Genomic DNA, 919,426 nt, shown 5'->3' with positions numbered 1-919,426 from the left:
AATCCCGTTCGACGACGCAGTGGCGGATGCGTACGAGACCGTGTGCGGACTTGTGCTGACCGGCGGACGCGACGTTCGAGGCCGTGTCATCGACCTCATGATCGCGGCGACGGCCGCGGCACACGGTGCCGCTGTGATCACCCACAACACCGACGATTTTGCCGGTCTCGACGGACTCGTCACCGTCGTGGCGGCCTGACCTCCCGGACAGGATGGCCCTGCTCGGGCGCCGGAAGTACGCCGGCTCACGGCGGCCCCTACGTCGTCTCGCCCTTGCGGTAGGAGCCGCTGACGACGACCTGCCGGGCACCCGCACCCGCGTCGTCGGAGAGCAGCAGGTCGATCGCCGTGCGCGCGGCGGTACGGGTGTCCAGGTGCACCGTGGACATCGCGGGCTGGGTGCTGATGGGTAGGGCGTCGTCGCAGCCCAGGACCCGGAAGTCGTCGGGTGCTCGCAGGCCGCGGGCGGCCAGCCCGTCGAGGACGGCGTGGGCGACGATGTCGTCGAAGGCCACGACGAGCTCGCCCTCGCGGACCTCGAGGTCGCCGACGAGCAGTCGCGCGGCGTCGTAGGTCGGTTCGTCGAGCTCGAGGTACCGGTAGGGCAGGGAGTGCCCGGCGGCCTCCGTGCGGGCGCTCGTCTCCCGCTCCATGTTCGGCCACCAGCGTTCCTTGCTCCCGATGTAGGCCACGCCCGACGCCCCGGTGCGCACGCCGTCGGCGACGGCGTCGGAGATCGCCTGTGCGGCGGAGACGAGCACGGATGACAGGCCGGTGACGCGGGCGTTGATCAGCACCGTCGGCACCTGGTCCGCGACCGAGAGCACGTGCGAGCGCGACATCCGCGTCGAGGCGAGGACGAGCCCGGCGACGTCGCGGCTGACCAGGGCGGCGAGCTGCTTCTCGCGGGCCACGCTGTGCTCGCTGCTGAGGATGTAGAGCGAGTACCCCTGCTCCTCCGCGGCGAGCTGGGCGGCGTGCACCAGCGGCGGGAAGAACGGGTTGGACAGGTCGGGGACGATGAGCCCCAGCGCGGAGGACCTGCCCGTGCTCAGCGCCTTCGCGTACCTGTTGTGGCGGAAGCCGAGCCGGTCGGCCGCCGCCTTGACCCGGGCGACCGTGTCCTCCCGCAGCAGGTGCGGATGGTTGAACGCGCGCGAGGCCGTCGACGTCGACACCTCGGCCGCCCGCGCGACGTCGGTGATGGTCACGGGCGCCGGGCGCGGGGCGCGAGGACTCACGGGTCGGCTCATGCGTCGATCGTGCCGCCGGCGGGCCCCACGACCTTCAGCGAGGCGAGGTCCGTGTCCCAGAGGACGAGGTGGGCCTGCGCGCCCGGTTCGATCCGGCCGACGCCGCCCGAACCGGCGAGCTCGGCGAGCAGCCTCCCGGGTACCCGGGTGGCCATGGCGAACACGTCGGGCAGCGCGAGCTGGGTGCGCGTGGCCGCGAACCGGACGCAGTGCGCGAGGGAGACCGCGGAGCCGGCGAGCAGCCGGTCGTCGTCGGCGAGGGCGAGCCGACCGTCGTCGGACAGGACGACGTCGCCCCCGACCGGCGTGGTGTACCGGCCGGCGGGGGAGCCCGCGAGCGCGACCGAGTCCGAGACGAGGTAGCAGCCCTGCGGTCCCTTCGCGCGCACGACGCTCTCCAGCACCGCGGCCGGCAGGTGGTGCCCGTCGGCGATGAGCCCGGCCGACAGGGTCGGGTCCGCGATCTGCTCCCACAGCAGGTTGGGGTGCCGGGGGAGCTCGGCGCGCACCCCGTTGCCCAGGTGGGTCGAGAGGGTCGCGCCGGCGACGGAGGCCGCGGCGACCTGCTCGGCCGTGGCGTGCGTGTGGCCGATGGCCACCGCGACGCCGAGCCGGCGCAGCGCGGAGATCTTCGCCGGGGCGTCCTCGCCGTGCGGCGAGACGGTGAGGTAGCCGATCGGGAACAGCTCCTGCCAGCGCCGCACCTCGTCGACATCGATCTCCCGGACGAGGTCCCGGTCGTGCGCCCCGCGCGGCCCGTCCAGCGGCGAGATGAACGGCCCCTCGATGTGCGCGCACGGCACGGACGCGGCCACGACCGGGTCGCTCGCCACCGCGTCGGCCAGTACCGACAGGGCGTGCGCGACGCGCTCGTGGCTCTGCGTGACGATCGTGGGCACCCAGTGGCTCGTCCCCTGCGCCGCGAGGCTGCGCGCGAGGCGGCCGACGTCGTCGACGGTGAGATCGGCCGCGTTGACGTCGGTGCCGCCGAACCCGTTGACCTGCAGGTCCACCAGGCCGTGGCTGAGCCAGGGCAGCCCGTCGGACGTGTCGAGCAGCGCGACCTCGTCGATGACCCCCGCGCGCACGGCGACCCGCACGGGGCGGCCGGTGAGGACGTCACGGCCCTCGTACGTCTCACGCGACACGGCTCAGCGCCTCCAGGTCCGCCAGCACCGTGACGTCCGGGTGGTTCTTCAACGCGGTCGCGGGGACCTCGTTGGTCACGGCGTTCTCGAGCATCGCACGCATCGCCTCGGCCTTCGCCGCCCCGAGGACCGAGCAGACGATGGTGCGGGCGGCGAGCATCCGCGGCACGGTGACCGTGATGGCGTGCCGGGGCACGGCCGCGAGCTCGGGGAACAGCCCCTCGTCGACCTGCTGCGTCCGGGAGGCCTCCGCGAGCTCGATGTGGCGCACCGGCTCGGGGTCCTCCAGGTCCGCGCCCGGGTCGTTGAACGCGAGGTGGCCGTTGACGCCGATCCCGCACAGCACGAGGTCGAAGTCGCCGTCCGGCAGCCGCGCCGCGTAGTCGCTCGCCGCCGCCGACGCCGCGCCCGAGGCGTCGATCCGCTCGAAGACGTACGGGCTGCCCTGCGGGAGGCGGGCGAGGTAGGTGTCCTCCAGCCACCGGCCGAACGCCTGGGGCGCCGCTGCGGGCAGCCCCACGTACTCGTCCATGTGGAAGTACCGCACCGGTCGGGAGTGGACGTCCGCCCCCACCAGCGCGTCGAGGACGGGGACCTGGCTGGGCGCGGCGGCCAGCAGGACCGTGGCCTCCCGCCCCTCGCCGTGCGCCCGGGCGATCGCCCGCGCCGCGATCCGTGCACCGTCGGCGCCGAGCTCGGCGAGGGTGTGGTTCTGGATGAGCTCCATCGTCTGTGTCCTCCGTCGCTCAGAGCAGCTTGATGCGGCCGGTGAACCGGTCGACGAGCCGGGCGTTCGCCTCGTCGCCGCCCGGAGCGTTCCCGCTCGTCCACACGGCCGGCCGGCCTCCGTCGGCGAGGACCCGCTCGATGGTGAGCATCTGGATGGCGTTCATGAGGAAGGCGTTGGCGAACGTCGACACGGCCCCGGCGTTCGGGACGTCGGCGTCGAAGGAGACCACGGCGTCCCCGACCGGCACGTGCGAGTCCAGGAAGAGGTCCGCCAGGTCGTGGAGGTTCTGCTTGGACGGGTGCCGGGCCGGGTGGTCCGGTCCGATGGTCTCGGCGTGCTCGCGGGAGCTGACGCCGACGACCGTGGCCCCCAGCTCCTTGGCCCGCAGCGTGGAGTCGACGACGGCCGAGTTCATGCCGTAGGAGTTGACGATGAGGATGAGGTCGCCCTCGCCCAGGCCGGAGTGGTCGATGACGACGCGCCCGTAGCCCGGGGTGCGCTCCATCGCCATCGACCGCCGCGCGCCGCTGGACAGCATCGTGCCCTCGTCGAGGATGGCCGAGATGTTCATCAGGCCGCCGGCGCGGAAGAACGCCTCCTGGCTCGCGATGTTCGCGTGCCCGCCGGGTCCGTAGACGTAGATGAGGCGGTCCTCCGTCACGCGTCGCGCGGTCTCGTCGATCACGCGGGGCAGGACCTCGGCGTTGGACTCGACGACCCGTCCCAGCATGCCGGTGACGTAGTCGAGGTACTTCTCGAGCACTGGATGTCCTTTCGTCGGTGCGGGGCCGGGACCCGGCGCCCGCGTCGGTGCGGTGTCAGCAGGGGCCGGGTCAGAACAGGAGGCCCGGCAGGGCGGTGGTCAGGGCCGGCACGAGGGTGGTGAGGAGGACTACCAGGAGGTAGACGCCGATGAACGGCGCGATCTCCCTGACCAGCGGGACGAACGAGACGCGCGCGAGCTTCGTCGTGACGAAGAGCAGCGCGCCCACCGGTGGCGTGATGAGGCCGACCATGAGGTTGACGACGATCACCGCCGAGTAGTGGATCGGGTCGATCCCGAGCTCGATGGCGCTGGGCAGCAGGACCGGGACGAAGATGAGGATCGCCGGGATCGCGTCCATGATCATCCCCAGGACGAGGAAGAAGAGCATCGTCAGCACCAGGAACGCGAACGGGCCGAGCCCGGCGTCGACGACGAGCTGGTCGATCCGGTCGCCCAGGCGGGTGAGCGCGACGATGTAGGTGAACCCCGCGACGGCGGCGAAGATCATCATGATCGTCGACGCGAACTGCGCGGTTTGGGTGAACACGTCGAACAGCGACCTCAGGTTCAGCGTCCGGTAGACGAGCCCGAGGAGGAGCACGTAGGCGGACGCGAGGATCGAGATCTCCGTGACGGTCGCGAACCCGCCGATGACCCCGGCGATGATGAGCACCGGCGTGAGCAGGGCCGGCAGCGCGCGCAGCGTGACGGCGAGCAGCCCGTCCTTCCGGTACGGGTTGACCGCCTCCGTGTCGGGGATCCGCTCGGTGCCCCGGCTGCGCAGGGCCACGACGACGACGAGGCCGACGATGAGCAGGACGCCCGGGCCGATGCCGGCGATGAACAGCTGCCCGACGGACAGGGAGGTCACCAGCGCGACGAACACCATCGGGACGCTCGGGGGGATCACCGGGCCGAGGACCGCGGAGGACGCGACGACGGCGGCCGAGAACTCCTGCCGATACCCGGACCGCCGCATCATCGGCAGCATCGCGGAGCCGATCATCGACGCGGCGGCCGGGGCGGACCCGCTGACCGAGGAGGCGAAGGCGCTCGAGCCGATGACGGTGTGCGCGAGCCCGCCCTTGATGCCGCCGATGAAGTACATGAGGAAGGCGACGATCCGCTCGGTCAGTCCGGCCTGGGACATGAGCGAGCCCATGAGGACGAAGAACGGGATGGCGAGCAGCTCGTAGGAGTCGACGCCGGCCGCGACCTGGGTGGGCAGCACCGTGGCCGAGCCGAGTCCACCGGCGAACAGGGTGACGAGGACTGCCGCGAGCATGGCGACGAAGATGGGTGTGCCCAGCGCCATGAGCGCGAACATCGTGACGAAGAGGACTGCGATCTCGGTCATGACGCCGCACCCGCGTCGGCGGTGGCCAGCGCCGGTCCCTCGGGACCGCGGACGCCACGCAGGACGCCGAACAGCACGAGGAAGAGGCCGAGCACGGGGACCGCGAGGTACGCCCACCCCGTGGGGATGCCCAGCTGGATGTACTGGATGCTCATGCGGTCCAGCGCCACGATGGTGCCGGAGACCAGCAGGACGACGCCGATCGCGAGCTCGATCACGCGTGTGAGGTAGGCGCACGCCGTGCGGAACGCCGCCGGCACGCGGTCCACGACGAAGTCGACGACGAGGTGCTCGCGCAGCCCGACGGCGGCCGACGCGCCGATCATGATCACCCAGGTGATGAGCAGGCGACTGAGGTCGTTGACCCAGATCCAGCCGCCCATGAACGGGCGCGCGCCGATCTGGACCACGTTGACGACGAACAGGACGAGCAGCAGCCCGCCCGCGATCGCGGCGAGGCCGTGCGAGGTGCGCCGGACGAGGGCCTCACGCCTCGTCGGTCCTCGGCCCGGTGGTGTCGGTGCGTCGGAGTCCATGGTGTCTCCTTCTGGGAGTCTGTTCGTGCAAGCGGTTGCACCGCGAGGCGGGCGGCTCGAGGGTGTGCGGGCCGCCCGCCCCGGTCGCGGTGCGTCAGGCGGCGTCCGCGTGCTCGGCGGCGAGCTCCTCGACCATGTCGAGCGTGCCCTCGGGCCACATGTCGCCGTCGAACTGGTCGAACTCGCCGTCGAGCTCCTCGCGGAACGCGTCGACGTCCACGTCGACCACGGTCATGTTCTCCTCGATGACCTCCATGGCGGCCTCGAGCTCGTCGCGGGTCGACCCGGTGACGTCCTCGCCGGCCTGCTCCATCTCCTCGGAGAGGATCGTGCGGTGCTCCTCGCACATGCCCTGCCACAGATCGTCGTTGACGTACCAGGCCCGCACGTCGCGGATGTAGTCCGTCGGCATGTAGTAGTCCTGCACCTCGAAGATGCTGTTGTTGACGACGGCGATCGACCCGGTCTCCTGCGCGTCGACCACGCCCTGGCGCAGCGAGAAGTACAGGTCCGACAGCGCGATGACCTGCGGCTCGGCGCCGAGCGCCACGGCGAAGGCCTGGGGGATCGGGGCGTCCGCGATCCGGATGCTCAGGCCGCCCATGTCCTCGGGGGTCTCCACCGGACGGTTCGCGGTCAGTGCCCGCGGCTCGTTGTCCCCGGAGGCGTTGACGACCCGCACCCCGGTGGCCTCCGCGGCCTCGTCGAAGAGCTCGGCGAACTCCTCGGTCTCGAGGACGGCCGCGAACTGCTCGTAGCTGTCCCACAGGAACGGCACGGTCAGGGCGGTGAACGCCTCGGCACCGCTGAGGGTCGAGTACGTCGAGATCGTCTCGTAGTAGGCGTCGATCTCCCCGCTCGCGACGCCCGCGTAGGCGTCGTTCATGTCGCCCAGCTGGCTGTCCGGGTAGATCTGCACGTCGACGTCGCCGTCGGTGCGCTCGGAGACGCGGTCTGCCAGTTCCTGCGCCGCGATCGTGCCGGGGTCGTTGGCGGTGCGGATCATGGCGACCCGGAGCGTGGTCGGCTCGCACTCGCCGCCGTTCGCCCCGGAGTTTCCGCCGCCGTCGTCGCCGGTGAGGAAGCCGCAGCCGCCCAGGACGAGCGCACCGCCCGTCGCCACCGTCAGAGCTCGTAGTCGTCGCATGGTGTCCCTACCTCCTTGTCGGGTGGGGGGAACCTCGCATGCAAGCGCTTGCACGTCAAGGGGCGACGCGCGATCCGGAGCGGGTGGGCGGTCGGCCGCCTCCGGAGTGCCGCGGCCGCGCGCAGGCGACCGAGGCGCGATCCGGGCACTGGCGAGCGTGGCCTACCGGCCGGGCACGCGTGGCCTACCGGCCGGGTGCGGCGGCGAACGGGTCGCCGGCGCGGCTGCGCACCGGCACGATGTGGGTCCCGAACGGGAGGAAGGCGAGCGGCACCATCTTCCAGCAGGCGATCCCCAGCGGGATGCCGATGATCGTCAGGCACAGCAGCGCACCCGCGACCAGGTGGACGAGCGCGAGCTCCCAACCGAGGAGGACGATCCAGATGATGTTCGCGACCACGTGCAGGATGCCGAAGTCCCGCCGGATCTCGGCGCGACGCCCGAACGGCCAGACCACGTAACCGGCAAGCCGGAAGGACGCGAGTCCGAACGGGATCGTGATGATGAAGATGCAGGCGATGATTCCGGCGGCGACGTAGAACAGGAAGAGCCAGAACCCGGCCAGGACGAACCACAGGACGTTGCCGAGGATGCGCATGGACCCACGGTAGAGGTCGGCCGGCTACGCCCCGGTCCCCGGACGACGGCGGTGGAGGTCGGCGGACCGCACGCTCGACGACTCGCAACCGCACGCTCGACGAACTAGGGCTCGCCGTAACCTCCGCCGCCGGGCGTCTCGACGACGAGGACGTCGCCCGGCCCGACCTCGGCCGTGTCGACCCCGCCGAGCTCGACCACCTCGCCGTCCGCGCGCTCGACCCGGTTGCGGCCCAGCGCCCCGGGGCGCCCGCCGGCCATCCCGAACGGCGCCACGACCCGGTTGCCGGTGAGCAGGCTGACGGTGGTGGGCTCGAGGAACCGGATCCGACGTACCCCGCCGTTGCCCCCGCGCCACCGGCCCTCGCCACCGCTCCCGCGCCGGACGGTGTAGGACTCGAGCAGCACGGGCAGGCGCCACTCGAGCACCTCGGGATCGGTCAGCCGCGAGTTCGTCATGTGCGTCTGGACGGTGTCGGTGCCGTCGAACCCGTCGCCCGCCCCGGAGCCGGAGGCCAGGGTCTCGTAGTACTGGAACCGCTCGTTCCCGAAGGTTACGTTGTTCATCGTCCCGGCGCCCTCGGCCATCACCCCGAGCGCCGCATACAGTGCGCCGGTGACGGCCTGCGAGGTCTCGACGTTGCCGCCCACCACCGCCGCGGGGTGCGTCGGAGCGAGCATCGACCCGTCCGGGACCACGATCCGCAGCGGCCGCAGGCACCCGTCGTTGAGCGGGATGTCGGCGTCGACGAGCGTGCGGAAGACGTACAGCACCGCCGCGGTGGTCACCGCCGTCGGGGCGTTGAGGTTCGTGGCCAGCTGCGCGGACGTGCCCGTGAGGTCGATCGTCGCCGTGCGCGCCGCCCGGTCCACCTCGACCCGCACCCGGATGCGGGCGCCGGCGTCGGTCGCGTAGTCCCAGGTCCCGCCGGTCAGGCGGGCGACCGCGCGCCGCACCGACTCCTCGGCGTTGTCCTGCACGTGCCGCATGTAGGCCTGCACGACGTCGAGCCCGTAGCGGTCCACCAGGGCGCGCACCTCGGCGACGCCGGTGGCGTTCGCCGCGACCTGGGCGCGCAGGTCGGCGAGGTTCGTCGCCGGGTCGCGCGAGGGGTAGGGGCCGGACGTCAGCAGCTCCTCGGTCTCGTCCTCGAGGAACCGCCCGTCGTCGACGATGAGCCGGTCGTCGAACAGGATCCCCTCCTCGTCGACCGTTCTCGAGGTCGCCGGCATGGACCCGGGCGTGAGCCCGCCGATCTCGGCGTGGTGCCCGCGCGAGGCCACGAGGAAGAGCAGCTCGGTCCCGTCGTCGTCGAACACGGGGGTGACGACGGTGACGTCGGGCAGGTGTGTCCCGCCGTGGTACGGGTCGTTGACGGCCACGACCTGCCCGGGGCGGAGCTGCTCACCGCGCCGGCGCAGGACCTCCTGGACGGTGGCGCCCATCGAGCCCAGGTGGACGGGGATGTGCGGGGCGTTGGCCACGAGGTGCCCCGTCGGGTCGAACAGGGCGCAGGAGAAGTCGAGTCGCTCCTTGATGTTGACCGACTGCGAGGTCGCCTCCAGCCGGGCGCCCATCTGCTCGGCCACCGACATGAACAGGCTGTTGAACACCTCGAGCATCACCGGGTCCGCGACCGTGCCTGCGGTGGGCGCCGCCCGCGGCGTCGACCGCTCGAGCAGCATGGCGCCGTCCTCGAGCACCCGCGCAGTCCAGCCGGCCTCGACCACCGTCGTCGAGTCCGGGTCCACGACGATCGCCGGACCGGCGAGGACGCCGTCGACCCCTGCCCGACGCCGGAGCGGCACCCTCCGTGCCTCACCGCCCGTGTGCATGGCGACCTCGGCGGGCTCCGCGTCGGCGCCGAGGTCGGCGGCGATCGTCGGCCGCCCGGAGCGGACCAGGGCCTCCACCGCCACGGCCTCGACGACGACCGGCCGGTCGAGGAGGAAGGAGTAGGTGCGGCGGTGCTCCTCCTCGAAGGCCGCCCGCATAGCACCGGGTGGGCCGAGGGGCACCTGCACCGCGGTGTCGGTGCGCTCGTAGCGCAGGTGCGCGCGGGCGAGCACCTCGACCGGGCCCTCGGCATCGGCGAGCTCGGCACGGGCCTCGGCCGCCAGGTGGTCGGCGACGTCGGCGAGGAGGGGCTCGGCGTCGTCGTCGAGGATCGTCTCGACGGACTGCTCGCGCATGGCGGTGACGTCTGCGAGCCCCATCCCCAGGGCGGAGAGCACGCCCGCCATCGGCGGGACGAGCACGGTGGAGATGCCCAGCGCGTCGGCGACCCGGCAGGCGTGCTGGCCGCCGGCGCCGCCGAAGGTGGTCAGGGCGTGGTCGGTGACGTCGTGGCCGCGCGAGACGGAGACCTTCTTGATCGCGCCGGCCATCGTGGCGACGGCGACGTCGAGGAACCCCTCTGCCACCTCCTCGGCCGTGCGGTCGACCCCGGTCTCCTCGCGTAGGCGGTCGGCGAGCTCGGTGAAGAGGCGGGCGACGACGTCGGTGTCGATGGGCTCGTCGCCGCCGGGGCCGAAGACGTGGGGGAACGAGGCGGGATCGATGCGGCCGAGATGGACGTTGGCGTCGGTGAGCGTGAGCGGGCCGCCGCGCCGGTAGCAGGCGGGACCGGGGACCGCGCCGGCGGAATCCGGGCCGACCGTGAACCGGCCGTCGGTCACGTGCAGGACCGAGCCACCGCCGGCCGCGACGGTGTGGATCGCGAGCATCGGCGCGCGCAGCCGGACCCCGGCGACCTCGGTGTGGAAGTCGCGTTCGAGCTCGCCGGTGTGGTGGGAGACGTCGGTGGAGGTGCCGCCCATGTCGAGGCCGACCACGCGGGTGAGCCCGGCCCGCGCCGAGAGCTCGGCCATCGAGACGATCCCGCCCGCGGGGCCGGAGAGGATGGCGTCCTTGCCGCGGAAGGCGTGGGCCTCGGTCAGGCCGCCCGAGGACTGCATGAACAGCAGCCGCACGCCCGGCAGGTCTGCCGCGACCCGGTCGACGTAGCGGGCGAGGACGGGGGAGAGGTAGGCGTCCACGACCGTGGTGTCCCCGCGGGGGACGACCTTCATCAGCGGGCTGACCTCGCTGGAGATCGAGACCTGACCGAACCCGAGACGTCGGGCGAGGTCGCCGACGGCCCGCTCGTGGTCCGGGTACAGGTGACTGTGCAGGCACAGCACGGCGACGGCGTCGATCCCGTCGGCCCGCGCCCGGCGCAGCTCCGGCTCGAGGCTGTCGAGATCGGGGGGCGTGAGGATCTCGCCCCGGGCGGTCACCCGCTCGTCGACCTCGATCACCCGCTCGTAGAGCATCTCGGGGAGCACGATGTGGCGGTCGAAGATGCGGGGGCGCTCCTGGTAGCCGATCCGCAGCGCGTCGGCGAAGCCGCGGGTGACGACGAGCGCGGTGGGCTCCCCGGTGCGTTCGAGCAGGGCGTTGGTGGCCACGGTCGTGCCCATGCGGACGACGTCGACCTGCTCGGCGGGGACGGGCTCGTCGGGCGCCAGCCCGAGGACGTGCCGGATGCCGGCGACGGCGGCGTCCGCGCGCCGGCCGGGGTCGTGGGAGAGCAGCTTGTGGGTGACGAGCGAGCCGTCCGGGCGGCGGGCGACGACGTCCGTGAAGGTCCCGCCGCGGTCGATCCAGAACTGCCATCCGTCCATGCGTGGACACTACGGGGAGGGGCGTGCGCGGTGCGGGGTGCGGGTCGCGCGGTGCGGGGTGCGGGTCGCGCGGTGCGGGCACGGGACGCGGGGACGCGCGCCGCGGGTGGGCCGCCCCGGGCAGAGGTCTCCGACCGGGGCGGCCCTCGGCCGGCGGCGGGGCCCTACCGTGTGGGGTGGTCGGCGACGGGTGCCGTCCCGCGACGGAGAGGGAACCATGACGCGCAGGACCACGAGGATCATGACGGCGGCCACCGGAGTGCTCGCGCTGCTCGCGGCAGCCGGGTGCTCGGGCTCGGGTGCGGACGCGGTCGGGCCCCAGCTCGACGCCGACGGTCTCGCCTCCTACGCGTGCGCGCTTGCCGTCGACGCCGCCGCCGGCACGCCGATGGAGGAGATCGAGGGGTACATCGGGCCGGACACCGCTCCCGAGCTCATTGCGGCCGGCGGGGCGGCCGGACTGCTGGGAGCGACCACCAACTCACCGCTCGAGGGCTACGAGGACCTGCTCGAGCCGGCGACCACCATGATGCAGAGCCTGCAGAGGATCGACCTGGAGAGCCTGCAGCAGAGCCTCGACGACCTCGTGACCGCGTGCGAGGGGCACGATCTGCCCGAGGGGGACCCCGACGTCACCGAGGAAGGGCGCCTCGCCCAGGCGTGCGCGCTCGTCACGTCGGTGGACGGCGACGATCGGCCGGCCGAGGAGTGGCTCGAGATCCAGGCGCCGGCGGGCAGCGCCGAGAGCCTGATCATGGCCCGCGCCGGAGGGTTCTCCGGGCTCGGCGGTGGACTCAACGCGTGGACGATGCCCGGCCACGAGCCGCTCTCGGAGGCGTCGACCAGCGTGGTCGAGGGCCTGATGCGGCTCGACACCGAGGCGGTCGACGAGGGCGCCGCCGCCGGCGCGGAGTACTGCGCGACCCTCTGACCGAACCGGGCGCACGCCGGGCGGGTGTCTGGCCGCGGTCGGTTGCTCCCTGGTCGGGCCCTGGACGTCCCCGGCTCAGGTCAGCCGGGCGGCGACGGCCCGGATCCACTCGCGCTGCCGCCGGGTCTCGACGGCGCGCGGCCGGTAGGCGGAGCGGACCCACCCGACCGCGTCCTCGGCCGGGACCCCGCTCATGACGGCGAGGACCGCGAGCGCGGTTCCGGTCCTGCCCGTTCCTCCGTGGCAGGCGATCTCCACCCGCTCGTCGGCGGCTCTCGCGTGGGCGTCCCGCAGCGCGTCCAGGGCATCCTCGGTGGAGGCGGGTAACGAGAAGTCACGCCACCGGACGCAGCGGTTCGGCCAGCCGGTCTCCTGCGGGTCGCGGGCCAGCAGGTAGACGGCGTGGTCGGGCGGCGAGGCGTCGTCGCGGGCCACTCTCCGACCGGTGCCGCGCACCGTGCGACCGTCCGGGAGGCGTACCACCCCCGGCTCGGCGTCCCACGTAGGCATGTCGGTACGGTACGCGGGGGCGGTGGGCGCCGGGCCGACGTCGCAGCATGACGGGTATCCCGGCCATGACAGGGGTTTCATCTGTTTGTCCTCGCCCTCACAGAAAGCCCGGGCATCGTGGTGGTCATCGAGGAGGACGGCCCCCGGACCTCCCAGGAACGGCCCCAGCGGGCCACGAGAGGACACGCCATGAGCAAGAAGATGTGGATCACCACCGGGACGCTGGCCGTCGCCGCGATCGTCGCCGGCAGCTCGGTGGCCATCGCCGACGGCGAGTCGCCCTCCGAGCCCGGCTCCGACGCCGCGAGCTCGAACGGGGACGGCCGCGAGCTGCGGGTGCTCCCGCAGCTGTCGACCCCGATGCTCTCCGCCGCCTCGGCGCCCGCCGCCGTCGACCCGTCGGACCCGCGGACGAATACCTCGGCCGTCACCGCGACGTCGGCGGACCAGACGCCCAGCGCACCGTCGACCGACTCGCCGGTGTCGGCGCAGTCGCCGGTCTCCGCGCCGTCGCCCGTCTCGCCCCAGTCGCCCGCCTCCCCGGCGAGCCCGGCCTCCGCGCCGTCGGCGCCGAGCGCGGCCCCGGCCCCGCGCACGCAGGCACCCGCGCCGGCTCCTGCTCCGGCGCCAGCTCCCGCGCCCGCGCCGGCACCGGCTCCCGCGCCGGCACCGGCTCCCGCGCCGAACCACTCGGCCGACTCGGGCTGGTCGGCCCCGTCGGGTGTCTCGGCCCAGTCGGGCTGGTCGGCGGACTCGGGCTGGTCGGCCGACTCGGCGGACTGACACGGCCCGTCGGGTCAACTGACCGCTCGGCTCGGCGCACCGCCCCGCTGGACCGACGCGGGTCGGCGACCCGGCGCAACGAACGCCGCGACACCGGTGGCCCGGTCCCCTCGACCTGACGGTCCTGGGCCCGGGCCACCGGTGCGCTCGCGTCCCCGTGGGCCGCAGGTTGTCGCAGGCCGTGCGAGTCGGCGTCGCCGACCGTGGGTGACGGAGGCGGAGCAGCGACAGCCGGGGTCGGAGCGGTTGCGGCCCGATCACCTACGCTCGGAGACCACGTGCGCGGCCGTGCCCGACCCGACGGCCGCTCCCTGCGGAGAGGTGTCATGGTGCGGACGACGATGTCGACGTTGAACAGGGGTCTGGCTCTGACGACGATCGTCGCCGCGGCGCTCCTCGCGGTCGCAGGGTGCGGGGTCGAGGACGAGCCGGAGATCGACGCGGACGGGCTGGCGCGCCACGCCTGCGGGTTCGCCGCGGCGGCGCACAGCACGCCGGCGGAGCAGTGGGGCGAACCCGTCGGCCCGGGCACCGCTGAGGAGTTTCTCCTCTCCGGCGGCGCCAACGGCCTCCTCGGCGCGACGACGGCCTCGCCGCTCGAGGGGTACGAGGAGCTCATGGAGCACGGCCAGCGCGTCTACACGGCGACGCTGCAGGCCGAGCTCGACCTCCTCGACGACGGGCTCGCGTCCGTGGTCGACGCGTGCGAGGAGCACGGCTTCGCCGACGACGACCCCGACCTGTCCGAGGAGGCGCGGCTCGAGCTCTCCTGCGCACTCGTCGGTGCGGTGAGCGAGGACGACCGACCCGCCGAGGACTGGCTGCAGGTCGGGGCGCGCGCCGGCAGCGAGGAGGGCCTGCTCATGGCGCAGATGTCCGGTTTCACCGGCCTCCTGGGGGCCTCGCACGGCTGGGAGATGCCCGGGCACGAGGAGCTGTCCGAGGCCGCACAGTCGGTGCACACCTCGCTGACGAGGATCGACGCCGACGGCGTGGACGAGGGGATGCGCGCCGCCGAGGAGTACTGCTCGAGCCTGTGACGCGGCTCAGCCGCCGGCGCCCAGGCGGGCGGCCCGGCGGATCAGGTGGTCGCGCTCGGGGATGCTCGTCGCGCGGTCGGCCGCCAGCGCGTACAGCCGGGCCGCGCCCGCCCGGTCCCCGTCCTTCTCGGTGAGGTGCGCGGCGACCGCCGCGTGGCGGGGCAGCGACTCGTCGAGCTCGGCCAGCGCGGCCAGGCCGGCCCGCGCGCCGTCCGCCTCGCCGACGGCCACCGCCCGGTTGAGCCGTGCCACCGGGCTGTCCGTGAGCCGCACGAGCTCGTCGTACCACTCGACGATCTGTACCCAGTCGGTCTCGCTCGCGGCAGGCGCGTCCGCGTGCAGCGCGGCGATCGCCGCCTGCGCCTGGTACTCGCCGAGCTCGTCGCGGGCGAGGGCGGCCTGCAGGATCGCGACGCCCTCCGCGATGGCGCGGGTGTCCCACAGCGAGCGGTCCTGCTCCGTCAGCGGCACGAGGCGCCCGTCCCTGCCGAACCTGGCCGGGCGCCGGGCGAGGTGCAGCAGCATGAGCGCGAGCAGCCCGTCGACCTCGGGGTGCCGGACCGCGGCGGCGAGCCCACGCGTGAGGCGGAGGGCCTCGGAGGCCAGGTCGACGTCGCCCGCGTACCCCTCGTTGAAGACGAGGTAGAGGGTGCGCAGCACTGTCGTCACGGACCCCGTCTCGCCCAGCCGGACGTCTGCCACCGTGCGCTTCGCGCGGCTGATGCGCTGCGCCATCGTCGACTCGGGCACGAGGTAGGCCTCGGCGATCTGCCGCGTGGTGAGGCCACCGACCGCCCGCAGGGTGAGCGCGACCGCCGAGGACGGCGTGAGCGAGGGGTGCGCGCACAGGAAGTACAGCCACAACGAGTCGTCGGCCTCGGCGGCGCGCCCGGCGGGCGGGGCGGCGTGCACCACCTCCTCGCGTTTCCGGCGCGCGGACTCGGCGCGTGTGGCGTCGAGGAACTTCCGCCACGCCACGGTGACGAGCCAGCCCTTCGGGTCCTGGGGCGCCGAGGCCGGCCAGGCGCGCCACGCCTCGAGCAGCGCCTCCTGGACGGCGTCCTCCGCTGAGGCGAAGTCGGCGCCGCGCCGGACGAGGATCCGCAGGACGACGGGTGTGAGCCGCCGCAGCAGGTCCTCGTCCGGCGCGACCGTCTCGGACATTCAGCGGCGTTCGCGGTCGATGATGTCGGCCGCCTCCGTGGAGGTGACGGCGGGGGAGAGGAACGGGCGCAGCTCGAGCCACTCGCCGATGGGCCTGCCGTCCTTGCCGGGGGCGGCCGAGAGCTCGGCGGCCAGCTCGAGCGCCCGGTCGTGGGTGTCGACGTCGATGATCACCCATCCGGCCACGAGGTCCTTGGTCTCGGCGAACGGACCGTCGGTGACCGGCGGGCGCCCCTCGCCGTCGAACCGGACCCACGAGCCCTCGGGGGACAGCGCCTGGCTGTCGACGAGCTCGCCGGAGTCCCGCAGCCGGCCGACGAAGGCGTCCATGTAGGCGAAGTGTGCGTCCATCTCCGCCTCGGACCACTCGTTCATGGGCGCGTCGTTCGGCGCCGTGGGGGCCCCGCGGTAGTGCTTGAGCATGAGGTACTTGGCCATGACGGACTCCTCCGGTGGGTGCGACCCAGTGTGGTCGCGTGCACCCCTGGGACGGAACCGGTCACGGATTCTCGACATCGGTGCGGTGGGCCTGGTCGCCGGTCCTCGGAGGTCCGCGGTCCGCGCCGGGGGGCGTGTCGAACTCGTGGACCGGGCATGCGCCCACCGATGAGTTCTGCCTGCGCCAGGTATCTACCCCTGTGAGCCCGCCTGCGCCCGGACGGTCCGGGTGGCCCCGGCGGGCGAGAGAGGGGGCATCGTGGCGATCGAGCGAGCGAGTGCGAGTCCAGGTCCGAGCTCGAGTCCGAGTCCGAGTCCGAGTCCGAGCGCCACCCGGCCGACGACCCCCGTGCGCCGGGGCTGGGTGCTGGCGATCGTGTGCACGGCGATGTTCATGGGCGTGCTCGACTCGACGAGCGTGTACGCGGCGTTGCCCGAGATCGCGGTCGACCTGGGGTTCGAGCCGGCCGAGGCGCAGTGGGTAATCACGGCCTACGGGGTCTCGATCGGCGGGCTCCTGATCCTCGGCGGCCGGCTGGCCGACCATCTCGGCCGGCGCCGGGTGTTCCTGGCAGCGGTCGCGCTCTACGCGGGCGCGTCGCTCCTGTGCGGCCTGGCACCGACGAGCGGGCTGCTCGTCCTCGGTCGGGTGGTGCAGGGCGTCGGCGCGGCGGTGCTGACGCCGGCCGGTCTGTCGATCCTCATGGCGGTGTTCCCCGAGGGGCCGGAGCGCCACCGGGCGCTGGGCATCTGGGGCGGGCTCGGCGGCACGGGGGCGTCCGTCGGCCTGCTGCTCGGCGGTACGCTGACCGACTGGGCGGGGTGGCCCTGGATCTTCTTCACCAACGTCCCGGTGTGCCTGGTGGTGCTGCTCGTGGGCCCGGCGCTGCCCCCCCGGAGGGGGCCCGGTCACGGCAGCGGCTCGACGTCCCCGGCGCGGTGACGGCCACCGCCGCGCTCGTCGCCGTCCTGCTCGCCCTCTTCCGCGTGGCCGCACACGGCATCGACCCGCTCGTCGCTGCGCTCGGGGCCGCCGGAGTGGTCGTGGCCGGCCTGTTCGTCGTCGTCGAACGGCGGAGCCCGGCACCGCTGGTCCCGATGCGCATCTTCCGCTCACGGACTCTCGTCGGCGGCAACCTCGTCATCCTGCTCGCGGGGATCGCCGTCGACGGGCTGCTCATCCTGGTGACCCTCTACGCCCAGCACGTCCTCGGCCTCTCGGCTCTGCAGTTCGGCCTGACGATGGGGACCATGACCGTCACCTCGGTCGTCGCGGTCCTGGCGGGTCAGCAGCTCGTCACCCGGTTCGGGTTCCGGGCCGTGGCCGGCGCCGGGCTGACCCTGATGGCCGTGGCCGGCCTCCTGCTGAGCCGGCTGCGCCCCGGCGGCACGATGGCCGAGGACCTGCTGGCAGGGCTTATCGTGTTCGGCGTCGGCATGGGCGCCGCGTTCGTCGCCGGCCAGATCCCGGCGCTCGCCGACGTTCCCGAGCACGACGCCGGACTGGCGGCCGGCGTCGAGGAGACGCCCTTCGCCGTCGGCACGACGATGGGTGCGGCGCTGGTCTCGGCCGTCGCGATCGGGCACGCGACGCGCGGCGGGACGGATGTCCCGTCCGCCGCAGCCCTCACCGACGGGTTCGCCGTGGCGTTCCTCGTGCTCGCCGCCCTGGCGATCCTCGGCGCCGCCGTGTCGGCGGTCCTGCTGCGCCGGCCACGTACGGTGGCGGCGTGAGGACCACGGACGCGGAGTTCGAGCGGCGCACGCGCTCCTACCGTCCGGAGCTGCTCGCGCACGCCTACCGCATGCTCGGGTCGATCCACGAGGCCGAGGACGCCGTGCAGGAGACGTACCTGCGCGCGTGGCGCGGGATCGAGTCGTTCGAGGGCCGCTCGTCGGTGCGGAGCTGGCTCTACCGGATCGCGACCACCGCCGCCCTGCGCGCGCTGGAGAACCGCGGTCGCCGGGCGCTGCCCACCGGCCTCGGCGGACCCGCCGACGACCCGTCGGCCGACCTGGTCCAGTGGCCCGAGCTGCCGTGGCTCGAGCCCGCGCCGGACGCCATGCTCGCGGGCGCGATCGGCGCGGACGACCCGCTCGCCGCGGTCACGCGCCGGCAGAGCGTGCGGCTCGCGTTCGTCGCGGCGCTCCAGCACCTGCCCTCCCGCCAGCGGGCGGTCCTCGTCCTGCGCGAGGTCCTCGGGTTCGCCGCCGCGGAGGTGGCGCAGATGCTCGGGACCACCCCGGCAGCCGTCAACAGCGCCCTCCAGCGCGCACGCGCTCAGCTCGAGCGCGTCCGGCCCGACGAGGGCGACGTCGTCGAGTCCGGCTCGCCCGAGCAGCGCGCCCTGCTCGAGCGGTATGTCGAGGCGATGCACGCCAACGACATGGCAGCGCTCGTCGGCGTCCTCACCGAGGACGCCGTGTACGAGATGCCGCCCTTCCCGGCCTGGTTCCGCGGCGCGCGCACGATCGGCGAGATGGTGGACGCCCAGAGCCCCGCGCAGAGACCGGGCGACCACGTCCTCGTGCCGACGGCTGCCAACGGTCAGGCGGCCTTCGGGCTCTACCTGCCCGACGAGCACGGCGTGCACCGCGCCTTCAACATCCAGGTCCTCGACGTGACGGGCGCGGGCATCTCGCACATCGTCATCTTCTTCGACCTGCGGCTGTTCGCCCGGTTCGGGCTGCCGGAGGTGCTGCCGCCGGCGAGCTGAGGTCCACGGCGCTGACCAGGCGTTCCATCCGGTGCACGAGTGCCGCCGACGGTGAGACCGTGCCCGAGCGGTACGTCGACAGCCTGCTCCTCGACGTCCCGATCCGCGTGGCGAAGTCGGCCATCGACAGACCGGAACGGGTCACGAGCTCGCTGACCCGGGCGGCGACCGCGGCTCGGTCGATCTCCTCGGCACGACGACGCGCGCGGGCGATCGCCCGTCGGAGCAGCGGTGCGAGCCCGGCCGGGGACTCGTACCCGAGATAGTCCTCGACCTGCCGGGCGACCGGCCCCCACGGGTCCCGCCCTATCTCGCGAGTCACGGCCGACCAGTCACGGATCGAGCCGCGGTCGAGGATCGCGACGAGCGCCTCGTAGGGCCACGTGTCCAACGGTGCGTCCGGATCGACGTCGACGTTGCGTGCCAGGCGTGCGAGGTGCGCGGTCATGTGGCGTCCTCCTCGACGATCTCCAGCAGCGCGTCCGCGAGCTCGGCGCAGGCGCGGACGACCTCCGACCACTCGTGCCAGCGAGGCTCGAGGTTCTTGTACCGCGTGAGCTCGGTGCGCAGCCGACGGTCGCGCGGTGCCGGCTCGGAGAGCCGGAGGACGAGCGTTGTGAGCACGGAGTCGTCCTCGCCGGATCGGTCCGCGTAGTAGTCGTCCATCTCTGCGAGCACCTGCGCCGCGACCTCCGTGCCGGTCCGGGCGGCGAGCGCGACGGTGTCGAGGTAGTCGCGCACGGCGTTGCGCTGGACGACGAGGTAAGCCTTGACGCGCAGCATCTCCGGCAGGGTGGGAACCCGGACCGTCCGATCCTCGCCGACGCTCACCTCCTCCACCTCGAGCGGACGGGTGCGGCGGAGCTGGCGGAGTCCTGCCTCGATCCCGTCGAGCGATCCGAGCAGCGTCAGCGGTGGGCTGCTCGCGCGGACGGAGGTGACCCAGCCCTCGCTCGCCTCGACCGCCTCGACGATCTCCGCGTAGCGCGCCGCGAGGTCGGACATCACGTGGTCGTGGTCCAGCGACAGCCGGTGGCCGGCGTGCAGAGCCGAGGCGGTGCCACCGACCAGGACGGCCTCGGGAACGATGTCCTGCAGGCGGGAGGCCGAGCGCAGGACGTCCTCGAGGTTCGGGCCGGACGACTGATCCATGGGCGGATGGTATCGGAACTGATACGAGGCTCCGAGTGGCTCACGCGCAGGATCTTGCTGCGACGCGGACCCGCCCTGAAGTACGGCCCGCCAGCCGGGCCGCCCCCGCACCTACGCGCGCGTGGCCAGCAGCCCGCCGTTGAGCTCGACCATGTCGCGGAACGCCGCTACGGGGTCGAGCGCGTGGGTGGCGTCGAGGTCCCGGTAGGCTACGTGCAGGTTGCCCGCGATCCGTTCGGGGTCGATGAGGCCGACGAACCTGCCCAGATCGGTGTCCCGTGCGCACTCCAGCGGCGTGAGCCCGGCGGCGAGCCCGCGTCCGGCCGCCTCGAGGACGAGCTCGAGGTACTCCGCGACGTCGTCGATCACATCGCGCCCGGCGATCTCCCCGTGCCCCGGCACCACCGTGGTGGCAGCGAGCGTGCGCAGCTCGTCTAGGGCTGTCAGCCAGCCCGTGACCGAGCCCGACAGTGCGAACGGCGTCCCGCCCTCGAACACGAGGTCGGCGGCCAGCAGCAGGCTGCGCTCGGGGAACCACACGTACGCGTCGCCGGTGGTGTGGGCGATGACGCCGGGGTGGCGGACCTCGATCGGCTCGTCGCCCCGGGTCAGCGTGAGCCCGGTCTCGAACGTGCGGCCCGGTACGACGGCGTGGGCGTCGCCCACCGTGATCGGCTCGAACACGCCCGGCGGGGCGTGCACCGGGGCCTCGAGCGCGGCCGCCGTCGCCGCGTGGGAGACGACCTCGGCGCCGGTCACGAGGGAGGAGCCGGTGCAGTGGTCGGGGTGGGCGTGCGTGAGGAGCAGGAGGTCCACGCGGCGTCCCTCGACGCCGTGGCCGGTCGTCGTGGCGACGGCGTCGAGGTAGTCCCGGGTGCGGCGCTCCGTCGACGTCACGTCGACGCTCACCAGCCCCTGGTCCGTCTCGACGACGGCCATGTTGTTGACCATCCACCCGCCGTCGGGCTGGATGTACGCCCAGACGCCGTCGCCGAGGTCGGTCATGCGCGGGCTGCGGCCCTGGCTCACTCCACCACCAGCGCCATCACGTCGACGACCTCGCTCGTGAACCCGAACTCGGCCATGAGCTCGGCCATCCGCTCGAGGGCCGGGATGTTGAGCTCGGAGGTGAACTCGGCGAGTACGAGGTTGTCCGCCGCTTCCTGGGGGATGTCCATGACGTCCGGCAGGACGTCGCGCACGAGCTGGTCGTCCTCGCCGACCAGCGCCATGGTCTCTTCGACGGCCGCCCGGAACGCCTCGACGAGCTCCGGATTCTCCTCGGTGGTCGCCACGCTCGTGTAGCTGAGCATGGCGGGCTGGCCGCCCTCGATCGACTCGACGTAGGGGTAGAGGATCACCTCGTGTCCGGCCGCCTGGGCCTGCCCGAGGAACGGCTCGACCAGCAGTGCGGCGTCGACCTGCCCGTTCTCCAGCTGAGCCTGGGCATCCGGGAAAGGAATCTCGACCAGCTCGACCGCCTCCGGGTCGCCGCCCGCCAGCCGCACGGATTCGCGGAGCGCGAGCTCGGGCTGGGACAGCAGGGTGTTGGCGGCGACCGAGCGGCCGCCCAGGTCGGAGGCGTCCGCGATGTCGGAGTCGGCGGAGACGACGAGGCCGAACGCGTCGGCGCCCTCCGCCGCGCTGTCGACCCAGCCGGACACGATGCGGGTCTCGATGCCCTCGGCCTGCGCGAGGAGGACCGAGACCGGGTTGCCGACGGCGAAGTCCAGCTCGCCGGACAGGACGGCGGGCAGCGTGGCGCCACCGCCCTGGCCCGAGACGACCTCAACGTCAAGGCCGTGCGCCTCGAAGATCCCTTCCTGGATGCCGACCTGGATCGGCTGGGAGTCCGCGATCGGCAGGACGCCGACCCTGATCGAGGTCAGCTCGTCCGAGGCGGCGGCCCCCTCGGAGCCGCCCTCCGCCCCGGAGGCATCGTCGTCGGACTCGTCCCCACCACCGCCGCAGGCGACGAGCGTGAGGGCGGTGGCGGTCAGCAGTCCGGCGAGGGCGGCGCGACGGGGGGTTCGAGCAGTCATCTGGCTCTCCTTCGAGCAGGTGCAGGGGAGGCGATCGTGACAGGCGCGGGCGCGACTGCCCATCGCTCGCTCGCATACCTGGGATCGACGGCGCGGATATGTAGGTCCGCGGTTCGTCCTCGTAGGCCGACCGGAGGAGACGTGGATCTCGCCGCCGGGTGATCGTCGACGACGAAGTATCGATCGGACGAATAAATGGGATGGATGGGACCGCTTGGTGTCGGGGAAGGATCCGCCCACACTCGGGGCATCGCACACCGACGTGCCTCGCGGCGTTGCCGCGGCACCCGTCCCGGAAGGACCCGACGATGGAGAAGCTCCTCGCTCACCTCTCGCACCTGGAGATCGCGAGCCCCGACGTTGCGGCCTCTGCCGCGTTCTACGTCGACAAGTTCGGCATGCGGATCATCGAGGAGGTCGACGGGAAGGCGTACCTGCGCTGCTGGGGCGATCACCAGCGGTACAGCCTCGTCATCTCGCCGGGGGCCGAGCCGGCGCTGGTGACGATGGCCTGGCGGACCACGTCCGCTGAGGCGCTCGAGGAGGCCGGCCGTCGGGTCGCCGCCACGGGCACCGACGTCGCGTGGGCCGACCGCGGCGCGCACATCGGGCGCAACGCCCGGTTCGTGGGCCCCGGTGGGCACGACATGACTCTCTTCTGGGAGACGGAGCGGTTCTGGGCGGAGGGTGAGCTCGCCTCGCAGTACCCGGACCGCCCGGAGCGCCGGTCGGCCCACGCGGGCGCGCCGCGGTTCCTCGACCACGTCACGGTCGCGACGGCGGACGTGCGCGCCTTCACGGCCTGGTACAGCGAGACGCTCGGCTTCCGGACCATGGCCTTCACCGACCTCGACGAGGCGCCGGTCACCGTCTTTGCCGTCCTCACGACCAACGAGAAGTCGCACGACCTCGGGGTCGTGCTCGACACCTCGGACCGGGCGGGCCGGGTCAACCACATCGCGTTCTGGGTCGACACTCGCGAGGAGCTGTTGATCTCCGCCGACGTGCTCATGGAGCGCGGCACGCCGATCGAGTACGGGCCCTCGATCCACGGCATCGGGGAGCAGTCCTTCCTCTACTTCCGTGAGCCGTCCGGTCTGCGGGTCGAGCTGAACTCCGGTGGCTACCGCAACTATGTGCCGGACTGGGAGCCCCACACCTGGCTGCCGGCCGAGGGGTCGAACAACTTCTACCGGAACGGTTCGATGCCGATGTCGATGACGGAGTCGTTCCCGGACGCCGACGGCCTCACCGCCACCGAGGAGGGCGCCTCGCCCGAGATGAAGGCCGCGATCCTCGGCGCCTACTCCGAGCACGGCAAGGGCTGACGCGTGGTTTTCGCACTCGCACGCCTGCGCTCGGACGGCAGCGCGCGCCTCGCCCTCGTCGTCGGCGAGCGGATCCGGGAGCTCCCCGACGACGTCGTCGCCGACCTGGGAGGATCGCTCAACGCGATCCTCGCGGACATCGGCGGGGCCACGCCGCGACTGGAGGCACTCGCCGCCGACGACTCGGCCCACTGGCGGACCGTCGACGAGGTGACGCTCCTCGCGCCGGTGGAGCCCCGGCAGGTCATCCAGGCCGGCGCCAACTACCGCAAGCACGTCATCGACCTCGGGGTCGCGCACCGCGACCCCGCCGACGGCAGGAGCGAGGAGGAGGTGCGCGCCGAGACCGCCGCGATGATGGACGAGCGGGCCGCGACCGGCATCCCGTACTTCTTCCTCGGGCTGCCCACCGTCATCGCCGGCCCGCACGAGGACCTCGTCCTGCCCGCCGGCAATCCCACGCACGACTGGGAGCTCGAGCTCGCCGCTGTCATCGGCCGGCCGGCATTCCGCGTGAGCGTGGACGAGGCGCTGAACCACGTCGCCGGTTACACGATCGTCAACGACATCACCACGCGGAACCTCGTGTTCCGCAAGGACATGGACGCGATCGGCACGGACTGGTTCCGGGCCAAGAACCAACCGGGCTTCCTGCCCGCCGGGCCCTACCTGGTCCCGGCCGACCAGGTCGGCGACACGCAGACGCTCCGCGTCACGCTCCGGCTCAACGGGGAGGTGATGCAGGACGAGGGTACGGACGACATGATCTTCACCGTCGCCCAGCTGCTCTCGCACGCCTCGCAGACCACGACCCTTCTGCCGGGCGACCTGCTGCTCACCGGGTCCCCGTCCGGTAACGGCGCCCACTGGGGGCGGATGCTCCGCCCGGGCGACGTGATGGAGGGCGAAATCACCGGCCTCGGCCGGCAGGTCGTCCGCTGCCGAGACGAGGCCCGCGCATGACCACGGTCGTCGAGTGTGCGGTGCGTGCCCCTCGAGCGTGCGGATCGTGAAGGAGGCGTCGTGAGCACCGAGGACGAGAGCCGGGCCGCCGAGGCGATCGTGGCCGCCGCCGCGCGCGTGTCCAACTGGGGCCGATGGGGGGACGACGACCGCCTCGGCACTCTCAACCACGTGGGCGCCGCCGACCGCGTCCGCGCCGCCGGGCTCGTCCGCACGGGCGAGGTGCACTCGCTCGCCCAACCCTTCTCGAGCGAGGGCCCGCAGAAGGGGTGGCGCCGCCGCACGAACCCGGTCCACACGATGACCGACACCGGCGTCGAGGCCGTCCACGGCGACCAGGGCTTCCCGCACGGGTTCGGTGGCGCCGACGACGTCATCGCCATGCCGCTGCAGTGCTCGACCCAGTGGGACGGACTCGGCCACATCTTCGACCACGGGCGGGCATGGAACGGGCGCTCGGCCGCCGTCGTCACCTCCGAGGGCGACTCCGTCACCGGCATCGAGACCACCGCGGAGCAGTTCGTCGCCCGCGGGGTCCTGCTCGACGTCGGCGCGGCCCTCGGGAGCGACGGCGAACTCCCGGACGGGTTCGCCATCACTCCCGACCACCTCGAGGCGACGATCGCCGCGCAGGGTGAGAGCTCCGCCGTCGGGCGCGGCGACGTCCTGATGATCCGGACCGGCCACTACACGCGAGCGCGCCGCGACGGCTGGGGCGACTACGCCGGAGGCCCCGCGCCCGGCATGTCGTTCACCAGTCTCGACTGGGTGCACGCCCGCGAGGTGTCGGCGCTCGCCACCGACACGTGGGGCGCCGAGGTCCGGCCGCCGGAGCTGCCCGGCGCGTTCCAGCCGTTCCACCAGGTCGCCATCCCGCACATGGGACTGTTCCTGGGGGAGATGTGGGCCCCGGACGGCCTCGCCGCCGCCTGCGCGGTCGACGGGCGCTACGACTTCCTGCTCGTCGCCCCCACGCTGCCGATCGTCGGCGCCGTGGGCTCACCGACCAACCCGCTCGCCATCCGATAGCACCGGCCACCGCGCGCACACGCCCACCCAGCCGTCCATACGAAGGAGTACACGACATGGCTGCCATCACCACCGTTGGCATCGTCGGGGCCGGGGCCGCCGGCACCACCCTCGCCGCCTACCTCGCCCGCGGCGGAATCGACGTCGAGGTCCTCGAACGCACCCCCGAGCCCTCCACGCTCGGCTCCGGCCTGACCCTGCAGGGCAACGCCCTGCGTCTGCTCAAGGACCTCGGCGTGTGGGAACAGCTCGAGTCCCACGGCTACGGGTTCTCCGAGCTCGGCATCCGGGCCCCCGACCCGGACGGCACCGTGCTCACGGTCATGGACGACATGCGAACCGGGGGCCCCGACCTGCCCTCGACACTCGGGATCTACCGACCGGACCTCGCCCGCATCGTCCGCGAGCGGGCCGCCGAGCTGGGTGCCCGCTTCGTGTACGGCGCTCAGGTCGAGGGGCTCGACGACGACGGTGAGGACGTCACCGTCCACCTCGCCGACGGCACGACCAGCCGCTACGCCCTCGTCGTCGGTGCCGACGGGCTGCACTCCACGGTGCGCTCCCTCATCGGCATCACCGAGGAACCGCGACGGACCGGGATGGGCATCTGGCGGGCATTCGTCCCGCGCCCGGCCGAGGTCACCCGCACGGACCTCGTCTACGGCGGTCCGGTCTACATTGCCGGCTACTGCCCGACGACGGACGACACCTGCTACGCCTACCTGGTCGAGGACGTCCAGGACCGCACGGGCGCGGACGGGCCGGCGATCATGCGCGAGCTCGCCGCCGGCTACGGCGGCCCCTGGAAGGAGATCCGCGAGTCGATCGACGACGGGGCGAACGTCAACTACACGTCCTTCACGACCCACTTCGTCGAAGGCGACTGGCACCGTGGCCGGGTGGTGATCATCGGCGACGCCGCCCACTCCTGCCCCCCGACGATCGCCCAGGGTGCGGCGCAGTCGTTCGAGGACGCCGCCGTGCTCGCCGAGCTGCTCCTCGGCACCGAGACCCTGGACGACGCGCTGTTCGCCGAGTTCCTCGAGCGGCGACGCGCCCGCGCGAAGCGGGTCGTCGAAGCCTCGACCCAGCTCGGCCAGTGGCTGCTCGACCACGACCGCAGCGGCGACCCGGGCGCCCTCATCGGTGAGATCGGTGCGCTCGTGAGCGAGCCCGCGTGACGGGGAGCCACGGGGCGCAGCTGGCCGGCCCGGTCGTCGACCTCCACGCGCATGTCCTGCTGCCCGAGCTCTCGGCGCTCGCGGCCCGGCTCGACCCGGCCGCGGCGGCACGCCAGGGCGCGCTCGACGTCTGGCGCCAGGGGGAGGAGTCGATCGCCGTGAGCGGGGCGATGCTCGGCGACCGCCTCCCGCGCCTGACCGACGTGGCCCGGCGCCTGGCCGACATGGACACGGCCGGCGTCGACGTCCAGGTCGTCTCCGCCTCGCCGAACCACTATGCCTACTTCCTGGGCGAGGACGCCGCACGGGAGTACTACCCGGAGGCCAACCGCCTGGTCGCGGCGCACGTCGCCGAGGCGCCGGACCGGCTGCTCGGGCTCGGCCTGGTCCCGCTCCAGCATCCGAAGCTGGCTGCCGACGTGCTGCGGTCAGCCGTGCGTGACCACGGCCTGAGGGGCGTGGAGATCGGCTCCTTCGCGCCGCGGCCCTCGGCGGGTGGCGCGGCGGTCGCGCACGAGGATGCGGACGCAGATGCCCCCGCGGGAGCGAGGGCCGCAGGTGGCGGAGCCGCGGTCGACCGGTCCGAGGGCGAGACCGACGTCGCCGGTACGGTCGAGCTCTCCGACCCGGCGCTCGACCCGTTCTGGGCGGCCGCGCTCGAGACAGGTGCAGTCATCCTCCTGCACCCGTTCGGAAGCCCCCAGGGCAGCAGGCTCGACCGGTACAACCTGTCGAACACCGTCGCCCAGCCGGCCGAGAACGCGACCGCGCTGTCCCACCTCATCTTCTCGGGCGTGCTCGACCGCCATCCCGGCCTCGCGCTCGTCGCCGCGCACGCCGGTGGCTACCTCCCGACCGCCATCGGCCGCTCCGACCGGGCGTGGCGCGTCCGACCCGAGGCGCGGACGTGCGCACGCACCCCGTCCAGCTACCTCTCCGAGCTCCACTACGACTCGCTGACGCACGACCAGGCCCAGCTCGCGGCGCTCGTCGCGCAGGTCGGGGCCGACCGGGTGGCGCTCGGTTCCGACCACCCGTTCGACATGGGTGAGGATGACCCGGTGGCAGCCGTGCGCGCCGCACACCTGAGCGACGATGACACGGAAAGCATTCTGCGCGGCACCGCCGCTGCGCTGGGACTGAACCCACGACCGACCAGGAGATGAGCACGACATGGTGAAGCTCGCCCGCTGGACCGACGGCGACGAGCCGTTCGACGGCTTCGTCGACGGCGAGACCGTCTGGGCCCTGAGCGACGGGAGCACCACCCTCGACCTGGTGCGTCGCGGCCTTGCCGCCACTCTCAAGGTCGCCGCAGCGACTATCGGGCACGGGGAGGGCCGCCCGCTGGTGCACGTCGAGCTCCGCACTCCGCTCGACCCGCCGAGCGTGCGCGACTTCGTGGCCTTCGAGCAGCACGTCGAGGGCGTCGCCGTGGCGATGGGCCACGGTGGCGTCGTGCCCGAGTGGTACGAGGCGCCGACCTTCTACTTCACCAACCCCCACACGCTGCGGGCCACCGGCGAGGAGATTCCCGTGCCCGCGGGGTGCGAGGTCCTCGACCTCGAGGCGGAGGTCGCCGTGGTGGTCGGCGGCGGGACCGACGACGACGGCCGCTCGCTCGATCCGGAGCGGGCGGCAACGAGGATCTTCGGTTTCACCGTGTTCAACGACTGGTCCGCGCGCGACCTGCAGCGCCGGGAGATGAAGGTGTCGCTCGGGCCGGCCAAGGGCAAGGACTTCGCCGGCACCCTGGGTCCGTGGATCGTCACCGCCGACGAGCTCGCCGACCGGGTCGGGCCGGACGGCTTCCACGATCTGCCCGTGCGGGCGGAGATCAATGGCGAGGTCCTGGGGGAGGACACTACCGCCCACATGGGCTGGACGTTCGCCGAACTCGTCACGTACGCGTCCGCGGACTCCCGCGTGGTGCCCGGAGACGTCCTCGGCTCGGGCACGGCCGGCGGCGGCTGCCTGGCCGAGCTCTGGGGCCGCCGCGGCGAGCAGGTGCCCCCGCCCCTGACCGAGGGCGACGAGGTGCGGGTCGTCGTCGACGGGATCGGGGAGGTCGTCAACCGGGTGGGCGCTCGTCGAGCGGGCAGCCAGCTGATCCCCGCACGGAACCGGCGGACCCCGTGAGCGTCCCGGACCCGCGTGCGGGCACCGCCGGCCGTGCGGACGGCGGGCAGCAGGGCCGCGGCGCCTCGCCCGAGCCCCTCGCCGGCCGGGTCGTCGTCGTCACCGGGGCGCTCGGCGGCATCGGCGCCGCCCAGGCGACGCTGCTGCGGAACCAGGGCGCCGTCGTCGTGCCCACGGACCTCGCCGAGACCTCCGAGGTGCCCGGCTACCGGCACCTCGACGTCGCCGACCGCGCGTCCTGGGAGGCGCTCGCCGAGGAGCTGCGGGACGCGCACGGGCGCGTGGACGGCCTGGTGAACAACGCCGGCCTCACGCGTCGGCATCGGCTCCTCGAGGTCGACGCCGGAGACCTGCGCGAGCTGTTCGACGTCAACGTCGTCGCGTCGCTGCACGGCATCCAGACGCTCGTCCCGCTCATGCCGCGGGGTGCGTCGATCGTCGAGATCGGCTCGCTCGCCGCCGTCACGGCTCACTACACGACCGCCTACACGGTCTCGAAGTGGGCGCTGCGCGGCCTGGCCCAGGTTGCGGCGCTCGAGCTCGGCGACCGGGGCATCCGCGTTAACACCGTCCACCCCGGGTTCATCGACACCCCGATGACCTCCGGTGCGCCCGCGGCGTTCCGGGAGGCGTCGACCACGATGACGCCGCTGGGCCGGGCCGGGCTGCCGGCCGAGGTCGCCTCCGTCGTCGCGTTCCTACTCTCCGACGCCGCCGCCTACGTCACGGGCACTGACATCCCCGTCGATGGCGGGCAGCACGGCCACGGGGGCGCGAAGGTCGTTTCCGACGCCCTGCGCTGAGCTCGCTCGGCGTCGTCCGGATTGCTGGCGTGCCCTGCTGTCAGCCCGGCGTGCCCTCTCGTCAGCCTGGCAGCACGGACGACCAGCCGCCGTCGACGACGAGGTTCTGGCCCGTGATGTAGCCGGCCTCTTCGCTTGCCAGGAACAGGGCGACCGGGGCGACGTCGTCGGGCGTGCCGACGCGGCCCAGGGGGATCGCGCGAGCGATGGAGGACATCGGGTGGTCCGGCGCGAGCAGGTTGCCCGCGGACTGGGGCGTGGCGATCATGCCCGGGGACACGCAGTTGACCCGGATGCCGTGCGCGGCGCCCTCGGCGGCGAGCTGCCTGGTCATCGCAACTACGGCGCCCTTGGTCGCGGTGTGCGCCAGGCGCGTGTTCGTCACCGACCCCGTGATGCCGGCCGTCGAGCCGACGAGCACAACGGATGCCCCGCCGCGCGAGGCGAGGTGGTGCCAGAGCGCGCGTACCGGGAGGAACACGACGTCGACCTCGTGGGCGTGGTTCCAGTGCCACTCGTCCAGGGTGATGTCGGCGACCGGCCCGAACCGCGTGACGGCCGCGTTCGCGTAGAGGATGTCCACTCCGCCGTCGGTGACCACATTCGCGGCCCACGCCGCGACCGCCGCCTCGTCGGTGAGGTCGAGCGGCGCCGTCGATGTCATCTCGCCACCGGCCGACCGCACGAGAGCCGTCGTCTCGGCGTCGCCCTCGGCGTCGATGTCGCACCCGATCACGTGCGCACCTTCGGCCGCGAAGAGCAGGGCCGCTGCTCGGCCCTGCCCGCTGGCCGTCCCTGTGATGACGGCGCGTCTGCCTGCCAGGCGTCCGGTCATGACCGGTCCTCCGTGGGTGAGTGATCGTGCGGGTCGGTGACGGCGAAGACGGCGTCCGGCGGTGCGGCGTCGTCGATGATGACCTGGAGGCTGCGGCACGCCCTCTGGACGACACCGCGCAGCCAGCTGTTCGCCGCGTCGTCGGTCGTCGACCGGTGCCAGAACATCGCCTCGACGAGCGCGGTCTCGTGTTCCTCGGGCAGGGCGATGATCGCGATCCGCCCCGTCGGCCGGACGCGCTCGGCCAGCATGCGCGGGACGAGCGCGACGAGGTCGGTTCCCTCGACCAGCAGCGGCAGCGAGAGCAGCCCAGTCACCTGGGCGACGACCTCCGGGCGGAGGCCCACCAGGTCGAAGAGTCGGTCGGCCGGGGTGACGACGTTGGTACCGAAGCGTCCGATGGCATGGGGGTAGCCGGCGGCGTCCCGCAAGGTCGGTGCGGGCAGGTCGAGCAGCGGGTGGTGCGCATCGACGACGGCGACGAACTCGTCGCGGAAGACGAGCTTGCGCTCGCCGTCGATTCCGTAGCCCGTCGGGGAGATGACGAGGTCGACCGAGGTCGGGTCCAGGGCGTCGGTGACGTCGGTCGTGTTGGGGACGAAGTTGATGACGGCACCCGGGGCCTCTTCCGCGAGCACCTGGCGCAGGGGGCGCACGAGCAGGGTGGAGACGAAGTCGGAGCACGCGATCGTGAACGAGCGCGTCGTGGTGGCGGGGTAGAACCCGCCCGCGGGGTGGGCGGCCTGGTCGACGGCCGCGAGGGCGGACTCGACGGCGGAAACGAGCTCGACGGCGAGGGGCGAGAGCTCGTAGGTGCGGCCGACCCGGACGAGAAGCTCGTCGTCGTAGTGGGACCGGAGGCGGGCCAGAGCCGCGGAGACCGCCGGCTGACTGAGCCCGACGCGCTCGGCAGCGCGGGAGACGTTGCGCAGCTCGAGGAGTGCCTGCAGCGTCGGCAGCAGGTTGAGGTCGAGCGGCGCCATGTCTCCACGGTAGTGGCCGGAATGATGTCCGGCGTGGCTCAGCTATCGACGAGCCTGATAGGCGGCCTTGGTGCGGTCGATGGCGCGACGGGGGCGTCGGAGGCCCGGCCGGCGTGGCTCGGACGAGGGTGCAGGTTCAGACGACGCTGCTGGCTCAGACGCGGCTGGTTGCACCGACCTCGGACGGGGTCCCAGGACTGTGCTGCGCGGGCCGGGCGCCCGGCCCGCGTCGGGTCAGGAGGAGCGTGGCGCCGAGCATCGACGCCCACAGGGGGAGCGGCCACAGCGTGAGCCGCTCGGGGATCGACCAGTTCTGGTCTATCGACACCAGGGTGACCGTGACGATCGCGGCGATCAGGCAGAACACCCCGATCCCGACGCCGAGACCGCCCACCGTGCGCAGCGCACCGCTCTCGCGCGCGAGCTGGAACGCGAGCAGCGTGGTGGCCGCGGGTGCGAAGAAGAAGATCGGCACGGACACGAGCGAGTGCAGGTCGATGACCGTGTCGATCGGGACGAGCGCGGTGCCGATCGCGCTGACTCCCGCGCACACGAACAGTGCACGCGTGAGGGCGCGCAGCCGGGTCGGCGGCAGCACGGTGCTCACGAGCCACGCACCGGTCGCCAGCAGGATGCCGAACGCCGCGAACGCCCCGTTCATCAGCGGGTGCCACGGCGAGCAGACCTCGACCCAGTCCCAGCGGTAGGGGATCCACGTGCAGGTGGACGCGCCGAGGTCGGAGATCGTGTGGGTGAGGAACGAGAACGGCGCGGTCACGCGCGAGGCGACGACCACCTCGACCAGCCAGTACAGCGGCAGGATCGTCCAGACGGCCGCGCCGACGACGGCGGCCCGGGTCACGGGTCGGGGGGTGGCGCCGGGCACCTGGTCTCCTCGGGTCGTGCCGGGTCGGGGGTTGTCCGGCGTCCGTGCTGACGACGTCCGTCGTCACCCGCACAGGCTCGCCGCCCGGGCGGTCGTGGTCAAACGATGCGGGCGGGAAGTTCAGCCCGGAGCGCCGGGCGGGCGCGGGGCCGCGGCCGGGCCGGCGTCGTCGAGGCCTGTGCTGGTGGGTGGGGGTGTCCCGTCGTCGGGTCGAGTTGAACCGCCCTGGGTCTCCCGGAGGGTGGTTGTTTACGCGGCCTCCGAGTTCGGGGCTGCGGTCGTAGCCTGCCGGTGAGCGTTCTCGAACTCAATGGGGGGGGCACGTGTCCGACCGACGAGTGCAGGCGTCCGTGGTTGTACCAATGGACCCATCGGGCGACCTGCCACTCGACCTCGGCGTGGTTCTTCCACGTCGGTCCGCCGTCATTGATCGCCTCGGTCTTGAACAGGCCGATCGTCGACTCGCACAGCGCGTTGTCCAGTGCGTCGCCGACCGTGCCGATCGATCCGGCGATTCCTGCCTCGGCGAGCTCGGCGGTCAGCGCCAGCGAAACGTACTGAGCTCCGGCATCGCTGTGATGGATGAGTCGGCCGTGTTCCCAGGTGGCGCCGGCCCGGTGACGGACACCGATCGCCTGACGCAGAGCGTCGGTGACCAGGACCGCTCGCATCGAGGAGGCCACCCGCCAGCCCAGGATCCGGCGGGAGTAGACGTCCACGACGAACGCGACGTAGACGAACCCGGTCAGCGTCCAGACATAGGAGAAGTCCGCGACCCACAGCTGATCCGTCGCGGTGGGCACGTTCCAGCCGCGCTTGACCAGGTCGGGATGACGTGGCGCATCACCGCGCGAGCGGGTGGTCACCGTCCGGTGCCGACCCCGGATCGCGCCCGTGATCGAAGGCGATTCTCATGAGCCGTCCGACCTGGTCCCGACCGACCTCGAGACCGGCGCGCCGAGCGGCGTGCCAGAGCTTGCGCACCCCGTAGACGCCCCAGTTCTCCCGGTGCAGAGTGACCAGCGCGTTCGCGAGGTAGGCCTCTTCCAGCAGCGCTTCGCTCACCGGCCGGACCTTGTGCGTGTAGTAGGTGGACGGCGCGATCTTCACGCCGTGCTCGCTGAGCACGACGCAGATCGGCACGGGCGCCGAACCTGTCCCGGTAGGAGTCGATGTAGGCCACGATCACTTGAGTCGGCGGCCTGGCTCCGCCTGAGCGAAAAACGCGGACGCCGTCTTGAGGATCTCGTTGGCCCGCTCGAGCTCGGCCACGCGCTTCCTGACGCGCTCGGACCTCCTCGGACTCTGTTGAACGTGTGGCCGCCGGGCGGGTGCCCTCGTGGCGTTCGGCGTCCTCGACCCAGTTCCGGAGCGTTGCCGGCTTCAGATCCAGCAACGCTCCCACATGCTTGCGGGCACCGAGCTTGGACTCGGCCCCCTCGGCGATCTTCTCGCGGTACATCCGAACCGCGCGCTCTCGGAACTCCTCGTCGTACTTCCGTGGTGCTGACACAAGAACCAGTCTCCCCTTGCTAGATCAGCACCCTCCAGGAGACCCAGGGCGGTTCACTCACCGCCACCGCCGTCCTGGTCCGGGCCGTCGAGTGGTTCAACGCCCGCGGTGTCACCTTCGAGCGGGTCCTGTCCGACAACGGCGGCGCCGACCGTTCACACCTGTGGCGAGACACCTGCCACGAGCTCGCCATCAAGCACAAGCGGACCAGGCCGTACCGGCCGCAGACCAACGGGAAGATCGAGCGCTTCCACCGCACCTTGGCCGACGGCTGGGCCTACGCCCGCTGCTACATCTCCGAGACCCAGCGTCGCGGAGAACTCGACGGCTGGCTGCACTACTACAACCACCATCGGCCCCATACGGCACGCGGCAACCAGCCGCCCTTCTCACGATTGATCAACGTCTTCGCTCAGTACATCAGCCCGCCGCCGGGGGGACGACGTTGCGGGAGCTGGTCACCGAGGCCAAGGCCGAGCTCACGGTGTTCAACGGCAAGGTCCGCACCGTGCTACGCGGTTCCTACTCCCATCACTACCGGCGGCTGCTGCCCGACCTGCTGGCGAGTCTGGAGATCCGCTGCAACAACACGGCGCACCGGCCGGTGATGACCGCGGTCCCGCTCGCGGCCGACCAGATGCCGAGCGACCATGGCCCGGACCCGGCACACGGACCCGCCGTCGGCGCCGGTGACCCGGCTGCCGGTGACGGCGGGCCCGTTGACCGGTGTCTCGGCCAGCGTTAACGGATCGTGCAGCCCAAGTCGACCTTCATCTCCAGTCCGGTGACGTAGCGGGCCTCGTCCGACGCCAGGTAGAGCAGCGCGTTGCTGATGTCGACCGGGTCGACGACCTCGACCGGCATGGTGTTCATGAAGATCGGGCCCATCGTCGGGCTCTGCTCGATGAACTGGTTCATCCCGCCCAGCCCCGCAACCAGCGGGGTGTCCACGCCGGCGGGGTGGATCGTGTTGACGCGGATGTTGTGCTCGGCGAGCTCGTTGGCCAGCGAGCGCATCACGCCCACGATCCCGTGCTTGGCGGCGACGTAGGGGGCGAGCCACGGCTGCCCCTTGATGCCCGACGTCGAGCTCGTGATGGCGATCGAGCCGCCACCCGCCGTCAGCAGGTGCGGGATGGTCGCCACACATGTGTTCCAGACACCGGTCAGGTTGACGTCGAGGGTGTCCGCCCAGAGCTGCGGGGTCACCTCGTCCCACTTCTGCACCGTGCAGATGCCGGCGTTGGCGGAGACGATGTCGAGCCGGCCCAGCTGGGCCACACCCTCGTCGACAGCGGCCTTGAGCCCCTCAGCGTCGCGGACGTCGGCCGTGACCGCCACGATTCGGCGGTCCAGCGCCTCGACGGCCTTGACCGTGTCGGCGAGGTCCGCCTCGGTGGCCATCGCGTAGCCGACCGTGTCGAAGTCCCGGCAGGCGTCGACGGCGATGATGTCGGCGCCCTCCTCGGCCAGCCGGACCGCGTGGCTGCGGCCCTGGCCCCGGGCGGCACCGGTGATGAAAGCGACTTTGCCCTGCACACGCCCCATGGCGCGGCTCCTCTCGTGGATGGTGGTGGTGCTTCTGCTACTTCTGCGTCATGCCGAGGTCGATCGGCAGCGATACGCCGCTGACGAACCGCGCCTCGGCGGAGGCCAGCCGGCCCTTCCCTCGCGCCGCGCCGCGCCGGTGATGAACGCGACCTTACCCGCCACACCTCCGGCCATGGTCTGCGGTCCCCTACTTCTGGTTGAAGCCTGCGTCGACCGGGATCTGCGCGCCGGTGACGTAGCGCGCCTCCTCCGACGACAGCCAGACGATGGCGTTGGAGACGTCGACGGGCTCGATCATCTCCACCGGTAGCGGGTTCTTCAGGGCCTCGAGCATCTCGGAGTGCTCGGAGAACCACTTCTGCATGAAGTCGTTGGTGACCAGCGGGGTGTTGACGCCGGTCGGGTGCACCGTGTTGACCCGGATCGAGTACTTCGCCAGCTCCAGGGCCAGCGACCGCATCAGCCCGACCACACCGTGCTTGGCCGCGGCGTAGTGCGCGATCTGCACCAAGCCCTTCATGCCGGCGGTCGAGCTGGTGAGCACGATCGAGCCGCCGTTGCCGGCCGCGATCATCGCGGGGATCGCCGCCTTGCAGGTCCTCCAGACGCCGGACAGGTCGATGTCGATCGTCTCGTCCCAGACGTCCTCGGTCATGTCCCAGGCGTTCTCGACGTAGGAGACGACTCCGGCGTTGCCGCAGACGATGTCGAGGCGGCCGAACTCGGCGACGCCCTCATCCACCACGGCCTGCACCGCCGCCATGTCTCTTACGTCGGCCTGCCGGGCGATGATGCGGCGGTCCAGGTCCTCGACCAGCTTCACCGTCTGCGCGAGGTCGTCGGCCGTGCCCAGCGCGTAGGGCACCGTGCTCATGTCCTGGCAGGCGTCGAGCGCGATGACGTCCGCGCCCTCCTCCGCCAGGCGCAGGGCGTGCGACCGGCCCTGCCCCCGCGCTGCGCCGGTGACCAGCGCGACCCTGCCTTCCAACCGTCCGGCCATGTCGGCTCCTCCTTGAGCTGTCCTGTGCAGCCGAGCATAGGCGCGCCAGGCGGGTGGATCTTGACGGTGCCCGCACACGTTCTTGCACGGGGCCGCACAGCCGACGGAGGAGTCAGGTGCCCGCGCGTCGCTCGCCCGGTGTGGTCCCGTAGCGCGCCTTGTAGGTGCGGGCGAAGTGCGACGGGTGGGTGAAGCCGACGCCACGGGCGACCTCGGAGATCCCGCGACCGGCCCAGCGGCGGTCGACGAGCAACGCGTGCGCCCGGGCGAGCCGCTCCTCGCGCAGCCACCGCCCCGGGGACGTGCCGTCGGACTCGAGGAGCGCGTAGAGGTAGCGCTCCGAGACGTTGATGCCGTCGGCGATGACGGCGGGTGTCAGCTCCGGATCGGACAGGTGGTCGCGGATGAAGCTCCGCGCCCGGGCGAGGTGCGCAGCGCGGACGGACCGGACGCGGACCTCGCCGCCGACCCGGTCGTGCAGGGCTGCGGCGACCAGGTCGAGGACGGATCCGCTGACCGGTGCCACCGATTCAGCCTCCTCACCGTAGAGCGGAAGAGACCGCAGGAGCCCGGAGGCGAGCGCACCGGCACCGCTGGTCCCGGTGACGGTGACGCCGGTGGCCCCGGCGAACCCCGGCAGCCACGACGCCAACCGGTCGCGGGGCACGCGCACCACGATCTGCCGCGACCGGTCGCCAAGGCGGCCGCGGTACGGGCGGGTGCTGTCGATCAGCACGAAGTCACCAGGCCGGTCGAGGACCGCACGCCGATCGTCCTGCTCGAACACCCCCGCGCCCTGCACGAGCAGGGTGAGGAACAGGTCATCGGTGTCGGCGCGGCTGATCAGCCGGGCCGTGCGGACGACCTCGTGCGCGTCCGCGGTCACCGTGTCCACGTGCAGCCGGTCGACGGCGCTGCGCACGATCTCCCCGACGAACCGGTCGGACGACGGCCCGGCGGCGCGCGCGCGCAGCTCGACGATGTGTCGGCAGACGGCGTCGCGCCAGTACGCGAAGCCGTCGTGGCCGTCGACGTCGGAGGTCGAGAGTCGCACTACCATCACGCACCTCGCACGGCCAGGGTCGGGGTGGCACCCATCGTGCCACCAACCGCCGCCGATGCCGGTCGGGTCTGCCCCTGGTGTGGTTGGCACTCGGGGTTGATGGTTCTCAGGCCGCGTCTGCAGCCCGGTAGACCATCTCGAACTCGAGCGGGGTGAGTCGACCAAGGGCTCGCTGACGACGACGGCGGTTGTACTTGGTCTCGCTCCAAGTCACGATCGCCAGGCGCAGTTCCTCGCGCGTCTGCCAGCGGCGAGTGTTCAGGACGTTCTTCTGCAACAGCGCGAAGAAGGACTCCATCGCGGCGTTGTCACCGCTGGATCCGACCCGGCCCATCGAGCCCCGCAAGTCGTTGTTCTTCGGCAGCCGTACCACCTTCTTCGACCTCAACTGCCTGCCTCGGTCGCTATGCACGATCGTCTTGTCCGGACTGCGCAGGGCGATCGCGTTGCGCAGGGCTGCTGCGGCGAGGCCGGACTTCATCGGTGAGTCGATGGAGTACCCCACGAGCTTGTTGGAGTGGCGGTCCTTGACCGCGCACAGGTACAGCTTGCCCTCCCGCGTGGTGTGCTCGCTGATGTCGGTCAGCCACACCTGGTTCGGCCGGGTCGCGGCCCCGGTGAAGTCGTGGGTGACTCGGCCTGAACCGCCCTGGGTCTCCCGGAGGGTGGTTGTTTACGCGGCCTCCGAGTTCGGGGCTGCGGTCGTAGCCTGCCGGTGAGCGTTCTCGAACTCAATGGGGGGGGGCACGTGTCCGACCGACGAGTGCAGGCGTCCGTGGTTGTACCAATGGACCCATCGGGCGACCTGCCACTCGACCTCGGCGTGGTTCTTCCACGTCGGTCCGCCGTCATTGATCGCCTCGGTCTTGAACAGGCCGATCGTCGACTCGCACAGCGCGTTGTCCAGTGCGTCGCCGACCGTGCCGATCGATCCGGCGATTCCTGCCTCGGCGAGCTCGGCGGTCAGCGCCAGCGAAACGTACTGAGCTCCGGCATCGCTGTGATGGATGAGTCGGCCGTGTTCCCAGGTGGCGCCGGCCCGGTGACGGACACCGATCGCCTGACGCAGAGCGTCGGTGACCAGGACCGCTCGCATCGAGGAGGCCACCCGCCAGCCCAGGATCCGGCGGGAGTAGACGTCCACGACGAACGCGACGTAGACGAACCCGGTCAGCGTCCAGACATAGGAGAAGTCCGCGACCCACAGCTGATCCGTCGCGGTGGGCACGTTCCAGCCGCGCTTGACCAGGTCGGGATGACGTGGCGCATCACCGCGCGAGCGGGTGGTCACCGTCCGGTGCCGACCCCGGATCGCGCCCGTGATCGAAGGCGATTCTCATGAGCCGTCCGACCTGGTCCCGACCGACCTCGAGACCGGCGCGCCGAGCGGCGTGCCAGAGCTTGCGCACCCCGTAGACGCCCCAGTTCTCCCGGTGCAGAGTGACCAGCGCGTTCGCGAGGTAGGCCTCTTCCAGCAGCGCTTCGCTCACCGGCCGGACCTTGTGCGTGTAGTAGGTGGACGGCGCGATCTTCACGCCGTGCTCGCTGAGCACGACGCAGATCGGCACGGGCGCCGAACCTGTCCCGGTAGGAGTCGATGTAGGCCACGATCACTTGAGTCGGCGGCCTGGCTCCGCCTGAGCGAAAAACGCGGACGCCGTCTTGAGGATCTCGTTGGCCCGCTCGAGCTCGGCCACGCGCTTCCTGACGCGCTCGGACCTCCTCGGACTCTGTTGAACGTGTGGCCGCCGGGCGGGTGCCCTCGTGGCGTTCGGCGTCCTCGACCCAGTTCCGGAGCGTTGCCGGCTTCAGATCCAGCAACGCTCCCACATGCTTGCGGGCACCGAGCTTGGACTCGGCCCCCTCGGCGATCTTCTCGCGGTACATCCGAACCGCGCGCTCTCGGAACTCCTCGTCGTACTTCCGTGGTGCTGACACAAGAACCAGTCTCCCCTTGCTAGATCAGCACCCTCCAGGAGACCCAGGGCGGTTCAAGTGCCGGCGTCGGGCTGTGTGTCGTCGTCGAGTGTGGATCCGTCGTCGTCGGTGTCTGTGCCCGTGCCGTAGGCCGTGTACTTCGCGTTCGAGCCACGGGCGAGGTGCGCCGGGTACCTGGCCGCGTTCGTCACCATCTTCGCCTCCCACGCGGCACCGAGGTCGAGGCCCAGGCTGTCCGCGGTCTGCACGAGGTAGGACAGGACGTCGGCGAGCTCGTCACCCAGGTCCCGAGCGCCGTCGGGCGTCCGTGCCAGGTCGCGCAGCTCGTCGTCCGTGCGCCACTGGGTGAGCTCGGCCAGCTCGCCGACCTCGCCGACGAGGGCGAGCAGGAGGTTGCGCGGCTCGTGGAACTGGCCCCAGTCGCGCTCGGCGGCGAAGGTCCGCAGGTCGTCGCGCACGCGGTCGAGATCCATGGTCCCGTTCTACCGGCTCACGGGTGCACGGGCGAGGAGGGGCCGAGGATGCTCGGGCGCGGGGCGAGAAGCGGGCGAGGATGCTCGGTGTCCTGGCCGAGCGTGGCCGTGGCATCGCAGGCACGGACCACCGTGATGCCCCGCTCCGGACAGCGCCCGGACACCCGGGCGTGGTTCGATGATCGACGTGAACGAGCCCGACGAGCGTCCCCCCGCCGAGCGTGCCGTGCTCTTCGACGTCGGCGGCACCCTTGCCTCCAACGGTCCCGTCGTCTCGATCGCGGCCCGCCTCCTCGGCCTGCCAACCACGGGTCCCCAGGTCGACGCCCTCGCCGAGGCCGTCATGGCCCGCCGCGAGGAGTACGACCGCACCGGCGACGACACCGCCTACTGGCAGCAGGTCTCCGACGACGCCGACGGGCCGGAGCTCTCCGCCGAGGTCGTCGAGCAGCTCGTGGCGGCGGATGTGCAGCGCTGGGCACGCCTCACGCCCGCGGTGCTCGCGCTGCTGCGCGACCTCGACCGGGCCGGCGTCCGCCTGGGGGTGCTGTCGAACGCCCCGACGGCGCTCGCGCGGACCTTCGACAACCAGCCGTGGTCGGAGCTCATCGCGGTCCAGCGCTTCTCCTGCTTCACGCAGCTGAGCAAGCCGGACCGCCGGGCGTACGAGGACGCCGTCGAGCACATGGACGTGCCCGCCGGTCGGGTGATCTTCCTCGACGACCGGCAGGTCAACGTCGACGCCGCCGTGGCGGCCGGCCTGGACGCACACCTCTGGCAGGGCGCGGACGCCGCGCGGGAGCTGCTGGAGCGGCGCGGGCTGATCGCCCCCGACTGATCCGGCGCGTGCTGGTGGCGCCCGACTGACCGGGCGCGGCTACTCGAGCCCGACTGACCGGGCCCGGCTACTCGAGCCCCCGGGCCCGGCGGTCCATGTACTCCCGGATCCCGTGCAGATGGCGGTCGACCATGCGCTCGATGCGGTCGTGGAGGTCGGACATGCCGGGCATCGCCGCGGGATGGGCGACGAACGCCAGGTACATCGCGGTGCCCTCGACCGACGTGATGAGGTCGGTGGCGTCCTCCTCGGTCGGCGTGTGCACACCTTCTGCCTTCTCCAGGAGCGTCGCCGTGAGCTCGCGGATGCTCGCCCCGATCGTCTCCTGCCAGATCGTGTCGAAGACCTCGGGGTAGATGCGCGCCTCGATGTTGAGGCGGTACAGCGCAGGCCCGTAGGTCCCGCCGTACTGCGTGATGCGGCGGTTGGCGGCGAAGATCAGCAACTCGCGCACCCCGGGGCCGTCGTCCTGGCCGGCGTCCGGCGCCACGACCGTCACGTCCACGTGCTTGAGCGCGTCGATGAGCAGCGCCTGCTTGTCCGTCCAGCGCAGATAGATGGACGACTTGCCCAGGCCGGCCTCCGCGGCGACGGCGTCGAGGGAGAGGCCCGCCCAGCCGCGCTGGCCGAACAGCTCGAGAACCGCGGCGAACGCCTTGCGCTCCGCGTCCGCGTTCCTCGGGCGCCCGGGACCACGCCTGGTGGCCATGACGGGGGCCCGACGTGACATGCGGGTGCGGCCCGCGCGGACCTCGCTCGGGTCGAAGCGGTACCCGCCCGGCGGGGGGAGGCGGTCGCCGGCCGCGAGCCAGGGCTCGAACGGTCGGCCGGAGACCGTGGGGCGGCGTCGTGAGGGCCGGTTGTCCTCCGGGTGCGGGTCGAGGTCCGGTGCGGGATCAGGGAGGGCGCTCGCGGCGGCGGCAGCACCCGGGGCGCTGCCGGGCGTGCGCCCCTGCTCGCTGCCCGGCGTGCGGATCCGGTCGCTGCCCGACCCCGTGGGCTCCGAGTCGATCGGTGCCCGTGGCGGGTCGACCGGTGTGGTCGTGCGGACCCAGGGCAGCGGTCGGCGCCCGGGCTGCGAGCTCTCGTCGTCCATCGGGTTCCTCGTTCTGGGAGGTCGGGCCCTCGTCGGCCCGGTCGTGGGGTCGGTCAGGAGTGTGCCGCCGCCAGGGCGAGCGTGAGTGCGAGGGTGAAACGTGTCTCGCGGTCCTCGGGCGACATGTCGCCCGAGTGGTCGAGGAGGTGGTCGGAGATCGTGAGGACGGCGAGGGCCTCCCGGCCGTACTCCGCCGCGACGCCGTACAGGCCGGCGGCCTCCATCTCGACGGCGAGCGTGCCGTAGGAGGCCAGAGCCTCGTTGAGATCGGCCGCGTTGCCGTAGAAGTGGTCCCGCGACACGATCGGTGCGACGTGCACAGGCGTGTCTCCCGCGTGCTCCTTCGCCGCCGCGACCGCCGCCGCCACGAGCCCATAGCTGGCGATCGCCGAGAAGTGCAGGCCGGGGAGCCGGGGCACGTTGATCGCGGAGTCGGTGTGTGCGCCCAGCGCGACGACGACGTCGCCGACCCGCACGTGCCGCGCCAGGCCGCCGGCGGTGCCGACCCGGACGATGCGCTGCACGCCGAAGTGCTCGAACAGCTCGTTGGCGTACAGGACCGTCGAGGCCATGCCCATGCCCGAGGCCATGACGGACAGCGGCTTGCCGTCGACCTCGCCCGTGAAGACCTTGTTCGCGCGGACGTCGGAGACCACGCGGGCGTCGGGCATGAGGAGCTCGGCGATGCGTGCTGCGCGCCGGGGGTCACCGGGCAGGAGGACGGCCGGGGCGATGTCGCCGGGCTCGGCGGCGATGTGAGGGGTAGCCATGACAATGATCCTGACGTCGACAAAGGCGCCGCAGGTGACGGCGTCGTGTGAATGATTCCACGGATGGGACGTGGCGTGGGTCCGTCCGTTGCGATGCCGGTCCGGACGAACCGCCCGGCCGGCCACTCTCTCGACGAGTGAGCGCGGTTCGGTCCGTTCCGTGTGGCGAGTGAGCGGACTTCTGCCGGCTCCGTGTCGCGAGTGAGCGGGGTTCGGTCCGTTGGAGAGCGAGTTGCGGTGTCGCGTCGTTGCGTCGTCACCGAGTCAATCAGGTATCCATCGAGACATGCCCCCCGGTCGACTGACTCGGCGATTACCCCACTGCCTCACCGAACTGACCGAGCCGATGCCGGGCGGGACCATGTCGAGCTGGTGCAGGGAATGACGACGAGGGGCGGGCACCGCACCCCATCAGGGTGCGGGGCCCGCCCGACAGTTGAGCGCCGCCCGGACCGAGATCCGGGCGGCGCCTATCCGTGGAGCAGAACTCCGCTCACTCGTGGAGCAGAGCAGAGGTCCGCTCACTCGCCGATGATCGGCATCAGGTTCTGGTCAGCGGCGGACTCCGAGGGTGTCGGAGCCGTCGCCGTCCCAGTCACCGACGTACACCTCGTCGCCGGCCCGGCCGTACCGGACCTCGGTGTCGGCCACCGTGGAGGTCAGCGAGTTCGACACCAGGTAGAGGTTCCCGCGGCGCACGGCGAAGGTGTCGACCGCGTCGCCGTCCCAGTCACCGACCAGGACGTCGTCCGACGCCCGGCCGTAGTCCAGCTCGACGTCCGCCCAGCCCGTGCTGAGCGAGTTCGAGACGAAGTAGGTGTTGCCGCGGCGGACGGTGAAGGTGTCGACGGCGTCGCCGTCGTAGTCCCCGACCAGCACGGTGTCGTCGGCGCGGCCGTAGTCCAGCACCGCATCCGCGTTCCCACCGGTCAGGGAGTTCGACAGGAAGTAGCTGTTCCCACGACGCACCGCGAAGCTGTCCGCACCGTTGCCGTCCCAGTCACCTACCAGCACCGCGTCGTCCGCGCGGCCGTAGGTCAGCTCGACCTCGGCCGCCCCGCCGTACAGCGAGTTGGACAGGAAGTACCTGTTGCCTCGGCGGACCGCGAGCGTGTCGCTGCCGTCGCCGTCCCAGTCACCGACCAGGACCTCGTCACCCGGGCGGCCGAAGCTGAACTCGTGATCGGCCCAGATCTCCCACCCGTCGTTCAGGTAGAACCCACGCCCCGGTGACGGCGGCACCGGCTCGGGGTCCGGCTCACCCGGGTCGTCCTGCTCGGCCCACAGCTCGTCGAGCATGACCTGTCCGATGTCGGCGTTGTCGAGGTAGCTCCCGCGGACCGGGTCCTCCCCGGTGGCGCGGGCGTGGAAGGCTTCGGAGCCGGCGCCGATGGCGAAGAAGGGCACGAGGTGGTTGGAGTGGGCCAGTCGGTGCCACTCGTGGTCCGGCAGCTCGCCCACGCCGTTGGACACCATGGGCGTCCACGCGGGATCGGAGTCCGGGCCGGTGATGTAGCCGGCCTCGTGGTCGGCGGTGACGACGACCATCGTCTCGTCCCAGCTGCTGTGGGTCTCGACCCAGTCGGAGATCGCCTCGACCGTCTCGTTGAGCGTGATGGTCTCCTCGATGGCCCGGGCCGGGGCATTGAGCTCGGAGGACCAGTCGATCGCGCCGCTCTCGACCGCGAGGAAGAAGCCCTCGTCGGAGGCGTTGTCCAGGACGTTGAGGGCGCCGAGCGTCATCTCGGACAGCTCGGGCACCGTCTCGATGAACGGGTCCTCGAACGGGACGTCGCTCTCGCCGTCGCCCCGGGCTTCCTGGGTGGTGGTCCACGCCTGCGCGAAGCCCATCACGTGCGTCGGCGGTGCCTCGGCTCCCGCGAGCGCCTGGAAGTCGGCCCGTTCCTCGATGAACTCGAACGGCGTGTCGCCGTTCTCCAGCCGCGTCCAGGTCTCCTCGCTCACGTAGTTGAAGTCCGGCTCGTCGTACCGGTCGCCGTTGTCGTCGTACCAGGGGTGGCCGGAGCCCATGACCACGTTGAGGCCGCTCTCGTCGACCAGCAGGTCGGAGACCGCGAGGTAGTCGAGGCGGCTCTCGTTGTGGATGGCGAAGGCGGCCGTCGTGGGGTGGGGGACCACGACGTTCGTGACGACGCCGGTGGCGCGGCCCTGCGCCTGCGCCCGCTCGACGACGTTCTCGATCGGCGCACCCTCGCGGTCGACGCCGACGGCCTGGTTGATCGTCTTCACCCCGGTGGCCATGGCGGTGGCCGCCGCGGCCGAGTCGGTCGGGGCGGCCAGCGTGGAGGCGGCGAAGTCGCCCCACATCACCTCGGGGTCGTAGGAGCCGCCGACCGAGAAAGTGCTCATGGCGTACTGGACGGGCCAGTGCTCGTAGACCTGGGTCGGGGTGTCCCCGTCGACGTCCTCGATCGTGCCGGCCTCCGGGTCGACGGCCACCTGGTAGCGGCTCTGGTCGGACTCGAACATGCTCGCCATGTCGATGTGGTTGTAGCCCATGCCGTCGCCGACGACGACGATGATGTTGTCCGGCCCGTCCTCGGAGCCGTTATCGGAGGTATTGGAAGCACCCGCGGAGGCGTTCGCGGCGTCGGTCGCGTCCCGTGCAGCGGGCTCGCCCTCGCTCGGCTCGTCGGCGGTCGCTGGAGCGGCAAGGGCCGAGAGGACGACCGCGCCGGCGGCCGCCAGCCCGAGTCCGATCGACCGGCGTCGGCCGGTCCTGTGCGTGCGCATGGGAGATCTCCTCTGCTCAGGGGGACGTGCGGTGTGAGGCCGTCCACATCACGGGGTCTGGCGAGGGGGTCGGACGGCGCGGCGACCGTACGGAGGGCAGTCGACCGCACGGCGATGTGCGTACCAACGGACGGTGGCCACTCCGTGAACGGGCAGGTCCCACATATGAGCGGACCGACCGCGCGCGCAGGAGTTTGCCGTGCCGTCGCGCGCCGGTCGCGCGCCGGACACGGGGCCTGCCTAGCGTCCGCCGCGTCCGAAACCGAGCCAGACGAAGGGGACGTCCCATGGCAGCCATCACCCACCGCACGCACCGGTCACGACTACATCCGCGCACTCTCGCCCTTTCGGCTCTCGCGCTCGCGACGACGGCGATGGGTGCCGCCGCCGTGCCGGCCGCGGCCGACGTGTCCGCCACCGCACCTCTCGCCGCGCCCGCCGGCCCCTCGCCGTCCGCCCCCGCACCCGCCCCGACCGCCGAGTCGGAGGACATCGAGATCGAGCGGACCGGCGTCGGCGAGCTCGCGGACGGCGTCCAGCACACGACCTACCGTGTGACCACGCCCGAGGGCGCCTCGACCGCCAACCTCCTCGCGGTCGACCTGCGCACGGCCGGCACCGACCTCATCACCGGGCCGACGATCACCACGCCGCAGCGCCTGGACGACATGGGCGAGGACGCCGGCGCCATCGCCGCCGTCAACGGCGACTTCTTCCAGAACACGGTCGACCCGACCCACGGGGAGATCGCCGCCACCTTCGCGGCCGCGGGCGTGGAGATCCGCGACGGCGAGATCCGCCAGTCCGCGGTGCCCTACGCCCAGCGGCACGGCGAGTCGCTCGACGCGGCCTGGAACGACGGCGACGAGGTCGTCGGCGTCACACGCTCGGGCCGCGGCGTGGTCACGGACGTCGAGCTCGACGCCTTCGCCGCCCCGCGCGGCCAGCGACCGATCGACATCGACGGCCTCAACCAGTACGGCATGGCGACCGACCAGATCACGCTCTTCGACGCCCGGTGGGGCGACACGTGGGGCGACGACACGCGGGCGCGAGCGGCCTGCGGCGACGAGACCGCCCGCGGCGCGGCGTGCACGGATGACGTGCTCGAGGTGCTGCTGGAGGACGGTCGCGTCGTCGACGTCGCCGAGACGGCCGGCGGCACCGGTGCGCTGGAGGAGGGGCAGCAGGTCCTCCTCGGCCGCGAGGACGGCGCGGACGAGCTGCGCGGGCTCGAGGTCGGCGACAGCGTGCGGACGCACATGCGGTCGCGGTCGGACGGCGCCGGACGGCTCGACTGGGCCGTCGGCGGCGGGGTCGTCGTCCGCGACGGCGAGGTCGGCACCATCCCGGAGCGACCGCTCAACCCGCGCACGCTCGCCGGCGTGTCCGAGGACGGGCGCACGCTGTTCCTCCTCGTCGTCGACGGCCGGAACCCCGACAGCGTCGGCGCCTCCACCCGGGACGCGGCGGTCGTCATGGCCGAGCTCGGGTCCGACGACGCCGTCCTCCTCGACGGCGGCGGCTCGAGCACGATGCTCGGCCGGCCCGGCGTCGATGACGAGTTCTCGCTGCTGAGCCGCAGCCGCGAGGACGGCATCGAGGTCCTGCGCGAGGTCCCCAACGGCATCGGGGTCTTCGCCGGCTGATCCTGGCCGGCGGCAGGGGCGCCCGACCCGACCACATGCACGACGGCGGGGCTCACCGTGCAGGTGAGCTCCGCCGTCGTGCAGGGGGGCTGCGACGGGCCGGCCGGCCTGCGCTCAGGCCGCCGCCCCTCGCTCGGCCCGCGCTTCGCACTCGGGCCGGCCGGCCTGCGCTCAGGCCGCCGCGCCGCCCGCGAGGCGCCGGTCCGCGATCCGCGCGCCCTCGACCAGTGAGTCCAGCTTCGCCCACGCGATCTGCTCGTGGACACGTCCCCCGAGCCCGCAATCGGTCGACGCCCACACGCGCTCCGGTCCGACGAGGCGCGCGAACCGCTCGATGCGGTCGGCGACGAGCTCGGGGTGCTCGAGGACGTTGGTGGCGTGCGAGACCACGCCGGGCACGAGCACCTTGTCGGCCGGCAGCGCGAGGTTCTCCCAGACCCGCCACTCGTGCTCGTGGCGCACGTTCGCGGCCTCGAAGGAGTAGGCGGCGGCGTTCACCGTGAGCATCGTCGGGGCGATGTCCGCCAGCGGCAGGTCGGTCGAGTGCGGGCCGTGCCACGAGCCCCAGCACAGGTGGAACCGCACGCGCTCCGTCGGCAGCCCCTCGAGCGCCCGGTTGAGGGCAGCGACGCGCTTCTCGGTGAACGCGACGTAGTCCGCCACCGCCGGCTCGGGCGTGATCTGGTCGAAGTTCTCCGCCACCGACGGGTCGTCGATCTGCAGCCACAGCCCGGCGTCGAGGATCGCCTTGTACTCCTCGCGCAGGACGCGCGCCCAGGCGTCGAGGTAGGCGTCCTCGTCGCCGTAGAACCGGTCGGTGATGCGGGTCGCCGAGCCGGGGGACAGGGCGGTGACGAAGCCGGCGCTCGGCTCCTTGCCGGCGGCCGCGAGCGCGGCGACGAGGTGGTCGACGTCGGCCCGCACGGCGTCGGCGCCGGTGTAGGTGAGCTCGCCGGTGACGACCGGGAACGGGCGTGGCTTGTCGCCGCCGCTCCAGATGCCCGACGTCGGGTCGGCGTAGGCGTCCGCGAACAGCGCCCGGTCGCGGCGGTGGAGGAAGCCGGTCAGGCGCACGTCGCCGGGGGAGGAGACGTAGCTGTCCGCGGCCCACGACTGGTCGTCCGGGTCGATGGTCAGGCCGCCCGTGCGCCCGAACGAGTAGGACCACCAGGCGCCGTAGTCGACGGACTCGCTCATGAGCTTGCCGTACTCGCCGTCGTTGACGTGGTCGAGGCCCGCCTCGGTCTGCCGCGCGACCACGCCCGCGACCTCGGACTCCAGCAGCGCGGTGAGCTCGGCCTGACCGATGCGGTCCTCGGCGCGCGCGGCGTTGGCGTCGATCAGCGCGGCGGTGCGGGGCAGCGAGCCGGCGTGCGTGGTGCGGACCTTCGACATGGTGACCTCTCGGATCGGGGACGGGCTGGCGTCGGGGCGCGGGAACGGCGTACGACGACGTCGCGCGCCACGCCCGGGCGCCCACTCTGGCACCGCGCGGCCGGCCGCGCCGCGCCCGTCGGGGGAGGTCCAGATGACGGGACGCCGTGCCCTGCTCCCGGCCGTCGCACCGGCCGGGCCACGGAGGGTGCGGGCCGTCATTACGCTGGCCGGGTGATCGACAAGCACCCCGACGGGCATGCGGCGACGGCCGGGTACCGGCCCCTGTGGCACCAGCTGCGCGAGCGCCGCGGGTCGGACGCCGCCGCGCTCGTCCTGGACGACCCCGGCCTGCGCCGACGTGTCACCTGGCGCGAGCTCGCCGACGACGTCGAGATGCTCGCCCTGGGGCTGAAGGACGCCGGGGTCCGGCCCGGCCAGCGGGTCGGCGTCTCGATCCCGCCCGGCGTCGAGCTCACGCTCAGCCTGTTCGCGGTCCTGCGCCTCGGCGGCGTCGCCGTGCTCGCCGACCCGCGCCTCGGTGCCCGCGGCCTCGACCGGGCGCTGCGCGGCGCCGAGCTCGACCACCTGCTCGGCACGCCGGTGGCCGCGCGGGCCGCACGCGTGCGCGGCTGGACGGCGAACCGCTACCTCGTGCGCACCCCGTTCGACCGCGTGATCACCGCCAACGAGCGCCGGCTGCTCGGCCTGCGCGGCGTGTTCCTCGAGATCCTCGACCACGGTCGGGAGCTCGTCGCCGGCGGGGTCGCCCTCCCGGAGGAGCCGGACCCCGACGACGACGCCCTCGTCGTCTTCCAGGCCGCCGGCTCACTGCGTCCCAACGGCGTGGTCTACACGCACCGCACGCTCGCGGCCATGTGCGAGGCGACGACCCAGGTCGTCCCCCTCGACCACGACCACGGCCTGGTCGCGGGCTTCGCGCCGGCCGCCCTGCTGGCCCTCGCCGTCGGGGCGCCCGCGGTTATCCCGGGCACCGGGCGCCCGGGCACGCTCACCGGATCGCAGCTCGCGCGGGCGGCCCGCCGCGTCCCGTCGCCGGCGCTCGCCGTGAGCCCGGCCGGCCTGGCCTCGGTCGTCGCGACGGCCGGCCGGCTCGCCCCCGACGAACGGGACGCGCTCACCCGGCTGCGCCGCGTCGTCGTCGGCGGGGCGCCCGTCACCGCCGGTGAGCTCGCCCGCGCCGCGAGGCTGCTCGGCGAGCCCGAGATGCACGCCCCCTACGGCATGGCCGGGCTGCTCCCGCTCACCGACCTCACGCTGCCCGAGCTACGGGCGGCGACGGCGTCGAGCGCGGACGGGGCGGGCGGCGGTACCTGCGTGGGACGACCAGTCCCGGGCGCCCGCGTCGGCATCGTCCCGCTCGACCACCTCGGCGCGCCGGTCGGGGACGCGGTGAGCACGCCCGGCGTGACCGGCGAGGTCGTCGGCACCGCGCCCCACCTGCGCGACCGTTACCTCCTGCCGGCCGCCGAGCAGGCGCGCGCCCAGACACTGGTCGGGTGGCACCGGACCGGTGACCTCGGCCACCTCGACGCCGAGGGCCGGCTCTGGCTCGAGGGCCGGGTCGGGCACGAGATCACCACCGAGAACGGAGTCGTCACCCCGATCGCGCTCGAGATCGCGCTCCGGGCGATCCCGGGCGTGACGGCGGCGTGCGTCGTCGGGGTGGGGCCGCGTGGGGCGCAGGACGTGGTGGCGGTCCTCGAGACCGACCCGCGGCGCCACCGGGGTGCCCGGGCGAAGGCGTCGAGGGCCCCGCGCGGCCTGACCGCCGCGGCGCGCGCCGCGGTGGCCGGGGCCGTGGCGGCCGAGGCTGCGGTGGCCGGCTCCGGTCCGGTGCCGGTCCGGCTCGACGCCGTGCTGCGGATGCCCCGGATCCCCGTCGACGTCCGGTACGGCGCACAGGTCCAGCGGGCCGCCGTCGCGCACCGCGCCAGGGTCGTCCTCGGCCGAACTACCCTGGGGGAGTGACGAGCGAGCAGGCGGGCGGCATCGGGCAGGCGGACGACGCCGGGCAGAGGCCGGACGGCCCCGCTCCCGCCGAGCAGGTCGACCGCAGCGAGCGTGCGGACGCACCCCGGACGGCGCCGGACTCCTCGGCCGCACCCGATCGGACGGACGTCGCCGCGCGGGCCGACGACGTGGCCCCCGCCGGGACGACGCCGGACGAGGCACCCTCCGCCGGGCAGGCCGACGAGGTAGCCCCCGCCGGGACGACGCCGGACGAGGCACCCTCGGCCGGGCGGGCCGACGAGGTAGCCCCCGCCGCGCCGCGCCCGCCGAGGTCCGCCCGGGTTCTGTTCCTCACGGCGATCCTCGCGCTCGAGGCGTTCGTCATGCTCTTCGCCACCCTGGTCGCGCACGGTCTGCGCGTGGCACCGCTGCCGTGGGTGTGGGCGGTCGGGATGACGGCGCTCGTGGTGTGCGTCGTCGGGGCGGGACTCGTGCGGAAGTACCCGCGCGAGGTGGGCGTGCTCGGTTGGTTCGTCCAGATCGGGCTGGCCGCCGTCGCGCTCGTCGTGCCGATGGTGCTCAGCCTCGCGATCGTCTTCGCTCTGCTGTGGCTCATCGCGCTGCGCACGGGGGACGACATCGACGCCGACCGGCGCGTCCGCTACGCCGCCGAGCTCGAGCACCACCGGCTGGCGACAGCCGAGGGCGCCTGACCGCGTGGCGACGGCCGAGGGTGCCCGACCACCTGGCGACAGCCGAGGGCACCTGACCGCGTGGCGACGGCCGCCGGTGCCCGACCACCTGGCGACGGCCGAGGCGCCTGACCGCTGCCGGCCGCGCATCCCTGGGTGCGGCGGGCGCACGGACCTGGCGCGCCGCGCCACTAGGCTGCGGGCATGACTTCCCCGCTCGAGCGCACCCTCGTCCTCGTCAAGCCCGACGGCGTCGCCCGCCACCTCACCGGCGAGATCCTGCGCCGCATCGAGACCAAGGGCTACACGATCACCGCGCTGCAGTTGCTGCACCCGGACCGTGCGCTGCTCGAGCAGCACTACGCCGAGCACGCGGAGCGCCCCTTCTTCGGCGGGCTCGTGGAGTTCATGGGCTCCGGCCCCGTGGTGGCGGCCGTCGTCGAGGGCCACCGCGTCATCGAGGGGATCCGCACCATCGTGGGCGCGACCGACCCGACCGTCGCGGCACCCGGCTCCGTGCGCGGGGACCTCGGGCACGAGGGCGGCGGCGCTGTCATCGAGAACCTCGTCCACGCCTCCGACGCCGTCGAGAGCGCCGAGCGCGAGATCTCCCTCTGGTTCGCCGCCTCCTGACGCACCGCTTGTTCTGACGCTCCGCACTTCTGGCGCACCGCCCCGCCGGCGAGTGAGCGGATCTCTGTGCGGCGAGTGAGCGCGATTCGGTCGCCGGTCCGGTTCGGTTCAGTCCGGTTCGGCTCTCCGGTCGGTGAGTCAGTGGGCTATGTGCCGATTCAGTCGACGCGGGGCACTGCCTCGATGGTTACCCCACTGGCTCGGCGACAGCGCGACGCCGCCCACTCACTGCCCGCAGCATGGCGAGCAGAACCGCGCTTACTCGTCGGGCGGAAGTCCGCTCACTCGTCACAGATGCTCGGGCGGGTTCCGCTGGATCACGGCCCTCCTGACCTAGGCTCGCGGGCGTGTATCTCAAGACGCTGACCATGCGGGGCTTCAAGTCCTTCGCGTCGGCGACGACCCTCCACCTCGAGCCCGGCATCACGTGCGTGGTCGGGCCGAACGGGTCGGGCAAGTCCAACGTCGTCGACGCCCTCAGCTGGGTGATGGGTGAGCAGGGCGCGAAGTCCCTGCGCGGCGGCTCGATGCAGGACGTGATCTTCGCCGGCACCACGGGCCGCGCCCCGCTCGGTCGCGCCGAGGTCTCGCTGACGATCGACAACACCGACGGCGTGCTGCCCATCGAGTACACCGAGGTGACGATCTCCCGCACCTTGTTCCGCTCCGGCGGCTCCGAGTACCAGATCAACGGCGAGTCCTGCCGGCTGCTCGACATCCAGGAGCTCCTGTCCGACACGGGCATGGGCAAGGAGATGCACGTCATCGTCGGGCAGGGACGGCTCGACTCCGTCCTCCAGGCGACCGCCGAGGACCGCCGCGGCTTCATCGAGGAGGCCGCCGGCGTCCTCAAGCACCGCCGCCGCAAGGAGAAGGCGCTGCGCAAGCTCGAGGCCACGGCCGCGAACCTCGCCCGGCTGAGCGACCTCACGGCCGAGATCCGCCGCCAGCTCGGTCCGCTCGCCCGCCAGGCCGACGTCGCGCGCCGCGCCCAGGTGGTCCAGACCGACCTGCGCGACGCCCGCGCCCGTCTCCTGGCCGACGACCTCGCCCAGCTCCGCGCCGCCGCCGACTCCGCGACCACCGACACCGCCGCGATCGCCGCCCGCCTCGAGCAGGCCGAGGGCGAGCAGGACGTCGCGCGGCGCTCGCTGGCCGCCCTCGAGCAGGCCGCCGCCGACGCCGCCCCGCGGCTCGGCGCCGCCACCGACACCTGGTACCGGCTCTCCGGCGTGCGCGAGCGGCTGCGGGCGCTCACCGACGTCGCCACCGAACGGGTCCGCCTCCTCGGCGGCACGGGCGAAGAGCACGACGACGAGGGGCCCGCCCAGGACGGCGACCGCGAGGGCGCCGGCCGCCAGGACGACGCCCGCGACCCCGACGTCCTCCAGGCCCGCGCCGAGCAGGCTCGCGCCGCGGAGGCCGAGCTCGGCGTCGAGCTCGACGCCGCCCGCACCACCCTGACCGACGCCGAGGCCCGCCGCACGGAGGCGGAGACCGCCGAGCGCGCGGCCGAGCACGCGCTCGCCGCCGTCCACCGCGCCGACGCCGACCGCCGCGAGGGGCTCGCCCGGCTCACGGGCCAGGTGGCCGAGCGCCGGTCCCGACTCGAGGCCGCCCAGGCCGAGCTCGACCGCCTGCACGACGCCGAGGCCGCCGCCCGCACCCGCGCCGAGGACGCGCAGCGCGAGTTCGACCGCCTGGAGCGGGACGTCGCGGGCGCCGAGTCCGGCGAGGAGGACCTCGACGACGCCTACGAGAGGGCCGCCGACCGGCTCGCGGCCGCCGAGGCCGAGACCGAGCGGCTCGACGAGGATCTGCGCGCCGCCGAGGAGGCACGTACCTCCGCCCAGTCCCGCGCCGAGGCACTGGCCCTCGGCCTGGCCGCCTCCGACGCCGCGCCGGCCGGGGACGTCGAGGGCCTGCTCGGCCCCCTCCCGGAGCACCTCGAGGTCGAGGCCGAGTGGGCCGACGCCGTCGCCGCCGCCCTCGGGCCGCTCGCCGCCGCGCACGTGGTCGCCTCGCTCGATGCCGCCGTCACCGCTCTGCGCGCCAGCCGCGAGGAGGGAAGCGGCAAGCTGCGCCTCGTCGTCGCGGCGGACCCCGGCGCCGACGCCCCGCCGGCGGCGGGCGGCTCGTCGGCCGGCGACCTCCCGGACGGCGTCGTCGCGGCCCCGTCGGTCGTCACGGCGCGCACCGACGTCGCCGTCACCCTCGCCCGGCTCCTCGACCGGGTCGTCCTCGCCGAGGACCTCACGGCGGCCCGGGCGGCCGTCGCGGCCCGCCCCGACCTCACGGCGGTGACGAGCGACGGCGACGTCGTCGGTGCCGCGGCCGTGTCCGGCGGTGGGGGCGAGGAGTCCTCGGTGCTCAGCCTGCACGCCGCCCACGAGCAGGCCCTCGCCGACGTCGACGACGCCGCGCGCCGCGCCGAGGCCACCCGGTTCGCGCTCGGCCCGGCCCGCGAGGAGGTCGAGGCCGCCCGGGCGCAGGCCGCCGGCGCGCTGGACGCCCTGCACGCCTCGGACGCCGAGATGTCCGCCGTCACCGAGCGGCTCGGCCGCCTGCGCCAGACAATCCGGGACTCGGGCACGGAGGTCGAGCGGTCCGGCCCCGCCCGCGAGCAGGCGGAGACCGCGCTGGCCGAGCACCGCGAGGTCCTCGCCGAGCTGGGGGAGCGCCTCGAGCTCGCCGGCCGCGAGCCCGAGGAGGCCGAGGCCGATCTCGAGCGCGCCACCACCGAGCGGGACCAGGCGACCGCCGCTGCGCGGGAGGCCCGCTCCGCGGAGACCGACACCCGCCTCGCGCTGCGCACCGTCGAGGAGCGGGTGAGCGCGCTCGCCGGCCGCGCCGCCTCCCTCGAGGCCGCCGCCCGCACCGAGCGCGCGGCCCGCGCCGCCGCCGCTGACCGGGCCGCGCGACGCCGCCGACAGGCAGCGGTCGCCGCCGAGGTCCACGAGCGTGCCCAGGAGGGCGTGGCCGCCGCGGACCGCGCCGTGGGGGAGGCCGCCGCGCGCCGCGCCGAGGCCGAGGCCGAGCGGGAGGACCGGGAGAAGGCCACGACCTCGGTGCGCTCCCAGCTCGCCGAGATCGACAAGACCCTGCTCGGCCTGCGCGACGCCGCGCACCGCGAGGAGCTCGCCCGCACCGAGCACACGATGCGGGTGCGCCAGGCGGAGGAGCGGTCCGTCGAGGAGCTCGGCACCGACCCCGACGTCCTGCTCGAGGAGTACGGGCCCCACGTGCTCGTCCCCTCCACCGCGCCGGTCGCGGACGGCGAGGAGCCGCCCGAGCCCCGGCCCTTCGTCCGCGAGGAGCAGGTCAAGCGGCTCGCCCGGGCGGAGAAGGACCTCGCTCGCCTGGGCAAGGTCAACCCGCTCGCGCTCGAGGAGCACGCCGCCCTGGAGGAGCGCCACCAGTTCCTCACCGAGCAGCTGGCCGACCTCACGCGCTCGCGCGAGGACCTGCTCCAGATCGTCAAGGACATCGACGCCCGGGTCGAGGAGGTGTTCACCTCCGCGTTCCACGACACCGCGGCCCAGTTCGAGCGCGTGTTCCCCCGGCTGTTCCCCGGCGGCGAGGGCCGTCTCGTGCTCACCGACCCGGACGACATGCTCACCACCGGCATCGAGATCGAGGCGCGGCCCGCGGGCAAGAAGGTCAAGCGCCTCTCGCTGCTCTCGGGCGGGGAACGCTCGCTCACGGCCGTCGCCCTGCTCGTGGCGATCTTCACCGCCCGCCCGAGCCCGTTCTACGTGATGGACGAGGTCGAGGCCGCCCTCGACGACGTCAACCTCGGCCGCCTCATCGAGATCTTCGCCGAGCTGCGCGAGTCCTCCCAGCTCATCGTCATCACGCACCAGAAGCGCACGATGGAGGTCGCCGACGCGCTCTACGGCGTCACCATGCGCGGGGGGCTGTCGACCGTGATCTCCCAGCGCATCGAACGCGCCGACGCCTCGGCCTGACGGAGTCCCCGTTCCCGGGCTGCGCGCCGCCCCGCGCCCCGCCCGCCGCCTCTCGACCACCGGGGAGCGCGACGCCGGCCGTCCGCGTTCCTGAGAGACTGTGGCCGTGGATACCCCGTACATCATCCTGACCGTCGTCGGAGCCCTGCTCGTCGTCGGGCTGATCGCCGGACTCTGGCTCGTCCCCTCGCGCCGCAGGCGCGACGACACGCTTCCCCCGGGGGAGTCGAGCCCGTACCCCTCCGGTGAGGAGCCGGCGTCGGGCGCCTCCGCCGCGCCGACCGCCGTCATCGACGAGGACCGCGCGGGGACCGACGTCGCCGAACCGGGCGCCGCCGAGCCGGCGGCCCCGCCGACACCGACCCTCGAGCAGCCCGAGACCGTCACCTCGCGGCTCCAGCGCCTGCGCGCCCGCCTCGCCCGCTCCGGGTCGTTCGGCCAGGCCCTGCTCTCAATCCTCTCGCGCGACTCGCTCACCGAGGAGGACTGGGAGGAGCTGGAGGACACGCTGCTGGTCGCCGACGTCGGCATCGGCCCCACCACCGAGCTCATCGACACCCTGCGCACGGAGGCCAAGGTCACCGGCGCGGGCGACGCCGGCGCCGTCAAGGACATCCTGCGCCGCGAGCTCCTGGAGTTCGTCGGGCCCGACGCGGACCGCACCCTCGACCTCAGCCCCGTCCTCGGCGACGACGGCGCGCCCCACCCTGCGACCGTGCTCGTCGTCGGCGTCAACGGCACGGGCAAGACGACGACGATCGGCAAGCTCGCGCGCGTGCTCGTCGCCGAGGGGCACTCGGTCGTCCTCGGCGCCGCCGACACCTTCCGTGCGGCCGCCGCCGAGCAGCTGACCACCTGGGGCGAGCGCGTCGGCGTGCCCGTCGTCCGGTCCGAGACCGAGGGCGCCGACCCGGCGTCGGTGGCGTTCGAGGCCGTGCGCAGCGGCCGGGAGCAGGATGCGGACGTCGTCGTCGTCGACACCGCCGGCCGACTCCAGAACAAGGCCGGCCTCATGGAGGAGCTGGGCAAGATCAAGCGCGTGATGTCGCGCCAGGCGCCCGTCCGCGAGGTCCTGCTCGTCCTCGACGCGACCACGGGTCAGAACGGCATGCAGCAGGCGAAGATCTTCTCCGAGGCCGTGTCCGTCACCGGCATCGTGCTCACCAAGCTCGACGGCACCGCGAAGGGTGGCATCGTCGTCACCGTGCAGCGCGAGCTCGGCGTGCCGGTGAAGTACGTCGGGCTCGGCGAGGGCCCCGACGACCTCGCGCCGTTCGTCCCCGAGGACTTCGTGGACTCGTTGCTCGGCTGACGCCTACCGCACCGTCTCCCGGCGCCGTCACGTGATCGTCACGTGGCGGCGCTGCCGGTTACACGGGTGAAACCTGGGCCGCGCCGCGGCGAAACACGCTCGAAGGAGAGTGCCTCCCAGACCGGCCGACGGTGCCGGCGAGGAGGAGACATGACACCACTCATCGCGACGTCGGCAGCGCCGACGCTCGACACCGGCGCCACGGCCTGGATGCTGATGTCCGCCACGCTCGTGCTCATGATGACCGTGCCGGCCCTGGCCCTGTTCTACGGCGGCATGACCCGCAGCCGCGGGGTGCTCAACATGATGATGATGAGCTTCGGCGTCATCGCCGTCGTCGGCGTCATCTACCCGCTGTGGGGGTGGTCGATGAGCTACGGCGACTCGCTCGGGGGCATCCTCGGCAACCCGTTCGACGGCTTCGCCCTCGACGGTCAGGTGGTCGACGCGGACGGCGCCCACATCATCGACGACCTCGGCGTACCCGCCTACGTGGGAGTGGCCTTCCAGTCAACCTTCGCCATCATCACCACCGCACTGGTCTCCGGGGCGATCGCCGAACGCGTGAAGTACGCGTCCTGGCTCGTTTTCGCCGCCCTGTGGGTGACGCTGTCCTACTTCCCGATGGCCCACATGGTCTGGGGTGGCGGCATCCTCTCCGGCGACGGGTGGTTCGGCTCGATCGCCGAGCCGATCGACTTCGCCGGCGGCACGGTCGTCCACATCAACGCGGGCATCGCCGGCCTCGTCCTCGCCCTGGTCATCGGTCGGCGCAAGGGCTTCGGCAAGGTGCCGATGCGGCCGCACAACCTGCCGCTCGTGATGATCGGCGCCGCCCTGCTGTGGGTCGGCTGGTTCGGCTTCAACGCCGGCTCCGCCTTCACGGCCGACGGCACCGCCGGTCTCGCGTGGGTCAACACGACGTCGGCCACGGCGGCCGCCATCCTCGGCTGGCTCGTCGTCGAGCGCCTGCGTGACGGGCACATGACGTCGCTCGGCGCCGCCTCGGGCACCGTCGCCGGTCTCGTCGCCATCACCCCGGCGGCCGGGGCGCTCAACCCCGTCACCTCGATCGTCCTCGGCGCGGTCGCGGGCGTGCTCTGCGCGCTCGCGGTGAGTCTGAAGTACCGGTGGCGGTTCGACGACTCGCTCGACGTCGTCGGCGTCCACCTGGTCGGCGGACTGGTCGGCACGATCGTCGTCGGCCTGCTCGCTGACGAGGGCGGTCTTTTCATGGGCGACGGCGCGGACCAGCTGATCGTCCAGGCCCTCATCGCGGTCGTGGCCGTGGTCTACTCGGGGCTCGTCACCCTCGTGATCGCGCTCGTCCTCAAGGCCACCATGGGCTGGCGCGTGAGCGATGATGACGAGGCCAGCGGGATCGACACCGCACAGCACGCGGAGAGTGCCTACGAGGGCATCGGCTCCGGGCGACTGCTCACCGGATCGGAGAAGTGAGGACCGACATGAAGCTCATCACCGCCATCATCCAGCCGTTCCGGCTCGAGGACGTCAAGGCGGCCCTCGAGGCCGCGGGTGTCACCGGTATGACCGTTTCGGAGGCCAACGGCTTCGGCCGCCAGCACGGCCACACCGAGGTCTACCGCGGTGCCGAGTACGAGGTCCGCCTCGTGCCCAAGGTCCGCATCGAGGTCCTCGTCGACGACGCGGAGGCCGATCAGGTGCTCGACGCCGTGGTCGGCGCCGCCCACACGGGCCGCATCGGTGACGGCAAGGTCTGGGTCTCCGACGTGGGGCAGGTCGTCCGCGTCCGGACCGGCGAACGGGGCTCCGAGGCCCTGTGAGCACCGGCGCGGCGGGCGGTCACCGGCTCCTCACCGAGCTGCGGGCCGCCCGCCGCGCCGTTCGCCCCCCGGCGCCCGCCGAGCTCGCCACCGGTGCCCTGGAGCACGGGCGGGCCTACCGCCGCGCGCTCGCCGACCTGACCGACGCCGCACTCGTCGAGCTCTGGGCGGACGCCGGGCGCCGGCTGGGCACCGATGTTCGACGAGGCGTGGCGCTCGCGTGCGTCGGCTCGCTCGGACGACGCGACGGCGGGCCGTGCGCCGACCTCGACCTCGTGCTCCTGCACGACGGCTCCCGCGACGACGTGACGCTCGCCGCTCTCTCGGACGCCCTGTGGTACCCGATCTGGGACGCGGGCCTCACGCTGGACCACTCCGTGCGGACGCTCGCGGACTGCCGGTCCGTGGCCTCCACCGATGTGCCCGCCGCCGTCGGCCTGCTGGGCATGCGGAACCTGGCGGGCGACGCCGACCTCGGCGCGGAGGCCGCCTCGGCGGTCCTGGCCGACTGGCGCGGGGCGGCCCGGGTCCGCCTCGAGGACCTCGCCGGCGCGGTCGCTGCGCGCGGGCGGCGGACCGGGGACCTCGCCCACCTCAGCGAGCCCGACCTCAAGGAGTGTCGTGGCGGGCTGCGGGACGCCCGCATCGTCTCCGCCCTCGCAGCGTCCTGGCTCACGGACCGGCCGCACGGGGAGATCGACGACGCCGTCTCGCACCTGTGCGACGTGCGCGACGCGCTGCACGTGGTCACCGGCCGGGCGGCCTCCCGGCTCACCCTGCACGACCAGGACGCCGTGGCGTCCGCCATGGGGCTCGGCGACCGTGCCCCGCGCACGCGGGCGGAGCTCGACGAGCTGCGCGGGGCGGTGCCGTCCCCCGGGGCCTCGCCCGGCCGCACCGAGGCCGGTGCGGACCCCGCCGACGAGCTCCTTGCAGGGGTGAGCGCGGCCGGCCGCACGATCCGGCATGCGCTCGACACGACGCTGCGCTCGGCCCGCCGGGCCGCCACCCGTCCGCGGGGCCGACTCATCACCGCCGCCCTGCGGGCCGGGCGTCCGCCGCGGCTCACCACGCTCGCGCCCGGCCTGGTCGCCCACGACGGCGAGGTCGTCCTCGCCGCGGGTGCCGACCCCGCGAGCGATCCTCTCCTCCCGCTCCGCGCCGCCCGCGCCGCGATCGAGCACGGCCTCCCGCTCTCGCCGGTGACGACGACCGCCCTGGCCCGCTGCCCGGACCCGGCGGGCGAGCACGGGCGGTGGCCCCCCGAGGCGCTCACCGACCTCCTCGCCGTCCTCGCCGCGGGGACGCGGGCGCTGGACGTCCTCGACGCGCTCGACCTCGTCGGCGTGGTCGCCGTCTGGCTCCCCGAGTGGGCACCGATCCGCAACCGGCCCCAGCGCACCGCCGTCCACACCCGCACGGTCGACCGTCACCTCCTGCTGACGGTGGCAGGACTCGCGGAGCTCCCCGGGACGCCGGGTCTCACGGCGGCGGGCGGGGCGAGCGACCCTCGGCTGCTGCTCGCCGCACTCCTCCACGACCTCGGCAAGCTCCCGGGGGAGCGGGACCACTCCGCGCGCGGTGCGCGCATCGCCGACCCGCTCCTGGTGCGCCTCGGTGTCCGCGCCGCCGACCGTGCCGACATCGTTCATCTGGTGGCCGAGCACCTCCTGCTCGCGGAGACCGCGACCGGCCGCGACGTCTCGGACCCGGCCGTGGTCGACGAGGTCGCCGGCCGGGTCGGTTCGCGCGAGCGTCTCCATCTGCTCCGGGCGCTGACCGAGGCCGACGCCCGTGCCGCGGGTCCCCGCGCATGGACCCGGTGGCGCGCCGAGCTCGTCGACAGGCTCACGGCCGCGGTGGATGCCACGTTCGCTTAGCGGCGTCCACCACCCCGGCGCCACCGGACCCGTTGTTACCCTTGTGGGCAACGACCTGACTGCGCGCGGCGACCCGTGCCGAGCTGCCCGGCACCGCCGCAGCGCCCCGACCGACGAAGGACCCACGTGTTCGCCAGCCTCTCCGACCGGATCACCGGCGCCTTCAAGGGCCTGCGCGGGAAGGGGCGCCTGTCCGAGGAGGACGTTGCCGGCACGGTCCGGGAGATCCGGCGCGCCCTGCTCGAGGCCGACGTCGCGCTGCCGGTCGTCCGGGAGTTCACCGCCGCGATCCGTGAGCGCGCCACGGGCGCCGACCTGTCCAAGGCACTCAACCCGGGTCAGCAGGTCATCAAGATCGTCCACGAGGAGCTCGTCGAGGTCCTCGGCGGCGAGTCGCGCGACCTGCACATCGCCAAGCACCCGCCGACGGTCATCATGCTCGCCGGCCTCCAGGGCGCGGGCAAGACCACGCTGGCCGGGAAGCTGGGCAAGTGGCTGCGCGACCAGGGGCACACCCCGCTGCTCGTCGCCTCGGACCTCCAGCGGCCCAACGCCGTCACCCAGCTCCAGATCGTCGGCGAGCGCGCCGGCGTGGCGGTGTGGGCGCCGGAGCCGGGCAACGGCGTCGGGGACCCGGTCGAGGTCGCACGCACGGGCCTCGAGCGAGCCCGGCAGGCCATGCACTCCGTCGTCATCGTCGACACGGCGGGCCGCCTCGGCGTCGACGAGGAGATGATGCGGCAGGCCGCGAACATCCGCGACGTCGTCCAGCCGCACGAGACCCTGTTCGTCCTCGACGCGATGATCGGCCAGGACGCGGTGACCACCGCCAACGCGTTCGCCGAGGGCGTGGGCTTCACCGGGGTCGTCCTGTCCAAGCTCGACGGCGACGCACGAGGTGGTGCCGCCCTGTCCGTCCGCGGCGTCACCGGCGTGCCGGTGCTGTTCGCGTCGACGGGTGAGAAGCTCGAGGACTTCGAGCGCTTCCACGCCGACCGCATGGCGTCGCGCATCCTTGACATGGGTGACGTGCTCACCCTCATCGAGCAGGCGGAGCGGACCTACGACGCCGAGGAGGCGGAGAAGCTCGCCGAGAAGCTCGCCGGCGACGACTTCACGCTCGGCGACTTCCTCGGCCAGCTCCAGCAGATCAAGAAGATGGGCTCGATGAAGAAGATGCTCGGGATGCTCCCGGGCATGGGCCAGATGCGCGATCAGCTGGACAACTTCGACGAGCGCGAGGTCGACCGGGTCGAGGCGATCGTGCGGTCGATGACGCCGGCCGAGCGCGACAACGTGAAGATCCTCAACGGCTCGCGCCGCTCGCGGATCGCCAAGGGCGCGGGCACCACCGTCCAGCAGGTCAACTCCCTGCTCGAGCGCTTCGAGCAGGCGCGCGTGATGATGCGCAAGATGGGCAGCGGTGGCGGGGGGATGCCCGGGATGCCGGGTATGCCCGGTGGCCCCGGGATGGGTGGCGGCAAGAAGTCGAAGGGCCGCCAGGCGCCGCAGGTCAAGAAGAAGAAGGGCAAGAGCGGCAACCCCGCGAAGCGTGCGCAGCAGGAGCGCGAGCTCGCCGCGCGGGCGTCCGCGCCCAAGGGCGCCTCGTTCGGCGGTGGCGGGAGCGGCCCGGTCCAGCCCTCGCCTGAGGACCTCGACATCTCCGAGCTGCAGAAGTACCTGCGCTGAGGCGTCTCGTCGCCGAGTGAGCACTTCTCGGTCCTCGTGTGCCGGACAGAATCGCGCTCACTCGTGAGGCAGAACCCCGCTCACTGGTGAGGCGGAACCGCGCTCACTCGCGGAAGAATCCCCTCACTCGCCGGAGTGGGGGCGGTAGGTGGTGCCGCGGAGGACAATCGCCGTCGGCCGCTGCGTGACGCTCACGTCCGCCCGGGGGTCGCTCGGGTAGACGACGAGGTCCGCGCTCGCCCCGTCGGTGATCCCGTCCACGCCGAGGTAGTCCCGCCCGCGCCAGCTCGCCGCCGCGAGCACGTCGGCGTGCGGGAGTTCTAGCTCGGCGCACGCCACCAGCTCGGCCGGCAGCGTCCCGTGGTCGAGCGTGCCCCCGGCGTCCGATCCCATGAGGAGCGGCACGCCCGCCGCCACGACCTCGCCCCAGAAGTCCCGCCGCCGCTCGTGCATCGCCCGCATCCGGGCGGCGTAGATCGGGTACTTCGCCACCGCCTGGTCGGCGAAGTCGCCGAACTGGGACGTCTGCCGGGCCGTCACCGTCACCGGGACGCCGCGAGCGGCGAGCTCGGCCATGTGGTCGGTCGTCATCCCGGTCCCGTGCTCGAGGCAGTCGACGCCGGCCGCCAGGCAGTCCTCGACCGTCTCGGTGGCGAACGTATGGATCGTCACCCGGGCACCGTTCTCGTGCGCCGCCGCGACGGCGTCACGGAGCACCTCGCGCGGCCACAGCGGCGTGAGGTCGGCGTCGGCCCCCATCGACCGGTCGATCCAGTCCCCGACGAGCTTGACCCACCCGTCCCCGCGCCGCGCCTCCTCGGCCACGACCTCGGGCAGCAGCGCGACGTCGTCGAGCTCGCGGGCGAAGCTGCGGATGTACCGCTTGGGCCGGGCGATGTGCCGGCCGGCGCGGATCAGCCGGGGCAGGTCGTCCCGGTCGTCGACCCAGCGGGTGTCCGCGGGCGAGCCCGCGTCGCGGACGAGCAGCACGCCGGAGTCGCGATCCGCGACCGCCTGCGCCTCGGCCGTCGCCTCGTCCACGGCCCCCTCGGCGCCGAGGCCGATGTGGGCGTGCACGTCCACCAGGCCCGGCACGACGACGCCGCGCACCTGCTCGAACGAGTCCGCCCCGGGCGGGGGAGAGAGGTGGATCCGTCCGTCCGCCACCCAGATCTCGGACAGGACGGTGGTGTCGTCGACGACGACGGTGCCGGTCAGGTGCAGCGGGCGTGACGGGTCGCTCATAGGAGGAGGGTGGCACGCGTTGACGGTTCATCGGTTCTGTGGTTCATTAGTCGAGTAATGAACCGATGGGGAGGTGGTGGCATGTTCGACGGACCGGAGCCGATCTATCTCCAGATCGCCGAGCACCTTCGCCGCCAGATCCTCACGAGCAACCTCCGGGAGGAGGAGCAGGTCATGTCGACCACCCAGTTCTCGACCACGTACCGGATCAACCCGGCCACCGCCGCAAAAGCGTTTGCGCTGCTGGTGGACGAGGGCATCCTGTACAAGCAGCGCGGCGTCGGCATGTTCGTCGCCCCCGGGTCGCACGCCGCCCTGCTGAGGAGCAGGCGTCAGGCGTTCTTCGCCGAGCACCTCGACCCGGTGCTCGCCGAGGCAGAGGCCCTGGGCATCGGCGCCGACGACCTCATCGCGCACATCAAGGGAGCGACGTCATGACCGGCTACCGGGTCGAGCTCGACGAGCTCGGCGTCCGTCTCGGCCGCACGCAGGCGCTCGACGGAGTCACGGCGACGATCGAGCCCGGTGCCATCACCGGCCTGCTCGGACGCAACGGTGCCGGCAAGTCCACGCTGCTCGGCGTCGCCGCCGCCCTGCGCCGGCCCACAACGGGGCGCGTGCGCGTCGAGGGCGCCGACCCCTTCGAGAACGAGACCCTCATGGAGGGCACCTGTCTCGTCCGCGAGGCCGGCGACCTCCTCACGACCGAGAAGGTCCGCACCAACGTGAAGTTCCTGCGCGAGACCCGCCCCCGGTGGGACCAGGCGTTCGCGGACGAGCTGCTCGACGCGTTCGAGGTCGACCCCAAGAAGTCGGTCGACGCCCTGTCCCGAGGGCAGCGCTCCGCCGTGGCTGCCACGGTCGGGCTCGCCTCGCGGGCGCCGCTGACGATGTTCGACGAGGTCTACCTCGGGATGGACGCGCCCTCGCGCCAGCTGTTCTACGAGCGGCTGCTCGCGGACTACGCCGAACACCCGCGCACGATCGTCCTGTCCAGCCACCTCATCAACGAGATCGAGCAGCTGGTCGAGCACGTGATCATCCTCGACCGCGGCGGGCTGCGGATGGCCGGCGAGGCCGACGAGCTCACCGCCGGTGGCGTCACCATCACGGGCCCCGCCGACGCGGTCGACCGCGCCGTCGCCGACCTCGAGGTCCTCGCCGAGCGCACCCTCGGCGGCACGAAGGAGGCCGCGGTCTACGGCCGGCTCGACCGGGTCGCCGCCCGCGAGCTCGAGGACCAGGGGCTCGCCGTCGGCCGCCTCGGTCTGCAGGAGCTCGTCATCCACCTCACGGAGCGCACGACATGACCTCCACCGACCCCACCCTCACCACGCCGACCACCGTGTCCACCGTCGGTCGACGCGCCCGCCCGCAGTGGGTGCGCGCGGCCGCGTCGATGCTCTCAGTGCACGGCGTCGTCGGGGCGTGGTTCTGGGTCGGGGCCGTCGTCCTGGTCACCCTCGCCACCCTCGTCGTCGACCGCTTCACCACCGTGCGGGTCTCGATCCTGCAGTACGCCTCCTACGCGATGCTGTGGTTCCCGTTCTCGATCGCCGTGGTCGTCGCGGCCGTCCTCACGGTCTACGTGGCCAACGGGATGACGCGACGCTCGTTCATCCGCGGGGCGCTCGCCTCGTCGGTCGTCGTTGCGCTCGGGTACGGGTTGGTCATGGCCCTGCTCCTGCTCGTCGAGGGCTGGATCTACGGCGCGCTCGGCTGGGCGCACGGCGCCATGGGTACCGACGACGACGGGATCGTCGAGGGCATCTGGGAGTCCGGGCTGCTCGCGCCGTGGGGAGTCGCGACGCTCATGGTGCTCGCCGGTCTCGTCTCCGGGCTCGCGGTCGGCGCCGGCTACTACCGGTTCGGCGGACTGCGCGGCACCGTCCTGCTCCCGTTCGCGCTCCTGCCCGTCCTCGGCGCGCAGGTACTCATCGACCTCGGCCGGCCCGACTCGGTCGGCCACCTCGCCGGCCTGGGGGACTGGGTCTACCCGATCGTCGGCGCCGCGACCCTCGTCCTCGCGGCCTTCGTCGTCGCCGTGCTCCGGCGTGCCCCGATCGGCGGCGTCGAGGCCTGAGCGCCCGCGACCGCCCACCGGTACGTGCCGCCGCCCGGCACCTACCAGCACGTACCGCCCACCAGTACCTACCGCCCACCAGCTCCGCACCTATCGCACCCCGAAGGAGGGGACCCCAGTGTCATCCGCCATCGAGATCACCAACCTGCGCAAGACCTTTGGCCAGAAGGTGGCCGTCGCCGACGTCAGCCTGAGCGTCGAGCCCGGCGAGATCGTCGGCATCCTCGGCCCGAACGGCGCCGGCAAGACCACCACCGTCGAGATCCTCGCCGGCCTCCAGCGGCCCGACTCCGGCACGGTCCGGGTCCTCGGGATCGACCCGCAGGCCGACCCCGTCGCGGTCCGACAGGTCCTCGGCGTCCAGCTCCAGGAGTCCAAGCTCCCGGCCAAGATCCGGGTCGAGGAGGCGCTGCACCTGTACGCGGCGTTCTACCCCGAGCCCGCCGACGTCGACGAGCTCATCGCCATGCTCGGCCTGACCGGCTCCCGGCGCACCGCCTTCGACGACCTCTCCGGGGGACTCCAGCAGCGCCTGTCGATCGCGCTCGCCCTCGTGGGCAGCCCGAGCGTCGTCATCCTCGACGAGCTGACCACGGGACTCGACCCGGTCGGCCGTCGGGAGACCTGGAAGCTCGTGGAGAAGGTCCGCGACTCCGGGGTCACCGTCCTGCTCGTCACGCACTTCATGGACGAGGCAGAGCAGCTCGCCGACCGGATCGTCGTCATCGACGCCGGCCGCGTCGTGGCCACGGGCACGCCCGAGGAGCTCACCGCGGCCGGCGGCGCGGAGACCGAGCTCACGCTCGGCCTGGCCGGGTTCCTCGACGAGGTGACTCCCGGCGACGAGACGCGCGACGCCGAGCCTTCCGGTGTCACCACCACCGCCGGCGTCACCGGCACCCGCACCGACCCGGTCCGGGCGCTGCGCGAGCTCGACGGCGTCACCGGCGTCACGCGCAGCGGCAGCACGCTGCGCGTCACCGGCGGCCCGCGCGTCCTCCCGGACGTCGTCGCCGCCCTCGACGGCATGGGCATCGTCCCGGCCGCGCTCAACACCCGCACCCGGACGCTCGAGGACGTCTTCGTCGACGTCACCGGGCGCGAGCCCGAGGAGGTTCCCGCATGACCGCCATCGTCCACGACCCGCCCATGACCAGGCCCGCGCCCCGTCGCGGCGCCCCACGCGGCCTGGCCGCCCTGGTCCGCTCCGAGCTCGTCCTGTTCTCCCGGGACCCCGGCTCGGTCTTCTTCGCCCTGCTGTTCCCGACGGTCCTCGCCGTGGGGCTCGGCTTCGCCCTGCCCGGCATGCGCGACCCGATCGAGTCCCCGGGCAGCGTCTACGACGGCGCACTCGTCATCGCGATGTTCATGCCCGTCATCATGGCGACCGCGATCGCGGCGCCCGCCCTGACCACCCTGCCGTCGTACGTGGCCGGATACCGGGAGCGCGGCGTCCTGCGTCGGCTGGCCGCGACCCCGATGCGACCGCACGGCATCCTCATCGCCCAGGTCGTCGTCAACGTCATCGCGTTCGTCGCGGCCGCGGCCCTCGCGCTGGGTCTCTCGGCGATCGTCTTCGACCTCGAGCCCGTCCGGCAGCCGCTCCTCCTCGTCGCGGCGTTCCTGCTCGGGGCCGCCGCCACGTTCGGCATCGGACTGCTCATCGCCGCCCTCGCCGCCAAGGCGTCCACGGCGAACGGGCTGGGGATGCTCGCCTACTTCCCGCTGCTGTTCTTCGCCGGCCTGTGGACGCCGGGGCCGATCATGCCCGACATCGTCGAGTCGATCGCCCGGTTCACCCCGCTCGGCGCCGCCAGCCAGGCGATGACCGAGGCCTGGTTCGGCACCGACGTGCCGTGGCTGCAGCTCGGCGTCATGGTCGCCTACGTCGCCGTGCTCTACCCGCTGGCCTCGCGTCTGTTCCGCTGGTCCTGACCCGGCGGTCGGGTCGGGAGCGGCGCTCCCGCTGGTCCTGACCCGACCGCCAGACCCGACCGGCCTACCCGACCGCCCCACCCGACCCGACAAGGAGTCCTCATGACCGCCCACCCGCCGATCGGCGCACGGCTCCAGGACGTCGGCGTGCGCTACGGCGCAACCGCCGCCCTGGACGGCGCCACGTTCGACGTGCGGCCCGGCGTCATCACCGGGCTGCTCGGCCGCAACGGATCGGGCAAGACCACCGCGCTGTCGCTGCTGGCCTCGTACCGCCGCCCGAGCTCCGGCCGGGTGATGGTCGGGGGCCGGGACCCCTTCGAGCACGCGCCGACGCACGCCGCGGTGTGCCTCATCCGTGAGTCCGGCGACTTCGACACCGACGACAAGGTCAAGGACGTCCTCGAGCTGTGGTCGTCCTTCCGCCCGGCCTGGGACCAGCGCTGGGCGGAGGAGCTGCTCGACCGGTTCGAGGTCTCGACCACGCGCGGCCTCGGCAAGCTCTCGCGCGGGAAGCGGTCGGTGGTCGGGGCGGTCGTGGGGCTGGCCTCGCGGGCGCCGCTGACAATGTTCGACGAGGTGCACCTGGGGATGGATGCGCCCACCCGGGTGGCGTTCTACGACCTGCTCGTCGCCGACTACGCGGCCCACCCCCGCACGATCGTCGTCTCGAGCCACCTCATCTCCGAGATCGAGCACATCCTCGAGCGCGTGGTCGTCCTCGACGCCGGACGCGTCGTCGCCGACACGACGACGGACGAGCTGCGGTCCATGGGGGCCCGCCTCACCGGCCGCGCCGACGTGGTCCGCGCGGCCGCCGCCGACCACCGCGTCCTCGCCGAGCGCGAGCTCGGGCCCACCGCCGAGCTCACCGTGGTCGGCCTCGACGACGCCGCGCGCACCGACCTGGCCGCCCGCGGCATCGGCGTCGAGCCGGTCGGCCTTCAGGACATCGTCATCCACCTCACCGGGAGCCCCGCATGATCCCCGACGACGACGACGAGACTCCGGGCGCGAGCCCGCACCGCGCCCGGAGCGCCACCCCGGTCGAGACGCCCGGCACCACCCCGGTCGAGACGCCCGGCACCACCCCGGCCGCGACGCCGGCACGGGTGCCCGCCCCGTGGCGGGCGGCGACGACGAACCTGGGTGCCGTCCACCTGATCTTCGCGCTGGGCGTGGTGGCGGCCGCGGCGCTCGTGCTCTCGGTGGTGGTGCTCATCGTGCACCTCGCCGGAACGCCCGGGCAGTCCTATCTCCAGTACGGCTTCCAGCTCCAGGTGTGGTTCGCCATCGGCATGCCGGTGTGGGCCGTGTTCGCCGGGCTGGACACCCTCGTGCCCGCCGGGTCGACCCGCAGGGCGGTGTGGATCGGCACGCTGGTCGGCGCCTGCGTGAGCGTCGTGCTCGCCGGCGCCCTCAGCACGGTCGTCCTGTGGCTGGAGTCGCTCGTGTACGACGCCGCCGGCTGGGCCCACGTCGCCCGGGTCGAGGACGGCGTGGCCGAGCCGGGCGTCTGGTCGGACGGCTGGCTCGCCCTCGGCCTCGAGCGCTGCGCCGTGCTGCTCGGAGCGACCTTCACGGGCACCCTGCTCGGCGCCGCCTTCTACGGCCTGGGCTACCTCGGCGCCGCGCTCGCCCTCCCGCTCTCGCTCGTGCCCGTCGTCGCCGTGGGGCTGGTCACCGGGAGCGACTCGCTCCCGCTCGTCTCGCGGCTCGACCTGCCCGGATGGGCGGACGGGACGCCGGCGGTGCCCCTCGGGGTGCTCCTCGCCGTCGGTGCCCTGGCCGCCCTCGGCTCGTGGCTGCTCATGCGCGCGGTGCCGGTGCGGATGCGCCCGCTGTGACCGCCGCCGGACCCGACCGAGAAAGGCCCCTCATGGACCTGCCCCGACCCGTCGGAGCCGCGCTTGACGGCGTCGGTGTGCGGCTCGGCCGCACCACCGCCCTCGACGGCGCCACCTTCGACGTCCGACCCGGGACGATCACCGGTCTGCTCGGCCGCAACGGCTCGGGCAAGACGACCGCCCTGTCGCTGCTGGCCGCGTTCCGCCGCCCGAGCTCCGGCCGGGTGACGATCGACGGCCGCGACCCGTTCGACGACGCCGCGCTCATGCCCGCCGTGTGCCTCGTGCGCGAGTCCGGCGACGTCATCCCGGACCAGTCGATCAGCGACACGTTCTCGCTCGTGGGGATGCTCCGTCCGACCTGGGACCAGCGATGGGCGGAGGAGCTCCTCGAGCACTTCGGGATCGGGCTCGACGAGCACCCGAACCAGCTCTCGCGCGGCAAGCGGTCGGTGGTCGGTGCGGTCGTGGGGCTGGCCTCGCGGGCGCCGCTGACGATGTTCGACGAGGTGCACCTGGGGATGGACGCGCCGACGCGGGTGGAGTTCTACGACCTGCTCGTGGCCGACTATGCCGAGCACCCCCGCACGATCGTCATCTCGAGCCACCTCATCTCCGAGATCGAGAACGTCCTCGAGGACGTGGTGCTCCTGGACGTGGGCCGGGTCCTGCACTCCGGCGGCTCCGAGGAGCTGCGGGCACGCGGCGCGACCCTCACCGGCCGCACCGAGGTCGTGCGCGAGGCGAGTGCCGACCTCACCGTGCTGTCCGAGAGGACACTGGGACCGACCACCGAGCTCACCGTGCTCGGCACGATCGACCACGCGCGTCGCGCCGAGCTGGCCGTCCGCGGGGTCGGCGTGTCCCACGTCAGCCTGCAGGACATCGTCATCCACCTCACCGGGAGCCCGTCATGACCACGCTCGTCGCCCAGCCCCGGATCGCCGGGCCGCGCCGGCCGCAGTGGCTCGTCGTCACCGGCTGGACGGCCACCGCGCACGCCTCCATCGGCCTGATCTCGCTCGGCGCCGGCGTCCTGCTCTCGGCGCTCGTCCTCACCGTGATGTCGGTGTGGTTCAGCGTCGACCGGTCCTTCGTCGTCACGCTGTCCTCGATCTTCATCGGCATCCCGTTCGTCGTCGCGCTCTCGGTGGCCCGGCAGCACGTGGCCGCGTTCGTCCCTCAGGGGGCCACGCGGCCGGCCGTCGTCCTCGGCAACCTCGCCGCCGCGCCCCTGGCCGGCCTCGTCTGGGCGGGCGTCGGTACGGCCCTGGTCGCGGCCGAGGCGCTCGTCTTCCGTGTCGCCGGCTGGGAGCACGCCTTCCGCGACGCCGACGGCGCCGCGCCCTGGGAACGGGGCTGGTGGTTCCTCGCGCTGATCTGCCTGGTCAACGTGTTCGGCACCGCGCTGTCCGGATCGCTCGTCGGCGTGTTGTTCTACCGGTTCCACGGCGGAGGGGTGCTGGTCGCGATCCTGCTGCTCGTGCCGTGCATGGTGCCCGTGGCGGCGACCGTCGCGCTCGTCTCCGGCTACGACCTGGGCGGCCCCGCCTTCGACGCACTCCTCACGTTCGACCGCTCGCCGGGGCTGCGTGCGGGCGTGCTCGCGGCGGTCGTGGCGGGGTCCGCGGTGGGTCTCGGCCTCCTGCTGCGCAACGTCCCGGTGCGCAGCACCGGCTGAGGGCCCCGGGGTCCCGCGGGACGTGGCCGACGGCACGCCTGCCCGGCGAGCTCGGCCGGTGCCCGCGGGGGAGATGTCTGGCACAATGATCGGCTGTACACCGATGTGCGCGGGCCCCTCTCTCCCGCGCGGGTCGTGTCCCGGGCAGCAACCACGGTCGTGTTCCCACCGGCCGCGCGCGCACGCCCATCTGAACCCCAGAACCAGGAGCACCCACACCCGTGGCAGTCAAGATCCGACTCAAGCGTCTCGGCAAGATCCACTCCCCGCACTACCGCGTGGTCGTCATGGACTCGCGGACCCGCCGTGACGGCAGGGCCATCGAGGAGATCGGCCTCTACAACCCGATGGAGGAGCCCTCGCTCATCCAGATCGACTCCGAGCGCGCGCAGTACTGGCTCGGCGTCGGCGCCCAGCCGACCGAGCAGGTCGCGGCCCTCCTCAAGGTCACCGGCGACTGGCAGCAGTTCAAGGGCCTTGACGGCGCCGAGGGCACGCTGCGGACGAAGGACGCCTCCGAGGAGACTGTCGCCGCCGCCCGCGCCGAGGCCGTCAAGGCTGCCGAGGACGCCGCCGAGAAGCGCAAGGCCGACGCGTCGGCCAAGAAGTCCGCCGACGAGGCCGCGGCCGCCGCCGAGGCGAGCACCGAGGAGTCCGCCGACGCGGGCGAGGCCGACCAGACCCCGGCCGAGGACGCCGCCGAGGCCGAGGCTCCGGCCGAGGAGGCCTGACGTGCTCGCCGACGCCCTCGAGCACCTCGTGCGCGGGATCGTCGACAACCCCGACGACGTCCGGGTCGCCGAGCGCTCGCTGCGCCGCGGCGACCTGCTCGAGGTCCGGGTGAACCCCGCCGACCTCGGCCGCGTCATCGGCCGCCAGGGTCGCACCGCCAAGGCGCTGCGCACCGTGGTCGGCGCGCTGTCGACCTCGGGTCCCGTGCGGATCGACGTCGTCGACACCGACCGCCGCTGACCGACCGACGCCGGACCCGGCCCGCCAGGCGGGCCGGGTCCGGCGTCGTTCCAGCACCGAGGCCGTCCCACCACCGAGGCCGTCCCACCACCGAGAAGGAGTCGCCGTGCAGCTCACCGTCGCCGTCGTCGGCGCCCCCCACGCGCTCGGGGGCGAGGTCCGGCTCGACGTCCGCACCGACGACCCCGATCGCCGCCTCGTCGTCGGTGCCACCCTCGAGACCGACCCCGCCGACGCCGGACCGCTCGAGATCACGAGCGTGCGCGTCGATCGCGGGTCCCGCTACGTCCGGTTCGCCGGCGCCGAGGACCGCACCGCCGCCGAGTCCCTGCGCGGCGTCCGCCTGGTCGTCGAGACCGACGAGGAGGACGACGAGGAGGACGCCTGGTACCCGCACGAGCTGCGCGGCCTGCGCGTCGAGCACCCGGACGGGCGTCACGTCGGCGAGGTCGCCGACCTTCGGCCCGCGCCCGGGCACGACCTGCTGCTCGTCCGCGAGGCCGGCGGCCCCACCACCCCGGTGCCGTTCGTGCGCGCCCTCGTCCCGGTCGTCGACGTCGCCGCGGGCAGGGTCGTCATCGACCCGCCGCGCGGCCTGCTCGCCGGCGACCCCCTGCCCGACGACTCAGCCTCGCCCGCCGACGGCGCCGCGGACACGGGCCGAGGCGCCGCCCCGGGGACGACGGGCGACTGACGTGCGCATCGACGTCGTGACGATCTTTCCCGACTACCTCGCACCGCTCGACCTCAGCCTCATCGGGAGGGCCCGCCGTGACGGGCTCGTCGACCTCCGGGTCCATGACCTGCGCGACGTCACCACCGACCGCCACCGCACCGTCGACGACACGCCCGCCGGCGGGGGAGCGGGGATGGTCATGCGCGCCGACGTCTGGGGCGACGCGCTGGACCCGCTGCTCGCCGGCGGCGGCGTGCTCGCGATCCCGGCGCCCGCGGGCACCCCGCTCACGCAGGCCACCCTCGAGGAGCTGGCCGCCGCCGGCGAGCCGCTGGTGATCGCGTGCGGCCGGTACGAGGGCATCGACGGCCGGGTCGCCGAGCACTACCGGGAGCGCCCGGACGTGCGCGTGCTCGAGTACTCCCTCGGCGACTACGTCCTCAACGGCGGGGAGGTGGCCGCGCTCGCGCTCGTCGAGGGCGTCGTGCGGCTGTTGCCCGGCGTCGTCGGGAACCCCGGGTCGCTGACCGAGGAGTCCCACGCCGGCGACGGCACGCTCGAGTACCCCGTCTACACGCGGCCCACGAGCTGGCGCGGCCTTCAGATCCCCGGCGTCCTCACGTCCGGCGACCACGGGGCCGCGGCGGCATGGCGGCGGGAACGCTCGCTCGAGCGGACCGCCGAGCGCCGTCCCGAGCTGATCGACGCGCTCGACGCCGGCGGCCTCACCCGCGCCGACCGCCGCACGCTCGCGGGGCTCGGCCGGGTGGTCCCGGACGGCGCCGCCCACCCCGTGCCCGTCACCGTCCGTGCCGCCACCACGGACGACGCCGAGGCGGTCGCCACCCTCGCCGCCGACACCTTCGCGCTCGCCTGCCCGCCGGGCACCGCGCAGGCCGACATCGACGCCTTCGTCGCCGAGCACCTCACGGCCGAGCGCATGCGCGACCACGCCGCCTCTGCCACCGCGATCCTCCAGGTCGCCGCGACGGGCGGTGAGGGCGCCGGCACGGTGGTCGGCTACACGCTCACCCACCTGCCCGCCCGGGCCGAGGACCCGCCGTACGCGGACGACGTCGCCGGCCTCGTCACCGCGCGCCCGGCCGCCGAGCTGTCGAAGATCTACGTCGCGGCCGAGATGCTGGGCTCCGGCCTGGGCCGCATCCTGCTGGAGGCAGCGGCGTCCGCCGCCGCGGCCTCGGAGGTCGACGGCTCTCCGGTGCGTGCGCTGTGGCTCGGCACGAATGCGCGCAACCGCCGTGCCCGGAAGGCCTACGAGCGCGCGGGGTTCGTCGTCGTCGGCCCGCGACGGTTCCGGGTCGGCGACCAGGTGCACGACGACGTCGTCATGGTGCGCGACCTCACGTGAGCGGGTGCGGCGCCCGCCCTGGGGGTGGGCGCCGGGTTGTGGCAGGATGGACCGGCTTGCGCGGCACAGCCGCGGCCACCGACCTGCCGCAGGGGGTCCTGGCCCGAGCAGGCACCCGAACCGACACGGCGCGACGCGCCGACCAGCCGGCCGTGACCTGCGCGCACGGGCGAAGGAGAGAAGCTCATGCAGACCCTGGACTTCATCGACAACGCGTCGATCCGCACCGACATCCCCGAGTTCCGGGCGGGCGACACCGTCAAGGTCAACGTCAAGGTCGTCGAGGGCACCCGGTCCCGCGTCCAGGTCTTCCAGGGCGCAGTCATCGCCCGCCAGGGCCAGGGCGTCCGCGAGACCTTCACGGTCCGCAAGGTGAGCTTCGGCGTCGGCGTCGAGCGCACGTTCCCCGTGCACGCCCCGTCGATCGACTCCATCGAGCGCGTCTCCCGCGGTGACGTCCGCCGCGCCAAGCTGTACTACCTGCGCGAGCTGCGCGGCAAGGCCGCCAAGATCCGCGAGAAGCGCGACAACACCTGAGTCCGCGTCGGCCCCCGGAGTACCCGGCGGGACGATCCGGAGCGACGCCCGGCGGACGGAATGTCCGCCGGGCGTCGCTGCGCGCGGGATAACGTGAGGATCGACGGCGGCGGGACCGCCCAGCGTGCGGGCATCCCGGCCGGCCGTACCGAGGAGGACGCATGACCGAGTCGCTCACGCCCCCGAGCGCACCGACCCCCTCGGAGACCGACGGGCCGACGACCGACGGGCCGACGGGCGACGGGCCGGTGGACGACGGGCCGGTGGACGACGAGGCCCCGCGCAGGCGCGGCACCGGCAGGTCGGCCCGGCGGGGCGGCGTCGGTGCGTGGCTGCGGGAGACGGCCATCGTCGTCGTATGTGCGCTCGTGCTGTCCGTCCTCATCAAGACGTTCCTCGTGCAGGCCTTCTACATCCCGTCGGGATCGATGGAGGAGACCCTCGAGGTCGGCGACCGGGTGATGGTGAGCAAGCTGACCCCCGGGCCGTTCGATCTCGAGCGCGGCGACATCGTCGTGTTCCTCGACCCGGGCGGCTGGCTCGAGGAGGAGCCGGAGCAGTCCACCAACCCGGTCCGGCGGGCGGTCACCGATTCGCTGACGTTCGTCGGGATCCTGCCGCAGGACGCGGGGCAGCACCTCATCAAGCGGGCCGTCGGGCTGCCGGGCGACACCGTGACCTGCTGCGACGCCGACGGCCGTCTCATGGTCAACGGCGAGCCCGTCGACGAGCCGTACCTCGCGCCGGGGGCGAACCCGTCCAGCCTCGAGTTCGAGGTCGTCGTGCCCGAGGGGCACTTGTGGGTGATGGGCGACAACCGGGACAACTCGGCGGACTCCCGCGCTCACATGGGCGGCCCCGGGGGCGGGTTCATCCCGATCGACAACGTGGTGGGCACCGCCTTCGCCACCGTGTGGCCGCTGAGCAACGTCACCTGGCACTCCGACCCGGAGGAGACGTTCGAGGACGTCCCCGCACCGTGAGCACGTCCCCGAGCGCAGCAGACGGGCCCGGTCCGGCGTCCCGTTCCGCCCGGACCGGCGGGTCGTCCCGTACCGCGCAGCCCGGCGGGTCGTCCCGTTCCGCCCGGCCCGGCGGGACGTCCCGTTCCGCCCGGCCCGGCCCGGATCTGAGCCGCGAGCGCGAGCTTCTCGCCGACCTGCCCGACGACGCGGTGGTGCTCGGCGTCGACGAGGTGGGTCGCGGTGCGCTGGCCGGTCCAGTGACGATCGGCGTCTGCGCCGTCGGGCGGGCGGTCGGCGAGATGCCCGTCGGGCTCACCGACTCCAAGATGCTGCGCCCCGCCGCGCGGGAGGCCCTCGTGGAGCCGGTGCGGCAGTGGTCGGCAGCCTGGGCCGTGGGCCACGCGTCGCCCGCCGAGATCGACTCGCTCGGCATCCTGGCCGCTCAGCGGTTGGCCGCCCGTCGGGCGCTGGCCGTCGTGCGGAGCGAGCTCGCCGCCGCCGGTCTCGTCGCCGGGGCGACGATCCTCGACGGCGCGCACGACTGGCTCGCCGAGCCGGTGGCGGACCTGCTCGCCCTGGTGAGCGACGACGTCGTGCCGCCGCCCGGTGACTCCCCGCGGGCCTGGGACGTCCCCGTGCTCTGCGAGGTCAAGGGTGATATGCGGTGCGCGTCGGTGTCCGGGGCGAGCGTGCTGGCCAAGGTCGAGCGCGACGCGCTCATGGTCGAGGCGGCGCTCCGGCCGGAGCTCGAGGTCTTCGGGCTGGCCGGCAACAAGGGTTACGGCTCCGCCCGTCACCTCGCGGCGCTCGCCGACGTCGGCCCCAGCGACTGGCACCGGCGCTCGTGGCGGCTTCCCACCCGTCGGGGTGCATGATGGGGCGGTGAGTGCCGAGGACCTGGAGAACTACGAGACCGAGCTCGAGCTCGGCCTGTACCGCGAGTACCGCGACGTCGTGAACCTCTTCACGTACGTCGTCGAGACGGAGCGCCGCTTCTACCTGTGCAACAGCGTCGACGTCCAGGTGCGCAACGCCGGCGGCGACGTGTTCTTCGAGCTCAACCTCGCCGACGCGTGGGTCTGGGACGTCTACCGGTCGGCACGTTTCGTCAAGAACGTGCGCGTGGTGACGTTCAAGGACGTCAACGTCGAGGAGCTCAACCAGGCGGACATCAAGCTCCCGTAGCCGTGGGCGCCGCTCTGCCGGCGCCCGTCGCGATCGGCCGGGGCATCGCCGCCCCGCTGCCGCGCTGCATCTCCGCGCTGCCGCGCTGCATCTCCGCGCTGCGGCGCGGCATCGCCCCGCTGCCGCGCTGCCAGGAGCTCCACGCGGTCCCCACAGGGCACCCTGTGGCAGGTCCGTCCACAGCCCCGACGACGACGTGCCCCGCCTGACCGACGTCTCGCCTTGGGTGGGTGGCGGAGGTGGTCGAGATGCCGAACGGCACGGGCACGAATCAGGTCGAGGGGACGCCGAGCACGCATGCCGACGCGCGCACGTCCCCGGGGGCGGTGCCGCCGTCCGCCGCCGGGCGGCTGGCGCTCGGCACCTGGGGCGAGCGGGTGGCGGAGCAGCACCTGGAGTCCCTCGGGATCGCCGTGGTGGAGCGCAACTGGCGGGTGCGCGACGGCGAGCTCGACCTCGTGGCGTGGGACGACGAGGAGGGCTCCTGGGTCGCTGTCGAGGTCAAGACGCGGCGCAGCGCGGCGTTCGGCGACCCCGTCGAGGCCGTGACCCGCGTCAAGGCCGCGAGGCTGCGCCGGCTCGCCCGCGCGTGGGTCGTCGCCCGGGCGGTCGGCGATCGGCCCTGGGACCGGGAGGCAGGGCCCGAGGCCGTCCGGAGCGCACGGATCCGGATCGACGTCGTCGGCGTCCTCGTACGCGACGTCGGACCGGTCGTCACGCACCTCAGGTCGGTCGCCTGATGGGGGCCGCCCTCGGGCGGGCGCGGGCGGTTGCCCTGGTGGGAACGACCGGTCACGTCGTCGACGTCGAGGCGCACATCGCCGACGGCCTGCCCGCCTTCACGATCGTCGGACTCCCGGACACGGCCGTCTCCGAGGCACGTGAACGTGTCCGGGCGGCTCTGTCCTCGTGCGGCCGCCCGTGGCGCCCGTCGCGGACGACCGTCAACCTCGCGCCCGCCTCCCTGCATAAGCACGGGACCGGACTCGACCTGGCGCTCGCGGTCAGCGTGCTCGCAGCCGCGGGGGACATCGAGGACCGCCGTCCGCGCATGTTCCTGGGCGAGCTGGGCCTCGACGGACGCGTCCAGCCCGTCCGCGGCGTCCTGCCCGCCGTCCTCGCCGCACGGGACAGCGGCCTCACCGAGGTCGTCGTCCCCGCCGGGAACGCCCCGGAGGCGCGCCTGGTGAGCGGTATGACGGTGCGGGCGGTCGAGCACCTGGCCGACGTCGTCGTCGCCCTGGGTGGCGAAGCGCGCCGCCCCGTGCTCCCGGCCGGCGCGGGGGCTGGCGTCGGTGCCGGGCGGAAGGCCGACGCGGCCGGAGATGCGGCGAGACCCGAGCCGGATCTCGTCGACGTGCTGGGTCAGTCCGCCGCGCGGCGGGCGCTCGAGGTCGCCGCGGCAGGTGGGCACCATCTCCTGCTCCTCGGGCCACCGGGCGCCGGCAAGTCGATGCTCGCCGCCCGGCTGCCCGGACTGCTGCCCGACCTCGACGACGACGCGGCTCTCGAGGTGACGACCGTGCACTCCGTGGCGGGCACGTACTCCGGCGACTCGCTCGTGCGCCGGCCGCCGTTCGAGGAGCCGCACCACACGGCCACCGCGGTCGCCGTCGTCGGGGGCGGTTCCGGTCTGCCGCGGCCGGGTGCCGCGTCTCGCGCCCATCGCGGGGTGCTCCTGCTCGACGAGAGCCCGGAGTTCCCCACCCGCGTGCTCGACACGCTGCGCCAGCCCCTGGAGTCCGGGGAGATCGTGCTGCACCGGGCGGCGGGATCCGCGCGGTTCCCTGCGCGCTTCCAGCTCGTGCTCACCGCCAACCCGTGCCCGTGCGGGTACGCCGACCGGGACGGCGCGCTCTGCACCTGCTCGAGCGCCGTACGGTCCCGTTACCTCGCGCGGCTCTCCGGCCCGCTGCTCGACCGGGTGGACCTGCAGGTCAGGGTCAAGAGCGTGTCCCGCGCTGCCGCCGCGGTGCAGGACCCGAGCGAGCCGACCGCGGTCGTCGCCGCCCGTGTCGCCTCCGCCCGGGCTGCGGCCGCCGAGCGACTCGCGGGCACGCGCTGGTCGACGAACGCCGAGGTGCCGGGTTCCTGGCTGCGCGAGCGCACGGGACGCAGCGCCGTGGCGACGGTCGCCCACGCCGTCGACACGGGAAAGCTGACGATGCGCGGGATGGATCGGGTGCTGCGCGTCGCGTGGTCGATCGCGGACCTGGCAGGGAGCACGTCCCCGACCGGTCTGCACGTCGGGGAGGCCACGATGATGAGGACGGAGGGGGTCGGTCGTGGGTGAACGCGGAGGTAAGGGTGCGCCTGGGCGCTCGGAGGAGCTGGTGGCCGCGGCGGCGTGGACGCGGCTCGTGGAGGGGGCCGATCCGCAGGCCCACCGGCTGATCACCGCGCTCGGGGCGGCCGAGGCTCTTGCCTGGGTGCGGCGCGCGGTCGCCGGAACCGTCCTGCCCGCCGTTCCCGCGGGCGTCGAGGTCGGTCGGGGCACCCTCGCGACATCGGTCTCGAGGTGGGCGCCGCGGGTCGAGCATCTCGCTCCCGAGCGTGATCTGGACGCGATCGAGCATCTCGGCGGCTGGTTCGCCGTCCCGGGTGGCCCGGGTTGGGCGGCCGGCCTCGACGACCTCGGGGAGGACGCACCGCCGGGGCTGTGGGGGCGTGGCCGCCGGGATGCGCTCGGCGCCCGCGCCGTGTCGGTGGTCGGTTCACGTGCGTCGACGCCGTACGGGATGACGGTGGGCGCCGAGCTGTCCGCGGGGGCGGCGGAGGCGGGGCTCGTCGTGGTGTCGGGAGGTGCGTACGGCATCGACACCGCCGCGCACCGCGGGGCGCTCGTCGTCGGCGGTCGGTCCATCGGCGTGATGGCGGGCGGGGCCGATCGCTTCTACCCGCAAGGGAGCGCGGAGATGCTCGGGCGGCTGCTCGAGGACGGCGCAGTGGTCGCCGAGGCCCCACCCGGCTCGAACCCGGCGCGGCACCGGTTCTTGTCCCGCAACCGACTCATCGCAGCGATGTCCGGGGCGACGCTCGTGGTCGAGGCCGCGCTGAGGTCGGGCGCGTTGTCCACGGCACGGCATGCGGCAGCGATGGGTCGGCCGCTGGGCGCGGTGCCGGGGCCGGTGACGTCGATGGCGTCGGCCGGGTGCCACCGACTCATGCGCGATCAGGGTGCGATGTGCGTGACGACCGCCGAGGAGCTCGTCGAGCTCGCCCTGCCCATCGGGGCGAGCATCGAGCGCGGCGGTGGCGGTGGTGCGGCCGTGACCCGACCCGAGTCGGTCGGTGGACGTGGGCGGAGCGGTGCCGAGGGTGGTGCGGATGACGGTGGCGACGCAGGGCCCGGCGGTGGCGCCGGTCCCGGTCTGCTCGACGGGCTCGACCCGGTGTGCGCGCGGGTGCTCGACGCCCTGCCGGCGGTCCGTGCCGCGCAGGAGGCGTCGATCATGCGCAACGCCGGGCTCGATGCGAGGTCCGTGCGCTCAGCACTGGGCCTGCTCGAGCTCACCGGCCGCGTCGAGCACGTGGGGGAGCGGTGGCGCAGGGTCGAGGTTCGGCGGGCGTCCTGAGGGGCGGCCTGTCCGGCAGGTCGCCGGTCTGGGTGGCGGCGGTGGAGGGTCGAGGTTCGACGGGCGTCCCGAGGGGTGCTCCGGCCTGCCGGTCGCCGGTCGAGGAGCCGGTGCGGAACTCCGGCGGCACGCGTAGCCTGCGTGCCATGACCGGGACGAACGCGGGTGCGGACTGCGTCGGTACATCTGCACCGGGCGTGACTCGGGCGGAGCTCCTGGCGGGCTTCGAACGTCACCTCGGTCGTGAGCGTGGGCTGTCCGCGCACACCGTGCGCGCCTACCTCGGTGACGTCACCACGCTTCTCGCACACCTCGGGCACTCCGACGACGATTCCGACGTCGATGTCTCGGCGCTCAGCCTGGCGGGGCTCCGGTCGTGGCTCGCCCAGCAGAGCTCCGAGGGACTCGCCCGATCGACGCTCGCCCGGCGTGCCGCGGCCGTGCGGTCCTTCGGAGCGTGGCTCGCCCGCTCCGGGCGGGTCGAGGTGGATCCGGCCCAGCGACTGCGCTCGCCCCGGCCGGATCAGCACCTGCCGACGGTGCTGGGGGTGGACGCCGTCGAGCGTCTCCTGAGCTCGGCCGAGGAGCGTGCCGCCGACGGCGACGCCACACACCTGCGCGACCATGCGGCCCTCGAGCTGCTGTACGCCACGGGTCTGCGGGTCGGCGAGCTCGTGTCTCTGGACGTGGGCGACGTCGACCTGGCCGAGCACACGGTTCGCGTGATCGGCAAGGGGGACAAGGAGCGAGTGGTCCCGCTGGGGGTGCCGGCGGCGGAGGCGATTCAACGGTGGTTGGGGGACGGCAGGCCGGCCCTACCGGTGCGAGCCGGCGAGCGAGCACTTCTCGTCGGTGTCCGTGGCGGCAGGATCGATGCCCGCACGGTCCGCGGGATGCTTCACCGGGCGACGGCGCTCGCCGGCGTGGCGGACCTCGCCCCGCACGGCCTTCGGCACTCGGCCGCCACGCATCTGCTTGCCGGTGGTTCGGACCTGCGGTCCGTGCAGGAGATCCTCGGGCACTCCTCGCTCGCCACGACGCAGCGGTACACCCATGTGAGCCCGGAGCGGCTCCGGTCGGTCTTCTCCCAGGCTCACCCGCGCGCGTAGCTACCGATCCACGAGTAGGTGTGGATCCACCAGGGGGGGCGAGCAGCTCGCGCGCGAGCACTCGCGACCGACGCGCCAGAGGTGCCGGGGGCCGACGTCGGTGCTCGCTTTGCTTCCTCGCAGCCTCGCAGCCTCGCAGCCTCGCAGCCTCGCAGCCTCGCAGCCTCGCAGCCTCGCAGCCTTCCAGCCCGTCGGTCCGGACCGCGTGCCCTGCACCCATGTCCGGGCTGGTGTCGTGGGCGGACAACTGCGTAGACGGCGGCGAGCCTTTATTCGCGTTGGTGCGGCTCGTCGCGGCCGGTGGGTGTCCGGCTGGTGATGGGTCGGCCGTGTTGGTCGTGGAAGTGCCAGTGGCCGGTGCGGCGGGTGATGGTGATGTTGCGGGTGTGGATGAGGTCGTGGTGGTGCCAGCACAGCAGGATGCCGTGCTCGATGCTGGTGGGGCCGTGGTCCTTGTACCAGTGCAGGGAGTGGTGGATCTCGCCGAATCCGGGTGGTTCGTCGCAGTCGGGGTATTGGCAGTGTTGGTCGCGGGCGTGGATGGCCCGGGTCATGTTCGCGGGGAAGATCCGTTTGTCTCGTCCGACGTCGAGGACTGTGGATTCCGGGCCGAAGATGACGCGCATCAGTGCGCTGTCGCAGGCCAGTCGGGCGAGCATCGCGTGCGGGATGGGGGTCCCGTCCTCGAAGGTGGCGGGTTGGATGCCGTCCATCACGCGGGGGTCGATCGCGGCCGAGATCACGTGATCCTCACCGGGCTGCCAGTCGGTCAGCCACTGCCGTGCCGTCTCGGACAGGTCGAAGATCCCCGACCCATCCTGGCTCGCCGACCCGTCGGGGGTGCTGCCACGCTCGTCCACCAGCCCGAAGGTGGCGTCGATACCGAACGCTGCACCGGCGTGGGTGCGGGTGGTGGTGTGGGGGCGGGTGGTGGTGTGGGTGCGGGTGGTGGTGTGGGGGTCGCGGGGTCCGCCGGGGGCGGTCAGGGTCTGCTCGGCGGTGATCGGGGCGACGATCTGCCCGGCGGGTAGTCCCGCATGGGCCTGGCCGTGGTTGGGGGTGAGGTCGTGGGTGGCCAGCCAGCCGGCGGTCGCCGAGGCGGGTGGGATCACGGACCCGGTCGCTTTGGTGAGGGCGGTGAGGGTGTCCAGGGTGGCGGTGATCGTCACGTGCGGACGGACCCGCGCGTTGGCCTGCTGCTCACCTCGGTCGAGGCACTCGTGGGCCAGGGCGACCAGTGCGCCGGCGCGGCGTTGGGCCGGGGTGCGGTCGTCCTCGGCGCCCTTGCGGCCGGCGTGAGCGGTCAGGGCGGTGGTCACGACCTGCCCGGACAGCTCGTCGAGCCACCCCGTGAGGTGATACCCACCCGTGGTCGGGGCGATGGTCAGTTCTTCGCGGGCATCGTCCTGCCGCCAGGCCTTGTCAGCTCCGACCGGGTCGGCCCGAACCTTCCACGCCGGGCGTGTCAGATGGTTTGTGTAAGGGGTGGGGTCAGCGTTCGAAGGAGAACATGCTGTGACCATGACCAAGGAGAGTCCGGAGCGTGCGGAACGCAGACGGCGGCAGAAGGAGATCGCGGACGGTCTGAAGGGCTCTGGAGCGTTGGACGACATCTTCGCCAAGATCGATGCCGGCGAGCCGCTCACGGGTGAGCAGGGCCTGCTCGGCGGGATGCTCAAGGCCGCGCTCGAGCGGGGTCTGGGTGCCGAGCTGACCGAGCACGTGGGCTACGACCGTGGCGACGCGGACGCTGCCGAGCACCCGAACTCGCGTAACGGGACCAGCCCGAAGACCGTGGCGACCCAGATCGGGGACGTCGATCTGGCCGTCCCCCGGGACCGGGACGGGACGTTCACGCCGATGCTGGTGCCCAAGGGGCAGCGCCGTCTCGATGGCCTGGACGGCATGATCATCAGCCTCTACGCAGGCGGGATGGGTCTGCTGAGGGTTCGGTTGACTTCCTGACTGCTCTGCGGAGCGGAGAGGATGGCTCTCGTGCCGAAGATCTACTCAGAAGAGCTCAAGGCCAGCGCGTTGGAGCTGCTGGCTCAGGGGATGACGCAGCGGCAGGTCTGTGGCGACCTGGGGATGTCGAAGTCCGCGTTGCAGACCTGGGTCAACGAGGCTCGCCTGCGAGAACGCGGCTTCGAGCCCGCTCGCGGTGAGACCGCCGCGAGCGACGGGGAGCAGGCCCGGATGCTCAAACGGATCCGCGAGCTCGAGCAGGAGAACGAGATCCTGCGCAAGGCCACTGCCTATCTCTCCCAGGCCAACCTCGGCCCCGGGCAGGCCCGCCCAAAATGATGTACCCGCTGGTCCGTGACCTTGCCGCTGGCGTGATTCCCGTCGCGGTGACCTGCCGGGTGCTCGGCTTCTCCACGCAGGGCTTCTACCAGTGGCGCGCGAGCCCTGTCAGTGCTCGTGATCTGGAGGAGGCGCACCTGATCAACGCCGCCTACGACATCCACGCCGACGACCCCGAGTTCGGACACCGCTTCATCGCCGACGAGCTGAAGGACGCCGGCCACGCAGTGTCTGAGCGACGGGTGTGGCGGCTGTGCTCGCAGCAGCGGATCTTCTCGGCCACCGTGCGCCGCCGGCAGCGCTACGGCCGGCCGGGCCCACCGGTGTGCGATGACCTGCTCGAGCGGGACTTCACCGCCGAGACGCTGAACGCGACGTGGATGACCGATATCACCGAGCACCGCACCCGCCAGGGCAAGGTCTACCTGTGTGCCGTCAAGGACGCCTGCTCGGGCCGGATCGTCGGCTACGCCATCGATGCCCGAATGACCGCCGACCTGGCCGTCGCTGCCCTGCGGGACGCGGTCGCTCGCCGCGGCGGGACGGCCGTCGTGGCCGGCTGCATCGTCCACAGCGACAGAGGATCGCAATTTCGATCTCGGAAATTTCAGCGCGTACTCAAGGTCTACGGACTCCTCGGGTCCATGGGACGCGTCGGGGCTGCCGGGGACAACGCGGCGATGGAGAGCTTCTTCGCCACACTTCAGAAGAACGTGCTCGATCGGAAGCGCTGGGCTACCCGCGACGAGCTCCGGCTCGCGATCGTGCACTGGATCGAACGCACCTATCACCGACGACGACGGCAACGTCGACTCGGCAGGCTCACTCCGATTGAATACGAACTCGTCCACCACCACGCCGTCACCCTGGCGGCCTGACCCCGAAGTCAACGAAACCTTCAGCAGACCCGATGACGTTGCGGGACGTCGAGCACCACCTCGCGACCACGATCGGCACCGAGATCAGTTACGAGACGATCTCCAAGGTCGTGGACCAGATCAGCGAGGAGGTCCTGGCCTGGCAGCACCGCCCGTTGGAGGCGCTGTATCCGGTGATCTACCTCGACGCGATCGTGGTCAAGATCCGCGATGGCGGACACGTGCGCAACAGGTCCGCCCATCTCGCCATCGGCGTCGATATGGACGGGATCAAGCACGTCCTGGGTATCTGGGTCCAGGCCAGCGAGGGAGCGAAGTTCTGGGCCGGCGTCTGCGCCGAGCTGGCCAACAGGGGCGTGCGTGACGTGCTGATCGTGTGCTGCGATGGGCTCACGGGGTTCCCCGAGGCCGTCGAAGCGACCTGGCCCCAGGCGACCGTGCAGACCTGCGTGGTCCACCTGATCCGGGCCGCGACGAGGTTCGTGAACTACAAGGACCGTAAGGCTCTGACGGCCGCGCTGCGGCCGATATACCAGGCGCCCAGCGCTGAGGCCGCCCTGGAGGTGCTGGAGGCCTTCGAGGCCAGCGAGCTCGGCCGTCGCTACCCCTCGGCGGTCAAGACGTTCCGCGCCGCGTGGGAGCGGTTCACCCCGTTCCTGGCGTTCCCGCCCGAACTCAGGCGGGTCATCTACACGACCAACGCGATCGAGTCGCTGAACTACCAGCTCCGCAAGGTCACCAAGAACCGGGGCCATTTCCCCAACGACGCCGCGGCAGTGAAGCTGCTGTGGCTGGCGATCTGCAACATCGAGGACAAAAGAGCGCGCGAGCGAGCCAAGGAACGAGGACGACCCGCCGCCGAGCGACGAGCCTCGGGCCGGCTCGTCGAGGGCGCTGTCACCACGAACTGGAAGACGGCCCTCCAACAGCTCTCACTGGTCTACCCCGACCGAATCAACCCCCACCTCTGACCCGGCCCCCTTACACAGACAACTTGACAGGCTCTCCACGCCGCGACCAGTCGGGCGAAGTCCTGGGCGTGCATGACCTGGGCCTGCCCGACCAGGAACCCCTCACCCATCACCGTATCCGCGAGCTGGGTGCGCAGCCGGCTGGTGGACAGGGTCTCGCGGACCAGGACCTGCACATGCTCGACACTGATCCGCCCCGCGGACAGCGCCCCATGCGCCAGGGGCAGATCGTCGCGCAGCGCGCGGGCCTGCCGGGCCTGCCGACCCGCCACTGCCACGCTGGTCCCGGTCCGGTCCCGCAACCAGGTCCGGAACGACCGCTGCCCCTCCAACGCCCACACACCATCGGCCTCGACCTTCGCGGTGGCGGCGGCCCGGAGCGCGGTCAGTCGTCGTTCGGCGGCCTCGATGCTCTCCAACACCTCGATCGCTTCCTGCCCGGACAGGTCCCCCACGCGAGCCTGGCTGAGCTCGTCGAGCTGAGCCACGATCTCCCGCACCCCACCGACCACACCCACCGACGACACAGGCTCACGAACGTGCCCGACGACGCCCCGCTCGACGGCGTCAGCGTGGATGAGCGTGGGCGCCGCGGGCAGGTCGTGCTCCTCCTCGTCGAGGTCTGCCCCGTCCTCGTCGAGGTCTGCCCCGTCGTCGTCACTGTCAGTGACCGCGCAGCCACGGGTCTCGTCGTTGACGTCCTCGACTGCGGCATCGGTACCGGCGACGTCCTCGGCGTCCGCATCGGCATCGTCGGCGTCGGCGCCCGCATCGGCATCGCACCCGACGGCGTCGCTGACCTCCCCGGCCCCGGCGACATCGGAATCAGGGTCGGTCTCAGAGGCGGCGTCGTTCTGGGTTGCCTTCGTGGCGAGCCAGGCCTCGATCTGCGCGGAGAGCAGCTCCTCCAGAGCCGACCACTCCTGGTCCACGCTCACGTCCTCAGCCACTGCCCCCGCACCTCCTCGTGCCACTCGAACCGACTACCCCAATTCTACTCGAACACATATTCGAGGACAAGCGAAATGCCCGAATCTGTGGACAACTACGCCACATCCACCACCCACCCTGACCTGGGGAAAAACCGTGCCCACGACAACCACCACCCGCGAGCGGGCCCACGGTGAATGAGTGGCCGGACGTCGGCGAACTCCCGACCGCACGCAAGTCACCGCACGTTGCAGGGTGGGCGCTACGACGACCGCGCAATCGGTGCGCCGACCGGTGTCACCCGCCGAACGGCAGCAGTCGGACCGGTTGCGGCGCGTCCCCGATCAGCGACATCGGGTCGACGTAGTCGTGGCTCCCGTGCCGAGCACCCCAGTGCAGGCAACCGGGTGGCGGGCAGTGGCCGGCCGTAAGGGTGCCGATCGGGTCACCACCTGCGACCGCGTCCCCCGTGGACAGGGAGCTGCTGACGGGCTCATAGGTCGTCCGGATCCCGTCGGCATGATCGATGGAGATCACCGGCCGGTCGGCGACGGAGCCCCTGAATGCGACGATCCCGTCGGCTGCCGCGAGGATGACCGTCCCCGGCCGGACATCCAGGTCCACGCCACGATGTCCGGGGCCGTACGGCGTCGCCGACCCCTCGAAGGGGGCGACCACGCGGACGGGACCACCGGTCGGCCAGTCGTAGTTCACCAATGAGCTCGAGGCCTCGCTGGACGGCGCGCTACCAGCACCGGCACTGCCGACGGCGGCGCCACCACCGAAGGCCCCCGCACTCCCGACGGCACCGGCACGTCCTGGGGCTCCGGTGTCGTCGGAGGCCGCATAGCGCGCGGCGACCTCGAGTGCGAGCGAAGGCCCCAGCGGGAGGGAGCGGCCGGCAGCCGGCCCGACGTCGGGGAAAGGTTCCGTGCCGAGCGTTCCCGACGCCGTGGGCGCGCGTGCCCCGAGCAGGCTCAGGCACAGCGCGAGGGCGAGAACGAGAACGGCGCGACGTGCGTCGTCGCGGCCGGGGCGGGGTGGTCGGTGCGCGGTCATGCCAGAAAGATGAGCACGCGAGGGCCGAGTGCGTCCGCAGCCGTACGACGGGCGGTGGACAGGCCTGCGGCGACAGGGGGTGTGGGTCTGTCGGCGCCCTGCGGAGACTCCCGGGTGAGTCGCACGACGCACCAGGTGGCGAGCGGCGCGGTGCCGCGCTCCGCTACGATGAGTGGGCGACCGGTCTCTGGCCGGTCGACTTCGCGTGCCTGCACACCGTCGCACCAGCCCCCGCCTCGCGCGGACGGCCTCGGTCGACGGGGCGATCGGCAGCGGTCCCGCCTGGCGGGCGCCGACGTCGCGGGCACCAGGGGTCGTGACCACCCGGTCTCGACCGACAACCACGGAGAGGGCCCCGCCGCCGAGCGTCGGGGCCGAACGCGCGCGGGCGATCCCGCGCCGAAAGGAAGAGCCATGGCCGTCGTGTCCATGCGTCAGCTGCTCGAGTCCGGTGTCCACTTCGGTCACCAGACGCGCCGCTGGAACCCCAAGATGAAGCGCTTCATCCTCACGGAGCGCAACGGCATCTACATCATCGACCTTCAGCAGTCGCTCGCCGAGATCGACCGGACCTACGAGTTCGTCAAGGAGACCGTCTCGCACGGCGGGACCATCCTGTTCATCGGCACCAAGAAGCAGGCGCAGCAGGCGATCGAGGAGCAGGCCCGCCGCGTGGGCATGCCCTTCGTCAACCACCGCTGGCTCGGCGGCATGCTGACCAACTTCTCCACGGTGCACCAGCGCCTGCAGCGGCTCAAGGAGCTCGAGCAGCTCGACTTCGACGATGTGGCGGGTTCCCACCACACGAAGAAGGAGCTGCTCATGATGCGCCGCGAGAAGGACAAGCTCGAGCGCACCCTCGGCGGTATCCGCGACATGGGCAAGATCCCGTCGGCGGTGTGGATCGTCGACACCAAGAAGGAGCACCTCGCGGTCTCCGAGGCGCGCAAGCTCAACATCCCGGTCGTCGCGATCCTCGACACCAACTGCGACCCGGACGAGGTCGACTACCGCATCCCGGGCAACGACGACGCGATCCGTTCCGTCGCGCTGCTCACCCGCGTGATCGCGGACGCTGCGGCCGACGGCCTCGTCGTTCGTCACGGTGGCGCCAAGGGTGCCGAGGCCGACGGCGCGGAGCCGCTCGCCGAGTGGGAGCGCGAGCTCCTCGCCGCTCACGAGTCCGACGCCGCAGCTCCGGCCACGGCGGCCCCCGCCACCGAGGCGCCGGCCACCGCGGCCCCCGCCACCGAGGCGCCGGCGGCCGACGCCACCGCCGCCCAGGCCCCGACCGCGGCCGTCGCCACCGACGCGCCCGCCACCCCGGCGGCGCCGGTCGAGCAGGGCTCGGCACCGACCGAGGCCGTAGCCACCGAGGAGCCGACCGCCCAGCCGGCCCCGGCCGAGGCCGCAGCCCCGGCCGAGGAGGTCGCGCCCGCCGCCGGTGCGGCGCCGACCCCCGGGGCGACGGGAGCCACCGAGGAGCCCGCCTCCGAGGGCTCCACCGACACCACCGCCAACTGACGTCCACCTGCACAGAGAGGAACCCATGGCCAACTACACCGCGGCCGACATCAAGGCCCTGCGCGAGTCGACGGGCGCCGGCATGCTCGACGTCAAGAACGCTCTCGTCGAGGCGGACGGTGACAAGGAGAAGGCCACCGAGATCATCCGCGTCAAGGGGCTGAAGGGCATCGCCAAGCGCGAGAGCCGTGCGGCCTCCGACGGGCTCGTCGCCATCGACGTCAGCGCCGGCGGCGCGGGCGAGATCGGCACGATGGTCGAGGTCAACTGCGAGACGGACTTCGTGTCGAAGAACGAGAAGTTCGTCGCGCTGGCGGACGCCGTGCTCGCCGCCGCGGTGGCCTCCGGCGCCACGGACGTCGAGACGCTGCTGGCCGCCCCCTCGGGCGACGGCACCGTCAAGGACGCCGTGGAGAACCTCGCCGCCACCATCGGCGAGAAGATCGAGGTCCGCCGGGTCGAGCGGCTGGAGGGCGCCAAGGTCGCGTCCTACCTGCACCGCACGGCCAAGGACCTCCCGCCGCAGGTCGGCGTCATGGTCGCCACGGACGCCGCGGGCGCCGAGGCCGCGCACGACGTCGCCCTGCACGTCGCCGCATACTCGCCGACCTACCTCAGCCGCGAGGACGTCCCCGCCGAGACCGTCGAGAACGAGCGACGCCTCGCGGAGGAGACCTCCCGCGCCGAGGGCAAGCCGGAGCAGGCTCTGCCGAAGATCGTCGAGGGCCGGATGAACGGCTTCTACAAGGAGAACGTGCTGCTGGACCAGGCGTTCGCCAAGGACCCGAAGCAGACGGTCGCCCAGGTCGTCGGCGCCTCGGGCGGCACGGTGACGGGCTACGCCCGCTTCCGCGTCGGAGCCTGACCAGGTGTGAGAGGTGGCCCCGGACCGCATGGTCCGGGGCCACCCGCCTATCCGAGCCCCGTCCACCGACCCGCGCGTACGAAGGAGCCCAGCCACGATGACCGTGACCCCCGACCCCCACGCGAGCCCCGTACCGCCTGCCGGCGGACCCGGCGGTGAGCCGCGGCCGCGGCGCGTGATGCTCAAGCTGTCCGGCGAGGTCTTCGGCGGCGGGGAGGTCGGGCTCGACCCCGACGTCGTGCTGCGCGTGGCCCGCGAGATCGCCGACGCCCACCGCCGCGGCGTCGAGATCGCCATCGTCGTCGGCGGCGGCAACTTCTTCCGCGGCGCCGAGCTGAGCGCCCGCGGGCTCGACCGCTCGCGCGCCGACTACATGGGCATGCTCGGCACCGTGATGAACGCCCTCGCGCTCCAGGACTTCCTCGAGCAGTCGGGGGTGCGCACCCGCGTCCAGACCGCCATCACGATGGGGCAGGTCGCGGAGCCCTACATCCCGCTCCGCGCGATCCGGCACATGGAGAAGGGCCGCGTCGTCGTGTTCGGCGCGGGTGCCGGCATGCCCTACTTCTCGACGGACACCGTCACCGCGCAGCGCGCCCTGGAGACGCACTGCGACGAGGTGCTCGTCGGCAAGAACGGTGTCGACGGCGTCTACACGGCCGACCCGCGCACGGACCCCGGCGCCGTCAGGCTCGACCACCTCACCTACGCCGACGCGCTCGCGCGCGGCCTCAAGGTCGTCGACGCGGCGGCGTTCGCCCTGTGCATGGACAACGGGCTGGCCATGCGCGTGTTCGGCATGACCGAGGCCGGTAACGTCACCCGCGCCCTGCTGGGTGAGAAGATCGGCACGCTGGTGACCGCCGGCGAGACAAGCAAGGAGTGACCACGTGATCGACGAGACCCTGCTCGAGGCCGAGGACAAGATGGACAAGGCCGTCGAGGTGGCCCGCGACCGGATGGGCAACATCCGCACCGGCCGCGCGAACGCCGCGATGTTCAACGCGATCCTCGTGGACTACTACGGCGCCCCGACGCCGCTGCAGCAGCTCGCGTCGCTGCAGATCCCCGAGGCGCGCACCGTCCTCATCTCCCCGTACGACCGCGGCGCCTCCGCGGCGATCGACAAGGCGCTGCGGGCCTCCGACCTCGGCGTCAACCCGACCGACGACGGCAACGTGCTGCGCGTCCTTCTGCCGTCGCTGACCGAGGACCGCCGTCGCGACTACGTCCGGCTCGCCCGCAACGAGGCCGAGGACGCCCGCATCTCGGTGCGCGCCGTCCGCCGCAAGGCCAAGGAGGAGCTCGACCGCCTCGTCAAGGACGGCGAGGTCGGCGAGGACGAGGGCGTACGCGCCGAGAAGGAGCTCGACGCCCTGACGAAGCGCCACGTCGAGACGATCGACCAGATCGTCGAGGCCAAGGAGAAGGACCTCCTCGAGGTCTGACTGCGAGGGTCTCACCAGCATGGACGTTCCGACGACGGCGCCGCCGCCCGCCGCCGGGCCGCCGGTCAAGCCCGGGCCGCGGGCCGGGCGCGAGCTCAGCCGGGCCATCCCCGTCGGCGTCGGGCTCATCCTCCTGCTCGTCGCCTCCCTCGCGTTCCGCCCCGAGCCGTTCGTCGCGCTCGTCGCGGTCGTCGGCGTCCTGGGCACGTTCGAGCTGACCGAGGCCGCGGCGCAGCGGCACATCGACATCGCGCGGGGCCCGGTCTCGGTCGGCGGTGCCGCCATGGTGGTCGCCACCTGGTTCGCGGGGGAGGAGGGGCTCCTGGCGGCGTACGCCGGCTCGGTGGCCCTCGTCGTCACCGTCGCCGTCCTCGCGCGCCGCGGCACCAACGGTGTCCGGGACGCCGCGGCCGACGTCTTCGTCCTCACCTACGTCCCGTTCCTCGTCTCGTTCGCGGTGCTGCTCGTGCGCATGGAGGACGGCGTCCTGCTCGTGCTCACCGTCGCGCTGCTGGCCGCCGCGAACGACACCGGCGGGTACATCGCGGGAATCCTGTTCGGCAGGCACCCGGTGGCGCCCACCATCTCGCCCAAGAAGTCGTGGGAGGGGGTCGCCGGGTCCGTCGTCGCCTGCGTCCTCATGTCCTACCTACTCGTCTCCGTGGTCCTCGGCCACCCCGTGTGGCTCGCCGTCGGGCTGGGGCTCGTGGCGGTGGGTACCGCCACGACCGGGGACCTCGCCGAGTCCCTGCTCAAGCGCGACCTCGGGGTCAAGGACATGTCGAACCTGCTGCCCGGTCACGGCGGGCTCCTCGACCGCATCGACTCGATCATCGTCACGCTCCCGCTCGTCTACCTCACACTCGGCCCGCTCGCCCGGGCCGCGGGCTGACCCGCGCGGTCGTGGGTGAGACACTGAGCGCGCCATGACGACCGAGAACCCGCCCAGCACCCCCGCCGACGTCGGGGCGGACGCACCCGCGCGCACGGCCGTGGCTGCGCCCGCGAAGCCCGAGCGCGCCGCCGGCGCCGGCGACGGCGCTCGCACCCGCGCCGCGAACGCCGCCGGCGTCGACCCCCGCCCCGCCGACCGCGCTCGCACCGGTACCCGCACCGCCGACCGCGCCCGCACCGCTTCAGCAACCGACTCCGGCCGCCAGGTCCGCCCCGCCCTCGAGGGCGCCGCCCCCGGCGAGCGGCTCCAGCTCACCTTCACCGCGAAGCGTCGCGGCAAGCCGCCCCGGCACCTGGCGGACCTCGCCGTCGACGAGCGTGCCGGCGTCGCCAAGGAGCTCGGCCTGCCGGCCTTCCGCGCCGACCAGCTCTCCCGGCACTACTTCACGCACCTGACGAACGACCCGGCGCGCATGACCGACCTGCCGGCCGCCGCCCGCGACCAGCTCGCCGGCACCCTGCTCCCGCCCCTGGTCACCCGCGTCCGGGACCTCGAGGCCGACGGCGGCGCCACGGTGAAGTCCGTGTGGCGCCTGTTCGACGGCGCGATCGTGGAGTCCGTGCTCATGCGCTACACGTCGCGCTCCACGCTGTGCGTGTCCTCGCAGGCGGGCTGCGGCATGGCCTGCCCCTTCTGCGCGACCGGCCAGCAGGGCCTGACCCGCAACCTCTCGACGGCGGAGATCGTCGAGCAGGTGCGCCTCGCCGCCGCGGCCTGCCGCGACGGTGAGCTCGCGGGCGGGCCCACCCGCCTGAGCAACGTCGTCTTCATGGGCATGGGCGAGCCGATGGCCAACTACAAGGCCGTCATCGGCGCCGTGCGCCGCATGGTCGACCCCGCGCCCGCGGGCCTGGGCATGTCCGCCCGCAACATCACCGTCTCCACCGTCGGCCTCGTGCCCGCGATCGACAAGCTCGCCGCCACCGGCATCCCCGTCACGCTCGCGGTCTCCCTGCACGCCCCCGACGACGAGCTCCGCGACGAGCTCATCCCGATCAACTCGCGGTGGAAGGTCGGTGAGCTCCTCGACGCCGCCCGCCGCTACTTCGAGGCCACCGGCCGCCGGGTCTCGATCGAGTACGCCCTCATCAAGGACATGAACGACCACGCCTGGCGCGGCCGCCTCCTGGCCGAGGAGCTGAACAGGCGCGGCAAGGGCTGGGTGCACGTCAACCCGATCCCGCTCAACCCCACGCCGGGCTCGATCTGGACGGCCTCCGAGCGGGACGTCGAGGCCGCCTTCGTCGCCGAGCTGCGGGACGCCGGCATCCCGACCACCGTGCGAGACACGCGCGGGTCCGACATCGACGGCGCCTGCGGCCAGCTCGCGGCCGAGGTCATCGATCAGCCCACGAAGGGACAGGACGCATGAGGGGTTTCGCACGGGTCTCGCGCCGGGAGGACGGCTACGACCCCGAGCAGGTCGACGACTTCTTCACCCGTGCCCGGGACGTCGACGGCGGTATCGACGAGACCGCCGTCCGGCAGGCCGCGTTCGACCTCGTGCCCGCCGGGTACGACCCCGAGCAGGTCGACCTCGCGCTCGACCGGCTCGAGGAGAGCCACACGCGTCGCCGCCGGCAGCAGACCGTCGCCGAGGGGGGCGACGAGAGCTGGCGCAACCACCTCGACGGCCTCACCGAGTCGCTGCTCCCGCGCCTGGGCCGCCCCGAGCGGGAGCGGTTCGTGCGTGCCCGGACCACCGGCTACGCCGCCCCCGCCGTCGACGCGTTCCTCGGCCGGGTCGAGGACTACCTCGAGACGGGCGAGGGGTTGCGGGCCGAGGACGTGCGCTCCGTGACGTTCCCGCCCGCGCAGGGGAAGAAGGCCTACGACGAGGCCGTCGTCGACGTCTATCTCGACCGCGTGGTCGAGGTCGTCCTCGCGCGCGCATGACCACCGAGGTCGTCCTCCTCGGCTCCACCGGTTCGATCGGCACGCAGGCGCTCGACGTCCTTCGCCGCGCCGACGCCGACGAGCCGGGCCGGTTCGTCGTCCGCGCGCTGGCCGCGTCCGGGTCGCGGCCCGAGCTTCTCGCCGAGCAGGTCGCCGCGCACCGGCCGGACGTCGTCGGCGTCGCGGACGACTCCGCCCTGCCCGCCGTCCGCGAGGCGCTCACCCGCGCGCTCGGCCCGGGTGCCGCGCTGCCCGAGATCCTCGCCGGCCCCGACGCCGCCACGCAGATGGCGGGCATGCTCGACGCCGACGACCGCACGCTCGGCGACAGCACGTTCGGCGACAGCAGGTCGCCGGAGGCCGGCGGGCCGGACGCGCGCTGGAAGCCGCCGTCCGCCGTCGTGCTCAACGGGATCACCGGATCGGTCGGCCTGCGCCCCACCCTGGCCGCGCTCGCCTCGGGCGCCACCCTCGCGCTCGCCAACAAGGAGTCCCTCGTCGCCGGCGGTGCGCTCGTCGCCGACGCGCTCACGCGGCCCGGCCAGATCATCCCCGTCGACTCCGAGCACTCGGCGATGGCCCAGGCGCTCGGGGGAGTGCGGCACGAGAAGGGGCTCACCTCGCCCGTGGTCACCGGCGTCAGCGACGTGCGTCGGCTGATCCTCACCGCGTCGGGCGGCCCGTTCCGCGGCCGCACGCGCGACCAGCTCGCCGACGTCACTGTCGACCAGGCGCTCGCGCACCCCACCTGGGCGATGGGCCCGGTCGTCACCATCAACTCCTCCACGCTGATGAACAAGGCTCTCGAGCTCGTCGAGGCCTCGCTCCTGTTCGACGTCGAGCCCGGGGACATCACCGTCGTCGTCCACCCGCAGTCGATCGTCCACTCGATGATCGAGACGGTCGACGGCTCCACGCTGGCCCAGGCCTCGCCGCCGGACATGCGCCTGCCGATCGCGCTCGGCCTGTCCTGGCCCCGCCGCCTGCCCGGGGTGGCGACCCCGTGCGCGTGGGACGCCGCGACCTCCTGGACGTTCGAGCCGCTCGACGACGCCACGTTCTCCGCGGTCTCGCTCGTCCGCTCGGCCCTGACCGCGTCGGCCACCCACCCCGCGGTCGTCAACGCTGCCAACGAGGAGGCCGTGGCCGGCTTCATCGCCGGCCGGCTGCCCTACCTGGGGATCCTCGACGTCGTCGAGCGCGTCCTCGCCGAGCACGACGGCGCGCAGCGCCCGAGCCTCGACGACGTCGAGGCCGCCGAGGCCTGGGCCCGCACCCGTGCCCGCGAGCTCGCCGGCGCCGCGTGAGCTTCCTCCTCGGGGTCCTCGTCCTCGCGGTCGGTCTCGTCGTCTCGATCGGCCTGCACGAGCTCGGCCACCTCGTCCCCGCCAAGCGGTTCGGCGTCCTCGTCCCGCGCTACTTCGTCGGCTTCGGGCCCACCCTGTGGTCGACGCGCCGCGGCGAGACCGAGTACGGGCTCAAGGCGATCCCGCTCGGCGGGTTCGTCACGCTCGCCGGCATGTTCGCACCCGCCCGCCCCGGCCGGCGCACCCACCGCGCGGACGGCCGGCCGACGCTGCCGCAGGAGGCGCGCGAGATCTCCGCGGAGGAGGTGCCGCCCGGTCAGGAGCACCGCGCGTTCCACCGCCTGCCGGTGGGCAAGAAGATCGTCGTCATGATGGGCGGCCCGCTCGTCAACCTCGTGCTGTCCGTGGTCCTGCTGGCGATCGTCGTGTGCGGGATCGGCATCTCCTCGCCCACGACTACTCTGGACTCGGTTCAGGAGTGCGTCGCCGCGGCGCCGGCCGGCACCGACGGGGACGGCACGGACGAGAGCCCGACGGCGCAGCCCACGCCCGGCGCCCCCGACTGCCTGCCCGGACCGGGCGCGGACGCGGGCCTGCTGCCCGGCGACGAGATCGTCTCCTGGGGCGGCACCGAGGTCGAGGAGTGGGCGGACGTCCAGGAGACCATCGCGGCCGGCGGGACGGGTGCGACCGACGTCGTCGTGCGCCGGGGAGGCGAGGAGGTCACGCTGAGCGTGGCCCCCGAGGTCGTCCAGCGGCCGGCCGAGGGCGGCGGGACGCAGGCGATGCCCTACGTCGGCATCGGGCCCGCGTTCGCGCAGGAGCGGCTCTCGCCGACCGAGGTGCCCGGCATCGCGTGGGAGCAGCTCTCCGGCACGGCCGAGATCATCGCCCGGCTGCCCGTCGCGCTGGTGGACATCGGCCGGGCCACGCTCGGCCTCCAGGAGCGCGACCCCGGCGTCGTCGGGCTCGTGGGCGTGGGCCGGTTCGCCGGCGAGATCGCCTCCGTCGAGGCACCCGAGTACACGGGCGTCCAGCGCTTCGCCGACCTGCTCTCCCTGCTCGGCGCCCTCAACATGACGCTCTTCGTGTTCAACCTCGTCCCGCTGCTGCCGCTGGACGGCGGGCACGTGGCCGGCGCCCTGTGGGAGGGGCTCAGGCGCGCGGTCGCACGGCTGCGCGGCCGGCCGGACCCCGGCCCGGCGGACACGGCCAGGCTGCTTCCGCTGACGTACGTCGTCGTCGCGTTCATGATCGTGATGACCGTGCTGCTCATCGTCGCGGACATCGTCGTACCGGTGTCGCTGATCGGTTGACGCTCGCCCGCAGGGCCGGGCCGCGGTGTACGTGGCGCGCGTCGCCCCGCCCGCGTGGCTCCGGTCTCGCCCCTGGGCCGAGGCTGGACCGCGGTGCGATACTGGGGTCGTGAGCGTCCCCATCGATCTCGGCATCCCCACCGTCAAGCAGCCGCCGCCCGTGCTGGCGCCGCGGCGCAAGACCCGCCGCATCATGGTGGGCGACGTCCCCGTCGGCGACGGCGCGCCGGTCTCGGTCCAGTCCATGACGACGACGAAGACCCACGACATCGGCGCCACCCTCCAGCAGATCGCGGAGCTCGTGGCCACCGGCTGCGACATCGTCCGTGTCGCCTGCCCCACGGACAAGGACGCCGAGGCGCTGAAGGTCATCGCCGCGAAGTCGACGATCCCCGTCATCGCGGACATCCACTTCCAGCCGAAGTACGTCTACGCCGCGATCGAGGCCGGCTGCGGCGCCGTGCGCGTCAACCCGGGCAACATCCGCAAGTTCGACGACCAGGTCAAGGAGATCGCCCAGGCGGCGAAGGACCACGGCACGTCGATCCGGATCGGCGTCAACGCCGGCTCGCTGGACCCGCGCCTGCTGAAGAAGTACGGCTCCGCGACCCCGGAGGCCCTCGTCGAGTCGGCCGTCTGGGAGGCGTCGCTGTTCGAGGAGCACGACTTCCACGACTTCAAGATCTCGGTCAAGCACAACGACCCGGTCGTCATGGTGCGCGCGTACGAGCTGCTGGCCGAGGCGGGCGACTGGCCGCTGCACCTCGGCGTGACCGAGGCGGGCCCGGCGTTCCAGGGCACGATCAAGTCCTCCGTCGCGTTCGGCTCCCTGCTGTCGAAGGGCATCGGCGACACGATCCGGGTCTCGCTGTCCGCCCCGCCGGTCGAGGAGATCAAGGTCGGCAACCAGATCCTGGAGTCTCTCAACCTGCGACCGCGGACGCTGGAGATCGTCTCGTGCCCCTCGTGCGGGCGCGCGCAGGTCGACGTCTACACGCTCGCCGAGGAGGTCACCGAGGGCCTGAAGGACCTCACCGTGCCGCTGCGGGTGGCCGTCATGGGGTGCGTCGTCAACGGTCCGGGCGAGGCCCGCGAGGCCGACCTCGGGGTCGCCTCCGGCAACGGCAAGGGGCAGATCTTCGTCAAGGGCGAGGTCATCCGGACCGTGCCCGAGGAGCAGATCGTCGAGACGCTCATCGCGGAGGCGAACCGCATCGCGTCCGAGCAGGGGCTCGAGGACGTGGCCGGTGCGGCACCGGCCGTCACCGTCCACTGAGCCCTCATGCGGCTGTTCCGGGCGTCCGCGCGACGTGACGTGGCCGCCCCGGTGGCCGTGCTCGGGCACGAACGCACCGCCGAGGCCCTCGCGCTGTGCGCGCAGCACCCGCTGACCTCCACGCTCGCGGCCGTCCAGATCGCCGGCTCACGGTTCGACACGACGACGCCCGGCTCCCGCATGCTCGGCATCGACGCGCCCGGCGGGCGGGACGTCGACGTCCCGGGGATCGATCGTCCGGACCTCGAGGGCGCCGGCGCCGGTGCAGGAGCCGGTGCAGGAGCCCGCGCGCCCGGCGCGAACGGCGCGAACGGCGCGAACGGCACCGGAGCCGACGCTCCCGGTACGAACGGCCTCGGCAGGCTGCGCGCGCTGACGTGGGTCGGCGCCAACATCGTGCCCGTCGCGACGACCCCCGAGCAGCGGCCCGCCATCGCCGACGCCATCGCCGACCACGGCCGCGCGTCGAGCTCCGTCCTCGGCGACGCCGAGCAGGTGCTCTCGATGTGGGACTCGCTCGGCCGGCGCTGGGGCCGGGCGCGCGAGGTGCGGGCCAACCAGCCGCTGCTGGTGCTGGACGCGCCCTCGGCGATCGAGCCGGACCCGCTCGTGCGCCGCGGCGCTGTCGGCGAGGCGTCGATCGTCGCCCCGGCGTCGGTGGCGATGTTCATCGAGGAGGTCGGGTACGACCCGACCCGGTACGGCAACGGTTACGTGCGGCGCGTGCGCTCCCTGCTCTCGCTGGGCCGCACGTGGATCCGGACGGAGCCGGACCCGGCGACCGGTGCCGAGCGCGTCGTGTTCAAGGCCGACGTCGGGGCGCTCGCCCTGGGGGTCGCCCAGATCCAGGGCGTGTGGGTCGCGCCCGACCGCCGCGGGCAGGGCCTCGGCGTGCGCGGGATGGCGACCGTCGTGCGGGACGTGCTCGCCGACGTCGCCCCGACGGTCTCCTTGTACGTCAACGACTACAACGCGGCCGGGCTGGCCACCTATCAGCGCCTCGGCATGCGTCAGGAGGGCACCTACGCCACGGTCGTCCTGTGACGGATGCGCGGACCTCTGCCCGCCCAGGCCGGCGAGTGAGCGGACTTCTGCCCGCCCGGTGAGCGCGGCCCTGCGCGTCAGGCGAGCCGGCGACGGATCCCGTAGAGCGCGCCGCCGGCCAGCAGAAGGACGGCCGCGACGCCGACGAGGTCGCCCGTCGTCGCCCCAGTGTCGGCGAGTCCGCCGCGAGGGCCGCCCGCTCCGCCGCGGGAACCCGCCGAGCCCCGGCGATCCTCGTCGTACCCGGATCCGTCGCCGTACCCGGCTCCGCCACCGGGTGCGTCGCCGGATCCGCCACCGGTGCCGGAGGTCGGCGCGGCGGTCGGACTCTCGGACGGCCCGGCGGTGGGAGTCTCGGTCGGCTCCTCGGAGGGCCCGGACGTCGGCGTCTCGGTCGGCTCGTCGGTGGGCTCCGGCGTCGGCTCCTCGGTCGGCTCGGGCTCCGGGGCCGCCTCGACCGTCACCGTGCGCTCGACGCTCGAGCTGTTCCCGGACCGGTCGGTCGCCGTGTACGTGAGGGTGTAGTCGCCCGGCGTGGTCGTGTCGATGACCCCTTCGACCTCCGGCACGATCGCGTCCGTGTCGCAGTTGTCGGTCACCTGGACGCCGGTCAGCGCGTCCCACGGGTCGCCCGCGGTCACCGTCAGCGCGGGCGCGCTGATCGCCGGCGCGGTCTCGTCGCCGCTGAGCTCGACCTCGTCCACCACGCTGTTGTCCGCGTAGGCCTCGCCCGTCGTCACGTTCGTCGAGGTCGCCGCGCGGTGCGTGGTCACCGTGATCGAGCACTCGTCGATGCTGAGGTGGCTGTAGTTGGCGACGTTCTCCTGGTTCTCGACCTCGCCCCACTCGGCCGGCTCGGGCAGCTCGTCGTTGCGGCCGTAGAACTTCGAGCCCGACGCCGTCGTACCGGTGATGTAGAGGACGTCGCCCTCGCCGGGGGCGAGGAAGTCGGGCCCGGCCTGGGGGTCGGCGTCCGGCCCGCCGACCGCCACGCCCGCGTGCATCAGCGGGGTGCGCGTGTAGTAGTGGTCGTGCCCGGACAGCACGAGGTCGACGCCGAGCTCGGTCATCCCGCGGGACAGCGCGGTGCGGCGCCCCTCGATGATGCCGAGGTCCTCGGCGTCGATGTCCGTGGCGTGCGTGGCGACGGAGTAGATCGAGTGGTGGAACGTGACGACCACCCACTGCGACGGGTTCTGCTCGATCGCGGCCCGCGCGTAGTCGATGAGCGACCCGTGGAGGAGGTTGTTGCTGTTGAGGTGGATGAACAGCGTCCCGTTGTACGTGTAGTGGTAGTTGAAGTCCCCTCGTCCACCGCCGTGGGGCAGGTTGAAGTGGTTGCCGTAGGTGAGGAAGTGGGCCACGTCGTGGTTGCCCAGCGTCGTGGCCAGCGGGTACTGCGTGAGCTGGACGGGCTCGTGGAAGGCGTCGTACTCGTCGTCGTCGGCGATGATGCGGTCGACCTGGTCGCCGCCGGAGACCAGGAGCTCGGCGCCCGGGTAGGTCGCCCACGCCTGGTCGAGGGTGTCGATCCACTGCAGGCGCTCGGCCTCGAGGTCGGTGGTACCGATCTGGGGGTCGGCGACGTACACGAGGTCCACGGCGTCCCCGGACGCGGGCCCGGTGGTGAACGTGTAGATCTCGGACCAGCCGTCCTCGGTGCCGACCTGATAGGTGTAGCCGGTCGAGGGGGCGAGGTTGTCGACGGTGGCGTGGTGGTAGGTGTAGCCGGGCTTGTTGACCGCGAGGCCACCCTCGGACTGCTCGATCGTGCGTGCGCTCGCGGGGAAGTCGTTCCCGTTCATGTCGGACGTGGGCGCGATGACGATCGACTCGGGGGCGAGCGAGAGGCCGCGCGAGTGCCACGAGAAGTTGCGCTGCGTCTCGTTCTCGCCCACGAGCATCGTCACGTTCTCGACGGCGTCCGGCGTCGGCTCGGCGCCCGAGGCCGCGAGAGCCGGGCCGAGGGCGAGGACGGCGAGCAGGCCGGTGGCCAGGGCGGTACGGGGGAGGCGGCGCGTGCGCATGGGTGTCCTGTTCGAGAGGGGGTCGACCGGTGCACCGTGCCAGGGGAGGGGCAACGGCCGGCGACGCTCGGGTGGCCGGTGCGTGAACTCGCGACGCTCACACCCGTACCGCTCACACCCGTACCGCTGACACCCGTACCGCTCACACCCGTACTGCTCATGCCCGCGCCTGGATCACCATGTTGATCATCGAGTCCGCCACGTGCCGGACGTCGGAGAATCCGGCCTCGTCGAGCACCCCGCGGACCCTGGCCGAGCCGGCCTGACCACCGAGCGCCGTACCCACCGGCTGGCTCAGCGAGCTCGGTGTGCAGAGGAAGGTCGACGCCGCGTAGCCGAACGCCGCGACCGGGTTCCCGGCAAGGTTCGTTGGCAGGTCGTCGGCGGCCCTGGGTTCGATGAGCACGAGCGAGCCACCGGGTACGAGCGCGTGCCTCGCGTACGCGGCCGCCCCGACCGGGTCCCCGAGGTCGTGGAAGGCGTCGAAGAAGGTGACGAGGTCGTAGCCGTCCTGCGGGTAGCCCTGGCAGTCGTGCACCTCGAAGCGCACCCGGTCGGCGACCCCCGCCTCCTCGGCCCGCCGGCGCGCGACCTCGATCGAGGCCGGGTGGGTGTCGTACCCGACGAACTCGGAGCGGGGGAACGCCTGCGCCAGCAGGACGACGGGCACGCCGCGTCCCGTGCCGACGTCGGCCACCCGCGCTCCTGCGTCGAGGGCCTCGGTGACGCCGTCGAGCGCCGGCACCCACCGCGTGAGGAGCTCCGCCCGGTAGGCGGCGCCGAAGCTGCGTTCGGCCCCCTCAAAGGTCGGCGCGGAGTGCTCGCCCCATCCGATGCCCGCACCGGTGCGGAAGGCGTCGACGAGCAGGTCGATGTCCCGGAACAGGCCTTCGGTCTGCACGCACATGCCGGTCATCGCCGCCGGCGAGTCGTCGTCGGCGAGCACCGCCGCCGAGGCGGGCGGCAGCGTGAACGTGCCGTCGGTCGCGTCGTGGACGACGAGGCCGGCGGCGGCCTGCTGGGCCAACCACTCGCGCACGTACCGCTCGGACGTGCCGGTGGCGTCGGCCAGCTGCTGCGGGGTGACGGCGCCGCCCCCGGCGAGTGCGCCGTACAGTCCCAACCGGTCGCCGACGACGATCATCGCCGACGTCGCGGCACCGATCGCGAGACCTGCCACGTGCTGGACGACGGCGCCCACGTCCTGCTGCTCGATCTGTGTTGTAGTCATCATGCTCACTCCTTCGTGATCGTGCCCCTGTCGGGGTAGGTCGATGCTGGGCCGACCCCCTGTCGCGTCCCTGTCGCCCCGCTGTCACCGCCGCGTCGTTGCGGTGCCGCGCCGCCAGGCGGGACAATCCGACGGTGGCACCGACGCCGCTCGACCTCGGGGTCCTGGGCGCGCTGGAGGTCCGGCGCACCGGGGAGGTGCTCGACCTGCCCGGGGCCCGACGACGGGCGGCGCTCGCAGTGCTCGCCGTGCACGCGCCGCACCCCGTCAGCGCCGACGCCGTGGCTGCCGCGGTCTGGGGCGACCGGGTGCCCGGCGGCTCGCACGGTGCCCTGCACACCGTGCTCTCGCGTCTGCGCGGCGTGCTCGGGGAGCGGGCGGTCGAGCGTGGCCCGGCCGGCTACGCGCTCGCCGTCGGGCCCGACGCCCTCGACGCCGACCGGTTCACCGCGATGTGCGCGCGGGCGGAGAGCAGCGCACCGGCGCTCGCCGTGCCGATCCTCGACGAGGCGCTCGGGCTGTGGCGCGGGCCGGCCTACGTCGAGTTCGCCGACCGCGACTTCGCGCGCGCCGAGGCCGCGCGGCTGGACGAGCTGCGCCTGGCCGCACGCGAGGACCGCGCCCGGGCAGCGCTGGCGCTCGGAGACGTGGAGGACGCGATCACCGTGCTCGAGCCGCTGGTGGCGGAGCACCCGCTGCGCGAGCAGGCGCGAGCCTGCCTCATGACGGCGCTGTACCGGGCGGGGCGCCAGAGCGAGGCGCTCGACCGGTTCACCGAGCTGCGGGAGATCCTCCGCGAGGATCTCGGGCTCGATCCGTCGCCGGCACTCGCGGAGCTCCACCGGCGCATCCTCGGGCACCGCGTGCCCACCGGTGCGCCTCTCCCGGCGCCCGCGTCGGCCCCCGCGCCCATGCCCGTCTCCGCCCCCGCGCCGGCGCCCTCGCCTGTGCCCGCCCCCGTGCCCATGCCCGTCCCCGCCTCCGCGCCGGCGCCCTCGCCGTCGTCGAGGTCGGACGGGCGCGGTTCCCCGGAGCCCTCGTTCATCGGCAGGGAGGACGAGTCCGCGCTCCTGCTGCACATGGTCCTCTCGCACCGCCTGGTGACCGTCACCGGGCCCGGAGGGGTGGGGAAGACGCGCCTGATCGGCGAGGCGCTCGCGGCGATCCGTGCCCGGACGGGAGGTCCGAGCGTGGTCGCCGGGATCGAGGAGGTCCCGAGGGGCGGGGTGGTCGCCCGTCTCACCGCGACGCTCGGACTCGGGCCCGGACCGGAACCACCCCTGGTGGCCGTCGTGGAACACCTGGCCCGCTCCGCCGTGGTGCTCGTGCTCGACGGCTGCGAGCACGTGCTGGGCGAGATCCGGGAGCTGGTGGCCGCCGTCCTGCGGTCCTGCCCGCACGTGCACCTTGTGGTCACGAGCAGGAGCCGGCTGGGTCTGGTCGAGGAGTACGTACTGCCGCTCGACCCTCTGACGTGCCCCGCGGACGACGGTGCGTCCCTGCCGCCCGATCCGACCACCGCCGCCGAACGGCTGCTCCTGGACCGGCTACGACGGTTGCGGCCCGGGTTCGCGCCCGGGGCCGAGCAGCGGGCTCCGTTGGCCGAGCTCTGTCGTCGGCTCGACGGGCTGCCGCTGGCGCTCGAGATGGCGGCGCCCCAGGTCGCGACGCTCGGGCTGACCACCGTGCTGGAGCGGATCGGGTCGGCGCGGATCGGGTCGGCGCTCGATGCGTCGCCGCTCGACGCGTCGGCTCCGTCGGTACCCGGTGACTCGGTGTCGGGGGAGCTCGGAGTGAGCGCGTCGTTGCGCCAGGTCGTCGGACGCTCGCTCGACCTCGTGCCGGCCGAGGACCGCCGGCTCCTCCTTCGGCTCACGGTCTTCGCACGCGAGTTCGACCTGGCGGCGGCCGAGAGCCTCGGTGCCGTCGGTGCGGACCGTGACGGCTCCGCCGGCACCGAGGACACGGTGGCGGGACTCGCGCGCCTGGTCGAGGCGTCGCTCGTCGTCGCCGTGCACGGGGCGACCACCCGGTACCGGCTGCTGGAGGTCGTCCGTGCCGCGGTGCTGTCGCGCGCAGCGGTCGCGCAGCGGGACGACGCCGCCCGCGCCCATGCCGAGTGGGCCGCCTCGAGCGCCGAGACGTGTGCCAGGCGCTCGGTCGGCCCACGGTGCGCCGAGGCATACGCGCGTCTCGGAGAGCTCCGTGTCGACCTCACCGACGCCCTTCGCTGGTCGCTCGGGAACCGACGTCCCGACGTCGCCGCACGGATCGTCGGCTCGCTCGGCCTGTGCTCCCACTGGTTCCCGGGGCGCGAGCTCCAGGCGCTCGCCGAGCGGCTGACCGACACCGACACCTCCACGACCGACGCCCCCACGACCGACGCCCCCACGACCGACAGCCGTCCGGCCCCGGACCCGGCCCCGGCCCCGGGGCCACCGCCGGCACAGTCGTCGTTGCTGCTCGGCGCCGTGGCCTTCGCCGCCGTCGAGCGGGGCGACACCGTCGCGGCGGAGGAGCTCGGTGGACGCGCGCTACGGGTCGCCGGCACCCGTGAGGACCGGTACCTCGCCCTCCTGTGCCTCGCGCTCGCCGCGCTCTACAGCGGTCGACGGCACCGCGCGCGCGAGAGGTTCGAGCAGATGCTCGACGTCGACGGCCTGCCGGACGCCTATCTCGCCGACGCGCACACCTCGCTCGCACTGATCGCCGTCACCCTCGACGACCGTCCCGGCGCGGAACGTCACGCGTCGGCGGCGCGTGCGGCCGGTGAGCGCAGCGGCGCCCGGGCGCACCACGCCTTCGCCCTCTACGGCGCCGGAGAGGTGCTCCTGCTGACCAGGCCGCATGCGGCGCCCGACGTCCTGCGCGAGGCCGTGGCCCGTGCGGACGAGTCGCAGGCCGACCATGTGAGCACGGTGGCGCGCATCGCCCTGCTGTCCGCCCTCGTGCGTCGGTCGAACCCGTCCGGCACGAGCACCGACGGCACCGGTGAGTCGGCGGCGCGGCTCGCCCTCGACCTGCTGGACCCGTTGCGCCGAGGGACCTGCTGGCCGTACCTGTGGACGTGCCTGCGGGTCGTCGCCGAGCTGCTGGTGCTCACGGAGCACCCCGAGGACGCCGAGCTCGTGCTGGCGGCGGCGGACGTCCACCCGAGCGCGCCCCCGCCGGCTGGTCGCGACGTCGGGCGGTACCGGAGGTTGCGGGAGCGGATCACGCGCACGATCGGGCCGGTCGCGGTGCAACGGATCGACGCGCTGGCCGAGCTCCTGCCGCGCAGCGAGGTCGCCGAGCGCGCGCACGATCAGGTGCGTGCTCTCACCGAGGAACGACCCGGTGGCCGGGCGGTCGGGAGAGCTCTGGGGTGGGCCGACGGGAGTGCCCGCCCCGAGTGACCGATTGCGTGCAGCAATCGGTCATGCCACGCTCGTACCGCTTGCTTTCCACGATCGGTAAGGAGTGGGAGATGTTCGACAGCGTCCACGCCACGATGACCGTGACCGATCTCGACCGTGCGGAGCGGTGGTACGAGACGCTGTTCGAGCGCGGGCCCGACACGCGACCGATGGCGGGGCTCGTCGAGTGGCGCGTCGGGGAGGCGGACGGCGTGCAGGTGTTCGCCGACCCCACGAGGGCCGGCCGGTCGGGCTGCGTGCTCGGCGAGACCGACCTCGATGGCGCCGCAGCGCGTCTCCGGCAGGCAGGGGTCGCGCACGACGGCGTCGCGCCGGGCGGGGGCAGGCGGATCCTCGTCCTCTCCGACCCCGACGGCAACCAGCTCGTGCTGATCGGGGACTGACGTCCGTGGCGCCGCGCCCACGCACCCGCGCGTGTGCCCGTGCCTGTGGACGCGCGCCCGTGGACCTGCGCCGTGGTCCCGTTCCCTCGGAACCGGGCTCCGCGGCCCTCAGCCGCCGGCGATCGTGCGGAGGATCTGCTCCGCCTCGGCCACGATCCGCGGCACGAGGTCGCCGCACGTCGGCACGTCGTGGATGAGGCCCATCGACTGCCCCACGGTCCACACGCCGGCCTCGGTGTCCCCGGTGTCGAGGACGACCCGTCCCCGGCTGCCGGCCACGAGGTGGGCGACGTCGTCGAACGATCCGCCCCCGGCCAGCACCTCGGCCGCCTCACGGGCCACGGAGTTGTCCGCGATCCGCGTGGTGTTGCGCAGCTCGCGCAGGGCGAGGCGGGTGCCGGTCTCCGTCCCGTCGACGATGGCCTGCTTGATGCGCGCGTGCACCCGCGACTCCGCCGTCGCGACGAAGCGGGTGCCCATCGACACGCCGGCCGCCCCGAGGGCGCGGGCCGCCGCGAGCCCGCGACCGTCGGCGATCCCGCCGCACGCGATGACGGGCACGTCGAGCGCGGCGACGGCGGCGGGCACGAGCACGAGGCCGCCGACGTCGTCCTCGCCCGGGTGGCCGGCACACTCGAAGCCGTCGATCGTGATCACGTCGGCGCCGAACCGCTGCGCCGAGCGGGCGTGCCGCACGGAGGTGCACTTGTGGATGAGGGTGACGCCCGCCTCCTTCAGCGCGGCCGCCGCCTCGCCCGGGTTGGCCCCCGCGGTCTCGACGATGCGCACGCCCGACTCGATGATGGCGCGCACGTACTCGGCGTACGGCGGGGGAGTCATCGCCGGCAGGAACGTGAGGTTGACGCCGAACGGCTTGTCGGTGAGCTCGCGCGTGCGGGCGATCTCGGCGCGCAGGTCGTCCGGCGTCTGCTGGGTCAGCGCCCCGAGGATACCGAGCCCGCCGGCGTTCGAGACGGCGGCGGTGAGCTCCGCGACGGAGACCCACTGCATGCCGCCCTGGACGACCGGGTGCTCGATGCCGAGGAGGTCGGTGATCGCTGTGCGCATGGGGGACATCGTGCCCGACCCGCACCGCATAACCTGTCCCCATGCTCTCCACGATGTCCTCCCTCTTCCTGCGCACGCTGCGCGAGGACCCCGCCGACGCCGAGATCGCGTCCCACCGGCTGCTCGTCCGCGCCGGCTACATCCGCCGCGCCGCCCCGGGCATCTACACGTGGCTGCCGGTCGGGCTGCGCGTGCTGGCCAAGGTCGAGCGTGTCGTGCGCGAGGAGATGCTGGCGATCGGCGCCCAGGAGGTGCACTTCCCGGCGCTGCTGCCCAAGGAGCCCTACGAGGCGAGCGGCCGCTGGGCCGAGTACGGGGACAACCTCTTCCGCCTCAAGGACCGCCGGGAGAACGACTACCTGCTCGCGCCCACGCACGAGGAGATGTTCACGCTCCTGGTCAAGGACCTCGTGAGCTCCTACAAGGACCTGCCGCTGCAGCTGTTCCAGGTGCAGACGAAGTACCGCGACGAGGCCCGCCCGCGCGCCGGCATCGTCCGCGGCCGCGAGTTCGTCATGAAGGACGCCTACTCCTTCGACATCGACGACGACGCGCAGGTCGCCAGCTACGACCTCTACCGCGCGGCCTACCTGCGGATCTTCGCCCGGCTCGGCCTCGACGTCGTCGTGGTCGCGGCGGACGCGGGCGCCATGGGCGGCTCGCGCTCGGAGGAGTTCCTCCACCCGACGCCGGTCGGCGAGGACACGTTCGTCCGCTCGCCGGGCGGCTATGCGGCCAACGTCGAGGCCGTGACGACGCCGGTCCCCGAGCTGCCGCAGCACGTCGAGGAGCCGCCGGCGCCGGTCACGGTCGACACCCCGGGCGCGGACACGATCGAGACGCTCGTCGTGGCTCTCGACGCCGAGGCGCCCCGCCCGGAGGGGCGCGGCTGGGCGGCGTCGGACACCCTGAAGAATCTCGTGCTCGCGCTCGTGCACCCGGACGGGGAGCGGGAGATCGTCGTCGTCGGACTGCCCGGGGACCGGGCCATGGACCTGGCGCGGGCCGAGGTGGCGTTCGCGCCCGCCGAGGTCGAGACGGCGACCGAGGCCGACCTCGAGGCGCACCCCGAGCTCGTGCGCGGGTACATCGGCCCGCGCTCCGAGCACGCCCGCGGTGACGAGAAGGCCGTGCGCTACCTGCTCGACCCGCGCGTCGTCGACGGCAGCGTGTGGGCGACGGGCGCGGACGTCGACGGGCGGCACGTCGTCGGCCTCGTCGCGGGCCGCGACTTCGTCTCCGACGGCACCGTCGAGATCGCCGAGGTGCGCGCCGGCGACCCGGCACCGGACGGCTCCGGTCCGCTCGAGCTGGCCCGCGGCATGGAGATGGGGCACATCTTCGCGCTCGGCCGGAAGTACGCCGACGCGCTCGGGCTCACCGTCCTCGACCAGAACGGCAAGGCCGTGACGCCGACGATGGGCAGCTACGGCATCGGCGTCACGCGCGCGCTGGCCGCGATCGCCGAGTCGACGAGCGACGAGAAGGGCCTGGCCTGGCCGGTCCACGTCGCGCCGTTCCACGTGCACGTGCTCGCCACGGGCAAGGGGGCGGAGATCTTCGAGATGGCCGCGGATCTCGCCGTCCGGCTCGATGCGGCCGGCGCAGAGGTGCTCTACGACGACCGGCCCAAGGTCTCGGCCGGCGTGAAGTTCGCCGACGCCGAGCTCATCGGCGTGCCGTACTCGCTCGTGGTCGGCCGGGGTCTGGCCGACGGGGTGGTCGAGGTGCGGGACCGGACCACCGACGAGCGCGTCGAGCTGGCACCGGACGCCGCGGTCGACGAGCTGCTCGCCCGGCTGCGGGCGGCGGGGGTCGTGCCGGCCTGAGCCTCACACCTCACGACGAGCGGCCCGCGACCGACTCGTGACGAGTGAGGGGATTCTTCGTCTCGACGCCGCGACGAAGAATCCCCTCACTCGTGCGGAAAGAGTCCCGTCATTCGTCGATCAGGACGTGGCGGACTCGCTCGCCGACTCAGCGCCGGCCGAGCCCGGCAGGCCGGGCAGCGGGCCGGGGTCGACGCCGGCCGCCCGCAGGCGCAGCGCGGCGTCGGCGGCGGCGTCGACGAGGGCCCCGCGCTGCTCGCCCGGGGCCGTGCCGGCGAGGAAGACCCACTGGTCGAGCAGGTCCTGCTCGCTGACGGTGCGGAAGGCGTCCGCGTCGCCGTCGGGCCACGGGTAGGCGGGCTCGCGGGTGTCCGGCGCGCCGGCCTCGAGCGCGGTGTCGACGAGGACCTGGAGCTGGTCGGCCCGCTCGCCCGCGGAGTCGGCCATGCCGCGTGCCGCGAGGGTCTCCTCGAGGTAGCGGGCCTGGTCGAGGACGAGCACGGTCGGGCCGTCCGCGACGGTGGCCACCACCTCGGGCGTCATCGGCGTCACCTCGACGGGCGTGCCGCCCTCGGCGTGCGGCTCGAGCTCGAGCGCCATGAGGAGCCGGCCGGCGGCGATGCTCGCGAGCACGGCCGCGAGGTCGCGCTCCGCGGCCGGGACGTCGGCCAGGACCGTGGCCGTGGAGTCGGCGGACGCGCTCAGCAGGCCGCGCAGCTCGGTGACGTCGGTGACCACCGGCGTGTCCGGCAGCGGCGCGTTGGTCTGCCCCTCGGGCGCGCCGCCCGGCCAGGCGACCCACACGCCACCGAGCGCCTCGGTCTGGGCGTCGAGGTCCTCCGCGACGGCCTCGACCGCCTCGGCGACGGCCGGGTCGGTCGCCGGGTCGTCCGCGAGCGTGCGGGCGGCGTCCGCGAGTCCGGCGGACTCCACCGCCGCGTCCTGGCGCCACTGCTGGGCCACCGTCGCGGCGGGCGGGGGGTCGGCGTCGGAGTCGATCCGCACGGCGCAGCCGGCCAGCGCGAGCACCGCGACCCCGAGCGTGGCGAGGAGGCGCGTGGGGCGGGAGCGTCGGGCGCGGGCGGTCGGGGGGCTCATCACGTCAGATCATGGCAGGTGCCCGGCCGGCGCGTGGCAGGGGCGCGGCGCGTGCGTGGCAGGTGCGTGGCGTGGGCGGCCGGCCGGATGGCAGGTGCGTCCCGGGCGCGACCGCTGCCCGGACCACCGTGCCCGCGATGTAGGCTCGGTCATCGCCCCGGGGAGCCAACCGGGAAGACCCGGGGAGGCAACCGGGCCGACGAGGAGGAGCGCGCGTGACCACCCCATCGAGCACACCGTCCGACCGGGTCCGCGCGGCGGTCACCGATCCCGTGACGCAGGCCGGGCTCGTCGTGGAGGACGTCGAGGTCGCCGGCAGCGGGACCCGGAAGGTCGTCCGCCTGACCGTCGACCTGCCGGACGGACCCGGGGGAGTCACCTCGGACCAGATCGGCGACGTGTCCCGCGCGGTCTCCACCGCACTGGACGAGCACGACGCCGTCGACGGCACCTACACCCTCGAGGTCTCCACGCCCGGGACGGACCGTCCGCTCACGGAGCCGCGGCACTTCCGCCGCGCCGTCGGGCGACTCCTGGACCTGACGACCGCGGACGGGCGGCGCACCTGCCGGCTGGCCGGTGTCGAGGACGACCGGCTGCAGCTCACCGACGACCAGGGGTCCCGCGAGGTCCCGATCGCCGACGTCACGCGCGCCCGCGTCGAGGTCGAGCTCACCCGTCCCTGACGCGGACCACGCCCACCAAGGAGAAGACATGGACATCGACATGCAGGCCCTGCGCATGGTCGAGGCCGACCGGGGCATCCCGCTCGACACCCTCGTCTCGGCGATCGAGGACGCCCTCCTCGGTGCGTACGAGCGCACGCCGGGGGCCGTGTCGCCGGCCAGGGTCGAGCTCGACCGGCGCTCGGGGACCGTGACCGTGCTGGCCACGGAGACCGACGAGGACGGCACGGTGCTCGGCGAGTTCGACGACACGCCGTCGGGCTTCGGCCGGATCGCCACGGCCACCGCGCGCTCCGTCATCGTGCAGCGGCTGCGCGACGCCGAGGACGACCAGGTGATGGGCTCCTACCGGGACAAGGCGGGCGGCCTGCTCTCGGGCATCGTCCAGCAGGGTCGGGACCCCCGGAAGGTCCTCGTGCAGCTGCCGGACATGGTCGAGGCCGAGCTCCCGCAGCACGAGCAGGTGCCCACCGAGTCCTACCGGCACAACGACCGGCTCCGCGCCTACGTCATCGACGTCTCGCGCGGCGCGCGCGGCCCGCAGATCACGCTCTCGCGCACGCACCCCGAGCTCGTGCGCCAGCTCTTCGCCCTCGAGGTGCCCGAGGTGGCGGACGGCTCGGTCGTCATCGAGGCGATCGCCCGCGAGGCCGGGCACCGCACGAAGCTCGCGGTGCGCTCGACCGTGCCGGGACTCGGCGCGAAGGGGGCCTGCATCGGCCCGATGGGGGCGCGGGTGCGTGCGGTGATGAGCGAGCTCCACGGCGAGAAGATCGACATCGTCGACTACTCCGAGGACCCGGCCACGTTCGTCGGGTACGCGCTGTCCCCGGCCAAGGTCTCCAGCGTGACCGTGGTCGACGCGGAGGCCCGGGCGGCCCGCGTCGTCGTGCCCGACTACCAGCTCTCGCTCGCCATCGGCAAGGAGGGGCAGAACGCCCGCCTGGCGGCGCGGCTCACCGGCTGGCGCATCGACATCCGGTCCGACGCCGCGCCGGCCGAGCCGACGACGTCCGAGGGCGAGCCGGGCGCGACGGACCCGGCCGCCTCCGCGAGCGCCCCGTCCGCATCGACGACGACGAACCCCGACCCGACGACGAACCCCGCGCAGGCCGACGCGGCCGGGACGAACCCCGCCCAGGCCGACGCGCCGACGTCGCCGGTGCCCGCCGAGCCGGCAGGTCCGGATGCGCCCGGCGACCAGCGGGCCGGGTGAGGGGCGCCACGGGTATCCCCTCGGCGGTCAGCGGCGGAACGGGTACGATGGTCGACGGCGTCGGCACCTCAGCCCCCGACGGGGCGAGGCCGAACGGCCCGATGCGTACCTGCATCGGCTGCCGGGCCGTCGCCGGCCGGTCGCACCTCGTGCGGATCGTGCTCGTCCCACCAGCACGCGCTGTGGTGGACGAGACGGCGTCCGCACCCGGCAGGGGGGCGTGGCTCCATCCGGAGCGCGCCTGCCTGGATCAGGCGGTACGGCGTCGAGCGTTCGGACGTGCCCTGCGTGCTGCGGGGCCGGTGGACACCGACGGCGTGACGCACTGGTTCGCGTCCGCGACGATCGACGACAGACCGTCGTCGAGGTCAGATCGAGATGAAAGCGGGTTGGAAGCCGATGGGCACCCGATGAGTACCCAGCGATGAGCTGCCAGCAATAACCACGGTCCGCCCTGTCTTGGGACGGTCCGAGACAGGAGAGATGTGGCCAAGGTCCGCGTTCACGAGCTCGCGAAGGAGCTCGGCGTCGACAGCAAGACGGTCATGGCGACGCTGCGAGAGCAGGGAGAGTTCGTCAAGTCCGCCTCCTCCACGGTGGAGGCCCCGGTGATCAGGCGTCTGAAGGAGCACTTCGACGCCAACCCGCCGGCCCCGAAGAAGAAGCCGGCGTCCGCCAAGGCGCCCGCCGGCGGCAAGGCGCCGGCACGATCGGGTGGTTCGACGCCCAGCACCACACCCACGCCCGGGCCCAAGCCCGGCGCGTCCCCCACACCGACGCCGACGCCCGAAGCCCCGGCGTCGTCCGAGGCACCCGCCGCGGAGGCGAAGCCCGCCGCCGAGGCGACCCCGGCCGCACCCGCAGCCGCCCAGGCGCCGACACCCGAGGCGCCGACCCCGGCGGCGACGGCACCGTCGGACCAGGCCCCGGCCCGGTCCGACGACGCCCCGGCGGCCGCCCAGGCGACGCCGGCCACCGCTGCGCCGACCCCGGGCCCCGCCACGCCCACGCCGGCGACCCCGAGGAGCGCTGCCCCGACCCCGAGGAGCGCCGCGCCCACGCCGGCGAGCGCTCGACCCGGTCAGGGCGCGCGTCCGGGCGGCCGCGACGCCGGCCGATCCGGCGGCCGGGACGCGAGCCCGCGCCCGGGTAACAACCCGTTCGCGTCGTCGCAGGGCATGCCCCGCGGCGGCTCGTCCGGCTCCGGCGGCCCGCGCCCCGGTGCGCCGCGTCCGGGCAACAACCCGTTCGCGTCGTCGCAGGGCATGCCCCGTCCGGGCGGCTCCGGCGGTCCTCGCCCGGGTGCGACGCCCGGCCCGCGGCCCGGCGGCGGTCCGCGCCCGAACCCGAACATGATGCCCGGGCAGTCGGCCGTGGGCCGGCCGGGCACCAACCAGCGCCCCGGTGGTCGCGGTCGTCCCGGCGGCGGTGGTCGTCCGGGCGGCGGCCCGGGTGGCGGTGGTCCCGGCGGCGGTGCGTTCCGCGGCCGTGGCGGTCGCGGTGCGACGCAGGGTGCGTTCGGTCGCTCCGGCGGCCGTCCCGTGCGCGGACGGAAGTCGAAGCGCGCGAAGCGTCAGGAGTTCGAGCAGCAGAGTGCGCCCTCGCCGGGTGGCGTCCAGGTCCCGCGCGGTGACGGCACCACCGTCATCCGTATCCGGGCCGGTGCCTCGCTGTCGGACTTCGCCGACCGCATCGACGTCAACCCCGCCTCGCTCGTCACCGTCCTGTTCCACCTGGGCGAGATGGCCACGGCGACGCAGTCGCTCGACGAGGACACGTTCAAGGTCCTGGGCGACGAGCTCGGGTACGTCATCGAGATCGTGTCCCCCGAGGAGGAGGACCGCGAGCTGCTCGAGCAGTTCGACATCGACCTCGATGCCGAGCTCGAGGCGGAGACCGAGGAGGAGCTCGCGCCCCGTCCGCCGGTCGTCACCGTCATGGGCCACGTCGACCACGGAAAGACCAAGACGCTGGACGCGATCCGGTCGACGGACGTCGTCGCCGGGGAGCACGGTGGTATCACCCAGCACATCGGCGCCTACCAGGTGTCGGTGCCGCACGAGGGTGTGGACCGCGCGCTGACGTTCATCGACACCCCCGGTCACGAGGCCTTCACGGCCATGCGTGCCCGTGGTGCCGAGGTCACGGACATCGCGATCCTCGTGGTGGCCGCGGACGACGGCGTCATGCCGCAGACGATCGAGGCGCTCAACCACGCCCAGGCGGCGAACGTCCCGATCGTCGTCGCGGTCAACAAGGTCGACGTCGACGGCGCGAACCCCGACAAGATCCGCCAGCAGCTCACCGAGTACAACCTGGTGGCCGAGGAGTACGGCGGCGAGACCATGTTCGTCGACGTCTCGGCGAAGAACCGCACCGGCATCGACGAGCTTCTCGAGGCGGTCCTGCTCACCGCGGACGCCGCGCTCGAGCTCACGGCGAACCCGGACAAGGACGCGCGCGGTGTGGCCATCGAGGCCAACCTCGACAAGGGGCGCGGCTCGGTCGCGACCGTGCTGGTCCAGTCGGGCACGCTGAAGGTCGGCGACTCGATCGTCGCGGGCACGGCCCACGGCCGCGTCCGGGCGATGCAGGACGAGCACGGCGAGAACATCAAGGAGGCGGGGCCCTCGCGTCCGGTCCAGGTCCTCGGCCTGGCCTCCGTGCCGCGCGCCGGCGACACGTTCCTCGTCGCGCCCGACGACCGCACCGCCCGGCAGATCGCCGACAAGCGGGAGGCCGCCGAGCGTGCCGCGACACTGGCGAAGCGCCGCAAGCGCGTCTCGCTGGAGGACTTCACCAAGGCGCTCGAGGAGGGGAAGGTCGACCACCTCAACCTCATCCTCAAGGGCGACGTGTCCGGTGCCGTCGAGGCGCTGGAGGACTCGCTGCTCAAGATCGACGTCGGAGACGAGGTCGCGCTGCGCATCATCCACCGCGGCGTCGGTGCGATCACGCAGAACGACGTCAACCTGGCGACCGTCGACAACGCGGTCATCGTCGGCTTCAACGTGCGTCCCGCCGAGCGGGTCACGGAGCTGGCCGACCGCGAGGGCGTCGAGATGAAGTTCTACTCGGTCATCTACGACGCGATCGAGGACGTGGAGAACGCGCTCAAGGGCATGCTCAAGCCCGAGTACGAGGAGGTGGAGCTCGGTACCGCCGAGATCCGCCAGGTCTTCCGCTCGTCGAAGTTCGGCAACATCGCCGGTTCGATCGTCCGGTCGGGACTCATCCGGCGCAACGCCTCCGCGCGGCTCGTCCGCGACGGGGTCGTGGTGGCGGGCGACCTCAAGATCGACTCGCTGCGCCGGGAGAAGGACGACGTCACCGAGGTCCGCGAGGGCTTCGAGTGCGGTATCAACCTCGGCTACCGCGACATCGCGGAGGGCGACGTGATCGAGACGTTTGAGATGCGGGAGAAGCCCCGCGCCTGATCGAGCCACCCGCGGGGTGCGGTCCACCGACCATGTCGGCGGGCCGCACCCCGCGGCGGCTCACGGCTCGCCGGGGGACTACGGCTCAGCACCGGACTCCGGCTCGCCCACCCGTCCCACCGCTGCGTAGGCTCCGATCGCACCGCAGCACCATCCACCCGTGGAGGTCCCCATGGCCGACTCCGGCCGCGCGCGCCGGCTCGCCGAGCGCATCCAGCAGATCGTCGCCCGCATGCTCGACACGCGGATCAAGGACCCGCGCCTCGGGTTCGTCACGGTCACCGACGTCCGGGTGACGGGCGACCTCCAGCACGCCACCGTCTTCTACACGGTCTACGGCTCCGACGAGGACCGGGCGGGGACCGCCGCCGCGCTGAGGTCGGCGACGGGCATCCTCCGCTCCGAGGTCGGCAAGCAGACGGGCGTGCGGCTCACGCCGACGCTGGAGTTCGTCCTCGACGCCCTGCCGAGCACCGCCCAGGACCTGGCCGACCGCCTCGCCGAGGCCAGGCTGCGCGACGAGCAGATCGCCGCGGCCGCCGCGGGAGCCACCTACGCCGGCGACGCCGACCCGTACAAGGCGCCCCGCGAGGTTCTCGACGGCGAGACCGACGCCGTACCCGACGACGAAGAGCCCCGCGACGTGGACGCCGACGCTCCGACGGCTGCCGGCGACGACGACCTGGAGGTCGTCGGGGAGATCGACGGCGACGAGGACCTCTACCGTGCGCCGGACACCGGTGACGCGGCGACGGATCCGTTCGACGCGGCCGCCGAGGCCGACGACGCGCCCCGCGACGCATCCGGCCGCGCGTGAGGATCCCGCGCGGCCGTGCCCCGGCCGCGGACGGCGTGCTGCTCGTCGACAAGCCGCAGGGACTGACGAGCCACGACGTCGTCGCGCGGGTGCGACGCATGGCCGCGACCCGCAAGGTCGGGCATGCCGGCACGCTGGACCCGATGGCGACCGGGCTGCTCGTCCTCGGCGTCGGGCGCGCGACCCGCCTGCTCACCTACGTGGTCGGCGCGGACAAGACCTACGTGGCGACGGTCCGGCTCGGCGTCGCGACGACCACCGACGACGCCGAGGGGCAGGCCGCCGACGCTCCCGGGGCGAGCTTCGACGTCGTACAGGAACGTCTGACCGAGGCGCTCGGTCGGCTGACCGGGGTGATCTCCCAGGTCCCGTCCGCGGTCTCTGCCATCAAGGTCGACGGGAAGCGGGCCTACGCCCGCGTGCGGGACGGCGAGGAGGTCGAGCTCGCCGCGCGCGAGGTGACCGTCCACGAGCTCGACGTCGTGGGCGAGCCGCGCGCCGCCGTCGTGCCGCCCGGGGAACCGGGGGAGGGGACGTCGGTGGTCGACGTCGACGTGCGCGTCCGCTGCTCGTCCGGCACGTACGTGCGGGCGATCGCGCGGGACCTCGGTGCCGAGCTCGGCACGGGCGGGCACCTCACCGCACTGCGGCGCACGGCGGTGGGTCCGTTCGACGTCGACGAGGGCGCGACCCTTCAGGCGATGGCGGACGCGATCGCCGAGGAGATCGAGGAGGCGCCGGGTGAGGAGTCGGGCGACGGTGCGGGCGACGGCGCAGGTGACCGGTCCGGGCCCGGGGAGCGGCTCGCGGCGCGACCGACGCCGGAGGAGCCCGGTGCAGGTGTGCTCACGACGCTGCCGGCCGGCACGCTCGCGCGCCGCCTCTTCCGCGTGCGCGAGCTCACCGAGGCCGAGACGACCGCCGTGCGCTACGGGCAGCGCATCGGACCGAGCGGCGGCAAGACCGACGATTCGGCCGAGTCGGCGGTCGCATCGACGGGAGGCGTCGCCACGGACGCCGACGCGGAGGCGCCGGGCGCATCCGTCGTCGCGGCCTTCGCCCCGGCCGGCCACCTCGTGGCACTTCTGGCCGACGAGCGAGGCAGGGCGCGGCCGGTCCTCGTGCTCGACCCGGCCTGATCCGACGAGGACTGGCGAACCGATCGATTGACGATCGATAGGTTGACGCCTACGCTGCAGGTATCGGTAGTCGATAGGTTGTCGTGGGCTCGGGGGTGCGGTGATGGGCGCCGGGATCGTGGGCGGACTGAAGGCGGTACTGGTCGTAGTCGGACTTGGAAGCGTCGCTGCGCAGGTCTGGATCCTGCCGGCCATGGCAACCGAGTTCGTCCGTCTGGCCCCGGACGTCGCCTTCCTGCGCGTCCCGATGCTCGTCGTGTGGATCGCGGTGGTCGCCTGCGTGCAGGTGGCGCTCGTGGCCGTCTGGCGGCTGCTCGACCTCGTCCGGTCGGACGAGATCTTCGCGGGCTCGGCCTCTCGCTGGGTCGACGCCGTCATCGGGTCCGTCGTGACGGCCACCGTCCTTGTCACCGGGGTCTTCGTCTACCTGACCGTCGTCCTCGGTCAGGGCAGCCCTGCGATCGCCCTGGCGCTGCTGTGTCTCGTCGTTCTCGGCGTCGGAGTGGCGCTGCTGATCGTCGTCATGCGCGCTCTGCTGCGTCGGGCGACGGCGCTCGAGTCGGATCTTGCGACCGTGATCTGACGTCTGTCCGCGCCGGGAGCCGCGAGTCGGTGGTGGTCGACCTTCGGCACCACGACTGCCCGTCGTGCCTCGATGGCATGCCTCTGCACGACGTCGTTCGGTGCCACGACGTTTCCACATGTCCGCCCAGGTCATGGCCGTCCACAGGTGCGTCCGGTGGGCCTGTCGATGTCAGTGGTCCCTCGTAGCCTGGGTGCAGATCGAACGTCGTTCGGTCGCTGCACCGGCCCGCCGCACGAGGCGCGGGACGGCCTGAGGACCTCGGGGGAGGTGTCGACGATGACGCTGAACGATCTGGGCACGCACGGGGCCGGTCACCCCGCCGCTGGCGGAGAGTCGGTGCCGGACGTCCCGCCTCGCGGCGGGGAGGACCATCGAGCGTCCTCCCGTGAACTTGATGAGCTGCTGGCCGCGCCGGTCCCGGAGAGCCCCGAGGCCCTGGTGGCCGGATCGGACGAGGCGAACGAGTCGGACATGGGCCCGGGCCAGAGCGCCGATGCCCCGACTGGCCGCACAGATGTATCGGGCCTGCCGGACCTGCCTGACGTCCCAGACCTGTCCGACCTGCCCGACCTGCCGGACCTGCCGGACCTGCTCTCTGCGCTCGTGCGGCCCTCGTTCGCGACCGAGCGCGAGGCGGTGGACCACATTCAGCTCCTCGAGCAGGTCAAGGCGGCGAGCGCGGCCGGGCAGGCTCTCGCGGCGGCGGAGCTCGCCCGGGTGCGCGGGGAGGCGGAGGTGAAGCGTGGCGTCCCGTTCGAGGAGCGGGGCAAGGGGCTGGCCGCCGAGGTGGCCCTCGCCCGCAGGGAGACGGTGGGCCGCGGATCACGCCACCTCGGACTTGCGCAGGCTCTCGTCCACGAGCTGCCGTGCACGCTCGCGCTCATGAGCCAGGGGCTCGTCTCCGAGTGGCGCGCGACCATCCTCGCCCGTGAGACGGCCGGCCTGTCCGTCGAGGACCGGCGACGTGTCGACGCGGCGCTGGCGGACGACCTGCCGACCTGGGGCGACAAGCAGGTGCAGAACCACGCCCGCAAGAAGGCGCACGAGCTGGACGACCAGGCCGCGCAGCTCCGGCACCGACGGGAGCGGAACAGCCGCCGCGTGAGCGTGCGGCCGGCCGACGGCTCGATGGCCTACCTCACCGCGTACCTGCCGATGATCGAGGCCGTCCGGGTCCACGCCTCGCTGCACACCCAGGCGGCCACGATCGTCAACGCCGGCGGGGCGGAGGAGCGGAGCGCTGCGCAGGTGGCGGCGGACCTTCTCGTCGAGCACGTCACGGGCGCCTCCGCGAGCGAGCCGCGGGACGTCGACCTCACGATCGTCATGACCGATCGGACGCTCGCAGGTGGGGACGAGCCCGCGTGGCTGCCCGGCCAGGGGCCGCTGTCCGCGCAGGTCGCCCGGGACGAGGTCCGCGAGTCCGCCAGGGTCTGGTTCCGACGTCTCTGGACCGACCCGGCCACCGGTGGTGTGGTGAGCATGGAGTCGCAGCGACGCACGTTCGGCGGCCAGCTCCGCCGGCTCGTCCTCATGCGCGACGACGGGTGCACCGAGCCCTACTGCGACGCACCGGCCGAGCACGTCGACCACGCGGTGCCCCACGCCGAGGGTGGAGCCACGAGCTTCCGCAACGGTTCCGGGCTGTGCGCGGCGCACAACTACGCGAAGCAGAATCCCGGCTGGCGGCACCGGCTCCGCGCCGACGGGGACCGGCTCGACGTCTGGACCCCCACCGGCCACCGGTACAGCGTGCCGAGATCGCCGTTCCCCTATCGGATCCGACCGATGCCACCGTCGATGACCAAGGAGCAGCACGAACAGCTGGGGGAACGCGTCGCGGCGCGGGTCCGACGACTCGGCGAGCCGCCGCCGGGTGGGGACGAGCCCGCCCCCGAGCCATAGGCAGGGCGCGCTGCTGACCGTGAAGCACCAGGCAGCATGCGCCGCCTCCCGTCCACCGATCAGGGGGGCCCGTGCGTCCCCGTGGTGCGAGCCGCCGCGACCCGCTCAGCCCCGATCTGGTCGAGGATCGCCGCGAGCCCCGGCATCGATCGGCCCGGGCCGACCGCCAGGTATCCGGGCCGGTGGATCTCCGGGGCGTCGGCGTCGCCGTCGAGCTCGAGATGATCGACGACGCCGCCCGCCGCCCGCACGAGGTGAGCGCCCGCGGACACGTCCCACGGGGTCGTCCGCAGGCCGAAGGTCGCGTCCAGGCGTCCCGCGGCGACGAGCGCGAGTTCGGCGGCCCCCGCGCCGAGCGACCGCAGCGCCGTCACCGTGGTGAGCAGCTGGGCGTGGTGCGCGGCCGTCGCCGGGTGCGCCAGGTCGCTCACCCCCGGATACCCCGACGACACGACGCACTCGATGTCCGACCTCTCGACCGGCCCGGGCGCGCGCTCGGGTCGCGACGTCGTCGGGCTCCCGTCGAGCGGATGAGCCTGGACGTGGCAGTCCTCGTCGCTGGCGAAGACCTCGAGCCCGAGCTCGGGGATCCGCACCACGGCGGCGACCGTCTCGTCCCCCACCTGCGCCGCGATCGACGTGCAGTAGACCGGGACGCCCGCCGCGAAGTTCGACGTGCCGTCGATCGGGTCGACGACGAACGTCACCACGCCCGGCGGCGTCGGGTACCGGGGCGGGACCGGACCGCCCCCGACGACGTCGAGACCTCCCTCCTCGCCGAGGATCCGCGCGTCGGGCACATGCCGGCGCAGCACCTCGATCGCGATCTCCTCGCTGCGGCGGTCGTGGACGGTGACGATGTCGTGCGCGTCGCGCTTGAGCTCGCGCTCCGCCGCCGCGCCCGAGACCCCGAGGAGGTAGTCGCAGATCTGTGCCGCCGCGTCGCGCACGGCGTCGAGCAGCTCGGCCGGGGTAGGGACCGCGTGCCACGACGCCGGGTCGACGGTGCCCATGCCCGCCCCCGTCCCCGGCCCGCTCACAGCTCGCTCGACTCGCCGGGACCCAGGTCCACGTACTCCAGGTCCGGCAGGTCGGTGAGCTGCCGGACGTGCGCCCCGTACAGCCCGCGCCCCGCGTCGCTGAGCAGCGCGTCGTGGATCGGCACCACCGCCCGCGGCCGGATGCGCCCGACGAACTCGACACCGTCCCGGGACGCCGCCCACGGCGCGGACAGCGGGTGCGCGAGGACGTCCACCGCGCCCGGCTCCGCATCGAGCGCGTCTCCGGGATGGAAGAGCGTGGGCTCGCCGTCGGCGGACATGACGAGCCCCGCGTTCGGCACCCGCTCCACCGAGTCGAAGGCGTGGGCGTGCAGCTCGCCCACCACGCGCACCCGCAGGTCACCGATCGCCAGCTCGCCACCCGGCTCGAGCGGGCTCGCGGCGCTCAGACCGGTCCGCCGCAACGCCTCGGTGGACGCCGGGTCCGCGTGCAGGACCGCGCGCGGATTGGCGGCGAGCAGGGCGGGGACGCGATCGACGTCGAGGTGGTCGCGGTGGACGTGGGTGACCAGCACGGCATCGAGGTCCGTGACGTCGTCGAAGGCGGGGGACAGGGTGCCGGGATCGACGAGCACCCGGCGTCCCGCGGACTCGACGAGCAGACAGGCGTGGCCGAGATGGGTGACGCGCATGTGTCCACGCTATCGGCGCGCGCCACCGGGCGCGCCTGGCGCGGTCGGACGACACGGCCGAACGAGCCGAGCCGGCCCTCCCAGGTAACGCCCAGACAACTCCCCACCGGTGGCCAGCGAACGTCCAGGAACTCGGCAGACCGCCGCGAGCGTGCTCCCAGCGTGGTCCTGGAACGTGTGCCTCACACCGGGGCCGACCGCGGTCCCCGCCTCGAGAAGGAGATCGACCATGGCCACCGGCGCTCCCGAACCCATCCCCACGCCCGACGGGCCCGCCTACGAGGGCAGGCTCCTCGTCCGCCCCGACGACGAGGTCGTCGACCAGGGGGTGGGCTTCGACGTCGGCACCCTGCTCAGCCGCCGGCACGTCCTCACGCTGGTGGGCGCCGGAGCGGGTGCCACGCTCCTTGCGGCGTGCTCACCGTCCGGCTCGTCGACGTCGGGCACGGGCGAGACCGGCTCGGCCGGCGCGGCGGGAAGCGCGACCGACGGCGCGAGCTCCACGGGCACGACGACCGGCCTGCCGTCCGCCGAGATCCCCGACGAGACCGCCGGCCCGTACCCGGGCGACGGCTCCAACGGCCCCGACGTCCTCGAGGAGGCCGGCATCGTCCGCTCGGACATCCGCTCCAACATCGGCGAGACCGACCCGGTCGACGGCGTCCCGCTCGCCTTCACCATCCGCGTCACCGACATGGTGAACGACGACGTGCCCTTCGAGGGCGCCGCCGTCTACGCCTGGCACTGCAACGGCCTCGGCGAGTACTCGATGTACTCCTCCGGCGTCGAGGACGACACCTGGCTGCGCGGCGTCCAGGTCGCGAACGCCGACGGCGAGGTCACCTTCACGTCGATCGTCCCCGGCTGCTACGCCGGGCGCTGGCCGCACATCCACTTCGAGGTCTACCCCGACGTCGACTCGATCACCGACGCGGCCCACGCGATCGCCACCTCGCAGATCGCCGTCCCCGAGGCGATCCTCGGCGACATCTACGCCCTCGACGCCTACGCGGGCTCGGCGCAGAACCTCGCGGGGATCACCCTCGCGACCGACGGCATCTTCGGGGACGACGCCGAGGAGCTGCAGATGCCCACGATCTCCGGGGACCTCGAGACCGGCTACATCGCCGCCCTCGTCGCGCGGGTGGACACCACGACGGAGCCGACCGGCGGCGGCGAGGGCGGTCCCGGCGGAGACATGCCCGACGGCGGGACCATGCCCGACGGCGCGACCATGCCCGACGGGACGGGCGACGGCGGGCCTGGCGGTACTCCTCCAGGCGGTACGCCGGGTGAACCACCGGCCGGTGAGGCGTCGACCGACCGGTCCTGACGCGTCCTCGTCGCTGCACGCGCCTGTCCGACCAGCCCCGTCCCCCCGGTCCGACACGTTCCGGCTCGACCGGTCCGACGAGCCCCGCCCCCACCGGTCCGACGCGTTCCGGCCCGACCTCACCGCCCCACCGACCCGACCACGTGAAAGCGAGACCCCGACATGCTCCGCAACCTCACGGGCTGGCACGCCCTCATCATCCTCGCCACGATCCTCCTGCTCTTCGGCGCCTCGAAGCTGCCGGCGCTCGCCCGTAGCGTCGGCCAGTCCGTGCGCATCCTCAAGAAGGAGGTGGGGAACGAGGAGACGTCCGGCGACGGGGCAGCCGATGGCGCCGTCCAGCCGTGAGCGCCGTCGACGCGGCGACGAACGGTCGGATGCCGCTCGCGGGCCACGCGCGCGAGGCACGTGCCCGGATGTTCCGCTCGGTGGCGGCCCTCACGGTCGGCACGAGCGCCGGTTTCCTCCTCGCCGACCCGGTCCTCGACCTCGTGCGGGCCCCGCTCGTCGAGCTCACCGAGACCCGCGTGACCGCGCTCAACTACTCCAGCCTGACCGGGGCGTTCGACCTCAAGGTCCGGCTCGCGATCGTCGTCGGTCTCGTGCTCTCCGCGCCGGTCTGGATCTTCGAGACGCTCGCCTTCCTTCTGCCCGGCCTCACGCGGCGAGAGCGCAGGTACGTCCTCGCCTCGCTCGGCGCCGCCCTTCCGCTGTTCCTCGCGGGGTGCGCCGGCGGCCTGCTGCTGTTCCCCCACATGGTGCAGGTGCTCGTCGAGCTCTCGTCGACCGAGGACCTCACGCTGCTGGACGCCTCGGGCTACGTGAGCTTCGTGCTCAAGGTGGTGCTCACGACCGGGGTCGCGTTCACCGTGCCGGTGGGCGTCGTCGTGCTCAACCTCCTCGGCATCCTGCCCGCGCGGCTCCTCGCGCGCACGTGGCGGCTGCTCGTGGTCGTCATCGTCGTGTTCAGCGCCCTCGTCACGCCGGCCGCCGACCTGTTGTCGATGGCCCTGGTCGCCGTCCCCATGGCCGCCCTGTTCGGGGCCGCCTACCTCGTCGCCCTCCTCCACGACCGGCACGTCGCCAGGCAGGCGCTCGCCACGGACCGGCAGCGGTCCACGATCACCGGAGGTGACGCATGACCGGCGGCCTCAGCCTCGAGAAGCTCGTCGTGGTGCTCGTCGTCGCGAGCCTGGTCATCGGCCCGTCACGGCTCCCCGGCTACGCGGCCAGGCTCGGCGAGGTCGTGCGCGGCCTGCGCGACGCCGTCGAGGCCACGCGCACCCGGACAGAGAACGAGCTCGGCGTCCCGCTCAGCGTCGACGAGTGGCGCGACGCCGTGCGGCGCTACGACCCCCGACGGGTCGTGCGCGAGGCGCTCGCGGAGGAGCCGGTCGGGGGCGTCGGGACCGAAGAGGTCGACGGACGGGCCGGCACGGCAGGCACCGGCGTGCCGGTCGACCCGGCAGGCACCGACGCGCCGGTCGACCCGGCAGGCGCCGGCGTGCCGGTCGAGGCGGCCGACCTCTTGGAGGTCGCCGAGTCCTCCGAGCCCGCACACCGGGACGCCCCCTCCGAGCCCGCCTGGCGCTGGCAGGTCGCGGGCGGCAGCTCGGGTCATCCACGCCGCGTCCGCGTGCCGGTCGCGGCGTCGGCGGACAGCCCTCCGGCCGACGCCTCTTCGGCCGTTGCCCCTCCGGGCGATGCCTCTTCGGCCGTTGCCCGTCGGCCCGATGCGTCTCCGGCCGGCGGCGACACCACGGCCGAGCCCTCGCCGCCTCCCGACCGAGAGGTCCGCGCTGCACCCGAACTACAGTGACCCTGCGGCGCGACGCGTCGTCCCCGGCGACGGGGCGCGCACACGAAGGGCGAACGGTGCAGGTCTGGCACGACTCCGAGGAGATCCCCCGCGACCTCGGCCCGATCGTCCTCACGGTCGGCGTCTTCGACGGCGTCCACCGCGGCCACCGTGCCCTGCTGGCGGCGACCGTCGAGGAGGCCGCGAAGCGTTCCCTCCCGGCCGTCGCGCTGACCTTCGACCCGCACCCGGCCCAGGTGCACCGACCCGAGGACGATCTCGTCCTCGTCGCCAACGCCGCCGACCGCATCGAGCGGCTCTCCGCCCTCGGCCTCGACGGGGTCCTCGTGCAGCACTACGACCTGGAGTTCGCGTCCGCGACCCCGGAGGAGTTCGTCTCGGACTACCTGCGGCGCGACCTGGAGGTCGCCTGCCTCGTGGTGGGGGAGGACGTCCGCTTCGGCCGCGACAACGCCGGCGACGCCGACGTCCTGCACGACCTGTGCGACCGCCTGGGCATCGAGCTCGTCCTCGTCGCCGAGGTCGCCTGCGACCTCACGGGCCGACGGTGGTCGTCCACGTGGATCCGGCAGTCCCTGGCCGCCGGCGACGTCCACCAGGCCGCCCGCATCCTCGGGAGGCCGCACCGGCTGCGCGGCGTCGTCGTGCGCGGGTTCCGCCGCGGCCGCGCGCTCGGGTACCCGACCGCCAACCTCGCCCCCGACGACCTCGGCGTGGTCCCCGCCGACGGCGTCTACGCCGGCTGGCTGCTGCCGGGACCGTTCGACACACCGGGTGCCGCGGACACCGGCGCCACCCGGCTGCCGGCCGCGATCTCCGTCGGTACCAACCCCACGTTCCAGGGCACCGAGCGCACCGTCGAGGCCCACGTGCTCGGTCGCACCGACCTCGACCTGTACGACGAGGAGGTCGTCGTCGAGTTCGTCGCGCACCTGCGACCCATGGTCACGTTCGACGGCATGGAACCCCTCATGGCGCAGATGCGGGCCGACGTCGAGGACGCGGCCGGCATCCTCGGTGTCCCGGTCCCGCCCGAGCTCGCGCCCGACGCCGTCACGGCCACCTGAGGGACGCGGCCCGTCGGCCGCCTCAGGCCACCGCGCGGGCCGGCTCGACCAGGCGGCCGTCGGCGATGTGCACGGTGGCGTCGACGCTGCCGAGCGTGGACTCGTCGTGGCTCACCAGCAGGGTGGCGGCGCCGGTGGTCCGGGTCAGCTCCGTGAGGAGGTCGACGATCTGCGTGCCCCGCTCGTGGTCGAGCGCCGAGGTCGGCTCGTCGACGAGCAGCACCGCCGGGTCGCCGACGAGCGCCCGCGCGATGTTCACCCGCTGACGCTGTCCGCCCGAGAGCTGGTGCGGCCTGCGGCCCAGCTCCCGCTCCAGGCCGACGCGCGCGAGCATCTCGGCCGCACGCTCCCTCGCGTCGGGCAGCGACCCACCCAGCATGTGCGCGGTCACCACGAGCTGCTCGTGCGCGGTCAGGCTCGGCAGCAGCTTCGGCTGCTGGAAGACGATGCCGATGCTTCTGCGGCGCAGCTCGGCGCGCTCGGGCTCGCCGAGCGTCGCGCCGGCGCCCGTCACCACGGCCGGACCCACCTGTACGAGCCCGGAGTCGGGGAGCGTGAGCGTGGCGGCGATCGCCAGCAGGCTCGACTTCCCCGACCCGGACGGCCCCAGCAGCGCCGTCGTCGTCCCCGGCGCGACGACCAGCGAGACGTCGTCGACGGCGGTGAGCCGGCCGTCGCCGTCGGGGTAGGAGAGCGTGACGTGGTCGAGGAGAAGTCCGGTGGTGGTCATGGCGTGCACCTTTCGGTCGCGGGCGTATCGGCGAGGGGGCCGGTGTGGTCCGGGCGGCGGGTCAGGACGCGTTGAGCGCCGCGTGCGGGTCGACGGCCGCGATGCGGCGCAGCGACAGCCCGGCGCCGAGCAGGCCGAGGACCACCAGGATGAGGACGGGCACCACGGTCGTCGTCCACCCCAGGGCCACCGGCATGACGTCGGAGATGGCCCACGCGGTGAGCGTCGCGAGCCCGGAGCCGAGCACGGTCCCGGCGAGCAGGAGCACGGCGGCCTGGCCGAGCGCGTCGCGCAGGAGGTAGCCGGTCGACGCGCCGAGGGCCTTGAGCACGGCGACGTCGTCGGAGCGGCTGATCGTCCAGACGGTGAAGAACGAGCCCACCACGAGCGCCGAGATCGCGTACAGGAAGCCCTGCATGAGCATCAGCGAGCCGTTTTCCGAGGCGTAGGAGCCGATCGCCTGCAGCGAGTCGCCGCGGGAGACGGTGGTGGTCCCCAGCTCGGCGTCGATACCGGCGAGGTCGGCGCCGGACGCGGTCTCCAGGGCGACGACGGTGGCCACGAGGTCCCCGCCGCCCGCGCCTGCGCCGCCCGTCGACGCCGGGGAGCCGACCGCCTGCCAGTCGGCCAGCGTCGTCCACACCACGGGCGTGTGGGAGAAGCTGGCGGCGGTGTCCGCGACGCCCGCGACGTCGAGGTCCTGACCGGCGACGGCCAGCGTGTCACCCGCCCCGGCGTCCAGCTCCTCGGCGGCACCGGGGGAGAGCCAGACCGACCCGTCCGCGAGGTCGACGCCGTCCGGCACGGCGAACGAGCCCGGCTCGGCGCCCAGGACGGTGACGCTCGCGGTGCTGCCGTCGACCGACGACCGCGTCGTGGCGACTCCGAGCGGCGCCGTCTGCGCCACGCCGTCGGCCTCGGCGAGGGTCTCCCACTGCGCGGCGTCGACCTGGGAGGACGTGAAGCTCGGCTCCTCCTCGGAGCCGAACGCCAGGTGGTCGGCGGGCAGGTCCGCGATCGCCGACGTCGACTCGCGGGCGAGCCCCGACGTCAGCGCCGACAGGAACGTGACGAGGAAGGTGATGAGGACGACGACGCCCGTCATGAGGGCGAAGCGGCCGGAGGCGAAGCGCAGGTCGCGCCAGGCGACGAACATGGTGGAAGCTCCTCGGGTCGGACGAGGCTCCAGGCTCGCGCCGCAGCGCTGCGCACACATCGGCCGGAGGGGACGGGTGTCGGCGCCGCGAGGTGCAGGCCTCGCTCAACCTTTTGGCCGATCCGTCCCGGCGGCCGCGTCCGTACTGTGGTGCGGTGACCCTCCTGCCCGCAGCGCCGCCTGCCGCGCCGCCCGGCCGACGTGCCGCCCGCGCCATGCAGCTCGGGCTCGACGCCCTCGCCCTGGTGCTGGCCGCGCTCGTCGTGTGGCGCGGCGAGCAGGCCGCCCCCTACGGCCTGGCCTTCGGCGTCGTGCACGTGGTCGGACGGCTCGCGCTCGGTCCGGTCGTGCACGAGCGGGCCGGCGCCCGACCGGTGCGTCCGCGCGCCGCCGTCGCCTGGGTCGCCGTCCTCACCGGCCTCGCCCTCACCGCCGGGTTCGCGGGCACCGAAGGGATCTGGCTCGCCTTCCCCGTCTTCCTGCTCCAGCTGCACGTCCTGCCCACTCTCGCCGGGGTCGTCGCGGTCGCGGTCACCACGGCCGTCACGGTGGTGGCCGGCGCCGGCCGCGACGGTCTGGGCGTCGGGGCGGTGCTCGGCCCGGTGCTCGGCGCCGCGGTGTGCGTCGGCGTCGTCCTCGGCGTGCGCACCGTCCTCGCCGAGGCCGACCAGCGCCGAGAGCTCCTCGAGGACCTCGTCGCCGCCCGGCAGGTCCTGGCCGAGCGGGAGCGCGCCTCCGTCGTCGCCGCCGAGCGGCAGCGCCTGGCCCGCGAGATCCACGACAGCCTCGCCCAGGGCCTGGCCTCCGTCGAGCTCGTCCTGCGCGCCGCCGACGGCGCGCTCGCCGCAGGGGAGACCGCGAAGGCGCGGGACCTGGTCGACACCGCGCGCACGGCCGCGCGGGACAACCTCGCCGAGGCCCGAGCCTTCGTCCGCGACCTGCCCTCGCCTCTGGTCGGCACGGGCCTGCACGACGCCGTCGCCCGGCTCGCCGAGCAGACCACCCGTGCCGGCGGCGTCCGGGTCGACGTCACGGTCACCGGCGACGAGCGGGCCCTGCCCGGCGCCGTCGAGCAGGCCCTGTGGCGGGTGGCGCAGCAGGCGCTCGCGAACGCCGTCGAGCACGCCGGCGCCTCCTCGGCCCACGTCACGCTCAGCTACCTCGGCGAGGCCGTCGCGCTCGACGTCGTCGACGACGGCACCGGGTTCGACCCGGCACGAGTGCGTGGTGGGGTGCGCGACGGTCTGCGCGACGGTCGGCACGGTGGAGCGCTCGGGGAGGCCACGTCGGACGTGGACCCCGAAGCCGACCCCGACCCCGCCGCAGTCCCCGACGCCGGACCCGCCGCCGCTCCGCGCGGCCGGGGGACCGGGCTCGACGGCATGCACGAGCGGCTGCGCGCCGTCGGCGGGACGTTGACGGTCGAGTCGGCCCCGTCGTCCGGCACGGCCGTGGGCGCGGTGGTGCCGCTGTGAACGCGGCGACCCTGCGCGTCGTCCTCGTCGACGACCACCCCGTGGTGCGCGCCGGCCTGCGCGCGGTGCTCGACGCCGAGCCGGACCTCGACGTCGTCGCCGACGTCGGCGACGGCGAGGCCCTGCTCGCGCTGCTCGCGACGGGGGAGCACGTCGACGTCGTCCTCATGGATCTCCAGCTCGGCGCGGGGCGGCCCGACGGCGCCGCGGTCACGCGCCGGGTCCACGAGTCGGGCGGCCCACCCGTGCTCGTGGTCACCACCTACGACACGGAGTCGGACATCCTCGCCGCGCTCGACGCCGGCGCCCTCGGCTACCTCCTCAAGGACGCCCCCACCGAGGAGCTCGTGGCCGGCGTGCGCGCCGCCGCCCAGGGCCGCACGGTCCTGGACCCTTCGGTGCAGTCCCGGCTCGTCGGGCGCATGCGCTCGCCCGGCACGGCGCTCACGCCCCGCGAGCTCGAGGTGCTCGACCGGCTCGCCCGCGGCGAGTCCAACGACCAGATCGCCGGCGCCCTGTTCCTGTCCCGCGCCACGGTCAAGTCCCACCTCGCGCACGTCTACGACAAGCTCGGGGTCGACAGCCGGACCGCCGCCGTCGCCCGAGCCCGGGAGCGCGGGCTGCTGCGCGGGTGACGGCGCGCGGCGGTGTGCGGCGTCACGCCCTGCGACCCGGCTCCGGCGCCCCGCCTTGGTAGGCTGGTCGTTGCCGTCAAGCCGGCCACGGACGCGTCATGCCCGGGAGAACATGCCCCGGAGCTCCGTGCAACGAACCGAACTGGAGACACATGGCCCTCTCGAAGGACGTCAAGCAGCAGATCATCGCCGAGTACGCGACCCATGAGGGCGACACCGGTTCCCCCGAGGTCCAGGTCGCGATGCTCTCGCGCCGGATCAAGGACCTCACCGAGCACTTCAAGGGCCACAAGCACGACCACCACTCGCGTCGTGGGCTCATGCTCCTCATCGGCCAGCGCAAGCGACTGCTCGCGTACCTCGCCGCCGAGGACATCGAGCGGTACCGCTCCCTCATCGCACGTCTCGGCCTGCGCCGCTGACGTCATCGGCCCCGGACCCGTCAGGGGTCCGGGGCCGCTCTGCGACGCACGGCGTCGACACAGAGCGCGACACAACTGAATCCACCGCAGCACACCGCCGCACCAGGCCGTTCGTCCGGTCCTCGGTAGTGGCCTCCGGAAGCGCGAGATGCAGCGTCCGTGGGCCTCGATCGATGACCGTCGGGGGCGGGCGCGGCACGACCGACAAGGAGGCCCTCATGGAGGGACCCGAGATCACCGCGGCCGAGGCCGTCATCGACAACGGCCGCTTCGGCACCCGTACCGTCCGCTTCGAGACCGGACGCCTGGCCCGCCAGGCCGCCGGCTCCGCCGTCGCCTACCTCGACGAGGAGACGATGGTGCTGTCCGCCACGACGGCCGGCAAGCACCCCAAGGACCACTTCGACTTCTTCCCGCTCACCGTCGACATCGAGGAGCGCCAGTACGCCGCCGGCAAGATCCCCGGCGCGTTCTTCCGCCGCGAGGGGCGCCCCTCGACCGACGCGATCCTCGCCTGCCGCCTCATCGACCGGCCGCTGCGCCCCTCGTTCGTCAAGGGCCTGCGCAACGAGATCCAGGTCGTCGGCACCATCTTCTCCGTCCACCCGGACGACGCCTACGACGTCGTGGCCATGAACGCCGCGTCGATGTCCACCCAGATCGCGGGCCTGCCCTTCTCGGGTCCGATCGGCTCGGTGCGCGTCGCCCTCGTCGAGGACCAGTGGGTCGCGTTCCCGCGCTACTCGGAGCTCGAGCGCTCCGTCTTCTCGATGGTGGTCGCCGGCCGCCGGGTCGAGACCAAGGGCGGCGCCGACATCGCCGTCATGATGGTCGAGGCCGAGGCCTCCGACAACGTCTTCGAGCTCATCGCCGCGGGCGCCACCAAGCCGACCGAGGAGGTCGTCTCCCAGGGCCTGGAGGCCGCGAAGACCTTCATCGGCGCCCTGTGCGACGCCCAGTCCGAGCTCGCGGCCACGACCGCGAAGCCGACCGGCGACTTCCCGCTGTTCCCGGACTACGCCGACGACGCGCTCACCGCCGTCGAGGGCCACGTCCTCGCCGACGTCCAGCAGGCCATCACGATCCCCGGCAAGCAGGACCGCGAGACGCGCCAGGACGAGATCAAGACCGCGATGCTCGAGGCGCTCGGCGAGCAGTTCGAGGGCCGCGAGAAGGAGCTCTCCGCCGCGTACCGCACCGTGACGAAGGAGGTCGTGCGCAAGCGCGTCCTCACCGAGGGCATCCGCATGGACGGCCGCGGGCTCAAGGACATCCGCACGATCTCGGCCGAGGTCGAGGTCCTGCCGCGCGTCCACGGCTCGGCGCTGTTCGAGCGTGGCGAGACCCAGATCCTCGGGGTCACCACGCTCAACATGCTGAAGATGGAGCAGCAGATCGACTCGCTGTCGCCCGTCACCAAGAAGCGCTACATGCACCACTACAACTTCCCGCCCTACTCCACGGGCGAGACGGGGCGCGTCGGCTCGCCGAAGCGCCGCGAGATCGGCCACGGGGCGCTCGCCGAGCGTGCGCTCGTGCCGGTCCTGCCGAGCCGCACCGAGTTCCCCTACGCGATCCGTCAGGTCTCCGAGGCGCTCGGCTCCAACGGCTCGACGTCGATGGGCTCCGTCTGCGCGTCGACCCTCGCGATGCTCAACGCGGGCGTGCCGCTGCGCGCCCCCGTGGCCGGCATCGCCATGGGCCTGATGTCCGACGAGGTCGACGGCGAGACCCGCTACGCGGCGCTCACCGACATCCTCGGCGCCGAGGACGCGCAGGGCGACATGGACTTCAAGGTCGCCGGCACGCGCGAGATCGTCACCGCCATCCAGCTCGACACCAAGCTCGACGGCCTCCCGGCCTCCGTGCTCACCGGTGCGCTGACCCAGGCCCGCGACGCCCGGCTGTTCATTCTCGACGTGATGAACGAGGCGATCGACGCCCCCGACGAGATGGCCCCGACGGCGCCGCGCATCATCACCGTCCAGGTCCCGGTCGACAAGATCGGCGAGGTCATCGGCCCCAAGGGCAAGATGATCAACCAGATCCAGGAGGACACCGGCGCGGACATCTCGATCGAGGACGACGGCACCGTGTTCATCGGTGCGGTCGACGGCCCGTCCGCCGAGGCGGCGCGCCAGGCCATCAACTCGATCGCCAACCCGCAGATGCCGGAGGTCGGCGAGCGGTTCGTCGGCACGGTCGTCAAGACCACGTCGTTCGGCGCGTTCGTCTCGCTCACGCCGGGCAAGGACGGCCTGCTGCACATCTCGCAGGTCAAGCGTCTCGTCGGCGGCCGCCGGATCGACTCCGTCGAGGAGGTCCTCCAGGTGGGCGCCAAGGTGCAGGTCGAGCTCGCCGAGATCGACCCGCGCGGCAAGCTCTCGCTGCACGCCGTGGTCGAGGGCGACGAGTCCGGCCCGGCCGCCGGCGCCGAGGGCTCCACGCCCGAGGCCGACGCCGACGCCGACGAGAAGCCGGCCCGCCGGGAGCGTGCGCCGCGCGAGCGTCGCCCGCGCACGCGGACCCGCAGCTCGGCCGCCGACTCCGACGAGTGAGCGGGATTCTGTCTCACGAGTGAGCGGGATTCTGCTTCGCGAGTGAGCGGGATTCTGCCTGGCGAGTGAGCGCGGTTCTGCTTCACGAGTGAGCGCGTCGGCCACCGGCACCGCGTGACACGACCACCGACGGGGGTCGGGCCCCTCAGGGCCCGGCCCCCGTCGTCGTGCGTGGACCGGGCGGGAGGGCCCGGCTCCGTCGACGGGGGACCGGGCGCCGGCGCCGCGGCCTACGATTGATCGATGCCCCACGACCCCCGCATCACCACCGACGGCACGCCCGGCGCCCGCCCCGACCACCGCTCGTCCGGCCCCGCGCCCACGACCGACCGCGGATCCGGCGTCGACGGCGGACGCGACGGCGGGACCCGGCCGCTCGTCGTCGCCCCGGCCGGCTCACCGGGCACCGAACTGAGCTGGGAGGCCGGCGGCACGCTCGCCCGGCGCTCCGTCCTGCCCGGCGGCGTGCGCGTCCTCACCGAGCAGGTCCCCGGCCAGCGCTCGGTGGCGCTCGGTGCGTGGATCGCCGTCGGGGCGAGGGACGAGACCGGCGGGCACCTCGGCTCCACGCACGTGCTGGAGCACCTGCTGTTCAAGGGGACCGCGCGGCGCAGCGCGCTGGACATCGCCGAGGCGTTCGACGCCGTCGGCGGGGAGTCCAACGCGGCGACCGGCCAGGAGTCCACCTGCTACCACGCGCGCGTCCTCGACGACGACGCACCCCTCGCGCTCGACGTCATCACCGACATGATCACCTCGGCCACGCTCGACGCCGACGAGCTCGAGAACGAGCGCGGCGTCATCCTCGACGAGCTCGCGGCCGCCGAGGACGACGCGCAGGACGTCGCCCACGAGCGGTTCGCCACCGCGGTCCTCGGCGGGCACCCGCTGGGCCGCCCCGTCGGCGGCACACCGGAGTCGGTGCGAGCGCTGCCCCGGGACGTCGTCGCCGAGCACTACCGCTCCTACTACCGCAGCGACGAGCTCGTGCTCACGGCCGCCGGGTCGCTCGACCACGACGAGCTGTGCGAGCGGCTCACCGAGCTGCTCGGGCGTGGCGGCTGGGAGCTCGACGCGTCGGCCGCGCCCGCGCCGCGACGCAGCGCGCACGACCCGACGCGCGGCCGGCCCGTGACGTCCGATGCCGGGTCGGAACGGGCCGGGTCGGAGCCGACCGGGCAGCCGCGTGCCGTCACGGTCGTGCGAGCCACCGAGCAGGCGCACGTCGTCATCGGTGCACCCGCCCTGCGCGCGGGCGACCCGCGCCGGTGGGCCCTGGCGCTCGCGACGACGATCCTCGGCGGCGGCATGAGCTCGCGCCTGTTCCAGGAGGTGCGCGAGCGCCGCGGCCTGGCCTACAGCACGTACGCGTGGTCGACCTCGTACGCCGAGGCCGGCTACGCGGGCCTGTACGCGGGCTGCGCGCCCGACGCCGTCCCCGAGGTGGCCAGGCTGCTGGCCGGGACGCTCGCCGACCTCGCGGGTGACGGCCCCGCCGAGGCCGAGCTCGCGCGTGCCAAGGGCCAGCTGCGCGGAGGGATCGTGCTCGGGCTCGAGGACAGCGGGGCGCGCATGTCCCGCCTGGGCAACGCCGAGATCGTGCGCGGCGAACTCACCTCCATCGACGCGACCATCGAGCTCATCGACGCCGTGACCGCGAGGGACGTGGCGGACATGGCCGCCTTCATCGCCGCCGGCGACCGTGCGGCCACGGTCGTGGGACCGGTCGCCCCCGATGCCGCGGACGGGCTCCTCGGCTAGCGCCCCGGCGCCGGCCCCGGCCAGACCTCACGCCCGCGCTCGCTCCACCGGCCCACCCTCGTCCAGATCGTGGGACGTTCCGGAGCAGCCGGGCGGGGTCCCGCCCGGCCTCGCGATCGTGGTGGTCATCCAGGCCGACCGGCCCGGGAGAGATGCTTCGAGGAGACAGCATGACCACGACGATCGACGCCCAGGCCCCCACGATCCCCACGATCCCCGCGAGCCACGAGTCCGTGCCCGCGGCCCGCGGCATCTGGCGCGGCAACGTGCACACCGACCTCACGTCGCGGCACTTCGAGTACGCCACGGGCGAGCCCGAGGCGATCGGTGGCACGGACCTCGCGCCGTCGCCGATGGACCTGTTCGTCGGCGGCACGGCCGGCTGCCTCGCCGTCGTCGTCGAGGTCGTGGCCGGCGAGTTGGGGATCGCCTTCGAGTCCCTCGAGATCGACGTCGACGGTCACCTCGGCACCCGCGGGTTCCTCGGCACCGCCGACGTGCCCCCGAACATCCAGGTTCTCGACGTCACCGTGCGGCTCACGACCTCCGCGACCGAGGCACAGGTCGAGGAGCTCAAGGACGCCTCGAGCCGGCGCTGCCCGGCGCTCGGGCTCTTCCGCGCCGCGAACCTCACGATCAACGAGGACTGGTTCGTCACCGCGGCATGAGCAACCTGCCCTCGATGACCGCGCGACTCGTATCGTGGCGCGCATGAGTGAATCGATCCGGGTGGCGGTCGTCGGGGCGGCGGGCCGCATGGGACAGCAGGTGGTCGGCGCCGTGCGCGCCGCGGAGGACCTCGAGCTCGTGGCCGAGCTGGACGCCGGCGACGACGTCGCGGCCGGCGTGCGCGAGGCGGGCGCCTCGGTCGCCGTGGAGTTCGCCGTGCCGAGCGCGAGCCGGGACAACGTCCGGGCGATCCTCGACGCAGGAGCGAGCGCCGTCGTCGGGACCACCGGGTGGACCGACGAGGCGTTGGCCGAGCTCGAGACCTACGTGAGCGAGGTCAACGAGCGGCGTGCGGACGCGGGGGAGGAGCCGCTGGGCGTCCTCGTCGCCCCGAACTTCGCACTGTCCGCCGTGCTGGCGATGTCCTTCGCCCGGCAGGCCGCTGCGTACTTCGAGTCCGTCGAGGTCGTCGAGCTGCACCACCCCGACAAGGTCGACGCGCCGTCGGGGACGGCACTGAGCACCGCGCGCGGGATCGCGGCGGCGCGCAGGGAGGCGGGGCTCGCGGACTCCCCGGATGCCACCGAGACCGACCCCGACGGGGCGCGCGGCGCGAACGTCGACGGCGTGCACGTGCACGCCGTGCGGCTGCGGGGCCTCATCGCGCACGAGGAGGTCCTCCTGGGGAACCCCGGTGAGCAGCTGACGATCCGTACCGACTCGTTCGACCGGGCGAGCTTCATGCCCGGCGTGCTGCTGGCCGCGCGGCAGATCGGCGGCCGGCCGGGGCTGACCCGGGGGCTGGACGCGCTGCTCGACGTGTGAGCGGGTGGCGCGCCGGGTGCGCGGCCCACGACCGCTGCTGACTCAGCTGCCGAGGGTCGCCCACCACTCGTCCTGGACCGCCTCGGCGGAACCGACCGGGATCTCCCTGCGACGGCCCGTCGGCGCGAAGCCCGCGGCGTCGAGGAACCGCTGCCGAGGATCGTCGCCGCGCACCACCCAGATCGACAACGCGGTCGCGCCCGAGTCCCGCGCGAGGTCCGCGCACGCCGCCAGGAGCCTGGACCCGTGCCCCACCCGCTCGGCGCCTGGGCTGATCTCCAGGGCGAGGATCTCGAGCAGGGTCCCGCGCCGCGCCGCCAGAAGTGCCTCGGACGGCGCCTCGTCGGCCTGTGTCGCCTGTGCCGCCTGCGCCGCGTCTCCCGCCTGCGCAGCGTCGCCAGCCTGCGCCGCCTGCTCGGCCTCGTCCTGCGTCGCCGGGGCGGCCGGGGCGATCGCCGCCAGCCCGACGACGTCCTTGCCATCGAGAGCCGTGAGCACGTGGTGACCGCGCTCGGTCACGGCGGCGGCGTTCGCCCAGGCCAGTGCCAGGTCGCCGGGGTCGATGACGGACAGCGCCTCGTCGTCGGCCGCGATCCCGGCCCCCGCCGCCAGGGCCGCCCGCATGGTGGTGGTGTGGATGGCGCCGAGGTCGTCGGCGTCGGCGGGGATCGTCGGCCGTACCGACACGTCGGGCCCGCCGCGGGAGGTCGTCGGCAGCCCCTCGGGCGTGCGGCCCGCCGCGAGGGAGGACAGGACGTCGTCGTGGTGGTCGCTCACCGAACCACCCTATGAGGTCACGCGTCACCCCTCCTGCGCCGGCACGGCCGTGGCAGGTCCGGGCATCCGCCAGGCGACCAGCGCGCCGACCAGGAGGCCGAGCCCGGCCAGCGCTGTGGCGACCACGAACGGGTCGCCGCCGTGCAGCGCGGGCGCGAATCCGATGCCCACGAAGACCGCCACGCCGGCGGAGCCGCCGAGCTGGTCGGCCGCACGCTGCACTCCAGAGGCTGTCCCTGCGTCGTCGTCGGTCACGCCGCTGACCGCGACGTACTGCAGGCCCACGAGGCCGAGGCCCATGCCCGCGGCGATCGGCAGCATCGCCAGGACCGTCGGCGCCGCACCGGCATCAACCGCCGCCACCGTGGCGATCACGACCATCGCGGCCGCGGTCAGGCCGAGGCCGGCCAGCACGCAGGCGCGCGCTCCCCACCTGCCCAGCAGCCGGGGCACGAGCGTGGCGAAGACGATGAGCGCGACCGCCAGCGGGAGCATCGTCAGGCCGGCGCCCAGGGGCCCGATGCCGAGTCGGTCCTGCAGATAGAACGTGAACAGCAGGAACGAGGTCGACAACGCACCGCTGAGCAGCATCGTGGTCAGGTTCGCTGCCACACGGCCGCGGTGGGCGAAGAACGACAGCGGCAGCAGAGGGTCGGGCGAACGCATCTCGACCCGCACGAACGCGAGACCGGCCAGCACCGCCCCGACCAGGGCTGCCGGAGCGACCCACGCGGGTGCACCGGGCTCGCCCGCCTCGATCACCCCCAGGGTGAACAGCAAGGGGCCGGCGGTCAGGAGCACGGCCCCGGGGACGTCCATCGACCCGGCGCCGCGGGACACGGGACGGTCGCGCTCGACCAGGCCGAGCGCGGCCACCAGCACCACGAGGATGAAGGGCACCGAGACGAGGAAGACCCACCGCCAGCCCAGCTGGGCGGTGATGATCCCGGACAGGACGAGGCCGAGCACGAGGCCGCAGCTGGCGACGGCTGCCCACACGCTCAGCGCACGCGACCTGCGCGGCCCCTCGGGGAACATCAGCACGATGGTGGCCATCGCCGCCGGAAGGGCGATCGCCTCGCCGGCGCCCTGGAGCAGGCGCGCGCCGACCAGCCACCCGAAGGACGGGGCCAGCCCCGCCAGCAGCGAGGCGGCACCGAAGAGGGTCGTGCCCGCCAGCAGCGTGCGGCGTCGGCCCAGCAGGTCGCCGAGCCGGCCACCCAGCATCAGCAGGCCGCCGCCGGTGACCGTGTATCCGACCACGACCCAGGTCAGGGCACGAGCGTCGACACCGAACTCGTCGCCGATCGACGGCAGTGCGATGTTGACCACGGTCACGTCGACCGCGATGAAGAACTGCAGCATCGACATCGCGCACAGGACGAGCCAGGCGCGTGCCGGGGACGGGCCGTGCCCGCGTGAAGGTGGAAGTGGTGACGTCACCAGGTACTCCGTTGCTCAGGGGGTGCGAGCAGCACGAAGGTGCCGCTCCGGTCTGATCACGAAGCGGCTGGACGTCTCGAGGTAAGGAGGTGGGACGTCCCGCCGCTAGCGGGACGTCCTGGTCACAGCGGCGCAGGAGGCCGCGGAAGCTGCTGTCACGTCGGCCAAGTTATCAGCACGAACGTGCCGGCGCGGCTGCCGGACGGTGGTCGCCGGTGAGATCGGGCCCCGGCGCTCAGCCCGGCGCTCCCGCCGTCCGGGTACCGCCGCGGGTACCGTTCCAGCATGACGATGCCCTACCACCCCTCGCGCAGCTTCGGCTCGGTGTCCGTCGCCATGGCGACCCCGTTCACGCCCGACGGCGAGCTCGACGTCGACGCGGCCGTCTCGCTCGCGGTCGCCCTCGTCGAGGACGGGTGCGACGCCCTCGTGCTCAACGGCACCACGGGCGAGTCGCCCACGACGCACCAGCCCGAGAAGGACGCGCTCGTCCGGGCGGTCACGGAGGCCGTCGGGGACAGGGTGATGATCATCGGCGGCGCCGGCTCGAACGACACCGCGCACGCGGTACGCATCGCCGAGGGCGCCGCGCGCTCCGGCGCCAAGGGCCTGCTCGTCGTCGCGCCGTACTACAACCGCCCCTCGCAGGAGGGCGTCTACCAGCACATCGTGGCCGTGACCGAGGCGACCGACCTGCCGGTGATGGTCTACGACATCCCCGGCCGCACCGGCGTGCGCCTCGAGCCGGAGACCCTCGACCGGCTCGCCGCGCACGAGCAGATCCTCGCGGTGAAGGACGCCACCGGCGACGTGCCGGCCGGCTTCGAGACGATGTCCCGCACCGGGCTGGAGTACTACTCCGGCGACGACGCGCTCAACTTCGCGTGGCTCGCCCACGGGGCGTCCGGGGTCGTCTCCGTGGTCGGCCACGTGGCCGCCGCGAAGTACGTCGAGATGGTCCGCGAGGTCGACGCCGGCGACCTGCCGGGCGCGCGCGCCGTCGCCCACCGGGTCAAGCCGCTCGTCGCGGCGATCATGGGCACCGGCCAGGGCGCCGTCATGTCGAAGCACGCCAGCCACCTGCGGGGGCGCATCCCGCACCCCACCGTGCGCCTCCCGCTCGTCGGCGCGACCGAGGCGGAGGTCGCCGAGCTGCGCGCCACCCTCGAGGCGGAGGGGTACCTCCCGGCCTGAGCTGCCGGCGTACCGAGCAGACGCGCCGCGCAGACGCACCGAGCAGACGCACCGCTGGACGGGCACCGTCCGTGCCCGGGCCGGGGTCGCCGCGCAGGTCAGTGCTTGATCGTGTATCCGGCGTCGACGGGCAGCGTGACTCCGGTGACGTACCGCCCGGTAGTGCCCCCCACGACGGCGAGGCCCCCAGGCCGTTCGGCGTGCGGTGCGCGCGGCGCTCACAGCGGGTCGGTGAGGTACCTCTGGAACGTGGGCGCGAGCCACCGGACGACGTCGTCGTGGCTCGCCGAGGCGAGGGGCTCCACGCGTGCCACCAGACGCACCATCGCGAGCCCGATCACCTGGGTGGCGACGAGGGTCGCGCGGAGCCGGGCCTCGTCGGCGGGCACGCCGAGCCGCTGGATCATCGGGACGACCTGGCCGGACATCACCTCGACGAGCCGGTCGCGCGCCGGCTCGTGCTCGACCGCGGTGCGCAGGAGGACGAGGAGGACGTCGTCCTGCTCCCAGCGCCGAAGCACGTGGCGGGCGATGAGCTCGCCGATCTCATCGGGCGTCGTGGGGGCGTCGCCGGTGAGGTCGATGCCGAGCTCGACGTCGACGGTGGCGGCGAACAGGTCCGCCTTCGACCCGAACGAGCGGATGACGACCGCGGGATCGACGCCGGCCCGGGCGGCGATCGCCCGGACCGTCGCCCGGTCGTAGCCCTGCTCGGCGAAGAGCTCCCGGGCGGCGGCGCGGATCGTCGTGCGGTTCTCCTGCGCGGTGCGGCGGGCCATCGTCCCACTGTAGATCAACGAGCGTTGACCTGCGTGGCGGCGAGGCGTACCGTCACGTCAACAAGCGTTGATCATTGGAGGTGCGCGATGACGAGGACGGGGCGTGGGGCGGCCAGGTCGGGGCGCGGAGCGGCGCGCGGGACGGGACCCGGGCAGGGCAGGTCGGGGCGTCGGACGGCCAGGTCGGGCCGTGGCGGGAACGGGGACGGGAGGCCGGGCCCGGGCGACGTCGTCGTCGAGGCCGAGGGCCTGTCGGTCGTCCGGGGCGGCAAGGAGGTCCTGCGCGGTGTCGACCTCGAGCTGCGCGCGGGGGAGATCCTCGGGCTCCTGGGCCCGTCCGGCGGCGGGAAGACGACGCTCATGCGCGCCGTCGTCGGGGTCCAGCGGCGCGTGACCGGACGCCTCGACGTGCTCGGCCGCCCCGCCGGGGGCGCCGACCTGAGGGGGCGGATCGGCTACGTCACCCAGGCCCCGGCCGTCTACGACGACATCACGGCGGCCGAGAACCTCGCCTTCTTCGCGGCCGTCCTCGGCGCCGGGCGCGACGACGTCGACCGGGCGCTCGCGGCCGTCGGCCTCACCGGGGCCGCCGACCAGGTGGTCGGCTCGATGTCCGGCGGTCAGCGCGGCCGCGTCTCGCTGGCCACCGCCCTACTGTCCCGGCCGCCGGTCCTCGTCCTCGACGAGCCGACGGTCGGCCTGGACCCGGTGCTGCGCCGCTCGCTGTGGGAGACGTTCCGCGAGCTCGCCGCGGGCGGCGCCGGCCTGCTCGTCTCGAGCCACGTGATGGACGAGGCCGAGCGGTGCGACCGCATCGCTCTCGTGCGCGACGGCGTGCTCCTGGCCACCGGTACCCCGGCCGGGCTCAGGGAGCGCACCGGCACGGCCACCGTCGAGGACGCGTTCCTCGCGCTCGTCGAGGAGGCGGCGGCGTGACCCCCGGGACCACGATCGCCGTCTCGCGCCGCGTGCTCACCCAGCTGCGTCGCGACCCGCGGACGGTGGCGCTCATGCTGCTCGTGCCGTGCCTGCTCCTGGCCCTGCTGCGGTGGGTGTTCGGGGAGGCCGGAGACGGTGCCACGTTCCAGCGCCTGGGCCCGAGCCTCATCGCGATCATGCCGTTCATCGTCATGTTCGTCGTCACCTCGGTGACGATGCTCCGCGAGCGGACCGCCGGCACCCTCGAGCGGCTCCTCGCCATGCCGACCGGCCGGGGAGACATCCTGGTGGGCTACGCACTCGCGTTCCTCGCCGTCTGCGTGGTCCAGGCGGGGCTCGTCATCGCGCTCGCCGTCGGCCTGCTCGGCCTGGAGGTGAGCGGACCGCTGTGGGCGCTCGTCGCCGTCGCCCTGACCGACGCCTTCCTCGGCACCGCGCTCGGCCTCGCCGTCTCCGCGTTCGCCCGGACCGAGTTCCAGGCCGTCCAGTTCATGCCGGCCCTCATCCTCCCGCAGCTGCTCCTGTGCGGACTGTTCGTGCCGCGCGAGGCGATGCCGCGCGCGGCGGAGATCCTCTCCGACCTGCTGCCGATGTCCTACGCCGTCGACGCGATGACGGGCGTGCAGGCGGGCACGGGCGGGGCCGTGGCCGACGGCACGTGGGCCGATCTCGGCGTCGTCGCCGCCCTCGCCGTGGTGGTCCTCATGCTCGGCACCCTCACGCTGCGCAGGCGAACCGACTGACGGCGTGCGCGGGTAGTGGGAGGATGAGCCGGTGAGCAATCCCCATCCTGAGCTGACCCGTCCGCCCGCCCTCGCGAAGGGCGCCATGCGCATCGTGCCCCTCGGAGGGCTCGGCGAGGTCGGCCGCAACATGACGGTCTTCGAGTACGACGGCAAGCTCCTTATCGTCGACTGCGGGGTGCTCTTCCCCGAGGAGCACCAGCCCGGCGTCGACGTCATCCTCCCGGACTTCAGCTACATCGAGGACCGGATCGACGACGTCGTCGCCGTGGTCCTCACGCACGGCCACGAGGACCACATCGGTGCCGTGCCCTATCTCCTGCGCCTCCGGGGCGACATCCCGCTGCTCGGTTCGCGGCTCACCCTCGCGTTCATCGAGGCCAAGCTGCGCGAGCACCGGCTGACCCCCCAGCTCCAGGTCGTCGCCGAGGACGAGCGGGTGACGAAGGGCCCGTTCGACCTCGAGTTCGTCGCAGTCAACCACTCCATCCCGGACGCGCTCGCAGTGATGATCCGCACCGGCGCGGGCTCCGTCCTGCACACGGGCGACTTCAAGATGGACCAGCTGCCGCTGGACGGGCGCATCACCGACCTGCGTGCCTTCGCGCGTCTGGGCGAGGAGGGCGTGGACCTGTTCATGACCGACTCGACGAACGCCGAGGTGCCGGGCTTCACCGCACCCGAGCGGGACATCGGTTCGGTCCTCGACCAGGTGTTCGGCCAGGCCGAGGGGCAGATCGTCGTCGCCTCCTTCGCCAGCCACGTCCACCGCGTCCAGCAGGTCCTCGACGCCGCCGCACTGCACGGCCGCAGGGTCGCGCTCGTCGGACGGTCGATGATCCGCAACATGGGCATCGCCGCCGACCTCGGCTACCTCACGGTCCCGCCCGGCGTCCTCATCGACCAGAAGAACATCGACTCGATCCCGGCCCAGGACCGGGTCCTCATGGCCACCGGCTCCCAGGGCGAGCCGATGGCCGCCCTGTCGAGGATCGCCAACCGCAACCACAAGGTCGACGTCGGACCGGGCGACACGGTGATCTTCGCGTCCTCTCTCATCCCGGGCAACGAGAACTCGGTGTTCCGGGTGATCAACGGCCTCATGCGCCTCGGCGCGAAGGTCGTCCACCAGTCCAACGCCAAGGTCCACGTCTCCGGGCACGCCTCGGCCGGCGAGCTCCTGTACTGCTACAACATCGTGCAGCCGAAGAACGTCATGCCCGTGCACGGCGAGATCCGTCACCTCGTGGCCAACGGGGCGCTCGCCGTCCGCACCGGTCTGCCCGCCGAGCGGGTCGTGCTCGCCGAGGACGGCGTCGTCGTCGACCTCGCCGGCGGACGCGCGAAGATCGCCGGACAGGTTGAGTGCGGATACGTCTACGTCGACGGCAGCTCGGTCGGCGAGGTGACGGAGACCGAGCTCAAGGACCGGCGGATCCTCGGCGAGGAGGGCTTCATCTCGATCTTCGCCGTGGTCGACCGGCAGCACGGCACGGTCGTGGTCGGCCCGCACATCGAGGCCCGCGGCATGGCGGAGGCGCCCGCCGTCTTCGACGGCATCCTGCCCGACGTCACGGCCGCCCTGGAGGAGGTCGCCGCGCGCGGCAACGCCGACACGCACCAGATGCAGCAGGCGATGCGGCGCGTGGTGGGCCGGTGGGTCTCTCGGCGCCTGCGGCGCTCGCCGATGATCATGCCGACCGTCGTCGAGGTCTGACGGCTCGGGTCCGAGGTCTGACCTAGGCCGGGTCGCAGGCGGCGGCGATCCGCACGACGATCTCGGTGAGGATCGCCTCCGTGGTCGCGAGGGAGACCCGGACGTGCCCGGCGCCCGCGCCGCCGAACGCCGGGCCGTCCGCGGCGAGCACCCCGTGCCGGCGCAGCACCTGACCGGGGGTGTCGCCCAGGCCGTACTCACGCAGGTCGAGCCAGCCGAGGTAGGTCGCCTCCGCGGGGGAGACGCGTGCCTTCGGCAGGAGCTCGGACGCGAGCCGGACGAGCAGGTCGTGACGGCGGTCCATCTCCTTCACGAATCCGGCGAGCCACTCCTCCCCGTGGTCGTAGGCGGCCGTCACCGCGACGACCCCGGGGGTGGAGACCTCCTTGGCGAGGTGCGCCGCGTGCGTGTCCCACTCCCGTGCGGCCTCGGGGGTCGACGCGACGAGCTGGGCGCAGCGCAGACCGGGCAGGTTGAAGGACTTCGACGCCGAGGTCGCAGTCACAGAGTGCGCCGCCGCAGTGTCGCCGATGCTCGCGTAGGGCACGTGGACGTGGCCCGGGCGGACGATCGAGGCGTGGATCTCGTCTGCGAAGACGGTGGCGCCGCACCGGTCGACGACCTCGGCGATCGCCTCGAGCTCGGCGCGCGTGTGCACGCGGCCCGTCGGGTTCTGCGGGTTGCACAGGATGAAGAGGTCGCCGGGGCGCAGGGCCTCGGCGAGCGCGTCGAGGTCGTAGGAGTACGCGTCGCCCTCGCGGGCGAGGGGGACCTGGACGAGCTCGGTGCCCCACCGCGGCGGCACACCGAAGAAGCTCGGGTAGGCCGGCGTCGGCAGCACGATGCGTGCGCCGACCGGCAGGCGCCTGACCAGCTGGTGCATCGCGGAGAGCACGTCGGGCAGGAGGCGCACCCGGTCCGGGTCGACCTCGACCCCGTGCTGGCGGGTGAGGAAGCCGGCGCTCGCCTCGGTGCAGGCCCGCGTGAGCGCCGGTGAGATGTAGCCGAACAGCTGCTTGTCCACGGCATCGTGCAACGCCTCGAGCACGACGGGCGCGGTGCCGAGGTCGGACTCGGCGATGAACGTGCCGTAGAGGTCGGCGTCGGCGGGCCACGCGATACGGCCGCCGATCGCGCGCAGCGCCGCGACCTCCTCAGCGTGGGTCGTGACGCCGGCGGTGCCCGCGGCGTCCGTCGTCCCGGTCATCGGTGGTCCACCTGGCATGCGATCACGTGTGCTCCCTGTCGTGCGTCGAGGTCAGTGCGAGTCGTCCGAGCGCGCGCTCGAACCTGGCCTCATTGTCCTCCTCGCTGCCGGTGAGCACGTGGTCGATCTCCAGCAGGACCAGTCCGTGGACGAGGGCGAGCACGGTGGCGGCGTGCTCGTGGAGCTCCTCGGGGGACGTGTCCGGGGACAGGAGGCGTTCGACGGCGAGCATGATCTGGTGGGGGCCGTGCTCCCCGGTGAGCCGGGTCTGGCCGTGCCGCTCGGCGAGCACGCCGAAGGCCCGGTACACGTTCGGCATCTCCCGGGCGGCCCGGCGGTAGGCGTGGCACAGCGAGACGAAGTCCTCGAGCGGGTCCTCGTGCACCCGGCGGCGCGCGATGAGCGCCCGGAAGTCCTTCAGGCCCCGCCCGGTCACCTCGGCGACGAGCCGGTCGCGCGACCCGAACAGCGCGTAGACGCCGGCGGTGGTGGTCCCCGCCTCGGCGGCGACCGCGCGGATCGAGACGGAGTTCTCGCCGCCCGCAGCCAGCGCGCGTCCTGCGGCCCGGAGGAGGTCGGCGCGCAGGTCGTCGTCGTAGGGGCGCGGACGGGACATGCCAGCAGAATATGGCGTCATCGCCCGGCCCGTGCGTGCTCGGGTGGGGTAGTGCACCCCACGCCGGGCGTCGTGAGCCCACCGACGGCGACGTGCCGTGCACGCGATCCGGGTCGAGATCTCGGGCCCCGCGCCGTGCGGCGGCTATCGTGGCCCCGATGGCTACCCGTGCGTCTTCCCCCTCACGGCCGGCCCCGGCGGCACGCGGTGCGTCCTCCTCGCCGGCGCGTCCCACGCGCCCGCGCGGCGGCGGATCCGGCGGCAAGGGCACGGCAGGTCCGTCGCGCAGCGGCGGGACCGACCGACGATCGACCGGCAAGGAGGGCGGCTCAGTGCGACGCACCGGACCGGGCGACGGCTCGTCCGGCCCGAAGAGGCCCAGGTCCGGGATCCCCTCGGGCTTCCGCAACGACGCCATCGCGCTCGGCCTGCTCGCGCTCGCGATCGTCGTCGCCCTGCGCGAGTGGTTCGGCCTCTCGGGCCTCGCGGGCGTGCTCATCCACCACGCCGTCGCGGGCCTGGTCGGCGTGCTCGGCCTGCTCGTCCCCGTCGTCCTCGTCGTGCTCGCGGTCCAGCTGTGGCGCGAGGACCCCGAGGACCCCGACGACGACCTGCGCCCGCACGTCGTGATCGGCGTCGCGATCCTCGGCCTCGCCGTGGCCGCCGTCATCCACATCTTCGCCGGCTCGCCGTCCCCGATGGACTCGTTCACCGGCGTCGAGGACGCGGGCGGCCTGGTCGGCTGGGTGCTCGGCACGCCGCTCAACGCCCTGCTCTCGCCCTGGGGGGCCGTCCCGGTCCTCGTCCTGTTCGGCCTGTTCGGCGCCCTCGTGCTCACGGGCACGCCGATCCGTGCGCTGCCGGAGCGGACCCGCCGGGCCGCGGCCTGGATCTCCGGCCACGCCCCCGCCGGCCGCCACGGCGAGGACGACGCCGACGACCCCGCCGACGACGACGCGCCCCGGCGCGGACGACACCGCGGCGGACGCGGCCGCGACGGCGAGCGCACCGAGATGCTCGACCGGTACGCCGGCGACGAGGCGTTTGACCAGGCCGCCGAGGTCGGGCCCGGCCCCGCGCTCGAGGACGGGACGTCCGACGACGGCGCGCCCCGGCGCGCGAACGCCCGCCGCGTGCGCAGGCCCGGTCCGCACGACGTGGCCGTGTCCGCCACCGGGCCCTCCGGCTCCGCCGACCCCGCGGCAGGCTCCGACGCCGTGCTCACCGCCGCGGGCCTGGCGGCGGGCGGCGCCGCGGGCGGCGGTGGCGGCTCCTCCGCGGCGGAGCAGGGGGTGGGCCCCGAGGCTCCGCCGACCCGCACCCTCCCGGCGGCCGGCGAGCAGCTCACCCTGCCCGACGGCGACTACGATCTCCCGGCCGAGGCGCTCCTCGAGCAGGGTCCGCCCCACAAGGTGCGCTCCGCCGCGAACGACCGCGTCGTCGACTCGCTCACCCAGGTGCTCGAGGAGTTCGGCGTCGACGCCTCCGTCACCGGCTTCTCGAGGGGCCCGACGGTCACCCGGTACGAGCTCGAGCTCGGCCCAGGCGTCAAGGTCGAGCGCATCACCGCGCTGTCGCGCAACATCGCCTACGCCGTGGCCAGCGCCGACGTGCGCATCCTCTCGCCGATCCCCGGCAAGTCCGCGATCGGCGTCGAGATCCCCAACACCGACCGCGAGTCCGTCGCCCTCGGCGACGTCCTGCGCTCGGCCGTCGCGCGGGCGTCCGACCACCCGCTCGTCGTGGGTGTCGGCAAGGACGTCGAGGGCGGCTACGTCGTCGCGAACCTGTCGAAGATGCCGCACATGCTCGTGGCCGGCGCCACCGGCTCCGGAAAGTCGAGCTTCATCAACTCGATGATCACCTCGGTGATGATGCGGGCGACCCCCGAGCAGGTACGCATGGTCCTCGTCGACCCCAAGCGGGTCGAGCTCACCATCTACGAAGGCATCCCGCACCTGGTCACGCCGATCATCACCAACCCGAAGAAGGCCGCCGAGGCCCTGGAGTGGGTCGTGCGCGAGATGGACATGCGCTACGACGACCTGTCCACCTACGGCTACAAGCACATCGACGACTTCAACGTCGCGGTCCGCGCCGGGAAGGTCACGCCGCCCCCCGGGAGCGAGCGCGTCCTCGCGCCGTACCCGTACCTGCTGGTCGTCGTCGACGAGCTCGCCGACCTCATGATGGTGGCCCCGCGCGACGTCGAGGCCTCGATCCAGCGCATCACGCAGCTCGCCCGCGCCGCCGGCATCCACCTCGTGCTCGCCACGCAGCGGCCGAGCGTCGACGTCGTCACCGGCCTCATCAAGGCCAACGTCCCGAGCCGGCTCGCCTTCGCCACGTCCTCGCTCGCCGACTCCCGCGTGGTCCTCGACCAGCCGGGCGCCGAGAAGCTCATCGGGCAGGGCGACGCGCTGTTCCTCCCGATGGGGGCGAGCAAGACGATGCGCGTGCAGGGCGCCTGGGTCGGCGAGAGCGAGATCCACGGCGTCGTCGAGCACGTGAAGAGCCAGGCCGACCCCGTGTTCCGCGAGGACGTCACCGCGCCGGCCGGGGCCAAGAAGCAGGTCGACGAGGACATCGGCGACGACCTCGACGTGCTGCTCCAGGCCGCCGAGCTCGTCGTCACCAGCCAGTTCGGCTCGACCTCGATGCTCCAGCGCAAGCTGCGCGTCGGCTTCGCCAAGGCCGGCCGCCTCATGGACCTGCTCGAGTCGCGCGAGATCGTCGGCCCCTCGGAGGGCTCGAAGGCCCGCGACGTGCTCGTCCAGCCCGACGACCTGCCCGGCACCCTGGCGATGCTCCGCGGGGAGGACGCGCCGCAGCCCGCCGCCGACGGCGGGGGGCAGGCCGGGTACGCAGCGGCGCCGGCCGCCCCGGCCGGGTCCGCGGACGTCCCGTTCGACGCGGCCGCCGCGTCGGGGGAGGGGCAGACCGAGGTCGTGGCGCCGCCGCAGTGGGACGACGACGGGTACGACGGCTACGACGAGGGGTCCGGCGAGGACGCCTGGGAGCTCACCGACCGCCGCTGACACCGGCGGGGGTCAGGACTCCCGGTCGACGGCGGCGAGCCGCACGTCGCGCAGCTCGCCGCCGTCCACGACGGCCGTCATCAGCGTGCACTCCGGCTGCCGGCGGCGGTCGGTCGGCGAGCCGGGGTTGAGCAGGCGGATGCCGCCCGGCGTCACGCTGTCCCACGGGATGTGGCTGTGGCCGAACACCAGCACGTCCGGCGGACCGTCCGCGAACGTCGCGTCGATGCGCCGCTCACGCCCCTGTGCCGCGCCGGTCTCGTGGATCACGGCGAGCCGCACGCCCTCGATGTCGGCCCGCGCCACCTCGGGCAGGCGGGCGCGCAGGTCCGCGCCGTCGTTGTTGCCGTGCACGCCGACGAGCCGGGCCGACCGGTCCTGCAGCGCGTCGAGGGTGGCGGTGTCGACCCAGTCGCCCGCGTGGACCACGACGTCGGCCCCGTCGACGGCGCGCCAGACGTCGCCGGGGATGCGGCGCGACCGCGCGGGCACGTGTGTGTCGGAGATGAGCAGCAGACGGATCGCCATACGGACATGGTGCCGGGCCGCCACGAGCGATGCGGACACTCACTGGTCCGCGCAGCCCGGCACGGGCGGGGTCGCGGACGACCACCGTGGCGCAGCATCCGCGCACGTCGTTAATCGCGTGCCACCGGGTGTCGCCGGGTGGATGCTTGCCCCGTGCCGGCACGACGTGCCCGTCGACCCGCGAAGGACAGACAGGGCCGACTACCTCTTCGCCACCTGGGACGGTGGCGGCAACCAGGTGCCCGCGACCGCGATCGCGCACGAGCTGCGCGCCCGTGGCCATCGGGTACGGTTCCTCGGCCTGGCCACCCAGGCCGACGCCTTCCACGCGAAGGACCTGGAGTTCTCGCCCTACCCGACGGCGGGTGGGTTCACCGTGGGCGCGTCCCCGGCGGCCCTGCTGCGGCTCATCGCGAACCGGGCGATGGGGCGCGACGTGGTGGCCGACCTGAGGAGCCGGCCTGCCGACGTCGTCGTGGTCGACGCCGTGCTCTTCGGCGTGATGGACGAGCTGCGCAGGGCGGGGCGGGGGTACGCCGTGCTCGGCCACACGTTCGACGGCTTCCTGCGCAGATCTCTGCGCACGGGTGGGCCCCTGCTGCGGCTGCAGGGCCTGCGGCCGCTGGACCTCCTCGACTCGTCGCTGACGACCATGGTCGCCTCGGTCCCCGAGCTCGACGCCGGGCACGGCGACGTCGTGCACATCGGCCCTGTGGTGCGGGGCGAGCCCGCACGACCGCCGGAGCCGCTCGTCCTGGTCAGCCTCAGCACGTTCGGCTTCCGCGGCCTGGTGCCGACGTGGCAGCGGGTGCTCGACGCCGTCGACGGCCTGGACGTCCGGGTCGTGGCCACCACCGGACCGGCACTCGACCCCTCGGCGCTGCGCGTGCCCGGCAACGTCGAGGTGCACCGCTGGTTGCCGCACGCCGACATCCTGCCGCGGGCCTCGGTCGTCATCGGTCACGGCGGCCACGGGACGACCATGGCCGCGCTCGCCCACGGCGTGCCGCTGCTGGTCCTCCCGCTCGACCCGATGTCGGACCAGCCCGTCGTCGGCCACGCGATCGCGCGCGCCGGTGTAGGCGCGACGCTTCCCCGGACGACGTCTCCGGAGGACATCCGGGCCGCCGTGTCGCGGCTGCTCGCAGCCGGACCGCACCGCGCGGCTGCCGCCGACCTGGGGGAGCGGGTGCGACGACTGGACGGTCGGACCGGCGGGGCGGACCTGCTGGAGTCGATCGCCGGCCGGCCTCCGGTGGCCGGAGCCGCCCGCTCACGGGCCGGGCGCCCACGGGGCGGGCGCGACCTGCCGAGGGTGACCGCCGCCGTCGGGGTCGACCAGGTGCCGACCTCCACGATGTCCCGCACCGGCATCGACGCCCCCGACTACGCGGACGAGTTCACCCTCGACATGCCGGGCGCGGACACCGCGACGGCCGAGACCTGGGCGCGGGCGATGCTCGGCGACGTCCCGAGCCTCGCGGAGCGGTTCATCTTCCAGGTCCTCCTGCGCCTCCGGCTGGCCCGGACCGCCACCGACGAGACCGTCGCCGGGTTCGCGATCGCCGAGCGGACGGGCGAGCGCGTCCTGCTCGAGGCCGACTCGCCGCTCCTGCGCTGCCGTCTCCTGGTCCAGGTCCGCGAGCACAGCGTCAGCCTCACCACCGTCATGGGCTACCACCGGCGCCGGGGCCGGATCACGTGGACTCTGGTCTCCGCCGTCCACCGGCGTCTGGGCCCCGGACTCCTGCGCGAGGCGGCGGCGAAGGTCGGGCTCCCGGCACCGAAGGGCTGACCAGGAGGATCCGTCACCTCCGCGAACGTCTCTCCCTAGCTGCGGGGCTCGACCCGCGGCGGTTCCCCGGTGGGCTCCAGCGGCGTGTCGAACGAGGGCGGGTCATCACCCATGACCGAGTCGAGCCACGAGCTGTACGACTCGATCTGGGCGGGGTCCCACGCGGTGGTCGACGGGTCCGCCAGCGCCTCGTGCAGCGGCACGAGCCCGTAGTCCCCGTAGGAGTCCATCACGGTGCCCATCCACTCCACCGAGTCCACGCGGGCCGGGCCGTCGGCGGGCACCGTGATCGTCGCCTGCGTCATGAGCCCGACGGCGGTCTCCATGATCGTCGAGCTGCCCGGCTGCTGGCTGGCCAGGGAGTTGCCCATCGACCATACCACCCACATGCCCTGGCCGTCGACGCCACCCTCGAGCTGCTCGATCGGCTGCGGCGTGTGCGGGTGCGAGCCGAGCACCAGGTCGATCTCGCCGGAGTCCGCGAGGAGCTGCGCGGCGTCCTGCTGGTAGGCATTGGGCTCGAACGTGTACTCGTCGCCCCAGTGCATCGAGGCGACGACGACGTCGGCGCCCGCCTCGCGCGCGGCCACAGCCTGGTCCACGAGCGGCTCGTCGTCGATCATGTCGACCAGGTGCGGCTCGGCGACGGGTATGCCGTTCGTCGAGTACGTCGCCGCGACGTGGGCGACCGTGATGTCGCGTCCGCCCCGCTCGAGGACGTACATCTGCGGGACCGCCTGCTCCTCGGGCGTTCGGGCCGTGCCCGCATAGCCCAGGCCGGCCTCCTCCATCACCTCGATGGTGCGGATGACGCCTTCGGTCTGCTGGTCCACGGAGTGGTTGGTCGCCGTCGAGCACCCGTCGTAGCCGGCCTCGGCGAGCAGCGGGACGATGTCCGGCGGTGCCGCGAAGACGGGGTACCCCACCGGCTCCGCGCCCTCCTGCGTGATCGGGACCTCGAGGTTGCACAGCGCGAGGTCGGCGCCGGCGATGTAGGGGGCGACCGGCTCGATCATCGGCCAGTAGTCGTAGGAACCGTCCGGCTGGACGGCCTCGGCGTTCATCAGCGGGTAGGTGATGACGTCGCCGGCCGCGGCGAGGGTGAACGTGACGTCGTCGCCGGCCGCGGCGTCGTCGGAGGGGGTCTCCGCGCCATCCGAGCCGGACTCGCCACCGGCGTCCTCGCCGTCCCCGGCAGGGGCCCCGGGCGCGTCGTCGCCGGTGCCGGGTTCCTCGGGCTCGGAGCCGGACGCGAGGCGCATCGCGAGGACGAGAAGCCCCACGGCGAGCGCGACGACGAGCACGACGACGATCAGCAGCTCGGTGGTCCGCGACAGACGTGGCATGACCGAAGGGTGCCACGCCGAGCCGCCCGGGCGTGGGAGTCGGTCCGCGTGGTCCTACCCTTGGCGCATGACGTCGTCCGTCCCCGGTGCCGCGCAGGCGCCCCTGTGGAACATCGCGAACATCCTCACGATGCTCCGGATCGTGCTCGTGCCGGTGTTCGTCGTGCTCTTCCTGCTGGACGGCGACGCCATGCGGTGGGCCGCCGCCGCGGTGTTCGTCGTCGCCGCGATCACGGACAAGCTCGACGGTTACCTCGCGCGGTCCCGCAACCTCGTCACCGACTTCGGGAAGCTCGCCGACCCGATCGCCGACAAGACGCTCGTCGGGGCGGCGCTCGTTCTCCTGTCCTGGGCGGGCGAGCTGCCGTGGGTCATCACGATCGTCATCCTCGTGCGTGAGCTCGCGGTCACCGTGCTGCGGGACGTCATGCGGCGCCGCGAGGTCGTGATGCCGGCCTCGCAGGGCGGCAAGCTGAAGACCGTCCTCCAGCTCGTCTTCATCTCGGTGATGCTCGTGCCGTGGGCGACGTTCCTGTCGGAGCGGGTCTCCGACGTGCTCCTCTGGATCGCCCTGGTGATCGCGTGGGCAGCCATGACTGTCGCGCTCCTGTCGGGCATCCAGTACTTCGTGGCCGCCGCTCGGGCGATCCGCGAGGCGCGCGGCTCCGGGGCGGGCCCGGGCACGAGCGAGGTGGGACCGGGTGCGACCGGGGCAGGACCGGGTGCGACCGGCGCGTGACCCGCTGGCGCCGATCGTCACGGCCCTCGCGCGTGCCGGGCTCTCGCTGGCGGTCGCCGAGTCGCTGACCGCCGGGGCGCTCGCCGCCAGGCTCGCGGCCGTCCCGGGCGTCTCGGCGGTCCTCCGCGGCGGCGTGGTCGCCTATGCGAGCGACGTCAAGACCTCCGTCCTCGACGTCGACGCCGGTCTCCTCGACCACGGCGGACCGGTCCAGGCCGAGGTCGCGGTGCAGATGGCACGCGGCGCGGGTCTGCTCCTCGGGGCGGACGTGGCGCTCGCGACGACGGGCGTGGCCGGCCCCGGACCCGCCGACGGCCACGCGGCCGGCACCTTCCACGTCGCGTGCGCGCGGCCGGGCGGCGTGCGGACGCGGACGTGGCTGGCGGCGGGGACCCGGGCCGTGGTGCGGGAGGCGGCGGTCGGCGCGGCACTCGGGCTGCTGGTCGACGTCGTCGGGGACGTCGGTGCCGACCACTCGACCGGAGCAGCCGGGTAGACGGTGGACCCGGGCCGGGCCGGGACGTGCCGGTCCCGCGGCAGGACGAGCCCGGCCCCGACCACGGGAACAAGATAGGCGACGACCGTGTTGTGCCCGGTGATGATGCCCTCGACGAACCTCACCCGACCAGTCGGTCGTCCCGACCGGCACGATGTCACACGCCCCGGATCCCCTGCGCACGCCCGGGCCAGGTACCGTATCTCCATGCCCGCGGCCCCGACGGCCGACGAGCCCGAGCCCGACGAGAGGGGGACCCCCGTGCTGCTGCGCAACGTGATCGGCGACGTGCTCCGCGAGGTCCGTCAGCGCCAGGGCCGCACCCTGCGCGAGGTGTCCTCGGACGCGAAGGTCTCGCTCGGCTACCTCTCCGAGGTGGAGCGCGGCCAGAAGGAGGCCTCCTCCGAGCTGCTCGCCTCGATCTCCGAGGCACTGAACACCCCGCTGAGCCACCTCATGCGCGTGGTCTCCGGCCGGCTCGCGGCCCACGAGCCCGTGCGCGTGCCGGACACTGTGCCGGACGAGTTCCTCGACGAGCTGGCGCCCGCCGCGCCGTGAGTCGCTGAGCCGGACTCCCTGGGCCGCAGAGCCGAGGGGAGGCGCCCCGGCTCCACACGTACGACGCCGATGCCCCCGCCCGACCGGGCGGGGGCATCGGCGTGTCTGGAGGGCGTACCGGGGGACGTCCCGCGGTCGCGCCCGCCCCTCGCGACGGTGGGTGGAGGCCTCCGGGTCCGCGCACCGCTCACGACGGCGGGTGGAGGCCTCCGGGGCCCCGCACCCAGCCGGCCGCGACCAGCGCGCGCTCGGCCGGACCGGCCCCGTGCGTCCCGGCGGGCGGCGCGCCGTCGACCTGCCGGAGCGTGGCACGGGGCAGCCGACCGTCGCGCGCCTGGGCCGCGAGCGCCGTCGCCGCGGCCGGGAGTGCACCCGGATCAGTCGTGAGCGTGAGGAGCGACCGACCGCCGCGCTCGACGAACAGCGCCGGCACGGCGTCGACGAGCACGACGAACGCCCCCGGGCGCCGGGAGGGACGCAGCCCCTCGGTGGTCGGCCACGGCAGCGCGGCGCCGTACGGGTTCGCCGGGTCGGAGGCGGCGAGGACGTGAAGGACGGGCGCGTCGGTCGTGGCGCCCGGTCCCGACCCGTCCCGGCCCACCTCGCGGAGCGTGGCGAGCATCGCCTCGAGCGCGAACTGGGCGCCGCCGAGCCCGTCGACCACGTACCCGCGCCGCACCTGCCCGGCGTCCTCGAGCCGTCGCAGCACCTCGTAGGTGGCCGAGAACCCTCCCGGCAGCTCATCGACCCCCGACGAGTCGCGCGTGAGCACGCCGTGCGTCTCCACCAGCTGCGCCACCCGCGCGGCGAGGGCGACCGTCGGGTCCGGCTCGACGACCGAGCGGCGCACGAGCGACCACCTGCCGGCGAGGTCGCTCGGAGCGGCGGCGAGCGTGGAGCGTGGCCGGACGGCGGCGGTCGCGCGTCGCCGGAGCCCCCCGCGCATCGGCCGCGGCGGACGGGACGCGGTCCGGGCGCGGAGGGGCCCGCCCACCTGGGCGGCCCGGCTCCGGACGGCGGCGAACGTGTCCGACGTGACGATCCCCGAGGTCGCGAGCCACCACAGCGCCTCGCCGACCACGGCGGCGTCCGGCGGAGGGGCGTCCGGCGGAGCGGTCTCCGGAGCGACGGCGCCGGGAGGAGCGGTGCCCGCAGACGTGTCCGGGGGGACGATCTCCCGCGCGGGCTCGCCGAGGTCCCAGGGGTCGCCGGCGTCCGGCGCCGCCACCGCCGCGACCAGGTCGGACAGCGTGCGGGAGCCGCCGTCGGACAGCGCCCGCACCACCGACCGCAGCAGCCGCTCCGTCGGGAGGTGCTGACCGGGGCCCGGCTCGCCGGTCGGCGCCGACCAGGAGTCGCCGGCCGGTGCGAGGTCCGCGACGGCGTCGGCGGGCAGCAGCACCACCTGGTCCGGCGTCGCGGGGTGCGTGTGGGGCCCCCGGGCGACCCAGACGACCTCCCCGCCCGCGACCAGCTCGTCGAGCGTGCCGGGCCGATAGCCCGGCACGCGGCGGGGCAGCACGTGCGTCTCGAGCCCGACGAGCGGGAGCGGCCGGCCCGCGAGCCGGTCGATCGTGTCCAGGAGCGCGGCCTCGACCTCGGCACCGTTCGCGTCCCGTGGATTCGGCCCGGCACCCTCCGCCGCCACCCCGTGCCAGCGCAGCGTCGCGCGGGCGAGCACCGTCGGGTCGACGGCGTCGACCTCGCCGCGCAGCAGAGCCAGCGAGCGGCGCCTGATCCGCCGAAGCACGTCGGCGTCGACGAGCTCGAGCATCTCCGCGTGCCCGGTCACGCGACCGGTGACGAGCACCTCCTCGGCCACGAGCCGGTCCAGCGGCGCCCGCAGCGTCCCGACCGGCAGCCCGTACCGGGCCGCGACGTCGGCGGGGGTGAACGGACCGTGCGTGCGGGCGTAGCGGCGCAGCAGGTCGCCGAGCGGGTCCGCTACGTCGGCGAGGAGCTCGTCCGGGACGCCGTCGGGCAGGTCGACGCCCAGTGCGCCGCGCATGCGGCCCGCGTCCTCGGCCACCACCAGGTGCGGCTCGCCGCCGACCGCCACCTCGAGCACGCGCTCGGCCCCCACGAGCGCCTCCGCGACCGCCTCGACGTCGGCGGGCTCCTCGAGCCTCTCCGCCAGCTCGCTGCGCGGCAGCGGGCCCAGGCGGCGGACCAGGTCGACCGCCCCCTCGGCGTCGCGGGCCCGGGCCGCCTCCGTCAGCAGGCCGACCTCCGCGGCGACCTCCGCGACGGCGCGGGGGTCGAGGACGTCGACGAGATCTGCGGTGTCGCCCCCGAGGAGCTCGGCGAGCAGCGAGGTGTCGAGCGCGAGGGCCGCCGCGCGGCGCTCCCCGGGCGGCACGTCCTCGCCGTAGAGGAACCGCGCCGTGTAGCCCATGAGCAGCGAGCGCGCCCAGGGCGACGGGCGCGGGGTCGTCACCTCGACGACCCGCACGCGGCGCGCGGCGATCGCGGCCATGAGCTCGGTCAGCGCGGGGACGTCGTAGTCGTCCTGGAGCGCCTCGCGCACCGCCTCGAGCGTCATGGGGAACTCGGGGTACCGCGACGCGACCGTGAACAGGGCCGCGGCCCGGTGCCGCTGCTGCCACAGGGGCTGCCGCCTGCCCGGGAAACGGCGGGGCAGCAGGAGCGCGCGGGACGCCGCCTCGCGGAAGCGGGCGGCGAGCAGCGGCGAACCGGTGAGTGCGTCGACGACCCGGGACCGGACGTCGCCGGGATCCACGAGGAGGTCGCCCGGTCCGAGCTCCTCGGTAGCGCCGGGCGGGAGCCGCAGCACGATGCCGTCGTCGGCCGCCTGCGCCTGGGCGTCCGCACCCGTGCGCTCGCGGAGCGCGGCGGCGATCAGCAGCGCCCACGGCGCGTTGACCCGGCGGCCGGCGAGGCAGTGGACGACGATCCGCCAGTCGCCGAGCTCGTCGCGGAAGCGCTCGACGACGATCGTCTCGTCGTCGGGCACGGCGCTGGTGGCCTCGCGCTGGTCGGCGATCCAGGCGCCGATGCCGGCCGCCGTCTCCGGTGCCAGGGTGAGGCCCTCGGCGTCGGCGGTGCTCGTCGCCGGCCCCGGCCGGTCGGCGCCGGACGTGCCCGCGTTCCCCGTCCCGTCGGCCGGTGCCGGCCACTCGCGCACTGTCCTGCCGATCTCGGCACCGAACGTGGCGGGGCGGCCGAGGGTGTCGCCGAGCCAGAACGGCAGGCGGCCCGGCCGGCCCGGGGCGGGGGTGACGAGGACGCGGTCGGCGGTGATCGTCTCGATCCGCCAGGTGGAGTTGCCCAGGGTGAACGTGTCCCCGACCCGGGACTCGAAGACCATCTCCTCGTCGAGCTCGCCGACCCGCCGCGCGCCGGTCCCCTCGCCGCCCGAGAGGTAGACGCCGAACAGGCCGCGGTCGGGGATCGTGCCGCCGGAGGTGACGGCGAGCCGGGCCGCCCCGGGCCGCGCGCGCAGGAGGCCGGCCGCGCGGTCGTGCACGAGCCGGGGTCGCAGCTCCGCGAACTCCTCGGCCGGGTAGCGCCCCGACAGCATGTCGACCACTGCGTCGAAGGTGGCCTCGCCGAGGTCGGCGTAGCTGGCCGCCCGACGTACCCGCGTCAGCGCCTCGGCGGGGGAGAGGTCCTCGACGGCGACCATCGCCAGGAGCTGCTGGGCGAGGACGTCGAGCGGTGTGCGCGGGAGGGACGTCTGCTCCACCTCGCCCGCGAGCGCGCTGCGCGCCGCGACGAGGGTCGGCAGCAGCTCCGCGCGGTGGACCGGCAGGAGCACGCCGCGGGAGGTGCCGCCGACCTGGTGTCCCGCGCGGCCGACCCGCTGGACGGTGGACGCCACCGTCGGTGGGGCGCCGATCTGCACGACGAGGTCGACCTCGCCCATGTCGATGCCGAGCTCGAGGGTCGAGGTGGCGACGACGCACCTCAGCTCCCCGGACTTGAGGGCCTCCTCGGCGATCCGGCGCTCGGACGGACTCATCGACCCGTGGTGGGCGCGGGCCAGGACCGGCGTCAGGCCCAGCGAGGTGCCGGACTGGCCGGGCACCGTCGCGGGCCACACCTCGCCCTCGCCCTCGACGCCCGCACCGCCCCGTCGGCGGTCGTGCTCCTCGTTGACCTGCGCCGCCAGCCGCTCGGCGAGCCGCCTGGAGCCGACGAACACGATGGTCGATCGGTGCGACTCGACGAGGTCGACGACGCGCGCCGCCACGTGCGGCCAGATCGACGGCGGCTCGGGGCGACGCCCGGGACCTGCGGCGTCGTCGGGTGCCGCGGTGTCGTCGGGTGCCGCGGCATCCTCGGGCGCCGTGGCGTCCGGGGCGCTCCCGGGCGGCGGTCCCGGCGCCGCGAGGTCGGGCACCGGGAGCTGCACGTCGAGCTCGAGCCGCCGCGGCGAGGGCGGGGCCACCACGCGGACCGGCCGTCCGCCGTCGTCGAGGGAGCGCTCGCCCGCCAGCGCGCGGGCCACCTCCTCGGCGGGGCGCACCGTGGCCGAGAGGCCGACGCGCTGGACCGGGACCGGCGTGAGCGCGTCGAGCCGCTCGAGGCTGAGGAACAGGTGCGCGCCGCGCTTGGTGCCCGCGATCGCGTGGACCTCGTCGACGACGACGGTCCGCACGTGCGTGAGCGCCTCTCGCGCCGCCGAGGTGAGCATGAGGAACAGCGACTCGGGCGTGGTGATGAGGATGTCCGGCGGGCGCGTGACGAGGCGACGGCGCTCGGCCGGCGGGGTGTCCCCGGTGCGCACGCCCACGCGCAGGTCGGGCAGCTCGGCGCCGGTGCGGGCGGCCTCCGCGCGGATGCCGGCCAGCGGCCGGGAGAGGTTCCGCTCGACGTCGAACGCCAGCGCCTTGAGCGGGGAGACGTAGAGGATGCGGGTGCGCTGCGCCGTGTCCGGGACCGGCTCGGCGAGCATCTCGTCGATCGCCCACAGGAACGCCGCCAGGGTCTTGCCCGACCCGGTGGGCGCGACCACCAGCGCGTGCTCGCCGGAGGCGATCGCGTCCCACGCGCCCGACTGCGCGGGGGTCGGGGCCGCGAAGGCGCGCTCGAACCACGCGGTGGTCGCCGGTCCGAACGTCACCGGGACATCGTGGCAGGCAGGTCCGACGACGAGGTGCCGGGGCGCCGCTGCCGGGGCGCCGCTGCCGGGGCGACGCCGGAGCCGGGGCCGCTCCCGGGTCCGCGGTCGGCCCTTCGTCGTGCGGGCCGGCCCCGCGTGCGTCGTCGGTCTCACCGGCGCGTCCGCCGCTGCCGGGCCGGGGCCGCGGTGACACCCTGGTGCGGTGAAACGATCCGAGTTCGCGGCCGTCGCGCGCGAGGTCCTGGGGGAGGCGACGGCGTCGTCCTACCTCGCGGACCTCACGCTGGCCGGCGTCGGCTACCGGACGGCCGAGGAGGCCCTCGAGCAGGGTTACCGGCCGCGGGACGTGTGGGACGCGGTCGTCGACGAGCTCGGCCTGGACGCCTCGACGCGCTGGCACCACCGCCGCGAGCTCGACGAGTAGCCGCTCGCAGACCCGTGGCGACGCGCACGGCGTGTCGGAGGCGCTCGAACATCTGTTCGTCGTAGTGTGCTCCACAGGTGACGACGACTCCCGCTCGTCCACAGGCCAGTGGTGGGCGGGAACGGATGTCGGTGGTCGGACATAGCGTCATCCCAGGCAGCGGCCCGGAGAGGGACCCGCCCTGACAAGGCCAGCCCGTGACCGTCCAGACGGGGCGCCCAGCGTCCCCCAGCCAAGAGGTGAGAGTTCATGCCCGCTCCCGCAGCAGACCGCAGCAAGGCACTCGAGGCCGCGCTCAGCCAGATCGACCGCCAGTTCGGCAAGGGGTCCGTCATGCGCCTCGGCGACGAGACGCGACCCAAGGTCCAGACCATCCCCACCGGCTCCGTCGCGCTGGACGTCGCGCTCGGCATCGGCGGCCTCCCGCGCGGCCGGATCGTCGAGGTCTACGGCCCGGAGTCCTCGGGCAAGACGACCGTCGCCCTGCACGCCGTGGCCAACGCCCAGCGCGCCGGCGGCATCGCGGGGTTCATCGACGCGGAGCACGCGCTCGACCCCGAGTACGCGAAGAAGCTCGGCGTCGACACCGACGCCCTGCTCGTGTCGCAGCCGGACACCGGTGAGCAGGCGCTCGAGATCACCGACATGCTCATCCGCTCCGGCGCGCTCGACATCGTCGTGGTGGACTCGGTCGCCGCGCTCGTGCCCAAGGCCGAGATCGAGGGCGAGATGGGCGACAGCCACGTCGGCCTGCAGGCCCGCCTCATGTCGCAGGCGCTGCGCAAGATCACCGGTGCGCTGTCCGCGTCGGGCACCACGGCGATCTTCATCAACCAGCTCCGCGAGAAGATCGGCGTGTTCTTCGGCTCGCCCGAGACCACCACGGGCGGCAAGGCGCTGAAGTTCTACTCCTCGGTGCGGCTCGACGTCCGCCGGATCGAGACCCTCAAGGACGGCACCGATGCGGTCGGCAACCGGACCCGGGTCAAGGTCGTCAAGAACAAGATGGCGCCGCCGTTCAAGCAGGCCGAGTTCGACATCCTCTACGGCCAGGGCATCTCCCGCGAGGGCGGGCTCATCGACCTCGGCGTGGAGCAGGGAATCGTGCGCAAGTCCGGCTCCTGGTTCACCTACGAGGGCGACCAGCTGGGCCAGGGCAAGGAGAACTCCCGGCAGTTCCTCAAGGACAACCCGGAGCTCGCCGAGGAGATCGAGAAGAAGATCCTCGTCAAGCTCGGCATCGGCGAGGCGGCGCCGGAGCCCGAGGTCGCCGAGCCGATCGGGACCGACGAGCCGATGGCACCAGTCAAGGCCCCCGCCGCTCGGAAGGGTGCGGCCGCCGACCGGGCCGAGGTCCCGGTCTCGTTCTGAGCCGGGGACGACGGTCCGTGAGCCGTTCGCGGCGCGACCCGGCCCCCGAGCCGCACGGTTCGGGGGCCGGGTCGTCGGCGGCTGAGCCGGTCGGCGCCGGGGCGTCGGCGGCCGAGCCGTCCGCGGAGGACCCGCTCGAGGCCGCGCGGGCCATCGCGCTGCGATCACTGGCCGGGGCGCCGCGCACGCGGGCGCAGCTCGCCGAGAAGCTCGCGGCCAAGGGCGTCGAGGTCGGCGTCGCCGAGACACTCCTCGACCGACTCTGCGCCGTCGGGCTCGTCGATGACGCCGACCTGGCCGACCGCCTCGTGCGCACGCGTCACTCCGAGCGTCACCAGGGACGCCGGGCGATCGCCGCCGAGCTGCGCCGCAAGGGCATCGACGAGTCCGTGGCCGCTCGTGCCCTGGACCAGCTGGACGAGGAGGACGAGGTGGCCGCCGCCACCGCCGTCGCCCGGGCCCGCCTGCGCGCCACCCGCGGCCTGGCCGCCGAGGTTCGCCACCGCCGCACGATCGCCGCGCTCGGACGCAAGGGCTTCTCCGGCGACGTCGCGCGACGCGCCATGCGCAGCGCGCTCGCGGAGGAGGATCCTGCCCAGGACGACCTCGGCGAGGACGACCTCGGCGAGGACGACCTCGGCGGGCCGGACGGGGACGTCGAGGTCCACTGACAGAGATGTCGATCCTCTCCGACGGGCGGTGCGCGGCGGCGAAATTGTCCCGCCGGGGTCCGATTGGGTACGGTCTGGCGCCGACGGCCTCCGTCCCCTGCCCGCACCCCCAGCGAAAGGCCCCCATGCGCGGCCGCGCCCGCCTGCTCCCGACGACGACGGGCGCCGTGGTCCTCGCCATGGCCCTCTCCGCCTGCGGGGGAGGGGACGACGATCCGACCGGTGCTGCACCACCGCCGCCGGCACCCCCGGCGGCACCCGAGGGGCGGTCGGAGCCTGCCTCCGAGCGCGACGCCGCGACGACCACCGCGCCCGGCCCGGGCGACAGCGATGCCGGCGCGACCGCCCGGATGCCGTCGGGTGTGACCGCGGTGCTCGTGCAGACGCCCGACCTCGGCCTCACCGGGATCGAGTAGGACGCGGGCACCGTCGTCACCGCGTTCGACCAGGAGGTCTCCGTGCCGCGGACCGCGACGGTCGACACCCTTCCGGTGGACGTCGCCGAGGAGGTGCTCGCCGAGAACCCCGGCAGCGAGACGGAGCTCGGCGACGTCGACGAGGTCCTGGCCGCCGACGGCGAGACCTTCGCCGTCGCGGTCGTCCGCGTCGACGACCCGCGCTGGGAACCGGTCGACGACGAGCTCGAGTCGTACGAGGTCACGGAGAACGTCGTCCGGGTCGAGGGGAGCGAGGTCGACCTCGACCTCGAGCTCACGCCCGGGGACCAGATCACCCTCGTGGCGTCGGTGCCTGTGGGCGCGGCGCCCGAGGACGTCGTGCTCGAGAGTCTCGCCGACGGCGTGCGCCAGGAGCTCAGCTTGATCGACGGGACGCGGACCGCGTCCGTCGTCGAGGACATCTACGCGCGGCCGACCGAGGTGGAGGTCGGCGACGGTGCCTCCTGGAGCCACGACTACGACACCCGGTACGGCGCGATGACCCAGACGGGCCAGCTGACGGGCGGCGTGCTCACCCCGTTCGTCCCCGAGGTCGGCTGGGCGAACCCGGGCCACGTCTACCTCGGCGTCGACGTGACGACCCAGGAGCCCCCCTCCCCGCACTACGACGAGTCGACGATCCGACTCCGGCTCGCGGATGGCTCGACGGTCGAGCCCGAGACGAACACCGGCGGATCCGACGGCCCGTTCACGCGGCGGGTCTGGTTCCAGCTCCCGGTCGACGCGACGGAGGCCGTCGTCGAGGTCAGCATCGTCATCGGGCTCGGCGGCGACATGTACGACGTCGCCGTCTCCGAGGTCCCGCTGACGCTGGCGGGCTCGGTGGCGGGCGAGGAAGAGTCGGGCGGCGGGTCCGCGAGCTAGTCGGCGTCGATCGTCAGCGCCGGTTCGTGCCGTTTGGCCTGCGCGACGGTGCGCGGGTCGAGGAACGTCGCCAGCCGGCCGGTGACGGCCGTCAGGGCGTCTGTCGCGGCCGGTCGGGGATGTCCGGGTTCGGCTCGAGGGTCACGCGTGCGACGGCGGCCTCGACGGCGGCATCCGGCTGACCCGGGGGTGCACCTCGGCCGGAGGTGAGGGAACCCACCCGGCGGGCCGCCAGCTCGGCGATCTTCGTGAGGATGAAGTTGATGATGATGAACAGCACCGCCGCCACGAACAGGGACTGGAGGATCGGGAACGGGCTGCCCGAGCCGAGCAGCCGGGAGTTCCGCAGCAGCTCGCTGTAGGTGATGATCGAGCCGAGCGCCGAGTCCTTGAGGATGACGACGAACTGGCTCACGAGCGCCGGGAGCATGGCGATGAGGGCCTGCGGCAGCTCGATGTGCTGGATCGACTTGCGCCGGGTCATCCCGATGGCCAGGCCGGCCTCGCGCTGGCCGCGGGGCAGACCGTGGACGCCCGAGCGGACGAGCTCGGCGATCACGGCCCCGTTGTAGAGGGTCAGCGCCGCGACGACCGCGACGAGCGGGGCCATCGACGGTGAGACCCAGCCGGTGGAGCCGAGGAGGAACCAGCCGGCGACCATCATGATGAGCACCGGCACGGCGCGGAAGAACTCGACGACCACACCGCAGAACCAGCGCAGGACGGGGTTGGACGCGAGACGGCCGACGCCGAAGAGCGTGCCGAAGATCATCGCCAGCACGACGGAGTAGGCGGCCGCGACCAGGGTGTTCTGCAGGCCCGGGAGGAAGTAGTACTGCCAGGAGCGGGCCTCGACCATCGGGGCCCACAGCTCGGCGCGGAACTGGTCGTTCTCGTACATCGTCCACAGTGCCCAGGCGCCGATGCCGAGCACGACGAGGGTGCCGATGACGTTGCCGACGAGGATGATCCGCCGGCCGCGCGGGCCCGGGGCGTCGAAGAGGACCTGGTGCGAGCTCATCGGGCGACCGCCAGACGCTGGGAGAGGTACGTGGTGAGCAGGCCGATCGGGATGACGATGACGACGAAGCCGATCGCGACCGTGAAGAAGATCGCCAGCACGTAGTTGGCCTGGTTCTCGATCATGGCCCGCATGAGCTGGGAGACCTCGGACACCGACGCCGCCGCGGCGACCGTCGTGTTCTTGATGAGGGCGATGAGCGTGTTGCCGAGCGGCGCGATCGCACCCCGGAACGCCTGCGGGAGGATGACCAGGCGGGCCGCCGGGAGGAACGACAGGCCGATCGCGCGGGCGGCCTCGGCCTGCCCCACCGGCACCGTGTTGACCCCCGAGCGCAACGCCTCGCAGACGAACGACGCGTGGTAGACGCCGAGCGCGACGACGGCCAGCCAGAAGAAGTTGACCTCGAAGGTCCGGGAGAACTCCAGGCCGAGCACCGGCCACAGCACGAGCGCGGCGAAGACGATGATGATCGTCAGCGGTGTGTTGCGGACGAGCGTGACGTAGAGGGACCCGGCCCACCGCATCGTGGGGACGGGTGAGATCCGCATGAGCACGAGGATCACGCCGATGAGCAGGGCGATGAGCGCCGAGAAGAAGGCCAGCCGGAGGTTGACGAGGTACGCGTCGAGCAGGTCGTAGCTCGAGAGGATCTCGAGGTAGTCGCCCACCGGTCACCGCCTTTCGGTCGTGGGGAAGGGGGAGCGGGTGGGGGCGCCGGGGGCGCCCCCACCCGTCGTTCGTGCCGGGAGACCGGCTCAGCTGCAGGAGTCCAGCTCCGGGGGGTTGAGCGACTCGTCCGGCGTGAAGCCGGTGCCCTCCGTGTTGGCGGTGACGGCCTCCTCCCAGGCGCCGTCGTCGATCATCGCCTGGATCGCCTCGTTGATCTGCTCGCACGTCTCGGTGTCCCCGTCCGGGATGCCGACGCCGTAGCGCTCCTCGGAGAAGGGGCTCCCGGCCACGGCGAGCGCGCCGCTGCCCTCGTCGGCGGCGAGGCCGGCGAGGATGATGTCGTCCGTGGTCACCGCGTCGACCTGACCGCCGATGAGGTACTGGATGCACTCGGAGTAGCCCGGCTGCTCGATGAGCTGGACGCCCTCCGAGTACTCGTCCTGCACGCGCTGGGCCGAGGTCGAGCCGGAGACCGAGCAGAGGTTGAGTCCGTCGAGGGACTCCGGGCCGGTGATCGTCCCCTCGTCGTCGGAGCGGATGAGGAGGTCCTGCCCGGCCACGAAGTACGGGCCGGCGAAGTCCACGACCTCGTCGCGCTCGTCGGTGATCGAGTAGGTCGCGAAGATCATGTCGACCTGACCGTTCTGCAGCATGGTCTCCCGGTTGGCCGAGATCGCCTCGACGAAGGTGATCTGGTCCGGCGAGTACCCCATGTGCTCGGCCACGTAGTGCGCGACGTCGACGTCGAACCCGGTGAACTCGCTGCCGTCCTGGTACCCGAGGCCGGGCTGGTCGAACTTGATGCCGATGGTCAGGCCCTCGCCGTCGGCGGCTCCGGCACCACCGTCCGTCGAGGTCTCGCCGCCGCCGTCCTCGCCGGTGTCTCCACCGGTGTCGTCGCCGGTGTCGGCGCCGTTGTCGCCGCCTGCGTCGCCGCCCTCGTCGGGGGCGTCGGAGGTGCAGGCTGCCAGGAACGTCCCGGCCGCCAGCAGCGCTGCCGCGGTCGCGTATCTGGTGCGTCGCATGGGATCTCCAGGTGTCTCGAGCGTCCGGCCGGCCGGGCGGCCGGCCGGTGGGGTGGTCGGTGGGGTGGTCGGTGGGTGAGAACTCGGTGGGTGACTAGTCGGTGATGAGCTTGGAGAGGAAGTCCTTCGCCCGGTCCGAGCGCGGGTTGGAGAAGAACTCGGTGGGCGTGGCCTCCTCCACGATGAGACCGTCGTCCATGAAGACGACCCGGTCCGCGGCCTTCCGGGCGAAGCCCATCTCGTGGGTGACGACGATCATCGTCATGCCGGACCTGGCGAGCCCGGTCATGACGTCGAGGACCTCGTTGATCATCTCGGGGTCGAGGGCGGACGTCGGCTCGTCGAAGAGCATGACCTTGGGGTCCATCGCGAGTGCCCGCGCGATGGCCACCCGCTGCTGCTGCCCGCCCGAGAGCTGGGCTGGTCGCTTGTGGGCCTGGTTGGCCACGCCCACGCGCTCGAGGAGCTCCATCGCCCGTTTCTTCGCGTCCGCGGTGCGGATCCCCTTGACCTTGGTCGGCCCGAGCGTGACGTTGTCGAGGATCGACCGGTGGGCGAAGAGGTTGAACGACTGGAACACCATGCCCACCTCGGCGCGGTGCTTCGCGAGCGCCTTGCCCTCCTCCGGCAGCTCGTTGCCGTCGACGAGGATGCGGCCGGAGTTGATCGGCTCGAGCCGGTTGATCGTCCGGCACAGCGTGGACTTGCCGGACCCCGACGGGCCGATGACGACGACCACCTCGCCGCGTGCCACCTCAAGATTGATGTCCTTGAGCACGTGCAGGTCGCCGAAGTACTTGTCGACGCCCCGCATGGACACGAGCGGGACGTCGGACTCCGGGACCGCGTCGGCGCGGTCCCGGTGTGTGGTCTCGGTCATGCGGTGCACCATACGGCCACGGGTGGGTCCGACATGTGACACGAAGGTCACGAGACTGCAACGATGCAGGTGGAGCGTGGTCGCGTGGTCGCGTGGTCGCGGCACGGTGCAGCCGTCGAGAGGTACTCCACGGCCGCTCAGCGGGCGGAGTGCGGTCGCCGGGCCGGGCTCGGTCACCGGCCGGAGCCCGGGGCCTGTGCGGTCAGTCGGCGAACGCCTTGGCGAGGGTGATCATGCGCTCGCGGAAGTCGTCCGACGCCGGGGCGTGCCGCGCGGCCTCGAGCGCGTTGAGCACGAGCCGGACATGGGTCCACGCCCGCACCCGGTCGGGGTCGAGGCCCGCCGCGTCGGCGACGACGTCGGCGCGCAGCCGGACGTGGGTGCGCGGCGACCAGGCGCGCGCCGTCTCCTCGGCACGGTTCCACACGATCGGGGCGACGCCGAACGCCGGCTCGGCGGCGACCGGCTTGGGGTCGATGGCGAGCCAGGCGCCGCGGGCGGCGTCGAGCGGGGCGAGCACGTTCGCGTCGTGCAGGTCCTCGTGGACCATGCGGGGCTCGGGAGCGTCGGCGAGCAGGTCGTCCAGCTCGGCGCGCGCCTGCACCGCGAGCCGGTGGGGGACGAGCGCGGAACCGGCGAGAAGCGTCTCGCGCCAGCGGTCGGCGCGGGCGGCGACCGTGGCCAGCCGGGGGTGTGCGGGCCGGTCCAGGGCGCGCAGCAGCCGGCCGACGACCTCGCAGGCGTCGAGCACCGGCTCGGCCGTGAGCGGCCGGCGGTCGTCGAGCCGTTCGAGGAGCAGGACCTGGGCGGAGGGGTCCGCCGCGAGGAGCCGGACGGCGGCCTGACCGCCCCAGAGCCGGAGCGCGAGGTGCTCGTGCCGGGCCTCCTCGTGCGGCCAGGTCACCTTGAGGACGGCCCTGCCCGACGGCGCCACGACGGGCACCACCAGCGCGTTCTCACCGTGCATCGCGGGGCCGTCCGCGGTGAGGCCCCACCGCGCGCCCGCCCCGGCCACCAGGCGGGGCAGGCCGGCGAGCCACCGGTCGCCGTGGACGCCGTCCGTGCCGAGCGCAGGGTCGGGGGCCCGGCCGGTGACGGTCGCCGTCAGTCCGGGCGGGATGTCGACCACATCGGCACGCTACCCGCGCCGCCCCGGCCCGGCCCGTCGCCGGCGCTCCTAGGATGAACGGGATGAGCACCACCGTCCCGGCCCCGGAGCGCACCTACCACGTGCGCACGCTCGGCTGCCAGATGAACGTCCACGACTCCGAGCGGCTGTCCGGGCTCCTCGACGACGCCGGCTACCGCCCGGTGCTCAGCGTGCCCGAGGCCGCCGCCCGCGCGACCCGTGCGGGTGACGAGGGGGCCGACGTCGTCGTGCTCAACACGTGCTCGGTGCGCGAGAACGCGGCGAACAAGCTCTTCGGCAACCTCGGGCAGCTCGCCGAGGTCAAGCGGACCCGGCCCGGCATGCAGATCGCGGTGGGCGGGTGCCTCGCCCAGCAGATGCGCGAGGAGATCGTCGAGAGGGCCCCGTGGGTCGACGTCGTCCTCGGCACCCACAACCTCGACGTGCTCCCCGCCCTCCTCGAGCGGGCCGCCCACAACGACCGTGCCGCCGTCGAGATCGAGGAGTCCCTCAAGGTCTTCCCCTCCACGTTGCCGACGCGCCGGGAGTCCGCGTACGCCGCCTGGGTGTCGATCTCGGTCGGGTGCAACAACACGTGCACGTTCTGCATCGTGCCCTCGCTGCGCGGCAAGGAGCGCGACCGGCGGCCGGGCGAGATCCTCGCCGAGGTCGAGGCGGTCGTCGCGAGCGGGGCGATCGAGGTCACGCTGCTCGGCCAGAACGTCAACTCCTACGGGGTCTCCTTCGGGGAGCGCGGCGCGTTCGCCGACCTCCTGCGGGCCACCGGGGCGGTCGAGGGGCTCGAGCGGGTGCGGTTCACCTCACCCCACCCGGCCGCGTTCACGGACGACGTCATCGACGCGATGGCGAGCACCCCGGCGGTCATGCCCTCGCTGCACATGCCGCTGCAGTCGGGCTCCGACGCCGTCCTGCGTCGCATGCGCCGCTCCTACCGGTCGGCGAAGTTCCTCGGCATCCTCGACCGCGTGCGTGCAGCGATGCCGGACGCCGCCATCACCACCGACCTCATCGTCGGGTTCCCGGGCGAGACGGAGGAGGACTTCGCCGCCACGCTCGAGGTCGTCGAGGCCTCCCGGTTCTCCTCGGCGTTCACCTTCCAGTACTCGCGCCGCCCGGGCACCCCGGCGGCGGACTACCCCGACCAGGTGCCCGCCGAGGTCGTCACCGAGCGCTACCAGCGCCTCACCGACCTGCAGCGCCGGATCTCGACCGAGCTGGGCCAGGAGCAGGAAGGACGCACCGTCGAGGTCCTCGTCGCCGAGGGCGAGGGCGCCAAGGACGCCGCGACCGGACGCGTCACCGGTCGGGCGGCCGACAACCGTCTCGTCCACGTGGCCCTGCCGGACAACCTCGCCGAGGTCGACCGGCCGCGGCCCGGGGACATGGTCACCGCGAGAGTCACCCACGGCGCGCCCCACCACCTCGTGGCGGACTCGGCGCTGACGGGCGGCACGTTCGCCGTGCGCCGCACGCGGGCCGGGGACGCGTGGGAGGCGCGCGAGAGCGGCGGGCACGATCACGGCGGCGCGACCGCGCTCGGCCAGCCGGTGTCCCTCGGCATGCCGACCCTCAGGCGGGCCTGAGCATGGGCGGGGCCACGACCGACGAGGGGAGCACGGCCCGACCGTCCCGCGACGGGTCGGCGGGGGTCCCCACGGACGGCGGCGCGGAGACGTCCGCCGACCGCCCGGTCGCCGAGGGGTTCGTCGTCGCCGTCGTCGGGCCGACCGCGACCGGCAAGTCCGAGCTCGCCCTCGACCTCGCGGAGCAGTTCGCCGCCGAGCTCGCGCTCGGCGCCCCCGAGCTCTACGAGATCGTCTCCGCCGACGCCGCCCAGCTCTACCGCGGCATGGACATCGGTACCGCGAAGCTGCCCGCCGATCAGCGACGCGGGCTCGTGCACCACCAGATCGACGTGCTCTCACCGTCGGACGTCGCCTCCGTCGCCGCCTACCAGCGCGCCGCGCGGGCCGACATGGACGCGATCATCGCCCGTGGCCGTCGGCCCGTCGTCGTGGGTGGGTCCGGCCTGTACCTGCGGGCGCTGCTCGACGACGTCGAGCTGCCCCCCACCGACCCCGACGTCCGTACCGCGATCGAGGAACGGGCCGAGCGGATCGGCGCGGCCGCCCTGTTCGCCGAGCTCGCCGAGGCCGACCCCGACGCCGCCGCGGACATGGATCCGGCGAACGTGCGCCGCACCGTGCGCGCGCTGGAGGTCATCGAGCTCACCGGGGAGCCGTTCTCCGCCCGCTCCCGCCCCCCGCGCTACCTCCGGCCGACCGTCCAGGTGGCGATCGACGTCCCCCGTGAGCAGCTCGATGCCCGCATCGAGACGCGCGCGAACGCCATGGTCGCGGGCGGGCTCGTCGAGGAGACCCGGGCCCTCGACGCGGCCGGCCTGGGCCGGACCGCCGCGCGCGCCGTCGGCTACGTCGAGGCGCTCGCCCACCTGAGGGGCGAGCTCCCGCTCGCCGACCTGCCGGCCGCGATCGCCCGCTCCACCCGTCGGCTCGCGCGCCGGCAGGAGACCTGGTTCCGCCGCGACACCCGCATCACCTGGGTGCCCGCCGACCCCGAACTGGTCGTGGCCGCCGCCACCGTGGTGGGTCAGGCCTGGCGGGCGCTCGGGCAGCCCTGACGGGCGCCGTCCTCGTGCCGGTCACGGGTCGACCTACGCTGGGGACATGACTCCCGACGACCGCCGCACCGCCCTGAACCGGCTCCGCGGGACCACGGTCACGCTCGGCCACGGGACTGAGAACGACTTCGTGCTGCTCGACGACCCGGATGCGGCCACGGACCTCACGCCCGAGCAGGTCCGCGCGCTCGCCGACCGGCGCGGCGGGATCGGCGGCGACGGCGTCATCCGGGTCGTCCGCACCGAGGCGCTCGCAGCGAGCGACCCGGCCGCCGCACGCATCGCCGCCGAGGAGCCGGGCGTGACCTGGTTCATGGACTATCGCAACGCCGACGGCTCGGTCGCCGAGATGTGCGGCAACGGCGTGCGCGTGTTCGTCGCCCACCTGCGCGACCGCGGCCACGTCCGGCTCGAGCACGGTCAGACCGTCCGGGTCGGGACCCGCGGCGGTGTGCGGGAGGTCCGGCTCGTCGGCGAGGAGTACGCCGTCGCGATGGGGCGCTTCGGGTTGCCCGGCGGCGACCGGGCGCTCGCCGAGGGGACCGACGTCGCCGTCGTCGTGCCCGGCCTGCCCGGGACCCGCGGCGGGCTGCGGGTGACGATGCCCAACCCCCACACCGTGGTCGCGCTGCCGAGCACCGAGGACCTCGCCGGAGCCCGGCTCGCGCTCGGCGAGGTCGAGTACGCGCCCGAGCCACCCGAGGGAACGAACCTCGAGCTCGTCGTGCCCGGTGTGGAGGAGGTCGGCGCGCACGGCCGGGTCGGCACCCTGACCATGCGGGTGCTCGAACGCGGGGTGGGGGAGACCCGCTCCTGCGGGACCGGCTGCTGCGCGGCGGCGGTCGCCGTTCGCGCGTGGGCGGGTGCCGGCGCCCCCGACCGGTGGCGCGTGTCCGTGCCGGGCGGCACCGTGCACGTCGACATCGCGCCCGACGGCGAGGTCACGCTGACCGGACCGGCGGTCCTGCTCGGCGATCTCACGCTGCGCTGAGACGGGGCGGCCCGCGCGCCGCCCGCCGGACCGGCGCCGACCGGTGGCCGGATCGGCGGCGGGATCAGGAGACGCCGGCGGCCGCCCGGCCGGCGACGACGAGGATCCGGAAGCCCTTCGAGCTGCCGAGGCGCTCCACCGCCCAGCCGCGTTCGTCGGCGAGCCACCGGTGCAGCGAGTCCGCACCGAGGTTCTTGCCCACCACGAGGTGCGCGAGGGCGCCGGGGGCGAGGCGGGGCAGCCACAGGTCGAGCAGGTCGTGCAGAGCCTGCTTGCCGACCCGCACGGGCGGGTTGGACCAGATCGCGTCGACCCGCCCGTCCGGCCCCAGCCGGTCCAGCGCGTCGTCCGGGGACAGCGCGAGGGTCCGCCCGTGTCCGGCGGAGCCCGCGTTGCGGGCGGTGAGGTCGAGCGCGCGTCGGTTGACGTCGACGGCGAGGACGTCCGCGCCCGGCGAGGCGTCGGCCAGGGCGAGCGCGATCGGCCCCCAGCCGCAGCCCAGGTCGAGCAGCGTGCCGGCGGGCGGCGGGTCCGGGACCTCCTCGAGGAGGACGGCCGTGGCCTTGTCCAGGCCGCCGGCGGAGAAGACCGAGCCGCCCGTCGTCACGGTGTGCGGCCGGCCGCGCAGGGTGACGTCACGGCTGCGCAGGTCGGCGGGCGCCGTGTCGTCGGGGGAGAAGTAGTGCGCGGCGTCCACAGGCGCCACCGTACCCAGGCCGTCCACAGCCCACGGCGAAACTCCTTGGGGGCGGCGCCGGACCGTGGGACCATGGACGTCCCCGAGACGAAGGACCACATGACCCACCCGAGCACCCCCGGCGCGCCGCAGGAGAACCAGGCCGAGGACGTCGTCGCGCGCATCCTCGCCCGCTCCGGCACCGCGCTGCAGACCGTCGCGGACGAGGGGACCAGCCACGACGGCGACCAGCTCGACCGCACCGAGCGTCAGGCGCTCTCCCGCGTCGCCGGGCTGTCCACCGAGCTCGAGGACGTCACCGAGGTCGAGTACCGGCAGCTGCGGCTCGAGCGGGTCGTGCTCGTCGGACTCGCCACGTCGGGAACCATGGCCGAGGCCGAGGTCTCCCTGCGCGAGCTCGCGGCGCTCGCCGAGACGGCCGGCTCGGTCGTCCTCGACGGGCTGCTCCAGCGTCGCCCGCACCCGGACCCGGCCACCTTCCTCGGCTCGGGCAAGGCCGCCGAGCTGCGCGACGTCGTCGCCTCGGTCGGTGCGGACACGGTCGTCGTCGACTCCGAGCTCGCCCCCTCCCAGCGGCGCGCGCTCGAGGACGTCGTCAAGGTCAAGGTCGTCGACCGGACCGCGCTCATCCTCGACATCTTCGCCCAGCACGCGAAGTCCCGGGAGGGCAAGGCGCAGGTCGAGCTCGCCCAGCTCGAGTACCTGCTGCCGCGCCTGCGCGGCTGGGGCGAGTCGATGTCCCGGCAGGCCGGTGGACGCGTCGCCGGCGGTGAGGGCATCGGCTCGCGCGGACCCGGCGAGACCCAGATCGAGCTCGACCGGCGTCGCATCCGCACCCGCATGGCGCGCCTGCGCCGACAGCTGCGGGACATGGCGCCGGCGCGCAGCACGCGGCGCTCGAGCCGACGGCGCAACCACACGCCCGCCGTCGCGATCGCGGGGTACACCAACGCCGGCAAGTCCTCGCTGCTCAACCGGATCGCCGGCGCCGGGGCGCTGGTCCAGAACCAGCTCTTCGCCACGCTCGACACGACCGTTCGGCGCGCGAGCACCCCCGAGGGGCGCGAGTACACGCTCACCGACACGGTCGGGTTCGTCCGGCGGCTGCCGACCCAGCTCGTCGAGGCGTTCCGCTCCACGCTCGAGGAGATCGCCGAGGCCGACCTGCTCCTGCACGTGGTCGACGCCGCGCACCCGGACCCCGTCGGTCAGGTCGAGGCCGTCCACGCGGTGCTCGCCGAGATCGAGGGCGCCTCCGACGTCCGCGAGATCATCGTCCTCAACAAGTCCGACCTCGCGGGCGAGGCCGAGCTCATGGCCCTGCACACGCGGTTCCCCGGTGCGCACGCCGTCTCCGCCTACACCGGCCAGGGCATCGAGGAGCTGGCGCACGCGATCGGGCGGGAGCTCGCCGAGGTCGCCCCGATCGGCGAGACGATCGAGCTCACCGTGCCGTTCGCCCGCGGGGACCTCGTCGCCCGCGCCCACTCCGACGGCGAGGTGCTCGACGAGCGGTGGACCGCCGAGGGCACCGAGCTGCGCGCGCTGGTCGACCCGGCGCTCGCCGCCGACCTCCGCGCGGCCACCGGGGCGTGAGCGCGCAGGAGGCGACCGATGGCGCCGACGCGCACGGACCCGCCGAGGGCGCCGAGGACGAGGCGCGCGCGCTCGACGTGCTCGACGCCGTCGTCACCGGCTCCGGCGGCAGCCGGCGCCACGGTCAGCGCGAGATGACCCGGCGCGTGGCCCGGGCCGTCGCGGGCGGCGAGCGGCTGCTCGTCCAGGCCGGGACCGGGACGGGCAAGTCGTTCGGGTACCTCGCGCCCGTGATGACCCACGCCGTCGCCGCCGGCGAGCGCGCCGTCGTCTCGACCGCGACGCTCGCGCTCCAGCGCCAGGTGCTCACCAAGGACGCCCCCGCCGTGGCCGACGCCGTCAAGGAGCGCACGGGCACCCGCCCCGAGATCGCCCTGCTCAAGGGCTGGCACAACTACGTGTGCCGGCACAAGGTCGACGGCGGCTACCCCGAGGAGGAGGAGCCGACCCTGCTCGCCGCGCCCGCGACGACCGCACCCGCCGGGCAGGGTGCGCGCGGCCCGCTCGGTGAGCAGGTCGTGCGCGCCCGGGAGTTCGCGGCGAGCAGCGAGAGCGGGGACCGCGACGAGCTCCTGCCGGGCGTCTCCGACCGCGCGTGGCGGCATGTCTCGGTCACCCGGCTCGAGTGCCTCGGCCGGTCGTGCCCGCAGTGGAACGAGTGCTTCGCCGTCCTCGCCCGCGAGAAGGCGGCCGCCGCCGACGTGGTCGTCACCAACCACGCCATGCTCGGCATCGCCGCCACAGGCTCGCCGGGCGTGCTGCCCGAGCACGACGTCCTCGTCGTGGACGAGGCGCACGAGCTCGCCGGCCGTCTGCGCAGCCAGGGCACCGTCGAGCTGAGCGTCGGCGTCGTCGAGCGCGTGGCGCGGGTCGTGCGCGCCGAGAACGGCGCCGCCGAGGACCTCACGCGGGCCGCCGGCGACCTGCGCGGCGCCCTCGAGGTCCTGCCCGCCGGCCGCATGCCCGACGGCCCGGGCGAGCTGCTCGGCGGCGTCGTGGCCCTCGTCGGGTCCGCCGCCACCGAGGCCGCCCGGTCGCTGGCCGGGGAGGCGGGCTCGCCCGACGGGGCCGGCGGGCGCGTGGCGGCGCGGTCGGCCGCCGTCGTCCTCGCCGAGGTGTGCGAGCGGTTCGTCTCGGGCGGCGTCGCCGCGCGCGCCGACGTCATGTGGTGCGACCGGGGCCGCGACGAGCTCGACCCGCCGCGCCTCCAGCTCGCCCCGGTCGAGGTCGCGGAGCGCGCGGCCACGCACCTGTGGGACGACCGGGGCGTCGTCGCGACGTCGGCGACGCTCACGCTCGGCGGCGAGCTCGCCCCGATCGCGACCCAGCTCGGCCTCTCGCGCGGCGCGCAGTGGGACGGCGTCGACGTCGGCTCACCGTTCGACTACGGCCGGCAGGCCATCCTCTACACGCCGACGCACCTGCCGCCCCCCGGCCGGGACGGGACCGCCGAGGCGACCCGCGCCGAGCTCGTCGACCTCGTCACGGCCTCCGGCGGGGGTGCGCTCGGCCTGTTCTCCTCGAGGCGGGGGGCCGAGGAGGCCGCCGAGGTCGTCCGCGACCGCACGGACCTGCGCGTGCTCTGCCAGGGCGAGGACTCCCTGCCCGCCCTCGTCGAGGCCTTCGCCGCCGACGACGACGCCTGCCTGTTCGGCACCCTGTCGCTCTGGCAGGGCGTGGACGTGCCGGGCCGGGCCAACCGCCTCGTCGTCATCGACCGGATCCCCTTCCCGCGGCCCGACGACCCGATCGCGCAGGCGCGCAGCGAGGTCGCCCAGGCTCGTGGTACGAGCGGGTTCATGGCGGTCTCCGCCACCCATGCCGCGCTGCTGCTGGCCCAGGGTGTCGGCCGGCTCGTCCGCGCCACCTCCGACCGTGGTGTCGTCGCCGTCCTCGACCCGCGGCTCGTCACCGCCAGGTACGGCGGCTACCTGCGGGCCTCGCTGCCACCGATGTGGCCGACGAGGGACGGCGAGGTCGTGCGCGCGGCCCTTCGCCGGCTCGCCACGACGACGTAGCCTGGCGCTGCACCCGCTGACGCTTCCCAGGAGGACCAGTGACCGAGCCGCAGCGCGACCAGCCCGAGACCGTCCGGACCGGCGGAGCGCCCGCAGGTCGCGATCCGCAGGAGCGGGAGGGACAGGTGCCCCCGGGCGACGCGCACGCCGCCGATCCCCGCGTCACGGCGCCGCCGCCCCGGACCTCCGCCGACCTGCCGAGACGGGCCAGCCGCGTGGCCGTCGTCGGCGCCGGCGCCGTCGGCTCCGCGATCGCCTACGCGATGCTCCTGCGGGGCTCCGCCCGGGAGGTCGTGCTCTACGACATCAACGCCGACAAGGTCAACGCCGAGGTGCTCGACCTCGCGCACGGCATCTCCTTCACGCCGATGAACAGCGTGGGCGGCGGGGACGACATCTCCGTGTGCGCGGACGCCGACGTCGTCGTCATCACCGCGGGGGCGAAGCAGAAGCCCGGTCAGTCGCGGCTCGACCTCGCCGGCGCGACGATCGACATCATGCGCACGCTCGTCCCGCAGCTCGTCGAGGTCGCCCCGCACGCTGTCCACCTCATGGTCGCCAACCCCGTCGACGTCGTCACGCAGGCCGGGCTCGCCATCTCCGGTCTCGGCCCGAACCAGTTCTTCGGCTCGGGCACCGTGCTCGACACCTCCCGCCTGCGCTACCTCGTGGCCCGGCGGGCGGGCGTGGCCGTGCAGTCCGTGCACGGCTACATCGCCGGCGAGCACGGCGACTCCGAGGTGCCCATGTGGAGCTCCGCCACGATCGGGGGCATCCCGGTCGAGGACTGGCCGGCGGCCACCGGCACCGACGTGCTCGACCAGGCCGACCGCGACCAGATCCGGCACGAGGTCGTCCACGCCGCGGACACCATCATCCGCGGCAAGGGGGCGACGAACTACGCCATCGGGCTGTCGACGGCCCGGATCATCGAGGCGGTCCTGCGCGACGAGCACCGCGTCCTGTCGGTCTCCAGCCGCCTGCCCGACGTCTACGGCAGCGGTCCGGTGTGCATGTCGATGCCGACGATCATCGGACGCGACGGGGCCGGGCGGACGCTCACGCTGCCCGCCTCTCCGGCCGAGCAGGCGTCGCTGCTCGCCTCGGCCGAGTCGATCCGCGCCGTCGCGGCGCGCTTCGGCTTCTAGGGTGTCCTTCACTGGCTCGGGGAGGTCGTTGAAGGGCCCGATGCGTGCCTCGAACCGGGTAGTTGACCGTTGCGCACCGGGAGCGGATCGATCCGCTGATGCTGCTGGTGCCCGGCCAGGGCGGCGGTTCCCCGGTTCTCGGCCCGTGCGGCAGCAGGCTCAGGACTCCGCACTATCGGCGGCCACGAGAGCGAGGTCATCGGGATCCGGGGCGAAGATGTCCTCGATGGGCACCCCGAGGACGGCCGAGAGCCGCATCGCGATCTTCAGCGTCGGCTCGTACCGCCCGTTCTCCAACGAGACGATGGTCTGCCGGGACACGCTGATGCGGCCCGCGAGCGCAGCCTGGCTCCAGCGGCGTTCTGCGCGGAGCACGGGGAGGCGGTTGGTGATCATGCATCGCCCTGCGGGCGATCCCAGACGAACGCGACCATCCACACCAGTGCGGCCGTGACGGCCGGGACTGCGGCGGTCAGCCTCGGCAGGCCGGCGAACGCTTCGAGCAGGGCATAGCCCAAGCCGGCCACGACGACGAAGAGCACGGCGACCAGGGCTGCACGTGCCGCGTCCTGCCGCTCAACTCCTTCGGTGTCGGTGCGCAGGAGCGCGCGTACCGTCGTCGCGGTCAGGACCAGCAGTCCGAGGATCGCGGCGGCCGCCAGCGACCATCCCACCCATGGTTCCAGCGAGCCGAGCGTCGGTAACGCGACCGCTGTGATCACGCTGGCGAAGAGCAGAGCGGTGCCTGCGGTGACCGCGACCCATTCAGAGGGACTCAGCTTCTCCTTCTTCATGCCGTCGAAAGTACAGCGACCTTTGCTAAATGACAAGTGCACTTGTCATTTAGCGAAGGTCGCTTGTCTGTGCGGATCTGGGGATGTGGAGCGTGCAGGGATGGCGGTGAGGTCGTCGGCGGTGGCTGCGGTGACGCCGTCCTCGATCTCGCGCGGGCCGTCGACCTCGAGAGCACGGCCGCTGTGCCGCAGCGGGCGGGCCGGTTCGTCCCGCCTCGGCTCCCGCAGCCTACGGACGTGGGCCACGTCGGCGGAGGCGGTGCGTCTCGGCCCTTGGTGGCCGGTGTGGAAGCGGCACTGCAGGTTCAGCGCCCATGGCGCCCCGGGCGTGATCCACGCGGTGGTGCCGGCCGAGGCGGACGCGGCCGACGACATCGACCGGCCGGTCCAGCGTGGAGTCCGCGGTCACTGGTGCCCATCAGCGCGCCACGAACCTTCCGAGGCGCACAGGGTGCGCTGTCGTCCTGGTCGGACCTGCTGATCGATCCCGACGACGATGCGATCGGACGCTCTCGCGGCGGGCTGGGGGTGAAGATCCGCCAGCTCTGTACTCCTCGCGCGATCCGCTCCTGTCTGCGCGAGCATGGGATCGGCGCCGTCGTCCCACGCGCCGTCGCTCTGTGGCTCGAACGGTGACGAGGCACGCCGTGGGGCGGGGTCCCGCCGAGCGCCGGCCGCGACGTGACCGGGCCGGCGGACGGTCCGCTCAGAGTGAGCGCAGGACCGCGACGACCTTCCCCAGGATCATCGCCTCGTCGCCGGGGATCGGCGCATAGCTCTCGTTGCGCGGGAGCAGCCACACGTGCCCGTCGGTGCGGGACAGCGCCTTGACGGTGGCGTCGCCGTCGATCATCGCGGCGACGATCTCGCCGTTCTCCGCCACGTTCTGGCGGCGCACGACCACGCGGTCGCCGTCGCAGATCGCCGCCTCGATCATCGAGTCGCCCACGACGTCGAGCATGAACAGGTCGCCCGACCCGACGAGCTCGCGGGGCAGGGGCAGGGACGCGGTGATCTCCTGCTCGGCGAGGATCGGTCCGCCGGCGGCGATGCGTCCGACGAGCGGGACGTAGGTCGGCGCCGACCCGCCGAGCCCCTCGCCGTCGTGCAGCGTGAGGACGACGTGGTCCTCGTCGTCCTGGCTCGGAGGTGCGTCGGGGGCCGGGGGCCCGGTGGGGTCCGGCGCCGGCTCGAGCTCGACGATCTCGATCGCCCGGGGGCGGTTCGGGTCGCGCCGGATGTAGCCCTTGCGCTGGAGTGAGTCGAGCTGGTGCTTGACCGACGACGGCGAGCCGAGACCCACCGCGTCACCGATCTCCCGGATCGACGGCGGATACCCGCGCTTGGCGAGGGTCTCCCGCAGGCACGCGAGGACCTCCCGCTGGCGCACGGTCAGCGCGGGTGGTTCGGGAGCGGTTCTCTCGCCCATGACGGGCCTCCAGGTCCTCGGCCGGCCGCGGCCGGATCGTCGATGTCAGTGGTCTGCGATGGAGTGCGGACGAGTCCAGGGTAGGCCGGTGCGGGGCGCATCTCAAACATGTGTTCGACCGGAGTGTCGACTTTCGTCGGCCGGTGCACTACCGTGGCGAACAGAGGTTCGACGAACGCACGTTCGAGGAGAGTAGAGATGAGCGCACTTCCCCTGGAGACGGGCCCCGTCCTCCCGCGCCGCACCCGCCCGCGGCTCCAGCTCGTCGGCCCGGGATTCGTACCGCAGCCCCCGTTGCGCGACGAGGCGCCCGACCGCGCCGCCACCGCCGTGCTCGTCCCGGGTCCGGCGGCTGCGCCGAGCGCGCGCCCCGCGGCGCTTCCCGTCGCCCCCAGCCGTCCCCTCGCACGTCCGTCGGTCGCCGCCCCGGCCGTGCGAGGGGACTCCCCGGCGGCGCGCCCGGCGCCGCTGCGCCTGACCGCCCGCGGCGTCATGGCGCTGCGGGCCCTCGTGCTCGGCGCCGCCCTGCTCGTCGTCGTCGGCCTGGGCGCCGGCGTCGGAGCCCTCGCCTCCCCGGGTGTCGAGGCCTCGGACGCCACGGTCGTCGTCGCGCCGGGTGAGTCGCTCTGGTCGGTCGCGTCCGGCGTTGCCGGTCCCGGCGAGGACGTCCGGGACGTCGTCGCGCAGATCGCCGAGCTCAACGGGCTGAGCGGTCAGTCCGTGTCCGTGGGCGAGGTCCTGCGCCTCCCGCGCTGACTGCCGTGGGAGCCTGCGCCCTGACGGCCGTGGGGCCCCACGCCGGCGGCCGCGCGGCCCCCGCGCCGGGCGGCGGGGTCGGGGCTGGAATGATGGCCCGATGCACTGTCCCTTCTGCCGCTTCCCGGACTCCCGCGTGATCGACTCGCGCACAGCCGACGACGGCACGTCGATCCGTCGCCGCCGGCTGTGCCCGGAGTGCAACCGCCGGTTCAGCACGCTGGAGACCTCGTCGCTGCAGGTGGTCAAGCGCTCCGGCGTCGTCCAGCCGTTCAGCCGGGACAAGGTGGTCGGCGGGTTGCGGAAGGCGAGCCAGGGGCGCCCGGTCTCCGACGACGACCTCGCGCGGCTCGCCCAGCAGGTCGAGGAGACCGTCCGTGCCTCCGGGTCGTCGCAGGTCGATGCGCACGACGTTGGCACCGCGATCCTCGAGCCCCTGCGCGCCCTCGACGAGGTCGCCTATCTGCGGTTCGCCTCCGTGTACTCCGCCTACGACTCCCTCGAGGACTTCGAGACCGCGATCGCGGCCCTGCGCGCGGACCGCGCCACCAGGGCCGGCGACGTCGAGGGCGCCGCGGGCGTCGAGGGGGCCGACGGCACGGGAGGCGAGGTCGGGGAGCCCGACGGCATCGGCGCACGGGCCGGCGAACCGGCCGCGGACGACGCGGGACCGGAGCGCGCGGGGCCGGAGCGCGCGGGGCCGGACGGCGCTGGGTCGGACGGAACGGAATCCGACGGCGAAGTGCCGGACGGCGCGGTGGACGCGTCCTCGGGCGGCACCCGGTAGCCCGTGCGGAGCTCCCGGTGCGGTGTCGCAGCCTCGGTGGAGGAGTGCTCCGGAGGTTCGGGGTGGCGTGCGCACCGACCGGATGGGGTCCCTCCACAACGGCGTTCCACGCACCCCGCGGACCCGCTAGGCTCTGACTCACCGGCGATCCGCCGGGCCCGCGACCCGGCCGTCCTCCCGGTGGTCGCGCGAGGTCCGCAGGCGCCGGCACCGACCGCCGTCGGTGACGCCGGAGGGGAAGCCGACGTCACCGACGGCCTGTGCGTGCGGGGCGCCGGTCCTCCCGCTGTTGCGCAGGACTCCCCGCAGCCACGACGGCCCTGCGCGAGGTGTGCGGGCCGTCGGGTGGCCGCGCAGCCGACGCGCCGACCAGTCGTGGCCGGGCCAGCGCCGCGCCGACCAGTCGTGGCCGGGCCAGCGCCGCGCCGACCAGTCGTGGCCGGGCCGGCGGCCCGCCGGTCAGGCGTCCGGGCGGGAGAGGACGCGGAGCCTGATCGTGTCCTCCATCGACTGCATCGCGGACAGGGCCGTGACCGGGATCTCCGAGGAGATGTCGGTGATGACGTAGCCCGTCTCGCCCGACGTCCCGAGGATCTGGCCCTCGATGTTCGCCCCCGCCTCGGCGAATGTCTGGTTGACGAGCGCCAGGACGCCGGGCGTGTTGCGGTGGACGTAGGCGAGGCGGTGCCGGGTCGCAGAGGTCGTCCCCAGCGTGAGGCGCGGGAGGTTGACGGACAGGTCCGTGATCCCGAGCCGGTAGTAGGAGCCGAGCTTGCTCGACACGAAGTGGCCGATGTTCTCCTGGGCCTCCTCGGTCGATCCGCCGACGTGCGGGGTGAGGATGACGTTGGGCAGCCCGCGCAGCTCGGAGTCGAACCTCTCGCCGTTGCTCCGCGGCTCGTCGGGGAACACGTCCACGGCCGCGCCGGTGATGGACCCGTCGAGGACGCGGTCGCGCAGGGCCGCGTAGTCCACGAGGAACCCGCGCGAGAGGTTGAGGAAGACCGCACCGGGCTTCATGGCTGAGAACTGCTTCGCGCCGAACATGCCCGCGTTGCCCTCGCGGCCGTCCACGTGCAGCGTGACGACGTCGGCCTCGCCGAGGAGCTCCTCGAGGCTCGCCGTCCCGCGCGCGTTGCCCAGCGCCAGCTTCTCGGAGGTGTCGAAGAAGATCACCCGCATGCCGAGCGCCTCGGCGATGACGGAGAGCTGGGAGCCGATGTTCCCGTAACCCACGATCCCGAGCGTGCGGCCGCGCACCTCGTGGGAGCCGGCGGCGGACTTCGCCCACACGCCGTCGTGCAGCGACTTGTCCCGCTCGGTCAGTCGACGGGTGAGCGCGATGATCTCGGCCACCGCCAGCTCGACGACCGAGCGCGTGTTGGAGAAGGGCGCGTTGAACACGGCGACGCCGTGCCGCGTGGCCGCGCGCAGGTCGATCTGGTTGGTGCCGATGCTGAAGGCGCCGATCGCGAGCAGCTGAGGGTGGTTGGCGATCACCCGCTCGGTGACCGTGGTCGTCGACCGGATCCCGAGGACCTCGACGCCGTCGAGCGCCTCGTCCAGCTCGTCCTCCGACATGGCGTGCGGGTGGCGCACGACGTCGAGGCCGGCGCCGCTGAGGACGGCGTCGGCGTTGGAGTGGGGGCTTTCCAGCAGGAGGGCTCGAGTCACCGGCACATCGTCGCCCCGGCGCGGGGGAGTGGCAAACGCGTTCCACCGCTCGGTCGCGGCCCGCCGCGACCGTGAGCCGCGACGCGGCGGCTCAGTCGGCGGGCAGGACGCCCGCGGGGAGCTCGCGGTGGTGGACGACGACGAGCCGGCGGGTCGGGCGGGTCATCGCCACGTAGAGGTCACCGGTCCCGTCCTCGGTCATGGCGGCCGGCTCGAGGAGCACGACGACGTCGAACTCCAGGCCCTTGGCGCCCGCCGGGTCGGTGATCACCAGGCGTGCGCCGAGCAGGTCCGGGCCGCGCAGCGCCTCGGCCGTGCCCGCCCGGTCCGGTGCGGCGGCGCGGACGTCGTCGACCACGGAAGGCGGAGCGACGATCGCCACGCGACCGGCGTCGTCGTCCGTGCCGGCTAGAGCGGTGAGCGCGCGGGCGGCCTCGTCCAGCACGCCGGCGACGAGCCCGTCCGCGTCCACCCTGCGCGTGACCAGAGCGCCGGGCAGGTCGCGCGCCGCGGTGACCGGATGGGCGGGCGGCGTACCCGCGCGGGCGAGCATCCGCGTGGCCGCGTCCAGGACGGTGGCGGGCGTGCGGTAGGAGACGGTGAGGACGGACTCGCGCAGGGACGGCCCGGCGGCCTCGCCGAGGAGGCTCGCCCAGCTCGCCGGGCGCTCGGTGCCTCGGCGCTGGTCGAGGTCCCCGACCACGGTCATCGACCGCACCGGGACCCGGCGGGCGAGCATCCGCCAGGCCATCGGGCTCAGCTCCTGCGCCTCGTCGACGACGACGTGCCCGTACGTCCACGAGCGGTCGGCCACCGCCCGCTCGGCGGTCGTCAGCGACGGGCCGCCGGCGGCGAACCGGTCCGCCAGCATCTCGGCGCTGACGATGCCGTCGCCCAGGTCCTGGGACTCGATCGCCTCGCGCGCCAGCTCGACGGCCTGCGCCCGCTCGGCCGTGGCCCGGGCACGTGCCGCCCGGTCCTCGGCCTCCTCGTGGGGGCCGAGGAGCTCTGCGAGCTCGTCGAGGAGGGGGACGTCGGCCTCCGTGGGCGCCGATCCGCGCGGGCGCAGCAGCGCGCGCCGCTCGGCCTCGTCCAGCTCGGGCGCGCACGCCGCGAGCAGCTCGGGCCCGGACAGGAGGCGGTCCAGCAGCTCGGCGGCGGTGCGCGGCATCCAGCACAGGTTGAGCGCGACCCGCACGTCGCGCGACGAGCGCACGTCCTCCATGAGCGCGGCGCGCTCCTCGGGGTCGTCGATGCCGCGCACCGCCGCGTACCGGTCGGTGAGGACCGGCAGCAGCGACCGGACGAACGTCTCGCGCCCGGCGTTGTGCGTGCGGTGGGCGCGGCGGGCGCGCCCGATCGCGGCCCGGACGTCGGCAGGCTCCAGGCGGATCGTCGAGCCCTCGACGTCGAGGAGCCGGGCCTCGGGCGGCACGCGCTGGAACTGCCGCACCAGACGGCCCACGACGTCGACCATCATGGTCCTGCCCTTGATCCGCGCGGCGCGGGGCGTCTCGGTGCCCCGGGCCCGCACGCCCGGGAGGAGATCGGCGATCGTCGTGGCGACGACGTCGGTCTCGCCGAGCGAGGGCAGCACGCGCTCGACGTACGTGAGGAACACGTCGGAGGGACCGACGAGCAGCACGCCGGAACGGGCGAGCCGTTCCCGGTGGGCGTAGAGCAGGTAGGCGATGCGGTGCAGCGCGACCGCGGTCTTGCCGGTGCCCGGGCCGCCCTGGACCACGAGCACCCCGTCGAGCGGGGAACGGACGACCTCGTCCTGCTCGGCCTGGATGGTCGCCACGATGTCGCTCATCCGCCCGGTGCGGGCGGCGTTCATCGCGGCGAACAGGGCGCCCTCGCCGCGCAGCTCGAGCCGCAGGTCCTCGGGCAGGTGCTCGGCGTCGAGCAGCTCGTCCTCGACGCCGACCACCCGGCGCCGGCGCGTGAGCAGGTGCCGGCGGCGTACGGCGCCCTCGGGGTGCACGGCGGTGGCCTGGTAGAAGGGCCGGGCCGACGGTGCGCGCCAGTCGAGCAGCAGCTGGCTGCGGGTGCTGTCCTGGATGCCGATCCGCCCGACGTACCGGGGCGGCCCCTCGCGCAGGTCGAGCCGACCGAAGACGAGGCGCTCCTCGACCTGGTCCAGGCGGGCGACGGCCTGCGAGTAGTGGGCGGCGAACGCGTCCCGCTCGGAGCGCATCTGGTGCGTCCCGACCGACCCGCCCCGCCGGACGTCCGCGAGGCGCTCACGGTACTGGGCGCGCAGCTCGTCCAGGCGGGCGTAGACGGTGTCCACGCGAGCCTGCTCGCGCGGCAGCTCGTCGCTCGACGCCGCCTCGTGGGCCGGCCCGTCCGCCTCGACGTCGGCACGCGGCTCGTCCAGCGCCATCGGACCTCCTCCAGAGCGCGGCCCCGGGGTCGGCACGCGCGACCGTCCATTGTGGTGCACGCGCGCGGGTCGCCGCACCCCCGTCCGCCCCGGACGCGGTGTGGCACGTCCCGCTCCCGGTCGGGGAATGACGCAGGATGGACCGGCGTTGACGCCGGCAGAGACGATCGACAGGAAGGTGGCGCGATGAGCGACGAGACCCTCTACACCAGCGGGCCCGCGGCCGATCATGTCGGCGAGGTCCCGGTGCTCGTGCACGCCCTCCAGGGCGGCATGGACGCCGGCAGCGCCGGGGAGCTCGCCGTGCGGCAGCTCCTGTCCAGCATGCCGGTCGAGCGCGTGGCGACCTTCGACACCGAGCAGCTGCTCGACCTGCGCTCGCGCCGCCCGGCGATGACCTTCGCCGACGGACGCTGGGTGGACTACGACGAGCCCGTGCTCGCCGTCGACGCCGTGCGGGACCACGAGGGCCGGGCGTTGCTCGTGCTGCACGGCCACGAGCCGGACCACGCGTGGGAGAGCTTCGCGCGCGCCGTCGCCGGCATCGTCCGTGAGCACGGCGTCGAGCTCGTCGTCGGGCTGCAGGGCGTGCCCGCCGGCGTCCCGCACACCAGGCCCGCCGCGATCACGACGCACGGCACCGACCGCGACGCCGGCGGCCGGCTCGAGCCCGGCCCCAACCTGTTCGTCGGGGAGTTCCAGGCTCCCGGCTCCGCCGAGGCCCTCCTCGACCTGCGCCTGTCCCAGCAGGGCATGAACGTCCTGGGCCTGGCCGTGCACGTGCCGCACTACCTGTCCGGCTCGGAGTACCCCGTGGCCTCGGCCAGCCTGCTGCGCACGCTGTCGACAGCCAGCGGCATGTCCCTCCCGGTCGGCGACCTGGAGTCCCTCACCGCCCAGGTGCTCGCCCAGATCGACTCCCAGGTCGAGGCCAACCCCGAGATCGCGCAGGTCGTGCGGGCCCTGGAGGAGCGCTACGACCGCAGCCCCGTCGCGCGCACGACGACCGAGGAGCCCGCCGCCGAGCTGCCCACGGCCGACGAGATCGGCGCCGAGCTCGAGGCCTTCCTCGCCAGCGGCCCCCCGCTCGAGGGCTGGCGCGACCAGGGCGTCCCCGAGATCGGCAGCGGCGAGGCCCGGGCGACCGGGCGGGCCGACGACGGCGCGGGCGACGGGCCGGCGGGCGAGGACCCGGCGGCCGGCGACCCGGCGTCCGACGGCCGTGTCTCCGACGGTCCGGCGGGCGACGAGCCTTCGGACGACGACCCCGCCGAGGAGGCGTGACCCGGACCGTACCGGGAGCCGCAGAGCAGCGGGGACGGGGCCGATGATGGCCCGGCTGACCCCTCCCGCGTCGCCCCGCACCGCACTGACGGTGTGGGGCGTCGCCGTGCTGTGCTACATCCTCGCCATCGCGGGCCGCAGCTCGTTCGGGGTCGCCTCCCTGGCCGCGCTCGAGCGGTTCGACGTCGGCCCCGCGATCCTGTCGACGTTCGTCGTCCTCCAGGTCGGCACCTACGCCGCCGCGCAGATCCCCGTGGGCCTGGCCATCGACCGGTGGGGCCCGCGCCGCGTCCTCGTCGCGGGCGCCCTGCTGCTCGCGGCGGCGCAGACGGTCATGGCCCTGTCCACGGTGCTGCCGCTCACGCTCGCGGCGCGCGTCGCCGTCGGGCTGGGCGACGCCACGGCCTTCATCTCCGTCCTGCGGCTCGTGCCGGAGTGGTTCGCGATGCGCCACGTGCCGCTCGTCAACCAGGCGACCGGGGCGCTCGGGCAGCTCGGCCAGGTCGTCTCCGCCGTGCCGTTCTACGCGGTGCTGCGCGTGAGCGGCTGGAGCGTGGCCCACCTCTCGCTAGCCGCGACCGGGGTGCTCGTCGCGATCGCCGTGCTCGTGGTCGTCCGCGACCGGCCCGCCGCGGATCCCGGGTCGCCCGGCCGGGCCCGGACGGCCCCCGCGGCGCCGCCCGCCGGACGCACGGGCGTGCGGCACGCCCTGCGCGAGGTCGCCCGCGAACCCGGCGTGTGGGCGGGCCTGTTCGCGCACTGGTCGACGATGTTCTTCGTCTCCACGTTCGCGCTCATGTGGGGCGTGCCGTACATGCGCGCCGGCAACGGGCACAGCGCGGCGACGGCGTCGACCGTGCTCGTCCTCGGGGTGGTGGCCATGGCGCTGTCGGCGCTCCTCGTCGGCACGCTGTCCGCCCGCTTCCCCCGCCTCCGCCTGCGCCTCGTCGTCACGGGGTCGATGCTCGCCGTGACGACCTGGACGGTGGTCCTCCTCGTGCCGCCGCCCGTCCCGGCGTGGCTGCTCGCCGTGCTCATGATGATCCTCAGCCTCGGCGGAGCGGCGAGCAACGTGTCGTTCGACGTCGTGCGCGCGCACGTGCCCCGCTCCCGGCTCGGCACGGCCACGGGCCTGGCGAACAGCGGCGGCTTCGTCGCGACCCTGCTCGCGGTGCTGCTCGTCGGCGTGGTGCTCGACGTCGTCGGGGGTTCCTCGCCGGGGCCGGAGGCGTTCCGCGTGGCGATGGCCTCCCAGGCCGCGGTCGTCCTCGTCGGCCTCACCGGCCTGCTGCTCGCGACCCGGCGGCTGGGACCCGGTTCCGAGTCCGCACCGCGCCGCGGCTGACCGCCGCGCCGCCCGGCAGGGGCCTCGTGCGGATCTCTCCACCAGAATCGCGCACGAACGGCTCCGGCGTGGCATGCTAGGCCTGTTGCATCTGCGTTTCCCTGTTGTGACCGTCGTCGGTAGGACCGTCGGGGGGCACGGCTCCGGCAAGGACGTGGGACGAATTCAGTGCGGCAAGTGGGGACCGGCACAGGGTCGGGCCCCGACGTCCCGGAAGGACAACAGTTACATGGCACAGGGAACCGTCAAGTGGTTCAACTCCGAGAAGGGCTACGGCTTCATCGAGCAGGACGGTGGCAACGCGCCTGACGTCTTCGTTCACTTCTCGGCCATCCAGGCCGACGGCTACAAGTCGCTCGAGGACGCCCAGCGCGTCGAGTTCGAGATCACCCAGGGCCCGAAGGGCCCGCAGGCGGAGAACGTCGTCCCGCTCTGACCCGAGCGCTCGACCCATACTCTTCGCGGGGCCCGCACCTTCTGGGTGCGGGCCCCGTCGCCGTGCCCGGCCCGGGTGCGCGCCGGACGCACCGGCGGGCGTGGTCGGGGCCGGACGTGCCGGGCGTCGCCGTGCCGGCTCAGGCGATGGCGGGCGGGTCGTAGGGGGGCGGCGTCGTCGCTCGCATCCGGGCGAGCTCGCCGCCCGTGACGACGCCCGCAGGGAACGGCAGCCGGCGCAGGCCCCGGTCGATCGCGGCCGCGTCCAGCCGGTGGTGGGAGGCGACGAGGACGACGTTGCCGTAGCGGCGGCCTTTCCACACCGCGGGGTCCGCGACGGCCAGGGCCTCGGGGAACACCTGGCCCAGCGCCGCGAGCTCCTCGCGGACCCGGCGCAGCCCGGGGGAGTCGGTGAGGTTGAGGACGTACACGCCGTCCGGCGCGAGCGCGGTGTCCGCGGCCCGGACGAACTCCACGGTCCGCACGTGCTCGGGCACCTCGGCGTCGACGAAGACGTCGCGGACGAGCACGTCCGCGGAACCCGGGTGCAGGTGCTCGACCGACGCGCGCGCCTCCGCGTTGCGGATGCGGAGCATGGGGGAGCGGGGCAGGTCGAACCACGCCCGGACGAGCCGGGCGAGCTCGGTGTCCAGCTCGACGGCGAGGTGCCGCGAGCGCGGCCGGTCCGCGAGCAGGGCGCGCGGCAGCGCGCAGGCCGCCCCGCCGAGGTGGACGAAGCGACCCGGCCGGTCGGCCCGGTCGCGGGGCAGCGCGACGTCGACGACGGCGCGCACGTGCTGCATGTACTCGAACTCCAGGTACGCCGGGTCCTCGAGGTCGAGGAACGAGGACTCCGACCCGCCGAGCAGGAGCATCACCCGGTGCGGAGCGCCCGGCTCGGGTACCACCTCGGCCACCGAGAACGTGGTGGGTACGGGGTGCTCCGGCCAGCGGGCGAGATCGGTCCGGCGTCGCGGTGTCACAGGCTCACGCTAGCGTCGAGGCGTGAGCCGCAAGCCCGTCCGCGCCAGCGGGACGCCCCGGCGCGGACCCACGCCGTTCGGGACCGACGACACCGGGGCCTTCGTCCTGCACGTCGACATGGACGCGTTCTTCGCCGCCGTCGAGGTGCTGGACGACCCCTCCCTGGCCGGTCGTCCCGTCATCGTCGGCGGGCCCGAGCGCGGCGTCGTCTCGGCCGCCACCTACGAGGCCCGCGCCTACGGCGTGCGCTCCGCGATGCCGGTCGCGCAGGCCCGGGCGCTGTGCCCGCAGGCGGTCCTCCTGCCCGGTAGGCACTCCCGGTACCGGGAGATCTCGCGCACCGTCATGGGGGTGCTGGCCACGGTCACCGACCGCGTCGAGCAGCTGAGCGTCGACGAGGCCTTCCTCGACGTCCGCGGGGCCGTCCGCAGGCTCGGCCCGCCCCTGACCATCGGCGCCCACGTGCGGGCCCGGGTGCGCGAGGCGACCGGTCTCGCGGCATCCGTGGGCGTCGCGAGCACCAAGCACGTGGCCAAGATCGCCTCGGGCGCCGCGAAGCCGGACGGGCTGCTGCTCGTCCCCGCCGACGCCACCCTCGAGTTCCTCCACCCGTTACCGGTGGGCGCGCTGTGGGGCGTGGGGGAGAAGTCGGCCGAGGTGCTGAGGCGGCACGGCTGGGACACGGTCGGCGACGTCGCGCGCGCCCGGGTGGTCGACCTCGAGCGGGCGCTGGGCAGGGCCGCGGGGGCGCGGCTGCATGCGCTCGCCATGGGCGCGGACGCGCGGGAGGTCCGCTCCGAACGGGCGGGGGAGAAGTCGATCGGCAGCGAGCACACCTTCTTCGACCCCGTCGGCGACCTGGACGAGCTCGACCGGGTGCTGCTCGAGCAGTCGCACGGCGCCGCGGCACGGCTGCGCGCGGCCGGGCTGCTCGCGCGCACCGTGAGCATCAAGGTGCGATTCACCGACTTCACGACGATCACCCGCTCGAGGAGCCTGCCTGCCGCCACGTCGCTCGCGCGGGACGTCGCCGCCGCGGCGCGGGCCCTGCTGCGGACGGTGGAGGTGCCGCGCGCGGGCCTGCGGCTGCTCGGCGTGCGGCTCGAGACGCTCGAACCCGCAGGTCAGGGCCTCCAGCTCGCGCTCGACGACGATCCGGGCGCGGCCCTCGCAGAGGAGGCGCTCGACGCCGTGCGCGAGCGGTTCGGGCGCTCCGCCCTCGCTCCGGCTGCCCTGCTGAGGCGTCGGGCGGTCGACGGGGGAGATCGGCCCGGTCATGACGGCGTCCCCCCGCGTGACGAGGACACCCGCCAGGACCTATCCTGAGAGCAGTCGCGATCCGTCCGGACGCGAGCCGAGATCCGACCGGTGCCGAGGAAGGGGGCAGGATGCCACTCTCCGACTACGAGCAGCGCATGCTCGCCCAGATGGAAGCCCAGCTGCACGCGGACGACCCGCGTCTGGCGGAGACGCTCGGCGACCCTGCCGGCCCCGACCTGCGCCGGGTCGCGCTCGGCGCGCTCGTCGCCCTGGCGGGTATCGGCGGCCTCGTCGGCGGCGTCGCCACCGGGTGGATCTGGCTCGGCGTCCTCGGCTTCGTCGCCATGGTCGGCGGCGTCCTCCTCGCCATGTCGCCGGCGCGGTCCGGCACGCGCGCCGGCCAGGGATCGCCCGGTGCGGGCCCCGGTGGACGGGGCGGCCGCGGTGGTCGTGGCCCGGGCTCCGGGAACGGCACGGGCCCCAGCGGTGGGCGGACGACCAGCGGCAAGAGCTTCATGGAACGCCAGCAGGAGAAGTGGGAGCAGCGCGGCGAGGGCCGCGGAGTCTGACCCACCCCGGTCCCCGGCACTGACGCGCCGGCGACCGCACGCCTGACCGACGGCCCCCGGCCCGCAGCGATGCGGACCGGGGGCCGTCGTCGTGCATGGCGAGGGCGGCCGGGTCGTCCGAGGGTGCCCGTGCCGCGTCCCCCACGTCGCTCCCCACTTCGCTCCCCACGTCGCTCCCCACTTCGCTCCCCACTTCGCTCCCCGCGCGCAGCCGGTGTCGTCGGCCGGCCGCGCGCCCGTCCGCCAGGAGGCCGGGATCTCACCGATCCGTCCGCGCCCGTGCGGAGCACCACCGGTCGGGCGGGACCACACGAGGAGGCGGTGCCGCGCGGGGCGTCGTCGTCGGGGAACTTTCCCTCCACCGGCCACCACCAGGAATTACCTGGGAAGTCGCGCGACACGCGTCGGATGTCGGCGCAATCTGCTATCGCGGTGGAGTGAAGTGGAGTAACGTGGTGGTCACGGGAGCGGCAGGGCGACGACGAGGGAGGTGCCGCGATGTTCCTCGGCACCTACGAACCGCGTCTGGACGACAAGGGCCGGCTGATACTGCCCGCGAAGTTCCGCACGGACCTCGCCGACGGCCTCGTGCTCACCCGGGGGCAGGACCGCTGCCTCTTCGCGTTCCCCACGGCCGAGTTCGAGTCGATGCACGAGCGGCTCCGGCAGGCGCCGGTCACCTCGAAGCAGGCCCGCGACTACCTGCGCGTGTTCCTCTCGGGCGCCTCGGACGAGGTGCCGGACAAGCAGGGCCGCCTGACGATCCCGGCGAACCTGCGCCGCTACGCGGGGCTCGACCGCGAGCTGGCGGTCATCGGGGCGGGCAGCCGGATCGAGATCTGGGACGCCACCGCATGGGCCGACTACCTCGCCGCCCAGGAGGAGTCGTTCGCCGACACCGCCGAGGAGGTGGTCCCGGGTCTGTTCTGACCCGCCCGACCATCGCCCGCCCGGACCTGCCCGCCCCGACGCCCCACCCCGCTCCACCCCACATCTGCACAGCTGTGACGGCACACCGGAGCTCGCCCCGCGAGGTCTCCCACCGCACCGACGCACTTCCCCGGCGTCGGTGCGCCCGTCCCCGGCGCACTTCCCCGGCGCCGGAGACGGAGGTGGGAGTCCTGGCGGTACGAGCCGGAACGCACCCCGAGCTCGTGCCGCCAGCCCGCCCCGCCGCAGCCGGACCCGCCCGTCCGGCTCCGCCGGCCCGACCGAGGCAGCCCGACCGCCTCAGCACGAGACACCCGAGAGGAGGACCGCATGACCACCACGCCGGAGCCCGCGCCGCGCGCGACCCAGGACCGTCACCTGCCGGTCCTCCTGGAGCGCTGCCTCGACCTGCTCGCCCCGGCACTCGAGGCCCCCGGGGCGGTGCTCGTCGACGCCACTCTCGGTCTCGGCGGGCACGCGGCCGGCGCGCTCGCCCGGTTCCCCGAGCTGCGCGTCATCGGGATCGACCGGGACACCGAGGCCCTCGCGCTGGCTGCCGAGCGTCTCGCCGGGTACCCGGGCCGGTTCACCGGCGTCCATGCCACCTACGACGAGATCGACGAGGTCGTCGCCGAGCACGCCGGCGGCGCGGTCGACGGTGTCCTCATGGACCTCGGCGTCTCCTCACTCCAGCTCGACGAGACCGCGCGGGGCTTCTCCTACTCCCAGGACGCGCCGCTCGACATGCGGATGGACGCGACGACCGGCCCGACCGCCGCCGACCTGCTCGCCACCCTCGACGAGCGGGAGCTGCGGCGCATCCTGCGCCAGTACGGCGAGGAGAGGTTCGCCCCCCGCCTCGCCGCCGAGATCGTCCGGCGCCGGACCACCGACCCGCTGCGGACGACCGCCGATCTCGTCGCCGTCGTCGACGCCGCCATGCCGGCCGCCGGCAGGCGCACCGGCGGCAACCCCGCCAAGCGGACCTTCCAGGCCCTGCGCATCGCCGTCAACGGCGAGCTCGACATCCTCGCCGGTGCGCTGCCGCGGGCCGTCGAGGCGCTCGCCGTCGGCGGCCGGATCGTCGTGGAGTCCTACCAGTCCCTCGAGGACCGCCTCGTCAAGGCGGAGCTCGCCCGCGGCGCCACGACCTCGGCCCCGCCGGACATGCCGGTCGTCCCCGACACCCACCAGCCCTACCTGCGCCTGCTCACCCGCGGCGCGGAGGAGGCGGACACCGGCGAGGTCGCCGCCAACCCCCGGGCCCGCGCCGTCCGACTGAGGGCCGCCGAGCGGCTGCGTCCCACCCCGGCGCACCTGGCCCGCGGCGGGGACCGCCCGGGCCCTCGGCGCCGCACGGCACCCGACGCGGGGCCGAGCACCGCACGCAGCACCGCACGCCGCACCACCGACAGCACCGCCGACCGACCCGCTGAAGCGCGTACCGCGCAGCCGAGGAGCCATCGATGAGCGCACAGCCCCTGCCCGGGCCGTCCCGCACGCCACGGCGTCGGGCGGCCGCGCCGTCGCAGGTGCCCGCCGCACGCCGGTCCACCCGCCTGACCGTCGTCCCCAGCCCGGTGCCGGCACGCTCGCGGGCCCCGTTCGTCGCGGTCCTCGCACTCATCCTGCTCGGTGCGCTCGCCACGGTCCTCGTGCTCAACATCCGCATGGCCGAGGCCGCCTACGCCCTGCACGACCGGCAGATGGACCTCGCCCTCGTCGAGGAGTCCGTCGCCGCGCTCCAGATCGAGCTCGACGCCGCCGGCTCGCCCGCCGCGCTCGACGAGCGGGCCCAGGAGCTCGGCATGACCCGCCCCGGGACCACCTACTTCATCGAGCTCGGCACCGGTGAGATCACCGGCGGGCCCACCGAGGAGGAGAACAGCTGATGGCACGCTCGCCGCTGGTGTCCACCGACCCGCGCGACTGGATGCGCCGCACGCGCCTCCTGCTCGTCGTGCTCCTGGCGATCCTGCTCGTCGTCGCGGGCCGCCTCATCTGGGTCCAGGCCCTCGAGGGCCCCCAGCTCGCGAGCGACGCGCGGGACAACCGCACCCGCACGTACGCGATCCAGGCCCAGCGCGGCGAGATCCTCGACGCGAACGGCGAGGTCCTGGCCACCTCGGTCCAGACGTACAACCTCGGCGTCAACCAGCAGCTCATCACCTCCTACGAGGCACGCGACGAGGACGGGGAGGTCGTCGGCACCGGCATCTCCGCCGCCGCCGAGCGCATCGCCCCGATCCTCGACGTCGACCCCGCCGAGCTCGGCGCGCTCATGGTCGGCGACTCGACCTTCGCCTACATCGCCCGCGACATCAGCCCCGCCCAGTGGCGTCAGATCCGCGAGCTCGGGATCATCGGGATCGAGCCCGAGGCCGCCGTCGACCGCCTGTACCCCAACGGCAACACCGGCGGGAACGTCGTCGGCTTCGTCGGCCGCGACGGGGTCGGGCTCGCCGGCCTCGAGCTGAGCTACGAGGAGGTCCTGTCCGGGACCGACGGCTCGACGACGGTCGAGATCGGCCGCGACGGCCAGGTGATCCCCGGCGCCACCCGCGAGGACGTCCCGGCCGTCCAGGGGCGCGACGTCCAGACCACGATCGACCGCAACCTCCAGTACGAGTGCCAGCGGATCATCGACGAGGCCGTCGAGCGGCACGGCGCCGCCTGGGGCGCCGTCGTCGTCGAGGAGATCGGCACCGGCCGCATCCTCGCGCTGTGCGACAACAACACCGTCGACCCGGGCAACTACCAGGACTCGGCCCCCGAGGACCGCGGCTCGCGCGCCGTCACCACGCCGTACATGCCCGGCTCGACCGGCAAGATCCCGACGTTCGCGATGGCCCTGGACGCCGGCGGGGTCGAGGTCGACGACGAGTGGCTGACCCCGGACCGGATCACGATGCCCAACGGGCAGGAGTTCCGGGACAACGACTCGCACGACCCGGTCACCCTCACCACCGCCGGTGTGCTGGCCCGCTCCTACAACACCGGGCTCGTCCAGATCGGCGACACGGTCCCGATCGACGTCCGGTACGACTACCTCCAGCGGTTCGGCCTCGGCCAGCGGACCGGGATCGAGCTGCCCGGCGAGTCGTCCGGCATCCTCGCCCCCTACGAGAGCTGGGACGAGCGGCAGAACTACACGTCGATGTTCGGCCAGGGCCTGGCGCTCACGCTCCTGCAGTCGACCTCGACGGCGGCGACGATCGGCAACGGCGGGGTCCGGATGGACCCGCACGTCGTCGAGGCCGTGGAGGAGGTCGACGGCACGATGACCCCCACCCCGCTCCTCGACGGCCAGCGGGTCGTCTCCGAGGAGAGCGCGGCGGACACCCTGGCGATGATGGAGGGCGCCGTCTCCGAGGAGGGCACCGCCCAGCTCGCCGCCGTCGAGGGGTACCGCGTGGCCGGCAAGACCGGCACCGCCCAGGTCCCGGACGAGAACGGCCCCCTGTCGGGACGTGTCGGCACGTTCATCGGCGTCATCCCCGCCGACGCACCCGAGGTCGCCATCGGCGTCGTCATGTACAACGCCGACGGCGCGTCGTACGGTTCGCGCGTGGCCGCCCCCGTCTTCTCCGACGTCGCCGAGGTCGCGATGTCCCACCTCGGTGTCCCGCCCTCGACGGAGCCCGCCCCCTACCTGCCGCTCGAGCCCGGGGTGGAGTGGGGGCCCCAGTGACCTTCTCGCTACGGCCGAGCTCCGTGGCGCCCGTCGACCTCGCCGAGCTCACGCGAGCTGCCGAGCAGCACCTCGTCGGGCCGGCGCCCGGCGCCGGCACCCGGGTCGCCGGCGTGGTCGCCGACAACCGGAGGATCATCGGCGGCGAGCTGTTCGTCGCCCGGCCGGGCGCCCGGCACCACGCCGCGCGCTTCGCCCCGGACGCCGTCGCGCGCGGGGCCGCCGCGATCCTCACCGATCCCGAGGGCGCCCGGCTCGCCCGTGCCGGCGGAGACCCGGGCGTCCCGCTCGTCGTCGTCGACGACGTCGCCGCCGTCGTCGGCCCGGTCGCCGCTCTCGCCTGGGGCCGCCCCGCCGAGCGCCTGCGCACGTTCGCCCTGACCGGCACCAACGGCAAGACGACGACCGCGTTCATGGTCGACCACGTGCTCACCGCGCTCGGCCGCACCACCGGGCTCATCGGCACGGTCGAGATCCGGGTCGCCGGCACCTCCGTGCCGGCCGCCCTGACCACCCCGCAGGCCGACGAGCTGCACGCCATGCTCGCCGCCATGGCGGAGGCCGGGGTCACCGACCTCGTCATGGAGGTCTCCTCCCACGCGCTCATGCTCGGCCGGGTCGACGGCGTGACGTTCGACGTCGCCGGGTTCACCCACCTCACCCCGGACCACCTCGACCTGCACCGCACGGTCGAGGAGTACTTCGCCGCCAAGGCCAGGCTGTTCGCCCCGGACCGGTCGCGCACCGGGGTGATCACCGTCGACGACTCCTGGGGCGCCCGCCTCGCCGCCGACGCCGGTCGGGCTCGCCCCGGTCAGGTGTGGACCCTCGGCCGGTCCGCGGACGCCCGGCTGCGGATCGAGGCCGCGCCGCCCGGCACGCTCGTGCTCACCGGACCGGGCGGCGACGTGCGGACGGCCACCGACATGCCCGGCGCGTTCAACGTCGCCAACGCGGCCCTCGCCGTCGGCATGGTCCTGCGCGCCGGCCACGGAACCGAGGAGGTCTCCCGCGCCCTGGCGGACCACGGCGGGGTCAGCCCCGCGGTGCCGGGCCGGATGGAGGTCCTCGCCGAGAGCCCCCGCGTCGTCGTCGACTTCGCCCACAACACCGAGGCGCTGCAGACCGTGCTCGCCGAGCTGCGGCCCACCACGAAGGGCCGCCTGTGGTGCGTGACCGGCTCCGCCGGGGACCGCGACGCCGTCAAGCGCCCCCTCATGGGCGAGGTCAGCGCGCGCCTCGCCGACGAGGTCGTCATCACCGACGACGACCCGCACTCCGAGGACCCCGCCACCATCCGCGCCCAGATCCTCGCCGGTGCCCGGTCGGTGGCCGGGACCTCGGTCGTCGAGATCGGCGACCGCCGGGAGGCCATCGCCCACGCCGTGCTCGCCGCCGCGCCCGAGGACACCGTGCTGCTGGCCGGCCGGGGCCACGAGACGATCCAGGAGGTCGGCGACGTCGCGCACCACCTCGACGACCGCGAGGAGGCGAGGGCGGCGCTCGCCCGGCGCGGGGCGGGCACGGGGGAGGATGGGGCGTGATCACTCTCAGCCTGACCGAGATCGCCCGCGCGACCGGGTCCGCCTCCGCCGTCGACGACGTGGACGTGACCGGCGGCGCCCAGCAGGACTCGCGGGTCGTCGGCCCGGGCGACCTGTTCGTCGCCATCGCCGGCGAGCGCACCGACGGGCACGCGCACGTCGCCGCGGCGCTCGCGGCGGGCGGCGTCGGAGCCCTCGTCACCGACCCGGCGCGGCCCGTCGCGGACGGCGTCGACCCCGCGCGCCTCGTCGTCGTGCCGGACACCGTCGACGCCCTCGGCGATCTCGCCCGACACTCCCTCGCCGCTCTGCGCAGCTCGGGCCGGCCGGGCGTCGTCGCCGTCACCGGCTCGGTCGGCAAGACGACGACGAAGGACCTGCTCGTCGACCTGCTGCAGCCGCGCGGACCGCTCGTGGCGCCCCCGGGCTCGCTGAACAACGAGGTCGGCCTGCCGCTGACCGTCCTGCGCGCCGACGAGGCGACCACCACGCTCGTTCTGGAGATGGGCGCCGACCGGGTCGGCAACCTCACCTACCTCACGTCGGTCGCGCCCCCGGACGTCTCGGTCGTCCTCGCCGTCGGCCGCGCGCACCTCGGCCACTTCGGGGGGATCGACAACGTCGCCCGCACCAAGGCCGAGCTCGTGTCCGGGCTCGCGCCGGGCGGCACCGCCGTGCTCAACGCCGACGACGAGCGGGTCGCCGCGATGGCCCGCCTCGCACCGGGCGAGGTGCTCACGTTCTCCGCCTCGGGCGCCACCGGCGCCGACGTCGTCGCGACCGACGTGCGCAGCGACGACGCCGGGCACGCGGTCTTCACCCTGCGCACGGACCGCGGCAGCGCGGAGGTCGTGCTCGCCCTCGTCGGGCCCCACCACGTGGCCAACGCGCTCGCCGCCACCGCCGCCGGCCTCGCGCTGGGGGAGGACCTGGCCGAGCTGGCCGCGCGGCTGCGCGTCGCCGGCCCGAGGTCCGCGCACCGCACCGCCGTGTCCACGCTCGACGGCGACGTCCTGCTCCTCGACGACTCCTACAACGCCAACCCCGACTCGATGCGCGCCGGCCTGGCCACGCTGAGCGCGATCGCGCCCGGCCGCCGCAGGGTCGCCGTCCTCGGGCACATGCTCGAGCTCGGCGAGGAGTCCGCCGCCGAGCACGCCGGCCTCGCGCCCGAGCTGGCCGCGCACGGGATCGAGGCGGTCGTCGTCGTCGGGGCCGAGGCCGCCCCGCTGGCCGACGCCGCGCGCGACGCAGGAATCCAGGTGGACGACCTGACCGGCGCGTCGCCCGACGCGATCGCGGGGCGCGTGCGGGAGATCACCCGGCCCGGCGACGCCGTCCTGCTCAAGGGCTCGCGCGGCTCGGGCGTGTGGGAGGTCGCGGACCTTCTCACACCCGGCGGCGGCCGGGCCTCGGCGCCGGAGGCGGCCCGGGACGAGAAGATGCGCCCATGACAGCCGTCCTCGTTGGTGCCGGCGTGGCGCTCGTCGTCACGCTCCTCGGCACGCCCGCGTTCATCCGGCTCCTCGTGAGACGCGAGTACGGCCAGTTCATCCGGCAGGACGGGCCGACCAGCCACCAGACCAAGCGCGGCACGCCCACCATGGGCGGCGTCATCATCATCGCGGCCACCGTCATCGGGTACGCCGTCGCGAACATCTCGGCCGGCCGGCTGCCGCACGTCTCCGGACTGCTGCTGCTCTACCTCATGGTCGGCATGGGGATCATCGGCTTCCTCGACGACTACATCAAGATCTCCCGGGCCCGCTCCCTCGGCCTGGACGCGCGCGCCAAGATCGTCGGCCAGGCCTTCATCGGGATCTCGTTCGCGGTGATGGCCCTGCAGTTCCCCTCCGAGAACAACCGGACCCCGGCATCGACGGCGATCTCCTGGGTCCGCGACCTCCCGCTCGACCTGGCCTTCGCGGGCGCCGGCATCGGCCTCGTGCTCTTCATCATCTGGGCGAACTTCCTCATCACGGCCTGGACCAACGCCGTCAACCTCACCGACGGCCTCGACGGGCTGGCCACCGGCGCGTCGGCCATCGTGTTCGCGGCCTACACGGGCATCGCCTTCTGGCAGTCGAACCAGTCCTGCCAGGTGCTCGACGCGCCCGGCGCCGGGTGCTACGAGATCCGCGACCCCCGCGACCTCACGATCATCGCCGCCTGCATCGTCGGGGCCTGCCTGGGCTTCCTGTGGTGGAACACCAACCCCGCGAAGATCTTCATGGGTGACACCGGCTCGCTCGCCCTGGGCGGCGCGCTCGCCGGGATGACGATCCTCACCCGCACCGAGTTCCTCGGGGTCGTCATCGGCGGCCTGTTCGTTGCCGTCGTCATCTCCGACGTCATCCAGATCGGTGTCTACAAGGCCACCGGCAAGCGCGTGTTCAAGATGGCCCCGCTGCACCACCACTTCGAGCTGTCCGGCTGGGGCGAGGTGACGATCGTCGTGCGCTTCTGGCTCATCGCGCTGCTGTGCGCCGCCGCGGGTCTCGCCATCTTCTACGGCGAGTGGGTCGCGGTCTCATGACGCCCGGCGAGGACGCGCAGCCCGGGCACGGCGCCGCCCGCGACGCGGCTCGCGCCCGGTGGGCCGAGCGCGAGGCGCGGGACCTGGCGGGCGCCCGCGTCGCCGTCGTCGGGCTCGGCACGTCCGGCCGCGCCGCCCTGCGCGCGCTCCAGGGCCGCGTCGGCGCGCTGCTGGCCACCGACGGCCGCGACGAGGCGCTCCAGGGCGCATCCGTCGAGGTCCCCGACGCGGTGCTCGCGTCCGGCCCGACGCCGCGCGAGCTCGCCGAGGTCACGCTCGGCCTGGACCCCGACGTCCTCGTCGTCTCGCCCGGGATCCCCGCCACGTCCGACCTGCTCGTGCGTGCGCAGCAGCTCTCGATCCCCGTGTGGAGCGAGATCGAGCTCGCCTGGCGGCTCCAGCGCCCCCGCCCGGGCGGCGGCTACGCGCCGTGGCTCGCCGTCACCGGCACCAACGGCAAGACCACCACCGTCACCATGACGGCCGCGATCCTCGCCGCCGCCGGGCTCGACGCCCCCGCCGTGGGCAACGTCGGCACCCCGCCCGTCCAGATCGTCACCGCCGACGGGCCGGGGCCCGACGTGCTGCCCGCCGAGCTGTCGAGCTTCCAGCTGCACGCCACGCACTCGCTCGCCCCGCTCGCCGCCGTGTGCCTCAACCTCGCGCCCGACCACCTCGACTGGCACGGCTCCTACGCCGCCTACCGGGCGGACAAGGCGCGCGTCTACCGCGGCGTCACCGGCCTGTGCGTGTACTCCGAGGCCGACCCCGACACCCGGGCCATGGTGGAGGAGGCCGACGTGGCCGAGGGCGCCCGCGCCGTCGGCCTCACCCTCGGCCCGCCCGCCGTCTCCCAGGTGGGCGTCGTCGACGGCGTCCTCGCCGAGCGCGTCGGCCCGGGGCGCTGGACGACGGCCACCGAGATCGGCGAGGTCGCCGACCTCGCGCACCTGCTCGGGGACGCCGCCGGCCCGGGCGACGTCCCCGACCACCTCGTCCTCGACGCCCTCGCCGCCGCCACGCTCGCCCGCGCCGCGGGCGTCGAGCCCCACCACGTGCGGGACGGGCTGCGCGCCTACCGCGCCGAGGACCACCGCGCGACCCACGTGGCCACCCTCGGCGGCGTCACCTACGTCGACGACTCCAAGGCCACCAACGCCCACGCCGCCGACGCCGCCCTGTCCGCCCACGCCGAGCGCTCGGTCGTGTGGATCGCCGGCGGGCTGGCCAAGGGCGCCCGGTTCGACGACCTCGTCGCCGCCCACGCCCACCGGCTCGCCCACGTCGTGCTCATCGGCAAGGACCGCGAGCCGATGCTCGACGCCCTGGCGCGACACGCACCCGAGGTCCCGCTCGTCGAGGTCACCCGGGACGACGATGAGGCGGTGATGGAACGCGCCGTCGGGCTCGCCGCCGCCCGCGCCCTGCCCGGGCAGACCGTGCTGCTCGCACCCGCCAGCGCCTCCATGGACCAGTTCCGGTCCTACGACCAGCGCGGGCGCGCGTTCGCCGACGCCGTCCGCGCCCTCGCGACGCAGGAGGAGCGATGACCGCCACCGCCGCGCGCCGGGTCGTCACCCAGGAGCGTGCCCAGCCCCGCCGCGAGGAGAACCCGGCGCTGAGCTTCTACCTCATCGCCGCCTCCTCGGCGCTGCTCGTCGCCTTCGGTGCCGTCATGCGCCTGTCCGCCTCCACAGTCACCGCGATCTCCGACACCGGCTCGCCCTACCAGGAGTGGGTCGGTCAGCTGCTCTTCGTCGTCGTCGGCGTGGTCGGTGCGGTCGTCGCCGCGATCCTGCCGCCGGGGTTCTACCGGCGCGCGGCCTGGGTGCTGCTCGCCGGCGGGCTCGCCCTCCAGAGCCTCATCTTCACCGGTTTCGCGCGCGGCCAGGGCGGCAACCTCAACTGGATCGTCGTGCCCGGCACGGGGCAGGTGATCCAGCCCGCCGAGTTCCTCAAGCTCGCGCTGGCCATCTGGCTCGGGGCCGTCCTCGCGCGCAAGGTGCGGGTGATGGACAACCTCCTGCACGCCGCGATCCCCGGTGTCCTCGGGTCGGTCGCCGCGATCGCCCTCGTCCTCGCGGGGCACGACATGGGCACCGCTGCCATCATGGTCGTCCTCGTCGCCGGCGCCTACTTCGTCGCCGGCCTCAGGCTGCGCTGGTTCGCCGTCGTCGGCGTCGTCGGTGCCGGCCTGGCCGCCTTCCTCATCATGTCCTCGGACTCGCGCCGCCAGCGGGTCGCCCAGTTCTTCGGCCTCACCGAGTCCGACCCGCTCGGCGCCGGGCTCCAGCCCCTGCACGGCCTGTGGGCGCTGGGCTCGGGCGGCATCTCCGGCGTCGGGCTCGGCGCGTCCCGCGAGAAGTGGGAGTACCTGCCCGAGGCGCACAACGACTTCATCTTCGCCATCATCGGCGAGGAGCTCGGCCTCATCGGCACCCTCGTCGTCCTCGCCCTGTTCGCGGTCCTCGCCGCCGGCATCTACCGCGTGGTGCGCCGGCACCACGACCCGTTCGTGCAGATCGCGGCCGCCGGCCTGGGCGCCTGGATCTTTGGGCAGGCGATCGTCAACATGCTCGTCGTCATCGGTCTGCTGCCCGTCCTCGGCGTCCCGCTCCCGCTCGTGTCCGCCGGTGGCTCTGCGCTCATCGCCACCCTGCTCGGCGTCGGCGTGCTGCTCAGCTTCGCGCGCACCGAGCCCGGCGCGCGCGAGGCGCTGCGCGTGCGCTCGCGCAGCGCCCGACGCACGGGCTCGGTGACGGCGCCCCGGCGAAGGAGCGGCCGTGGCTGATCCGCTGCGCGTCCTGCTGGCCGGCGGCGGCACCGCCGGCCACGTCAACCCCATGCTGGCCACGGCGTCGGCGCTCGCGGGCGAGCACGGGGCGACCTGCGCCGCCCTGGGCACGAGCGACGGGCTGGAGTCCCGCCTCGTCCCGGCGAGCGGCCTCGACCTGCACCCGGTCCCGCGCGTCCCGCTGCCCCGGCGGCCCTCGGCGGACCTCCTGCGCCTGCCGACCAACCTGCGGGCCGCCGTCCGCGCCGCGCGCGAGGCCATCGAGGCCACCGGCGCCGACGTCGTCGTCGGGTTCGGCGGCTACGTCGCCACGCCCGCCTACCTCGCCGCGCGCCGCGCCGGCGTCCCGGTCGTCGTCCACGAGCAGAACGCCCGGCCGGGCCTGGCCAACAAGGTCGGCGCGCGCACCGCCGCCGCCGTCGCGCTCACGTTCGCCACGACGCCGCTCGCCGCCCGCCGGGGCCGCACCGAGGTCACCGGGCTGCCCCTGCGCGGCGCCGTCGCCGACCTCGTCGCGCAGCGCACCGGCGACGACCGCGGCGCGGCCGCCCGGGTGGCGGGCGCGCGTGCCCTCGGCCTCGACCCGGACCGGCCGATCCTCCTGGTCACCGGCGGCTCGCTCGGGGCCCAGCGCCTCAACGACACCCTGGCCGCGAGCGCCGGCGACCTCGCCGGCGTCGCCCAGGTCCTCCACCTCACGGGGCGCGACAAGGACGGCCCGGTCCGGGCGCGCGTCGGCGACGCCGCGGACTACCACGTCCTGGACTACCTGCCCGAGATGGAGCACGCGCTCGCCTGCGCGGACCTCGTCGTGTGCCGTTCCGGCGCCGGGACCGTCGCCGAGCTCTCCGCTCTGGGCCTGCCCGCCGTCTACGTCCCGTTGCCGCACGGCAACGGGGAGCAGCGGCTCAACGCCGCGGACGTCGTCGGTGCCGGCGGCGGCGTCCTCGTCGAGGACGCCGCGCTCACGCCCGCCTACGTGCGCGAGCACCTCGTCCCGCTGCTCGGTGACGCCGACCGCCTGCGCGCGATGGGCGAGGCGGCCGTCGCCTCGGGCCCCGGCGACGGCGCCGGTCCGCTCGCCGAGCTCGTCGTGGCGGTGGCTCGTGGCTGAGACCGCCTACCACCTGGTGGGGATCGGCGGCGCCGGCATGTCCGTCGTCGCCCACCTCCTGCTCGCCCGCGGCGCACGCGTGAGCGGGTCCGACGCGAAGGACTCCGCGGTCCTCGCCGCCCTCGCCGACGCGGGGGCACAGGTGAGCGTCGGCCACGCGGCCGAGCACGTGCCGGACGGGGCGACCGTGGTCGTGTCGACGGCCGTGCGCGAGACCAACCCGGAGCTCGCCCACGCGCGCGCCCACGGGCTGCCCGTCCTGCACCGCAGCGAGGCCCTCCAGCTCGTCGCCGAGGACCTCGACCTCGTCGCCGTCGCCGGCGCCCACGGCAAGACCACGACGTCCGCGATGCTGGCCGTCGCCCTGCGCGTCGCCGGCCTGGACCCGTCCTACGCGATCGGGGGGTCCGTCGTCGGGCTCGGCACCGGTGCCCACCTGGGGGCGGGGCGGGCCTTCGTCGCCGAGGCCGACGAGTCCGACGGCTCCTTCCTCAACTACGCCCCGCGCGTCTCGGTCGTGACGAACATCGAGGTCGACCACATCGACCACTGGGGCAGCGCCGAGGCGTTCCACGCCGCCTTCGAGGACTTCGCGGCCCGCCTGCGCCCGGGCGGCCTGCTCGTCGCCTGCGCGGACGACCCCGGGGCCCGGCGCCTCGCCGCGACCGCCGCGGCGAGCGGGACCCGGGTGGCCACGTACGGGACCACCGCAGGCGTCGACGGCGCGGAGCGGCACGTCGCGCTGAACGTCGGCGAGGCGCGGACCACCGGCGCGCTCGGTGAGGTCGAGGTCGACGGCGAGCGAGCCCAGCTCGCGCTCGCCGTCGGCGGGGAGCACAACCTGCGCAACGCGGCCTCGTGCGTCGCGGTCGGACTGGAGCTGGGCGTCGGCCTCGCGGCCCTGGCGGACGGTCTCGGTCGGTTCCGGGGGACGGGCCGACGATTCGAGCCCCGCGGCGAGGCCGGCGGCGTGCGCGTGGTGGACGACTACGCGCACCACCCCACGGAGGTGGCGGCGACCCTGGCCGCCGCGCGGGACGCGGCCGACGGCGGACGGGTCCTCGTCCTCTTCCAGCCCCACCTGTACTCCCGGACCCGGGCGTTCGCCGCACAGTTCGCGGCCGCGCTCGAGGCTGCCGACCGGGCGGTCGTCACCGACGTGTTCGCCTCGCGCGAGGACCCGGAGCCCGGCGTCGACGGCTCGCTCGTCGCCGACCGGGCAGCCGGCGCGCGGTACGTCGCCGACCGTCTCGAGGCCGCCCGCGCCATCGCGGCCGCCGCGCGGCCCGGGGACCTCGTGCTCACGATGGGTGCGGGCGACGTCACCGAGCTCGCGCCCGTCGTCCTCGCGCACCTGGACGAGGGGACGTGAGGGCGCCGCGGCCGCCGCGGCGGGGTGAACCGACTCCGCCCCGGCGCGCAGGGTCGCGCCCGCAGGAGCGCTCGCGGGACCGTGGTACCGACGCGCGGACGTCGGCGGCGGACAAGGGGACGTCGGACGGGCCCGCGAAGGACGGGAAGGCGAAGTCGGTCGAGCCGGCGAAGGCCGGGAAGGCGAAGTCGGTCGAGCCGGCGAAGGACGGGAAGGCGAAGTCGGCCGCGTCGTCGGGCGGTGCGCCGCCCGTGCACGCGCGCGGTGGTCGGCGGGGCCCGGCGCGGCCCACCGCCTCGCTCGCCCAACGTCGCGCGGAGAAGGAGCACGCCGCCCGGCGGCTCACCGTGCGGCGGATCGTCATCGGCGCGGCCGCGCTCGCTCTTCTCCTCGCCGTCGCCTGGGCGGTCCTGCTCTCCCCGCTCACCGCCCTCGAGGACGTGTCGGTGTCGACGACCGAGGACTCGCCCCACGTCGACCTGGCGGAGGTGGCGGCCGTCGCCGACCCACAGGTCGGCACCCCGCTCGCCCGGGTCGACACCGGCGCGGTCGACGAGGCGGTCGGCGAGCTACCAGGCGTCGCGGACGTCGAGGTCGAGCGTGCCTGGCCCACCGGCCTGGAGATCGAGGTGACGCCCCGGGTGCCGGTGGCCCGCACGCAGGTCGACGACGGCTGGGCCCTGCTCGACGCCACGGGCGCCGAGGTGGCGCGGACCGACGAGCCCGACGACGCGCTGCCGCAGGTCGACGTCCCGGACGACCCCGACGAGGGACGCCGGGCCCTGACCGCGTTGCTCTCGGCGCTCGGGGAGATGCCCACCGAGCTGCGCTCCCAGGTCGCGTCCGCGTCGGCGTCGGCCCCCGGCACGATCACCCTCACGCTCGCGGACGAGGCCGAGGTGCTCTGGGGGAGCGCGGAGGACTCGGCGCTGAAGTCCGAGGTGCTGCTCGTCCTGCTCGAGCAGTCGCCGGCGCAGCGCTACGACGTGTCCGTCCCCGCTCGACCGACCACGGGCTGACGCGGGGCGGACCCGGACCCCAGGACCGCCCTCGTCGACCGAACGACACCGGTGTGGTTCTCGTGGCGCGTCGCTCCCCACGAACCGGGTCGTCGCGACTACCTTCCCTGCGCCAGACAAGGACAGAAGTCTCACCTTCAAGTCGAGGTTGAAGGTCGAGCGACGACGAGGGGAACTCACGTGGCAGCACCGCAGAACTACCTGGCGGTCATCAAGGTCGTCGGCATCGGCGGCGGTGGCGTCAACGCCGTCAACCGGATGATCGACTCCGGGCTCAAGGGCGTGGAGTTCATCGCCATCAACACCGACGCGCAGGCCCTGCTCATGTCCGACGCCGACGTCAAGCTCGACGTCGGACGGGACCTCACGCGCGGGCTCGGCGCCGGCGCCGACCCCGAGGTCGGCAAGAAGGCGGCGGAGGACCACGAGGAGGAGATCGAGGAGGTCCTGCGCGGGGCCGACATGGTCTTCGTCACCGCGGGCGAGGGCGGTGGCACGGGCACCGGTGGTGCGCCGGTCGTCGCGCGCATCGCCCGCTCGCTCGGCGCCCTGACCATCGGTGTGGTCACACGTCCCTTCGGCTTCGAGGGGCGCCGCCGCGGCTCACAGGCGGAGTCCGGCATCGACGCGCTGCGCAACGAGGTCGACACCCTCATCGTCATCCCGAACGACCGGCTGCTGTCGATCTCGGACAAGAACGTCTCGATCCTCGACGCCTTCCAGGCCGCCGACGAGGTGCTCCTGTCCGGTGTCCAGGGCATCACCGACCTCATCACGACGCCGGGCCTGATCAACCTCGACTTCGCCGACGTGAAGTCGGTGATGCAGGGCGCAGGCTCCGCGCTCATGGGGATCGGCTCCGCGCGCGGCGACGACCGCGCCGTCGACGCCGCCGAGGGGGCCATCTCCTCGCCGCTGCTCGAGGCGTCCATCGACGGGGCGCACGGCGTGCTGTTCTCGATCCAGGGCGGCTCCGACCTCGGGCTGTTCGAGATCCACGAGGCGGCGCGGCTCGTGCAGGAGGCCGCGCACCCGGAGGCGAACGTCATCTTCGGCACGGTCATCGACGACGCCCTCGGGGACGAGGTGCGCGTCACGGTCATCGCCGCGGGCTTCGACGAGGGCGAGGGCCCCGCGGGGGCACAGTCCACCGTCGGCCGTCGGCCGCTCGCCCCGGTGCGCGCCGCGGCCGAGCCCGCCGACGCCGGTGCGCGCGGCGCGCGGGAGGGTGCCGGCCAGGCCGCCCGCCCGACGTTCGAGCAGACCCCGCGGACGGACCAGCGGCCCGTCCCGGTCGAGGCCCAGGGCCAGGGTGCCGCGCAGCCGCAGCAGGTGCCCGCGCACGCGCAGGGCGGACCGGCCTACGGCGACGAGCGTCCCGTCGACGACCGCTTCCCGGGCGAGCAGCACGCCGAGGGCGCGTACGGTCAGGGCGGCAACGGTCAGGGCGGCCACGGGCAGGACGGCCGGCAGCCCGGTCCGGGTGGGTACGCACCGAACGGGCAGCAGCGTCCGGCGTCCCAGACCGGGCGCGTCCCGCGCGTGTTCCCCGAGAGCGACGGCCGGGACGACGACCTCGACATCCCCGACTTCCTGAAGTAACCGGCGGCGCATGTCTGTCCCTGTCCGCGTCGCCGACCTCGGCCCGGCGGCGCACGGAGTGTTCACCACGGCCCACGGCGGCGTCTCACGCCCGCCGTGGGCCGCGGCCGTCCCTGCGGCGGCGACCTGGTCCGGGTCGGCGACCGGAGGCGCGGCGGACGGTCTCAACCTCGGGCCGCACGTCGGTGACGACCCGAGCCGTGTCCGTACGAACCGCGACCGGGTCGCGAGCCTCGTCGGTGCTCCGGTCGCCTGGATGACCCAGGTGCACGGCACGACCGTCGCGGCCGTGACCGGGCGGCCGGAACCCGTCGAGAGCGTCGGCGAGGCCGACGTGCTGCTCGCGCTGCCGCGTGCGGGGGACGTCGTCGCGGTCGGTGTCATGGTGGCGGACTGCGTGCCCCTTCTGCTCGCCGACGCCGCCGGCCGGGCGGCCGCCGCGGTCCACGTGGGGCGCGCGGGGCTCGTCGCGGACGCGGTCGGGACCGCCGTCCGGGCGCTCGCGCACGCCGGCGTCGACCCGTCGGAGCTCTCCGCGCACCTGGGGCCCTCGATCTGCGGAAGCTGCTACGAGGTTCCCGCCCGCCTCCAGGCAGAGGTCCTCGCCGCGCATCCCGCCGCCGAGGCGATCACGCACGACGGCACGCCCGGCCTCGACGTGGCCGGCGCCGTCGAGGCGGCGCTGCTCGCCTCCGGGGTCGGCCGCGTGTCCCGGGACAGCGCCTGCACCTACGAGGACCGCCGCCTGTACTCCTACCGGCGGGCCACGCACGCCGGCGAGCCGCGTACCGGGCGGTTCGCGGGGATCGTCACGCTCGGCCCGTGACCCGCCCGGCGCGTCGCACCACCGGCGCGGACCTCCACCGGTTAGCGTCAGGTGCGTGGCGGGAGCGACCTTCCCGCCGCCCGTCACGACCGAGGAGCGACCCCCATGCCCGGCACCATGCGCAAGTTCATGGAGTACCTCTCCTTCGCCGAGCCGCAGGACGACCTGTACGAGGGTGAGGGAGGCTACGACGAGCCCGCCGACCGCCGTCGTGACGACCGACGCGTCGCCGAGGACCGGCGGTCGTACGACGACCGGCGCGAGGCGGAGGAGACCCGCGAGCAGCCCGCCGCCCGCGAACGGCACGCCGAGGTCACCCACATCACCCGCCTCGCACCCGCCCGCCAGGAGGCCCCAGTGGACGTCGAGCTCTCCCGCATCGTGACCATGCGTCCCACGAGCTACAACGACGCGCCCGCGGTGGGTGACGCCTACCGCTCCGGCACTCCGGTGATCCTCAACATGGAGGGGATCTCCGAGGCCGACGCGCGTCGCCTCATCGACTTCGCCGCCGGACTCGCCATGGCCCTCGGCGGGGTGCTCGAGAAGGTTTCGCCGGGAGCCTTCATCCTTGCCCCCCGCAGCGTGGCCGTGACGCACGCCGAGGAGGAGTCTCCCCGCTCGGGGTTCGACTTCGCCCGCGCCTGACATCGTGGGGATCGTCCTCAGCGCGCTGAGCCTGATCCTGTGGCTCTACCTCCTCGTCCTGCTCGCCCGCGTCGTCATCGACCTCGTCCAGATCTTCTCCCGCACGTGGCGGCCCACCGGCATCGTCCTCGTCCTCGCGAACGTCGTCTACGGGCTCACCGACCCGCCGCTGCGGTTCATCAGACGGTTCGTGCCGCCCGTGCGCATCGGCCAGATCTCGCTCGACCTGGGCTTCATCATCCTGTTCCTCGGCGTCCAGCTCGTGCGTGGGTTCCTGCTGCCGGTCCTCGCCGCGGCGCTCCTGTGACGCCCACCCGGACGACGGCGCCGCGGGCGGGCCGCGGCGCACCGGCCCGGGTACCGATGCATCCGCGCTCCTCCGAGTAATCTGGGGCGCGGACGCGCGTGGCGTCCAGCCACGACCGACCAAGATCGAGGTGAGACGAGATGGCACTGCTCAGCGCCGACGACGTCCTCAACAAGAAGTTTGAGGCGACCAAGTTCCGCGAGGGATACAACCAGGACGAGGTGGACGACTTCCTCGACGAGGTGGTCGACACGCTCCGGTCCGTCTACGCCGAGAACGAGGAGCTCAAGGCCCGCCTGGAGGCGTCCGAGGCCCGCGTCGCGGAGCTGTCCGGACACTCCGGCGACGCTGCGGCGACCGAGGACGCCCCGGACGCCGAGGCCCAGGTGCCCGCCGCCGACGACACGGCGGAGACCCCCTCCGTCACCTCCGCCCCCAACCGCCGTTCCGTGCACGACGCGGCGCCCGCCACGCCGCAGCCCTACGCAGCCGCCGCCACCGCGGAGCCCCAGTCGCCCGCGGAGACGCAGGTCCCCGCCGCGGAGCCGGTCGAGCAGTCGGCCCCGGCCGCGCCGGCCACGACCCCGGCCGCACCGGCGGCCACCACGGGCGCGTCCGACTCCGCCGCCGGCATGCTCGCCATGGCGCAGCGCGTGCACGACGAGTACGTCGCCGACGGCCAGGCCGAGGCGGCCCGCCTCGTCTCCGAGGCCCAGTCCGAGTCCGAGCGCATCGTGACCGAGGCCGAGGCCCACTCCAACCGCACGCTCTCGCAGCTCGAGCAGGAGCGTTCGCTCCTCGAGCGCAAGATCGACGAGCTGCGCACGTTCGAGCGCGACTACCGCACGCGCCTGAAGAGCTACCTCAACCAGCTCCTCAGCACGGTCGAGGGCGGCACCGGCAACCGCGAGAGCGGAATCTGACCACCCCATGACCTCTGCCGCCCCCGGCGCGTCACGGCGGCTGCCGGCCCTCCTACTCGGGCTGGCGGCCGCCGTCGCCGTCATCGACCAGGTGACCAAGGCGATCGCGCTCGACCAGCTCGCCGACGGTCGCAGGATCGAGCTCCTGGGGGAGTACCTGGGTCTCCGGCTCGTCTTCAACCCCGGAGCGGCCTTCGGCCTCGGCAGCGGCACGACCTGGCTGTTCACGGTCATCATCGCCGTCGTCGTGGTGGTGATCCTCTTCTACGCCCGCAGGCTGCGGTCCGTCCCGTGGGCGGTGGCGCTCGGGCTGCTCCTGGGCGGTGCGGTCGGCAACTTCATCGACCGGATCTTCCGCGACCCCGGCGTGTTCCAGGGCCACGTCATCGACTTCATCGCCTACTACAACTGGTTCGTCGGGAACGTCGCCGACATCGCCATCGTCGTGGCGGCGAGCATGATCTGCGTGCTCGCGCTCCTGGGTCGGGAGATCGACGGCACCCGCCTCGGGGACCGGTCGGCGACCGACGGTTCGGCGGCGGGCGACGGGGCGAGCGACGAGCGGGACGGGGGGAGCGGGACGGTCGGTGCGGGCGAGGCCGACGACGCCGCCCGGACCGATCCCGACTGGCTGGTGGCGGCGAGTACGGGGCCGGGCACCCCGCGCGCCGACGACGAGGACCCCGAGGCCTGGTGGGAGCGCCGCCTCGCGGTCGGCACCGGCGCCGGCGGGACAGCTGGAGCGGCGGGCGAGCCTGCGGGGGCCCCCGAGCAGCACCGGTCGGCGGAGCCGGAGCCCGACGACTCCGTGCTCACGGCGGACGCCACGACCGACAGGGCCGGCGGTGGCGACGCGCCGGATGCGGGCGTCGGGCCCGGCCCGGAGGCTGAGCCGCGAGCGGGGGCCGAGACCGCGACGACCACGGGCAGCGCCACCCCGGGCGACCGACCGATGCCCGCCGAGACGCTGGACGCCGCCCCGGGCGAGCGGATCACGCGGCGTGAGCTGCGCCGTCGTCGGGAGGCGGCCGAGGCTGCCGCGCGGGCGGCCCGGACGGACGAGCCCGGTGCCTGAGGTCAGGTCCCTGCCCGTGCCCGACGGGCTCGCCGGCGAACGCGTCGACATCGCGATCTCCCGCCTGCTCGGTCTGTCCAGGACCCGCGCCGCCGAGCTGGCCGCGAGCGGCGACGTCGTGCTCGACGGAGCGGTGGTCGGCAAGTCCGACCGGCTCGTCGCCGGCGCCTGGCTCGAGGTGACCCTCCCGGAGCCCGAGCGCCCGGCCGGCCCTCCGGAGCCGACCGCCGTCGAGGGCATGCTGATCGCGCTGGAGGACGACGACGTCGTCGTCGTCGACAAGCCCGTCGGCGTCGCCGCGCACCCCTCGCCCGGGTGGGACGGTCCGACCGTCGTCGGCGCGCTCGCCGCCTCCGGTCGCCGCGTCTCCACCTCGGGGGCGCCGGAGAGACAGGGCGTCGTGCACCGCCTCGACGTCGGGACCTCGGGCCTCATGGCCGTCGCCAAGTCCGAGCGGGCCTACACAGCGCTCAAGCGGGCCTTCAAGGAGCGCACGGTCGACAAGACCTACCACGCGCTCGTCCAGGGCCAGATGGACCCGAGCGCGGGCACGATCGACGCACCGGTCGGGCGGGACCCACGGCACAGCTACCGGATGGCGGTCGTCACCGGAGGCAAGGACGCCGTCACCCACTACGAGACGCTCGAGTCGATGCGTGGGGCGTCGTTGCTCCAGGTCCAGCTGGAGACCGGGCGCACCCACCAGATCCGGGTCCACACCTCGGCCGTCGGGCACCCGTGCGTGGGCGACACGACCTACGGGGCGGACCCCACGCTCGCCGCACGGGTCGGGCTGACGCGGCAGTGGTTGCACGCCGTCGGGCTCGGGTTCGCCCACCCCGTGACCGGCGACCGCGTCGAGGTCGCCTCGCCCTATCCGGACGACCTCGACCGGGCGCTCGAGGTCCTGCGCGCCGCCGGCCTGTGACGGGCCCGTCGGCGGACCCGGTGCCCCTACCGATGCCGCGCACGCGGATCGTCACCGGGCGGGACGACCTCGAGGCGTGCTGGCGCATCCGGTGGGAGGTGTTCGTCGAGGAGCAGCACGTCCCCGGCGACGAGGAGATCGACGCGCTCGACACCGACCCCACCACCACGCACGTGCTCGCGACCGTCGACCGGGCCGGCGGCGAGGACCCGGTCGCGACGGCGCGTCTCCTGCCGGCGGGACCCGGGCTCGTACGGATCGGGCGGGTCGCCGTCCTGCGCGGCGCCCGCGGGACGGGGGCCGGACGCGCGGTCATGCAGGCACTGCACGACGTGGCGGTCGGTGAGCACCTGGGCCCGGACGGATCCGTCCGGGTGGACATCGAGGCGCAGGAGCACGCGATCGCGTTCTACGACCGGCTCGGGTACGAGCTGGTCTCGCAGCACCGGTACCTCGACGCCGGGATCTGGCACAAGGACATGGCACTCACGCTGCGGCACTGAGCCCGTCGGGGGTGGTGCGACCGCGACACGCCGGGACACGCCCTGACACGCCGGGGACCTCGCCGGTCGGGCGGATCGGGCCCCGAAGCGTCGGTGGGCGAACCTACGATCGTGGGTATGGCCTCGACCCCCGCGCAGCAGGACTTCGCCCACCTCCACGTCCACACCGACTACTCGATGCTCGACGGGGCGGCGAAGATCGAGGCGCTCGTCGACGAGGTCGAGCGGCAGGGGCAGAAGGCCGTCGCGATCACCGACCACGGATACGTGTTCGGGGCCTTCGAGCTCTACCGGGCCGCCACCGCGAAGGGCATCAAGCCGATCATCGGCGTCGAGGCGTACGTGACGCCCGGGACCTCGCGGTTCGACAAGAAGACGCGCGTGCGCTGGGGCGAGGACTGGCAGAAGGGCGAGGACGTGTCCGCGTCAGGCGCCTACACCCACCTGACCATGCTCGCCCGCACCACCGAGGGCATGCACAACCTCTTCCGGATGGCCTCCCACGCGTCGCTCGACGGGCAGATGGGCAAGTGGCCCCGTATGGACCGGGACCTGTTGCAGCAGTACGCGGCGGGCATGATCGCCTCCACCGGCTGCCCGTCCGGCGAGGTGCAGACGCGGCTCCGGCTCGGCCAGACCGAGGAGGCGGTCCGCGCCGCCGGTGAGCTCCAGGAGATCTTCGGCCGCGAGAACTTCTACGTCGAGATCATGGACCACGGCAACGACTTCGAGAAGAAGACGATGCCGCAGCTCTTCGAGCTCGCGAAGCGGATCGACGCGCCACTGCTCGCCACCAACGACTCGCACTACGTCACCGCCGAGCAGAAGTCCGTGCAGGACGCCATGCTCTGTCTCAACTCCGGCTCCACCCTGGACGACCCGAACCGCTTCAAGTTCGACGGCACGGGCTACCACCTGCGCTCGTCGAAGGACATGTGGAACCTGTTCGCCGACCACCCCGACGCCGTGCGGAACACGCTCCTGGTCGCCGAGCAGTGCGAGGTCACGTTCACGACCGCGGCCGACGGGGCCAACTTCATGCCCCGGTTCGACGTGCCGCCGGGGGAGGACGAGCACTCCTGGTTCGTCAAGGAGGTCGAGCGAGGCCTGCGCTACCGGTACCCGGACGGTATCCCGGCCCATGTCCGCACGCAGGCCGAGTACGAGGTCGGCGTCATCACGCAGATGGGTTTCCCCGGGTACTTCCTCGTGGTCGCCGACTTCATCAACTGGGCCAAGGAGAACGGGATCCGCGTCGGTCCGGGGCGTGGGTCCGGCGCCGGCTCGATGGTCGCGTACGCCATGCGCATCACCGACCTCGACCCGCTCGTCCACGGCCTCATCTTCGAGCGGTTCCTCAACCCGGACCGCGTGTCCATGCCGGACTTCGACGTCGACTTCGACGAGCGCCGGCGCGGTGAGGTCATCGACTACGTGGTGGACAAGTACGGCGACGACCGGGTCGCCCAGGTCGTCACCTACGGCGTCATCAAGTCCAAGCAGGCGCTCAAGGACTCCGCGCGCGTGCTCGGCTACCCGTTCGCGATGGGGGAGAAGCTCACCAAGGCGATGCCTCCCGCGGTCATGGCCAAGGACATCCCGTTGAAGGACATCCAGGACCCGCAGTCCAAGCGGTACGCAGAGGCCGGCGAGTTCCGGGGCGTGCTCAGCGCCGACCCCGAGGCCAACCGGGTCTACCAGATGGCCACCGGGCTGGAGGGAATGACCCGGCAGTGGGGCGTTCACGCCTGCGCCGTCATCATGTCCAGCACGGCGCTCACCGACGTCATCCCCGTCATGCGTCATCCACGCGACGGCTTCATCCTCACGCAGTTCGACTACCCCACGTGCGAGGGGCTCGGTCTGCTGAAGATGGACTTCCTCGGGCTGCGCAACCTCACCGTCCTCGACGACGCGATGACGAACATCGAGCTCAACGGCAAGGAGCAGGTCGACCTCGAGCACCTCGGGCTCGACGATGCCGGGACGTACCAGCTCCTCGCGCGTGGAGACAGCCTGGGAGTGTTCCAGCTCGACGGCGGCGGCATGCGGACGCTGCTGCGCCAGATGAAGCCGGACAACTTCGAGGACATCTCCGCCGTCGGCGCCCTCTACCGGCCCGGCCCGATGGGCGCGAACTCCCACACGAACTACGCGCTGCGCAAGAACGGGCAGCAGGCGATCAAGCCGATCCACCCCGAGCTCGAGGAGCCGCTGTCGGAGATCCTCGGGACCACGTACGGCCTCATCGTCTACCAGGAGCAGGTGATGGCGATCGCGCAGAAGGTCGCCGGGTACACGCTCGGACAGGCCGACCTCCTGCGGCGCGCGATGGGCAAGAAGAAGAAGGCGGAGCTGGACAAGCAGTTCGTCACCTTCGAGGCCGGGATGCTCGAGAGGGGCTACTCCGCGGCTGCGGTCAAGGCGCTGTGGGACGTGCTCCTGCCGTTCTCCGACTACGCGTTCAACAAGGCACACTCCGCCGCGTACGGCCTGGTCTCGTACTGGACCGCGTACCTCAAGGCACACTTCCCGGTCGAGTACATGGCGGCGCTCCTGACGAACTCGCAGGAGAACAAGGACCGGCTCGGGCTCTACCTGTCCGAGTGCCGGCACATGAACATCACGGTGCAGGCACCCGACGTCAACACCTCGGCCGCCGACTTCACGCCGGTCGGCGAGCAGATCAAGGTCGGTCTGGGTGCCATCCGCAACGTCGGGGCGAACGTCGTCAAGGGGATCATCGAGGCTCGTGAGGAGAAGGGCCGGTTCACGAGCTTCCAGGACTTCCTCGACAAGGTCCCCGCGGTGGTGTGCAACAAGCGCACGATCGAGTCGCTGATCAAGGCCGGGGCATTCGACACGCTCGGCAGCACCCGGCGTGCCCTGGTCGCCCGGCACGAGGAGGCCGTCGACGCGGTGGTGGACGTCAAGCGGAACGAGGCCGTCGGCCAGTTCGACCTGTTCGCCGCGGTGGAGGGTGCCGAGGCGAGCTTCGACATCGAGATCCCGGACCTGCCCGAGTGGGACAAGCGGGAGAAGCTCGCCTTCGAGCGGCACATGCTGGGCATGTACGTCTCCGACCACCCGCTCGCCGGGCTCGAGGGCTCCCTCGGTCAGCACGCGGACGCCGCCGTCTCCGACCTGCTCGCCGCCTCGGAGGACAACCCCGTGGACGGGCGCCGCATCACGCTGGCCGGGCTGGTCACCAGCGTCCAGCGCAAGCTGACCAAGCAGGGCAACCCGTGGGCGATCGCCACCTTGGAGGACCTGTCCGGCGAGATCGACGTGATGTTCTTCCCGCAGTCCTACATCGGGGTCTCGCACGCGCTGGCCGAGGACACGATCGTCTCCATCAAGGGGCGCGCCTCCGTACGCGACGAGCAGGTGCAGGTCGTCGCGGACTCCATGACGATCCCCACCCTGCAGGACGGGACCGGGCCGCTGTCGATCTTCCTGCCGGAGCACCGGATCCACCCGGCGATGGTCGACCGGCTCGGCCGGGTCCTCGGCGAGCACCCCGGATCGACCGAGGTGCGCGTGGTGGTCGAGAACTCCACCGTGCACACCGTCCTCTCGCTGTCGGACCGGTACCGGGTCTCGTCCTCCCCCGCCCTCTACGGCGACCTCAAGGCCCTCCTCGGGCCGGGCTGCCTGGGGACCGTGACGCCCGCATGAACGCGCCCCTGAGCGGCCTCGCGCCCCACGAGATCGGCAGCATCACCCGTGGGGAGGACGGTCGCACGGTGCTCGTGCAGCAGAGGATGTGGGCCGTCGAGCCCGCCACGCTGTGGGCCGCGCTCACCGACCCGCGGTACACGCCTGCGTGGCTCGGCGAGCTCGACGCCCCGCTGAGCGGGGCCGGGACGGTCCGGATCGATCACGGGGGCGGTGCGACGTCGGAGGTCGTCGTCCGGGACGTCGATCCGGGTCGGTCCGTGGACACGTCGTGGCGGACGACGGGCGAGGGGCGGGCCGACGTGCGGATCGAGATCGGCGAGCCGGCCGCGGCGCACTACCCGTCCTCGACCGGCTCGCCCGAGGTCGGGCGGGAGGTGGACGACGCACCCGTGCAGGTCCTGCTCACCCTCACCTACGCCTGCGACGACGAGGAGCAGGTGCGATCGGCCCTCGGCGGGTGGTTCGGCTTCCTCGACGCGCTGGGCGATCTCTTCGAGCAGGTGCCAGAGACCGGGGTCGGGTCCCCGGCGCTACGCGCGATCCAGCGTCTGGCGGCGGCCGTCGAGCTCGGCCGGATGCTGCCGGTCGGGTGAGAGGGACGGCCGGTCAGCCCTCCGAGCGGCCGTCGGCCACGACCCGGACCGACTCGACGCCGCTCGACCGGCGCACCTCGACGATCTCGCCGCCGGTGAGCTGACGGCCGCGCCGCAGCTCGGGCGCGCCGTCGACGAGGACGTCGCCGTCGGCCACGAGGGTGCGGGCGTCCGACCCGGTGTCGGCGATGCCGGACAGCTGCAGCAGCTGACCGAGGCGCACGGGCACGCGGACCGGGATGTCGGCGGGCTGGGCAGGCACGGGCCCATCGTCCCAGACGGATCGGCCCGTCATTCGCCGACGAGGCCGTCGACGGCCTCGCGGAGGAGGTCGGCGTGCCCGTTGTGCCGTGCGTACTCCTCGATCATGTGGACGAGGATCCAGCGCAGGCTGGGGGATCGCCCGTCGGGCCAGGTTCGCGCGGCCGGGTGGTCCAGTCCGCCGTCCCGGTAGGCGTCCTCGGCGGCGGTCCGCGCACGCGCGACGCTGCGGCCCCACAGGTGGCGGAGCACCGCGGGCTCGTCGTCGACGGCGGAGTCCCAGTCCCAGTCCGGGGTCGCCGACCAGTCGATCTCGGACCACGGCTGCCTGCGTGGTTCGTCGCGCAGCCACCGGCAGAACCAGTCGTCCTCGACGTAGGCGAGGTGCTTGAGGAGTCCCGCGAGGGTCATCGTGCTCGGAGGCAGCGTGCGTGCCAGGGCCTCGGCGCCGAGGCCGGAGGTCTTCCAACCGAGGGTCGCGCGCTGGAAGTCGAGGAAGCCGGTGAGGGTCTCCCACTCGTCGCCCTCCAGCGGCGGTTCGTGACGGCCCTGCTCGTCGATGTCGGTGGTCATGGCCCGGAGCGTACCGACGGCGCCGGGTGGCCCCCGCGCGCCGAGGTCGCGACCGATGCCTCGCAGGCGGCGTCCGTACGGCGATGTCCCGCGGCACCGCCGGGGCTCGCGCCCTAGGCTGAACGCATGCTGCGTCGAATCGACCTTCGGGGCCGCGCTCTCACGCGCGCCGCGCTGGCGGACACCCTGCCCCGGGCCGCCCTCGACGTCGAGGCGGCGGCCGCCGCCGTCGCGCCCGTCGTCGACGACGTCCGTGCCCGAGGTGCCGCCGCCGTGCGCGATGCGGCCGAGCGCTTCGACGGGGTCCGCCCCGATCACCTGCGGGTACCGGCCGAGGCGCTCGTCGACGCGCTCGACTCCCTGGACCCGGCGGTCCGCGAGGCCCTGTCCCGCTCGGCGGAGCACCTGCGCGCGGGCCACGCCGCGCAGGTCCCGGCCGACGTCACCACCGAGATCACTCCCGGCGGGCTCGTCCACCAGCGGTGGGTGCCCGTGCGTCGCGTCGGCCTCTACGTGCCCGGCGGCCTCGCGGTCTACCCCTCGAGCGTCGTGATGAACGTCGTCGCCGCCCAGGCCGCCGGCGTCGAGGAGCTCGTCGTCGCGTCCCCGCCGCAGGCGGACCGCGGTGGGCTGCCGCACCCGACGATCCTGGCCGCCTGCGCCCTCCTGGGGGTGACCGAGGTCTACGCCGCGGGCGGCGCCCAGGCGATCGCGCTCCTCGCATACGGCGCGGCGGGGGAGGAGGGCACGTCCGACGGCGAGGCGCTCGCCGAGCCCGTCGACGTCGTCACCGGGCCGGGGAACGTCTACGTCGCCGCCGCGAAGCGCCTCGTCCGCGGTGTCGTCGGTATCGACGCCGAGGCCGGCACCACGGAGATCGCCGTCGTCGCCGACGCGAGCGCGGACCCGCTGCACGTCGCCGCGGACCTGCTCAGCCAGGCCGAGCACGACCCGGCCGCCGCCAGCGTGCTCATCACGGACGACGAGGCGCTCGCCGACGCCGTCGAGCGCCACCTCACCGAGCTCGCGGCCTCGACACGGCACCACGAGCGCGTCGCCACGGCCCTCTCCGGTCCGCAGTCGGCGAGCGTCGTCGTCGACGACCTCGACCGTGCCGTGGCGGTCGCCGATGCGTACGCGGCCGAGCACCTCGAGATCCACACCGCCGACGCGCCGGCGGTCGCGCGCCGGATCCGCAACGCGGGCGCCATCTTCGTCGGCGGGTACTCGCCGGTGCCGCTGGGGGACTACCTCGCGGGCTCGAACCACGTGCTGCCCACGGGCGGGACGGCCCGGTTCACGGCCGGCCTGTCGGTCATGGCCTACCTCCGGCCGGTGCAGCTCGTCGAGTACTCCAAGGACGCGCTCGCGGCCGAGGCCCCCTACCTCAGGGCACTGGCCGAGGCGGAGGACCTCCCGGCACACGCGGACGCCGTCAACGTCCGCCGCTTCTCCGGCCGCTGACGGGGGCGGCCGAGCCCGCCGGTCGAGCCGAGCCCCGCTCACCGAACGGCTCCGCGGTCCGCGTCAGCGCACCCCGAGCACGAGCGGCACGACGGCGTCCGCGCCGGCGCGCCTGAGCATCCGCGCCGCGACCGTCAGCGTCCATCCGGAGTCGGTGGAGTCGTCCACGAGCAGCACGCGGCGACCGGGCAGTCCGGCGAGCGCGGCCTCGGACAGCCCCAGCTCGAGGCGGCGCACCACGGAGGCGAGCCTGCTCGCCGAGTTGACGTCGTGCCGACCCGGCTCGGTCCCCGGGGCGGGTGCCAGTGCGCCGACGACGGGCACCCCGAGCGTCTGCGAGACGTGCACGGCCAGGTCGCGCACGAGCTGCGGCCGCGTCGTGGAGTCCACCGCGACGATCCCGGCGACCGGATCGGTGCCGGCCGCCCATGCGGTGAGGGTCTGACGCAGCGGTCCCACGAGGTCGGCGGGCACCGGCCCGTCGCCCGCCGCCGGCCCGAGGGCGGTGCGCAGCGCGCCTGCGAGCCCGACGCCGTCGAGCCGACCCACGGCGACGCCGGTCTCGGCGCGCTCGCCCTCGGGGATCTTCCCGGACAGCTCGACGCCGAGCCGGGCCATCCCGGACGGCCACTGCCTGCGCGGCTCGATCTCGAGCCCGGGACGGTCCAGCCCGGCCCGCGCCTGCTCCGCCGCCCGCTCGTCGACGCCTGACGCCAGCTCCATGCCGCCGCACAGGTCGCACCGCCCGCACCGCCAGCCCTCGGCCAGGTCGGGGTCGTCGAGGTGGGCGCGCAGCACCGCCATCCGGCACTGCGGCGCCTCCAGACGCGCGTAGGCGAGCATCGCCTCGGCCTCCGTGCGCCGCGACTCCTCGACGCGCTCGTAGCGCTGCGCGTCGTAGGTCCAGGGTTGCCCGGTGCTCTCCCACCCGCCGCGCACCCGCTGCACGGCGCCGTCGACGTCGAGGACCTTGAGCATGGTCTCCAGCCGCGTGCGTCGCAGGTCGACGGCCGTCTCGAGCGCGGGCGTGGACTGCACGCCCTGCTCGGCGAGGACGTCCAGCACGGTGCGCACCGACTCCTCGGGCGGGAACGCGAGGGAGGCGAAGTACTGCCAGATCGCCCGGTCCTCGCGCCCCGGGAGGAGCACGACGTCGGCACGGTCGACGGCGCGGCCCGCACGCCCGACCTGCTGGTAGTAGGCCACCGGCGAGGACGGTGAGCCGAGGTGGACGACGAACGCCAGGTCCGGCTTGTCGAACCCCATCCCGAGCGCGGAGGTGGCGACGAGCGCCTTGACGCGGTTGTCCTTGAGGTCCGCCTCGAGCACCTCGCGCTCCGCCGGCTCCGTGCGTCCCGTGTAGGCGCGCACCTCGTGCCCGGCGCTGCGCAGCTGCTCGGCGACGGTGTGCGCGGCCGAGACGGTGAGCGCATAGATGATCCCCGACCCGTCCCAGGCGGGAAGTGCCCCCGCGAGCCAGGCGATCCGCGCCGCGTCGTCCGGCAGGTCGACGACGCCCAGGTGCAGCGCCGGCCGGTCGAGGCTGCCGCGCAGCACGAGCACGTCGTCCGCGCCGCCGAGCTGCTCCGCGACGTCGCGTGTGACGCGCGAGTTCGCCGTGGCGGTCGTCGCGAGCACGGGGACGCCGCCCGGAAGGTCGGCGAGCAGCGTGCGGATGCGCCGGTAGTCGGGACGGAAGTCGTGTCCCCAGTCGGAGATGCAGTGCGCCTCGTCGACCACGACGAGGCCCGCGTCCGCCGCGAGGCGCGGCAGCACCTGGTCGCGGAACTGCGGGTTGTTGAGCCGCTCCGGGCTCACCAGGAGCACGTCCACGGCGCCGCGGGCGATGTCGGCGTGCACCTCGTCCCAGTCCTGGACGTTGGTGGAGTTGAGGGTGACGGCCGTGATTCCCGCCCGCGAGGCCGCCGCGATCTGGTCGCGCATGAGCGCGAGCAGGGGCGAGACGATGACCGTCGGCCCGGCCCCGGCCAGGCGCCGCAGCGCGGTCGCCACGAAGTACACGGCCGACTTCCCCCAGCCGGTGCGCTGGACGACGAGCACGCGCCTCGACCCACCCACGAGCGCCTCGATCGCCCGCCACTGGTCCTCGCGCAGCGCCACGTCGTCGCGCCCCACGAGCGCGCGGAGCACGCCCTCGGCCCGGTCGCGCAGCTCGGTGAGGGCAGGAGCGGTCACGGCGGGGTCGGTCGAGATCATGCCGTCACGCTACGCACGACGCCGGACATCCGCGCCGCCGGTTCCCTGCCGACTGTGGACGCAGCGTCGGCCGCGGCACGTGTGGACCCCGCGGGCTTGCGCGCAGGTCCGACGCCCGTCAGGCGGGAGCGCCCACCACGAGCTCGCCGGCGGCCAGGGCGGCGGGCCGCACCGCCACGACGGCGTCCATCGGGATGGGGCCGTAGATGTGCGGGTACGCGGGCCCGGTGGGGTCGGCGGGGTCCGGTTCCTCGCGGATCTCGAGGCCGCACGAGCGCAGCACGTGCGCGTCGAGCACGAGGACCACCAGCGGCTCGGGGTCGTCCGCGTACAGCGCCGCGGCGACGCCGGCGAGCTGGTCGGGGTAGGAGCCGTGGATGAACCCGACGGACTCCAGCGTCGCGCCGCGGGTCGATACCCGGTACATCCCCGTCTCGCGCGCGTCAGCGAGGTCCGCCGCGTACGCCAGGTGCCAGATGTGCTCCACAGCAGCCAGGCTAGCCGCGCCGTCCGCGCCTGCTCAGGGGGCGAGGCGCACCTGATTCGTGAGACCGGACACCGCTAGCGGGCAAAGGTTGTGCCACGTCTCGATCCGAGCGTGGTCGGCGCCACCCCATGTGCTCCGGCCCACGTCCACGCCCGACCTCGAACCCCACGCCCGACGTCGAACCCCACGCCCGGTCCCCGCGGCTGAGACCGCGTGCCACGCGGGGGCGGGAGTTCCTACGATCGGGTGGTGAGCACGAGCCCGAGCACGAACCCCGGACCACCCCGGCTGCCGCTGCGCCCCGACCTGGCGGGCCTGAGCCCCTACGGTGCGCCGCGCATCGACGTACCGGTGATCCTCAACGTCAACGAGAACCCGTTCTCGCCGGCCCCCGAGGTGGCCCAGGACATCGCGCGCGCCGTCGGTGCGGCGGCGACGGGCCTCAACCGGTACCCGGACCGGGACTTCCCCGAGCTGCGCGAGCAGCTGGCCGCCTACCTCGCGGTCGAGTCCGGGGTCGAGCTGGACCCGGACCAGGTGTGGGCGGGCAACGGGTCGAACGAGGTCCTCCTCCACGTCCTCCAAGCCTTCGGCGGGACGGGCCGGACGTTGCTCACGGCCACGCCGAGCTACTCGATGTACCCGGAGTACGCGCGCGACACCCAGACGTCCTTCGTCACCGTCGATCGCGCCGCGGACTTCACCGTCGACCTCGGGGCCACCAGCGCCGCCCTGGCGGAGCACCGTCCGGCGGTGCTCGTCCTCGCCAGCCCGAACAACCCCACGGGCACGGCGCTGGGCGCCCGGGACCTCGCCGCGCTGCTCGACCACGCGCGGACCACCGGACCGGACGTCGGCGCCCCCACCAGCGGCGACGGCAGCACCACCGCGACCGTCGTGGTGATCGACGAGGCCTACGGCGAGTTCCGTCGCGAGGGCACCCCTTCGGCGCTCGAGCTCCTCGCCGACCACCCGCACCTCGCGGTCGCGCGCACCATGTCGAAGGCCTTCGGGATGGCGGGCCTGCGATTGGGCTACCTCGCCGCGGCCCGCGAGCTGATCGACCACCTGCGCGTCGTGCGGCTGCCCTACCACCTGTCCGCGCTCACCCAGGCGGCGGCGCTCGCCGCCCTCGCGCACCGGGACTCGCTGATGGGTCAGGTCAAGCTGCTGCGCGACGAGCGCGACGCCCTCGTCGACCACCTGCGGGGCCGCGGGCTCGAGGTCGTCGAGTCTGACGCGAACTTTGTCATGTTCGGCCGCTTCGAGGACCGCCATGCGGTGTGGGACGCTCTGGTGGCCAGGGGCGTCCTCATCCGCGAGGTCGGCCCGCAGGGGATGCTGCGCGTGTCGGTCGGCACGCCCGAGGAGAACGACCGCTTCCGGGCGGCGTTGGAAGAGGTGCTGTCATGAGCAGGACGGGACGCGTCGAGCGCACGACGTCCGAGTCACAGGTTCTCGTCGAGCTCGACCTCGACGGCGAGGGGCGGACCGAGATCTCCACGTCGGTGCCGTTCTACGACCACATGCTCACCGCCCTGGGGAAGCACTCGGGGATGGACCTCACGGTGCGCGCCACCGGGGACATCGAGATCGACGTGCACCACACGGTGGAGGACGTCGCGATCAGTCTCGGCCAGGCGCTGCGTCAGGCGCTCGGCGACAAGGTCGGCCTCACGCGGTTCGCGGACGCGACCGTGCCGCTCGACGAGGCGCTCGCCCACGTCGTCGTCGACGTCTCCGGACGGCCGTACTGCGTCCACACGGGCGAGTCCGAGGCTCAGGCGATGCACCTGATCGGCGGTCACTTCACAGGCTCGCTCACGCGGCACGTCTTCGAGTCGGTCGCGCACCACGCGGCGATCTGCCTGCACGTGCGCGTGCTCGCCGGCCGCGACCCGCACCACGTCGTCGAGGCGCAGTTCAAGGCCTTCGCCCGGGCACTGCGCGAGGCGGTGGCGATCGACCCCCGCGTGACGGGCGTGCCCTCGACGAAGGGCGCGCTGTGAGCGTGCCCGGCGCTCCGGAGCGGCTCGCGATCGTGCTCACGCCGTTCGCCCGGCCCGACGTCGTCGCGGCCGCGTGCCGCCAGCTCGGCATGACGGACGCCGTGGCGGTGCCGTCGCGCTCCGGCGTCGTCGTGACCCGGCCGCTGCCGGCGAGGGTGGAGCACACCGACTGGGACATCTCCGAGCTGCTGGGCGACGCCAGCGCGTCCGGCGCGACCGCGTCCGACCCGACGATCCCGGACAGCCCGGAAGCCTTGGACGCTCCGGGCGTTCCGGCCGGCGCAGGTACACCGGAGGCCGGCGGGACCATGGGGACCAGCGAGACCGCCGGCACCCCTGGGGCCACTGGCTCCAACGCGACCAGCCCTGACGCCCCCGCTGCCGACGAGATCACCGCCGACGAGATCACCGCGGACGACGCGGTGACCGCCGCCCACCGGCCCGAGCCGAGCGAGAACGCGGGCGAGGAGCTCGCGACGGCGATGTCGACGATCACGCGCCGCGGCGTCGTGCTCGTCCAGGCCGATCTCGGGGTCGACTCGGGCCTCGAGTCCGGTCTTGCCGGGCACCTGGTCGCCCGCGAGTGGACGGCCGGCGAGCCCGGCAATGACGTCGCGCCGGGCCTGCTGCTGGCGAACGCCGACGACGTCGTCGAGGACATCGTCCTCGGCCGTCGTGCGCCCGACGAGATCCCGGGCGCCGTGCGCGCGATCGACGTCACGGGGCGCGGCCCGAAGCGCCGCCTGTTCGGCCGGGGAGGCTGAGTGGGCACCGACCGGCCCGGCGTCGTCGTCCTCGACTACGGCTCCGGCAACGTGCGCTCCGCCGTGCGCGCCCTCGAGCGCGCGGGCGCCGACGTCGCGCTCACGGCCGACCCGGCCCACGTCGAGGCGGCCGACGGCGTCGTCGTCCCCGGTGTCGGCGCGTTCGCCGCCGTCATGGACCAGCTCCGCGCGGTCGACGCGCCGCGCCTGCTCGACCGGCGTCTCGCCGGCGGGCGCCCGGTGCTCGGCATCTGCGTCGGTCTGCAGGTGCTGTTCGAGGCGGGCACCGAGCACGGTGTCCGGGCCGACGGGCTGGCCCAATGGCCCGGCGAGGTCACGCGCCTGCCCGCGGAGGTCGTCCCGCACATGGGCTGGGCGACGGTGACGCCGCCCGCCGGCAGCCGCCTGTTCGCCGGCGTCGAGCACGAGCGGTTCTACTTCGTGCACTCCTACGGGGTGCTCACCGACCCGGCCGCGCCGTTCGCCGACGGCCGCACCACCCCGCCACAGGTCACCTGGTCCGAGCACGGCGCGCCCTTCGTGGCCGCCGTCGAGAACGGCCCGCTGACCGCGACCCAGTTCCACCCCGAGAAGTCCGGCGACGCCGGCGCGCACCTCCTGCGCACCTGGGTGGACCAGCTCGGAGGATCCCGATGACCACGCCCGACCCGGCGACTCCCGCTCCCGCCCCCGCGGCGCCCACCGCCTCAGCTCCCGGCGACCGGGCCACCTCGTCCACCGGCCAGGCGCCACCGCTCGTCCTGCTGCCCGCGGTCGACGTGGTCGACGGCCGCGCGGTCCGGCTCGTCCAGGGCGAGGCCGGCTCGGAGACGGAGTACGGCGAGCCCGCCGCCGTCGCTGCCCGCTTCGTCGCCGACGGCGCGACCTGGATCCACCTGGTCGACCTCGACGCCGCGTTCGGGCGCGGCTCGAACCACGAGCTGCTCGGCCGGATCGTCGGCGAGCTCGGCGTCTCGGTCGAGCTCTCCGGCGGGATCCGCGACGACGCGTCGCTCGCCCGTGCCCTCGACGCCGGTGCCACGCGCGTCAACCTCGGCACCGCCGCGCTCGAGAACCCGACGTGGACGAGCCGCGTCATCGCCGAGCACGGCGAGAAGGTCGCGGTGGGACTCGACGTCCGCGGGACCACGCTCGCGGCCCGGGGCTGGACCGAGGACGGCGGCGACCTGTGGGACGTGCTCGACCGCCTGGAGGCCGACGGCTGCTCCCGCTACGTCCTCACCGACGTGACGAAGGACGGGACCCTGCAGGGACCGAACCTCGATCTCCTCGCCCGGGTGGCCGCGCGCACCGACGCCCCGGTCGTGGCGTCCGGCGGCATCTCGAGCCTGTCGGACCTCGCGGCCCTGCGCGAGCTCGTGCCGGTCGGCGTCGAGGGTGCGATCGTCGGCAAGGCGCTGTACGCCGGCGCGTTCACGCTCCCCGAGGCGCTCGAGGTGGCGGGTCGGGCATGAGCGAGATCGTCCCCGGGTCCGGCCGGCGCCCGACGGAGCTCTCGGACTCCGCGGGACAGGCGTGGGCGGGCCGCATGCTCAGGGCGAACCCGTTCGCCGGCGACGACGGCTCCGTCACCGAGTCCATGGCGGCTGCCCTGGCACAGACCGACCCGGCACGGCGCATCGTCGACGTCGTGGCCGAGCTGCGCACCGGGCGCGTGCTCGTGCCCGTGGTCGCCCACGACCACCCGGGCCGGGAGGCCGGCGAGGTCGCGCGGCACGAGAAGCAGATCTCCGGCGACGCCCAGGCCGACGCCGTGGCGTCGGCCGCGTCCGTCACCGTGGCGACCCCGGACGGACGGGCCGCGCTCCCGGCCTTCTCGAGCTACGACGCCATGCGGGCGTGGGACCCGGCGGCGCGGCCGGTCCCGGTCGAGGGGACCCGGGCCGCGGCCTCGGCCACGCAGACCCCGGACCAGATCCTCGTGCTCGACCCGGCCTCGGACCGCCCGGTGCTCGTCGGCCGGCCGGCCGTCGGGGCCGTCGCGGCCGGCGAGGACTGGGTGCCGCCCTGGGAGGACGAGGAGCTGCCGACGGCGATCACGTCCGCCCTGCGCGGCTCGTCCGACATCCTCGGCGTCCGGCTCGAGGCGGGCGTGCGGGCCGAGCTGCGGGTGGTGCTCGCGGTACGGCCCGGGTTCGACCGCGTCGGCCTCGAGGCCGAGCTCGCGCGCGTGTCCACCCGGCTGGGCGAGCTCGAGGAGCTGCGCCACCGGGTCGACTCCCTCGAGCTGTACCCGGCGCTCGTCGCCGAGTAGCGCTGCGGCCCGAGCAGCGATCGTCACCGGGCAGCGCTCCGCCCGAGACGCACGGCACGTGCCCCACCACTGGGGCGCGGCGCCGGCTCCTGCTAGAGTGGGTGGCTGACCGGCCGGTACCGTCCGCGGCACCGGCGAGCAAGCGGAGAGATCCCACCTTGGCACCCCTGGGGTACCGGGTATCTGGTCGGGCGGGGCATGGTGTCTCGTCCACGTGCGTAGCTGCGCACACCCAGGCCTCCGCGCTCTTGCGTCGGAGGCCTTTCTCGTGGCTCCTGACGGTCGGTCTCGGCCCATCCACGATCAAGGAGCTCAGCATCAGCGAGACCCGTATCAACGACCGTATCCGCGTCCCCGAGGTCCGACTCGTGGGTCCTGGCGGAGAGCAGGTCGGCGTCGTCCGCGTGGAGGACGCCCTTCGGCTTGCCCAGGAGGCGGACCTCGACCTCGTCGAGGTGGCCCCCGACGCGCGACCGCCGGTCGCGAAGCTCATGGACTACGGCAAGTTCAAGTACGAGTCGGACGTGAAGGCGCGTGACGCCCGCCGCAAGCAGGCGAACACGATGCTCAAGGAGATCCGCTTCCGCCTGAAGATCGACGCCCACGACTACGAGACCAAGAAGGGTCACGTCGTGCGCTTCCTCGAGGGCGGCGACAAGGTCAAGGTCATGATCATGTTCCGCGGCCGCGAGCAGTCGCGCCCGGAGATGGGGATCCGGCTGCTCCAGCGGCTCGCGGAGGACGTCGAGGACCTCGGTTCCGTCGAGTCCGCCCCGCGCCAGGACGGCCGCAACATGACGATGGTCATCGGTCCGCACCGGAAGAAGTCCGAGGCGCACACCGAGCAGCTGAAGAAGCGTGCGGCCGAGAAGGAGGCCCGGAAGGCGTCCTCCGAGGAGCACAAGGGCGAGAAGAAGCAGGCCGAGGCCGCGAGGCCGGCCGCCCAGGCGCCGGCCGCCGCGCCCGACGCCCCGGTCATCGAGGCTCCGGTCTTCGCCAAGGCCCCGCCGTCGGAGCGGACCTCGGCCCCGGCGCGCCCCGCGTCGACGGGTGCCCCGCGCTCGTCGGGCCCGTCGCGCTCGTCGTCGGGCACGCGCCCCGCGAGCTCCGGTCGCCCGTCGTCCGGCTCCTCGCGCCCGTCGTCGGGCACGTCCCGTCCGGCCTCGTCCGCGAGCGGCTCGGCCCGTCCGGCGTCGGGCTCGCCCCGCCCGGCCTCGAGCTCGAGCGGGTCCGCCCGCCCGGCCTCGTCCACGAGCGGGTCCGCCCGCCCGGCGTCGTCGGGCTCGTCGACGACGCCCGCCCCGTCGACCGGCACCACGCCGGCCTCGACGCCCACGCCCGCAGCATCGCCGGCCACCACCGCCAGGCCGGCCGCTGCACCCAAGCCGGGAGCGCCGAAGCCGTCGGCGACGCCCCGGCCGGCCGCGCCGAGGCCGAGCGCCCCCAAGGCGTCGGCCTAGCGTCCAGCAAGGAACGTCCGACGGCCGTCAGGTCCCGGAAGCACAGTTACGTCGCGCGAGGGCGCGACCGAGAGGGAAGCATGCCGAAGAACAAGACGCACTCCGGTGCGAAGAAGCGGTTCCGGGTCACCGGTTCCGGCAAGATCATGCACGAGCGCACGCGCAAGGTGCACAAGTTCGCCGAGCGGTCGCGCCGCCAGGTCCGTCGCCTGTCCAACGACGGCGAGATCACCGGCGGCGACGCCAAGAACGTCAAGAAGATGCTCGGCCTGTAAGGCCTGAGCAGAGGTTGAGGAGCACCTGACATGGCACGTGTGAAGCGGGCGGTCAACGCCCACAAGAAGCGCCGCTCGACCCTCGAGAAGGCATCGGGATACCGCGGACAGCGCTCGCGGCTCTACCGCAAGGCGAAGGAGCAGGTCCTCCACTCGGAGACCTACGCCTTCCGCGACCGCAAGGCGCGCAAGGGTGACTTCCGTCGTCTGTGGATCCAGCGGATCAACGCCGCGGTACGCGCCGACGGCCTGACGTACAACCGGTTCATCCAGGGCCTCAAGGCCGCAGGCGTCGAGGTCGACCGCCGCATGCTCGCCGAGCTCGCGGTCTCCGACCCGGCCGCGTTCTCCGCCCTCGTCGAGGTGGCCAAGAAGGCTCTGCCGGCCGACGTCAACGCGCCGGCGGCCTGACCTGACGCCGAACGGCACCGGTCGCTCCGAGCGCCCGGACACGCTGCTGACCAACCCCCGCTCCGAGCGGGTGCGGAGGGTCGCGGCGCTGTCCGGGCGCTCGTCGCGTTCCCGGTACCGCCAGTTCCTCGTCGAGGGTCCGCAGGCCGTGCGGGAGCTCGTGCGTTTCGCCCCCGGCCGGGTCCGGGACGTCTACGTGGCCCAGGACGCCGCGCTCACGCACCACGACGTCGTCGAGGCGGCGATCGGCGCGGGCCTCCACCTGCACGAGGCGACCGCCGAGGTCGTCCGCGCGATGAGCGCCGACGCGCAGGGCGTGCTCGCGGTCGCCGACGTCGTGGGCACCGAGCCCGCCACGACGCCGGACCTCACCTCCGTTGTCGCGTCCGGTCCGTCCCTGGTCGCTGTGCTGGTCGCGGCCGGTGACCCCGGCAACGCCGGGACCGTCATCCGTTCCGCGGACGCCGCCGGCGCCGACGCCGTGCTCCTGGGTGCGGGCAGCGTCGAGGTGACGAACCCCAAGGTGGTGCGGGCGACCGCGGGGTCACTCTTCCACCTTCCCGTGGTGGGTGGTCTCGAGATCGATGAGGCTGTTGCCGAGCTGCGCGCGGCCGGACTGCAGGTCCTCGCTGCCGACGGCGCGGGGGAGTGGGATCTCGACGAGCTGGCGGACCGTGCCCTGGCGCGGGCGCACGGGCTGCAGCTGTCCGTCGAGGGCGAGCTCGCCGCGACCGACCTGCTGGCGCCCGACCTCGCGGTGCCCACGGTCTGGCTGCTCGGCAACGAGGCGCACGGTCTGACCCGCGCCCAGCGCGAGCTCGCCGACGCCGTCGTCCGCGTCCCCGTCCACGGCCGGGCCGAGTCCCTCAACCTCGCCACCGCCGCCGCGCTGTGCCTCTACGCCAGCGCCCGGGCCCAGCGCCGCGAGGTCTGAGGGCCTCCTCGCGTCCGGCGCCCTACACGAGCGGCGGCGTAGCCCCGACGTCGTAGACGAGCCGGGCGCCTTCGCCCTCGACCCGGACACCCTCGGTCGGCCGGTGCTCGGCGTTCCGTCCGCCCGGCATGAGGTGCGTGACCGCCACGCCGCGCACGAGCACGAGGTGGTCGGCGAGCAGCCGGCGATGGCACCGCCACCACACAGACTCGCTGCACATCACCGCGGTCGTCGCCTCGTTCGCGAGGCCGAGCAGTGTCTCCACGCCGCCGAGGAACTCCGGGGTCTCCATGTGGTCCGCGTAGGCGCGGAACGACTCGTGCCGGAGTGCCACGTGCCGGGTGTCCGGCACCGGTCGACGCCGACCGCCGAGCGCCTTGGCCCAGCGGTACTCGATGCCGCCGTCGGGCACCCACGCCGCCATCTCGGTCCGGCCGAACTGCGGGTTCCTCCGGCTGCCGGGGAACGAGCGGATGTCGACGAGCCGCGTGACGCCCGCTCCGGTCAGCAGCCCGAGCAGCTCCTCAGCACTCTGCCGCCCGTGCCCGACGGTCAGCACACTGGTCATCCGTCCAGGGTAAGCACGGTGGGTGATGGTCTGCCGTGTGATGCCGTGAACCGGAGCGCCTTCACTGGTCGCCGCCGGGAGGGGCGCCCACGCTGGTGGCCGTCAGGAGCGACGTTCCCACTCGATCGTGTGGCGGAAGCCGAGCCGACGCCGCATGCGTGCGCCAGGCAGCACCCGACCGACGACGGCGCGCAGCTCGTCGTAGGGCATCGTCGGCTCGGCGGTCGGGACGTCGTCGTCCAGGTGGTGCAGGACCGCAATCGTGGTGACGACGTCGTACGGCCCGTCCAGCGCGCCGAGCCGCGAGTCGACGATCTGGACGTTCGTCAGCCGTGCACAGCGTTCGGTCGCCTGCCGTCGCATCTCGGCGTCGACGTCGGTCCCCGTGACGTCCCCGACGCGGGCGGCGAGTGTCCGGAGGAGCCGACCCTGTCCGCAGCCCACGTCCAGTGCGCGTGATCTGTTGCGTGGAAGGCGGCGCACGATCCAGGGGTGGAAGTGGTCGTTGTGGCTCCACGGATGTCGGGCGTTGACCGCTGCGAGTGCGCGCGAGACCCGCCGGACGAGGGGATTCGCGGATGCTCGCACGTCGAACCGACGCGATGCCGCGGCGTCACCCCGGGCCGCGTCGTCGTCGCTCATCGCTGGCGAGCGACCCGTCCCTCGTCCCACACGGGCTCCGTGGTCTCGCGCACGGTGCCGTCGGCCCCGAGCACGAGGAACCGGTCGAAGCTCCGGGCGAACCACCGGTCGTGCGTCACCGCCACCACGGTGCCCTCGAACGAGGCCAGAGCCTCCTGCAGGGCCTCGGCCGAGTGGAGGTCGAGGTTGTCGGTCGGCTCGTCGAGCAGCAGCAGGGTCGCGCCGGACAGCTCGAGCAGGAGGATCTGGAAGCGTGCCTGCTGGCCGCCGGAGAGTGAGTCGAAGGTCTGCTCGGCGGACCGCGCGAGCCCGTAGCGGTCGAGCGCCCGCGCCGCGAGATCGCGGGGTCGCCCGGCGCGGTGCTGGTCCCCGCGGTGGAGGATCTCCACCAGCGTCCGGCCGTGCAGCGCCGGCTGGTCGTGGGTCTGGGCGAACCAGCCCGGCCGCACGCGTGATCCGAGGCGCGCCGTACCGGTGTGCGCGACGGGTGGTACGACCGTGTCGCCCACCGGGAGGTGCTCCTTCTCCGGCGTCGTGCCGCCCCCGGCGAGGAGGCGCAGGAGGTGAAACTTGCCCGACCCGTTCGAACCGAGGACGGCCACGCGCTCGCCGAACCAGATCTCGGCGTCGAAGGCGTCCATGAGCGGTCGCGTGCCCGAGGCGTCCCCGGGGTCGAGCAGCGCCAGGGACTCGGTGACGATCGCCCGCTTGGCGGTGCGCCCGCCGACGAGCCGCATCCGTACGTCCTGCTCGATCGACACCCTCTCCGGCGGACCCGCGACCTCGAACCGTTCGAGGCGCGTGACGGCGGCGGAGTACCGGGAGGACATGTCCGAGTTGTATGCGGCCTTCTGCTTGTACATCTGCATGAGGCGGCGGAGCTTCGTGCGCTCCTCCTCCCAGCGCTTGAGCTGCTCGGCAAGGTCGGCGTTGCGGGCCTCGCGGGCCTCGTGCCAGGTCGCGAACGAGGCCGGGTGCGTCCAGGCGAGCGCGCCGGCGGCGCCGGGCTCGAGCGTGACGACGGCGGTCGTCGTGGCCGCGAGGAGCTCGCGGTCGTGGCTGACGAGGAGGACGGACTTCGACGAGGTGCGCAGCCGGTCCTCGAGCCACATCTTGGCGGGTACGTCGAGGAAGTTGTCCGGCTCGTCGAGGACGAGGATGTCGGCGGGGCCGGAGAGCATCGCCTCGAGGACGAGGCGCTTCTGCTCGCCGCCGGACAGCGAGGCGGCGTCGCGCCAGCGCGCCCGCTCGTAGGGGAGGCCGAGCGCCTGTGTGCAGACGGTGTCCCACACGGTCGTCTCGAACTCGTACCCGCCGGCGTCCCCCCAGTCGGACAGGGCCTGGGCGTAGGCCATCTGGGCGGGCTCGTCGTCGATCTCCATGACGGCGAGCTCGGCGTCGTCGAGCGCCTGGGCGGTCGCCCGGATCCGTTCGGGCGCGACGCCGAGGAGCAGGTCCCGCACGGTGGACCCGTCGCCGGCGCGGCCGACGAGCTGGCTCATGTGCGAGATGGCGCCCTGGCGGGTGATCGCGCCGTCCTGCATGTCGAGGTCGCCCGTGACGAGGCGGACGAGCGTGGTCTTCCCGGTCCCGTTCGGCCCGACGAGCGCCACTCGCGCACCGTCCCCGACGGCGAAGCTCACCTCGTTGAGCAGGGGACGCCCGTCGGGCAGGGCGTAGGTGATGCCGGCGACGTCGAGATGGGCCATGCTCAGATCATCAAGCAGGCGGTTCGGTCGGCGCGACTGCTTTGCTGCTCGTGCGGGGTCGGTCTTATGTGATCCGGGTGCTGGTGGCGTCGATGCCCGTGCCCGTGCCCGTGTCCGTGCCCGCCCCCGCCCGCGTTCCTGTCGTGTCGTTCTTGGTCGGGCCGGGATCGGTGACGAGTGCCATGGGTGTGGTGGGTTCGATGGGGTGGCCATTGCGGGCGTGGAAGTGCCAGTGGCCGGTGCGGCGGGTGATGGTGATGTTGCGGGCGTGGACGAGGTCGTGGTGGTGCCAGCACAGCAGGATGCCGTGTTCGACGCTGGTGGGGCCGTTGTCCCGGTACCACTGCAGGGAGTGGTGGATCTCGCCGAAGCCTGGTGGTTCGCTGCAGTCGGGGTACTGACAGTGGCCGTCGCGGGCGATGATCGCCTTGGTCATGTTGGCGGGGAAGATGCGTTTTTCTCTCCCGACGTCCAGGACGGTGGACTCGGGGCCGAAGATCACGCGGGACAGGGCGCTGTCGCAGGCCAGGCGGGCCAGCAGCGTGGGCGGGACGGGGGTGCCGTCGGCCAGGGTGGCGGGCTCGAGCCCGGTCATGGCCTGGTGGTCGATGGCGGTGGAGATGACGTGGTCCTCGCCCGGGGTCCAGGCTGCCAGCCACTGACGGGCTTCGTCGGACAGGTCGAAGATGGTGAGGTCGGTGCCGGGGTCGCGGGGCCCGCCCGGCGCGGACAGTGTGGCGTCGGCCGTGACCGGCCATGAGGCGTCGCCCGCGCCCGTGCCGGTGGTGGTGAGTCCGAAGCTCGCCCCCGGCGGGTAGCCCGCGCCGGTGTTGCCGTCGGTTGCGGTGGCTGCGGGCGTGACGTCAACGGCGTGTCTCGCACGCTCGCTGCTCTCAGCCGGGGTGCTGGGTGGGATGACGGATCCGGTGGCTGCGGCGAGGCCGCGGAGGGTGTTGATGTCGACGGTGACGGTGACGTGTGGTCGGACGCGGGCGTGCGCGCTTTGGAGTCCGGTGTCCAGGGACTGGTGGGCGAGGGAGACCAGGGCGGCGGCGCGGCGTTGGGCGGGGGTGCGGGTGTCGTTGGCGTTCTTGGTGCCCATGTGGGCGGTCAGGGCGGTGTGAATGACCTGTCCGGAGAGCTCGTCGAGCCAGCCGTTGACGTGGTAGCCGCCCAGCGTGGGGGAGATGCTGAGCTCTTCCTTGGAGTCGGCCTCGCGCCAGGCGCGGTCCGCGGCCTCGGGGTCGGCCATGGTGGCCCATTTCTTGACCACGCGGGCGAAGTCGTTGGCGTGCATGATCTCTGCCTGCGCGACGAGGAACGCCTCGCCGAGGCCGTCGTCGTCGAGCCTGGCCCGCAGCTCGGTGGTGGTGACGGCCTCGCGGACCAGGACGTTGACGTGCTCGACGCCGATCCGCGCCTCGGCCAGGGCTGTGGCGGTGCGGGGGAGGTGGTCGCGCAGGGTGCGGGCCTGGGCGATCTGGCGGCCCGCGGCCGCATTGCTCGTGCCTGCGTGGTGTCGGACGTAGGCCTTGAAGGTCCGCCACCCCTCCAACGCCCACAGCCCGTTGCCCTCGGCGGCCGTGAGCACGCCGGCGCGGGCAGCGCTGAGCTTGCGCTCGACCTGTTCGAGGAGCTGGTGGGCCTGGTGGACCCGCTCCCCGGGGAAGGAGTGCCAGTCCGTCGCGGTGACCGCGTCACACGCCGCGGCGACCTGCGTCAGGAGCTCGACCGGATCGCAGGCGGCAGCCCCCGGGCGGTCGAACGACAACGCATCGGTAGCAGGGCCGGCATCGAGGGTCGCTACGGCGGTGCTGTGCGTGCCGGCGTCCTCGCCATGGTCCTGCACCTCGCCGCTGCGGTGGACAGGGTCGGTGGCCGTGGACCCGGACATGTACGGCTCGACGTCCGCGTCGACACCGGTGGTGCCGATCAGCTCGTGCTCGGCGTCGGGGCCGAGGAAGTCGGCCATCCAGCTCTGCAGGTCGGCCTCACGAAGAGGGAGCGCTGCCAGGTCCTGGTCGGCCAGCGGGTCCTCGGCCGCCCAGTCTCGCAGGGCCTGTTCGTCCCACCAGTCCTCGAGCTCGGACGAGAGCCTGTGGACGTCGATCTCCCCGATGTCAGTGGTCGTCGGCATCATTGCTCTCACCCCCTCGAAGCTCTGTACACCCCACCCTAGTCGAACTGGTGTTCGAATGCAAGCCCTGTGGGGACTCAGTTTCGGAGGCGGAGGGAGGGAGATCAGCCCCAGCAGGGCGGAGGGCCTGCGGATACTCCGGGTGGTCTCCGGGTGGCCCGCTGGCCGGCGTCGCAGCGGGGCGGTCGATGCGGGGATCGTCACGGGCGCTGCACCCCGCGGCCGATGTTCCTGTCAGCCCGTGGGCGTGGCGCAGAGCGCCGCACGCGTCCGTCAGCGCAGCACGCGCACGTCAGCCGTGGACGTACCCCTCGAGGTGGTCACGCTCGGCCTGCAGCTCGTCGAGCCGATTCTTCACGACGTCGCCGATCGACACGATCGCGACCATCCGCTCCTCGTCGACGACGGGCAGGTGCCGCACCCGCTGCTCGGTCATGGTGCGGGCGAGGGTCTCGAGCTCGTCCTTGGGCGCGCAGGTGACGACGTCGTGGACCATGACGTCCCGGACGTGCCGGCTCGTCGCGCCGTTCTCGCGCAGGAGCGGCAGAAGGTCGCGCTCGGCGACGATCCCGTCGACCCGACCGTCGGAGTCCGAGACGACGACGGCGCCGATCCGGTGCTGCTCGAGCAGGTCGAGGAGCTCCCCGATGGTGGCGTCGGAACGGATGGTGACGACCTCGTGCCCCTTGCGGCGGACCACCTCGTCGATGCGCATGGAGCGATGCTAGTCGCTCCTATGGCGTGGGTCACGCGCCGCGGGGTTCCGAGGTGTCCGGGGTTGAGGGGATCGGACCCTCGCCTGCGGGCCGTACCGCCGTGCTGAGAGCGGCGACGGCGCCGAGCGCGAGACCCACCTTCGTGTGCGGGGACGAGACTCCCCGTCGCCCGAGGCGCTCGCCGAGTCGGTGCAGCAGGCGCTCCTGCATCACCGTGGCGACCGTCGTCAGGGCGAGGACGCCGCCGACGACGCCCACGACGGCGGCTGGGGACAGGCGACCGAGCGCGCCTGCGAGGCCGCTCGTCGGGGCGTCGTCCGCCGCTGGGCCGGACGTCGCAGTGTCCTCGCGCGTATCCGGGACGGTCGTCCCGTTGCCGACCGCGAATGTGACGGCAGCCGCACCCTCGCGCACGCCACCGGCGTCTTCATCGCGCTCGGTCACGTCCTCGTGGCGCCCTGAACCGCGCTCGGCCACCTCGTCGTGCACCTCCGGTCCGTCGCTCGAACGGTTGAGAACGGCGGACAGGGCGAGGCCGCCGAGCAGCAGACCGATCTTGGCGGGGACGCGTTCCCCCCTTCGGGGCAGGTGATCGGGCAAGGCATACCAGGCGCACACGATCACACCGGTGACGGCGGCGTTCGCCACGTTCCTGAGTCGATCCGCGCTGAACATCCATCCAGGTTACGGGCCCGGCCCCGGCCGCGGGCGGTGGCCCTCGGCGACCGACCGAGCCGGCGGGCGCCGTAGGCTCGGGCCATGAACGAGAAGAGCGAGACGTCGGTGTCGACCCCGGCGACCGAGGCGGTCCGTGCGTCCGGCATCGAGCACGAGATCACGAGCCACGGCCGCGTCTCGTCCCTCGAGGAGGCGGCAGCCGCGCGCGGCGTCGAGCCCCGCGACCTCGTGAAGTCGATGGTCGTGCGCATCGACGACGAGCACTACGTTATCGCCCTGGTCCCCGGCGACCGCCAGATCTCTTGGCCCAAGCTCCGGGCGCTCCTCGGTGTCTCACGGTTGTCGATGCCCGACGCCGCGCGCGCGCTCGAGGTCACCGGATACGAGCGCGGCACGATCACGCCCTTCGGGTCGACCACCGCGTGGCCGGTGATCGCGGACGAGGCCGTCTCCGGCAGACGGATCTCGATCGGCGGGGGAGCGCACGGTATCGGCATCACCGCGCAGGCCGACGACGTCGTCGCGGCCCTGAGGGCACGCCTCGCCGACATCTCGGAGTAGCAGGAGCGAGCTCGCACGCCGTTCCTCGTCGGCCGTTCGTCGTCTCCCGCCGGACGCGCGACCGGAGCAGCGAGACGCCGGCCCACCCCGCGGACGGGGGCGGGCCGGCGCGCTCACACCTGTGGCGGCTACGTCCCCGCGGGGGCCTTGATCTCGGGCTTGCCACCGGACACGTGCGTGCGCGGGAACCGGGCCTCGGGCGGGGCGTCGCCGACGATGATGTTGTGTCCGCCGCGCCACGTGAGGTAGCGCGAGCCGAGGTTGACCATGGTCGCGACGCGGTTGCGCTGGCCGAGCAGCGAGATGAGGTGCACGCCGGTCCAGATCGTCCACGCCGGGAACCCGGTGAGGTTCGGCAGCCCGCGGACCTCGGCGACCGCCGAGCTGCGGCCGATCGTGGCGAGGATGCCCTGGTCGTCGTACGTGAAGGGTCGCGCCCGGCGCGCGGGCCGGTGGTCGCGGGCCGCGCCGGTCTCCTCGGCGATGACGGCGCCGACGTACTCGCCGCCCTGGATGGCCGGCTGCGCGAGCTGGGGCAGACCGGCCGGGCTGATCGCGGCGTCGCCCACGGCGTAGACGTCGTCGACGCCGACCACCCTGAGGTACTCGTCGGTCTCGAACCGGCCGCCCTTGCCCTGCGGCAGGCCCCACTCGCCCACCTGCTGGTAGGCGGTGACGCCACCGGCCCAGATGACCACCATCGCCGGCAGGAACGTGCCGTCGGCGAGCTCGACGCCGTCGGAGCGCACCTCCTTCACACCGTTGCCGAGCCGCAGGTCCACGCCGCGCTCGCGCAGGGCGTTGGCGGTGTAGCGCTGGCTGTGCTCGGAGAAGGGCAAGAGCAGGTTCGGCGCCATGTCGACGAGCGTGACGTGCATCCGCGCCTTGTCGATGTCCGGGTAGGCGATGGGGAAGTCCTTGTTGCGCAGCTCGGCCAGTGCCCCGGCCGTCTCGACTCCCGTCGCGCCGCCTCCGACGACGACGACGCGCACGTCACCCGGGTCGGGGTGCTGGGCGGCCGCCTCGAGCCGGGCGAACAGGGTGTCGCGCAGGCGGATGGCCTGGCTGCGCGTGTAGAGCGGGTAGGCGAGCTCGTCGGCGCCGGGCGTGCCGAAGAAGTTCGCGGTCACCCCGACGGCGAGGACCAGGCGGTCGTAGCGCATCCGCCGGCCGTCGGCGAGCTGGACGCGGTGCGCCTCGGCGTCGACGCCGGTGATCTCCCCGCGCACCACGCGCAGGTTCTTCTGCTTGCCGCGGGCCGAGCGCAGGAAGTAGGAGATGTCGCCGGGGTTCAGCGTGGCGGTGGCCACCTGGTAGAGCAGCGGCTGGAACGTGTTGTAGAGGTTCTTGTCGACGAGCGTGACGTCGACCTCGGCGTTCTTCAGGGCGCGCGCGGCGGCCAGTCCGCCGAATCCTCCGCCCACGATGACGATGTGCTCGCGCACGCCGCGACGGTTCGGGCTGGGCTCGAGCCGCTTGAGGCCGGGGACGTCTGATTCGGTCGGTACGGTCATGCCACAACCGTAGAACCGGTTCCGCCCCAGGGGCGAGTGGCGATGGCCACCCCGACGACGTCGTCGGGCGCGCGGCCCGGTCGGACCGCTACGCGTCGCCCTGGAAGACGTGCTCCTCGACCCACGAGCGTAAGACCGTGGTCTTCGCGTCGACGACGAGCGGGCGCGAGCGGTCGCCGTCGAGCCACGCCCGGACCTGCTCGACGTCTCCCACCTCGCGCACGGTGACGCCCTCGCAACCGAAGCCGCGGGCGATCGCAGCCACGTCGGTCTCGGGGAACGTCACGGTCGTCATGTCGTCGCCGGCGTCGAAGTGGTGGATCTCGGCGCCGTAGGCGCTGTCGTTGTAGACGACCACCATCAGCGGGAGCCGCTCGCGCACCGCGGTGTCCAGCTCGACGAGGCTCATCATGAAGCCGCCGTCGCCCACCGCGACGACCACCTGGCGGTCCGGCCGCGTCACGGCGGCCCCGACCCCGATGCCGAGCGAGAGCCCGATCGACTGGAAGGCGAGCGGCAGGATCATGCCGCGGGCGTCGGGCACCGACAGGAAGTTCGCGGGATACCCGGTGAAGTTGCCGGCGTCCGTGACGACGACGCGCTCGGCCGGGATCACGCGCTCGAGCGCGAGCGTGAGCGTGCGTGGGTCGATGCGGCCGTCCCCGGAGGTGTCCTCGTAGGGGACGTCGGGCCAGAGCACGCCGGAGTCGAGCAGCGCGCGCACCCGTGCGCTGCGGTACCCCTCGCGCGGAGCGGCACCGCCGGGGGCGGAGCCGGCTGCGAAGCCGTTCGAGGTGCCGGCCGGCGAGGCGGGCGCGGAGCCGGCCTCCGGACCGCGCGCGGAGGATCCTCGCGCCCACGTCGAGAGGCGGTCCGTCACCGCGGTCGCGGTGAGCGCGGCGTCCCCGACGACGCCGAGGTGGACGCTGCGGTGCTTCCCGATCGCGGCGGCGTCGCGGTCGACGTGCACGAGCCGTGCGTTCGCCACGAGGTCGCCGTTGCGGCACGTCCACCTGTTGAGGGCGACGCCGAGCCCGACGATGAGGTCCGCCCCCGCGATGAGGTCGGCGACGCCCGGTGAGGAGAACCCGCCCATGACGTCGAGCGCCCAGGGGTTCCCCGCGAACAGGCCCCGCGCGACGGCGGAGGTCGCGAGCAGTGCGCCGCTCGCCTCGGCGAGGCGCTCCAGCTCGGCGCGCGCGTGGCGGGCCCCGCGCCCGGCGACGATGACGGGCCGGTCGGCGCTCGCCAGCAGTCGCGCGATCTCGTCGGCACCGGCCGGGTCCGGTGCCGGGACGTGGACGGGCACGGCCGCCGGGACGCTCGCCGGGGACCACTCGACGTCCTCCTCCTGGACGTCGAGCGGCATGTTGAGCACGACCGTCCGGCCGTGCTCGAGCGCGAGGCGGTGGGCGGCGGCGGTGTCGGCGACGGCGGTCCGCGCGCTGTGCACCCGCGCGACCTCGATCCCGAGCGCGCGCAGGGCGCCCGCCTGGTCGATCCAGAAGTTCGACGTGTGACGCGCCGTCGGCGGGGTGTCCCCGACGATGACGACGACGGGACTGCCGCTCTTGGCGGACTCGGTCAGGGCCGTCATCGCGTTCGTCAGGCCGCAGCCCTGGTGGAGGCTGACGACGGCGACCCGGCCCGTGAGGCGCGCGTAGGCGTCGGCCATGAGCGCCGCGCCGGCCTCGTGCCGGGAGGCGACGAACCTTCCGCCGTGGTCGGTCAGGGCGTTGGTGGCGTGGAAGTTCCCGCTCCCGACGACGCCGAACGCCTGCTCCACGCCGAGCTCGACGAGAGTCCGGCCAACTGCTTCTGCGACGCGCATGGTGCTGCTCCTGATCTGCCGGGTCCGGCGCTCTGGTGGGCCGGTACGCCCGGTGGGTCTGCTGGTCTGGTACGACTGTCCGGGCACGCCCCGGCGACGCGGCCGCGGGCGGTGCGGCCACGTCGCCGGTGGTGCGTGCTCGGGCTCCGGCCTACTCCTCGAGCGGGAGGACGAGCTCGAGGTCGGGCTCGGCGGCGAGGATCCCGAACCGGGTGGCGGCCTCGCCGAGCTCGGTCATCGCCTCGACGTTGAACTCCGTGCGGAACGTGGGCAGCGCGATCTCCGCCAGCACGTCCTCGGGGATCTCGGTGTAGGTGCCGATGATGTCGCGCACGGCGTCGGGGTTCTCCGCGGCGTACTCGAGCGAGCGGTTCATCGCAGACCGGAACGAGGCGACGAGCTCCGGGTCGTTCTCGATCGTGTCGCCGGACGCGAAGTAGCCGGCGATGTCGAGGTCGGGGATCTCCTGGAACGGCCAGGCGATCACCCGGTTGCCGCTCTCGACCGCCGCGGTGATGAACGGCTCGACGATCATCGCCGCGTCGACGTTGCCGGCCTCCACGGCGGCCTGCGCGTCCGGGAAGGCGATCTCCACCCACTCGACCGTGTCCGGGTCGCCGCCCGCGGCCTCGATCGAGTAGCTGGCCGTCGCGCCGGTGATGTTGGAGAAGTTGTTCACCGAGACGGTGAGGCCCTCGAGCTCGTCCGCACTCTGGATCTCGGAGTCCTCGGAGACGACGAGCGCGCCGAAGCCGCCCTCGGAGCCCTCGGCGGAGGTCCCGTTGGTCACGAACCGGACGTCCAGGCCCTGCTCGACGGCGAGCATGATCGAGATGACGTTGCTGAAGGCGAACTCGTTCTCCCCGGACACGACGCCGGCCATGGCCTCCGCGCCGCCGCCCGTCGTCGTGATCGTGACGTCGAGCCCCTCCTCCTCGAAGAAGCCCTCGTCGACGCCGAGCCACACGGCCGCGGTGTCCGCGATGGGGATGGCGGCCACCGTGACGGGCGTGAGCTCACCGCCTCCGGCGTCCCCGCCGCCGTCGGAACCGTTCTCGTCGGCCGCCGTGTCCTCGCCGCCGCCGTCGTCGTCCTCGGTGGAGTCGTCGCCGCCCCCGCAGGCGGCCAGGGTCAGCATGGCGACGGCGAGCGTCGGCAGTGCTCTCGAGGTTCTCATCTGCACTCCTTCGTGCGGCTGGCCCGGTCGGCGGTGACCGGCACGCGGCCCCGCACGTCGGGAGGCCGCCACCCGTGATGCTAGCGGCGCTCCGTATGCACGACCAATGACATTGCTTCTCCATCGACATGCACCACATCTATGATCGGCGGGTGGCCGACGTCGACCTGGATCTCCTCGCGACGTTCGTCCGCGTCTACGAGGCGGGCAACGTCACGCGGGCGGCGGCGGACCTCGGCCTGTCCCAGCCGACGGTGAGTCACGCGCTCGGCCGGCTGCGACGGCGCCTCGACGACGAGCTCTTCGTGCGCGCTCCTGGCGGGGTGCGGCCGACCGAGCTCGCCGACGCTCTCTACCGCGACTCGGCCGGCGCGATCGGTGCGCTGCGGGTCGCCGTCGAGCGGGCGCGCGGGTTCGACCCCACGACGTCGCAGCGCCGGTTCCGGCTCGCGCTCACGGACCTCGGGGAGACCGCGATCCTGCCCGGCGTCGTCGAGCGGCTCGTCGACGAGGCGCCGCGCGTCGACCTCGAGGTGGTGGCGATGGACGTCGACCAGGCGCGCACGTGGCTGCTCACCGGCGAGGTCGACCTCGCGGTCGCCACCACGACGCTGGGCGGGGGACTGGCCGACGACCTGCTGTTCGACGAGTGGTACGTGCTCGCGATGCGCCGCGGGCACCCGCTCGCGCACGTGCGCCTCACGCCGGAGCACGTGGCCGCCGCCTCCCACGTGGTCGTGCCGGTCGCCGTCGGGCACCGGATCCCCGAGCAGGTGATGGACCGGCTGCACATCGACCACCGGGTCGCGCTGAGCACGCGCACGTTCGCGGCTGTCCCCGCGATCCTCGAGCGCACCGACCTCGTGGCCGTCCTCCCGTGGGGCGCCTACCGGTCCTACCCGGGGCGTGCGGGCCTGGTGACGCGCAGCCTGCCGTTCGACGTCCCCGAGGTCTCGGTCCGGCTCTACCACCGCCGCGAGGGGCTCTCGCCCGCGGTCGAGTGGCTGCGCCGCACGGTCGTGGCCGCGTCCGTCCGGCCCGACGACTGGGCCGACCCCGAGGCGTAGCCGCGCTCCGCCACCCCGCGCTCCGCCACCCCGGGCGCCGCAATCCCGCGGTCAGGCCCGGCCCGCTGCGTCGGTAGGATCGGGAACCGTGCCCATCGACGACCCGCAGCCCCTGAGCCCGCTCGACGAGGCCGGCATCGATGCCGCCGTCACCGCCGCGACCGACGCGTTCGCCGCGTCGGCCACGCTCGAGGAGCTCAAGGCCGCGCGCCTCGCCCACGTCGGCGACTCCTCGCCGATCTCGGGCGCCAACCAGCAGATCCGGCATCTCGACAAGGCCGACAAGCCCGCCGCCGGCAAGATCCTCGGCCAGGCCAAGGGCCGCGTCCAGCGGGCGCTCGCCGCCCGGCAGGCCGAGCTCGAGGCGGAGGAGGCCGAGCGGGTCCTGCGCGAGGAGACGGTCGACGTCACCGTGCGCCGACCGCGCCCCGCCGGCGCCCGCCACCCGCTGACCGGGCTCATCGACGAGGTCTCCGACCACTTCAGCTCGCTCGGCTGGCGGATCGCCGAGGGCCCCGAGCTCGAGCACGAGTGGTTCAACTTCGACGCCCTCAACTTCGGCGTGGACCACCCGGCGCGGCAGATGCAGGACACGTTCTACGTCGGCGAGGTCACCGATCCGTCCGGGACGGCGATCGACGGCGCCGCGGACGGCCTCGTCCTTCGCACCCACACCTCACCCGTCCAGGCGCGCGAGCTGCTCGACCGTGAGCCGCCCGTCTACATCGCCTGCCCGGGCAAGGTGTTCCGCACCGACGCCCTGGACGCCACGCACACCCCGGTGTTCCACCAGGTGGAGGGCCTCGCCGTCGACGAAGGTCTGACGATGGCCCACCTCAAGGGCACGCTCGACCACTTCGCCCGCGCGATGTTCGGCCCCGAGGCGCGCACGCGCCTGCGCCCGAGCTTCTTCCCGTTCACCGAGCCGAGCGCCGAGATGGACCTGTGGTTCCCCCAGAAGAAGGGCGGCGCCGGCTGGATCGAGTGGGGCGGCTGCGGGATGGTCAACCCGGCCGTGCTGCGCGCCGTCGGCATCGACCCGAAGCGCTACACGGGCTTCGCGTTCGGCGTGGGCGTCGAGCGCGCGCTCATGCTGCGTCACGGCATCGCCGACATGCACGACATCGTCGAGGGCGACGTCCGCTTCACCCAGCAGTTCGGCACCACCGGAAGGGGCAACTGAGATGCCGTACGTCCCGATCTCCTGGCTCGCCGAGCACGCGGCCGTCCCCGCCGGCACCTCCGCCGAGCAGCTCGCCGAGGACCTCGTCCGCGTCGGGCTCGAGGAGGAGGGCGTCGTCCCGCCCGCCGTCACGGGGCCCCTCGTCGTCGGCCGCGTGCTGTCCCGGGTCGAGGAGACCCACGCCAACGGCAAGACGGTCGGCTACTGCCGGGTCGACGTCGGTCAGCTCAACGACGCCCCGGGTACCGGCAAGGAGCCCGCCGACGTCGCCTCCCGCGGCATCGTCTGCGGGGCGCCCAACGTGTACGCCGGCCAGCTCGTCGTCGTCGCCCTGCCCGGCGCCGTCCTGCCCGGCGACTTCCGGATCTCGCCCCGGAAGACGTACGGGCACGTCTCCGACGGCATGATCTGCTCCGCCGCCGAGCTCGGCCTGTCCGAGGACCACGACGGGATCATCGACCTCGGTGACCTCCTCGGCGCCGAGGCGGCCGACGACCTGCCGCTCGGCTCGGACCTCACCGGCGTCCTCGGCCTGGGCGAGGAGGTCCTCGAGATCAACGTGACCCCCGACCGCGGCTACTGCTTCGCCATGCGCGGCGTCGCGCGGGAGTACCACCACTCCACCGGTGCGGCCTTCACCGACCCGGGCCTGCCCGAGAACCTGCCCGGCGGCGCGGTACCCGCGCCGACGGCCGGTGCCTTCGGCGTCGAGCTCGCCGACGAGGCCCCGATCGACGGCGTCGCCGGCGCGGACCGGTTCGTCACCCGCGTCGTGCGGGGCATCGACCCCGCCCGCCCGACGCCGACGTGGCTGTCCGCCCGCCTCCGCGCGAGCGGCATGCGCCCGATCTCGCTGGCCGTCGACGTGACGAACTACGTCATGCTCGACCTCGGCCAGCCGATCCACGCCTACGACCTGGGCGCGCTGGCGGCCCCGATCGTCGTGCGCCGCGCGGCGGCGGGGGAGCGGCTGACCACCCTCGACGACGTCGAGCGCACGCTGCACCCCGAGGACCTGCTCATCACGGACTCCCCGGCGGGCCACGGTTCCCGGGTGCTCGGCCTGGCCGGCGTCATGGGCGGCGCCTCGACGGAGGTGTCCGCCTCGACGACCGACGTGCTCGTCGAGGCCGCCCACTTCGACCAGGTCAGCGTCGCCCGCACCGCGCGCCGACACCGGCTGCCGTCGGAGGCCGCGAAGCGGTTCGAGCGCGGCGTCGACCCGCTGCTCGCGCCCGTGGCCGCGCAGCGCGTCGTCGACCTGCTCGTCGAGCTCGGCGGAGGGACCGCGGACGAGGCGATGGTCGGCGACGTCGGCGAGCCCGCCCTGCCTCAGGCCATCGTGTTCGACCCGGCCGAGGCGCGCCGGCTCGTCGGCGTCGACTACTCCCGCGAGCGCGTGGTCGAGCTGCTCACGCAGATCGGCTGCACGGTCGGCTTCGGGACGCTCGGGTCCGAGACCGACGCGGGCATCGAGCCCTCCGGGCCGCTGGCGGTGACCCCGCCGTCGTGGCGCCCCGACCTCGTCGGCCCCGCGCACCTCGTGGAGGAGATCGCCCGCCTCGACGGCTACGACGAGATCCCCTCGATCCTCCCGTCGGCCCCGCAGGGCGGCGGCCTCACGCGGGCGCAGGTCCGGCGTCGGGACGTGTCCCGGACGCTGGCCGAGGCCGGCCTCACCGAGGTGCTCACCTACCCGTTCATCGGTGACGTCCACGATCTTCTCGGCTACGCCCCCGACGACGAACGGCGCGCCGTCGTGCGCCTGTCCAACCCGCTGGCGGAGGACGCCGGCGCGCTCCGGACGTCGATCCTCGACACGCTGCTCGAGGCGGCGCGCCGGAACGTCGCGCGCAGCTCCGGGCCGCTCGCGCTGCTGGAGACCGGGCTCGTCACCCGCCCGTCGGGGACGGTCGCGACGAGCACGCCGAGCGCAGCCGAACGGCCGTCGGACGACGAGCTGGCCGCCCTCGACGCCGCCGTCCCGGACCAGCCTCGGCACGTCGCGGGCGTGCTCGGGGGCGTCCAGGTCCCCGCCGGCCCGCTCGCTCCCGGGCGCGCCGCCGACTGGGCCGACGCCATCGAGCTCGCCCGCACCGCCGCCGCGGTGGTGGGGGTCGAGGTCCGGGTCGAGGCCGACGCGATCGCGCCGTTCCACCCGGGCCGCAGCGCGCGGATCGTCGGCGTGGGCGTGGCCGACGGCGAGGACGCGGTGCTCGGGCACGCCGGCGAGCTGCACCCGGACGTGGTCAAGGGGCTCGGCCTGCCGGCCCGCACGGCCGCGTTCGAGCTCGACCTCGACGTGCTGACCTCCGCCCCGACCGAGCCCGTGCAGGTGCGTGCCGTGTCGACGTATCCGTCCGCGAAGGAGGACTTCGCGTTCGTCGTCGCGGCCGTGATACCGGCGGCGGACGTCGTGGGCTCGGTGGCCGAGGCGGCCGGCGAGCTCGCCGAGGAGGTCCGCCTGTTCGACGTCTACTCCGGCGACCAGGTGGGCGAGGGCCGCGTGAGCTACGCCGTGGCCGTGCGCCTCCGGGCACCCGACCGCACGCTCACGGCCGAGGACATCGCCGAGGTGCGCGAGCGGATCGTCACCGAGGTGGGCACGCGGCACGGGGCGACGCTCCGCGGCTGAGCCTGACCGGTTCGGGGCGCAGCCCTTCGTCGAGAGTGCGGTACGCGCCCGTCGAGCACGGTCCGCGCAGATCGAGCATGCGGACCGGCCGATCATCCGGACTAGCCGAAGGGCCAGACCTTCTGGGCCTTGTCGAAGATGTCGTCGGTGACGTCGTCGATGAGGTCGTCGGCGCGGGTGCGGATGTGCTCGGGTACATGCTTCTCGTAGAAGGGGCCCGCGGCCCACCCGATGAACGGGATGGACTCGACCATGACGGTCGAGTCGTCGTCACGGGTATAGAGGTCGTACCCGGTCAGGCCCCAGCCCACGAACGGCACCGACTTTCCGATCCTCTTGGTCCACTTCGCCGCCCCGGCGTTGTCGTTGCCGTACTGCCAGGTTCGGCTGCGCGGCCGGCGGTTGCCCTTGGCGGGCATCTCGTCGGACCGCTGATACCAGTCCTCGGCCCGCCGGTCCCACCGCTCGGCCGCCTCGCGCAGCCCGGCCTCACCGATCTCCATCCCGGCCGTCATCGTGACACCGGTGAGCAGGTCCAGGCCCGCCTGGGCCTGCACCGCCTCGAGTGCCGGCCCCAGGTCGGAGTCGATCCAGTCCAGAAGCTCCTCCTTCTCGCGCGTGACCTTCGTCAAGGCATCGTCGTAGGCATCGACCTTCTCCTGCTGGAGGCGGTGGTCCTCCATCTCTCGCAGGTAGTCGCCGAACGTGCGGTTCCGGTTGAACGGGTTCCAGGCGGCGACACCCGGCGCCGGGTCCGGCTCGAGGATGAGGAACCCGCTGACCTCGAGGCCGTCGTCGACCGCCCCTGTGCGGATGGTCGTCATCTCGGACTGGAGCAGCCGAAGCTTCGTGTTGTACGTGCGGACCTTGCCCTCGGCGTCGTCCGTCCGATGGTTCGCCTCCGAGAGCGCGTCGCTCAGGTCCGAGCCCCACGCGTTGTAGGCATCTCCGGCGTCGCCGAAGAATCCCTGGCTCCCCTGCTGGACGGCGAGCGCGGCGCCGTTCGAGGCGGCCACCAGTGCCTCGTGCGCCTTCTTCAACCAGTCGGCGACCTCGAGCACGACGTCCGGGTCACCGGGCACCTCGGTATCGATCGGCATCGCGTCACACCGTCCCGAAGAGTGCTGCAGCGTCGTCGTCGTCCTCCTGGAAGTTGTCCCAGGTGTACTGGAGCACGGCGGCCACCTCGGCGTTGTGGGTGATCGAGCTCCCGATCCACTCCGCGATGCGTGCCACGATGCCCGCGACCTCGACGTCGCCCCAGCCGAAGTCGCCGTCGGCCGGTTCGGCGAGCTGGGCGCCGGCGTCCGCGGCCTCGAGGTGATACCGCTTCATGGCATCGAAAGTCATCTCGTCGAGCTGAAGAACGTCACTCATCGGCTGGTGCTCCATCCGGGCATGGCCCTCAGAGTGGTGGGTGGTGTCGCGCGCGTCAGCGGCCTGTCGGAAGCGGATCTCGTGTCCGCCTGGCCGGTGGTCCCCAGCTGGGCAGTGGCGGCCAGTTCTTCGGCGCTGGGCGCCGGGTGGCTGGCGTCGTGGTCGATCACGACGACGTGCGCGAGGCCCTCGCTGATCGCGGTCTCGAGGCCGGCGAGGCTCATGAGAGCCCAGCCGTGCTCGACGCCCCGTGCGGACTGGAGCCGGTCGAGCGCGGTGTAGACGGGAAGACCCGTGCGCCCGTCCTCCTGCTCGAGCAGGTCGTGGTGCGGAGACCCGCTGTGGGCGCCGGGGCTGACCGGCACGTAGACGATCGGAGGGAGGACGATCGAGCTCGTCACGGGGATCTTCATGCGGCGCCTTACGGGGTACGAGAGTGCTGGGGACGAGGACTTACGTTATTTCGGTCGGCGGGGTCACGTCAGCGTGGAGGTGGGGGAGTTCGGTCCTGCGGGGGTGGAGGTCGTCCGGCCGCACGGCCCGGCCAGAGCCGTGACCGCATGCGGACGCCTCCACCGCGCCGGGAGCGGTCCTGCTCGCCCAGCGGACCGTCCGTCCCCGGGGACGATGGTCCCTGGTGGGCGAGCTGCGTCGTCGGTCATCGTGAGGTCATGAAGATCCTCGTCGTCACCAGCTCCCGGCACGGCGCCACCGACGAGGTGGGCGACCGCATCGTCGACGTGCTGCGCTCCGCCGGCCACCTCTCGCGTCGCGTCGCGCCGTCGTCCACGGTCTCGCTCGACGGCGTGGACGCCGTCGTCGTCGGCTCGGCCGTCTACATGACGCAGTGGATGGAGTCGATGCGCGCCTTCGTCACCGGCCGCGCGGACGTCTTGAGGGCGCTCCCGGTGTGGGTGTTCTCGGTGGGGCTCGCGGGCGTACCCCACGGCGAGGTGCAGGACCCGATGCGGGCCGCGCGCTTCATCTCCGCCCTGGACCCGATCGACTACCGCACGTTCCGCGGCCGCCTGGACCCGAGCCTGCTCGGCCTGCGGGAGCGCAGCGTGATCCGCATGGCCGGCGGCATGGAGGGGGACTACCGGGAGTGGGACAAGATCGAGGCCTTCGCGGGTGAGATCGCCGCACAGCTCACCGAGCACGCCGGCGCCTGAGCGCGCTCACAGCTCGGCGGCGGCCTGTCCCGGGTCGGTCTCGGCGAGCAGGCGGGTCGCGGCGTCGGGGGAGTCCGCGAGCGAGCGGAGGATCGAGAGCAGGACGGCGGGGTCGCCCGGGTAGGAGGCCAGCGAGAACGTCTCGGTGAGCTGCGGGTCCTCGACGACCGTCGTCGCCCGCCCGCGGCCCGTGCTGCCGCGGCGCTCGCGGCCGATGGGCGCCGAGCTCGACACCTTCACGCGTGCCCCGGCCCCGGGGACCGGCTCGATCGAGCGGACCCGCGACCACATCACCGTGCGCGTGGTCATCACGGCGTCGACGACGAACGTCTCGGGCGTGATCGTCGTCCGCGCGGTGCGCAGGCGGCCCCGGCCGATCTCCCACGCCATGGGCAGGCCCGCGAGCGTGGCGACGAACATCGGGAGCGTGAGCCACGGCGGTGGCAGCACCGCGCTCGAGCCCTGCAGAAGAACGTCGACGGCGAAGAACGGGCCCGTCAGACCCGCCGCGAGGAAGGCCGAGAACGCGAGGCGGGCGACCGACGGATCGGCCTCGAGGCGGAGGTATCCCTCCGGCGAGCGGGCCGCGACGAGGGTCCCCGGCCGGCGCCGCGAGCGCGGCCCGAGGAGGGCCGCCAGACCGAGGAGTGCAGCGAGCGGCAGCAGAAAGACCCCGACGGTGCCCAGCAACGTTCCGCTGGTCGGCATCGTCACGGCGGCGTACGCGAGCCCGACGGCGAGGACGCCGAGCAGCGCCTCCGGCCAGAAGCGCGTGACCGGCCGGTCCCACTCGGGGGGACGGGGAGCGGTCTCGGAGGTGCGCCGGTACGTCCGCTGCTCGTCCACGGACTCAGGGTAGTTGGCGCGGGTGCGGTGACCGACACCCGCCGGGCAACCTGAGGCCGCGGTCCCAGCACAGCGCATCCGTGCCCGTATCCGCACCGCGGATCGAACTGATCCGAGAAGTGATGTTCCTCCTGCGACGGCCCTCGCCTAGCGTCGAGGCACAGGTTGAACCGAGCCGGCGGGGCCGCCTCCCGGCGGACGGGGACCCGGCACGGTGCCTGGCTCACAACGATGTGAAAGGTGATGCACCATGACCCGAACCATGCGCCGCGGACCACTGGGCGCGTCCCTCCTCGTAGCCGGCGGACTCGTTCTGGCGGCCTGCGGAGGCTCGCCGTCGCCCGCCGACTCGGACGGTGACGGCGACGAGAGTGACACCGGGGACGGAGCCGGGACCGCCGCGGAGGTGGCGGCGGGCTGGGTGAGTGCGATCGACCAGGTCGGGCTGCCCGCGGCACTCGACCAGGGCTTCTTCGAGGACGCCGGCCTCGACGTCACGGTGGCCGATCCCTTCGCGAGCGGCGTCGACATGCTCAACGCGCTCGAGACGGACCAGATCCAGTTCGCCCAGGTCGGCGCCCCGTTCATCGGCGCCCACCTGTCCGGCGCCGACTACGTCATCGTCGGCAACTACACCGGTAGCGCTTCGACCACCGGGATCGACGAGACGATGGCCGTCGTCGCCCGTGACGGATCGGGCATCACCGAGGACGTGACGAGCTACCAGGACAAGCGGATCGGCGTCACGGTCGGTTCGATCAACCACCTCTACCTCCTGGCAGCTCTCGAGGATGCCGGCATGACGGCCGACGACATCGAGATCGTCAACACGGCGGCGCCCGACATGGCCGTCGCGCTGCAGACCGAGGGCGTCGACGCCGTCGTCATCTGGGACCCCTGGCCCTTCGTCATCGAGGGCCAGGTCGAGGGCGCCACCGTCGTGCAGCGCGGAGGCGGGCACATCGCATTCATCGGCTACATCGTGGCGAAGCGAGACTTCGTCGAGGAGAACCCTGAGCTGGTCGAGGAGTTCCTCACGGCGCGCGCGGAGTCCGACCAATGGATGCGGGAGAACCCTGCCGACGCCGCCGAGCTGTCGTCGCGCTGGCTGTCCTCGCTCGACCCCGAGGTGGCGGAGCAGGCGATGGAGTTCAACATCCGTCAGCTCGATCCGCGCCTGTCGGCGTGCAACTACGCCGCCCTCGACACCGCGCAGGCCACGCTGGCCGGGCTCGAGGCGACGGAAGACACGTTCGACGTCAACGACGTGTTCGTCCCCGAGCACATGCTCGCGGTGGCCGAGGCCCACCCGGACCTGTTCGAGGACCTGGACGACATCCCCGAGTCCGCCGTCATCGGCGACGGCTTCACGTACGACCCGGACGGGGACCAGTGCGTGTGAGCGCGGCGGAGCACGACGCGGAGCGGCCGACCACGGCCGGGCCCTCCGCGCGCCCGGCCCGGCTCGCACAGCTTCGGCCGCCGGGTAGGAGCACCTCGCGCACCCGGGACCTCGCGTGGTTCGTCAGCCCCTTCCTGCTGCTGCTGCTCGTGTGGATCGTCGTCGTCCCGGCGGCCGACGTGTCCCCGCGCGTCTTCCCGTCGGCGCCCGCGGTGTGGGCCGCCCTGACCTCCATGATCGCCGACGGCACCCTGTGGAACCACCTCGGGTCCAGCCTGTTCCGCGTGTTCGCCGGGGCCGGTGCGGCCATCGCCGTCGGAGTTCCGTTCGGCATCCTCATGGGAACCTCGAAGGCTGTGTCCGGGTTCTTCACGCCGCTGCTGCGCTTCTCGGTGGCGCTCGCGGGCATCGCGTGGATCCCGCTGGCGACCCTCTGGTTCGGGTACGGCAACAACGCCGTGATCTTCGTGGTGTTCAACGCGGTCCTCTTCGGCGTCGTCTATAACGCCATGCTGGGTACCCGACAGATCAGCACGAACCTGCTGCGGGCGGGGCGCAGCCTGGGGGCGGGCCGGTGGCAGATGTTCTGGCAGGTCCATCTCCCCGGCGCGGCGCCGAGCATCGCCACCGGTGTCCGGGTCGGCATGGGCTTCGCCTGGCGCGGACTGATCGCCGCCGAGATGATCGCCACCAGTGCCGGACTCGGGTACAGCCTGTTCCTGGCCCGGCAGTACTACCACACGGACGTCATCATCCTCATGATGATCATCATCGGGGTGCTCTGGCTCTTGATGGACCGACTGCTCCTGGCCCCGGTCGAGCGACGCACGGTCGAGCGCTGGGGCGCGACGCGGGCGGTGGGCGTATGACCACCAGCACCGTCGACGCGCCGGCCGGCAGCACCGGGCGGCCCGGACGCTCGGGCCGCCCCAGCCGCTGGGCGTACGTCCTCAGGGTCCCCGGGATACGGGTGTGGGGGCCGTTCGCAGTCGTCGTCGCGGGGTGGGAGCTCCTCGCGCGTCTGGAGGTCTTTCCGACCGCCTTCTTCGTCGGTCCTGGCGTCGTCCTCGAGAGGTCGGTCGTCTCGATCCAGCGCGGCATCCTGCCGTCCTACATCGGTGACTCGCTCGAACGCCTGGCGATCGGCGCCCTGTGGGGCCTCGTCATCGGGATCCTGCTCGGCTTCCTCATCGGTCTCAACCGCATCGTGCGCCGCTTCACCTGGCCGCTCCTGCTGTTCTTCCAGGCGATCGGTGACATCGCATGGCTGCCGATCCTCATCATCTGGTTCGGTTTCTCGTTGACGTCGGTGACCATCGTCATCGTCTACACGGTGGTGTTCCCTCTCATCATCTCGATCGTCGCCGCCATCGATCGCGTGCCCGTCAACCTTCTCCGTGCCGGTGGCAGCCTCGGTGCGAGCCGCTGGCAACGCATCGTGCACGTCGTCCTGCCCGCAGCTCTTCCCGGCGTCTCGTCGGGGGTCCGAACAGGGCTCGGCTACGGATGGCGCGCCCTCATCGCCGCCGAGATCATCATCGGCACCTCCGGCGTGGGATTCATGATGTTCGACGGTCGCCGCGGTGGCGACGTCACTCTCGTGTTCGTCGGGATGATCGTTCTCGGCGTCCTCTGGTACATGACCGATGCCCTGCTGCTCGCGCCCTTCGAGAGGGCGACCGTCGAGCGCTGGGGCCTGGTGGAAGGGATCGGCCGATGAGCCTCCTGTCCGTGTCCCATCTTGCGCAGTCCTACGTGGACCCGTACTCCGGCGACGTCACGCAGGCGATCGGGGACGTGAGCCTGGAGATCGCCGAGGGCGAGTTCGTCGCGCTGCTCGGTCCCAGCGGCTGCGGCAAGACGACGGTGCTCAACATCGTGGCCGGCTTCATCGAGCCCACCTCCGGCGACGTCCTCGTCTCCGGGTCGACGGTGGCCGGCCCGGGACCCGATCGTGGCGTGGTGTTCCAGGACTTCGCTCTGTTCCCGTGGCTCACCGTGGAGGCCAACATCGCCTTCGGCCTCAAGATGCAGGGAGTCGGCAAGGCCGAACGTCGCCGACGGGCCGTCGAGATGCTCGACCTCGTCGGGCTGGGCGGCTTCGGCGCGAAGTACCCGCACGAGCTCTCCGGCGGCATGCGCCAGCGAGCCGGCGTCGCGCGCGTGCTGGTGACCGACCCGACCATGATGCTGATGGACGAGCCGTTCGCGAGCATCGACGCCCAGACACGGCGGGTCCTCCAGCAGGAGGTCTTGCGGATCTGGTCGAGCGAGAAGCCCACCGTCCTCTTCGTCACCCACGACGTCGAGGAGGCGATCTTCATGTCCGACCGGGTGATCGTGCTCTCGGGCAGGCCGTCCACGGTGGCGGCCGACATCACGGTGCCGCTCGAGCGGCCGCGGTCCTGGCGGGACGTGCAGGCCGACCCTCGATTCCTCGAGCTGCGCGACGAGCTGCTGGGGATGTTGGGGGTGGAGGCGGCATGACGCTGACGTGCCGGCTCCTGCGCACCCGGCCGGTACGCACGATCCTCGTCGTCCTCGCGCTCGTCCTCGCCTGGCAGCTGTACCTCGCGATCGCGGCTCCCGGGAAGATCGATGACGAGCTGGCCGCGCAGGTCGACGAGGGCGAGCCCGTCAGGGTCGGTGTCGTCCTCGACTTCCCGCCGGAGCGCTTTCACACGCTGTACCTGCAGGACTACGGCCGCATCCTCAGGGTCGAGGGCAACGAGATCCAGCTGCGCAGCGTCCGTCCGGAGAGCGTGGCCATGCTCGCCCGGGTCTACTGGGTCGAGAGCCTCGTCCCGCTCGAGGAGTCGTCATGAGTCCGATGCCCACCCGAGGTACCGAGGACGTGCTCGCGCAGATCGAGTCCCACCGGATGGTCATGGTGGTGCGCGGAGAGAGCGTCGACGGCGCCCGCTCCGCCATCGAGGCCGCGGTCGACGGGGGTGTCCGCGTCGTCGAGGTGACGTACACGGTGCCCGGTGCCGGCGCGCTCATCGCGGAGCTCGTGGGAGACGGCGGGGATCTCGTCGTCGGTGCGGGCACCGTCCGGACGCTCGAGCAGGCGCGCGAGGCCATCGACGCCGGCGCGCGGTTCCTCGTCAGCCCGGGCCTCGACCTGGCGGTCCTGAGCCACGCCGTCGCCCGGGACGTCCTGATGATCCCGGGGATCCTCAGCGCGACCGAGGCGCTCACCGCGATCGACCACGGAGCGGCCGCGGTCAAGCTCTTCCCCGCATCGGTCATGGGACCCGCGTACCTGCGGGCGCTGCGCGGACCGGTGCCAGGACTGAAGGTCATGCCCAGCGGCGGCATCGACTCCACCAACGCCGGCGAGTGGCTGCGGGCAGGGGCCACGGCGGTCGGAGTCGGCGGCGCGCTCAGCCCCGGAGGACCCATCGACGCACGTATCGCACAGAGCATCACCGACGAGGCGCGACGGACGCTCCTCGCACTGAGTTCACCAGGAGAAGGAAGTTCACGATGACCAGCACCTACAGCCCCCAGACCATCGAGGCGTTCCGGGCCATCACCACGGCGTCCGTCTCCGACGCGCTGCAGGGTCTCGGCGTGCACGGCCACGTCTCGAGCGAGATTCGCCTGCAGGTGGGGGACAAGCTCGTCGGCCCCGCCTCGACGGTCAAGGAGGGCCCCACCGACGAGGCGGTGCCGCCTCAGCACGCCCTGGACGCCCTCGATGTCGCCGAGGCGGGGTCGGTGATGGTCATCGATCTCGGCGGCGAGCTGGATGTGGCCGCGTGGGGCGGACTGATGACTGCGGGTGCGGTGGCCCGCGACGTCGGGGGCGTCGTCCTCGACACCTGCGTGCGCGACCTGACCGAGATCGAGCGGGACTTTCCTGGCTTCACGGTGTTCGCCCGGGGAACCTCTCCGGCGACGACGGTCGGGAGGTTCCGCACACTCTCCGCCGGTGAACCGGTCGAGATCGCAGGCGTCACGGTCCGGCAGGGCGACCTGATCGTCGCCGACCGGGACGGCGTGGTAGTGGTCCCGGCCGAGCTCGTCGACGATACGCTCGCCGCCGCCCAGGAGATCGAGGAGCGCGAGAAGGAGCAGACAAAGCTCATCCTGGAGTCCGGCTCGCTGCTCACCGGCCTCGCGAAGTACCAGCGGATCTGACGATGTCCGACACCGTCTCCTTCGGCGAGCCGATGGTGGAGTTCAACTCCGAGTCCGTCGGCGGTCCGCGCTCCGGAAGCCTGTTCAGCACCGGCTACGGCGGGGACAGCTCCAACTTCGCCGTCGCCGCCAGCCGGCTCGGCGCCCGGTCGAGCTACCTGACCAAGGTCGGCTCGGACGTCTTCGGCGCACTCCTGCAGCAGATGTGGCACGAGGAGGGCGTCGACGCCTCGAACGTCATCGTCGACGACGAACGACCTACCGGCCTGTACTTCATCATGCGCTACGGGGCGACGAGCGAGTTCGTCTACCGACGTGCCGGTTCCGCAGCCTCGGCCCTGACCCCGTCGGACATCCCTGACGGCTGGATCGAGCAGGCGAAGGTCCTGCATGTCACCGGCATCACCCAGGCGATCAGCGGGTCGGCATCCGACACGGTGTTCGCGGCGATCGACCGGGCGCGTGCGGCGAAGGTGCAGATCGCCTACGACCCGAACATCCGTCCGACGCTCTGGCCCCTGCACACGGCGCGCGCCGTGGCGAGGTACACGGTCGGCATGGTCGACGTCGTGCTGCCCAACCTCGAGGAGGGTCGGCTGCTCACGGGGTACGAGGACCCGAGGGCGATCACCCAGGAGCTGCTCGAGCTCGGCGTGCCCATGGTGGTCCTGAAGATGGGCGGCTCCGGTGCGATCGTCGCGTCACCCGACGAGTACGTCGCCGTCCCTTCGCTTCCGGTACGTGCCGTGGATGCAACCGGCGCGGGTGACACGTTCGATGCCGCGTTCGCCGTGTCGATGGTCGAGGGACGGCCGGCCACGGAGGGTGCGCACTTCGCCGCGGCCGCGGCCTCCGAGGTCGTCCAGCGCCTCGGGGCCGTCACGCCGATCCCGACTCGGCGTCGGGCGGACGAGCTGTACGAGAGCCTCGTCGCCTCGGCGTGATCTCGTGGAGCGGGTGCCCGGTCGTCCACGGACGACCGGGCACCTGCGTGGTCAGGCGCGACGTTGGTAGAGCTGGACCACATCAGGCACAGGGAACTGGGCGATGAGATCGACGAGCGCCCTGGTCGCCGGCTGCTGCGGGTGCGCAGAGTCCCAGAAGACACACACCTGCCGTCGGGTAGCGGCGTCCCTCAGAGGCACGACGGTGACACCCTGCGGCCGGCCGAGCGAGGCGGCGAGCAGGTTGGTCAGGCCGACGCCGAGCCCCGCAGCCGCGAGACCGACGAGGGTGAGCGGGTCGTTGGTGCGCTGCACGATGCGCGGACTGAGTGCAGCGGCGAGAAGGGCGCGGTCGACCTCGTTGTTCCCGATCGCGTCCGTGTCGCTGCCGTAGGTGACGATGGGGTGCTCTGCGAGCTCGGACAGGGGGATGTAGTCGCGGTCGGCGAGACTGTGCCCGTCAGGCACGATCGCGACCAGGGGCTCCTCCCACAGGACATGGTGCTGCAGAGTCGGTTCGGTGGTCGCCGGCAGGAGCGGGCGGATCGCGATGTCGGCCTCGCCCTCCCGCAGCGCGGTGGTGAGCTGCGAGGTGGGCGTCTCGACGAGCTCGACGGAGATCCCCGGGTACAGCTCGGTGAACGTGCTGAGCAGCGCCGGTCCGAACGCTGCGCTCACGCTGGGGTACCAGCCGAGACGCACGCGGCCCTTGAGTACGCCGATGACCGCCTGCACGCTCGACGTGCCGGCCTCGAGGTCCCGGACCACGCGCCGTGCGTGCTCGAGGAAGGCCATTCCCGCCTCGGTGAGCCGCACAGGGCGGGCCTTGCGGTCGAAGAGCTGGGCGCCGAGGTGCTTCTCGAGCTCACCGACATGCGTGCTGATGCGCGGCTGGCTTCGGTAGGTGTGCTCGGCGGCCACGGCAAACCCGCCGAAGTCGACCACCGCAAGAAAGCTGGACAGCCACTCCAGGCGATAGTTGTCGATCGATCCGGTGTCCATGTCCCACCTCGGAGTAGGAGCTGCATTCCCGCCGTCGGGTGACGCAGAGGTAGGGACCGAGTCTAGGTGAGCGGGCGAACGGGCAGGTCAGTGTCCCTACGACGGCGGGTCAGGCGACGTCGAGCAGGATCTTCCCCGTCGTCGTGCCGGACTCGATCGCACGGTGGGCGTCGGCAGCCTGGGCGAGCGGGAACCGGTGGCCGATACGAACGTCGAGGTCACCGCGAGAGGCGGGCTCGGCCACGCTCTGCCAGCGCCACCGGCGCTCCTCGCGGTCCGAGGTGTAGTGACCGATGCTCGGCCTCGTGACGAACACCGATCCCGCGGAGTTGAGCCGCTGCAGATCGAACGGGGGGACCGGCCCCGACGCTGCCCCGAACAGCACGAGCGTGCCGCGCGTGCGCAGCGACGCCAGCGAGGCGTCGAAGGTGTCCTTACCGACGCCGTCGAGCGAGATGTCCACGCCGCGCCCGTCGGTCAGCTCCCGCACGAGGGCCGGCAGCTCGGCGCTGAGGTCGTCGAGCTCGCGGTACCGGATCGCCTCGGCGGCGCCGGCGGCTCGCGCGAGCTCCTCCTTCTCCGGAGCACCGACGAGCGCGAGGACGCGTGCACCGCGGGCGCTCGCGAGCTGGGTGACGAGCAGGCCCACGCCGCCCGCGGCCGCCGTCAGCAGGACGGTCGAGCCGTCGGTGACGTGGGAGGCGCCGTCGACCAGGTAGTGCGCGGTCATGCCCTGGAGGGGGAGCGCGGCGGCGACGTCGAGGGAGAGCCCGTCGGGGACCGGGAGCGCCACCGCGGCCGGAACGATCGCCTTCTCCGCGTAGGCGCCCGGGCCCGCGGCGTAGGCCACCGGGTCTCCCGCTGACCAGCCGGTGACGTTCGCGCCCACCGCCGCCACGGTGCCGGCGCCCTCGGTCCCCGGCGTGTGCGGGAGGTCGATCGGGTACTGCCCGCTGCGCCGGTAGGTGTCGATGAAGTTGACGCCCGCGTGCGCGACGTCGACGAGCAGGTCGTCCGGACCGGGGACCGGGTCGGGGACCTCGGTCAGCTGGAGCACGTCGGGGGAGCCGGTGTCGGTCTGGACGATGGCGCGCATGTGGCCATGGTGCCTCACGGTGCGACGTGGGCGGTGCTGCCGAGGGGGCCGAGGCGTTGCCGACGGCGCGGCGGGCGCCGCTGGTGCTGGTGCCCGTGCCGGTGCCCGGACCAGAGCTGGTGCAGGTGCCGGTGCAGGTCCAGGTGCCGGTGCCCGGGCAGGAGCCGGTGCCGGTGTCCCTCCATCAGACCACCAGTTCGCGCACCGGACGTCGTGCGTGCAGCGGCGACCTCAGGAGGTGCAGCTCGAGAGCCCGGACGACGTGGAGCTCGCTGCTCGCCTCCCGCGCGGTGAACCGCACGACGACGTCGCCCGTCGCCTCGATCGCTCGCTCACGTTCCCGCTCCTCGACGATCGTCTGCGCATTCGCCTCGGGGTCACCGGCGCCGTACTTGATGAGCCCGTCGAACTCGATGTGCAGCCACCGGATGCGGCCGCCGGGGGGGACCTCGAGGGGGATCGACAGGTCCGTGCGGTACGTGCCGCGCCGAGTTGGCACCACCTGCTGCACGACGACGTCCCGCCGCCCCCAGCACAGCACCACCCAGCGCAGGTGGCTCTCCCACGCCGACTCCGACCACGGCGTGGACCAGGCGATGACGGCACGTGCGCGCGCCCGCCCTCGACTCCTGCCCGGCAGTCGCTCGATCCGCCCCGTGAGCTCATGGCGCACGGTCGCGGCCGAACGCTCGGTCCGCACCCGCTCCTTGAACGTGGCCCTCGACAGCACGGCCACCACGTGATCGACGACGACGAGCGCGTCCCGCGGGTGCAGGAACCGCGCGCAGTCGACCGCGACCCGCTCGAGCCGTACCACCCGCACCCCCGCGGCGACCACGACGTCCTCCTCCGGCAGGTCGAGGAGGTGGCGGTGGTGATCGGTGGCGCTCCGTGAGCTCGTCCTGGTCCCGATGATGAGGTGCGGCTTCTCGACGACCGTCCATGTGCGCAGCCCGTGCACGCGTGCCGCCGACGTCAGACCCAGCGCGTGCTCCGCCGACACGTCACGACTGATCGCCGCGCACAGTGCGAGGTGCAGGCTGATCTCTCGCTGCCACCGATCAAGACCCGGCGGCACGACGGCGAAGCTCCCGCGCCTCAGCCTGACGATCTCGTCCCCGTCGCGGAGCGAGGCGCGGACGGCCTCCAGCATGCTCGACGGCGCGACCGTGAGCCTGATGGGCTTCTTGACCGACGACGGCTCCATGCCGCGACGGTGCCGCAACGGCGGGGCACGGCGCCGCCGGGCTGCGGCCGGCTGTGGACGGCAGCGTCCGGCGGCCGGTGTGGGGATCCCGCGGTGCAGCCGATCCGCTGATCGCGGGTGCGGGCTGTTCTGCTGTCGCCCTGATCGACGAGATCAGAGGAAAGGTCGCGAGTGCACGGGTTGTATCCCCTGATCTCGAGCACTTCCTCTGATCTCGTCGAGTGAGGCGGGGTAAGGCCGGGCGCACGGAGGCCCGGGAAGCTGTGGGGGCCATGGCGCGCGGACGCCCGGGGGCGCAGAGGCCCGACGCACCGGCCAGCCCACCCCCGCGCATGGATATACAGCCGCATGTATGATGATGCGGTGTCCTTCTCCATCGCCGTCGCCGGTGCCTCCGGGTACGCCGGTGGCGAGGTCCTCCGCCTCGCCCTCGCGCACCCCGACCTGACCATCGGCGCCCTCACCGCCAACAGCTCCGCGGGCGACCAGCTGTACCGCCACCAGCCGCACCTCCTCCCGCTCGCGGACCGCATCCTCGAGCCCACGGACCCCGAGCGGCTGGCGGAGCACGACGTCGTCGTCCTCGCCCTCCCGCACGGCGCCTCCGGCGAGGTCACCGCCGCGCTGGAGGATCTCGGCTACGACGGCGTGGTGCTCGACGCCGGCGCCGACCACCGCCTCACCGACCCCACCGCGTGGGACGACTTCTACGGCACGCCGCACGCGGGCGCCTGGCCCTACGGGCTGCCCGAGCTCCTCCACGCCGACGAGACCGCGCCCGCGATCCAGCGCACCGCGCTCACCACCTCGCGCCGCATCGCGGTCCCGGGCTGCAACGTCACGGCCGTCACGCTCGCGCTCCAGCCCGGCGTCGCGGCCGACGTCGTCGACTCCTCCGACGTCGTCGCGGTGCTCGCCGTCGGCTACTCCGGGGCCGGCAGGTCGCTCAAGCCGCACCTCACGGCCGCCGAGGCCGCCGGCAACCTCCAGCCCTACGGCATGGCTGGCACGCACCGCCACGTGCCGGAGATCGAGCAGAACCTCGCCGTCGCCGGGGCGGCCACGCCGAAGGTCTCCTTCACGCCGGTCCTCGCCCCGCTCTCGCGCGGCATCCTCGCCACCGTCACCGCGCCGCTCGCGGAGGGCGCCACGGCCGGGGACGTCGCCGCCGCCTGGCACGCCGCCTACGACGACGAGCCGTTCGTCCGCCTCCTGCCCGAGGGCACGTGGCCCACCGCGAACCAGGTCGCGGGCTCCAACCTCGCGACCGTGCAGGTCGCGGTCGACCACCGCGCCGGCCGCATCGTGGCGCTGTGCGCGATCGACAACCTCGTCAAGGGCACCGCCGGCGGCGCCCTGCAGTCCCTCAACCTCGCCCTCGGCCTGCCGGAGACCGCGGGCCTGCCGACGACGGGAGTCGCCCCGTGAGCAGCACCGGCATGACCGCCCCCGGCGGTTCCTCCGCCCCCGACGGCGCACCCGCCGGCATCACCGCCCCCGCCGGGTTCCGGGCCGCCGGCGTCACCGCGGGGCTCAAGGCGTCCGGCACCCCCGACGTCGCGCTCGTCGTCAACGACGGTCCCGAGCGCGTCGCCGCCGCCGTCTTCACGACGAACCGCATCGAGGCCGCCCCCGTCACCTGGTCGCGCCAGGTGGCGAGCGACGGCCGGGCCGACGCCGTCGTGCTCAACTCCGGGGGCGCCAACGCGTGCACCGGTCGGGAGGGCTTCGCCGACACCCACCGCACGGCCGAGCACGTGGCGGCCACGCTGAACGTCTCCGCCGGCGACGTCCTCGTCTGCTCCACCGGGCTCATCGGTGAGCGGCTCGACATGCCCGCCCTGCTCGGCGGCATCGACACCGCCGCCGAGACGCTCGCGACCACCGGCGGCGACGACGCGGCGCACGCGATCATGACCACCGACACCGTGGCCAAGCAGGTGCACGTCGAGGCCGCCGGCTGGTCGGTCGGGGGCATGGCCAAGGGCGCCGGCATGCTCGCGCCGGGCCTGGCCACGATGCTCGTCGTCCTCACCACGGACGCCGCGGTCGACTCCGCCACCGCCGACCGCGCCCTGCGCGCCGCCACGCGGACCACGTTCGACCGGGTCGACTCCGACGGGTGCATGTCGACCAACGACACCGTCGTCCTGCTCGCGTCCGGCGCCTCCGGCGTCACCCCGGGGGAGGACGAGCTGACCGAGGCCCTCACCGCGGCGAGCGCGGATCTCGCGCGCAAGCTGATCGCGGACGCCGAGGGCGCGGCCCACGACATCGCCGTCACCGTCACCGGCGCGACCGACGAGGACGCGGCACTCGCCGTCGCCCGCGCGATCACCCGCTCCAACCTGTTCAAGGCCGCGGTGTTCGGCAACGACCCCAACTGGGGTCGCATCCTCGCGGCGGCCGGCACCGTTCCCGCCGACGTCGCCCCGTTCGACCCCACCACGATCGACGTCTCGGTCAACGGGGTCATGGTCTGCCGCGACGCCGGCGTCGGCGAGCCGCGCGAGCTGGTCGACCTCGCCGCCGACCGGGAGGTCGCGGTCCTCGTCGACCTCAAGGCCGGCGACGCCGCCGTGACGGTGTGGACCAACGACCTCACGCACGACTACGTCCACGAGAACAGCGCGTACTCGACATGAGCGACCCGACGACGACGAACCCCGCGACGACGAACCCCGCGGCGACCGCCACCGCTCCTGCCGCCGCGGCCGGCGTGGACCCCGACTTCCACTTCGACACCGAGCGCGACCTCTTCCCGCACCAGAAGGCGGAGGTCCTCGTCCAGGCGTTGCCGTGGCTGCAGCGCTTCGCCGGCGCCACCGTGGTCGTCAAGTACGGCGGCAACGCCATGGTCGACGAGGAGCTCAAGCGCGCATTCGCCTCCGACATCCTCTTCCTCCACCAGGTGGGCCTGCGGCCGGTGGTCGTGCACGGCGGAGGCCCGCAGATCTCGTCGATGCTGGGCCGCCTCGGCATCGACTCGGAGTTCCGCGGCGGGCTGCGCTACACCTCCGGCGAGGCGATGGACGTCGTGCGCATGGTGCTCACCGGACAGGTCCAGCGCGAGCTCGTCACGCTGCTCAACCACGACGTCGCGCACGCCGTCGGCCTGTCGGGGGAGGACGGGAGGCTGCTGCTGGCGCGCCGCCGCCGGGCCGTGGTCGACGGCGAGAGCGTCGACGTCGGGCACGTGGGTGACGTCGTCACCGTCAACCCCGACGCGATCACCGACCTCCTCGACGCCGGACGCATCCCCGTGGTCTCCACGATCGCCGTCGACGTCGAGGACGCCGGTCAGGTCCTCAACGTCAACGCCGACACCGCCGCGGCCGCCGTGGCCTCGGCCGTGGGTGCCCGCAAGCTCGTGGTGCTCACCGACGTCGAGGGGCTGTTCGCCGACTGGCCGGACCGCTCCTCCCTCCTGTCGCAGGTCACCGCCAGCCGGCTCGCCGCGCTCCTGCCGAGCCTGCAGGCCGGGATGGTGCCGAAGATGGAGGCCTGCCTGCGGGCGGTCCGCGCGGGCGTGCCCCAGGCGCACGTCATCGACGGCCGCAAGCCGCACTCGATGCTGCTCGAGATCTTCACCGACCAGGGCGTGGGGACCCTCGTCCTGCCCGACGACGCCCCCACCGCCGACGCCGCGACCGAGACCAGGGGAGAGCCCGCATGACGACGACGCCGCACCCCGGTGATCACCCCCGCCCCACGAGTGAGGGGACTTTTATCCCCGCTGACTCGTCCGATCCGACGAGTGAGCGGACTTCCGCCTCTGCCGACTCCCCCGACTCGACGAGTGAGGGGACTTTCGCCTCGGCCGGGTCGCCCGGCGCCGCCACCGACGCCCCCGCCGCGTCGGCCGAGCCGCGCACCTGGCAGGACCGCTACACGGGCGCCGTGATGAACACGTTCGGCGTCCCGCGCCTGGAGCTGGTCTCCGGGTCGGGCACGCACGTCACCGACTCCGAGGGGCGCACCTACCTCGACCTGCTCGGCGGCATCGCCGTGCTCTCGCTCGGTCACGGCCACCCGGCCCTCGTCGGCGCGGTCGCCGACCAGGTCGCCCGTCTCGGGCACGTCTCGAACTTCTTCACCACCGAGCCGCAGGTGCGCCTCGCCGAGCGGCTCCTGGGGATCGCGGTGCCCGGCGGCGCCCCCGAGGGCTCGCGCGTGTTCCTATCCAACTCGGGGACCGAGGCCAACGAGGCAGCCGTGAAGATCGTCCGCCGCCACGGGTCGGCGCGCTTCGGCCCCGGCCGCCCGGGCCGGATCCTCGCCCTGGAGCATGCCTTCCACGGCCGCACCCTCGGCGCGCTGGCGCTCACCCACAAGGCCGCCTACCGCGAGCCGTTCGCTCCGCTCGGCCCCGACGTCACCTTCGTCGCCCCCGGGGACATCGACGCGGTGCGCCGCGAGCTCGCCGTCGGCGACGTCGCCGGGCTGTTCCTCGAGCCCGTCCAGGGCGAGGCCGGCGTCACGCCGCTGCCCGACGGGTTCCTCGCGGCGGCCGGACAGGCCGCCCGGGAGGCGAGAGCGCTCGTCGTGATCGACGAGATCCAGACCGGCATCGGCCGGACCGGCACCTGGCTCGGCCACCACCGGCCCGAGCTCGGCGGCGGGTTCGTGCCCGACGTCGTCACCCTCGCCAAGGGCCTGGGCGGCGGCATGCCGATCGGCGCCACGATCGCGCTCGGCGAGCACGCCGCCGCGCAGCTCGGTCCCGGCGCCCACGGCACGACGTTCGGCGGGAACCCCGTGGCGGCCGCGGCGGCGCTCGCGGTCCTCGACGTCGTCGGGGCGCCCGGCTTCCTTCAGAGCGTGGACCGGACCGGTTCCGCGCTGCGCGCCGCCGTGGAGGCCGTCGGGTCCCCGCTCGTGACCGGGACCCGCGGCGCGGGCCTGCACATCGGCGTCCAGCTGAGCGGCGAGCACTCGGCCGCGATCAGCTCCGCCGCCCAGGACGCGGGCCTCATCGTCAACCCCGTCACCCCGGACGCGATCCGGCTCGCTCCGGCGCTCGTCCTGTCCGACGACGACGTGGCCGAGGCCGCCGAGAAGCTCGCCCTGGCTCTCGGCCGCGTCGAGCGCGCCCTCGCCACGAGTGAGCGCGGTTCTGCCCCGCCGCCCGTGACGAGTGAGCGCGATTCTGCCCCCGGCGGCAACGACGCCGACGCCGACACCGACACGACCGGCGTCGAGGAGATCCCGCGATGAGCGCCCCGACCACCAGGGCCGCGCGGCACTCGCTCGTCGAGGAGCTGATCTCCACGGCCGAGATCCACTCGCAGTCCGAGCTCCAGGGCCTCCTCGCGGAGCGGGGCGTGACCGTTACACAGACCACGGTGTCCCGGGATCTCGACGAGCTGCGCGCCGTCAAGGTCCGCGGCTCCGACGGCTCGCAGGTCTACGCGCTGCCCGCCCTCGTGGCGCCCGCGCCGATCACCGACGCCGCCCAGGTTCACGCGCGCCTCGAACGGTGGTGCGTCGAGGTCCTCGTCAGCGCCGACCACGCACAGAACCTCGCCGTCCTGCGCACCCCGCCGGGCGCCGCCCAGCTGCTGGCCTCCGCCGTCGACCAGTCCCGGTTCCCGGGTGTGCTCGGCTGCGTGGCCGGCGACGACACGGTCCTCGTCATCACGCGCGACGACCCCACCGCCGCCGGGCTCGTCGCCCGGCTCCTCGAGCTGGCCCGCCGCGGCGGGCCCCGTTCCACCTCCCACGCGGAGTCGACCAGGCCCGATGAGGCCGAAAGGAAGGACGCATGACCACCGAGACCTCCCCGACCACCCCCGCTCCCTCGGGCGGGGCCGGCACCGGCACCACCGGCGGGGCCAAGGATCGCGTCGTCCTCGCCTACTCCGGCGGGCTCGACACCTCCGTCGCCATCGGCTGGATCGGCGAGCAGACGGGCGCGGAAGTCATCGCGGTCGCCGTCGACGTCGGGCAGGGCGGTGAGGACCTCGAGGTCATCCGCCAGCGCGCGCTCGACTGCGGCGCCGTCGACGCCTACGTGGCCGACGCCAAGGACGAGTTCGCCGCCGAGTACTGCATGCCGGCGCTCCAGGCCCAGGGCCTCTACCAGGACGCCTACCCGCTCGTGTCCGCGATCTCGCGCCCGGTCATCGTCAAGCACCTCGTGCGCGCGGCGAAGCGGTTCGGCGCCACGACCGTCGCCCACGGCTGCACCGGCAAGGGCAACGACCAGGTCCGCTTCGAGGTGGGCATCACCTCGCTCGCGCCGGAGCTCAAGTGCATCGCGCCGGTCCGTGACCTCGCGCTGACCCGCGACGTCGCCATCGAGTACGCCGAGAAGCACGACCTGCCCATCGAGACGACGAAGAACAACCCGTTCTCCATCGACCAGAACGTGTGGGGTCGCGCCATCGAGACCGGCTTCCTCGAGGACATCTGGAACGCCCCGACGAAGGACATCTTCAGCTACACCGACGACCCCACCTACCCGCCGCTGCCGGACGAGGTCATCATCCGGTTCGAGCAGGGGATCCCGGTCGAGATCGACGGCGTGGCCGTCACCCCGCTGCAGGCCATCCAGGAGATGAACCGCCGGGCGGGCGCGCAGGGGATCGGTCGGATCGACGTCGTCGAGGACCGGCTCGTGGGCATCAAGTCGCGCGAGGTGTACGAGGCGCCCGGCGCCATGGCGCTGCTCGCCGCGCACAAGGAGCTCGAGAACGTGACCGTCGAGCGGGAGCTCGCGCGCTACAAGCGGCGGGTCTCGGAGCGCTGGGCCGAGCTCGTGTACGACGGCCAGTGGTTCTCGCCGCTGAAGAAGGCCCTCGACGTGTTCGTGGCGGAGACGCAGCGCTACGTCTCCGGCGAGATCCGCATGACGATGCACGGCGGCCGCGCGACGGTCACCGGGCGCCGCTCGGACTCCTCGCTGTACGACTTCAACCTGGCGACCTACGACGCCGGGGACACGTTCGACCAGTCGAGCTCGGTCGGCTTCATCGACATCTACGGCCTCACCTCGAAGCTGTCGGCGGCGCGCGACGAGAAGTTCGGCAATGGGGTGGACTTCTTCACCGACTGATGCGGGGCGGAGGGGGACTCTGCAGCTCCTCACTCCGCCTCAACTCACGTCACCTCGACGAGAGCGGGGGTCGTGCTCGAGATCGCGGGTGATATCCAGCGATCTCGCGCACGACCCCCGCTCTCGTGAACCTGTGCGCTGTTCAGGCGTCGCGCCACATCGGTTGCAGGGTGGGGCCGCCGTCCGGGAGCCGGATGGATGCGCCGAGGGACACGAACCCGTGGCGTGCGTAGAGGCGGAGGCTGCCCGGCGTCGATGCCTCCAGGTAGACCGGCAGCCCCAGCTCGGCCGCGTGCTTCAGACCGGCGGCGACCATGGCGGACCCGGACCCGCGACCGCGCTGGTCAGGCAGCGCCGCCATGGCGGAGAGGTGCAGGTGGGCGACGTCCGGTTGCCGGGTGCCGGTCGCCTCGAGGAGCGCGGCCAGGCGCGCGCCTGTCGGTCCGTCGTCGTCGCTCGTCTCCGTGTTCGGACCTGCCTGCTCGTCCCTCGCCGACGGCGGATCCGCGTCGTCGTACTGGTGGCGGGGCTGCCAGAACGACGCGGCCGTCAGCCTGCCGCCCGGTGCCTGCGCGACGACGACCAGGCGTGCCCGGACCGCGTCCGCCACGGAGGCGCTGAACGTCTGCTCCAGATAGGCCCGGCGGGCGGTGGGCTCGGGGATGAGCCAGGTGATGACGGCCTCGTCGGCGAATGCGTCCAGGGCCAGGTCGACGGTGCGGTCGAGGTCCGCGGCCGTGGCGCGACGGGCGGTGGGACGGCGGGCGATGGCGGGCATGGGGCGGCTCCCGGGTCGGCGTCTGGGACGATCACCGTCCCTCGACGTCGGCAGGTCCTCCAGTAGTTTCGTCACACTGAATCTGTGACGAAAGGGTGGCGCGGCGTGCGGTGCGCGGAGTGCGGGGAGCAGATCGACGAGGCCGCGCGCACGGGGCGGCCGCGGCGCTACTGCTCACGTTCCTGCCAGGCGCGCGCGTACCGGCGCCGTCGTGATCGCGGACGCCTCGACGCAGCCGCCGGGGGTTCGACCGCCGGTGGCGCGCCCGTCGGGGGTGCGCCGAGCAGTTCCGGATCCGCCGACGGTCCTGCTTCCAGGGACGAGTGGGTGACGATGCTCGACACCGCGGTCGCCATCGCCGACTCCGACGGTACCGAGGGGGTGACCCTGCGTGCCGTGGCGGCGCGTGCCCGGGTGCCGCTTCTCCGCGTGCAGCGCGAGGTCGGCAGTCGCGACCGGCTCGTGGCGGCCATGGTGCAGCGCGTGCTCGCCGCCCGGACGATGGGCGAGGCGCAGGATCCGGTGCCTGGATCGGTCCTGCGACGCCTGGGCCTGGACGAGTGGACGGCGTACCGCCGCCACCCCTGGCTGGTCCCGGTGCTCGCGAGCACGCGTCCGCCGCTCGTGCCTGCCGTCCTGGCGGCCGCGCGCTCGGCGGTCGAGGCCTTCCGGTCGCTCGGCCTCGGTGCCGAGGTGTCGCGGGACCGGTACGTCTCGTTCAGCGCCTATATCCAGGGCATGGGCCTGCTGCTCGTCGCGGAGCAGCAGGAGACGCGGCGGTCGTTCGCGAGCCTCGAGGGCTGGTGGGACGGTGAGGTCCGGCGCCTGGACCGCACCGGAGTCGCGCGTCGTCATCCATGGCTCACGGAGCTCAGCGACGCACCGGCCAGAGCGCTGGACCTGGACGCCGCGTTCCGGGACGGTCTCGACCGCGTGGTTCGAGGCCTGACGGCGCTCGACTGAGTGTGCGGTCCATGCAGGCGCCCGACGGTCGCCGGACCCGTGACCTGCCGGCCGATCCGCCGGACCGGGATCCGTCAGCCGACCGAGCCGCCGCCGAGGCCGCTGAACTCCCCGCAGATCTCGCGGATCGCGGCCTCGTTCTCCGCGTTGTTCGCGATGACGTCCGCGTCCGGCTGGTCGCCGCCGCTCACGCTCTCGCCGAACTCGGCCTCCTGCTCGAACAGGGGACGCAGGTTGTCCGGCGACTGCTCGGAGAGCTCGCGGGTCCGCTCGCCGTACTCGGCAAAGATGTCCGACACGGCGTCCATGTCCGTGAAGTCGGTGAGCTCGATCGTCTGGTTCTCCATGTCCTGGTAGATGGTGGAGAACTCGTCGCAGGCCTCGGACTCGGACAGCTCCTCGCCCCCTCCGCCGCACGCGGCAAGGGTCGTGGCCAGGGTGCCGGCAGCGAGGAGGGCGGCGGCGGAACGGCGGCTGATCATCGGTGCTCTCCGTGACTGTCGTCGGTATCGGTCGGAAGCGGCACGAGCGTCTCGTGGGTACGGGGCCACGACAACACGCGCGAGTCGTCGGTGCGGGACGCGCGACCCGTTGGCGATCATAGGGCGGACGGCCGCACGGCTCCCGCTCCGCAGCCTGTACCGGACTCCGGGATCAGCCGCAGATGTCGGCGATCGCCTGGCTGTTCTGCTGGGAGGCCTCGAGGTCGGTGATCTCGGCGGTGCCGTCGGCGATGGAGGCCATGAGCTCGGCCTCGGACTCGAACAGCGTGGCGAGGTTGTCCGGGGACTGCTCGGCGAGCGAGGTCAGCTCACCTTCGTACTCCTCGAACATCGACATGTCGTCGGAGGCGTTGTCCTGCTCGGCGGCGCGCGCCTCGAACTCGCTGTACGTGGTCTCGTACTGCTCGCACGCGTCGGCCTCGGAGAGCTCGTCGCCACCGCCGCAGGCGGCCAGGCCGGTGGCGAGCAGACCGGCGGCGAGCACGCCGGTGAGGGTGCGGGTGAGGCGTCCAGGCATGGCGCCACGGTAGCCGGAGGGCACCGCCGCCGGCCGCGACGTTCCAGGGCGGATCCTGACGCCGCACGCCCGCACCCTCGGCCCCGGCCGGGGTCCTGGTCCCTGGTCCCTGCGCGATCCGCGACGTCGCGCCCCGCCGCCCGTGTAGCAGGCTGGCACCATGCCCACCTCCGCCCGGTTCGCGCTCCTCGGCCGGGTCGTGACGCCGGACGAGGTGCTCGAGCACGCCGCGGTTGTCGTCGAGGCGGGCCGCATCGTCGACGTCGCGCCCGTGAGCGACCTCGACCTCACGGGCGTCGACCGTCATGAGACCGACGGCTACGTACTCCCGGGACTCGTCGACCTGCACAATCACGGCGGTGCCGGCGTGGGCTTCCCCGACCCCGTCGACGCCGCCACCACACTGCGCGCCGTCCGCGAACACCGCTCCCACGGCACGACGACGATGCTCGCCTCCCTCGTCACCGCGCCTCCCGAGGCGCTCACGTCCCGCATCCGCCTGCTCGCCGACCTGTGCGAGGCCGGGGAGCTCGCCGGCATCCATCTCGAGGGACCGTTCCTCTCCGCCGCCCGCGCGGGCGCGCAGGATGTCGACGCGATCCGCCCGCCGGACGCGGCGCTCACCGCCGAGCTGATCGACCTCGCCCGAGGGCACCTCGCGACGATGACGCTCGCGCCCGAGCTCCCCGGGGCCGACGACGTCGTCGCGGCCCTCGCGCGCGGCGGCGCGCTCCCGTCGTTCGGCCACACCGACGCCGACGCCGCCACCACCCGCGCCGCGATCGCCCACGCCGCCCGGCTCCTCGTAGACGCGAGTGTGGAAGCGGCCGGACCCGCGCCCCGCTCGCACAGGCCCACCGTCACGCACTTGTTCAACGGCATGCGTCCGTTCAGCCACCGCGACCCGGGTCCGATCCCCGCGATCCTCTCCGCAGCCGCGAGGGGGTTCGTCGTCGTCGAGCTCATCGGTGACGGCGTGCACCTCGACCCGTCGCTCGTGCGCGACGTCGTCGAGATCGTCGGACGCGACGCGGCGGTCCTCGTCACCGACTCGACCGCCGCGACCGGCATGCCCGACGGCGCGCACCACCTCGCCGACCTGCGCGTCACAGTGACCGACGGCGTCGCTCGCCTCGCCGACGGCGGGGCGCTCGCCGGCAGCACGAGCCACCTGATCGACGTCGTGCGCACCGTTCACGGGGCCGGCGTGCCGCTCGTCGACGCGGTGTTCATGGCCTCCGCCGGGCCGGCGCGGGTGCTGGGTCGGACCGACGTCGGTCGCCTCGCTCCTGGCACCCGCACCGACGTGGTCCTCACCGATCACGACCTGCGCCCGACATCCGTCTACCGGGACGGGGATCTCGTGCGCTGACGCGCGGCCCGGCCGGCGTTCCGGCGAGTTCCGCATGGCGTTTCAGCGAGTGTGTGCCGGCGTTCCGGCGAGTTCCGTCCTGCCATTCCGCGAGCTGCCTCAGACCCCCGCGAGCGTCGCGACGAGCACGGCCTTGATCGTGTGCATCCGGTTGCCGGCCTGGTCGAACACCTTCGAGGCGGGGGACCGGAAGACCTCGTCGGTGACCTCGAGCGCGTCCATGCCGGTGGCGTCGTAGACCTCGCGCCCGACGGCGGTGCCCAGGTCGTGGAACGCCGGCAGGCAGTGGAGGAAGATCGCGGAGTCGTTGCCGGTGGCGGCCATGACGTCGCCGGTCACCTGGTAGCCCCGCAGCGCGGCGACGCGCTCGTCCCACACCGACCTCTTCTCGCCCATGGACACCCACACGTCGGTGGAGACGGCGTCGGCCCCGCGCACCCCCTGAGCCACGTCCGAGGTCAGCGTGATGCGGGCGCCGGTGGTCTCGGCGATGGCGCGGGCGGCCTCGACCACGTCCGGCGGCGGCTGGTAGGCCTCGGGCGCGACGATCCGCACGTCCATGCCGAGCAGCGCGGACGAGACGAGCAGGGAGCGGCCGGTGTTGAACCGGGCGTCACCCAGGTAGGCGTGCACGACGTCGGAGAAGGGCTTGGCCACCTGCTCCTTGATGGTCAGGGCGTCGGCGAGCATCTGGGTGGGGTGCCAGTCGTCGGTGAGGCCGTTGTAGACGGGGACGCCGGCGTGCTCGGCCAGCGTCTCCACGGTGGCCTGGTGGTCGCCCCGGTACTCGATGGCGTCGTACATCTGACCGAGCACGGCGGCGGTGTCCGGGATCGACTCCTTGTGCCCGATCTGCGAGCCCGACGGGTCGAGGTACGTCGTCGCGGCCCCCTGGTGGGCGGCGGCGACCTCGAAGGCGGCGCGCGTGCGGGTGGAGGTCTTCTCGAAGATGAGCGCGACCGCCTTACCCGTGAGCCGGCGCTCCTCGCGGCCCTCGAGGCGCTCGGCCTTGAGGCGGGCGGCGAGGTCGACGAGGTGCAGCCACTCGGCGGGGGAGAAGTCGAGCTCCTTGAGCAGGTGGCGGCCGGTGAGGGAGTGGGCGGTGGTCATGCCACAAGCGTACGTAGGTCGCGGGACGTGCCCGACGGCGAACGGCTCGCTCCCGGCCCGCCTCGTGGTCCGTTCCGACTTCGGGCCGACCGGGTGTGGCCACGGGCGCGGACCCTTATTACAGTGGTGAGCGGAAGGGGTGCTGCGCTCGACGACGAGCTTCGCCCGCAGGCCGGGGGAACAGGATGGTCACCGATGACCAGGACAGAGGCAGGACGCCGCAGGGCGTGGTTCGACTCCGCCGCGCTGACGCGAGACATCCGCGGAGCGGCGCTGGACGCGAGCGTGGCGCTCGTGGCCACGCTGGCGATCGTCGCGCTGCTCTGGTGGCGGATCGAGCAGGGCACGTCGGACACGATCGAGGTGATGCCGGACCTCGCCGCCGGCGAGTACTGGATGTACTGGGTGAGTCAGGCGTTCGGCTGGACGGCCATGCTGTGGGTCTGGATCACGGTGATGCTCGGGCTCATGCGCTCGAGCCGGCACCCGAGCTGGATGCCGATGTCCGTCGGGACGCTCGAGCGGTGGCACCGCCAGACGAGCCTGACCACCATCGCGCTGATGTTCGCCCACGTCGTGTGGTTCTTCGCCGAGATGGTGCGGCAGAACACCGCGGAGTCGGGCTGGGCCGCCGGCGTGTGGGAGGCGTTCGTCCAGTCGTGGGTGCCCGGCGGGTACAGCAGCGGCACCGGCGTGATCGCCATCCTCATCGGGCTGCTCGCGCTCTACCTGGCGATCCCGCTGGGACTCGCGTTCTACGCGCGCCGCGCGATGGGGCCGCGCACGTGGCGCGCGCTGCACGCGTCGGTCATCGTCGTCTACGTCCTCAGCGCCTGGCACACCCTGCTGTACGGCACGAGCGTGTGGTTCGACGGTCCGTTCCGGACCACGGTCTGGCTGCTGCAGCTGCCGGTCGCGGGGCTGCTCCTCGTGCGGCTGCTGCGGCCCGCCTACCGGCCCGGGGCGACGACGGTCGCCCGCGTCGGCCGGCTCGTCGCGCGCGTCGCCGCCACCGCGACGATCCTCGTGCTCCTGCTGGTCGCCGCCACCGGCCGCGACGGCGGACGCACGCCCGGGGTCGACGGCGCACCGCTCAACACCAGCCAGTGGATGATCTGGGTCGGGTTCGCGGTGTTCGTCGTGGTGGCGGCCGCCGTGGTCCGGGCACACCTCATGGGCCGGGTGAGGGTGGCCGATCGTGCGCTCGACCGCACGGGCGCTCGAGCCGAGTAGTTCTGGGACCTCGTCACGATCCGATACCGGCGACGTTTCGGTGAGATGTACGTCTCAGTTCACTTGAGTCACACGGGTTCACTCTGGTTACCTCTAGTCTCACGAGTAACACGGCACGTCGTGCCGTCGACAGCCACCGCGAATCGCTTGCAGCGAGGCAGGTGGGACGGGGCTGGGGGGCCTGAGTGCGAACGAGGAGAGAACCTGTGCGTCTGAAGAGATGGCTGCCCGCTGGTGCGGGGGTGGGCCTGGCGATCGCGTGCGTGGCCAGCTCGGCCGCCTACGGGACCAACGGCGACGTCGGAGCGACACCCCCGGCCGACCAGGTCACACGGATCGCGCTGCACGGACTGACCGCGTCGTCGTCCACGTTCACGTTCGGGTCGGTGACGTCGAGCGCCTTCACCTTCGGGCCGGCCGCGACGAGCCCGCTCGGTGCGGCCCCCACGCTGGCCTCCTGGCCGTCCAACGAGCCCGCGGCGCCGCTGTCCGGGGACGACGCGAGCACGACGGCGGTGAGCCTGGGTGCCGAGGGCGACGCGCTGTTCGTCGGCGACTGGGACGGCGACGGTGCCACGTCGGTGACCGTCCGCCGCGGCAACGCCATGTACGTGCGCAACGCCCGCGACCACGGCGCCGCCGACCACGTCTTCCACTACGGGCAGGCCGGCGACACGATCGTCGTCTCGAGCCTCGCCGACGGTCGCAGCACCTTCGCGATCGACCGTGGGCAGCTGGTGGAGCCGGAGCCGGAGCCGGCGCCCGAGCCGGAGATCGAGCCCGTTCCTGAGCCTGAGCCCGCTCCCGAGCCGGAGCCGGAGCCTGAGACGGAGCCGGAGCCTGAGACGGAGCCGACCCCTGAGCCGGAGCCGACCCCTGAGCCGGAGCCCGCCCCAGAGCCCGAGCCGGAGCCCGCCCCAGAGCCCGAGCCGGAGCCGGAGCCCGAGCCGGAGCCCGAGCCGGAGCCGGAGCCGGAGCCGACCCCGGAGCCCGAGCCCACGCCGGCTCCCGTGCCGGCCTCCGAGCCGGAGCCGGAGCCGACGCCCGAACCTGAGCCCGCCCCGTCGCCGGAGCCTGCACCGGCTCCCGAGCCTGAGCCGGCGCCCGAGCCCGCTCCCGAGCCCGCTCCCGAGCCGGAGCCTGAGCCGGCTCCTGCACCCGCACCGGCACCGGCCCCCGCGCCTGCTCCTGCACCGGCCCCCGCGCCTGCTCCTGCACCGGCGCCAGCTCCTGCGCCGGCCCCCGCGCCGGCTCCCGCACCCGCGTGGCGCGGCGACGCCGTCGTCTCGGTGGCGCACCAGTACCTCGGCTCGCCGTACGTCTGGGGCGGGACCACGCCGTCGGGCTGGGACTGCATCGGCTTCGCGGGGTACGTGTACGCCCAGTTCGGCGTCACCCTGCCGCGGACCACCGCGTGGGGCGCGTTCGCGCACTACCAGCAGGTGCCGGCGAGTCAGGCGCGTCCGGGCGACCTCATCTGGTGGCCGGGCCACGTGGCCATCTACACGGGCAACGGCCAGAACATCGGCGCCTGGAACCCGGGCATGGGTACCCGCGTGGGACCCAACTCCTGGGTCGCGGGGAACCCGGTCTACCTGAGGGTCCTGTAGTCCTCACCAGCTGACGGGGCGAGGGCCGCGAGCCGGCCCTCCGCCACCACCGACCACGTGCGGCCCGACGCGATCATGCGTCGGGCCGCACGTGCGTCCAGCCGGGGGGTCGTCCGCGCGCCGCCCTGCTGCGCATGCAGGCGTCGTTCCGGAGTCACGCCGCTTGACCACGCTCGACCGCGGATCTACCGTTGACTGCAAACGCTTGCAATCCTCTGGAAGGCATCTCGCAATGACGCAGATCGTCGTCGGCATCGACACCCCCACCGGCGTGCTCATCAACGGCGAGGTCCGCGCCGCGAGCGACGGTGGCACCTTCGAGGTCACGGACCCCGCGACCGCGCAAGTGCTCGCAACCGTCGCCAACGGCACGCTCGACGACGCCGCCGCATGCGTCGACTCCGCCGAAGCAGCCGCGGACGGCTGGGCCGCCACGAGCCCGCGGGAACGCTCGGGCATTCTCATGAAGGCGTTCGACCTCATGATCGAGCGTGAGCAGCAGATCGCCGAGCTCATCGTCCGAGAGAACGGCAAGGCGCTGTCCGACGCGCTGGGTGAGGTGCGGTACGCCGCCGAGTTCTTCCGCTGGTACGCGGAGGAGGCGGTCAGGGTCAGGGGAGAGATCCAGACGGCGCCCTCGGGGGCCAACCGGATCATGGTGATCCATCAACCGATCGGCATCTCGCTGCTCATCACGCCGTGGAACTTCCCCGCCGCGATGGCCACCCGCAAGATCGGTCCTGCCCTCGCCGCCGGCTGCACCGTGATACTCAAGCCAGCGTCCGAGACGCCGCTGACCGCTCTCGCGGTCGGCGCGATCCTGGCGGAGGCCGGCGTGCCCGACGGCGTCGTCAACGTCCTGCCCTCGCGTCGTTCCGGCGCGGTGGCGGATCAGATCCTGCACGACCCCCGCGTACGCAAGCTGTCCTTCACCGGTTCGACCGAGGTGGGGCGCAGACTCCTCAGGACGGCGGCGGACCGCGTGATCTCCTGCTCGATGGAGCTCGGTGGCAACGCACCGTTCGTCGTGCTCGACGACGCCGACCTCGACAAGGCCGTCGCCGGGGCGATGCTGGCGAAGATGCGCAACGGGGGAGAGGCGTGCACGGCGGCCAACCGGATCTACGTGCAGCGGCCGATCGCGGAGGAGTTCGCGGCGCGCCTGGCGCGGGCGATGGAGGCGTTGACGGTCGGGCCGGGTCTCGACGTCGGCACCGAGGTGGGGCCGCTCATCAACGACGACGCGATCACCAAGATCGAGGAGCTCGTCGCTGACGCGACGGCTCGTGGTGCCCGCATCCTTACCGGCGGCGAGAAGGCTCAGGGGTCCGGATACTTCTACCCTCCGACCGTGCTCGCCGACGTCGACGGCGACTCCCAGATCCTCGGCGAGGAGATCTTCGGTCCCGTCGCCCCCGTCGTCGTGTTCGACACCGACGAGGAGGCCATCGAGCGGGCCAACGCCACCGAGTACGGGCTCGTCTCCTACGTGTTCACCACCGACCTCTCGCGCGGGCTGCGCGTGAGCGAGGCGCTGGACTCGGGGATGGTCGGCCTCAACCGGGGGGTCGTCTCGGACGCCGCCGCACCGTTCGGCGGCACCAAGCAGTCGGGCCTCGGTCGTGAGGGCGGGCACGAGGGTCTCCTGGAGTACGCGGAGTCGAAGTACGTCGCCGTAGACTGGTGACAACAACGTTTGCATCGGCACTCTGACGGTCGGGACCGGTAGACCTCGGGGAGGTCGGGATCGTTCCTGACCACGACGTCGCCGTGTGCTGCCGGAAGGGGGTGGGAGTCGATGAGCGCGTCGGCGGAGGGCCGGTCGTCGGTCACGCTCCAGGAGGTGGCGCGCCGCGCCGGCGTCCATGCGGGCACGGCCTCGCGTGCGCTCAACCCGGCCACCCAGGGCCTGGTCAGCGAGGCGACGCTTCGCAAGGTGCAGCAGGCGGCCAAGGCGCTGAACTACCGGCCGAACCCGATGGCGCAGGGGCTCAAGACCAATCGGTCGATGATGGTCGGCATCGTCATCCCCGACCTCACGAACCCGCTCTTCCCGCCGATCGTGCGCGGCGCTGACTTCGAGCTCGCCCGCGCCGGCTACACGACCCTGATCGCCGACACGGACAACGACCCCGCTCGCGAGCGCGACTCCTTCGAGGCGCTCCAGACACGCCAGGTCGACGGCCTGATCGTCGCGTCCGCCCGCCGGGACGACGACACGGTCCAGGCGACCCATCGGGCCGGCATCCCGCTCGTGCTCATCAATCGGCGCGACGAGCACACCCAGCTGCCCGTCGTGCTCGGCGACGACGGGCACGGTGTCGAGCAGGCGATGCGGCACCTCTTCGGCCTCGGCCATCGCAGGATCGGGCACATCGCGGGCCCCAGCAGCATCTCGACCGGCGCCCTCCGTGCGCGTGCGTTCCGCCAGTGGATGTTCGAGCTGGGTGGTGAGCTCGACGACACGTTCAGCGGCGAGGTGAGCACGTACTCCATCGAGGAGGGCGCCCGCGTCGCGCACGAGATCCTGGGGCGCGCGCGCCCGACGGCCATCCTCGCCGGCAACGACCAGATCGCCGTGGGCGTGCTCGACGCGCTGCGGGAGCGGGGACTCCGCTGCCCCGAGGACGTCAGTGTCGTCGGCTACAACGACATGCCGCTCATGGACAAGCTCTCCCCGGCGGTGACGACGGTCCGCGTGCCGCACGCAGAGATCGGTGCGGAGGCGGCGCGTCTGCTGATCCGCCGGCTCGAGACCAAGGCGGACGATGCGCGCACCGTCTCGCTGCCGGTTCAGCTGGTCGTCCGGGACTCCACCGGTCCCGTCCCCGTCTCCTGATCCGGGGCACGCTTCGTTCCGGTCTGGCAGGTTGACCTCACCACCTGACCTGGCGCCGGGATCCGTTCATTCGCCTCGGTGGGGCGGCCCGACTTTCCAGCAATCGTTCGCACCATGCATCGCGGTGTCCTGTGGATCTCCTTCCCGAGAATGTTCATCAAGTCCGTGCGGTGCTTGACAGAACACGCCGAACGGAGGAGGCTGCCACGTAGCGCAATCGTTTGTATTCCTCGCGACAATCGTGTCGTCCGACCTCGTCGACGAGGGGCAGGAACGGCGCGTGACGCAGGAGGTCACGTGAGCGCCTGAGGTGTTGTCAGTGTCGACCGACCTTGGTTCGCCGATCTTCCGGCGGGAAATGGTGAAGAAGATGGCTCAGTCAAAGAGAACTGCCCGTGCAGCCACGGGTGCCGCCGCGACGGCCGCGCTCGTGGTGCTCGCCGCCTGCGGCGGCGGGGACTCCGCGGAGGGCGGCGGAGGGGACGGCGAGGAGGGCGGCGCGCTGGTCATCGCCGGGCCCGAGCCGCTGGACAACTGGGACCCGCTCCAGCAGGCCAACCCGGCATACATGTCCATGGTCTTCGACACGCTCATCGCCTGGAACGCCGACGGCAGCGGCTTCGAGCCGATGCTCGCCACGGAGTGGGAGCAGACGCCGGAGCACATCGAGTTCGTGCTGCGGGACGACGCGGTCTTCCACGACGGCACGCCGATCGACGCCGATGCGGTCGTGCAGAACATCGAGCGCATCCGGGACACGCCGCACAACTCCCAGGCCGTGTTCGCCAACGTCACCGAGATCGTCGCGGTCGACGAGACGACCGTCCGCCTCGAGCTGTCCGAGCCGACCGGAGGCATCCTCGAGACACTTGCCGACTGGCCCGGCTCGATCGTCGCCCCGGCGACGATCGAGGAGGGCAGCTTCCGCGAGCCCATCGGCTCCGCCGCGTTCCAGTACAACGCCGACGAGTCCCGGATCGGCTCCGAGATCGTCGTCGATGCGTTCCCCGACTACTACAACGCCGACGAGGTCGGCCCCAGCAGCGTCACCTACCTGGAGATGACGGAGCCCGAGCAGCGCTTCAACGCACTGCAGACCGGCCGGGCCAACGTCATCTACGGCGAGGGTGGCCAGATCGACCAGGCCGAGGCCGAGGGCATGGACGTCGTCGTCTACCCCAAGGTCCAGTGGGCGGCGATGCTGTCCGACGTCGAGGGCGTGTTCAGCGACGTCAACGTCCGGCAGGCCGTCTGCCACGGCATCAACTCGCAGCAGTTCCTCGACGCGCACTACTCCGGGCACGGCGAGACCGCGAGCCAGATCTTCCGGGAGGGCACCTCGGGGTTCAACCCCGATGTGGACAACCTCTACCCCTACGACGTCGACGCCGCGATCGCACTCCTCGAGGAGGCGGGAAACCCGGACGTCGAGTTCACGCTCCCGACCCCGGACGAGTACCAGCCGATCTATCAGGTGTTCGCCTCCCAGATGGAGGAGATCGGCATCACGGTCAACCTCGACGTCATGCCGTTCGGTGAGTTCATCTCGACGTACAACAACGGCGAGGCGCCCATGATCCTCTTCAGCAACCTGGCCGCCCACGGTCCCTACGCCTACTACCTCACGCGCTACGCGCCGGAGTCGGGCCGCAACGCCCACGGCGTGGAGTACCCGGAGCTGCTCGCCGCGGTCCAGGAGGGCGCGGCCGCCGAGGACGAGGAGAGCGCCGAGGAGTCCTACCAGGAGTTCTCGCGGATCGCGCTCGAGGAAGCTTACGACTGCGGCCAGTTCTACCTCACGGGCATCTGGATCTCCGACCCCGAGGCTGTCTCGGGTCTCGAGGCCATCCCCGGTCGGATCGACACCTTCAACTACATGGACGTCGAGATCAGCGGCTGACCCATGCCCTCGACGATCGACCATCCTGCCGTGCCGGCCGTCCCGCCGTCCTCGTCGCGCCTCCGGGTCGCGGGGACGGGCGGGGCGGTCCGCACGGCCTGTCGGACGGGTGACCACGCATGCTGAAGATGATCCTCAACCGGCTCGCGCTGATGATCCCGGTGCTGATCGCCGCCTCGATCTTCGTCTTCGTCCTCGCCAAGCTCATGCCGGTCGACCCGGCGCGCGTGCTGCTGGGCGACGGCGCGACCGACGCGCAGGTCGCCGAGGTCCGCGCCGAGCTCGGGCTCGACCGCTCCTGGCCGGTCCAGTACGGGAGCTGGCTGTGGAATGCCGTCCAGGGCGACTTCGGAGACTCGGTGTACGCCAACTGGCCGGTCGCCGAGCTCATCGGTGACAGCGTCGGCGTCACCATCTCCCTGTCGATCGCCGGCATCGCCTGCGCCGTCGTCCTCGGCCTGGGGCTGGGCACGATCGCCGGGCTGCGGGCCGGGTCGTGGGCGGACCGCGTCATCTCGGTGATCAACGCCCTGTGGATCGCCGTCCCGAACTTCTGGGTCGGCCTGCTGCTGGCCATCCTCCTCGGCGTCCAGCTGGGATGGCTGCCGGTCTCCGGGTACACCGAGATCACCGAGGACCCGGTGGAGTGGGCGCGCTCGTTGATCCTGCCCGGCATCGCGCTCGGCCTCAATCCCGCAGCGGTCATCGCGCGTCAGACTCGCGGCGCGGTGCGCGACATGTCGAACAGCCAGTTCGTCACCGCACTGCGCTCGCGAGGGATCAGCGAGAACCGGATCGTCAACCGCTACATCTTCAAGAACTCGATGGTCCCCGTCGTCGCCACCATCGGGATCCAGGTGCCGATCATCGTCGGCGGCACCCTCGTCGTCGAGAGCGTGTTCTCGCAGCCGGGCCTGGGCACCGAGCTCACCCGGGCGGTCCAGCGCTCCGACCCGTTCCTGCTGCAGGCAGGAGTCCTGATCATCGTCGTCTTCGTCCTGCTCCTGAACCTGGTGGTGGACATCGTCTACCGCGGGATCGACCCCAGGATCCGGGCGAGCTGAGCGTGAGGTGCGTCACTCGTGAAAAGCCGTAGCTCCGTCCTCCTGTGGGCCTGCCTCGTCGGCCTCGGGCTGATCACCGTCGTGGCGGTGACGGCCCAGTGGTTGGCGCCGTACGATCCGTCCCGGCTCAACGTGGGGCCCGGCCTCGCCCCGCCCAGCGCGGATCACCTGCTCGGCACCGACCAGCTGGGGCGTGACGTCTTCTCCCGGCTGCTGGGCGGTGCACAGACCGCGATGCTCGCCTCCGTCCAGGCCGTCGCCATCGCGATGAGCGTCGGCGTCAGCCTCGGCATCGCGTTCACCTACTGGGGCGGGTGGTGGGACCGCATCGGCACCCGCGTCGCCGACGTCATGCAGTCCGTGCCGGCACTGCTCTTCGCGCTGGCCTTCATCGCCGTGTTCGGCGCCGGACTGACCAACGCGATGACCGCCGTGGGCATCGTCTTCATCGACAGCTGCTACCGGGTGACCCGGGCGATGGTCCTCTCGCAGAAGGAGATGCTCTACATGGACGCGGCGCGGGTCACGGGACTCCCGTGGTACGTCGTCGTACGGAACCTCCTGCCCAACATCGCCGGCCCGCTCATCGTGCAGGGGTCCGTGCTGCTCGGCGTCGCGCTGCTCATCGAGTCGATGCTCAGCTTCATCGGCGTCGGGGCGAGCCCGGACCAGGTCAGCTGGGGTCTCATGCTTGACGAGGCCCGCGGCGAGCTCTACAACCACCCGCTCCTCGCGATCGTCCCGGGCATCGCGATCACCGTGGTGATCCTGCTGTTCAACCTCACCGGCGACGCGCTGGGCGACCGGCTGTCCGTGCGCAGGGTGCGAGGCGGCATCGACGTCGTGCCCGCCCCGGCGGGGGCCCCGGACCCGCTGGAGGACGCCTACGACGACGAGGACGACGAGACGGCCTCCGTCGGTGCGGAACGGACCGAGTTCATCCCGCTCGCGGACTCGGAGAAGGGTGACCTGCTCACCCTCGAGGGGCTGACCGTGCGGGCCCCGCGCGGGTCGGAGGGTATCGAGCTCGTCTCCTCGATCGGGCTGGGGATCAACCGTGGCGAGATCTACGGCCTCGTCGGTGAGTCGGGCTCGGGCAAGTCGGTCACCGGTAAGGCGATCGCCGGCCTCCTGCCGCCGGAGCTCAAGGTGACGGCGGGCTCGATCATGCTCGAGGAGGAGGAGCTCGTCGGTCTGCCGGCACAGCGCATGCGGGCGATCCGCGGTGCGCGCATCGCGATGGTGTTCCAGAACCCCATCTCCAGCCTGTCACCGACCCACACCGTGGGCGCCCAGCTCGTCGACGCGGTGCGGGCGCACCAGAAGGTCTCGGCCCGGGCCGCCGAGGCCCGGGCGCGCGAGCTGCTCTCCCTCGTCGGCGTCCCCAACGCGACGGGGCGGCTCAAGGCCTACCCGCACCAGTTCTCCGGAGGCATGGCCCAGCGCGTCGGCATCGCCGCGGCGCTGGCGAGCGATCCCGAGCTGCTCATCGCGGACGAGCCCACGACGGCGCTCGACGTCACCCTGCAGGCCCAGGTGCTCGACCTCCTGGTGGACCTGCGCGACCGGCTGGACATGTCGGTCCTGCTCATCACGCACGACATGGGTGTCGTGGCCAGCACGTGCGACCGCGTCGCGGTCATGTACGCCGGCCAGATCGTCGAACGGCGCACCACCGCCGAGCTCTTCAGCCGGCCGCGTCACCCGTACACCGAGGCCCTGCTCAACGCCCTGCCCGCCGAGGGCACCGAGACCCAGGACCGGCTCCCCACGATCCCCGGAACCGTCCCGCCCGCGTGGGACTGGCCCACCGGCTGCCGCTTCCACCCCCGGTGCGAGTTCGCGACGCCGGACTGCGCGGTGGGCCGGATACCGATGACCGACAATGCCCGATGCATCCGCGTCGACGAGCTCGTCCTGGAGGGACCTGCCCATGAGCGCTGACCAGCTGCTCGAGGTCGAGGACCTCAGCATCACCTTCCGGCTCCCGGGGGAAGGGATCGGCCGACGCCGCACCCTGCACGCCGTGCGCGACGTCAGCTTCACCATCGGGGCCGGCGAGATCTTCGGCCTCGTGGGGGAGTCCGGCTCGGGCAAGTCGACCACCGGGCGGGCCGTCCTTCGGCTCGTCGACCGGGCGTCCGGTGCCATCCGCTTCGACGGCACCGACATCTCGAGCTTCGGGCGCCGCACGCCGCTGAAGTACCGCAGCGACGTCCAGGTGATCTTCCAGGACCCGACCTCCTCGCTCAATCCCCGCCAGACGGTCCGCGAGAGCCTGAGCCAGGTCGCCCGACGGCACGTGAGCACCGATGCCCAGGCGGTCGAGGCAGCGGTGGTCGAGGCGCTGGAGCACGTCGGGCTGTCCGAGCACCACCTCGACCGCGTGCCGAACGAGCTCTCCGGCGGGCAGTGCCAGCGGGTCGCGATCGCGCGCGCCCTCATCATCCAGCCGCGGCTCGTCATCTGCGACGAGGCGGTCAGCGCTCTCGACGTCAGCACCCAGAGCCAGGTCATCAACCTGCTCATGGACCTGCAGCGGGAGACCGACGTCGCGATGCTCTTCATCGCTCACGACCTCACGGTCGTCAAGCACGTCTCGACCTCTGTCGGCGTCATGTACCTCGGCCGCCTCGTCGAGGTCGGTGAGACCGACGAGGTCTACGCCCGCGCGGCGCACCCGTACACCCGGCTGCTGCTCGACTCGACACTGACCGCGAACCCGAAGGCCAACGCCGCCAAGGGCGGTTGGCGGCCGAGCGCCGGCACCGCGCGCGAGCCGTCCGACGCCCTGCACACCCCGGCCGGATGCCCGTTCAACCCGCGGTGCCCGCTCGCCGTGGACCGGTGCCGCGAAGAGCGGCCCGAGCCGCGGCCCGTGCCCGGGACCAGCCAGATCTCGGCGTGCCACTTCGCCGAGGAGGTCGCCCGCGCGCGCGACCTCGACGAGGCCGTGGCGATGCGGGACGCCGCCATCGTCGCATCCGCTCCGTCCAGCTGAGTCCGTGCCAGACGCCGGGCGCAGTATCGGAGCCCGACACCCACCGCCTGTCCACCAACGACGTATCCGCGCACCGCACAAGGAGATCGACAGATGTCACGCACAGTTGCCGACCTGGTCCTCACGGGTGGGCTCGTCACGACGATGGCTGAGGACGGCACCGGCGTCCCGGCCGAGGCCGAGGCGCTCGCGATCGTCGGTGACCGCATCGCCGCCGTCGGGACCGCGGACGAGATCGACGGATGGACCGGCCCGGACACCCGGATCGTCGACCTGGCCGGCCGCCGGGTCGTGCCGGGCCTCATCGACACCCACGTGCACTTCGCCCGCGCCGGCTTCACCTGGAACGACGAGGTGCGCTGGGGCACGGTGACCAGCCTCGCCGAGGGGCTTGCGCTCATCGCCGAGCGGGCTCGCAGCACCCCGGCGGGCACCTGGATCATGGTCATCGGCGGCTGGGACCCCGCGCAGTTCAGCGAACGGCGCCACCCCACCCGTGACGAGCTCGACGAGGCCGCGCCCGAGCACCCGGTGATGATCCAGCACCTCTACTCGTACGGGATGCTCAACAGCGCGGCCCTGGCCCGCGTCCCCCTGGCCCGTGCGATCGACGAGGGCATCGACCCCGCCACCGTGGAGACCGACGACGCCGGGACCCCGACGGGTCTCGTCCGCACCATGACCGCGCTCAGGTGGCTCTACGCCCAGCTCCCCGTGCCGAGCCTCGAGGAGCAGGTGGCCTCGACCGCCGCGGCCGGCCGCGAGCTCGCCACGTTCGGGGTGGTCGGCCTCATCGACGGCGGCGGCGCCAACACGGGCCCCGACGTCTACCGGCCCCTGTTCGAGACCTGGCGCCGCGGCGAGCTCGTGCCGCGCGTGCGCCTGACCGTGCACTCCAGCGGGCCGGGTCGGGAGGAGGAGGACCTCGACGGCATCACCCGGTTCGTGCACCCCCGGCAGGGCGATGAGCGGCTCTCGGTGCTCGGCGTCGGCGAGATCATGATGTGGCCGATGCACGACGGCGTCGACCGCCTCCCGGACCTCGCGCAGGAGCACCGCGACCGCATCGAGGCGATCCTGCGGTCGTGCGCCGAGCGCGGCTGGACCGTGCAGATGCACCTCTTCCGGCCCGAGACCACCGACGTCGTCGTCGACATGTGGCGCCGCATCCACGCGGACATCCCGCTGAGCGACCTGCGCTGGACGATCGTGCACGGCGAGTCGGTCACGGCCGAGCACGCCGAGGTCCTTGCCTCGATGAGTGCCGGTGTCATCTGCGAGGCCATCCTGCGCATGGAGGGGGAGCACATCGCCGAGCTGTGGGGCGCGGACGCCGTCCGGGCCGCCCCGGACGTCCGCGCGCTCCAGGCCGCGGGCGTCCGCATCGCTGCGGGCTCGGACGGCATGCGCGTCGCGACCTACAACCCGTTCGCCACGCTGCAGTGGCTCACGACCGGTCGCTCGCTGTCCGGCACCCAGATCTGGGACGAGTCCGTGGTGCTCGACCGCCACGAGGCGCTCGCCCTGCTCACCACCCAGTCGGCCTGGTTCTCCTTCGAGGAGGGGAGCAGAGGACGGCTGCAGCCGGGATTCCTGGCGGACGTCGCGGTCCTGGATCAGGACTACCTGGAGGTCGACGCGAGCGAGCTCCCGGCCATCCGAGCGGACCTCACGGTGATCGGCGGGCAGGTCGTTCACGACGCTTCGGCGCAGGCGCGATGAGTGTGTGCCGCGCCGGCTCCGGCTCCCCGGTCTCAGTCGGCGTCGAACAGCTCGGGATGCTCCGCCAGCGCCAGTCGGGTGCGGCGGACGTGCATCCGCTGCACCGCCTGCGCGTCGGTGACGCTTCGGCGTCGGGCGGCGTCGACGAGCAGCCGGTGCTCCGCCGTGGTGGTCCGGTCGCGTGAGTCACCCACGAGCAGGGCGTAGGCGCGCCGGTAGTGCTGGGTCGTGTTCCACAGCCGGTGGACGAGGTCGATGACCATGCCCGGGCGCGCCGCGCTGAAGCTGAGCAGGTGGAACTCCCGGTCGAGCTTCAGGAACGTCTGCAGGTCGGCGCCCTCCATCTCGTCGGCCAGCTCGTCGAGCCGGTCGATCGCCTCTGCGTCCAGGTGGGGGAGCGACTGCTCGATGAGCAGCGGCTCCACCTGCTCGCGGATGAGGTACGCGTCCGTGCACTCCTGCAGGCTCAGGCTCGCGACCCAGGCGCCCGAGCTCGCGACCAGCCGGACCAGTCCCTCCGCCTCGAGGTGGCGCAGGGCGTCCCGCACCGGCAGCCGGCTCGCGCCGAAGTCCTCCGCCACCTCCTCCTGCCGGACGCGGTCCCCGGGCCTCAGCTCGCCGGCGAGGATGCGCTCGCGCAGACCGGCGACGATGCGGGCGGAGGCGGTCCTGTCCCTGACGGTCATCCCGGGCCTACGCGGTCGGGTCGGCCGGGTGCCACAGCTTCGTGGGCGCCGTCTTCTCGTAGGCCTTCCCGTTCGGGAAGCTGACGAGCTCGAGCTGCATGCCCCACGGGCTGAGGAAGTAGACCCATCGCTGGCCCGTGCTGTGGCTGGTGCTCGCGGTGGGCTCGCCGAGCACGCGGATGCCATGGGCGCGCAGGTGCTCGACCCCGGCGTCGAGGTCCTCGACGTAGAACGCCAGGTGGTGCCCGCCGATGTCGCTGTTGCGGGGCTGGGGCGCCTGCGCGCCCGGCGTCTCGTACTGGAAGATCTCGAAGTTGGGGCCGGTCCGGCACCGGTAGAAGCGCAGCTCGCGCATCACTGCGCGCGCGTCGACGCCCAGGTGCTCGGTCATCCAGTCGTCGTCGTGCTGGTACGGACCGAGCGAGTAGATCCGCTCGCAGCCGATGACGTCCACGAAGAACCGCTCGGCCTCCTCGAGGTCGGGGACCGTGAAGCCGATGTGCTCGGTACCGACGAGTCCGGGAAGTCCTGCCATGACCGACTCCTTCGTAATGTATACATTGGCGCTCGATCACCGTGGTCATTCACGGTGATTACGCGGCCTTGGTCTTGTCATCGTATCCAATGCTCACGTAATCTGGTCAAGGTCTAGAGCACGTCGTCTTGCCTGACCGCCGTTCGAGGGAGAACGCTCCGATGCCCCGACTTGTCCCGCTCGAGCCCGAGGTCTCCTGGGTCGAGCTGTCCACCACCGAAGAGGACTGGCGCGCCGCCGACCCCGGCCTGCTGGCCACGATGCTCGGCCAGATGCACCTCATCCGGGCGTTCGAGGAGACCGTCCTCGAGCTCGCCGGCGAGGGGCTCGTCCACGGCCCCGCACACTCGAGCATCGGCCAGGAGGGGGGCGCCGTCGGGTCCGTGGTCGGGCTGCGATCCTCCGACGGCGTCAACGGCTCCCACCGCGGCCACCACCAGTTCCTGGCCAAGGCCATCGGCCACGTGGCGCCGGACGGACTCAACCTGGAGAGTCTCGTCGACGACGAGATCCGGACCGTCCTGCGCCGCACGCTCGCCGAGATCCTCGGGCTCGCCCAGGGGTTCTGCCGCGGCCGGGGCGGGTCGATGCACCTGCAGTGGCACGAGGCCGGCGCACTGGGCACCAACGCGATCGTCGGCGGCGGCGTCCCGCTCGCCGCCGGCAACGCATGGGCCCAGCGCCACGCCGGAACCGACGACGTGACGATCTCCTACTTCGGGGACGGCGCCGTGAACATCGGCTCGGTGCTCGAGTCGATGAACCTCACGGGCGCCTGGGACGTCCCGCTGTGCTTCTTCGTGGAGAACAACCTCTACGCCGTCTCCACGACCGTGGCCGAGGCGACCGCCGAGCCGCGGCTCTCGGGCCGCGGCCCGGGCTTCGGCATCCCCTCGTGGCGGGTCGACGGGATGGACCCGCTCGCCGTCCACCTCGCGACGCAGGCCGCGCTCGAGCACATGCGCGCCGGCAACGGGCCCACGGTCGTCGAGGCCGAGGTCTACAGGTTCTTCCACCAGAACGGCCCGTACCCGGGCAGCGCGTTCGGGTACCGCACCAAGAAGGAGGAGGCCGGCTGGCGTGCCCGCGACCCCCTGGAGCGCGTGGCCACCGAGATGCGGACGCTCGATCTCGTCGACGACGAGGCGGTCCAGGCGGTGCGGCGTCAGGCGACCGAGGCGATGACCGACGTCGTCGCCGAGCTCCTCGAGGCCGACCCCGACGGAAAGCCGGGCACCCGCCGCATCCGACCCGACCTGTGGCCGAGCACCGACTTCGTCGACGTCGGTGTGCGCGGCGACCTCAGCGAGGTCGAGGGCGCGCGGACCGAGGAGCAGGAGACCTTCGGCGGGGACCTGAGCCGGGGAAAGTTCATCGAGGCGGTCGCCCGCGTGATGGACCGGAGGATGGGAACCGACGAGCGCATCGTCATCCTCGGCGAGGACGTCCACAACCTCGGCGGCGGCACCAACGGTGCGACGAAGGGACTCGCCGCCGCCTACCCCGGGCGCGTCCTCGGGACGCCGATCAGCGAGAACGCCTTTGCCGGCCTCGGCGGCGGGATCGCGCTCGACGGGCGCTTCGTCCCCGTCGTCGAGTTCATGTACCCCGACTTCCTCTGGGTGGCCGCCGACCAGGTCTTCAACCAGATCGCCAAGGCCCGGCACATGTTCGGCGGCGACAACCCGGTCCCGCTCGTGCTGCGCACGAAGGCTGCCGCCGGGACCGGCTACGGGTCCCAGCACTCGATGGACCCCGCCGGCATCTTCGCGACCAGTCCGGGCTGGCGCATCGTGGCGCCCTCGACCCCGTTCGACTACGTGGGTCTGATGAACACCGCGCTCGCGCTCGACGACCCGGTCCTCGTCCTCGAGCACGTCGACCTCTACGGCACCCAGGGAGAGATCCCGGTGAGCGACCTCGACTACCAGATCCCCGTGGGCAGCGCGGCCGTCCGCCGCGAGGGCGACGACGTGACGGTGATCAGCTACCTCAGCATGGTCGCGAAGGCGCTGGAGGCGGTCGACGAGGTCGGTGTCGACGCCGAGGTCATCGACCTGCGCTGGCTGGACCGGGCGAGCATCGACTGGGAGACGATCGGGCGGTCGATCAGGAAGACCAACGCCGTCCTCGTCGTCGAGCAGGGAGCGGTCGGGACGTCCTACGGCGGCTGGCTCGCGGACGAGATCCAGCGGCGCTACTTCGACCACCTCGACCAGCCCGTGGCGCGCGTGACCGGCGCCGAGGCGTCGCCGTCGATCTCGAAGGTCCTCGAGCGAGCGGCGATCGCAGGCACGGAAGAGGTCGTCGCGGGTCTCAGGCGCGTCGTCGACGGATTCGGTGGTTGAGATGGCGACCGTCATCAGGATGCCGGGAGTTCTCGCCAGCATGACCGAGGGCATCGTGGCCGGCTGGCAGGTCGCCGAGGGCGACGAGGTCGTCCAGGGAACCGTTCTCGCCGAGATCGAGACCGAGAAGGCCCTCGTCGACTTCGAGTCCGAGGACGCGGGCGTCATCGGCAGGCTTCTCGCCGCCGAGGGGGACACGGTCCAGGTCGGCGAGCCGATCGCGATCCTGCTCGCCGAGGCCGGTGAGGCCTACGAGCTCTCCGAGCTCGTCGACGTGCCGCCGGGCGACGGCGAGGCGCAGGGTGGTGATCGTGCGCGTGGCGACGGCGAACAGCCCGACGGCGAGCGGCTCGACGACGAGACGCCGACACCCGCGCGCCGGGCGAGCGGCGCCGACGGTGCCGATGCCGCGCGCGACCTGCGGGAGGCACCTGCGGGCGCGCCCCCCGAGCCATCCGCCCCGCTCGCCGAGAGGGATGCCCGTCCCGGCGGGCGGATCTTCATCAGCCCGATCGCCCGCAAGATGGCGCGGGAGCGTGGTATCGACCCTGCTCGGCTGACCGGGTCGGGACCTGGCGGGCGGATCACGCGGCGGGACGTCGAGGCGCAGGCCGCACAGCTCGCCGCCGCGTCGCCGGCGCCCCGTGAGGAAACGACCCCGGCCGCTGCCGGAGCGGGTGCCGGGGCGGCTGTCGCCGGGGTGACCTCCGACGCCGTCGAGGACGTCCCGGTGAGCGGCATGCGCCGCGCCATCGCCCGGCGCCTGACCGAGTCCAAGTCCACGGTGCCGCACTTCTACGTCACCGAGGAGTGCCGGGTCGACGCCCTGCTCGCCCTGCGCCGCCAGGTCAACGAGTCGCAGGGCGTCAAGGTCTCGGTCAACGACTTCGTGCTCAAGGCGGTCGCCGCGGCGATGGCGGCCGTGCCGGACGTCAACGTGACCTGGGGCGGGGACGTCATCCACCGGTACCGGGGCGTCGACGTCGCGGTCGCCGTCGCCACCGACGGCGGGCTGGTCACGCCGGTCGTGCGCGGGGTCGAGCAGATGCCGATCAGCGCACTCGCCACCTCGGTGTCCGAGCTCGCCGGGCGAGCCCGGGCCGGACGCCTCAAGCAGGACGAGATCGAGGGCGGCAGCTTCACGGTGTCGAACCTCGGGATGTTCGGCACGCGAGAGTTCAGCGCCATCCTCAACCCGCCGCACGCCGGGATCCTCGCCGTCGGTGCGGCGCTGGAGCAGCCCGTGGTCGAGGACGGTCAGGTCGTCGTCGGTACGGTCATGCGCTGCACGCTCTCGGCCGACCACCGGGCCGTGGACGGCGCGCTCGGGGCGCGGTGGATGCAGGAGTTCCGCAGGGCGATCGAGAGCCCGCTGGCGCTGCTCGTGTGAGCCGTGTGGGGGCGCCGGCCCGCTGCAGGCGCCCCCACGAGCACGGCGAGCTGCGTCCGTTGACACGTCATGACACCGCTCGTAGGCTGATATCGCAAACGTTTGCGAACCGCCTAGCACAGTTCGCACCCCGCCGGAGAGCATCGCCGCTCGCGCGGACCTGCGTGCCTCGAGCATCACCCGAGACCGAGCACCCACCACCGCCGCGGCGGCCCCACCAGGAGGTAGAGCAGCATGACCGAGGTACCCGCCCCCCGTCGCACCGGCAATGCCGAGGTGATCCACCACGAGGGCTACGACGAGACGATCGTCAGCCCGTTCGTCCCGGCGATCCGCGCCGTCGACGGCGCACGCCTCGTCTTCATCAGCGGGGTCACCGGAGCTCCCGTCTACCACGACCATCCGCACGTCGCCGAGGTGTTCGACAGCATGCCGATGGATGCGAAGGGGCAGGTGACCAACGCGTTCGACCACCTGGACCTCGCCCTGAGAGCAGCCGGGTGCGGCCGGCACGACGTCGTCAACATCATGCGCTTCTTCACCGACGTGGACGCGGACCAGGACGTGGTGAACAAGCACCAGGGAGAGTGGTTCGGCGGGCACGTCCCGACCAGCACCACCGTCGAGGTGACCCGGTTGGCCACCGACCCCCGCCTGCGCTTCGAGTTCCACGTGGTCGCCGCGGCGCCCGCCGGCGTGTAGAGAGACACGGCCAGAGAGACTCGCCCACCACTTGACTTTGCCCTGTGACCCAACGAGAATTGCAATCGATTGCTGAAGGGGCAACGACGCCCTCAGCCAGGTCTACGAAGGAGAACCACCGTGAGTGACTCGAAGCCCACCGTCGGCTGGATCGGCGCCGGACGCATGGGGTTCCAGCTTGTCAAGCGACTCCTGGCGGCCGGGTACGACGTCGCCGTCTACAACCGCACCCGCTCCAAGGCCGAGCCGCTGACCGAGTTCGGGGCGACCGTCGTCGACCGACCGGTCGACCTCGCCGGGCGTGACGTCGTCTTCAGCATGGTGGCCGCGGACAAGGACCTCGGCCAGGTCATGCAGGGTGAGGACGGCCTGCTCACCGACCCGGAGCGCGCGCCCCGGCTGGTCTGCGACTCGTCGACGGTGTCCGTCGAGGCCAGCGCGCCGGTCCGCGCGGCGGTGGAGGAGCGTGGCGGCCAGTTCCTCGCGACTCCTGTCTCCGGCAACCCGGCGGTCATCGCCTCCGGCAAGCTCAGCGTGGCCGCCTCCGGCTCGCGTGCCGCGTTCGACGAGGTCGAGCCGCTGCTGGCCTCGTGGGGCCGTTCCGTCACCTATGTCGGCGAGGGTGATGCGGCGCGCATCGTCAAGATCGCCCACAACGTCTTCCTCGGCGTCGTCATCCAGTCGATGGCCGAGATCACCGTGCTCGCGGAGAAGTCGGGAGTCAGCCGGGCGGACTTCCTGTCCTTCCTCAACGACTCGGTGATGGGCTCGGTGTTCTCCCGCTACAAGACGCCGGCGCTGGTCAACCTGGATTTCACGCCCACCTTCACGAACGTGCTGCTCCAGAAGGACTTCGACCTGGGCCTGGCCGCGGGCCGGGAGCTCGGGGTGGTGATGCCGGTCGCCGGCCTGACCCGCGACCTCGTGGCGCAGGAGGTGGGCAACGGGAACGTCGAGCAGGACTTCGCCTCGCTCGTCCTCACCGTGGCCGGTGGCTCGGGGCTGGACATCCAGTCCGAGGAGGCCGACGTCAGCGACGGCCTCGAGGCCGAGTGATGAGCGGGGTGCACAGCCACCCGCCCGCACGAGGAAAGCTGTTCGCACGTCCGTCCGCCCGGCCCCACGGCGCCCGCGACCTGCCCGCTCCCGGCCAGATGGCGGTGGACTACGAGCATCGGGTCGACATGGACCGGTTGCGGAAGTACCGGCTCGGGCGTGCCAAGGCGGCTCTGGAGGCGAGCGAGTGCGGCGCGTTCCTGCTCTTCGACTTCTACAACATCCGGTACACGACCCAGACGTGGATCGGCGGGGCGCTCGGGGACAAGATGATCAGGTACGCGCTGATCCTGCGGGATCGCGAACCGATTCTCTGGGACTTCGGCTCGGCCGTGCGGCATCACAAGCTGTACAGCGACTGGATGCCGGACGAGCATCACCGGCCCGGGTTCCTCGGCTTCCGCGGTGCGGTCGACCCCGAGGGCGGCGGCCTCATGCGGGACGCGGTCTCCGAGATCAGGTCGATCCTCACGGAGGCGGGTGTCGCCGACGCCCCGCTCGGGCTGGACATCGTCGAGCCGCCGTTCCTGTTCGAGCTCGAGCGGCAGGGCATCCGTGTGGCCGACGCCCAGCAGTCGATGCTCGATGCGCGCGTGATCAAGAACCAGGACGAGATCATGCTGCTCAATCAGGCCGCGGCGATGGTCGACGGCGTCTACCAGGACATCGTGGACGCGCTGCGGCCCGGCGTCCGGGAGAACGAGATCGTGGCGCTGGCCAACGCCCGGCTCTACGAGTACGGCAGCGACCAGGTCGAGGCCGTCAACGCGATCTCGGGGGAGCGGTGCAACCCGCACCCGCACAACTTCACCGACCGCATCATCCGGCCGGGCGACCAGGCGTTCTTCGACATCATCCACTCCTACAACGGCTACCGGACCTGCTACTACCGCACCTTCGGCGTGGGTTGGGCGACCGAGAGCCAGAAGGACGCGTACAAGAAGGCCCGCGAATGGATGGACACGGCGCTCGACTCGATCCGGCCCGGGGTCGGGAGCGACGAGGTGGCGGCGGTCCTGCCCAAGGCGGAGGACTTCGGGTTCGAGAACGAGCTCGCGGCGTTCGGTCTGCAGTTCGCGCACGGCCTGGGCCTCGGTCTGCACGAGCGCCCGATCATCTCCAGGCTCAACTCGATGAAGGACCCGGTGGAGATCCGACCTGGCATGGTGTTCGCCATGGAGACCTACTGCCCGGCCTCGGACGGCACGTCGGCCGCTCGCATCGAGGAGGAGGTGGTGGTGACGGACTACGGGATCGAGGTCCTCACCAAGTTTCCCGCCCAGGACCTTTTCGTCGCCAACCCGTACTAGTGGCGCGGAGTCGTCGAGCCGGCGGACCGAGCTCACCATGAGCAAGGCTCCGTCGCTGGGTCTCCTGCACCTGGCGGTCTTCTGCAGCTCGTTCGACCGCCTCGTCATCGCGCCGTTGCTGCTGGCGATCGCGGACGATCTCGGGATCTCGCTGGCGGATGCCGGCATCATCGCGTCGGTCTATCTCGTGGGCTACGGGGTCATGCAGATCGTGTGGGGCATGGTCTCGGATCGGCTCGGGCGCGTGCGCACCATGCGTCTCGCGCTGCTCCTCGCGGCGGTCGCGGGCATCGCCACCGCGGCTGCGCCGGACGTGGCGACGCTGCTGCTGGCCAGGTTCGTCGCCGGTGGGGCCTTCGCGGCGATCGTCCCCGGCGCGCTCATCTACGTCGGCGACACGGTGCCTGTCGCCCAGCGTCACGGCCCGTTGACGGACGTCATGATGATGACGGCGACCGGTATGGCAGCCGCCACGCTCGTCGGTGCTCTCCTGGCCGATCTCGCGAGCTGGCGGCTGGCCTTCGGGGTCCCCGCCGCTGTCGTGCTGCTGGTGGTCGTGCTGATGTCCCGTCTGCCGGAGGTCGCGGCGCAGGGCGAGCGGCTCTCGGTACGGGCGGCGCTCACGCGCGTCCTCGGTAACCGATGGGCGCTCGTCGTGTTCGCGCTGGCGTTCGTCGAGGGTGTGGTGCTGCTCAGCGTGCTCAACTTCCTGCCGACGGTCCTGCAGAACCAGGGGATGAGCACCACGTTTTCCGGGGCCGTCACCGCGGCCTACGGCGTGGCCGTCATCCTGGCCACCCGCGTCGTCAAGGCCGTCGCGGACCGCATGACGCAGGCGCAGCTCGTCGCTGTCGGGGGCGCTTCTGGTGCCGGCGCCTTCGTGGGGCTCGTCATCGACCCCGGCACCGCCGGCGTGCTCATCGCGTGTGTCCTCCTGGCCGGAGCGTGGGCGTTCATGCACTCCACGCTGCAGAAGTGGGCCACCGAGGTCGCGCCCGACGCCCGTGCGACGAGCGTCAGCCTCTTCGCCTCGTCGCTGTTCATCGGCAGCGCGGCCGGAACGGCGCTCGGAGCGGTCTTCGCGGACCGGGGAGACTTCGTGACGTTGTTCGCGATCGGGCTCGGGATCGCCGCCGTGCTGGGAGTCGCGGCGACGGTGCTGCGGGCCCGGAGTGAGTAGGGCGGCGGCTGGTGTTTCACGTCTCGTCGTCGTACAGCTGGGATGCCACGCTCCCGAATGCGGCTTGCTCTGCTGGGCGGCCAGCGTGCTGCAGCGCGCACGCGAGACGAGCGTGATCGACGTTTTCATCCAGAGCGACACGACCTCGGCCAGGAGTGCCCGCCGGGAGGCTGAGCCATGCTCGCGTGGGTCGAAGCTGACCACTAGTCGAGTCTCCGGCCCCGCGCTGTGCATCACGGCGATGTGCGCACTGGCCGCCCGATCGCGAACGATCACGGTCATATCAACCGAGTACCGACCGTAAAAAGTGCGTCGATCAAGCGTCGCGCGAGAACACAGAAATGCCCATGGAGCAGTCCCGTCGTCGCGGTGATTTCAAAGCCGTCATTGTACCCGGACGGGTACTTACTGGTCGTGACCAGAGTCCCTAATGTCGGGTCTCACGCCGTAAAGCGAGCTGTAGCAATGACGCTTAGACCACTACGCGACGGAGATACACGTATGGCTCATTCACCGCCCGACTCTTCGACAGAAGCACACACGGAGCGTGACGAACACGATGTTGAGGAGCTTGAGGCGGCGGTACCGCTGGGCGACCTGATCGTCCGCGGAGTGTTCGTGCTGCTCGGGGTCCTGGTCGCGCGCCGGGGCTTCGAGCTCGGCCTGTCGACCGAGAACGGATCGCTCGGCGCTGGAATGTTGCCCGCTGTCGTCGGCTCGACCATGGTGGTGCTTGCTGCTGCGCTCCTGCTCGGCGCGGTCGCCAAGCGGATGCGAGCTACGACGACAGAATCGAGTGACTCCGCCGTTGATCAGCCGATGGCTCCTCGGGACGACGGTCGGCGGGAGATCGCAGAGACGCTTCCGATGACGGACGAGGCCCCGGAAGCGGATGCGGTGTGGAAGCGCTGGATCAATGTGGCAGGACTGGTCGCACTGGCCGCAGCGATTCCGCTGATCGGGTTGGCTCCGGCCGTAGGCGCCTACGTGCTGTTCGTATCGCTCCTCATCGAACGGTGGAAGATCGTCTACAGCGCGTTGTTCGCGGTGATCGTCGGTGGCGCCGTGTGGTTCCTGTTCCAGGAGCTGCTGGCGGTACCGGTCCCCACCGGGACCTTGTGGTGATCGGCGATGACTGAGATTCTTCTTGGCTTCGAGACTGCATTCACAGCGACGAACCTTCTCTACTGCCTCATCGGCGTTACGCTCGGCACCGTCATTGGTATGCTCCCCGGCCTCGGCTCCGCTTCGGGAGTCGGTCTGCTCCTTCCGCTGACCTTCGGCCTCGAGCCGGTGACAGCGATCATCATGCTGGCCGGGATCTATTACGGCGCCCAGTACGGCGGGACGATCTCATCGGTCCTGATCGGAGCACCGGGCGAGGCCGCCACGGCCGTCACGGTTCTCGAGGGACACCAGATGGCCCGACGCGGACGAGCCGGCCAGGCCCTGGCGATCGCGGCCATCGCCTCGTTCGTCGCCGGCGTGCTGAGCCTTGTCGTGGTCATGTTCGTCTCACCGTTGCTCGCCAACGTCGCACTGCAGTTCGGCCCCCCCGAGATGGTGGCAGTCATCCTGCTGGCGTTGGTCGCCACCGTCGGGTTCACCGCTGGAGGGCGAACCAAGGGTCTGCTCTGCCTCGGTCTGGGTCTGGTCGTCGCGACCGTGGGCATCGACCCCGTGCTGGGGACAGAACGATTCACGTTCGGCCGCATCGAGCTGCTTGGCGGCCTGGGGTTCATCGAGGTCGTGATCGGGGTGTTCGCGATCGCGGAGATTCTCCGTAACGTGTCCGCCCGCCACTCCCCGCAGGTCGCTCGCCCGAGCTGGGGCGAGATGATGCTGTCCAAGAACGACCTCAAGGTCAGCACGGCCCCCATCGTGCGAGGATCCGGCATCGGCACCGTCATGGGAGTTGTACCCGGCGCCGGCTCGACCCTCGCGTCGTTCGCGAGCTACGGCGTCGAGCGAACCGTCGCGAAGGGGAAGGGCTTCGGGAAGGGAGCCATCCAGGGTGTGGCCGGTCCGGAAGCGGCGAACAACGCCGGCGCCAACGGATCGTTCATCCCCACGCTATCGCTCGGGATCCCCGGCTCGGCGACGACGGCAGTCCTGCTCGGCGCGCTCACGCTTCATGGAATCCAGCCCGGACCACTTCTCATCGAGCAGCAGCCTGTCCTCGTGTGGGGCGTGCTCGCCTCGTTCCTCATCGGTAACGCGATCCTGCTCATTCTGAACCTGCCGCTCGCACCGCTGTTCGCCTCGGTTCTCACGGTGCCTTACAAGCGCCTGTATCCCGTAATCCTGGCGGTCTGCATCATCGGCGCGTATGCAGTCGAGAACTCCATGACCGGCGTGTGGGTCGCCGTGGCGTTCGGCATTGTCGGCTACTTCCTTCAGAAGTACGACTACCCCCTACTGCCGTTGATCCTCGGCCTGATCCTTGGACCGATGCTTGAGCAGGGGCTCGCACAGTCGGTGCAGATGGGTGGGGGCTCCTACGCCATCTTCGCGGACCGTCCGCTCGCGCTCGTGTTCCTCGCTCTCACTGCGCTCGCCCTCGTCCTGCCGCCCGTGGTGCGCGGGATCCGGTCCCGGCGCACCAGGTCCGCAGACAAGCTCGTGAGCAGGTAGGGCCCGTGCGCTGAGGACCACCGAGATCACGTTGAACGACCGCAGAACACATATCTCTGACGACGAAGACATTCACACGATTGGCGAGGAAGACTGTAATGACACGGAACTTGCGGGGAATCACCATGCCGGCCTCGATCGGCGCCCTTGCGCTGGTGCTGGCAGCCTGCTCCGGGGGAGACGCCGATAGCGGTGAGACCTCGGACGGGGAGTGGTCACCTGAGCAGGACGTCAGTTTCATCGTGCCGGCCAATGCCGGCGGCGGTCAGGACATCTTCGCTCGGTCGATGGCCGACTCCTTCTCGCAGACCGACGACGACGTCACCGTCGTGGTGGAGAACAGACCCGGTGGATCGAGCGCGACAGGTTCGTCCTACGTGCAGCAGCAGGAGGGCGATCCTCACTTCCTCCTGACCGCCACGATCTCGACGTTGTCCCTGCCTATCACCACGGACGTCAGCTACACCTGGGAGAGTTTCACGCCGATCGCCATGGTCGGGACGGATGTCTCGATCGCGGTGGTTCGAGCAGACTCGGGGTGGGACTCCCTCGAAGGGGTGATCGACGACTCGAGCGAGGTCCGCGCTGGTGTTGCAGGGCAGGACGGGCCGGACTCCGTGACCCTGGACGTGCTCATCGGTGAGACGGGCTCCGAGTTCGACCGCGTCGTCTTCCAGTCGGGAGCCGAGATCGTGACCGCGATCCTGGCGGGAAACATCGAGATGGCGGTCGTCAATCCCAACGAGGTTGCCGGCCAGCTGGAGAGCGGGGACCTCGTTGCGGTGGCGGTGTTCGCCGACGAGCGGTACCCGGAGGACAGCGCGCTGGGCGACATCCCCACGGCGGTGGAGCAGGGGTACGACGTCTCGGTGAGCCAGCTGCGCGGCGTCCTCGCCCCGGCCGGCATCACCGAGGAGCAGCGCGCCTACTGGGAGGACATGGTCGAGGCGTACACGGAGTCCGAGGCCTACGACTCCTACATCGAGTCGTCGCTGCTCCAGCCGGAGTTCCTCACGGGCGATGAGTTCGAGAGCTACCTCGGCGAGCAGGTCGAGCTCCTGGAGGGCGTCCTCGCCGAATGAGTCATCGATCGAGCATGTCACTAGGTATCTAAGGAGAGTTCATGGTTGAGATCGTTGCCGCCCGAAGCTGGATCCTGCGCATCCCCCTTCCCGGTGACCACGTCGTCGGTGACGAGAACAACTGCAATGTCGCTGGTGTCACCCTCGAGACCGCCGACGGTCACATCGGACGCGGTTTCGGCTTCACCGTGGAGTGGGACGGCAGCGAGGCCATCCGCAGCATCATCGACATGGTGCTCCTTCCGGCCGTGATCGGCCGGAGCAGCCACGACGTCGCGGACATCTGGAACACGAGCATGCTCAGGATCGACCGTGTCCGGCGTGGCCTCGCGTCGATCGCGATCGGCGCGGTCGACATGGCCCTGTGGGACCTGGCCGCTGTCGAACGTGGCATTTCGCTGGCCGACCACGTCGGCAAGGTGCGCGCCTCTGTCCCCGCCTACTCGAGCGGGCAGTTCGCACCGACACTCCCGATGGAGAAGGTCATCGAGAATGTCCACAAGCAGATGGAGATGGGACTGACGGCGGTCAAGCTCCGCGTGGGGATGGACCCGGAGAAGGACCTCAGCCGCGTCTCCGCGCTGCGGTCCGAGTTCGGCGACGCGTTGCGCATCATGTGCGACGCCAATCAGCGCCTCGTCCTGCCCGAGGCGATCTGGCTCGGTCGGCGTCTCGCTGACCTCGGCGTGTACTGGTTCGAGGAGCCCATGCCCGCCCGGGACGTCGATGGCCACGTTGCCCTCGCCAAGGCCATCGACGTGCCGATCGCCGTCGGCGAGCACCTCCAGAGCGCCGGCGAGTTCAAGGAGTACGCCCGGCGCGGCGCTGCCCACCTCCTCCAGCCCGACGTCGGACAGCTCGCCGGCCCGACGGAGTTCTTCCAGATCTCGGAGATGGCTCGGTCCGAGGGCGTCGCGCTCGCGCCCCACTTCCTGCCCGAGATCCACATCCACCTCATGGCGGCCTACCCCAATGCCGCCTACCTCGAGCAGTTCCCGTGGGTCGACAAGTGGCTCGTCAGCCCGCTGCAGTTCGAGAACGGCCACGCGCTCATTCCCGACACCGTCGGCCATGGCTTCGAGCTGGTGCCCGACGCGATCGAGCAGTTCCTCGTCGCAGGGCGGTGGGACTGATGACCGCAGGTCTGGTCCTCGTCGGTCAGGACCAGTTCCGACGTTCGCTCGTCGAGGACGCCCTTGAGGAGGCGGGCCTCGAGCGGGCGATGCTCGGTGAGCCCGGTGAGGCGGCCGATCAGCTGCTTGAGCGTGCGGTCGCGCTTATCGTCCCACCCGAGCGCCTGCTGTCGGTGGACGAGCTGGAGCGTGCGCGCGAGCTGCGCGCCGTGGTCAGCCCCGTGATCGGCACAGACCACCTGCCGCTCAAGGCCCTGGCACACCGCGGTATCGCGGTGGCCCACGGGGCGGCGCCTGAGAACTATGTCGGGATGGCCGAGGCCGCTGTGGCGCTGACGCTGTCGATCGTTCACCGCATCAAGGCCAAGGAGGCGAACCTTCTTGCCGGTGCGGAACGTCTGATCGACGTCGGTGGACTCCTCGGCACCCGGACCGTCGGTCTCGTGGGGCTCGGCCGAATCGGACGTGCCGTCGCCGAGCGGCTTGCCGCGTTCGGCTGCCGGCTCGTGGGCTCGGACCCGCAGGTGGGCGAGCTGTCCGGCGTCGAGGTGGTGCCGCTCGAGCAGCTGTTGCGCGAGTCCGACGTCGTGTGCGTCCAGGTACCGCTGACGAACAGCACCCGGGCGCTGCTCGACTCGGCGGCGTTCGAGGTGATCAAGTCCGGTGCATTCCTGGTCAACGTCGGGCGCGGCGGGGTGGTGGACGAGATCGCGCTCGCCGAGGCTCTCGATCGTGGACAGGTGGCCGGCGCGGCCGTCGACGTCTGGTCCGAAGAGCCGCCCCCGCCTGACCACCCATTGCTTCGCCGGCCCGACGTCATCGCGACCCCGCACAACGCGGGGCACAGCAACGAGGCCTACGACGGGCTCGCCCTGCTCGCGGTGGACCAGGTGAAGCGCCTGCTCGACGGCCGGGACGCGGTCTATCCCGTCGAGTTGCCCTCGTAAAGCCCACGACTCGGTTCATGCCTCGACGAAAGGCTGTGGTACGTGATGACGATCGGAGACACGACGGAGGAGCTTGCTGTCGTTGAGAAGAGCGGCCACGCGATCGCGTTCCACGACGTGTCCGACGGGTCGCTGCTGGGCCGCGTCGAACTCGGCGCGTACCCGCACGAGATGGTGATCGACGCCGGCCGGAAATACGCGTACGTCGCTCACTACGGCGTCCGGATGTCGGGCGACGCCGGAGCGGGTGGGACGCGCGTGTTCGTCGTCGACCTAGCGGCGAGGAGGCTCGAGCGAACCATCGAGCTGAGCCCGTTCAATCGACTTCACGGAATCGCGATCGACGATCACGACCGCCTCTATGTCCTCAGCGAGGAGAAGGCGATTCTGCTGCGGATCGACGACCCCGCGACGGCCGGGGCACCCTCCGGCGCTGTGGCGACGGGCGGGATCAAGACCCACATGGTGGTGATCAACCGCGCGGGAACCCGGGCCTACGTCACGGGACTGCTCTCGGGGACAGTGAGCGCTGTCGACCCGCACGACGCCTCCGCGCCGCCTCTCGTCGCGGCGCCGGGGCCGCTCCCGGAGAGCTGCGCCCTGAGCAGGGACGAGAAGCAGCTCTATGTGGGGGTTCGCGGCGCCAAGTCGCTGGTCCGGCTCGACGCCGAGACTATGCGGGAGGAGAAGCGGGTGGCCGTGAAGGGAGACCCGCTGCGGGTCTACGTCGTGCCTGGCGACCGCGCGCTCCTGACGACCGACATCGAGAATCGCACTGTCACGCGTTACGACACCGATCTTCGAGAGGTTGACGCCCTGCAGTTCGACGCCATCCCGGCGGGCATCTCGTTCCATCGATCAGAGCCGATCGCCTTCGTGACACTGCTCGACAGGAACCAGGTCGCGATTGTCGACCTCGAGACACTCGCAACCCTGCGGACCATCGCTACAGGCTCGGAGCCGGACGTCACCGCGCTGATCTGACCACCACTGAACGACCGCCCCCTCCCAGCACCAGCCCACCCACAACCGTCGCGACGGCGCGGCGTACCAGGAGGTAGACACATGACGATTCAGTACACGGTCCGTGCCCGAAATCGCAGGCGGACCATTACGCTCGCTGCCGCGAGCACGACCGCACTTCTCCTCGCCGCCTGCACCGGCTCGGACGGAGACGACGACGCGGGCGGGACGGGCGAACAGATCACGCTGCGGTATGCCTTCTACGCCCCACAGGCCTCGTTCCCCGGGGTCCAGATGGACGAGTGGGCGTCCCTGCTCGAAGAGCGGACCGACGGTGCGGTGACGGTCGAGACGTTCGCCGGCGGCACGCTCCTGGCAACAGGCGATATCTACGATGGCATCAACGAGGGCGTCGTCGACGTCGGGCTCGACAGCCCGCACAACGACGCCAGCCGCTTTCCGTTTAGTTCCGTGATGAACCTCCCGCTGGGGATCCCGAACTCTCAGGTAGCCAGCGCCGTGTTCCTCGACCTGATCGAGGAGTTCGATCCCTCCGAGTTCGACGGGTTTCACGTGGTGACCGCGTTCACAACTGAACCGGCCTACGTCCTCACCACGACCGAGGTGACGGGGTCGGACGACGTCGCCGGGCTGGAACTACGTGCGCCTGGTCCGTTCGTCCGCATGGCCGAGGAACTGGGGATCACCCCTGTCAGCCTGCCTGCGCCGGAGCTGGCCCAGGGCCTCCAGACGAACCTGCTCCAGGGATCGCTGTCCTCTCGCGACGTCCTGCAGGACCTCGGTCTGGGGGAGTTCCTCAACTACATGGTCGACTACCCGCTCGGCATCGGCGGCACGTTTGTTGCCCTCATGGACGAGGAACACTACGAGGGGCTCCCCGAGGACGTCCGGACCGAGATCGACACCCTCGTCGAGGAGATGTCGGTGTTCGCCAGCGAGTACCACGACGACGTCAACGTGGCGCAGTCGGTCGAGTGGACCGAGACTGAGCACAGTTTCCAGATCACGGAGCTGAGCGAGGTCGACCGCGCGGAATGGGACCAGATCATGAGCGAGCTCGCTGACGAGTGGGTGGAGGCCAACAGCGGCGCCGACTTCGACTCGCAGGAGGTCCTCGATCGGACTCGTGAGCTGATCGAGGAGCACTCGGGGGGCGAGGGCTGACGTAGGACGGTGGAGCCTCGCGCTCGTCAGCCGGCAGTGCAGATCGCGGTGATCTCGGCCGTAATGGTGATCGGGGGAGGACGGATCTCGAGGGCAGGCCGGCCCCGACGCGCGGGCTCACCTCGTCGGGGCCGGGTCCGGTCTCGTCGGCGGTCCCGCCCAGGCGCAGTCCCGCGAACCTCGGGTGCCAGCGGTAGATCGCCTCGTAGTGGACGGACTCGCGCACGCGGGCGGCGTAGCGCACGGAGTTGACGGCCACGCCGTCGTAGACCCAGCACGACGCGTCGCGGGTGAACAGGTGGTTGGGTAGCGGCCCGAGGATGAGTGCCTCTGTCGCGCGTCAAGATTCTTGGCAGGGCTGTTGAGTCAGTCCTGAAGGAGAATCAGAACCATGGGAAGACCCCCTTCGATTCCGGTCGAGAAGAAGACTCGGATCGTGTTGAGCGTGCTCGCTGGTGAGCTCACGATCGCCGAGGCCGCGCGCCGCGAGAAGGTCAGCGAGCAATCGATCGGCCGGTGGAAGGCCGAGTTCCTCGAGGCCGGCAAGACCGCGCTGGCGACCGGCCGCAACGGGCCGACGTCCCGCGAGGAGCAGCTCGAGGCCGAGGTCGTCGAGCTGACCCAGGCCCTCGGTGAGGCCGCTGTCGAGATCCGGGTCTGGAAGAAGAGCGCGGAGGGCCGGTTGGGCCCTTCGAGGACCTCGAGGTGATCCGGGAAGAGGCCGGGATGTCGACCGCGAGGTGGTGCAGGATCTTCGACATCCCCGAACGCACCTGGCGGCGTTGGCAGTCACGCGCCCGCGTCGGCGAGCCAGCCCGTCGGCCGCATCCGCGCCCGGCCCGGGACGCCGCGGCCACGTTGATCGACATGCATGCCGCGAAGCACCCGGTGTGGGGTCATCGCAAGATCTGGGCGATGGTCCGTCACGACGGTCACGTCGTCTCCGAGGCGACCGTGCTGCGCCGGCTGCGCGACCAGGGGCTCATCCTGCCCGGCCAGTACCAGCGGGAGAGACGCAAGCTCGCCGAGCGTCGCAAGGCCGCGTTCGCCGAGGAGCCGACCGGCCCGAACCAGGTCTGGCAGCTCGACTTCTCCGAGTTCGAGACCACCGCCGGTGGAACCTGGCGGATCGCGGGGTGCCGGGACTACTGGTCGAAGTTCGAGCATCGCTGGCACCTGTCACCGACGGCGAACCAGTTCGACGCGATCGAGGCCGTCGAGCTCGCCCTGGCCGACTACGAGACCCTGTTCGGGCACCCGCTGGTCGAGCGCTGCGGGGTCGACACCGAGACCGGTGAGGTGCTGCCGGTGGTCACGATCGTGACCGACAACGGCGGCCCTTTCCGCTCGTTCCGGTTCGAGGCGTTCATCGCCTCCCACCCCGAACTGCGACACGTCCGCACCCGCGTCCGATCGCCGGGGCAGAACGGCTCACGCGAACGCGGATTCGGGACGCTGAAGTACGAGCGGCTCTACCTCGACGAGATCGACGACGCGGTCATGCTCGCCAAGCACGCCGAGGACTACCGGATCGAGTACAACACGATCCGACCCCACGAGGCCCTCGCCTGGAACCGGCCACAGGAAGTCCACCTCGGCCTGGCCGACCCCACCGTCCCGACCTTTCAAACCATCAAATCCCTGCCAACTACTTGACGCGGGACACCTCCGGCCCGCGCACGTGCAGCGGGATGGTGTCGACGCCGCCGAGCCGGTCCGCGACTTCTCGGCCCGTGAGGCCGGCGACGAGCACGCCGGCGAGCTCGGCGTCGTCCAGGGCACGGGAGTCCGCTGCACCGAGGCGGTGAGGGAGGACACCATTCGCGCCGGCAGCACGAGGCCGGCACTGCCTCCGTCCGGACGCAAGACGAATCCGGACGCCCCGACGGCTCCCGTACCCTCGCTCCGGTGACCTCCCAGACCCCACCCCCGGCGCACGAGCCCGCACAGGCCCGCGACACCGCATCCTTCCCGAGCCCGACCATCACCCCCGGCACCACCGCCGTCATCACCGGCGGCGCGCGCGGCATCGGCGCCACGTTCGTCGAGGCGTTCGCGGCAGCAGGGGCGCGCGTCGTCATCGCCGGCCACCGCGAGCCGGGACCGGAGCTCGCGGCCCGCCTCACCGCCGAGGGCCACGAAGTCACGTTCCACCCCACCGACGTCGGCTCCCCGGACTCCGTCGCCGACCTCGCCGCCCACTGCGAGAAGCACCTCGGCCACGTCGACGTCCTGCTCAACAACGCCAGCTACTACATGGGCATCGGCTCGAAGAAGTCGTTCGACGACATCACGCTGGAGGAGTGGGACCAGGTCCTGCGGGTCAACGCCACCGGCACCTGGCTGACCATCAAGGCCCTCCACCCGCTCCTGCGCGCGAGCGGCCGCGGCCGGATCATCAACATCGGCTCCACCACCGTCCACGGCGTCCCCTTCAACGCCCACTACGTGGCCTCCAAGGGCGCCGTCCACGCCATCACCCGTTCGCTGGCCAAAGAGCTCGGCGACGACGGCATCACCGTCAATGTCGTCGTCCCCGGCCTGGTGGAGTCGGAGGCGACCCTGGCCGTCAACGACCCCGGCTACCTGCCCAAGGTCGTCGCCCAGCGCGCCATCAAGCGCTCCGAGGTTCCCGAGGACCTCGTCGGTGCCGCGATGTTCCTCGCATCGGAGTCCGCGGGCTTCATCACCGGGCAGAGCCTCATCGTCGACGGCGGCATCGCCTTCAGCTGACCGGTGACGAGCGACATCGCGGCCTCAGCGCTCATCGCAGGCGGCTGGAGTCCCTGAGTCGCCCGTCGCGCCGGCGCCCGCACCCGCGCAGCTGTGGCGGGAGGGGCGGCACATGATGGGCGGCGCATCAGTTCCCGTGCGCCACGCCACCCCGAACATCTCCGTTATATCGATACCTCCCGCGGAGCAACTATCGGCTGCCGCCAGTGACATCTGATCGCGACTGCCGCCGGTGACATCGATCGCGACCTCGCTCGGCCCCACCGCAACCCGCCACCCCTCCGTCTCACGGTGTGAGCAGACGCGGACAGGGGGAATGGAGTGGTCCACCTCGCGCGTTACGGTCCATCGGTTGCCTGATCAGCCGGCCGGCCCGCAGAGGCCGCGGCCTAGGGGCGCCACGTCGAAGGGAGAGCACGTGACGACGCCACGTCATCTGGACCACATCGTGGTCACGACGCCGGATCTCGCCGCCACAGTCGAGGCCGTCGAGCGCGCCACCGGCGTCGCGTCCGAGCCCGGCGGCGCCCACCCGCGCTTCGGCACCACGAACTACCTCGTCTCCTTCGGCGGGGACACCTACCTCGAGCTGCTCGGCATCGACCACGCCAACACCGAGGTCACCTCCGGCCGCCCGTTCCGGCTCGACGACGTCACCACCACCTCAGTCTCGACCTGGGCGATCCACCCCGGCGACCTCGAGGCCGCACGCACCCGCGCGACCGACGCCGGCACCGACCCCGGCGCCCCCTACGACGGCGCACGCCGCACCGAGGCCGGCGAGCTCCTCCAGTGGCAGCTGACCAGCCCGCTGGCCGAGCCCACCGGGCTCGTGCCGTTCCTCATCGACTGGGGGAGCACCACCTCGCCCGCCGCCAGCACGGCCGCTCGCCTCGAGCTCGTCTCCTTCACCGCGAGCCACCCCGAGCCCGGGCCGTACCAGCGCGTGCTGACCGCCCTGGGCACCGACCTCGAGGTCACGACGGGGGAGACCGGGCTCCGGCTCACCGTCCGCGGCCCCGCCGGCGAGATCACCTTCTAGGCCCCCCGGCCACGCGCGCCGCCGAGCCGGCCCGCCGCGAGCACGCCCCACGCCCACGCGCCACCGACCGCACACACCAGCAGCACCACCCACGAGAAGAGGACCATGACGGACACCATGAGGGCAGTCGTCCTGCACGAGCACGGCGAGATCGACGGCCTGACGCTCGAGGAGAACCACCCCCGCCCCGAGGTCCGTCCCGGCTTCGCGGTCGTCAAGGTCCGCGCGACCTCGCTGAACTACCACGACATCTTCACGGTCAAGGGCATGCCCGGCATCACCGTGCCGATGCCGATCGTCCCGGGCCTCGACGTGGTCGGCGAGATCGACGAGCTCGGCGAGGGCGTGACCGGCTGGGCGGCCGGCGACCGCGTGCTCGTCAACCCGCTGCGCGAGACCGGCGAGCTCATGGGCGAGATGGTCGACGGCGGCCTCGCCCAGTACGCCCTCGTCGCCGCCGACCAGCTCATCGCCATCCCCGAGGGCGTGAGCTTCCCGCAGGCCGCCGCCCTGCCCGTCGCCTACGGCACCGCCCACCGCATGATCGTCGGCAAGGACGCCATCAAGGCCGGCGACCGCGTGCTCGTCCTCGGCGCGTCCGGCGGCGTCGGCACCGCCAGCGTCCTCCTGGCCAAGAAGCTCGGTGCCTGGGTGGTGGCCGCCGTCGGCTCCGAGGAGAAGGCTCAGCGCATGCGCGAGCTCGGCGCCGACGACGTCATCAACTACCGCGAGCAGGACTTCTACTCGTGGACCAAGGAGCACCTCGGCAAGCCGAACCGCTTCAACAACACCACGGGCTTCGACGTCGTCGTCAACTTCACCGGCGGCGACACCTGGGCACCCACGCTCAGGAGCACCGCGCTCGGCGGGAAGATCCTCGTCTGCGGCGCCACCGCCGGCTTCGACCCGGTCGAGGACCTGCGCTACATCTGGACCTTCGAGCTGCAGATCATCGGCTCCAACGGCTTCGCCGAGCCCGACTTCGTCGCCCTCCTCGACGACGTCGCCGCCGGCCGCCTCGAGCCCGTCGTCGACGAGGTCCTCCCGCTGTCGCGGGCCGCCGAGGGGCTGGCCCGCGTGCGCGACCGCGGCGTCGTCGGGAAGGTCGTCGTCGACCCGTGGCTCGAGGACGCGCAGCAGTCCGGACCGGTCACCGGGCAGGAGTCCGCGTGAGCCCCCGCGAGCAGCTTCCGCTCCCGAGCCCCGCCGAGGTCGAGGCCGAGCTCCTGCGCAGCCCGTTCCACCGCTGGCTCGGCCTGAGGGTCACCGACGTGACGCGCGAGAGCGTCACCATCGAGGTCGAGGCCCGCGAGGAGTTCATCGCCGACGTCGACGCCGGGTACGTCCACGGCGGCATCCTCGCCACGCTGCTCGACCTCGCCGCCGACTGGGCGCTCGTCGGCGCGATCGGTACCGGCGTGCCCACGATCGACTTCTCCATCTCCTACCTGCGCGCCGCCCACCCCGGCACCCTCACCGTGACGGGGCGCGCCGTCCGTCCGGGTAGGCAGGTCAGCCACGCCGAGGCCGAGGTCCGCGACGCCGACGGGCGCCTCCTCGCCGTGGGACGCGGCTCCTTCCTCTCTTCGGCCGCCGAGCAGGCCCGCGCCGCGGCCGAGGCCCGCCGGGGGGACGCCTCACCCGACCAGGACGCCCGCGCATGACCCTGCCGTCCGACAACCTCGGGACCGCCGTCTCGACCGACCACCCGGGCGCCGAGGCGCTGGTCGAGATCCAGGGCGGCCGGGCCACGCGCTGGACGTACGCCGACCTCGAGACCGCGATCGAGGCCCAGGCCGACCGGTTCGCCGCCGACGGCCACGCCCCCGGCGCGCGCATCGCGATCCTGGGGAAGAACTCGGGCGCCTGGCTCGTCGCCTTCTACGCCGCCCAGCGCGCCGGTCTCGTGCCCGTCCCGGTCAGCCACCGCCTGCCCGCCGACGGCATCCGCTACGTGCTGGAGAACTCCGGCGCCCGCCTCCTGCTCGCCGAGGACCCGGCGGTCGTCACCGGCGTCCCCGCCGGCGTCACCCTCGCCCCGCTCGCCGGCGTCCTCGACGGCGCAGAGCCGTCAGGCCGCACCGCGCCGGTCACCCGCGCGGCCAGGCGGAGCGTCGACGTCGATGAGCCCGGCATGATCCTCTACACCTCCGGCTCGACCGGGCGGCCCAAGGGCGTCGTCCTCTCGCACGCGAGCCACCTGTGGGTCATCGGCGTCGGGATGGGCTCCGGCGGCGGCGCGGGCGGCGACCGCGCCCTCGTGGCTGCGCCGCTGTACCACATGAACGCGCTCGCGAACGTCCAGGGCGCCTTCGCCGCGGGCGGCACGGTGGTCCTGCTGGAGGCCTTCGACGCTCGCGCGTTCCTCCAGGTCACGGCTGATGAGCGCGTCACCCGGGTGACCGGCGTGCCCCCGATGTTCGCGCTGCTGCTGCGCGAGCGGGACCTCGTGGAGTCCCTCGACCTGGGCTCCGTGCGCTTCGCGTTCGTCGGCTCCGCGCCCGCCAGCGACGACCTCCTGGACGAGATCGGCGCCCTCTTTCCACGCGCCCACGTGCGCTTCGGTTACGGGACCACCGAGTCCGGCCCCGTCGCGTTCGTGGAGGACCTCGCCCGCCCGACGCCGAAGGGCAGCGTCGGGCTCGCCTCCCCGGACGTCGAGCTGCGGCTCGTCGGCGCCGACGGTGAGATCGACCCGCGCCGCGGCGTCCTCGAGATCCGGGTCCCGGCCCTGATGAGCGGCTACCACGACCGCCCCGACGTGCCGAGCCCGCTCACCGCGGACGGCTTCTACCACTCCAAGGACCTCTTCGAGGTCGACGACGACGGCTACTACTTCTTCGCCGGCCGCGAGGACGACATGTTCTCCTCCGGCGGGGAGAACGTGTACCCCCTCGCCGTCGAGCAGGTGCTTCAGGCCTACCCGGGCGTGTTGCACGCCGCCGTCGTGCCCGTCCCGGACGAGATCAAGGGCGCCAAGCCGGTCGCGTTCGTCGTCCTCACCGAGGGGGCGTCCGTGACCGAGGACGAGCTGCGCCGGCACACCCTGGACCACCTCGAGCCGTACGCCCACCCGCGGCGCGTGCACGTCATCGACGAGCTCCCGCTGTCCGGCACCAACAAGGTCGACCGGCACCTCCTCGAGCGGCTCGCGCTCGAGCGGGCGGCAGGGCCGAACGACCACGCGGGGAGCCCGGACGACCCGGCGGCCGAGCGGTTCGCGCCGAGTGCGGGCGCGAGCACGTCGGCACCCGCGGAGGGTCCCGATCTATGAGCCTCGCTCCCGACCGCGTGCGGAGCCGGCTGCGGATCCGCCGCGCCGGTGACCTGCTCCTGCCCCTCGGCGTCGTCGTCGTCCTTCTCGCCGTGCTCCAGGTCCTCGCGGTCACCGGCGCGATACCGGCCGCCTACCTGCCGCCGCCCACCGAGATCGGCGGCGAGCTCGCCGGCCTGCTCGGCGGCGCGGCCCTGTGGGGGCACATCGGGTCCACCGTCACCGGATGGGCGATGTCGCTCGCGATCGCCGGCGTGCTCGGCACCGCCGTGGGGATCCTGCTCGGCTCGTCCGACTCCCTGCGCGCGCTGACCACCCCGCTCGTGGAGTTCCTGCGGCCCCTCCCGTCGATCGCGCTCATCCCGCTCGTCATCCTGCTCATCGGCGGCGGCCGCACCGGCGAGGTCTTCCTCGCCTCGTTCGCGGCGTTCTGGCAGATGCTCGTCGCCGCGATCGACTCGGTCCGCTCGGTCGACCCGGTCGCGCGCGAGACCGCGAACGCCTTCGGGCTCAGCGGCCGGCAGAGGATCGCCTGGGTCTACCTGCCGTCGATGCTCCCGCAGCTCATCACCGGCGTGCGGATCGCCTCGGCGATGGCGCTCGTCATCGTGGTGACCACCGAGATCCTCATCGGCGTCCCCGGCCTCGGGCAGGGGCTCAACCTCGCCCGGTCGGGCGGCGAGCTCGCGCGGATGTACGCCTACATCGTGGTGATCGGCGTGGTCGGGCTCTCCCTCAACGCTGCCATCCGGTGGATCGGCGACCGCGCCATCTCCTGGCACCCGTCCGTGCGGAAGGAGACCCGATGAGTCGAACGACCAGGCTCAATCTCCTCAAGGTGCTCGGCGCGGTCCTGGCGCTGGCGATCTGGTGGGCGACCTCCGCGGCGTCGACGAACATCTACTACCCGCCGATGCCCGACGTCCTGACCGGCGTCGTCGACTACTGGCTGACCGGGCAGGGCACCGAGCACCTCGTGTCCTCGCTGGTCAACCTGTTCACCGGCCTCGCGATCGCCATCGTGCTCGGGATCGTCGTCGGGCTGCTCGTGGGACAGGTGCGGCTCGTGGACAAGGCGATCTCGCCGACGTTCGAGTTCGTCCGCGCCATCCCGGCCACGGCGCTCGTCCCGTTCGCCATGGTCCTGTTCGGGCTCGGCACCGAGATGAAGACCTTCATCATCGCGCTGGGGTGCTTCTTCCCCATCCTGCTCAACGTGGTCGACGCCTGCCGAGCCCTGCCGCCCCAGTTGCACGACACCACGCGGAGCTTCAACATCCGCGGCCCGTTCCGCCAGCTCTTCGTCGTCGTGCCCGCCGTGGCTCCCCGCGCGGCGTCCGGCATCCGCGTGGCCATCCCGCTCGGCCTCATCCTCATGGTCACGTCCGAGATGACCGGCACCAACCTCGGCGTCGGCTACATCCTCACCACCGCGCAGAGCTCGTTCAACCTCAGCGCCGTCTGGGGGGCCATCGTCATCCTCGGCGTGCTCGGGGTGCTGCTCAACCTCGTCTTCGCCGCGCTCGAGCGCCGCACGCTGCGCTGGCACTACGACCAGGCCGACTGACCGCCCTCCCGCACCTCCTCCCGACCCTCGAGAAGGCACACATGCTCCGCATCGACTCGCTCACCAAGACCTACGGCGACGGCCCGACCGCCTTCCAGGCGCTCGCCGACATCACCCTGGACGTGGCCGACGGCGAGTTCCTCTCCATCGTCGGGCCCTCCGGCGCCGGCAAGACCACGCTCCTGCGCTGCCTCGCCGGCCTGCAGCCCGCGACGTCCGGCTCCGTGGAGTTCGACGGGCGGGCGGTCACCTCGGTGCCCGACGAGTTCGCCGTCGTTCTTCAGGACTACTCCCGCTCGCTGTTCCCGTGGTTCACGGTCGCGTCCAACGTCGGCCTGCCGCTCAAGGCACGCGGGGTCGGCAAGGCCGAGCGCGCCGAGCGGGTGGAGCGGGCGCTCGCGGAGGTCGGCCTGGAGGGCGTGGGCACGAAGCATCCCTGGCAGCTCTCCGGCGGCATGCAGCAGCGCGTGGCCATCGCCCGGGCGCTCGCCTACCGGCCGAAGGTGCTCATCATGGACGAGCCCTTCGCCTCCGTGGACGCCCAGACCCGCGCCGACCTCGAGGACCTCGTCCTCACGCTGCGGGCCGAGTCCGAGATGACGGTCGTCTTCGTCACCCACGACGTCGACGAGTCCGTCTACCTCTCCGACCGCGTGGCGGTGATGACGAAGTCGCCCAGCCGGATCGGGACGATCGTCGACATCGACCTGCCCGCCGAGCGCGACCAGATCCGCACCAAGGCACTGCCGAGGTTCGCCGAGCTCAGGGCGCAGGTCTTCTCCGAGATCCGCGAGCTCGTCGTCGCCCCGCAGCCCGACCCGGACTACTCGATCTGAGCCGTCCGATCCTGACCACCACCGTTCGACCAACGCACGACCCATCCAGAGAAGGACCCCTCATGACCTCACGTCCCCGGCGCCTCGCCGCCGCAGCAGCACTGGCCTCCGCCGCCTTCACCCTCGTCGCGTGCGGCGGCGGGGGAGAGGAGGTCGCCGAGAACGAGGACGGCCTCGTCGAGCTCACGGTCATGCAGATCACGACGATGGACGCAGGCCCGCTGCACCTCGGCGTGGAGCAGGGCTTCTTCGAGGAGGAGGGGCTCGACGTCACCGTCCAGATCGCCGAGGCCGGCTCCGCCATCGTCCCCTCGGTGGTCAACCAGGAGAGCCCGATCGGCTACGCGAACGTCGTCAGCGACCTCCAGGCGATCGACCAGGGCCTCGACGTCCAGTTCGTCTCCAACTGCTGCGGCACGGGCAGCGACCCCGAGGCGGACACGTCGGGGATCTTCGTCCTCCCGGACAGCGAGATCCAGGCGGCCGCGGACCTCGAGGGCGCCAACATCGCCGTCAACTCGGTCAACAACCTCGGCGACCTGACGATCATCCGGGCGCTCGAGGAGCAGGGGGTCGACGGCTCCACGCTCGAGTTCACGCCGATGAACTACTCCGACATGCCGGCCGCCCTCGAGCGCGGTGACGTGGACGCGATCTGGTCCGTCGAGCCGCACCGCTCGATCTCCGAGAGCCACGGGTTCGTCAACCTCAGCTCGAACTTCGTGGAGTCGTTCCCGGACACCCAGCTCGGCTACTACATCACCTCCGGCGCCTTCGCCGAGGCCAACCCCGAGGTCGTCGCCGGCTTCCAGCGCGCGATGGACCGGGCGAACGAGTACGCCACGGACAACCCGGACGAGGTGCGGGCCACGATCGCCGAGACCCTCGACCTCGACCCGGAGCTCGTGGCCGGTGCGAACCTCGCGACCTACGTGCCGGGCCTCGACCAGGACAGCGTGCGCGCATTCGGCGAGGCCGCCGTCGAGCAGGGGATGATCTCCGAGGAGCCGGACTACGAGGAGATCTTCGTCGAGCCGCAGGAGTAGCGGGCGCGACCATCGCACAGCAGAACGGCCGAGCGGGCCGGACCGTCCGATGGACGGTCCGGCCCGCTCTCGCGTCGGTGGTTGGCTCGCGCCTCAGGCGGTCACGGCCGCCTCAGCCCGGTGCTTCTCGCCGAGCGCCACGAACACGGCCGCATTGAGGTCGAAGGCGAGCTTCGCCTCGGCGACGCAGCGCTCCCGGTCGGCGTCGGAGAGGTCGGCGGCGTCCATCGCCGCGCGCCACTCGTCCTTGTAGGGCTTGGTCTTGGGGATCTCGGCGAACGTGTAGAAGGCGAGCTCGTCGGGAGTCATCCCGTAGTGGCGCTGCAGCATCCGCGCGATGATCTGGCCGCCCGAGAGGTCGCCGAGGTAGCGGGTGTAGGCGTGCGCGAGGTAGGTCGCGGCGTCGTCGATCGAGTTCAGCCGCGCCACGTAGTCGTGAGTCGCGGGGAGCACCTCGAGGTCGGCCCAGTCGGCGCCCGCGAGCGTGCGCAGGTCGGCTGCGACGGCCTGCTCGCGGAGGAGCTCGTCGCGGACGAACGCGCCGGCGACCGGGTCGTCGGCCAGACGCGCGCCCGCCTCCTCGAGGGCGGTGTAGATCGCGTGGTGCTGGCGGGCGAGGACGATGTAGGCGTCCCGGCCGAGAGCGCCACCCATGAGGTCGGTGACGAAGGTGCGGGTCTCCGCGTGCTCGTGCTCCGCGCGCGTGGCGTCCCGCAGCAGCTCGGACAGGTTGACGCTCATTCAGGCCCCGCGGGAGGTTCGACGTTCAGCACGTTGCTGACGAAGCGTCAGCATAAGGCTTGATCGTGCCAGTGAGCGGCGACTTGCGCAAGCCTAGCGTTGTGGAAATGTCGGCGTCGCGGAGGGGACTGCCGAACGCCGGGCGTGTCACGCGAGCAGCCCCGGAGCTCGACGACCGCGTCGAGGACCGGCGGACCTCATCGAGCCTCTCGCACCACCGGGCAGCTCATGCACCTGGGGCCACCCCGCCCGCGGCCGAGCTCCCCGCCCGGCACCTCGATCACCTCGATGCCGTTGGCGCGCAGGTGCGCGTTGGAGGCCGGCGCGCGGTCGTAGGTGACGGCCACGCCGGGCGCGAGGGCGAGTGCGTTGCAGCCGTCGTCCCACTGTTCGCGTGCCGCGGTGCGCGCGTCGAGGTCCGGGGTGAGGAAGCGCAGATCGTCGTGGCCGACGATTTCGGCGAGCACGGCCTGCATGCGCTCCGGGGCGTGGTCGGTGACCGTCACGTCGCCGGCGCCGTCGGGAGTGAGGGTGAAGCTGGGCAGGTCCCCGAGCCCGCCGTAGAGCAGGAACGTGCGCTCGTCGACCATCGTCATCGCCGTATCCAGGTGCATGAGCTCGCGCTGGCTCGGCATCGCGAGCGCGAGCACGCGGTCCGCCGACCCGGCCGCGAACATGCGGGCCGCGAGGTGCTCGACCCCCTGTGGCGTCGTGCGTTCGCTCATCCCGACCACCACGGCGCCGCCGCCGACCACGAGGACGTCGCCGCCCTCGACGTTCGCCGCCCCCTCCGCCGGGCCGGCCGCCCATCGGTGGAAGCCGCGCCCGGCCGGTCGTCCGGTCCCGACGGCGGAGCTGACCTCGCCGGGGCCGGGTCCGGTCTCGTCGGCGGTCCCGCCCAGGCGCAGCTCCGCGAACCTCGGGTGCCAGCGGTAGATCGCCTCGTAGTGGACGGACTCGCGCACGCGGGCGGCGTAGCGCATGGAGTTGACGGCCACGCCGTCGTAGACCCAGCACGACGCGTCACGGGTGAACAGGTGGTTGGGTAGCGGCCCGAGGATGAGTGCCTCCGGCCCGCGCACGTGCAGCGGGAGCGTGTCGACGCCGCCGAGCCGGTCCGCGACCTCCCGGCCCGTGAGTCCGGCGACGAGCACGCCGGCGAGCTCGGCGTCGTCGAGGGAGTCCGCGTGCGCGAGCAGCGCGGGGGCGAGCGAGGGGCCGAGGTGCTCGCGGGTGAACGTCGCGTTGAGCACGTGGGCGCGGGCCTCGGGCACGGCGAGGGTCTGGGTGAGCAGGTCGGGGAGCTGGTGGACGAGCACGCCTGCGTCCTCGAGCACGCCGACGAAGGCATCGTGCTCGTCCTGGGCGCGGGAGACCCACAGCAGGTCGTCCCACAGGAGCTCGTCCATCGTGGCCGGCGTGAGCCGCTCGAGCTCCGCGCCCGGGCGGTGCACGATCACTTCCCTCAGTGGACCGATCTCGGAGCCGACGAAGGGCACGGGAGGGGTGTCGGGCACGGCGTCGTCCATGGCAGGGGAGTCTGCCGCATCGGTGGGTGCGACTCAGCCGCGACGGGCGGACTCTGCGTACGCGTCGAGGACGTCGAGGATGCCGCGGTGGGACCACACCCGGTTCCGACGCCCGCCGGTCTCCTCGGTGAGCACACCGGCTGCCGCGAGCTGGGCGATCGCTCGTTGCGCCGAGGCGTTCGGCACGCCGAGCGCGTCCTCCACGAATCTGCTGGTGACCACCGGCTGGGCCACGAGGTGGGGGAGCAGCCGCCATCCGGCCGCCTGGGGGCGCAGGCCGCCGAGGCGTTCGCGGGCGTCGTCGAGCTGGGCTGCGATGTCGTCGATCAGGCGAGCTCCGGTACTCGCCGCGAATCGCGCGGCCCGTGCGAACTGTCGCGCGATGGGAGCGGCGTCGCCCGCGCGGAAGGCCGTCAGTGCGTCGATGTAGCGGCTCGTGTTGGTCAGCAGCCCGGCCGAGAGCGGCGCTGTCGTAAGGACCGTGACGCGCAGGGCGCGCAGCATGGCTGCCACGAGCGCACGTCCGGTGCGGCCGTTGCCGTCGGTGAAGGGGTGGATCGTCTCCAGCTGCGCGTGCGCGACCGCGCACTGCAGGAGGCCCGGGAGGTCGGCCCGCGCGACGAAGGCCATGAGGTCCGCCACGGCAGCAGGGACGAGCTCGGCCTGCGGGGCGACGTGGTCCGCGCCGCGCGGGCTGATCGAGCTCGAACCCACCCAGACCAGCTGGTCGCGGAACGTGCCGGCGTCGTCGTGTGCGTTATGCCGCTCGCTGCCCAGCAGTGCGGCGTGCATCGCGAGAAGGGAGTCCACGTCGAGGCGGTCGGCGAGCGCCAGAGCAGCCTCCATCTGGCGGACGTTCCCGGCGACGAGCCGGGCGTTCGGGCTCCGCGACTCGCCGATGCCGGCCAGTGCGAGCTGGCGCGCCCCGACGGTGATGTTCTCGATCTGGGACGAGCTGGCCGACTCGGTGCGCAGGAGCACCGAGCTCATCGGACCGAGCACGCCAGGGTTCTCGCCGAGGGTGCTGGCGGCGTGCCAGTCGAGCCGGACGAGTGACGCCGTGGCCTCGTCGAGGTCCGCTGACAGGTCCGCGGGGACCAACGGCCTCCAGCCGGCGATCGGCGCGGGGATCGTCGATCGGTAGGTCCCCGAGCCGGCGCGCATCTGAGCCCGGCTGGACATGCCGTCGGTCTCGGCGAGCCAGGTGTGCTCGTCGTGACCGACAGGGGTGATCGCCAGCTCGGCGGGTGCGGGAACTGATTCCACAGTGACATCTTACTGTCAGTTACATCAGAACTGATAGTAAATGGGCGGATTGATGACGGTTTCCGGTGTGTGCGAGCTGTCCGTCGGAAGTGGGATGCCGGCGCGGCAATCGCTCGGTGACACTGACGGGTATGACGCAGCGCAAGCCGCCCGAGATGCCGACGGGCAACTGGGTGGACCAGCTGATCCGGGAGGCGCAGGAGCGCGGCGAGTTCGACAACCTGCCCGGCGCCGGCAAGCCGCTGCGGGACATCGATGAGCACGACGAGGACTGGTGGATCCGCCGCAAGCTCCGCGACGAGAACCTGCCCAACGACGCCCTGCTCCCGCCGGTGCTCGTCCTGCGCAAGGAGCTCGCCGAGCTGCCCGAGACCGTGCGCACCCTGCCGTCCGAGGAGCTCGTGCGCGAGCGCGTCTCCGAGCTCAACCTCCGCGTCGTGGAGTGGATCCGGATGCCGACCGGGCCCGTGCTGCCGGTGAGGCCCGCTGACGTCGAGGAGATCGTCCGCGGCTGGTGTGCAGCGCGTGAGCAGCCGGCGGATGGCGAGGGCGGGACGGCGGGGTCGAGGTCGGAGGAGGGCGCGGCATCGGAGCCGGGTGCTCCTTCGGGGCGGAGGCGTCGTCGTCGATGGTGGTGGCGGAGGTGATGCGCGCCCGGTGACCGACGCCCGCTGACGGACCGCCGTCGGCGGGACACCCTCGCGCGAGACCCCGAGTGGAGTGTCGAGTGGAGTGTCGAGTGGAGTGTGGAGACCTCCCCGTGCCGGCCCGGCTGCGGACGGTATGCGCGCCACTACGGTCGGGTCATGAGCTTCTCGGACTGGGGTCTACGGCAGGACCTGCGCGAGCTGTTCGACCGCGTGTACCGGCTCGAGACCAGCGTGGGCGACCTCAGTGCGGAGGTGGACCGGCTGGCCCGCACCCTCGAGAAGCTCGCCCCGCTCCTGCCGCCCGAGGAAGACGGTGAGCGAGCCCCGATCAGTGTGACCTTCGTGCCCAAGGCGAAGAGCTCGATCGACCCGTCCGTCGCGCCGGAGGACGCCCGCCTCATCCAGCTCGTCCAGATGGGTTGGCTCGACGACGCCGCCGCGCACCACCGCCGTAGCCACGGATCGACCGAGGCCGAGTCCCGTGCGTTCGTCGCGGAGCTCGCCGAGGCCCTCAAGGACGACCCGAAGTCCTGACCGGCTGAGCGTCCGATCAGACGGTGATGACGCGAAGCTCACCGAGTTCGGCGAGCGGCTCATAGTCCAGGTCTTGCGTATACACCGCAAGGTCGTTCGCGAGTGCGACCGCGGCGATCCAAAGATCGTTGACGTTGATGCGGCGTCCGCTCTCGGCCAGCAGCACCCTCATGCGGGCCCAGTGCGTGGCGGCGGCTGCATCGACGGGGAGTGCCTCGAGTGCGGCGATTCGCGTCAAGGTGGCAAGTCGTCGGGATCGGACAGTGTGATCGGGGGCGGCGAGTACCCCGGCCTCGAGCTCGGCGAGCGTGATGACGGAGACATAGCCCTCGTCGGGGAGCGACGCCGTCTCGAGCTGTCGGCCCGACTCCTGTGCGATGAACACGCTCGTGTCAAGCAGGCCGCGCACGACGCCATGCGGCATGGGCGAGGCAGTCGACGTCACCTGACCGGCCCGAGCTCGTCCGTCGTCTCGCCGGCGAGGGCCGCAAGGTCGGCGCGCAACCCTGGGTCGGCCTGGCTGGTGGCGAGAAGCTCAGCGAGGTCGGTGCGGGAGAGAAACGTGGGCCGCGACGACGTCACGGGGCCGATCTCCGCCACGGGACGACCGTGCTGGGTCACGGTGAGGCGCTCGCCGTCGGTGACGCGCCTGAGCACGTCGCGCGTGTGGTTGCGCAGGTCCCGAACTGCTACCTGTCCCATGTGCGTCATTGTAGCAAAATGCGCACATGCCTCAGGAGGACGATTCCGGTGCTCCGGTGCTCGTGTGCACCGTCGGGACAACCTGATCCGGGCCTATCGACGATCGCAGGTGGGGCAGACGCGCTGAGTCGTGCGGTGGGCGCCGTTCGTCCCATCGCCCGTGACGCGGCACGATGGACCCCATGACCGATGCCTCCCAGTCGCCGCCCGAGTCCGCCGAGCTCCGCCTGTGGGGCGGCCGCTTCTCCGTCGCGCCCGCCGACGCGCTGACCGAGCTCTCGCGCTCCACGCACTTCGACTGGCGGCTCGCCCGGCACGACATCGCGGGCTCCCGCGCCCACGCCCGGGCGCTTGCCGCGGCGGACCTGCTCACGGCCGACGAGCTCACCGGGATGCTGGCTGCCCTCGACCGGCTCGAGGCCGACGTCGTCTCCGGCGACTTTGCCCCCCATCCCGACGACGAGGACGTCCACACCGCCCTCGAGCGTGGCCTCATCGAGCGGGCCGGCAGCGAGCTCGGCGGCCGACTGCGCGCCGGCCGTTCGCGCAACGACCAGATCGCCACGCTCGTGCGCCGGTATCTGCGCGAGGAGGCTCGCCACGTCGGCTCGCTCCTGCTCGACGTCGTCGATGCGCTCATCGACCAGGCCGCCGCCCACCCGGACGCGATCATGCCCGGCCGCACGCACATGCAGCACGCCCAGCCGATCCTCCTCGCGCACCACCTGCTCGCCCACGCGTGGCCGATCATGCGCGACGTCGAGCGGCTCCTCGACTGGGACGTTCGCGCCGCCCTGTCCCCGTACGGCGCGGGGGCGCTCGCCGGCAACACGCTCGGCCTCGACCCGCACGCCGTCGCCGCCGAGCTCGGGTTCATGGGCGCCGAGGAGAATTCGCTAGACGCCACCTCCGCGCGCGACGTCGTCGCCGAGTTCGCCTGGATCACCGCGATGGTCGGCGTCGACCTGTCCCGGATCTCCGAGGAGATCATCGTGTGGGCCACCAAGGAGTTCGGTTTCGTCACCCTCGACGACTCCTACTCCACGGGGTCGAGCATCATGCCGCAGAAGAAGAACCCCGACGTCGCCGAGCTCACCCGCGGCAAGGCCGGCCGCCTCATCGGCGACCTCACGGCGCTGCTCGTCACGCTCAAGGGACTGCCGCTGGCCTACGACCGGGACCTGCAGGAGGACAAGGAGCCGGTGTTCGACGCCGTCGACACGCTCTCGGTGCTGCTGCCTGCCGTCGCCGGGCAGATCGCCACGCTCACGTTCCACACCGACCGGATGGCCGAGCTCGCGCCGCAGGGTTTCTCGCTCGCCACGGACATCGCCGAGTGGCTCGTCCGCCAGCGGGTGCCGTTCCGGGAGGCCCACGAGATCGCCGGCGGCTGCGTGCGGGTGGCCGAGTCGCAGGACAAGGAGCTGTGGGACCTCACCGACGCCGAGCTCGCGTCCGTCTCGGAGCACCTCACGCCGGAGGTGCGCGAGGTGCTGTCCGCCGAGGGGTCCGTCGACGCCCGCGACGGCCACGGTGGCACCGCGCCCGCGCGCGTGCTCGAGCAGCTGGCCCGCGCGGGCGAGCTGAGCCGGCAGCTGCGCAGCGCACTGGTGGGGGAGCGGTCCGACGAGGAGGACGCCTGACTCCCGACGCGGTCCGCGAGTTCCTCTCCCGGCCCGCGACCGAGGTGGCGCCGGAGCTGCTGGGGAGCGTCGTCGTCGTGCGGTCCGAGGAGGGCGAGGTCGCGGTGCGGCTGACGGAGGTCGAGGCCTACCTCGGCCCCGACGACCCCGGGTCCCACGCCCGGTCCGGCGTCCCGACCGCACGCACCGCTCCGATGTTCGGTCCCGCGGGCCACGTGTACGTCTACTTCACGTACGGGATGCACACCTGCCTCAACCTCGTGTGCGGCACGGACGGGCAGGCGACCGGTGCGCTCTTGCGCGGCGGCGAGGTGGTGCGCGGCCACGAGCTCGCACGCGGCCGACGGCGCGGGGCCAGGACCGACGCCGGCCTCGCCCGGGGGCCGGGGAACTTCGGGCAAGCCCTTGGGCTCTCCCTGGACGACTCCGGAGCCGCGCTCGATCCCGAGGGCCGGATCTGGCTCGAGGTCGCCGAGCATCGCGTGGCGCACCGGTCGGGGCCGCGGGTCGGCGTCTCGGGCGAGGGCGGCGACGGCGAGCGGTTCCCCTGGCGGTTCTGGGAGCCCGGCGGCGTGGGCGTCTCCGCCTACCGCCCCGGCAAACCGCGCTCCCGGTGACCCCCAGTTCGTCGAGTGTGCGGTTGCCGACCCTCGAGAGTGCGGCCCAGAGCAACCGCCACCGTTCGCATCGTGGGCAGCGTGCTCCTTGGACTGCTCGGACTGGCACCCCTGGTGATGGGAGCCGAAGGCGTCGTCGCGTTCTCCGGCTTGTTCTTCGTCGTCGTGTTCGGCGTCGTCCACCTGAGACGGATGCGGCACAACTACCACCTCGAGCTCACGCCGGAGGACGTCCCCCTCTTCCGGTGGGTCGGCGACGACAAGCAGGACATGCACCGAGTTCCATGGCGGAACGTCCTCGAGGTGACCACGGTCCGGTTCGGCAAGCAGATCGAGGCACCGAGCTACCCGTCGGTCATCGCAAGTAGAGCGTTCGGGATGGGCCGACGTCCGGTGGTCCGCACGACCCTCACACGCAAGATCCGTGGTGAGCGAGTGACGATCGATCAGCCGCTGGCGATCGACCGGTGGGAGCTGGTGGAGCTCCTCAGAGTGGCGACGGAGCGGTTCGACCCGCGGCCCGAGACCTCGACGGACTGAGCACTCGCAGGGGCACTCGTCGCTCCCGCGACACCGCTACCGCCCGCTGCCCGATCGGCAAGACGCACACGGACACCCTTGCAGCCCGGCATCCGATCGAGTTAGGTAAGCCTGGCCTAAATGAGGGAGTGTCGATGTCCGAGCAGTACCCCGCATACAAGCGCACCGCCGTCAGCGCGGCCAACGCCCTGTACGCCCGCACGATGTCCGTGGCCCCGCTGCGCGACGTCTACCCCGAGTTCCCGGCCCGCGTCACCGGCCTGGCGGACCTCACGCCATCCTTCCGGCGGGTGCGGATCACCGCCCCGGAGCTGGCCGGCGTCGATCGGCTCGGCCCCGACGAGTACATCGGCATCTACATGCCACCGGCCGGCACACCGCTGCGCCTGCCCGCCCCGGCCATCAACCCCCGCGGACCCTTGAAGAAGCTCCCCGAGGCCGAACGCCCCGAGCTGCGCTGGTACACGATCCGCGCCCAGGAGCCCGGCTCGGACACGATCGACGTCGACGTCGTCGCGACCGGCCACGACGGACCGGGCTCACGGTGGATCGAGCGCGTGGCCGTCGGCGACGAGATCGGCGTGCGCGTCCAGTCCGCCCCGTACGGCAACGCCCCCGCCGAGGGCCATCACGTCCTCGTCGCCGACGAGACCGGTCTGCCCGGCATGCTCGCGATCCTCGATGCCCACCGCGGCGACCCCGGTAGGCGCTTCACGGCGATCCTCGAGGTCCCGAGCCGCGACCTCGTCACGGGCGAAGTGGACGAGACGGAGATCGACGTCGTGCTCCGGGGCGAGGACCCGCCCGGCAGCGCGCTTACCCCGGCGCTGGCGGCCGCCGACATCGACGACGCGACCTACGGCTGGGCCTGCGCCGAGGCCGCCGCCGTGGCGGGCGCCCGCCGACACCTCGTCAAGGAGCGCGGCCTGGACCGCCGCGCCGTCATGTACTCCGGCTTCTGGAAGGTTGGCCGTGCGCGCCTCTGACCCCACCGTTGACCCCATCGCCCGCGCAGGCTCCGGCTCGACCGCCGGATCGAACTCCCACCCCACCGACGTCGAACCGCCGCTCCCGGCCCTCGGCGTCCCGCGCTACCCGCTGCTGCTCGCCCTCTACGTCTCCCAGTACCTCGGCATCGGGTTCCTCTTCTACGGGACCGCGTCGATCCTGCGGGAGATGGGCGCGTCGCTCGACTCGCTCGCCGTGCTGTCCTCGCTCGGGATGATCTGGGCGCTGAAGTTCCTCTGGGCGCCGCTCATCGACCGGGTCGGCCCCGGCTGGCGCGGCGGCCACTACCGTACGTGGCTCCTCGTCCTGCAGCCCGCGTGCGCCGCCGTGCTCGTGGCGATGTCCTTCCTCACGGACATCGGCGAGCAGTACGGGATCTTCGTCGCGCTGACCGCCCTGTACGTGGCGGTCAGTGCTACGCAGGACATCGCCGTCGACGCCTTGGCCGTCCGGCTCGTCCGCCCGCACGAGCGCGAGTCCGTCAACGGCATCCAGGTCTCGGGCAGCTTCGTCGGCAACATCCTCGGCGGCGGCCTCACCGCCATCCTCTACGAGGTGACCGGTTGGCAGGTCGCGCTCCTCACCCTCGCCGTCTGCACGCTCCTGCCGACGCTCGCCGTCCTCGCCCTGTGCGAGCCCGCCCACCGCCGCCCAGCGCGACCCGTGCCGTGGTCGGCGACCTGGACCCTCCTGCGCCAGCCCGGCGCGACGCTCTGGGTGTTCGCCGCCGTTCCCGTGACCTGGGGCGGGCTGACCGCCGCCTACGGCGTCCTCAACCCCGCGCTCGTGGATGCGGGATGGTCGGTCGGTGAGATCGCCGCCGTGCTGACGATGTTCGGCGGGATCGTCGCCGGGCTGGTCAGCATGGGGGCCGGTCCGATCCTGCGCCGGATCGGGCGGCTGCGGAGCCTGGTCGCCGTCGGCGCGCTCACTGCGCTCGGCGTCGCGGGGTTCCTCCCGGTCGCCGGCGGCTGGGCGCCGACCGCGTACGTCGTCGTCGTGGTCGCCGTGTTCTTCGCGGCCTACGCCGTCGGGTCGATCATCGTGTGGACGATCAACATGGACTACGCGCGCGCCGAGTCGCCCGGCACCGACTTCACCGCGGTGAGCTCGTTCGCCATGCTCGTCTCGTTCGCCGGTGGCGCGGTCGCGCTCTCGCTCGCCGACACCTTCGGGTACGTCCCGGTCCTCGCCACCGCCGGCGCCGTCCACGTGGCCGGACTCGTTCTGCTCGCCCGCCACCAGCGGCGCTTCCGCACTGAGAGCCTCAACGCCGGCGCCGGACCGCTCGCCGGGGCCGCCGGGGCCGCCGTGGTCCCGTCCCCGCACCGCCCGGAGGTGCCGTCCCCGTCCGGCCGGTGAACGACGACGTCGGGCCCGGGCGTGGCACGACCGCCGAACGGAGGGTGCCCTGGTGGCACGATGGGCCCCGGCCGTCGTGCACGGCGGCCCGCGCCCGGCGGGCGCGCCCATGAGACATGAAGGAGTCCGCGTCGTGACCGACGTCCTCGACGAGCTGCAGTGGCGGGGCCTCATCGCCCAGCACACCGACCTGGACGCGCTGCGCGCGGCCCTCGCCGACGGACCGGTCTCCTACTACTGCGGCTTCGACCCGACGGCGCCCTCCCTCCACCACGGCCACCTCGTCCAGCTCCTGCTGCTGCGCCACCTGCAGAACGCCGGCCACCACCCCTACGCGCTCGTCGGCGGCGCGACCGGCATGATCGGTGACCCACGCATGAGCGGCGAGCGCAAGCTCAACACCGCCGAGACCGTCGCGGAGTGGACCGAGCGCCTGCGCGGCCAGGTCTCGAGGTTCCTCTCCTTCGAGGGGGACAACGCCGCGACGGTCGTCAACAACCTCGACTGGACCGCGGGCCTGACGGCGATCGAGCTCCTGCGCGACGTCGGCCAGCACTTCCGCATCTCCGCCATGCTCGCCAAGGACACCGTGGCCACGCGGCTCGCCTCGAGCGAGGGGCTCAGCTACACGGAGTTCAGCTACCAGCTGCTCCAGGGCATGGACTTCCTCGAGCTCTACCGCCGCCACGACGTCACCCTCCAGACGGGCGGGAACGACCAGTGGGGCAACCTCGTCTCCGGCCTCGACCTCATCCGCAAGGTCGAGGGCACGAGCGTCCACGTGCTCACCACCCCCCTCATCACCAAGGCCGACGGCACGAAGTTCGGCAAGACCGAGGGCGGCGCCGTCTGGTTGGCTCCGGACATGATGAGTCCGTACGCCTTCTACCAGTTCTGGCTCAACACGGCCGACGACGACGTGGTCCGCTTCCTCAAGATCTTCACCTTCCGCACCCGCGAGGAGATCGAGGCGCTGGCCGCGGAGGTCGCCGACCGGCCCTTCGCCCGCGCCGCCCAGCGCACGCTCGCCGAGGACGTCACCACCCTGGTCCACGGCGCCGACGCGACGGCACGCGTCCAGGCAGCCTCCGCCGCGGTGTTCGGCAAGGGCGACCTGCGCGACCTCGACGCCGACACCCTGCGCGACGCCACCGCCGAGCTCCCGCGAGCCACCGGGGTCGTGGGGGAGACCAGCATCGTCGACCTGCTCGTCGCGACCGGCCTCGAGGCCGGCCGGGGCGCGGCCAGGCGGACGATCGCCTCGGGTGGTGCCTCGGTCAACGGACACAAGATCGACGACGACGAACGACTCCTCGCAGCGGGCGACCTCCTCGCCGGCGGGGTCGTCGTGCTGCGTCGAGGCAAGAAGAACATGGCGATCGTGGAGACCCACCAGGGCTGAGCCCGAGGGGCGGCGAGCGACGCGCCGAGGACTCCGTGCCCCCGCTCACCGAGCGGTGCGGCAGGTCACCTGCGAAGGGCCCGGATCAGGTTGACCTGGTCGATCCGGCCCGCGTAATGTTGCATCTCGCCGCACGGACCGGGACACCGGATCGGACGGGGCGCAAGCTCCCAGATCCGCCGGGCCAAGGCACAACATCCACAAGGAGCGCTGGCTCAGCCGACGCCCCGGAGGATGGACCGGAAGTAAGTCCAGTCACAAACCGCGAGAAGTGGTCAGAGGCCGGATGAACTTGTGGTTAAGATAGTCAAGTCGCCCTGATGCTGTGGGCCTGGGTGTTTCTGGGTCTGGGTGTTGTGGGTGGGTTGTTTGAGAACTCAACAGTGCGTGATTGTTTTTGATGCCATGTGTGTGGGGGTGTCGATGCGTCGTGGCCGGCTCGTTGTGGGTTGGTTGGGTGTGTTGGTGTCCTCGCATGTTTTTGTTTGTTTTTTTGGCTCTGCCAGCTTGTTTTTCCTGGGTTGGTGGGGTTGGTTGGGATCGCCTGGCTCCTTGTTGGGGGTTGGGTTGGTCTTCGTATGGATAGTCGCTCGCGCTGGCCTTGGGGTTGGTGTGGGTGCGAAACTTTTACGGAGAGTTTGATCCTGGCTCAGGACGAACGCTGGCGGCGTGCTTAACACATGCAAGTCGAACGGTGAAGCTCAGCTTGCTGGGTGGATCAGTGGCGAACGGGTGAGTAACACGTGAGTAACCTGCCCTTCACTTCGGGATAACCTCGGGAAACCGGGGCTAATACTGGATATGACATCTGCTCGCATGAGTGGGTGTGGAAAGATTTATCGGTGGAGGATGGGCTCGCGGCCTATCAGCTTGTTGGTGGGGTAATGGCCTACCAAGGCGTCGACGGGTAGCCGGCCTGAGAGGGTGACCGGCCACACTGGGACTGAGACACGGCCCAGACTCCTACGGGAGGCAGCAGTGGGGAATATTGCACAATGGGCGAAAGCCTGATGCAGCGACGCCGCGTGAGGGATGACGGCCTTCGGGTTGTAAACCTCTTTCAGCAGGGAAGAAGCGAAAGTGACGGTACCTGCAGAAGAAGCGCCGGCTAACTACGTGCCAGCAGCCGCGGTAATACGTAGGGCGCAAGCGTTGTCCGGAATTATTGGGCGTAAAGAGCTCGTAGGCGGTTTGTCGCGTCTGCTGTGAAAACGCGGGGCTCAACCTCGCGCCTGCAGTGGGTACGGGCAGACTAGAGTGTGGTAGGGGAGACTGGAATTCCTGGTGTAGCGGTAAAATGCGCAGATATCAGGAGGAACACCGGTGGCGAAGGCGGGTCTCTGGGCCATCACTGACGCTGAGGAGCGAAAGCATGGGTAGCGAACAGGATTAGATACCCTGGTAGTCCATGCCGTAAACGTTGGGCACTAGGTGTGGGGCCTGTTTCCACGGGGTCCGCGCCGTAGCTAACGCACTAAGTGCCCCGCCTGGGGAGTACGGTCGCAAGGCTAAAACTCAAAGGAATTGACGGGGGCCCGCACAAGCGGCGGAGCATGCTGATTAATTCGATGCAACGCGAAGAACCTTACCAAGGCTTGACATATACCGGAAACATCTAGAGATAGGTGCCCCGTAAGGCTGGTATACAGGTGGTGCATGGTTGTCGTCAGCTCGTGTCGTGAGATGTTGGGTTAAGTCCCGCAACGAGCGCAACCCTTGTCCTGTGTTGCCAGCACGTAGTGGTGGGGACTCATGGGAGACTGCCGGGGTCAACTCGGAGGAAGGTGGGGATGACGTCAAATCATCATGCCCCTTATGTCTTGGGCTTCAAGCATGCTACAATGGCCGGTACAAAGGGCTGCGATACCGCGAGGTGGAGCGAATCCCAGAAAGCCGGTCTCAGTTCGGATTGGGGTCTGCAACTCGACCCCATGAAGTCGGAGTCGCTAGTAATCGCAGATCAGCAACGCTGCGGTGAATACGTTCCCGGGCCTTGTACACACCGCCCGTCACGTCACGAAAGTCGGTAACACCCGAAGCCGGTGGCCCAACCCTTGTGGAGGGAGCCGTCGAAGGTGGGACTGGCGATTGGGACGAAGTCGTAACAAGGTAGCCGTACCGGAAGGTGCGGCTGGATCACCTCCTTTCTAAGGAGCATCTGGCACTCACAAACCCCCTTCTGTCCGCTGTCCTGGCACTGCGGGCCGGCCCCCTCTTTTCGGGAGCTGGCCCGGTTGGCCGGTCGGCTGGTGTGGGGGTTGGTTGGTGGGCCGAGTGGCCTGCTGGTTCCGCCCGAGCCGTTGGTGCTTGGGGGTGTGGGTGGTGCTCATGGGTGGAACATCTGAGATGGTCACGCGCTGTTGGGTCCTGAGACCACCCACCCCCACGAGTTGGTGTGGGGTTGGTTGTCTTGGTGCCCTGCTCACCGAGCCTGCCACTGTTGTGGTGGGGGTTGGTGGGTGTGGGTGGGTTGTTTGAGAACTGTACAGTGGACGCGAGCATCTTTGTATGTTTTGTTGAGTGTTGTGTTCCTTAATTGTGTTCCACCGTCCGCACGCGTTTTCGTGTGTGGGTGGTGGTGAGGGAAGTTTTTAAGAGCATTCGGTGGATGCCTTGGCACCAGGAGCCGATGAAGGACGTCGTAGCCTGCGATAAGCCGCGGGGAGCTGGCAAACGAGCTGTGATCCGTGGATGTCCGAATGGGGGAACCCGGCCACCGTCATGGGTGGTCACGCGCGCCTGAATGTATAGGGCGTGTGAGGGAACGCGGGGAAGTGAAACATCTCAGTACCCGCAGGAAGAGATATTCCGTGAGTAGTGGCGAGCGAAAGCGGATCAGGCTAAACCGTGCGTGCGTGATGAGCCGGCAGGCGTTGTGCGTGCGGGGTTGTGGGGCATGTCCGTTCCTTTCTGCCGAAAGGGGCGCTGCAGTGATCGTTGTGGGAGCTGAAAGGTCTGGGAAGGCCTGGCGTAGAGGGTGAGACCCCTGTAGGCGTACCGCGACGCGTGTGGTGTGGATGTGTTCCCGAGTAGCACCGGGCCCGTGAAATCCGGTGTGAATCTGGCAAGACCACTTGCTAAGCCTAAATACTACCTGGTGACCGATAGCGGACAAGTACCGTGAGGGAAAGGTGAAAAGTACCCCGGGAGGGGAGTGAAATAGTACCTGAAACCGGATGCTTACAATCCGTCGGAGCCTCCATAGTTGGGGTGACGGCGTGCCTTTTGAAGAATGAGCCTGCGAGTTAGTGGCGTGTGGCGAGGTTAACCCGTGTGGGGAAGCCGTAGCGAAAGCGAGTCCGAACAGGGCGTTTGAGTCGCGCGTTCTAGACCCGAAGCGAAGTGATCTACCCATGGGCAGGTTGAAGCACGTGTAAGAGCGTGTGGAGGACCGAACCCACTTAGGTTGAAAACTGAGGGGATGACCTGTGGGTAGGGGTGAAAGGCCAATCAAACTTCGTGATAGCTGGTTCTCCCCGAAATGCATTTAGGTGCAGCGTCGCGTGCTTCTTGCCGGAGGTAGAGCTACTGGATGGCCGATGGGCCCTACAAGGTTACTGACGTCAGCCAAACTCCGAATGCCGGTAAGTGTGAGCGCGGCAGTGAGACTGCGGGGGATAAGCTTCGTAGTCGAGAGGGAAACAGCCCAGATCATCGGCTAAGGCCCCTAAGCGTGTGCTAAGTGGGAAAGGATGTGGAGTTGCAGTGACAACCAGGAGGTTGGCTTAGAAGCAGCCATCCTTGAAAGAGTGCGTAATAGCTCACTGGTCAAGTGATTCCGCGCCGACAATGTAGCGGGGCTCAAGCACACCGCCGAAGCCGTGGCACCACAGCATGTCCCAAGCCCCCCCTTGTGGGGTGGTTCAGGGGTTGTGGTGGGTAGGGGAGCGTCGCGTGGGAGGTGAAGCTGCGGGGTGACCCAGTGGTGGATCCTACGCGAGTGAGAATGCAGGCATGAGTAGCGAAAGACGGGTGAGAACCCCGTCCGCCGAATGACCAAGGGTTCCAGGGCCAGGTTAATCCGCCCTGGGTTAGTCGGGACCTAAGGCGAGGCCGACAGGCGTAGTCGATGGACAACGGGTTGATACTCCCGTGACCGGCGAAGGACCGCCCATACCGAGCCCGGTGATGCTAACCACCCAAACCACCTTCATCGCCCTTCGGGGCGAGTGGGTGGGGCGCGTGGGACCCGAACCGGTAGTAGGTAAGCGTATTAACAGGGGTGACGCAGGAAGGTAGCCGCGCGATCCTTATGGCTTGGATCGTTCAAGGGTGCAGGGCGAGACACAGGTAAATCCGTGTCTCACATAGCCTCAGGCCGGATGATGACACCGTATGGTGGAAAGTGGTGATCCTCTGCTGCCAAGAAAAGCCTCGACGCGAGGGACTAGCCGCCCGTACCCTAAACCGACTCAGGTGGTCAGGTAGAGAATACTAAGGCGATCGAGATAATCATGGTTAAGGAACTCGGCAAAATGCCCCCGTAACTTCGGGAGAAGGGGGGCCCTATGGGTGATCACCACTTGCGGGTGTGAGCCTGGCGGGCCGCAGAGACCAGGGAGAAGCGACTGTTTACTAAAAACACAGGTCCGTGCGAAGTCGCAAGACGATGTATACGGACTGACGCCTGCCCGGTGCTGGAAGGTTAAGAGGACGGGTCAACCCCCTTGTGGGGTGAAGCTCAGAATTTAAGCCCCAGTAAACGGCGGTGGTAACTATAACCATCCTAAGGTAGCGAAATTCCTTGTCGGGTAAGTTCCGACCTGCACGAATGGCGTAACGACTTCTCCGCTGTCTCGACCATGAACTCGGCGAAATTGCATTACGAGTAAAGATGCTCGTTACGCGCAGCAGGACGGAAAGACCCCGGGACCTTTACTATAGCTTGGTATTGGTGTTGGTTGCGGCTTGTGTAGGATAGGTGGGAGACCGTGAAGCATGCACGCCAGTGTGTGTGGAGTCGTCGTTGAAATACCACTCTGGTCGTTACTAACGTCTAACCTCGGTCCGTGATCCGGATCAGGGACATTGCCTGGTGGGTAGTTTAACTGGGGCGGTTGCCTCCTAAAGAGTAACGGAGGCGCTCAAAGGTTCCCTCAGCCTGGTTGGCAATCAGGTGTTGAGTGCAAGTGCACAAGGGAGCTTGACTGCGAGACAGACATGTCGAGCAGGGACGAAAGTCGGAACTAGTGACCCGGCGGTGGCTTGTGGAAGCGCCGTCGCTCAACGGATAAAAGGTACCCCGGGGATAACAGGCTGATCTTGCCCAAGAGTCCATATCGACGGCATGGTTTGGCACCTCGATGTCGGCTCGTCGCATCCTGGGGCTGGAGTAGGTCCCAAGGGTTGGGCTGTTCGCCCATTAAAGCGGTACGCGAGCTGGGTTTAGAACGTCGTGAGACAGTTCGGTCCCTATCCGCTGCGCGCGCAGGAAACTTGAGAAGGGCTGTCCCTAGTACGAGAGGACCGGGACGGACGAACCTCTGGTGTGCCAGTTGTTCCGCCAGGAGCACGGCTGGTTGGCTACGTTCGGGAGGGATAACCGCTGAAAGCATCTAAGCGGGAAGCCTGCTTCAAGATGAGGTTTCCACCACCGTTTGGTGGGAAGGCCCCCTATAGACCATGGGGTTGATAGGCCGGATGTGGAAGCGACGAAAGTCGTGAAGCTGACCGGTACTAATTGGCCGACAACTTCCAACACACAACACCCCCACACGCGCACCGCGTGCGTACGGGGGTGGGACATGAGGAAGATACGAGCACAACACGCAACAACTTTGCGCGTCCACTGTACGGTTCTGGAACCACCCACCCCCAGACCAGCCACCCCACCAGGTGGTCATGGGTTTGGAGGGTAGATACAACTGGATGATGGTTCCGCCAGGTTACGGCGGCAATAGCGAGGGGGAAACGCCCGGTCCCATTCCGAACCCGGAAGCTAAGCCCCTCAGCGCCGATGGTACTTCACGGGCGACCGTGCGGGAGAGTAGGACACCGCCGTACACACCATTCTGAAGGCCCCCACCAACACCGGTGGGGGCCTTCAGCCATTTCAAGAGACCATTACCTGAACGTCGACGCACCGCTGCCCGCCCGGACGTCCCGCGGGCCCAGGTCGTATGAACCGTTTCGCAGCCCCAGGTCCCGGAGTGCCCCGTGCTCGGTGACTTGGGTCTTGTTCGCTCTGCGCATGCAGGGTGTAGGTGCAGGCGTCCTGGACTGTCCGTCCGTGGGTCCGTGATGGAGCGAGCGTCACTGCCGGGGCCGCTGTTGCGCCGGTCCTTGCTCACGTAGTGTTCTGGGTTCGCGGGTGTGTCCGGCGCCTTGTTCAGCCGGCCCGCGCGTGCGGGAACGAGCCCTCGGCGGTCTTGTCCCGCGACAGCTTCGACAGGAGAACAGAGTGAGCGAGACGCCAGAAGACAACGACCGACGAGGTCGCACCGCTTCGGGATCGAACCGCGGCGGTGATGGCCGTCCCCGCCGGCAGTCTCACTCACGCGATCGTTCCCAGGGTGGTGGCCGTCGGTGGGAAGACCGGCCGCCCCGCCGCGACGGCCCGGGTTCGTCCGGCGACCGGCCGCAGCGCCGTGACGGTGAACGTCAGGGCGGCGGTCGTCGGTGGGAGGAGCGTCCGCCCCGCCAGGATGGTCGGGGTTCCTATGGTGACCGGCCCCAGCGCCGCCATGGTGAGCGCCAGGGTTCTGCTCGTCGGTGGGAGGATCGCCCGCCGCGCCGTGACGCTCAGGATTTCTACGGCGACCGGCCCCAGCGTCGTGACGGTGAGCGTCAGGGCGGCCGCCGGTGGGAAGACCGTTCGTCCCGGCGTGACGGGGAGCGGCACACCGCCGGGCGACGCGCCGACGACCGGGGTCGTCGCCAGGGTGGCGCGGACCGCCAGGTCGGTCATGGCCGACCCGGACAGGAACGCCGAGCTGCCGCTCCTCAGGCACCGGACATCCCCGAGGACATCACCGCACAGATGCTCGACCGGGAGGCACGGCGCGAGCTGCTTACTCTCTCCAAGACCAACGGCGAGGCCGTGGCCCGGCACCTCGTCATGGCCGGCATCCTGCTCGAGGACGACCCGGAACGGGCTTATCAGCACGCACAGGCCGCCGGCCGCGGTGCGGGCCGCGTCGCCACGGCCCGCGAGGCCGTCGCCATCACCGCCTACGCGACGGGCCGGTTCGCCGAGGCGCTCAAGGAGCTACGCGCCGTGCGCCGTCTCTCGGGCCGCGACGACCACCGCGTGATGGAGGCCGACTGCGAGCGCGGTCTCGGTCGCCCCGAACGTGCCCTCACGGTGGTGGCCGAGACCGACGCCAGCACACTCTCCGAGGCGGAGCGGGCCGAACTCGCGATCGTGGCCTCCGGTGCGCGCGCCGACCTCGGCGAGAACGAGGCCGGACTGCTCCTCCTTCGCACGGTGGCGCTCGACGCCATCACCGACCGAGCCGTCCGGGCCCGACTCGACTCCGTCATTGCTGACCGCCTCGACGAGGTCGGCAGGACCGACGAGGCCGCAGAGGTCCGCAGCAGGATCTCGATCCCCACGGACGACTCCACCGACACGTTCGACGTCATCGACCTGCTACCCGAGGAGGACGAGGCCGGACAGGCAGTCTCGGAAGCTTCCACCGAGGCGCCCGTGGCCGCCTCGGATCCGGACGTCGAAGAGTCCGAAGCTGCGGTCGAGCCAGACGTCGTCGAGCACGCCGACGTCACCGACGCGCAGGAGGTCGAGCCGGACCCTGAGCCGTCCTCTGAGCAGGAGGTTGAGCCGGACCCTGAGCCGTCCGCTGAGCAGGGGGCCGAGCCGGAGGCCGAGCAGGGGCAGCTCGACCTCGGCCTCGACCTGGGCGAGGCGGAGCCGCGGGGCGGACGTCCCGCGACCGAGGAGCCGGGGTCCGACACAATGGGCCGGTGACTCTCCGCGGAACTGATCAACCCCTGCACCTGGCGCACGACGTCGCGCTCATCGACCTCGACGGCGTCTGCTACCGGGGCGACGACCCCGTCGAGCACGCGGCCGACTCGCTGAACGCGGCGCGCAGCGCCGGCCTGACCACCCGCTTCGTCACCAACAACGCCTCTCGCGAGCCGGGGACAGTGGCCGACCACCTCACCGAGCTCGGCATCGCGACGGCCCCCGACGAGGTGGTCACCGCGGCCCAGGCGGGAGCGGCCCTGCTGGCGGAGCGCTACCCGAAGGGGTCGGCGGTCCTCGTCGTCGGCGGAGCGGGTCTGCGCACCGCGGTCGCCGAGCGCGGCATGCGCATCGTCGACTCGGCCGACGACTCCCCGGTCGCCGTCATTCAGGGCTGGGACCCGAACCTCGCCTGGCACCACCTCGCCGAGGCCTGCTACGCCATCGAGCGCGGCGCCGCGCACATCGCCACGAACCTCGACGCCAGCATCCCCAAGCCCGGCGGCCTCGCCCCCGGCAACGGGGCGCTCGTCGCCGTCGTTTCCGGGGTCACCGGCGTCCGCCCCCTGTCCACGGGCAAGCCCGAGCCCGAGATCTTCCAGACCGCCGCCCGCCGCGCGGGCGGAACCGCGCCGATCGTGCTCGGCGACCGCCTCGACACCGACATCGCCGGCGCCGTGGCCGCGGGGATGGCCTCGCTGCACGTGCTCACCGGCGTCGACGACGCCCGTGCGGTCGTCCTCGCGATCCCCGCCGAGCGCCCCGCGTTCCTCGCCACCGACCTGCGCGACCTCCTGCTCGCCCACCCCGAGGTCACGCGGGCGAGTGACGCCGACGCGCCCGCCGGTGTGTCGCCCACCTGGGCGGTGGGCAGCGCCCGCGCCCACGTCGCCGACGGCGTCCTCCACCTCGACGACGGCACGGGCACAGCCGTCGCGCTCACCACCGCGGCCGGTTCCGCGCCGGTGACGGTCAGCCTCGACGGCTACCGCGCGCTCGCGGCCGCCGCGTGGGCCGCCGCGGACGCCGGATCTGACCTGGACCCGCAGGTCGTCCCAGAGCTCGTGGTCGAGCGGCGATAACCTGTCCGGGATGAGCGAGCAGCCCCGGCCCACCCCCGCGTCCGTCCGCGGGGACGACCGCCTGCCCGCGGACCTCGCCGAGCGGGACCTCGACGCGCAGGCGGACGCCCTCGAGGCACTCCACTCCTCGCTCCAGGCCCGGCTGGCCCAGGACGGCGGCTGAGGTGGCGCGCCTGACGCGCATCGACGCCGAGCTCGTCCGCCGCCGACTCGCCCGCTCGCGCCAGCACGCCGCCGAGCTCATCGTCGCCCACCGCGTCACCCTCGACGGCGAGGCCGTGCTCAAGCCCGCCCGGCAGGTCGACCCCGCGCAGGCGATCGTCGTCCGCGAGGCCGGCACGGTCGACGACTACGTCTCCCGCGGCGCACACAAGCTCATCGGTGCCCTCGACGCGCTCGCCGCGCGGGGCACCCCCGTCGACCCCGCGGGCCGCCGGTGCCTCGACGCCGGCGCCTCCACCGGCGGCTTCACCGACGTCCTCCTGCGCCGCGGCGCCGCCGAGGTCGTCGCCGTCGACGTCGGGTACGGCCAGCTCGCCTGGAACCTGCGCACCGACGACCGGGTCACCGTCCTCGAGCGCACCAACGTCCGCACGCTCGACCCCGCGGCCGTCGCACCGGCCCCGACGCTCGTCGTCGGCGACCTGTCCTTCATCTCCCTGCGCCTCGTCCTGCCCGCCCTGGCGGGAGCCGCCGCCGACGACGCCGACCTGCTGCTCATGGTCAAGCCGCAGTTCGAGGTGGGGAAGGACGCGCTCGGCAGCGGCGGCGTCGTCCGCGACCCCGACCAGCGCGCCGCCACCATCGTCGACGTCGCCCACGCCGCCCAGGAGCTCGGCCTCGACGCCTGGGCCGTGGTCCCGAGCCCCCTGCCCGGCCCCGCCGGGAACGTCGAGTACTTCGTCGCGCTGCGCCGCGGCGCCGAGCACCCGCTCACCGGCGACGCCCTGGCCGAGGCCGCGCGCACCGCCGTCGCCGAAGGCCCTGCCGGAAGGTCCGAGGGCACTGCCGGGAAGGCTGAGGCCCCCGCGGACAAGGCCGAGGGCCCCGCCGGGAAGGAGGCCGTGCGATGACCGAGCCCCCCAAGCACCGGGCCGACGAGGACGTGCGCCCCGGCGACCGCGAGGTCGTCCTCCTCCACCACCCCACGCGGGCCGACGCGCTCGCGGCCGCCACCACCGTCCACGAGGGCCTCACGGCCGCGGGCCTGTCCGTGCGTTCCGTCAGCCCCGCGACGGACTCAGCAACCGACTCCGAGCCGGTCGGACCCACGCAGGTCGAGGGCGCCGAGCTCGTCGTCGTCCTCGGCGGCGACGGCTCGATCCTCACCGGCACCGAGCTCGCCCGCCCGCACGGCGTGCCGGTCCTCGGCGTCAACCTCGGCCACGTCGGCTTCCTCGCGGAGGCCGAGCCGGAGGCGCTCCCGGAGGTGGTGCGGCGGATCGTCGCGCGCGACTACCTCGTCGAGGAGCGCATGACCATCGACGTCACGGTCCGCACCCCGGTCGGCGCCACGCACCACAGCTGGGCCCTCAACGAGGCCGCCGTGGAGAAGGGCCCCGAGGGCCGGCTGGTCGAGGCGGCCCTCGGCGTCGACGGACGGGGGTTGTCGACCTTCGGCTGCGACGCCGTCGTGCTCGCCACGCCCACCGGCTCCACCGCCTACGCGTTCTCCGGCGGCGGACCGGTCGTCTGGCCCGGCCTCGAGGCCCTCCTCGTCGTCCCCATCGCCGCCCACGCCCTGTTCACCCGGCCCATGGTCGTCGGGCGGGAGTCCGTCCTCGAGGTCGAGATCCTCGCCGAGGCGCGCGCGGCCGCGGTCGTGCGCTGCGACGGCCGCCGCACCATCGAGGCGCCCCCCGGCTCCCGCATCGAGGTCCGCCGCGGCCGCCGACCCGCGCTCCTGGCCCTGCTCAGCGACGCCCCCTTCTCGGGCCGCCTCGTGGCGAAGTTCGACCTCCCGGTCAGCGGCTGGCGGGGCGGAGGCACGCCCGGCACCAACGGGGCCCAGGGGGGCACCCGGTGATCGAGCGCGTGAGCATCGAGGACCTCGGTGTCATCGCCCGGGCCCACCTCGACCTCGGGCCCGGCCTGACCGCCCTGACCGGCGAGACCGGCGCGGGCAAGACGATGGTCCTCACCTCGTTGCGGCTGCTGCTCGGCCACAAGGCCGACCCCGCGATCGTCCGGCACGGCGCGGAGCGCGCCGTCGTCGAGGGGGAGTGGTCCGTCCCGGACGACGCCCCCGCACGCTCGCTGGCCGACGACGCCGGGGCCACCCTCGACGACGACGTCCTCCTCGTGGCGCGCACCGTCTCCGCCCAGGGCCGCTCCCGCGCCCACGCCGGCGGCCGCACGGTGCCCGCCGCCCTGCTCACCGACATCGGCGACGGCCTCGTCACCGTCCACGGCCAGGCCGACCAGCTCCGCCTGCGCGAGCCCGCCCGCCAGCGCGCCGCCCTTGACACCTTCGGCGGAGCGCAGCACCTGGCCCTCGTCACGGCCGCCGCCGAGGCGCACGCCGCCGTGGTCGCCGCCCGTGCCGCGCTCGAGGAACGCACCGCCGACGAGGGGCGACGCCTCGCCGAGATCGCCGCGCTCACCCGCGTCGCCGAGCTCGTCGCCGCCGCCGACCCCACGCCCGGCGAGGACGAGGAGCTGCGGGCCGCCTCCCTGCGCCTCGAGCACGCCGAGGCCCTGCGCACCGCGGCCGTCGAGGCGCGCGGCTCCATCGGCGGGGACGAGGACAGCGCCACCCCCGGCGCGTCCGCGCTCGTCGCCCGCGCCGCGCACGCCCTGGCGGCCGCCAGCGGCCACGACCCGGCCCTGGCGGCGCTCGCCGAACGGGTCTCCGCCGTCTCACCGCTGCTCGACGACGTCGCCGTCGAGCTGGCCGCCTACCTCGACGGGCTCGACGCCGACCCTTCCGCGCTCGACACCGTCCACTCCCGCCGCGCCGAGCTCGGCCGCCTGGCCAAGGACCTCGGGGTCGGCGGCGTCGACGAGGCCCTCGCCGAGGCCGAGCGGGCCGCCGCCCGCCTCGCCCAGATCGACGGTCCCGCCGCCGAGCCGGAGGCCCTCGCGGCCGCCGTCGCCGAGGCCGAGGAGGTCCGCGAGAGCGCAGCCGCCGACCTCACCGCCTCGAGGCGGGCCACCGCCGAGCGGCTCACGGCGGCCGTCGACGCCGAGCTGCGCGGCCTGGCGATGCCCGGGGCCCGCCTCGGCATCGACCTCGAGCCGCTGCCCGAGCCCGGCCCGCACGGCGCCGAGGAGGTCGTCCTCACCCTGGCCACGCACCCGAGCGCACCGGCCCGCCCCCTCGGCCAGGCCGCCTCGGGCGGTGAGCTGTCCCGCGTCATGCTCGCCCTCGAGGTGTGCCTCGCGACCGAGGCCGGCGGCCGCGCACGGACGTTCGTCTTCGACGAGGTCGACGCCGGGGTCGGCGGACGCGCCGCCGTCGAGGTCGGGCGACGGCTCGCGGGGCTGGCCGAGCGCCACCAGGTCGTCGTCGTCACGCACCTCGCGCAGGTCGCCGCCTTCGCCACCGACCACCTCGTCGTCACACGCGGGAGCGACGGCGTCACCGACGTCGTGCGGGCGGCCGGCGAGGAGCGCGTCGTCGAGCTCGCGCGCATGCTCGCAGGTCAGGACGACTCCGAGGCGGCGCGCGCGCACGCGGCGGAGCTGCTCGAGCTGGCCGGCGTGTCACCATGACGCGGTGAGGCTCTTCCAACGACCGGCGCGCCGTGCGTCCGCCGACCCCGCGGCCGTCTCCGGGCCCGCCCGCGTGGACGCGCGGACCAAGCGCCTCACGTCGCGGCTCCGCCACGGGGACGTCGCCGTCATCGACCACGTGGACATCGACCGGGTCGCCGCCGAGTCCCTCGTCGCCGCCCGCCCCGTCGCCGTGCTCAACGCCGCCGAGTCCACCTCGGGGCGCTACCCCAACGCCGGTCCCTCGATCCTCGTCGACGCCGGCATCGTGCTCGTCGACGACGTCGGCGAGCACCTCATGGAGATCTCCGAGGGCGACCTCGTCGAGATCAGCCCCGACGGCACGATCAGCACCGGCGGCGAGCTCGTCGGCCGCGGCCAGGTCCAGGACCCGAGCACCATCGCCGAGGACCAGCGCCGGGCCCGCGCGGGCATCTCCGAGCAGCTGAAGAAGTTCGCGACGAACACGATGGAGTACGTCGAGCTCGAGCAGGACCTCATCATCGACGGCATCGGCATCCCCGAGGTGCGCACGGTCTTCGACGAGCGGCACGTCCTCATCGTGGTGCGCGGGTACCACTACAAGGAGGACCTCGCGATGCTCCGGCCGTACGTGCGGGAGTTCCGGCCCCTCATCGTCGGCGTCGACGGCGGGGGAGACGCGGTCCTCGAGGCCGGTCTGCGGCTCGACATGATCGTCGGCGACATGGACTCCGTGTCCGACGAGGCGCTGCGCTCGGGCGCGGAGATCCTCGTCCACGGCTACCGGGACGGCCGCGCCCCCGGCAAGGCCCGCGTGGAGGCGCTCGGCGTCGACCACCTCGTCGTGCCCGCCACCGGTACGTCGGAGGACGTGGCCATGCTGCTCGCCGACGAGAAGGGCGCCAGCGTCATCGTCGCCGTCGGCACCCACAACACGCTCAACGAGTTCCTCGACAAGGGGCGCGCCGGCATGGCGTCGACCTTCCTCACCCGCCTGCGGGTGGGCTCCAAGCTCATCGACGCCAAGGGCGTCTCCCGGCTGTACCGGACGCGCATCTCCGGCTGGCTCCTCGTCCTCCTCGTGCTCGCGGGCCTGCTCGCCCTGGCGGCCGCCGTCCTCGCCACGACGGCGGGACAGGCCTTCCTCGAGCTCGCCGCCACGCGGTGGGGGGACGTCGTGGCCTGGGTGCGTTCCCTGTTCGGGTCCGGGTGAGCATGACGGGTAGCAGGAGAGACGCATGATCGACTTCAAGTTCCACGTGGTCTCGCTGATCGCGGTGTTCATGGCCCTGGCCGTGGGCATCCTGCTCGGCGCGGGCCCGCTCGGCGGCGCCCTGGGCGACACGCTGCGCGGCCAGGTCCAGGACCTGCGCACCGACCGTGAGGAGATGCGCGCCGAGCTCACCGACACCCGCGCCGACCTCGACTCCGTCAACGCCCTGCTCGAGGAGGGCGGCCCCCGCCTCGTCGACGGCACGCTCGACGGCGGTCGCGTCGCCCTGCTCGCGATGCCCGGCACGAACGGCGACGACCTCACCGCCGTCCAGGACTCGCTCGCCGACGCCGGTGCCGAGATCGTCGTCGAGGGCGTGCTCTCGGAGACCCTCGTGACGCCGGCGATGGGCGAGGAGCGGATCGACCTGCTCGACGACGTGGCTCCCGACGCCGAGCCGGACGCCGACCCCGTCGCCACCCTCGGCGGCGCCATCGCCGACGCGCTGACCATCGGCCACGACGAGACCGAGTCGCTCGACGACGTCGCCGCCGACGGGGAGCTCCTCGACGTGCTGCTCGGCGCCGGCGAGGACCTCGTCACGCTGCAGACGGACCCCGAGGGCCGGGCCGACGTCGTCGTCGTCGTCGGTGCCCGCCCGGAGCCCGAGCCCGACACGGACCCGGACGAGGACTCCGACGAGGACGGCACCCCCGACGTCGAGGCGGAGGCCGCCGAGCGTCGGATCGCCCACGTCACCGCCCTGCAGGCGTTCGGGGCGATGGCCGACGAGGCGCCGTTCGTCCTCGTCGGCGCCGGGGAGTCCACCCGTGACCTCGTCGGCGTCCTGCGCGACGACCTCTCGCTGGCGCCGGCCGCCACCAGCGTCGACTCCGTCGGCTCGGTCTCCGCCACCGTCGTCACGCCCCTGGCCGTGGCCGCGACGCTCGACGGGATCGTCGAGCACTACGGGTTCGACGAGGGTGCGGAGGCCGTCCTGCCGCCCGCCGTGGCCACGCCGGCCGAGCGGCGCGCCGAGGGCGCCCCGCCGGCCGTGGACCCCGAGTCGCCCACCCAGGGCGAGTCGCCGACGGGTGGGACGGGCGGCGGCACCGGGGCCGACGACGCCGGAACCGGCTCCGGCGACACCGGCGGTTCCGGTACCGGTGGCGACTCTGCGCGCGGCGGTACGACCGGCGACGACGAGGACCCCGCGCCGTGAACTGCCTGCTCGCCCGTGCCACCGCCGCCGCGCTGGGCGCCGGCGCGACGGTCGCCGCCCGCCGACTGCTCGACCGCCGCCCGCCCGGTCGGCCCGGCGCCTGGACGCGCACCAACCACGCCGGCGACCCCGTCTCGCTGCTCGGCGGGCTGGCCGTCGGCGCCGCCGCCACCGCGCTCGGCCCGCTGCTGGCCGCCGCGACCCCGCTCGGGCCGCGCGTCGCGCTCGCCGCGGGGGTGGCCGGCGGGGCCGCGACCGTCGCGGGCGTGCTCGACGACCACGGCGAGGACCTCACCGGCGTCCCCACGGGCCGCGCGAAGGGCCTCAAGGGCCACCTGGGCGCGCTCGCCCGCGGCGAGGTGACCACCGGGGCGGTGAAGATCGCCGTCGTCGGCGCCGGTGCCGCCGGTGCCGCCGCGCTCCTGCCCGGGCCGCGGCCGGTCCTCGGCAGGCTCGCCGACGCCGCCCTGGTCGCCGGCTGCGCGAACCTCGCCAACCTCTTCGACCTGCGCCCCGGCCGCGCGCTCAAGGTCGCCGGGCTCGCGCTCGCGCCCGCCGCGCTCGCCGGGCCGGACCAACGGGCGGCGCTCGCGGCCGGCTCGCTCGGCGTCGTCGGTGCCGCGCTGCCCGCCGACCTCGCCGCGCGCGACATGCTCGGCGACACCGGGGCGAACCCGCTCGGCGCCCTCGTCGGCGTGGTCCTCGCCGCCGACGGCTCGGCCGTGCGGCGCACGGTGGCGCTCGGCGGCGTCGTCGCGCTCACCCTGGCCTCCGAGCGGATCTCGTTCACGTCCGTCATCGACTCCGTCCCGGTGCTGCGGGCGATCGACCGCGCGGGCCGCGCGGCCTGACCCGTGGGCACCGCCGACGAGCCCCGGGCCGCCGACGAGCCCCGGGCCGCCGACCGGGGCGCGCGCCCCGCGTCCGGGGGAGAGGCCGGCACGGGGGCCGAGCGCGGTCGCGAGCGCGAGACCGACCGGGGCGCGCGCCCCGCTCCCGTCCTCGCCGGCGCGCTCGGCGCCGCCGGCCTCATCGCCGTCCTCACTCTCGCCTCGCGCGCCGCCGGGTTCGCCCGCTGGCTCGTCCAGTCCTGGGTCCTCGGCAGCTCGGCGACCGCCGACGCCTACGCCAAGGCCAACACGATCCCCAACGTCCTGTTCGAGATCGCCGCGGGCGGAGCGCTCGTCGGCCTCGTCGTCCCGCTGCTCGCGGCGCCGCTGGCCCAGGGGCTGCGCGACGAGACCGGACGGCGCGCGTCGGCCCTGCTGTCCTGGACCGTGGCGATCCTCGCCCCGCTCGGCCTGCTCGTCGCCGTCCTCGCCCGCCCGCTGGCCGGGCTCCTGCTCGGCTCCGACGCGCCCGAGGCGAGCCTGGACCTCACGACGACCTTCCTGCGCATCTTCGCCGTCCAGGTCCCCCTGTACGGGATCGGCACCGTGCTCACCGGCGTCGCCCAGGCCCACCACCGGTTCGCCTGGCCGGCGCTCGCCCCGCTGCTGTCCTCCCTGGTCGTCATCGCCACCTACGGCCTCGTCGGCCTGTTCGGCGGCCCGGCGACCGACGACCCCGCCACGATCGCCCCCACGATGGTGGCCGTCCTCGGCTGGGGCACGACCGCCGGCGTGCTCGCGATGAGCCTGGCCCCGGTGCTCGCCCTGCGCGGCCTGGGCCTGCGCTGGCGCCCCACCCTCGACCTCGGCGCCGACCTGCGTCGCCGCGCGCTCGCCCTGGCCGGCGCCGGCCTCGCCGCCCTGCTCGCTCAGCAGGTCGCCGTCCTCGCAGTGCTGCGCGCCACGGCGGCCCAGCCCGGCTCCTACAACGTGTGGCAGTACGCCCAGGCCGCCTACCTGCTGCCCTACGCCGTGCTCGCCGTCCCGCTCGTCACGGCCGTGGCGCCCCGCGTCGCCGAGCTGGCCTCGCGGTCCGTGGCCGACAGCGCGCCCGTGGTGGCCCGTTCGGCGCGCGCCGTGCTCGCCGCCGGCGCGCTCGGTGCCGCCGCCCTCGTCGCCGTCGCCCCCGCGGTCACCGCGATCTTCTCCGCCCGCCACGACATGCCGGGCATGACGACGACGCTCACCGTCCTCGCCCTGGGCCTGCCCGGCTTCGCGCTGCTCCTGCACGCCCAGCGCTCCTTGTACGCCGTCCACCGCGCGCGCCTGGCGACCGTCCCGGCACTCGTGGGCTGGCTCGTCACCGCCGCGGCCACCGTGGTCGCGGGCATCGCCGCGGCGGGCGCCGGGCACGGCACCCTGCTCGGTCTGCTCGCGGCCGCCTCGAGCGTCGGGATGACGCTCGCCGGCGTGCTGTCGGCCGTGTGCCTCGCGCGCGCACTCGGCGGAGCCGCGCTCGCCGGCCTCGCGCGCACGGCGGGGACCGCGGTGGTCGGTGCCGTGATCGGCGGGCTCGCCGGCCGGTGGGTCACCGAGCTCGTCGCGGGCGACGGCCCGCTGCGCGCGGTCCTGGCGCTCGCGGCCGGCGGGGCCGTGGCGCTCCTGGCCTGGGTGGCCGTGGTGGCGGCGGGGGACTGGCAGGTGCTCGCCGTGCTGCGCCGCCGCGGGCGCGGCGCGGGCACCGGACCGACCGCCCCCGAGAACAGCGATCGGAAGGACGAGTCATGAGGATCCTCCAGGTGACCGGCACGACCACCGGCGGGGTCGCCCGCCACGTGAGCCAGGTCGTCGACGTGCTGCGCTCCCACGGCCACGACGTCCGGCTGGCCGGGCCCGCGGGCGTCGTCGCCGACGTCGTCCTCGGCGCCCCCGTGCCCGCCGCCGTCGTCGACCTGCGCGACCGCCCCTCGGGCGCTGATCTCGCCACCGTGCGCCGCCTGCGCCACCTCGCCGCCGGCGCCGACGTCGTGCACGCCCACGGCCTGCGCGCCGGCGCCGCCGCCGCGCTCGCCGTCCGCTCGCTGCCGCGCCGGCCACGGCTCGTGGTCACCGAGCACAACCTCGCCGTGGGCAGCGCCAGGGTCCGCGCGATCGCCCAGGCCCTGGAGGCCGTGGTCGCCCGCGGCGCCGACGTGGTCCTGCCGGTCGCCCCCGACCTCGCCGAGCGGGCCCGCCGGCTGGGCGCGCGTCACGTCGAGGTCGCCGTCATCCCCGCGCCCGCCCCGCGGGCCGTCCGCGCCACCGCGGCCGAGGTGCGCCGCGACCTCGGCCTCTTGGGCGGTCAGAGACTCGTCCTGTCCGTGGCACGTCTCGCGCCGCAGAAGGGCCTCGACCTCCTCGTCGACGCCGCCGCGGCCGCCGAACAGCTCCTGCCCGCGCGGACGGACGGCGCTCCGGCCGCGGTGTGGTGCGTGGCCGGCGGCGGGCCGCTCGGCCCCGAGGTGGCGGCCGCAGCGACCGCCGCCGGCGCCCCCGTGCGCGTCCTCGGCCCCCGCGCGGACGTCCCGGACCTCCTGGCGGCGGCCGACGTCGTCGTGTCGACCTCGGTGTGGGAGGGGCAGCCCATCTCGCTGGGCGAGGCGATGCACGCCGGCGCGGCCGTCGTCGCCACGGAGGTCGGCGGGACGGGCCTCGTCGTCGGGGACGCCGCCCTGCTCACCGGCCGCGACGCAGCCGAGGTGAGCGCCGCCGTCGTGCAGGTCCTCCTCGACACGGAGCTCGCGGGCCGGCTGGGGGACCGCGCGCGGCGGCGCTCGGCCGAGCTGCCGGACGAGGGTGACCTTCACCGCCAGCTCGTGTCCGTCTACGAACCCGGCTCACGCTGCTAGGGTCGAAGCCCGTGGCACCCACCTCGCACCGGCCTCTGCCCGGCACCTCGGTCCCCAAGCAGATCTTCGTGACCGGCGGGGTGGTGTCCTCTCTCGGCAAGGGCCTCACGGCCTCCTCCCTCGGCAGGCTCCTGCGCTCGCGCGGCCTGCGGGTCGTGATGCAGAAGCTCGACCCGTACATCAACGTGGACCCGGGCACGATGAACCCCTTCCAGCACGGCGAGGTGTTCGTCACCGAGGACGGCACCGAGACCGACCTCGACATCGGCCACTACGAGCGGTTCCTCGACATCGAGCTGTCCGGTCGGGCCAACGCCACCACCGGCCAGGTCTACTCCGAGGTCATCGCCCGCGAGCGGCGCGGCGAGTACCTCGGGGACACCGTGCAGGTCATCCCGCACATCACCGACGAGATCAAGGCGCGCATGCGCGCGCAGGCCGAGCCGGCTGACGGCCATGGGCCTCCGGACATCATCATCACCGAGATCGGCGGCACGGTCGGCGACATCGAGTCCCAGCCCTTCCTCGAGGCCGCCCGGCAGGTGCGCCAGGACGTCGGGCGCGACCACGTGTTCTTCCTGCACGTCTCGCTCGTGCCCTACATCGCGGCCTCCGGCGAGCTGAAGACGAAACCGACGCAGCACTCCGTGGCCGAGCTGCGGTCGATCGGTATCCAGCCCGACGCCCTCGTCTGCCGCACCGACCGGGCGCTGCCGGAGGGCGTGAAGAACAAGATCGCCTCGATGTGCGACGTCGAGCGGGAGGCCGTGGTCGAGTGCCCGGACGCGCCCTCGATCTACCAGATCCCCCGGGTGCTGCACTCCGAGGGGCTCGACGCCTACGTGGTGCGTCGCCTCGGTCTGTTCTTCCGCGACGTCGACTGGACCGAGTGGGACCGGCTCCTCGACCGGGTCAACCACCCCCGGCACGACGTCGAGGTCGCCCTGGTGGGCAAGTACATCGACCTGCCCGACGCCTACCTGTCCGTCACCGAGGCGATCCGCGCCGGCGCGTTCGAGCACCGCGCGTACGCGAACATCCGGTGGGTCGAGTCCGACCGGTGCGCCACCCCCGAGGGCGCGCGTGAGGCCCTGTCCGGGGTCGACGCCGTGCTCGTGCCCGGCGGGTTCGGCGTGCGCGGGATCGAGGGCAAGCTCGGTGCGCTGACCTGGGCGCGCGAGAACCAGGTGCCCACGCTCGGCATCTGTCTCGGCCTGCAGTGCATGGTCATCGAGGCGGCCCGGTCGCTGCTCGGGCTCGAGGGCGCCAGCTCGACGGAGTTCCACCCGGGCACCGACGAGCCCGTCATCGCGACGATGGACGAGCAGGTGCGGTTCGTCGAGGGCGCCGAGGGGGACATGGGCGGAACGATGCGCCTGGGCTCCTACCGGGCGGCACTCACACCGGGCTCCGTGGTCGCCGAGACGTACGGCGAGGTCGAGGTCTCCGAGCGGCACCGGCACCGCTACGAGGTCAACAACGCCTACCGCGAGCGTCTCGAGGGCGTCGGCCTGCGGGTGACCGGGACGCTGCCCGAGGGGAACCTGGTGGAGTTCGTCGAGCTCGACCGCGAGCAGCACCCCTACTACGTGGCCACCCAGGCGCACCCGGAGTTCAAGTCGCGGCCGACGCGGGCCCACCCGCTGTTCGCCGGGCTCATCGGTGCGGCCGTCGAGCGGCAGCGCGCCACCCGGCTCCTCGAGGTCGGCGACGACGGGGCCGAGGACGAGTGAGCGCGGATCTGTCGGCCGGCGCCGACCTGATCTCCGGCGACGTGCCCTGCGAGGACGAGTGAGCGCGGATCTGTCCGTCGACGGCGCCGAGGAGGTGCCCGGCGCCGGGACGTTCGCCGACGCCGAGGACCACCGGCGCGTGGTCCGGGCCGACCGCCTGCTCGAGGGCCGCATCTTCGACATCGTGGGCGACACCGTCGAGCTGAGCGCCGGCGGGCCCACCGTGCGGCGCGAGTACCTCGTCCACCCGGGGGCCGTCGCGATCGTCGCGCTCCGTGGCGACGGCGCGGGTACCGATGCGGGCGGTGTCGACGCAGGTAGCGGCGACTCGGGTAGCGGCGACGCGGGAAGCGGCGACGCGGGAAGCGGCGAGCCCGAGGTCCTCCTGGTGACCCAGTACCGGCACGCGTCGCGGGCACGCCTGCACGAGATCCCGGCCGGCCTGCTCGACGTGCCCGGCGAGGACCCGGTCGAGGCCGCCCGCCGCGAGCTCGCCGAGGAGGCCGACCTGCGCGCAGGCACCTGGCACGTCCTCGCCGACGTCCTGCTCTCGCCGGGCGCCACGAACGAGTGCGTGCGCGTCCTGCTCGCCCGCGACCTCAGTGAGGTCCCCGACGCCGAGCGGCACGTCCGCGAGGACGAGGAGTCGGAGATGGTCGCCCGGTGGGTGCCGCTGGCCGACGCCGTCGAGGCCGTCCTCGACGGCAGGATCCACAACGGAGCCACGACGGCGGGGCTGCTGGCCGCCGAGGCCTCCCGGTCGCGCGGGTGGGCGGGCCTGCGCCCGGCCGACGCCCCGTGGTCGCTGCGTCGCTACCGGTCCACCGACGGCTCCGTCGACGGCGCACTCACCGGCCTCCCGCCGGAGCACCGCCCGGCCGACTGACCGTCCGGGCGCAGCGCCGTCGGGCCGGGCCGCGCGATCGGGGGCGTCAACCACGCTCCCGGGTACGGCCGCCCTGGGACGATGAGGTATGTCCCCCTCCGTCACACTGCTCCTGGGCAAGCCGCCCCGGTCCGGCACCCTCCTGGACGAGGTCGTCGCCCACCTGGCGTCGCGGCGATGCACCGTGACCGTCCGGCTGCCCCACGAGGAGACGGTCGAGATCGACGACCTCACCGACCAGACGATCGTGGTCCATCGCGGCCTGCACAGCTCGGTGGCCCCGCTGCTCCAGGAGGCCCACGACCGCGGCGTCGCCCTGTGCAACCCGTGGCCGGCGGACCGGCTGCTGCGCGACCGCCGCGCCTGGCGAGGCGTTCTCGAGCGCGCCGGGATCCCGCAGCCGCCGTCGTCCACCGTCGAGCGGTGGGCCGGCGTGCTCGCGGTCGCGGAGAAGGAGCACGTGGTCGCCAAGTCCTTCGCCGGGCCGGGACGTGGGGCGCAGGTGCTGGCCGGCACCGACCGCACGCTGCCGGGCGACGCGCCGTTCCCGGGGCCCTACCTGGTGGAGTCCCGTCTGGCCTCCGACGGCACCGACCGCAAGCTGTACCTGGCCGGCGGCTCGGTGCGGGGCCTGCTCAAGCCGTCGACGCTCGAGCGGGAGCACACGCCGGCCGGCACGCCGTTCCAACCAGACGACGAGCTGGTGGACCTGGCCGGACGCGTGCGCGACGCGCTCGGCGCCCATCTGCTCGGTGTGGACCTGATCGGCACGCCTGCGGGACCGGTCGTCGTCGACGTCAACGGTTTCCCCGGGTTCCGAGGTGTCATAGGGGCGGCCGACGTCGTGTCCGAGCACCTCCTGGCGCACGCCGCCGCCTGACTCGTCGAGGACACGCTCTCTCGCCGGGTTCACGGTCTCGCGTCGACGACACGCGTGGTGGGTGACCCCTGAGGCACCGTCGAGGTCACGGTCTCTTGTCGAGGACTCGGTTTACCGTCGAGGGCGCGGGGTACGTGCCGAGTGGACCTCCGGCGGCCGTACTCGCGACGCGTTCCTCGTGTCCTCGATGAGTTCCCCGTGTCTTCGATGAATGGTCGGGTCGGGGCCGCCCATTCGATGACGTTCGGCCGCACGCTCGAGGGGCAAGAACCGCACGCTCGAGGGGCGAGAGCCGCACCCTCGATGACTCAGGGGGTCGGTTGGGCGACGCGGCGCAGGAGGTCCGTGGCGACCGCGCGCCACCGGGGTCGGTACGCGTAGACGCCGGCCAGTCGCAGGCGCGTGGCGTCGGCATAGTCGGCGACCCGCTCCGTGTCCGTCGGGGCCGCGCCCGCCAGGAGTCCCGCGCGGGCGGCGTGGGCCAGGTCCGGTCTGAGCAGCCCCTGCGCCTGGCGCAGCTCGAGGTGGACGACCGCGTTGGCGATGTCGAGCGCTCGCTCGCCGACGGCGAGGGTGTCGACGTCGATCATCCCCACCGGGCCGGCACCTGCGATGGCGGCCCCGTCGACGGCATACGCGCCTACGCCGCCGCCGCCGGCATCGCCGTCGGCATCCGCGCCTACGACACCGCCGTCGGCGCCCTCACCGGCCCCGTCGTCGGCGCCCTCGCCGGCACCCGCGTCCCCGGCTTCGACCGGGTCCGCGAGCAGCAGCTGCTTGTCGTGCAGGTCGCGGTGCAGCACACCGAGGTCGTCTCCGCCGCGGTCGGCCAGGAGTGCGGCCGTCACGCGGTCGCCTGCCCGCGCGACGAGCTCGGGGTCGAGGAGCCCGTGGGCGACCGCCGGGTCGAGCCAGTGCGCGATCGCGGAGAGCTCGTCCTCGGCCCCGTGCCGTGCGGCGACCCGGTCCTGGGGCGCGTCGTGCAGTCGCGTCACCGCGGCACCCGCCGCGCGCCAGGCGTGGTGGGCCCGGCTCGGCGTCCAGTCCCCGTCGGCGCCGAGGTCGTGCAGGGTACGGCCGGGCACCACGCTCCACAGCAGCACGCCCGCCTCGAGGTCCGAGCCCTCGAGCAGCCGCGGCACCGTCACGCCGTCGATCAGCTCGGCGACGAGCCGGCCGCGGCCCGCCAGGTCGTGCGACCGGCTCGGACGTACCACCTTCGCGAACGCCCGCGGGGCCGCTCCCGGGCCGGGAAGGGCCACGACGGCGCGGCGTCCCGGCCGGTGGGCCACGAGCAGCGCGCCAGCCTCGGCGAGGACGCCGGGCAGCGCACGGAGCCGCGCGTCGGCCCCTGCGGGCTGCAGGAGGACGTCGCCCACGACGGACGCGGGCGCGGGGGCCCCGCGTGCAGCCTCGGCCAGGGCGTCGCCGTCGGCGAACCACTGACCGGCGACGGTGGCGCCGCCGGAGGTGAGCTCCAGGAGCGCGTGATTACGTCCGCGCGGCCAGGCCCGCACGACGTCGTAGCGCCGGCCGTCGGCGACGAGGCTCTTCGGCGGACGGGGGGCGGCACTCCGGCGGGCGGCGTGGCGCGCTCGCGGCGGCTCCGGGGCGGGCGCCGGCTCGGGGCCGGGCGCCGGCCCGGGGCCGCCCGCCGGCTCCGGGACGGGCGCCGGCTCCGGGACGGGCGCCGGGCCAGGTCCCGTGGCCGAGGCGCCCACGAACAGCCGCGCCGGCCGCAGGCCCCCGGTCACGGGGCCGCCAGCTCGCGGGCCGACCCGACCAGGGCGGCGACGGCGTCGGGCCAGTCGGGCGTGTGGCGCCGGAAGGGCTCGGCCGCCCGCCGGAGCACCCCCGCCGCGCAGTGCAGCCGCAGCAACCGGGCGTCGAGCAGCCCGCCGGCACCGGTGTACCCGGCCAGCAGCGGTGCGAGCAGCTCCTCGGGGTCCGGGGCGCCCGAGCCCGCGGCAGCCACGTGCGCGCCGTACCAGGAGCCGAGGTCGCTCATGGGGTCGTCCAGCCGGACGCGATCGAGGTCGAGGACGCTCACCGCGGCCTCGGTGCCGGTATCGGCGACGGCGCGGCCGGGGGCGTCGTCGTCGGGGGCCGCTCCATCCGGTCCGCCGCGGACGATCACCTGATCGGCGGAGAAGTCGCCGTGGACCACCCGGGGCTGCGCGTCGCCGAGCGCCGCGCGGAGCCGCTCGGCGACCGCTCGCGCGGTGGGGGCCACGCCGGGCAGCACCGCCAGCACGCCGTGCACGGCATCCTCGAGCTCGAGGACGTGGTCACCGGTCGTCAGCCCGTCGATCGCGGGCTGCCGATGGATCTCGGCGAGCGCGGCGCCCGCCAGCGCCCACAGCCCGTCCACGCTCGGCCCCGTCACCGTGTCCAGCGCGACGCCCGGCACCCAGTCGTTGACCACCGTCCCGGCGCGTCGGTCGACCCGGTCCACCACGGGCACCGGCAGCCCGGCCAGGGCCGAGTAGCCGGCCAGCACCGCCGGCAGGTCGGTCGGACGGTGGACCTTGGCCAGCTGCGGCACCCCTGCGGGGCCGTCGAGGCGGGCGACCCAGCGCCGGCCGGGCTTGTACACGAGCGGATCGAGCCGCTCCGCGTCACGGACCAGGTTCCGGATCCCCGGCAGATGACGGTCGGCCGTCGCGTCGGCCACGGCGACCCCGCGCCGCACGTCGACGGCGGAGCCACGCCCCACGTCGTCGTTCTCGCCCTCCCGGGCGATCTTGTCGAGCTTGGGGGCGGCCTCCTCGGTGACGGCGAGGGCCTGCGCGAGGAAGGTTCCGCCCTCGAGGTCCCGCATCCTGAGCCCGGCGACCATGGACGTGCCCGGCTTGTAGCGCACGTAGCGGATCTGGGCGTCGGCGACGGCCCAGCCGAGGCTGCGCGCCAGCTCGAGGGGGCAGAGGACCTCGGCGAGCCCGGGAACCGCGGGGTCCGCGGCCACGAGCCGCGCGTCAACCGGTGCGACGACGGCCATGACGCTCCTTCCTGTCGTGGTCCGGGACGAGTGCGCGGACCGGGCGGTGGTCCAGGGCCGGGCGGTGGTCTCGGGCCGACCCACCGGCTGGACGTCTCCCGGTCGTCGCACCCGGCCGGCGGTCGGGGTACGTGTCCGGTGCAGGGTCTACGTCCGGTGCCGGGCGCTCCTCGGGGGCCTGGTCCGCCTCCGGCGCAGGGTCCTCCTCCGGCGCAGGGTCCTCCTCCGGGGCCGGGTCCAGCTGGGCGAGCCGGGAGCCGGCGTCGTCGAGCAGGTCTCGGGGCGCCCCCTGCTCGACGATGCGGCCGCGCTCGAGCACCACCACCTCGTCGCAGTCGAGGGCGGCGCCCAGCTCGTGCGTGATGACCACCGTGGTGCGGCCCTCGGCCAGGCGGTCGATCGCCTCCAGGACCTGCGCGGAGTTCTTCGGGTCCAGCCCGGTGGTCGCCTCGTCGAGGATGATCACCGGCGCGTCGCGCAGCATCGCCCGCGCGATCGCGATGCGCTGGCGCTGGCCGCCCGAGAGCGTGTCGCCGCGCTCGCCGACGATCGTGTCGTAGCCGTCCGGCAGTGCCGTGATGAAGTCGTGGGCGTTCGCGGCTCGCGCGACCCGTTCGATCTCCTCGGGGCCGGCTCCTGCGCGGCCCATCTCGATGTTCTCGCCGATGGTGCCGTGGAACAGCACCGACTCCTGCAGGACGATCGCCACGTGCGCGCGGAGGGACTCCACGGTGACGTCGCGCAGGTCGTGACCGTCGAGCTTGACCGCGCCGGCCACCGGGTCCTGCAGCCGGAGCAGCAGACCGGCCATCGTGGACTTGCCCGACCCGGAGTGCCCGACGAGCGCGACCTTCGCACCGGGGCGGATGCGCAGCGAGACGCCGTCGAGGGCCGTGTCCGACCCGGTGTAGGACGCGGTGACGTCCTCGAACCGGATCTCGCCCGCGAGCCGACGGATCGTGTAGGCGCCGTGCTGGTCGGCGACCTCCTGCTCCGTGTCCATGAGGTCGAGGATCCGCTCGCCGGAGGCGGCGGCCTTGGCGATGCGCCCCGTGTACTTGGCCAGGTCACGCATCGGCCGGAACGCGGTCTTGAGGTACTGGAGGAACACGACCAGCTCGCCCGGGGAGAGCGAGCCCCGCACCACCGACCAGCCGCCGACCAGCATGACGACGCCCGTGGCGACGCCCACCAGCACGTCCGTGGTGCGCTCGAGCCCGGCCGAGAGCCGGGTGGCCTTCACGCCCTCCTTGAGCTCCTGGTTGTTCGACGCCGCGAACGAGGACTCGAGCCGCTCGGCCAGCGAGTAGGCCTGGACCACCTTGATCGCGCCGAACGACTCGCCCGCCGCGCCGGCGAGCTCGCCCTCGCGGCGGCGCTGGACGCGCGAGGCGGAGGTGATCCTGCGGGTGGAGCGCGAGCTGGACAGGGCGAACAGTGGCAGGGTCGCCAGGACGACGAACGCGAGGACCCAGTCCAGGAGGAACATCACCACGAGCATCGCCACGAGGGTGACGACGTTGCCGAGCAGCGGCATGGCGGCGGTGATCGCGACGTCCCGCAGCCTCCCGACGTCGGCGATCAGCCGGGTGATGAGGTCACCGCCTCGGGTGGAGGAGTGGAAGCGCAGCGAGAGCCGCAGGACGTGCGCGTAGACCTTGGCGCGCACCGAGGTCATCGCGCGGGTGCCCGCGAGCGCGAAGAGCACGGTCGTCAGGTAGGCGGTCAGCGCGCGCAGCGCGGCGATGGCGACGACGGCGATCGCGCACATGATCAGCAGGCGAAACAGGCCGGGGTCCTCGGCGGCACCGGGGGCGATGACGCCGTCGATGACGAACTTCAGCGGCCAGGGCTGCAGCAGCCGGAACGCGACCTCCGCGAAGAGCGCGACGAATCCGCCGACGACGATCCCGCGGTGGGGCCGCAGGTGCGGCCGCAGGAAGGTGAAGATGTGCTTGAGCGAGGGCACGACCGAGCGCAGCTCGGACGCGGGCGCGCGGGAGGCCATCAGATCACTCCTCGCGCCGCGCCGACCGGGGCGGCGACCGGGGTGCCGACCGGGGCGGCGACCGGCGTGGAGCTCGGGGTGGCGACGGTCGCGGAGCTCGCGGGCGGCGCCACCAGGTCGAGGCCGGCGGCGGCCAGCGAGCGCTCGACGACGTGGCCCCAGGTGTGGGCGGAGGCCACGTGCTCGCGCGCGGCGGCGCCGGTCCGGCGGCGCAGCCAGGGGTCGTCGGCCAGCACGTGCAGCATCCCGGCGAGCACCACCGGGTCGGAGCCCGGCACGAGGAACCCGGTGCGCGCGTGCGTGACCACCGCGGGCAGCTGGCCGACCTCGGAGGCGACCACCGGCAGGCCGGCCGCCATGTACTCGTAGACCTTGAGCGGCGAGAAGTACCCCTCGCCGGCGTGCGGGTAGGGGGCGGTGGCGACGTCCATGCGGTGCAGCTGGGCTGGGATGTCCACGGGCGCCACGGCCCCGGTCATCTCGACGGCGTCCCCGATCCCGAGCGACTCGGCCTGCGCGCGCAGCGGGCCGGCCTGCGGGCCGTCGCCCACGAGCAGCAGCCGCGCGTCGACCACGGAGCGCCGCAGGAGCGCGTGCGCCTCGAGCAGGGTCTCGGTGCCGTGCCACGGCTTGAGCGTGCCGACGAACCCGACCGTGAACGGTCGTCCGTCCTCGTCCGCCTCGGGGCGCGGGCGGATGCGGTCGACGTCGACGCCGTTGGGCTCGACCACCACGTGCGACGTGCGGTCGGCCGGGAGCTGTGCGCGCACCCACTCGGCCACCGGCTCCGAGACGCAGACGACGGCGCTCGCGTCGGTCGCGGCCCGGCGGATCACGTCCTGGGCGATGTCCGCGCGCACGAGCCCGCGGTGCCGCGCCTGCTCCTCGGGCAGGGGGGCGTTGACCTCGAGCACCGCAGGGATCCCGTGGGCGCGGGCGTACCCGGTGCCCGCGGCGGACCACAGGGAGTAGCGCTCGTAGACGGCGTCGAACGGGCCGGCGGCCTCGACGGCGTCCCGCATCCCGGCGTCGGCGGCGATGGCGCGGGCCTCGCGGTCGGCGACGTCGGCGCCGCTGATGCGGCCGAGCTCGTGGACCGTCAGGCGTCCCCGGGCGCGGGCCGCCTCCGCGGCGGGCCAGGGCGAGCCGCCGGTGCGGCGGCAGAACAGGTCGACGTCGTGACCGGACGCCAGCAGCACGCCGAGGACCTCCTGGACGTGGACCGAGGCGCCCTTGGTGCCGAAGACCGGGATCCCGGGGTCGGCGCAGACGTAGGCGATCCTCATCGGACCACCTCCACGGGGCGACCGACGGCTCGCTCGGCGCTCGCCGCCTCGGAGGTGGGGCGTGCGGCGTCCTCGAGCGCGGCGTCCTCGAGGGCGGCGACCTGGTGCCGGGTGTCGAACTGGTCCTCGACGAGGTCCCGGGCGGCGCGCGCGAGGCGGGTGCGCAGGGCGTCGTCGTCGAGGAGCCGCTCGATCGCCGCGGCGAGCGCGACCGGGTCGTGCTGGGGCACCTGCAGGCCCGTGACCTCGTGCCGCACGGCCTCCGTGATCCCGGTGACGTCGGTCGACACGCACGGGGTGCCCAGCGCCATGGCCTCGAGCAGCACCGTCGGCAGGCCGTCGGCGTTGCCGTCGGAGCCCACGACGCACGGCGCCGCGAAGACCCCGGCCGCGGCGACCTCGCCGCGCACCTCGTGCTGCGGCATCGGACCGGTGATCTGGACCAGGTCCGCCAGCCCGAGGGCCGCGACCCGGGCGCGCAGGGCGCCCTCGAGCTCGCCGCCGCCGACGATCCGGCAGCGGGTCGGACGCCCGGAGTCGCGCAGGTGGGCGATCGCGTCGACGAGCACGGAGAAGCCCTTCTTCTCGACGAGGCGACCGACGGCCACCACGGGCGCGTCGTCGTCCGTCCCACGGTCCGGGGTCGGCGCGGTGAACGGGAAGTCGTCCAGGTGCAGCCCGTTGTAGATGCGGTGGAGCCGGGTGGCGGCGACCGCCTCGGGGAAGACGCGGCGCAGGTGCCGGTCGTTGAAGTCGCTGATCGTCACCACGTGGTGGGCGCCGGCGATCTTGGCGGCCAGGTCGGCGGGGTCGACCGAGGAGTGGAAGATGTCCTTGGCGTGGGCGGTGAACGAGTAGGGGATGCCGCTGAGCAGCGAGGCCAGCCGCGCCACGGTGGTGGCGAGCGAGGCGAAGTGCGCGTGCAGGTGGGTCAGGCCGCGGCGCCGGGCCAGGAGCGCGACCTCGACGGCCTGCGCGGCGTCGTCGGCGCCCGCGGCGAGCAGCTCGGGCAGCGTGGCGGCCAGGCGGGGCAGCTCGGGTGCGGCGTCCCGCAGCGTCTGCCACAGGTCCTCCGCCCTGCGCACCCTCGGCACGTAGGTGACCGGTGCCCGCACCTCGGCGAGCGCGCTGTGGAAGCGCGGGTCCACCGGCGGGCGGAGCGAGAGCACCTCGATGTCCGCGCCGCGGGCCTCGCGGCCGAGGATCTCGGAGACGATGAACGTCTCGGAGAACCTGGGGTACATCTTGAGGACGTAGCCGATGCGTTCACGCGACATGGTGGTTCTCCCTGGTGGGGGCGAGGGCGGTGAGCAGCTGGGGCAGGCGGCCGAGCCCGTCGAGGTCGACGGGCGAGCGGTGCGTCTCCCCGTCCGGACGGCGACGCCCCACGGGCCACGCCGTGCCGGTTCCCGGTGCGGCGGAGGGCGACGACGGGCCCGGGCCCGGGGCGGCAGGCGCGTCGATCGCACCGGCGAGCCAGGACGACAGTGCACCGGGTGTGAGCTCGTCGGGGTGGAGGTGGTCCAGGCGGCCCGTCGCGGCGAGGAGCTCCGCACGCACGAGCTGCTCGCGGCGGGGGCGCACCCGGGGGACGACGAGGAGTCGCCGGTCGAGCGCCAGCGCCTCGCACACCGTGTTGTACCCGCCCATCGAGACGACGGCGGAGGCACCTGCCAGCAGCGCCTCGGCGTCCTCGACGTAGGTGCGGACGGTGAGGTCGGACCGGGTGCCCGCGAGGTCGACGATGCGGTGGACGTCGTCCGTGGGCATCTGCGGACCGGTGACGAGGACACCGTGGTGCCCGGCCGGCATCGCTGAGCGCACGAAGGTCTCGGCGAGGTGGGCGCCGTCGGCGCCCCCGCCCACGGTGGCCAGGACGTAGGGGGTCTCCACCTCGGTGACCTGCTCGACGCGGCAGCGGCCGGCCGCGAGGTAGCCGGTGTGCACGGTGCGGGCGGCGGGCAGCGAGAGCTCGGCGGCGAGGTCGTGCACGGCGCGGTCTCCGTAGACCCACACCTGGTCGTACCACTGCCGCAGCGCCCGGTCCGACCGGTCGGCACGCCACTCGCGGCGCGCGGTGGCGGCGTCGTCGAGGATGTCCCGCAGTCCGAGGACGATGCGTGTCCCGGCGGCACGCAGCAGGTCGAGCGCCGGCTCGAGCTCGCCGAGGAACCCGCGCGGGTGCTTGTCCACCACGAGGACGTCCGGGCGGAAGGAGTCCAGCGCCGCGGCGAGGATGCTGCGCCGCATGTGCCGGATGTGCGTCTCGTCCACGGACAGGTGGCGGGCGGAGTAGACGCCCGTGGCGTCCTTGCTCAGCGCGGGCAGGGAGACGAGGTCGCAGTGCTCGGGGCGGTCGGCGGTGACCGCCTCCGGTGCCCCGGTCAGCAGGAGGATGTCGGGCGCGGGGTCCAGCGTGCCGAGCGCCCGGGCGATGGCCAGGTTGCGGCGGACGTGCCCCAGACCCAGCGCGTCGTGGGAGTAGAGCGCGACGCGCAGCCGACCGGCGGGTTCGACGTCGGACGGCGACGCCGGCACCCGCTCGTCGGTGGGCCGTCCGGCGGGGGAGGGCACGTCGCCCGGCACGGTGCCGGCGGGGGACTCGTCGGGCCGGACCGCCGTGGTGCGCGCGGAGACGCCCTCGGCCGGGCGCGTACGGCGCCTCGTCATGGTGCGCACGGTGGACCCCCTTCTTGCGCCCTGCTCGCCACGTAGCGAGCTGCCCGGTCGGGCGACGGCGTACGAAGTAGTTCACCCGACGCAGTTGTGACACCGGTGATGACCCGATGAGACGCCTTTCATCCACCGTCGGGACGCCTGCCGTTCACCCGCGGCCCCGGTTCCGCGCCCGGCCGAGCACCCGGTTCCGGGTCCGGCCCAGCTCCGGCCGAGAACCGCCCGATGGGGCGTGAGGGATCACGCATGACGAGAACCTCCTCGAGGGGGATGCGCGAGGAGGGCGTCGTCGGTGATGATCGACGGATGCACGCCGAGCTCTCCTTCGAACGGTCGTGCCGCGCGCTGCTCGTCGACGGCGCCGGCCGGGTCCTCCTCGTGGCGCACGAGGGCCCCGCGGGAACCGTCTGGGCCGGTCCCGGCGGTCCCGCCGGCCTCGGCGAGGCGCCCGAGCCCGTGCTCCGGCGCGCACTGCACGCCGCGACCGGTCTGCTCCTCGCCGACGGCGCGCTGCGCGACCTCGCGTGGGTCCAGCACGTGCCCGCCACCGGCGCGGGCCCGCACGGCGCCGGCGAGATCGTCGATGAGGTCTACCTCGTGCGCGTCCCGCACTTCGAGCCCGCACCCGCGGGTGGGCCGGCCCTCGTCGACGACGGCGCCGCGACGAGCGACGGCGCCGCGACGAGCGACGGCGAACCGTCGAGCAATGGCGTGCCGTCGAGCAATGGCGTGCCGTCGAGCAATGGCGTGCCGTCGGGCAACGGGGTCCCGATGAGCGACGGCGCCGCTGCTCGCGACGGATCAGCCTCCGTCGGCGGGGCCGCGGGCGCCTGGCCCGGGAGCACCGCCGCGATCCGCTGGTGGACGCCGCGGGAGATGACCGAGGCCTCCGGCCGCGGCACCCTGTTCAGCCCGCGGGACCTGCCCACGCGGCTGCCGGCCCTGCTCGCCTCGGCCTGGGACATGCCGGTCGGGGCGCCGGCCACCATCCGCGGGTACTGACGGCGCCTCAAGCAGAAACTGGTTCTGCGGAAACCCAGCCGACCGCCGGTGACTGCCCGCGGAGAGGTTTCGGCCCGTCGTCGGGGTCACGGGTCGCTGGGCCAGGGTGCCGTGCCCTGTGCCGCCCTGGCGTGCGTGCGGGTGATCTTCATCGGCTCGAGCGCCTACCGGTAGGGGTGGATGTCGTCGTCCGAGTACGGCCCGAGCCTGGTCACCACGGCGACGGCGAGGATCCATAGGCGAGTGGACATTCCGCGTTCGTTCTCACCGAAGCGAGCGAACGGGATCGTGGGTGTCATCGTCGTGGCGACGCCATCGGGAACGGGCAGGCCGTCGAGGGTGACGCTCTTCGTCGGAGATCGGCGGAGAGCCGTCGGCGGGCTACTGGTCGTTCGATGGGGCGACTGTGCTGAGGCGGCGATAGCTGCAGGTACCTCAAATGGCGTGGCCAGGGCCGACGGCTGCGCGAGAAGGTGTACAGGGCGTGCCGACGCGATAGACGCGCTTGCCATTTGTACGACAAGGTACCAAGATGGTTGCACGAAGCGTTTTCGTCGATGGAGACGGGGAGTGGTGATGACGGCTGAAGTAGATGTCCGGAATGAGCAGGTCCGCCGCGAGCGGTGGTCAGACGAGGACGTGTTCGAGCAGGAGATGCAGAGCATCTTCGCGACCTGCTGGCAGTACCTGGCGCACGACAGCGAGATCCCGTCGCCGGGTGACTACGTCCTGCGCAAGATCGGCCGCGACCAGGTCATCGTGGTGCGCGACGAGAACGACGAGATCCAGGTCCTCCTCAACACGTGCCGGCACCGCGGCGTGCCGCTGTGCCGGGCGGACAGCGGAAACACCTCCCACTTCCGCTGCAGCTACCACGGGTGGACCTACGCCAACACGGGTGCGCTCCAGGGCGTCACGTATCAGCGCGACGTCTACGGGAGGGACGGCATCGACAAGAAGCAGCTCGGGCTGTTCAAGCCCGCCAAGGTGGAGTCGATCTTCGGGCTGGTCTTCGCTACGTGGGATCCAGACGCCATGCCGCTGCTCGACTACCTCGGTGACATCGCCTGGTACCTCGAGACGGTCTTCGACAAGTTCCCCGGGGGCCTGGAGGTCGTCGGCACCCCCGTCCGCAACATCATCAAGGCAAACTGGAAGACTGAGGGCGAGAACCTCTCCGGCGACGGCTACCACACCACGGTGACGCACGCGTCCGCGTTCGAGCTCGGCCTCTTCGCGACGGAGAAGGACCTGGTCAAGCTCAGCGACGAGGTGACACCGAAGTTCACCGGCCGCACCGTCACCACCCCGCACGGCCACACCATGCGCATCCAGCGCCTCCCGCTCGTGCTGGAGGGCAACCACTACTTCGGATACCCGCACGAGATGTGGGCCGACATCGACTCGGTTCTCTCACCTGCGCAGCAGTCACTCATGTCCGCCATGTCGGTCGGTCACGGGTCGATCTTCCCGAACATGTCCTTCATCGAGAACTTCAAGACGAACATCGATGGCCCGGACATGCACGCCCGCTACATCCGGATCACTATGCGCTACCCGATCGACGCGACGACGTCCGAGCAGCTGTGGTTCATCTTCATGCCGAAGCAGGCGGACGATGAGTGGAAGCGACTCTCCCGCCTCGGGTACCTGCGCACCAACGGCCCCTCGGGACTTTTCGAGATCGACGACACCGAGAACTTCGTCGGCATCTCGGAGGCCAGCTACGGGGACCGTGCCCGTACGCTGCCGGTCACCCTCGAGGGCGGCAAGCACCACCCCAAGGCGCCCGATGACCTCGGCTGGCCCGGTGACGTCGTCGACGGCGACCGGACCGAGCGGACGATCCGGTGCTTCCACAGCCGTTGGGACGAGCTCATGACCGGTGCGTCCGAACCCCGGGCCGGGGTGGACGCATGAGCACGCCGATTCTCGGGTCGCGCCACACCTACACCCGACCCGAGTACGTCGACGCGGAGACGCACCGCGAGATCAGCGACTTCCTCGCGCTCGAGTCCGAGCTCCTCGACGACCGTCGCTTTCACGACTGGGTGGAGCTGGTGGCGGGGGACTTCACCTATCAGATGCCGACGCCGAAGACGCCGGACACCCCTTTCAAGCCGCACTTCGACGACCGCAGCATGCTCATCGACGAGTCCCGATGGTCGCTCGCCCTGCAGTGGTTCCGCCGGTTCGACGAGGACATCTACGAGATGGCGTGGGGGGAGAACCCTCCGGTGCGCTTCCGGCACTTCATCACGAGCGTGCGCGCGACACGAACCGTCGATCCCGACGCGTTCACGGTCAAGAGCAATGCCGTGCTGGTGGGGACCCGGCAGTCCGACCTGCCGAAATACATCACCGGTGAGCGCACCGACCGGCTCGAGCGCCGCGAGGGCGAGCTGGTCCTCACGCGTCGGTGGGCCGTGCTCGACCAGGTCGTCATCGATTTTCCCCAGCTGAGGATCCTGCTGTGAGCAACGAAACTGTCGACCATGGCACCTGGGTGATCTCCAACGAGTTCGCGGCCGTGAGCCTGCGACGGGTGCAGACACGCAACGGAGAGCGGTTGGAGATCACCTCGCTCGGGCACGAGCACTCGATCCAGCTCGACGCCATCACTCTGGAAGCGCTCACCTGGTCCACGCCGCTCGAGGTCGGCAAGGGCCTGGAGACCCCCTTCGGGCCGGACCCGAGCGAACCCCAGCACACGGACGCCACCGCACGCACGGAGAACGACGAGAGGGATGCATGAGGACGTATCAGGCAGGCGAGGCACGAGCGTGGGCGTTGGAGTCCCTACGAGGAGCGTGCGGGTGCGTGAGCCCGACCTTCACCAGTGATCTGTCCAGGCTCAACGAGACCGCGATCCGGCACGACGTCGCGCTCGCGAAGGAGCACGGCCAGAGCGGGGTGCTCATCGTCTCGGAGGCAGGCACGACCGCCGAGGAGATGCGAAGGTTCACCGAGATAGTGGTCGACGAGGCGGGCGACGAGTTCGTCACGGTGCTGCAGGCCAGCCAGCCCACCCTCGCCGCGACCGTGGCCTCGGTGGAGCACGGCGCCGCGGCCGGCGTGGACCTCGTCATGCCCTCCTACCCCCTGTACTTCAACCCGGCGACGACGGAGGAGGTCGTGGACTTCACGCGGACGGTGGCGGACGCTGGCAGGGACACCGGCGTGATCATCTTTGCGATGGACCAGTGGAACTTCGGCCGGCTCCACGCGGCGGGCTTCTCGGTCTCCCTCCTGGAGGAGATGGTCGACACGATCCCCCAGGTGGTCGCGATCAAGAACGAGGTCGGGGGCCCGGGCGTCGGCGGCATCGCCGCGGTGTTCGAACGCTTCAACGGCGAGGTCGTCGTCACCGACCCACTCGAGTTCAACGCGCCTGCCTGGATCGCGAACTACGGCATGCAGTTCATGGGCACCTCCAACTACGAGATCGTCGGTCCGGTGGTGCCGCGGATGCTGAAGCTGCTCTCGGACAAGGCGACCTGGGACCAGGGCATGGAGCTGTACTGGCAGATCGCGCCGGCCCGACGAGCGCACGCAGCCGTCTGCACCCCGCTCGTGGCGAACAGTGGGCTCGTCCCGCGTATGCACTGGAAGTACCAGGGCTGGCTCAACGGTTACAACGGGGGCCCCATCCGTCAGCCCCACATGCGCATCAGCGCCGGGCAGATGGCGACCATCCGCACCGCGGCGGTCAAGTCCGGCCTTGACGTCACCAACCTCCCGGACGAGGAGTTCTACGTCGGAAGGAATCCGGCGTGAGTGAGGATGCGGGTCAGGTCCGGCTCATCTACAGCGACGACGTCGATGCGCTGGCGACCCCCGAGCTGGGACTCGAGGCTGCGGTCGCGGCGGCCACGGTCGACCGCAGCACGGTGGCCACCGGCCGCGTGCAGGTCAACGGAGACGTGTCCTGGTCCCGGATCCTCTCGGGATCGATATCCGATCTGGACGTTACCGGGTACAAGGAGTTCCACCGGGTCGGCAAGCGGGTCAGGTACCACATTCACCTCTATCGGGAGTCGACCGGCGACGCGCTCGCCATCGTCGACGGTCGGCGGATCACGAGTCTGCGGACATCCTCGACGGCGGCCGCCGCAGTTCGTGCGTGGGCCAAGGGTCGCAGCGTGCGGGTCGGGCTCATCGGCTCGGGGGAGGAGTCCCGCGAGGGCCTACGCGCCCTGCGGGGGACCGTCGACGTCACGGGCGCGTCGGTATACAGCCCGACGCAGGCCAATCGCGAGGCCTTTGCGAACGAGATGGGCGAGGCACTGTCACTCAGCGTCGTCGCCTACGACTCGGCGGAACGGGTGGTCGAGGACTGCGACGTGCTGTACGTCGCGACGTCGTCGAAGGGTGATCCGTTCCTCGGGCTCGCCGAGGTCGGGCACATCCCGATGATCAGTGCCGTGGGCGCTACCCAGCGCATCGACCGGGAGCTGCGGGGCGATGTCTTCACCGGCGCCACGGTCGTCGTCGACGCCATGGACGCCGTCCTCGAGTCGGGCGACGGCCACGAAGCCATCGATTCCGGCTGGGACCCGAGTACCTCCCTCCTGCTCGGCGACTACCTCGCCCGGGCCGACCAGTTGGAGTCCGAGCGCACCCTGTTCAAGTCCATCGGCAGCGTGGAGCAGGACCTCGTCCTCGCCCTCCACCTGCTGGAGGCAGCCGAGCGCGAGGGCAGAGGAGTACTCGTCGACCAGATCGGCAGCCTCCGACTCATGCGCTGACCCGGGTGGGACGTGGCGGCCGCCGCACGGCCACGCCGCGCCCTTCCGACCCGCCACGTCCGAACCACCGACCACCTCAGTGAAGGAGCCGTATGCGCATCGTTGACCTCACCCACCCCTGGGGACTACACACCCCCGGCTGGGTCGGCTATCCCGGCGGCAAGATGTACTACACGCAGAACCTGCAGACGAACCAGATCGTCTCCCAGAAGATCGAGACATCGCTACACTCCGGCACCCACCTCGACGGGCCGATGCACGGCACGGACGGCGGCCTGGACATGGCGTCCCTCCCGCTGGACAAGCTCATCCACGCCGGCGCGATCGTCGACGTCTCCGACGAGGTCGGGGACTGGGACCTCATCGAACCCGAGCACATCACGTCCAAGGTGGAGGTGAAGAAGGGCGACATCCTCATCATCCACACCGGATTCCACCGGTACTACCAGGGGCAGTCGCAGCAGGACCTCGTTCGCTACTTCACCATGCACCCGGGTGGCAGCGTCCGACTGGCCCGGTGGATGGCCGAGATGGAGATCCGGTGGTGGGGGATCGACGCGGGCTCGGGTGACCACCCCATGAACACGACGATCCGCAACATGCGTCCCGACCTGCTCGAGAGGTTCGAGAAGCACGTCGGCAAGAGCTACTCCGAGTTCTTCGGTGGTGACTACCACTACACGCACCACATGTCCGGCCGCGAGGTGCAGTCCGACATCTTCCCCATGCATCACCTGGCCTTTCAGGACGGCTGCATCCACGCGGAGAACGTCGGCGGCGACATCGAGACCGTGCTCAACCGTCGCGCGGTCATCGGCGCCTTCCCGTGGAAGATCGAGGGTGGCGAGGCATGCCCCTGCCGCATCATGGCATTCTTCGACCTCGGGACGGACGAGGTCATCGAGGGCCTGGCCGGCGGAGAGCTGGCGGTCTGAGGGATGCCCGTCGTGCGGATCGGCCTCGCCCAGCTCGACCTCGGCGCCTTGGAGATCGAGTCGAACGTCGAGCGCACCGTCTCCGCCATCGACCAGGTGGCGGCCGACGGTGGGCGGATCGTCGTCCTCCCGGAGCTGGCGAACTCGGGTTACGTGCTGGAGCATTCGCTCCTGCGTGATCACGCCGAGCACGTCGATGCTCCCGGACCCGCGCTCACGGCGTGGTCCGAGCGTGCCGCGCACCACGGGATCACTGTGGTGGCGGGGTTCGCCGAGCGGTTGGGGGAGCACCTGTACAACTCGGCGGTCGTGTACGGCCCCGACGGCCGACGCCTCGCGCACTACCGGAAGCTCCACCTCTTCGCCGGTGAGTCGCAGGTCTTCGCCCCGGGCGACGTGGGGCTGCCGATCGTCGAGGTCGACGGCGTCCGGCTCGGCGTCGTCATCTGCTACGACCTGCGCTTCCCTGAGGCGCTCAGGATCCTGGCCGTCCGAGGCGCCCAGGTCGTCGCCGTACCGACAGCCTGGGTCGGCGGCTTCGACCGGGACGTCGTGCTGGGGGCCGACATCGGGCAGGTGCGCACCGCACGGGTGATGGCCAACCTCAACTCCATCGTGCTCGCCTGCGCCAGCCAGGTCGGCCAGACCGGTCCGCACTCGTTCCTCGGAAGCTCGGTCGTCATCGACGCCTTCGGCAACGACGTCGTCCCGCCCGCCGGGCGGGACGACGAGCGGGTGATCCTCGTCGACGTCGACCTGGACACCGTCTCGCTCGCCCGCGACCGGGGCGAGGGGATGAGCCCGCTCGAGCAGCGACGTACCGACGTCTACGGCGAGCTGCTCGGCTACTCCGATCCCGCCGCCTCCGCGGCGCACTCATAGGAAGCAGGAGCCATGACCACTTCGCACGCCCCCGCCGTCGACGCACACGTGCACTCCGACCTCTACATCGACGGTCGGTGGACAGCTGGCGCCGGACGGCGCGCCGTCAACGATCCTGCCACCGGTGAGGTCATCGCCGAGGTGGCCACCGCGGGCCCCGACGAGTGCAGGGCCGCCGTCGCGTCCGCTCATGGCGCGGCATCCACGTGGGCCGCCACCGCTCCACGTCAACGCGGCGAGATCCTGCGCCGAGCATTCGAGCTGATGACGGCGGAGGCGGACCGCATCGCCCGGCTCATCACGCGCGAGAACGGCAAGGCGCTGGCCGACGCACGGTCGGAGGTGGCCTACGCCGCAGAGTTCTTCCGTTGGTTCTCGGAGGAGGCCGTGCGCGTGCGCGGCGACTACCGCCCGGCGCCCGCGGGGGACAAGCAGATCATCATCACGCACGCGCCAGTCGGCGTCTCCGTCCTCATCACGCCGTGGAACTTCCCCGCCGCGATGGCTACCCGGAAGATCGCTCCGGCGCTGGCCGCCGGATGTACGACCATCCTCAAGCCGGCCTCCGAGACCCCGCTGACGGCGCTCGCCATCGCCGACGTGCTCGAGCGCGCGGGCGTTCCGGCCGGAGTGGTCAACGTCATCCTGCCTGAGCCCACCGGCCCACTCGTCAAGGAGATGCTCGACGATCCGCGTGTGCGCAACCTGTCCTTCACGGGCTCGACCGAGGTCGGTCGCACGCTCCTGCACGGCGCGGCCGACACCGTGGTGCGCACGTCGATGGAGCTCGGCGGCAACGCGCCGTTCCTCGTGCTCGAGGGCGCCGACGTCGCCGCTGCCGTCGAGGGTGCGATGGTGGCGAAGATGCGCAACGGCGGGTCCGCCTGCACCGCGGCGAACCGCTTCTACGTCCACGCAAGCCTCGTCGAGGAGTTCACCGTCGCCCTGACCGAGAGGATGGCCGCGGTCACGGTCGGTCAGGGTGACGAGGACGGCGTCGAGCTGGGCGCGCTGGTCTCCGTCAAGGAGCGCGACAAGGTTGCTGCCCTGGTGGACGGGGCGCTTGCGGAGGGCGCCCGGCGGACGACCTCTGCCACGGTGCCCGCAGAGGGCGCGTTCTACCCGCCCACGGTGCTCGTCGACATCGAGCCGACCGCCGACCTGCTCGCCCGCGAGATCTTCGGGCCGGTCGCACCGGTCGTCGCGGTGGCGGACGAGGACACGGCCGTGCGGCTCGCGAACGACACCGAGTACGGACTCATCTCCTACGTGTACGGCCCCGCTGGAGACGCCCTCCGGGTTGCCGGCCGCCTCGAGGCCGGGATGGTCGCCGTCAACCGTGCGGTCGTCTCCGACCCGGCGGCATCGTTCGGCGGCATGAAGCAGAGCGGCCTCGGCCGCGAGGGCGGGTTCGACGGGATCCACGAGTTCCTCGAGAGCAAATACGTCGCGGTGGAGATCTGAGCGCCGCGCTCGAGATCGAAGGAGAAGACATGAAGGTTCAGGTCGACCAGTCGGTGTGCCGCGAGTACGCCAACTGCGTGATGGAATCCCCGGACGTTTTCGACATCGACGAGGAGAAGGGCAAGGCGTTCGTCATCGTCGAGCAGCCCGACGCGAGCCTCCACGAGGAGGTGCGGGCCGCGGTCGCCTCCTGCCCCGTCCACGCCATCACTCTGGTCGAGTAGGTCATGCGTGACATCCACGACCGCGGCGTGATCATCGTCGGCGGCGGCATCGCGGGGATCAGTGTTGCCCGCGCCTTGCGAGCGAACGGCTGGGACGGCCGGGTCCGGATCATCTCTGGCGAGGAGCTGCCGTGCTACGACCGTCCGCCGCTCTCCAAGGAATTCCTCACCGGCGGCGACGGGCGAGACGTCACCGATCTCCTGGCGGACGAAGGTCAGGGACTTGAGAACGTCGAGCTGCTCGGGGAGCGGCTCGCCACCGACCTCGACACGGAGGCACGGCGACTGCGCCTCGACGACGGGACGACGGTGGCGTACGACCAGCTGGTACTGGCGACCGGCTCGGCAGTCCGCACGCTCGAGCTCGGAGACGATCCGGCGGCGGTGCACTACCTCCGCACCCGCGAGGACGCAACGAGGCTGCGCGCCGCCCTGCGGTCCGCGAGCGACGTGATCGTGGTGGGTGCCGGCTTCATCGGCCTGGAGGTGGCGGCGTCCGCGCGTTCCCTGGGGGCGGATGTGCGCGTCCTCGAGGCGGCGCCCGCGCCGCTGACCAGGGTGATCGGCACGGACAACGGGTCCGCCGTCGTCGACCTGCACACCCGGCGCGGCGTCGAGCTCCAGTTCGGAGCCGTCGTCGCCGGGCTGACACGCGTCGGCCAGCGGTACGAGCTCACGTACCGGCAGGGCGAGGAGTTCTCCACCGCCGACGCAGACGTCGTCGTCGTCGGCGTCGGCGCCGTCCCGAGCGTCGACTGGCTCGACGGCGCGGGGCTCGAGGTCGACGACGGCATCGTGTGCGACGCCGGCGGACGGACGTCCGCGCACGGCGTGTTCGCCGTCGGCGACGCCGCCCGGTGGCGCAACGAGCTCACGGGCGCCCATGGTCGGGTCGAGCAGTGGCAGTCGGCCCGCGAGCAGGGCGCCATCGTCGGCGCGAACGTCGCTCACGCGCTCGGGGCGCAGAGCGCGGTGCCCCAGACGTGGTGCAGTGTGCCGTACTTCTGGTCCGACCAGTACGAGCACAAGATCCAGTTCTGTGGCAGTCCGGGTTCGGTCTGGCACTCCCGCGAGACCAAGCGTGGCTGGGTGTCCGTCGCGGGTAGTGCGTCGGACGGCCGGCTGAGCGGCGTGCTCGCGATCGACAGTCCCGCGGTGGTGGCCAAGGGGCGCCGGCACGTAGCTGCCGGGATGGACTTCACCGCTGCGGTCGACTGGGTGGAGGCTCTGTGAGCGCCGCCGACCGCGCGCCGGACGGCGAGCTCCGCGCCGGGACCGCGCTCGTCACAGGAGCGACGTCGGGCATCGGTGCCGCGATCGCGGAGGTGCTCGCTCGCCGGGGCGTGCCGCTTGTCCTCGTCGCCCGCTCCGCCGATCGGCTGCGTGCCGCGGCGGACCGGGCCAGGACGCTCGGCAGCCCTGATGTGCGGCCCGAGCGTGCCGACCTCCTCGACGGGGCCGACCTCGCGAGAGTTGCTGCGCTCGCCACGCAGGCGGAGATCCTCGTCAACGCTGCGGGGATGGGCACAGCGATGCCGTTCCCCGCGGGAGAGCTCGCGGACGAGCAGGCGATGCTCGATCTCAACGTCCGCTCCCTCCTGACTCTCTCCCACGCGGCGGCCGGTGGCATGCGGCGGCGCGGCTCGGGCCGCATCCTCAACGTCGGCTCGACGGCGGCGATCTGGTCCGCCGGCACCTACGCGGGCAGCAAGGCGTGGGTGCACGCGACGACCGCCGGCCTGCGGTCCGGGCTCGCCGACGACGGCGTATCGGTCACGCTCCTTGTCCCTGGCTTCACCCGGAGCGAGTTCCACGCGCGCAGCGCCACGGATGCCAGCGGCGTCGCGAGCTGGATGTGGCTCACGCCGGAGCAGGTTGCCTGCGCGGGTGTCGAGGCGATGCTCGCCGGCCGCGCAGAGTGTGTCCCGGGCCGGCGATACCGCGCACTTGTGTGGATCGCGCGGCGATCGAGCACGGGTGTGCAGCGCAGACTGCTGCGCGCGTTCGCACCGCTGAGACCAGCCCTGAGACAGGCAGCGGGACGAACGAGGGAGAGCCGGACTGAAGCGGTGAGACCGCACCCTTGACAGCGCTAGATCTCCGGCTGACGACCGATGGTCGACGGATGCCACCCGTCGCCGACGGACCCGGCCGACCGCGCAGTGTGTCGACGCCGACGCGCTGTGGACCCGATCCACCACCTCAGGCCATAGGTGCCCTGACCGGAAGGTTTACTCATGCGCAAGCCAACAGTTGTCACGTCGATCCTCCTCTCCGTGGCGGTCCTCGCCGCCTGCGGCTCCGGCGACGAGGACCCAACGGTGGACGACGGCACCGACGTGGGGACCGCAACCGACGGCGCTGGCTCTGCTGAGCTCACAGAGCTCACCGTCGGCGTCATTCCGGTCGTCGACGTTGCCCCGCTCTACCTCGGTGTCCAGGAGGGAATCTTCGAGGAGCACGGACTCGAGCTGAATCTCCAGACGTCGGGTCAGGGGGCCGCCGCCATCGTTCCGGGCGTCGTGAGCGGGGAATTCGATATCGGTTTCGGGAACGCCGCGGCACTCATCACGGCACATTCCCAGGGTTTCGACCTCCCCGTGATCGCGCCCGGCTCGTCCTCGACCGGGATCGACGGTGAGGACTATGTGGGCGTCTTCGTCTCAGCGGAGAGCGACATCGGGGAGGTCGCCGATCTCGCCGGACGCTCCGTCGCCGTCAACACGCTCAACAGCTTCCAGGATGCCGGTGTCCGCGAGGCTGTGGATATGTCGGGCGGAGACGGATCGTCGGTGGAGTTCGTCGAGGTGCCGTTCCCGGAGATGCTTGCCGCCCTCGAAGAGGGGCATGTCGACGCGATCGCGCAGAACGAACCGTTCCTCACGATGACGCAAGAGGCCGGGGCACAGCTCGTGTCTTCCTACCTGGTGGATATCGCACCCGACACGCCGTTCCTCGTGGCGCCGTACTTCACCTCGGCCGAGCTCCGGGAGTCCGACCCGGCGACGGTGGAGGCGTTCGCCGCCGCCGTGCGCGAGTCGGCGGCGTTCGCCACGGAGAACCAGGACGCGGTGCGCGAGGTGCTCGGCACCTACACCGAGATCTCGCCCGAGATCGCCGAGGCGGTCATTCTGCCCCAGTATCTCGAGGAGGTCGCCCCGGCGCAGATGGAGTTCCTCATCGCCTTCACCGAGCGTCAGGGCCTGGTGGAGGAGCCCGTGGAGATCGCGTCCCTGCTTCCGGGGGAGTAGGTGACGTTCGGGATGGATGCAGCCGAGAGCTCGGCGCGTGACGTCGGCGCACGCGCGACTCACGTGCCGAGCTCTCGGCTCATTGAGGCCGCGCCGCCACCGCCTCCAAGTTCTCGTACTTCATGAGAACGGATCCGTACGATGCCGAGGTTGCCGTGCCACACATCAGCCCGATGTCCCTACCAGTTGCGCAACTTCGGCCACGCGTCCATCAGCCCGGGCGTTCTGAAAGGTCCTCGCGCGGACCTCTGTGTACTGGCCGGTCACATTCACATGTTGCTATCGGAGTCTCGGGCCCCGTGCCGCGCCCCCGGTGGCAGCGTTTCGCTGCACTCCCACGTGAGGAGCCGAGGGTGCTTCTCGCGCCGGAAACGAGCTCAGCCAGCCTGTTGACATGCTTGGCATATGTATGACAGTCTCAGGTAGAGCCGCTAGGTACTCATATCCCGACAGTGATGTCGAACGGAAGACCAGCAATGAGAAACGCATACCGGCGACCTAGAAGCAACCAACCCTTGAGGTGATCATGATGCTCCCCCGTCCGATTGACGGTCATAGCGTCCTGGAGGCCCGCGCAGATACCTCATCTCCGATTGCGGAAGTGGCCGTCCGTGAACTACACGTGTCGTTCGGCGACTTCACAGCCGTGCACGACATCACTTTCGAGGTCCAACGCGGTGAGTTTCTCTCCATCGTCGGACGAAGCGGATGCGGCAAGACGAGTCTGTTTAATGCGGTTGCAGGAATTCTCCCGCCGACCGCTGGCGTGGTGGAGTACAAGGGGGAGGACGTCAGCGGAGACCCGGGTCATGCCGGTTATATGCTTCAGCGCGACCATCTATTCCCGTGGCGCAGATTGCTTGACAACGTCGTAGTTGGTCTCGATGTGCTTGGACATAGCCGCAAGGCAAGCCGTGAGCGCGCACGTGAACTACTACCCCGATTCGGGCTCGAGGGATTCCAGGACGCCTATCCCGGTGAACTCTCTGGTGGTATGAAACAGCGCGCTGCGCTGCTTCGGACAGTCCTGCTAGATCGCGATCTCTTACTGCTCGACGAACCGTTCGGTGCTCTAGATGCGATCACCCGAGCGGAACTTCAGACATGGCTTCTAGGCATCTGCGATGAGCTGAGGAAGACGGTGCTGTTCATCACCCACGATGTCGAGGAAGCCATCTATCTCTCGGACCGCGTAGTGGTAATGAACGGGCCACCTGGCCACATCGCTGACTGCGCACAGGTTGACATCTCGAGACCTAGGGAATTTACCGACGTCGTCACGAGTAAAGGCTTCTCCGAACTCAAGCACCGTTTGCTGAACAGCATCTCGGCTGGGGGGCGCGCATGACGAACAACGACTTACGCGCTCCGGGAGCGCCGCGCGGACTTCGTATCGCCCGGTCGACCACCAAGACAGTGAGGGTGCTTCCATCGATCTTCCTCGTCCTGGCGCTGTTGGTCGCCTGGGAGATCTACGTGAGGGTGTCGGGCATCAGCGATCTTCTGCTCCCAACTCCATCGGCAGTGTTCCAGTCGCTCACTACAAGTTGGTCTATCTACCAGCCCGAAGCTATCGTAACCCTGCGCGAAGCGGTGCTGGGATTTCTGCTCGCCATACTCGTCGGCATAGGCATCGCGATTGCTATTACCTCCAGCAAGGTAATGCGGCTCGCAGTCTACCCGCTCGTGATCGCGTCGCAAGCGGTGCCCATTATCGCCCTCGCACCTCTGCTCATCTTGTGGTTCGGGTTCGGAGAGACATCGAAGGTGCTAGCCGCAGCGCTTGTCGCGTTCTTCCCGATCGTTGTGGGAGCCGCTGCTGGTCTTGACTCGCTGGACTCCGGGGCGGTTTCGCTGATGCGGTCGATCCCAGCAAGTCGAATGCAGGTTTTCCTCCGAGCCCGCCTACCGAACGCACTGCCGCAGATATTTTCTGGGCTCCGCGTAGGGTCCGTCCTGGCTGTCATCGGTGCGATTGTTGGAGAGTTCGTCGGCGCCGACCGCGGACTTGGCGTGCTGCTTGCGCGAGCAAACTCCATGTTGCAGTCAACCACTGTATTCGCCTGCATAGTGCTGCTCGCACGACTTGGCATGGCGCTCTTTCTTAGCGTCGTCGCCGCGGAGTGGCTATTGCTTCCGTGGCGCCGTGGCGGACGCCGCTGAGGCGCTACGACACCCTCTGCATCTACCAAGTCCATTGGAGAACTGATGAACTCTGCTGCCCATGCGCCGCTTTCCATGCGTAAAGCTTGGTTTCGTTCTGGTATCGCAGTATGTTCCGTAGCTGCACTATTTTCCGCTTGCGGTGGCGCATCGGAGAACGCCGCAGGTGGTGATGACGGTTCTGTGTTACTGGATTTCCAGCTCAATTTCCTCCCCGGAGGCACAACGCTTGGATACTTTGTTGCGGATTACCAGGGATTCTACGAGGATGAGGGGCTGGATGTCACTATTCGATCATCCACCGACCCGACAGTTTCGGTAAGGCTCATTGGCAGCGGTGAACGAAGCATCGGTGCCGTCTATACTGCAGATATGGTAAATGCGGCGAACTCGGGCAGTCCGTTAACTATTGTCCGATCGAATCAATCCAATAATCCTTTCGGCCTTCTCGCATTGGCGGAATCTGAAATAGAAGTGCCAGAGGACTTGAACGGCAGGCAGGTCGGAGTGACCGACCTGGTCGTCGACCAGGCTTACTTTGGTGCGATGCTGGCGACCGCCGAGCTGACCGAGCAGGACATGACGGTGGTGAATCCCGGATTCGGCGGGGTCCAGCAACTGCTCCAAGGGAACCTTGACGCGACCAGTGAGCTCGCTCATTACGGCCCAGTGATCATGGAGCAGCAGAATAGGGAATACAACTTTATCCCGTATGCGGACTTCGGCGCTCCGGATGTTCCCTTCAGTGCTGTTGCGGTGAACCCCGACTGGCTGGCCGAGGATGGTAATGGGGAGATTGTTGAGAGTTTCTTGAGAGCGCTCGACAGGGGGGAGCAGTGGGCCGCTGAGAATCTCGAGGACGCCACAGATCTTTTCATGGCTGAGTTCCCTGACTCCGACAGGCAGACAGTGATGGATCAATTCGAAGCGACCTATGAACCAGGTTTTGACGGGGAAAGCGATGCCCAGGTCTACCAGGAACTCGCTGACTTTCTCGAGGAACGGGGCGTCGTCGAACAAGGTGTCGATGTCACTGAGTTCGTAACTAACGACTACTTGCCTGCCAGCAACTGAATCAGCGGGCGTCGCGATGCCGACGGGAGCACATTAATGTGCAGTCGTGAGAAGAGTTTGTCGGAACAAGTTTGCGGTAGGGAAGGTAGCCTGTGTCATTGTTGAGCCGGGAGGGTAATCGCTGTAAGATCAACGCGACGGTCCCCGCTAGTGATCTGGTAAGGCGGTCGGCGCGTGAACTAGTCACGATGATGCGTAGGGGCGAGGTTTCTCCTGTGGAGGTCACTGAGGCGTTTTTGGCGCGTGCGCATCACGTGGCCGGATCAGTAAACCCGTTCAGCTTCATTCTTGACGAGGAGGCTCGTTCTGCGGCACTCAGGGCCGAACGGAAACTGCGTAGCGAGCCGGATAAGTGTAGGGCACTGGAGGGCCTGCCACTCGCGGTCAAGGAATTGACACCCGTCAAGGGACAACCACACACCCTAGGATCCAGAGCGTTCCAGGACCAGGTCGCAAGCGTGACCGATCCAGCCGTAGCACGACTACTTGACGCTGGCGGGATAGTGCATTCCCGGACGAATACTCCAGAGTTTGGTTGCGCCTCTGTCACGGACAACCTTCTGTTCGGTGAGACTCTCAATCCCTGGGATGAGGCGTACAGCCCAGCCGGTTCCTCTGGTGGTGCGGCGGCTGCTCTCGCCACGCACGCGACGGCTCTCGCTCAAGGGTCGGACTCGGCCGGCTCGTTACGGCTGCCTGCCGCTGCCTGTGGGATCGTCGGGATGAAGCCGTCCTATGGCGTGATACCGAGGTGGGCTCCAGGTCATCTGGAGACTTGCAGCCACAACGGGCCAATGGCCCGAGACGTCGGGGATCTTCGGTTGATGTTCGACGTGATGGCTGGCCTCGACCACGCGCAACTCGCTGGAGTCAGCCCGGTGGACGGCGGCGCGCAGGTCGATCTGTCCGAGGCGCGAATCGGACTGATCGATTCCATGCTCGAACTCGATGTGGATGCCGACGTAATGGCGAACCTGCACGCCGCTGGTCTACACTTGGAGCAGGAAGGCGCTCGGGTTGACCTAGTGAACTTTCCATGGCCCTGGTCGCGGCTGTTTGACCTGGTCAAGATGGTTTTCGCCCAGTATTATGCGCCCATGGTCCGGTCCGCTCTCGATACCGGGTCCACGTTGACAGATTATGCTCGCGAGTTTTCTGTGAGCATGATGGAACTTACTGATGACTATCGGATCAATCTGAGGGCACGGCAAGAGACGTCAGAGTTGCATCGTGCCTTCGGTGCCTTGTTTGGCGCATACGATTACCTACTATTGCCCACGCTCGCCGCGCCCGCGTACCCAGCGGGGGACCATTTCATCGAGCGCGGTCCGATCGTCAATGGCCGCGAGCAAGCCGACCGCTGGATCGTTGCCTTTACGATCGCGTTCAATCTCACAAGTGCGTGTCCGGTTGTCTCGATCCCAACTGGGCTCAGCAGGAATGGCGTTCCCACAGCAGCACAAATCGTAGCTCGACCATATCACGACTATTCTGTCATCTCTGTGGCTGGACAGCTTGAAGATATCCTCGACGGCTAATAGGGAAACCTTCTTCTTTCTGACACTACCAGCCGCCGTCATGTTTCGCGTCAATGGTCAGTGCCCGGATCTCATTGTCCACGAAGCGCGGGACTTTACCGCAATCGTAATGGGTCGGTTCGCATCCGGTGCGGTCGCGGCACCGATCACGAGGCGTTCCCACAGGCGGGTCAGCGTCCGAGGCCTGTCGGTTCGTCAAGATTGTCGGCGACGTGGTCGACCCTTGATGGACGAAGAGCCGCCGTGTCTCCGTGACGAATCCGCCCTGCGTCGAGTCGATGGCGTGTTCGAAGCAGGGCTCGGCGGGCTGGCTGCGCTTGGGTCCCGAACATCAGGCGACGACGGAGCTGTTGCGCCGGCGCAGTGCGAGCTGCACGGCCGTGACGCGAGTGCCGAGGTGCCGCCCCGGTCGATGCCCCCGGCCCCAGTTCGGCCTGCTTGAACTGGTTGAGCCCAGAGAGCCGACCGAATGAAGGATCGAGGTCAAGAATGCTCGCCCACGGCGCGCGGCGGTTCGCATGTGGCATTTGTTGGACAACGGACATAGTATGCTGGTCCAGCGGCACACAGCGCAGTGAGTTGAACCGCCACCGGCCTCTCGTCGGTGGCTACCGAGAAGTCTCCGCCCTCGGGGGAGGCGCAGATCAGACCGATCAGCAGTGGAGCAGAACGCAGGTCCGGCGCAGCGGAGCGTCGAGGTCCACCGAGCACGTTCACTCGTACACGAACAGGAGAGATCGATGACGCGACTTCGTAGGAGCTCCCGTCGCCAACTGATGGCCACGCTCGCTGCCGGCGCCCTGGTGGTGGCCGCGTGCAGCGGCGAGTCCGACGCCTCGGACGGCGACAGCGCCTCCGGCGGCGGAGGCGGCGGTACCGAGCTGACGGTCATGGTCCCGTTCCCCAGCGGGCTGAGCTTCTACCCGCTGTTCGTCGCCGACGCGCGGGGGTACCTCGACGGCATCGACATCCAGGTCGAGTCCGCCGAGGGGTCCGCCGCCGCGCTGCAGCAGGTGCTCACGGGCCAGGCTGACATCTGCATGTGCAGCCCTGGCCCTCTGCTTCGGTCGGTCGAGCAGGGCGAGGAGTTCAGGTCGACCTATCTGCTCTACCAGAGCGGCGTCTTCGATCTCGTCACGCAGGCGGGGTCCGAGGTGACCGACGTGGGAGGGCTGCGCGACAGCGTCATCGGCATCGACGCGCGCCAGGGCGGCACGGAGTCGTGGCTCGTACCGCTCCTCGAGGAGCAGGGCCTCGTGCTCGACGAGGACTACCGGCTGACGGCGGTGGGTTCGGGAGCGACACCTGTCGCCGCCTTCGAGCGCGGTGAGATCGATGCGTACGCCGCGGCGTACATCGACGTCGCGATCATGGAGCTTCGTGGCTTCGAGACCGCGTCGATCGAGGTGCCCGGGGCGGAGGCGTACTTCGACACCAGCCTCTGGATGACGGCGGACTTCATCGAGGAGAACCCCGAGATCGTCGAGACGATCGGTCGCGGCACCGCGATGGCGACCGTGTGGGGCATGGACCCCGACAACTACGAGGAGGTCCTCGACATCACGGGGGAGGTCTACCCGGAGGAGGTATCGGACCGCGAGTTCGCCCTCGAGCTGTTGGAGGACACCAACGAGCTGTTCGTGCTGCCCGAGAGTGCGGACGGCCAGTGGGGCTTCCACGACCCGGACCGGGTCGCGGGACTCATAGGCGGGCTCGTCGGTCAGGGCTACCTCGAGGAGGAGGTCGACTCCGGCGTGTTCGTCAACGACTACCTGGACGCCTACAACGACTTCGAGGAGGACGACCTGTGACCGTAGTGACAGATGTCGGCACCAACCACCACGAGCGCACCACGAACGGCCCGTCGGTCGAGATCCGCGGCTTGTCGAAGGTCTTCTCGACCAAGGGCCCCGACGTCGTCGCACTCGACGACATCGACCTGTCGGTGCGGCCCGGCGAGTTCGTCTGTCTCATCGGGCCGTCGGGCTGCGGGAAGTCCACGCTGCTCTCCTCGGTGGCGGGACTCCTCCAGCCGACGAGCGGCACCATCGAGATCGACGGCCGCCAGGTCACCGGCCCCCCGAGCGAGGTGGGCGTCATGTTCCAGACGCCCGTGCTGCTGGACTGGCGCACGATCAGGGACAACGTCGTGCTGCCGATCGAGGCCAGGAGCGGCCGTCGGGCCGCCAAGGCGGCCCACGCACGGGCGGAGGAACTTCTGCAGCGCGTCGGGCTCGGTGGCTTCGAGGAGCGCTACCCGCACGAGCTCTCCGGCGGCATGCAGCAGCGCGCCGCGATCTGCCGGATGCTCATCGGCGACCCCGACGTCCTGCTTCTCGACGAGCCGTTCGGTGCGCTCGACGAGCTGACGCGCGAGCGCCTCAACCTCGAGCTCGCGGGCATCGTCGGCGACAGCGACATCAGCAACGACAAGGCCGCCATCCTCGTGACCCACAACATCACTGAGGGTGTCTTCCTGTCGGACCGCGTGGTCGTCATGAGCGCCCGACCCGGCCGGATCGTCGAGATCGTCGACGTGCCGCTCCCGCGGCCACGCAGCCTCGATCTGGTCACCAGCCACGAGTTCACCGAGCTCGTGGCCAGGGTCCGCCGGCTCCTGGAGATCGGACACGGATCGGAGGACGAGCGATGACCACCACGACAACCGAGACGAGCAGCTCGACGACGAGCGCGAGCCGCGTGCGCACGAGGACCCGACCGCCTGGCCGGTCCGGCTGGGGAAAGCGGCCGTCGATCTGGACCCGCGTCCCGCAACTGGTGTCGGTGACGGGCTTCGTCGTCGTCCTGTTCGCGCTCTGGTACCTCGTCACGCGCACCGGACTGGTTTCGGAGTTCGTCCTCCCCAACCCGCTGGACGTCATCGGCGTGCTCGGAGAGATGGGGAGGGACATCGCGAGCGGTGGCTTCCTCGCTCAGGCGCTGTGGATCACGATCCTGTCCTCGTTGCTCGCGTTCGCCGTCTCCGCCGTACTGGGAATCGGCTTCGGCGTCCTCGTCGCGGAGTCCGACTTCGGCCGGGTCGTGCTGATGCCGTTGCTGGTTGCCGTCAACGCGGCGCCGAAGATCGTGTTCGCCCCGGTCTTCATCGCTGCCCTCGGGTTCGGCATTAACTCGAAGATCGCGCTGGGTGCCTTCATCGCCTTCTTTCCGCTGCTCGTCGACACCGTCGCCGGTCTCGCGAGCGTCGACCGGGACAAGCAGACCCTGTTCAGGTCACTGCGGATGTCCTCGACGTCGACCTTCTTCAAGCTCAAGCTGCCATCGTCCCTACCGTTCATCTTTGCCGGCCTGAAGACGGCCTCGGTGCTCTCCGTCATCGGTGTCGTCGTCGGTGAGTTCATCGGTGGCGGCGAGGGCTTGGGGCAGCAGACGAAGATCGCGGGCGACATGCTCGCGACCGACCGCGTCTACGCCTACGGCATCGCGCTGGCGGTGTTCGGCTACCTGTTCTACGCGCTCGTGGTGTTCGCGGAGCGCAAGATCGTGTTCTGGCAGTCGCCGCACGGGGACGACAAGTGATCGTCGACAGCCACAGCCACCTCTTCCCGCCGGAGTGGGAGAGCTCGGGCCGGCTGCCGCGGGATATGTTCGACGTCGACGGCCTGCTGGAGCGGCAGACCGAGCACGGGATCGACCTCTCGGTCATTTCCGACCCGCACATCTGGTACGGCGAGCGGGACCTGGGTGATATCGCCGACGCGCGGCACTACAACGACTTCGCGGCGGAGCTCGTCCGGTCGCACCCGGCGCGAATCGCGGCACTGGCGAGCGTGACCCCGTGGCGCGGACAGGAGCACGTGGCAGAGGCGGAGCGCGCTGTGCGCGAGCTCGGCCTGTCCGGCCTCGCCGTCGCGACCAGCGACCGGAACGCCTACCTCGACGATCTCCCGGTGGAGTTCTGGGAGCTCGTCGAAGGTCTGGACGTCCCGGTGTTCGTCCACCCCGGAGGAACCGTCCTCGGTCAGGACCGGATGGACGGCTACCGACTGGGCGAGCTCTGCGGCCGTCCGCTCGACATGACGTTCACGCTGTCACGGCTCGTCCTCACGGGCGTATTGGAACGGCACCCGGGGATCCGATTCCTCTGTGCCCACGCCGGCGGTGCGATCTGCACCATCGCTGACCGCCTCGATTTCGGCCACGAGCTGCGCGACTACGCGCCGCTGGGGCCGTGGGGCGACGTCAGGCTCGAGCGCCCGCCGTCGGAGCATGTCCGGACGCTGTACCTCGATACTGTGACGTTCGGCGTCGGCCCGCTACGGCTCGCGCTCGACACGGTCGGTGCTGACCGGATCGTGTTCGGGACGGACGGACCGCCATTGCCGTTCCCGCCGGGTCGGCACATCGGGCACGTCGACGAGCTCGAGATCGACGACACGGTGCGGACCGCAATCCTGGGCGGCAATGCCAGGGAGCTGTTCTCGCTCTGACGGAAGGGTGTGCACGACATGAGAATCAACGGCGCGATCGAGATCGACGAGACCCGGCTCGCTCCGGGCCTCCGACTGCTCGACCTCCTGAGGGAGCAGCTCGGCCTTACAGGGACGAAGGAGGGCTGCGGCCGCGGGGAGTGCGGCGCATGCACCGTTCTCGTCGACGGACGACCGGTCAACTCCTGCATCCTTCTCGCGCGAAGGGTGAGGGGGGAGGTAGAGACCGTCGAGGGGCTCGCCGACGAGAGCTCGGTACTCCGGACGTGCTTTGCGCGGAGGGCAGCCTTCCAGTGCGGGTTCTGCACGCCGGGTCAGATCGTCACCGGGACCGCTCTGCTCCGGGAGGGGCTGCCGGCCGACTCCCATGAGCTCCGCCACCGTATGTCCGGCAACATCTGCCGCTGCACCGGGTACGAGGGAATCATCGGCGCACTCCGCGACGCGGAGAACGGAGCCGGCGCCGACGAGTCGGTCCCGCACGCGGACCGCACCTGGAGGGAGGACCGATGAGCATCGGGACGAGGCGGGCGGGTTCGCTCGCGACCGGCGTCCCCAACGTCGAGTGGCAGGCGAAGACGTCGGGACAGGCGATCTATGCCGACGACGTGCGCCTGGAGGGCACGCTCTTCGCCGCCGTGCTGCGCAGCCCCCACCCGCACGCCCGGATCCTCGATATCGACGTGAGCCGCGTGCTTCGGGCGCCCGGGGTCGTGGACGTCCTGCTTCCCGGTGATCTGCCTGACCGCAAGTACATCCATCACGGCCCGCCCCTGTCGGACCGGCACGTCCTCGCCCCGGGCGTCACGCGCTACGTCGGTGAGGAGATCGCGGCCGTCGCCGCGAGGACGGCCGACGAGGCACGGGCGGCGCTCGACCTCTTTCGTGTGAGTTACAAACACCTGCGAGCCGCCACCGACCTCGACTCGGCCAGGGCGAGGAACGCTCCACAGATCCACGAGCACGCCGACGGCAACGTCGCGCTCGCCTTCCGCCAGGAGCTCGGGACCCCGGTGCCCCCGGCGCCCGACAACGTCTCCGTTTCGGGGCACTACGTCTTCCCGCGGCAGAACCACGCGAACATGGAGACGAACAGCATCGTCGCCTCGTGGGACTCGACGGCCGAGCAGCTGGAGGTCTGGGTCTCGTCCCAGGCGCCGTACTTCGTCAAGAAGGAGCTCGTGCACGTGCTCGGTCTGCGCCCGGATCAGGTGGTCGTCCACCAGGTCGCCGTCGGCGGTGGCTTCGGCTCGAAGTCGAAGATCTCCGAGTACGAGGCGATCGCCGCCGGACTGTCGATGAAGACCGGCTCCCCAGTGCGACTCGCCCTCAGCAGGGACGAAGAGTTCCGGACCACCAAGAGCCGACACCTGTTCGAGATCGACATGACGACGACGGTGACCGCGGACGGCAAACTCACGCACCGGGAGGCCGACTTCGTCGTCGAGAACGGGGCGTTCAACCACTCCGGCCCGAGCGTCATGGGCGCCGGGACGGGCATCGTCGGCTCGCTGTACCGCATCCCGCGGATCGACCTCGGGGCGAGCCTTGTGTACACGAACCGCCACCCCGGCGGGCAGTTCCGGGGCTACGGGAACCCCCAGGCCACGTTCGCCATCGAGTCGCAGATGGACGAGCTCGCCGAGAAGCTGGGGATGGACCCGATCGACTTCCGCCTGCGGAACGTCAACCAGGCCGGCGATACGACCCTGGTGGGGTACCAGCTGGGATCTGTGGCGCTGCGCGAATGCCTGGAGACCGCGCGAGAGGCGATCGGCTGGGACGAGAAGCGACGCTCGGGCGGGGACGGGCGCGGCGTCGGTGTCGCCTGCGCGATCCAGGTCTCCGGGGCGTACGTGTACCCGCACGCGAACACGAGCAGTGCCACCGTCGAGATCGACATGGACGGTCGGGTCAGCCTTGCCTTCGGCGGCGCCGACGCCGGCACCGGCCAGCGCACGTTGCTCAGCCAGATCGTCGCCGACGAGCTGTGCGTGCCCATCGAGCAGGTCCAGGTCCTCATGATGGACACCGACCGCACCCCGGTCGACCTCGGGGCGTGGTCCAGCCGAGGCACGTACATGAGCGGGCACGCCGTCTCGACGACGGCGCGCGGTGCCGTCCGCGCCCTCTGCGACCGCGCCGCGACCCTGTGGTCGGCCCCCCGTGATCTGGTGCAGTTCGACGACGGACTCATCGTCGGGCCGGGCCGGACCACGACGATCACTGACCTGCTGCGAGCGACCGAACGGCTCGGAACGTTGTCGGTCACAGAGGAGTACGTCGCTGACGTCGAGGAGATGGACTGGCACACCGGAACCGGCAACATCTCGGGCGCCTACTCATTCGCGGCGCAGGCGGTCGAGGTGGACGTCGACCGGGACACCGGCAAGGTCCGCGTGGTCGACATGGTGTCGGTCCACGACTCCGGGACCATCCTCAACCCGCTCCTCGCGGAGTCCCAGGTGGTCGGGGGCGTCGTCATGGGTATCGGCGCCGCACTCGGTGAGGAGCTGATCTACGAGGGAGGCCGCATGGCCAACGGGCAGTACCTCAACTACCCCCTCCCGCGTTCCGCAGACGTCCCGCCGATCGGCGTGCACTTCGTCGGTGAGGGCGACAACAAGGCGCCGTACGGTGCCAAGGGCATCGGCGAGATCGTGCTCGTACCGACGACAGCCGCCGTCGGCAATGCGATCGCGCACGCGACCGGCGCGCGTATCCGGTCTGCGCCTTTCACCCCCGACAAGGTCCTTCGGGCCTGGCGGTCCACCGACCGGCCCAGGCGCAGCTACCACCTGTGGCGGCGGCCGGACCGCTGGCAGATCGCCGCGATGCGGGCCGCGTACCCCTACGGCGTCCACAAGCTGCTGCACCGGTGGGGCACGAAACTTGCCCGGCCCGTCGAGCCCGTCGGTGCCGAGGAGGTCGTGGCGCCCGCCGACGAGTCGGCTGCCGTCGCGGCCCTCGCGCAGAAGGGGAGCCGTCCAATCGGCGGAGGCACGGACCTGGTCCCGGGGCAGCGTCAGGGCGTGCAGTCCATGGGCACCCTCGTGGACCTCACGCTCATCCCGACGCTCGGTCGCGTGCGCGACACGCCGGACGGGGGCGTGAGCATCGGTGGCACCGTCCCGCTGTCCCGGCTCGTGGACGCCGAGGGGACGGGGTGGGACGGCGTCCTCGCCGAGACCGTGCGGCGGATCGCGTCACCCCAGATTCGGAACATGGCGACCGTGGCGGGCAATCTCTGCCAGGAGAAGCGGTGCTGGTTCTACCGCAGCGGCTTCATGTGCTACAAGCGCGGAGGCGCTGCCTGCCCGTGCTACGCCGTCCAGGGCGACCACCGCTTCTACCACGCAGCGGTCGGCGCCCACCGTTGCCAGGCCGTCACACCGTCGGACCTCGCCACGACCTTCACGGCGCTGGATGCCGAGGTCGTCCTCGTATGCGCCGGCTCTCGACGCACCATGCCGGTCGCGGACTTCTACAGCGGTCCGGGGGAGACGCGGCTCGCGAACGGCGAGGCCGTTGCGGAGGTCGTCGTGCCCGCGGCCGCGCGCAGACGGGTGAGCGTCTACGAGAAGCTCGACCTCTATACAGGCGACTTCGCCATCGCCTCGGTCTGCGTCTCGTGCGAGCTGTCCAGCTCCGGCGCGATCACCGATGCGAGGGTGGTGGTCGGGTCGATCTCGCCGACCCCTCTCCGCCTGCCGGACGTCGAGGCGCGGATCCTCGACGCAGGGCTGGCCGCGGGGGACGACGTCGAGCAGATCTCAACGTCCTGGCTGGCGAGAGGACACCCGCTGCCGGGCAACGAGTGGAAGCTCGACGCCGCGGCCGGTCTGCTCCGGCGAGCGCTCGGACGCATCTCCGCGCGCCTCGTGCCCGCAGGCACGGCGGACCCGAGATAGCACACGCGTGAACCCGACGATCGGAGATCGCACGACCATGGCTACCAGTGACACGTACGCCCGCACCCGCCGAAACTCGCTGACCGAGAGTCTGCTCGGCATCCTCGGCCCGATGCCCAAGCAGTCGTCGGGACGGCCCGCCACGGACGGCGAGGGACGCCTCCTCGTCGACGGTGAGCTTGTGGAGTCCTCGTCGGGCGAGAGGTTCGAGAACGTGAATCCGGCGACCGGAGAGGTGGTCGGTCAGGTCGCCGACGGCAGCGTGGCGGATCTCGAGCGTGCGACTGAGGCGGCGCGCCGGATCGTCGACACGCACTCGTGGAGTGCCGACGGCCCCTTCCGTCGGCACTGCCTGGAGCAGCTCGCCGACGCGATGGACCGGCACATCGTCACACTGCGCGAGGCCCTCGTCACCGAGCTGGGCTCGCCCGTCCGCCTGGCTGCGGGAGTCCAGGTCGACCCCGTACCGGACAAGATCCGGCACATCGCCCGGCTCGCCGAGAGCGTCACGGACACCACCGAGATGCCGGACGACGCTCGCGGACCGGTCGTCCAGGGCAGGCGCATCGAGCGCGAACCCTTGGGGGTCGTCGGAGCGATCACGCCGTGGAACATACCGCTCGACATCGCCATGGCGAAGGTCGCCGGGGCACTTGCGGCCGGCAACGCCGTCGTGCTCAAGCCCGCCCCCGACACCCCCTGGGTCCCCGCGCTCGTCGGGAGGCTCGCGGCGGAGGAGACGGACCTGCCGGCCGGCGTGCTCAACATCGTCAACTCCTCGGACCACTCGCTGGGTGCCCGGCTGACGGCCGACCCGCGCGTCGATGCCATCAGCTTCACGGGATCGACAGCCACCGGCCGCAAGGTCATGGCCGCGGCCGCCGGCGAGGTCAAGAAGGTGCACCTCGAACTGGGCGGCAAGAACCCGAGCATCGTACTCGACGACGCCGACCTCGAACAGGTCGTCCCGCTCGCCGCGGCCCTCGGCTGCTTCAACACGGGTCAGAGCTGCATCCTGCCCAGCCGCCTCCTCGTACCCGCCGCGCGGCTGTCCGAGTGCGTCGAGCTCGCCGCCCTGGGGATGGAGTCGGTCACCGTGGGCGATCCGTGGGACGGGGGCACCTTCATGGGACCGCTCGTCAGTGCCCTCCACCGCGACCGCGTGCTTGCCGCCGTGTCCGAAGGCCTGACGGAGGGCGGACGCGCCGTCGTCGGCGGCTCGGAACCGGGAGTCGGCCCTGGTTACTTCGTACGACCCACACTTGTCGCGGACGCTCCGGAGCACGGCTCGCTCGTGCAGGAGGAGGTGTTCGGGCCGGTCGTCGCTCTGCAGCCCTACGAGGACCTGGACGACGCGGTGCGGCTCGCGAACGGAACGCGCTACGGCCTGGCCGCCTACGTCTGGAGCTCGGACGAGCAACGTGCGGGCGCCGTCGCGTCCCGGATCCGGGCCGGGATGGTGGGGATCAACGGGGGGCTCTCGACGGCGGCCGACATGCCGTTCGGCGGAGTGCGGCACAGCGGAGTCGGACGTGAGTGGGGGACTGCCGGCGTGGAGGAGTTCCTCGAGCTCAAGTCGATCGCAGTGACCCGCTTCGTCTGACCGGCCCCATCACATCCGACCACACTCGAACAAGGAGCAGCACATGACCGTCGAGGCGACGCAGGTGGAGGCGCGCCCTCGCGAGGACGAGATCCTCGAGGCATGCAACGGTGCGGAGGCCTTGCTGCGGCTGATGGCGGCGCAGGGGGTCGACTGGATCTTCGTCAATCCCGGGACCGACACCGCGCCCGTCCAGGAGGCTGCCGTCGCGCTCCGCGAGCGCGGCATACCCGCACCCCGCATCCAGCTGTGCCCGGACGAGCGCGTGGCGCTCGCGGCGGCGCAGGGCTACTGGCTGCGGACAGGGCGCCCGCAGGTCGTGCTCGTGCACGTCGACGTCGGCACGCAGAGCCTGGGAGCGATGCTCCACAACGCGCAGCGGGGCAACAGCGGCGTCGTCATCATGGCAGGGACGTCGCCGCGGACACTCGAGGGCGAGCTTCCCGGGGGCCGGTCGATCCCTGTTCACTGGCAGCAGGACCAGATCGACCAGGCGGGCATCGTCCGCGGCTACGTCAAGTGGGCCGACGAGCTGACCATGCCCGAGGTGCTCCCGAGCCTGGTCCCGCGGGCGTTCCAGGTTGCGCGGAGCGAACCGGCCGGCCCGGTGTACATGACCGTCGCTCGAGAGGTTCTCATGGCGCCAATCGAAAGCGTGCGTGTGGTTCCGCCCGAGCGGCTTCGCGCGCCCGTCCCTCCGGCCGCCTGCGGGGACGCGATCGCCACGACGGCGCGGTGGCTCGCAGAGGCCGAACGGCCGGTGATCGTCACCGGGCGGCTCGGCCGCAGGACCGGTGCCGCCGAGGCGGTCGCGCGACTGGTCTCGCTCACCGGGACGCCGCTGATCGACGCGCGCGAGTACGTCAACCTGCCCTCGAGCGACGACCACTACGTCGAGGACGACGAGACCTCGACCGAGCTGTTACGGTCCGCGGACCTCGTTCTCCTCGTCGACGTCGAGGTCCCGTGGGTCCCGACGATCCGCCAGCCGCCGCAGGATGCGCGAGTCGTCCAGATCGACCTCGACCCTGTCAAGGCCTCGATGGTCAGCTACGGGTTCCGGGTCGACCTGCCGATCCAGGCCGACAGCTCGCGCGCCCTCTGGCAGCTCCTCGAGGCGGTCGACGAGGTGGCGGCGGACGACAGCCGCGTGTGCTGGCGCGAGCGCGGCGAGGCTCTGACCGCCATGAAGCGGGACCGGGTGGCACGCCGGGCGGAGCTGGTCGCCGGCGAGCAGTCCGCTCGGCCGATCACGCCCGTGGTCCTTGCGAACGCCATCAACGAGGTCCTCGATCCGGAGGTTGTCGTGCTCGAGGAGGTCACGACGAACGACGCCGTGGTCCGCGAGCACGTGTCGAGGGAGCGCCTGCACACCATCTATGCGATCGGCGCCGCCGGCCTCGGATGGGCGCTGGGTGCCGCCATGGGCGTCAAGCTCGCGGAGCCCGAGCGGGAGGTCGTCGCGCTGTGCGGTGACGGCTCCTTCGTCTTCAGCTCGCCGGTCGCGGCACTGTGGACTGCGCGGGACACTGGTAGTCCCTTCCTCACGGTCATCTTCAACAATCACGGATATCGTGCGGCGAAGCTGCCTGTCACCGGACTGTTCCCGGGGGGTGCCTCGGTGGGGCACCAGGACTTCAGCGGCACAGTGATCGCGGGTCCGCCGGACTACGCCGCGATCGCACGCGCCTGCGGCGCCCATGGTGAGAAGGTCGACGACCCGACCCGGCTCAGGGCCGCCCTCCTGGACGCGATCGGGGAGGTCCGCGCCGGCCGGTGCGCGGTGGTCGACGTCTCCATCGTCACCATCTGACACGACGCGGATCCGGTGGCCACGCCTCGCTCGGCGGTCGGTGATCGTCACCCCGCCGACCGTGCCCGCGGGGTCGGCCCTGATGGGAAGGAGCTGAGGGATGAGGGACATGCTCAAGGTGATCCGGGGCTGGACGGAACCGTTCGCGGTCGCCACCGTGGTCGAGGCCTGGAAGTCCTCACCCGACGGCCCGGTGCGTCGATGGCGTTCGATACGTCGGGCCGGGTGGTAGGCAGCGTCTCAGGAGGCTGTGTCGAAGGTGACCTCTACCTCCGCTGTCAGGAGGCGCACGGCGAGGGGCACACGGGCGAAGTGACCGTCTTCGCCGACTCTACGCACCGCCACCCCGGATGATCGTCTTCGGAGCGACCGACTGTGCCGGCGCGCTCGTGCGTCTGGGGAAGTTCCTTGGGTACCACGTGACGGTGTGCGACGCCCGGCCCGTGTGCGCCACCCGTATACGCTTTCCCGACGCCAACGATATCGCCTTCGAGCGGCCGCACGAATGTCTGGCGCCTCGACCGACATCGACGCGAGGACCGTCCTGTGCGTGCTGACGCACGACCCGACGTTCGACATTCCGCTCGTCGCAGAGGCGCTGGCCACGGACGCCGCGTACATGGGCGTCATCGGCAGTCGCCGCACGCATGTCGACCGGAACGAACGGCTGCGGGCGATGGGCGTCTCCGAAACCGACCTGCGGACGCTGCGTTCACCGGTCGGGCTGGATCTCGGCGGACGGACCTCCGAGGAGAGAGTCCTCTCGATCGGGGCCGCTATCATCGCTGAGCGCTGGGGCGGTAGCGGCGCACCGCTGTCGGGTCTCAACGGGTCGATCCATGGGTCGGCGGCATCATTGATGGGTCGGGATCAGTGCGAGTTGGCCGTGCACAGTCCGTCCTGACGACCCGCGGGGCGCACGCGAAGACGAGTGCACACGGTCGTCATCGTGACTCGGCCGCCCTGGTTCTGGGTTCCAGGCGCGGCAGGTTGCGCGGATCGTGCAGCTCTGCGCCGCCGCCCCGCTGCCACTTCTTGCCCCCGGGGTAGGAGACGAGCTCGAACACCTGTCCCCATGGTGAGCGGAGGAAGACGAACCGTGCGTCCGGGCCCGACTCGGGTCCGGGCAGCGGCATCGGCTCGCCGAGCACATCGACGTCGAGGGCCAGGGCTGCCGTTACGGCGATATCGAGGTCGTCGACGTAGAGCGCGACGTGGTGGGCGCCGACGTCGTCAGGACGCAGTGGAGTGCGCCGTGCGGACGGTGACGAGATCTCGAGCAGCTCGATGTTCGTCGGGCCGAGTCGGAGCATCGCGATCTTGATGACGTGGCTGTCTGCCGGACGGCCGAACTGGCGCTCAGCACTCTCGGACTGAGGATGGGGGCCGTGCCGGAACAGTTCGATCGCGCCGAGGATGTCGCACCAGAACGTGGCTGCCTGATCGATGTCGGGGACGGTGAATCCGATGTGGTCCACCCCGCGCAGTCCCGACGGAGACAGGCTCACAGCCACACCCGCCCGCCGTTGATCCCGAGCACGACCCCGGTGACGTGACCGGAGCGTCGCGAGACGAGGAAGTCGAGGCTGCTCGTGAGGTCGTCCGCGGTGGCGATCAACTTGATGGACTGTCGCTCGCGGTAGCGCTCGAGTCGGGCAGAGCCCTGGCGTCCCTCGACATCGGGCGTGAGGACGATGCCCGGTGCAAGGCAGTTGACCGTCACGCCGTCGGGGCCGAGCTCGGTCGCCAGCGCGCGCGTGAGGCCGACGATGGCCGCCTTCGCGGCCGCGTACGCGACCATCGATCGGCTCTCGGCGTCCCACACCACGCTCGAGCTCATGTTGACGATGCGGCCGGCACCGTCGGCACGGAGGTCGGGCAGCAGTGCGTGGCTGAGCAGTACAGCGGACTCGACGTTGACCGCCATCACCTGGCGCCAGCCCTCGAGCGTCTCCTCGGCGAACGCCCGGTAGGGGGACAGGCCCACGTTGTTGACGAGCACGCGGGGCGACCCGAGCTCGGTGCGAACCCGGGTCACGAACTTGGCGATCACCTGCGGGTCGGTCGCATCGCCGACGTGGCAAAGCAGTCTTCCGACCGTGGAGTCATCTGCGCCTCTCGGGTCCTCCGGAGAATCGGCGACGTCGAGGATGGCCACGTCATGCCCGGAGCGCAGGAGCGACCGCACGAACGCACGGCCGAGGCCGGCGGCACCACCGCTGACGACCGCGACACCGCCGTCAGCATGTGCAGAATTGTATGACATAGTACGCAGTGTAAGCCAAAGCAGGGCTTGTGAGAATCGGAGGGTGCGGTGCTGGCGCTGAGGAGAAAGGCCGCGGGAGAGGCCGAGGTCGCGGAAGTCGAAGAGCCGACGCCGGGCGATGGCGAGGTTCTCGTCGAGCTCAGGTACGCGTCGGTCAACCCGTTCGACCTTCAGGTGCTGCGCGGCGAGATCGGTAACCCGAATCGCGTGCTTACCCTCGGCGCCGAGGGGACCGGCTACGTCGACGGTGAGCCCGTCCAGGTCTCCGGTGCCGGCCTGGGTGCTGGTCGGGATGGCACCTTCGCCCCGTTCGTCGTCGCGCCTACCGCTGCGGTGCGTGCGCTCCCGACCGACGCGGACCTGGCGACGGTCGCCACCCTCGGTGTCGCGGGGCGCACCGCCTGGCGTGCCGTTCACCAGCTGGCGGAAGTCGGCCCGTCGGACGTCGTCCTCGTCCTGGGCGCGACGGGCGGGGTGGGGACGTACGCCGTCCAGCTCGCCCGACAGGTGGGCGCGCTGGTCCTCGCGCACACGGGGAACGCCGACAAGATCCCCTACCTCGAGGGTCTGGGCGCGGAGACCGTATTGGCGCGCGAGGGCTCCGAGCTAGCGTCTCTCCTGCGCGGGGCCGACGTCAGCGTGGTGCTCGACCCCCTCGGTGGCGACTATGTCGCCGAGCTTGCGGCTGTCATCGCTCCGCGTGCGCGAATCGTCACGTACGGCATCCTCGCCGGCGAGCACAGCAGATGGAATCTCGGCGCCCTCTACCGGAAGGGGCTCAGAGTGTTCGGCACGAGCGGCAGCACCACCACTGCCGAGGAGTCCGCGCAGTCGCTCAAGGGCGCTTGGGATGCGGTCCTCGATGGCGTGATCTCGCTCGACCTGCGAACCCTGCCGCTGAGCGGGAGCGCACAGGCGTTCGACCTGCTGTCCGAACGCCGTGTGACCGGCAAGCTGCTGATCGAGATGCCGGTCGCGTAAGCGCGGTTCTGTAGGAGTGGACGAATGTTGTCGCGAAGGCGGGTGCTACACGGATGACCGGACGCAATGTCCTTGTCACGGGCGGTGCGTCGGGCATCGGCGCCGCGGTCGTCGATCGGTTCCTCGCGCTCGGGGACCGGGTGACGATTCTTGACCGCACCCAGGGCTCGACCGACGCGGTGGAGGCGGTGACGGGGGACGTCCGGTCCGCGGCCGACAATCTCGCGGCCGTGGTGGCGGCGGCGCCGGACGGGAGGCTCGACGTGCTCGTGGCCAACGCCGGTGTTCATGACGGGGGACGGCGGCTGACGGACGGCTCCATCGACGAGTTCGATCGGTGGTTCCGTGCTGTGCTCGAGGTCAACGTCATCGGGTATGCATTGGCACTCAAGGCGGCGAGCGGGCCACTCGTGGCCGCGCGTGGAGCGGCTGTCCTTACGCTCTCCGACGCCGCGTTCGACGTGCGCGGAAACGGCTCGGGCCTGGCGTACCCGACCTCCAAGCACGCTCTGCTCGGACTGTGCCGGGCGGCCGCGCGCGACCTGGCGCCTCACGCGCGGGTCAACGCCGTTGCGCCCGGCGGGGTGCCGACCCGACTGTCCGACGGTGCGGGGGAGGCGAGCAGACCGCTGATCGACGACGCGGGGGCGCTCGAGCAACGTCTGCGAGAACGCACGCTCATGGCACGCGGCACCACGCTCGAGGAGATAGCGGACGCGTACGTCTATCTCGCCTCCGCCTCAGCCGGGTCCATCACCGGCCAGGTGCTCCGGGTTGACGGCGGGCTCATTCCGTGACCGTTACGATGCCATGCATCCCGTGATGACCGTTCGTGCGGTCCGGTCGGTACGCCCCGTTCCGTGCGGGACGACGGCGGCCGCTCGCCGGACGACGCGGTCCAAGGGGCAGAACCAACGTGGCATGGAGGTCTTCAGGTGAACAGCTCGAGTGCGACGGCCGGCGCCGGGACCGAGCTGCCGGCGGCACTTCCGCGGGTGGGGCGCGGTTCTCTCTCCGACGAGGTCTCGCGGACCCTGCTTACCGCGATCCTCGACCGCACGTTCCCCAACGACCGATTGCCGAGCGAGCCGGAGCTCGCGCTGCAGCTCGGAGTCAGTCGCACCACCGTGCGCGGCGCGCTCCACTCGCTCGAGCTGCTCGGCGTCATAGGTCGCACACCGGGACGCGGGACGACGCTTCGGCCGCACGTCGGTCGGGACTGCATCACACTCAATCGCCTCATCGGCTTCAAGGGTCTGCTGGAGTCGCGGCACGACGACGTCCGGGTCGAGCAGACCTATGCGCTCGTCGACAAGGGAAGCGACGACGCCACTGCTGCGCTCGGGCTCGGCGACGATGCGGCGGTCGTCCTCAACGAGAAGACGATCTTCGCGGCGGGGCGCCCTGCGGTACTCCTTCTCCAGGAGGTGCCGGCGAGTCACGTGGCACCAGCGACGCTCGAGGCGATCGGTGAGGGGCGCTGGCCCGACCAGGCCGAGACTATCTTCGACTTCAGTCAGCACTGGCCCGGTCGCACCATCGACCATTCGGTCGTCGAGCTCGTGCCCCAGGTCGCACCGCCGGCCAAGCACGCGGCGCGTGCGCTGCCCGTCCGGCCCGGGCAGCCGTACCTGGCGCTGCACGAGGTCCACTACAGCGACACCAACGAGAAGGTGGCTTTCACCCGTGAGGTCATCGACGACGACCTGCTGCGGCTCAAGCTCGTCCGTCTCCGATAGGGCGACGAGACGAGCCCGTGGTCAGTCCTGCTGGAAGGTAGACAGCTCGCCCTCCGGCAGCGGTGTCCGCCAGACCGTCAGCGACAGTGACAGCGTGTCGTAGTAGCCGACGAGAGTGACGAGTTCTGCGAGCCGTTGGAGTCCGAGCGTCTCGCGTGCCTCGGCATGCCGCTCGTCAGACAGGTCGCGCTCACGTGCGAGCTCGCCGACGACGTCATGCGCGAGTCGCTCCGCGACCGACAGAGTGTCCACCGCGTGGCCGTCGGCGATCCCCGCGATCTCCTCGTGGGTGAGGCCGGCCGCATGCCCCACTCGCTCGTGTGCGTACCACTCGAAGTCGCTGCGGCGCAGAGCCGCGAGCGCGAGGATGGCGACCTCGCGCTCGCGGTTCGACAGCGACGTGCGGTAGCGGATCGCGGCGCCGAGCTCCTGCAGGACCGATCCGAGCCTGGGAGCAACCAGCATCGCATTGAACGGGCCCTCCAGCCGACCGTCGTCGTTCGTCAGCCGAAAGGCCGAGGTCGATGCTCGCGGTCCGCCGACGATGGACTCGTAGACCCCGATCTGTTCATCGTCGAGCTCCGCGCGAGAGTACCACGGGATCCGTCCGTGCTGGACGCCCCGTTCGCCGTCCACGATCCTGCCCGGGCTCACGATCGCCCGTCCCGCACGGGTGAGCCGGCGACGAGCGCCTCCGGTCGCTTCTGTTGCCACGCGTCGAAAGGGAAGCTCGTGCGCGAGACTCTCGGCGGCGCGGCTGGGTCGATCCGCGCCATGTCGGTGTTGACCTCGCACCGGTTGCCGAACGGGTCCTTGAAGTAGAGGAAGACGTTGTTGCCCGCGATGTGACGACCGAACGAGGCGTCGAGCGGGATGCCGCGCGCCCCGAGCGCGTCGGCGACCCGCACCATGTCCTGCACGGACGGCACCGCGAAACAGAAGTGGTGGAGCTCGGGCGTCTCGGACTCGGAATAGAGGAACGCAAGGTCGTGATGGAGCTCTCCTGCCCGGATCCATGTGTTGCGCCATGGCTGCCCCTCGCCGGGTTGCCATGAGTCGGAGATCCTCCAGTCGAGGGTGTCCACCAGGAACTCGACGACCGGCCGGATGCTCGAGGTGAGCAGCGTGATGTGCTCGAGGGGGATGGGACCCGTGACACGGTGATGGGCGGCCGGCGCGTCCGTGTTCGGTACGAAGGTGCGCGGGTTCGCGGCGAGCACCAGCTCCATCACGTGGCCGGACGGCAGCGAGAGGATGATCCCGTCGTCGAGGCCCGGATCGTTGATGGCTCCGCTGTCCTGGTACGTGACGCCGGCGGCCGACAGGCGGGTGCGCGCCTCCTCGAGCGCCTCCGCGCTGCGCACGCCGAACGCGAAGTGGTCGAGCCGGTTCGCGCCCTCGGTGAGGTGGACGTCGAACGTCGGCGACTTGCCCGTGGCGAGGTAGACCCCGTTCTCGTTGCGCGCGATCTCGACGAGCCCGAAGAGGCTCTCGTAGAACTCGACCGCCACCTCCAGATCCGGCACGCGGAGGCTGATGTGCTCGATCTTGCTGATGATCACGGGACCACTCCTTCTTGTCACTGCGCCTCGACCTCATCGTCGATCGAACATAGTATGACATAGGACAGACAAACGCCTGGCGCACGATCTCGCTGCGTGGCGCCGCTCCGGTCGTGCCTGCATCGATGCGGTTCGTGCGACAGATGTGACGGGTGCGGGTCGATTGTGTTGCACATCGTGTCGACGGCGGAGTAAAACTCATCCGATTGATGTTGGCCTTCATCCCATCACAGTGGTTCGGCCGCTGGCGCTCTCTCAGTCGGACCTCGCCGCACACCGGCCCTTAAGACGACGCGGCTGTCACGGGAGCCCGCCGTCAGCGGCTGCCCGGCCCCCGGACCCACGCCTCGGCGTGCGTGGCGACGTCCTTGCTCGAGCCGACGAGTGCCGCCTCGAGGTCGGCGACCCGGTAGCTCATCGCCCCGGACCAGTCGGAGACGACGACCCGGCCGTCCGCGACCCAGAACGTGTACGTCGGCTGCCCGTCGATGGAGAGCGCGTAGGGGGTCGCCGTGATCGGTGTGCCGTCCAGGTCGTCGACCTCGGCCTCCGGGCCCCGCTCGACCGCGGCGGGCACGGTGCCCAGCGTGGACTCGTCGAGCCGGTCCCACCGCACGGTGTCCTCGCCGGAGGCGACGAGCTCCTCGACCACGAGGATGTCGGCGTAGCTGGGGATCGAGCCGGGAGCGACCTCGCGCGCGCCGAGCGTGGCGATCGTGCCGCCGACGTGGTCGGCCATCTCCAGCGAGGTCCACTCGCTCGGCCTGCCCGGGTGGACGACCCGGATGGCGACGCGGTACAGCGCGTCGCGGGGCTCGACGAAGCAGGTGAGGAACCGGGTGCCGCTGGCTGAGTCGGCTCGCAGGAGCACGCCCGCGCTGCCGTCGGCGCCGCGGAACGCCTCGTGCTCGATCGTCATGCTGGGAAGGTTATCGGGCGTCGGCGGGGGCCACCGACGGCGCCCCGGGGGCGGACTCCCCGCCGGGGTGACTGCGGCCCGGCTCAGCCCGACGAGCCGGCTCGCGCTGCAACGGGTACATCAGCAGCAGGACGGTCGACGGTCGACGCCCACAGCCACGTCGTGGCACCGACGACGAACGCGGCGATGAGCATGTGGAGGATGACGAGGGCGCCCGGCAGGCCGGTCGCGTGCTGGACGATGCCGGTGACTGCGCCGGCCACGGTCAGGGCCACGAGCGTCCAGGCCGCCGTGACGGCCCGCCCGAGGGCCGGCTCCGCGCGTCGTCGTCGGGTGATGAGGAACGTGACCACCACGAGGACGGCCGTGAACGCGTACACCGCCCAGGCGTGCACGCGGGTGATGGCCAGCGGGTCCAGCGCCCAGCGGTAGGGGTGGGTGTCGTCGCCCGAGTGCGGGCCGGCCCCGGTGACCACGGTGCCGAGGACCGTCATGACGGCGGCGAGCGCGACGAGCACCTTGAGGAGCCCGCGGGTACGCGGATCGAGGAGGCGCCGCGGCTCGGTGTCCGGGGAGGCCAGCCGCACGAGCAGGTAGGTCGAGAACGCCACGAGGCCGAGCGAGACGTACATGTGCAGGCCCACGACGGCGGGGTGGAGGTCGAGCAGCACGGTGATCCCGCCGATGACGGCCTGGAGCGCGACGCCGATCAGCGGCACGAGCGCGAGCGCGTGCAGGCGGCGCGGGCGGCTCCTCGTCGGCTCGGTCCGCCACACGAGGATCACCAGCGCGAGCGCGACGATGCCGAGCACCCCGGTGAGCGTGCGGTTCCCGAACTCGATGAACGCGTGGTAGCTCGTCTCCTCGTGGAACACGGGGGTGAACTCGCCCGGCTCGCACATCGGCCAGGTCGAGCAGCCGAGGCCGGAGCCCGTGACCCTGACGAGACCGCCGGTGACGATGATCCCGATCTGGCACACGAGGTTGGCCACCGCGACCCACCAGGTCAGCGGGGAGACGAGGTCGCGGCGCCCGGGTCGGACCGGGCCGCCACCGCCGAGACGCCTGGTGGGGACGGGATCCGTGGGGGGTGCTGCGCTCACCGCTCCAGACTACGTCCGGTCGCAGGCGAAAAACCTTGCTCGTCGGCGTGACGTCGCTAGCGTCGGGCCGGTGAGCCAGTACGCGACCGGCGGAGCCGGCATGTCCGACCTGACGGTGTTCGACCACGTCCGCGGCGCCGACGGCGAGCACGTCGGATACATCGGCATGACCGACGACGGGCAGTTCGTACCGTTCGACCGGTTCCACCGCCGGCGGGGGGACGCCATGGACCTCGACGAGGCCGAGGCCGTCCTGGAGGAGGCCGGGCTGTCCTGGCTCGCCGAGGACTGGCTGCTCGACGTCGACGGCGAGCGCGTGGCCGTCCGGGTCGTCGAGCTGCGGCGCGACGTGGTCGTCGTCGCCCGTGCGATGGAGGACATGACCGCACACGTGGCGAAGGCTGTCGACCTCACCCAGACCGTCGAGCTCGCGCTGCCCACCGACCGGCTGAGCCCGGCCTGAGCCCCGTCCGACGCGGGGACTACTCCTCCCAGCGGACCACGCGCGCCGCGACCACGGGCAGGACCACGGCCCACGCCGCGAGGACCGCGACCGACAGCCAGTCCGGAGCGCCCGGGGTCGCGAGCGAGCGCAGCGCCTCGCCGAGCGCGCCGGACGGGGTGAACGAGACGATCGCGCCCCACCAGGCCGGGTAGGTCGACGTCGGGGCGAGGACCCCGCCGCCGGCAGCGAGCAGCACCCACAGGGTGTTGGCGATCGCGAGCACGGCCTCGGCCCGCAGCGTGCCGCCGACGACGACGCCGAACGCGGTGAACGCCGCCGTTCCCAGGAGCACCGTGAGCAGGGCGACGGGCACGGCCACCGACCAGCTCCCGAGGTCGGGGCGCCACCCGACGACGAGCGCGGTGGCGGTCAGCAGCACCACCTGGACCACGACGAGCGCGAGCACCGCACCCGCACGCCCGGCGAGCAGGCCGCGGGGACCGAGAGGGGTCGTGGCGAGCTGCCGCAGCACGCCCCACCGGCGGTCGAAGGCGAGCGCGATCGCCACCGAGGGCAGGCCGGCGGCGCTGATCGCGAGGGCAAGGGCAGAGCTGAGGGCCGCGCCGTGCTCCTGGCCGGAGCCGGAGACCGGGAGCGCCACGACGTCGGTCATCACGAGCGCGACGAGCGCGCCGATCGGCATGAGCAGGGTGAGGAGCAGCTGCTCCCCGTTGCGCAGCGTGCCGACCGTGTCGAACCGGGCCTGCGCGAGGGCCCGGCGCACCGCGGGGCTCACCGGGACCTCCGGCGACGGCGCGGCGAGGCGCCGTCGGCCTGTTCCGGGTCGGGGGAGGGGGAGAGGGAGCGACCGGTGAGCTCGAGGAACGCGTCCTCCAGCGTGCGCCGGCCCGCGACGATCTCGACGCCCGCGCGGGCGGTGGCTGTCTCGACCGGCCCGGCCGAGGCGGCCGTCTCGGCGGCGTCGTCGCCCGCCCCGGTCGAACCGCCCGCCCTCGTCGCCTCGCTCGCCCTGGCGGCGGCCGTCTCTGCAGCGGCGTTCCCGGTCACCTCGGCGGCGGTCGTCTCTGCGGCGGCGGAGACCGCGGCGACGTCGTGGGCGTCGGGCCCGTGCGTCCCGGGCGCGAGCAGGACGCGGGCGGCGGCGCCGTCCCGTGCCGGCGCGGTGGCCTCCGCGAGGTCCGTCCGGCCGGCGGCCGCGAGTGCGGCGGCGAGGTCGCGGGCCCAGTCCGCCCCCGCGCGCCCGTCGGGTGCGAACGCGTCGACGAGCGAGTGCCCGGCGAGCTCACCAGGGGCGCCGGTCGCCACGACGGTCCCGGCGTCGACGACGACCACCTGGTCGGCGAGCTCCTCGGCGTCGTCCATGAGGTGGGTGGTGAGCACGATCGCCACGCCGTCGGACCGCAGCTCGCGCACGAGGGCCCACGTCTCCCGGCGCGAGCGGGGGTCGAGGCCGGCGCTGGGCTCGTCGAGGAACACGAGCCGGGGCCGGCCGACGACGGCGCACGCGAGCGCGAGCCGCTGGCGCTGACCGCCGGACAGGCGCCGCACGGGCGTGCGGGCGGACGAGGTGAGGTCGAGGCGTTCGAGCAGCTCACCCGGGTCGAGGGGACGGTCGTACATCCGGGAGACGTGGGTGAGGACGTCGCCGGCGCGCGGCGCCATCGGCAGGCCGCCGTCCTGGAGCATGACGCCGACGAATTCGCGCAGGGGCGCGGCCGACGCCGGGTCGGACCGGTCGAGCCCGAGCACGCGGATCGTCCCCGAGTCCGGTCGGCGCAGACCGACGCAGCACTCCACGGTCGTCGTCTTGCCCGCCCCGTTCGGGCCTAGCAGGGCCGTGACCTCACCGGCGGCCGCCGTCAGGTCGATGCCGTCGGCGGCGGGGCGGCCGCCGTACGCGCGGCGGAGCTCGCGCACCTCGAGCGCGGCGGGGGAGTCGGGCACCGGCTCAGGGTAGTTCGGGGTGCCGGTGTACCTGGTGCCCGTCCGCCGGCCCGGGCTGCGCCGACCGCCCGCTGCGCGGCGGCCTGCCCGGTGCCACCATGGTCGAGCCAGCATGATCCCTGAGGAAGGTGAGCCATGACGCTCGTCGCGGGGGTCGACTCCTCGACCCAGAGCTGCAAGGTCCTCGTCGTCGATGCGGACACCGGTGAGGTCGTGCGCGAGGGGCGGGCCCCGCACCCGGACGGCACCGCCGTCGATCCGAACGCCTGGTGGGACGCCCTCCTGGCGGCGGTCGAGGATGCCGGCGGTCTGGACGACGTCGCCGCGATCTCGGTCGGCGCCCAGCAGCACGGCATGGTCTGCCTCGACGAGCGCGGCGAGGTGGTTCGCGACGCCCTGCTGTGGAACGACACCCGCTCCCACACCGCCGTGAACTCCCTGCACGAGGACCTCCCGCCGGAGGAGTGGGTCCGGCGCACCGGGCTCGCGCTCCTGCCCTCGTACACGGTGACGAAGGTGCGCTGGCTGCGGGACGACGAGCCGGACAACGCCGCGCGCACCGCCGCGGTCGCCCTGCCGCACGACCACCTCACGTGGCGTCTGCGCGGATTCGGCCCGAACGACCCAGACCTGGAGGCGCTGACGACGGACCGCTCCGACGCCAGCGGCACCGGCTACTGGTCCGGCACCACCGAGGACTACGACCTGGAGCTGTTCGAGCTCGCCCTGGGCAGGCGCGCGGTCCTGCCCCGCGTGCTCGGCCCCACCGACTCCGCGGGCACCACCGCGGAGGGCCTCCCGGGCATCCCTGCGGGACTGCCGATCGGGGTGGGCGCGGGCGACAACGCCGCCGCGGCACTCGCGCTGCAGCTCGAGGTCGGGGACGCCGTCATGTCCCTGGGGACCTCGGGCACCGTCTACGCCCGGACCGACCGCCCGGTGCAGGACGAGCAGCGGGTGCACGCGAGCTTCGCCGACTGCACCGGCGACCACCTCCCGCTCGCGGCCACGCTCAACGCGGCGCGGAACCTCGACGTCGTGGGGCGGCTCCTCGGACTGGACCACGCCGCGCTGGCCGACCTCGCGCTGGAGGCCGCCCCGGGCGCGGACGGACTCGCGCTCCTGCCGTACTTCACGGGGGAGCGGACCCCCAACCTCCCGGGAGCCCGCGGCTCGCTGCACGGCCTCACGCTGGAGAACCTCACGCCGGCCAACCTCGCCCGCGCCACGTTCGAGGGCATGCTCGCCAGCCAGGTCGTCATGCTCGAGGCCCTCGCCCGCCTCGGCGTGCCCGTCCACCGGCTCCTGCTCAGCGGAGGGGCGGCCGACAACCGGGCCTTGCGTGCGGTCCTCCCGCACCTGGTCGACGTGCCCGTCGAGGTCCCTTCGCCCGGTGAGTACGTCGCCCTCGGCGCTGCCGCGCAGGCCGCGGCCACCCTCACGGGCTCCTTCCCGAGATGGGCGACGGACCGGACCAGCCTCGGACGGACCGAGCTCACACCCGTCGTTGCGGAGCAGCACGCGGCCGCAAAGCACGCACTCGGGTACACCTGAGTGCCGGGAGGAGGGATCGGCGAGGGCCCGGGGGGGAGAGGTGCGCGGGCGTGGGTCGTTCGTCGTCGTCGGAGACCTCGGCCTGTCATCGTCGGGGACCTCGGCCTGTCGTCGACGGCGAGGACCTCGGCCGCCCGTCGACGGCGAGGAGCTCGGCCGAACGGCGACGGCGCCCCGGCTGGCTGTCCGGTTCCGGGCTGCGCGAGCCTGCAACGGTTGGCTGTCCGGTTCCGGGCTGATCGAGCCTGCACCGGCGTCGAGGGCGCGGTGTGTCGCCGAGATGACGAGCTGGGTGTCGAGTGGAGGGCCGCCGTCGGTGCTCTCGGCACATCGACCGCGTCCTCGGCGGGGACACCGCGTCCTCGGCACCTCGACCGCGTCCTCGGTGCGGAGGCCACGCCGCCACCCCACCGGGCGGATCGCGCCTACCTGCACCGGCCGCTGCCCTGGCCTGCCCTGCGCCGAGTCAGTGAGGTAGGTGCCGAGTCAACCCCCGCGGGGCCCTGTCTCGACGGTTACCTGATTGCCTCGGCGGGATCGGCGCGAGTCGAGGACGTCGGCGAACCGGACCGGCCTCGCCGATCACCGGCTGATCGACGTGCCCGCACCCGCCGCCACTACCGCCCCAACACCAGCCGCCGCACCCGCCGCCACTTCCGCCCCCACACCAGCCCCCACACCAGCCGCCACTACCGCCCCCGCACCAGCCCCCACACCAGCCGCCACGACCGTCCCCACACCCGCCCACAGGCCCCCGCGACCCACGTCACAGACTCCTCGACGACACCCTCCCGGACCCCGCCCACCAGCGTGGTGTGCCTGGTCACAGGCCCATTGAGCCGCCCGCGAACGCTCCCCCAGGTTAGGCGAACCTTGCTGGACGACCCCCATTAGGCAACGCATACTGTGTGTAATTCATCGGCGACCTCGGGCGGCAGCCCGCCGCTCCAGGACGAGCCCCTTCGGGCCCCTCGTCGGTGACATCGACAGAGGGAGGCACGCATGACGCAGGCGAGCCCACCGCTGCACCCGACCACCGGGGGCGAGGACACCTCCACGCGCGACCGCGTGCTCGGGCTCGTGCTCGAGCACGGCCCGGTGTGCGCCGCGGACGTGGCCGACGAGCTCGAGCTCACCTCGGCCGCCGTGCGCCGCCACATCGGCGCACTGGAGGCCCAGGGCCTCATCACCGTGCAGCGCAACCCCGGGACGACGACCCCGCGCCGCGGCCGTCCCGCCCGGCACTACGTCGCGACCGACGCCGGCCGCGCCGAGTTCACCGACGCCTACTCCGACCTCGCCGGGCAGGTCCTCGACTTCCTCGTGGAGAAGGCCGGCGCCGAGGCGGCCGACGAGTTCGCCGACCGGCGCGTCGGCGACCTCGAGCGCCGCTACGCCGACCAGCTCGAGGGCACCAGCCCGGGCGCGGAGCGCGTGCAGGCCCTCGCGGAGGCGCTGACCGCCGACGGCTACGCCGCCACCGTGCGCAAGGTCGGCGACAACGAGATCGCCGTCCAGCTCTGCCAGGGGCACTGCCCGGTGCAGGACGTGGCCGAGGCGTTCCCCCAGCTCTGCGAGGCGGAGACGCGTGCGTTCTCCCGCCTCCTCGGTGTCCACGTGCAGCGGCTCGCGACCCTCGCGAGCGGCGGCTACATGTGCACCACCCACGTGCCACTGGCACTTCCCACACGTCAGAACCCCCACCCGACACCGGTCGGCACGGAAGGACCTCGATGACCACCACAACACCTCCCGCCCGGGAGCAGCTGACCCAGGAAGAGACGATCGCGTCCATCGGTCAGTACGGCTACGGCTGGCGCGACTCGGACGACGCCGGACAGGCGGCGCGCCGCGGCCTGTCCGAGGACGTCGTGCGCGACATCTCGGACAAGAAGGACGAGTCCGAGTGGATGCGCAAGCTGCGGCTCAAGGCGCTGCGCCTGTTCGACCGCAAGCCCATGCCCGAGTGGGGCGCGGACCTGTCCGGCATCGACTTCGACCTGATCAAGTACTTCGTGCGGTCCACGGAGAAGCAGGCGACGAGCTGGGAGGACCTCCCGGAGGACATCAAGAACACGTACGACCGGCTGGGCATCCCGGAGGCCGAGAAGCAGCGGCTCGTCGCGGGTGTCGCCGCCCAGTACGAGTCCGAGGTCGTCTACCACCAGATCCGTGAGGACCTGGAGCAGCAGGGCGTCCTCTTCCTCGACACGGACACGGCGCTCAAGGAGCACCCGGAGATCTTCGAGGAGTACTTCGGCACCGTGATCCCCCCGGGGGACAACAAGTTCGCCTCGCTCAACACCGCCGTGTGGTCGGGCGGCTCGTTCGTGTACGTCCCCAAGGGCGTCCATGTCGAGATCCCGCTGCAGGCCTACTTCCGCATCAACACGGAGAACATGGGGCAGTTCGAGCGGACGCTGATCATCGCGGACGAGGGCTCCTACGTGCACTACGTCGAGGGCTGCACCGCGCCGATCTACAAGTCGGACTCGCTGCACTCCGCGGTCGTCGAGATCATCGTCAAGAAGGACGCCCGCGTCCGCTACACGACGATCCAGAACTGGTCGAACAACGTGTACAACCTCGTCACCAAGCGCGCCACGGTCGAGCAGGGCGGCGTCATGGAGTGGATCGACGGCAACATCGGCTCCAAGGTGACGATGAAGTACCCGGCGGTCTACCTCATGGGCGAGCACGCCCGGGGCGAGACCCTCTCGATCGCCTTCGCCGGCGCCGACCAGCACCAGGACACCGGCTCGAAGATGGTGCACCTCGCGCCGCACACCTCGAGCTCGATCGTCTCGAAGTCCGTGGCCCGCGGCGGCGGTCGCGCCTCCTACCGGGGGCTCGTCCAGGTGCTCGAGGGCGCCGCGCACAGCAAGTCCAACGTGCTGTGCGACGCGCTGCTCGTCGACACCGTCTCGCGCTCCGACACCTACCCGTACGTCGACGTCCGCGTCGACGACGTGGAGATGGGCCACGAGGCCACCGTCTCCAAGGTCAGCGAGGAGCAGCTGTTCTACCTCATGTCCCGAGGCATGGAGGAGACGGAGGCCATGGCGATGATCGTCCGCGGCTTCGTCGAGCCCATCGCCCGTGAGCTGCCCATGGAGTACGCCCTGGAGCTCAACCGCCTCATCGAGCTGCAGATGGAAGGAAGCGTCGGCTGATGACCGCCACCCCGATCGTCGATCACTCCCAGGCGCGCGCCGACGACGCGCACAGCCACGGGGTCGTCCCCGAGGCCTCGCGGGCCGCCCGAGCCGCGTCGTTCGACCTTGCCGACCTGCCCGTGCCCACCGGCAGGGAGGAGGAGTGGCGGTTCACCCCCGTCGACTCCCTCCAGGAGATCCTCGCCGCGGAGCCGAGCTCCGCACGGCTGGCCTGGGACACCGAGCTGCCCGACGGCGTCACCCTCACCGAGATCTCGGCCGAGGACGCCCGCGGACGCACCCGCATCCTGCCCGGCGACCGGCCCGCTGCGGCGGCCGCGGAGCACGGCGGGAAGACGGTGCTCGTCAGCGTGCCGGCGGACACCGAGCTGGACCGCCCGGTCATGCTCGGCCTGTCCGGCTCCTCGGTCTCGGACCTCGTGTGGGGCAACGTCGTCGTCGAGGTGGGGGCGAACTCCCGCGCGATCGTCGTCGTGCGCCACACCGGCTCTGCCACGTACGGCGAGCGGCTCACGCTCGACGCCGCCGAGGGTTCGCACGTCACCCTGGTCACGCTCCAGGAGTGGGACGACGACGCGATCCACCTGTCGGAGAACGCGATCCAGATCGCGAAGGACGCCACGGTCAAGCACGTCGTCGTCACGCTCGGCGGCGAGGTGGTGCGTGTCTCGACGAACGCCCGCTTCGAGGGCACCGGCGGTGACCTCGAGCTGCTCGGCCTGTACTTCACGGACTCCGGCCAGCACCAGGAGCACCGCCTGTTCGTCGACCACGCGGTGCCGTCGTGCAAGTCGAACGCGACGTACAAGGGCGCCCTGCAGGGCGAGAGCGCGCACTCGGTGTGGGTGGGGGACGTCCTCATCCGCAAGGAGGCCGAGGGCACCGACACCTACGAGCTCAACCGCAACCTCGTCCTCACCGAGGGGGCGCGCGCCGACTCGGTGCCGAACCTCGAGATCGAGACCGGTGAGATCGAGGGGGCCGGCCACGCCTCGGCGACCGGACGCTTCGACGACGAGCAGCTGTTCTACCTGCGGGCCCGCGGCATCCCCGAGGAGGAGGCCCGCCGGCTCGTCGTCCATGGCTTCTTCGCCGAGCTCATCAAGCAGATCGGCGTGCCCGAGGTCGAGGAGGGACTGACGAAGGCCATCGAGGCCGAGCTGGACCTCACGATGGCGAGCAGCGCGTGAGCATGACCCGTGTCGCCTCCGCGGCCGACCTCGAACCCGGCGACGTCACGCTCGTGACGGCGTCGGGCGAGGACGGCCGCGAGCGACGCATCGCGCTCGCGCGCGACGAGGACGGCAGTCTCCACGCGCTGGACGACACCTGCAGCCACGAGCGGATCTCGCTGTCCGACGGCGAGGTGTTCGACGGGGCGCTCGAGTGCTGGAAGCACGGGTCCGCGTTCGACCTGCGCACCGGCCGTCCCACCTCCCTGCCCGCCACGGTGCCGGTCACCGTCTACGCCCTCGCCATCGAGGGTGACGACGTGCTGATCGACCCCGACACCCACGTCAACGCCGCCTGAGCGGCCGCCCAGAAACGTCAAGGAGCACCACATGTCCACCCTGGAGATCAAGAACCTCCACGTGTCCGTCGAGACCGCGGACGGCCCGAAGCCGATCCTGCGCGGCGTCGACCTCACCATCAACTCCGGCGAGATCCACGCCGTCATGGGCCCGAACGGCTCCGGCAAGTCGACGCTCGCGTACTCCATCGCCGGTCACCCGAAGTACACGGTCACCGAGGGCGAGGTCCTCCTGGACGGCGAGAACATCCTCGAGATGAGCGTCGACGAGCGCGCCCGCGCCGGTATGTTCCTCGCCATGCAGTACCCGGTCGAGGTCCCGGGCGTCACGGTGTCGAACTTCCTGCGCACCGCGAAGACCGCGATCGACGGCGAGGCCCCCGCGCTGCGCACCTGGGTCAAGGACGTCAGCGGCGCCATGCAGAACCTGCGCATGGACCCCGCCTTCGCCCAGCGCGACGTCAACACCGGCTTCTCGGGCGGCGAGAAGAAGCGCCACGAGATCCTCCAGATGGGTCTGCTGCGGCCGCGCTTCGCCGTCCTCGACGAGACGGACTCCGGTCTCGACGTCGACGCGCTGCGCGTGGTGTCCGAGGGCATCAACGACGTGCACGCCGACATCGGCGCCGGGATCCTGCTCATCACGCATTACACGCGGATCCTCAAGTACGTGACCCCGGACTTCGTCCACGTCTTCGTCGACGGCCGCGTAGCCGAGGAGGGTGGCCCCGAGCTCGCCGAGCGTCTCGAGTCCGAGGGCTACGACCGCTTCAGCCCGGTGGGGGCCTGACGACCACGATGAGCTCCACCACCGCCGCACCCGCCACCGGCAGCACCGCTGCCGGGGCGGGTGCGCGCGGCGTCGGCCACGGCTACGACCTGGCCGCCGTCCGCGCCGACTTCCCGATCCTCGCCCGCACGCTCGCGGAGGACCGCCCGCTGGTCTACCTCGACTCGGGCGCGACCTCGCAGAAGCCGAGCGTCGTCCTCGCGGCCGAGGAGCTGTTCTACGAGCGGTCGAACGCGGCCGTGCACCGCGGTGCGCACCAGCTCGCCGACGAGGCGACGCAGCTCTACGAGGACGCCCGCGCCACCGTGGCTCGGTTCGTCGGCGTCCGCACGGAAGAGATCGTGTGGACGAAGAACGCCACCGAGGGCCTCAACCTCGTCGCGTACGCCTTCATCAACGCGACCGCCGGCCGCGGCGGGACGGCGTCGAGCCGGTTCGTCCTGTCCGAGGGCGACGAGATCGTCGTCACCGAGGCCGAGCACCACGCGAACCTCGTGCCGTGGCAGGAGGTCGCCGCCCACACGGGCGCCACCCTGCGCTGGCTCGGCCTGACCGACGACGGTCGCATCGACCTGTCGACCCTCGACGTCATCACCGACCGCACGAAGGTCGTCGCCCTCGCGCACGCGCAGAACGTCACCGGTGCGATCAACCCGGTCGCGCCGATCATCGCCCGGGCCCAGGAGGTCGGCGCCCTCACGGTGCTCGACGCCTGCCAGTCCGTCCCGCACCTGTCCGTCGACCTCGCCGCGCTGGGCGTCGACGTCGCCGCCTTCTCGAGCCACAAGATGCTCGGGCCGACCGGCGTGGGGGCCCTCTACGGCCGCCGCGAGGTGCTCGAGGCCATGCCGCCGTTCCTCACGGGCGGGTCCATGGTCGAGGTCGTGCAGATGGAGTCGACGACCTTCATGCCGCCGCCGGCCCGCTTCGAGGCCGGCTCCCAGATGATCGCCCAGGCCGTCGGGATGGCCGCGGCCGCCCAGTACCTGGGTGACCTGGGCATGGACGCGGTCGCCGCCCACGAGGCCGAGATGGCCGCCCTCCTGCTCGACGCCGTGCGCGGCGTCGACGGGGTGCGCCTGCTCGGCCCCGACGAGCAGGTCGACCGGCTCGCGACCGTGGCGTTCGACGTCGACGGGGTGCACCCCCACGACGTCGGGCAGGTGCTCGACGCCGCCGGCGTGGCCGTGCGGGTGGGCCACCACTGCGCGCAGCCGCTCCACCGGCGCCTCGGTGTCCACGCGTCCACGCGCGCGTCGGCCGGCCCGTACACCAGCGCCGACGACGTGGCCGCGTTCGCGGACGCGCTCACCGACGTCCGACCGTTCTTCGGACTGGGAGGCTGACATGGCGACCGCGATGGAACAGCTCTACCAGCAGGTCATCCTCGACCACTCGCGCGAGCGGCACGGCGCCGGCCTCATCGACCCGTTCGACGGCGAGTCGTTCCAGGTGAACCCGACCTGCGGCGACCAGGTGACGATGCGCGTGCGCCTGGGGAACAACGACGGCGCCCCCGTCGTTGAGCAGGTCGGGTGGGACGGCCACGGCTGCTCCATCTCGCAGGCCTCGATCTCGGTGCTCACCGACCTCGTGACCGGCGAGGAGGTCCGGACGGTCGACGAGATCCACGAGACGTTCCGGGAGCTCATGCACAACCGGGGCGAGGACCTCGACGACGAACGGTCCGACCGGCTCGGCGACGCGACGGCGTTCGTCGGGGTGGCCAAGTTCCACGCACGTATCAAGTGCGCCCTGCTCGGCTGGATGGCTCTGCGGGACGCGCTCGCCCAGGCACTGACCCAGGAGGACGCATGAGCGAGACGACCGACGCCCCGGGCACCACACAGGGGCAGACCTACACGGGCGAGATGGCGGCGCCGGCCCCGGCCGGGCCGACCGCGACGCTCGCCGCCGACGTCGAGGAGGCGATGCGCGACGTCATCGACCCCGAGCTCGGTATCAACGTGGTCGACCTCGGCCTCGTCTACGGGATCACCGTGGACCAGTCGAACCACGCGAGCATCGACATGACGCTCACCTCGGCGGCCTGCCCGCTGACCGACGTCATCGAGGACCAGACCGCGATGGCGCTCGACGGGCTCGTCACGGAGCACCGCATCAACTGGGTGTGGCTGCCGCCGTGGGGCCCGGACAAGATCACGGGCGAGGGCCGCGACCAGCTGCGCGCGCTCGGCTTCAACGTCTGACACGACCCGCCCCCGTCGCCGAGCGTTCGGTCGGGGTTCGTCGAGAGTGCGGCACGGGCCGGCACCCACCCGGGTGCCGGCCCGTCGTCGTGCCCATGGGTCGACTCCCCGTGTCCTCCCGTGCGCGGATCCCGGGTCCGGGCGAGAATGCGCAGGTATCGACCGGACGGACCTCGACGAGGAGCGACGTGCGTAGGACGACCACCACCAGCAGGGCGGTCACGGGACTCCGCGCGGCCGCCGCCGGCCTCGCCGCCGCCCTTCTGCTCGGCTCGTGCGGTGGTGGCGACGACGATCCGGCCGGGTCCCGGTCCGGGTCGTCGTCGTCCCCATCCGGCCCGCTCGAGTCGCCCACAGTCTCCGACGGCGCACGACCGACCGAGTCGGCGAGCGAGGCGCCCGAGGCCCCGTCAGACACCGGCGGATCCGCCGGCGACGGGCGCACGGACGGAACTTCGAGCGGCTGGGTGCGGGGTGATGTGCACGAGGTGCGGGTGCTGGACACGGCCGGCATCGAGCAGACGCCGGGCTGGGTGGCTTCGCTCGCCGCCGCCTCGGACGAGCCGCTGCCCGGCGCCTGGGAGCTCGTCCCGGGCGGCCGGTCCGGCGAGGCACCCCACGCGCGCGCCCTTGCGCCCGACGGCGCCGTGGTGGGCTGGGACGTGGGCTCCACCGGCCAGGGTTCCTGGAACCTGTTCCGTCACCGGTCGGACGGCACCACCGAGCACCTGGTCTACGAGCTCGAGGGGGAGACCGACATCGGGGTGGCGGACCCCGAGCAGACCGTGGTCGACGACGCTGCCGATGCGTCCGGGAGCATCGCCTGGCTCGCGCGCGCGACCGACGGCTCCGGGTCCTGGCGCGTCATGTCGTTGGAGCCGGGCGCGGAGGTCGCCGCCGAGGTCGTCGCCTACGAGGGCACGGGGATCGAGGCCACCCGCATCTGGCTGACCGAGGGCGTGCTCGTCGTCGCGGACTACGACCCGGAGGCCGGCGGGCACGTCGTCCGTCCTGGCGAGCCGCCGAGCGAGCTGCCGTTCCAGCTCTCTACGGCCAGCGCATGGGATGCGGGTTCGGGACACGTCGTCGCGCTCCAGGACGGCGGCGCGGAGGGTCTCGACGTGATGGCGCTCGACGTCACCGACTCCGAGGCCGAACCGCGCACGATCGCCACACTCGCCGTCCCCGACGCGGTGGCCGTCCAGTCCCTCGCCGTGACCAGGACCATGTCGTGGTCCTGGTCGAGGACGTCAGGTCCGAGCCCGCCGACGAGTCGGTCTCCGGGCTGCTGATCCTCTCGCTCGATGACGGCCGGTTCGTGGGCGGGGTCGTCGCCGACTCCCCGCTCGGAGGCGGTGTGGTGGCCGGCGAGCACCTCTGGGTCGCCGCGGGCGACGACGAGGCGGCCGCCGTGTCCGGGCTCTACTCCGTGGACCTGGTGGACGGGACGACGCTCGCCCGTTCCGACTTCCCCGTGAATAGTCTCGCGGCCAACGGAACAGCGGTCGTGGCGAACGTGGTCATCCCTGTCCACCCGCGACCGGCGCTCGTCTGGGTCGACTGAACGACGTCGGCCGATCGACGACGTGCCGGTGCACGTACGACCGGAGGCGTCCACCGGCGACGCGGCGCCGCCGTCGGGTCCTGGTCCCCGGCTCCCGTGTGCACCGCGGCGCCCGGACGGGCGACACTGGGCACACCACGGCCCGACATTCACCGATGAGGAGTGACGTGCGCAGGACGACCACGACCACCGTGCGGGGCACGACCTCCTCCAGGGGCACGACATCCTCGACGGGTACGACCACCGTGACGGGTCCCGCCGGGCGTCGCGCGCGACGCGCGCGGGCCGCGGCGGCCCTCGCTCTCGTCCTGGTCCCCGCCCTCGTGCTCGGCGCCTGCGGGCCGGGGGACGAGGACTCGGCGGCGGACTCGGGCGTCGAGCCCGAGCGCGAGTCGGTGGCCCCGCCCGAGGCCGATGCCGAGGGCGGGAACACCGCGGCGCCCGGCGAGAGCGGCACCGCGGACGCGAACATCGACACGCCGACGGACGGCGCGCCCGCCGGGGCGGGGGCGGCTCTCACCGTCACCGCCGCGGACGGCCATGAGCTCACCGCGGGCTGGACGGCCGACGTGCCCGAGGGCGGCGAGCTGCCCGAGGCCGCCTGGGAGCTGCCGGCCGAGACCGAGGCCGGGGCCCGCCGCACGGACGTGGCGCCCGCCCCCGACGGCAGCGTCGTCGCCTGGCACGTCACGGGCACCGAGGAGGACCTCGACCACACGCTCGTCCGCGAGCAGCAGGGCGGCGAGGCCGAGGAGATCGCCTACGTCCTTCAGGACGACACGGACATCGGCACGGCGAGCGCGCGCAGCACCGACGTCGACGCCGAGACCGGGGGGATCGCCTGGCTCGCCTTCGCCGACGACGGCTGGCGGGTCATGCGCCTCGACGAGGGGGCGGGCACCGCCGTCGAGCTCGTCTCCTCCGCCGACGGCACGGTCGCGGAGCCGACGGACCTGCGTGCCACGCCCGACGGCGTCGTCGTCATGGGCGGCGAGGGGGCCGTGCACCACGTGCCCGAGGGCGGCGAGCCCGTCGAGCTGCCCGTCGACGGACGCCCAGGTTCGTGGGACGTCGACGGCTCCACCCTCGTCGCGGCCGTGCCGGTCGACGCGGGCCTGGAGGTCGTCACCGTCGACCTCGGCTCGCCCTCGCCCGAGGTCCTCGCGACCGTGGGCACCGACGCCGCCGACCCGTCGGGCCTGCTGCGCGCCGCCGACGGCTACGTGAGCGTCGCGGTCTCGGACGGTGCGTCGCCGGAGACGCTGGGCACCGTCGTGCTCTCGATCGCCGAGGCCGCGTGGACCGGGTCGGTCGGGCCGACCGGGGCGTCGGTGAGTGCGGTCGTCGCCGACGGCCGCCTGTGGGGGACGCTGGCGACCGTCGACGACGCCGGGGACGGGCAGCCGGGCCCGCCGAGCGGCGGGGGCCTGTTCTCGGTGGATCTCGCGTCCGGCGAGGTCCTGGGCGGCGGGTCCGGCACCGCGTACACGGGCATCCGCGCCTCGGGCCCGACGCTGCTCGCCGACGTCGGCGCCGGCGAGCCCGGTGACGACCGGCTGGCCTGGACCGGGTCCTGAGTCGACGCGGGCACGGGGTGAGGTCCCCCCGCCCGCACGAGCGGTCGTCGCGAGCAGGGGGAGCACCCGGCGAAAGCCGCACGGCGCTGCGGCATATCGATGTATGGGCTGGTCCTGGACCAGCGGCAGGGGAGTTGTCCCGCCCCCAGAACTATCCCGACGTGACCCTGCACACCCCCTCAGCCGGTTCCTAGCGTCGTGGACGTGGCCATCACCGAGGTGGCCGAGCACCGGCGTGGCCGATCGGCGACGCGATCGACGCAAGGGGGACACCATGAGCCGCGCGATCCGATCGACCGACCGCCGCCCGACCCTCCACCGACTCGTCGCACTGCCGTTCGGCGCCGCGGTCGTCCTCGGCCTCGGCGCCTGCGCCGGCCAGGACGTCCCGGCGGACGGGCCGCCCGTCGCCGGGGAGGACGACGGCGCCGCACCCGCGCCCGACGCCCAGGACACTCCGGGAACTGGCTCCCAGGCGCCCGCGCCGGACGGTGACACCGACCCGGGTGACGGCTCCGGACAGACCGCGCCGCCCGCCGAGAGCGACTCCACCTCGCCCGACGACGGCTCCGCCGCTCCGGACGACGGCGTGAGCGGCGCCGGCCCTGCGGTCGGCATCACCTTCACCAACGGTGCGGGTGCCGAGGTCGGTGTCACTGGGAGCCAGACGGCCGACCAGTCGCTTCCCGCCCTCCAGCCCGAGCAGCACTTCGCGGCGGTCACCGGGGGCCCGGACTCCCCGGTCACCGGGATCGCCCCCACGGCCGACCCGTTCGGCACCTACGAGTGGCAGCTCCCGCCCGAGGGCGAGAGCAGCGACGCGGCGCTCGTCCAGCGCACCTTCGACCCGGAGGCGGGTGAGGTGAGCGAGGCGGAGATCGCGACCGGCTCCGGTGGCGAGTACGCGCAGGTGGACCTGCCGGCGGGCTCCGGCACCGAGCAGTACCCGTCCGGGCCGATGCACGTCGGCGATGACGGTGTGCTGACGTTCGCCCTGGGGCCGCGCTCCGACATCGATGGGGTGCGGGCCGAGGAGGGCTGGAGCTACGTCGAGCACGACCCGAGCACCGGCGAGACCCGCACGCTCGTGGACTCGACCGAACTGTCGGTCGACGACACCTATCTGCCCGACACCGAGAACGTGGCTGCCCACGACGGCCAGGTCGCCTTCCTCACCTACCCGATGAGCGAGGTCGGCCACCTGGACCTGTGGATCGCCGACCCGGATGTGTTCGTCGAGCCGCTCAACCTGGGGCCGGCCATGGAGGTGGACTCGAGCCCCTCGCACACGGCGTGGACCACGAGGAACGATGACGGCAACATCAGCATCATGGCGGTCGGTGATCGGCCGGACGCCGAGGACCCGCAGGAGCTCCTCGAGGTCGATCTGCCCGGCGGGTCGGTGACGGACATCGCCGTGTCCGACCACCCGGTCGCGCCCGACACGGTCCAGATCGTCTTCTCCGTCACGAGCGCGGGTGAGCACCTCGTGTACGTCTACGACGAGGCGTCCGACACGCTCCGTGAGGTCGTCACCGAGGACGCCGCCGACGTGGACGTCGAGTCGGGCGCCGTCGTGATCGGTGTCGGCCGGCCGGAGGAGGGGCCTCAGGCGACCTACCTCTACGACACGTTCGCCGGCGACATCGAGACCCTCTCCTCGACGACGGGCAGCACCGTCGATATTGCCGGGAGCACCGTCGTCTCCACCGGGCCGGGCACCGGCGACGACCCGGCGGGCTCGACGCGCATGGACGTCACGGACATCGTCGGCGCGCTGGAGCCGATCCAGTAGCACCGCTCAGCCGCAGCGCACGCACGAGGGGCACCCGCGAGCCGGGTGTCCCTCGTCGTCGTGCGGGTGCGGACGGGCCCGGCGCGAACGGGCCCGGCGCGAACGGGCCGAGGTTCCGTCACGCGCGATCCCGCGGGCCCGGACCGGGCCTGCGTGCCGGCTCAGAGCTGGTCGACGGCGAACGTGTCGCAGGCCTGCATGGTGCCGTCCTCGTAGCCGACCGTGAACCAGTGCATGCGCTGCTCCGACGAGCCGTGCGACCACGTCTCCGGGTTCACCTCCTGGCCGGCGCCGGCCTGGATGCGGTCGTCACCGACAGCCGAGGCGGCGTCGAGGGCGTCCTGGATCTCCTCCCGTGTCGGCTCGACGAGCATGGGCTCGCCGGTCTCCTCCTGCGGGACGCGGGAGGCGTGGTTGACCCACATGCCCGCGTAGCAGTCGGCCTGCAGCTCGAGGCGCACGCCGTCGGACTGCGGGCCGGTGTCCGTGCGGTTCGCCGTCGCCATCACGCCGGTCTCGTTCTGCACGTGGTGGCCGTACTCGTGGGCGAGGATGTACATCTGCGCGAGCGGCGCGTTCTCCGCACCGAGCTGCGTCTCGAGCTGGTCGAAGAACCCGGTGTCGATGTACGCGCTCTCGTCGGGCGGGCAGTAGAACGGCCCGACGGCGGACGTCGCGCCCCCGCAGCCCGTGTCCACGCTCTGCTCGAACAGCACGAACTCGGGGCGACGGTGGTCGATGTCGGCCTGTTCCGGGAGGGTGACCTCCCAGACGTCGTGCAGGGAGCCCCAGGTGAGGACCATCCGGCAGTCGACGTCGGTGTTCGCGTCCGCGCCCGTGCACTCGCCGAGCGTCTCCTCCTCGGCCGGGGCCGCGCCGCCGTCACCCCCGCCGCCGCCGATGACGCCGCCGAGGTCCTGGCCGGTGAGGAGGTAGACGACCAGCGCGACGATCGCCAGCCCGCCGCCACCGGCCGCCACGGTGCCGCCGCGGCCACGACCGCGCCGCCGGACGCCCTCGCCACCACCGCTGCCGCTCGCCGAGTCCCGGAACGTCATCGCGGGCTCCTTCCCGTCGTCGCACCTACCACCGGGCGGGACCTCCCCGTCCGGGCCGAGCGAACCTCCGAACAGTAGCGGGGGGCGGCCCGACCGGCGCGCCGTCGGTGTCCGACACGGCCGGTGGGATCGCACGGCCGGCGACCTCAACCAGCACGTCGGTCCGACGGCAGCGAGCCCGGGCATGGCTTTCATCGCCCCTCAGCGGTATCATCGCCATATGACGATGAATGGTGCGGGGGTCGGCGCGCACGCCGCCCTCTTCCACGCCCTGGCCGAGCCCGCGCGGCTCGCCCTCCTCACGCACCTGCGCAGCGGGGAGCATCGCGTGCGGGACCTCGTCGAGCACATGCACCTCGCGCAGTCCACCGTGAGCAAGCACCTCGCGTGCCTGCGCGACTGCGGCCTCGTCACGGTGCGGGCCGAGGGGCGCGCGTCGTGGTTCTCGATCAGCGACCCGGGCTCGCTGGAGGATCTGCTCGCGAGCGCCGAGCGCCTGCTCTCCGCCTCGGGCGCGGCGCGCACGCTGGCGGACCACACCCACGACGACGACGCGAACCACGCGACGACCGACGACGGGACCCCCGACGGGAGCCCGGACGACAGGAGCCCGGGTGACACCGCGCCCGACCGCGAGGCGTCCGGGGCGGAGGTCGGGTCGGGGGTGGCGTCGTGAGCCGGGCCCGGGGGGACGGCGTGCGCGCGCCCGGCGAGCGCGACCGCGACCAGGGCCACGACCACGGCATCGCCTCGGCCGCCGCGGCCGCCGACCCGGCCCTGCGGCGCCGCCTCGTCGTCGCGCTCGTGCTCACGGCCGGCATCGTGGTCGTCCAGCTCGTCGGCAGCGTGGTCACGGGCAGCCTCGCGCTGCTCACGGACACCGCCCACGCGGTGGCGGACAGCGTCGGGCTCGCGGTGGCCGTCGTCGCGGCAACGCTGATGGCGCGGCCGACGACGAAGATGCGGACCTGGGGGTTCGCCCGCGTGGAGGTCGTCGCGGCCCTCGGGCAGGCGGTCCTCCTGCTCGCCGTGGGCGTCTACGCGGCCATCGAGGCCGTGCGCCGCCTGCTCGAGCCCACCGAGGTGGCGGCCACCGAGCTGGTGGTGTTCGGCGTCGTCGGGCTCGCGGCGAACCTGGCCGCGCTCGCGGTGCTGATGGGTGGGCGCGCCGCCAACCACAACATGCGGGCCGCGTTCCTCGAGGTGCTCAACGACGCGCTGGGCTCGGTGGCCGTCATCGTGGCCGCGGTCGTCGTGCGCACCACCGGGTTCGACCGGGCCGACGCGATCGCCGGGCTGTTCATCGTCGCCCTCATCGTGCCGCGGGCGTTCCGGATCGTGCGGGACACCGGCCGGGTGCTGCTGGAGTACACGCCGCGGGGCGTCGACCTCGACGACGTGCGCACCCACCTGGTCGCCCTGGAGCACGTGCGCGAGGTCCACGACCTGCACGCCTCCGAGATCGGCACGGGCATGCCGGTGATCTCGGCGCACGTCGTCGTCGACGACCACTGCTTCGTCTCCGGCCACGCGCCCGAGATCCTGCAGAGCATCCGGGAGTGCGTGCGCGAGCACTTCCCGGTGTCCTTCGACCACGCGACGATCCAGCTCGAGACGGCCGCTGCGCGCGAGCGCTCGTGCTCCGGGATGCAGCACGCCTGACCCCTGACGTCACCGAGGGGGCGGGTCGGGGGTGCCGCACGGAACAGGGACCGACCGATATCCGGTGGAGCCCGCCGTTACGATGGTCTGCGGCCATGCGTCCGGCACGTCGCGCTCGATCAGGACCTCCGCCGGCACGCCCGCACCACGAAAGGCCCCCATGATCACCGCCCGAGACGTCTCGGTGTCCATCGGCGCCCGCGAGCTCCTCCACTCGGCGACCTTCCGCATCGACACCGGCATGAAGATCGGCCTCGTCGGCCGCAACGGCGCCGGCAAGACCACGCTGACGAAGATCCTGGCCGACGCCGGGGCCACGAGCGAGACCATCGTCCACACCGGCGACATCACCCGCGGGGGAACCGTCGGCTACCTGCCGCAGGACCCCCGCACCGGCGACCTCGACGTCCTCGCGCGGGACCGCGTGCTCTCCGCCCGCGGCATCGACACCCTGCTCGGCCGCCTCCGCAAGGCCGAGCGCGAGATGGGCGACCTCGACAACCCCGACCGGGCCGCGAAGGCCACCGAGCGGTACGTCCGGCTCGACGCCGAGTTCGAGGCCCTCGGGGGCTGGGCCGCGGAGTCCGAGGCCGCCGCCATGACGTCGGCGCTCGCTCTGCCCACCCGCATCCTCGACCAGCCCCTGCACACCCTGTCCGGCGGGCAGCGGCGCCGCGTCGAGCTCGCCCGCATCCTCTTCTCCGGCGCGGACACGCTCCTGCTCGACGAGCCGACCAACCATCTCGACCACGACTCGATCGTCTGGCTGCGCGAGCACCTCAAGAGCTACCAGGGCGGGTTCGTCGTCATCTCCCACGACGTCGAGCTGCTGCGCGACACGGTCAACACCGTGTGGCACCTCGACGCGAACCGCGGCGAGCTCGACATCTACAACCTCGGCTGGGACGCCTACCTCAGGCAGCGGGAGGTCGACGAGAAGCGTCGTCGCCGCGAGCGTGCCAACGCCGAGAAGAAGGCGTCCACCCTGCTGGCCCAGGCCGACAAGATGCGCGCCAAGGCCACCAAGGCCGTCGCCGCGCAGAACATGATCCGCCGCGCCGAGCGACTCACCTCCGGCCTCGAGGCCACCCGGGCGAAGGACCGGGTCGCCGCCCTGCGGTTCCCGGACCCCGCGCCGTGCGGGCGGACCCCGCTCACGGCGAAGGACCTGTCGAAGTCCTACGGGTCGCTCGAGGTGTTCGCGGGCGTCGACCTGGCGATCGACCGCGGCTCCAAGGTCGTCATCCTCGGCCTCAACGGCGCCGGCAAGACGACGCTGCTGCGCATCCTCGGCGGCGTCGAGCAGCCGGACACGGGCCAGGTGGTGCCCGGGCACGGCCTGAAGATCGGCTACTACGCGCAGGAGCACGAGACCCTCGACACGGACCGGACCGTGGTGGAGAACCTGCGCAGCTCCGCGCCCGACCTCACCGACACCCAGGTCCGCTCGGTGCTCGGCTCGTTCCTGTTCTCCGGGTCCGACGCCGACAAGCCGGCCGGCGTCCTGTCCGGCGGGGAGAAGACCCGGCTCGCGCTCGCGGTCCTCGTCGTCTCCTCGGCGAACGTCCTCCTGCTCGACGAGCCCACGAACAACCTCGACCCCGCCTCCCGGGAGGAGATCCTCGGCGCGCTGTCGACGTTCACGGGCGCCGTCGTCCTCGTCACCCACGACGAGGGCGCCGTGGAGTCCCTCGGCCCGGAGCGGGTGCTGCTCCTGCCCGACGGCGACGAGGACCTGTGGTCGGCCGACTACCTCGAGCTCGTCACGCTCGCGTAGGCGGGCACGGCCCGCGCGCGCCGCAACGGGCGCGGCGCCCGCGCGCCGAGCGGCGGCCTCACCGGACGGCGGTCGGGTCTGAGCGCACTCCGTAACGCGCCGTCGATCGTCCGTGACACGGGCGAAACCTGCCCTCCATAGCCTCCAGACCACCTCGGACCGTCCGGGAGACTGTGGAGGCGTTCGGATGTCGTACGTAAGACCTGCTGAACTGATCGTCTCGCTGGCGGACGCCGGCGAGTCGAAGATCAGGATGAGGACGTCCGACACGGTCGTCAAAGCCGTGATGGGCGGCGCGTTCCTCAGCCTGGGTGCCGCGTTCGCCGTCACCGTCACGGTGATGACCGGCAGCTCGTTGCTCGGTGCCCTGCTGTTCCCGATCGGATTCGTCCTGCTCTACCTGCTGGGCTACGACCTGCTGACCGGGGTGCTCGTGCTCGGCCCGATCGCCTGGCTGGACCGGACACGCGGCATCACCGCCCGCGCCGTGCTGCGCAACTGGGGACTGGTCTTCGTCGGCAACCTCATCGGCGCGCTCATGGTCGCGGTCCTCATGGGCATCGTCGTCACGTACGGCTTCGCCGTGCCGCCGAACGAGGTCGGTGAGGCGATCGGCGACATCGGCCACGGGCGGACCGTCGGCTACTCCGAGCACGGCGGCGCCGGCATGCTCACGCTCTTCGTCCGCGCGATGATGTGCAACTGGATGGTCTCCACCGGCGTCATCGGCGCGATGATGGCGAAGGACCTGCTCGGCAAGGTCGTCGCGATGTGGCTGCCGATCGCGCTGTTCTTCTTCATGGGCTTCGAGCATTCCATCGTCAACATGTTCCTCTTCCCCTCGGGGCTCCTGCTCGGCGGCGACTTCACGCTCAGCGACTACCTCGTCTGGAACGAGATCCCCACCCTGCTCGGGAACCTCGTCGGGGGACTGCTGTTCTCCGTCGCCCCCCTGGTCCTGCTCTACGGGCGGGCGCCGACGAACCATGCCACCGAGCCGACGGACGGGCTGGACGTCCTGCCCGCACCCGCGCCCGCCGCTTCCCGGGCACCCATGAGCACGACCGCCGTGGCGCCCGAGCGGACCCGCTCGCCGGTGCTCGTCACCGAGGAGGTCTGATATGCCCCGCCACGTCGTCGTCATCGGCGGTGGAATGGTCGCCCACCGCTTCGTCGAGGCCCTGCGCTCCCGCGACGAGGCCGGTCGGTGGGCGGTGAGCGTCTTCGCCGAGGAGCCGAGACGACCGTACGACCGCGTCCAGCTGACGAGCTACTTCTCCGGCCGCGACCCCAGGGACCTGGAGCTCGGCGACGACCACCTGTGGGAGGACGAGCGCGTCACCCTCAGGCGCGACTGCGCGGTCGTCGAGATCGACCGGGAACGGCGAACGGTCACGGACCGGCTCGGCCGCGTGCACCCCTACGACGAGCTCGTCCTCGCCACCGGAGCCGCGGCGGCCGTCCCCCCGATCCCCGGGGCCGACCTGCCGGGCGTGTTCGTGTACCGCGGGCTCGACGACGTGGCGGCGCTTCGGGGGTGGACGGAGGCCGCGCGGGACGGGGCCCCGGTCGCCCGGGGCTGGCAACGCCCCGTGCGCGGGGCCGTCATCGGGGGCGGGCTGCTCGGGCTCGAGGCCGCCGGGGCGCTCACCGCCCTCGGCGCCCAGGCGACGGTCCTGCAGAGTGGCACTCATCTCATGAACGCGCAGATCGACCTCGGCGGCGGCGAGGCGCTGAAGCGGATCCTGCAGGGCATGGGAATAGCCGTGCGGGTCGACGCGAGAACGACACGCCTGCGCGAATCGCGCCGCACGGGCGCGGTCGGCCACGTCGAGCTCGCCGATGGCCGGCTCGACGCCGATGTCGTCGTGTTCGCCACCGGGAACCGGCCCCGGGACGGGCTCGCCCGCGCGGCGGGCCTCGACGTCGGCACGCGGGGCGGCGTCGTCGTCGACGAGACGTGCCGGACGACGGACCCGCACGTCTGGGCCGTCGGCGACGTGGCGAACGTCGACGACGGCGGCTGCGTGGGTCTGGTGGCGCCGGGATACGCGATGGCCGAGGTCGTCGTGGATCGGCTCCTGGGCGGTCGGGCGACCTATCCCGGCGCGGACACGGCCACCAAGCTCAAGCTCCAGGGCGTCGACGTGGCGAGCTTCGGGGACGCGTTCGCGACCACCGAGCGCGCGATGGAGGTCGTGCACGCGAACCCGGTCGCCGGCACCTACGCCAAGCTCGTCGTCTCGGACGACGCCCGCACCCTGCTCGGCGGCGTGTTCGTCGGGGACGCCGGCCCCTACGCCACGCTGCGGCCGCTGCTCGGCACGGAGCTGCCGGCGGACCCCGGGCAGCTCCTCGCCCCCGAGGGCGGCGGCGCGGTGAGTCTCGACCTGCCCGCCGAGGCGGCGGTGTGCTCCTGCAACAACGTGACGGCCGGCGAGATCCGGTCCGCCGTCACCGAGCACGGGTGCACGGACCTGGCCGGCGTCAAGGAGTGCACCCGGGCCGGCACGAGCTGCGGCTCGTGCCTGCCGCTCGTCAAGAAGATCACGTCGGCGGAGCTCGCCCGCGCGGGCCTCGAGGTCTCCGGCGCCCTGTGCGAGCACTTCGAGATGTCGCGCGTCCAGCTCTACGACGCCGTCCGCGTGGCGGACCTGCACACGTTCTCCGACATCCTTGCCCGCTTCGGCGCCCCCGGGGCACGAGGCTGCGACATCTGCAAGCCCGTCGCCGCCTCCATCCTCGCCTCGCAGGGCAACGGCCACATCCTGTCCGGCGATCAGGCCGGCCTGCAGGACACGAACGACCACGTCCTGGCCAACATGCAGAAGGACGGCACCTACTCGGTCGTTCCCCGCATCCCCGGGGGGGAGGTGACACCGGAGCAGCTCGTCGTGATCGGCGAGGTGGCGATGGACTTCGGGCTGTACACGAAGATCACCGGCGGGCAGCGGATCGACATGTTCGGCGCGCGCATCGAGCAGCTGCCCCACATCTGGCGGCGACTCGTCGACCACGGCATGGAGTCCGGCCACGCGTACGGCAAGTCCCTGCGTACCGTGAAGTCCTGCGTCGGCTCCACATGGTGCCGCTTCGGGGTCCAGGACTCCGTGGGCATGGCGGTCGAGCTCGAGCTGCGCTACCGCGGGCTGCGCTCGCCGCACAAGATCAAGCTCGGGGTCTCGGGATGCGCCCGCGAGTGCGCGGAGGCGCGCGGGAAGGACGTCGGAGTCATCGCCACCGACAAGGGCTGGAACGTCTACGTCGGTGGGAACGGCGGATTCACCCCGCGGCACGCCCAGCTGCTCGCCGAGGACCTCGACGACGCCGCCCTCATCCGCACGATCGACCGATTCCTCATGTACTACATCCGCACGGCCGACCGGCTCCAGCGGACGGCGGCCTGGCTCGAGGAGCACGAGGGCGGGCTGGAGGCGATCCGGGCGGTCGTCCTCGAGGACTCCCTCGGGATCGGGGCCGACCTGGACGCCGCCATGGCACGGCACGTCGAGAACTACGCCGACGAATGGCGGGAGGTCCTCGACGACCCCGAGAAGCTGCGCCGGTTCGGGTCGTTCGTCAACGCGCCGGACGTCGCGGACCCCACGCTCGCGTATGTCACCGAGCGGGGGCAGATCCGGCCCGCGACGGCGAACGACCGGCAGGGGGCGGCGCTGTGATCCGCGTGTGCACCCTGGACGACCTGCTGCCCGAGCGCGGGGCCGCCGCGCTGGTCGACGGGGAGCAGGTCGCGCTGTTCCGGCTGGCGGGGGACACCGTGCTCGCGGTCCAGCAGCGCGACCCCTTCTCCGGTGCGAACGTCATGTCCCGAGGCGTCGTGGGCAACCGCGGCGGCCGCATCACGGTCGCCTCCCCGATGTACAAGCAGGTCTTCGACCTGGAGACCGGCGAGTGCATCGACGATCTCGGCTCCCTGCCGGTCCCGGGCGCCTCGCCCCACCTGATCGCGTGGAGCATCCGGGTCGACGGCGGCGCCGTCCACGTCGGGGAACCCGTCGAACGGAGGGTCACGTGACGTCACTGCTGGGAATCGACCTCAGGGGCCGCGACGTGCTCGTCGTCGGCGGCGGTCGCGTCGCCGCCCGCCGCGCACGAGCGTGGTCGGATGCGGGCGCGCGGGTCCACGTCGTGTCGCCGTGGACGGTCCCGGAGATGCGTGAGCTCCTCGAGGTCTCCGGCCGTTGGACCGACCGGGACGCACGCGAGGAGGACCTCGACGGGGCGTGGCTCGTGCTCGCCGCGACCGACGACAGCGAGGTCAACCGGATGATCGCCCGCTCGGCCGAACGCCGCCGCGTCTGGTGCATCGTCGCCGACGACGCCTCCGCAGGGACGGCGCGAACTCCCGCCCTCGCGCGCAGCGGCGACCTCGTGGTGGGCGTCGTCAGCGACGGGAGCTCGGATCCGCGGAGGGTGGCCGCCGTCAGGGATGTCCTCGCCGACCGGCTCCGGTCCGGAGTCGACCAACGACGACGCCGGTCCGGGCCCGGGAGGGTGACGCTCGTCGGTGGGGGTCCGGGGGCGGTCGACCTCCTGACCGTCCGCGGCCGACGGGCGCTCGCGGAGGCAGACGTCGTCGTCGATCGGCTGGGGCCGGTCGCCGTGATCGACGAGCTGCCCCCGGACGTCGAGGTCATCGACGTCGGGAAGGAGCCCGGCCGGCACGCGGTGCCCCAGGAGGAGATCAACGCGCTGCTCGTCGAGCACGCGCGCGCGGGCCGCAGCGTCGTTCGGCTGAAGGGCGGGGACCCGTTCGTGTTCGGCCGCGGTGGCGAGGAGGTTCGGGCCTGCCGGGCCGCGGGCATCGACGTCGAGGTGGTCCCGGGGCTGTCGAGCGCATGGAGCGGACCGGCGCTGGCGGGGATTCCCCTCACGCACCGTGGCGTGGTCGGGGCCGTCCACGTCGTCGCAGGGCACGACGGCCTGGAGCCATCGACGCTCACGTGCCTGAGGGAGAGGACCGCGACCGTCGTCGTCCTCATGGGGGTTGCGGCACTCGGCCGGATCGCCGGACAGGCCCTCACCGCGGGGGCGGACCCGGGGCTCCCGGTCGCCGTCGTGGAACGCGCCTCGATGGTCGACCAGCGCGTCACCAGGGCGCCCCTTCAGGACATCGCCGCGCGGGCTGCGGCGGCGGGCGTCACCTCGCCCGCCCTCATCGTCCTCGGCGATGCCGTCGCGACACTCGAGGAGTCGCGGGCAGCCGGGCGACCCGAGCTCGTCGCGGAGTCGGAGGCCGCCGGATGAGCCGGCCCGAGCTCGGCCCCGTGCTCGCCGGCTGCACGATCGTCGTGACCGCGGACCGCCGGGCGAACGACCTCGCGGCGGCACTCGGGCGCCGGGGCGCCGACGTGCGCCACGCCGCCGCCCTGTCGATGATCCCCACCTGGGACGACGACGAGCTCCGCGCCGCCACGGAAAGGCTCGTGGCGCGACCGCCGGACGTCGTGGTCGTCACGACCGGCATCGGATTCCGGGCCTGGCTGGAGGCTGCCGACGCGCACGGGCTGGCGGGCCGGCTCACCGCAGTGCTCTCGTCCACGAGGCTGATCGCGCGCGGGCCGAAGGCGCGAGGAGCGATCCAGGCGGCGGGACTGACGCCCGACTGGGTCACCGAGTCGGAGACCTCGGCCGAGATCACGGAGGTCCTCACGCGGGAGGGGGTGGCGGGCCTGAGGATCGCCGTCCAGCTGCACGGCGCCGGGGCCGACGGGCTGGACGCGGCCCTCGCCGCCGCGGGAGCCGAGGTGGTCCTGCTGGCCGTGTACCGGTGGGGCCCCTCGCCCGACCCGCGAGCCCTGGAGGACTCCGCGCACGCCGCGGCGAGCGGCGACGTCGACGCCGTGGTCTTCACCTCCGCGCCGGGGGCCGAGGCCTGGCTCTCCACCGCCGAACGGCTGCCGACCTGGGAGGCGGTCGAGGCCCGGTACGCGAGCGGCGACCTCGTGGCGGCCGCCGTGGGGGAGGTGACCGCCGGTCCGCTGAGGGCCCGCGGCATCACGCCCTTGATCCCCGACCGCGGCCGACTCGGAGCACTGATCCGCGGCCTCGTCGCCCACTTCTCCCCGCCCTCGCCCCGTGCGGCCGCCACGATCGCCGGTCCGCTCGAGGTGCGGTCGGGCGGCGCCGTCCTCTCCGGCGAGCTGGTGCCCCTGACCTCCGGCGGGCGGGAGCTGCTCCGGCTGCTCATCGCCCACGGCGGCCGGACCGTCGACCGGGCCGCACTGCTCGAGGCCCTCCCGGCCGCGACGAGCGCTCATGCGGCGGAGGTCGCGATCGCGCGCCTCCGCGAGGCGCTCGCCGCCCCTGGGCTCATCTCGACCGTCGTCAAACGTGGCTACACCCTGGAGATGGCATGACGTCCACCGTTCTCATCGGGTGTTCGCACGGCACGAGCGACCCGGCCGGCCGTGCGGCGATCCGCGCGATCCTCTCGGGCGTGCGATCCGCGCGCCCCGGCCTCGCGGTTCGCGAGGCGTTCGTCGACGTCCAGCGCCCCGAGGTCTCGGACGTGGTGCGCGACGTCGTCGCGCCCGTCGCGGCCTCCACCCCCGCCATGTCCGTCGGGTCTCCGGCGCGGGGCCGCGTGCCGGCCATGGACGCGGTCGTGGTCCCCCTGCTCCTGTCGGGCGGGTACCACGTGAACGTCGACGTGTCGGAGGCGGTGCGTGCGCGGCCGAACTGGGCCGGTCGCGCTGCCGCCGCGCCCGCGCTCGGCCCGGATCCCCGTCTCGTCGAGATCGCACTCGACCGCATCGCGGAGGCCGGCGCCCGGCCCGGAGACGCGATCGTGGTCGCCGCCGCGGGGTCGAGCCGACCCGAGGCGGCCCGCGACGTCGACGCGCTCGTCCGCGAGGTCGGCAGGAGGCACGCGGGCCCCGTGAGCGTGGGCTACGGGGCGATCGCGACGCCGAGCGTGGCGGGCGCCGTGCGGGACGCCCGGTCGGGTGGCCGCCGGGTGGTCGTGCTCGCCTACCTGCTCGCGCCCGGGTTCTTCTACGACCGCGTCGCGGAGGCCGGGGGTGACGTCGTCACCGCGCCCCTCGGGCCCGATCCTCGCCTCGTCGACATCGTCCTCGACCGGTTCGACCGCGAGGTCGCGGCACGTGTGCCTGACGCCGAGGCCGTCGAGTCGTAGGCGCGCGGTCACACACGGCGCCCGACGGTCCGGCCGGGCCCGCGCCGGAACTATCGCGCGGCGTCGAGGAGCGCGTCCTCCTCCTCGGCGTCGGAGACCTTCCTCCCCGGCCGCGACGAGAGCTCGCCACCGCGCGCGTAGGGCGTCCCCGCGAGCAGCTCCTCGTCGGCCTCGTCCACCTCGCGGCGCGCCAGCAGCGGCACGATGAGGAGCGCGCCGATCGCGAAGATCCACCACTGGAACGCGTAGCTGAGGTGGTTGCGCAGCGAGACGTCCGGCGCGGGGAGCGCGCGGAGCTCCGTGGGCGGCGCCGGGTCGGCGTCGAGCAGCTCGCCGTACCCGGCGAGGACGACGCCGCCCCCCTCCGCGAGCTCCCGGACCGGCGGCGGGGGGTCGGGCAGCGCATCCAGCGAGGTCCGCAGCGCGTCCTCCTCGATCGCGTAGAGCCACCCCGCTGCGGGCTCCCGGTCGCTCGGCCCCTCCGCCGGACGCAGGCGGAGCGTCACCGTCACCTCCCCGTCGGCGGGGCGCGGGAGGTCCGCCGGCGACATCGAGATCTCCGACGGCACCCACCCGCGGTCGACCGGCACGACGACGTCGCGCCCGTCGAGCTCGGTGGCGAGCAGGTCGACGACGTGGACCGCGGGGGTGCCGTCCACGGGCCGGTTGCGCAGCCCGAGCGTCGTGCCGTCGACCCACTCGCCGGTCACGGTGACGTACCGCCACGTGTCGGACCCGTCGACCAGGAGGTCGCCGAGCAGGTCCTCGGCCTCCACGGCGGGCGTGGCCTCGGCCTGCTCGACGGCGTCGCGCCGGTCCACCTTCTCCTCGTGCCGGTCGAGCTGCCAGGTGCCGAGCCACACGCACGCCAGGGCCGCGAGCACGCTCATCGCCATGAGCCCCAGCCAGCGCGGCGTGCGCAGGAACGCCCAGCGGCCGGCGCCCGGGGCGTCGGCCCTCCCGCCTCCGCTCATCGCAGGAACTCCCCGGGACGCACGTGGTAGGTCGGCCGACGTCGGGGCTCGCCGGTCTGCTCCGGGCCGTCGTCCGGAGCGCCCAGGCGCACGAGGCCTTGACCCGCGTGCTCGGCGGGGGTCGGGCCGCCACCCTCCCGGCCGGCGTTGGCGACGAGGACGGCGAGCAGCGGTGCGGTGAGCGCGCAGACGATGCACAGCCACCACCACTGGCGCGGCACGACGGCCATCGAGGCGAGGAACGCGACCCGCAGCCCCATGAGCAGCCAGTAGCGGCGCATCCGCCCGCCGAGGTCGTCGTGCAGGGACGGTGCGGCGGCCGTGATGGAGACGGACTCGGCGCGGCGGCCGCCCCGCAGGCGCTTCGAGACGTGCGTCGCGGGTGCGGCATCGGTGCGCCGGACCCTGGTCATCCCACCAGGCTACGCCGGGCCGGCGGCGGGTGGCCGCGGCGCCGACGGGTGGACGGGACGGGCGGTCCGCCGGACGGGACGGGGCGGTCGGCCGGACGGGGCGGTCGGCCGGACGGGACGGGCGGTCGGCCGGAGGGGTCAGGCCGTCGGACCGACGGGGGGTGGACGGCCGGGACAGGCCTGCCGGCCGGACCGCTGTCGGGACCGTCGGGGTCGATCGGCTAGCGTGGCCCGCGTGCGTACGCCAAGCATCGGGGAGATGACGTGACCGCGACCAACGGGTACGAGCCGCGCAGCATCCTCGTCACCGGGGCCTCCCAGGGCATCGGGGAGGCGATCGCGCGGCGTTTCGTCGACCTCGGCGACAAGGTCGCGGTGCTCTCCCGGTCCGGCCGCGGGCCCGAGGGGACGCTCGCCCTCGCGGGCGACGTGGCGAGCTCCGACGACGTCGACGCCGCCTTCGCCGCCGCGGAGGAGGCGCACGGCCCGGTCGAGGTGGTCGTGGCCAACGCGGGTGTCACCCGCGACCAGCTGCTCATGCGGATGAGCGACGACGACTTCGACACCGTCCTGCAGACGAACCTCGGCGGCGCCTTCCGGGTGGCCCGCCGCGCCTCGAAGGGCATGATCCGCCTGCGCCGCGGCCGGATCGTGCTCATCTCGTCGGTCATCGGCATGTACGGCGGACCGGGGCAGGTCAACTACTCCGCCGCCAAGGCCGGGCTCGTCGGGATGGCGCGCTCCATCACCCGCGAGCTCGGTAAGCGGTCGATCACCGCGAACGTCGTGGCGCCGGGCTTCATCGACACCGAGATGACCCGCGTGCTGCCCGAGGCGCAGCAGGAGACCTACCTCGGCGCCATCCCCGCCGGACGGTTCGGCGAGATCGACGACGTCGCGGGCGTCGTCGAGTTCCTCGCCTCGCCGTCCGCGGCCTACGTCTCGGGCGCCGTCATCCCCGTCGACGGCGGTCTCGGCATGGGGCACTGACCCCGACCCACCCTCGCGCCGGCGGCGCGGATCCCCCCGAACGAAAGACACAGAGAAGAGGACTCATGGGACTGCTGGAGGGCAGGACGGTGCTCGTCACCGGCGTGCTGAAGAACAACTCCATCGCCTTCCACGTGGCTCGGCTCGCACAGGAGCAGGGTGCCCAGGTGGTGCTGACCTCCTTCGGCCGGCAGATGCGGCTCACCGAGGTGACCTCCCGGCGCCTGCCCACCGAGGCGCCGGTGGTCCAGCTCGACGTCACGGACGCGGGAGACCTCGAGGCGCTGGAGGGCCGCGTGCGCGAGCACGTGGACCATCTCGACGCCGTGGTCCACTCCATCGGCTTCGCCCCCCAGTCGGTCATGGGCGGCAACTTCCTCAGCGGCCAGTGGCCCGACGTCGCCACCGCGCTGGAGGTCTCGGCGTTCTCGCTGAAGTCGCTCGCGGTCGCGGCGAAGCCCCTCATGGGCCCGGGCTCCGCCGTCGTCGGCCTCACGTTCGACGCCTCCTACGCGTGGCCGGTCTACGACTGGATGGGCGTGGCCAAGGCGGCGTTCGAGTCCACCGCCCGCTACCTCGCGCGGGACCTCGGCCCGGACGGCATCCGCGTCAACCTCGTCGCGGCCGGCCCCGTCCGCACCACCGCCGCGACCTCGATCCCCGGCTTCGATCAGATGGAGTCGACCTGGGACGCGCGCGCACCGCTCGGCTGGGACAACACCGACGCCGGACCGACGGCCCGCACCGTGCTGGCGCTGTGCTCGGACTGGCTGCCCGCCACCACCGGCGAGATCGTGCACGCGGACGGCGGCGTGCACGCCATGGGCCAGTGATGTCGAGGACGCTCGTCCTCCTCAGGCACGCGAAGGCAGCCCAGATCGGCAGGGCCGGTGACGCCTCGCGCGAGCTCTCGGGGCGCGGTGAGCGTCAGGCGCGCGCGCTCGGCCCGCTGCTGGCGGACCAGGTGGGCGCGATCGACGTCGCACTCGTCTCCACCGCCGCCCGCGCGGCGAGCACCGCCACGCTGCTGGCGCAGGGCGCCGAGGTCCGTGAGCGCCGCGACGTCCCGGAGATCTACCAGTACGCCGCCCGCGGCCTGCTCGACCTCGTGCGGGACACGGACGGTGACCCGGGCGTGCTCCTCGTGGTCGGCCACGAGCCGACGATCTCCTCGCTCGCCGCGTTCCTGCACGACGAACGCAACGACTCCCTCGCCCTGCAGGTCTCCCTCGGCGTGCCGACGGCCACGGCGTGCGTGCTCGACGTCCCCGGCCCGTGGGCCGAGCTCGACGGCGGGTCGGCGCACCTGCGCGCCCTCGTGCGTCCTTCGGCCTGAGGTCCTGGGAGCCGCGCGCCGGCGACTACCGCCCGGCCCGCCAGCGCTCGCCGGCCGATCGCAGGCCGACCGCCGGCACCCGTCAGAGGCGGATGCTCGTGAAGTCCTCGGTCTGCTTGCGGATCGCCACCTCGGTGGGGAGCCGCTCGATCGACGAGGCGCCGAAGAACCCGACGACCCCCTCGGTGTGGTCGAGGATGTACTGCGCGTCCTCCGGCTCCGCGATCGGGCCGCCGTGGCACAGCACGAGGATGTCGGGGTTGACCGCCTTCGCGGCGTCGTGCAGCTCCTGCACGCGCGTGGCGCACTCCTCGAGGGTCAGCGCGGTGGTCGCGCCGATCGTGCCCTTCGTCGTCAGCCCCATGTGGGGCACGAGCACGTCGGCCCCGGCGCGCGCCATGTCGGCCGCCTGCTCCGCCTCGAACACGTAGGGGGTCGTCAGCAGGCCGCGCTCGTGGGCCGCGGCGACCATGTCGACCTCGAGCCCGTACCCCATGCCGGTCTCCTCGAGGTTCTGCCGGAAGACGCCGTCGATGAGGCCGACCGTGGGGAAGTTCTGCACGCCCGTGAAGCCGACGCGGGCGATCTCGTCGAGGAACGGCCCCATGAGGCGGAAGGGGTCGGTGCCGTTGACCCCGGCGAGGACGGGGGTGTCCCGCACGACGGGGAGCACCTCGCGGGCCATCTCCATCACCACGGCGTTCGCGTCGCCGTAGGCCAGGAGGCCGGCGAGCGAGCCCCGGCCGGCCATCCGGTAGCGCCCCGAGTTGTAGATGATGACGAGGTCGATGCCGCCGGCCTCGGCGGACTTCGCCGACAGTCCGGTGCCGGCGCCGCCGCCGATGATCGGTCGGCCCGACTCGACGGTGGCTCGCAGGCGGGCGAGGGCGTCCTGACGCTTCATGGTGCGGGTGCTCCTTCGTGGGTGGGGGCCGGGTGTCGTGGTCGTCGCGGAGGTGGCGGCCGCCGTGGGTGGTGGCGCCGTCCCGGGCCGGGTCGGTGCGCTCCGCCTCAGCGGGCCGAGCGGATGAGCTCGTGCAGGGCGTCGGCCGCCCCTGTGCCGAAGCCCGGGTCGTTGACGGCGAGGTCGACCTCGCGCACCGCGACGTCGGAGCCGGCAAGGCCCGCCCGGATCGCGGCGAAGCACGCCGCGTCGGCCTCGGGGTCGTGGAACGGTCCGCCCTCGACGTCGATGCCGGACACGCCGCGCAGCGGGAGGTGGACCTCGACCGGGCCGCTCGCTGCGCGCAGCCTGGTGGCGATGCGTGTCCCGAGCTCGGCCATCTCCTCGGCCGTGGTGCGCATGAGCGTGACGGTGGGGTTGTGGACGACGAAGCTGCGGCCGGCGTACCGCTCGGGGACGGTCGCCTCGGGCCCGAAGTTGCACATGTCGAGCGCGCCGACGCTCACCACCTGCGGGAGGCCGGCCGCCCCGGCGGCCTGGAGCCGGTCGGGCCCGGCGGACAGCACGCCGCCGAGGAGGTCGTCGACGAGCTCGGTGGTCGTGAGGTCGAGGACGCCGTCGAGGAAGCCGTCGCGCACGAGGGTCTCCATCGCCCGGCCGCCCGCCCCGGTCGCGTGGAAGACGAGCACCTCGTAGCCGAGCTCGGACAGCCGGGCCCGGGCCTCGTCGACCGCGGGCGTGGTGAGCCCGAACATGGTGGCGCCGATCAGGTGCGCCTCGTCGCTGCGCTCGGCCGCCGCCCGCTCCTCGAAGCCGCGCGCCATCGCCGCCGCGGCGGCCACCGCGTTAGACAGGACCTCTCGCGAGATGCGGTTGATGCCCGCGACGTCGACGACGGACGGCATGATCGTCACGTCCGTGGCGCCCACGTAGGGGCTGACGTCGCCGGCCGCCATGGTCGTCACCAGGAGCTTCGGCACACCGACGGGGAGCGCCTGCATCGCGCGGGAGGCGACGGACGACCCGCCGGACCCACCGATGGCGAGCACGGCGTGGAGCTCGCCCGCCGAGTACAGGCGGGAGACGACCGCGGCCGCGCCCTCGCTCATGGCGGCGATGGCGGCGCCCCGGTCGTCGGCGCCGCGCAGGGTCTCGACGTCCGTGCCGGCGGCGGCCGCGACCTCGTCCGAGCCGATGTCGGCGATGCCGCCGCCGTCGGAGAACGTGCCGACGTCGATCAGGCGGGTCTCCACGCCCGCCGCGTGCAGCCGCTCGCGCAGCCAGGTGTGCTCGTCCCGCTTGGTGTCCAGCGTGCCGACGAGGACCACTGTGGTCATCTCTCGCTCCTTCGCGCAGATCGGTGTCCCGCACCCAGCCTGGCGCACCTGCCGGTGGGCCGCCAGGCCGGAGGCCCTGGAGCCGGTCGTCGCTCCTTGCGGGTCGCTACTCCTCGCCGGCTGCCTCGTCCGCCACGCCGGTGAGCGCGAGGGCGGTGTCGAGGCGGTCGCCCGTGATGAACGCGTCGGCGTTCTCCCGGACCACCGGGCGGCCCCCGTACCCGACGCCCAGGCCGGCCGCACCGAGCAGGTCGAGATCGTTCGCGCCGTCCCCGACGGCGAGGACCCGCGCCATCGGGACGCCCACCTCGCCCGCCCACCGCCTGGCGCGGTCGGCCTTGGCGGCCCGGTCGACCACCTCGCCGACGGTCCGGCCGGTGAGCCGGCCGTCGCCCGCGACCTCGAACGTGTTGGCCGCGACGAACCGCGTGCCGAGCGGCTCGACCGTGGGCGCGACGATCTCGACGAACCCGCCCGAGACCACGCCGGTCGGCACCCCGGCGTCCCGGGCGCGCAGGAACATGTCGGCGGCGCCGGGGGAGAGCTCGACCGCCGCCCGGACCGCGTCGAGCACCGCCGCGGCGTCGAGGCCGGCGACGAGGGCCACGCGCTCCTCGAGGGAGGCGCGGAAGTCGAGCTCGCCGCGCATCGCGCGCTCCGTGACGGCCGCGACCTCGTCCTCGACCCCGGCGTGCGCCGCGACGAGCTCGATGACCTCGCCCGCGAACAGCGTGGAGTCGACGTCGGTGAGGATCAGCCCGGGGCCGAGCTCGGCCAGCTCGCCGGTGGTCACCGCGACGTCGACGCCGAGCGCGGTCGCCGGGCCGCGGATCTCGTCGCGCAGCTCCCTGGCCGTGCGGGTGAGGGGCATGGGTGCGTCGTCGGGGGCCGTCTCCGCACCCGAGGAGCCGGGCAGGCGCAGCGCCCAGCCGACGGTGCGCAGCGGGCCGAGCGTGCCGTGGGCGGCCGCGACGTCGTCGGACCGGCCGGCGAGCAGGTCACCGACGTGCGTGACGAGCGAGACCGGCACGGGCCGCGGGGAGACGAGCGTGACGCGCAGCGCCGTGCCGCCCCCGGCGGGGACGGTCGGAACCGGCCGCAGGCCGGCCGACGAGGGGCCCGCCGTCACCTCGTGACCGTCATCCCCTTGGGGACGACGGTGATGCCCCCCGGGGTGATGGTGTAGCCGCGCGCACGATCGTGCTCGTGGTCGACGCCGATGGTTGCGCCCTGCTCGACGACGACGTTCTTGTCGAGGATCGCCTTGTTCACCGTGGCGTTGCGGCCGACCTGGACGCCGTCGAAGAGGACGGAGTCCCGCACCGAGGACCACGAGTTCACCCGGACGCCGGGGGAGAGGATCGAGCCGACGACCTCGCCGCCGGAGATGATGACGCCGGGGGAGATGATCGAGTCGAGCGCGTGGCCCAGGCGCTCCTGGTGCCCGTAGACGAACTTCGCCGGGGCGAGCCCGTGGTAGCCGGTGTGCAGGGGCCACTGATCGTTGTAGAGGTTGAACACCGGGACCACGGAGATGAGGTCCATGTTGGCCTCGTAGAACGCGTCCACGGTTCCGACGTCGCGCCAGTACGCCTTGTCCCGGTCGCTGGCCCCGGGGACCTCGTTGAACGTGAAGTCGTACAGCCCCGCCCGGCCCTCGGCGACGAAGCTCGGCACGATGTTGCCGCCCATGTCGTGGTTCGACCCGGAGTCGTCCGCGTCGGCGATGACGGCCTGGCGCAGGGCGTCGGCGTCCATCACGTAGTTGCCCATCGACGCGAGGATCTGGTCGGGCGCGTCGGGCAGGCCCTCGGCGTCCTTCGGCTTCTCGAGGAAGCTCTCGATCTTGTGCGGGTCGTCGGCCGAGGCCTGGATGACGCCGAACTGGTCGGACAGCGACAGCGGCTGCCGGATCCCGGCCACCGTGAGCGGGAACCCGGACTCGATGTGCTGGTCGACCATCTGGGAGAAGTCCATGCGGTAGATGTTGTCGGCACCGACCACCACCACGATGTCCGCCCGCTCGTCGTCGATGAGGTTGAGCGACTGGTAGATCGCGTCGGCGGAGCCGAGGAACCAGTTCTTGCCCTTGCGCTGCTGGGCGGGTACCGGCGCCACGTAGTTCCCGAGCAGGTTCGACATGCGCCAGGTCTGGGTGATGTGGCGGTCGAGCGAGTGCGACTTGTACTGCGTGAGCACCACGATCTTCAGGTACCCGGAGTTGACGATGTTCGACAGCGCGAAGTCGATGAGCCGGTAGGTGCCCCCGAAGGGGACGGCCGGCTTGGCCCGGTCCGCGGTGAGCGGCATGAGCCGCTTACCCTCGCCGCCGGCCAGGACGATCGCGAGCACGCGTGGGGATGCCATGGGCTCAGCCTAGGCGGTACCTGTGATCCCGAGCACGCGGTCCGACGGGCGGAGCGCGATCGTCCGGCACGCGGACCTCGACGGTCGGGGTCGCGCACCCCGGTCGGGCGCACCTCGGGCGCACCTCGGGCGGCCCGGTGGCGCGGCCCCTGGCCCGCACGACGTGGTGCGTTGCCGTGGCTTGGCGTTGTCGGCAGAGTGGGGCCGTGCGCGGACGCGCGCCCCGATCGTGCCGCAACGAGGAGGCCCACCGTGAGAGTCGACCTGATCACCCGCGAGTACCCGCCGCACATCTACGGCGGCGCGGGCGTGCACGTCTCGGAGCTGGCCCGCGTCCTGCGCCCGCGCATCGACGTGCGGGTCCACGCGTTCGACGGCCCCCGCAGCGAGGACGGACCCGGCGGCGTGCCCGTCACCGGCTACGGCGAGCTGCCCGAGCTTGAGGGCGCGAACGCCGCGCTGCGCACCTTCGGCGTGGACCTGCAGATCGCCGACCGGCTCGCCGGTACCGACCTCGTGCACTCCCACACCTGGTACGCGAACCTCGCCGGGCACCTGGGCGGGCTGCTCAACGGGGTGCCGCACGTGCTGTCCGCGCACTCGTTGGAGCCCATGCGCCCGTGGAAGGCCGAGCAGCTCGGCGGCGGGTACGCGCTGTCGAGCTGGGCCGAGCGCACCGCCTACGAGGGCGCGGCGGGCGTCGTCGCGGTCTCGAACGGTATGCGGGAGGACATCCTGCGCGCGTACCCGGGCGTGGACCCGGGCAAGGTCCACGTGGTGCACAACGGCATCGACCTCGACGAGTGGGCCCGCCCCACCGGCCCCGACGGCGAGGCCGCGATCGCCGCTGCCCGCGAGCGCCACGGCATCGACCCGGACCGGCCCGCCGTCGTCTTCGTCGGTCGGATCACCCGGCAGAAGGGCCTGCCGCACCTCCTGGCCGCCGTCGAGCGGCTCCCGGAGGAGGTGCAGGTCGTCCTGTGCGCCGGCGCCCCGGACACCAAGGAGATCGCCGCCGAGGTCTCCGGCGCCGTCGCCGAGCTCGCGCAGCGTCGCACCGGCATCGTGTGGATCGAGGAGATGCTGCCGCGCGAGCAGCTCGTCGCCGTCCTGGCCGCCTGCGACGTCTTCGTCTGCCCGTCCGTGTACGAGCCGCTCGGCATCGTCAACCTCGAGGCCATGGCGGTCGGCCTGCCGGTCGTCGGGTCCGCCACCGGCGGCATCCCGGACGTCATCGTCGACGGCGAGACCGGCACGCTCGTGCCCATCGACCAGCTGCAGGACGGCACGGGCACGCCGACGGACCCCGAGCGGTTCCACGCCGACCTGGCCGCGGCGCTGACCGATCTGGCGACCGACCCCGGGCGGGCGCGCGCCCAGGGTGTCGCCGCCCGGCGCCGGGTCGAGGAGCACTTCGCCTGGAGCGCCGTCGCCGAGCGCACGATCGCCGTGTACGAGCAGGTCCTCGCCGGGCGGTAGCCGGGCCGCGGCGGGGGTCCGGCCGGGCGGCGACGCCGTGGGCGCCCGCCGGCAGCCTCGCGAGGCCGAGCGGCCGGGCGGGTCGGGCCGCCCGCCCGACGGCGGCGACCTACGCTGGGTGCCATGGGTGATGTCCTGACGCTGTCCGACGTCCGTGTGCGCCGCGGGCAGGCCGAGCTCCTCAAGGGGGTCGACTGGTCGGTCGACGACGGTCAGCGCTGGGTGATCGTCGGACCCAACGGCGCCGGCAAGACGACGCTCGTCTCGCTGCTGGTCGGCCAGGTCTTCCCGACCACCGGCACGGTCGACGTCATCGGTGAGCGCCTCGGGCGCGTCGACGTCGCCGAGCTCCGCCAGGTCGTCGGGTTCGCCTCCTCGGCGGGCGAGCGGCGCGTGTACGCGTCGGAGACCGTGCTCGACGTCGTGCTCACCGGCGCCTACGGCATCCAGGGGCGGTGGCGCGAGAGCTACGAGCAGCTCGACACCGGCCGGGCCCGCGCCCTGCTCAGCTACGTCGGCATGAAGGACCTGCGCGACCGCACGTTCGGGACGCTGTCCACGGGCGAGCGCAAGCGCGTCCAGATCGCCCGTGCGCTCATGCCGGACCCCGAGGTGCTCGTCCTCGACGAGCCCGCCGCCGGCATGGACCTCGGTGGTCGCGAGGACCTCGTCGCCTCGCTCGCGCGGCTCGCGCGCGACCCGCGAGGCCCGGTGATGATCCTCGTGACCCACCACCTCGAGGAGATCCCGCCCGGCTTCACCCACGCGATGCTCATGGACGAGGGGCGGGCCGTCTCGGCCGGTCCCATCGAGGAGGTCCTCACGGCCGAGGCGATCTCCTCGCTCTACCGCATGCCGCTCACCCTCACCGTCGACGAGGGGCGCTACCACTCCCGCCGCAGCGTCTAGCACCGTCCGCGGCGGCCCGACCAGCCCGCGGCCTCGGACCCGCCGGCAGCGGCTCGCACCGCCGGCTGCCCCGGACCCGTTCCGTCCGGGTCAGATCTGCCCCCGTGGCGCGGACGTCGCACCGGTAGACTGGCCGTACCTACAGGGAGGAGGTCGGACCATGTGGTGGATCTGGCTGGTCACGGCGATCGCGCTCGGCATCGTCGAGATGCTCACCGTCGACCTCATCTTCCTCATGCTGGCCGGCGGCGCCGCCGCCGGCACGCTCGTCGCGCTCACCGGCGCCCCGATCTGGGTGCAGGCGGTCGTCGCCGGTCTCGTCGCGCTCACGCTGCTCTTCGTGGTGCGCCCCTGGGTCAAGGAGATGCTCGCGCGCTCCACGCCCGACACGCCGATGAACATCCGCGGCCTGGTCGGACAGATCGCGCACACGCTCACCGAGGTCACCGACCGGGAGGGTCGCGTCAAGCTCCACGGCGAGGTGTGGTCGGCCCGCACCGCCCCCGACGTCCTGCCCCGCCCGGCCGACGAGGACGTGCGGGTCGTGGAGATCGACGGGGCGTTCGCCGTCGTCGCGCCGCTCGACGTCGTCGGCGACCCCTACGGCACCGCGCCGCCGGCGCGACCCTGGAACGCCGGCTTCGGACCGGGTGACCAGGTGCCACCCACGTACCGGCCCGGGCCCGCCCCCGGCTACTAGACCCGTCGGCCGGCCGCGGCCGTCGTTCCCACGACACAGGAGAGATACGTGGACAGCATCACCGAGTGGATCATCCTCGGCGTCATCGTCATCGCGGTGGTGGTGATCCTCAGCAAGGCGGTCGTCATCGTCCCGCAGGCCGGCGCCCTCATCGTCGAGCGGCTGGGCAAGTACCACTCGACGATGTTCGCCGGGTTCCACGTCCTCATCCCGTTCTTCGACAAGGTGCGCGCCCGGGTGGACCTGCGCGAGCAGGTGGTCTCGTTCGCGCCGCAGCCCGTGATCACGTCGGACAACCTCGTGGTCTCGATCGACACCGTCATCTACTTCCAGGTGACCGAGCCGGGCGCGGCCGTCTACGAGATCGCGAACTACATCACCGGTATCGAGCAGCTGACCGTCACCACGCTGCGCAACGTCATCGGTTCGATGGACCTCGAGCAGACGCTGACCTCGCGCGACCAGATCAACAGCCGGCTGCGCGGCGTGCTCGACGAGGCGACCGGCCGCTGGGGCATCCGCGTCAACCGCGTCGAGCTCAAGGCGATCGACCCGCCCCAGTCCGTCCAGGGCGCGATGGAGCAGCAGATGCGCGCCGAGCGCGACCGCCGCGCCGCGATCCTCACCGCCGAGGGTGTCAAGCAGTCCGCGATCCTCACCGCCGAGGGTGAGAAGCAGTCCCAGATCCTGCGGGCCGAGGGTGAGGCGCAGTCCGCCGTCCTGCGGGCCCAGGGTGAGTCCCGCGCGATCCACGAGGTCTTCCAGGCCATCCACTCCGCCGACGCCGACGACAAGGTGCTGTCCTACCAGTACCTCCAGACGCTGCCGGAGATCGCGAAGACGCAGTCGAACAAGATGTGGTTCATCCCCGCCGAGGTCACCGGTGCGATGGCCTCCCTCGCGAGCGCCTTCGGCCCCGAGGGCGGCAGCGGCGGCGGGTCGTTCCGCGCCCCGACGCCGCCGCGTCCCCCGCGGCGCGGCGACGGCGACAGCGCGGAGAGCGGGCCCTCGACGTCGACCCCGCCGCCGTCGACCGCGTTCGACGCGCCGAGCCTGCAGGACCCGCAGGAGGCGCTGCGCGAGGCGCGCGCCGACGTGGCGAGCGCCGAGAGCGAGGTCAGCGAGGAGCCCGGCATCGGCGGTCGCCGGGCGACCCGGTCCCGGGCCGCGGGCGACGCCGGCGCTCCGCCGGTGGGCGGTGCGGCGCCGGGTGGTCCGACGACCGGTGCGCCCGGTGCGCCCGCGGGTGGTGCGCCCACGGGTGGGCCCGCGACCGGCGGCCCCGCGACGGGTGGCCCCGCCCACGGGCAGGGCCCGGCCGGCACCACGCGCGCCTGGAACCCGGGCGGCCAGCCGCCGTCGCGGGCCTGACCCACGGCCCGCCAGGCTCCCTGACGACGGAGCCCTCGCGGTACCGACCGACCGCCGGCCCCGGCAGCCCCCGCGCTGCCGGGGCCGGCGTCGTTCGTGGCGGCTGCCCGCTGCGCGCACGGCCGGTCGCTGCGCACCGATGACGACGAGCGGTCGGTGCAGTGCCAGGATGTCCGGGTGCTCCTGCGCCTCCTGAGGTACTACCTACGTCCGCACGCCCGCACGCTCGGCGCGATCCTCCTGCTCCAGCTCGTCTCGACGCTGGCCGCGATGATGCTGCCCAGCCTCACGGCGGACGTCATCAACGACGGGCTGCTGGCGGCCGACTCCGGCGCCGTGATCCGCATCGGGCTCGTCATGCTCGGCATCTCGGCGATCCAGATGGCCGCCCAGATCACGACCGCGTTCCTCGCCGCCCGCATGGCGGCCCGCGCGGGCGGCGCGATCCGCCGGTCGGTCTTCGCCAAGGTCCAGCGACTCTCGGTGGCCGAGGTGTCCACCGTGGGCGCGCCGTCGCTGGTGACCAGGTCGACCAACGACGTCCTCCAGGTCCAGATGCTCACCCTCATGGGCTCGATGTTCCTCGTCATGTCGCCGATGATGATGGTCGGCGGCATCGTCATGGCGGTCCGCGAGGACCCGCCGCTGTCGTGGCTCATCGTCGCCGCCGTACCGGCGCTGCTGCTCGTCATGCTCGGCGCGATCCTGCTCGCCCGGCCGATGTTCGAGGTCGTGCAGAAGCGCATCGACCGCATCAACCGCCTCATGCGCGAGCAGGTCTCCGGCGTCCGCGTCATCCGGGCCTTCACCCGGCAGGGCACGCAGCGGGCCACGTTCGACGTCGCCTCGAACGAGCTCGCCGGCACGCAGCGGCGCATCGGCGTGATCTTCGGGATCACCTTCCCGCTGGTGCAGCTGCTCATCATGGGCGGCCAGGTGCTCGTCGTCTGGTTCGGCGGCCTGCGCGTCGACGCGAACCAGATGGAGATCGGCTCGATCGTCGCCTTCCTCAGCTACCTGATGTTCATCTTCATGTCCGTGATGTTCTCGGTGATGCTGCTGATGATGGTGCCGCGCGCCGCGGTCTGCGCCCGGCGCATCGTCGAGGTCCTCGACATCGCCCCCGCGATCGCCCCGCCGGCGCAGCCCGAGCCGATCGGCGACCGCGCGGAGGGGCGCCGCGTCGATCTCGTCGACGTGACCTTCGGCTACCCCGGCGCGGACGAGCCGGTCCTCGACCGGATCTCCCTCACCCTCGAGCCGGGCACGACGACGGCGGTCGTCGGCTCCACCGGGTCCGGCAAGACGACGCTCGTCAACCTGCTGCCCCGGCTGCTCGACGTCTCCTCGGGCTCGGTGCGGATCGGCGGCGTCGACGTCCGCGCCGCCGCCCTGCCGGACGTGCGCTCGCGCATCGCGCTGGTCCCGCAGCAGGCCTACCTGTTCGGCGGGACCGTGCGGTCGACGCTCTCGCTCGGCTCGGGCGAGGTGCCTGAGGAAAGGCTGTGGCAGGCACTCGAGGTCGCGCAGGCGGCGGAGTTCGTCTCGGACCTCGACGACGGCCTCGACTCCGCCGTCGAGCCGGGCGGGCAGAACTTCTCCGGCGGCCAGCGCCAGCGCCTGGCGATCGCCCGAGCCCTGGTCCACGGCGGTGAGATCTACGTCTTCGACGACGCCTTCTCCGCCCTCGACATGGCGACCGACGCCCGCCTGCGCGCCGCGCTGCCGCAGATGACGACGGGAGCGACGGTGCTCGTCGTCGCCCAGCGCGTCTCCACCGTCCGGGACGCCGACCAGATCGTGGTCCTCGACGCCGGTCGCGTCGTCGGCCGGGGCACGCACGAGGAGCTGATGGGGGCCAGCGAGACCTACCGCGAGATCGTGCTGTCCCAGATCTCGGCGGAGGAGGCGGCATGAGCCGGCAGGACCGGCCGATGCCCGGGGAGAGGCCCGCGAACTTCGGCGCCACGATCCGGCGGCTCCTCGCCGAGATGCGACCCGAGCGGCTCGCCCTGGTCGCGGTCGTGCTGCTCGGCATCGTCTCCGTCACCCTCTCCGTGCTCGGCCCGCGCTACCTGGGTGAGGCGACCGACGTCGTCGTCGAGGGCTTCGCGAGCCGGCTCGTCCCCGAGGGAGTGACCCTCGACCAGGCCATCGCCGGCCTGCGGTCGTTCGGGCAGGACGAGATGGCCGACATGCTCGCCGCCATGCCCGGCCTCGAGCCCGGAGCCGGCCTCGACCGCACCGAGCTGGCCCGCTCGCTCGGGATCGCGCTGGGCGTGTTCGCCGGCGGTGCCATGGCGATGGCCGCGAACATGCTCATCCTCAACGTCGTCGTCCAGCGGGTCGGCGTCCGGCTGCGCGCCAAGGTGCAGGCCAAGGTCGACGCCATGCCGCTCGCCGAGCTCGACCACCGCTCGAGGGGCGACCTGCTCTCCCGGCTGACGAACGACATCGACAACATCACGCAGGCCCTCAACCAGACGCTGTCCCAGCTCATCACGTCCGTGCTGACGATCGTCGGCGTGCTCGCGATGATGGTGTGGATCGACTGGCGCCTCGCGATCGTCGCCGTCGTCACCGTGCCCGTCTCGGCCGTCATCATGGGGATCGTCGCCAAGCGGGCGCAGCCCCACCACGTGGCGAACTGGACGGCCACGGGCGAGGTCGGCGGCACCGTCGAGGAGGCCTTCAGCGGACACCAGCTCGTCCAGGCCTTCGGCGCGGAGGACGAGTTCGGCACGCGGTTCGTCGAGCAGAACGACCGGCTCGTCGCCGCCGCCGACCGCTCCCAGTTCCTGTCCGGCACGATGATGCCGCTCATGCAGTTCGTCTCGAACATCTCCTACGTCCTCGTGGCGGTGTTCGGCGTCCTGCGCGTCTCGCAGGGCGGGGTCACCATCGGTGAGGTCCAGGCCTTCGTCACCTACTCGCGCCAGTTCGGGCAGCCCATCGGGCAGCTCGCCGGCATGGCCGCGCTCGTCCAGTCCGGCGGGGCATCGGCGGAGCGGGTCTTCGAGCTGCTCGACGCCGCTGAGATGGAGCCCGATCACCGGGACCCCAGGCGGGTGAGCGACGTGCGCGGCGACGTGCACTTCGAGGACGTCGACTTCCGCTACGTTGACGACGTGCCGCTCATCACCGGCCTCGAGCTGCGGGCGAGGCCGGGGCAGACGGTCGCGATCGTCGGGCACACGGGTGCGGGCAAGACGACGCTCGTCAACCTGCTCATGCGCTTCTACGAGGTGCGCGGCGGACGGATCCTCGTCGACGGCATCGACACCCGCGAGATGACCCGCGACCACCTGCGCAGCCACATCGGCATGGTCCTGCAGGACACGTGGCTGTTCGAGGGGACCGTCGCCGAGAACATCGCCTACGGCCGCGACGGCGCGACGCGCGAGGAGATCGAGGCGGCCGGCGAGGCGGCGGGGGTGGAGCGGTTCGTCCACTCCCTGCCCGACGGCTACGAGACCCTCATCGAGGAGGACGGCGGAGGCGTGTCCGCGGGGGAGCGGCAGCTCATCACCATCGCGCGCGCGTTCCTCGCCGACCCCGCGATCCTCGTCCTCGACGAGGCGACGAGCTCGGTCGACACCCGCACCGAGGTGCTCGTCCAGGAGGCGATGAGCCGGCTGCGCGAGGGACGTACCGCGTTCGTCATCGCCCACCGGCTCTCCACCATCCGCGACGCCGACGTCATCCTCGTCATGGACAAGGGGGCGATCGTCGAGCAGGGCACCCACGAGGAGCTGCTCGCCGCCGAGGGACCGTACTTCCGGCTCTACCGGTCCCAGTTCGTCGGCGCCATGGTCGGGGACGTCAACGAGGTGGGGCAGGACGCGGGGGAGTAACGGGCGAGGGGTAGTCGCGGGGGAATACCTCGCGGAGTGATCGCGCTGTCCCGACAGTGAGCACCGATTCCGCCGCGCAGCGTCCCGATCTGTCCGTCCTCGAGCTCGTCGGCCGTCCGGAGGGGTCCTCGCCGGCGCAGGCGGTCGAGAACGCCATGCGCGCCGCCGAGGAGGCCGACCGGCTCGGTTACTCGCGGTACTGGTTCGCCGAGCACCACAACACGGCCACGTTCCTGTCCTCGGCCACCATGGTCCTCATGGCGCTCGCCGCCCAGCGCACGAGCCGCATCCGCATCGGCTCCGGCGGCGTCATGCTCCCGAACCACCCGCCGCTGTCGGTCGCGGAGCAGATCGGCACGGTGGCCCAGGTGGCGCCGGGCCGCGTCGACCTCGGCCTGGGCCGTGCTCCGGGCACCGACCAGCTGACGGCCTCGCTCCTGCGCCGCGGCGAGGCGGACCCGCAGTCATTCGCCCGCGAGATCCTCGCCCTGCGCGGCTACTTCTCCGAGGCGAACACGGCTCCCAGCTCCCGGGTCCGCGCCGTCCCCGCCGGCGGTACCGAGGTGCCGATCTGGGTGCTCGGCTCCTCCCTCAACGGCGCCTCGATCGCCGGCCAGCTCGGTCTGCCGTTCTCGTTCGCCTCCCACTTCGCGCCCCAGGCGCTCGCCGAGGCCGTCGGCGTCTACCGCGCCCAGTTCTCCACCGAGGCCCCGACCGCGCAGATCGACGCCCCGCGTCTCATGGTGGGCGTCAACGTCGTCGTCGCGGACACCGAGGCCGAGGCGCAGCGGATCTTCACGACGCACCAGATGATGGCCGCCGGGATCGTCACCGGCGCCCGCGAGCTGCTCCAGCCGCCGGTCGACGACATCACGAGCGTGGTGCCGCAGCGCGTCCTCGACGCGACGTCGAACATGCAGGCCGTCTCCGCGATCGGTACCCCCGACCAGGTGCTCGAGAAGCTCGACGGCATCGCGGAGGCCACGGGAGCCGACGAGATCATCACCGTCACCTACGCGTACGACCCCGAGGTACGCCTGCGCTCGATGCGGATGCTCGCCGAGGCGTGGGGGCTGGACGCCGCAGCCGCGGCCTGAGCGCCGGCCGCGGGACACCCTCGCCGAGATCGACGGATCCCGTGCGACCTCGGCGCGTCGACGTCGATCGTGGTGGGTCGACGTCGCCGGCGGTCAGACGGTGACGGGGCGGCCGACCCCGACCGGGGTGCTGGACGGCTCCATGCGGATGATGATCGCCTTCGACACGGGGGTGTTGCTGCCGAGCGCCACGGAGTCCAGCGGCACGAGCGCGTTGGCCTCGGGGAAGTAGGCGGCGGCGCAGCCCCGCGCCGTCGGGTAGGCGACGGTCCGGAAGCCCCGCAGGACGCGGTCGGGCTGGCCGGGCCACTCGCTGAAGATGTCGACGATCTGGCCGTCGGCCAGTCCGAGCTCGGCGAGGTCGTCCGGGTGCACGAAGATGACCGACCGCCCCTTCTTGATGCCGCGGTAGCGGTCGTTCAGGCTGTAGATCGTCGTGTTGAACTGGTCGTGCGAGCGGACGGTCTGCAGGATGAGCCGGTCCGGCGGGCACTCGATCGGCTCGAACGTGTTGACCGTGATGCGTGCCTTGCCGGTGGCCGTGTCGAACCGCCGTTCGTCGCGCGGCCCGTGGGGGAGCACGAAGCCGTCGCGGCTGCGGGTCCTGGCGTTGTAGTCGGCGCAGCCGGGCACGACCCGGGCGATGTGGTCGCGGATGACGTCGTAGTCGTCGATCATGGCGAGCCAGTCGATGTCGTGACGGTCACCGATGGTGGCGTGCGCGATGCCGACGACGATCGCCACCTCGGAGCGCACGTCGTCGGAGATGGGTGGGATCTTGCCGTGCGAGGCGTGCACGGCACAGACCGAGTCCTCGACCGTGACGTACTGCGGACCGGTGGCCTGCAGGTCGACCTCCGTGCGTCCGAGGACCGGCAGGATGAGTGCCTCGTCGCCGGTGATGACGTGGCTGCGGTTGAGCTTCGTGGACAGCTGGACGCTCAGGCGGGTCCTGCGCATGGCCGACTCGGCGAGATTCGTGTCCGAGATGGCGCCGAGCAGGTTGCCGCCGAGCGCCATCCAGACCTTGATCCTCCCCTGGTCGAGCGCACGGATGCCGTTGACGGCGTCGACCCCGTGCTCGCGCGGCGCCTCGAAGCCGAACTCGTCGCCGAGGGCCTTGAGGAACGACTCCGGCATCTTCTCGGCGACGCCCATCGTGCGGTCGCCCTGCACGTTGGAGTGCCCTCGGATGGGGGAGGCGCCCGCGCCGGGCCTGCCGATGTTGCCGCGCAGCAGCAGAAGGTTGATCATCTCCTGGATCGTGGCGACGCCCTGGCGGTGCTGGGTGATGCCCATGGCCCACGCGATGATGACCTTGTCCGCGGCGATGTAGCGGTCGGCGAGCTCGTCGATCTCCTCGGCGGAGAGCCCCGTGACCCGCTCGACCTCGAGGTCGTCCACGCTCGCGATGTGCTCGGCGAAGGACGTGAAGCCGTCGCAGTACGTGTCGATGAAGTGGTGGTCGAGGACCGTCCCGGGCGCTGCGGCCTCTGCCGCGAGGACGCGTTTGGCGACGGCCTGCATGAGCGCCATGTCGCCGCCCGACCGGATCTGCAGGAACTGGTCGGCGATCTTCGTCGCCTTGCCGAGGTAGCCGCGCACCCGCTGCGGGTCCTTGTAGCCGATGAGGCCGGCCTCGGGCAGCGGGTTGATCGCGACGACCTGCGCCCCGTTCTCCTTGGCCTCCTGCAGGGCCGTGAGCATCCGGGGATGGTTGGTCCCCGGGTTCTGCCCCATGATGATGATGAGGTCGGACTCGGCGAAGTCGTCGTAGTGCACGGTCGACTTGCCGATCCCCACCGAGTACGTCATGGCCGTGCCGGTGGACTCGTGGCACATGTTCGAGCAGTCCGGCATGTTGTTCGTGCCGAACGCGCGGGCGAAGAGCTGGTAGGCGAACGCGGCCTCGTTCGAGGCGCGGCCGGAGGTGTAGAAGGCGGCCTCGTTCGGGTCGTCCAGCGCACGCAGGTGGTCCGCGACGATCCCGTAGGCCCGCTCCCAGGTGATCGGCGCGTAGTGGTCGGAGTCCGCCGCCTTGTAGTACGGCTCGGTGAGTCGGCCCTGCATGCCGAGCCAGTACTCGGTCTTGTCCTCGAGCGACGTCAGGGAGTTGTTCGCGAAGAACGACCTCGGCACCGTCAGCGGCGTCGCCTCCCACGTCACGGCCTTGGCGCCGTTCTCGCAGAACTCGGCGACCTTGCGGTGCGCGGGGTCCGGCCACGCGCAGCTCATGCAGTCGAAGCCGTCCTTGTGGTTGATCGCCGCCATGAGCCGGGCCGTGCGGGCAGGTCCCATGGTGCGGATCGCCGGCTCCATCGAGTGCCGGACGCCGTCGAACCCCGCCGCGAAGTCCTTCGGCTCGGAGATCTCCAGGTCGGCGTCGGAGAAGTCCTCGATCGGTGCCTTCGGCGTCATTGCTCAACCACCTTGTCTCATGCTCGAGCGCTGAGGCTCGACAACGCTGGTTCCCGACGATACCGCCGTCCGGGCAGGGGGCTCCGGTTCGTCGTCGGCGGACTCGGCCAGGGGTTCGGCCACGGGTTCGGCCTGGGGTTCGGCCACGGGGTCGTTCGTGATCCGGTCCGGCCGGGCGTAGACGACCATCGAGTCGCCGCGCAGGAAGCCGACCAACGTCAGGCCGGCCTCCTCGGCGAGCTCGGCCGCGAGCGAGGAGGGGGCCGAGACGGCCGCGAGCACGGGGGCGCCCGCCATCAGGGCCTTCTGCGTGAGCTCGAAGCTCGCCCGGCCCGAGACCATGAGGACGAGTCCTCTGCCGGGGATGAGGCCCTGCAGGAGGGCCCAGCCCATGACCTTGTCGACCGCGTTGTGGCGGCCGACGTCCTCGCGCAGGACGAGCAGCTCGCCGGTCGCGCCGTCGAACAGCCCCGCGGCGTGCAGCCCGCCGGTGCGGTCGAACACCGCCTGCTTCTCGCGCAGGAGGTCCGGGAACGTGATGAGGCGGGATGCGTCGAGGGTGAGCGGGTCGTCGTCGACGGTGAACCGGCTCTGGGTGCGTACCGCGTCGATGCTCGCCTTCCCGCACAGCCCGCACGACGACGTCGTGTATAAGTTGCGTTCCAGGCTCGGGTTGGGCGCGGGGACGTCCGGGGCGAGGGTGACGTCGAGGATGTTGTAGGTGTTCGGCTCGCCGTCCGACGCACAGTGGATGCTGCCCGCGAAGTGCTCGGCGTGGTGGATGACGCCCTCGGAGAGGAGGAAGCCCGCGGCGAGCTCGACGTCGTGTCCCGGGGTGCGCATCGTGACGGCCAGGGAGGTGCCGGACACGCGGATCTCCAGCGGTTCCTCGACGGCGAGGTGGTCCTCCCGCCGGCGTGCCGGTCCGCCCGCGGTCAGGCGGGTGATGCGGCGGCGGGCGGCGATCCGGGACATCGACCCTGGATAGCACCGAAGCTCGGTCGGGACAATGCGACCGCTCGGGTGTGGGCCGGTGGGGCCTCGCGCAGCGATACGCTCCGGGACCAGCCAGTCGGGCCAGGGCGTACGAAGGAGGAACGCGTGTCCGGAACGAAGCGGTTGCCTCCGGAGATCCTCGACGAGTGGCTCGTCGAGGCCGCCGACGAGCTCGGGCTCGACCCGGACGACGTCGACATCGACGTGGTGCTCGACCTGACGCGGGACGTCGCCCACGACGTCGCACGGCCCGCCGCGCCGCTCACTGCCTTCCTGCTCGGCCTGGCGGCAGGGCGCTCGGGCGACCCTGCCGTCGTCGAACCTCTCGTCGGCAGGCTCACCGAGCGTGCCGCCGCGTTCGGCAGGGCGCGCGAGCAGCAACCGTAGCGGGGCGTGACCAGGCCGACCCCGCGCCCGCGGGCACGGACGACGCGAGCGGGCGCCGGCGTCGGAGAATGTGTCAGTGCTCCTCACCGTCACCGACCTCGCCGACCCGCGCCTGACCGACTACCGCGACCTCACCGACGTCGCGCTGCGCGTGCGGACCGAGGAGCCCGCGGGGCTCTACATGGCGGAGTCCACGAACGTCATCACCCGCGCGCTCGAGGCCGGGCACCGCCCGCGGTCCCTGCTGACGGCGCCGCGGTGGCTCGACGACCTCGCGCCCGTCCTCGAGCGCGCCACCGGCGCCGGCGACGGGGGAGAGGTCCCGGTGTTCGTCGCCGAGGAGGCGGTGCTGCGCGAGATCGTCGGCTTCCGCCTGCACCGCGGGGCGATCGCGGCCATGCACCGTCCGGTGCCGCTGCCGCTGGACGAGGTCCTCGCGCCCGCGGACCGTCCGGCGCCGCGGCGGGTCGCGGTGCTCGAGGACATCGTCGACCACACCAACGTCGGGGCGATCGTGCGCAGCGCGGCGGCCCTCGGCGTCGACGCCGTGCTCGTCACCCCCAGCTGCGCCGACCCGCTCTACCGGCGGGCCGTGCGGGTCTCGATGGGGACGATCTTCCAGGTGCCGTGGACGCGGCTGACGTCGTGGCCGCACGGGCCCGGCGGCGTGGACGCGTTGCGCGCGGCGGGCTTCACCGTGGCCGCCGCGTCGTTGTCGGAACGGTCGGTCCCACTCGACGACGTCGCCGCGGACCCGCCGGAGCGGCTCGCCATCGTCCTGGGCTCGGAGGGGCATGGCCTCAAGCCGGCCACGTTGCGTGCCGTCGACCTCGAGGTGGTCATCCCGATGAGCGGCGGCGTGGACTCGCTCAACGTGGCCGCGAGCTCGGCGGTGCTGTTCTGGTCGACGCGGGTGCGGTGAGCTGCCGAGATCGCATCGACTCGGTGACTGCGCGCGAGCACGTCTTTGTCGCGACGACGCCCTGAACCTGCGACTCGGTGGCCCGGCGACCTACGGCACAGTGCCGATGCCCATGGCCTGCCCCACGTCGCGCATCCTGGAGTCGTCGGTCAGCAGCTGGACCTCGTCATCATCGGAGCTGAGCGTGGCGGCCGTCGCCAGGTGGATGGCGTCCAGGGTCCGCAGGTGGAAGGGCAGCTCGCCGGCCGAGTCGAGGATCGCTCGCGTGACGTCGACGAGATGGACGTATGCGAGAACCCTCGTCACCGAGGGCAGGGGAATCGACTCACGGAAGGCGATGCGGTGCATCTCCGTGCGCAGGAGGCGTGACGAGGCCAGAACGCTGCGCCCGTGCTTAGCCGCGCCGAACAACTGCTGGACCCGGTCGGTGCCCTCCTCCTCGAGCAAGAGCTTCAGAGCGGAGGATGTGTCGACGTAGATCACCGTCATCGCTCAGCGCGCGAGTCATCGACCAGCTGCGCCGCCGACGTGTCGTGCCGCTTCGGGGTCGGGAGGTCGGGAAGGTCGGCTGCAGGGGGCTCCACCCGCCCCTCGGCGAGCAGGCGCTCCAGCGGGGAGCGCTCGTCCGGTGGCGGTACGAGCATGGCGACGACCGTGCCGTGGTCGGTCACCTTGACGGGGCCGGTGCGCGCGACGGACCGCACGACCTTGCCCGCGTGCTGATTGAGCTCCCGGATGCTGACGGTGCGCTCGTTCATCGCTCCAGAGTAGCCGTTGTTCTACATGTAGACCATGGATCCGACGATCCCTGGGGAGCGTCCCCGTGATCGCGGTCCTGTGGGCTTCGCCGAGCCCGCCGCTCCCTCAGCCTTCGTGATCGATGGGGTCTGGGCCGGCGGCGATGGCTGACACGGTCCTTGGTGCGTGGATGCGTCGGCCGTTGCGGTCGTGGAACTGCCATTCGCCGGATCGCCGGGTGATGCTAATCGAGCGCGCGTGGACGAGGTCATGGTGGTGCCAGCACAGGAGGATGCCGTGCTCGACGCTGGTGGGACCGTTGTCGCGGGCCCACTGCAGGGAGTGGTGGATCTCGCCGAAGCCGGGTGGCTCGCCGCATGCCGGGAACTGGCAGTGGTGGTCGCGGGCGTGGATGGCTCGGGTCATGTTCGCGGGGAAGATGCGTTGCTCTCGACCGACGTCCAAGACGGTGGAGTCGGGTCCGAAGATCACCCGGGACAGTGCGCTGTCGCAGGCCAGACGGGCGAGCATCGCGGGCGGGATGGGGGTGCCGTCGTCCAGGGTCGCCGGGGTCGCGCCGGTCATCACCTGGTGGTCGATGGCGGTGGAGATGACGTGGTCGTCGCCAGGGGTCCAGCCGTCGAGCCAGTTCTGAGCCTCGTCGGAGAGGTCGACGAGGGTGGGGCTGGTACCGGGTTCGCGGGGTCCCCCGGGCCTTCGGAGTGCCGCGCGGTCGGAGTCGGGCGGGTACCGGGAGTCCGACGGTCCGGCGACCGGGCTGGGGTCGGTGCTGGGGCCCGTCGGGATGTCGATGACCTGTTCTGCGCCCGGCAGCCGGCTCCTGCCCGTGCTGCTGTCGGCCGGCGCGACGGCGTCCGGTGGGACGACGGAGCCGGTGGCTGCGGCCAGGGCGCGGAGCGTAGTGATGTCGACCGTGACGGTGAGGTGGGGTCGGACGCGGGCGTGGGCGCCCTGCAGGCCGGTGTCGAGGGACTGGTGGGCCAGGGAGACCAGGGCGGAGGCGCGTCGCTGGGCGGGGGTGCGGGTGTCGTCGGCGGCCTTGGTGCCCATGTGGGCGGTGAGTGCCTCGTCGACGATGCGGCCGGAGAGCTCGTCGAGCCAGCCGTGGACGTGGTAGCCGTCCATGGTGGGGGCGATGGTGAGCTCTTCCTTGGCGTCGGCCTGGCGCCAGGCGCGATCAGCGGCGTCGGGGTCGGCCATCGTGGCCCAGGCGGTGACGACCTTGTTGAACTCGTCGGCGGTCATGACCTGTGCCTGTGCGAGGAGGAACTCCTCTCCGATCTCGTCGTCGAGGAGCTGAGCCGTGAGCGTCGTCGTGCGCAGGGCGTGGCGGAGCAGCACGTTGACGTGCTCGATGCCGATGAGGCTCTCGCCCAGCGCGGTGCGGGTGCGAGGGAGGTGGTCACGCAGCGCGCGGGAGCGGGCCACCTCCTTGCCTGCCGCATGGTTCGTGGTGCCGGTGGTGTGCCGGACGAAGGCCGTGAAGGTCCGCCACCCCTCGATGGCCCACAGGCCGTTGGCCTCGGCCGCGGTCAGCACGCCGGCCCTGGCGGCCCCGAGCTTGCGCTCGACCTGTTCGAGCAGCTGATGTGCCTCGTGCACACGGCTTCCCGGCAGGGTGTGCCAGTCCGTGCCCGTGACCGCCTCACACGCTGCGACCACCTGCGCCAGCACGCCCACCGGGTCCGGCTCGGTGCCCGCGGCGGCGCTGTCGGCGAGGGAGGTCGTGCCAAGGACCGGAGTCGTGCTGTCGGTCGGCGCGGTGCCAGGACGCGCGGCCGGGTCGATCGTCACGGCCGTGTCGACCCCGGTGGTATCGAACGGCTCGTGCTCCGTGTCGGGGACGAGGGACTCTGTCATCCAGCTGCGCAGGTCGGCCTCGCTCAGGGTCATCTGGTCGAGGTCCTCGCCGGCAAGCGGATCCTCCGCGGCCCAGTCCCGCAGGGCCTGCACTTCGTACCAGTCGTCGAGCGCGTCGGAGAGCCTGTGGACGTCGATCTGCTCGATGTCAGTGGTCGTCGGCATCATTGCTCTCACCCCCTCGAAGCGCTGTGAACCTCAGCATAGTCGAACTGGTGTTCGAGCACAAGAGGTGTGGGGACGTGTTTCCGGCATCGGGGAGAGGGTGGGCGAGCCCCCGCCGATTGCGACAGGGCGGTTCGCCGATCCCGTGACGGGGCTGCACGGCTGGACCCTCGCCTGGGACGAGACCACATCGAGATGAGGATCGCTCTCGCCTCGGCCGGCACCGGCGTCAGGCGCCCCCGGGATAGCCGAGCTGCCGCCACGCCTCGTACGTGGCGACGGCGGCCGAGTTGGACAGGTTCATCGACCTGACGCCCGGCCGCATGGGGATGCGCACGCGTCCCGTCACCCCCGGGTGGGTGAGGACCTCGTCGGGCAGGCCGGTGGTCTCGGTGCCGAACATCAGCGCGTCGTCGGGGCCGAACCGCACCTCGCCCAGGCCGAGCTCGCCGCGGCCCGTCATCGCCCAGACCGACCCGGCGCCGGCGTCGTCGAGCGCCACGAAGCACGCCTCGACGTCCGCATGCACCCGGGTGTCGGCGAGGTCGTGGTAGTCGAGCCCGGCCCGGCGCAGGTGCGCGTCGGTCAGCTCGAAGCCGAGCGGCTCCACGAGGTGGAGGCGGGCGCCGACGCCGGCCGTCATGCGGATGGCGTTGCCCGTGTTCGGCGGGATGAGCGGGTGGACGAGGACGACGTGCAGCACCGGTGCATCCTCGCAGCACGCGACGACGCCCGGCAGGGCGGACCCGCCAGGCATCGTCGTCGGAGAATGTGTGCGGCCGGGCCTCGCGGGCCTCGGCGCTGCCCCGCTGGTCTCAGCCCTGCCGCGCGCCTCAGCGCTGGAACGTCGGCGTGATCAGGCCTCGGGCGATCGTGTGGAACACCGCCTGGAACGACACGGCCGTCGGCGTGGTGTCCTCCTCCACCTCGAGGGTGTCGACGTCGAGGGCGTGCACCGCGAAGACGTACCGGTGCGGCCGGTCACCCTCGGGCGGCTGAGGGCCGAAGTAGGACTGCTCGCCGCCGTCGTGCCGGACGTGGAACGCGGCGCCGGGCAGCATGAGGTCGGACTCGCCGGACCCGGCGGGCAGCTCGGTCACCGAGCTGTCGAGGTCGACCACAGTCCAGTGCCAGAACCCCGACGGCGTCGGTGCGTCCGGGTCGAAGCAGCTGACGACGAAGCTGCGGGTCTCGGCGGGGAAGCCGGACCATGCCAGGTGCGGCGACACGTTCTCGCCCCCGCCGGCGAACCGGGCGTCCATCGGCTGCCCGTCGGTGACGTCGGTGGACGTCACCGTGAAGTCGGGCACTGCGGGCAGCTTGTCGTAGGGGTGCTGGGCGAGCGGGCGGTCGAGGTTCATGACGGTCCTTTCCCTCCGGGGCCGCGCGTCGAGGCGCACCTCCAACCTAGGGGGAGCGGAGCGGGCAGGGGGCCAGCGACGCGCATGCGAGACGCGGCCCCCTGGTGCGGTGTCGGTGCCGCGTCCTAGCATCGTGTTCGAACAGACGTTCGGCGAGCGGGCCGATCGTGGGGAGCGGAAGGGGTGCGCGATGACGGAGCAGGTGGACCGGCTCGCGGCGGCGCGGGCCGCTCTCGTCCGCGCCGAGACCGCGACCGGCCTGCGCACGCGCCTGCGGGTGGTCGGCGGCTCCGAGGCACCCGACGGCGGTGCTCACCCGGGTGGGAACGTTCCCGACGGCGGGGCGCACCTCGTCGCCGACCGGCCGGCCGCGCCGGGGCGGGCCCGGGCGGAGGAGTCGCTGCCGGAGCGGGCCCGGGCGACGACGTCGGGCGACGCCGAGCACCTGCCCGTGCCCGCGGCGCTCGCGCCCCTGCTGCCCGCGGGCCTGCCGCGCGGCACGGTCACCCGCGTGACGGGCTCCGCCGCGCTCCTGCTGGCGCTCGCCGGGGCGGCGTGCGGGCAGGAGGGCTGGGCCGCGCTCACGGCGATGCCCGACGTCGGGTGGCGCGCCGCCGCGGCCGCCGGGCTGCCGCTGGACCGGGTCGTCGTCGTCCCAGACCCGGGGCCCGGGGCGCCGGCGGTGCTCGGCGCGCTCGTCGACGGCGTCGAGGTGCTCCTGGTGGGCCGCTGCACGGCGATGGCGCCCCGGGACCGGCGCTCGCTGCTGTCCCGGCTCAGGCTGCGCGGCTCCGTGCTGCTGACCGCGCACGCCTGGGAGGGGGCTGACGCCGTGCTGTCCGTCCACGGCCGGACCTGGCAGGGGCTCGCCCCGGGGCGCGGGATGCTCACCGCCCAGGAGGTCGACGTGTCGATCGACGGCCGGCGCGGTGCGGCCGCGGGCGGCTCCGTGCGGGTGCTGCTCGGGGCGGACGGCGTCTCCGCGCTGCCCGGGGACGCGGGCGTCCGCGGCGGGGCGCGTGCCGACGGGACACGAGGCGCTGTGGGCGACGACGTGCGGGACGGCGGGCGCCAGGTCGCCGGTACGGCCGCGTTGCGGGCGGTGGGCGCGTGAGGACCGGGACCATCGCGCCCACGGAGGCGATGCTCGACCTCTCGGCCCGGGAGGAGGCCGAGCCGGACGTCGCACCGCCGGCCGTGCGGCGGGTCGTGCTGTGGGTGCCGGACTGGCCGGTGGCCGCCGCCGTGACCGAGGGGCTCGTCGGCGTCGGCGACGCCGTGGGCATCCACGACCAGCGCGCCGTCGTCGTCACGTCCGTGGCCGCGCGGCGCGCCGGGGTGCGCCGCGGGATGCGGCGGCGCAGCGCCCAGCAGATCTGCCCCGGGATCACCCTGATCGCCGCCGACCCCGTCCGCGACGCCCGGGCCTTCGAGCCGGTCGCGCAGTCCGTCGAGGACGTCGTCGCCTTCGTCGAGGTGCTGCGCCCTGGGCTGCTCACCTTCCCCGCCCGCGGGCCGGTGCGGCACGCCGGCGGCGAGGAGGTGCTCGCCGAGCGGCTGGTCTCCGCCGTCGCGCAGGACACCGGTGCCGAGTGCCAGGTCGGGCTCGCCGACGGCACGCTCGCGGCCACCCTCGCTGCCCGGGCCGGGGTCGCCGTCGGCCCCGGCGAGCGGGTCACGCTGGAGTTCCTCGCCGCCCAGGACGTCGGCGTCCTCGCCTACGCCGCCACGAGCGCGCCGGCCTCCCGGGCCACCGCCGAGCTCGTCGACGTCCTGCGCCGCCTCGGCCTGCGCACCCTCGGGGCGCTCGCCGCCCTGGACGCCGCCGACGTCTCCGCCCGCTTCGGCCCCGTCGGCCTGACCGCCCACCGCCTCGCCCGCGGGCTCGACGCCCGGCCGCCCGCCGCGCGTCGGCCGCTGGAGGACGTCACGGCGTCGACCGTCCTCGACCCGCCCGCCGAACGCAGCGACGTCGCCGCCTTCGCCGCCCGCGCCCTCGCCGAGGACCTCGCCGAACGGATGCGGCGCCGCGGCGTCGTGTGCCGTCGCCTCGAGGTCCGCGCCCGTACCGAGGACGGCGCCGAGCTCATCCGCACGTGGGGGCTCGACGGACCGCCGACCGCCGCCGAGCTCACCGACCGGGTGCGTTGGCAGCTCGAGGGCTGGCTCTCGGGCCGCTCGGGCCGCCCACCCTCGGCGCCGCTCAACCGGCTCTCGCTCGTCGCCCAGGAGGTCACCCCGGCCGGCGCGCTGCAGGACGTGCTGTGGGGGCCCGGGCGGCGCGGCCGCCTCCAGGCCGAGCGCGCCGCCCTGCGCGTCCAGGGGCTGCTCGGCCCCGAGGCCGTCCTCGTCCCCGTCCTCCAGGGCGGCCGCGACCCCCGCTCGACCACGCGGCTCGTCGCGTGGGGCGACGACGCCTCGCCCCTGCGCCGCCCGGACGCCCCCTGGCCCGGGGCCACGCCGGACCCGTGGCCCGCGACCGTGCTCGACGAGCCCCGCCCGGTGCGCCTCCTCGACGCCGACGGCGCGGACGTCCGCATCGGCGCGCGGGGCCTGCTCAGCGCCGACCCTGCGCAGGTGCTGCTGACCGACGAGCCGCGCCGGATCGCCGGCTGGGCCGGGCCGTGGCCCGTCGTCGAGCGCTGGTGGGCCAGGCCCGGGCACGGGGCGGCCGGCGCCGGGGACGTCACCGACCGTGATCGCGTCTACCTGCAGGCCCGGCTCGTCGGCGACGAGCCCCAGGCCGTGCTCCTCGTGGGGACCTCCGCCGGCTGGCTGCTCGACGCCGTCTACGACTGAGCCCCACGGGCGCGCGGCGCGCCAGGGAGAGGCGGAGATATCCTCCGCCGTGACGAGGGTCGGACCGGGCGGTGCCGTCTGCAGGTCCGTGCCGGGTCGCCAGGGAGACGACGGAGCACGCGGCTCGGTGCAGAGCCGGTGAGGTGGTGGTGTACATGGAGGTCGCGCTGCTCGTGCTCATCGGCGTGCCGCTGCTGCTGCTCGCCCTCGGCATCTCGATCACGGCGCGGGCGGTCGCCTCGCTCCGGGAACGCTCCGTGCCACGCGCCGCCGGGATCCTCCGGGTCGTCGCCGGCGTCGGCGTGGTGGTCTGCGCGCTGCTGCCCGCGCTCGTCCTCGTCACCGAGGTGCAGTACGGCGTGGTGGCATTCCCCGTCCTCGGTCTGGTGGGCGCGGCGGTGTGGGGGAGTCTGTTCCTGGCCGCGGCCGCCGTCGTGGAGGGTGTGGCGCGTCGCCGGAGGCCGTGGCACGAGCGCTGAGCGGTGCACGCGGGCCGCGCGCCCGTCCTGGCCCGTTGCGACAGCGTGCGGCGCGGGGGGATAGCCTCGGCGGTACCCGTCATCCGCCAGGAGGAGAGCCATGACCCAGCAGAACGCGACCGCTCCCTCGGGCTCCGTCGTCGGGCGTCAGGACCCCGACGCCGTCCGCCCGCCGCACGCCTCGTCCCCCGACTCGGCGGGCCGGCCGACGCTGCCGGGTCGCGTCGGCGACGCGAGCTCGGCCTGGGCCCCCGCATCCGCGGCCACGCCCCTGCGCGCGGAGGACGCGCGTCACGGCGAGGCCGCCGCTGACCTGCCCAGCGCCGCGATCGCGGGCGGCGCCGTCGCCGCGTGGATGGCGCTGCCGGACGTCCTGCACGGGCGGGGCGCGCGCGCCGTCCTCAAGCTCGGCATCCTCGGCGGGGTGACGGCCTGGACCGTCGTCCAGTCCCGCGCGCACAAGGCGAAGCTCCCGAAGGGTGTCGTGACGTTCGGGTCGAACCGTCCGCGGCCCCACGCCCCGGACCCGCAGTCCCGCGGCGCGCGCATCGCCCGCACCGCGGTCTACGGGGGAGCGGCGTTCGCGGCGCTCGTCGTCGTCGACTCGCTCGGGCACCAGGGCGCAAAGTTCCTCGGCGCCCGTGGGATCCCCGCCCCGCACACCTTGCTCGGCCTCGCTGCCGGCGCGGCGACGGCGGTCGGCGTCACCTCCCGACGCTGACCCCGGCAGGGCGCCCCCCGCCCGTTCGACGACGTCTGACCTCCCCGCTAGTCTCGAACGCACGTTCGAGATCCGAGCGTCGTCGCGTCGATCGGGGAGGTGGCCGTGGGTGCCCGCTACGCCGAGCTGCACGCGCACTCGGCCTTCTCCTTCCTCGACGGCGCCAACCTGCCCGAGGACCTCGCCGCCGAGGCCGCCCGCCTGGGCCTGGAGGCGCTCGCGCTGACGGACCACGACGGGCTGCCCGGCGTCGTCCGGCTCGCCGAGGCCGCCCGCACCCTCGGCCTGCCCACGGTCGTCGGCGCCGAGCTCGGCGTCGGGTCGACCGGGCGGACCTCCGCCGCGGCCGGCGGCGGCACCCACGGGCTCGGCGGACCGGCCGACCCCGACGGCACGCACCTGCTCGTCCTCACCCGGGGCCGCGAGGGGTACGGGCGCCTGTCCGCCGCCATCTCGCACGCCCACCTCGCCACCGGCGTCAAGGGGCGGGCGCGCTACGACCTCTCGGAGCTGGCCGACACCGCCGACGGGCAGTGGGTGATCCTCACCGGCTGCCGCAAGGGAGCCGTCCGCCGCGCGCTCGAGCCCGAGCGCGGCCGCTTCGCCCCGGCCGCGGCCGCCCGCGAGCTGGCCCGCCTCACCGAGATGTTCGGGCGGGACAACGTGGCCGTGGAGATCAGCGACACCGGGGACCCGCTCGACCAGGTCCGCTGCGCCGCCCTCGCCCAGCTCGCCGAGGACGCGGGCCTGCGGCTCGTGGCCACCGGCGGCGTGCACTGCGCCCGCCCGCAGGACGCGGCGCTCGCCCACGTCATGGCCGCCACCCGGGCCCGCGCCTCGCTCGAGGAGATCGACGGCTGGCTGCCCGCCGCGCCGGCCCACCTGCGCTCCGCGGAGGAGATGCTCCGCATCCACCGGCACCACCCGCACGCGGTGACCGCCGCGGCGGACCTCGCGGCCGAGCTCGCGTTCGACCTGCGGCTCGTCGCCCCGGACCTGCCGCCCCACCCCGTGCCGCACGGCCACACCGAGGCCACGTGGCTGCGCGAGCTCGCCCACCGGGGGGCCGAGCAGCGCTACGGGCCACGCGGCGCCGAACGCATCCCCGGCGCCTGGCAGATGATCGACCACGAGCTCGGCATCATCGACGAGCTCGGTTTTCCCGGCTACTTCCTCATCGTCCACGAGATCGTCCAGTTCTGCGTGGACAACGGGATCCTGTGCCAGGGCCGCGGCTCGGCCGCCAACTCCGCCGTCTGCTTCGCCCTCGGCATCACCGCCGTCGACGCCGTCACCCACCGCCTGCTGTTCGAACGCTTCCTCTCGCCCGGCCGATCCGGTCCGCCGGACATCGACCTCGACATCGAGTCCGGCCGCCGCGAGGAGGTCATCCAGTTCGTCTTCGAGCGTTACGGCCGTGAGCATGCCGCCCAGGTCGCCAACGTCATCGCCTACCGGCCCCGCTCCGCCGTCCGGGACGCCGCCCGCGCGCTCGGCCACGGCACCGGCCAGCAGGACGCCTGGGCCAAGAGCGTCGAGCGGTGGGGGTCGCTCCGCACCCCCGACGCCGGCGGTGAGGTCACCGGCGCAGCACCGGGCCCCGACGCCGCAGCCACCTCCGCGGGGCCACCCGGTCCGGGGGAGCGCACCTGGTGGACGGTCGAGACCGTCGGCCGCAGCGGCGTCGCGCCCACGGTCGCCTCCACGCCCGCCCCCGAGACCGCCCCGCCGTCCGCACCTGCCCCGGGCGCCGACGACGTCTCCGCCATCCCGGACGACGTCGTCGACATCGCCGAGGAGCTCCTACGGCTGCCCCGCCACCTGGGCATCCACCCGGGCGGGGTCGTGCTGTGCTCGCGCCCCGTCGTCGAGGTCTGCCCCGTCCAGTGGGCCACCATGCCCGGCCGCACCGTCCTGCAGTGGGACAAGGACGACTGCGCCGACGCCGGCCTGGTGAAGTTCGACCTCCTCGGCCTGGGCATGCTCACCGCCCTGCGCCTGGCGTTCACCGAGCTCACCGGCCGGGGCGTCCTCGGCGTCGACGGTCGCCCGCTCGGCCTGCACAACCTCCCGCAGGACGACGACGCCGTGTACGACCTGCTGTGCGCCGCGGACACCGTCGGCGTCTTCCAGGTCGAGTCCCGCGCCCAGATGGCCACGCTCCCCAGGCTCCGGCCGCGCACCTTCTACGACCTCGTCGTCGAGGTCGCGCTCATCCGCCCCGGCCCCATCCAGGGCGACTCCGTCAACCCCTACATCAACCGCCGGCTCGGCCGGGAGCCCGTCACCTATCTCCACGACCTGCTGCGCCCGGCCCTGGAGAAGACCCTCGGCGTCCCGCTGTTCCAGGAGCAGCTCATGCAGATCGCCATGGACGCCGCCTCCTTCACCCCGGCGGAGGCCGACCAGCTCCGCAAGGCGATGGGCTCCAAGCGGTCCGAGGAGCGGATGGAGGCCCTGCACGCCCGCCTGCTCGACGGCATGGCCGGCAACGGCATCGCCTGCGACGTCGGCGAGCAGATCTTCCACAAGCTCAGGGCCTTCGCCGACTTCGGCTTCCCCGAGTCCCACTCGTTCTCGTTCGCCTACCTCGTCTACGCCAGCGCGTGGCTCAAGGTCCACCACCCCGAGGCCTTCTACTCCGCCCTGCTCGGCGCGCAGCCCATGGGGTTCTACAGTCCGCAGACCCTCGTCGCCGACGCCCGGCGGCACGGCGTGCGCGTCGAGCGGGCGAGCATCAACGGCTCCGGCGTGCACGCGAGCGTCGTCGACACCACCCCCGACGGCGGACGGCCCGACGACGAGACCCCCGACGACGAGACCCCCGGCGGCGTCGCCCCCGTCGAGGCCGTGGCGCGCCTCGTGCGGCCCGACCCCGGGCTGGCGATCCGCCTCGGCCTGGCCCCCGTGCGGGGCGTGGGGGAGGAGGCCGCCGAGCGGATCGTCGCCGAGCGCACCCACGGCGGCCCGTACGCGAGCATCGCCGACCTCGCCGGACGGGTCGACCTCACCGCCGCCCAGCTCGAGGCCCTCGCCACCGCCGGTGCGCTCGACCTCGGCGGGGACCGGCGCCAGGCGCTGTGGACGGCCGGTGCGCTCGCGGGCGCGCACGGCACCACCCGCCGTTCGTCGTCGGGGGAGCGCTGGGTCCAGCCGCCCCTGCCGGGCACCACGCCCGGCATCACCGCTCCCGAGCTGCCGGCGATGACCGAGGTCGAGACCGCCGTCGCCGACGTGTGGGCGAGCGGCGTCTCCCCGGGCACCTACCCCACCCAGTACCGCCGCGCCGACCTCGACGACGCCGGCGTCCTGCGCCTCGCCGACCTGCCCCGCGCCGAGCCGGGCCGCCGGGTCCGTGCGGCCGGCGTCGTCACCCACCGGCAGCGCCCGGGCACCGCGCGCGGCGTCACGTTCCTCTCCCTGGAGGACGAGACCGGGCTCGCCAACGTCGTGTGCTCCGCGGGCGTGTGGGCTCGGCACCGGCAGGTCGCCCGCACCTCCGCGGCCCTGGTGATCCGCGGCATCGTCGAGAGCGCCGACGGCGTGACGAACCTCGTGGCCGACCGCATCGATCCGTTCAGCCTCAGCGTCGCCACCACCTCCCGCGACTTCCGGTGACGCCCGGCGGGCCTGCGACAGGCGTCCCACGCGCACCGCGCGGGAGCGGGCCGCGCGTGACCGTTACCCCCGCCACCCAGTGGCCGCTCGGCCGAACCGCGGGCCGGCCGTCCTAGGGTGACCGGGTGAGCAGCCCCTCGGTCGGCCACCGCAGCGGTGAGCCGGCCTTCCGCCGCGCGCTGCTCGCCCTGTTCGCCATCGGCATCGGCACGTTCGCGATGATCTACTCCGTCCAGCCGCTGCTCGCCGTGGCGGCGACGGACCTCGACGTCTCCGCCGCGTCGGGGACGATGCTCATGACCGTCACCACCTTCGCGCTCGCCGTCGCGGTCCTCCCGCTGGCCCGCCTCTCCGAGTGGTGCGGCCGCAAGCCGATCATCATCGGCGGGCTCGCCGTCTCCGTCGTCACCGGGATCGCGAGCGCGATCGCACCGAGCTTCGCCCTCATCCTCGTCCTGCGCGCCGTTCAGGGTGCCGCGCTCGCGGGCGTCCCCGCCGCGGCGCTCGCGTGGGTCGCGGAGGAGATCCACCCGAGCGCCATCACGCGCGTGGGCGGCCTGTACATCGCCGGCAACACGCTCGGCGGCATGGGTGGGCGGGTGCTCGCCGGCTTCGCCTCGGAGCTCGTCGGCTGGCGCGGCGCGATCATCGTCGTGTGCATCCTCGGTGCCGTGGTCGGCCTCGCCGCGCACCTCCTCCTGCCGACCGCGCAGGCGTCGCCGGCCCGCAGCTCCGGCGCGGCGCTCGCCGCCAGGCCCGACTCCGCCGAGGCGCGGCGCAGCCGGCTCGTCCTCTACGGCCTGGCGTTCCTCGGAATGGCGACCTTCGTCGGCATCTACAACGTCCTCAGCTTCCGCACCTCCCTGCCGCCGTACTCGCTCGGAGCCGGCCTGGGCTCGATGTTCTACCTGTCCTACATCGCCGGCACGTTCACCTCGACGTTCGCCGGCCGCCTCGCCGACCGCACAGGAATCAGGGCCGGTGTCCTGCTCGGCCTCGCGGTCTGCGTCGGGGGAGTGCTCATCACGCTCGCCACCTCGATGGTGCTCATCTGGGCGGGACTGTTCCTCCTGGCGGGCGGCTTCTTCGTGGTCCACTCGCTCGCCTCGGCCAACGCGGCCCGGCTGAGCCCCAGGCCGTCGGACGGGTCCGGGAGGTACACGCTCTTCTACTACCTCGGGTCCTCGGTCGGCGGCGTCCTCCTGGGCCTCGCCTGGGACCTGGGTCAGTGGGGCGCGACGGCCGCCGGCGCCGTCGTCCTGCTGGTGCTCGCCACGGTGCTCGCGCTGTGGCTGCCCAGGCGTCCGCCCGCCGGAGCGCCGCCCGGCGGGGCGGCTCCTGCCGGAGCTCCGCCTGGAACACCGCCCAGCGCGGCGCCCGGCGCACCCCCGCCCGGCACGGCGCCGCCCGCGTCCGCGTGAGACGCTAGGACCCGCGCACAGAAAGGGAGTCCATGGCCCGCATCCCGCTCGCCAAGCTGCTCAACATCGCCGTCGTCGCCGGACCGGCCATCTGGAAGATCGTCTCCCGGTACGGCCCCGTCCTCATCGACATGCGGAACAAGAATCCCGCGGCGTTCGACAAGGTCGCCGGCTCGGTCAAGGGGCTCGCCGGCTCGGTGCGGCCCGGCCCGGGGAACCTCACCTCCCAGGCCGAGGTCGTGCGCAAGCAGATCAACTACCTCGTGGCCTCGGCGGACGACGACGCCGAGCTCGCCCGCGTCGGCGGCTGGCGCAAGCGCCTGGAGAAGATCGAGGCCGCGATCCCGCTGCTGGACGCCATGAGCCCCAAGGTCCGCAAGACCCAGCTCAAGACGCTGCGCGCCCAGCTCGACGCCCTCGCGGCCGAGGTCCTCGACGCCTTCATCGGCGAGCAGGCCGAGGACGCCGGGCTCACGCAGGCGGGACCCGCGCCGGCCGGAGCCGCGCAGATCGACCCCGCGCCCCCGCCGTCGGACGGCTGAGCCGCAGACCCCGACGCCCGCGTAGCGGGGGTACCTCGCTCGTGAAGCATGGGTACTTCTCCCCGAAGGCAGGAATATCACGCGTGCCGTCGGAGCAGCGTGATTAGATCGGGGGTATGACGAACCCGCCGAACCCCGGCTCGCCCGAGTACCCGGGAACCCCTCAGCCCGATGACAACCAGCCGGAGGCGGCGGACGACGACGTCGAGGCGACCATGCTCGCCCGCCGTCCCATGCCGACCTACGGGCAGCAGCCGCCCGCTCAGCCGCAGCCCGGCGGCTACGGTCAGCAGCCCGGTCAGCAGCCCGGTCAGCAGCCGCCGGTGCAGCCGGGTGGCTACGGCCAGCCGTCGCCGTACGGCCAGCCGCAGCCCGGTGCCCAGCAGGGCGGCTACGGCCAGCAGCCGCCGGCTCAGCAGCCCGGTCAGCCCTCCCCGTACGGTCAGCCCCAGCAGGGTGGCTACGGCCAGCAGCCGCCGGCTCAGCAGCCCGGTCAGCCCTCCCCGTACGGCCAGTCGCCCGACCAGGCCTCGCCCTACGGCCAGCCGCAGGCCGGCGCGCAGCAGGGCGGTTACGGCCAGCAGGCGCCGGCTCAGCAGCCCGGACAGCCCTCGCCCTACGGCCAGTCGCCCGAGCAGGCCTCGCCGTACGGCCAGTCGCCCGACCAGGCCTCGCCCGCCTACGGCCAGCAGGCCGGCTACGGCTCGGCCGCCGGGTCCCCGAACGCCTACGGCTCATCGGCGTCGGCCCACGAATCGGCGGCGTCCGCCGGTCACGCCGCCGGCTACGGCCAGCAGGGCGGCTACGGAGCCCCGGGCCAGCAGCCCGGTCAGTACGGACAGGCCGGCGCCTACGGCGCGGCGGCGACGTCCTCGAGCGCCGGCGCCGGCATCGGCCCGTTCAAGCTCTTCCCGCCGGCCATCGCCGGGTGGGTGATCCTCGGGATCGGTGTGCTGTCGTTCGTCGCGACGCTGCTGCCGTGGTGGTCCGTCGAGTACACGATGTTCGAGACGACGACCAGCGAGAGCGGCAACGGCTTCGGCGACTACACGGCCTACGCCATCCTCATTCTCTTCGCGGCGATCGCCGCCGGCGTGGGCGGGTTCTTCATCGCCCGCCGCATGATGACCGGCATCGGCACGCTGGCCGCGCTGGGCGGAGCGGCCGTCATCTTCCTCTTCGGCCTCATCGGATTCTTCGACGCGAACGGCGACGTCGGCACCGCGAGCGACGCGTTCGCCGGTGGCTCGGGCGGTGCGAGCCTCGGCTTCGGCGTGATCCTCATGCTGATCCTCGCGATCGCGGCGCTCGGCGTCGGCGCGTGGATCGCGCTGACCTCGCTCGGCGTCATCAAGGGCGGGGAGACGCCGACCGGTCAGCCGGCCGGTGGCTACGGTCAGCAGGGTGGCTACGGCGGTGGCCAGCCCGGCGGTTACGGCCAGCAGGGCGGCTACGGCGGTGGCCAGCCCGGCGGTTACGGCCAGCAGGGCGGCTACGGCGGCGGTCAGCCCGGTGGCTACGGCCAGCAGGGTGGCTACGGCGGCGGTCAGCCCGGTGGCGGCTACCAGCCCGGTGGCTACGGCCCGCAGGGCTGACCAGCTCCCACCGCACGACGACGGGCGGCCCGGCGCGCACGCGCCGGGCCGCCCGTCGTCGTGCGGGCACGTGACGGAGCCGGGAGACAGCTCCACGCCCATAACGCCTTGCTGATTCCACCGGTCGGCTGGTTCACTACGCCTGTTCCCCCTCGCGCGACCGGTGTCCGGGCCGTTCGCGCGCCGTCCCACGACACCGAGGCAGGTGGACGCGCCGATGCGTTCAGGACGATCCAGGACCGAGATCACGACGCACGAGGACCCACGCCGCGGCCGGCGATCGGCGCCCGCACGCCGACGACGACGCTGGACCGCACGGGCGGCCGCGGGACTGGCGGGCGCGACCCTGCTGGGTGCCGCCGCCGTCGCCCCGGCCACCGGCCGTGCCACGGGAGGTGAGGTCGGCGGCGAGGGTGACGACTACTTCCTGTCCAACAGCATCAGCACGGTCGGCGAGATCGAGTTCAGCTACGGGCGCCCCGGCGACCGCCTCTACGTCGGCGACTGGAACGGTGACGGGACCGACACCCTCGGCGTCCGCCGCGGTCGCACCTACTTCCTGCGCAACTCGCTGACCCCGGGCCCGGGCACCGTCATCGCGTATGGCGCCGCGGACGACGTCACCTACGTGGGCGACTGGGACGGCGACGGCCGCGACTCCTTCGCCGTGCGCCGCGGGTCGGTCTTCTACATCCGCAACGCCGCCGGCTCCGGCGCGCACGACGCGACCCTGGCCTACGGCCGGGCCTCCGACGACGTCCTCATCGGCGACTGGGACCGCAACGGACGTGACGACGTGGCAGTGCGCCGTGGCAACGAGTACTTCTTCCGCACCTCGCCCGGCGACGGTCCCGCGGACCGCGTGGCCACCTACGGTCGCGTCGGCGACGAGGTGCTTGTCGGTGACTGGAACGGTGACGGCTTCGACACCCTCGGCGTCCGCCGCGGTCGCACCTACTTCCTGCGCAACGCGATCAGCACCGGCGTCGCCGACGTGACGATCGACTACGGCCGACCGGACGACGTGGCCATGGTGGGCGACTGGGACGGCAACGGCACCGACACGCTCGGCGTGCGCCGCCCGTCACCGCCCCCGCCGCAGCCCGTCCAGTACCCGATCGCCTCCTACGGCACCCTGCGCACGGGGCAGCCGGCGCACCACGTCGTCCACTCCGACGCCGTGCGGGAGCGCACCCTGCGCCTGCCGGGCTTCGACCTGTGGCTCACGCCGCGCACCGAGTTCGACTGGCCGTGGGCGATCCCGAACGGGGCGAACACCAGCGGCATCGTGGCGGAGGCGTTCTGGTTCGCGCCGGGCGAGTACAGCCGGATGATCGCCAAGGTCGACCGGTGGGAGGGCTACGACCCGTCGCTCCCGCTGAGCCGCATGAACTACACGCGTGAGCTGCGGGGCACCGACGTCTCGGGCCAGCTCGCGTGGGTGTACGTCGCGACCCCCTGGCGGGTGGCGTACGCGCACGACATCGGGTGGATCGTCCGCAGCGGCGACTACGTCAACAGGTACTGACGGGGGAGACAGGCATGCGACCGATCACGAAGACCCTGCTCGCGGGAGGCGCCGCCCTCGGCGTCGGGCTCCCGCTCACGCTGACGCTGACCGCCGGTGCCGGGCCGGCCCGCACCTCCCCGGTCGACGACGCCGGGGACCCCGTCCCGCTGTCCCTGGCAGAGGAGGTCCCGGTCGACGCCGGCTCGCTCCTGCCGGACGGCGTCGCCACCACCACGGGCGACCGGCCCGCCGCGCCGGGAACCGACTCGTCCACGGACTCCTCGTCCGACGGCCCCGACGACGGCGCGTCCGGCGACGCCGCGCCCGAGCTCGTCGGCGACCACCTGCTGCGCGACGTCGGCCAGGTCGCGGGCCTCGCCGACGACGACGGCGAGCCGCTCGTCGAGCTCGTCGTCACGTCGATCGAGACCGCGCAGAGCTGCCCCAGCCGCGTCGACGAGCAGTTCGACCCGGTCAACGGGCACTTCCTCGTCGTCGAGGTGACCGCGGCGATGGCCGAGGCGGCGGGCGCGGAGGCGGAGAACCCGGAGGACGTGTTCCTGCCCCTCGCGGCCGACTTCTTCACCGTCCTCGGCCCGGACGGCACCGAGCAGCCCGGGACGCTGACCGACGCCTCGTGGTCCTGCTACACGCTCGACGAGCTCGTGGCGCCCTCGCTGCTGCCCGGCGAGACGGACTCCGGCTACGTCGTCCTCGACGTGGCCGCCGAGAGCGGCACGCTCGTCTACGACCCGTCGGGCACCGGGAGCGGCTGGGCCTGGGAGTACTGACGCGGCCGGACCGGACCAGCGCACGCCCGGAGCCTGCCCTGCTCCGGACCCGCCGGCCTCAGAGCCAGCCGCGCTCGCGGGCGACCTGTGCCGCCTGGGCCCGGGTGCTCGAGCCGGTCTTGCCGATCGCGCTCGAGAGGTAGTTCCGCACCGTCCCGGGCGAGAGGTGGACGGCGGCCGCGATCTGGGCGACCGGCGAGCCGTCGAGGGTCGCGCGCAGCACGTCGCGCTCCCGGTCCGTCAGCGGGTTCGCGCCCGCCGCGAGGGACTCCGACGCGAGCGAGGGGTCGACGACCCGGAGCCCAGCGTGGACCCGGCGCACGGCCTCGGCCAGCTCGCCCGCGGGGGTGTCCTTGACGACGAACCCGCTCGCGCCCGCCTCGAGCGCCCGCCGCAGGTAGCCGGGCCGGCCGAAGGTCGTCACCACGAGCGAGCGCGTGGTGGGCAGCTCGGCGGCCAGCGCCCGGGCGGCCTCGATGCCGTCGAGCCCGGGCATCTCGATGTCCAGCAGGCACACCTGCGCCTCGGACGTGCGGGCGGCGGCGACGACCTCGTCACCGCTCCCCACCTGGGCGACGACCTCGATGTCGCCCTCGAGGTCGAGCAGCGCGGCCAGCGCGCCGCGCACGAGTGCCTGGTCGTCGGCGAGCAGCACCCGGATCACAGCAGGACCTCCAGCCTCGTGCCGGTCCCGTCCGGCCCGGGGCCGACCGTCACGGTGCCGCCTGCCTGGCGGACCCGCTCGCGCAGCCCCCGCAGGCCGTTGCCCTCGCGCCCGGACGTGCCCCGTCCGTCGTCGTCGACGACGAGGCTCGACCCCGACCAGCGCACGGTGCACCTGCTCGCCCCCGAGTGCCGCACGACGTTGGTGACGGCCTCCCTCAGGGCCCACGCGAGGGTGATGCGGTGCCGGGGGTCGACGACGTCGGCGTCGCCGGGCAGGTCGACCGCGATGCCGGCGCCCGCGAGGGCGACCTGGGCGGCCTCGCGCTCGTCGACGAGGCGGGCGACCCGCAGGCCGGCCACGGTGGCCCGGATCTCGGCCAGCGCCTGCCGGGAGAGCGAGCGCACCTGGGCGATCTCGTCCTTCGCGCGCCCGGGGTCGACGTCGACGAGCCGTTCGGCCAGCTCGGACTTCACGGTGATGACGGTGAGGGAGTGGCCGAGCACATCGTGCACGTCGCGGGCCACGCGGTCGCGCTCGGCGGTGATCGTCAGCTCGGCCTCGAGGCGGCGCTGCCGGTCGGCGCGCTCGTCGAGGCGCACGGGGATGAAGCAGGCGACCGCCACGAGCAGGATGATCGGGCCGAAGAGCCACCAGGGTTCGTCGGCGGGCGCGATCAGCCAGGGTCCGAGCGTCGCCGCGAGGAGCACGCCGGCCGTGAAGATCATCCCGGGCAGCGGGGGGAACGTGTAGATCGCGAGCGCCACGAGGTAGGTGCACATGGCGAACGCGTTGAATCCCAGCGAGAGGCCGACCGTCACGGCCAGGACGACGAGCACGGCGAGGTACCTGATGCCGTGCCGGACGCGGTCGGGACCGGCGCACTCGGGGAGCGTGCGGAACGCCCAGCAGTAGACGACCGCGAAGACGGCGATGAGCACGAGGTCGAGCACCTGGAGCAGCACGGGCTCGACCTGGTCAAGCACGGCCAGGACCGGGAAGATGAGGAAGACCAGCCAGATGGCGGCCATCAGCCAGCCGATCTGGTCCCACGGGTCGGTCGACGACCGGGCCTCGTCCACGTCCGAGGTCCCGGCGGGCGTGGGCGAGCGGTCGGCCGGTTGCGCGGGGGCGGGCCGGGGGTCCGCGACGTGCGGCGCCCCGGACCTCCTGTCCTGCTCCTCGCGTTCGTCGATCATTGGCGCGCCCGTCCGCGCCGCACGTTCCACACCGCCAGGGCGGCGAACACGATCGTCCACACGACGAGGTTAACCACGGGTACCCACAGGGGTTCCGCGGGACCGGGGTCGCCCATCCCGGTCTGGAGCGGGACACCGTCGGTGACGGGCCGGCGGGCGAGCGCGACGTAGCCGTAGAGCGGCGTGAACGTGGCGATCTGCAGCATGATCCCGGACAGCGGGAAAAACACGTTGCCGAGGAAGGCGAGGACGACGAGCAGGCCCGACGCTGCGCTCACCGACGCCTCGCTGCGGAAGATCTGGCCGACGGCGAGGCCGAACAGCGCGAACGTCACGGCCCCGACGACGATGACCGCGGCGGACAGCACCCAGGCCGCGGGGTCGCCCGAGGCGCCCGTGACCGCGCCGAGGACATAGATGAGTGTGACCGGGACGAGCGAGACGACGAGCGCGACGGAGGCCTTGACTGCGACGAACCCGGTGTCGGTCATCGGGGTCAGCCCCAGCTGCCGGCCCCAGCCCTGCATCCGCTCGACCGCGGCCATCCCGCCCAGGCTCGTCGTGGCGGTGACCGCGCCGTAGGCGGCCATCGCGATCATCACGGTCATCGCCACGTTGCCGTGCGCGAGCTCGATCTCGCCGTAGGACTGCACGGCGCCGAAGATCACGTAGAGGACCGCGGGCAGGATCCCGACGAAGAACAGGGCCGTGACGTCGCGGCCGAGCCGCGTCATCTCGATGCGGAAGTAGGTGGCGTTCATCGCGTGGCTCCGAGTGTCGAGGCGCGGGCCCCGGCGACGTCGTCGCCGTCCGGACTGTCGAGCGGGGCGCGACCGGTGATCGAGACGAACGCGCTCTCCAGCGAGCCCGAGGTGATCTCGAGGCTGCTTCCGCCGAGCTCGGTGAGCAGCGTCCGTGCGACGAGGTCGGTGTCGGTCGCACGTACGGCGACCCGCGTGCCGTCGGCCCCGACCGAGTGCACGCCCTTCAGCGCCCGCAGGCCGGCGACGGTCGCGTCGAACCGGGCGGGATCGACGTCCGCCGTCACCGTCCGACCCGACGCGCGCGACCGGATCTGCGCCGTCGTGCCGTCGGCGACGATGCGGCCGTCGGCGACCATGACGATCCGGTCGGCGAACGCGTCGGCCTCCTCGAGGTAGTGGGTGGCGAAGACGATCGTGCGCCCGGCGTCGGCGTCGTCGTGCATGGTCGACCAGAAGTCGCGGCGGGCGGCGACGTCCATTCCGGCGGTGGGCTCGTCGAGGACGATGAGGTCCGGGTCGGGCAGCAGGGCGAGCGCGAACCGCACGCGCTGCTGCTCGCCGCCGGAGCACTTGGCGATCCTTCGGCCCGCGATGCCCGAGATGCCGGCGCGCGCCATGACGTCGTCGACCGGCTCGTGGGACGGGAACGTCGACGCGACGAGGGTGACCGTCTCCCGCACGCTGAGGTCCCGCAGCAGGCCGCCGGACTGGAGGACCGCGGAGACTCGCCCGGCGGCGACCGCCTCGCGCGGGGGACGGCCGAACACGCGGGCGGTCCCGGCGCTCGCCTCGGTCAGGCCGAGGACGATGTCGAGCGTCGTCGTCTTGCCGGCACCGTTGGGGCCGAGGAACGCGACGACCTCGCCCGGGGCGATCGTCAGGTCGAGCCCGTCGACGGCCCGGACGACGCCCTGTCCGGTGCCGAACGTCCTGCGCAGGCCGACGAGCTCGACGGCGGGCGGGACCGACGGCGGAGCGGCGGGTGCAGGTGCGGTCATGCCCCGAGCATGGGCGTGGCGCGGGCGAGTTCGCGATGGGGTGGTGTCACGAGGTCCGTGTGACACCTGTCAGGCGGGAACGGTCGCGCGGGACGAGGGGCGCGGGACGAGGTGCCGGGGCGAGGGAGCAGGCGGGATCCGCGCCTACTGCCGCTTCCGCGGGGGCAGGCGGAACTCGACCCACAGGCGCTCGTCGCCCCGGACGAGGACGCCGTGCTGACGGCGGGGGTCGCCGATCGGCGCCACGTGCAGCCACCACTCGCCGAGGATCCCGAACGTGGTCATCGTCCCGGGCCGACGCCCGGGCCGGAAGTGGATGACCGGCACGGCGCTGGGCCTCGGATCGACCACCCCGGGGGCCGGGTCGACGAGGCGCACGGTGGCCCGCCCGCGTCCGAGCTGCTTCACCCGGACGCGGACGGGCGGGCCCAGCGGAGCGGTCCGTGCGGCGAGCAGGCGTCGTCGCCGGCCCCGGTTCATGAGGATCATCGCCGCGCCGCTCCCTGCGCCGGCCAGCGCGAGGAGAACACTGCCGACCAGGAGGCCGGACCGGAGCTCGGTAGGGGACTCGGGCGACATGGTGCCGTTCGGTGCGACCCACACCTGGACGGAGTCGCCCACCGCGAGCCGCTCGTCGCACCGGGAGTAGGACCCGTGCCCGGAGGTGCCGTCGACCGTCCAGCTGACCTCCACGTCGAGCCGGTCGACCGGCCGCCCCCGGCAGCTACCGTCGGTCTCGACCCGCTCGACGCGCGCGGTGACCTCCTCGCTGTTCCCGAGCAGGTGGTCGAGATTGCCGGTGACGACGTAGATCCCGACCGGGACGAGAGCGACCAGCACCGTGACGAGGGCGACGACGAGCCACTGGCGCCGCGTCCGGCGGCCGCCCGCGTCACGGAGCGCCTCGATCTCGTCCGGCCGCACGGGTCAGTGCCCCCGGGCCGCGACGGCGCGCCGGGACGGCATGGGCACGGGGGAGGGCACGGGCAGATCCTATGGCCGGGCCCGGCCGGTGCCGCGTCGCCCTCCGGTGAGGACTGCGCGCTTGCCGTTGAGGCTGGTCACGGCGTCTCTCCTTGAGAGTCAGTGCTGGTGGAGGCCGGGTCCTCCGGCGGCCGGAGCCCGCGTTCGACCACGGCCATGACCGAGTCGAGGATCTTCTCGGGGAGCCCGTGCTCGGGCGACCGCGGTGGCCCGGGCTCGTCGGCGTCGCGCTCCCTCATCACCCAGCGCATGCCGACGAGCTCGCCGACCCCCATGAGGGCCCAGGCGACGGCCTCCGGGTCGAGGTCGGCGGCGACCTCGCCGCTCGCCTGGGCGGCGCGCAGGCCGGACGTGTACCCGCGGGCGATGGTCTCGTAGTGGATGTGCAGGACGTCCGAGGCGACGAACTCGGCCTGCCGCATGATCCGGTACAGCGCGGGGTTCTCGGCGGTGAACCGGAAGAAGGCGGCGAAGCCCGCGCGCTCGGCGGCGAGGCGGTCGTCCTCCTCCGAGCTCGCGGTGAACATCGCGCGGCGGACCCGGGAGTTGAGGTCGCGGACGACCTCCTCGAACACCGACAGCTTGGTGTCGAAGTACAGGTAGAACGTCCCCTGGCCCACGCCGGCGCGCTCGGTGATCCGTGCGACCGAGGCGTCGTGGTACCCGTGCTTGGCGAACACGTCCGTCGCGGCGGCGAGGATCGTGGCCCTGGTCCGGGTGCCGCGGGCGGTGGTGGGGCGGGCGCTCATGCGAGCCTCCTCGGATCGGTGGGGCCGGCAGACCGCGAACCTGACAAGCGATTCAGGTGTCGGTATCGTCCGGTCGAGCGGTGACGCTGTCAAGCCCGACCCGCCAACCCCGGTTCGCCGAGTGTGCGGTTGGTGGTCGTCGAGTGTGCGGTCGGCGGCGGGCGGACCGGGTGTCGACGGCCCCGGTCGGGGCGCGCACGAGCGTGCCGCGACTCACGTCCTGGTGGCCCGGCACGACCGTGGATCGGCGGAGGCCGCGTGTTAGAGTTTCCGTCGTTGTTCAGGTGACGCGGAGCGATCCGGGAGCCGAACAGACACCCTGTCCGGGTGGCGGAATGGCAGACGCGCTAGCTTGAGGTGCTAGTGCCCGTATTAGGGCGTGGGGGTTCAAGTCCCCCTCCGGACACGCATGTGATGTCCCAGGACATCGTGAACGGCTGAACCCCCGGTGACGGGGGTTCAGCCGTTTTTTCGTTGGTAGGTGTGTGCGGGGTTCAGGGTGTGTTCGCTGAGGATCTCGCCGGTGGAGGCGTCCAGCACGGTGGCGTGGTCGTTGTGGACCAGGCAGGTGATCTCGGTGCGGGCGTGGGCGCGGCCGATGCCGAGGTGCAGCATGCGGCCGCTGTGGCGCAGGCTGATCTTTCCGTCGCGGTCGACGGTGTCGTAGCGCACTCGCCACAGGTCGGGGTCGCCGGGCGGGGTGGGGGTCGCCGGGGGGATGAGCTGGTAGGCGTGGGCGGGGGTCTGTCGGCCGATGCCGCGATGAGGGCGGTCGTTGTTGTAGTAGTCGCGGAAGTCGTCGAGTTCGTCCTGGAGGTGGGCGAGGGTGTCGGCTGGCCGGGTGGCGAGGCGCTTGTTCAGGGTCTGCCAGAAGCGTTCGATCTTGCCCTGGGTGGTGGGTTTGAACGGTTTGCCGTTGCGTTGCTGGATGCCGTGCAGGGCGAGCAGGGTCTCGAACGCGTTGCCTGTTCCGTCGGGTCGTCCGCGGCCGCCGCGGGCGTAGCGGGTGGTGTAGACCATGCCGTTGTCGGTCAGGGTCGCGGTGGGGTATCCGTACTGGCTGGCTGCTGCGGTGAAGGTCTGGGTGACGGTGGTGCCGGTGACGCGGTGGTGGGCGGAGAGGTGGACCAGGAGTCGGGAGTGGTCGTCGAGCCAGCCGATGATCTCGACCTCGGTGCCGCCGGTGAGCGTGGTGTGGGTGAAGTCGGACTGCCACAGCTCGTTGGGGCGGTCGGCGGCGAAGCGGCGCCAGGAGGATCGGGGGCGTTTCTGAGGCTGGGGCGTGATCGTGCCGTTGCTGGTCAGGATCCGCCAGATCGTGGTTCGGCCGATGGTGTGGCCTTGGCGGGTCAGGTGCCAGTCGATGGTGTCCGCGCCGGCGTCCAGGCCTTGGGCGGTGAGCTCGCCGCGGAGCTGGAGGACGCGTTCTCGGACCTGGTCCGGAGTGCGGGTGGGGACGGTCAGTGGTCGGCGTGAGCGGGGCTGGTAGGCGGCCTCGCCCTCGGTGAGCCAGCGGTGGTGGAGTTTGTGGACGAGGGACTTCGACACCCCGTAGCGGGCAGCGACCTGCCCGTAGGAGAGCTTCTGGACGGTGACCGCTTTGATGAGGACCTCGTACTTCGCCACCGTTCACGATGTCGTGGGACATCCGATCCCGACAGGGGGCAGTCGTTCACGATGTCTGGGGACACCCGTTCACGATGTCCTGGAACCAGACACCCCTCCGGACACGCATGTGATGTCCCAGGACATCGCGAACGGCTGAACCCCCGGTGGCGGGGGTTCAGCCGTTTTGTCGTTGGTGGCCGGTGGCCGGCCGCGGCTGAAGCCCGGGGGTGAGCTCTGCGAGGGCCGCGGCGCCCCGTTATTGCTGCGCGAGGCGTGTCGAGAGGGCGCCGAAGTGCATCCGGACGGCCTGTCAGATGAACAGTGGCGCCCTCTCGACGACTCGGCGCGCTCAGGTGCGTGGTCGGCGTGAGCGGGGCTGGTAGGCGGCCTCGCCCTCGGTGAGCCAGCGGTGGTGGAGTTTGTGGACGAGGGACTTCGACACCCCGTAGCGGGCAGCGACCTGCCCGTAGGAGAGCTTCTGGACGGTGACCGCTTTGATGAGGACCTCGTACTTCGCCACCGTTCACGATGTCGTGGGACATCCGATCCCGACAGGGGGCAGTCGTTCACGATGTCTGGGGACACCCGTTCACGATGTCCTGGAACCAGACACCCCTCCGGACACGCATGTGATGTCCCAGGACATCGCGAACGGCTGAACCCCCGGTGGCGGGGGTTCAGCCGTTTTGTCGTTGGTGGCCGTGGACGGTGCGGGCTGGGGCGCCGTCGACGGTCGCAAGATCGCATGTGGCGGCGCTCCCCTGTGGATGTCAGCGCCCTCTCGACCCGATGCGTCTGGTGGCTGTCGGGACGAACCTGCGTCGAGTGGGCAGCAGCCTGCACGAGGCGGGCCTCCCACGTGCGTGTTCCTGCCCATTCGATCTGTCTGGACCGTGGGCGCCCGTTCGACGCATCCCGTGGACGTGTGTTGCCCTCTCGCTGGCGTGCGCAGCGGAGAGCTTCTGGACGGTGACCGCTGTGATGAGGACCTCGTGCGCCGCTGCCGTTCACGATGTCGTGGGACATCCGAGTCCGGCAGGGGGCTGTCGTTGACGATGTCCGGGGACACCCGTTCACGACGTCCTGGAACCACACACCCCTCCGGACACGCAACACGGCCGGTCCCCAGCTCGGGGGCCGGTCGTTCGCGTCGGTTCGGGCGTCGGCGTGATCAGCCCCGGTTGTCGGCGTCCGGCGCGGTGCCGCGATCGGCGGTCCCGCCCTCGCGGTCGGCGCTCGCCTCGGCCTCCCGGCCGGCGTCCGGCGCGTCGTCGCTCCCGGCGCCCGCGTCCTGCGCACGTCCGTTCCCCGCGGCCTGGGTACCGTCCGCCCCTGCCTCCCGCGCACGGTCGTCGTCGTGCCCGAGGGCGTTGCCGGCGGCGTCGCGGGCCTTGTCGATCATGCCGTCGTGCTTGCCGCCGGTGGCCTTGCGTGCCGCGCCCTCCACCTTGTCGAGCAGCTGCTCGCCCCGCTCGCCACTCAGAGCGTCCTTGGCCTTGTTCAGGTAGTCGCCGATCCCCATGCCGGTCTCCTCGTCGTCGTGTCCTGCGTGTTCCGCGATCGGCCGCCGGGTCCACGGGGCCGGTCATCGGTCGGGGAGCCAGTCTGGCGGATGACGTCCGACCTCGGCGATCGCGTCGCTCCGCTCAGGATCCCTGCCAGATCGCACTGACCGGGGTGTGCGGGCACACGCGCTCCCACTCGGCCTCGTTCTCCGGGGTGCCGTGCCCGCCGCCGAAGCTCTGCTCGCTGCCGTCGAGGGCGACGACGCGTCGCTCTCCCTCGATCTCGTACTCGACCACGAGGCCGTCGTCGGTGACCCGCCCGATCGCGTTGGGCAGCATCAGCCCCGTCCCGTCGCCGTCGTAGCCGCTGTCACCCGCGAATACCGGGCACCGTTCAGGGGAGGCGAACACGTTCCCGATGCTGAGCGCCTCCATCACCGGCTGGCCCGGCGAGTGCGCCCAGGTGGGGACGGCAAAGGTGTCCGGGTCGGGTGAGCTGCCGTCGTCGGACCCGGCTCCGCCCGACGACGTGCCGTCGGATCGAGCCTCGTCCGACGACCTCTCCTCCGGCGGTGCGGTCACGTCCGTAACGGGAGTGGACCAACATCCGGCGAGCAGCGTCGCGCCGACGAGGGTGACGAACGAGACGGTCGGTCGTCGCACGGTGTCCTCCAGGTGGCGGACCGCCCGGGGAGGGACGGTGACAACCATGGTGGACGCGGGCCCGGCGCGGCTGGTGCCTCGTGGCACATCGGTGACCGACGGTCGTCGGATCGTGACCTGACCGACCTGACCGACCTGACCGACCTGACCGACCTGACCGCGCGACGCGCGGGGCTCTGGGTACGTGCACCGCGCGCCCGGGGACGCGGCTAGCCTGGACGATCGCCGTGCCGCAGGTTCCGGCGCGCACCGGTCCCGGCGCACCGGTCCCGGCACGTTCCGCTTCCGGCCCGCACCGTCCGACGGCGACAACCCCGACGTCCACCCCGACACCCCCCGAACGAGAAGGTCCGCCCGTGAGCACACCCCTGGAGCACTACGCCCTGCTGTCCGACCAGCGCACGGCCGCACTCGTCGCCCGCGACGGCAGCATCGACTGGCTCTGCTTCCCACGGTTCGACTCGTCGGCGGTGTTCACCGCGATCCTCGGGACGCGCGAGGACGGGCGCTGGCTCCTCGCCCCGCCCGAGGGCGAGCTCGTCTCCCGCGACTACGTGGACGACACCTTCGTGCTGGAGTCCCACTGGTCCACACCGACCGGGACGCTCACCGTCACCGACTTCCTGCCGATCGACGAGGACCCCGCGGCCCCGACGGCGGACCTCGTGCGCACCGTGACCTGCACGTCGGGCAGCGTCGAGGTGACGCACGACCTGCGGCTGCGGTTCGACTACGGCGCCGCGACGCCGTGGCTCCAGACGCTCGAGGTGGACGGCCGCACGGAGATCCACGCGGTCGCCGGCCCGGACTCGCTCGCGCTGCGCGGCCCGGCCCTCGAGCAGGTCAACGGGTCCTGCCGCGGGCACTTCGCGATGGAGGAGGGCGAGGAGCACACCTGGGTGCTCAGCTGGTCGCCGTCCTACCTCCCGGACGCCGCCCCGCGGCCCGAGACGCTGACACCGGTCGCGACGATCGCCTACTGGCGCGCCTGGGCGGCACGGATCGACGCGCGCGGTCCGTACGCGGACCAGGTGCGCCGCTCGCTGCTCGTGCTCCGGGCACTGACCGAGCGGCTGACCGGTGGCATCGTGGCGGCGCCGACGACGTCCCTCCCGGAGGAGTTCGGCGGCAGCCGAAACTGGGACTACCGGTACGTCTGGCTGCGTGACTCGGCCCTGACGATCGAGGCCCTCCTCAGCCACGGTTTCGTCACCGGCGCCCACGCATGGCGTACCTGGCTGCTGCGTGCCATGGCCGGCGACCCCCGTGACCTGAGGATCATGTACGGGCTCGACGGATCCCGGCACCTTCCGGAGCACGAGCTCACCCACCTGGACGGCTACGAGGACTCGCGGCCGGTGCGCATCGGCAACGGGGCGGCCGACCAGTACCAGGCCGACGTCGTCGGTGAGGTCATGGTCGCGCTCGACCTCGCCCGTGACGCGGGACTGGAGGAGACCGAGTTCTCCTGGGGCCTGCAGAAGGCGCTCCTCGACTACGCCTGGGACCGGTTCGACGACAAGGACCACGGGATCTGGGAGATGCGCGGCGAGCCTGCGTACTTCACCCACGGCCGCGCGATGATGTGGGCGGCGTTCGACCGTGGCGTCCGCGCGGTCGAGCGGCACGGGCTCGACGGCGACGTCGAGGCGTGGCGGGAGCGCCGGGACCTGCTGCGTGAGGAGATCCTCACCCGCGGGTGGAACGACGACATCGGTGCATTCACCCAGACCTACGGCTCGACCGAGGTCGATGCGTCGCTGCTGCAGCTCGCCCACATCGGATTCGTGGCCTACGACGACCCGCGCATGCTGTCCACCGTGGCCCGCATCGAGGACGACCTGCTCGACGCGCACGGCTTCCTGCACCGGTACCGGACGGCCTCCGGGCTCGACGGGCTGGCCGGCGACGAGTACCCGTTCCTCATCTGCTCGTTCTGGCTCGTCGAGCAGTACGCCCGCACCGGGCGGGTCGACGAGGCGCGGCGCATGATGGACGCCCTGGTCGCGACCGAGTCAGACCTCGGGCTCCTCGCGGAGGAGTACGACCCGCGGGCGGGCCGGCTCGCCGGCAACTTCCCGCAGGCGTTCAGCCACCTGGGCCTGGTGCGGGCCGCCGACGCGCTCGACCGCCGATCCGAATCGGCGTTCGAGGCCGCGGACAGCTAGCGCCTCGGGGCAGGAGGCCGAGAACCGGGCCAGGTGACCGAGCGCGGCCCGGTAGCGCCCGGCGGTGCCTCAGCGGGAGAGGTCGCGGACGAGCAGCGCCTCGAGGCGATCGCCGGGCTGCACGCGGTCGGCCTCCTCGGGCACGACGGCGAGGGCCTCGGCCCGGGCCAGGCTCGCCACCAGGTGCGAGCCGGCACCGAGCGGGTGCGGGGGCTCGGCCACGAGCTCGTCACCGACCCGCCGCAGCGCCACGGGCGCGTACTGCCGTCGGCCGGCGCGGGTGCGCCAGGCGCGTCCCGCGACCACCGGCACCGTGCGGCCGGCCGCCGCCGGGTCGGCCCCGGACAGCAGAGCGAGCAGGGGTCGCACGATCACGTAGAAGCTGACGAAGGTGCTCACCGGGTTGCCGGGCAGCGCGAGGACCGGCACGCAGCGGTCGTCGTCGAGCGCTCCCGCGCCCTGGGGGCGGCCGGGCTGCATGGCGACCTCATGGAGCGTGAGGCGCTGCCCGAGCGCCTCCCGGACCACCTCGTAGGCGCCCTGCGACATCCCGCCGGAGGTGAGCACGAGGTCGGCGTCCGTGCCCGCGCGCGCGAGCGTCGCGCGCAGGGCGCCGACGTCGTCCGCGCACCGCTCGAGCACCGGGACCGCCCCGGCCTGCGCGACCAGGGCCGCGAGCATCGGGCCGCCCGAGTCCGGGACGCGGCCGGGCGCGGGCACCGTGCCCGGCGGGCTCAGCTCGTCACCCGTGGCGACGACGAGGACCCGCGGCCTGGGCACCACCGGCACGGTCGCGCGCCCCACCGCTGCGGCGGCCGCGACGTGCGCGGGGGACACCCGCTCGCCCGCGGTGAGGACGACGTCGCCGACCCGTGCGTCCTCGCCCGCGACGCGCACGTGCGCGCCCACGCTCGGCCGCTCGGTCAGCCGCACCCGCGCCGGGGCGGGGCCCGGGCCGGGGCGGTGGTCGGTGAGCTCGACGGGGACCACCGCGTCCGCCCCGGCCGGCAGCGCGGCGCCAGTCATGATCCGCAGGGCCGCCCCGGGCGGGAGCGCCCGCGGCGCAGCCCCGGCGGGCAGGTCCCCGGCGACGGGGAGCTCGAGAGCGTCGTCGGGCAGCAGGTCGATGTCGCAGGCCCGTACGGCGAACCCGTCCATCGCCGAGGCGGTGAACGGGGGGACGGCGACGGCGGCCGGCACCGCGCCCGCGAGGATCCGCCCCGGTGCGTCCGCGAGCAGCGTCTCCTCCGGCTCGACGGCGCCGCGCGCGTCCAGGTAGGCGCGCCCGAGGCCGAGGACCTGCGCGAGGTGTTCAGACACGGGTACGCCGGTACCGCGGTCCGCGACCGGCACGCGGTGCCGGGACGGGGCGGTCATGCCGGCCTCAGGGTGCGGCGCACCGCGTCGAGCGCCTCGGGCAGCGGCGTGCCCCGGCCGACGGCCACGCCCACGAGATACGCCGAGACCGGCGCCATCGACCGCTGGACGCCCTCGGCCACCTCCCCGGTGAGCACGTGCACGGTGTCGACGTCGGGACCGGGATCGACGAGCCCTCGGGGCAGGCCGAGCTCTCGGCAGGCCGACTCCACCCACGGGTGCAGCCGCGCGGCCCAGTCCTCCTGCTCGGTGACCGGCGGGCGCCCGGACCGCCGGACCCGCTGCTCCCACGTGCGTCGGTCGGCGGGGGTGTCGACGTCGTCGGCCTGCGTCCCGGGTGCGGGCGTGGTCGCCAGGGTGAGCGGGGCGAGCAGGTCGCGCACCGACCGGTCCCGCGGGTCGCCCAGCTCGTCGAGCGCACGGCGCAGGGACGCGACCCTGGCCCGCAGGGCGAGCCACTCCCGGCGACCGTCCGGGCGCTCCAGGAGGATCCCGTCGACGCCGTCGGGCAGCGGTCCCGTCCGCTCCAGCGCCGTCACCACGCTCGACGCGCCCGGCAGGTCGCACGCGAGGACGAGGACCTCGTGGTCGAGGGCGCCCGTGTCCGGCGCACCCAGGGCCCGCAGTCCGGCGGCGATGCCTGCGGCCGGCCCGCCGAGCGGCGGGTCCTCCAGGGTCCGCCGCACGTCGGCGGGCACCTCGACGCCCGCGCCGGCCACGACGACGCGCGGCGCGGCGTGCGCGAGCGCCTCGAGGACCAGGTCGAGCATCCGGCGGCCGCCGACGGTGACGTCCGGCTTGGACACGCCGCCCAGGCGTCGGCCCGCCCCGCCGGCCAGGACGATGGCGGCCGGCATCAGAAGTTCACCTCCTCCCAGCCTCGGCGTCCCTGCGGCGGCACACCGGACTTCGACCGGTACACGATGTAGGGGCGGGTCAGGTAGCCCAGCGGCACGCTGAACACGTGCACGAGCCGGGTGAACGGCCACAGGGCGAACAGCAGGACGGCGGAGAAGACGTGGACCTGGAAGAGCGGCGTCGTCCCCGCCATGATCGAGGGGTCGGGCTGGAGCGTCCAGAACTGGCGGAACCAGACCGATATCGTCTCCCGGTAGTCGTAGTTGGCGATGGCTGAGTCCACCACCGTGGCGCCGACGCCGGCGAGGATCGTGATCGTCAGCAGCAGGTACATCGCCTTGTCCATGGGGGTCGTCGCCCCGAACACGCGCTTGTTCGTGCGCCGGCGGTAGATGAGCAGCGCCAGGCCGCCCACGCAGGCCACCGCCGCCGCGAGGCCGATCGTGATCGCCATGATGTGGTACATGTGGTTGGAGAGTCCGACGGCGTCGGTCCAGGACTTCGGGATCCCGAGCCCGACGGCGTGGCCGAAGAAGATCCCGATGATCCCGAAGTGGAACATCGGCGAGCCGATGCTCAGCAGCCTCGACTCGTAGATCTGGCTCGACCGGGTCGTCCATCCGAACTGGTCGTAGCGCCACCGCCAGATGTGCCCGAGCACGAAGAACGCCAGCGCGACGTACGGGACGATGACCCACATGACGGTGTCGACCGTCGACGGCTCGTTCATCACCGTGCTCCTTTCACGAGCGGCAGCAGGGGATGGCCCGAGGGGGAGGTCGTCGGTTCGACGTGGTCGTTCCCGTGGTCGTGACCGGAGCAGTCGTCGTCGCGGTGCATGAGGGGCGGCATGTCGTGCTCCGCCCCGTAGCCGTCGAGGCCGACCAGCTCCTCGGCCGGGCCCTCCTCGACGAGGCGGCGCACCGCCTCGTGGTCCTCGCCGTCGAGCTCGGGCAGCGTCGCGCACACGGCCTCGACGACGCCGTGCCAGGGCGAGCCGATGTCCGCCAGGTGGAGGCGGAGCAGCTCGAGGCCGGCCCGGTTGGCGAGCAGGATCTTCTCCGCGGCCGCCGCGTCGTGGCCGGCGCCGAGCTCGAGCACGAGGGTGAGGTGGTCGGGCAGCTCGTCGTCGCGGACGATCAGCCCGGCGCGCCGGTAGGCGTCCTTCACGCGGACGAGGGCCAGGCCCCGGCGGCGTGTGTCGCCGTGGCTGAAGTACGTCAGGTGCAGGCACCCGCGGCGGCGCGTGTCGAACGTGTCGACGTAGCTCGAGCGCAGGTCGTCGACGTCCGGGGCGGCCAGCTCGTCGAGCACGGGGTCGAGCATGTCCGCGTACCGCCGCGGCAGGCGCGTGACGAGCCGGCGCAGGTCGGGCAGGCGGGCGAGCAGCTCGTCGCCCGGGTAGTCGATGAGCCACGACGCCGCGGCCCACACCGCCCGGGTCTCCTCGACGGGGTCCCCGGCGGCGGTCGTGCCGGGCCGCGACGCCCTGCGGACCGGTGTCGACCCGGCGCGCCCGGACGCGGCGTGCCCGGGCGCGTCGCGTCCGGGCGCGCCGGCAGCGCCGTCCGCGCGCCCCGCGACGCCGGGGAAGGCGCGCTCGACGAGGCGGGCGAGGGCACCCATCAGGCGGTCCCCGCGGCCGGGCGGCGGGAGGGGAACAGCCCGGACGGCGTCCCCCTCCCGTCCCAGTTGAGCAGGTTGATGCGGCCGGACTCCGTCGGCCGGGTGTCGACCGGACCGGCGGGCACCCCGACACCGGCCATGCCCATGTCCTGCTCCGGCAGGTGCATCATGCCCGGCCCGCCGTCGGAGTTGAGCGGGCAGTCCGTCCCGACCCCCTCGAGCTGGTGGGCCTGCTCGGAGTGGCCCACCGGGATGACGTAGCGCTCGTCGTACTTCGCGATCGCCAGCAGCCGGTACATCTTCTCCATCGACGCACCGGTCATGCCGACGGCCTCGGCGATCTCCTCGTCGGGCTCGCCGCCGAGGTTGATGTCCCGCATGTAGGAGCGCATCGCGGCCATCCGGGCGAGCACCCGCTGGACCGGGACGACGTCGCCTGCGGTGAACAGGTTCGCCAGGTACTCCACGGGGATGCGCATCTGGTCGATCGCCGCGAACAGTGTGCTCGCGTCCTCGGCGTCGGCACCGGTCTCCTGCACGACGTCGACCACCGCGGACAGGGGCGGGACGTACCAGACCATCGGCATGGTCCGGTACTCCGGGTGCAGCGGGAGCGCGACCTCGAACTCCTTGATGAGGCGCCACACCGGGGACCTGCGGGCGGCCTGCACCCAGTCGTAGGGGATTCCGGCGCGCTCGGCGGCATCCTGGACCTCGGGGTCGTTCGGGTCCAGGAGGACGTCCTTCTGTGCCTCGAGGAGAGCGTGCTCGTCCTCGACCGAGGCGGCGGCGGTGACCTTGTCGGCGTCGTACAGGACGAGCCCGATGTAGCGCAGACGACCCACGCAGGTCTCGGAGCACACCGTCGGCTCACCGGCCTCGATGCGGGGGTAGCAGAACGTGCACTTCTCGGCCTTGCCGGTCTTGTGGTTGAAGTAGATCTTCTTGTACGGGCAGCCGGAGACGCACATGCGCCAGCCGCGGCACTGGTCCTGGTCCACCAGGACGATGCCGTCCTCCTCGCGCTTGTAGATGGCCCCCGACGGGCAGGAGGCGGCGCAGCTGGGGTTGAGGCAGTGCTCGCAGATGCGCGGCAGGTAGAACATGAAGGTGTTCTCGAACTCGAGCTTCACCTTGTCCTGAAGCCCCTTGAGCATCGGATCCTTGTCGCCGGCCGCGTAGGTGCCGCCGAGGTCGTCGTCCCAGTTCCCCGACCACTGGACCTGCACGCGCTCGCCGGTGATGAGCGACTTCGGGGGAGCGGTCGGGATGTGCTGCTGCTGCGGCGAGGAGAGCAGGTTGTCGTACTCGTAGGTCCACGGCTCGTAGTAGTCCTCGATGCCGGGCAGCTTGGGGTTGTTGAAGATCCGCAGCAGCTTGCTCACGCGGCCCCCGCCCTTGAGCCGGAGCCGGCCGCCCCGGCCGACCTCCCACCCGCCCCGCCACTTCTCCTGGTCCTCGTACCCGCGCGGGTAGCCCTGGCCGGGCCGCGTCTCGACGTTGTTGAACCAGATGTACTCCGTGCCCTGCCGGTTGGTCCACGCCTGCTTGCACGTGACCGAGCAGGTGTGGCACCCGATGCACTTGTCGAGGTTCATGACCATCGCCATCTGGGCCATCACTCGCATGTCTCGCTCCTTGTCCGATCCGCGTGCTCAGTACTCGACCGGGGTCGTGCGACGCCGGATCACGGTGACCTCGTCGCGCTGGTTGCCGGTGGGGCCGTAGTAGTTGAAGGCGAAGGCCAGCTGCCCGTACCCGCCCACGAGGTGACTCGGCTTGAGCATGATCCGCGTGAGGGAGTTGTGGATGCCGCCGCGTCGCCCGGACGTCTCCGACAGGGGCACGTTGACGGTGCGGTCCTGCGCGTGGTGCATGTACGCCGTCCCGCGCGGCATGCGGTGGCTGACGATCGCGCGCGCCGAGACCACGCCGTTGCGGTTGACGGCCTCGATCCAGTCGTTGTCCGCGATCCCCACCGCCTCGGCGTCCTCGACGCTCATCCAGATCGTCTGCCCGCCGCGCGAAAGGTTCATCATGAAGAAGTTCTCCATGTACATGGAGTGGATCGCCCACTTGTTGTGGGGCGTGAGGTAGCGGACCGCGATGCCCCCACCGCTGCGCTCGCCGACCCGCGTCTCGCCGAACAGGGCGGTCATGTCCAGCGGCGGACGGAACACCGGCAGCGACTCGCCCATCTCGAGCAGCCAGTCGTGGTCGAGGTAGAAGTGCTGGCGCCCGGTCAGGGTGTGCCAGGGCTTCTTCTTCTCGACGTTGATGGTGAACGGCGAGTAGCGCCGCCCACCGGTCTCGGACCCGGACCACTCCGGCGAGGTGACGACGGGCACGGGGGCGGCCTGGGTGTCCTTGAACGTCACGTGCCGGCCCGCGTTCTCCTCGGCGAGGTCGGCGAGCTGGACGCCGGTGCGCCGCTCGAGGGTGCGGAAGCCCTGCAGCGCCATCTCGCCGTTGGTGGTGCCGGACAGCCGCAGGATGAACTCCGCCGCCTGCAGGTCCGTCTCGATGCTCGGCTGCCCGGCCCCGACGCCGGACTCCACCCGCCCGTTGAGGGCGCCGAGCTCGGCGACGAACTCCTTCACGTCGTAGGTGAGCCCCTTGGTCGTCATGCCCAGCCTCTCCAGCAGGGGGCCGACGGAGACGTACTTCTCGTGGATCGTCGCGTAGTCGCGCTCGACCTCGACCAGGCGGGGCATCGTCCGGCCCGGGACCGGCTCGCACTCGCCCTTCTTCCAGTCCAGGACCTTCCCGCGCGGGGCCGCCATGGCGTCGGCGGAGTCGTGCTGGAGGGGGACGGCGACGACGTCGGTGCGCGTGCCGAGGTGGTCGACCGCCAGCTGGCTGAACCGCTCGGCGATCGTCTTCCACGCCTCCCAGTCGGTCCGCGACTGCCACGGCGAGGAGATCGCCGGGTTGAACGAGTGGATGAACGGGTGCATGTCCGTCGTCGAGAGGTCGTGCTTCTCGTACCAGGTGGCCGCGGGCAGGATGACGTCGGAGTGCAGCGTCGTCGATGTCATACGGAAGTCGAGCGTGAGCAGGAGGTCGATCTTCCCCGCGGGGGCCTCGTCGCGCCAGGTGACGTCGCGGGGCCGGAACTCCGGCGGCGTCTCCTCGGCCCGCACGTCGTTGTCGACCCCGAGCAGGTGCTTGAGGAAGTACTGGTCGCCCTTCGCCGAGCTGCCGAGGGTGTTGGCGCGCCACATCGACCAGATGCGCGGGTAGTTCTGCGGCGCGTCGGGGTCCTCGGCGGCGAACCGGATGTGGCCGTCGCGCAGCTGGTCGACGAGGTAGGGGATCGTCTCCTGGCCGGCCTCCTTGGCGCGGTCGGCCACGTCCAGGGAGCTGATGTCGAACTGGGGGAAGAACGGCTGCCAGCCGAGCCGCTGGGACAGGGCGACGGCGTCGGCGGTCGTCGTGCCGGCGAACGTGCCCGCCCCGGTCCGTGCCGCGAGCCGGTCGGCGCCGAACTGGTCGTAGCGCCACTGGTCGGTGTGCATGTACCAGTAGGTCGTCTGCGTCATCTGCCGCGGGGGCCGCGACCAGTCCAGGGCGTTGGCCAGGTGCAGCCAGCCGCTGATGGGTCGGACCTTCTCCTGGCCGACGTAGTGCGCCCAGCCGCCGCCGTTGACGCCCTGGCAGCCGGTGAGGTTCGTCAGCGTGAGGAACGTGCGGTAGATGGTGTCGGAGTGGAACCAGTGGTTCGTGCCGGCGCCCATGATGATCATCGAGCGGCCGCCGGAGTCGCGGGCGTTGGCGGCGAACTCGCGGGCGATCCGGGCCGCGGCCTGAGCGGGGACGCCGGTGATGGCCTCCTGCCAGGCCGGGGTGGCGGGCTGGGTGGCGTCCTCGTAGCCCGTGGGCCACGAGCCGGGCAGGCCCGGGCGAGCGACCCCGTAGCGGGCGAGCAGCAGGTCGTAGACGGTGGTGACGAGCCGGCCGCCGACGCGGCGGGCCGGGACGCCGCGCAGCACGTCGTGCGCCTCGCCCTGGTCGGCGGAGTCGAACCGGGGCAGCGCGACCTCGACGGATCGCTCGGCGTGCTCGATGAGGCTCAGGGCCGGCACGAGGTCGCCGAGGTCGAGGTTCCAGCGGCCCTCGCCGTCGGCGGCGAACCGGTGGCCGAGCGTGCCGCCGGGCACGGCCGGGTGGCCGGTGACGGCGTCGAGCATGACGGGCTTGAACTCGGCGTGCTCGGTGTCGGCCTCCTCGCCCACGAGCTCGGCGCCGAGGTCGTCCGCGACGACGAACTTCCCGGCCTGCCACGCGCCGCCCTCGCCTGAGGTGAGCTCGACGAGGAACGGCAGGTCGGTGTAGCGGGAGACGTAGTCGGTGAACCGCTCCGTCGGCTGCTCGACGAAGAACTCGCGCAGGATGACGTGCCCCATCGCCATCGCGAGGGCGGCGTCGGTCCCCGGGTGCGGCGCGAGCCACTCGTCGGCGAACTTCACGCTCTCCGCGTAGTCGGGCGCGACGGAGATGACCTTCTGGCCGCGGTACCGGGCCTCGGTCATCCAGTGGGCGTCCGGGGTCCGGGTGAGGGGGACGTTGGAGCCCCACATGATGAGGTAGGAGGCGTCCCACCAGTCCCCGGACTCCGGGACGTCGGTCTGGTCGCCGAAGACCTGGGGCGAGGCGGGCGGCAGGTCGGCGTACCAGTCGTAGAAGCTGAGCATCGAGCCGCCGATGAGCTGGTGGAAGCGGGCGCCGGAGGAAAACGACACCTGGCTCATCGCGGGGATCGGGGAGAAGCCGGTCGCCCGGTCCGGCCCGAGCTCCTTGACCGTGTAGACGTAGGCCGCGGCGACGATGTCCACGGCCTCCTTCCAGGTGGCCCGCACGAGACCGCCCTTGCCGCGGGCCGACTTGTAGCGGCGGGCCTTCTCGGGGTCCTCGACGATGGACTTCCACGCGAGGACCGGGTCGCCGCCGGGCACCTGCTCCCGCGCCTCCCGGAACAGCCGGACGAGCTCGCCGCGCACGTACGGGTAGCGCACCCGCGTGGGGGAGTAGGTGTACCAGGAGAAGGAGGCACCTCGCGGGCAGCCCCGGGGCTCGTACTCGGGTCGGTCCGGCCCCGCCGACGGGTAGTCGGTCTGCTGCGACTCCCAGGTGATGATCCCGTCCTTGACGTACACCTTCCACGAGCAGGACCCGGTGCAGTTGACGCCGTGGGTGGAGCGGACGACCTTGTCGTGGCTCCAGCGGTCCCGGTAGAAGGAGTCGCCGGATCGCCCGCCCTCGAGGTGGATCTCCCGGTTGTCCGGGCTGACGGGGGCCCGGGAGAACATCTTGCGCACGCCGATGAGGGCGTCCGTCAGCGAGCTGTCGAGGCCGGGCGCGGTGCCCCGCTCGGAGTCCCGGACGGTCATGAGGTCCTCCCGTGGTCGTGGTGATCGGCGTCGTGGATCGGCACCTCGTGGTCGGCGGCGGTGCGCCGGCGCGCCGCCCGGCCGACCATGAGGGTGATGACGACGGCTCCGGCCGACGCCACGGCGAGGGCCAGCAGGCCGAGCCCGTAGTTGGACTGGTTGATCCACAGCTGACCGAGGATGAGCGGCGGGACGAAGCCGCCCAGGCCGCCGGCGGCACCGACGAGTCCCGTGATGGCGCCGACCTTCGACGGGTCGGACGCCTGGCCGACGAGGCCGAACACGGCGCCGGTGCCCAGGCCGAGCCCGACCGCCATGACGAGGAAGGCGGCGGTGCCGATCCCGGACAGCGAGGGGTTGATGCTGAGGACGACCGCCATCGCCGTGACCGTGAGGTAGGAGGCGAGCAGGGTCGTGACGGCACCGATGCGGTCGGCGAGCAGGCCGCCGACGACGCGGCAGGCGACGGCCAGGACGACGAACCCGCCCATCCGGGCCGCGGCGTCGCCGGCCTCGAGGCCGTACTCGTTCTGCAGGTAGGTCGGCAGATAGACCGAGAAGGCGACGTACCCGCCGAACGCGATGGCGTAGAGGTACATCGCCTGCCACGTGAGGGCCAGGCCGGCTGCGCCCCGCACCTTGGCGACCATCGACGTCCTCGAGGGCGTCCAGGCCGGGGCGTCGCGCATGAGGAACCAGGCGAGAGCGGCGTAGAGCGCCAGGACGGCCGCGGCCACGAGGAAGGGGACGGTCTCGCCCGCGCCGACGTGGAGCGGGACGGTGGTGAACGCCGAGATGGCGGTGCCGACCATGCCGGCGCCGTAGATCCCCAGCGCGAGGCCGCGCCCGCTGGGCGGGAACCAGGCGTTGACGAAGGGCACACCGACGGCGAACACCGTCCCCGCGATTCCGAGGAAGAATCCACCGACGAGCAGGGCCGTGTAGCTGTCCTGCCCGAAGAATCCGAGGAACAGTACCGGGACGATGCTGACGACCGAGATCAGCGGCATCATCACGCGACCGCCGTACCGGTCCGTGAGCGCGCCGACGGGAATCCGGCCGAGCGAGCCGACGAGCACCGGGACCGCGACGAGCAGGGCCGAGTCCGCCGTCAGACCCTTCTCGACGAAGGTCGAGCCCAACGGGCTCAGCAGCGCCCAGGCCCAGAAGTTCAGCATGAAGCCGACGGTCGCCAGCACGAGCGCCCGCGTGCGCGGCCCTCGGCCCGTGTCCGTGACTGCGGAGCCCGAACCTGCGTCCACGTCCACCCTCCCCGACCATTCAACGGCTTTCGAGGAGCATAACCACGACACGTATTAAGAAAGACATTGATGCGGTAATCATTCGGTGTGCATTCCGGACATAAACGACGTGAGTGATCATGGCGGTCGGGTGTTCCTTCCGCTTTTTCTCATTGGTCGTTCATCGTTCAGCGTTCGTCGCCCGTGCGGACGACCCGCGCGGGCCACCTACCATCGCGGCATGGAGCCCTTCACCCTGACCGACGGCGTCGTCGAGCTCTCCGTGCCCACCGAGAAGGACGTCGACGCGGTCCTCGGGGCCTGCCAGGACCCGGCGATCCAGGAGTGGACCACCGTCCCCTCGCCGTACCGCCTGCGCGACGCCGAGACGTTCGTGCGTGACGTCTCCGTCCGCGGCTGGGAGCTCGACACGCCCCACTGGGCGGTCCGGGAGATCGGTCCGGACGGTCCGACGCTCGTAGGTGTCGTCTCCTGCGGCCCCGTCCGAGCGGGTGCCCGCACCGAGATCGGCTACTGGATGGCGCCGGCCGGCCGCGGGCGCGGGCTGCTGGCGCGGGCGCTCGACCTCGTCCTCGACGAGCTCTTCGCCCGGGGGGTCGCGGCCGCCGGGTGGTCCGCGGAGATCCACGACGGCGAGCCCAACTGGGACTCGTGGCGCGTCGCGTGGCGGCTCGGGTTCCGCGCCGAGGGTGTGTCTCGCGCCGCCTTCCCCAACAAGGGCGTGCTCCACGACGGTCTTCGCGCCACACTCCTCGCCACGGACCCGCGCGAGCCGGCGGCACCGTGGGACGGCCCGGCTCGCGCGAGCGGTGACGAGTGGGCCGTGCTCGACGACGACCCCGGCGTCGGTGCCGACTCCGACGCGGGCGCCGACCCCGACGCGGGCGCCGACTCCGACGCGGGCGCCGACCCCGACGCGGGCGCCGACTCCGACGCCAGCGCGGACGGGCCGGCGCACGGCGGTCCCACGATGCCGGACCCGCGCGACCCCGAGGCGCTCGTGCGGCAGTTCCACGCGACCTACGAGCTGCCGGTGGTCACCACCGGTCCCGAGGCCGACGTCGAGCGGGTGCACATGCGCACCGGGCTCGTCGTCGAGGAGGCGGCGGAGCTCGTCGGTGCGGTCTACGGTCGGCGCGCCGAGGAGATCCTCGTCGAGGCGTTCGCCCGCGCGGTCGAGGCGGACGACGGCGCTCGGGACACGGTCGAGGTCGCGGACGCCCTCGGGGACCTCGTCTACGTCGCCTACGGGATGGCGCTCGAGTGCGGCATCCCGCTGCCCGCGGTGCTGCGCGAGATCCAGGCTTCCAACCTGTCCAAGCTCGGCGAGGACGGCCGCCCGATCTACCGCGAGGACGGCAAGGTGCTCAAGGGGCCGGGATACTTCCCGCCCGACGTCGACGGCGTGCTGCGCCGGGAGCGCCTGACCGGCTGACGACACGCACCCGCGGAGCAGTGCCACCATGGTCCGATGACCAGCCCCGACGCCGTGACTCTGCCCGACGACAACCCGTTCTCCCGACCCTCGCCGCTCCCGTTCGGGATGCCCGAGTTCGGCGCGATCAGGCCCGAGCACCTGCTTCCGGCGCTTCGCGCGGGCCGGGCGGCCCAGCGCGCCGAGTGGGAGTCCGTCGCGTCGGACCCGCAGGAGCCCACGGTGGAGAACACGCTCGTGGCGCTCGAGCGCTCGGGCGAGCTGCTCACTCGCGCGGCCGTCGTCCTGTCGACGCTCGCCGGCTCCGTCGGCGGCCCTGAGTACGACGCGATCTCCGCCGAGAACGCCCCGGAGTCCTCCGCGCACGGCGACGCCTTCTGGTTGGACGCGCGCCTCTACGACCGCTTCCGGGTGCTGCAGTCCGCGGGGGGCCTCGACGAGCAGGACGCCTGGGCGGTCGACGAGTACGTGCGCGGGTTCGAGCGTCGCGGCGTCGGCCTGGACGAGGCCGGGACCGCCCGGCTGCGTGCCCTCAACGCCGAGATCGCCGAGCTGACGACCGACTTCCGCAACCGGGCCGCCGCGGGCATGGCCGCCGCCGCGCTGCCGGTGCGCGACGAGGCGGCGCTCGCCGGCCTCGACGAGTCGCGCCGCCGGACCCTCGCGGAGTCGGCCGCGGCCCGGCCCGCCGCGGCCGACGGCGCCGAGCACCTCGTCACCTACGTGCTGCCCAGCCAGCAGCCCCTGCTCACCGAGCTCACGGACCCGGCCACGCGCGCCGAGGTGCTCGCCCGGTCCGTGGCGCGCGGGACCGGCACGGACCCCGCGACCGACACCCGTGCCCTCGTGCGGGCGATCGCGCGCGCCCGCGCCGAGCGCGCCCGCCTGCTCGGGGCCGAGCACCACGCGGAGATCGTCGCCCGCGGGGCCACCGCCCCGGACTCCGACGCGATCACCGCCATGCTCAGCCGCCTCGCGCGCCCCGCGGTGCGCAACGCCGCCCGGGAGGCCGAGGACCTCGCGGCGCTCGCGGCCGCCGACCCTCAGCGGCCGGCCGACGCCGGCGAGCTCGCGGCGGGCGACTGGTCCTACTACGCCGAGCGGCTGCGGACCCAGCGGTTCGACGTCGACGACGCGGTCCTGCGCCCCTACCTCGAGCTGGACTCCGTGCTGGAGCGCGGCGTGTTCCTCGCCGCCGGACGCCTGTACGGCCTCACCTTCACCGAGCGCCCCGACATCGAGGGCTACGCCGACGGCGTGCGCGTGTGGGAGGTCCGCGAGGAGGACGGCACGTCGCTGGGCCTGTTCGTCGGCGACTTCTACGCCCGCGAGCACAAGCGGGGCGGTGCGTGGATGCACGACCTCGTCACCGCGTCGACGCTGACCGGGAAGGCGCCGGTCGTCGTCAACAACGCCAACATCACGCGGCCGCCGGCGGGGGAGCCGACGCTGCTCGTGTGGGACGAGGTGCGGACCCTCTTCCACGAGTTCGGGCACACGCTGCACTCGCTGCTCACCTCCGCGCGCTACCCGGGCTTCGCCGGGACGGCCCTGCCGCGGGACTTCGTCGAGTACCCCTCCCAGGTCAACGAGCAGTGGATGGAGCACCCGGAGGTGCTGGCGTCCTTCGCCCGCCACCACGTCACCGGCGAGCCGCTCCCGGAGGCGACCGCCGGGCGGCTGCGGTCGATGGGCGCCTACGGCCAGGGCTTCGCGACGTCCGAGTACCTCGGCGCCGCGCTCGTGGACCAGGCCTGGCACCGCCTCGGCCCGGACGAGGTGCCCGCGGACGACGCGGGGGTCCTGCCCTTCGAGGCCGCGGCCCTCGCCGACGCCGGACTCACCGACCCGCGGATCCCGCCGAGGTACCGCACCACGTACCTCAACCACTCCTTCGGCGGCGGGTACGACGCGAGCTACTACGCCTACATCTGGTCCGAGGTGCTCGACGCCGAGACCGTCAACTGGTTCCGCGCCCACGACGCGGGCAACCTCGGGCTCACGCGCGCGGCCGGCGAGACGTTCCGCGACGAGCTGCTCTCGCGCGGCAACTCCCGCGACCCGCTGGCATCCGTCGAGACGCTCCTGGGCCGCACGCCGTCCATCGAGCCGCTGCTCGCCCGCCGCGGCCTGGACGACTGACACCCGCACGCTCGAGGTCGACGAACCGCACGCTCGAGGTCGACGAACCGCACGCTCGACGACCGACGACGAAGGGCCCCCGCCGCAGGCGGGGGCCCTTCGCTCGTTCAGCGGATCAGCGCTGGACCGTCAGGGTGTCGGTCCCGTTGCCGTCCCAGTCGCCCACGTGGACGACGTCGTTCGCCCGCCCGTAGCGGATGGTCTGCTCCGCCCAGCCGTCGGTCAGCGAGTTGCGCAGGAAGTACTCGTTCCCGCGGCGGACGGCGAGCGTGTCGATCTCGTCGCCGTCCCAGTCACCCACGTAGATCTCGTCGCCCGCGCGACCGTAGGTGAACACGGAGTCCGCCCAGCCGTCACGCACCGTGTTGGCCACGAAGTACGTGTTGCCGCGGCGCACGGTGAGGGAGTCGGTCCGGTCGCCGTCGAAGTCGCCCACGATGACGTCGTCACCTGCGCGACCGTAGGTCACCTCGGCGTCGGCCCAGCCCGTCTGCATCGTGTTGCTGACGAAGTACTGGGCGCCACGACGCACCGTGAAGGTGTCGAAGCCGTCGCCGTCCCAGTCACCCACGAGCACGACGTCGTCCGCGCGGCCGTAGTGGATCTCGTCCACCGCGGCGTTGCCGACACGGTCGTTGTTGATGAGGTACCGGTTCCCACGACGCACGGAGATCGTGTCGACGCCGTCGCCGTCCCAGTCACCCACGAGCACCTCGTCGTCCGGACGTCCGAACTCGTAGGTGTACTCGGCGGGGCCGTCCGCCCAGGTGTTCGACGTGAAGAACGTCGACACCGGGCCGCTGGTGGGCGGCGGGACGTCGTCGCCGCCGCGGTCGATGGTGAACGCGCCGGACGTCCACCGCTCGAGCTCGCCGGCCTCCTCCGAGCCCAGCGGGGCGACCGCGGTGAGCTCGAAGACGTAGTCGCCGTCCGGCAGGGCCACGCGGCCCGTCCGGTCGTCGGTCAGGACGGTGCCGTCCCAGGTCCACAGGTCGACCCCGGGGGAGAGGCCGACCGTCTGCTCGGTGCGGACGATGCCACCGCCCGTGCGGGCGCCTGCCTGGTCGGCCGGGTACACGCGCAGCGTCAGCTCCTGGGCGCTGTGCTCGAGCGCCCAGACGGCTGCGGGCTGGTCGAGCAGCTCGAGGCTGAACGTGCTGCCCGCCTCGACGGGCTCGAACGTCGCGCCGGCCTGGCACTCGCCGCCGACGAACCGGTCGCACCCGACGAGCTGGCCGAGCGTCCCGTTCTCCTCACCCTCGACGAGGTCCTCGAGGAGGTTGACCGACTGGTAGTCGCCCGCGAAACCGTAGAACGGCAGCGAGATCGGCTCCACCGACTCGTCGGTCGGCGTGAGGACGACGTAGCCGCCGTACTGCGCGCCGAGCTCCTCGAGACTCGCGTCCGGGGTGATGGCGTACGAGAACGTGGCGGAGCCGCCCGCGGGGACGGTGACCTCGGACGGGCCGGCGTAGGTCGACGCGCCCTCGTAGATCCCGTAGTTCCACGAGCCCGTCGACGCGATCGCGTCGACCGTGGAGATCTCGTAGGTGACGTCGGCGCCCGACGTCGACGTCAGGGTGACCTCGCCGGACGACGGACCGTGCTCGGACTCGCCGAGGACCAGCTGGCCCGGGCTCGCGATGACGCCGGCCTGGATCGACTCGTCGATCTGGATGAGGCCGGCGCCCTGGCGGTGCACGGCGTCGAGCAGCCCGAGCTCCGGGTTGCCGTTCCAGTTCGCGGGCTCGGCGTAGTTCTGCAGGACGTCGCGGATCAGACCCGAGTCGGTGCCCGGGTGCGCCTCGAGGTACAGCGCGACCGCGCCCGCGACGTGCGGGGCGGACATCGACGTGCCGGTCAGCGTGGCGTAGCCGCCCGACTCGAGCGGGTACGGGGCGTAGATCGAGCCGCCGGGCGCGCCGAGGTTCGGCTTGAGGTCGAGCTCGGCGCTGCCGCCCCACGAGGAGCCGACGTTGATGAGTCCGGCGGTCGGGCTGACGACCTCGATCTCCTGGTCCGTGACCGTGACGGAGAAGCCGTCGGTGCCGATGGACTCGGCGAGGGCGATCCCGTCGTCCTGGCTGACGATCGTCACCGGGATGGTGATCGCCGGGTCGCCCGCGACGGTCGCGGCGGCGAGGCCCGGGGCGTTGTTGTAGATGATGAGCGCCTCGGCGCCCGCCTCCTGCGCGTTGAGCGCCTTGATGTGGAACGTGCAGTCGCCGCGCTGGATGAGCACGAGCTGACCCGTGTGGTCCTCCTCGAGCGGGGTGCAGCCCTGGGCGGACGCCTCACCGGGCGTGCCGATCGAGGCGATCTCGGTGTAGGTCGTCCCGGGCACCGGCTCGGGCGCCTCGGTCGCGGGCATGTGCCCGATGAGCTCGCCGTCCGGGCCGATCTCGAGCGCGTCGGCCGTCACCGCGAGGTTGTCGTACATCGCGACGCCGATGACGCTCTCACCGTTGCCGGGGGAGCCGGCGGCCCAGGGGCCGAGCTCGCCCTCGTTGCCGATGGAGGCGGTGACGACCATGCCGAGGTCGTGCAGGCGCGAGGCGATGACCGAGGTCGGGTAGTCGTTCCAGCCGGCGAAGGCGGAGCCGATCGACATGTTGAGGACGTCCGCGCCGTCCGCGTACGCGAGCTCCATGGCGGCGTTCATGATGTCGGTCTCGGTGGAGCCGTCGCAGCCGAACACCCGGTAGGAGCCGAGGGTGACCCCGGGGGCGACGCCGCGGACACCGCCCGCGGTGGTGTCGCCGTCCGCGCCGACGATGCCGGCGACGTGGGTGCCGTGGCCCTGGCAGTCGTCGGGGTCGTTGTCCGGGCGGGGGATCGGCTGGTAGTTGGGCGAGGCCGGGTCGGCGTTGTAGTCGTCGCCGACGAAGTCGTGACCGGTCGTCACGCGCGCGGTCGGGAAGGTGTCGCCGTCCGGGACGCCCGAGCCGCCGAAGTCCTGGTGGTCGTAGTCGATGCCGGTGTCCATGACGGCCACGTGCACGCCCGCGCCATCGAACCCGAGCTCGCTGTAGACGGTGTCCGCGCCGGTCATGGTGACGGCGTTGGCCATCTCGGGGGAGTTGTTCGGGAGCGTCTCCGGCGCGTCGACGATCTCGACGGGCCAGACGCCCGAGACGCCCTGCATGCCGAGGATCGTGTCGATGTCGGAGTCGGCCACCTCGATCGACAGGCCGTTCCAGACGCTGGAGTACTCGTGGCGCACGTCGATCGACACGCCCTCGTTGGCCGCGTCGGTGAGGAAGTTCGCCTGCTGGGCGTCGACGCCGGCCCGGCTGCCGCCCAGGGCGGTCGCGGTGCGGTCGAGGCCGACGAACCAGGCGCCCGACTCGGAGCCCGCGGCGAGCGCGGCGGCGGTGTCGGCGGACATCGAACGGCGGGCGTCCGGGTCGGCCGGGTCGATCTCGGCGACGTCGGCCGAGGCGGGGACGGCGAGAGCCCCGACCAGGAGCGCGCCGGAGGCCGCGGCCACGCCCAACATCCGTCCACCTCCCCGTCGTGCTCGGGTCAAGGGCAGGGTGGACACGCGTTGAACCTCCGGTACATAGACGATGACGATCGTCGGCGACCGTCACGGTGCGCATCACATCATGCCCTGCCCCACCAGGGAAGACCCACGATCGGGTCGAGCGGGACACCGTGATCGGTTGCGAAACGGTAACGGTGGGGTGTTCCGCCGGTCGCGGGTAGGTTCGAGGGCATGACCGAGCGCATCTCACCCGAGGACGAGGTCCTGTCGATCTGCCGCGACCTCATCCGCATCGACACGTCCAACTACGGCGACGGCTCCGGCCCCGGCGAGCGCGAGGCCGCCGAGCTCGTCATGGGCCTGCTCACCGAGGTCGGGTTCGAGCCCGAGCTCATCGAGTCGGCGCCGCGGCGGTCCAGCGTGCTGCTCCGCATCCCCGGGGAGGACCCCACGCGCGGGGCGCTGGTCCTGCACGGGCACACCGACGTCGTGCCGGCGGCGAAGGACGACTGGAGCGTCGACCCGTTCGGGGCCGAGGTCCGCGACGGCATGGTGTGGGGCCGCGGCGCGGTCGACATGAAGAACATGGACGCGATGATCCTGTCGGTCGCCCGGTCGATGGGCCGGGACGGGTGGCGGCCCCCGCGCGACCTCGTGGTCGGGCTGCTCGCCGACGAGGAGGCCGGCGGACGCTTCGGCGCGCACTGGCTCGTCGACCACCGGCCCGACGTGTTCGAGGGCGCGACCGAGGCGATCAGCGAGGTCGGGGGCTTCTCCGCGCAGATCGCCGGGCAGCGCGTCTACCTGCTGCAGACCGCCGAGAAGGGGCTGGCCTGGCTGCGCCTGGTGGCGCAGGGCCGCGCCGGCCACGGTTCCCAGGTCAACGAGGACAATGCGGTCGCCCACCTCGCCGCGGCGGTTGCGCGCATCGGCCGCCACGAATGGCCCCTGCACCTCAACAAGACCGTGCGCGCCCTGTTCGACGGCGTCGCCGAGCTCACCGGGACCACCTACGACCCGGAGGACCCGGACAGCGTCGAGAAGCTGGTCGAGCAGTTCGGGTCGGTGCGCAACTTCGTCGGCTCCACGATCCGCACCTCGGCCCACCCCACGCAGCTCGACGCCGGGTACAAGGCCAACGTCGTCCCGGGCTCCGCGACCGCCTCGCTCGACGTGCGCCCGCTGCCGGGCCACGAGGCCGAGGTGCGGGCCACGCTCGCCGAGCTCGCGGGCGACAAGGTACGGATCGAGGAGATCCACACGGACATCGGCCTCGAGGTGCCCTACTCGGGCGACCTGGTCGACGCGATGGTCGGCGCCCTCGGTCAGGAGGACCCGGACGCGTCGGTGCTGCCGTACATGCTCTCGGGCGGAACTGACAACAAGGCCCTGTCGCGGCTCGGCATCACGGGCTACGGGTTCGCCCCGCTGCGGCTCGACCCCGAGCTGGACTTCGCCGGCATGTTCCACGGCGTCGACGAGCGGGTGAACATCGACGCGCTCACCTTCGGCGCCCGCGTGCTCGAGCGGGTGGTGCGGACGAGCTGAGCAGCTCGAACCGGGTCAGTGGTCGGCGAGCGTGGAGACCACCCGCATCGCCCGACGCCGCAGCACGATCTTGCGGGCACCGCCCTCGTAGAGGACGGACCGGGCGAGCTCCCACCGGCCGTACTCGGCCTCGGCGGTGATGAGGCGGCGCGCGTCGGACCGGCCCACGTCGGGCGGGATCGTCATGGTCCGGAACTCGTAGTAGGTGTCGCTCGCGTACCTCGAGCCCGCTCGCGCCATGCCGCCTCCTCGGTGCGTCGGTCGTGCCCGGTCGGGTCGACCGGTCGGACCATCCTGGCCCAGGCTGGCACTTCGCGCGTGCACCGCTAGGCTCGGTCTCATGGCTACGGACCCGCGTGCAGCCCTGGACCGCCTCGTCGCGGCGCTCGAGGAGCACCACCTCGCCGCCGCCGCGGCCCAGGACCCCGACTCCCCGCGCGTGGTCGCGGCCGCCTCGACGATCGCCGAGGTGTTCGTCACCTACGACGACGCCCTCTTCACCGAGTACGGCGTCGACCTCCCGTTCGATCTCTACGACGACGACGACGTGGACGACGACTACGACGACTACGGGGACGACGAGGACGACGACCTCGAGGACCTCGACGACGAGGACGACGACGAACGCCGGTAGCGCCCCGCGCCCGGACCGGCGGGCCCGGAGGGCTCAGAGCCGCTCGGGGTAGCCCAGCGGGATGGCGCTGACCTCGTCGAGCGCGCGCTCGATGGACTCCGGGAGGTCGAGCTCGGCCCCCTTGAGGGTCTGCCGGAGCTGCGCGGCGCTGGAGGCCCCCACGAGGGAGACGTCGACGCCCGAGCGCACCGACCACGCGAGCGCCACCTCGGCCGGCGAGACGTCCAGCCCGTCGGCCGCCGTCGCGACGGCCTCCGCGATCGAGGCCGACCGCGCGTCCAGGTACGGCTCGACGAAACCCCGCAGGTGGGCCGACGCCGCGCGCGACGCGGGCGGCACGCTCGAGCGGTAGCGGCCGGCGAGCACGCCGCGACCGAGCGCGGACCAGGCGATCACCCCCAGGCCCAGCGCGCGTGCGGCCGGCAGGAGCTCGCGCTCGGTCCCGCGCTGGAGCAGCGAGTGCTCCACCTCGACGGCGGCCAGGTGCGGCGCCGGCAGGAGGGTCCGGGACAGGGTCGCCGCGTGCGCGGTCGACCACGCCGGGTGGTTGGCGAGCCCCACGTAGCGGGCGCGGCCGGTGCGCATCGCGTGGTCGAGCGCCCCGAGCGTCTCCTCGAGCGTCGTCTCGGGGTCGGGGCGCTGGACCAGCCACAGGTCCACGCGGTCCGTGCCGAGCCGCACGAGGGACGCGTCGAGCTCGGTGAGCAGGGCCGCGCGGGAGGCGTCCACGACGCCGGTCCCGCCGCGTACCCGGGTGCCCGCCTTGGAGACCACGACGACGTCGTCGCGCACGCGGCGCTCGGCCAGCTGGGCGCCGAGGATCTCCTCGGCCGCCCCGTCCGCGTACGACGCCGCGGTGTCGATCACGGTCCCGCCGACGTCGAGGAACGCCTCGAGGTGCTCGGCGGCGTCGTGCTCGTCGGTGTCCCGGCCCCAGGTCAGGGTGCCGAGGCCGACGGCGGACACGGCGAGGCCCGTGGCCCCGAGGCGGGAGGTGCGCATGGCGTCACGGTAGCCGCCACGGCCGACGGACCTCGCGAGCGGATACCGTGTCCCCCCGTGACATGGTGGGAGACGATCGTCCTCGGGATCGTGCAGGGACTCACGGAGTTCCTACCGATCTCGTCGTCCGCGCACATCCGGATCTTCGGCGAGCTGCTGCCGTCGAGGACGGACCCGGGCGCCGCGTTCACCGCGATCTCCCAGCTCGGCACCGAGGCGGCGGTCGTCGTCTACTTCCGCAGGGACATCGCGCGGATCGTCTCGCACTGGTTCCGGGCGCTCCCGGTGGGGCCGTGGAAGAGGCAGCTGCCCGCGAGCGACCCCGACGCCCGCATGGGCTGGTTCGTCATCGTGGGCTCGATCCCCATCGGGGTCCTCGGCCTGCTGCTCGAGTCGTGGATCGACACCACGTTCCGCCACCTGTTCATCACCGCCGCGATGCTCGCGCTGTTCGGCCTGCTCCTGCTCGTCGCGGACCGCACGGCGAAGCAGACCAAGGGCCTGGACCACCTCTCGTGGTGGGACGCGATCCTCCTCGGCCTCGCTCAGTCCCTCGCCCTGGTGCCCGGCGTGTCCCGGTCGGGCGCGACGATCACGATGGGACTGTTCCTCGGCCTCACGCGCGAGGCGGCGGCCCGGATGTCGTTCCTGCTCGCCATCCCGGCCGTCATCGCGTCCGGCATGTACAAGCTGTTCTCGGACGTCCTCCTGAGCGACGCGCCGCCGGCCCCCGGGGAGCCGAGCCTGTTCGCCACCTTCCTGGCGACGGTCGTCGCGTTCGTCGTCGGCTACTGGGTCATCGTGTGGTTCCTCAAGCTCGTCTCCACCCGCACGTACCTCCCCTTCGTCGTCTACCGGATCGTCCTCGCCGTCGCGATCGTCGCCCTCGTCCTCGGCGGCGTCATCTCGGCCACCGCCTGACCTCGGCTGCCGGCACGGCCCCGGGGCGGGACGCGGACGGCCCGGCCCGCGTCCCACCCGATCCTCGACGGGGCGCGGACGGCCCGGCCCGTGCCCGCCCGATCCGAACTAGGGTCGAGCGGTGAGGTCCTGGTCCGCCCCCGTCGTCCCCGAGCTTCCCGACCGCGGTGGGGAGGTGCGTCTCGCCTCCACCGTGGGCCTGCCGCCGGCCTCGCCTCCGGAGCCCCAGGAACCGGGCGCGCGCCGGCTCTACGTCTGCGGCATCACCCCCTACGACGCCACCCACCTCGGTCACGCCGCCACCTACGTCGGCTACGACCTGCTCGTGCGTGCCTGGCTCGACACCGGGGTCGACGTCCGCTACGTGCAGAACGTCACCGACGTCGACGATCCGCTGCTCGACCGGGCGCGGGAGACCGGCGTGGACTGGGTCGAGCTCGCCGCGGAGCAGACCGAGCTGTTCCGCTCGGACATGACGGCGCTGCGGGTCGTGCCGCCCACCGACTACGTGGGTGCGGTGGAGTCCGTGCCCCTCGTCGTCGAGGCCGTGTCGCGGATGCTCGCCTCCGGCGCCGCCTACCGGGTGCCGGCCGACGACGCCCTCGACGCCGCCTCGCCGGGCGACGTCTACGCGGACCTGTCCGCCGACCCGGGATTCGGCAGCGTGTCCGGGATGAGCCGCGAGGAGATGCTCACCGCGTTCGGCGAGCGCGGGGGCGACCCGGAGCGGCCCGGCAAGAAGGATGCGCTGGACCCCCTGCTGTGGCGCGTGGCGCGGGCGGACGAGCCCGCCTGGGACGGCGCCGAGCTGGGCGAGGGACGGCCCGGGTGGCACATCGAGTGCGCGTGCATCGCCGCGACGCACCTGGGGCTGCCGATCGACGTCCAGGGCGGCGGCAGCGACCTGCTGTTCCCGCACCACGAGATGTCGGAGTCGCACCTGCGCGTGCTCACCGACCGTCCGGGCGCCGTGCGGCTGCACGCGCACGGCGGGATGGTGGGCTACGAGGGCACGAAGATGAGCAAGTCGCTGGGCAACCTCGTCCTGGTCTCGCGGCTCGTCGCCGCGGGGGAGGAGCCCGCGGCCGTGCGGCTCGCGCTGCTGGCCGGTCACTACGCGGCCGACCGGGAGTACTCCGACGGCGTGCTGGCGTCCGCCAAGGAACGGCTCGCGACCTGGCGGGCCGCTGTGGCCGCGGCGTCGCCGGCCCCCGCGGCGGAGGGCGGGGAGTCGGGCGTACCGGCGGGGCCCGAGGGCCTGGCGGCCGGTGCCCCGACCGAGCGGGACGTGCTCGACGGCGTGCGCGCCGCCCTGCGCGACGACCTCGACTCGCCCCGCGCGCTGGAGGTCGTCGACGAGTGGGCCGCGGCCGTCCTCGCCGCGGCGGCGACCACCGGTGGTGAGCCGGGCCGGGTGCCGGGCGCGCTCGTGCGCGACACCGTCGACGCGCTGCTGGGGGTCGACCTCTCCGTGTGACGCACGGCTCCGAGCGGTCGTGGCGTCGGACGCAGGAATAAGTTGAGGCTTCAACTAGTTTTGCCGGTATGACCACGACCTCCGCCCAGCTGCTGCCCGCCACCACGTCCATGGGGACCGTCCGCCTGCGCGTCCGGGACCTCGACACCGTCGTCCGCTTCTACGAGGAGGGGGCCGGCCTCGTCCGCGTCGGCGAGGACCCCGCGAGCGTCCGCCTCGGCCTGCCCGCCGCCGGCGACGAGCCGGCACGGGTGCTCGTCGAGATCACCCACGCGCCCGACCTGCCGGTGCGCCCGAGCGGCTCGGCCGGCCTGTTCCACACGGCGATCCTCTACAGCACCCCGGCCGACCTCTCGGCCGCGGTCCTGCGCCTCGCGCGGGCCGGCGCCCGCTTCACCGGCTCGTCGGACCACCTCGTCTCCGAGGCCTTCTACTTCGACGACCCGGAGGGCAACGGGGTCGAGCTCTACATCGACCGTCCCCGCGACGCCTGGACCTGGACGGACGGCCAGGTCCAGATGGCGACGATCTTCCTCGACCCGAACGCCTACCTGGACAAGCACCTCGACCGCGAGCACGGTGTCCCGGTGGGCGCCACGGTCGGCCACGTCCACCTCCAGGTCGGGGACACGGCGACCGCGCGCGACTTCTACGTCGACACCCTCGGGTTCGACGCCACGTTCGAGATCCCCGGTCAGGCCCTGTTCGTCTCCGCCGGCGGCTACCACCACCACATGGCGATGAACGTCTGGGGGACGCGCGGCGCGGGCCTGCGTGCCCCGGCTCTCGGGCTCGGCCGGTCCGTCCTCGAGATCGGGGACGCCACGGCCGTCGGCGAGGCCGCCGAGCGCCTGCGCGCGGCCGGCCACCAGGTCGACGACGACGGCGCGGCCCTCGAGGTCGACGACCCGTGGGGCAACCGCCTGCGGCTCGTCGGCTGAGCCGTCACCTGCCGGTCGGCGGCGGCGGGCCGGAGCCCTTGTCCGGGCTCCCGCCGTCGCGCCGACGGAGGTAGCGCTCGAACTCCCGCGCGATCGCCTCGCCGCTGGCCTCCGGCAGCTCGGCGGTGTCCTTGGACTCCTCGAGCATCTCGACGTACTCCGCGACGTCGTCGTCCTCCTGCGCGAGCTCGTCGACGGCCCGCTGCCACGCGGCGGCGTCCTCGGCGAGGTCCCGTGTGGGCAGCGACATGCCGACGAGGTCCTCGAGCGCGACCAGCAGCGCGAGCGTCGCCTTCGGCGACGGCGGCTGGGAGACGTAGTGCGGCACCGCCGCCCACATCCCGATGGCGCTCAGGCCCCGCTCCTGGCTCAGCGCCCCGAGCACGCCCACGATGCCGGTGGGCCCCTCGTAGTCCGGGGAGGACAGGCCCAGTGCCTCCTGGATCGCCGGGTCGTCGGACGAGGACTGCACCGGGATGGGGCGCGTGTGCGGCACGTCGGCGAGCAGTGCACCGACCGAGACCAGCGTCCGCACGCCCGCCGCCTCGAGAGCGTCGAGGATCTCCGCGCAGTAGCGCGACCATCGCAGGGAGGGCTCGACCCCCCGCACGATGACGAGCCGCTCGCCGGTGGAAGGGGACGTGGCGAGCAGCACCTCGGTGCGCGGGAACGTGAGGATCCGAGAGCCGTCGGGCCCGCGCTCGACCCGCGGCCGGTTGACCTGCAGGTCGTGGTACTCCTCCGGGTCCAGGACGGCGAGCGTCTCGGTGTCCCAGTCCTCGGCGACGAACGCCAGCGCCGAGGTCGCCGCGGAGCCGGCGTCGTTCCAGCCGTCGAACGCGGCCAGCGCGACGAGGCCGTCGCGCGGGGGAGGGACGCCGTCGTCGGGGCTGTGCCCGGCCTCGTCGGCCGGACCGGTGGCCGCGGTGTCGGGCCGTGTCGTGTCGTCCTGCATGCGCACCAGCGTAGGTCGGGGCGCCCGCGGCCCGGGTAGGGTCGAGCCGTGACGCTCCCCGATCTGCCCGAGGCCGTCCTGTGGGACATGGACGGCACCATCATCGACTCCGAGCCGCTGTGGTTCCTCCACCAGAGGACGCTGATCGAGGAGCACGGCGGGCGCTGGGAGGACGAGATGTCCCACGAGCTCGTGGGGCTGAACCTCGAGGACGCCGCCACCACGATGATCGAGAAGGGTGGCATCGATCTCGAGCCCGCCGCGTTCCTCGACGAGCTCGTGGGCCGCGTGGTGGACCACGTGCGCAACGAGGGCGTCGAGCGTCGTCCCGGTGCGTTCGAGCTCATCGAGCAGCTGCGCGAGGCGCGCGTGCCGCAGGCTCTCGTCACGGCGTCCTACTCGCCGTTCGCCGAGGTCGTCTCCGAGCTCGCCGGCGGTTTCGACGTGCTCGTGCCCGGTGACCGGGTCGAACGGGGCAAGCCCGATCCCGAGGGGTACCTCCTGGCCGCCCGGCTGCTGGGCGCCGACATCGAGCGCTGCGTGGCCATCGAGGACTCGCCGAACGGGCTGCGGGCCGCCCGTGCGTCGGGCGCGCGCTGCCTCGGGATCCCGCACATGGCGGAGATCCCGCACGCCCCCGGCCTGTCGCGCGCCGCGACCCTCGCCGACGTGAACCTGAGCACGATCCGGGAGATCGGCCGGGGCCGGGACGTCGACCTCCTGGCCGCCTGAGCCTGCCGGGCCGTTCGAGCCCGACGGCTGCCTGAGGCCGCCGGCCGCCCGGGCCTACCGGCTCCAGGGGCCCTCAGGCGCGCCGCACCGTGAGCAGCCGTTCGATCCCGGCCGCCGGCATCTCGGGGGGCGTCCCGCCGAACTGCGGGCACATGTCCTGGAACGAGCACCAGCCGCACAGCTTCGAGGGGCGCGGCGAGAACACGCCGCTCAGGGCCGCCTCCTCGACGCGTCCCCAGATCTGCTCGATGCGCTCCTGGGCCGCCAGCAGCTCGCGCTCCTCGGGATCGACCGTCAGCGTGCGGCCGTCCGCGAGGTAGACGATCTGCAGCCGGCTGGGCGCCACGCCCGTCGACCGCCACAGCACGAGGCCGTAGAACATCAGCTGGAAGGTCGCCTCGCCCGCGAACCGGGGCGACGGAGACTTCCCTGTCTTGTAGTCGACCACCCGGGTCGCCCCCGTCGGGGCCCGGTCGAGCCGGTCGACGATGCCCCGGAGCAGCACCCCCGAGCCCAGCTCGGCCTCGACGTGCAGCTCACGTCCCGACGGCTCGAGCCGCCGGGGGTTCTCCATGCGGAAGTACTGGGAGACGAGCGCGCGGACCTGGTGCATCCACGCGTCGGCGTCCTCGGGCGAGGTGAACAGGTCCGTCAGGCGCGGGTCCGCCTCGCGCACGTCCTGCCACGCCTGGTCCACGAGACCCAGCGCCACGGGCTCGGTGCGCTCGGGGGCCGGCTGGTCGTAGAGCCGTTCGAGGACCGAGTGGACCACCGTGCCGCGGGTCGCGGCCGGCGAGGGCGGCTCCGGCAGCCGGTCGACGACGCGCAGGCGGAACATCAGCGGGCACTGCTCGAAGTCCTTCGCCCTCGAGGGGGACAGCGCGGCCCGGTACGGGGCCCGGCGGGGGGCCGGTGAGGAGGACATGCGAGCAGGCTAACCAGCGGGACCGACACCGCCGCGGACCGCGGACCACCCCTGTGGAGAAGGTGTGGTGGGCTGGTGCGGTGCACACCGAGCCCCGCCGGACGCCCGGCCTCGTCGTCGCCCGGGTCGCGGGCGCCCCGGTCGTGCTCACGTGGAGCTGGCTCCTGCTGGTGGTCGTCGTCGCGCTCGTCTACGGGCGGATCCTTGCCCGGCCCGAGCAGTCGGGCCTCGTCATGGGCCTGCTCGCGGCGCTCGCCGTCTCGATCGCCGTGCTCGTCCACGAGCTCGGCCACGGCCTGACCGGGGCCGCCGTCGGGCTCCGGCCCAAGGAGTTCGTCCTCACCTTCGTGGGTGGGCACACCGCCTTCGACGGGACCGGCCGGGGCCCCTGGGCGGCCGCGGCCGTCACCGCGGCCGGGCCGGCCGCCAACCTCCTGCTGGCCGGCGCGGGCCTCCTGGTCGCCCCGCTGGTCGAGGGTGTCAGCCCCTGGGCGGCCGCCGTCGACGTCGCCGTGGTGATGAACGTCGTCCTCGCGCTGTTCAACCTCGTGCCCGCGCTGCCGCTGGACGGCGGTCGGCTGTGGCTCGAGGTCGCGGAGGGCCTCACGGGCCGGCCGTTGGCCGGCCTGCGGCCCCTCGGCGTGCTCGGGTGTCTCCTGGCGCTCGTGGTCGTCGGCGCCGCCGTCGTGCTGTTCGTGCGGTTCGGGGGATGGCCGGGCCTCATCGTCGTGGCCGCGGCCGCCTCCGCCGGGGCCACCCTCTGGTCCGGCGGCGCGCAGGCCGTGCGCGACGCGGGTCGGCTGCGGCGCGAGCGCGGCCGTGACACCGGTGGTGGGCCGGGTCCGCGGCCGGGCCCCGTGGCCGGCACCGACACCGACCGCCACACCGGCCACGAAGGCGACCACGGCACCGCCCCCGATGCCGACCCGGGACCGCGCACGTAGACTTCCCGGCCGTGACCACCGAGCCCCAGACCGATCCCGACCGCTCCGACCGGCCGGGCGGCCCAGGCCCACGGCGCGGGCCGCTGCGGGCGGGGGAGCGCGTCCAGCTCACCGACGTCAAGGGGCGCCACCACACCGTGCTGCTCACCCACGACGGCTACTTCCAGTCCCAGCGCGGCTCGTTCCACCACCGCGACCTCATCGGCAGGCACGAGGGCACGGTGCTCAGCACCCCGACCGGGCACGACCTGCTCGCCCTGCGCCCGCTGCTGGCCGACTACGTGATGTCGATGCCACGCGGCGCGGCCGTCGTCTATCCCAAGGACGCCGGGCAGATCGTCCAGATGGGCGACATCTTCCCCGGCGCGCGCGTCGTCGAGGCCGGGGTCGGCTCGGGCGCGCTCAGCATGTCGCTGCTCTCGGCGATCGGCGAGTCCGGGACCCTGCACTCGGTGGAGCGGCGCGCGGAGTTCGCTGAGATCGCCGAGGCGAACGTCGACTCCTGGTTCGGGGGCCGCCACCCCGGGTGGACCGTCACGGTCGGCGACCTCGCCGACGTCCTGCTCGCCCACGAGGCGGGCACCGTCGACCGGCTCGTCCTTGACATGCTCGCACCCTGGGAGAACATCGCTCCCGCCGCGCACGCGCTCGCGCCCGGGGGCCTGCTCATCGCCTACGTGGCCACGACGACGCAGCTGAGCCGGGTGGTCGAGGACCTGCGGGCCAGCGAGCGCTTCACCGAGCCACGGCCGTGGGAGTCCATGGTGCGCGGCTGGCACATCGAGGGACTCGCGGTCCGGCCCGACCACCGGATGGTCGCCCACACCGGCTTCCTCGTCACCGCGCGCGCCCTCGCTCCGGGATCGGCGCCCCCGCAGCGCACACGGCGGCCCGCCAAGGGCGCCGGACCGCTTGGCGCCGGTGCGTCGACGACCCCCGCCGCGCGGACGTCGCGACACGCCCCGCCCGTCGGTGTGGACTCCGGAGAGCACGCCGCGAGCCGCGGTGACGAGGCCGATCCGGCCGACGGCGACGACTGGACCGGCGCGCTGTCCGCCGGCGAGCGGACGATCTCCGTGAAGAAGCTGCGCCGCGTGGGGCGGGACGTGCGTCGCCGGGCCGAGATCGAGGAGTCCGGGTACGCCTCCCGGCCCGCCGCGCCCGGACAGGAGCCCGAGCATGGGCCGGGACCCGAGCCAGCAGCCGGGTCCGGACCCGATTCGTTTCCCGAGGAGTGATCCTCGTCCTGGCGGATCGCCGCGTTCGGCATACGCTGGATATCTGCAAGGTGACGGGAGCGTAATGACGCAGGAGATGTACGGCGAGGCCCGGGCCCGCGAGCTCGAGCAGCAGGCGATATCGCTCGCCGCGAAGAACGAGCGGCTCACGGAGTCGCTCGGCAAGGCGCGGCAGCGCCTGGTCGACCTGCAGGAGCAGGTGGACTCGCTCACCGCGCCCCCCAGCACCTACGGCACGGTCGTCGACGTCGAGCCCGTCGACCGGGTCGCCGACGTCCTGGTCGGCGGCCGCCTCATGCGGCTCACCGTGTCCACGGTCGTCCCCGTCGGCGCCCTGCTGCCCGGTCGGCGGGTGGTGCTCAACGACCAGCTCGCGATCGTCGCCGCGGCCGGCTACGAGCCCAACGGCGAGGTCCTCTCCGTCAAGGAGGTCCTCCCGGACCACCGGGTCCTCGTCATCGGGCGGGGCGACGACGAGCGCGTCCTCACCGTCGGCGGCACGCTGCGCGAGACCCGGATGCGCCCCGGCGACCTCGTACGCGCCGACCTGCGGACCTCGTTCGTGCTCGAGCTCGTCCCGCGTGCCGAGGTCGAGGACCTGCTCCTGGAGGAGGACCCGGACACCGAGTACGCCGACATCGGCGGTCTCGGCCCGCAGATCGAACGCATCCGTGAGGCCGTGGAGATGCCGTTCCTGCACCCCGGCCTGTACGCCGAGCACGGTCTGCGCGCGCCGCGCGGCGTCCTGCTCTACGGCCCCCCGGGCAACGGCAAGACCCTCGTCGCCCGGGCTGTGGCCACCTCGCTCGCGCGCTCCGCCGCCGAGGAGTCCGGCGCCGACCGCGCCCACTCCTACTTCCTGTCGGTCAAGGGTCCCGAGCTGCTCACCCGCTACGTGGGCGAGACCGAGCGGCAGATCCGGGTGATCTTCTCCCGTGCGCGCGAGAAGGCCCGCACGGGCGTGCCGGTCATCGTCTTCTTCGACGAGATGGAGGCTCTGTTCCGCACGCGCGGCTCCGGCGTGTCCTCCGACGTCGAGACGACGATCGTCCCGCAGCTCCTCGCCGAGATCGACGGCGTCGAGGCCCTGGGCAACGTCATCGTCATCGGGGCCTCCAACCGCGAGGACATGATCGACCCCGCGATCCTGCGGCCCGGCCGGCTGGACGTGAAGATCCGCATCGGGCGCCCCGACGCCGAGGGCGCCCGGGAGATCATCTCCAAGCACCTCACCCCCGACCTGCCGATCCACGCCGACGAGCTCGCCGCCCACGGCACGCCGGAGGCGGCGGTGGCCGCGATGGGCGCCGCCGTCGTCGACGCGATGTACGCCGCGGACGACTCGACCGCCGTCCTGGAGCTGACGTTCGCCTCGGGCGACCGCCGGGTCCTGCACGTCGGCGACCTCGCGTCGGGCGCGATGCTCGCCTCGATCGTCGACCGGGCCAAGAAGCGGGCCATCCAGGACCTCGTCGCCGGCCGCGGCCGCGGTCTGCGCACCGACCACCTGCTCGCCGGCCTGCGCACCGAGACCCGCGAGAACGAGGCGCTGCGCACGACGATCAAGCCCGCGGACTGGGCCCGGGTCGAGGGCGCCGACAGCGAGCCCGTGACCGCGATCCGCCAGCTGCCGTCCCGCGGCGCCCACGCCCCGGGTCGCGCCGCGGACGGCCCGGGAACGCACGGAGACCCGGCGCCGCGGGACGCGGACGGTCGCGCCGCGGAGCGCGACGACGAGCGCCCGGCCGGGCCGACGGACACCCGCCGCGTCATCGACGACGTGCCGACCACCGGCGGCTACCTGTGAGCGCGTCATGACGGTGCGCCGGATCATGGGCACGGAGACCGAGTTCGGCGTGCTCGACCACACCGACCTGGCCGCGAACGCGGTCCGGCTCTCGACCCGGGTGGTGCACGCCTACCAGGGCGCCGACGGCACCGCCGCCCACCCGAGCGCGCGCTGGGACTACGTCACCGAGGACCCGCTCAACGACCTGCGCGGCCACCGGGTCCCGCGGGCCTCGGCGCACCCCTCGCAGCTCACCGACGATCCGGAGCGCCCCGCGCCCGCGGGCCCGGCCCAGCAGGTTGAGCGCCCGAGCGTCGAGGAGCTCGACCTGCCCGTGGCCGGCAACGCCCTGCTGAGCAACGGCGCGCGGCTCTACGTGGACCACGCCCACCCCGAGTACTCCGGCCCCGAGACCGTCGGGCCGTTCGAGGCGCTCGTCCACGACCGGGCCGGCGAACGGGTGGCCGTCCGGGCGATGCACGCCGACGGCGGCGAGGGCCTGACGCTGTACAAGAACAACGTCGACGGCAAGGGCGCAAGCTACGGCACGCACGAGAACTACCTCCTCTCCCGCGACGTCGACCTCGGGGACCTGGTCCGCTACCTCACCCCGCTGCTCGTCACCCGACAGGTCGTCGCCGGCGCGGGCCGGGTCGGTCTCGGCCAGCGCAGCGAGCGGCCCGGCTTCCAGATCGCGCAGCGCTCCGACTACGTGGAGAACGACGTCGGCCTGGAGACGACCTTCAACCGGCCGATCGTCAACATGCGCGACGAGCCCCACGCCGACGCCGGACGGTACCGCCGGCTGCACGTCATCGGCGGGGACGCCAACCTGTTCGACGTCCCGTTCGTCCTGCGTACCGGCACGGTCGCGCTCCTGCTGTGGCTCCTCGAGCGCGGCCAGGTGCCGATCGGGCTCGACACCCTCGTCATCGCGGCACCGGTGCCCGAGGTCCAGCGCATCAGCCACGACCCGACGCTGCGCCACCGGATCGCCATGCGGGAGGGGCCCGACCGCACGGCGCTCGACATCCAGCGCACCTACCGTGACATCCTCGCGCACGCGGTCGACGAGGCCGGTGGCCCCGACGCCGAGACGTCCCGCGTCCTCAACCTGTGGTCGCACGTGCTCGACACGCTGGCCACGGACATCGACGCCGCGGCGCCGGACGTCGAGTGGGTGAGCAAGCTGCAGCTCCTCGAGCGCATGCGCGAGCGCGACTCGCTCGGCTGGGACAGCCCGCGTCTGGCCGCGCTCGACCTCCAGTGGCACGACCTGCGCCCGGAGCGCTCGGTCGTCGCCCGCCTGGACGCGGCCGGACGGGTGACCCGGCTGGCCGACGAGGACGCGGTGCGTCGCGCCGAGCACGAGCCCCCGGTCGGCACCCGGGCCTACCTGCGCGGAGAGGTCCTGCGGCGCTACCCGAGCCAGGTCACCGGCGCGGGCTGGGCGAGCGTCGTCCTCGACCTGCCCGGGCGCGAGCGGCTCGCCCGTGTCACGCTGCCCGAGCCGGCGCGCGGCACCCGTGAGCTCGTCGGAGAGCTGCTCGACGCGAGTCCCGACGCGGCCGCGCTCCTCGACGCCCTCACCGGTGGCCCGGCCGGCTGACCGGCGGGCCCCACGACCACCCAGGACCACCACCCAGCACGACCACCGCGGACGCCGCCACCGGCGTCCGCACAGGAAGGATCCCGACATGTCGGAGCAGGACCAGACCCGCACACCCCGTCCGGAACCCGCCGGCGACGACGGACCGGCGCCCGCCCCGGCCCAGCGCGCCGAGCAGGTCTCCCGCGTGGACGACATCCTCGACGAGATCGACACCGTGCTCGAGACCAACGCCGAGGCCTTCGTCCAGGGCTTCGTCCAGAAGGGCGGACAGTGACGGCCGACGAGGCCGCGCCCCACGACCACCCGCTCCGGCGACTCTTCGGGGTCGAGACCGAGTACGGACTCACCTTCTTCCCCGACGACCCGGACCACGTCCTCAGCCCCGACGAGGTCGCGCGCCACCTCTTCCGCCCCGTCGTCGAGCGGGGCCGGTCGACGAACGTGTTCCTGCGCAACGGCGCCCGCCTCTACCTCGACGTCGGCTCGCACCCGGAGTACGCGACCGCGGAGTGCGACGACGTCGTCGACCTCGTGGTCAACGACCGTGCGGGCGAGGCCACCCTGATCGAGCTCGGCGAGCGCGCCGAGGCCTCGCTGGCCGCCGCCGGCACGCCTGGCACCCTGCACCTGATGAAGAACAACCTCGACACGCTCGGCGCCTCCTACGGCTGCCACGAGAACTACCTGGTCCGACGCCGGCGCGACTACCGCGCCACTGCGGAGTCCCTCGTCACGTACTTCGTCACCCGACAGGTCCTCACCGGCGCGGGACACCTGCGGCGCCGGCCCGGCGGCACGGTCGCGTGGGCCTTCTCCCAGCGTGCGGACCAGACCTGGGACGCCGTCTCCGCGGCGACGACCCGGTCACGCCCGATCATCAACACCCGTGACGAGCCGCACGGCGACGCCGAGCTCTACCGGCGCATGCACGTCATCGTCGGCGACTCCAACGTGGCGCCGGCGACCACCCTGCTCAAGGTCGGGTCCGCGGAGCTGCTCATCGCCTGCGTCGAGGACGGCATGCGGCTCGACGACCTGGAGCTCGGCGAGCCCATGCGTGCGATCCGCGAGATCAGCCACGACATCACCGGGAGCGTCGACGTCGAGCTCGCCACCGGCCGCCGGCGCACCGCGGTCGACATCCAGTCCGAGCTGCTCGACCGCGTCCGCGACCACATCGACCGGCGCGGGTGGGACCCGATGCTCTCCGACGGCCGCCGCCGCGTGCTGGACCTGTGGGCGCGCGGTGTCGCGGCACTGCGCGACGGCGACCTCTCGCCCATGGCGACCGAGCTCGACATCGCGGCCAAGCGCGCGCTGGTCGACCGCTACTGCGCGCGCAACCGCGTGGCGCTGGACGACCCGCGCGTCGCCCGCCTCTCGCTGGCCTACCACGACATCACGGCCCACGGCCTCGGGCGCCGCCTGCTCGAGGGCGGGCTGCTCGCGCCCGTGGGCACGGACGAGCAGGTCGAGACCGCGCGCACCGTCCCACCGGCCACGACCCGCGCGGCCCTGCGCGGGAGGTTCGTCGGCGCCGCCGAGGACTCCCGGCGCGACGTCGCCGTCGACTGGGTGCACCTCAAGCTCGTCGACGCCGCGCAGCGGGCCGTCGCGCTCAAGGACCCGTTCCGCGCCGTCGACGACCGGGTGGACGCGCTTCTCGCGGAGATGGCGTGACCGGACGGATGCGTGCTTCGACCGCGCGCGTCTCGGCCGCGGGTGGCCCGACCGCGCGTGGCCCGGCGCTGCGCGTCGCGGCCGCCACCTGCGCGCTCGCCCTCGGGCTCGGGGCCTGCGGTCCCGGCGAGGACGGGAGCACCGGGGAGTCCGGTAGCGAGGCACCGTCCGGGGCCGGGCCGGCCTCAGAGGTGCCGGGCGTCTCGGTGGCCGGAGCGCCCGGGCACCCCGTGGTCGTCATCGACACCCCGCTGCCCGTGACCGACCCGGTGGCCGCCGTCGTCGACGAGGGCGACGGGCGGGCGCTCACCGCGGGCGGTCCGGCGCTGCTGGACGTGGCGGCCTGGGACGGGACGACCGGTGCCAGCTCCTCGCCCGGCGAGGACGTGCCGCCCCGCCTGGCCACGGTGTCCGATGCGGACGTCGGCGCGACGCTGGCGGAGATCCTGCCCGGGGTGCCCGAGGGCAGCCGGATCCTCGTGGCCGAGCCTGTCGACGTCGAAGGGGCGCTGACGATGCAGGTGGTGGTCGTCGACGTCCTGCCCACCGTCGCCGGCGGCGCCCCGGCCGAGAGCGCATCGGGGGAGGCCGGGTCGGGGGAGACGGGGTCGGCCGGCTCGCCGTCCGCGGGGCCGGAGAGCCCGAGCGAGGGCGACGGCGGCGACGGCACTGCCGGCCCGACGGTGGGCAGGGGAGCCGACGGCGCGCCCGTGGTCGGGATCCCGCCCGGCGACCCGCCGACGGACCTGGACAGCCGCGTGGTGGTCGAGGGGGACGGGGCGACGGTCCGGCCCGGTCAGGAGCTCGTGCTGCAGACGCTCACCCTCGACTGGGCCACCGGCGAGGTTTTCTCGTCGACCTGGGCGGACGGGGCCCCGACGACGGCCGGCGTCGGCGAGCTCGCGGAGGGCGTGCGCCTCGCGCTGCTCGACCGGCGCGTGGGGTCCCGGGTCCTCGTCGTCGTGCCCCCGGGGCTCGGGGACGGCGAGCACACGCTCGTCGTCGTCGTGGACGTGCTCGCGGCCTCCGGAGGGGACGACGTGGTCCGCTGAGCGGCGCGGGGGCATGGACCGGTGAAGGCGGGGGCGTGGACCGGTGAGGGGGGATCCCGGTCCACGCCCCGCTGTGGCGGGCTCAGGGCCCGCCGAGCACCGCCGTGACGGTGCAGATCATCTGCTCGGTGGGCACGAGCGTGGTCAGCGGGCACTCGACGGCGGCACCCTCGCTGTCGGTGAGGACGATGTCGGTGACGTCGACGTCGCCCGTGTTCGTTACGAAGTAGCTCCACGCGACCATCGCGTCCTCCGCGACGAGCTCGGGCAGCGGGTCGTACTCCACCACCGTGATCGACGCCTCGCCGGGGTCGTCGGGCAGTTCTTCGGCGGGTGGGGCAGCCGGGTCCGGGGTGGGAGCGGGGGCGGGCTCGGGTGCGGGGGCGTGTGCTGGATCGGGCTCCGTTGGGGGACCAGGTGTCGGTGCGGGCTCCGGTGACGGCGCGCCCTCGCCGGCCTCGGGCCCGGGCGTGCCCGCCTCGGCGGTCGCAGCGGACCCGACGGCCCCCAGGAGGAGGACGGTGACGGCGAGCAGCGCACCCGCGGCCGGACGACGTGCGGTGGTCATGAGGACGCTCCCGTCCCGCCGGCGCCGAACCGCTGCCGTGCGGCCCGGGCAGCGAGCCCGCCGCCTGCGAGCGCGGCCGCGATCATCAGCGTGGTGAGGATGTCCGGACCTGTCTGTGGCAGGGCCACGGGGCCGGCCGCTCGCGGACCTGCGACCGGCAGCCCCCCGGCGGCGGTGCCGCCGCCGGAGACCCCGCCGCCCGCCACACCGCTCGTGGCAGGCGTCGACACGGGGCGCTCGGGCGGCGACGTCGGCGTCTCGCCGGGGGGCTCGGTCGTCGGGACCTCGGGGGTGTCCCCGGTCATCGTCACACGGACGCCGAAGCTCGCACCTCGCGCGCCGACCTCCGAACGATTGCCGGAGGTCGCCTCGACCGGGAAATGAAGCTCGAGAGGAACGTCGACGATCTCGCCGCGCTCGATCGGGGCCTCGACCAGGGCGGTGTCGACGCCGAGGAGCGACGTGACCGGGTGGTCGTTGATCGTGACGTCGTCGAAGAACTCGTCGAGCTCGCCCATCTGCGTGACGTCGACGATGTCGACGGTCATGGTGGCGGCGGTCGGACCATCGTTCCGCACGCGAAATGTGCGCTCGATATCGCCGCCGGGCACGATCACAGCGTCGAACAGCTGGACCGTGACCACGGGGGCAAACCCCTCGCCGACGTCGATGACGATGGCGTCGGCGGCGGACGATGGGTCGTCGGCGGCGGCGCTGCCCGTGGCGAGGACCCCGAAGCCAAGGGTGAGTGCGCCGATGGCCGCGCCGCGGCGGCGTGCGGACCGCGGGTGGTGTCTCATGTCGTCGCGACCTCGGTTCGGCTCCGGCTCGTGGGGGCGTCGGCGGGAGCAGGCGCGGGGGTGTCTACATCGGTGGGCCCGGCATCGGTGGGATTGGTTCCAGCGGCGACCGGCCTGGTTCCCGTCTCCGGGTCGGCCTGTTGACCGGCGGCGGCCTTGTCATCGCGGGACGGCGGCGTCGTCCCACGGTCCGTCTCCTCGGCGTCGTCGGCCTCGTCGTCCTTCCCCCGACCGCCGAGGATCGAGGACAGCACGAGCCACGCGAGGATCGCGATCGCCGCGCCGCCGAGCCAGGGCCGCACCTCGGGCTGCGTGAGGTGGCCGACCCACGGGACCCCGTAGATCACCTGTCCCTGGATCTGCTCCATCGTCACCGGGTCGTCGACCGCGTCATTGGCATCGCCCTGGGTGGTCACGCCGAGGGCGCCGTCGTTCCCGACGGTGACGCCGATGATCCGGTGCGTGACGAGTGTCGGGTCGCCAGACACCGGCTGGACTGTGACGACGTCGCCGATCACCGGGTCCGCGTAGTCGGGGTCGACGACGACGACGTCGCCGGGGGAGTAGGTCGGCTCCATGGAGCCAGACAGGATCGTCAGCGGGACCCAGCCCATGAACCGGGGCACGATGAAGGCCGCGGCCGCGACGAGAACGGCGAGCACGGCGACGACGGCGATGAATCCGCGTGCGACGCCGCCCCACAGCTCGTGGCGTCCGGAACGGGTGGTGCTCATGGTGTGACCTCGATGACGGGGGTGAGGACGACCTCGATGTCGTCGGCGGTGAGGGTGTCGTGGACGGTGACCGCCCAGTCCTCCTGGGCGGAGACGTCGCCGGCCTCGGAGGTGCCGCTCGCGCTCACGCTGCCGGATCGGTCCGTGGTGGCGGCCTCGAGCTCGAGGCACAGCAGCGTGGAGGTGTCGAGCTCGAGCTCGACCGGCGTGCCGTCGTCGACCGGAAGGTCGACGTCGGTGACCGAGCACTGCTCCGGTGCCGTGACCGTGTAGACCTGCATGCGCCAGGCGAGGTCCGGCACGTCCGTCATGAGCGAGACGTCGAACGTCGCGAGCTCGTCCTCCGTGAGGCCGTGCTGGATCAGCGATGCACCGCGGCCGTGCGCGTTGATCTGGTAGACGAGCTCGGCGGGCAGGTCGATTCGGACGGGGGCCGGGGGCTCCTCCGGCGCGGGCGCCTCTGGAGAGGTCTCGCCCGGTGCCGGCTCGTCCTGGGTCGGCCCACCTGGTGCGTTCGGGCCGTGGCCGGCGGTGGCGGACGCGGGGGAGCCCCCGGAGGGGGACTCGGTAGAGCCGGCGCTCGCGGACTCGGCTGGGCCGTCGGTGGAGGACTCTGACGGTCCGTCGGTGGGGGACTCGGCGGGGCCCTGGCTCGGGGCCTCGTCCGGCCCGTCGGTGGCGGACTCCGCGAGACCGCGGGCGGGGTCAGAGAAGCGCTCGGCCCCGATCGATCCCTCGCCGCTCGCGCTCGCCGTCCACAAGGCGAGCGTTCCGGCCGACGCCGCGGCGCCGAGGACACCGGCAGTGACGAGGGCCAGCAGCGCTCGGTCGCGTCGCGTGGCGCTCATGACGCCTGCTCCAGCGTGAGGTCGCCACGCACCGTGACGACGTCGAGCTCCGCGGGGTCGCCGGGCGCAAGGGGGTACGGGTTCTCGACCAGTACGTAGAGGAACCAGTCGGCGCTACCGTCGAGAGAGTCGGGCAGGTCGGCCTCCGTGAGGCCCTCGCGGGTCGCTTGCGCCGCCGACGACGGACCGAACACGTGGCCGGGGATACCGTCGGCGATCGCGGCCCGCGGGTCGGTGATCGCGGGGTCGGTCGAGACGAACCACTGGTACGGGTAGTCCAGGTCGGCCGAGAGGGTGACGTCGACGGTCGCGTCGGCGACGAGGTTGTGGCCGTCGAGCGCGAGGTCGAAGCCCTGGACGGCCCAGGCGTGCTCGCCCGAGCCGAGCACGCCCTGCTCCTCGGCGTCCACGTCCGTGGTCCACTCGAGGTCTCCGACGGAAGCTGCGTCCAGGTCTCCGGCGGTGATGGAGCTGCCGGAGCCTGCCGCGACGTCGGTGCTCCACAGCGCGTACGTGCTCGCGCCACCCAGGACGGCGACGCCGGCGGCAGAAAGTGCCAGCGCGGCGGCGGGGCGCCGGACGGTGGGTCTGCGCCGAGCGGTGGTGCTGCGACGGGCGTCGGGCATGGGGTCCTCGATCGGGGGTCTCGAAGGGTGAAGGCCTGATGCGGTGCGACGGCCGGGCGGCCGGCCCCCCCCGGAAAGGGGAGGCCGACCGTCCGACCGATCGTCGGTCTGTCCCGCGCGGTGCGGGTCAGGGGAGGGAGCGGCGGGTCTGCTCGAGCTCGACGTTGAGGTTGTCGAGCGCGGTGGAGGCCTCGGTGCTGGTGGTGCCGGAGGTGGCCTCGTCGAACTCCGCGAGGACGACGAACGTCAGCTCCGTGTCGTGGGCGAGGACCGGCCAGCCCGGGTCGGGCGTGCCGGCGCCCTGACCGGACTGCGGAGCCTGGAATTCCAGCTCGATGACGTCGTCGAACGAGGCGCTGGTGACGATCCACTGGTTGGTGGTGTTGTTGTAGACGCCGTAACGGACCGTGAGGCCCTCGAACTCACCGGCGTAGTCCGCCGAGGGACCGATTGTCAGGTCGGCACGGAGGTTGTCGCCCTCGAGGTCGAGGACGATGGACTGCTCGCCGACGATGAAGTCGCCCGGGACCACCCGGTAGGTGTCCATGTCGTTGATCGGGTGAGCGAAGTCGTGGCGCAGGGTGGGCAGGTCGAAGTCCCAGCCGGGGGTGCACCCGAAGAATGGGATGCAGACCGGCGGCACCGAGAAGTTGTCGATGTTGAAGGTGGTGTCGTGCCACTGGAAGGCACCCTGGGTCTCGACCTCGAGGTTACCGGCGGTGATCGTCCCGGCGTCGATGGTGTCGGAGTCCGACCAGAGGGCGAACGTGCCGCCCGAGCCGAGGGCAACAGCTGCGGCGGCGGCACCTGCGAGGGCGCCGACAGTCTTCTTGCGCACGATTGTGCTCCATTCATGGGTGGGTGCGAGGGGAAAGGGGATATGTCGGTGCAGTCATTGCTCCGACGCGACGAAACGTAGCAGGGAATGCGGGCCCTGCAAGAGCTGGCCGAACTGTCGAAATGCCGTGCCGGCGAGCTGCGCCGCGGTCGTGATCCGGCGCGATCCTGCCGCTCCCGGGCGGTGACGTGGGTGACGTCGAGGACCGTCGAGACGGCGTAGGGCCTGTTGTTCCAACGATTATGGGCGGTGGTTCCACTGGATCTGGACACCGTCTCGACGCTGCGTCCGTGCGGTCCTGGCGGGGTGCAGCGCTCGTCTGGCATTCACCTCGTGTCTTTCTGGCAATGGTCCGATCGCGCGTCGACGGCGTATCGGCGCATTGTTTTCTCAACCTGGACGGAAATGCGCGCTCAGAATGCGCGAGGGCATCCCCGTCAATACGGAAACCGTCACCGGGGCGGGCGGTCGGACGACCTATTCCGACGCGGTGAGGCGCAGGTCGGCATACCGGTACGGGGCCGCGAGAGCGAGGGCCTCGTCCTCCTGGCGCGCCCAGGTCTTCCACCACGAGCTCACGTCGCCCTCGCGGGCCTCGGCGCGCGCCCGGCGCATGGCCTCGGGCTCGTCGAGCCACGCCAGCGCGTCGAGGTGGTCGTGCAGGAGCGTGGCCCCGCATCCCTCGACGACGACGAGACGCGGGTGCGGTCGGCCCGGTGCCGGGACGACCCGGACCGGCCCGGGGGCCGAGCGGTGCCAGTCCCAGGTCGGCGCGGAGCCGGCCTCGCCCCGGCCGAGAGCGGCCAGCACGGGGCGCACGGCCTCGGCCCCGGCCCGCAGGCCGGTCCAGCCCTGGTAGTGGTCGTCCAGGCGGACGAGCGCGACACGGCCTCGGTACGGGGAGCGGCGCTCGAGGATCGTCACGACGTCGCTCGCGAGCGTCGACTTGCCCGCTCCGGACCGCCCGTCGATGCCGAGGACGACGGTGCGCCGATCGCGCGCCGGGGTGCCCGCGGGGGCGTCGCCGTCGTCGCGCGACCCGACCTGCTCGAGCACGAGGTCGGCGACCAGGGAGGCGGGCGTGGGCATGGCGTGCCAACCTACCGGGCGCCGCGGCGGGCGCGCGCTCGTGCTCGGTACGGTGGGAGGGAGGCGCCGCCGGCGCCACCTGGAGGAAGCACCATGTCGCTGGCCGTTCGCGTGATCCCCTGCCTGGACGTCGCCGCGGGCCGCGTCGTCAAGGGCGTGCGGTTCGAGGGGCTGCGGGACGCGGGCGACCCGGTCGAGCTCGCCCGCCGGTACGACGCCGACGGGGCCGACGAGCTGACCTTCCTCGACGTGTCTGCCTCGGTCGAGGAGCGCTCCACCACCTACGACGTCGTGGCCCGTACGGCCGAGGAGATCTTCGTGCCGCTGACCGTCGGCGGGGGCGTGCGCACCGTCGACGACGTCCACCGCCTCCTCACCCACGGGGCCGACAAGGTGAGCGTCAACACGGCCGCCGTCGCCCGGCCCGAGCTCATCTCCGAGGTCGCCGACCGCTTCGGCTCGCAGGTCCTCGTCCTCTCGGCCGACGTGCGACGCACCACGGGCGAGACCATCACCGACTCGGGCTTCGAGGTGACGACGCACGGCGGCCGGCGCGGGACCGGGACGGACGCCCTCGAGTGGTGCGTCCGAGCGGCCGAGCTCGGCGCCGGCGAGATCCTGCTCAACTCGATCGACGCCGACGGCACCGAGGCGGGCTTCGACCTCGAGATGCTCCGGGCCTTCCGCAGCGAGGTGCGGGTCCCGCTCATCGCCTCGGGCGGCGCCGGGTCGGCCGAGCACTTCGCGCAGGCCGCCCACGCGGGCGCCGACGCCGTGCTCGCCGCGAGCGTCTTCCACTTCGGCACGCTGAGCATCGGCGGCGTCAAGGACACGATGCGCGGCGCCGGCGTCGAGGTGCGCTGAGCGCGCGGCCGCTCAGGCGGGCACGCCCTCGGCCTCGAGCGCGTCGTCGAACACGGTGACGCCCGCCATGCCCGGCAACCGCGCGATGTTCTGGTCGATGCGCCGGACCTCGGCCCGTCCGTCGGGCTCGGAGAACAGGTGGCCCATCACGTGGCGGACCTCGGTGCGGCCCATGATGCTCGTGCCGACCGGGCGCCAGAACCGCTCCAGGGTCAGCCGGGCCACCCTGCGGGCCGGCTCGCTGGCGGTGAGACGCTCCCTGGCCCGGGTCGCGTAGAAGGCGACGTGCCGCGTCTCCTGTTGGGCGATGCGGCGCAGCAGGACGGCGAGGACCGGGTGCCGCTCGAGGTCGGCCATCCGTCGGTAGGCCGCGACGGCGGACCACTCGTTGGCCGCGCCCCAGAGCATGTGGGTGGCGACGAAGTCGGCGCCCACGAGGTTGGCGAGCACGGACTGCTTGAGCGAGGACAGCGCCTCGCGCCAGCCGAGCTTCGTCCGCCTGGCCTTGAGCTCGTCGTAGTCGACGGTGATGTCGTGGGCGGCGAGGACCGCGGCCAGGGCCTCGCCGTGCCAGAACTCCTCGCGGTTCCACATCGTCATGAAGCCCGCCACGTCGCCCTCCCGGCTCGACGGGGTGACGAGCAGGTCCCGCAGGTAGCAGACCGTGTGGTACTCGACGTCGCACATGTACCGCAGGCAGCGCAGCGAGTCCTCGGGCAGCGGGTCGTCCCGGAAGGAGCTCATGTCGAGGTCCTCGAACCGCACGGGCGTGCTGTCCGCGGCGAAGGTGTCGATGTCGAAGGTCATGCGTGTGCTCCTCAGCCGGCGGCCCGGTCGAGGTCGGCGCGCTCGTCGAGCGGTCCGGCCGGCCGGACGGGACGTGGTGGTCGGACGGGTGCCGTCGGTGGGACGAGGGGACGTTCGCGGCGTAGCGCGGCCGCCAGCGGCCCGTGCCCTGCGAGGCCCGGGAGCGCCACGATCGGGGCGTCGGCGTCGCGCACGACCCGCTCCCCGCCGGGGCCCGCGAGCAGGACGCGCAGCAGGCGGTGGCTCGCGCGGGCGCGGAGACGGCCGGGTCGCAGCGGGTGGAAGCCCCGCGTCAGCAGCGCCCGCACGAACCGGGTCGCGCACGCGTCGTCGTCGAGCCGCATCGCCGCCTCGGCCCGGAAGAAGGCCACGTGCTCCACCCGCCGCTCGCGCACGGGGGCGAGCAGCTCGTCGAGCCCGCCGCCGGCGAGCCGGGCGAGCCGGTCGTAGGCGACGAGCACCGCGCTCTCCTCGGCGAGGCCCCGGGCAGCGTGCAGCGCCGTCGTCGGCTCGCCGAGGAGTGTCGTCCACACGGGGGCGACGTGCTGGGCGAGCAGGTCCTGGGCGTGCGCGACCCGGTCGAGCCGCGTCGGCCGCTCGTCCTCGGGGACGCGGCCCGGCCCAGGGCCGTCGAGCGCCCGCGTCAACCGGTCGGCGAACCAGTAGCGGTCGTGCGCCCAGGTCGTGAGGAACGCGGTGTAGCGCGCCTCCCGGGAGGTCGACGTCGCGAGCACGCGGCGCAGCGTGTCGGTCGCGGTCCGCTCGAGGTCGCGCAGGTAGGTCAGGGCGCCGCGGTGGTGGGGGTGGAGAGCGGTCGGCCCGAACGGCGCGGGCACGGGTGGCCGGTGGTCCCCGAACGCGGTGCGGGTGAACCGGGCGACGTCGAAGCTCGTCGTGCGCACCGGTGCGACCGTTCCGTCGGCGCTGTGCAGGAGGCCGGGCCGCCCCCCGGCCGGGGTCGCTCGCGCATCGGTCACCACACGTCCAGGTTAGGTGGTGCTCCGCGTTCCGGGCTCTGCTCCTCGCGACGCCCGGGCTCTGCCCCTCGCGACGCGGAGCCCTCCGCCGACCCGGCGAGGCCCTCCGCCGACCCGGCGAGCCCTCCCGACGGTGCGACGGGGCCCGCGTCGCCGGGCACGTCCCCGGACAGGCCCGCGAGGAACCGGTCGATCGTCTCCGGCCGGCCCTCGAGCGTGACCTGCGCCGCGCGCCGGCGCCCGTTCGCGTGCAGCGCGAGCTCGACCGGGTCACCGACGACGGCGACCGCGTCCGCGCCCCGGCGCACGGTGGCTCGCGGCCCGCCGGGGACCACGAGCACCACGCCGGTGCCGCTGCTGCGGTACATGAGGCCCGCGGTGGAGCGCACCCGCTGCCACAGCTCGCGCAGCAGGTCGGGGGTGAGGTCGTCGCGCGGCTCCGCCGGTTCCGAGGCGCCGTCCGCGTCGCGCGGCCCACGCCGGACGTCCTCGTGGTGGACGACGAGCTCGACGAGGTTCGTCGTCGACTCCGCCAGCCGCAGGGGCGACCACCGCGGCGGGCCCGTGGCTACCCGTGCCGCGAGCGCCCGGTAGCCGACCGGGTCCAGCGCGTCCGCGACCAGGCGCTGGAGATGCGGCTCCCGGCCGGGCTCGGCGCCGGAGAGGAGGTCCCGCAGGACGAGGTCGGGCCGGCGCTCCCGCAGCACGAGATGAGCGGCGAGGTCGACGACCCGCCATCCGGCGCAGAGCGTGGGTGCTCCGGGATCGGCGGCGGCCAGCGTCCGTGCGATCGCGGCTCGCTCCACGTCCACCGGTCGTCGCTCGTCGCTCACACGAGGACGCTCCCACACGCGCGGCGGCCGCGCACGCCCGACAAGGCGGCACCCCTGTCGTGGCACCATGAGGCGGTGCCCGACCTGAGCGAACCGACGCCCGACGGCGCCGCGCCGACACCCCTGCTGGACCCCGCGATCGCCGACCGGCTGCGCCGCGACCCCCACGGCCTCGTGTGCGCGGTGGTGCAGGACGCGACGACGCTCGGCGTCCTCATGGTGGCCTGGATGAACGACGAGGCCCTGCACCGGACGCTGACCTCGGGACGGGCCTGGTACTGGTCCCGCTCCCGCGCCGAGCTGTGGCGCAAGGGGGACACCTCGGGGCACGTCCAGCACGTGCGCTCGGTGGCCCTGGACTGCGACGGGGACGCGTTGCTCGTCGTCGTCGACCAGGTCGGTCCCGCCTGCCACACCGGGACGACGAGCTGCTTCGAGGCCGGCGGTCCGCTCCCCGTGACGGGGGCCGGCCGATGACCCGCCCGGACGGCGCCGCCGCAGCACCTGGCCAGGAGCCGCCCGAGGACCCGACCGGGGCCGGGGCCGAGCAGCCGGTCGAGCCGGCCTGGGGCGAGACGTGGCCGAGCCTGCCGCGGTTCCGCGAGCTCGCGCGCGACCGGCGGGTGATCCCGGTCGTCCGCAGGCTCCTGGCGGACGACGTCACGCCGGTCGGCGTCTACCGGCGGCTCGCCGCCGGCAGGCCCGGCACGTTCCTCATGGAGTCGGCCGAGGCCGGGCGCTGGTCCCGCTGGAGCTTCGTCGGCGTGGGCTCGCGCGCGACGCTCACCTCGCGGGGCGGACGCGCGGCCTGGCGCGGCGACGTCCCCGTCGGGATCCCCACCGACGGGCCGGTCCTCGAGGTCCTCGCCGCCGCCCTCGACGTCCTGGGGACCCCGGCGATCCCGGGCCTGCCCCCGCTGACCGGCGGCTTCGTCGGCTCGCTCGGCTGGGACGTCGTCCACGAGTGGGAGCCGACGCTGCCGCGCGTCGCGCCGTCCGACGACGACCTGCCCGAGGTGGCGCTGTGCCTCGCGAGCGACGTCGTCGCCCTCGACCACCTGGACGGGACCCTGTGGCTCGTGGCCGACGCGGTCAACACCGACGGCTCTCACGAGCGCGTGGACGAGGCGCACGCGGACGCCGTGGCACGCCTGGACGCCATGCAGGAGGGGCTGCTCGCCCCGGCCCCGGCGCTCGCCTCCGTCCTCGACCCCGCCGGCGAGCTGCCCGAGGTCACCGCGCGGTTCGCCGACGAGGACTTCCAGGAGGCGGTCCGGGTGGGCAAGCAGCGGATCGTCGACGGCGACATCTTCCAGGTCGTCCTGTCCCAGCGCCTCGACGTCACCACCGACGCCGACCCCCTCGACGTCTACCGGGTGCTGCGCACGGTCAACCCGAGCCCGTACATGTACCTGTTCGCCCTCGACGACGGCATCGGCGGGATGCTCCACGTCGTCGGCTCCTCCCCGGAGACCCTCGTCAAAGTGAGCGGCGAGGAGGTCATCACGTTCCCGATCGCCGGCTCCCGGCCCCGCGGCACGAAGCCGGCCGAGGACCGCGAGCTCGCCGAGGAGCTGCTCGCGGACCCCAAGGAGCTCTCCGAGCACGTCATGCTCGTCGACCTCGCGCGCAACGACCTGTCCAAGGTGTGCCGGCCCGAGACCGTCGAGGTCACCGAGCTGATGGAGATCAAGCGCTTCAGCCACATCATGCACATCAGCTCCACGGTGACCGGTCGGCGACGCCCGGACGCCACCGCCCTGGACTGCCTGCGCGCCACGTTCCCCGCCGGCACGCTCTCCGGCGCGCCGAAGGTCCGGGCGATCGAGATCATCGACTCGCTCGAGCCCTCGCGGCGGGGCGTGTACGGCGGCGTGGTCGGGTACCTCGACCTCGCGGGCGACGCCGACCTCGCGATCGCCATCCGCACCGCCGTCCTGCACGGCGGACGCGCCTCCGTGCAGGCCGGCGCGGGCGTCGTCGCGGACTCCGTGCCCGCCACGGAGCTTCAGGAGGCGACGAACAAGGCCGCCGCCGCGCTGCGCGCCGTCCGCCTCGCCTCGCGGCTGCGCCCGGCCGCGGCCGGGTCTCCCGCCCGTGACGACCACGGGGCCGCGCCGGAGGGCACGCCATGAGGAGCGACCCGGCGAGCACGACGGCCCGGCGACGCACCGGCTCGGGGCCCGGCCGGGGGCAGCTCGTCCTCATGATCCTGCTCGTCGTCGGCGCCACCTTCCTGCTCGCCCTGCCCACGTGGGCCATCGGGAGCGTGGAGACGGCCACGGGCGAGGCGGACCTGAGCGCGACCGGCATGTCGGGCGCCCCGGCGGTGTGGGCCGGCGCGCTCGTGGCGGGGGCGGCGGCGCTGCTGGCCGCGCTGTCGGGCCGCGTCGGCACGATCGTCGCCGGACTGGCCACGTTCGTCGCGGGAGTCGTCGTCGCGCTCGGCGGCCTGGGGGCGGTCCGCGACCCGGCCGCCCTCCTGCACGCCGAGGCACGCCTGCTCACCGGCACGAACGCGCCCACCGTCGACGCCGCAGCCACCGAGGTCTGGCCCTGGGGCGTCCTCGTCACCGGGTTCCTCCTCGCGGGCGCGGGCGTTCTCGTCATGGCCGGGTCAGCTCGCTGGTCCGCCGCCGGCCGCCGGTTCGAGCGCGCCGGGGGCCGCGCCCCCGCCGGCACCCGGGACGGCGCACCCGGCGCGGCGGGCGCCTCCTCGGCGGTGCCGACCGGTTCCGCCTCCGCGGCCGCCGACGCCGCCCGCGACCGGTACGTCGACGACTGGGACGCCCTCGGACGCGGCACGGACCCCAGCGTCGACGACCGGTAGGCTCGGGGAGGACGTCCCCGACCCGACCCCATGAAGGAGCAGCCGTGACCGGCACGAGCCTCGAGCAGCACCAGACCGGCTACCGGCTGCCCGTCGCAGCCCCGCCCCACAACGAGGGCAAGACCGTGGCCGGCTGGGCCGTGATGATCATCGTCTCCCTCGGCGTCCTCGTCTCCTGCGCCGGCCTCGTCGTCGACGCACCCGTGATCATGTGGGTCGCGGGCCCGGTCGTCGCCGTCGTGGGGCTCGTCGTCGGTCTCGTGCTGCGCCTGACGGGCCGGGGCCAGGAGCGCCGCACCGCTCCCGCCCGCGACTGGTACGAGTCGCCGGAGCAGGAGCGCTCCGCCGGCGGCCGCGAGCGCGCCGCCGGGGCCGACGCGCGCACCATCGAGGAGGAGGCCCGAACCCGATGAACGTGCTCGATGACATCGTCGCGGGCGTGCGCGAGGATCTCGCCCGCCGCGAGGCCGAGCTCCCGCTGGAGAAGGTCAAGGAGATCGCCGGACGCCGGCCCGCCGCGCGGGACGCGGTCTCGGCGCTGCGCGGCGACGGCTCGGTGACGATCATCGCCGAGTGCAAGCGGCGCAGCCCGTCCAAGGGAGTGCTCGCCGACGTCCCGGACCCCGCCGTGCTCGCTGCCGCCTACGCCGACGGCGGCGCCGCCGCCATCTCGGTCCTCACCGAGGAGCGCCGGTTCGGCGGCTCGCTCGCCGACCTGGACGCCGTGCGCGCCGTGGTCGACGTCCCCGTGCTGCGCAAGGACTTCATCGTCACCCCCTACCAGGTGTGGGAGGCCCGGGCGCACGGCGCCGACCTCGTGCTGCTCATGGTCGCCTCGCTGGAGCAGACCGTGCTCACCTCGCTCGTCGAGCGCGTGCACTCCCTGGGCATGACCGCGCTCGTCGAGGCCCATGACCGCGAGGAGGCACTCCGGGCTCGCGACGCCGGCGCCCGCGTCATCGGGATCAACGCCCGCAACCTCAAGACGCTCGAGGTCGACCGGTCGGTGTTCGACCAGGTCGTCGACGTGGTCCCGGACGGGATCGTCAAGGTCGCCGAGTCCGGCGTCGCCTCCGTCCACGACGTCCTGGACTACGCGCGTCAGGGGGCCGACGCCGTGCTCGTCGGCGAGGCCCTGGTCACGCAGGCCGACCCGCGCCGGGCCGTGGCCGACTACGTGGCGGCGGGCGCCCACCCGTCGCTCAGCGCCGGCCGGGACTGACCGGCGTCCACCGGGACCGCCCGCCGGCGGCCCCACGCACCACCGGCCGCGCCCGACGGCGCCGGCCGCGCTGACTCGGGCGCGCGCCCGGAAGGAGCTGCACGTGCAGTACACCGACGACCCGGGCAAGCTGTCCGAGGCGCACGGACCCTACTTCGGGCAGTTCGGGGGCAGGTTCGTCTCCGAGGCGCTCATCGTCGCGCTCGACGACCTCACCGCCGCGTGGGAGGAGATGCGGGACTCGCCGGAGTTCGCCCGCGAGATGGGCGAGCTGGCGGCCACCTACATCGGCCGCCCGTCGCTGCTCACCGAGGCGCCCCGGTTCGCCGAGCACGCGGGCGGCGCACGGGTCCTGCTCAAGCGCGAGGACCTCAACCACACCGGTTCCCACAAGATCAACAACGTCCTCGGCCAGGGTCTGCTGACGAAGAAGGTCGGCAAGACCCGCGTCATCGCCGAGACCGGGGCCGGTCAGCACGGCGTCGCCACCGCCACCGCGGCCGCCCTCATGGGACTCGACTGCACGATCTACATGGGCGCCGAGGACGTGCGTCGACAGGCGCTCAACGTCGCCCGGATGCAGCTGCTCGGCGCCGAGGTCGTCTCGGTGACCAACGGCTCGCAGACCCTCAAGGACGCCATCTCCGAGGCCTTCCGCGACTGGGTGACGAACGTGGCCACGACCAACTACGTGTTCGGTACCGCCGCGGGGCCGCACCCGTTCCCCGAGCTCGTCCGCGACCTGCAGAAGGTCATCGGCGAGGAGGCCCGCGAGCAGGTGCTCGAGCTGACCGGTCGGCTGCCTGACGTCGTCACGGCCTGCGTCGGCGGCGGCTCCAACGCGATCGGCATCTTCAACGCCTTCCTCGACGACGAGGGCGTGCGTCTCGTCGGGCTCGAGGCGGCCGGCGACGGCGTGGAGACCGGCCGGCACGCGGCCGCGATCGGCGGCGGGCGCCCGGGAGTCTTCCAGGGCTCCCTGTCCTACCTGCTGCACGACGACGACGGGCAGACCATCGAGTCGCACTCCATCTCCGCCGGGCTGGACTACCCGGGCGTCGGGCCGGAGCACGCCTGGCTCGCCGACCTCGGCCGCGCCGAGTACCAGCAGGTCACCGACGCCGAGGCCATGGACGCCTTCGCCCTGCTGTCGCGGACGGAGGGCATCATCCCGGCCATCGAGTCCGCCCACGCCCTCGCCGGCGCCCTGCGCATCGGCCGCGAGTGGCAGGACGCCGGTGGGCAGGGCAAGCCGCCGGTGATCCTCGTCAGCCTGTCGGGCCGCGGGGACAAGGACATGGAGACGGCGATCGAGTACTTCGACCTCGGGGGCGAGAAGTGAGCAACGTGACCGCCGGGGACCGGATCGACGCCGCACTGGCGCAGGACCGGGCGGCCCTGGTCGCCTACCTCTCCGCCGGCTACCCCGACCTCGACGGCTCCGTGCGCGCGGCGGAGGTCGCCGTCGAGCACGGCGCGGACGTCATCGAGCTCGGCCTGCCCTACTCCGACCCCGGCATGGACGGGACGGTGGTCCAGCGCTCCGGTGAACGGGCGCTCGCGGCCGGCACGCGCACGCGCGAGGTGCTCCTGGCCGTCGAGCAGGTGGCCGCGACCGGCGCGGCCGTGCTCGTGATGACCTACTACAACCCCGTCTACGCGTACGGAGTGGAGCGCTTCGCCGCGGACCTTGCGTCCGCCGGCGGGGCCGGGCTCATCACGCCGGACCTCGTCCCGGAGGAGGCCGGCCGCTGGTCCGCCGCGGCGGACGAGCACGGCCTGGACAAGGTGTTCCTCGTCGCTCCCGCCTCGTCGGACGAGCGGCTGCGCACGGTGGCCTCGGCCTCGCGCGGGTTCGTCTACGTCGCGAGCCGCATGGGCGTCACGGGCGTGCAGGACTCGCTCGCGGAGGGCGGGGACGAGCTCGTGGCGCGCACCCGTGCCGCGGGGGCGGACCGTGCGTGCGTCGGCATCGGCGTCTCGAACCGGCAGCAGGCCGCCCGGGTGGCCGCCTACGCCGACGGCGTCATCGTCGGCTCCGCGCTCATCCAGGCGCTCGGCGAGGGTGACGCCGCCGGACTCGACGCGCTCGGGGCGCTGACCGCCGAGCTGGCGCAGGGCGTGCGCGAGGGCCGGGCATGATTCCCGGCGCCCAGGCCGCACTGGCGAGCGCCGGGGCCTGGGCCGGAGTGCGCGGCATCCCCAGCCCTCCGGAGAACGTCTGGTACCTCGGGCCGTTCCCGCTGCGCGCGTACGCGCTCGCGATCATCCTCGGCGCGGTGCTCGCCTGGTGGATCCTCGACCGGCGGTACACCGCCAAGGGAGGGCCGGCCGAGACCGCGCTCGACATCGCCCTGTACTGGATGGTGCCGTTCGGCATCGTGGGCTCGCGGATCTACGAGATCGCCGTCAACCCGCAGAACTACTTCGGCGAGGGCATCAGCCCGTGGGAGATGTTCAAGGTCTGGGAGGGCGGCCTCGGCATCATGGGGGCCGTGACGTTCGGCGCGCTGGGCGCCTACCTCGGGCTCAGGCGGCGCGGGCTGCGGATCGGCCCGTTCGCCGACGCCCTCGCCCCGGGCATGCTCGTGGCCCAGGCCGTGGGCCGGCTCGGCAACTACTTCAACCAGGAGCTCTACGGCACCGCGACCGACCTGCCGTGGGGTCTGCGGATCGACCGCGAGCTCCCGGAGCTCGTCCACCCGACCTTCCTCTACGAGGGGCTGTGGAACCTCGCCGGGGCGCTGGTCCTCGTGCTCGCCCAGCGCCGCCTGCGGCTCGACGGCGGACGGGTCTTCTGGCTCTACGTCATCATCTGGCTCACCGGTCGCACGCTGACGGAGTCCCTGCGCACCGACCCCTCCAACCTCGTCGCCGGCATGCGGATCCACCAGATCATCGCCATCGCCGGCTGCGTGATCGGCGTGGCGATGATCGTCTGGCTCACCCGCCGGGCGCGGGCGACGCCCGACCGGGACGAGATCTGGCTCCCCGGTCGCGGCCCGCTCGCCACCGCGGAGGGCCCCTCCGCCGCCGGCGCCCCCGCCGTCGGCGACACCGCCCCGGAGGGGGAGGGCACGGTCGCCGACGCCTCCGCCACGGGGGAGAGGGCCGCGTCCGACGACGAACCGGAGCGTGCCGGTCCTTGACCGGATCATGACGCGACCGTCGATTGTTTCGGCGAAACATCGACGAAACACGACGGCAACCCCCGTCCGACGATCCGGCGTCCTCGTGCGGATCCGCGCCGTCCCACAGCCATGGGCGGGTAGTGCCATGAAACGGCCAAGTCTGCGTATCGTGCTGTCCGACCCACCGGCGTCCGCGCCGGGGCACGACTCGGGCGCCTGCGCGCCCGGAGGGAGGACGGACGATGGTCCAGACCGGGATCCCTGCACGACGAGGCCTGTACGACCCCGCCCACGAGCACGACGCCTGCGGCGTCGCCATGGTCGCCACCACGCGCGGCCGCCCCGGACGGGACATCGTCGACGCCGCGCTGACGGCTCTGGCGAACCTCGAGCACCGCGGCGCCGTCGGCGCCGAGGAGGCGACGGGCGACGGCGCGGGCATCCTCCTGCAGGTTCCCGACGCCTTCCTCCGTGAGGTCGTCGACCTCGATCTCCCGCCGGCCGGCGCCTACGCCGTGGGCATCGCGTTCCTGCCGGGCATCGGAGAGCGCGCGGAGGCGGTCGAGCTCGTCGAACGGATCGCCGCCGAGGAGGGCGTCGAGGTCCTCGGCTGGCGAGCGGTCCCGGTCGACCCGTCGGGCGTCGGCCCCACGGCCCGCGCGACCATGCCCACGATGCGCCAGCTGTTCGTCGCCGCCGACGGGCTCACGGGCCTGGACCTGGAGCGCCGCGTGTTCCGCCTGCGCAAGCGCGCGGACAACGCCGGGGTCTACTTCGCCTCGCTGTCCCCGCGCACCATCACCTACAAGGGGATGCTCACCACGGGACAGCTGAAGGACTTCTTCCCGGACCTCGCCGACGAGCGCGTGGTCTCCTCGATCGCGCTGGTGCACTCGCGCTTCTCGACGAACACGTTCCCGAGCTGGCCGCTCGCGCACCCCTTCCGGTACGTCGCCCACAACGGCGAGATCAACACCGTGCGCGGCAACCGCAACTGGATGGCCGCCCGCGAGGGCACGCTCTCCTCCGACCTGCTCGGCGACCTCGCGCCGCTGCTCCCGATCAACACCCCCGGCGCCTCGGACTCCGCGACGTTCGACGAGGTCCTCGAGCTGCTCCACCTCGGGGGCCGCTCCCTCCCGCACGCGGTGCTGACGATGGTCCCGGAGGCGTGGCAGAACGACGAGACCATGCCCGCCGACGTGCGCGCCTTCTACGAGTACACCGGCACGATCATGGAGCCCTGGGACGGGCCGGCCGCGATCTGCTTCACGGACGGCGCGGTCGCCGGCGCCGTCATGGACCGCAACGGACTGCGACCGGGACGCTGGTGGGAGACCGCCGACGGCCTCGTCGTGCTCGCCTCGGAGTCCGGCGTCCTCGACCTCGACCCGGCCACGGTCGTGCGCAAGGGCCGCCTCGAGCCCGGCACGATGTTCCTCGTCGACACGGTCGAGGGGCGGATCGTCCCCGACGAGGAGATCAAGTCCTCCCTGGCGTCCGCTCACCCGTACCAGGAGTGGCTCGACGACGGGCTCGTGCAGCTCGAGGCGCTGCCCCAGCGGGAGCACACGGGCCACTCGGCCGACTCGGTCGTGCGGCGTCAGCAGATGTTCGGCTACTCCGAGGAGGAGGTGCGGCTCCTCGTGCGACCCATGGCCGCCACGGGCGCCGAGGCCATCGGCTCGATGGGGACCGACACGCCCATCGCGGTGCTCTCCGCCCGGCCGCGCCTGCTGTTCGACTACTTCTCCCAGACGTTCGCGCAGGTGACCAACCCACCGCTCGACGCCATCCGCGAGGAGCTCGTCACCTCGCTGGTCGGGGCGATCGGTCCGGAGCCGAACATGCTCGAGGAGTCGCCCGAGCACGCCCGCAAGATCGTGCTCCCCTTCCCGACGATCGACAACGACCAGCTCGCCAAGGTGCGGCACATCGACCGTGCACGGCGCACGGGTCGCGGCTTCACCGCGGTGACGATCTCCGGCCTCTACCCGGTCGACGGCGGGGGAGAGGCGCTGCGGGCCCGCCTCGAGGAGATCTTCACCGAGGTCGACGAGGCGGTGGACGCGGGCGCCAGCTTCGTCGTGCTCTCCGACCGGGACGCGACCGCCGCGCTCGCCCCCATCCCCTCGCTGCTGCTCACGTCCGCCGTGCACCACCACACCCTGCGACGGCGCACCCGCACGAAGATCTCCCTGCTCGTCGAGGCGGGCGACGTCCGCGAGGTCCACCACGTGGCCCTGCTCGTGGGCTACGGCGCGGCGGCGGTCAACCCCTACCTCGCCATGGAGACGGCCGAGCGGCTCGTGGCGGACGGCGAGGTCACGGGCGTCTCCGCCGAGACGGCCGTCCGCAACGTCATCCACGCGCTCGGCAAGGGCGTGCTCAAGGTGATGTCGAAGATGGGCGTCTCGACCGTCCCGTCCTACCGCGGCGCGCAGCTGTTCCAGGCGGTCGGCCTCTCCGCCGAGCTCGTCGACCGCTACTTCACCGCCACCCCGAGCCCTGTCGGGGGCGTCGGGCTCGACGTCGTCGCGGCCGAGGTCGCCGCCCGGCACGCGGTCGCCTACCCGCGCTCGGGCATCTCGCCCGCCCACCGCGAGCTCGACACCGGGGGCGAGTACCAGTGGCGCCGCGACGGTGAGCCGCACCTGTTCGACCCCGAGACGGTGTTCCGGCTGCAGCACTCGACCCGGAACCGGCGGGCCGACATCTTCCGCCAGTACACCGACCGGGTCGACGACCAGGCCGAGCGGCTCATGACCATCCGCGGGCTGCTCCGGCTGCGCACCGGCGAGCTCGACCCCGTGCCGATCGAGGAGGTCGAGCCGGTCTCCGAGATCGTCCGGCGGTTCTCCACCGGCGCGATGAGCTACGGCTCGATCTCCGCCGAGGCCCACGAGACGCTCGCGATCGCCATGAACAGGCTCGGCGCCAAGTCCAACACGGGGGAGGGCGGCGAGGACGTCGACCGGCTCTACGACCCCGAGCGCCGCTCGTCGATCAAGCAGGTCGCGTCCGGTCGGTTCGGCGTCACCTCGGAGTACCTCACGCAGGCCGACGACATCCAGATCAAGATGGCGCAGGGCGCGAAGCCCGGCGAGGGCGGCCAGCTGCCCGGCCCGAAGGTCTATCCGTGGGTGGCCTCGACCCGGCACTCCACGCCCGGCGTCGGCCTCATCTCTCCGCCGCCCCACCACGACATCTACTCCATCGAGGACCTCGCCCAGCTCATCCACGACCTGAAGAACGCCAACCCCTCGGCCCGGGTGCACGTCAAGCTCGTCTCCGAGGTCGGCGTGGGCACCGTGGCGGCCGGCGTGTCCAAGGCCCACGCCGACGTCGTGCTCGTCTCCGGGCACGACGGCGGGACCGGCGCCAGCCCGCTGACCTCCCTCAAGCACGCCGGCGGCCCGTGGGAGCTGGGCCTGGCCGAGACCCAGCAGACGCTCGTCCTCAACGACCTGCGCGACCGGATCGTCGTCCAGACCGACGGCCAGCTCAAGACCGGCCGGGACGTCGTCGTGGCCGCGCTGCTGGGCGCGGAGGAGTTCGGGTTCGCCACCGCGCCGCTGGTGGTCTCCGGGTGCGTGATGATGCGGGTCTGCCACCTCGACACGTGCCCGGTCGGCGTCGCCACCCAGAACCCGGAGCTGCGCGCCCGCTTCAGCGGGAAGGCCGAGTACGTCGTCACGTTCTTCGAGTTCCTCGCCGAGCAGGTCCGCGAGATCCTCGCCTCGCTCGGGCTGCGCTCGATCGACGAGGCCGTCGGCCGGGTCGAGCTGCTCGACGCCGACCGAGCCGTGGCCCACTGGAAGGCCTCCGGCATGAACCTGGCGCCGCTGCTCGAGCGCGTCGAGCCGCGGCCCGGCGCCGCGCTGCACAGGACCAAGGACCAGGACCACGGCCTCGACGCCGCCCTGGACAACGAGCTCATCGCACTGGCCGGGCCCGCCCTCGAGCGCGGCGAGCCGGTGCGCGCCGAGGTGGCCGTGCGCAACGTCAACCGGACGGTCGGCACGATGCTCGGCCACGAGGTGACCAGGCGCTACCGCGGCGCGGGACTGCCGGACGGCACGATCGACCTCACCCTGCGCGGCTCGGCCGGACAGTCGTTCGGCGCGTTCCTGCCCCGAGGCGTCACCCTCACGCTCGTGGGCGACGCGAACGACTACGTCGGCAAGTCGCTGTCGGGCGGGCGCATCGTCGTGCGCCCCGACGACCGGGCCGGCTTCGTCGCCGAGGACAACGTCGTGGCCGGCAACGTCATCGGCTACGGCGCCACGGCCGGAGAGATCTTCCTGCGCGGACGCGCGGGCGAGCGCTTCGGCGTCCGCCTGTCCGGCGCCACCCTCGTGGTGGAGGGGGTCGGCGACCACGCGGCCGAGTACATGACCGGCGGCACGATGCTCGTCCTCGGCCCGACCGGGCGAAACGTCGGCGCCGGCATGTCCGGCGGCGTCGCCTACGTCCTCGACCTCGACCCCAGCCTGATCAACCCGGCCGCCGCCGCGGCCGGCGACCTGCTGCTGGGAGAGCCCGACACCGACGACCTCGCCGTGATCGTCGACCTGCTCCAGCGCCACCGCGACCTCACCGGATCCGCCGTGGCCACCGCGCTGCTGGCGGACCGCGCCGCCCTCACGCAGCGCCTCACCCGCGTCCTGCCCCGCCAGTTCGCCGCGGTCTCCGCCGCGCTCGCGCGGGCGGCGGAGGACGGGCTCGATCCTGCCGCACCCACCGTGTGGGCCGACATCATGGAGGCGACCCGTGGCTGACCCCCGAGGATTCCTGACGACCCGCGAGCGGGAGCTGCCGGCGCGCCGGCCGGTCCCGGTGCGCATCCGCGACTACCGCGAGGTCTACGCCGAGCGCGGCGCCGACGAGACGTTCGAGCCCACGCTGCGGCGGCAGGCGGGACGCTGCATGGACTGCGGCATCCCCTTCTGCCACAACGGCTGCCCGCTCGGCAACCTCATCCCCGAGTGGAACGACCTCGTGCGCCGCGGCGACTTCGCCCGGGCGATCGAGCGGCTGCACGCGACGAACAACTTCCCCGACTTCACCGGCCGGCTGTGCCCGGCACCGTGCGAGACGGCGTGCGTGCTCGGCATCAACCAGCCCGCCGTGACGATCAAGAACGTCGAGCAGTCGATCATCGACCGCGCCTTCGACGAGGGTCTCGTCACCCCGCAGGTGCCGCAGCGCCTCACCGGCCGCACGGTCGCCGTCGTCGGTTCCGGTCCCGCCGGGCTCGCTGCCGCCCAGCAGCTCACGCGGGCCGGCCACACCGTGGCCGTCCTCGAGCGCGCCGACTCAGCGGGCGGGCTGCTGCGCTACGGCATCCCTGAGTTCAAGATGGAGAAGTCCCACGTGGACCGCCGCCTCGAGCAGATGCGGGCCGAGGGCACGATCTTCCGGACCTCGACGGACGTCGGGGGCTCGGGCGAGGGCGCGCTGTCGGGCGACGACCTGCTCGAGCGCTACGACGCCGTGGTCCTGGCCATGGGCTCGACCGTGGCCAGGGACCTGCCGGTGCCCGGTCGGGAGCTGGGCGGGATCCACCAGGCGATGGAGTACCTGCCGCAGGCCACGCGCGCGGTCCACGGCCAGCGGGTCACCGACCAGATCACCGCCGAGGGCAAGGACGTCGTCATCATCGGCGGCGGCGACACCGGCGCGGACTGCCTCGGCACCGCCACCCGGCAGGGCGCGCGCTCGGTCACCCAGCTGGAGATCATGCCGCGGCCGGGCGAGGACCGCCCCGAGGGGCAGCCCTGGCCGACCTACCCGATGCTCTTCCGCGTCTCCTCGGCGCACGAGGAGGGCGGCGAGCGGGTCTACTCGACGTCCACCGCCGAGCTGTGCTCGGACGGCTCGGCGGGCGAGGGCGCCGTCACGCACCTGTTGGTCACGGAGGTGACGTTCGACGGCGGCCGTCCGGTCCCGGTCAAGGGCACCGAGCGGACGATCCCGGCCCAGCTCGTGCTGCTCGCGATGGGCTTCACCGGGGTGCCGACCGACGGGATCGTCGCCCAGCTCGGCGTCGAGGTCGACGGCCGCGGCCGCATCGAGCGCGACGCCGACTTCGCGACCACCGTGCCGGGCGTCTTCGCCGCCGGCGACGCCGGGCGCGGCCAGTCGCTCATCGTGTGGGCGATCGCCGAGGGTCGGTCGGTGGCTGCCGCCGTCGACCGGCACCTGCGCGGCTCCACGGAGCTGCCCGCGCCGGTGGCGCCCACCACCGTCCAGGTCACGGTCTGATCAGCGACGCCCGGGCGCACGTCCGTGCGCCCGGGCGGCCGGCTGGCGCGACGTCGTCCAACCACCGCTGCGGTCCGGGCCGATAGAGCGGCGGGCCGGTCGGAGTCACTAGGCTGTGAGCCATGCGTAGAGCAAAGATCGTCTGCACCCTCGGACCGGCCACCGACAGTCCCGAGAAGATCCAGGAGCTGGTCGACGCGGGCATGGACGTCGCCCGCATCAACCGCAGCCACGGCCTCGCCGAGGAGCACGAGCAGGTGATCCACCGCGTGCGCGCCGCCGCCGACGCGGCCGGGCGTCCGGTCGCCGTCCTCGTCGACCTCCAGGGCCCCAAGATCCGGCTCGGCACGTTCGCCGACCGCGAGGTCCAGCTCGCGGACGGCGCCACGTTCACCATCACCACCGAGGAGGTCGAGGGCACGAAGGACCTCGCCTCGACCACCTACAAGGGGCTCCCGGGCGACTGCCACCCCGGCGACCGGATCCTCATCGACGACGGCAAGGTCGCGGTGCGCGTGGTGGAGGTCGACGGGCCACGCGTCGTCACGCGGGTCGAGGTCGGCGGCCCGGTCTCCAACCACAAGGGCCTCAACCTGCCCGGCGTCGCGGTGTCCGTGCCCGCCATGTCGGACAAGGACACCGAGGACCTGCGCTGGGCGCTCGGACTGCCGGTCGACTTCATCGCCCTGTCCTTCGTGCGCAGCGCCGAGGACATCCAGATGGTCCACGACATCATGGACGAGGTCGGCCGCCGGCTGCCCGTCGTCGCCAAGATCGAGAAGCCGCAGGCCGTCGACGCCCTCGAGGAGATCGTCGACGTCTTCGACGGCATCATGGTCGCGCGCGGCGACCTCGGCGTCGAGCTGCCGCTGGAGGACGTGCCGCTCGTGCAGAAGCGGGCGATCGAGATCGCGCGGCGCCGTGCGAAGCCGGTCATCGTCGCCACCCAGGTGCTCGAGTCGATGATCACCAACCCGCGCCCCACCCGGGCCGAGGCCTCCGACTGCGCGAACGCCGTCCTCGACGGGGCCGACGCGGTCATGCTCTCGGGGGAGACCTCGGTGGGGAAGTACGCCATCGAGGCCGTCCGCACCATGGCCCGGGTCGTCGAGCACACCGAGGAGCACGGCGGCGAGCGGATCGCGCCGCTCGGCTCGACGCCCGCCACCCGCTCGGGCGTCCTGACCCGGGCGGCGGCGGAGATCGCCGCCACGCTGGACGTCACCTACCTCGCGACGTTCACCCAGTCCGGCGACACCGCGCGCAGGATGTCCCGGCTGCGCTCCCCGATCCCGCTGCTGGCGTTCACGCCGTCGGCCGAGACCCGCAACCGGCTCGCGCTCTCCTGGGGCGTGCAGCCCTACCAGGTCGACGCGGTCAAGCACACCGACGAGATGGTCGACCAGGTCGACACGTTCCTGCGGGACAACGGGCTGGCCGGCAACGGCGACCCGGTCGTCGTCGTGGCCGGCATGCCGCCGCAGAAGGTCGGCAGCACGAACTCCATCCGCGTCCACCGGATCGGTGAGCGGTACCGCTCCTCCTGAGAGTGACGTCCGGCACCGGCCGGGCCGCCCGGCACGACGACGGCGGCCCGCCGGTTCAGGGCATGATGTGTTCCGTCCCCGCGCCCTCACGGCGCGGGGACGCCCGCTCCCGTGGTGGAATCGGCAGACACACCGCACTCAAAATGCGGCGCCGCGAGGCGTGCGGGTTCGAGTCCCGCCGGGAGCACCATCGCGCACGCGCGCCGCGCGGCACGGCTCACATGCACGCGGATCGCCCCGTGATCCCGCCGTGTCCTAGGCTGTACGGGTGACCACGACCGACAGCTCCGCAGGCGACGACGCCTCGGCGGACCCCACGACCACCGAGCCTGACCTCTCGGACCTCCTCACCTCCGCCCCCGAGGCGGTCGAGGAGACCGAGCGAGACGGCCGCCGCGTCGTCGTCGCCGAGGACGAGACGCTCATCAGGCTCGACATCGTCGAGACGCTCCGCGACGCGGGCTTCGAGGTCGTCGGGGAGGCGGCCGACGGCGAGCAGGCCGTCCGCCTGGCCTCCGAGCTCGAGCCCGACGCCGTCGTCATGGACGTCAAGATGCCCGTGATGGACGGCATCACCGCCGCCGAGAAGATCATGGCCGACCGCACGTGCGCCGTCGTCATGCTCACCGCCTTCTCCCAGAAGGAGCTCGTGGAGCGCGCCCGCGAGGCCGGCGCGATGGCGTACGTCGTCAAGCCGTTCACGCCCGCCGACCTCGTGCCCGCCGTCGAGATCGCCGTGAGCCGGCACGAGGAGATCATCGCGCTCGAGTCCGAGGTCGCCTCGCTGGTCGACCAGTTCGAGACGCGCAAGCGCGTGGACCGCGCCAAGGGACTCCTCCAGACGAAGATGGGTCTCTCGGAGCCCGAGGCGTTCCGCTGGATCCAGAAGACGTCCATGGACCGTCGCCTGACCATGCGCGAGGTCGCGGACGCCGTCATCGAGCAGGTCGGCGGCCGCGGCTGACGGCCGACCCGCGACGACGAACGCCCGGCATGTGCCGGGCGTTCGTCGTTCCGCCCGCCGGCGCCGAGTTCAGCGCGGGTACGGGATGAACATGCAGGTGAGCCGCGCGGTGCAGACGAGCAGGTCGTCGTCGTCACGCACCTCGATGCCGTAGGTGGCGCTCCGGCGTCCCTCGTGCACCGCCGAAGCGCGCGCCGTGACGTGCCCGGTGCGCGCCGCCCGGTGGTGGGTGGCGTTGAGGTCGACGCCGACCGGCGCGTGTCCCTCCGGCGCCGCGAGCACGGCCGCGACGCTGGCGACGGTCTCGGCGAGCGCGGCGCTGGCGCCACCGTGGAGCAGCCCCATCGGCTGGGTGTTCCCCTCGACGGGGATGCGGGCCCGGACGTCGCCCCGTTCCATGCGCAGCATCTCGAGCCCCATACGCTCGGCGAGGCCGGACTCCGACAGTCGGGCGAAGGTCTCGGCGAGGTCGTCGCCGCCGCTGCGGTGGTCGGTCCGGGCGGGCTCCTCGGGGCGCCGGGTGTCGGCGTGGTCGGCGGTCACGGTGCCAGACTGCCACGGCGGCCGCCGTCGTCCCGCCCCGGTGCCCGGCCCGGGTCGTCGTCAGCGGCGGGCGCGGCCCCCGGCAGCCCGAACCGCATCGACCAGCGCTCCCATGGCGGCATGTCCGCCCACCCGAGCCGGAGCGTGCGGAAGGCACGCCGGAGGCGCCGGCTCAGCTGCGCCGCGCCCACCAGGCTGCGGGCAGAGACACCGACGCGGAGCGAGAGGTCCAGCACGACGGGCCGCGCCGGGCCCAGCGCGAGGGCGAGGTCGAGGTCGTCGTGGACCTCGGGGTCGTCGTCGTGGACGCGGTCGCGGACCGCCAGCCACGCCGAGCGGCGCACGGCCATGCTCGAACCCCACAGCGGGTGGTGTCCCAGGGCGGCGTGGCACAGGCCGTAGTACGCGGCCAGGTAGACCGCGGCGGCGAGCCCCCCGGCCCTGCCCAGCCCGTAGAAGCTGCCGACGCCGGTGACGGCGGCCACCTGCCTCGTCCCCATCACGTGCGCGACCCGCGAGACCCATCCGGGGCCGGGACGCGAGTCGGCGTCCAGCCGCGCGACGACGTCCCCCCGGGCGGCGTCGTAGCCGGTGGCGGCGGCGGGTGGGATCCCGATCCGGTCCTCCGCCACGACCACCGCGCCGTGGCGCCGGGCGACGGCCGCGGTGCCGTCGGTGGAGGCGTTGTCGACGACGATGACCTCCAGGGGCGCCTCCCGCTGGTTCGCCAGGGCGCGCAGGCAGTGCTCGAGCGCCGCGGCGTCGTTCCGGGCGGGGATCACCACGCTCACGGTCGGCGGCGTCACCGGCCGCTCCCGGCGCGTCGGGCGAGCACGAGCCCCGCGACGGCGGATCCCACGGCGCCGGCGACGAGGTCGCCCGCGGTATCTGCGGGGGTGACGTGGACCGTGGGGTCGACGTAGGCGTGGCCGATCCACTCCGCGACCTCCCAGGCCGCGGCGAGGCTCGTCCCGACCGCCGTGGTGGTCAGCGCGAGACCCCACCTGCCGCGCGGGTCGTCGCCGGGCGGCACGAGCCGGCCGCGGCGCACGAGCTCCCCGGCGACTGCGGCGAGCACGCCGTTGAGGGTCAGGTGTACGGCGATGTCCAACCACCACAGCCGCTCGTACAGGAGCAGGGCCGACGACCACGCGGCCACGAGCGCCGTGGCGCCGAGCAGGGCCTGGAGACCTGCGGGCACGGCGAGCACGCGCGCGAGCGTGAGGGCCCCGAGGACGAGAGCCGCCACCGCGACGGCGACCGCGTCGACGAGGGCGGCGAGCCCGAGCGAGAGCAGCGCCAGGACGGCGACGACGTTCGCGGCCGTGCGGGCGTACGGGGGCCCGACGACGCGGAGCACGCCGACACCGGTGCGTCGTCGTGGTCGCGCAGTCGTCACTGGTCCAGCGTCCCACGAGGACCTGGCCCGCCCGGCGTGGTCCGTGTGCCGGGGCGGTCGACGACCCCGGGTGCGTCGGGGAGGGCGCCGGGCCGACCGCCCACCTCGTCGTCGACGCGGACGAAGCGCGCCGCCACAGCGGCGATACCGACGAGGGCCGCGGGGTACAGGCAGGTGTAGACGCGGAACGCCAGCCCGGGCCGCTCGCCGGGGTCGTCCCCGGAGACGTAGCCGAACAGCGGCTCGAGCGTGGCGAGCGCGAGTCCGCCGAGCGCGCCGGTGAGGCGGGCGAACACGCCGAACGTCCCGAGGAACACGCCCTCGCGGTGCAGGCCGGTCAGTCGGGCGTCGCGGTCGAGGACCCGGGCCGTGACGAGGTCGGTCGTCGCGAGGACCCCGCCGTACCCGACCCCGACCACGGCGGCCGCGACCACGGCGAGCGGGACGGACGTGACGAACCACAGCGGGAGGAACGAGACGGCCAGCCAGGTCAGGGCCCAGCGCCAGGCCCGCGGGGCGCCGACCCTGCGCACGAGCCACGCCCACGCGGGCAGGACGGCGGCGGCGGTGAGGATCGCGGCGCCGAGCACCGGGGTCGTCATCGCGACGGGCCTCTCCAGCGTGTAGCGCATCCACAGCTGGATGCCGGAGATGAGCAGGCCGAGCGCTGCGCCGTACCCCGCGGTCGTCGCCCCGATCAGCCACAGCTCGCGGGTGCGCAGCACGCCGCCGATCGCGGGGAGGAACCTCGTGGGCGGCTCGTGCTGCACGGCGGCGTCCTCACGGACGGAGAGCACCATCGCGCCCATGACGAGCAGTGCCACGACGCCCAGCAGCACCGCGGTCCGCGTGAAGCCCTCGGGGCCGTGCTCGCTGCCGAGCCACCGGGTCGTCAGCGCGGGGGTCAGCGCCACGGAGACGACCATCGCCGCGAGCTGGAAGGCCTGCCGCACGGCGTTGACGACCGACCGCTCGGCCTCGGTGCGGAACAGCTCGGGCAGCAGCGCCGTGTAGTTCGCGTTGTACAGCGAGTCGGCCGCCTCGGTGAGGATGACGAAGACCGCGAACCAGGCGACGAGCGCCGCGCCGTCGAGGGACGTCGGGGCGGAGAACAGGGCGACGAACACGGCCACGAGGCTCGGTACGGCGACGAGGAGCCAGGGCCGCCTGCGGCCGAGCCGCGTGCGCGTGCCGTCCGAGAGGTGGCCGAACAGCGGGTTGTCGATCGCGTCGACGATCGCGTAGACCACCATGACGATCCCGTACGCGGTCGCGTCCATGCCGAGGGTGTCGACGTAGTACAGGAGGATCGAGCCGCGCACGAGGTTGATCGGGAGCGACGACCCGAACATGCCGGCCGCGTACGCGAGCCGGCGGGAACCGGGGACGCGGGGCTCGGGCACGGACCCACCCTGCCAGGGCCGCGGTGACGTCGGTGTCGGCGCCGCGTCCTAGGGTGGGTCGGGTGAGCGAGAACACCGACCAGGCCACCGACCAGCGCCTCCTGCTCGTCGACGGGCACTCGATGGCCTTCCGCGCGTTCTTCGCGCTGCCGGCCGAGAAGTTCGTCAACTCCGCGGGCCAGAGCACGAACGCGATCTACGGGTTCGTCGCGATGCTCATCAACCTCATCGCCGAGGAGCGGCCCACGCACGTCGCCGTCGCGTTCGACACCCACGCCCCGACGTTCCGGGACGAGGTCTACGCCGACTACAAGGGCGGCCGCGACGTCACCCCCGAGGCCTTCAAGGGCCAGGTCCCCCTCATCGCCGAGGTGCTGCGCGCGGCCGGCGTCCCCACGCTGGAGAAGGACGGCCTCGAGGCCGACGACATCCTCGCCACGCTCGCCCACGAGGGCTCGGCCGCGGGGATGACCGTCTCCGTGGTCTCGGGCGACCGGGACACGTTCCAGCTCGTCGACGAGCGCGTGAGCGTGCTGTACCCGATCAAGGGCGTGAAGACGGTGTCCCGCATGACGCCGGAGGCCGTCGAGGAGAAGTACGGGGTCCCGCCGCACCGGTACCCGGAGATCGCCGCCCTCACCGGCGAGACTGCGGACAACCTGCCCGGCGTGCCCGGGGTGGGGCCGAAGACCGCCGCGAAGTGGATCAACCAGTTCGACGGCCTGGACAACATCGTCGCCCGGGTCGACGAGGTGCCCGGCAAGGCCGGCGACTCGCTGCGCGCGCACCTGGCAGACGTGCTGCGCAACCGGCAGCTCAACCACCTGCTCACCGACGCCGACGTCGGGGCCGCCCTTGGTGACCTCACCCCCGCCGACCCCGACCGCGGCGAGCTCACGCGCCTGTTCGACGTCCTGGAGTTCACCGAGCTGCGCACGCGGCTGTTCGCCGTCCTGCCCGACGACGGAGGGACCGCGCCCGAGGCGGACGGCCCGGTCCTGGTCGTGGACCGGCCGGCCGACGGCGAGCTGGGAGCCTGGCTCGAGGCCCGCGCGGGCGCCCGGCTGGGCCTGTTCGTCGAGGGCACGGGCCGACCGGGCGCGGGGGAGGCGACGCAGGTCGCGATCGCCGACGACGAGGCGCACGCCGTCACCGTCGACCTCACCGAGGTCGCCGGCCCCGACGAGGCCGCGCTGCGCGCCTGGCTGGCCGACGCCGCGGAGCCGAAGTCGGTGCACGACGCCAAGGCGGCCTGGCACGCCCTGCGCGGCAGCGGACTCACCCTGGACGGCGTGACGTTCGACCCGGCCCTCGCCGGGTACATCTCACGGCCCGACGCCCGGCACCTCGAGCTCGCCGACCTCTCGACCGAGCGGCTGGGGCTCGAGCTCGACCCCGGTTCGGGCCCGGCCCAGGGCGAGCTGGACCTCTCGCTGGAGGAGGGAGCGGCGGAGGAGTCCCTCGCCCGTCGCGCGCACGCGACCCTCGCCCTCGTCACGCCGCTGACCGCCGAGCTCGAGGAGGCCGGCGGGAGCGGCCTGCTCACCGACCTCGAGCTCCCCGTCCAGCGTGTCCTGCAGGGGATGGAGGACCGGGGCATCGCCGTCGACACCGAGTACCTCGACGGCCTGTCCGGCGAGTTCGACGGGCAGGTGGAGGCGGCCGCCGCGGCCGCCTACGAGGCGATCGGCCGCGAGGTCAACCTCGGCAGCCCCAAGCAGCTGCAGGAGGTCCTGTTCGACCAGCTCGACATGCCGCGGACGAAGAAGACGAAGACCGGGTACACGACCAACGCCGACGCGCTCGCGTGGCTGCTCGTGCAGACCGAGCACCCGTTCCTCGTGGCGCTGCTGCGGCACCGCGAGCAGATCAAGCTCCGCCAGACGGTCGACGGCCTGCGGGCCGAGGTCCAGTCCGACGGCCGGATCCGCACCACCTTCCAGCAGACCGTGGCCGCCACCGGTCGGCTCAGCTCGAAGGACCCCAACCTGCAGAACGTGCCCGTGCGCAGCGAGGACGGCATGCGCATCCGGCAGTCCTTCGTGGTCAGCGAGGCGGGGGAGTCGCTGATGACGGCGGACTACTCCCAGATCGAGATGCGGATCATGGCGCACCTGTCCGGCGACGAGGCGCTCATCGAGGCCTTCCGCTCCGGGGAGGACCTGCACGCGTTCGTCGCCGCCCGGGTCTTCGGCGTCGACGTCGGCTCGGTGACCCCGGAGCAGCGCCGACGCATCAAGGCGATGAGCTACGGCCTGGCCTACGGGCTCAGCGCGTTCGGCCTGTCCCAGCAGCTCGGCGTCGAGGTCGACGAGGCCCGGTCGCTCATGGAGGGGTACTTCGAACGGTTCGGCGGCGTGCGCGACTACCTCCGGGGCGTCCAGGACGAGGCGCGCACGCGCGGCTACACGGCGACGATCCTCGGCCGCCGCCGGTACCTGCCGGACCTCACCTCCGACAACCGGCAGCGCAGGGAGCTCGCGGAGCGCATCGCCCTCAACGCCCCGATCCAGGGGTCGGCCGCGGACATCATCAAGCTCGCGATGATCCGGCTCGACGCGGAGATCGCCGAGCGGGGCCTCGCCTCCGACGTCCTCCTCCAGGTCCACGACGAGCTCGTGCTCGAGATCGCGCCGGGGGAGCGCGAGGAGGTGGAGCAGGTCGTGCGGGAGACCATGGGCCGGGCGGTGGAGCTCTCCGTCCCGCTCGACGTCTCCGTCGGCCTCGGCCGCAGCTGGCGCGACGCCGCCCACTGACCCTCCATCGACGAGTGAGCGGCTCTCTGCCCGACGAGTGAGCGCGAATCCGTGCGCGCGGGCCGGGTAACGCTCGGCGCCTCTCGACGTCGGCCGCTACCCGGGCTTGTCGGCCACGAGGATGAGCGTGCCCGGCACGAGCGCCCCGCGCTCCGGCCCCCAGCCGCCCCAGACCACCTCGCGGCCCGGCGGCCACTCGGGCTCGACGAGGTCGACGAGATCGAGCCCGGCCGCCACGACGTCGCGCACGTGGTCCCCGACGGTGCGGTGGAACTCCGCGTACGTGACGGCGTCGCCGTCGGCCTCGACGTAGGGCCGCCGGTCGAAGTAGGGGCGCGTGACGGTCGTGCCGGCCAGTGTGGGGTCGTCGGGGAACATCCACCGCGCCGGGTGCGTGACCGAGGCGACCCATCGACCGCCCGGTCGCAGGACCCTCGCGGCCTCGGCGTGCACGCGGTGGGCGTCGGGGACGAACGGGATGGCTCCGAACGAGGTGAACACGGCGTCGGCGCAGGCGTCCGGCAGGGGGAGGGCGCGGGCGTCGGCCACTAGCATCGGCGTGCGGATCCCGGTGGCCCGGTCGAGCGCTGCGGCGGCGTCCAGCATCCCCTGCGCGACGTCCGTCGCCAGCGCCCGCACGCCCTGCGTGACCAACCAGCGCGAGCACTGGGCCGCCCCGGCACCCACCTCGACGACGATCCGGTCGCGCAGCGTCGCGGTGTCGCCGAGCAGGCAAGCGTCGGCCTCCCGCAGCCCCTCGGGGCCCCACACGTGATCGGCCGCGCCGAGGGTGGCGCCGTGCTCCGCGAGGTAGCCCTGAGCATCCGCCGACCACGCGGTCGCGTTCGCGCGCGCGGCGGCCTCGCCGTCGACCCGCCGGTAGCCCGCCCACGCCTGCGGCCGTCCGTCCATCGGCCGATGCTCCCACGGCGGGGAGGTCTCCACGGGGTTCGGCCCCACGGGCTCGGCCGCAGGGACTACGGTCCTGCCAGGGCGGCCGCCCGCGACCCAGGGAGTGTCATGAGCAGCGGATACGGATGGAACCAGCAGGACCCGTACCAGCACGGTGAGCCGGACGCGCGCGGGGTGTACCCCGAGCGCGGCCGCAGCGGTCGGTTCTCCGGCGGCCACCAGCCCTACGGGCACGGTTCCTCCGCCGGCCCCGACCAGCCCTACGGATCCGGCCCGGCATACGGATCCGACCAGCCCTACGGGTCAGGTCCGGCCCACCGTCCGGGTCAGGCGTACGGGCCCGGCCAGGCCTACGGCGGCGCGGGGCAGAACGCGGCCGGACCGTACGGCGGGGACGTCCGCAACGACTACGGGCGCGCGCCCGCGGACACCGACGCCGGTCGGGGCGGGGCGCACAAGGCCTCCGTCGCCGCGATCCTCGTCTATGTGGGCCTCTTCCTCGGCCTGCCCCTGCTCATCGGCCTCGTCACCATGATCGTCGCGCTGTAGCGCCCGATGGCCGACCGTCGATTCCGGCCGCGGTCCAGAGGTCGGGACCGCGATCCGCTCGAGGGCTACCTCGGCGGCTACGGCATCGTCCCCGAGGACACACGGCGTCGCCCCGACGACGACGCACCGCGCGGCCGCGAGAGCCGTGAGCCGGACGACCGCGGCGCCGACCGGCCCGCGGACCCGGTCCGCACCGCCGGGCGCTCCCGCGCAGCGGAGCCGCGTCCCACCGCGCCGTCCGGCTTCCGCGCCGGAGCGCCCCACGCCTCGCGCTACCCCGTATCCCTCCCGCCCTCGCTGCATGTCAGCACGTGGCTCCGGCGTCGCCTCCGCCCGCTCTTCGTCGTCGTGCCCGTCCTCGCCGTGCTCGTCCCGATCGCCACCGTGGTCCAGCTCGTCGACGACGATCCCGACGCCACCACGCCGAGCGTGGCCCCCGCGCCCGATGCCGAGCCGGACGTCGAGACCTTCCCCGATCTGTGGGAGGTCGCGGTCGCGGACCTCACCGGGATCGCCGGCGCCGAGCTCAGGGGCAACGTCGACGGCTCCTTCGACGACGCGGGCGTGCTCGGCGCGCCTGGCGGCTGGGCCGTCGTCGCGCAGGACGAGGAGTCCCTCGAGGCAGAGCTCGTCGGTCTGGACCCCGCGTCGGGCGAGACGATCTGGTCCCGTGAGCTCAGCCACGTCCTCTGCGCCCGCCACGCGACGCCGGACGGAAGCCTCGTCTGCCTGGAGGCCACGGACACGGACCCGGGAGGTCTGGGCACGAGCTGGACCGCCCACCTGCTCGACCCCGCCACCGGCGACACGACCGCCTCCACCGAGATCGACGGCTACCTCACGTCCCTCTACGTCCACGGCGACGCGCTCGTCCTGCTCGACCAGCCGGGCGGCGGGACCGACGTCGTCCTGCAGGGCTACGACGCGGCCGACCTGAGCCCACGATGGTCGGTCGAGCTCGGCCCGGAGGTCTCCGCGGAGATGCTCGCCGGGGACCGACGGATCGTCTCCCGAGGGATCGGCGAGCGCGGCGAGGCGATGCTCGACCGGCCCCGTTGGCGTCCCGTCACCGACGACGTGCTCTCGTTCGGCGCGGGCGACCGCACCGCCGTCCTGAACGTCCGGGCGGGCGAGCTGATCATCGCCCCACCCTGCACCCGCCTGTCCACCGACGGCGCCACCCTGTGGTGCAACGAGCCGGGCGCCGGGATCCGCGCGTACGCCACGGACGGGACCGAGCTGTGGGCGGACCCCCACAACCGGCTGGCCGCCACCTCCGCGCTCGACCCGGACGCCCGTGTCATGCCCCTCGTCCTCGACGGCTCCCGGCGACTCCTGCGGTACGACCTCGAGGCCGGAGCCACCGACTCCGTCCTCCTCGACCCGGGGGTCGCCGAGACGTTCGCCGGCACCCTCGACCCGGGCGGGCTGGTCGACGGCGAGCACGTCCTCGTGCGGGGCGAGCCCGACCTGCACCTCCTCGCGCCGGACCGCTCCCACGTCGTCGACCAGGTGGCGACGGACGTCCGTCCCGACGGCGTGCTCGCCCGGGACGAGAGCCTCGTCGTCGCCGGGACGGACCTCGTCGAGGTCGACCCGACCACGGGAGGGGTCGAGCAGCAGTGGCGCACCCCGGTGCACGGCACGCTCGAGCCGGTGGGCGACGCGGTGGTCGTGCACGGCCCGGAGGGCCTGAGCCGGCTCGACTGGTGACGCGGCCCACGAGCGTGCGCCGCCGCGCCGTCGTGGTTGTCCCGTCTTGCGGGCGCGGGTACCATTGCTCGTCGGCGCCGTCTGTCCGCGCGCACGCGCGCAGCCGCCCGGTCGCCGATTGAATCCCTGTCCGCTCGAGTATCCCTGTCCGCATCGGAGTTTCCCGCTACATGACCACCACTACCCCCGCCCCGACCACCCCGCAGGTCGCGATCAACGACATCGGCTCCGAGGACGAGCTCCTCGCCGAGATCGACAAGACCATCAAGTACTTCAACGACGGGGACATCGTCGAGGGCACCATCGTCAAGGTGGACCGTGACGAGGTCCTCCTCGACATCGGTTACAAGACCGAGGGCGTCATCCTGTCCCGCGAGCTGTCGATCAAGCACGACGTGGACCCCGACGAGGTCGTGGCCGTGGGCGACCAGATCGAGGCGCTGGTCCTCCAGAAGGAGGACAAGGAAGGCCGCCTCCTGCTGTCGAAGAAGCGGGCGCAGTACGAGCGCGCCTGGTCCTCGATCGAGAAGATCAAGGACGAGGACGGCGTCGTCACGGGCAAGGTCATCGAGGTGGTCAAGGGCGGCCTGATCGTCGACATCGGCCTGCGCGGCTTCCTGCCGGCCTCCCTGGTCGAGATGCGTCGTGTGCGCGACCTTCAGCCCTACGTGGACAAGGAGATCGAGGCCAAGATCATCGAGCTGGACAAGAACCGCAACAACGTGGTCCTGTCCCGCCGCGCCTGGCTCGAGCAGACCCAGTCCGAGGTCCGTTCGCACTTCCTCAACACGCTGCAGAAGGGGCAGGTCCGCCCCGGTGTCGTGTCCTCGATCGTCAACTTCGGTGCGTTCGTCGACCTCGGCGGCGTGGACGGCCTCGTGCACGTCTCCGAGCTGTCCTGGAAGCACATCGACCACCCCTCCGAGGTCGTCGAGGTGGGCCAGGAGGTCACCGTCGAGGTGCTCGACGTGGACATGGACCGCGAGCGCGTCTCCCTGTCGCTGAAGGCGACCCAGGAGGACCCGTGGCAGACCTTCGCGCGCACCCACGCCATCGGCCAGGTCGTGCCCGGCAAGGTCACCAAGCTCGTCCCGTTCGGTGCGTTCGTGCGCGTCGAGGACGGCATCGAGGGCCTCGTGCACATCTCCGAGCTGGCGCAGCGCCACGTCGAGGTGCCCGAGCAGGTCGCGAAGGTCGGCGACGAGCTCTTCGTCAAGGTCATCGACATCGACCTCGAGCGTCGCCGCATCTCGCTCTCGCTCAAGCAGGCCAACGAGGGCGTCGAGCCGGACTCCGAGGACTTCGACCCCTCGCTGTACGGCATGGCGACCGACTACGACGAGCAGGGCAACTACAAGTACCCCGAGGGCTTCGACCCCGAGACGAACGAGTGGCTCGAGGGCTTCGAGGCCCAGCGCGAGGCGTGGGAGGCCGAGTACGCGGCCGCGCACGCGCGCTGGGAGTCCCACAAGGCGCAGATCGCCGCCTCGCGTGCGGCGGAGGCCGCCGGCGAGAACGTCGTCGAGGACGCCTCGGAGGCCGGGGACGACCTCGCCGCCTCCTACTCGTCCGACGCTCCGGAGGAGGACGCCGGGGGCACGCTCGCGTCCGACGAGGCCCTGGCCGCTCTGCGGGAGAAGCTCACGGGCAACTGACCCGGAGCGCAGCCTCCCGATCCTCGGATCGCATCCGACGCCCGGCCCCCTGACGGGGGCCGGGCGTCGGCGTTCGTGGGTGCGGGCGGATCGGCGTGCCGGTCGCTGCGTGCCGCTGCGCCCGGGCATAACGCTGCGCCCGGGTGTTCGGCAGCGCCCCGCCGGACGGTCATCCCGTGCCGGACGAGTACCCAGGTGGTGAGGGGTACCCCGGGCCCACGTCGGCGACGCGGACCGATCGCCGGGCGGCGTAGCGTCCGAGCATCCAGCCCACGCCGAGAGGACCCACCCCGATGCTGCCCACCGCCCACCGTCGCCTGACCGCCGTCGTGGCCGCCGCGCTGCTGACCCTCGGGGTGTCCGCGTGCGACGACCCGAGCGTCGCCCCGACCGAGGAGCCGACCGCGGACGGGGAGGAGACGACCACCGCGGACGGGCCCTCCGCCGACTACCCGGACGACCTCACGATCGAGGTCCGCTCGCTGTCCGGCTCGGTCCCGCCGCCGCACGACTCGATGGAGACCGTCACGGTGGGCCCCGACGGCATCACCTACACCGCCGGGTCGCGCTACGAGGACGAGCCGCTCTTCTCGGAGACGTTCGACGCGCAGGACGGCGACCTCGAGGAGGTCATGGCCGCCTGGGAGGCCCTCGGCGTCCCCGCCGACACGGGGGACGGGTACGACGACTCGCACTCCAGCGGTGGGGCCGGTGGCGACTACGTCATCACCCAGGTCACCGGAACGGGGTACGACTCGTCAGCGACCGGGGACCACCAGCCCATGTGGGACCTCGTCGACGCGGCGCTCGACGTCGTGCCGCAGGAGGTGCGCGACGAGGGGGAGGCCGCCATCGAGGAGTACAACGCGAGCGAGGACGACTGAGCCCGTCCCCGCCGCGCGGCTACGCTTGACGGGTGTTCGCCGAGCAGACCTCCGTCCGTGCCCGGATCCGCCGATGACCGCCGGGACGATCGTGGTCACCGGCTTCGGGCCCTTCGGCCCGCACACCGAGAACCCCACCGCCGACGTCGTCCGCGAGCTCGCCGCCGCCGGACCGCCCGTGGACGGCACGCAGCTCGTCACCGAGGTCCTGCCCACGTCCTTCGCGCGGGCGACCGCAAGGATGCGCGAGCTCGTGTCCACCCACGCGCCCCGACTCCTGCTGGCGCTCGGGCTCGCTGCGGACCGCACGGTGATCAGCGTGGAACGCGTCGGCGTCAACCTCGTCGACGCACGGATACCGGACGTCGACGGCGAGCAGCCCGTCGACGAGCCCGTCCGCGACGGTGGCCCCGACGCACACCTGGCGACGATCGACGTCCGCGCGGCACTGGCGGCGGCCCGTGGCACGGGCGTGGAGGCGACGACGTCCGCGAGCGCGGGCCTCTACGTGTGCAACGCGGTCCTGTACACCGCCCTGGACACCGCACGCGCGCACGCACCGGGAACGCGCGCCGGCTTCGTCCACCTCCCGCCGACCGAGCACCTGTCCGTCGGCGACGCGACCCGGGCCGTGGGCGCGATGGTCGCCGCACTCGCGACGGCCAAGTTGTGAGCGGCGACCTCGTCCGGCAGCCGGACCTTCGCCGACGTCCTGACCGCGGGGGCCGTCCGTGCTGACCGTCGGCCTCACCGGCGGGATCGCGTCGGGCAAGTCGACCGTCTCGGCGGAGCTCGCGCGGCTCGGCGCCGTGGTCGTCGACGCGGACGTGCTCGCCCGGAAGGTCGTCGAGCCCGGGACGCCGGGGCTGCGCGCCGTCGTCGAGGAGTGGGGGCCCGGCGTGCTCGCCGACGACGGGACGCTCGACCGGGCCGCCCTCGGGGCGATCGTCTTCGCCGATCCCGAGGCCCGCCGCCGCTTGGGGGAGATCACGCACCCGCTCGTGCACGCGGAGCACGTCCGACTCGAGGCCGAGGCCGTCGCGGCCGACCCGGCCGCCGTCGTCGTCCACGACGTGGCGCTCGTCGTCGAGGCGGACCTCGCCCACCGGTACCACCTCCTGCTCGTGGTCCACGCGCCCGAGGACGTGCGGATCGGGCGGATGGTCGAACGGCGGGGCATGACGGTCGACGAGGCCCGGGCTCGGGTGGCCGCCCAGGCCACCGACGATCAGCGGCGGGCCGTCGCCGACATCTGGCTCGACAACACGGGCACCCCCGACGAGCTGCGTACGTCGGTGGACCGCGTCTGGTCGCAGCGCATCCGCCCCTACGAGGCGAACGTGCGGGCGGGTGTGGTGGCCGACCGCTCGGGCGGTCCCGTGCTGCTCGACCCGGCCTCGCGCACCGAGGACGGCCGGGACGTCGGCGCGCTGTGGGCCGCGCAGGGCGCGCGCCTCGTCTCGCGCGTCGGCGCCGTCCTCCGGGCCGCGGGGATCCCCGCGGACGTCTCGCACGTCGGCTCGACCGCGGTGCCCGGCCTCGTGGCCAAGGACGTGATCGACCTGCAGGTCGGCGTCGACGACCTCGACGACGACCGCGTGACCGGCGTCCTCGCTGCGGCGGGCTTCCCCGTCCGTGACGCCGAGGCCCGGGACCGGCCGCACCCGGCGGACGGCCCGGTCTGGCGCAAGCGGTTCCACCTCAACGCCGACCCGGGTCGCGACGTCAATCTTCACGTGCGCGAGAGCGGCTCGCCCGGCTGGCGGTATGCCCTCGCCATGCGCGACGCGCTGCGCGACGACACCGACGCGCGGAGGGACTACGCCGCGATGAAGGAGGCGCTGGCGGCCCGGCACGCGACGGACGCGCGCACCGGCGGCTACGCGGAGGGGAAGGAGCCGTGGTTCGGCCTGCGCGGGACCGCCCTCGTCGCGGGCCGGCTGGCGGGCCACGGGGTCGTCCCGGACCTCGACCTGCGCGACGCGTCCGCCGCATGATGCGTGCCCTCCCGGCGTCGCCCCTGGTCAGAGGTCTGCCGGGCATGGGGTGGGGTGCCCTCCCCAACGACCCGGTCATCCGTGCGCCCCGGCCGGACATACGGTTCCACCAGTGGCAGTCGGTCACACGGCTCGCGAGGGCTGCGAGCCGGATGTGCCGCCACACGGGGCGCGGACGGTGATCCGCTCGTGACCCGGACGCCCCTGACCATCCACCGAGGTGACCACCGCCTCGACCACACAGAGAGAAGCACCATGAGCATCGCCACGAACCGCCGCCGAGTGGCGGCCGCCGGGATCGTCCTTCTTGCCGCCTCGGGGATCGCCGCCTGCAGCGACTCCGGCCCGATCGCGCCGACGGGTCAGCCCCCGGCGCCTCCCTCCACCGAGGCACCGCCCACCGAGGAGCCCCCGGTCGAGGAGCCGACCTCCGAGGAGCCCCCGGCCACGGAGGACCCCACCTCCGAGGAGCCGACCACGGAGGAGCCCACCTCCGAGGAGCCGCCCCCCGAGGAGCCGCCCGTCTCCGGCGGCGGCCAGGGCGTCGAGGTCTCCGGCGAGCTGACCGGCGAGGTGCCCTCCGGGGGCGCGGCCACCGTGACCCTCGAGGTCACCGAGCGCGCGGCCGTCGCGGTCGGTGCGACCTCGCCCGACGGCGGTGACCTCCAGCTCGCGATCTCCGGCGGCGACGTCGACGCGGGCATCGACGACACCTACGGGTACGCCGACATCTTCAGCTTCGACCAGGGCAACCTCGACCCGGCGATCACCCAGGTCCTCGAGCCGGGCAGCTACACGCTCGAGCTCACGGAGTACGGCGGGGACGCGGCCCAGTACCAGCTCGAGGTGCTCTCCGGCACCACCGTCATCCCGGCCGGGGGGACGGCGAACCTCGAAATCACGGGCCAGGCCGCGACCCTTGCCATCGGCGAGCTCGCGACCGGCAACGAGTCGATCGCGACGAACGGCGAGATCGACTCGGTCCTGTGGACCTTCATGCCGTCCTCGCACACCGCGTACGAGGACGACGACGGCGGCGACGGTCTCAACTCGCTCATCGTCCTGCCGGGCGAGACCGTCGAACCGGTCGTCATCGCCGTCAACACCTATGGTGGCGACGCCGGCACCACCTCTGTCGGCATCAGCTGACCCATCGCCCCACCCGGCGGCCGGCACCTCGGTGCCGGCCGCCGTCGGACGTCCGGCGTGCTCCGTGCGCGCCGCGGTACCAGCCTCACCAGACGGAGGAGAGCACGATGCGAACCACCCGAGCACGACGAGCACTGACCACCACCGCGGCCGTCGCCGCGCTCGGACTGGTCCTGTCCGCATGTGGCGGAGACGACGAGCCCGAGGAGACCACGGAGCCCCCTGCCACCTCGCAGACCGACCCCGAGGACGCGGAGAGCGGCTCGCAGGACGCGGCTCCCTCCGAGTCCGAGTCCGAGGCGCCGCCCGCCGAGACGGGGTCGGACGCGGCCGGTGACGACGAGGCCGCCACGGGGGACGACGGCGGGTCGACCGGCTTCGCTCCCGGGACGGACGGCGAGGACGGCACCGGTGGAGGGGACGACGCGGGCGACGGGCCGGCCGCCGGGGAGAGCGTGACCCTCGCCCCCGAGCACGCGGTCTCGATGGCCCACATGGTGCCCGAGGGCGGGGTGACGACCGCCGAGGTCGTCATGCTCGACGGCGACACGCTCTCCTACCTCAGCGGCGACGTCGCCCAGCAGGAGCCCGAGGTGGAGGAGACGGTCGAGCTCGACCCGGGCACGGGCGACGAGATCCGCACCGAGCTGTCCGCGCTCGGGCTCACGGCCGTCGAGGAGGGCCAGGGCCCGCCGGACGACACCACCGAGGAGATCTACTACTGGGAGGCCGGCGACGTGATGTCCGGCTCCCTGGTGGCCGGCAGCACCGGTGACCTCGAGCTCGACCGGGCGGTCTACGACATCCTCATCGCCCACGTCCCGGAGGACATCCGCGTGAGCTGAGGCCAGGGGCCGGGGCCGACGAGCTCCACCCCTGCACGCGCGACGGCGGCGGCCGCTCCACGAGGAGCGGCCGCCGCCGTCGCGCGTGTGCATTCGCGGAGCGGCGCGGGACACCGTGCGCCGGCTGCCAGGGAACGACCCGCGTCCCGGCGTGCGCAGGAGCGGCGCGCGAGCGGGGAGGTGTGCCCTGCCCCACACGAACGGTGGTACGGCGGCGCCGCGATCCCTACGTTCGTGATCAGTCCCCGGATCACCGGTGACGGCCCGACGGACAGCATCGTCCGCGGGTCGAGAGCCACACCCCCTTGGAGCGATCATGACCACCACCGACCTTCGCCGCATCGGAGCGGCAGCAGCTGTCCTCGTCCTCGGGGCGGGCATGTCCGCCTGCGCCGGCGACCCCATCCCCGGCGGCGGGCCCGGCGGAACGGGCGGCACGGGCGCCGGCCCGGTCGACCCCGGCCCGTCCACCGCCCCCGAGAGCACCCTGTACGGCGACGGCGTCGCCGACACCGTCCACATCGAGGCCTACGACGGCACCGTCGTCGGCGTCTCCGGCACCGGCACCATGCTCGAGGGCGACGACTGGAACGGCCGCCTCGTGGTGGGTGAGCGCGCGGCGGTCGCGCTCGCCGCGACCTCGGCCGACGAGGACATGGTCATCGAGATCACGGGCAACGGCGTGGACGAGCGCTACGACGACCGCGCCGACCACGTCGAGCTGTTCTCCACCAGCACGAGCACGCTCGACGCCGCGGCGGTGACCGTCCTCGACGCCGGCGTCTACGAGCTCACGATCTCCGAGTACTCCGGCGACGCGACAGCCATGGCCTTCGAGCTCCTCAGCGGCACCGCGTCGATGGACCGGTTCGGCTCCACCGGCGTCGACATCGCCGAGGGCGGCCACGGCCTGGCCATCGTCGACGTCGACACCGGCCCCGCGCTCATCTCGGCCGACAGCCCGGACGTCGACCCGATCCTCCACGTCGTCGACTCGGACGGCTACAGCTGGTCGAACGACGACAACTCCATCGGCCTGTCCAACTGGCGGGCCGCCGCGGTCGAGGCCGACCACCTCGTCGGCCCCGCGGTCGCGATCGTCGAGTCCTGGGCCGGCGACGCGGGCTTCATCTCGCTGGTCGTCACCTGACCCGGCGCCCCTCCGGCACGCCGCGCGCGGCCGGGACGACCCGCGGAGCACCCGCGGTCCGTCCCGGCCGCGTCGTCGATGTCGGCGGCGCGACGTAGGTTGGACGCATGCGCGAGGTCATCGACATCCAGCGGGACGACGCTCCGTTCGAGGTCATCTCCGACTACACGCCCGCGGGCGACCAGCCCAGGGCGATCGCCGAGCTCGTCGAGCGCCTGAACGCGGGGGAGAAGGACGTCGTCCTGCTCGGCGCGACCGGCACCGGCAAGTCGGCCACCACTGCCTGGCTCGTCGAGCAGGTGCAGCGCCCCACCCTGGTGATGGCACCGAACAAGACGCTGGCGGCGCAGCTCGCCACGGAGTTCCGCGAGCTGCTGCCGAACAACGCCGTCGAGTACTTCGTCTCGTACTACGACTACTACCAGCCAGAGGCCTACGTCCCGCAGACGGACACCTACATCGAGAAGGACAGCTCGATCAACGACGAGGTCGAGCGGCTGCGGCACTCCGCGACGAACTCCCTGCTCACGCGCCGCGACACGGTCGTCGTCTCCTCGGTGTCCTGCATCTACGGCCTGGGCACGCCGACCGAGTACGTGGCCCGGATGATGCACCTGAGCCGGGGCGAGCAGATCGACCGGGACGCGCTGCTGCGGCGGTTCGTCGAGATGCAGTACACCCGCAACGACCTCGCGTTCACGCGCGGGACCTTCCGGGTGCGGGGCGACACGATCGAGATCATCCCGGTGTACGAGGAGCTCGCCATCCGCATCGAGATGTTCGGTGACGAGATCGACGCGCTGTCCTACCTGCACCCGTTGACGGGCGACGTCGTCAGCACGCCCGGATCGGTCCACGTCTTCCCGGCCTCGCACTACGTCGCGGGCGCGGAGCGCATGGAGCGGGCGGTCCGGTCGATCGAGGACGAGCTGGCCGAGCGCCTGGCGGAGATGGAGTCGGCCGGGAAGCTCCTCGAGGCGCAGCGCCTGCGCATGCGCACCACGTACGACCTGGAGATGATGCAGCAGATCGGCACGTGCTCGGGGATCGAGAACTACTCCCGGCACATCGACGGCCGCGGCCCCGGTACCGCCCCGCACACGCTGCTCGACTACTTTCCCGAGGACTTCCTGCTCGTCATCGACGAGTCGCACGTCACCGTGCCTCAGATCGGGGCGATGTTCGAGGGCGACATGTCCCGCAAGCGCACGCTCGTCGAGCACGGGTTCCGGCTGCCCTCGGCCATGGACAACCGTCCGCTCAGGTGGGCGGAGTTCCTCGAGCGCATCGGGCAGACCGTCTACCTCTCCGCCACCCCCGGGGACTACGAGCTCGGCCAGTCCGACGGCGTGGTGGAGCAGATCATCCGGCCCACCGGCCTCATCGACCCCCAGGTGGTCGTCAAGCCCACCGAGGGCCAGATCGACGACCTGCTCGGCGAGATCCGGGACCGGGTCGACAAGGACGAGCGCGTGCTCGTCACCACCCTGACCAAGAAGATGGCGGAGGACCTCACGGACTACCTCCTCGAGCGCGGCGTCAAGGTCCAGTACCTGCACTCCGACGTCGACACGCTGCGCCGCGTCGAGCTCCTCAGGGAGCTGCGCACCGGCTCGGCCGACGTCCTCGTCGGGATCAACCTCCTGCGCGAGGGGCTCGATCTGCCCGAGGTGTCCCTCGTGGCGATCCTCGACGCCGACAAGCAGGGCTTCCTGCGCTCCTCGAAGTCGCTCATCCAGACGATCGGCCGCGCCGCCCGCAACGTGTCCGGCCAGGTCCACATGTACGCCGACGAGGTCACCGAGTCCATGGCGTTCGCCATCGAGGAGACGGAGCGGCGGCGGGCCAAGCAGCTCGCGTACAACGAGGAGCACGGGATCGACCCGACCCCGCTGCGCAAGCGGATCGCCGACGTCACCGACATGCTCGCGCGCGAGCAGATCGACACCGCCGAGCTCCTCGAGGGCGGCTACCGCAAGGAGAGCGGTCGGGCTCCCCGGCCGGTGACGCGCACGGGGGCCGACGCGGCGCGCGACCGGCTCGCCGGCAGGGCGGTGTCCGAGCTCGTCGAGCTCATCACCGAGCTCACCGGGCAGATGGAGGCGGCGGCCGGCGAGCTGAAGTTCGAGCTCGCGGGCCGGCTGCGCGACGAGATCGCCGAGCTGAAGAAGGAGCTCCGACAGATGCAGGCCGCCAACGCCTGAGCGCGACATACGTCTCGTCGGAGCGGGCGGGGCCGGAGGCTCCTTCTCGGGTAGCCTCATGCCCGACGGAGGGGAGTATTCCCCCGCAGCGACTGTCGTCACCACGGTGGGCCCGGCCCGCTCGGCAGCGCGGTCCACCCCGGGTGGACGGAAGAGACCTCCGGTACCAGCTGACAGGTCGTACCGGAGGGGTATGCATGGACGTTCACGCGATCGCCTGGATCGGGCTCGCCGCGGTCATCCTCACGATGATCACCATCGACATCGTGGGGCACGTGCGCACGCCGCACGAGCCGAGCCTCAAGGAGGCCGCCTGGTGGTCGATCGGCTACATCGCCATGGGCGTGATCTTCGGGTTCGTCGTCTGGTACTTCTGGGGTGCCGGCTTCGCCGGTGAGTACTTCGCCGGCTACGTCACGGAGAAGTCGCTCTCGATCGACAACCTGTTCGTGTTCGTCATCATCATCGCCGGGTTCCGGGTACCGCGGAAGTACCAGCAGGAGGCCCTGCTCATCGGCATCGTCATCGCCCTCGTGCTGCGGCTCGTCTTCATCCTCGTCGGCGCCGCGCTCGTCGAGCGCTTCGTCTGGATCTTCTTCATCTTCGGCGCGTTCCTGCTCTACACCGCCATCTCCCAGGCGCGCCAGGGCGTCGAGAAGCCGGGCGAGGACGAGGAGTACGAGGAGAACTGGTTCATCCGTCTCATGCGCCGGTTCCTTCCGGTCACCGACGGTTTCGAGGGCGGCAAGCTCCTCGCGCGGCACGGCGGCAAGACCTTCATCACGCCGCTGATGCTGTGCATCTTCGCCCTCGGCGCCGCCGACGTCATGTTCGCCGTCGACTCCATCCCGGCGATCTTCGGCATCACGCAGGAGGCCTACCTGGTCTTCGCCGCCAACGCCTTCTCCCTGCTCGGCCTGCGCCAGCTGTACTTCCTCATCGACGGGCTGCTCGACCGCCTCGTCTACCTCCACTACGGACTGGCCGCGATCCTCGGGTTCATCGCCGTCAAGCTCCTCATCCACGCGTTCCACGGCTACGACCTGCTCATGGGCATCCCGGAGCCGACCATCGCGGTCTCGTTGAGCTTCATCGTCGGGGTACTCGTCATCACCGTCGTCGCCTCGATCGCCAAGAGCCGGTCGATCCGCAGCAGCGGGTCGAGCTCCGGCGACCGCGCCGGCGTCGACGAGTCCTGAGCCGGACGCCCGCCGGGGCGCCCCTCGGCCGGCCGGTCGGGGGCGCCTCCTCGGGCGCCCCCCGGCGCGGGGATCCGCGCACCGCGGGCACGGGCGTGCGGGCGGGCCTACCATCGTGCGGTACCCACCGGGCGGAAGGCTGTGAGCGATGTTCGACGACGGTCTGTTCGGGCCGAGCGCTGAGCCGGACGAACCGACGCCGGACGAGCTGCTCCTCGGCGCGTGCGTCAGGGTCGAGGTGGAGCTCCTCGGTGCGCTGCACGACGCGGGCCTCGTCGACGCCGGGGCGGACGGACCGCCGGACGCCCGCCTGCGTGCGGCGCTCGAGCGCGACTGGCCCGCACCGGGTGACCTGGCGGGCCGCATGCGGGCCGGCGGCAACCTCGCCATCCCGCTCGTGGCCGACCTGCTCGACGCCGCCCCGGAGGACCTGCGGGCCTGGGTCCACCTCGGCGCCACGAGCCAGGACGTCGTCGACACGGCCCAGGCCCTTCTCCTCAAGGAGGCCCTGCGGCGGGTCGCGGCCGACCTCGCGGGAGGGGCCACCGCCGCCGCCGAGCTGGCCGTACGGCACGCCGCGACCGCCCGCGTCGGGCGGACGCTCGGGCAGGCGGCCGTCCCGACGACCTTCGGCCTGACCTGCGCCGGCTGGGCGGTGGGCCTGGACCGCGCGGCGCGGGCGGCGCGGGTCGCCGCCGAGGACCTCGCGCTGTCGCTGGCGGGGGCGGCCGGCACGGCCGGCGTGCACGGCGCCTCGTGGGAGGCGGTCGCGACGGCCCTGGGCCGCCGCCTCGACCTCCCGGTGCCCGACGCCCCCTGGCACACCGAACGCTCCCGGGTGCGGGCGGCGGCCGCGGCGCTGGCGGGCGCGAGTGCCGCGGCGGCGAAGGTGGGCACCGACGTCGCGGCCCTCGCGGTCACGGAGGTCGGGGAGCTCACCGAGGGCGGTGCCGGCGGCTCGTCGGCCATGCCGCACAAGCGCAACCCGGTCCGGTCCGCGTTGCTGCGGGCCGCCGGCATGCGGGCGCCCGGGCTGCTGTCCACCGTCTTCGCCGCCGCGCTGGCCGAGAACGAGCGCGCCACGGGGGCGTGGCACGCCGAGTGGCAGCCGCTCGCCGACCTCGTGCGCCTGGGGCGCGGCTCGGCCGAACGGGTGACGGAGCTGCTCGACCGCCTCGACGTCGACGAGGTCTCGATGTCCGAGAACCTCGACGCCGCACGCCCGCACGTCATGTCGGAGGCGCTGTCGACCGCCCTCGCGCCGCGGCTCGGCCGCTCCGCAGCCCAGCGTGCCGTGGCCGAGGCGCTGTCACCGACGCACGGTCGCCCGCCGACCGACGAGGAGGTGCGTGCCGCCCTGCGGTCCGCCGTCGGGGACGCCCCCGAGCTGGACGACCCTGCCCTGCTCGAGCCCGAACGCGCCCTCTCGGCCGTCCCGGGACTGATCGAGCGCGCCCTGCGATCGTTGAAGGAGAACTCGTGACCACGTCGCTCGCCCACGTCGTCGACGGCCCCGAGGACGCGCCCGTCGTGCTCATGGGGTCCTCCCTGGGGACCGACCGGCGGATGTGGGAGCACGCCGCGGGCGTCCTCGCGCGCCGCTACCGGGTGGTGCGCTACGAGCACCGCGGCCACGGCGCCACCGCGACTCCCGAGGTCGAGGGCCCCGTGACGATCGACGACCTCGGCGCCGACGTCGTCGCCCTCATGGACTCCCTCGGGATCGCGCGGGCGCACCACGTCGGCCTCTCGCTCGGCGGCATGCTCGCGAGCTGGACGGCCCAGCACCACCCCGAGCGCGTCGACCGGCTGGTGATCGCGTGCTCCTCGTCCTGGACGGACACGGCGCAGCCCTGGCGCGAGCGCGCGGCGACGGTCCGGGCCCAGGGGCTGGGCGCGATCGTCGACCCCGTGGTGGCGAGGTGGTTCACGCCCGATCTCGACGACGCCGGCGTGCGCGCCGACTTGCGCGAGAGGTTCCTCGCCTGCGACCCGGAGGGTTACGCCCAGGCGTGCGACGCCATCGCGACGATGGACCTGCGCCCCGGGCTGGCGCGCATCGCGGCGCCGACGCTCGTCGTCGCGGGTGCCGCCGACGAGGCGACCCCGGTGGGCAAGGCCGAGGAGACCGTGCGTGGGATCCGCGGGGGCGGGGGAGACGTCCGCCTCGAGGTCGTCGACGGTGCGGCGCACGTCGCGGCCGTCGAGCAGGCCGGCGTCGTCACCGGGCTGATCGTCGAGCATCTCGACGCCGGCCGACCGGAGATCGCGCGCGGTCAGGCGGTGCGCCGCGCCGTGCTGGGCGACGCGCACGTCGACCGTGCCAGGGGGCGTCAGACGGCGCTGGACACCGACTTCCAGGACCTCATCACCCGCTACGCCTGGGGCGACGTGTGGGCGCGGCCGGGCATCGACCGGCGTATGCGCAGCGCCCTGACCCTGGCGCTGCTCGCCGCGCTCGGCCACGAGGGTGAGCTCGCCATGCACGTGCGGGCGGCCCTGCGCAACGGCCTCACGGTCGACGAGATCCGCGAGGTCCTGCTGCACACCGGGCTGTACGCCGGGGTGCCCGTGAGCAACCAGGCGTTCGCGATCGCCACGCGCGTCCTGCGCGACGAGGGCCTGCTCGATGGCCCGCACCCTCACGACGGGTGAGCGCGATGCTGCCGGCCGAGTGAAAAATCCCCTCACTCGCCGGGTGGAACCGCGCTCGGTCGTCAGGCCTCGAGGACGACGGCGAGGCCCTGCCCGACGCCGATGCAGATCGTGGCCACCCCGATGCCCCCGCCGCGGGCCCGCAGCTGGTGCGCGAGGTGCCCGACGATGCGGCCGCCGGACGCGCCGAGCGGATGGCCGATGGCGATCGCGCCGCCGTGCACGTTGAGCTTGGCCGGGTCGAGGTCCGGCCACAGGCGCAGGCAGGCGATCGACTGCGCGGCGAAGGCCTCGTTCATCTCGACCAGGTCGACGTCCTCCCACGTCCTCCCCGCCCGGGCCAGCGCCTGGTTCGCGGCCTCGACCGGTCCGATGCCGAAGACCTCCGGGGAGACCCCGGAGACGCCGCGCGAGACGATGCGGGCGATGGGCTCGCCCACCCCTGCGGCCTTCTCGCCGCCGACGAGCACGAGCGAGGCGCCGTCGTTGAGCGGTGAGCTGTTGCCCGCGGTCACGGTGCCGTTCTCCGCGCGGAAGGCGGGCCTTAGCGCCGCCAGCGCCTCCAGGGAGGTCTCGGCGCGGACGGACTCGTCCCGGGTGAGCTCGGCGCCGGGCACGGGGACGATCTCGAGGTCGTAGACGCCCGCGGTCCAGGCCTCGTCGGCCCGCCGGTGGCTGGCGAGGGCGAACTCGTCCTGCTCCTCGCGGGAGATCGCATGCTGGTCGGCGAGGATCTCCGCGCCCTCGCCGAGGGCGACGGTCCACTCCTTCGGCATCCTCGGGTTGACCAGGCGCCAGCCGATCGAGGTGGACTCCATCGTCGCGGGCCCGGCGGGGAAGGCCCGCTCGGGCTTGAGGACGACCCACGGGGCGCGGGACATCGACTCCACGCCGCCGGCGAGCACGAGGTCGGCGTCGCCGGCCTCGATCGCCCGGGAGGCCTGGATGACGGCCTCGACGCCGGAACCGCACAGCCGGTTGACCGTCACGCCCGGCACGGTGACGGGGATGCCCGCCAGCAGCGAGGACATGCGGGCGACGTCGCGGTTCTCCTCGCCGGCGCCGTTGGCGTTGCCCATGACGACGTCGTCGATCGTGGCGGGGTCGAGGTCGGGATGCCGCTCGAGGAGGGCGACCATCGTGCTCGCGAGCAGGTCGTCCGGCCGCACGGCGGCGAGCCCCTTGCCGTAGCGCCCGAACGGCGTGCGGACGGCGTCGTAGACGTAGGCGGTCATGCCCGCTCCTCCCGGTTCTCGCCGTCGTCGGCGGTGGTGTCGGTGGCGTCGACGAGGTCGAGGCCGGTGAGCGTGCGCAGCGACTCGACCGTCGTGCCGAAGGTCTCGAGCACCTGAGCCCGGTCGCCGCCCAGCTCGAAGACGGCCTGGTCGGTGTAGAGCCGGGACACGCACGCCAGCCCCGTGGCCGGGTAGGTGAGCTCCTGGACGAGCTTCGAGGTCCCGTCCCTCGTCTCGAGGTTCATCATGACGAACACCTGCTTGGCGCCGATGGCGAGGTCCATCGCGCCGCCGACGGCGGGGATCGCGTCGGCCGCTCCCGTGTGCCAGTTGGCGAGGTCGCCGCCCACGGAGACCTGGAACCCGCCGAGCACGCAGGCGTCGAGGTGCCCGCCGCGCATCATGGCGAACGAGTCCGCGTGGTGGAAGTAGCTCGCGCCGGGCAGCTCGGTCACCGGGATCTTGCCGGCGTTGATGAGCTCGTCGTCGACCTCGTCGCCCTCGGCGGCCGGCCCCATGCCGAGCATCCCGTTCTCGGTGTGCAGGGTGACGCCGTGCGCGGGCGTGAGGTGGTCGGAGACCTTCGTCGGCATGCCGATGCCGAGGTTGACGAACGCCCCGGTGGGGATGTCCTTCGCGACCCGGGCGGCGATCTCGTCGCGGCTCAGGCGTTCGGTGGCGCTCATGCCTCGGGCTCCTTCGTGGCGTCGGGGGCGGCGGCGGCCGGGACGGTGACCACGCGGTCGACGTAGATCCCGGGGGTGACGACGGTCTCCGGGTCGATGCCCCCGGTGGGGACGACCTCCTGGACCTGGACGACCGTGGTCGTTGCCGCCGCGGCCATGACGGGTCCGAAGTTGCGGGCGGTCTTCCGGTAGACGAGGTTGCCGACGACGTCGGAGCGCAGCGCCTTGACCAGCGCGTAGTCGCCCCGGATCGGGTGCTCGAGGACGTACATGCGGCCGTCGATCTCGCGCGTCTCCTTGCCCTCGGCGAGCAGCGTGCCGTAGCCGGTCGGCGTGAAGAAGGCGCCGATCCCGGCCCCGGCCGCGCGGATCCGCTCGGCGAGGTTGCCCTGCGGGACGACCTCGAGCTCGATCTCGCCTGCGCGGTACCGCGCGTCGAAGTGGTGGGAGTCGGTCTGCCGGGGGAACGAGCAGACGATCTTGGCGACGCGACCGAGCTGGATGAGCCGCGCGAGCCCGACGTCGCCGTTGCCGGCGTTGTTGTTGACGATCGTCAGGTCGCCGGCGCCCTGGTCGATGAGGGCGTCGATGAGCTCGACCGGCTGCCCGGCGGTGCCGAAGCCCCCGATGAGCACGGTCGAGCCGTCCGGGATGTCGGCCACGGCCTCGGCGGCCACGTCCGTGAGCTGGGGCATGCGGTGCGCTCCTCGTCGATCGCGTCGTCCGGCGGGGCCGGCTCCACCGGACCATCCTCGGGTGTCGAGCCGGGAATCTCCACCGCGCCCACGGACCGGGCGGTGGACGGGTCCGCGTGGTGGGCCAGGCGGTGCCGCGCGGCGGTCCCCGGCCCGGGCAGGCCGGCCTGCCGTGCCGGCGATGCCACCTGCCGACGGTCGCGTCCCGGTTCTCGTGTGACCGGGACGTCGCTCGAACAGGCGTGCGATTGTCGGTGGGTTGTCCTATCGTTGCCCGAGTGACTGACCGGCTCATCGTCCAGGGCGCCCGCGAGCACAACCTCCGCAACGTCGACCTCGATCTCCCGCGCGACTCCCTCATCGTCTTCACCGGGATGTCGGGGTCGGGCAAGTCGTCGCTGGCGTTCGACACCATCTTCGCCGAGGGCCAGCGCCGCTACGTCGAGTCCCTCTCGTCGTACGCCCGGCTCTTCCTCGGCCAGATGGACAAGCCGGACGTCGACTTCATCGAGGGGCTGTCCCCGGCGGTCGCGATCGACCAGAAGTCGACGAGCCGCAACCCGCGCTCCACGGTCGGCACGATCACCGAGGTCTACGACTACCTGCGCCTGCTCTACGCCCGCGCCGGCACGCAGCACTGCCCGGTGTGCGGGGAGGTCATCCAGTCCCAGACGCCGCAGAACATCGTCGACCAGCTGATGGCGATGCCCGAGGGCACCCGGTTCCAGGTCCTCGCCCCCGTGGTGCGCGGCCGCAAGGGCGAGCACCTCGAGCTGTTCCGCGAGCTCGCCGGCCAGGGCTACGCGCGCGTCCGGGTCGACGGCGAGGTCGTCCCGCTCACCGACGTCCCCGCCCTGGACAAGCGGCGCAAGCACGACGTCGACGTCGTGGTGGACCGCCTCGTCGTCCGCGAGGGCGTCCAGCAGCGGGTGACGGACTCCGTGGAGACGGCGCTCCGGCTCGCCGACGGCATCCTCGTGGTCGACCACGTCGATCTCGACCCGAAGGACCCCGAGCGGGAGCGGAAGTTCTCCGAGCGCCGCTCGTGCCCGAACGACCACCCGCTCACGCTGGAGGAGGTCGAGCCGCGCACGTTCTCCTTCAACGCGCCCTACGGCGCGTGCCCGGACTGCACGGGTATCGGCACCCGGCTCGAGGTCGACCCCGAGCTCATCGTCCCGGACCACGATCTCACCCTCAACGAGGGGGCGATCCTGCCGTGGTCGGGCCAGGGCGACTACTACACGCGGCAGGTCGGGGCGCTCGCCGAGGAGCTCGCGTTCTCCCTCGACGTCCCCTGGCGGGCGCTCCCGGAGCACGCGCGCGAGGCCCTCCTGCACGGCCACGACCACGAGGTCACGGTGCGGTTCCGCAACCGCTTCGGCCGCCTGCGCACGTACACCTCCGGCTTCGAGGGCGTGATCGCGCAGGTCAAGCGTCGTCACGAGGAGACCGAGTCCGAGTGGTCGAAGGAGAAGTACGAGGGCTACATGCGGCAGGTGCCGTGCCCCACGTGCCACGGTGCGCGGCTGCGGCCCGAGGTCCTGGCCGTCACGGTGGGCGGGCGCTCGATCGCCGAGCTGTGCGACCTGTCGATCGCCGACGCCAAGGAGTTCCTCACCGACCTCCCGCTCGACCACCGGGAGGCGACCATCGCGGCCCAGGTGTTCAAGGAGATTCACGCCCGGCTCGGGTTCCTCGTCGATGTGGGACTCACCTACCTCACGCTCTCGCGGCCGGCCGGCACGCTGTCCGGCGGCGAGGCCCAGCGGATCCGGCTCGCCACTCAGATCGGCTCCGGGCTCGTCGGCGTGCTCTACGTGCTCGACGAGCCCAGCATCGGCCTGCACCAGCGGGACAACCGCAAGCTCATCGGCACGCTCTCGCGGCTGCGGGACCTGGGCAACACGCTCATCGTCGTCGAGCACGACGAGGACACGATGCGCACGGCCGACTGGGTCGTCGACATCGGTCCGGGCGCCGGTGAGACGGGCGGTCGGGTCGTCTACTCGGGCCCCTACGCGGGGCTGGCCGACGTCGAGGACTCGATCACGGGCGACTACATCGCCGGTCGACGGGAGATCCTGCTCCCGGCCGAGCGGCGCGACGTCGACCGGAAGCGGATGCTCACGGTGCACGGTGCCACCGAGAACAACCTGCGCGACGTCACGGTCTCGATCCCGCTCGGCGTGCTCGTCGCCGTCACCGGCGTCTCCGGCTCGGGCAAGTCCTCGCTCATCAACTCGATCCTCTACACGGCGCTCGCGCGGGCGCTCAACAGGTCGAAGCAGATCCCCGGACGGCACAAGCGGGTCACGGGCACCGAGCACCTCGACAAGGTGGTGCACGTCGACCAGTCGCCGATCGGTCGGACCCCCCGCTCGAACCCCGCCACGTACACGGGACTGTGGGACATCATCCGCAAGCTGTTCGCCGAGACCACCGAGGCCAAGGTCCGTGGCTACGGTCCGGGCCGCTTCTCCTTCAACGTCAAGGGCGGGCGCTGCGAGGAGTGCAAGGGCGACGGCACGCTGCGCATCGAGATGAACTTCCTCCCCGACGTCTACGTGCCCTGCGAGGTGTGCCAGGGGGCGCGCTACAACCGCGAGACGCTCGAGGTGCGCTTCAAGGGCAAGAACGTGGCCGAGGTGCTCGACATGCCGATCTCGGAGGCGGTCGAGTTCTTCTCCGCCTCCGCCCGCATCACGCGGTACCTCCAGACCCTCGTCGACGTCGGGCTCGGCTACGTCCGTCTCGGGCAGTCCGCGACCACGCTCTCGGGCGGCGAGGCGCAGCGCGTCAAGCTCGCCGCCGAGCTGCAGCGGCGCTCGACCGGCCGCACGATCTACGTCCTCGACGAGCCGACCACCGGCTTGCACTTCGAGGACATCCGTCGGCTCATGCTCGTGCTCCAGGGTCTGGTCGACAAGGGGAACTCCGTCCTCGTCATCGAGCACAACCTCGACGTCATCAAGCAGGCCGACTGGATCCTCGACCTCGGCCCCGAGGGCGGCTCCGGCGGCGGGCTCGTCGTGGCCGAGGGGACCCCGGAGGAGGTCGCCAGGGTCGAGGGCTCCTACACCGGACAGTTCCTCGCCGAGGTGCTCGGCGGTGCCCGGGACCGCGTGCCGGCCTGACCCGGCCCCCACCCGAGCCGGTCCGGTTCGGGGGGTGAGCGGGACGCCGAGGCCGAGCTGCCCGCCCGCGCCCGCCACCGCGGCGGATGGGGAGCACTCCCCACGCCCTGCCGGATGGGCGCCGTCACCTGATCGTTACCGTCGAGCCGGACCGCAGCACGCCGATCGAGGGGACGCACGCCGCATGACCGAGGCCCCGCCGACGACCCCCGAGCAGACCGACCGACGCCTGGCGCTGTTCGAGGCCGCGGAGTGCGGTGGCATCGACGAGCTCCTCACGCACTACGACGACGGCGAGCAGGACGTCCGCCGCCTCGGGCAGCCCCTGCTGCTCGCCGCCCTGGGCAACGCCGACGAGGTCGCGCGTACCCGGATCACCCACTTCCTGCTGGACCAGGGGGCCGAGCCGGTGGCCAACGCCAAGGGCTTCGGACCCCTGCACGTGGCGTTCGCCCGCGGCTGGTCCGACCCCTCGGCGCTCACGCGGGTCGTCAGGCGCCTCCTCGACGTCGGTGCGGACCGGGACGGGCGGACCTACGACTTCCGTGCGCCGTCGCACCTGCTCGCGCTCCTGCGCCTGCCCGAGGAGAGCCTCACCGAGCTCTACGACCTCTGGTTCGGCGGTGAGCCCGTCGATCTCACCACCCCGAACGCGCACGGCGCCGACCCGGTGGTGCTCGTCCGCCGGCTCGGTTCGCGGCCGGTCCTGCTGCGGCGCATGCAGGAGCACCGGGCCGCCCACGCCGACCGTCAGGAGGAGCTGCGGGCCGCGGCGGGCGAGGTCCCGACGTTCCGGAGCCACGTGGGCACGGGCCAGGTCTGCCTGGCCACGCACCACGTCGTCGAGGGGGCCGCGCCCGTCGCGTGGATGATTCGCGAGGAGCCCGCGTGGGAGGGTGACTCCGGCTGGCGGTTCTGGTCGGAGGAGGACGTCCCCCGCTACCGGGACGACACGCGCCAGGTGGTCGTCGTCCCCGTCGACGAGGCTGCCGCCGTCGACCCCTACGTCGTGGGAGCGTGGGGGCTGCCGGTCGGCACCCGACTGCTCGCGCGGCGCGGACAGCAGGGGCGTCAGGTGCTCGACCCCGGCACGATGCGGCCCTCGGCCGCCTACCCGTCCCAGCCACAGGAGACCCGATGAGCCAGCTGCCGTACGGATCGGCCTTCGTCTCGCCCGACGTCGCGCGCCAGCGCGACGAGCAGATCCAGCGGATCAACGACCAGGTCGAGCAGGCCCAGCGCAAGGCGTCCGCGTACGAGGAGTTCGGCCGGCGCGTCGAGGACCTGCGTGCCGTCGGCGTCAGCCGCGACCGCGGGGCCGAGGTGACGCTCGACGTGCACGGCGCCGTCGTCGACCTCGCGCTGACCGAGGAGCTGAGCGACGCGACCCTCGTGCAGATCCGGCAGGACATCCTCGAGGCCAACGACGCGGCGCGGGTCGAGCTCGCGCGACTGGTCCGCGAGCTGGCGGAGGACGTCGGTGGGGTGGACGAGGAGACGGCCGCGTCCCTCGACGCGCTGTACCGTCCGCGGCTCGACGACGGGGACGACGACGGGGACGACGACGGGGACGACGACGGCGTGGGCCGCCGCAGCGACGGGGGAGTGCTCCGATGAACGACACCATCGACATCAACAGCGACGACATCCGGAGCCACGCCACCAGCGTCGACGGCGACCACTCCGGCGTCCAGATGGCGGCCGACGCCGCGGGGAGCGTCAACCTCTTCGACGGCGCGTTCGGCCTCATGTGCACGCCGTTCCTCCCGCCGATCATCAGTCCGCTCACCTCGGCGGTCTCCGAGGCGATCCAGTCGGTGGCCGACGAGATCGACGGCACGGTCCTTCCGCTGAGAGACATGGCGGACGCGTTCGACGAGACCGACGACGACGGATCGGTCGAGTTCGACGCCGTCGACACGACCGTGGAGGTCTGACGTGTCCGCACCGAACCCGCTCGTCGCGCCCGTCGAGGACTCCTCGACCGCGCTCCAGGGCACCTTCATGCTCGAGGGGCTCGAAGGCGTGGTCACGGGCATGCAGAACGAGGACTGGGTGGCCGCGTCGGTCTCCGGGCTGACTGCGGTCCTCGACTTCACGATGTTCGTCGACCCTTTCGGCGCGATCATCTCGATGGGCGTCGGCTGGCTCATGGAGCACTTCCAGCCGCTCAAGGGATGGCTCGACGACCTCACCGGCGACGCCGATGCCGTCACCGCCTTCGCCACCACCTGGACGAACGTCCAGGATCAGCTGATCGAGTCGCAGTCGGCCCTGCAGGGGCATCTCGACGGCCAGATGGGCTGGATGTCCGCCGGTGCGATCACCACGTACCGCGGCGTGCAGCAGCGCAACATCGACGCGCTCGGGTCCTGCGCCGAGGGCGCGGGTTCCGCCGCCCTGGCCCTTCAGGGCGCGGCCATGATCGTCCAGGCCGTGCACGACATCGTGCGGGACGCGATCGCGGAGATCGTCGGCGCGATCGTCAGTGCCGGCCTCAAGGCTCTCGTTCCGCCGCTGATCCCCGAGGCGATCCGCGGGCTCGTCATGAAGGTCTCGAGCGCGGCCGCGCGTCTCCAGCGCAAGATCGACGGCGTCATCCAGTCGGTGAGCGCGCTGCGCGGCTTGCTCGACCGGCTCGACCGGATCATGAAGCGCCTCCCGCGCATCCTCACCAACCCCGGCTCCGTCATCCCGGCCCGGCCGGGCTGGGACGAGCTGACGCCGGGCATGCCGCGCCCGCGCCCGCCGGGCGAGGCGGGCGACCCGGTGCCGGCGTCCCACAACACTCCTGGGTCGAACACTCCTGGGTCGAACACTCCTGGGTCGAACACTCCTGGGGCGAACACGCCGGGCTCGAACACGCCTGGGTCGAACACGCCTGGGTCGAACACTCCTGGGTCGAACACGCCTGGGTCGAACACGCCTGGGTCGAACACGCCCGGGTCGAACTCGCCCGGGTCGAACACGCCCGGCTCGAACAGCCCCGGTGCGGATACTCCTGGGTCGAACTCGCCCGGGTCGAACACTCCTGGGTCGAACACTCCTGGGTCGAACTCGCCCGGGTCGAACACGCCCGGCTCGAACAGCCCCGGTGCGGATACGCCCGGGTCGAACTCGCCCGGTCCGAACACGCCTGGGTCGAACACCCCTGGCTCGAACAGCCCTGGGTCGAACACCCCTGGCTCGAACAGCCCTGGCGTGGACTCTCCGGGGTCGAGCACACCTGGCTCGAGCGCGCCCGCTCCGAACCAGTCCTCCTCGCCGTCGGGCCCGTCGGACGCTGCGCCGGCCTCGTCGGGCGGAGCCGGCCCAGCCGCGCCTGCAGCACGACCAGGTGCCGTGAACGTGGACTCCGCCGCTCCCACACTGCCCGACGCGCGCCCCGCCGCCCCGGCAGCGGCTGCGCCCGACGCATCCGGCTCTGCGGCGCCGAGTCCGGCGCCGCGCGCGGCTCCGCAGCCGGACGGCCCGGTCGTCGCCAACAACCCGTCCAGCTCGTCCGGCGGTGGATCCGGGCAGCCGTCCGGGTCGGGGCCCGCCTCCGGTTCGTCGGCCGGACCCCGACCGGCAAGCTCTGCCGCACCAGGATCCTCGACGGCGCCGAGCAGCCCCGGAACGTCGGGCGGTCCGGGCTCGTCCAACAACGCCCCGAGCTCCCCGGGGACATCGCCCGGTGGCCGGACGCCGGCGGCAGCGGCCCCGAACGCGCCGGCGTCGCCTAGCAGCCCCAGCTCACCGAGCACGCCCGGCTCGTCGAACGGTCCTGGCTCGTCCAGCACGCCGGGTGTGCGTCCGGACTCCCAGTCGCCGGACACCCCCGGTGCGCGGCCCGACTCCGAGACGCCTGCTGCGCGCCCGGAGTCCGAGGGTGCGGACACGCCGTCGGGTCGGAACGACGCGGGGGAGCCCGAGACGCCTGCTGCGCGCCCGGAGTCCGAGGGTGCGGACACGCCGTCGGGCCGGAACGACGCGGGGGAGCCCGAGACGCCTGCTGCACGCCCGGAGTCCGAGGGCGCGGACACGCCGACGCCCCGGCCCGACTCGGAGCCCGAGGGCCCGGGCAACCAGTGGGACCCGGACGAGTCGCCGCGCGACACGGTGCCGCAGAGTCACGACGACGCTCCCGGCAGCTACTCGGACCAGGACGTGGCCGACGCGCTCGACAACGCGCCGCGCAACCAGGACGGCCAGCCGGTCGACCATCGCACGGGCGAGCCGCTGCGGCCGGACGGCCCGGACGGTCGGAACACCCACATGAAGTGGGACCCGGACAACGACGAGTGGGTGCTCGAGAACCCCGGGGGCGGCGCACGGCCCGACGCGCCGGAGAGCGACGCACCGGACGCACCCGACGCACCGGACACCCCGGACGTCGACGACCCGCTGCCGACCTCGGGCGACCGATGGGGCGATGACGTCGCGGACCCGCGCCACCCGCACCACGACGCCCGTCCGGACGACAACGGCTACGTCGGCACGGTCGACCCGGACGTCGAGTCCCCCTCCGGACTCACCGACAGCGGTCGGCTGCAGGACCCGGACGTCGTTCCACCCGAGCTCCAGCCCTTCGTCGACGACGGCTCGATCATCAACGACGACGGGGTGCTGCGCTTCGGTGAGCAGGTCGACATCGAGTTCACCCACTCGAACGTCGACCACAGCGGCGCGGAGTTCGATCGTCAGGTCGAGCTCCAACAACAGAGCCTTGCGCAGCAGAGCGGCCAGGACTGGGACGACCACACGACCGGCTACAGCGATCGGGGACGTACCGGCGAGGCGGACCAGGCGAGCTATCGCGAGAACCAGGTCCAGCAGCGCGCCGACGTGCTCGAGGAACAGGGGCTGTCTCCTGAGCAGGCACGTGCCCAGGCCGACCGGGAGATGTCCGACCAGGCGGTGCTGCACGGCCCCGACCAGGTGGCCGGCGGCAACCCGAACAACTTCACCGGGATGGGGGACGCGGGTGTGAACTCCTCGCTCGGCTCCCAGTGGGGCGGCGAGAGCGGTCGGGCGGCAGACCTCCGCGCGCAGATGGACGCCATCATCGAACGGAGCGGGATCCCGGACGAGCTCCTGGGCGACGTCCGGTTGAACCCGAGGTTCACCGTCGACCACACGGTCGACGTACCGTGACACGGACGGTCCGGCCGGGCACGGGCCACGGCTTCGAGCACGACGGCAGGGGAGCGGGATGACGCAGAAGTTCGGCGAGCACCACGACGAGGTCCAGGCGTTCCTCGACGAGGTGGTCGCGACACCTCGCGCGACCTGGGTCGATCTCATGGCGGGCGACTCGACGGTCCAGGAGCGTCCTGCGGCCGTCAAGGCGATCGTCGGCGGGCTGCCCGCAGCCGTGCGTGGCGCGGTGAGCAGCGCGGCGCTCGAGGCCATCGACGAGGTCGGACTCTCGGACGACGATCTCTCCGGCCGTCGGAGGCGCCAGCTGCGCGACCGCGTCGAGTCGGCGGCGGTCGCCGTCGCCCGCGGGGACGATCTCGCCCCCGAGCACCGCGAGGTGCTCCTCAGGCCGTTCGTCGACACGGGCTTCAGCTCGGTCGGATCGTGAGCCCGCGCTTCCGGACCCTCGACCCGGACGGTCTCGTCCCGGACGGGCCCTGCACCGCGCGGGACCACACGCTGCTCGACCACTCGCGGGGCACGGTCGACAGACGCCGGCCCAGCCGCCGGCTCGAGGAGTATGCAGCGGTCCGGTGATCGGCTGGCAGGCGGTCAGCCGCGCGCGCCTCGAGGCTGAGGGAGACCCGACATCTGGACGGTGAGGGAGAGGTTCTCCCACAGACCGCCCCGATGGAGGTTGGCCTCGACCTCGGGGCCGCCGATCGTCAGCAGCGGGGCGTAGAAGAAGCACTCGTCGATGCCGGGGACGCCGAGGCGGTCGGCGGCGGCCGGGTAGGGCTGCCGCTCGAGGACACCGTCGAGGAACTGGTCGTCGGTCAGGTCCGCGTAGAGCTGGTCCGACTCGAACGCGAGCTGGTCGATCGTCCCGCGCCGGAACCGTGCGACGTGGAACACGGGTGCGATGTACATGACGAGGTCGGCGAGCGCGGTCGTCAGCACGGGGACGGCGGTGGGCGGCATCGTCAGTACGCCGTCGAGCATCTGGTGCGCCCGGTCGGGGTCGACGACGCGCACGTACCCGTCGCCGACGAGCCCGCTGCCCTGCGCCTCCCACACCTCGACGAGGCCGCCCGGCGCCCGGTCGCGCCACCTCTCGATCGTCCCGGGCGCGATCGGCGCCACGGCGTCGAAGCTCTCGAACGTCGTCATCCCAGGTCCCCTTCGTGGCCGGCCCCACCGCGGGCCCGTCACGGAAACTCTTCCACACCGGACGGTCCGACGGTCGCGGGCGTGCAGGTCCGTCCCGGCGACCTCGTTGCCGGAGCGAACGGAGGCCCCGCCGGGAGACGGTGGAGCGTCCTCCTCGTGACCGGCTCCACCTCCGCCTAGACTCTCCGCATGGGCGCACTGCAGACCTTCGACGTCACCGTGGACTGGACGGGTGCCGACGAGAGCGGCACCGCGAGCTACGCCTCCTACTCGCGCGACCACGAGGTACGCGTGGACGGCAAGCCGACGCTGCTCGCCAGCTCGGACCTGCGTGTCCGCACCGACGTCTCGCGCCACAAGGCGGAGGAGCTCTTCCTCGGCGCCGTGTCGCAGGCGCAGATGCTGTGGTTCCTGCGCACCGCCGCCAAGGAGGACGTCGTCGTCACCGGGTACCTGGACCAGGCGACCGCCACGCAGCGGATCGAGGGCGGGGGCTCGGGCCCGTTCACCGAGATCGTCCTGCGGCCGCGGGTCACCTACTCCGGGCACGTGGGGGAGGAGACGGCGGCACGGCTGCACGCCTCGGCGCGGGACCACAACCACCTGGCCCGATCGCTCGGTGTCCCGGTGCGGGTCGAGCCCATCGAGGTGCGCCCGTCCGCGCCCACGGACTGAGCCCCGCGCACGGGCCGAGCGCCGGCCGCCGTACCGCCGCCCATCTCCGCCCGGTCGCGCCACCGGCGGTCGGACCGCCGCCCGGCCCGACCGTCGGCACGCGGACGTAGGCTCGAGCCATGGCCGACCCGTCCGTCTACCGCCCCGCCACGGGCGAGATCCCCACCGACCCGGGCGTCTACCGGTTCCTCGACGACGACCACCGGGTCGTCTACGTCGGCAAGGCCAAGTCGCTGCGGCAGCGCCTGACGAGCTACTTCCAGGACCTCGCCGTCCTGCACCCGCGCACGCGCCAGATGGTGACGACCGCCTCGCGGGTCGAGTGGACGGTCGTGGGCACCGAGGTCGAGGCGCTCACGCTCGAGTACGCGTGGATCAAGGAGTTCGACCCCCGGTTCAACGTCAAGTACCGCGACGACAAGTCCTACCCGTACCTCGCGGTGACGATGGGGGAGGAGATCCCGCGGGCGCAGGTGCTCCGCGGCACCAAGCGCAAGGGCACGCGGTACTTCGGCCCGTACACGCACGCGTGGGCGATCCGGGACACGCTCGACCAGCTCCTGCGGGTCTTCCCGGTCCGTACCTGCTCGCCGGGCGTCTACCGGCAGGCCGCCTCCTCGGGTCGTCCGTGCCTGCTCGGCTACATCGACCGGTGCTCGGCCCCCTGCGTGGGGCGTGTGAGCCCGGACGAGCACCGCGAGATCGCCGAGGAGATGTGCGAGTTCCTCGCGGGCCGCACGGGGCCCTACCTGCGCGAGGTCGAGCGGGACATGCGCGCCGCGGCCGCGGACCAGGACTTCGAGCGCGCGGCACGGCTGCGCGACGACGCCGCCGCCCTGCGGCGGGTCGTCGAGCAGAACGCCGTCGTCCTGCCCGACGGCACCGACGCCGACGTCTTCGGCCTGGCCTCCGACGAGCTCCAGGCCGCCGTCCAGGTCTTCCACGTGCGGGGCGGGCGCATCCGCGGTCAGCGCGGCTGGGTGGTGGACCGGGTCGAGGACATCGACGACGCGGGCCTGCTCACGCAGCTGCTCGGTCAGGTCTACGGCGACGGCCCGGGTGCCCCGGGCGGACGCGCACCGCGCGACCCGCGGTCCGTCGGCACGGCCCGCCGGCGGCCCTCGGACGGCGGGGCGACGAGCCCCGACGACGTCGAGCACACGCCGACGACCGCCGTGCCGGCGGAGGTGCTCGTCCCGCTCGAGCCCGCCGACGCCGAGCAGATCACGGCCTGGCTGGGCGTGCGCCGCGGCGCCCGCGTGCGGGTCCGGGTGCCGCAGCGCGGAGACAAGGCGACCCTCCTCGCCACCGTGACCACCAACGCCGAGCAGGCCCTCACGCTGCACAAGAGCCGCCGCGCCGGCGACCTCACCACGCGTTCGCTCGCCCTGGCCGAGCTCACGGAGGCCCTCGGCCTGGACGCCAGCCCGCTGCGCATCGAGTGCTACGACATCTCCCACACGCAGGGCACCGAGCAGGTCGGGTCGATGGTCGTCTTCGAGGACGGCATGCCCAAGAAGTCCGACTACCGGCACTTCGTCGTCCGGGGCGAGGACGGCTCCGGCGCCCGGGACGACACCGCGGCCATGGACGAGGTCCTGCGGCGGCGGTTCGCCCGGCTCCTCGCCGAGCGGGAGCAGCGGGACGAGCGCGAGCGGACGGCCGACGGGAACGGCCGGCCCACGGACGCAGGGGGCGCGGACCCCGGTGCGTCCGGTCCGATCGAGATCGACGACGACGGCATCCCGCTCGACGTCGGACCCGTCGACCCCGCGACCGGGCGCGCCCGCCGGTTCGCCTACCCGCCGCAGCTCGTCGTGGTCGACGGCGGCGAGCCGCAGGTCAACGCGGCCCACCGCGCGATGGTCGACCTCGGGGTGGACGACGTCGCCGTCGTCGGCCTGGCCAAGCGCCTGGAGGAGGTGTGGCTGCCGGGCGAGCCGTTCCCCGTCATCCTGCCCCGCACCTCGCCCGCGCTGTACCTCCTCCAGCACCTGCGCGACGAGTCGCACCGGTTCGCCGTCACGCACCACCGCTCCCGCCGCTCCAAGCGGCAGACGAGGTCCGTGCTCGACGACGTCCCCGGCCTGGGCCCTGCCCGGCAGAAGGCCCTGCTCAAGACCTTCGGCTCGGTCAAGCGCCTGAGGGTGGCGGAGGTCGAGGAGATCGCGCAGGTCAGGGGGATCGGACCGGCCACCGCCCGGGCCGTCCTCGAGGCGCTGGCGCCGCCCGGTGCGACCGAGGACGCCGGGACGGGGACGGAGGACGCCGGGACGGGTACGGGGACGGGCGAGCGGACCGAGCAGGCGTGATCACTGGCACACTGAGGCCATGACTGACGGTGCCGATCCCCGCCCCCCGACGGTCCCCGACGGCATCCCCGAGCTCGACGAGTCCGCGACGCTCCCCGACGTGGAGCCGGCGGAGCTGCTCATCATCACGGGGATGTCGGGTGCCGGCCGCTCCCGGGCCGCGGCGGCCCTGGAGGACCTGTCGTGGTACGTCGTCGACAACCTGCCGCCGCGCCTGCTCGGTGCCCTGGCCGGCCTGCTGACCCCCGGCGCGGGCGTGCGCCGGCTCGCCGCCGTCGTCGACGTGCGGTCAGGGGCGTTCTTCTCCGAGCTCGTCGCCGTGCTCGCCGAGATGCGCGACCGCGGCGTCGACTACCGCATCATGTTCCTCGACGCCGACGACGCCGAGCTCGTCCGGCGCTACGAGTCCGTGCGCCGGCCGCACCCGCTCCAGGGCGACGGCCGGCTCCTCGACGGGATCACCGCCGAGCGGTCGCTGCTGCGCGACCTGCGCAGCCGCGCCGACGTCATCATCGAGACCACGAGCCTGTCCGTGCACGACCTCGCGCGCCGCGTCCGGGAGGAGGTGGGGCAGTCCGTCGACCGGCAGGTCCGCCTGTCCATCATGTCGTTCGGCTTCAAGTACGGCCTCCCGCTCGACGCCGACCACGTCGTCGACGTCCGGTTCCTCTCCAACCCGTACTGGGTCTCCGAGCTGCGCCACCTCACCGGGCAGGACGACAAGGTCTCCTCCTACGTCCTCTCGCAGCCGGACGCGGAGCAGTTCGTCGAGAGCTACGTCGACACGATCGCGCCCGTGCTGGACCGCTACCTCGACGAGCTCAAGCCGTTCGTCACCATCGGCGTGGGCTGCACGGGCGGCAAGCACCGCTCCGTCGCGGTCACCGAGCGGATGGCGCAGCTCTTCCGCGCGCGGGGCCAGGTGGTGCGCACCCTCCACCGGGACGTGGGGCGCGAGTGATGGCGGTACCCACCCCCGGCCGGCCCGGGTACTCCGGCCTCCCGGAACCCAGGGGGACCGGCGCCCGGGGCGCGAAGGTCGTCGCCCTCGGCGGCGGCCACGGCCTTGCGGCCACCCTGTCCGCGGTCCGGCACCTCACCTCCGCCGTCACCGCGATCGTCACGGTCGCCGACGACGGCGGGTCGTCTGGCCGGCTGCGCGGCGAGCTCGGCGTGCTGCCGCCCGGCGACCTGCGCATGGCGCTGTCCGCCCTGTGCGACGACGGCGAGTGGGGCCAGACCTGGCGGGACGTCCTGCAGCACCGGCTTCGGTCCGACGGGCCGCTCGACAACCACAGCGTCGGCAACATCCTCATCGTCGCCCTGTGGTCGATCCTCGACGACGAGGTCCAGGGCCTGGAGTGGGTGGCGAGCCTGCTCGGCGTGCGCGGTCGCGTGGTCCCGATGTCCGCCGTCCCGCTGGACATCGAGGCCGACGTCGTGGACCCGGCCACCGGCGAGGTCCGGGTCGTGCGCGGTCAGTCCCGGGTCGCGAAGGTCTCGGGCCGTGTCCGATCGGTGCGGCTGCTCCCGGGCGACCCGCCCGCGCGACCGGAGGGGGTCTCGGCGGTGCGGGAGGCCGACTGGGTGATCCTCGGTCCGGGCTCCTGGTACACGTCCGTCGTGCCCCACCTGCTCGTGCCCGAGCTCGTCGACGCCCTGTGCACGACCGACGCGCACCGCGCGCTCGTCCTCAACCTCTCCAACGACGACTCTGAGTCCGAGGGCATGTCCGTCTCCGACCACCTGCGCTCCCTGCACGACCACGCGCCGGACCTCCGGCTCGACGTCGTCGTCGCGGACCCGCTGGTCGTCGACGACCTCGACGAGCTCGAGCGGGCGGCCGCGGCGCTCGGCGCCCGGATCCTGCTCCGGCAGGTGCGGGCGACCGGCGCGGACGCCACCCACGACCCGTTGCGCCTGGCCGCAGCCCTGCGCGACGCGATGGAGCGCACGGAGGGCGACGTCGAGACCGCCGGACGCACCGACGGGCGGGGGATGTGAAGATGGGCGTCATGTCCCTCACCGCGGCCGTCAAGGACGAGCTCGCCCGCGTCGACGTCCCCAAGGCCTCGGCCAAGCGCGCAGAGCTCTCGACCATCCTCCGGTTCGCGGGAGGGCTGCACATCGTCAGCGGTCGCATCGTGCTCGAGGCCGAGCTCGACACCGCGATCGTCGCCCGGCGCCTGCGCACCGGGATCGACGAGCTGTTCGGGCTCCACGGCGACATCCTCGTCGTCTCCCCGGGCGGGCTGCGCCGCTCCACCCGCTACATCGTGCGCGTGGTCAAGGACGGCGAGGCGCTCGCCCGGCAGACCGGCCTGCTGGACAATCGTGGTCGGCCCGTCCGCGGGCTGCCGACCGCCGTCGTCGGGGCCGGGGTCGCCGAGGCGACCGCCGCCTGGCGGGGCGCCTTCCTCGTCCACGGGTCGCTCACCGAGCCCGGCCGCTCGTCCTCGCTCGAGATCACCTGTCCGGGGCCCGAGGCCGCCCTCGCCCTCGTGGGCTGCGCACGGCGGCTCGGCGTGTCCGGAAAGAACCGCGAGGTGCGCGGCGTGGACCGGGTCGTCGTGCGCGACGGCGACGGCATCTCGGCACTCCTGACCCGCATGGGTGCCCACGACGCCGTGCTCACGTGGGAGGAGCGCCGCACCCGGCGCGAGGTGCGCGGCACCGCGAACCGCCTGGCCAACTTCGACGACGCCAACCTGCGCCGCTCGGCACGCGCCGCGGTCGCCGCCGGCGCGCGCGTGGAGCGGGCCTTCGAGATCCTCGGCGACGAGGTGCCGGACCACCTGCTCGAGGCGGGCCGGCTGCGCATGGCCAACCGGCAGGCCTCCCTCGAGGAGCTCGGCGTGATGTCGGACCCCCCGATGACGAAGGACGCCGTCGCCGGCCGGATCCGGCGGCTGCTCGCCATGGCCGACCGTCGCGCCGAGGAGCTGGGCGTGCCCAGCACGCAGGCGGTGCTCCCGCCCGACGACGAGGACGCCTGAGCGGCCCGTCCGTGCCCGCCCGTGCCGCCGGAACCGGCCGGGCCGCGGGTGGGCCTCCTCCCATCGACGGGTCGCCGACGCGGTCATCCGTGCGCATCCGTTCACCGTGGGCGGACGACGGACGATCGCCGCTGCTGCCCGTCCGCGCGTCCGACTAGGATCAGGGGCGTGGGGATGACGCCGACGGCCACGGTCCGTCGCGGGCGCCGCCCACGCAGGCCCGACCGACATGCGTGCGCCCCGACCGGTGCACCGAGGAGGAGAGAACCACAGTGACCATCAAGGTTGGCATCAACGGCTTCGGCCGTATCGGACGCAACTTCACGCGTGCGCTGCTGGCGTCGGGCGCCGACGTGCAGATCGTCGGCGTCAACGACCTCACGGACAACCGCACCCTCGCGCACCTGCTCAAGTACGACTCGATCTTCGGCGTGCTGGCCGACGAGGTGACCCACGACGACGAGAACATCAGCGTCGGCGACGTCACCTTCCGCGCGCTGGCCGAGCCGGACCCGACCAAGCTGCCCTGGGGCGAGCTGGGCGCCGACATCGTCATCGAGTCCACGGGCCGCTTCACCGACGCGACCAAGGCCAAGGCGCACATCGAGGCCGGCGCGAAGAAGGTCATCATCTCGGCCCCCGGCAAGAACGAGGACGCGACGTTCGTCGTCGGCGTGAACCACACCGAGTACGACCCGGCGAACCACCACGTGGTCTCCAACGCCTCGTGCACGACCAACTGCCTCGCGCCGATGGCCAAGGTCCTCGACGCGGAGTTCGGCATCGAGCGCGGCCTCATGACCACCATCCACGCCTACACGGCCGACCAGAACCTCCAGGACGGCCCGCACAAGGACCTGCGTCGCGCCCGCGCCGCCGCCCTGTCGATCATCCCGACCTCGACGGGTGCCGCCAAGGCCGTCTCGCTCGTGCTCCCGCAGCTCAAGGGCAAGCTCGACGGCTACGCGCTCCGCGTGCCGACCCCGACCGGCTCCGCGACGGACCTCACGTTCACCGCCAGCAAGCCCGTCACGGTCGAGTCCGTCAACGCCGCCATGAAGGCCGCCGCGGAGTCCGAGGAGCTCAAGGGCATCGTCCAGTACACCGAGGACCCGATCGTCTCGCAGGACATCGTGGGCAACTCGCACACGTCGATCTTCGACGCGGGCCTGACCAAGGTGATCGACGACCAGGTCAAGGTCGTCGCCTGGTACGACAACGAGTTCGGCTACTCCTCGTCGCTCGTCACGCTGGCCGCCTACATCGGCGCGCGTCTCTGACCGACGCCGTCACCGCCTGACCGCGACGTCCGCCCACCGCGCAGCAGCGCCGTGCGCGGGCGTCGCGGCCTGTGCGGGCCCGGCCCGACCACCCCTCGACGAGCAAGGAGCACCGCATGAAGACGATCGAGTCACTCGGCGACCTCGCCGGACGCCGCGTGCTGGTCCGTTCGGACTTCAACGTCCCGCTGGACGGCACCACCATCACCGACGACGGGCGCATCCGCGCCGCACTGCCCACCCTCACGCGCCTGGTCGACGCCGGTGCGCGGGTCGTCGTCATGGCGCACCTCGGCCGACCCAAGGGTGAGCCGAACCCGGAGTTCAGCCTAGCCCCGGTCGCCGCGCGGCTCGGCGAGCTGCTCGGCCACGACGTGGCACTGGCTCCCGACGTCGTGGACGACGGCGCGGCGGCCGCCGTCGACGCGCTGACCGACGGCCAGGTGCTGCTGCTGGAGAACGTCCGCTTCGATCCCCGCGAGAGCTCGAAGGACGACGCCCTGCGGCAGGCCATGGCGACCGACCTCGCCCGGTTCGCCGACGCCTTCGTCTCCGACGGATTCGGCGTCGTCCACCGCAAGCAGGCCTCGGTCTACGACATCGCGCAGGTGCTGCCCGCGGCGGCGGGTCAGCTCGTCCTCGCCGAGGTCGAGGCCCTGTCCCGGGCGACCAACGACCCCGAGCGGCCCTACGCCGTGGCCCTGGGCGGGTCGAAGGTCTCCGACAAGCTCGGCGTCATCGCCAACCTCGTCGAGAAGGCCGACACCCTGCTGGTCGGCGGCGGCATGGCGTTCACCTTCCTGGCGGCCCAGGGCCACGAGGTCGGCACGTCGCTGCTCGAGGAGGACCAGCTCGACACGGTCCGCGGCTACCTCGACCGGGCGGCCGAGCGCGGGGTCCAGATCCTCCTGCCCACCGACGTCGTCGTCGCCCCGGCGTTCGACGCCGATGCGCCCGCCACCACGGTTCCCGCCGAGCAGATCCCGGCCGACCAGATGGGCCTCGACATCGGCCCGGAGACCTCCACGGCCTACGCCGCCGCCATCGCGGGTGCCCGCACCGTCGTCTGGAACGGGCCGATGGGCGTGTTCGAGATGGCCCCGTTCGCCGCCGGCACCAAGGCGGTCGCGCAGGCGCTGTCCGACGCCGACGGCTACACCATCGTCGGCGGCGGCGACTCCGCCGCCGCCGTGCGGCTCCTCGGGTTCGACGAGTCCACCTTCTCCCACATCTCCACCGGTGGCGGCGCCTCCCTCGAGCTCCTCGAGGGCAAGGAGCTGCCCGGTCTCAGCGTCCTGGAGGACAACGCATGAACGCTCGCACCCCGCTCATGGCGGGCAACTGGAAGATGAACCTCGACCACCACGAGGCCACTCACCTCGTGCAGAAGCTCGCGTGGACCCTCACCGACGCCAAGCACGACCACGAGCAGGTCGAGGTCGTCGTCGTCCCGCCGTTCACCGACCTTCGCTCGGTGCAGACCCTCGTCGACGGCGACAAGCTCGACATCGCCTACGGCGCGCAGGACGTCTCGGAGCACGCCTCGGGTGCCTACACGGGCGAGATCTCCGCCGCGATGCTCGCCAAGCTCGGCGTCAGCCACGTTGTCGTCGGGCACTCCGAGCGTCGCGAGTACCACGCCGAGGACGACGCGCTCGTGGGCCGCAAGGCCGCCGCCGCGCTCGGGGCGGGCATCACCCCGATCATCTGCGTCGGGGAGGGCCTCGAGGTCCGCCGGGCCGGGACGCACGTCGAGCACGTGACCGCGCAGATCACCGGCGCGTTCGAGGCGCTGGACGCCGACCAGGCGGGATCCGTCGTCGTCGCCTACGAGCCCGTGTGGGCCATCGGCACCGGTGAGGTCGCCACGCCCGAGGACGCGCAGGAGGTGTGTGCCGCCGTGCGCGCCCGCCTGGCGGAGCTCTACTCGCCCGAGCTGGCGGACTCCGTCCGCGTCCTCTACGGCGGCTCGGTCAAGTCCGGCAACATCGCCGCCATCATGGCGGGCGACGACGTGGACGGCGCGCTCGTCGGCGGGGCCAGCCTCAAGGCGGAGGAGTTCGCCGCGATCGTGCGCTACCAGCAGCACGTCGGCGGCTGACCTACCCGACACCGGGCACGGGGAACGGCGCGGGCGAGCAGCCCGGGCCGTGCCCCGTCGCTCGTCCAAGGTGCGCCCGGCCCGCGGGTCATCGCTTATCATCGTCGGGGCGCCCGCCGGCGTCGCGCGTCGTTCCCGAGGAGTTGTCCCACCGTGATCTGGCTCAAGGTGATCCTGAGCGTGCTGCTCGTGCTGCTCAGCATCGTGCTCGTCCTCTTTGTGCTCATGCACAAGGGGCGCGGCGGCGGCCTGTCCGACATGTTCGGCGGCGGCCTCACCTCCTCGGTCGGTTCCTCCGGCGTGGCGGAACGCAACCTCAACCGGCTGACCGTCGCGGTCTCGGTCGCCTGGGGCCTGTGCGTGGTCATGCTCGGCCTCATCATGAAGTTCGGAGACTGACATGGCCGGGGGCAACGCGATCCGTGGCTCGCGCGTGGGCGCGGGCCCGATGGGGGAGATGGAGCGCGGCGAGCTCGCCCCCCGGGTCAAGGTCTCGTACTGGTGCGCCCAGGGCCACGAGTCGAGCCCCAGCTTCGCGGTCGACGGCGAGGTCGTGCCCCCCGAGACCTGGGACTGCCCCCGCTGCGGCATGCCCGCCGGTCAGGACCGGGACGCCCCGCCCGAGGCTCCCCGCAACGAGCCCTACAAGACGCACCTCGCCTACGTGAAGGAGCGCCGGTCCGACGGCGACGGCGCGGCCCTCCTCGACGAGGCCCTCAGCGCGCTGCGCGCCCGCCGCGGCACCGCCTGAGGCCCACCCCCGACGACGTCGGACGCGGCCCGGCGCCGGAGCCTGGGCTCCGGCGCCGGGCCGCGTCCGTCCGGTTCGTGCCGACCGGCTGTCAGGCCGACGCCGAGTCGAGCGCCGAACGGACGGTCTGCAGGAGCTCCTCCCACGACACCTCGAACTTCGACACGCCCTCGTCCTCGAGCTGGGCGGTGACCTCGTCGATGTCGATGCCCAGCGCGGCGAGCGACTCCAGGACCTGCTGGGCCTGGTCGGCTCGGCCGGACACCGTGTCCCCGCGGATCTCGCCGTGCTCCGCGGTGGCGAGCAGGGTCTTCTCCGGCATCGTGTTGACGGTGTCGTCCGCGACGAGCTCCTCGACGTACATCGTGTCCCTGTACGCCTCGTCCTTCACGCCGGTCGACGCCCACAGCGGCCGCTGGACGTGGGCACCCGATGCGGCCAGCTCGGTGAACCGCGGAGAACCGAAGATCTCCTCGAACCGGGCGTAGGCCAGGCGGGCGTTGGCGATCGCCGTGGCGCCGCGCAGCGCGCTCGCCTCGGACGAGCCGAGCGCGTCGAGGCGCTTGTCCACCTCGGCGTCGACCCGGGAGACGAAGAACGAGGCGACCGAGCGGATGGTCGACAGGTCGATACCGTTGTCCTGGGCACGCTCGAGCCCGTCGAGGTAGGCGGTGGCGACGGCGCGGTAGCGGTCGAGGGAGAAGATGAGCGTGACGTTGACGCTGATGCCCTCGGCGATCGCGTCGGCGATCGCGGGCAGGCCCTCCTCGGTGGCGGGGATCTTGATCATGACGTTGGGCCGGTCGACGACCTGCCAGAGCGTCCGTGCCTCCGCGATCGTGGCTCCCGTGTCGCGCGCGAGGCGCGGGTCGACCTCGATCGAGACGCGGCCGTCCTTGCCGCCGGTCGCCTCGAAGACCGGGGCGAAGACGTCGCAGGCCGCGCGGACGTCGTCGGTCGTGATCGCGGTGACGGCCTGCTCGACGTCGCTGCCCGCACGTGCGAGCTCGGCCACCTGGGCGTCGTAGGCGGAGCCCTTCGACAGCGCACCGGCGAAGATCGTCGGGTTGGTCGTCACGCCGACGACGTTCCGGTCGTCGATGAGCTGCTGCAGCGAGCCGTCGTCGAGCCGCTCGCGGGAGAGGTCGTCGAGCCACACGGACACGCCGTGGGCGGAGAGCTCGGACAGGGGGCTGGTCTGATCGGTCATGCCGTCCTCCGGTGGTGGAAGTGCGACGGGCCGCGGCCGGCGTACCGTCCGCGGCCCGTCGAGGGTGTCACGTGGGTCGTCAGGCCGAGGCGGCCTCGATGGTCTCCTTCGCGGCAGCCACGACGGCGTCCGCCGTGATGCCGAGCTTCTCCATGACGACGTCGCCGGGCGCGGAGGCGCCGAAGCCCTCGATCGACACGGACCGTCCGGCGTCGCCGACGAGGTCGCGCCAGGGCATGGCCAGCCCGGCCTCGACGCTCACCCGGGCCCTGACGCCCGAGGGGAGGACCTCCTCGCGGTAGGCCTCGTCCTGGTCGGCGAACCACTCGACGCTGGGCAGGGACACGACGCGGGCGCCGATCCCGTCCTGCTGGAGCGTCTCGCGCGCCGCGAGCGCGTGCTGCACCTCGGAGCCGGTGGCGATCAGCAGGACGTCGATCGAACCGGTGGGCGAGTCGGCGAGCACGTAGCCGCCGCGCAGGGCGCCCTCGGCCGGGGCGAGACCCGTGTCCCCGCCGCGCTCCGGGTTGGGCAGGTTCTGGCGCGAGAGGATGAGGCCCACCGGGCGCTCGGTCCGCTCGAGGATGCCGCGCCACGCGACGGCGGTCTCCGCGGCGTCCGCCGGGCGGACGACGTCGAGGTCCGGGATCGCGCGCAGCGCGGTGAGCTGCTCGATCGGCTGGTGGGTGGGGCCGTCCTCGCCGACGCCGACCGAGTCGTGCGTCCACACGTAGATCGACGGCGTGCCCATGATGGCGGCGACGCGCACCGCGGCCCGCATGTAGTCGGAGAACACGAGGAACGTGCCGCCGTAGGGGCGCGTCACGCTGGAGGCGGAGATGCCGTTGAGGATCGAGCCCATGGCGTGCTCGCGGATGCCGAAGTGCAGCGTGCGGCCGTACTTGTTGCCCGGGAACTTCTTGGACGCGCGCTCCACCGGCAGGAACGACGGCTCTCCGTCCATCGTCGTGTTGTTCGAGCCGGCGAGGTCGGCCGAGCCGCCCCACAGCTCGGGCAGCACGGGCGCAAGGGCCGTGAGGACCTTGCCGGACGCCGAGCGGGTCGAGACCGCCTTGCCGGCCTCGAACTCCGGCAGGGAGTCGGTCCAGCCGTCCGGGAGCTCCTTGGCGACGAGGCGGTCGAGCAGCGCGGCGCGTTCCGGGGCGGCCGTGCGCCACGCGTCGTAGGACTCCTGCCACTGGGCGCGCTCGGCGGCGGCGCGGTCGGCGGCCTGCGTGCGCGTGTGGTTGATGACCTCGTCCGCGACCGCGAAGTCCTCGGCCGGGTCGAACCCGAGGACCTCCTTGGTGGCGGCGACCTCGTCGGCACCGAGGGCGGCGCCGTGGGCGGTGCCGGTGCCCTGGAGGGTCGGGGCGGGCCAGCCGATGACGGTCCGCAGCGCGATGAAGGACGGGCGTCCGGTCTCGGCCTTGGCGGCCTCGATGGCGGCGAGCAGCGCGTCGGCGTCCTCGGTGTAGCCCGTGCCGCCCTGGGTGAAGTCGACGACCTGGACGTGCCAGCCGTAGGCCTCGTAGCGGGCGACCGTGTCCTCGGAGAAGGCGATCGAGGTGTCGTCCTCGATGGAGATCTTGTTGTCGTCCCAGAAGACGATGAGGTTGTCCAGGTTCTGCGTGCCGGCGAGCGAGCTGGCCTCGGAGGTCACGCCCTCCTGCATGTCGCCGTCGGAGGCGATGACGTAGACGTGGTGGTCGAACGGGGAGGTCCCGGGGGCGGCGTCCGGATCGAAGATGCCGCGCTCGCGACGGGTGGCCATCGCCATGCCGACCGCGTTCGCGAGGCCCTGGCCCAGCGGGCCCGTGGTCACCTCGACGCCGTCGGTGTGGTGGTACTCCGGGTGGCCGGGGGTCTTCGATCCCCACTCGCGCAGCGCCTGGAGGTCCTCGATCTCGAGGCCGAACCCGGCGAGGTAGAGCTGGACGTACTGGGTGAGCGAGGAGTGGCCCGCCGACAGGACGAACCGGTCGCGGCCGATCCAGCGGCTGTCGGACGGGTCGTGCCGCAGGACCTTCTGATAGAGGAGGTAGGCGAGCGGGGCGAGCGCCATCGCGGTGCCGGGGTGCCCGTTGCCCCGCTTCTGTACTGCGTCCAGCGCGAGCAGGCGTGCGGTGTCCACCGCCTTGAGGTCGAGCTCGTCGAGCACCGGTGCGTGGTCGTTCACGTGTCCTCCAGTTCGTCGGGTGCGCCAGGGCGCTGCGGATCTTCTCCGAGCCTAGTCGGCGGCCGGGCGAGTGGCACGTGCCTCTCAGAACGGCCGCGGATCCCGGGCGGTGCGCGGGTAGCATGGGCAGGACCTGCCTCCCGCGCGCCGCCCCGCGTGCGCGCCCCGGGGATGTGGGAACGGCGAGAGAGGTGGTGCGCGTGCACGAGCGCGACCTGGTGAGCCCGCCCGAGGACACGACCGACGAGGTCGCCGCGAGCGGACCCGGCACGAACGGGCCCGCGGACGCGGGCGCGCACCCCACCGCGGGCCACGGAGCCGTCGCCGGCGCGGGCGGGCAGCACCCGGGCCCGCTGCACCCCGGGCGTCGCCGTTCCCGGCTCGCCGCCTACGTCGCGCTGACCAAGCCGCGCATCATCGAGCTCCTGCTCGTCACCACGCTGCCCACGATGGTCCTCGCCGCCGACGGATGGCCGGGCTGGTGGAAGGTCGTCGTCGCGCTCGTGGGCGGGACCGTCGCCGCCGGGTCGGCCAACGCCTTCAACATGGTCCTCGACCGGGACATCGACGCCGTGATGAACCGGACCCGGGAGCGCCCCCTGGTCACCGGCGAGATCCGGCCGCGCAACGCGCTGATCTTCGCGTTCGTCCTCGGCGTCGTGTCCGTGGCGTGGTTCGCCGTCCTCGCCAACCTCGTGGCCGCGGCGCTCACGCTCGCCGCGATCCTGCTCTACGTCGTGTTCTACACGATGATCCTCAAGCGCCGCACGAGCCAGAACATCGTGTGGGGCGGGGTCGCCGGCTGCATGCCGGTGGTCATCGGGTGGTCCGTCGTCACGGGCTCGCTCGACTGGCCGGCGCTGCTGCTGTTCCTCATCGTCTTCTTCTGGACCCCGCCGCACTACTGGCCGCTGTCGATGAAGTTCACCAAGGACTACCAGCGGGCCGGGGTACCGATGCTCGGCGCCGTGGCCGGAGCGCCCACGGTGGCCACCCACGGGCTCGTCTACGCCGCGCTCACCGTGGCCACGTCGCTCGCGCTCGTCCCGGTGGCCGGCATGGGCTGGTTCTACATCGTTGCCGCCGCGGTCTCCGGCGGCTGGTTCCTCGTCCAGTGCGTGCAGCTCCTGCGCCTGTCGGGAGACCCGCGCCGGGGCCGCAAGCACGCGATGACGGTCTTCCACGGATCGATCACCTACCTGTCGGTCCTGTTCCTCGCCGTCGCGATCGACCCGTTCATCCCGTGACCCGGTCGGGCCCCGTGGCCGGCGCCCGGGCCCTCGCCACCGGCGCCGACCCGGCACCCCACCCATGAGCCCGGACGGCCTGGCGGCCGCGCTCGAGCAGTACCTGGCGCACGTCGCCGTCGAGCGCGGGCTGTCCGCCCACACCGTCGCCGCCTACCGCCGCGACCTCACCCGGTACGCGCAGCACCTGCGCACACTCGGCCGGCGCGACCTCGCGAGCGTCACCGTCGACGACGTCGCCGGCTTCGCCGCCACGCTCGCGGAGGGCTCCGACGGGGGCCGGCCGCTCGCCGCCTCCTCCGCCGCCCGGGCCGTCACCGCGGCCCGGGGCTGGCACCGCTTCGCCCTCGCGGAGGGCCTGGTCCCCGACGACGTCGCCGCCCGCGTGCGCCCGCCCGCCCAGGGACGCCGCCTGCCCAAGGCCGTACCGGTGGCGGACGTCGAGGCGCTCATCGCCGCCGCCGGGGCGGCCGAGGAGCCGCTCGGCGTGCGCGACGCCGCCCTGGTGGAGGTCCTCTACGGCACCGGCGCGCGCATCTCGGAGGCCGTGGGCCTCGTGATCGACGACGTGGACCTGGCCGAGCGCGCCGTCCGGCTGTTCGGCAAGGGGCGCAAGGAGCGCGTCGTCCCCCTGGGCGGGCCTGCGGCCGACGCCGTCGGCGCCTACCTCGTCCGCGGGCGTCCCGCGCTCGCGGCGCGCGGGCGAGGCAACGCGAGCCTCTTCCTCAACACCCTCGGCCGGCCGCTCTCGCGCCAGAGCGCGTGGGGCGTGCTGCGGGCCGCCGGGGAGCGCGCCGGGATCGAGGTCGACCACCTCTCGCCACACACGCTGCGCCACTCCTTCGCCACCCACCTCCTCGCCGGCGGCGCCGACGTCCGCGTGGTCCAGGAGCTGCTGGGGCACGCGAGCGTGACGACCACCCAGATCTACACGCAGGTCACCGTCCAGGCGCTGCGCGAGGTCTACGCGACGAGCCATCCGCGTGCGCGTCACGGCGGACGGGCTGGCACGCGGGACGTGAAGTGAGCCACGATGGGGCCATCGACGTCGACCCCTCGGAGGAGACCATGGCCGCGCACGTCCCGGACACGCCCGCCTGGCGGGCGCTGGCCGCCCACCACGCCGAGATCGGCGAGACGCACCTGCGGGAGCTCTTCGCGGACGACCCCGCGCGCGGGACGAGCCTCGCCGCGCAGATCGGCGACCTCTACGTCGACTACTCGAAGAACCGCGTGACGGCCCGCACGCTGGAGCTGCTCCGGGACCTGGCCGACGAGGCCGGCCTGGCCGGCCGCACGGCCGCGATGTTCGCCGGCGAGCACATCAACACCACCGAGGACCGCGCGGTCCTGCACACGGCGCTGCGCCTGCCACGCGACGCGGAGCTCGTCGTCGACGGCCAGGACGTCGTCGCCGACGTCCACGAGGTACTGGACCGCATGGCGACCTTCGCCGACCAGGTGCGGTCGGGGGAGTGGACCGGGTACACGGGTAAGGCCATCACCACCGTCGTCAACATCGGCATCGGCGGCTCGGACCTCGGCCCCGCGATGGCCCAGCGTGCGCTCGCCGCCTACGCCGACCCGCGGATCGACGTGCGGTTCGTCTCCAACATCGACGGTGACGACCTCAGCGCCGCGCTCCAGGGCATCGACCCGGAGGAGACGCTCGTCGTCGTCGCCTCGAAGACCTTCGGCACGATCGAGACGCTGACGAACGCGCGGTCGGCGCGCGCGTGGCTCGTCGACGTGCTCGGGGACGAGGCCGCCGTCGCGCAGCACTTCGTCGCGGTCTCCACCAACGCCGAGAAGGTCGCCGAGTTCGGTATCGACACCGACAACATGTTCGGGTTCTGGGACTGGGTCGGCGGCCGCTACTCGTTCACCTCCGCCGTTGGTCTGGCACTGATGATCTCGATCGGGCCTGACGCCTACCGCGACATGCTCGCGGGCTTCCACACGGTCGACGAGCACTTCCGCACCACGCCGTTCGAGCAGAACGTGCCCGCCCTGCTCGCGATGATCAAGGTGTGGAACCGGAACCTCCTCGGTGCCTCGACGTCCGCCGTGCTGCCCTACGCCCAGGACCTGGGCCGGTTCGCCGCCTACCTGCAGCAGCTCGACATGGAGTCCAACGGCAAGCGCGTGACGCGCGACGGCGAGCCGGTGGCCACCGACACCGGTCCGGTCGTCTGGGGCGAGCCCGGCACGAACGGTCAGCACGCCTTCTACCAGCTCATCCACCAGGGCACCGAGCTGATCCCCGCGGACATGATCGGGTTCGTGCGTCCCGCGCACGAGGAGGTCGAACTCCATCACGACCTGCTCACCGCCAACCTCCTGGCCCAGTCCGAGTCGCTCGCGTTCGGCAAGACCGCCGAGGAGGTGCGGGCCGACGACGTGCCCGAGGAGCTCGTCGCGCACAAGACCTTCCCGGGCAACCGGCCGACGACGACGATCCTCGCCCCGCGCCTCACCCCGTCGGTGCTCGGCCAGCTCGTCGCGCTGTACGAGCACGAGGTGTTCGTCCAGGGCGTCGTCTGGGGCATCAACTCCTTCGACCAGTGGGGCGTCGAGCTCGGCAAGGTCCTCGCGACCCGCATCGCCTCCGAGCTCTCGGCCGACGAGGCGCCGCCGGCTGATGCCCACGACTCCTCGACCTCCGAGCTCATCCGCCGCTACCGGACAGAGCGCCGGGGCTGACCGGTGGTGACCTCGACGAGGGCACCGGCGGGCGGGGCGCCTCGGTGACGGCCGAGCGTGACCGTCTCGTCGAGCGGCTGCGCGTGCTCCTGGCCGGGGAGCCCTCGACCCTCGAGAAGCGGATGTTCGGCGGCGTGGCGTTCATGGTGCGCGAGCAGATGGTCGTCTCCGCGTCCGGCGACGGGTCGCTGCTGGTCCGCGTGGACCGTGCGGCGGACCCCGGGCTGGTCGACCTCGCCGGCGCGAGCCGGGCCGAGATGGGTGAGGGGCGGAGCATGGGACCGGGGTGGATCCGGGTCGACGCCTCGGCGATCGACGACGAGGACGGACTGTCCCGCTGGATAGGCCGCGCCATGGAGCGCAACCGGTCGGTGACCGGCGTCTGATCGGCGGGCGCGCCCCGGGCCCGGCACCTCGACTAACCTTGAGCCGATGAGCAACGAGCAGCCGACCCTGGACGCCGCCGGCACCGAGCCGGCCGCGCCGATCTCCTGGGGCGACGAGGACTTCCCGGCGCCGGACCCGTTGCCGAGCCACGGACCCGCCCGGGTCATCGCCATGTGCAACCAGAAGGGCGGGGTCGGCAAGACGACGACGACGATCAACCTGGGCGCCGCGCTCGCCGAGTACGGCCGGCGCGTCCTCATCGTCGACTTCGATCCGCAGGGTGCCGCGTCCGCCGGCCTCGGGATCAACGCCAACGAGATCGAGCGCACCGTCTACCAGCTCATCATGGAGCGCCGGCCCGACGTGCGGTCGGCGATCCTCACCAGCCCGGTCGCCAACCTCGACGTCCTGCCCGCGAACATCGACCTCTCCGCGGCGGAGGTCCAGCTGGTCGGCGAGGTCGCGCGCGAGCAGGCCCTCGCGCGGGTGCTCGCGCCGGTGCTGGACGACTACGACGTCATCATCATCGACTGCCAGCCCTCCCTCGGGCTGCTCACGGTGAACGCGCTCACGGCGGCGCACGGGGTGCTCATCCCGCTCGAGGCCGAGTTCTTCGCGCTGCGCGGTGTCGCCCTGCTGGTGGAGACCATCGAGAAGGTCACCGACCGGCTCAACCCGCGCCTACGGATCGACGGCATCCTCGCCACGATGGTCGACCTGCGGACCCTGCACTCGCGCGAGGTCCTCGACCGCGTCCGGGAGGCCTTCGGCGACAAGGTGTTCCGCACCGTCATCTCGCGCACGGTGAAGTTCCCGGACGCCTCGGTCGCGGCGGAGCCCATCACCAGCTACGCACCCACGCACCCGGGGGCGGACGCCTACCGGCGCCTCGCCCGCGAGCTCGTCGCCCGCGGCGATGCAGCCTGAGACGGACGTGACCGGGGCGGCTCCGGAGGTCGTCGCGGACGGGGACGCGCCCCCCGGGGACGGCGGCTTCTCGGTGGTCCTGGACAACTTCTCCGGGCCGTTCGACCTCCTGCTCTCGCTCATCTCCAAGCACCGGCTCGACGTCACCGAGGTCGCGCTCGCGACCGTGACCGACGAGTTCATCTCCTACCTGGCGGCCGCTGACGTCTGGGACCTCGACGAGGCGAGCGAGTTCGTCGTGGTCGCCGCGACGCTGCTCGACCTCAAGGCGGCCCGGCTCCTGCCGCGCGGTGAGGTCGAGGACGCGGAGGACCTCGCTCTGCTGGAGGCCCGCGACCTGCTCTTCGCCCGCCTGCTCCAGTACCGGGCCTACAAGTCCGTCTCCGAGGACCTGGCCGAGGCGTGGGAGCGCGGCGCGCGGTCCTGGCCGAGGTCGGCGCCGCTCGAGCCGCACCTGGCCGCGCTCCTGCCCGAGCTCGTCTGGTCGACCGGTCCGCACGACCTCGCGCGGCTCGCCGCGCACGCGGAGACCGGCCGGCCCGCTCCGCCCGGCGTCGGCGTCGACCACCTGCACGACCCGCTCGTGCCAGTCGCCGGGCAGGCCACGATCCTCGTCGACCGGCTGCGCGAACGCCGGACGCTGACCTTCCGGCAGCTCGTCGCCGACGTCCCCACCACGGGGCACGTGGTCTCCCGCTTCCTCGCACTGCTCGAGCTCTTCCGCCAGGGCGCGGTCGCCTTCGAGCAGGCCGAGGCCCTCGCCGAGCTCAGCGTCCGCTGGACCGGCCCCGACGAGGGCGACGTCGTCGTCGGTGACCCCACCGAGCTCGCCGAGCCCGAGCCCGGGCAGCGCGCAGTCATCCACGAGGCGGTCACCACCGCCGACGACGACGAAGCCGCTGCCGACGACCCGCACGACACCAGGAGCGAGACGTGAGCCCCGAGCCGACCGACGACGCGACGCCGACCGACGGGGCGGTGCAGGACACGCTCGACGAGGTCCACGCCCGCCCCGGGGCCGACGAGCTGCACGCCGCGATCGAGGGCGTCCTCATGATCGTCGACGACCCTGTGCCCGCGCTCGACCTCGCCGGCGTCCTCGGCGTACCGGCCGACCTGGTCACCGAGGCGCTCGTCGAGCTCGCGGCCGAGTACCGCGGTGAGCGCGGGGGCCGGCGCCGCGGCTTCGAGCTCCGCGAGGTCGGTGGCGGCTGGCGGATCTACTCCTCGCCGTCGGTGGCCGACGTCGTCGGCCGGTTCGTCGTCGACGGCCAGACCGCACGGCTCACCCAGGCCTCGCTGGAGACGCTCGCCGTCATCGCCTACCGCCAGCCCGTCACGCGCGGGAGGGTGGCGGCCGTGCGCGGCGTCAACGTCGACGGTGTCGTCCGCACGCTGCTCGCCCGCGGGCTCGTCGAGGAGGCCGGCGTCGCCGAGGAGGGCGGAGCCATGACCTTCCGGACGACCACGACCTTCCTCGAGCGGATGGGGCTGAGCTCGCTCGACGAGCTGCCGCCGCTCGCCCCCTACCTGCCCGATCTCGACGCCGACCTCGGCGTCGACCTGCCCCAGGGAGCGTCATGACCGATCCGCACACGCCCGAGGGCGTCCGCCTCCAGAAGGTCCTCGCCGGCGCCGGCGTGGCCTCCCGACGCGCGTCGGAGGAGCTCATCGCCGCCGGCCGGGTGAGCGTGGACGGCACGATCGTCCGCGAGCTCGGCACCCGCGTGGACCCCGCCACCGCGGTCATCCACGTCGACGGCTCGCGCGTCCAGCTCGACGACACGCTGCTCACGCTCGCGCTCAACAAGCCGCGCGGTGTGGTCTCCACGATGGACGACCCCGACGGCCGCGCGTCGCTCGCGCAGTACGTCGAGGGTCGGACCGAGCGGCTGTTCCACGTGGGCCGCCTCGACGCCGACTCCGAGGGCCTCATCCTGCTGAGCAACGACGGCGAGCTCGCCCACCGGCTCACCCACCCCTCCTACGAGGTCCCGAAGACCTACCTCGCGACCGTCGAGGGGCGCATCGCCAAGGCGGTCTCCGCGCAGCTGCGCGAAGGTCTCGAGCTCGAGGACGGCTTCGTCAGACCGAACGAGGTGACGATCAAGGACACCGCGCCCGACGCGACCCTGGTGGAGGTCGTCCTGCACGAGGGCCGCAACCACATCGTGCGCCGCATGTTCGAGCAGGTCGGCCACCCCGTGACCCGCCTCCTGCGCACGCGCATCGGCACGATCGCGATCGGCGACCTGCGACCGGGCCGCACGCGGGTCATCGCGGGACCCGAGCTCGGCGCACTGATGGCGACGGTGGGGATGTAGCTGCCCGTCGCGGATGGGACGGGCATGGCGGACACGTCGCTTCTTGCCAAAGTATCTTACTCAGTTAGTATTAACCGGTGCTCTCCGAACCGGTCCGGCGCATCGTCCACTCCTTCCATGACCATGCCTCGATGGACCCCGACGGCTCGCTCCTCGACCTGGACGGGCTGAGCGAGACCGACCTCGCCGAGATCGGCGAGGTGATGCGCGCGCTCCAGGCGTGGAAGGGCGAGGAAGCGCGGCAGGCGAAGGCCTCCAGCGACTACATGGCGCTGTCCGAGCGGGACATGCAGGCTCTGCGCCTCGTCATGGGCGGCGCCCGCATCGATGCCCTGGTCACGCCCGCGATGGTGGCCGAGTACCTCGGTCTGACCAGTGCCGCGGTGACGAAGCTGCTGGACAGGCTGCAGTCCGGCGGCCACGTCGTCCGGACCCCGCACCCGACAGACCGCCGCGGGGTCGTGCTGACCGTCACCCCGGAGACGAGGCAGAGCGCGCGCGGGCACGTCGGGGTGCAGCATGCCCGCAGGTTCGCCGCGGCCGCGCGCGTGAGCTCGGCCGAGCGACGCGCGGTCACGCACTTCCTCCTGGACCTCGCGAGCCACCCGGGCGACGACCCGCGCGACGGTCCTGACGGTGCTCGCCCGGAGGCCACGGACGCGGACGGGGGACGGACATGACGCAGATCGCGCAGCGTGCACGCACCGTGGACCGGGACGAGGCGCGCGTCGACGCGCGGCTCCGGGCGGTCACGCGCGAGCTGCAGACGCGCGGCGTCGGCCACCACCACGCCTTCGGTGACATGGTCGACCACCTCGCCGATCTCGTGCTCGGCGGCAAGCGGCTGCGCTCGCTGCTGGTGATGTCCGCGTGGCGCACCATGTCCGACAGCGACCTGAACCTCGGGCCCGCGCTCGACGTCGCCTGCGCGTTCGAGCTCCTGCACAACGCGCTGCTCGCCCACGACGACGTCATCGACAACGACGACCGCCGTCGGGGCCAGCCGAACGTCGCGGGGCGCGCCACGGCAGACGTCGTCGACCGGGGCGCGACCGCCGGAGGCGCCGTCGGGTTCGGCGTGGCCTCGGGCATCATCGCCGGTGACCTCCTCCTCAGCTCCGCGCACCGCCTCGTCTCGTCGTGCGACGCCCCCGGCGATGTCCGGCTCGAGCTTGTCCAGGTCATCGACGATGCGGTCGTCGCCGCAGCGGCCGGCGAGCACGCCGATGCCTGGTTCGGCCTCGGCCTCGAGGAGTCGGACTGGTCGCGCGTGCTGCGCACCATCGAGCTCAAGACGGCCCGCTACTCCTTCCAGGCCCCGTTGAGGGCGGCGTCGATCCTCGCCGGCGCGGACCAGGACGTCCGTGCAGCCCTGGACGAGATCGGTCGCCGCCTCGGCGTCGTCTACCAGCTGCGCGACGACGTGCTCGGCGTGTTCGGTCGGCCGGACGTCACAGGGAAGTCGGCCCAGGGCGACCTGCGCGAGGGCAAGCAGACCCTCCTCGTGGCGTTCGCCCGGACCACGCCCGACTGGGCGCGGGTCAGCCACCTGTTCGGCTCCCCGGCGCTGACCGACGCCGGTGCCGAGCAGCTCCGGACCGTGATCCGGGACTGTGGGGCGCTCGAGCGGGTCGAGCGCACCATCGACGCCGAGAGCGACGCGGTCCGGGCGATCGTCGCCGGAGCCGGCTTCGTCCACGAGCTCGACGAGCTCCTCCTCGACGTCCTCGACCGCAGCGCGGAGCGTGCGGCGTGAGCGCGTCCGCCGCGCTCGAGCGCTACGACCGCGCCTCGGCGAAGGTGTCCCGGCTCGTGCTGCGCGAGTACTCGACGTCGTTCGGCCTGGCCAGCGCGCTCCTGGCGCGCGAGATGCGACCGCACATCGCGAACATCTACGGGCTCGTCCGGGTCGCCGACGAGATCGTGGACGGTCCCGCCCACGCCGCCGGCCTGGACGTCGCGGCGCGGGGCGAGGTGCTCGACCGCCTCGAGGACGAGCTCCGCAGCGCGCGCGCGGTGGGCTACAGCGCCAACCCGGTCGTGCACAGCTTCGTCGCCACCGCCCGGCGGTTCGGTATCGGTGAGGACCTCACCGCGGCCTTCTTCGCGTCCATGCGCGCCGACCTCACGACGGTGACCTACACGCAGGAGATGTTCGACGCCTACGTCTACGGTTCCGCGGAGGTCGTCGGCCTCATGTGTCTTGAGGTCTTCCTCGGTGACGACGAGGTCTCTCCGGCCCGGCGTGCCCGCCTCGAGCACGGCGCGCGCAGGCTCGGCGCCGCCTTCCAGAAGGTCAACTTCCTGCGCGACCTCGCCGAGGACCACGACGAGCTGGGCCGCACCTACTTCCCGGGGACGTCGGACGGCGTCCTCGGCGACGAGCGCAAGGGCGAGATCACCACGTCGATCCGCCGGGACCTCGACGTGGCCCGCGAGTCGCTGCCCGACCTGCCGTCGGGTGCGCGTCCCGCAGTGATCGCGGCACTGCGCCTCTTCGCCGAGCTCAACCGCCGGATCGAGCGGGTGCCGGCCTCGGTCGTCGCCCGGCGGCGGGTACGCGTGCCCGCCGCGGTCAAGGCATGCATCGTCGCCGGTGCGGTCCGTACGGGGAGGCGGTCGGTATGAGCGGGAGTCGTCCGGAGTCGTACCCGCGTCCGGAGTCGCACGGACGTCGGGCGTCGCAGGCAGCGTCGGGTCGGCCGTTGACGGTGGCCGTGGTGGGCGGCGGCGTCGCCGGGCTCGCGTCCGCCGCGCTGCTCGCGCGCGACGGGCACGACGTCACGCTGCTCGAACGGCACGACTCGCTCGGCGGCCGCGCCGGCCGGTGGGAGCGGGACGGGTTCGTCTTCGACACCGGTCCGTCCTGGTACCTCATGCCGGAGGTGTTCGAGCACTTCTTCCGGCTCCTCGGCACGACGACGGCCGAGCAGTACGACCTCGTGCGCCTCGACCCCGCCTACCGCGTGGTCTACGAGCCCGCGCCCGGCAGACCCGCCGACCAGCTCCTCCTCCGCTCGGACCTCGAGGCGACCGTCGCCACGTTCGAACGCCTCGAGCCCGGGTCCGGCGAACGCGTGGCGCGCTACCTCCGGTCGGCCGCGCGGACGTACGCCACGGCCATGGAGACCTTCCTCTACAACCCCTTCACGGACGCCCGGACGCTGCTGTCGTGGCCCGTGCTCGGGCGCCTTCCCGCGCTCCTGCGCCTGCTCTCCACGTCGATGCACCGCCATGCCGGTCGCGTCGTCAGCGACACCCGGCTGCACCGCGTGCTGGACTACCCCGCGGTGCTCCTCGGGACGTCGCCGTTCGCCGCCCCGGCGATGTACCACCTGATGAGCCACCTCGATCTCGACGACGGCGTGTTCCACCCGCGCGGGGGTTTCTCCGCCGTCGTCTCCTCGATCGAACGTCTCGCCCGGGCGCACGGCGTCACCGTGGTGACCGGCGCGGAGGTCACGGGCATCGACACGCACGCGGGTCGTGCGACGGGCGTGCGCTGGCGGGCCGGAGGAGCCGGCGGCTCCGACGACGCCGCTGACGCGTCCGGCGCCCACGGCGGCACCGCAGGCGACCCGGCAGCCGGTGGCCCGGGCGAGCGACGCCTGGCCGCGGATCTCGTCGTGACCACCGCCGATCTGCACCACACGGAGACCGCGCTGCTCGGCCCAGGGGCGGGGGACCGTTCGCGTCGACACTGGGAGCGGCTCGACCCGGGCCCGAGCGCCGTCCTCGTCATGCTCGGAGTGACCGGCGCGCTTCCGGGGCTCGAGCACCACACCCTCCTGCTCGCCGAGGAGTGGCGGGCGAGCTTCGCCCAGATCTTCGGCCCGCACGCGCGGGTCCCCGACCCCCCGTCCCTGTATGTCTGCCGACCGAGCGCCACCGATCGGGCCGTCGCTCCCGACGGCCACGAGAACCTCTTCGTCCTCGTGCCGGTGCCCGCGCGGACGACCATCGGCTCGGGCGGCATCGACGGGGACGGTGACGAGGGGGTCGAACGGGTCGCCGACATCGCGATCGAGCAGATCGCGCGCTGGCTCGGCATCCCCGACCTGGCGGAGCGGGTGGTCGTGCGCCGCACCGTGGGCCCCCGGGACTTCGAGCGCGACTTCTCCTCCTACCGCGGCAGCGCGCTCGGCCCTGCCCACACGCTCCGGCAGAGCGCCTTCCTCCGTGGGCGCACCGCCTCCCGGCGCGTGGCCGGACTGGTCTCCGCGGGGGCGACGACGATTCCCGGCATCGGGGTGCCGATGTGTCTCATCAGCGCCGAGCTCGTCCTCAAGCACGTGCGCGGCGATCGCACGGCCGGCCCGCTGGCCGAGCCCCCGCACGCCCGGGGGAGCGGCGCGGGTGCCTCGTCCGGCGCCGCGGCCTCCGCCGGGGACGACGGCGCCCCCGAGGCGCAGGAGGCCGCGGCCACCGGGGCGGGCGGTGCCCGATGAGCTGGACCTACCTCACGGCGCTGCTGGTCTCGACGGCCGGCATGGCGACGATCGACGCCCGTCACCAGCTCTTCCTGTGGCGGGCGCCGCGCCGCGCGCTGCTCGTCGTCCTCGTGGGCACCGCCTACTTCCTCGCGTGGGACGCCGCCGGCATCGTCACCGGCCTGTTCCGCCACCTCGACTCCCGGTTCGCCACCGGCCTCCTGCTGGCCCCGCACATGCCCGTCGAGGAGATCGTCTTCCTCGTCTTCCTGTCCTACCTCACCATGGTGCTGCTCATGGCCGCGGGGCGCGCCCTCGGGCGGACGCAGCGTCCGGGGCCGGGCACGGCGACATCGGCGCCTCCCCGCACGCCGGGCCGATCCGGCGGAGCGGAGGCCCAGGGCCGGACGGACGGCGGTCGCACATGACCTACCTCGTGCTCTGCGCGATCTTCCTCCCGCTCGCGGCGCTGGTCCTCGCTGCGGGCCTCGCCCGTTCCGGACGTGCCCGGGCAGTCCTGCGGACCTGGTGGCTCCCGGCGGTCGTCACCGCGGTGCTTCTTGCCGTGCTCACCGCGACGTTCGACAACCTCATGATCGCGGCCGGGCTGTTCGAGTACGACTGGGACGGCCTGACCGGGGTGCGCGTGGGACGCGTCCCGGTGGAGGACTTCGCCTACCCCCTCGGCGCGCTGATCCTGCTGCCGGGCGTCTGGCTGCTGCTCGCCCCGCGGGGCGGGTCGGGGGACGACACCGAGGAGGACCGATGAGCGGACCGAACGGACCGAGCGGACCGAGCGTCCGGCGGGCCACCGCGACCGCAGCGGCGCGCCGCCCGCTCGGCACCGCGCTGCTCCTCGCGTCCCGGCCGGTGAGCTGGATCAACACGGCCTACCCCTTCGCCGCCGCCTACCTCCTCACCGGCGGGCACGTCGATGCCGCGCTCGTCGTCGGGACGCTGTTCTTCCTCGTTCCCTATAACCTCGCCATGTACGGGATCAACGACGTCTTCGACCACGCCTCCGACCTCCTCAACCCGCGCAAGGGGGGCGCGGAGGGCGCGCTGCTCGCACCGGACCAGCACCGAGCGGTGCTGGTCGCCGTGGTCGTCGCCGTCGTGCCGTTCGTCGTCGTGCTCGTGGCCATGGGCGACCCGGTGTCCTGGCTGGTGCTGGGGCTCAGCCTGTGTGCCGTCGTGGCCTACTCGGCTCCCGGGCTGCGACTCAAGGAGGTCCCGTTCCTCGACTCGGCAACCTCCAGCGCACACTTCACCACCCCCGCGCTGTACGGTGCGGTCCTCGCTGGCCAGGCGATCTCGCCCGCCCTTGCCCTCGTGCTCGTGGCGTTCTTCCTGTGGGGGATGGCGAGCCACGCGTTCGGGGCCGTGCAGGACGTCGTGCCCGACCGGGCCGGCGGGCTGTCGTCCGTCGCCACGGTGCTCGGCGCCCGGTGGACGGTCCGCCTCGCGATGCTGCTCTGGGCGGCGGCCGGGCTGCTCATGCTGGCCGTGCCGTGGCCCGGCCCCCTCGGAGCGCTGATCGCGGTGCCCTACCTCGTGACGGCGCTGCCGTACGTCACGGTCGCCGACGCCGACTCCCCGCGCACGAACCGGGGCTGGAAGCACTTCCTCGTCATCAACTACGCCTGCGGGTTCGTCGCCACGATGATCCTCATCCACGCCGCGAGGACAGGAGTCTGACCATGGTGACGATCCCACCGCGCACCGTGCGCAGGGCCGAGCGTTCCCGCACCGTGCTCGTCACCGGTGCCACCGGCTACATCGGTGGACGCCTGGTGCCCGAGCTGCTCGAGGCGGGACACGCCGTCCGGGCGCTCGTCCGCACCCCGGACAAGCTGCGGGACGTCCCCTGGGCCGGGGACGTCGACGTCCGGCAGGGTGACCTGCTGAGCGAGTCGTCCCTGGACGAGGTGATGGACGGGGTCGAGGTCGCGTACTACCTCGTCCACGGACTGTCCGCGAGCCGGGACTTCGAGGTGGACGAGCTGCGTGCCGCTCGGGCGTTCGTCCGCGCGGCCGAGGCGGCGGGCGTGGAGCGCATCGTGTATCTGGGCGGCCTGCACCCGCGCGACGAGCAGCTCACCGTGCACCTGCGCTCCCGGGTGGCTGTCGGTGAGGTCTTCCTCGGCAGCTCGGTGCCGGCGATCGTGCTCCAGGCCGGCACCGTCATCGGCTCCGGCTCGGCCTCGTTCGAGATGGTGCGCCACCTCGCCGACGTGCTGCCGCTCATGCCGGCGCCGAGGTGGGTGCGCAACCGGGTCCAGCCGATCGCCGTCCGCGACGTGCTGCACTACCTCGTCGAGGCCGCCTCGGCGAAGGGCGACATCGACCGGGCGTTCGACATCGGTGGCCCGGACGCGTTGACCTACGCGGAGATGCTCAACGGGTTCGCGCGCGAGAGAGGACTGCCGCGGCGGACGATCATCGCCCTGCCGGTACTCACGCCCTGGTTGGCCTCGCAGTGGATCAACCTCGTCACACCGATCCCGCGTGACCTCGCGGTGCCGATCGTCGGATCGCTGCGCCACTCGTGCGTCGTCACCGAGCGCGACATCGACGCCCTGATCCCGCCGCCGGCCGAGGGGCTGGTGCCCTACCGCCGGGCGGTCCGCCTCGCCCTGGCTCGGACGAACGAGCGCAACGTGCCGACCAGCTGGCGCGGCTCGACACCGGCGGGCGCCCCGAGCGATCCGTTGCCCACCGACCCGGACTGGGCCGGACAGCGGGTGCTCACCGACGACCGGGCACGCGCCACCTGCGCCTCGCCACGCACGCTGTGGTCCTTCGTGGAGGGCATCGGCGGGGAGAACGGGTGGTACTCGTTCCCCCTCGCCTGGGCGGTGCGCGGCGTGCTCGACAAGCTCGTGGGCGGGGCGGGCCTGCGCCGGGGTCGGCGCGACGCGGTCCACCTGCACGTCGGCGATGCGCTGGACTTCTGGCGGGTCGAGGCGCTCGAGCCGGAGCGGCTGCTCCGGCTGCGCGCCGAGATGCGGATGCCGGGCCGGGCGTGGCTCGAGCTGGGGATCGAACCGGGCCCGGACGGCGAGGGTGCCGTCTACCGTCAGCGCGCCGTCTACCTTCCGCGCGGGCTCACGGGCCGCCTGTACTGGCTGCTCCTCCAGCCCTTCCACGCGGTGATCTTCGGGGGGATGACGGAGCGGATCACGGCAGCCGCGGAGGCCGCCGAGGCCGACGCCCTCCTGGCGACCGCCGGAGCGAGCGACGCCGACGCCCGGTCCGACGACGTCGACGAGCAGGTGGGTGGCTGATGCGGCTCTGGTCCCTGCATCCGCGCTACCTCGACCGGCAGGGTCTGACGGCCGCCTGGCGCGAGGCGCTGCTCGCGCAGTCCGTCGTCATCAAGGGCGGCGGAGGGTACGCGAACCATCCCCAGGTCGAGCGCTTCCGTTCGCAGGCCGACCCCCTGGCCGCCCTGGGCGAGTACCTCGCCGGTATCGCCGACGAGGCACATGCCCGCGGGTACCGGTTCGACGCCGCGAAGATCCGCACCCCGCCCGGTGACGCGTCCGGTCCGCCAGCCATGACCGTGACGACCGGACAGCTCGCGCTCGAGTGGCAGCACCTGCTCGGAAAGCTTCAGCGGCGCAGCCCCGACGTCCACGCCCGCCTCGCCGGCGTCGAGCACCCTGATCCGCACCCGTCGCTCGTCGAGGTGCCCGGGCCGGTGGCGACGTGGGAGCGGCAGAGCACCAACGACGAGAGGACATCGCATGGCACACCCCGCACAGGGATCGCACCGCAGGCCTGAGTCGGACACCCGTCCCACGGGCGCCGACCGCGTCCGCCACGTGGTCGTCTCCGTGAGCGCGGTCCTGGCGATCCTCGGCGCCATGGTCGGCTCCGGCGCGCTCGGCGGCGAGTCGATGCCCGAGGCCGCAGGTGGGGCGTTCGCCGCCGACGCCACCCACGTGGCCCCCGCGGGACCGGCGTTCTCGATTTGGTCGGTGATCTACATCGGACTGGTGGCCTACGCGGTGTGGCAGTGGCTGCCGGCCCCGGCGGCCGCCGAACGGCACCGGCGGGTGGGCTTCTGGATCGCCGCGTCGATGCTGCTCAACGCCGTATGGCTCCTCGTCGTGCAGGCGGCGCTCCTCTGGCTGAGCCTTGCCGTCATGGCGGTGCTCCTCGTCGTCCTCGTCATCGTTCTCGTCGAGCTGCGGAGCCGTCCGTCCACCGGCGTCGTCGACACGATCGTCACGGACGGAACCGCGGGGCTCTACCTCGGGTGGATCGTCGTGGCCACGGTCGCGAACGTGGCTGCCGTGCTCGCGGAGGCCGGCTTGCGCGAGTCGGTGAGCAGCCCCGGCGCGTGGGCGGTCGCCGTGCTCGCCGTCGCCGGACTGGTCGGTTCCGCGCTCGCCCTGTGGAGCCGCGGGCGTCTCGCCCCGAGCGTGGCCATCTGCTGGGGGCTCGCCTGGGTCGGCGTCGCCCGACTGACCGGCGATCTGCTCTCCGGGCCTGCCGCCTACGCGGCGATCGCCGCGGCGGCCGTGGTCGCGATCGTGACGGTGTCGGCACGCCTGCGTCGTGCGCGGACGACCGTGGAGAGCTGACGTCGCGCCGGCCGCGTGCGACACCGGTACCGTGCAGTGGCATGGCTCACCTGCTGCGACTCGACTCCTCCGCCCGGCCCGACGGCTCCGTCTCCCGCGAGATCACCGGCGCGTTCGCCGACGCCTGGGCGTCCGTGCCCGGGGCGACCGTCCGGTGGCGCAACCTGCACGCCGACCCGCTGCCGCACCTGCCGCACGCCGACCTGCACTGCGCGCCACCGCTGCGCCCGAGGGGCGCGACGATCAGCCATCGCGTCGAGCAGCACCAGCTGCAGGTCGTCGGCGAGCTCCTCGCCGCCGACGTCCTGCTCGTGGGAGCGCCGCTGTACAACTACTCGCTGCCCTCCACGCTCAAGGCCTGGCTCGACCACGTCCACGTGCTCGGCATGACGGCGCCGTTCCTCGAGCACCAGACCCAGCCGCTCGCCGGCCGGCCTGCGATCGTCGTCTCCAGCCGCGGGGCCGTGTACGACGACGCCGACGGACCGGAGGACCACGGCCGCCCGGTGCTGCAGGCCGTGCTCGGGGACGCGATGGGCATGCAGCTGACCTTCCTCGGAGCCGACGCCACGCTCGCCGACCTCGTGCCGGCGATGGCTCCCTTGCGGCAGCGCGCGCAGGAGGAGCGAGCCGCCGCCCTGCAGGCGGCCCGGGCGATGGGGGAGGAGCTCGCGCGCGAGGCGGCCGGGACCGGTACGGACGAGCCGGACGTCTGACCACCTGGCACGGGCGATGCCGGTGCCGCCCGGTCGCCCGCCAGCTACGTCGAGTTGATCTCGGCACGTGATCCGGGAGTGCCGTATCGGGCACACCGCGTGCACGTCCCCGCCTGCGGTCCCTACCGTGATGGGCATGCCGATCACCGTGCTCGACACCGCGTCCGGCATGCGGGAGGTGCTCACCGCGCCGCCGGCCGGCCGGCCCGACCTCCTGCGCGACCTGCTCGCGCCGATGGCGGACATGTATCGCTACGTTCCCGGCGAGGTCGACCTCGTCGCCCTGCACGCGATGTGCCAGGGCTTCCCGCTCGACCGGAGCACCGAGGACGTGCTGGCGGCCCTGGACCGCCTCGAGGCCGCGGACGCGTGGACGAGGGTCAGCGCCGCGCTGACCGATGCGGTCGAGCTCCTGACCGGTGCCGTCCCCGGGCTCGAGGTCCCGGACATCACCGTCCTGCTCGTGCTCGGGGATCCCGATGACGAGACGTTCATGGGCCCGGCGCGCGGCCTCAACGGCAACGGTGCGATGACCGGCTACATCCAGGTCACCCTGTGGCCGACCGAGGAGAACCTCGCCCGCCTCGAGGCGGCCGCCGTCCACGAGCTGCACCACAACCTCCGCTACGCGCCCGGCGGCGTGGTGTGGGACCCGGCCACCGTCGACGTCGGCGAGCACGTCGTCTCCGAGGGCCTGGCCGACGCTTTCGCGCGGCAGCTGTTCGGGAACGAGCTCGGACACACCCCGATCGGCATCCCGCACCTGGAGGACGACGAGGTGTTCGCGCACGTCCTCACCGGCCTGGACGTGACAGGCATGCAGAACGTCACCGCATGGGTGCTCGGGGACCCGATCGCCGAACGGTTCGGTGGTACCGGGGTGGGCGTGCCCACCGGCGGCGGGTACGCGGCCGGCAACCGTCTCGTCGACGCCTACCTCGCCCGGACCGGGCGGAGCGCCGCCGAGGCGCTGCACGTGCCCAGCGCGCAGATCCGCGCGGCGACCCCCGGGGCGGCGGCCGGTAGCGGGTGCGCCCACGGCGCGTGACCACGGCCGGGCCCGCCGCCTGGGCTAGCCTTCCCCGGTGACCGACGATCTTCCCCGCCGCGCCGCGGCCACCGCGGGACCGGTGCGGATCGTCGGCACCGGTCTGCTCGGCGCGAGCCTCGGGCTCGCCCTGCGCTCCCTCGGCGTCGAGGTCCGGCTGGCCGACACCTCCCCGGTCTCGCTCGCCCTCGCGCGCGACCTCGGCGCGGGAGACATCGCGGCCGGGAGCAGCGCCGTCGGGGGCGGACCCCCGACCGACGAGCCCGGGTCCCGGGAGCCCGCGACGCCCGCGATCGTCGTCGTGGCCACGCCGCCCGACGTCGCCGCCGAGGTCGTGCTGCGCGAGCTCGCCCACCACCCGGGTGCCGTCGTCACCGACGTCGCCTCCGTCAAGGACGTCGTCGCCCGGGACATCCTCCTCGGCGCGGGCGAGGCCGCGCCGCGCTACGTCGGCTCCCACCCCATGGCCGGGCGCGAGCGCTCCGGCGCCACCGGCGCGGACGCGGACCTCTTCGCCGGCCGGCCCTGGGTCGTGGTCCCCACCGAGCGCTCGTCGGCGGACGCGGTGCGGACCGTGCGGGCGCTCGCGCAGGACGTCGGCTCGTTCGCCGTCGACATGGCGGCTGCCGAGCACGACCGCGCCGTCGCCGTCGTGTCCCACCTGCCCCAGGTGCTCTCCTCGTTGCTCGCCGCGCGACTCAACCACGCCGACGAGGCCGCACTCGGGCTCGCCGGCCAGGGGCTGCGCGACACCACGCGGATCGCCGCTGCCGACCCCCGGCTGTGGAGCGCGATCCTCACCGGGAACGCGGCCGCGCTCGCCGCCGAGCTGCGGTCCGTGCGCGACTCGCTCGACGAGGTGCTGGGCGCACTGGATCTCGGCGTCGCCGACCCGCTCGCCGCCGGCGCGGTCCGCCCGCTCGCCGACGCGATCCGCGGCGGCAACGAGGGGGCCGCCCGCATCCCCGGCAAGCACGGGGGAGCGCCCCGCCGCTACGCCGAGGTCACCGTGCTCGTCCCCGACGCGCCCGGTCAGCTCGGCCGCCTGTTCAGCGAGGTCGGCGACGCCGGCGTGAGCATCGAGGACCTCGGCATCGAACACTCGGCGGGACAACGCGTCGGTCTCGTGCGACTGTCGGTGGTGCCGTCGGCCGCCGCCGACCTGGAGATCGAGCTCGACCGCAGAGGCTGGAGGGTGGTCGCCTCATGACCACGGACGACATACCGACGACACCGGCACAGCGCTGGCCCGACCTGCCCGGCCGCGGCGCGGGCCTGCTCCTCGCGATCGACGGACCCGCCGGCTCCGGCAAGTCGACCGTCGCGCGGCGGGTCGCCGGCTCGCTCGGGCTCGCCTACCTGGACACCGGGGCGATGTACCGGGCGGCGACCCGCTGGTGCCTGTCCGGCGGGCTCGACCTCGCCGAGCCCGACCCGGCCGCCGTGACGGCCCGGGTGGCCACGATGCCGCTGACGATGGTCCTGGATCCCGAGCGGCCCCGCACGCTGCTCGACGGCGAGGATGTCTCGCAGGCCATCCGCACCCCGGAGCTCACCCGCCGCGTGGCCGCCGTCGCTTCGAACCTCGACGTGCGCGCCGACCTCCTGCGCCGCCAGCGTGCGATCGTCGTCGACGAGACCACGCCGGGCCGGGCCTCGGTCTCTGCGGGCCGCGGGGTGGTCGCCGAGGGGCGCGACGTGACGACCGTGCTCGCCACGGACGCCGACGTGCGGCTGCTGCTCACCGCCAGCGAGGAGGCCCGGCTCGCCCGCCGCGCCCGCGAGGTCCGCGGCTCCAGCGACGCCGAGGCGGTCGCCGCGACGCGCGCCGAGGTCCTCGACCGGGACACGACCGACTCCGCCACCACGAGCTTCCTCACCGCCGCGGACGGGGTGACCACGCTGGACACCTCCGACCTCGACCTGCCCGAGGTCGTCGCCGCGGTCCGCGAGCTGGTGGCGTCGACGAAGGGACACCGATGACGGACAAGGACACCCGCTCGCGCGGCCGGCGCACGTCGGCGGACGACATCCTGCGCTGGGGCCCCGTGTGGTCCCGCAGGGTCGGGCAGGTGCTCGCCCACGGATGGTGGCGCACGAGGATCGTCGGTGCGGAGAACGTGCCGGCGACGGGACAGGTCATCGTGGCCTCCAACCACACCGGCATCGTCGACGGCCCGCTCCTGCACGGCGCCCTCCCGCGCGGCTCGCACATGATCATCAAGCAGGAGTTCTGGGACAGCCCGCTCGGGTTCCTCATGACGCTCGCCGGCCAGATCCCGGTCGACCGCCGTGCCGGTCGCAACGCCCTGCAGATCGCCAAGCAGTTCCTGTCCGAGGGCCGGCTCGTCGGGATCTTCCCAGAGGGCTCCCGCGGCCGCGGCGACGCCAGCCAGGTCCACGCGGGCGTGGCGTGGCTGGCCGTCCAGTCGGGCGCGCCGGTCGTGCCCGTCGCGATCCTCGGCACCCGCCCGCCCGGTACCCCCCGGTCCTACGTCTCCCCGCCGCGCTCGAGGCTCACGGTCGTCATCGGCGAGCCGGTGGCCGTCGAGGTGCCCTCTGGCGCGTCGGGCCGCACCGCCATCACCGCCGCGATGGAGCAGATCGGCCGGGCGCTGTCCGCGCACGTCGCCGACTCCGTGGAACGGACCGGCATCCCCCTGCCCGACGACGAGGACCCCCGATGAGCGAGCCCACCGACCCCACCACAGGCCCCACCGACGCCCCGGCCGCCGACCAGCGGCCGGCCGCCTCGACGCCCGGCGGCGACGGCACGCCGGCCACCGAGCCGGGCTTCGTCGTCGGGGACTGGGACTCCGACGCCCCGCCGGAGCGCCCCGACGTGCCCGAGGCCGACGACGACGACGAGGCCCGCCGCGCCGAGGCGCTCCTGGCCGGCCTGCAGCAGTACGACCTCGGCGACGAGGACCTCGCCGTGCTCGACGGCGAGGGACAGCTCGACGACGACACGGAGATCGAGGCCGGCCTGCCCGTGCTGGCCGTCGTCGGCCGACCCAACGTGGGCAAGTCGACCCTCGTCAACCGGATCCTGGGCCGGCGGGAGGCCGTCGTCCAGGACACGCCCGGAGTCACCCGGGACCGCGTGAGCTACCCGGCGGAGTGGGCCGGCCGCCGGTTCACGCTCGTCGACACCGGTGGTTGGGAGGTCGACGCCCGCGGCCTGGACGCCCAGGTCGCCCAGGCCGCCGAGACCGCGATCGATCTCGCCGACGCCGTGCTGCTCGTGGTCGACGCCGTCGTCGGTCCCACCGACACCGACGAACGGGTCGTCCAGCTCCTGCGCCGTTCCGGCAAGCCGGTGGTCCTCGTGGCCAACAAGGTCGACTCCGCCTACCAGGAGCCTGACGCCGCGATGCTCTGGTCGCTCGGCCTCGGCGAGCCCCACCCGGTCTCGGCCATGCACGGCCGGGGCAGCGGCGACGCTCTCGACGCCGCGATGGCGGTCCTGCCCGAGGTCTCCGCCGTCGCCGCCCCGCTCCCGCCCGGCGGCCCCCGGCGGGTCGCCCTCGTGGGACGGCCGAACGTCGGCAAGTCCTCCCTGCTCAACTCGCTCGCCGGCAGCGAGCGGGTCGTCGTCAGCGAGATCGCCGGCACCACCCGGGACCCGGTCGACGAGGTCGTCCACCTCGACGGGCGCGCCTGGTGGTTCGTCGACACCGCGGGCATCCGGCGCCGCGTCCACCAGTCGAGCGGCGCGGACTACTACGCGTCGATCCGCACCCAGGCCGCCATCGAGCGCGCCGAGGTCGGGGTGGTCCTCATGGACGCCTCCGAACCGCTGGCCGAGCAGGACCTGCGCGTCGTCCAGCAGGTGGTCGACGCCGGGCGTGCCCTGGTCGTCGTCATGAACAAGTGGGACCTCGTCGACGACGAGCGCCGCCACATGCTCGAGCGCGAGATCGAGCGGGACCTCGTCCAGGTGACGTGGGCGCCCCGCATCAACCTCGCGGCCATGACGGGCTGGCACACCAACCGCCTCGCCCGCGCGCTCGACGCCGCGCTGGACTCGTGGTCCACGCGCGTGCCGACGGGCCGGCTCAACGCGTTCATCGGCGAGCTCGCGGCCGCGCACCCGCACCCGGTCCGCAGCGGCAAGCAGCCCCGGATCCTCTTCGCCACCCAGGTGTCCGCGCGCCCTCCCCGGTTCGTGCTGTTCGCCTCGGGATTCATCGAGGCCGGCTACCGGCGGTTCATCGAGAACCGACTGCGGGCGGCCTTCGGCTTCGTCGGCACCCCCATCGAGATCTCGGTCCGGGTCCGCGAGCGACGCCGTGCCTGACGCCGCGCGCGTCGCCGACCCGGACGGTCAGGACCGGTCGGTCGGCGGACGCGCGCAGCCCGGGCGGGGCGAACGGCTGGGGTTCGCCGTCGGCGACGTCTTCATGGGCGGGGCCAGCTCGCTCATCTCCGTCGTCTACCTCATCTTCCTCACCGACGTCGTCGGCCTCAGGCCCGGCCTCGCCGGCTCGGTGGTGCTCGTGGCCAAGGTGTGGGACGCCGTCAACGACCCGCTCATGGGTGCCCTGTCGGACCGCACCCGCACGCGGTGGGGGCGCCGCCGGCCGTACATGATCGTCGGCGCGCTGCTGCTCGTGCCGGCGATGGCGCTGCTCTGGCTGCCGCAGCTGCCCGTCTCCGGCCAGCTGTCGATGTTCGCGTGGGCGGTGGCCTCCTACCTGCTGTACGCCACCGTGCAGACGGTCATGGCGGTGCCGTACGCGTCGTTGTCGACCGAGATCGCCACGGACTACGACGTCCGCAACCGCGTCAACACACTCAGGCTCCTGCTCTCCACCGTGTCCTCGGCGGTCTGCTCGCTGCTCGCGACCTTCCTGTTCGAGGCCTACCGCGGGGGCGACCTGACCGTCGGCGGGCTCTACACGGGGATCGTCCTCGGACTCGGTGTCGTCCTCGCGGCCTGCGTACTGACCTCGGCCCTCGTCTCGAGGGAGCGGACGCCGCTGCCGGAGACGATCGAGCCCGTGACCCCGCGCGCGTTCGTCGCGCCGCTGCGGATCCCCACGTTCCGGCGCCTCCTGGGCATGTACCTCGGCCACTCCCTGGCGCTCGACATCATCACGGCCTCGCTCCTGTACTACACGCTGTACGTGGTGTCCGGCGCGAGCTCCCAGGTGGTGCTCGGCCTCTTCATCGCCGTCAACGTCGTGGCCTACCCGATCGTCACCGCGCTCGTCGGGCGCGTGTCGAAGGCGACCGTCTACCGCACCCTGCTGCCGCTGGGGATCGCCGCGGCGGCCGGCGTCGCCCTGTACCCGGGGACGTGGCCCGTGTGGGGCCTGTACGGCGTCGCGCTCGCGCTGGCCGTCGGCATGGCCGGCGCCCAGCTCATGCCGTGGGTGATGTTCGGGGACGTCGTCGACGACGCCGAGCTCGCCACCGGCCGCAGGGACGCGGGCTCCTTCAGCGGTCTCATGACGTTCGTGCGCGGGCTGGCGACCGCCGTCGTCGTCCAGCTCATCGGGCTCGTGCTCGAGCTCACCGGCTACGTCGCGCCCGTCGGCACCGAGGTCGTCGAGCAGTCGGAGGCTACCCGGTGGGGGATCCGGCTCGTGCTCGGCGTGGGGGTCGGGGCCATGCTCCTGCTCGGCCGGCGGGTCTCGCGCGGCTACCCGATCACGCGCGACCGCGCGCTGGTGACGGCGCGGACGCTCGCGGAGCGACGTGGGGCGGCCGGGGGGCCGGCATGAGCGCGCGACGCCTGCGGCGGCTCGGCCACGACGCGCCGCCGCCCACCGACGACCCCGGCATGGGCGAGAAGATGGGCCCCTCCGGGTTCGCCGCCCTGGCCGATCTCGTGGCGGGACGACCGGTCGACGTGGCGCCGCTGCTCGACCGGGCGCGCTTCGTCGACCTGCGCATCGACTGCGCCGACTTCCGGGCGCTCACGCTCGCGCGCGTGGTGCACGCGGACCTCGCGAACGCGGAGGTCGCGAACGCGGAGGTCACGTCGGGGTCCGGGGAGCGCGCGAACGCGGAGCTCGCCGCAGGGACCGGGGCCCGTGCGCCGTGGCGCGAGGCGCGTGCGCCGTGGCGCCTGCCGGCCGAGGTCCGGGACCGGCTCCGCGACACCCTCACCGGTTTTAGGTACTCCCTCGACGTGCCGGGCGACGACTCGATGTGCCTGTGGTCGGAGAACCACCAGGTCGTGGCGGCGGTCGCGGAGCACGCGGCGGGGCTCGGGTACCCGACCCGGCGCTTCTCCGCGTCCGGGGCGACCGGCCGTGAGCACGCAGATCTCGCCGCCGACCGGCTCCGGACGTGGCTGGCGGACCGGTTCCGGATCGGGTTCGTCGAGTGGCTCTCGCCCACGTACTACGAGGAGGACGCAGCCGCGCTGGCCGTCCTCATCGACGTGACCGACGACGAGGATCTGCGCGAGCGGGCGCGCGGGGCCCTCGACCTGCTGACGATCGACCTCGCCCTGCACTCCGCCGGCGGGGTGCTCGTCGGCAGCGCGGGCCGGGCCTACGGCGCGCAGAAGCTGGCGCCGTCGACCCAGGAGGTCGCCCCGGTCCTCGCGTGGCTGCTCAACGACCGGTCAGGGCGCGCGCCGGGGCACCGGGACGACGACGCGGTGCGAGCCCGCGGTGCCGACCGCCTCGGCGGCCTGCTGCGCGTGTCCTCCTACCGTGCGCCGGCGGTGGCGCGGTCGATCGTCGCGGACACCTCGCCGATGCTGGTGCGGGAGAGCTTCGGCCTCGACATCGGCGAGGTCGCCGGATACGTCGCCGACCCGGACGACCTCGAGCGCAGGGGGTTGCTGCTGTGGTCGATGGAGTCGTTCACGGACCCCGAGTCGGTGCGCATCACGATGGACCTCGTGGCGCGGTGGGGACTGTGGCGCAACCGGTTCCTCTCACCGCTGGCCGCGTTCCGGCACGTCCCGCGCGCGATCCTGCCCGCCCTCGTGCACGCCGTGGACCCGGCCACGCGGGGAGTGACGATCCGTCGTGCGGACGTGACGACCTGGCGGCGGGGCGGGCTCGCGCTGTCGTCGGTCCAGCACCACGAGCCGGGTGGGTACGGCGACCAGCAGCACCTGTGGCAGGCGACCCTGCCCGGGGGAGTCCCGGTCCTCGCCACGCATCCGGGGCGGGCGATGTTCGACGACGTCGCGCGGAACTTCTCCCCGTCGGCGTGGACCGGCAACGGGCGCAACCCCGACGTCGGCCAGGACGGTCAGGTGCTCCTCGCGCTGCACCGCCTCGGGGGGCGGCACGGGTATCTCGAGCGCGAGCGGCACCGGTGGACGCACCTGCTGTGGCGGGAGGACCGGTTCGACCGGCAGGACCGGGGCGACGACTGGGTGGTCGCGCAGGCGGGCGACGGCCTGGTCGGCGTGCGGTCCCTGCGTCCGATGCGCACCGGCGAGCCCGGGGAGCTCGTGCAGGCCGGCGACGTCACCGGATGGGCGGTGGTCGTGGCGGACGCCGGCGAGGGGTTCCCGTCCTTCCGTGAGCGGATCCGGCGCTCGACGCTGCAGATCGACGACGCCGGCCGCACCCTCGTGCTCCGGATCGCCGGCGACGACGCCCGGGTGCCCGGCGGGACCGCGACCGGTGCCGGCGACCCGGCGTCCGTGCCAGGCCGGGACGGGCGGGTGCCCGTCGGCGAGTGGCGCCTCACCTGGCGTCGGGGGCTGTTCCGCGACGGCGCGGCCCTGACGCGTGAGCACCCGCGGCTCTCGTTCGGGGACACCCACGTGGAGCGGTTCCCGGACCGCCTCACGGTCCGGCACGACGGTCACGAGCTCGTCCTCACGCCCCGTGGTCGGCAGGAGCAGCGGTGATGAGGTTCGCCCTTGCGCGCACGGTCGAGCTGCTCGACGATGTCGTCGCCTCGGACGCCACGCGGCCCGTCCGGCCGTGGATGTGGGGACCGGCCCTGCTCGGGCTCGCGCTCGCCGAGGTGGAGACCGCCGTCGGCGACCGCGGCTACGAGGCATGGCTCGCCCGGTTCGCCGACCACCACCTCGAACGGGGCGCGCTGCCGGTCAGTGCGGACACGATCGCCCCCGCGCTGGTCACCGCCGAGCTGGCCCGCCGCACCGGCGAGTCGCGCTACGCCCGGGCCACCGACCGCGCCCTGGCCGCCGTGCGTGCGGAGGAGCCGCTCGGCGGCCCGCCGGGCGGGGGAGCGGCGAACCACCTCGGTACGTCGGGCTACTCGAGGTTCTACCCCCGGTCGGTGTGGGTGGACTCGCTGATGATGGTCGGCGTGCTCGCGGCCCGCGAGGGCGCGGCCCGGGGGGACGAACGGCTGACCGCCACGGCCGCCGCGATGCCGGGCGCCTTCGCCGACCTGCTGCAGGATCCGGTCACCGGGCTGTGGGCGCACTCGTGGTGGGCGCCGGGGCGGTTCGGCGGCGCGCACGGGCGGCGGTACCCGCGCGTGGCCTGGGCGCGGGGGAACGCCTGGGTCGTCGCGGCACTCCCGGCGATCCTCGAGGTCGTGGGGTCCGGACCTCCTGCCGGGCCGGGTTCGCCGGCGGGCCGGCCGGACCCGGTGGCCGACGGGGCGTCGCGCCCCGTCGAGCTCGCGCGAGCCGTGGACGTGCTCGGGTCGACCAGCGCGGCGATCCGGCGTCGTCAACGGCCCGACGGCACCTGGCCGACGCTCCTGGAGCCGTCCGGAGGCTACCGCGAGCTCTCCGCCACCGCGCTCGTGGCCGGCGGCTGGTTGCGGGCCGTTCGGCTCGGGCTCCTCGAGGAGTCCTACGTGGTGCCCGCCCGGCGCGCGCTGGCCGCGGTGGTCGGCGCGGTCGACCGGCGTCATGGCCGATGGTCGTTGCCCGAGGTCTCGGGCCCGACGATCCCGCTGCCCGTCCTGCCGCGCGCGGGCTATCTCGCGGTGCGCCCGGGGCGCGACCATCCGTGGGGGCTCGCCGCGCTCGCGCTCGCGGCGATCGAGGACGACCGCCTCGCGTAGCGGCGTTGTCAGTCGTCCTGCGGACTCAGGCCGAGCGCATCGCACTCCGTGCGCAGACCGCTGACCGCGTCGTCGGCGGCCTGCTGGTCGAGGAACTGTTGCGCGGACACGAGGTCCGTGCCGTGCTCCTCGAGCTCGTCGTAGGTCGGGTCGGCGACCGATGCAGCGGACGCGAGCTGGACGATGATGCCGAGCCGCGCATGGACCGGGTCGTCGTCGATCCCGCCGAGTGACATGAGGTCCAGCGGTTCCGGCAGCTGGTCGACGACCGAGCACACGTGAGCGGCGTCGGATGCGGGGCCCGGAGCAGCCTCGTCGGCGGAGCCCGCGCTCGGCAGGACGAGCCACACGACGAGGAACCCCAGTCCCGCGCCGACGAGCACGGCAACGAGGGCGGCAAGGACCTGCGGCCCTGAGCGGCGCTCCGGTCGTCCGGAGGCGGTGTGCGCGGTCATGATGTGCCCTCCGTCAGACCGAGGTCCGTGCAGGTGGTGCGGAGCGCGTCGAGTCCCTGGGTGACCCTGGTGCTGTCGAAGAACAGGGTCGCCTCGCGGATCTCGGTTCCGCTGTCCCGGATCGGCTCGTAGGTGGGATCGACCAGGCTGGCGGCCGCACCGAGATCGGCTATCGAGTGCAGCAGTCCCCACGTCGGGTCCTGCTCGAGATCGCCGAGGCTCTCCAGGTCGACCTCGCTCGGCAGCCGGTCCGCCACGCCGCACGCATAGGCGGCGTCGGCCTCCGCGGACGAGACCTCGGGGGCCTCGTCGTCGCGGAGGAACCACCCGGCCGCCGCTCCCACACCACCACCGACGACGAGCGCGACGACCGCGACAGCGACCAGCAGACCGCGGCCCCTGCGCGGGGGCGCGTGGGGCCCACCGGGGGTCCGGCATCCCACGGCGGTTGGTGTCCCTGCCACGTCGGTGGCTGCGACGCGTGCGGAGCGGGTCCCTCCCCCCGACGATCAGGCGTCGGCGTCCCATGCCAGGTCAAGGCGCTCACACTCCTCCCGGAACTGAGCCAGTGGCTCGGTGGCTGCGGCGATGTCGAACGCCCGCTGGTGGGCCGACCTGATCTCGCCGCCGAGCTCCTGGAGCGGGACGAACGTGGCGTCGGCCGCCGCTGCGGCCGAGGGAAGGACCATCAGCGCGCCCAACCGGTAGAAGAGCGGATCGTCGTGGTCGGCGATCATCTCGTTCGAGAGGTCGTCCGGAAGCTCGCCGGCGATGCGGCAGGCGTGCGCCGCATGGTCGCGGGGCTGCAGGCTCTCGGAGGCGTCGTCGTCGACGAGGAGGAGGCGGTGCAGCAGGAGACCGAGCCCGACCCCGACGGCGAGCGCGAGAACGGCGACGATCGCTCGGACCGGGCCTGCGCCGCGCCCACGGTCCGACGGGAGCGCGGTGGCGGAGGACCGTGCGGGCGGACCCCCGTGGTGGGTACTCATCACGCGTCCTCCTCGAGACGGTCGCACTCGGCGCTCAGGTCGCCCAGCGCGGCGTTCACGCCCGGTTCGTCGAAGTTGACGATGCTCCGATGCAGCGTGGCTGCGTGCTCGAGGAGCGCGGCGTAGCGCTCGTCGTCCGCGTCCGCGTCCGCGGCAGCGGCCAGCTCGTGGACGGACAGCGCGAGCATGTAGCCGGGATCGTCCGAGCCGCTGGTGGCGCCGTAGTCCCAGTCGGACTCAAGGTCGCGGGAGACCGCGCAGGCATGCGCGGCGTCCGCCTCGGCCGCCGAGAGCTCGCCGGGCTCGCCACCCCCGATCAACCAGCCCACCCCGACGCCGACGGCGGTCCCGACGACCAGCAGCCCGACGCCGATCGGGACGAGGTGGCGGCGTGGGGGAGCAGCGGGGGCGTGAGGTTGGGCGGCGTACTGCTGCTGGGGATGTGCCTGCTGCGGCCAGGCCTGATCGCCGTCCTGCTGGGGCGGGTAGGAATGCTCCGGCCCGGGCTGGTAGCCGTGCGTCCGGGTAGGGTGCGGCTGTTCCGGCCACGGCTGATGCCCGTGCGGCTGCGGGGGGCCGTGCTGGTGCGGGCCGTAGTGACGAGGAGACGGTTGATGAGGGGAGAACTCCGGGGGGCGGGCCATCGCCTCACTGTGCCCGGGGGTCAATGGCAGGTCAATGTCTGACCGTGCGCGCGAATGGACAGGGGTACCCTGGCCCCATGCTCGCTGGTGACGTGACGTGCGCGACGCTCGGCGGATTGGAGAAGCGGCGTCCCCGCGGTGTAATCTCGTGCGGTCCCGCGGTGCTCCGCGGAGACGGGCTGTGGCGCAGCTTGGTAGCGCACTTGACTGGGGGTCAAGGGGTCGCAGGTTCAAATCCTGTCAGCCCGACCATGTGATGTCTGAAGGCATCTCGAGGGCCCGAACTCACGGACGTGGGTTCGGGCCCTCGTCATGTTCGGGGTCGGTAGTCGCGGTCGGTGAGACGCGCTCACACTCCGCTCGCGGTACTTGGTGCTGCAGGAAACCGCGCCGCCTCAGCGCGCCCTGATCTGGTCCAGCGCCCGTTCGAGGCGGCCCACGGCGGCGTCGACGTCGGCGAGCTTGTCCAGCCCGAACAGACCGATCCGGAAGGTGGAGAAGTCCTCGCCCTCACCGCACTGCAGCGGCACGCCGGCCGCCACCTGCACGCGGGCCTCCTTGAACGCCGCGCCGCTGCGCAGCTCCGGGTCGTCGGTGTGCACGACGACCACGGTGGGCGCGGCGAAGTCGGGGGCCGCGACCGACGGCAGCCCGCGGGAGGCCAGGAGGTCCCGCACGCGAGCGCCCAACTCGATCTGTGCCGCGCGCTGCGTCTCCAGCCCGCGCTCCACGGTCTCGCGCATGAGGTCGAGGTTGTGGGTGAGCGTGTCGGTGGGCATGGTTGCGTGGTACGGCGCGCGTCCCTCGCGGTAGTCGTCGGCTATCGAGAGCCACTTCCTCAGGTCGGCCGCGAAGCTCGTGCTCGTGGTCGAGAGGACCGCCTCGCGACCCGCCTCGCCGAGCATGACGTAGCCGGCGCCGGGAGAGCCGCTCCAGCCCTTCTGCGGCGCGGTGAGCAGCACGTCCACGCCGGTGTCGGACATGTCCACCCACAGCGCCCCGGAGGCCACGCAGTCGAGGACGAACAGCCCGCCGACCTCGTGCACCGCGTCCGCCACGGTGCGCAGGTAGTCGTCGGGCAGGACCATGCCGGCCGCGGTCTCGACGTGCGGCGCGAACACGACCTCCGGCCGCCTCTCGCGGATTGCCGCGACGACGTCCTCGACCGGCGCGGGCGCCCACGCAGCCTGTGGCTCCGTCGTCGTCGGCCGTGCGGCGCACACCGTCACGTCGTCCGTGATCGACCCGGCCTCGAGGATCTGCGTCCATCGGTAGGAGAAGAGGCCGTTGCGCACGACGAGCACGCGGCGCCCGGTGGCCAGCTGGCGGGCGACCGCCTCCATCGCGTAGGTGCCGCCGCCGGGCACGACCGCTGCGCTGCGGGCGCTGTACGTCGTGCACAGGATGTGGAGGACCTCCTGCAGCACCCCGACGAAGCGCCGCGACATGTGGTTGAGGGAGCGGTCGGTGAAGACCACCGAGTACTCGAGGAGGCCATCGGGGTCGACGTCGTCGTGCGGCAGGATCACACCATCACTCTGCCACGTCCGACCGAGCGATCTCTGTCTCGACCCGGTCTCGCACGCCGGGGTCGAGGGCGACGATGCGCACCCGCTGCACGTCGGTGGGGGTAGTGAGGATCGTCGTCACCGCTGCCCTGACGGCGTCGTCGAGCGGCCAGGCGTACACCCCTGCGCTGATGAGCGGGAACGCCACCGTGCTCGCCCCGAGCTCGTCGGCGACCTGGAGCGAGCGGCGGTAGCAGGACTCGAGCAGCGACCGGTCGCGCTGCCCGGCGCCGTAGTTCGGTCCCACGGTGTGGATCACCCAGCGTGCCGGCATGTCGCCCGCCGTGGTCCAGCCGGCGTCACCGGTGGCGAGCCCGTCGGGGAACCGCGCGACGCAGTCCGCCAGGACGGATGGTCCACCCACGCGGTGGATCGCACCGTCGACGCCGCCGCCTCCGCGCACCCGGTTGTTGGCGGCGTTGACGAGGGCATCGACGTCCTGCCGTGTGAGGTCGCCCAGCACGGCGGTCAGCTCGGTCATCGGCCCAGTCTGGGTCGCCTCCGCCCGGGCGTGCAACGGATCACGACACGCACGACGCCGGAGGAACGGGGCCGGCCGGTCCGCGCACGGAGCACCACGGTCCGTACCGTGTCCGCACGGCACCGGTGCCGACCAACCGACGGGGGAGACATGAGCACGCACGAGGAACCAGCAGCGCACGAGCACCCAGGGTCGCCCGACGGCACGAGCGCCCGTACGCTCGCGATCACCCAGAACATCACCGTCGACGGCCGGGTCGAGATGCTGGGGGACTGGTTCGACCCGGCCGCGCAGGACGAGGAGCTCCTCGCGGAGATCCACCGGCAGGATGCGACCTGCGACGCGCTGCTGCTCGGCCGCCGGACCTTTCTCGACCTTCGCGGCTACTGGCCGGAGCAGACGGACGACAGGACCGGCATCGCCGACCAGCTGGGCACCGTGGCCAAGTACGTCGTCTCGACGACGTTGGCCGACCCCGGATGGCAGCGCTCCACGATCATCGGCCAGGACCCGCTCGCGGCGATCCGCGACCTCAAGCGCCGACCGGGGCAGGACATCGTGTGCACCGGCAGCATCACCCTGTGCCACGCCCTCCTCTCGGCCGGGCTCGTGGACGAGGTCCGGCTGTTCACCTACCCCGTGATCCAGGGCCGAGGCCGACGGCTGTTCCCGGACGATCTCCCCGCTGTCGACGCCCGCCTCGACCGATCGATGTCGTTCGGCAACGGAGTGACCTACACGGGCTGGTCCCTGCAGTGACCTCCGGGGCCGCGACGATCGAAGGATCGCCGCAGGTCAGGCGTTAGGTTGCGCGTATGGACACGACCTGGATCCTCGTAGTCGTCGCCCTGCTGGGCCTGTCGGCGACGGCGGCCGGCGTCGTCGGGATCGTTCGCGACGGCAGGCGGATCAGCACGCTGGTTCGTGCCGTCCTCGGGCTAGGCACCGCCGTCCTCGCCGTCGCTCTCCTGCTCTACTCATGGGGGCACGAGGGGATGCTCCTCACGGTCGGCATCGCGGCACTCGTCGTGGTGGTGCTCGGGAACGTACTCGGCTATCCGCTGCTGGTGCTCTTCCTCCTGTGGAGCGGCGTCACCGTCCTGCGGCGGGAGAGCCGCACTCTCGGCAACGCGCTGGCCCTGGTGGCCGGCGTCGGGCTGGTGCTGCTGCCTGGCACGCTGGGCCTGCTGGAGCCGTCCGGGACCGCGCAGCCTGATGCCGGTTACATGGTCCGGTACGCGGTGCACCTGGCGCTCGTTCTGATCGTGGCCGAGCTCGCCTTCTCCTTCGCGGCGTTCCTCGGCGCCTCCGTGCTCTACCGGTGGCGCAGGACCCGGGTCGTGCCCGAGGCGGTCATCGTCCTCGGCTCGGGACTGCGCGACGGCGAGGTGCCACCCCTGCTATCCGGCCGTCTCGAGCGAGGACTCCGCGCGCAGCAGGAGCACGACGGTCGTCCCGTGATCATTACCAGTGGCGGACAGGGCCCGGACGAGCCTCGTTCCGAGGGCGTCGCGATGCGCGAGTACCTGCTCGAACGCGGCACCGAGCCGGACCGGGTGGTCGCCGAGACGGAGTCGAGGAACACCTCGGAGAACCTCCGGTTCTCACGGCGACTTCTGACCGCCGCTGACGCCCCGGTGGAGGTCGTCACCAGCAGCTACCACGTGTTCCGAGCCGCACTGCTGACTCGCGACCTCGGCATGCGGGCGCGCGTGCTCGGGTCGCGCACCGCCTGGTACTACGTCGCCAGTGCGATGCTGCGAGAGTTCGCCGCGCTCACGCGCGACCACCTGCGCCTGCATGCGACCGTGGTCGTCCTGCTCGTGGCCCTGGCCGTGGCCCTCACCCTGGTGGTCGTCCCGGCGTCGGGCACGCCGACGGGCTCACCGTGAGCACCGACGACGAGGAAGGACGGCGACTCATGATCAGTACACCGCTGACCGACGAGCTGCTGCGCGGCCACGAGATGCTCGAGCACACCCCGCGAGGCCGGCGCCCGCACCGCCTGCCCGGCTGGGTCCTCGACCAGGTGCCGGACCCGCGGATGGCGGCGATGGAGGCCCAACCCTCGGGCGTACGGGTCGCGATGCGCACGACGGCGCGGACCGTCGAGCTCACCGTCCACCCGACCCGGCTGACCCTCCTCGGCTTCGACCGGCCGCGCGGCGCCGTCGACCTCGTCGTCGAGAACCGGCTCGTCACCAGCGACGTGCTCACGGGCGGCGACACGATCGAGACCGACCCGAGGACCGGGCTGACGACTCGGTCCGAGGGCCCGCCGCACGTGGCCCGCTTCGAGCTGGACCCGGGCGACACGCTCGTCGAGCTGTGGCTGCCGCACAACGAGTCGGTCGAGCTCCTCGAGCTGCGCACCGACGCACCGGTGGCCCCCGCACCGCCGGCGGGTCGGAGGTGGCTCCACCACGGCAGCTCCATCAGCCAGGGCTCGAACGCGACGTCGCCGGCCCGCACCTGGCCCGCTCTCGCCGCCCGCCTCGGCGGCGTCGAGCTGCGCAACCTGGGACTGGGCGGGAACGCGCTGGTGGATCCCGGCGTCGCGCGCGTCATGCGCGACACCCCGGCGGACCTGCTCAGCGTCAAGCTCGGCATCAACGTCGTCAACGCCGACGCGATGCGCGTGCGCACCTTCGTGCCGGCCGTGCACGGGTTTCTCGACACGATCCGCGAGGGCCACCCGACCGCGCCGCTGGTCCTCGTGTCCTCGACGCACTGCGCGATCCACGAGTCCACGCCCGGTCCAGGGGCGTTCGAACCCGCGAGCCTCACGACCGGGCAGGTGAGGTTCGCCGCCACGGGGCGGCCCGGTGACACCGAGCTCGGCCGCCTCACCCTGACGGTGGTCCGCGAGGTGCTCGCCGAGGTCGTCGCGGGTCGCGACGACCCCCACCTGCACCACCTCGACGGCACCGCGCTCTACGGCGCGAAGGACGAGGCGGACCACCCCCTGGCCGACGCCCTGCACCCCGACACGGCCGCCCACGAGCTCATCGGGACGAGGTTCGCGGAGTACGCGTTCGGCACCGCCGGCCCGTTCGCCGGGACGGACGACGGCGACCGGACCGGGGAGGAACGCCCCGCCGCATCCCCACGGCAGCCACTCGACCAGGGGTAAGGTCCATCGACGCCGCCGCGTCGCTCGGACGCCGGCACACCGACGGGTGCGACGAGGGACGAGGGAGGCGACGTGCCGGAGGAGACGCCGCCTGGCCGACGTGTGGTCGAGTGCATCCGGGCGATGGGTCCGATCTCCCGGGTCGACGTCGCCCGCGAGACGGGCCTCGCCCCCGCCACGGTCAACCGGTGGGTCGCGCGGATGATGCGCTCGGGCCTCGTCCGGGACGTCGGTGCGGACCTGGGGACCGGCGGACGCCCCTCGGTGCTCGTCGAGCTCGACGAGCGCCACGGGGTCGTCCTCGCCGTCGACGTCGCCGACCGGCACCTCGACCTCGCCCAGCTCGACCTCAACGGAGCGGCGGTGAGCACCGAGCGCATCCCGACGTCGGGGGCGACCGGGGACCAGCGGCTCGACGAGGTCCTGGGGCACATCCTGGCCGCCGTGCAGGCGGAGGACTCCCCGCCCGTGCTCGCCATCGGCGTCTCGGTCCCCGGCCCGGTGGACAAGCGGGGCACCGTGCTCTTCGCCCCCTCCCTCGACTGGCACGAGGTCCCGCTCGGACGCCTCCTGGTGGAGGCCACCGGACTCAGCGTCGTCGTCGAGAACGACGCCAACCTCATCGCGCTCGCCGAGTACTCCCGCGGACCGTGGGAGAACGTGCAGACACTGGTGACGATCGCCGTGTTCGACGGCGTCGGCATGGGCATCGTCGAGGGCGGCAGGGTGTGGCGCGGTGCCACCGGTGCTGCCGGCCAGGTCGGACGGATGCTCTTCACGCCGGACGCGCTGGGCACCACGTTCGAGGGCTTCGGCGACCTCGAGCTGCACCTGGGGCGGGTCGGCATCGTCGCCCGCGGTGCCCGCCGAGGGCTCGTCCCCGTCGGCGACCCGCGCGACGCCGACGTCGTCCTCGAGCTCGCCGCCGCCGGCGAGCCCCGTGCGCGGGCGCTCCTGGGCGAGCTGCTCGACGACTACGCGTTCGCGCTGGTCAACATCTGCGCCCTGCTCGAGCCCGACGTCGTCGTCATGTCGGGACTGTTCGACCGCTGGGGCGACCTGGTGATCCCGCTCATCGCCTCGCGCATGGCCGGCCAGGTCATCACCATGCCGCGGCTCGAGCGGCCCTCCATCGGTCCATCCGGGGCGATGACGGGGGCCGGGCTGCGGGCGTTCGAGGAACGCGGCGGCCTCGGCTCGCTCATCGAGCCCTGACGGCACCTCCTGTGCGGAGCGCCCTCCACAGGGCCCGTCCCGGCCGACCGGCACGCCCGCCGGGGCGGCCTGGCTGTGTCCCACGGCACGGCGCGCCGACACGCGACACTCCGTGTGATCCAATGCGCTTGACGCCGGCGAACCGCCGGAGGTAGTTTCGCGGCACGACTTCAAATCACCCCGAAAATAAGTCGGCCACCGGTTCAAGGAGGAACTGTCATGCGCAAGCGCACAGGAGCTACGGCAGCAGCAGGACTGTCGTTCGCGTTGCTCGTCGCGGCCTGCGGGTCGGGCGACGACGGCGGCGACGGTGGCGGCGGCGGTGAGGGGGAGGCCCAGGAGGGTCCCTTCACCATCGGCGTCAGCAACGCGTTCGTCGGCAGCGAGTACCGCACCCAGATGATCGAGGTCATCGAGGAGACGTTCGCCGAGTACGAGGAGCAGGGCGTCGTCGACGAGCTCGTCATGGAGAACGCGGACGCGGACGTCAACGGCCAGATCCAGCAGATCCGCAACCTCATCAACCAGGACGTCGACGTCATCATCGTCGACCCGAACTCCGCCACGGCCCTCGACGCCGTGTTCCAGGAGGCCATCGGCCAGGACATCGCCGTGTTCGCGATCGACCAGGCCGTGGAGTCCGAGGACGTCATCAACGTCGGCATCTCCCAGGAGGACCTCGGTCGAGCCAGCGCCGAGTGGTTCGCCGCCGAGGTCGGCGAGGGCGCCAGCATCGTCACCGTCGAGGGCGCGTCCGGCAACCCGGCGACCGACGCCCGCTGGGCCGGTGCCGAGCCGGTCTTCGAGGAGGCCGGCATCGAGGTCGTCGCCCGCGGCGACGGCGGCTGGGACCAGTCCGTGGGCCAGACCACGGCGACGGACCTCATCTCGACGAACCCCGACATCGACGGCATCTGGACCTACGACGGCATGGCCCAGGGTGTGCTGCGCGCCGTCCAGGCGGCCGACGCCGTGGAGGACCTCGTCATCGGTGGTGAGGCGCGGGTCGGCTTCATGTCGATGTGGAGCACCATGCTCGAGGAGGGCACGGACTTCTCCAGCATCGGTGTCATCAACCCCCCGGGGACCGGCGCCGCGGCGATGCACATCGCCATCCGGATGCTCCAGGGCGAGGAGCTCGACGAGTCGCAGCTGGAGAACGGCAACACCGTCGTCCTCGAGCTCGCCGACCCCGTGACGAACGAGAACTTCGAGGAGCAGTGGGCCGAGGTCTCCGACCAGCCCGACACCTACGTCCTCGACTCGGTCCTCACCGCCGAGGACGTCGACCAGTACTTCGCCGGCTGAACGCGGGCGGCGCCACCGCCAGGTGGCGCCGCCCCTCCCGCTCGCCCGGGTCCCGCTCGCCGCACCACGCGACGCGGCGGGGCCGGGCGAGCCTCACACCATGTCCGGGGACACGTCCCGGCCCGACCCACTACCGCCCCACGACACTCGCCCCAAGGAGGTGCCCTCGTGACCACCCTCGCGATCGACCAGGTCGACAAGCGATACGGCGGCGTCCAGGCGCTCAAGGATGCGTCGCTCGAGCTCCGCGCCGGCGAGGTGCACGGGCTGCTCGGGCCGAACGGCTCCGGGAAGTCGACGCTCAACAAGGTGATGTCCGGCGCCGTCAAGCCCGACCGCGCCCGGATCCGCGTCGACGGCACCGAGATCTCGATCGACCGGCCGCTCGACGCCCAGCGCCACGGCATCGCGTCGGTCTACCAGCACCTCTCCATCGTTCCCCACCTCACCGTGGCGGAGAATCTCGTCCTCGGCACCGAGGCCACCCGGGCGGGCTTCCTCGCCCCCGGGCGGCAGCGGAAGCGCATCGACGAGGTGCTCGAGCGGCTCGCGCCCGGGCTCGGGCCGAGGGTGCGCCCCGACACCCGCGCCGGCCGCCTCGGTCCCGGGCAGAGCCAGATCCTCGAGCTCGGCAAGGCCTGGCTGCGGGACCCGCGCTTCCTCGTCCTCGACGAGGCCACCGCCTCCCTGCACCGCGACCAGGTCGAGCTCCTGTTCTCCGTGGTCCGGGAGCTGACCGCGGACGGCGTCGGCGTCGTCTTCGTGTCCCACCGGATGGAGGAGGTGCTCGCGCTGTGCCAGCGCGCGACCATCCTGCGCAACGGGCTCAACGTCGCGACCGTGGAGGTCGCCGAGACCACCGACAAGGAGATCGTCCGCCTCATGGTCGGTGACGATCTCGCCGCCCGGGTCGGTGCGGCGACGGAGACCAACCGACGACCGGACCAGGACCCCGTCATCGCGACGACCGACCTCGTCGCCGACGGGGTCGACAGGGTGACGCTCCAGGTGCGCCCCGGAGAGGTCCTCGGCCTCGGTGGTCTGCAGGGCCAGGGCCAGTCCGAGCTCCTGCTCTCGCTGTTCGGCGCGAACCCGGCCGGCGCCGGCGAGATCTCCGTCGGTGGCCGTCCGCGGCGCCTCGGTCGCCCCCGCACCGCGATCCGCGCCGGCATCGCTCTGGTCCCCGGCGACCGCGGCAAGGAGGGGCTCTACGACAAGCGCTCGATCCAGGAGAACATCTCCACCGTCTCGCTGCGGGCCCGTAGCCTCCTCGGCGCCATCTCCATGCGTAAGGAGCGCACGGTCGCCCGCGAGCAGGTCAAGGCGATGAGCATCAAGATCGGCTCGCTCGACGACCCGGTGAGCAGCCTGTCCGGCGGCAACCAGCAGAAGGTCGTCATCGGGAAGTGGCTCCCGGCCAACCCCCGCATCGTCCTGCTCGACGACCCGACCAAGGGCGTCGACGTCGGGGCGAAGGCCGAGATCTACACGATCATCCGCGCGCTGACCGCCGACGGGGTCGCGGTCGTCCTCAACTCGAGCGACGACACCGAGCTCGAGGAGCTCGCCGACCGCGTGCTCGTCCTGTTCGAGGGCGGGGTCGTCAGCGAGCTCGAGGGCGACGAGATCACCCACTCCGCGCTCGTGGCGAGCGCGCTGCGGGTCGACGACGAGGAGGAGGCCATGCCCTCATGACGCAGACCACCGAGAGCTCGACCTCGAGCTCCACCACCCGCACGGTCGGCGACATTCTGCGCGACGGCAGCTGGCAGCGGCGCCTGAACTTCTCCCTGTCGGGCTGGGTGACGCTCGGCCTCCTGGTCGGGGTGATCGCGCTCAACGCGTCGCTCCAGCCCACGTTCTTCACCGAGTACTCGATCACGAGCAACTTCGCCACCTTCGCCCCGCTCGTGCTCGTCGCGGTCGGACAGGCGATCGTCGTCATCGGCGGCGGCCTGGACCTCTCGGTCGGCTCGAACCTCGCGGTCTCCAGCGTCGTCTCCCTGCGCGTCATGGACGGCGACGACAGCAGGATCCTGCTCGGCATGGCGGCGGGCGTCGCCACCGGTGCGCTCTGCGGGCTGCTCAACGGCGTCGTCATCGCGGTCGTCCGGCTCCAGCCGCTCATCGCCACGTACGCGACCGGGTCGGTGTTCGCCGGAGCCGCCCTCGTGGTGCTCCCGTCCCCGGGCGGCAGCGTCCCCGGTGACATGGTGAGCACCTACCGCGACACGGTCGCCGGCCTGCCCGTCGCGGCCCTCATCGTGCTCGCCTGCATGGGCGTGTGGCTCGCGCTGGACCGCACGAGGCTCCTGCGGCACATCCGGGCCGTGGGCGGCAACGAGCAGTCGGCGTACACGTCCCTGGTCCCGGTGGTCAGGTCCCGCGCCTGGACCTACACCCTCGCCGGCGCGTTCGTCGGTGCCGCCTCGCTGACCATCCTGGCCAACTCGGGATCGGGCGACCCGTTCATCGGTGAGGCCTTCGTGCTCGACTCGATCGCCGCCGTCGTCCTCGGGGGCATCGCGCTGTCCGGCGGTCGCGGGACCGCGATCGGCGCCGTGGCCGGGGCCATCATCCTCACGATCATCGACAACGTGCTCGGGCCGCTTGGCGTCCCGACCTTCTGGCGGCCCCTGACGAGCGGTCTGGTCATCATCGCCGCCTTCGCGCTGTCGGTCCTCACCAACCGGAGGGAGTCCGCATGAGCACGTCGACGGACCTGACCTCGGACGGCGACCTGCGGGCGAGGCTCGCGACGGTCGTCCGTCAGCCGATCGTCATCGCCGCTCTCGCCGCGGTCGCCATCCTCGTCGTCGGGCAGATCGTCTCGCCGGGCTTCGCCGGCTACGGGCAGATCGTCTCCATGCTCCGCGTGGCGAGCTTCCTGGGAATCATGGCGATCGGCCAGACCATCGTCATCCTGTCCGGCAACACCGGCATCGACCTGTCCATCGGCGCGGTCGCCACGTTCGGCGCGATCGTCGGGGCGCGGGTGATGGACGGGGACAACTCCAACCTCTTCCTCGGCATCCTCATCCCGGTCCTCCTCGGTGCGGGCCTCGGGGCGATCAACGGGCTGGGCATCGTGTTCCTGCGCCTGCCACCGTTCGTCATGACGCTCGGCATGATGGGCGTCGCGGGCGGGCTCTCGCTGGCCTACACCCAGGGCGTGGCGGCCGGCCGCAGCGCCCCGTTCCTCACGAGCCTCGTCAACACGCGCTGGTTCCTCGGCGTGCCCGGCGTCGTCTACGTGTGGATCGCGCTCATCGTCATCGTCACGCTCCTCCTGCGGCGGACGTCCTACGGCTGGAACCTCTATGCGGTGGGGACGAACCGGCGTGCCGCACGGCTCTCGGGCCTGCCGGTCGGCCGGACCGTCGTCGGTGCCTACGCCGCCTCCGGCGCGTTCGCGGTCGTCGGCGGGCTCATGCTCCTCGGCTACAACGAGTCCGTGCTGCTCAACCTCGCGGACAGCTACACGCTGACCACGGTGGCCGCCGTCATCATCGGTGGCACGCTCGCCGCCGGCGGCGTGGGCGGCTACGCGGGAACCGCCATCGGTGCGGTGGTCCTGCAGTTCCTCGACAGCTTCCTCAGGACGGTGGCCATCCCGCAGTCCTGGCGGACCATCATCACGGGCCTCGTCCTGCTCTCCATCCTCGCTCTGTTCGGACGCCAACGCCGGCTCCGTTCCTGATCCACGTACACGACCTCACAAGGGAGACCCACCATGTCCCAGCGCACCACCCTCGGCGTCGGAATCGTCGGGGCGGGATTCATCGGCAACTTCCACGTCGACTCCTGGCAGGGAGTCCGTGACGCCGACATCGTCGCCGTCACCTCGCGCACGCGATCCTCCGCGCAGGCCCTCGCCGACAAGGCGGAGGCCACCGGGGTCGGTTCCGACGTCGCGGTGCATGACGACGTGGCCGCGCTCGTGCGCGACCCCCGGGTCGACGCGGTGTGGGTGCTCACGCCGAACTTCACCCGGCTCGAGGTCGTCCGTGCCATCACCGAGGAGGTGACCTCGGGGCGGGCCGAGCTCAAGGCCATCGCCATCGAGAAGCCGCTCGGCCGCACGATCGAGGAGGCGGTGCAGGTCCTCGAGCTCGTCGAGGGCGCGAACCTGCTGCACGGCTACCTCGAGAACCAGGTCTTCTCGCCGAGCATCACCCGGGCCCACGAGCTGCTCTGGTCGCGCGGCGCCTCGGTGGCCGGCACCCCCTACCTCGCGCGCGCCGCAGAGGAGCACTCCGGCCCCCACAACACGTGGTTCTGGAACGGCGCCGACGAGGGCGGCGGCGTCCTCAACGACATGATGTGCCACTCGGTCGAGTCGGGCCGTTTCCTGCTCACGCCCCCGGGCAAGGACTCCGCCGAGTGGCTGACCCCGGTGTCCGTCACCGCGACGATCGCCTCGCTCAAGTGGGGCCGCCCGGGCTACGCCAAGCAGCTCTCCGAGACGTACCCGGGGGTCGTGGACTACACCAAGAGCCCCAGCGAGGACTACGCGCACGCCGTCTTCGAGTTCGTCAACGGCGACGGCGAGCCGGTGGTCGTCGAGGCCACGACCTCGTGGAGCTACGTCGGCGCCGGGCTGCGCCTGTCGTTCGAGCTGCTCGGCCCGGAGTACTCGATGAAGTCCGACACCCTGTCGACCGAGTCGCAGATCTTCCTCTCCCGCGCGCTGATCCAGGCCGAGGGGGAGGACATGGTCGAGAAGCAGAACGCCGAGCAGGGCCTCATGCCCATCGTCTCCGACGAGTCGATGACCTATGGGTACACCGGTGAGAACGCCACGTTCGCGTCGGACTTCCTCGCCGGCCGTCAGCCGGTGGAGAACCTGCGCACCGGGCTCGACGTGGTCCGCCTCCTCATGGCGGCCTACCACTCGGCCGAGACCGGGCAGAAGGTGGAGTTCCCGTTCGAGCTGACGGACTACGTGCCCGCCGTCGCGCGCGGGGAGTGGAACCCCCGCGCCTGACCCGAGCCCGGGAGGGCCTCATCGCCCCCTCCCGACCGCGGCCAGGTGCCCGGACGGTCCGTTCCCGTCCAGAGCCTCGCCGCACGAACGCGACGCCCCGGCGGATTTCCGCCATTGTCCGCCGGGGCGTCGTCCCATGCCCGGCCGCGCGGACGCGCGGGCCGCCCGGACGCGCGGGCGGTCCGGACGCGCGTCCGGCCCGGACGCGCGAATGCTCGGGCCCTCGCGATGACCCCACGGCCCTCGCGAGGACGCCCGGGGCCGCGCGACGACGCGACGCCGCCGGCGGTGCCTGCTCACAGCCCCAGCACGGAGATCGCCACGGTGAAGTACAGGAGCAGGCCGCTGGCGTCGCAGAACGTGGAGATGAACGGGGTCGAGAAGACCGCCGGGTCGACGCGGCACACGCGGGCGACGAGCGGGACGACGCCCCCGACCGTCGCGGCGACGGGGCAGTTGAGCAGCAGGGTGAGGCCGAGGACCGTGCCGATCCCGGCGCCGTAGATCAGCGAGCCCACCCCGAGGGCGACCGCGCCGAGTAGCAGTCCGAGCAGCAGGCCCGTGCGCACCTCCTTCGCGGCCACGCGCAGGATGTCCCGCGGCCCCACGTCGCCGACCGCGAGCGCGCGGGTGACCGTGGTGGCGGCCTGGGAGCCCGTGTTGCCCCCGATACCGGTGAGCAGCGGGATGAACAGGGCGAGGGCCACCTGCTGCTCGAGCGTGGCCTCGAACATCTCCAGCACCTGCACCGTGAGCACCGCGGAGATCGCGAGCACGAGGAGCCACACGATCCGGGAGCGCGTGATCGTCCGCACCGGCGTGAGCAGGTAGCTCCGGCGCAGCGGCTCCCGGGCACCGGCCCGGGCGTGGTCCTCGGCCGCGGCCGAGCGGTCGATGAGAGCGGCGTCGGCGATCTCCAGCATGCCGACGAGGCGCTGCTCGCTGTCGAGGACCGGCAGGAGGACCTCGCCACGGTCGAGCACGCCGCGCGCCACCCGCTCCGCGTCGTCGTCTGTGCTCGCGAAGCGTGGCGTGGTGTCCATGACGGCGTCGACCGCCTCGTCGGCCGGCCGCCGCAGCAGCGCCAGCGGGTCGACGACGCCGCGCAGCACCCGCTCCGAGGAGAGCACGGGGATCGTGGCGACGGCGCCGACGTCGAGGTCGGCGGACCGCAGCCGCTCGAGGACGGCGCCGACCGTCTCGCCCTCCTGCGCGCGCAGCACCACCGGCGACATGTGCCGTCCCACCGAGCCCGGGTCGTACCCGAGCAGCAGCATCGCCGCGCCGACGCGGTCGTCGTGGACCGCGGCGAGGATCCGCCTGGCGACCCGCGCCGGGAGCTCGTCGAGCAGCCGCGCGAGATCGTCCGGGTCGAGCGACGTGAACACCTCGGCCGTCGACGCCTCTCCGAGCTCGCCGACGAGCTCGGCCTGAACGCCCGTGCTCAGGCGGTCGAAGACCGTGACGGCCGTGTCCTTGGCGAGCAGCCGGAACACCACGGCCGCCTCGCGGCCCGGGAGCGAGTCGACGAGCTCGGTGGCGTCGTGCGTGGGAAGTGGGCTCACCTCCTCGGCGAGGGACGTCAGCTCCCGGGAGCGGATGAGCCGGCGGACGCGGTCGAGATCGACGGGACGAGGCACCAGCTCCACCCTCCCGACCGCCGAGGTCGACGCGCGCGGGGTCTCCCGCGGGCCGCGGACGAGCCTACCGCCGGGCCTGCCGGGGCCGGCCGACGCCCGCCCGGGCCCGCCGGGCTCCTCCACGTCCGAGGTCACACCAGCGCCGGCCCTCGGTCCTGGGACCCCGGTCGCCCGCGAGAGCCGTCAGAACGCGCCGGTCACCCGCATGATCGCGAGGCTGGACACCGCGACGACGACCCACAGCAGGCCACCGAACGCGAGCGGGCGCCAGCCCGCCCGGCGGAACGCCTGGATGTCCGTCTGCAGTCCGATCGCCGCGAGCGCCATGGTGATGAGGAACGTGGCGACGTGGCCCGCGTACGGCTGCACGGACTCCGGGACCGCACCGATCGTCGTGAGCGCGGCCATGAGGAGGAACCCGACGAGGAACCACGGGACGAGCCCGACGACGCTGCGCACGGTCAGGCGCTGGACCTCGACGCCGGCGCGTCCGGCGGCACGTCGTTCCCGGACCTGCTCCCGGACGGCGAGCGTGACGGAGACGGGGATGATCATCAGCGTGCGGGCGAGCTTGACGACGACCGCGTACCCGGTCGCGGCCGCGCCGAAGACGCTCGCTGCCGCGACGACGGAGGACGTGTCGTTGACCGCCGTGCCCGCGAAGAGCCCGAACGCGTCGTCGGACATGCCCAGAGCTCGACCCAGTGGCGGGAAGAGCAGGACGGCGGCCACGTTGAACAGGAAGATGGTCGACACGGCGTAGGCGATGCTCGCGCCCTTGGCCCGGATGACCGGGGCCGTCGCGGCGATCGCCGACGCGCCGCAGATGCCGGTGCCGACCGTGATGAGCGTGCGCAGCTCGCCGTCGACCCCGAGGAGCCGGCCGAGCGGGACGGCGGCGAGGAAGCAGGCCGCGAGCGTCCCGAGCATGACGGGCAGGGTGTCCACGCCCACCTCCCACACGCGCCCGAGGGACATGCCCACACCCAGGAGCACGACGGCGAGCTGCAGGACGCGCTTGGCCGAGAAGCTCAGGCCCGGGGCGAGCACGGGACCGGGGCGCCGCACCTGGCCGAGGACGACGCCGATGACGACGCCCGCGACCGCGGAGCCGAGCACCGGCACAGCGCGCCCGACGAGCGTGGCGACGACGGCGATCGCCACCGCGACGGCGAGGCCCGGGAGGCGGTCCCGGACGCCTGGGCCCGTGGGGAGTGTGGACATGGTGAGCAGCATGCGCCCGTTTCGGGGCGCGCCGGTCAGATCCGGCGGGTGACCCGGGCAGGGTTGCCGACGGCGACGACGTCGGAGGGGAGGTCCTTGGTGACGACCGCGCCCGCGCCGACGACCGTGTTGTCTCCGATCGTCACGCCCGGGCACACGATGACGCCGCCGCCGAGCCACACGTTGTCACCGATCGTCACGGGTCGTGCCGCCTCGAGCTTCGCCCGGCGCGGCCGGGGGTCGATCGGGTGGGTGGGCGTCAGCAGCTGGACCCCGGGGCCGATCTGGCAGTCGGCCCCGATCGTCACCGCGGCGACGTCGAGGGCCACGAGGTTGTAGTTGATGAACGTGCCGGGGCCGACGGAGATGTTCGTGCCGTAGTCGACGTACAGCGGCGGGCGCACCTCGACGCCGTCCCCGACGTGCCCGAGCAGCCGGCGCAGAAGATCGGGCGCGGTCCCGTCCGCCGCGAGGTGGGCGCGCAGGTAGGCGTCCTGGAGCGTACGGGCCTGCTCCTGGAGCTGGTCGAGCTCGGGGTCGTCGGCGATGTAGAGGTCGCCCGCGAGCATCCGCTGACGGCTCGTGCGATCGTCTCCGGCGAGCACCTCGGCGGCGACGTCGGAGGAGCTCTGCGCCGTCGTGTCCCGTTCCGCGTCGTCCCGTGCCGGGTCCTGGTGGGGTGTCGTGTCGGGAGTGGTCACGGCGTCGAGGGTACGTCGGAGCGTCGAGTGGACGCGCGTCGTTCCTCCGGCTCGACGTCGGTGCCCGCGTGCCCGTGACGAGTGCGCCCGCCGCGCAGGTCGCGCAGCCCGCGCAGCCCGCGCACGACGAGCCAGACGATGAGGGCGACCTCCCCGACGAAGGAGACGGTGCTGACCTCGAAGGCGTCCGGCGGGCCCGCCTGTGCGACGACGGCGTCGACGACGTAACCCACGCCCGCGACGACGACGAGCGCGCCCAACCAGCGCGGCGCCCCGGCGAGGCGCCAGAGCAGGACACCGACCGCCACGAGGGAGAGCCCGAACACGCCGAGGGCGGCTTCCCAGGTCCGGTCGAACCGGCCGGCGTCGGCGGTGACAGCGAGCTGGACCGCGGCGATGCCGAGCGCGATCCCGTACCCGAGACGCAGGGCGGCGGCCGTACGGGAGAGCGTGCGACCGGCGGGAGCGAGCACGGGCAGGAGCGCGAGTGCGACGACGACGTCCAGGACGGCGACGGCGAGCATGATCGCACCCGCGGTGGTGGTGCGGCCGTCCGGCAGCGCCACGAACGCGGCGAGCGGCGCGAGCACGGCCATCGCGGTGAGTGCCGCGGCGGCGGTGAGAGCCGCCCGCGCCGTGCGTGCGGCCGTGGCGGCCGTTGCGGTGCGTGTGGTGGGCGCCGTGGGCGTGGTCGGTGCCGTGCGCGCGGGAGCGACGGCGTGGTCGGGTGCGTGGGAGAGCGACGGCTCGATCGAGACGAGGGGCTCGAACGCCGGCGGAGGCGGGGTGCGCGAGGGCATGTGTACTTAGTACACTAGTCGGAGGTCGGCGACAAGAGGCACGTGCGCGGCGTGGTGTGCACAGGATGAAGGGATGCGTGGTGAAGGAGGGTGAGATGAGCGAACGGCGGTCCGAGGGGCGCCCCCGGGCGCGCCTGACTCGGGAGCGTGTGGTGAGTGCCGGCGTCTCGCTGGCGGATCGCGACGGGCTGGCAGCGCTGACCATGCGATCGCTCGCCGACGACCTCCGGGTGCGACCGATGGCCCTCTACCGGCACGTGGCGAACAAGGAGGAGCTGCTCGACTCGCTCGTGGACTCGGTCTTCGACGAGGTCGTGCTCATGGACCCGGATGGCGCGTGGCGCGCGGAGCTGACGGAACGGTGTCGCTCGCTGCGGGCCGCGCTGGGGCGGCACCCGTGGGCGCTTGCGCTCATGGAGACGCGCAGCAGTCCGGGGCCCGCCACGCTCGAGCACCACGAGAACGTGCTTGAGACGCTGCGCTCAGTGGGCTTCTCGGTGGTGGCGACGGCGCACGCCTATGCGGTGGTGGACGCTTTCGTCTACGGCTTCGCCCTGCAGGAGGCCGAGCTCGCAGCGGCTGGCCTGGGGGAGGCGGAGCAGACGCTCGCCGGCATTCCGCTCGAACGGGTTCCTCGGATGGCGGAGCTCGCTCGGGAGCACGTTCTGCAGCCGGGGTACGACTTCGGGGACTCGTTCGACGTCGGGCTCGCGATCGTCCTCGACGGGCTCGAGAGGCTGCGGTCCGGCGAGCTTCCGTGACGCGGTGCGTGCGGGTGGTGGTTGTCGTGGGCACGGTTTTTCCCCAGGTCAGGGTGGGTGGTGGATGTGGCGTAGTTGTCCACAGATTCGGGCATTTCGCTTGTCCTCGAATATGTGTTCGAGTAGAATTGGGGTAGTCGGTTCGAGTGGCACGAGGAGGTGCGGGGGCAGTGGCTGAGGACGTGAGTGTGGACCAGGAGTGGTCGGCTCTGGAGGAGCTGCTCTCCGCGCAGATCGAGGCCTGGCTCGCCACGAAGGCAACCCAGAACGACGCCGCCTCTGAGACCGACCCTGATTCCGATGTCGCCGGGGCCGGGGAGGTCAGCGACGCCGTCGGGTGCGATGCCGATGCGGGCGCCGACGCCGACGATGCCGATGCGGACGCCGAGGACGTCGCCGGTACCGATGCCGCAGTCGAGGACGTCAACGACGAGACCCGTGGCTGCGCGGTCACTGACAGTGACGACGACGGGGCAGACCTCGACGAGGACGGGGCAGACCTCGACGAGGAGGAGCACGACCTGCCCGCGGCGCCCACGCTCATCCACGCTGACGCCGTCGAGCGGGGCGTCGTCGGGCACGTTCGTGAGCCTGTGTTGTCGGTGGGTGTGGTCGGTGGGGTGCGGGAGATCGTGGCTCAGCTCGACGAGCTCAGCCAGGCTCGCGTGGGGGACCTGTCCGGGCAGGAAGCGATCGAGGTGTTGGAGAGCATCGAGGCCGCCGAACGACGACTGACCGCGCTCCGGGCCGCCGCCACCGCGAAGGTCGAGGCCGATGGTGTGTGGGCGTTGGAGGGGCAGCGGTCGTTCCGGACCTGGTTGCGGGACCGGACCGGGACCAGCGTGGCGGTGGCGGGTCGGCAGGCCCGGCAGGCGCGCGCGCTGCGCGACGATCTGGCCCTGGCGCATGGGGCGCTGTCCGCGGGGCGGATCAGTGTCGAGGGGTCTGCTGAAGGTTTCGTTGACTTCGGGGTTAGGCCGCCAGCGCGACGGCCTGGTGGTGGACGAGTTCGTATTCAACCGGAGTGAGCTTGCCGAGTCGACGTTGCCGTCGGCGACGGTGGTAGGTCCGTTCGATCCAGTGCACGATCGCGAGCCGGAGCTCGTCGCGGGTGGCCCATCGCTTCCGGTCGAGCACGTTGTTCTGCAGCGTGGCGAAGAAGCTTTCCATCGCCGCGTTGTCCCCGGCAGCCCCGACCCGGCCCATGGAACCGATGAGGCCGCGATGCTTGAGAGCGAGCTGAAATTTCCGGGAACGAAACTGCGAGCCTCTGTCACTGTGGACGATGCAGCCAGCCACCGCGGCCGCTCCCTGGCGGCGCGCGACCGCGTCTCGTACGGCTGCTACGGCCAGGTCGGATGTCATGCGGGCATCGAGGGCGTAGCCGACGATTCTCCCCGAGCAGGCGTCCTTGACGGCACAGAGGTAGACCTTGCCCTCACCGGTGCGATGCTCGGTGATATCGGTCAACCACTTCGCATTGACGCTCTCGGCGGTGAAGTCCCGCTCGAGCAGGTCATCGCATACCGGCGGGCCGGGCCTGCCGTAGCGCTTCTTCCGTCGCACTGTGGCAGAGAAGAGCCGCTGCTGGGAGCACAGCCGCCATACGCGCCGCTCCGAGACCACGTGACCGGCGGCCTGGAGCTCGTCGGCGATGAACCGGTGCCCGAACTCCGGATCGTCGGCGTGGATGTCGTAGGCCGCATTGAGCAGATACGCCTCGTCGACGTCCCGAGCACTGACAGGGTTCGCGCGCCACTGGTAGAACCCCTGCTTGGAGAAGCCGAGCACCCGGCAGGTCACCGCGACCGGGATTCCGGCAGCAGCAAGGTCAAGGACCAGCGGGTAGATCATTTTGGGCGCGACTGCCCAGGACCGAGATTGGCCCGCGAGAGATACGCGGTCGCCTTGCGCAGGACCTCGTTCTCCTGCTCCAGCTCCCGGATCCGTTTCAGCATCCGCGTCTGCTCACCACCGTCCCCGGCGCTCTGCCCGCGAGCTGGCTCGAAGCCGCGTTCTCGCAGGCGAGACTCGTTGACCCAGGCCTGCAGCGCCGACTTCGACATCCCGAGGTCGTGACAGACCTGCTTCTGAGTCATTCCCTGATCCAGCAGCTCCAACGCGCTGGCCTTGAGCTCTTCTGAGTAGATCTTCGGCACGAGGACCATCCTCTCCGCTCCGCAGAGCAGTCAGGAAGTCAACCGAACCCTCAGCAGACCCGAGCATGTGCAGGTCCTGGTCCGCGAGACCCTGTCCACCAGCCGGCTGCGCACCCAGCTCGCGGACTCGGTGATGGGTGAGGGGTTCCTGGTCGGGCAGGCCCAGGTCATGCACGCCCAGGACTTCGCCCGACTGGTCGCGGCGTGGAAGGTTCGGGCCGACCCGGTCGGAGCTGACAAGGCCTGGCGGCAGGACGATGCCCGCGAAGAACTGACCATCGCCCCGACCACGGGTGGGTATCACCTCACGGGGTGGCTCGACGAGCTGTCCGGGCAGGTCGTGACCACCGCCCTGACCGCTCACGCCGGCCGCAAGGGCGCCGAGGACGACCGCACCCCGGCCCAACGACGCGCCGGCGCACTGGTCGCCCTGGCCCACGAGTCCCTCGACCGAGGTGAGCAGCAGGCCAGCGCGCGGGTCCGTCCGCACGTGACGATCACCGCCACCCTGGACACCCTCACCGCCCTCACCAAAGCGACCGGGTCCGTGATCCCACCCGCCTCGGCGACCGCCAGCTGGCTGGCCACCCACGACCTCACCCCCAACCACGGCCAGGCCCATGCGGGACTACCCGCCGGGCAGATCGTCGCCCCGATCACCGCCGAGCAGACCCTGACCGCCCCCGGCGGACCCCGCGACCCCCACACCACCACCCGCACCCGCACTGCGTCCGCCACCGGCACCGGCACCGGCGCCGGTGCTGTGTCCGCCGCCGGCGCTGGCACCACCGCTTGGACCGGCGCTGGTTCGGGTGCAGCGTTCGGTATCGACGCCACCTTCGGGCTGGTGGACGAGCGTGGCAGCACCCCCGACGGGTCGGCGAGCGAGGGCGGGTCGGGGATCTTCGACCTGTCCGAGACGGCGCGGCAGTGGCTGACCGACTGGCAGCCCGGTGAGGATCACGTGATCTCGGCCGCGATCGACCCCCGCGTGATGGACGGCATCCAACCCGCCACCTTCGAGGACGGAACCCCCATCCCGCACGCGATGCTCGCCCGCCTGGCCTGCGACAGCGCACTGATGCGCGTCATCTTCGGACCGGAATCCACAGTCCTCGACGTCGGACGAGACAAACGGATCTTCCCCGCGAACATGACCCGGGCCATCCACGCCCGCGACCAACACTGCCAGTACCCCGACTGCGACGAACCACCCGGATTCGGCGAGATCCACCACTCCCTGCACTGGTACAAGGACCACGGCCCCACCAGCATCGAGCACGGCATCCTGCTGTGCTGGCACCACCACGACCTCATCCACACCCGCAACATCACCATCACCCGCCGCACCGGCCAATGGCACTTCCACGACCAACACGGCCGCCCCATCCAGCCCACCAGGCACAACGAGCTACCTCAGCGAGAGTGACGGCGCGCGGCCGCGCGGGCGATCCGCGGGGACCGGGGGTGCGGGCGTGACGCTCCGCGGCGCGACCACCTGCCGCGCACGGCGCCGGTCGTCAGCCGTCAGCCGCAGTCTCGCGGGGAGCGAGGACGGGTGCGGGCCGGCCGAGAGGAGCAACCAGTGCATGAGGGCCAACGAGAACGGCCCCCGGCTCTGCGTCTCCGCAGACCGGGGGCCGTTTCGTGCTGGTGGGCGATACTGGGTTCGAACCAGTGACCTCCTCGGTGTGAACGAGGCGCTCTACCACTGAGCCAATCGCCCGTGCCCTGCCGCTCGCGCGACGGGGACGGTCGTCAACTCTATCCGATCGAGAGCCCTGATCACGACCTCGATGGACGTGACAGCGTTCACCCTCAGGACAGGCCCGGTTGGTTTGAGTTTTGCCGTGCCCGGTGGTTAAGGTTCTGGTCGCACGAGGGGCCGCAGCGCGGTTCCGGTGCGATGCGGATGTGGCTCAGGGGTAGAGCATCACCTTGCCAAGGTGAGGGTCGCGGGTTCGAATCCCGTCATCCGCTCGGAGGTCCCACCACCACGTGGGAGCATGTCGCCACGAGGTGGCATGGACCTCATGGTGGCGTGGCCGAGAGGCGAGGCAGCGGCCTGCAAAGCCGTATACACGGGTTCGAATCCCGTCGCCACCTCGGGCGATTGGCGCAGCGGTAGCGCGCTTCCCTGACACGGAAGAGGTCACTGGTTCGATCCCAGTATCGCCCACCAGCCGAAGCCCCCGACCACATGGTCGGGGGCTTCGTCGTTCCCCGCCGACGACGCCTCGGGAAGCATGCGGGCCCGGGCTGTGCCGGCCCGACGTGTTCCGGCTCGTGCTCGCGCGGAACCGACCCGAGCTCGCGCGGGACCGGGCCGTGCCCGACTACGGCTCCACGAGCGTCGGATCCAGAACCACCTGACCGGCAGAATCGACCCCGAGGTCGGCGAGCGGGATCTCGTAGACGTTGACGCGGAGCGGGCTCCACTCGCACACGAACTGCGACGCCGGGTCGGCGGGCGGCACCGCATCGCTGGCGATGGTGCCGGCCCCGTCGGTGAGCACACGAATGGACTCGTCGCAGATCGGGTGCGCGGCGACGAGCGCCACCGAGTCCGTGAAGTCGATCTCGGCGGTCAGCGGGTCCCGGGTGACGTCCTGGTGGGGGAGGCCGTCGAGCCAGGAGTCGTACTCGTCCTGGGTCCGCAGGAGCGCCGTGAAGTCGTCCTCGGTGACTCCGCCGGCCGGTGCCGAGTCCTCGCTCCACGTGGCGACGCTCGTCCCGACGCTCACCAGGCCGTCGGCGCCGCCGGTCGCGGCGGGCACGTCGTCGCCCGCGCAGGCACCGACGGCGAGCAGCGAGGCCACGGTGACCATGAGGGCACGTCGCCTCACGACGTACGGCCCTGGTCGCGGATGTCCTGGTCGTGGACGACGTCGTCGGCGGAGTCGACGCCGAGCTCCTCCAACGGCACCTCGACCACGGACACCTGGATGGGGCTCCATGCACAGTCGACCTGGTCGTCGGAGGTGCTGACGGTCCTGCTCGCGAGCGCGCCCTCGCCGTCGGTGACGACCTCGATGCGTTCCTCGCACACGGGGTGGGCAGCTGCGAGAGCGACAGAGTCGGTGAGGTCGAGCTCAGCGGTGAGCGCGTCGCGGGTGACCTCCTGGTGGGGAAGGCCGTCGAGCCAGGCCGTGTACTCCTCCTGCGTGCGCAGGAGCGCCGTGAACTCGCCCACCTCCACATCGCCCATGAGGTCGGCGCTCTGCTGCCAGCCGGCGACCGAGGTGCCGACGACCGCCAGGCCGTCGGCACCGGCGTCGTCGGTGCACGCGCCGAGTGCGAGGAGGGCAGAGAGCAGACCGAACGCTGCGGTCCTCGTCCCCGTGGCGCGCACGCCGGTCCGTCCTGTCATGTCGCTCCCCGTTCGTCGTGCACGTCCCGTGCCGCGGTGAGAGTCCCGTGCAGCCACGGGCACGTCCTGATCGTCGCGCGTGGCCGCCGCTCCGGGGCCTGGTTGGCCCGGGTAGTGCTCCCCGCGCGTCGGTAGCATGGGCCGGCACGACCACCCACCTGCAAGGAGCCCACACATGTCTGCACCTCCCGTGTCCGTCCGCCTCGACGACGAGACCCACGAGGTGGCGACCGGGACGACGGGCACCGAGCACTTCGCCGACAGGCGCGACGTCGTCGCGCTCCGAATCGACGGCGAGCTGCGCGACCTCGCGACCGACCTGTCCTCGCTCCCGGCCGGCGTCGTCGTCGAGTCCGTGACGATCTCCAGCCCGGACGGCCTCGACATCCTCCGGCACTCGGCCGCGCACGTGCTCGCCCAGGCGGTGCAGCAGGTGAACCCGCAGGCCAAGCTGGGGATCGGCCCGCCGATCACGGACGGCTTCTACTACGACTTCGACGTGGCCGAGCCGTTCACCCCCGATCAGCTCAAGGACCTGGAGAAGGTCATGGGGCGCATCGTCAAGGAGGGGCAGACGTTCGTCCGTCGCACGGTGTCCGTGGACGAGGCGAACGCTGAGCTGGCCGGCGAGCCCTACAAGCTCGAGCTCGTCGCGCTCGCGGGCGGCCCCGGCTCCGGCGGTACCGACGCCGACGGACAGGCCATCGCCGACGGCGCGAGCGTCGAGGTCGGCGGCGCCGAGCTCACCGTCTACGACAACGTGCGCCGCGGGGGAGAGGTGGCGTGGGGAGACCTCTGCCGCGGCCCGCACCTGCCGAGCACGAAGCTCATCGGCAACGGCTTCAAGCTCATGCGGTCGGCTGCCGCGTACTGGCGCGGGTCGGAGAAGAACCCGCAGCTCCAGCGGATCTACGGGACAGCCTGGCCCTCGAAGGCCGAGCTCACCGCGCACCTGGACCGGCTGGCGGAGGCCGAGCGCCGCGACCACCGGCGCCTCGGTTCCGAGCTGGACCTGTTCTCCTTCCCGGACGAGATCGGCTCCGGCCTTCCGGTGTTCCACCCCAAGGGCGCGATGATCCGCATGGAGATGGAGGAGTACTCGCGCCGCCGCCACGTCGAGGCCGGCTACTCGTTCGTCCAGACCCCGCACATCACGAAGAAGAACCTCTTCGAGACCTCGAAGCACCTCGAGTGGTACGCGGACGGCATGTACCCGCCGATGCACATCGACGAGGAGGTGGGTGCCGACGGCCAGGTCACCAAGCAGGGCCAGGACTACTACCTCAAGCCGATGAACTGCCCGATGCACAACCTCGTCTACCGCTCGCGCGGCCGTTCCTACCGCGAGCTGCCCATGCGGCTCTTCGAGTTCGGGCACGTCTACCGCTACGAGAAGTCCGGGGTCGTGCACGGCCTCACCCGCGCACGCGGCTTCACGCAGGACGACGCGCACATCTACACCACCCGGGAGCAGATGAAGGACGAGCTCTCCCGGCTGCTCACCTTCGTCCTCGACCTGCTGAAGGACTACGGCCTCGACGACTTCTACCTCGAGCTGTCCACGCGCGACCCGGAGAAGTCGGTCGGCGACGAGCAGACCTGGGAGGAGGCCACCGCCACGCTCGCGGAGGTCGCCGCAGAGTCCGGGCTCGAGCTCGTCGACGACCCGGGCGGCGCCGCCTTCTACGGCCCGAAGATCTCCGTCCAGGCGAAGGACGCCATCGGCCGCACCTGGCAGCTGTCCACCATCCAGCTCGACTTCTTCGAGCCGGAGCTGTTCGAGCTCGAGTACACCGCAGGCGACGGGACCCGCCAGCGGCCGGTGATGATCCACCGCGCACTCTTCGGTTCGATCGAGCGCTTCTTCGGGGTGCTGCTCGAGCACTACGCCGGCGCCTTCCCGGCGTGGCTCTCGCCCGTCCAGGTCCTCGGCATCCCCGTCGCCGAGGCGTTCGAGACCCATCTGGAGTCCGTCGCGGTGCTGCTGCGCGCTGAGGGTGTGCGCGTCGAGGTCGACACCAGCGACGACCGGTTCGGCAAGAAGATCCGCAACGCCGCCAAGGTCAAGGCGCCGTTCGTCCTCATCGCCGGCGGCGAGGACGAGGAGGCCGGCGCGGTGTCGTTCCGGTACCGCGACGGCACCCAGCGCAACCAGGTGCCGATCGAGACGGCCGTGGCGGAGATCGTCGCGCACGTCCGCTCCCGTGCGAACGCCGACCCGGCGGGCCCCTCGGACGCAGCGTCCGGCGAGTCGGCCGCCGAGCAGGCGACGGCCGACGACGCCCCACCGGTCACGCCGTGAGGTCGCGTTGAGCGGCGGGCCGGCGGGACGCCACCCCGGGGACCCGGCCGGCGGTCAGGTCGAGGACCCGTTGGGCGGCCAGGTCGAGGACCCCGCCGGCGGCCAGCTCGAGGACCCCGCCGACCGCCCCGGCGTTCCCGACGCTCTCCAGCGGCTGTGGACGCCGCACCGGATGGTCTACGTCGGCGACACCGGCGGCGACGTGCGCCCGCGTACCGGGGAGGCGGAGTCGTGCCCGTTCTGCGCCTCGCCCCCGCGGGAGGATGCCGACGCGCTCGTCGTCCACCGAGGTGCCGCGGCGTTCGTGGTGCTCAACCTGTTCCCGTACAACCCCGGCCACCTGCTGATCTGCACGTACCGGCACGTCGCCGACCTCACCGACCTCACCGTGGCTGAGCGGGACGAGATCGGCCGGCTCTCGGCCCGCGCCATGCGGGTCCTGCGCGCCGTCTCGTCGCCCGCCGGGTTCAACCTCGGAATGAACCAGGGGGGCGTCGCCGGCGCGGGTATCGCCTCGCACATCCACCAGCACGTCGTGCCCCGCTGGGCGGGCGACGCCAACTTCCTGCCGATCATCGGCCGCACGAAGGCGCTGCCCCAGCTCCTCTCCGAGACCCGCACCCTGCTCGCCGACGCCTGGGACGACGCCGCCCACGACGACCACGACAACGACGAGGACCCGACCGACGAATCAGGCCCGGGAACCTGATGCTGTCGGCGAATGGTCGGCCGTTCACGGAGGTGCTCCTCGCACCCCTGACGCGGACGCTCGTCCGGTTCCGTGTGCCCGCGAGCGCCGTCACCGTCGCCGGGGGCGTGGTGACGGTCTCGGCGACCCTCCTGCTCGTGCCCTCCGGACACCTGTGGGTCGCGGCGCTGGTGCTTGGCGGGCTCGTCCTGCTCGACGCGGTCGACGGCCAGGTCGCCCGTGCCACCGGGACCGTCTCGCCGTTCGGGGCCTTCGTCGACGCCACCACGGACCGGGTCGTCGACGCCGTCCTGCTCGGGTCCGTGGTCGCGTACGCGCTCCGGCACGTCCCCGGGACGGAGGGCGACCGGCTCGTGCTCGCCGCCGTCGTCGCACTGGTCGCGGACCAGCTCGTGCCGTACACGAAGGCCCGCGGCGAGGCCGAGGGCTTCATCGTGGCCGGCGGCCTCGCCGAGCGCGCGGACCGGCTCGTCCTCCTCCTGGTCGGCGTGCTGGTGCACGGCCTCGGCGGCCCGGCCTGGGTCCTGTCGGTCGTCCTGATCATGACGGCGCTGGCGTCGCTCGTCACCGCGGGTCAGCGCGTGGCGCAGGTCCGCTCCCAGGCCCGTCGCGCGTCGGACGACTCGTGAGCCTGGATCCCCTCCGGCTGCTCCCGGCGGCAGCCGGCCTCGTCGGTCGCGTGCCGGAGCCGGTCGTGGACCGCGTCGTCGGGGCCGTCGGCACGGTCGTCGGATCGCTTCCGTCCGAGCGGACCCGGCGCATCGCGGCCCACACCGCACGGCTACGCCCCGACCTCACAGAGTCGCAGCTGCGCCGGGCCGTGCGCGCCAACATGCGCGGCTACCTGCGCTACTTCGCGGAGGCACTGACCCTGGGCAGGCTCACCGAGCAGCAGATCATCGCGAGGTTCCGGGCCGTGCACCGCGAGCACGTCCAGCCCACGTTCGACGCCGGACGCCCGGTGGTCGCCGCGCTCCTGCACGCCGGGAACTGGGACCTCGCGGGCGCCTGGTCCTGCCTCGCGATGGCGCCCGTCCTCACGGTGGCCGAGCGCCTGCGACCCGACGCCCTGCACGAGCAGTTCGTCCGGCTGCGCACGGACCTGGGCATGACGATCCTGGTGGACGACGGCTCCGCCGTCCTTCCGCGCCTGATGGACGAGGCACCCCGCCGCCCGCACCTCGTGCCGCTGCTCGCCGACCGTGACCTCGGCCGCACCGGTGTCGAGGTGACTGTCGCCGACCGGCCCATGCTCGTCGCGGCCGGCCCGGCGGCCCTCGCCCTCGCCCTCGACGTGCCGCTCGTCGTCATCACGATCCGTCACGAGCGCCTCACGGGGGAGCGCGCCAGGCGGGCCGGCTCCCGGTGGGGGATCGTCACCGAGTTCAGCGAGCCCGTCACGGCGGGAGACCTCGCCCCGGGGCTCGACGCCGCCGCGCCCGGGACGGACGGCTCGGCCGGTGCCGGTGGGCCCGTCCACGACGGCGATGGGGCGGCCGGCGCTCCCGGCGGCGCAGCCGCGCACGCGGCCGGGCACGCAGCGGCGCCGCGGCGACCGCGCCCGGTCGACCGGACCGACGTGGTCGCACTCACCCGGGCGTGGGTCGACGTCGCCGAGCCGTTCCTCAGGCGTCACCCCGAGCAGTGGCACATGCTGCAGCGGGTCTTCCTCGAGGACCTCGACGCGGCCCGGCTGGCGGCCGGCCGTGCCCGCGAGGCTGAGGGCTCCGGTGTGGCCGGGAGCGGCACCGGATGAGGATCGGGATCGCCCATCCCTACGACGTCGGCGTCCCCGGCGGGGTCGACGCCCATGTCCGCCAGCTCGCCGAGGCGCTGCGCACGCGCGGGCACGAGGTCCTCACGCTGGCGCCCGGCCGGCGCCGCCGGTCGGCGGACGAGACGGTCGCCGGCCGGTCGATGCCGATCCGGTTCAACGGGTCGGTGGCCAACATCGCCCCGCACCCGGCCGCGGCCCGCCGTGCGAGGCGCTGGGTGCGCGAGCACGAGCTCGACGTGCTCCACGTCCACGAGCCGACCGTCCCGTCGGCGTCGGCGTTCGCGATGCGGGCGGCGCGCGCGGACGGGATCCCCGTCGTCGCCACGTTCCACGCCGCCGTCGACCGGGTCGAGCGGCTCGGTCCCCTCGCCGCGCTGCAGCGTCGCCACCTGCACGGACTCGCGGCGCGCATCGCCGTCTCCGACGAGGCGGCGCGCACCCACCGGTCGTGGCTCGGCGCCGAGTGCGAGGTGATCCCCAACGGGCTCGACGTCGCGGCGCTGCGACCTCCGTCGTCGGTCGAGAACTACCCCGTCGCACCCGGGTCCGGCCACCCGGCCGGTCCCCAGGTCCTGTTCCTCGGCCGCGCGGACGAGCCCCGCAAGGGCATGCGCGTACTTGCCGCGGCGTGGCCCGCGGTGCGCGCTGCCCGACCGGACGCCACGCTCGCCGTGGCGGGACCCGGCGGTGAGGCGGCCACCGCGGCACTGTCCGCGGCCCTTTCCGACGACCTGCACGACGTGCAGGTGCACGGCCGCGTCACCGAGGCGGAGAAGGTCCAGCTCCTGCAGCGGGCCGACGTGCTCGTCGCGCCCCACACGGGCGGGGAGAGTTTCGGCATCGTGCTCGTCGAGGCGATGGCCGCCGGGACGCCCGTCGTGGCCTCCGACCTGCCCGCCTTCGCGGCGGTCCTCGACGCGGACGGGACGACCGGCGTGCGCACCCCGCTCGGGCTCCTCGCCCGGCGCGGGGACCCCGACGACCTCGCCGCCCGCCTCGTCGAGTGCCTGGAGGACACGGCCGGCGCCGCACGCCGGGCCGGTCTCGCGCTGCGGGCGGTCCGGCGCTACGACTGGTCCGAGGTCGCCGCCCGTGTCGAGGACGTGTACCGGCGGGTCGCCGGGCCGAGGTCCCCGGGCCGGACGTCGATCGGGCCGGGCGACGGCCTCTAGGGTGAGTCGGTGACTCAGCACATGGGCCTCGCCCCCGGTCCGGGGGCGTTCGGGCCGGCACCTCCCGCGTGGCCCGTCCCCAGACGCCGCTCGAGGGCGTTCACCGCCACCGAGATCGGCGCCGTCGTCGTCGCGGTCGGCGGGCTGGCCTGGATCCTCCCGCAGCTCGTCGGCGGCACCTCCGGCCCCGGTCAGGTCCTCGTGGCGGTGCTGCTCGCCGTCGTCCCGTTCCTGGCGATCGTCCTGCTCATCCGTTGGATCGACGCCTGGGAGCCCGAGCCGCGCGGACTGCTGCTCGTCGCGCTGGCCTGGGGCGCCGGGGTCGCCACCGCGGTCGCCGCCACCGGGAACTCGCTGTTCCAGGCGGTCGTCTCCCAGGACCAGGGCCTCGAGCGGGCCGCCGCCCTCACCGCGATCGTCAGCGCACCGGTGACCGAGGAGACGATGAAGGGACTGGGGCTCGTGGTCGTCGTCCTGCTGGGACGCGGACAGTTCCACGGGCTCGTCGACGGCGTCGTCTACTCGCTCGCCGTCGGGGCCGGCTTCGCCGCGGTCGAGAACATCCAGTACTTCCTCACGTACTGGGACTCGATCACCGCGGTCTTCGTCCAGCGCGGTCTGATGACCCCGTTCGCCCACCCGATGTTCACCGTCTGCATGGGGCTGGCCCTCGGCATCGCCTCCCGCTCCGACCGGCCCGGGCGCTGGCTGCTGGTGATCCCCGGCTGGCTGCTCGCGGTGGTCCTGCACGGCGTGTGGAACTACACCTCCGTGACCGGCTCGTTCTTCCAGGTCTTCGTCTCGTTCCAGATCCCCCTGTTCATCGCGTTCATCGTCCTGGTCCTCTGGCTGCGCCGGCGCGAGCACCGGGCGATCACCGCCGGTCTGCACGACTACGCCGCCGCCGGCTGGTTCGCGCCGTTCGAGGTCCGGATGCTCACCTCCACCGGCGCGCGCCGTGATGCCGTGCGCTGGGCTCGCGCCCGGGGCGGCGCCCAGGGCAGGGCGATGATCGACTTCCAGCAGGCCGCCGTCGAGCTCGCGCTCGGCCGACGCCGCGCCCGCGAGGGGCGGCCGCCGCGCGACCACCAGGGCCGCGAGGCCGCGCTGCTGCGCCGCGCCGTCGCCGACCGGGCGGTGTTCCTCCGTGGCTGAGAGCGCTCCCGACGACGCCCGGATGCCACCCGCCGACCTCGGCGAGGAGTGGGTCCCCGGCCCGGACGGCATCCCGTTCCGGCGGGGCGCCCGCGTCCTGCTGCTCGACGACGACGGCGCGCTGCTCCTCGTCGAGGGCCACGACGGCGACGACGACGACCACCGCTGGTGGTTCACCGTCGGCGGCGGGATCGCCGTCGGCGAGGACGACCGGACCGCTGCGGCCCGCGAGGTCGTCGAGGAGTCCGGCCTGACCGTGGCGGTGGCCGACCTCGTCGGGCCGGTGGCCACCAGGAGCGCCACGTTCCGGTTCGTGCGCCGGACCGTGCGTCAGGACGAGGTCTTCTTCGTCGCCCGGGTGCCGGGTCGCCGGCCGGGTACGGACGCGGCCGGCTGGACCGAGCTCGAGCGCGACGTCCTCGACCAGATGCGCTGGTTCAGCCCCGACGAGCTCGACGCGCTCGTGGCCGGCGGCGCCACCGTGTACCCGACCGAACTGCCCTCCCTGCACCGCTCTCTCACGAGCGGCTGGGACGGGAGGTGCCGGCACCTGACGCACGAGTGAGTTCGATGGGGACAGGTCCCTGTCGGTCACCCGCCCGGCGACTGGTCAATCGTCCCATCTGAGTGGCGCGGCCGGCTCCTGCCGGAGCGCTCCACTACTCCGTGACGATTCTCCAGGTGCCATAGGCGAAACGACCCAGTTGGCCGCCACAGTCTCCTATCGTGTGATAAATATCTCGACGAGGGGGTCGGCATGAAAGCCAGAGCGTGGTGCGCGGCGGCGGGGGTCGCATTGATGTGGTGTGTCGGCACGGCGCCGGCCGCACAGGCGTACGAGGACATCAGGGGATCGCACGGATGCCCAGCAGGACAGTTCGGACGCGCGTCTGTCACTGTGAATACTGCCCCCGGTGGAATTGTCCAGCCACCGGGCGGAGCGATCTCACACTTCGAGGGATGGTCCGCAACTCGCATCGCGACGAGTGGCGGAGGGGGTTATTACCGGCTAGTCGCAGACGGGTGGTTCACGACGAGGTCGGTTGACTGCTCCAACTTCGGACGCTGAACGCGTGCGAGTCGCCCGCTTTCGCGTCGTACTCGCGTTCAGTGTGGTCGTATCGACGATGCTCGCCGCGTGCGGCGGCTCCGAAGGTGCCGAGCCGCCCTCAACCTCGGGCCCTGCCACCGTGTCTGAAGCGCCCCCGCATTCCGAGCCGGACACGTTTCACGGCACACCCTCCGAGCGCACTGCCGCGATGGCGACCTGCATGGAGGATCTCGGTTACCTCATCACTCCCGAGGACGACGGCTTTGAGATTGAGCCGCAGGGGCACTCAGGCGACGACGTTGGCGACGACTACGCCGCGTGCAGCGCGCAAGTGGGTCGCGTCCACGCGACATCCTTCAGCGACGCCCAGATCCGCGAGTCCTACGACCGCCGAGTTGATGAGCACGACTGCCTCGTGGCCAACGGCTGGGCGATCGGCGACCCGCCCGCGTGGGAGACCTTCCGCGACGGGTGGCGCGTCCAGGGCTCGACCTGGGAGCCCGTCCACGACGCGCAGGTCGCTGAAGACTCCGCCTCGGGCATGGCCGCCATCGCGGAGGAGTGCACGTCCGACGCCGACGTGTGGTGACACCCGCGTCCCTGGTGCCGCCCGGCGGGTACGATGCCGGACGGACCTGGCGCCGTCGACGCGCGGCGCACGCCGCACTCCGGCCGCCGACGACCAGCGGGACGCGAGCGAGGGAGACACGATGTCGGGACACTCCAAGTGGGCGACGACGAAGCACAAGAAGGCCGCGATCGACGCCAAGCGCGGCAAGCTGTTCGCGCGACTCGTCAAGAACATCGAGGTGGCCGCCCGCACGGGCGGCGGTGACCCGGCCGGCAACCCGACGCTGTTCGACGCCATCCAGAAGGCGAAGAAGAACTCGGTCCCGTCGAGCAACATCGACAACGCGGTCAAGCGCGGGTCCGGCGAGCTCGCCGGGGGCGCGGACTACGAGACGATCATGTACGAGGGCTACGCGCCCGGCGGCGTCGCCATGCTCGTCGAGTGCCTCACCGACAACAAGAACCGCGCGGCCTCGGACGTGCGCGTCGCCTTCACCCGCAACGGCGGCAACCTGGCCGACCCGGGCTCGGTCGCCTACCTGTTCAACCGCCGCGGCGTCGTCGTCGTCCCCAAGGCCGACGGCGTGGACGAGGACGACGTCCTCGCCGCGGTGCTCGACGCGGGCGCCGAGGAGGTCACCGACCAGGGCGAGACCTTCGAGATCCTGTCCGAGGCCACCGACGTCGTCGACGTGCGCACCGCGCTCGTCGACGCGGGACTCGACTACGACTCGGCCGAGTCGCAGTTCGTGCCGTCGATGGAGGTCACCGTCGACGCGGACGGGGCGACCAAGGTGATGCGGCTCGTCGACGCGCTCGAGGACCTCGACGACGTGCAGAACGTGTTCTCCAACGTCGACATCCCCGACGAGGTGCTCGCCGAGCTCGACGCTCAGGACTGAGCGGTCCTCGGACCCGGCCCGGGCGCCCGATGAGCCTCGGCGAGATCCTCGTCGCCGTCACGGCGGTCGCCGTCGGGACCACCCTGCAGCGCGTCTCGGGGATGGGCGTCGGCCTCGTCGTCGCCCCCGTGCTGTCGCTGCTCATCGGCCCCGTCGCCGGGGTGTGGCTGACGAACGCGACGACGACGGTGTCCGCCTTCGTCATCTGGCGGGCGATGCGCACGGGATCGGACTGGCGTCGGCTCCGGACGCTCCTGCCGTGCGCGGTGATCGGCGCGGTGCCGGCCGCGCTCGTCGTGCGCGAGCTTCCGCTCGCCTGGCTCGAGATCACGGTCGGGTCGATCCTCGTCCTCGGCCTGCTCGGCACGGTCCTCGCCTCCGCGGCGGACCGGCTGCCCCCGGTGCGCGGGCCGTTCGCCGCGGGGGTGGCGGGCGCGGTCGGCGGCTTCTTCAACACGACCGCCGGGGTCGCGGGCCCGTCGCTGGTCATGTACTCGAGGCTCTCCCGCTGGCCGCACCCCAGCTTCGCGGCCTCGATGCAGCCCACGTTCCTCACCATGGGGGTCCTCTCGGTGGTCCTCAAGCTCGGCGTCGGCGCCGCGCCCGTCTCCGACCTCCCCCAGTGGTGGGTGGTCGCCCTGCTGGCCGGCACCGTCGTCGCGGTCGTGCCCCTGGCGGGGCGGCTCGCCGCGCGGGTGCCGGCCGAGACCGCCCGGCGGCTCGCCCTCACGGTCGCCTGGGCCGGCGCGATCGCCACCCTGCTGCGCGGCGCTTCACGTCTGCTGTGACCGCGGGTGCGAGAGTGGAGGGGTGCGCATCCTCGGAGTCGATCCCGGTCTGACCCGTTGCGGCCTCGGCGTGATCGAGCGCGGCGGCGGGCGCGAGGTCGCGCTCGTGCACGTCGAGGTCGTCCGGACCCCCGCGGAGGACGACCCGCACATGCGGCTGCTGGCGGTCGCCGAGCGGCTGGACGCCGTGCTCGCCGAGCACCGGCCCGACGTCGTGGCGGTCGAGCGCGTGTTCGCCCAGGCCAACGTCCGATCGGTCACGGGCACCTCGCAGGTCGCGGGGGTCGCCATGCTCGGCGCCGCGCGGGCCGGCACCGGCCTCGCCCTGCACACGCCGAGCGAGGTCAAGGCCGCCGTGACGGGCGACGGCCGCGCGGGGAAGAAGCAGGTCCAGGAGATGGTGCGCCGGATCCTGGGTCTGGACACCGCACCGCGGCCCGCCGACGCCGCCGATGCCCTCGCGCTGGCGATCTGCCAGGCGTGGCGCGGAGGCGGCGCGGCAGCGGCCGGACGCGGGACCGCCACGGCCCAGCACGGCGGGGCGGGCATGCTCCCCGACACCGCGGGCGCCGGTCTCACGCCCGCCCAGCGGGCCTGGGCCGACGCGGAACGCCTGGCGCGCCGCGCGGGAGCGGTCGCCCCGAGACGATAGGGTGTCGAACACGTGTTCTGCCGCAGGAGGGTCGAACCGGAATGGGCACGCGCCCGGCCCGGGCGGCCCCGCGGCGGGACGGCCGACGGATCGAAGGAAGGACCGAACCGGTGATCTCATCGCTGCGCGGGACCGTGGCGCGCGTGTCGCTGCAGGACGCCGACATCGTCGTCGGCGGCGTGGGCATGCGCGTCCAGGCCGCGCCCGGCACGCTGGCCGGACTGCGCGAGGGCTCGGACGTCACGGTGCCGACCTCGCTCGTCGTGCGCGAGGAGTCGCTCACCCTGTTCGGGTTCCGGGACGTCGACGAGCGCGACGTCTTCGAGACGCTCCAGACCGTCTCCGGGGTCGGCCCCCGGCTCGCGCTCGCCATGACCGCCGTCCTCAGCCCGGACCAGCTGCGGCGCGCCGTGGCCGACGAGGACCTCGCCACCCTCCAGCGCGTCCCCGGCATCGGCAGGAAGGGGGCCCAGCGCATCGTCCTCGAGATCGGCGAGCGGCTCGGACCGGCGGGCGACGCCCCGCCGCAGGACGCGGACGCGGCCGACGCGCCGGCACCGGGCTCGCTCCCGGCCCACGCCGGGGAGGTCGTCTCCGCGCTGGCCACGCTCGGGTGGTCCGAGCCGCAGGCGCGCGCCGCGGTCGACGCCGTGCTCGCCGCGGACGACGCACCACCCGACGGCGACGTCCCCGCCCTCCTGCGCGCCGCCCTCACCCACCTGGGCGGGGGGCGCCGTGGCTGAGGACGTCCCGGGACCGACGGGCGGGCCGACGCAGGGCAGGTCGGACGACGACGTGCTCACCACCGGCGCCGACGACGTCGAGCGCGCCGCCGAGGCCGCCCTGCGACCCAGGCGTCTCGCGGACTTCATCGGCCAGCGCGTCGTGCGCGACCAGCTCGCGCTCGTCCTCGCCGCCGCCACCGCCCGCGGCGCCGCGCCCGACCACGTGCTGCTCTCCGGCCCGCCCGGGCTCGGCAAGACGACGCTGGCGATGATCGTCGCCCACGAGGTCTCGGGCTCGCTGCGGCTCACCTCGGGGCCGGCGATCACCCACGCCGGGGATCTCGCCGCCATCCTCTCCGCGGTGCAGGAGCACGACGTGCTCTTCATCGACGAGATCCACCGGCTCGCGCGCCCGGCCGAGGAGATGCTCTACCTCGCGATGGAGGACTTCCGGATCGACGTCGTCGTGGGCAAGGGACCCGGGGCGACCTCGATCCCGCTCGCTCTCCCGCGGTTCACGGTCGTGGGCGCCACGACCCGGGCCGGCCTGCTGCCGGCGCCCCTGCGCGACCGCTTCGGGTTCACGGCGCACCTGGAGCACTACGACGTCGACGAGCTCGTCCAGGTCCTCACGCGCTCCGCGACCCTGCTCGGCATCGAGCTCACCGAGGACGCGGCCGGCGAGCTGGCCGCCCGCTCGCGAGGCACGCCCCGCATCGCCAACCGGCTGCTGCGACGGGTGCAGGACTACGCGCAGGTGCGCGGCGCCGGCGTCGCGGACCTGACGGCGACCCGTGCGGCGCTGACCATCTTCGAGGTCGACGACCTCGGGCTCGACCGGCTCGACCGGTCCGTGCTCACGGCGCTGTGCACGCGGTTCGGGGGCGGGCCGGTCGGGCTGACCACGCTCGCCGTGTCGGTCGGCGAGGAGCCGGAGACCGTGGAGACCGTCGCCGAGCCGTTCCTCGTGCGCGAGGGGCTCGTCGTGCGCACCCCGCGGGGGCGGGCAGCCACCACGGCCGCGTACGCGCACCTGGGTCTCGAGCCGCCGGCCGAAGGCACGCTCTTCTCCTGAGACCGCACGCCTCCTGAGACCGCACGCCTCCTGAGACCGCACGCGCGTCTCGTGACAGGGCGCTCAGCACCCTCCGGCCGGCGCTGCCCGCGCCTGGCCGCCCGGTCCGGGAGACAACCTTCACGGAGAGCCTGGGCCCGGCCGGAGCGCCCACGCCCTAGACTGCTCTGGTTCGCCCCTTCACCTGATTGGTCTGCGCGTGGATCCCACACTGCTCCTCCTCGTCCTCGGCATGGTCCTGCTCTTCTGGTTCATGAGCCGGCAGGGGAAGAAGGCCCAGCAGCGCCAGCGGGAGAAGGTCGAGGAGGGCCTCGTCCCGGGCGGCTGGGTGCAGACCATCGCGCGCACCTACCACCAGGTGGTCGAGGTCAACGGCGACATCATCACCCTGTCGAACCCCGACGGCAGCGAGTACCTCGTCCACCGCACCGGCATCGCGCAGCCCACGCAGTCGCCCTACGAGCTGATGTCCGACGGGTCGCACGACGACCTCGACGACGAGCCCGTGGCCGACGCCGCGACCGAGACATCGGTCGACGACGCCCGCGAGTCCGCGGGCGGCGACGCTCCCGCCGTGGACCAGGAGAACGAGTGGTTCGACGACGGCCGCCCCGGCCGCGACGACCGCAGCTGACGCCCGTCCCGACGTGTCCGACCCGAAGAAGCGGCGTGAGCCGCGCCGCCCGAGGCTGCCCCGCCCCGCGCGCACGCTCCTGGGCCTGCTGGTCCTCGTCGTCGCGCTCGTGGGCACGCTCACGGCCGGCAACCTCGCCGGCAGTGCCTCGCCGGTGCCCCGTCTCGCGCTCGACCTCGAGGGCGGCACGCAGGTCATCATGACCCCCCGCACCACGGACGGCTCCGCCATCGAGGGCGAGGACGTGGCGCAGGCGATCGAGATCATCCGCAACCGCGTCGACGGCTCGGGCGTCGCGGAGGCCGAGATCACGAGCCAGGGCGCGCAGAACATCGTCGTCGCGATCCCCGGGCGTGCGTCGGAGGAGACCCTCGAGCTCATCAGCCGGTCCGCGCAGCTGAGGTTCCGCCCGGTGCTCGCCCTCCAGGACCCCACGACGATCGACCCGAGCCAGCTGCTGCCCGAGGAGGCCCCGACCGACGGCGCCGAGTCCCCGACCGATGGTGCCGAGGCGCCGACCGACGGCGCCGGGTCGCCCGCGGAGTCGGGGTCCGAGTCGGCCACCGCCGGCGCCGGCACCGACCGCGCCCTGGCGGCGGCCGCCGACGCCCCCACCGACGGTCCCGGCGCCGCCGAGATCCCGGACGAGGTGCGCGGCGCTGCCTTCATCGCGGCCGACGCCGACGGCGACGGCGAGCTCGCGACCGAGCCCACCGAGGAGCCGGCCGACACCTCCGACACGGCGTGGATCACCGAGCGCGTCCAGTACGACATGTACGCGCTGGACTGCACGGACCCGGCCAACCAGGCCGGCGGCTGGGCGGACGACTCCGGCACCGCGGTGGTCGCGTGCGACCCCACCGGCCAGCAGAAGTTCGTGCTCGGTCCGGCCGTCGTCGAGGGCACGCAGCTGACGGGCGCCAGCTCCGGGATGCAGGTCAACAACCAGGGCATGTCGACGGGGCTCTGGGCCGTCAACCTCGAGATGAACTCCGAGGCCACCGAGGTGTTCGCCGAGGTCTCCCAGCGCCTGCCCACCCTACCGCCGCCGCAGGACCAGTTCGCCATCGTGCTCGACGGCGTCGTCCTGTCCAACGCGGGGTTCAACAGCGCGATCCTCGACGGCAGCGCGCAGATCACCGGCTCGTTCACCGACGAGGAGGCGAACGCGCTCGCCAACCAGCTGAACTTCGGCTCCCTGCCGATCACGTTCGAGGTGCAGTCCACCGAGCAGATTTCCGCGACGCTGGGCTCCGAGCAGCTGACCAACGCCGCCCTCGCCGGCCTCGTGGGCCTGGTTCTCGTCGTCGGTTACATGATCTGGCAGTACCGCGGCCTGGGCCTGCTCTCGGTCGCGAGCCTCGCGGTGGCCGCCGCGATCGTCTACCTCGTCATCGCGCTGCTCAGCTGGTCGATCAACTACCGCCTCTCGCTGCCCGGCGTCGCGGGACTCATCATCTCCATCGGGACGACGGCGGACTCGTTCATCGTGTACTTCGAACGGATCCGCGACGAGATCCGGGACGGCCGCACCCTGGCCTCCGCCGTCGAGCACGGCTGGAAGCGGGCCCGGCGCACGATCATCGCGTCCGACGCGGTGAACTTCCTCGCGGCGATCGTGCTCTACCTGCTCGCCGTCGGCGGGGTGCGCGGCTTCGCGTTCACCCTCGGACTGACGACGATCATCGACCTCGTCGTCGTCGTGCTCTTCACGCACCCGGCGATGCAGCTGCTCGTGCGCATGCCGTTCTTCCGGGACGGCCACACGCTCTCCGGACTCTCACCGGAGCGACTCGGTGTCGACCCCGCTCTCTACCGGGGCGCCGGCCGGTTCCGGTCGCGCCGGTCCTCGACCGGCACGGGCGAGGGCGGGTCCGGGGACGACGACGCCGGCACCACCGACGGGACGAAGGTTCCCGTGGGGGCCGGCACGACCATCGCCGAACGCCGGGCGGCCGAGCGGCGTGCCGAGCGCGAACGACGCAAGAAGGAACGATCGGTCGACCCCTACGCGGGGCTCGGCGGGTCCGGCGACGACGGGGCGGTGGTCTGATGGCGTCCCTCTCCTCGATGGGCAACGACCTCTACACGGGGAAGCGCTCCTTCGACATCGTCGGCAGGCGCCGCACGTGGTACGTGGCCGCCGCCGTCCTCGTCCTGATCTCGGTCGGGGTGCTGCTCGTGCGGGGCATCAACCCGGGCATCGACTTCCGCGGCGGCTCGCAGTTCACGGTCTCCGGCGCGGCGACGCTCGACCAGTCGCTGGCGACCGACGCCGTCGCCGACGTCGGCGGCGAACCGCCCCGGGTGGCGGTCGTCGGATCGTCCTCGCTGCGCGTGCAGACGGCCGAGCTCTCCGACGAGCAGACGCGCGAGCTGAGCGAGGGCCTCGCCGAGGCCTACGACGTCCCGGTCGACGACGTCACGGCGACGTTCGTCGGGCCCACCTGGGGCGCGGACGTCACCCGGCAGGCGCTGCTGTCGCTCGGCATCTTCCTCACCGCCGTGTCGGTGGTGATGGTCCTGTACTTCCGGGCCTGGACGTTCGCGGCGGGGGCGATCATCGCGCTGCTCCACGACGTCGTCCTCACGGTCGGGATCTACGCCGCGATCGGTTTCGAGGTCACGCCGTCGAGCGTCATCGGCTTCCTCACGATCCTCGGCTACTCGCTGTACGACACGGTCGTGGTCTTCGACAAGGTGCGCGAGAACACCGCCGACGTCCTCGAGCAGGGACGGGACACGTACGCCGAGCGCTCCAACCTCGCCGTCAACCAGACCCTCGTGCGCTCCATCAACACGTCGGTCACCGGGCTGCTGCCGGTCGGTGCGATCCTCATCATCGGTGTCCTGCTCCTCGGGGCGGGCACGCTGCGCGACATCGCGCTCGCCCTGTTCGTCGGCATGCTGCTGTCGACCGTGTCGTCGGTGTTCATCGCGGCGCCGGCCGAGGTCAGCCTGCGGATGCTCGACAGCGACTACCGGCAGCACACCGACGACGTGCTGCTCGAGCGCGCCGGAGAGCACCCGGAGGCGCGCCCGGCCGACGGCACCGACCACGAGCCCGACGACGAGGCCGGCCGGTCGGCGGGAGCCGGGTCCGCCGCGGGCTCACCGACAACCGCGGTCCGACGGAGGAAGAAGCGATGAGCACAGCCAGCGCAGGTGAACCCGGCTTCGGTCCCGAGATCACGGCGATCGTCGATCAGCACATCGCCCTGGTCCCCGACTACCCCAAGCCCGGGGTCCTGTTCCGGGACATCACACCGCTGCTCGCCGACGGGCCCGCGTTCGCCGCGCTCGTCGACGCCTTCGCCGAGCGTTACCGCGGCAGGGTCGACGCCGTCGCCGGACTGGAGTCCCGCGGGTTCATCCTCGGGGCGCCCGTGGCGGTCGCGCTCGGGGTCGGCATGATCACTGTCCGCAAGGCCGGTCGCCTGCCGGGCGAGGTCATCGGCGCGGACTACTCCCTGGAGTACGGCGAGGCACGCATGGAGGTGCGACCCTCGACGGTGGCGCGCGGCCAGCGGGTGCTCGTCGTCGACGACGTCCTCGCCACGGGTGGGACGGCCGCGGCCGCGTGCCGACTCATGGAGGAGGCCGGCGCCGAGGTGGCCGGCCTGGGGATGCTCATCGAGCTGGCCGAACTCGGCGGACGCGCGCGCCTGACGGGACGGCAGGTCGACTCGGTCGTCGTCGTCTGAGGCCGGGCCCGCGTCGGCCGGTCCCCGGGTGGAGCACTATCATCCTGGGATGACCATCGAGCGGACCGGGCAGCCGGCGGCGTCCTCGCCGTCCGGCTGGGGACGCTCGCGCCTCGTGTGGCTCGGCGGACGCTCCCACCAGTTCCCCGCGGCGATCGAGCCCGTCATCGGCGCGCTGCGCGCCAGCCACCCCAAGGCCAACGTCCAGCTCGTCCGGCGGGCCTACGAGGTCGCGGAGCGTGCCCACGAGGGACAGACGCGCAAGTCGGGCGAGCCCTACATCACCCACCCCGTCGCGGTGACGACGATCCTCGCCGAGCTGGGGATGCCCGACGTCGTGGTGGCCTCCGCGCTGCTGCACGACACGGTGGAGGACACCGACTACTCGCTGGACCAGGTGCGCAAGGACTTCGGCGACGAGATCGCGCTCCTCGTCGACGGCGTGACGAAGCTCGACAAGGTCCACTACGGCGAGGCCGCGCAGGCCGAGACGGTGCGCAAGATGGTCGTCGCGATGGCCAAGGACATCCGCGTCCTCGTCATCAAGCTCGCGGACCGCCTGCACAACGCGCGCACCTGGCGGCACGTCTCCCAGGAGTCCGCGCGCCGCAAGGCCCGCGAGACGCTCGAGATCTACGCCCCGCTCGCGCACCGGCTCGGCGTCAACACCATCAAGTGGGAGCTCGAGGACCTCTCGTTCCGCACGCTCTACCCCAAGGTCTACGACGAGATCGACCACCTGGTGGCCGAGCGGGCGCCCGCCCGCGACGAGTACCTGGCGAAGGTCCGCTCCCAGATCGAGCAGGACCTCAAGACGCACCGGCTCAAGGCGGTCGTCACCGGCAGACCGAAGCACCACTACTCGATCTACCAGAAGATGATCGTGCGGGGCCGCGACTTCGACGACATCTTCGACCTCGTCGGGGTTCGTGTGCTCGTCGACTCGGTCGGCGACTGCTACACGATGCTCGGCGCCGTGCACGCGCGATGGACGCCCATGCCGGGGCGCTTCAAGGACTACATCGCGATGCCGAAGTTCAACCTCTACCAGTCCCTGCACACGACCGTGCTCGGCCCGGGCGGGCGGCCGGTCGAGATCCAGATCCGCACCCACGCCATGCACCGGCGTGCCGAGTACGGCGTGGCCGCCCACTGGAAGTACAAGGAGGGCTCCCGTGCGGGACGTGCCGCGCCCGAGCCGTCCGGCGGGGAGATGGGCTGGCTGCGCCAGCTCGTCGACTGGCAGAAGGAGACCGCCGACCCGGGCGAGTTCCTCGACTCCCTGCGCTACGAGATGGCCGGCTCGCAGGTCTACGTGTTCACGCCCAAGGGTGACGTGCTCGCGCTGCCCGGCAGCTCGACCGCGGTGGACTTCGCCTACGCCGTGCACACGGAGGTCGGTCACCGCACCGTCGGGGCCAAGGTCAACGGCAAGCTCGTCCCGCTCGACCGGCGCCTCGACAACGGTGACTCGGTCGAGGTGATCACGTCGAAGTCTCCCGAGGCGGGCCCCTCCCAGGACTGGCTGAGCTTCGTCGCGAGCCCGCGCGCGAAGAACAAGATCCGGCAGTGGTTCACGAAGGAGCGCCGGGAGGAGGCCGTCGAGGGCGGGCGGAACGCGCTGGCCAAGGCCATGCGCAAGCAGAACATGCCGATCCAGCGCCTCATGAGTGCCGAGGCCGTGCACTCGCTCGCGGTGGAGATGCGGTACGCCGACGTCACGGCCCTGTACGCCGCGATCGGCGAGGGGCACGTGTCCGCGGCGAACGTCGTCGCCAAGCTCGTGGAGTCGATGGGCGGCGACGACGGGGCGGAGGAGACGCTCGCCGAGGCGACGATCCCCGGCACCGGTACGCCCGTGCGCCGCAGCGGCGACTCGGGCATCGCCGTCGAGGGCATGGACGGCTCCGACGTGTGGGTGAAGATCGCTCGCTGCTGCACCCCCGTCCCGGGCGACCCGATCGTCGGGTTCATCACCCGCTCCCAGGGCGTGTCCGTGCACCATGCCGAGTGCCAGAACGTCGACCAGCTGCGCACGCAGAGCGAACGGCTCGTCGGCGTGGAGTGGGTCGAGAGCCCCGAGTCCACGTTCCTCGTGCAGGTGCAGGTCGAGGCGCTCGACCGGCACGGCCTGCTGTCCGACCTCACGCGCGTGCTCTCGGAGAACCACGTCAACATCCTGTCCGCGTCGATCTCGACCACCCGTGAGCGGGTGGCGATCGGCCGGTTCGTCTTCGAGATGGCCGAGACCGCGCACCTGGGCTCGGTGCTCAGGGCGATCCGGCAGGTCCAGGGCGTGCTCGACGTCCAGCGGGTGATGGGGCGGCGGCCGGAGGGCCGGCGCGGCTGACCCGGGCCGTGCCGTGGGTCGCGCGGTCGGCCGTGCGGGGACCCCTACGCGGCGGAGGTGATCGCCGCGGGCACGTGCGGCAGCACGTCGTCGAGCGTCGTGAGATCGAGGGGGACGCCCGCGCCGACGAGTCGACCGCCGAGGGCGAGGCGGGTGAGGGCGACCGCGACGGCGGCGGTCGCCCCGTAGTCCGAGTCGCAGACGAGCCGAACCCCGTCCCGGTCGGGACGCCCGGCGCGACGGCCGAGCACGCGGACGGTGAGCATCGCCTCCTCGGGCCGATCCGGGTCGTGCGTGGCCAGGGGCGCGAGCACGGGAGCGAGCGGGCGCAGGACGCGGGTCCGGGCCAGCCCGGCGACGACCCGGGTGAACGCGGGGGAGTCCCAGCCGGTCCAGTACCGGACGTCGGCGCCGGTGGCGTCCTCGAGCAGTGCTCGTTCGGGGTGCTCGAACCGGCGCAGCCCCGGCTCGCGAGGATGACGGTCCGCCAGACCGGGCCGCCGGGTCGGCGGGACGGGCGCGGCGACCCAGCGCAGCATCGCCTCGGTCCCGTCCGGCCCGACCGACGCGTTCGTGCTCTGGTGGTACAGCAGCTCGACGTGGTCGACCTGGTCGAGCCCGGAGACGAGGTCCGTCACCACGAGCCCGGACAGCCCGGGGAACATCCCCGCCATCGTCACCGAGGCGACGCCCCGCCGGCGTGCGCGGGCATCCGTCGCGCGTACCTGGGCGGTCAGAGTGGGGTCCGGGCTCACGTCGACGACGTGGACGCCGGCGCCCAGGCCGACCTCCTGCACGAACGGACGGTCCTGTGGCGCCGCGACGACGAGGGCGTCCGCACCGTCGAGGGCCCGGGCGATGCTCGCGGCGTCGCGGACGTCGAGGTGCACCTGCTCGGGTGCGCCGACGGCCCGCGCGGTCAGTGGTGCGCGCTCGGCCCGGTGGTCGCCCGCCACGACGGTCGCGTCCGTGGTCCGCGCGAGCCTGGTGGCGATGCGTCCGCCCAGCACCCCGGACGCTCCTGCGACGACGATGCGGGGCACGGGACTCCTTCGGCGACGGGTTCTCGTTCGGCGACGGTGTCCCGTTGATCCGGACGGCCGACGCCGCGAGACTACGCCCCCGCGCCCTACGTGGATACGGGCCTGCGCCCGAGGTCACCTATGGGCCGGTGCCCGAGGTCGACGAGGACGAGGTCGAGCAGCTCGGTGGCCCGGCGGATGCCGGGCAGCCCGGTGCGCTCGAGGACCGCACGCCGGACGTCGGCGGCCACCGCGCGATCCCCGAGCAGCGCGCGCGCCGGCCCCGCCGACCGGTCGAACGGAAGACGGCGAACGAGGTCGAGCACCGTGCGCGCCGGCGTCGTGGCCGGGACACCGTCGACGTGTGTGAGGTCGTGCGCGCGCAGGACGATCTTGTGTCGGGCCCTGCCCGTGCGCCCGGGGGCTCGCGCCGTGTCGGGGATTCTGGGGCGAGGGCCGCCGACGTGGACCCAGGCGGCCGAGCCGAGACAGAGCACCTGGTGGGGGCTGAGCTCCTCGGACGCCTGTGCTGCCCGTGCCGCGCGCGCCAGACCTGCGCCGATCGCCGCCGGCGGCGTCGTCCCGTCCGCCGACTCCCACACGGTCGACAGGGGCGGGGGGTCGGCACCACCGGGGGTGCGGACGACGAGGGCGTCGCCGTGGACCGGTGCCACCAGCTGGGGTGCGGGGAGGGCACGTGGGGCGAGCCAGGTCAGAGCCGGATGCATGTGCCCACGATGGCCTGGACGCCCGCGGCCCCGCCCACGATCTGTGGACGGGGCCGCGGGAGCGGTGCCTGTGGATGGATCAGGCGTCGGCGGACGCCTGTATCTGGGCGAGCCAGGAACGGCGAGCGTCGAGCGCCTCCTGGGCGGTGGCGATCTTCTTGTCGTCGCCGGTGGCCCGGGCCTTCTCGAGGTCCTCCTCGAGGCCGGCGATGGCGTCCTCGAGCTGGGCGAGCATGCCGTCCGCCCTGGCCTTCTTCTCGGGGTCGGACCGGTTCCAGCGCTCGGCCTCGGCGTCGCGGATGGCCTTCTCGACGGCGCGCATGCGGCCCTCGACGCGCTGGATGTCCGCCCGCGGCACCTTGCCCGCCTCCTCCCACTGGTCCTGCAGCGGACGCAGGGCGTTCTTCGCGGCCTCGACGTCCGTGATCGGCAGGAGGGCCTCGGCCTTCGTGAGGATCTCGAGCTTGACCTCGAGGTTGCCCTCGTACTCCTTGTCGATCGCCGCGTTGGCGGCGGTGCGGTTGTCGAAGAAGCGCTGCTGCGCGGTGCGGAATCGGTGCCAGAGCTCGTCGTCGACCTTCTTCGAGGCGCGTCCGGCCGCCTTCCACTGGTCCATGAGGTCGCGGTAGGCGCCCGAGGTGGGTCCCCAGTCGGTCGAGCCGGAGAGCTCCTCTGCGCGCGTGATGAGCTTCTCCTTGGCCCGGCGCACCTCGTCCTGGCTGGCGTCGAGCTCGTGGAAGAACGCCTTGCGCTGCTTGTCGAACTGGGTGCGGGCGGCGGAGAAGCGCTTCCACAGCGCGTCCTCGTCCGGCTTGTCGATGCGCGGACCCGAGCGCTGGGCCTTCTTCCAGCTGTCGAGCAGGCCCCGCATCTCCTCGCCGGAGGCCTTCCACCGGGTGTTGGCGGGGTTCTGGGCGGCGATCCCCTCGGCCCGCTCGATGAGCGCGGTGCGCTCGACGAGGGCCTCGGCCTTGGCCTCGGCGCGCGCGACGCGCGCCTTCTCGCGCTCGACCTCGATGACCTGCTCGACGGCGGCCAGTCGCTCGCGCAGCGCCGGCAGGTCCCCGACGGCGGCCGGCTCGGCGAGCTGCTCGGTGAGCTTGCGATGCGTCTGGCCGGCCTCCTTCGGGGTGATGTGGCTCAGGCGCGTCTCGAGGAGCGCGACCTGAGCGGCGAGGTCGAGGTAGCGGCGCACGTACATGCCGAGCGCCTCCTCCTCGGAGCCGCCCGGGAACTGACCCACGATCCGTTCCGAGTCGCCGTCCTTGACGTAGACCGTGCCCTCCTCGTCGACCCGTCCGAAGGCGGCTGCCGCCGCGGCGAGCGCGGGGTCCAGCGCCGGCTGGGGGGCGGCGGGAGCGGCCGCGGCGGCCGGGACCGGTGCGACCGACGGCTTGGCCGGCATCGCCTTCGGCGTCGGCACGGAGCCCGGTGTCGGTGCGGGCGCCCCGCCCGGCCGTGGGCGCGGGGTGGGAGCCGGCGGCGCAGGAGGCGCGTCCGGTGCGTGGGACTCCGGTGCCGCAGCCGCGGGTGCGGGTGCGGGTGCGGGTGGCGCCGGGGCTGCCTCGGGAGCCGGCGATGCTGCCTCGGGTGCCGGTGGTGCCGGTGGTGCCGGGGCTGCCTCGGGTGCCGGGGCTGCCTCGGGTGCCGGGGCTGCCTCGGGTGCCGGGGGTGGTGCCGGGGCTGCCGGGGGTGCCGGGGCTGCCTCCGGACCATGCGCAGTCTCGGGAGCCGGCGGCGCGGGAGGCGCGTCCGGTGCGGGCGGTGCCGGCGCAGTCTCGGGTGCCGGCGGCGCGGGAGGCGCTTCGGGAGCCGGCGCGGTCTCGGGTGCCGGTGGAGCCTCCGACGCAGGCGGTGCGGACGGCGCGTCCGCGGCTGGCCCCGGCCCAGCCTCGGGCGCAGGAGGGCCGGCCTCGGCCGGCTCCGGTGCCGGATGCGCGGCCGCGCGGGCCGATTCCTCCTCGGTGGTCCCGGGCGCCTCGGGGGAGCCGTGGGGCTCCGCGGGTGCGTTCTCGTCGCGGTAGGGCTGATCGCTCACGTCGCTCACTCCATGCCGAGGCCCGCGTGCGGGCGTCGTCGTCACCGCGGCACCGACCTGGTGCGCGGGTCCCCGGCTCGGCAGGGGACCCGGACAGCGTAGTTCGCTCCGCGCATCCGCACCGACACGTGACCGTCCGCGCGCGGGCGAAAGGTTCGAATCCCACCGAGAGTGCAGTCCGGCCCGAGAGGGCCACGCCCGCGAGCTGCGCCCCGGGCCCCGTCTACCCTGGCGGCATGCTCGTCCGCCGCGTCGTCGCCCCGGCCCTCGAGGTCAACACCTTCGTCCTCGCCCCGGCCCAGGACGGCCCGTGCGTCGTCGTCGACCCGGGAGCCGGCTCCGCCGAGCTCCTCGCCCCGGTGCTCGAGCACCTGGGGCTGAGCGTCGGCGCCGTCCTCGTCACCCACGGCCACCCGGACCACGTGTGGGACGCCGCCGCCGTCGCGGACCCCGCCGGCGTCCCCGTGCAGATCGCGGCACCCGACCGGCCCCGCCTGGCGGACCCCGCCGGCGCCGACCAGGTCGGCGACCTCCTCGGCGGCCAGTTCCCGCTGATCGCAGGCACCCCGTGGCGCCGGCCGGCCGCCGTCCAGCAGATGTCCACCGACCTCCTCACCGGCGGGGGAGCGGCGGTCGTCCCCGCGCTCGGCGTGCGCGGCATCCCCGCCCCCGGGCACACGGCAGGCTCGACGGTGCTGCTGCTCCAGGCCGACGAGCTCGACACCGGCGAGCCCGGCGACCCTGGCCACGTGCGGCTACCGACCCCGACGGTGCCGCACCTGCTGCTGCTCACCGGCGACGTCGTCTTCGCGGGCTCCGTCGGCCGCACCGACCTGCCCGGCGGCGACCCCCGAGCCATGGACGAGACGCTGCGGACCCTCACGCGCGTCGTCGACCCGCGCTCGATCCTCCTGCCGGGCCACGGTCCCGTCACCACCCTGCAGCACGAGCTCGCCACGAACCCCTGCCTCTCCTGAGACCTGGCCGGCCGATCGACATCGGGCAAGGCCCGGAGCGTGCGCGATGGGAGCAGACGCACACCGCCGGGCCACCCGACGCGGCCGCACCGCACGGGCGGGGGCGACCATCGGTGGAACAATCGGGCCCATGGCTCGTACCCCCTCGTTGTCCGGATTCCCCGAATGGCTGCCCGACGGACGTCTCGTCGAGAACCACGTCCTGGACACGCTGCGGCACACCTTCGAGCTGCACGGGTTCGCGCCGATCGAGACCCGTTCCGTCGAACCGGTCGAGCAGCTCCTGTCCAAGGGCGAGACCTCCAAGGAGATCTACCTCCTCAGCCGTCTCCAGGCCGACGACGACGCCGCCGGCGATCCCGCGTCCGGCACCGACCGGCGGCTCGGGCTGCACTTCGACCTCACGGTCCCGTTCGCGCGCTGGGTCGTCGAGCACGCCGGGGACCTGACGTTCCCGTTCCGCCGCTACCAGATCCAGAAGGTCTGGCGCGGGGAGCGCCCCCAGGACGGCCGGTTCCGCGAGTTCACCCAGGCCGACGTCGACGTCGTCGGCGACGGCGCGCTGGCCGAGCACCACGAGGCCGAGCTCGCCCTCGTCATGGCCGAGGCCCTCGCCGCCCTGCCGGTGCCGCGCGCCGTCGTCCGCGTCAACAACCGCAAGCTCTCCCAGGGCTTCTACTCCGGCATCGGGCTCACCGACGTCGAGGCCGTGCTGCGGTCGATCGACAAGCTCGACAAGATCGGTCCCGAGGCCGTGGCGGCGCTGCTGGCCGACGAGGCGGGCGCGAGCGAGCAGCAGGCCGAGCAGGCCCTGCGGCTCGCCGGGATCCGCGGCACCGCGTCCGAGGTCGAGGAGCAGGTCCGCGCCCTCGGCGTGCGCACGGACCTCCTCGACGAGGGGCTCGACTCCCTGCTCGCCGTGCTGTCGTCCGCCGAGCGCCGCCGCCCGGAGGCCGTCGTCGGGGACCTGTCGATCGCCCGGGGCCTCGACTACTACACGGGGACCGTCTACGAGACGACCCTGCTCGGCCACGAGGACCTCGGCTCGATCTGCTCCGGCGGACGGTACGACTCCCTCGCCACCGCCGGCTCCCGGACCTTCCCGGGGGCAGGACTGTCGATCGGCGTCTCCCGCCTGGTCGCCCGCATCCTCGGCGCCGACCTGGCGCGCGCGTCCCGTCCGGTGCCCAGCGCCGTGCTCGTCGCGGTCGCCGACGAGGACCACCGCGGCGCGTCCGACGACGTCGCCGCGGCACTGCGGGCCCGCGACATCCCCGTGGAGGTGGCCCCGAGCGCGGCGAAGTTCGGCAAGCAGATCCGCCACGCCGACCGGCGCTCGATCCCGTTCGTCTGGTTCGTCTCGGGCGACGGCCACGAGGTCAAGGACATCCGCTCCGGCGAGCAGGTCGCCGCCGACCCCGCCACCTGGGAGCCGCCGGCCGGTGACCGCCGGCCGACGGTCGCGCCCACCGTCGAGGACGGCCGGTGAGCCTGCCCGCAGGCACCGGCGCCGCGGCACGGCGCGTCCTCGCGGCACTCACCGAGCTGCGTGAGGTCCTCGGCGCCGTGCGGCTCCCGCTGGCCACACCGGTCGCCGCGGGCGCGCGCACCCAGGCGCAGCGGGTCACGCAGCAGCTCGACGACTACGTGCTCGCGCGGTACTCCCGGATCGACGCGCCGCTTCTCGCCGTCGTGGGCGGTTCGACCGGTGCCGGCAAGTCGACCCTGGTCAACGCCCTCCTCGGCGCACCGGTGACCAGCGCGTCCGCCATCCGCCCGACCACGCGCCGGCCGCTGCTCGTCCACCACCTTCTCGACGAGGAGTGGTTCGCGGGCGACCGGGTGCTGCCCGGGCTCGCCCGCGTGCACGTCTCCGGCGACGCCGCGCCGACGCCCGCCGGCGAGGGCACCCACGGCGAGCTCGAGCTGCGCGTCTCGGACCGGGTGCCGCCGGGCCTGGCGGTCCTCGACGCACCGGACATCGACTCGGTGGTCGAGGACAACCGCCGCCTCGCCGGCGAGCTCCTCGCCGCGGCGGACCTGTGGGTGTTCGTCACGACCGCCGCCCGATACGCGGACGCCGTGCCGTGGGAGCTCCTCGCCGAAGCCGCCGCACGACGGATCGTCGTCGCCGTCGTCCTCAACCGCGTGCCGCAGGGGGTGTCGGGGGAGGTCCGCCATGACCTGTCCGCGCGGCTCGCCGCCGCCGGCCTCGGCCGGGCGCCCCTGTTCACCGTCGCCGAGGTGCCGATCCCGGACGGCGGGCTCCTGCCGGACATGGACGTCGCGCCGCTGCGCGCCTGGCTCGGCGGCATCGCCACCGACTCCGCCTCGCGTGCGGCGGTCGCCCGGGCCACGCTCGGCGGCGCCGTCGACGATCTCGTCCGGCGCACGGCCACGGTCGGCGAGGGCGCACGCGAGCAGTCCGTCGTCGTCGACCGCCTGCGCGAGGACGTCGACATCGCCTACGGCGCGGCGGAGGAACGGGCCGTCGCAGCCGCCGGCGACGGCTCGATGCTGCGCGGCGAGGTGCTCGCCCGGTGGCAGGAGCTCATCGGGACCGGGGAGCTCATGCGCGCCCTGGAGTCCCGGGTCGGCCGCATCCGCGACCGCATCGTCTCCGCACTCACCGGCAAGGGGTCTCCGGTCGAGCCCGTCACCGAGGCGATCGAGACCGGGATGCTCGCCGTCCTCGTCGAGGAGGTCCGTCGCGCGTCCGCCGAGGCCGAGCGGGCCTGGCTGCGCGAGCCGGCCGCCCGTGAGCTCGTGCGCGCCGCCGTCGCCCACCGGCCGGACGACGAGGCGATCCGTGCCCGCGCCGCCGACGAGGTGCGCGCCTGGCAGTCCGCCCTGCTCGACCTCGTGCGTGAGGAGGGCGCCGACCGCCGGCAGACCGCCCGCGCGCTGTCCTTCGGCGTCAACATCCTCGGCGCCGCCCTCATGGTCGCGGTCTTCGCGTCGACGGCGTTCATCCCGACCGGCGCCGAGGTGGCCGTCGGCGGCGGCACGGTGGTCGTCGCACAGAAGATCCTCGAGGCCGTCTTCGGCGACGACGAGGTCCGGCGCATGGCCGAGCGCGCCCGCGAGGACCTCGCGGGGCGCATCCGCGGCCTTCTCGCCGAAGGGGCGCGCCACTTCACGGACCAGCTGGACGCCCTCGGCGTCGACGAGGCCCTGGCGGACCGGATCGACTCCGCCGCCCGGGCGGTCGCCGACGCGCGCCGCGCGGAGAACGCCCGATGAGCGCGAGGCGCCGCGGCAGGCGCGCACGGGACACCGGGGACCTGGCGACCGACCTGACGCACCTGCGCACCGCCGTCGAGGCCGCGCGCGGCCACCTGCCCGCCGACGTGCTCGACCGGGCCGACGTCGTGCTCACGCGCGCCGGCGAGCGCGGCAGCCTCGCCCCCGGCACCACGGTGGCGGCCCTGCTGGGCGCGACCGGCTCGGGGAAGTCCTCCCTGGTCAACGCCCTCGCCGGCGCGCCGGTGGCGCGCGTGGCCCCCACGCGTCCGACGACGCAGCGCCCGCACGCCGTCACCTTCGCGCCCGGGCCGGACGGGTCGGCCGCGACCGCCGAGCTGCTCGACTGGCTGGACGTCCCCGAGCGGACGCCCGCCGGCGGTCATGACGAGCGCACGGCCGGGCTCGTCGTGCTCGACCTGCCCGACATCGACTCCACCGCCGCCGCGCACCGGGAGCTGGCCACCCAGCTGGCCGAGCGCGTCGACGTCCTCGTCTGGGTGCTCGACCCGCAGAAGTACGCCGACGCCGTGGTGCACCGGGAGTTCCTCGCGCCCATGGCGCGGCACGCCGACGTCACGCTCGTCGTGCTCAACCACGCCGACACGCTCTCCGGCGGGGCCCGGGACGCCGTCGTCGACGACCTGCGGCGGCTGCTCGCCGACGACGGTCTGGGCGGCGTCCCGGTGCTGCTGACCTCCGCACGCACGGGCGAGGGCGTCGCCGAGCTCGCCGGTGCCGTCGCGGACCAGGCCGCGTCCCAGGTGGCCGCCCACGCCCGGCTGCGCGCCGACGCCGCGACCGTCGCCGAGGAGCTCGCCGTGGCGGCGGAGCTGGACGCCGCGGAGCCGGGCAGGTCGCCCGCGGCCGACGAGCGCCAGGTCGTGGCCGCGGCCTCCGGCGCCGCCGGGGTCCCGGTGGTCACGCGCGCGGCCGCGGCCGCCTACCGTCGCCGGGCCGGTCGGCACGTCGGGTGGCCGCCCGTGCGGTGGGTCAGCCGCCTGCGGCCCGACCCGCTGCGCCGCCTGCACCTGGGGGAGCGGGGCGGAGCGGGGCGCGTGACGTCCCTGCCGCCCGCGGGACCGGCACAGGTCGCCTCGCTGACGACGGCCGTGCGCCGCCACGTCGAGGCCCGGGCCGGGGGCATGCCCGACGCGTGGCGTGCTGACGTCGGCGCGGACGTCGAGGGCCGGGTCCCGGGACTGCTCGAGCAGGTCGATCCCGAGATCGGTGCCGTGGACCTCGGCCAGGGCAGGCGCCCGGCGTGGTGGCGCGTGCTCGGCCTGATCCAGTGGGTGCTGATCGGGGCCGCGGTGGCCGGAGGCGTGTGGCTCGGGGGGCTCGCCGTCATGGGCTACCTGCGGATGCCGGCCCCCGCGACGCCAGACTGGCGCGGCTGGCCGGTGCCGACCCTGCTGCTCCTCGGCGGCGTGCTGGCCGGGCTGCTCGTGTGGGTGCTCGGCTCGTGGCTCGCGCGCATCGGCGCGCGGCGCCGCGCGGGAGCGGTGCGCAGGCGACTACGGAGCGTGATCGCCGAGCGCGTGCGCGCGGACGTCACGGAGCCGCTCGACGCGCACCTCGCGAGGTTCGAGGAGTTCAGCTCGGCCGTGCGCGCGCTGCGCTGACCGGCCGACGGTCAGTACCGCGGCTGGCGGGGGCGCGACGGCGAGGTGGAACGCCGGTCGTCGCGCCCGGGGCGGCGGTCCGAGCCCCTGCCGGCGGGCCGGTGCCCGCCCTTCGGCCCGGAGTCCTCACGCAGGTTGAGGCGCCGGCCCCCGACGACGGCGCGGGCGAGCTTCTCCCGCGAGCGGGCGTCAAGGTCGGCGCTCACCTCGACGAGGCTGAAGCTGGGGAAGATGTCGATCTTGCCGATGTCGCCGCCGCGCAGCGAGGACTCCCCGGTCAGGGCACCGACGATCGCGGCCGGCCGGACGCCGTCGCGGTGGCCGACGTCGACGCGGTAGGTCGTCCCGTCGCCGGTGCCGCGGGGGCGCCGGGCCACGCGGCCCTTGGGCTCGCGGCCGTCCTCGAAGCGGGCGCTGAGGAACTCGCCCTGCTCGTCGACGTTCTCCTCGCGCCGCGTGCGGCCGCGTCGGTCGCCCGCGCCGGAGGACCCGGGACGGTCGTCCTTCCAGCTCTTGTCCCGCTGCTTGCGCGCGGGCAGGGCGAGCTGGTCGGGCTCGGACTCCGAGCGCGGGCGCGGCCCGGAGTCGCCGACGGCCAGCGCGAGCAGGGTGGCGGCGACCTCGGCCGGGTCGGCCGGGGCGCTGACGCCCATGGCCTCGGTGAGGAGCGTGCGGTACATCTCGAGGCGGCCCGCGTCGTGCCGCTCGGAGGTCTTGAGGAGGATCGTGCGCGCCTTGTGGGCGGAGACGTCCGCGGGCGTGGGGATGACGGCCTCGGTGAGAGTGGCGTTCGTGGCCCGCTCGATCTGGCCGAGGCGGCCGCGCTCGCGCGGCGTGAGGAACGTCAGGGCGCGGCCCGTGCGCCCGGCCCGGCCGGTGCGGCCGATGCGGTGGACGTAGGAGTCGGTCTCCCGGGGCACGTCGTAGTTGACGACGAGGCCGACGCGCTCGACGTCGAGCCCGCGGGCGGCGACGTCGGTGGCGACGAGGACGTCGAGCGTGCCCTCGCGGAGCCGCTCGACGATGCGCTCGCGCTCCTTCTGCGGGACGTCGCCGGACAGGGCGGCCGCCTGGACGCCGCGGCCCTGGAGCTCGATCGCGACCTCCTCGACCTGCGCCTTGGTGCGGACGAAGACGATGGCGGCATCGGCGTCGGAGACGGCCAGGATGCGGGCGAGCGCTCCGGTCTTGTGCCGGAACGGCACGACGGCGTAGGTCTGCTCGATGTTCGCCACCGTGCTCGCCGGCGGCGTGACCGAGACGTGCGCCGGGTCGGTCATGTGCGTGGCGGCGACGCGTCGGATCGCGGACGGCATCGTGGCCGAGAACAGCGCCGTGCGGCGGTCGGTCGGCACGTGCGACGCGATCGACTCGACCTCCTCGGCGAAGCCCATCCGCAGCATCTCGTCGGCCTCGTCGAGCACGAGGAAGCGCACATGCGTGAGGTCGAGCGAGCCGCGCTCGATGTGGTCGATGACCCGGCCGGGCGTGCCGACGACGACCTGCGCGCCGTCTTTGAGCCCGCGCAGCTGCGGCGTGTACGACGACCCGCCGTAGATCGGCAGCACCTGCAGCCCCGGCATGCGGTGCGCGAAGTCGGCGATCGCGTCGCCCACCTGGACGGCGAGCTCGCGGGTCGGGGCCAGCACGATGGCCTGGACCTTGCGCAGACCCGGGTCGACAGCGGCGAGCAGGGGCAGACCGAACGCGGCCGTCTTGCCGGTGCCGGTCTGGGCGACCCCGACGACGTCCCGGCCGCTCATGAGCACGGGGATCGTGCGGGCCTGCACGTCGGTCGGCGCGACGAAGCCGAGGTCCTCGACGGCGCGGAGCAGGTCGGTCGGCAGGCCGAGCGTGGCGAAGGTGGCGGGACGCTCCTCGCGCTCGGCCGGCGCGGAGGTCTCCTGCGCGGCGGGCGCCTCGACGCTCGAGGTCTCCTCGACCTGCGGCGCCTGGTCGGCGCCGTCCCGGGGCGAGGCGTGCTCGGTGTCGGGGACGGTGTCGCCGTCGTGGCTCGGGTCGCTGGTGCGGGCAGGCTCTGTGGCGTGATCGGGCACGAAATCTCCTCGGGGTGCGGCGAGCGGGGCGCCCAGGACGGGGCGCGTGCCGCACAGTGCCCGGAAGTCGTCCGCGCCTTGTGCGTCGGAGAGAAGAGTGGGGCGTGCACGGCCATGGATGGCGCGCTCGACCCCAGACGTTACCGGCCGGGCACCCCCGGCGGGTGGTCGAGCCCCGGTGAGAACCGGCACAACGACGCCGTTGCCCCCGGTCAGGCCGGCGAGGTCGCCAGCGTCGACCGGTCGCCCTGCGAGCGGTAGGACGCGGTGGCCGACAGCAGCGCGAGCACGAGGCCGATCCCGAGCGCGGCCACGTAGGGGACCTGTCCCAGCGCGCCGGGCGGGGCGACGGCCACGGCGACCCCGGTGAGCGCGACGAGGACCGCCGGCCCGAGGGCGTCGGCGATCTGGAGGTGCGCGCTGACCTCGCCCTGGCGCGCCCGCGGGGTCCAGCCGAGCGCGAGCACCGAGGAGGAGGACATGGCGAGGCCGATCCCGCCGCCGGCGACGACCCAGGAGACGATCGTCAGCCAGGCGGGCACGTCCGGCCACGAGGTGGGGATCGCGACGGCGATGCCGGCCGCCAGCATCGACGACCCGATCCAGGGCAGCCGCGCCCGCGTCGCCTCGGTCCGCACGCGCGCAGCCACCACGGAGGCCGCGCCCCACGACAGGGAACCGACGGTCAGCACGCTGCCGGCCGACATGGCGTCCCAGCCGTGCTGCTCCTGCAGGAGCAGCACGAGGTAGACCTGGGTCGCGACGTAGGCGCCGTTGAGCAGGGCCCGGCCCGTGACGAGCGCGGGCACGCGGGCTCGCAGCCGCAGCGCGCCGCCGGGCAGTAGGCGGGGGAGGCAGGCCAGCAGCACGAGCGTGCCGAGCCCGAGGAGGATCCAGTCGGACGCCGTGAGCCCGACGCCCTCGCCGGGGGCCGAGCCCGCCGACTGCAGGAGCGCGGCCCCGGTCCCGGCCCCGACGGCGACGAGGATCGCGGAGCCGCCCCGGTCGCCCGGTGCGGATCCTCGCCTCTCGCCCGGTGCCGAGCCCCGCTGCTCGCCCGGCGTCGAGACCGGCCGGGCCCTCGGCACGTCCGGCACGTTCGGCGCGGCGGCGCGGGCCGCCGCCTCGTCGCGGCGGAGCCGGGCGAAGACCGCGAGGACGAGGAACATGGCCGGCACGGCGACGGCCGCGATCCCGAGGAACACCCACCGCCAGGACACGTGGTCCGCGAGGAACCCGGCCAGCAGCGGCCCGACCAGCGACGGCACGACCCACGCCGCGGAGAAGGCCGCGAAGAAACCCGGGCGCCGCCGGGCGGGGACGACGGTCCCCACGAGCACGTACAGCGGGACGATGACGAGCGCACCGCCCACGCCCTGGACCGCCCGGCCGAGCACGAGCAGCCACATGTCCGGGGCGAGGCCCGCGAGCGCGAGGCCGGTGATGAAGGTGACGATGCCGGTGACCAGGGCGGCCCGGGTCCCGCCCGCGTCGCACCACCTGCCGGCGGCCGTCGTCGTGGCCACCTGCGTGGCGAGCGTGATGCCGTAGGCGAGCGCGTAGAGCTGTCCGCCGTCGAGCGCCCGGGAGACCGTCGGCATGGCCGTCGCCACGGCGAGGGCCTCGAAGGCGACGAAGGTGATGAGCGCGATCGAGACGACGAGGAGGAGCCGGATCGTCCTCACGTCGGTGTGTTCCGCGAGATCGTCGCCCGCCTCAGCACTCACCCGCGCATCGTCGCCCCGCGGGGGGCGGCCGGACAACTCACCGGTGCGTGAGACGTACCATCGGGGGCGGCCCCCGCCCGTCTCGCGGGGTGCACCCCGACGGAAGGACCCCTCGTGCTCCGCACGCGCCCCGCAGGAACTCTCACCGCCGCCGACGCCGGCGCAGACGTCACGCTCGCCGGCTGGGTCGATCGACGGCGCGACCACGGCGGCGTCGCGTTCCTCGACCTGCGGGACTCCTCGGGCATCGCCCAGGTCGTCGTCCGCGACGAGGACGTCGCCCACGAGCTGCGCAGCGAGTTCGTCGTCCAGGTGACCGGCGAGGTCTCCGTGCGCCCCGAGGGCAACGCCAACCCCGAGCTCGCGACCGGCGAGATCGAGGTCATCGCCACCGAGCTCACCGTGCTCAACAGCTCGGCCCCGCTGCCGTTCCAGGTCTCGGACCACGCGGGGGACTCGGGCGCCGTCGGCGAGGAGGCCCGCCTCCGGCATCGCTACCTCGACCTGCGCCGCACCGGCCCGGCCGCCGGGATCCGCCTGCGCTCGAAGGTCAACCAGGCCGCTCGGCGTGTGCTCGACGCGCAGGACTTCGTCGAGATCGAGACCCCCACGCTCACCCGGTCCACCCCGGAGGGGGCCCGCGACTTCATCGTGCCCGCCCGCCTGGCCCCGGGCTCCTGGTACGCGCTGCCGCAGTCGCCGCAGCTGTTCAAGCAGCTGCTCATGGTCGGCGGGATGGAGCGGTACTACCAGATCGCCCGCTGCTACCGGGACGAGGACTTCCGGGCCGATAGGCAGCCGGAGTTCACCCAGCTCGACGTCGAGATGAGCTTCGTCGACCAGGACGACGTCATCGGCGTCGCCGAGGAGATCCTCGCCGAGCTGTGGGCGCTCATCGACGTGGCTATCCCGCGCCCGATCGCGCGGATGACCTACGCCGAGGCGATGCGCCGGTTCGGCTCGGACAAGCCGGACCTGCGGTTCGGCGTCGAGATCACCGAGCTGAAGGACTTCTTCGCAGACACCCCCTTCCGTGTGTTCCAGTCCCCGTACGTGGGCGCCGTCGTGATGCCCGGCGGGGCGAGCCAGCCGCGTCGCACGTTCGACGCCTGGCAGGACTGGGCCAAGCAGCGCGGTACGAAGGGCCTCGCCTACGTGACGATCGCGGAGGACGGCACCCTCGGCGGGCCGGTCGCCAAGAACATCTCTGAGGCGGAGCGGGCCGGGCTCGCGGCCGCGGTCGGCGCCGAGCCGGGGGACTGCGTCTTCTTCGCCGCCGGGGAGCAGACGTCCTCGCGCGCCCTGCTCGGTGCGGCGCGGCAGGAGATCGCGGCGCGCACCGGCCTGATCGACGAGGATGCGTGGGCGTTCGTGTGGGTCGTGGACGCGCCGCTGTTCAAGCCGGTCGCCGAGGCCCTGGACGAGGGCGACGTCGCCGTCGGCGGCGGACGCTGGACGGCCGTGCACCACGCCTTCACGTCCCCGACCCCGGAGTGGATCGACCGCTTCGAGGAGGACCCGGGCGAGGCGCTGGCCTACGCCTACGACATCGTCTGCAACGGCAACGAGATCGGCGGCGGTTCGATCCGTATCCACCGTCGCGACGTCCAGCAGCGCGTGTTCGACGTCATGGGCATCGGCGAGGCCGAGGCGCAGGAGAAGTTCGGCTTCCTCCTCGACGCCTTCCAGTTCGGCGCGCCCCCGCACGGCGGCATCGCGTTCGGCTGGGACCGGATCGTCGCGCTCCTGCACGGGGTGGACTCCATCCGGGAGGTCATCGCCTTCCCCAAGACCGGTGGCGGGTACGACCCGCTGACCGGCGCGCCCGCGCCCATCACGGAGGACCAGCGCGCCGAGGCCGGCGTCGACGCCGAGCCCGAGGACGAGGAGCAGGAGCAGGCCGAGGCGGGCAGCAGCGAGCCGACGGGCGGTACCGGCGCGCCGTCCGCACGAGCGTGACCGACGCGCACGAGGGCTTCCTCGACGGCGACCTGTTCTACCGGGCGCAGGCCGCGCGGATCGGGGCCTCGCCGCTGGCCCAGACGGCCACGGCGGGCGTCGGCGTGGGACCCGACCCGAACGGCGGGGGCCGGCGCGTGCTCGCCTCCGGCGACGTCGATCAGATCGTCGACCTGCTCATCGCCCACCCGGTCGCCGACCTGGCCTCCGCCCAGGCGCCGCTCGGGACGCTGGCCGAGCTGCGGCGTCGGGCCGAGGCGGAGGCGGACGCCCGGACGGCCCTCGCGCCGTGGCTCGCCATGACCACGGGACGGGCCTGGGACCTGCTCGCGATCCACGAGGCGCCCGAGACGAGGCCCGGTGAGGAGGCGGTGCTCCGCCTCGAGCAGGTCGAGGCGAACCGCGTCGTTCGCGACGTCCTCGCCGAGGCATACCCGGACACGTGGGCGCTCCGGCACCTCGAGGAGCACACGTGGACCGGCTACGTGCGCGACGGCGAGTGGCTGGCCGTCATGGCGTCCCGGCGCGCGCCCGTCCAGGGCGGAGGAGAGGTCGCCGTGCTCTCGGGCCTGGGCACGCGCCCGGCCCACCGGGGCCAGGGCGTCGGCTCGGCGCTCACGTGCGCGATCACGAGGCGCGAGCTCGCCGCAGGCGCGCGCGTCGTCCAGCTCGGTACGTGGGCCGACGTCGTCGGGCCCAGGCGCCTGTACGAGTCGCTCGGCTTCCGGCTCGTCCAGCAGGTGGAGAACATCGCGCCGGCCGACCCCGCCTGACCGATCGTTCAGGCCGTGCCGAGGGCCTGGCTCGGGAACGGGGCGACGGCACGCGCCCGCGGGCGCGCGACGCGCCCCGACGACCGGTGGCAGGATGAGGCGATGGTGCGCCACCTCGACATCCACCCCACGGACCCGCAGCCGCGGAAGATCGCCCAGGCCGTCGACGTCCTGCGTCAGGGCGGTCTGGTCGCCTATCCCACGGACTCGGGGTACGCGCTCGGCGCGACGCCGGGCAACAAGGACGCGATCGAGCGGATCACGCAGCTCCGGCGCCTGGACAAGAAGCACCACTTCACGCTCGTGTGCCACGACTTCGCCCAGCTCGGTTCGGTCGTCATCGTCGACAACTCCGACTTCCGGCTCATCAAGTCGCTCACGCCCGGGCCGTACACCTTCATCCTCACGGCCACGAAGGAGGTGCCGCGGATGATGGTCCACCCCAAGAAGCTCACCGTCGGCGTGCGTATCCCCGACCACCCCGTCTCCCTGGCGCTCGTGCGCGAGCTGGGGGAGCCGATCCTGTCCTCCACCCTGATCCTCCCGGACGCGGAGGAGCCCATGTCGGAGGGCTGGGTCGTGGCCGAGGAGATCGGCCACGCGCTCGACGCCGTCGTCGACTCCGACGTCACCTCGACCGAACCCACGAGCGTGCTCGACCTCAGCGAGGGGGACGTGCGCGTCGCGCGGGTGGGCGCCGGGGACGTCAGCCGGTTCGAGTGAGCAGGGAACGACGCACGGACCACCGAGCCCCGGCGGGCGTCACGAGTCCCGACGTGCGTCGTCGCTCTCGGCGGGTGCGCCGATCGCGCCGGCGATGCGCTGCTCGAAGGCGTCGGTGGCCGCGGTCGGCAGCACGACGAGTCCGCTGAGCTCGCGGGTGGCGCGCCGGTAGGCCGTCTGCCGCTCCGCATAGGTGGCCGAGGGGTCGTCGGCGAGCGAGAGGAACTTCTTGGCACGGACGAGCGCCTGCTGCTCGGTCACGGAGAACGCCGAGGCCTGACGCCGCCGCGCCTCCTGCTCGGCGACGTCGAACGCGGTCTCGTACCGGCGCACCGCGTCCCGGTACTCGGCGAGCAGCTCCGCGTCGACCGGCTCGTCGGCACCGGCGGCGCCGGGAGCACCGTCGGCATCGCCCGGCCGGAGGGCGTCGGCGTCCCGCTTGGCCCGGTGGAAGTCCACGGTCAGCGGTTCGCGCATGTCGGTCATCAGCGGGTGGTCGATGAGCTTGGCGATGTCGAGCTCGTAGTCGAGCCAGCGCTCGTCCACCGCCGCGTGCCGCGCGCGCGTGCGTTCGATCTCCCGCCGGGAGGCCTCGACCCGCTCCGCCTCTGCGTCCCGCGCGCCGTACTTGATCCGCGCGAGCTCGATCTTGTGCTTACGCCTGCGCTTGTCCCACTTGCTCACACCCGTGGCGACGCCACCGACCGCGCCGCCGATGACCCCGCCGAGGGGGAACACCAGCCACCAGTAGCCGGCGATGAAGTCGAAGAGGCCCACGACCGCACTCTAGGGTGCCGCACCTCGGCGCCCGATCGGTGACTCCGAACGCCCGCGCGGCCTGAGAATTGCGGCGCGAACGCCGTTGACCTGGCTTATCATCCTCCGCGTGCCACCCGCCATCCACGCCTCTGCCCTGCGCAAGACGTACGGCGACTTCGTCGCGGTCGACGGGATCGACCTCGAGGTGGCGCCCGGAGAGAGCTTCGGCCTGCTCGGCCCCAACGGCGCCGGCAAGTCGACGACGATGCGCATGATCGGCGGCACGCTGGACCGCTCCGGCGGGGAGCTGAGCGTGCTCGGCATGGACCCGGGCCGGCAGGGCCCCGAGGTCCGCGCCCACCTCGGCGTCATACCGCAGCAGGACAACCTCGACGAGGAGCTCCGGGTCAAGGAGAACCTCGTGATGTACGGCCGGTACTTCGGCATGTCGCGCCGCGAGCTTGCCGCCAGGGCCGACGAGCTGCTCGAGTTCGCCCAGCTCACCGAGAAGTCCCGGGCCAAGGTGCAGTCGCTCTCCGGCGGGATGAAGCGACGCCTGACGATCGCACGGGGGCTGGTCAACGACCCCAAGATCCTCCTGCTCGACGAGCCCACGACCGGCCTGGACCCGCAGGCGCGGCACATCCTGTGGGACCGGTTGTTCCGCCTCAAGGAGGGCGGGACCACGCTCGTCGTGACGACCCACTTCATGGACGAGGCCGAGCAGCTGTGCGACCGGCTCGTGGTCGTCGACCACGGCCGGATCATGGCCGAGGGCTCGCCGCGCGCGCTCATCCGCGAGTACTGCACGCGCGAGGTCGTCGAGCTGCGGTTCGGCTCCGCGCGCAACTCGTCCGTGGTGGCCGAGCTCGCGGACGTCGCCGAGCGCACCGAGGTGCTGCCCGACCGCGTGCTGCTCTACGCCGACGACGGCGAGGCCGTCGTCGAGGAGGTCGCCCACCGGGGCCTGAGCCCGATCACCTCGCTCGTGCGCAGGTCCTCCCTGGAGGACGTGTTCCTCCGGCTCACCGGCAGGAGCCTCGTTGACTGACCACGAGGACGCCGCCCGGGCAGGAGCCGGGGCGGGGGCGACGACGGGGGTGTCGTCGTCGGGCGGTCCCGACGCGACGGTCGCCACCTCCGCCGGCGCCGACCCCCGCCACCTGGCGATGGCCGCCGCCGCGCGACGCTGGGGCTGGTGGTACCAGACCGAGGCCTGGCTGCGGAGCTTCCGCTACTACGCCTTCTCGGCGCTGATGTACGCCGTCGGGCAGCCGCTCGTCTACATGATCGCCATGGGTATCGGGCTGGGCACGCTCGTCGGCCAGGGCGCGGGCACCGTCGACGGCGTGGACTACCTGACGTTCGTCGCGCCCGCGATCCTCGTCTCGACCGCGGTGATGTCGGTGACCGGCGAGATGACCTACCCCGTGATGACCGGGTTCAAGTGGCAGCGGCTCTACCACGCGCCCGCCGCGACGGCGATGAGCCCCGGGCACATCGCGCACGGCCACTTCGTCGGCGTCATGCTCCGGTTCGCCGCCCAGTGCCTCGTCTTCTGGCTCATCATGCTCGCGTTCGGCGCCACGTCGTCGCCGGCCTCGGTGCTCCTCGTGCCGATCGGCGTGCTGGCCGCCGCGGCGTTCGGTGCACCGGTGCAGGCGTACGCGTCGACGCTCGAGGACGAGGGCTTCCAGTTCTCGGCGATCCAGCGCTTCGTCGTCATGCCGATGTTCCTCTTCGCGGGCACGTTCTTCCCGCTCACCGTGATGCCCGTGTACCTCCAGTGGATCGGTTGGCTCTCCCCGGTGTGGCACGGCAGCCAGCTGGCCCGGGTGGTCTCCTACGGCGCCGACGTCGCCCCGTGGCTCATCGCCGCGCACGTCGCGTTCCTCGTGGCGTGCACGGCCCTCGGGCTCGTGTGGTCCCGGCGGTCCTACACGCGCAGGCTCTCCTCATGAGCGCGCGGTCCATGATCCGCTCGCTGTGGGCGGGCAACACCGGGGCGGTCGTCGAGCGCGGGTTCACCGTGGTGCTCGCCCAGAACTGGATCATCCTCGTCTCCGGCTTCTTCGAGCCCGTGCTCTACCTGCTGGCGATGGGGATCGGCATGGGCGGCCTCGTCGGCGAGGTCGTCGGCCCCGGCGGGCAGGCGGTCGAGTACGCCGTCTACATCGCCCCGGCGCTGCTGGCCACCTCCGCGATGAACGGCGCCATCTACGACTCGACCTTCAACGTCTTCTTCAAGCTCCGCTTCGCCAAGCTGTACCAGGCGATGCTGCAGACGAGCCTCGGTCCCCTCGACGTGGCGCTCGGCGAGATCGTCATGGCCCTGTTCCGCGGGTTCCTCTACGCGTGCGGGTTCCTCGGCGTCATGGCCCTCATGGGCCTGGTGACCAGCTGGTGGGCGCTGCTCATGGTGCCCGCGGCCGTCCTCGTCGCCTTCGGTTTCGCCGCGATCGGCATGGGGATCACGAGCTTCATGACGAGCTTCCAGCAGATGGACGTCATCGGGTTCGTCATGCTCCCGATGTTCCTGCTCTCCGCCACGCTCTACCCGATCGACGTCTACCCCGAGGCCGTGCAGTGGCTCGTCCAGGCGCTTCCGCTGTGGCACGGCGTCGAGCTGATGCGCCACCTGGGCGTCGGACACGTCGACTGGGCCACGCTCGGGCACCTCGGCTACTTCGTGGCGATGGTGGGCGCGGGGCTGTGGCTGACGACCGTGCGGCTGCGCGCCCTGTTCCTGCGCTGAAGGCGCCGGCTCGTCCGGCACCGGCAGGGGGACGGTGGCGAGGTCGTGCCGGAGGTGGTGAGGTCGTGCCTGCGGAGCACGATCTCGCCATGTGCGGCACGACCTCGGCGCAGGTGGGGACCGGACCGGGCGGCCCCGCGGTCAGGGCTGCGGGTCCTCGGCGTCGTAGTCGAGGAACTTCCTCTGGAGGGCCACGACCGCGGCGAGGGCGAGGACGCACGCAACACCGGCGGCCACGAGCGCCCAGCCCTCGCCGGTGACCGTGGCGAGCGAGCCGAGGAGGAACTCGCCCAGGCGGGGCCCGCCGGCGACCACGACGATGAAGATGCCCTGGAGCCGGCCGCGCAGGTGGTCGGGGGTGGCGACCTGCAGGATCGTGGTCCGGAAGACCATGGCGATGGAGTCCGCCGAGCCGGACACCGCGAGCGCGACGCACACGAGCACCAGCGCCCACGGCGCGCCGAGATGCCCACCCAGGAGCACGGCCGCCCCGGCGAGCGCGACGGCCACCCCGTAGGAGCCCACCGCCGCCACCGTGCCCACACCCTGCCGGCGCACCCGTCCCACGGGACCGGAGAACGTCAGCGCGAGCAGCGCCCCCGCGGCGATGGCGGCCGAGAGCACGCCGGTCGTCCCCTCGGTGCCGCCGAGCCAGACGATCGCCACCGCCGGCAGGAGGGCGCGGGGATTCGCCAGCACCATGGCGCAGAAGTCCGTGAGGAACGTCATCCGGATGTTGGGTGCGGTGGCGAGGAAGCGCACGCCGTCGGCGACCGAGCGCAGCCCGGGCATGCGCGCCCGCACGCCCGCGACCGAGCCCTGCGGCGGCACGGGCGGCAGCGTCCACATCCCCCACATCGCCACCGTGTAGAGCAGGGCGTCGCCGAGGTAGGTCATCGTGTAGCCGACGTGCTCGACCATGAACCCGGCGAGCAGCGGGCCCACGAACATCGACCCGGACATGACGATGGCGTTGAGCGCGTTCGCCGCCGGCAGCTGGTGGGGCGGCAGCAGACGGGGATAGATCGCGGAGCGCGCGGGGGAGACGATCGCGAAGCCCGTCGAGTGCAGGACCACGAGCCCGTAGAGGACCCACGTCTCGGTATTGCCGAGCGCGGCCTGCGCCACGTTGAGCCCACCGGTCACCCACAGCAGGACACCGCCGGCGAGAGCGACCTTGCGCCGGTCGAACACGTCGACGACGGCGCCGCCGTACAGGCCGACGACGACAATGGGCACGAGCGCGAACAGCCCGACGAGCCCGACCGACATCGACGAGCCGGTCAGCGCGAACAGCTGCAGCGCGATCGCGGTCGTGGCGAGCTGGGCGCCGAGGGCGGACGCCAGCTGGCCGACCCACAGGTGCCGGTAGGGGACCGACTCGCGCAGCGGCGTGAGGTCGAGGAGGAGCCGCACCTCAGTGCTCGATCGAGAAGCGCTCGTAGAGCCGCCTCAGCGGGGCCGGCGCCCACCAGTTCCAGCGGCCGAGCAGCGTCATCGTGGCGGGCACGAGCAGCAGCCGCACGAGGGTCGCGTCGAGGAGGACGGTGAGCGCGAGCCCGAGCCCGACCTGCTGGATCGCGTCGATCTCCCCGAGGGCGAACCCGAGGAACACGGCGATGATGATCGCCGCCGCGGAGGTGATGATCCGCCCCGAGCGCTGCAGCCCCCGCTCGACGGCGAGGTCGTTGTCCCCAGTTGAGTCCCAGTACTCCTTGATGCGCGCCAGGAGGAAGACCTCGTAGTCCATCGCGAGCCCGAACCCGAAGGCGACGATGATCGCCACCACGTACGTCTCCAGGCCGGCGTGCGGCTCGGACAGGCCGATGAGGCTCGATCCCGTCTCGGACGTGAAGAGCCAGGTGGTCAGCCCGAGCGACGCGGCGATCGAGAGGACGTTGATGAGCAGGGCCTTGATCGGGATGAGCAGCGACCCGGTCATGAGGAACAGCAGGACGAACACGGCCAGGACGACGACGCCGGCCGTCAGCGGGAGCCCGTCGACCAGGGAGTCGGTGAAGTCAATCTGCGCTGCCGCCGTCCCGCCGGTGAAGGTCTCGAACCCCGGGTCGACGGCGCGGATCTCCTCCGTGGCGGCGACGCCCGTGGCGTCGCCCGGGTCGTCGGTGGCGAGCGTGATGGTGACGAGCGACCGGCCGTCGTCCAGGACGCTCGGCGTCCCGACGGACTCCACACCGTCGATCGCCTCGACCGCCTCGGCCCACGCGCCGAGCTCGTCGGGCGCGGCGTCGGCCACCGTGTAGGCGTCGGCGAACCCGAGCGCGGGATAGTCCTCGGCGAGCACCTGCAGCGCCTGCCCGGTGTCGGTGTCGGTCGGGACCATCTCGACCGACGACGAGCGCAGCGTCATGTTCGCCAGCGGGGAGACGGCCACGGCGAGGAGTGCGGTGACCCCGACGAGGATCGCCCAGGGATGGCGGTGGACGAACCGGGCGAGCCTGGAGAACGCGCCCTCGTCGGACCCGGTGTCCCCGAAGGCACGCACGAGGAGCCGGAGCCCCGGGACCTTCGCCAGCGCGGAGCCGCGCGCGAGGCGGTGGCCGGTCAGGACGAGGACCGCCGGGATGAGCGTGATTGCCGCGACGACGGCCAGGAGCACGACGGCGACCGCGCCGGCCGAGATCGTCGTGAGGATGTCGGGACGCATGAGGAGCAGGCCGGCCACGGAGATCGCCACGGTGACGGCGGAGTAGAACACCGTGCGTCCCGCGGTCTCGACGCATCTGCGCACGGCCGCCATCAGCCGCGGGTCGCGGCTCCCGGGCCGGAAGGGCCCCGCGTCGTCGGTCGTCTCGCGGATGCGGGCGACCTCCTCGCGGAAGCGCGAGACCACGAGCAGGCCGTAGTCGATGGACAGGCCGAGCCCCAGGACGGTGACCACGTTGAGGACGAAGGACTGGATCTCCATCCCGTAGGTGAGCGCGAGCAGCGCACCCATGCCGGCGACGATCGACGCGAGCGCACCGATCACGGGCAGCGTCGCGGCGAGGAAGCCGCCGAAGACGACCACCATGATGAGGAGGGCGACCGGCAGCCCGATCGCCTCGCCCCGGATGAGGTCCTCCTGGATCTGGGCGTTGATGGCGTCGACGACGAGCTGGGTCGAGGTGAGGTGGGCGTCCGCGTCCGGTCCGAGGGCGGACAGGTCGGCGGACTCCATGAGCTCCACGACCTCGGCGTGGGTGGCGTCGACGTCGGCGTCGTTGTCGATGGTCGCGATCACCGCGACGCCGTCGCCCTGGGCCGAGACGAACGGGCCGGCCTGCTCGTCGGCGGGACCGCCGGGGAAAGCCGCGGGGGAGACGGCGCGGGAGACGCCCGAGATCTGGTCGAGCTCGGCGGTGAGCGGTCCGAGCACCTGGGCGACGGCGGCCTGGGTCTCGGGGTCGGCCACGTCGATCCCGGTGACGACCATCGTCACGGTGTCGGCGTCGGTCGAGCTGTCCTCCATCGCGCGGGAGGCGATCGTGGACTCGGAGCCCTCGATGACCGGTTCGTCGCCGGCGGCCATCCGGTCGAAGAGCCCGTCGCCGCCGAACCCGGTCAGTGCCCACGTCCCGGCGCCGGCGACGACGAGCACCCAGGCCAGGACGACGAGCTTCGGGAACGAGGTGACCAGTCGGCCCAGTGCGCGGAACACGAGGCTCATGCTCGCACCGCGCGACCGGCCGCACGTACCTGATTGCCGTTGCGGCCACGAGGCGTGCGCCACCCCCGCACGCCCGATGACGGCGGTCCGGATGTGGGACGGGCTCCGTAGGCTGGGGCGGTGGACCTGTTCACCTCCGCCTCGACCACCGACGACGGCACGCCCGCCGCCTCGGCGGGCGCGCCGTTGGCCGTGCGCATGCGGCCGGCGAGCGCGGACGAGGTCCTCGGCCAGGACCATCTGCTCGCGCCGGGGCAGCCGCTGCGCCGCCTCCTCGAGCCGGCCGACGCGTCCGGCTCACGCCGCACGGCCCCGGCCTCCGTCGTCCTGTGGGGCCCGCCCGGCACGGGCAAGACGACGATCGCGTACCTCGTGGCGCGCGCCTCGGGCCGCAGGTTCGTCGAGCTGTCCGCCGTCACGGCCGGCATCAAGGACGTGCGCTCCGTCGTCGAGTCCGCCCGTCGGGACCTCGTCACCTCCGGGCGGGAGACGGTGCTGTTCGTCGACGAGGTGCACCGGTTCACCACCACCCAGCAGGACGCGCTGCTGCCGGCCGTGGAGAACCGCTGGGTCACGCTCGTGGCCGCCACCACCGAGAACCCGAGCTTCTCGGTCAACGCCCCGTTGTTGTCCCGCTCGCTCCTGCTCACCCTGCGCCCGCTGACGGCCGACGACGTGCGCAGCCTCGTGGCGCGCGCCCTTCACGACGAGCGCGGCCTGGGCGGGTCGCTCACGCTTCAGGACGACGCGGCCGACGTGCTCGTGCGGCTCGCCGGGCCGGACGCCCGCAAGGCGCTGACCATCCTCGAGGCCGCGGCCGCGGCCGCGGAGGACGCCGGCGACACCGCGGTGGCCACCGCCCACGTCGAGGCGGCGATCGACGTCGCGGCCGTCGTCTACGACCGCGACGGCGACCAGCACTACGACGTGATCTCCGCGTTCATCAAGTCCATGCGCGGCTCCGACGTCGACGCCGCCCTGCACTACCTGGCGCGCATGATCGCGGCGGGGGAGGACCCGCGATTCATCGCCCGCCGCCTCATCGTCCACGCGTCCGAGGACGTCGGCATGGCGGACCCCACCGCGCTGACGACCGCGGTCGCCGCCGCCCAGGCGGTCCAGCTCATCGGGATGCCCGAGGGACGGATCCCGCTCGCGCAGGCCACCATCCACATCGCGTCGGCCCCGAAGTCCAACGCCGCCTACCTCGGCATCGACGAGGCCCTGGCCGACGTCCGATCGGGCCGATCCGGCCAGGTGCCCCACCACCTGCGCGACGCGCACTACGCCGGCGCCGAGCGGGCCGGCCACGGGGTCGGCTACCGCTACCCGCACGACGACCCGCGCGGCGTCCTGGCGCAGGACCACCTGCCCGAGGAGATCGCGGACGCCACCTACTACCGGCCCACCACCCACGGGCACGAGCGGGAGATCACAGGGCGCCTCGGCGCGATCCGCTCGATCCTGCGCGGGAAGCGCTGATACCCTGCTGAGGTTGTCCTGCGCCACCGGCGCAGGCGCTCCTGGGGTCCTGGCCACCGCCGGCACCAGCCGGCCACCACGGTCGACCCCACACCGACGGCGCAGCGCCGTTCGGTCGTGACACGAGTAAGGAATCCGCATGGCCCCCAGCCGTACCCGCCGTCAGGTGCGCCTCTCGCGCGCCCTCGGCATCGCCCTGACCCCCAAGGCGCAGAAGTACTTCGACAAGCGCCCCTACGGCCCCGGCGAGCACGGCCGCGCCCGCCGCCGCCAGGACTCGGACTACTCCGTCCGGCTCAAGGAGAAGCAGCGCCTGCGCGCCCAGTACGGGCTCCGCGAGGCCCAGATGGTCCGGGTCTTCGAGGAGGCCCGCCGCGAGCCAGGCATGACCGGTGAGTCCCTCGTCGAGCTGCTCGAGATGCGTCTCGACGCCCTCGTCCTGCGCTCCGGCTTCGCGCGCACCACCGCGCAGGCCCGCCAGGCCGTCTCGCACCGCCACATCCTCGTCGACGGCAAGATCGTCGACCGCCCGTCGTTCCGCGTGCAGCCCGGCTCGGTCATCCAGGTCAAGCCCCGTTCGCAGACGACGACGCCGTTCCAGGTGGCCGCCGCCGGCGGGCACCGCGACGTGCTCCCGGAGCTGCCGCCCTACCTCGACGTCCAGCTCGAGAAGCTGCGCGCCGAGCTCAAGCGCCGCCCGGCCCGCCCCGAGGTCCCCGTGACCTGCGACGTCCAGCTCGTCGTCGAGTACTACTCGCGCTGATCCACCCCCGCGCTGCGCCCCGGTCACGAAGGTGATCGGGGCGCAGGCATCTCAACCGGGCTCCGGATCAGCCAGAACGCCGATTGGTAACGATCGCGTCTCGGCGCGATAGTCTGCCCCGAGCCGCCCGGCCCCGTCCGGTCTGCGGACGCCCCCCGAACCGCCGAAGAGGACCGATGCGCACCGCCGAGATCCACCGCCGTTGGAACGAGCACTTCGCCCGGCACGGTCATGAGGTCGTCCCCTCGGCCTCGCTCGTCTCGCCGGACCCGTCGCTGCTGTTCACGATCGCCGGGATGGTGCCGTTCATCCCGTACATCGTCGGTACGGAGAAGGCGCCGCACCCCCGCATCTCCTCGGTGCAGAAGTGCATCCGCACCAACGACATCGAGAACGTCGGCCGCACGACGCGCCACGGCACGTTCTTCCAGATGGCCGGCAACTTCTCGTTCGGGGACTACTTCAAGGAGGGGGCGATCGACCTCGCCTGGGAGTTCATCACGGACGCCGAGCGGGGACTCGGGCTCGACGGCGACCGCATGTGGGTGACGGTCTGGGACGAGGACGCGGCCGCCCTTCACCACCTCACGTCCGTGATCGGCCTGGACCCCGAGCACATCGTGCGTCTCCCGCGCGAGGAGAACTTCTGGGACACCGGTCAGCCCGGCCCCGCCGGCCCGTGCGCCGAGTGGCACTACGACCGCGGGCCGGAGTTCGGCCCGGAGGCCGAGGGTGGCTCGGTCGACCCGGGCGGCGACCGCTACCTGGAGTTCTGGAACCTCGTCTTCGACCAGTTCCTCCGCGGCCCCGGCCAGGGCAAGGACTACCCGCTCCTCGGCGAGCTCGACAGCAAGTCGATCGACACCGGGGCCGGCCTCGAGCGCATGGCCTACCTGCTCCAGGGCAAGAACAACCTCTACGAGACCGACCAGGTCTTCCCGGTCATCGCGCGCACCGAGGAGCTGACCGGCCGCCGGTACGGCGCGGACGCCGAGGATGACGTCCGCCTGCGCGTCGTGGCCGACCACGTCCGCTCCGCGCTCATGCTCATCGGCGACGGTGTGCGCCCCGGCAACGACGGCCGCGGCTACGTGCTGCGCCGCCTCATCCGCCGCGCCGTGCGCTCTGTGCGCCTGCTCGGCGTCGAGGAGGCGACCCTCCCGGAGCTGCTGCCCGTCTCCCTCGACGCGATGAAGGAGACCTACCCCGAGCTCGAGGCCGGCTTCGGTCAGATCAGTGACATCGCCTACGGCGAGGAGGACTCCTTCCTCCGCACGCTCGCCTCGGGCACGACGATCCTCGACACGGCGGTCACGCGTGCCAAGGAGCGCGGCGGCCCCACGGCGGCGCGGCTGTCCGGCGACGACGCGTTCGCCCTGCACGACACGTACGGGTTCCCCATCGACCTCACCCTCGAGATGGCCGCCGAGCAGGGCGTGTCCGTCGACGAGGAGGGGTTCCGCACCCTCATGGGCGAGCAGCGTCAGCGCGCCCGCGCCGACGCGCTCGCGAAGAAGTCCGGCCACGTCGACACGGCCCGGTACAACGAGATCCTCGCCTCCCTCGGTGCTCCGGTGGACTTCCTCGGCTACCACGAGGCCGAGGCCGAGGGCCGGGTCGTCGGTCTTCTCGTCGACGGCGAGCCGGCACCCACGGCGAGTGCGCCCGCCGACGTCGAGCTCGTCCTGGACCGCACCCCGTTCTGGGCCGAGCAGGGTGGCCAGCTGGCCGACCAGGGCGAGATCCGGCTCGTCGGCGGCGGGGTCGTCGACGTCGCGGACGTCCAGCAGCCCGTCAAGGGCCTGACCGTCCACCGCGGAGCCCTCACCGAGGGCACCGTCACCCTCGACGAGGGCGTGCACGCCGCGATCGACACCGAGCGCCGCCGGCACATCGCGCGCGCACACACCGCGACCCACATGATCCACAAGGCGCTGCACGAGCACCTCGGGGAGCAGGCCACGCAGGCCGGCTCGGAGAACTCGCCGTCGCGCGTGCGCTTCGACTTCCGCCACGGCTCGGCGGTCGACGCCGCCGTGCTCGGCGACATCGAGGGCCGCGTCAACGAGCGTCTCACCGAGGACCTCGACGTCACCGACGAGACCATGAGCCTCGACGCCGCCCGAGAGTCCGGCGCGGTCGCGCTGTTCGGCGAGAAGTACGGGGACCAGGTGCGTGTGGTCTCGATCGGCGGCGACTGGTCCAGGGAGCTGTGCGCCGGCACGCACGTCGACCGCACCGGCAGCCTCGGGCTCGTCACCGTGCTGGGGGAGGCCTCGATCGGCTCGGGCGTGCGCCGGGTGGATGCGCTCGTCGGCGCAGGCGCCTACCAGAACCAGGCGCGCGAGAAGGCGATCGTCTCCCAGCTCGGCCAGCTCGTCGGCTCCCGCCCGGATGAGCTCATCGACCGCGTCGGGTCGCTCATGACCAGGCTCAAGGGCGCCGAGAAGCAGCTGGCCGCGCTCCAGCAGGCCGAGCTTCTGCGCCGTGGCGGGGACCTCCTCGACGCGGGCGAGCAGGTCGGGGACCTCACGCTCGTGGCAGCGGACCTCGGCGCCGTCTCCGGCGCGGACGACCTGCGCACCCTCGCGCTCGACGTGCGGGGCCGGGCGGGGGAGTCCCGGGGCCTGGTCGTCGCCCTCGTCGGCACGGCGAACGACCGACCGCTCGTGGTCGTCGCGACCAACCGGGCCGCGCGCGACGCCGGCGCACGCGCCGGGCAGCTCGTGCGCACCGCGTCGGGCGAGCTCGGCGGTGGTGGCGGAGGCAAGGACGACGTGGCGCAGGGCGGCGGCACGGACGCCTCCGCCGTCCCGGCCGCGCTCGCGGCCGTCCGCGCGGCGTTGGGCCGCGCATGACGCTGCGCCGCGGGGTGCGGATCGGCGTCGACGTGGGCACGGTCCGCGTCGGCGTCGCCCGGTGCGACCCTGACGGCGTGCTCGCGAGTCCCGTCGCCACGCTCGCACGCGACGCCGGTGGCGCCGACCAGCTCGAGATCGCGCGCCTGACCGAGGAGACCGGCGCGATCGAGGTCGTCGTCGGTCTGCCGCGGAGCATGGACGGCAAGGTGCGGGCCTCCGCGCGCGCCGCCACCGACTACGCCGCCACGCTCGCCGGCGTCATCGCCGCCACGAGCCCCGACGTCGCCGTCCGCCTCGTCGACGAGCGCCTGACGAGCACGTCCGCGCACCGCGCCATGCACGCCAGCGGCCGCCCGGGGCGGCGGCACCGCGAGGTCGTCGACCAGGTCGCGGCCGTGCTCATCCTCGAGAGCGCACTGGACGCCGAGCGCGCGACCGGAAGGCCCGCAGGCCGCCCGGTCACCCCCCGAGCGCCGAAGGAGACTTCCCGATGAGCGACCTGTTCGACGAGGTGGCCGACAGCCCGGCGGAACCCGAGGGGGCGGTCCGGGCCTCGCGCCGCGAGGTGCGTGCGCAGGAGGAGGCGCGCAGGCGCCGCAGGAGGCGTCGCACCCGGTCCGTCGTCGTCGTCGTGCTCACCGCGCTCGCCCTCGCCGCCGTCGCCTGGTTCGCCCTGCCGCAGGTCCGCGACATGCTCGGGTTCCGGCCCGACACGAGCGCCGAGGACTTTCCCGGACCCGGCAGCGACGAGGTCGACGTGACGATCCCGATCGGCGCCTCCGGCACGGAGATCGCCTCGACGCTCGTCGAGGCCGGGGTCGTCGCGTCCGAGCGCGCCTTCACCGACGCCTACGCGAACAACCCCGACTCCGGCGGCATCCAGCCGGGGACCTACACCCTGCTGGAGGAGATGCGGGCGGAGGACGCCGTGGCGGCGCTGCTCGACCCGGCCAGCCGCAACGAGATCACCATGACCATCCCCGAGGGTTTCACCCGCGACCAGGTGGTCGAGCGGGTGGCCGGCAACCTCGAGATCGAGGTCGAGGAGGTCGCCGAGGCGGCCGCCGACGCCGAGGCGATCGGGCTGCCCGAGGTGGCCGAGGGCGAGTCCGAGGGCTGGTTCGGTCCGGCGACCTACGCGTTCGAGCCGGACACGACGGCGGAGGAGGTCCTCGCCGAGATGGTGACCTTCCAGGTCGACCGGCTCCAGCAGCTCGGCGTCCCGGAGGAGGACTGGCAGTCCGTGCTCACGCGGGCCTCGATCGTCGAGCGCGAGGTCAACATCGACGAGTACATGCCGCAGGTCGCCACGGTCATCGAGAACCGCCTGAACGACACCACGGAGACCAACGGGATGCTCGGGATGGACTCCACGGTCCTGTACGGCATGGGTGAGACCGGCGGCATGCCGACCTCTGACGACACGGCCAACCCGGACAACCCGTACAACACGTACGTCCACCCGGGCCTGCCGCCCACCCCGATCGGGTCGCCCGGCGACACCTCGATCGCTGCTGTCCTCGACCCCGCCGAGGGCGACTGGCTCTACTTCGTCACGGTCAACCTCGACACCGGCGAGACCCTGTTCGCCTCCACGCTGGAGGAGCAGAACGAGAACGTCCAGCTGCTGCGCGAGTGGCAGGCCGAGAACCCGTCGTCGTGACCGGCCACGGGGTGACCGGCCACGGCGGGTCGGGGGGCGTCGTGACCGGCCACGGCGAGGTCCTGGTCGGCCAGGACGTCCACGCGCCCGGCGTACGGCGGCGGGCCGCCGTCGTCGGCTCCCCGGTCGCCCACTCCCTGTCGCCGACCCTCCACCGCGCGGCGTACGCGAGCCTGGGCCTCACCGACTGGGCGTACGGGCTCCAGGACGTGACGACCGACCAGCTCCCGGACGTCCTGTCCGGGCTCGACAGCTCGTGGGCCGGGCTGTCGGTGACGATGCCGCTCAAGCTCGCGGCCGCGGGCGCGGTGGACGTCAAGGACTCCGTGGCGGGGCTCCTCGGCGTCGTCAACACCATCGTCGTCCAGCCCGGGGGCCTCATCGTCGGCGCCAACACCGACGTGGCGGGCATCGCGGGAGCGCTGGCGGACGCGGGCCTGACGGCGGCGGACGGACCGGCGGTGGTCCTCGGCGCCCGTGCGACCGCCTCGTCGGCGGTGGCGGCGCTCGGCAGCGCCGGGGTGCGCGAGCTGACGTTCGTCGCCCGCAACGTGGGCGGTCCGGGGTCCGCGCTGCCGGTCGCGCACCGCGCCGGCCTGGCGGCGGGGCATGTCCGACTCACCGACACCGCCGGGGTGGCGCGCGCGCTCGCGGGAGCCGCCGTCGTGGTGTCCACGCTCCCGCGCGGCGTCGCCGACCCGGTGGCGGAGCTCGTGCCGGCCGCGGTCCGCCCGGAGGCGGTCCTCCTCGACGTCGTCTACGGGCCGACGCCGACGCCCCTGGCCGCCGCGTGGGCCGCGTCCGGCGGCACGGTCGCCGAGGGCTGGGGAATGCTCCTGCACCAGGCCGTCGATCAGGTCAGACTGTGGACCGGGCGGCAGCCCGACGCCGTGGCCGTGCGGGCCGCGCTGCTCGACCAGCTGGCCGTGCGCGCTCGTGGCGCGGCGATCCCTGACTCGCCGCCGGTGCTGCCGCCCGCGAGATGACGGACGGGCGCCGCGTGCCGCACGCCGCCCGAGGAGGGGGAGGTGGCACGTGGGCGACGCATCGGGTGCTCCCGCCCGACGGGCGAGGGCGGCGGCGTTCGGCGCGGTCGGTCCGGCGACGATCGGCCTTGCCGGCGTGGTCGCGGTCCTCGCCTCCGTCGCGCTGCTATCGGCGGACGGCTCAGCGGCCCCGCACGCCGGACCAGGGGCCGCGGCCGGTGCCGCGACCGGTGCGGCCCGCGTGCTGTGGGCGGCGGCGGGCGGCTGGCTCGCCGGGATCGCCGTGCTGCTGGCGGTGACCGACGTCAGGACCCACCGGCTGCCCGACCGTCTCCTGCTGGCCGCCGCCGTGGTCGTCGGTCCGCTCCTCGTGGCGGCCTCGGTCACGGCCGGAGCTCCGGCGGCACTGATGCAGGCCGCGGCCGGGTCACTGGTCCCGGCGGGCGTGCTCTACGTCGTCGCGCTCGTCACGCCGGGCGGGGTCGGCCTCGGCGACGTCAAGCTGCTCCTGCTGATCGGTGCGTGGCTGGGCTACCTGTCCGTGCCCGCCGCCACCGTGGGTCCGGTCCTCGGCATCGTCCTCGGCGGGCTGCACTCGATCGGTGCGGTCCTTGTGGGGCGCGCGAACCTGCGGTCCCACGTCCCGCTCGGGCCCTCGCTGCTCCTGGGCGCGGCACTGGCGACGTGGCTGGAGCTCACCGGCGGTCTCGCGGTCTGACGTCGCGGGCCCGCCCGCCCACACCGCCCGGCACGACCCGTGACAGGGGTGGTGCCCGGCCGCTCCCGGCCGGGGCCGCCCCTGGGGCTGCGCCCCGACTACTTCCTGGTCTGCCCGTAGCCGGACAGGCCGCTGCCGGCCTCGGCGAGGAGCTGGTCGCTGAGCACCTTGACGTGGGCCCCGGGCGCGCCCGCGACGGACATCGCCCGCAGGTGCACCTCGCAGACGTACTCCAGGTACTGCAGGAGGCTGAACGCCTTCGCCAGGGTCGGCCCGGTCGTCAGCGCGCCGTGGTTGGCCATGAGCGCGCCCGCACGGCCCTCGAGGGCGCCGGCCACGTTCGTGGCGAGCTGGTCGGTGCCGAAGGTCGCGTAGGGCGCCACCCGCAGGCGGCCGCCGAACATCGACGAGTAGTAGTGCGTCGCCGGCACCTCGTCGACCACCACGCTCAGCGCCGTCGACGCCGGCGCGTGGTTGTGGGTGATCGCCCGGGCGTCGGTGGCCGCGTACACCGCCAGGTGCAGCGGCAGCTCGCTCGACGGCGCGTACGCGGCGTCGACGGGCTCGCCCGACAGGTCGTGCACCCCGACGTCGCCGGGCTCCAGGTCCTCGTAGGCCATGCCCGACGGCGAGATGACGACCTGGTCGCCCACCCGCACCGAGACGTTGCCCGCGGTGCCCACCACGAGTCCCTGTCGTTGCATCTCCTGGCAGACGCGCACCACCTCGGCGCGCTCCTTCTCGAGCAGCATGCTCACCTGACCCTCCTCGTGTCTCTCGTCGTCATCCCTGCGGCCGGTCAGGGCTGGAGGATGTACTTCGAGCCCTTGCCCTCGGCCATGTCCTCGAGCGACTCCACGAGGGCCTCGAGCGGGCGGGTCTCGGTGACGAGACTGAGCCCGTCGAACTTGTTCGTGCTCAGCAGCTCGACCGCGATCTGGACGAACCGCGGCTGGTGGTGGTAGACGCCCTTGAGCGTGTACTCCTTGTAGTGCATGTCGGAGGAGTTGACCGAGAACGGCGCGTTCTTCGGGGTCCCGCCGAACAGCACGGCGGTGCCGCCCGGACGCAGCCCGAGCACGGTCTGCTCCCACACGTTCGGCAGACCCACGGCCTCGATCGCGACGTCGGCGCCCCGCCCGCCCGGGGTGAACGGGCGCACGGCGGCCGCGCACTCCTCGGGGGTCTCCAGACCGGTGAGGTCGACGGTCTCGCTCGCGCCGGCGGCGCGGGCCTGCTCGAGCCGTCCGGCCGAGCGGTCGGCCACGACGACGGTGGCGCCGCGGAGCTGGGCCAGCTTGAGGAACATCTGGCCGATGGGGCCCGCACCGTTGATGACGACGGTGTCGCCGAGCTCGATGCCGGACTCGTGCATGCCGTGGACGACCGTCGACAGCGGCTCGAGGGGGGCGGCCGCCTCGAACGGGAGGGAGTCGGGGATGACGTAGGTGTTGCGGTCGACGATCGCCTTCGGCACGACGATCTGCTCCGCGAACGCACCGTTGAGGTACTGGAGGTTCTCGCACAGCGACTCGCGGCCGATGGTGCACGCCCAGCACGAGCCGCACGGCGCCGTGTTGGCGGCGACGACGCGCTGCCCGACGGCGAACCGCTCCACGCCCTCGCCGACCTCGGTGACGACGCCGGCGAACTCGTGGCCGAACCGAGCGGGCAGGGAGGGGAACAGCGTGGGGTGCCCGCGCCGGTAGGACTTCAGGTCGGTGCCGCACGTGGCGGCGGCCTTGATCTCGACGGCGATCTCGCCGGGTCCCGGACGGCCCTCGGGCACGTCCTCGAGCCTCAGGTCGCCGGGTCCGTGGAACATGTACGCGCGCATGCGCTCTCTTCTCTGCTCGTGCGGTCCTGCTCGCGCAGTCCTGCGTGTGCGGTCCGGGGCGGCCGATCGCGTCGGCCGCCCCGGTCGGTGTGCGCCCCGCCGCGACCGGGTCGGCCGCGGCAGGGCGCGGTGTCACTCGACGTCGCCCACCTCGGCGTCGGGGTACTTCGTGGCGAACGCCTGGAGCTTGTCGGTGGTCCCCTTGAGGGCGTCGTACATCTCGCCCTGGATCGCGCCGAGCTCGGCGTAGATCTCGTGGTTGTCCTGGTTCGGCTCCGTCACGTCGCCGAAGCGCGCCATCGCCTGGGCGGCGGTGCGCACCGAGGTGTCGCCGTGGACGCCGGTGGAGGCCATGGCCAGGACGCCCGCGCCGAGCGCGGAGATCTCGTCCTCGAGGCAGGCCGTGATCGGCTTCCCGCTCGTGTCGGCCATGATCTGCCGCCACAGCGGCGAGCGGACGCCGCCGCCCATCGCGCGCACGGTGGTGATCGTCGTGCCGGTGGCCTTCTCGAGGCCGTCGAGCGACCGGGCCATCTCCAGGCCGATCGCCTCGAGGAGTGAGCGGTACATGGAGCCGCGGCCGTGCGAGCCGCGCCATCCGACGACCGCGCCGCGCGCGATCGGGTCCCAGTGCGGGCTCTGGACGGCGTTCCAGTAGGGGAGCGTCACCAGGCCGCCGGAGCCCGGTGCGCGTTCGGCGGCGATCCGCTCGAGCTGGGGGTCGGGGCGCCCGCGCAGCTCGGGGTTCCAGAACGCGGTGCGGTACCAGGTGGGCAGGAACGCGCCGGAGGACTGGAGGACCTCGAGCACGTAGGTGTCGGCGACGCCGCCTGCGAGGGTGCGGTAGACGGGGCCGAACGCGTACTCCTCGGACAGGACGCCGGCCACGACCGCGGTGCCGAGGTTCATGTAGAGCGTCTGCTCGTCCACGGAGGCGGCGCCGATGCCGGCGCCCTGGCCGTCGCCGAGGCCGGCCACGAGCGTGACGGGCTGCGAGAGGCCCCAGCCGTCGAGGACGGACTCCTGGATCTCGCCGAGCACCTCGCCCGGCTTGTACAGGTCGACCATCTGGTCCTCGCGGACACCGGCGATCTCGAGGAGCGAGGAGTCGTAGGTCTGCCGGGCGATGTCGAACAGGCCGAGGGAGTCGGCGCAGGCGACGGAGTCCTTCCACTCGCCGATGAGCTTCTTCACCAGGTAGGCGTGGACGTTGACCACGCGATCGGCCTTGTCCAGGACGCCCGGCTCGTTCTCCTTGACCCATGCCATCTTGTAGATGGCCGGCGTGACGTCCGGCGGCTTGCCCGACAGCTCCCAGATGTCCTTCGTGCCGTACTTCAGGATCTGGTCCGAGGCCCTGATGTCCATCCAGAGGATGCCGTTCCTCAGGGGCGTGCCGTCCTCGGTGAACGGGGCGAACGTCTCGCGCTGGTGGGTCACGCCCATCGCGACGATGCGCTCCTTGTCGGCGTTCTTCAGCTGCGAGACCGCGGCGGCGACCGCCTCGTTGGTGGAGTTCCACCAGGCCGCGGGGTCGTGCTCGGCGAACCCCTGCTGCGGGCTGCGGAGCTGGATCTCCCGCTTGCCCAGCGCCACCACCTTGCCGTCGGGGTCGACGATGATGGCCTTGCTGGACGTGGTCGACGAGTCGACCGCGATGACGAGCGGTGATGACGGGGGCATGGGAACCTCGAATCGGCGCTGATCGGCGTCGGGCCGCCGTCGGCCGCGACGGGAGCCGCAGTCCCGGCGCGGACTCCACGATGATCTCACCACGGTTCGTGTTGGAAGCACCAGTATGTCTGGTGACGCGAACGATCGTGCGGGACGCCGCCGACGCGCTGCACGGTGGTGCGCTCGCTCCGTGGGGCGCGCGCCGTGAGCCTGTGCCGAGCTCCGGCCCCGCGACCGTGCGCGGGGCGCGCCGGACTCCTACGCCAGGTGCCGCTCGTCCGGCCCGGAGTAGGCGGACAGCGGTCGGATGAGCGCGTTGCTCGCCCGCTGCTCCATCACGTGCGCCGTCCAGCCCGTCACCCGGGAGGCGACGAAGAGCGGGGTGAACATCTCGGTGTCGAAGCCCATGAGGTGGTAGGCGGGCCCGGACGGGTAGTCGAGGTTCGGCAGGATGTTCTTCGCCCGCGTCATCTCGTCCTCGAGACCGTCGTACAGCGCGAGCAGGTCGGGCCGGCCGTAGTGCTCGACCAGCGTGTCGAGGGCGGCCTTCATCGTCGGCACCCGCGAGTCGCCGTTCTTGTAGACGCGGTGGCCGAAGCCCATGATCTTGCGCTTCTCGGCCAGCGCCTGCTCGAGCCAGGCCGCCGCGCCCTCGGCGGTGCCGATCTCGTGCAGCACGTGCATGACGGCCTCGTTCGCGCCCCCGTGCAGCGGGCCCTTGAGCGCCCCGATCGCCGCGGTGACCGCGGAGTGGAGGTCGGCGAGCGTGGAGGTGACGACCCGGGCGGTGAACGTCGAGGCGTTGAAGGAGTGCTCGGCGTACAGGACCATCGAGCGGCGGAACGCGTCGACGACGACCGGGTCGGCCTCCTCGCCGAACGTCATCCACAGGAAGTTGGCGGAGTAGTCGAGGTCGTCGCGCGGGGCCACGGCCTCCTGGCCGCGGCGGCGACGCTGGTCGTAGGCGACGACGGCGGGGACCTGGGCGAGCAGCCGGGTTGACTTCTCGAGCTCGGCCTCGCGCGAGGAGTCCTCGGCGAGCGGGTCGCTCGCGCCGAGCACGGAGACCGCGGTCCGGACGACGTCCATGGGGTGCGCGGTTGTCGGCAGGGCGTCGACGACGGCGCGGGTCTGCTCGCCGAGGGCGCGGTGGGCGCGCTCGGTGGCGACCAGGGCGTCGGACTCGGCGGCGGTGGGGAGCTCGCCCTGCCACAGGAGGTGGGCGACCTCCTCGAACGAGCACCGGTCGGCGAGCTCTTGGACGGGGTAGCCCCGGTAGAGAAGCGAGTTGGTCTCGGGGTTGACCTTGGAGATCGCGGTCGTGTCGGCGACGACGCCGACGAGACCCTTGCGGATCTCCGGCTCGGCTGCGCGTGGCTGCTGCGTCATGGCGTGGCTCCTGTCGGTGGGGTGCCTGGCGGCGCCCAGCGCTCTGGGCGGGGCTCGGCTCGGTGCTCGGGTCAGGGCTCGTACGTGAAGATCTCGTCGTCGAAGGCGTTGTAGCCGGCGTAGTCCAGCAGCTCGTAGAGCCGGGCCCGGGTCTGCATCTCGGGGACGACGGCGGTGAGGGTGCCGTGCTCGCGCAGGTGGTGCAGGTGCCGCTCGGCGGCCCCCATCGCGGAGCGGAGCAGCGAGACCGGGTGGATGACGAGGTTGATGCCGACGTCGGCGAGCTGGGCGTGCGTGAACAGCTCGGACTTGCCGAACTCGGTCATGTTGGCGAGCACGGGGACGTCGACCGCGGCCCGGACGGCGGCGAACTCCTCGAGCGAGCGCATGGCCTCGGGGAAGATCGCGTCGGCGCCGGCGTCGACGAGCGCCCGCGCCCGGTCGGCGGCGGCGCCCAGGCCGTCGATCGCCGCGACGTCGGTGCGCGCCATCACGAGGAAGTGCTCGTCGCGCCGGGCCTCGACGGCGGCCCGGATGCGCTTGAGGGCGGTGGACTCGTCGACGACCTGCTTGCCGTCGAGGTGCCCGCACCGCTTGGGGTTGACCTGGTCCTCGATGTGGGCGCCGGCGAGCCCGGCGTCCTCGAGGACCTGGATCGTGCGGGCGACGTTCATCGGCTCGCCGAAGCCGGTGTCCGCGTCGACGATCGACGGCAGGTCCGTCACGCGCGCGATCTGACCCGCCCGGCCCGCGATCTCGGTCAGCGTGGTCAGCCCGATGTCCGGCAGGCCGAGGTCGGCCGAGAGCACGGCGCCAGAGATGTAGACCCCGTCGAACCCCGTGTCCTCGATGAGCCTGGCCGAGAGCGGGTTGAACGCCCCGGGCAGCACGAGAAGCTCCCCGGAGGAGAGGCGCTCGCGCAGGGCACGGCGCTTGTCGGCGGCAGACGTGGCGGAGTGCAGCACCTAGAGGATCCCCTCGGGTCGGCCGGCGGACTCGATCGTCGTCCCCGGCGCGGTGACGGTGACCTCGCCGAGCTCGTCCGGGCCGAGCTCGGCCAGGCGAGCGGCGACGCCGAGGAACCGTCGCACCTCGTCCTCGCCAACGACGTCGGTCGCGAGCGTGACGAGCTTGCCCTCGTACTGCGCGCGGGCGAAGGGGCGCGCGCCGTCCGGGTGGGCGTCCGCGAGGGCGAGCTCGTCGGCGATGACCCTGCCGTCGGTCAGCGTGGCGACGAGGCGGCCGCCGAACGCCTTCACGGCCGGGTCGCTCGAGTGGTATCGCTCCGTCCACACGGGGTCCTCGACGGTCGTGATCCGCTGCCACAGCTGGACCGTGTCCGGCCGGCGGGCCCGCTCCGGCGCGTAGGAGCGTTCGTGGTGCCACGTCCCGTCCTGAAGCGCGACGGCGACGATGTAGGGGATCGAGTGGTCGAGGGTCTCGCGCGTGGCGTCGGGTGAGTACTTCTGCGGGTCGTTGGCCCCGGAGCCGATGACGTGGTGGGTGTGGTGGCTGGTCTCCAGCACGATGCCTGCCACCTGCTCGGGGTCGCGCAGCTCGGGGTGCTGCTCGCCCATCCTGCGCGCGAGGTCGATGAGCGCCTGGGCCTGGTACTCGGCGGAGTGCTCCTTGGTGTAGGTCCGCAGGATGGCGCGGCGTGGCTCGCCGGGCGCCGGCAGGTCGACGTCGTAGGCGGCGCCCTGGCCGTCGAGCAGCCAGGCGATCACCCCGTCCTCGCCCTCGTAGATCGGTTCCGGCGAGGTCTGGCCGCGCACCGCCCGGTCGACGGCCTCGATCGCGGCCTTGCCGGCGAACGCCGGCGCGTAGGCCTTCCACGTCGAGATCTGGCCCTTGCGGGACTGGCGCGTCGCCGTCGTCGTGTGCAGGGCCTGCCCGACGGCCTGGAAGATCGTGTCCGGGCCGAGCCGCAGGAGCGTGCCGAGGCCCGCGGCCACCGCGGGCGCGAGGTGGGCGACGTGGTCGATCTTGTGCTTGTGCAGCGAGATCGCGGTGACCAGGGAGACCTGGACCTCGTAGGCGGTGGCGATCGCCGCGACGACGTCGGCCCCCGTGATCCCACGGGCGGCGAGGTGCTGGGCGACGGCGAGGATCGGCGCGATCGTGTCGCCCGGGTGTGAGTAGTCGGCCGCGAGGAACGTGTCGTGGAAGTCGAGCTCACGCACCGCGACCCCGTTCGCCCAGGCCGCCCACTCGGGCGCCACCCGGGTCGTGGACGGGAGCCCGACGACGGTCGCGCCCGGGTCACGCGGGCGGTCCAGGGCCTGCGCTCGTGCGGCGACGACGGGCGCCCGCGTGAGGGAGGCGGCGGCGACCGCGTGGTTGTCAATCACCCGGTTGATCACCATGTCCGTCACCTCGGCGTCCGGCTCGACCCGGTCGGCCGCGAGCTCGGCGATCGCCCACGCCAGCTGGCGCTCGCGCGGCAGGTCGGCGGTGGACGGGTGCACGGTGACGTGGTGCCTGCTCATGGGGCCCTCTCGGCGACGGTGGCGGGATCCTAGAGTCTCACGGGTCCGTCACCCCGGACACATGACGGACACGTGATCGTTCGCTGGCCGACCCGGGGAGAAACAGAACCGACACGCACCCCTTCCTAGCGTGGGCGGCATGCACACCACCACCGCGCCGGGCCCTGTCGAGGCCGTCGCACCCGTCCGCGTCGACGGCACGGCGCCCCCCGCTCTTCTCGACGCGTTCTGGGCCTACGACCGCGCGCTGCTCGCGAACGACCTCGAGGCGCTCGGCGCCCTCTTCCTCGACGCCGAGGACACGCTGCGCGGGGACGGCACGACGCTGACGGTCGGGCACCGGGCGATCACCGCCTACCGGTCTGCCCGCGGCACCGCGCCGACCCGGCAGGTCGTGGCCGTGCACGTGCGCGACCTTGCGCCCGGGACCGCGCTCGTCATGGCCGAGGTCCGCTCGCCCACCGGGACGCCGGGCCTGCAGACCCAGGTGTGGCGACGCACCGACGACGGCTGGCGCGTGGCCGCCGCCCACGTCACCGCGCCGCCGCGCACCGTGGACCACGCGGTCTGGCGGGTCGTGGGGAGCCCGCTGCTCGCGCCGTCGAGCGACGGCGAGCTCACGGGTGAGACGGTGGCCGTCAAGGACGTCCTGGCGCTGAGGGGCCAGGCCGTCGGCGGCGGGGTGCCGGCGCTGCTCGCCGAGCGGCAGCCCGAGGCTAAGAGCTCCCCGGCCGTCGACGCGCTGCTGCTCGCCGGGGCGGCCGTCACCGGCGTCGCGCAGACGGACCAGCTCGCCTACAGCATCGCGGGGACGAACCCCGCCACCGGGACACCGCCGAACCTGGAGGCTCCCGGTCGGGTGCCGGGCGGCTCCTCGAGCGGCCCGGCGGTGGCCGTGCGACGCGGGGAGGTGAGCATCGGTCTCGGCACTGACACCGCCGGCTCGATCCGTGTGCCCGCGGCCTACCAGGGGCTCTGGGGGCTGCGCCCCACCCAGGGGGCGGTTCCGACCGACGGCATGCTTCCGCTCGCCCCCAGCTTCGACACCGTCGGCCTGCTCACCCGTGGCCCCGGCACGCTGCTCCGGGCCGCCCGCGTCGTGCTCGGCGGGGACTCCCCGTCGGCCACGCCGGACCGCCCGCGGTCGTACGTCGTGGTGGACGCGATCACCGGGCTCGCGGACACCAGTCTCGGGCTGCAGGTCGAGGAGCTGGCCGAGCACCTGCGCGCGGACCGTGCGGGGCTCCCCGGCGACCTCGACGAGTGGTTCGCCGCCTTCCGAACGGTCCAGGCCTTCGAGGCCTGGCAGTCCCACGGGGCATGGATCGTCGCGCACCCGGGCGCACTGGCCCCCGACGTCGCCGAGCGGTTCGGCGCCGCGTCCCGGGTGAGCGCCGGTGCCGCGTCCGAGGCGCGGGAGACGCTCGACGTCGCGCGGAGCCTGCTCCGCGACCTCGTCGCCGACCGCATCCTCCTGCTGCCGACCACCTCGGGCCCGCCGCCCGCACTGACGGCGTCGCCCGCGTCGGTCGAGGTCGACCGTTCGCGCACGCTGCGGCTCACGAGCCTGGCCTCCCTCGCGGGTCTGCCCGCCGTCAGCGCCCCGCTGCTGCACCACGGGCGGTCCCGCGCCGGGGTGTCGTTCGTCGGCCCCCCGGGCTCCGACCTCGCACTGGTCCGGGCCGCCGGGGCGGTGGCGGCGCGATGACCGCGGCGAGCGTCGCTCCGCGGCCCCGGTCGTGGGGCCTGTGGCCCGAGCACGTCGACCTCACCGGTCAGCCCGGGACGAGGCCCGTCGACCTCGGCGCCCTGCCGCAACGGCTGACGATCGACCTGGCGCGCACGGCCGTCGTGGTGGTCGACATGCAGAACGACTTCCTCCATCCCCGGGGGTGGCTCGGTTCGATCGGCGTCGACGTCGCACCCGCGCGCGCAGCGATCGAACCGCTGCGACAGCTGCTCCCGGAGCTGCGCGGGGCCGGCGTACCCGTCGTGTGGCTCGGCTGGGGCAACCGCCCGGACCGGGCCAACCTCCCTCCCGGCGTGCTGCACGTGTACGACGCCGACGGGCGCGGGGGAGGCATCGGCGAGCGGGCCGGGCTCAGCCCGGCCGTCCTCACCGAGGACTCCTGGGGCGCCGAGGTCGTCGACGAGCTGACGGTCGAGCCCGGCGACCTGCGCGTCTCCAAGTATCGAATGACCGGTTTCGTCGACACCCCGCTGGACTCGATCCTGCGCCGGCTGCGCGTCGACACGCTGCTGCTGGCCGGTGTCAACGTCGACCAGTGCGTGCTCGCGACGCTCACCGACGCCGCGGCCCTCGGCTACGACGTCGTCCTCGTCGAGGGCGCGAGCGCGACCACGTCGCCGGACTTCTGCCGCGCGGCGACCCTCTACAACGTGCGCCAGTGCTTCGGATTCACGACGACGCCGGCGGAGCTGTCCGCGGCACTCGCCCCGACCCGTGTCACGACCTGACCCGCGCCCCCGCGCTCCACCTGCCCCCCACCGCACCCACGACGAACGGAACGCACATGGCCGACGCGCCGATCCTCAAGCACCTCTCCGACCTGCAGACGTACCGCATCCAGGCGGGCGACACGGTCAAGCTCACCCACCTGACGGGGCCGTCCGAGCAGTCGCCCACGAGTGTGTTCTTCGAGATCTGGGACCCGCACGGGGTGCAGCCCGACAACACCCACCCGGACTCGGTCGAGATCTTCATCTTCCTGTCCGGGCGCGGCGAGGCCGTGAGCGACGAGCACACCGTCGAGGTCGCCGCGGGCGACGTCCTCGTGCTGCCCGAGGGGTCGGTGCACCACATCCGCAACACCTCCGGGACGGAGCGGCTCTACGCGGTGACGATCATGGCCAACGACCTGGGCTCGATGGACAGCGGGTTCGAGCACCTCGTGACCTCCGGGGTGCCGGAGGCGCTCGACGACGAGGACCGGGCCGCGGTCATCGCCGGTCTGGCGACCCTGGGTCGCTGACGTGCTCCGCGTCCGCGCCGCCGTCGTGGGCGTGCACCACGAGGACCACCGCGGTCGGCGCCCCCACCTGCCGGAACCGGTGCGGGACCCCGCCGCCGTAGCTCACGGTGTCGCGCGCATCGAGCGTGACGAGCCGGTGCGTCCCGTCCGGGTCCACGAGCTCGAGCTCGACGGTCCCTGCTGCCACGTAGAGCGACTCGGCGTGGTCGTGGGTGAAGAGGTCGCGGAAGTCCTGCGGCGGCGCGACGAACTCGGTGATGTCGACGTCGCCGGCGCGCAGCACCAGCCGGGCGCCGGACGCGCCGGCGTCCGGCCGGGACGAGCCGCCCGTGCGCACCGCGCGCACGCGGGGGGCGTCCCGACCGCGGAGGACCTCGTCGGCGTCGACCCGGCCGGCACCCATGAGGGCCTGCTGCGTGGTCCCGAGGGCCTGGGCGATCTGGAACAGCGAGCGCATCGACGGCCGGGCATGCCCCCGCTCGACCTGGGAGAGGAACGAGTGGGACAGTCCGGTCGCGCCGGCGAGCGAGACGAGCGTGACGCCGCGGGCGTGCCTGCGGGCACGGATCGCGGAGCCGAGGGCGAGGTCGGCGCGCGTCTGACGGTCCATGGGTGGCACTCCTTCGTCGTCGCCGACTCTGTCACGCGCCCGGCGCCCGCCTGACACCTGCGTGAAACAGCCGCTCCGTACTGTCGATGATGTTGATCAGATCAACATGAGGATCCCACGAGGAGGATCGATGACGCACACACCGACCGCGCCCCCGCTGGCGGGGCTCGACCGGGCGCAGGCCTGGTTCGAGGTGCGGGAGCTCGCCGGCAACATCTGGCTGATCGGCGAGCCCGGCCACGTGAGCTGCTACCTGGTGATCGGCGCCGAGCGCGCCCTGCTTCTCGACTCCGGTCTCGGGATCGCCCCGATATCCCGCGTCGTGGCCGGGCTCACCGACCTCCCGGTCGTCGTGCTCAGCTCGCACGACCACCTCGACCACCGGGGCGGCAACGGCGACCTGCTGGACCCGTCCGGCCCGGTCGAGGTCGTGGAGCTGCTCGCCCACCCCGGCGGCCGGCACGGCGCGGTCGATCCCGAGGTGCTTCGGGGGTACTGGAACGCGATGTCGTACGTCGTCGCCCGCCACCGGGACTTCCGGCGCCTGGACGACGAGCTCTTCTTCGCGGCTACCGACCTGCCGCGGATGCGGGACCTGCCGGACCTCACAGGCTGGCGGGTGGGCGCCGTCCCGCCGACCGGGAGGGTGCAGGACGGCGAGGTCATCGACCTCGGCGGCCGACGCCTCACGGTCCTGCACACACCGGGTCATGCGCCCGACGCGCTCGTCCTGCTCGAGGAGTCCACCGGGACCCTGCTGTCCGCCGACACGGTCCTCGCCTCGGCGCACTGGCTGCACGGGGACGAGGCCGACACCGCAGCCTTCGCCGACTCGCTCGACCGGCTCGCCGCGCTCGACGTACGCCGGGTGCTGCCCGCGCACAACCTCGTCCACGAGCTGCCCGGCACGGCCGTCGCACGCGTGGCCACCGCCGCGCGCGCCGTCGCCGACGGACGCACCTGCCCGGTGCCGAGCAGGGACATGCTCGGCAGCCCCGCCCTGCGGCACGAGGTCGGCGGCGTCGTCGTCCTCACCGGGCTCGGCGCATGAGCCGCCACCTCGCCGGGCCGCCGTCGGGACGCGCGCACCTCGCCGGGCTGCGGGTCGACCGCCTGCGCTCGGTCCGACTGCTCGACGGGACCCTCGGTGACCTCCCGCTGGCAGGCGGAGCCGCGACCGCGGGCAGCACCGCCCCCCGCACCGAGCTGGACGCTTCCGGGTGGCGGCTGCTGCCCGCGGCCGCCGAGCCGCACGCACACCTCGACAAGGCCTTCACCGCCGACCGGCTCCCGCCCGGCGGCGACGACCTCGAGTCCGCGGTGTCCAGGTGGCGGGCGCTCACGCCGTCCGTGAGCGCCGCCGACATCAGGTCCCGCGCGACGCGGGCCGTGGGCCGGTACGTCGCCAACGGCGTCACGGCCATCCGCACGCACGTCGACCTCCTGGCGGACGGCGACCCGCTGCGCGGGGTCGACGCGCTCGTCCGGCTGCGGGACGAGCTCTCGGGCGTCGTGACCATCCAGGTGTGCGTCCTCGCCGGACCGGGCGCCGACCACGGGCACCTGCGCGAGGCCGTCGACCGGGGGGTCGACGTCATCGGCGGCTGCCCCCACCTGGCCGACGACCCGGCGGCCGAGACCGCCGACCTCCTCGACGTCGCCGAGCGCACCGGTCTCCCCGTCGACCTGCACACCGACGAGCAGACGGCCGCGCCCCGGCTCGACCTGGTCGACCTCGCGCAGCAGGTCATCGCCCGCGGCCTGGCGCAGCGGGTGACCGCGAGCCACTGCGTGCGGCTCGGCTCCCTGCCGAGCGACCGGCTCCGCGCCGTGCTCGAGCTCGTGGGCAGGGCCGGCATCGGGCTGGTCACGCTGCCGATCACCAACCTGTACCTGCAGGGGCGCGGCCCCGACGAGCCGCGGCTGCGTGGCATGCCCCCGCTCAGGCAGATCCTCGACGCCGGGATCGAGCTCGCCGCCGGTGGGGACAACGTCCGGGACCCGTTCAACCCCGTCGGCACCGCCGATCCCTTCGGGACGACCGCCCTCCTCATGACCGCCGGCCACCTGGGCGCCGACGAGGCCCTCACAGCCGTGACGTCGGGCGCCCGCACGGTCATGGGGCTGTCGGCGGCGGGGCCCACCGACGGCGCCGCGGCCGACCTCATGCTCGTGCCCGACGTACCGGTCGCCGACGTGCTCGCCGGCGCCGAGGTCGCCCGCATCGTGCTGCGCGCCGGGGTCGTGGTCGCCGACACCCGCGTGAGCCGGGACCTCGCCCTGGCGGACCCGGGTCCGGCTGCTCACCCGGACCGGTTCCGACGTCCGTTCGGTCACCGGTCCGCCGACCGGCATCTCGCCCCCGCCCCGTCCCCCGCACGTCAACCGATCGGAAGGTCCACGTCATGACCCTCACCGAACCGTCCGCCCCCACCGCGGTCCCGCGCGCGACGAGCTTCAGGACCCTGCGCATGTCGGGGGTGACCAAGAGGTTCTCCACGGGCACCGTCGCGCTCGACGGCATCGACCTCGAGATCGGGCCGGGTGACTTCGTGTCCGTCGTCGGCCCGTCCGGCTGCGGGAAGTCGACCCTCCTGCGTCTCGCGTCCGGCCTCGACACCGTGAGCTCCGGCGTCCTCACCGTGAGCTCGCGCTCGACCAGCTACGTCTTCCAGGAGGCCACCCTCCTCGAGTGGCGCACGGCCCTGAAGAACGTCGAGCTGACCGGTGAGCTGCGGAAGGTCGACGCCGGCCACCGACGCAGGCTCGCCCGGGAGGCGCTCGAGCTCGTGGGGCTCACGGGGTTCGAGAACCAGTATCCGCGCGAGCTGTCGGGTGGCATGCGGATGCGTGTGTCGATCGCCCGCGCCCTCGTCACCGAGCCCGACCTCGCCCTCTTCGACGAGCCGTTCGGGGCGCTGGACGAGATCACCCGGCTGCGCATGCAGACCGAGCTCCAGCGGATCTTCCGGCTCAAGCAGTTCGCGGGCCTGTTCATCACGCACTCCGTCTCGGAGGCCGTCTACCTCGCCAACCGGGTGATCGTCATGAGCGGCCGTCCCGGGCGGATCGTGGCGGACATCCGCATCCCGTGGGCCTACCCGCGACCCGCCGAGCTCCGCTACGACCCCGAGTTCGCCGCCCTGACGGGCGAGGTCTCGGCAGCCCTTGGAGAGCACTCATGACACTGCACGCCCACATCCGTCCCGACGCAGGGACCGCGAACGACCTCCCGGACCCGGGGTCCGACCGACCCGTGGCCGACCCCGACCGGGTACTCACCGTCCCCGTCCCCGCGCCGGAGCGGCCGGGCCGTCGTCGTGCCGGCGTCGGCCGGCGCATCGGCCCGGCGACGGTGGGTGCCCTGCGCGGGGCGGCACCTGTCGTGCTCTCGCTCATCGGGATCGTGGTCATCTGGTACGTCGTCGCGCTCGCGATCCTGCCCGTGGACCAGCGGTTCCTGCTCCCGCCCCCGCACGAGGTCTTCGGCAGCACCCTGACCAACCCGCAGCTCATGGAGCCGATGCTCGACGCGCTGGGACGCAGCGTCGTCGTCGCGGCCATCGGGCTCGCCGTCGCCGTCGTGATCGGGATCCTCTGGGCCCTCGCCATGTCGGCGTCCAGGTGGACCGAGTCGATCCTGTACCCCTACGCCGTCATCCTCCAGACGATCCCGATCCTCGCCCTGGTGCCGCTCATCGGCATCTGGTTCGGCTACGGCTTCCCGGCACGGGTCATCGTCTGCGTGATCATCGCCCTGTTCCCGATGATCTCCAACACGTTCTTCGGGCTGCAGTCGGCGAGCGCCGCCGCGCACGATCTCCTCACCCTCAACAACGCCTCACGGACCCAACGGCTCGTCAAGCTCCAGCTCCCCGCGTCGGTCCCGTCGATCTTCACCGGTCTGCGGACGGCCGCCGGGTTGTCCGTCATCGGTGCGCTGGTCGGCGACTACTTCTTCCAGCAGGGCCCCGTGGGCATCGGCGGCCTGCTGCGCACCTACACGCTGCGCCTCCAGATGGACGCCCTGTTCACCGCCATCACCCTGACCGCCCTGTTCGGCGTCGTGGTCTTCGGTCTCTTCGCCGTCCTCGACCGCCTCGTGCTCGGCCGCTGGTACGGGAAGCGGCCCAGCTCGTGAGAGCGGACCCCTCAGTGCCCTCCGTCCCTCGCCCGGCCCCCGCCGGCCGAACCACCCAGCCAAGGAGAACCACCATGACGCACGCCCGACCACACCTCCTGCTCGCCGTCGCCGGACTTCTCGCCCTCGCCGCGTGCTCCTCCGCCGACGGTGCGGACGACCCCGCGGAGGATGCGGGGGCCGCGCCCGACGCCGAGGCCGCGGAGGCCGGCAGCGCCCTCGACCTCGCGGAGGTCTGCCCGGCGACCGTCGTCGTCCAGTGGGACTGGCAGCCGCAGTCCGAGCACGGCGGGACGTACGCGCTCGTGGGGTCGGACGCCGAGATCGACACGGACACGAAGTCGGTGCGCGGCTCGCTCGTCGCCCAGGGCGTGGACACCGGCGTGGACATCGAGGTGCGCACGGGTGGCGCGAACGTCGGCTTCCAGCCGGTTCCCGCCCTCATGTACCTCGACGACGAGATCACGCTCGGCGCGGTGAGCACCGACGTCGCGATCAGCTCCCACGAGGCACAGCCGACCGTCGCGGTGGTGTCCCAGATGACGAACAGCCCGCAGATCCTCATGTGGGACCCCGAGACCTATCCCGGCGCGACCACCATCGACGAGGTCGTCTCGCAGGGCGCCACCGTGGTGACCTCGGGCGACGTCCTGCCCGCGCTGCTCGCGCGGACGACGAGCTTCGACATGGCGGCCTCCGACACGAGCTACGAGGGGACGCCCTCGCGGTTCGTCTCCGACCCGTCGATCGTGCAGCAGGGCTTCGTCACGGCCGAGCCCTACATCTACGAGAACGAGGTCGACGCCTGGGGGCGTCCGGTGGCCTTCGAGCTTATGAGCGAGGTCGGGTTCTCGATCTACCCGCAGTCCCTCGCGGTGCGCGCCGACCGGGTCGACGAGCTGGCCGGGTGCCTGGAGCGGCTCGTGCCGATCTTCCAGCAGTCGCAGATCGACTTCCTCGCGGACCCGGGGCCGACGAACGACCTGCTCGTCGAGGTGGTGGAGCAGTACAACGTCGGGTGGACCTACTCCGCGGGCGTCGCCGACTTCTCGGCGGCCGCGCTGGTCGAGGAGGAGATCGTCACCGACGACCCGGCCACGGGGGTCTTCGGCCAGTTCGACGACGCGCGGATGCAGGAGATCGCCGACACGTTCCTCCCGCTGCTGCGCGACCAGGGCACCGTCACGCTCGCCGAGCTCGACCCCGCCGAGCTGTACACGAACGAGTTCATCGATCCGTCGATCTCGATGGGGGAGTGAGAGCCACGATGAGCACGACCACCGCCGCGGGCAGGCTCGCCGCCCTCATCGCCGACGAGCTCGGGCCGGACGCGGTCTCGACCGATCTCGACCTCGTCACCAAGGTCTCCTCCGACTGGTCGCGGATGTCGCCGATCCTGCAGGAGAAGCTGCCGGCGGGCCGCTACCTCGCCGACGCCGTCGTCCGCCCCCGGACACCCGAGGAGGTCGCCCGCGTCCTCCAGCTCGCCTACGAGGCCGGCGTCCCCGTCACGCCGCGCGGGGCCGGGACCGGGAACTACGGCCAGCTCACGCCGTTCTCGGGCGGGCTGAGCCTCGACCTCCGTGCGCTCGACGAGATCGCCGTCGACAGCGACGGGACGATGACCGCGGGTGCCGGAGCCCGGCTCACGGCCGTCGACGCCACCGGGCGGGCGGCGGGGCGGGACATCTGGATGTTCCCCTCGACGAAGGGCTCGACGCTCGGCGGCTTCCTCGCGGGCGGGAGCGCGGGCACCGGGACGATCGAGCACGGCACCACGACCGACGGGTTCGTGGTCTCGCTGACCGTCGCCCCGATGGACGGCAGCGGCCGGACGTTCACCGTCCACGGAGCCGACACCACGCCGTACATCCACGCGTACGGGGTCACGGGAGTGGTCACGAGCGCCACGGTCCGCACCGATCCCGCCCGCGACTGGTCGGCGGTGTACGCGTCGTTCCCGACCTACGACGGCCTCGTGGCCGCGCACCGCGCGCTCCTCACGCTGCCGGTGCTGCCGCGCCTGGCGTCCGCCGACGAGCCCGCCCTGGTCGCCACCCTCCCCGCGCCGACGCCGCTCGACGCCACGCAGCACAGCCTGCGCGTCATCGCCGAGTCCTCCACCGTCGATCAGGTGGCCGACCTGGTCGCCGCCGGCGGGGGCCAGGTCGTGGCGACCTACGACGAGTACGCCGAGACGGACCGGCTCTCGTCGATGTCCTACAACCACCCGATCTACTACTGGCAGCGGGAGGTGGGGGAGCCCGCATGCTTCCACATGGAGACCGGCGGGCGCGCGCTCTGGGACGACCCGGCCCGGGTCCGCGCCGTCTACCCCGGGACCCGGCTCCACCTCGAGCTCATGGGTGCCGAGCCGCTCGCCATGGTGGTGGGTGACTACGTGGACGAGCAGCAGGTCCTGGACGGGATACCGCTCCTGGAGGCCGCCGGACTCGGCGTCCACTCGCCGCACCAGTGGTACGTCGACCGCAACGTCGAGCTCGTCGCGGCCACGGCCGCCCGGACCGATCCGCTGGGGCTGCTCAACCCCGGCAAGCTCGTGCCGGAGCGGGCACGCACCGACACGCGCACGACGATCGGTGTGCGGTGACCGCGCCGACGCCGAGGGCCGCCCGCTGGGCCGACCTCACGTTCCCTGACGTCGCGGCCCTGCCCGAGAACACCGTGGCGGTCCTGCCGACGGGCGCGATCGAGCAGCACGGACCGCACCTCCCGTTGTCGACGGACCTCGTCACGGCCACCGAGGTCGCGACCCACGCCGCCGACGCGGTAGCCGCCGACGGCCGGGCCGACGTCGTCCTTCTCCCGGCACTGGCCTACACCAAGTCCGACGAGCATGCCTGGTCTCCCGGCACGATCTGGTTGTCGTGGGAGACCCTCATGTCGACGCTCGTCGACATCGGGCGCTCGCTCGCCGGATCGGGGATCACCCGGGTGCTCCTCGTCAACGGCCACGGCGGCAACGCCGCGCTCGAGCAGGTGGCGCTGCGCGAGCTGAGGCGGAGGTTCGGGCTCGCGACCTTCTTCGTCCCGGCCTCCGTCGGTGGAGAGGTCGCGCGGGAGCACGGCAATCCCAGCGAGCTCGGACTGGGGATCCACGGCGGCCACACCGAGACGTCGATGATGCTGCACCTGCGGCCGGAGCTCGTGCACATGGATCGTGCGGTCAGGCGGGTCCCGGAACGGCTCGACCGGTTCGAGGTCGTCGGCTTCGGCAGGCCCGCGAGCTTCGGGTGGCTGTCCGACGACTTCGGGCCGGACGGCCATGTCGGCGACCCGACCACGGCCGGTGCCGACGACGGGCGCGCCCTGTTCCGGGCCGCGGTGGACCAGGCCGCACGGGCGATCACCGAGGCATCGACCTTCTCCGTGACGTAGCGACCGGGCGCACACGTGGACGGCGCACAGCGAGGGGGACCGGAGCCCGGCCCCCCTCGCTGCGCGTCATCCACGGAGAACGTGGTCCGCCCGAACGGCCGGACCCCGCTCAGTCGGTAGTGCCCCGAGGCAGCGAGAAGAACCGGCGGTCCACGTAGGCGAGCGAGGTCGCCGACTCGTCGCGGACGCGGTGCACGCCTGAGACGGCGCCCAGCACCAGGACGTGGTCCCCGATCTCGGTCGCGCCGACGACCTCGCACTCGACCGCGCTGACGGCGTCCTTGATCAGCCACGGCAGACCGTCGGCGGTGTACCGGTGGGCGATCCCGCGGAACTTGTCCGGCTCGCGGGAGGCGAAGCGACGAGCGACGTCCTGGGCCTCGCCCGCAAGGACGTTGCCGACGAAGGCGCCGCGTGCGATCACGGTGGGCAGCGTCCGTGAGCCGGTGTCGAAGCAGACACCGAAGAGCGGCGGAGACATGCTCACGCTGAAGCCCGTGCTCACCGTCGTCCCGACGGGTGCCCCGTCGGGGGCGCAGCTGGTGACGACGCAGACGCCGGCGGCGAGTCCGGCCATGGCCGTGCGGAACGACGTGGCGACGCCGTCGTCGATGGTGCGTGCCGGTCGGGTGACGGTCATGGGTGCTCCTCGGTGGATGTTGATACCATCAACATCCAGGCTAGGACCGTGATGTTTCCCCGGTGTGACACCACGGAGGCGATCACTTCTCGCCCGTGGCTTCCGGCCCTCGGGCACGCGACGGCGACCGGACCCGCAGATGGGATGATCGGTCCCATGCTCAGCTGGACCACTGCCGGGGAGTCCCACGGCCAGGCGCTCGTCGCCGTGCTGCAGGGCGTGCCCGCCGGCCTGTCGATCACCTCCGACGAGATCGTCGCCGCGCTCGCCCGGCGCCGCCTCGGCTACGGCCGCGGGGCGCGCATGAAGTTCGAGACCGACGTCGTCACCCTCCTCGGCGGCGTCCGCCACGGCGTGACGATGGGCGGTCCGGTCGCAATGACGATCGGCAACGCCGAGTGGCCGAAGTGGTCGACCGTCATGTCGGCCGACCCCGTGGACCCCGCCGACCTCCTCGTCGACGCCGGCACCGGCGACGAGCGGGAGGTGGCCCGCAACCGCCCCCTCACCCGTCCCCGCCCCGGGCACGCGGACCTCCCCGGTATGCGCAAGTACGGGCTCGACGACGCCCGGCCCGTCCTCGAGCGCGCCTCCGCGCGGGAGACCGCCGCCCGAGTGGCGCTCGGCACCGTGGCCGCCGCGATCCTCGAGCAGGTCGCCGGCGTGCGGCTCGTCTCGCACACCCTCGCCGTCGGCCCGGTCCGGGTGCCCGACGACGCCCCCCTGCCCTCGCCCGACGACGTCGCCGCGCTCGACGCCTCCCCGCTGAGGTGCATCGTCCCCGGGGTCGACGAGGAGATGGTCGCCGAGGTCGACGCGACCAAGAAGGACGGCGACACCGTGGGCGGGGTCGTCGAGGTCCTCGCCTACGGTCTGCCGCCCGGCCTGGGCTCGTTCGTGTCCGGCGACGCCCGCCTCGACTCCCGCCTGGCCGGCGCCGTCATGGGCATCCAGGCCGTCAAGGGTGTCGAGATCGGCGACGGGTTCGCCACCGCCCGGCGCCGCGGCTCCGCGGCGCACGACGAGATCGTCCACGACGACGACGGCCGCATCGCGCGGACCACGAACCGCGCCGGCGGCACCGAGGGCGGCATGAGCAACGGCGAGGTCCTGCGCGTGCGCGCCGCGCTCAAGCCGATCTCGACGGTCCCGCGGGCGCTGTCGACCGTCGACGTCTCCACCGGTGAGGACGCGACGGCCCTGCACCAGCGCTCCGACACCTGCCACGTGGCGCCGGGCGCCGTCGTCGCGGAGGCGATGGTCGCGCTCGTGCTCGCGCAGGCCCTGCTGGAGAAGACCGGCGGCGACTCCCTCGCGGAGGCGTCCCGCAACCTGGCCGCCTACCTCGCCTCGTTCCCGGAGCACCAGCGGTGAGCGGGGAAGGGACGGCGCTGCCGATCGCCGGGACGCCGATCACCGGGACTCGGATCGCCGGCGTGCCGGTCCCCGGCCGCGGCCCCGACCTCGTGCTCGTCGGCCTGCCGGGTGCGGGCAAGTCCTCGGTCGGCCGCCACCTGGCGCGGATGCTGGGCACGTCCGTCGCGGACACCGACGACCTCGTCGAGCGCCGGGCCGGCCGCAGCGTGTCGGAAGTCTTCGCCGCGGCCGGCGAGGACGCGTTCCGGCAGCTCGAGCGCGAGGTGATCATCGATGCCCTCGGGCACGGGACCGGCATCCTCACGCTCGGCGGTGGCGCCGTCCTCGACCCGGACACGCGCGCCGACCTTGCGACGCGACGCGTCGTGCACCTGTCGGTCTCGCCCGAGCAGGCGCACGCGCGCGTGGGGACCGCCTCGACCCGGCCGCTGCTCGCCGACGACCCGGTCGGCCGGCTCACCGTGCTCGCCGAGCAGCGGGCCCCGCTCTACGACGAGGTCGCCACCTGGACGGTCGACACCGACGGCCGTGAGCTGACCGACGTCGCCGCCGAGGTCGCCACGCTCGCGACGGAGCCGACCGTGCTCACGGTGCCCGGCGCCCACCCGTACCGCGTGACCATCGGGCACGACCTGTCCGGCGAGGTCGCCCGCGCGATCCCCGAGACGGCGCGCCGCGTGCTCATCGTCCACCCCGAGGCGATGGCCGAGCGCGCCGGCCGGATCGCCGCCGCGCTTCGCTTCGGCGGCAGGGACGCGCACTCCTTCGTCCTGCCCGACGCCGAGGCCGCGAAGACGTGGGAGGTCGTCGGGCGCTGCCACGACCTGCTCGGCGAGCACGGCTACGGCCGTCAGGACGTCGTCGTCACGCTCGGCGGCGGGGCCACCACCGACGTCGGCGGATTCGTTGCGGCCACCTGGCTGCGGGGTGTCGGCGTCGTCCATGTGCCCACGACGCTGCTCGGGATGGTCGATGCGGCCGTCGGCGGCAAGACGGGTGTCAACACGCCGGCCGGCAAGAACCTTGTCGGCTCGTTCCATGCGCCGCTCGCCGTCGTCTGCGACCTCGACCTGCTGGCCACCCTGCCCCGGGCGGACCTGGCCGCCGGGCTCGCCGAGGTCGTCAAGGTCGGCTTCTTCGGCGACCGACACGTCCTGCGGCTCGTGCGTGCGCACCCCGAGGCCGCGCTCGACCCGGGCTCGCGCGTACTGCGCGAGCTGGTCGAGCGCGCGGTGGCCGTGAAGGCGCACGTCGTGGGGGAGGACCTGCGCGAGGCCGGGCTGCGGGAGGTCCTCAACTACGGGCACACCACCGGGCACGGCATCGAGCGCGCCTCCGGGTACGCGTGGCGCCACGGGGACGCCGTCGCCGTCGGCATGGTCGTCGCCGCCGAGCTCGCCGAACGGGTGGGTCTCGCGCGGCCGGGGCTCGCCGAGGGCCACCGCGAGGTGCTGAGCTCGCTCGGCCTCCCGGTGACCGTGAGCGGGCTTCCGTGGAGCGAGGTCCGTGCGGCGATGGGCAACGACAAGAAGGTGCGCGGCGACCGACTGCGGTTCGTCGCCCTGCGCGCCGAGGGCGATCCGGTCATTCTGGACGGGCCCGACGAGGTTGCGCTCGAGGCGGCCTGGGACACGGTGAGCGCGTGACCGGGGACGCGGGCGGGTTCGCGACCGGCGACGCTCCGATCGCCGGCGCGGACGGCGACCGGGCGCCGGAGACCGCGACGCCACGCGGCACGGGCACGATCGTCCTCGTAGGCGTGCCCGGGGCCGGGGTCTCGATCACGGCCGTCGCGGTGGGCGAGGCGCTGGGGATCGAGGTGCGCGACACCGACGAGCTCGTGGCCGAACGGCTCGGTGCCCCGGTGCACGAGCTCGTCGTCGACCTCGGCGAGGACGAGTACCGGGCGGCCGAGTCCGCTGTGGTGACCGAGGTGCTGGCGACGGACCCGCTCGCCAGGCCCGCCGTCGTCGGGCTGGGCTCGGGTGCGCTCGGCGCGGTCGCCGACCGGCTGGCCGAGCTGCGCGCCGAGGGCGTGCCGGTCGTCCACCTCCGGCTGACGCCGGGCACCGCGATGCGCCGGCTCGGTCTGTCCGGCCTTGGCTCGGTCGCGCTGCCGAACCCGCGGGCGATGTGGACGACCATGGCGGCCGAGCGGGACGCAGCTCTCGAGGCCGTCGCCAGCACGACGATCGACACGACGGCGATGGACCCGGACGAGGTGCGCGACGCCGTGCTCGAGGTCGTACGGGCGGGCTGACCGGCAGCTCGACCCCCGACCGGCGGGTGGGGCCCTGGCAGCTCGACCCCCGACCGACGCGCGGGGCGGCACCGGGCCGCCCCCCTGTCGTCAGCCCCGCGCGACGAGCCACTCCTCGAACGTCGGCCCGACCACCTCGGCGCCGGGTGCGCGGCCGAGCGTGCCGTCGCGGAAGGCGCGACCCATCCGTCCGGGCAGCGGGAGCGGGAAGGGCCGGATACGCCGCCCGTCCCCGGCCGCGTTCCCGGCCACGCGCCGGGTCATGTCCCACAGCGTCAGCTCCTCGGGACCGACGAGGTCGTGGCGGTCGCCCGCACGTCGCGCGAGCGCGCAGTCGGCCAGGACGTCGGCGACGGCGTCGAGCGCGACCGGGCGGATGCGCATGGTGGGCACCGCGACGAGGGGGCCGAGCCGCATACGGCCCAGGTTCTGCTCCGCGAACTCGAACCACTGGCTCGAGCGGACCACGACGAGGTGCTCGCTGACCTCGGCCGCCATGCGCTCCTGCGCGGCCTTGCCGGCGAAGTAGCCGTAGCCCTGCACCTCGGGCAGCTCGCAACCGACGATCGAGAGCAGGACGTGCCGCGCTCCGCCTGCGTTCGCCGCCCTCGCGACCGCCGTCGTGGAACGGGTGAAGAAGTCGGTCGCCGCCCGCGCGCTCGTCGTGAACCGGCTGGCTGCCTCGATGATGACGTCGTAGCCGCGGAGGTGCTCGAGCGGGTTGTGGCAGATGACGTCGTAGCCGGTGGACCTGGAGAGCTGGACGGCCGCGCCGCCCCGGTCGGTCACGGCGCGCTGGATGGCCCGCCCGGAGATCCCGCCGCCGACGATCGCGACCCGCATCGCTCTGCCCACCTGTCGGTCGTCCGCCGTCGGACGACATCGCGTGGGAGCCAGGCTAGGGGGAGCACGGCGGAGGCGCACGGGAGATACGTGGCAGGCCGTGCCGGATGAGGCCCAGCTTCTCGTCGCCGTCTCCACAGGTCCCCCCACTGCATGACCGTCCACAACCGTTGCAATTCCAAGGATTCGATGTCGGTGGTGGCCCGTAACGTAGCCACCAGATCGACCGACGCAGGGGTCTTCGCGACAAGGCGTGGCGCGGTCGGTGGACAGGGATCCGTCGGCGGTCAGTGACAGGACGGGGGAGGTGAGCGGTATGACGACGGAGTGGACGCCGGGCTCGGGCGAGGGTGGTCCCGACGGCGGCTCGCCGAGCGGCGACTCCGGCGTCCCCGTCGGTGCAGCCACGGATGCCGTAGAGCCGGTCATGCCTCCTGCCGCCCTTCGAGGTGCCGAGGGCATCGCCAGCTTCTCGCGCGCCCTGGCGGACCTCGAGGTCGCGAGCCAGGCCGAGGTGATCGCGGTCGTCTCCGCGGTCGAGTCGCTCAAGTGCGCCGCCGAGGCCCTGCAGGCGCGAGCCTCTGTGGCGCTGGAGGACATGCGTCGGGACGACGAGGATCACCGCGGTGTGCCGGCGGAGCTCCAGGGCAGGGGAGTGGCGGACGAGATCGCACTGGCGCGCCGCGAGTCGCCGAGCCAGGGCGGCGTACACCTACGTCTCGCCCGCTGCCTCACCACGGAGATGCCGCGCACCTTCGCGCTCATGGAGGCCGGTGAGGTGTCCGAGTGGCGCGCCACGCTGGTCGCGAGGGAGATCGCCTTCCTCACCCCGGAGGATCGCCGCGCCGTCGACGAGGCGCTGGCACCCGACCTCCCCGCGATGGGTGACCGGCAGGCCGGCAACCGGGCGCGCAAGCTCGCCCAGGAGCTCGACCAGGCCGGCGCCGTCCTGCGCATGCAGCGTGCCACCAGCGAGCGTCGCGTGAACGTCCGCCCGGCCCCGAACGGGATGGCCTATCTCACCGCCCTGCTCACCGTGGCGGACGCCGTGCGGGTGAAGACCACGCTCGACCGCGACTCCGGGAGCGCCGTCACAGCAGGCGCCGCCGACGGTCGGAGCAACGCGCAGATCGGTGCGGACCTCCTCGTCGAGCGCGTGACCGGCACGGACGTCAGCGAGCCGCGGGACGTCGCGCTCACCCTGGTGATGACCGACGAGACGCTGCTCGGCGGACCCGAGTCCGCCTGGCTGCCCGGGCACGGCCCTGTGCCCGCCGCGGTGGCCCGCGGCTACCTCTCCGAGGCCCAGGCGGCCGACGTGACCCTGCGCCGCCTGTGGGTCCGGCCCGAGAACGGGCAGATCGACGGCGTCGACTCACGTGCCAGAGGGTTCCCCGCCTCGCTGCGGCACCTCGTGAGCCTGCGCGACGACATCTGCCGCAACCCTTTCTGCGGGGCGGACTTCCGGCAGGTCGACCACGCCACCCCGTGGGCCGAGGGCGGAGAGACGAGCCTCGCCAACGCCTCGGGCCTGTGCCAGCGGTGCAACCTCGCCAAGGAGAACGCCGGCTGGACCCACGAGTCGACGGCGACGAGCCTCACCGTGACGACGCCGACCGGGCACCGCTACGCCGCGAGCCGATCCACGCTCGCCCAGAACGTCACCGACAGGCGGGTCGACTCGCTGAGGGCCCGCGTCGCCGCGAACCGGGAGGCACTCCGCGCGCACGACGAGGAGATCGCCCGCGAAAGGGCCGGGCCAACCGCCCCCGATCATCCCCTTGATCCTCTGCAATCAAGAACATAGCCTTGATCGCATGTTCGTCGTCACCGCCGATCAGAATCGGTCGACCCAGCGGGGGGTTCTCGTGGACGAGATCCTCGCCGAACTGGCTCCATGGCAGCGACGAGCGGGCCGCGCCGTCGTGCTCCCGTTCGAGCGGACGGTCGGCGACGAGGTTCAGGCCGTGCTCTCGAGCGCCCCCGCTGCGGTCGACGTCGCGCTGCGCCTCGCCCGCCTGGACTGGGCGGTGGGGGTCGGCGCCGGACCGGTGGACTCACCGCTCGCGGACAGCGCGAGCGCGTCGTCGGGGACGGCGTTCGTCCTCGCCCGGGACGCGGTGGAGACCGCGCGGAGCAAGGCGTCGCCGTACCCGATCGTCGTGCGGGGTGCCGACGAGGGAGCCGCCGAGGCCGCCACCGCCGTGCTCCACCTCGTCGGTGCCCTGAGACGCACGAGGTCCGACGCCGGCTGGGAGGTGTCCGACCGCCTCGTCACCGGCGTCACCCAGCGTGCCGTCGCCGAGGAGCTCGGCATCACCTACCAGGCGGTCCACGACCGGGTCCGGGTCGCCGGTGTCCGTGAGGAGCTGGCCGCGCTGCCGCACGTCGCCGGCATGGTCGCCGACGCCGAGGGGGAGACCCCGTGAACGGCTGGCTCCTCGGGCTCGTCACGGCCGGCCTCGTGCTCGTCGCCGCCGTCGGCGCCGCCCTGACGGGGAGCCCCATCGTCGCCCGGCTGCTGCGGCGCTTCACGGTGACCGGCGGTGGGAGGGAGGGGACGCCCGGACTCGTCACCCACCCCGTCGGCCTCGACCGCGGCGGGCAGTGGATCGGCTACCTGGAGCGCGCCGCTATCGCCGGCGGCCTGGTCACCGGCTTCCCCGAGGTCGTCGCCGTGGTCCTCGCGCTCAAGGGCCTGGGGCGCTATCCCGAGCTGCGTGCGGACCACTGCTCCGGCGTCGGACGCCGCGACGACGAGACCCCGATCGTCCTGCAGGGCGACCCTCAGGAGCGTCCGGTCCCGCCGCGTGTCGTCGTCGCCGGACTCACGGCCGAGCGCTTCATCATCGGCACGCTCGCCTCCTACCTGTGGGCGGCATCATGGGGGCTCGCGGGACTGGGTGTCCTCGTCGCGATATCCTGAACCGCTGCCCGGGCCCCTGCGGCCAGGCCGACGGCCGGTCGCGGGCCACGATCGCGGGCCCCGGCACCGACCACGCGCCCGGCGGGGCCGGGACGGCAGCATCGAGACAGCACGACCGAGACGACTCCCGACGCTAAGGACGGCACACGCATGGCATCGACGAACGACCTCAAGAACGGCATGGTGCTGAAGATCGACAACCAGCTCTGGTCGGTCGTCGAGTTCCAGCACGTCAAGCCGGGCAAGGGCCCCGCGTTCGTGCGCACCAAGCTGAAGAACGTCCTGTCCGGCAAGGGCGTCGACAAGACGTTCAACGCCGGCGTCAAGGTCGAGACCGCCACGGTCGACCGCCGCGACATGCAGTACCTGTACAACGACGGCACCGACTTCATCTTCATGGACTCCGCGACGTTCGACCAGATCCCCGTGCGCCCCGAGGTGGTCGGCGACGTCGCGAACTTCATGCTCGAGAACACCGACGTCGTCGTCGCCACCCACGACGATCAGGTGCTCTTCGTCGAGCTGCCCGCCTCCGTCGTGCTCGAGGTCACCGAGACCGAGCCCGGCCTCCAGGGCGACCGCTCCTCGGCCGGCACGAAGCCCGCCACCCTCGAGACCGGCTACCAGATCCAGGTCCCGCTGTTCCTCGAGCAGGGCGTCAAGGTCAAGGTCGACACCCGCTCGGGCGACTACCTCGGACGCGCCTGAGTGGGCGGAGAGACACCCGCGCGCGAGGACGACCAGGGCCTCGACCGCGCGCCGACCGGCTCCGCGCCGGTGAGTAAGGACGTCCCTGCGCAGGTGAGCGAGGACGAAGCTGTGCCGTCGACCGAGGACCTGCCCGCGCCGCTGACCGAGGACGAGCCGACTCCGGTCGAGGTCACGACCGAGGACGAGGTGCCCGCCGGCGCGGTCCGCGTGAGCGCGGACCGGTCGGACTCGGTACGGGGGAGCACCTCGGACACCCAGGGCGTGCGCAGGGCCTTCCACGCCACCGCCCGGACCAAGGCGCGTCACCGGGCGCTCGACGTCCTGTTCGAGGCCGACGCCAAGGGCCTGGTCACCGACGGCGACCGGCTGCTCGCCGTCCTCGCCGAGCGCGGTGGGCGCACGATCGCGCAGGACGGCCTGCCCGCCTACGCCGTCGAGCTCGTCGAGGGCGTCGCCGACCACCTGACGATCATCGACGAGATCCTCACCGCCACCTCCCACGGCTGGTCGCTCAGGCGGATGCCCGCGGTCGACCGTGGTCTGCTGCGGCTGGGGGTCTTCGAGGTCGTCTTCCTCGACGACGTCCAGGATGGGGTCGCCATCGAGCAGGCGACCTACCTGGCCGGCCGGCTCTCCACCGACGACTCCCCGCGGTTCGTCGGCGGCGTCCTCGGCGAGGTGTCCAGGAACAAGGACCTCTACCGGATCTGACCCGCGCCCGGCGTACCCTGGGCGCACCGACATCCTTTAACGATCTGTCCAGCGAGGCAGGGAAGGAGGTCACGGCACCATGTGCCCCGACCCGGCTGCATCCGCAGACCCCACATCCACATCACCCACGCCGGCCGGCGAGAGAGCCGGACGCGAGGTCCTCACCGCGAGCGACATCGACCGCTCGCTTACCCGCATCGCGCACGAGATCGTCGAGCGCAACCAGGGCACCGACGACCTCGTCCTGCTCGGCATCCCCACGCGCGGCGTCCCGCTGGCCGCCCGGCTCGCGGCCCGCGTCGCGCGCGCCGCCGACCTCGCCGAGCCGGTCCCGCACGGCTCGCTCGACACGACGATGTACCGCGACGACCTGCGCGACCACCCGGTCCGCGGCCTCGAGCGCACCGACATCCCGGTCGACCTCACCGGCCGCACCGTCGTCCTCGTCGACGACGTCCTCTACTCCGGGCGCACCATCCGCGCGGCGCTCGACGCCCTGTCCGACCTGGGCCGACCGCGCCGGGTCCAGCTCGCGGTCCTCGTCGACCGCGGCCACCGCGACCTCCCGATCCGCGCCGACTTCGTCGGCAAGAACCTGCCGACCTCCCGGGAGGAGAGCGTGCGGGTCTCGCTCGCGGAGACCGACGCGGGGATCATCGCCGCGACCGACGCCGGCGGCACTACCGATCGCACTGCCGACGAGGTCGCGGCCGCCATCCACACCGACGCCGGCACCCACGCCGTCGGCGGCACGCCGGAGTCCGTCCGGATCGTCGGGGAGGGGGACCGATGAGGCACCTGCTCTCCGCCGCCGACCTCTCCCGCGCCGAGGCCGTGCGCATCCTCGACACCGCCGAGCAGATGGCCGCCACGCAGGAACGGGAGATGAAGAAGCTCCCCACCCTGCGCGGCCGCACGGTCGTCAACCTCTTCTTCGAGGACTCCACCCGCACGCGCATCTCCTTCGAGGCGGCGGCCAAGCGCCTGAGCGCCGACGTGATCAACTTCTCGGCCAAGGGATCCTCGGTGTCCAAGGGCGAGACGCTCAAGGACACCGCGCTCACGCTGCGCTCGATGGGCGCGGACGGCGTCGTCGTCCGGCACCCCGCCTCCGGCGCGCCGCACCGCCTCGCGCACGCCGGCTGGACCGACGTCCCGATCCTCAACGCGGGCGACGGCACCCATCAGCACCCCACGCAGGCCCTCCTCGACGCCTTCACGCTGCGCCGCCACCTGCACTCGCGTGCCGAGGAACCCGCGCCCGGGGAGCCCCCGACCACCGACACCCCGGCCCCGCCGGGCAGCGACCTCGCCGGGGCGCGCGTCGTCGTCGTCGGGGACGTCCTGCACTCGCGGGTGGCGCGGTCGAACGTCGACCTGCTCACCACGCTCGGCGCCGACGTCACGCTGGTGGCCCCGCCGACGCTCCTGCCCGTGGGCGTGGGCGCCTGGCCCGCGCGCGTCGAGCACCACCTCGACGCCACCCTCGAGGCCGCGCCCGACGCGGTGATGATGCTCCGCGTCCAGCACGAGCGGATGTCCGCCGGCGGGGGAGGGTTCTTCCCCTCGGCCCAGGAGTACCACCGCCTCTACGGGCTCGACGCCGCCCGTCTCGCGCTCCTCCCGGCGCACGGCATCGTCATGCACCCCGGCCCGATGAACCGCGGCCTGGAGATCTCCGCCGACGCCGCCGACTCCGAGCGCAGCGTCGTCCTCGAGCAGGTCCGCAACGGCGTCGCCGTGCGCATGGCCGTGCTCTACCTCCTGCTTGCCGGCTCCGAAGGGACCACGTCATGACCAGCTACCTCATCACCGGGGCACGGCCCCTCGGCGGGGACCGGGCCGACCTCCTGCTCTCGGGCGGGACGATCACCGCCGTGGGCGACGACGCGGCCGCGCAGGCCTCGTCCGACGCCGTCCGGGTCGACGCCGACGGCCTCGTCGCGCTGCCCGGCCTCGTCGACCTGCACACCCACCTGCGCGAGCCCGGCCGCGAGGACACCGAGACCGTCCGCACCGGCTCCCGAGCCGCGGCCGCGGGCGGCTTCACCGCCGTCCACGCGATGGCCAACACCATGCCGGTGGCCGACACCGCCGGCGTGGTCGAGCAGGTCTGGCGCCTCGGCCGCGAGGCCGGCTACGTCGACGTCCGACCCGTCGGCGCCGTGTCCGTCGGCCTGGCCGGTGCCCAGCTCGCCGAGCTCGGCGCCATGCACCGCTCCGCGGCCGGCGTCACCGTGTTCTCCGACGACGGCCGGTGCGTGAGCGACCCCGTCCTCATGCGCCGGGCGCTGGAGTACGTCCGCTCGGTCGACGGCGTCGTCGCGCAGCACGCGCAGGACCCGCGCCTGACCGAGGGCGCCCAGATGCACGAGGGCGTCGTCTCCGCCGAGCTCGGCATGACCGGCTGGCCGGCGGTCGCGGAGGAGTCGATCATCGCCCGCGACGTCCTGCTCGCCGAGCACGTCGGCTCCCGGCTGCACGTCTGCCACCTCTCGACCGCCGGCTCGGTCGACATCGTCCGCTGGGCGAAGGCCCGGGGGATCGACGTCACCGCCGAGGTCACGCCGCACCACCTCCTGCTCACCGACGACCTCGTGCGCGACTACGACCCGCTGTACAAGGTCAACCCGCCGCTGCGCACCGCGGCAGACGTCGAGGCCGTGCGCGCCGGGCTGGCCGACGGCACGATCGACATCGTCGCCACCGACCACGCCCCGCACGCCGCCGAGGACAAGGACACCGAGTGGGCCGCCGGCGCGATGGGGATGACCGGGCTGGAGACCGCCCTGGCCGTGGTCACCACGACGATGGTCGCCACCGGCCTGCTCGACTGGGCCGGGGTCGCCCGCGTGATGTCGACCGCGCCCGCGAGGATCGGCCGCGTCGCCGACCAGGGCCGGCAGCTCGTTCCCGGCGCCCCCGCCCACCTCACCCTCGTCGACCCGGCCGCCCGACGCACCGTCGACACCGCGGCGCACGCCTCGCGGTCCCGCAACTCGCCGTTCGCGGGCCGCGAGCTGGGTGGCGCCGTGACGCACACGTTCTACGCCGGCCGGGCGACCGTCCTCGACGGGTCCCTCGTCGACGACCTCGCCGGCATGCCCGAGAAGAAGGAGTCCTGAGTGAGCGCCGAGCGCACACCCGCCCTGCTCGTCCTGGAGGACGGCACCACCTACCGAGGATCTGCCTGGGGCGCGGGCGGCCGCACACTCGGTGAGATCGTCTTCTCCACCGGCATGACCGGCTACCAGGAGACCCTGACCGACCCGAGCTACCACCGCCAGATCGTGGTGATGACGACGCCGCACGTCGGCAACACCGGCGTCAACGACGAGGACGACGAGTCCGACCGCGTGTGGGTCGCCGGCTACGTCCTGCGCGACGCCGCCCGGCGGTCGTCCAGCTGGCGGGCCACCGGCGGGCTCGAGGCGCGCCTGACCGCCGAGGGCGTCGTCGGGATCTGCGAGGTCGACACGCGCGCGCTCACCCGCCACCTGCGCGAGGCGGGCGTCATGCGCGCCGGGATCTTCTCCGGCTCCGCGCTGCCCGCGGGCGCCGCGGACCTGCACCCGCAGGCCACCCGGGTCCTCGTCGACGTCGTCCGGGACGCTCCGGCGATGTCCGGCTCCGACCTCGCGGGCGAGGTCTCCACCGGTGAGCGGTACACCATCGAGCCCGACGGCGAGCCCGTCGCCACGGTCGTCGCCGTCGACCTGGGCATCAAGGCCCGTACGCCCGCCCAGCTCGCCGAGCGCGGCGCGCGCGTCCACGTCGTCCCCCGTGACACCACGCTCGCCGAGGTGCTCGCGCTGACGCCGGACGGCGTGTTCTTCTCCAACGGCCCCGGCGACCCGGGCGCGGCCGAGCACGAGGTGGAGCTGCTGCGCGGCATCCTCGACGAGCAGATCCCGTTCTTCGGGATCTGCTTCGGCAACCAGCTCCTCGGCCGGGCCCTCGGCTACGGCACCTACAAGCTCGCCTACGGTCACCGGGGCGTCAACCAGCCGGTCCTGGACAAGGCGAGCGGCCGCGTGGAGATCACCGCGCACAACCACGGCTTCGCCGTCGACGCCCCCGTGGAGGGGGAGTCCGTCGCGCCCTACGACGACGGCCGCTACGGCCGGGTCGAGGTCAGCCACGTCGGCCTCAACGACCAGGTGGTCGAGGGCCTGCGGGCGCTGGACCTGCCGGCGTTCTCCGTCCAGTACCACCCCGAGGCCGCCGCCGGACCGCACGACGGCGAGCACCTCTTCGACCGCTTCCTCGCGCTCATGGCCGCCCACCGCGGCGCCGAGCCCGCGACCCCCACCACCTCCGAGGAGAACTGATGCCCCGCCGGACCGACCTGAGCTCCGTCCTCGTCATCGGCTCGGGCCCGATCGTCATCGGCCAGGCGGCCGAGTTCGACTACTCCGGAACCCAGGCCTGCCGCGTGCTGCGCGAGGAGGGCCTGCGGGTGGTCCTCGTCAACTCCAACCCGGCGACGATCATGACCGACCCGGAGGTCGCCGACGCGACCTACGTCGAGCCGATCACCCCCGAGGTCGTCGAGGCCATCCTCGTCAAGGAGAAGCCCGACGCGATCCTGCCCACCCTCGGCGGCCAGACCGCGCTCAACACCGCGATCGCGCTCCACGACTCCGGCGTGCTCGACCGCCTGGGCATCGAGCTCATCGGAGCCTCGGTCGACGCCATCAACAAGGCGGAGGACCGCTTCGCGTTCAAGGAGGTCGTCGAGCGCGCCGGCGGGGAGTCCGCCCGCTCGGTCATCGCGCACTCGATCGACGAGGTGCACGCCGCCGCCGACGAGCTCGGGCTCCCGCTCGTGGTCCGCCCGAGCTTCACCATGGGCGGCCTCGGCTCGGGCCTGGCCCACACGCGCGAGGACCTCGACCGCATCGCCGGCGCCGGCCTGCACTTCTCGCCGACCACCGAGGTGCTCCTGGAGGAGTCGATCCTCGGGTGGAAGGAGTTCGAGCTCGAGCTCATGCGCGACCACGCGGACAACGTCGTGGTCGTCTGCTCGATCGAGAACGTCGACCCGGTCGGCGTCCACACGGGCGACTCGATCACCGTGGCGCCCGCCATGACGCTGACCGACCGCGAGTTCCAGCGGATGCGGGACATCGGCATCGCGGTGCTGCGGGAGGTCGGCGTCGACACGGGCGGCTGCAACGTCCAGTTCGCGGTCGAGCCGAGCACGGGCCGCATCGTCGTCATCGAGATGAACCCCCGCGTGTCCCGGTCCTCCGCGCTGGCCTCGAAGGCGACCGGCTTCCCGATCGCCAAGATCGCAGCGCGCCTGGCCATCGGCTACACGCTCCCGGAGATCCCGAACGACATCACCGGCTCCACGCCCGCGAGCTTCGAGCCGGCGCTGGACTACGTGGTCGTCAAGGTCCCGCGGTTCGCGTTCGAGAAGTTCCCCGCCGCGGACCCCACGCTCACCACCACCATGAAGTCCGTGGGCGAGGCCATGGCGCTCGGTCGCAACTTCACCGAGGCGCTCGGCAAGGCGCTGCGCTCCCTGGACCAGTCCGGCCAGCAGTTCCACTGGCGCGGCGAGGCGCCCGCCGGTGAGGAGCTGACCGCACTCGTCGCCTCGACGGCCACGCCCACCGAGCACCGCCTCGTCGACGTGCAGCAGGCGATCCGCGGCGGCGCGAGCGTCGAGGAGCTCTTCGAGGCGACCTGGATCGACCCGTGGTTCCTCGACCAGATGGTGCTCGTCGAGGAGGTCGCCCAGGAGGTGGCCGGCGCGCACGCGCTCACCTCCGGCGTCCTCGCGCGGGCCAAGCGGCACGGCCTGTCCGACGTCCAGATCGGGGAGCTGCGCGGCCTGTCCGAGGACGCCGTGCGCGAGGTGCGCCGGGCGTTCGACCTGCACCCGGTGTTCAAGACGGTCGACACGTGCGCCGCCGAGTTCGCCTCGCAGACGCCGTACCACTACTCCGCCTACGACGCCGAGAGCGAGGTCGCGCCCCGGGAGAGGCCGGCCATCATCATCCTCGGCTCGGGCCCCAACCGGATCGGGCAGGGCATCGAGTTCGACTACTCGTGCGTGCACGCCACGCTCGAGCTCGCCGACCGGTTCACCACGGTGATGGTCAACTGCAACCCGGAGACGGTCTCCACCGACTACGACATCTCCGACCGCCTGTACTTCGAGCCGCTGACGTTCGAGGACGTCATGGAGGTCTACCGCGCCGAGCTCGCCGCCGGCCCGGTCGAGGGCGTCATCGTCCAGCTCGGCGGCCAGACGCCGCTCTCGCTGGCGCAGCGCCTCGCGGACGCGGGCGTGCCGATCCTCGGCACGCCGCCGCAGGCCATCGACGCGGCCGAGGACCGCGAGATCTTCGGCCGCGTCCTCGACGACGCCGGGCTGCCGTCCCCCGCCCACGGCACCGCCGTGACCCCGGCGGACACGCTCGCCGTGGCGGGATCCATCGGCTACCCGGTGCTCGTGCGGCCCAGCTACGTGCTCGGGGGCCGCGGCATGCAGATCGTCTACGACGAGGCCGACCTCACCGACTACCTCGCCGACGCCACCGTCCACGCCGGCGACGCGACCCGTCGCGCGGCCCCGCTGCTCGTGGACCGGTTCCTCGACGACGCCGTGGAGATCGACGTCGACGCCCTGTACGACGGCACCGAGCTCTACCTAGCCGGCGTCATGGAGCACGTCGAGGAGGCCGGCATCCACTCCGGCGACTCCTCGTGCGTGCTGCCGCCCGTCTCGCTCTCCGCCGGCGAGATCGCGCGCATCCGCGACTCGACCGAGGCGATCGCCGCAGGCGTCGGCGTCCACGGGCTCATCAACATCCAGTTCGCCCTGGTCTCCGACGTCCTGTACGTCATCGAGGCCAACCCGCGCGCCTCGCGCACCGTGCCGTTCGTCGCCAAGGCCACCGGCGTGCCGCTCGCGCGCGCCGCGGCGCGGGTGATGGCGGGGGAGTCGATCGCCGACCTGCGGGCGTCCGGGCTGCTGCCCGCCGTGGACGCCTCCACGATCGACCTCGGCTCCGCGATCGCCGTGAAGGAGGCCGTGCTGCCCTTCAAGCGGTTCGCCACCCGCGAGGGACAGGTCGTCGACTCCATCCTCGGGCCGGAGATGCGCTCCACGGGTGAGGTCATGGGGGTCGGTCCGACCCTCCCGGTCGCCTTCGCCAAGTCCCAGACCGCGGCGTTCGGCGGGTTGCCGAGCGGCGGTCGGGTGTTCGTGTCCGTCGCCGACCGGGACAAGCGGGACATCGCCGGGCCGGCCGCCCGGCTCGTCGACCTCGGGTTCGAGCTCCTCGCCACCGAGGGCACCGCGGCGGTCCTCCTGCGCCACGGCATCCCCTCGACGACGGTGCGCAAGCACTCGGAGGGGCGGGGACCGAACGGCGAGCCGACGATCATCGACCTCATCACCGACGGCTCGGTGGACATGGTCATCAACACCCCCAGCGGGCAGGGCTCGCGCGCGGACGGGTACGAGATCCGTACCGCGACCACGGCCGTGGACCGCGCGATCATCACGACGACGGCGCAGCTCGTCGTCGCGGTGCGCGCCATCGAGGCCGAGCGGGCCGGGGCGTTCGACGTCGCCTCCCTCCAGGACCTCGACGCCGCGCGCGACGAGCGCCTCGGCCTGGGCCGGGCGGGCGCCGCCGCTCCTGGCAGCGCCGCTCCCGGTAGTGCCGCTCCCGCGGCCGGGGCGAGCGCATGACGCAGGCCGGCGGCGAGTCGGCCGGCGACGCGTCATCCGGGCGCCACGCACCTGCTCCCCGCACAGGGTTCGGCGAGCGGCTCGCCGGCGCGATGGACGACCACGGGCCGCTGTGCGTCGGCGTGGACCCGCACGCCGGCGTCCTTGCGTCCTGGGGGCTGGCGGACACCGCCGACGGGGCGCGCGAGCTCGGCCTGCGCGTCGTCGACGAGGTGGCGGGCTCCGTGGCGGCCCTCAAGCCGCAGTCGGCGTTCTTCGAGCGGCACGGCCCGGCCGGCTGGGCGGCCCTGCAGGAGGTGCTGGTGGCCGCGCGCTCGGCGGGCGTGCTGACGATCCTCGACGTCAAGCGGGGCGACATCGGCTCGACGATGGCAGCCTATGCGGCCGCGCACCTCGCCGACGACGCCGCGATGCCCGCGGACGCGATCACCGTCTCGCCCTACCTCGGGCCCGCCTCGCTCGACGAGACCGTCCAGCTCGCGCACGCGGGCGGTCGCGGCGTCTTCGCGCTGGCCCTCACCTCGAACCCGGAGGGCTCCGCGGTTCAGCACGCCGGCGGCCCGGGCAGGTCCGTGGCGGGTCAGGTCGCGGCCTGGGCAGAGGCGACCAACGCCCGTCTGGGCGCCGAGGCGTCGCCGGGGCCGGTCGGCCTCGTCGTCGGGGCCACGATCGGCACCGCGGCCACGGACCTCGGGCTCGACCTCGACGGGTTCGGCGGGCTGATCCTCGCCCCGGGAGTCGGCGCGCAGGGCGCCGGCCCCGACGAGCTGCGTGCCGTGTTCGGACCCGCCCGCCACCGGGTGCTCGCCGCCGCCTCCCGGGCGGTCCTCGCCGCCGGTCCGCAGCGCGGCGCCGTCGGCAGCGCCGCCCGTGAGACCGCCGCCGTGGTGACCAGCGCGCTGCGCGGACGGTGAGCCCCGGCCCGCGGGACGATCGTCCGGGCGACCCGCGGGGCGACCGCCTGCGACACCCGAGGGCCGACCGCCGGGGCGACCCGCGCGCGGCGCGGTGGCAGGGCGGCGGAGCACCCGCAGGGGGAGTGCGGCGGACCGGCGACGCGCCGTTCACCGCGTCGTCGCCCACGCGGTACGTCCCGGATGCCCGGACGGACCTGCGTGTTCATCTGGCGTGACCCGCGTCTCCCGGGCTAGGGTCAGCCTCTACTCCGGACCGGTGTTCACCAACTGACGAGGTGGTCGTTGTGACAGTCCCCCCGCTCACGGCCGACGAACGGGCTGCGGCCCTGGCCAAGGCCGCCGAGGCGCGTCGCGTGCGCGCCGAGGTCAAGTCCCAGCTCAAGGCAGGCGCCCTGCAGCTCTCGGACGTGCTCAGCCGCGCACCGGACGACGAGGCGCTCAACAAGCTCAAGGTCGTCGCGCTGCTCGAGGCGATGCCCGGCGTCGGCTCCTCCACGGCGCGGGCGATCATGGCGGAGTTCAACATCGCCGAGTCCCGGCGCGTGCGTGGGCTCGGCCCGCACCAGCGCTCGCGGCTCGTCGAGCGGTTCGGCTGACGATCGCGACCGGCGACTGACGACCGTGCCCGTCGACCTGACACAATGACGCGGTGCCGAACGAGACGCCACCGATCGGGGAGACCACCCACGGGCCCGACCACGCGCCCGTCGACACCTCGCGCCTGACCGTGCTGTCCGGGCCGACCGCCGTCGGCAAGGGCACCGTGGTCACCGAGCTGCGGCGCCTGTACCCGGACCTGTGGTACTCCGTGTCGGCCACCACGCGGCCGATCCGGCCCGGCGAGGTCGACGGCGTGCACTACCACTTCCTCACCTCGGACGAGTTCGACGAGGCCGTCGACTCCGGCGAGATGCTCGAGTGGGCGGTGGTCCACGGCGTCCACCGCTACGGCACGCCGCGCCGCGCCGTCGTCGACCAGCTCGCCGCCGGTCGGGCGGTCCTGCTCGAGCTCGACCTGCAGGGCCACCGCCAGGTGCGCGCCGCACTGCCCGGGGCCCGCCACGTGTTCCTCGCCCCGCCCGACCGGGTCGAGCTCGTCCGGCGCCTGGTCGGTCGGGGCACGGAGACCGAGGAGGAGCGCGAGCGCAGGCTCGCCACCGCCGACGTCGAGCTGGCCTCCGTCGCGGAGTTCGACGAGATCATCGTCAACTCCGACGTGACCGAGGCCGCACTGGCCCTTGCCGGGCTCCTGGGCCTGGTCCGGCAGCCCGCACGCTAGGATGGCGGTCCGTGTGCCCGTCGCCCTCACGCGCGAGCGCACCCATCATGCGAGGAGGACCCATGGCCGGAACAGTCGCCGAGCCGATCGGCATCACGGACCCGCCGATCGACGAGCTCCTGACCACCGTCGACTCGAAGTACGCGCTCGTCATCTACGCCGCCAAGCGCGCGCGTCAGATCAACACCTACAACCAGCAGCTGCAGGACGGTCTCCTGGAGTTCGTCGGCCCGCTCGTGCCGTCGGCCCCGGAGGAGAAGTCGCTGTCGATCGCGCTGCGCGAGATCAACGCCGGGCAGCTCACCCTCACCCGTACCGAGGACTGATCCGGTCGTGACGTCGAGCACCGGGGGAGAGGGCGTGCGCGCCCCCCGCCGGCTCGACGTCGTCCTGGGTGTCACCGGCGGCATCGCCGCCTACAAGGCCCCCCTGGTCCTGCGCCTGCTGACCGAGGCCGGCCACCGCGTCCGCGTCGTGCCGACCGCCACGGCCCTGGAGATGGTCGGCGCACCGACGTTCGAGGCGCTGTCCGGGCAGCCCGTCCGCGCCGGCGTGCTGGACGGCGCCACCGCCGTCGACCACGTCGATCTCGGCCGGCACGCGGACCTCGTGATCGTCGCTCCCACGACGGCGCACACCCTCGCCCGGGCCGCCGCCGGCCTCGCGGACGACCTGCTCACCGCGACGCTGCTCACCGCGACCTGCCCGGTGCTGCTGGCGCCCGCGATGCACACCGAGATGTGGCAGCATCCGGCCACAGTCGCCAACGTCGCGACCCTGCGCTCCCGGGGCGTCACCGTCCTCGACCCCGACTCCGGCCGACTCACCGGTGCCGACACCGGGCCGGGGCGCCTGCCCGAGCCCGAGCGCATCGTGACCGCCGGCCTCGCGCTGGTCGGACTGACCCCTGGCGGCCGCCCGGTCGCGGCGTCGTCGGGTGCCGCCCCGTCGGGTGCCGACTCGGCGCAGGTCCCCGCTCCGCTCTCGTCCGGCGCGTGCCCGCCGCGTCGCCAGGACCTGGCCGGTCGCACGGCCATCGTCTCGGCCGGTGGCACGTACGAGCCGGTCGACCCGGTCCGCTTCATCGGCAACCGGTCCAGCGGCCGGCAGGGCGTGGCGATCGCCCGCGCCGCGGCCGACCGCGGCGCCCGGGTGACCCTCCTCGCGGCCAACGTCGAGCGCGCGCTGCTGCCCGACGAGCTCGCGATCGAGGTCGTCCCCGTCGGCTCCGCCCTCGAGCTGGCCGAGGCCGTCCAGGACACTGCCGCGGAGGCCGACATCATCGTCATGGCGGCAGCCGTCGCCGACTTCCGGCCGGCCGAGGTGGCCGGGACCAAGGGCAAGAAGGACGGCAGCGGCCGACGCACGATCGAGCTCGTGGAGAACCCGGACATCCTCGCCGGGCTCGCGGCGGACCGGTCCCGCCCCGGCCGGCTCGTCGTCGGGTTCGCCGCCGAGACCGGGGACGAGACGGGCAGCGTGCTCGACCACGGCCGGGCGAAGGCGATCCGCAAGGGCGCCGACCTGCTCGCCGTCAACGCCGTCGGGGTCGGGGTCGGCTTCGGCGATGTCGACACCGAGCTGACGATCCTCGACGCCGCGGGCGAGGTCGTGACCACCGGCGCCGGCAGCAAGGCCCAGATGGCGGACATCCTGCTCGACGCGATCGTCGATCGACTGGCGGAGCCTACGATTCAGCGGTGACCCAGCTGCGCACCTTCACGTCCGAGTCCGTCACGGAAGGACACCCGGACAAGATCTGCGACCGGATCTCCGACGCGATCCTCGACGAGCTCCTCGAGGTCGACCCGGACGCGCGGGTCGCCGTCGAGTGCCTCGTCACCACGGGTCAGGTCCACGTGGCGGGGGAGATCCGCACCAACGGGTACGTCGACATCCCCACCATCGTCCGGCGCGAGATCAGCGCGATCGGCTACACGTCCTCCGAGGTCGGCTTCGACGGCCGGTCGTGCGGCGTGTCGGTCAGCGTCGGCGAGCAGTCCGCGGACATCGCCGCCGGCGTGGACAAGTCCCTCGAGACCCGCGACGACCTCGGCGAGATCGACCCGCTCGACGTGCAGGGCGCCGGCGACCAGGGCCTGATGTTCGGGTACGCCACCGACGAGACCGACACGTTGATGCCGCTGCCGATCCACCTCTCGCACCGGCTGGCCGAGCAGCTCGCCGCGGTCCGGCGTGAGCACCAGGTCCCGTGGCTGCGGCCCGACGGCAAGACCCAGGTCACCGTGGGCTACTCCCGCGGCGGCCCGGCCGCGATCACGGGCATCGTCGTCTCGACCCAGCACGACGAGGACGTCACCGGGTCGATGCTCGACGAGGCCGTCCGCACGCTGGTGGTGCAGCCGGTCCTCGCGGCCGAGCTCGCGGGCGTCGCGGCCGACGTCGACACCGCCGAGCTCGCGCTGCTCGTCAACCCGACCGGCCGGTTCGTGCTCGGCGGCCCGATGGGGGACGCGGGGCTCACCGGACGCAAGATCATCGTCGACACCTACGGCGGCATGTCCCGCCACGGCGGCGGCGCCTTCTCCGGGAAGGACCCGAGCAAGGTCGACCGGTCCGCGGCCTACGCCATGCGGTGGGTCGCAAAGAACGTCGTCGCCGCGGGACTGGCCCGGCGCTGCGAGGTCCAGGTCGCCTACGCCATCGGTCAGGCTGCCCCGGTCTCCCTGTATGTCGAGACCTTCGGCACCGCCACGGTCCCCGAGGAGGCCATCGAACGGGCGGTCCGGGAGGTCTTCGACCTGCGACCGCTCGCCGTGATCAGGGACCTGGACCTGCTCCGCCCGATCTACCGGCCGCTGGCGGCGTACGGCCACTTCGGCCGGCCCGGCCTCGACCTCCCGTGGGAGCGCCTCGACCGCGTCGAGGCCCTGCGCGCCGCCGCGGCCTGAGTCCGGCGGGGCCCGAGCCCGGCGGGGTGTGAGCGCGACGCGGCCGACGGCGCCGGCCCACAGGTGCCTCCCCGCGCGCGTCCTGCACAGACCGCCCCGGCGGTCGGCCCCGCCGTCGGCGCTCCGTGATGTGATGTGGCGATGACCCCCCGAGCCGAGCAGCCCTCCCTGGGCGAGCTCGTCGACCTTGCCGCGGTTCCGCCCGGCGGCGCGGGGGACCCGGACGCCGACGTCGTCTCCGTGCTCGTGGAGACCCCGCTCGCCCACCTCGACCGGCCCTTCGACTACCTGGTCCCACCGGCGATGGCCGACCGGGTCGCCGTCGGCTCCCGGGTGCGCGTGCGCTTCGCCGGTCGCGAGCTCGGGGGGTACGTCACCGCCCGCACGCGCGGGACGACGCGCTCCGACCTCGCCCCGCTCCGGCGCGCGGTGAGCGCCGTGCCGGTGCTGGCCGAGCCGGTCGCCCGGCTCTGCCGCGCCGTCGCCCGGGCACACGGCGGCACGACCGCCGACGTCGTCCGCCTCGCCGTTCCGCCCCGCCATGCCGGCACAGAGGAGTCGATGAGGGGGGCCGACCAGGCCGCTCCCGGTCAGGACGGACCCGCGCACCAGCACGAGCCCCTCGACGCCGACGGGGCGCGCCGCCCGGACGCGCCGGTACGCGAGGACGGTCCGGGCAGCAGCGAGACAGCACCGGCACCGGTCCCGGCGCCGCCCGTGGATCCCGGCGCGTGGGCCGAGCTCACCGCCGGACCCGCGTTCCTCGCCCACGTCGCGGCCGGTGAGTCGCCCGCCGCGGTCGTCACCGCGCTGCCCGGGACCACGCCCGCGCTCGTCGTGCGCGCAGTCCGGGCCGCGCTCGACGGCGGACGGGGTGCGCTCGTCGTCGCCCCGACCGCCCGGCACGTCGACGACGTCGCCGGCGCGTTGGACGAGGCGGGGATCGCCGACGTCGTGCGCCTGTCGGCGGACGACGGCACCGCGCGCCGGTACCGCACATTCCTGCGCGCGCTCACCGGGCAGGCTCGGGTCGTCGTCGGCACCCGGTCGGCGGCCTTCGCACCGGTGGCTCGGCTGGGTCTCGTCGTCGTGGTCGACGACGGCGACGACCGGCTCGCGGAACCGCGCGCACCTTACCCCCACGTCCGTGACGTCCTGCTGGCGCGCCACCTGGACGAGGAGCAGGACGCGACCGCGAGCGAGGACCGGCCACGGACGTCGGGGGAGCGGGCGGCGCTGGCGATCATCGGCGTCGGGCGATCGGTCGCCGCCCAGCACCTGGTGGCCACCGGCGTCGCCGCCTCCCTCGCGGCCGACCGCTCCCTCGTGCGCTCCCGTACGCCGCGCGTCACGGCACCGACGGACCTCGACCTCGCCGCCGAGGGCCCCGCGGCGGCGGCCCGCATCCCGCATGCGGCGTGGCGGCTCGTGCGCGACTCGCTCGCCACGGGGCCCGTCCTCGTCCAGGTGGCGCGCGCCGGCTACGTACCCGCTCTCGCCTGCGAACGGTGCCGTGAGCCCGCCCGCTGCCGGCACTGCTCCGGCCCCCTGCAGGCCACGCGCGCGGGCGGACCGCCGAGCTGCCGCTGGTGCGCCCGCGCCGCCGCCGACTTCCGCTGCCCCCACTGCGGCTCGCCGTCGCTGCGGGCGATCCGCGTCGGGGCCGGACGCACCTCCCACGAGCTGGGCCGTGCCTTCCCGGGCGTGCCGGTCCTGGCCTCGGACGCGGGCCAGGACACGGGCGTGGCCAGGACGGTCGACGACCGTCCGCGGCTCGTCGTGGCCACGCCCGGCGCGGAGCCGACCGCGGAGGGCGGGTACGTCGCGGCACTGCTGCTGGACGGCGGGGTCGCGACCGCCCGGCCCGGGCTCGCTGCCGCCGAGGAGGCGCTGCGGCGGTGGGTGAGCGCCGCGGCCCTGGTGCGGCCCGCGACCGACGGCGGCAAGGTCCTGCTGCTCGGACGGCCGGCCCCGCACGTCGCCCAGGCACTGGTGCGCTGGGACCCGGTGGGGCTCGCCGAGCGGGAGCTCGGCGAGCGTGCCGAGCTCTCGCTGCCTCCCGCCGTGCCCGTGGCCGTGGCCGAGGGCGCAGCCGCCGCGCTCCGTTCGTTCCTCGCCCACCTGGCCGCGGACGCGCGGGCCGACCGGGTGGAGGTGCTCGGTCCGGTGCCCGTCGACCCGCCGGCCACCGACGCACGAGGGCCTGGGCGCTCCGCCCGCGACGCGGCTCGCGACGGACCCGCCGAGACACCCCAGGCGCGTGCCGTGCTGCGGGCGGCCGACGACGTGGAGCTGGGACCGCTGCTCGCCGCCGCCGCGGCCGCGCGGTCCGCGCGCAAGGAGCCCGGCACCGTGCGCGTGCAGGTGGCGCCGACCGACATGCTCTGAGCGCGTCGACGCCGCGCGCCCCGATGCCGGCCGCCGGCCCTCGCGGAGGCAGCAGGTCGGCACGGCGCTTACCATCGAAGGCGTGCGAGTCCTGTTCGCCGGTACTCCGGTCGTGGCGCTTCCGGCCCTGCACCACCTGCTGCAGTCGCAGCACGAGGTGGTGGGGGTCCTCACGCGCGCTCCCGCGCCGCGGGGCCGCGGCCGGACGCTCCATCCGTCTCCCGTGGGGGAGGCGGCCGCGGAGGCCGGACTTCCGGTGCTCACGCCACGTACCCTGCGCGACGACGACGTCGTGGAGGAGATCCGGGAGCTCGGGGCCGACGTCGCGGCGGTGGTCGCCTACGGCTTGCTCGTCCCGCCGCCGGCCCTCGCGGCCACCGCCCACGGGTGGGTCAACCTGCACTTCTCGCTCCTGCCCGCCTACCGGGGCGCGGCGCCCGTCCAGCACGCGCTCCTGGCCGGCGAGGACGTCACCGGAGCCACGACCTTCCTCCTCGACGAGGGGCTCGACACCGGTCCCGTGCTCGCGACCATGACCGAGACGATCCAGCCCACCGACACTTCCGGCGCGCTGCTCGACCGCCTCTCGGTCGCCGGTGCCCGGCTGCTCACGCGCTCGCTGGAGACGCTCGTCTCGGGTCTGATCGACCCGGCCCCGCAGAGCGCGCTCGGGGTGTCCACGGCGCCCAAGCTGGACCCGTCCGACGGGCTCCTCGACCTCGACGCGCCCGCCGAGCGCATCGACCGCGTGGCTCGGGCGACGACGCCGTCACCCGGCCCCTGGACCACGCTGCCCGACGGCTCCCGGCTCAAGCTCCGGCCCTTCACCCTGCGCCCGGACGTCACGGACCTCGCACCGGGCGAGCTGCGGGAGACCCGGCGAGACGTGCTCGTCGGCACGGCGACGCACGCCCTGCAGCTCACCGAGCTCGCGCCCGCCGGCAAGAGCTGGATGGCGGCCGACGCGTGGGCCCGCGGCGCACGGCTCGAGGCGGGCGACCGGCTCGGCGCCCACCGGCCGGGCGCATGACCGACGCACGGCGCAGTCCTGGTCTTCGCGGCGGCCCGGTTCGACGCAGCCCCGGTCGACGCGGCGGACCCGACCCGGCCCGCCGGGCGGCCTACCAGGTCCTGCGGCAGGTCCACGACGACGACGCCTACGCCAACCTCGTGCTCCCCGGCCTGCTGCGCGAGCGCCGGATCGCGGGGCGCGACGCCGCGTTCGCGACGGAGCTCGCGTACGGCACCCTGCGCATGCGGGGCCGCTACGACGCGATCCTTGCCCTCGCCTCCGGACGGGACGTCGCCGCGCTCGACGCGCCGGTCCGCGACGTCCTGCGGCTCGGCACCCACCAGCTGCTCGGGATGCGCGTCCCCTCGCATGCGGCGGTGGCCGAGTCGGTCACGCTCGTGCGCGAGGTCGCCGGGCAGTCACCGACCGGGCTCGTCAACGCGGTCCTGCGGAAGGTCGCGGCCCGCGACGTCGAGGACTGGCTCGACGACGTGGCGGACGCCGCGCGGTCCGGCGGCGGCGAGTGGTTCGACGTCGCGGCGGCCGTCGAGTCCCATCCCGCGTGGATCGTCCGCGCGCTGCAGCAGGCCCTGCTCGCCGACGGTCGCGACGGACGCGAGCTCGGCGACCTGCTCGACGCGGACAACACCCCGGCGCGGGTCACGCTCGTCGCCCGCCCCGGCTGGTCGTCCGTGGGCGAGCTCGGCCGTCAGGCGCGCGACCTGGGCGGCGACGTGGAGCAGCACCCGCTCCCGGGCGCGGTCGACCTCGTCGGCATCGCGCCCGGCGAGCTCGCCGATGTCGCCACCGGCCGGGCAGGGGTCCAGGACGCGGGCTCACAGCTCGTGACGCACGCGCTCCTCGCCGCCGAACTCACCGGTCCGGCGGCCGACGACGGCGGGACCTGGCTCGACCTCTGTGCCGGGCCGGGAGGGAAGGCCGCCCTCCTCGCGGCGGAGGCGGGGCGCCGCGGGGCTCGGCTCGTCGCGAACGAGGTCCAGCCGCACCGGGCGGACCTCGTGCGTCGCGCGGTGGCCAGGGCCGAGGGCGACGTCCGGGTGACGGTGGGGGACGGTCGCCGCGCGGCCGGGACGCTCGTCGAGGCCGGTCGCGAGGGGGCGGACCGCATCCTGCTCGACGCGCCCTGCACGGGGCTCGGCGCTCTGAGGCGCCGCCCGGAGGCCCGCTGGCGCCGGAGCCCGGAGGACCTCGCCGCGCTCGCCGCGCTCCAGCGCGAACTGCTCGACGCCGCCGCGGACGCCCTCGCCCCGGGCGGGGTGCTCGCCTACGTCACCTGCTCCCCGCATGTCACCGAGACCCGCGCGCAGGTCTCCCGCCTGCTGCGGGCAGGAACGGGGCTCACACTGCTGGACACGGCCCGGATCACGCGGTCGGTCGCCGGGGGACTCGCCGACGACGTCGTCGGAAGCTCGCTGGACGGCGCGGAAGGCACCGTCGTCCAGCTGTGGCCGCACGTCCACGGCACGGACGCGATGTTCCTCGCGCTCCTGCGCCGCGAGGCCTGATCCGGGGCGCGCGCACGGCCGCCCGACCGAAGGCGGACATCGATGCGGCCCTCGGGGGCGCGAGCGGTACTCCCGTGCGTCGCCGGGAGGCTAGCCTCGGTCCATGGCCCCCGTCGTGATCTCGCCGTCCATCCTCACCAGCGACCTCGCCGACCTGCGCGGCGAGCTCACGCGGATCTCGGGCGCGGACTACGCGCACGTCGACGTGATGGACAACCACTTCGTGCCCAACCTCAGCTGGGGTCTGCCCGTCGTCGAGGCGTGCGTGCGCGTGAGCCCGGTGCCGATCGACGCCCACCTGATGATCGAGGCGCCCGAGAGGTGGGCCGTCGGCTACGCGGAGGCCGGCTGCGCGTCGGTGACCTTCCACGCCGAGGCCGCCGCGGCGCCGGTCAAGCTCGCCCGGGAGCTGCGTGCGGCCGGCGCGAAGGCCTCGATCGCCATCCGTCCCGGCACGCCGTTCGAGCCGCTGGTCGACCACCTCGCCGAGTTCGACATGATCCTGCTGATGACCGTGGAGCCCGGCTTCGGCGGGCAGTCGTTCATCGAGTCGGTCCTGCCGAAGATCCGCCGTGCCCGCGAGGCGGTCTCGGCCGCCGGGCTGGACATCCGCCTCCAGGTCGACGGCGGCATCTCGCGGGCGACCATCGAGCGCGCCGCAGACGCGGGCGCCGACACGTTCGTCGCCGGGTCGGCCGTCTACAACGCCGAGAACGCGAACGACGAGATCGCCGCGCTGCGGGAGCTGGCCTCGGCCGCTCACGCGCACTGAGCAGGCCTCCCGGCCGGGCGCCGGAGGACCGTCGGCGCCACGGGGAGTTCTCCCCGCCCGTTCCCGGCGGCCGGCACCTGAACGTCACTCGTCGTTCACCTCTCGGACCCGTCCGCGGGTCACGCTCCACGCAGACCCCATGACCGGGCTGCTCGCCCCGTCGTGGCCCGCCGACGAGGAGCACGAGATGACGCTGGAGATCGACCCCTACTCGACCGCCGCCGTCGGGGACGACGTCTGGGTGGACGGCATGCTCCTGCGGGACGGCGCCGGCGAGCTCCCGGACCAAGGCGTCATGGACCGTGCGGTCGGCACGGGCCCCGACCGGATCGCCGGTGACCTGTCCTCCCTGCGCTCGGCCATCGCCGACTTCCTCTCCACGCACGACACCGGCCTGCTCGCGCTCGCCGCGGCGACCGAGGCGTGCGGCTCGTCCACCGTGAGCGTCTCCGAGGGCTTCGACGAGATCGACCACGACTCCGGCACCGGGTTCGACTTCCTCGAGGTCTGAGCCGTGGTCCTCGAAGTCTGACGCGCCGAGCCGCACCACGGCCCGCCGCACGGCCGCACGACACCACGTTCCGCACGCCCCGGGTCGGTCCCGTCCGATCCAGATCCGAGAGGACTCCACATGGCCGGCGCCGATCAGCTCCCGCTGCCCGACGGTGTGGCGACGACGTTCATGGTGCAGGGCACCAACGTCTCGCGCATCCAGGGCCGCCTGCAGCAGACCCTGCTCTCCGACGGCTCGGCCTCGCAGCGGATGCGTGGCGCCTTCCCGGAGGGAGTGACGGCCGCGGCGATCGATACCGAGCTGTCGATCCTGTCCGGCCACGTGCAGACCGCGGCCGAGAACATGGGCGGCGCCGGTCAGCGCATCTGGGACGTCGGAGCCTCGTTCGAGACCTGCGAATCCACGATCGAGGGGCTGCAGACCGAGTGGGACGAGGTCGACACCTGGTTCGACGATGCCCTCGACCAGATCAACTCCGACCCGTACTACACCGATCCCGCGAACCAGCGGGACAAGGCCGAGGCCATCGAGTCGATCGACCTCCAGCGGGAGAGTCGCCGCGAGGACATGAAGGAGCGGTACGACACGGCGCTCGACACCCTGGGCGAGGAGGCCGCCACCGCGGCGAGGAAGCTCACCGAGCTCACCGACGGGTTCGTCCCCGCGGCCCAGCAGGGAAGTGCGGCGGACATCGCCGCCGCGATGACCGAGGGCACCACCATCTCTGACGGCAGCCGGCGCGACCACGTCGCGGACGAGCAGGCAGAGCATGCCGAGGACCTCCTGGAGCGTGCCGAGAACGGCGACGAGGACGCGATCCAGGAGATCGTCGACACGTACGGCGACCTCACCGACGACCCGTACTTCGCGACCGCGCTCATGGAACGGCTCGGTCCGGACGGGGTCAACTCCGTGTCGATGCACCTGATGGAGAGGATCGACGCCTCCGAGGGCTACCCCGACAGGCAGGAGCAGTACCGCGACATGTTCAGCGTCCTCGGCGGGGCGTACACGACCTCGACGGGCTCGCTCGAGGGAATGGATCCGGTCACTCGCGAGGATACGGAGACCTGGCGCACCGAGTGGTACGAGCAGCTGAAGACGAGTGGCCGCGAGGGCTTCAACCCCTATACCGGGCAGCCCTACGAGGAGGGCATGGACGGCACGGCGGTGTACGGGTACGACATCCAGAGCCAGCTCCTTGCCGCAGGCATGGAGGTCAACCCGGACGTCGAGGTGGGCCGTGACTACATGGAGCACGTCGGTACCGACATGGTCGAGTGGGACCAATGGCTCACCGAGAACTTCCCCCACCGGTCCAACACGTCGCACATGGGTGGGAGCATGTACGACCTGGGTGCGTCGCCGCTCGGCGACCTGCACCCCACGGATCCCCGCCGCGACCCGCTGCACAACCTGCTGGCCGCCGCCGGGACGAGCGAGGAGGCCGCCTACGGGCTTCTGCTCGCCGACATCCCTGCCGGAGACGGTGAGACCCAGTCGATCATCGAGTACTACATGCACGGTCGAAGCGACGCCACGGACGGCGCGGTCATGGGTATGCCGGACCTCGGCGTCGAGATGGGGGACGTCCTCGAGAGCTATGCCCTCGACGACGGCGACCGTGAGTCCGTCGAGCTCGCGCAGCAGTCCATCGTCGGGTACAACGACGCGATCGCCGGGTCCGAGCCGATCGCCGGCGACACCGCGGAGACCAGGGCCGGGTTCAACATGATGTCCCTGCGGCCTGCCATGGGTACCGTCATGGCAACCTACGTCGACGACCTCCACACCGGGTTCGATGGCCAGGCGACCGCGGACGGGGTCGGGGCGGGTGACGGAGGGACGTACGACATCACCTTCAGCAACTCCACTCTGAACAACCTCCATCACGTGTTCGGTGACCTCGGGTACGACCGGCCCGAGTCGATCGTCATGCCCGGCGAGGACGGCACGACGCAGGGCGACCCGAACAACCCGCCCGCGCTGCAGCGGATCCTCAACGCCAGCTGCGCGCACACCAACAACGGGATGTACGAGGCGCTGACCGGCGGCAACATGGACGCCGCACAGGAAGCGTTCGGCCGGGGCAGCTACTTCGACGCATTCGTCCTGGAGTCACTCTCGAACGAGAACGGCGACAGCGCGGGCGCTCTCGACAGCTACAACGAGTACATGCAGACGATGGCCAACGCGGGCATCGGCCTCGTGCCCTTCGACGACATCCCGGTCGTCGGCGGTGCCGTCGACAAGGGGATCGACTGGGCCGCGGACCCCGTGCTGGAGGCCATGTTCGAGACCGGGAACGAGGACGCGCAGCGCGCCACCGGCGCCGAGTGGCAGCAGGCGCAGAACGCGATGGTCAACGACCGGTTCTACGCCACCGTCGCTGCGGCCGGGAACTTCGACGGGTCGCCGTCGTTCACGGGGTGGGAGCAGGCGACGGGTCGCGAGCTCGACGCCGGGTCGCAGTTCTGGGACAGCGACGGCTCGGTGATCCCCTACGACCGGATGACGGACGATCAGCGGGCCCAGTTCGTCGACTACCTCAACGACCACGAGGACGGCGCTGGCTCGACGTACGGCTCGATGACCAACGACGCCGAGGGACGGATGAACGACGCCCGCACCCGGGCCGACAACGACAACCTCGCGGCGGATGCCGAGGACGACGAGGACTGATCCTCGTTCGTTCCGCCACCGGGCCCGGCCCCTGTCGTGGGAACGGGCCCGGTCGTCGTACACTGACCCTCGAGCACGTGCTCCGGGGTCGGTGAAAATCCGAACCGGCGGTAACAGTCCGCGAACCCGAGGCCACGCAGAGCAACGCGTGGTCAGGGCCGATCCGGTGGAACTCCGGGACCGACGGTCAAAGTCCGGATGAGAGGAAGCACGCGGTGGGCCATCCGGCCCACCCTCTCGGGACGCCCGCGTCCCCTCGCCCCGGTCGCCACGTCGACCGGGAGGAGGAACGGGTGGCACAGGCCATCGAGCACGACGACGACGCCCGCGCCTCGGCCGACTCCCGCACGCGGGAGCGCACCCGCCCCGGCAGCGCGCTCGCGCCGCTCGCCTTCGGCCTGATCGTCCTGGTCGCCTGGGAGGCCGCCTCCCGCGCGGGCGCCGTCGACCCGTACTTCCTGCCCGCGCCCAGCGCGATCCTCGCCCGCGTCGCCGAGGACCTCGCGGGCCCCGCCCGCGCCTACCTCTGGCCCACGCTGGTCGCCGCCGGCTGGGGCTCGCTCCTGGGCGCAGCCGTCGCCCTGCCGCTCGGCATCGTCATCGCCTCCTCGACGCTCGCCCGCCGCGTGCTCGAGCCCTACGTCGCCGCGTCCCAGGCACTGCCCGCCGTGGCCGTCGCCCCGCTGCTCGCGCTGTGGCTCGGTTACGGCGTCCTGCCCGTCGTCGTCCTGTGCGCCCTCATGGTGTTCTTCCCCATGCTGCTGGGGACCGTGTACGGGCTCACCCACATCGACCCCGACGTGGTCGAGGCAGCCCGCCTCGACGGCGCCGGCGGACCCGTCCTGCTGGCCCGCATCCTCCTCCCGCTCGCGGTGCCCGCGATCCTCACCGGCGTGCGCAACGGCGTCACGCTCAGCCTCACCGGCGCCATCGTCGGGGAGATCGTCACCGGGGGTCGCGGGCTGGGGATGCTGCTCTCCGCGCGCGGAGCGTCCGCCGACACGGTCGGCCTGTTCTCGATCCTCGCCGTCCTCTGCGTCCTCGCCGCGTCGCTGTTCGCCGCGGTCGGGGCCCTGCAGCGCCACCTCCGCCACCGTCAAGGAGCCTGACCATGACCACGTCACCACGCACCGTGCGCCGCGCCGCCGCTCTCCTCGTCGCGGGCCTCGCCGCCACGACGCTCGTCGCCTGCGGCGGCGGCACCGAGAGCCCGACCGAGTCCGGGAGCGACGCCGGCTCCGGCGGCGAGCCGCTGACCATCGGCCTCACCTACGTGCCGGACGTCCAGTTCGCGCCTTTCTACATCGCGCAGGAGCGCGGCTACTTCGAGGACGAGGGCGTCGACGTCGAGCTGCGGCACCACGGTGCCTCCGAGGGACTGTTCACGGCCGCCGAGGCCGGCGAGGAGGACGTCGTCGTCGCGGGCGGGGACGAGATGCTCCAGGCCGTCGCCCAGGGCGCGGGTCTGACCACCGTCGCCACCATGTACCAGGACTACCCCGTCGCGGTCCTCGCGCCGGAGGACTCCGGGATCACCACGCTCGAGGACCTCGCCGGCGCCAGCGTCGGCGTGCCGGGCGAGTTCGGTCAGACCTGGTTCGGCCTGCAGGCGGCTCTGGCCACGCTGCCCGGCGGCGGCGAGGACGTCGACGTCCAGACCATCGGCTTCACCCAGGTCTCGGCGCTCACCGCCGGTCACGTCGACGCCGTCGTGGGCTTCGTCAACAACGACGCCGTCAGCCTGGCCCGCGCCGGCACCCCCGTGCGCGAGATCGCCCTCGGCGACGACGTCCCGCTGGTCGGCGTCGGGCTCGTCGCCACCGACGCGGCACTGGGGGAGCGCGAGGGCGACGTCGCCGCCGTGGTGCGCGCCGTGCTGCGCGGCATGGCCGACATGGCCGAGGATCCCGAGGGCGCGGTCGACGTCGCAGCGACGCACGTCCCCGACCTCACGGGCGAGGACGCGCGCGCGGCCGCGATCGCCGTTTCCGAGGCCACCGCCGCCCTGTACGGGGACGCGGACTCCCGCGGCACGATCGACGCGGAGCGCTGGGCCGCCATGGCGGAGTTCATGTCCTCGGCGGGCCTCCTCGAGGGCGAGGTCGACCCGGAGGCCGCGATCACCGCGCTGCCGGACACCCCGGTCGTGCTCGCCGAGAGCGCCGTAAACTGACGCGCGTGAAGACGTTCGACCAGCTGTTCGCGGAGCTGAGCGCCAAGGCCGAGGAGCGCCCCGAGGGCTCGGGCACCGTCGCCCAGCTCGACGCGGGCGTCCATGCCATCGGCAAGAAGATCGTCGAGGAGGCCGCCGAGGTGTGGATGGCCGTCGAGCACGAGAGCGACGAGGCGGCGGCCGAGGAGATCAGCCAGCTCCTGTACCACGTCCAGGTGATGATGATCGCCCGCGGCCTCCAGCTCGACGACGTCTACCGCCACCTCTGAGCGCGCCCCGCCCGCACCACGGAAGAGACCCCCACATGCTGCGTATCGCCGTGCCCAACAAGGGCTCCCTGTCCGAGCCGGCCGCCGACCTCCTGTCCGAGGCCGGGTACCGCCGACGTCGGGACGCCCGCCAGCTCGTCGTCGCCGACCCCGACAACGAGGTCGAGCTGTTCTTCCTGCGCCCGCGCGACGTCGCCGTCTACGTCGGTGCCGGCACCGTGGACTGCGGCATCACCGGACGGGACCTCCTGCTCGACTCGGGTGCCGACGCCGTCGAGCACCGGGCGCTCGGCTTCGCGCGCTCGACCTTCCGGTTCGCCGCGCCCGAGGACGGACCGAGGCGCGTCGAGGACCTCGCCGGGCTGCGGGTGGCCACCTCCTACGACACGGTCGTGCGCGCGTTCCTCGCCGATCGGGGCATCGACGCCGGCACCGTGCACCTCGACGGCGCCGTGGAGTCTGCCGTCCGCCTCGGGATCGCCGACGCCGTCGCGGACGTCGTCGAGACCGGCTCGACCCTGGCGGCCGCCGGCCTGACGACCTTCGGCGAGCCGATCCTCCGGTCCGAGGCGGTCCTCGTCCGGCGGGCCTCGGGCGAGGAGCCGGACGGCCTGTCCGTGCTCGACCGTCGCATCCAGGGCGTGCTCGTCGCCCGCCAGTTCGTGCTCATCGACTACGACGTCCGCAAGGAGGACGTCGAGCGGACCGTCGCGCTCGCGCCCGGACAGGAGTCGCCGACGATCTCCCCGCTGCGCGACGACGGCTGGGTCGCCGTGCGGGTCATGGTCGAGCGGGCCGGCGTCAACAAGGTGATGGACGACCTCTACACGGCGGGGGCCCGCGCGATCCTCGTCACCTCGATCCTCGCGAGCCGCCTGTGACGCACGACGGGGCCGACGGCCCAGCGGCACCCGACGGCCCGGGAGCCGCTGACGGCCCAGGTGCGTCCGACGGCCAGGGCGCGCCGAAGGGTCACGAGCGGCCCGAGCAGGTCCGGGCCCGGCTCCACCGACCGATCCGCCCAAGACTCGTACCGCTGGTCGCACGGTCGCTGCAGGTCGCCGTCGTGATCGGCGCCGCCGCGATCATCCTGCTCACCGGCCGGATCCCGGGCGTCGAGCACTGGGACCTCACCGACCAGCTGCTCACCGCCCTCCTCGCGCTGATCATCGTCGGGGTGCTCGAGCGCCAGGCGCGCGTCGCCGCGCTGCCGGACGAGGCCGGGCTCACGGTCCGCAACTTCCTGTCCGGACGGCGCGTCGAGTGGGCCGAGATCCTCGGCGTCGAGTACGGCGAGCACCGGCCCTGGGCCAACCTCGACCTCGCCGACTCCAGCACGCTCGCCGTCATGGCCGTGCAGCGCAGCGACGGGCGGCGTGCCACCGTGGCGGCGGCGCGACTGTCGACGCTGGTCGAGCTCCACGCGCGCGAGCTCGGGAACGGCTCCTCCCGCGGCTGACCGGGCCGCCGCCCCGGGTGTCGGCCGTCAGCGGTCCAGCAGGCTCCCCGCGTGCGCGCCGGCGGCCGCCGCCGCGAGGAACGGGACGGGATCGGCATCGAGGTCGCGCCCCATCGTCGACAGGCGTAGCCCCGCGGCCTCCTCGACGCCCCGCAGCGCGGCGAGCAGGTCCGGCGCGCCGGAGGCCCTATCCCCACGGACGTCGAGGTCGACGCGCCGGTGGCGGCCGTCCAGGGTGTCGACGAGCCGCGCCTCCACCAGCGGGGACAGGTCCTCGCCGGGCCAGGACAGCCCGCCGGGCACGACGACGTCGCTCGGCGCCAGCGCGACCCGCCCCAGCGCGGTCACGGAGTGGTGGGACAGCCCCAGGTGACGTTCGCGCGCGTCCGTGCCGGACATGCGCAGGACGGCGATGCCGCGCCCCCGCAGGGCGGTGGCCGCGTTGAGCGCCTCGCCCGCGGCGACCCCGGAGAAGCCCCAGCGTGTGCCGGTGCCGAGGTTGCCGGGCCCCTGGGCGACGACGACGACGTCCGCCTCCAGCACGAGGCGAGCGCCGAGCAGGCCGGTGTGCACGGTGACGGCCTCGACGTCGCCGCCGAACGCCTGACCGACCGTGACGGTGCCGATGATCAGGCCCGTGTCCTTGAGAGCCGCCCCCGTTCGCGAGAACCAGGCGGGCAGGGCGCCGCCGTCCGTCATGAGCGAGGCGACGCGTGCGCCCGGCCGGACCGCGTGCACGCCGGCCACCACGGCCGGCAGTGCGGAGTGCAGGTCGGCCACGACGACGGGCGTCCCGCCGAGGTCGTCGGCGTCCTCGAGGGTGCCGTGGTGGGCGGACTCCTGCTCGTCGACGCCGAGCACCATCACCTGCCCCGGCGTGTAGCGCGCCTTGACGAGATGGCCGGGCCCGGGCGGGGGGTCGGCCGGGAGCCGGTCGGGCAGGGCGACGACGAGGGCGTAGCCCCCGGTGCCGAGGCCCTTCTTAAGGGCGGTGACGTTGAGCAGAACCCGGTCGCCGGGCACGGGCGAGCCGACGAGCGCCGGGTAGGCGAGTGCGCGCACGGACCGCCCGTCCACGTCGACCTCGAGCTCGACGGCGCCCGACCACTCGCGTCGAAGGGAGAGCACCGTCCCGGCGCGCCACAGGATCACGTCGTCACGCTACCTCCGCCGGTAGCGTGAGGGGGTGAGCGAGCCGAAGGTCCGGGTGACCAAGGAGGAGCGACTCCTCAACCTCCTCGCCGCGCTGAGGTCCACCGAGCGCGGCCTGTCCAAGTCCGACGTGCGGCGACTCGTCCACGGCTACGGCGGCCAGAAGGACGACGCGTTCGAGCGGATGTTCGAGCGCGACAAGGACTCGCTGCGCTCGCTGGGCGTCCCGCTGCTCACCACCGTCTCACCCGTCCACCTCACCGACATCGCCTACCGGCTCGGCGGGGACGACGAGAGCGTCGCGGAGCTCGAGCCGACCGCCGAGGAGGCCGCGGTCCTCGCCGCGGCCGCCGGGGTCTGGCGGGACGCCGCCACGAGCGCTCCCGCCCAGCGCGGACTGACGAAGCTGCGCGGGCTGGCCCCCGAGGTCCGCTCCGGCGGCCCCGGGGGCCGGACCGGCGTGGGGCTGGCCGAGCCGGGCCCGGCCTTCACGGCGCTCCTCGACGCGCTGGAGACGGGACGTGCCGTCCGGTTCGACTACCGGGCCGCCTCGACGGGCGAGCTGAGCACCCGCCTCGTGGACCCGTGGCGACTGGCCGCACGCGGACGCTCCTGGTACCTCGTGGGACACGACCACGACCGGGGCGCCGTCCGGGTCTTCCACCTCTCGCGCGTGCGCGGGAGGGTGAGCGACGCCGAGGCCCCGGAGCGTGTGCCCGCACCCGCGGACCTCGACCTGTCGGCCGTGCTGAGCGCGTCGCGTCGTCAGCGGGCCGAGGCGAGCCTCGCGCTCGCGCCGGGACGGGGGGCCGTGGTGCGCGCACGGGCGGGCGAGGGCCGCGACGCCGCCGACGGGGACGCGGCGGACAGTGGCGCTGCCGACGGGCACGCGGCGGACAGGGATCCCGCGCCCGCCACCGACCTCGTCCCGGACGGCTGGGACGTCCTCGACCTCACGACCGACGACCTCGAGGGGCTGGCCGGCGACGTCGCGGCGCTCGGGGACGTGGCCCTCGCCCTCGCGCCGCCGGCACTCGTCGACGCCGTGCGGCGCCGGCTCGCGCGCGCGGCCGCGGTGCCGGTCTCCTCGGCGCCCGTCGCCGAGGAGACGGGCACCACGGCCCCGACCAAGCCCGCCCCGCGTCGCGAGGGGGCCGAGGACCGGCTGGCCCGGCTGCTCTCGCTGGTCCTGCGGCTCCACGAGAAGGGCGACCAGAGCGTCACCGAGCTCGCCGAGCACTTCGGGGTCAGTGAGAAGCAGGTCATCGCCGACGTCGAGCTGCTGTGGGTGACCGGCCTGCCCGGCTACCAGCACGACGACCTCATCGACTTCTCCGTCGACGCCTTCGAGTCCGGCGTGATCTCGCTGGCGAACGACCAGGGGCTCGCCCGCCCGCTGCGGCTCACCACGGACGAGGCCGTCCTCCTGCTCGTCGCCCTCGGGCCGCTGCGCGCCGTCGCGGGCTCGGTCGGGATGCCCACCGCCCTCATCGACGGTCTCGCGGACAAGCTCGAGGTCGCCGCGGGCACGGCGTCGACGGTCGCGCGGGCGATCGACGTGGCGGTGCCCGGTGCCGACCCGGTCGCGCTGTCGCGCGCGCGAGAGGCGCTGCGGCTGGAACGGCGCCTGCACCTGGTCTACGTCTCCGGCGGCGACGTGCGCACCGAGCGCGACGTCGATCCGCGCTCACTCGTCCTCGACGCGGACGACTGGTTGCTCTCCGCATGGTGCCTGCGCGCCGGGGCGCCGCGGACCTTCCGGGTCGACCGGATCGTCACCGCGGACATCACCGACACACCGGTCGAGGAGCACCCGTGGCCGGAGCGCACCGGGCAGGTCGGTGACATCGGCGAGGAGGTCGTCGTCGAGCTGACGTCGGCGGCCCGGCCGTTCGCCGAGACCGTGCCGTCGATCGCGACCGAGGACCTCGCGGACGGCGGTGTGCGGGTCCGGCTGCGCGTGGCCGACCGGGCCTGGTTCGTCGGGGCGATGCTCGACCTGGGCGAGGAGGTCACCGCGATCGGACCCGAGGAGCAGGCCGAGCGGGTGCGCGCGGCCGCCCGCGCGGCACTGCGGCGCTACGGCGGCTGAGCGACGAGGGCCGAGCAGCCGCGGGCTACTCCCGCCCCGGGTGCAGGGCCGGGACCATCCGGGCGGGGTCGTCCGTGATGACCACGCTCGCCCCGAGCGCCCGCACCCGCGCGGCGCGGGTCACCGAGTTGACCGTCCACGCCCATGTCTCCAGGCCGGCCTCCCGCGCGCGGGAGGCGAGCTCCGGACCCAACCAGGTGTGCCGGGGAGCGATGGCGAGAGCGCCGAGAGCACGGGCGGCCGCGACCGGGTCGGGATCTCCCCACGCCTCGGTCGCGGGCCCGAGGAACGGCGAGCCTGCCGCGGTGGACGGACCGTCGGCGAGCACGGCGCGGGGGAGCGCGGGCAGCAGCTCGGCCGCCGCGGCCAGCACCGCCCGGTCGAACGACTCGAGCACGCACCCCGGCCCGCCGGAGCGGCCCGCCAGCACCTGACCGACGGCGGCCACGACCTCGCGCGGCGTGGCGCACGGGAGGGAGCCGTCGGGGGCCGACTTGATCTCGACGAGCACCCACGGGTCGCTCCCGGCATCCCCGGCCGCCACCTCGATCGCGTCGAGCGCGGCGACGAGCGTGGGGACGCCGAGGCGCCCCAGCTCGTCCGCCGTCAGCTCGCGCGTGGCCCGGCGGCCGATCAGCAGGTCGTGCCGGACCACCGGCACCCCGTCCGCCGACAGGTGCGTGTCGAGCTCCACGCCGTCGGCACCGACCTCGACCGCGCGGACGAACGCCGGGAGCGTGTTCTCGCGGCGCTCGGCGGACGCCCCGCGGTGCCCGAGGACCTCGAGGTGGTCGTCCGCCGCCCCGCCCTCCGGTCCTGATCCGGCGCGGGCGTCTATCCTGGGCATGTTCCATCCTCCCCGACGAAGGTGACCGCCATGTTCCGCAACGGCCTCCAGCCGATGCACATCCTCGTGCTCGTCGTGGTGATCCTGCTCGTCTTCGGCGCCTCGCGGCTGCCCGACATCGCCTCGTCGATCGGGAAGTCGCTCAAGGTGTTCAAGAAGGAGGTCCGCGAGCTGCGCGAGGACGACGACGCGCCGTCCGGCCGCGCGGACCAGGACCCCGGCGCCCACGGTGGCACGGGAGACGGTGGCATCGACGACCGTGGTCGGGCACCCGGGGGTGAGGGAGACGGCGGCCGGTCGCCACGCGGGGGAGCACCGGATCCGCGCCCGGCGGGCTCCGATGACGACCGTGCCCCGGACGACCACGCGTCCTCCCGGCCACCGAGCACGCACGCCCCCGGTCGGCAGCAGCCGCCCTCCGGCTCCGCCGGGTAGCCGGTGGCGCGCCGCAGGCGCAACCCCGAGGGACGGATGCCGCTGCGTGCGCACCTCGGTGAGCTGCGCCGTCGTCTCCTCTACGCGCTCGCGGGCGTCCTGCTCGGCGCCGTGGCCGGCTGGTTCCTCTACGACCCGGTCCTCGAGTCCGTGTCCGCGCCGCTCAACGTCGCCCGGGCGGACGGCGCGCTCGCGGGCCTGAACTTCACCACGCTGGGTTCCGCGTTCGACCTGCGCGTCCAGGTCGCCGTCGTCATCGGGCTGTTCCTCACCTCGCCGTGGTGGGTCGGTCAGCTGTGGTTGTTCCTCTCGCCCGCCATGCACCGCGGGGAGCGCCTCACGGCCGCCGCCTTCGCCCTCACCGGCGCGGCGCTGTTCCTCGCCGGCGGTGCGTTCGCGTGGATGCTCGTGCCGCACGTCGTCGAGATCCTCACGTCCTTCGTGCCCGAGCAGGGCACGAGCCTCGTCGACGCCCGGTCCTACCTCGTGTTCGTCCTCCGGGTGCTCGTCGTCTTCGGCGTGGCGTTCCTCGTGCCCGTCGTCATGGTCGGGCTCGGCGCGGCCCGCCTCGTGCGGGCCCGGACCTTCCTGCGGGGCTGGCGCTGGGCGATCATCGGCGCGTTCGTCTTCGCCGCCTTCGCGAACCCGCTGCCCGACGCGTGGTCGATGATCGCCATGGCCATGCCGATCCTCGTGCTGTACTTCGGGGCGATCGGCGTGTGCGCGGTGCTGGAGCGCATCCGTGCCCGCCGCGACCGGTCAGCGGCCACCGCCGCAACCGGCGCCGACGGCCCCACCGGGGCCACAGCCGCACCGACGACCGCCACGGAGGACCCCGCATGACCGCGCGCGTCGGGCTCGTCATCAACCCCTCCGCCGGCGCCGGCAACGGCTCGCGCGTGGCGAGCGAGGTCCGGGCCGTCCTGGCCGACCTCGCGATCACCGACGACCTCACCTCCGCGAACGCCCTGCACGCGCTGGCCCGCGCGCACGCCGCCGCGCGCGAGGGCCGGATCGACGCCCTCGTCGTCGTCGGCGGGGACGGCATGGCCCACCTCGGCCTCAACGCCGTGGCCGGCACCGACGTCCCCCTCGGGCTCGTGTCGGTCGGCTCCGGGAACGACGTCGCCCGGGCGCTCGGCCTGCCCGTCGGCCGCCACGTCGACTCGCTGCGCATCATCCACGCGGCCCTCGACCCGCGCGACCGGTCCGCGGCGCCACGCGCGATGGACGCCGTCCGCGTCGCCCGCCCCGGTGCGCCGCTCGGGCGCCACGCCGCCGGTGACCGCCTCGGCCTCGTCCCGGGCGGCGAGGACGTGCGCTGGTGCGCGTCGTCCCTCGTCGTCGGGTTCGCCGCCCAGGTCAACCTCACGGCCAACCGCTACCGCTGGCCGCGCGGGGGAGCGAAGTACGTGCGGGCGACCGCTGTCGAGACGATGCGCTTCCGCCCCTACGGCGCGCGCGTGGACGTCGACGGCGAGGTCCGCACCGGGCCGACGACGCTGGTCTCGGTGTCCAACACCCCGCTCATCGGTGGCGGCCTCGAGGTCGCCCCCGGCGCGGACCCGGGCGACGGCATGCTCGACGTCGTCCACATCGACGCCGTGGGACGCCCCACGATCGCGACGCTCTTCCCTCGCTTCGCGGGCGGCTCGCACGTGGGGCTGGACCCCGTGCACGTCTCGCGCGGACGGCGGGTCGAGATCCACGACGCCCCCGAGCACGGCCGGTCACTGCCGGTCGCAATGGCCGACGGCGAGGAGGTGGGGGCGGGCCCGCTGGTCGCCGAGGCCGCGCCGGGGGCGTGGCGAGTGTGCACCTCGACGCGAGCGACATAGCCTGATCAGCATGACCTCTCCCGCCGAGCGGTACGCCGCGTCCCGCCGGCGACCGGCCGGCGTCGACCCCGAGCTCGAGCTCGACGAGTTCCGGGCCGGGCTCGCGTTCTCCCTGGACCCGTTCCAGGTCGAGGCGTGCCGCGCCGTCGCCGAGGACCGGGGCGCGCTCGTGGCCGCGCCGACCGGTGCCGGCAAGACCGTCGTGGGGGAGTTCGCCGTCCACCTCGCTCTGCGCCGCGGCAGGAAGGCCTTCTACACGACGCCGATCAAGGCGCTGAGCAACCAGAAGTTCACCGAGCTCCGCGCCCGGTACGGCGAGGGCCGGGTCGGTCTTCTCACGGGGGACACCTCGATCGACGGCGACGCCGACGTCGTCGTCATGACCACCGAGGTCCTGCGCAACATGCTCTACTCGGGCTCGCCGGCGCTCAAGGGGCTCGGCTTCGTCGTCATGGACGAGGTCCACTACCTCGCCGACCGGTTCCGCGGGCCCGTGTGGGAGGAGGTCATCCTCCACCTCGACGAGCGCGTGCGCATCGTCTCGCTGTCCGCGACCGTGTCCAACGCCGAGGAGTTCGGCGACTGGCTCACCGAGGTCCGCGGCGACACGGCCGTCGTCGTCTCCGAGCGGCGCCCGGTCCCGCTGTGGCAGCACCTCATGGTGGGGCGCCGCATCCACGACCTGTACTCCCACGACGTCGACCCCACCGACGTGGGTGCGGACCCGCCCCTGAGCCCCGAGCTCCTCGAGGCCGTCCGACGGGCGTCCCGCCACACGCGCGGCCAGCACGGACGGCCGCAGCGGCGTCACCGCCCCCGGGGCCGGGGCCGGGACCTCGAGAGCCGCCGCGACGACGCCCGGCCGGTCCGGCGCCCGGCGCGGGCCGACGTGGTACGGGCCCTCGACGACCAGGCGCTGCTCCCGGCGATCGTCTTCATCTTCTCGCGCGCCGGCTGCGAGGACGCCGTGCGGCAGACGGTCGGGTCCGGCGTGCGGCTCACCACCGCGCGGGAGGCCGCCGAGATCCGCCGGCACCACGAGGCCGCCACCGCCTCCCTGCCGCCCGCCGACCTCGGTGTCCTCGGCTACGACCGGTGGGCCCACGCCCTCGAGCAGGGCGTCGCCGCGCACCACGCGGGCATGCTGCCGGTGTTCAAGGAGGTCGTCGAGGACCTGTTCGCCGCCGGCCTCGTCAAGGTCGTCTACGCGACCGAGACCCTCGCCCTGGGCATCAACATGCCCGCGCGGTCCGTCGTCGTCGAACGGCTCGACAAGTGGGACGGGTCCGCGCACACGGCCCTCACGCCGGGGGAATACACCCAGCTGACGGGCCGGGCCGGCAGGCGGGGCATCGACGTCGAGGGCCACGCCGTCGTGCTCTACGCCGACGGCGTCGACCCGTCCCACGTGGCCGGCCTCGCCTCGCGCCGCACCTACCCCCTGCGCTCCGCGTTCCGCCCCACCTACAACATGGCCGTCAACCTGCTGCAGCGCCTCGACCTCACCCGCGCCCGGCACGTCCTCGAGCAGTCGTTCGCCCAGTTCCAGGCCGACCGGTCCGCCGTCGGCCTGGCCCGGCAGGTGCGTAAGCACGAGCGCTCCGTCGCGGAGCTCGCCGAGCAGATGCGCTGCCACCTCGGGGACTTCGCCGAGTACCAGGAGCTGCGCGAGCAGCTCTCCGCGGCCGAGGGCGAGGAGTCGAGGTCTCGCGCCGCCGCCCGCCGCCGGGAGACCGAGGCGTCGTTCCGGACGGTGCGCCGGGGCGACGTCGTCGCCTTCGGTCGTGGCCGCCGCACCGAGCACGCCGTCGTCCTCGAGCCGGCCGAGGCGGGCATGGACCGGGTCGGGATCCAGGTCCTGGGCGACGACCGGCGCGCCCGGCGGCTCACCGCGACCGAGGTCCCGCACGGGCTCCGCGTGGTCTCCAAGGTCCCCCTCCCGAAGCGGTTCAACCCGCGTAACCCCACCGAGCGCCGCGACCTGGCCTCCTCGCTCCGCAACGCCCTGGCGCAGGGGACCCGCCCGCGGGCGGACGCCCCGAGCCACGGCGCGGGCGCGCCGGCCGGCGACGCGCCGGCCGGTCCGGGCGCGCACGGCGGCGCGACGCCGGCGGGCCCGGGCCCCCACGCCCGGGCCGAGGCTGTGCGGGAGGCCCTGCGCGCCCACCCCTGCCACGGCTGCTCCGACCGCGAGAACCACGCGCGCGTCGCCCGGCGCTGGTCCCGGGCGAAGGTCGAGCTTGCCGACCTGACCGGACGCATCGAGCAGCGCACCGGGTCGGTGGCTCAGGACCTCGTGCGCGTGTGCGACGTCCTCGGCGAGCTCGGCTACCTCGACGACGAGACGGGGACCGAGCAGGGCCGGACGGTCACCGAGGACGGCCGGTGGCTCGCCCGCATCTACGCCGAGCGCGACCTGCTGCTCGCGGAGTGCCTGCGCTCGGGCGACTGGGACGGCCTCGCACCCGCGGAGCTCGCGGCCGCGGCCTCGATGATCGTCTCGTCGAACCGCACCGCGGACCTCGCGGCCGCCGGGGCCGCCCGGCCGCCGGGCCCCCTCGGCGAGGCCGTCCGACGCACCCACCGGCACGCGGCCCGCCTCGCCGACCTCGAGCGCGCGCACGGCCTGCCCCCGACCGAGCCCGTGGACGACGCACTCGTCCGCGCCATCCTCGAGTGGGCGCAGGGCGGCTACCTGATCGACGTCCTCGACCTGGCCGGCATCGGGGCGGGCGACCTCGTGCGCCAGTGCAAGCAGCTGCTCGACGTCCTCGACCAGATCGCGACTGCCGCCCCGAGCCCCGAGCTCGCGCACGCCGCCTGGGAGGCGGTCGGTCTCGTGCGTCGAGGCGTGGTGGCATGGTCGAGCGTCTGAGCGTCTGAGCGTCTGAGCGTCTGAGCGTCTGAGCGTCTGCCGGCGGCCACGCCACCGGGGTTGTCCACAGCCCGTGGAGGACACGCCGAGGGACGACACGCCGGGGAGTCCGCGGCCCACTGACCTGCAACCAAGCCCTTGACCTGCCAATACACCGCCGCCGGTGGCGGAGGGGAGGATGCGGGGTACTCCGCGTCCGGGCTATGTTCTCCCAACGCCTCGCGGCAGGTGGCCGGGCCCCGACCTGGCCGTGACGCCGTAGGTCGCACGGCCCGCGCGCCCAGTAGAAAACGTTGTCGACGCCCCCGGGCGACGGCACGGTCCGAAGGGTGCGCGGGCCTCCCCCGGTGCGGTCGCCGGGGCGGATCGGCGGGCGCCCCCGCTCCTTCGTAGACTTCCCCGGTGCCCGCCACGCTCCCGCGCCCGATCGCCCTGGTCCTCGCCGTCGCCGCCGGGCTCGCGGCCGACCTGGCGTTCGCCCCCCGGACGTGGTGGTGGCTCGCGATCCTCGCCGTCGGGGCGCTCCACCTGGCGCTGCGGGGTCACTCCGCGAGGTTCGCCTACCTCGTGGCCGCCGGCTTCGGACTGGCCTTCATGCTGCGGCACCTCTCGTGGGCGGTCCAGGCTGTCGGCGGCGGGGAGTGGCTGCCGTGGGTGGCGCTGTCGATCCTCGAGGCCCTCATCCTCGCCCTGTACGGGCCGCTGCGCGCCTGGGCCGTGACCGCGCTCGGCGCATCCCGTCGACCGCTGATCGGCGCACTCCTCGCGGCTCTCGCCTGGGTCGGCGTGGAGGTGGTGCGCTCGAACGTCCCGTTCGGCGGACTGCCGTGGGGCGTGCTCGCGCACAGCCAGGTCGACGGGCCGCTCGTCTCCCTCGCCCGGCTCGGCGGGGAGCCGCTCGTCTCCGCGCTCGTCGTGCTCACCGGCGTGCTGCTCGCCGAGGGCGTGTCCGCCACGAGCAGGCTGCGTCCGTTCCGTGGTGTGCGGCTGGTCGCCACCGGGGGCGTCGTCCTGCTCGTGGGCCTGATCCTGCCGCTGCCGACGGGCGCCCAGTCGGGCACGCTCTCGGTCGGTGCCGTCCAGGTCCACGTCCCCGGCGGCGGGCTGACAACCAGCGCGGAGGCTCGCCAGGTCACCGCCGACCATGCGGACCTCACCGAGGAGCTCGTGTCCGGCGAGCCCGATCTGGACCTCGTCCTGTGGGCCGAGTCCGCGGCCGACGTCGACCCGCGCACGGACGAGGACGTCGCGGCGTCCGTCGAGCGGGCCGCGCAGGCGGCCGGCGTGCCGGTCCTCCTCGGTACCCAGCGGTACGTCGACGACGGCGACGGCGGCCGGAACCGTTACAACGAGCTCGTCGTCTGGGAGGCCGGTCAGGGGCCGGTCGGTCAGGCCTACGCGAAGCAGCACCCGGTGCCGTTCGGCGAGTACATGCCCTACCGGAACTTCTTCCGGTTCTTCTCCCCGGCCGTGGACCGCGTGACCACCGACATGCTGCCCGGCGACCGACCGGGCCTCGTCGAGGTCGGTGTCGAGCGGCTCGGTCGGCAGGTCCCCCTCGCGGTGGGGATCTGCTTCGAGGTCGGCTACGAGGCGATCATCGCCGAGGGCGTGGCGCTCGGCGGGGAGATGATCGTCATCCCGACCAACAACGCCACCCACGGCGACACCGCGGTCAGCGCGCACCAGCTGGCCATGACGCGGTTCCGCGCTGTGGAGTTCGGGCGGTCCGCCGTGCAGGTCGGACGCACCGGCGTGTCCGGCGTCGTCGCCCCCGACGGGGAGCTGCTCGAGCGCACCGACCTGTTCGAGGTGACGACGTACACGGGCGAGGACCTCCCGCTGCGCACGGAGATCACGCCCGCCGTGCGTGTGGCGCGTCCCGCAGGACTCGTGGCCGTCCTGGTCACCGCGGGCCTGGGCGTGGCCGGTATCGTCAGGGGCCGCCTCACGGCTCCCGCCCGCTCGCGGTGAGCCGAGGCGCACGCCCCGGCCCCGACCCAGGAGCACCCGTGTCCGCACCCGACGACGCGCACCCGTCCTCGCCCGAGGACGCGCACCCGCGCACGCTCGTCATCATCCCGACCTACAACGAGCTGGAGTCCCTGCCCGTGGCCGTGCGCCGCGCGCGCGAGGCCGCACCGTGGGTCGACGTCCTCGTGGTCGACGACGCGAGCCCGGACGGCACGGGCGACCTCGCCGACGAGCTGGCGGCGGCCGACGCGCAGGTCGACGTCCTGCACCGGGCCGGCAAGGAGGGCCTCGGTCGGGCGTACGTCGACGGGTTCTCGCGCGCCCTTCAGCGCGGCTACGAGCTCGTCGTGGAGATGGACGCCGACGGCTCCCACCGGGCTGTCGACCTGCCGGTCCTCCTCGAGCGCGCGGAGGCGGGCGACGCCCCGGACCTCGTCATCGGCTCGCGCTGGGTCCCGGGCGGCGAGGTCGCGAACTGGCCGCGCAGCCGGGAGGTCATCTCGCGGACCGGCAACACGTACGTCCGGCTCGCGCTGGGGATGTCGGTCGGCGACGCCACCGCGGGGTTCCGGGTCTTCCGCGCCGCGACGCTTCGCGCGCTGGACCTGGACGAGGTGGAGTCGGCCGGCTACTGCTTCCAGGTCGACATGACCTGGCGCGTCCACCGCGCGGGCATGCGCATCGTCGAGGTGCCGATCGTGTTCGTCGAGCGCGAGGAGGGCGTGTCCAAGATGACGGGGGGCATCGTGCGGGAGGCGCTGTGGCGCACCACCGCCTGGGGCGCCCGCCACCGGGCCGGGCAGGTCCGCGGACTCCTGGGCAGGTTGCGCCGCCGCTGAGGATCCGGCGGGCGTCGCCCAGGTCACACACGAAAGCGACCGACGAGGGAACATCGGACGACCGTCCGGTGTTCACGAGATCAGCAGGAGGTGGCTCCGCAGCCCCACGACCCGCGTCGTGGCGCGGCCGAGACCCACCGCCGCGGCGGACAACAGCCGCGGCCCCCGACAGGTGAGGAGAGAGACCATGGCGGACCGAGCACTGCGTGGCATGAAGATCGGTGCGTACTCGATGGAGTCCGAGGACGGTGTGGACTTCGCCGAGCGCCAGCGCGTGACCTACGACTGCGTGGACGGCCATACCTACACCGTCCCGTTCTCCATGGAGGCCGAGATCCCGGCCCTGTGGGACTGCCCGACCTGCGGCAAGGAGTCCCTGCGCCGGGACACCGAGCGGCCGGAGCCCGTCAAGCCCGCCCGCAAGGTCCGCACCCACTGGGACATGCTCCTCGAGCGCCGCTCGGTCGAGGAGCTCGAGGTCCTGCTCGAGGAGCGGCTCGCGCTCCTGCGCAGCGGTCAGCTGCGCCGCCGCAGCGCCTGACCGAGCGGGAGACGACCCGGATCGCGGCCCCGGGCACCCACGCGGTGCCCGGGGCCGCGCGCTGTCGGTGGGGGTCGATACCGTGCCTCCCGCACGCCCGAGCACCACCACGTCTGATCCACCGCGCATGACCACCGCGTGTGAGCACCACCCCGCCCGAGCACGACCGTTGCGGAGCACGTCGAGAATCCACTGGCGCCCACCGGGGCACGGGCGTCTAAGGTAGGCCGGCTCGTGACGGCGGCCCGGCGCGGGACCCCGGCCCCGCGCATGAGGTCCCGACCGCGAGCCCGGCACTCGTTCCTGTCTCTCGAACCCCGATCCACCACCGCCGACCGACCGAAAGCAGTCCTCATGCTCTGGAAGCTCGTCCGGACCTACGGTCGCCCGTACCTCGGCCTCGTGGTCGCCGTCCTCGTGCTGCAGCTGGCCGCCACGATCGCCACTCTCTACCTGCCCAGCCTCAACGCCGACATCATCGACCACGGGATCGCCACCGGGGACACCGCCTACATCTGGCGCGTGGGCGCCCTCATGCTCGGCGTCGCTCTCGTCCAGCTCGTCACCGCCGTGGCGGCCGTCTGGTTCGGCGCCCGCATGTCGATGGCGCTCGGCCGCGACCTGCGACGCGCGGTCTACACGCGCGTCGACGCCTTCTCCGCCGAGGAGATGGGCCGGTTCGGTGCACCGACCCTCATCACCCGGGGCACGAACGACGTCCAGCAGGTCCAGATGGTCGTGCTCATGGCGCTCAACTTCATGGTGATGGTGCCCATCATGTCGATCGGCGGCATCGTCATGGCCATCCAGGAGGACCCCGGCCTGTCCTGGCTCGTGTGGGTCTCGGTCCCCGTCCTGCTCGTGGTCGTCGGGGTCCTCGTGGTGAGGCTGATGCCGCTGTTCGAGCGCATGCAGTCCAACATCGACGACGTCAACGGCGTCATGCGTGAGCAGATCATGGGGATCCGGGTCGTGCGCGCCTTCGTCCGCGAGCGGCACGAGACCGAGCGGTTCACCGGCGCCAACGCGACCCTCACCCGCACCTCGGTGCACATCGGCCGGCTGTTCGTCCTCATGGGGCCGGTCATCACCCTCGTCCTGCACCTGGCCACGGCGGCCGTGCTGTGGTTCGGCGGCATCCGGGTCGACGAGGGCCTCGTCCAGGTCGGCGCCCTGACGGCGTTCATGCAGTACCTCCTGCAGATCCTCATGGCCGTGATGATGGGCACCTTCATGTTCATGATGTTCCCGCGCGCCATCATCTGCGCGCGGCGCATCGGCGAGGTGCTCGAGGCCCGAGGCTCCGTCACCGAGCCAGAGGCACCCCTCGAGCCGAGCGACCCGGACGGCACCGTCGAGCTGCGCGGCGTGACCTTCGCCTACCCCGGCGCCGACGCCCCGGTCGTCGACGACGTCACCTTCACCGCGCGCGCCGGCACCACGACGGCGATCATCGGCTCGACCGGGTCGGGGAAGTCCACGCTCATCAATCTCGTGCCCCGCCTCTACGACGCGACGGCGGGGGAGATCCTCGTCGACGGCCTACCCGTGGACCGGCTCTCCCGCTCCTCGCTCACGCGGGCCGTGGGGCTCGTGCCGCAGAAGCCGTACCTGTTCTCCGGCACGGTCGCCGACAACCTCCGGTTCGGGAACCCGGACGCCACCGACGAACAGCTGTGGGCGGCGCTCGACACCGCCCAGGCCACCGAGTTCGTCCGTGACCGGACCACGGGCGAGGGCGACGATGCCCGCACCGGCCTGGAGTCCAACGTCTCGCAGGGCGGGACGAACGTCTCCGGCGGTCAGCGGCAGCGCCTGTGCATCGCCCGTGCCCTCGTGGCACGCCCCCGGGTCTACCTGTTCGACGACTCGTTCTCCGCCCTCGACGTGACGACGGATGCCCGGCTGCGGTCGGCCCTGCGCCGGTACACGGACGGGGCGACGACGATCGTCGTCGCGCAGCGCGTGTCGACCATCACGGGTGCCGACCTCATCCTCGTCATGGAGGAGGGCCGCATCGTCGCCCGCGGTACCCACGACGAGCTCCTCGAGAGCTCCGAGACCTACCGGGAGATCGTGGCCTCGCAGATCAGTGCGGAGGAGCTGGTATGAGCACGGAGCACGAGCTCTCCGAGCAGGAGATCGCCGAGCTGCAGGACAGCGTCGGTGCGGGTGAGTGGGGCGAGGGCTCCGCGCCCCGGAAGGCCAAGCGCTTCTGGCCCTCGCTGGGCCGGCTGTTCGCCACGCTCGCCGACCACAAGCTCGGCGTGGCCGCCGTCTTCCTGGCCGGCGCGATCTCGACCGTGCTCACCGTCTGGGCGCCGACGATCCTCGGCGACGCCATGGACGTCATCTTCGACGGGGTCCTGTCCGGCACCGGTGTCGACTTCACCGAGCTCGGCCGCCTCCTGCTGGTCGTGCTCGGCATGTACGCGGCCGCGGCCCTGTTCGACTGGCTCCAGGGATTCGTCCTCAACGAGATCGTCATGCGGGTCGTCTACCGGCTCCGCGAGGCGATCGAGACCAAGGTCAACCGCCTGCCGCTGAGCTACTTCGACACCCGGCAGCGCGGGGACCTGCTCTCCCGCACGACGAACGACGTCGACAACGTCCAGGCCGCCATGCAGCAGGCCTTCGCGTCGCTCTTCTACGCGCTCATGACGATCATCGGCATCACCATCATGATGTTCGTGCTGTCGTGGCAGCTCGCGCTCATCGCGCTCACCGCCCTGCCGATCGCCGGGATCGTCGTCGGCGTGGTGGGGTCGCGGTCGCAGCAGCTCTTCACCGCGCAGTGGCGCCACACGGGGCGCGTCAACGGCCACATCGAGGAGTCGTTCACGGGGCACGACCTGGTGACGGTGTTCGGGCGCCAGGACAGCATGCGCGAACGGTTCGACGAGCGGAACGAGGAGCTCTTCGAGGCGTCGTTCAAGGCGCAGTTCTACTCCGGCGTCATCATGCCCGTCATGCAGTGGGTGACGTACCTGGGGTACGTCGGCATCGCCGTCGTCGGTGGCCTGCGGGTGGCGAACGGCCAGATGTCGCTCGGCCAGGTCACCGCCTTCATCCAGTACTCGCGCGAGTTCAACGCGCCGCTGGGCGAGATGGCCGGCATGGCGAACATGCTCATCTCCGGCGTCGCGTCGGCCGAACGGATCTTCGAGCTGCTCGACGCCGACGAGCAGGAGCCCGACCTCGCCGAGTCCGCCGGGCGCGGCACGCTCGACCCGGCCGGCCCGCAGCCCGGGCGCCTCGCGCAGCCGGTACGGGGCATGGTCGAGTTCGACCGCGTCGCCTTCTCCTACACCCCCGACCAGCCGCTCATCACTGACCTCTCGCTCACGGCGCTGCCCGGGCGGACGGTGGCGATCGTCGGGCCGACCGGGGCCGGCAAGACCACGCTGGTCAACCTCGTCATGCGCTTCTACGACATCGACGCCGGCCAGATCCGGCTCGACGGCGTCGACACGGCGACCCTCGAGCGGAGCGTGCTGCGCAGCCAGGTCGGCATGGTGCTCCAGGACGCCGTGCTCTTCGGCGGGACGATCATGGAGAACATCCGGTACGGCCGTCTCGACGCGACCGACGACGAGGTGCGGGCGGCCGCGACGGCGACCTACGTCGACCGCTTCGTCCACACCCTGCCGGACGGCTACGACACCGCGATCGAGGACGAGGGCGCCAACATCTCCGCCGGGGAGCGGCAGCTCATCACCATCGCCCGGGCGTTCCTCGCCGACCCGCCGATCCTCATCCTCGACGAGGCGACCTCGTCGGTCGACACGAGGACCGAGGTGCTCGTGCAGCAGGCCATGGGCGCGCTGCGCACGGACCGGACCTCGTTCGTCATCGCGCACCGGCTGTCGACGATCCGCGACGCCGACACGATCCTCGTCATGGAGCACGGCGACATCGTCGAGCAGGGCGACCACGAGGAGCTGCTCGAGGCGGGCGGTGCCTACCACCGCCTCTACCGCTCGCAGTTCTCCCAGGGGGTCGACCCCGACGCCGACGAGGCGGTGGTCGAGGGCGCGGCACCGGTCGGTGGCGCGGGTGCGCCGGCCGGCCCCGTCCCCGGTGACGGCCCCGCCGACGCAGTGCCGCCGTCGGACTGAGACCGGGGCGCCCCGGGCCCCGCCGGGACGTCCGACCCCGCGTGTAACGTGTGCCGGCGCACCCGGGCGCGCTCCGAACGACCACGCCCGCTCCACCTCGGCACCGACGAAGAAGGACCCCATGGCCAGCACGCCGGCACCTCGTCCGGGCGGACACCCCGCCGACAGCCACGACCTCGTCCGGGTGCGCGGCGCACGCGTCAACAACCTCAAGGACGTCTCGCTCGACATCCCCAAACGGCGGCTCACCGTGTTCACCGGGGTCTCGGGCTCCGGCAAGAGCTCGCTCGTGTTCGACACGATCGCCGCCGAGTCGCAGCGGATGATCAACGAGACCTACTCCGCGTTCGTCCAGGGCTTCATGCCCCGGCTCGACCGGCCCGAGGTCGACACGCTCGACGGCCTGACCACCGCGATCATCGTCGGCCAGGAGCGCCTCGCCGCCAGCATCCGCTCCACGCTCGGCACGGTCAGCGACGTCAACGCCGTGCTGCGCATCCTGTTCAGCCGGTTCGGCACTCCGCACATCGGCTCGCCCCAGGCCTACTCCTTCAACGTGCCCTCCGCCACCGGCACCGGCGCCCTCACCGTGGACAAGGGAGATCGTACGCGGGCCGAGAAGGCGACCTTCACCATCGTCGGCGGCATGTGCCCCCGCTGCGAGGGGACCGGGTCCGTCTCGGACATCGACCTCACCGCGGTGATCGACGAGGACCTGTCGTTCACCGACGGTGCCGTCCTCGTCCCCGGCTACAAGGCCGACGGCTGGTACGCGAAGCTGTTCGGCGCGGTCATCCCGCTGGACGTGCCGATCAAGGACCTGTCGAAGAACCAGCGTCACGACCTGCTCTACGCCGAGCCGCGCAAGATCAGGGCCGAGGGCATGAACATCACGTACGAGGGGCTGATCCCCCGGATCGAGAAGTCGATGCTCAGCAAGGACCGCGACTCGCTGCAGCCGCACCTGCGCCGCTTCGTCGACCGGGCCGTCACGTTCGGCACCTGCCCCGAGTGCGCCGGCACCCGCCTGGCCGAGGGCGCCCGCACCTCGACGATCGACGGCGTCTCGATCGCCGACGCCTGCGCGATGCAGATCTCCGACCTCCTGGTGTGGACCCGCGGCCTCGAGCTGACCGGCGCCGGACCCCTGCTCGAGAACCTGGCGGACACGCTCGCCGCGTTCGTCGAGATCGGGCTCGGCTACCTCTCGCTCGACCGGCCCTCCGGGACGCTGTCCGGCGGCGAGGCGCAGCGCACGAAGATGATCCGGCACCTGGGCTCGGCCCTCACCGACGTCACCTACGTCTTCGACGAGCCGACGATCGGGCTGCACCCCCACGACATCCGGCAGATGAACGACCTGCTCGGGCGCCTGCGGGACAAGGGCAACACCGTCCTCGTCGTCGAGCACAAGCCGGAGACCGTCGCGGTGGCCGACCACGTCGTCGACATCGGCCCGCGGGCCGGCTCCGCCGGGGGAGAGGTCGTCTTCGAGGGCACGGTCGCGGAGCTCCGGGCGTCGGGCACCCTGACCGGTCGGCACCTCGACGACCGCGCACGCCTGAAGGACCCGGTCCGCAAGTCGAAGGGCAGCATGGAGATCCGCGGGGCGGACAGCCACAACCTGCGGTCGGTCGACGTCGACGTGCCGCTCGGCGTGCTCGTCGCCGTCACCGGCGTGGCCGGCTCGGGCAAGAGCTCGCTCGTCCACGGCTCGCTCGCCGGTCGCGAGGGTGTGGTCGTGGTGGACCAGAGCCCGATCAAGGGTTCGCGACGCTCCAACCCCGCCACCTTCACCGGCGCGCTCGAGCCCCTGCGCAAGGCCTTCGCCAAGGCCAACGGCGTCAAGCCCGCGCTGTTCAGCGCGAACTCCGAGGGCGCCTGCCCGGCCTGCAACGGCGCGGGCCTCATCTTCACGGAGCTGGGCTTCATGGACACCGTCTCGACCACCTGCGAGGAGTGCGGCGGCCGCCGCTACCGCCCGGAGGTCCTCGAGCTCACCCTCGGCGGCCACTCGATCGCCGACGTCCTGGAGATGCCGGTGGTGGCCGCCCTCGAGCTGCTCTCCGCCGGCGAGGCGAAGGTCCCGGCCGCGGCGAAGATCCTCGACCGGCTCGTCGGCGTCGGGCTCGGCTACCTCACCCTCGGACAGCCACTGACCACGCTCTCGGGCGGGGAGCGGCAGCGCCTCAAGCTGGCGGTCCGGATGGGGGAGCCGGCCGACGTCTACATCCTCGACGAGCCCACCACCGGGCTGCACCTGGCGGACGTCGAGCAGATGCTCGCGCTGCTCGACTCGCTCGTGGAGTCCGGACGGTCGGTCGTCGTCATCGAGCACCACCAGGCCGTGATGGCGCACGCCGACTGGATCATCGACCTCGGCCCCGGGGCCGGGCACGACGGTGGCCGAGTGGTCTTCGAGGGCACGCCGGCCGAGCTCGTGGCCGCGCGGTCCACCCTCACGGGCGAGCACCTTGCGGAGTACGTGGGCGCCTGAGCGCGGCGGGGCCGAGGCAAGGGGACGTGACGAGGCACGGAGGCGGACCCAGGCAGGCGCGCGGGAGCCCAGGACACGCGCATACCGCGGAATATTGACGACCGTCACGAGGACGCCGTACGCTGCCGGGGTCGTTGCAGTGCCGCACACGAACCTCCGGAGGTCCATCATGGATCGGTCCCCCCGACCCGCCCGCCGCACCGTCGTCCTCGGAGCAGGACTGACGTCCATGGCTCTGCTCGCCGCCTGCGGAGGCGGCAGCCTCGGCGGCGGCGACGACGACGAGGCAGGGGAGGACGGGGCCACCTCGATCACCGTCGGACTGTCCTACCCGCAGTCCGGCGTCTACGCGCCGCTCGGCGAGGACATCAACCAGGGTTTCCAGCTCTACCTCGACCAGAACGACGGTCAGCTCGGTGGGCTCGACGTCGAGCTCGTCACCGCGGACGAGGGGGAGGGGCCGCAGACCGGTGTGCCCGCCACCGAGCGGCTCGTCACGCAGGACGGGGCCGACGTGGTCGTGGGCATCGTCAGCTCCGCGGTCGCGCTCGGCCTCCAGGACGCGTTCATCCAGGCCGAGGTGCCGCTCATCCTCGCGAACGCCGGGGCGAACGACATCACCGCCGAGGGCTCCGACTACATCTGGCGCAGCTCCTACCGCAACGGCGACGTCAGCGGCGCCATCGGCGAGCACGTCGTCGAGGCCGTCGGGGACGGCTCCGTCTACCTCATCGCGGCGGACTACGCAGCCGGCCAGGAGCACGTCGCGGGCTTCCGGGAGGCCTTCGAGGCCGCCGGGGGCACCGTCGCGGGCGAGACCTACACGCCGTTCGGGACCACGAGCGACTTCCAGCCCTACCTCAGCGAGATCCAGGCGTCGGACGCATCGGCGGTGTTCGCCTTCTACGCGGGGGCCGAGGCCGCGAGCTTCGTCCAGCAGTACGACCAGTTCGGTCTCTCGGAGGACATCCAGCTCTACGGCAACGGCTTCATCGTCGAGGGCGACCTGCTCGAGGCGCAGGGCGAGTCCGCACTGGGGATCCAGACCTCGCTGCCGTACAGCGCCATGATCGACACCGAGCGGAACACCGAGTTCGTCGAGGCCTACGAGGAGGCGTACGGCGAGTACCCCACCATCTACGCCGTCTCCGCCTACGACGCCGCAGCGGCGGTCGACGCCGCCGCGGAGGCAGCCGAGAGCATCGACGGGCCCGGCATCGCCGCCGCGCTCGGTGAGATCGGCGAGATCGACAGCCCGCGCGGCCCGTGGAGCTTCGACGAGAACCACGACCCGCTGACCCCGTACTACATCCGTGAGGTCCAGGAGGTCGACGGCGAGCTGCGCAACGTGATCATCGCCGAGCTCGAGGGCTGAGGAACCGCGGCGTGCTCGACTGGTTCGCAGCCAACTTCACGACCCTGCTCAACGGCCTCGCGTTGGGCTCCGTCCTCTTCCTCATCGCGATCGGGCTCTCCCTGGTCTTCGGCACGATGGACGTGCTCAACCTCGCGCACGGTGCGATCTCGCTCGTGGGTGCCTACGTCGGCGTCGCCATGTTCGACGGACGCCCCTCGACCGGCACGTTCCTGCTCGCGGTCGTCGTCGCCGCGCTCGTCGGGTTCGCCGCCGGGGGACTCCTGGCGGCGATGACCGGGCCGGTGCGCAACCACCTGCGGCAGGCGCTGCTCACCCTGGGCATGGCCCTCATCGCAGCAGAGCTGCTGCGCGAGGTCTTCGGGTCGAACGTGCGCTCCGTCGCCTCGCCCGAGGCCCTCGCGGGATCCATCTCGCTGGGCGGCAGCCCGTACCCGGTCTACCGGCTGCTGATGATCGGCGTCGGCGCGGTGATCGCCGTCGCCCTGTACCTGGCCCTGGACCGCACCCGGGCGGGCGCGATCGTCCGCGCGACGGTCGCGGACCGCGGCATGGTCGAGTCCATCGGCATCCGCACCCGGGTCGTGCTCCTGCTGGTCTTCGGGGTCGGCGCGGCGCTGGCCACGGTGGGCGGGCTGCTGGCCGCGCCGATCCTCGGCGCCCAGCCGGGGCTCGACGACCAGATCCTCCTCCTCGCCCTCGTCATCGTGGTCATCGGCGGCCTGGGCTCGCTCGGCGGCGCCGTGCTGGGTGCGCTCATCGTCGGCCAGGTGCAGTCGATCGGCGTGGTTCTCGCCGGGGAGTTCGCCTCCTTCCTGCTCTTCGCCGCCATGGCGGCGGTCCTCCTGCTCAGGCCCCAGGGCCTGCTGCCCGCACGGACGGGGTCCCACGCATGACGACGACCGTCGAGACCGCCGAGGCCGTGCGCCCGAGCGCACCGACCAGGGCGCCCTCCCGCGCCTGGCTCGGCCGGCTGCTCATCGCCCTCGCCCTGCTGGCCCTGGCCCTCCTGCCGTTCTTCCTCGCCCCCTATCCGCTCGGCCTCGTCGCCAGGGCGCTGTCGTTCGCCCTGCTCGTGGTCAGCGTGGACATGCTCACCGGACTCATGGGCATGCCCTCACTGGGGCAGGTCGCCTACTTCGGCGCGGGTGCCTACGCCGCCGGCCTGGTCGGCAAGCATCTGACGACGAACGGGTTCATCCAGCTCGGGGTGGGTGTCGCCGTCGGGGCCGTGCTGGCCGCGGCGACGGGCGCCGTCGTCGTCCGCACGTCGGGAGTCTTCTTCCTCATGGTGACCCTCGCCGTCGGTGAGCTCGCGCACCGGGCGGCGGACACCGTGGCGGCTCTCGGGGGCTCCAACGGGCTCACCGGGATCCCCGCCGTCACGCTCGTCCCGGGCGGGGAGCCCCTCGTGCTGCAGGGATACGTGTACTGGTGGGTGCTCGGCGTCTTCCTGCTCGGCCTCGGCGCAGCGGTGCTCGTCTCCTCCTCACCGCTGGGCCGGTCGATGCGCGGCGTGCGCGACGGCGAGACGCGTCTGCGCGCCCTCGGTCAGTCGACCTACCCCACCAAGCTGATCGCGTACACGATCGCGGGCGGCATCGCCGGCGCGGCCGGCACGGCCTGGGTGGCCCAGACGCGGTTCATGTCGCCCGGCGACATGGGGTTCGACGTCTCGGCGTTCGCCCTCCTCGCGGTCGTCGTCGGAGGGGCGGGCGTCCTGTGGGGACCGGTCCTCGGTGCGGGCCTCGTCATCTTCGTGCGGGACTGGCTGGGCGGCTACTTCGACGGCCGGGGCACGCTCCTGCTCGGCATCGCCTTCGTCGCCGCCGTGTACCTGCTGCCCCGGGGCATCGCCGGGATCCGGGCCCGGTGGCCCCTGGGACTGCTGCCCGACCGACAACGATCCACGACGAGGGGACGGGGGACCGAGCAGTGAGCCCACCCACCGACGCCGCGATCCTGCGCACGCACGACCTCACGCTGCGCTACGGCTCGCTGACGGCCGTCGACTCCGTGACGCTCGAGATCGCGCGCGGCGCCCGCCACGCCCTCATCGGCCCGAACGGGGCCGGCAAGTCCAGCCTCTTCGCCGTGCTCGCGGGCCGCACCCGCGCGACGTCGGGCACCGTGCACCTCGAGGGGCAGGACATCACCCAGCTCGGCGAGGCGCGCCGCGCCCGCGCCGGACTGGTCCGGACGTTCCAGCACTCGAGCCTGTTCCTCGGGATGAGCGTGCTCGACAACGTGTGGGCCGCCGTCGAACGCTCCTCTGGTTCTCCCGTGCGGGCGTGGCCGAGCCCGCGCCGCGACCGCGCGATCCGCGACGCCGCGATGACGCACCTGGAGAACGTCGGCCTCGCCGACCGGCACGCCGCCCTGTGCGGGGCGCTCTCCCACGGCGAACGCCGTCAGGTGGAGGTCGCGATGGTGCTCGCCTGCGACCCGCGGCTCATCCTCCTCGACGAGCCGACGGCAGGCATGTCGGTCGCGGAGACCGAGCTCTTCGCCTCCCTCGTGGAGTCCCTGCCGCGCACCGTGACCGTCGTCGTCGTCGAGCACGACCTCGACGTCGTCTTCCGGCTCGCCGAGCGGGTGAGCGTGCTCGCCGCCGGGCGCCTCATCGCGGACGGATCGCCGGAGGCCGTGCGGGCGGACGACGCGGTGCAGGAGGCCTACCTCGGCCGGTCCGCGGGCACCGAGCTGTTCGAGGTGTCCTCGTGACCGCGCCGCCGCTGCTCGAGGTGAGCGCTCTGGTCTCCGGGTACGACGGCAGCCGGGTCCTGCAGGGCATCGACCTCGCCGTGACGGCGGGGGAGTCGGTCGCCGTGCTGGGCCGCAACGGCGCCGGCAAGACGACCCTCATCGAGACGATGATGGGGCTCGTGCGAGCGAGCGCGGGCACGGTCCGGATCGACGGGAGGGACGTCACCCACCGCCCGACCAGCGCCCGGTCGCGGGCGGGACTGGCGATCGTGCCGCAGGGCCGGCGGGTGTTCGCGCCGCTGACCGTGCACGAGACGCTGCAGATCTCCCACCGGCGGTCGGGCGACTGGACCCCCGAGCGGGTCTACGAGCTCATGCCGCGACTCGCCGAACGTCGGACGAACCTCGGCTCGCAGCTCTCGGGCGGCGAGCAGCAGATGCTCGCCATCGGACGGGCCCTGCTGGGCTCCCCCCGCGTCCTGCTGCTCGACGAGCCCTCGGACGGGCTCGCGCCTGCCGTCGTCGACCAGGTGCGGGAGATCCTCGAGGGCCTGACCTCCGGCGGTCTAGCGACGGTCGTCGTCGAGCAGGACCTTCGCCTGGCGTTCGCCGTCGCGGACCGGGTCGCGGTCATGCGCAAGGGAGTCGTCGTGCACGAGAGCACCGTGGCGGAGTTCCGGCGCGACGAGGCGGCCGCGCGGAGCCTCCTCGGGGTGGGCTGATGGCGACGACGCGCGGTACCGGCTCAGGGGCCGGACATGCGGGCGGGACCCGCGCGGGCGCCGGTTCCGGGAGCGGGGCCGGCGCCGGCGGCGGCGGCCACGACGGCAGGCTCGCCCCGCTCATCCTCACGATCTTCGGCCTGTACGCGCGGCGCGAGGACAACTGGATCTCGGTGGCCTCGGTCGTGTCGCTGATGGCCGATCTCGACGTCGACGGGCTCGCGGTACGGTCCTCGATCTCGCGGCTCAAGCGACGCGGCGTGCTGCGGAGCGAGCGGCGCGGGGGCGCCGCCGGGTACGCCCTGAGCGAGGACGCGCTCGGGCTCGTCGCCGAGGGTGACCGGCGCATCTTCGACCGGCGTCGGGCCACCGAGGAGGACGGGTGGCTGCTCGTGGTGTTCTCGGTACCGGAGTCGCACCGGGCGCGTCGCCACGAGCTGAGGTCGCACCTCACCCGGCTCGGCCTGGGCACGATCGCCCCCGGCTTCTGGGTGGCGCCGGCCAACCTCGAGGACGAGGTACGGCACACCCTCGAGCGGCACGGCCTGCACACCTACGTCAACCTGTTCCGCGGGGAGCACCTCGCCTACGGCGACCTGCGGGAGCGGGTGGCCCGGTGGTGGGAGCTGGGCGAGCTGGGTGCCCTGTACTCGGAGTTCCTCGCGCGCCACGACCAGGACCGCGTGCTCGCCGAGTCCGGACGGTCGTCCGCCCGCGACCACTTCCGCGCCTACGTCCCGATGCTCACGCGATGGCGGCGGCTGCCGTACCGCGATCCCGGCCTGCCGCTCACCCTGCTGCCGGAGAACTGGCCGGGGGAGTCGGCCAGGGCCCTGTTCGAGAGGCTGGACGCCGTCATGCGCCCGCGCGCCGAGGAGCACGCGCTGAGCGTCATCCACGATCCCCGCCGGGGCGAGCCCGGCTGAGGGCACACCGGAGGCGGGGCGGGCGAGGCACGTCGTCCGAGACCAGGGCTCCGGGCTCCGGGACCACTGTCCCGTCCCGGGCTCCTCCTCAGCCGTCCGCCGCGCGAGAGCCCAGCGCGGCGACGACGTCCTCGGGCCACGGCCTGGCGGACGGCGAGCCGACCGGCACGTGGGCCACGACGACGATGCCGCTGGCCGCGCGGGCCCGCGGCTGGTCACGGAACGGCTCGCCCCACACCTCGAACCGGTACGTCATCGACGTGCGTCCCATCCGCTCGACCGTCACCACCGTGGTGGTGGGCTGGTCGAAGTAGAGCTTGGCCTCGAAGTCGATCTCCTGCCGCACCCGGGGGGTGACCCCGAAGTAGTCGGTCAGCCCGTGGTCGCGGACGAGCGCGGCCTCGGCGGCCTCGAACAGCCGCATGACGGTGCTGTTGTGGTAGTGCCCGGAGGCGTCGGTCTCCGCCCAGGCCACGGTCCGTTCGTAGCTGATCGACGCTCCCACCGTTCCTCCTTCTCCTCGGCGACCCGCGCGGGCGCTCACGCGCGGCTCGGCGACCTCGGCGCCCATCGTCGGTGGGTCCCGGCGTCGCTGTCCTGGTCGCGCAGCAGCGACAGCCGCGGACGGACGGCGTCGGTCCGCGCGGTCGGCGGCCTGCGGCGCCCGGCCCGGAACTGCGGCGGCCAGGTGACCGCCGGCCCGGTGTACTCCTGCTCGGCCGCGGCGTGGAGCGTCCACTGCGGGTCGTAGAGATGCGTCCGACCCAGCGCGCACAGGTCGGCACGGCCGGCGAGCAGGATGGAGTTCACGTCGTCGTAGGAGGAGATCGCGCCCACCGCGATGACGGTGGCGCCCGCCGGCGCCGCCACCTCGTTGCGGATGCGGTCCGCGAACGGCGTCTGGTAGCTGCGCCCGAACCGCGGCCGCTCCTCCTTGGCCACCTGGCCGCTGGAGACGTCGATCCCGTCCACGCCGTGCGCGATCAGCGCCCGGGCGATCGTGACGGCGTCGTCGTCGGTGTTGCCGTCCGGCAGCCAGTCGACGGCGGAGATGCGCGCGAGCAGCGGACGGTCGGCGGGCCAGGCGCTGCGGACCGCGTCGACGACCTCGAGCGGGTAGCGCAGCCGGTTCTCGAGGCTGCCGCCGTAGGAGTCGGTGCGTCGGTTCGACACCGGGGAGAGGAACGAGGACAGGAGGTAGCCGTGGGCGAGGTGGACCTCGACGAGGTCGAACCCGGCCTCGGCGGCTCGGCGCGTCGCCGCGACGAAGTCCTCGCGGATCTCGTCCATCTCGGCGCGGGTGATCTCCCGGGGGGCGGCGTTGCCCGGGCCGTACGGGATCGGGGAGGGGGCCACGGTCTCCCAGTTGTGCGACTCGAGCGGCTCGTCGATGCCCTCCCACATCAGCCGGGTCGAGCCCTTGCGGCCGGAGTGGCCCAGCTGCACGCCGATCGCGGCCCGGCTGTGCGCGTGCACGTAGTCGACGACCCGCCCCCACGCGTCACGCTGGGCGTCCGTGTAGAGCCCGGTGCACCCGGGCGTGATCCGTCCGTCCGCCGAGGTGCAGACCATCTCCGTCATCACGAGGCCGGCCCCGCCCATGGCCTTCGACCCGAGGTGGACGAGGTGGAGGTCCTGGGGCACGCCGTCGACGGCGGAGTACATGTCCATCGCCGAGACGACGATCCGGTTGCGCAGCTCGAGGGACCCGATGCGGTGGGGCTGGAACATGGCCGGCACGACCTCCGTCGCCCCGACCCGCTCGGCGAACGCCGCGTCGATCCGGTGCGCGAAGTCCGGGTCGCGGAGCTCGAGGTTGGCCTGGGTGATGCGCCGGGAGCGGGTGAGCAGGTTGAAGGCGAACTGGTCCGGGTCCTGCCCGACGTACCGGTGGATCGACTCGAACCAGCCGCGCGAGGCCTCGGCGGCCCGCTGCGTGGACTCCACGACCGGGCGCCGCTCCTCCTCGTACGCGGCGAGCGCGGTGGGGAGGTCGGCGTTCTCGTGCAGGCACGCGGCCAGCGCGAGGGAGTCCTCCATCGCCAGCTTGGTGCCGGAGCCGATGGAGAAGTGTGCGGTGTGCGCGGCGTCCCCCAGGAGGATGACGTTCTCGTGCCGCCAGGACTCGTTGCGCACGGTGGGGAAGCTGATCCACCTGGAGTTGTTGGCGAGCACCTGGTGGCCGCCGAGGTCCTCGCCGAAGATCTCCCGGATCCGGGCGATCGCGTGCTCGTCGCTCTCGCCCGGCTTCAGGACGGCGTCCTCGGTCACGTCGAAGCCTGCTCGGCGCCACGTGGTCTCGTCCATCTCGACGATGAAGGTCGAGCGGTCCGCGGAGTAGGGGTAGCCGTGGATCTGCATGACGCCCCACGGCGTCTCCCTGATGATGAACGTGAACGCCTCGAAGACCTTGTCGGTGCCCAACCAGATGAACTTCGAGCGGCCCGTGTGCACGTCCGGACCGAACGAGGAGGTGTAGCGCCCACGGACCGCCGAGTTCACGCCGTCGGCCGCGAGCACGAGGTCGTTGGCCGCGGCGAGCTCCGCCACGTCCGGCGCCGTCGTGCTGAAGCGGACGTCGACGTCGAGGTCCGCGCACCGCTGCTGCAGGAGCCGGAGCAGCTCCTTGCGCCCCATCGCCGCGAAGCCCTGTCCGCCGACGGTGACGACCTCGCCGCGGTAGTGCACGTCGATGTCGCTCCAGTGGGCGAACTGGCTGGTCATCGCCGCCGCCACCGTGGGGTCGGCATTCTCGATCCCGCCCAGGGTCTCGTCGGAGAAGACGACGCCGAACCCGAACGTGTCGTCCGCCCGGTTCCGCTCGTAGACGACGACCTCGTGAGCGGCGTCGAGCTGCTTCATCAGGGCCGCGAAGTACAGTCCTCCGGGCCCACCGCCGATCACGGCGATCTTCATGGCTGACGTCCTTTCGGGGCGAGGATCAGGAACCGGAGACGGGGGCGGACGCGGGCGACGCAGGGCGCGCCGCCTGCTCCGCCAGCTCCTGGCGCAGACGGAAGTGCTGGAGCTTGCCGCTCGGGTTGCGCGGCAGGACGTCGACGAACCGCACGTCGCGCGGGTACTTGTACGGCGCGATCGTCTGCTTGACGAAGTCCTGGAGCTCACGGCGCTTGCCGTCGTCGCCGACCACACCCTCGCGCAGGACGACGAACGCGCACACCACCGTGCCGCGCGCCTCGTCGGGGCGCCCGACCACCGCGGACTCCAGGACGTCGTCGTGCCGGGAGAGCGCCGTCTCGACCTCCGGCCCGGCGATGTTGTAGCCGGAGCTGACGATCATGTCGTCCCGACGCGCCTGGTAGTGGAAGTAGCCGTCGGCGTCGCGGGAGAAGGTGTCACCGGTGACGTTCCACCCGTTGACCACGTACGCGGCCTGGCGCGGGTCGTCGAGGTAGCGGCAGCCGGTCGGGCCGATGACGGCCAGCCGGCCAGCGACGTCGGGACCGACCTCGTGACCGTCGTCGTCGAGGATCGTGGCCCGGTACCCGGGGACGGGGCGGCCGGTGGCTCCCGGCCGGATCTCCCCGACCGGGGAGGAGACGAAGATGTGCAGGAGCTCGGTCGAGCCGATGCCGTCGATCACCTCGAGCCCGGTGCGCCGCCGCATCTCCTCCCAGTCCGGGGCCGGCAGGTGCTCGCCGGCCGAGACGGCGGTGCGCACCCCGGCCAGGAGGTCCTCCCGCCCCTCGCGCAGGATCGCGCGGTAGGCCGTGGGGGCGCTGAAGATGACGGTCGCGCCGGACGCCCGGACGTGCTCCGCGAACTCCAGCGGGGCCGCCTTCTCCAGGAGCAGGGACGAGGCGCCGAAGCGCAGGGGGAACACGACGAGCGCACCGAGCCCGAAGGTGAAGGCGAACGGGGCCGTGGCGGTGAACAGGTCCTCGGGCTCCGGCCGCAGGACGTGGCGGCCGAACGTCTCCGCGTTGGCCAGGATGTCGCGGTGGAAGTGCATCGTGATCTTCGGGACGCCCGTCGTGCCCGAGGTGGGACCGAGCAGGGCGACGTCGTCCGCCGCCGTCTGGACGGCGTCGAACACGCCGTCCTTCGCCGCGCACCTGACGGTGAGGTCCTCCGGCCCGTCGCCCCCGTACCGGAGCACCGCGACGTCCGCGCCCGAGCGGGCGACGGCCGTGTCGAGATCCTCCGCGAAGCGCTCGTCGACGAGCGCGACCGAGGGCCGCGTCGCCTCGATGAGCTGGCCGATCTCCGCGGCGCGCAGCGCGTGCATGGTGGTGACGACGACGCCTCCCGCCTTGAGGACCCCGAGCCATGCAGCCACGGTCCACGGGTTGTTCGGTGAGCGCAGGACGACCCGGTTGCCCGGGACGACGCCGAGGTCCTCGGTCAGCACCTGGGCGACCTGGTCGGACCGGAGCCGCAGCTCGCCGTAGGTCCACGTCTCGCCGGCGGGTGTGCGCAGGGCGACCCGGTCCGGGCCCCATCGCTCGACCTGCCGGTCGAGGAGCTCGACGGCCGCGTTGAGTCGGTCGGGGAACTGCAGCTCGGGCAGGGTGAACTCGAAGGTCGGCCACAGCTCGCGGGGCGGGAGGTGGTCGCGCGCAAAGGTGTCGACGTGCGACGACGGGGTCAGGTCCATCCGTGCAGGGTCCTCTCAGAGGGGAGGGGCAAGGGGTGGCGCCGTCGCCGACCCTCGACCCGGGTGGGTCAGTCGGCAGGTGGGCGGACGAGGGCCTCCTGCACGACGGTCGCGACGAGCCGGCCGTCGCGGTCGAAGAAGCGTCCGGTGGCGAGGCCGCGCCCGTCCTGTGCGGAGACGGCCTCCTGGGCGTACAGGAGCCAGTCGTCGACGCGCGCGGCCCGGTGGAACCACATCGCGTGGTCGAGGCTCGCCGTGACGAGCCCGGGCTCCGCCCACGGGAGCCCGGCCGCCCTGAGGATCGGCTCGATGATCGTGTAGTCGCAGACGTAGGCGAGGGCGGCGCGGTGGAGGAGGTCGTCGTCCGGCAGGGTCTCGAACGCGCGGACCCACACGGCCTGGTGCCGCGTGCGTCCGCCCTCCACCTCGAGGTAGACGGGGCCGGGGACGTGGCGCATGTCGAAGCTGCGCCCTCGGCTCCAGTACTCCTTCGCCTCGGCGGTCATCGAGCCCGCGGCGGGCGTGCCCGGCTCGACCGGTGCCAGCACGTCGGCGGACGACGGCAGGGTCTCGGGCCCCGAGACGTCCGGGGGTGCCGGCGCGGCGACCTCCGGGCCCGCCGCCAGGACCTGGAAGGACGCCATCATGAGGAAGGCGACCTTGCCCGCCTGGATGCCGCGCACCTGCCGGGTGGAGAAGCCCCGGCCGTCGCGGGTGCGGTCGACCTCGTACCGGACGGGTCGGCCGATCTCGACGGGACGCATGAAGTAGCCGTGCATCGAGTGCAGCACGCGGCCCGGGTCGACGGACCGCATGGCGGCGAGCGACGCCTGCGCGACCATGTCCCCGCCGTACGCCTTGGGCCACGGGCACGGACCCGTCACCGCGGTCCAGGCCTCGTCGGCGCCCTCGCGCTCGGCGGCCGTCAGCTCCAGGGCGCCGAGCAGCACCGAGCTCGTCGCGCCCGTCATGGTCGGCGGTACCCCTGAAGCGACTCGTCCGGCACCTCGTCGAGGTTGATGACGATGTTGTCGGGCGTCCGTGCGGTGAGCCAGACCAGGTCCTCGGTGATCGACATGTTCGCCTCGACGTGCGGCATGTAGGGCGGGACGAACACCCAGTCGCCGGCGGTCATGTCGAGGAACTCCCGGTAGCCCTCGCCGAAGTAGATGCGGCCGTGCCCGCGCAGCACGTAGCCGCCGGTCTCGGCCTCACCGTGGTGGTGCGGGGGAGAGCGGTAGCCGGGCGCGTTCGACACCTGACCGAACCAGATCCTCGTGGCCGGGGTGTGCTGCGGCCCGACGCCGGAGACCCGGACGGCGTCGCCGGACTGCATCGTCGCGGTGTCCTCCTCACCGGCGCGGGTGACGACGGGGACGACGTCGGGACCGACCGTCGGGGCGGCATCCGTGGGTTCCGGAGATGTCATGGGTGTCCTTCCGGGTGAGACCAGCGACAGCGATGGGCTCGATCGGCATATCGTCAATCTGCCGACCGTCACGTATGCTCAATATAGCACCGGGTCCCAGCACGCGGAAGAACCCGGTCCCACCCGCTACGTGAAGGAGCAGCACATGGCCCGCCGCCGCACCGTGAACCCCTCGTCCATGGCCGACCCCTCCGGCTACGCGCACGGCATCGAGGCGGACGGCGTCGTCTACCTCGGTGGTCAGACCGCACTCGACAAGGACGGTCGGATCGTCCCGGGAGGGGTCGTCGAGCAGTTCCGCCAGGCCTTCTCGAACGTGCTCACCACGCTCGCCGAGGCCGGCGGGTCGCCCGCGGACCTCACCTCGGTCCGGCTCTACCTCACCGACGTCGACGACTACATGGCCAACGGCCGCGAGATCGGACGGATCTGGCGCGAGATGGCAGGCCGCGACTACCCGGCGATGGCCGGGCTCGGCGTCACGCGCCTGTGGCAGAAGGAGGCCGTCATCGAGATCGAGGCGGTCGCCCACCTGGGCTCGGGCAGCGACGACTGAGCGAGGCCGCGGGCCGATGCCGGAGCGGACCTCGGCCCCGCCGCGGGGCTGAGCCCGGCCGCGGGCCGGCGCGGATGCGGGCCGGCTACATCTCCTCGTGCGTGTCGGGGTCCCCGTCGAACAGGCGTCCGTCCGCGACCTCGAGCGCGCTGACGGCCTCGACCTCGTCCGGCGTGAGCGAGAAGGACCCTACGTCGAGGTTCGCCCGCTGACGCTCGGCGTGCATCGACTTCGGGATCGGCATGACGCCGCGCTCGAGGTGCCAGCGCAGGATGACCTGGGCGGCGGTGACCCCGTGCGTGTGCGCGGCCCGCTCGACGGGCTCCGCGTCGTAGGGCGCCGACGCCTTGCCGAGCGGGCTCCAGGCCTGCGTGAGGATGCCGAGCTCGCGGTGCACGTCGAGCATCCGTCGCTGGGGGAGCAGCGGGTGGCACTCGATCTGGTTGAGCACCGGCGCCTCCCCGGTCGCCGCGACGATCTCCCGCAGGTGCGCCTCGGTGTAGTTGCTCGTGCCCACGTGGTCGACGAGACCGCGCTCGCGGCACTCGAGCAGCGCCTCGTAGGCCTCGACGTAGCGGCCGACGGACGGGTTGGGCCAGTGGACGAGCATGACGTCGAGCCGGTCCAGGCCGAGCCGCTCGAGCGATCCCTCGACGGCGGCGATCGCCTTGTCACGCTCGTGCGCGCGACCGGGGATCTTGCTGGCGACCATGACCTCCGCGCGCGGCACGGAGCTGCGCGAGAGAGCCTCGCCGACCTCGGTCTCGTTGCGGTAGTTGACCGCCGTGTCGACGTAGCGGTACCCGAGGTCGAGGGCGCCCGCGATCGCGGCGATCCCGGCCTCGCCGTCGACGGACGCGGTGCCGAGGCCGACGGCGGGGACGGCGGTTCCGTCCGGGAAGGAGAACATGTCCTCGACGCTACGGGTCCCCGGCGTGTGTGGCGAGCCGGGCTCGAACTGTCGGCGGTCCCGCGCATGCAGGAGATCAGGGCTCAGAACTAGATCAGTGCATGACATGTCACGACGCGCCGTCCTCTGGAATCTAGGCTGAGACCCGGATCAAACGCCACTGACGCACGATCGTGCCGTGCTTCGCGCGGTGGCGCCGCCCCGCCGCCCGGCACGAGGACGGCCGCGGAGGATGACGCTGTTCGCCTGGTCCCGGGCCTGCCGACTTATTTTTTAGTTGAGCGAAACCCCTTGTGCTCACGCTCACGGCCTGGTCTACTCCCTTCATCCACGGTCGACGGGCGCCCTGCCCGGACGGGGGAGAGCACCCCTGGTCGGCCGTGGTGCCCCGGGGGTCGTGAGGCGGAGCTGCCGCCGTCCCCGGGGGCCGCGCGTCGCACCGATGCGGCGCGTCAGGTGTGCGATCTCAAGAGGGGGAATCGTGACCAGACGATCAACCGGTAGCCGTTGGCTACCTCGAGCTGCGGGCGCGCTGCTCGCCGGCGTCCTCGTGGCGCCGATGACGCTCAGCGCCGCGAGCGCGAATCCGGATCACCCACCGAGCGATCCGGCCGACCCGCCCCCGGCGGCGCCGGTGCAGGAGGGTGACACCGACTGGAACGACTACGAGCGGATCCTGCTCTCGAAGGACACCGGCGAGCCGATCGACCTGGCTGTGCTCCCGGACTCGCGCGTGCTGCACACCGCGCGCGACGGCGTCGTGCGGCTCACCGACCCGGACACCGGGACGACGAACGAGATCGCACAGCTCGACGTCTACGCCAACTCCGAGGACGGGCTCCAGGGCATCTCGCTCGACCCGAACTTCGAGGAGAACAACCTCGTCTACATGGTCTACGCGCCGCGCGTGATGGACGGCGTCTCGCCGTCGGGCCTCCCGTACCCGGAGACCACGCCGCAGGGCAGTGCTCCCGAGCAGATCGAGGGCTCGGACTCGCTCGAGGAGTGGGAGCAGTGGCTCGGCTACAACGTGCTCTCCCGCTTCGTGTTCGACCCCGAGGCGGGCACGCTCGACCTGGACTCCGAGGAGGAGATCATCCGGATCGAGGCCCAGCGCGGTCAGTGCTGCCACGTCGGCGCCGACATGGCCTGGGACAGCGACGGCAACCTCTACCTGTCCACCGGTGACAACACGCCGGCAGGAACGCCGGGGGCCAACGGGTACACCCCGATCAACAACGCCTCCGGGATGAACCCCGGGCTCGACGCGCGTCGCGGCGCCGGCAGCACGAACGACCTGCGCGGCGCGATCCTGCGGATCGATCCCCTCGAGGAGATCGCCGCGGACGCCGAGGTCGGCCCGGGCACGACGTACGAGATCCCCGAGGGAAACCTGTTCGACACTGGCGAGTACGACCCGGACCTCGTGCGCGAGGAGATCTACGCGATGGGTCTGCGCAACCCGTTCCGGATCGACTACGACCTGGAGACCGACACCCTGATCTGGGCGGACTACGGTCCTGACGCCGGTTCCGCCAGCGACGAGCGCGGCCCGATGGGCTTCGTCGAGTGGCAGATGACCAGCGAACCGCTCAACGGCGGCTGGCCGTACTGCCACGGCCCCAACGACGGTGGCGCGTACAACGAGTGGGACTTCGAGACCAGCACGCCCGGCGAGTTCTTCGACTGCGACGCGGGCCCGGTGAACAACTCGACCTGGAACACGGGTCTGGAGCAGCTCCCGCCGGTGACCGAGCCGCAGATCTGGTACGGCGACAACCCGGGCGACCAGCCCGCGGAGTGGGACGCCCTCGTCACCCTCGGCGGTGGCGGCCAGGCCCCGATGGGTGGCCCGGTCTACCGCTACGACGAGACCAGCGAGTCGACGATCGCGTTCCCCGAGGAGTGGGACGGCACGCCGTTCCTGGCGGAGTTCTCGCAGGACTACGTCGTGTCCTTCGGGGTCGACGAGCTCGGCTCGAACGGCTCGGTCACGAGCATCTCCGACTTCCTGCCGAACGCCCACCTGGAGACCGCCAACATGCCGGTCTGGAACGGTGTGATGGACATGGAGTTCGGACCGGACGGCGCGCTGTACGTCCTGGACTACGGCGACGGCTTCTTCCGGCAGAACCCGGGCGCCGGCCTGTACCGCGTGGACTACGCGCCGGACAACAAGACGCCGCAGGCACGCTTCACCGCCGACCCGGTCGCCAGCAGCGAGGCTCCGCTCGACGTGGCCTTCGACGCCTCGGAGTCGCGTGACCCCGAGGGCGGTGACCTGACCTACGAGTGGGACTTCGACGGCGACGGCGAGTTCGACGCCGAGGGCGTCCAGGTCACGCACACGTTCGCCGAGCTCGGACAGGTCCACGTCACCCTGAGGGTGACGGACCCCGAGGGCAAGGTCGGTCTGGCCAACACCCCGATCACCGTCGGCAACACCGCGCCGGAGGTCTCGCTGTCCGTGCCGGACGGCGCGATCTTCGACTGGGGCGACGACATCCCGATGAGCGTCTCGGTGACCGACGCCGAGGACGGCGACACGCCGGAGTGCGGCCGCGTCGCATGGACGTTCGGTCTGGGCCACAACGAGCACGCCCACCCGGAGGTCAGCGGCAACGGCTGCGACTTCACCATCGAGACGAACGAGTCCGCCGTCGAGCACGGTGAGGGCGAGAAGATCTACGGCACCCTCGTGGTGACGTACACCGACGAGCCCCAGGGCGAGGTCCCGGCCACCACCGGCGAGGCCACGCTCATCACCAAGCCCGAGGTCCAGCAGGGCGAGTGGTACAACTCCCAGGAGGGCATCGAGGTCGCGAACGACCCCGGCGCCAGCGCGGGCTCCTACGTCACCTCGTTCGACGAGGGCGACCACATCGCGTTCCAGCCGATCGCGTTCACCCACGCAGCGACGGGCGAGCCGATCGACACCGTCGCAGCACAGGCGTCCGGCGAGGGCACCCTGGCACTGCGCTGGAACGACGTCGCGGCCGACCCGTTCGCCGAGATCGAGATCTCCGGCGGCGACGGCTGGCAGGAGGTGGCCACGACGCTCGAGACGATCCCTGAGGGCTCCGGCACCGTCTACGTCACCTCAACCGGTGGCGTCGACCTCGACTTCCTCCACTTCACGGCGTCCGGCGGGGGCGAGGAGCCCGCACCGGAGCCGCCGGTCTGCGAGGACCCGGACGCGGAGATCTCGGCTGACGACGAGTTCGACGGAACGGTCGTCGACACGTGCCGGTGGGACATCATCAACTACGACCCCGAGCTCGCCACGGTCGCGGACGGTGCCTACAACGTCACCACCACCGACGCCGACTTCTACGCCGGCGACAACTCGCCCGTGCCGAACATCCTGCAGAACCGGGTGCTCACGGGGGACCAGTGGACGGTCGAGACGACGTTCAGCGCCGACCTGGGCAGCGCCTACCAGCAGGGCGGGATCATCGTCTACGGGGACGAGGACAACTACGTCAAGCTCGACCCCGTCTACGCCACCAACGGCAGCGACACCCCGCTGCGGGTCGAGCTCCGCAGCGAGGTGGGCGGCGAGATCCAGAACCCGCAGGACGACCTCACCGACCTGCCACTGTCCGACGAGTACCACGTCCGGCTCACCCGGGACGGAGACACCTTCACGGGTGCCTTCTCGACCGACGGTGAGACCTGGCAGGACTTGCCCAGCGCGGTGACCAACGACCAGGTCGGCGACGCCGGCCCGGGCATCTATGCCCTCGGTGCGCAGCAGGCGGAGCCCACGACCGTGAGCTTCGACCACTTCCGGGTGGTCGGCGACGACCCGGAGCCCCCGGTCTGCGAGCCTGTCGAGGTCGAGGAGGGCTACACCCCGCTCTTCGACGGGACCCAGGCGAGCCTGGACGCCTGGAACATGGCCGGCCCCGGCAGCTTCGAGCTGCAGGAGGACTGCACCGCCCTCACCACGGGCGGGATGGGCCTCCTGTGGTTCCCCGAGGAGTTCGACGCCTACAGCCTCCGGCTGGACTGGATGATGGCGGGCGACGACAACTCGGGCGTGTTCGTCGGGTTCCCGGAGCCCGGTGACGACCCGTGGGTCGCCGTGAACGAGGGCTACGAGATCCAGATCGACGCCACCGACGAGCCCGACCGCACCACCGGCGCGATCTACACGTTCCAGGGCGCCGACGAGGCGGCCAGGGACGAGGCGCTCAACCCGCCGGGGGAGTGGAACGCGTACGAGATCGTCGTCGACGACCCGATGATCGAGGTCTACCTCAACGACGTCCTCATCAACGAGTTCGAGTCGACCGACCCGGCACGTGACCTCAGCTCCGGCTACATCGGGCTGCAGAACCACGGTGACGGCGACGACGTCTCGTTCCGCAACGTCCGTATCGCCGAGCTGGACGACGAGGAGCCGCCGGTGGAGCCGGAGCCTGTTCCGCCGACGCCGGGTCGTGGGTTCTACCTCAACGACGGGTGGGGGATCTGGGCGGACCACGAGTTCAGCTTCGGTCGCCCGGGTGACGAGGTCCTGGTCGGTGACTGGGACGGCGACGGGTCGGACACGCTCGCGGTGCGCCGCGGGAACGCGTACTTCCTGTCCAACAACCTCTACGGGGGTAACGCGGACGTGGAGCTGACCTTTGGTCGCGCGTCGGACACGGTGCTGGTGGGTGACTGGGACGGCGACGGCAGCGATTCGTTCGCGGTGCGTCGCGGGAACAGCTACTTCCTCACGAACTCGCTCTCTGGTGGGAATGCGGAGGCCGAGCTGGACTACGGCCGCGCGGACGACCAGGTCCTGGTCGGTGACTACGACGCGGACGGTGCGGACTCGTTCGCGGTGCGTCGTGGGAACACCTACTACGTCTCCAACAGCCTGAACTCGGGCTGGGCGGATGCGGAGTTCGACTACGGACAGGCGTCCGACGACGTGCTGGTGGGGGACTGGGACGGTGACGGGGCGGACACGTTCGCCTCGCGTCGCGGGAACCTGTACCTGGTGTCGAACTCGCTGACTGGTGGGTGGGCCGACATCGAGGTCCGCTACGGCCGGGCCGGCGATGAGGTCTTCGTCGGTGACTGGAACGGCGACGGCTCCGACACCCTCGGAGTCCGCCGCTGACCAGCAACCTGATGCCGATCATCGGCGAGTGAGCGGACTTCCGCTCCACCACTGAGCGGACTTCTGCTCACCAACGGGCGGGCCTCGCACCCTGATGGGTGCGGGGCCCGCCCTTCGCCGTCGTCATAGTCGGCGTCGGCTCGGTTAGTGCGGTGAGGCAGTCGGATAACGACCGAGGCAGTCGACCCAGGGGACTGCCTCGATGGCTACCTGATTGACTCGGCAACGACGCCACGGCACTGGCGGGGGAGAGGCGTCGACCGAGACCTGGCACACCACTTCTTTTTTGCCTGAGCGAAACCCCTGTTGCTTTGGTCTTCATGGTGATTGGATGGACAGACCCGCGGCGGAGCGGCGCCTCGACCCGAGGACGGGAAGGTGCGTGCGCTGCGCCGCGGACCGGCCGAGGGGCGTGAGGCGGAGTGGCCGCCGCCCTCGGGCACAGGTGCCGTGACGGTACGGCCAGACAGGTATGCGAGCTCAAGGAGGAATCGTGACCAGACGAGGACCAGGTAGCCGTTGGCTACCCCGAGCGGTGGGAGCAGCGTTCGCCAGCGCACTCGTGCTGCCGATGGCGCTCAGCGCGGCGAGTGCCTCGCCCGCCGAGCCCGAGCCGGCGGACGCCCCCGCGCAGGCCGAGCACGAGTTGATCCCGGTGGAGGATGTGTCGATCCAGATGTTCTCGCTGATCCCGTGGGTGGGGGATGCGGGTCTGGAGCCGGTGCTGGGGCGCCTGTCGGAGATCGGTTTCGAGAACATCGAGCCGTTCGGTGGCACCTTCGGTGACTACACGGCAGAGGAGTTCCGTGAGCTGACGGACGGTCTGGGTCTGAACGTTCCCTCGTCGCACTACAACACAGACGAGGACACCTTCGACGAGACGCTGGAGTTCGTCGAGACCGTGGGGCAGGAGTACGTCGGGTCCGGTGGGTTCGCCTCTCCCGGCATCGACTCCTACGAGGACACTCTGGCGACGGCTGAGGCGATGAACCGTCTCGGGCAGCGGTCGGTCGAGGCCGGGGTCGGGAAGTTCTTCGGGCACAACCACGACGGCGAGTTCACCACCACCTACACGCACAACGGCGTGGAGATGTCGGCCTGGGAGATCCTCGTCGCCGAGACCAACCCCGAGTATGTGACGTTCGAGCTCGACATCGCATGGGCCGCCCACGCGGGCATCGACGTTGCCGACCTGATCGAGGAGCACGGGGAACGCATCGAGCTCCTGCACATCAAGGACGCCACCAACGTCGCAGGTGAGGGTCGCCCGACGTTCACCAACCTCGGTGAGGGAGAGGTCGACCTGCCGGGCATCATCGCTGCCGCGCAGGAGCACGCGCCCGTGGCGTACTACGTGCTCGAGTACGACATGGCACCCGAGGGCGAGGACTTCGTGACCACCGGGTTCGAGTACCTCACCGGCCAGGAAGCCGGCGAGCCCGCACCGCCCGAGCCTGAGCTGATTCCGGTGGAGGATGTGTCGATCCAGATGTTCTCGCTGACCCCGTGGGTGGGCGATGTGGGCCTGGAGCCGGTGCTGGGACGCCTGGCCGAGATCGGTTTCGAGAACATCGAGCCTTTCGGTGGCACCTTCGGTGACTACACGGCAGAGGAGTTCCGTGAGCTCACGGACGGCCTGGGTCTGAGCGTGCCGTCGTCGCACTACAACACCGACGAGGCGTCCTTCGACGAGACGCTCGAGTTCGTCGAGACCGTGGGTCAGGAGTACGTCGGCTCGGGCGGGTTCGCCTCCCCGGGCATCGACTCCTACGAGGACACCCTGGCCACGGCTGAGGCGATGAACCGACTCGGTCAGCGCTCGGTGGACGCCGGGGTCGGCAAGTTCTTCGGGCACAACCACGACGGCGAGTTCACCACCACCTACGAGCACGACGGTGTGGAGATGTCGGCCTGGGAGATCCTGGTCGCCGAGACCGACCCGGAGCTCGTGACGTTCGAGCTCGACGTGGCCTGGGCCGCGCATGCCGGCGTCGATGTTCCGGCGCTGATCGAGGAGCACGGGGACCGCATCGAGCTCCTGCACATCAAGGACGCCACCAACGTCGGCGGCGAGGGCCGTCCGACGTTCACCAACCTCGGTGAGGGAGAGGTCGACCTGCCGGGCATCATCGCTGCCGCGCAGGAGCACGCGCCCGTGGCGTACTACGTGCTCGAGTACGACGTGGCGGCCGACGGCGAGGACTTCGTGACCACCGGGTTCGAGTACCTCACCGGCCAGGAAGCCGGCCAGCCCGAACCCCCGGTGGAGCCGGAGCCGGTGCCGCCGACGCCGGGTCGCGGGTTCTACCTCAACGACGGCTGGGACATCTGGGCGGACCACGAGTTCTCCTTCGGTCGTCCCGGTGACGACGTCCTCGTCGGTGACTGGGACGGTGACGGGTCCGACACGCTTGCGGTCCGCCGCGGGAACGCCTACTACCTGTCGAACAACCTCTACGGCGGGAACGCGGACGTCGAGCTGACCTACGGACGGGCCTCCGACGAGGTCCTGGTCGGCGACTGGGACGGCGACGGCGTCGACACCTTCGCGGTGCGTCGCGGCAACGCCTACTTCCTGTCCAACAGCCTCACCTCGGGCTGGGCCGAGACCGAGCTGAACTACGGCCGCTCGGGCGACACGGTCCTGGTCGGCGACTGGAACGCTGACGGCGTCGACACCTTCGCGGTGCGTCGCGGCAACAGCTACTTCCTGTCCAACAGCCTCACCTCGGGCTGGGCGGACGCCGAGCTCGACTACGGCCACGCCTCGGACGAGGTGTACGTCGGTGACTGGGACGGCAACGGCACGGACACGTTCGCCGTGCGTCGCGCGAACTCGTTCTTCGTCAACAACTCGCTGACGTCGACGAACGCCGACATCGAGCTCGACTACGGTCGGGCCTCCGACGAGGTCTTCGTCGGTGACTGGAACGGCGACGGCGTCGACACCCTGGGTGTGCGCCGCTGATCCATCAGCACGGCCGTGGGGCCCGTCGAGCATCAGCTCGGCGGGCCCCACGTCGTTCTCAGTGCCATGTCGTGGTCGGCTCCCGGCTCACGGACGACCCTCAGCACCGCTCTCGGCGCAGCACCCCACGATCCGATAATGTACATTATGTCATTCTGGCCTCTGCGTATTGCATCAGATGAATCACCGGGGTCCCCCGCTCGGCAGCCGGTGCACCTCGCCGGCTGTACACGTCTGACCTGCATGAACGCTGCTTGCGACGCGCTTCGGCTGGTGGATGCGACTCGTCGCGGAACTCCGGCAGTTGTCTGGTGGAGCTCCGATGGCTGGCCCTTGACCTGCAGGAGCATCCGAGTAGTCTCAACAGATGCATCATTGAATCACTAGGTGTAACCACCGATCGGGGGTGTTGTGATGCAGGTGGATGGCGCGGGTCGGGTCCAGCTGGTGCCGGCGCTGCCGGTGCTGCGGCCCGAGGAGCGCGTGTTCGAGCTGATGCTGGACGGCTGGCGGAATCAGCAGCTCTCGCGCAACCTGCAGTTCGCCACGATCGATCAGCGTGTGCGGTGCGTGCGAAGGTTCGTCGCGCACATGAACGAGGAACCGTGGCGCTGGACGCAGGCGACGGTCGAGGAGTTCTCGGCCGACCTACGCACCGTCCGGCACGTCTCGCACTCCACGCTGCGCAGCTACCACTGCGCGTTGCGCGCGTTCACGAGCTACGTGTGCAACCCGGACTACGGCTGGGACCGGGTCTGCGAGGAGTACTTCGGTACCCACCCGGCGCAGGTTTTCTTCGACTGGAACACCGCTCCTCACGTCCAGGAGGGGCGTGTCAGATGGTTTGTGTAAGGGGTGGGGTCAGCGTTCGAAGGAGAACATGCTGTGACCATGACCAAGGAGAGTCCGGAGCGTGCGGAACGCAGACGGCGGCAGAAGGAGATCGCGGACGGTCTGAAGGGCTCTGGAGCGTTGGACGACATCTTCGCCAAGATCGATGCCGGCGAGCCGCTCACGGGTGAGCAGGGCCTGCTCGGCGGGATGCTCAAGGCCGCGCTCGAGCGGGGTCTGGGTGCCGAGCTGACCGAGCACGTGGGCTACGACCGTGGCGACGCGGACGCTGCCGAGCACCCGAACTCGCGTAACGGGACCAGCCCGAAGACCGTGGCGACCCAGATCGGGGACGTCGATCTGGCCGTCCCCCGGGACCGGGACGGGACGTTCACGCCGATGCTGGTGCCCAAGGGGCAGCGCCGTCTCGATGGCCTGGACGGCATGATCATCAGCCTCTACGCAGGCGGGATGACGTTGCGGGACGTCGAGCACCACCTCGCGACCACGATCGGCACCGAGATCAGTTACGAGACGATCTCCAAGGTCGTGGACCAGATCAGCGAGGAGGTCCTGGCCTGGCAGCACCGCCCGTTGGAGGCGCTGTATCCGGTGATCTACCTCGACGCGATCGTGGTCAAGATCCGCGATGGCGGACACGTGCGCAACAGGTCCGCCCATCTCGCCATCGGCGTCGACATGGACGGGATCAAGCACGTCCTGGGTATCTGGGTCCAGGCCAGCGAGGGAGCGAAGTTCTGGGCCGGCGTCTGCGCCGAGCTGGCCAACAGGGGCGTGCGTGACGTGCTGATCGTGTGCTGCGACGGGCTCACGGGGTTCCCCGAGGCCGTCGAAGCGACCTGGCCCCAGGCGACCGTGCAGACCTGCGTGGTCCACCTGATCCGGGCCGCGACGAGGTTCGTGAACTACAAGGACCGTAAGGCTCTGACGGCCGCGCTGCGGCCGATATACCAGGCGCCCAGCGCTGAGGCCGCCCTGGAGGTGCTGGAGGCCTTCGAGGCCAGCGAGCTCGGCCGTCGCTACCCCTCGGCGGTCAAGACGTTCCGCGCCGCGTGGGAGCGGTTCACCCCGTTCCTGGCGTTCCCGCCCGAACTCAGGCGGGTCATCTACACGACCAACGCGATCGAGTCGCTGAACTACCAGCTCCGCAAGGTCACCAAGAACCGGGGCCATTTCCCCAACGACGCCGCGGCAGTGAAGCTGCTGTGGCTGGCGATCTGCAACATCGAGGACAAAAGAGCGCGCGAGCGAGCCAAGGAACGAGGACGACCCGCCGCCGAGCGACGAGCCTCGGGCCGGCTCGTCGAGGGCGCTGTCACCACGAACTGGAAGACGGCCCTCCAACAGCTCTCACTGGTCTACCCCGACCGAATCAACCCCCACCTCTGACCCGGCCCCCTTACACAGACAACTTGACAGGCTCTCCAGGGTTCGACGCGCGTCCGCACAAGCGTCCGTACACGAGGGCCGAGCTCGACACCCTGTTCCTCCACGCCGATGACGAGGTCGAGCGCGTGGGCAGGTCCGGTAGGAAGGGTTGGCAGTCGGCCTATCGAGACTCGGTGATGATGAAGATCGCCTATGCCTACGGGCTGCGGTTCAACGAGCTGCGGCACCTGCAGACGGTCGACTTCGCGCGCAACCCGCATGCTCGTGAGTTCGGCAGGTTCGGCGTGTGCAAGGTCCGCTACGGCAAGTCCAAGCGGTCCTCCCCGAACAAGCCGCGCAGCGTGCTGACCGTGTGGCGGTGGACACCCGGGATCCTCGAGGACTGGCTCGCCAACGGTCGCGGCGAGCCAGACACGCTCGATCTGTTCCCCAGCGAACGGGGCGGGCTCGTCGCGGAGTCCACCCTCCTGCGACGGCTGCGTCGCTACTGCGACGAGCTCGGGCTGTCTGACGGGCTCGATCTGCACTCGTTCCGTCGCTCCTATGCCACCCACCTGCTCGAGGCCGGCTGGGACCCGCGGTTCGTCCAGGACCAGATGGGACACGAGTACGCCTCGACCACCGGGATCTACCAGTTCGTCGGCGACGAGTTCCGCCACAGCACGCTCCGCAGCGTCCTGGACCGGACCGTCAACGAGGCATTGGCCCGCACGACAACGGAGGGAGCACCATGAAGCGCCAGGTCGACTACCGGTGGCGCCTCGCCGAGCTGATGGCGGCCAGGGGCCTGCACAACACCACGGAGCTGATCCCTCTGCTCAACGAGCGTGACATCACGCTCTCACGGCCACAGGTCTACCGGCTCGTGAATCAACGACCCGAGCGGATCTCGCTCCAAGTCCTCGCCGCACTGTGCGACATCTTCGACTGCACGCCCGCGGACCTGGTCACCACCACCGCCACCGACGCCCGTCGACGCAAGGCGGCATCCGATGCCCCCGCCAACGTCGTATCGCTCGACCGCACCGTCCGGCCCCGACGCGCGCACATCCTTGACGAGTAGGACTCGGCTCGATGACGTACCCGGCGCCAGTCGGCCTCTCCCCTCGTTCCACGACGCGCGGGCGCCCCCGCACCATTGGTGCCCGCGAGGACCCGTGCGCGAGGTGCGGCCGGGACATCCCGCGCCTCGCAGCGCGCTGGCCAGAGGGCCGACTCTGCTTCACCTGCTACTACGCCGCCGTCCACAACCACGGCACCTGCCCCCGGTGCCACCAGGAGCGCCTGCTCCCCGGACCGGAAAACTCGGACGGCGATCCGATCTGCTCAACGTGTGCCGAGATCCCCTACGACTTCCACTGCGAGCGGTGCGGCACCGAAGCCGGCCACCACCGCGGCCGACTCTGCGCCCGCTGCGCCCTACGCGACGACCTCCGACAACTGATCGGCGGGGAGCCCGCTCACCCTGTACTACGCGGACTCCTCGACGCGCTCTGCGCCGCGGAGAGGCCCGAGTCCATCATCGTCTGGAAGCGCTCCCCCAAGGTCCAGACGCTGCTGCGGCACCTGGGCGACGGGACCATCGAGCTCTCCCACGACGGTCTCGACAGCGTCCCGGGGAGACCTACAGAGCACCTCCGGGCGTTGCTTGAGCACCACGGTCTGCTCCCCTGGCGGGATCCCTACCTGCATCGCTTCGAGACGTGGATCGCCACCAAGCTCGAGGGACTACCACTCGGGGTCCGCCAACCCGTCCAGCACTTCGCGATCTGGCACCACCTACGCAGTGTCCGCGCCAAGTCGCAGGCCGGTAGCGATACCCGCGGGCCAGTGCATTCCGCGAAGCAGGAGATCACCGAGACCGCCAAGTTCCTGACCTCGCTGCACGAGACGCACCACCGGACCGCGGCCACCTGCACCCAGCAGGACGTCGACGAGTGGATGGCCACCGGGCCGACGACTCGGACCATGATCCGGAATTTCTTCATGATTGTGTCCCGCGTCAAGTAGTTGGCAGGGATTTGATGGTTTGAAAGGTCGGGTCTGCTGAGGGTTCGGTTGACTTCCTGACTGCTCTGCGGAGCGGAGAGGATGGTCCTCGTGCCGAAGATCTACTCAGAAGAGCTCAAGGCCAGCGCGTTGGAGCTGCTGGATCAGGGAATGACTCAGAAGCAGGTCTGTCACGACCTCGGGATGTCGAAGTCGGCGCTGCAGGCCTGGGTCAACGAGTCTCGCCTGCGAGAACGCGGCTTCGAGCCAGCTCGCGGGCAGAGCGCCGGGGACGGTGGTGAGCAGACGCGGATGCTGAAACGGATCCGGGAGCTGGAGCAGGAGAACGAGGTCCTGCGCAAGGCGACCGCGTATCTCTCGCGGGCCAATCTCGGTCCTGGGCAGTCGCGCCCAAAATGATCTACCCGCTGGTCCTTGACCTTGCTGCTGCCGGAATCCCGGTCGCGGTGACCTGCCGGGTGCTCGGCTTCTCCAAGCAGGGGTTCTACCAGTGGCGCGCGAACCCTGTCAGTGCTCGGGACGTCGACGAGGCGTATCTGCTCAATGCGGCCTACGACATCCACGCCGACGATCCGGAGTTCGGGCACCGGTTCATCGCCGACGAGCTCCAGGCCGCCGGTCACGTGGTCTCGGAGCGGCGCGTATGGCGGCTGTGCTCCCAGCAGCGGCTCTTCTCTGCCACAGTGCGACGGAAGAAGCGCTACGGCAGGCCCGGCCCGCCGGTATGCGATGACCTGCTCGAGCGGGACTTCACCGCCGAGAGCGTCAATGCGAAGTGGTTGACCGATATCACCGAGCATCGCACCGGTGAGGGCAAGGTCTACCTCTGTGCCGTCAAGGACGCCTGCTCGGGGAGAATCGTCGGCTACGCCCTCGATGCCCGCATGACATCCGACCTGGCCGTAGCAGCCGTACGAGACGCGGTCGCGCGCCGCCAGGGAGCGGCCGCGGTGGCTGGCTGCATCGTCCACAGTGACAGAGGCTCGCAGTTTCGTTCCCGGAAATTTCAGCTCGCTCTCAAGCATCGCGGCCTCATCGGTTCCATGGGCCGGGTCGGGGCTGCCGGGGACAACGCGGCGATGGAAAGCTTCTTCGCCACGCTGCAGAACAACGTGCTCGACCGGAAGCGATGGGCCACCCGCGACGAGCTCCGGCTCGCGATCGTGCACTGGATCGAACGGACCTACCACCGTCGCCGACGGCAACGTCGACTCGGCAAGCTCACTCCGGTTGAATACGAACTCGTCCACCACCAGGCCGTCGCGCTGGCGGCCTAACCCCGAAGTCAACGAAACCTTCAGCAGACCCGTCGGGACGGTGGGGTCGGCCAGGCCGAGGTGGACTTCCTGTGGCCGGTTCCAGGCGAGGGCCTCGTGGGGTCGGATCGTGTTGTACTCGATCCGGTAGTCCTCGGCGTGCTTGGCGAGCATGACCGCGTCGTCGATCTCGTCGAGGTAGAGCCGCTCGTACTTCAGCGTCCCGAATCCGCGTTCGCGTGAGCCGTTCTGCCCCGGCGATCGGACGCGGGTGCGGACGTGTCGCAGTTCGGGGTGGGAGGCGATGAACGCCTCGAACCGGAACGAGCGGAAAGGGCCGCCGTTGTCGGTCACGATCGTGACCACCGGCAGCACCTCACCGGTCTCGGTGTCGACCCCGCAGCGCTCGACCAGCGGGTGCCCGAACAGGGTCTCGTAGTCGGCCAGGGCGAGCTCGACGGCCTCGATCGCGTCGAACTGGTTCGCCGTCGGTGACAGGTGCCAGCGATGCTCGAACTTCGACCAGTAGTCCCGGCACCCCGCGATCCGCCAGGTTCCACCGGCGGTGGTCTCGAACTCGGAGAAGTCGAGCTGCCAGACCTGGTTCGGGCCGGTCGGCTCCTCGGCGAACGCGGCCTTGCGACGCTCGGCGAGCTTGCGTCTCTCCCGCTGGTACTGGCCGGGCAGGATGAGCCCCTGGTCGCGCAGCCGGCGCAGCACGGTCGCCTCGGAGACGACGTGACCGTCGTGACGGACCATCGCCCAGATCTTGCGATGACCCCACACCGGGTGCTTCGCGGCATGCATGTCGATCAACGTGGCCGCGGCGTCCCGGGCCGGGCGCGGATGCGGCCGACGGGCTGGCTCGCCGACGCGGGCGCGTGACTGCCAACGCCGCCAGGTGCGTTCGGGGATGTCGAAGATCCTGCACCACCTCGCGGTCGACATCCCGGCCTCTTCCCGGATCACCTCGAGGTCCTCGAAGGGCCCAACCGGCCCTCCGCGCTCTTCTTCCAGACCCGGATCTCGACAGCGGCCTCACCGAGGGCCTGGGTCAGCTCGACGACCTCGGCCTCGAGCTGCTCCTCGCGGGACGTCGGCCCGTTGCGGCCGGTCGCCAGCGCGGTCTTGCCGGCCTCGAGGAACTCGGCCTTCCACCGGCCGATCGATTGCTCGCTGACCTTCTCGCGGCGCGCGGCCTCGGCGATCGTGAGCTCACCAGCGAGCACGCTCAACACGATCCGAGTCTTCTTCTCGACCGGAATCGAAGGGGGTCTTCCCATGGTTCTGATTCTCCTTCAGGACTGACTCAACAGCCCTGCCAAGAATCTTGACGCGCGACAATTGCGAACAAGTCGCAGCTCAACACGAACGTCCACATCAACCACCGCGCCCCGCAATCGAGCCCGTCCCTGAGCCAGGACCAGCGACTCGCCTGGATCCACGAACTCCTGACCGGCACCAGCGAAGCACTCCCCTACCGCGTCGCCGGCACACTCCTCCTGCTCTACGCCCAGCCGCTCGTCCGCGTCGTCGCCCTCACCACCGACGCCGTCGACGACGGCCGTGACGGTATGAGCATCGCGCTGGGTCGCCACCGCGTCGACGTCCTCGAGCCGTTCGCCGCTCTCGTCCGGCAGCACCAGGCCAGCCGGCCCAACCTGAGAACCGCCGGCGGTCCGGAGAGCCCGTGGCTGTTCCCCAGCAGACTCGCCGGACGTCACCTCCACCCCATCACCGTCATGGCCCGACTACGCGATCTCGGCATCAACCTGCTCGGAGCTCGCAACCGAGCCATCGGCGAACTCGTGCTCGAGTGCCCACCATCGCTCGTCGCCGACGCCCTGGGCTACAGCCACCAAGTCGCCTTTCAGCATGCCGAGAAGGCTGCCGAGCCGTGGGGACGCTACGTAGGCCGCGGGCAGAATGGCGGCTAATCCGTCACCCGCAGTCGCTGTTCGGCGCGTTTGGCTAACCCGCTTGGCGCTCCAGACCGTCCACGCCCACGAGATTGGCAGGCTAACGTGAGCAGCGTGATCGACTTGCGACTTGAGAACCACGTCTGGAGCGTCGGAGCTCAGCTCACCGCGGACCCGGCGGGGTTTGGAACCGTCTACGAGGCGGTCGGACCGAACGATGAAATAGCCGTCATCAAGCGTGTGCGAAACGACCGTGGCGCAAGCCGCGAATTGCTTTTCGGCGATGCCATTAAAGCCGACGGTGCCGAGAATGTAGTTCCGATTCTAGATAAAGCCGATCTCGGCGACGAACTTGTGCTGGTGATGCCCCGAGCTGAGCAATCCCTCGCTCAGTATCTCGAACGGGCTGACAGCCACCCGACCGGGGACGATGTCTTAGTCGTCATGACCGACGTCGCCAAGGCTCTAATATCTCTGGAAGGTCGGGTAGTTCATCGGGATATCAAACCTGCAAACATCCTCTACCTGGACGGAAACTGGTGCCTGGCAGATTTCGGCATCTCACGGTTCGCGGAGGCGACGACTGCTTCCGACACACGCAAATTCTCATGGTCGGCCCCATACGCAGCACCCGAGCAATGGAGAGCAGAGCGAGCCACCAGCGCCACGGACGTGTACTCACTGGGCGTGCTCGCCTACGAGATGTTGGCCGAACAGCGGCCGTTCCCCGGTCCGGAACGCCACCACTACCGCGATCAGCACCTCCACGCCACGCCACCGCCCCTCACGAACGGAACGACCCGACTACGGCAGATCATAGAAGACTGCCTCTTCAAGGAACCCAGCGCGCGACCGACGCCAGCAGGCCTGCTCGCCCGGCTCAATCGTGCCGACGCAGAACCGCGCGGCTCGGGAGCACGCCTCTTGGAAGAGGCGAACAGAGCTGCTGTCCAGGCGCGCGCACGTGCCGAGGCAGAATCTGCACAGCAGACAGCCGCTAAGGAAAGGCTGCAATCCCTAGCCAGCGACGGCATCCGCTCGTTCGATCGAGTCGCCGACGCCCTCCTCACAGCCCTGGCTGACGACGCACCGATAGCGTCGGTCGACCGCAAAGAGGGACGTGGCGAGATGATCTTCGTCGCGCGCCTCTCAGGCGCCACACTGGGGCTGTCGGTGCCGAAGCCTTCAGCCCAGTGGGATGGACCCTTCACTGTCGCCGCCGACGCCATCATCACGATCCGTGCCGCCCAAAGACAGTCATCAGGGTGGTTTGGACGTAGCCACTCTTTGTGGTTTTGTGATGCCCAGAGTCGTGACGAGTTTGCCTGGTTCGAAACCGCATTCTGGGACTCCGCCTTTAGTGGCGCACCCTCCGAAATTATTCCGTGCTCCATGGAACCATGGGGGTCAGAGCAGGCTTTCATGCCGGTGTTGGGTGGACTAGACCTCGCCTGGACTCTCGATCCGCTTGACCCGGATGACCCTCATGAGTTCGCTGATCGCTGGCTGGGCTGGTTTGCGCAGACAGCCATGGGCAGGCTTAACCGACCAGCCAAGATTCCCGAGCGTCGCTCGGATCTCAGCCAGCGGTGGTGGAGATCTCGGCGCTGAATGGTTGAGCACGTTTTCGTCCGCTCAACCCAGGCCATGCTGCAACTCGCCTTGCATGGTCGCATCCGGCCTACTCGGCCAGGACCGAGTCCAAACGGTCTGCATACGCACATACCTGATACGCAGAGGTACCAGTAAACCGGCTCTTCCGAGTTGGGGTGGGGGTGGGCGGCGCGCCGGTGATGGCGTGATGCGCGGGCTACAGGGGTCGAGGCCTTCAGGATCGGGAGCGACCAAGCTGACCCGACCGGAAGGCCTCGACGTTGATAGAGCCTACGGCGTGCGACGGCGCGCGCTGCGATCACGACACGGACTACTGCTCGCGCTGCGATCTGCTCGTTGGCCTTCAGGGCTTGCATGTCACCGGGGTGGAGCGGTCCGCCGCCATGGCGAGGTTGACCGTGCGGGTGGAGTCGCCGCCGGCGGTGATGGGCTGCCCGGCCTGTGGCGTGGTTTCGCACAGTCACGGCCGTCGTGAGGTCACGCTGATCGACACGCCGTGCTTCGGCCGGCCGGTCAAGGCGGTGTGGCGCAAGCGGATCTGGCGCTGCCCTGACCAGGCGTGCCCGGTGGGGGCCTTCACCGAGCAGGACGAACGGGTCGCGTTGCCGCGGGCGCTGCTGACCCGGCGGGCGGCCTGGTGGGCGATCGATCTGCTCCGTGGAGAGCATGCCTCGGTCCGTGGTCTGGCCCGCCAGCTGGGCACGACGTGGAACACCGTGTGGTCGGCGATCTGTCCGCTGCTGGAGGCGATGGCTGCCGACGAGGACCGATACGCGGGCGTGGAGCGCTTGGGTGTGGACGAGCACGTCTGGCACCACGTCAGCCAACGGCCCCACGACCAGGGCGGCCGCGGACCGAAGATGCTGACCGGGATGGTCGATCTGACCCGCCACCGCGACGCGAAGGGCACCTGGGTGGTCCGGGCCCGGCTGCTCGACCTCGTCCCGGGCCGGTCGGGCAAGGCCTACAGCGACTGGCTCCATGCGCGCGGAAAAAGCTTCCGCGACGGTGTCCGAGTCGCGACCCTCGATCCGTTCCACGGCTACAAGAACGCCATCGATGACTACCTCCAGGACGCGACCGCTGTCCTGGATGCCTTCCACGTGGTCAAGCTCGGCACCACCGCGGTCGACGACGTGCGTCGCCGTGTCCAGCAAGACACCCTTGGCCATCGCGGCCGCAAGGGCGACCCGCTGTACGGGATCCGCACCATCCTGCGCTGCGGACAGGACAAGCTCACGGGTCTGCTGAAGGTTTCGTTGACTTCGGGGTCAGGCCGCCAGGGTGACGGCGTGGTGGTGGACGAGTTCGTATTCAATCGGAGTGAGCCTGCCGAGTCGACGTTGCCGTCGTCGTCGGTGATAGGTGCGTTCGATCCAGTGCACGATCGCGAGCCGGAGCTCGTCGCGGGTAGCCCAGCGCTTCCGATCGAGCACGTTCTTCTGAAGTGTGGCGAAGAAGCTCTCCATCGCCGCGTTGTCCCCGGCAGCCCCGACGCGTCCCATGGACCCGAGGAGTCCGTAGACCTTGAGTACGCGCTGAAATTTCCGAGATCGAAATTGCGATCCTCTGTCGCTGTGGACGATGCAGCCGGCCACGACGGCCGTCCCGCCGCGGCGAGCGACCGCGTCCCGCAGGGCAGCGACGGCCAGGTCGGCGGTCATTCGGGCATCGATGGCGTAGCCGACGATCCGGCCCGAGCAGGCGTCCTTGACGGCACACAGGTAGACCTTGCCCTGGCGGGTGCGGTGCTCGGTGATATCGGTCATCCACGTCGCGTTCAGCGTCTCGGCGGTGAAGTCCCGCTCGAGCAGGTCATCGCACACCGGTGGGCCCGGCCGGCCGTAGCGCTGCCGGCGGCGCACGGTGGCCGAGAAGATCCGCTGCTGCGAGCACAGCCGCCACACCCGTCGCTCAGACACTGCGTGGCCGGCGTCCTTCAGCTCGTCGGCGATGAAGCGGTGTCCGAACTCGGGGTCGTCGGCGTGGATGTCGTAGGCGGCGTTGATCAGGTGCGCCTCCTCCAGATCACGAGCACTGACAGGGCTCGCGCGCCACTGGTAGAAGCCCTGCGTGGAGAAGCCGAGCACCCGGCAGGTCACCGCGACGGGAATCACGCCAGCGGCAAGGTCACGGACCAGCGGGTACATCATTTTGGGCGGGCCTGCCCGGGGCCGAGGTTGGCCTGGGAGAGATAGGCAGTGGCCTTGCGCAGGATCTCGTTCTCCTGCTCGAGCTCGCGGATCCGTTTGAGCATCCGGGCCTGCTCCCCGTCGCTCGCGGCGGTCTCACCGCGAGCGGGCTCGAAGCCGCGTTCTCGCAGGCGAGCCTCGTTGACCCAGGTCTGCAACGCGGACTTCGACATCCCCAGGTCGCCACAGACCTGCCGCTGCGTCATCCCCTGAGCCAGCAGCTCCAACGCGCTGGCCTTGAGCTCTTCTGAGTAGATCTTCGGCACGAGAGCCATCCTCTCCGCTCCGCAGAGCAGTCAGGAAGTCAACCGAACCCTCAGCAGACCCCACCGACCGGCAGCGCGACCGGCTCGGGCGCGCGATCGCTGCCGATGAACGCCACGACGCGGTCTATGTTGCCTGGCAGTGCGCCCAACAGCTCCGCGCTGCCTACCAGGACCCCGACCCGCCCCGCGGCAGGAAGATCGCGAAGAAGCTCCTGGTCTCGCTGCCGACCTGCCCGATCCCCGAGATCCGACGACTGGGCAAGACCCTGAAGAAATGGAGCAAGGCGTTCCTGGCCTACTTCACCACCGGCCGAGCCAACAACGGCGGAACCGAGGCCATCAACGGACTCATCGAGCTCCACCGCCGCGTCGCCCGCGGCTTCCGCAACCGCGACAACTACCGCCTCCGCATGCTCCTGATCGGCGGCGGACTCACCCACCCCCACCTCAAATAGGAAGAGCCAGTAAACCTGGCGTTGTTGCACCGCATGCACGATGAGAGTCCCGCCCTGACGGTCGCCGGCCCCCTGTCGCGTAGCGGGTGACAGGGCTTGTGACCTGCGCGGGTGGTGGCGTCAGCCGAGCGTCTACACCCTCAATGCTGAGGACCAGGCCGTTGAAGACATGCTGCTGAGCTGGCACAACCAGCAGTCGCCGCCGCGCGTCAGAGGGCGTGCATCGCTCGCCGGCGCGGAGCCTGTAGCGCCGTTGTCGAAGCGACCGGTGAGCTCGGCTCAGCGAGACGGTGTCGACAGATCGTCATTAGTCGAGTCTGCTCGTGCTGAGGCGGCGACCAGTTCGTCGTCGGCGTTGTGCACCATCTCGGAGAGCATGGTGCAGGTAACGAGCGAGACCACGTTCTCAGATTCGCCAGTTCCGATGAGCAAGGCGGTCATGACCTGGAGTTGCGAGTGCAGCGCCATGCTGAGGGGTTCGGCGAGGCCGACGAGGGTGCGGCCAGTTAGGTAGCGGACCCGGTCTTCGCCAACGACCAGGGTGTTCAGCTCGAGGCTCCGGGCCGTCGCGTGCACGTCGTGGTTCGCCCACTTGTAAAAGCTGCGGGTGTGCCGGAGGCCCGCGAGGTCCTCCAGGTCCGGGAACTGGAGTCGACGGTGGGGCTGGAAGAGGACTGCTGCCCAGCCGTAGATGCCCTTGAAGTCCTTGCCGTGGTCGGTCACCGCCTGCTCGCTGGCGTGGCGGAACTTCCTCACGAGCTCGTCGCTGAGGTCGCCGGCACCGGAGGTCTGGTAAGTGTTGGCGTCCTGGTAAGCCTGGACGCGGGCGTGGTCGACGAACCGCTGGATGAGGTCCGGGTGGTCGCCATCGGGGGCCCCGTGCTCGCTCAAGAGTGTAGCGAAGACCGAGATCTCGTGACCTGTGCGGGCTCGCGCCAACGCTCCTCTCGGTAATCCGTCGGAGGCGAGGGCGTGCACCTCGGTCATGACGCGAGACAACCGAGCCTGCAGTGCCGCCACGACCTGCAAGCGTGGGTCCACCACCGATGACGAGGAGCGCGCCTGGTTCTGGCGGCGCTCGAGCACGTGCGAGACGGTTTCGTCGGCGAGTTGGGCGACGGCGAGGTACTGATCGAGAGCCCGGCCCCACAGGCGGGCGAGCTCGGCGCGATGCTCGGTACGCTCCCGTTCGACGGCTGCCCCGATCGCGTCGGCGCGCTCGCGGGCCTCTGAGGCCAGGCCACGTCCCTCAACTTTGACGTCCTCGCTGAACCTGGCTGCCGCTTCGTCGGTCGCGTCGCTGTTGCCGACGTAATCGAGCAGCCGGGCGGTCGCGCGATTGGCAGCCGCTTCGATATCGATCGGCGACGACGCTTCCGGCTCGGTCACGGCTCGACCCTAACGGGTACACGCTCACTAGCACGGCCCCTGCGTTCCGGCGGGCACCGGCTCTCAGCTCTGCTCGACGGCCGGACCGCCGTGGTCGCCTCCCTGGCTCGACTGGTGGCGTGATTCGCTCCGAGGGCGAGAACTCAGTCGGCAACGGACCTCTGGATGGTGCCAGTATGACCGAGCTTGATACGCAGAGGTGCCATTAGCCAGGTCAGCGTGCGTGTCGGAGGCTCCCCTCGTAGAAGCCGTCGGAAGGCGGTCGGGCGTACGTGTGGGCCTGGGTGGCTCAGAGGTACTCGGCGAGCTCCTCGAGGAACTGGGTCTTCGTCCGCGCACCGGTGAGGCTCTTGACGAGTTCGCCGCCCACGAACAGGTTGAATGTGGGGATGGAGGTGACGCCGTACCTGGTGACCGTCTCGGTGTTGGCGTCGGCGTCGACCTTGACGAACTGGATCTTGTCGCCGTGCTCGGCGGCGAGCTCCTCGATGATCGGGGTCGTGCGGCGGCACGGGGCGCACCAGGTGGCCCAGATGTCGACCAGGACAGGCTTGTCGGAGCCGAGGACCGTGGCGTCGAAGGTGGCGTCGGTGATGTCGGGAACGCTGCTCATGTCGGTCCTCTCAGTGGGTGAGCGCGAGCTCGGAGGCAGTGGGCTCGGGGGTGAGCACCGGAAGGTTGGCGAGATAGCGCGCGGCGTCCAGCGCTGCGGAGCAGCCGGTGCCCGCGGCCGTGATCGCCTGTCGGTAGGTGTGGTCGACCGCGTCCCCGCACGCGAAGACGCCGGGGATGTTGGTGGTGGTCGTGGGCGCGGCCGTGAGGATGTAGCCCTCGTCGTCGAGCTCGATCTGGCCGTCGAGGACGGCTGTGCGGGGGTCGTGACCGATGGCGACGAACAGGCCGGTGACGGGCAGGTCGCGGGTCTGGCCAGTCGCTGTGTCACGGAGGGTGAGTCCTGAGACCTTGTCCTGACCGTGGATCTCGGTGACCTCGCTGTTCCAGACCAGCTGGATCTTGTCGTTCGCCAGGGCGCGGTCCGCCATGATCTTCGATGCGCGGAGGCTGTCGCGGCGGTGGATGAGGTAGACCTTGTCGGCGAACTTCGTCAGGAAGGTGGCCTCCTCCACGGCGCTGTCACCGCCGCCCACGACGGCGATCTCCTGGCCGCGGAAGAAGAACCCGTCGCAGGTCGCGCACCAGGACACTCCGCGGCCGGTCAGCCGCTCCTCGTCGTCGAGCCCGAGTTTTCGGTAGGCCGAGCCGTTGGCGAGGATCACGGACCGCGCGCGGTAGGTGGCCTCGTCGGTGGTGACGGTCTTGACCGCCCCCGTGAGGTCGACTGCGGTGGCAGTGGCGAACACTACCTCGGCCCCGAACTTCTCGGCCTGGATCTGCATCTTGTCCATGAGGTCGGGTCCCATGATCCCGTCGGGGAATCCGGGGAAGTTCTCGACCTCGGTGGTGTTCATCAGGGCGCCACCGGCGTCGAGCTCGCCGGCGATGACCAGCGGGCGCAGCTCGGCGCGGGCCGCGTAGATGGCTGCTGTGTAGCCGGCAGGGCCGGAGCCGATGATGATGACGTCGCGGACGTCCGCCGTAGCGGCAGCTGTGGTCACGGGGATCACGCCTTGACGGGCAGGAGCTCGGCGAGGAGAACCTCCACGCGGCCGCGGATCTCGTCGCGGATCGGGCGCACGGCGTCGATCCCCTGGCCCGCCGGGTCGGCCAGGGGCCAGTCCTCGTAACGCACGCCCGGGAAGAACGGGCACTCATCCCCGCAACCCATGGTGATCACCACGTCGGAGGACTGGACCTCGTCGGCCTGCAGGACCCTCGGACGCGCGGTGGTGATGTCGATACCCTCCTCGCGCATCGCCTCCACGGCGACGGGGTTGATCTGCTCCGCCGGCATGGTGCCGGCCGACCGGACCTCGACCCGGCCGTCAGACAGGGCGCTCATGTATCCGGCGGCCATCTGGGACCGCCCGGCGTTGTGGACGCAGACGAACATGACGCTGGGCTGCTTGCTCATGTGGTGACTTCCTTGGGGTGGCTGGACGTGCTGACAGTCAGGCTGGATCGAGGACCTGGGCCAGGCTCGTGACCCGGTGAGCGAGATCGTCATAGGCCGCCTCGAAGGCTTCGTTCGATCCCGTGCCGACGGGCTCCGGGACGGACCAGTGGATGTCGATCGGGATGTCGAGCTCCTCGTGCGCCCGGTCGCAGACGCTGACGATGAAGTCATCCGGGGCATGTACTGCGTCGATGTGCTGCGGGGTGGTCGACGGCATGTGCAAGCCGTGCCGGTCGGCGGTGGCGACCGCGGACGGGTTGATCCGATCGGCCGGGTGCGTGCCGGCCGAAGCCGCCGGCACTGCGCTCGCCCGCCGCCACAGGGCAGCCGCGAGGTGAGAACGGGCGGAGTTGTGGGTGCAGACGAACAGCACGCGTGGGACCACACGGGCCGGCCGGAGCGATAGGACGTCGAGCGCGCCAGGGACGAGCTGGACGTAGCTCCTTCTGCGATCGCCCTCGGACCTCTTCCGCGCGAGGATGCCCGCGCGCTCGAGGACCGCCAGGTGGTGCGCCACCAGGTTGGACGGCATGCCGATGCTTCGTGCGAGCTCGGAGGGCGCGGCATCCCCCAGGGTCAGTGTGTCGACGATCCGTAACCGGGCGGCGTCGGCAAGAGCAGAGTGGAGCCCCACCCTCTGCGAAAGCGCCTCAGTATCCATTGAGTCAATGATGGCTGAGATGGTTGGGTGCAGTCAAGTGGTACGCGTCCGGGGCTAGGGCGTGTCTCCTAACCGTTTGAGCCAGAGGGTGATGGCCCGCAGGACGGCGCCGCCGCGGTAGGTCAGGGCGAGCTTGTCGTAGCGGGTGGCCAGGCCACGCCATTGCTTGTCCTCGTTGAAGGCGCGTTCGACGACGTTGCGGCCCTTGTAGTCCTCGATGTCGTAGGTGACGGGCCGCCCGCCCTTGCGGCCACGGCGTTTGCGGTGTCCTTGCTGGTCGGACGGTTCAGGGATGACAGCGCCGATCCCGCGCCGGCGTAGGTGGTGACGGATCGCTCGGGAGGAGTAGGCCTTGTCCCCGGAGCCTGTCAAGTTGTCTGTGTAAGGGGGCCGGGTCAGAGGTGGGGGTTGATTCGGTCGGGGTAGACCAGTGAGAGCTGTTGGAGGGCCGTCTTCCAGTTCGTGGTGACAGCGCCCTCGACGAGCCGGCCCGAGGCTCGTCGCTCGGCGGCGGGTCGTCCTCGTTCCTTGGCTCGCTCGCGCGCTCTTTTGTCCTCGATGTTGCAGATCGCCAGCCACAGCAGCTTCACTGCCGCGGCGTCGTTGGGGAAATGGCCCCGGTTCTTGGTGACCTTGCGGAGCTGGTAGTTCAGCGACTCGATCGCGTTGGTCGTGTAGATGACCCGCCTGAGTTCGGGCGGGAACGCCAGGAACGGGGTGAACCGCTCCCACGCGGCGCGGAACGTCTTGACCGCCGAGGGGTAGCGACGGCCGAGCTCGCTGGCCTCGAAGGCCTCCAGCACCTCCAGGGCGGCCTCAGCGCTGGGCGCCTGGTATATCGGCCGCAGCGCGGCCGTCAGAGCCTTACGGTCCTTGTAGTTCACGAACCTCGTCGCGGCCCGGATCAGGTGGACCACGCAGGTCTGCACGGTCGCCTGGGGCCAGGTCGCTTCGACGGCCTCGGGGAACCCCGTGAGCCCATCGCAGCACACGATCAGCACGTCACGCACGCCCCTGTTGGCCAGCTCGGCGCAGACGCCGGCCCAGAACTTCGCTCCCTCGCTGGCCTGGACCCAGATACCCAGGACGTGCTTGATCCCGTCCATATCGACGCCGATGGCGAGATGGGCGGACCTGTTGCGCACGTGTCCGCCATCGCGGATCTTGACCACGATCGCGTCGAGGTAGATCACCGGATACAGCGCCTCCAACGGGCGGTGCTGCCAGGCCAGGACCTCCTCGCTGATCTGGTCCACGACCTTGGAGATCGTCTCGTAACTGATCTCGGTGCCGATCGTGGTCGCGAGGTGGTGCTCGACGTCCCGCAACGTCATCCCGCCTGCGTAGAGGCTGATGATCATGCCGTCCAGGCCATCGAGACGGCGCTGCCCCTTGGGCACCAGCATCGGCGTGAACGTCCCGTCCCGGTCCCGGGGGACGGCCAGATCGACGTCCCCGATCTGGGTCGCCACGGTCTTCGGGCTGGTCCCGTTACGCGAGTTCGGGTGCTCGGCAGCGTCCGCGTCGCCACGGTCGTAGCCCACGTGCTCGGTCAGCTCGGCACCCAGACCCCGCTCGAGCGCGGCCTTGAGCATCCCGCCGAGCAGGCCCTGCTCACCCGTGAGCGGCTCGCCGGCATCGATCTTGGCGAAGATGTCGTCCAACGCTCCAGAGCCCTTCAGACCGTCCGCGATCTCCTTCTGCCGCCGTCTGCGTTCCGCACGCTCCGGACTCTCCTTGGTCATGGTCACAGCATGTTCTCCTTCGAACGCTGACCCCACCCCTTACACAAACCATCTGACACGCCCTGTCCCCGCGGACCCGCTCTGGTCGGGTCCTGGGCCGGCCCGACTCGCAGCGAGCGACGCGCAGGTGGCCCATGAGCACCGGGAACATCGGCGCATCACCGCCCTGGCCCGGGCCCACCAGCACGACCAGCGGAAGCCCGCGGCCATCGACGAGGTGGTGGATCTTGGTGCTCAACCCTCCACGGGAGCGTCCGACTGCGTGGTTAGCGGGCTCGATGAGCAGATTCGTGTAGTTCGACGGTGCCCCCTGTGTCCCGCGGGAGGTTCGTGGCGTGCTGATGGGCGCGATTGACCGTGGCGTCCACGCTCACCGCCCAGTCGATCTCCCCGACCGCGTCGGCCTCGGCCAGCAGCACCGCATGGATCTGGTCCCACGTGCCGTCGCTACTGAACCGGCGGTGCCGCTTCCACACCGTCTGCCACGGTCCGAAGCACTCGGGCAGGTCCCGCCACGGAGAGCCCGTGCGGAACCGCCAAGCGATCCCTTCCACGACCTGGCGGTGGTCCTGGAACGGACGACCTCCCTTGCGAGACGGGGCCGGCATCAGCGGTTCGATCCGAGCCCACGCAGCATCCGACAACACACGAGTCCGCGACATGACCCCCACCCTGCCGCCCGCAACCCCAACCAGTTAGGAGACACGCCCTAGGCGCTGCGCGTCAGGAGCTGGGCTCACCAGGCAACGCGTGGTTCGCAGCGTCACTCAGGGCGGCACCGAGCTCGCGCAGCGCTCCGGGCAGAAGGCGGTAGTGCACCCAGGTACCTCGGCGTTCCCCCTCGATCAGCCCGGCCTCACGAAGGACCTTCAAGTGGTGGGAGACGGTCGACTGGCTCAGCCCGAGCGGCTCGGTCAGGTCACAGACGCAGGCGCTGTCCCCAGGGTGTCCGCCGATACTGGCAAGGAGACGCAACCTGGTCGGGTCACCAAGGGCCTTGAACGCCCTGCTCAGGGCGGCCACTTCCTCGACTACTACGTGCTCACGCACCACTACCGGGCAGCAGTCGTCGGCCGCGGCGAGCGGAGCAGCCAACGTCGTCGGGTTCGTCATGCTCCCAGTATGGCCCGTGAATCGACAGCGGTCGATCTAAGGGTTTACGCTCGTCCTTGCATCGATCAATCTCGATCCATCTAGGGAGTCATCATGAGCACCATCGAGGTCTACGAGTCGGCCATGTGCTGCAGCACGGGCGTGTGCGGTCCTGACGTCCCGCAGGAGCTGGTGAACTTCTCGGCCGATGTGGACTGGCTCAAGAACCAGGGAGCCACCGTGAACCGCTTCAACCTCGGCAGCGAGGCACAGGCCTTCGCCGAGAATCCCCAGGTCCTGCAGTTCCTCAAGGTCTCCGGCTCCGAGCAGCTCCCGCTCGTGCTCGTGGACGGCACCGTCGCACGGACGGGCGCCTACCCCGCCCGTGCAGAGCTCGCCCGCTGGGCCGGCATCGAGGACGACGAGACCGCCGCTCCGGCGCCCAGCGGGCGGCCCGAGCTGTCGATGGTCCCGGCCAGCGGCGGCTGCTGCGGCGGCGGATCCACCGGCTGCTGAACCGCCGTCCCTCGCTGCCCCGACACTCGACCAGAGCTCCTGAAAGGCTTCTAGTGATCCCGACCTTCCTCACCGACGCCCCCCGCTACCTGTTCCTCACCGGCAAGGGCGGCGTCGGCAAGACGTCGATCGCTTGTGCCAGTGCGATGCACCTCGCCCGGGCCGGACGGTCGGTGCTCCTGGTGAGCACCGACCCGGCCTCCAACGTGGGTCAGGTGTTCGACACGGCGATCGGCAACACGATCACCGAGATCGCCGCCGTGCCCGGCCTGTCCGCGCTCGAGATCGACCCCGCGGAGGCCGCGACCACCTACCGGGAGAGCATCGTCGGGCCCGTGAGGGGCATCTTGCCCGAGCCCGAGGTCGATCTCATCGAGGAACAGCTCTCGGGGGCGTGCACCACCGAGATCGCTTCGTTCAACGAGTTCACCGGCCTGCTCACCGACACGCAGACCACCGCCGCGTTCGACCACGTCGTGTTCGATACCGCCCCGACCGGCCACACGATCCGCCTGCTTCAGCTTCCCGGGTCATGGACGGACTACCTCGACGAGGGCAAGGGGGATGCGTCGTGCCTGGGGCCGCTCTCCGGCCTTGAGCGCCAACGCTCGACCTACGCCGAAGCCGTCGACGCTCTCGGAGACCCGGCACGCACCCGTCTCGTGCTCGTCGCCAGGCCGCAGACCGGCGCTGTCACCGAGATCGCGAGAACCCACGGGGAGCTTGCCGAGCTCGGTCTGCGTCAGCAGCACGTCGTCGTCAACGCTGTGCTGCCGCCCCCGGGCGACGGCGACGTGCTGGCACGCGCCGTCCACGACCGCGAACAGGCCGTGCTGAACGACCTGCCCAAGGCGCTGCGCGGCCTCCCGACCGATCTCCTTCCGCTCAGGGCCGACAACATGGTCGGCCTCGACGCGCTCACCAGACTTTTCGACGAGGCCAGTACCAGCCGCGAGGCACCCATCGAGGAGGCCCCGGCCGGACTTCCTGCCGGCACCGACGACCTCGAAACCCTCGTCGACGAGCTCGCGCAGCAGGACCATGGCCTGCTCATGTTCATGGGCAAGGGCGGGGTCGGCAAAACCACCATCGCCTCGGCCGTCGCCGTCGCCCTCGCCGAACGGGGGCGCGACGTCCACCTCACCACGACCGATCCGGCCGCCCACCTGGCTGACACCCTCGACGAGGCGGTGGACGGGCTTCAGGTCTCGCGCATCGACCCGGACGAGGCCACGCGCACGTACCGTGAGACGGTGCTCCGGAACCGTGGTGCGGCGCTCGACGAGGCCGGCCGGGCCGCGCTCGAGGAGGACCTGCGTTCGCCGTGCACCGAAGAGATCGCCGTCTTCCAGGCCTTCTCCCGGGCCGTCAACGAAGCGCGCCGGCGCTTCGTCGTCATGGACACCGCCCCCACCGGGCACACCCTCCTCCTGCTCGACGCGACCGGCTCCTACCACCGCGACGTCGTACGCCAGATGGGCGACAGCAACAACGTCATCACCCCGATGATGCGCCTCCAGGACCCCGAGCACACCAAGGTCGTTGTGATCACGCTGCCTGAGACCACACCGGTTCTCGAAGCGACGCACCTGCAGGACGATCTGCGGCGCGCGGGCATCGAGCCATGGGGATGGGTCGTCAACAACTCCCTCACCGCCGCACAGACCACCAACGCCCTGCTCCTCAAGCGCGCAGGCAACGAACGCGCAGAGCTGGAGCAGGTCCTTGCCACCGCCGAGCGGTGCGCCGTCCTGCCGCTCCTCCCAGCCGAGCCCATCGGTATCGCCGGACTTCGCGAACTCAGCCAGCGCGATCGAACCGTCGAGATGGTGCCCACGTCGGCGTGACGTGTCCAGGAGCGACGCCCGGCGGGCCAGGCCGGGCGTCGCTCGGACGAAACACGAGCCGGCGATAGCGACTCCCCCGTGCGCGTTTCGCGACCGAGGACCTACGGGCCGCCGACCACCGTCACCCCATGTCCCCTGGTTCGACTCGCTGTCGCTGTCGCTGTCGCTGCCCGCCTCCGCCAGCACCTCGAAAGGTGACTCGACGTCGCCGCGCCAGGCCCCGATGCCTGTCCTGTTCGCAGTGTCAGAACAGAGAACCCGGCACGTCTCGATACGCAGGGGTGCCAATAAGAGTGAGGCCCGCCCTCCTCCGACCGCCCGGCCGAACTGGCGTCAACCGGTCCCGGCACCACTCCGGTCACGCCGCTGGTCCCAGCCCGTCGAGGAAGGCGACCGCACGCTCGACGACGAGCCTGGTCGCGTCGGCGTCGAACCCTGCTGACGACGAGTCCGTGAACAGGTGGGCGTTCCCCGGGTACGTGAACAGCTCGCCGCTGTCGGGACCGACGGAGCTCACGATCGCCCGGGCCGCGTCGATGTCACCCTCGTGCGTGAAGAATTCGTCGTCGTCCATCCCGTGGATCTGGACAGGAACGCCGGTCGGCCAGGGCCCGGTCGCCCACTCCCCCGACACAGGCAGAGCGCCCTCGAGGAAGAGCGCACCGCGAGCGTCCCCACGCTCCTGAAGCACCCGCTGCGCGGCCATCACCCCCAGCGAGATCCCCGCGTACACCGGCCGCGGTACCTGAGCGACCGCGCGCGCCGCACGGGCCAGCACCTCGTCCTCGGCGATCGCGGAGAACGCGGCGAAGCCGTCCTCGATGCTCGAGAACGTCCGGCCGTCGAACAGGTCCGGCGTTGTCACCGAGTGCCTGCCGCCGGCCCGCAGGCGTTCGGCAAGCTCCCGCACCCCCTCGGTCAGCCCCAGGACGTGGTGGAACAGCACGACGTCGACCATGACGACCCCCTCGCCTCGGCGCGGCCACCGGGCGGGTCGCGTCCGGGCGCGACGATACGCCCGAGCACCGACAGTCGTGCGCCTGAGCGTCGCCGCCACCAGGGCACCCGCGGGCGGACCACGACCGGCCGTCCGGATCTCATACCAGCGGACGATGTTTCGGCTCATCGTCCGGGCCTAGATTGATTGACTGCCAGGAAAACGCTTTCCACGCTAGGAGCGCGACGATGACGTCCACACGGCAGAACTCCACCCGGCACCACAGACGGCCCCGACGACGGCGAACGGCGGTGACGATCGCTGCCGGCGCTGCCATGTGCGCCACGCTCGTATTGGCGCCCGCCGCCCAGGCGGACGAGCCCGTCGGCGATCCTCTGCTCAATCCCCTTCCCGACCCCACCCTGACGACCCTCGCCATCGAGGTGGAGGAGCTCGTCCAGCTCCCCGAGTCCTCCCCCACCCCGGAGCCCACCGACGAGCGGCTGATCCGGCACAACCGGATCACCCACCTCGACGAGGTGCCCGACGACTCCGGCCGGCTCATGGTCGTCGACATGAACGAGATCCTGTACCTGGTCGACCGAGACACCGGCGAGTACGTGGACTACCTCAACGTCCGGGACCACTTCGCGGACAACTTCCACAACCACGCCGGCCTCGGCACGGGCTTCGGCTTCGCGGAGTTCCACCCCGACTTCGCCGATAACGGCATCTTCTACACAGTGCACACCGAGGGCGGCACCGCGCTCACGGAGGACGAGCCGGACTTCCCCGAGTACGGCGGTACCGCGTTCCACAGCGTCATCACCGAGTGGACGGCCGACGATCCGTCGGCCGAGACGTTCTCCGGGACGAGCCGCGAGCTCATGCGGATCCCGTTCGCCGGCCGCGTCCACACGGTCCAGCAGATCGCCTTCAACCCCACGGTCGAGCCGGGAGACCCTGACCACGGGATGCTCTACATCCTCGTGGGCGACGGCGGCAACGGCGTCGACAACGGCAATCCGCAGGACCTCGCGACCCCGCAGGGCACGATCTTCCGCATCGACCCGCTGGGCGAGGACAGCGCCAACGGGGAGTACGGGATCCCGGCGGACAATCCCTTCGTCGGCACCGAGGGCGCGCTCGAGGAGATCTACGCCGTCGGCATGCGCGACCCACACCGCATCAGCTGGGACACCGCCGGCGAGCACGCGATGTACCTCGGGCACATCGGTGAGTGGCAGGTGGAGTCGATCTACGAGGTCGAGTCCGGGGACAACTTCGGCTGGTCCGAGCGCGAGGGCTCCTTCCTCGCCCACGACCGCCAGATCTACCCCCTTCCCGACGACGACGCCGGCTACACCTACCCGGTCGCCGCGTACGACCACAACCGCGACCCGGGCCAGACCGGCGATGCCGGCGTGGCGGTCAACGGCGGGTTCGTCTACCGCGGGTCGATCCCCGAGCTCCAGGGCAGGTACCTGTTCACCGACCTCGTCCGGGGGTGGATCCTCTCGACGAACGCCGACGAGATGCACCGCAACGACGGGGACCCACACGACCTCGCACCGATCGAGGAGCTCCGCGTCATCCACGAGGGAGTCGAGACGACGTTCGCCGAGCTCGTCGGTGACACGCGTGTCGACCTGCGCTTCGGCGCCGACGCCTCCGGCGAGCTGTACCTCGTCTCCAAGGCCGACGGCCGCATCTGGAGCGTGACCGGGGCCCACGAGGTGCCGGAGACCAACGTGCTGCCCGAGCTCGCGCGCAACGTGGTCAGCCACTACACGTTCGACCACCCCGTGGCCGACGCGCCTGCGTGGGAGGACGACCTGGGCCGCTCGGGCACGGACATCGAGCTCGTCAACGGCGGGGAGCTCATGCGCGTCGCCGACGCGGCCTACCCCGGCGCCGGACTCGCGCTGCAGACCCAGCAGCTGAGCCCGGACACCGCGTCGAACGACGACTGGAAGGCCGGCGTCTACGACCCCGAGGGGGTCGACTCGCTCGACGCGCTGGCGGACGCGGGGCAGATATCGATTATGGGCTGGTTCAAGCCCACCGGCGACCACCCCGTGCCCAACTCCGAGTCCACGGACCCGGACGACGTGTTCAACGCGATCGGTCTCGCGGGAGTGCTGTCGGGCGACTCGGACGGGCACGGCGTCCGCGCCCTGCTCGAGGTCATCGAGGTCGACGGCGAGCTGAGGCTCGTCGCGCTCGGCCGCCGCGTCGACGGCGCCGGATCGTGGACCTACGCCGCCACGATGCCGTGGGACGAGATCCTCGCCCGCAACGAGTGGGTGCACCTCGCCGCGACCTTCGACTACGAGGCCGGCGAGATGCGCCTCTTCATGAACGGCGAGGAGCTCGAGGGCGAGTACACCGCGGACAACCCGTGGGGCGAGGGAACGACCTCGGGCACCAACCCTGCCGGCATCAAGATCGGCGGCAGCTTCCCCCAGAACGACCGGGAGCGCAACGCGTTCGACGGCCGCATGGACGACATCGTCATCCTCGACGCCGTGCCCACGCCGGAGCAGATAGCGGCGCAGTACGCGGCCTACGGCGCTGAGCCCGTCGATCCACCGTCCACGCCCGAGTGCACCTTCGACACCGAGGTCACCGGCCTCATGGCCGAGGAGAACTGGACGCCGCGCACGCCGGAGATCTGGGACTTCCCCGGCGACATGATCACGATGACCGGTCCCGGCACCGACCCGGGCGACGGCATCCGCCGTCCGTTCGAGTACGCCCTGCTCGCCGCGGGCGACCCGGTCGGAACGGTGCAGGTCGAGGCCGAGGTCCGGCTGGATGCACCACCGTCGGTCAACAACCGCGACATCATCCTCGTGTTCGGGCAGCGGTCCGACACGGAGTACTACTACGCGCACCTGTCGCAGGACAACACGATCTACGCGCACAACGGGATCTTCCTCGTCGACGGCGCCGATCGTCTGCGGATCGACGACCAGTGGGACGAGGAGGCCTCGGTCGGCGCTCCTCCGGCGATCACCGACGACGCCTGGCACGACGTCCGCCTCGTGCACTGCGCCGAGACCGGCGAGATCGCGGTCTGGGTCGACGGACTCGACGACCCCCTCATGACGGCGACCGACACGACGTTCGGCTCCGGTCGCGTGGGGTTCGGCTCGTTCGACAACACCGGGAGCATGCGTGACCTCGTGGTCTCCACGCAGTCCGACGACGAGGAGCCGCCGGTGGAGCCGGAGCCGGTTCCGCCGTCGGCGGGGCGTGGGTTCTACCTGAACGACGGGTGGGGGATCTGGGCGGATCACGAGTTCAGCTTCGGTCGTCCGGGTGACGAGGTGCTCGTGGGTGACTGGGACGGCGACGGTTCCGACACGCTGGCCGTGCGCCGTGGGAACGCCTACTACCTGTCCAACTCGCTGTACGGCGGGGCGGCCGAGGTCGAGCTGACCTACGGACGGGCCAGTGATTCGGTGCTGGTGGGTGACTGGGACGGCGACGGCAGTGACTCGTTCGCGGTGCGCCGGGGGAACAGCTACTTCCTCACCAACAGCCTGACCGGCGGCAACGCCGACGCGGAGCTGGACTACGGCCGCGCCGACGACACCGTGCTCGTCGGGGACTACGACGGCGACGCCGTCGACACGTTCACGGTCCGTCGCGGGAACACGTACTACGTGTCGAACTCGCTGAGCACCGGTTGGGCGGATAGCGAGCTCGACTACGGGCGGGCCGGTGATCAGGTGCTGGTCGGTGACTGGGACGGCGACGCCGTGGACACCTTCGCGGTGCGCCGGGGCAACCTCTACCTGGTGTCGAACTCCTTGACCTCGACGGTGGCCGACACCGAGGTCCGGTACGGCCGGGCCGGCGACGAGGTGTTCGTCGGTGACTGGAACGGCGACGGCTCCGACACCCTCGGAGTCCGCCGCTGACCCAGGACCCGGTGCCGATAGCTGGCGAGTGAGCGGACTTCTGCTCCACCAGTGAGCGGAGTCCTGCTCCACGGATAGGCGCCGCCCGGATCTCGGTCCGGGCGGCGCTCACCGGTCGGGCGGGCCCCGCACCCTGATGGGGTGCGGTGCCCGCCCTTCGCCGTCGTCGCGATGCCCGTCGCCGGGGCGGTGTGGTCGGTGAGTCAGCGGGGTAACCATCGAGGCAGTGCCCCCGGAGGACTGACTCAATGGTTACCTGATTGACTGGGTGACGGCGCCTCGGCACGACACGGCGCAACCGCTCCCCAACCGGCAGAACCCCGCTCACTCGCCACACGGAACGGACCGAACCCCGCTCACTCGCCACACGCGCCGGGCAGAAGTCCGCTCACTCGCCGGCACGGACGTGCGTATGTGCGCGACGACGCCCGTGCCGTGACCTACCGTGGAGGCGTGCCACGCGCGCCTCACGCGCCGCGCCGATCCGATCGAGGAGGACACGCCATGTGGCCGTTCAGTCGTCGTACCGGCAGTGACGGTCGTGACCGGACGCCGCGCGAGCGCGGGAGGGGTGCGGCGGACGCACGGTCCGGACGGTCGTCGGGTCTGGACGCCGTCCCGGCCGGTCCCTCCCCCGCCGACCTTGCCGACGACGCGCCGCTCACCCGGCAGCTGGCCGCCCTCGCCGCGATGGGTCTCCACCTTCGGGAGGGTGTCAGCCACGACGACCTCCGCCTCCGACTCGCCGCGGCCGACCGCGCCCCCCTGCCGTTCCAGCTCCTCCTGCACGGTGCCGGCGCATCGTTCGACCGCCCGGTGCGTGAGCTCGTCGTCGGCGATGCAGTGCTGCCGGCCACCGCCACGGAGGACGAGGTCGCCGCGTCCGTGCACCGCACCCTGCACATGGCGGAGGACGCGCTGGGCGCGTCGGGGCACGTGGGCACGGTCGAGGTCATGCTCGACGACGGCGCCTCCGGCTCGGTCACAGTCACCCTCGGCGGCACCCCCGTCGCCGTCCCGCTCGAGGGCCGGGAGATCGCCCCCGTGCTCGACACTCTCCTCGACCGGATGGTCCCGCCGAGGCTGGTGACCATCCCCCTGCTGCGCTCCGACTCCGACCCGGCCACCGTCCCGGACGCCTCCGACGCGGGACCGAGGAGGGGCGCCACGTACCGCCGACTCGTCGTGCCGAAGGAGCACGGTCAGCAGGCCCGGTCGATCGCCGTGCGCCTCTCCCGCGCGCCCGAGGTCCGATTCGCGCTCGCCGACGTCCCCCCGTCGATCAGCGAAACGACCGAGGACCCGACGATCGGTGAGGCCGACCGTCCGCCCGGGACCTCCACCCGCGCCACGTCCACGACGCCGCCCGCCGTCGTCGACGCCTCTCCGGCCGACCTCGGAGCGACCGCTGCCGGATCCACCGCGGACGGCACGAGCGCGCCCGTACCCGTCTCCCCCGACGTGGCCGGCGCCCCGGGTACCGCATCCGGCCCCGCCGGGCCCCGCCCGGGTGGAGCTGCTCGTGGCGCCGACGCAGCACCTCCCGACCCGGAGACCGTCGAGTCCAACCGCCGCAGGCTCTCCGCGCTCGTGGAGTCGGGCCTCCGCCTCGATCCGAGGCTGTCCGTCGACGACGTCGCCGGAGCCGTCGTACCATCCGCCGACCCGGCCGACTGGGACCCGTTTCTCGACGCCGTCGTGCACCACCCGGTGCGCGGCGACATCCGCGCGTGGGCGAACGTGTACCGGTTCCCGCCGGAGGACACGATGACCGACTCCTCGGACGACTGGATGCGGGTCGTCGGGGACATCGCGCGCACCGCGGGCACGTGGGACCGGCTCACCGAATCCCGCGTGGTCTACGAGGCGTCCGGCGAGATCCCCGCCGGCATCGACCTCGTGCTCGGGGGCACCCGGCTCCGGGTCGAGGCGGACGTCTGGGGCGCACTCATCGATCTCGTCGCGGTCGCACGGCTGTGCGAGGCCCTCACGCCGAACGGCCGTGCCACGGTGCACCTGCCCAACCATGCCGCCTGGGTTCAGCCTCGTCGTGCGGAATCCCTCTCGCGGCTCATCGGCGACTACTGACCGGCCGTCGCCGGGGGCCGCTGGGGAACGGCCGGCAGGGCCGACCGCGGTTCGCGACCGGGCGCTGATCGACGGCGATCACAGGCCCGGGGCGAGCAGGAGCCCGCACCACGCGGCCCCCACGCACGACGCGAGCATCCCGGCGCACAGGCACGACGCAGCGACGGGTCGCCGGGCGCCAAGGACACGCACGACGTCGACGCTGGCGGTGCTGAAGGTGGTGAACCCGCCGAGGAAACCGGTCCCGGCGACCAGCCCGAGCTCCGGGGACACGCCTCCGGTCCCGGCGACCAGCCCGAGCAGGAAGGACCCCAGCACGTTGACCACCACGGTCCCCACGGGCAGTGCCGGTCGCAGGGCCACGGTGAGGGCGCCGTCGAGCAGGAACCTCGTACCGGCGCCGAGGCCGCCCGCCAGCGCGACGAGCAGCCACGTCATGCCGTTCCCCCGCCGTCGCGACGGCGCTGCGCGCGCACGACCCGCAGCACGCCGACGTGGGCGAGGTAGGCCGCGAGGACGCCCGCGACGACGGACCCCACGGCATAGCCTGCGGCCACGGCCGGTCGTCCCGCCTCGGCGAGCTGCACCGTCTGCAGGGCGAGGGCCGAGTACGTCGTGTAGCCACCGAGCACGCCCGACCCCAGCACCACCCGTGCCCGGCGTGCCCGCTCGTCGTGCATCGTGGTGAGCACGGCGAACAGCACGCCCAGGAGTGCCGCGCCGGTGACGTTGATGCCGGCGGTCGCCCACTGCACGTCGGCCGGGCCGGACCCGGCCAGCTGGTCGATAGCGGCACGCGCGCCGGAGCCGAGCGTCCCGCCGAGCACCACGAGCGCGAGGATCCCGGGCCGCAGGTGCTCCGGCCGCGGGCGGCGAGCTGGGTGAGGCACGCGGCGAGGATAGACCCGCCGGACCCACATGCCCGCGGGGTCCTCCTCGGTGCCGTGGACGCCGGCCGGAGCCGCACCCTTCGTAGCGGCGAGCTCGTGCCCGCCGGCGGACGGCGATCAGTGATCGGTGTAGATCACCGACGTGTCGCCGGCCTCCTCCCGCCACATGCTGACGACGACGAGCGTCGGCGAACCGGTCGGAACCTCGACGTACGCGTCCCGGTTGGACATCTGCGCGCCGATCTCCGAGGGCGCGTCGTAGGCGCCGTCGTCGTTGTTGACGACACCGCTGCCGTCGGTCGGGAACGCGACGAGCTGCGGGTCGGAGTCACCCTCGCGCAGGGTATGGACCGAGCCCGACGGTCCGGCGGGTTCGGTCGCGAGCAGGGCGACGTCGTCGACGGCGACGGACACGTCGACGGGAGCCCCCGGAGAGAGCGTGCCCGCCAGACCGGAGCGGAACTCGAAAGGCACCGTCCCACCGCTCTGGCGCCAGTCGGTGACCTCGACCGTGTAGGTCCCGGGCTCGAGCACCAGGCCGACGGCGGCGTCCAGTCCCGACGAGCCGCCGAGGGGGGCGAGGTCGCTCGACGCGCTCCCGACGTCGTCGACGTCGACCGACACCCCCTCGCCGGACACGGCGATCTGAGGATCCGTGTCACCGGAGGCGGCCAGTGCGAGGAACCCCGTGCGCTCGGTGACCGTGAGGGTCCCGGTCCACGCACCGCCGGCCGGGACCTGCACCTGGCCGGACTCCGGCACCTCCGCGCCCGACGAGTCGGTGAACGTCAGGGCGTCGGCCGGGGCAGGGCCGGGGACCGGGGCGGACGGGTCGCCCCCGGGGCCGCCCGCCGTGGGGTCGTCGTCGCCCGAGAAGAACATGAAGTACGCGCCGACGCCGAGCACCGCGACGATCGCCAGCACGAGTGCACCGGCGAGGAGCGGAGAGAGTCCGGACCGCCTCTGCTGCGACTGGTAGCCGCCGGGGCCCTGCGGACCGGCGTAGCCGGCCGGCCCCTGAGGCGCGCCGTAACCGGCCACCTGCGGCGGTGCTCCGAAACCACCGGGGCCCTCCGGGGACGCTGCCCACGGCGCTCCGGCGCCCTGGGGGTAGGCGGCGGTGCCGCCCGACGGGTAGCTGCCGGCGCCGGCAGCGGCGTACCCGCCGTATCCGTCACCGAGCTGAGCCGTCGACCCGGACTCGACGACGGGACCGGTCGACCCCGGGGAGCCCGCGCCGGGGATGCCGTAGAAGCCCGGGCCCGTCTGACCGGCCCAGCCGGCCTCGGCCGAGGATCCGGCGGACCAGCCGCTGCCCGCGGTGAATCCGCTTCCGCCGGACGGCGTGCTGCCGTGCGGACCGGCCGCGCCCTGCCCGAGCGCACCGACACCGTAGCCCGCAGCGGACGGAGCCGAGGGCGGCATCTGGCCGTAGCCCGGTGCGGACGGGGCCGACGGCGGCATCTGGCCGTAGCCCGGAGCGGACGGGGCCGACGGCGGCATCTGGCCGTAGCCCGGAGCGGACGGGGCCGACGGGGGCAGGCCCTGGTCGGCCGGTGCGACGTCCTGTGCGCCAGCCACCGCACCGGACGACTGCCCGGCCTGCAGCACGGACGACGGGGCAACCGTGTGGTCGACAGGCGGAGTGGGGTCCTCCGCACCGTGCACGTCGTACTCCGAGTCCTCGGCGTCGTACTGTTCGTCGGTCCACGTGACGCCGTCCCAGAAGCGGATCTTGCCGTCCTCCCAGGGGTCGGAGTACCAACCTGCTTCGACGGTGCTCAACGATTCCTCCGTGGACGAGCGTGCGACGGCGTGGGGCTCCCCACGGTCCGGACCTGTCGAGGGTAGCCACGGCGAGGGCCCATGCCCGGCATTCCGCGCGGGGAGAGCGACCCACGGCGGCAAGACTCACACCCGCGAGGTGGCGCGCGCTACCCGATGGTGGCGTCGGCGACCATCCTGCCGCCCTGCCCACCGAACGTGGTGACGATGACGACGTGCTCCCCCTCGTCGCCGGAGACGGTGAGTCCGGAGTCGAGCCAGTCGGGCAGGTCCTCGCCGTCGTAGCTCGTCGAGCTCTCCCAGTCGTCGTTCTCCGTGATCGTCCCGTCCGGCGAGGCGATCATCAGCAGCGGGTCCGTGTCCTCGCCGGTCAGTGTCACCGTGAGCTCCTGGTCCGCCTCGAGGTCCACCGCGTACAGGATCGCGTCGTCGGGCTGGACGTCGACGTCGAGCTGGTCACCGTCGGCGAGCGTCGTGCCGTCGCCTGCGACCACCTCGAGCTCGAACGCGCTCGGGTCGCCGTAGTCGGACGTCACCACGAGCTCGTAGTCGCCGGGCTCGAGGACGAACGCGCCGGCGGGGTCGAGGCTCGACGGGAATCCGCTGAAGTCGAGGAAGTCGAAGACGTCCGCCGAGTCGGTGAGCTCGTGGTTCACGCCGTTGCCCTCGATCGTGATCGAGAGGGTCGTGTAGTCGGGCGAGTAGCCGGCGACCACCACCGGCACCCGCTCGATCACCCGCAGGGTCGAGGTGTACTGGCCGTCCTGCGGGAACGCGCCGTCGACGCCCGCCCCGAGGTCGTTCCCGGACGTGTCCACGAGATAGGCCAGGCCGGAGACGTCGCCGTCGCCCCCGGCGGAGCCCTCGGTGCCCGCGGGGGGCGGGGTGGTCGACGGCGGATCGCTGGGATCGTCGGTCGGCGGCTCCGTGCTCGGCGACGGAGTCGTCGGCGGCCGGTCGGAGGTCCCCGGCCCGCCGTCGTCGGCCGTGTCGTCACCTCCGACGAGCCTGGAGATCCCGAAGGCAGCCAGGGCGACCACGATCACCGCGACGAGCGCGAGCACGGCCACGACGGGTCCTCGCCCCCGCCCGCCGGGCCCTCCGGGAGATCCGTACGGCCCGGGCCCCCCGGGCCCCCGGCCGTACCCACCCGGCCCGTACCCGGACGCACCGGCGGTCCCGCCGGGGCCCGGGGCACCGGACGGCCCTCCCGACCAGTGCGGCTGGGAGTGCCCGAAACTTCCTCGCGGTCCGCCCGCGTGGGGCTGGGCCGACCCCTGGGGCGCAGCACCTGCCTCCAGCGGCTGCTGCCACGTGGCGGTCCCCGGGTCCACGGGCCGGCCCCGGTAGGGGTCGATGCCGCCGGAACGGTAGGCGCCCGCCCCGACGGCCGCGTACCCGTCGTAGCCGCCGTCCGGCTCCTGTACCGCGTAGGTGCCCGTCGTCGTCTCGACGTCCACCTCGTCGTCGCCCCAGCCACCCGCGACGCGGTGCTCCCCCGTCGGGACCGGGCTGGACGAGCCCGGGTAGCTCATGGCGCCCGCGTCCCCGTAGCCGAGGTCGCCGTACGCGGTGGCCCGTGACTGTCCGGTCCGCCCCTCCGCGGGCCTGCGCACGGTGTCGCCGTGCTCCTCGTCCCAGTCCGCGCCGTCACGCCCGTCCTGCTGGGCGTCGTGCCGCCAGGGTTCGCCGTGCTCGGGGCTTCCGCCCTGCCTCGTCGCCATACCGCCTCTCCGTCCGCGATCAGCGCGGAGCGATGTGGACGACGGCGTCGGTCGGGTCTCCCCAGAAGGTGCTGGCGACGATCACGCTGTCCCCCACCGGGATCGGGTCGGTGTCGACCGAGGCGTCCAGCGGGTTGCGCGGCTCGTGCTCGGGCGGCGCGTCGTCGTTGTGGTAGACGAACAGCTCCGGGTCGACGACGTAGATCATCGTGTCCTCGTCCCCGTGGACACCCGCACGGATCGGGGTCTCCTCGCCGACGTGGAGGATGAACACCGACGGACGACCGTCCTCGATGGTCACCGGCGTGTCGGACGGAACGCCGACGACCAGCGAGCCGGAGTGGACCTCCATGACGACCTGCGAGGCGTCCCCGCCGTACTCGTCGACCGTGAACTCGTAGTCCCCGGGCTCCATCACCCAGGCTCCCGCCGGGTCGAGGTACGACTGCGGGAAGCCGAAGACGGGCATGAGGGCCCGGGAGTCGTCACCGGTGAACTCGCCGCCCTCGCCGGACGCACTGAACCGCAGGTCCTCGCCCTCCGGAGAGTGCCCGCCGAAGATCACCGCCGAACGCTCCTCGATGCGGAGCGTGAGGGTGAGCACCTGGTCGTCGGCGATCGCGGACTCGAAACGGGTGCCGAGCGCCTCGCCGTCCGGGTCGACGAAGAACGCCGTGCCGGTCTCGCCGTTGCCGACGAGCTCGCCGGGCGCGAGGGACGGCTCCTCGGTGGTCGGCTCCTCGGTGGTCGGCTCCTCGGTGGTGGGGTCTTCCGTCGTGGGCTCCTCCGTGGTCGGCTCCTCCGAGGTGGGCTCCTCCGTGGTCGGCTGCTCGATGGTCGCCGGCTCGGTGGCGGGCTCACCGGTGGTGGCCGGCGGCGGCGTGGTCCCGCCGGCGGTCTCGTCCTCGCCCGAGACCGCGTCCCAGATCAGGTATCCCCCGACGCCGACGACGGCCACACCAAGGATCGACAGCAACGCGATGAGCGCAGGACTGCGATGCTTGTCCGGCTCCCCGCCAGCACCGGGACCGCCAGGGCCGGGACCCCCGGGACCCCCAGGACCACCGGGACCGCCCGGTCCGTATCCCCCGCCGGGACCGCCGGTGCCGTACGCGCCCGCTCCCCCGTAGGCGCCGGCCGGGCCGTAGCCGGATGAACCTGCACCGCCGTAACCGGGTCCGGCCGCAGATCCCGGTGAACCCGCGCTGCCGTAGCCGGCTCCGGCCGCAGCTGCGCCGAAGCCGGCCGCGGATCCCGGCGAGCCGGCTGTCGGGCTGCCCGGACCGGGATGACCGTGGCCGGGCTGGGTGCCCTGCTCCGCGGACTGCTCCGTCCACGTGGTTCCGTCCCAGTACCGGAGTCTGGCGTGGTCGTAGGGATCGGTGTACCACCCGGGCGCGACACTCATGAGGGGCACTGTAGTGCCGCGCAGGTCACGTTCTGGTCACTGTCGAGCGTGATCCGCAGGGCAGTTCTGCCCCGGGACCGCGCGCTCCGCGAGGAGTCGGGCGACGCCGGACCTCGACGTCCCGGTCGAGGAGCGCTCAGCTCACCTGGCGGTTGCGCGCGGCGCGCCGGCGGGCGAGCTCGTCGGGAACGTCCTCGGTCTCGGCCCGCTCGGTCGGCAGCTCGGCGAGACTCCCCTCGACCTCCCGCCACACGCGGCTCACCGCGATGCCGAACACACCCTGGCCACCCTGGACGAGGTCGATCACCTCGTCGTCGGACGTGCACTCGTACACCGAGGCGCCGTCGGACATGAGGGTGATGCCCGCGAGGTCCTCGACGCCCCGCTCCTTGAGGTGCCCGATCGCCACGCGGATCTGCGGCAACGAGACGCCCGAGTCGAGCAGGCGCTTGACGACCTTGAGCACGAGGATGTCGCGGAAGCTGTACAGCCGCTGGCTGCCGGAACCGTTGGCACCGCGGACGGAGGACTCGACGAGACCGGTACGGGCCCAGTAGTCGAGCTGTCGGTACGTGATGCCCGCCGCGCGCGAGGCCGTGGGTCCGCGGTAGCCCGTGTCCTCGTCGATGTCCGGGAGCGTCTCGCCGAACAGCATGCCCTGGGACAGCTGCGGGCCGCGCGCGTGCGCGCCGGTGGCTTCCGTGGGACTCACGGTGGGCTCCGTTTCTCGTGGCGGGACCGGGTGCGTGGTCCCGGTGACACCGTCACGCTAGGGCGCCCCGTGACCGGGGTCAACGACGCCGGTCGGCGGGTCGCTCACCAGTTTACCGCTGACCTCCGACGTGGCTCGTGGTGCGGGTGAGGCACGCACCGACGGACGGCCGCGCGACGATCAGCTCTCGCTGCGTGGGTCCCCGAAGTCGTTCGGACCGAGCCCCTCGAGCTCGCGACGCAGCTCGGCCACCGCGTCCTCGATCGCCGCGCCGTCGGTACCGCGGGACCGTCCGCCCCCCGTCGCCGGTCCCCCTCCCGTCGCCGGGGCGGCCCCCGATCCGGGTGCCGCGCCGCGCGCCGGGGTCGTCGCGCCGAGCTCCGGCAGCAGCTCTGGCGCGCACCGGATCGCGGCACCGGCCCGAAGGGCGAGCGCGACGCCGTCGGACGGGCGGCAGTCGATCCGCTCGCCGGACGAGAGCACGAGCTCGGCGTAGAAGACGCCGTCGAGCTGTGCGGTGATGACGACCGCGACCACCTCCGAGCCCAGCGCCCGGATCGTCGACAGCAGGAGGTCGTGGGTCAGCGGCCTCGGCGGGACCAGCCCGGCCTGGACGGACGCGATGGCGGCGCCCTCCCGGGCACCGACGACGATGGGCAGCACCCGTCCGCTGGGTGGGTCCCTGAGCAGGAGCACGACCCGGCCACCGTCGAGCGTCACCTCGACCCCCTGGACCTCCATCTCATGCACGCCCCGAGCATATTCGACCGGGACTGCGAGTATCAGGTTCCGAGGACGGCGGTCGGCCGAGCCGGGCTCAGGACTCCGAGATCGCTCGTCTGAGCAGCTCGGCGTGCAGCTGTGCATAGAGCTCACCCATCTCGCGCGCGCTCGCGTGGGCGCGTTCGAGGTCGGCGCCCGAACGGCCGGCGCGCAGGGGTGCCAGCGCGGCGGCGATCGTCCCCGCCTCACGCTCGGCCGCCTGCCGGACGGTGCGCAGGTGACGCGGATCGACTCCGAGCCGGCCGAGCGCCGTCGCTGCCACGACCACCGGAACGGCGGATCCGGGGTGCCGCCCGCGCGCATCCGCTCCGACGAGACCGGCCTCGACCAGCGCCTCGACGTCGGAGACGCTCGCGCCGGTGGCGTCCGCGAGCTCGACGGTGGTCATGCGCGACCCGGCCGAGGGCGTGACGACCTGGCCGTCGCGGGCCACGAGCCGAGCGAGCGTGGGGTCCTGCACGCCGCGTCCGGCGTCGAGGTCGTCGAGCTGGTCGCGGATCACCCGCAGCGGGAGGAACGCGTCCCGCTGGGCGGCCAGGGCGAAGCGCAGCCGTTCGACGTCGGCCCGGGAGTACTTCCGGTAGCCGGACGGGGCCCGGTGGGGCCGGACGAGATCCTGGTCCTCGAGGTAGCGCAGCTTGGACAGGGTCATGGCAGGGAACTCGTCCTTGAGGACCGCGAGGACCTGGCCGATCGCCATGACCGGGGTCGTGCTCACCCCGGGGGGCCAGCTCGTCGAGGCAGCGACGTCGGGACGCTCGTCACCGCCCGGCTCCGGCCGGGAGGCCCTGGACCGCGCGGCGCTCACGCCTCGCGAGCCTCCTCGCCGCGGACCTGGCTCGGGTGGTAGGTCAGGCGGTACTTGCCCACCTGCACCTCGTCCCCCGCGCGGAGGCGGACGGCGTCGATGCGCGTGCGGTTGACGTAGGTGCCGTTGAGCGAGCCGACGTCGCGCACGTCGACACCGCCGTCCCGGACGAGGAACTCGCAGTGGTGGCGCGAGACGGTCACGTCGTCGAGAAAGATGTCCGAGCGTGGGTGCCGGCCGACCGAGGTGCTGGCGGCATCGAGCAGGAACCGTGCGCCGGAGTTCGGACCGTGCTGCACGATCATCAGCGCGCTGCCCGCCGGCAGGGCGGCGACCGCCTTGGACTCCTCGGCGGACAGGCCGGGGAGGGACGGGTCGGCCGACGGCTCACCGAGCATCCCGAAACGCGCGGTGGAGTCGGCGCTGGTGCCGTCCTCCTCGAGGTGCAGCCGCGGGTCGTCCCACGGCTCGGGTGCGGGAGGCGGAGGGGTGGACATCGCGGTGCCTCCTTCGGCGGGGTGCATCCGGCCCGCGGGTCGCGGGGCCGTCGTGCCATCGTAGTCTGATCGTGACCTTTCGTGTCACCGTGGTGACAAGCTCTGATCAGGTCGTACGGCACAGCCACCGCTGTGCGCGCCCAGAGCCGGACGTCGGGTCTCAGTCCTCGACGACCCGCGAGTGCTCCAGCTCCTGCGGCTCGGCGACGGAGAGGATCTCCAGCCGCTCCCGCTCGACGAGCTCGACCTCCGCGCCGCGGCCGCGCGTGGTGGACATCGCCCCGCCGGGGATCTCCAGCGCGACCCGCATCGTCTGCGGATCGCCGATGGCCCGCACGACGTACGGCGAGGCGATCGTCGTGCCGTCGACGACGAGGCCACCGGTCTGCCGAACCACGTACGAGGTCGCCGTCAGCCGGACGCCGTCGACCTCGATGGCCTCGGCACCACCGTTGCGCAGCTCCTGGACCAGCGTGACCATCGTCTGCGCCCGCATGGAGTCGTCGGGGTCGGTGACGACGATCTCGACGCCCGGTCCGGCCGTCGGCACGGTACCCGCGAGCACACCCTGTGTGCCCGCGAGCTCGGCGGCGGCATCGGCGGCCGCCTGCGAGGAGTCGGCCGCGGTGCGCAGCTCGTCGAGCTCCTCCTGCAGCCGGTCCTGCTCGTCGACGAGGTCGATGTTGCGCCGGTCGAGCTCGTCGAGCAGCCGCACCAGGTCGTCCTGGCGGAGCGCCGCGAGCGGATCCTCCTGGGTGTGCCGCACCTGTGCCACGAGCGCGATCCCCAGCATCGCGCACAGGATCACCACGAGGAGGTCCGAGGCCCTGCCCTGCCACCAGGGCCGCCGGGCCGGGTCGGGCGCGGCGTCATCGACGTGGGCCCGGTCCTCGCCGTCGTGCGCCTGGTCCGTCATCTCGTCGGACCGGTCCTCCTCGTCCGGGGTGCGTTGCTCGGCGTCGGGCCTGCGGTCCTTCTCCCGGCGCTCGTGCGACTCGTCAGGCACCGTGCTCACGCCTTGAAGATGTGGCGACGGATGGCGGCCACGTTGGAAAAGATCCGGATCCCCAGCACGACGACGATCGCCGTCGTCATCTGACCGCCCACGCCGAGCTGGTCGCCCACGTACACGAGGAAGGCGGCGACCACCGTGTTGAAGAGGAACGAGGTGATGAAGACCTGGTCGTCGAACACGCCCTGGAGACGGGCACGCAGGCCGCCGAGCAGGGCATCCATCGCGGCGACCACGGCGATCGGGAGGTACGGAACGAGCCACGCGGGCACGGTCGGGTCGAGGACCACCCCGACGACCACGCCGATCGCAAGTCCGACGATCGCGAGCACTACCGCTCCCCCTGCCCCGTCGGGCCGCCCGTGGGATCCAGGGGCGTCGCATAGGTGGTGGTCCGCGGTGGGAGCGCCGGGAGCGTCGCCTCGTCGAGGTCCGCGTAGGACACGTCGATCTCGTACCGGTCGGACAGCTGCTGGAGGTGCTGGCCTGCGGTGCCCGTGCGGAGCGAGTCCCGCAGCTCCTCGGGGTCACCGAGCGCGACGACCGTGTAGGGGGAGCTCGTCGCCTCGAGGTTGACGAGGATCGCGCGCCCGGCGGCCCGGATCGCGGAGGTGGACGCGAGGCGCCTGCCGTCGATGCTCACGCCCTCCGCCCCCGCCGCCCAGAGGCCGTTGACGACGGTCTGAAGGTCGGTGTCCCGCACCCGGCCGTCGTCGGCGTCCGCGACACCCGCCGCGGCGTCCTCGGAGTCGGACAGCACGATCTCGATGCCGGGACCCGAGATCGCGTACTGGGCCGAGCCCCCGAGCGCGACCCGCGCCTCCTCGCCGAGGTCCGACGGCGCGCCCTCGACGATCTCGTCGCGCAGCAGGTCGACCTCGGTGGCGAGCTCCTGGTTGCCGGTGGACAGCGCCGCGGCCGCCTCCTCGGCTCCCTCGATCTGTGCCGCGAGCTCGGCCCGGACCGGGTCGCGCCCCTCCTCCGGCGCGGCGAGCTCACGGCCGGCCACGACCAGCCCGACGCCGACCGCGAGGACGGTCGTCCAGGTCGCGACCCGTAGGACGGGGCCCGTGCTCGTCCCCTCCTTCTCGCGGCGCGCGGCGGCCTCGGCATAGCCGGCGTCCAGCGGGTGGTCGATGAGGGCCCGCAGCGGGGACTCCCACGACCGTGGACGCGGCTCCTGCCGCCGCACCCCGCTCCCCTTGTGCGCCATCGGGCCACTGTAGGTCCGGGTGCCGCCCCCTCCGCCGCACCGCGCCGGAGGTGCCGGTTCGGTGCGCGGTTCACCGCCGTCCGCCGGGGCATCGCCGTGCGCGGAGGCCTCGCTGTTCGCGGATCGTCACGGTCCGCAGGGGCCTCGCTGTCCGCGGATCGTCACCGTCCGCGGGTGGTCAGGTTGGCCCACGCGTCCCGGCGGCGGTCCCGCGGTATGTCCACCACCGCACGAGCGCCTCGAACGGTCCACGCCGATCGCCGCGGGCGAGGACAGCGGCGACGGCGAGGCCGAGGACCCAGGCACCCATCGCGACACCTGCCGCCTGCAGGTTGGTGATGTCCCGTCCCAGCGCGAGCGGACCCCACGGGACGAGCACGACGACGAACACCAGCGTCTGCAGGAGGTAGCCGCTCATCGACATCCGGCCCAACGAGCTGATCGCGGTGGTGAGGGCGCCGCCCCGGGGACGGCGAGCCGCGGTCCGACCAGGCGTGACGAGGCCCTGTGTGGCGGGACCAGGCGCAGCGGGACCGCCCTCCGGATTGTGCGCGACCCGCGTCGCGACGAGCCCCAGGAGAGCGGCGTAACCGATCCCACCTGCGTAGCCCCCGGCGCCGTGGAGCAGGCCCATGAGTGGGGCGGCCCCCTCCGACGGCGGCCCGACCGCGCCCGCGGCGACGAGCGCGTACCAGGCGCCGAGGACGACCGCCGCGCCGAGACCGAAGGCCGCGCAGCGCACCAGCAGAGCCCGGTGCCCGGCGGGCTGCTCGAGCACGCGGTGGCGGGCAGCGAGCACGCCCAGCGGCACGGTGACGCTCACGCCGATGGCGTTGGACAGGACGCCGCCGGTCGGCCAATCGACGAGGTGCTCACGCACTGCCGGGCCGAGCTCGGCAGGGATCGGGTCGGCGACGGCCCCGAACGATCCCGAGCCCGCCAGGAGCAGGACCACGAGGACGCCGGCGATTCCGGCCCAGGCGAGCAGGGCGGCGTCGTGTGCGCGGACCATGGCGCCGGGCAGGAGCAGCAGGAGCAGACCGTAGGCGGCGAGGATCTCACCGGGGAAGAACAGGATGCCGTGGGCCGCACCGATGCCGACGAGCACCACCGACCGACGTCGGAGGATCCCGACCACGGTCGCTGCGGAAGCACCGTCGTCCAGGCGACGCGACGCCAGCTGCCAGACTCCGTAGCCGAAGAGGAGCCCGAACAGCGGGTAGGCCCGTCCGTCGACGAGAACGAGCTGGAATGCGGCGACCACGTCGTCGAGCACTGTGGTCGTGGCCGGATCCGGGTAGCCACGCAGACCCTCTCGCGGTACGTCGACGAACGCCCGCACGTTGGCCAGGGCGATGAGCAGCAGCATCGCGCCACGCGCAAGGTCGGGTGCGAGTGCGCGTTCGGCGAGCGGGGTCGGTCCGCGCTCTGCCGGTCCGATGGGCTGCGACATGTCGGAATGGTCGCAGAGCGCGTCGGCCCGGCCGCGACGGATTCGCGATCCAGTCGTGATGGTCGTCCCATCCGGATTCATCATCGCGCGGGTTACTCTCAGGTGCCGCCCGGCGCACCGCCCGGGACGGGCGGTGTCCGGAACAAGGAGGTTTCGCGTGTCGGTGGACCGGGGCATGACAGACCGCCTGCGCATCCGCGAGGTCGTGGAGAGCTGGGCGTTGTGGCGTGACGCCGGCCTGTGGGAGCGGTTCGCCACCGTCTGGCACTCGCAGGGATACATGACCGCCACGTGGTTCCAGGGATCGGCCACCGACTTCATCGGGGCGAGCCGCACCGCGTTCGAGGAGGGGGTGTCGATCCTCCACTTCCTCGGCGGGACCTCCGTCGACGTCGCCGGAGATCGAGCGACGGCACAGACCAAGATGACGATCTCGCAACGCGCCCGCGTGCACGGCGTCGAGGTGGACGTCGTGTGCACGGGTCGGTTCTACGACTTCTTCGCCGTCGAGGACGACGACTGGAGGATCGTGCGACGTCAGCCCGTCTACGAGAAGGACCGGCTCGACGTCCTCGACCCGGGTGCCGGCCTGACGCTCGACGCCGACGTGCTGGCCGCGTTCCCGCTCGGCTACCGGCATCTCGCCTACCTCCAGCAGGAGGCCGGCTTCACCATCAAGCAGGGCCTGCCGGGCCTCACCGGCCCCGCCGTCGAGACCCTCTATGCCGAGGGTGCGGCCTGGCTGGACGGGTCGCCCACCGCGGGTACCCCGCTCTGAGACGAGAGGCGCACCCGTGACGAACCGCCCGCCGTGCGACGGACCTCGTGACGAGGCCGGCCTGCGCGACGCCCCCACCACACACCCGCTCATCGATCGCGTCAGCAGCACCACACCCCCAACAGCAAGGAGCACCATGTCCCCCCTCCGATCACGTCGTCGCAGCTACGCAGCCGGCGCCACCCTCGCCGCCTCGGCTCTTGTCCTCGCCGCCTGCGGCGGTGGCGACTCCGAGGGTGAGGGTGGTGGCGACGGGGACGAGCTGACGCCGATCACGGTCGGCGTCATCCCGATCATCGACGTCGCCCCCCTCTACATCGGCATCGAGGAAGGCATCTTCGAGGAGCACGGCCTCGATGTCACCGCCGAGTCCGGTCAGGGCGGTGCGGCCATCGTCCCGAGCGTGGTCTCCGGCGACTTCGACTTCGGTTTCGGCAACTCGATGTCGACCGTCATCGCCGCCTCGACCGGGATGCCCCTGCAGATCATCGCGTCCGGCGTCTGGTCGACGGGCGACCCCGAGGAGGACGGGTTCACCATCATGTCCGCCGACGAGAGCATCCAGGGTCCCGAGGACCTCGAGGGTGCCGTCGTCGCGACCAACACGCTCAACGCCATCGGTGACTCGGTGGTCATGGAGTCGGCCGAGCTCGCCGGCGTGGACCCCACGACGATCGAGTTCGTCGAGATGCCGTTCAACTCGATGCCTGCCGCGATGGAGAACGGCGACGTCGACGCGGCGTGGATCGTCGAGCCCTTCGTCACGGTGGCGATGGAGGACAGCGGGGCTCACGTGGTGACCGCGGTGCTCCTCGACATCGCCGACGAGTGGGAGATCGCCACCTACTTCACGACCGACACCTACGCGAACGACAACCAGGAGACCGTCGAGGCGTTCCAGGCCGCGATCTCCGAGGCCAACGCCTACGCGCAGGAGAACCCTGACGCGGTCCGGGAGATCCTGCAGTCGTACCTCGATCTGCCCGACGGTCTCGAGGACCGGGTGATCCTGCCGGGTTGGCAGCCTGAGGTCTCGCGCGAGACGGTGCAGATCTACCACGACATGGCCGACGAGCGTGGCCTGCTCGACCAGGAGGTCGATCTCGACGCGCTCCTCGAGCACGCTCAGTAAGGGGCGGTCCGAGCTGCCACGCGGCCGGTAGCCGCACCTCGCGGCTCCGACGGCCGGTGAGGACGTACGACGGCGGGGCCCAGGGATCTGTGTCTCTGGGCCCCGCCGCGTTCGGGCGGACGGGCCGGTCGGTCGAGGTGGTAGGTGTGTCGGATCGGTCGAGCCGGTCCTAGCGCCGGTCTGCGGTCCGGCCTACGGCGCACGCCGGCCGACCTGGAATGATGCGCAGACACCTGTGTCCATAGCCAAGGAGATGACATGACCTCAGTCGCCAGCTTCCGGCGCGCACCCGTTCTTGCCGACCTCGTGCCAGGTACCCGTCTCAGGGACGTCGCCCTCGTGCTGGCGGGGACGGTGTTCGTCACTCTGGCCGGGTGGGTCGCGGTCCCGCTTCCCTTCACGCCGGTCCCGGTGTCCCTGGCGACGTTCGCCGTCCTTCTGACCGGTGCGGCGCTGGGACCTGCACGGGCTGCCGCGAGCATCCTCGTCTACCTGGCGGCCGGCACCGCGGGCGCACCGATGTTCGCCGAGTTCAGCTCGGGATGGGCGTTCGCCTCGTACGGCTACGCGCTCGGGTACCTCGTGGCCGCCGTACTCGTGGGTGAGCTGGCCCGTCGCCGGGCCGACCGGTCGGTCCTGGGCACGGCCGCTCTCGCGGTGGCGTCAACGGCGACGATCTACGCGATCGGTGTCCCGTGGCTCGTCGTGTTCCTCGGCGTCGACCTGGCGACGGGGCTCACCCTGGGCGTGGTCCCGTTCCTCGTCGGCGACGTCATCAAGGCGGCAGCAGCCGCACTCCTGCTCCCCGGAGCCTGGTCGATCGTCCGCCGCGTGCGCCAATAGAGCGAGAGCGGGTGGCGCACCCGGCGCGCTCTTCGCCGGGCTGTGCCGCGGACCAATCCATCTGAACGGCGCAGGTGGGGCGGCACGGATATCGGCCGGTGACGTCGTCGCTCGGTCCTCGCCTTGCGGCCTCCCCGACCATCGACCCGGCTCGTGCCCCGCGCCTGAGGGCGGCGGTGCACCTCTACTCGCGCGGGCGTCCTCGTCGGGTGACTCCCCGGGCGGTGGTGCGCTGTCACTCGCGCTGAGGTAGCTCGTTGCGTCGGGTGGGTTCGATGGGGCGGCCGTGTTGGTCGTGGAAGTGCCATCGGCCGCGCGTGCGGGTGATGGTGATGTTGCGGGCGTGGATGAGGTCGTGGTGGTGCCAGCACAGCAGGATGCCGTGTTCGATGCTGGTGGGGCCGTGGTCCTTGTACCAGTGCAGGCAGTGGTGGATCTCGCCGAAGCCTGGTGGTTCGTCGCAGCCGGGGTATTGGCAGTGCTGGTCGCGGGCGTGGATGGCCCGGGTCATGTTCGCGGGGAAGATTCGTTTCTCCTGTCGCGCGTCAAGATTCTTGGCAGGGCTGTTGAGTCAGTCCTGAAGGAGAATCAGAACCATGGGAAGACCCCCTTCGATTCCGGTCGAGAAGAAGACTCGGATCGTGTTGAGCGTGCTCGCTGGTGAGCTCACGATCGCCGAGGCCGCGGGCTGGGTGCCGGTCATCACGCGGGGGTCGATCGCGGCTGAGATCACGTGATCCTCACCCGGCTGCCACGCGGTCAGCCACTGCCGGGCCTCGTCGGACAGCTCAAAGACTCCCGCCCCACCCTCGCTCGCCGGCCTGGGGGCGCTGCCATCGTGGTTCGCCGCCCCGGGGGCGGTGACGGACGCAGCGCCAGCGCTGCTCCCGGTGTGGGTGCGGGTGTGGGGGTCGCGGGGTCCGCCGGGCGCGGTCAGGGACTCCGCCGCGGTGATCGGGCCGACGACCTGCCCCTCGGGCAGGCCCGCGTAGGCCCGGACCGCATCGGGGGTGAGGTCGTGGGTGGCGTTCCAGCCGGCGGTCGCCGACGCGGGTGGGATCACGGACCCGGTCGCCCGGGTGAGAGCGGTCAGGGTCTCCAGTGTCGCGGTGATCGTCACATGCGGCCGGACCCTGGCGCCGGCCAGCTGCCCGCCTCGGTCGAGAGACTCATGGGCCAGGGCGACCAGTGCGCCGGCCCGGCGCTGTGCCGGGCTCCGGTCGTCATCGGCACCTTTGCGGCCAGCGTGAGCGGTCAGGGCGGTGGTCACGACCTGTCCGGACAGCTCGTCGAGCCAACCGGTGAGGTGGTACCCGCCCGTGGTCGGAGCGATGGTCAGCTCCTCGCGGGCGTCGTCCTCACGCCAGGCCTTGTCGGCTCCCGCGGGATCGGCCCGGACCTTCCACGCCGCGACCAGGCGAGCGAAGTCCTGGGCGTGCATGACCTGGGCCTGAGCGACCAGGAACCCCTCACCCATCTCCGTGTCGGCGAGCTGGGTGCGCAGCCGGTCCGTGGACAGGGTCTCGCGGACCAGGACCTGCACATGCTCGACACTGATCCGCCCCACACACAGCGCCCCATGGGCCAGCGGCAGGTCGTCGCGCAGTGCGCGGGCCTGCCGGGCCTGCCGACCCGCGACCGCCGCACTGGTCCCGGTCCGGTCCCGCAACCACGTCCGGAACGACCGCTGCCCATCCAACGCCCACAGACCATCCGTCTCGACCTTGGCGGTGGTGGTGGCGCGTAGTGCGGTCAGTCGTCGTTCGGCGGCCTCGATGCTTTCCAGCAGGTCGATCGCTTCCTGCCCGGACAGGTCGCCCACGCGAGCCTGGCTCAGTGCGTCGAGCTGAGCCACCACCCCTCGCATGCCACCGACCACACCCACCGACGACAAGGGCTCGCCAACATGCAAGGCGACGCCCTGCTCACGAGCGGCGGCGGCGTCGGTGAGCGCAGGCGCCGCGGCCGGGTCCTGCTCATCCTCGTCGTCGCCGGTGAGCGTGACCGCAGCGGGCAGGTCGTGGGTCTCCTCGTCAAGGTCCGCCCGGTCGTCGTCACTGTCAGTGGCCGCGCCGGCGCCGGTGCCGTAGGGGCTGTCGAGCTCACGGTCACCGACGTCCTCGACGTCCGCATCGGCGTCGGGATCGGTCTCGGCATCGCACCCGACGGCGTCGCTGACGTCCTCGGTCTCGGCATCGGCATCGGACTCCGAAGCGGCATCGTTCTGGGCTGCCTTCTTAGCGAGCCAGGCCTCGATCTGCGCGGAGAGCAACTCCTCCAACGCCGACCACCCCTGGTCCACACCCACGTCCTCAGCCACCGCCCCCGCACCTCCTCGTGCCACTCGATCCGACTACCCCGATGCTACTCGAACGCATATTCGAGAACAACCGAAATGCCCGAATCTGTGGACAACTACGCCACATCCACCACCCACCCTGACCTGGGGAAAAACCGTGCCCACGACAACCACCACCCACCAGCGGGCGAGCGGCGAGCGGCGAGCGGCGAGCGGCGAGCGAGTGACCGCACGCCGGGGCCCAACCGCACACCGGGGCCCCACCGACGGCAGGCCCGTCACCGCCCGTCGCCCTGTGACCATCCGCGCACGCCGGAGGGTCCGCGAGGCCCCCCGATCGTGGACGTGCCACTCTTGTGCCCATGCAGCACTGGCCAGGCCACCCTTACCCCCTCGGCGCGACGTTCGACGGCGCCGGCACGAACTTCGCGCTCTTCTCCACGGTCGCGGACCGGGTGGAGCTGTGCCTGGTCGACGACGACAACGGCGAGGTCCGCGTCGACCTCACGGAGGTCGACGCCCACGTCTGGCACGGCTACTTCCCCGGGGTCAGGCCGGGCCAGCGCTACGGCTTCCGCGTCCACGGCCCGTGGGATCCCTCTCGGGGGCTGCGCTGCGACCCGACGAAGCTCCTGCTCGACCCCTACGCCAAGGCCGTCGACGGTCAGATCGACGGGCACCAGTCCCTGTTCTCCTACGACTTCGACGACCCGAGCCGCTTCGCGCCGCAGGACTCGCTCGGCCACACGATGGTCTCCGTCGTCGTCAACCCGTTCTTCGACTGGGGCAACGACCGTCCGCCGGGCCACGAGTACCACGACTCCGTCATCTACGAGGCCCACGTCGCCGGCCTCACGCGCCTCCACCCGGATGTCCCCGAGGAGCAGCGCGGCACCTACGCGGGCCTGGCCCACCCGTCGATCATCGAGCACCTCACGTCGCTGGGCGTGACCGCCGTCGAGCTCATGCCGGTCCACCAGTTCGCGCAGGACCCCCACCTCGTGGAGAAGGGGCTGTCCAACTACTGGGGCTACAACACGATCGGCTTCTTCGCCCCGCACAACGCCTACTCCTCCCAGGGCAGCCGGGGCGAGCAGGTCGACGAGTTCCGGACCCTGGTCAAGGCGATGCACGAGGCCGGCATCGAGGTCATCCTCGACGTCGTCTACAACCACACCGCCGAGGGCAACCACATGGGTCCCACCCTCAGCTTCAGGGGCATCGACAACCCCCAGTACTACCGGCTCGTCCACGGCGACGAGGCGCACTACTTCGACACGACGGGCACGGGCAACTCGCTCTACATGCGTAGCCCCCACACGCTGCAGCTGATCATGGACTCGCTGCGCTACTGGGTGCAGGAGATGCACGTGGACGGCTTCCGGTTCGACCTCGCCTCCACGCTCGCGCGCGAGCTCCACGAGGTGGACAAGCTCTCGTCGTTCTTCGACATCATCCAGCAGGACCCGATCATCTCCCAGGCCAAGCTCATCGCCGAGCCGTGGGACGTGGGTGAGGGCGGCTACCAGGTCGGTGGGTTCCCGCCGCTGTGGACCGAGTGGAACGGCAAGTATCGCGACACGGTCCGGGACTACTGGCGTGGTGAGCCCGGCATGCTGGGCGACCTGGCCTACCGGCTCTCCGGCTCCTCGGACCTCTACGAGCACTCGGGTCGCCGCCCGGTGGCGTCGATCAACTTCGTCACCGCCCACGACGGCTTCACGATGCGCGACCTCGTCAGCTACCACGAGAAGCGCAACGAGGCGAACGGCGAGGACAATCGCGACGGCGAGTCGCACAACCGGTCCTGGAACTGCGGCGTCGAGGGCCCCTCGGACGACCCGGCCATCAACGCGCTCCGCGCCCGCCAGCAGCGGAACATGCTCACCACCCTGCTGCTGTCCCAGGGCGTGCCGATGATCTCGCACGGCGACGAGATCGCCCGCACCCAGGGCGGCAACAACAACGTCTACTGCCAGGACAACGAGATCTCCTGGGTGGACTGGGACCTCGACGAGGACGCGCAGCACCTGCTCGGGTTCACGCGTGAGCTCGTCGAGTTCCGCCTCGAGCACCCCGTCCTGCGGCGCCGCCGGTTCCTCACCGGCGAGCCGCTCGCCGAGTCGCCGGACGGACTGCCCGACCTCGCCTGGTTCGCCCCCGACGGCGCCCCGATGGCCGACCACGACTGGGGCGGCGACGCCAAGACCATCGTCTGTTTCTTCAACGGCGAGGCCATCGCCGAGCCCGACGCGCGCGGCGAGCGGATCCTCGACGACTCGCTGCTCATCATCCTCAACGCCTCCCACGAGGACGTCCTCGTCACGCTGCCGCTCGCCGAGTGGGGGCCGACCTGGTCCGTCGTCCTGGACTCCGCCGGGGAGCGGACGCAGTCCGGCGATCTCGCGGCGGGTTCGCAGGTCACGGTGGTGGCCCGGTCGACGGTCGTCCTCCTGAGCCCGCAGGGCTCCCGTGAGGCGGCCCCCGCCGACGCCGTCGGTCGGACCGTCACGGGACGCATCCCCACCTCACCGGCGTGGGGCGGAGGCCGCCGCCAGACGGCGGTCACCGCCGACGAGCCCGACGACAGCCCCTCCCCCGACGACGACGGGAACCCCGAGTCCGACGCCGCCGCCGACACACCCGAGTAGGACCGGTCGGCCGCCCCCTGCCCGCTCCCGGAGCCGGCGGGCACGGACCTCCGCGACCGGGCAGACTGGACCCGGACGAGTCGACGACCCCGGAGGATGCACGTGACCACGCACCACGAGGCCAACGACACGTCGGCCACCGACCACCCGGCCACCGATCGCTCGGCCGTCGAGGCCACCACGAGGGCCGCGGCCGCCGCGCACCTGCCCGGTCCCGGCAGGCGTACCCCGGTGAGTACGTACCGTCTGCAGCTCGGTCCGGACCTCACGTTCGACGACGTCGGCAGACAGCTCGACCACCTGTCGAACCTCGGCGTCACGGACGTCTACCTCTCCCCCGTGCTCACCGCGGCGCCGGGCTCGACGCACGGGTACGACGTCGTCGACCACACGACGATCTCCGCCACGCTCGGGGGCCGTGACGGCCTCGAGCGGCTGGCCCGCGCCGCGCACGAGCTGGACATGGGCGTCGTCGTCGACCTCGTGCCCAACCACATGGCCGTGCCGACACCCGCCTGGCACAACCGCGCCCTGTGGTCGGTCCTCGCGCTCGGCCCCGACTCGCCCTACGCCTCGTGGTTCGACGTCGACCTGTCCGAGGGAGGTGGCGGCGTGCTCATGCCGGTCCTCGGCCGCCGCATCGGCGCCGCGCTCGCGGACGGCGAGATCGAGCTGACCACTGCCGTGGTGCCCGGCGAGGAGGACGCCGGCGAGCAGCACGTCCTCACCTACTACGACCACGTCCTGCCGGTGCGGGCCGGGACCGAGCAGCTCCCGCTCGCGGACCTGCTCGACCGCCAGTTCTACCGCCTGGCCTACTGGAAGGTCGCCGACGAGGAGCTCAACTACCGGCGGTTCTTCGACGTCGGCTCCCTCGCGGCGATCCGGGTGGAGGACGAGGCCGTCTTCGACGCCACGCACGGCCTGCTGCTCACGCTCCTCCACGACGGCGTCATCGACGCGCTCCGGGTCGACCACCCCGACGGCCTGGCCGACCCGCGCGGATACTTCCGGCGCCTCCACGAGGCCACCGGGGGCGCCTGGGTGGTCGCCGAGAAGATCCTCGAGGACGACGAGGACCTGCCCGGTGACTGGCAGGTCGCCGGCACCACGGGCTACGACGCCGCCTGGCGGCTGCACGGCATCCAGGTGGACCCGGCCGGTCTGCCGACCACCGGTGCGCTCATGCAGCAGATCGCCGGCGACGCGCCCGGCGACTACGAGTCGGTCCGGGACGCGGCCAAGCGGCAGATCGTCGAGGGCTCCCTCTACGCCGAGGTGCACCGCCTCGCCACCCTGCTGTCCGACGTGTGCGACGACGACGTCCGGCTCCGCGACCACTCGTTCCGGCCGCTGCTGGAGTGCGTGCGCGAGCTCGTGATCGCGGTGCACCGCTACCGTGCCTACGTCGTGCCGGGCGAGCCCGCGCCGCCGGAGTCGGAGGCGTTCGTCGAGGATGCCGCCGCCACCGCCCGGACCCGGCTGGACGCCGACCGGCACGAGACCCTCGACGTCGTCGTCGACCTGGTGCTGGGCCGCGAGGTGGGCTCCGCGGGGCGGACCCGCGAGGCCCGCCGGGACGAGATCATCGTGCGGTTCCAGCAGGTCTGCGGTGCCGTGACCGCCAAGGGCGTCGAGGACACGACCTTCTACCGGTGGACCCACCTGCTCTCGCTCAACGAGGTGGGCGGCGCACCCCAGCGCGGCTCGCTCTCGGTCGACGAGCTGCACGCCTGGGCCGGGCGCACACAGACGTTCTGGCCGGCGACGATGACCAACGGATCGACGCACGACACCAAGCGCAGCGAGGACGTCCGGGCACGCATCGGAGTGATCTCCGAGCACGCCGCGGCGTGGCGCTCCCTGGTCGCCGACCTGCGCGAGCTCACGGCCGAACGCCGCCCCGCCGACCTCGATGGGCGCACCGAGAACCTCGTCTGGCAGACGCTGGCCGGGACCTGGGGCCCCGACGGCCCGATCGAGGCCGTCCGCCTGACCGACTACCTGCTCAAGGCGGTCCGCGAGCAGAAGACCTGGACCACCTGGACCGACCAGGACGCCGCGGGCGAGGAGGAGCTCACGGCCTGGGTCGCCGCCATGACGGCCGAGCCGGCCGTGCGCGAACGGTTCGCCGGCTGGGTCGCGGACACCGCGCACTCGCTGCGCACCTCGGTGCTCGGGACCAAGGCGCTCCAGCTCACGCTCGTCGGGGTGGCCGACGTCTACCAGGGCACCGAGCTCCTCACCGACTCGCTGGTCGATCCCGACAACCGTCGCCCCGTCGACCACGGCGCGATCGCGGCCACCCTCGCCGAGCTCGACGCCGGCCGCACCCCGGGCGACCTGGGCGAGGAGAAGCTCGCCCTGACGGCCGCCGTGCTGCGCCTGCGCAGGCGCGTGCCGAACGCGTTCGTCGGCGAACGGTCCGGGTACGCGCCGCTGCCCACGACGACCCAGCACGCCGTGGCCCTCACCCGCACGATGGACGGCGAGCCCCGGGCCGTCACCGTCGCCACGCGCCTGGCCGAGGGGCTGCGTGCGCTCGGGGGGTTCCACGAGCACACCGTCGTCCTCCCGCCCGGCACCTGGACCGACGTCCTCACCGGCACCCGCCACGAGGGAGGCGCGACCCTGCTCGCCGAGCTCCTCGCCCACCGTCCCGTCGCCGTCCTGGAGGCCTCCGCATGATCCCCGACCCGCAGGACGCCCGGCCGCGGCACCCTCGCCCGCCGCTCGGCGACCGCGACGCGGAGACCGACGCCCTCGTGCGCCACCCGCTCGTCCCGGCCGTGTGGTCGCCCGACGCGAGCAGCATCGACGCCGTCGTCACCGCGGTCGGACCGGCCGACGGGGAGCAGCAGGCCGCGGCCCCCGCGGTCGGCCGCCACCGACTGGTCCGGCGGTCGGGCGGCTGGTGGACGGCCGACGCCCCCTGGCCCTCCGGCACGGAGTACCTCTTCTCCCGCGACGGCGGCGACCCGGTGCCGGACCCCCGCTCCGCCCACCAGCCCGACGGCGTCCACGGGCCCTCGCGGCTCCACGACCCCTCCACCTTCGACTGGACGGACATGGGCTTCGCCGGGGTCGCGCTCCCGGGATCGGTGATCTACGAGCTGCACGTCGGCACGTTCACCGCCGAGGGCACGCTCGACGCCGCGATCACCCACCTCGGAGGGCTGGCAGAGCTGGGGGTGACGATGATCGAGCTCATGCCGCTCGCCGCCTTCCCCGGCGTCCGGGGCTGGGGGTACGACGGCGTGGGCCTCTACGCGGTCCAGGACTCCTACGGCGGGCCGGCGGCGCTGCAGCGCTTCGTCGACGCGGCGCACTCCCACGGCCTGGGGGTGTGCCTCGACGTCGTCTACAACCACCTCGGTCCCGACGGCAACTACCTCGGCGTCTTCGCCGACTACGTCACCGAACGCCACCAGACCCCGTGGGGGTCGGGTCCGGACCTCGACGGCGAAAGGTCCGCCGAGGTGCGCGCGTTCTTCCTGGAGAACGCCCTGCGCTGGCTGTCGGACTTCCACGTCGACGCCCTGCGGCTCGACGCGGTGCACGCGATCGAGGACACCTCCGAGCCGCACCTGTTGGCCGAGCTCGCCGACCGGGTGCACGCGCTCGGCGAGAGCCTGGGGCTGCCGCGCACGCTGGTCGCGGAGTCGGACCTCAACGACCACGCGATGGTCACCCCGACGGCCGAGGGCGGCCTCGGTATGGACGCCCAGTGGGTCGACGACGTCCACCACGCCCTGCACGCGTGGCTCACCGGTGAGGGGGAGGGCTACTACGTCGACTTCGGCGCCGGGAGCACGCTCGCGCACGCGCTCACGCGCGTGTTCGTGCACGACGGCGGATGGTCCACCTTCCGCGGGCAGGACTGGGGACGGCCGGTCGACGACGACGTGGACGGCCACCGGTTCGTCGTCTTCGGCCAGAACCACGACCAGGTCGGCAACCGCGCCGTCGGGGACCGCCCGAGCGTCGTGCTCGACGACGCGCAGCTCGCGGTCTCCGCCGCGATCGTCCTGCTGTCCCCCTACACGCCGATGCTGTTCATGGGCGAGGAGTGGGGCGCACGCACGCCCTTCCAGTTCTTCACCGACCACATCGACCCCGACCTCGGCCGCGCCGTCACCGAGGGCCGTCGCGCGGAGTTCGCCCGCCACGGCTGGGGCGCGGACGGCGAGCAGCCCGAGGTCCCGGACCCCCAGGACCCCGCCACGCGCGAAGCCTCGGTCCTCGACCGGGACGAGGCGACGACGGAGCGCGGCCACCGCATCCGGGCGTTCTACGCCGCCGCGCTCGCGCTGCGGCGCGCGGAGCCGGACCTCGCGAGCGGGGACCGCTCGGCGACGGCGGTCGCGGTCGACGACGAGGCCGGCTGGCTGCGCATGTCGCGCGGCGGCATCGACGTCGTCGCCGTGACACGTGCGACGCCGGACGCGCCGACGACCGTTCCCCTCGCCGGCGCCGACGCGATCGGCGACCGGCCCGGCGCGGCCCCGTCCGAGCCCGGCGCGACCGTGGACGGCCCCGAGGTGCTGCTCGCCTGGGACCCGGCCACGACCAGCACCACCGCCGGGGCGGTCACGCTCGACGGGCCGGGCGTCGTCGTCGTGCGACGAACGGGCGCCTAGTAGTAGACCGCGAGGCGTCCGTCGGGGCCGTCGATGACGCGCACCGGGGTGTCGAACACCCGCGTGAGCACCTCGTCGGTCATGATCTCCTCCGACGTGCCGAAGTCGCAGACCATGCCGTCCTTCATCGCGCAGATGTGGTCGGCGTACTTGCCGGCGAAGTTGATGTCGTGCAGCACGATGACGACGGTCCGGCCCAGCTCGGTCGCGGCCCGGCGCAGGTGCTTCATCATCTGGACCGAGTGCTTCATGTCGAGGTTGTTGAGCGGCTCGTCCAGCAGCACGTACTCGGTGTCCTGCGCGAGCACCATGGCCACGTAGGCGCGCTGTCGCTGGCCGCCGGAGAGCTGGTCGAGGTAGCGGCCCTCGAGCTCGGAGAGGTGGAGGAAGTCGATCGCCTGGCTGATCAGCTCCTCGTCCCGCCTGGTCAGTCGCCCCTGCGAGTAGGGGAACCGTCCGAAGCCCACGAGCTGGCGCACCGTGAGCCGGGTGATGAAGTGGTTCTCCTGGCGCAGGACGGACACGATCTTCGCGAGGTCGCGGGACTTCGTGCTGGAGACGTCGTAGCCGGCGATCTCGATCGCGCCCGAGTCCATGCCGAGGAGCCGGCCCACCATCGTCAGCGTGGTCGACTTGCCGGCACCGTTGGGGCCGACGAGGGCCGTCACACCGCAGGCAGGGATCTCGATGGTGACGGGACCGATCGTCACCTCTGAGCTGTAGTCCTTGCGGACGGCGTCGAGCGTGATCACAGGCGCCCCTTCCTGAGGATGACGACGAGAAAGACGATGCCGCCGACGAACTCGATGAGGATCGAGACCACGCCGGCCGCCGAGAAGATGTTCCGCATGACGAAGTAGGCGCCGGACAGGACGACGAAGCCGGTGAGGCCGGCCATCGGCAGGGTGTACCGGTGGTCGTGCGTGCCGGAGAACTGGTAGGCGAGCGTCGCCACGAGGAAGCCGAGGAACGTCATCCGGCCGATCATCGCGGTGGAGACGGCCATGAGGATCGAGACGAGGAACAGCACCTTGATGATCTCGGCCCGGTGGTTGACCCCGAGTCCCATGCTGATGTCCCGGCCGAGGGCGACCACGTTGAGCCGACGGGCGCGCAGCAGGATGGCGCCCGTGGCGAGGACGCACAGCGGGATCGCGAGCGGGAGGTAGTCGGCGTCGGCGTTGGACACGGAGCCGAACAGGCGTGCGGTGAGGACGTCGAACTCGCTCGGCGTGAGCAGGCGCTGCATGAAGGTCGACACCGAGCCGAGCCCGGCGCCGATGATGATGCCGACGAGCAGCATGACCTGAAGGTTCGCGTACCTCCCGGACAGCAGCCATCCGTAGAGGAACAGCGCGAAGACCACCATGAGGGCGACCTGCAGCGCGAACTGGGGCACGCCCTGGACCGCGACGACCCCGGCGACGCCGAGGAAGTAGACCGCGGAGGTCTGGACCGCGACGTAGAGGGACTCGAAGCCCATGATCGACGGCGTGATGATCCGGTTGTTCGTCACCGTCTGGAAGGCGACGGTCGCGATCGCCTGGCACGTGGCCACCAGCGCCATGACGACGACGTCGGTGGCACGCATCCGCGCGATGATCCAGAACCGGTCGTCGGAGATCGGGACGGGGTTGTCGTAGGCGAGCAAACCGAAGCCGAAGCCGACCGACAGCAGGATCATGAGCGACAGCACGAGCCAGTAGCGCACCTGCTGGCGTCGCGTCTGGAAGGAGCCGGAGGTGCGCCGGGCGCTGCGGGGGCGCATCGGCGCCGTGATCTCGGGCGGGCCCGTCACGTCGTCCTCACCGGTGGTCGGCCCGGGGTCGTGGGCCGTCGTCGGGCTAGCCACGACGACGCTGCCGCAGGAGGAGGGCGATGAAGACGATCGAGCCGACGACCCCGAGCACCAGCGAGACCGGCACCTCGAACGGGGAGATGATCGTGCGACCGATGAGGTCGCAGACGGTGACGACGGCGATGCCGAGCAGGCACACCCACGGCAGGTTGCTGCGCAGGTCGTCGCCCCGGACCATCGAGACGATGTTGGGGACGATGAGCCCGAGGAAGGGCAGGTTCCCGACGACGACCGTCACCACCCCGGTGGCGATCGCGACGAGCGTGGTGCCCAGCAGGATGATCCGGTTGTAGTTGAGCCCGACGCTCGTCGAGATCTCCTCGCCGAGCCCGGCGACCGTGAACCGGTCGGCCACGAGGAACACGGCGACGCCGACGAGCGCGACGAGCCACAGCAGCTCGTACTGCCCACGCAGCACGGAGGTGAAGCTGCCGGCGAACCAGACACCGAGGTTCTGCAGCATGTCGGTCGTCAGCGCGACGAACGTGGAGACGGCGCCGATGACCGCGCCGAGCATGATGCCGACGATCGGGACGATGAGGGAGGTCTTGAGCGACACCCGGCGCAGGAACAGGAAGAAGATCATCGTGCCGACGAACGCGAAGATCACGGCCCCGGTCATCCGGCCGAGGATGCTCGCGCCCGGGAACAGGATCATCACCGTGAGGAGGCCCAGACCAGCCCACTCGGTGGTGCCCGTGGTCGTCGGCTCGACGAACCGGTTCTGCGTGAGGAGCTGCATGATGAGCCCGCACATGGCCATCGCGGCGCCGGCCAGCACGAGCGCGACCGTGCGCGGCACCCGGGTGATGGCGAACATGTCGACGTCCGTGGGGTTGTCGCCGAAGATGTCGTACTCGCCGGTCAGCAGGGACGCGACCAGCAGGAGCGCCACGACGGCGATGCCGACCGCGAGCCTGCGGTCGGCGAGCTTCCCCCTCGTGCGCGCTCGCGGCGCAGTGTCGGTCGTCGTCATGGTGTCTTTCGTCGAGGACGTCGTGGCTCGTGCCCCGCGCGGCCCGCGGGGCGAGGAGCGGCGGTGGGCCGGGTGGACGGGCCGGCCCACCGCCGCTGGTTCATCGCGGGATCAGGCAGCGCCCTCGAGGGCGTCCGCGAAGTCGTTGAGGAACTCCGTGTAGGTCTGGATGCCCTCGTTCGTGTAGGTGTCCTCGGGCATGTAGACGATCTGGTCCTCCTGGACGGCCGTGACGCCGGACAGCGCCTCGGAGCCGGTGAGGAGCTCCTGGGCCGGCGTGTAGCCCTCCTCGTCCGCCCCGACGGCAGCGTCGCGGTCCATGACGAGGATCCAGTCGGGGTTGGAGTCGGCGATGGCCTCGACCGAGATGTCGTCGCCCTGGTGGTCGTCGGACGCGTCGTCGATCTCGAGCGCCGGGGTCAGGCCGGCGATGTCGAAGACCGGGCCGAGCGTGCGGCCGACGGTCGGCGCGAGGTAGCCGATGTTGCCGCCAGAGGTGTTGACGGCCATGACCGTCTGCTCGGGGTCGTACGCGGCGGTGACCCGCTCGACGGCGGCCTCGAGCTCCTCGACCAGCGTCGCGGCCTCGTCCTGGTGGCCGAAGATCTCGCCGAGCTGGGTGACCTGCCGGGCGAGCTCGGCGTCGAACGGCTCGCCCTCGCGGGGGTCGAGGTCGGTGACGACGGCGTTCGGCGCGAGCTCGGCGAAGTCCTCGGCGTACTGGGTGAAGCGCTGGCCGTTGACGATGATGTCCGGGTCGGCGACGACCACGGCCTCCAGGTCCGGCTCGCGGTGGTTGCCGAGGTCGACGATCTCGTCCTGGTTGGGGAAGGTCACCGTCTCGGGCATGAGCGAGACGGCGGCGGCGGTGGGCTCGATGCCCCAGTCGGCCAGGGTCTCGAAGCTGCGGTTGTCGGTGACGACGATCGACTCCGGCGCGGAGTCGAGCGTGTGCGTACCGTTGTTGTCCTCGAACTCGACGGCGCCACCGGCGGCCGGGTCGTCGGAGCCTGCCTCGTCCGAGCCCGCCTCGTCGGAGCCGGTCTCCGACCCGTCGGAGCCGGCCTCGGGCTCCGTGTCGACGCCGCCCTCCTCCTCGGGGGCCTCCTCGCTCGTGCCGTCGTCCTCGGGCACCTCGCTCGACTCGTCGTCGGCGGACGAGCAGGCGGCGGTCGCGAGCAGTGCGAACGCGGCGGACCCGCCGATCAGGGTGCAGCGCAGGGTGTTCATGAGCTCTCCATCGGTCTAAGTGGTACGGGCCTCGCGCAGTGAGGTAAGGCGACCCTAACCGATATATAGCCAACGCGGAGGTGCCGAAAATCAGAAACAGGTGGAGAGATTGGTGAGTTGACTCTCACCCGACGAGTGTCGTCCACAGGGTCGACGGGACCGACCCAGAGGATCAGGCGTCAGCGGCGGCGTCTGCGTCGGACGTCGATCGGTGGAGCGCCGAGCGCACCGACGCCAGCGCGGCGACGGCGCGCCGCTTTCCGGCCAGTGCGGCCACGAGCGCCCGGTAGAGGGCGGGCCGCAGCGGGACGTCCCACGCTCCCGGCACCTCGGTGACGTCGTCGGAGAACTTGGTCTTGAAGTCCCGCACGCCGGTGAGGCGCGGTGCGCGCGGGGAGTCGATGCCCATGAGGTCGAAGGTGCGCACCCCCTCGGCCTGCAGGGTGGCCGCCATGTGCCAGACGAGCAGGTCGGGCGCGCCCGCCCGGCGGCCCGCGTGGCTCGATGCCGCGTAGTAGTACGTGGCCAGCCCCTCGCCGACCGTGACGATCCCCCAGCACAGGGGCTGCCCCTCGCGGTCGCGCACGACGAACAGCCGGGCGTGCTCCGGGCCGAGCGAGTCGAGCATGGTCGTGTACTGGCTCGAGACCGCGATGCCGAAGCCGTCGCGCTCGGCGGTCTCCTCCAGGAGCGCGTAGAGCTCGGCGAACCCGGCGGCGTCGATCCCGGTCTCCTCGCCGGGGACCAGGTCCTCGTTGCGGCCGGCCTTGCGCACGTCGCGCCGGCCCCGCTTCTTCATGCCGGCCAGGAGCGTCTCGGCGTCGCCGGTGCCCGCGAGGTCGAGGACGACGGTCCGGTCGTAGGTCACGGACTGCAGCAGCTCGAACAGGTCGTCCGCCGGGTGGCGGGCGTGCAGCCGGACGAACGCCGCCCGCGGCTCGGCGGCGCGGAGCGACCGGGTGAGCGCCCGGCGCAGCGCGTGCTCCGCCTCGGGGGTGTCGGCGGTGAGCCAGACGGGTCCGTGCCGGGCCCACAGGTAGGTGAAGCCGCGCCCACGCAGACGGGACAGCGCGAGGACGGCCTGCGGTTCGCCGTCGAGCAGCCAGGCCAGCCGGCCGGCGGGCTCACGCCCCGGCATCGCCGCGTCGTACGCGTCCCACGCCTCGGACTGCTCGACGGGGAGCTCGCGGCCGGCCGCGGCGACCGCCTCCTCCAGCGCGCCGGGGGTCAGCGGGACGATCTGCGAGCGGGGCACGGCACCTCCGGGTGCGTCGGGGAGCGGTGGGCGGCTCACGGGCGCCGGACACCGCACACCATACGCGTCGGCGATAGCCTGGCCCTGCCCGACGACCCGCGGGCGCCCATCCACCGGAGGTCACGTGACGCTTCAGCTCCGCCCCTGCGACGACGTCGAGTACCGGCGGCTCACCGCCGACGCCGCGATGCCCGTGGAGCAGACCATCGAGTGGGACGACTACGACGCCACCGTGGCCGGCCGCACCCCGTGGGGCCGGCTCGCGGCCTGGGAGGGGCGCGAGGCCGTCGCCGTCGTCTCGTTGTCGAAGGTCTCGGTCGGCGCCGGCGTCTCGTGGCTGTGGGCGAAGTTCGGGCCCGTCTGGCTCGACGAGCCGACCCCCGAGCGGGAGCGAGCGCTGCGCGACCAGCTGGCGGCGTCGCTCAGGCGCGTGGACCCGGGGGTGGCGTTCGTCCGGCTGCACGCCCGCTACGACGACGTCGACCTGGTCCCCGTCATGCAGGGCATCACGTTCGACTCGACGGTCGTCGTCGACCTCACCGGGACGGCCGAGGACGTTCTGGCGCGGATGAAGAAGCGCGGCCGGCGCGACGTGCGCAGGGCGGAGCGCGAGGAGGGCCTTACCGTCACGGAGGACACCGGGCTGGACCGGGCGGCGTTCGACGAGCTGTACGCGCTGTTCGAGGAGACCGGCGAGCGCGCGGCGTTCGGCGTGCACCCCGCCGACCGGTACCACGAGATGATGCGCCTCGTCGGGCCGGAGATCATGCGGCTGTTCGTCGTGCGCGACGCCGGCCGACCCGTCGCGTGGGCACAGGTCAACGTCATCGGAGCGCACGCGACGTACTCGATCGGCGCGTCGGGCGAGTCGGCCCGGCACTCCGGCGCGCCCGACCTGCTCCAGTGGGAGATCATGCAGCGGCTCCAGGCCGAGGGGGTGCGCACCTACGACCTCGGCGGCGTCGGCTCGGCGGAGTTCGACTCGCTCGCCGGGCTCACCATGTTCAAGACGAAGTTCCACCCCGACGTCGTCCCGGCCGCCGCCGCACGCGACCTCCCGGTGCGTCCCGGCGTGTACCGCACGCTCGTCGCCGGCCGGCACCTCAAGCAGGCGGCCCGACGGCGGCTGGCCGGGCTGCGCCGCCGCTGACCCCCGTCCCCGCGAATGAGCGGACTTCTGCCCGCCGCACGTGCGCAGCCGGCCTAGAACCCCGTGGCCGTGGGCCGCGGGTAGTGGGCCGCGAGCGCGCGGAGCTGGTTGAGGCCCGCCTGGCGGGCGTAGAGCGACCGGCGCAGGTTGCGGTCCCTGCGGTAGAGCAGCGGGTTGACCGCCCGGCGCCTCGCGAGCACACCCAGCACCTCGCGCAGGAGCCGCCGGTCGCGCACGTAGCGCGGCAGCACGACGGTCGGCACGAACGCCATGACGCCGCGGCGGGACGCCACGCGCTCCGGCAGCGCACGGCCCTCGACCCGGTCGGCCACGAGGGCCTCCATGAGGTTGAGCCCGCCCACGTTGACGTAGTAGCCGCCCCGTCCGGCACGCGGGTTGACGTCGAGCAGCACCCGCCGGCCGTCCCGCGGGTCGATCTTCACGTCGATGCTGAACAGGCCCGTCAGGCCGAGGGCACCGATCACCCGGCGGGCGTCCTCGAGCAGGTCGGGGTGCTCCCGGACGTAGATGATCCCCGCGTTGCCGATGAAGCCCGGCTGGTGGAGCCCCAGCAGGACCTGCCCGGTGGCGGCCATCGTCATCCGCCCCGAGGAGTCGACGTAGCCGTTGACGACCCACGTCGTCGTGTCGTCCCCGGGGACCAGCTCCTGGGCGAGGAACGTGCCGGTGAACCCGGCGCCCCGCACGAGGCGCAGGACGTCCATCGCCTCTGCCCGGTCGGCCACCGGGTAGGCCTTCTTCCGGCCCTCGAAGAACAGGTTGGCGTACGTGGTCCCGCCGTCGGCGGGCTTGAGGATCGCCGGCAGCGGGACCTCCTTCAGCGCGGCCGCCCAGGCGTCCTCGTCGTCGGTGAGCGACACCTCCGTACCCCGGGGCGTCGGGACGCCGACCGACCGCGCGACCTGCTCGAGGTTCGCCTTGTCCGACGCAGCGCGCACGAGCTCGGCGGGCGCGAGCCCCACGAGGTAGTTCTTCTCGAGGCGCTCGCGGTGGGTGAGCATCATGTCGACGTCCTGGTCCATCGTCGGCATGAGGAGGTGGCGTCGGTCGGGGTGGGCGGCGGCGTGCTCCTCGAGGCGGTCGAGGACGAGCCCGGTGTCGAGCGTCCCTCCCCTGCCCAGGTAGAGCTGGTCGAGGATCGCGCTGTGGTCCACGGGTCCGCGCGGCTGGTTGAGCACGATCGTCGAGCGGACCGAGAAGGCCTCGTGGAAGGCGCGGGCGACCGAGTAGGTGCCGAGGTCGGATCCGAGGACGACGGGGCGCAGGTCCGGGTGGCTCACCGAAGGAACTGTGCCACGCCCGGCGCGCCGCCGACCACGTCCGCGGCGCGCGCCTAGCCTGTCGGGGTGAGCAGCACGGGCCGGGACATCCCCGCGGACTTCGAGCGTGCGCTGCTCTCGCTGCGCGAGCCCCGGCTGCGGCGGGAGGTGCACCTCGAGGAGGTGCCCCCGCCCGCCCGCCTGGCGCCCTTCACCGCCGCGCTCACCGCGGAGATCACCCACTCCCCCGGCGACCTCGACCCCGACGCCTTCCTCGGGCACGGACGGTTCGTCGTCCTGCACGACCCGGACGGGCAGGACGCCTGGGGCGGGACGTTCCGAGTGGTCGTCCTCGCCCGCGCCCGGCTCGAGGAGGAGATGGGGGCCGACGCGCTGCTCGGCGAGGTCGCCTGGTCCTGGCTGTGCGAGTCCCTCGTCACCCAGGGCGCCGGGTTCCGCCACCTGTCCGGCAGCGTCACCCGCGTCCTTTCGGAGTCCTTCGGCGGCCTGGAGCTCGCGGGAGGCGACGTCGAGATCGAGGTCCGGGCGTCGTGGACGCCCAACACTCCCGAGCTCGGTCCGCACCTGGCGGCCTGGGCCGACCTCGCGTGCACCGTGGCCGGTCTGGAGCCGGTGCCGTCGACGGTCACCTCTCTGGCGAGGCGCCGATGACCGCCGACGAGCAGGCCGCCGCACCGGAGCAGGTCGACGCCGAACAGGACGGCGCGTCCGCGCCCGAGCCGCTCACCGAGCCCTCCGGCGGCACTCCCCCGGTGGTCGACACGCCCGAGGCCCTGGCGGCCGCCGTCGAGGAGGTCTCCCGTACGGGCGGCGTCCTCGCCGTCGACGCCGAACGGGCGTCCGGCTTCCGGTACGGCCAGCGGGCGTTCCTCGTCCAGCTGCGGCGCTCCGACGGCGAGATCCACCTCGTCGACCCCGTCGCGCTTCCCGACCTCGCCACGCTCGCCGAGGTGGTCAACCCGCTGGAGTGGGTCCTGCACGCCGCCGACCAGGACCTCCCCTGCCTGCGCGAGCTCGGGCTCACGCCCGCCTCGCTCTTCGACACGGAGATCGCCGCCCGGCTCCTCGGTCGCGCCCGGGTCGGCCTGGCCGCCGTCGTCGCCGACGAGCTCGGCTACGCGCTCGCCAAGGAGCACTCGGCGGCCGACTGGTCGACCCGTCCGGTCCCCGAGGACTGGCGGCGCTACGCGGCCCTCGACGTCGAGCTCCTCGCTGCGGTGCGGGAGGCCCAGCTGGTCGCACTGGCCCGCACGGGCAGGCTCGCCTGGGCCCTGCAGGAGTTCGAGCACGAGCGGCTCGCCCCTCCCCCGGCGCCCAAGGTGGACCCGTGGCGCCGGACCTCGGGCCTGCAGGAGGTCCGGCGCCCGCGCGGGCTGGCCGTGGCGCGCGCGGTGTGGGAGGCCCGCGAGCGGCTCGCGAAGGACATCGACCGCGCTCCCGGGCGGGTCCTGCCCGCCGCGGCGATCGTCGCCGCCGCCCGTGAGCTGCCGGAGAGCCGACACGCGCTCACGTCGCTGCCGGAGTTCTCCGGCAAGGGGACGAGGCGCCGCGCGGACTACTGGTGGGCCGCCGTCGAGGAGGGTCTCGCCGCGCCCGAGGACGCGCTGCCGGGCCGGCGCCCGCCGCGGGACCCGGACGCCCTGCCGCAGCCGCGCTCCTGGGGGGACGCCCGGCCGGACGCCGCCGTCCGGCTCGACGCCGTGCGCACCGCGCTGCGGGCCCGCGCCGACGAGATCGGCATCCCCCAGGAGAACCTGCTCGCGCCGGCGATCCAGCGTCGCGTCTCGTGGGACGGGGTCGAGCCCGCCGAGCTGGACGACGCCCTGCGCGCGCACGGCGCACGGCCGTGGCAGATCGAGCAGGCCGGCGCGGTCCTGGCGAGCGCCCTCGCCGACGCCGCGCGCTGAGCGCAGGCGGCCCGCCGAGCGCAGGCGGCCCGCCGAGCGCAGCGCGCCGGTCCGACGGGTGTCACGTCCGAGCAGGAACCCGGTACCGTGAGTCTCACCTACCTACCCCCGCGGAGGCTCCACGTGCAGCACACCGAGTCGGCCGAGCGCGCGCTCGCCGTCACCCGTTCCGACCGAACCCACGAGCTCGGCACCGTTGCCGTCCTCACGATCGCCGCCCCCGACCCGGCGCGCCCGACGACGATCGGCGACCTGGGTCTCGCGCGGCTCACCGAGGCGGTCCGGGAGGTCGACGCCGACGGGCGGGCGGGCGCGGTCGACGCCGTCGTGCTCACCGGGACCGACCGGAGCTTCATCGCGGGCGCGGACCTCGACCTGCTCGAGTCCGCCGACACGCCCGAGCAGCTCGCACCGATCGCCACGGCCGGGCACACCCTGGCCACCGCGATCCGGGAGCTGTCGGTGCCCTCGCTCGCGCACCTCACCGGAGTCACCCTCGGCGGTGGGTACGAGGTCGCGCTCGCGTGCGGGTACCGCGTCGCCGCGTGCTCCGTGCGTGCGATCGGCCTGCCCGAGACCTCGCTCGGCATCGTCCCCGGGTGGGGCGGGTGCACCCTCCTGCCCCGGCTCGTGGGGCCGGAGACGGCGCTGCGCGTCATCCTCGACCTGCCCGCGAAGGACGCCACGCTGGACGCGGCCGCGGCCCTCGAGCACGGGCTCGTCGACGCCGTCGTCGAGCCGGCGGGAGACCTCGGCCTGGCCGCCGCGATCGACCTCCTGGCCGCCGAGGTCGCCGCGGGCCGCGTGAGCGCGGCCCCCGGCGGTGGGCGGTCCGACGCCGACCTCAGCCGGACCACGGAGGCGCTGGGGCGTCGTCGCTCGGCGGTCGCGCGTGCGGCCTCCACCGGGAACCCCGCGCCGCAGCGCGCCTGGGAGCTCGTCGGCGGGGCCGCCACCCTCGACGTCGCGACGTCCTTCGCCGCCGAGGACGACGCCCTCGTCGAGCTCGCCACGGGTGAGGCCGGCCGGTCGTCGATGTACGCGGCCCGGCTCCTGCGCAAGGCTCGCTCGACGGCACGCGCGGAGGCGCGGGCGGCCCGCTCCGGGCGGGGCGGCTCGCGGCCCGTCACCCGCGCCGGCCTGGCCGGTGCGGGCCTCATGGCGGCCCAGCTCGCGCTGCTGCTCGCCTCCCGGCTGCAGGTGCCGGTCGTCATGCGGGACCTCGACGAGGCCCGGTGCGCCGCGGGACTCGCCGCCGTCGACGCCGCGCTCGCCAAGGAGGTCGACGCCGGGCGCACGACCGCCGAGGCGGCCGCCGACGTGCGCTCGCTCGTCTCGGCGACGACCGATCTCGACGACCTCGCCGGGTGCGACCTCGTGATCGAGGCGGTGACGGAGCGGCTCGACGTCAAGCGGGCGGTCCTCGCCGAGCTCGAGGGGGTCCTCGCCGACGACACGATCCTCGCCACGAACACCTCCGCGCTGTCCGTCACCGCGATGGGCGAGGCGCTCGCCCGCCCGGACCGGCTCGTCGGCCTGCACTTCTTCAACCCGGTCGGCCGGATGCCGCTCGTCGAGGTCGTGCGCACGCCGGCCACCGACGACACGACGCACGCGACGGCCCGAGCGGTGGCGGCCGCCGCGGGGAAGATCGCCGTCGACGTCCGGGACGCCCCGGGGTTCGTCGTCAACCGGCTCCTGCTGCGCCTGCTCGCGGAGCTCCTCGGGGCCGTCGAGGACGGCACGCCGCCGGCCGTCGCCGACCGTGCGCTGGATCCGATGGGCCTGCCGATGCGGCCGTTCGCGCTGCTCGACCTCGTCGGTGCCGCCGTCGCCGAGCACGCCATCGAGGCGCTGCGCGCGGGCCTCGGCGACCGGTACCCCGCCTCGGCCGGCCTGCGCTCCCTGGTCGTCGACGGCGCCCGCGCCATGACGCCCGACGGGCGCCTGGCCGAGGACCTCGCGGCCCGGTTCGGGCACGGCAGCGCCGCCGACCCGGGTGCCGACGCGGACGGCGACCCCGCGGCGGTCACCGAGTCCGGGGTGCTCGACCGCGTGGTCGCCGCGCTCGGCGAGGAGACCCGGCTGCTGCTGGCCGAGGGCGTCGTCGCCTCCGAGGACGACGTCAACCTCGCGATGATCCTCGGCGCCGGCTTCCCGCGGCACCGCGGGGGTCTGACGCCCTACCTGCGCGGCGCCGGCGAGCTGCGGTAGGCCGAGCCGCGGTAGGTCGAGCCGCGGCGGGCCGCCACGTGCTCGGCGACCGATCGCGCGACGTCCTGGGCCCGTAGGCCGGCGGACTCGACGATCTGCGTGCGGGAGGCGTGCTCGAGGAACTCGGTCGGCAGCCCGTGGCTGCGCACCGGCACCTCGACCTCCGCGCGTGCCAGGGCGTCCCGCACGGCGGAGCCCACACCGCCGTCGGCGAGCCCGTCCTCGATCGTCACCACGAGCTCTGCCGACGCGGCCGCGCGCACGAGGGCGGGCGGCACGGGCAGCACCCACCGGGGGTCGACGACCCGCGCACCGATCCCCTGCGCGTCCAGCGCGCGGGCGACCTCGACGGCGACGCCCGCCATCGAGCCGACGCCGACGACGAGCACCTGGGTCTTCTCCCCCAGCTCGGCCAGCACGTCGAGCCCGTCCTCGACCCGGACCGCGTTGAGGGGGTCGGCGACGCTCCCCTTGGGGTAGCGCACCACCGTCGGCGCGTCGTCGACGTCGACCGCCTCACGCAGGGCGCGACGCAGCGTCGCCTCGTCGCGCGGGGCCGCCAGGCGCAGGCGCGGGACCGTGCTCAGCAGGGCGAGGTCCCACATCCCGTTGTGCGAGGCGCCGTCGTCGCCGGTGATTCCGGCGCGGTCGAGCATGATCGTCACGCCCGCCCGGTGCAGCGCCGCGTCCATGAGCAGCTGGTCGTACGCGCGGCCCAGGAACGTCGCGTAGACCGCGACGACGGGATGCAGGCCGGCGTAGGCCATGCCCGCCGCCGACGTCAGCGCGTGCTGCTCGGCGATGCCGACGTCGACCACCCGCTCCGGCATCCGCTCCGCGAGCGGAGCGAGACCCACCGGTGCGAGCATCGCCGCCGTGAGGGCCACGACGTCCGCACGCTCTCGGGCCACCTTGACGATCTCGTCCGCGAACACGGCCGTGTAGCCGAAGCGCGACGGCGCGACGGGCAGCCCCGTCTCGGGGTGGATCTTGCCCACCGCGTGGAAGCGGTCGGCGATGTCCGACTCGGCGGGCTCGTAGCCCCGACCCTTCTCCGTCTGCACGTGCACGACGACGGGGCCGCCGAACTCCTTGGCGCGCGCGAGCGCAGCCTCGACCTCGTCGAGGTCGTGGCCGTCGACCGGGCCGAGGTACTTCAGGCCGAGCGCCCCGAACACGCCGGCGCTCGGTGCGACGACGTCCTTGACCCCAGCCTTCATCGCGTGCAGCGCGTCGTACGTCATGCGCCCCGGGACGCCCGCGCGCTGCAGGCTGCGGCGGCCCCACCCCAGGACCTTCTCGTAACCGGGCGCGGTGCGCAGCCCGTCCAGATGGCGGGCCATGCCGCCGATCGTGGGTGCGTAGGAACGGCCGTTGTCGTTGAGGACGACGACCAGGGGCCGGTCGGGACCGTCGGCGATGTTGTTGAGCGCCTCCCAGGCCATGCCGCCCGTCAGGGCGCCGTCGCCGATGACCGCGACCACCGGGGAGTCGTCGCCCGCCAGCAGGCGCCCCCGCGAGATCCCCTCCGCCCAGGACAGGGAGGTCGAGGCGTGCGAGTTCTCGACGACGTCGTGCGGGGACTCCGCGCGGGAGGGGTAGCCCGACAGGCCGTCGCTCGTGCGCAGCGCACGGAAGTCCTGGCGGCCCGTGAGCATCTTGTGCACGTACGACTGGTGCCCGGTGTCGAACACGATGGTCTCGCGGGGCGAGTCGAAGACCCGGTGCAGGGCGATCGTCAGCTCGACCACGCCGAGGTTGGGCCCGAGGTGCCCGCCCGTGCGGGAGACGTTGTCCACGAGGAACTCGCGGATCTCCTTGGCGAGCACGCCGAGCTCGGCGCGGTCGAGGCGCCTGAGGTCCGCGGGCTCGCGGATCGACTCCAGCAGACTCATCGCGCTCCTTGACGTATCGGTCGGGACCTTCGGGCCCGACCAACTCTAGGCGCGTCGCCGACACAGGTCGCGGTGATGCACCGCACCAGGCGCGTAGCCTGGGCCGATGAGCGCCGACGAGGTCGTCCCGCACGTCCGTCCCCACGGGACCTGGCCGTGGCCGGTCCCGGTCCACCGGCTCGCCGGCGGCACGCGGGTGGGCGAGCCCCGCCTCGACGACCGGGGCGCCTGGTGGACGGAGCAGCGACCCGCCGACGGCGGACGGACGACCCTCGTCCACCGCGGCCTCGACGGTGAGGTCTCCTCCCGCGCCGTCATCCGGCCCGACGGGACCACGCCCGACGTCGCCTCCGACGTCCACGGCTACGGCGGGCTCGCCTACGCGGTCGGCGGCGGCGTCGTCGTCGTGTCGGACCGGGGCGACTCCCGGCTGCACGGCGTCGTCGACGGGCACGTGCTCGAGCCCCTGACCCCCGACGACGGTTCCGCGTGGGGCGACCTCGAGCTCGACCTCGCGCGCGAGCGGGTGATCGCCGTCCGGTCGGCACCCGGCGAGGACGGCGGACGGCACCGGGCGCAGATCGTCGGCGTCCCGATCGACGGCTCGGCGAGCGACGACGCGGACCTGCTCGAGGTCCTGCTCGACGGCCGCGACTTCGTCACCTCGCCGCGCCTGTCCCCCGCCGGCGACGCCCTCGCCTACGTCGCCTGGGACCACCCGGAGATGCCGTGGACCGGCGGCGAGGTGTGGGTCGCCACGCTCGACGACGACGGCCGGCCCGGCGCGGCCGCGCGGGTCGCGGGCGGCGACGGTGTCGCGGCCTCGCAGCCGGTGTGGACGTCTTCCGGCGACCTGGTCCACGCCGACGACTCCTCGGGCTGGCAGAACCTCTACCGGACCGAGGCGCCCACGTCGCAGGAACGCCGCCTGCGGGACCTGCACCCCGTGGACTCCGAGTTCGCACCGCCCCAGTGGGGCCTGGGCCCCCGCACGATCACCGAGCTCGACGACGAGCACGTGCTGTGCACGTGGGTCACCGACGACCGCTGGCACCTGGGCACCGTGCGGCTCGCCAACGGGGAGGCCGAGGAGTGGGTGACGGGGCTGGAGGCCGTGGGGCCCGTCGCGGCCGGGTTCGGCCGGGTCCTCGCCGTCCTCGCGGGCGCCGACCGACCACCCGCGCTCTACGAGCTCACGCCCGGTACGGGCCGCTGGGAGCTCCTCGCCGGGGAGGCGACGGGCCCGCTCGCGCCGGGGGACGTCGCGCACGCCCGCTCGGTGGCCTGGACCGGGGACGACGGCGAGGAGGTCCACGGCTTCTACTACCCGCCGACCTCCGAGCGGTACGCCGGTCCGGCCGGCGAGCTGCCGCCTCTCGTCGTCGTCAACCACGGCGGCCCGACGGCGTCGACGACGGCGACCTGGTCGGGGTCGATCCAGTCCCTGACGACCCGGGGGTTCGCGGTCCTCGACGTCATCCACCGCGGGTCCACCGGGCGCGGACGGGCCTACGCGGACCGGCTGGACGGCCAGTGGGGCGTCGTCGACGTCGCCGACGTCGCCTCCGGGGCCCGGCACCTCGCCCAGAGCGGCCTCGTCGACGGCGAGCGGATGGCGGTGCGCGGTGCGTCTGCCGGCGGCTACACGACCCTGGCCGCGCTGGCGTTCACGGACGTGTTCAGCGCCGGCATCTCGCGCTACGGGATCGGTGACCTGCGCACGCTGGCCGAGGGCACCCACGACTTCGAGTCGCGCTACCTCGACCGCCTCGTCGGACCGCTGCCGGAGGCGGACGCCACGTACGAGGAGCGCTCCCCGGTCCGGCACGTCGACCGCATCACGGCGGCCGTGCTGCTCCTGCAGGGCTCCGAGGACCGGGTGGTGCCGCTCGACCAGGCGACCGGGGTCGCCGACGCGATGCGGGCCGCGGGCGGGGACGTCGAGCTCGTCGTGCTCGACGGCGAGGGGCACGGCTTCCGCTCCACCGAGGCGATCGTGCGCGCCGCGGAGGCCGAGGCCGCGTTCCTCGACCGCGTGTGGGGGCTGTCCGCGCGGGCCTAGGCCTCGCCGCGCGGGTCGCCGATCACGCCGTGCAGGAGGACCCAGCCGTCCTGGTCGACGATGCGCAGCGCGTAGGGCCGGTCGACGGTCATCTCCACCCGCTCCGGCGGCGGCTGGGCGGATCCGGTGCCGCCGATCTCGGTGACTGCGGCCGCGACCACACCCTCCTCGCCGACCTGGAGGCGGGCCTGCTGCACGGCCTGGTCCACCACGAGATCCTCCTCGAGGATGCCGCCGAGGTCCGGCGAGCCGCCGACGAGCTCGGCGGCCCCGAGCGTGCCGAGCAGGGGCATGAGGTCGAGGCTGGTCTCCACGTCGGCGCGCGGCAGGGCGAGCTCGACGATCGGCTGCTCGCCCTCGGCGAGCGCGTCGGACACGCTCGACCACTGCTCGGCGGTGACCTGCGTCGGGGCGGTCCCCTCGGCGGGCAGCAGGACCGCGAGGTCGAGACCGTCGAGCAGGTCGAAGGCGACAACCTGGTGGCCGTCGACCTCGGCATACGCCTGAGGTCGTTCCGCGTGCATCGTCGGCACCCGGACGACGTCGCCGCCCGGCAGCGTGAAGTCCTCCTCCGACGTCGAGGACTCCGAGAAGTTCGTCAGCCACGCGGAGGCCACGAGCAGCGCGTCCTGGACGACGAGCAGCGTGTCCTGGTCGGCATCGATGCCCGACTCCTCGACGAGTCCCGCGGTGTGGAGGTTCACCCAGTCGTCGAGGACCTGCTGGAGCTCGTCCTCGCCCGCGGTGACGACCTCCGTCCCGAGGCGCCCGGTCACGGTGTCGCTCCACGCCTGGTGGGGCTCGGTCCCCTCGGCGAGCACGACCTGGTTCGCGAGGTGGAGGATCGCGTGGTCGGGCAGCGGGTCGAGCTCGATCATGGCCGGGTCCTGGTCGAGGTCGGAGCGGGCGGCGCGCAGCGCCTGGATCGCCTCGAGCGTGGCGTCGACGTCGGCGCCGAGCAGGTCCTCGATCTCGCCGCGTGTGGCTCCGCCGGCACCGGCGCCGAGCATCGCGAGGGTCGTCGCCAGGCCCGCGGGTGAGACGACGAGCGTGTCCTGACCCGCCTCGGCCACGAGATCGGCGCCGAGGTCGGAGACGGCCCGCAGGTGGTCCTCGACGGCGCCCGCCAGGCCGAGCTCGACCGGCTCCGGCACCTCCGTGCCCTGGTCCTGCTCGCCACCGGGCGTGGTGGCCTCCTCTCCGGACGTGCAGGCGACGAGCACGAGGAGCGGGGCGAGGCCGAGCACGCCGAGCGTGCGGGGCAGGCGGGCGGGGCCGGGGCGGCGGGACATGTCCGCACCCTAGGGATCGCGGCCGTGTCGGCCGGACCGCTGACCCGGGTCGTCCTGACCGGGGAGGTCTGCCCCGCTCGGCCCCGCCCGGCGCGGTCCCGTCCGCCCTGGCCTACTCCTCGCCGCGGGGGTCGCCGATCGCGGCATGGAAGAGCACCCAGCCGGTCCCGCCGTCGACGATCCGCACCGCGTAGGGGCGGTCGACGACGAGCTCGACCTCCTCCTCGGGCGGCAGCTGGGCCGACTCGGCGACGGCGATCTCCGTGACGGCGGCGGCCACGACGCCCTCCTCACCGATCTGGAGCCGGGCCTGCTGGACGGCCTGGTCGACCACGTAGCCGTCGCCGGGCAGCATGCGACCGAGCTCGGGGGCCGGACCGAACAGCTCGACCACGCCGACCGGGTCGAGCACGGGGGCGAGGGCGACGCTCGTCTCGAGATCGGCCCTGGGCAGCGCGAGGTCGACCAGCGCGGGGGCACCCGGGTCCAGGGCGTCGGCCAGCGCGGCCCAGTCCTCTGCGGTGAGCTCGCCGGGCGCTGTGCCGTCGGCCGGCAGGACGACCTCGAGCACGAGACCGTCGAGGAGGGCGAGCTCGACCGCGCGGTGGCCGTCGACCTCGGCGTACGGCATCGGGCGCTGCCCGTGCATCGTCGGCACCTGGACGATGTCGCCGCCCGGCAGCGTGTAGTCCTCCTCGGTCGTGGCTGACTCGGAGAAGCCGTCGAGCCATGCCGAGGCGACGAGCACTGCGTCCTGGACGACGAGGACGGTCTCGGGTCTCGCCTCGATGCCCGACTCGTCGACGAGGCCGGCGGTGTGCAGGTCCACCCAGTCGTCGAGGACCTGCTGCATCGCCTCGAACGGTGTGGCGACGACGCCGGCACCGAGCCGGTGGGAGACGGCGTCGAGCCAGGTCTGCTCGGGCGTCACGTCGGAGCGGAGGACCACCTGGTTGGCCATGTGGACGATCGCGCGGTCCGGGAGGGGGTCGAGCTCGATCGTCGCGGGGTCCTGGTCGAGGTCCGCCAGCTCGGACCGCAGCGACTGGATCGCCTCGAGCACGTCGCTGTCGGCCCCGCCCAGGACCTCCTCGAGCTCCGCGCGGGTCACTCCCTCGGCGCCGGCGGCCATCATGGCCAGGGCGGTGGCCAGGCTCGACGGCGAGACGACGATCGTGTCGGTCTCCGGGTCGTTCAGCGCCTGGGTCACCGCGTCCGCGCCGAGGGCGGCCGTGGCGGCGAGGTGGTCCTCGAGCGCCGAGACGTCCTCGAGGGCGACCGGGGCCGGCTGGTCGTCCGGTCCGTCACCGGTGAGCTCGACCGCACCGCCGCCCGGGTCGGGCGTGCCACCCGGGTCGGGCCTGCCACCCGGGTCGGACGCGTCGCCGGGATCAGGATCGCTCACGTCGCCGGTCGGAGTCTCGCTCCCCGTATCGGACGCGGTGCCGCTCCCCCCGCCGCACGCGGCGAGCCCGAGCAGCACGAGGGCCGCGCCGAGTGCACAGGGGGCGGACCGCCGGGTCATGGCCGTGAGCCTAGCCCCGGGACCGGTCCTCGGCCTCCGGTGCCCGCCCGCGCCCTGCCTTCCGACCGCTGCAGGCTCCGGGGGCCGGCTCCCGACCGCCCCACGCACAGCCGCGGCCCCGGTCGACAGGACCGGGGCCGCGGGTGAGCCGTGTGGTCGCGGTCAGGCCGCGACGAGCGAGCGGAGCACGTACTGCAGGATGCCGCCGTGGCGGTAGTAGTCGGCCTCGCCGGGGGTGTCGATCCGCACGACCGCGTCGAACTCGACGCTCTCGCCGTCCTCCTTCGTGGCGGTCACGTGGACCGTCTCGGGCGTCGAGCCGTCGTTGAGGGCGGTGACGCCTGAGATGTCGAACGTCTCCGTCCCGTCCAGCCCCAGCGACTCGGCGCTCTCGCCCGACGGGTACTGCAGCGGGAGCACGCCCATGCCGATGAGGTTCGAGCGGTGGATGCGCTCGAACGACTCGGTGATGACCGCGCGGACACCGAGCAGCGCCGTGCCCTTGGCCGCCCAGTCGCGCGACGAGCCCGAGCCGTACTCCTTGCCCCCGAGCACGACGAGCGGGATGTCCTTCGCCTGGTAGGCCTGCGCGGCGTCGAAGATCGTCTCCTGCTCACCGGTGAGGAGGTTCTTCGTGAACCCGCCCTCGACGTCGTCGAGCAGCTGGTTGCGCAGCCGGATGTTGGCGAAGGTCCCGCGGATCATCACCTCGTGGTTCCCGCGGCGCGAGCCGTAGGAGTTGAAGTCGCGGCGCTCGATGCCGTGCTCGGCGAGGTACCTGCCCGCCGGGGAGTCGGCCTTGATGGCGCCGGCCGGCGAGATGTGGTCGGTGGTGACGGAGTCGCCGAGCTTGGCCAGCACGCGGGCGCCCGAGATGTCCGTGACGGGCTCCGGCTCGGCGGGCATACCGTCGAAGTACGGGGGCTTGCGCACGTAGGTGGAGTCGGCGTCCCACTCGAAGGTCGAGCCGTCCGGCGTCTCCAGGCTCCGCCAGCGCTCGTCGCCGGTGAAGACGTCCGCGTAGTCCTCGGTGAACATGTCCGAGCTCACCGACTCGGTGATCGTGCGCTCGACGTCCTCCGGGGAGGGCCAGATGTCGGCGAGGAACACGTCGTTGCCGTCCCTGTCCTGCCCGAGCGCGTCGTTCTCGAAGTCGAAGTCCATCGAGCCGGCGAGGCCGTAGGCGATGACCAGCGGCGGGGAGGCGAGGTAGTTCATCTTGACGTCGGGGTTGATCCGGCCCTCGAAGTTGCGGTTGCCCGAGAGCACCGACGCCACGGCCAGGTCGTGCTCGGCCACGGCCGACGAGACCTCCTCCGGCAGCGGGCCGGAGTTGCCGATGCAGGTGGTGCAGCCGTAGCCGACGAGGTGGTAGCCCAGCTCCTCGAGGTAGGGCCACATGCCGGCCTTGTCGTAGTAGCCGGTGACGACCTTCGAGCCGGGCGCCATGGAGGTCTTCACCCAGGGCTTGACGGACAGTCCCTTCTCGACCGCGTTCTTCGCGAGCATGCCCGCGGCCATCATCACCGACGGGTTGGAGGTGTTGGTGCACGAGGTGATCGAGGAGATGACGACCGCACCGTGGTCCAGCTCGGTCTGCGTGCCGTCCGCCAGTGTGACGGGGACGTTGGCGTGCGGGCGGCGGTAGCCGGCGGGCGCGGCGCCCGAGTGGTGCGGTCGGCCGAGGTCCGAGGAGGAGTCGTGCGCGTCGTGCGACGGCGCGTCGGACGCCGGGAACGTCCCGATGAGCTCCTCGTCCTGCGGGCTCTTCTCGATGCCGTGCCCGTTGACGACGTAGTTCTTCAGGTCGTTGACGAACTGGTCCTTGGACTCGCTCAGCGCGATCCGGTCCTGCGGGCGCTTCGGCCCCGCGATCGAGGGGACGACGCTCGACAGGTCGAGCTCGAGGTACTCCGAGTACTGTGCCTCGCGCGAGGGGTCGTGCCACATCCCCTGCTCCTTGGCGTAGGACTCGGCCAGCGCCACCTGGTGCTCGTCGCGGCCGGTGAGGCGCATGTAGTCGAGCGTGACGTCGTCGATCGGGAAGATCGCGGCGGTCGAGCCGAACTCAGGAGACATGTTGCCGATGGTGGCGCGGTTGGCGAGCGGCACCTGGGCGACGCCCTCGCCGTAGAACTCGACGAACTTGCCGACCACCCCGTGCTCGCGGAGCATCTCGGTGATCGTCAGCACGACGTCGGTGGCCGTGGCGCCGGAGGGGATCGAGCCCGAGAGCTTGAAGCCGACGACGCGCGGGATGAGCATCGAGACCGGCTGCCCGAGCATCGCGGCCTCGGCCTCGATGCCGCCGACGCCCCAGCCCAGCACGCCGAGCCCGTTGACCATCGTGGTGTGGGAGTCGGTGCCGACGCAGGTGTCGGGGTAGGCGCGAAAGACGCCGTCGACCTCGCGCGGCATGACGACGCGGGCGAGGTACTCGATGTTGACCTGGTGCACGATGCCGGTGCCCGGCGGGACCACCTTGAAGTCGTCGAAGGCCGTCTGGCCCCAGCGCAGGAACTGGTAGCGCTCACCGTTGCGCTCGTACTCGATCTCGACGTTGCGCTCGAAGGCGTCGGCGCGGCCGAACACGTCGATGACGACGGAGTGGTCGATGACGAGCTCGGCGGGAGCGAGCGGGTTGATCTTGTCGGGGTCGGAACCGAGCTCCGCGACGGCCTCGCGCATGGTGGCGAGGTCGACGACGCAGGGCACCCCGGTGAAGTCCTGCATGAGCACGCGGGCGGGCGTGAACTGGATCTCCACGTGAGGCTCCGCGTCCGCGTCCCACGAGGCCAGCGCCCGGACCTGGTCCGCGGTGATGTTCTTGCCGTCCTCGGTGCGCAGCAGGTTCTCGGCGAGAACCTTGAGGCTGTAGGGAAGCTTCTCCAGTCCCTCGACTGCGGAGAGACGGAAGATCTCGTACTCCGTGCCGTCGACGTCAAGCTGTCCGCGGGATCCAAAGCTGTCCAGGCTCATGTCCACTCCTTCGTCGTTCGCCGCCGACGCCCTGCGCCGGCCGGCCCGGCCCCATCGTGTCATGCCACACACCCGGCGGCCCGAGGGGCAATTATCTCGACATCAAGATACTTGCTGTCGTCGCGTCATGTCCAACCGCCGCGCCGGCGGCGTCGTCAGGCGCGGACGAGCGAGACGACCGCCTCGAGGTGGTGGGTGTGCGGGAACAGGTCGAGGGCGACGACCCGTTCCGCCACGTAGCCGGCCGCGCGGGCGGCGGCGAGGTCCCGGGCGAGCGCCGCGGGGTCGCAGGCGACGTGCACGATCCGCGCCGGGTGGAGGGCGGCGACCGCGGCCATGACCTCGCTCCGGGCCCCGGTCCGGGGCGGGTCGAGCACGACGGTGCCCCCGGTCGACCACTCCGGCTCCCGGCCGAGCGCCGCGACCGCGGACGCATCGACCGCTCCCGTCAGCGGCCGTGCCCACGGCGTGGGCGCGAGGGTGGCGCGCGCGTCGTCGACGGCGCGGGCGGCGCCCTCGAGCGTGACGAGCCGGCCGTCGGTCCCTACCGCCCGGGCGAGCGCGGCGCTCAGCAGCCCGGCACCCGAGTAGAGCTCGAGGACGCGGGCGCCGTCGAGTGCCGCGCGCACGCGGTCGGCGCGGGCCCTGGCGTCCGCACCGGCCTCGGTGGGCGGGTCCGCACCTGTTTCGCCGGCAGCGCCGGAGCCGTCCTCTGCGCGCGGCGCAGGATCGACCACGCCGGCCGGGGCGCCGGCCTGGTCCGCCTCCTGCCACGCCGCCGGGTCGGGCAGGCGTGGCTCGAGCCCGGCGGCCAGCGCGAGCACCACCTCGACGAGCACGGCCGGTGCGGCGTGGTGCACCTGCCAGAACCCGTCCGCGGCGACCGTGTAGTCGATGGTGCCGAGCAGCGTGGGGACCGACTCCGCGACCGACCCGGTCCCGGACAGCGGCGAACCGTCGACGAGCACGCGAGGCTCGGCGTCCGGCCCGGACCCGGACCCGACGACGGCCCGCACCCGCGCGCCGGGATCGACGCGCAGGGAACCCAGGAGCGAGCCGACGTCGAGGCGGGGGTCGGCGAGCGGGAGCGTCTCCAGCGCGAGGACGTCCTGCCCCCGGTGGCGGTGCATGCCGAGGCGGCCCTCCGCGGTGCCGGTGAGCTCGACCCGCGTGCGGGTGCCGGGCAGGGCCGGGTCGGCCACCGGGTGCACCGTCGTCGAGCCCGCCGCGGCCACGTCCCCGGCCACCTGCTCACCGCCGATCCTGCGCAGGGAGTCCGCGAGGACCGCGCTCTTCCACTCCAGCTGTGCGGCGGGCGAGACGTGTCCGAGCTCTCCCCCGCCCACGCCGCCAGGGCCGGCCTCGGGCCACACGTGCGCGACCCGCTCCCGGGAGCGCTCGACGACCTCGACCGCGTCCGCGAACCACACGCGCGACCGGCGGGAGGTCACCGCCACCCGGACCACCTCGCCGGGGATCGCGTGCCGGACGAGGGTGACGACCGAGCCGGCCCGCCCGACGACGAACCCCCCGTGCGCGGGGGACCCGACCGCGATCGGGTCGTCCAGCATCTCGGCGACCTCGGCGGGCCCCGGCCCGGTCCTGCCGCGGCGGGCGGCCCCACCGCGGCCACGCCGTCCCCGGCCGGTGCGCCCGCTCCCCCGACCGGATCCGGCGCGTCCGCGCGTGCGCCCGCGGCGCCGGTCGGGCCCTGGGCCCCCGGTCCGCCGGGCTCCGGGGCCCGCGTCGTCCTCGTCAGTCACGTGCGACCTCCTGACCGCCGACCTCGTCGGCGCGAGCGAGCTGGAAGGGGACGGTGGCGACGACGACGCCGGGCACGAGCCGTAGGCGGTCCAGCAGCCGCCGGGCGGAACCGTTGTGCAGCAAGCGGTACCACACGCGGGCCGCCACGTACTCGGGGATGTAGACGACGACGATCTCCCGCGGCGAGGCCCGACGCACCGCGCGGACGTGCTCGAGGACCGGCTCGGTGACGTCCCGGAACGGTGCGTCGAGGACGGTGAGCGGGACGGGTACGCGCACCTCGTCCCACCGGCGTCGGAGCTCGTCGGTGGAGTCCTCGTCGAGGAGGACCGTCACGGCCTCGAGGCTCGACGGGCGCGTGGCGCGGGCGTAGGCGAGGGCGCGGGCGGTGGGCTGGTTGAGCGTGGAGACCAGGACGATCGCGTGCACCCGCGCAGGCAGGGACCGCGCCTCCGCGTCGGCGGGCACGGCCGTCCGGCGGGCCACGTCGTCGTAGTGCCTGCGCACCGCCCCCATGAGGAGGAACACCACGGCGACGAGCAGCACCGTGATCCAGGCACCGCGGGTGAGCTTGGTGACCAGCACGACCACGAGCACCACGGCCGTGAGCACCGCGCCGACCAGGTTGATCGCGCGGGACCTGCGGGCGGCCGACCGCAGCGCCGGGTCGTGCTCCCTGCGCAGGACGCCGCGCCAGTGCCGCACCATCCCGGTCTGCGTCAGCGTGAAGGAGACGAACACGCCGACGATGTAGAGCTGGATGAGCCGGGTGACGTCGGCCTGGAGGACGACGACGAGGACGGCGGCCCCCGCGGCGAGGGCGAGGATCCCGTTGGAGTACGTGAGCCGGTCGCCGCGCGTGTGCAGGCGGCGCGGCAGCAGCCCGTCGCGGGCGAGGACCGACGCGAGGACCGGGAAGCCGGTGAACGCCGTGTTCGCGGCGAGGAGGAGGATCGCGCCGGCGACGACGGCGACGAGCGCGACGACCGGTGCCCACCCCCACAGGACGGAGTCCGCGATCTGCACGATGGCGGGGTCCTGGTGGTAGCCCGCGCCGACCGGGACGCCGTCGCGCAGGAGCTGCTCGGCGGGACGTTCGACCACGCGGACGTCGATGGCCGTGGCGAGCCAGATCACCGACATGAGCATGGCCGCGGAGATGCCGCCGAGGAGCAGCAGCGTCGTCGCGGCGTTCCCGGACCTGGGCCTGCGGAAGGTCGGCACGCCGTTGGCCACGGCCTCGACGCCGGTGAGGGCGGCGCACCCGGAGGTGAAGGCCCGCAGGACGAGGAACGCCCCGCCGAGGGTGGTCAGGGCCTGGTCGTGCGCCGGGTCGGGCACCACGGTCAGGCTCGCCGTCGCCGCGTCGGGCAGTCCGCCGCCCAGCAGCTCGCGCCCGGCCCCGACGAGCGCGAGCACGCCCACCGAGGCCATGAACAGGTAGAACGGCACGCCGATCACCCGGCCCGACTCCCGCGTGCCGCGCAGGTTGAGCAGGGCCAGGGCGGCGACGAGCAGGGCGGCGATCGGGACGCGGTAGGGCTGGAGGGGCGGCACCGCCGAGGCGAGGTACTGGACCCCGGAGGAGACCGACACGGCGACGGTGAGCAGGTAGTCCACGAGGAGGGCGGACCCGACCCCTCGGCCCGCGCGGCGGCCGAGGTTCGTCGTCACGACCTCGTACCCGCCGCCGCCGGAGGGGTAGGCGCGCACCGTCTGCCGGTAGGACAGGACGACGACCACCATGACGACGACCACGGCGAGCCCGACGGCGGGCGACAGCGCGGTGGCCGCGACGCCCGCGAGCGCGAGGGTCAGGAGGATCTCGTCGGGCGCGTACGCGACGGAGGACAGAGCGTCGGAGGCGAACACCGGTAGCGCGAGACGCTTGGGCAGCAGGGTGCCGCCGAGGCGTTCGGTGCGCACCGGGCGACCCACGACCAGCCGCTTGAGCGCCGAGGCGAGGTCGGGCACGCGGTCGATGCTAGACCGCGGTACCGTCACCGCGTGCACGTGGTGATCATGGGCTGCGGCCGGGTCGGGGCCTCGCTCGCCGAGCAGCTCGACTCCGCCGGGCACTCCGTCGCGGTCGTCGACCAGGACCCCGACGCGTTCCGCCGGCTCGGGGACGACTTCTCCGGCCGTCAGGTCAAGGGCGTCGGGTTCGACCGCGACACCCTGCAGCAGGCCGGGATCGAGGACGCCTACGCGTTCGCCGCGGTCTCCTCGGGCGACAACTCCAACATCATCGCCGCGCGGGTCGCCCGGGAGACGTTCGCCGTGTCCCGCGTCGTCGCCCGCATCTACGACCCCCAGCGGGCCGAGGTCTACCAGCGGCTCGGGATCCCCACGGTGGCCACGGTGCGGTGGACCGCGGAGCAGGTCCTCGCCCACGTCCTGCCCTCGCCCACCCCCGCCGAGCTCGTCGACGCCTCCGGCCTCGTCTCGATCGTCCGGGTCGAGCCGAACGAGGCCTGGGCGGGCCGCACGGTCGTCGACGTCCAGGACGCCACCGGCGCGCGGGTCGCGTTCCTCACCCGCAGGGGCGCGGGCACCGTCCCGCACGCGACGTCGGTGCTCCAGCAGGGGGACCTCGTCCACGCCGCGGTGACGACCGACCGGGTGGGCGCGGTGCGCCGCGCGCTCCACGACCCGCCGGAGCGCCGGCGATGAGGGTGCTCATCGCCGGCGCGGGATCGGTCGGGCGGTCCATCGCGCTCGAGCTCCTCGCGCACGGTCACACGGTCACCCTCGTCGACCACGAGCCCGGGGCCATGCGCGTGGCGTCGGTCGCGCAGGCGGAGTGGCTGCTCGCCGACGCGTGCTCCCCGCGGGCGCTCACCGAGGCCGGGGCGGGCGAGAGCGACGTCGTCGTGGCGGCCACGGGCGACGACAAGGCGAACCTCGTCGTCTCCCTGCTCGCCAAGTCCGAGTTCGCGGTGCCCCGGGTGGTCGCGCGCATCAACAACCCGAGGAACGAGTGGATGTTCACCGAGACGTGGGGGGTGGACGTGCCCGTCTCCACGCCGCGCATCATGACCTCGCTCGTGGAGGAGGCGGTCTCGGTCGGCGACCTCGTGCCGCTGTTCCGCTTCCACCGCTCGGGCGCCTCGATCCACGAGCTCACGCTGCCGGACGGCTCGCCCGTCGTCGGGCACCGGGTGGGGACCGTCGACCTCGGGCCGCACGCGGTGCTCGCCGCCGTCATGCGCTCGGGCACCGCGTACGGGGTCGAGCCGGACCTCACCCTCGAGGCCGGCGACGAGCTGCTGCTCGTGCTCTCGGCGCAGGGCCAGGACGACCTCGATCAGCTCCAGGAGCAGCTCGCGCCCCGTGCTCAGGACTGAGCGGGCGCCGTCCCCGGCCGCTCGCGGACGAGCGCCCACGTGAACCAGGCGGCCAGCGCGAACAGCGGGATACCCATGACGAGTCGCGCCACGCCGAGCGCCGCGACCTCGCCCGCGAGGTAGAGCGGCACCTGGACCGCGAGCCGGGCGGCGAAGACACCGACCCACAGCCAGGAGGCCGCGACGTAGCGTCGACGCAGCGGGGCCGCCTCGGGATCGGTCCGCCACTGCATCCCGCGCCCCTTGAGCAGCTCGACGAGCACCCCGATCGGCGCCCAGCGCACCAGGATCGCGATCACCAGACCGAGGGCGTAGGCGGCGTTGACGTACAGGCCCCAGGCGAAGAAGTCCTCCGCCTGGCCCGAGCGCCACGCCCACACCACGCCGATGCCCACACCCAGGAGCCCGGACAGCGCCTGCGTGAGCGGGGTGCGCTGCACGAGCCGGATCGCGCACAGCACGACCGCGACGGCGAGGGAGGCCACGAGCGGGATCGTCAGCTCCCGCCAGATGACGAACGCGACGACGAAGACCGCGCCGGGCGCGACCGCCTCGATGACCCCGCGCACGCCGCCGATCGAGTCGGCCAGGGAGAAGTCCTCGGCGGCGACCTGCCCCAGGCCGGACCGGCGACCGGCGAGCGCGGCGCCGGCCGCAGCGGCCGGGTCACCAGCGGCGTCATGGTCCTTAGCGTCGCCGCGGCCCTCCTCGGCCGGCGCGTCCGGCGCGCTCATCGGTGCCTGCCGTCGGCGGCGTCGATCTCCTCGAGCTCGGCCAGGGAGGGCCGCAGCTCGTAGGCGGGATCGACGAGGGTGGGGCCGTCGTCGTCGAGCACGACGCCCTCGGCGACCAGGCGTCGGCCCGGGACCACGCCGGGCACCCGGCGCCGCCCGCGCAGCACGAGCGCGAGCTCGCCGGTGCCGTCGAACAGGTGCGCCCGCAGGTCCGGGGCCGCATCGACCGGCGGGTAGGTGACCGACCGCAGGACACCCGTGACGCGGACCCGCTCGCGGGGCCGGACGGACCCGATCGGACGGCAGCCGTCCACCCGGGAGGACTCGCGCTCGTCGCGGGCGTCGAGCTCGGCGACGCTCGGGAGGAGCCCGCGCCGTGACGTCACCGGGTCTCCGTGGTCTCGGGGCCGCGCTGCAGGTCGCGGAGCGTGAGCGTGCGGCGTTCCGGCGCACCGCCCGTGTCGACCTCCGACCCGGCCTCGGCCGTGCCGGGCGCGGTGAGCGTGACGACCTCGCGCGGGGCGCGGGCCTCCGGACCCCGGTCGACGACGACGTCCGCGAGCACGTCCCGCAGCGGCTCGGCCGCGGCGTCGTCCGTGGCCGCGAGGCCGGAGAGCATGCCGCGCAGGAACCAGCGTGGCCCGTCGACACCGATGAACCGCAGCACGTTCATCGCGCTCGTACCGTCCGAGCGCGTGACCGGGAGGTGGACGACGAGCTCGTCGCCCCAGCGTCCGGTCGTCTCCTCGACCATGCCCTTCTGCTTCTCGACCGAGGCGGCGAGCTCCGCGCGGACCTCGTCCCACAGGCCGGCCGAGCGTGGGGCGGCGAACAGCTGCATCTGCAGGGCGGAGCCCTCGAGCGCGACCGACGTGCCGATGACCGTGCGGCGCTTCTTCTCCAGCTCGAGCCGCACCTTCATCCCCGACGCCCGGGGGATGCGCAGCGCGCCGAGGTCGAGGCGACCGTCGAGGTCGGGCCGGTCGGCCACGTCGAACGGGCCGGCCGCCTCGTCGGCGCTCTCCGCGTCGTCGGTACCGGTGGTGGCGTCGTCCTGCTCCGGCTCCGGCGTCTCGGCCGCCTTGTGCCGGCCGCGTGAAAACAGTCCCATGCGTTCCTCTCCTGCCCGCCGTCGCCGCGGCCGCGGCGCGCCCGGCGGACACCGCGTGCGAGCCTACCCGCGAGGCCCGGCCCGCTGCGGCCGGTGGTGCGTCACGGTCGTCCGGCGGTGGTCGGAGCCCGCCCGCGGTGGCAGGCTGGGGCCGTGACCACCACCTCGTCCCCGCTCTTCCGCGAGCGGCTCGTCCCCGGCCTCGTGCCGATGGTCCTGGCGGCCTTCCTGGGCCTGTCGCTCGCGCTGGCGGCGATGCCGTTCGGCGTCGTCCCGGCGGTCGTGGTCGGCGTCGTCTCGGCCGTGGCGGCGGGGGCCGGGCTCGTGCTCACGTCCCCGGTCGTCGAGGTCGTGGCGGAGGGGCCCGGTGAGCAGGGCGACGTCGGCGAGGAGGGACCGACGCTGCGGGCCGGAGGCGCCGCGATCGCTCTCGCCAGGCTCGGGGACGCCCACCCGCTCGACCGCGAGGGGATGCGGGCGATCATGGGGCCGCGCGCCGATGCGCGGTCGTTTCTCGTCCATCGTTCGTGGGTCCGTCGCGGCGTCGCGGTCGTCGTCGAGGACGATCGGGACCCGACCCCGATGTGGGTCGTCTCGACGCGGCGGCCGGACGAGCTGGCCGCCGCGCTGAGATCAGGTCAGGCCGCGCACTCGGTGCAGACGAGCTGACCGTTCTCCTCGTACGCGAGCTGGCTGCGGTGGTGGACGAGGAAGCAGCGCGAGCACGTGAACTCGTCCGCCTGGCGCGGGAGCACGCGGACGCTCAGCTCCTCGCCGGACAGGTCGGCGCCGGGGAGCTCGAAGCCCTCGGCCGCCTCGGTCTCGTCCTCGTCCACCGAGCTCGACGACTGCTCGGCGCGACGCGCCTTGAGCTCCTCGATCGAGTCCTCGCCCAGCTCCTCTTCGTTCTTGCGGGGTGCGTCGTAGTCAGTCGCCATGCTGGCGTCACGCTCCGGGTTCTACTCGTGGTTCGCGGGGTGGGATACGCCCCTGGATCGCGGTCAACGCATACCTGCGGAGATTGTTCCCGACCTTGGTCGGACGGATTGTGCACCACAAATCCTCCGGCGGCCACCCGGATCCACGGGTCGGCGCCCGGGGCGCGGCCGGCCGCGGATCCTCGCGCCCGTCTCCGCCGGTGCGCCGCCCCGCACCCGCGGCCGCACGCGGCGCACTGTGAGGCGTTCCACTGCCACCGGCGCCGGTGCCGGCCCCGGGGCCGCCGCGACCTCCCGCGCCCCCGGCTCGCTGGCACCTATCCTGTTGGCGCCCGGGCCCACGGGTTGTCGCCGAGGAGGACCCCATGGTCGATCTGACCGTCACCGGAACGTCCGAGTCCGGCGAGCACCTGCTCGTCGGCGGACCGGACGGCGCCGAGTACCGCCTGCGGATCGACGAGGACCTCCGCACCGCGCTGCGCCGCGCATCGGCCACCAGCCGGCGCACCGCCGAGCCGAGGCACCTCTCGCCCCGGGACATCCAGACGCTCCTGCGCGCCGGCCAGGACGTCGACGAGATCGCCGAGGAGCACGGGCTGCCCCGGGAACGGGTCGCGCCGTTCGAGCCCCCGGTGACGGCCGAGCGCGCCTTCGTCACGGAGCAGGCCCGCAAGCAGCGGGTCGGGCACGACTCCGACTCCCCCACGCTCGGCGACCTCGTCGTCGACCGGCTGGCGGCCCGCGGTGTCGAGGTCGAGCACCTGGCGTGGGACGCCCGGCGGCGCGCGGGCGAGTCGTGGCAGGTCGGCGTCACCTTCGTCGCGGCCCGCAAGGAGCGGACCGCGATGTGGACGATCGACCTGCAGGCGCGGACCCTGGTCGCCGTCGACGACGAGGCCAGGTGGCTCTCGGAGACCGACGTCAGCGCGGGCCGGCGTCCCGCGCGCAGCGACGGCCCGCTCGGCGAGGTCCGCTCCCGACCGGGTGCCGAGCCGCCGTGGGCCCGCGAGGACCGACCTGCCGGCGCCGCGGAACGGGCCGTCACCGACCGCGACGGCTCCGGCGTGGACGCGTCCGCCGCGGGCGGCACCCCTCGGTCCGCGGTGGGCGGCGCGACGGAGGACCCCGTGACCTCGCCCGCCGACCTGCCGGACGACGACGCCACGGAGGCGCTGCTGGACGACCTGGCCGCCCACCGCGGGACCCGGCAGGACATCGACGACCTGCAGGACGAGCTGGACCTGGACTCGCTCGACGAGGACGACGACGCGGACGAGATCCCGGCCGCGCACCCCCCGGCCTCCCGGCCCGACCAGGCGCGCGACGCCCAGGTGCTGTCGCTTGACGCCCATCGGCGCGCGCGGCCCGGCATCGGGCCGGACCCCGACGAGGTCGCGCTCGACCCGCGCGGCACACACCCCTCGGGGCGGGGCAGGCCGGCCCCGAGCGCGGACGAGGACGCGCGCGCGACGACGACGGCCCGCACGGCGGACGCCCGTGGGGAGGGCACCCGCACCGGTGGTCCGGCCGCGGGCGAGGCGACGGACGCACCCGACACGCACGCGTCGGACCCCGACGCGGACCCGCCGACCGACCACGGGGACGGTGACCCCGAGCACGACTCACCCGCCGCGGCCTCCCCCGACGCCGACGGCTCCGCCACGGAGGAGGACGCTCCCGCCCCGGCGAGGACGGCACGATCCCCACGTTCGTCCGGGCGCAAGCAGCGGCGGTCGGTGCCGTCGTGGGACGAGATCGTGTTCGGGTCGCGCTCGGATCCCACCGACTGACGACCCACCGCGTCAGGGCGGCGACCCACCGCACCAGGGCGCGGCCGACCGACGACGCCCCGCCGCTCCGGCGCGTCAGTCGCCCGCGAGGTCCAGCGTCGGTGGGCTCAGCTCGCCCACCCGGGCGCGCGCGGCCGTCAGCCCGCGCATGTGGTGGCTGCGGCACAGCACCTCGTACGCGACCTCCGCCGCGGGGGCTCCCGTCAGGTCGGCGGTGTCGCCGACGACGACCTGCTCGCCCTCGGTGACCATGACGCCGCCGACCGTGCGCGCGTTGTGCGTCGCCCGGGCACCGCACCAGCACAGCGCCTCGACCTGGAGGCGCTCGACCCGGTCGGCGAGCTCGACGAGCCTGGCCGCCCCGGGGAACAGCCGCGTGCGGAAGTCCGTCGTGATGCCGAACGCGAAGACATCGACGTCCATCTCGTCGGCCACCCGGGCGAGCTGCTCGACCTGCCCGGGCGTGTAGAACTGCGCCTCGTCGCAGACGAGGTAGTCGACCCGTCCACCCGCGGTGCGGCGCCGGACGACCTCCGCCCAGAAGTCGGTCTCGTCGCTGACCTCGACGGCCGGCGCTCGCAGCCCCAGCCGGGAGGAGAGGACGCCCGTGCCGCCCCGGTCGCTACGGCTGAAGCGCAGCCCGTCCAGACCGCGCGCGGCGTGGTTGTGGTCGACCTGGAGCGCGAGCGTGGACTTCCCGGAGTCCATGGTCCCGGAGAAGAAGACGAGCCGACCCATCAGGCGTCGGCCACCAGGAGCGGTACCTGCTGCTCGTCCGGCGTCGACGAACCGTGCACGCCGATCAGGGCGGTGGACCCGATCGATGCGGAGCCCTCCTCGAGGACCACGGTGGCACCGCCGAGGAGCGCGACGACCTCGCCGACGGCCCCGCGCCGGTCCTCGGGCACGTCGACGCCCAGCGCCCCGGAGGCGAGCAGCTCCTCGCGGGTGAGAACCGCGGAGTCGGGCCCGAGCACGTCCCGCCAGCGCCGTGCGACGTCGTCGGGGTGGGCGTCGTCGGTGAGGAACAGGTGGCACGCCCGCGGCTCGCCGGCCACCTGGGCGACTCCTCGGCACAGCTCCGGGTGCGCCGCGAGGTCGATGCGCTCGGCGACGTCGACCATGCCGTGGTCGGCCGTGACGACGACGAGCGTGCCGCGGGGCAGCTCCCGGGTGAGCCGGCGCAGCTCGGCGTCGGCCGCCATGAGCTCCTCGCCCCACTCCCACGACCCCCAGCCGTGCACGTGACCGACGTGGTCGACCTCCCCCCAGTAGAGGTAGGCCAGGTTCGCGTCGCCCCGCAGTGCGCCGACCGCGACGTCGACCCGGTCGGCGAGGGACTCCCCCGTGACGCCGCGGCCGCCGCGCAGGGCCGACCGCGTGAGGCCCGAGCCGACGAACCGTGCCGGCCCGATCGTCACGGCGCCGCGCGCGTCGCCGGTGCGGGCCGCCGCCTGCTCGAACAGGGTCGGGACGCGCTGCCACCGCTCGGCGGTCATCGGCGCGTCCTGCCAGGTGACGAGGTTGACGAGCTCGCCGCTGGGCGGATGACGCAGCGTGTAGCCGAGCATGCCCGTCAGGCCCGGGAGCTCGCCGGTGCCGAAGGTCGTCAGCGCGGCGGCCGTGGTCGAGGGCAGGCACGTGTCCAGCGTGACGGCGTCGGGCAGCAGCGAGCGCAGGAACGGCGCGTGCCCCCCGCGCTCGGTCAGCTGGGCGAGGCCGAGACCGTCCACGAGGACGACGCACACCTTGGTCGCCGTCGGCAGCCCCAGGTCGGCGCGGTCGAGCGCGGAGTCCCGGCCGGCCGAGGCGGTGGCCACACCGACGGAGTCGAACGCCGCCGGCAGGACCGCCCGCAGGTGGCGGCCGAGGTCGGGTGCGCCGGGTGCCCGTGCCCGCATCCGGTCCGGCCTCAGGACTGGCCGGCGGTCGCGCCGGACAGCTCGCGGGCGAACCGCAGCGCGCGGTCGAGCGCGTCCTGCCCGTCGGCCTGCGCCGCGACCCGGATGACGACGTCCTCGGGCGAGAGCGTGCCGGTCATCCCGTGGTCCGCCTCGCAGTCCGGGTCGCCGCACGACTGCCGCTCGAGGTCGACCCGGTGGATCGCCCCCCAGCCGACCGACAGGGTGAGCTCGGACGTGCTCCCGCGGCCGGCGGGGTCGAGGACGCCGTGCGTGAGTGCGACGGTGCGGATCTCGTGCAGGGCGACGGTCTCGGACGTGGCGAGCGCGCCCGGGCCGGACTCCTCGTCCGCGACGTCGTCGACGTGGACGACGACGAACCTGCTGCGGGTCAGCGCGAGCACCGTGAGGTGGCGGCGCAGCTCGTGGTCGAAGGTCGTCTCGGGGTGCACGAGGTGCGCCGTGACGGCCTCCCCGGCGAGCGCGACGTCGAGCACGTCCGCGACGAGCTGCGGGTAGAAGCCCGCGTCGTCGAGGTCTTGGCGCAGTGAGCTGGTCCGAGGCACCGTCTCATCCTGCCACCCCGGCCGGACCCGCATGGGCGGGCGTGGCCCCCGGCGCTCCTCGCGTCGGATCCTCACCCCTCGTCGTCCGGCGTGGACGGCCGGGGCAGCGCCCGTCGGCCGGCGTCCATCCGGCTGGGCGCCCGCAGCGCCACCCGCGCACCCGCCACGGACAGGGAACGGCGCCCGACGATGACCGGGTTGAGCTCGATCTCCGCGATCGAGGGCAGGTCGTCGACGAGGGCGGCGACGCGACCGAGGACGTCGGCCAGCGCGCGGGTGTCCACCGCGTGCAGGCCTCGGTCGCCGGTGAGTCGGGCGGCCGCGCGCAGGTCGGTGATCATCGTCGCCACGTCCCTGGCGGTGACCGGCGCGACCCGGTAGGTGACGTCCCCGAGGATCTCCGAGGCGTCGCCGGCCACGCCGAGCGAGATCACCGGACCGTACACGGGGTCCTCCCCGCCGCGGACGACGACGGCGACGCCCGGGGCGGCCATCGCCTGCACCTCCAGGGCGGACTCCCGGCCCAGCACGTCGCGCGAGCGCGAACGTATCTGGCGGACTGCGGCGCGCACGTCGTCGTCGTCGAGCAGGTCCAGGCGGACGCCGCCCAGGTCCGTGCGGTGCCGCAGCACGTCGTCGAACGCCTTGACCGCCACCGGGTACCCCACCTCCCGGGCGACCGTCACCGCGTCGGCGGCGATGTCGTCGTCGGTCGTGGCCGGCCCGGACCCGACCGGGTGAGCGAGCAGAAGGTCGATGCCGTAGGTGCCCAGGAGCGCCGCGACGCGGTCGGGCGTCAGGACGACCGTCTCGCCGCTGGTCGCGGTGGGCAGCACGTCGAGGACCGCGGCGCGCGCGGCGAGCGGGTCGGTGCCGTCCGGCTCGAGCAGGGCCCCGACGTCCGCGTCGCGCCGCGCCTGGGCGGCGGCGCGCAGCGCGACGGACCGGGCGGCCACCTCGAGCGAGCCGACGGCGGGCAGCGCGTGCTCGCCGGAGCGGAGCCGCTCGTCGAGTCCGTGCAGCCCGGAGACCCAGGCGACCCAGGGGCGGTCCGCGTCGGCGGCTGCGGCCGCTGCGACGACGGCGAGCAGCTCGTCGTCGACCCCGCCGAGCACGTCCGCGACGGCGACGACGACGGCGTCGACGTCCTCGTCGAGGACGACCCCCTGCAGCCGCTCGCGGGCGGCGACCGGGCCGGCGTCGAGGACGGCGACCGGGCCGACGGGCGAGAGTCCGGCCGCCCGGGCGGTCGCCGACAGGGTGGCCGCGAGCGAGTGGGACGTGGCCGCCAGCGCGACCCGCACGCCCGCGGGTGCCGGCTGGGTGAGGGCCACGGCGGCCAGGTCCAGCGCCTCGCGCACGGAGCGGGCGGGCAGGGCGCCGGCCTGGGCCAGCACGGAGTCGATGACGGACGGCGGGAGCGCGGAGGTGGCGACCGCGTGCCCGGGCAGCGTGGCGACCGCCGTGGTCGCGGACGTGAGCACGACCAGGGCGCGCTCGGCGGACAACCGCCTGGCGACGCGCGTGAACTTCCGGGCGTTGCCGAGCGTCTGCAGGTGGACGATGCCGACCCCGACCCGGTCGTCCGCGGACCAGCCCTGCATCGTGTCGTTGCCGGAGACGTCGATGCGGTTGCCGGCGGCCACGACCGCGACCTCGGGCAGCCGGCGGTTGGCGGCGCCCTGCCGGAGCGCGAGGGCCGCCTCCCGGGTCTGGGCGAAGATCCCGAGGCCCCGGCCACCGACCTCCGGAGCGGGCCCGTCGGGGCCCAGGCCGAGGCCCGGGTCGGCGAGGGTGAGGTCGTAGGCGCCCGCGTCGCCCCTGCCCAGGACCCCGTAGGAGGCGGGACCGAGCACGCGCAGTCCGGCGAGGCGCGTCGCGCGCAGCAGGTCGAGCTGGTGCTCCCGGCCCGGACCGAGAGCGAACCCGCCCGTGAGCACCACGAGCGAGCGCACGCCGAGGGCGCGCAGCCCGGGGACGCAGGCGACGACCCGGGCCGGCTCGCCGGCGACGACGGCGAGGTCGAGGTGCTCGGGCAGGTCGACCTCTCCAGAGGAAAGGGCGTCGAGGTCGCTCACGTGCTCCGCGCCGCCCGGGTCCAGGGGGCCGACGGCCACGAGCGGGATCGTCCCCTGCGCCCCGGCCGCGGCACGCGCCCGCGCGAGGATCCTCGAGGCCATCGGCCGGCCCGCCTCGTCGAGGGCGACGACGACGGCGCCCCGCGCGGCGGTCAGGGTGTGCATGGACAGCGCCTCCGCGCGCCGCTCCCGCTCGGCGAGGACCTCCCAGGAGCGGCCCGTGCTGCGCAGCGGGATCTCGAGGCTGACCACCCCGTCGTCGTAGCGGGAGCGGACCTCGTAGCCGGCGTCGGAGAAGACCCGGATCATCTGGGTGTTCTCCGGCAGGACGTCGGCGACGAACGTGTGGACGCCACGCTCCCGCGCCGCCGCCACGACGTGCTCGAGAAGGATCGAGCCCAGTCCGCGGCCCTGCTCTGCGTCGGAGACGGCGAACGCCACCTCGGCCGTGCCGGGCTCGACGACGTCGTACCGACCCACGCCCCGGATCACCGGCCCCTCGGTGAGGACGAGCGCGACCCGCCCGACATGGTCGACGTTGGTGAACCGGTGGGCGTCCTGGGGCGAGAGCCGCGGCATGGGGGCGAAGAAGCGGAAGTACTGCGAGCGCTCGGACTGCGCGGCGTGGAAGTCGGACAGCGCGTCGGCGTCCGCCGGCGAGATCGGCCGGATGTGCATCGTGGCCCCGTCGCGCAGGACCACGTCCGCCTCCCAGCCCGCGGGCGCCCCCCGGTCGGTCCCGGCGTCCCGGTCCTCGGTGGCCTCAGGCGTTCCCATGGGTCCAACCTAGTGCGCGACGTGACGCGCCCCACGCGGCGGCAGGGCCGGGGGCGCGTCCGGCGGCGTGCCGTACGCCGCCCACCGCCCGCCGTGGTGCGACGATCGTCGGCATGCCGCGCACCGCACCGCCCGTCGTGGACGAGCACATCGTCGACATCGACGTCGCCGCCGAGATGGAGGGCTCGTTCCTCGAGTACGCCTACTCGGTGATCTACGCCCGTGCCCTCCCCGACGCCCGCGACGGGCTCAAGCCCGTCCAGCGCCGGATCCTTTACCAGATGGACCAGATGGGGCTCCGGCCCGACCGGGCGCACGTGAAGTCCTCCCGGGTGGTCGGTGACGTCATGGGCAAGCTCCACCCGCACGGCGACACGGCGATCTACGACGCCATGGTGCGGCTCGCCCAGGACTTCGCCATGCGGCTGCCCGTCGTGGACGGGCACGGCAACTTCGGCTCGCTCGACGACGGCCCCGCCGCCCCCCGGTACACGGAGGTGCGCCAGGCGCCCGCCGCCGTCGCGATGGTCGCCGACCTCGGCGAGGACGTCGTGGACCTCGTGCCGAACTACGACGGCTCGACGACGCAGCCCGAGGTGCTGCCGGCGGCGTGGCCGAACCTGCTCGTCAACGGCGCCTCGGGGATCGCCGTCGGGATGGCGACCAACATGGCGCCCCACAACCTCGTCGAGGTGGTCGCCGCGGCGCGGCACCTCGTGGCCCACCCGGACGCGAGCCTGGAGGCCCTGCAGCGGTTCGTCCCCGGCCCCGACCTGCCCGGCGGCGGACGGATCGTCGGCCTCGAGGGCGTGCGCGAGGCGCAGGCCGGTGGCCGCGGGTCGTTCCGCACCCGGGCGACCGTCCGGGTCGAGCAGGTCACACCACGCAAGAAGGGCATCGTCGTCACCGAGCTGCCCTACATGGTGGGGACCGAGCGCGTGATCGGGAAGATCAAGGACGGGGTCGACGCGCGGCGGATCGAGGGCATCACCGGCGTCGTCGACCTCACCGACCGGCACCAGGGGCTGCGGCTCGTCATCGAGCTCAAGACCGGGTTCAACCCGGACGCCGTCCTCGAGCAGCTCTACCGGTACACCCCGCTCGAGGAGTCCTTCAGCATCAACAACGTGGCCCTCGTCGAGGGTCGGCCACGGACCCTCGGGCTGAAGGAGATGCTCGAGGTCTACGTCGACCACCGGCTCACCGTCACGCGGCGTCGTTCCGAGCATCGCCTGCGCAGGGCTCGCGAGCGCTCCCACCTGCTCGAGGGCCTGCTCGCCGCGGTGCTCAACATCGACGAGGTCGTCCAGCTCATCCGGTCGGCCGAGAGCGCCGAGGCGGCCCGGACCGGACTCATGACCGTCTTCGACCTCACCGCCGAGCAGGCGACGTACATCCTCGACCTCCAGCTGCGCCGGCTCACGCGCTACTCGGTCCTGGAGATCGAGGGCGAGCACGAGGAGCTGCTGCGCCGTGCCGCCGAGCTCGAGGAGATCCTCGGCTCGGACCAGGCGCTGCGCTCGCTCGTCTCCGCGGAGCTCGCCGAGGTGGCCAAGGCCCACGGGACACCGCGGCGCACCGTGCTGCTCGAGTCCGCCGGGGGCGCGCCGAGGTCCGGCGCCGAGGCGGCCGCGGTGCCCGCCCGCGGCCGGAGGGGGGCCACCGCGGCGCCCCTGGAGGAGCCCGACGACCCGTGCTGGGTCCTGCTCGGGGGCACCGGGCGGATCGCCCGGACGCCGGGCGAGGACGCCCCGCCGCGCACGGGCGACCGGGTCGCGCACGACGCCGTCACCCACGCGGTCGCGACGACCGCACGCTCCGACGTCGGGATCGTCACCTCCGCGGGCCGGGTCGTCCGGCTCGAGGCGCTCCACGCCCCCGCCCTGCCCGGGACCACCACCGCGCCCGGGTTGTCCGGCGGGACCGCCGTCGAGGAGCTCGTCGCGCTGGAGCGGGAGGAGACGGTCGTGGGGCTCGTCGGCCTCGGCGACGACGCGCCGACCGTGGCCCTCGCGACCGCGTCCGGCGTGGTCAAACGGGTCTCCCCCGCCGACCGCCCGGCCAGCCGTGAGTCCTGGGACGTCATCGCCCTCGCGGACGGCGACTCCCTGGTCGCCGCCCGCCACGCCGGCGACGACGACCAGCTCGTGCTCGTGTCCTCCGACGCCCAGCTGCTCCGGTTCGACGCCTCGCTCGTGCGGCCCACCGGACGCTCGGGCAAGGGCGTGGCGGGGATCCGTCTCGCCGCGGGCGCACGGCTCGTCCACATGGGCGTCGCCCCGACGTCGGACCTCGGCTCACGGGCCGTGGTGACGATCGCGGGGCCCGGGGGCGCGCTGCCCGGGACCACGCCCGGGAGCGCCAAGGTCACCCCGCTGGACCGCTACCCCGCCAAGGGCCGCGCCACCGGCGGCGTGCGGGCGCACCGGTTCCTGCGCGGCGAGGACGAGCTCCAGCTCGCCTGGGTCGGTCCGATGCCGGTGCGCGCCGTCGGGGCCGGCGGGCAGGCCGTCGACCTTCCCGAGGTCGACGAGCGCCGCGACGGGTCCGGCCACGCGCTGTCGGTGCCGGTCGCTGCGATCGGCTGACGGCCGGGAGGCCCGCCGGCCGGGGAACGGGGACGGCTCGTACGCGGGCCGCCCACCCACGTCGTCCCTGCTCAGCAGGCCGTTGGTCCCGTGACTCGCGGCCCGTGCCGTGCTGTGCTGGTCCCACGCGGACCGGACAGGTGCCGCGCTCGAACAACCAGGGAGGACCAGATGTCAGTCATCGACATGTTCAGCCTCGACGGGAAGGTCGCCTACGTCACCGGCGCCGCACGGGGCATCGGGGCAGCCCTCGCGGAGGCGCTGGCCGAGGCGGGTGCAGACGTCGCGATCGTCGACATCGACGAGGACGCGGCCCGCGCGACCGCGGACCGGCTGGCGGAGGCGACGGGCCGGCGAACGGCGGCCTACCGCATCGACGTCACCGACCCCGCACAGGCACAGGTGCTTGTCGACTCCGTCGTGGCGGACCTCGGCTCGCTCGACATCGCCTTCCACAACGCGGGGATGGCGCACAACGAGCCGGTCGAGGAGCTGACGGTCGAGGACTGGCAGCGGATGATGAACCTCAACCTCAACGCCGTCTTCTACGGCACCCAGGCGGCCGGCCGGCACATGCTGGCCAACGGCGGGGGCGCGATCGTCAACACCGCGTCGATGTCCGGCCACATCGTCAACGTCCCCCAGCCGCAGGCCCACTACAACACGTCCAAGGCGGGCGTCATCCACCTGTCGAGGTCGGCGGCGACCGAGTGGGCCCAGCGGGGCGTACGGGTCAACACGATCAGCCCCGGGTACATCGGGACCGAGCTTCTGCAGGCTCCCGCGCTCAAGCCTCTCCTCGAGGAGTGGGCGAGCCTGACGCCGCAGCGCCGCGTCGGCACCCCGGAAGAGCTCAAGGGCATCGCCGTCTACCTCGCGAGCGACGCGGCGAGCTACACGACGGGTACCGACGTCGTCGTCGACGGCGGGTACACGCTCGTCTGATCCCCACCTCCGGGCCTCGGCTTCGACCCACCCGCGCGGCTCCGCCCCCCTCCGGGAGCGGGGCCGCCTCGCATCGCGCGCAGCCGTCGAACCAGCACCCCGATCCCGAGGAGAGTGCGGCCCCGACACTCTGAGATCCCTCTCGCTCGTGGAGCAGAGCCGCGCTCACTCGTCCGGCAGACTGCCGCTCACTCGCCGGGAAGAACCGCCCTCACCCACCGAGCACAACTCCCCTCACTCGCCACCGAGTGGGCAGGCGACCGTGGCGAACGACCCGCGCGACACGCCGGGGGTTGTGTCGTCACCGCTGCGCACCTACTCTGCGGAAAGCGCTTTCGCGCATGCACGTTCCGAACAAGGAGGCTCGGATGTCGACGAAGATCTTCAGGCTCGCCGCGGTGACCGCCGGCGCAGCCCTCGTGCTCGCCGCGTGCGGCGGATCGGACGACGAGGGAGGCGGCGAGGACACCGACGACCCCATTGTCATCGGCGTCTCGCTCCCCCTGACCGGCGACTTCGCCGAGCCGGGTCTCGGCGTCCAGCGCGGCTACGAGGTGTGGGCCGAGGTCGTCAACGACAACGGCGGCCTGCTGGGGCGTCAGGTGGAGCTGCGGATCCTCGACGACGCCTCGGACGCGGCCCGCGTGGTGTCGGACTACGAGTCGCTCATCGCGCAGGACGAGGTCGACCTCGTCTTCGGCCCCTTCTCCACCCGCCTCGTGGTGCCCGCCTCGCGCGTCGCCTCCGAGTACGGGATGCTGTTCGTCGAGCCGGCCGCCGCGGCCGCCGAGGTCTTCGAACAGGGCTTCGAGAACATCTTCTACGCGGCGCCCGCCATCGCCCCCGACCACTACAACAACCTGGTCGAGTACATCGGCCAGATGCCGGAGGACGAGCGGCCGGAGACCGTCGCCGTCGCCGCGATGGACGACCCGTTCGCCCAGGGCACCGCGTACGGCCTGCGGGACGGTCTCGAGGAGCTCGGGCTCGAGATCGTCGTCGACGAGGTCTACCCGCCCAACGCCACCGACTTCTCGGGCATCGCGGCCCAGATCGCCTCGGCCGACCCCGACGTCGTCATCGGCGGCACGCAGTACCAGGACGCGGTCAACCTCATCCTGGCCCTGCAGCAGCTCAACTACCAGCCACGGCTGGCGGCCTTCTCCACCGCGCCGACGAACCCCGAGTTCGTCGAGGCGATCGGCGGCAACGTCGAGGGCATCATCGCCCCGACCGGATACACCCCCGAGGCCGAGTTCCCCACCAATGCCGAGTTCGTCGAGGCCTACACCGAGATCCACGGGCACGCGCCCGGCGAGGACGAGGCCAACGCCTACACCACCGGTCAGGTCGTCGCCGCCGCCGTCGAGGCCGTCGGCTGCGCCGAGCAGGGTGACTGCCAGCAGGACCTCATCGACTGGCTCCATGAGAACTCGGTCGACACGATCGTCGGCACCCTGTCCTGGGACGAGGCCGGCCGCCCCGACGGTGCCCACCTGATCCAGCAGTACGTCGACGGTGAGATCGCCATCGTCCTGCCCGACGAGACCGCCACGACCGAGCTCGTCTACCCCAAGCCGGAGTGGTGAGCGGATGGTCTCCGGAACGCTGCTGTTCCAGTCCCTGATCCTGGGGATCCTCCTCGGCGGCCTCTACGCCCTGCTCGCCGCCGGGCTCACGCTGTACTTCGGCATCATGCGCGTGGTCATGCTCGCGCACGCCGCGTTCATCGTGCTCTCCGCCTACATCGCCTGGCGCTGGCACATCGTCACCGGCTGGGACCCGCTGCTCTCGCTGGTCGTGACGATCCCGCTGTTCTTCCTCCTCGGGTTCGTCATCCAGCGGTTCCTGCTCAGTCGGCTCCGTCCGGCGACGATGACGATGATGTCGGTGCTGCTCACCTTCGCGATCGCCCTGGCGATCGAGGGCGGGCTCGGCATGGCCTACACCGGCACGCAGCGCCGCATCAACCTCTCCTACGGGTCGGAGAGCCTCGAGCTCCTCGGCGCCCGGATCCCGGTCGTCCAGATCATCTCGTTCGGGCTGGCCGTCGTCGCCCTGCTCGTCCTGTGGTTCATCCTGCAGAGGACCCGCACGGGTCGGGCGCTGCGGGCCACGATCCAGCACCCCCAGGCGGCCAAGCTCGTCGGCATCGACACCGACCGGGTCGCCGGCCTGGGCTTCGGGCTCGGACTGGCCACCGCGGCCGTCGGCGGTGCCGCGCTCTCGCTCCAGGCGACCATCTTTCCGTCGCTGCACTGGCACTGGGTGGGACCGCTCATGGCGATCATCGTCGTCGGCGGGCTCGGGTCGATCCCCGGGGCGGCCGTCGCCGCCCTCGTCCTCGGCGTCATGCGGCTCATGCTCGAGATCCCCGTCGGCTCCACGTGGGCCCAGACGATCTTCTACCTCGCGCTCTTCCTCACCCTGATGTTCCGTCCGCAGGGACTGTTCGGAGGCCGTCTTGCCCAGCGATTCTGAGACCATCACGGCGCCCGCCACCGTGCGTCGCGCCACGCGCCCGAACGAGCGCTCCTCCGGGGTCCGGCGGGCGCGCAGCCTCGGTGCGATCGCCGTCGTCGTCGCCCTGCTCGCGCTCTGGCCGCTCCTGGCGCCCAACGCCTACATGCTCTCCGCCGGCGTCATCGTGCTCAACTACGCGGTGCTCGCCACCGGCTGGAACATCATGGGCGGGTTCACCGGGTACATCTCGCTCGGGCACATCGCGTTCTTCGGCCTCGGCGCCTACGGGACCGCGCTGCTCGTGCGCGACACCGGGATGGACAGCTTCGTCGCCATGGGCGTGGCCGCCGTCATCGTCCTGCTCGTCTCGATCCCGGTCGGCTACGCCGCGCTGCGGGTGCGCGGGGCGTCCTTCGTCATCGTGACGATCGCGCTCGTCCTCGTGCTGCAGCTCGTGTTCCAGTCCTGGCGCTCCTTCACCGGCGGCTCCGAGGGCCTGCCCGTGCCCCGGCCGTTCGAGGGCATGCTGCGGCCCGAGATGCACCAGACGTTCTACTTCCTCTTCCTCGGTCTGCTCGCGCTCGCTCTGGTGGTCTGGGCGCTGATCGACCTCTCGCAGTTCGGCTCCGGGCTCAAGGCGGTCCGCGAGGACGAGGACAAGGCCGAGTCGCTCGGCGTCCCCACCGCGGGACTCAAGCTCGTGGCGTTCACGATCTCCGCGTTCGTCGTCGGGCTCGCCGGCGGCCTGTACGGACTGTGGTTCGGCGACCTCGACCCGATCTTCCAGTTCGACGTCGTGCTCAGCTCCCAGGTGGTGCTCATGGCGCTCCTGGGCGGGACCCGGTTCCTCTTCGGCCCGCTGATCGGCGCGATCGTCGTCGGCTCCGCGCTGGAGTACCTCGTGCTCGAGTTCGGGCAGAGCCAGTTCCACCTCGTCGCCACCGGCCTCCTGCTCGCGATCGTCGTCCTCTTCGTGCCCGACGGCGTGCTCACCGAGCTGCAGAGCCTGTGGCGCCGGGTCCGCCACACCGGCGAGACGTCGATCCGCGAGATGACCGCCGAGGAGCTGCGCGACGCGCAGACCCCGACCACGGGCACGACGACGGGTGCGTCACCCGCACCCGAGGCGGGGCCCGACGACGCGACGGACGACAGCGCCGACGAAGGGAGCGGGCGATGACCGCGACGAGGACCGAGGAACGCACGACCACCGGCGCGGCGGTCCTGCGCACCGAGAACCTGTCGAAGTCCTTCGGCGGCGTGCACGCCGTGGCCGAGGCGTCGGTGACGTTCCTCGACGGGAAGATCAACGGGCTCATCGGCCCCAACGGATCAGGAAAGACCACGTTCTTCAACTGCGTGACCGGCATGATCCGACCCGACTCGGGCCGCGTGACCATGCGCGAGCAGGACATCACCGGCTGGGCGCCGCACAGGATCGCCCGCGCCGGCCTCGGGCGCAGCTTCCAGCTGTGCCGGGTCTTCCCGCGCATGACCGTGCTGGAGAACATGCTCGTCGCCGTCCAGCCCCGCTCGCTCGGCCAGTACCTGAGCGGCAGCACGTCGCCCGCCACGGTCGAGCGGGCGCGCGCCATGCTCGCCCGGGTCGGGATCGACCACCTCGAGCGCTCCGAGGCCAGGGACATCTCCTACGGCCAGCAGAAGCTCCTCGAGCTGGGGTCGACCCTCATGTCCGACCCGCCGTTCGTCATGCTCGACGAGCCGGCAGGAGGGGTGAACCCCTCGCTGATCGAGCGCATCGCCGTGCTCGTGCGCGAGCTGAACGACGAGGGCACGACCTTCCTCGTCGTCGAGCACAACATGGACCTCATCATGCGGCTGTGCGACCACATCGTCGTGTTCGACCGGGGTGCCCCGATCGCCGAGGGACCGCCGTCCGTCGTCCAGTCCGACCCGCGAGTGCTGGAGGCCTACCTTGGTGTCTGAGTCCGACGTCATCCTCGACCTCGACCGCATCGAGGCCGGCTACGGCAGGGCCGCGCTCGTGCTGCGCGGGCTGTCGATCACCGTCCGCCGCGGCACCGTGGTGTGCCTCGTGGGACCCAACGGCGCGGGCAAGTCGACCGTGCTCAAGGTGGCCAGCGGTCTGCTGCGCCCTCGGTCCGGGTCGATCACGCTCAACGGCGAGGACGTCACGGGCAAGGGACCGCAGCCGCTGCTGCGCCGCGGGCTCAGCCATGTCCTCCAGGGCCACTCCGTCTTCAAGGAGATGACGGTGGAGGAGAACGTCATGCTCGGCGGCTACTCGGTCAAGGACCAGTCCTCGCTCGCCGACCGGGTGGAGTTCGTCCGCGGAGTGTTCCCGATCGTGGCCGAGAAGTGGGGGGCGGCGGCCGGGCTCCTCTCGGGCGGCCAGCAGAAGCAGGTCGAGTTCGCGCGCGCGCTCATGGTGCGGCCCGACGTCGTGCTCCTCGACGAGCCGTCCATGGGCCTGGACCCCAAGCGCACGACCGTCGTCTTCGAGGAGGTCGCCCGCATGCGGGACGCGGGGGTCGCCGTGCTCCTCGTGGAGCAGAACGCGCGGCGAGCGCTCGAGATGGCCGACATCGGGTGCGTCCTGGACCTGGGGACGATCTTCACCACGGGACCCGCGCCCGAGCTGCTGGCCGACCCGAAGCTCAGCGAGCTCTACCTCGGGGGCCGGCCGGCCGCCTGATCCCGACGCGGGGCGGTCGTGAGCCGCGGGGACGCGGGCGGCCGCCCCGGGAGCCGTCGTGAGCCCCGCGGGCGCGGTCGGGCCGAGTGGGCTAGCGTCACGCCGACCGGTGCCCGCCGGCTCGGCAGGTGCCGCGTCCGAGTTCGAGGAGGCTCGATGAGCGAGGAGGAACCCCCGCGTCCGACGTCGGCGCGCGCGGGGCACGGCCGGGTCACGCTCTCCCAGGTCGCCGAGGCGGCGGGCGTGTCCCTCGCGACCGCCTCGCGCGCCATCAACGGCAGCTCGGAGCGCACCGTGCGCGCCGAGCTCCGGGAGCGTGTGCTGGCCGCGGCGGCGCGCCTGGACTACTCCCCCGACGCCAACGCCCAGGCGATGGCGCGCGGCCGCACCGACACGGTCGGGCTCATCGTCCAGGACATCGCCGACCCCTACTTCTCGGCCATCGCCGCCGGCGTCATCGCCGCCGCGGACACGGCGGGCTGCGTCGTCACGCTCGCCACCACCCACCGCGACCCCGCCCGAGAGCTCGACTTCATCGCCACGCTGCAGAACCAGCGCGCGCGGGCGATCGTCATCGCCGGCGGTCGCATCGACGACGCGGACGTCAACGAGCGCCTGCACCGCGTCCTGCACGCCTACCAGGACCGCGGGGCCGGGGTCGCTCTCGTGGGGCAGCCGCTGCCCGGGCTGAGCACGGTCGTGCCCGACAACGTCGCGGGCAGCACGGACCTCGCCCGGGCCCTGCACGCGATCGGCTACCGGGAGATCGGCATCCTCGCCGGACCCACCTGGCACGTGACGGCCCGCGACCGCGTGGCCGCCTTCCGGAGTGCGCTCGGGGAGCTCGGGGTCGAGATCCCCGCGACCTGGGTCGTGCCCGGCGACTTCACCCGCGACGGCGGACACGCCGCGATGACGACCCTGCTCGCCGGGAGCAGCAGGCCGCGCCTGGTGTTCGCCGTCAACGACGTCATGGCCGTCGGCGCGATGTCGGCCGCGCGCGAGGCCGGCCTCGACGTCCCCGACGACGTCGCGATCGCCGGGTTCGACGACATCACCACGCTGCGCGACGTCGCCCCCGGCCTCACGACCGTCGCCCTGCCGATGGAGCGCATGGGTCGGCTGGCCGTCCCGCTCGCGCTCGAGCCCGACGACGGCCCGCGCGAGATCCTCGTCGGCGCGGACGTCGTCCTGCGCGAGTCCACGCCGGACCTGCGCTGACCCGACGCGTCGGCGTGCCGGGCGAGCCCGGACACGGGTCGCCCGAGCCCGGCGCGCAGTGCCCGAGCCCGGCACGCGTTCTCAGCCACGCCCCGGACACGCGTCGGCCCCGCGTTGACACCCGGGTAGCCTGGACATAATCTGGAAAGCGCATTCCGCCTCGTACTCGATGGAGAGACCATGACCACTCGCACGCTCCGCATCGCCATGAACGGCATCACCGGTCGCATGGGCTACCGCCAGCACCTCGTGCGCTCGATCCTTCCGCTGCGGGACGCCGGGGGCGTGGTGCTCCCGGGCGGCGACCGCGTCCAGGTCGAGCCGATACTCCTGGGCCGCAACGCCGAGAAGGTGGCCGAGCTCGCGCGTCGGCACGGGGTCGAGCAGTGGTCCACCGACGTCGAGGCCGTCCTGGTGGACCCCACGGTCGACGTCTACTTCGACGCGCAGGTCACGTCGCGGCGGGTACCGGCGATCACGACCGCGCTCGCCCACGGCAAGCACGTCTACACGGAGAAGCCGACCGCGGAGACGCTGACCGAGGCCGTCGAGCTCGCGCGCCGGGGCGCCGACGCCGGCGTGACCGTCGGGGTCGTCCACGACAAGCTCTACCTGCCGGGCCTGGTCAAGTTGCGCCGCCTCGTCGACGAGGGATTCTTCGGCCGCATCCTGTCGATGCGCGGCGAGTTCGGCTACTGGGTGTTCGAGGGCGACGTGCAGCCCGGTCAGCGCCCGTCGTGGAACTACCGCAGCGAGGACGGCGGCGGTATCACGACCGACATGTTCTGCCACTGGAACTACGTGCTCGAGGGCATCGTCGGGACCGTCGACACCGTGACGGCCCGGACCGTCACGCACATTCCCGCCCGGGTCGACGAGCTGGGCGCGCGGTACCCGGCCACCGCCGACGACGCGGCCTACGGGATCTTCGACGTCACCACACCGGGCGGAGACCCCGTGGTGGTGCAGATCAACTCCTCGTGGGCCACCCGGGTGCATCGCGACGAGCTCGTGGAGTTCCAGGTCGACGGCACCCACGGGTCCGCCGTCGCGGGCCTGCACTCCTGCGTGGCGCAGCAGCGAGCACACACCCCGGCCGCGGTGTGGAACCCCGACCTGCCGGTGACCGAGTCCTACCGCGACCAGTGGCTCGACGTGCCCGCGAACGCCGAGCTGGACAACGGGTTCAAGGCGCAGTGGGAGGAGTTCCTCGCCGACGTCGTGGCGGGCCGCCCCCATCGCTACGACCTGCTCTCCGCCGCGCGCGGCGTGCAGCTCGCCGAGCTCGGCCTGCGGTCGTCGGCCGAGGGGCGCCGCCTCGAGGTCCCCGTCGTCTCGCTCGACGACACCGCCGTGGGAGCGCCCCGATGAGCGCGGCCCCCTCCTCCACGCCCGCCGTCGCGCTGCCTGCGGCCGACGGGACCGTCACCGAGCACCGCCTCGCCGCGGCGCGCGACTGGGGCCGCCCCTCGGCGCCGTTCACGTCCCGGGTCGCCTACGCGGCGGCCCACGTCGTGCCCGCCGTGGGCGCCGACAGCACCCCCGGATCGCCCGCCGTCCTGGACTGGGACGCCACGCTGGGGTTCCGCCACCACCTGTGGTCGCACGGGCTGGGGGTCGCCGAGGCCATGGACACCGCCCAGCGCGGCATGGGCCTGGACTGGCCCGCCGCCGCGGAGCTCATCCGCCGCTCGACCGCCGAGGCGCGCTCGGTGGGGGCCGTCATCGCCTGCGGCGCGGGCACCGACGAGGTCTCTCCCGCGAGCCTCGCCGACGCCGACCACGACTCGGCGCTGCGCACCGTGACCGACGCCTACCGCGGCCAGCTCGCCGTCGTCGGCGAGGCCGGGGCCCGCCCCATCCTCATGGCCTCGCGCGCGCTCGCCGCCACCGCCCGCGACGCCGACGACTACCGCTCGGTGTACTCGACGCTGCTCACGGAGAGCTCGACCCCGGTGATCCTCCACTGGCTCGGCGAGGCCTTCGACCCGCAGCTCGCCGGCTACTGGGGCCACGACGACCCGTACGCCGCCGCCGAGGTCGTGCTCACCCTCGTCGCCGAGCACGCCTCTCGGGTCGACGGCATCAAGATCTCCCTGCTCGACGCCGATCTGGAGGTCCGGGTCCGGGAGCGCCTGCCCGCGGGCGTGCGCATGTACACCGGCGACGACTACAACTACCCCGACCTCGTGGTCGGCGACGAGCGGGGACACTCCGACGCCCTGCTCGGCGTGTTCGCCGCCATCGCGCCGGCGGCGTCCCACGCACTGTCCGCGCTCGACGCCGGCGACCCCTCCCGCGCGCACGAGACGCTGGCCGCCACGCAGGCGCTGGGCCGGCACCTCTTCGCCGCACCGACCTACTACTACAAGACCGGCGTCGCGTTCCTCGCGTGGCTCGGCGGGCACCAGCCCGGTTTCCAGATGGTCGGCGGGCTGCAGTCGGGACGTTCCGCACCCCACCTCGTCGAGCTCTTCCGGCTCGCCGACACCGCCGGCCTGCTCACCGACCCGGACCTCGCCGCCCACCGCATGGGCCGGTTCCTCGAGGTCACCGGCCTCACCCCGGCGGGTGCACGATGAGCGCGCCGGACCTCAGCCGGTTCTCGCTCAACACCGCCACCACGAAGGCATGGACGCTCGAGCAGGCCGTCGAGGGAGCCCTCGCCGCCGGGATCCCCGCCCTCGGCCTGTGGCGGGACCGCGTGGCCGAGGTCGGGCTCGAGGACGCCGCGCGGCTCGTGCGCGAGGCCGGGCTGCGGGTCTCCTCCCTGTGCCGCGGCGGGTTCCTCACGGCCCCGGACGAGGACGGGCGGCGCGCCGCGCTGGCCGACAACGCGGCCGCGATCGTCGAGGCCGCCACCCTGGGGACGCACGAGCTCATCATCGTCGCCGGCGGGCTGCCCGCGGCCACCGGGCCCAACCGGCCACCCGCCCCGGGCGGCGACCGGGACCTCGTCGCCGCCCGCGCTCGCGTGGCCGACCGGATCGCGGAGCTCGTGGACGTGGCCGCCGAGCACGACGTCCGCCTCGTCCTCGAACCGCTGCACCCGATCTTCGCCGGGGACCGGGCGGTGCTGTCCACGCTGCGCCAGTGCCTCGACCTCGCGGCGCCGTTCCCGGCAAGCACCGTCGGCGTCGTCGTGGACACCTACCACGTGTGGTGGGACCCCGACCTGCGCGAGCAGATCGCGCGTGCCGGCGCCGAGGGCCGCCTCGCGGCCTACCAGGTGTGCGACTGGAACCAGCCGATCGCCGCCGACCCGCTGCTCTCCCGAGGCTTCCCCGGCGACGGCTTCGTCGACTTCCGGTCCGTCTCGACCTGGGTCGCCGAGGCCGGCTACAGCGGTGACGTCGAGGTCGAGATCTTCAACCAGCAGATCTGGGACGCCCCGGGAGAGGTCACGCTCGCCACCGCGAGCGCGCGGTACGCCGAGCTCGTCGAGCCGTACCTGCGCGCCGGAGGTTCCTAGGGGGCCCCGAGCTCGAGGACGTGCAGCGCCGACCGGCTCGTGGGCACGTAGTCCAGGCTCGTGTACAGCGCCATCATCGAGTGCGGCTCGGGGTGGTCGACGTCGAGGGCGAAGTCCACGTCGACGTCGAGGCCGGCGTACTCCATGCCGTCCGCGGCGTACGCGCGCATGGCGGCGCTGAGCAGGGCGCTGCCCACGTGCTTGCCGCGCCACTCGGACAGCACGCCCAGGACCTCGGTGTAGCCCTCGGTCCAGCCGAGCGCCTCCCAGTCCTGCTCGTACCGGCTGGAGACGATGTAGCCCGCGATCTTCGCCCGGTCCGAGGAGCGGTCGAGCGCGACGAAGCTCCAGCGTGGCTCGAACGCGGTCGCCTCCGGTCCCCACAGGTCCGACCCGCGCTCCATGGCTCCCTCGGGCTGGTCCGCGAAGGCGCGGCCGTGCGCGCGGCGCACCTGCTCGGCCAGGTCGGCCGTCCACGGCTCGACCGAGACGTACTGCGGCAGCGCGATGCCCGGGATGTCCAGGGCGAGGCTCCGGCGCATCTGGACGTACCAGCGGCGCGGCCGGAAGCCGTGCTCCTCGAGGAGCGCCCTGAGGTCGGTCTCGGTCTCGTCGACGTGCACGACGACGACGCCCTGCTCCGCTCCCGAGGACGCCAGCAACGCACGGGAGGTCGACACCTGCCAGTCGACCAGCGCGAAGCCGGCGCCCTTGAGGCGCAGGGCGTCGTCGACACCGCCCGAGCACGTGAACGACTGCATGCCCTCGACCTGGCCCTTCGGGCGGACCAGTCCGAACGCTCGCATGACGCCGTCGCCGTCGTCACCGGCGACGGCACGGAAGCCCTCCCGCTCGGCGAAGTAGCTCTCCACCTCCTCGGCGGAGGTACGCACCGGTGTACCGTCGGCGGTCTCGATGCGTGAGACGAGCGCGGCGAGCTCCGCGGCTCGGGGGGCGTCGAGCACGGACCACACCAGGCCCTCGACCTGCCGCGGCAGGAGGTGGTCGTCGAAGGAGCTGACATCGCCCTCGTCGCCGAGCAGGGGCATCGCCCGGGTGTCGCCCGTGGGGTGCCGGGTGGAGGTGCGCAGGCCGGTGAGGGCGGCACGCAGACCGCGTCCCGCAGGCTGGTTCACAGCGTCACCGCGAACGTCGTGCCGGGTCCCGAGGGCTCCGGGGCGAAACCGGCGGCGGCGTAGAGCCGACGACGGTCACCCTGGTGCAGCCCGACGTCGATGACGATGCGTGCCGGTCCCGCCGGGGCGCTCGCGGCGAGCAGCTGCCGGGCGCGGTCGTCCTGCCACCCCAGGAGTGCCTTGCCGATCCCTCGTCCGCGGGTACCCGGGTCGACGGTGGCACGCAGTCGCACCTCGGCGGTGTCCGCCCGGCTGGTGAGCACGAGCGCGGCAGCAGCCCGCAGGATGCCCTCGGGGTCGAAACCGCCGAGCGTGTCGCCGGAGCGCGCGGCGGCGCGCAGGGTCTCGTCCAGCTCCCCGCGCGTCGTGCTGTCACCGTGGACGTCGACCGCGTCCGAGCGGTCCCACAGAGCATGGACGTCCGCGCCGTCGCCCGGGTCCAGGGTGCGCCAGGTCAGGCCCAGGTGCGGGCCCGGCAGGGCTGCGGAGGCCGGTGCGTCGAAGCGGCGCGCGGAGTGCGCGCCGGGCCTCGCCGAGGACACGATCATGGCTCCGAGTCTACGTCGGCGCACCGCGGAGGCGGCCCGGCCGCGACCCTCAGGCGTCGATCCGCTCGCGGTCGACCTCGGCCGCGCCGGCGACGATGAAGTCCCGGCGGGGCGCCACCTCGCTGCCCATGAGCAGCTCGAACACGGACTCGGCGCGCGCGACGGCCGCCTCGTCGGCCCCGGTGATCCGCCGCAGGGTGCGCCGGGCGGGATCCATCGTCGTCTCCGCCAGCTGGTCAGCGTCCATCTCACCGAGCCCCTTGTAGCGCTGGGGCGTGTCCTTGAGGCGCTTCCCGGCGCGCTCGAGCTTCCGCACGAGCGCGGCGAGCTCGGCGTCGGAGTAGGTGTAGTGCACCTCCCCCTTCTTCCCTCCGGACCCGGCGACCTCCACGCGGTGCAGCGGCGGCACCGCCGCGAAGACGCGGCCGGCCTCCACCAGCGGCCGGCAGTACCGGAAGAACAGCGTGAGCAGGAGGGTGCGGATGTGCGCGCCGTCGACGTCGGCGTCCGTCATGAGCACGACCTTTCCGTAGCGCGCGAGGTCCAGGTCGAACGTGCGCCCCGACCCGGCGCCGAGCACCTGGAAGATCGTCGCCACCTCGACGTTGTTGAGGATGTCGGCGGTCGAGGCCTTCTGGACGTTGAGGATCTTGCCGCGGATCGGCAGCAGCGCCTGGAACTCCGAGCTGCGCGCGCGCCGGGCCGTGCCCAGGGCCGAGTCGCCCTCGACGATGAACAGCTCGGAGCGCTCGACGTCCTTCGTCCGGCAGTCGACGAGCTTGGTCGGCAGCGAGGAGTTCTCCAGCGCGTTCTTGCGCCGCGAGATGTCCTTCTGGGTGCGGGCGGCCACCCGGGCGCGCATCTCGCCGACCATCTTCTCCAGCAGCGCGTTCGACTGCGACCGGACCGCCGCCCTGCTCGACGTGAGGATGTCGGTCAGCTCGGACTCGACGACCTTGGCGACGACCTGGCGGACCTGGGCGGTGCCGAGGACCTCCTTCGTCTGCCCCTCGAACTGCGGCTCGGGCAGCCGCACGGACACCACCGCGGTGAGGCCCGCCAGGACGTCGTCCTTCTCGATGCGCGGATCCTTGGCCGTGACCTTCAGGCGCCTCGCGTTCGCCTCGATCTGCTTGCGCGCGACCTTCAGCACGGCCTGCTCGAAGCCGGCCATGTGGGTGCCGCCCTTGGGGGTGGCGATGATGTTGACGAAGCTGCGCGCCGTCGTCTCGAAGCCCGTGCCCCACCGCACCGCGACGTCGACGAGGCACGTGCGCTCGACGTCGACGGGGCGCAGGTGCCCCTGGCGGTCGAGCTGCTGGACCGACTCTGTGAACGTGCCCTGCCCCGTGAGCCGCCAGACCTGGGTGACCGCCGGGTCCGGGCCGAGGTGCTCGACGAAGTCCGACGTCCCGCCGTCGTGCCGGAACTCCTCGCTCGTGTGCTCGGCCGGGTCGGCGGCGCGATGGTCCGAGACGACGATCGTCAGGCCCGGGACGAGGAACGACGTCTGCCGCGCGCGGCCGAGCACCTCCTCGAGGCTGAACTCCGCGGTGGCCGGGAAGATCTGCGGGTCCGCCCAGTAGCGCACCCGGGTGCCGGTGACGCCGCGCCGGACCTTGCCGACGACCTCGAGCGTCGAGCCCTTGTCGAACGGCTGGAACGGGGAGTCGGCCGCGGGCCCGCCGTGCGGGTCGTCGAAGGTGCCGGGCTCACCGCGTCGGAAGGTCATGCGGTGCGTCTTCCCGCCCCGGTCCACCTCGACGTCCAGGCGGGCCGACAGTGCGTTGACCACGGAGGCCCCGACGCCGTGCAGACCCCCCGAGGCGGCGTAGGAGCCGGAGTCGAACTTCCCGCCCGCGTGCAGCTTGGTGTAGACGACCTCGACGCCGGACAGCCCGACGCCGGGGACCTCGTCGACCGGGATGCCGCGCCCGTCGTCGCGCACCTCGACCGAACCGTCCGGGTGCAGGACGATCTCGATGCGGCCCGCGTGGCCGCCGAGCCCCTCGTCGACCGAGTTGTCGACGATCTCCCACAGGCAGTGCATGAGGCCGCGCCCGTCGGTGGACCCGATGTACATCCCGGGGCGCTTGCGCACGGCGGCGAGGCCCTCGAGGACCGAGAGGTGCCGTGCCGAGTACTCGGCGGCTGAGGTGGGGTTCACCGAAGGATCGTACGGCCGGCCCGGCCGGCAGGCCCGGAGGCGTGGCCGTGGTGACCCGGGCGACACGCGGGTACGCCGGGGGCGAACTCCCCCGCCACCTGGGCACGGATCGCCCACGTGGATGGTTACATGCTGGCGTGACCACTACAGCCACCGCACCCCAGCTCACCGCCGCCGACCGCTGCGACGCCTGCGGCGCACAGGCCTACGTCCGCGTGACCCTGCGCTCCGGCTCGCTGCTCTTCTGCGCGCACCACGCGCGCCGCCACGCCGAGAAGCTCGGCGAGGTCGCGACCGAGATCCACGACGAGAGCGACCGCCTGCACGACGCGAACGCCTGATCCCCCCGACGCCGCACGGCCGTCGTCCCCTCGCGGGGCGGCGGCCGTTCGCCGTGCGGCCCCCGGTGCCGGATGCTTCGATGACCCCATGAGCAACGGATCGACCAGGGCTCGGGTGGACGGGGTCGCGCGGGACGCCCAGGCCTCCGCCCGCGGTGGACGGCTCCACCGTCTGGGGCAGGTGGGCTTCGCGGCCCAGGGCGTGGTGTGGCTCGCCGTCGGCTGGATGGCGATGCGTCTCGCGCGCGGCTCCGGCTCGTCCGAGGAGGCCACGACCTCCGGGGCGATCGAGGAGATCGGCAGCACGCCGCTCGGGCTGGCCCTCCTCGTCGTCATGGTCCTCGGCCTGCTGTGCTACGTCGCCTGGCAGGGCGTGCTCGCCGTCGGCGGCCACCCGGGCGAGAAGGGCCTCAAGGGCGTCGCGCGCCGGATCGGCTCGGCCGCCAAGGCGGTCGTCGCCCTCGCGCTCGCGGTCACCGGCGTCGTCGTGCTCCTGCGCGGCAGCTCGGGCTCGGGCCGCACCGAGGAGGAGGGGGCGAGCACGCTCATGTCCCAGCCCGGCGGCCAGGTGCTGCTGGGTGCCGTCGGGGTCGGTGTCGTCGTGCTCGGCGCGTGGTGGGTGTGGAGCGGGATGACGGCGCGGTTCGCGAGCAAGCTCTCCCCCGGCGTGTCCCGGGCGGTGATCAACGCGGGCCGGATCGGCCACGCGTCCCGCGGCGCCGCGTTCATGGTCCTCGGGGTGCTCGTCGCCCTGGCGGCCCTGCGCGCCGACCCCGACCAGGCGGGCGGCACGGACACCGCGCTCGCCACGATCCTGGGCTGGCCGGGCGGGACCGTCCTCGTCGGTGCCGTGGCGGTGGGGCTCATGCTCTTCGGCGTCTTCCAGGTGCTCGCCGCCCGGCACGTCGTCAAGGACTGACCCGGGGCCCTCGGGGCACGTCGCCGGCGCCTGGTTCGAGGGCGCTTCGGGCGGGCCACCGGCGCCCTACGCTGGGCACGTGAACCGACCCCGGCGACGCCTCCTCGGCGCGCTCGCCTCTCTGCCCGCCCTCGCGCTCCTCGCCGGCCTCGCCACCTCACCGCCCGAGGCCGCGGCCTCGGGCGAGGTCGGTGGATCCGGCACGGAGTTCTTCCTCGACGACGAGCTGGACGGGGTCGCGGACCGGCACCTGGTGTACGGCCGTACGGACGACGACGTCCTGGTCGGCGACTGGGACGGGAACCGCACCGACACCCTGGCCGTCCGGCGCGGGCAGGTCTATCACCTGCGCAACTCGCTGACCTCGGGCCCGGCGGACCGGCAGGTCGCCTACGGGCGCGCGACCGACGTCGTGCACGTGGGCGACTGGGACGGGGACGGGACCGACACCCTCGCCGTGCGCCGCGGCAACCGGTACTTCCTGTCCAACTCGCTCACCTCGGGCGACGCGGAGATCGAGCTCGACTACGGCCGCGCCGGCGACACCGTCCTCGTCGGTGACTGGGACGGGGACGGGACCGACACCCTCGCCGTGCGCCGCGGCAACCGGTACTTCCTGTCCAACTCGCTCACCTCGGGCGACGCGGAGATCGAGCTCGACTACGGCCGCGCCGGCGACACCGTCCTCGTGGGCGACTGGGACGGCGACGGGACCGACACCCTCGCCGTGCGCCGCGGCACCGTGCTGCACGTGAGCAACACCCTGGCCGGCGGCGACGCCGAGACGTCGGTGTCGTTCGGCCGCACGACGGACGCCGCGTTCGCGGGCGACTGGGACGGCGACGGCGCGGACACGTTCGGTCTGCGCCGTCCGCCCGCCGCGCCGACGCCGCCGCCCGAGCCGCCGACGAACGGCGGTCTGGTCGGTGCCCCGCCGTGGTCCGGCTCGGGGACCTTCGCGGTCGTCCCCGGCCATGTGCCCGCGCCCGGCGACGCCGCCCGGACCGTGCGCGTGCGCGTGGAGACCGAGCGCGGCATCTCGGTGGACCGCCCGGAGTTCGGCGGCCTCGTGATGACCACCCTCAACGCCTCCCGAGGCTGGGGCCGCCACGGTGCGGTGACCTTCGCGCGGACGGACGGACCCGCCGACGTCGTGCTCCGGCTGACCACCCCTGCGACCGTCGACCGGCTCTGCCACCCGCTCAACACCAACGGATACACCTCGTGCCGGGTCGGCTCCACCGTGGTCATCAACGCCCACCGGTGGGCCTACGGCGCGGCGCCGTTCACGAACGCGGGCGGCTCGCTGACGTCCTACCGCGACTACGTGGTCAACCACGAGGTCGGGCACTTCCTCGGGCACGGGCACGTCGGCTGCCCCGCTCCGGGCCGGCTCGCCCCGGTGATGCAGCAGCAGACTCTCGGCATGCAGGGTTGCGTGCCCAACGGGTGGCCCTACCCCTGAGCCCGGTCGGCGCGCGGCCGGCCGGGTGCCGGGCGCCCCGGGGCGCCGGTGCTGCCGGCGACGTCCGCGCCGATGCTGCCCGGACCGGTGCCGAGCGGCCGTCTGTGCCACGCTGAGGCACGCACGACGACGCGAGACGAGGAGCCCGAGATGGAACAGCGCGAACCAGGCTGGCACGCGGACCCCTGGCAGGAGGGCCTCGAGAGGCGTTGGGACGGACAGCGGTGGACCGCGGACGTCCGCGACCCGGGCGCTGGGCCCGAGGAGAGCGGCTCGCCCGGTGCGTACGGGGCGTCGGCCACCCCGGTGCCGGCCGCCGACCGGCCCGCGACCGACCCCTACGGTGCGTCCGACGTGTACGGCGCCACCGATCCCGGCGGCGCGTCCGCACCCTCCGGGTCGCCGGACGAGCAGGCCGAGCCCCGACCGTCGCGCATCAGCGACGCGGAGCGCGCCGCGGCAGCCCACGAGGGGCGCGCACCGGGGGATCCCACGTTCGCGGGCATGCCCTGGGGACGCTACGACGACGACCCACGGTCGCGCCGGACCACGGCGCTGCTCATCCGCGCGCTGTGGGGCATCGCCATCGCCTTCGGCGTCCTGCTCATCATCTGGCTGATCATCTGAGCAGGGCGATCGTCCGGCCCGGCTACGGCACCGCGGGCCGGCCGATCGTCGCGACCGATCAGTCCAGGTAGTCGCGAAGCACCTGCGAGCGGCTCGGGTGGCGGAGCTTCGACATCGTCTTGCTCTCTATCTGCCTGATGCGCTCGCGCGTGACCCCGTAGACCTTGCCGATCTCGTCGAGCGTCTTGGGCTGACCGTCCTGCAGGCCGAACCGCATGGAGACCACGCCGGCCTCCCGCTCGGAGAGCGTGTCGAGGACCGCGTTGAGCTGCTCCTGCAGCAGGGTGAAGCTCACCGCCTCGGCCGGCACGACCGCCTCGGAGTCCTCGATGAGATCACCGAACTCGGAGTCGCCGTCCTCGCCGAGCGGGGTGTGCAGGGAGATGGGCTCGCGGCCGTACTTCTGGACCTCGACGACCTTCTCCGGTGTCATGTCGAGCTCCTTGGCGAGCTCCTCGGGCGTGGGCTCGCGGCCCAGGTCCTGGAGCATCTGCCGCTGGACGCGGGCGAGCTTGTTGATGACCTCGACCATGTGCACCGGGATCCGGATGGTCCGGGCCTGGTCGGCCATGGCGCGCGTGATGGCCTGACGGATCCACCAGGTCGCGTACGTGGAGAACTTGTAGCCCTTGGTGTAGTCGAACTTCTCCACCGCGCGGATGAGCCCGAGGTTGCCCTCCTGGATGAGGTCGAGGAAGAGCATCCCGCGGCCCGTGTAGCGCTTGGCGAGGGAGACCACGAGGCGCAGGTTGGCCTCCAGGAGGTGGTTCTTCGCCAGGCGGCCGTCGTTCGCGATCCACTGCAGCTCCCGGGAGAGCTTGCGCTCCATGTCCGGGTCCTGGGCCAGGCGCTCCTCGGCGAACAGACCGGCCTCGATGCGCTTGGCGAGCTCGACCTCCTGCTCGGCGTTGAGCAGCGCCACCTTGCCGATCTGCTTGAGGTAGTCCTTGACCGGGTCCGCGGTCGCACCGGCGGTGACGACCTGCTGGACGGGCTGGTCGTCGTCGTCGGAGTCCGAGACCACGAACCCGCTCGAGGTCGTCTCCTCCTTGCGGCCGCCGGTCTCCCCGCTCGGTACCGCGTCCGGGACGACCGCCAGCTTGGCGCGGCGGGAGGCGCGTCCGGAGGCCTGGACGGGCGCCGCGTCCTTCTCGTCGTCCTCGTCCTCGGGCTCGTCGACCTCGTCGGCGCTGTCCGCCGCCTCGATCGCGTCGTCGGCCTGGTCGTCCGTCTCCAGGGCTGCGTCGTCGACGTCCTCGGGGGTGGCCGTCGTCTCCTCGTCCTCGTCCACCTCGACGGGGGGCGTCGCGGTGGACGCCTTCGCCCGGCCCTTCGCCGGGTTCGCGGTCGTCCTCTTCGCAGCAGGCTTCTTCGTGGCCGCCTTCTTGGCAGCGGGCTTCTTGGCAGCGGGCTTCTTGGCAGCGGGCTTCTTGGCAGCAGGCTTCCGTGCGGCGGTGGTCGCGGGTGCTGCCGTCTCGGTCGTGGCGTCGGCGGCGGTGTCCGTCGCGGGCGTCGTCGTGGGGGTGCTCATGCAGGGGGCCTTTCGCCGGGGTTCGGGGCGTCGAGGTGTCAACGCGCCGGTCGCGCCGGGTGTTCCTACCGACCCGCGGGACCGGGCCGGGGCGGCGCGCGCCGTCCCTACAATTATAGCCGACACGGACATTACACCATCACGCGTGCGACGTCACCCCCGACCGCCTACCCCTGCGCGAACGCCTCCGGCGGAGGGCACGAGCACACGAGGTTCCGGTCCCCGTAGGCGCCGTCGATCCGGGCCACGGGCGGCCAGTACTTGCCCTCCTCGCCGGCCGGGAACGCGGCCTCGGCCCGGGTGTAGGGGTGGTGCCACTCCCCCGCCAGGCGTGCGGCCGGGTGCGGGGCGCCAACGAGCGGGTTGTCGTCGGCCGGCCACCGGCCCTCGGCCACCGCGGTGGCCTCGGCGTGGATCGCGAGCATGGCGTCGACGAAGCGGTCGATCTCGCCGAGGTCCTCGGACTCGGTCGGCTCGACCATGAACGTGCCGGGCACGGGGAAGCTCATGGTCGGCGCGTGGAACCCGTGGTCGATGAGCCGCTTGGCGACGTCGTCGACCGTGATCCCGGTGGCCGCGCGCATGGGCCGCAGGTCGAGGATGCACTCGTGCGCGACCGCGTCGCCGGGCCCGCGGTAGAGCACCGGGAACGTGTCGCCGAGCCGTGCGGCGACGTAGTTGGCGGCGAGGACGGCGTCCTCCGTCGCGCGGCGCAGCCCGTCGGCGCCCATGAGCCGGATGTAGGCCCAGGTGATCGGCAGGATCGACGGCGACCCGTACGGCGCGGCGGAGACGGCCCCGTCGGAGCGCATCTCGCCCTGCGCGAGCGGGTGGCCCGGCAGGAACGGGGCCAGGTGCGCCTTCGCGGCCACCGGCCCCACCCCCGGACCTCCCCCGCCGTGCGGGATGCAGAACGTCTTGTGCAGGTTGAGGTGGCTGACGTCGCCGCCGAGCTCACCCGGCCGGGCGTGCCCCAGCAGGGCGTTGAGGTTCGCACCGTCGAGGTAGACCTGACCGCCGTGCTCGTGCACCACGTCGCAGACCTGGCGCACGTGCTCCTCGTACACGCCGTGCGTGGACGGGTAGGTGAGCATGATCGCTGCGAGGTCGGCAGCGTGCTCCTGAGCGAGCGTCGTGAGCGCGTCGAGGTCGATCGAGCCGTCGTCCGCCGACGGGACGACGACGACCGACATGCCGGCGAGGACCGCGGACGCGGCGTTGGTGCCGTGCGCGGAGGCGGGCACGAGGCACACGGTGCGCCCGTCGTCGCCCCGCGAGCGGTGGTATCCGCGGATCGCGAGAAGTCCGGCGAGCTCGCCCTGGGAGCCCGCGTTCGGTTGCAGCGACACGGCCGCGTAGCCCGTGAGCTCGGCGAGCCAGCCCTCGAGGTCCGCCACCAGCCGCAGGTACCCGGTCACGTCCTCGGCCGGGGCGAACGGGTGGATCGCCGCGAAGCCCGGCCAGCTGATCGACTCCATCTCGATCGCCGCGTTGAGCTTCATCGTGCACGAGCCCAGCGGGATCATCCCGCGGTCGAGCGCGTAGTCCTTGTCCGCCAGCCGCTTGAGGTAGCGCAGCATCTGGGTCTCGGAGCGGTGGGTCGCGAACACCGGGTGAGTGAGGAAGTCCGTGGTGCGACGCATCGACGCCGGGATGCCGGTGGCGTCCTCGGGTGCGTCCTCCGCGCGGACCGCGGCGCGGTCCGCACCGCCGGCGTCGGCCGCGTCGGCGGAGTCGGTCGCGTCGGCGGCACTCGGGTCGTTCCCGTCCCGGCCCGCGACGGCGCGCACCACCGCGGCGAGGTCGGCCGGCGTCGTCGTCTCGTCGGTGGAGATCCGCAGCGTGTCCGCGTCCTGCTCCCACAGCAGCACACCGAGGTCGCGTGCGGCCGCGGCCACCGTCGCCGCGCGCCCGGGCAGGCGGACCTCGACGGTGTCGAACCGTCCCGCGGTGGTGACCTCGCCGCCGACGGAGCGCAGCCGGCGCGCGAGGTCGTCCGCCGTGCGCGCCGCGTGCGTGGCGATCGCCGTCAGGCCGTCCGGCCCGTGGTACACGGCGAAGGACGAGGCCATGACCGCCAGGAGCACCTGGGCGGTGCAGATGTTGCTCGTCGCCTTCTGCCGCCGGATGTGCTGCTCGCGCGTCTGGAGCGCGAGCCGGTAGGCCTGCCGGCCGTCGGCGTCGACCGAGACGCCCACGAGACGTCCGGGCAGCTGACGCTCCAGGCCCGCCCGGACGGCGAGGAAGCCGGCGTGCGGCCCGCCGAGGCCCATCGGCACGCCGAGCCGCTGGGAGGAGCCCACCGCGACGTCGAACCCGAGGTCGCCGGGCGCGGTCATCAGCGTGCAGGCGAGCAGGTCGGTCGCGGCGACGGCGAGCGCTCCGGCGGCATGGGCGGCGTCGACGACGCCGCGCAGCACGTCGGCCTCCGGGATGCGTCCCGAGGCGCCCGGCACCTGGACGATCACACCGGCGACCCCGTCGAGGTCCGGTAGCTCACCACCGAGCAGGTCCGCGGGGACGAGCTCGATCCCGACCGGCTCCGCGCGGGTCTCGAGCACGGCTGCGGTCTGGGTGAACAGGTCGGTGTCGACGACGACCCTGGGCCCCGCGCCCTTGGCGGCGCGACGCGCCAGGAGCATGCCCTCGGCCACGGCGGTCGCCTCGTCGAGCATGGACGAGCCGGAGACCGCGAGCCCGGTGAGGTCCGAGACGAGGGTCTGGAAGTTGAGGAGCGCCTCGAGCCGGCCCTGGGAGATCTCCGGCTGGTAGGGCGTGTAGGCCGTGTACCAGGACGGGTTCTCCAGGACGGTGCGCCGGACGACTGCCGGGGTGTGGGTCCCGTAGTAGCCCTGGCCGATCATGGACCGCCGCACGACGTTGGCGGCGGCCAGCTCCCGCAGCTCGGCCTGGACCTCGGGCTCGCTCGCCGCCGTCGGGACCGACAGCTCGGCGACCAGCGCGTCCGCGTCCTCCCGGATGCTCGGCGGCAGCGCCCTCGACATCAGCTCGCGGGTCGAGCGTGCCCCGACGGCGGAGAGCATCACCTCGCGCGCGTCCGCGCTGACGCCGAGGTGGCGGTCGACGAACCGGGTCACGCGCCGGCCCCGTCGGCGAGCGCGGCGTACGCCGGGGCGTCGAGCAGGTTCGCGGGGACGTCCGAGACGGCGACCTCGTAGAGCCATCCCTCGCCGTGCGGGTCGCCGGTGACGATCGCCGGGTCGGCGTCCGCGGCCTCGTTGACGGCCGTCACCTCGCCGGAGACCGGGGCGATGAGGTCGGAGACCGACTTCGTCGACTCGATCTCCCCGCAGGCCTGGCCGGCCACGACGGAGTCCCCGACCGCGGGCAGGTCGACGTAGACGGCCTCGCCGAGCGCGTCGGCCGCGTAGCGGGTCAGGCCGACCCGTCCGGTGGGGCCCTCGACCGAGATCCACTCGTGCTCGTCGGTGTACTTCCGGTCCTCGGGATAGGTGCTCACGACTCTCTCTCCTCGCGGTGTGACGGTGCGACGCGGTAGGACGTGCTGTGGCGGTGCGACGGTCCGGCAGATCAGCCGGCTCGTCGGTAGAAGGGGCTCTCGACGACGGTCATGGGTTGGCGCCTCCCACGGACGTCGGCCTCGACTGTGGTGCCGGGCTCGAGCGCCCGGTCGACGAGGGCGAGCGCGATCGGGTGGCCGAGCGTCGGCGAGAGCGCCCCGGAGGTCACCTCGCCGATCCGGTCCTCGCCGAGCAGCACCGAGGACCCCGCGCGGGCGGCACGGCGTCCCTCGCCGGTCAGGGCCACGAGCGCCCGGCCCGTGGGCCGCTGGCGCGCGGCCTCCACCGCGGCCCGTCCGACGAACGCATGACCGTCGGCGAGGTCGACGAGGCGGGCGAGGCCGACCTCGTCCGGTCCTGTCCTGCGCGTGAGCTCGTTGCCGTACAGCGGCATACCCGCCTCGAGGCGCAGCGAGTCGCGCGCGGCGAGGCCCGCCTGAACCAGTCCGTGGGCCGCCCCCGCCTCGAGCAGGGCCTCCCACAGCCTGGGCGCGTGCGCGGCACCGAGCATGAGCTCGTAGCCGGTCTCGCCGGTGTACCCGGTGCGGGCGAGCAGGAGCTCCACCCCGGCGACCGTGGCCGGACGTGCGCGGAAGTACCGGAGCGTCGTGAGGTCGTCGTTCGTGAGCGCGGCGAGCACCTCCGGCGCTGCGGGTCCCTGGACGGCCACGAGCGCGCGCGCCGTGGTGCGGTCGTCGACCGAGACGCCGTCGAGGCCTTCGGCGCGGCGTGTGAGCTCGTCGACGACGACCAGGCGGTTCGCTGCGTTGGCCACGACGAGGTACTCGTGTCCGGCGGTCCGGTAGACGACCAGGTCGTCGACGATGCCTCCGTCGGGCGCCAGCAGCACCGAGTAGCGGGCGCGCCCCACCTCCGCGGTCGAGGGCCTGGTGACGAGCGCGCGGTCCAGCGCCTCGGGCGCGCCCGGCCCGGAGACCACGACCTGGGCCATGTGGGACAGGTCGAACAGGCCGGCCGCGCTGCGGACGGCGCGGTGCTCCTCGAGCTCGGCGGTGTAGCGCAGGGGCATGTCCCAGCCCGCGAAGGGGGTCATCGACGCTCCGGCGCGCACGTGCGCGGCGTGCAGCGGGGTGTGCAGGACGTCCTGCTCGGTCACGGCGATCCTCCGTCGGACGGTGCGGGTGCTGCTGCCAGCCTACGGCGGTGACGGCGTCCCGGAGCGGGTTCAGGGATGGACGAGGAGGGGTTCAGGGATGGACGACGAGGACGGGGCAGGGCGACTCGAGCAGGACGTGCTGGGCGCCGGAGCCCACGCTGAGGGTGCCGGTCGCCGGCCGCCGCGCGAGCCCGAGGACCACGAGGCGCGCACCGGTCTCCTGGGCGGCCCGGACGATCTCGTGGCCGGCGTCCTGACCGAGACCGACGTATCGCATCTCGTACGCGACGTCCGCGTCGTCGAGCCGGTCGCGTGCCGTGTCGGCGTCGACCTCGACGACGGTCTGGTTGTCGTCCTCGGTCCTCGTGCGGGTGAGGACGACGACCACGCGTTCGTCGGTCTCGGTCACCGCGGACAGGGCGTGGGTGAGTGCGGCCTCGCCCTCGGGCGTGGCCAGGTACGCGACGACGACGTGCATCGGGTCCTCCTCGGTGCGCCGCCGGTGCGACGCGCGCACGGGCGACGCTACCCGGACCGCCCGTGCGGTGCCCGGGAGCAGGGCCGCCCGCCCACCGTCGCCCGCCCCCGCTCAGCCGCGTACTTTCCCGGTCAGCCGCGTCCGTCCTCGCGGGGCAGCTCCGCCTCGTCGAGCAGCGGCTCGTCCAGCAGGTCCTCGTCGAGCAGGTCGTCGCCGAGCAGCCGCTCGTCCAGCAGGTCCTCGTCGATCAGGTCGCCGTCGAGGAACCGCTCGCCCGGGAGGTCGTCGTCGAAGGCGGTGAGGTCGGACCAGCCCAGGCCGTCCTCGGGCCCGTCGTCGCAGAGCCACTCGTCGACGTCCCGCGGGGGCACCGTGCCGGACGCCTGGAGGTCCGCCACGAGACGTGCCAGGGAGTAGCCCGGGCGATCGGCGAGCGCGAGGTCGGCGAGCACCGCCGCCCGGGGGCCCTCCCCGCGTCGCCAGGCGAGCATGGCGAGCATGGCGAGCGCCGGGGCGGCGGCACCGTCCGGGGCGTACCGGGCGAGGACCTCCAGGGGCAGCCGCCGGTCGGCGGTCTCGATCGGTCCGCCCATCCACAGCGGGCCGACGATCTCCGGCTCGGCCAGGAGCTCGGTGGGCAGACCTTCTCCCACGAGCACCCGGGTGAGCACGGCGTCGCGCACCTCGAGGCGCTCGAGCCCGACGAGTAGGCGGGCGAGCAGCTCACGTTCCTTCATCGGGAGCGCTCCGCTCGCGGTCGTGCGGCGCCGCGCGAGCAGCTCGTCGTACGCCCGGACGGAGAGGCCGATGCCCGGGGCCCTGCGTCGCATCCTGGCGGCGACGGCGTCCAGGAGCAGGCGTCCGTTCGGCGAGCCCGGCTCCCGCACGACCCCGAGGTCGGCCCGGACGCCGAGCGGTGCGGACCCGGTGAGGACGAGCTCGGCCACGGCGCGCGCCTCGACGAGGTCGTCCAGGGACCGTCGACCGGGCCGGTCGTCGAACGGCGCGTGCCCCGGCAGGCGCTGCCACCCGTCGGCGGCGACGACCCACGCGCCCACGCGGTCGTCGTCGAGCGCCCGGACCCGCCGCACTGCGGTGAGGACGGTCGGGGACTCCCGGGCGTCCCGGAGCGGTGCGTCGGTGTGCACGACCGCCGCGTAGATGCCGAGTCGCTCACGGGCGAGCCGGCGAACGACCCCGGCGACGAAGGGCTCGCCGTCCGTCGCTCCCGCGTCGGCGAGGTCGAGGCGGGCGGCCGGTCCGACGGCGCGGCCACCGGCCACCTTGGGGGTCGTCAGTAGCGTGAGCGAGTCCTCGGGCCGGAACCCCAGGAGGTGCGGGACGGCGCCGACGAGGTCGGCGTCGCAGGAGAGTCTGAGCGTCATGGGTGTCATGCGGCCACGCTGGCAGCCGGGGCCCACGCCGCGTCCGGCACCTGTGCACGGACACCGGGTCGACCCGCCTGTGGACCCGCGGCGGTCGGTACCGCCCGCCCGCCCACGTACCCTCGTGCCATGGCCCCAGCCCCTCTTCCCGAGCCCCTCGAGGACGTGCGCGCCGCCGTCGACGACGCGACCCGGACGGGGTTCGAGTCCGCGATCGAGCAGCTGGACGGCCTCGCCGATCGGCTGGACGACCTCGCCTCCCCCGGGCGCGCACTGCTCGCCGGCGGCAAGCGGTCGCGGGCGCTGCTCGCCTACGCAGGGCACCGCGCCGCCGGGGGTGCGCGCGACGTCGCCGCCCCGGACCCGATCGTGCAGGCGGGCGCGGCGCTCGAGCTGTTCCAGCTGGCGGCCCTCGTCCACGACGACGTGATGGACGACGCCGACGTGCGCCGTGGCCGGCCCGCCGCGCACGTGGCCATCAGGGCCACCCACCGAGCCCAGGGGCTCGACGGCGACCCGGAGTCGTTCGGCGTGGCCGGCGCCATCCTCCTCGGCGACCTCCTGCTCGCCGCCTCGTCGAAAGTGATGGACGGCGCGCGCGCGTCGGTGGCGACCGATGCCGGCGCGGCCGCGAGGCACGTGTACGACCACATGTGCGCGGAGGTCGCCGCCGGCCAGTACCTGGACGTGCGGGCGGCCGCGACACCGCTGCGCACGGACCCGGACGGGGCCCTGGACCGCTCGCTCACGGTGCTGCGGCACAAGTCCGCCCGCTACTCGGTCGAGCACCCACTCGTGGTGGGCGCGTCGCTCGCGGGCGCCGGGAGCGAGACGGTCGCGGGCCTGCGCGCCGTCGGGGAGCCGCTCGGCGAGGCGTTCCAGCTCCGGGACGACGAGCTCGGGGTCTTCGGCGACCCGCTGGTCACCGGCAAGCCCGCGGGCGACGACCTGCGCGAGGGCAAGCGCACGGCCCTGCTGGCGCTGACGTGGAGCGCCGCCGGGCCCACCGACCAGGCCGTCCTCGAGGAACTCGTCGGGGACCCGGCGCTCGATGCCGCGGGGGTCGACCGGCTCAGGGAGATCATCACCGCCACGGGGGCGCGCGACGCCCACGAGCGCCTCATCGACGAGCGGGAGCGGGCCACGCGGGCCGCTCTCGGCCGGCTCCAGCTCGACGACGAGCCGCGCCGCCTGCTCGACGCGCTCGCCGACGCGCTGGTCACGCGCGCGGCGTAAGGCGTAGCGCGACCGCTCGGCGCGCGCCGCGTAGCGCTACCGCTCAGAAGGCCTGGGCGAGGGCCACCCGGCGCACCGCGTGCACGTGGCCGGCCCGCAGGGCGTCGATGGGCGCCTCGCCGAGCTCGTCGTCGTGCTCGAAGAGCCACGCGACGACCCCGGCCTCCGACATCCCGCCGTCGGAGAGCAGCGTGAGGGTGCCGGGCAGACCGTCGACCACGGCGGGCGGGTCGGCCGCCAGGTCGAGCATCTCGCGTGCCACGCCGGCAGCGCCGGTGCTGGAGCGGACGGTGACGAGCCGTCCGTCCCGGACGAGCTGGCGCACGTCTCGGTCGCGGACCCCGAGCGCGTCGGCGGCGTCGGGGACGGAGATCCAGGTCGGTCCGGGCATGCCGGTCAGCGTAGTCGCGCGCGGTCGACGGCCACGGACGCCGTCCGCCGCTCACGGCTCACCGCCCGCGGTTCGCAGTTCACCGCTCGAGCGGGCCGGAACGACGGACCCCGGGTTAGACGTGAGCCCCATCAACCACTAGTGTCCCAATCGTTACACGAGTAACACAGGTCCATCTGTTCACACCCGTCACCTGGGGGGGCATCTCGCAGGGGTCGGTCGCGTACCACTTCCCGGAGGACACATGCCCGCCGTCGCACATGCGCACCGCCGCAGCACCCGACGTCCGCTCACCCTTGCCACCCTCGCCACGACGGCGATGGGCGTGCCGACGCTCCTGGCCGTCCCGGCCGTGGCCGACGCACCGGCCCCGATGGCCCCGCAGACGGCGATGCCGTACGCGGCGTCCGTCCGCTCAGAGGCAGCCGCGGTCCAGACCGTGCGCACCGCCCCGGCCGCCGCGACCACGCCGACCCGGGCCGCCACCCTCACGCCGGTGCGCCTCTCGCCCGAGGAGTCGAGCTACACGGTGCGCCGGGGAGACACCCTCATCGGCATCTCCCGGCAGCTCGGGACGACCGTCCGTGCCCTGCAGCAGGCCAACTCGCTCACGGGCTCGCTCATCATCGACGGACAGGTCCTCACCGTCCCCGGCGCCGCGGCTGCGGCGCGGACGGAGCCCTCGGCCTCGTCCGGCTCGCACCAGGTCGTGGCGGGCGACACCCTCATCGGCATCGCCCGCGCCCACGGCACCACCGTGCGCGAGCTCCAGCAGGCCAACGGCCTGACGGGCACCGTCATCCGGACGGGACAGACTCTCACCCTCCCCGGTGCGGGCGCGTCGGCGTCCTCCGAGAACGCGGCGTCCGAGTCGTCGTCCACGGGCGGCAGCTACACGGTGCGCCCGGGCGACACGCTCACGCGCATCGCCCGGGCCAACGACACGTCGGTCCGCGAGATCGCCGAGTCGAACTCGATCGGCTCCGACGGTCGGATCTACGTGGGTCAGCGGCTCACCCTCCCGGGTGCGGCCGCGGCCTCCGGCCCGGCCACGTCCGACCCCGGCAACGACTCGGCCGGCATCGGGTCGACGTTCGCCGGACGCACGTACCCCGAGGCCGTCGTGGGTGCGGCCAACGCGAACCGCACCGCGCTCCTCGAGGCCGGGGTCCCGTCCCGGGCGTCGATGCAGGAGCTCGTCCGCAGCACGGCGGTCTCGATGGGCGTCGACCCACGCCTGGCGCTCGCGCACGCGTTCGTCGAGTCCGGCTTCAACCACGCGTCGGTCTCCCCCGCGAACGCGGTCGGCACCATGCAGGTGATCCCGTCCTCCGGCGAGTGGGCCTCCCAGCTCGTCGGTCGCCCGCTCAACATCATGAGCCCGCAGGACAACGTGGTGGCCGGCGTCGCGATCATCCGCGCGCTCCAGTCCTCCGCCGAGGACTCCGACCAGGGCATCGCCGCGTACTACCAGGGCCTGGGCGGCGTCCGGGCCCACGGCATGTACCCGGACACCGAGCGCTACGTCGAGACGGTGCGCGCCGCGATGAACCGGTTCTGACCAGGCACCACATCCGTTCCGCGCCGGGCCGGCGCCCCGCCCTCGTCGGCGGGATGTCCGGCCCGGCGCGGGTCCACCCCGGGATCACCCGGCCCGGATAGCATCCGCCCGTGGACACCCGCGCCGACCCGCTGGCCGGCCACCTCGTCGACGAGCGCTACCGGATCATCGAGCGCATCGCCCGGGGTGGCATGGCCAGCGTCTACCGTGCGCAGGACCTGCGGCTCGAGCGGGTCGTCGCCGTGAAGATCATGCACCCGCACCTCGCGGAGTCCCCCGACTTCGTCCGTCGCTTCCGGCGGGAGGCCCGGGCGGCCGCTCGGCTGTCCCACCCCGGCGTCGTCGCCGTCCACGACCAGGGCGTCGCCGGCGAGTCCTCCTACCTCGCGATGGAGCTCGTCGACGGCCCCAACCTGCGCGACGAGCTCCGGGCCCGCGGATCGCTCACGCTCGGGCAGACGCTCGACGTGCTCGACCAGGTGCTCGACGCCCTCGCCGCGGCCCACCGCGCCGGCCTCGTCCACCGGGACATCAAGCCCGAGAACATCCTCGTCACCGCGGACGGCCGCGTGAAGGTCGCCGACTTCGGGCTCGCCCGGGCGATCAGCGAGACGACCGCCGCCACGTCCGGGACCGTGCTCGGGACGGTGGCCTACATCGCGCCCGAGACGGTGCTCGACGGGGTCGCCGACCCGCCGGCGGACGTCTACGGCGTCGGCGTCGTCGCCTACGAGCTCCTCACCGGTGCCCAGCCCTTCTCCGGCTCCACCCCGGCCCAGGTCGCGTTCCAGCACGTCAACAGCACGGTCCCCGGCCCGGGCGCCGAGCTGACCTGGATCCCGCGCGAGGTCGACGACCTCGTCGCCGCCCTCACCGCGCAGGACCCGGACGACCGGCCCGCCGACGCCGGCGAGGCGCTCGCCCTGCTGCGCCGCACCCGCACCGTGCTGCCGGCCGAGGTCCTCGACCGGCGTTCCGACGTCGAGCCGCGCCCGCCGGCCACCTTCGACGACCAGGGCGACCACGACACCACCGGCCCCGGCTCTAGCTCGGCACCGCCCGCACCACCGTCCGCGCCCACCCCGCCGGCCACGCGCGACGAGGCCGATCCCGCCGGTCGGTCCGTGGCCATCCCGATCGGGGCGATCCGACCCGACGGCCGTCCCGCGCCACGCCGCAGCAAGGCGCCGGCGGCCGGTTCCCGGCCCGCAGCGCCCCGGTCGGCGAGCTCCGCGGCCCCCCTGTCCGCGGCGTCCGCGTCCGCCGCCGCACCGGCGGAGCCTGCAGCTCCGCCGTCGCAGGCCGCGGGGGGCGTCCCCGTCCGGGACGACACCCCCGTCCATCCGGTCACCCGCCCGGAGCGGGCCACCACGGCCGACACCAGCGACACCCGGCCCATCCCCGTGCGCCGCGACGGGGACGACGGCCGGTCACGGCCAGGCTCCGCCCAGTCACGCGCACAGCGGGGTCGACGACGGCGCACCGGCCTCGTCGCACTCCTGCTCGTGGTCCTGGCGGCGACCCTGGCCGGCGCGTGGTGGCTCCTCACCGCGGGGCCGCTCGCCGGCACCCCGGTCCCCGACGTCACCGGCAGGCCGAGCACGGCGGCCGTCGCCGCGCTCGAGGAGGCCGGCCTGGACCCGGTGCTCGAGGAGGCCTACTCCGACGACGTCGCCGAGGGCAACGTCGTCTCCACGTCGCCCGACGGCGGGGAGAGGACGCGGGACGACGCCGTCACGGTCGTGGTCTCGATCGGCGTGGAGACCCTCGCCGTCCCCGACGTCGTCGGCCAGACGCAGGAGGAGGCGGAGTCGGTCCTGTCCACCGCGCGGCTGACGGTCGGCGAGGTCACCCGCGAGTACGACGACTCGGTCCCCGCCGGCGAGGTGATCGCCACCGACCCCGAGGCGGGCGAGGTCGTCCCCCACGACGAACCGGTGGCGCTCGTCGTCTCCGACGGCCGCGAGCCGACCACCGTCCCCGACGTCACGGGCCTGGGCCGGGCGTCGGCGGTCGACGAGCTCGAGGAGGCGGGGCTCGGCGCCGACGTGCTCGAGGAGTACTCCGACACCGTCGACGAGGGCTCGGTCATCTCGCAGGACCCCGCCGAGGGCGACGCGTTCGTCGGCGACGACGTCGAGCTCGTCGTCTCGCTGGGACCCGAGCTCGTCGAGGTCCCCGACCTGCTCAACATGCAGGTGGAGGACGCCGTCGACGAGCTCGAGGCGCTCGACCTCGTCGCGGAGCGGGAGGACGTGCTCGGCGCCTTCTACGGGACCGTGCGCGACCAGACTCCCGAGGCCGGCTCGATGGTCGAGCGCGGCACGACCGTCACGCTGCGCGTGGTCTGACCGGCCGCCACCGCCGTCACCCGGCGCATGGACCTACGGGTCGACCCGGGCGCCCGCGCGCCCCGGTGCGTCAGCTCCGGAGCATCTCCGCGACCTCGAACGCCATCTGCAGGGACTGCTGATGGTTGAGCCGCGGGTCCACGAGGGTCTCGTAGCGCCGGGCGAGCCCGGCGTCGTCGATGGGGTCGGCACCGCCCATGATCTCCGTGACGTCGTCGCCCGTGAGCTCGACGTGGAGACCGCCCGGCACCGTGCCCAGCTGCTGGTGCACCTCGAAGAAGCCACGCACCTCGTCGAGGATCGTGTGCATCTCGCGCGTCTTGTAGCCCGACGGCGAGGTGATCGTGTTGCCGTGCATCGGGTCGCACACCCAGGTCACGGGGCGGCCGTCGGCCACGACCGTCTCCACGATGCCCGGCAGGGCGTCCCTGACGTTGCCCGCACCCATCCTGGAGATGAAGGTCAGCCGCCCGGCGAGACCGTCGGGGTTGAGCCGGTCGATGAGCGCCCGGACCTCGTCGGCGGTGACCGACGGGCCCAGCTTGACGCCGATCGGGTTCCGCACCCGGGAGAGCAGGTCGACGTGCGCGCCGTCCGGCTGCCGGGTCCGCTCCCCGATCCAGAGGAAGTGCGCGGAGGTGTCGTACGGCTGCCCGGTGCGGTGGTCGATGCGGGTGAGGGCGGCCTCGTAGTCGAGCAGCAGCGCCTCGTGCGAGGAGTACATGTCGACTGTTCGCAGGGCGTCGAAGTCCACGCCGGCGGCCGCCATGAACCGCAGCGCCCGCCCGATCTCGCCGGCGAGCGACTCGTAGCGGCCGTGGGCGGGGTTCTCGATGAACCCGCGGTTCCACTCGTGGACGAGCCTGAGGTCCGCGAAGCCGCCTCCGGTGAAGGCTCGGATGAGGTTGAGGGTCGTCGCGGAGCGGTGGTACATCCCCAGCAGCCGCTGCGGGTCCGGCACGCGGTCGGCCTCGGTGAAGCCGTGCGCGTTGACGGCGTCGCCCCGGTAGGACGGCAGGGTCACGCCGTCGCGGGTCTCGAGGTCGCTCGAGCGCGGCTTGGCGTACTGGCCGGCCATGCGGCCCATCTTGACGATGGGCAGGCTGGCGCCGTAGGTGAGGACGACGGCCATCTGCAGGACCGTGCGGATCTTGTTGCGAATCCGGTCCGCCGTGGACTCCGCGAACGTCTCGGCGCAGTCGCCGCCCTGCAGGAGGAACGCCTCGCCGCGGCCGGCCGCCGCCATGAGACCGGTCAGCCGGTCGGCCTCGCCCGCGAAGATGAGCGGCGGGCTGGCCTCCAGCTCGGCCACGACGGTCTCGAGCGCGGCGGGGTCGGGATAGCTCGGCTGCTGGGCGGCGGGCACGCTCCGCCACTGCTGCAGTCCGGCCAGGGTCTCCGCGGTGGGCTCGACGTTCACCGCGCCATCGTAGGCGGCGGGCCGCCGGCCCAGGACGCCGTGGCCGGCACACGGACGTGACGTGTGCCGCGCCACGGCGGCCGGGCCGGTGTCAGTGCTCCGCGGGGGCGGCGGGACGGACCGGCTGACCGATGCCGGCCATGAGGTCGGTGAACCACTCCTGGGCGATGTCGAACGCCTTGCCGCCGCCGACCCGGTCGTGCTCGATCGCGCGCAGGAGCCCGTCGCGCTCCTCGTCGTGGCCGATGAGTCCGGAGCCGCCCTCGAGCGCCACCTGGACGGCGAGGTCGGTCATCGACTTGATGAGGCGCAGGTCGTCGGGGTCGGCCGCGGCGGACCGCGAGAAGTAGCCCGACTTCTGGACCATGACCTTCTCGGCGCCGAGCTTCTCGGCGAACTGCTTCGCGAACCAGTCGCCCGGGTTGATCGTGTCGAGCTTGACGTGGCCGAACGGGTCGCGCTCGACCTCCTCGCCACGGGCCTCGAGCTCCGCCACGATCTCCGGCACGCCGGCGCCCTCGGAGAGGAAGATGTTGACGTTGCCCTGATCGTCCATGATCGCTCGCAGGCGGTCGGCCTCGGCGTCGATGTCGAGGTGCACCTCGGGCAGGAAGACGGCGTGGACGTCCCACCGCTCGCGGGTGAGCCCGAGCGCGGGCGCCCACTCCTGCGTGTCGAGCCACGTCCGGTAGCGGCGCGCCGCCGCCGCCGTGAGGTAGCCGCAGTGCCGGCCCATGACCTCGTGGACGATGAGCATCCGCGGGTTCGAGCGGTGCTCACCGATGATGTTCGATGCGAACCGCGCCGCCTCGCCCGCCGCAGTCCAGGCCCCGAGGGACTGCCGCACGGGCACGATGTCGTTGTCGATCGTCTTCGGCAGGCCGACCACCGTCATGTGGTGGCCGTTCGCCTCGAGGTAGGCGGCGAGGTCGGCAGCGGTCGTGTTCGTGTCGTCGCCGCCGATCGTGTGGAGCACGTCGACGCCGTCCGCGACCAGCTGGTCGGCGGCGACCTTGAGCGGGTCCGCCCCCTCGGGCGCGAGCCCGCGCTCGACGAGGTTCGCCACGTTCGTCAGCTTGACGCGGGAGTTGCCGATCGGGCTGCCGCCGAAGCGGTGCAGGATCGGAGCCTGCGACCGGGCCTCGGGCGTGATCGTCACCGACGTGCCGGTGAGCAGCCCGTGGTACCCGTGCTGGTAGGCGATGATCTCGACCTCGGGGGCGATCTCCGTGTACCGCTCGATGAGACCGCCGACGGCGGAGGACAGGCACGGGGCGAAGCCGCCCGCGGTGAGCAGGGCGACGCGGCGGACTGACATGAGTGACCTTTCGACGGCGCGGACCACACGTAACTCCCCCATCCTAGGAGCGCCGCCGGTGGCCCCGTGGCCCCGGTGGGCGGGTCCGGGTCTACCGTGGAGGCGTGACCATCCGCCCTCCGGACCCCGGTGACGACGACCCGACGCCGTCGCACGACCCGGGTCGGTCGCGCCGGCCGCTCGACGACGCCGAGGTCGACCGGCGCTTCGCCTCGATCCTCGACCAGCTCGGCGTCGGCCCGGGCGACGCCGGACCCGACGACGCCGGTCCGGCAGGTGCCGGGCGCACCACCGGCCCCACCGACCCCGGGGCCGACGGCGACGCACCCGTCGGCACCGACCGTCTCGGCGCCCGGCCGGCCGTGGGCCGCGGGCTGGGACCGCGCGACCACGTGGTCGAGGAGCACCCCGAGGACCCCGAGTGGGGCATCGACGGCTTCGTCGAGCCGGACCCGCCGGGGCCCGACCTGTCCGACCCGGGCGCGATCCTGGGCTGGACGTGCGCGATCGCGCCGATCGTCCTCGGCATCGTCCTGGGGGTGCTCGGCCGTCCCCCGTCGGTCGCCCTCATGCTGCTCGGTCTGGCCGTGACGGTCGCAGGCATCGTGCTGCTCGTGCGCCGGCTGCCCGGGGAGCGGGGACACGGCTCGGACGGTGCGGTCGTCTGAGGCCACCCCGGCGCCTACTCTTGTCCCACCAGTACGGCAGGGCGGCCGCGGTCATGGTCGCCCGCCAGGACCAGCGCCGACGGAGGCCCCCATGTCCAGCGAGACCACCCCCCGCCCGACCGCCTCGTTCCCCCGCGCGGTCGAGGTGCCCGCCGACTCCTCGATCACCACCCTCCTCGTCGACCACGCCCGTGAGGCGCCCGGCCGGGTGCTCTTCCGGGAGAAGGTCGCCGGCGAGTGGGTCGACCGCGACGCGGCCTGGAGCCTCGCGCGCGTCGAGGCGCTCGCCAAGGGCCTCATGGCTTCCGGGGTCGCCGCGGGCGACTCGGTGGCCATCATGTGCCGCACGCGCCTGGAGTGGACCCTGCTCGACCTCGCCGCCTGGTACGTCGGGGCCGTGCCCGTACCGATCTACGAGTCGTCCGCCGCCGACCAGGCCCAGTGGATCGTCAGCGACGCCGAGGTCACGGTGGCCTTCGCGGAGACCGAGGCCAACGCCGAGGTCCTGCGCGAGGCGGGCGGTCTCGAGGGTGGCACCCCGACCCTGCGCGAGGTCCTCGTCATCGACTCCGGCGCGCTGGAGACGCTCGCGGAGCGCGGCGCCGAGGTCTCCGACGACGAGGTGCGTGAGCGCCAGCGGGCCGTCCACCTCGACGACCTCGCGACCATCATCTACACGTCGGGCACGACCGGCCGGCCCAAGGGCGCCGAGCTCACGCACGAGAACTTTGCCGTCCTCGCCGTCGAGGCCGTCCACACCCTGCGCGAGGTCGTCTCCCAGCCGGGCTCGTGCACGCTGCTGTTCATCCCCCTGGCGCACGTGTTCGCCCGCTTCGTCGAGGTGCTCATCCTCGCCGCCGGCGTCCCGCTCGGGCACTCCCCCGAACCGAAGGAGGCCGTGGCCGACCTCGCCGTCTTCCGGCCCACCCTCCTGCTGTCGGTGCCGCGCATCTGGGAGAAGGTGTTCAACTCCGCCGAGCAGAAGGCGGGCAGCGGCATCAAGCTCCGCCTCTTCCGGGCGGCGGCGAAGGCCGCCGAGGACTACTCCCGCGCCCTCGACACCTCGAGCGGCCCGTCGGCGCTCCTCAAGGCCCGCTACCGCGTCCTCGACCGCCTCGTGCTCGCCAAGCTCCGCGCGGTCATGGGCGGACGCCTGCGGTACGCCGTCTCGGGCGGCGCGCCGCTGGGCGAACGGCTAGGCCACTTCTACCGGGGCGTGGGCCTGGTCGTGCTCGAGGGCTACGGGCTCACCGAGACGACGGCGCCGATCGCCGTGGGACGCCCGGACTCCCTGCGGATCGGCACGGTGGGGCTGCCGATGCCGGGCACCGAGATACGCATCGCCGAGGACTCCGAGATCGAGGTGCGCGGCCTGCCCGTCTTCCGCGGCTACCGCGGCGGGGTGGGCGCGGACGCCATGACCGAGGACGGGTTCTTCCGCACCGGGGACCTCGGCTCGCTCGACGACGGGCACCTGCGCATCACCGGGCGCAAGAAGGAGATCATCGTGACGGCGGCCGGCAAGAACGTCGCCCCCGCCCTGCTCGAGGACCCGCTGCGCGGTCACCCGCTCATCTCCCAGTGCCTCGCGGTCGGGGACCAGCAGCCGTTCATCGCGGCGCTGATCACGCTCGACGAGGAGATGCTGCCGGGCTGGCTCGACAACCACGGTCGCGAGCCGATGACCGCCGACCAGGCCCGCACCGACCCGTTCGTGCGCGAGCGGCTCCAGCAGGCGATCGACCGGATCAATACCAAGTTCTCGCGCGCCGAGCAGATCAAGGAGTTCGTCATCCTGCCCGAGGACCTCACGGTGGAGAACGGGTACCTCACGCCGTCGCTCAAGGTGAAGCGCGCGGCCGTCCTCGCCGACCACGCCGAGCTCGTCGACTCGCTGTACTCCGACGCCCGGGCCCGCCGGGCGGCGGCCACCGGCGCGGACGCCTGACCGGCCCCGGGCGGCCCGGCGTCCACGGCACCTCGTCCCCGGTGCGCCGCGCCGACACCGTGGTCGCCGACCACGGTGTCGGCGTCCGTCCGTAGCCTGTCCGCGTGTCCTCGTTGCTCGCCCCGCCTCCCGGCCGCCGGCTGGTCGACGACGGCGACGCTCGAGGCGGCAGCGACGCGCAGGGCCACGGCCGCCCGTACCAGGTGGGGCTCGACGAGCTCGGCACGCCACTGAGCGAGGTGACGTTCGTCGTCGTCGACCTGGAGACCACCGGCGGGGCCGCCAGGTCGGACCGGATCACCGAGATCGGCGCGGTCAAGGTGCGCGGGGGCGAGGTGCTCGCCGAGCTCGGCACGCTGGTCAACCCCGGCATCCCGGTCCCCCCGCAGATCACCGTCCTGACCGGCATCACCACGGCGATGGTCGCGCCCGCCCCGCCGATCGAGGAGGTGCTCCCGACCTTCCTGGAGATGGCGGGGTTCGACCGCGGCTCCGTGCTCGTGGCGCACAACGCCCGGTTCGACGTCGGGTTCCTCAAGGAGGCGATGCGCCGGCACGGCCGCGAGTGGCCCGCGCCGATGGTCGTCGACACCGTGCAGCTGGCCCGGCGCGTCGTGACCAACGACGAGGTCCCCAACCGCAGGCTCGGAACGCTCGCCGCATACTTCGGGGCGACCACCACGCCCGACCACCGGGCGCTGTCCGACGCCCGGGCCACCGTCGACGTCCTGCACGCCCTCATCGGGCGTCTCACCCCGCTCGGCATCACCCATCGCGAGGACCTGCCCACTCTCGCCGAGAAGGTCCCCGCGCACCGCCGCCGCAAGGCGAGCATCGCGGACGGGCTCTCCCGCGGCCCGGGCGTCTACCGGTTCGTGGGGCCCGGCGGGCAGGTCCTGTACGTGGGGCGGGCGACCAACCTGCGCCAGCGCGTGCGCTCGTACTTCACGAGCGCCGAGCGCCGGGCCCGCATCGGCGAGATGGTCGACCTCGCGGCGAGCGTCGAGGAGATCCCGTGCGCCACCGTGCTCGAGGCGCGGGTGCGCGAGCTGCGCCTCATCGCCGAGCTCGACCCGCCCTACAACCGACGCTCGAAGCGACCGAGCAGGTTGCCGTGGGTCCGGCTGACCGACGAGCCCCACCCGCGCCTGACGATCGTGCGTTCCCTCGACGCCGCCAGGCTGGGCACGGCGCTGGGCCCGTTCGGCTCGCAGCGGGCGGCGCGGCTCGCGGTCGAGGCGCTGCAGTCGGTGGTGCCGGTGCGCCGCTGCACCGCCCGCCTGCCCGCCGTGCCCCGGGCGGACGCCCGTGCGTGCGCGCTCGCCGAGCTGGGCCAGTGCTCGGCGCCGTGCGCGGCAGGGCCCGCGCTGCTGCAGATCCGGCCCCGCACCCTGGCGACCGGGACCGAGGAGCCCGTGGACCACGACCAGGCCGTCGCCGGCCTGCGCCGCGCGCTCGCCGGTGACCTCACGGCCGTGCGGACGGCCCTGCTGAGCAGGATCGGTGACCTGGCGGCCCGGCAGCGCTACGAGGAGGCGGCCACCGAGCGCGACCGGCTGCGGGCGCTGCTCGTGGCAGCCAGGCGCACCGAGCTGCTGCGGCCGCTCGTCGCCACCGCCGAGATCGTGGCCGCGCGGGCGAGGCCGGCCGGCGGCTGGGAGATCGTCGTGGTGCGGCACGGCCGGCTCGCCGGCACCGCGATCTCTGCGCCGGGCGTCGACCCGATGGCCACCGTGGCGGACCTGGTCGCGACCGCCGAGCACGTCCCCGTGCCGACGTCGACGTGGGGAGCCGCGTCCGCGGAGGAGACCGAGATCCTCGCCGAGTGGCTGTGGCGCGGCGGCACGCGGATCGTCGACCGCACGGGGGACGTCCCGCTCGGCTCCCCGGTCGGCGGCGCCGGCTCGCTGCCCCTGCCGCCGGGACCCGACTCGCTCATCGGGGATGATGGGGGTCGGCGCCGCTGACGCCGTCCCAGCCCCGGCCCGCCCATCGGCCGCCCGACAGCCAGGAGGAGACATGCTCACCGCCATCGTCATGATCGAGGCCGACGTCGCCCGCATCCCCGAGGTCGCCCAGCGCGTCGCCGACCTCGACGGCATCTCCGAGGTCTACTCCGTCACCGGTGACTTCGACCTCATCGCCATCGCCCGGGTGGAGCAGCACGAGGACCTCGCGGACGTCGTGTCCGACCGTCTCGGCAAGATCGAGGGCGTCACGGGCACGACCACGTACCTCGCCTTCCAGGCGTACTCGCGCAACGATCTCGAGCAGGCGTTCCACATCGGGCTCGACTGAGCCCGCCAGAGATCAAGGAGTGAGCCTGGATACGATAGTATCCAGGCTCACTCCTTGATGACCGGGTGGCGTCGTCGCGCGTCAGCCGGCCGTCAGCTCGATCCAGCGGTCGAGGCGGGTGCGCGCCGCGCCGGAGTCGACGGACTCCCGGGCGTGGTCCAGCGCGATGCTCAGGCGGTCGACGAGGCCCGGGTGCTCCGCACGGTCCAGACCGGGCAGCGTGCCGTCCGCGACGAGCGCGGCCGCCGCGTTGAGCAGCACCGCCTCCCGCACCGACCCCGCCTCGCCCGCGAGGAGACGCGTGGCCACGGCGGCGTTGTAGGCGGCGTCCTGCCCACGCAGGTCCTCGACCGTGCTCGGCGCGAGCCCGAGCTCGGTCACCGCGTCGATCTCGTGGGCGACCACCTCACCGTCCGCGACCTCCCACACCTGGTTGACGGTCGTGGTGGACAGCTCGTCCAGTCCGTTGTCGCGCCCGCGGAACACGAGCGCGGACGTCCCGCGTGCAGCCAGCACGCCGGCCACCAGCGGGGCGCTGCGCACCGGTGAGACACCGATCGCCCCCGCGCGGGGCCGCGCCGGGTTCGTCAGGGGCCCGAGGAGGTTGAATGCCGTGCCGATGCCGAGCGCGCGCCGGGTGGGCGCGGCGTGCCGCATCGAGGGGTGGAACATGTTCGCGAAGCAGAAGGTCAGCCCGTTCTCGTGGAAGACCCGCTCCACGGTGGGCACGTCGAGGTCGAGGTCGACACCCAGGCTCTCGAGCACGTCGGCCGAGCCGGACGCGGACGAGGAGGCCCGGTTCCCGTGCTTGACCACGCGCACCCCCGCGCCGGCGATGACGAGCGAGGCCATCGTCGAGATGTTGACCGTGCGCAGGCGGTCACCCCCGGTGCCGACGATGTCGACGACGTCGGAGGGGACGTCGACCGGCAGCGCGTGCGCGAGCATCTCGTCCGCGAGGCCGCGCAGCTCGTCGACGGACTCGCCCTTCGTGCTCAGCGCCGCGAGGAAGCCGCCGAGGACCACCGGGTCCGTCGCCCCCGTCATCACCTCGTTCATCGCCCACGCGGTCTCCGGCGCGGACAGGTCCTCGCCCGCGACGACCCGTGCGAGCAGGTCGGGCCAGCGGACCGCGCGGCCCGACCTCACGAGAGCCGCTCGCGCAGCAGGCCCGAGAGCGCCTCCTGGAGCGCGCGGGGGTCCACGGGGTAGGTCGCGACCGCGTCCGCCTCCGACCACGTGGCGAGCCACCGGTCCTCGGGCCGCGCGATCATCAGCAGCACCGGCGGGCAGCGGTAGACGCTCGTCTTCAGCCGGCGGGACAACGACATGCCGCCCTCCTTCGGCGACTCTGCGTCGAGCACGAGCGCGTCCACGCCGCCGGCCTCCACGCGCGAGACGACCGCGTCGGCGGTCGCGGTCTCGACCAGGTCCACGAGCGGGAGGTCCCGTGCCGGACGGCGCCCCACCGAGGAGACGATCTGACTGCGTGTGGCGGAGTCGTCGGAGAAGACGAGGACGGTCATCCGCGCCTCGCCGACCTCCCCGGTCGACTCGGCGCCCTGGTCGGTCCTGGTCACGGTCATGTCCTGCTCCTCACGCGTCCGATGCTCGGCACGGCGGCCCGGCCGCACGCCCACCACATCGTAGGCCCGGCGCGGATGTGACCGTCCTGACCGGCAGGCGCGCCGACGGGAGAGGTCCGCACCACCCCTGACGTGGGCCATAATGACCAGGTGTCGTCTACCTCTGCACCCGCGCACGCACCGGGAACGGTGAACCGGCCGAACCCGCTGTCGGTCGGCGTCATCGTCTGGCTCGCCTCGGAGCTGATGTTCTTCGCCGGCCTGTTCGCGATGTACTTCACGCACCGGTCGGTCGCCGGCCCCGAGGCCTGGGCGGACGAGGCGTCCGTCCTCAACTTCCCCTGGGCCCTGAGCATCACCATCATCCTCGTGGCCAGCTCGTTCACCTGCCAGATGGGTGTGTGGGCCGCGGAGCGGTTCCAGCAGCGCCGCACCGGCGGCCTGCTCGACGTCCGCCGGTGGGGCATGAACGAGTGGTACTTCCTCACCTACGTGCTCGGCGCGATCTTCGTCGCCGGGCAGACCACCGAGTACATCGAGCTCATGCACCACGGCGTGACGATCCAGGCCAGCTCGTACTCCTCGGTCTTCTTCATCACCACCGGCTTCCACGCCCTGCACGTGCTCGGCGGGCTCATCGCCTTCCTCTACGTCCTCGGCCGGTCCTACCAGGCCAAGACGTTCGGCCACCTCGAGGCCGGATCGGCCGTCGCCGTGTCGTACTACTGGCACTTCGTCGACGTCGTCTGGATCGGCCTGTTCATCATCATCTACATCATCAGATAGCGTCGCCGGGGCGCGGCACGGAACGGTCCGGACCTGCCCCGACATCCCACGGCCCCCACCACCGAAATCACCACCGAGAGGTCGAGAATCGTGAAGGCACTCGCCGCACGCAGGAGGAGCCGGTACGCACCGGTGATCCTGCTCCTGCTCGCGCTGATCATGACGGGCGGCGTCCTCGCCCTCGTCGACGCGGGCACCGCCGACGCCACCTCAGCCGAGAGCGCCTCGGAGGACGCGGAGGCCGGCGAGCGCTTGTTCCAGGCCAACTGCGCCACCTGCCACGGCCTCGACGCGACCGGCACGGACATCGGCCCCTCGCTCGTGGGCGTGGGCGCGGCCAGCGTGGACTTCCAGATGGCGACCGGCCGCATGCCGATGCGCATGAACGGCCCCCAGGCGGCGGAGGGCAACCCGAGCTTCACGCCCGAGCAGATCAACCAGGTCGCGGCCTTCGTCGCGGGCCTCGGCCCCGGCCCCGCGATCCCCAGCGCGGAGCAGGTCGACCCGGAGCTGGGCAACGCCGCCAACGGCATGGAGCTGTTCCGCACGAACTGCGCGATGTGCCACAACGCCGTCGGCGCCGGCGGCGCCCTCTCGGAGGGCCGCTACGCGCCCGACCTGTCCGGCTCGACGCCGACGGAGATCTACGAGGCGATGCAGACCGGCCCGCAGTCGATGCCGGTGTTCAACGACGCGAACATCACTCCCGAGGGCAAGCGCGACGTCATCTCCTACCTCGTCGCCCAGCGCGACGTGTCGGTCGGCGGACTGTCGCTGGGCTCGGTCGGCCCCGTCACCGAGGGCGTGTGGGTGTGGATCGTCGGCATGGGCGTCCTCGTGGCCGCCTCGGTCTGGATCGGAGCGAGGTCCTCGTGAGCACCACCCCGCCCAACGACAACGGCAACCACGACGTGGCGCGCGCGGAGCACCGCTCGGGGGACGTCGCGGTGGACGACCGGTTCGAGAATCCCGGTCTCGAGCCGCACCGGCACCGCCTCGGCGACTCCGACCCGGCCGCCGCGAAGCGGTCCGAGGCCATCGTCGTCATCCTGCTGGTCCTGTCCGTCATCGCCTCGATCGCCGGCGTCGTCCTGTACGTCGTGCTGCCGCTGAACGCCGAGATGATGAGCGTCCGGACCTCCAACCTCGCCCTCGGTCTCGGCCTGGGCATCGGTGCGCTCGGGATCGGCCTCGCGGCCGTCCACTGGGCCAAGTCGCTGATGAACGACGAGGAGCAGGTCGAGGAGCGCCACATGCAGGCCTCCGACGCGGCGGGCCGCGCCGAGGCCCAGGAGATCCTCCGCCGTGGCGCCGCCGACTCCAACATCGCTCGTCGCCCGCTGCTCAAGGGTGCGCTCGCCGGGGCGCTGGCCCTCGCGCCGCTGCCGTTCGTGGTCCCGCTGGTCGGCAACCTCGGCCGCGACTGGGACGTCGACAAGTTCCGCCACACGATCTGGGGCGACACGCCCGAGGAGGCCGACCCCTCCTTCTTCGGCGAGACCGCCGACGGACGCGTCGGGCGCCGCCTCGCGATCGACCCGACCGGCGACCCGCTGCCGGCCGCCTCCGTCACGCGCGGATCGGTCTTCCACATCGTCCCCCACGGCATGGAGGCCGAGGAGCACTACTACGAGGAGAAGGCCAAGGCCGTCGTCATCCTCGTCCGGATGGATCCCGAGCTCCTCGTCGAGACGCCCGAGCGGCAGGACTGGAGCTACGACGGGATCGTCGCCTACTCCAAGATCTGCACGCACGTCGGCTGCCCGGTCGCGCTCTACGAGCAGACCACCCACGAGCTGCTGTGCCCCTGCCACCAGTCGACCTTCGACATGACCGACGGCGCCAAGGTCGTCTTCGGCCCGGCGAAGCGGGCGCTCCCGCAGCTGCCGATCGCCGTCGACACCGAGGGCTACCTCATCGCGACCGCCGACTTCGACGAGCCCATCGGGGCGAGCTACTGGGAGCGTCTCAAGTGACCACGACCGCCACCCCCGACGCACGGCGCGCGCCCGCGCCGACGACCCTGGCCGGCAAGACCGGCGTGGTCCTCGACGAGCGGATCGGCGCCGCGAAGCTCGTCAAGGAGTTCGCGCGGAAGATCTTCCCCGACCACTGGTCGTTCCTCCTGGGCGAGATCGCGCTCTACAGCTTCATCACGCTCATCATCTCGGGCATCTTCCTCACGATGTTCTTCGTCCCCTCGATGGGGCACACGACCTACCCCCTGGACGCCCTGCCGGTGTCCCACCAGGGTCTGGAGATGTCCGAGGCGTACGCCTCGACCGTCTACACCTCGTTCGAGGTCAAGGGTGGTCTGCTCATGCGGCAGATCCACCACTGGGCCGCCCTGCTGTTCATGGCCGCGATCGTCACGCACATGTTCCGCATCTTCTTCACGGGCGCGTTCCGCAAGCCTCGCGAGATCAACTGGGTCGTGGGCTTCAGCCTGATGATCCTGGGCCTGCTCGCCGGCTTCTCCGGCTACTCCCTGCCCGACGACGTCCTGTCCGGCAACGGCCTGCGGATCGCCGACGGCGTCGCGAAGTCGATCCCCATCATCGGCTCCTACGCGAGCTACGGGCTGTTCGGCGGCGAGTTCCCCGGCACCGACATCATCCCGCGCCTGTTCACCGTGCACATCCTGCTCATCCCGGGCCTGATCCTCGCGCTCGTCGCGGTGCACCTCATGCTCGTGGTGGTGCACAAGCACACCCAGTACCCCGGCCCGGGCCGCACCGACAACAACGTCGTCGGCTACCCCCTCTTCCCGGTGTACATGGCCAAGGCCGGCGGGTTCTTCTTCATCGTGTTCGGCGTGCTCGCGCTCATGGGCTCGCTCATGTCGATCAACAACGTGTGGAACTACGGGCCGTACGACCCCTCCCCCGTGGGCGCCGGCGCCCAGCCCGACTGGTACATGCTCTTCCTCGAGGGCTCCCTGCGCCTCATGCCGGGCGAGACCGAGGTGGTCATCGGCGGCTTCACGATCCCGTTCAACGTGCTCGTGCCCGGTGTGATCATCCCGGGGCTGATGTTCGGGATCCTCGCGCTGTGGCCGTTCATCGAGCAGCTGGCCACGAAGGACACGCGCGAGCACCACGTGCTCGACCGGCCGCGCAACGTGCCGGTGCGGACCGCGGTCGGCGTGATTATCATCGCCGAGTTCTTCCTGCTCAACGCGGCCGGCTCGAACGACATCATCGCGACGCACTTCGACCTGTCCATCAACCAGATCACCTGGGCGTTCCGGATCGGCTTCATCGTGCTGCCGTTCATCCTGTTCCCGCTGGTGAAGCGGATCTGTCTCTCGCTGCAGCGCCGCGACCGCGAGCTCGTGCTCGAGGGGCACAACACCGGTCGGCTCGTGCAGCTCCCGGACGGCTCGATGCACAGCTGGCACCGGCCGCTCGACGAGCACGAGCGCTGGACGCTGGTCGGCTACGAGGCCGGCCGCCCGCTCGTGGCGGAGCCCGAGGTCGACGAGAACGGCGTGGACCGTCCCGCGGGTCAGAAGGGCCCCGGCAGGATGCGGATCGCCCTGTCCCGGTGGTTCTACGAGGACCGTGTCGAGCCCGTCACCCCGGCCGAGCTGGCCGAGGCCGAGCAGCACCGCCACGGGCTCGTCGAGGGCACCGACCCCGCCGAGGAGCACTACGAGGAGCCCCCGCGCTCGGAGTCCAGCGCGCGGCTCATCCGCGACTGAGCCGGCCACAACCCGACGACGAACGGCGTCACCCCGAGCGGGTGGCGCCGTTCGTCGTCGGGCCCTGACACGCGCGTGCGCCGGATCACGGAACGGGGAACAATAGGGAGCACGTGCTGTTGCACCCAGTGAGCGGGCCGGCGGCCCGTGAGCACGACAACCCCCCGGCGAACGGCCGGAGAGACGATGGAGGACACGCATGACGTACACGCTTCCCGAGCTGCCCTACGACTACGCGGCGCTCGAGCCCCACATCAGCGGCAAGATCATGGAGCTCCACCACTCCAAGCACCACAACACGTACGTGACGGGTGCCAACACCGCGCTCGAGAAGCTCGCCGAGGCCCGGGAGTCCGGTGACCTCGCCGCGGCGCCGAAGCTCGAGAAGGACCTCGCGTTCAACCTCGGCGGACACATCAACCACTCGATCTTCTGGAAGAACCTCTCCCCCGAGGGCGGCGGGCAGCCCGAGGGCGAGCTCGCCGAGGCGATCAAGGACTCGTTCGGCTCGTTCGAGAAGTTCCAGGCGCACTTCACCGCCGCGGCGACCTCGATCCAGGGCTCCGGCTGGGCCGTGCTCGCGTACGACTCGGTCTCGGGCCGCCTCGTGGTCTTCCAGATGTTCGACCAGCAGAACAACGTGCCCGTCGGCACGCTGCCGCTGCTGATGCTCGACATGTGGGAGCACGCGTTCTACCTCGACTACCTCAACGTCAAGGCGGACTACGTCAAGGCGTTCTGGAACATCGCCAACTGGCAGGACGCCTCGGAGCGCCTCGCGAAGGCCACGGCCAACGCGAGCGGCCTCGTCGTCGCCTGACGGCCGCGTACGACAGCGTGACGGGCCCGTTCCCCTGGGCAGGGGGTGCGGGCCCGTCGGCCGTTCCTGGGGCTCCCGGGGGCCCGGAGACGGCTCGGGCCCGTGCCCCTCGACGGAGCACGGGCCCGGTCCGGCGGTCGCCCCGCGGTGTCAGTGCGCGTGGATGCCCCGGTTGAACTCGTACATCTGACCGGCCACGCCCACCAGCGCGACGACGAGCCCGAGCCCGGTGATCCACCATCCCGCGGCGATCCCGAGGAAACCCAGGGTCGCGGCGACACCCAGCACCAGCGGCCACCACGACTGCGGCGCGAACTGGCCGATGTCCCCGGCACGGTCGGCGATCTCGGCGTGCGGGTCGTCCTCCCACCGCGCGGCGGCGTCGGTCGTACGGGCGGTGAGCCACAGGTAGAAGGCGATGAAGCCGTTCATCCCACCGAGCAGCAGGAACCCGACGGTGCCGACCGACTCGAAGTCCGCGACCGCCGCGTAGACCACACCGCAGAGCGTGAAGAACACCGTGAGCGCGGCGAACATGACGATCTCGACCCGCATG

General features: G+C 72.9%; 799 protein-coding genes, 7 tRNA genes, 3 rRNA genes, 17 pseudogenes, 1 riboswitch and 2 other annotated features (2 of these 829 cut by a window edge). Of the genes and pseudogenes, 555 read left to right on the top strand and 271 right to left on the bottom strand.

Going from position 1 to position 919,426, the window contains the following annotated elements; translation table 11 throughout:
• On the top strand, positions 1–199 hold the 3' portion of the coding sequence (locus tag AC24HA_RS13400; RefSeq protein ID WP_425709924.1) for a PIN domain-containing protein. The gene continues 185 nt to the left of window position 1, outside the view; 199 of the gene's 384 nt are visible here — the last part of the coding sequence; its start codon lies off the left edge, out of view; it ends in the stop codon at positions 197–199.
• Positions 200–257: 58 nt separating this feature from the next.
• On the opposite strand, the gene AC24HA_RS13395 is transcribed toward AC24HA_RS13400, so the two are convergent.
• The 9 genes from AC24HA_RS13395 to AC24HA_RS13355 form a co-directional block, all read right to left on the bottom strand.
• The gene (locus AC24HA_RS13395; RefSeq protein ID WP_425709925.1) at positions 258–1,253 is read right to left on the bottom strand and encodes a LacI family DNA-binding transcriptional regulator; all 996 of its coding nucleotides are present in this window, start codon (positions 1,251–1,253) and stop codon (positions 258–260) included.
• Entirely contained in the window at positions 1,250–2,401 is a 1,152-nt protein-coding gene (locus AC24HA_RS13390) for an N-acetylglucosamine-6-phosphate deacetylase (RefSeq protein ID WP_425709926.1), read from the bottom strand. Before AC24HA_RS13390 ends, AC24HA_RS13395 begins: the two co-directional genes overlap by 4 nt.
• Positions 2,391–3,128: a 6-phosphogluconolactonase gene (locus tag AC24HA_RS13385; RefSeq protein ID WP_425709927.1), complete on the bottom strand. Its 738-nt coding sequence runs from the start codon at positions 3,126–3,128 to the stop codon at positions 2,391–2,393. Before AC24HA_RS13385 ends, AC24HA_RS13390 begins: the two co-directional genes overlap by 11 nt.
• A 19-nt stretch (positions 3,129–3,147) precedes the next feature.
• Positions 3,148–3,894 carry a sugar isomerase domain-containing protein gene (locus AC24HA_RS13380; RefSeq protein ID WP_425709928.1) on the bottom strand — a complete coding sequence of 249 codons (747 nt, stop codon included), beginning with the start codon at positions 3,892–3,894 and terminating at the stop codon, positions 3,148–3,150.
• Between the two features lie 70 nt (positions 3,895–3,964).
• Positions 3,965–5,254, bottom strand: coding sequence for a TRAP transporter large permease (locus AC24HA_RS13375; protein ID WP_425709929.1), 1,290 nt, complete (start codon positions 5,252–5,254; stop codon positions 3,965–3,967).
• Positions 5,251–5,790 carry a TRAP transporter small permease gene (locus tag AC24HA_RS13370; RefSeq protein ID WP_425709930.1) on the bottom strand — a complete coding sequence of 180 codons (540 nt, stop codon included), beginning with the start codon at positions 5,788–5,790 and terminating at the stop codon, positions 5,251–5,253. Before AC24HA_RS13370 ends, AC24HA_RS13375 begins: the two co-directional genes overlap by 4 nt.
• 94 nt (positions 5,791–5,884) lie before the next feature.
• On the bottom strand, positions 5,885–6,937 hold the full coding sequence (locus AC24HA_RS13365) for a TRAP transporter substrate-binding protein (protein ID WP_425709931.1): 1,053 nt from the start codon (positions 6,935–6,937) through the stop codon (positions 5,885–5,887).
• 184 nt (positions 6,938–7,121) lie between these two features.
• Positions 7,122–7,535, bottom strand: a complete 414-nt coding sequence (locus AC24HA_RS13360) for a YccF domain-containing protein (RefSeq protein ID WP_425709932.1) — start codon at positions 7,533–7,535, stop codon at positions 7,122–7,124.
• A gap of 104 nt (positions 7,536–7,639) precedes the next feature.
• Positions 7,640–11,200, bottom strand: a complete 3,561-nt coding sequence (locus AC24HA_RS13355) for a hydantoinase B/oxoprolinase family protein (protein WP_425709933.1) — start codon at positions 11,198–11,200, stop codon at positions 7,640–7,642.
• A gap of 217 nt (positions 11,201–11,417) precedes the next feature.
• Between AC24HA_RS13355 and AC24HA_RS13350 the strand changes: the two genes are divergently transcribed.
• Entirely contained in the window at positions 11,418–12,131 is a 714-nt protein-coding gene (locus AC24HA_RS13350) for a hypothetical protein (protein WP_425709934.1), read from the top strand.
• A gap of 75 nt (positions 12,132–12,206) precedes the next feature.
• Here the strand turns inward: AC24HA_RS13350 and AC24HA_RS13345 are convergent, their stop codons facing one another.
• Complete coding sequence (locus AC24HA_RS13345; protein ID WP_425709935.1) at positions 12,207–12,641, bottom strand: protein-tyrosine phosphatase family protein; 435 nt, start codon at positions 12,639–12,641, stop codon at positions 12,207–12,209.
• 189 nt (positions 12,642–12,830) lie between these two features.
• Here AC24HA_RS13345 and AC24HA_RS13340 point away from each other — a divergent pair, with 189 nt between their 5' ends.
• Together AC24HA_RS13340 and AC24HA_RS13335 are read left to right on the top strand one after the other, a co-directional pair.
• Positions 12,831–13,424 carry a hypothetical protein gene (locus AC24HA_RS13340; RefSeq protein WP_425709936.1) on the top strand — a complete coding sequence of 198 codons (594 nt, stop codon included), beginning with the start codon at positions 12,831–12,833 and terminating at the stop codon, positions 13,422–13,424.
• A 350-nt stretch (positions 13,425–13,774) separates the two neighbouring features.
• Positions 13,775–14,464: a hypothetical protein gene (locus AC24HA_RS13335; RefSeq protein WP_425709937.1), complete on the top strand. Its 690-nt coding sequence runs from the start codon at positions 13,775–13,777 to the stop codon at positions 14,462–14,464.
• Positions 14,465–14,470: 6 nt separating this feature from the next.
• On the opposite strand, the gene AC24HA_RS13330 is transcribed toward AC24HA_RS13335, so the two are convergent.
• On the bottom strand, positions 14,471–15,628 hold the full coding sequence (locus AC24HA_RS13330) for an RNA polymerase sigma factor (protein ID WP_425709938.1): 1,158 nt from the start codon (positions 15,626–15,628) through the stop codon (positions 14,471–14,473).
• Positions 15,629–16,066 (bottom strand): YciI family protein, encoded by a 438-nt coding sequence (locus AC24HA_RS13325; RefSeq protein WP_425709939.1) that lies wholly within the window; start codon positions 16,064–16,066, stop codon positions 15,629–15,631.
• Positions 16,067–16,415: 349 nt separating this feature from the next.
• On the opposite strand from AC24HA_RS13325, the gene AC24HA_RS13320 reads away from it, so the two are divergent.
• Genes AC24HA_RS13320 through AC24HA_RS13310 form a run of 3 tightly spaced genes read left to right on the top strand, consistent with a single transcriptional unit; the run spans position 16,416 to position 18,783 of the window.
• Positions 16,416–17,009, top strand: coding sequence for an MFS transporter (locus AC24HA_RS13320; protein ID WP_425709940.1), 594 nt, complete (start codon positions 16,416–16,418; stop codon positions 17,007–17,009).
• On the top strand, positions 17,006–17,800 hold the full coding sequence (locus tag AC24HA_RS13315; protein WP_425709941.1) for an MFS transporter: 795 nt from the start codon (positions 17,006–17,008) through the stop codon (positions 17,798–17,800). The genes AC24HA_RS13320 and AC24HA_RS13315 overlap by 4 nt, the downstream gene beginning before the upstream one ends.
• The gene (locus tag AC24HA_RS13310; RefSeq protein ID WP_425709942.1) at positions 17,797–18,783 is read left to right on the top strand and encodes a sigma-70 family RNA polymerase sigma factor; all 987 of its coding nucleotides are present in this window, start codon (positions 17,797–17,799) and stop codon (positions 18,781–18,783) included. The genes AC24HA_RS13315 and AC24HA_RS13310 overlap by 4 nt, the downstream gene beginning before the upstream one ends.
• On the opposite strand, the gene AC24HA_RS13305 is transcribed toward AC24HA_RS13310, so the two are convergent.
• The 4 genes from AC24HA_RS13305 to AC24HA_RS13290 all read right to left on the bottom strand — a co-directional run bounded on the left by AC24HA_RS13305 (position 18,716) and on the right by AC24HA_RS13290 (position 21,977).
• Complete coding sequence (locus tag AC24HA_RS13305) at positions 18,716–19,231, bottom strand: helix-turn-helix domain-containing protein (RefSeq protein WP_425709943.1); 516 nt, start codon at positions 19,229–19,231, stop codon at positions 18,716–18,718. The two genes, AC24HA_RS13310 and AC24HA_RS13305, sit on opposite strands and share 68 nt — an antisense overlap.
• A complete protein-coding gene (locus tag AC24HA_RS13300) occupies positions 19,228–19,935 on the bottom strand; it encodes a hypothetical protein (protein WP_425709944.1) in 708 nt (235 codons plus the stop codon). Before AC24HA_RS13300 ends, AC24HA_RS13305 begins: the two co-directional genes overlap by 4 nt.
• 111 nt (positions 19,936–20,046) lie before the next feature.
• On the bottom strand, positions 20,047–20,964 hold the full coding sequence (locus tag AC24HA_RS13295) for an MBL fold metallo-hydrolase (protein WP_425709945.1): 918 nt from the start codon (positions 20,962–20,964) through the stop codon (positions 20,047–20,049).
• Positions 20,961–21,977, bottom strand: a complete 1,017-nt coding sequence (locus tag AC24HA_RS13290; RefSeq protein WP_425709946.1) for an ABC transporter substrate-binding protein — start codon at positions 21,975–21,977, stop codon at positions 20,961–20,963. The genes AC24HA_RS13295 and AC24HA_RS13290 overlap by 4 nt, the downstream gene beginning before the upstream one ends.
• A gap of 308 nt (positions 21,978–22,285) precedes the next feature.
• Between AC24HA_RS13290 and AC24HA_RS13285 the strand changes: the two genes are divergently transcribed.
• From AC24HA_RS13285 to AC24HA_RS13255, 7 genes are read left to right on the top strand one after another with little or no spacing between them, the layout of a single operon-like run.
• On the top strand, positions 22,286–23,305 hold the full coding sequence (locus tag AC24HA_RS13285) for a VOC family protein (RefSeq protein ID WP_425709947.1): 1,020 nt from the start codon (positions 22,286–22,288) through the stop codon (positions 23,303–23,305).
• A gap of 3 nt (positions 23,306–23,308) precedes the next feature.
• Positions 23,309–24,268 (top strand): fumarylacetoacetate hydrolase family protein, encoded by a 960-nt coding sequence (locus AC24HA_RS13280; protein WP_425709948.1) that lies wholly within the window; start codon positions 23,309–23,311, stop codon positions 24,266–24,268.
• Between the two features lie 60 nt (positions 24,269–24,328).
• The gene (locus AC24HA_RS13275) at positions 24,329–25,297 is read left to right on the top strand and encodes a cyclase family protein (protein WP_425709949.1); all 969 of its coding nucleotides are present in this window, start codon (positions 24,329–24,331) and stop codon (positions 25,295–25,297) included.
• A gap of 56 nt (positions 25,298–25,353) precedes the next feature.
• Entirely contained in the window at positions 25,354–26,478 is a 1,125-nt protein-coding gene (locus AC24HA_RS13270; RefSeq protein ID WP_425709950.1) for an FAD-dependent monooxygenase, read from the top strand.
• Complete coding sequence (locus tag AC24HA_RS13265; protein WP_425709951.1) at positions 26,475–27,644, top strand: amidohydrolase family protein; 1,170 nt, start codon at positions 26,475–26,477, stop codon at positions 27,642–27,644. The genes AC24HA_RS13270 and AC24HA_RS13265 overlap by 4 nt, the downstream gene beginning before the upstream one ends.
• Before the next feature lie 7 nt (positions 27,645–27,651).
• Positions 27,652–28,617, top strand: coding sequence for a fumarylacetoacetate hydrolase family protein (locus AC24HA_RS13260; protein WP_425709952.1), 966 nt, complete (start codon positions 27,652–27,654; stop codon positions 28,615–28,617).
• Positions 28,614–29,420, top strand: coding sequence for an SDR family NAD(P)-dependent oxidoreductase (locus AC24HA_RS13255; RefSeq protein WP_425709953.1), 807 nt, complete (start codon positions 28,614–28,616; stop codon positions 29,418–29,420). Before AC24HA_RS13260 ends, AC24HA_RS13255 begins: the two co-directional genes overlap by 4 nt.
• 61 nt (positions 29,421–29,481) lie before the next feature.
• Here the strand turns inward: AC24HA_RS13255 and AC24HA_RS13250 are convergent, their stop codons facing one another.
• The 4 genes and pseudogenes from AC24HA_RS13250 to AC24HA_RS13235 form a co-directional block, all read right to left on the bottom strand.
• A complete protein-coding gene (locus AC24HA_RS13250) occupies positions 29,482–30,255 on the bottom strand; it encodes an SDR family NAD(P)-dependent oxidoreductase (RefSeq protein WP_425709954.1) in 774 nt (257 codons plus the stop codon).
• Positions 30,252–31,238 (bottom strand): LysR family transcriptional regulator, encoded by a 987-nt coding sequence (locus AC24HA_RS13245; protein WP_425709955.1) that lies wholly within the window; start codon positions 31,236–31,238, stop codon positions 30,252–30,254. Before AC24HA_RS13245 ends, AC24HA_RS13250 begins: the two co-directional genes overlap by 4 nt.
• 154 nt (positions 31,239–31,392) lie before the next feature.
• Positions 31,393–32,124, bottom strand: coding sequence for a DUF998 domain-containing protein (locus AC24HA_RS13240; RefSeq protein ID WP_425709956.1), 732 nt, complete (start codon positions 32,122–32,124; stop codon positions 31,393–31,395).
• Positions 32,125–32,373: 249 nt separating this feature from the next.
• Positions 32,374–33,637, bottom strand: a pseudogene (locus AC24HA_RS13235) (IS3 family transposase).
• Positions 33,220–33,352, bottom strand: a sequence feature (AL1L pseudoknot). Its footprint overlaps the pseudogene before it by 133 nt.
• 53 nt (positions 33,638–33,690) lie before the next feature.
• Here AC24HA_RS13235 and AC24HA_RS13230 point away from each other — a divergent pair.
• Positions 33,691–34,059: pseudogene (locus tag AC24HA_RS13230) on the top strand (integrase core domain-containing protein); the annotation flags it as partial.
• Positions 34,060–34,082: 23 nt separating this feature from the next.
• On the top strand, positions 34,083–34,382 hold the full coding sequence (locus AC24HA_RS13225; protein ID WP_425709957.1) for a hypothetical protein: 300 nt from the start codon (positions 34,083–34,085) through the stop codon (positions 34,380–34,382).
• On the opposite strand, the gene AC24HA_RS13220 is transcribed toward AC24HA_RS13225, so the two are convergent.
• The 6 genes and pseudogenes from AC24HA_RS13220 to AC24HA_RS13195 all read right to left on the bottom strand — a co-directional run bounded on the left by AC24HA_RS13220 (position 34,379) and on the right by AC24HA_RS13195 (position 39,662).
• Positions 34,379–35,185, bottom strand: coding sequence for a mycofactocin-coupled SDR family oxidoreductase (locus AC24HA_RS13220; protein ID WP_425709958.1), 807 nt, complete (start codon positions 35,183–35,185; stop codon positions 34,379–34,381). The genes AC24HA_RS13225 and AC24HA_RS13220 overlap by 4 nt on opposite strands.
• 190 nt (positions 35,186–35,375) lie before the next feature.
• Complete coding sequence (locus AC24HA_RS13215) at positions 35,376–36,188, bottom strand: mycofactocin-coupled SDR family oxidoreductase (protein ID WP_425709959.1); 813 nt, start codon at positions 36,186–36,188, stop codon at positions 35,376–35,378.
• A gap of 112 nt (positions 36,189–36,300) precedes the next feature.
• Positions 36,301–37,248, bottom strand: a complete 948-nt coding sequence (locus tag AC24HA_RS13210) for an AraC-like ligand-binding domain-containing protein (RefSeq protein WP_425709960.1) — start codon at positions 37,246–37,248, stop codon at positions 36,301–36,303.
• Between the two features lie 109 nt (positions 37,249–37,357).
• Positions 37,358–37,885, bottom strand: a pseudogene (locus AC24HA_RS13205) (IS3 family transposase); the annotation flags it as partial.
• A gap of 39 nt (positions 37,886–37,924) precedes the next feature.
• Positions 37,925–39,189: pseudogene (locus AC24HA_RS13200) on the bottom strand (IS3 family transposase).
• Positions 38,772–38,904: a sequence feature (AL1L pseudoknot), on the bottom strand. (Overlaps the previous pseudogene by 133 nt.)
• Positions 39,190–39,242: 53 nt before the next feature.
• Positions 39,243–39,662 (bottom strand): nucleotide pyrophosphohydrolase, encoded by a 420-nt coding sequence (locus AC24HA_RS13195; RefSeq protein ID WP_425710007.1) that lies wholly within the window; start codon positions 39,660–39,662, stop codon positions 39,243–39,245.
• Between the two features lie 178 nt (positions 39,663–39,840).
• Here AC24HA_RS13195 and AC24HA_RS13190 point away from each other — a divergent pair, with 178 nt between their 5' ends.
• Positions 39,841–40,500 (top strand): HAD-IA family hydrolase, encoded by a 660-nt coding sequence (locus tag AC24HA_RS13190; protein WP_425710008.1) that lies wholly within the window; start codon positions 39,841–39,843, stop codon positions 40,498–40,500.
• 67 nt (positions 40,501–40,567) lie between these two features.
• Here AC24HA_RS13190 and AC24HA_RS13185 read toward each other — a convergent pair whose 3' ends face one another.
• The 3 genes from AC24HA_RS13185 to AC24HA_RS13175 all read right to left on the bottom strand — a co-directional run bounded on the left by AC24HA_RS13185 (position 40,568) and on the right by AC24HA_RS13175 (position 45,120).
• Positions 40,568–41,596, bottom strand: coding sequence for a TetR/AcrR family transcriptional regulator (locus AC24HA_RS13185; protein WP_425710009.1), 1,029 nt, complete (start codon positions 41,594–41,596; stop codon positions 40,568–40,570).
• A gap of 53 nt (positions 41,597–41,649) precedes the next feature.
• Positions 41,650–42,366: a purine-nucleoside phosphorylase gene (locus AC24HA_RS13180; protein ID WP_425710010.1), complete on the bottom strand. Its 717-nt coding sequence runs from the start codon at positions 42,364–42,366 to the stop codon at positions 41,650–41,652.
• 552 nt (positions 42,367–42,918) lie between these two features.
• A complete protein-coding gene (locus AC24HA_RS13175) occupies positions 42,919–45,120 on the bottom strand; it encodes an alkaline phosphatase (RefSeq protein WP_425710011.1) in 2,202 nt (733 codons plus the stop codon).
• 287 nt (positions 45,121–45,407) lie between these two features.
• Between AC24HA_RS13175 and AC24HA_RS13170 the strand changes: the two genes are divergently transcribed.
• Entirely contained in the window at positions 45,408–46,769 is a 1,362-nt protein-coding gene (locus AC24HA_RS13170) for a phosphodiester glycosidase family protein (protein WP_425710012.1), read from the top strand.
• 171 nt (positions 46,770–46,940) lie between these two features.
• Here AC24HA_RS13170 and AC24HA_RS13165 read toward each other — a convergent pair whose 3' ends face one another.
• The gene (locus tag AC24HA_RS13165) at positions 46,941–48,164 is read right to left on the bottom strand and encodes a cobalamin-independent methionine synthase II family protein (RefSeq protein WP_425710013.1); all 1,224 of its coding nucleotides are present in this window, start codon (positions 48,162–48,164) and stop codon (positions 46,941–46,943) included.
• A 213-nt stretch (positions 48,165–48,377) separates the two neighbouring features.
• Between AC24HA_RS13165 and AC24HA_RS13160 the strand changes: the two genes are divergently transcribed.
• The 9 genes from AC24HA_RS13160 to ffh all read left to right on the top strand — a co-directional run bounded on the left by AC24HA_RS13160 (position 48,378) and on the right by ffh (position 62,096).
• The gene (locus AC24HA_RS13160) at positions 48,378–50,135 is read left to right on the top strand and encodes an AMP-binding protein (protein ID WP_425710014.1); all 1,758 of its coding nucleotides are present in this window, start codon (positions 48,378–48,380) and stop codon (positions 50,133–50,135) included.
• A complete protein-coding gene (locus tag AC24HA_RS13155; RefSeq protein WP_425710015.1) occupies positions 50,132–50,830 on the top strand; it encodes a DUF4233 domain-containing protein in 699 nt (232 codons plus the stop codon). The genes AC24HA_RS13160 and AC24HA_RS13155 overlap by 4 nt, the downstream gene beginning before the upstream one ends.
• A gap of 183 nt (positions 50,831–51,013) precedes the next feature.
• Positions 51,014–51,442 (top strand): nucleoside-diphosphate kinase, encoded by a 429-nt coding sequence (gene ndk, locus AC24HA_RS13150; protein WP_425710016.1) that lies wholly within the window; start codon positions 51,014–51,016, stop codon positions 51,440–51,442.
• Between the two features lie 347 nt (positions 51,443–51,789).
• Positions 51,790–55,410, top strand: coding sequence for a chromosome segregation protein SMC (smc, locus tag AC24HA_RS13145; RefSeq protein ID WP_425710017.1), 3,621 nt, complete (start codon positions 51,790–51,792; stop codon positions 55,408–55,410).
• A gap of 106 nt (positions 55,411–55,516) precedes the next feature.
• Complete coding sequence (gene ftsY / locus AC24HA_RS13140; protein WP_425710018.1) at positions 55,517–56,722, top strand: signal recognition particle-docking protein FtsY; 1,206 nt, start codon at positions 55,517–55,519, stop codon at positions 56,720–56,722.
• A 150-nt stretch (positions 56,723–56,872) separates the two neighbouring features.
• Positions 56,873–58,180 (top strand): ammonium transporter, encoded by a 1,308-nt coding sequence (locus AC24HA_RS13135; RefSeq protein WP_425710019.1) that lies wholly within the window; start codon positions 56,873–56,875, stop codon positions 58,178–58,180.
• Positions 58,181–58,188: 8 nt separating this feature from the next.
• The gene (locus AC24HA_RS13130; RefSeq protein WP_425710020.1) at positions 58,189–58,527 is read left to right on the top strand and encodes a P-II family nitrogen regulator; all 339 of its coding nucleotides are present in this window, start codon (positions 58,189–58,191) and stop codon (positions 58,525–58,527) included.
• Positions 58,524–60,407 carry a [protein-PII] uridylyltransferase family protein gene (locus AC24HA_RS13125; protein ID WP_425710021.1) on the top strand — a complete coding sequence of 628 codons (1,884 nt, stop codon included), beginning with the start codon at positions 58,524–58,526 and terminating at the stop codon, positions 60,405–60,407. The genes AC24HA_RS13130 and AC24HA_RS13125 overlap by 4 nt, the downstream gene beginning before the upstream one ends.
• A gap of 126 nt (positions 60,408–60,533) precedes the next feature.
• Positions 60,534–62,096, top strand: coding sequence for a signal recognition particle protein (ffh, locus tag AC24HA_RS13120; RefSeq protein ID WP_425710022.1), 1,563 nt, complete (start codon positions 60,534–60,536; stop codon positions 62,094–62,096).
• A 123-nt stretch (positions 62,097–62,219) separates the two neighbouring features.
• Here the strand turns inward: ffh and AC24HA_RS13115 are convergent, their stop codons facing one another.
• Positions 62,220–63,341 (bottom strand): amidohydrolase family protein, encoded by a 1,122-nt coding sequence (locus tag AC24HA_RS13115; RefSeq protein WP_425710023.1) that lies wholly within the window; start codon positions 63,339–63,341, stop codon positions 62,220–62,222.
• Positions 63,342–63,422: 81 nt separating this feature from the next.
• Between AC24HA_RS13115 and AC24HA_RS13110 the strand changes: the two genes are divergently transcribed.
• The 21 genes from AC24HA_RS13110 to AC24HA_RS13010 all read left to right on the top strand — a co-directional run bounded on the left by AC24HA_RS13110 (position 63,423) and on the right by AC24HA_RS13010 (position 81,275).
• On the top strand, positions 63,423–63,779 hold the full coding sequence (locus tag AC24HA_RS13110) for a GntR family transcriptional regulator (protein WP_425710024.1): 357 nt from the start codon (positions 63,423–63,425) through the stop codon (positions 63,777–63,779).
• Complete coding sequence (locus AC24HA_RS13105; RefSeq protein WP_425710025.1) at positions 63,776–64,651, top strand: ATP-binding cassette domain-containing protein; 876 nt, start codon at positions 63,776–63,778, stop codon at positions 64,649–64,651. Before AC24HA_RS13110 ends, AC24HA_RS13105 begins: the two co-directional genes overlap by 4 nt.
• Entirely contained in the window at positions 64,648–65,424 is a 777-nt protein-coding gene (locus tag AC24HA_RS13100) for a hypothetical protein (protein ID WP_425710026.1), read from the top strand. Before AC24HA_RS13105 ends, AC24HA_RS13100 begins: the two co-directional genes overlap by 4 nt.
• A 118-nt stretch (positions 65,425–65,542) precedes the next feature.
• The gene (locus tag AC24HA_RS13095; RefSeq protein ID WP_425710027.1) at positions 65,543–66,550 is read left to right on the top strand and encodes an ABC transporter ATP-binding protein; all 1,008 of its coding nucleotides are present in this window, start codon (positions 65,543–65,545) and stop codon (positions 66,548–66,550) included.
• A complete protein-coding gene (locus AC24HA_RS13090; protein WP_425710028.1) occupies positions 66,547–67,359 on the top strand; it encodes an ABC transporter permease in 813 nt (270 codons plus the stop codon). The genes AC24HA_RS13095 and AC24HA_RS13090 overlap by 4 nt, the downstream gene beginning before the upstream one ends.
• A 102-nt stretch (positions 67,360–67,461) precedes the next feature.
• Positions 67,462–68,343, top strand: coding sequence for an ATP-binding cassette domain-containing protein (locus AC24HA_RS13085; protein ID WP_425710029.1), 882 nt, complete (start codon positions 67,462–67,464; stop codon positions 68,341–68,343).
• On the top strand, positions 68,340–69,206 hold the full coding sequence (locus tag AC24HA_RS13080) for a hypothetical protein (protein ID WP_425710030.1): 867 nt from the start codon (positions 68,340–68,342) through the stop codon (positions 69,204–69,206). The genes AC24HA_RS13085 and AC24HA_RS13080 overlap by 4 nt, the downstream gene beginning before the upstream one ends.
• Before the next feature lie 32 nt (positions 69,207–69,238).
• A complete protein-coding gene (locus AC24HA_RS13075) occupies positions 69,239–70,123 on the top strand; it encodes an ATP-binding cassette domain-containing protein (protein ID WP_425710031.1) in 885 nt (294 codons plus the stop codon).
• Positions 70,120–70,887, top strand: coding sequence for a hypothetical protein (locus tag AC24HA_RS13070; protein WP_425710032.1), 768 nt, complete (start codon positions 70,120–70,122; stop codon positions 70,885–70,887). Before AC24HA_RS13075 ends, AC24HA_RS13070 begins: the two co-directional genes overlap by 4 nt.
• 221 nt (positions 70,888–71,108) lie before the next feature.
• Positions 71,109–71,618, top strand: a complete 510-nt coding sequence (gene rpsP, locus AC24HA_RS13065; RefSeq protein ID WP_425710033.1) for a 30S ribosomal protein S16 — start codon at positions 71,109–71,111, stop codon at positions 71,616–71,618.
• Between the two features lies 1 nt (position 71,619).
• A complete protein-coding gene (locus AC24HA_RS13060; RefSeq protein ID WP_425710034.1) occupies positions 71,620–71,859 on the top strand; it encodes an RNA-binding protein in 240 nt (79 codons plus the stop codon).
• Positions 71,860–71,965: 106 nt separating this feature from the next.
• Positions 71,966–72,553: a ribosome maturation factor RimM gene (rimM, locus tag AC24HA_RS13055; protein ID WP_425710035.1), complete on the top strand. Its 588-nt coding sequence runs from the start codon at positions 71,966–71,968 to the stop codon at positions 72,551–72,553.
• Between the two features lies 1 nt (position 72,554).
• The gene (trmD, locus tag AC24HA_RS13050) at positions 72,555–73,904 is read left to right on the top strand and encodes a tRNA (guanosine(37)-N1)-methyltransferase TrmD (protein WP_425710036.1); all 1,350 of its coding nucleotides are present in this window, start codon (positions 72,555–72,557) and stop codon (positions 73,902–73,904) included.
• Between the two features lie 186 nt (positions 73,905–74,090).
• Positions 74,091–74,441, top strand: coding sequence for a 50S ribosomal protein L19 (gene rplS / locus AC24HA_RS13045; protein WP_425710037.1), 351 nt, complete (start codon positions 74,091–74,093; stop codon positions 74,439–74,441).
• A gap of 161 nt (positions 74,442–74,602) precedes the next feature.
• Positions 74,603–75,424 carry a signal peptidase I gene (gene lepB, locus AC24HA_RS13040; RefSeq protein ID WP_425710038.1) on the top strand — a complete coding sequence of 274 codons (822 nt, stop codon included), beginning with the start codon at positions 74,603–74,605 and terminating at the stop codon, positions 75,422–75,424.
• Positions 75,421–76,281 carry a ribonuclease HII gene (rnhB, locus tag AC24HA_RS13035; RefSeq protein WP_425710039.1) on the top strand — a complete coding sequence of 287 codons (861 nt, stop codon included), beginning with the start codon at positions 75,421–75,423 and terminating at the stop codon, positions 76,279–76,281. Before lepB ends, rnhB begins: the two co-directional genes overlap by 4 nt.
• A gap of 7 nt (positions 76,282–76,288) precedes the next feature.
• Positions 76,289–76,591: a DUF2469 domain-containing protein gene (locus AC24HA_RS13030; protein WP_425710040.1), complete on the top strand. Its 303-nt coding sequence runs from the start codon at positions 76,289–76,291 to the stop codon at positions 76,589–76,591.
• Positions 76,592–76,839: 248 nt separating this feature from the next.
• A complete protein-coding gene (locus AC24HA_RS13025; protein ID WP_425710041.1) occupies positions 76,840–77,331 on the top strand; it encodes a YraN family protein in 492 nt (163 codons plus the stop codon).
• Positions 77,331–78,884, top strand: coding sequence for a YifB family Mg chelatase-like AAA ATPase (locus tag AC24HA_RS13020; RefSeq protein ID WP_425710042.1), 1,554 nt, complete (start codon positions 77,331–77,333; stop codon positions 78,882–78,884). The genes AC24HA_RS13025 and AC24HA_RS13020 overlap by 1 nt, the downstream gene beginning before the upstream one ends.
• A complete protein-coding gene (dprA, locus tag AC24HA_RS13015; protein ID WP_425710043.1) occupies positions 78,877–80,166 on the top strand; it encodes a DNA-processing protein DprA in 1,290 nt (429 codons plus the stop codon). The genes AC24HA_RS13020 and dprA overlap by 8 nt, the downstream gene beginning before the upstream one ends.
• Positions 80,167–80,312: 146 nt before the next feature.
• Positions 80,313–81,275 (top strand): tyrosine recombinase XerC, encoded by a 963-nt coding sequence (locus tag AC24HA_RS13010; protein ID WP_425710044.1) that lies wholly within the window; start codon positions 80,313–80,315, stop codon positions 81,273–81,275.
• Positions 81,276–81,544: 269 nt separating this feature from the next.
• Here the strand turns inward: AC24HA_RS13010 and AC24HA_RS13005 are convergent, their stop codons facing one another.
• Positions 81,545–82,798 (bottom strand): HNH endonuclease signature motif containing protein, encoded by a 1,254-nt coding sequence (locus tag AC24HA_RS13005; RefSeq protein WP_425710045.1) that lies wholly within the window; start codon positions 82,796–82,798, stop codon positions 81,545–81,547.
• On the opposite strand from AC24HA_RS13005, the pseudogene AC24HA_RS13000 reads away from it, so the two are divergent.
• The 3 pseudogenes from AC24HA_RS13000 to AC24HA_RS12990 all read left to right on the top strand — a co-directional run.
• Positions 82,797–83,216, top strand: a pseudogene (locus AC24HA_RS13000) (transposase); the annotation flags it as partial. The gene AC24HA_RS13005 and the pseudogene AC24HA_RS13000 sit on opposite strands and share 2 nt — an antisense overlap.
• Positions 83,217–83,270: 54 nt before the next feature.
• Positions 83,271–84,457: pseudogene (locus AC24HA_RS12995) on the top strand (IS3 family transposase).
• A pseudogene (locus tag AC24HA_RS12990) lies at positions 84,418–85,428 on the top strand (IS256 family transposase); the annotation flags it as partial. The pseudogenes AC24HA_RS12995 and AC24HA_RS12990, both read left to right, overlap by 40 nt.
• On the opposite strand, the gene AC24HA_RS12985 reads toward AC24HA_RS12990, so the two are convergent.
• Together AC24HA_RS12985 and AC24HA_RS12980 are read right to left on the bottom strand one after the other, a co-directional pair.
• Entirely contained in the window at positions 85,398–86,378 is a 981-nt protein-coding gene (locus tag AC24HA_RS12985) for a DUF222 domain-containing protein (RefSeq protein WP_487563516.1), read from the bottom strand. The pseudogene AC24HA_RS12990 and the gene AC24HA_RS12985 overlap by 31 nt on opposite strands.
• A 277-nt stretch (positions 86,379–86,655) precedes the next feature.
• The gene (locus tag AC24HA_RS12980; RefSeq protein WP_425708791.1) at positions 86,656–87,417 is read right to left on the bottom strand and encodes a murein hydrolase activator EnvC family protein; all 762 of its coding nucleotides are present in this window, start codon (positions 87,415–87,417) and stop codon (positions 86,656–86,658) included.
• Between the two features lie 414 nt (positions 87,418–87,831).
• On the opposite strand from AC24HA_RS12980, the gene rpsB reads away from it, so the two are divergent.
• The 11 genes from rpsB to AC24HA_RS12925 all read left to right on the top strand — a co-directional run bounded on the left by rpsB (position 87,832) and on the right by AC24HA_RS12925 (position 99,048).
• Positions 87,832–88,941 (top strand): 30S ribosomal protein S2, encoded by a 1,110-nt coding sequence (gene rpsB / locus AC24HA_RS12975; protein ID WP_425708790.1) that lies wholly within the window; start codon positions 87,832–87,834, stop codon positions 88,939–88,941.
• A gap of 25 nt (positions 88,942–88,966) precedes the next feature.
• On the top strand, positions 88,967–89,806 hold the full coding sequence (gene tsf / locus AC24HA_RS12970; protein WP_425708789.1) for a translation elongation factor Ts: 840 nt from the start codon (positions 88,967–88,969) through the stop codon (positions 89,804–89,806).
• 178 nt (positions 89,807–89,984) lie between these two features.
• Positions 89,985–90,692: a UMP kinase gene (gene pyrH, locus AC24HA_RS12965; RefSeq protein WP_425708797.1), complete on the top strand. Its 708-nt coding sequence runs from the start codon at positions 89,985–89,987 to the stop codon at positions 90,690–90,692.
• Positions 90,693–90,696: 4 nt separating this feature from the next.
• Positions 90,697–91,254 (top strand): ribosome recycling factor, encoded by a 558-nt coding sequence (gene frr / locus AC24HA_RS12960; protein ID WP_425708788.1) that lies wholly within the window; start codon positions 90,697–90,699, stop codon positions 91,252–91,254.
• A gap of 19 nt (positions 91,255–91,273) precedes the next feature.
• Positions 91,274–92,146, top strand: a complete 873-nt coding sequence (locus tag AC24HA_RS12955; RefSeq protein ID WP_425708787.1) for a phosphatidate cytidylyltransferase — start codon at positions 91,274–91,276, stop codon at positions 92,144–92,146.
• 34 nt (positions 92,147–92,180) lie between these two features.
• Positions 92,181–93,581: a dual-specificity RNA methyltransferase RlmN gene (gene rlmN, locus AC24HA_RS12950; protein ID WP_425708786.1), complete on the top strand. Its 1,401-nt coding sequence runs from the start codon at positions 92,181–92,183 to the stop codon at positions 93,579–93,581.
• A complete protein-coding gene (locus tag AC24HA_RS12945) occupies positions 93,578–94,105 on the top strand; it encodes a DivIVA domain-containing protein (RefSeq protein ID WP_425708785.1) in 528 nt (175 codons plus the stop codon). Before rlmN ends, AC24HA_RS12945 begins: the two co-directional genes overlap by 4 nt.
• Positions 94,102–95,412 carry a 1-deoxy-D-xylulose-5-phosphate reductoisomerase gene (locus AC24HA_RS12940; RefSeq protein WP_425708784.1) on the top strand — a complete coding sequence of 437 codons (1,311 nt, stop codon included), beginning with the start codon at positions 94,102–94,104 and terminating at the stop codon, positions 95,410–95,412. Before AC24HA_RS12945 ends, AC24HA_RS12940 begins: the two co-directional genes overlap by 4 nt.
• Positions 95,409–96,728: a M50 family metallopeptidase gene (locus AC24HA_RS12935; protein ID WP_425708783.1), complete on the top strand. Its 1,320-nt coding sequence runs from the start codon at positions 95,409–95,411 to the stop codon at positions 96,726–96,728. Before AC24HA_RS12940 ends, AC24HA_RS12935 begins: the two co-directional genes overlap by 4 nt.
• 193 nt (positions 96,729–96,921) lie before the next feature.
• Entirely contained in the window at positions 96,922–98,004 is a 1,083-nt protein-coding gene (gene ispG, locus AC24HA_RS12930; protein ID WP_487563639.1) for a flavodoxin-dependent (E)-4-hydroxy-3-methylbut-2-enyl-diphosphate synthase, read from the top strand.
• 6 nt (positions 98,005–98,010) lie between these two features.
• Positions 98,011–99,048, top strand: coding sequence for a GNAT family N-acetyltransferase (locus AC24HA_RS12925; protein WP_425708781.1), 1,038 nt, complete (start codon positions 98,011–98,013; stop codon positions 99,046–99,048).
• Positions 99,049–99,125: 77 nt separating this feature from the next.
• Here the strand turns inward: AC24HA_RS12925 and AC24HA_RS12920 are convergent, their stop codons facing one another.
• Both AC24HA_RS12920 and AC24HA_RS12915 read right to left on the bottom strand, forming a co-directional pair.
• Positions 99,126–101,075 (bottom strand): fibronectin type III domain-containing protein, encoded by a 1,950-nt coding sequence (locus AC24HA_RS12920; RefSeq protein ID WP_425708780.1) that lies wholly within the window; start codon positions 101,073–101,075, stop codon positions 99,126–99,128.
• Positions 101,076–101,232: 157 nt separating this feature from the next.
• A complete protein-coding gene (locus tag AC24HA_RS12915) occupies positions 101,233–102,309 on the bottom strand; it encodes a class I SAM-dependent methyltransferase (RefSeq protein ID WP_425708779.1) in 1,077 nt (358 codons plus the stop codon).
• Between the two features lie 131 nt (positions 102,310–102,440).
• Between AC24HA_RS12915 and AC24HA_RS12910 the strand changes: the two genes are divergently transcribed.
• The gene (locus AC24HA_RS12910; protein ID WP_425708778.1) at positions 102,441–105,701 is read left to right on the top strand and encodes an AfsR/SARP family transcriptional regulator; all 3,261 of its coding nucleotides are present in this window, start codon (positions 102,441–102,443) and stop codon (positions 105,699–105,701) included.
• Between the two features lie 71 nt (positions 105,702–105,772).
• Positions 105,773–106,105, top strand: a complete 333-nt coding sequence (locus AC24HA_RS12905; protein ID WP_425708777.1) for a VOC family protein — start codon at positions 105,773–105,775, stop codon at positions 106,103–106,105.
• 108 nt (positions 106,106–106,213) lie between these two features.
• Here AC24HA_RS12905 and AC24HA_RS12900 read toward each other — a convergent pair whose 3' ends face one another.
• Positions 106,214–107,173 (bottom strand): NAD(P)H-dependent flavin oxidoreductase, encoded by a 960-nt coding sequence (locus AC24HA_RS12900; protein ID WP_425708776.1) that lies wholly within the window; start codon positions 107,171–107,173, stop codon positions 106,214–106,216.
• A gap of 41 nt (positions 107,174–107,214) precedes the next feature.
• On the opposite strand from AC24HA_RS12900, the gene AC24HA_RS12895 reads away from it, so the two are divergent.
• Entirely contained in the window at positions 107,215–109,002 is a 1,788-nt protein-coding gene (locus tag AC24HA_RS12895; protein ID WP_425708775.1) for a proline--tRNA ligase, read from the top strand.
• 120 nt (positions 109,003–109,122) lie between these two features.
• Here the strand turns inward: AC24HA_RS12895 and AC24HA_RS12890 are convergent, their stop codons facing one another.
• Positions 109,123–110,100: a hypothetical protein gene (locus tag AC24HA_RS12890; protein ID WP_425708774.1), complete on the bottom strand. Its 978-nt coding sequence runs from the start codon at positions 110,098–110,100 to the stop codon at positions 109,123–109,125.
• Between the two features lie 215 nt (positions 110,101–110,315).
• Here AC24HA_RS12890 and AC24HA_RS12885 point away from each other — a divergent pair, with 215 nt between their 5' ends.
• From AC24HA_RS12885 to AC24HA_RS12850, 8 genes are all read left to right on the top strand, one after another.
• Positions 110,316–110,786 (top strand): ribosome maturation factor RimP, encoded by a 471-nt coding sequence (locus AC24HA_RS12885; RefSeq protein ID WP_425708773.1) that lies wholly within the window; start codon positions 110,316–110,318, stop codon positions 110,784–110,786.
• Positions 110,787–110,814: 28 nt separating this feature from the next.
• A complete protein-coding gene (nusA, locus tag AC24HA_RS12880; RefSeq protein ID WP_425708772.1) occupies positions 110,815–112,002 on the top strand; it encodes a transcription termination factor NusA in 1,188 nt (395 codons plus the stop codon).
• A gap of 47 nt (positions 112,003–112,049) precedes the next feature.
• Positions 112,050–112,430 (top strand): YlxR family protein, encoded by a 381-nt coding sequence (locus AC24HA_RS12875; RefSeq protein WP_425708771.1) that lies wholly within the window; start codon positions 112,050–112,052, stop codon positions 112,428–112,430.
• A gap of 57 nt (positions 112,431–112,487) precedes the next feature.
• Positions 112,488–115,439: a translation initiation factor IF-2 gene (gene infB / locus AC24HA_RS12870; protein ID WP_425708770.1), complete on the top strand. Its 2,952-nt coding sequence runs from the start codon at positions 112,488–112,490 to the stop codon at positions 115,437–115,439.
• 160 nt (positions 115,440–115,599) lie between these two features.
• On the top strand, positions 115,600–116,256 hold the full coding sequence (gene rbfA / locus AC24HA_RS12865) for a 30S ribosome-binding factor RbfA (protein WP_425708769.1): 657 nt from the start codon (positions 115,600–115,602) through the stop codon (positions 116,254–116,256).
• Complete coding sequence (gene truB / locus AC24HA_RS12860; protein ID WP_425708768.1) at positions 116,253–117,395, top strand: tRNA pseudouridine(55) synthase TruB; 1,143 nt, start codon at positions 116,253–116,255, stop codon at positions 117,393–117,395. The genes rbfA and truB overlap by 4 nt, the downstream gene beginning before the upstream one ends.
• A gap of 193 nt (positions 117,396–117,588) precedes the next feature.
• Positions 117,589–117,978 carry a DUF2975 domain-containing protein gene (locus AC24HA_RS12855; protein WP_425708767.1) on the top strand — a complete coding sequence of 130 codons (390 nt, stop codon included), beginning with the start codon at positions 117,589–117,591 and terminating at the stop codon, positions 117,976–117,978.
• A gap of 279 nt (positions 117,979–118,257) precedes the next feature.
• On the top strand, positions 118,258–119,886 hold the full coding sequence (locus AC24HA_RS12850; protein ID WP_425708766.1) for an HNH endonuclease signature motif containing protein: 1,629 nt from the start codon (positions 118,258–118,260) through the stop codon (positions 119,884–119,886).
• A 59-nt stretch (positions 119,887–119,945) separates the two neighbouring features.
• Here the strand turns inward: AC24HA_RS12850 and AC24HA_RS12845 are convergent, their stop codons facing one another.
• Positions 119,946–120,899 carry an inositol monophosphatase family protein gene (locus tag AC24HA_RS12845; protein ID WP_425708765.1) on the bottom strand — a complete coding sequence of 318 codons (954 nt, stop codon included), beginning with the start codon at positions 120,897–120,899 and terminating at the stop codon, positions 119,946–119,948.
• A gap of 23 nt (positions 120,900–120,922) precedes the next feature.
• Entirely contained in the window at positions 120,923–121,579 is a 657-nt protein-coding gene (locus tag AC24HA_RS12840; RefSeq protein WP_425708764.1) for an MBL fold metallo-hydrolase, read from the bottom strand.
• Positions 121,580–121,808: 229 nt separating this feature from the next.
• On the opposite strand from AC24HA_RS12840, the gene AC24HA_RS12835 reads away from it, so the two are divergent.
• The 5 genes from AC24HA_RS12835 (at position 121,809) to AC24HA_RS12815 (ending at position 125,798) form a co-directional block, all read left to right on the top strand.
• The gene (locus tag AC24HA_RS12835; RefSeq protein ID WP_425708763.1) at positions 121,809–122,912 is read left to right on the top strand and encodes a dioxygenase family protein; all 1,104 of its coding nucleotides are present in this window, start codon (positions 121,809–121,811) and stop codon (positions 122,910–122,912) included.
• A 162-nt stretch (positions 122,913–123,074) separates the two neighbouring features.
• Complete coding sequence (gene tatA, locus AC24HA_RS12830) at positions 123,075–123,260, top strand: twin-arginine translocase TatA/TatE family subunit (RefSeq protein ID WP_425708762.1); 186 nt, start codon at positions 123,075–123,077, stop codon at positions 123,258–123,260.
• Complete coding sequence (gene tatC / locus AC24HA_RS12825) at positions 123,257–124,054, top strand: twin-arginine translocase subunit TatC (protein ID WP_425708761.1); 798 nt, start codon at positions 123,257–123,259, stop codon at positions 124,052–124,054. Before tatA (AC24HA_RS12830) ends, tatC (AC24HA_RS12825) begins: the two co-directional genes overlap by 4 nt.
• A complete protein-coding gene (locus AC24HA_RS12820) occupies positions 124,051–124,731 on the top strand; it encodes a twin-arginine translocase TatA/TatE family subunit (protein ID WP_425708760.1) in 681 nt (226 codons plus the stop codon). Before tatC (AC24HA_RS12825) ends, AC24HA_RS12820 begins: the two co-directional genes overlap by 4 nt.
• Before the next feature lie 56 nt (positions 124,732–124,787).
• Positions 124,788–125,798, top strand: a complete 1,011-nt coding sequence (locus AC24HA_RS12815; RefSeq protein ID WP_425708759.1) for a bifunctional riboflavin kinase/FAD synthetase — start codon at positions 124,788–124,790, stop codon at positions 125,796–125,798.
• Positions 125,799–125,820: 22 nt separating this feature from the next.
• On the opposite strand, the gene AC24HA_RS12810 is transcribed toward AC24HA_RS12815, so the two are convergent.
• Together AC24HA_RS12810 and AC24HA_RS12805 are read right to left on the bottom strand one after the other, a co-directional pair.
• Complete coding sequence (locus tag AC24HA_RS12810) at positions 125,821–126,528, bottom strand: ABC transporter ATP-binding protein (RefSeq protein ID WP_425708758.1); 708 nt, start codon at positions 126,526–126,528, stop codon at positions 125,821–125,823.
• A gap of 61 nt (positions 126,529–126,589) precedes the next feature.
• On the bottom strand, positions 126,590–127,684 hold the full coding sequence (locus tag AC24HA_RS12805) for an ABC transporter permease (RefSeq protein ID WP_425708757.1): 1,095 nt from the start codon (positions 127,682–127,684) through the stop codon (positions 126,590–126,592).
• A 155-nt stretch (positions 127,685–127,839) separates the two neighbouring features.
• Here AC24HA_RS12805 and AC24HA_RS12800 point away from each other — a divergent pair, with 155 nt between their 5' ends.
• The 7 genes from AC24HA_RS12800 to dapB all read left to right on the top strand — a co-directional run bounded on the left by AC24HA_RS12800 (position 127,840) and on the right by dapB (position 136,029).
• Positions 127,840–129,159: a sensor histidine kinase gene (locus AC24HA_RS12800; protein WP_425708756.1), complete on the top strand. Its 1,320-nt coding sequence runs from the start codon at positions 127,840–127,842 to the stop codon at positions 129,157–129,159.
• The gene (locus tag AC24HA_RS12795; RefSeq protein WP_425708755.1) at positions 129,156–129,794 is read left to right on the top strand and encodes a response regulator; all 639 of its coding nucleotides are present in this window, start codon (positions 129,156–129,158) and stop codon (positions 129,792–129,794) included. Before AC24HA_RS12800 ends, AC24HA_RS12795 begins: the two co-directional genes overlap by 4 nt.
• Before the next feature lie 152 nt (positions 129,795–129,946).
• Entirely contained in the window at positions 129,947–130,216 is a 270-nt protein-coding gene (gene rpsO / locus AC24HA_RS12790; RefSeq protein ID WP_425708754.1) for a 30S ribosomal protein S15, read from the top strand.
• A gap of 218 nt (positions 130,217–130,434) precedes the next feature.
• Complete coding sequence (locus tag AC24HA_RS12785) at positions 130,435–132,774, top strand: polyribonucleotide nucleotidyltransferase (RefSeq protein ID WP_425708753.1); 2,340 nt, start codon at positions 130,435–130,437, stop codon at positions 132,772–132,774.
• 243 nt (positions 132,775–133,017) lie between these two features.
• Positions 133,018–134,535, top strand: a complete 1,518-nt coding sequence (locus AC24HA_RS12780) for a M16 family metallopeptidase (protein WP_425708752.1) — start codon at positions 133,018–133,020, stop codon at positions 134,533–134,535.
• Positions 134,536–134,705: 170 nt separating this feature from the next.
• On the top strand, positions 134,706–135,203 hold the full coding sequence (locus AC24HA_RS12775) for an OsmC family protein (protein ID WP_425708751.1): 498 nt from the start codon (positions 134,706–134,708) through the stop codon (positions 135,201–135,203).
• Positions 135,204–135,246: 43 nt separating this feature from the next.
• A complete protein-coding gene (dapB, locus tag AC24HA_RS12770; RefSeq protein ID WP_425708750.1) occupies positions 135,247–136,029 on the top strand; it encodes a 4-hydroxy-tetrahydrodipicolinate reductase in 783 nt (260 codons plus the stop codon).
• Positions 136,030–136,071: 42 nt separating this feature from the next.
• Here dapB and AC24HA_RS12765 read toward each other — a convergent pair whose 3' ends face one another.
• Both AC24HA_RS12765 and AC24HA_RS12760 read right to left on the bottom strand, forming a co-directional pair.
• Positions 136,072–136,806: a GNAT family N-acetyltransferase gene (locus AC24HA_RS12765; RefSeq protein WP_425708749.1), complete on the bottom strand. Its 735-nt coding sequence runs from the start codon at positions 136,804–136,806 to the stop codon at positions 136,072–136,074.
• A gap of 24 nt (positions 136,807–136,830) precedes the next feature.
• The gene (locus AC24HA_RS12760; RefSeq protein WP_425708748.1) at positions 136,831–138,177 is read right to left on the bottom strand and encodes an MFS transporter; all 1,347 of its coding nucleotides are present in this window, start codon (positions 138,175–138,177) and stop codon (positions 136,831–136,833) included.
• A 363-nt stretch (positions 138,178–138,540) separates the two neighbouring features.
• On the opposite strand from AC24HA_RS12760, the gene dapA reads away from it, so the two are divergent.
• Complete coding sequence (dapA, locus tag AC24HA_RS12755) at positions 138,541–139,443, top strand: 4-hydroxy-tetrahydrodipicolinate synthase (protein ID WP_487563638.1); 903 nt, start codon at positions 138,541–138,543, stop codon at positions 139,441–139,443.
• Positions 139,444–139,661: 218 nt separating this feature from the next.
• On the opposite strand, the gene AC24HA_RS12750 is transcribed toward dapA, so the two are convergent.
• Positions 139,662–140,222, bottom strand: coding sequence for a TetR/AcrR family transcriptional regulator (locus AC24HA_RS12750; protein ID WP_425708746.1), 561 nt, complete (start codon positions 140,220–140,222; stop codon positions 139,662–139,664).
• Between the two features lie 87 nt (positions 140,223–140,309).
• On the opposite strand from AC24HA_RS12750, the gene ccmA reads away from it, so the two are divergent.
• The 3 genes from ccmA to AC24HA_RS12735 all read left to right on the top strand — a co-directional run bounded on the left by ccmA (position 140,310) and on the right by AC24HA_RS12735 (position 143,621).
• Positions 140,310–141,158: a heme ABC exporter ATP-binding protein CcmA gene (gene ccmA, locus AC24HA_RS12745; protein ID WP_425708745.1), complete on the top strand. Its 849-nt coding sequence runs from the start codon at positions 140,310–140,312 to the stop codon at positions 141,156–141,158.
• The gene (locus AC24HA_RS12740) at positions 141,155–141,904 is read left to right on the top strand and encodes an ABC transporter permease (protein WP_425708744.1); all 750 of its coding nucleotides are present in this window, start codon (positions 141,155–141,157) and stop codon (positions 141,902–141,904) included. Before ccmA ends, AC24HA_RS12740 begins: the two co-directional genes overlap by 4 nt.
• 85 nt (positions 141,905–141,989) lie before the next feature.
• Positions 141,990–143,621: a ribonuclease J gene (locus AC24HA_RS12735; RefSeq protein ID WP_463648697.1), complete on the top strand. Its 1,632-nt coding sequence runs from the start codon at positions 141,990–141,992 to the stop codon at positions 143,619–143,621.
• Positions 143,622–143,643: 22 nt separating this feature from the next.
• Here the strand turns inward: AC24HA_RS12735 and AC24HA_RS12730 are convergent, their stop codons facing one another.
• Both AC24HA_RS12730 and AC24HA_RS12725 read right to left on the bottom strand, forming a co-directional pair.
• Positions 143,644–144,828: a MalY/PatB family protein gene (locus tag AC24HA_RS12730; RefSeq protein WP_425708742.1), complete on the bottom strand. Its 1,185-nt coding sequence runs from the start codon at positions 144,826–144,828 to the stop codon at positions 143,644–143,646.
• Positions 144,829–144,850: 22 nt separating this feature from the next.
• Positions 144,851–145,444, bottom strand: coding sequence for a TetR/AcrR family transcriptional regulator (locus AC24HA_RS12725; RefSeq protein ID WP_425708741.1), 594 nt, complete (start codon positions 145,442–145,444; stop codon positions 144,851–144,853).
• Between the two features lie 158 nt (positions 145,445–145,602).
• On the opposite strand from AC24HA_RS12725, the gene AC24HA_RS12720 reads away from it, so the two are divergent.
• On the top strand, positions 145,603–148,482 hold the full coding sequence (locus AC24HA_RS12720) for a DNA translocase FtsK (protein ID WP_487563515.1): 2,880 nt from the start codon (positions 145,603–145,605) through the stop codon (positions 148,480–148,482).
• A 12-nt stretch (positions 148,483–148,494) separates the two neighbouring features.
• On the opposite strand, the gene AC24HA_RS12715 is transcribed toward AC24HA_RS12720, so the two are convergent.
• Positions 148,495–149,004, bottom strand: coding sequence for a metallophosphoesterase family protein (locus AC24HA_RS12715; protein ID WP_487563637.1), 510 nt, complete (start codon positions 149,002–149,004; stop codon positions 148,495–148,497).
• 172 nt (positions 149,005–149,176) lie between these two features.
• Between AC24HA_RS12715 and AC24HA_RS12710 the strand changes: the two genes are divergently transcribed.
• On the top strand, positions 149,177–150,805 hold the full coding sequence (locus tag AC24HA_RS12710) for a nucleotide disphospho-sugar-binding domain-containing protein (protein ID WP_425708738.1): 1,629 nt from the start codon (positions 149,177–149,179) through the stop codon (positions 150,803–150,805).
• Positions 150,806–150,840: 35 nt separating this feature from the next.
• On the opposite strand, the gene AC24HA_RS12705 is transcribed toward AC24HA_RS12710, so the two are convergent.
• A complete protein-coding gene (locus AC24HA_RS12705; protein ID WP_425708737.1) occupies positions 150,841–152,151 on the bottom strand; it encodes a CapA family protein in 1,311 nt (436 codons plus the stop codon).
• 67 nt (positions 152,152–152,218) lie between these two features.
• On the opposite strand from AC24HA_RS12705, the gene pgsA reads away from it, so the two are divergent.
• From pgsA to AC24HA_RS12690, 3 genes are all read left to right on the top strand, one after another.
• Entirely contained in the window at positions 152,219–152,890 is a 672-nt protein-coding gene (pgsA, locus tag AC24HA_RS12700; RefSeq protein WP_425708736.1) for a CDP-diacylglycerol--glycerol-3-phosphate 3-phosphatidyltransferase, read from the top strand.
• Positions 152,874–153,386 carry a CinA family protein gene (locus tag AC24HA_RS12695; protein ID WP_425708735.1) on the top strand — a complete coding sequence of 171 codons (513 nt, stop codon included), beginning with the start codon at positions 152,874–152,876 and terminating at the stop codon, positions 153,384–153,386. Before pgsA ends, AC24HA_RS12695 begins: the two co-directional genes overlap by 17 nt.
• Positions 153,387–153,593: 207 nt before the next feature.
• On the top strand, positions 153,594–153,944 hold the full coding sequence (locus AC24HA_RS12690; protein ID WP_425708734.1) for a helix-turn-helix domain-containing protein: 351 nt from the start codon (positions 153,594–153,596) through the stop codon (positions 153,942–153,944).
• A gap of 187 nt (positions 153,945–154,131) precedes the next feature.
• Here the strand turns inward: AC24HA_RS12690 and AC24HA_RS12685 are convergent, their stop codons facing one another.
• Positions 154,132–159,030: a DEAD/DEAH box helicase gene (locus AC24HA_RS12685; RefSeq protein ID WP_425708733.1), complete on the bottom strand. Its 4,899-nt coding sequence runs from the start codon at positions 159,028–159,030 to the stop codon at positions 154,132–154,134.
• A gap of 202 nt (positions 159,031–159,232) precedes the next feature.
• Between AC24HA_RS12685 and AC24HA_RS12680 the strand changes: the two genes are divergently transcribed.
• From AC24HA_RS12680 to AC24HA_RS12660, 5 genes are all read left to right on the top strand, one after another.
• Entirely contained in the window at positions 159,233–159,454 is a 222-nt protein-coding gene (locus AC24HA_RS12680) for a DUF3046 domain-containing protein (RefSeq protein ID WP_425708732.1), read from the top strand.
• A 249-nt stretch (positions 159,455–159,703) separates the two neighbouring features.
• Positions 159,704–160,825 (top strand): recombinase RecA, encoded by a 1,122-nt coding sequence (recA, locus tag AC24HA_RS12675; protein ID WP_425708731.1) that lies wholly within the window; start codon positions 159,704–159,706, stop codon positions 160,823–160,825.
• Positions 160,826–160,842: 17 nt separating this feature from the next.
• On the top strand, positions 160,843–161,496 hold the full coding sequence (locus AC24HA_RS12670) for a regulatory protein RecX (protein ID WP_425708730.1): 654 nt from the start codon (positions 160,843–160,845) through the stop codon (positions 161,494–161,496).
• 125 nt (positions 161,497–161,621) lie between these two features.
• Positions 161,622–161,912, top strand: a complete 291-nt coding sequence (locus tag AC24HA_RS12665; protein WP_425708729.1) for a hypothetical protein — start codon at positions 161,622–161,624, stop codon at positions 161,910–161,912.
• Positions 161,913–161,954: 42 nt separating this feature from the next.
• A complete protein-coding gene (locus AC24HA_RS12660) occupies positions 161,955–162,818 on the top strand; it encodes a hypothetical protein (protein WP_425708728.1) in 864 nt (287 codons plus the stop codon).
• A 91-nt stretch (positions 162,819–162,909) separates the two neighbouring features.
• On the opposite strand, the gene AC24HA_RS12655 is transcribed toward AC24HA_RS12660, so the two are convergent.
• From AC24HA_RS12655 to AC24HA_RS12635, 5 genes are all read right to left on the bottom strand, one after another.
• Entirely contained in the window at positions 162,910–163,839 is a 930-nt protein-coding gene (locus tag AC24HA_RS12655) for an amino acid ABC transporter permease (protein ID WP_425708727.1), read from the bottom strand.
• Positions 163,836–164,510: an amino acid ABC transporter permease gene (locus AC24HA_RS12650; protein WP_425708726.1), complete on the bottom strand. Its 675-nt coding sequence runs from the start codon at positions 164,508–164,510 to the stop codon at positions 163,836–163,838. The genes AC24HA_RS12655 and AC24HA_RS12650 overlap by 4 nt, the downstream gene beginning before the upstream one ends.
• An 87-nt stretch (positions 164,511–164,597) precedes the next feature.
• Entirely contained in the window at positions 164,598–165,536 is a 939-nt protein-coding gene (locus AC24HA_RS12645) for a glutamate ABC transporter substrate-binding protein (protein WP_425708725.1), read from the bottom strand.
• A gap of 94 nt (positions 165,537–165,630) precedes the next feature.
• Entirely contained in the window at positions 165,631–166,416 is a 786-nt protein-coding gene (locus AC24HA_RS12640; protein WP_425708724.1) for an amino acid ABC transporter ATP-binding protein, read from the bottom strand.
• 202 nt (positions 166,417–166,618) lie between these two features.
• Positions 166,619–167,545, bottom strand: a complete 927-nt coding sequence (locus AC24HA_RS12635; protein WP_425708723.1) for an aminoglycoside phosphotransferase family protein — start codon at positions 167,543–167,545, stop codon at positions 166,619–166,621.
• Between the two features lie 62 nt (positions 167,546–167,607).
• Here AC24HA_RS12635 and miaB point away from each other — a divergent pair, with 62 nt between their 5' ends.
• Genes miaB through dapF form a run of 3 tightly spaced genes read left to right on the top strand, consistent with a single transcriptional unit; the run spans position 167,608 to position 171,198 of the window.
• The gene (gene miaB, locus AC24HA_RS12630) at positions 167,608–169,149 is read left to right on the top strand and encodes a tRNA (N6-isopentenyl adenosine(37)-C2)-methylthiotransferase MiaB (protein WP_425708722.1); all 1,542 of its coding nucleotides are present in this window, start codon (positions 167,608–167,610) and stop codon (positions 169,147–169,149) included.
• On the top strand, positions 169,146–170,207 hold the full coding sequence (miaA, locus tag AC24HA_RS12625) for a tRNA (adenosine(37)-N6)-dimethylallyltransferase MiaA (RefSeq protein WP_487563636.1): 1,062 nt from the start codon (positions 169,146–169,148) through the stop codon (positions 170,205–170,207). The genes miaB and miaA overlap by 4 nt, the downstream gene beginning before the upstream one ends.
• A 46-nt stretch (positions 170,208–170,253) precedes the next feature.
• A complete protein-coding gene (gene dapF, locus AC24HA_RS12620) occupies positions 170,254–171,198 on the top strand; it encodes a diaminopimelate epimerase (RefSeq protein WP_425708720.1) in 945 nt (314 codons plus the stop codon).
• A 64-nt stretch (positions 171,199–171,262) separates the two neighbouring features.
• On the opposite strand, the gene AC24HA_RS12615 is transcribed toward dapF, so the two are convergent.
• Entirely contained in the window at positions 171,263–171,895 is a 633-nt protein-coding gene (locus AC24HA_RS12615; RefSeq protein ID WP_425708719.1) for a class I SAM-dependent methyltransferase, read from the bottom strand.
• 72 nt (positions 171,896–171,967) lie between these two features.
• Between AC24HA_RS12615 and hflX the strand changes: the two genes are divergently transcribed.
• From hflX to AC24HA_RS12600, 3 genes are all read left to right on the top strand, one after another.
• A complete protein-coding gene (gene hflX, locus AC24HA_RS12610; RefSeq protein WP_425708718.1) occupies positions 171,968–173,491 on the top strand; it encodes a GTPase HflX in 1,524 nt (507 codons plus the stop codon).
• Entirely contained in the window at positions 173,488–175,509 is a 2,022-nt protein-coding gene (locus tag AC24HA_RS12605) for an ATP-dependent DNA helicase (protein WP_425708717.1), read from the top strand. The genes hflX and AC24HA_RS12605 overlap by 4 nt, the downstream gene beginning before the upstream one ends.
• A 194-nt stretch (positions 175,510–175,703) precedes the next feature.
• Complete coding sequence (locus tag AC24HA_RS12600) at positions 175,704–176,657, top strand: L-lactate dehydrogenase (RefSeq protein ID WP_425708796.1); 954 nt, start codon at positions 175,704–175,706, stop codon at positions 176,655–176,657.
• 159 nt (positions 176,658–176,816) lie between these two features.
• Here the strand turns inward: AC24HA_RS12600 and AC24HA_RS12595 are convergent, their stop codons facing one another.
• From AC24HA_RS12595 to lexA, 3 genes are all read right to left on the bottom strand, one after another.
• Positions 176,817–177,053, bottom strand: coding sequence for a helix-turn-helix transcriptional regulator (locus AC24HA_RS12595; protein WP_425708716.1), 237 nt, complete (start codon positions 177,051–177,053; stop codon positions 176,817–176,819).
• The gene (locus AC24HA_RS12590; RefSeq protein ID WP_425708715.1) at positions 177,050–177,451 is read right to left on the bottom strand and encodes a hypothetical protein; all 402 of its coding nucleotides are present in this window, start codon (positions 177,449–177,451) and stop codon (positions 177,050–177,052) included. The genes AC24HA_RS12595 and AC24HA_RS12590 overlap by 4 nt, the downstream gene beginning before the upstream one ends.
• Positions 177,452–178,157: 706 nt before the next feature.
• Positions 178,158–178,880 (bottom strand): transcriptional repressor LexA, encoded by a 723-nt coding sequence (gene lexA, locus AC24HA_RS12585; RefSeq protein WP_425708714.1) that lies wholly within the window; start codon positions 178,878–178,880, stop codon positions 178,158–178,160.
• A 198-nt stretch (positions 178,881–179,078) separates the two neighbouring features.
• Between lexA and AC24HA_RS12580 the strand changes: the two genes are divergently transcribed.
• Positions 179,079–179,636 carry a LysM peptidoglycan-binding domain-containing protein gene (locus AC24HA_RS12580; RefSeq protein WP_425708713.1) on the top strand — a complete coding sequence of 186 codons (558 nt, stop codon included), beginning with the start codon at positions 179,079–179,081 and terminating at the stop codon, positions 179,634–179,636.
• Positions 179,637–179,736: 100 nt separating this feature from the next.
• Positions 179,737–180,423 (top strand): transcriptional regulator NrdR, encoded by a 687-nt coding sequence (gene nrdR / locus AC24HA_RS12575; RefSeq protein WP_463648638.1) that lies wholly within the window; start codon positions 179,737–179,739, stop codon positions 180,421–180,423.
• Positions 180,424–180,882: 459 nt separating this feature from the next.
• On the opposite strand, the gene serA is transcribed toward nrdR, so the two are convergent.
• The gene (gene serA / locus AC24HA_RS12570) at positions 180,883–182,097 is read right to left on the bottom strand and encodes a phosphoglycerate dehydrogenase (protein WP_425708712.1); all 1,215 of its coding nucleotides are present in this window, start codon (positions 182,095–182,097) and stop codon (positions 180,883–180,885) included.
• A 91-nt stretch (positions 182,098–182,188) separates the two neighbouring features.
• Entirely contained in the window at positions 182,189–184,486 is a 2,298-nt protein-coding gene (locus AC24HA_RS12565; RefSeq protein WP_425708711.1) for a HelD family protein, read from the bottom strand.
• Positions 184,487–184,672: 186 nt separating this feature from the next.
• On the opposite strand from AC24HA_RS12565, the gene AC24HA_RS12560 reads away from it, so the two are divergent.
• From AC24HA_RS12560 to AC24HA_RS12550, 3 genes are all read left to right on the top strand, one after another.
• Entirely contained in the window at positions 184,673–185,770 is a 1,098-nt protein-coding gene (locus AC24HA_RS12560; RefSeq protein WP_425708710.1) for a proteasome assembly chaperone family protein, read from the top strand.
• A gap of 43 nt (positions 185,771–185,813) precedes the next feature.
• Positions 185,814–187,115, top strand: a complete 1,302-nt coding sequence (locus AC24HA_RS12555; protein ID WP_425708709.1) for an MFS transporter — start codon at positions 185,814–185,816, stop codon at positions 187,113–187,115.
• A gap of 229 nt (positions 187,116–187,344) precedes the next feature.
• Positions 187,345–187,551, top strand: a complete 207-nt coding sequence (locus AC24HA_RS12550) for a cold-shock protein (protein WP_425708708.1) — start codon at positions 187,345–187,347, stop codon at positions 187,549–187,551.
• Between the two features lie 139 nt (positions 187,552–187,690).
• Here the strand turns inward: AC24HA_RS12550 and AC24HA_RS12545 are convergent, their stop codons facing one another.
• The gene (locus AC24HA_RS12545) at positions 187,691–188,533 is read right to left on the bottom strand and encodes a spermidine synthase (protein WP_425708707.1); all 843 of its coding nucleotides are present in this window, start codon (positions 188,531–188,533) and stop codon (positions 187,691–187,693) included.
• A 22-nt stretch (positions 188,534–188,555) separates the two neighbouring features.
• On the opposite strand from AC24HA_RS12545, the gene dinB reads away from it, so the two are divergent.
• From dinB to AC24HA_RS12425, 24 genes are all read left to right on the top strand, one after another.
• Positions 188,556–189,860 (top strand): DNA polymerase IV, encoded by a 1,305-nt coding sequence (gene dinB / locus AC24HA_RS12540; RefSeq protein WP_425708706.1) that lies wholly within the window; start codon positions 188,556–188,558, stop codon positions 189,858–189,860.
• A 62-nt stretch (positions 189,861–189,922) separates the two neighbouring features.
• Complete coding sequence (locus AC24HA_RS12535) at positions 189,923–190,363, top strand: DUF3040 domain-containing protein (protein WP_425708705.1); 441 nt, start codon at positions 189,923–189,925, stop codon at positions 190,361–190,363.
• A gap of 498 nt (positions 190,364–190,861) precedes the next feature.
• Complete coding sequence (gene mraZ / locus AC24HA_RS12530) at positions 190,862–191,293, top strand: division/cell wall cluster transcriptional repressor MraZ (RefSeq protein ID WP_425708704.1); 432 nt, start codon at positions 190,862–190,864, stop codon at positions 191,291–191,293.
• A gap of 330 nt (positions 191,294–191,623) precedes the next feature.
• Positions 191,624–192,763, top strand: coding sequence for a 16S rRNA (cytosine(1402)-N(4))-methyltransferase RsmH (rsmH, locus tag AC24HA_RS12525; RefSeq protein WP_425708703.1), 1,140 nt, complete (start codon positions 191,624–191,626; stop codon positions 192,761–192,763).
• Positions 192,760–193,185: a cell division protein FtsL gene (gene ftsL, locus AC24HA_RS12520; RefSeq protein ID WP_425708702.1), complete on the top strand. Its 426-nt coding sequence runs from the start codon at positions 192,760–192,762 to the stop codon at positions 193,183–193,185. Before rsmH ends, ftsL begins: the two co-directional genes overlap by 4 nt.
• Positions 193,185–194,984, top strand: a complete 1,800-nt coding sequence (locus AC24HA_RS12515; protein ID WP_425708701.1) for a peptidoglycan D,D-transpeptidase FtsI family protein — start codon at positions 193,185–193,187, stop codon at positions 194,982–194,984. The genes ftsL and AC24HA_RS12515 overlap by 1 nt, the downstream gene beginning before the upstream one ends.
• A gap of 23 nt (positions 194,985–195,007) precedes the next feature.
• Entirely contained in the window at positions 195,008–196,528 is a 1,521-nt protein-coding gene (locus AC24HA_RS12510; RefSeq protein ID WP_425708700.1) for a UDP-N-acetylmuramoyl-L-alanyl-D-glutamate--2,6-diaminopimelate ligase, read from the top strand.
• Positions 196,525–197,982 carry a UDP-N-acetylmuramoyl-tripeptide--D-alanyl-D-alanine ligase gene (locus AC24HA_RS12505; RefSeq protein WP_425708699.1) on the top strand — a complete coding sequence of 486 codons (1,458 nt, stop codon included), beginning with the start codon at positions 196,525–196,527 and terminating at the stop codon, positions 197,980–197,982. Before AC24HA_RS12510 ends, AC24HA_RS12505 begins: the two co-directional genes overlap by 4 nt.
• The gene (gene mraY, locus AC24HA_RS12500; protein WP_425708698.1) at positions 197,979–199,064 is read left to right on the top strand and encodes a phospho-N-acetylmuramoyl-pentapeptide-transferase; all 1,086 of its coding nucleotides are present in this window, start codon (positions 197,979–197,981) and stop codon (positions 199,062–199,064) included. Before AC24HA_RS12505 ends, mraY begins: the two co-directional genes overlap by 4 nt.
• The gene (gene murD / locus AC24HA_RS12495; RefSeq protein WP_425708697.1) at positions 199,061–200,614 is read left to right on the top strand and encodes a UDP-N-acetylmuramoyl-L-alanine--D-glutamate ligase; all 1,554 of its coding nucleotides are present in this window, start codon (positions 199,061–199,063) and stop codon (positions 200,612–200,614) included. Before mraY ends, murD begins: the two co-directional genes overlap by 4 nt.
• Complete coding sequence (locus AC24HA_RS12490) at positions 200,611–201,855, top strand: peptidoglycan glycosyltransferase FtsW (protein ID WP_425708696.1); 1,245 nt, start codon at positions 200,611–200,613, stop codon at positions 201,853–201,855. Before murD ends, AC24HA_RS12490 begins: the two co-directional genes overlap by 4 nt.
• Before the next feature lie 52 nt (positions 201,856–201,907).
• Positions 201,908–202,972: a UDP-N-acetylglucosamine--N-acetylmuramyl-(pentapeptide) pyrophosphoryl-undecaprenol N-acetylglucosamine transferase gene (locus tag AC24HA_RS12485; protein ID WP_487563635.1), complete on the top strand. Its 1,065-nt coding sequence runs from the start codon at positions 201,908–201,910 to the stop codon at positions 202,970–202,972.
• A gap of 37 nt (positions 202,973–203,009) precedes the next feature.
• Positions 203,010–204,344, top strand: coding sequence for a UDP-N-acetylmuramate--L-alanine ligase (murC, locus tag AC24HA_RS12480; RefSeq protein WP_463648692.1), 1,335 nt, complete (start codon positions 203,010–203,012; stop codon positions 204,342–204,344).
• Positions 204,341–205,363 carry a cell division protein FtsQ/DivIB gene (locus tag AC24HA_RS12475; RefSeq protein ID WP_425708693.1) on the top strand — a complete coding sequence of 341 codons (1,023 nt, stop codon included), beginning with the start codon at positions 204,341–204,343 and terminating at the stop codon, positions 205,361–205,363. The genes murC and AC24HA_RS12475 overlap by 4 nt, the downstream gene beginning before the upstream one ends.
• 180 nt (positions 205,364–205,543) lie before the next feature.
• Positions 205,544–206,965 carry a cell division protein FtsZ gene (gene ftsZ, locus AC24HA_RS12470; protein ID WP_425708692.1) on the top strand — a complete coding sequence of 474 codons (1,422 nt, stop codon included), beginning with the start codon at positions 205,544–205,546 and terminating at the stop codon, positions 206,963–206,965.
• 10 nt (positions 206,966–206,975) lie between these two features.
• Entirely contained in the window at positions 206,976–207,791 is an 816-nt protein-coding gene (locus AC24HA_RS12465) for a purine nucleoside phosphorylase YfiH/LACC1 family protein (RefSeq protein WP_425708691.1), read from the top strand.
• A 105-nt stretch (positions 207,792–207,896) separates the two neighbouring features.
• Positions 207,897–208,439 (top strand): cell division protein SepF, encoded by a 543-nt coding sequence (locus tag AC24HA_RS12460; RefSeq protein WP_425708690.1) that lies wholly within the window; start codon positions 207,897–207,899, stop codon positions 208,437–208,439.
• A gap of 4 nt (positions 208,440–208,443) precedes the next feature.
• Positions 208,444–208,746, top strand: a complete 303-nt coding sequence (locus AC24HA_RS12455; protein ID WP_425708689.1) for a YggT family protein — start codon at positions 208,444–208,446, stop codon at positions 208,744–208,746.
• A 140-nt stretch (positions 208,747–208,886) separates the two neighbouring features.
• The gene (locus tag AC24HA_RS12450) at positions 208,887–209,669 is read left to right on the top strand and encodes a DivIVA domain-containing protein (RefSeq protein ID WP_425708688.1); all 783 of its coding nucleotides are present in this window, start codon (positions 208,887–208,889) and stop codon (positions 209,667–209,669) included.
• Between the two features lie 7 nt (positions 209,670–209,676).
• Positions 209,677–210,744 carry a signal peptidase II gene (lspA, locus tag AC24HA_RS12445; protein ID WP_425708687.1) on the top strand — a complete coding sequence of 356 codons (1,068 nt, stop codon included), beginning with the start codon at positions 209,677–209,679 and terminating at the stop codon, positions 210,742–210,744.
• Positions 210,737–211,672 carry an RluA family pseudouridine synthase gene (locus AC24HA_RS12440; protein ID WP_425708686.1) on the top strand — a complete coding sequence of 312 codons (936 nt, stop codon included), beginning with the start codon at positions 210,737–210,739 and terminating at the stop codon, positions 211,670–211,672. Before lspA ends, AC24HA_RS12440 begins: the two co-directional genes overlap by 8 nt.
• A 32-nt stretch (positions 211,673–211,704) precedes the next feature.
• Positions 211,705–212,175 (top strand): GNAT family N-acetyltransferase, encoded by a 471-nt coding sequence (locus AC24HA_RS12435; RefSeq protein ID WP_425708685.1) that lies wholly within the window; start codon positions 211,705–211,707, stop codon positions 212,173–212,175.
• 117 nt (positions 212,176–212,292) lie between these two features.
• Positions 212,293–215,853, top strand: a complete 3,561-nt coding sequence (dnaE, locus tag AC24HA_RS12430) for a DNA polymerase III subunit alpha (protein WP_425708684.1) — start codon at positions 212,293–212,295, stop codon at positions 215,851–215,853.
• Complete coding sequence (locus AC24HA_RS12425) at positions 215,850–216,449, top strand: SRPBCC domain-containing protein (protein ID WP_425708683.1); 600 nt, start codon at positions 215,850–215,852, stop codon at positions 216,447–216,449. The genes dnaE (AC24HA_RS12430) and AC24HA_RS12425 overlap by 4 nt, the downstream gene beginning before the upstream one ends.
• Positions 216,450–216,462: 13 nt before the next feature.
• On the opposite strand, the gene AC24HA_RS12420 is transcribed toward AC24HA_RS12425, so the two are convergent.
• Both AC24HA_RS12420 and AC24HA_RS12415 read right to left on the bottom strand, forming a co-directional pair.
• Positions 216,463–216,711, bottom strand: a complete 249-nt coding sequence (locus AC24HA_RS12420; RefSeq protein ID WP_425708682.1) for an RNA-binding S4 domain-containing protein — start codon at positions 216,709–216,711, stop codon at positions 216,463–216,465.
• A gap of 29 nt (positions 216,712–216,740) precedes the next feature.
• Complete coding sequence (locus AC24HA_RS12415; RefSeq protein ID WP_425708681.1) at positions 216,741–217,283, bottom strand: DinB family protein; 543 nt, start codon at positions 217,281–217,283, stop codon at positions 216,741–216,743.
• Between the two features lie 126 nt (positions 217,284–217,409).
• On the opposite strand from AC24HA_RS12415, the gene hisD reads away from it, so the two are divergent.
• The gene (gene hisD / locus AC24HA_RS12410; RefSeq protein ID WP_425708680.1) at positions 217,410–218,747 is read left to right on the top strand and encodes a histidinol dehydrogenase; all 1,338 of its coding nucleotides are present in this window, start codon (positions 217,410–217,412) and stop codon (positions 218,745–218,747) included.
• Positions 218,748–218,810: 63 nt separating this feature from the next.
• On the opposite strand, the gene AC24HA_RS12405 is transcribed toward hisD, so the two are convergent.
• Positions 218,811–220,964, bottom strand: coding sequence for a RecQ family ATP-dependent DNA helicase (locus AC24HA_RS12405; RefSeq protein ID WP_425708679.1), 2,154 nt, complete (start codon positions 220,962–220,964; stop codon positions 218,811–218,813).
• Positions 220,965–221,082: 118 nt separating this feature from the next.
• Entirely contained in the window at positions 221,083–221,451 is a 369-nt protein-coding gene (locus tag AC24HA_RS12400) for a DUF952 domain-containing protein (protein ID WP_425708678.1), read from the bottom strand.
• Positions 221,452–221,700: 249 nt separating this feature from the next.
• Here AC24HA_RS12400 and AC24HA_RS12395 point away from each other — a divergent pair, with 249 nt between their 5' ends.
• The 10 genes from AC24HA_RS12395 to AC24HA_RS12350 all read left to right on the top strand — a co-directional run bounded on the left by AC24HA_RS12395 (position 221,701) and on the right by AC24HA_RS12350 (position 229,579).
• Positions 221,701–222,864: a histidinol-phosphate transaminase gene (locus tag AC24HA_RS12395; RefSeq protein ID WP_425708677.1), complete on the top strand. Its 1,164-nt coding sequence runs from the start codon at positions 221,701–221,703 to the stop codon at positions 222,862–222,864.
• On the top strand, positions 222,861–223,460 hold the full coding sequence (gene hisB / locus AC24HA_RS12390; protein ID WP_425708676.1) for an imidazoleglycerol-phosphate dehydratase HisB: 600 nt from the start codon (positions 222,861–222,863) through the stop codon (positions 223,458–223,460). Before AC24HA_RS12395 ends, hisB begins: the two co-directional genes overlap by 4 nt.
• Positions 223,457–224,224: a hypothetical protein gene (locus AC24HA_RS12385; RefSeq protein ID WP_425708675.1), complete on the top strand. Its 768-nt coding sequence runs from the start codon at positions 223,457–223,459 to the stop codon at positions 224,222–224,224. Before hisB ends, AC24HA_RS12385 begins: the two co-directional genes overlap by 4 nt.
• Positions 224,225–224,881 carry an imidazole glycerol phosphate synthase subunit HisH gene (hisH, locus tag AC24HA_RS12380; protein ID WP_425708674.1) on the top strand — a complete coding sequence of 219 codons (657 nt, stop codon included), beginning with the start codon at positions 224,225–224,227 and terminating at the stop codon, positions 224,879–224,881.
• A complete protein-coding gene (gene priA / locus AC24HA_RS12375) occupies positions 224,878–225,699 on the top strand; it encodes a bifunctional 1-(5-phosphoribosyl)-5-((5-phosphoribosylamino)methylideneamino)imidazole-4-carboxamide isomerase/phosphoribosylanthranilate isomerase PriA (protein WP_425708673.1) in 822 nt (273 codons plus the stop codon). The genes hisH and priA overlap by 4 nt, the downstream gene beginning before the upstream one ends.
• Positions 225,696–226,499, top strand: a complete 804-nt coding sequence (locus AC24HA_RS12370) for an SseB family protein (RefSeq protein ID WP_425708672.1) — start codon at positions 225,696–225,698, stop codon at positions 226,497–226,499. Before priA ends, AC24HA_RS12370 begins: the two co-directional genes overlap by 4 nt.
• A gap of 368 nt (positions 226,500–226,867) precedes the next feature.
• Positions 226,868–227,959, top strand: coding sequence for a translation initiation factor IF-3 (infC, locus tag AC24HA_RS12365; protein ID WP_425708671.1), 1,092 nt, complete (start codon positions 226,868–226,870; stop codon positions 227,957–227,959).
• Positions 227,960–228,039: 80 nt separating this feature from the next.
• Positions 228,040–228,234 carry a 50S ribosomal protein L35 gene (rpmI, locus tag AC24HA_RS12360; RefSeq protein ID WP_425708670.1) on the top strand — a complete coding sequence of 65 codons (195 nt, stop codon included), beginning with the start codon at positions 228,040–228,042 and terminating at the stop codon, positions 228,232–228,234.
• Positions 228,235–228,264: 30 nt separating this feature from the next.
• The gene (rplT, locus tag AC24HA_RS12355) at positions 228,265–228,645 is read left to right on the top strand and encodes a 50S ribosomal protein L20 (RefSeq protein WP_425708669.1); all 381 of its coding nucleotides are present in this window, start codon (positions 228,265–228,267) and stop codon (positions 228,643–228,645) included.
• A gap of 70 nt (positions 228,646–228,715) precedes the next feature.
• Complete coding sequence (locus tag AC24HA_RS12350) at positions 228,716–229,579, top strand: TrmH family RNA methyltransferase (RefSeq protein ID WP_425708668.1); 864 nt, start codon at positions 228,716–228,718, stop codon at positions 229,577–229,579.
• A 22-nt stretch (positions 229,580–229,601) separates the two neighbouring features.
• On the opposite strand, the gene AC24HA_RS12345 is transcribed toward AC24HA_RS12350, so the two are convergent.
• The 6 genes from AC24HA_RS12345 to AC24HA_RS12320 all read right to left on the bottom strand — a co-directional run bounded on the left by AC24HA_RS12345 (position 229,602) and on the right by AC24HA_RS12320 (position 236,026).
• A complete protein-coding gene (locus tag AC24HA_RS12345) occupies positions 229,602–230,147 on the bottom strand; it encodes a DUF488 domain-containing protein (protein ID WP_425708667.1) in 546 nt (181 codons plus the stop codon).
• A gap of 102 nt (positions 230,148–230,249) precedes the next feature.
• On the bottom strand, positions 230,250–230,630 hold the full coding sequence (locus tag AC24HA_RS12340) for a class I SAM-dependent methyltransferase (protein ID WP_425708666.1): 381 nt from the start codon (positions 230,628–230,630) through the stop codon (positions 230,250–230,252).
• A 155-nt stretch (positions 230,631–230,785) separates the two neighbouring features.
• Complete coding sequence (locus AC24HA_RS12335) at positions 230,786–232,498, bottom strand: ABC-F family ATP-binding cassette domain-containing protein (RefSeq protein WP_425708665.1); 1,713 nt, start codon at positions 232,496–232,498, stop codon at positions 230,786–230,788.
• Between the two features lie 64 nt (positions 232,499–232,562).
• The gene (locus tag AC24HA_RS12330; RefSeq protein WP_487563514.1) at positions 232,563–234,638 is read right to left on the bottom strand and encodes an HNH endonuclease signature motif containing protein; all 2,076 of its coding nucleotides are present in this window, start codon (positions 234,636–234,638) and stop codon (positions 232,563–232,565) included.
• A 289-nt stretch (positions 234,639–234,927) separates the two neighbouring features.
• The gene (locus AC24HA_RS12325) at positions 234,928–235,350 is read right to left on the bottom strand and encodes a CBS domain-containing protein (protein WP_425708663.1); all 423 of its coding nucleotides are present in this window, start codon (positions 235,348–235,350) and stop codon (positions 234,928–234,930) included.
• 31 nt (positions 235,351–235,381) lie between these two features.
• Positions 235,382–236,026 carry a hypothetical protein gene (locus AC24HA_RS12320; RefSeq protein WP_425708662.1) on the bottom strand — a complete coding sequence of 215 codons (645 nt, stop codon included), beginning with the start codon at positions 236,024–236,026 and terminating at the stop codon, positions 235,382–235,384.
• 84 nt (positions 236,027–236,110) lie between these two features.
• Here AC24HA_RS12320 and AC24HA_RS12315 point away from each other — a divergent pair, with 84 nt between their 5' ends.
• On the top strand, positions 236,111–236,590 hold the full coding sequence (locus AC24HA_RS12315; protein WP_425708661.1) for an aminoacyl-tRNA deacylase: 480 nt from the start codon (positions 236,111–236,113) through the stop codon (positions 236,588–236,590).
• A gap of 128 nt (positions 236,591–236,718) precedes the next feature.
• Here the strand turns inward: AC24HA_RS12315 and AC24HA_RS12310 are convergent, their stop codons facing one another.
• The 3 genes from AC24HA_RS12310 to AC24HA_RS12300 form a co-directional block, all read right to left on the bottom strand.
• Positions 236,719–238,104, bottom strand: a complete 1,386-nt coding sequence (locus AC24HA_RS12310) for an NAD(P)/FAD-dependent oxidoreductase (protein WP_425708660.1) — start codon at positions 238,102–238,104, stop codon at positions 236,719–236,721.
• 88 nt (positions 238,105–238,192) lie between these two features.
• Positions 238,193–239,935: a thiamine pyrophosphate-binding protein gene (locus AC24HA_RS12305; RefSeq protein ID WP_425708659.1), complete on the bottom strand. Its 1,743-nt coding sequence runs from the start codon at positions 239,933–239,935 to the stop codon at positions 238,193–238,195.
• A 151-nt stretch (positions 239,936–240,086) separates the two neighbouring features.
• Complete coding sequence (locus AC24HA_RS12300) at positions 240,087–241,112, bottom strand: ABC transporter substrate-binding protein (RefSeq protein ID WP_425708658.1); 1,026 nt, start codon at positions 241,110–241,112, stop codon at positions 240,087–240,089.
• 152 nt (positions 241,113–241,264) lie between these two features.
• Here AC24HA_RS12300 and AC24HA_RS12295 point away from each other — a divergent pair, with 152 nt between their 5' ends.
• From AC24HA_RS12295 to pheT, 3 genes are all read left to right on the top strand, one after another.
• Entirely contained in the window at positions 241,265–242,179 is a 915-nt protein-coding gene (locus tag AC24HA_RS12295; protein ID WP_425708657.1) for a LysR family transcriptional regulator, read from the top strand.
• An 88-nt stretch (positions 242,180–242,267) separates the two neighbouring features.
• The gene (gene pheS / locus AC24HA_RS12290; protein WP_425708656.1) at positions 242,268–243,362 is read left to right on the top strand and encodes a phenylalanine--tRNA ligase subunit alpha; all 1,095 of its coding nucleotides are present in this window, start codon (positions 242,268–242,270) and stop codon (positions 243,360–243,362) included.
• Position 243,363: 1 nt separating this feature from the next.
• Positions 243,364–245,997 carry a phenylalanine--tRNA ligase subunit beta gene (pheT, locus tag AC24HA_RS12285; protein WP_425708655.1) on the top strand — a complete coding sequence of 878 codons (2,634 nt, stop codon included), beginning with the start codon at positions 243,364–243,366 and terminating at the stop codon, positions 245,995–245,997.
• Positions 245,998–246,098: 101 nt separating this feature from the next.
• Here pheT and AC24HA_RS12280 read toward each other — a convergent pair whose 3' ends face one another.
• Genes AC24HA_RS12280 through AC24HA_RS12270 form a run of 3 tightly spaced genes read right to left on the bottom strand, consistent with a single transcriptional unit; the run spans position 246,099 to position 247,787 of the window.
• Positions 246,099–247,097, bottom strand: coding sequence for a hypothetical protein (locus AC24HA_RS12280; RefSeq protein ID WP_425708654.1), 999 nt, complete (start codon positions 247,095–247,097; stop codon positions 246,099–246,101).
• A 4-nt stretch (positions 247,098–247,101) separates the two neighbouring features.
• Positions 247,102–247,374, bottom strand: coding sequence for a hypothetical protein (locus tag AC24HA_RS12275; protein WP_425708653.1), 273 nt, complete (start codon positions 247,372–247,374; stop codon positions 247,102–247,104).
• The gene (locus tag AC24HA_RS12270; RefSeq protein ID WP_425708652.1) at positions 247,371–247,787 is read right to left on the bottom strand and encodes an SseB family protein; all 417 of its coding nucleotides are present in this window, start codon (positions 247,785–247,787) and stop codon (positions 247,371–247,373) included. Before AC24HA_RS12270 ends, AC24HA_RS12275 begins: the two co-directional genes overlap by 4 nt.
• 258 nt (positions 247,788–248,045) lie before the next feature.
• Here AC24HA_RS12270 and AC24HA_RS12265 point away from each other — a divergent pair, with 258 nt between their 5' ends.
• On the top strand, positions 248,046–248,546 hold the full coding sequence (locus tag AC24HA_RS12265; RefSeq protein WP_425708651.1) for a flavodoxin domain-containing protein: 501 nt from the start codon (positions 248,046–248,048) through the stop codon (positions 248,544–248,546).
• A 6-nt stretch (positions 248,547–248,552) separates the two neighbouring features.
• On the opposite strand, the gene AC24HA_RS12260 is transcribed toward AC24HA_RS12265, so the two are convergent.
• The gene (locus AC24HA_RS12260) at positions 248,553–249,392 is read right to left on the bottom strand and encodes a hypothetical protein (protein ID WP_425708650.1); all 840 of its coding nucleotides are present in this window, start codon (positions 249,390–249,392) and stop codon (positions 248,553–248,555) included.
• Between the two features lie 250 nt (positions 249,393–249,642).
• Between AC24HA_RS12260 and AC24HA_RS12255 the strand changes: the two genes are divergently transcribed.
• From AC24HA_RS12255 to AC24HA_RS12220, 8 genes are read left to right on the top strand one after another with little or no spacing between them, the layout of a single operon-like run.
• Positions 249,643–250,794 carry an ABC transporter substrate-binding protein gene (locus AC24HA_RS12255; protein ID WP_425708649.1) on the top strand — a complete coding sequence of 384 codons (1,152 nt, stop codon included), beginning with the start codon at positions 249,643–249,645 and terminating at the stop codon, positions 250,792–250,794.
• Positions 250,791–251,663: an ABC transporter permease gene (locus tag AC24HA_RS12250; RefSeq protein ID WP_425708648.1), complete on the top strand. Its 873-nt coding sequence runs from the start codon at positions 250,791–250,793 to the stop codon at positions 251,661–251,663. The genes AC24HA_RS12255 and AC24HA_RS12250 overlap by 4 nt, the downstream gene beginning before the upstream one ends.
• Positions 251,660–252,514 (top strand): ABC transporter permease, encoded by an 855-nt coding sequence (locus AC24HA_RS12245; RefSeq protein ID WP_425708647.1) that lies wholly within the window; start codon positions 251,660–251,662, stop codon positions 252,512–252,514. The genes AC24HA_RS12250 and AC24HA_RS12245 overlap by 4 nt, the downstream gene beginning before the upstream one ends.
• Complete coding sequence (locus AC24HA_RS12240) at positions 252,511–253,281, top strand: ABC transporter ATP-binding protein (RefSeq protein ID WP_425708646.1); 771 nt, start codon at positions 252,511–252,513, stop codon at positions 253,279–253,281. Before AC24HA_RS12245 ends, AC24HA_RS12240 begins: the two co-directional genes overlap by 4 nt.
• Positions 253,278–253,619, top strand: coding sequence for a hypothetical protein (locus AC24HA_RS12235; protein WP_425708645.1), 342 nt, complete (start codon positions 253,278–253,280; stop codon positions 253,617–253,619). The genes AC24HA_RS12240 and AC24HA_RS12235 overlap by 4 nt, the downstream gene beginning before the upstream one ends.
• Entirely contained in the window at positions 253,616–254,287 is a 672-nt protein-coding gene (locus tag AC24HA_RS12230; protein ID WP_425708644.1) for a bifunctional 4-hydroxy-2-oxoglutarate aldolase/2-dehydro-3-deoxy-phosphogluconate aldolase, read from the top strand. Before AC24HA_RS12235 ends, AC24HA_RS12230 begins: the two co-directional genes overlap by 4 nt.
• Entirely contained in the window at positions 254,284–254,940 is a 657-nt protein-coding gene (locus AC24HA_RS12225; RefSeq protein WP_425708643.1) for an RraA family protein, read from the top strand. The genes AC24HA_RS12230 and AC24HA_RS12225 overlap by 4 nt, the downstream gene beginning before the upstream one ends.
• 2 nt (positions 254,941–254,942) lie before the next feature.
• The gene (locus AC24HA_RS12220; protein ID WP_425708642.1) at positions 254,943–255,884 is read left to right on the top strand and encodes a sugar kinase; all 942 of its coding nucleotides are present in this window, start codon (positions 254,943–254,945) and stop codon (positions 255,882–255,884) included.
• Between the two features lie 51 nt (positions 255,885–255,935).
• Here the strand turns inward: AC24HA_RS12220 and AC24HA_RS12215 are convergent, their stop codons facing one another.
• From AC24HA_RS12215 to AC24HA_RS12200, 4 genes are all read right to left on the bottom strand, one after another.
• Entirely contained in the window at positions 255,936–256,886 is a 951-nt protein-coding gene (locus AC24HA_RS12215; RefSeq protein WP_425708641.1) for a LysR family transcriptional regulator, read from the bottom strand.
• Between the two features lie 109 nt (positions 256,887–256,995).
• A complete protein-coding gene (locus AC24HA_RS12210) occupies positions 256,996–257,982 on the bottom strand; it encodes a quinone oxidoreductase family protein (protein ID WP_425708640.1) in 987 nt (328 codons plus the stop codon).
• A 14-nt stretch (positions 257,983–257,996) separates the two neighbouring features.
• Positions 257,997–258,167, bottom strand: coding sequence for a hypothetical protein (locus AC24HA_RS12205; RefSeq protein WP_463648609.1), 171 nt, complete (start codon positions 258,165–258,167; stop codon positions 257,997–257,999).
• Positions 258,167–259,189 (bottom strand): hypothetical protein, encoded by a 1,023-nt coding sequence (locus tag AC24HA_RS12200; RefSeq protein ID WP_425708639.1) that lies wholly within the window; start codon positions 259,187–259,189, stop codon positions 258,167–258,169. Before AC24HA_RS12200 ends, AC24HA_RS12205 begins: the two co-directional genes overlap by 1 nt.
• 363 nt (positions 259,190–259,552) lie before the next feature.
• Here AC24HA_RS12200 and argC point away from each other — a divergent pair, with 363 nt between their 5' ends.
• The 6 genes from argC to AC24HA_RS12170 all read left to right on the top strand — a co-directional run bounded on the left by argC (position 259,553) and on the right by AC24HA_RS12170 (position 266,246).
• Positions 259,553–260,617, top strand: a complete 1,065-nt coding sequence (argC, locus tag AC24HA_RS12195; RefSeq protein ID WP_425708638.1) for an N-acetyl-gamma-glutamyl-phosphate reductase — start codon at positions 259,553–259,555, stop codon at positions 260,615–260,617.
• Between the two features lie 11 nt (positions 260,618–260,628).
• Entirely contained in the window at positions 260,629–261,834 is a 1,206-nt protein-coding gene (gene argJ / locus AC24HA_RS12190; RefSeq protein WP_425708795.1) for a bifunctional glutamate N-acetyltransferase/amino-acid acetyltransferase ArgJ, read from the top strand.
• Positions 261,831–262,865: an acetylglutamate kinase gene (gene argB / locus AC24HA_RS12185; RefSeq protein ID WP_425708637.1), complete on the top strand. Its 1,035-nt coding sequence runs from the start codon at positions 261,831–261,833 to the stop codon at positions 262,863–262,865. Before argJ ends, argB begins: the two co-directional genes overlap by 4 nt.
• A 227-nt stretch (positions 262,866–263,092) precedes the next feature.
• The gene (locus AC24HA_RS12180; RefSeq protein ID WP_487563634.1) at positions 263,093–264,406 is read left to right on the top strand and encodes an acetylornithine transaminase; all 1,314 of its coding nucleotides are present in this window, start codon (positions 263,093–263,095) and stop codon (positions 264,404–264,406) included.
• Positions 264,403–264,957: an arginine repressor gene (gene argR, locus AC24HA_RS12175; protein ID WP_425708636.1), complete on the top strand. Its 555-nt coding sequence runs from the start codon at positions 264,403–264,405 to the stop codon at positions 264,955–264,957. The genes AC24HA_RS12180 and argR overlap by 4 nt, the downstream gene beginning before the upstream one ends.
• The gene (locus AC24HA_RS12170; protein ID WP_425708635.1) at positions 264,954–266,246 is read left to right on the top strand and encodes an argininosuccinate synthase; all 1,293 of its coding nucleotides are present in this window, start codon (positions 264,954–264,956) and stop codon (positions 266,244–266,246) included. The genes argR and AC24HA_RS12170 overlap by 4 nt, the downstream gene beginning before the upstream one ends.
• 142 nt (positions 266,247–266,388) lie before the next feature.
• Here AC24HA_RS12170 and AC24HA_RS12165 read toward each other — a convergent pair whose 3' ends face one another.
• Positions 266,389–267,024, bottom strand: a complete 636-nt coding sequence (locus tag AC24HA_RS12165) for a GNAT family N-acetyltransferase (RefSeq protein WP_425708634.1) — start codon at positions 267,022–267,024, stop codon at positions 266,389–266,391.
• Positions 267,025–267,357: 333 nt separating this feature from the next.
• On the opposite strand from AC24HA_RS12165, the gene AC24HA_RS12160 reads away from it, so the two are divergent.
• Positions 267,358–267,987 carry a TetR/AcrR family transcriptional regulator C-terminal domain-containing protein gene (locus tag AC24HA_RS12160; RefSeq protein ID WP_425708793.1) on the top strand — a complete coding sequence of 210 codons (630 nt, stop codon included), beginning with the start codon at positions 267,358–267,360 and terminating at the stop codon, positions 267,985–267,987.
• A gap of 74 nt (positions 267,988–268,061) precedes the next feature.
• Here the strand turns inward: AC24HA_RS12160 and AC24HA_RS12155 are convergent, their stop codons facing one another.
• Entirely contained in the window at positions 268,062–268,469 is a 408-nt protein-coding gene (locus AC24HA_RS12155) for a hypothetical protein (protein WP_425708633.1), read from the bottom strand.
• Positions 268,470–268,641: 172 nt separating this feature from the next.
• Positions 268,642–269,007 (bottom strand): hypothetical protein, encoded by a 366-nt coding sequence (locus tag AC24HA_RS12150; RefSeq protein WP_425708632.1) that lies wholly within the window; start codon positions 269,005–269,007, stop codon positions 268,642–268,644.
• Between the two features lie 160 nt (positions 269,008–269,167).
• Between AC24HA_RS12150 and AC24HA_RS12145 the strand changes: the two genes are divergently transcribed.
• The gene (locus AC24HA_RS12145; RefSeq protein WP_425708631.1) at positions 269,168–270,379 is read left to right on the top strand and encodes an N-acetylglucosamine-6-phosphate deacetylase; all 1,212 of its coding nucleotides are present in this window, start codon (positions 269,168–269,170) and stop codon (positions 270,377–270,379) included.
• A 99-nt stretch (positions 270,380–270,478) separates the two neighbouring features.
• Here AC24HA_RS12145 and argF read toward each other — a convergent pair whose 3' ends face one another.
• Complete coding sequence (gene argF, locus AC24HA_RS12140) at positions 270,479–271,489, bottom strand: ornithine carbamoyltransferase (RefSeq protein WP_425708630.1); 1,011 nt, start codon at positions 271,487–271,489, stop codon at positions 270,479–270,481.
• 195 nt (positions 271,490–271,684) lie between these two features.
• On the opposite strand from argF, the gene AC24HA_RS12135 reads away from it, so the two are divergent.
• The 9 genes from AC24HA_RS12135 to AC24HA_RS12095 all read left to right on the top strand — a co-directional run bounded on the left by AC24HA_RS12135 (position 271,685) and on the right by AC24HA_RS12095 (position 284,858).
• Positions 271,685–272,722: a ferric reductase-like transmembrane domain-containing protein gene (locus tag AC24HA_RS12135; protein WP_425708629.1), complete on the top strand. Its 1,038-nt coding sequence runs from the start codon at positions 271,685–271,687 to the stop codon at positions 272,720–272,722.
• A 206-nt stretch (positions 272,723–272,928) separates the two neighbouring features.
• Complete coding sequence (locus tag AC24HA_RS12130; protein WP_425708628.1) at positions 272,929–274,332, top strand: C40 family peptidase; 1,404 nt, start codon at positions 272,929–272,931, stop codon at positions 274,330–274,332.
• A 232-nt stretch (positions 274,333–274,564) separates the two neighbouring features.
• A complete protein-coding gene (locus AC24HA_RS12125; protein WP_425708627.1) occupies positions 274,565–276,019 on the top strand; it encodes an NAD-dependent succinate-semialdehyde dehydrogenase in 1,455 nt (484 codons plus the stop codon).
• A gap of 111 nt (positions 276,020–276,130) precedes the next feature.
• Positions 276,131–277,171, top strand: a complete 1,041-nt coding sequence (locus AC24HA_RS12120) for a LacI family DNA-binding transcriptional regulator (RefSeq protein WP_425708626.1) — start codon at positions 276,131–276,133, stop codon at positions 277,169–277,171.
• A gap of 370 nt (positions 277,172–277,541) precedes the next feature.
• Positions 277,542–279,071, top strand: a complete 1,530-nt coding sequence (locus AC24HA_RS12115; protein WP_425708625.1) for an ABC transporter substrate-binding protein — start codon at positions 277,542–277,544, stop codon at positions 279,069–279,071.
• A 119-nt stretch (positions 279,072–279,190) separates the two neighbouring features.
• Positions 279,191–280,135: an ABC transporter permease gene (locus AC24HA_RS12110; RefSeq protein WP_425708624.1), complete on the top strand. Its 945-nt coding sequence runs from the start codon at positions 279,191–279,193 to the stop codon at positions 280,133–280,135.
• An 18-nt stretch (positions 280,136–280,153) separates the two neighbouring features.
• Positions 280,154–282,079, top strand: a complete 1,926-nt coding sequence (locus tag AC24HA_RS12105) for a dipeptide/oligopeptide/nickel ABC transporter permease/ATP-binding protein (protein WP_425708623.1) — start codon at positions 280,154–280,156, stop codon at positions 282,077–282,079.
• A complete protein-coding gene (locus AC24HA_RS12100) occupies positions 282,069–283,136 on the top strand; it encodes an ABC transporter ATP-binding protein (RefSeq protein ID WP_425708622.1) in 1,068 nt (355 codons plus the stop codon). The genes AC24HA_RS12105 and AC24HA_RS12100 overlap by 11 nt, the downstream gene beginning before the upstream one ends.
• Positions 283,137–283,229: 93 nt before the next feature.
• Positions 283,230–284,858, top strand: a complete 1,629-nt coding sequence (locus AC24HA_RS12095) for an amidohydrolase (RefSeq protein ID WP_425708621.1) — start codon at positions 283,230–283,232, stop codon at positions 284,856–284,858.
• A gap of 32 nt (positions 284,859–284,890) precedes the next feature.
• On the opposite strand, the gene AC24HA_RS12090 is transcribed toward AC24HA_RS12095, so the two are convergent.
• Entirely contained in the window at positions 284,891–285,544 is a 654-nt protein-coding gene (locus AC24HA_RS12090; RefSeq protein ID WP_425708620.1) for a GntR family transcriptional regulator, read from the bottom strand.
• Positions 285,545–285,551: 7 nt separating this feature from the next.
• On the bottom strand, positions 285,552–286,079 hold the full coding sequence (locus tag AC24HA_RS12085; RefSeq protein ID WP_425708619.1) for a VOC family protein: 528 nt from the start codon (positions 286,077–286,079) through the stop codon (positions 285,552–285,554).
• A 161-nt stretch (positions 286,080–286,240) separates the two neighbouring features.
• Between AC24HA_RS12085 and AC24HA_RS12080 the strand changes: the two genes are divergently transcribed.
• The 11 genes from AC24HA_RS12080 (at position 286,241) to AC24HA_RS12030 (ending at position 299,861) form a co-directional block, all read left to right on the top strand.
• Entirely contained in the window at positions 286,241–288,427 is a 2,187-nt protein-coding gene (locus tag AC24HA_RS12080; RefSeq protein ID WP_425708618.1) for an alpha-ketoacid dehydrogenase subunit alpha/beta, read from the top strand.
• A 40-nt stretch (positions 288,428–288,467) separates the two neighbouring features.
• The gene (locus tag AC24HA_RS12075) at positions 288,468–289,817 is read left to right on the top strand and encodes a dihydrolipoamide acetyltransferase family protein (RefSeq protein WP_487563513.1); all 1,350 of its coding nucleotides are present in this window, start codon (positions 288,468–288,470) and stop codon (positions 289,815–289,817) included.
• 234 nt (positions 289,818–290,051) lie between these two features.
• Positions 290,052–290,519, top strand: a complete 468-nt coding sequence (locus AC24HA_RS12070) for a RidA family protein (RefSeq protein ID WP_425708616.1) — start codon at positions 290,052–290,054, stop codon at positions 290,517–290,519.
• Positions 290,520–290,639: 120 nt separating this feature from the next.
• The gene (locus tag AC24HA_RS12065; RefSeq protein ID WP_425708615.1) at positions 290,640–291,575 is read left to right on the top strand and encodes an NAD(P)-dependent oxidoreductase; all 936 of its coding nucleotides are present in this window, start codon (positions 290,640–290,642) and stop codon (positions 291,573–291,575) included.
• 98 nt (positions 291,576–291,673) lie between these two features.
• Positions 291,674–292,885 carry a M24 family metallopeptidase gene (locus tag AC24HA_RS12060; protein WP_463648690.1) on the top strand — a complete coding sequence of 404 codons (1,212 nt, stop codon included), beginning with the start codon at positions 291,674–291,676 and terminating at the stop codon, positions 292,883–292,885.
• Between the two features lie 37 nt (positions 292,886–292,922).
• Positions 292,923–294,065, top strand: coding sequence for an MFS transporter (locus tag AC24HA_RS12055; protein WP_425708613.1), 1,143 nt, complete (start codon positions 292,923–292,925; stop codon positions 294,063–294,065).
• Between the two features lie 501 nt (positions 294,066–294,566).
• Positions 294,567–295,190 carry a tripartite tricarboxylate transporter TctB family protein gene (locus AC24HA_RS12050; protein ID WP_425710267.1) on the top strand — a complete coding sequence of 208 codons (624 nt, stop codon included), beginning with the start codon at positions 294,567–294,569 and terminating at the stop codon, positions 295,188–295,190.
• Positions 295,191–295,196: 6 nt separating this feature from the next.
• Positions 295,197–296,699, top strand: a complete 1,503-nt coding sequence (locus AC24HA_RS12045; protein WP_425710268.1) for a tripartite tricarboxylate transporter permease — start codon at positions 295,197–295,199, stop codon at positions 296,697–296,699.
• A gap of 125 nt (positions 296,700–296,824) precedes the next feature.
• Complete coding sequence (locus tag AC24HA_RS12040) at positions 296,825–297,781, top strand: Bug family tripartite tricarboxylate transporter substrate binding protein (protein WP_487563512.1); 957 nt, start codon at positions 296,825–296,827, stop codon at positions 297,779–297,781.
• A 41-nt stretch (positions 297,782–297,822) separates the two neighbouring features.
• Entirely contained in the window at positions 297,823–298,914 is a 1,092-nt protein-coding gene (locus AC24HA_RS12035) for a mandelate racemase/muconate lactonizing enzyme family protein (RefSeq protein WP_425710270.1), read from the top strand.
• Positions 298,915–299,003: 89 nt separating this feature from the next.
• On the top strand, positions 299,004–299,861 hold the full coding sequence (locus AC24HA_RS12030; RefSeq protein ID WP_425710271.1) for an NAD(P)-dependent oxidoreductase: 858 nt from the start codon (positions 299,004–299,006) through the stop codon (positions 299,859–299,861).
• Positions 299,862–299,876: 15 nt separating this feature from the next.
• Here the strand turns inward: AC24HA_RS12030 and AC24HA_RS12025 are convergent, their stop codons facing one another.
• Positions 299,877–300,074, bottom strand: coding sequence for a hypothetical protein (locus tag AC24HA_RS12025; protein WP_425710272.1), 198 nt, complete (start codon positions 300,072–300,074; stop codon positions 299,877–299,879).
• A 249-nt stretch (positions 300,075–300,323) separates the two neighbouring features.
• Between AC24HA_RS12025 and AC24HA_RS12020 the strand changes: the two genes are divergently transcribed.
• Together AC24HA_RS12020 and dctP are read left to right on the top strand one after the other, a co-directional pair.
• Positions 300,324–300,845: a YncE family protein gene (locus tag AC24HA_RS12020; RefSeq protein ID WP_425710273.1), complete on the top strand. Its 522-nt coding sequence runs from the start codon at positions 300,324–300,326 to the stop codon at positions 300,843–300,845.
• Positions 300,846–300,926: 81 nt separating this feature from the next.
• The gene (dctP, locus tag AC24HA_RS12015) at positions 300,927–302,009 is read left to right on the top strand and encodes a TRAP transporter substrate-binding protein DctP (protein ID WP_425710274.1); all 1,083 of its coding nucleotides are present in this window, start codon (positions 300,927–300,929) and stop codon (positions 302,007–302,009) included.
• Here dctP and AC24HA_RS12010 read toward each other — a convergent pair.
• A complete protein-coding gene (locus AC24HA_RS12010) occupies positions 301,891–302,307 on the bottom strand; it encodes an arginine deiminase family protein (protein ID WP_487563633.1) in 417 nt (138 codons plus the stop codon). The genes dctP and AC24HA_RS12010 overlap by 119 nt on opposite strands.
• Positions 302,308–302,400: 93 nt before the next feature.
• Here AC24HA_RS12010 and AC24HA_RS12005 point away from each other — a divergent pair, with 93 nt between their 5' ends.
• The 11 genes from AC24HA_RS12005 to AC24HA_RS11955 all read left to right on the top strand — a co-directional run bounded on the left by AC24HA_RS12005 (position 302,401) and on the right by AC24HA_RS11955 (position 312,507).
• Entirely contained in the window at positions 302,401–302,718 is a 318-nt protein-coding gene (locus AC24HA_RS12005; RefSeq protein ID WP_143914768.1) for a transposase, read from the top strand.
• Positions 302,719–302,876: 158 nt separating this feature from the next.
• Positions 302,877–303,665: a transposase gene (locus AC24HA_RS12000; protein WP_487563511.1), complete on the top strand. Its 789-nt coding sequence runs from the start codon at positions 302,877–302,879 to the stop codon at positions 303,663–303,665.
• A 252-nt stretch (positions 303,666–303,917) separates the two neighbouring features.
• A complete protein-coding gene (locus tag AC24HA_RS11995; RefSeq protein WP_425710204.1) occupies positions 303,918–304,742 on the top strand; it encodes an SDR family NAD(P)-dependent oxidoreductase in 825 nt (274 codons plus the stop codon).
• A gap of 418 nt (positions 304,743–305,160) precedes the next feature.
• Entirely contained in the window at positions 305,161–305,784 is a 624-nt protein-coding gene (locus AC24HA_RS11990; protein ID WP_425710203.1) for a VOC family protein, read from the top strand.
• Positions 305,785–305,889: 105 nt separating this feature from the next.
• Positions 305,890–306,957, top strand: a complete 1,068-nt coding sequence (locus AC24HA_RS11985) for a zinc-binding dehydrogenase (protein WP_425710202.1) — start codon at positions 305,890–305,892, stop codon at positions 306,955–306,957.
• Positions 306,954–307,448, top strand: a complete 495-nt coding sequence (locus AC24HA_RS11980) for a PaaI family thioesterase (RefSeq protein ID WP_425710201.1) — start codon at positions 306,954–306,956, stop codon at positions 307,446–307,448. The genes AC24HA_RS11985 and AC24HA_RS11980 overlap by 4 nt, the downstream gene beginning before the upstream one ends.
• The gene (locus AC24HA_RS11975; protein ID WP_425710200.1) at positions 307,445–309,058 is read left to right on the top strand and encodes a class I adenylate-forming enzyme family protein; all 1,614 of its coding nucleotides are present in this window, start codon (positions 307,445–307,447) and stop codon (positions 309,056–309,058) included. The genes AC24HA_RS11980 and AC24HA_RS11975 overlap by 4 nt, the downstream gene beginning before the upstream one ends.
• On the top strand, positions 309,055–309,867 hold the full coding sequence (locus tag AC24HA_RS11970) for an ABC transporter permease (RefSeq protein WP_425710199.1): 813 nt from the start codon (positions 309,055–309,057) through the stop codon (positions 309,865–309,867). The genes AC24HA_RS11975 and AC24HA_RS11970 overlap by 4 nt, the downstream gene beginning before the upstream one ends.
• Positions 309,864–310,625, top strand: a complete 762-nt coding sequence (locus AC24HA_RS11965; protein ID WP_425710198.1) for an ABC transporter permease — start codon at positions 309,864–309,866, stop codon at positions 310,623–310,625. The genes AC24HA_RS11970 and AC24HA_RS11965 overlap by 4 nt, the downstream gene beginning before the upstream one ends.
• Before the next feature lie 41 nt (positions 310,626–310,666).
• Positions 310,667–311,461, top strand: a complete 795-nt coding sequence (locus AC24HA_RS11960; protein WP_425710197.1) for an ABC transporter ATP-binding protein — start codon at positions 310,667–310,669, stop codon at positions 311,459–311,461.
• 62 nt (positions 311,462–311,523) lie between these two features.
• The gene (locus AC24HA_RS11955) at positions 311,524–312,507 is read left to right on the top strand and encodes an ABC transporter substrate-binding protein (protein WP_425710196.1); all 984 of its coding nucleotides are present in this window, start codon (positions 311,524–311,526) and stop codon (positions 312,505–312,507) included.
• 93 nt (positions 312,508–312,600) lie between these two features.
• Here the strand turns inward: AC24HA_RS11955 and AC24HA_RS11950 are convergent, their stop codons facing one another.
• The 3 genes from AC24HA_RS11950 to AC24HA_RS11940 all read right to left on the bottom strand — a co-directional run bounded on the left by AC24HA_RS11950 (position 312,601) and on the right by AC24HA_RS11940 (position 316,043).
• Positions 312,601–313,248, bottom strand: a complete 648-nt coding sequence (locus AC24HA_RS11950; protein ID WP_425710195.1) for a biliverdin-producing heme oxygenase — start codon at positions 313,246–313,248, stop codon at positions 312,601–312,603.
• 197 nt (positions 313,249–313,445) lie between these two features.
• Positions 313,446–314,777 (bottom strand): arginine deiminase, encoded by a 1,332-nt coding sequence (locus tag AC24HA_RS11945; RefSeq protein ID WP_425710194.1) that lies wholly within the window; start codon positions 314,775–314,777, stop codon positions 313,446–313,448.
• Between the two features lie 33 nt (positions 314,778–314,810).
• Positions 314,811–316,043 (bottom strand): Fic family protein, encoded by a 1,233-nt coding sequence (locus tag AC24HA_RS11940; RefSeq protein ID WP_425710193.1) that lies wholly within the window; start codon positions 316,041–316,043, stop codon positions 314,811–314,813.
• Positions 316,044–316,174: 131 nt separating this feature from the next.
• Here AC24HA_RS11940 and AC24HA_RS11935 point away from each other — a divergent pair, with 131 nt between their 5' ends.
• The gene (locus AC24HA_RS11935; protein ID WP_425710192.1) at positions 316,175–316,690 is read left to right on the top strand and encodes a DnaJ family domain-containing protein; all 516 of its coding nucleotides are present in this window, start codon (positions 316,175–316,177) and stop codon (positions 316,688–316,690) included.
• Between the two features lie 159 nt (positions 316,691–316,849).
• Complete coding sequence (locus AC24HA_RS11930; protein WP_425710191.1) at positions 316,850–317,227, top strand: hypothetical protein; 378 nt, start codon at positions 316,850–316,852, stop codon at positions 317,225–317,227.
• A 16-nt stretch (positions 317,228–317,243) separates the two neighbouring features.
• Here AC24HA_RS11930 and AC24HA_RS11925 read toward each other — a convergent pair whose 3' ends face one another.
• Both AC24HA_RS11925 and AC24HA_RS11920 read right to left on the bottom strand, forming a co-directional pair.
• On the bottom strand, positions 317,244–317,651 hold the full coding sequence (locus tag AC24HA_RS11925) for a type II toxin-antitoxin system VapC family toxin (protein WP_463648689.1): 408 nt from the start codon (positions 317,649–317,651) through the stop codon (positions 317,244–317,246).
• Between the two features lie 17 nt (positions 317,652–317,668).
• Entirely contained in the window at positions 317,669–317,929 is a 261-nt protein-coding gene (locus AC24HA_RS11920) for a type II toxin-antitoxin system Phd/YefM family antitoxin (protein WP_425710189.1), read from the bottom strand.
• 182 nt (positions 317,930–318,111) lie between these two features.
• Between AC24HA_RS11920 and argH the strand changes: the two genes are divergently transcribed.
• From argH to rrf, 9 genes are all read left to right on the top strand, one after another.
• Positions 318,112–319,572 carry an argininosuccinate lyase gene (argH, locus tag AC24HA_RS11915; protein WP_425710188.1) on the top strand — a complete coding sequence of 487 codons (1,461 nt, stop codon included), beginning with the start codon at positions 318,112–318,114 and terminating at the stop codon, positions 319,570–319,572.
• A 44-nt stretch (positions 319,573–319,616) separates the two neighbouring features.
• On the top strand, positions 319,617–320,189 hold the full coding sequence (locus AC24HA_RS11910; RefSeq protein ID WP_463648586.1) for a DNA-3-methyladenine glycosylase: 573 nt from the start codon (positions 319,617–319,619) through the stop codon (positions 320,187–320,189).
• Positions 320,190–320,261: 72 nt separating this feature from the next.
• Positions 320,262–320,729 (top strand): hypothetical protein, encoded by a 468-nt coding sequence (locus AC24HA_RS11905; protein ID WP_425710187.1) that lies wholly within the window; start codon positions 320,262–320,264, stop codon positions 320,727–320,729.
• Positions 320,730–320,863: 134 nt separating this feature from the next.
• Positions 320,864–321,715, top strand: coding sequence for a siderophore-interacting protein (locus AC24HA_RS11900; RefSeq protein WP_425710186.1), 852 nt, complete (start codon positions 320,864–320,866; stop codon positions 321,713–321,715).
• Positions 321,702–323,099, top strand: a complete 1,398-nt coding sequence (locus AC24HA_RS11895; protein ID WP_425710185.1) for an MFS transporter — start codon at positions 321,702–321,704, stop codon at positions 323,097–323,099. Before AC24HA_RS11900 ends, AC24HA_RS11895 begins: the two co-directional genes overlap by 14 nt.
• A gap of 133 nt (positions 323,100–323,232) precedes the next feature.
• A complete protein-coding gene (gene tyrS / locus AC24HA_RS11890) occupies positions 323,233–324,501 on the top strand; it encodes a tyrosine--tRNA ligase (RefSeq protein WP_425710184.1) in 1,269 nt (422 codons plus the stop codon).
• A gap of 626 nt (positions 324,502–325,127) precedes the next feature.
• A 16S ribosomal RNA gene (locus AC24HA_RS11885) occupies positions 325,128–326,648 on the top strand.
• A 434-nt stretch (positions 326,649–327,082) separates the two neighbouring features.
• A 23S ribosomal RNA gene (locus AC24HA_RS11880) occupies positions 327,083–330,201 on the top strand.
• Positions 330,202–330,387: 186 nt separating this feature from the next.
• Positions 330,388–330,504, top strand: a 5S ribosomal RNA gene (gene rrf / locus AC24HA_RS11875).
• Together the 16S, 23S and 5S rRNA genes form the textbook arrangement of a ribosomal RNA operon.
• Positions 330,505–330,994: 490 nt before the next feature.
• On the opposite strand, the gene AC24HA_RS11870 is transcribed toward rrf, so the two are convergent.
• Positions 330,995–331,408 carry a hypothetical protein gene (locus AC24HA_RS11870; RefSeq protein WP_425710150.1) on the bottom strand — a complete coding sequence of 138 codons (414 nt, stop codon included), beginning with the start codon at positions 331,406–331,408 and terminating at the stop codon, positions 330,995–330,997.
• A gap of 72 nt (positions 331,409–331,480) precedes the next feature.
• Between AC24HA_RS11870 and AC24HA_RS11865 the strand changes: the two genes are divergently transcribed.
• The 14 genes from AC24HA_RS11865 to AC24HA_RS11800 all read left to right on the top strand — a co-directional run bounded on the left by AC24HA_RS11865 (position 331,481) and on the right by AC24HA_RS11800 (position 346,858).
• Positions 331,481–332,428: a hypothetical protein gene (locus AC24HA_RS11865; RefSeq protein WP_425710149.1), complete on the top strand. Its 948-nt coding sequence runs from the start codon at positions 331,481–331,483 to the stop codon at positions 332,426–332,428.
• Positions 332,425–333,510: an HAD-IIA family hydrolase gene (locus AC24HA_RS11860; protein WP_425710148.1), complete on the top strand. Its 1,086-nt coding sequence runs from the start codon at positions 332,425–332,427 to the stop codon at positions 333,508–333,510. The genes AC24HA_RS11865 and AC24HA_RS11860 overlap by 4 nt, the downstream gene beginning before the upstream one ends.
• A 10-nt stretch (positions 333,511–333,520) precedes the next feature.
• Positions 333,521–333,673 (top strand): hypothetical protein, encoded by a 153-nt coding sequence (locus AC24HA_RS11855; RefSeq protein WP_425710147.1) that lies wholly within the window; start codon positions 333,521–333,523, stop codon positions 333,671–333,673.
• Between the two features lies 1 nt (position 333,674).
• Positions 333,675–334,583: a TlyA family RNA methyltransferase gene (locus AC24HA_RS11850; RefSeq protein ID WP_425710146.1), complete on the top strand. Its 909-nt coding sequence runs from the start codon at positions 333,675–333,677 to the stop codon at positions 334,581–334,583.
• Positions 334,580–335,536, top strand: coding sequence for an NAD kinase (locus AC24HA_RS11845; protein WP_425710145.1), 957 nt, complete (start codon positions 334,580–334,582; stop codon positions 335,534–335,536). Before AC24HA_RS11850 ends, AC24HA_RS11845 begins: the two co-directional genes overlap by 4 nt.
• An 8-nt stretch (positions 335,537–335,544) precedes the next feature.
• A complete protein-coding gene (gene recN, locus AC24HA_RS11840; protein ID WP_425710144.1) occupies positions 335,545–337,224 on the top strand; it encodes a DNA repair protein RecN in 1,680 nt (559 codons plus the stop codon).
• 4 nt (positions 337,225–337,228) lie between these two features.
• Positions 337,229–338,419: a putative cytokinetic ring protein SteA gene (steA, locus tag AC24HA_RS11835; RefSeq protein ID WP_425710143.1), complete on the top strand. Its 1,191-nt coding sequence runs from the start codon at positions 337,229–337,231 to the stop codon at positions 338,417–338,419.
• Positions 338,420–338,444: 25 nt separating this feature from the next.
• Positions 338,445–339,641: a copper transporter gene (locus tag AC24HA_RS11830; protein WP_425710142.1), complete on the top strand. Its 1,197-nt coding sequence runs from the start codon at positions 338,445–338,447 to the stop codon at positions 339,639–339,641.
• The gene (locus tag AC24HA_RS11825; protein ID WP_425710141.1) at positions 339,638–340,492 is read left to right on the top strand and encodes a hypothetical protein; all 855 of its coding nucleotides are present in this window, start codon (positions 339,638–339,640) and stop codon (positions 340,490–340,492) included. Before AC24HA_RS11830 ends, AC24HA_RS11825 begins: the two co-directional genes overlap by 4 nt.
• Positions 340,493–340,495: 3 nt before the next feature.
• Complete coding sequence (gene murJ, locus AC24HA_RS11820; RefSeq protein ID WP_425710140.1) at positions 340,496–342,259, top strand: murein biosynthesis integral membrane protein MurJ; 1,764 nt, start codon at positions 340,496–340,498, stop codon at positions 342,257–342,259.
• Positions 342,256–343,359: a glycosyltransferase family 4 protein gene (locus AC24HA_RS11815; protein WP_425710139.1), complete on the top strand. Its 1,104-nt coding sequence runs from the start codon at positions 342,256–342,258 to the stop codon at positions 343,357–343,359. The genes murJ and AC24HA_RS11815 overlap by 4 nt, the downstream gene beginning before the upstream one ends.
• An 11-nt stretch (positions 343,360–343,370) precedes the next feature.
• Positions 343,371–345,092: a CTP synthase gene (pyrG, locus tag AC24HA_RS11810; RefSeq protein WP_425710138.1), complete on the top strand. Its 1,722-nt coding sequence runs from the start codon at positions 343,371–343,373 to the stop codon at positions 345,090–345,092.
• Between the two features lie 58 nt (positions 345,093–345,150).
• Positions 345,151–345,978, top strand: a complete 828-nt coding sequence (locus tag AC24HA_RS11805) for an NUDIX domain-containing protein (RefSeq protein ID WP_425710137.1) — start codon at positions 345,151–345,153, stop codon at positions 345,976–345,978.
• Between the two features lie 88 nt (positions 345,979–346,066).
• Positions 346,067–346,858, top strand: coding sequence for an ATP-grasp domain-containing protein (locus AC24HA_RS11800; RefSeq protein WP_425710136.1), 792 nt, complete (start codon positions 346,067–346,069; stop codon positions 346,856–346,858).
• Between the two features lie 308 nt (positions 346,859–347,166).
• Here the strand turns inward: AC24HA_RS11800 and AC24HA_RS11795 are convergent, their stop codons facing one another.
• From AC24HA_RS11795 to AC24HA_RS11770, 6 genes are read right to left on the bottom strand one after another with little or no spacing between them, the layout of a single operon-like run.
• Positions 347,167–348,612 carry a hypothetical protein gene (locus tag AC24HA_RS11795; RefSeq protein ID WP_425710135.1) on the bottom strand — a complete coding sequence of 482 codons (1,446 nt, stop codon included), beginning with the start codon at positions 348,610–348,612 and terminating at the stop codon, positions 347,167–347,169.
• Positions 348,609–349,856, bottom strand: coding sequence for a phosphotransferase (locus tag AC24HA_RS11790; protein WP_425710134.1), 1,248 nt, complete (start codon positions 349,854–349,856; stop codon positions 348,609–348,611). The genes AC24HA_RS11795 and AC24HA_RS11790 overlap by 4 nt, the downstream gene beginning before the upstream one ends.
• Positions 349,834–351,864, bottom strand: a complete 2,031-nt coding sequence (locus tag AC24HA_RS11785; RefSeq protein ID WP_425710133.1) for an ABC transporter ATP-binding protein — start codon at positions 351,862–351,864, stop codon at positions 349,834–349,836. Before AC24HA_RS11785 ends, AC24HA_RS11790 begins: the two co-directional genes overlap by 23 nt.
• The gene (locus tag AC24HA_RS11780; protein WP_425710132.1) at positions 351,864–353,150 is read right to left on the bottom strand and encodes a glycosyltransferase family 4 protein; all 1,287 of its coding nucleotides are present in this window, start codon (positions 353,148–353,150) and stop codon (positions 351,864–351,866) included. Before AC24HA_RS11780 ends, AC24HA_RS11785 begins: the two co-directional genes overlap by 1 nt.
• Entirely contained in the window at positions 353,147–354,427 is a 1,281-nt protein-coding gene (locus AC24HA_RS11775) for a glycosyltransferase family 4 protein (RefSeq protein WP_425710131.1), read from the bottom strand. Before AC24HA_RS11775 ends, AC24HA_RS11780 begins: the two co-directional genes overlap by 4 nt.
• Positions 354,417–355,820 carry a glycosyltransferase family protein gene (locus AC24HA_RS11770; protein ID WP_425710130.1) on the bottom strand — a complete coding sequence of 468 codons (1,404 nt, stop codon included), beginning with the start codon at positions 355,818–355,820 and terminating at the stop codon, positions 354,417–354,419. The genes AC24HA_RS11775 and AC24HA_RS11770 overlap by 11 nt, the downstream gene beginning before the upstream one ends.
• A gap of 252 nt (positions 355,821–356,072) precedes the next feature.
• Between AC24HA_RS11770 and AC24HA_RS11765 the strand changes: the two genes are divergently transcribed.
• Positions 356,073–356,828, top strand: coding sequence for an NUDIX hydrolase (locus tag AC24HA_RS11765; protein WP_425710129.1), 756 nt, complete (start codon positions 356,073–356,075; stop codon positions 356,826–356,828).
• 164 nt (positions 356,829–356,992) lie between these two features.
• On the opposite strand, the gene AC24HA_RS11760 is transcribed toward AC24HA_RS11765, so the two are convergent.
• Positions 356,993–357,127 (bottom strand): hypothetical protein, encoded by a 135-nt coding sequence (locus AC24HA_RS11760; protein ID WP_487563510.1) that lies wholly within the window; start codon positions 357,125–357,127, stop codon positions 356,993–356,995.
• 340 nt (positions 357,128–357,467) lie between these two features.
• Between AC24HA_RS11760 and AC24HA_RS11755 the strand changes: the two genes are divergently transcribed.
• The 27 genes and pseudogenes from AC24HA_RS11755 to AC24HA_RS11625 form a co-directional block, all read left to right on the top strand.
• A complete protein-coding gene (locus AC24HA_RS11755; protein WP_487563509.1) occupies positions 357,468–358,748 on the top strand; it encodes an aromatic ring-hydroxylating oxygenase subunit alpha in 1,281 nt (426 codons plus the stop codon).
• Complete coding sequence (locus AC24HA_RS11750; RefSeq protein WP_425710128.1) at positions 358,745–359,305, top strand: aromatic-ring-hydroxylating dioxygenase subunit beta; 561 nt, start codon at positions 358,745–358,747, stop codon at positions 359,303–359,305. Before AC24HA_RS11755 ends, AC24HA_RS11750 begins: the two co-directional genes overlap by 4 nt.
• Complete coding sequence (locus AC24HA_RS11745) at positions 359,302–359,583, top strand: hypothetical protein (protein WP_425710127.1); 282 nt, start codon at positions 359,302–359,304, stop codon at positions 359,581–359,583. The genes AC24HA_RS11750 and AC24HA_RS11745 overlap by 4 nt, the downstream gene beginning before the upstream one ends.
• 65 nt (positions 359,584–359,648) lie before the next feature.
• Complete coding sequence (locus AC24HA_RS11740; RefSeq protein WP_425710126.1) at positions 359,649–360,605, top strand: dihydrodipicolinate synthase family protein; 957 nt, start codon at positions 359,649–359,651, stop codon at positions 360,603–360,605.
• On the top strand, positions 360,602–361,576 hold the full coding sequence (locus AC24HA_RS11735; protein WP_425710125.1) for a hypothetical protein: 975 nt from the start codon (positions 360,602–360,604) through the stop codon (positions 361,574–361,576). The genes AC24HA_RS11740 and AC24HA_RS11735 overlap by 4 nt, the downstream gene beginning before the upstream one ends.
• Before the next feature lie 92 nt (positions 361,577–361,668).
• On the top strand, positions 361,669–362,511 hold the full coding sequence (locus AC24HA_RS11730) for a cyclase family protein (protein WP_425710124.1): 843 nt from the start codon (positions 361,669–361,671) through the stop codon (positions 362,509–362,511).
• Between the two features lie 3 nt (positions 362,512–362,514).
• Positions 362,515–363,393, top strand: a complete 879-nt coding sequence (locus AC24HA_RS11725; protein WP_425710123.1) for a carbon-nitrogen hydrolase family protein — start codon at positions 362,515–362,517, stop codon at positions 363,391–363,393.
• A 12-nt stretch (positions 363,394–363,405) separates the two neighbouring features.
• Positions 363,406–364,857, top strand: coding sequence for an NAD-dependent succinate-semialdehyde dehydrogenase (locus tag AC24HA_RS11720; protein ID WP_425710122.1), 1,452 nt, complete (start codon positions 363,406–363,408; stop codon positions 364,855–364,857).
• A gap of 29 nt (positions 364,858–364,886) precedes the next feature.
• Positions 364,887–365,081 (top strand): ferredoxin, encoded by a 195-nt coding sequence (locus AC24HA_RS11715; RefSeq protein ID WP_487563508.1) that lies wholly within the window; start codon positions 364,887–364,889, stop codon positions 365,079–365,081.
• Positions 365,082–365,084: 3 nt separating this feature from the next.
• A complete protein-coding gene (locus AC24HA_RS11710) occupies positions 365,085–366,314 on the top strand; it encodes an NAD(P)/FAD-dependent oxidoreductase (protein WP_425710121.1) in 1,230 nt (409 codons plus the stop codon).
• Positions 366,311–367,168, top strand: coding sequence for an SDR family NAD(P)-dependent oxidoreductase (locus AC24HA_RS11705; RefSeq protein ID WP_425710120.1), 858 nt, complete (start codon positions 366,311–366,313; stop codon positions 367,166–367,168). Before AC24HA_RS11710 ends, AC24HA_RS11705 begins: the two co-directional genes overlap by 4 nt.
• A 150-nt stretch (positions 367,169–367,318) precedes the next feature.
• Positions 367,319–368,332: an ABC transporter substrate-binding protein gene (locus AC24HA_RS11700; protein WP_425710119.1), complete on the top strand. Its 1,014-nt coding sequence runs from the start codon at positions 367,319–367,321 to the stop codon at positions 368,330–368,332.
• 526 nt (positions 368,333–368,858) lie between these two features.
• A complete protein-coding gene (locus tag AC24HA_RS11695; RefSeq protein ID WP_487563507.1) occupies positions 368,859–369,680 on the top strand; it encodes an ABC transporter ATP-binding protein in 822 nt (273 codons plus the stop codon).
• Positions 369,677–370,495 (top strand): ABC transporter permease, encoded by an 819-nt coding sequence (locus AC24HA_RS11690; protein WP_487563506.1) that lies wholly within the window; start codon positions 369,677–369,679, stop codon positions 370,493–370,495. The genes AC24HA_RS11695 and AC24HA_RS11690 overlap by 4 nt, the downstream gene beginning before the upstream one ends.
• Before the next feature lie 45 nt (positions 370,496–370,540).
• Entirely contained in the window at positions 370,541–371,569 is a 1,029-nt protein-coding gene (locus AC24HA_RS11685) for an ABC transporter substrate-binding protein (protein WP_487563505.1), read from the top strand.
• Positions 371,570–371,757: 188 nt separating this feature from the next.
• Positions 371,758–373,107, top strand: coding sequence for an amidase (locus AC24HA_RS11680; protein ID WP_487563632.1), 1,350 nt, complete (start codon positions 371,758–371,760; stop codon positions 373,105–373,107).
• 740 nt (positions 373,108–373,847) lie between these two features.
• Positions 373,848–374,918 (top strand): ABC transporter substrate-binding protein, encoded by a 1,071-nt coding sequence (locus AC24HA_RS11675; RefSeq protein WP_425709727.1) that lies wholly within the window; start codon positions 373,848–373,850, stop codon positions 374,916–374,918.
• Entirely contained in the window at positions 374,915–375,760 is an 846-nt protein-coding gene (locus AC24HA_RS11670) for an ABC transporter ATP-binding protein (RefSeq protein ID WP_425709726.1), read from the top strand. Before AC24HA_RS11675 ends, AC24HA_RS11670 begins: the two co-directional genes overlap by 4 nt.
• Complete coding sequence (locus AC24HA_RS11665) at positions 375,757–376,647, top strand: ABC transporter permease (RefSeq protein ID WP_425709725.1); 891 nt, start codon at positions 375,757–375,759, stop codon at positions 376,645–376,647. The genes AC24HA_RS11670 and AC24HA_RS11665 overlap by 4 nt, the downstream gene beginning before the upstream one ends.
• On the top strand, positions 376,644–377,558 hold the full coding sequence (locus AC24HA_RS11660) for an amidohydrolase family protein (protein ID WP_425709724.1): 915 nt from the start codon (positions 376,644–376,646) through the stop codon (positions 377,556–377,558). Before AC24HA_RS11665 ends, AC24HA_RS11660 begins: the two co-directional genes overlap by 4 nt.
• Before the next feature lie 18 nt (positions 377,559–377,576).
• Positions 377,577–378,071 (top strand): (2Fe-2S)-binding protein, encoded by a 495-nt coding sequence (locus AC24HA_RS11655; protein WP_425709723.1) that lies wholly within the window; start codon positions 377,577–377,579, stop codon positions 378,069–378,071.
• A complete protein-coding gene (locus AC24HA_RS11650; RefSeq protein WP_425709722.1) occupies positions 378,068–381,469 on the top strand; it encodes a molybdopterin cofactor-binding domain-containing protein in 3,402 nt (1,133 codons plus the stop codon). The genes AC24HA_RS11655 and AC24HA_RS11650 overlap by 4 nt, the downstream gene beginning before the upstream one ends.
• Before the next feature lie 37 nt (positions 381,470–381,506).
• Entirely contained in the window at positions 381,507–383,072 is a 1,566-nt protein-coding gene (locus tag AC24HA_RS11645) for an aldehyde dehydrogenase family protein (RefSeq protein ID WP_425709721.1), read from the top strand.
• A gap of 43 nt (positions 383,073–383,115) precedes the next feature.
• A complete protein-coding gene (locus AC24HA_RS11640; RefSeq protein ID WP_425709720.1) occupies positions 383,116–384,885 on the top strand; it encodes a thiamine pyrophosphate-requiring protein in 1,770 nt (589 codons plus the stop codon).
• Positions 384,886–384,985: 100 nt separating this feature from the next.
• Positions 384,986–385,117: a hypothetical protein gene (locus AC24HA_RS11635; RefSeq protein WP_425709732.1), complete on the top strand. Its 132-nt coding sequence runs from the start codon at positions 384,986–384,988 to the stop codon at positions 385,115–385,117.
• Positions 385,087–385,239: an XdhC family protein gene (locus AC24HA_RS11630; RefSeq protein ID WP_425709719.1), complete on the top strand. Its 153-nt coding sequence runs from the start codon at positions 385,087–385,089 to the stop codon at positions 385,237–385,239. The genes AC24HA_RS11635 and AC24HA_RS11630 overlap by 31 nt, the downstream gene beginning before the upstream one ends.
• Positions 385,224–385,789 (top strand): annotated as a pseudogene (locus tag AC24HA_RS11625) (XdhC family protein); the annotation flags it as partial. The gene AC24HA_RS11630 and the pseudogene AC24HA_RS11625, both read left to right, overlap by 16 nt.
• A gap of 40 nt (positions 385,790–385,829) precedes the next feature.
• On the opposite strand, the gene AC24HA_RS11620 reads toward AC24HA_RS11625, so the two are convergent.
• Both AC24HA_RS11620 and AC24HA_RS11615 read right to left on the bottom strand, forming a co-directional pair.
• Positions 385,830–386,393 carry a VOC family protein gene (locus AC24HA_RS11620; protein WP_425709716.1) on the bottom strand — a complete coding sequence of 188 codons (564 nt, stop codon included), beginning with the start codon at positions 386,391–386,393 and terminating at the stop codon, positions 385,830–385,832.
• On the bottom strand, positions 386,390–387,151 hold the full coding sequence (locus AC24HA_RS11615; protein ID WP_425709715.1) for an SDR family NAD(P)-dependent oxidoreductase: 762 nt from the start codon (positions 387,149–387,151) through the stop codon (positions 386,390–386,392). Before AC24HA_RS11615 ends, AC24HA_RS11620 begins: the two co-directional genes overlap by 4 nt.
• A gap of 48 nt (positions 387,152–387,199) precedes the next feature.
• Here AC24HA_RS11615 and AC24HA_RS11610 point away from each other — a divergent pair, with 48 nt between their 5' ends.
• The 3 genes from AC24HA_RS11610 to AC24HA_RS11600 all read left to right on the top strand — a co-directional run bounded on the left by AC24HA_RS11610 (position 387,200) and on the right by AC24HA_RS11600 (position 389,871).
• Positions 387,200–388,132, top strand: coding sequence for a quinone oxidoreductase family protein (locus tag AC24HA_RS11610; protein ID WP_425709714.1), 933 nt, complete (start codon positions 387,200–387,202; stop codon positions 388,130–388,132).
• A gap of 53 nt (positions 388,133–388,185) precedes the next feature.
• Positions 388,186–388,929: an SDR family oxidoreductase gene (locus AC24HA_RS11605; protein WP_425709713.1), complete on the top strand. Its 744-nt coding sequence runs from the start codon at positions 388,186–388,188 to the stop codon at positions 388,927–388,929.
• 138 nt (positions 388,930–389,067) lie between these two features.
• Positions 389,068–389,871 carry a GntR family transcriptional regulator gene (locus tag AC24HA_RS11600; RefSeq protein WP_425709712.1) on the top strand — a complete coding sequence of 268 codons (804 nt, stop codon included), beginning with the start codon at positions 389,068–389,070 and terminating at the stop codon, positions 389,869–389,871.
• Between the two features lie 21 nt (positions 389,872–389,892).
• Here the strand turns inward: AC24HA_RS11600 and AC24HA_RS11595 are convergent, their stop codons facing one another.
• The 4 genes from AC24HA_RS11595 to AC24HA_RS11580 all read right to left on the bottom strand — a co-directional run bounded on the left by AC24HA_RS11595 (position 389,893) and on the right by AC24HA_RS11580 (position 393,455).
• On the bottom strand, positions 389,893–390,525 hold the full coding sequence (locus AC24HA_RS11595; protein ID WP_425709711.1) for a carboxymuconolactone decarboxylase family protein: 633 nt from the start codon (positions 390,523–390,525) through the stop codon (positions 389,893–389,895).
• Complete coding sequence (locus AC24HA_RS11590; RefSeq protein ID WP_425709710.1) at positions 390,522–391,433, bottom strand: VOC family protein; 912 nt, start codon at positions 391,431–391,433, stop codon at positions 390,522–390,524. The genes AC24HA_RS11595 and AC24HA_RS11590 overlap by 4 nt, the downstream gene beginning before the upstream one ends.
• A 316-nt stretch (positions 391,434–391,749) precedes the next feature.
• Complete coding sequence (locus AC24HA_RS11585; protein ID WP_425709709.1) at positions 391,750–392,352, bottom strand: hypothetical protein; 603 nt, start codon at positions 392,350–392,352, stop codon at positions 391,750–391,752.
• A gap of 83 nt (positions 392,353–392,435) precedes the next feature.
• Positions 392,436–393,455, bottom strand: a complete 1,020-nt coding sequence (locus AC24HA_RS11580; RefSeq protein WP_425709708.1) for a COX15/CtaA family protein — start codon at positions 393,453–393,455, stop codon at positions 392,436–392,438.
• 70 nt (positions 393,456–393,525) lie between these two features.
• Between AC24HA_RS11580 and AC24HA_RS11575 the strand changes: the two genes are divergently transcribed.
• Positions 393,526–393,918 (top strand): serine/threonine protein phosphatase, encoded by a 393-nt coding sequence (locus AC24HA_RS11575; RefSeq protein WP_425709707.1) that lies wholly within the window; start codon positions 393,526–393,528, stop codon positions 393,916–393,918.
• Positions 393,919–393,937: 19 nt separating this feature from the next.
• Here AC24HA_RS11575 and AC24HA_RS11570 read toward each other — a convergent pair whose 3' ends face one another.
• Together AC24HA_RS11570 and AC24HA_RS11565 are read right to left on the bottom strand one after the other, a co-directional pair.
• Positions 393,938–394,696 carry an ABC transporter permease gene (locus AC24HA_RS11570; RefSeq protein WP_425709706.1) on the bottom strand — a complete coding sequence of 253 codons (759 nt, stop codon included), beginning with the start codon at positions 394,694–394,696 and terminating at the stop codon, positions 393,938–393,940.
• Entirely contained in the window at positions 394,693–395,865 is a 1,173-nt protein-coding gene (locus AC24HA_RS11565; protein WP_425709705.1) for an ABC transporter ATP-binding protein, read from the bottom strand. Before AC24HA_RS11565 ends, AC24HA_RS11570 begins: the two co-directional genes overlap by 4 nt.
• 135 nt (positions 395,866–396,000) lie before the next feature.
• Here AC24HA_RS11565 and AC24HA_RS11560 point away from each other — a divergent pair, with 135 nt between their 5' ends.
• From AC24HA_RS11560 to AC24HA_RS11500, 13 genes are all read left to right on the top strand, one after another.
• Positions 396,001–397,419 carry an FGGY family carbohydrate kinase gene (locus AC24HA_RS11560; protein ID WP_425709704.1) on the top strand — a complete coding sequence of 473 codons (1,419 nt, stop codon included), beginning with the start codon at positions 396,001–396,003 and terminating at the stop codon, positions 397,417–397,419.
• Between the two features lie 1,002 nt (positions 397,420–398,421).
• Positions 398,422–399,156 (top strand): helix-turn-helix transcriptional regulator, encoded by a 735-nt coding sequence (locus AC24HA_RS11555; protein ID WP_425709703.1) that lies wholly within the window; start codon positions 398,422–398,424, stop codon positions 399,154–399,156.
• Positions 399,153–400,592, top strand: a complete 1,440-nt coding sequence (gene sufB / locus AC24HA_RS11550) for a Fe-S cluster assembly protein SufB (RefSeq protein WP_425709702.1) — start codon at positions 399,153–399,155, stop codon at positions 400,590–400,592. The genes AC24HA_RS11555 and sufB overlap by 4 nt, the downstream gene beginning before the upstream one ends.
• Positions 400,592–401,785, top strand: a complete 1,194-nt coding sequence (gene sufD, locus AC24HA_RS11545; protein ID WP_425709701.1) for a Fe-S cluster assembly protein SufD — start codon at positions 400,592–400,594, stop codon at positions 401,783–401,785. Before sufB ends, sufD begins: the two co-directional genes overlap by 1 nt.
• A 2-nt stretch (positions 401,786–401,787) precedes the next feature.
• Complete coding sequence (locus AC24HA_RS11540; protein WP_425709731.1) at positions 401,788–402,126, top strand: non-heme iron oxygenase ferredoxin subunit; 339 nt, start codon at positions 401,788–401,790, stop codon at positions 402,124–402,126.
• 31 nt (positions 402,127–402,157) lie between these two features.
• Positions 402,158–402,916, top strand: coding sequence for a Fe-S cluster assembly ATPase SufC (gene sufC, locus AC24HA_RS11535; RefSeq protein WP_425709700.1), 759 nt, complete (start codon positions 402,158–402,160; stop codon positions 402,914–402,916).
• Between the two features lie 8 nt (positions 402,917–402,924).
• Positions 402,925–404,262: a SufS family cysteine desulfurase gene (locus AC24HA_RS11530; protein ID WP_425709699.1), complete on the top strand. Its 1,338-nt coding sequence runs from the start codon at positions 402,925–402,927 to the stop codon at positions 404,260–404,262.
• A 1-nt stretch (position 404,263) separates the two neighbouring features.
• Positions 404,264–404,734 carry a Fe-S cluster assembly sulfur transfer protein SufU gene (sufU, locus tag AC24HA_RS11525; protein ID WP_425709698.1) on the top strand — a complete coding sequence of 157 codons (471 nt, stop codon included), beginning with the start codon at positions 404,264–404,266 and terminating at the stop codon, positions 404,732–404,734.
• A 53-nt stretch (positions 404,735–404,787) separates the two neighbouring features.
• A complete protein-coding gene (locus AC24HA_RS11520; RefSeq protein ID WP_425709730.1) occupies positions 404,788–405,126 on the top strand; it encodes a metal-sulfur cluster assembly factor in 339 nt (112 codons plus the stop codon).
• A 188-nt stretch (positions 405,127–405,314) separates the two neighbouring features.
• Positions 405,315–406,418 carry a hypothetical protein gene (locus AC24HA_RS11515; protein WP_425709697.1) on the top strand — a complete coding sequence of 368 codons (1,104 nt, stop codon included), beginning with the start codon at positions 405,315–405,317 and terminating at the stop codon, positions 406,416–406,418.
• Complete coding sequence (locus AC24HA_RS11510; protein ID WP_425709696.1) at positions 406,358–406,690, top strand: hypothetical protein; 333 nt, start codon at positions 406,358–406,360, stop codon at positions 406,688–406,690. The genes AC24HA_RS11515 and AC24HA_RS11510 overlap by 61 nt, the downstream gene beginning before the upstream one ends.
• Before the next feature lie 167 nt (positions 406,691–406,857).
• Complete coding sequence (locus AC24HA_RS11505) at positions 406,858–408,267, top strand: hypothetical protein (protein WP_425709695.1); 1,410 nt, start codon at positions 406,858–406,860, stop codon at positions 408,265–408,267.
• 274 nt (positions 408,268–408,541) lie between these two features.
• Complete coding sequence (locus tag AC24HA_RS11500) at positions 408,542–410,062, top strand: hypothetical protein (protein WP_425709694.1); 1,521 nt, start codon at positions 408,542–408,544, stop codon at positions 410,060–410,062.
• A gap of 161 nt (positions 410,063–410,223) precedes the next feature.
• Here the strand turns inward: AC24HA_RS11500 and ypfJ are convergent, their stop codons facing one another.
• Positions 410,224–411,120, bottom strand: coding sequence for a KPN_02809 family neutral zinc metallopeptidase (gene ypfJ / locus AC24HA_RS11495; RefSeq protein ID WP_425709693.1), 897 nt, complete (start codon positions 411,118–411,120; stop codon positions 410,224–410,226).
• A gap of 220 nt (positions 411,121–411,340) precedes the next feature.
• On the opposite strand from ypfJ, the gene AC24HA_RS11490 reads away from it, so the two are divergent.
• The 9 genes from AC24HA_RS11490 to AC24HA_RS11450 all read left to right on the top strand — a co-directional run bounded on the left by AC24HA_RS11490 (position 411,341) and on the right by AC24HA_RS11450 (position 421,718).
• Positions 411,341–411,796: an ArsR/SmtB family transcription factor gene (locus tag AC24HA_RS11490; protein ID WP_425709692.1), complete on the top strand. Its 456-nt coding sequence runs from the start codon at positions 411,341–411,343 to the stop codon at positions 411,794–411,796.
• Entirely contained in the window at positions 411,793–412,782 is a 990-nt protein-coding gene (locus tag AC24HA_RS11485; protein WP_425709691.1) for a cation diffusion facilitator family transporter, read from the top strand. Before AC24HA_RS11490 ends, AC24HA_RS11485 begins: the two co-directional genes overlap by 4 nt.
• 160 nt (positions 412,783–412,942) lie before the next feature.
• A complete protein-coding gene (locus tag AC24HA_RS11480) occupies positions 412,943–414,559 on the top strand; it encodes an ABC-F family ATP-binding cassette domain-containing protein (protein ID WP_425709690.1) in 1,617 nt (538 codons plus the stop codon).
• 187 nt (positions 414,560–414,746) lie between these two features.
• Positions 414,747–415,679 (top strand): formate/nitrite transporter family protein, encoded by a 933-nt coding sequence (locus AC24HA_RS11475; RefSeq protein WP_425709689.1) that lies wholly within the window; start codon positions 414,747–414,749, stop codon positions 415,677–415,679.
• Between the two features lies 1 nt (position 415,680).
• The gene (nirB, locus tag AC24HA_RS11470) at positions 415,681–418,239 is read left to right on the top strand and encodes a nitrite reductase large subunit NirB (RefSeq protein ID WP_425709688.1); all 2,559 of its coding nucleotides are present in this window, start codon (positions 415,681–415,683) and stop codon (positions 418,237–418,239) included.
• 5 nt (positions 418,240–418,244) lie between these two features.
• A complete protein-coding gene (nirD, locus tag AC24HA_RS11465; protein WP_425709687.1) occupies positions 418,245–418,595 on the top strand; it encodes a nitrite reductase small subunit NirD in 351 nt (116 codons plus the stop codon).
• A complete protein-coding gene (gene cobA / locus AC24HA_RS11460; protein ID WP_425709686.1) occupies positions 418,592–419,827 on the top strand; it encodes a uroporphyrinogen-III C-methyltransferase in 1,236 nt (411 codons plus the stop codon). The genes nirD and cobA overlap by 4 nt, the downstream gene beginning before the upstream one ends.
• Positions 419,824–420,939: a uroporphyrinogen-III synthase gene (locus tag AC24HA_RS11455; protein WP_425709685.1), complete on the top strand. Its 1,116-nt coding sequence runs from the start codon at positions 419,824–419,826 to the stop codon at positions 420,937–420,939. The genes cobA and AC24HA_RS11455 overlap by 4 nt, the downstream gene beginning before the upstream one ends.
• Positions 420,936–421,718 (top strand): sirohydrochlorin chelatase, encoded by a 783-nt coding sequence (locus tag AC24HA_RS11450; protein WP_425709684.1) that lies wholly within the window; start codon positions 420,936–420,938, stop codon positions 421,716–421,718. The genes AC24HA_RS11455 and AC24HA_RS11450 overlap by 4 nt, the downstream gene beginning before the upstream one ends.
• A 50-nt stretch (positions 421,719–421,768) precedes the next feature.
• On the opposite strand, the gene AC24HA_RS11445 is transcribed toward AC24HA_RS11450, so the two are convergent.
• Both AC24HA_RS11445 and AC24HA_RS11440 read right to left on the bottom strand, forming a co-directional pair.
• Complete coding sequence (locus tag AC24HA_RS11445) at positions 421,769–422,692, bottom strand: SURF1 family protein (protein WP_425709683.1); 924 nt, start codon at positions 422,690–422,692, stop codon at positions 421,769–421,771.
• A complete protein-coding gene (locus tag AC24HA_RS11440; RefSeq protein ID WP_425709682.1) occupies positions 422,689–423,105 on the bottom strand; it encodes a DUF3099 domain-containing protein in 417 nt (138 codons plus the stop codon). Before AC24HA_RS11440 ends, AC24HA_RS11445 begins: the two co-directional genes overlap by 4 nt.
• A gap of 264 nt (positions 423,106–423,369) precedes the next feature.
• Between AC24HA_RS11440 and fabG the strand changes: the two genes are divergently transcribed.
• The 3 genes from fabG to AC24HA_RS11425 all read left to right on the top strand — a co-directional run bounded on the left by fabG (position 423,370) and on the right by AC24HA_RS11425 (position 425,431).
• A complete protein-coding gene (fabG, locus tag AC24HA_RS11435; protein ID WP_425709681.1) occupies positions 423,370–424,095 on the top strand; it encodes a 3-oxoacyl-ACP reductase FabG in 726 nt (241 codons plus the stop codon).
• A gap of 65 nt (positions 424,096–424,160) precedes the next feature.
• On the top strand, positions 424,161–424,928 hold the full coding sequence (gene fabI, locus AC24HA_RS11430; RefSeq protein ID WP_425709680.1) for an enoyl-ACP reductase FabI: 768 nt from the start codon (positions 424,161–424,163) through the stop codon (positions 424,926–424,928).
• A complete protein-coding gene (locus AC24HA_RS11425; RefSeq protein ID WP_425709679.1) occupies positions 424,928–425,431 on the top strand; it encodes a SixA phosphatase family protein in 504 nt (167 codons plus the stop codon). Before fabI ends, AC24HA_RS11425 begins: the two co-directional genes overlap by 1 nt.
• A gap of 82 nt (positions 425,432–425,513) precedes the next feature.
• On the opposite strand, the gene AC24HA_RS11420 is transcribed toward AC24HA_RS11425, so the two are convergent.
• The 4 genes from AC24HA_RS11420 to glgC form a co-directional block, all read right to left on the bottom strand.
• A complete protein-coding gene (locus tag AC24HA_RS11420) occupies positions 425,514–426,335 on the bottom strand; it encodes a phosphoenolpyruvate hydrolase family protein (RefSeq protein ID WP_425709678.1) in 822 nt (273 codons plus the stop codon).
• 107 nt (positions 426,336–426,442) lie between these two features.
• Positions 426,443–427,672 carry a Tm-1-like ATP-binding domain-containing protein gene (locus AC24HA_RS11415; protein ID WP_425709677.1) on the bottom strand — a complete coding sequence of 410 codons (1,230 nt, stop codon included), beginning with the start codon at positions 427,670–427,672 and terminating at the stop codon, positions 426,443–426,445.
• Positions 427,673–427,778: 106 nt separating this feature from the next.
• The gene (gene serB, locus AC24HA_RS11410) at positions 427,779–428,801 is read right to left on the bottom strand and encodes a phosphoserine phosphatase SerB (protein WP_425709676.1); all 1,023 of its coding nucleotides are present in this window, start codon (positions 428,799–428,801) and stop codon (positions 427,779–427,781) included.
• Positions 428,798–430,039, bottom strand: a complete 1,242-nt coding sequence (gene glgC, locus AC24HA_RS11405) for a glucose-1-phosphate adenylyltransferase (protein WP_425709675.1) — start codon at positions 430,037–430,039, stop codon at positions 428,798–428,800. The genes serB and glgC overlap by 4 nt, the downstream gene beginning before the upstream one ends.
• A 252-nt stretch (positions 430,040–430,291) precedes the next feature.
• Between glgC and glgA the strand changes: the two genes are divergently transcribed.
• The 7 genes from glgA to AC24HA_RS11370 all read left to right on the top strand — a co-directional run bounded on the left by glgA (position 430,292) and on the right by AC24HA_RS11370 (position 439,449).
• On the top strand, positions 430,292–431,518 hold the full coding sequence (gene glgA / locus AC24HA_RS11400) for a glycogen synthase (protein ID WP_425709674.1): 1,227 nt from the start codon (positions 430,292–430,294) through the stop codon (positions 431,516–431,518).
• A 123-nt stretch (positions 431,519–431,641) separates the two neighbouring features.
• Positions 431,642–432,427 (top strand): ABC transporter ATP-binding protein, encoded by a 786-nt coding sequence (locus tag AC24HA_RS11395; RefSeq protein ID WP_425709673.1) that lies wholly within the window; start codon positions 431,642–431,644, stop codon positions 432,425–432,427.
• 160 nt (positions 432,428–432,587) lie between these two features.
• Positions 432,588–433,127, top strand: a complete 540-nt coding sequence (locus tag AC24HA_RS11390; RefSeq protein WP_425709672.1) for an NfeD family protein — start codon at positions 432,588–432,590, stop codon at positions 433,125–433,127.
• 57 nt (positions 433,128–433,184) lie between these two features.
• Positions 433,185–434,498 carry an SPFH domain-containing protein gene (locus tag AC24HA_RS11385; RefSeq protein ID WP_425709729.1) on the top strand — a complete coding sequence of 438 codons (1,314 nt, stop codon included), beginning with the start codon at positions 433,185–433,187 and terminating at the stop codon, positions 434,496–434,498.
• 177 nt (positions 434,499–434,675) lie between these two features.
• Entirely contained in the window at positions 434,676–436,415 is a 1,740-nt protein-coding gene (locus tag AC24HA_RS11380; RefSeq protein ID WP_425709671.1) for an ABC transporter ATP-binding protein, read from the top strand.
• A complete protein-coding gene (locus AC24HA_RS11375; RefSeq protein ID WP_425709670.1) occupies positions 436,412–438,352 on the top strand; it encodes an ABC transporter ATP-binding protein in 1,941 nt (646 codons plus the stop codon). Before AC24HA_RS11380 ends, AC24HA_RS11375 begins: the two co-directional genes overlap by 4 nt.
• 56 nt (positions 438,353–438,408) lie before the next feature.
• Positions 438,409–439,449, top strand: coding sequence for an LLM class flavin-dependent oxidoreductase (locus tag AC24HA_RS11370; protein WP_425709669.1), 1,041 nt, complete (start codon positions 438,409–438,411; stop codon positions 439,447–439,449).
• Between the two features lie 93 nt (positions 439,450–439,542).
• On the opposite strand, the gene AC24HA_RS11365 is transcribed toward AC24HA_RS11370, so the two are convergent.
• Positions 439,543–441,867 carry an FdhF/YdeP family oxidoreductase gene (locus AC24HA_RS11365; protein WP_425709668.1) on the bottom strand — a complete coding sequence of 775 codons (2,325 nt, stop codon included), beginning with the start codon at positions 441,865–441,867 and terminating at the stop codon, positions 439,543–439,545.
• A 3-nt stretch (positions 441,868–441,870) separates the two neighbouring features.
• Positions 441,871–442,842 carry a formate dehydrogenase accessory sulfurtransferase FdhD gene (gene fdhD, locus AC24HA_RS11360; protein ID WP_425709667.1) on the bottom strand — a complete coding sequence of 324 codons (972 nt, stop codon included), beginning with the start codon at positions 442,840–442,842 and terminating at the stop codon, positions 441,871–441,873.
• Between the two features lie 126 nt (positions 442,843–442,968).
• Here fdhD and AC24HA_RS11355 point away from each other — a divergent pair, with 126 nt between their 5' ends.
• A complete protein-coding gene (locus tag AC24HA_RS11355) occupies positions 442,969–443,250 on the top strand; it encodes a DUF6457 domain-containing protein (protein WP_425709666.1) in 282 nt (93 codons plus the stop codon).
• A 70-nt stretch (positions 443,251–443,320) separates the two neighbouring features.
• Positions 443,321–444,172 carry a TrmH family RNA methyltransferase gene (locus AC24HA_RS11350; protein WP_487563504.1) on the top strand — a complete coding sequence of 284 codons (852 nt, stop codon included), beginning with the start codon at positions 443,321–443,323 and terminating at the stop codon, positions 444,170–444,172.
• Between the two features lie 90 nt (positions 444,173–444,262).
• Here the strand turns inward: AC24HA_RS11350 and AC24HA_RS11345 are convergent, their stop codons facing one another.
• The 5 genes from AC24HA_RS11345 to AC24HA_RS11325 all read right to left on the bottom strand — a co-directional run bounded on the left by AC24HA_RS11345 (position 444,263) and on the right by AC24HA_RS11325 (position 448,317).
• Positions 444,263–444,661 carry a type II toxin-antitoxin system VapC family toxin gene (locus AC24HA_RS11345; RefSeq protein ID WP_425709664.1) on the bottom strand — a complete coding sequence of 133 codons (399 nt, stop codon included), beginning with the start codon at positions 444,659–444,661 and terminating at the stop codon, positions 444,263–444,265.
• Positions 444,658–444,930 (bottom strand): type II toxin-antitoxin system Phd/YefM family antitoxin, encoded by a 273-nt coding sequence (locus tag AC24HA_RS11340; RefSeq protein ID WP_425709663.1) that lies wholly within the window; start codon positions 444,928–444,930, stop codon positions 444,658–444,660. Before AC24HA_RS11340 ends, AC24HA_RS11345 begins: the two co-directional genes overlap by 4 nt.
• 106 nt (positions 444,931–445,036) lie before the next feature.
• On the bottom strand, positions 445,037–446,959 hold the full coding sequence (locus AC24HA_RS11335; protein WP_487563503.1) for an HNH endonuclease signature motif containing protein: 1,923 nt from the start codon (positions 446,957–446,959) through the stop codon (positions 445,037–445,039).
• Positions 446,960–447,185: 226 nt separating this feature from the next.
• The gene (locus AC24HA_RS11330) at positions 447,186–447,713 is read right to left on the bottom strand and encodes a tRNA (cytidine(34)-2'-O)-methyltransferase (protein WP_463648429.1); all 528 of its coding nucleotides are present in this window, start codon (positions 447,711–447,713) and stop codon (positions 447,186–447,188) included.
• 76 nt (positions 447,714–447,789) lie between these two features.
• Entirely contained in the window at positions 447,790–448,317 is a 528-nt protein-coding gene (locus AC24HA_RS11325) for a YbhB/YbcL family Raf kinase inhibitor-like protein (protein WP_425709661.1), read from the bottom strand.
• A 190-nt stretch (positions 448,318–448,507) separates the two neighbouring features.
• Between AC24HA_RS11325 and AC24HA_RS11320 the strand changes: the two genes are divergently transcribed.
• The 10 genes from AC24HA_RS11320 (at position 448,508) to AC24HA_RS11275 (ending at position 461,793) form a co-directional block, all read left to right on the top strand.
• The gene (locus tag AC24HA_RS11320) at positions 448,508–449,431 is read left to right on the top strand and encodes a hypothetical protein (RefSeq protein ID WP_425709660.1); all 924 of its coding nucleotides are present in this window, start codon (positions 448,508–448,510) and stop codon (positions 449,429–449,431) included.
• Entirely contained in the window at positions 449,428–451,116 is a 1,689-nt protein-coding gene (locus tag AC24HA_RS11315; protein WP_425709659.1) for a DNA polymerase Y family protein, read from the top strand. Before AC24HA_RS11320 ends, AC24HA_RS11315 begins: the two co-directional genes overlap by 4 nt.
• A gap of 155 nt (positions 451,117–451,271) precedes the next feature.
• Positions 451,272–451,595, top strand: coding sequence for a hypothetical protein (locus tag AC24HA_RS11310; RefSeq protein ID WP_425709658.1), 324 nt, complete (start codon positions 451,272–451,274; stop codon positions 451,593–451,595).
• A 100-nt stretch (positions 451,596–451,695) separates the two neighbouring features.
• Positions 451,696–452,316: a hypothetical protein gene (locus AC24HA_RS11305; RefSeq protein WP_425709657.1), complete on the top strand. Its 621-nt coding sequence runs from the start codon at positions 451,696–451,698 to the stop codon at positions 452,314–452,316.
• 105 nt (positions 452,317–452,421) lie between these two features.
• Positions 452,422–455,934 (top strand): DNA polymerase III subunit alpha, encoded by a 3,513-nt coding sequence (dnaE, locus tag AC24HA_RS11300; protein ID WP_425709656.1) that lies wholly within the window; start codon positions 452,422–452,424, stop codon positions 455,932–455,934.
• Between the two features lie 125 nt (positions 455,935–456,059).
• A complete protein-coding gene (locus tag AC24HA_RS11295) occupies positions 456,060–457,355 on the top strand; it encodes an MFS transporter (protein ID WP_425709655.1) in 1,296 nt (431 codons plus the stop codon).
• Between the two features lie 32 nt (positions 457,356–457,387).
• Positions 457,388–457,897: a hypothetical protein gene (locus AC24HA_RS11290; protein WP_425709654.1), complete on the top strand. Its 510-nt coding sequence runs from the start codon at positions 457,388–457,390 to the stop codon at positions 457,895–457,897.
• A gap of 116 nt (positions 457,898–458,013) precedes the next feature.
• Entirely contained in the window at positions 458,014–459,492 is a 1,479-nt protein-coding gene (locus AC24HA_RS11285) for a hypothetical protein (protein ID WP_425709653.1), read from the top strand.
• Positions 459,493–459,709: 217 nt separating this feature from the next.
• Entirely contained in the window at positions 459,710–461,020 is a 1,311-nt protein-coding gene (locus tag AC24HA_RS11280) for a gamma-glutamylcyclotransferase family protein (RefSeq protein ID WP_425709652.1), read from the top strand.
• Between the two features lie 14 nt (positions 461,021–461,034).
• On the top strand, positions 461,035–461,793 hold the full coding sequence (locus AC24HA_RS11275) for a hypothetical protein (RefSeq protein WP_425709651.1): 759 nt from the start codon (positions 461,035–461,037) through the stop codon (positions 461,791–461,793).
• Positions 461,794–461,851: 58 nt separating this feature from the next.
• On the opposite strand, the gene AC24HA_RS11270 is transcribed toward AC24HA_RS11275, so the two are convergent.
• The 6 genes from AC24HA_RS11270 to AC24HA_RS11245 all read right to left on the bottom strand — a co-directional run bounded on the left by AC24HA_RS11270 (position 461,852) and on the right by AC24HA_RS11245 (position 467,151).
• Positions 461,852–462,457, bottom strand: coding sequence for a response regulator transcription factor (locus tag AC24HA_RS11270; RefSeq protein WP_425709650.1), 606 nt, complete (start codon positions 462,455–462,457; stop codon positions 461,852–461,854).
• Positions 462,454–463,656, bottom strand: a complete 1,203-nt coding sequence (locus AC24HA_RS11265; protein ID WP_425709649.1) for a sensor histidine kinase — start codon at positions 463,654–463,656, stop codon at positions 462,454–462,456. The genes AC24HA_RS11270 and AC24HA_RS11265 overlap by 4 nt, the downstream gene beginning before the upstream one ends.
• Positions 463,653–464,417, bottom strand: coding sequence for an ABC transporter permease (locus AC24HA_RS11260; protein ID WP_425709648.1), 765 nt, complete (start codon positions 464,415–464,417; stop codon positions 463,653–463,655). Before AC24HA_RS11260 ends, AC24HA_RS11265 begins: the two co-directional genes overlap by 4 nt.
• Positions 464,414–465,418, bottom strand: a complete 1,005-nt coding sequence (locus AC24HA_RS11255) for an ABC transporter ATP-binding protein (RefSeq protein ID WP_425709647.1) — start codon at positions 465,416–465,418, stop codon at positions 464,414–464,416. Before AC24HA_RS11255 ends, AC24HA_RS11260 begins: the two co-directional genes overlap by 4 nt.
• 144 nt (positions 465,419–465,562) lie before the next feature.
• Positions 465,563–466,342 carry a hypothetical protein gene (locus AC24HA_RS11250; RefSeq protein WP_425709646.1) on the bottom strand — a complete coding sequence of 260 codons (780 nt, stop codon included), beginning with the start codon at positions 466,340–466,342 and terminating at the stop codon, positions 465,563–465,565.
• A 137-nt stretch (positions 466,343–466,479) separates the two neighbouring features.
• Positions 466,480–467,151, bottom strand: a complete 672-nt coding sequence (locus AC24HA_RS11245; RefSeq protein ID WP_425709645.1) for a TetR/AcrR family transcriptional regulator — start codon at positions 467,149–467,151, stop codon at positions 466,480–466,482.
• A 321-nt stretch (positions 467,152–467,472) separates the two neighbouring features.
• On the opposite strand from AC24HA_RS11245, the gene AC24HA_RS11240 reads away from it, so the two are divergent.
• Positions 467,473–467,557: transfer RNA gene (locus AC24HA_RS11240), tRNA-Leu, on the top strand.
• A 53-nt stretch (positions 467,558–467,610) separates the two neighbouring features.
• Here the strand turns inward: AC24HA_RS11240 and AC24HA_RS11235 are convergent.
• The 4 genes from AC24HA_RS11235 to AC24HA_RS11220 form a co-directional block, all read right to left on the bottom strand.
• A complete protein-coding gene (locus AC24HA_RS11235; RefSeq protein ID WP_425708384.1) occupies positions 467,611–468,777 on the bottom strand; it encodes an IS481 family transposase in 1,167 nt (388 codons plus the stop codon).
• Positions 468,778–469,108: 331 nt separating this feature from the next.
• Positions 469,109–469,279, bottom strand: coding sequence for a helix-turn-helix domain-containing protein (locus tag AC24HA_RS11230; protein ID WP_425710117.1), 171 nt, complete (start codon positions 469,277–469,279; stop codon positions 469,109–469,111).
• 651 nt (positions 469,280–469,930) lie between these two features.
• On the bottom strand, positions 469,931–470,281 hold the full coding sequence (locus AC24HA_RS11225) for an antitoxin (protein WP_425709553.1): 351 nt from the start codon (positions 470,279–470,281) through the stop codon (positions 469,931–469,933).
• 124 nt (positions 470,282–470,405) lie between these two features.
• On the bottom strand, positions 470,406–470,927 hold the full coding sequence (locus AC24HA_RS11220) for a hypothetical protein (RefSeq protein ID WP_463648415.1): 522 nt from the start codon (positions 470,925–470,927) through the stop codon (positions 470,406–470,408).
• A 356-nt stretch (positions 470,928–471,283) separates the two neighbouring features.
• Here AC24HA_RS11220 and AC24HA_RS11215 point away from each other — a divergent pair, with 356 nt between their 5' ends.
• Positions 471,284–473,095: a glycoside hydrolase family 15 protein gene (locus AC24HA_RS11215; protein ID WP_425709555.1), complete on the top strand. Its 1,812-nt coding sequence runs from the start codon at positions 471,284–471,286 to the stop codon at positions 473,093–473,095.
• 69 nt (positions 473,096–473,164) lie between these two features.
• On the opposite strand, the gene AC24HA_RS11210 is transcribed toward AC24HA_RS11215, so the two are convergent.
• From AC24HA_RS11210 to AC24HA_RS11180, 7 genes are read right to left on the bottom strand one after another with little or no spacing between them, the layout of a single operon-like run.
• Positions 473,165–474,415 carry a molybdopterin molybdotransferase MoeA gene (locus AC24HA_RS11210; RefSeq protein WP_425709556.1) on the bottom strand — a complete coding sequence of 417 codons (1,251 nt, stop codon included), beginning with the start codon at positions 474,413–474,415 and terminating at the stop codon, positions 473,165–473,167.
• Between the two features lie 53 nt (positions 474,416–474,468).
• Positions 474,469–475,329, bottom strand: a complete 861-nt coding sequence (locus AC24HA_RS11205; protein ID WP_425709557.1) for an NTP transferase domain-containing protein — start codon at positions 475,327–475,329, stop codon at positions 474,469–474,471.
• Entirely contained in the window at positions 475,329–476,060 is a 732-nt protein-coding gene (narI, locus tag AC24HA_RS11200; RefSeq protein WP_425709558.1) for a respiratory nitrate reductase subunit gamma, read from the bottom strand. The genes AC24HA_RS11205 and narI overlap by 1 nt, the downstream gene beginning before the upstream one ends.
• Positions 476,060–476,956, bottom strand: a complete 897-nt coding sequence (narJ, locus tag AC24HA_RS11195; RefSeq protein ID WP_425709559.1) for a nitrate reductase molybdenum cofactor assembly chaperone — start codon at positions 476,954–476,956, stop codon at positions 476,060–476,062. Before narJ ends, narI begins: the two co-directional genes overlap by 1 nt.
• On the bottom strand, positions 476,956–478,584 hold the full coding sequence (gene narH / locus AC24HA_RS11190; RefSeq protein WP_425709560.1) for a nitrate reductase subunit beta: 1,629 nt from the start codon (positions 478,582–478,584) through the stop codon (positions 476,956–476,958). The genes narJ and narH overlap by 1 nt, the downstream gene beginning before the upstream one ends.
• A 27-nt stretch (positions 478,585–478,611) precedes the next feature.
• Positions 478,612–482,346, bottom strand: a complete 3,735-nt coding sequence (locus tag AC24HA_RS11185) for a nitrate reductase subunit alpha (protein WP_425709561.1) — start codon at positions 482,344–482,346, stop codon at positions 478,612–478,614.
• Entirely contained in the window at positions 482,343–483,608 is a 1,266-nt protein-coding gene (locus AC24HA_RS11180) for an MFS transporter (RefSeq protein WP_425709562.1), read from the bottom strand. Before AC24HA_RS11180 ends, AC24HA_RS11185 begins: the two co-directional genes overlap by 4 nt.
• Positions 483,609–483,828: 220 nt before the next feature.
• Here AC24HA_RS11180 and AC24HA_RS11175 point away from each other — a divergent pair, with 220 nt between their 5' ends.
• Positions 483,829–485,043 carry a GNAT family N-acetyltransferase gene (locus AC24HA_RS11175; RefSeq protein WP_425709563.1) on the top strand — a complete coding sequence of 405 codons (1,215 nt, stop codon included), beginning with the start codon at positions 483,829–483,831 and terminating at the stop codon, positions 485,041–485,043.
• Positions 485,044–485,079: 36 nt separating this feature from the next.
• On the top strand, positions 485,080–487,185 hold the full coding sequence (locus tag AC24HA_RS11170; protein ID WP_425709564.1) for a M3 family metallopeptidase: 2,106 nt from the start codon (positions 485,080–485,082) through the stop codon (positions 487,183–487,185).
• Between the two features lie 115 nt (positions 487,186–487,300).
• Here AC24HA_RS11170 and AC24HA_RS11165 read toward each other — a convergent pair whose 3' ends face one another.
• Positions 487,301–490,684, bottom strand: coding sequence for a S8 family serine peptidase (locus tag AC24HA_RS11165; RefSeq protein ID WP_425709565.1), 3,384 nt, complete (start codon positions 490,682–490,684; stop codon positions 487,301–487,303).
• 219 nt (positions 490,685–490,903) lie between these two features.
• On the opposite strand from AC24HA_RS11165, the gene AC24HA_RS11160 reads away from it, so the two are divergent.
• Positions 490,904–492,220, top strand: a complete 1,317-nt coding sequence (locus AC24HA_RS11160) for a M20/M25/M40 family metallo-hydrolase (protein WP_425709566.1) — start codon at positions 490,904–490,906, stop codon at positions 492,218–492,220.
• A 15-nt stretch (positions 492,221–492,235) separates the two neighbouring features.
• Here the strand turns inward: AC24HA_RS11160 and AC24HA_RS11155 are convergent, their stop codons facing one another.
• Positions 492,236–492,460 carry a DUF5703 family protein gene (locus AC24HA_RS11155; protein ID WP_425709567.1) on the bottom strand — a complete coding sequence of 75 codons (225 nt, stop codon included), beginning with the start codon at positions 492,458–492,460 and terminating at the stop codon, positions 492,236–492,238.
• A 100-nt stretch (positions 492,461–492,560) separates the two neighbouring features.
• Here AC24HA_RS11155 and AC24HA_RS11150 point away from each other — a divergent pair, with 100 nt between their 5' ends.
• The gene (locus AC24HA_RS11150) at positions 492,561–492,854 is read left to right on the top strand and encodes a DNA primase (protein ID WP_425709568.1); all 294 of its coding nucleotides are present in this window, start codon (positions 492,561–492,563) and stop codon (positions 492,852–492,854) included.
• Positions 492,855–492,887: 33 nt separating this feature from the next.
• Here AC24HA_RS11150 and AC24HA_RS11145 read toward each other — a convergent pair whose 3' ends face one another.
• The gene (locus AC24HA_RS11145; RefSeq protein ID WP_425709569.1) at positions 492,888–493,856 is read right to left on the bottom strand and encodes an aldo/keto reductase; all 969 of its coding nucleotides are present in this window, start codon (positions 493,854–493,856) and stop codon (positions 492,888–492,890) included.
• A gap of 57 nt (positions 493,857–493,913) precedes the next feature.
• Here AC24HA_RS11145 and AC24HA_RS11140 point away from each other — a divergent pair, with 57 nt between their 5' ends.
• The 3 genes from AC24HA_RS11140 to AC24HA_RS11130 all read left to right on the top strand — a co-directional run bounded on the left by AC24HA_RS11140 (position 493,914) and on the right by AC24HA_RS11130 (position 497,195).
• The gene (locus AC24HA_RS11140; RefSeq protein ID WP_425709570.1) at positions 493,914–494,777 is read left to right on the top strand and encodes an undecaprenyl-diphosphate phosphatase; all 864 of its coding nucleotides are present in this window, start codon (positions 493,914–493,916) and stop codon (positions 494,775–494,777) included.
• A gap of 121 nt (positions 494,778–494,898) precedes the next feature.
• On the top strand, positions 494,899–496,254 hold the full coding sequence (gene mshC / locus AC24HA_RS11135) for a cysteine--1-D-myo-inosityl 2-amino-2-deoxy-alpha-D-glucopyranoside ligase (protein ID WP_425709571.1): 1,356 nt from the start codon (positions 494,899–494,901) through the stop codon (positions 496,252–496,254).
• 68 nt (positions 496,255–496,322) lie between these two features.
• Positions 496,323–497,195 carry a VOC family protein gene (locus tag AC24HA_RS11130; protein WP_425709572.1) on the top strand — a complete coding sequence of 291 codons (873 nt, stop codon included), beginning with the start codon at positions 496,323–496,325 and terminating at the stop codon, positions 497,193–497,195.
• A 4-nt stretch (positions 497,196–497,199) separates the two neighbouring features.
• Here AC24HA_RS11130 and AC24HA_RS11125 read toward each other — a convergent pair whose 3' ends face one another.
• Positions 497,200–498,150, bottom strand: coding sequence for a PAC2 family protein (locus AC24HA_RS11125; RefSeq protein WP_425709573.1), 951 nt, complete (start codon positions 498,148–498,150; stop codon positions 497,200–497,202).
• Positions 498,151–498,198: 48 nt separating this feature from the next.
• Here AC24HA_RS11125 and AC24HA_RS11120 point away from each other — a divergent pair, with 48 nt between their 5' ends.
• Positions 498,199–498,882, top strand: coding sequence for an HAD family hydrolase (locus AC24HA_RS11120; protein ID WP_425709574.1), 684 nt, complete (start codon positions 498,199–498,201; stop codon positions 498,880–498,882).
• A gap of 73 nt (positions 498,883–498,955) precedes the next feature.
• Here the strand turns inward: AC24HA_RS11120 and AC24HA_RS11115 are convergent, their stop codons facing one another.
• The gene (locus AC24HA_RS11115) at positions 498,956–499,807 is read right to left on the bottom strand and encodes a RecB family exonuclease (RefSeq protein ID WP_425709575.1); all 852 of its coding nucleotides are present in this window, start codon (positions 499,805–499,807) and stop codon (positions 498,956–498,958) included.
• An 80-nt stretch (positions 499,808–499,887) separates the two neighbouring features.
• Here AC24HA_RS11115 and AC24HA_RS11110 point away from each other — a divergent pair, with 80 nt between their 5' ends.
• The 7 genes and pseudogenes from AC24HA_RS11110 to AC24HA_RS11080 all read left to right on the top strand — a co-directional run bounded on the left by AC24HA_RS11110 (position 499,888) and on the right by AC24HA_RS11080 (position 508,122).
• Positions 499,888–500,751 carry a site-2 protease family protein gene (locus tag AC24HA_RS11110; protein WP_425709576.1) on the top strand — a complete coding sequence of 288 codons (864 nt, stop codon included), beginning with the start codon at positions 499,888–499,890 and terminating at the stop codon, positions 500,749–500,751.
• 11 nt (positions 500,752–500,762) lie between these two features.
• A complete protein-coding gene (locus AC24HA_RS11105; protein ID WP_425709577.1) occupies positions 500,763–501,989 on the top strand; it encodes a tRNA (adenine-N1)-methyltransferase in 1,227 nt (408 codons plus the stop codon).
• A pseudogene (arc, locus tag AC24HA_RS11100) lies at positions 501,931–503,658 on the top strand (proteasome ATPase); the annotation flags it as partial. The gene AC24HA_RS11105 and the pseudogene arc, both read left to right, overlap by 59 nt.
• Before the next feature lie 163 nt (positions 503,659–503,821).
• Entirely contained in the window at positions 503,822–505,387 is a 1,566-nt protein-coding gene (gene dop / locus AC24HA_RS11095) for a depupylase/deamidase Dop (protein WP_425709579.1), read from the top strand.
• Between the two features lie 88 nt (positions 505,388–505,475).
• Entirely contained in the window at positions 505,476–505,664 is a 189-nt protein-coding gene (locus AC24HA_RS11090) for a ubiquitin-like protein Pup (protein ID WP_425709580.1), read from the top strand.
• Complete coding sequence (pafA, locus tag AC24HA_RS11085) at positions 505,661–507,070, top strand: Pup--protein ligase (RefSeq protein WP_425709581.1); 1,410 nt, start codon at positions 505,661–505,663, stop codon at positions 507,068–507,070. The genes AC24HA_RS11090 and pafA overlap by 4 nt, the downstream gene beginning before the upstream one ends.
• Entirely contained in the window at positions 507,067–508,122 is a 1,056-nt protein-coding gene (locus AC24HA_RS11080) for an FKBP-type peptidyl-prolyl cis-trans isomerase (RefSeq protein ID WP_425709582.1), read from the top strand. The genes pafA and AC24HA_RS11080 overlap by 4 nt, the downstream gene beginning before the upstream one ends.
• Positions 508,123–508,204: 82 nt before the next feature.
• Here AC24HA_RS11080 and AC24HA_RS11075 read toward each other — a convergent pair whose 3' ends face one another.
• From AC24HA_RS11075 to AC24HA_RS11045, 7 genes are all read right to left on the bottom strand, one after another.
• Positions 508,205–508,690 carry a DUF7507 domain-containing protein gene (locus AC24HA_RS11075; protein ID WP_425709583.1) on the bottom strand — a complete coding sequence of 162 codons (486 nt, stop codon included), beginning with the start codon at positions 508,688–508,690 and terminating at the stop codon, positions 508,205–508,207.
• Positions 508,687–509,490: a hypothetical protein gene (locus AC24HA_RS11070; protein ID WP_425709584.1), complete on the bottom strand. Its 804-nt coding sequence runs from the start codon at positions 509,488–509,490 to the stop codon at positions 508,687–508,689. The genes AC24HA_RS11075 and AC24HA_RS11070 overlap by 4 nt, the downstream gene beginning before the upstream one ends.
• Entirely contained in the window at positions 509,487–510,224 is a 738-nt protein-coding gene (locus AC24HA_RS11065; protein WP_425709585.1) for a signal peptidase I, read from the bottom strand. Before AC24HA_RS11065 ends, AC24HA_RS11070 begins: the two co-directional genes overlap by 4 nt.
• Complete coding sequence (locus tag AC24HA_RS11060) at positions 510,221–511,072, bottom strand: hypothetical protein (protein ID WP_425709586.1); 852 nt, start codon at positions 511,070–511,072, stop codon at positions 510,221–510,223. Before AC24HA_RS11060 ends, AC24HA_RS11065 begins: the two co-directional genes overlap by 4 nt.
• On the bottom strand, positions 511,069–511,698 hold the full coding sequence (locus AC24HA_RS11055) for a hypothetical protein (RefSeq protein WP_425709587.1): 630 nt from the start codon (positions 511,696–511,698) through the stop codon (positions 511,069–511,071). Before AC24HA_RS11055 ends, AC24HA_RS11060 begins: the two co-directional genes overlap by 4 nt.
• Before the next feature lie 127 nt (positions 511,699–511,825).
• Positions 511,826–512,536 carry an alternate-type signal peptide domain-containing protein gene (locus AC24HA_RS11050; RefSeq protein WP_425709588.1) on the bottom strand — a complete coding sequence of 237 codons (711 nt, stop codon included), beginning with the start codon at positions 512,534–512,536 and terminating at the stop codon, positions 511,826–511,828.
• 477 nt (positions 512,537–513,013) lie between these two features.
• On the bottom strand, positions 513,014–513,625 hold the full coding sequence (locus AC24HA_RS11045; RefSeq protein WP_425709589.1) for a nucleoside/nucleotide kinase family protein: 612 nt from the start codon (positions 513,623–513,625) through the stop codon (positions 513,014–513,016).
• 93 nt (positions 513,626–513,718) lie between these two features.
• Between AC24HA_RS11045 and hisF the strand changes: the two genes are divergently transcribed.
• Positions 513,719–514,489, top strand: coding sequence for an imidazole glycerol phosphate synthase subunit HisF (hisF, locus tag AC24HA_RS11040; RefSeq protein ID WP_425709590.1), 771 nt, complete (start codon positions 513,719–513,721; stop codon positions 514,487–514,489).
• Positions 514,490–514,501: 12 nt separating this feature from the next.
• Here hisF and AC24HA_RS11035 read toward each other — a convergent pair whose 3' ends face one another.
• Genes AC24HA_RS11035 through AC24HA_RS11025 form a run of 3 tightly spaced genes read right to left on the bottom strand, consistent with a single transcriptional unit; the run spans position 514,502 to position 517,106 of the window.
• Positions 514,502–515,296, bottom strand: coding sequence for a ferritin-like domain-containing protein (locus AC24HA_RS11035; protein ID WP_425709591.1), 795 nt, complete (start codon positions 515,294–515,296; stop codon positions 514,502–514,504).
• Positions 515,297–515,307: 11 nt separating this feature from the next.
• Positions 515,308–516,273, bottom strand: coding sequence for a serine/threonine-protein kinase (locus AC24HA_RS11030; RefSeq protein WP_487563502.1), 966 nt, complete (start codon positions 516,271–516,273; stop codon positions 515,308–515,310).
• Positions 516,270–517,106, bottom strand: a complete 837-nt coding sequence (locus tag AC24HA_RS11025) for a TIGR03085 family metal-binding protein (RefSeq protein WP_425709593.1) — start codon at positions 517,104–517,106, stop codon at positions 516,270–516,272. The genes AC24HA_RS11030 and AC24HA_RS11025 overlap by 4 nt, the downstream gene beginning before the upstream one ends.
• Before the next feature lie 75 nt (positions 517,107–517,181).
• Between AC24HA_RS11025 and hisI the strand changes: the two genes are divergently transcribed.
• The 13 genes from hisI (at position 517,182) to AC24HA_RS10960 (ending at position 533,067) form a co-directional block, all read left to right on the top strand.
• A complete protein-coding gene (gene hisI, locus AC24HA_RS11020; RefSeq protein ID WP_463648381.1) occupies positions 517,182–517,583 on the top strand; it encodes a phosphoribosyl-AMP cyclohydrolase in 402 nt (133 codons plus the stop codon).
• Positions 517,580–519,241 (top strand): anthranilate synthase component I, encoded by a 1,662-nt coding sequence (locus AC24HA_RS11015; RefSeq protein WP_425709594.1) that lies wholly within the window; start codon positions 517,580–517,582, stop codon positions 519,239–519,241. The genes hisI and AC24HA_RS11015 overlap by 4 nt, the downstream gene beginning before the upstream one ends.
• Positions 519,238–519,936, top strand: coding sequence for a Trp biosynthesis-associated membrane protein (locus AC24HA_RS11010; protein ID WP_425709595.1), 699 nt, complete (start codon positions 519,238–519,240; stop codon positions 519,934–519,936). Before AC24HA_RS11015 ends, AC24HA_RS11010 begins: the two co-directional genes overlap by 4 nt.
• Before the next feature lie 44 nt (positions 519,937–519,980).
• Complete coding sequence (locus tag AC24HA_RS11005; protein ID WP_425709596.1) at positions 519,981–520,349, top strand: HGxxPAAW family protein; 369 nt, start codon at positions 519,981–519,983, stop codon at positions 520,347–520,349.
• Entirely contained in the window at positions 520,346–521,158 is an 813-nt protein-coding gene (trpC, locus tag AC24HA_RS11000; protein ID WP_425709597.1) for an indole-3-glycerol phosphate synthase TrpC, read from the top strand. The genes AC24HA_RS11005 and trpC overlap by 4 nt, the downstream gene beginning before the upstream one ends.
• A gap of 97 nt (positions 521,159–521,255) precedes the next feature.
• Positions 521,256–522,500, top strand: a complete 1,245-nt coding sequence (trpB, locus tag AC24HA_RS10995) for a tryptophan synthase subunit beta (RefSeq protein ID WP_487563631.1) — start codon at positions 521,256–521,258, stop codon at positions 522,498–522,500.
• 5 nt (positions 522,501–522,505) lie between these two features.
• Positions 522,506–523,300 carry a tryptophan synthase subunit alpha gene (gene trpA / locus AC24HA_RS10990; protein ID WP_425709599.1) on the top strand — a complete coding sequence of 265 codons (795 nt, stop codon included), beginning with the start codon at positions 522,506–522,508 and terminating at the stop codon, positions 523,298–523,300.
• The gene (gene lgt / locus AC24HA_RS10985) at positions 523,297–524,307 is read left to right on the top strand and encodes a prolipoprotein diacylglyceryl transferase (protein WP_425709600.1); all 1,011 of its coding nucleotides are present in this window, start codon (positions 523,297–523,299) and stop codon (positions 524,305–524,307) included. Before trpA ends, lgt begins: the two co-directional genes overlap by 4 nt.
• A gap of 224 nt (positions 524,308–524,531) precedes the next feature.
• Positions 524,532–529,070, top strand: coding sequence for a glutamate synthase large subunit (gene gltB, locus AC24HA_RS10980; RefSeq protein WP_425709601.1), 4,539 nt, complete (start codon positions 524,532–524,534; stop codon positions 529,068–529,070).
• Positions 529,063–530,556: a glutamate synthase subunit beta gene (locus tag AC24HA_RS10975; protein ID WP_425709602.1), complete on the top strand. Its 1,494-nt coding sequence runs from the start codon at positions 529,063–529,065 to the stop codon at positions 530,554–530,556. The genes gltB and AC24HA_RS10975 overlap by 8 nt, the downstream gene beginning before the upstream one ends.
• A gap of 122 nt (positions 530,557–530,678) precedes the next feature.
• The gene (gene pyk, locus AC24HA_RS10970; RefSeq protein WP_425709603.1) at positions 530,679–532,103 is read left to right on the top strand and encodes a pyruvate kinase; all 1,425 of its coding nucleotides are present in this window, start codon (positions 530,679–530,681) and stop codon (positions 532,101–532,103) included.
• 105 nt (positions 532,104–532,208) lie between these two features.
• Positions 532,209–532,293 (top strand) — tRNA-Leu (locus AC24HA_RS10965).
• 78 nt (positions 532,294–532,371) lie between these two features.
• Positions 532,372–533,067 carry an ANTAR domain-containing response regulator gene (locus AC24HA_RS10960; RefSeq protein WP_425709604.1) on the top strand — a complete coding sequence of 232 codons (696 nt, stop codon included), beginning with the start codon at positions 532,372–532,374 and terminating at the stop codon, positions 533,065–533,067.
• A 69-nt stretch (positions 533,068–533,136) separates the two neighbouring features.
• On the opposite strand, the gene AC24HA_RS10955 is transcribed toward AC24HA_RS10960, so the two are convergent.
• The 4 genes from AC24HA_RS10955 to AC24HA_RS10940 are packed head-to-tail and all read right to left on the bottom strand — an operon-like array spanning position 533,137 to position 536,412.
• Positions 533,137–533,610, bottom strand: a complete 474-nt coding sequence (locus AC24HA_RS10955; protein ID WP_425709605.1) for a PaaI family thioesterase — start codon at positions 533,608–533,610, stop codon at positions 533,137–533,139.
• Positions 533,607–534,416 (bottom strand): glycosyltransferase family 2 protein, encoded by an 810-nt coding sequence (locus tag AC24HA_RS10950; RefSeq protein ID WP_425709606.1) that lies wholly within the window; start codon positions 534,414–534,416, stop codon positions 533,607–533,609. The genes AC24HA_RS10955 and AC24HA_RS10950 overlap by 4 nt, the downstream gene beginning before the upstream one ends.
• Positions 534,413–535,009 carry a DUF2238 domain-containing protein gene (locus AC24HA_RS10945; protein ID WP_425709607.1) on the bottom strand — a complete coding sequence of 199 codons (597 nt, stop codon included), beginning with the start codon at positions 535,007–535,009 and terminating at the stop codon, positions 534,413–534,415. Before AC24HA_RS10945 ends, AC24HA_RS10950 begins: the two co-directional genes overlap by 4 nt.
• A complete protein-coding gene (locus AC24HA_RS10940) occupies positions 535,006–536,412 on the bottom strand; it encodes an MFS transporter (protein ID WP_425709608.1) in 1,407 nt (468 codons plus the stop codon). Before AC24HA_RS10940 ends, AC24HA_RS10945 begins: the two co-directional genes overlap by 4 nt.
• 122 nt (positions 536,413–536,534) lie before the next feature.
• Here AC24HA_RS10940 and polA point away from each other — a divergent pair, with 122 nt between their 5' ends.
• On the top strand, positions 536,535–539,168 hold the full coding sequence (gene polA / locus AC24HA_RS10935) for a DNA polymerase I (RefSeq protein WP_487563630.1): 2,634 nt from the start codon (positions 536,535–536,537) through the stop codon (positions 539,166–539,168).
• A gap of 96 nt (positions 539,169–539,264) precedes the next feature.
• Here polA and AC24HA_RS10930 read toward each other — a convergent pair whose 3' ends face one another.
• The gene (locus AC24HA_RS10930; RefSeq protein ID WP_425709610.1) at positions 539,265–540,080 is read right to left on the bottom strand and encodes a class I SAM-dependent methyltransferase; all 816 of its coding nucleotides are present in this window, start codon (positions 540,078–540,080) and stop codon (positions 539,265–539,267) included.
• Positions 540,081–540,188: 108 nt separating this feature from the next.
• Here AC24HA_RS10930 and AC24HA_RS10925 point away from each other — a divergent pair, with 108 nt between their 5' ends.
• From AC24HA_RS10925 to pcaDC, 13 genes are all read left to right on the top strand, one after another.
• Complete coding sequence (locus tag AC24HA_RS10925; protein WP_425709611.1) at positions 540,189–540,629, top strand: hypothetical protein; 441 nt, start codon at positions 540,189–540,191, stop codon at positions 540,627–540,629.
• A gap of 6 nt (positions 540,630–540,635) precedes the next feature.
• Entirely contained in the window at positions 540,636–542,342 is a 1,707-nt protein-coding gene (locus tag AC24HA_RS10920; protein ID WP_425709612.1) for a PQQ-binding-like beta-propeller repeat protein, read from the top strand.
• A 170-nt stretch (positions 542,343–542,512) separates the two neighbouring features.
• On the top strand, positions 542,513–543,997 hold the full coding sequence (rpsA, locus tag AC24HA_RS10915; RefSeq protein WP_425709613.1) for a 30S ribosomal protein S1: 1,485 nt from the start codon (positions 542,513–542,515) through the stop codon (positions 543,995–543,997).
• A gap of 293 nt (positions 543,998–544,290) precedes the next feature.
• A complete protein-coding gene (locus AC24HA_RS10910; protein WP_425709614.1) occupies positions 544,291–544,881 on the top strand; it encodes a hypothetical protein in 591 nt (196 codons plus the stop codon).
• A 73-nt stretch (positions 544,882–544,954) separates the two neighbouring features.
• Positions 544,955–545,554, top strand: coding sequence for a pyroglutamyl-peptidase I (locus AC24HA_RS10905; protein WP_425709615.1), 600 nt, complete (start codon positions 544,955–544,957; stop codon positions 545,552–545,554).
• A 58-nt stretch (positions 545,555–545,612) separates the two neighbouring features.
• Positions 545,613–546,878: a dephospho-CoA kinase gene (coaE, locus tag AC24HA_RS10900; RefSeq protein ID WP_425709616.1), complete on the top strand. Its 1,266-nt coding sequence runs from the start codon at positions 545,613–545,615 to the stop codon at positions 546,876–546,878.
• Between the two features lie 255 nt (positions 546,879–547,133).
• Positions 547,134–548,027: a hypothetical protein gene (locus tag AC24HA_RS10895; protein ID WP_425709617.1), complete on the top strand. Its 894-nt coding sequence runs from the start codon at positions 547,134–547,136 to the stop codon at positions 548,025–548,027.
• Positions 548,028–548,134: 107 nt separating this feature from the next.
• Positions 548,135–548,872: a hypothetical protein gene (locus AC24HA_RS10890; RefSeq protein WP_425709618.1), complete on the top strand. Its 738-nt coding sequence runs from the start codon at positions 548,135–548,137 to the stop codon at positions 548,870–548,872.
• 316 nt (positions 548,873–549,188) lie between these two features.
• The gene (locus AC24HA_RS10885) at positions 549,189–550,022 is read left to right on the top strand and encodes a hypothetical protein (RefSeq protein ID WP_425709619.1); all 834 of its coding nucleotides are present in this window, start codon (positions 549,189–549,191) and stop codon (positions 550,020–550,022) included.
• 107 nt (positions 550,023–550,129) lie between these two features.
• A complete protein-coding gene (gene uvrB / locus AC24HA_RS10880; RefSeq protein WP_425709620.1) occupies positions 550,130–552,226 on the top strand; it encodes an excinuclease ABC subunit UvrB in 2,097 nt (698 codons plus the stop codon).
• A 197-nt stretch (positions 552,227–552,423) separates the two neighbouring features.
• A complete protein-coding gene (locus tag AC24HA_RS10875) occupies positions 552,424–553,425 on the top strand; it encodes a TerC family protein (RefSeq protein WP_425709621.1) in 1,002 nt (333 codons plus the stop codon).
• A 148-nt stretch (positions 553,426–553,573) separates the two neighbouring features.
• Positions 553,574–554,908: a lyase family protein gene (locus AC24HA_RS10870; RefSeq protein ID WP_425709622.1), complete on the top strand. Its 1,335-nt coding sequence runs from the start codon at positions 553,574–553,576 to the stop codon at positions 554,906–554,908.
• Positions 554,905–556,080 carry a bifunctional 3-oxoadipate enol-lactonase/4-carboxymuconolactone decarboxylase PcaDC gene (gene pcaDC / locus AC24HA_RS10865; RefSeq protein WP_425709623.1) on the top strand — a complete coding sequence of 392 codons (1,176 nt, stop codon included), beginning with the start codon at positions 554,905–554,907 and terminating at the stop codon, positions 556,078–556,080. Before AC24HA_RS10870 ends, pcaDC begins: the two co-directional genes overlap by 4 nt.
• A 62-nt stretch (positions 556,081–556,142) precedes the next feature.
• Here pcaDC and AC24HA_RS10860 read toward each other — a convergent pair whose 3' ends face one another.
• The 3 genes from AC24HA_RS10860 to AC24HA_RS10850 are packed head-to-tail and all read right to left on the bottom strand — an operon-like array spanning position 556,143 to position 558,696.
• A complete protein-coding gene (locus AC24HA_RS10860) occupies positions 556,143–557,315 on the bottom strand; it encodes a thiolase family protein (RefSeq protein WP_425709624.1) in 1,173 nt (390 codons plus the stop codon).
• A complete protein-coding gene (locus AC24HA_RS10855; RefSeq protein WP_425709625.1) occupies positions 557,312–558,001 on the bottom strand; it encodes a 3-oxoacid CoA-transferase subunit B in 690 nt (229 codons plus the stop codon). Before AC24HA_RS10855 ends, AC24HA_RS10860 begins: the two co-directional genes overlap by 4 nt.
• Positions 557,998–558,696, bottom strand: coding sequence for a 3-oxoacid CoA-transferase subunit A (locus AC24HA_RS10850; RefSeq protein ID WP_425709626.1), 699 nt, complete (start codon positions 558,694–558,696; stop codon positions 557,998–558,000). The genes AC24HA_RS10855 and AC24HA_RS10850 overlap by 4 nt, the downstream gene beginning before the upstream one ends.
• 278 nt (positions 558,697–558,974) lie before the next feature.
• Between AC24HA_RS10850 and uvrA the strand changes: the two genes are divergently transcribed.
• The 6 genes from uvrA to AC24HA_RS10820 all read left to right on the top strand — a co-directional run bounded on the left by uvrA (position 558,975) and on the right by AC24HA_RS10820 (position 567,402).
• The gene (gene uvrA, locus AC24HA_RS10845) at positions 558,975–561,833 is read left to right on the top strand and encodes an excinuclease ABC subunit UvrA (RefSeq protein WP_425709627.1); all 2,859 of its coding nucleotides are present in this window, start codon (positions 558,975–558,977) and stop codon (positions 561,831–561,833) included.
• 184 nt (positions 561,834–562,017) lie between these two features.
• Positions 562,018–562,974, top strand: a complete 957-nt coding sequence (locus tag AC24HA_RS10840; RefSeq protein WP_425709628.1) for an immunity protein Imm33 domain-containing protein — start codon at positions 562,018–562,020, stop codon at positions 562,972–562,974.
• Complete coding sequence (locus AC24HA_RS10835) at positions 562,971–563,450, top strand: hypothetical protein (RefSeq protein ID WP_425709629.1); 480 nt, start codon at positions 562,971–562,973, stop codon at positions 563,448–563,450. The genes AC24HA_RS10840 and AC24HA_RS10835 overlap by 4 nt, the downstream gene beginning before the upstream one ends.
• The gene (locus tag AC24HA_RS10830; protein WP_425709630.1) at positions 563,447–563,770 is read left to right on the top strand and encodes a type VII secretion target; all 324 of its coding nucleotides are present in this window, start codon (positions 563,447–563,449) and stop codon (positions 563,768–563,770) included. The genes AC24HA_RS10835 and AC24HA_RS10830 overlap by 4 nt, the downstream gene beginning before the upstream one ends.
• 1 nt (position 563,771) lies before the next feature.
• Positions 563,772–566,969, top strand: coding sequence for a polymorphic toxin type 15 domain-containing protein (locus AC24HA_RS10825; protein ID WP_425709631.1), 3,198 nt, complete (start codon positions 563,772–563,774; stop codon positions 566,967–566,969).
• A gap of 58 nt (positions 566,970–567,027) precedes the next feature.
• Positions 567,028–567,402 carry a hypothetical protein gene (locus tag AC24HA_RS10820; RefSeq protein WP_425709632.1) on the top strand — a complete coding sequence of 125 codons (375 nt, stop codon included), beginning with the start codon at positions 567,028–567,030 and terminating at the stop codon, positions 567,400–567,402.
• A gap of 164 nt (positions 567,403–567,566) precedes the next feature.
• Here the strand turns inward: AC24HA_RS10820 and AC24HA_RS10815 are convergent, their stop codons facing one another.
• Positions 567,567–568,124 carry a T6SS immunity protein Tdi1 domain-containing protein gene (locus AC24HA_RS10815; RefSeq protein ID WP_425709633.1) on the bottom strand — a complete coding sequence of 186 codons (558 nt, stop codon included), beginning with the start codon at positions 568,122–568,124 and terminating at the stop codon, positions 567,567–567,569.
• Between the two features lie 189 nt (positions 568,125–568,313).
• Here AC24HA_RS10815 and AC24HA_RS10810 point away from each other — a divergent pair, with 189 nt between their 5' ends.
• From AC24HA_RS10810 to AC24HA_RS10765, 10 genes are all read left to right on the top strand, one after another.
• Positions 568,314–568,799 carry an OsmC family protein gene (locus AC24HA_RS10810; protein ID WP_425709634.1) on the top strand — a complete coding sequence of 162 codons (486 nt, stop codon included), beginning with the start codon at positions 568,314–568,316 and terminating at the stop codon, positions 568,797–568,799.
• Positions 568,800–568,918: 119 nt separating this feature from the next.
• Entirely contained in the window at positions 568,919–571,111 is a 2,193-nt protein-coding gene (gene uvrC / locus AC24HA_RS10805) for an excinuclease ABC subunit UvrC (RefSeq protein WP_425709635.1), read from the top strand.
• Between the two features lie 19 nt (positions 571,112–571,130).
• The gene (gene rapZ / locus AC24HA_RS10800) at positions 571,131–572,072 is read left to right on the top strand and encodes an RNase adapter RapZ (RefSeq protein WP_425709636.1); all 942 of its coding nucleotides are present in this window, start codon (positions 571,131–571,133) and stop codon (positions 572,070–572,072) included.
• Positions 572,072–573,115, top strand: a complete 1,044-nt coding sequence (locus tag AC24HA_RS10795) for a gluconeogenesis factor YvcK family protein (RefSeq protein WP_425709637.1) — start codon at positions 572,072–572,074, stop codon at positions 573,113–573,115. Before rapZ ends, AC24HA_RS10795 begins: the two co-directional genes overlap by 1 nt.
• A gap of 11 nt (positions 573,116–573,126) precedes the next feature.
• Positions 573,127–574,107 (top strand): DNA-binding protein WhiA, encoded by a 981-nt coding sequence (gene whiA, locus AC24HA_RS10790; RefSeq protein WP_425709638.1) that lies wholly within the window; start codon positions 573,127–573,129, stop codon positions 574,105–574,107.
• A 272-nt stretch (positions 574,108–574,379) separates the two neighbouring features.
• Positions 574,380–575,387: a type I glyceraldehyde-3-phosphate dehydrogenase gene (gene gap, locus AC24HA_RS10785; RefSeq protein ID WP_425709639.1), complete on the top strand. Its 1,008-nt coding sequence runs from the start codon at positions 574,380–574,382 to the stop codon at positions 575,385–575,387.
• Positions 575,388–575,503: 116 nt separating this feature from the next.
• Positions 575,504–576,700, top strand: a complete 1,197-nt coding sequence (locus tag AC24HA_RS10780; protein WP_425709640.1) for a phosphoglycerate kinase — start codon at positions 575,504–575,506, stop codon at positions 576,698–576,700.
• On the top strand, positions 576,697–577,488 hold the full coding sequence (gene tpiA / locus AC24HA_RS10775) for a triose-phosphate isomerase (RefSeq protein ID WP_425709641.1): 792 nt from the start codon (positions 576,697–576,699) through the stop codon (positions 577,486–577,488). The genes AC24HA_RS10780 and tpiA overlap by 4 nt, the downstream gene beginning before the upstream one ends.
• A gap of 153 nt (positions 577,489–577,641) precedes the next feature.
• Positions 577,642–577,887, top strand: a complete 246-nt coding sequence (gene secG / locus AC24HA_RS10770) for a preprotein translocase subunit SecG (RefSeq protein WP_425709642.1) — start codon at positions 577,642–577,644, stop codon at positions 577,885–577,887.
• A 1-nt stretch (position 577,888) separates the two neighbouring features.
• A complete protein-coding gene (locus AC24HA_RS10765; protein ID WP_425709643.1) occupies positions 577,889–578,239 on the top strand; it encodes an RNA polymerase-binding protein RbpA in 351 nt (116 codons plus the stop codon).
• 91 nt (positions 578,240–578,330) lie between these two features.
• On the opposite strand, the gene tal is transcribed toward AC24HA_RS10765, so the two are convergent.
• Both tal and tkt read right to left on the bottom strand, forming a co-directional pair.
• Positions 578,331–579,449 (bottom strand): transaldolase, encoded by a 1,119-nt coding sequence (tal, locus tag AC24HA_RS10760; protein ID WP_425709864.1) that lies wholly within the window; start codon positions 579,447–579,449, stop codon positions 578,331–578,333.
• Between the two features lie 79 nt (positions 579,450–579,528).
• Positions 579,529–581,628: a transketolase gene (gene tkt, locus AC24HA_RS10755; RefSeq protein ID WP_425709865.1), complete on the bottom strand. Its 2,100-nt coding sequence runs from the start codon at positions 581,626–581,628 to the stop codon at positions 579,529–579,531.
• A 353-nt stretch (positions 581,629–581,981) separates the two neighbouring features.
• Here tkt and AC24HA_RS10750 point away from each other — a divergent pair, with 353 nt between their 5' ends.
• The 27 genes from AC24HA_RS10750 to AC24HA_RS10620 all read left to right on the top strand — a co-directional run bounded on the left by AC24HA_RS10750 (position 581,982) and on the right by AC24HA_RS10620 (position 608,972).
• The gene (locus AC24HA_RS10750; protein ID WP_425709910.1) at positions 581,982–582,875 is read left to right on the top strand and encodes a heme o synthase; all 894 of its coding nucleotides are present in this window, start codon (positions 581,982–581,984) and stop codon (positions 582,873–582,875) included.
• A gap of 64 nt (positions 582,876–582,939) precedes the next feature.
• The gene (locus tag AC24HA_RS10745; protein ID WP_425709866.1) at positions 582,940–583,902 is read left to right on the top strand and encodes a site-specific tyrosine recombinase XerD; all 963 of its coding nucleotides are present in this window, start codon (positions 582,940–582,942) and stop codon (positions 583,900–583,902) included.
• A gap of 41 nt (positions 583,903–583,943) precedes the next feature.
• On the top strand, positions 583,944–585,578 hold the full coding sequence (gene pgi / locus AC24HA_RS10740) for a glucose-6-phosphate isomerase (protein ID WP_425709911.1): 1,635 nt from the start codon (positions 583,944–583,946) through the stop codon (positions 585,576–585,578).
• Between the two features lie 44 nt (positions 585,579–585,622).
• Positions 585,623–585,964: a TfoX/Sxy family protein gene (locus AC24HA_RS10735; RefSeq protein WP_425709867.1), complete on the top strand. Its 342-nt coding sequence runs from the start codon at positions 585,623–585,625 to the stop codon at positions 585,962–585,964.
• Between the two features lie 46 nt (positions 585,965–586,010).
• Complete coding sequence (locus AC24HA_RS10730) at positions 586,011–586,892, top strand: ParA family protein (RefSeq protein WP_425709868.1); 882 nt, start codon at positions 586,011–586,013, stop codon at positions 586,890–586,892.
• Positions 586,882–587,829 carry a segregation and condensation protein A gene (locus AC24HA_RS10725; RefSeq protein ID WP_425709869.1) on the top strand — a complete coding sequence of 316 codons (948 nt, stop codon included), beginning with the start codon at positions 586,882–586,884 and terminating at the stop codon, positions 587,827–587,829. The genes AC24HA_RS10730 and AC24HA_RS10725 overlap by 11 nt, the downstream gene beginning before the upstream one ends.
• Complete coding sequence (gene scpB, locus AC24HA_RS10720; RefSeq protein WP_425709870.1) at positions 587,826–588,476, top strand: SMC-Scp complex subunit ScpB; 651 nt, start codon at positions 587,826–587,828, stop codon at positions 588,474–588,476. The genes AC24HA_RS10725 and scpB overlap by 4 nt, the downstream gene beginning before the upstream one ends.
• Positions 588,473–589,216 (top strand): pseudouridine synthase, encoded by a 744-nt coding sequence (locus AC24HA_RS10715; protein WP_425709871.1) that lies wholly within the window; start codon positions 588,473–588,475, stop codon positions 589,214–589,216. The genes scpB and AC24HA_RS10715 overlap by 4 nt, the downstream gene beginning before the upstream one ends.
• Positions 589,217–589,293: 77 nt before the next feature.
• Positions 589,294–589,896, top strand: coding sequence for a MarR family winged helix-turn-helix transcriptional regulator (locus AC24HA_RS10710; protein ID WP_425709872.1), 603 nt, complete (start codon positions 589,294–589,296; stop codon positions 589,894–589,896).
• On the top strand, positions 589,893–590,972 hold the full coding sequence (locus AC24HA_RS10705; RefSeq protein ID WP_425709873.1) for a polyprenyl synthetase family protein: 1,080 nt from the start codon (positions 589,893–589,895) through the stop codon (positions 590,970–590,972). Before AC24HA_RS10710 ends, AC24HA_RS10705 begins: the two co-directional genes overlap by 4 nt.
• A complete protein-coding gene (locus AC24HA_RS10700; RefSeq protein WP_425709874.1) occupies positions 590,969–591,844 on the top strand; it encodes a phytoene/squalene synthase family protein in 876 nt (291 codons plus the stop codon). The genes AC24HA_RS10705 and AC24HA_RS10700 overlap by 4 nt, the downstream gene beginning before the upstream one ends.
• A gap of 92 nt (positions 591,845–591,936) precedes the next feature.
• Positions 591,937–593,664 carry a phytoene desaturase family protein gene (gene crtI / locus AC24HA_RS10695; protein WP_487563501.1) on the top strand — a complete coding sequence of 576 codons (1,728 nt, stop codon included), beginning with the start codon at positions 591,937–591,939 and terminating at the stop codon, positions 593,662–593,664.
• Positions 593,661–594,074: a lycopene cyclase domain-containing protein gene (locus AC24HA_RS10690; protein WP_425709876.1), complete on the top strand. Its 414-nt coding sequence runs from the start codon at positions 593,661–593,663 to the stop codon at positions 594,072–594,074. The genes crtI and AC24HA_RS10690 overlap by 4 nt, the downstream gene beginning before the upstream one ends.
• Positions 594,071–594,415, top strand: a complete 345-nt coding sequence (locus AC24HA_RS10685; RefSeq protein ID WP_425709877.1) for a lycopene cyclase domain-containing protein — start codon at positions 594,071–594,073, stop codon at positions 594,413–594,415. The genes AC24HA_RS10690 and AC24HA_RS10685 overlap by 4 nt, the downstream gene beginning before the upstream one ends.
• The gene (locus AC24HA_RS10680; RefSeq protein ID WP_425709878.1) at positions 594,412–595,344 is read left to right on the top strand and encodes a prenyltransferase; all 933 of its coding nucleotides are present in this window, start codon (positions 594,412–594,414) and stop codon (positions 595,342–595,344) included. Before AC24HA_RS10685 ends, AC24HA_RS10680 begins: the two co-directional genes overlap by 4 nt.
• Before the next feature lie 2 nt (positions 595,345–595,346).
• Complete coding sequence (locus AC24HA_RS10675; protein WP_425709879.1) at positions 595,347–596,933, top strand: SDR family oxidoreductase; 1,587 nt, start codon at positions 595,347–595,349, stop codon at positions 596,931–596,933.
• Positions 596,933–597,433 (top strand): pyrimidine dimer DNA glycosylase/endonuclease V, encoded by a 501-nt coding sequence (locus AC24HA_RS10670; RefSeq protein ID WP_425709880.1) that lies wholly within the window; start codon positions 596,933–596,935, stop codon positions 597,431–597,433. Before AC24HA_RS10675 ends, AC24HA_RS10670 begins: the two co-directional genes overlap by 1 nt.
• Positions 597,396–598,238 carry a tryptophan-rich sensory protein gene (locus AC24HA_RS10665; protein WP_425709881.1) on the top strand — a complete coding sequence of 281 codons (843 nt, stop codon included), beginning with the start codon at positions 597,396–597,398 and terminating at the stop codon, positions 598,236–598,238. Before AC24HA_RS10670 ends, AC24HA_RS10665 begins: the two co-directional genes overlap by 38 nt.
• Before the next feature lie 41 nt (positions 598,239–598,279).
• Positions 598,280–598,954: an FMN-dependent NADH-azoreductase gene (locus AC24HA_RS10660; RefSeq protein WP_425709882.1), complete on the top strand. Its 675-nt coding sequence runs from the start codon at positions 598,280–598,282 to the stop codon at positions 598,952–598,954.
• Between the two features lie 136 nt (positions 598,955–599,090).
• Positions 599,091–600,002, top strand: a complete 912-nt coding sequence (locus AC24HA_RS10655; RefSeq protein WP_425709883.1) for a DUF2268 domain-containing putative Zn-dependent protease — start codon at positions 599,091–599,093, stop codon at positions 600,000–600,002.
• Positions 600,003–600,039: 37 nt separating this feature from the next.
• Positions 600,040–601,212, top strand: coding sequence for a prephenate dehydrogenase (locus tag AC24HA_RS10650; protein ID WP_425709884.1), 1,173 nt, complete (start codon positions 600,040–600,042; stop codon positions 601,210–601,212).
• Positions 601,209–601,985: a (d)CMP kinase gene (gene cmk, locus AC24HA_RS10645; protein WP_425709885.1), complete on the top strand. Its 777-nt coding sequence runs from the start codon at positions 601,209–601,211 to the stop codon at positions 601,983–601,985. The genes AC24HA_RS10650 and cmk overlap by 4 nt, the downstream gene beginning before the upstream one ends.
• Positions 601,982–602,689, top strand: coding sequence for a lysophospholipid acyltransferase family protein (locus AC24HA_RS10640; RefSeq protein WP_425709886.1), 708 nt, complete (start codon positions 601,982–601,984; stop codon positions 602,687–602,689). The genes cmk and AC24HA_RS10640 overlap by 4 nt, the downstream gene beginning before the upstream one ends.
• Complete coding sequence (gene der, locus AC24HA_RS10635) at positions 602,686–604,302, top strand: ribosome biogenesis GTPase Der (RefSeq protein ID WP_425709887.1); 1,617 nt, start codon at positions 602,686–602,688, stop codon at positions 604,300–604,302. The genes AC24HA_RS10640 and der overlap by 4 nt, the downstream gene beginning before the upstream one ends.
• Positions 604,295–605,731 (top strand): MFS transporter, encoded by a 1,437-nt coding sequence (locus AC24HA_RS10630; RefSeq protein WP_425709888.1) that lies wholly within the window; start codon positions 604,295–604,297, stop codon positions 605,729–605,731. The genes der and AC24HA_RS10630 overlap by 8 nt, the downstream gene beginning before the upstream one ends.
• Positions 605,728–607,833 carry a hypothetical protein gene (locus AC24HA_RS10625; RefSeq protein ID WP_425709889.1) on the top strand — a complete coding sequence of 702 codons (2,106 nt, stop codon included), beginning with the start codon at positions 605,728–605,730 and terminating at the stop codon, positions 607,831–607,833. The genes AC24HA_RS10630 and AC24HA_RS10625 overlap by 4 nt, the downstream gene beginning before the upstream one ends.
• Positions 607,833–608,972 (top strand): glycoside hydrolase family 88 protein, encoded by a 1,140-nt coding sequence (locus tag AC24HA_RS10620; RefSeq protein ID WP_425709890.1) that lies wholly within the window; start codon positions 607,833–607,835, stop codon positions 608,970–608,972. Before AC24HA_RS10625 ends, AC24HA_RS10620 begins: the two co-directional genes overlap by 1 nt.
• Positions 608,973–608,980: 8 nt before the next feature.
• Here AC24HA_RS10620 and AC24HA_RS10615 read toward each other — a convergent pair whose 3' ends face one another.
• The 4 genes from AC24HA_RS10615 to AC24HA_RS10600 form a co-directional block, all read right to left on the bottom strand.
• Positions 608,981–609,427 (bottom strand): hypothetical protein, encoded by a 447-nt coding sequence (locus AC24HA_RS10615; RefSeq protein WP_425709891.1) that lies wholly within the window; start codon positions 609,425–609,427, stop codon positions 608,981–608,983.
• Positions 609,424–609,870 (bottom strand): hypothetical protein, encoded by a 447-nt coding sequence (locus AC24HA_RS10610; protein WP_425709892.1) that lies wholly within the window; start codon positions 609,868–609,870, stop codon positions 609,424–609,426. The genes AC24HA_RS10615 and AC24HA_RS10610 overlap by 4 nt, the downstream gene beginning before the upstream one ends.
• A gap of 66 nt (positions 609,871–609,936) precedes the next feature.
• A complete protein-coding gene (locus AC24HA_RS10605; protein WP_425709893.1) occupies positions 609,937–610,416 on the bottom strand; it encodes a hypothetical protein in 480 nt (159 codons plus the stop codon).
• On the bottom strand, positions 610,416–610,736 hold the full coding sequence (locus AC24HA_RS10600; protein WP_487563500.1) for a hypothetical protein: 321 nt from the start codon (positions 610,734–610,736) through the stop codon (positions 610,416–610,418). Before AC24HA_RS10600 ends, AC24HA_RS10605 begins: the two co-directional genes overlap by 1 nt.
• Before the next feature lie 499 nt (positions 610,737–611,235).
• On the opposite strand from AC24HA_RS10600, the gene AC24HA_RS10595 reads away from it, so the two are divergent.
• Positions 611,236–611,312, top strand: a tRNA-Pro gene (locus AC24HA_RS10595).
• Positions 611,313–611,455: 143 nt separating this feature from the next.
• On the opposite strand, the gene AC24HA_RS10590 is transcribed toward AC24HA_RS10595, so the two are convergent.
• Positions 611,456–612,589, bottom strand: a complete 1,134-nt coding sequence (locus AC24HA_RS10590) for an aminotransferase class V-fold PLP-dependent enzyme (RefSeq protein WP_425709895.1) — start codon at positions 612,587–612,589, stop codon at positions 611,456–611,458.
• Between the two features lie 4 nt (positions 612,590–612,593).
• The gene (locus AC24HA_RS10585) at positions 612,594–613,109 is read right to left on the bottom strand and encodes an O-acetyl-ADP-ribose deacetylase (RefSeq protein ID WP_425709896.1); all 516 of its coding nucleotides are present in this window, start codon (positions 613,107–613,109) and stop codon (positions 612,594–612,596) included.
• A gap of 261 nt (positions 613,110–613,370) precedes the next feature.
• Between AC24HA_RS10585 and AC24HA_RS10580 the strand changes: the two genes are divergently transcribed.
• The 9 genes from AC24HA_RS10580 (at position 613,371) to AC24HA_RS10540 (ending at position 623,752) form a co-directional block, all read left to right on the top strand.
• Complete coding sequence (locus AC24HA_RS10580; RefSeq protein ID WP_487563629.1) at positions 613,371–613,868, top strand: dihydrofolate reductase family protein; 498 nt, start codon at positions 613,371–613,373, stop codon at positions 613,866–613,868.
• A 56-nt stretch (positions 613,869–613,924) separates the two neighbouring features.
• Positions 613,925–615,001, top strand: coding sequence for a YdcF family protein (locus tag AC24HA_RS10575; RefSeq protein ID WP_425709898.1), 1,077 nt, complete (start codon positions 613,925–613,927; stop codon positions 614,999–615,001).
• A gap of 29 nt (positions 615,002–615,030) precedes the next feature.
• Positions 615,031–616,242: a GDSL-type esterase/lipase family protein gene (locus AC24HA_RS10570; RefSeq protein ID WP_425709899.1), complete on the top strand. Its 1,212-nt coding sequence runs from the start codon at positions 615,031–615,033 to the stop codon at positions 616,240–616,242.
• A 72-nt stretch (positions 616,243–616,314) separates the two neighbouring features.
• Entirely contained in the window at positions 616,315–617,457 is a 1,143-nt protein-coding gene (locus AC24HA_RS10565) for an ROK family protein (RefSeq protein ID WP_425709900.1), read from the top strand.
• A gap of 219 nt (positions 617,458–617,676) precedes the next feature.
• Positions 617,677–618,765: a substrate-binding domain-containing protein gene (locus AC24HA_RS10560; protein WP_425709901.1), complete on the top strand. Its 1,089-nt coding sequence runs from the start codon at positions 617,677–617,679 to the stop codon at positions 618,763–618,765.
• A 168-nt stretch (positions 618,766–618,933) separates the two neighbouring features.
• Entirely contained in the window at positions 618,934–620,460 is a 1,527-nt protein-coding gene (locus AC24HA_RS10555; protein ID WP_425709902.1) for a sugar ABC transporter ATP-binding protein, read from the top strand.
• Positions 620,457–621,473 (top strand): ABC transporter permease, encoded by a 1,017-nt coding sequence (locus tag AC24HA_RS10550; RefSeq protein WP_425709903.1) that lies wholly within the window; start codon positions 620,457–620,459, stop codon positions 621,471–621,473. The genes AC24HA_RS10555 and AC24HA_RS10550 overlap by 4 nt, the downstream gene beginning before the upstream one ends.
• The gene (locus AC24HA_RS10545; protein ID WP_425709904.1) at positions 621,470–622,465 is read left to right on the top strand and encodes an ABC transporter permease; all 996 of its coding nucleotides are present in this window, start codon (positions 621,470–621,472) and stop codon (positions 622,463–622,465) included. Before AC24HA_RS10550 ends, AC24HA_RS10545 begins: the two co-directional genes overlap by 4 nt.
• Before the next feature lie 33 nt (positions 622,466–622,498).
• Positions 622,499–623,752 (top strand): Gfo/Idh/MocA family protein, encoded by a 1,254-nt coding sequence (locus AC24HA_RS10540; protein ID WP_425709905.1) that lies wholly within the window; start codon positions 622,499–622,501, stop codon positions 623,750–623,752.
• A 296-nt stretch (positions 623,753–624,048) separates the two neighbouring features.
• Here the strand turns inward: AC24HA_RS10540 and mgtE are convergent, their stop codons facing one another.
• The 4 genes from mgtE to AC24HA_RS10520 all read right to left on the bottom strand — a co-directional run bounded on the left by mgtE (position 624,049) and on the right by AC24HA_RS10520 (position 628,117).
• Positions 624,049–625,392: a magnesium transporter gene (gene mgtE / locus AC24HA_RS10535; RefSeq protein WP_425709906.1), complete on the bottom strand. Its 1,344-nt coding sequence runs from the start codon at positions 625,390–625,392 to the stop codon at positions 624,049–624,051.
• Between the two features lie 183 nt (positions 625,393–625,575).
• Positions 625,576–626,616, bottom strand: coding sequence for a YeiH family protein (locus AC24HA_RS10530; protein ID WP_425709907.1), 1,041 nt, complete (start codon positions 626,614–626,616; stop codon positions 625,576–625,578).
• A gap of 35 nt (positions 626,617–626,651) precedes the next feature.
• Complete coding sequence (locus AC24HA_RS10525; RefSeq protein WP_425709912.1) at positions 626,652–627,185, bottom strand: sugar O-acetyltransferase; 534 nt, start codon at positions 627,183–627,185, stop codon at positions 626,652–626,654.
• 128 nt (positions 627,186–627,313) lie between these two features.
• A complete protein-coding gene (locus AC24HA_RS10520) occupies positions 627,314–628,117 on the bottom strand; it encodes a DUF4386 domain-containing protein (RefSeq protein ID WP_425709908.1) in 804 nt (267 codons plus the stop codon).
• A gap of 95 nt (positions 628,118–628,212) precedes the next feature.
• On the opposite strand from AC24HA_RS10520, the gene AC24HA_RS10515 reads away from it, so the two are divergent.
• A complete protein-coding gene (locus AC24HA_RS10515) occupies positions 628,213–628,878 on the top strand; it encodes a TetR/AcrR family transcriptional regulator C-terminal domain-containing protein (protein ID WP_425709909.1) in 666 nt (221 codons plus the stop codon).
• 170 nt (positions 628,879–629,048) lie between these two features.
• Positions 629,049–629,906 carry a DUF222 domain-containing protein gene (locus tag AC24HA_RS10510; protein WP_487563499.1) on the top strand — a complete coding sequence of 286 codons (858 nt, stop codon included), beginning with the start codon at positions 629,049–629,051 and terminating at the stop codon, positions 629,904–629,906.
• Here AC24HA_RS10510 and AC24HA_RS10505 read toward each other — a convergent pair.
• Positions 629,851–631,037, bottom strand: a protein-coding gene (locus tag AC24HA_RS10505) for an IS3 family transposase (protein WP_425708379.1) whose coding sequence is annotated in 2 segments (ribosomal slippage) — positions 629,851–630,758 and positions 630,758–631,037 — 1,188 coding nt in all. Because the reading frame shifts where the segments join, the coding sequence is not laid out codon by codon here. The genes AC24HA_RS10510 and AC24HA_RS10505 overlap by 56 nt on opposite strands.
• A 67-nt stretch (positions 631,038–631,104) precedes the next feature.
• On the opposite strand from AC24HA_RS10505, the gene AC24HA_RS10500 reads away from it, so the two are divergent.
• The gene (locus AC24HA_RS10500) at positions 631,105–632,466 is read left to right on the top strand and encodes an HNH endonuclease signature motif containing protein (protein ID WP_425709549.1); all 1,362 of its coding nucleotides are present in this window, start codon (positions 631,105–631,107) and stop codon (positions 632,464–632,466) included.
• A 222-nt stretch (positions 632,467–632,688) separates the two neighbouring features.
• Here AC24HA_RS10500 and AC24HA_RS10495 read toward each other — a convergent pair.
• Positions 632,689–632,763 (bottom strand) — tRNA-Val (locus AC24HA_RS10495).
• A gap of 182 nt (positions 632,764–632,945) precedes the next feature.
• On the opposite strand from AC24HA_RS10495, the gene AC24HA_RS10490 reads away from it, so the two are divergent.
• From AC24HA_RS10490 to AC24HA_RS10480, 3 genes are all read left to right on the top strand, one after another.
• Positions 632,946–633,017, top strand: a tRNA-Gly gene (locus AC24HA_RS10490).
• 55 nt (positions 633,018–633,072) lie between these two features.
• Positions 633,073–633,143 (top strand) — tRNA-Cys (locus tag AC24HA_RS10485).
• Position 633,144: 1 nt separating this feature from the next.
• Positions 633,145–633,219, top strand: a tRNA-Val gene (locus AC24HA_RS10480).
• A 154-nt stretch (positions 633,220–633,373) separates the two neighbouring features.
• On the opposite strand, the gene AC24HA_RS10475 is transcribed toward AC24HA_RS10480, so the two are convergent.
• Positions 633,374–633,865, bottom strand: a complete 492-nt coding sequence (locus AC24HA_RS10475; protein WP_425709548.1) for a hypothetical protein — start codon at positions 633,863–633,865, stop codon at positions 633,374–633,376.
• Between the two features lie 14 nt (positions 633,866–633,879).
• Positions 633,880–634,407, bottom strand: coding sequence for a hypothetical protein (locus tag AC24HA_RS10470; RefSeq protein WP_425709547.1), 528 nt, complete (start codon positions 634,405–634,407; stop codon positions 633,880–633,882).
• A gap of 175 nt (positions 634,408–634,582) precedes the next feature.
• Between AC24HA_RS10470 and thrS the strand changes: the two genes are divergently transcribed.
• The 18 genes from thrS to AC24HA_RS10380 all read left to right on the top strand — a co-directional run bounded on the left by thrS (position 634,583) and on the right by AC24HA_RS10380 (position 653,973).
• On the top strand, positions 634,583–636,709 hold the full coding sequence (gene thrS / locus AC24HA_RS10465; protein ID WP_425709546.1) for a threonine--tRNA ligase: 2,127 nt from the start codon (positions 634,583–634,585) through the stop codon (positions 636,707–636,709).
• A 7-nt stretch (positions 636,710–636,716) separates the two neighbouring features.
• Complete coding sequence (locus AC24HA_RS10460) at positions 636,717–637,418, top strand: HIT family protein (protein ID WP_425709545.1); 702 nt, start codon at positions 636,717–636,719, stop codon at positions 637,416–637,418.
• A 32-nt stretch (positions 637,419–637,450) separates the two neighbouring features.
• Entirely contained in the window at positions 637,451–638,047 is a 597-nt protein-coding gene (locus AC24HA_RS10455) for a CDP-alcohol phosphatidyltransferase family protein (protein WP_487563498.1), read from the top strand.
• Positions 638,044–639,174: an LpxL/LpxP family acyltransferase gene (locus tag AC24HA_RS10450; protein WP_425709543.1), complete on the top strand. Its 1,131-nt coding sequence runs from the start codon at positions 638,044–638,046 to the stop codon at positions 639,172–639,174. Before AC24HA_RS10455 ends, AC24HA_RS10450 begins: the two co-directional genes overlap by 4 nt.
• Positions 639,171–640,367 (top strand): glycosyltransferase family 4 protein, encoded by a 1,197-nt coding sequence (locus AC24HA_RS10445; RefSeq protein WP_425709542.1) that lies wholly within the window; start codon positions 639,171–639,173, stop codon positions 640,365–640,367. Before AC24HA_RS10450 ends, AC24HA_RS10445 begins: the two co-directional genes overlap by 4 nt.
• 9 nt (positions 640,368–640,376) lie before the next feature.
• Entirely contained in the window at positions 640,377–641,522 is a 1,146-nt protein-coding gene (locus AC24HA_RS10440; protein ID WP_425709541.1) for a PrsW family intramembrane metalloprotease, read from the top strand.
• Positions 641,515–642,087 (top strand): NUDIX hydrolase, encoded by a 573-nt coding sequence (locus AC24HA_RS10435; protein WP_425709540.1) that lies wholly within the window; start codon positions 641,515–641,517, stop codon positions 642,085–642,087. The genes AC24HA_RS10440 and AC24HA_RS10435 overlap by 8 nt, the downstream gene beginning before the upstream one ends.
• A gap of 508 nt (positions 642,088–642,595) precedes the next feature.
• Entirely contained in the window at positions 642,596–643,162 is a 567-nt protein-coding gene (locus AC24HA_RS10430) for a hypothetical protein (RefSeq protein ID WP_425709539.1), read from the top strand.
• Positions 643,163–643,283: 121 nt separating this feature from the next.
• A complete protein-coding gene (locus tag AC24HA_RS10425) occupies positions 643,284–644,045 on the top strand; it encodes a YebC/PmpR family DNA-binding transcriptional regulator (RefSeq protein WP_425709538.1) in 762 nt (253 codons plus the stop codon).
• 29 nt (positions 644,046–644,074) lie between these two features.
• Complete coding sequence (locus AC24HA_RS10420) at positions 644,075–644,833, top strand: TSUP family transporter (RefSeq protein WP_425709537.1); 759 nt, start codon at positions 644,075–644,077, stop codon at positions 644,831–644,833.
• A 22-nt stretch (positions 644,834–644,855) separates the two neighbouring features.
• Positions 644,856–645,485 carry a crossover junction endodeoxyribonuclease RuvC gene (gene ruvC / locus AC24HA_RS10415; RefSeq protein ID WP_425709536.1) on the top strand — a complete coding sequence of 210 codons (630 nt, stop codon included), beginning with the start codon at positions 644,856–644,858 and terminating at the stop codon, positions 645,483–645,485.
• Positions 645,486–645,595: 110 nt separating this feature from the next.
• Positions 645,596–646,228: a Holliday junction branch migration protein RuvA gene (ruvA, locus tag AC24HA_RS10410; protein ID WP_425709535.1), complete on the top strand. Its 633-nt coding sequence runs from the start codon at positions 645,596–645,598 to the stop codon at positions 646,226–646,228.
• Positions 646,229–646,280: 52 nt separating this feature from the next.
• Positions 646,281–647,285, top strand: a complete 1,005-nt coding sequence (gene ruvB, locus AC24HA_RS10405; RefSeq protein ID WP_425709552.1) for a Holliday junction branch migration DNA helicase RuvB — start codon at positions 646,281–646,283, stop codon at positions 647,283–647,285.
• A 199-nt stretch (positions 647,286–647,484) separates the two neighbouring features.
• The gene (locus AC24HA_RS10400) at positions 647,485–647,919 is read left to right on the top strand and encodes a preprotein translocase subunit YajC (RefSeq protein WP_425709534.1); all 435 of its coding nucleotides are present in this window, start codon (positions 647,485–647,487) and stop codon (positions 647,917–647,919) included.
• A 13-nt stretch (positions 647,920–647,932) separates the two neighbouring features.
• Positions 647,933–649,972, top strand: coding sequence for a protein translocase subunit SecD (gene secD, locus AC24HA_RS10395; RefSeq protein WP_425709533.1), 2,040 nt, complete (start codon positions 647,933–647,935; stop codon positions 649,970–649,972).
• Positions 649,972–651,069 (top strand): protein translocase subunit SecF, encoded by a 1,098-nt coding sequence (gene secF / locus AC24HA_RS10390; protein WP_425709532.1) that lies wholly within the window; start codon positions 649,972–649,974, stop codon positions 651,067–651,069. The genes secD and secF overlap by 1 nt, the downstream gene beginning before the upstream one ends.
• Positions 651,066–651,623, top strand: a complete 558-nt coding sequence (locus tag AC24HA_RS10385) for an adenine phosphoribosyltransferase (RefSeq protein WP_425709531.1) — start codon at positions 651,066–651,068, stop codon at positions 651,621–651,623. Before secF ends, AC24HA_RS10385 begins: the two co-directional genes overlap by 4 nt.
• Positions 651,624–651,672: 49 nt before the next feature.
• On the top strand, positions 651,673–653,973 hold the full coding sequence (locus AC24HA_RS10380) for a RelA/SpoT family protein (protein WP_425709530.1): 2,301 nt from the start codon (positions 651,673–651,675) through the stop codon (positions 653,971–653,973).
• A gap of 44 nt (positions 653,974–654,017) precedes the next feature.
• Here the strand turns inward: AC24HA_RS10380 and AC24HA_RS10375 are convergent, their stop codons facing one another.
• The 3 genes from AC24HA_RS10375 to AC24HA_RS10365 form a co-directional block, all read right to left on the bottom strand.
• A complete protein-coding gene (locus AC24HA_RS10375) occupies positions 654,018–655,016 on the bottom strand; it encodes an NAD-dependent epimerase/dehydratase family protein (protein ID WP_425709529.1) in 999 nt (332 codons plus the stop codon).
• Positions 655,017–655,102: 86 nt separating this feature from the next.
• The gene (locus tag AC24HA_RS10370; RefSeq protein WP_425709528.1) at positions 655,103–655,723 is read right to left on the bottom strand and encodes a type IV toxin-antitoxin system AbiEi family antitoxin; all 621 of its coding nucleotides are present in this window, start codon (positions 655,721–655,723) and stop codon (positions 655,103–655,105) included.
• 79 nt (positions 655,724–655,802) lie between these two features.
• Positions 655,803–657,146, bottom strand: coding sequence for a DUF349 domain-containing protein (locus tag AC24HA_RS10365; protein ID WP_425709527.1), 1,344 nt, complete (start codon positions 657,144–657,146; stop codon positions 655,803–655,805).
• A gap of 851 nt (positions 657,147–657,997) precedes the next feature.
• On the opposite strand from AC24HA_RS10365, the gene AC24HA_RS10360 reads away from it, so the two are divergent.
• From AC24HA_RS10360 to AC24HA_RS10345, 4 genes are all read left to right on the top strand, one after another.
• Positions 657,998–658,738, top strand: a complete 741-nt coding sequence (locus AC24HA_RS10360) for an MBL fold metallo-hydrolase (protein WP_425709526.1) — start codon at positions 657,998–658,000, stop codon at positions 658,736–658,738.
• Between the two features lie 130 nt (positions 658,739–658,868).
• Complete coding sequence (gene hisS / locus AC24HA_RS10355; protein WP_425709525.1) at positions 658,869–660,227, top strand: histidine--tRNA ligase; 1,359 nt, start codon at positions 658,869–658,871, stop codon at positions 660,225–660,227.
• Positions 660,224–661,981: a dynamin family protein gene (locus AC24HA_RS10350; RefSeq protein WP_425709524.1), complete on the top strand. Its 1,758-nt coding sequence runs from the start codon at positions 660,224–660,226 to the stop codon at positions 661,979–661,981. The genes hisS and AC24HA_RS10350 overlap by 4 nt, the downstream gene beginning before the upstream one ends.
• Positions 661,978–663,606 (top strand): GTPase, encoded by a 1,629-nt coding sequence (locus AC24HA_RS10345; protein WP_425709523.1) that lies wholly within the window; start codon positions 661,978–661,980, stop codon positions 663,604–663,606. Before AC24HA_RS10350 ends, AC24HA_RS10345 begins: the two co-directional genes overlap by 4 nt.
• 11 nt (positions 663,607–663,617) lie before the next feature.
• On the opposite strand, the gene AC24HA_RS10340 is transcribed toward AC24HA_RS10345, so the two are convergent.
• A complete protein-coding gene (locus AC24HA_RS10340) occupies positions 663,618–665,663 on the bottom strand; it encodes a DEAD/DEAH box helicase (protein WP_425709522.1) in 2,046 nt (681 codons plus the stop codon).
• A gap of 212 nt (positions 665,664–665,875) precedes the next feature.
• The gene (locus tag AC24HA_RS10335) at positions 665,876–667,390 is read right to left on the bottom strand and encodes an MFS transporter (RefSeq protein ID WP_425709521.1); all 1,515 of its coding nucleotides are present in this window, start codon (positions 667,388–667,390) and stop codon (positions 665,876–665,878) included.
• A 114-nt stretch (positions 667,391–667,504) separates the two neighbouring features.
• Between AC24HA_RS10335 and aspS the strand changes: the two genes are divergently transcribed.
• From aspS to AC24HA_RS10320, 3 genes are all read left to right on the top strand, one after another.
• Positions 667,505–669,349 carry an aspartate--tRNA ligase gene (gene aspS, locus AC24HA_RS10330; protein ID WP_425709520.1) on the top strand — a complete coding sequence of 615 codons (1,845 nt, stop codon included), beginning with the start codon at positions 667,505–667,507 and terminating at the stop codon, positions 669,347–669,349.
• The gene (locus tag AC24HA_RS10325; RefSeq protein ID WP_425709519.1) at positions 669,346–670,122 is read left to right on the top strand and encodes a GNAT family N-acetyltransferase; all 777 of its coding nucleotides are present in this window, start codon (positions 669,346–669,348) and stop codon (positions 670,120–670,122) included. The genes aspS and AC24HA_RS10325 overlap by 4 nt, the downstream gene beginning before the upstream one ends.
• Before the next feature lie 102 nt (positions 670,123–670,224).
• On the top strand, positions 670,225–670,845 hold the full coding sequence (locus tag AC24HA_RS10320) for an L-threonylcarbamoyladenylate synthase (protein WP_425709518.1): 621 nt from the start codon (positions 670,225–670,227) through the stop codon (positions 670,843–670,845).
• Between the two features lie 39 nt (positions 670,846–670,884).
• On the opposite strand, the gene AC24HA_RS10315 is transcribed toward AC24HA_RS10320, so the two are convergent.
• Positions 670,885–671,622: a hypothetical protein gene (locus AC24HA_RS10315; protein WP_425709517.1), complete on the bottom strand. Its 738-nt coding sequence runs from the start codon at positions 671,620–671,622 to the stop codon at positions 670,885–670,887.
• A 109-nt stretch (positions 671,623–671,731) separates the two neighbouring features.
• On the opposite strand from AC24HA_RS10315, the gene AC24HA_RS10310 reads away from it, so the two are divergent.
• Genes AC24HA_RS10310 through AC24HA_RS10300 form a run of 3 tightly spaced genes read left to right on the top strand, consistent with a single transcriptional unit; the run spans position 671,732 to position 674,359 of the window.
• Positions 671,732–672,655, top strand: coding sequence for an ABC transporter ATP-binding protein (locus AC24HA_RS10310; RefSeq protein ID WP_425709516.1), 924 nt, complete (start codon positions 671,732–671,734; stop codon positions 672,653–672,655).
• The gene (locus AC24HA_RS10305; protein WP_425709515.1) at positions 672,648–673,565 is read left to right on the top strand and encodes an ABC transporter permease; all 918 of its coding nucleotides are present in this window, start codon (positions 672,648–672,650) and stop codon (positions 673,563–673,565) included. The genes AC24HA_RS10310 and AC24HA_RS10305 overlap by 8 nt, the downstream gene beginning before the upstream one ends.
• The gene (locus tag AC24HA_RS10300; RefSeq protein ID WP_425709514.1) at positions 673,562–674,359 is read left to right on the top strand and encodes an ABC transporter permease; all 798 of its coding nucleotides are present in this window, start codon (positions 673,562–673,564) and stop codon (positions 674,357–674,359) included. Before AC24HA_RS10305 ends, AC24HA_RS10300 begins: the two co-directional genes overlap by 4 nt.
• 141 nt (positions 674,360–674,500) lie before the next feature.
• On the opposite strand, the gene AC24HA_RS10295 is transcribed toward AC24HA_RS10300, so the two are convergent.
• Positions 674,501–675,775, bottom strand: a complete 1,275-nt coding sequence (locus AC24HA_RS10295; protein WP_425709513.1) for an MFS transporter — start codon at positions 675,773–675,775, stop codon at positions 674,501–674,503.
• Between the two features lies 1 nt (position 675,776).
• Entirely contained in the window at positions 675,777–678,029 is a 2,253-nt protein-coding gene (locus tag AC24HA_RS10290) for an MMPL family transporter (protein WP_425709512.1), read from the bottom strand.
• A gap of 120 nt (positions 678,030–678,149) precedes the next feature.
• Here AC24HA_RS10290 and AC24HA_RS10285 point away from each other — a divergent pair, with 120 nt between their 5' ends.
• From AC24HA_RS10285 to AC24HA_RS10255, 7 genes are all read left to right on the top strand, one after another.
• Positions 678,150–679,511, top strand: a complete 1,362-nt coding sequence (locus tag AC24HA_RS10285) for a replication-associated recombination protein A (RefSeq protein WP_425709511.1) — start codon at positions 678,150–678,152, stop codon at positions 679,509–679,511.
• Positions 679,512–679,650: 139 nt separating this feature from the next.
• Complete coding sequence (rpsD, locus tag AC24HA_RS10280; RefSeq protein ID WP_425709510.1) at positions 679,651–680,274, top strand: 30S ribosomal protein S4; 624 nt, start codon at positions 679,651–679,653, stop codon at positions 680,272–680,274.
• Between the two features lie 176 nt (positions 680,275–680,450).
• Positions 680,451–683,132 carry an alanine--tRNA ligase gene (gene alaS / locus AC24HA_RS10275; RefSeq protein WP_425709509.1) on the top strand — a complete coding sequence of 894 codons (2,682 nt, stop codon included), beginning with the start codon at positions 680,451–680,453 and terminating at the stop codon, positions 683,130–683,132.
• Complete coding sequence (ruvX, locus tag AC24HA_RS10270) at positions 683,129–683,629, top strand: Holliday junction resolvase RuvX (RefSeq protein WP_425709508.1); 501 nt, start codon at positions 683,129–683,131, stop codon at positions 683,627–683,629. Before alaS ends, ruvX begins: the two co-directional genes overlap by 4 nt.
• Positions 683,626–684,798 carry an endolytic transglycosylase MltG gene (gene mltG, locus AC24HA_RS10265; RefSeq protein WP_425709507.1) on the top strand — a complete coding sequence of 391 codons (1,173 nt, stop codon included), beginning with the start codon at positions 683,626–683,628 and terminating at the stop codon, positions 684,796–684,798. The genes ruvX and mltG overlap by 4 nt, the downstream gene beginning before the upstream one ends.
• A complete protein-coding gene (locus AC24HA_RS10260) occupies positions 684,795–685,784 on the top strand; it encodes a shikimate dehydrogenase (protein WP_425709506.1) in 990 nt (329 codons plus the stop codon). Before mltG ends, AC24HA_RS10260 begins: the two co-directional genes overlap by 4 nt.
• Positions 685,785–685,833: 49 nt before the next feature.
• Positions 685,834–686,502 (top strand): prepilin peptidase, encoded by a 669-nt coding sequence (locus AC24HA_RS10255; RefSeq protein ID WP_425709505.1) that lies wholly within the window; start codon positions 685,834–685,836, stop codon positions 686,500–686,502.
• 98 nt (positions 686,503–686,600) lie between these two features.
• On the opposite strand, the gene AC24HA_RS10250 is transcribed toward AC24HA_RS10255, so the two are convergent.
• The 6 genes from AC24HA_RS10250 to AC24HA_RS10225 form a co-directional block, all read right to left on the bottom strand.
• Positions 686,601–687,254, bottom strand: coding sequence for a class II aldolase/adducin family protein (locus AC24HA_RS10250; protein WP_425709551.1), 654 nt, complete (start codon positions 687,252–687,254; stop codon positions 686,601–686,603).
• Between the two features lie 47 nt (positions 687,255–687,301).
• Positions 687,302–688,339 carry a zinc-dependent alcohol dehydrogenase gene (locus AC24HA_RS10245; RefSeq protein ID WP_425709504.1) on the bottom strand — a complete coding sequence of 346 codons (1,038 nt, stop codon included), beginning with the start codon at positions 688,337–688,339 and terminating at the stop codon, positions 687,302–687,304.
• Positions 688,340–688,471: 132 nt separating this feature from the next.
• A complete protein-coding gene (locus tag AC24HA_RS10240) occupies positions 688,472–690,022 on the bottom strand; it encodes a xylulokinase (protein ID WP_425709503.1) in 1,551 nt (516 codons plus the stop codon).
• 249 nt (positions 690,023–690,271) lie between these two features.
• Positions 690,272–691,402, bottom strand: a complete 1,131-nt coding sequence (locus AC24HA_RS10235; RefSeq protein ID WP_425709502.1) for a bifunctional 2-methylcitrate synthase/citrate synthase — start codon at positions 691,400–691,402, stop codon at positions 690,272–690,274.
• A 71-nt stretch (positions 691,403–691,473) separates the two neighbouring features.
• Positions 691,474–692,367: a methylisocitrate lyase gene (gene prpB, locus AC24HA_RS10230; RefSeq protein WP_425709501.1), complete on the bottom strand. Its 894-nt coding sequence runs from the start codon at positions 692,365–692,367 to the stop codon at positions 691,474–691,476.
• Positions 692,368–693,891, bottom strand: a complete 1,524-nt coding sequence (locus tag AC24HA_RS10225; RefSeq protein WP_425709500.1) for an MmgE/PrpD family protein — start codon at positions 693,889–693,891, stop codon at positions 692,368–692,370.
• Between the two features lie 139 nt (positions 693,892–694,030).
• On the opposite strand from AC24HA_RS10225, the gene AC24HA_RS10220 reads away from it, so the two are divergent.
• From AC24HA_RS10220 to AC24HA_RS10210, 3 genes are read left to right on the top strand one after another with little or no spacing between them, the layout of a single operon-like run.
• On the top strand, positions 694,031–695,599 hold the full coding sequence (locus AC24HA_RS10220) for an AtzH-like domain-containing protein (RefSeq protein WP_425709499.1): 1,569 nt from the start codon (positions 694,031–694,033) through the stop codon (positions 695,597–695,599).
• Positions 695,596–696,369 (top strand): cysteine hydrolase family protein, encoded by a 774-nt coding sequence (locus AC24HA_RS10215; RefSeq protein ID WP_425709498.1) that lies wholly within the window; start codon positions 695,596–695,598, stop codon positions 696,367–696,369. Before AC24HA_RS10220 ends, AC24HA_RS10215 begins: the two co-directional genes overlap by 4 nt.
• Positions 696,370–696,425: 56 nt before the next feature.
• Positions 696,426–696,884, top strand: a complete 459-nt coding sequence (locus AC24HA_RS10210; protein WP_425709497.1) for a cupin domain-containing protein — start codon at positions 696,426–696,428, stop codon at positions 696,882–696,884.
• On the opposite strand, the gene AC24HA_RS10205 is transcribed toward AC24HA_RS10210, so the two are convergent.
• Positions 696,853–697,494 carry a helix-turn-helix domain-containing protein gene (locus tag AC24HA_RS10205; RefSeq protein WP_425709496.1) on the bottom strand — a complete coding sequence of 214 codons (642 nt, stop codon included), beginning with the start codon at positions 697,492–697,494 and terminating at the stop codon, positions 696,853–696,855. The two genes, AC24HA_RS10210 and AC24HA_RS10205, sit on opposite strands and share 32 nt — an antisense overlap.
• A gap of 130 nt (positions 697,495–697,624) precedes the next feature.
• Between AC24HA_RS10205 and AC24HA_RS10200 the strand changes: the two genes are divergently transcribed.
• The 7 genes from AC24HA_RS10200 (at position 697,625) to AC24HA_RS10170 (ending at position 705,034) form a co-directional block, all read left to right on the top strand.
• Positions 697,625–698,545, top strand: coding sequence for an MBL fold metallo-hydrolase (locus tag AC24HA_RS10200; protein ID WP_425709495.1), 921 nt, complete (start codon positions 697,625–697,627; stop codon positions 698,543–698,545).
• Complete coding sequence (locus AC24HA_RS10195; RefSeq protein WP_425709494.1) at positions 698,542–699,903, top strand: amidohydrolase family protein; 1,362 nt, start codon at positions 698,542–698,544, stop codon at positions 699,901–699,903. Before AC24HA_RS10200 ends, AC24HA_RS10195 begins: the two co-directional genes overlap by 4 nt.
• Positions 699,900–700,679 carry an ABC transporter ATP-binding protein gene (locus tag AC24HA_RS10190; RefSeq protein ID WP_425709493.1) on the top strand — a complete coding sequence of 260 codons (780 nt, stop codon included), beginning with the start codon at positions 699,900–699,902 and terminating at the stop codon, positions 700,677–700,679. Before AC24HA_RS10195 ends, AC24HA_RS10190 begins: the two co-directional genes overlap by 4 nt.
• On the top strand, positions 700,676–701,635 hold the full coding sequence (locus AC24HA_RS10185; protein ID WP_425709492.1) for an ABC transporter permease: 960 nt from the start codon (positions 700,676–700,678) through the stop codon (positions 701,633–701,635). The genes AC24HA_RS10190 and AC24HA_RS10185 overlap by 4 nt, the downstream gene beginning before the upstream one ends.
• A 74-nt stretch (positions 701,636–701,709) precedes the next feature.
• Positions 701,710–702,894 carry a hypothetical protein gene (locus AC24HA_RS10180; RefSeq protein ID WP_425709491.1) on the top strand — a complete coding sequence of 395 codons (1,185 nt, stop codon included), beginning with the start codon at positions 701,710–701,712 and terminating at the stop codon, positions 702,892–702,894.
• Positions 702,895–702,902: 8 nt separating this feature from the next.
• Positions 702,903–704,246: an FAD-binding oxidoreductase gene (locus AC24HA_RS10175; protein WP_425709490.1), complete on the top strand. Its 1,344-nt coding sequence runs from the start codon at positions 702,903–702,905 to the stop codon at positions 704,244–704,246.
• Entirely contained in the window at positions 704,243–705,034 is a 792-nt protein-coding gene (locus tag AC24HA_RS10170; RefSeq protein ID WP_425709489.1) for a creatininase family protein, read from the top strand. Before AC24HA_RS10175 ends, AC24HA_RS10170 begins: the two co-directional genes overlap by 4 nt.
• Before the next feature lie 109 nt (positions 705,035–705,143).
• Here AC24HA_RS10170 and AC24HA_RS10165 read toward each other — a convergent pair whose 3' ends face one another.
• The gene (locus AC24HA_RS10165; RefSeq protein WP_425709488.1) at positions 705,144–705,674 is read right to left on the bottom strand and encodes a flavin reductase family protein; all 531 of its coding nucleotides are present in this window, start codon (positions 705,672–705,674) and stop codon (positions 705,144–705,146) included.
• Between the two features lie 156 nt (positions 705,675–705,830).
• Here AC24HA_RS10165 and aroC point away from each other — a divergent pair, with 156 nt between their 5' ends.
• Genes aroC through AC24HA_RS10150 form a run of 3 tightly spaced genes read left to right on the top strand, consistent with a single transcriptional unit; the run spans position 705,831 to position 709,311 of the window.
• Positions 705,831–707,048 carry a chorismate synthase gene (gene aroC, locus AC24HA_RS10160; RefSeq protein WP_425709487.1) on the top strand — a complete coding sequence of 406 codons (1,218 nt, stop codon included), beginning with the start codon at positions 705,831–705,833 and terminating at the stop codon, positions 707,046–707,048.
• Positions 707,045–708,697 carry a 3-dehydroquinate synthase gene (gene aroB / locus AC24HA_RS10155; RefSeq protein WP_425709486.1) on the top strand — a complete coding sequence of 551 codons (1,653 nt, stop codon included), beginning with the start codon at positions 707,045–707,047 and terminating at the stop codon, positions 708,695–708,697. Before aroC ends, aroB begins: the two co-directional genes overlap by 4 nt.
• Positions 708,694–709,311 (top strand): shikimate kinase, encoded by a 618-nt coding sequence (locus AC24HA_RS10150; RefSeq protein WP_425709485.1) that lies wholly within the window; start codon positions 708,694–708,696, stop codon positions 709,309–709,311. The genes aroB and AC24HA_RS10150 overlap by 4 nt, the downstream gene beginning before the upstream one ends.
• Before the next feature lie 90 nt (positions 709,312–709,401).
• Here the strand turns inward: AC24HA_RS10150 and AC24HA_RS10145 are convergent, their stop codons facing one another.
• Positions 709,402–710,154: an SDR family oxidoreductase gene (locus AC24HA_RS10145; RefSeq protein WP_425709484.1), complete on the bottom strand. Its 753-nt coding sequence runs from the start codon at positions 710,152–710,154 to the stop codon at positions 709,402–709,404.
• Between the two features lie 316 nt (positions 710,155–710,470).
• Between AC24HA_RS10145 and AC24HA_RS10140 the strand changes: the two genes are divergently transcribed.
• The 27 genes from AC24HA_RS10140 to AC24HA_RS10010 all read left to right on the top strand — a co-directional run bounded on the left by AC24HA_RS10140 (position 710,471) and on the right by AC24HA_RS10010 (position 740,119).
• Positions 710,471–711,961 carry an HNH endonuclease gene (locus AC24HA_RS10140; protein ID WP_425709483.1) on the top strand — a complete coding sequence of 497 codons (1,491 nt, stop codon included), beginning with the start codon at positions 710,471–710,473 and terminating at the stop codon, positions 711,959–711,961.
• Positions 711,962–711,971: 10 nt separating this feature from the next.
• On the top strand, positions 711,972–712,583 hold the full coding sequence (locus AC24HA_RS10135; protein ID WP_425709482.1) for a hypothetical protein: 612 nt from the start codon (positions 711,972–711,974) through the stop codon (positions 712,581–712,583).
• Entirely contained in the window at positions 712,580–713,080 is a 501-nt protein-coding gene (locus tag AC24HA_RS10130) for a hypothetical protein (protein WP_425709481.1), read from the top strand. Before AC24HA_RS10135 ends, AC24HA_RS10130 begins: the two co-directional genes overlap by 4 nt.
• A 150-nt stretch (positions 713,081–713,230) precedes the next feature.
• Complete coding sequence (gene efp, locus AC24HA_RS10125) at positions 713,231–713,788, top strand: elongation factor P (protein WP_425709480.1); 558 nt, start codon at positions 713,231–713,233, stop codon at positions 713,786–713,788.
• Positions 713,789–713,881: 93 nt separating this feature from the next.
• Complete coding sequence (gene nusB / locus AC24HA_RS10120) at positions 713,882–714,502, top strand: transcription antitermination factor NusB (protein WP_487563497.1); 621 nt, start codon at positions 713,882–713,884, stop codon at positions 714,500–714,502.
• A 79-nt stretch (positions 714,503–714,581) separates the two neighbouring features.
• A complete protein-coding gene (gene pyrR, locus AC24HA_RS10115; protein WP_425709478.1) occupies positions 714,582–715,295 on the top strand; it encodes a bifunctional pyr operon transcriptional regulator/uracil phosphoribosyltransferase PyrR in 714 nt (237 codons plus the stop codon).
• Positions 715,292–716,299, top strand: coding sequence for an aspartate carbamoyltransferase catalytic subunit (locus AC24HA_RS10110; protein ID WP_425709477.1), 1,008 nt, complete (start codon positions 715,292–715,294; stop codon positions 716,297–716,299). Before pyrR ends, AC24HA_RS10110 begins: the two co-directional genes overlap by 4 nt.
• Complete coding sequence (locus AC24HA_RS10105) at positions 716,296–717,627, top strand: dihydroorotase (protein WP_425709476.1); 1,332 nt, start codon at positions 716,296–716,298, stop codon at positions 717,625–717,627. The genes AC24HA_RS10110 and AC24HA_RS10105 overlap by 4 nt, the downstream gene beginning before the upstream one ends.
• Entirely contained in the window at positions 717,628–718,833 is a 1,206-nt protein-coding gene (carA, locus tag AC24HA_RS10100) for a glutamine-hydrolyzing carbamoyl-phosphate synthase small subunit (protein WP_425709475.1), read from the top strand. It abuts the gene before it with no gap.
• Positions 718,833–722,216 (top strand): carbamoyl-phosphate synthase large subunit, encoded by a 3,384-nt coding sequence (carB, locus tag AC24HA_RS10095; RefSeq protein WP_425709474.1) that lies wholly within the window; start codon positions 718,833–718,835, stop codon positions 722,214–722,216. Before carA ends, carB begins: the two co-directional genes overlap by 1 nt.
• Positions 722,213–723,130, top strand: coding sequence for an orotidine-5'-phosphate decarboxylase (pyrF, locus tag AC24HA_RS10090; protein ID WP_425709473.1), 918 nt, complete (start codon positions 722,213–722,215; stop codon positions 723,128–723,130). The genes carB and pyrF overlap by 4 nt, the downstream gene beginning before the upstream one ends.
• A 287-nt stretch (positions 723,131–723,417) precedes the next feature.
• Entirely contained in the window at positions 723,418–723,729 is a 312-nt protein-coding gene (mihF, locus tag AC24HA_RS10085; RefSeq protein ID WP_425709472.1) for an integration host factor, actinobacterial type, read from the top strand.
• A 74-nt stretch (positions 723,730–723,803) separates the two neighbouring features.
• Positions 723,804–724,412 (top strand): guanylate kinase, encoded by a 609-nt coding sequence (gmk, locus tag AC24HA_RS10080; RefSeq protein ID WP_425709550.1) that lies wholly within the window; start codon positions 723,804–723,806, stop codon positions 724,410–724,412.
• Between the two features lie 62 nt (positions 724,413–724,474).
• Complete coding sequence (gene rpoZ, locus AC24HA_RS10075) at positions 724,475–724,738, top strand: DNA-directed RNA polymerase subunit omega (RefSeq protein WP_425709471.1); 264 nt, start codon at positions 724,475–724,477, stop codon at positions 724,736–724,738.
• 34 nt (positions 724,739–724,772) lie between these two features.
• Positions 724,773–726,116, top strand: coding sequence for a bifunctional phosphopantothenoylcysteine decarboxylase/phosphopantothenate synthase (locus tag AC24HA_RS10070; protein ID WP_425709470.1), 1,344 nt, complete (start codon positions 724,773–724,775; stop codon positions 726,114–726,116).
• Positions 726,117–726,121: 5 nt separating this feature from the next.
• A complete protein-coding gene (gene metK, locus AC24HA_RS10065; protein WP_463648945.1) occupies positions 726,122–727,324 on the top strand; it encodes a methionine adenosyltransferase in 1,203 nt (400 codons plus the stop codon).
• Positions 727,325–727,465: 141 nt separating this feature from the next.
• Positions 727,466–729,712 carry a primosomal protein N' family DNA-binding protein gene (locus AC24HA_RS10060; RefSeq protein ID WP_425709468.1) on the top strand — a complete coding sequence of 749 codons (2,247 nt, stop codon included), beginning with the start codon at positions 727,466–727,468 and terminating at the stop codon, positions 729,710–729,712.
• An 82-nt stretch (positions 729,713–729,794) separates the two neighbouring features.
• Positions 729,795–730,742, top strand: a complete 948-nt coding sequence (locus AC24HA_RS10055) for a methionyl-tRNA formyltransferase (protein ID WP_425709467.1) — start codon at positions 729,795–729,797, stop codon at positions 730,740–730,742.
• Positions 730,739–732,250 (top strand): RsmB/NOP family class I SAM-dependent RNA methyltransferase, encoded by a 1,512-nt coding sequence (locus AC24HA_RS10050; protein WP_425709466.1) that lies wholly within the window; start codon positions 730,739–730,741, stop codon positions 732,248–732,250. Before AC24HA_RS10055 ends, AC24HA_RS10050 begins: the two co-directional genes overlap by 4 nt.
• A 103-nt stretch (positions 732,251–732,353) precedes the next feature.
• A complete protein-coding gene (gene rpe / locus AC24HA_RS10045; protein ID WP_425709465.1) occupies positions 732,354–733,022 on the top strand; it encodes a ribulose-phosphate 3-epimerase in 669 nt (222 codons plus the stop codon).
• A gap of 139 nt (positions 733,023–733,161) precedes the next feature.
• Positions 733,162–733,533 carry a hypothetical protein gene (locus AC24HA_RS10040; RefSeq protein ID WP_425709464.1) on the top strand — a complete coding sequence of 124 codons (372 nt, stop codon included), beginning with the start codon at positions 733,162–733,164 and terminating at the stop codon, positions 733,531–733,533.
• Between the two features lie 120 nt (positions 733,534–733,653).
• A complete protein-coding gene (locus tag AC24HA_RS10035) occupies positions 733,654–736,218 on the top strand; it encodes a hypothetical protein (protein WP_425709463.1) in 2,565 nt (854 codons plus the stop codon).
• Between the two features lie 75 nt (positions 736,219–736,293).
• Positions 736,294–736,432, top strand: a riboswitch (FMN riboswitch).
• A gap of 79 nt (positions 736,433–736,511) precedes the next feature.
• Positions 736,512–737,327, top strand: a complete 816-nt coding sequence (locus AC24HA_RS10030; RefSeq protein WP_425709462.1) for an ABC transporter permease — start codon at positions 736,512–736,514, stop codon at positions 737,325–737,327.
• A gap of 2 nt (positions 737,328–737,329) precedes the next feature.
• On the top strand, positions 737,330–738,391 hold the full coding sequence (locus tag AC24HA_RS10025; protein WP_425709461.1) for an ABC transporter substrate-binding protein: 1,062 nt from the start codon (positions 737,330–737,332) through the stop codon (positions 738,389–738,391).
• Between the two features lie 5 nt (positions 738,392–738,396).
• Entirely contained in the window at positions 738,397–738,660 is a 264-nt protein-coding gene (locus AC24HA_RS10020) for a phosphoribosyl-ATP diphosphatase (RefSeq protein ID WP_425709460.1), read from the top strand.
• A 35-nt stretch (positions 738,661–738,695) separates the two neighbouring features.
• The gene (gene hisG / locus AC24HA_RS10015) at positions 738,696–739,541 is read left to right on the top strand and encodes an ATP phosphoribosyltransferase (protein ID WP_425709459.1); all 846 of its coding nucleotides are present in this window, start codon (positions 738,696–738,698) and stop codon (positions 739,539–739,541) included.
• A gap of 185 nt (positions 739,542–739,726) precedes the next feature.
• A complete protein-coding gene (locus tag AC24HA_RS10010) occupies positions 739,727–740,119 on the top strand; it encodes a PH domain-containing protein (protein WP_425709458.1) in 393 nt (130 codons plus the stop codon).
• 27 nt (positions 740,120–740,146) lie between these two features.
• Here the strand turns inward: AC24HA_RS10010 and AC24HA_RS10005 are convergent, their stop codons facing one another.
• Positions 740,147–741,271, bottom strand: a complete 1,125-nt coding sequence (locus AC24HA_RS10005) for a DUF3866 family protein (protein WP_425709457.1) — start codon at positions 741,269–741,271, stop codon at positions 740,147–740,149.
• Between the two features lie 34 nt (positions 741,272–741,305).
• On the opposite strand from AC24HA_RS10005, the gene AC24HA_RS10000 reads away from it, so the two are divergent.
• Positions 741,306–743,363 carry a helix-turn-helix transcriptional regulator gene (locus AC24HA_RS10000; protein ID WP_425709456.1) on the top strand — a complete coding sequence of 686 codons (2,058 nt, stop codon included), beginning with the start codon at positions 741,306–741,308 and terminating at the stop codon, positions 743,361–743,363.
• A gap of 25 nt (positions 743,364–743,388) precedes the next feature.
• On the opposite strand, the gene AC24HA_RS09995 is transcribed toward AC24HA_RS10000, so the two are convergent.
• Positions 743,389–744,210 (bottom strand): glycerophosphodiester phosphodiesterase, encoded by an 822-nt coding sequence (locus AC24HA_RS09995; RefSeq protein WP_425709455.1) that lies wholly within the window; start codon positions 744,208–744,210, stop codon positions 743,389–743,391.
• Between the two features lie 30 nt (positions 744,211–744,240).
• Between AC24HA_RS09995 and tatA (AC24HA_RS09990) the strand changes: the two genes are divergently transcribed.
• The 16 genes from tatA (AC24HA_RS09990) to AC24HA_RS09915 all read left to right on the top strand — a co-directional run bounded on the left by tatA (AC24HA_RS09990) (position 744,241) and on the right by AC24HA_RS09915 (position 765,056).
• Positions 744,241–744,645, top strand: coding sequence for a twin-arginine translocase TatA/TatE family subunit (gene tatA, locus AC24HA_RS09990; RefSeq protein WP_425709454.1), 405 nt, complete (start codon positions 744,241–744,243; stop codon positions 744,643–744,645).
• Positions 744,646–744,681: 36 nt separating this feature from the next.
• Positions 744,682–745,488 (top strand): twin-arginine translocase subunit TatC, encoded by an 807-nt coding sequence (gene tatC / locus AC24HA_RS09985; protein WP_425709453.1) that lies wholly within the window; start codon positions 744,682–744,684, stop codon positions 745,486–745,488.
• On the top strand, positions 745,485–746,483 hold the full coding sequence (locus AC24HA_RS09980; RefSeq protein ID WP_425709452.1) for a diacylglycerol/lipid kinase family protein: 999 nt from the start codon (positions 745,485–745,487) through the stop codon (positions 746,481–746,483). The genes tatC (AC24HA_RS09985) and AC24HA_RS09980 overlap by 4 nt, the downstream gene beginning before the upstream one ends.
• A 10-nt stretch (positions 746,484–746,493) precedes the next feature.
• On the top strand, positions 746,494–749,358 hold the full coding sequence (locus tag AC24HA_RS09975; RefSeq protein WP_425709451.1) for a DEAD/DEAH box helicase: 2,865 nt from the start codon (positions 746,494–746,496) through the stop codon (positions 749,356–749,358).
• A 402-nt stretch (positions 749,359–749,760) separates the two neighbouring features.
• Positions 749,761–751,332: an apolipoprotein N-acyltransferase gene (lnt, locus tag AC24HA_RS09970; protein ID WP_425709450.1), complete on the top strand. Its 1,572-nt coding sequence runs from the start codon at positions 749,761–749,763 to the stop codon at positions 751,330–751,332.
• 38 nt (positions 751,333–751,370) lie between these two features.
• Positions 751,371–752,171 carry a polyprenol monophosphomannose synthase gene (locus AC24HA_RS09965; RefSeq protein ID WP_425709449.1) on the top strand — a complete coding sequence of 267 codons (801 nt, stop codon included), beginning with the start codon at positions 751,371–751,373 and terminating at the stop codon, positions 752,169–752,171.
• A 187-nt stretch (positions 752,172–752,358) separates the two neighbouring features.
• Positions 752,359–752,712, top strand: a complete 354-nt coding sequence (locus AC24HA_RS09960; RefSeq protein WP_425709448.1) for an RNA polymerase-binding protein RbpA — start codon at positions 752,359–752,361, stop codon at positions 752,710–752,712.
• 354 nt (positions 752,713–753,066) lie between these two features.
• Positions 753,067–754,824 (top strand): ABC transporter ATP-binding protein, encoded by a 1,758-nt coding sequence (locus AC24HA_RS09955; protein ID WP_425709447.1) that lies wholly within the window; start codon positions 753,067–753,069, stop codon positions 754,822–754,824.
• Positions 754,821–756,830 carry an ABC transporter ATP-binding protein gene (locus AC24HA_RS09950; protein ID WP_425709446.1) on the top strand — a complete coding sequence of 670 codons (2,010 nt, stop codon included), beginning with the start codon at positions 754,821–754,823 and terminating at the stop codon, positions 756,828–756,830. The genes AC24HA_RS09955 and AC24HA_RS09950 overlap by 4 nt, the downstream gene beginning before the upstream one ends.
• 121 nt (positions 756,831–756,951) lie before the next feature.
• The gene (locus AC24HA_RS09945; protein WP_425709445.1) at positions 756,952–759,327 is read left to right on the top strand and encodes an ATP-binding cassette domain-containing protein; all 2,376 of its coding nucleotides are present in this window, start codon (positions 756,952–756,954) and stop codon (positions 759,325–759,327) included.
• Between the two features lie 169 nt (positions 759,328–759,496).
• Positions 759,497–760,702, top strand: coding sequence for an ABC transporter substrate-binding protein (locus AC24HA_RS09940; protein WP_425709444.1), 1,206 nt, complete (start codon positions 759,497–759,499; stop codon positions 760,700–760,702).
• Positions 760,703–760,713: 11 nt separating this feature from the next.
• Positions 760,714–761,598 carry a branched-chain amino acid ABC transporter permease gene (locus AC24HA_RS09935; protein WP_425709443.1) on the top strand — a complete coding sequence of 295 codons (885 nt, stop codon included), beginning with the start codon at positions 760,714–760,716 and terminating at the stop codon, positions 761,596–761,598.
• On the top strand, positions 761,595–762,641 hold the full coding sequence (locus AC24HA_RS09930) for a branched-chain amino acid ABC transporter permease (RefSeq protein ID WP_425709442.1): 1,047 nt from the start codon (positions 761,595–761,597) through the stop codon (positions 762,639–762,641). The genes AC24HA_RS09935 and AC24HA_RS09930 overlap by 4 nt, the downstream gene beginning before the upstream one ends.
• Positions 762,638–763,426, top strand: a complete 789-nt coding sequence (locus AC24HA_RS09925) for an ABC transporter ATP-binding protein (RefSeq protein ID WP_425709441.1) — start codon at positions 762,638–762,640, stop codon at positions 763,424–763,426. Before AC24HA_RS09930 ends, AC24HA_RS09925 begins: the two co-directional genes overlap by 4 nt.
• 11 nt (positions 763,427–763,437) lie before the next feature.
• Positions 763,438–764,130 carry an ABC transporter ATP-binding protein gene (locus AC24HA_RS09920; protein WP_463648944.1) on the top strand — a complete coding sequence of 231 codons (693 nt, stop codon included), beginning with the start codon at positions 763,438–763,440 and terminating at the stop codon, positions 764,128–764,130.
• Positions 764,130–765,056, top strand: coding sequence for a PaaX family transcriptional regulator (locus AC24HA_RS09915; protein ID WP_425709439.1), 927 nt, complete (start codon positions 764,130–764,132; stop codon positions 765,054–765,056). The genes AC24HA_RS09920 and AC24HA_RS09915 overlap by 1 nt, the downstream gene beginning before the upstream one ends.
• An 88-nt stretch (positions 765,057–765,144) precedes the next feature.
• Here the strand turns inward: AC24HA_RS09915 and AC24HA_RS09910 are convergent, their stop codons facing one another.
• The 5 genes from AC24HA_RS09910 to AC24HA_RS09890 all read right to left on the bottom strand — a co-directional run bounded on the left by AC24HA_RS09910 (position 765,145) and on the right by AC24HA_RS09890 (position 771,103).
• Entirely contained in the window at positions 765,145–765,561 is a 417-nt protein-coding gene (locus AC24HA_RS09910; RefSeq protein WP_425709438.1) for an acyl-CoA thioesterase, read from the bottom strand.
• A 35-nt stretch (positions 765,562–765,596) separates the two neighbouring features.
• Entirely contained in the window at positions 765,597–767,972 is a 2,376-nt protein-coding gene (locus AC24HA_RS09905) for a bifunctional salicylyl-CoA 5-hydroxylase/oxidoreductase (RefSeq protein ID WP_425709437.1), read from the bottom strand.
• 25 nt (positions 767,973–767,997) lie between these two features.
• Positions 767,998–769,674 carry an AMP-binding protein gene (locus AC24HA_RS09900; protein ID WP_425709436.1) on the bottom strand — a complete coding sequence of 559 codons (1,677 nt, stop codon included), beginning with the start codon at positions 769,672–769,674 and terminating at the stop codon, positions 767,998–768,000.
• A 68-nt stretch (positions 769,675–769,742) separates the two neighbouring features.
• Entirely contained in the window at positions 769,743–770,645 is a 903-nt protein-coding gene (locus tag AC24HA_RS09895) for an acyl-CoA thioesterase (protein ID WP_425709435.1), read from the bottom strand.
• Positions 770,642–771,103: a cupin domain-containing protein gene (locus tag AC24HA_RS09890; RefSeq protein WP_425709434.1), complete on the bottom strand. Its 462-nt coding sequence runs from the start codon at positions 771,101–771,103 to the stop codon at positions 770,642–770,644. The genes AC24HA_RS09895 and AC24HA_RS09890 overlap by 4 nt, the downstream gene beginning before the upstream one ends.
• Positions 771,104–771,248: 145 nt before the next feature.
• Here AC24HA_RS09890 and AC24HA_RS09885 point away from each other — a divergent pair, with 145 nt between their 5' ends.
• Entirely contained in the window at positions 771,249–771,659 is a 411-nt protein-coding gene (locus tag AC24HA_RS09885; RefSeq protein WP_425709433.1) for a RidA family protein, read from the top strand.
• Positions 771,660–771,744: 85 nt separating this feature from the next.
• Here AC24HA_RS09885 and AC24HA_RS09880 read toward each other — a convergent pair whose 3' ends face one another.
• Positions 771,745–772,569, bottom strand: a complete 825-nt coding sequence (locus tag AC24HA_RS09880; RefSeq protein ID WP_425709432.1) for an aldo/keto reductase — start codon at positions 772,567–772,569, stop codon at positions 771,745–771,747.
• 559 nt (positions 772,570–773,128) lie between these two features.
• On the opposite strand from AC24HA_RS09880, the gene AC24HA_RS09875 reads away from it, so the two are divergent.
• The 8 genes and pseudogenes from AC24HA_RS09875 (at position 773,129) to AC24HA_RS09840 (ending at position 786,181) form a co-directional block, all read left to right on the top strand.
• The gene (locus AC24HA_RS09875; protein WP_487563628.1) at positions 773,129–777,685 is read left to right on the top strand and encodes a 3-keto-alpha-glucoside-1,2-lyase-like domain-containing protein; all 4,557 of its coding nucleotides are present in this window, start codon (positions 773,129–773,131) and stop codon (positions 777,683–777,685) included.
• A gap of 535 nt (positions 777,686–778,220) precedes the next feature.
• Positions 778,221–780,653, top strand: a complete 2,433-nt coding sequence (locus tag AC24HA_RS09870; protein WP_425709430.1) for a sugar phosphate isomerase/epimerase family protein — start codon at positions 778,221–778,223, stop codon at positions 780,651–780,653.
• A gap of 414 nt (positions 780,654–781,067) precedes the next feature.
• A pseudogene (locus AC24HA_RS09865) lies at positions 781,068–781,481 on the top strand (phage integrase N-terminal SAM-like domain-containing protein); the annotation flags it as partial.
• 63 nt (positions 781,482–781,544) lie between these two features.
• Positions 781,545–782,894: an IS256 family transposase gene (locus tag AC24HA_RS09860; RefSeq protein WP_463649307.1), complete on the top strand. Its 1,350-nt coding sequence runs from the start codon at positions 781,545–781,547 to the stop codon at positions 782,892–782,894.
• Positions 782,895–782,938: 44 nt separating this feature from the next.
• Positions 782,939–783,628, top strand: a pseudogene (locus tag AC24HA_RS09855) (tyrosine-type recombinase/integrase); the annotation flags it as partial.
• Complete coding sequence (locus AC24HA_RS09850; protein ID WP_425710296.1) at positions 783,625–783,957, top strand: helix-turn-helix domain-containing protein; 333 nt, start codon at positions 783,625–783,627, stop codon at positions 783,955–783,957. The pseudogene AC24HA_RS09855 and the gene AC24HA_RS09850, both read left to right, overlap by 4 nt.
• A gap of 11 nt (positions 783,958–783,968) precedes the next feature.
• The gene (locus tag AC24HA_RS09845) at positions 783,969–784,904 is read left to right on the top strand and encodes a hypothetical protein (protein ID WP_425710295.1); all 936 of its coding nucleotides are present in this window, start codon (positions 783,969–783,971) and stop codon (positions 784,902–784,904) included.
• 90 nt (positions 784,905–784,994) lie between these two features.
• A protein-coding gene (locus AC24HA_RS09840) for an IS3 family transposase (RefSeq protein ID WP_425708379.1) occupies positions 784,995–786,181 on the top strand; the annotation gives its coding sequence in 2 pieces (ribosomal slippage) (positions 784,995–785,274 and positions 785,274–786,181; 1,188 coding nt in all).
• 132 nt (positions 786,182–786,313) lie between these two features.
• Here AC24HA_RS09840 and AC24HA_RS09835 read toward each other — a convergent pair.
• Positions 786,314–786,967: pseudogene (locus AC24HA_RS09835) on the bottom strand (IS3 family transposase); the annotation flags it as partial.
• 158 nt (positions 786,968–787,125) lie between these two features.
• Positions 787,126–787,443, bottom strand: a complete 318-nt coding sequence (locus tag AC24HA_RS09830; RefSeq protein ID WP_143914768.1) for a transposase — start codon at positions 787,441–787,443, stop codon at positions 787,126–787,128.
• A gap of 291 nt (positions 787,444–787,734) precedes the next feature.
• Here AC24HA_RS09830 and AC24HA_RS09825 point away from each other — a divergent pair, with 291 nt between their 5' ends.
• The 3 genes and pseudogenes from AC24HA_RS09825 to AC24HA_RS09815 form a co-directional block, all read left to right on the top strand.
• Complete coding sequence (locus tag AC24HA_RS09825; protein ID WP_487563496.1) at positions 787,735–788,097, top strand: hypothetical protein; 363 nt, start codon at positions 787,735–787,737, stop codon at positions 788,095–788,097.
• A gap of 96 nt (positions 788,098–788,193) precedes the next feature.
• Positions 788,194–789,690, top strand: a complete 1,497-nt coding sequence (locus tag AC24HA_RS09820) for a serine/threonine protein kinase (RefSeq protein ID WP_487563495.1) — start codon at positions 788,194–788,196, stop codon at positions 789,688–789,690.
• 386 nt (positions 789,691–790,076) lie between these two features.
• Positions 790,077–790,874, top strand: a pseudogene (locus tag AC24HA_RS09815) (transposase); the annotation flags it as partial.
• Positions 790,875–790,964: 90 nt separating this feature from the next.
• Here AC24HA_RS09815 and AC24HA_RS09810 read toward each other — a convergent pair.
• A pseudogene (locus AC24HA_RS09810) lies at positions 790,965–792,151 on the bottom strand (IS3 family transposase).
• 62 nt (positions 792,152–792,213) lie between these two features.
• Here AC24HA_RS09810 and AC24HA_RS09805 point away from each other — a divergent pair.
• Positions 792,214–792,606, top strand: a pseudogene (locus AC24HA_RS09805) (ISL3 family transposase); the annotation flags it as partial.
• A 279-nt stretch (positions 792,607–792,885) separates the two neighbouring features.
• Here the strand turns inward: AC24HA_RS09805 and AC24HA_RS09800 are convergent.
• The 9 genes and pseudogenes from AC24HA_RS09800 to AC24HA_RS09760 form a co-directional block, all read right to left on the bottom strand.
• Positions 792,886–793,995: a DUF5677 domain-containing protein gene (locus tag AC24HA_RS09800; RefSeq protein WP_425710280.1), complete on the bottom strand. Its 1,110-nt coding sequence runs from the start codon at positions 793,993–793,995 to the stop codon at positions 792,886–792,888.
• Positions 793,996–794,284: 289 nt separating this feature from the next.
• A complete protein-coding gene (trxA, locus tag AC24HA_RS09795; RefSeq protein ID WP_425710279.1) occupies positions 794,285–794,608 on the bottom strand; it encodes a thioredoxin in 324 nt (107 codons plus the stop codon).
• 10 nt (positions 794,609–794,618) lie between these two features.
• The gene (gene trxB, locus AC24HA_RS09790) at positions 794,619–795,611 is read right to left on the bottom strand and encodes a thioredoxin-disulfide reductase (RefSeq protein ID WP_425710278.1); all 993 of its coding nucleotides are present in this window, start codon (positions 795,609–795,611) and stop codon (positions 794,619–794,621) included.
• A gap of 5 nt (positions 795,612–795,616) precedes the next feature.
• Positions 795,617–796,027 (bottom strand): arsenate reductase ArsC, encoded by a 411-nt coding sequence (locus tag AC24HA_RS09785; protein ID WP_425710277.1) that lies wholly within the window; start codon positions 796,025–796,027, stop codon positions 795,617–795,619.
• Between the two features lie 37 nt (positions 796,028–796,064).
• Complete coding sequence (locus AC24HA_RS09780) at positions 796,065–796,730, bottom strand: arsenate reductase/protein-tyrosine-phosphatase family protein (protein WP_425710276.1); 666 nt, start codon at positions 796,728–796,730, stop codon at positions 796,065–796,067.
• A gap of 54 nt (positions 796,731–796,784) precedes the next feature.
• Positions 796,785–797,156 (bottom strand): annotated as a pseudogene (locus AC24HA_RS09775) (transposase); the annotation flags it as partial.
• Complete coding sequence (locus AC24HA_RS09770; RefSeq protein ID WP_463649307.1) at positions 797,126–798,475, bottom strand: IS256 family transposase; 1,350 nt, start codon at positions 798,473–798,475, stop codon at positions 797,126–797,128. The gene AC24HA_RS09770 and the pseudogene AC24HA_RS09775, both read right to left, overlap by 31 nt.
• Before the next feature lie 19 nt (positions 798,476–798,494).
• Positions 798,495–799,137, bottom strand: a pseudogene (locus AC24HA_RS09765) (IS5 family transposase); the annotation flags it as partial.
• A gap of 61 nt (positions 799,138–799,198) precedes the next feature.
• Positions 799,199–799,588, bottom strand: coding sequence for an ArsR/SmtB family transcription factor (locus AC24HA_RS09760; protein ID WP_425708798.1), 390 nt, complete (start codon positions 799,586–799,588; stop codon positions 799,199–799,201).
• A 93-nt stretch (positions 799,589–799,681) separates the two neighbouring features.
• On the opposite strand from AC24HA_RS09760, the gene arsD reads away from it, so the two are divergent.
• Both arsD and arsA read left to right on the top strand, forming a co-directional pair.
• Positions 799,682–800,083: an arsenite efflux transporter metallochaperone ArsD gene (arsD, locus tag AC24HA_RS09755; RefSeq protein WP_425708799.1), complete on the top strand. Its 402-nt coding sequence runs from the start codon at positions 799,682–799,684 to the stop codon at positions 800,081–800,083.
• A gap of 53 nt (positions 800,084–800,136) precedes the next feature.
• The gene (gene arsA / locus AC24HA_RS09750; protein WP_425708800.1) at positions 800,137–801,930 is read left to right on the top strand and encodes an arsenical pump-driving ATPase; all 1,794 of its coding nucleotides are present in this window, start codon (positions 800,137–800,139) and stop codon (positions 801,928–801,930) included.
• A 358-nt stretch (positions 801,931–802,288) separates the two neighbouring features.
• On the opposite strand, the gene AC24HA_RS09745 is transcribed toward arsA, so the two are convergent.
• Positions 802,289–802,888 (bottom strand): dienelactone hydrolase family protein, encoded by a 600-nt coding sequence (locus tag AC24HA_RS09745; RefSeq protein WP_425708801.1) that lies wholly within the window; start codon positions 802,886–802,888, stop codon positions 802,289–802,291.
• Between the two features lie 290 nt (positions 802,889–803,178).
• Here AC24HA_RS09745 and AC24HA_RS09740 point away from each other — a divergent pair, with 290 nt between their 5' ends.
• Both AC24HA_RS09740 and AC24HA_RS09735 read left to right on the top strand, forming a co-directional pair.
• Entirely contained in the window at positions 803,179–806,796 is a 3,618-nt protein-coding gene (locus tag AC24HA_RS09740; protein ID WP_425708802.1) for a PQQ-dependent sugar dehydrogenase, read from the top strand.
• Between the two features lie 690 nt (positions 806,797–807,486).
• Entirely contained in the window at positions 807,487–808,884 is a 1,398-nt protein-coding gene (locus tag AC24HA_RS09735; protein ID WP_425708803.1) for a hypothetical protein, read from the top strand.
• Between the two features lie 78 nt (positions 808,885–808,962).
• Here the strand turns inward: AC24HA_RS09735 and AC24HA_RS09730 are convergent, their stop codons facing one another.
• The 13 genes from AC24HA_RS09730 to AC24HA_RS09670 form a co-directional block, all read right to left on the bottom strand.
• Positions 808,963–809,322 carry a fluoride efflux transporter FluC gene (locus AC24HA_RS09730; RefSeq protein WP_425708804.1) on the bottom strand — a complete coding sequence of 120 codons (360 nt, stop codon included), beginning with the start codon at positions 809,320–809,322 and terminating at the stop codon, positions 808,963–808,965.
• Positions 809,319–809,774, bottom strand: a complete 456-nt coding sequence (locus AC24HA_RS09725) for a fluoride efflux transporter FluC (RefSeq protein WP_425708805.1) — start codon at positions 809,772–809,774, stop codon at positions 809,319–809,321. Before AC24HA_RS09725 ends, AC24HA_RS09730 begins: the two co-directional genes overlap by 4 nt.
• A gap of 117 nt (positions 809,775–809,891) precedes the next feature.
• Positions 809,892–811,559, bottom strand: coding sequence for a DUF2510 domain-containing protein (locus tag AC24HA_RS09720; RefSeq protein WP_425708806.1), 1,668 nt, complete (start codon positions 811,557–811,559; stop codon positions 809,892–809,894).
• 149 nt (positions 811,560–811,708) lie between these two features.
• Positions 811,709–812,629 (bottom strand): hypothetical protein, encoded by a 921-nt coding sequence (locus AC24HA_RS09715; protein WP_487563494.1) that lies wholly within the window; start codon positions 812,627–812,629, stop codon positions 811,709–811,711.
• A gap of 673 nt (positions 812,630–813,302) precedes the next feature.
• The gene (locus AC24HA_RS09710) at positions 813,303–814,691 is read right to left on the bottom strand and encodes a DUF2510 domain-containing protein (protein ID WP_425708808.1); all 1,389 of its coding nucleotides are present in this window, start codon (positions 814,689–814,691) and stop codon (positions 813,303–813,305) included.
• 136 nt (positions 814,692–814,827) lie between these two features.
• Complete coding sequence (locus tag AC24HA_RS09705) at positions 814,828–815,346, bottom strand: MerR family transcriptional regulator (protein WP_425708968.1); 519 nt, start codon at positions 815,344–815,346, stop codon at positions 814,828–814,830.
• Positions 815,347–815,583: 237 nt separating this feature from the next.
• Positions 815,584–816,144, bottom strand: coding sequence for a bifunctional nuclease family protein (locus AC24HA_RS09700; RefSeq protein WP_425708969.1), 561 nt, complete (start codon positions 816,142–816,144; stop codon positions 815,584–815,586).
• Between the two features lie 76 nt (positions 816,145–816,220).
• Positions 816,221–816,994 carry a transcriptional regulator FtsR gene (gene ftsR, locus AC24HA_RS09695; RefSeq protein ID WP_425708809.1) on the bottom strand — a complete coding sequence of 258 codons (774 nt, stop codon included), beginning with the start codon at positions 816,992–816,994 and terminating at the stop codon, positions 816,221–816,223.
• Positions 816,991–817,392 carry an FHA domain-containing protein gene (locus AC24HA_RS09690; protein WP_463649308.1) on the bottom strand — a complete coding sequence of 134 codons (402 nt, stop codon included), beginning with the start codon at positions 817,390–817,392 and terminating at the stop codon, positions 816,991–816,993. Before AC24HA_RS09690 ends, ftsR begins: the two co-directional genes overlap by 4 nt.
• 259 nt (positions 817,393–817,651) lie before the next feature.
• Positions 817,652–818,506, bottom strand: a complete 855-nt coding sequence (locus AC24HA_RS09685) for a DUF881 domain-containing protein (RefSeq protein ID WP_425708811.1) — start codon at positions 818,504–818,506, stop codon at positions 817,652–817,654.
• On the bottom strand, positions 818,503–818,835 hold the full coding sequence (locus AC24HA_RS09680; RefSeq protein WP_425708812.1) for a small basic family protein: 333 nt from the start codon (positions 818,833–818,835) through the stop codon (positions 818,503–818,505). The genes AC24HA_RS09685 and AC24HA_RS09680 overlap by 4 nt, the downstream gene beginning before the upstream one ends.
• On the bottom strand, positions 818,835–819,716 hold the full coding sequence (locus tag AC24HA_RS09675) for a DUF881 domain-containing protein (protein ID WP_425708813.1): 882 nt from the start codon (positions 819,714–819,716) through the stop codon (positions 818,835–818,837). Before AC24HA_RS09675 ends, AC24HA_RS09680 begins: the two co-directional genes overlap by 1 nt.
• 178 nt (positions 819,717–819,894) lie before the next feature.
• The gene (locus AC24HA_RS09670; protein WP_425708814.1) at positions 819,895–821,169 is read right to left on the bottom strand and encodes a DUF418 domain-containing protein; all 1,275 of its coding nucleotides are present in this window, start codon (positions 821,167–821,169) and stop codon (positions 819,895–819,897) included.
• Between the two features lie 175 nt (positions 821,170–821,344).
• Between AC24HA_RS09670 and AC24HA_RS09665 the strand changes: the two genes are divergently transcribed.
• The 3 genes from AC24HA_RS09665 (at position 821,345) to AC24HA_RS09655 (ending at position 823,922) form a co-directional block, all read left to right on the top strand.
• On the top strand, positions 821,345–821,947 hold the full coding sequence (locus AC24HA_RS09665) for a nuclear transport factor 2 family protein (RefSeq protein WP_425708815.1): 603 nt from the start codon (positions 821,345–821,347) through the stop codon (positions 821,945–821,947).
• Positions 821,948–822,083: 136 nt separating this feature from the next.
• Positions 822,084–823,079 (top strand): ABC transporter substrate-binding protein, encoded by a 996-nt coding sequence (locus AC24HA_RS09660; protein ID WP_425708816.1) that lies wholly within the window; start codon positions 822,084–822,086, stop codon positions 823,077–823,079.
• A gap of 258 nt (positions 823,080–823,337) precedes the next feature.
• Complete coding sequence (locus tag AC24HA_RS09655) at positions 823,338–823,922, top strand: biotin transporter BioY (RefSeq protein WP_425708817.1); 585 nt, start codon at positions 823,338–823,340, stop codon at positions 823,920–823,922.
• A gap of 235 nt (positions 823,923–824,157) precedes the next feature.
• On the opposite strand, the gene AC24HA_RS09650 is transcribed toward AC24HA_RS09655, so the two are convergent.
• Complete coding sequence (locus AC24HA_RS09650) at positions 824,158–824,433, bottom strand: HNH endonuclease signature motif containing protein (RefSeq protein WP_425708818.1); 276 nt, start codon at positions 824,431–824,433, stop codon at positions 824,158–824,160.
• A 60-nt stretch (positions 824,434–824,493) separates the two neighbouring features.
• Positions 824,494–826,242, bottom strand: a complete 1,749-nt coding sequence (locus AC24HA_RS09645) for a DUF222 domain-containing protein (protein WP_425708819.1) — start codon at positions 826,240–826,242, stop codon at positions 824,494–824,496.
• A 341-nt stretch (positions 826,243–826,583) separates the two neighbouring features.
• Here AC24HA_RS09645 and glgX point away from each other — a divergent pair, with 341 nt between their 5' ends.
• From glgX to treZ, 3 genes are all read left to right on the top strand, one after another.
• A complete protein-coding gene (gene glgX / locus AC24HA_RS09640; protein ID WP_425708820.1) occupies positions 826,584–828,872 on the top strand; it encodes a glycogen debranching protein GlgX in 2,289 nt (762 codons plus the stop codon).
• A gap of 102 nt (positions 828,873–828,974) precedes the next feature.
• Positions 828,975–831,560, top strand: coding sequence for a malto-oligosyltrehalose synthase (treY, locus tag AC24HA_RS09635; RefSeq protein WP_425708821.1), 2,586 nt, complete (start codon positions 828,975–828,977; stop codon positions 831,558–831,560).
• On the top strand, positions 831,557–833,512 hold the full coding sequence (treZ, locus tag AC24HA_RS09630) for a malto-oligosyltrehalose trehalohydrolase (protein WP_425708822.1): 1,956 nt from the start codon (positions 831,557–831,559) through the stop codon (positions 833,510–833,512). The genes treY and treZ overlap by 4 nt, the downstream gene beginning before the upstream one ends.
• Here treZ and AC24HA_RS09625 read toward each other — a convergent pair.
• The 5 genes from AC24HA_RS09625 to AC24HA_RS09605 form a co-directional block, all read right to left on the bottom strand.
• A complete protein-coding gene (locus tag AC24HA_RS09625) occupies positions 833,509–834,264 on the bottom strand; it encodes an iron ABC transporter ATP-binding protein (RefSeq protein ID WP_425708823.1) in 756 nt (251 codons plus the stop codon). The two genes, treZ and AC24HA_RS09625, sit on opposite strands and share 4 nt — an antisense overlap.
• Positions 834,261–835,280: an iron chelate uptake ABC transporter family permease subunit gene (locus AC24HA_RS09620; RefSeq protein ID WP_463648783.1), complete on the bottom strand. Its 1,020-nt coding sequence runs from the start codon at positions 835,278–835,280 to the stop codon at positions 834,261–834,263. Before AC24HA_RS09620 ends, AC24HA_RS09625 begins: the two co-directional genes overlap by 4 nt.
• A 76-nt stretch (positions 835,281–835,356) precedes the next feature.
• On the bottom strand, positions 835,357–836,346 hold the full coding sequence (locus AC24HA_RS09615; protein ID WP_425708825.1) for an ABC transporter permease: 990 nt from the start codon (positions 836,344–836,346) through the stop codon (positions 835,357–835,359).
• A gap of 111 nt (positions 836,347–836,457) precedes the next feature.
• Positions 836,458–837,576 carry a siderophore ABC transporter substrate-binding protein gene (locus AC24HA_RS09610; protein ID WP_425708826.1) on the bottom strand — a complete coding sequence of 373 codons (1,119 nt, stop codon included), beginning with the start codon at positions 837,574–837,576 and terminating at the stop codon, positions 836,458–836,460.
• 172 nt (positions 837,577–837,748) lie between these two features.
• Positions 837,749–838,831, bottom strand: coding sequence for a lipid II:glycine glycyltransferase FemX (locus tag AC24HA_RS09605; RefSeq protein WP_425708827.1), 1,083 nt, complete (start codon positions 838,829–838,831; stop codon positions 837,749–837,751).
• A 124-nt stretch (positions 838,832–838,955) separates the two neighbouring features.
• On the opposite strand from AC24HA_RS09605, the gene AC24HA_RS09600 reads away from it, so the two are divergent.
• The gene (locus tag AC24HA_RS09600) at positions 838,956–839,981 is read left to right on the top strand and encodes a lipid II:glycine glycyltransferase FemX (protein WP_425708828.1); all 1,026 of its coding nucleotides are present in this window, start codon (positions 838,956–838,958) and stop codon (positions 839,979–839,981) included.
• Positions 839,982–840,034: 53 nt separating this feature from the next.
• Here AC24HA_RS09600 and AC24HA_RS09595 read toward each other — a convergent pair whose 3' ends face one another.
• Positions 840,035–841,282, bottom strand: coding sequence for a carboxylate--amine ligase (locus tag AC24HA_RS09595; protein ID WP_425708829.1), 1,248 nt, complete (start codon positions 841,280–841,282; stop codon positions 840,035–840,037).
• A 66-nt stretch (positions 841,283–841,348) separates the two neighbouring features.
• Here AC24HA_RS09595 and AC24HA_RS09590 point away from each other — a divergent pair, with 66 nt between their 5' ends.
• The 3 genes from AC24HA_RS09590 to AC24HA_RS09580 all read left to right on the top strand — a co-directional run bounded on the left by AC24HA_RS09590 (position 841,349) and on the right by AC24HA_RS09580 (position 845,403).
• Complete coding sequence (locus AC24HA_RS09590; RefSeq protein ID WP_425708830.1) at positions 841,349–841,933, top strand: DUF3000 domain-containing protein; 585 nt, start codon at positions 841,349–841,351, stop codon at positions 841,931–841,933.
• The gene (locus AC24HA_RS09585) at positions 841,930–843,189 is read left to right on the top strand and encodes an HRDC domain-containing protein (RefSeq protein WP_425708831.1); all 1,260 of its coding nucleotides are present in this window, start codon (positions 841,930–841,932) and stop codon (positions 843,187–843,189) included. The genes AC24HA_RS09590 and AC24HA_RS09585 overlap by 4 nt, the downstream gene beginning before the upstream one ends.
• A gap of 123 nt (positions 843,190–843,312) precedes the next feature.
• Positions 843,313–845,403, top strand: coding sequence for a 3-hydroxyacyl-CoA dehydrogenase NAD-binding domain-containing protein (locus AC24HA_RS09580; protein ID WP_425708832.1), 2,091 nt, complete (start codon positions 843,313–843,315; stop codon positions 845,401–845,403).
• On the opposite strand, the gene dxs is transcribed toward AC24HA_RS09580, so the two are convergent.
• Positions 845,373–847,298, bottom strand: a complete 1,926-nt coding sequence (gene dxs, locus AC24HA_RS09575; RefSeq protein WP_425708833.1) for a 1-deoxy-D-xylulose-5-phosphate synthase — start codon at positions 847,296–847,298, stop codon at positions 845,373–845,375. The genes AC24HA_RS09580 and dxs overlap by 31 nt on opposite strands.
• A 106-nt stretch (positions 847,299–847,404) precedes the next feature.
• Here dxs and AC24HA_RS09570 point away from each other — a divergent pair, with 106 nt between their 5' ends.
• Positions 847,405–849,360, top strand: a complete 1,956-nt coding sequence (locus AC24HA_RS09570; RefSeq protein WP_425708834.1) for an alpha/beta hydrolase family protein — start codon at positions 847,405–847,407, stop codon at positions 849,358–849,360.
• Here AC24HA_RS09570 and AC24HA_RS09565 read toward each other — a convergent pair.
• The 5 genes from AC24HA_RS09565 to AC24HA_RS09545 form a co-directional block, all read right to left on the bottom strand.
• Positions 849,357–850,652 carry a serpin family protein gene (locus AC24HA_RS09565; protein ID WP_425708835.1) on the bottom strand — a complete coding sequence of 432 codons (1,296 nt, stop codon included), beginning with the start codon at positions 850,650–850,652 and terminating at the stop codon, positions 849,357–849,359. The two genes, AC24HA_RS09570 and AC24HA_RS09565, sit on opposite strands and share 4 nt — an antisense overlap.
• Before the next feature lie 112 nt (positions 850,653–850,764).
• A complete protein-coding gene (locus AC24HA_RS09560) occupies positions 850,765–852,177 on the bottom strand; it encodes a serpin family protein (protein WP_425708836.1) in 1,413 nt (470 codons plus the stop codon).
• A 162-nt stretch (positions 852,178–852,339) separates the two neighbouring features.
• Positions 852,340–855,156 carry an aconitate hydratase gene (locus AC24HA_RS09555; protein WP_425708837.1) on the bottom strand — a complete coding sequence of 939 codons (2,817 nt, stop codon included), beginning with the start codon at positions 855,154–855,156 and terminating at the stop codon, positions 852,340–852,342.
• Between the two features lie 155 nt (positions 855,157–855,311).
• Complete coding sequence (locus tag AC24HA_RS09550) at positions 855,312–856,727, bottom strand: class I SAM-dependent RNA methyltransferase (RefSeq protein ID WP_425708838.1); 1,416 nt, start codon at positions 856,725–856,727, stop codon at positions 855,312–855,314.
• Between the two features lie 184 nt (positions 856,728–856,911).
• Complete coding sequence (locus AC24HA_RS09545; protein ID WP_425708839.1) at positions 856,912–858,894, bottom strand: APC family permease; 1,983 nt, start codon at positions 858,892–858,894, stop codon at positions 856,912–856,914.
• 33 nt (positions 858,895–858,927) lie between these two features.
• On the opposite strand from AC24HA_RS09545, the gene AC24HA_RS09540 reads away from it, so the two are divergent.
• Together AC24HA_RS09540 and AC24HA_RS09535 are read left to right on the top strand one after the other, a co-directional pair.
• The gene (locus AC24HA_RS09540) at positions 858,928–859,593 is read left to right on the top strand and encodes a potassium channel family protein (protein WP_425708840.1); all 666 of its coding nucleotides are present in this window, start codon (positions 858,928–858,930) and stop codon (positions 859,591–859,593) included.
• Positions 859,590–860,267 (top strand): potassium channel family protein, encoded by a 678-nt coding sequence (locus AC24HA_RS09535; RefSeq protein WP_425708841.1) that lies wholly within the window; start codon positions 859,590–859,592, stop codon positions 860,265–860,267. Before AC24HA_RS09540 ends, AC24HA_RS09535 begins: the two co-directional genes overlap by 4 nt.
• On the opposite strand, the gene AC24HA_RS09530 is transcribed toward AC24HA_RS09535, so the two are convergent.
• The 3 genes from AC24HA_RS09530 to AC24HA_RS09520 are packed head-to-tail and all read right to left on the bottom strand — an operon-like array spanning position 860,258 to position 862,112.
• On the bottom strand, positions 860,258–861,001 hold the full coding sequence (locus AC24HA_RS09530) for a DUF3159 domain-containing protein (protein WP_425708842.1): 744 nt from the start codon (positions 860,999–861,001) through the stop codon (positions 860,258–860,260). The genes AC24HA_RS09535 and AC24HA_RS09530 overlap by 10 nt on opposite strands.
• Positions 860,998–861,387 carry a single stranded DNA-binding domain-containing protein gene (locus tag AC24HA_RS09525; protein ID WP_425708843.1) on the bottom strand — a complete coding sequence of 130 codons (390 nt, stop codon included), beginning with the start codon at positions 861,385–861,387 and terminating at the stop codon, positions 860,998–861,000. The genes AC24HA_RS09530 and AC24HA_RS09525 overlap by 4 nt, the downstream gene beginning before the upstream one ends.
• Complete coding sequence (locus tag AC24HA_RS09520; RefSeq protein ID WP_425708844.1) at positions 861,384–862,112, bottom strand: DUF3710 domain-containing protein; 729 nt, start codon at positions 862,110–862,112, stop codon at positions 861,384–861,386. The genes AC24HA_RS09525 and AC24HA_RS09520 overlap by 4 nt, the downstream gene beginning before the upstream one ends.
• A gap of 153 nt (positions 862,113–862,265) precedes the next feature.
• Here AC24HA_RS09520 and AC24HA_RS09515 point away from each other — a divergent pair, with 153 nt between their 5' ends.
• Positions 862,266–862,781 carry a DUF3093 domain-containing protein gene (locus AC24HA_RS09515; RefSeq protein ID WP_425708845.1) on the top strand — a complete coding sequence of 172 codons (516 nt, stop codon included), beginning with the start codon at positions 862,266–862,268 and terminating at the stop codon, positions 862,779–862,781.
• On the opposite strand, the gene AC24HA_RS09510 is transcribed toward AC24HA_RS09515, so the two are convergent.
• Positions 862,751–863,050 carry a DUF4193 domain-containing protein gene (locus tag AC24HA_RS09510; protein WP_425708846.1) on the bottom strand — a complete coding sequence of 100 codons (300 nt, stop codon included), beginning with the start codon at positions 863,048–863,050 and terminating at the stop codon, positions 862,751–862,753. The genes AC24HA_RS09515 and AC24HA_RS09510 overlap by 31 nt on opposite strands.
• 365 nt (positions 863,051–863,415) lie before the next feature.
• On the opposite strand from AC24HA_RS09510, the gene sepH reads away from it, so the two are divergent.
• Complete coding sequence (gene sepH / locus AC24HA_RS09505; RefSeq protein ID WP_425708847.1) at positions 863,416–864,840, top strand: septation protein SepH; 1,425 nt, start codon at positions 863,416–863,418, stop codon at positions 864,838–864,840.
• A 75-nt stretch (positions 864,841–864,915) separates the two neighbouring features.
• On the opposite strand, the gene AC24HA_RS09500 is transcribed toward sepH, so the two are convergent.
• The 4 genes from AC24HA_RS09500 to AC24HA_RS09485 form a co-directional block, all read right to left on the bottom strand.
• On the bottom strand, positions 864,916–865,578 hold the full coding sequence (locus AC24HA_RS09500) for a thymidine kinase (RefSeq protein WP_425708848.1): 663 nt from the start codon (positions 865,576–865,578) through the stop codon (positions 864,916–864,918).
• Entirely contained in the window at positions 865,578–866,741 is a 1,164-nt protein-coding gene (locus tag AC24HA_RS09495; RefSeq protein ID WP_425708849.1) for an alkaline phosphatase family protein, read from the bottom strand. The genes AC24HA_RS09500 and AC24HA_RS09495 overlap by 1 nt, the downstream gene beginning before the upstream one ends.
• A gap of 11 nt (positions 866,742–866,752) precedes the next feature.
• Positions 866,753–867,307 carry a DUF5998 family protein gene (locus tag AC24HA_RS09490; RefSeq protein ID WP_425708850.1) on the bottom strand — a complete coding sequence of 185 codons (555 nt, stop codon included), beginning with the start codon at positions 867,305–867,307 and terminating at the stop codon, positions 866,753–866,755.
• Positions 867,308–867,378: 71 nt separating this feature from the next.
• Entirely contained in the window at positions 867,379–870,162 is a 2,784-nt protein-coding gene (locus AC24HA_RS09485; protein ID WP_425708851.1) for a GNAT family N-acetyltransferase, read from the bottom strand.
• A gap of 113 nt (positions 870,163–870,275) precedes the next feature.
• Here AC24HA_RS09485 and AC24HA_RS09480 point away from each other — a divergent pair, with 113 nt between their 5' ends.
• The 11 genes from AC24HA_RS09480 to AC24HA_RS09430 all read left to right on the top strand — a co-directional run bounded on the left by AC24HA_RS09480 (position 870,276) and on the right by AC24HA_RS09430 (position 883,528).
• Positions 870,276–872,750, top strand: a complete 2,475-nt coding sequence (locus AC24HA_RS09480; protein ID WP_425708852.1) for a DNA gyrase/topoisomerase IV subunit A — start codon at positions 870,276–870,278, stop codon at positions 872,748–872,750.
• A 171-nt stretch (positions 872,751–872,921) separates the two neighbouring features.
• A complete protein-coding gene (locus AC24HA_RS09475; protein ID WP_425708853.1) occupies positions 872,922–873,695 on the top strand; it encodes an SDR family oxidoreductase in 774 nt (257 codons plus the stop codon).
• Between the two features lie 368 nt (positions 873,696–874,063).
• The gene (locus AC24HA_RS09470; protein ID WP_425708854.1) at positions 874,064–875,284 is read left to right on the top strand and encodes an amino acid ABC transporter substrate-binding protein; all 1,221 of its coding nucleotides are present in this window, start codon (positions 874,064–874,066) and stop codon (positions 875,282–875,284) included.
• Between the two features lie 4 nt (positions 875,285–875,288).
• Positions 875,289–876,176, top strand: coding sequence for a branched-chain amino acid ABC transporter permease (locus AC24HA_RS09465; RefSeq protein ID WP_425708855.1), 888 nt, complete (start codon positions 875,289–875,291; stop codon positions 876,174–876,176).
• The gene (locus AC24HA_RS09460) at positions 876,160–877,338 is read left to right on the top strand and encodes a branched-chain amino acid ABC transporter permease (protein WP_425708856.1); all 1,179 of its coding nucleotides are present in this window, start codon (positions 876,160–876,162) and stop codon (positions 877,336–877,338) included. The genes AC24HA_RS09465 and AC24HA_RS09460 overlap by 17 nt, the downstream gene beginning before the upstream one ends.
• On the top strand, positions 877,335–878,105 hold the full coding sequence (locus tag AC24HA_RS09455; RefSeq protein ID WP_425708857.1) for an ABC transporter ATP-binding protein: 771 nt from the start codon (positions 877,335–877,337) through the stop codon (positions 878,103–878,105). The genes AC24HA_RS09460 and AC24HA_RS09455 overlap by 4 nt, the downstream gene beginning before the upstream one ends.
• Positions 878,098–878,835 (top strand): ABC transporter ATP-binding protein, encoded by a 738-nt coding sequence (locus AC24HA_RS09450; protein ID WP_425708858.1) that lies wholly within the window; start codon positions 878,098–878,100, stop codon positions 878,833–878,835. The genes AC24HA_RS09455 and AC24HA_RS09450 overlap by 8 nt, the downstream gene beginning before the upstream one ends.
• 156 nt (positions 878,836–878,991) lie before the next feature.
• Positions 878,992–880,056, top strand: coding sequence for a LacI family DNA-binding transcriptional regulator (locus AC24HA_RS09445; RefSeq protein ID WP_425708859.1), 1,065 nt, complete (start codon positions 878,992–878,994; stop codon positions 880,054–880,056).
• A 180-nt stretch (positions 880,057–880,236) separates the two neighbouring features.
• Positions 880,237–881,427, top strand: a complete 1,191-nt coding sequence (locus AC24HA_RS09440; RefSeq protein WP_425708860.1) for a Gfo/Idh/MocA family protein — start codon at positions 880,237–880,239, stop codon at positions 881,425–881,427.
• On the top strand, positions 881,424–882,638 hold the full coding sequence (locus AC24HA_RS09435) for a dihydrodipicolinate synthase family protein (RefSeq protein WP_425708861.1): 1,215 nt from the start codon (positions 881,424–881,426) through the stop codon (positions 882,636–882,638). The genes AC24HA_RS09440 and AC24HA_RS09435 overlap by 4 nt, the downstream gene beginning before the upstream one ends.
• A complete protein-coding gene (locus AC24HA_RS09430) occupies positions 882,635–883,528 on the top strand; it encodes a sugar phosphate isomerase/epimerase family protein (RefSeq protein WP_425708862.1) in 894 nt (297 codons plus the stop codon). The genes AC24HA_RS09435 and AC24HA_RS09430 overlap by 4 nt, the downstream gene beginning before the upstream one ends.
• On the opposite strand, the gene AC24HA_RS09425 is transcribed toward AC24HA_RS09430, so the two are convergent.
• From AC24HA_RS09425 to AC24HA_RS09415, 3 genes are read right to left on the bottom strand one after another with little or no spacing between them, the layout of a single operon-like run.
• Positions 883,525–884,664 (bottom strand): GNAT family N-acetyltransferase, encoded by a 1,140-nt coding sequence (locus AC24HA_RS09425; protein ID WP_425708863.1) that lies wholly within the window; start codon positions 884,662–884,664, stop codon positions 883,525–883,527. The two genes, AC24HA_RS09430 and AC24HA_RS09425, sit on opposite strands and share 4 nt — an antisense overlap.
• Positions 884,661–885,212 (bottom strand): hypothetical protein, encoded by a 552-nt coding sequence (locus AC24HA_RS09420; RefSeq protein WP_425708864.1) that lies wholly within the window; start codon positions 885,210–885,212, stop codon positions 884,661–884,663. The genes AC24HA_RS09425 and AC24HA_RS09420 overlap by 4 nt, the downstream gene beginning before the upstream one ends.
• A 49-nt stretch (positions 885,213–885,261) precedes the next feature.
• The gene (locus tag AC24HA_RS09415) at positions 885,262–887,379 is read right to left on the bottom strand and encodes a DNA gyrase/topoisomerase IV subunit B (protein WP_425708865.1); all 2,118 of its coding nucleotides are present in this window, start codon (positions 887,377–887,379) and stop codon (positions 885,262–885,264) included.
• Positions 887,380–887,516: 137 nt separating this feature from the next.
• Between AC24HA_RS09415 and AC24HA_RS09410 the strand changes: the two genes are divergently transcribed.
• The 4 genes from AC24HA_RS09410 to AC24HA_RS09395 all read left to right on the top strand — a co-directional run bounded on the left by AC24HA_RS09410 (position 887,517) and on the right by AC24HA_RS09395 (position 890,731).
• Positions 887,517–887,720 carry a DUF7455 domain-containing protein gene (locus tag AC24HA_RS09410; RefSeq protein ID WP_425708866.1) on the top strand — a complete coding sequence of 68 codons (204 nt, stop codon included), beginning with the start codon at positions 887,517–887,519 and terminating at the stop codon, positions 887,718–887,720.
• Positions 887,721–887,808: 88 nt separating this feature from the next.
• Positions 887,809–888,639 (top strand): DUF1206 domain-containing protein, encoded by an 831-nt coding sequence (locus AC24HA_RS09405; protein ID WP_425708867.1) that lies wholly within the window; start codon positions 887,809–887,811, stop codon positions 888,637–888,639.
• Positions 888,640–888,718: 79 nt separating this feature from the next.
• Positions 888,719–890,104, top strand: a complete 1,386-nt coding sequence (locus AC24HA_RS09400) for a DUF3152 domain-containing protein (RefSeq protein ID WP_487563493.1) — start codon at positions 888,719–888,721, stop codon at positions 890,102–890,104.
• Between the two features lie 150 nt (positions 890,105–890,254).
• Positions 890,255–890,731 carry a DUF2510 domain-containing protein gene (locus tag AC24HA_RS09395; protein ID WP_425708869.1) on the top strand — a complete coding sequence of 159 codons (477 nt, stop codon included), beginning with the start codon at positions 890,255–890,257 and terminating at the stop codon, positions 890,729–890,731.
• A 58-nt stretch (positions 890,732–890,789) separates the two neighbouring features.
• On the opposite strand, the gene AC24HA_RS09390 is transcribed toward AC24HA_RS09395, so the two are convergent.
• The 6 genes from AC24HA_RS09390 to AC24HA_RS09365 all read right to left on the bottom strand — a co-directional run bounded on the left by AC24HA_RS09390 (position 890,790) and on the right by AC24HA_RS09365 (position 898,793).
• On the bottom strand, positions 890,790–892,262 hold the full coding sequence (locus AC24HA_RS09390; protein ID WP_425708870.1) for an RNA polymerase sigma factor: 1,473 nt from the start codon (positions 892,260–892,262) through the stop codon (positions 890,790–890,792).
• Between the two features lie 167 nt (positions 892,263–892,429).
• Positions 892,430–895,306, bottom strand: a complete 2,877-nt coding sequence (gcvP, locus tag AC24HA_RS09385; RefSeq protein ID WP_487563627.1) for an aminomethyl-transferring glycine dehydrogenase — start codon at positions 895,304–895,306, stop codon at positions 892,430–892,432.
• Between the two features lie 50 nt (positions 895,307–895,356).
• Positions 895,357–895,743, bottom strand: a complete 387-nt coding sequence (gene gcvH, locus AC24HA_RS09380) for a glycine cleavage system protein GcvH (RefSeq protein WP_425708872.1) — start codon at positions 895,741–895,743, stop codon at positions 895,357–895,359.
• Between the two features lie 71 nt (positions 895,744–895,814).
• Positions 895,815–896,921 carry a glycine cleavage system aminomethyltransferase GcvT gene (gene gcvT, locus AC24HA_RS09375; protein WP_425708873.1) on the bottom strand — a complete coding sequence of 369 codons (1,107 nt, stop codon included), beginning with the start codon at positions 896,919–896,921 and terminating at the stop codon, positions 895,815–895,817.
• 91 nt (positions 896,922–897,012) lie between these two features.
• Positions 897,013–897,399, bottom strand: coding sequence for a universal stress protein (locus tag AC24HA_RS09370; RefSeq protein WP_425708874.1), 387 nt, complete (start codon positions 897,397–897,399; stop codon positions 897,013–897,015).
• Positions 897,400–897,530: 131 nt separating this feature from the next.
• Complete coding sequence (locus tag AC24HA_RS09365) at positions 897,531–898,793, bottom strand: DUF4192 family protein (protein WP_425708875.1); 1,263 nt, start codon at positions 898,791–898,793, stop codon at positions 897,531–897,533.
• Between the two features lie 120 nt (positions 898,794–898,913).
• Between AC24HA_RS09365 and AC24HA_RS09360 the strand changes: the two genes are divergently transcribed.
• Positions 898,914–900,020: a polyprenyl synthetase family protein gene (locus AC24HA_RS09360; protein WP_425708876.1), complete on the top strand. Its 1,107-nt coding sequence runs from the start codon at positions 898,914–898,916 to the stop codon at positions 900,018–900,020.
• A gap of 43 nt (positions 900,021–900,063) precedes the next feature.
• Here the strand turns inward: AC24HA_RS09360 and AC24HA_RS09355 are convergent, their stop codons facing one another.
• Positions 900,064–900,411, bottom strand: coding sequence for an Rv2175c family DNA-binding protein (locus tag AC24HA_RS09355; protein ID WP_425708877.1), 348 nt, complete (start codon positions 900,409–900,411; stop codon positions 900,064–900,066).
• Between the two features lie 244 nt (positions 900,412–900,655).
• On the opposite strand from AC24HA_RS09355, the gene AC24HA_RS09350 reads away from it, so the two are divergent.
• Complete coding sequence (locus AC24HA_RS09350; protein WP_425708878.1) at positions 900,656–901,972, top strand: lytic transglycosylase; 1,317 nt, start codon at positions 900,656–900,658, stop codon at positions 901,970–901,972.
• A gap of 110 nt (positions 901,973–902,082) precedes the next feature.
• Entirely contained in the window at positions 902,083–904,323 is a 2,241-nt protein-coding gene (locus tag AC24HA_RS09345) for a Stk1 family PASTA domain-containing Ser/Thr kinase (protein WP_425708879.1), read from the top strand.
• A gap of 70 nt (positions 904,324–904,393) precedes the next feature.
• Here AC24HA_RS09345 and AC24HA_RS09340 read toward each other — a convergent pair whose 3' ends face one another.
• Entirely contained in the window at positions 904,394–905,743 is a 1,350-nt protein-coding gene (locus AC24HA_RS09340; RefSeq protein WP_425708880.1) for a class II 3-deoxy-7-phosphoheptulonate synthase, read from the bottom strand.
• Between the two features lie 91 nt (positions 905,744–905,834).
• Positions 905,835–907,061 carry a pyrophosphate--fructose-6-phosphate 1-phosphotransferase gene (locus AC24HA_RS09335; RefSeq protein WP_425708881.1) on the bottom strand — a complete coding sequence of 409 codons (1,227 nt, stop codon included), beginning with the start codon at positions 907,059–907,061 and terminating at the stop codon, positions 905,835–905,837.
• Positions 907,062–907,165: 104 nt separating this feature from the next.
• Between AC24HA_RS09335 and AC24HA_RS09330 the strand changes: the two genes are divergently transcribed.
• From AC24HA_RS09330 to AC24HA_RS09315, 4 genes are all read left to right on the top strand, one after another.
• The gene (locus AC24HA_RS09330; protein WP_425708882.1) at positions 907,166–907,729 is read left to right on the top strand and encodes a hypothetical protein; all 564 of its coding nucleotides are present in this window, start codon (positions 907,166–907,168) and stop codon (positions 907,727–907,729) included.
• Between the two features lie 91 nt (positions 907,730–907,820).
• Complete coding sequence (locus tag AC24HA_RS09325; RefSeq protein ID WP_425708883.1) at positions 907,821–909,677, top strand: AMP-dependent synthetase/ligase; 1,857 nt, start codon at positions 907,821–907,823, stop codon at positions 909,675–909,677.
• Between the two features lie 104 nt (positions 909,678–909,781).
• The gene (locus AC24HA_RS09320; protein ID WP_425708884.1) at positions 909,782–911,644 is read left to right on the top strand and encodes a DEDD exonuclease domain-containing protein; all 1,863 of its coding nucleotides are present in this window, start codon (positions 909,782–909,784) and stop codon (positions 911,642–911,644) included.
• Between the two features lie 52 nt (positions 911,645–911,696).
• The gene (locus AC24HA_RS09315) at positions 911,697–911,975 is read left to right on the top strand and encodes an Lrp/AsnC family transcriptional regulator (RefSeq protein ID WP_425708885.1); all 279 of its coding nucleotides are present in this window, start codon (positions 911,697–911,699) and stop codon (positions 911,973–911,975) included.
• Between the two features lie 81 nt (positions 911,976–912,056).
• Here the strand turns inward: AC24HA_RS09315 and trpD are convergent, their stop codons facing one another.
• Together trpD and AC24HA_RS09305 are read right to left on the bottom strand one after the other, a co-directional pair.
• Positions 912,057–913,124, bottom strand: coding sequence for an anthranilate phosphoribosyltransferase (gene trpD, locus AC24HA_RS09310; protein WP_425708886.1), 1,068 nt, complete (start codon positions 913,122–913,124; stop codon positions 912,057–912,059).
• Positions 913,121–913,561 (bottom strand): response regulator, encoded by a 441-nt coding sequence (locus tag AC24HA_RS09305; protein ID WP_425708887.1) that lies wholly within the window; start codon positions 913,559–913,561, stop codon positions 913,121–913,123. The genes trpD and AC24HA_RS09305 overlap by 4 nt, the downstream gene beginning before the upstream one ends.
• Positions 913,562–913,711: 150 nt before the next feature.
• On the opposite strand from AC24HA_RS09305, the gene ctaE reads away from it, so the two are divergent.
• The 5 genes from ctaE (at position 913,712) to AC24HA_RS09280 (ending at position 918,870) form a co-directional block, all read left to right on the top strand.
• Entirely contained in the window at positions 913,712–914,347 is a 636-nt protein-coding gene (ctaE, locus tag AC24HA_RS09300) for an aa3-type cytochrome oxidase subunit III (RefSeq protein ID WP_425708888.1), read from the top strand.
• A 90-nt stretch (positions 914,348–914,437) separates the two neighbouring features.
• On the top strand, positions 914,438–915,223 hold the full coding sequence (gene qcrC / locus AC24HA_RS09295) for a cytochrome bc1 complex diheme cytochrome c subunit (protein WP_425708889.1): 786 nt from the start codon (positions 914,438–914,440) through the stop codon (positions 915,221–915,223).
• Positions 915,220–916,323 (top strand): cytochrome bc1 complex Rieske iron-sulfur subunit, encoded by a 1,104-nt coding sequence (gene qcrA, locus AC24HA_RS09290; protein ID WP_425708890.1) that lies wholly within the window; start codon positions 915,220–915,222, stop codon positions 916,321–916,323. Before qcrC ends, qcrA begins: the two co-directional genes overlap by 4 nt.
• Positions 916,320–918,050 (top strand): cytochrome bc1 complex cytochrome b subunit, encoded by a 1,731-nt coding sequence (gene qcrB / locus AC24HA_RS09285; protein WP_425708891.1) that lies wholly within the window; start codon positions 916,320–916,322, stop codon positions 918,048–918,050. The genes qcrA and qcrB overlap by 4 nt, the downstream gene beginning before the upstream one ends.
• Before the next feature lie 199 nt (positions 918,051–918,249).
• On the top strand, positions 918,250–918,870 hold the full coding sequence (locus AC24HA_RS09280; protein WP_425708892.1) for a superoxide dismutase: 621 nt from the start codon (positions 918,250–918,252) through the stop codon (positions 918,868–918,870).
• Positions 918,871–919,020: 150 nt separating this feature from the next.
• Here AC24HA_RS09280 and AC24HA_RS09275 read toward each other — a convergent pair whose 3' ends face one another.
• On the bottom strand, positions 919,021–919,426 hold the 3' portion of the coding sequence (locus AC24HA_RS09275) for a cytochrome c oxidase subunit 4 (protein WP_425708893.1). Its footprint extends 74 nt past the window's final position; the window shows 406 of its 480 coding nt (coding positions 75–480); its start codon lies off the right edge, out of view — the gene reads right to left on this strand; its stop codon occupies positions 919,021–919,023.

The organism is Georgenia sp. Z1491, assembly GCF_057652395.1.
The sequence above is the reverse complement of the archived record's forward strand: the minus strand, read 5'-3'. Positions and strand labels throughout refer to the sequence as shown.

What these genes read in the sequence shown, in the direction of transcription:
- AC24HA_RS13395 (WP_425709925.1), bottom strand. Translation starts at nt 1,253, where the DNA reads ATGAGCCGACCCGTGAGTCCTCGCGCCCCGCGCCCGGCGCCCGTGACC.
- AC24HA_RS13385 (WP_425709927.1), bottom strand. Translation starts at nt 3,128, where the DNA reads ATGGAGCTCATCCAGAACCACACCCTCGCCGAGCTCGGCGCCGACGGT.
- AC24HA_RS13375 (WP_425709929.1), bottom strand. Translation starts at nt 5,254, where the DNA reads ATGACCGAGATCGCAGTCCTCTTCGTCACGATGTTCGCGCTCATGGCG.
- AC24HA_RS13370 (WP_425709930.1), bottom strand. Translation starts at nt 5,790, where the DNA reads ATGGACTCCGACGCACCGACACCACCGGGCCGAGGACCGACGAGGCGT.
- AC24HA_RS13365 (WP_425709931.1), bottom strand. Translation starts at nt 6,937, where the DNA reads ATGCGACGACTACGAGCTCTGACGGTGGCGACGGGCGGTGCGCTCGTC.
- AC24HA_RS13360 (WP_425709932.1), bottom strand. Translation starts at nt 7,535, where the DNA reads ATGCGCATCCTCGGCAACGTCCTGTGGTTCGTCCTGGCCGGGTTCTGG.
- AC24HA_RS13355 (WP_425709933.1), bottom strand. Translation starts at nt 11,200, where the DNA reads ATGGACGGATGGCAGTTCTGGATCGACCGCGGCGGGACCTTCACGGAC.
- AC24HA_RS13350 (WP_425709934.1), top strand. Translation starts at nt 11,418, where the DNA reads ATGACGCGCAGGACCACGAGGATCATGACGGCGGCCACCGGAGTGCTC.
- AC24HA_RS13345 (WP_425709935.1), bottom strand. Translation starts at nt 12,641, where the DNA reads ATGCCTACGTGGGACGCCGAGCCGGGGGTGGTACGCCTCCCGGACGGT.
- AC24HA_RS13340 (WP_425709936.1), top strand. Translation starts at nt 12,831, where the DNA reads ATGAGCAAGAAGATGTGGATCACCACCGGGACGCTGGCCGTCGCCGCG.
- AC24HA_RS13330 (WP_425709938.1), bottom strand. Translation starts at nt 15,628, where the DNA reads ATGTCCGAGACGGTCGCGCCGGACGAGGACCTGCTGCGGCGGCTCACA.
- AC24HA_RS13325 (WP_425709939.1), bottom strand. Translation starts at nt 16,066, where the DNA reads ATGGCCAAGTACCTCATGCTCAAGCACTACCGCGGGGCCCCCACGGCG.
- AC24HA_RS13305 (WP_425709943.1), bottom strand. Translation starts at nt 19,231, where the DNA reads ATGACCGCGCACCTCGCACGCCTGGCACGCAACGTCGACGTCGATCCG.
- AC24HA_RS13300 (WP_425709944.1), bottom strand. Translation starts at nt 19,935, where the DNA reads ATGGATCAGTCGTCCGGCCCGAACCTCGAGGACGTCCTGCGCTCGGCC.
- AC24HA_RS13290 (WP_425709946.1), bottom strand. Translation starts at nt 21,977, where the DNA reads ATGACTGCTCGAACCCCCCGTCGCGCCGCCCTCGCCGGACTGCTGACC.
- AC24HA_RS13285 (WP_425709947.1), top strand. Translation starts at nt 22,286, where the DNA reads ATGGAGAAGCTCCTCGCTCACCTCTCGCACCTGGAGATCGCGAGCCCC.
- AC24HA_RS13270 (WP_425709950.1), top strand. Translation starts at nt 25,354, where the DNA reads ATGGCTGCCATCACCACCGTTGGCATCGTCGGGGCCGGGGCCGCCGGC.
- AC24HA_RS13260 (WP_425709952.1), top strand. Translation starts at nt 27,652, where the DNA reads ATGGTGAAGCTCGCCCGCTGGACCGACGGCGACGAGCCGTTCGACGGC.
- AC24HA_RS13250 (WP_425709954.1), bottom strand. Translation starts at nt 30,255, where the DNA reads ATGACCGGACGCCTGGCAGGCAGACGCGCCGTCATCACAGGGACGGCC.
- AC24HA_RS13245 (WP_425709955.1), bottom strand. Translation starts at nt 31,238, where the DNA reads ATGGCGCCGCTCGACCTCAACCTGCTGCCGACGCTGCAGGCACTCCTC.
- AC24HA_RS13220 (WP_425709958.1), bottom strand. Translation starts at nt 35,185, where the DNA reads ATGGGGCGTGTGCAGGGCAAAGTCGCTTTCATCACCGGTGCCGCCCGG.
- AC24HA_RS13215 (WP_425709959.1), bottom strand. Translation starts at nt 36,188, where the DNA reads ATGGCCGGACGGTTGGAAGGCAGGGTCGCGCTGGTCACCGGCGCAGCG.
- AC24HA_RS13210 (WP_425709960.1), bottom strand. Translation starts at nt 37,248, where the DNA reads ATGGTAGTGCGACTCTCGACCTCCGACGTCGACGGCCACGACGGCTTC.
- AC24HA_RS13195 (WP_425710007.1), bottom strand. Translation starts at nt 39,662, where the DNA reads ATGGATCTCGACCGCGTGCGCGACGACCTGCGGACCTTCGCCGCCGAG.
- AC24HA_RS13190 (WP_425710008.1), top strand. Translation starts at nt 39,841, where the DNA reads ATGATCGACGTGAACGAGCCCGACGAGCGTCCCCCCGCCGAGCGTGCC.
- AC24HA_RS13185 (WP_425710009.1), bottom strand. Translation starts at nt 41,596, where the DNA reads ATGGACGACGAGAGCTCGCAGCCCGGGCGCCGACCGCTGCCCTGGGTC.
- AC24HA_RS13180 (WP_425710010.1), bottom strand. Translation starts at nt 42,366, where the DNA reads ATGGCTACCCCTCACATCGCCGCCGAGCCCGGCGACATCGCCCCGGCC.
- AC24HA_RS13175 (WP_425710011.1), bottom strand. Translation starts at nt 45,120, where the DNA reads ATGCGCACGCACAGGACCGGCCGACGCCGGTCGATCGGACTCGGGCTG.
- AC24HA_RS13170 (WP_425710012.1), top strand. Translation starts at nt 45,408, where the DNA reads ATGGCAGCCATCACCCACCGCACGCACCGGTCACGACTACATCCGCGC.
- AC24HA_RS13165 (WP_425710013.1), bottom strand. Translation starts at nt 48,164, where the DNA reads ATGTCGAAGGTCCGCACCACGCACGCCGGCTCGCTGCCCCGCACCGCC.
- ndk (WP_425710016.1), top strand. Translation starts at nt 51,014, where the DNA reads ATGACTTCCCCGCTCGAGCGCACCCTCGTCCTCGTCAAGCCCGACGGC.
- AC24HA_RS13135 (WP_425710019.1), top strand. Translation starts at nt 56,873, where the DNA reads ATGACACCACTCATCGCGACGTCGGCAGCGCCGACGCTCGACACCGGC.
- AC24HA_RS13130 (WP_425710020.1), top strand. Translation starts at nt 58,189, where the DNA reads ATGAAGCTCATCACCGCCATCATCCAGCCGTTCCGGCTCGAGGACGTC.
- AC24HA_RS13115 (WP_425710023.1), bottom strand. Translation starts at nt 63,341, where the DNA reads ATGAGCGACCCGTCACGCCCGCTGCACCTGACCGGCACCGTCGTCGTC.
- AC24HA_RS13110 (WP_425710024.1), top strand. Translation starts at nt 63,423, where the DNA reads ATGTTCGACGGACCGGAGCCGATCTATCTCCAGATCGCCGAGCACCTT.
- AC24HA_RS13105 (WP_425710025.1), top strand. Translation starts at nt 63,776, where the DNA reads ATGACCGGCTACCGGGTCGAGCTCGACGAGCTCGGCGTCCGTCTCGGC.
- AC24HA_RS13100 (WP_425710026.1), top strand. Translation starts at nt 64,648, where the DNA reads ATGACCTCCACCGACCCCACCCTCACCACGCCGACCACCGTGTCCACC.
- AC24HA_RS13090 (WP_425710028.1), top strand. Translation starts at nt 66,547, where the DNA reads ATGACCGCCATCGTCCACGACCCGCCCATGACCAGGCCCGCGCCCCGT.
- AC24HA_RS13085 (WP_425710029.1), top strand. Translation starts at nt 67,462, where the DNA reads ATGACCGCCCACCCGCCGATCGGCGCACGGCTCCAGGACGTCGGCGTG.
- AC24HA_RS13080 (WP_425710030.1), top strand. Translation starts at nt 68,340, where the DNA reads ATGATCCCCGACGACGACGACGAGACTCCGGGCGCGAGCCCGCACCGC.
- AC24HA_RS13075 (WP_425710031.1), top strand. Translation starts at nt 69,239, where the DNA reads ATGGACCTGCCCCGACCCGTCGGAGCCGCGCTTGACGGCGTCGGTGTG.
- AC24HA_RS13070 (WP_425710032.1), top strand. Translation starts at nt 70,120, where the DNA reads ATGACCACGCTCGTCGCCCAGCCCCGGATCGCCGGGCCGCGCCGGCCG.
- rplS (WP_425710037.1), top strand. Translation starts at nt 74,091, where the DNA reads ATGCAGACCCTGGACTTCATCGACAACGCGTCGATCCGCACCGACATC.
- lepB (WP_425710038.1), top strand. Translation starts at nt 74,603, where the DNA reads ATGACCGAGTCGCTCACGCCCCCGAGCGCACCGACCCCCTCGGAGACC.
- AC24HA_RS13025 (WP_425710041.1), top strand. Translation starts at nt 76,840, where the DNA reads ATGCCGAACGGCACGGGCACGAATCAGGTCGAGGGGACGCCGAGCACG.
- AC24HA_RS13020 (WP_425710042.1), top strand. Translation starts at nt 77,331, where the DNA reads ATGGGGGCCGCCCTCGGGCGGGCGCGGGCGGTTGCCCTGGTGGGAACG.
- AC24HA_RS13010 (WP_425710044.1), top strand. Translation starts at nt 80,313, where the DNA reads ATGACCGGGACGAACGCGGGTGCGGACTGCGTCGGTACATCTGCACCG.
- AC24HA_RS13005 (WP_425710045.1), bottom strand. Translation starts at nt 82,798, where the DNA reads ATGGTCACAGCATGTTCTCCTTCGAACGCTGACCCCACCCCTTACACA.
- AC24HA_RS12980 (WP_425708791.1), bottom strand. Translation starts at nt 87,417, where the DNA reads ATGACCGCGCACCGACCACCCCGCCCCGGCCGCGACGACGCACGTCGC.
- rpsB (WP_425708790.1), top strand. Translation starts at nt 87,832, where the DNA reads ATGGCCGTCGTGTCCATGCGTCAGCTGCTCGAGTCCGGTGTCCACTTC.
- tsf (WP_425708789.1), top strand. Translation starts at nt 88,967, where the DNA reads ATGGCCAACTACACCGCGGCCGACATCAAGGCCCTGCGCGAGTCGACG.
- pyrH (WP_425708797.1), top strand. Translation starts at nt 89,985, where the DNA reads ATGCTCAAGCTGTCCGGCGAGGTCTTCGGCGGCGGGGAGGTCGGGCTC.
- AC24HA_RS12955 (WP_425708787.1), top strand. Translation starts at nt 91,274, where the DNA reads ATGGACGTTCCGACGACGGCGCCGCCGCCCGCCGCCGGGCCGCCGGTC.
- rlmN (WP_425708786.1), top strand. Translation starts at nt 92,181, where the DNA reads ATGACGACCGAGAACCCGCCCAGCACCCCCGCCGACGTCGGGGCGGAC.
- AC24HA_RS12945 (WP_425708785.1), top strand. Translation starts at nt 93,578, where the DNA reads ATGAGGGGTTTCGCACGGGTCTCGCGCCGGGAGGACGGCTACGACCCC.
- AC24HA_RS12940 (WP_425708784.1), top strand. Translation starts at nt 94,102, where the DNA reads ATGACCACCGAGGTCGTCCTCCTCGGCTCCACCGGTTCGATCGGCACG.
- ispG (WP_487563639.1), top strand. Translation starts at nt 96,922, where the DNA reads ATGGTGGGCGACGTCCCCGTCGGCGACGGCGCGCCGGTCTCGGTCCAG.
- AC24HA_RS12925 (WP_425708781.1), top strand. Translation starts at nt 98,011, where the DNA reads ATGCGGCTGTTCCGGGCGTCCGCGCGACGTGACGTGGCCGCCCCGGTG.
- AC24HA_RS12920 (WP_425708780.1), bottom strand. Translation starts at nt 101,075, where the DNA reads ATGCGCACGCGCCGCCTCCCCCGTACCGCCCTGGCCACCGGCCTGCTC.
- AC24HA_RS12915 (WP_425708779.1), bottom strand. Translation starts at nt 102,309, where the DNA reads ATGATGACTACAACACAGATCGAGCAGCAGGACGTGGGCGCCGTCGTC.
- AC24HA_RS12905 (WP_425708777.1), top strand. Translation starts at nt 105,773, where the DNA reads ATGTTCGACAGCGTCCACGCCACGATGACCGTGACCGATCTCGACCGT.
- AC24HA_RS12900 (WP_425708776.1), bottom strand. Translation starts at nt 107,173, where the DNA reads ATGCGCACAGCGATCACCGACCTCCTCGGCATCGAGCACCCGGTCGTC.
- AC24HA_RS12895 (WP_425708775.1), top strand. Translation starts at nt 107,215, where the DNA reads ATGCTCTCCACGATGTCCTCCCTCTTCCTGCGCACGCTGCGCGAGGAC.
- AC24HA_RS12890 (WP_425708774.1), bottom strand. Translation starts at nt 110,100, where the DNA reads ATGAGCCCCCCGACCGCCCGCGCCCGACGCTCCCGCCCCACGCGCCTC.
- nusA (WP_425708772.1), top strand. Translation starts at nt 110,815, where the DNA reads ATGGACATCGACATGCAGGCCCTGCGCATGGTCGAGGCCGACCGGGGC.
- AC24HA_RS12875 (WP_425708771.1), top strand. Translation starts at nt 112,050, where the DNA reads ATGGTCGACGGCGTCGGCACCTCAGCCCCCGACGGGGCGAGGCCGAAC.
- AC24HA_RS12855 (WP_425708767.1), top strand. Translation starts at nt 117,589, where the DNA reads ATGGCAACCGAGTTCGTCCGTCTGGCCCCGGACGTCGCCTTCCTGCGC.
- AC24HA_RS12850 (WP_425708766.1), top strand. Translation starts at nt 118,258, where the DNA reads ATGACGCTGAACGATCTGGGCACGCACGGGGCCGGTCACCCCGCCGCT.
- AC24HA_RS12845 (WP_425708765.1), bottom strand. Translation starts at nt 120,899, where the DNA reads ATGGGCACCGTCGACCCGGCGTCGTGGCACGCGGTCCCTACCCCGGCC.
- AC24HA_RS12840 (WP_425708764.1), bottom strand. Translation starts at nt 121,579, where the DNA reads ATGCGCGTCACCCATCTCGGCCACGCCTGTCTGCTCGTCGAGTCCGCG.
- AC24HA_RS12835 (WP_425708763.1), top strand. Translation starts at nt 121,809, where the DNA reads ATGGCCACCGGCGCTCCCGAACCCATCCCCACGCCCGACGGGCCCGCC.
- tatA (WP_425708762.1), top strand. Translation starts at nt 123,075, where the DNA reads ATGCTCCGCAACCTCACGGGCTGGCACGCCCTCATCATCCTCGCCACG.
- AC24HA_RS12820 (WP_425708760.1), top strand. Translation starts at nt 124,051, where the DNA reads ATGACCGGCGGCCTCAGCCTCGAGAAGCTCGTCGTGGTGCTCGTCGTC.
- AC24HA_RS12810 (WP_425708758.1), bottom strand. Translation starts at nt 126,528, where the DNA reads ATGACCACCACCGGACTTCTCCTCGACCACGTCACGCTCTCCTACCCC.
- AC24HA_RS12805 (WP_425708757.1), bottom strand. Translation starts at nt 127,684, where the DNA reads ATGTTCGTCGCCTGGCGCGACCTGCGCTTCGCCTCCGGCCGCTTCGCC.
- rpsO (WP_425708754.1), top strand. Translation starts at nt 129,947, where the DNA reads ATGGCCCTCTCGAAGGACGTCAAGCAGCAGATCATCGCCGAGTACGCG.
- AC24HA_RS12785 (WP_425708753.1), top strand. Translation starts at nt 130,435, where the DNA reads ATGGAGGGACCCGAGATCACCGCGGCCGAGGCCGTCATCGACAACGGC.
- AC24HA_RS12780 (WP_425708752.1), top strand. Translation starts at nt 133,018, where the DNA reads ATGCCCCACGACCCCCGCATCACCACCGACGGCACGCCCGGCGCCCGC.
- AC24HA_RS12775 (WP_425708751.1), top strand. Translation starts at nt 134,706, where the DNA reads ATGACCACGACGATCGACGCCCAGGCCCCCACGATCCCCACGATCCCC.
- dapB (WP_425708750.1), top strand. Translation starts at nt 135,247, where the DNA reads ATGAGTGAATCGATCCGGGTGGCGGTCGTCGGGGCGGCGGGCCGCATG.
- AC24HA_RS12760 (WP_425708748.1), bottom strand. Translation starts at nt 138,177, where the DNA reads ATGTCGATGCTGCAGTTCTTCATCGCGGTCGACGTGACCGTGGTCAAC.
- dapA (WP_487563638.1), top strand. Translation starts at nt 138,541, where the DNA reads ATGCCCTACCACCCCTCGCGCAGCTTCGGCTCGGTGTCCGTCGCCATG.
- AC24HA_RS12750 (WP_425708746.1), bottom strand. Translation starts at nt 140,222, where the DNA reads ATGGCCCGCCGCACCGCGCAGGAGAACCGCACGACGATCCGCGCCGCC.
- ccmA (WP_425708745.1), top strand. Translation starts at nt 140,310, where the DNA reads ATGACGAGGACGGGGCGTGGGGCGGCCAGGTCGGGGCGCGGAGCGGCG.
- AC24HA_RS12735 (WP_463648697.1), top strand. Translation starts at nt 141,990, where the DNA reads ATGCGCATCGTGCCCCTCGGAGGGCTCGGCGAGGTCGGCCGCAACATG.
- AC24HA_RS12730 (WP_425708742.1), bottom strand. Translation starts at nt 144,828, where the DNA reads ATGACCGGGACGACGGACGCCGCGGGCACCGCCGGCGTCACGACCCAC.
- AC24HA_RS12725 (WP_425708741.1), bottom strand. Translation starts at nt 145,444, where the DNA reads ATGTCCCGTCCGCGCCCCTACGACGACGACCTGCGCGCCGACCTCCTC.
- AC24HA_RS12720 (WP_487563515.1), top strand. Translation starts at nt 145,603, where the DNA reads ATGGCTACCCGTGCGTCTTCCCCCTCACGGCCGGCCCCGGCGGCACGC.
- AC24HA_RS12705 (WP_425708737.1), bottom strand. Translation starts at nt 152,151, where the DNA reads ATGCCACGTCTGTCGCGGACCACCGAGCTGCTGATCGTCGTCGTGCTC.
- pgsA (WP_425708736.1), top strand. Translation starts at nt 152,219, where the DNA reads ATGACGTCGTCCGTCCCCGGTGCCGCGCAGGCGCCCCTGTGGAACATC.
- AC24HA_RS12690 (WP_425708734.1), top strand. Translation starts at nt 153,594, where the DNA reads ATGCCCGCGGCCCCGACGGCCGACGAGCCCGAGCCCGACGAGAGGGGG.
- recA (WP_425708731.1), top strand. Translation starts at nt 159,704, where the DNA reads ATGCCCGCTCCCGCAGCAGACCGCAGCAAGGCACTCGAGGCCGCGCTC.
- AC24HA_RS12665 (WP_425708729.1), top strand. Translation starts at nt 161,622, where the DNA reads ATGCGCGGCCGCGCCCGCCTGCTCCCGACGACGACGGGCGCCGTGGTC.
- AC24HA_RS12655 (WP_425708727.1), bottom strand. Translation starts at nt 163,839, where the DNA reads ATGAGCTCGCACCAGGTCCTCTTCGACGCCCCGGGCCCGCGCGGCCGG.
- AC24HA_RS12645 (WP_425708725.1), bottom strand. Translation starts at nt 165,536, where the DNA reads ATGCGACGCACCAGATACGCGACCGCGGCAGCGCTGCTGGCGGCCGGG.
- AC24HA_RS12640 (WP_425708724.1), bottom strand. Translation starts at nt 166,416, where the DNA reads ATGACCGAGACCACACACCGGGACCGCGCCGACGCGGTCCCGGAGTCC.
- miaB (WP_425708722.1), top strand. Translation starts at nt 167,608, where the DNA reads ATGAGCACCACCGTCCCGGCCCCGGAGCGCACCTACCACGTGCGCACG.
- dapF (WP_425708720.1), top strand. Translation starts at nt 170,254, where the DNA reads ATGACTCCCGACGACCGCCGCACCGCCCTGAACCGGCTCCGCGGGACC.
- hflX (WP_425708718.1), top strand. Translation starts at nt 171,968, where the DNA reads ATGGACGTCCCCGAGACGAAGGACCACATGACCCACCCGAGCACCCCC.
- AC24HA_RS12595 (WP_425708716.1), bottom strand. Translation starts at nt 177,053, where the DNA reads ATGATCACCAACCGCCTCCCCGTGCTCCGCGCAGAACGCCGCTGGAGC.
- AC24HA_RS12590 (WP_425708715.1), bottom strand. Translation starts at nt 177,451, where the DNA reads ATGAAGAAGGAGAAGCTGAGTCCCTCTGAATGGGTCGCGGTCACCGCA.
- lexA (WP_425708714.1), bottom strand. Translation starts at nt 178,880, where the DNA reads ATGGGCGAGAGAACCGCTCCCGAACCACCCGCGCTGACCGTGCGCCAG.
- AC24HA_RS12580 (WP_425708713.1), top strand. Translation starts at nt 179,079, where the DNA reads ATGAGCGCACTTCCCCTGGAGACGGGCCCCGTCCTCCCGCGCCGCACC.
- nrdR (WP_463648638.1), top strand. Translation starts at nt 179,737, where the DNA reads ATGCACTGTCCCTTCTGCCGCTTCCCGGACTCCCGCGTGATCGACTCG.
- AC24HA_RS12565 (WP_425708711.1), bottom strand. Translation starts at nt 184,486, where the DNA reads ATGGCGCTGGACGAGCCGCGTGCCGACGTCGAGGCGGACGGGCCGGCC.
- AC24HA_RS12560 (WP_425708710.1), top strand. Translation starts at nt 184,673, where the DNA reads ATGAGCGACGAGACCCTCTACACCAGCGGGCCCGCGGCCGATCATGTC.
- AC24HA_RS12555 (WP_425708709.1), top strand. Translation starts at nt 185,814, where the DNA reads ATGATGGCCCGGCTGACCCCTCCCGCGTCGCCCCGCACCGCACTGACG.
- AC24HA_RS12550 (WP_425708708.1), top strand. Translation starts at nt 187,345, where the DNA reads ATGGCACAGGGAACCGTCAAGTGGTTCAACTCCGAGAAGGGCTACGGC.
- AC24HA_RS12535 (WP_425708705.1), top strand. Translation starts at nt 189,923, where the DNA reads ATGCCACTCTCCGACTACGAGCAGCGCATGCTCGCCCAGATGGAAGCC.
- mraZ (WP_425708704.1), top strand. Translation starts at nt 190,862, where the DNA reads ATGTTCCTCGGCACCTACGAACCGCGTCTGGACGACAAGGGCCGGCTG.
- rsmH (WP_425708703.1), top strand. Translation starts at nt 191,624, where the DNA reads ATGACCACCACGCCGGAGCCCGCGCCGCGCGCGACCCAGGACCGTCAC.
- ftsL (WP_425708702.1), top strand. Translation starts at nt 192,760, where the DNA reads ATGAGCGCACAGCCCCTGCCCGGGCCGTCCCGCACGCCACGGCGTCGG.
- AC24HA_RS12515 (WP_425708701.1), top strand. Translation starts at nt 193,185, where the DNA reads ATGGCACGCTCGCCGCTGGTGTCCACCGACCCGCGCGACTGGATGCGC.
- mraY (WP_425708698.1), top strand. Translation starts at nt 197,979, where the DNA reads ATGACAGCCGTCCTCGTTGGTGCCGGCGTGGCGCTCGTCGTCACGCTC.
- murD (WP_425708697.1), top strand. Translation starts at nt 199,061, where the DNA reads ATGACGCCCGGCGAGGACGCGCAGCCCGGGCACGGCGCCGCCCGCGAC.
- AC24HA_RS12490 (WP_425708696.1), top strand. Translation starts at nt 200,611, where the DNA reads ATGACCGCCACCGCCGCGCGCCGGGTCGTCACCCAGGAGCGTGCCCAG.
- AC24HA_RS12485 (WP_487563635.1), top strand. Translation starts at nt 201,908, where the DNA reads ATGCTGGCCACGGCGTCGGCGCTCGCGGGCGAGCACGGGGCGACCTGC.
- murC (WP_463648692.1), top strand. Translation starts at nt 203,010, where the DNA reads ATGTCCGTCGTCGCCCACCTCCTGCTCGCCCGCGGCGCACGCGTGAGC.
- AC24HA_RS12465 (WP_425708691.1), top strand. Translation starts at nt 206,976, where the DNA reads ATGTCTGTCCCTGTCCGCGTCGCCGACCTCGGCCCGGCGGCGCACGGA.
- AC24HA_RS12460 (WP_425708690.1), top strand. Translation starts at nt 207,897, where the DNA reads ATGCCCGGCACCATGCGCAAGTTCATGGAGTACCTCTCCTTCGCCGAG.
- AC24HA_RS12450 (WP_425708688.1), top strand. Translation starts at nt 208,887, where the DNA reads ATGGCACTGCTCAGCGCCGACGACGTCCTCAACAAGAAGTTTGAGGCG.
- lspA (WP_425708687.1), top strand. Translation starts at nt 209,677, where the DNA reads ATGACCTCTGCCGCCCCCGGCGCGTCACGGCGGCTGCCGGCCCTCCTA.
- AC24HA_RS12435 (WP_425708685.1), top strand. Translation starts at nt 211,705, where the DNA reads ATGCCGCGCACGCGGATCGTCACCGGGCGGGACGACCTCGAGGCGTGC.
- dnaE (WP_425708684.1), top strand. Translation starts at nt 212,293, where the DNA reads ATGGCCTCGACCCCCGCGCAGCAGGACTTCGCCCACCTCCACGTCCAC.
- AC24HA_RS12425 (WP_425708683.1), top strand. Translation starts at nt 215,850, where the DNA reads ATGAACGCGCCCCTGAGCGGCCTCGCGCCCCACGAGATCGGCAGCATC.
- AC24HA_RS12415 (WP_425708681.1), bottom strand. Translation starts at nt 217,283, where the DNA reads ATGACCACCGACATCGACGAGCAGGGCCGTCACGAACCGCCGCTGGAG.
- hisD (WP_425708680.1), top strand. Translation starts at nt 217,410, where the DNA reads ATGCTGCGTCGAATCGACCTTCGGGGCCGCGCTCTCACGCGCGCCGCG.
- AC24HA_RS12405 (WP_425708679.1), bottom strand. Translation starts at nt 220,964, where the DNA reads ATGATCTCGACCGACCCCGCCGTGACCGCTCCTGCCCTCACCGAGCTG.
- hisB (WP_425708676.1), top strand. Translation starts at nt 222,861, where the DNA reads ATGAGCAGGACGGGACGCGTCGAGCGCACGACGTCCGAGTCACAGGTT.
- priA (WP_425708673.1), top strand. Translation starts at nt 224,878, where the DNA reads ATGACCACGCCCGACCCGGCGACTCCCGCTCCCGCCCCCGCGGCGCCC.
- AC24HA_RS12370 (WP_425708672.1), top strand. Translation starts at nt 225,696, where the DNA reads ATGAGCGAGATCGTCCCCGGGTCCGGCCGGCGCCCGACGGAGCTCTCG.
- rpmI (WP_425708670.1), top strand. Translation starts at nt 228,040, where the DNA reads ATGCCGAAGAACAAGACGCACTCCGGTGCGAAGAAGCGGTTCCGGGTC.
- rplT (WP_425708669.1), top strand. Translation starts at nt 228,265, where the DNA reads ATGGCACGTGTGAAGCGGGCGGTCAACGCCCACAAGAAGCGCCGCTCG.
- AC24HA_RS12345 (WP_425708667.1), bottom strand. Translation starts at nt 230,147, where the DNA reads ATGACCAGTGTGCTGACCGTCGGGCACGGGCGGCAGAGTGCTGAGGAG.
- AC24HA_RS12335 (WP_425708665.1), bottom strand. Translation starts at nt 232,498, where the DNA reads ATGGCCCATCTCGACGTCGCCGGCATCACCTACGCCCTGCCCGACGGG.
- AC24HA_RS12330 (WP_487563514.1), bottom strand. Translation starts at nt 234,638, where the DNA reads ATGATGCCGACGACCACTGACATCGGGGAGATCGACGTCCACAGGCTC.
- AC24HA_RS12325 (WP_425708663.1), bottom strand. Translation starts at nt 235,350, where the DNA reads ATGCGCATCGACGAGGTGGTCCGCCGCAAGGGGCACGAGGTCGTCACC.
- AC24HA_RS12320 (WP_425708662.1), bottom strand. Translation starts at nt 236,026, where the DNA reads ATGTTCAGCGCGGATCGACTCAGGAACGTGGCGAACGCCGCCGTCACC.
- AC24HA_RS12315 (WP_425708661.1), top strand. Translation starts at nt 236,111, where the DNA reads ATGAACGAGAAGAGCGAGACGTCGGTGTCGACCCCGGCGACCGAGGCG.
- AC24HA_RS12310 (WP_425708660.1), bottom strand. Translation starts at nt 238,104, where the DNA reads ATGACCGTACCGACCGAATCAGACGTCCCCGGCCTCAAGCGGCTCGAG.
- AC24HA_RS12305 (WP_425708659.1), bottom strand. Translation starts at nt 239,935, where the DNA reads ATGCGCGTCGCAGAAGCAGTTGGCCGGACTCTCGTCGAGCTCGGCGTG.
- AC24HA_RS12300 (WP_425708658.1), bottom strand. Translation starts at nt 241,112, where the DNA reads ATGAGAACCTCGAGAGCACTGCCGACGCTCGCCGTCGCCATGCTGACC.
- pheT (WP_425708655.1), top strand. Translation starts at nt 243,364, where the DNA reads ATGCCGTACGTCCCGATCTCCTGGCTCGCCGAGCACGCGGCCGTCCCC.
- AC24HA_RS12280 (WP_425708654.1), bottom strand. Translation starts at nt 247,097, where the DNA reads ATGCCGATCGATACCGAGGTGCCCGGTGACCCGGACGTCGTGCTCGAG.
- AC24HA_RS12275 (WP_425708653.1), bottom strand. Translation starts at nt 247,374, where the DNA reads ATGAGTGACGTTCTTCAGCTCGACGAGATGACTTTCGATGCCATGAAG.
- AC24HA_RS12270 (WP_425708652.1), bottom strand. Translation starts at nt 247,787, where the DNA reads ATGAAGATCCCCGTGACGAGCTCGATCGTCCTCCCTCCGATCGTCTAC.
- AC24HA_RS12265 (WP_425708651.1), top strand. Translation starts at nt 248,046, where the DNA reads ATGAAGATCCTCGTCGTCACCAGCTCCCGGCACGGCGCCACCGACGAG.
- AC24HA_RS12255 (WP_425708649.1), top strand. Translation starts at nt 249,643, where the DNA reads ATGACCCGAACCATGCGCCGCGGACCACTGGGCGCGTCCCTCCTCGTA.
- AC24HA_RS12245 (WP_425708647.1), top strand. Translation starts at nt 251,660, where the DNA reads ATGACCACCAGCACCGTCGACGCGCCGGCCGGCAGCACCGGGCGGCCC.
- AC24HA_RS12240 (WP_425708646.1), top strand. Translation starts at nt 252,511, where the DNA reads ATGAGCCTCCTGTCCGTGTCCCATCTTGCGCAGTCCTACGTGGACCCG.
- AC24HA_RS12235 (WP_425708645.1), top strand. Translation starts at nt 253,278, where the DNA reads ATGACGCTGACGTGCCGGCTCCTGCGCACCCGGCCGGTACGCACGATC.
- AC24HA_RS12230 (WP_425708644.1), top strand. Translation starts at nt 253,616, where the DNA reads ATGAGTCCGATGCCCACCCGAGGTACCGAGGACGTGCTCGCGCAGATC.
- AC24HA_RS12225 (WP_425708643.1), top strand. Translation starts at nt 254,284, where the DNA reads ATGACCAGCACCTACAGCCCCCAGACCATCGAGGCGTTCCGGGCCATC.
- AC24HA_RS12220 (WP_425708642.1), top strand. Translation starts at nt 254,943, where the DNA reads ATGTCCGACACCGTCTCCTTCGGCGAGCCGATGGTGGAGTTCAACTCC.
- AC24HA_RS12215 (WP_425708641.1), bottom strand. Translation starts at nt 256,886, where the DNA reads ATGGACACCGGATCGATCGACAACTATCGCCTGGAGTGGCTGTCCAGC.
- AC24HA_RS12210 (WP_425708640.1), bottom strand. Translation starts at nt 257,982, where the DNA reads ATGCGCGCCATCGTCCAGACCGACACCGGCTCCCCCGACGTGCTCCAG.
- AC24HA_RS12205 (WP_463648609.1), bottom strand. Translation starts at nt 258,167, where the DNA reads ATGGAGGGACACCGGCACCGGCTCCTGCCCGGGCACCGGCACCTGGAC.
- AC24HA_RS12200 (WP_425708639.1), bottom strand. Translation starts at nt 259,189, where the DNA reads ATGGAGCCGTCGTCGGTCAAGAAGCCCATCAGGCTCACGGTCGCGCCG.
- argJ (WP_425708795.1), top strand. Translation starts at nt 260,629, where the DNA reads ATGACCGCCCCCGGCGGTTCCTCCGCCCCCGACGGCGCACCCGCCGGC.
- argB (WP_425708637.1), top strand. Translation starts at nt 261,831, where the DNA reads ATGAGCGACCCGACGACGACGAACCCCGCGACGACGAACCCCGCGGCG.
- AC24HA_RS12180 (WP_487563634.1), top strand. Translation starts at nt 263,093, where the DNA reads ATGAACACGTTCGGCGTCCCGCGCCTGGAGCTGGTCTCCGGGTCGGGC.
- argR (WP_425708636.1), top strand. Translation starts at nt 264,403, where the DNA reads ATGAGCGCCCCGACCACCAGGGCCGCGCGGCACTCGCTCGTCGAGGAG.
- AC24HA_RS12170 (WP_425708635.1), top strand. Translation starts at nt 264,954, where the DNA reads ATGACCACCGAGACCTCCCCGACCACCCCCGCTCCCTCGGGCGGGGCC.
- AC24HA_RS12165 (WP_425708634.1), bottom strand. Translation starts at nt 267,024, where the DNA reads ATGCCCGCCATCGCCCGCCGTCCCACCGCCCGTCGCGCCACGGCCGCG.
- AC24HA_RS12160 (WP_425708793.1), top strand. Translation starts at nt 267,358, where the DNA reads ATGCTCGACACCGCGGTCGCCATCGCCGACTCCGACGGTACCGAGGGG.
- AC24HA_RS12155 (WP_425708633.1), bottom strand. Translation starts at nt 268,469, where the DNA reads ATGATCAGCCGCCGTTCCGCCGCCGCCCTCCTCGCTGCCGGCACCCTG.
- AC24HA_RS12150 (WP_425708632.1), bottom strand. Translation starts at nt 269,007, where the DNA reads ATGCCTGGACGCCTCACCCGCACCCTCACCGGCGTGCTCGCCGCCGGT.
- AC24HA_RS12145 (WP_425708631.1), top strand. Translation starts at nt 269,168, where the DNA reads ATGCCCACCTCCGCCCGGTTCGCGCTCCTCGGCCGGGTCGTGACGCCG.
- argF (WP_425708630.1), bottom strand. Translation starts at nt 271,489, where the DNA reads ATGACCACCGCCCACTCCCTCACCGGCCGCCACCTGCTCAAGGAGCTC.
- AC24HA_RS12135 (WP_425708629.1), top strand. Translation starts at nt 271,685, where the DNA reads ATGACCAGGACAGAGGCAGGACGCCGCAGGGCGTGGTTCGACTCCGCC.
- AC24HA_RS12125 (WP_425708627.1), top strand. Translation starts at nt 274,565, where the DNA reads ATGACGCAGATCGTCGTCGGCATCGACACCCCCACCGGCGTGCTCATC.
- AC24HA_RS12120 (WP_425708626.1), top strand. Translation starts at nt 276,131, where the DNA reads ATGAGCGCGTCGGCGGAGGGCCGGTCGTCGGTCACGCTCCAGGAGGTG.
- AC24HA_RS12115 (WP_425708625.1), top strand. Translation starts at nt 277,542, where the DNA reads ATGGCTCAGTCAAAGAGAACTGCCCGTGCAGCCACGGGTGCCGCCGCG.
- AC24HA_RS12110 (WP_425708624.1), top strand. Translation starts at nt 279,191, where the DNA reads ATGCTGAAGATGATCCTCAACCGGCTCGCGCTGATGATCCCGGTGCTG.
- AC24HA_RS12100 (WP_425708622.1), top strand. Translation starts at nt 282,069, where the DNA reads ATGAGCGCTGACCAGCTGCTCGAGGTCGAGGACCTCAGCATCACCTTC.
- AC24HA_RS12095 (WP_425708621.1), top strand. Translation starts at nt 283,230, where the DNA reads ATGTCACGCACAGTTGCCGACCTGGTCCTCACGGGTGGGCTCGTCACG.
- AC24HA_RS12090 (WP_425708620.1), bottom strand. Translation starts at nt 285,544, where the DNA reads ATGACCGTCAGGGACAGGACCGCCTCCGCCCGCATCGTCGCCGGTCTG.
- AC24HA_RS12085 (WP_425708619.1), bottom strand. Translation starts at nt 286,079, where the DNA reads ATGGCAGGACTTCCCGGACTCGTCGGTACCGAGCACATCGGCTTCACG.
- AC24HA_RS12080 (WP_425708618.1), top strand. Translation starts at nt 286,241, where the DNA reads ATGCCCCGACTTGTCCCGCTCGAGCCCGAGGTCTCCTGGGTCGAGCTG.
- AC24HA_RS12075 (WP_487563513.1), top strand. Translation starts at nt 288,468, where the DNA reads ATGACCGAGGGCATCGTGGCCGGCTGGCAGGTCGCCGAGGGCGACGAG.
- AC24HA_RS12070 (WP_425708616.1), top strand. Translation starts at nt 290,052, where the DNA reads ATGACCGAGGTACCCGCCCCCCGTCGCACCGGCAATGCCGAGGTGATC.
- AC24HA_RS12060 (WP_463648690.1), top strand. Translation starts at nt 291,674, where the DNA reads ATGGCGGTGGACTACGAGCATCGGGTCGACATGGACCGGTTGCGGAAG.
- AC24HA_RS12055 (WP_425708613.1), top strand. Translation starts at nt 292,923, where the DNA reads ATGAGCAAGGCTCCGTCGCTGGGTCTCCTGCACCTGGCGGTCTTCTGC.
- AC24HA_RS12050 (WP_425710267.1), top strand. Translation starts at nt 294,567, where the DNA reads ATGGCTCATTCACCGCCCGACTCTTCGACAGAAGCACACACGGAGCGT.
- AC24HA_RS12045 (WP_425710268.1), top strand. Translation starts at nt 295,197, where the DNA reads ATGACTGAGATTCTTCTTGGCTTCGAGACTGCATTCACAGCGACGAAC.
- AC24HA_RS12040 (WP_487563512.1), top strand. Translation starts at nt 296,825, where the DNA reads ATGCCGGCCTCGATCGGCGCCCTTGCGCTGGTGCTGGCAGCCTGCTCC.
- AC24HA_RS12035 (WP_425710270.1), top strand. Translation starts at nt 297,823, where the DNA reads ATGGTTGAGATCGTTGCCGCCCGAAGCTGGATCCTGCGCATCCCCCTT.
- AC24HA_RS12030 (WP_425710271.1), top strand. Translation starts at nt 299,004, where the DNA reads ATGCTCGGTGAGCCCGGTGAGGCGGCCGATCAGCTGCTTGAGCGTGCG.
- AC24HA_RS12020 (WP_425710273.1), top strand. Translation starts at nt 300,324, where the DNA reads ATGGTGGTGATCAACCGCGCGGGAACCCGGGCCTACGTCACGGGACTG.
- dctP (WP_425710274.1), top strand. Translation starts at nt 300,927, where the DNA reads ATGACGATTCAGTACACGGTCCGTGCCCGAAATCGCAGGCGGACCATT.
- AC24HA_RS12005 (WP_143914768.1), top strand. Translation starts at nt 302,401, where the DNA reads ATGGGAAGACCCCCTTCGATTCCGGTCGAGAAGAAGACTCGGATCGTG.
- AC24HA_RS12000 (WP_487563511.1), top strand. Translation starts at nt 302,877, where the DNA reads ATGCATGCCGCGAAGCACCCGGTGTGGGGTCATCGCAAGATCTGGGCG.
- AC24HA_RS11985 (WP_425710202.1), top strand. Translation starts at nt 305,890, where the DNA reads ATGACGGACACCATGAGGGCAGTCGTCCTGCACGAGCACGGCGAGATC.
- AC24HA_RS11975 (WP_425710200.1), top strand. Translation starts at nt 307,445, where the DNA reads ATGACCCTGCCGTCCGACAACCTCGGGACCGCCGTCTCGACCGACCAC.
- AC24HA_RS11970 (WP_425710199.1), top strand. Translation starts at nt 309,055, where the DNA reads ATGAGCCTCGCTCCCGACCGCGTGCGGAGCCGGCTGCGGATCCGCCGC.
- AC24HA_RS11965 (WP_425710198.1), top strand. Translation starts at nt 309,864, where the DNA reads ATGAGTCGAACGACCAGGCTCAATCTCCTCAAGGTGCTCGGCGCGGTC.
- AC24HA_RS11960 (WP_425710197.1), top strand. Translation starts at nt 310,667, where the DNA reads ATGCTCCGCATCGACTCGCTCACCAAGACCTACGGCGACGGCCCGACC.
- AC24HA_RS11955 (WP_425710196.1), top strand. Translation starts at nt 311,524, where the DNA reads ATGACCTCACGTCCCCGGCGCCTCGCCGCCGCAGCAGCACTGGCCTCC.
- AC24HA_RS11950 (WP_425710195.1), bottom strand. Translation starts at nt 313,248, where the DNA reads ATGAGCGTCAACCTGTCCGAGCTGCTGCGGGACGCCACGCGCGCGGAG.
- AC24HA_RS11945 (WP_425710194.1), bottom strand. Translation starts at nt 314,777, where the DNA reads ATGGACGACGCCGTGCCCGACACCCCTCCCGTGCCCTTCGTCGGCTCC.
- AC24HA_RS11935 (WP_425710192.1), top strand. Translation starts at nt 316,175, where the DNA reads ATGACGCAGCGCAAGCCGCCCGAGATGCCGACGGGCAACTGGGTGGAC.
- AC24HA_RS11930 (WP_425710191.1), top strand. Translation starts at nt 316,850, where the DNA reads ATGAGCTTCTCGGACTGGGGTCTACGGCAGGACCTGCGCGAGCTGTTC.
- AC24HA_RS11925 (WP_463648689.1), bottom strand. Translation starts at nt 317,651, where the DNA reads ATGCCGCATGGCGTCGTGCGCGGCCTGCTTGACACGAGCGTGTTCATC.
- AC24HA_RS11920 (WP_425710189.1), bottom strand. Translation starts at nt 317,929, where the DNA reads ATGGGACAGGTAGCAGTTCGGGACCTGCGCAACCACACGCGCGACGTG.
- argH (WP_425710188.1), top strand. Translation starts at nt 318,112, where the DNA reads ATGACCGATGCCTCCCAGTCGCCGCCCGAGTCCGCCGAGCTCCGCCTG.
- AC24HA_RS11900 (WP_425710186.1), top strand. Translation starts at nt 320,864, where the DNA reads ATGTCCGAGCAGTACCCCGCATACAAGCGCACCGCCGTCAGCGCGGCC.
- AC24HA_RS11870 (WP_425710150.1), bottom strand. Translation starts at nt 331,408, where the DNA reads ATGACCGACCTGGCGGTCCGCGCCACCCTGGCGACGACCCCGGTCGTC.
- AC24HA_RS11865 (WP_425710149.1), top strand. Translation starts at nt 331,481, where the DNA reads ATGCTCGACCGGGAGGCACGGCGCGAGCTGCTTACTCTCTCCAAGACC.
- AC24HA_RS11855 (WP_425710147.1), top strand. Translation starts at nt 333,521, where the DNA reads ATGAGCGAGCAGCCCCGGCCCACCCCCGCGTCCGTCCGCGGGGACGAC.
- AC24HA_RS11845 (WP_425710145.1), top strand. Translation starts at nt 334,580, where the DNA reads ATGACCGAGCCCCCCAAGCACCGGGCCGACGAGGACGTGCGCCCCGGC.
- AC24HA_RS11830 (WP_425710142.1), top strand. Translation starts at nt 338,445, where the DNA reads ATGATCGACTTCAAGTTCCACGTGGTCTCGCTGATCGCGGTGTTCATG.
- AC24HA_RS11815 (WP_425710139.1), top strand. Translation starts at nt 342,256, where the DNA reads ATGAGGATCCTCCAGGTGACCGGCACGACCACCGGCGGGGTCGCCCGC.
- AC24HA_RS11800 (WP_425710136.1), top strand. Translation starts at nt 346,067, where the DNA reads ATGTCCCCCTCCGTCACACTGCTCCTGGGCAAGCCGCCCCGGTCCGGC.
- AC24HA_RS11790 (WP_425710134.1), bottom strand. Translation starts at nt 349,856, where the DNA reads ATGGCCGTCGTCGCACCGGTTGACGCGCGGCTCGTGGCCGCGGACCCC.
- AC24HA_RS11785 (WP_425710133.1), bottom strand. Translation starts at nt 351,864, where the DNA reads ATGGCCTCCCGCGCGCCCGCGTCCGAGCTGCGCTCGGTCGTGCCCTCG.
- AC24HA_RS11780 (WP_425710132.1), bottom strand. Translation starts at nt 353,150, where the DNA reads ATGAGGATCGCCTACGTCTGCGCCGACCCCGGGATCCCGGTCTTCGGC.
- AC24HA_RS11775 (WP_425710131.1), bottom strand. Translation starts at nt 354,427, where the DNA reads ATGTCGCGTGAACGCATCGGCTACGTCCTCAAGATGTACCCCAGGTTC.
- AC24HA_RS11770 (WP_425710130.1), bottom strand. Translation starts at nt 355,820, where the DNA reads ATGACGAGGCGCCGTACGCGCCCGGCCGAGGGCGTCTCCGCGCGCACC.
- AC24HA_RS11765 (WP_425710129.1), top strand. Translation starts at nt 356,073, where the DNA reads ATGACGAGAACCTCCTCGAGGGGGATGCGCGAGGAGGGCGTCGTCGGT.
- AC24HA_RS11760 (WP_487563510.1), bottom strand. Translation starts at nt 357,127, where the DNA reads ATGACACCCACGATCCCGTTCGCTCGCTTCGGTGAGAACGAACGCGGA.
- AC24HA_RS11750 (WP_425710128.1), top strand. Translation starts at nt 358,745, where the DNA reads ATGAGCACGCCGATTCTCGGGTCGCGCCACACCTACACCCGACCCGAG.
- AC24HA_RS11730 (WP_425710124.1), top strand. Translation starts at nt 361,669, where the DNA reads ATGCGCATCGTTGACCTCACCCACCCCTGGGGACTACACACCCCCGGC.
- AC24HA_RS11725 (WP_425710123.1), top strand. Translation starts at nt 362,515, where the DNA reads ATGCCCGTCGTGCGGATCGGCCTCGCCCAGCTCGACCTCGGCGCCTTG.
- AC24HA_RS11720 (WP_425710122.1), top strand. Translation starts at nt 363,406, where the DNA reads ATGACCACTTCGCACGCCCCCGCCGTCGACGCACACGTGCACTCCGAC.
- AC24HA_RS11715 (WP_487563508.1), top strand. Translation starts at nt 364,887, where the DNA reads ATGAAGGTTCAGGTCGACCAGTCGGTGTGCCGCGAGTACGCCAACTGC.
- AC24HA_RS11710 (WP_425710121.1), top strand. Translation starts at nt 365,085, where the DNA reads ATGCGTGACATCCACGACCGCGGCGTGATCATCGTCGGCGGCGGCATC.
- AC24HA_RS11700 (WP_425710119.1), top strand. Translation starts at nt 367,319, where the DNA reads ATGCGCAAGCCAACAGTTGTCACGTCGATCCTCCTCTCCGTGGCGGTC.
- AC24HA_RS11695 (WP_487563507.1), top strand. Translation starts at nt 368,859, where the DNA reads ATGATGCTCCCCCGTCCGATTGACGGTCATAGCGTCCTGGAGGCCCGC.
- AC24HA_RS11690 (WP_487563506.1), top strand. Translation starts at nt 369,677, where the DNA reads ATGACGAACAACGACTTACGCGCTCCGGGAGCGCCGCGCGGACTTCGT.
- AC24HA_RS11685 (WP_487563505.1), top strand. Translation starts at nt 370,541, where the DNA reads ATGAACTCTGCTGCCCATGCGCCGCTTTCCATGCGTAAAGCTTGGTTT.
- AC24HA_RS11680 (WP_487563632.1), top strand. Translation starts at nt 371,758, where the DNA reads ATGATGCGTAGGGGCGAGGTTTCTCCTGTGGAGGTCACTGAGGCGTTT.
- AC24HA_RS11675 (WP_425709727.1), top strand. Translation starts at nt 373,848, where the DNA reads ATGACGCGACTTCGTAGGAGCTCCCGTCGCCAACTGATGGCCACGCTC.
- AC24HA_RS11665 (WP_425709725.1), top strand. Translation starts at nt 375,757, where the DNA reads ATGACCACCACGACAACCGAGACGAGCAGCTCGACGACGAGCGCGAGC.
- AC24HA_RS11655 (WP_425709723.1), top strand. Translation starts at nt 377,577, where the DNA reads ATGAGAATCAACGGCGCGATCGAGATCGACGAGACCCGGCTCGCTCCG.
- AC24HA_RS11650 (WP_425709722.1), top strand. Translation starts at nt 378,068, where the DNA reads ATGAGCATCGGGACGAGGCGGGCGGGTTCGCTCGCGACCGGCGTCCCC.
- AC24HA_RS11645 (WP_425709721.1), top strand. Translation starts at nt 381,507, where the DNA reads ATGGCTACCAGTGACACGTACGCCCGCACCCGCCGAAACTCGCTGACC.
- AC24HA_RS11640 (WP_425709720.1), top strand. Translation starts at nt 383,116, where the DNA reads ATGACCGTCGAGGCGACGCAGGTGGAGGCGCGCCCTCGCGAGGACGAG.
- AC24HA_RS11635 (WP_425709732.1), top strand. Translation starts at nt 384,986, where the DNA reads ATGAGGGACATGCTCAAGGTGATCCGGGGCTGGACGGAACCGTTCGCG.
- AC24HA_RS11630 (WP_425709719.1), top strand. Translation starts at nt 385,087, where the DNA reads ATGGCGTTCGATACGTCGGGCCGGGTGGTAGGCAGCGTCTCAGGAGGC.
- AC24HA_RS11615 (WP_425709715.1), bottom strand. Translation starts at nt 387,151, where the DNA reads ATGTCATACAATTCTGCACATGCTGACGGCGGTGTCGCGGTCGTCAGC.
- AC24HA_RS11605 (WP_425709713.1), top strand. Translation starts at nt 388,186, where the DNA reads ATGACCGGACGCAATGTCCTTGTCACGGGCGGTGCGTCGGGCATCGGC.
- AC24HA_RS11585 (WP_425709709.1), bottom strand. Translation starts at nt 392,352, where the DNA reads ATGACGATCGAGCACGAGGCGTTCCGCGGCGCCGACGGCAGCGCGGGC.
- AC24HA_RS11560 (WP_425709704.1), top strand. Translation starts at nt 396,001, where the DNA reads ATGACGCTCGTCGCGGGGGTCGACTCCTCGACCCAGAGCTGCAAGGTC.
- AC24HA_RS11555 (WP_425709703.1), top strand. Translation starts at nt 398,422, where the DNA reads ATGACGCAGGCGAGCCCACCGCTGCACCCGACCACCGGGGGCGAGGAC.
- sufB (WP_425709702.1), top strand. Translation starts at nt 399,153, where the DNA reads ATGACCACCACAACACCTCCCGCCCGGGAGCAGCTGACCCAGGAAGAG.
- sufD (WP_425709701.1), top strand. Translation starts at nt 400,592, where the DNA reads ATGACCGCCACCCCGATCGTCGATCACTCCCAGGCGCGCGCCGACGAC.
- AC24HA_RS11540 (WP_425709731.1), top strand. Translation starts at nt 401,788, where the DNA reads ATGACCCGTGTCGCCTCCGCGGCCGACCTCGAACCCGGCGACGTCACG.
- sufC (WP_425709700.1), top strand. Translation starts at nt 402,158, where the DNA reads ATGTCCACCCTGGAGATCAAGAACCTCCACGTGTCCGTCGAGACCGCG.
- AC24HA_RS11530 (WP_425709699.1), top strand. Translation starts at nt 402,925, where the DNA reads ATGAGCTCCACCACCGCCGCACCCGCCACCGGCAGCACCGCTGCCGGG.
- sufU (WP_425709698.1), top strand. Translation starts at nt 404,264, where the DNA reads ATGGCGACCGCGATGGAACAGCTCTACCAGCAGGTCATCCTCGACCAC.
- AC24HA_RS11520 (WP_425709730.1), top strand. Translation starts at nt 404,788, where the DNA reads ATGGCGGCGCCGGCCCCGGCCGGGCCGACCGCGACGCTCGCCGCCGAC.
- AC24HA_RS11500 (WP_425709694.1), top strand. Translation starts at nt 408,542, where the DNA reads ATGAGCCGCGCGATCCGATCGACCGACCGCCGCCCGACCCTCCACCGA.
- ypfJ (WP_425709693.1), bottom strand. Translation starts at nt 411,120, where the DNA reads ATGACGTTCCGGGACTCGGCGAGCGGCAGCGGTGGTGGCGAGGGCGTC.
- AC24HA_RS11490 (WP_425709692.1), top strand. Translation starts at nt 411,341, where the DNA reads ATGACGATGAATGGTGCGGGGGTCGGCGCGCACGCCGCCCTCTTCCAC.
- AC24HA_RS11480 (WP_425709690.1), top strand. Translation starts at nt 412,943, where the DNA reads ATGATCACCGCCCGAGACGTCTCGGTGTCCATCGGCGCCCGCGAGCTC.
- AC24HA_RS11475 (WP_425709689.1), top strand. Translation starts at nt 414,747, where the DNA reads ATGTCGTACGTAAGACCTGCTGAACTGATCGTCTCGCTGGCGGACGCC.
- nirB (WP_425709688.1), top strand. Translation starts at nt 415,681, where the DNA reads ATGCCCCGCCACGTCGTCGTCATCGGCGGTGGAATGGTCGCCCACCGC.
- AC24HA_RS11455 (WP_425709685.1), top strand. Translation starts at nt 419,824, where the DNA reads ATGAGCCGGCCCGAGCTCGGCCCCGTGCTCGCCGGCTGCACGATCGTC.
- AC24HA_RS11450 (WP_425709684.1), top strand. Translation starts at nt 420,936, where the DNA reads ATGACGTCCACCGTTCTCATCGGGTGTTCGCACGGCACGAGCGACCCG.
- AC24HA_RS11445 (WP_425709683.1), bottom strand. Translation starts at nt 422,692, where the DNA reads ATGAGCGGAGGCGGGAGGGCCGACGCCCCGGGCGCCGGCCGCTGGGCG.
- AC24HA_RS11440 (WP_425709682.1), bottom strand. Translation starts at nt 423,105, where the DNA reads ATGACCAGGGTCCGGCGCACCGATGCCGCACCCGCGACGCACGTCTCG.
- fabI (WP_425709680.1), top strand. Translation starts at nt 424,161, where the DNA reads ATGGGACTGCTGGAGGGCAGGACGGTGCTCGTCACCGGCGTGCTGAAG.
- AC24HA_RS11425 (WP_425709679.1), top strand. Translation starts at nt 424,928, where the DNA reads ATGTCGAGGACGCTCGTCCTCCTCAGGCACGCGAAGGCAGCCCAGATC.
- AC24HA_RS11420 (WP_425709678.1), bottom strand. Translation starts at nt 426,335, where the DNA reads ATGAAGCGTCAGGACGCCCTCGCCCGCCTGCGAGCCACCGTCGAGTCG.
- AC24HA_RS11415 (WP_425709677.1), bottom strand. Translation starts at nt 427,672, where the DNA reads ATGACCACAGTGGTCCTCGTCGGCACGCTGGACACCAAGCGGGACGAG.
- glgC (WP_425709675.1), bottom strand. Translation starts at nt 430,039, where the DNA reads ATGGCATCCCCACGCGTGCTCGCGATCGTCCTGGCCGGCGGCGAGGGT.
- AC24HA_RS11395 (WP_425709673.1), top strand. Translation starts at nt 431,642, where the DNA reads ATGGGTGATGTCCTGACGCTGTCCGACGTCCGTGTGCGCCGCGGGCAG.
- AC24HA_RS11390 (WP_425709672.1), top strand. Translation starts at nt 432,588, where the DNA reads ATGTGGTGGATCTGGCTGGTCACGGCGATCGCGCTCGGCATCGTCGAG.
- AC24HA_RS11375 (WP_425709670.1), top strand. Translation starts at nt 436,412, where the DNA reads ATGAGCCGGCAGGACCGGCCGATGCCCGGGGAGAGGCCCGCGAACTTC.
- AC24HA_RS11365 (WP_425709668.1), bottom strand. Translation starts at nt 441,867, where the DNA reads ATGACGCCGAAGGCACCGATCGAGGACTTCTCCGACGCCGACCTGGAG.
- fdhD (WP_425709667.1), bottom strand. Translation starts at nt 442,842, where the DNA reads ATGTCCCGGATCGCCGCCCGCCGCCGCATCACCCGCCTGACCGCGGGC.
- AC24HA_RS11345 (WP_425709664.1), bottom strand. Translation starts at nt 444,661, where the DNA reads ATGACGGTGATCTACGTCGACACATCCTCCGCTCTGAAGCTCTTGCTC.
- AC24HA_RS11340 (WP_425709663.1), bottom strand. Translation starts at nt 444,930, where the DNA reads ATGAACGAGCGCACCGTCAGCATCCGGGAGCTCAATCAGCACGCGGGC.
- AC24HA_RS11335 (WP_487563503.1), bottom strand. Translation starts at nt 446,959, where the DNA reads ATGATGCCGACGACCACTGACATCGAGCAGATCGACGTCCACAGGCTC.
- AC24HA_RS11330 (WP_463648429.1), bottom strand. Translation starts at nt 447,713, where the DNA reads ATGCCTGGCGGGTCCGCCCTGCCGGGCGTCGTCGCGTGCTGCGAGGAT.
- AC24HA_RS11325 (WP_425709661.1), bottom strand. Translation starts at nt 448,317, where the DNA reads ATGAACCTCGACCGCCCGCTCGCCCAGCACCCCTACGACAAGCTGCCC.
- AC24HA_RS11320 (WP_425709660.1), top strand. Translation starts at nt 448,508, where the DNA reads ATGACGGAGCAGGTGGACCGGCTCGCGGCGGCGCGGGCCGCTCTCGTC.
- AC24HA_RS11310 (WP_425709658.1), top strand. Translation starts at nt 451,272, where the DNA reads ATGGAGGTCGCGCTGCTCGTGCTCATCGGCGTGCCGCTGCTGCTGCTC.
- AC24HA_RS11305 (WP_425709657.1), top strand. Translation starts at nt 451,696, where the DNA reads ATGACCCAGCAGAACGCGACCGCTCCCTCGGGCTCCGTCGTCGGGCGT.
- AC24HA_RS11290 (WP_425709654.1), top strand. Translation starts at nt 457,388, where the DNA reads ATGGCCCGCATCCCGCTCGCCAAGCTGCTCAACATCGCCGTCGTCGCC.
- AC24HA_RS11285 (WP_425709653.1), top strand. Translation starts at nt 458,014, where the DNA reads ATGACGAACCCGCCGAACCCCGGCTCGCCCGAGTACCCGGGAACCCCT.
- AC24HA_RS11280 (WP_425709652.1), top strand. Translation starts at nt 459,710, where the DNA reads ATGCGTTCAGGACGATCCAGGACCGAGATCACGACGCACGAGGACCCA.
- AC24HA_RS11275 (WP_425709651.1), top strand. Translation starts at nt 461,035, where the DNA reads ATGCGACCGATCACGAAGACCCTGCTCGCGGGAGGCGCCGCCCTCGGC.
- AC24HA_RS11265 (WP_425709649.1), bottom strand. Translation starts at nt 463,656, where the DNA reads ATGATCGACGAACGCGAGGAGCAGGACAGGAGGTCCGGGGCGCCGCAC.
- AC24HA_RS11260 (WP_425709648.1), bottom strand. Translation starts at nt 464,417, where the DNA reads ATGAACGCCACCTACTTCCGCATCGAGATGACGCGGCTCGGCCGCGAC.
- AC24HA_RS11255 (WP_425709647.1), bottom strand. Translation starts at nt 465,418, where the DNA reads ATGACCGCACCTGCACCCGCCGCTCCGCCGTCGGTCCCGCCCGCCGTC.
- AC24HA_RS11245 (WP_425709645.1), bottom strand. Translation starts at nt 467,151, where the DNA reads ATGAGCGCCCGCCCCACCACCGCCCGCGGCACCCGGACCAGGGCCACG.
- AC24HA_RS11225 (WP_425709553.1), bottom strand. Translation starts at nt 470,281, where the DNA reads ATGGGGATCGGCGACTACCTGAACAAGGCCAAGGACGCTCTGAGTGGC.
- AC24HA_RS11205 (WP_425709557.1), bottom strand. Translation starts at nt 475,329, where the DNA reads ATGCCGGCCGCCATCGTCCTGGCCGGCGGGGCGGGCCGACGCCTGGGC.
- narI (WP_425709558.1), bottom strand. Translation starts at nt 476,060, where the DNA reads ATGAACGAGCCGTCGACGGTCGACACCGTCATGTGGGTCATCGTCCCG.
- narJ (WP_425709559.1), bottom strand. Translation starts at nt 476,956, where the DNA reads ATGGGTGCCCTCGCCCGCCTCGTCGAGCGCGCCTTCCCCGGCGTCGCG.
- narH (WP_425709560.1), bottom strand. Translation starts at nt 478,584, where the DNA reads ATGCGAGTGATGGCCCAGATGGCGATGGTCATGAACCTCGACAAGTGC.
- AC24HA_RS11185 (WP_425709561.1), bottom strand. Translation starts at nt 482,346, where the DNA reads ATGACCGTCCGGGACTCCGAGCGGGGCACCGCGCCCGGCCTCGACAGC.
- AC24HA_RS11175 (WP_425709563.1), top strand. Translation starts at nt 483,829, where the DNA reads ATGGAGCCCTTCACCCTGACCGACGGCGTCGTCGAGCTCTCCGTGCCC.
- AC24HA_RS11170 (WP_425709564.1), top strand. Translation starts at nt 485,080, where the DNA reads ATGACCAGCCCCGACGCCGTGACTCTGCCCGACGACAACCCGTTCTCC.
- AC24HA_RS11165 (WP_425709565.1), bottom strand. Translation starts at nt 490,684, where the DNA reads ATGTTGGGCGTGGCCGCGGCCTCCGGCGCGCTCCTGGTCGGGGCTCTC.
- AC24HA_RS11160 (WP_425709566.1), top strand. Translation starts at nt 490,904, where the DNA reads ATGACCGAGCGCATCTCACCCGAGGACGAGGTCCTGTCGATCTGCCGC.
- AC24HA_RS11155 (WP_425709567.1), bottom strand. Translation starts at nt 492,460, where the DNA reads ATGGCGCGAGCGGGCTCGAGGTACGCGAGCGACACCTACTACGAGTTC.
- AC24HA_RS11150 (WP_425709568.1), top strand. Translation starts at nt 492,561, where the DNA reads ATGGCTACGGACCCGCGTGCAGCCCTGGACCGCCTCGTCGCGGCGCTC.
- AC24HA_RS11145 (WP_425709569.1), bottom strand. Translation starts at nt 493,856, where the DNA reads ATGCGCACCTCCCGCCTCGGGGCCACGGGCCTCGCCGTGTCCGCCGTC.
- AC24HA_RS11130 (WP_425709572.1), top strand. Translation starts at nt 496,323, where the DNA reads ATGACCACGACCTCCGCCCAGCTGCTGCCCGCCACCACGTCCATGGGG.
- AC24HA_RS11125 (WP_425709573.1), bottom strand. Translation starts at nt 498,150, where the DNA reads ATGCAGGACGACACGACACGGCCCGACACCGCGGCCACCGGTCCGGCC.
- AC24HA_RS11115 (WP_425709575.1), bottom strand. Translation starts at nt 499,807, where the DNA reads ATGTCCTCCTCACCGGCCCCCCGCCGGGCCCCGTACCGGGCCGCGCTG.
- dop (WP_425709579.1), top strand. Translation starts at nt 503,822, where the DNA reads ATGGGCACGGAGACCGAGTTCGGCGTGCTCGACCACACCGACCTGGCC.
- AC24HA_RS11090 (WP_425709580.1), top strand. Translation starts at nt 505,476, where the DNA reads ATGTCGGAGCAGGACCAGACCCGCACACCCCGTCCGGAACCCGCCGGC.
- AC24HA_RS11075 (WP_425709583.1), bottom strand. Translation starts at nt 508,690, where the DNA reads ATGACCACCGCACGTCGTCCGGCCGCGGGTGCGCTGCTCGCCGTCACC.
- AC24HA_RS11070 (WP_425709584.1), bottom strand. Translation starts at nt 509,490, where the DNA reads ATGAGACACCACCCGCGGTCCGCACGCCGCCGCGGCGCGGCCATCGGC.
- AC24HA_RS11065 (WP_425709585.1), bottom strand. Translation starts at nt 510,224, where the DNA reads ATGAGCACCACCCGTTCCGGACGCCACGAGCTGTGGGGCGGCGTCGCA.
- AC24HA_RS11060 (WP_425709586.1), bottom strand. Translation starts at nt 511,072, where the DNA reads ATGAGCGCCACGCGACGCGACCGAGCGCTGCTGGCCCTCGTCACTGCC.
- AC24HA_RS11055 (WP_425709587.1), bottom strand. Translation starts at nt 511,698, where the DNA reads ATGCCCGACGCCCGTCGCAGCACCACCGCTCGGCGCAGACCCACCGTC.
- AC24HA_RS11045 (WP_425709589.1), bottom strand. Translation starts at nt 513,625, where the DNA reads ATGCCCACGCCCGCCTCCCTGGTCGCCGACCTCGTGCTCGAGCAGGTC.
- hisF (WP_425709590.1), top strand. Translation starts at nt 513,719, where the DNA reads ATGTCGCTGGCCGTTCGCGTGATCCCCTGCCTGGACGTCGCCGCGGGC.
- AC24HA_RS11035 (WP_425709591.1), bottom strand. Translation starts at nt 515,296, where the DNA reads ATGACCTTCGACATCGACACCTTCGCCGCGGACAGCACGCCCGTGCGG.
- AC24HA_RS11015 (WP_425709594.1), top strand. Translation starts at nt 517,580, where the DNA reads ATGACCCGCCCGGACGGCGCCGCCGCAGCACCTGGCCAGGAGCCGCCC.
- AC24HA_RS11010 (WP_425709595.1), top strand. Translation starts at nt 519,238, where the DNA reads ATGAGGAGCGACCCGGCGAGCACGACGGCCCGGCGACGCACCGGCTCG.
- trpC (WP_425709597.1), top strand. Translation starts at nt 520,346, where the DNA reads ATGAACGTGCTCGATGACATCGTCGCGGGCGTGCGCGAGGATCTCGCC.
- lgt (WP_425709600.1), top strand. Translation starts at nt 523,297, where the DNA reads ATGATTCCCGGCGCCCAGGCCGCACTGGCGAGCGCCGGGGCCTGGGCC.
- gltB (WP_425709601.1), top strand. Translation starts at nt 524,532, where the DNA reads ATGGTCCAGACCGGGATCCCTGCACGACGAGGCCTGTACGACCCCGCC.
- pyk (WP_425709603.1), top strand. Translation starts at nt 530,679, where the DNA reads ATGCGTAGAGCAAAGATCGTCTGCACCCTCGGACCGGCCACCGACAGT.
- polA (WP_487563630.1), top strand. Translation starts at nt 536,535, where the DNA reads ATGGCCTTCCGCGCGTTCTTCGCGCTGCCGGCCGAGAAGTTCGTCAAC.
- AC24HA_RS10930 (WP_425709610.1), bottom strand. Translation starts at nt 540,080, where the DNA reads ATGGACGGACGGCCGCAGGCGTGGGCGGGCTACCGGCGGGTCGACGGC.
- AC24HA_RS10925 (WP_425709611.1), top strand. Translation starts at nt 540,189, where the DNA reads ATGAGCAGCGGATACGGATGGAACCAGCAGGACCCGTACCAGCACGGT.
- AC24HA_RS10920 (WP_425709612.1), top strand. Translation starts at nt 540,636, where the DNA reads ATGGCCGACCGTCGATTCCGGCCGCGGTCCAGAGGTCGGGACCGCGAT.
- rpsA (WP_425709613.1), top strand. Translation starts at nt 542,513, where the DNA reads ATGACCACCACTACCCCCGCCCCGACCACCCCGCAGGTCGCGATCAAC.
- AC24HA_RS10910 (WP_425709614.1), top strand. Translation starts at nt 544,291, where the DNA reads ATGCTGCCCACCGCCCACCGTCGCCTGACCGCCGTCGTGGCCGCCGCG.
- AC24HA_RS10905 (WP_425709615.1), top strand. Translation starts at nt 544,955, where the DNA reads ATGACCGCCGGGACGATCGTGGTCACCGGCTTCGGGCCCTTCGGCCCG.
- AC24HA_RS10895 (WP_425709617.1), top strand. Translation starts at nt 547,134, where the DNA reads ATGAGCATCGCCACGAACCGCCGCCGAGTGGCGGCCGCCGGGATCGTC.
- AC24HA_RS10890 (WP_425709618.1), top strand. Translation starts at nt 548,135, where the DNA reads ATGCGAACCACCCGAGCACGACGAGCACTGACCACCACCGCGGCCGTC.
- AC24HA_RS10885 (WP_425709619.1), top strand. Translation starts at nt 549,189, where the DNA reads ATGACCACCACCGACCTTCGCCGCATCGGAGCGGCAGCAGCTGTCCTC.
- uvrB (WP_425709620.1), top strand. Translation starts at nt 550,130, where the DNA reads ATGCGCGAGGTCATCGACATCCAGCGGGACGACGCTCCGTTCGAGGTC.
- AC24HA_RS10875 (WP_425709621.1), top strand. Translation starts at nt 552,424, where the DNA reads ATGGACGTTCACGCGATCGCCTGGATCGGGCTCGCCGCGGTCATCCTC.
- AC24HA_RS10870 (WP_425709622.1), top strand. Translation starts at nt 553,574, where the DNA reads ATGTTCGACGACGGTCTGTTCGGGCCGAGCGCTGAGCCGGACGAACCG.
- AC24HA_RS10860 (WP_425709624.1), bottom strand. Translation starts at nt 557,315, where the DNA reads ATGACCGCCTACGTCTACGACGCCGTCCGCACGCCGTTCGGGCGCTAC.
- AC24HA_RS10855 (WP_425709625.1), bottom strand. Translation starts at nt 558,001, where the DNA reads ATGAGCGCCACCGAACGCCTGAGCCGCGACGAGATCGCCGCCCGGGTC.
- AC24HA_RS10850 (WP_425709626.1), bottom strand. Translation starts at nt 558,696, where the DNA reads ATGCCCCAGCTCACGGACGTGGCCGCCGAGGCCGTGGCCGACATCCCG.
- AC24HA_RS10840 (WP_425709628.1), top strand. Translation starts at nt 562,018, where the DNA reads ATGACCGAGGCCCCGCCGACGACCCCCGAGCAGACCGACCGACGCCTG.
- AC24HA_RS10835 (WP_425709629.1), top strand. Translation starts at nt 562,971, where the DNA reads ATGAGCCAGCTGCCGTACGGATCGGCCTTCGTCTCGCCCGACGTCGCG.
- AC24HA_RS10830 (WP_425709630.1), top strand. Translation starts at nt 563,447, where the DNA reads ATGAACGACACCATCGACATCAACAGCGACGACATCCGGAGCCACGCC.
- AC24HA_RS10820 (WP_425709632.1), top strand. Translation starts at nt 567,028, where the DNA reads ATGACGCAGAAGTTCGGCGAGCACCACGACGAGGTCCAGGCGTTCCTC.
- AC24HA_RS10815 (WP_425709633.1), bottom strand. Translation starts at nt 568,124, where the DNA reads ATGACGACGTTCGAGAGCTTCGACGCCGTGGCGCCGATCGCGCCCGGG.
- AC24HA_RS10810 (WP_425709634.1), top strand. Translation starts at nt 568,314, where the DNA reads ATGGGCGCACTGCAGACCTTCGACGTCACCGTGGACTGGACGGGTGCC.
- uvrC (WP_425709635.1), top strand. Translation starts at nt 568,919, where the DNA reads ATGGCCGACCCGTCCGTCTACCGCCCCGCCACGGGCGAGATCCCCACC.
- rapZ (WP_425709636.1), top strand. Translation starts at nt 571,131, where the DNA reads ATGACTGACGGTGCCGATCCCCGCCCCCCGACGGTCCCCGACGGCATC.
- AC24HA_RS10795 (WP_425709637.1), top strand. Translation starts at nt 572,072, where the DNA reads ATGGCGGTACCCACCCCCGGCCGGCCCGGGTACTCCGGCCTCCCGGAA.
- whiA (WP_425709638.1), top strand. Translation starts at nt 573,127, where the DNA reads ATGTCCCTCACCGCGGCCGTCAAGGACGAGCTCGCCCGCGTCGACGTC.
- AC24HA_RS10780 (WP_425709640.1), top strand. Translation starts at nt 575,504, where the DNA reads ATGAAGACGATCGAGTCACTCGGCGACCTCGCCGGACGCCGCGTGCTG.
- tpiA (WP_425709641.1), top strand. Translation starts at nt 576,697, where the DNA reads ATGAACGCTCGCACCCCGCTCATGGCGGGCAACTGGAAGATGAACCTC.
- AC24HA_RS10765 (WP_425709643.1), top strand. Translation starts at nt 577,889, where the DNA reads ATGGCCGGGGGCAACGCGATCCGTGGCTCGCGCGTGGGCGCGGGCCCG.
- tal (WP_425709864.1), bottom strand. Translation starts at nt 579,449, where the DNA reads ATGACCGATCAGACCAGCCCCCTGTCCGAGCTCTCCGCCCACGGCGTG.
- AC24HA_RS10745 (WP_425709866.1), top strand. Translation starts at nt 582,940, where the DNA reads ATGAGCCCGGACGGCCTGGCGGCCGCGCTCGAGCAGTACCTGGCGCAC.
- pgi (WP_425709911.1), top strand. Translation starts at nt 583,944, where the DNA reads ATGGCCGCGCACGTCCCGGACACGCCCGCCTGGCGGGCGCTGGCCGCC.
- AC24HA_RS10730 (WP_425709868.1), top strand. Translation starts at nt 586,011, where the DNA reads ATGAGCAACGAGCAGCCGACCCTGGACGCCGCCGGCACCGAGCCGGCC.
- AC24HA_RS10725 (WP_425709869.1), top strand. Translation starts at nt 586,882, where the DNA reads ATGCAGCCTGAGACGGACGTGACCGGGGCGGCTCCGGAGGTCGTCGCG.
- AC24HA_RS10715 (WP_425709871.1), top strand. Translation starts at nt 588,473, where the DNA reads ATGACCGATCCGCACACGCCCGAGGGCGTCCGCCTCCAGAAGGTCCTC.
- AC24HA_RS10705 (WP_425709873.1), top strand. Translation starts at nt 589,893, where the DNA reads ATGACGCAGATCGCGCAGCGTGCACGCACCGTGGACCGGGACGAGGCG.
- AC24HA_RS10690 (WP_425709876.1), top strand. Translation starts at nt 593,661, where the DNA reads ATGAGCTGGACCTACCTCACGGCGCTGCTGGTCTCGACGGCCGGCATG.
- AC24HA_RS10685 (WP_425709877.1), top strand. Translation starts at nt 594,071, where the DNA reads ATGACCTACCTCGTGCTCTGCGCGATCTTCCTCCCGCTCGCGGCGCTG.
- AC24HA_RS10680 (WP_425709878.1), top strand. Translation starts at nt 594,412, where the DNA reads ATGAGCGGACCGAACGGACCGAGCGGACCGAGCGTCCGGCGGGCCACC.
- AC24HA_RS10675 (WP_425709879.1), top strand. Translation starts at nt 595,347, where the DNA reads ATGGTGACGATCCCACCGCGCACCGTGCGCAGGGCCGAGCGTTCCCGC.
- AC24HA_RS10670 (WP_425709880.1), top strand. Translation starts at nt 596,933, where the DNA reads ATGCGGCTCTGGTCCCTGCATCCGCGCTACCTCGACCGGCAGGGTCTG.
- AC24HA_RS10665 (WP_425709881.1), top strand. Translation starts at nt 597,396, where the DNA reads ATGGCACACCCCGCACAGGGATCGCACCGCAGGCCTGAGTCGGACACC.
- AC24HA_RS10660 (WP_425709882.1), top strand. Translation starts at nt 598,280, where the DNA reads ATGGCTCACCTGCTGCGACTCGACTCCTCCGCCCGGCCCGACGGCTCC.
- AC24HA_RS10655 (WP_425709883.1), top strand. Translation starts at nt 599,091, where the DNA reads ATGCCGATCACCGTGCTCGACACCGCGTCCGGCATGCGGGAGGTGCTC.
- cmk (WP_425709885.1), top strand. Translation starts at nt 601,209, where the DNA reads ATGACCACGGACGACATACCGACGACACCGGCACAGCGCTGGCCCGAC.
- AC24HA_RS10640 (WP_425709886.1), top strand. Translation starts at nt 601,982, where the DNA reads ATGACGGACAAGGACACCCGCTCGCGCGGCCGGCGCACGTCGGCGGAC.
- der (WP_425709887.1), top strand. Translation starts at nt 602,686, where the DNA reads ATGAGCGAGCCCACCGACCCCACCACAGGCCCCACCGACGCCCCGGCC.
- AC24HA_RS10625 (WP_425709889.1), top strand. Translation starts at nt 605,728, where the DNA reads ATGAGCGCGCGACGCCTGCGGCGGCTCGGCCACGACGCGCCGCCGCCC.
- AC24HA_RS10620 (WP_425709890.1), top strand. Translation starts at nt 607,833, where the DNA reads ATGAGGTTCGCCCTTGCGCGCACGGTCGAGCTGCTCGACGATGTCGTC.
- AC24HA_RS10615 (WP_425709891.1), bottom strand. Translation starts at nt 609,427, where the DNA reads ATGACCGCGCACACCGCCTCCGGACGACCGGAGCGCCGCTCAGGGCCG.
- AC24HA_RS10605 (WP_425709893.1), bottom strand. Translation starts at nt 610,416, where the DNA reads ATGAGTACCCACCACGGGGGTCCGCCCGCACGGTCCTCCGCCACCGCG.
- AC24HA_RS10585 (WP_425709896.1), bottom strand. Translation starts at nt 613,109, where the DNA reads ATGACCGAGCTGACCGCCGTGCTGGGCGACCTCACACGGCAGGACGTC.
- AC24HA_RS10580 (WP_487563629.1), top strand. Translation starts at nt 613,371, where the DNA reads ATGCTGGGGGACTGGTTCGACCCGGCCGCGCAGGACGAGGAGCTCCTC.
- AC24HA_RS10575 (WP_425709898.1), top strand. Translation starts at nt 613,925, where the DNA reads ATGGACACGACCTGGATCCTCGTAGTCGTCGCCCTGCTGGGCCTGTCG.
- AC24HA_RS10570 (WP_425709899.1), top strand. Translation starts at nt 615,031, where the DNA reads ATGATCAGTACACCGCTGACCGACGAGCTGCTGCGCGGCCACGAGATG.
- AC24HA_RS10560 (WP_425709901.1), top strand. Translation starts at nt 617,677, where the DNA reads ATGCGCAAGCGCACAGGAGCTACGGCAGCAGCAGGACTGTCGTTCGCG.
- AC24HA_RS10550 (WP_425709903.1), top strand. Translation starts at nt 620,457, where the DNA reads ATGACGCAGACCACCGAGAGCTCGACCTCGAGCTCCACCACCCGCACG.
- AC24HA_RS10545 (WP_425709904.1), top strand. Translation starts at nt 621,470, where the DNA reads ATGAGCACGTCGACGGACCTGACCTCGGACGGCGACCTGCGGGCGAGG.
- AC24HA_RS10540 (WP_425709905.1), top strand. Translation starts at nt 622,499, where the DNA reads ATGTCCCAGCGCACCACCCTCGGCGTCGGAATCGTCGGGGCGGGATTC.
- AC24HA_RS10530 (WP_425709907.1), bottom strand. Translation starts at nt 626,616, where the DNA reads ATGTCCACACTCCCCACGGGCCCAGGCGTCCGGGACCGCCTCCCGGGC.
- AC24HA_RS10525 (WP_425709912.1), bottom strand. Translation starts at nt 627,185, where the DNA reads ATGCTCGCGGGCGACCTCTACATCGCCGACGACCCCGAGCTCGACCAG.
- AC24HA_RS10520 (WP_425709908.1), bottom strand. Translation starts at nt 628,117, where the DNA reads ATGCCCTCGCGCACCCCGCCTCCGCCGGCGTTCGAGCCCCTCGTCTCG.
- AC24HA_RS10515 (WP_425709909.1), top strand. Translation starts at nt 628,213, where the DNA reads ATGAGCGAACGGCGGTCCGAGGGGCGCCCCCGGGCGCGCCTGACTCGG.
- AC24HA_RS10475 (WP_425709548.1), bottom strand. Translation starts at nt 633,865, where the DNA reads ATGGTCACCGTGGCCTCGCTGCTCGCCGTCGGTGCCTGCGCGGGCGAC.
- AC24HA_RS10470 (WP_425709547.1), bottom strand. Translation starts at nt 634,407, where the DNA reads ATGACAGGACGGACCGGCGTGCGCGCCACGGGGACGAGGACCGCAGCG.
- thrS (WP_425709546.1), top strand. Translation starts at nt 634,583, where the DNA reads ATGTCTGCACCTCCCGTGTCCGTCCGCCTCGACGACGAGACCCACGAG.
- AC24HA_RS10445 (WP_425709542.1), top strand. Translation starts at nt 639,171, where the DNA reads ATGAGGATCGGGATCGCCCATCCCTACGACGTCGGCGTCCCCGGCGGG.
- AC24HA_RS10425 (WP_425709538.1), top strand. Translation starts at nt 643,284, where the DNA reads ATGTCGGGACACTCCAAGTGGGCGACGACGAAGCACAAGAAGGCCGCG.
- AC24HA_RS10420 (WP_425709537.1), top strand. Translation starts at nt 644,075, where the DNA reads ATGAGCCTCGGCGAGATCCTCGTCGCCGTCACGGCGGTCGCCGTCGGG.
- secF (WP_425709532.1), top strand. Translation starts at nt 649,972, where the DNA reads ATGGCGTCCCTCTCCTCGATGGGCAACGACCTCTACACGGGGAAGCGC.
- AC24HA_RS10385 (WP_425709531.1), top strand. Translation starts at nt 651,066, where the DNA reads ATGAGCACAGCCAGCGCAGGTGAACCCGGCTTCGGTCCCGAGATCACG.
- AC24HA_RS10380 (WP_425709530.1), top strand. Translation starts at nt 651,673, where the DNA reads ATGACCATCGAGCGGACCGGGCAGCCGGCGGCGTCCTCGCCGTCCGGC.
- AC24HA_RS10370 (WP_425709528.1), bottom strand. Translation starts at nt 655,723, where the DNA reads ATGCATCCGGCTCTGACCTGGCTCGCCCCACGTGCCCTCCCCGCACCC.
- AC24HA_RS10360 (WP_425709526.1), top strand. Translation starts at nt 657,998, where the DNA reads ATGCTCGTCCGCCGCGTCGTCGCCCCGGCCCTCGAGGTCAACACCTTC.
- hisS (WP_425709525.1), top strand. Translation starts at nt 658,869, where the DNA reads ATGGCTCGTACCCCCTCGTTGTCCGGATTCCCCGAATGGCTGCCCGAC.
- AC24HA_RS10345 (WP_425709523.1), top strand. Translation starts at nt 661,978, where the DNA reads ATGAGCGCGAGGCGCCGCGGCAGGCGCGCACGGGACACCGGGGACCTG.
- AC24HA_RS10320 (WP_425709518.1), top strand. Translation starts at nt 670,225, where the DNA reads ATGGTGCGCCACCTCGACATCCACCCCACGGACCCGCAGCCGCGGAAG.
- AC24HA_RS10300 (WP_425709514.1), top strand. Translation starts at nt 673,562, where the DNA reads ATGAGCGCGCGGTCCATGATCCGCTCGCTGTGGGCGGGCAACACCGGG.
- AC24HA_RS10290 (WP_425709512.1), bottom strand. Translation starts at nt 678,029, where the DNA reads ATGAGCCTCGTGTTCCGCGCACTGGGCCGACTGGTCACCTCGTTCCCG.
- rpsD (WP_425709510.1), top strand. Translation starts at nt 679,651, where the DNA reads ATGGCCCCCAGCCGTACCCGCCGTCAGGTGCGCCTCTCGCGCGCCCTC.
- alaS (WP_425709509.1), top strand. Translation starts at nt 680,451, where the DNA reads ATGCGCACCGCCGAGATCCACCGCCGTTGGAACGAGCACTTCGCCCGG.
- ruvX (WP_425709508.1), top strand. Translation starts at nt 683,129, where the DNA reads ATGACGCTGCGCCGCGGGGTGCGGATCGGCGTCGACGTGGGCACGGTC.
- mltG (WP_425709507.1), top strand. Translation starts at nt 683,626, where the DNA reads ATGAGCGACCTGTTCGACGAGGTGGCCGACAGCCCGGCGGAACCCGAG.
- AC24HA_RS10250 (WP_425709551.1), bottom strand. Translation starts at nt 687,254, where the DNA reads ATGCTGCTCGAGAAGGAGCGCGCCGAGGTGGTGCGCGTCTGCCAGGAG.
- AC24HA_RS10245 (WP_425709504.1), bottom strand. Translation starts at nt 688,339, where the DNA reads ATGCGCGCGTACATGTTCCACGGACCCGGCGACCTGAGGCTCGAGGAC.
- AC24HA_RS10240 (WP_425709503.1), bottom strand. Translation starts at nt 690,022, where the DNA reads ATGCCCCCGTCATCACCGCTCGTCATCGCGGTCGACTCGTCGACCACG.
- AC24HA_RS10235 (WP_425709502.1), bottom strand. Translation starts at nt 691,402, where the DNA reads ATGACGCAGCAGCCACGCGCAGCCGAGCCGGAGATCCGCAAGGGTCTC.
- AC24HA_RS10225 (WP_425709500.1), bottom strand. Translation starts at nt 693,891, where the DNA reads ATGAGCAGGCACCACGTCACCGTGCACCCGTCCACCGCCGACCTGCCG.
- AC24HA_RS10220 (WP_425709499.1), top strand. Translation starts at nt 694,031, where the DNA reads ATGCACACCACCACCGCGCCGGGCCCTGTCGAGGCCGTCGCACCCGTC.
- AC24HA_RS10215 (WP_425709498.1), top strand. Translation starts at nt 695,596, where the DNA reads ATGACCGCGGCGAGCGTCGCTCCGCGGCCCCGGTCGTGGGGCCTGTGG.
- AC24HA_RS10210 (WP_425709497.1), top strand. Translation starts at nt 696,426, where the DNA reads ATGGCCGACGCGCCGATCCTCAAGCACCTCTCCGACCTGCAGACGTAC.
- AC24HA_RS10205 (WP_425709496.1), bottom strand. Translation starts at nt 697,494, where the DNA reads ATGGACCGTCAGACGCGCGCCGACCTCGCCCTCGGCTCCGCGATCCGT.
- AC24HA_RS10200 (WP_425709495.1), top strand. Translation starts at nt 697,625, where the DNA reads ATGACGCACACACCGACCGCGCCCCCGCTGGCGGGGCTCGACCGGGCG.
- AC24HA_RS10195 (WP_425709494.1), top strand. Translation starts at nt 698,542, where the DNA reads ATGAGCCGCCACCTCGCCGGGCCGCCGTCGGGACGCGCGCACCTCGCC.
- AC24HA_RS10190 (WP_425709493.1), top strand. Translation starts at nt 699,900, where the DNA reads ATGACCCTCACCGAACCGTCCGCCCCCACCGCGGTCCCGCGCGCGACG.
- AC24HA_RS10185 (WP_425709492.1), top strand. Translation starts at nt 700,676, where the DNA reads ATGACACTGCACGCCCACATCCGTCCCGACGCAGGGACCGCGAACGAC.
- AC24HA_RS10180 (WP_425709491.1), top strand. Translation starts at nt 701,710, where the DNA reads ATGACGCACGCCCGACCACACCTCCTGCTCGCCGTCGCCGGACTTCTC.
- AC24HA_RS10175 (WP_425709490.1), top strand. Translation starts at nt 702,903, where the DNA reads ATGAGCACGACCACCGCCGCGGGCAGGCTCGCCGCCCTCATCGCCGAC.
- AC24HA_RS10165 (WP_425709488.1), bottom strand. Translation starts at nt 705,674, where the DNA reads ATGACCGTCACCCGACCGGCACGCACCATCGACGACGGCGTCGCCACG.
- aroC (WP_425709487.1), top strand. Translation starts at nt 705,831, where the DNA reads ATGCTCAGCTGGACCACTGCCGGGGAGTCCCACGGCCAGGCGCTCGTC.
- AC24HA_RS10145 (WP_425709484.1), bottom strand. Translation starts at nt 710,154, where the DNA reads ATGCGGGTCGCGATCGTCGGCGGCGGGATCTCCGGGCGGGCCATCCAG.
- AC24HA_RS10140 (WP_425709483.1), top strand. Translation starts at nt 710,471, where the DNA reads ATGACGACGGAGTGGACGCCGGGCTCGGGCGAGGGTGGTCCCGACGGC.
- AC24HA_RS10135 (WP_425709482.1), top strand. Translation starts at nt 711,972, where the DNA reads ATGTTCGTCGTCACCGCCGATCAGAATCGGTCGACCCAGCGGGGGGTT.
- efp (WP_425709480.1), top strand. Translation starts at nt 713,231, where the DNA reads ATGGCATCGACGAACGACCTCAAGAACGGCATGGTGCTGAAGATCGAC.
- pyrR (WP_425709478.1), top strand. Translation starts at nt 714,582, where the DNA reads ATGTGCCCCGACCCGGCTGCATCCGCAGACCCCACATCCACATCACCC.
- AC24HA_RS10110 (WP_425709477.1), top strand. Translation starts at nt 715,292, where the DNA reads ATGAGGCACCTGCTCTCCGCCGCCGACCTCTCCCGCGCCGAGGCCGTG.
- AC24HA_RS10105 (WP_425709476.1), top strand. Translation starts at nt 716,296, where the DNA reads ATGACCAGCTACCTCATCACCGGGGCACGGCCCCTCGGCGGGGACCGG.
- carB (WP_425709474.1), top strand. Translation starts at nt 718,833, where the DNA reads ATGCCCCGCCGGACCGACCTGAGCTCCGTCCTCGTCATCGGCTCGGGC.
- pyrF (WP_425709473.1), top strand. Translation starts at nt 722,213, where the DNA reads ATGACGCAGGCCGGCGGCGAGTCGGCCGGCGACGCGTCATCCGGGCGC.
- rpoZ (WP_425709471.1), top strand. Translation starts at nt 724,475, where the DNA reads ATGGCCGGAACAGTCGCCGAGCCGATCGGCATCACGGACCCGCCGATC.
- AC24HA_RS10060 (WP_425709468.1), top strand. Translation starts at nt 727,466, where the DNA reads ATGACCCCCCGAGCCGAGCAGCCCTCCCTGGGCGAGCTCGTCGACCTT.
- AC24HA_RS10050 (WP_425709466.1), top strand. Translation starts at nt 730,739, where the DNA reads ATGACCGACGCACGGCGCAGTCCTGGTCTTCGCGGCGGCCCGGTTCGA.
- rpe (WP_425709465.1), top strand. Translation starts at nt 732,354, where the DNA reads ATGGCCCCCGTCGTGATCTCGCCGTCCATCCTCACCAGCGACCTCGCC.
- AC24HA_RS10040 (WP_425709464.1), top strand. Translation starts at nt 733,162, where the DNA reads ATGACCGGGCTGCTCGCCCCGTCGTGGCCCGCCGACGAGGAGCACGAG.
- AC24HA_RS10035 (WP_425709463.1), top strand. Translation starts at nt 733,654, where the DNA reads ATGGCCGGCGCCGATCAGCTCCCGCTGCCCGACGGTGTGGCGACGACG.
- AC24HA_RS10025 (WP_425709461.1), top strand. Translation starts at nt 737,330, where the DNA reads ATGACCACGTCACCACGCACCGTGCGCCGCGCCGCCGCTCTCCTCGTC.
- hisG (WP_425709459.1), top strand. Translation starts at nt 738,696, where the DNA reads ATGCTGCGTATCGCCGTGCCCAACAAGGGCTCCCTGTCCGAGCCGGCC.
- AC24HA_RS09995 (WP_425709455.1), bottom strand. Translation starts at nt 744,210, where the DNA reads ATGCCCAGGATAGACGCCCGCGCCGGATCAGGACCGGAGGGCGGGGCG.
- tatA (WP_425709454.1), top strand. Translation starts at nt 744,241, where the DNA reads ATGTTCCGCAACGGCCTCCAGCCGATGCACATCCTCGTGCTCGTCGTG.
- tatC (WP_425709453.1), top strand. Translation starts at nt 744,682, where the DNA reads ATGCCGCTGCGTGCGCACCTCGGTGAGCTGCGCCGTCGTCTCCTCTAC.
- AC24HA_RS09980 (WP_425709452.1), top strand. Translation starts at nt 745,485, where the DNA reads ATGACCGCGCGCGTCGGGCTCGTCATCAACCCCTCCGCCGGCGCCGGC.
- AC24HA_RS09975 (WP_425709451.1), top strand. Translation starts at nt 746,494, where the DNA reads ATGACCTCTCCCGCCGAGCGGTACGCCGCGTCCCGCCGGCGACCGGCC.
- AC24HA_RS09960 (WP_425709448.1), top strand. Translation starts at nt 752,359, where the DNA reads ATGGCGGACCGAGCACTGCGTGGCATGAAGATCGGTGCGTACTCGATG.
- AC24HA_RS09955 (WP_425709447.1), top strand. Translation starts at nt 753,067, where the DNA reads ATGCTCTGGAAGCTCGTCCGGACCTACGGTCGCCCGTACCTCGGCCTC.
- AC24HA_RS09950 (WP_425709446.1), top strand. Translation starts at nt 754,821, where the DNA reads ATGAGCACGGAGCACGAGCTCTCCGAGCAGGAGATCGCCGAGCTGCAG.
- AC24HA_RS09945 (WP_425709445.1), top strand. Translation starts at nt 756,952, where the DNA reads ATGGCCAGCACGCCGGCACCTCGTCCGGGCGGACACCCCGCCGACAGC.
- AC24HA_RS09940 (WP_425709444.1), top strand. Translation starts at nt 759,497, where the DNA reads ATGGATCGGTCCCCCCGACCCGCCCGCCGCACCGTCGTCCTCGGAGCA.
- AC24HA_RS09930 (WP_425709442.1), top strand. Translation starts at nt 761,595, where the DNA reads ATGACGACGACCGTCGAGACCGCCGAGGCCGTGCGCCCGAGCGCACCG.
- AC24HA_RS09915 (WP_425709439.1), top strand. Translation starts at nt 764,130, where the DNA reads ATGGCGACGACGCGCGGTACCGGCTCAGGGGCCGGACATGCGGGCGGG.
- AC24HA_RS09905 (WP_425709437.1), bottom strand. Translation starts at nt 767,972, where the DNA reads ATGAAGATCGCCGTGATCGGCGGTGGGCCCGGAGGACTGTACTTCGCG.
- AC24HA_RS09900 (WP_425709436.1), bottom strand. Translation starts at nt 769,674, where the DNA reads ATGGACCTGACCCCGTCGTCGCACGTCGACACCTTTGCGCGCGACCAC.
- AC24HA_RS09895 (WP_425709435.1), bottom strand. Translation starts at nt 770,645, where the DNA reads ATGACGGGCGCGACGAGCTCGGTGCTGCTCGGCGCCCTGGAGCTGACG.
- AC24HA_RS09890 (WP_425709434.1), bottom strand. Translation starts at nt 771,103, where the DNA reads ATGACATCTCCGGAACCCACGGATGCCGCCCCGACGGTCGGTCCCGAC.
- AC24HA_RS09885 (WP_425709433.1), top strand. Translation starts at nt 771,249, where the DNA reads ATGGCCCGCCGCCGCACCGTGAACCCCTCGTCCATGGCCGACCCCTCC.
- AC24HA_RS09880 (WP_425709432.1), bottom strand. Translation starts at nt 772,569, where the DNA reads ATGTTCTCCTTCCCGGACGGAACCGCCGTCCCCGCCGTCGGCCTCGGC.
- AC24HA_RS09875 (WP_487563628.1), top strand. Translation starts at nt 773,129, where the DNA reads ATGACGCTCAGCGCCGCGAGCGCGAATCCGGATCACCCACCGAGCGAT.
- AC24HA_RS09860 (WP_463649307.1), top strand. Translation starts at nt 781,545, where the DNA reads ATGACCAAGGAGAGTCCGGAGCGTGCGGAACGCAGACGGCGGCAGAAG.
- AC24HA_RS09850 (WP_425710296.1), top strand. Translation starts at nt 783,625, where the DNA reads ATGAAGCGCCAGGTCGACTACCGGTGGCGCCTCGCCGAGCTGATGGCG.
- AC24HA_RS09845 (WP_425710295.1), top strand. Translation starts at nt 783,969, where the DNA reads ATGACGTACCCGGCGCCAGTCGGCCTCTCCCCTCGTTCCACGACGCGC.
- AC24HA_RS09830 (WP_143914768.1), bottom strand. Translation starts at nt 787,443, where the DNA reads ATGGGAAGACCCCCTTCGATTCCGGTCGAGAAGAAGACTCGGATCGTG.
- AC24HA_RS09825 (WP_487563496.1), top strand. Translation starts at nt 787,735, where the DNA reads ATGAGCATCGCGCTGGGTCGCCACCGCGTCGACGTCCTCGAGCCGTTC.
- trxA (WP_425710279.1), bottom strand. Translation starts at nt 794,608, where the DNA reads ATGAGCAGCGTTCCCGACATCACCGACGCCACCTTCGACGCCACGGTC.
- AC24HA_RS09785 (WP_425710277.1), bottom strand. Translation starts at nt 796,027, where the DNA reads ATGAGCAAGCAGCCCAGCGTCATGTTCGTCTGCGTCCACAACGCCGGG.
- AC24HA_RS09780 (WP_425710276.1), bottom strand. Translation starts at nt 796,730, where the DNA reads ATGGATACTGAGGCGCTTTCGCAGAGGGTGGGGCTCCACTCTGCTCTT.
- AC24HA_RS09770 (WP_463649307.1), bottom strand. Translation starts at nt 798,475, where the DNA reads ATGACCAAGGAGAGTCCGGAGCGTGCGGAACGCAGACGGCGGCAGAAG.
- AC24HA_RS09760 (WP_425708798.1), bottom strand. Translation starts at nt 799,588, where the DNA reads ATGACGAACCCGACGACGTTGGCTGCTCCGCTCGCCGCGGCCGACGAC.
- arsD (WP_425708799.1), top strand. Translation starts at nt 799,682, where the DNA reads ATGAGCACCATCGAGGTCTACGAGTCGGCCATGTGCTGCAGCACGGGC.
- AC24HA_RS09745 (WP_425708801.1), bottom strand. Translation starts at nt 802,888, where the DNA reads ATGGTCGACGTCGTGCTGTTCCACCACGTCCTGGGGCTGACCGAGGGG.
- AC24HA_RS09735 (WP_425708803.1), top strand. Translation starts at nt 807,487, where the DNA reads ATGGGTCTCCACCTTCGGGAGGGTGTCAGCCACGACGACCTCCGCCTC.
- AC24HA_RS09730 (WP_425708804.1), bottom strand. Translation starts at nt 809,322, where the DNA reads ATGACGTGGCTGCTCGTCGCGCTGGCGGGCGGCCTCGGCGCCGGTACG.
- AC24HA_RS09710 (WP_425708808.1), bottom strand. Translation starts at nt 814,691, where the DNA reads ATGAGTGTCGCGCCCGGGTGGTACACCGATCCCTACGACCACGCCAGA.
- AC24HA_RS09705 (WP_425708968.1), bottom strand. Translation starts at nt 815,346, where the DNA reads ATGCTGTTCGGCGAGACGCTCCCGGACATCGACGAGGACACGGGCTAC.
- AC24HA_RS09700 (WP_425708969.1), bottom strand. Translation starts at nt 816,144, where the DNA reads ATGGAGGTCCAGGGGGTCGAGGTGACGCTCGACGGTGGCCGGGTCGTG.
- AC24HA_RS09690 (WP_463649308.1), bottom strand. Translation starts at nt 817,392, where the DNA reads ATGCTCGGTGAGCCGTCGGCCGACCCGTCCCTCCCCGGCCTGTCCGCC.
- AC24HA_RS09675 (WP_425708813.1), bottom strand. Translation starts at nt 819,716, where the DNA reads ATGGCGCACAAGGGGAGCGGGGTGCGGCGGCAGGAGCCGCGTCCACGG.
- AC24HA_RS09670 (WP_425708814.1), bottom strand. Translation starts at nt 821,169, where the DNA reads ATGTCGCAGCCCATCGGACCGGCAGAGCGCGGACCGACCCCGCTCGCC.
- AC24HA_RS09665 (WP_425708815.1), top strand. Translation starts at nt 821,345, where the DNA reads ATGACAGACCGCCTGCGCATCCGCGAGGTCGTGGAGAGCTGGGCGTTG.
- AC24HA_RS09660 (WP_425708816.1), top strand. Translation starts at nt 822,084, where the DNA reads ATGTCCCCCCTCCGATCACGTCGTCGCAGCTACGCAGCCGGCGCCACC.
- AC24HA_RS09655 (WP_425708817.1), top strand. Translation starts at nt 823,338, where the DNA reads ATGACCTCAGTCGCCAGCTTCCGGCGCGCACCCGTTCTTGCCGACCTC.
- AC24HA_RS09650 (WP_425708818.1), bottom strand. Translation starts at nt 824,433, where the DNA reads ATGACCCGGGCCATCCACGCCCGCGACCAGCACTGCCAATACCCCGGC.
- glgX (WP_425708820.1), top strand. Translation starts at nt 826,584, where the DNA reads ATGCAGCACTGGCCAGGCCACCCTTACCCCCTCGGCGCGACGTTCGAC.
- treZ (WP_425708822.1), top strand. Translation starts at nt 831,557, where the DNA reads ATGATCCCCGACCCGCAGGACGCCCGGCCGCGGCACCCTCGCCCGCCG.
- AC24HA_RS09620 (WP_463648783.1), bottom strand. Translation starts at nt 835,280, where the DNA reads ATGCGCCCCCGCAGCGCCCGGCGCACCTCCGGCTCCTTCCAGACGCGA.
- AC24HA_RS09615 (WP_425708825.1), bottom strand. Translation starts at nt 836,346, where the DNA reads ATGACGACGACCGACACTGCGCCGCGAGCGCGCACGAGGGGGAAGCTC.
- AC24HA_RS09610 (WP_425708826.1), bottom strand. Translation starts at nt 837,576, where the DNA reads ATGAACACCCTGCGCTGCACCCTGATCGGCGGGTCCGCCGCGTTCGCA.
- AC24HA_RS09585 (WP_425708831.1), top strand. Translation starts at nt 841,930, where the DNA reads ATGACCGCCGACGAGCAGGCCGCCGCACCGGAGCAGGTCGACGCCGAA.
- dxs (WP_425708833.1), bottom strand. Translation starts at nt 847,298, where the DNA reads ATGAGTCTGCTGGAGTCGATCCGCGAGCCCGCGGACCTCAGGCGCCTC.
- AC24HA_RS09570 (WP_425708834.1), top strand. Translation starts at nt 847,405, where the DNA reads ATGAGCGCCGACGAGGTCGTCCCGCACGTCCGTCCCCACGGGACCTGG.
- AC24HA_RS09565 (WP_425708835.1), bottom strand. Translation starts at nt 850,652, where the DNA reads ATGTCCCGCCGCCCCGGCCCCGCCCGCCTGCCCCGCACGCTCGGCGTG.
- AC24HA_RS09560 (WP_425708836.1), bottom strand. Translation starts at nt 852,177, where the DNA reads ATGACCCGGCGGTCCGCCCCCTGTGCACTCGGCGCGGCCCTCGTGCTG.
- AC24HA_RS09555 (WP_425708837.1), bottom strand. Translation starts at nt 855,156, where the DNA reads ATGAGCCTGGACAGCTTTGGATCCCGCGGACAGCTTGACGTCGACGGC.
- AC24HA_RS09550 (WP_425708838.1), bottom strand. Translation starts at nt 856,727, where the DNA reads ATGCTGGACGACCCGATCGCGGTCGGGTCCCCCGCGCACGGGGGGTTC.
- AC24HA_RS09535 (WP_425708841.1), top strand. Translation starts at nt 859,590, where the DNA reads ATGAGGGTGCTCATCGCCGGCGCGGGATCGGTCGGGCGGTCCATCGCG.
- AC24HA_RS09530 (WP_425708842.1), bottom strand. Translation starts at nt 861,001, where the DNA reads ATGAGCGCGCCGGACGCGCCGGCCGAGGAGGGCCGCGGCGACGCTAAG.
- AC24HA_RS09520 (WP_425708844.1), bottom strand. Translation starts at nt 862,112, where the DNA reads ATGGGACTGTTTTCACGCGGCCGGCACAAGGCGGCCGAGACGCCGGAG.
- AC24HA_RS09510 (WP_425708846.1), bottom strand. Translation starts at nt 863,050, where the DNA reads ATGGCGACTGACTACGACGCACCCCGCAAGAACGAAGAGGAGCTGGGC.
- sepH (WP_425708847.1), top strand. Translation starts at nt 863,416, where the DNA reads ATGGTCGATCTGACCGTCACCGGAACGTCCGAGTCCGGCGAGCACCTG.
- AC24HA_RS09500 (WP_425708848.1), bottom strand. Translation starts at nt 865,578, where the DNA reads ATGGGTCGGCTCGTCTTCTTCTCCGGGACCATGGACTCCGGGAAGTCC.
- AC24HA_RS09495 (WP_425708849.1), bottom strand. Translation starts at nt 866,741, where the DNA reads ATGCGGGCACGGGCACCCGGCGCACCCGACCTCGGCCGCCACCTGCGG.
- AC24HA_RS09485 (WP_425708851.1), bottom strand. Translation starts at nt 870,162, where the DNA reads ATGGGAACGCCTGAGGCCACCGAGGACCGGGACGCCGGGACCGACCGG.
- AC24HA_RS09480 (WP_425708852.1), top strand. Translation starts at nt 870,276, where the DNA reads ATGCCGCGCACCGCACCGCCCGTCGTGGACGAGCACATCGTCGACATC.
- AC24HA_RS09475 (WP_425708853.1), top strand. Translation starts at nt 872,922, where the DNA reads ATGTCAGTCATCGACATGTTCAGCCTCGACGGGAAGGTCGCCTACGTC.
- AC24HA_RS09470 (WP_425708854.1), top strand. Translation starts at nt 874,064, where the DNA reads ATGTCGACGAAGATCTTCAGGCTCGCCGCGGTGACCGCCGGCGCAGCC.
- AC24HA_RS09465 (WP_425708855.1), top strand. Translation starts at nt 875,289, where the DNA reads ATGGTCTCCGGAACGCTGCTGTTCCAGTCCCTGATCCTGGGGATCCTC.
- AC24HA_RS09455 (WP_425708857.1), top strand. Translation starts at nt 877,335, where the DNA reads ATGACCGCGACGAGGACCGAGGAACGCACGACCACCGGCGCGGCGGTC.
- AC24HA_RS09445 (WP_425708859.1), top strand. Translation starts at nt 878,992, where the DNA reads ATGAGCGAGGAGGAACCCCCGCGTCCGACGTCGGCGCGCGCGGGGCAC.
- AC24HA_RS09440 (WP_425708860.1), top strand. Translation starts at nt 880,237, where the DNA reads ATGACCACTCGCACGCTCCGCATCGCCATGAACGGCATCACCGGTCGC.
- AC24HA_RS09435 (WP_425708861.1), top strand. Translation starts at nt 881,424, where the DNA reads ATGAGCGCGGCCCCCTCCTCCACGCCCGCCGTCGCGCTGCCTGCGGCC.
- AC24HA_RS09430 (WP_425708862.1), top strand. Translation starts at nt 882,635, where the DNA reads ATGAGCGCGCCGGACCTCAGCCGGTTCTCGCTCAACACCGCCACCACG.
- AC24HA_RS09420 (WP_425708864.1), bottom strand. Translation starts at nt 885,212, where the DNA reads ATGATCGTGTCCTCGGCGAGGCCCGGCGCGCACTCCGCGCGCCGCTTC.
- AC24HA_RS09405 (WP_425708867.1), top strand. Translation starts at nt 887,809, where the DNA reads ATGAGCAACGGATCGACCAGGGCTCGGGTGGACGGGGTCGCGCGGGAC.
- AC24HA_RS09395 (WP_425708869.1), top strand. Translation starts at nt 890,255, where the DNA reads ATGGAACAGCGCGAACCAGGCTGGCACGCGGACCCCTGGCAGGAGGGC.
- AC24HA_RS09390 (WP_425708870.1), bottom strand. Translation starts at nt 892,262, where the DNA reads ATGAGCACCCCCACGACGACGCCCGCGACGGACACCGCCGCCGACGCC.
- gcvP (WP_487563627.1), bottom strand. Translation starts at nt 895,306, where the DNA reads ATGCTCTCCGCCGTCGGGGCACGCTCGACCCGCGAGCTGATGTCGAGG.
- AC24HA_RS09370 (WP_425708874.1), bottom strand. Translation starts at nt 897,399, where the DNA reads ATGCACGTCGTCGTCGCGTACCTGGCCACGCCCGAGGGCGAGGCCGCA.
- AC24HA_RS09365 (WP_425708875.1), bottom strand. Translation starts at nt 898,793, where the DNA reads ATGACACCCATGACGCTCAGACTCTCCTGCGACGCCGACCTCGTCGGC.
- AC24HA_RS09360 (WP_425708876.1), top strand. Translation starts at nt 898,914, where the DNA reads ATGGCCCCAGCCCCTCTTCCCGAGCCCCTCGAGGACGTGCGCGCCGCC.
- AC24HA_RS09355 (WP_425708877.1), bottom strand. Translation starts at nt 900,411, where the DNA reads ATGCCCGGACCGACCTGGATCTCCGTCCCCGACGCCGCCGACGCGCTC.
- AC24HA_RS09350 (WP_425708878.1), top strand. Translation starts at nt 900,656, where the DNA reads ATGCCCGCCGTCGCACATGCGCACCGCCGCAGCACCCGACGTCCGCTC.
- AC24HA_RS09335 (WP_425708881.1), bottom strand. Translation starts at nt 907,061, where the DNA reads ATGTCAGTCCGCCGCGTCGCCCTGCTCACCGCGGGCGGCTTCGCCCCG.
- AC24HA_RS09325 (WP_425708883.1), top strand. Translation starts at nt 907,821, where the DNA reads ATGTCCAGCGAGACCACCCCCCGCCCGACCGCCTCGTTCCCCCGCGCG.
- AC24HA_RS09315 (WP_425708885.1), top strand. Translation starts at nt 911,697, where the DNA reads ATGCTCACCGCCATCGTCATGATCGAGGCCGACGTCGCCCGCATCCCC.
- AC24HA_RS09305 (WP_425708887.1), bottom strand. Translation starts at nt 913,561, where the DNA reads ATGACCGTGACCAGGACCGACCAGGGCGCCGAGTCGACCGGGGAGGTC.
- AC24HA_RS09280 (WP_425708892.1), top strand. Translation starts at nt 918,250, where the DNA reads ATGACGTACACGCTTCCCGAGCTGCCCTACGACTACGCGGCGCTCGAG.